Source organism: Agromyces archimandritae (genome assembly GCF_018024495.1).
Lineage (GTDB): Bacteria > Actinomycetota > Actinomycetes > Actinomycetales > Microbacteriaceae > Agromyces > Agromyces archimandritae.
The window spans coordinates 2,784,028-3,453,307 of record NZ_CP071696.1 but is presented as its reverse complement, the minus strand read 5'-3'; the positions used below and the strand labels follow the sequence as shown (position 1 = coordinate 3,453,307).

Below are 669,280 nucleotides of genomic sequence, written 5' to 3'. Positions count from 1 at the left end.
CGCAAAGGCGACCCGCTCTACGGGATCCAGACCATCCTCCGCGCCGGAGCCGAGAACCTCACCGACAAGCAGCGCTCCCGCCTCGCGAAAGCGATCGAAGCACATCCTGCGCACGAGGAGGTGTTCGTCGCCTGGCAGTGCGCGCAGCAGCTGCGCTCTGCATACCACCAGAAGGATCTCGCAGAGGGACGACGGATCGCCGAGCAGGTCCTCGACTCGTTCCACACCTGCCCGATCCCCGAGATCGCCCGCCTGGGCCGCACCCTCCGCCGGTGGCGCGACGCGTTCCTGGCGTACTTCACCACCGCCCGCACGTCCAACGGCGGCACCGAAGCCGTCAACGGCATCATCGAGCTCCACCGGCGCCTGGCCCGCGGCTACCGCAATCGACACAACTACCGGCTCCGCATGCTCCTCGCCGCCGGCGGCCTCACCCCATGACCCCCACCGGATGTCCGAAGAGCCCCGAAACGGCCGAAGGGCATGAGCCCGAGCCAAGTCGACATGGCCGCACGCCTCTATGAGTCTGGCCTCTCGCTTGCGAGTGTCGGCGCGCAGCTCGAGTTCGACGCAACAACGATCCGCGCGATGCTTCTACGAAGCGGCATAGCGACGCGTGACTCACATGGACGGCACTGACCGGAACTCACGCTAGAACCCGTAAAGGTGTTGGCGAGCGTTGAAAGCTGCTGGCCCGCCCTCGAGCACGTTCTCAACGTGGGAACGAATGGCTACATCGTCCAGGGAGCCGATCCCGTCCGCTGCAGCACGGCCGTTCTGGCCATCTCCTTCGAGAGCCACGATCAACTCAGCATCCCCAAGCACTGGAACGTTCGCATTGTGGGTGCTCGCGATGATCTGACGCTTGCCCTTGAGGCTCCGAAGGTTGGTGACGATGCCGTCATAAACAAATCGGTTGTCGAGATCATCCTCAGGTTGGTCGATCACGAGCGGAGCGTTCGATGCACCGAGCAAGAGAAGGAGCAGTGCGGTCGCACGCTGGCCCTTCGACAGATCGTCCATCTTCTTGAACTCGCGTGTGCCGGTTCCTGCCTGCACGTCCAGCTGCACCTCCACAGCTTGCCCAACCGACTGCTCCTCCAGCTGGCGGAAAAGGGGCTCACTGGCCTCGATCAGAGATCGCGCCTGTGCGCCGGTGATCGAGAACTGTGCACTCAGCTCAGACTCGCCGGCTCGTGCCGCCTCCACGAAGGCTCGCGTTGAGAAGTTGTCCTGCTCGATAGCCGCCATGATGCGATTGCGCTGGCCGGAGATGGACTGGTCGATCAACGACTTGATGTGCTTCCGATCCGACGCGGGGACGGGCTTCACGATCACGACGCCGCCAGTTGCGTCGTTCGCGGCACGGATCGCTTCGGTCAGTTCTCGTGCCCGGTCGTTCTCGTGGCCTGCGAGCGCCTGCAGCAGGGTGTCCCGCTCGGTTTGCAGGCCTCGGAGGCTCGTTGCGATACCAGCGCGTCGAGACTCCTTTGCTTTCAACGTCTCCAGCGCTCTGGTCGTGTCGAGGTACTTGTTGGGTTCCAGCCCCTCCTCCACGAGCTTGCGAAGCACCTCATCGTGCTCGTCGCGCTGCTCGCGAACTGCGTCTGACCATTCGGTCTTCGCTGTCTCGATCTCCAAGGATGCCGCGTCAAGCGCTGTGCGGGCCTCAGTCGCAAGGGCAGTCAGTTTGGCGGCCAGTGCCGTAGACGCAGCCTGAGCGCGCTTGAGATAGTCAGATCTGGGTGAGTCGTCAATGTTCTCGAACGCGGCCTCCAGCTTTGTGATCAGCTGCGGGTCGGTGAGCGCCGTTAGCGATTCCTGAGCTGTGGCCACGCGCGCCGTTGCCTCGGTGAACACCGCTTCGTCCTGGGTGAGTCGCGTGACTTCCTTGAGGCGAGTCGGCACATCCGTGTCGGTGTAGTGCCGCACCTGCTCCTCAAGCCGAGGGATGTCTGCGAGCTCGTCTTCGAGCTGGGTTCGTCCCTCCTCTGCACGAGTCAGTTTCTCTCGATTCAGCTTGAGTTTCGCCAGAGTTTCGACATGCTCAGCGGTCAGCTCGCCACTCCCTTGGAACCGCTGCAGCATGCTCGCGACCTTCGAGCTGTCGTTCGTCAGCTCGGCGAGCTCGTGTTGTCCGAAGATCTCCACGTTTGCGATGACATCGACTGGCCGCAGGTTGGTGGCAGTACCGCTCTCATCTTTCACGACCGGAAGGTTGTTGACAGAGCGTTCGATGGTGAATGTGCGCACCGACGGCGAGGTGGTCTCGACAAGCAGCTTCACCACGGTGCCTGACTTGAGCACGCCGTTCACGATGCCGTCATGGTCTCGCTTCGCCTCTGCACCAATCGGAGTGAGCCCCAGCACGAATCGGAGGCTCTCAATGGCGGTCGACTTCCCGGTTCCTCGTCCGCCAATGAGTGTCGTGAGATCGGTCGAGAGCGGGATCGTCACGCCGTCCAGGAAGCCGCCGACCCACGAGATCTCCTTCAGGGCGGGGCGCGCCTCGGTCGCGGGGTCTTCCAGCGAGACTCGGGTTTCAGGAGTTCGGACGGCGAGCTTGAGACTGTCCACGGAAAGGCGACTGACCTTGAACCAGCAGCTCGCGCCCTCGCTCTGGAGGGCGGAGGGCTTCGTCACATCGTCGGCATGGATCGCGGCAAGCGGGTGAGCCCTGTCGTAGGGCTTGGTGCCGTTGAGGATCGCCGTCTGGTCTGTGCCATTGGGTTGGCTCGGCGTGATGCCGAGTGCATGAAGATCCGGGTGCTTGATCTTGGTGACGAGTGGCTGTCCAGCGCGGCCGGTCAGGAGGCCGCTGTTTGGGACGTTGACGTGGGCAGGAATCACGAGGGCGCCCTGCGTGGTCATCTTCTCGAGGATGTCGGTGAACGACTCACCGGTGGTCCCGTTGGCGCAGCCGGGCGAGACCCCGCACATCCCGATCGCGGCGTTGATCGTCGCTGCATTGGTACCCGCTTCGAAAATCACGAGGATATGGATGCCCTCGTCGGAGTTAGCCTCGAAGCCGGGAAGGGCAACGATGCCCCGAACGGCTGCGTCGCGGATGAGCTGGAGTGCGGAGTCGACCTTCCAGTGATCAGTGACCGCAAGCAACTCGATGCCCTGCGCTTCGCACTCGTCGAGTAGCGCCTTGTTGTAGTCAGCCTCGGTGTTGTACGTGGCCGATGGCGCGTTCTTCCCCTGGTATTCGTAGGGGTTCACCTGGAGTGCGGCTCGCACCCACCGTGCTCCATGTGTTGTCTTCCCGCTCATCTCTGTCCTCGCAGCCTGCAAATGCACATCACTTGTGCCTCCTGTTCACCTTGATAGGCGATACATCTGGGTCATACGAGCTGACGGTTCCGTGACCCTTCAAGCACTCAAGTAGGGCTCGGTCTGCGGGGGTATTCGCGATGTGCAGGGCGGTGCGTCCCACCGTGGTCAACTTCGAATAGTCGCCTCCCAGCGACTGCAAGATCGCGAAGAGGTCTGCGCGCGCAAGGGCCTCAAGGTGAGGTTCGAGGAGGGGAACTACATACTGCGCGGAAGCACCGCCCTGCGCCATCTTCTGCACGACGACGGACGGGATAGTGTGCCGATCCTGCACTGCGAGTCGCGCAAGTTCGTTAAGCCCCCTTTGCCCAGCGACCTCGGCGTATGTTTCAGACTGCTCGACGATCACCCGCTTGATCGCCGCATCGATTTCATTGTCGGCGAGGAGCACCGTCAGATCCGGCTGCACCAGCTCCGGCGTCATGTAGCTTGCGAACGTCTGCGACTCAAGGATGAACGCTTTTCGCGTCGGCCAATCAGTCGCCGCAAGGTGCTCGTATGACTCCGCGGTGTCCGAGATGATGTCGTGCTTGAGCAGCAACGCGAACAGGTCGCCCGTCTCGGCAGCAATCTCCTCAACATCGATGTAGCTACCCAGCTCCAAGCTCGCAACAAGGTCCGCGCGCAGCGTTGTGGTAGGTAACTGCTCCCGCGCCGCAAGAATGGTGGTCGCCAACGTGGTCTTCTCGTCCTCGTCAGCCGACACAGCCTCGGTGAGCGCGCCTGCTGCAGCTAGCAGCGGAGCGAGGCGGACATCGACTCCAAGAGCGGCAACGTATCGGCTGACGTTTTTGAACGTTGCGGGGAATCGCTGATGCATAGCCAACGCCGGCCAGGCTCCCTCGGAGATGGCATCAAGATCGACGACCTGACACCCTGACGCAGCACGCTCAACCACGTCGGCCAGACGAGGCACCCCTTGCTCGAGTAGATCCTCAAGCACAGCGATGAACTGCTCACCTGCATCGACCGTCGCCGAGAGGTTCTCGATCGCATCCAGATACGCACCCACGTGTTCGAGCACGTAGTCATAGACCGTCTTGTCCGCCGCTCGAATGACGTCGAGCGCCACAGTCCCCTCATTGCCAATAGCGATGGCCAAGTTCTCATGCGTGATGTCATACAGGCTGCGCGAAACGAACGACGGACGGACACTTGCCGAGAGCGGCGTCAGGCTAGGCAGCGTGATGCTCGCCTCAGCGAAGAGCGACCCAACTCGCTCTGCCTGGGCGGACGTCCCGTCGTTCGTGAGAACGGAGAACTCCGCGTAGTGCGTTCGCAGATAATCAACGACCCGTGCGTCCGTGCGCTGCGCCGACGATGACAGATTCGCCAGTGCAACGTCCACTAGTTCTAGCTGCGAAGCTTCGTCCAGTTCCGCCTGGTTCACGAAGTAGATAAGCGTTCTCGGCGACATCGTCACAAACCGCTGGACGAGTTGTGCGCGTTGCTCACCGGCTGTCAGGTACGCCTGCAGGAACTGCGTCTGGCTCTCTCCCAGGCCAACCAGCGAGCGAATCATGATGTCGGCTGGATCAACGTCGGTCGCAAGGAGCCGGTCGAGGATCGCAATGTTGTAGAGCGCTGGCTCTTTCAGCGCGCTCCTGCCACGCTCCCGGACGACGGCATCGACGTCCTTCGGGCCAAGTTCAAAGTGCGCATCCATCAGGTCTCGCTCGACGTGGTGGATGATGAAGTTCGTCGCCGATGGACTTACGCGGTCGCCGTGAAACGTCGAGGTATATAGCGTGAAGTTGCGGTTGATGTGTCCGGCCCGAACAAGCTGGTAGGCCAAGCCGGGCTTGAGCAGTGCCTTGGCGACGTACTCAAGCGACTGTTTCGTCTCCTTGTAGGTCGCAGGCGTACCTTCGCTCGCAGTCGTGTCGAGTTCCTTGAACATGACAATAAACTCTGGGCGCTTGATCAGATCACCCATGTCCGCACCGCGCAGGAAGTTGATCGCGTCTGTCTTTTCCTGGATCTGCTCCGTCAAGGCTTCGTGATCGGCATCATCCCAACTGTCGGCGTCGAGTGGATCGCCGAGGACAGCCGAGAGGCTGGATCGAGAGAACCTGAGCTGATTCCCCGATGACATTTGCTGACGTAGTTCCGGATCCCCGTCGGCAGCGACGAACGATGCCCAGAAGTCCACTGAGCGCAGGTCGGCATCGGACGTTGCGGCGCCATCGACCGACGACGACACTCCGTTCCGTCGTCGTGTTCCGAGCACCGCCGCCGAAGTCGCGGTTCGTTCAAGGTGCGCAATCAACGAAGCACCAAGGCGATCGCTACGCGCTTGCGCAATGTTCTTGCGTGCAAGCCTCTGACTAAGCCCACGACGTTCGCGTTCGAGCCGCTTGATATTTTCAGTCACCAGCTCGCGATTGAGCTTGTAGAGGGTGTCCAGATTGCTCTTGCCGAGTCGGATTGTCTCGAAGTCTGTGAGGTGGGTGCTCTTGTAGAGCATCATCGCGAACAGGTCAGTCTCACTCAGGTCGAGTTGCTCACCGTCGCCTGAGAAGATCCGATCGCGGAATACGATGAACTCGTTGCGGACGTTCTTCAGCAGCCGCATGTCAGGGACGTACTGTGCAGCCAGGTCGAGCAGTTCCGGCTCCACCTTGTGCTCGATCTCGCCCAGCAACTGAGTCGCCAGGTTCCGAGCACTGCGATGCGTGATGAACGGCACCACCGGAATCACGAGATCAAAGAACTTGGTGCGGTTCGCGCGCACCGCCTCGGCCTGCGCAGGATCTGCGATTGCGAGCACGCCGGTCTCGAGTTTGCGCCCTTCCGCTTCCAGCCCGATTCGGTCGAAGATGCTGTCCTTAATCGCATAGATGAAGCGGACAGGCTTCTCGATCTGTGGTGAGGCGTTGAGCAAGGTATTGAGTGCGCGCAGCGTCTCGAAGATGTGTGAGTCGTTGAACCGGTCGATGTCTTCGAAGATGACGACGTCGCGATCCGACACGTCGAAGAAGTAGACGATCTCGTCCAGGTACTGATCGAAGTACGACACAGAGCTGTCATCGAGTGTGACGGTCGCTGCGCCGGCAGACAGCTGCTTGATGCGGAGCTTCCCGTAGAACAACCAACGCACCAGTAACGCTGCGGCAGCCGCCACGACCCAAACGATCAGGTGCGTCCAGACCCCGAGATCGTTCAGCGCGGTAAAGGTGGCCGCGATCTGTGCGGTCCACCCGGTCAGCAGGAAGATGACGGCAACAGCGAGGCCCAACAGGGCGGCAGTGCCGAGTTCTCTCCACCACTGGAAGCGTTCGATCCGGCGAAACCGGGATGCAGGAGTCTTGCTGGGATCCTCTCGGTAGAGCAGCTGCTTGACGATCTCCTGCTGGATGCGATTGGTCGGGGTCGTCGCCTGGATAGGTACCGACTCGTCAAGCTTTGATACCTCGATCGGCGCAAGCGTCGACAGCGAGAGCTCGACAACGCGGCCGTCAAGTCGCTTCCCCAGCTCCCGCAAGATGCTGCTCTTGCCGACGCCGTAGTTGCCGGACAGCGCGATGTTACGAATCTCATCGTCTTCAAGTGCAGCATCAAGTGCCAAGACGTAGCCACTGTGCTCAGCTTCGAGGTACTCAGGGGTGAGTGGGATGAGGCTCCACTTAGACTTCTCGATCGGTTCCTTCGGGACGTGGCTCATCCCTCCGATACCTCCCCCTTAGCAAACAACTCAGCTTGCTCCAGCACCAGCTCGATCGCCTTGGCCTCAGCATCAGGCGGATAGTCGTAGCGCGCCAGCAAGCGGCGCACCTTAGTGCGCATGGTGGCACGGACAGAGTCCTTGAGATTCCAGTCGATCGTCGCGGACTCCCGAACTGCTTTGACAAGCTTCTGCGCGATCTCCTTGAGAACCTCGTCGCCAAGCTCCAGCACGGCTGCGTCGTTCTGGACTATGGCGTCATAGAACGCGACCTCGTCCTCCCGCAGTCCCAACTTGTCATGCCGCTGCTGGTCGTCGCGCATCTGCTTGGCGAGCTTCACCAACTCCGCGATGATCTCCGCCGTCGTCAGCGATCGGTTCGTGTACCGATTGATCGCCTCATCGAGCAGCTCGGAGAACTTCCGTGCCTGTACGAGGTTGGTGCGCTGCACGGTGCGGATCTGGTCGTTGAGCAGGCGTCGCAGCAGCCCCATCTGGAGGTTCGGCTTGTCCTTCTCCGCGAGCGAGTCGAGGAACTCATCGCTCAGGATCGACAGCTCCGGTGTCTCGACACCAGCCAGCTTGTAGATGTCGACGACCTGGTCGGCAGCAACCGCCTCATTGAGCAGCTGCCCGAGCGCCGTATCGATCTCCACCGCCCCAGAGCCGCCTCGTCCGGAGTCGGGGTTCTGGATCTTCAGAATGGCCGCACGCACGTCGGTGAACAGGCGCACATCATCACGAATCGCGGCAGCCTCGTCGCGCGCTCCAGCGAGCGCGAACGCCTTGGCCAGCGCCAACACCTGGTCGTTGAAGCGCTTGGTGCGGTCGGGGTCAGCCATGACGAAGTCGAGCACCTTGGCGTACTCCGCCAGGCGCTGGGAGGCGGTGAGTGTCGGCGAGGAGTCGTAGTCGACGCCGTGCAGCAGTCCCCGGATGATGTCGTGCTTCTCCAGCATGACGGCGACCATCTCGTCGATCGGTACGCCGGCCTGGTCACGGTCAGAGGGTGAGTACTCCTGGAGGGCCGCCTGGAGGTTGGAGAACACGCCGATGTAGTCGACGATGAGGCCGCCGGGCTTATCCCGGAAGGTGCGGTTGACGCGGGCGATGGCCTGCATCAGCCCAGCGCCCTGCATGGTCTTGTCGACGTACATCGTGTGCATAGACGGCGCGTCGAAGCCGGTCAGCCACATGTCGCGGACAATCACCAGCTCGAGTTCGTCGTCGGGGTTCTTCGCCCGGAGCTTAAGGTCTTTGCGGACGTCCTTGGAGTGGATGTGTGGCTGGAACTCGGCCGGGTCCGCTGCCGAGCCGGTCATGACGACCTTGATCTTGCCCTTAGCGGGATCGTCCGAATGCCAGTCGGGGCGGAGCGCGACGATCTTCTCGTAGAGCCGCACCGCGATGCGGCGGCTCATCGTGACGATCATGCCCTTACCGAACAACGCCTCGCGCCGCTTCTCCCAGTGCTTGACGATGTCGTGGGCGATCAGGTCGAGCCGCGAGTCGGCTCCGACGATGGCTTCCAAGCGCGACCAGCGGGACTTCGCCGCCGTCGCGGCATCCTCTTCGACGGTCTCGGTGATCTCGTCCGCCAGCTCGTCGAGCGCGGCCAGGTCGTCGTCGGACAGGTCGAGCTTCGCCAGGCGAGACTCGTAGAAGATCTTCACCGTCGCGCCGTCCTCGACCGCACGCGTGAGGTCATAGACGTCGATGTAGTCACCGAACACCGATCGAGTGGACTTGTCGTTCGACTCGATCGGTGTCCCGGTGAAGCCTAGATAGGTGGCGCCGGGCAGGGCATCTCGCATGTGCTTCGCCAAGCCTGAGCGCAAGCGTCCGTGACGATCCAGCGTCTCTCCGAAGCCGTACTGGCTGCGATGCGCCTCGTCCGCCACCACGACGACGTTGCGACGATCCGTCAGCACCGGGTTGGCATCGCCATCCTCACCGGGAGCGAACTTCTGCAGCGTCGTGAAGACGATTCCGCCCGACGCGCGCTTCAACTTCGTCCGCAGGTCAGTGCGAGTCGCAGCCTGGACCGGGGTCTCCGGCAGGATGCGCGCCGGGGCGAAGGTCTCCCCGAACAGCTGGTCGTCCAAGTCGTTGCGATCGGTGATGAACACGAGCGTCGGATTCGCCATGCGCGGGTCACGCATGATCTTCGCCGCGTAGAACACCATCTCGAAGCTCTTGCCCGAGCCCTGGGTGTGCCAGACCACACCTCCACGACGGTCACCATCAGGCCGGGACGCCTGCACAGTCGACTCGACAGCCGCATTCACCGCCCAGTACTGGTGGTACTTCGCCACACGCTTTACCAACACCCGGGTCGGCTGCCCGGTGGCTTTGTCAGTAGCGGTCTCATCGCTGAAAACGACGAAGTTCTGGACGATGTCAAGGAACCGCTTCGGCTCGAACACCCCCTTGATGAGCACCTCAAGTGCCGGGCGATCACTCACGACCTCTCGGCCCTCGATGGTCTTCCACGGCGCATAGTGCTCAAACGCTCCGGCGTAGCTGCTCATCGCCGCCGACGTGCCGTCGGAGATCACGGTGACGGCGTTCGACACGAACACCGACGGGATATCCTGCCGGTACGTCTGCACCTGGTTCCACGCCGACTTCAACGTGGCGTGCTCGGCAGTCGGGTTTTTCAACTCCAGCAGCGCCAACGGCATGCCATTGACGAGCACCAGAACATCCGGTCGCCGGTTCTTGCCGTTCTCGACAATCGTGAACTGGTTGATCGCCACCCAGTCGTTGTTCTCCGGCTGCTCGAAATCAACCAGCCACAACCTGGTCGTCCGCAGCGCACCGCCGGCATCCCGATGCTCGACAGGAACACCCTCCGTGATGAGCTGATGCAGGCGGTAGTTCTCATCGATCGGGCTCTGCGACTCCGCACGCCGCACACGCTTGATCGCCTCGTCGACAAGGGCAGGGGAAGTCCCCGGATTTATCCGCCTGATCGCAGCATGAAGCCGGCCCCAGAGCAACACCTCCTCGTAGGAGTCGCGCTCCGCTCCAGGCTCGCCAGGAGCGATGTTCGGACCGTGCACGGTGCGGTAGCCCAGCTCCGCCAAGTACTCCAGCGCCGCCAGCTCGACGGTGTTCTCGTTGAACGCGCTCACTATGCAACCTCCAACGTCGATTCATCCACCCAGCGCGCCAGCACGCTCAGCGCAGCCAAGTACTCCAGCGCTTTTTGCTCGGGCATCTCCTGGTCAGCCTCATGAGCAAGCGGGTTACGGATACCAGCAAACACACCCTCGGCAAACATGCGCGCCCCACGCTGTACCGACTTGAAGGTCTTACTGCCGTCATCCGGCATACGGTGCAGACGCGGATTCTTCGCAGCTGCGGGCTGCTCACTGAACGCCTGGTTGAAGAGATCCGTCTCGCTCACATCACGACGATCGAGCTTGTTCTGCGTCTCGGCGTTCAACTTGCGAATCGCGCCTTCTACGGCCTCGCGGAAGTGTCCCGAGTGCCACAGCGACGAAGCACCGCCCCAGACCCACGGATGCAGCTTCGCGGCCGACAGCTCTGGCGCGTCATCGCCAAGGTTCTTGCGGATCTCCTCCTGACGCGCCAGCTCTGTCTTCGCACGGATAGCCGCCTCACGGTGCCGTGTCCAGCGGTTGCTCTTGCGCAACTCGATATCCGTGCGCCAGCTCGGCACGACCCGGTCAAAGATCTTCTCCACAACCTGTGCTTGCTGCGCCACCTCGGCATCCGTCGCCGCGGTGCTGGACTTGTTGGAGAGCGACACTACGCCGTCGCCGACATAGCTGTTGTTCGTCAGCACGGTCTGCTCGATGAACTTGTCCAGCTCAGCAACAGCCCACTCGACGTTCATCCCCGTCATGCTGCGACTCCTTCGGCGCGGACGCGGATGCGGCCGGAGAGCAGCTCGGGAAGGAGGGCGTCGCGGAGGGCGGTGAGCTTCAAGCTTTCGTCTCGCAGCTGCGTCATCCTCGTGAACATCGGCTCGACAACGGTGTTGAACCGAACCAAGTCGGCAGCTGCCGGCGAGACGATCCGATACTGGGAAAAACGATCCGCCTGAAAACGCTGCCGACCCGATGTACCTGTCATGCTTCGAATCGCGAAGTCTCGTATGCGCTCGTCCCGTACGAGGCAATAGATCCATGCCGTCGAGAACAAACCGGCCGGGCTGAGCACGACGTACTCGGTCGATCCCCACCCGACCTCGTCAGGTTTGAGCATGTCGACGACTGCGGTCTTTCCGTTCTCGAGACATGGAGTGATACGAGCCATGAGCACGTCCCCCAATACGAAGCGCTGACCAGATCCAGCTTCGCGAGTCTCCCATTTGAACACCTCGGCTGAGAATTCCGGGAGCGACGACATACCCACGTATGTGGCAGGGGTTCCCGAACGCAGCACGCGCTGGGGATTCACATTGACAAGGTCAGATAGTGCGACTCCGCCATCGACCTGGTCTAGATCGAAGATCTGCTCGAACGTCGAACGCGCAAGGTCTTCCATCACGCCGATCGCCCGCTGGTTCGACTCGATCTTGTCGTCGAGCGATCCGAGCGTCGCGGCGATGGCGCGCTGCACGTTCAACGGAAGTGCCGGGACCTCTATCGCTGCCAACGCCGCCTGACTCAACTTCGGCTGCGCGGATCCGGTTACATAACCGGAGATATCCATAGCCTCGAGCGCATAGGACAAATACCTCGTGTCGTTATCGCCGTTACCTTGGAGTACGTGCGCGTGGTTATTCACCCAGAAGCGTCCATCAGCTAAGAACGCGATAGGCGTCTTGCGGCTGCGAAGATTCTCGCCGTCTTCGGCAACCAACAGATGAAGACCTTCGAAGAGGTAGTCATCAACGTGGTCTACGACTCCACTGGCACCGTAATAGGGGTACGGACCGTGGCGCCTGTCCGCAGCTTTGACTGGGATGCGCTTCCGATCAAGGTTCAACGTTAATTCACCGATAGGGCGATGGGCGATCTGAGTCATGACTCCAACATCTCCAGTCGCCGACGGATCTCTTCCTCGAGCTCCCGTCCGCGTTCAAACTCTGCGAAGAGTTCCTTTGTGAGCCGGTCGATCTTCTCGTCGATCGGTTCGTCGTCGGCCTCGGCTTCGGCGGTGCCGACGTAGCGGCCCGGGGTGAGCACGAAGTCGTGCTTGGTGATTTCTTCCAGTGAGGCGGCCTTCGCAAAGCCCGGGACATCCTCGTAGCCGCCGTCGTGGTTGCGCCAGGCGTGGTAGGTGCCGGCGATCTTCGCAATGTCGTCGTCGACCAGTACGCGCAGGCGACGACTCTCCATCGTGCCGAGCTTGCGCGCGTCGATGAATAGTACTTCGTCGCGCCGCTCGCGATGTCCGTTGCCGCCACGACCTTTTGAGACAAACCAGAGAGAAACGGGGATGCCGGTGTTGAAGAAGAGCTTGTCGGGCATCGCCACGATGCAGTCCACCAGACCCACCTCGACGAGCTTCCGCCGGATCTCACCCTCACCACCGCTCTTGGAGGACAGCGAGCCATTTGCGAGCACGAAGCCTGCGGTGCCGTTCGGCGCGAGGTGGTGGATGAAGTGCTGTACCCACGCGAAGTTCGCGTTCCCATGCGGCGGCATGCCGTACTTCCAGCGAGGATCATCCGCGAGCTTCGCGTCCGACCAGTCCGAGACGTTGAACGGCGGGTTGGCGATCACGAAATCAGCGCGCAGGTCAGGGTGCAAGTCTTCTGTGAACGAGTCAGCCGAGCGCGGCCCCATGTCGGCTTCGATGCCCCGCAGCGCGAGGTTCATCTTCGCGAGCTTCCACGTGGTGTCGGTGAACTCCTGCCCATAGACGGAGATGTCGGTGCGCTTGCCGCCGTGCGCCTTCACAAACTCGGCCGACTGCACGAACATGCCGCCCGAACCAGCAGCAGGGTCATACACGCGGCCCTTGTACGGCTCGAGCATCTCGACCAACGTCTTCACCACGGAGCGCGGCGTATAGAACGCTCCGGCATCCTTACCGGTCTCCTTGCCCGCGAACTGACCGAGGAAGTACTCGTAGACCCGGCCCAGCACGTCGTCGGCGCCGTGGTCGTCGGTCTCGGTGAAGCCGATGGAGCCGATCAGGTCGACAAGCTCGCCCAGACGTCGCTTGTCGAGACCGTCGCGCCCGTAGTTGCGTGGGAGCACACCACGTAGTGACGGGTTCTCCTTCTCGATGAGATCCATCGCTTGGTCGATTTGTTGCCCGATCTCGGGCTGCTTCGCCACGGACTGGATGTAGCCCCAGCGTGCAAGCTCCGGCACCCAGAACACGTTGTGGCTGGTGTACTCGTCACGGTCTTCGAGGAAGCCTGGCAGCCGCTCCGGCTTGATACCCTCCGCGGCCAGCTCGGCCTCCAGCATCGCCCGTCGCTCTTCGAAACGGTCAGAGATGTACTTGAGGAACACCAAGCCCAGCACGACGTGCTTGTACTCACTCGGCTCCTGGTTGCCGCGCAGCTTGTCGGCAGCCTCCCAGAGGGTCTGCTCGAGTGTCTTCGTCGGTTTCGGCTTCGCGGCGCGTGCCATGCTGTGGGTCTCCTCTGCGCCGCAGGGCGCGTCTTAAGTTGTGCTCATAGTGCCGTGTCCCACGGTACCGGCAGCCTCGGACACTGCTAGAGTGCCGCGCCGCTCGGGCGGGTCGTGCTGTCGCAGGCGGGAGCCGGACGGCTCGACCGGGACGCTGCGATCTGCCTTCTATTCTCTCATAATTTGCAATTTGCCGGAATAGGAATATTGCAAAGCGACGGATAAATGCCTGGCTAGAGGCGCTTTCAGTATTGCCTCAGCAATCGATTCATGTTATATTCCAGGACAGTAATGCGTCTGACTTTCCACCACACCGTCTCCAGCTATTCATGCATCCTCGCCTCACGAGGGGGTGATTCGGGAGTCCGCGCGTAGTGCGTCTCGCGCCCGATCTCACGCCAGTCGGCTGGTTCCTGTTCGGGGCAATGGTGCTCCTGATCCTGACCTATCTCTACTTCTGGTGGATGGTGATCAAGGCCAGTGCTCACAAGCACGTCTCTCGTGAGAAGGTCACCAACCGGAAGCTCACCGCATCTGTCGCTCACGCGAAGCGGAAAGGGAACACGCATCGCTTCCTGATCCAGATCACCACCAAGGGCGGTGCGCTCTCCGTCGTCCAGCGCGGCATCGACAACGTCCTGGCAGGCGTGGCCCGCTATCCGGTGCTGCAGAAGGTCGTCTGGGTCGAGCTTGAGCGTGTCAGATGTTCTGTGTGAGCCGTGTGGCTTGAATATCTGGAGGAGACACTTTGTCCATGATCAAACCGAGTCCCGAGCGTGACGAGCGTCGGGCCCGTCAGCAGGAAATCGCCGACCAGTTGAAGGCGTCGGGCGCGTTGGACGGCTTGTTCGCGAAGATCGATGCGGGCGAGCCGCTCACGGGCGAGCAGGGCCTGCTGGGCGGGTTGCTGAAAGCTGCCCTCGAACGCGGCCTGGACGCGGAACTGACCGAGCATCTGGGTTATGAGCGCGGCGACGCGGACGCAGCCCTGTACCCGAACTCCCGCAACGGATCGACGCCCAAGACGATCGCGTCCGAGATCGGCGACGTCGAACTGCGTGTCCCGCGCGACCGCGACGGCTCGTTCACGCCGATGCTGGTGCCCAAGGGAACTCGCCGCCTGGCCGGTCTGGACGGCGTGATCATCTCGCTCTATGCCGGCGGCATGACGATCCGCGACATCCAGCATCATCTTGCGTCCACGATCGGCACGGAGCTCTCGCACGAGACGATCTCGAAGATCACCGATCAGATCGGCGAGGAGATCCTGGCCTGGCAGACTCGCCCGCTCGAGGCGCTCTACCCGGTGATCTACCTTGACGCGATCATCGTGAAAGTCCGCGACGGCGGGCACGTGCGCAACAAGGCCGCCCACATCGCCGTCGGCGTCGACATGGACGGCCTCAAGCGCGTCCTGGGGATCTGGGTGCAGGCCACCGAGGGCGCGAAGTTCTGGGCGTCCGTGTGCGCGGAACTGGCCAATCGTGGCGTGCGCGATGTGCTGATCGTGTGCTGCGACGGCCTGACTGGCTTCCCCGAAGCGATCGCGGCGACCTGGCCCGAAGCGACGGTGCAGACCTGCGTGGTCCACCTCATCCGCGCCGCGATGCGCTTCGTGTCCTACGGCGACCGCAAAGCCGTCGCGACCGCGCTCAAGCCGATCTACCAGGCCGTCAACGACGCCGCCGCCCGCGACGCGTTGGACGAGTTCGAGGCCTCGGACCTCGGCCGCCGCTACCCATCGGCCGTCAAGGCGTTCCGCGACGCATGGGAGCGATTCACGCCGTTCCTGGCGTTCCCGCCCGAGTTGCGGCGGGTGATCTACACGACCAACGCCATCGAGTCACTGAACTTCCAACTGCGGAAAGTGACCAAGAACCGCGGCCACTTCCCCAACGACGCCGCCGCGATCAAGCTGCTCTGGCTGGCGATCTGCAACATCGAGGACAAACGCGCCCGCGACCGAGCCAAGGAGAAGGGCCTGCCCGCCGGCAAACGGAAGGCCTCGGGCCGGCTCGTCGAGGGCGCCCCGTCACGACGAACTGGAAACGCGCACTCGAGCAACTCGCCCTGGCCTACCCCGACCGCATCAACCCCCACCTGTAAGCCCGACCCGTCACCGGCTTACACAGACAACTTGACAGGCTCCATGACACCGCGCACGCCGTACAAGATCGGGGAACTCCTGCTGCACCTGACTGACCGCGACCTGCGGATTCTCGAAGACCTCGAACAGTTCCGTCTGCTCGATACCCGCCTCATCCAACGCCTCGAGTTCCCAGTCAGCACACGTCCGGGCGGGCAGCCGGGATTCGCCACCCAGGCCACAGCGACCCGGCTCACGCTCCGGGTACTGCACCGCCTGGAGGAGCATGGTCTCATCGCTCGCGTCGGGCGGCGTGTGGGCGGCAGCGGCCGTGGTTCGGGCCAAACCGTATGGCAACTCGCCGCCGCCGGAGAACGCCTCCTCCGCGCCCGACGTGGCCAGGGCGGGCGCAGGCACCCTCGGCCGCGCACCCATCGGCTACCTCAACGTCACCGAAAACATCGACGGACGGAAGATCAACACCGTCAAGGTCGATCCCGAACGCGCACCGTTCGTGAAGCTCGCCTTCGAGCTGTACGCCACCAGGGACAAGACCTTCCAAGACATCGCGGATGAACTCACCGACCGGGGCCTTCGCACCAGGCCAACACAACGGCGTCCGGCCGGGCCAATCTCCGACTCGAAGATCCAGCAGATGCTCCGCGACCGCTACTACCTCGGCGAAGTCCGCTACAAGGGCGAGACCTACCCTGGCCGGCACGAACCTCTCATCTCCGAGGATCTGTTCAACCAGGTGCAAGAACTCATGGACGAGCGCGGCTACGCCCGCGAACGACGCAAACGACACGACCACTACCTCAAAGGCACCATCTGGTGCGGCCAGTGCCGCCTCGAACAGCACGTCAACCGCCGCATGATCCTCATGCGCACCACCGGCAGGCACGGCACCGCCGACTACGGGTACTTCTTCTGCCGAGGCGTGCAAGACCACGTCTGCGACGCCCCATACTCCTCGATCGACCGCGTCGAGGACGCCATCGCCGAGCACTACAAGACCATCCGCCTCAGCCCCGCGTTCGTCGCCGCTGTCCGCGACCACATCGAAGCCGCGCTCAACGACCAGGTCGCCGCGCAGCAGTTGCTCCGCAAGAACCTGGAGGATCAGCTGGCGCAGCTCGCGACCAAGGAAGACAACCTCCTCGACCTCGCCGCCGACAGCTCACTCCCGCAGGAGCGCATCCGGCAGCGTCTCCGGGAGATAGCCCGCGACCGGCAGCGCATCACCGAACAGCTCAGCCAAGTCCACGGCGACCTCTCCAGCGGCCGAGCGTTCCTCGACGCGCACCTGAACCTGCTCGAGAACCCCCACGAGCTGTACCTCCACGCCAGCGAGGCCACCCGCCGCAAGCTCAACCAGGCTATCTTCGCCCACGTCTACGTCGCCCACGACGAGGTCGTCGGAGACGACATCCGCTCGCCGCTACGGGAACTCCTCGCCGCCGAACGCGGCTGGGAGGCCCTCATAGCGGGCGCAACGCCCGAGGTGACACGCAGTACGGCCCAGGCCGCGACAGCGCGCCACACCGGCCCAGAAACGCCAAAAGCCGCCCCGAAGGGCGACCTGGCCGAACTACAGAACCTCTGGCTTGACCTGCCTGGCGGCGCTTACGAGGACGCCGATTGCAGTAAGCCTCTTATGGTGGATCTGAGGGGACTCGAACCCCTGACCCCCTGCATGCCATGCAGGTGCGCTACCAGCTGCGCCACAGACCCGTATTCTTCGCCGCCCCGGCCGGGGCAACTCATCTAATGTACACCAGCCCCGGCCTCCTCGCGAAATCGAGGCGGACTCACATTCATGCGGCTACGCGTCCGTCGACGGGGCCGGAGCGGGCAGCTCGAACGGCACGAGCGGGCAGTCTTTCCAGAGCCGCTCGAGGCCGTAGTACATGCGGTCCTCCTCGTGGAAGACGTGCACGACGACATCGCCGGCGTCCAGCAGTTCCCAGCGGCCGCTCTGGCGCCCCTCGCGGCGCAGCACCGGCGATCCGGCCTCGGCGAGGGCCTCGTCCACGCCGTCGGCGATCGCCTGCACGTTGCGCTCGGAACGCCCCGTGACGAGCAGGAAGACGTCGGCGAACGGCAAGGGCTCGGAGACGTCGATCGCGACGAGATCCTCACCGCCTTTCGCGTCGGCCGCGCGTGCGGCGATCCCGGTCAGCTCGCGGGCGCGGGCGGATGCGGTCATCGGCTCTCTTCCGGTCGGCGTGCGAATGTCATCGGCGCGCGGATCAGAACATCCCCACGACGAATCCGATGATGAGACTCGAGACGACGCCGAGCGCGAGCACGCCCGCCGTGATCCCGAGGACGAGCGGCATGTTCATGCCCTCGCGCTTCGGCGGCGCCATCATCGTGCGGGGCGGGCCCTGCGTGCTGACGGCGCGCGTCGCGGCGACCGGTGCGACGCCGGTGCCCGTGGAGTCCTCGGCCTGATCGAAGAGCCGATCCACCTCCGAGGAATCGATGTGGTCGGGGTGCGCCCCCGTCAGGCTGTAGCTGGAGGGCAGGTCGATCGACCCGGTCATCGGCGCGCCCGAGCCCGGAAGCCCGGAGTGGTTCGGAAGCGACGGGAGGATCAGCGCGTTCGTCGTGTTCGGCACTCCCCCGAAACCGCCACCGCGAGATAGCAGCTGATCGAAGGGCTGCGAAGCCGGCTCGGGGGCGTCGAGCTGATCGGTCCAATGGCCCGTCCGGCGAACCGGCGCGGGCGCCGTGCCGCGCGCGGCGGGCGCCTCGGCCGCCTGCGGGCGGGCGGCCGGTGCCGCGGGCGCCACCGGGTCGTCGATGCCGTCCTCGAACTCGAGGTCGAACTCGTCGACCTCGCCGGCCGCCTCGAGCAGCGCACGGAGCTCGCGGCGGGTGAGGGTGCGCTCGGGCGTGCCCGATGCCGTCGGCGCCGGAGCGGCCGGCTGCGGAGCCTGCCCCCACTGGCCGGCGGCCGCCGGCCGTGCCTGCGGAGCGGCCTGACGCTGCGGGCCGGTGGACGGTGCCTGCTGACCCGGCTGGACGGGGCGGGGTCCGGTCTGCGCCGGAGCGCGCGACGGCATCGGACTCGGCTGCGGCGCCGCCTGACGCTGCGGTGCCTGCTGACGCTGCGGTGCCTGCTGGGGCTGCGGTGCCTGCTGGGGCTGCCGCACCGGCTGCTGCGGTGCGGCCTGACGCTGGATCTGCTGGATCGGGGCCTGCTGGACCGGAGCCTGCGGGGCCTGCTGGACCGGAGCCTGCTGCTGGACCGGAGCCTGCTGTGCGGGCGCCTGCTGGCGCTGCGGCGGTTGCGGAGCCGGCTGGCGCGTGGCGGGAGCCGGCCGGGGGGCGCGCGTCTGCGGTGCGGGCTGCGGCACGAACGAGGACGGTGCCGGGGCCGCGTACGCTCCGGGGGCCGCCGTCGGGCGTGGGGCCGCATAGGCGGGTGCTCCGCTCGGCACGGGCTGCGGTGCCGGACGGGCCGCGGGAGCCGGAGGATAGGAGGGCTGAGTCGGCACCGAACCGGAGGGCTGCGACGGATTCGGGGTCTGCGAAGCGGCCTGCTGCTCGCGCAGGCGTTCGCGCTCCCGCAGTTCACGGCGCGTGAGCGGCGGGTCTTGCCACGACGTCATTCGACCCTCCGATAGAGGTGGTGCTTGGAGATGTACTGGACAACTCCATCGGGTACCAGGTACCAGACCGGGAAACCCCGGCGCACACGATCACGACAGTCCGTGGACGAGATCGCAAGTGCGGGAACCTCCAACAAGCTTACGTCCTGCTCCGGCAATCCTGTCATGGTCAATACATGTCCCGGACGACTCACAGCAACGAAGTGAGCCAGGCTCCACAATTCGCCGACGTCTTTCCAGTTCAGGATCTGCGCGATCGCATCCGCTCCCGTGATGAAGAAGAGCTCGGCTTCGGGCCGCTCGGCCCGGATGTCGCGCAGGGTATCGATCGTGAAGGTCGTCTTCTGCCGGTCGATGTCGACGCGGCTGACCGTGAAGCGCGGGTTGGAGGCCGTGGCGATCACCGTCATCAGATACCGGTGCTCGGCCGTGGTGACCCCGGGCTTGTAGCCCGGCTGCCCCGTCGGCACGAAGACGACTTCGTCGAGGTCGAAGTGCTGGGCGACTTCGCTGGCCGCGACCAGGTGGCCGTGGTGCACCGGGTCGAAGGTGCCGCCCATGACCCCGATCCGCGGCCGCCGGGCCTGCCCGCCCATACGAGTCAGTGGCCGCCGTGCGCGCCGCTGTCGGCGTGTCGTGCCGCGTAGGCCTCGGCCTTGGCGCGGTGGCGGTTGGCGACGTCGCGATACGAGTACGTGACGATGCCGAGCACGGCGAAGATCAGGAGGGTGACGAGGCCGAACGCCCACGCCGGCATGGGAAGCTCCCTCGCGTGGACCGTCTCGGCCAGCACAACAGCGGTCACAAGGCTCATTCGCCGTTCCTCCGAATCATGGATGTCGCATCCGACAGTCTACCCATGCCGGCCGGGCTCATCCGCGCACATGCCCGCGGCCGCGGACGAGCCACTTCGTGCTCGTGAGCTCCGGCAGGCCCATCGGGCCGCGCGCGTGCAGTTTCTGCGTCGAGATGCCCACTTCGGCGCCGAAGCCGAACTCCGCGCCGTCCGTGAAGCGGGTGGAGGCGTTCACGAGCACCGCGGCGGCATCCACCTCCGCGAGGAAGCGCTCGGCGTTCTCGACGTCCGCCGTCACGATCGCCTCGGTGTGCTTCGTGGAGTAGCGGCGGATGTGTTCGAGCGCGTCGTCGAGGGAGTCGACGATGCCGACCGAGAGGTCGAGGCTCAAATGCTCCGTCGCCCATTCGTCGGGCTCGATCGGCGTCGCGTCCGGGCGGATCGCGCGAACGCGCTCGTCGCCGTGCACGGTCACGCCGGCCTCGACCAGGCGGTCGACGACCGCCGGCAGGAGCCGTTCGGCGGCGTCGCGGTGCACGAGCAGCGTCTCGAGCGCATTGCACACGCTCGGCCGCTGCACCTTCGCATTGTGCACGAGCTCGACCGCCCAGTCCTCCCTGGCGCTCGCGTCGAGGAACATGTGCACGACGCCGGCGCCCGTCTCGATGACCGGCACCGTCGCCTCCTCGACGACGGCGCGGATCAGCCCGGCGCTGCCGCGCGGGATGAGCACGTCGACGTGGCCGCGCGCCTGCATGAGCGCGCGTGCGCCGTCGCGGCCGAAGTCGTCGACCGTCTGCACCGCATCCGCCGGGAAGCCGGCCGCCTCCAGCGCTCCGCGGAGCACCCCGAGCAGGGCGCGGTTGCTGTGCTCGGCGGCCGAGCCGCCGCGGAGCACCACGGCGTTGCCGCTCTTGATCGCCAGCGCGGCGATGTCGACGGTCACGTTCGGCCTGGCCTCGTAGATCGCCCCGACGACCCCGAGCGGCACGCGGAGCTGTTCGATGCGGATCCCGTTCGGCAGCGTGCTGCCGCGCACGACCTCGCCCACGGGGTCCGGCAGGTCGACGATGTCCTCGGCCGCGGTCGCGAGGGCCTCCACCCGGCGTTCATCGAGCCGGAGCCGGTCGAGCAGGCCGTCCGACAGCCCGTTCGCACGGCCGGCGGCCAGATCCTGCTCGTTCGCCGCGATGACCGCCGCGCCCTGCTCGCGCAGTCCGGCTCCGAGCGCACGCAGCACCGCATCCTTCTCATCGCTCGTGGCCGTCGCGAGCCTGCGAGAAGCGGCTTTGGCCGCTGCGAAACGGATGTCGAGGACGCTGGGGTCGAGCTCGGGTGCCATGGTGCAAGCGTAGCGGCGGCCGTGCGCGCCGAGCGCCGAACGAGCTCAGATGACGGGGATGCCGCCCGTCATCGTCGACACCGGCCGTTCGCCGGGTTCGAACCAGGTGCCGACGTCGCCGGCCGCCAATGCCCGGCCGACCTTCCCGGTCGCCGTGATGAGCACTCCGACGCCCGCTTCGGCGGCGATGCGCGCCGCCGACACCTTGGTCTCCGCCCCGCCCGTGCCGACGCCGGACCGGCCCGTGCTGCCGATCTCGACGCCGTCGAGGGCATCGCCGAACGGCACGACGTCGATGGGCTCGGCACCCGGCAGCCGCGGGTCGCGGGTGTACAGCGCATCCACGTCCGACAGCAGCACCAGCAGGTCCGCTCCGACGAGCTGGGCGACGAGGGCTGCGAGCCGGTCGTTGTCGCCGAAGCGGATCTCGTGCGTGGCGACCGTGTCGTTCTCGTTCACGATCGGCAGGATCCTGAGCGACAGCAGCCGATCCATCGCCCGCTGGGCATTGCTGCGCGCGGTTTCGTGCTCGAGGTCGCCCGCGGTCAGCAGCACCTGGCCGGCGACGATCCCGAAGCGGCGCAGCGCGTCCTGATAGCGGAAGATGAGGATGTTCTGGCCGACGGATGCCGCAGCCTGCTGGGTGGCGAGGTCATCCGGTCGCGCATCGAGCGAGAGGAACGGCATCCCGGTGGCGATCGCTCCGCTCGAGACGAGGACGACTTCGACGCCGCGCGCGTGCGCGTCGGCCAGGGCGTCGACGAGCGGCCCGATCTGGCCCGCGTTGTCGCCGCTGATCGAGGAGGATCCGACCTTCACGACGATGCGTCGAGCAGCTGCGACCGCCCCCCGCTCGAGCCGATCGCTCAACGCTCCTCCTCGTCGTCGTCACGCCAGATACCGGCTTCGCGCTCGCGGTCGAGTTCTGCGCGGGCCTCGGCCTTCGCATCCATGCGCTCGTGGTACTCGCTGCGACGCTCGGCACGGGTCGCCCGCCGGTTCTCGTCCAGACGCGCATCCGTGCCGCGCGGGGCGGTCACGAGCTCGGCGGCGGAGGTGAGCGTCGGCTCCCAGTCGAAGACGACCCCGGCACCGGCGCCGATCACGACGGTCGAACCGGGCGTCGCACCGGCGCGCACGAGCTCGTCCTCCACGCCGAGGCGCGCCAGACGGTCGGCGAGGTAGCCGACGGCCTCGTCGTTGGCGAAGTCGGTCTGGGCCACCCAGCGCTCCGGCTTCGTGCCGATCACCCGGTAGACGGGGCCGGCGCTGCCGCCCTCGACCTTCACGACGAAATCTGCGGCGTCGACGGCGCGGGGCCTGAGCACGATGCGCGGCGGTTCGGGCGCATCGGCCTTCGCGGCTCGTGCGGCATCCACCACTTCGCCCAGGGCGAACCCGAGCTCGCGCAGACCGGTGCGGCTCACCGTCGAGATCTCGAAGACGGGCAGGTCCATCGCCTCGAACTCGGGGCGGACGAAATCGGCCAGCTCTCGCGCCTCGGGCACGTCGATCTTGTTCAGCGCGACGAGCTGCGGGCGCTCGAGCAGCGGCGTCTGCCCCTCGGGAACGGGATAGGCGGCGAGTTCGGCGCGGATCGTCTCGAAGTCGCTCAGCGGATCGCGGCCCGGCTCGAGGGTCGCGCAGTCGATGACGTGCAACAGCGCCTCGCACCGTTCGACGTGGCGGAGGAACTCGAGGCCGAGGCCCTTGCCCTCGCTCGCCCCCTCGATGAGGCCGGGGACATCGGCGACCGTGAAACGGTGCTCGCCGGCCTGCACGACGCCGAGGTTCGGATGCAGCGTCGTGAACGGATAGTCGGCGATCTTCGGTTTCGCGGCCGACATGGCCGCGATGAGGCTCGACTTGCCGGCGGAGGGGAAGCCGACGAGGGCGACATCGGCGAGGGTCTTCAGCTCGAGGACCACATCGCCCTCGTAGCCCGGCGTACCCAGCAGTGCGAAGCCGGGCGCCTTGCGTTTCGGGGACGCCAACGCCGCGTTGCCGAGGCCGCCCTGCCCGCCGTCGGCGACGACGAAGCGCATGCCGGGCGCTTCGAGGTCGGCCAGCTCGGCGCCGGCGGCGTCCTTCACCACCGTGCCGACCGGGACGGCGAGTTCGAGGACCTCGCCCGATGCGCCGGCACGGTTGTCGCCCATGCCGGGCGAACCGTTCTGCGACGAGCGGTGCGGACGCCGATGGTAGGCGAGCAACGTCGTCACCTGCGGGTCGGCGACGAGCACGATGTCGCCGCCCGAGCCGCCGTTGCCGCCGTCGGGGCCGGCCAGCGGCTTGAACTTCTCGCGGCGCACCGAGACGCAGCCGTCACCGCCGTGGCCTGCGCGGAGGTGCAGGGTCACCTCATCGACGAAGCTGACCATCGCCCATCCCCTCCTCGAAAACACGTGAGGGCGAGCCGAAGCCCGCCCTCACGAAGGTACGTCCGGTTATTCGCCGGCCGCCACGATGTTGACGACCTTGCGGCCGCCCTTGGCGCCGAACTCGACCGCGCCGGCCTCGAGGGCGAACAGCGTGTCGTCACCGCCGCGGCCGACGCCGGCCCCGGGGTGGAAGTGCGTGCCGCGCTGGCGGACGATGATCTCGCCGGCCTTGACGACCTGGCCGCCGAAGCGCTTCACGCCGAGGCGCTGGGCGTTCGAGTCACGACCGTTGCGAGTGGAGCTCGCTCCCTTTTTGTGTGCCATGTCTGCTTCTCCTTGCGGCCTTACTTGATGCCGGTGACCTTGACGCGCGTGAGCTCCTGACGGTGGCCCTGGCGCTTCTTGTAGCCGGTCTTGTTCTTGAACTTCTGGATGACGATCTTGGGACCGCGCAGGTCTTCGAGGACCTCGGCCGTGACCGTGACCTTCGCGAGGGCCGCCGCGTCGGAGGTGATCTTGTCACCGTCGACGAGCAGCACCGCCGGGAGCGAGACGTTGCCCTTCGCATCGGCCTGCACGCGGTCCATCGTCACGATGGTGCCGACTTCGACCTTCTCCTGCCGTCCGCCGGCGCGCACTACTGCGTAAACCACTATTCATACCTCACATCGGGGAGCCTCTGACGGCTCCGACTGCCGAATTGGATGTGTCACTGCGCGCGCGCCCCAGCGGGAGAGAGGCGATCACTGCCAGAAAACCGTGTGCACGCATCGGGATAAGCCGACACGCACCAACGGTCGATTCTACTCGAAGGACGATGGGCGGTCAAACGCGGTGAGCGTCGGGTCGCGGCCTAGACTCGGGCGCATGACGGTGCTCATCGATACGCCCATGTGGATCGCCCACGGCACGCTCTGGGCGCACCTCGTGAGCGACGACTCCATCGAGGAGCTGCGGCGGTTCGCGGATGCCCAGGGGCTGCCGCCGCGCGCATTCGACCTCGACCACTACGACGTGCCCGTCGAGCGCTACGACGAGCTCGTGGCCGCCGGGGCCGAGCCCGTGCCGACGCGCGAACTCGTCCGGCGCCTCGCCGCGAGCGGCCTCCGGGTCACGCCGCGGCAGCGACGCGCCCGGAAGGCCTGACTCACGCCTCGCCGTCGCCGGCGCGGGTGATGACGGGCGCGTCGCCCGTCGAGGTGATCGCGGTGCTCACCCGGCGGCGCTTCGCGCGGCCCGTGCCCGGCTCCTTGGGGGCCGGCAGGGCGTCGAGCACCGAACCGAGCAGCACGTCCGCATCGGGGCTGCGCGGTGCGCGGCGCCGTGCGGCGGCCGGTGCGGGCAGCTCGAGCACCGGCACGGCCGGTGCGGACTCTTCGCCCGACGCGGGTGCCGCGGAATCGACGGATGCCGGCTCGACGGATGCCGCGGTCGCGGCGGTCGCGGCCGGCTCCTGCTCGGCGCCGGCGGCGGGCTCGGGTGCGGATGCCGCATCCCGCGCCTTCTCGGCGGAAGCGGCCTCCGGTGCGCCCTCGCCGGCCTCTGCGGAGCCGCCGCCGCTCGCTCGGCGCCCGCGTCCGCGGCGGCGGGAACGCCCGCCCTCCTGCTGGGCCGCGGGCTGTGCGTCGGGGGTCGCGCCTGACTCGGGCTGGGCCTGGGTGTCGGCGGCCGCGGTATCCGCGCCCTGGGCCTCGGACTTCGCATCTCCGGGGATGGTCGATGCGGCGATCTGCGCGAGGGCGTTCTTGGCGTCCTCGGTGATCGCGTGCGTGCCGTTGCCGTTGCCGGGCTTCTCGGCCGGCTTCTGCGCGTTCTGGTTCGCGTTGGAGGACCCACCGGATCCTCCGCGGCCGCGACCGCGGCGCTCGACCTGCTGCGAGGAGCGGTGCTTGGCGACGGGGTCGTGGTGGACGATGATGCCGCGGCCCGCGCACACCTCGCACGGCTCGCTGAACGACTCGAGGAGCCCGAGGCCGAGCTTCTTGCGGGTCATCTGCACGAGGCCGAGGGAGGTGACCTCGGCGACCTGGTGCTTCGTGCGGTCGCGCGAGAGGCACTCGACGAGGCGGCGCAGCACGAGATCCCGGTTGGACTCGAGGACCATGTCGATGAAATCGACGACGATGATGCCGCCGATGTCGCGCAGGCGCAGCTGGCGGACGATCTCCTCGGCGGCCTCGAGGTTGTTCTTCGTGACCGTCTCCTCGAGGTTGCCGCCGGAGCCGACGAACTTGCCCGTGTTGACGTCGATGACCGTCATCGCCTCGGTGCGGTCGATGATGAGCGAACCGCCCGAGGGCAGCCACACCTTCCGGTCGAGGGCCTTCTCGATGCCTTCGGTGATGCGGAACTCGTCGAAGACGTCGCGGTCGCCCGTGTACGCCTCCACACGGTCGAGGAGATCCGGGGCGACCTGCCCGAGGTACTTCTCGATCGTGCCCCGCGCCTCGTCGCCGGCGATGACCATCCTGTGGAAGTCCTCGTTGAAGACGTCGCGGACGATCTTCACGAGCAGATCGGGCTCCGAGTGCAGCAGTGCCGGAGCCTGCGCCTTCTCGACCTGCGTCGAGATGTCGGCCCACTGCGCGATGAGGCGGTTGACGTCGCGCGTCAGCTGCTCCTCGGTCGCCCCCTCGGCTGCCGTGCGCACAATGACGCCGACGTTCTCGGGCAGGACTTCCTTCAGGATCTTCTTCAGACGGGCGCGCTCGGTGTCCGGAAGCTTGCGGCTGATGCCGTTCATGGATCCGTTCGGCACGTACACGAGGTAGCGGCCGGGCAGCGACACCTGGCTCGTGAGACGGGCGCCCTTGTGGCCGACCGGGTCCTTCGTGACCTGCACGAGCACACGGTCGCCCGGCTTCAGGGCCAGCTCGATGCGGCGCGGCTGGTTCTTCTCGCCGTGCTCGGCGGCCGCATCCCAGTCGACCTCGCCCGAGTAGAGCACCGCGTTGCGGCCACGGCCGATGTCGACGAAGGCGGCCTCCATCGACGGCAGCACGTTCTGCACGCGGCCGAGGTACACGTTGCCGATGAGCGAGGCATCCTGGTTGCGCGCGACGTAGTGCTCGACGAGCACGCCGTCTTCCAGAACACCGATCTGGATGCGATTCTGCTTCTGCCGGACGACCATGGTGCGGTCGACGGCCTCACGCCGGGCGAGGAACTCGGCCTCGGTGATGACCGCACGGCGACGGCCGGCGTCGCGACCGTCGCGGCGGCGCTGCTTCTTGGCCTCGAGGCGCGTGGAGCCCTTGACCTTCTGGGGCTCGGTGATGAGCTCGGGCTCGCGGGGCTTGCGGACCTTCACGACCGTGTTGGCCGGCTCGTCGCCCTGCTGCCGCTCCTCCTCGCCGCTGCGGCGGCGGGCGCGGCGGCGCACGCTCGAGGCCTCCTCGGGCGCGTCGCCCTGGCCGCCCCGGCCGCCACGCTCCTCGCGCGGCGCGGGCTCGGGCAGCGCCGGGGGCGCATGGAAGATGAGCGAGGTGGTCGTGAGCACCGCCGGGATCGGCGAGACCGGCTCGGCGGGGGCCGGTGCGGCTGCCTTCGGCTCGGCTGCGGTGGCAGCGGTAGATGCCGCGGCACCCGGCTGCTCGGAAGCGCCCTCGGCTGCGGGCTCGCCCGCGCCCTCGGCGCGCGTCGCGTCCGCGGCCTCGGTGCCGACCGTGGCGGGCGCCGTCTCGTCGCTCGTCGGGGCGCCGTCAGCGGTCTCGGGCCGGCCGGGCTCGGCCGGAGCCGATGCGCGCTCGGCCGCGGTCTGCGACTGCTCCGTCTCGGCCTGCGCCGTCTCGACGGGCGCGGCCGGCTCGGGCTGCGCGGCCGCTTCGGGCTGCGCCGCGGCATCCACCGCGGGGTTCGCCTCGCCCGCCTTCACCCGCGCGCGCCGCCCGAACACGCGACCCCGTCTCCGGGGGGCATCCGTGGCGTCGGTGCGGGGTTCGGGTTCGTTGCTTCGTCTGTCGTTGCCTTCCACCATCGCTGGTGCACTCCTATGCCGGGGTTCGGCGACCGCGCCGTCCGATCCCGGCCATCTCGTGCGGTCCGCCTCGGCGGATCGCGAATCCTTCACGTCTCTGCGACCTGCGGGGTCACCCGGGTCGCCACATCTTCGCGGCGTGCTCGCCGCATCACGGATGCTGTGCGCATCTCGAAGCCTTCATCGGCGTCGACCGGGCGCGGCCCGGACGACTGCTCCCATTATCGCACGGAGTGCTGCATACGGGCGGGCACGGCGTGCCAGAATCGAGCCATGCCCGAGCAGAGCCCGACCCGCCGCCCCGTCGCCTTCGCCGTGTTCCTCGTGATCGCCGGGGCGATCGGATTGCTCGCGGCCTTCGAACTCTCGCTCGAGAAGGTGCTGACCCTCGAGGATCCGACCCACGTCCCCTCCTGCAACGTGGGCGTGCTCGTCGGCTGCAGCGTGAATCTCGCGAGTGAGCAGGGCTCCGTGTTCGGCTTCCCGAACCCGTTCCTCGGCCTCATGGCCTGGCCGGCGGTCATCGTCGTCGGCATGAGCCTCCTGGCCGGGGCGCGCTTCGCCCGCTGGTACTGGCTCGTCTTCAACGCCGGCCTGCTCTTCGCCTTCGGCCTCGTCTGCTGGCTCATCCAGCAGTCGATCTACGTGCTCGACGTGCTCTGCCCCTGGTGCATGGTCACCTGGGCGGTGACGATCCCGGCGTTCTTCGCCGTCACCCTCTACAACCTGCGCGAAGGCCGCTTCGGCGGCTCCGAGCGCGTGCGCCGCATCGGCGGCACCCTGCTGAAGTGGGTGCCGCTCATCACCGTCGTCGCCTACGCGGTCGTCGTGATCCTCGCGCAGGCGCGGATGAACGCCATCCCGCGGGTGCTCATCGACCTGCAGAACCTCTTCGGCTGAGACGGAGCGGATGCCGCGACGCCGGCTCCCCGGCACGCCACGGCATCCGCCCGCGGACGATCAGGAGAACCAGAGGGCGAGCTCGCGCGCGGCCGACTCAGGCGAGTCGGAACCGTGCACGAGGTTCTGCTGCACCGAGAGCCCCCAGTCGCGGCCGAAGTCGCCGCGGATGCTGCCGGGCGCGGCCGTCGTCGGGTCGGTCGTGCCGGCCAGCACCCGGAAGCCTTCGATGACGCGGTTGCCGGCCACGCGCATCGCGACGATCGGGCCCGACTCCATGAACTCGATGAGGGGCTCGTAGAAGGGCTTGCCCTCGTGCTCGGCGTAGTGCTCGGCGAGCAGTTCGCGGTCGGCCTGCAGCAGCTTCAGGTCGACGAGCGAGTAGCCCTTCGCCTCGATGCGGCGCAGGATCTCGCCCGTGAGGTTGCGGGCGACCCCGTCGGGCTTGACGAGGACGAGGGTTTCTTCGATCGGTGTGGTCATCGGTGGTTCCTTCCGGTGGGGCGATGGATCGGGGACGGATCAGTCGGCGGGTCGGCCCGGCGCATCGTCGCCCGGCGCGTCGTCGGCGGGCGTGTCGTCGGCTGAGGGTCGGTCGGCGGCTTCGGCTGCTTCGGCGGCGCGCGCCTCTGCGCTCTGGCGGTCCAGGCGCGCTCCGGTGACCATGCAGTACCACCACATGCCGCCGAAGAGGGCGCCGACGACGAACAGCGCCGGGTTCAGGAAGCCGGCCAGGACCAGCAGGCCCTGCAGCACCCAGCCGAGGATGATCGCGGAGCTGCGAGGCAGCAGGCGCATGGTCACGACCATGAGCACGAGGAACACGCCGCCGCCCGCGAGCGCGACCCAGGACGGGATGCCGCCGTCGCCGAACGGCGCCGGCGCGAGCCCCCAGATCACGAGAGCGGCCAGGAACACGACGAGCATCTCGAAGACGAGCACGATCGCGCCGAGGCTCGCGACGGCCGAACGCCCGTTCATGCGTTGCCCCATCCGCGGTCGGCGGCCTGGGCGATGATCTCGCCGACGAGCACGATGGAGCCGGTCACGAGCACCGCTCCCCCGCGTTCGGCGGCGATCCGCCTGGCCTCGTCGATCGCATCGTCGGAACGTTCCTCGACGCGCACCCGTTCGCGGCCCGCCTCGGCCGCGACGATCGCGGCGAGTTCATCGGCCGGGATCGAACGATCGGACTCGGACTGCGTGACCATGAAGTCCGCCCCGGTCTTCGCGAGTTCGCGGACGATGCCGGCGGCATCTTTGCCGGCGACGATCCCGAGCACGATCACGAGCGAATCGAACTCGAAGAACTCCTCGAGCGCGGCCACGAGGGCGTGCGCACCGTGGGGGTTGTGGGCGGCATCCACGAGCACGGTCGGCTCGGTGCCGATCGGCTGCAGGCGGCCCGGGGACGTGGATGCCGCAAGACCCGCCTCCAGCACCTCGTTCGAGAGGGCGACCGTTCCGGCGCCGAGGAACGATTCGACGGCCGCGATCGCGACGGCCGCGTTCTCGGCCTGATGCCGGCCGAAGAGCGGCAGGAGCAGATCCCGGTATTCGCCTGCGAGCCCGCGGACCGAGACGAGCTGGCCGCCGACGGCGACCTTCGACTCGATGACGCCGAAGTCTCGGTCTTCGACGGCCAGGCTCGACTCGGTCAGGCGTGCCGCCTCCTCGAGCACGGCGAGCGCCTCGGGCCGCTGCGCGGCGCTGACGACGGCCGCCGAGGGCTTCATGATGCCGGACTTGGTGCGCGCGATCTCCTCGATCGTGCGGCCGAGCCTGGCCTGGTGGTCGAGGTCGATGGGGGTGAAGACGGCGACCTGGGCGTCGGCGACGTTCGTCGAGTCCCATTCGCCGCCCATCCCGACCTCGAGCACGACGATGTCGACGGGGGCGTCGGCGAAGGCGGCGAAGGCGAGCACCGTGAGCACCTCGAAGAAGGTCAGCGGTGCCTCGTCGCGGGCGGCGAGTTCGGCATCCACCATCCCGATGTAGGGCTCGATGTCGGCCCAGTTGCGGGCCACGGCCTCGTCGGAGATCGGCTCCCCGTCGATGCGGATGCGTTCGGTGAAGCGTTCGAGGTGCGGGCTCGTGAGCGTGCCGGTGCGCAGTTCGTGGGCGCGCAGGATCGATTCGATGAGCCGCCCCGTGGAGGTCTTGCCGTTCGTGCCCGTGATGTGGATCACGGGTGCGGCGCGGTGCGGATCGCCGAGGAGTTCGACGGCCCGGCGGGTGGGTTCGAGCCTGGGGCGGGGGTCGGCCTCGCCGATGCGGCCCAGCAGCGCCTCGTAGACCGCGTCGGCGGCCTCGCGGTGTTCGTCGGTCATGCGCGCTCCAAGGTGATGGTCAGGGCCGAGTCGTCGCCGACGGGCTTGGCGCCGGCGCTCTGCCGGGTGAGCTCGCCTGCGGCGACGTGGAGTTCGCTCGCGAGGGTCTCGCCGGCGATGAGGGCTTCGTGGGCGGATGCCGCGGCGGCGCCCGGCCCGTCGAGCACGAGGCTCAGGCGGATGCGGTCGCCGACGTCGAGGCCTGCGGCCTTGCGGGCGTCCTGCACGGCGCGGATGACGTCGCGTGCGAGCCCTTCGGCTTCGAGCTCGGGCGTCGTGCGGGTGTCGAGGATCGCGAAGCCGCCGCCAGGCAGCAGGGCGAGGGCGCTGCCGTCATCGGCCGAACCGGCCTCGAGCACGAGCTCGTACTCGCCGGCTTCGAGGCCGATACCGCCGGCGGTGACGGTGTCGCCGTCGACGCTCCAGTCGCCGGCGCGGGCGGCCTTGATCGCCGTCTGCACCGACTTGCCGAGGCGGGGCCCGGCGGCCCGGGCGTTGACCGTGAGGCGCTTGGTCACGCCGAAGCGTTCGGCGCTGTCGGCGGCGAGCGGTACGAGTTCGACCGCTTTGACGTTCAGCTCCTCGCGGAGGATGCCCTCGAACGGTGCGAGCGCGGCGGTGCCGTCGGCGACGACGGTGAGCGAGGCGAGCGGGAGGCGGACACGTTTGCCGGACTGCTTGCGGAGCGCGAGCACCGCGGAGGAGGTCTGCCTGACGGCATCCATCGCGGCCACGAGCTCGTCGTCGGCGGGGAACGCGGCCGCGTCCGGCCAGTCGGTCAGGTGCACGCTGCGACCGCCGGTGAGGCCGCGCCAGACCTGCTCGCTGACGAGCGGCAGCAAGGGGGCGGCCAGGCGGGTGAAGGTCTCCAGCACCGTGTACAGGGTGTCGAACGCCTCCGTGCCCGAACCGTCGTCGCCGACGCCGGACCAGAACCGGTCGCGGGAGCGCCGCACGTACCAGTTCGTGAGCACATCGGCGAAGTCGCGGAGCTTCTGCGAGGCCAGGGTCGTGTCGAAGGCCTCGAGGTCGGCGGTGACCGCGGTCACGAGCTCGCCGGTCTTGGCAAGCAGGTAGCGGTCCAGGACGTCGTCGGAGTCGGTGCGCCGCACCGCGTCGTAGCCGCCGGGGCGGGCCGTGTTGGCGTACAGGGAGAAGAAGTACCAGGTGCTCCACAGCGGCAGCATGACCTGGCGGACGCCTTCGCGGATGCCCTCCTCGGTGACGATGAGGTTGCCGCCGCGCAGCACCGGGCTCGACATGAGGAACCAGCGCATGGCGTCGGAGCCGTCGCGCTGGAAGACCTCGGCGACGTCCGGGTAGTTGCGCAGGCTCTTCGACATCTTCTGCCCGTCGCTGCCGAGGACGATGCCGTGGCTGACGACGTTCTCGAACGCCGGACGGTCGAAGAGCGCCGTCGACAGGGCGTGCATGACGTAGAACCAGCCGCGGGTCTGCCCGATGTACTCGACGATGAAGTCGGCGGGGTTGTGCGTGTCGAACCACTCGCGGTTCTCGAACGGGTAGTGCACCTGGGCGAAGGGCATGGATCCCGAGTCGAACCAGACGTCGAGCACGTCGGGGATGCGGCGCATCGTCGAGCGCCCCGTCGGGTCGTCGGGGTTCGGGCGGGTGAGCTCGTCGATGTAGGGGCGGTGCAGGTCGGGTTCGCCGGCGCGGTTGACCGGCAGGCGCCCGAAGTCGGCCTCGAGCTCGGCGAGGGAGCCGTAGACGTCGACCCGCGGGTAGGCGGGGTCGTCGCTCTTCCACACCGGGATCGGGGAGCCGAAGTAGCGGTTGCGGCTGATCGACCAGTCGCGGGCGCCGGCGACCCACTTGCCGAACTGGCCGTCCTTGACGTTCTCGGGCACCCAAGTGATGCCCTGATTCAGCTCGCCCATGCGGTCGCGGAACTCGCTGACCCGCACGAACCAGCTCGAGACGGCCTTGTAGATGAGCGGGTTCCGGCACCGCCAGCAGTGCGGGTAGGAGTGCTCGTAGCTGGCCTGGCGGAGCAGGCGCCCCTCGGATTTCAGCAGTTGCGTGAGCGGCTTGTTGGCGTCGCTCCAGAGCATGCCGGCGACGTCGGTGACCTCGGGCAGGAAGTGCCCGCCGTCGTCGAGGGAGAGGACGACGGGGATGCCGGCGGCTTCGCAGGCCCGCTGATCCTCTTCGCCGTAGGCGGGCGCGAGGTGCACGAGGCCGGTGCCGTCCTCGGTGGTGACGTAGTCGGCGAGGAGGATCCGCCACGCGTCTTCGAGCCCGTCCCGCTCGGCGTAGTAGTCGAAGAGGCGGTCGTAGCTGATCCCTTCGAGCTCGCGGCCGGGGATGGTTCGGGTGATCGCGGCGCGCGCCTCGTCGGCGGATGCGTAGCCGAGGTCCTTCGCGTGGTCGCCGACGCGGTCGACGGCGATCAGGTATTCGCCGCCGAGCACCTGGGCATCGGCGCCGGCGCCCGCGCGCTCGCGCAGCACGGTCGCATCCGGGGTCCCCGCGGGGCCGGCGGGGACGACGGCGTAGGCGATGTCGGGGCCGACGGCGAGGGCGAGGTTCGTCGGCAGGGTCCACGGCGTGGTCGTCCAGGCGAGTGCACGGACGGCGGTGAGGCCCAGGGTCTCGGCCTTCGGCCCGGTGAGGGGGAAGGTGACGGTGACGGTCTGGTCCTGGCGCATCTTGTAGACGTCGTCGTCCATGCGCAGTTCGTGGTTGGACAGCGGCGTCTGGTCGCGCCAGCAGTACGGCAGCACGCGGTAGCCCTCGTAGGCGAGGCCCTTCTCGTGCAGCTGCTTGAAGGCCCACACGACGGATTCCATGTAGGTGACGTCGAGGGTCTTGTAGTCGTTCTCGAAGTCGACCCAGCGAGCCATGCGGGTGACGTAGTCCTGCCACTCCTCGGTGTAGCGGAGCACGGAGGCGCGGGCTGCCTCGTTGAACTCGGCGATGCCCATCGCCTCGATCTCGGACTTGTCGGTGATGCCGAGCTGGCGTTCGGCCTCGAGCTCGGCGGGCAGGCCATGGGTGTCCCAGCCGAAGCGGCGGTGCACCTGGTGGCCGCGCATGGTCTGGAAGCGGGGGAAGACGTCCTTGGCGTAGCCGGTGAGCAGGTGCCCGTAGTGCGGCAGCCCGTTGGCGAAGGGCGGGCCGTCGTAGAAGACCCATTCGGATGCGCCTTCGCGCTCGTCGACAGATGCCTGGAAGGTGTCGTCCTGCTTCCAGAACGCGAGGATGCCGGCCTCGACGGCGGGGAAGCTCGGCGAGGGGACGACGCCTCGGGCGTCTTCGGGCGATTGGTCCTTGGGGTACAACGCGCTGGCTCCTGGATCGGACGTTTCCACGAGGACGCCGGGTTCCTGCGGAAGCCCGTCGCGGTACCACCCCGCTTGCGGCCGCCTGGGCGACCGCCGCTCTTCTCCGGCTATGACGGGCCTGCCCCGTTCGGTTCTAGTGGGCGGCCGAGGCCGCCGTTCTTCCGAAGACTCCCCGGTGATGGCCGGATCGACGCCGTTGGCGTCCAGCTTATCGGACGCGGATGGTCGTCGCGGTCAGCGGATCGCGGGCCCGTAGCCGGCGACGACGGGGGCGACGGCGCGGTCGAGGTATGCGGTGAGGGGGCCGCGGCCGACGCCGGCGAGCGCCCAGGCGCCGGCGCCGGCGGCGATGGCGGCGGCGAGCGCGGACGCGGCTGCGGCGATGTCGAGTTCGCGGGGGCTCCGGCCGATGCGGGCGGCGAGGAAGCCGGCGAAGGATCCGGCGAGGCGGACGAAGCGTTCGAGGCCGGCGGCGCGGAACTCCTCGAGGGTGTCCATGGATTCGTGCTGGCTGAGGGCGATGGGCACGGCGGTGGCGGGGTGGCGGGCGGCGAGCTCCCGGACGGCGGCGGCGAGGGCCGGCATGGGGTCGAGGTCGGCGGGGGCGGCGTCGAGGGCGTCGGGCAGGGCTGCGGCGGTTTCGTCGAAGTCGAGCCAGAGGAGGTCGGATTTCGCGTCGAAGTAGTTGAAGAAGGTGTTGCGGCCGACGCCGGCGCGGCGGGCGATGTCGCCGATGGTGGTGCGGGCGTAGCCCTGTTCGAGGAAGAGTTCGGCGGCGGCGTCTTCGAGGTCGCGTCTCGAGGAGGCGCGGGGGCGCCCGGGGGCCGGCGGATTCGTCATAGGATCATTATCGGCATCCACGTTGTTGGACCGAGTACTGAAACCCGCGAATCCGCCCACCCGAGGAGAACCATGCCCCGCACCAGAACCCGGCTCCTGCCGGGCGCCGCCCTCGCCGCCGGCCTCCTCGCCGCGACCGCCGGCTGCGCCCAGACCGCCGAGGGCCCCGAAGCGGCCGACGGCGGCATCCTCGTCTACGCCAGCGGCGACGCCGAGCCCACCTGCCTCGATCCGCACGTCGGCGGCAACTACCCGCAGGCCCTCGCGGCCACACAGTTCCTCGAATCGCTCGTCTCCCGCGACGCGTCCGGCGAGATCATCCCCTGGCTCGCCGAGTCGTGGAAGGTCTCTGGCGACGGCCTCAGCTGGGAGTTCGAGCTGCGCGACGGCATCGAGTTCACCGACGGGACCCCGTTCGACGCCGAGGCCGTCAAGACCAACATCGAGCACCTGCAGGACCCGGAGACGGCCTCCTCGACCGGCTACCTCGCCGTCGCGAAGGTCGCCTCGGTCGAGGCGGTGGATGCCGGCACCGCACGCTTCCACCTGAGCGCACCCGACAGCGCCCTGCTCGAATCCCTCGCCCAGCCCTGGACGGCGATCCAGTCGCCGGCCGGCATCGCCCGCGGCACCGACGCGAACTGCCTCGCCCCCATCGGCACCGGCCCCTTCGTCGTCGAGGACTGGGTCAAGCAGGACCGCATCGTCTTCACCCGCAACGACGACTACGCATCCGCCCCCGCCGACGCCGGCCACGACGGCCCCGCATACCTCGCCGGCATCGAGTGGCGCTTCATCGCCGACGCAGCCACCCGCTACGCGGCCCTGCAGGCCGGCGAGGTCGACATCATCGACAACGCCCAGCCCGATACGATCGCCCAGGCCGACGAGGCCGCGGGCATCGTCGAACTCGACGCCCCGCGGCCAGGTGCGTCCAACCGCATCGAGTTCAACGGCGGCCAGGCGCCCTTCGACGACGTGCGCGTGCGCGAGGCCTTCGTCCGTGCCGTCGACGTGGATGCCGCGATCGCCGGCCTCTTCTTCGACACCGCCGCCCGCTCCTCCTCGCCGCTGTCGAGCGCCGAACCGCTCGCATACGGCGACGCCTCTCTCTTCGAGGTCGACCCCGAGGCGGCCGGCCGGCTCCTCGACGAAGCCGGGTGGACCGACCGGGACGACGACGGCACCCGGATGAAGGACGGCGCACGCCTCGAACTCCGCTTCCCCGTCAGCACCAATCAGTCGGTCGCCGCCGAGCAGTCGCTCTTCGAGCAGCTCGCCGCGGGCGCGAAGACCGTCGGCTTCGACGTGCGCATCGAACTCATGGACCTCTCCAGCTGGTACGCGGCCCTCGCCGCGAACGAGTACGAGCTCGTCAGCGCCCCCTACACGAAGGTCGGCCCCGACGTGCTGCGCATCGTCTACCACTCCGATTCGACGGCGCCCGCCCCGAGCGGCTACTTCGCGAACCTCGCCCAGGTGCGCGACCCCGAGATCGACGCCGCCCTCGACGCGGCCTCGGCCTCGCAGGGCCCCGACGAGCGTGCCGCCCTCTACGAGCAGGTGCAGCAGCGCCTCCTCGCCAACTACCGCCTGCTGCCGATCTACGACCAGCAGAACCACTTCCTGCACCGTGCCGAACTGACCGGGGTGCGGGCGATGCCGACGGTCTCGACGCCGACGTTCCTCGACGCGAAGCTCGCCGGATGACCCGGCGCCCCCGGCGGCCGGCATGACGGCGCTGGCCGTCCCCACCGGCTCCGGCGGCCTCCGGGCCCGCCGGGGCCGGCTCGGGCTGCGCGTGCTCGCCCGCGCCGGCGGTGCGGTGTTCGTGCTGTGGGCGGTCGTGACGATCACCTTCTTCGCGGTGCGGCTCGTCCCCGGCGACCCGGCGCTCGCGATCCTCGGCGGCCCCGGATCCCAGGCCGGCCCGGAGGCGCTCGCCCTCGTCCGCGCCGAGCACGGCCTCGACCGGCCGCTCGGCGAGCAGTACCTCGCCGCGCTCGTGCGGCTCGCCGGCGGCGACCTCGGCACCTCCTATGCGCTGCGGATGCCGGTCGGCGACGTCATCGCCGCCCAGCTCGGCGGCACCCTGCTGCTCGCCGTCCTCGCCCTCGCCGCCGGCTGGGCGATCGCCCTCGGCCTCGCGCTGTTCTCGACGCAGGGCGGCCGCTTCGCCGCCGCGGTCGGCGGGGCGATCGAGACGGTCGCCGCAGCCCTGCCCCAGTTCTGGCTGGCCGCGGTGCTCATCGCCCTGTTCTCGACGGGGCTCGGCTGGCTGCCGCCGGTGTCGACGGGCACCGCGGCCGGCCTCGTGCTGCCGGTGCTGACCCTCGCGATCCCCGTCGCCGGTTTCCTCGCCCAGGTCATGCGCACCTCTCTGCTCGACGCCCTCGCCTCGCCGTTCGCGCTGTCGGCGCGCGCCCGCGGCGAGAGCGGGCTCGGGGTGCGGATCCGCCACGGCATCCGCCACGCCGCCGTCGCCGGCGTCGACCTGTCGGCGTGGGCCTTCGGCTACCTCGTGAGCGGGGCGGTCGTCGTCGAGACCGTCTTCGCCCGCCCCGGCCTCGGCCGCTCCCTCGTGCAGGCCGTCACGGGCCGCGACGTGCCCCTCGTCACGGGCATCGTCATCGTCGTCGCGCTCGCATACATCCTCATCACGATCCTCGCCGATGCCGTGAGCCTCGTGCTCGACCCGCGCCTGCGATCGGAGCCGGCAGGATGAGCGCGCTCACCGCATCCGCCTCCCGCCGCATCCGCACGACGCGGGTGCCGGAGGCGCTCGCGGGCGCCTTCGCCGTCGCCCTCGTGCTGGCCTGCCTCGCCCCCGGCCTCCTCGCCCCCGGCGACCCGCTCGCGATCAGCCCCGCCGAAGCGTTCACCCCGCCGGGGCCGGCGCACTGGCTCGGCACCGACGAATCGGGCCGCGACCTGTACACGCGCCTCGTGCACGGCGCGGCCTCCTCGCTCCTCATCGGCGTCGCGGCGACCGCGATCGGGCTGTCGATCGCGATCCCGCTCGGCCTGGCCGCGGGCCTCGGCGGCCGGGCCGCGGATTTCGCGGTCGGCCGCCTGCTCGAGGTGCTCTTCGCCTTCCCCGGGCTGCTGCTCGCGCTCCTCGTGATCGTGCTGGCCGGCCCGGGCCCGCTCACCGCGACGATCGCGGTCGGGCTCTCGACCGCGCCCGGCTATGCGCGCATCATCCGCGGCCAGGTCATGCAGTTGCGCTCCACCGGATACGTCGAGGCCGCCCGGGTGCTCGGCCGCGGCCCATGGCGCATCGTCGCCGGCACGATCCTGCCGAACCTCGCCCGCCGCCTCCTCGTGCTCGCCACCCTCGGCATCGGGCAGGCCGTGGTGTGGGCGGCGACCCTCAGCTTCCTCGGGCTCGGTGCCGAGCCCCCGGCGCCGGAGTGGGGGGCGATGCTGAACGCCGGCCGCACCTACATCCAGACGGCGTGGTGGATGACGGTCGTTCCGGGCCTCGCGATCGTCGCGACGATCGTCTCGGCCACGGTGCTCGGCCGGCGCCTCGCCGAGGGGACGGAGCCCCGATGAGCCTCGTCGACGTCACGGGGCTCGGCGTCGCCTTCGGCGACCGCGCCGTCGTGCAGGACGTCTCCTTCGCGATCGAGCCGGGCGAATGCACGGCCCTCGTCGGCGAATCGGGATCCGGCAAGTCGCTCGTCGCTCGCTCCCTTCTCGGCCTCGCCGGCCCCGGCGCGCGCGTGAGCGCCGAACGCATCGGCTTCGAGGGCCGCGATCTGCGCGCGGCCGGCGAACGCGAGTGGCGGCGCATCCGCGGCTCCCGCATCGGCCTCGTGCTGCAGGACGCCCTCGTCTCCCTCGACCCGCTGCGGCCCGTCGGCCGCGAGATCGGCGACGTGCTCCGGCTGCACACGCGGCTTCGCCCGGCCGAGCGCGCCGAACGCGTCGTAGAACTGCTCGAACGGGTCGGGATGCCGGATGCGGCCGAACGCGCGAAGCTCCTGCCGGGGGCCCTGTCGGGGGGCCTCCGGCAACGGGCGCTCATCGCGCAGGCCATCGCGCTCGACCCGCCGTTCCTCATCGCCGACGAGCCGACGACGGCGCTGGACGCCGTCGTGCAGCACCGCGTGCTCGGTGAGCTCGCCCGGCTGAAAGCGGCCGGTACGGCGCTGCTGCTGATCAGCCACGACCTCGGCGTCGTCGCCGGGCTCGCCGACCGGGTCCTCGCCATGCACGACGGCCGCATCGTCGAGGCCGGGCCCACAGAACGGGTGCTCGCCTCCCCCGAGGCCCCCGAGACCCGGGCGCTGCTCGCCGCCCTGCCGGGCGGGGTACCGCGCGGGGCCCGGCTCATGCCGCAAGGTGCGGATGCCGGCCCGCACGCCGTCGACGGCGGGGCGGATGCCGCGGCGCCGGCCGAGCAGGGGGCACCGGCATCCACCGCGCCCGCGCGAACCGCCGGCCCGCACCCCGTGCTCCGCCTCGAGCACGTCGTGAAGCGCTTCGGCCCGGGGCGAGCCGCCGTCGACGGCGCGAGCCTCGAGCTCGCCGCCGGCCGCACCCTCGGCATCGTCGGCGAATCGGGCAGCGGCAAGACGACGATCGCGCGCCTCGCCCTCGGGCTCCTGGAGTCCGACGCCGGCCGGGTCGAACTCTTCGGCGAACCATGGAGCGGGATCGGCGAACACGCACGCCGGCCACGGCGGCGACGCATCGGCCTCGTCTCGCAGGACACGCACAGCTCCTTCGACCCGCGCTGGAGCGCCGGGCACACCCTCCGCGACGCCCTCGGGGCCCGCGGCGCCGGCGTCGGCGAGGGCAGCCGCGAGGCGGTCGCAGAGCTCCTGGCATCCGTCGGACTCTCCCCCGAGATCGCCGAACGGCATCCCGCGCGCCTGTCGGGCGGGCAGCGGCAGCGCCTCGCGATCGCCCGGGCCTTGGCCGCCCGGCCCGAGGTGCTCGTGCTCGACGAGCCCGTCTCGGCCCTCGACCTCACCGTCCAGGCCCGGGTGCTCGACCTCCTCGACGAGCTCCAGCGGGAGCGGGGCCTCGCCTACCTCCTCATCTCCCACGACCTCGACGTCATCGGCCACATGAGCGACGAGATCGCCGTCATGCGGGCCGGGCGCATCGTCGAGCACGGGCCGGCCGAGCGCCTCCTCGCCCGGCCCGCCCACCCGTACACGGCCGAACTGCTGGCCGCCGCGCCGCGACGCATCCGCACCCCGGCGGATCCGCATCCGCCGTTCGGTACGATGGAGGGGATCTGACACTCAGGCACCCTTCGGACTCGGTGCCGCATATATCGAATCGGAGCTCCCATGACCGCGTCGCGCATTCCCGACAAACCGGCCCTCGAAGGACTCGAAGCCCGCTGGGGCGGCGTCTGGGAAGACCAGGGCACCTACCGATTCGATCGCACCGCCGCCACGCGCGAGTGCCTCTACTCGATCGACACCCCGCCGCCGACGGCCTCCGGCTCGCTCCACATCGGCCACGTCTTCTCCTACACCCACACCGATGTGCAGGCCCGCTACCGGCGCATGACCGGCAAGCACGTCTTCTACCCGATGGGCTGGGACGACAACGGCCTCCCCACCGAACGCCGCGTGCAGAACTACTACGGGGTGCGCTGCGACCCCTCGCTGCCGTACGAGGCCTGCTTCACCCCGCCGTTCGAGGGCACCGAGGGCAAGACCGTCAAGCCCGCCGACCAGGTGCCGATCAGCCGGCGCAACTTCATCGAACTCTGCGAGCGGCTCACCGCCGAGGACGAGCAGCAGTTCGAGTCGCTCTGGCGCCGCCTCGGCCTCTCGGTCGACTGGACGCAGACGTATCGCACGATCGCCGACGAGGCGCTCTTCACCTCGCAACTCGCCTTCATCCGCAACGTCGAACGCGGCGAGGCCTATCAGGCGCTCGCCCCCACCCTGTGGGATGTGACCTTCCGCACCGCCGTCGCCCAGGCCGAGCTCGAGGACCGCGACCAGCCGGCCGCCTACCACCGGGTGTCGTTCCACAAGCCGGACGGCGGCACCATCGAAATCGAGACGACCCGCCCCGAGCTGCTGCCGGCGTGCGTTGCGCTCGTCGCCCACCCCGACGACGAGCGCTACCGGCCGTACTTCGGCACGACCGTGACGACGCCCGTCTTCGGCGTCGAGGTGCCCGTGCTCGCCCACCACCTCGCCCAGCCCGACAAGGGCTCCGGCATCGCCATGATCTGCACCTTCGGCGACGTCACCGACGTCGTGTGGTGGCGCGAGCTCGACCTGCCGAACCGCACCGTCATCGGCAAGGACGGCCGGATCGTCGCCGAAGCCCCCGAGGCGCTGGCGAGCGGGGCGGCCCGCGAGGCCTTCGCCGAGCTCGCCGGCAAGACCGTGTTCTCGGCCAAGCAGCGCATGGTCGAACTGCTCCGCGAATCGGGCGACCTCATCGGCGAGCCCAAGGCGATCACCCACCCCGTGAAGTTCTTCGAGAAGGGCGACCGCCCGCTCGAGGTCGTCTCCACCCGGCAGTGGTACATCCGCAACGGCGCCCGCGACGAGGGGCTGCGGGAGCGCCTGCTCGAACGCGGCCGCGAGATCGAATGGCACCCCGACTTCATGCGCGTGCGCTACGAGAACTGGGTCGGCGGCCTCACCGGCGACTGGCTGATCTCGCGCCAGCGCTTCTTCGGCGTGCCGATCCCGGTGTGGTACCCGGTCGACGCCGATGGCGAGACCCGCTTCGAGGAGCCCATCGTCGCCACCCGCGACATGCTCCCGGTCGACCCGTCGTCGACGCCGGCGCCCGGCTTCGACGAGTCGCAGCGCGGAACGCCGGGCGGCTTCGTCGGCGAGCACGACATCATGGACACCTGGGCGACGTCCTCGCTCACCCCGCAGCTCGCGGGCGGCTGGGAGCGCGACCCCGAGCTCTTCGAGCTCGTGTTCCCCTACTCGCTGCGCCCGCAGGGGCAGGACATCATCCGCACCTGGCTGTTCTCGACGCTGCTGCGCGCGGAGCTCGAGGACGGTGTCTCGCCGTGGCAGCACGCCGCCATCTCGGGCTTCATCGTCGACCCCGATCGCAAGAAGATGTCGAAGTCGAAGGGCAACGTCGTCACCCCGGCCGGTCTGCTCGAACAGCACGGCTCCGACGCGGTGCGGTACTGGGCGGCCTCGGCGCGCCTCGGCACCGACGCCTCCTTCGACGTGCAGAACCCGACGCAGGTGAAGATCGGCCGGCGCCTGGCGATCAAGGTGCTGAACGCCGCGAAGTTCATCCTCGGCTTCTCGGGAGCGGCGGATGCCCCGGTCACCGTCGCCGTGGACCGCAGCATGCTCGCGGAGCTCTCCGACGTCGTCCGTCAGGCCACGACCGCCCTCGAGCAGTACGACCACGCGCGGGCCCTCGAGGTCGCCGAGACCTTCTTCTGGACCTTCTGCGACGACTACCTCGAACTCGTCAAGGAGCGCGCCTACGGCGAGGCGAGCCCCGAGCAGGCCTCGGCCGTCGCTGCGCTGAAGACCGCGCTCGACGTGCTCCTCCGGCTCTTCGCCCCGGTGCTGGCCTTCGCGGCCGAGGAGGCGTGGTCCTGGTCGCACGACGGCTCGGTGCACCGCGCCGCCTGGCCGGTCGCGGACGATCTCGCCGCCGCAGGCGTGGCCGGCCCCGAGCTGCTGCGCCTCACGAGCACCGCGCTCACGGGCATCCGCCGCGCGAAGACCGACGCGAAGGCCTCGCAGAAGACCCCCGTCTCGCGAGCGGTCATCGCCGCGCCCGCCGAGGCGATCGCACTGCTGGAGGCCGCCGCCGGCGACCTGTCGGCCGTGGGGCGCATCGGCGCGCTCGAGTTCCAGACCGCCGAGGCGCTCGAGGTGCGCGACGTCGTCCTCGAGATCGCCGACTGACCCCGGAGGCCCCATGCCCATCGAGATCCGCGAACTGCGCGACGAGGACTTCTTCGCGTGGATCCCGCTCTTCGACGTCTACTGCCGGTGCTCGGGAACGAGCCTCGACGACCAGAAGGCGCTCGTCGTGTGGAACTGGCTGCGGGATCCCGCCGAGCCGCTGACCGGCGCCGGGGCGTTCGACGAGCAGGGCGCCCTCGTCGGCTTCGTGCACTCGCGTGTCGTGCCGCGGGCGCTCAGGGCCTCGTTCGTCGTGACCGTCGACGATCTCTTCGTCGACGAGGGCCGCCGCCGCGCCGGCATCGGCACCGCCCTGCTCGAGCACGCCCGCTCGCGCCCCGGCATCGCCGAGTTCGGCTGGGCCGTGCCCGCCGGCAACGAGGCGGCACTGGGCCTGGCCGAGCGCATCGGCCGCCGCACGGACCTCGTCGTCTTCGCCTCGGGCGTGCCCGAAGATGAGAGCACCGCGGGCGATGCCGAGGAGGCCGACTGATGCAGCTCGGCACGAGATGGCCCTTCGGCCAGGAGCCGCCGGCACGTGTGCCGGCCGAGCTCCGCGAGGCGATCGTCGCCCATGAGCGCGAGGCTGCGGCCGCGGGGTCCTGGACCCTCACCTGGCTCGAGGGTCGCGCGATCGTCGAGGCCGACGACGGGACGGTGGTGCGGATGCCGGGCGCAGCGCATCCGGCATCCGGCGCCGAGGACGACGGGGACTGGTGAGCCCGGCCGCTTCGGCGGCTGCGGTCAGCGTGGGCGGGTCCAGATCCCGTAGTCCTGGAAGGCGCGGTTCTGCTCGCGCGCGATGACTTCGCGCATCTCGAGCCTGCGCATCCGTTCGAGGGAGCGGCGGCCGGCCCAGCGTTCGAGGGCGAGGCTCATGGCGACGGCTGCGCGTTCGATGCGGTCGAGTCGGGGCGTGCGTTCGGCATGGATCGCCGGGGTGAAGGATGTCATGATGCGGCTCCTCGGTCGATGAGCGGGAATGCATTGAACTGGATCTGGACGGGACGGGCGCCGGGCACCCCGTCGCGTCCGCGGTATTCGGCGACCTGCTCCTGGAGCCAGGCGTCGTAGGCGGTGATGAGCGCGTCGAACTCGGCGCGGGTCAGGCGCAGGCTCGACGTCGTGAAGGTCGCCAGGCTCGCCCATTCGGGCTCGAGCACCTCGTCGCCGCGGCGGACGAACTCCTCGAGTTGTGCGGCGCGCTGCTCGTTCCAGCGATCGACGAGCTCGTCGGAGACCTCGCGGACGACGGGGTCGGCGCGGGAGCCGCTCGCAAGGCGCAGCGGCCCGGGCACGCGTTCCCACCAGCGCTCTCTGGCCGTGCCGCGGCCTTCCACCTCGCGGACCAGGCCGTGCTTGGCGAGTTCGCGGAGGTGGTAGCTCGTGGATCCGCTCGACTCCCCCAGCCGCTCGGCGAGTCCGCTCGCCGTGGCCGGGCCGAAGTCGGTGAGCGCGTTGAACAGGTCGAAGCGCACCGGATGCGCAAGGGCCTTGACGACGCCGATCCCGGCGATGCCGTCGCTTCGTTCGGTCTGCGGGTCCCTCGACTCGGCTTCCATGACTGCGAGCCTACGCGTGCAAAGGACTCTTTGCAAGTACTTCTTTGCAACGTTTGCTTTGCAAATATCTCTTGGCACAGACCGGCCCGGAGACGGCTCTGATCAGGGCCTGGCGACGACCTCCGCATGCGGCATCAGCAGCCAGCCGTCTGGATCGGCCACCCACCGCATCCACGCATCGGAGATCTCACGGAGATCCGCCGCCGTGGCCCGCCCCGTCTCCACGGCATCCGCCGCGAACTGCGAGTCCGTCGCACGAGCCGCCCACGACGACCCCCACCACTCCCGCTCCGCATCGCTGGCGAACACCCACACGCTGCCCGAGGCATCCACCCGCTCGAACCCGGCAGCCCGCACCCACGACACGAGGCGCCGCCCCGCATCCGGCTGCCCGCCGTTGCCGAGATGCACCCGGCGATACAGCTCCAGCCAGCGCTCGAGCCCCGGGTGCCCCGGGTTCCAGATCACTCCGCCGTAATCGACGTCGCGCACCCCGAGGATGCCGTCGGGGTTCAGCACCCGCCGGAACTCGCGGAGCGCATCCACCGGCCGCGCCAGATGCTGCAGCACCTGATGGGCGTGCACGATGTCGAATGCGCCGTCCCCGGCATCCAGCGCGTACGCGTCCCCGACCTCGAAGCGCACATTGCCGAGCCCCTCGGCCTCCGCGAGCGCGCTCGCCCGGGCCACGATCTCCTCCGCGACGTCCACGCCCACGACCTCGCCGGGATCCACCCGCCGGGCCATGTCGACGGTGATCGTGCCGGCGCCCGACCCCACATCGAGCACCCGGGAGCCGCGCTGCAGGAAGCCCTCGAGGTACGCCGCCGAATTGTCCACCGTGCGCCACGCATGCGTGCGGATCACGCTCTCGTGGTAGCCGTGCGTGTAGCGGTCGCCGGGGGCGACCTCCGAACGATCCGAATCACCGAACATGGTTCGAGCCTACGACCGCCCGCCGCCGCACGCTCGTTACAGTGGAGCAATGCCCCCCGAGCCACGGCCTTTCGCCGACCCCAGCCCGCTCCCCTACCAGCTGCCCCCGTTCGCCGAGATCCGCGAGGAGCACTACCGCCCCGCGATCCAGGAGGGCATCGCCGCCCACCGAGCCGAGGTCGCCGCGATCGTCGACGACCCCGAGGCACCGAGCTTCGAGAACACCCTCCTCGCCCTCGAACGCAGCGGCCGGCCCCTGCACCGGGCGCTGCTCGTGTTCTACAACCAGAGCTCAGCCGACTCCACCGACGGCATCGCCGCCCTCGAAGAGGAATTCGCCCCCGTCCTGGCTGCCCACCAGGACGCCATCCGGCTCGACCCGGCCCTCTTCGCCCGGATCGACGCCGTCCACGCCGCGCGGCACGACTCCGGGCTCGACGCCGAATCCGTCTACCTCGTCGAGCGGTACCACACCGAGTTCACCCTCGCCGGCGCGGCCCTCCCCGAAGAAGCCAAGGCCGAGCTGCGCGAGCTCAACCAGCGCATCTCGAGCCTCCAGGCCAGATTCGAGAAGCAGCTGCTCGCCGACACGAACGACCTCGCCGTGCACCTCACCGACGAGTCCGAGCTCGCCGGGCTCTCCGACGGCCAGCGCTCGGCCGCGCGCGAAGCCGCCGTCGCCCGCGGGCTCGACGGCTGGCTCGTCACCCTCGTGCTGCCGACCGGCCACCCCTTCCTCGAAGCCCTCGACCGCCCCGAGGTCCGCGACCGCATCATGGCGGCCTCGCGCGCCCGCGGTGCCCGGGCCGGCTCGCACGACAACCGGCCCGTGATCCTCGAACTCGTCGCCCTGCGCGCCCGCCGCGCACGCCTCCTCGGTTTCGAGAACCACGCCGCCGCCGTCACCGCCGACGAGACCGCGAAGAACCCCGAGGCCGTGCGGACGATGCTCGAACGCCTCGCGGCACCCGCGGCCCGCAACGCCCGCGCCGAGGCCGAGGTGCTCGCCGCCCGCGCCGCGGCGAACGGCGACCGCGCCGTCGAAGCCGCCGACTGGGCCTACCTCTCCGAGCAGGTCCGCGCCGAACGCTACGACGTCGACCTCGCGGCGATGCGCCCCTACTTCGAACTCGAACGCGTCCTGCACGACGGCGTGTTCTACGCGGCCGGCCGCCTGTACGGGCTGCGCTTCACCGAACGCGACGACCTCGTCGGCTACCACCCCGAGGTCCGCGTCTTCGAGGTGCAGGATGAGGAAGGCGAGCAGGTCGGGCTTTACCTCTTCGACGCGTACACGCGCGACTCGAAGCGCGGAGGGGCCTGGATGAACCCGATCGTCGAGCAGTCCGAACTCTTCGGCACCCTGCCCGTCGTCGTCAACAACCTCAACGTGCCGAAGCCCGCCGCCGGCGAACCGACCCTGCTCAGCTACGACGAGACATCCACCCTGTTCCACGAGTTCGGCCACGCCCTGCACGGCCTCCTCGCCCGCACCCGGTACCCGAAGTTCTCGGGCACGAACGTGTTCCGCGACTTCGTCGAGTTCCCGAGCCAGGTCAACGAGATGTGGATGCTGTGGCCCGAGGTCCTCGCCAACTACGCCGTGCACCACGAGACGGGCGAGCGGATGCCGCAGGACCTCGTCGACCGGCTGCTCGCCGCCCGGCAGTTCAACGAGGGTTTCCAGACGAGCGAATACCTCGCGGCCGCCATGCTCGACCAGGCCTGGCACCGCATCACCGCCGACGACGAGGTCTCCGACGTCGCCGCCTTCGAAGCCGAAGCGCTCCGCGAAGCCGGGCTCGGCGATCCGCTCGTGCCGCCCCGCTACGCCTCGACGTACTTCGCCCACACATTCTCCGGCGGCTACGACGCCGGCTATTACTCCTACATCTGGAGCGAGGTGCTGGACGCCGACACCGTCGAATGGTTCGAAGAGCACGGCGGACTCACCCGTGAGAACGGCGAACGGTTCCGCCGCACCGTGCTCGGCGTCGGCGGATCGAAGGACCCCCTCGAGGCCTACCGCGAGTTCCGCGGACGGGATGCCCGCATCGAACCGCTCCTGGAGCGCCGCGGCCTCGCCTGAGACGACGGACGCCCCGGTCCCTTCTGGGGGGCCGGGGCGTCCGGAGGTACGTCTCGCGCTGCTTGGGCGAAGCTCAGATCGCGAAGCCGAGCGCGCGCATCATGTCGCGCCCGTCGTCGGTGATGCGCTCGGGGCCCCACGGCGGCATCCACACCCAGTTGATGCGGAAGGCCTCCACGATGCCGTCGAGGGCCTCGGCGGTCTGCTCCTCGAGCACATCGGTCAGCGGGCAGCCGGCGCTCGTGAGGGTCATGTGGATGACGAGCGCGTTGTTCTCGTCGTCCCAGCCGAGGTCGTAGATGAGGCCGAGGTCGACGACGTTCACGCCGAGCTCGGGGTCCATGACGTCTTTCAGCGCCTCGGTGACCTGGTCGAAGCGCTCGGGAGCGAGTGAGGTGACCATGGCTTCAGCCTACGCCTGCTGTGCGGGCTGGAAGCGGTCGTAGCCCTCTTCCTCGAGCCGCTCGGCGAGCTCGGGGCCGCCCTGCTCGGCGATCTTGCCGGCGACGAACACGTGCACGAAGTCCGGCTTGATGTAGCGGAGGATGCGCGTGTAGTGCGTGATGAGGAGGATGCCGAGCCCGGTGTTCTCGTGGGCGCGGTTCACGCCCTCCGAGACGATCTTCAGCGCGTCCACGTCGAGGCCGGAGTCGGTCTCGTCGAGCACGGCGAACTTCGGCTTCAGGAGCTCGAGCTGCAGGATCTCGTTGCGCTTCTTCTCGCCGCCCGAGAAGCCCTCGTTGACGTTGCGCTCGGCGAAGGCCGAGTCCATCTTGAGGTTCGCCATCGACTCGCGCACGTCCTTCACCCAGGTGCGCACCGAGGGCGCTTCGCCCTCGATGGCCGTCTTGGCGGTGCGGAGGAAGTTGGTGACCGTGACACCGGGGATCTCGACGGGGTACTGCATGGCGAGGAACAGGCCGGCGCGGGCGCGCTCGTCGACGGTCATCTCCAGCACGTTCTCGCCGTCGAGGAGGATCTCGCCCTCGACGACCTGGTACTTCGGGTGGCCGGCGATCGTGTACGCGAGGGTCGACTTGCCGGAGCCGTTCGGGCCCATGATCGCGTGGATCTCGCCCTCGTTGATGACGAGGTCGACACCGCGGAGGATCTCACGGGTGCCCTGATCGGTCTCGACGTTGACGTGGAGGTTTTTGATCTCAAGGACGGACATGTTGCTTCTGGTCTCTTTCGGTTGCCGGCCGTCGGGCCGGAAGTCGGGTCAGACGGTCAGGGTGACCGCGGGATCGATGAGCACGCCGCCGTCTTCGAGGACGACCTCGTAGACGGGCACGGGCTCGTAAGCGGGTAGCGTCAGGGGCTTGCCGGTGCGGAGCGAGAACTGGGAACCGTGCGCCCAGCACTCGAGGGTCTCGCCTTCCACGAAGCCCTCGGACAGCGAGATGTCGCCGTGCGTGCACGTGTCGCCGATCGCGAAGACCTGCCCCTCGGCATCCTTCACGACCGCGATCGGCACACCGTCGACGACGAAGCGCTGCGCCTCGTTCGTCCCGAGCTCGTCGATGCCGCACACGCGCGTCGCCGCCATCAGGCCCCCTGGAGCTCGGCCTCGAGGGCCTCGATGAGGCGAGCCTCGAGCTCGGGGGCGCCGATCTTCTGCACGATCTCGGTGAGGAAGCCGCGCACGACGAGACGGCGCGCCTCGTCCTCGGGGATGCCGCGTGCCTGCAGGTAGAACAGCTGCTCGTCGTCGAAGCGACCGGTGGCGCTGGCGTGGCCGGCACCCTCGATGTCGCCCGTCTCGATCTCGAGGTTCGGCACGGAATCGGCACGGGTGCCGTCGGTGAGCACGAGGTTGCGGTTCTGCTCGTAGCTGTCGGTGCCCGTGGCCTTCGGCCCGATGAGCACGTCGCCGATCCAGACGCTGCGCGCACCCTCGCCCTGCAGGGCGCCCTTGTAATTGACACGGGAGCGGGTATGCGGGGCGTCGTGGTGCACGTACACCTGCTGCTCGAGGTGCTGGCCGGCGTCGGAGAAGTACAGGCCGAGCGCCTCGATGTCTGCGCCGGGTTCGGCCAGATGCGTCGAGGGGTTCAGCCGGACGACCTTGCCGCCGAGCGAGACGACGATGTGCTTGAGCTTGGCGTCGCGGCCGACGCGGGCGAAGTGGCTCGCGAGGTGCACCGAGTCGTCGCTCCACTCCTGCAGCGAGACGACGGTCAGGCTCGCGCCTTCGCCGACGAGGATCTCGACGTTCTCGGCCAGGCGGGCATCGCCCGTGCCGCGGAGCACGATGAGTCCGCGACTGTTCGGCGCCGCCTCGATGACGGTGTGCGCGCCGCGCGGGGCCTCGCCGAGTCCGGTGCGGGTGACGACGGCGATCTTCTCGTCCTCGCCGGCGACCGAGACGAGCATCGCCTCGGCGAAGCCCGACCAGGCGTTCGCGCTGCCGCGGTCCTCGGGGCGGCCGGCGGTGCCGATCCGCTCGTCGTCGCGGCCGATCCACGAGACGGTGACGCCTTCGGGGTCGACGGTCTCGATCGGCGTGCGCGAGCCGTCGAGCTCACCTCCGGTGAGGTCGGCGAAGGTCGCCACGGGCGAGAGCTTCCACTCGTGCTCGCGACCGGTGACGGCCGGGAAGTCTGCGACCTCGGTGCTCGCGAACCGCTCGGAACGGGTCTGTACGGGTACGAGGCCCCATCCGCCGTCGGAGTGCTGCGTGAGGCCGTGCTGGCCTTCGGTGGGCATGGCTGTCGTGGGGGTGGTGCTCGTCATGCTCAGCCGACGCTGCCTTCCATGCCCATCTCGATGAGCTTGTTGAGTTCCATCGCGTATTCCATGGGCAGTTCGCGCGCGATCGGCTCGATGAAGCCGCGCACGATCATCGCCATCGCCTCGTCCTCGGGGATGCCGCGTGCCATCAGGTAGAAGAGCTGCTCCTCGCTGACCTTGGAGACCGTGGCCTCGTGGCCGAGCTGCACGTCGTCGACACGGATGTCGATCGCCGGGTAGGTGTCGGAGCGCGAGATGGTGTCGACGAGCAGCGCGTCGCAACGCACCGTGTTCGCGGCATGGTGCGCATTGGCATCCACCCGCACCTCGCCGCGGTAGCCGGCCCGTCCACCGCCGCGGGCGATCGACTTCGACACGATCGACGACTGCGTGTGCGGGGCCATGTGGATCATCTTCGCGCCCGCGTCCTGGTGCTGGCCGGGGCCGGCGAAGGCGACCGAGAGGGTCTCGCCCTTCGCGTGCTCGCCCATCAGGAAGATCGACGGGTACTTCATCGTGACCTTCGAGCCGATGTTGCCGTCGATCCACTCCATGGTGGCGCCCTCGGCGGCCGTGGCCCGCTTCGTGACGAGGTTGTACACGTTGTTCGACCAGTTCTGGATCGTCGTGTAGCGCACGCGGGCATTCTTCTTCACGACGATCTCGACGACGGCCGAGTGCAGCGAGTCGGACTTGTAGATCGGGGCCGTGCAGCCCTCGATGTAGTGCACGTACGAGCCCTCGTCGGCGATGATGAGGGTGCGCTCGAACTGGCCCATGTTCTCCGTGTTGATGCGGAAGTAGGCCTGCAGCGGGATCTCGACGTGCACGCCCGGCGGCACGTAGACGAAGGAACCGCCCGACCAGACGGCCGTGTTCAACGCCGCGAACTTGTTGTCGCCGGCGGGGATGACGGTGCCGAAGTACTCCTCGAAGAACTCGGGGTGCTCCTTCAGCGCCGTGTCGGTGTCCATGAAGATGACGCCCTGGCGCTCGAGCTCTTCGTTGATCTGGTGGTAGACGACCTCGGACTCGTACTGGGCGGCGACACCGGCGACGAGACGCTGACGCTCGGCCTCGGGGATCCCGAGCCGCTCGTAGGTGTTCTTGATGTCTTCGGGCAGGTCTTCCCAGGTCTGGGCCTGCTTCTCGGTCGAGCGGACGAAGTACTTGATGTTGTCGAAGTCGATCTCCGACAGGTCCGCGCCCCACGAGGGCATCGGTTTGCGGTCGAACAGCTGCAGCGCACGCTGACGGCGCTGGAGCATCCACTCGGGCTCTTCCTTCAGCCCGGAGATGTCGGCGACCACCTCGGGCGACAGACCGCGCCGGGCGGAAGCGCCGGCTGCATCGGAATCGGCCCAGCCGAACTCGTAGACACCGAGTCCTTCGAGTTCCGGGCGGTCGATCAGTACGTCCGTCATACTCTCCCTCTTCTCCTCCCGTGCAACCGGATGTCAGTCCGGCCCATTCCCTGCGCCGGTCGAGGGCTCGACGTCGGGGGATGATGTGCGGGTGGCTGCGTTGCGAACCTTAGACTGGTGGAGGCCGCGCGGGGCGCACGCGCGCGAAACCGCGGCTTCCAACCCCTCAAGTCTATAGGGTCGCAGGCCGCTCGGGGCGATCTCCCAGCGCCGTCACATGCGATCCGGATCAGGAAACAGGATCCGCCGTGAACCGGTTCACCGCCTGGCTGCCCGACCGCATCGACCGCCGCATCCGCGTCTTCGCCTGGCTCTCCTTCCTCGCCGAGACGATCATCATCGGCACCGGCGGCGCGGTCCGCCTCACCGGCTCCGGCCTGGGCTGCCCGACCTGGCCGACCTGCACGGCCGACTCCCTCGTGCCGACGCCCGAGATGGGCATCCACGGCATCATCGAATTCGGCAACCGCACGATGACGGGGCTCGTCGGCATCCTCGCGCTCATCCTCTTCATCCTCGTGTGGCGCATCCGGCGCGAGCGGCGCGACCTCTTCGTGCTCGCCTTCATCGTCGGCGCCGGCGTCGTCGCACAGGCGATCGTGGGCGGCATCACCGTCTGGACGGGGCTGAACCCCTTCATCGTCGGCTTCCACTACGTCTCCTCCCTCGTGCTCGTCTGCGTCACGGCCGCGTTCATCGTGCGGATGCGGCAGGAGCCCGGCCCGCGCGAACGCGCCGTGCCGGCGTGGTTCGCGGGCCTCGTGCACCTCACGAGCGGCGTGCTGGCCGTGTCGATCGTGTTCGGCATCCTCACCACGGGAGCCGGACCGCACTCCGGCGATGCGGACGCCGGCCGCAACGGCTTCGACGCGGAACTGCTCGAGCACATCCACGCCTGGCCGGGGTACGCGATGTTCGCCCTCACGATCGTGCTCGTCGTCGCCGCGGCGCGCCTCCGGCTGCCCGTGCTGCGCTGGAGCATCGTGCTGCTCGCCGTCGAACTGGTGCAGATCGGCATCGGCCTCTACCAGGCGCGGAACGGCCTGCCGCCGCTCTTCGTCGGGGCCCACATGGTCATCGCCGCCCTCACCGCGGCGACCATGACCGTCCTCGTCCTGCGCCTGAAGCGCCCGGTGGATGCCGCGGCCCCCGCCTCCGCCCCGCACTCCGCTTCCGCCGCCGCCTGAGCAGCCCTCCCACCCCGCACTCGGCTTCCGCCGCCGCCTGAGCAGCCCTCCCACCCCGCACTCGGCTCCTCCGCCGCCACCGTTCCGGAGATCACCACCGTTCCGGATGCATCCCACTCCATCCATCCGAATCCGTGGCGATCTCCGAATCCGCGGCCGAGCCTCGAAAACCGCCGCCGCTCCGGAGATCGCCACCGTTCCGGAGATCACCACCGTTCCGGATGCATCCCCGCTCCATCCATCCGAGTCCGCGGCGATCTCCGAATCCGCGGCGAACTCAGGCCGCACGGCGGTGCAGGTTCTGGGCGACGGCGCGCACGATGACGTCCTGCACGCCCGCCCAATCATCGATGACCTGCCGATATCCGATCCGGATGACGTGATAGCCGCGCAGCATGAGCGCAGCGTCGTGGGCGTTGTCCGCGTTGCGCTGCGCGCCGACATGGGTTCCGCCGTCGATCTGGACGACCAGGCGATCCCCGATGAGGAAGTCGACGCGATGCCCTTCGACCCATGCCTGCGGCACGATCCGCACACCGAGCCAGTGCAGGCGATCGTGGACGATCGTCTCGAGACCCGAGTCCGCGGTGATCATCGCCTCACGCAGAAGCCTGCGAGCGTGCGCGGTCAGCGGGAGCCTCGCGAGCGCGTCTTTGGAAACGGCACCCATCCGCAGCGCCGATTCCCACACCGCCAGCGCCGCCTCGTGCGGTTGGCAAGCGGCGACGAGCACCAGCACGTTCTCGATGGGATCGGTGATGGCATCGGGGTGGCGCCGGACGGGCGGAAGGGCCCAGTGCAATCTGCCGTCGATCCTGGGCGTCGAGCCGTGCGGATCGGTCGCGACGTGGGGTTCGTCCTCGTGGAGCACCCAGAGGCCGAGGCGCCGGGCCTGGGTGACGCAGGTGAGCACGGATCCCGTTCGCGCCGCGGTCACGAGTTCCCGGTCGGCGCCGGGAACGCACACCCAGCCGGGGCGGATGCGTTCGAGACGCCCGTCGGAGATCGCCCGGCGGAGCAGGTGGCGGGTGTGGCCTTCGCGTTGCAGGGTGGTCATGCGTGCGACGCCGTTGTGCCGTCGCATCGTCTGGTCGAGAACTGGCATGCGGACACCCTGCCGCACGGAACGCCGTCGCATCCCCCGGATTCCCGGATCTGTGAAGTGCATCGGGTCGCAGCGCGTTGGGGAGGAGAGGTCGCCCGCCACCGCTTCGGAGATCGCCACGGATCCGGATGATTCCCGCCCCATCCATCCGAATCCGTGGCGATCTCCGATTCCGTGGCGGATTGCCCATGTAGCGCGCGGGGCAACGGTCAGATGCGTTTGCTTCGAGCCGAGCCGGGCAGGGCCGGGCCGGGCAGGGCCGATCCGTTTGCTCCTATCCGAGCCGAGCCGGACAGGGCCGCATTTCCGGATCTCACCACGATTTCGGACGGATTCAGCTCCATCCATCCGAATCCGTGGCGATCTCCGATTCCGTGGCGCTGGCTGGATGCGGCCGGCGCGCCATGCACCCGACCGCGGCACGCCGGGCGGGGACCGGCCCCACCGACAGGCGTAACACGCTCTACAAGGCGGCGACTTGCTCGCCGCCGAACCCGGCCATCCACCCGACCCGACCGCGGCACGCCGGGCAGGGACCGGCCCCACCGACACCCGTAACACGCTCCACAAGGCGGCGACTTGCTCGCCGCCGATCCCGGCCATCCACCCGAGCCAACCGCGGCACGCCGGGCAGGGACCGGCGTGCAATCCAGCTCAGAACGGCAGCAGCGGGTCCACGCCGACGGCGAGGAAGATGAGGGAGAGGAAGACGATCGAGCCGTGGAAGACGCGCATGGGCGAGACGTCGGCGTGGCGGATGGCCCGGTTGTAGAGGCGGTGGGTCTCGTAGATGAACCAGCCGCCGACGCCGATCGCGACGGCGGTGTAGGTCAGGCCCATGCCGGCGACGGGGATGAGGATGAGGGAGCTGGCGACCATCGCCCAGCCGTAGAGGATGACCTGCAGGCCGACCTGTGCGCGGCCGCGGACGACGGCGAGCATGGGGACGCCTGCGGCGGCGTAGTCTTCGCGGTATTTCATGGACAGCGGCCAGTAGTGCGGGGGTGTCCAGAGGAAGATGATGAGGAAGAGGATGAAGGGCGCCCAGTCGAGGCTGCCGGTGACGGCGGCCCAGCCGATGAGCACGGGCATGCAGCCGGCGATGCCGCCCCAGATGATGTTCTGCGAGGTGCGGCGCTTCAGGATGAGCGTGTAGAAGACGACGTAGAGCAGGACGGCGGCGACCGAGAGCGCGGTGGCGAGCCAGTTGGTGAAGACGGCGAACCAGACGGTGGAGACGACGGCGAGGGTCCAGGAGAACACGAGCGCTTCGCGGTCGCTGAGTTCGCCGGTGACGAGGGGCCGCTTGCTGGTGCGCTTCATGACGCGGTCGATGTCGCGGTCGATATAGCAGTTGAACGAACCGGCGGCTCCTGCGCTGAGGTACCCGCCGATGAGGGTGGCGACGACGAGCCAGAGGTCCGGGATGCCGTCTGCGGCGAGGATCATGGCCGGCACCGTGACGACGAGCAGCAGCTCGACGACGCGCGGCTTGGTGAGCGAGACGTAGGCGGCGACCTTCCGCTTCCAGCCGATGCCGGCGGGCCTCGTGCGGATCTCCTCCACGGCGGTGTCCATCGAACCTCTTCCACGCAGACGCATGCGCGACCGGAGACGGCGCGCACCCCTCCGATTCTACGGCCTCTCCGGGGCGCCGGCGGCCTCACCGTCCATCGCGTCCCTCGTGAGCGTCACGCAATATCGGCGGCATATCCGAATCCCTATACTGAGGGTGCGCGCACGGTGGCGTGGGGATCCGGCCCGAGAACGCCGGAATGACGCATCGTCGGCGTGACCCGAACGCTCGACGCATCCGGGATCTTCCGGGTGCTCGGCGCCGTCACGATCGGAAGGATCAGCTCCAAAGTGTCAACACTGCAGTGGGAACCCATCGACGACCGGGCGGTCGATACGGCGCGCGTGCTCGCGGCCGACGCGGTCGAGAAGGTGGGCAACGGGCATCCGGGCACCGCGATGAGCCTCGCCCCGGCCGCCTATCTCCTCTTCCAGAAGGTCATGCGCCGCGACCCCGCCGATCATGGGTGGCTCGGGCGCGACCGGTTCATCCTGTCGGCCGGCCATTCCTCCCTCACCCAGTACGTGCAGTTGTACTACGCGGGCGACGGACTCGAGCTCGAGGATCTGCAGGCGCTGCGCACCTGGGGCTCGAAGACGCCGGGCCACCCTGAATACGGTCATACGGCCGGTGTCGAGATCACCACGGGTCCGCTCGGCCAGGGCCTGGCCTCGGCCGTCGGCTTCGCGTACGCGTCGCGCTACGAGCGCGGCCTCTTCGACCCGGAGGCTCCGGCCGGCGACAGCCCCTTCGACCACTTCGTCTATGTGATCGCCAGCGACGGCGACCTGCAGGAGGGCGTGACGAGCGAGGCGTCCTCGCTCGCGGGCCACCAGGGGCTCGGCAACCTCGTCGTGATCTACGACGCGAACCAGATCTCGATCGAGGACGACACGAACGTCGCCTTCACCGAGAACGTCGCCGAACGCTACGAGGCGTACGGATGGCATGTGCAGACGGTCGACTGGAAGAAGACCGGGCAGTACGTCGAGGACGTCGCCGAGCTGCACCGGGCGATCGAGGCGGCCAAGGGCGAGCAGGCGAAGCCGTCGATCATCATCCTGAAGACGATCATCGGCTGGCCCTCCCCCGGCAAGCAGAACACGGGCAAGGTGCACGGTTCGGCTCTCGGAGCCGAGGAGCTCGCGGCGACGAAGCGTGCGCTCGGCTTCGACCCGGAGCAGCACTTCGCCGTCGCCGACGACGTCATCTCGCACACGCGCGGTGCCGTCGGGCGCGGTGCGGCCGCCCGCGAGGAGTGGCAGCGCGCCTTCGACGCCTGGGCGACTGCGAACCCGGAGCGCAAGGCGCTGTTGGACCGTCTCGAGGCCGGCGAGCTGCCGGCGGATATCGCTGAGGCGCTCCCCGTCTTCGAGTCCGGAACGGCCGTGTCGACACGGGCCGCCTCGGGCAAGGTGATCAACGCCCTCGCCGAGCGTCTGCCGGAGCTGTGGGGCGGATCGGCCGACCTGGCCGAGTCGAACCTCACGACCATCAAGGGCGCGTCCTCGTTCAACCCGCCCGAGTGGTCGACGCACGAGTTCAGCGGCGACCCGTACGGCCGGGTGCTGCACTTCGGCATCCGCGAGCACGCGATGGCCTCGATCCTGAACGGGATCGTGCTGCACGGCCCGACGCGCGCGTTCGGCGGCACGTTCCTCATCTTCAGCGACTACATGCGCCCTGCGGTGCGGCTGGCCGCGCTCATGCAGGTGCCCTCGATCTTCGTCTGGACGCACGACTCCGTCGCGCTCGGCGAGGACGGCCCGACGCATCAGCCGATCGAGCAGCTCACGGCGCTCCGCGCGATCCCGGGCATGACGGTCGTCCGTCCGGCCGACGCGAACGAGACGGCCGCGGCCTGGCTCGAGATCCTGAAGCGTCGCGGCGGGCCGACGGGCATCGCGCTCACGCGTCAGAACGTGCCCGTGTTCGAACGCGGCGACGGGGAGGCTTCGGGCGACGCCCTGGCATCCGCCGCCGGCGTCGCCAAGGGCGCGTACGTGCTCGCCGAGGCGCCGGGCGGGACGCCCGATGTCATCCTCATGGCGACGGGATCCGAGGTCCAGCTGGCGGTCGCCGCGCGCGAAGCGCTCGCCGCCGACGGGATCAACGCACGCGTCGTTTCGGCACCCTCGCTCGAGTGGTTCGAGGAGCAGCCTGCCGAGTACCGCGAGCAGGTGCTGCCGGCATCCGTCATGGCGCGCGTATCGGTCGAGGCCGGCATCGCGCTCGGATGGCGACCCTACATCGGCGACCGCGGCCGTGCCGTGTCGATCGAGCACTTCGGTGCGAGCGCCGACTACCAGACCCTGTTCCGCGAGTTCGGGATCACGGCCGAGGCCGTGGTCGAGGCCGCGAAGGCATCGCTCGCCGCGTGACGGGCGAGAAGGAGAAATGATCGCAATGTCCACCACTCCCACCGCCCGCCTCTCCGAGGCCGGCGTGAGCATCTGGCTCGACGACCTCTCGCGCTCCCGCATCGAGTCGGGCGATCTCGAGCGACTCATCCGCGAACGCGACGTCGTCGGCGTCACCACGAACCCGACGATCTTCGCCGGGGCCCTCGCGAAGGGCGACGGCTACACGGGTCAGCTGGCCGCTTTGGCGGCTTCGGGTGCGGATGCCGAACAGGCCGTGTTCGACATCACCACCGACGATGTGCGCAACGCCGCCGGCGTCTTCGCGCCGGTGTACGAGTCGACCGACGGCTACGACGGTCGCGTTTCGATCGAGGTCTCCCCCGTGCTGGCGCACGATGCGGCCGGTACGATCGCCCAGGCCGAGGAGCTCTGGGCGAAAGTCGACCGTCCGAACGCGATGATCAAGATCCCGGCGACCGTCGAGGGCCTCGAAGCCATCACGGCGTCGATCGCGAAGGGCATCAGCGTGAACGTGACGCTGATCTTCAGCCTCGAACGGCACCGTCAGGTCGTCGACGCGTATCTCACCGGTCTCGAGCAGGCGAAGGCCGCCGGCCTCGACCTGTCGCAGATCCACTCGGTGGCGTCGTTCTTCGTCTCGCGCGTCGACACGGAGATCGACAAGCGCCTCGCCGCGATCGGCACCGAGGAGGCGCTCGCGCTGAAGTCGACGGGCGGCATCGCGAACGCGCGTCTGGCCTACGCCCTCTACCTGGACGAGTTCGCGAGCGAGCGTGCGAAGGCGCTCCTGGATGCGGGCGCGAAGCGGCAGCGGCCGCTGTGGGCGTCGACCGGGGTGAAGGATCCGGCCCTGCCCGACACCCTGTATGTGACGGAACTGGTCGCCCCCGGCGTCGTGAACACGATGCCCGAGAAGACCCTCGAGGCGACCTTCGACCACGCCGAGATCGCCGGCGACACCGTCACGGGTGCGGCCGCCGATGCGAAGGCGGCCCTCGACGCGCTCGCCGCGGTCGGCATCGACTACGACGACGTCACGGCACTGCTCGAACGGGAGGGCGTCGACAAGTTCATCGTGTCGTGGAACGAACTCCTCGACACGGTCCGCGGAGCGCTGGAGGCCGCCCGATGAGCGTCGGCATCGTCGTCGGCGGCGCCGCCGCGGAGGCCGTGGAGCGGGCCGTTCCCGGCCTCGTCGAGGCCCGCATCGCGAGTCGGATCGCCGCGAAGGACGCGACCCTGTGGGGGCCGGCCGCGGAGGCCGAGGCCGCGATCCGGCTGGGATGGACGGAGGCGGTCGCCGTCTCGCGTCCGCTCGTGCCCGAGATCCTCGCGCTGCGCGAAGAGCTGGCCGCACGCGGTGTGACGCGCATCGTCCTGGCCGGCATGGGCGGTTCGTCGCTCGCTCCCGAGGTCATCACCCGCACGGCCGGCGTCGAGCTCACCGTCCTCGACTCCACCGAACCCGGCCAGGTGCGCGCCGCCCTCGACGACCGGCTCGACCGGACGGCCCTCGTCGTGTCGTCGAAGTCCGGCTCCACGGTCGAGACGGACAGCCAGCGGCGCGTGTTCGAGCAGGCGTTCCGGGACGCCGGCATCGACCCGGCCGAACGGATCGTCATCGTCACCGATCCGGGCTCTCCGCTCGACGCCTCGGCCCGCGAAGCCGGCTACCGCGTGTTCAACGCCGATCCGAACGTCGGCGGCCGCTATTCGGCGCTCACCGCCTTCGGGCTCGTCCCCTCCGGCCTTGCGGGTGTGGATCTCGGTGCCCTCCTCGACGAGGCCGATGCGGTGGCCGGGGTGCTCGCGAGCGACGACCCGGCGAACCCCGGCCTCGTGCTCGGCGCCGCGATCGCCGCGACCGAGCCGCGCCGCGACAAGCTCGGCATCGTCGCCGACGGCACCGCCATCGCCGGCTTCGGAGACTGGGCCGAGCAGCTCATCGCCGAGTCGACGGGCAAGCAGGGCACGGGCGTCCTCCCCGTCGTGCTCGAGCCGGATGCGCCCGAGCTCGCCGCTGGTTTGCCGGATCTGCAGCTCGTGCGCCTCGTCGCCGACGCTGGCGAGGTGCCCGTCGCCGAGGTCGACGAGATTCGCATTTCGGGCCCGCTCGGCGCGCAGTTCTTCGTCTGGGAGGTCGCCACGGCCGTCGCCGGCGTGCTGCTCGGGATCGACCCGTTCGACCAGCCCGACGTGGAGGCCGCCAAGGCCGCGGCCCGCGAACTGCTCGACGCGCAGCCCGCTCCCTCGCCGGCGGCCTTCGTCGCCGACGGCGTCGAGGTGCGCGGAACCCCGGAGGTCATCGGGGCCGCGAGCGATCTCGCCTCGGCCATCGACGTGCTGCTCGAGGAGCTGCCCGGCGACGGATACCTCGCGGTCCAGGCCTACGTCGACCGCGTGGCATTCCCCGAGCTCGTCGGGCTGCGCGCGAAGCTCGCCGCCCGCGCCGGGCGCCCCGTCACCTTCGGGTGGGGGCCGCGATTCCTGCACTCGACGGGCCAGTACCACAAGGGCGGTCCGGCGAACGGGGTGTTCCTGCAGATCACGCAGCATGCCGCCGTGGATCTCGAGATCCCCGGTCGTCCGTTCGGCTTCGGGCGCCTCATCGCCGCGCAGGCATCCGGTGACGCCGGCGTCCTGGCCGCGCACGGGCGCCCCGTGCTGACGCTCACCCTCACCGATCCCTCCGCGGACCTCGCGGCGCTGTTCGATGCGATCGACTGAGCGCCTGGCCCCCACGCATCCGGTCGATATCGGGCCGGGGCGGAACCCGCTGCGGTCTCCGAAGGACTACCGGCTGAACCGTATCGCCGGCCCGTCCAGCCTCATCATCTTCGGGGTGACGGGTGACCTGTCGCGCAAGAAGCTCATGCCGGCCGTCTACGATCTCGCCAACCGCGGGTTGCTGCCGCCCGGCTTCGCGCTCGTCGGGTTCGCCCGTCGCGACTGGGCCGATCAGGACTTCGAGCGCGTCGTGCACGACTCGGTCAAGAAGTATGCGCGCACCGAGTTCCGCGAAGACGTGTGGAAGCAGCTCTCGCGCGGCATCCGCTTCGTCCCGGGCACCTTCCAGGACGACGAGGCCTTCGACCGGTTGCGCCGCGTCGTCGAAGACCTCGACCGGGAACGCGGCACGATGGGCAACCATGCGTTCTACCTGTCGATCCCGCCGAATTCGTTCCCGATCGTCACCGAGCAGCTGCGCCGTTCCGGCTTGACCGAGCAGCGCGACGGCCAGTGGCGCCGCGTCGTCATCGAGAAGCCGTTCGGGCACGATCTCGAGTCGGCCCGGCAGCTGAACGACGTCGTGGCGAGCGTCTTCCCGCCGGATGCGGTGTTCCGCATCGACCACTACCTCGGCAAGGAGACGGTCCAGAACATCCTGGCGCTGCGCTTCGCGAACCAGCTCTACGAACCGATCTGGAACGCGAACTACGTCGACCACGTCCAGATCACGATGGCCGAGGACATCGGCGTCGGCGGCCGCGCCGGCTATTACGACGGCATCGGAGCGGCACGGGACGTCATCCAGAACCATCTGCTGCAGCTGCTGGCCCTCACGGCGATGGAGGAGCCGATCTCGTTCGAGGCGGCCGACCTCCGCGCCGAGAAGGAGAAGATCCTCGCCGCGGTGCGTCTGCCCGATGACCTCGCGACCGGCACGGCCCGCGGGCAGTATTCGGGCGGCTGGCAGGGCGGCGAACGCGTCATCGGCTTCCTCGAAGAGGAGGGGATGAACCCCGAATCCACGACCGAGACGTACGCGGCGATGAAGCTCGCCATCGGCACCCGCCGCTGGGCGGGCGTGCCGTTCTATCTGCGTGCCGGCAAGCGTCTCGGGCGCCGCGTGACCGAGATCGCCGTCGTCTTCAAACGCGCCCCGCAGCAGGTCTTCGCCGACAGCCAGACCTCCGAACTCGGCCAGAATGCGCTCGTGATCCGTGTCCAGCCCGACGAAGGCGTCACGATCCGATTCGGGTCGAAGGTGCCCGGTGCCGGGATGCAGGTGCGCGACGTGACCATGGACTTCGGCTACGGGCACGCGTTCACCGAGGCGAGCCCGGAGGCGTACGAGCGGCTGATCCTGGACGTCCTCCTCGGCGACCCGCCCCTCTTCCCGCGGCAGGAGGAGGTCGAGCTCTCGTGGAAGATCCTCGACCCCATCGAACGCTTCTGGGCGACGCAGGGGCCGCCCGAGCAGTATCGGCCCGGCACCTGGGGTCCGGCCTCGGCCGACGCCCTGCTCGAGCGAGACGGCCGCATCTGGAGGCGCCCATGATCATCGACCTGCCCGACACGACGACGAGCGCCATTTCGAAGTCGCTCGTGAAGATCCGCGAGGAGGGCGGCGTCGTCGCCCTCGGCCGCGTGCTCACGCTCGTCATCGCGACCGCCCCCGGCGGCGAGGAGGAGGCCATCGAGGCCGCGAACGACGCCTCGCGCGAGCACCCGATGCGGGTCATCGTCGTCTCGACCGAGCCCGGCACCGAGGACACCGCGATCCCGGCCCGCCTCGATGCGGAGATCCGCGTCGGCGGCGACGCGGGGGCCAGCGACGTCATCATCCTCCGGGCCTGCGGTGCGGCCGCACGCGACGAGGAGAGCCTCGTGATGGGTCTGCTGTTGCCGGACGCGCCCGTCGTCACCTGGTGGCCCGGGCTCGCCCCGCAGATCCCCGGGCGTTCCGCGCTCGGCCGCATCGCCCAGCGGCGCATCACCGACGCCTCCTCGCAGCCCGACCCGCAAGGGGCGCTGGCCTACCTGCAGGAGAGCTACCTGCCGGGCGACGCCGATTTCGCGTGGACCCGGCTGACGCTCTGGCGGGCGCAGCTGGCCGCTGTGCTCGACCAGCCGCCGTACGAGCCGGTCACGCACGTGCGGGTGACCGGTTCGGTCGACTCGCCGTCGACGACGCTGCTCGCGGCGTGGTTGCGGATGCAGCTCGGCGCCGAGACCGCGTACGAGCTCGCCCCGGCGGACGCCGAGCACCAGGGCATCCACGGCGTCGTCCTCGAACGCGCCTCGGGCCGGATCGAGCTCATCCGCGACCAGCCCGGCGTCGCACGCCTGCGTCAGCCCGGCCAGCCGGACCACGACGTCGCCCTCCCCCGTCGCAGTCTCCGCGATTGCCTCGCCGACGAGCTCCGGCGCCTCGACCCCGACGAGCTCTGGGGCGACGTCATCACGCAGGGCATCGACCTCATCGCACCGCCGGCGGATGCGGTGGTGCGCGCATGAGCGCCGACCGCCGCGTCGTCGTCCGCGCCGACAAGGCCGCCCTCGCCGAGGAGGTCGCCGCACGCTTCCTGCGGGTGCTGGCATCCGGCGACGGCCCGGTGCACGTCGCACTCACGGGCGGTTCCATGGGCGCCGCCGTGCTCGCAGCGGCCGCCGACCGGCCCGAGGCCGGAGAGGTCGACTGGGGGCGTGTGCACTTCTGGTGGGGCGACGAGCGCTGGCTGCCCGCCGGCGACGACGAGCGCAACGACGCCCAAGCGGATGCGGCGCTGCTCGACCGGGTGGATGCCGGCGGCATCCACCGCTTCCCGAGCACCGACTCGGGCCTCGGCCTCGATGAGGCGGCGGCAGCCTACACCGCGGAGCTCGCGGCGTTCGGCGACGCGGAGCATCCGTACCCGGCCTTCGACATCGCCTTCCTCGGGGTCGGCCCCGACGGGCACATCGCCTCCCTCTTCCCGCACCGGCTCGAGATCCGCGTCGAAGATCGGCCCGTCGTGGCCGTCCGCGACTCCCCGAAGCCGCCGCCCGAGCGGCTGAGCCTCACCCTGCCCGTGCTGAACGCATCCGAGCGCGTCTGGCTCGTCCTCGCCGGCGCCGACAAGGCCTGGGCGCTCGGTGCCGCCCTCTCCGGTTCCGACGAGACCCCGGCGGCGAGCGTCTTCGGGCGCGCGGAGACGGTGTTCTTCGCGGATGCGGCCGCGTCCACGGAGGTTCCCGAAGGCATCATCGCCGACGACTGACGGTCGCCAGACGAGAGAAGCGGGGCCGGACGATGTGTCCGGCCCCGCTTCCGTCGTGCGTGTCGCGCTACTTCGCGGCCGCCTGGCCTCGGCGTGCGCGCAGCTGCTGCAGCGCCTCGTCGAGGAGCTGGGCGGCTTCCTCGTCGCTGCGGCGTTCCTTCACATATGCGAGGTGCGTCTTGTAGGGCTCGAGCTTCGACAGCGACGGCGGATTGTCTTTGTCGCGCCCGGCCGGAAGCCCCGTCGTCGGCGAATCCACCGTCTCGGGGATCTCCTCGTCCGGAAGGTTCGCGGCGAAGTACCGGACGACCTCGTTGCCCTTCGCGTCCCAGTAGCTCACAGCGATACGGTCCGCGTGGAAGCCGCGATCCTGCTCGCCCATGGGCCCCGCTCCGACGCGCGATCCGCGGATCGCGCTGTTTCCTGATGCCATGCCGTTCCCCTCCGTCGGGTTGCAGTCGGATTCGGAAAGGTTCGAGCCTCAGACGTCGAACTTGGTGATGAGCCCGAGCACGATGATGCACACGACCCAGACCAGACCGAGGATCACGGTGATCCGGTTCAAGTTGCGTTCGGCCACTCCCGACGCGCCGAGGTTCGACGTCACCCCGCCGCCGAACATGTCGGACAGGCCGCCGCCGCGGCCCTTGTGCAGCAGGATGAGGAGCGTCAGCAGGAGGCTGGTGAGTCCGAGCAACACCTGCAGGACGACCGCGAGAATCTCCACGGGGATAACCCTTCCCGGCGCAGGACGACCTGCGCCGACTGTTGAGTATAGCGGGACGGCGCCCGGATCAGACGCCGACGTGCTTCTGGTAGCGCACGATGGACGAGAACTCCTCGATGTCGAGGCTCGCTCCGCCGACGAGTGCGCCGTCGACATCCGGTTCCCGCATGAACGCGGCGATGTTCGCCGCCTTCACCGACCCGCCGTAGAGGATGCGGGTACGTTCGGCGGCCTCCTCGCCGAGGACACGGGCGACGACGCCGCGGAGCGCGGCGGCGACCTGCCCGGCCTGCTCGGGGGTGGCCGCCTGGCCGGAGCCGATCGCCCAGACCGGCTCGTACGCGACGACGATCTCGGCATCGGACTTCAGACCCGACAGCGCCGCCTCGAGCTGGGCCGCCGGCACCGCGCTGGGGCCGTGCTCCTCGAGGTCCTCCGCCGTCTCGCCCACGCAGATGACGGGCACGAGGCGGTGCTTGACGGCCGCCAGCGCCTTCGCGCCGACGACCTCGTCCGTCTCGCCGTGGTAGCTTCGGCGCTCCGAATGCCCGACGATCACGTAGCGGCAGTCGAGCTGGGCGAGGAACGCGCCGGAGACCTCGCCCGTGTAGGCGCCGGCGTCATGCCGCGACACGTCCTGCGCGCCGTACCCGAGGGCGAGCTTGTCGGCCGAAACGAGGGTCTGCACCGAGCGGAGGTCGGTGAACGGGGGGAAGACCGCCACCTCGACCGCGCCGAAGTCGTGCTTGGCGTCCGAGAGGCTCCAGGCGAGCTTCTGCACGAACGCGATCGACTGCAGGTGGTCGAGGTTCATCTTCCAGTTGCCCGCGATGAACGGGGTGCGCTTCACTGCCATCCGAGGACCTCCAGTCCGGGGAGCTTCTTGCCTTCGAGGAACTCGAGGCTCGCGCCCCCGCCCGTCGAGATGTGTCCGAATTGCGCGTCGTCGAAGCCGAGCTGCCGCACGGCCGCCGCCGAGTCGCCTCCGCCGACGACGCTGAGCCCGTCGACCTCGGTGAGGGCTTCGGCCACGGCCTTCGTGCCGGCCGCGAACGGTGCGAGCTCGAACACCCCCATGGGGCCGTTCCAGAAGACCGTCTTCGAGTCCCGGATGCGTGCGGCGAAGTCGGCCGCGGTCGCCGGGCCGATGTCGAGGCCGAGTCCGGACGCGCCGAAGGGCGTCTCCTCGATCGCATCGGCGGCGGTGACGACGTGCTCCGCGTCGGCGGAGAACGCACTCGCCACGACGGCGTCGCTCGGCAGCACGAGCTCGACGCCTCGAGCCTTCGCCTCTGCCAGGTAGCCGCGGACGGTATCCAGCTGATCCGCCTCGAGGAGGCTCGAGCCGACCTTCGCGCCCTCCGCCGCGAGGAAGGTGAACATCATCCCGCCGCCGATCAGGAGCGTGTCCACGCGGGGCAGCAGGTGGGCGATGACGCCGAGCTTGTCGGAGACCTTGGATCCGCCGAGGACGACCGTGTACGGCCGCTCCGGGCGCTCGGTGAGGCGATCGAGGACGCCGAGCTCGGCCTCGATGAGGAGGCCGGCAGCGCTCGGGCGCAGCCGCTCGAGGTCGTAGACGCTCGCCTGCTTGCGGTGGACGACGCCGAAGCCGTCCGAGACGACCGCGTCGGCGAACGCGGCGAGCCGCTCGGCGAACGCGGAACGTTCCGCGTCGTCCTTCGAGGTCTCCCCCGGGTTGAAGCGGAGGTTCTCGAGCACGGCGATCTCGCCGTCGCCGAGCGCCCCGACCTTGGCCGCGGCATCCTCGCCCACCGTGTCGGCGGCGAAGACGACGGGGCGGCCGAGCAGCTCGCCGAGGCGCCGCGCGACGGGTTCGAGACTGTACTTCGCCTCGGGCACCCCGGCGGGCCGGCCGAGGTGGGAGATCACGACCACCCGCGCGCCCTGTTCGAGGAGGCGGGTGAGGGTCGGCACCGAGGCCCGCACACGGCCGTCGTCCGTGATGATCCCGTCCTGCAAGGGGACGTTCAGATCACAACGGACGACGACGCGTCTGCCGGCGAGCGGACCGAGGGAGTCGATCGTTCGCAGGGTCATGTTTTCCGTTCAGAGGCGTTCAGCCACGTATTCCGCGAGGTCCACGAGGCGGTTGGAATAGCCCCACTCGTTGTCGTACCAGGCGGATACCTTCACCTGGTCGCCGATGACGCGCACCAGGCCCGCGTCGAAGATGGCGGAGTGGGGGTCGGTGACGATGTCGCTCGAGACGATCTCGTCCTCCGTGTACTTCAGGATGCCCGCGAGAGGGCCCTCGGCGGCCGCCCGGTAGGCCGCCTTGATCTCCTCGACCCCGACGGGCGTACCCGTCGTGACCGTGAGGTCGGTGATGGATCCCGTCGGCACGGGCACGCGAAGGGCGTAGCCGTCGAGCTTGCCGATGAGCTCCGGCAGGACGAGTCCGATCGCCTTGGCCGCGCCCGTCGAGGTGGGCACGATGTTGATCGCCGCCGCGCGGGCGCGACGGAGATCACGGTGCGGGCCGTCCTCCAGGTTCTGATCCGCCGTATAGGCGTGCACGGTCGTCATGAGCCCGCGCTCGATGCCGAAGGCGTCGTTGAACACCTTCGCGAGCGGTGCGAGGCAGTTCGTCGTGCACGAGGCGTTCGAGATGATGTGATGGGCCGCCGGATCGTACGTCTGCTCGTTGACGCCCATCACGAAGGTCGCATCCGAGCCCTTGCCGGGCGCCGAGATGATGACCTTCTTCGCGCCGGCCTCGAGGTGCTTGCGGGCGTCCTCGGCCTTCGTGAAGTGACCCGTGGATTCGATCACGATGTCCACCCCGAGCTCGCCCCAGGGAAGACGCGCCGGATCCTTCTCCTCGAACGCCGCGATGACGGCGTCGCCGACCTTGATCTGCGTGCCGTCGTGCTCGACGGGTACCGGCAGTCGTCCGGTGATCGAATCGAACTCGAGCAGGTGCGCGAGGGTCCGGTTGTCGGTGAGGTCGTTGACCGCCGCGATCTCGAGCTCGCTGCCCATGGCGAGGGCTGCGCGCAGATAGTTGCGGCCGATCCGGCCGAAGCCGTTGATTCCGATCTTCACGGTCACGAGCATCTCCTGTTGACGAGCGCCCGAAGGGCGCGATGTGCAGAGGTGATACGGATCGGAGGGGGTCGCGTCCCCGGCAGCGCCGGGGACGCCGATTCCGCTTACGACAGTAGCAGCAGGCCCTGCGTCTTCGAACGGGCCACGTCGAAGCGCTGCTGCACGTTCGCCCAGTTCGCGATCGTCCAGAACGCCTTCACGTAGTCGGCGCGCACGTTCTTGTAGTCGAGGTAGTAGGCGTGCTCCCAGACGTCGAGCATGAGCAGCGGCACGATACCGGCCGGCAGGTTGCCCTGCTGGTCAAAGAACTGCACGATGATCAGGCGTTCTCCGATCGAGTCCCAGGCGAGGACCGCCCAGCCGGAGCCCTGCACGCCGAGCGCGGTGGCGGTGAAGTGCGCCTGGAACTTGTCGAAGGAGCCGAACTGCTCGTCGATCGCGCTCGCGAGCTCGCCCGTGGGCTTGTCGCCGCCGTCCGGTGAGAGGTTCGTCCAGAAGATCGAGTGGTTGACGTGGCCACCGAGGTTGAAGGCGAGGTCCTTCTCGAGCTTGTTGACATTGGCGAGGTTGCCGCTTTCGCGCGCCTCGGCGAGCTGGGCGAGCGCCGTGTTCGCACCGGTGACATAGGCCTGGTGATGCTTGGAGTGGTGCAACTCCATGATCGTGCCGCTGATCGCGGGCTCGAGGGCCGCGTAATCGTAGGTGAGTTCGGGCAGGGTGTAGTCAGCCATTGCTTCTCCTTGTCAGGTCCGGGCGCCCGGTTCGCTGCCTGACGCCACGCGACGATTTCGAGTCTATGCCCGTTCCGGGCGGTGTGCTCCGGGTTGTGACGTTCGGCGGAACGAGGGAGCTCACACCGCGTCGAGGTCGGCCGGAAGGCTCGCCTCGGTGTCCGGGATGCCGAGATCCTCGGCCCGCTTGTCGGCCATGGCCAGCAGGCGCCGGATCCGCCCCGCGACCGCATCCTTCGTCATCGGCGGGTCGGCGTGATGGCCGAGTTCGTCCAGGCTCGCGTCTCGGTGGGCCAGACGCAGCTCGCCGGCGTAGCGGAGGTGCTCCGGGATGCCGTCGCCGAGGATCTCGAGGGCGCGCTCGACGCGCGCGCACGCCGCGACCGCGGCCTGTGCGGAGCGGCGCAGGTTCGCATCGTCGAAGTTCACGAGCCGGTTCGCCGTCGCACGCACCTCGCGGCGCTGCCTGAGCTCCTCCCAGTTGCGCACCGCCTCGTCGGCGCCGATCATCCGCAGCATGGCGCTGATCGCCTCGCCGTCGCGGATGACGACGCGGTGCACGCCGCGCACCTCGCGCGCCTTCGCCTGGATGCCGAGGCGCCCGGCGGCGCCCACGAGCGCCATCGCCGTCTCGTTGCCCGGGCAGGTGACCTCCAGCGCCGCGGAGCGGCCGGGATCCGTGAGGCTGCCGTGCGCGAGGAAGGCGCCGCGCCAGATCGCCGCGATCTCGGCCCTGCCGCCGGTCGTGAGTTTGTTCGGCAACCCCCGGACCGGCCGCCTGCGGGCATCCAGGAGCCCCGTCTGCCGGGCGAGCGTCTCGCCGCCGTCGAGGACGCGGACGAGGTAGTGCGTGCCGCGCCGGATCCCGGACGCGTTCACGACCGAGACATCGGGCCGCACCCCGTAGAGCTCGACGAGGTCGCGCGTGACGCGCTTGACGATGGCCGGCGAATCCAGCTCGGATTCGATCGCGATGCGGTTCGAGATGATGTGCAGGCCTCCCGAGAATCGCAGGACGGAAGCGAGTTCGGCGGCGCGCACGCTCGTCTTGCTCACCTCGACCCGTGCGAGTTCTTCCTTGACGTCGGCGGTCAATGCCACAACTGCTCCTGATCTGTTCGTTCCTGCACGGGCCGGTCGCTCATTCGCGCCCGAGATCCCGATGTCTCACGCTCACCGCGACGCCGGGGATGACCCCGATCCGGCGGCTGAGTTCCCTGACGATCGCGACCGAGCGGTGCTTGCCGCCCGTGCACCCCACGGCGATCGTCGCATGGCGCTTGTTCTCGCGCTGGTAGCCGGCGAGGACCGGCCGGAGTGCGGCCGTGTACGCGTCGAGGAACTCGCTCGCGCCCTCCTGCCCCAGCACGAAGTCGGCGACCTCGGCGTCCTCGCCGTTCAGCGCCCTGAGATCCGGAACCCAGAACGGGTTCGGCAGGAACCGTGCGTCGGCGACCAGGTCGGCGTCGGTCGGCAACCCGTACTTGAAACCGAAACTCAGCAGGGTCACCTTCACGCCGACCCCGTCGTCTTCGGCGAAGCCTGCCGCGATGCGGTTGGCGAGTTGATGGATGTTCAGCTCGCTCGTGTCGATGAGGATGTCGCTGGAGGACCGCAACGCGGCCAGGCGCTCGCGCTCGGCGCGGAGGCCGTCGAGCAGCGTGCCCGTGCCCTGCAGCGGATGCGGGCGCCGAACGGACTCGAAGCGTCGCACGAGGGCGTCGTCGGAGGCGTCGAGGAACATGAGCCGCACGTTCGCCTGATCGCGCAGACCCGCCATGAGCTGTTCGAGCTCGGAGAACAGGGAGCCTCCGCGGATGTCGACGACCGCGGCGATCTTCGGGATCGAGGTGCCGGCGCGGGTGACGAGTTCGACGAGGGGCATCAGCATCTGCGGCGGCAGGTTGTCGACGACGTACCAGCCGAGATCCTCGAGGGCGTTGCCCACCGTCGAACGCCCGGCCCCCGACATCCCGGTGACGATCAGGATCTCCTGCTCGGGTTCCTCGCCCATCCGTTCGCCTCCCCCGTTCATCGCCCCCAAGCTTATCCGGGCACGGGTGCGGAATCGGCGTGCAGACGCGCGTGGATCACCTTCGCCAGCGAAGGGCCGATGCCCTTGACCTCCTGGATCTCCTCGGGCGTTGCCAGTTTCAGCCTCGCGACGGATCCGAAATGCCGCAGCAGCTGCTTCACCCGTGCCGGGCCGAGCCCCGGGATTTCGGAGAGCACGCTCGTGATGTCGCGCTTGCGACGCTGGCGCTGATGGGTGATCGCGAAGCGGTGGGCCTCGTCGCGGACCCGCTGGAAGAGGAAGAGCGCCTCGCTGTTGCGCGGGAGGATGACCGGGAAGTCGGCGTCGGGCGTCCAGATCTCCTCGAGGCGCTTGGCGATGCCGCAGAGGTAGATCCCCTCGACGCCGGACGCCTCAAGCGCCCGCTTCGCGGCGGCGACCTGGGGTTGCCCGCCGTCGACGATCAGGAGGTTCGGGCGGTAGGCGAACTTCTTGCGGGACGCCGGCACGACGGGCTCGTCCGCGGTGACCGCGACCGGATTCCCGTCGGCGACGGCCTCCGCGACGGCCTCGCTCGGCACATCCCGGTCGGCGGCCTGCGCATCCGTTCCGGGGGCCAGATAGGCGAGCCGGCGGGTCAGCACCTGTCGGATGGACTCCGTGTCGTCGGTGGACTGCGGGATCGTGAACCGCCGGTACTCGTCCTTGCGGGGCAGACCGTCTTCGAAGACGACCATCGATGCCACGATGTTCGTGCCCGAGAGGTGCGAGACGTCGTAGCACTCGATGCGCAAGGGGGCGTCGGCCATGCCGAGGGCTTCCTGGATGTCTTCGAGCGCCTTCGAGCGTGCCGTGAAGTCGGCGCTGCGCCTGGTCTTGTAGAGCATGAGCGAATGCTTCGCGTTCTGCGTGGCCGTCTCCAGCAGCGCGGCCTTCTCGCCGCGCTTGGCCTGCCGCAGCCGCACCTTCCGCCTCGAGTATCCGCCGAGCCAGTCCTGCAGCGTCTCGACGTCGTCGGGCAGCTCGGGCACGATGATCTCGTGCGGCGGATGCACGTCCTCTCCGTAGACGTTCTGGACGACCGACTCGACGAGCTCGCCGAACGAGACGTCGAGCTCCTTGTCGACCGTCCAGCTGCGGACGCCGCGGATGCGGCCGCCGCGCACGACGAACTGCTGGACGGCGGCGGCGAGCTCGTCGTGCTCGATGCCGAAGACATCCGCGTCGACCGAGTCGGAGAGCACCACCGCGCTCTTCTCGAAGAACGACCTGGCCGCCTGCAGCTGGTCGCGCCGGCGTGCAGCGGTCTCGTAGTCCTGCACGGCGGCGGCGGTCTTCATCTGCCGTTCGAGCTCGCCGATGATGCGGCGGTCCTGATTCTGCATGAACTGCACGAAGCGGTCGACGTTCGCGCGGTGCTCCTCGATCGTGACCCGCCCGGAGCACGGCCCGAAGCAGCGCCCGATCTGCCCGGCGAAGCACGGCTTTCCGCTGGCCATCGCCCGCTTGTAGTCGCTGTCTTTGCAGGTGCGGATCGGGAAGAGCTTGAGCAGGATCTCGAGGGTGTCGTTGACGGCCCAGACCTTCGGGTACGGACCGAAATACCGAGCACCCGGAATGCCCCGCTTGCGCGTCACGATCGCCCGCGGGGCTTCGTCGGCGAGGGTCACGGCGAGGTACGGGTAGGACTTGTCGTCCTTGAACTGGACGTTGAACGGCGGATCGAACTCCTTGATCCACGTGTACTCGAGCTGCAGCGCCTCGACCTCGCTGCCGACGACGGTCCACTCCACCGAGGCGGCCGTCGTCACCATGCGACGGGTGCGCTCGTGCAGGTTGCGGAGCGGCGCGAAGTAGTTGCTGAGCCGTGCCCGGAGGTTCTTCGCCTTGCCGACGTAGAGCACGCGACGGTGCTCGTCGCGGAAGCGGTACACGCCCGGTGAGGTCGGGATCTCGCCCGCCTTCGGACGGTAGGCGACCGTGTCCTCGCGCATCGCCGTCAGCCGGCCGCGCGTGCCGGGGTGCCGGCTGCGGCCTCGAAGATCTCCTGCAGGAACCGCCCCGTGTAGCTGTCGGGGTTCGCCGCGACCTCTTCGGGTGTGCCCGTCGCGACGATCGTGCCGCCGCCGGAACCGCCCTCGGGGCCGAGGTCGATGAGCCAGTCGGCGGACTTGATGACGTCGAGGTTGTGCTCGATGACGACGACGGTGTTGCCCTTCTCGACGAGCTTGCCGAGCACCTTCAGGAGCTTTCGCACGTCCTCGAAGTGCAGACCGGTCGTCGGCTCGTCGAGCACGTAGATGCTGCGCCCGTTCGAGCGTCGCTGCAACTCGGTGGCGAGCTTGACGCGCTGCGCCTCGCCGCCGGAGAGCGTCGTGGCGCTCTGTCCGAGCTGCACGTAACCGAGGCCCACGTCCACAAGCGTCTTCAGGTAGCGGTGGATCGCCGAGATCGGCTCGAAGAACTCGGCCGCTTCGCTGATCGGCATCTCGAGCACCTCGGCGATGTCCTTGCCCTTGTAGTGCACCTGCAGCGTCTCGCGGTTGTAGCGCTTGCCGCCGCACACTTCGCAGGCGACGTAGACGTCGGGCAGGAAGTTCATCTCGATCTTGATGGTGCCGTCGCCCGAGCACGCCTCGCAGCGCCCACCCTTGACGTTGAAGCTGAATCGGCCCGGCAGGTAGCCGCGGGCCTTCGCCTCGGTCGTCTCCGAGAACAGGGTGCGGATGCGGTCGAAGACGCCCGTATACGTCGCCGGGTTCGAGCGCGGGGTGCGGCCGATGGGGGCCTGGTCGACATGCACGACCTTGTCGAGGAGGTCGATGCCGGTGACGCGACGGTGCTTGCCCGGAACCTTGCGCGCACCGTTCAGCCGGTTGGCGAGGACGCGGTAGAGCACGTCGTTCACGAGCGAGGACTTGCCCGAGCCGCTCACCCCGGTGACGGCCGTGAAGACGCCGAGCGGGAAGTCCACGTCGACGTTGCGAAGGTTGTTCGCCTGTGCGCCGACCACCGAGACGAGACGCTTGCGGTCGATCGCTCGGCGCTTGGCGGGGATCGCGATCTCCTTGCGCCCCGAGAGGTAGTCGCCGGTGAGCGACTCGCGGTTCTCGAGCAGCTCGGCGTAGCCGCCGGAGTGCACGACCCGGCCGCCGTTCACGCCGGCTCCCGGCCCGATGTCGACGATCCAGTCGGCCGTGCGGATCGTGTCTTCATCGTGCTCGACCACGATGAGCGTGTTGCCGAGGTCGCGAAGCGCCAGCAGCGTATCGATGAGCCGGCGGTTGTCGCGCTGGTGCAGGCCGATGCTCGGTTCGTCGAGCACGTACAGCACCCCGGTGAGGCCCGAACCGATCTGTGTGGCCAGGCGGATGCGCTGCGCCTCTCCCCCCGACAGGGTCGCGGCCGCCCGTGAGAGGTCCAGGTAGTTCAGCCCCACCCGGATGAGGAAGTCGAGGCGCAGCTTGATCTCACGCAGCACCTGTGCGCCGATCTGCTGTTCGCGCTCGGTGAGTTCGAGGCGTTCCATGAACGCACGGGCGTCGGTCAGGCTCAGCAACCCGACGTCGGCGATCGACATGTCGTGGACGAGCACGGCGAGCACCTCGGGCTTCAGCCGCTTGCCCTCGCAGACGGGGCACGGGATCTCCCGCAGGTACTCGGCCCATCGGGCACGCTGCACGTCAGTCTCGGCCTGCGCGTATTGCCGTTCGATGTAGGGCACGACGCCCTCGAAGCCGGAGGTGTAGCTCATCTCGCGGCCGTAGCGGTTGCGCCACTTGACCTTGACCTGGAAGTCCTTGCCGCTCAGCACGGCGTCGCGCACGCGCTTCGGAAGGCGGTACCAGGGGGTGTCGAGGCTGAAGTCGAGGTCTGCGGCCAGGCCGGCCAGGAGCTTCTCGTAGTAGTTGTAGAGGCTCTTGCCCTGCGAGGTCCACGGGATGATCACGCCCTCGGAGATCGAGAGCTCGGGGTCGCCGAGCAGCAACTCCTCGTCGACCGACATCCGCGTGCCGAGGCCGGAGCACTCCGGGCAGGCGCCGAACGGCGCGTTGAAGGAGAAGGTGCGCGGTTCGATCTCGGTGAGCTGGATCGGGTGCTGGTTCGGGCAGGAGAGCTTCTCGGAGAAGGTGTCCCAGGCCTCGGGGCCCGATTCGTCGACGTAGTTGATCTGGACGAGCCCGTCGGTGAGCTTGAGCGCGGTCTCGAGGGAGTCGGTGAGCCGCCCGAGGACCTCGGGCCCTGCGACGAGGCGGTCGATGACGACGGAGATGTCGTGCTTGATCTGCTTCTTCAGCACGGGGGGCTCGGAGAGGCGGATGACCTCGCCGTCGACGACGGCACGCGAGTAGCCCTGTGCGGCGAGCTCACGGAAGAGGTCGACGAATTCGCCCTTCTTCTTCGAGGCCACGGGGCTCAGCACCTGGAAACGGGTGCCGTCCGGCAGTTCCATGAGCCGGTCGGCGATCTGCTGCACGGTCTGCTTCTGGATGCGTGCGCCGCAGACCGGGCAGTGCGGCACGCCGATGCGCGCCCACAGCAGGCGCATGTAGTCGTAGATCTCGGTGATCGTGCCGACCGTCGAACGCGGGTTGCGGTTCGTCGACTTCTGGTCGATGGAGACCGCCGGGCTCAACCCCTCGATGAAGTCGACGTCGGGGCGGTCGACCTGCCCGAGGAACTGGCGGGCGTATGCGGACAGCGACTCGACGTAGCGCCGCTGCCCTTCGGCGAAGATCGTGTCGAAGGCGAGCGACGACTTGCCGGACCCCGACAGCCCGGTGAACACGACCATGGAGTCACGGGGGATCTCGATATCGACGTTGCGGAGATTGTGGACGCGGGCGCCGCGGACGCTCAGCCGCGCGTGGGTTTCGAGGTGTGAAATCGTCACCATTCGAGTCTAAAGACCCCCACCGACACGAGGCCTGGAAGGCCCCCGCTCACAGCGAACGCGCGGTACCGGGCCCGCCCGGCCTCAGCCGAGATGCCCGGCCTTCTCCATCTGCCGGAGTTCGCGCTTCAGGTCGGAGACCTCGTCGCGGAGGCGTGCGGCGAGCTCGAACTTCAGCTCGCCGGCCGCTTCGAGCATCTGCTCGTTGAGATCGCGGATGAGCTCTTCGAGGTCGTTCGCACCCTCGGCTGCGATGCCCTGGCGCTTGAGGTTCGGCACGGGCGACTTCTTGCCGCTCTCGCGGCCGGCGAGGAGGGCTGCGGTGTCGGCTTCTTCACGGGCGAGCACCTCGGTGATGTCCGCGATCCGTTTGCGGAGGGGCTGCGGATCGATGCCGCGCTCCTCGTTGTAGGCGATCTGCTTCTCGCGACGCCGCGTCGTCTCCTCGATCGCGGCGGCCATCGAGTCGGTGAGCACATCGGCGTACATGTGCACCTCGCCCGACACGTTCCGGGCCGCGCGGCCGATCGTCTGGATGAGCGAGGTCGACGAGCGCAGGAACCCTTCCTTGTCGGCATCGAGGATCGCCACGAGCGAGACCTCGGGCAGGTCGAGGCCCTCGCGCAGCAGGTTGATGCCGATGAGCACGTCGTAGACGCCGGCACGCAACTCCGTGAGGAGTTCGACCCGTCGCAGCGTGTCGACGTCGGAGTGCAGGTAGCGCACCCGCACACCCGCCTCCTTCAGGAAGTCGGTGAGCTCTTCGGCCATCTTCTTCGTGAGGGTCGTCACGAGCACCCGCTCGTCGCGCTCGGCGCGCGCCCGCACCTCTTCGAGCAGATCGTCGATCTGGCCCTTCGAGGGCTTCACGACGATCTTCGGGTCGACGAGGCCCGTCGGGCGGATGATCTGCTCGACGATCCCGTCGGCGATCCCCAGCTCGTACTTGCCGGGCGTCGCCGACAGGTAGACGGTCTGCCCGACGCGGGACTTGAACTCGTCCCAGGTGAGCGGGCGGTTGTCGAGCGCGCTCGGCAGTCGGAAGCCGTGCTCGACGAGGGTGCGCTTGCGGGAGGCGTCGCCCTCGAACATGGCGCCGATCTGCGGGACCGTCTGGTGGGATTCGTCGATGACGACGAGGAAGTCGTCGGCGAAGTAGTCGAGCAGGCAGTGCGGCGGCTCTCCCGCCTCGCGGCCGTCGATATGCCGCGAATAGTTCTCGATGCCCGAGCAGAAGCCGATCTGCTCCATCATCTCGAGGTCGAAGGTCGTGCGCATCCGCAGCCGCTGCGCCTCGAGCAGCTTGCCCTCGCGTTCGAGCTCGGCCAGGCGTACCTCGAGCTCCTCGCGGATCGTGCCGATCGCCCGCTCCATGACCTCGGTCGATGCCACATAGTGCGAGCCGGGGAAGACGGGGACCGCGTCCAGCTGCCGCACGACCTCGCCCGTGAGCGGATGCAGGGAGTACAGCGCCTCGATCTCGTCGCCGAACATCTCGATGCGGATCGCGAGCTCCTCGTAGACGGGGATGATCTCGATCGTGTCGCCGCGCACCCGGAAGGTGCCGCGCGAGAAGTCGATGTCGTTGCGCTGGTACTGCATCGACACGAATTTGCGGATCAGCCAGTCGCGGTCCACGCGCTGGCCGACCTGCAGCGGCATCATCGCGCCGAGGTACTCCTCGGGCGTGCCGAGACCGTAGATGCACGAGACGGTCGAGACGACGACGACGTCGCGCCTGGACAGCAGCGAGTTCGTCGTCGAGTGCCGCAGCCGCTCGACCTCGGCGTTGATCGACGAGTCCTTCTCGATGAAGGTGTCGGTCTGCGGAACGTACGCCTCCGGCTGGTAGTAGTCGTAGTACGAGACGAAGTACTCGACGGCGTTGTTCGGCATGAGCTCGCGGAACTCGTTCGCGAGCTGTGCGGCGAGCGTCTTGTTGTGGGCGAGGACGAGGGTCGGCCGCTGCACCTGCTCGACGAGCCATGCCGTGGTCGCCGACTTGCCCGTACCGGTGGCTCCGAGCAGCACGACGTCGGTCTCGCCCGCATTGATACGCCCTGCGAGCTCGGCGATCGCCTGCGGCTGGTCGCCCGACGGCTCGTACTCGCTGACGACCTCGAAGGGCCGGACTGCACGCGTCGGTTCCATGCTCCAAGTCTAGGTTCGGCCACCGACACGACGGCCGGAGCCGGGTGCTGCTCAGGCCTCGCCGCGAGCCGCCCGTTGCTCGTCGGTGATGCGATGCCAGAGCGCATCCGTCTGGCTCATCGTGTGCGCGAGCGTTCCCGAGGTGTCGATGACGACGTCGGCGATCGCCGCGCGCTCTTCGTTGCTCGCCTGGCTGTCGACCCGCGCGGCCGCCTGTCCGGGCTCCAGCCCGCGCTCTTCGACGAGGCGTCGCAGCTGCTGCTGCTTCGGCGCCTCGGTGACGACCACGAGGTCGAAGGGGTGGTCGACCGCGGCCTCGACCAGCAACGGCACGTCGTAGACGACCACCGCATCGGGGTTCTCGGCCGCCGCCCGGTCGATGAGCCGGCCGGAGAGCTCGCGGACGGCCGGGTGGATGATCCCGTTCAGCTTCGCCCGGGCCGCCTCGTCGCCGAAGACGAGCTCGCCGAGCTTCGCCCGGTCGAGCGAGCCGTCGGGCCGGAGGACGCCGTCGCCGAAGGCTTCGCGAACCTGCTCGAGGCCGGGAGTGCCCGGCTCGACGACGCGACGCGCGAGTTCGTCGGCGTCGATGTGGATCGCGCCGTGCTGGAAGAGCCTGCGCGCGACGGTCGTCTTCCCCGACGCGATGCCGCCGGTCAATCCGATGAGATACACGAGGCCCATGCTAGCGGGCGGCCCGGGAACGCCGGAAGGCCGACCCCTGAGGGAGCCGGCCTTCCGTGATCGACGGAGCGATCAGTTGTTGTTCGAGAGCTTCTCGCGAAGCGCCGCGAGCGAAGCATCGTCGGCGAGGGTGCCCGCGCCGTTCGACTCGCTCGAGAACGAACCGCCGGCGAAGGAGTCGTCGGCAGCCTGGGCCGCGAGGCTCGCGGCGACCTGCTTCTTGTGCGCCTCCCAGCGAGCCTGGGCCGCAGCGTAGTCCTGCTCCCACTTCTCGCGCTGGGCCTCGAAGCCCTCGCGCCACTCGTTGGTCTCCGGGTCGAAGCCCTCGGGGTACTTGTAGTTGCCCTGCTCGTCGTACTCGGTGAGCATGCCGTAGAGCGCCGGGTCGAACTCGGTGCCCTCGGGGTCGACGCCCTCGTTCGCCTGCTTGAGCGAGAGGGAGATGCGGCGACGCTCGAGGTCGATGTCGATGATCTTGACGAAGACCTCTTCGCCGACCGACACGACCTGCTCCGCGAGCTCGACGTGCTTCGAGGACAGCTCCGAGATGTGCACGAGGCCCTCGATGCCGTCCGCGACGCGCACGAACGCGCCGAACGGGACGAGCTTGGTGACCTTGCCCGGTGCGACCTGGCCGATGGCGTGGGTGCGGGCGAAGACCTGCCACGGGTCCTCCTGCGTCGCCTTGAGCGACAGGGAGACGCGCTCGCGGTCGAGCTCGACGGAGAGCACCTCGACGGTGACCTCCTGGCCGACCTCGACGACCTCGCTGGCGTGCTCGATGTGCTTCCAGGAGAGCTCGGAGACGTGGACGAGGCCGTCGACCCCGCCGAGGTCCACGAACGCACCGAAGTTGACGATCGAGGAGATGACGCCCTTGCGGACCTGTCCAGGGTGCAGGTTCTGCAGGAAGGTCGACCGCGACTCGGACTGCGTCTGCTCGAGCAGCGCGCGGCGGCTGAGGACGACGTTGTTGCGGTTCTTGTCGAGCTCCAGGATCTTCGCCTCGAGCTCCTGGCCGAGGTACGGCGTGAGGTCGCGGACGCGACGCAGCTCGATGAGCGATGCGGGCAGGAAGCCGCGGAGGCCGATGTCGACGATGAGGCCGCCCTTGACGACCTCGATGACCTGACCGGTCACCACGCCGTCGGCTTCCTTGATCTTCTCGACATCGCCCCAGGCGCGCTCGTACTGCGCACGCTTCTTGGAGAGGATGAGGCGGCCTTCCTTGTCCTCCTTCTGGAGAACCAGCGCCTCGACGGTGTCGCCGACCTCGACGACCTCGCTGGGGTCGACGTCGTGCTTGATGGAGAGTTCGCGGGAGGGGATCACACCCTCGGTCTTGTACCCGACGTCGAGGAGGACCTCGTCGCGGTCGATCTTCACGACGGTACCCTCGATGAGGTCGCCGTCGTTGAAGAACTTGAGCGTCTTCTCGACCGCGGCGAGGAAATCGTCAGCAGATCCGATGTCGTTGATCGCGACCTGCTTGGGTGCCTTGGTCGTTGCGGTTGTCATGTAGTAAGTGCTCCGTACATGGATGGAATCGGGCCGGCCGCGGGGAAGAGCGTGATCCCACGGCAGGCAAGCGGACAGGACGTCACAAATGTGACAACCCATCCTAACCGTTCCGCAGGGCCGGCGGCAAACCGCGGCGCTGCCCGCGACGAGCCGGGTGCGCCACCGCATCCATCGCCGTTCGCCGGGGGTGCGGATGCCGGCATCCGCACCCCCGGCCCGGATCAGCCGGCCAGCGCCCGCCGCAGGGTGTCCAGGCCGACGCCGCCGAGATCCAGGGCCCGCTTGTGGAAGGCACGGATGTCGAAGGCATCCCCCTCGCGGCGGGCCACGTCGTCGCGCAACTGCTCCCAGATGCGCTGGCCGACCTTGTACGAGGGGGCCTGCCCCGGCCAGCCGAGGTAGCGGTTCACCTCGAAGCGCACGAAGCCCGCGTTCATGTTGACGTTCCGCCCGAGGAACTCGAAGGCGTAGTCGCCTGTCCACACCCCCTGCCCGTCGGGGCGCTGCTTGCCGAGGTGCACGCCGATGTCGAGCACGACGCGCGCCGCACGCATCCGCTGCCCGTCGAGCATCCCGAGCCGGTCGGCAGGGTCCTCGAGGTAGCCGAGCTGTTCCATCAAGCGCTCCGCGTACAGCGCCCAGCCCTCGGCGTGACCCGAGGTGCCAGCGAGCTGACGGCGCCACGTGTTCAGCTTGCCGCGGTTCACGACCGCCTGGCCGATCTGCAGGTGATGGCCCGGCACGCCCTCGTGGTAGACCGTGGTGAGCTCGCGCCAGGTGTCGAACTCCGTCACGCCCTCCGGCACCGACCACCACATCCGCCCCGGGCGGCCGAAGTCGTCGCTCGGGCCCGTGTAGTAGATCCCGCCCTCCTGCGTCGGCGCGATCAGGCATTCGAGGGTCCGGATCTCCTCGGGGATGTCGAACTGGGTCGCGCCGAGCTCGGCGACGGCCCGGTCGCTCGTCTCCTGCATCCACCGCTGGAGGGCATCGGTGCCGATGAGCTTGCGCGAGGCGTCGCCGTCGAGGTGCTCGATGGCCTCGGCGACGGAGGCGCCCGGCTTGATCTCGCGGGCGATCGCCTCCTGCTCGGCGACCATGCGGGCCAGCTCCTCGACGCCCCACTCGTAGGTCTCGTCGAGGTCGATCGTCGCGCCGAGGAACTCGCGCGAGCGGAGCGCGTAGATCTCGCGTCCCACCCCGTCCTCGGAGCCGGCCGCGCCGGCCAGCTCCTCCTCGAGGAAGTCCGCGAGCCGGCCGTACGCCTCGGCCGAGGAGGCGGCCGCGGTCTGCAGTTCGTTCCGCAGCGTCTGCGGCAGGCCGCCCGCGGGGGCCGCACCGTCGACGAAGTCGCCGAAGAACCCGGCCGGGTCGGCATACTTGCGCGACTGGCTCGCGACCTCGCGCACCTGGCGGATCGCCGGCACGATCCCGCGGTGGATGCCCGAGCGCAGCGTCTCGACGTAGCCGTCGATCGCCTCCGGCACACCGCCGAGGCGCCGGGCGATGCGTTCCCAGGCCGCCTCGGAGTCGGTGGGCATGAGGTCGAAGACGTCGCGGATCTCCTGCGCCGGGCTCGCGATGACGTTCAGGTCGCGCAGGTGCAGCCCGGCCTCGTGGGCCTCGAGCTGCAGGCGCAGCTCGCTGCCGAGGTCGGCCTTCGTGACCTCGTCGACGTCGTCGACGGCTTCGGCCGCGTCGAGCCGGGCGAGCACTGCGCGGGATGCGTCCGCGATGGCGTCGTGGCCGGCCGGCGAGTAGTCGCCGAGCGCGCCGTCGGATTCGGTTCGGCCGATGTAGGTGCCGGTCTCGGGTCGGAGGGAGACGATCGTGTCGACCCACGCTTCGGCGATCGCGTCGATCGCCGTCGGGGTGCGTTCAGCTGATGACATGGTGCGAGCCTATGGCAGCCGGAGGCCCGCGTCAGGGCCTCCGACGGATCCGACGGGTCAGTGCGCGGCCGCGTCCCAATCGGCCCCGCGGCCGATCTGCACGTCGAGCGGCACGAGCAGTTCGACGGCGTTCGACATCCGGTCGCGCACGATCTCCTCGACATGTTCCTGCTCGCCGTCGGCGACCTCGAAGATGAGCTCGTCGTGCACCTGCAGCAGCATCCGGCTCGACAGCCCGCCCTCGTGGAAATCATGCTCGACGCGCGACATCGCGATCTTGATGATGTCGGCGGCCGAACCCTGGATCGGCGAGTTCAGCGCGGCGCGCTCCGCGTTCTCGCGCAGCACCCGGTTCGGGCTCGCGAGGTCGGGGAACGGTCGGCGGCGCCCGAAGATCGTCTCGGTGTAGCCGTCGATCTTCGCCTGCTCGACGACGCCGCGCAGATAGTCGCGCACCGAGCCGAAGCGCTCGAAGTAGTCCTTCATGAGCTGGCGGGCCTCGGCCTGCTCGATGCGCAGCTGCTTGGAGAGCCCGAAGGCGCTGAGCCCGTAGGCCAGGCCGTACGACATGGCCTTCACCTTGGTGCGCATCAGGGAGCTGACCTCTTCGGGCTCGACGCCGAAGATGCGGGCGCCGACAAAGCGGTGCAGGTCCTCCCCCGCGTTGAAGGCCTCGATGAGGCCGGGGTCTTCGGACAGATGCGCCATGATCCGCATCTCGATCTGCGAATAGTCGGCGGTGAGGAGCTCGGCGAAGCCCTCGCCGTGCCGGAAGGCCCCTCGGATGCGCCGACCCTCCTCGGTGCGGACGGGGATGTTCTGCAGGTTCGGGTCGTTGGAGGACATGCGGCCGGTCGCCGCCCCGATCTGACCGTAGCTCGTGTGGATGCGTCCGTCGGCGGCGATCGACTTGTCGAGCGATTCGACGATCTGCCGCAGCTTCGTCGCATCGCGGTGCTCGAGGAGCAGCCCGAGGAACGGGTGCGGATTCGAGTCCTGCAGGTCGGCGAGGGCGCTGGCGTCGGTCGAGTACCCGGTCTTCGTCGCGCGCGTCTTCGGCATCCCGAGCTGGTCGAAGAGCACCTCCTGCAGCTGCTTCGGCGAGCCGAGGTTGACCTCGCGCCCGATCTCGGCGAAGGCCTTGCCGGCGAGCGTCGCCGCGCGCTCGGCGAGACCGCCCGAGAGCGCCGCGAGGGCTTCGTGGTCGACGCTGACGCCGCGCAGTTCCATGGCGGCCAGCACCGGCACGAGCGGCATCTCGATCTCGGCGAGCACCCGCCTCCCGCCCTCGCTGAGGGCGGCGAGCACCACGGGCGCCACCCGGAGCGCGTACCAGGCGAACTCCGCCGGCCCGGCCGCGCCCTCGTCGGGCACCAGCTGGGCGGGGTCGGCGACCGGCATCTCCTCACCGAGGTAGCGGTCGACGAGGTCTGCGAGGGTCTTCTCCTGCAGGTTCGGGCGCACGAGCCATCCGGCGATCAGCGGATCGAGCACGAGCCCGTCGAAGGCGAGGCCCGAACGCGAGAGCGCCTTCAGCCCCGGCTTGGCGTCGGCGAGGATCTTGGGCGCGTCGCTCGCGAGCCAGGCTTCGAACGGGGCGTAGTCACGGCGCCCGGCCTGCCACGGCAGGTACACGGTCTCGCCGGCCGCGGCGATGCCCGCGCCGACGAGCTGCCCGCCCTGGATCTCGAGATGCAGGCCGAGACCCGCCGGCTCCGCGGCCGTCTGGCGCGCGAGCCAGCCCTCGAGCTCCTCGTCGAGCAGTCCCTGGGCGACCGGAAGCGGCACGGCCGGCGCCGCCGGCTCCTGGGCGACCGGCGAAACGGCCTGGCCCGACTCGGCGGCGAGCTTCAGCACACGCTCGAGGAGCGTCTTGAACTCGAGCTTGCCGAAGACCTCGCGCACGGCCTGCTCGTCGAGGGGACGCGATTCGAGCTCGTCGAGGGCGAGGTCGAGCTCCACGTCGCGCACCAGGCGGTTCAGGCGCCGGTTGCGGATCGCGTTCTCCTTCTGCTCCCGCAGGTTGTTGCCGACGACGCCCTTGATCTCCTCGGCGTGCTCGAGGATGCCGTCGAGGCTGCCGTAGAGGTTCAGCCACTTCACCGCGGTCTTCTCGCCGACCTTCGAGATGCCGATGAGGTTGTCGCTCGTCTCACCGACGAGCGCGGCGATCTCCGGGTACTGCTCCGGCCGCACGCCGTAGCGTTCCATGACGGCCTCGGGGTCGTATCGTTTCAGCTGCGAGACGCCCTGCACGTTCGGATAGAGCAGGGTGACCTTGTCGTCGACGAGCTGGATGGTGTCGCGGTCGCCTGAGACGACGAGCACCCGATACCCCTCGGCCTCGCCGCGGGTGGCCAGGGTCGCCAGGATGTCGTCGGCCTCGAAGTCCTCCTTCTGCAGGGTGCGCACGTTCATCGCCGCCAGCGCCTCCTGCAGGAGCGGCACCTGGCCGATGAACTCCGGCGGCGTCTGGCCCCTGGTGCCCTTGTACTCGGCGTACTCGCGGGTGCGGAACGAATGCCTGGAGATGTCGAAGGCGACGGCGACATGCGTCGGTTTCTCGTTGCGGAGGAGGTTGATGAACATCGACAGGAAGCCGTGGATGGCGTTCGTGTGCTGCCCGCTGCGGGTCTGGAAACTGTCGATCGGGAGGGCGTAGAACGCTCGGAAGGCGAGCGAATGGCCGTCGACGACGAGGAGGGTAGGCTGATCTGCGTCCGACACGACCCCAGCCTATAAGCGACCGCCGACACGGCCGTCGCGGGCCCTGCCTCGAAGGCGAGCATGAGCGAAGAACGCGACCCCATGGAGTACCTGCGAGCCAGAGGGGCCGGCGCCCTCGCCGAGAAGATGGGGATCGAGTTCCTCGAGTTCGGCGTCGAGCGCTCGGTGGCGCGGATGCCGGTGGAGGGCAATACGCAACCGGCGATGCTCCTGCACGGCGGCGCCTACGTCGTGCTCGGCGAGTCGCTCGGGTCCATGTCGGCCAACCTCGCCGCCGGCCCCGGCAAGCTCGCCGTCGGCATCGAGATCAACGCCTCGCACACGCGGAGCGCGACCGAAGGGTGGGTCACCGGCGTCTGCACGCCCGTGCACCTCGGCCGCACCCTCACGGTGCACGAGATCGCGATCGACGACGATCAGGGCCGGCGCTGCTCGACGATCCGCATCACCAACCTGGTGAAGGATCTGCCGGCCCTCTGAGGGGGTCGCTACTTCTTCGGCGAGAGCTGCTCGATGATCGCCTGCGACACGTCCTTCATCGTCAGGCGGCGATCCATCGACGCCTTCTGGATCCAGCGGAAGGCCTCGGGCTCGGACAGGCCCATCTTCTCGTTCAGGAGGCCCTTGGCCCGGTCGACGAGCTTGCGGGTCTCGAAGCGCTCGACGAGGTCGGTGACCTCGGCCTCGAGGGCGATGATCTGCTGGTGGCGGGCGAGGGCGATCTCGATCGCGGGCAGCAGATCGTTCGGCGTGAACGGCTTGACGACGTAGGCCAGCGCACCGGCCTCGCTCGCGCGCTCGACGAGTTCCTTCTGGCTGAAGGCGGTCAGCAGCACCACCGGGGCGATGTGCCCCTTCGAAAGGCGCTCGGCCGCCGAGATGCCGTCCAGCTGGGGCATCTTCACGTCCATGACCACGAGGTCGGGCCGCAGTTCGGTCGCGAGGGCGACGGCCGTCTCGCCGTCTCCGGCTTCGCCGACCACCTCGTAGCCGTTGTCACGGAGGATCTCGACGATGTCGAGGCGGATCAGGGACTCGTCCTCGGCGACGACGACGCGGCGCGGGGCCGCCTGGGTGTTCTCGCTGTCTGTCACGCCTGAAAGCCTACGGTATTCTGATCCAGGCCTCTGGCCGGTGTGGCGGAATGGCAGACGCGGAGCACTCAAAATGCTTTGCCCGAAAGGGCGTGTGGGTTCGAGTCCCACCACCGGCACCCGGCCGCATGCGGCCCGTGCGCACCGGCATCCATCGCCGCCGGCTCGGCGCACGCCGAAGCGGGGCCGGCTCCGAAGAACCGACCCCGCACACGACCCGTTCGGATCAGAGCACCTCGCCGACCCGGTGCACCCGGATGTCGTTCGTGGTGCCCGGGATGCCGGGAGGCGAGCCCGAGATGATGATGACGGTCTCGCCCTTCTCGGCCCGGCCCGACTTGGTGAGCACCTCGTCGACCTGCGCGACCATCTGATCGGTGTGCGTGACCCGGTCGACGACGAAGGACTGCACACCCCAGAACAGCGCCATGCGACGCCGGATCGCCTGATCCGGTGTGAAGGCGAGGATCGGGATGGGGCTCCGCAGCCGCGACATCCGACGCACCGACTCCCCCGACTCGGTGAAGACGCACAGGTACTTCGCCTCGACGAAATCGGCGACCTCGACCGCGGCGGCCGTGATCGCCCCGGACTGCGTGCGCGGTTTCGTGCCGAGCGGGCGCACCCGCTCGAGGCCGTGCTGCTCGGTCGACTCGATGATGCGCGCCATCGTCTGCACCGTGACCACGGGGAACTCCCCCACGCTCGTCTCGCCCGACAGCATGACGCCGTCGGCTCCGTCGAGGATCGCATTGGCGACGTCGCTCGTCTCGGCCCGGGTGGGCACCGGCGCATGGGTCATCGACTCGAGCATCTGCGTCGCGACGATCACGGGCTTGGCCAGGCGCCGGGCGATCTCCACGGTGCGCTTCTGCACGATCGGAACGGCCTCGAGCGGCAGTTCGACGCCGAGGTCGCCGCGGGCGACCATGACCGAATCGAAGGCCTCGATGATCTCCTCGAGGTTGTCGACGGCCTGCGGCTTCTCGATCTTCGCGACCACCGGCACGCGCCGGCCGAGCTCGTCCATGATCTCGTGGACCCGCTCGACATCGGCGGCATTGCGCACGAACGAGAGGGCGATGAGATCCGCCCCGAGCTCGAGGCCCCAGCGCAGATCCGCCTCGTCCTTCTCGGACAGCGCGGGGACGTTGACCGCGACGCCCGGCAGGTTGATGCCCTTGTTGTTCGAAACCGGGCCGCCGACGACGACCTTCGTGCGCACGCGCACGCCGTCGGTGTCGATGACCTGCACGCGCACCTTGCCGTCGTCGATGAGCAGGAAGTCGCCCGGCGCGACATCGGCCGGAAGCCCCGTGAACGTCGTGCCGACCAGCTCGCGCGTGCCGGGCACGTCCTCGGTCGTGATCGTGAAGACGTCCCCCTCGTTCAGCTCGTGGGGGCCGTCCGCGAAGGTGCCGAGCCGGATCTTCGGCCCCTGCAGGTCGACGAGCACGGCGACGGCGCGCTTCGAATCGGAAGCCGCCTTGCGCACGTTCGCGTAGACCGCCTCGTGGACGTCGTAGCTGCCGTGGCTGAGGTTCATGCGGGCGACGTCGACGCCCGCGTCGATGACCGCGCGGATCTGCTCGTAGGACGATGTTGCGGGACCGAGCGTGGCGACGATCTTCGCACGTCTCATGTGATGGAACTCCGTATTCTGCGCCGAACGGCGCTGAATCAGGACGGGTACCGGATCCGCACCCGTGCGCTCAGATGGCGATCGCCGTCGCGTTCGACGGGATCGGGGCCGGCAATTGCGTCTCGCCTTCAAGGTAGCGGTCGACGGCCGCAGCCGCAGCCCGCCCCTCGGCGATCGCCCAGACGATCAGGGATTGTCCCCTGCCGGCATCCCCCGCGACGAACACGCCGGGGAGGTTGGTCTCGTAGTCTCCGGTGCGCGCGACGTTGCCGCGGGCATCGAACTCCAGGCCGAGCTGCTCGCGCAGGCCGCCCTGCTCCGGGCCCGTGAAGCCGAGCGCCAGCAGCACGAGATCCGCCGGGATCTCGCGCTCGGTGCCGGCTCGCGGCACCCGCGCGCCGTCGACGTACTCGGTTTCGGCGACGCGGACCGCACGCAGCTCGCCGGCCTCGTTCGCGAGGAACTCGACGGTCGAAGCGAGGTACTCGCGCGTGCCGCCCTCCTCATGCGCCGACTGCACCTCGAACACGGTCGGGTGCATCGGCCAGGGCTGGTGGCCGGGCCGATCGGCCGAGGGCTGCTTGCCGATCGCGAGGTTCGTGACCGACAGTGCGCCCTGACGGTGCGCGGTGCCGATGCAGTCGGCGCCCGTGTCGCCGCCGCCGAGGACGACGACGTGCTTGCCCTCCGCGGTGATCTGGTGCTCGACCTGGTCGCCGGCGACCGCGTGGTTCGACTGGGTGAGATACTCCATCGCGAGGTGCACGCCGGGCAGCTCCCGGCCGGGCACCGGCAGCTCGCGCGGCACGACGGAGCCGGTCGCGATCACGACGGCGTCGTAACGGTCTCGCAGCTGGTCCCAGGTGATGTCGGCGCCGATTTCGACGCCGGCCCGGAAGCGGGTGCCCTCGGCCGTCATCTGGGCGAGGCGCTGGTCGATCTGGCGTTTCTCCATCTTGAAGTCCGGGATGCCGTACCGAAGCAGACCGCCGATGCGGTCGTCCCGCTCGAACACGGCGACGGTGTGCCCGGCGCGCGTCAGCTGCTGAGCGGCGGCCAGACCGCCGGGGCCCGAGCCGACGACGGCGACCGTCTTGCCGGTGAGCCGGCCCGGCGGGTGGGGCTGGACCCATCCGTTCGCGAACGCCTGGTCGATGATCGAGACCTCGACCTGCTTGATGGTCACGGCCGGCTGGTTGATGCCGAGCACGCATGCCGATTCGCAGGGCGCCGGGCAGAGCCGCCCGGTGAACTCCGGGAAGTTGTTCGTGGCGTGCAGCCGCTCGATGGCGGCGCGCCCCTCGCCGCGGAACATGAGATCGTTCCACTCGGGGATGAGGTTGCCGAGCGGGCAGCCCTGGTGGCAGAAGGGCACGCCGCAGTCCATGCAGCGCCCTGCCTGCCGGCGGAGCTGGCCGGGATCGCCGGCCTCATAGACCTCTTTCCAGTCCATGATGCGCACCGGCACGGGCCGCCGCTTGGGCAGTTCGCGCTCGGTGACCTTCAGAAAGCCTTTGGGGTCAGCCACCGGTCACCTCCAGGATCCGGGTCCAGACGATGTCGCCGTCGGGGTCGAGCCCCTCGTCGACCGCGTCCTGGCGGGTCTTCAGCACCGCCGCGTAGTCGCGCGGCAGCACCTTCACGAAACGGTCGAGTTCGGCCTCGCCGCCCTCGAGCATGCGGCGCGCGAGCGCCGAGTCGGTGTGCACGATGTGCTGCTCGAGGAGGTCGCGGACGATCTCGCGGTCGGCGGCGCCGAGCTCGTGGAGCTCCAGCTCGCCTGCGGCGAGGGCCTCGCGGTTGACCCGGTCGGCGCGCAGCCCGTGCACATAGGCGGTGCCGCCGCTCATGCCGGCACCGAGGTTGCGGCCCGTCTCGCCGAGGATCAGGGCGAGCCCTCCGGTCATGTACTCGAGCGCGTGGTCGCCGACGCCCTCGACGACGGCGGTCGCACCGGAGTTGCGCACGAGGAAGCGTTCGCCGACGATGCCGGAGATGTACATGCTGCCGCTCGTCGCGCCGTAGCCGATGACGTTGCCGGCGATGACGTTGCGCTCGGCCGGGAAGGTCGCCTCGGGAACCGGGCGGAGGATGAGCCGCCCGCCCGAGAGCCCCTTGCCGACGTAGTCGTTCGAGTCGCCGACGAGGCGGAGCGTGACGCCGTGCGGCACGAAGGCGCCGAACGACTGGCCGGCCGAGCCCGTCAGGGTGATCTCGATGGAGTCGGCCGGGAGCCCCTGTTCGCCGTGACGGAGGGTGACCTCGTGGCCGAGCATCGTGCCGACCGCCCGCTCCGTGTTCTTGATCGGCAGGGCGATCTGCACGGTTCCGCCCTCGTCGAGGACGACGCGGCTGCGGCGGATGAGCTCCTGGTCGAAGTGCGCGTCGAGCTCGTGGTCCTGCGGGCGGGCGTTGCGGCGCGCCTCGGCCTCCGAGAAGTCGGGCCCGACGAGCACCGGGGTCAGGTCCAGGCCATCGGCCTTCCAGTGCCGGATCGCACGGTCGACGTCGAGCAGGTCGTTGCGGCCGATGATCTCGTCGAGCGAGCGGAACCCGAGTGCGGCGAGGTGCTCGCGCACCTCTTCGGCGATGAACTCGAAGAAGTTCACGACGAACTCCGCCTTGCCGCTGAAGCGCTCGCGGAGCACCGGGTTCTGCGTCGCGACGCCGACCGGGCAGGTGTCCAGGTGGCACACGCGCATCATGATGCAGCCCTCGACGACGAGGGGCGCCGAGGCGAAACCGAACTCCTCGGCGCCGAGCAGGGCGCCCACGATCACGTCGCGGCCCGTCTTCATCTGTCCGTCGACCTGGACGACGACGCGGTCGCGCATGCCGTTCAGCATGAGCGTCTGCTGCGTCTCGGCGAGGCCGAGCTCCCAGGGCGTTCCGGCGTGCTTCAGCGAGTTGAGCGGGCTCGCGCCGGTGCCGCCGTCGTGGCCCGAGACGAGGATCACGTCCGAGAGCGCCTTCGCGACGCCCGCGGCCACCGCACCGATGCCCGACTGGCTCACGAGCTTCGTGTGGATACGGGCACCCGGGTTCGCGCGCTTCAGGTCGAAGATCAGCTGCTTGAGGTCTTCGATCGAGTAGATGTCGTGGTGCGGCGGCGGCGAGATGAGGCCGACCCCGGCGGTCGCGTGCCGGGTGCGGGCGACCCACGGGTACACCTTCGCGGGCGGCAGCTGGCCGCCCTCGCCCGGCTTGGCGCCCTGGGCGAGCTTGATCTGGATGTCGTCGGCGTGGGTCAGATACATGCTGGTCACGCCGAAACGCCCGGATGCGACCTGTTTGATCGCGCTGCGCCGCTCAGGATCGAGCAGGCGGTCGAGGTCTTCGCCGCCCTCGCCCGTGTTCGACTTGCCGCCGAGGCGGTTCATCGCGATCGCGAGCGTCTCATGGGCTTCGCGGGAGATGGAGCCGTAGCTCATCGCCCCCGTCGAGAAGCGCTTGACGATCGAGGAGACGGGTTCGACCTCGTCGATCGGTACCGGCGGACGGACGCCCGTCCGCAGCGAGAACATGCCGCGGAGGGTCATCAGCCGGTCGGCCTGTTCGTCGACGAGCTTCGTGTACTCGCGGAAGACGTCGTAGCGACGGTTCCGGGTCGAGTGCTGGAGCCGGAAGATCGTCTCGGGGTTGAAGAGGTGCGGAGCGCCGTCCCGCCGCCACTGGTATTCGCCGCCGGTCGCGAGCCGCTCGTGCGCGAGCACGGCCGGGTCGTCCGGGTAGGCCGCACGGTGCCGCTGAAGGTTCTCCTCGGCCACGGTCTCGAGCCCGATGCCGCCGAGCTTGGAGGTCGTGCCCGTGAAGAACTCCTCGACGAAGGCCTCGGCGAGCCCGACGGCCTCGAAGGCCTGTGCGCCGGCGTAGGAGGAGATCGTCGAGATCCCCATCTTCGACATGATCTTCAGCACGCCCTTGCCGAGCGCCTTGATGACGTTGCGCACCGCCTGCTCGGGCGAGACGCCGGTGATGACGCCGGAGCGCACGAGCGATTCGCAGGTCTCCATCGCGAGGTACGGGTTCACGGCGCTCGCGCCGTACCCGACGAGGAGGGCGACGTGGTGCACCTCCCGCACATCGCCGGCCTCGACCACGATGCCGACCTTCATGCGGTTGCCGGAGCGGATCAGGTGGTGGTGGACCGCCGAGAGCATGAGCAGCGACGGGATCGGTGCGAGCTCCTTGGTCGAATCCCGGTCCGAGAGCACGATGAACGCCGCCCCAGCCTCGATCGCCTCGTCGACCTCGGCGCACAGCTCGGTCAGCCGGCGGCGGAGCGCTTCGGGGCCCTCGTCGACGCGATAGATCCCGCGGAGCGTGTGGGTGAGCCGGCTGTCCGCGCGGGGGTCGATGTGGACGATCTTGGCCAGCTCGTCGTTGTCGATCACCGGGAAGTCGAGCGCGACCTGCCTGGCGTGCTCGGGGCCGGGCTTCAGGAGGTTGCGTTCGGGCCCGAGCGAGAGGCCGAGGCTCGTGACGACGGCCTCGCGGATCGAGTCGAGCGGGGGGTTCGTGACCTGCGCGAACTGCTGGGTGAAGTAGTCGAAGAGCAGCCGCGGCCGCTCCGAGAGCACGGCGACCGGGGTGTCCGAGCCCATGGCGCCGAGCGGTTCGGCGCCGGTGCGCGCCATCGGGGTCAGGAGGATCTTGACCTCCTCCTCCGTGTAGCCGAAGGTGCGCTGGCGCCTCGTGACGGAGGCCGGCGGGTGGACGATGTGCTCGCGCTCCGGCAGATCCTTCAGGCGGATCCGGCCCTCTTCGAGCCATTCGCCCCACGGCGCCGATCCGGCCAGGTCCGACTTGATTTCATCGTCTTCGATGAGCCGCCCCGCGGCGGTGTCGACGAGGAACATGCGGCCGGGCTGCAGACGGCCCTTGCGCACGACCCGCGATTGGTCGATGTCGAGGACGCCGATCTCGCTGGCGAGCACGACGAGCCCGTCGTCCGTGACGACGTATCGGCCGGGCCGCAGCCCGTTGCGGTCGAGGGTCGCGCCGACGAGGCTGCCGTCGGTGAAGACGATCGCCGCCGGGCCGTCCCACGGCTCCATGAGCATCGAGTGGTACTCGTAGAACGCGCGCCGCTCCTCGTCGATCTCGCTCTGGTTCTCCCAGGCCTCGGGGACCATCATCATGATCGCGTGCGGCAGGCTCCGGCCGGCGAGGCTCAGGAGCTCGACGACCTCGTCGAAGGAGGCGGAGTCGCTCGCACCGCCCGTCACGAGCGGCGAGACGGGGGCGAGATCGCCGAGCAGCTCGGACTCGAGCTGCGACTGGCGTGCGCGCATCCAGTTGCGGTTGCCCTGGATCGTGTTGATCTCGCCGTTGTGGGCGATCATGCGGAACGGCTGGGCGAGCGGCCACGACGGGAAGGTGTTCGTCGAGTAGCGCGAGTGCACGAGCGCGAGTTTCGACGCGAAACGCTCGTCGGAGAGGTCCGGGTAGAACGGTTCGAGCTGCAGCGTCGTGACCATGCCCTTGTAGACGAGGGTGCGGCACGACAGCGACGGGAAGTACAGTTCGAGCTCGCGTTCGGCGCGCTTGCGGAGCCGGAACGCCAGCCGGTCGAGGGCGATGCCGGAGAAGGTGGCACCGGCGGCGGTCTCGGCGACGGAGGACAGGAAGACCTGCTGGATCGCGGGCATCGCCGCACGCGCGAGGGTTCCGAGCTCGTCGGGGCGCGTCGGCACCTCCCGCCAGCCGAGGACCGTGAGCCCCTCTTCATCGGCCAGTTCGCGGAAGCGGCGCTTGACGAGGCTGCGCGCGGAGGGATCGGTCGGCAGGAACGCGTTGCCGACGGCGTAGCGGCCGACGGCGGGGATCGGGAAGCCGGCGACCTCCCGGAGGAACTCGTCGGGGATCTGCGTGACGATGCCCGCACCGTCGCCGGTGCCCGCGTCGGAGCCGACGGCGCCGCGGTGCTCGAGGTGGCGGAGGGCGTCGAGGGCCTGCGTGATGATGTCATGACCGGCGGTGCCGCGGAGGGTGGCGACCATCGCCAGACCGCAGGCGTCGCGCTCCGCGCTCGGGTCGTACATCCCCTGTGCGGCGGGGACCGAGCCGAAGCGGGAGAAGGTCGGGGTGGTCGACATATGGGACCGTCCTCAAGTACTCGTCGGGCAGCTGGGACGTCGTCGGCCCATCGGGGATCTCGCACGACGCATGGTGCGGCGTCGTCTTCTGGGAGAACGGAGGATTCGGATCGTCCGTCAGGACGTGCGGCCGCTCGAGCTTGTGGCTCGGGTCTCTCCGGAATCGTTCTCAGCGTCGGCGGCATCGCCGAGTGAGTCGGAGTCGGACTCGATGTCGTCCGAGTCTACCCCAGGCTCGGGGCGCTCCCACTCACGGCCGGGACGGTACGGGCTCGGCTCGGTTCCGGGGTGCCGGCGCGACTGCACCCAGATGAGCACGATGCCGACCACGACGGCCAGCCACGAGGCCCACACGTTCACCCGGACGCCCAGGAGCATCTCGCTCGGGTCGACGCGGATCGACTCGAGGAAGCTGCGGCCGAGGCCGTACCAGATGAGGTAGATGCCGAAGGCCTTGCCCCAGCGCAGCCGGAAACGGCGCTCGAGGAACAGGATGACGGCCACGCCGACGAGGTTCCAGACGATCTCGTACAGGAACGTCGGGTGGAAGAGGGTGCCGTCGGCCAGGCCCGCCGGGAACGCCGGGTTGGAGGACTCGATCTCCAGGCCCCACGGCAGGTCGGTCGGCATGCCGAAGAGCTCGTGGTTGAACCAGTTGCCGAGCCGGCCGAACGCCTGCGCGAGCAGCAGGCCCGGTGCGAGCGCGTCGGCGAACGACCAGAAGCGGATGCCGGTCATCCGGCAGCCGAGGTAGGCCCCGACCGCGCCGCCGATGAGGGCGCCGTAGATCGCGTTGCCGCCCTCCCAGATGTAGAGCGTGCGCCACAGGTCCGCACCCTCGTAGAAGTAGTCGGCGGGGTGGGTGAAGACGTGGTATGCACGGGCGCCGACGATGCCGATCGGCACCGCGAGCAGGGCGATGTCCAGGACGACGCCGGGCTCCGCGCCTCGCTTGGTGAGGCGACGCGAGGTCACCCAGGCGGCGATGACGATGCCGACGAGGATGCAGAGCGCGTACGCGTGGATCGTGACGGCCCCGCCCCACGGCATCGGGATCTGGAAGTAGCTCCAGTCGGGGCTCGGGATGCTGATCGGTGCGGACACGCCGTTCCTTGCCTTTCTCGCGAGACCGCGCCGGGGGCGCGGACGACCTCAGTCAGCGTACTTCACTCGGCGGACTTGCCGCGCGCGAGCCGGGCGGCGAGGGCGCCTCCGGCCTCCGCTCCCCCCTCGCCGACGGCCGACACCAGGGCCGAGCCCACGATCGCCCCGTCGGCGTATCCGATGACCTCGCGCACCTGCTCGGCCGTCGAGATGCCGATGCCGACGCACGTCTCGGTCGCACCGGCCGCGCGCAGCCGTGCGACGAGCGTGCGCGCCGCGGCATCCACATCGGCACGCGCCCCCGTGATGCCCATCGTCGAGACCGCGTACACGAAGCCGCGCGAGAGCTCGACGGTGCGTCGCAGGCGCTCGTCGCTCGAGCTCGGCGCGGCCAGGAAGACGCGGTCGAGGCCGGTGCGGTCGCTCGCGGCGATCCACGCGTCCGCCTCGTCGGGGATGAGGTCGGGGGTGATGAGCCCCGAGCCCCCGGCGGCGAGGAGGTCGTCCGCGAAGCGCTCGACGCCGTACTGCAGCACGGGGTTCCAGTACGTCATGACGAGGAGCGGGGCATCCACTCGGGCTCGGATGCGCCGGACCGCCTCGAAGGCGTGCGCGAGCTTGAAGCCCTCCGCCAGCGCCCGCTGCGTCGCGGCCTGGATGACCGGGCCGTCCATGACCGGATCGGAATACGGCAGGCCGAGCTCGAGGATGTCGACGCCGTGCTCGACGAGCGACACGGCCGCCTCGACGCTCTCGTCGAAGTCGGGGAAGCCGATCGGCAGATAGCCGACGAGGACCCCGCTGCCGGCCTCCTTGCGCTCGCGGATGAGCGATGCGACCCGGCTCACGCGCGGCCCTCCTCGTCGTCGATGAGGCCGAAGTAGCGCGCGGCCGTCTCCATGTCCTTGTCGCCGCGGCCCGACAGGCTCACGAGGATCGTCGCCTCGGGCCCGAGCTCGCGGCCGAGCTCGATCGCGCCGGCGAGGGCGTGCGAGGACTCGATCGCCGGGATGATGCCCTCGGTGCGGCTCAACAGCCGCATCGCCTGCATCGCCTGGTCGTCGGTGATCGGCCGGTACGAGGCGCGGCCGATCGAGGCGAGCCAGCTGTGCTCGGGACCGACGCCCGGGTAATCGAGGCCGGCCGAGATCGAGTGCGACTCGATCGTCTGGCCGTCCTCGTCCTGCAGCAGATAGCTGCGCGCGCCGTGCAGCACGCCGACCTTGCCGCCCGAGATCGTCGCCGCGTGCCGGCCGGTCTCGACGCCGTCGCCGCCGGCCTCGAAGCCGCACAGGGCGACGTCGGGATCGTCGAGGAAGGCGTGGAAGATGCCCATCGCGTTCGAACCGCCGCCGACGGCCGCGGCGACCGCGGTCGGCAGAGCGCCGGTGAGGTCCAGCACCTGCTGCCTGGCCTCTTCGCCGATGATCTTCTGGAAGTCGCGCACCATCTCGGGGAAGGGATGCGGGCCGGCCACGGTTCCGAACAGGTACACCGTCGAGTCGACGTTGGCGACCCAGTCGCGCATCGCCTCGTTGATCGCGTCCTTCAGGGTGCGCGAGCCGGTCTTCACCGGCACCACCTCGGCGCCGAGGAAACGCATGCGGGCCACGTTCAGGGCCTGACGCTCGGTGTCGACCTCGCCCATGTAGATCACGCAGTCGAGATCGAAGAGGGCCGCCGCCGTCGCGGTGGCCACGCCGTGCTGGCCTGCGCCGGTCTCGGCGATGAGGCGGGTCTTGCCCATGCGCTTGACGAGCAGCGCCTGGCCGAGCACGTTGTTGATCTTGTGCGAGCCCGTGTGGTTCAGGTCTTCGCGCTTCAGGATGACGCGCGCGCCCCCGGCATGCTCGGCGAAGCGCGGAACCTCGGTGATGATCGACGGCCGCCCGGCGTAATCCCGGAGGAGCGCCGCGAGCTCGGCCTGGAAGGCGGGGTCGCGCTTGGCCTCGCCGTACGCGTCGGCGATCTGGTCGATCGCGGCGACGAGGGACTCGGGCACGAAGCGCCCGCCGAACTCGCCGAAGTACGGGCCGGTCTGGTCTCTGAGGGCCATGGTCACACCGCCAGGAAGGAAGAGAGGTTGGCGATCGGGTCGCCGCCGGTGACGAGCGCCTCGCCCACGAGAACGACGTCGGCGCCCGCCGCACGGTACCGCTCGACATCCGCGACGCCGGTGACGGCGGATTCGGCGACGCGAACGGTGCCGGCCGGAAAGCGATCGGCGAGCGAGCCGAAGAGTTCGCGGTCGAGTTCGAACGTCGACAGGTTGCGGGCGTTCACGCCGATGAGGCGGGCGCCGAGCGCCGCAGCGCGGTCGAGCTCCTCGGCCGAGTGGGTCTCGATGAGCGCCGTCATGCCGAGCTCGCCGACGAGCCCGAACAGTTCGGCGAGGGTCGGCTCGTCGAGCGCGGCGACGATGAGGAGCACCAGGTCGGCGCCCGCGGCGCGGGCCTCGAACACCTGGTACGGCGTCGCGATGAAGTCCTTGCGGAGCACGGGGATCGAGACGGCCTGCCGGACCGCCGCGAGATCCTCGAGGGAGCCGCCGAAGCGCCGCCCCTCGGTGAGCACGCTCACCGCGCTCGCACCGCCGAGTTCGTAGCGGCGAGCGAGCGCCGCCGGGTCGGCGATGTCGGCGAGCGGGCCGCGCGACGGGCTCGATCGCTTGATCTCGGCGATGACCTTGACGTGCTTGGCGGGCGCGAGCGCCTCGAGGGCGTCCAGCGCCGACGGCCGGGCGAGCGCCTCGGCCTCGACGGCCTCGAGCGGCTTCAGCTCACGGCGCGCCAGCGAATCGGCGACGGAATTCGCCGTGAGTTCGGCCAGCACCCTCAGTGCGCTTTCGCGGCGATCTTCGAGCCGCCGACGCCGTAGCCGGCCCGGGCCAGAGCCCAGCCGACGAGGAGGCCGACGACGAGGAGGGCGGCGGATGCCCACACGAGCGCCGGGATGTCGAGGAAGAAGAACACCGTGCCGAGCGCGACGGCCACGAGCATGATGATGACGGCCGTCCATGCGGCGGGCGAGTGTCCGTGGCCGGGATCTGCGGTCTCAGTGCTCATGATGCTCCTTCGTTGTGGATCGTGCAGCAGTCTATCGGGTGACGGGCGGCTCATCCGCCCCGCCCGGCTCGGTCGGATCGTCTCCGCGGGTCAGCTCGTCCCAGTCGTCGACGGCGCGATCCTTCGCGGAACGGTCGTCGACGTCCTCCGAGAAGCGCGCGGTGCGGTACTTGCGGGCGGACGCCGGCCACCGGCGAGCCGTGACGACGATGAAGACGGACGCCGCGGCCATCAGGATGCCGGCGGCGATCGCGACCGACGGCCATGCCGTCGCGTCGACGGCGGCGATGAGATCGCGCGTCTGCGTGCCGGCGACCCCCGTCGCCTCCGTGACGGCGCGGGAGACGGCCGTCGCAGGTTCCCCGAGGCTCATCCCGGCGGCCAGCACCAGGCACCCGCCGAGCAGGAGGCCGAGGACGCCGAGGACGATGCGGATGACCGGACCGGCCAAGGCCAGCGCGGCGGCGAGGGCGAGGCCGGCGATCGAGAGCGCCGAAACCGCCGGGCTCGCGATCGCCCCGGCCACACCGACCGGATCGGCCGGCCACGGGCCGTCATCGAGTACCAGGGTGAACCAGGGCTGGCTCCAGGCGAGCAGGCCGAGGCCTGCCGCGGCGATGACGGCGATGAGGGAGATCGACTTCGCGCGTGCGAGCATCAGCCGACCCGCCGCATCGCATTCGCGACCGCCACCGCCCGCAGCGGCGCGGCCGCCTTGTTGCGCGACTCCTGGTACTCGCTCGCCGGCACCGAATCGGCGACGAGCCCGCCGCCGGCCTGCACCCGGGCCACGCCGCCGGCGATCGTCGCCGTGCGGATCGCGATCGCGAGATCCGCATCCCCGCCGAAGCCGAAGTAGCCGACGACCCCGCCGTAGACGCCGCGCTGGGCCGGCTCCAGTTCGTCGATGATCTCGAGGGCGCGCGGCTTCGGCGCCCCCGAGAGCGTGCCGGCCGGGAACGTCGCCCGGAACACGTCGATGAGGCCCCGGCCCGGGGCCAGATCCCCCTCGACCGAGGAGACGATGTGCATGATGTGGCTGAACCGCTCGACGCGCTTGAACTCCGTGACCTCGACGCTGCCGGCCGTGCACACCTTCGCGAGGTCGTTGCGGGCGAGGTCGACGAGCATGAGGTGCTCGGCGAGCTCCTTCGGATCGGCGAGCAGCTCGGTCTCGAGCTCCGCGTCACGCTCCGGGGTCGCCCCGCGCGGCCTCGAGCCGGCGATCGGATGCGTGTACACGCGGCCCGACTCGACCTTCACGAGCGCCTCGGGCGAGGAGCCGACGATGTGGAACGGTTCGCCGTCGGAGCCCTCGAGCGAGAGGTAGTACATGTACGGGCTCGGGTTCAGCGAGCGCAGCACCCGGTAGACGTCGAGCGGGGGTGCCTCGCAGGGCTCCTCGAAGCGCTGCGCGATGACGACCTGGAAGACATCGCCGGCCCGGATGTACTCCTTGCTGCGTTCGACGGCGGCCAGGAAGTCCGCTTCGGCGGTGCGCGCCCACGGCTGCGGCTCCCGCCCGAGGTCGATCTCGGCGAGGGCGGCCTCGGCCGGCTGCGCGAGGCGCGACTGCATGCCGTCGAGGCGGGCCGCGGCATCCGCCCACAACTCGTCGAGCCCGGCCGCGCCGTCGTTCAGCACGTTCGCGATGAGCTGCACCGTGCCCGTGCGATGGTCGACGGCGACGAGCTCGGAGACGAAGGTGAACGCCTGGTCCGGCAGCGACGCCTCCGCCGGCGGCCGGTTCGGGAGGTGCTCGATCTGACGCACCGCCTCCCAGCCGATGAAGCCGACGAGTCCGCCGGCCAGCGGCGGCAGCCCCGGCACCGGTTCCGTCAGCCAGCGCGCGTGCAGCGCGGCGAGCGCCTCGAGCGGCGCCTCCGGGGCATCCGCACCCAGAGCCCGCTCGCGATCGAGGCCGTTGCCGCGCCAGACCGCCCGGCCGCCCGCTTCGCAGAGCACCCCCCAGCTGCCCGCGCCGATGAACGAATAGCGCGACCAGATGCCGCCCTGCTCGGCCGACTCGAGGAGGAAGGTGCCCGGCCGGTCGGCGGCGAGCTTGCGGTAGATGCCGACCGGCGTCTCGCCGTCGGCGAAGAGCTCGCGCACCACCGGCACCACCCGCCGGCCCTCGGCGAGCCGCACGAAATCCTCGCGCGTCGTCGTCGCCCCCGTCATCGCTCCCCTCCCTCCGGGTTCGCCCCGGCGCACCTCGAGCCGATCCGCATCGAAGCAGCTGCGCGTGCCCGTGTGGCAGGCGGCGCCGATCTGCTCCACCCGCACGAGCAGCGTGTCGGCGTCGCAGTCGAGCGCCGCCTCGCGCACGTACTGGGCGTGCCCGGAGGTGTCGCCCTTCCGCCAGTACTCCTGCCGCGAACGGGACCAGAAGGTCACGCGCCCCTCGGTGAGGGTGCGGCGCATGGCCTCGCGATCCATCCAGCCGAGCATCAGCACCTCGCCCGTGTCGTGCTGCTGGATGATCGCCGGCAGCAGTCCGTCGGCTCCGAAAGCGGCGCGATCCATCGGCGACTCCCCCGGAGCCCAGGGCTCGCTCGCGCGATCGAGTTCCTCGGCCGGTTCGCTCATCGGACGATGCTCCCTCCGGCGCGCAGCGCCTCCTTGACCTCGGCGATCGTCACCTCGCCGTTGTGGAACACGGATGCGGCGAGCACGGCATCCGCCCCCGCCTCGATCGCCGGCGGGAAGTCGGCGGCCCGGCCCGCCCCGCCCGAGGCGATGACGGGCACCGAGGAGACCTCGCGCATGAGCCGCACGAGCTCCAGGTCGAAGCCGGCCTTCGTGCCGTCGGCGTCGATCGAGTTCACGAGCAGCTCGCCGGCGCCGAGGCCGATCGCCCGTTCGGCCCATTCGAGGGCGTCGAGCTCGGTCTCGGTTCGCCCGCCGTGCGTCGTCACGACGAAGCCCGAGGCGGTGCGCGGCGAACGCTTCACGTCGAGGGAGAGCACGAGCACCTGCGCGCCGAAACGGTCGGCGATCTCGGCGATCAGGGCGGGCCTGGCGATCGCGGCGCTGTTCACGCCGACCTTGTCGGCGCCGTGGCCCTGCAGGCGTGCGACATCCTCCGTCGAGCGGATGCCGCCGCCCACCGTGAGCGGGATGAAGACCTGCTCGGCGGTGGCCTGCACGACGTCGTACATCGTCGAGCGGTCGTCGACCGTGGCGGTGACGTCGAGGAAGGTGAGCTCGTCGGCCCCCTGCTCGCCGTAGGCGCGCGCGAGCTCGACGGGGTCGCCGGCATCGCGCAGGTTCTGGAAGTTGACGCCCTTGACGACGCGGCCGGCGGCCACGTCGAGGCACGGGATCACGCGGACGGCCAGGGACATGCCCGCCTCACAACCGCGCCGCGTGGATCGCGCTCACGAGGATCGCGCGCGCGCCGAGGGCGTAGAGGTCGTCCATCACCTGGTTCATGTCGGTGCGCGGGATCATGACCCGCACCGCCACCCAGTCGGGGTCGTGCAGCGGGGACACCGTGGGCGATTCGAACCCGGGCGCGGCCTTCGTGGCCGCCTCGAGGTCCGCGGCCGGCACGTCGTAGTCGAGGAGCACGTACTCGCGGGCGACGATGACGCCCTTCAGGCGCCGGAGGAGCGTGTCGGTCCCCGGCTTCCGGCTTCCGGAGCCGATGAGGACGGCGTCGGACTCGAGGATCACGGGCCCGAAGATCTCCAGACCGGCCTTGCGGAGCGTGGAGCCCGTGGAGACGACGTCGGCGACGGCGTCGGCCACGCCGAGACGGACGGCCGATTCGACGGCGCCGTCGAGCTTCACGAGCTCGGCGGTCACGCCGCGTTCGGCGAGGAAGGCGCCGACGAGGCCCGGATAGCTCGTCGCGACCCGGCGCCCCTGGAGCTCGCCGAGCTCGCCGAACGTGCCGGGCGGGGCGGCGAAGCGGAACGTCGAGCCGCCGAAGCCGAGCGCGGCGATCTCGGCGGCGTCGGATCCGGAGTCGAGGAGCAGGTCGCGGCCCGTGATGCCGACGTCGAGGGCGCCGGAGCCCACATAGGTGGCGATGTCGCGCGGGCGGAGGTAGAAGAACTCGACCCCGTTGCGGGGGTCGGCGACGATGAGGTCGCGCGGATCGCGGCGGCCGGTGTAGCCGGCCTCCCACAGCATCTGCTGGGCGGTTTCGGACAGCGAGCCCTTGTTGGGCACGGCGATGCGGAGCATTCCCTGGCTTTCGTGACGGTACGGTTCGGTCATCTCGGAAGGCGCCTCAAAGATGTCGGTACACGTCGGCGGGCTCGAGGCCCTTGGCCACCATGAGCACCTGCAGGTGGTAGATCAGCTGCGAGATCTCCGCGGCCGCCTCCTCGTCGCTCTCGTACTCGGCGGCCATCCAGACCTCGGCGGCCTCTTCGACGATCTTCTTGCCGATCGCATGCACGCCGCCGTCGAGTTCGCGCACGGTTCCCGACCCCTCCGGGCGGGTGCGCGCCTTCTCGGCGAGTTCGGCGTAGAGGCCGTCGAAGGTTTTCACCCGCTCTACGTTACCGGTGCCGATGGCCCGATCGTGACGCGGCCTCGCGCAGCGCCTCGATCGCCTCGGCCGGGACGCCGGCGCCGAAGACCGCCGATCCGGCCACGAAGGTGTCTGCTCCGGCCTCGGCGGCCCGGCCGATCGTCTCGGTGGTGATGCCGCCGTCGACCTGCAGCCACACGTCGAGACCGTGCCGGGCGCGGGCGTCCGCGAGCCGGGCGAGCTTCGGCATGGTCTCCGGCATGAACGACTGGCCGCCGAAGCCCGGCTCGACGGTCATCACGAGCACCTGGTCGAATTCGCCGAGCAGCTCCAGGTACGGTTCCGCGTCGGTGCCGGGCTTCAGCGCGATGCCCGCGCGCGAGCCGATGCCGCGGATGCGCCGGGCGAGGCCGACGGGGTCTGCGGCGGCCTCGGCGTGGAAGGTGACCGAGTACGCGCCGGTCTCCGCGTAGCCCGGCGCCCAGCGGTCGGCGTCGTCGATCATGAGGTGCACGTCGAGCGGGATCGGGCTGACCTCCTGCAGCCGCGCGACGACGGGGCGGCCGATGGTGAGGTTCGGCACGAAATGGTTGTCCATGACGTCGACGTGCACGAGATCGGCCGAGGCGATGCGGCCGAGCTCGGCCTCCAGGTTCGCGAAGTCGGCGGAGAGGATGCTCGGGTTGATCCGCTGCGGCATGCGGCAAGCCTAGCGAGCGGCGGCCGGGCGCGTTCGGGGTATGGATCGGGCGGCCGGCCGCGCGTCGTCAGCGGGTGCGGCGGAGGAGGGCGATGAACATGGCGTCGGTTCCGTGCCGATGCGGCCAGAGCTGGACGGTCTCGGCGCCGCCTGCGAGGTCGAGCGGATGCCGGGAGACGCCCTGCACGACGCTCCGCGTCTCGAGCTGCTCGACCGAGCCGGCGTGGCGGGCGAGCGCGGCGCCGAGGCTGCCGAAGGTCTCCGCGGTGTGCGGCGAGCACGTCACATAGGCGAGGATGCCTCCGGGCTTCAGCGCCCCGATCGCCGCGTCGAGGAGTTCCCCTTGGAGCTTCGTGAGCTCCGGCACATCCGCCGGGCGCTTCCGCCAGCGCGCCTCCGGCCGGCGGCGGAGGGCGCCGAGGCCCGTGCACGGCGCGTCGAGGAGGATCCGGTCGAAGCCGGCCTCGGTGCCGCCGGCGTCGATCGCGCGGCCGTCTCCGACGCGCACCTCGACCTCGGCCGGGATGCCGACGAGGGCCTTGCGGACGAGCTCGGCCCGGGCCGGGACCGCCTCGTTGGCCACGAGGGTCGCCCCGCCGGCGAGCGCCTCGGCCGCGAGCACGGCCGCCTTGCCGCCGGGCCCGGCGCAAAGGTCGAGCCAGCGCTCCCCCGGGCGGATCGGCTCGGCCCGGCTCAGGGCGAGCGCCGCGAGCTGCGAGCCCTCGTCCTGCACGCGGATGCGGCCGCCCGAGGCCTCGGCGAGGCGGATCGGATCCTCGGCCGTCGCCCCGATCGGCGAATACCGGTCGGGTTCGACCCCGGCATCCGCCGCGGCCTGCTCGCCGAGACCCGGCAGGATCGCGAGGTTCACCCGCGGGGCCGTGTCGTCGGCATCCAGGAGGGCCTCGAGCTCGCCCGCCCGGCCCTCGTGCTCGAGGGCGGCGCGGAAGGCGCGGACGATCCACTCCGGGTGGCTGGTGAGCGCCGACAGCCGGCCGTCCTCATCGCGCTCGGCCGAGGCGATCCGTTCCCGCCACTCCTCGGCGCCCGTGCGGGCGACGCGTCGGAGCACCGCGTTCACGAAGCCGGCAGCGGGCCCGGCGACCTTGCGGGCGAGCGCGACCTGCTCGTTGACGGCGGCATGGTCGGGCACGCGCATCGCGAGGATCTGGTGGACGCCGAGGCGGAGCACGACGAGCACGGTCGGGTCGATCTCGGAGGCGGCCCGGCCTGCGGCCTGCTCGATGACGCGGTCGTAGAAGCCCTGCATGCGCAGGGTGCCGTAGGCCAGTTCGGTCGCGAAGGCGGCATCGGCCGTATCGAGCCCGGCGCGGCGGATGCGGGTCGGCAGCAGCAGGTTCGCGTACGCCTCGCCGTCGCGCACCGCTTCGAGCACGTCGAAGGCGACGAGCCGCGAGCGGGCGATGCGGGTCTGCGGCGGCCTCGGATCGCGTCGCCGGGCCGGCCGGCGGGCCTGGCCGCTCATCCGAGCACCGCCTCGCCGCCGCGGCCGCGCAACCAGTCGGCGCCGTTCATGGCGGGCTTTCCGGCGGGCTGCACGCGGAGGAGCTCGAGCGGCCCGTCGGCGGCGGCCACGAGGGCCCGCCGGTCGTCGAGGGCGGCGGTGCCGGGTGTCGTGGGCGGCGCGGCGGCATCCACCGCCGGGGCGAGGGCGAGCACTTTCAGACGCGCCCCGTCCGTCGTCGTCCACGCGCCCGGCTCGGGGGTGACGCCGCGGTAGCGGGCGAGGAGTTCCGCGGCCGGCCGCGACCAGTCGAGGCGGCCGTCGTCGATGCCGAGTTTCGGGGCGAACGTCGGCTCGCCCTCCTGCGCCTCGGCCACGGCCGTGCTTTCGGCGATCTCGTCGACGACGCGTTCGAGCAGTTCGGCGCCGTCGTCGGCGAGGCGGGCGAGGAGCTCGCCGGCGGTCGCCTGCCCCGTCGCTCGTTCGATCGTGCCGTATACGGCACCGGCGTCGAGCTCCGGCACGAGGCGGAACACCGCGGCGCCCGTCGTCTCGTCGCCGGCGATGAGCGCCCGTTGCACCGGGGCGGCCCCGCGCCAGGCGGGCAGCAGCGAGAAGTGCAGATTCACCCAGCCGTGCGCAGGCTGCGACAGCAACGGCTCGCGCACGAGACCGCCGTAGGCGACGATCACGCCGAGCTCGGGCCGCCACGCGGCGATCGCGGCCGTCGCAGCGTCGTCGAGACGCGCGGTCTTCAGCACCGGCAGCGCCAGGGCGTCGGCGGCCCGAGCCACCGGCGACGGGGTCATCACCCGCTTCCGCCCGAGCGGCGCGTCGGGCCGCGTGACGACACCGACGATCTCGTGGCCGCTGCCGGCGAGCCGTTCGAGGCTCGGCACGGCGGCGTCCGGGGTTCCGGCGAAGACGATACGAAGGCGGGGCACACTCCATTCTCGCCGATGGATGCCCGGGCGCGACCGTTCAGGGCACGTCGGGGTCGTCGAAGCGCACCCGGAGCGTCGGCGGCTTCCGTACGGGCTGGCCGGCGACGGGCCGCCGGCGTGCCGTCGCGACCCGGATCTGCTCGGCCTTCAGGATCGCGGCCAGGCGTCCGGCGGTGCCGTACTCGACCCGGAGGATCGCGCGCTCGAGTCCGGGTTCGCCGCCTTCCTCGGGCACCGGGCCCAGCACATCCACCGCATCGCCGAGCGAGGCCGCCTCGCCGAGCGTGCGATCGAGCACCTGCCTGCCGGCCCGCACCGTCGCCACCCGGATCGCCGGCGGGAACCGCAGTTCGCGCCGGGCGGCGAGCTCCTCGGCCGCCCAGCGGTCCTGCCGCCAGGTCGCAAGGGCACGGCCGAGGCCGCCGCCGACGCCGACCAGGTACACGGGCGCATCCGCCGCCGCGAGGGCCGCCGCGTTCGACCACCAGCGCAAGCAGTCCTCGGCGACCCGGAGCGACTCGCGGACGAGCATCCGCTCGCCGTCGAGGAGGAGCACGGCCCGGTAGCCGCCGGCCGCGACCGGTTCGGCGCCGCGCGTCGCGACGACCAGCTGCGGGGCGTCGTCGACGGCGAGCACGGGGCGTTCGCCGTCGCTTCGGACGATGCGCACGGCCGGGAACGCGCGCCCGAGCTCCTCCGCGGTGCGTGCCGACCCCACCGTCGCACGCCGCAGGCGCGTGCCCTCGCACGCCGCGCACCGCCAGTCGCCGCCGCCGCGCCCGCACAGCCGGCACAGCGCTTCGGCCCCGCGCGCCGGCACGTGCAGCATGCCCCCGCACGCCACGCACGAGGCCGCCGCGCCGCAGTCCGCACAGGCCAGGAGCGGTGCATACCCCGGCTGGGCGACCTGCACGAGGACCGGTCCGTGCCGTGCCGCCTCGCCGGCCGCAGCCCATGCCGTCGGCGGAATACGCGCGGCCGCCGCCGGCCCGGTGGCCGAAGCCTGCTGCGCGGTCACGACGACATGCGGGCGGACCGCCCGCTCGCGCGGCACCGGCCGCACCCAGCCGATCTCGACGAGACGCTGCACCTCGACCGTGCGGGTGTGCCCGAGGAAGACGAGCGCCGCACCGCTCTGCTCCTGCCGCATGAGTGCCGCATCCCGGGCGTGCACGCCCGGGGCGAGCGGCTCGGCGTGCAGCGGATCGCCGTCGTCCCAGATCGCGATGAGGCCGAGCCTGGCGGCCGGCGCATACACGGCGGAACGATTGCCGACGATGACGCGCGCATCCTCGCCGGAGGCGCGGAGGAACCCGGTGAACCGCGCCGCACCGGGCTGCCGTGCATCGGTGCGGACGATGCGCTCCGCGGGGATGCGGTCGGCGAGGGCCGCCTCCAGCTGCTCCTGATCCCGGTAGTCGGGCACGACGAGGATCGCGCTCCGATCCCCGGCCAGGGCATGCGCGGCCGCCTCCGCGAGCGTCACCGCCCACGCCCCGACGGTCGCCCCGCCCGGCAGCACGACCGGTCGCGGCACCGCCGCGAGCGTCATCCGCTCCCCCGCCCGGATGCCGGCCTCGACCTCGCCGGGCACGTACCCGGCCACGGGCGGCGGATCCGCCGGCAACGGACCGGCGTCGATATCGCCGGCCAGCCACGCCTTCTCGGCCCGCACGTACCGTTGCGGGATCGCCAGCCGCAGGATGTCGCTCGCGCATCCGGCGGCCCGGTCCGCAAGGCTCCGGGCGAGCCGCCACACCTCCGGGGCGAGCACCGGCACCTCCGAGACGAGATCCTCCAGCTCGGCGAGCCGCCCCTCGTACGTGCTCATCTCGACGAGCTCGACGATCCAGCCGTGGGCGATCCGCCCGCCCGAACGCAGCGGCATCCGTACCCGCTGCCCGGCGCGTACGCCTTCGCGGAGCCGTTCGGGCACCGCGTAGTCGAAGAACTGATCGAGCTGCGGCAGCGGGGAGTCGACCGCGACCCGCGCGACGGCCGGGCCGGCCGTCATCTCAGAGCCCGGCGGCGGCCCGCAGCTCGTCGACCCGGTCGGTGCGCTCCCAGGTGAAATCGGGGAGCTCGCGGCCGAAGTGACCGTAGCTGGCCGTCTGCGCGTAGATCGGGCGGAGCAGGTCGAGATCGCGGATGATCGCCGCCGGGCGCAGGTCGAAGACCTCGCGGATCGCGGCGATGAGGCGGTCCTCGGGCACATGGGCCGTGCCGAAGGTCTCGACGTACAGGCCGACGGGGGCGGCGGCGCCGATCGCGTACGCCACCTGCAGTTCGAGGCGGTCCGCCAGACCCGCCGCGACGGCGTTCTTCGCGGCCCAGCGCATGGCGTACGCCGCCGAACGGTCGACCTTCGACGGATCCTTGCCGCTGAAGGCGCCGCCGCCGTGCCGGCTCGCACCGCCGTAGGTGTCGATGATGATCTTGCGGCCGGTGAGGCCCGCATCGCCCTGCGGGCCGCCGATCTCGAAACGGCCGGTCGGGTTGATGAGGACCCGGAGCTCATTCCGCGTGAGCTCGACCGTCTCGAGCACCGGGCGGATGACGAGTTCCTCGACCTCGGCGCGGAGCTGCGCCGTCGCCACCTGCGGCGAATGCTGCGTGGAGAGCACCACGGTTTCGATGGAACGCGGCGTCTGGCCCTCGTAGCCGATCGTGACCTGGGTCTTGCCGTCCGGGCGGAGGTAGTCGAGCAGTCCGTCCTTCCGGACGGCGGCGAGCCGTTCGGCGAGCCGATGGGCGAGCCAGATCGGCACGGGCATGAGCTCGGGCGTCTCCCGGGTGGCGAAGCCGAACATGATGCCCTGGTCGCCGGCGCCCTGCCGGTCGAGCTCGTCGACGCTCGACCCCTCGCGGGTCTCGAAAGCGTCATCGACGCCCTGGGCGATATCGGGCGACTGGCCGCCGATCGACACCGAGACACCGCAGCTGCGCCCGTCGAACCACACGTCCGAGGAGTCGTATCCGATCTCGGTGACCCGGTCGCGCACGATATGCGGGATCTCGACGTACCCCGAGGTCGTCACCTCGCCGGCGACGTGCACGAGGCCGGTCGTCACGAGCGTCTCGACGGCGACGCGCGCATTCGGATCCTGACCGATGATGGCGTCGAGGATCGAATCCGAGACCTGGTCGCAGATCTTGTCGGGGTGACCCTCGGTGACCGATTCGGAGGTGAAGAGACGCAGTCCGCTCATTGGTATTCGCAATCCTTCGGGGTTCGTCGGTGGTCGTTTCGGGCGGGGTCGGTTCGGCGGGCCGGTTCGCGCCGGCGACTCTAGACAACCACGTCGAGGATGCGGTGGGCTACCGACACCTTCGTTCCGTGTGCCCGTGTGACGATCCCGTCGTCGGGCCCGATGACGATGACGAGGTTCTCATCGCTCGCGAATCCCTCGTGCCAGCCGACCCGGTTGACGACGAGGAAATCGGCGCCCTTGGCCCGGCGCTTCTCGCGGCCGAGCTCGAGGAGGCGATCATCGTCGGCCTCCGTCTCGGCGGCGAAGCCGACGAGCACGGTGCCCTCGTGCGGCGCACGGCCGAGCTCGGCGAGGATGTCGGGGTTGCGCACGAGCTCGAGGCTCAGCCCGGCGTCGCCGGCGCCCTTCTTGATCTTCTGCTCGCTCACGGCGGCCGGACGGTAGTCGGCGACGGCGGCGGCCATGACGACGAGATCGGCTCCGGCCGCCTCGGCGAGCGTCGCGTCGCGGAGCTCGGCGGCCGTCGAGACCGGGACCACGCGGCATCCGCTCGGCGCATCGGTCTCGAGGTTCGCCGCGATCAACGTCACCTCGGCGCCGCGGAGCGCGGCCGCCTCGGCGATGGCCGCGCCCTGTTTGCCGCTCGAACGGTTGCCGAGGAAGCGCACGGGGTCGAGCGGTTCGCGGGTTCCGCCGGCCGTGACGACGACGCGCCGCCCCGCGAGGTCCTGTTCGGGCTGCAGGGCGGCGACGCGGGCCAGGGCCGCCGCGACGATATCGGCCGGCTCGCTCATCCGGCCCGGACCGGCATCCGCACCCGTCAGCTGCCCCGATTCGGGCCCGACGATCGTGACCCCGCGAGCGGCGAGCGTGGCGATATTCGCCTGCGTCGCCGGATGCCGCCACATCTCGGTGTGCATCGCCGGGGCGATGACGAGCGGAGCGAGGCTTGCCAGCACCGTGTTGCCGAGCAGGTCGTCGGCGATGCCCGCGGCGAGCTTGGCGATCGTGTTCGCGGTGGCCGGGGCGATCACGATGAGGTCGGCCGCCTGGCCGATGGCGACATGCCGCACCTCGGCGACGCCCTCGTAGAGATCGGTCGCGACCGGGTTCCGTGAGATCGCCTCGAGGGTCGGTGTGCCGACGAACCGCAGCGCGGCCTCGGTCGGCACGACGTGGACGTCGTGGCCGGCGAGCACGAGCTGCCGGACGACGCCGACGGCCTTGTACGCGGCGATGCCGCCGGTGATGCCGACGACGACGTTGAGCGGCGTCACCAGGCCCTCCGGCTCACTCGCCGATCGGGCGGAGCCGGAGCTTGTCCTCGTTGATCTCGTGGAGCGCGACCGACAGCGGCTTGTCGTCGATCGACGAGTCGACGAGCGGCCCGACGTTGTCGAACAGGCTGCCCTCGTGCAGGTCGGCGTAGTAGTCGTTGATCTGACGCGCCCGCTTCGACGCGAAGATCACGAGCTGGTACTTCGAGTCGACCTTGGACAGCAGCTCGTCGATGGGCGGGTCGATGATGCCGGACAGCTTCTCAGCCATGGTGCTCCTTGTCTGCGGCGCCGCGATCCGGAGTCCCTCCCCGGCTGCGACGCGAAGTCGTGGGCGCGGGAAAGTCAGCCCCTGCGCGGCCTCGTCAAGTCTACGACCTTTTGCGCGGCCTCGGCCACGTCGCGGTTGACGACCTGGTGATCGAACTCGTCGACGGCGGCCAGCTCGGTCTTGGCCGTCTCGAGCCGACGCTGCTGCTCGGCCGGCGATTCGGTGCCGCGGCCGACGAGTCGGCGCACGAGTTCGTCCCAGCTCGGCGGCAACAGGAACACGAGCGTCGCGTCGGGCCAGGAGCGGCGCACCGAACGGGCACCCTGGATGTCGATCTCCAGCAGCACGGAGTGGCCCGCCGCGATCGCCTCCTCGACGGGGCCGCGCGGTGTGCCGTAACGGTACGCATTGTGCACCGTGGCCCATTCGAGCAGTTCACCGGCGGCGACCATCCGGTCGAACTCGGCGTCGTCGACGAAGAAGTAACTCTCCCCCTCGACCTCCCCGGGGCGCGGCGGACGCGTCGTCGCCGACACCGAGAGCAGCACATCGGGGTGGTTCGCGCGGATCTCGGCGGCCACCGTGCCCTTGCCGACGGCGGTCGGGCCGGCCAGCACCACGAGCCGATCGCCGGTGCCGCCGTGCGCGGCGACCCAGGCGGCCAGGTGCTCGCGCATCCGCCGGCGCTGCAGCCTGCCGAGGCCGCCGACGCGTTTGGAGGCGGCGATGTCCAGCTGCTCCATCATGCGCGCGGCCTTCGTCACCCCGATCGCGGGGATCGAGGTGAGGAACTCGGTCACCCGCAACCGCCCCTCGGGGCTGTCGGGATGCTCGAACGCGGCCCGGAGCACGTCGAGCGGGCTGCGCATCCCGCCGGCGATCTCCGCTTTCACGGCTGCGCGGGCACGACGAGCCGCGACGGCCGCGCGGCTCGCGGCGACGCGGTCGACCTCGGGCGGGTTCGAACGCGACGCGACCGCGGACTGGGGGTCAGACATCGAGGGCTCCGATCTCGTCGGCGCGGCGGGCGATGGCATCGGCGAGGCCGTCGGGTCCGGCCTGCAGCACCTGCCGCGAATCTGTCAGGAGGGCGCCGGCGGCCAAGGCCCCGAGACGCGCGGGCACCTCGGCGAGCTCGCCGCCCTGGAATCCGATGCCCGGCACGAGCACGGGCAGGCCCGGACGCGGGGCTTCATTGGTATCGATGCCGAAGTCCCGCGGGTCGATCGTCGCACCGATGACGGCGCCGATCGGGCCGAGCCGTTGCTCGGCCGCGCCCTCGCGTTCGGCATTCCACGCGGCGATCCCGGCGACGAGCGCTCCGGCGACCCGCTCCCCCGCCCGGCTCGAACGCTGCAGCACCGCCTGCTGGATCGCGGCGGCCTCGGGGTTCGAGGTCGCGGCGACGACGAAGAGACCGCGGCCCGCGGCATCCGCCCGCTCCATGACGCCGGCGATGGATCCGAGCCCCTGATAGGCGTAGATCGTCATCGCGTCGGCGCGGAGCGGCGATTCGTCGCCGAGCCACGCATCGGCATAGGCGTCGACCGTCGAGCCGATGTCGCCGCGCTTCGCATCGGCGATCACGAGCAGCCCGGCGTCGCGCGCCTCCGCGAAGACGCGCTCGAGCGCCGCGTACCCGGCGGCTCCGTGCCGCTCGAAGAACGCGATCTGGGGCTTCACGACGCCGATGCGGCCGGCCGCGGCATCCACCGCGCGCAGGCCGAACTCGCGCACGCCCGCGCCCGAGTCGTCGAGCCCCCACGCCTCGAGCAGCCACGGGTGCGGATCGATGCCGAGGCACATCCGCCCGCGAGTGTCGAAGACGCCCTGCAGTCGCTGCCCGAAGCCGTCCGTCACGCCGCGCCCTCCCGCCGGGCCTGGTACTCCTGCAGGCTCGTCACCTCGAAGCGGCCGTGCACGACCTCCAGCGACGCGACGGCCGCCGACAGCTCGGCGATCGTCGTGAACAGCGGGATGTCGGCGGCGACGGCGGCCGCGCGGATCTCGTACCCGTCGGCGCGCGCGGAACGTCCGGACGGGGTGTTGATCACCACGTCGACCTCGCCGTCGTTGATGAGCTCGACGACCGAGGGCTCCGAGTCGTCATGCTTCTCGGAGAACTTCAGCACCTGGCGCGACTCGATGCCGTTGCGGCGCAGGATCTCGGCCGTGCCCTCGGTCGCGAGGATCTCGTAGCCGCGCTCGCGGAGGCGGAGCACCGGCAGCACGATCGAACGCTTGTCGCGGTCGGAGACCGAGACGAAGACGGTTCCGGTCGCCGACATCCCGCCGTATGCGGCGAGCTGGCTCTTCGCGAAGGCGCGCGGGAAGTCGCGGTCGATGCCCATGACCTCGCCCGTCGAACGCATCTCGGGCCCGAGCACCGAATCGACCATGCGGCCGTCGCGGGTGCGGAATCGGTGGAAGGGCAGCACGGCCTCCTTCACGGCGACCGGCGCGTCCGCGGGCACCTCGGAGCCGTCCGCGGCCGGAAGCAGGCCCTCCTCGACGAGCTCGGCGATGCTCGAACCCGTCATGATGCGGCTGGCGGCCTTGGCGAGCGGGATGCCGAGGGCCTTCGAGACGAACGGCACCGTGCGCGAGGCGCGCGGGTTAGCTTCGAGCACGTAGAGCACGCCGGCGCCGATCGCGAACTGCACGTTCAGCAGGCCCTGGACGCCGATGCCCTGGGCGATCGCGAGCGTCGCGTCGCGCACCCGCTCGATCTCGGCGCGGCCGAGGCCGACGGGCGGCAGGGTGCAGCTCGAGTCGCCGGAGTGGATGCCGGCCTCCTCGATGTGCTCCATGATGCCGCCGATGTACAGCTCGCCGCCGTCGAAGAGGGCGTCGACGTCGATCTCCACGGCGTCGTCGAGGAAGCGGTCCACGAGCAGCGGATGCGTGGGCCCGACGATGCCCTGCCCCTCGATGCGGGCGAAGTAGTCGGCGAGGTTCGCCTGGTCGTAGACGATCTCCATCCCGCGGCCGCCGAGCACGAAGCTCGGGCGGACGAGCACCGGGTAGCCGATCTCCTCGGCGACGGCGGCCGCGCCCGGCAGGTCGACGGCGGTGCCGTTGCGGGGGGCGGCGAGGCCGGCCGAGGCGAGGATGCCGGAGAAGAGCCCGCGCTCCTCGGCGAGGTCGATCGCCGCCGGGCTCGTGCCGAGGATCGGCACGCCGGCCGCCTCGAGGCCCTTCGCCAGGCCGAGCGCGGTCTGCCCGCCGAGCTGGACGACGACGCCGACGAGTTCGCCGGAGGACTGCTCGGCGTGGATGACCTCGAGCACGTCCTCGAGCGTGAGCGGCTCGAAGTAGAGCCGGTCGCTCGTGTCGTAGTCGGTCGAGACCGTCTCGGGGTTGCAGTTGATCATGATCGTCTCGAAGCCCGCGTCCGACAGGGCGAAGGAGGCGTGCACGCACGAGTAGTCGAACTCCACGCCCTGCCCGATGCGGTTCGGACCCGAGCCGAGGATGACGACCTTCCTGCGGTCGCTCGGGGCGACCTCGGTCTCGAAGTCGTAGCTCGAGTAGTGGTACGGGGTGAGGGCCGGGAACTCGCCCGCGCAGGTGTCGACGGTCTTGAACACCGGGCGGATGCCGAGCTGGTGCCGGATGTCGCGGACCGTCTGGTCCGCGTCGTCGCCGAAGCCGCGGAGCTGGCCGATCTGCGCATCGGAGAAGCCGTGGTCCTTCGCGCGGAACAGCAGTTCTGCGCTCAGGTGGTCGGCGGCGGCGAGTTCGGCCGCGACCTCGTTGACGAGGGCGATCTGGTCGAGGAACCACGGGTCGATCTTCGTCGCCTCGAACACCTGCCCGATGCTGGCGCCGGCCCGCATCGCCTGCTGGACGAGCACGATGCGCCCGTCGGTGGGGATGCGCGCGGCATCCAGGAGCTCGTCGATGCTTCGCGTCTCCTCGCCCCAGTGGAAGCCGGACCCGCGCTTCTCGAGCGAGCGGAGGGCCTTTTGCAGGGCCGTCGTGAAGTTGCGGCCGATCGCCATCGCCTCGCCGACCGACTTCATGGTGGTGGTCAGCGTCGGGTCTGCGGCCGGGAACTTCTCGAATGCGAAGCGCGGCACCTTCACGACCACGTAGTCGAGCGTCGGCTCGAAGGATGCCGGGGTCACCTTCGTGATGTCGTTCGGGATCTCGTCGAGACGGTAGCCGATGGCGAGCTTCGCGGCGATCTTCGCGATCGGGAAGCCGGTCGCTTTCGACGCGAGGGCCGAGGAGCGGGAGACGCGCGGGTTCATCTCGATGACGATCACGCGACCGGTCTCGGGGTTCACGGCGAACTGGATGTTGCAGCCGCCCGTGTCGACGCCGACGGCGCGGATGATGTCGATGCCGATATCGCGGAGGTTCTGGTACTCGCGGTCGGTGAGGGTGAGCGCCGGGGCGACGGTGATCGAGTCGCCCGTGTGCACGCCGACGGGATCGACGTTCTCGATCGAGCAGACGACGACCGTGTTGTCGGCCGTGTCGCGCATGAGCTCGAGCTCGTACTCCTTCCAGCCGAGGATGGACTCCTCAAGGAGCACCTCGTGCGTGGGCGAGTCGTGCAGGCCCTGCGTGACGATGCGGACGAGCTCCTCCTCGGTGTAGGCGAAGCCGGAGCCGAGGCCGCCCATCGTGAAGGAGGGGCGCACCACGAGGGGGTAGCCGAGATCCTCGGCGTACGCCTTCGCGTCCTCGAGGGTCGTCGCCACATGCGAGCGGGCGACGTCGGCGCCGCACTCGATGACGAGGTCCTTGAAGAGCTGACGGTCCTCGCCCTTGCGGATCGCCTCGACCTTGGCGCCGATGAGCTCGACGCCGTGCTTGTCGAGAATGCCGGCGTCGTAGAGGGCGATCGCCGCGTTCAGGGCCGTCTGACCGCCGAGGGTGGGCAGCACCGCGTCGGGGCGTTCCTTCTCGATGATCGCCTCGATGATCTCGGGGGTGATCGGTTCGACGTAGGTGGCGTCGGCGAAGTCGGGGTCGGTCATGATCGTCGCCGGGTTGGGGTTGACGAGGATGACGCGCACCCCCTCGCTGCGGAGGACGCGGCACGCCTGGGTGCCGGAGTAGTCGAACTCGGCGGCCTGCCCGATGACGATCGGGCCGGAGCCGATGACGAGGACCGAATTGATGTCGTCGCGCTTGGGCATCAGGCCTGGGACTCCTTGCTCGCAGCGTCTTCTGCTGGGTCTCGATACGCTTCGCTCCTCGACCCGCCTCGCTTGTGCTGACGCACCATCTCGGCGAACCGGTCGAAGAGGTAGTTCGCGTCGTGCGGGCCGGCCGCCGACTCGGGGTGGTACTGCACGCTGAACGCGGGGATGTCGAGGCAGTTCAGGCCTTCGACCACGTCGTCGTTCAGGTCGACGTGGCTGACCTCGACGCGGCCGAAGCCCTCGGCCGACTCGCTGATCTCGCCGATCGGGGCATCCACCGCGAAGCCGTGGTTGTGGGCCGTGATCTCGACCCGGCCCGTGGCCTTGTCGAGCACGGGCTGGTTGATGCCGCGGTGCCCGAAGGGCAGCTTGTAGGTGCCGTACCCGAGGGCGCGGCCGAGGAGCTGGTTGCCGAAGCAGATGCCGAAGTAGGGCAGCCCGGCGCGCAGCGTCGTGCGCAGCAGGTCGACGTGCCGGTCGCTGGCGCCGGGGTCGCCGGGGCCGTTCGAGAAGAAGAGGGCGTCGGCCTCCATGGCGAGGATCTCGCCGGCCGTTGCCGTCTGCGGCAGCACGCGCACCTCGAAGCCGCGCTCGGCGAGGTAGCGGAGGGTGGAGGCCTTCACGCCGAGGTCGAGCACGGCGACGCGGCCGATCTCCTCGCCGACCGCGGGGATCGTGTAGCCGGTCTCGGTCGAGACGGTGCCGGACAGGTTCTGCCCGGTCATCTCGGCGCCGCCGCGGACCAGTTCGAGCTGCTCGCCGGGCGTGAGGCGGTAGTCGTCGCCGGAGAAGACCCCGGCCCGCATGGCGCCGGCCGAGCGGATGCGGCGGGTCACGGCGCGGGTGTCGATGCCGCTGATGCCGACGATCGCCTGCGCGGCGAGGTCGTCGTCGAGGCTGCGCGTCGAGCGGAAGTTCGACACGATGCGCGCGGGGTCGCGCACGACGAAGCCGGCGACCCAGATGCGCGCCGACTCCTCGTCCTCGTCGTTCATGCCCGTGTTGCCGATATGCGGGGCCGTCATCATGACGATCTGCCCCGCGTACGACGGATCGGTCAGGGTCTCCTGGTAGCCGGTCATGCCGGTCGCGAAGACGAGCTCGCCCAGGGTGCGGCCGGTCGCGCCGTAGGCGCGGCCCTCGTAGCGGGTGCCGTCTTCGAGGACGAGCACGGCCGGGTCGTGCGTGGAAGCCATCAGCTCTCGCTTTCGGGGGGTTCGGGGGCGGATGCCGGATGTGCGGCCTCGCCGGATGCGGCGATCGTCCCGATCGCCTCGATGATCTGGTCGCGGTCGCCTTCGTAGCGGGCCCGCAGGTAGCTGTCGACGGCGACGCCGTCTTCGGATCCGTCTTCGCGGGCCCTCCAGCGCACGACGACGAGCCCTTCGGGTTCGACGCCTCGGTCGATCGCCCAGCCGGCGGTTTCGGCGTCGGAGAGGACGCCGGCCGGGATGAAGACGGGCTCCTCCCCGGCGACGCGGATCGTCAGGCCGGCGGCTTCGATCCGGATGCGAGCGGTGCCGCGGAAGGCGAGGCCGGGGATCGCGAGCCGCTCGAGGGGCTCTTCGCGCGGAGTGGATGCCACGTAGAGCGCTTCGAGGTCGACGAGCGCCTCGCCCTCCTCCGGGGGAAGCGGGTACCCGCCGATGCCCTGGTCGCGCTGGGTTCGTCGTCGCCAGGATCGTCGCATCAGCCATACGGCCGCGATGACGATGAGGGCGCAGATGAGCGCGCCGATGACCTTATCCATGGCGGGCCTCCGGGGTGTTCCATGCGTGCCGTGCTGCTTCGGCGACCTCCTCGGCCGGGCGGAGCGCCCCGTCGAGCACGGTGGCGTAGCCGCCGTGGACGACGGCGACGACGCGGCCGGGCAGGTCGATGCCGAGATAGGGGGTGTTGCGGCTGCGGCCGGAGAGCCGGTCGATCGAGAAGCCGCTGCGGGGTTCGGGGTCGTAGAGCAGGAGTTCGGGCGCGGCGCCCGCCTCGATCGCCTCGCCCTGGCCGGCCAGGCCGCCGATGCGGGCCGGCGCCTGCGACATGACGCGGGCGACGCCCGCCCAGTCGAGGAGGCCGGTGGCGACCATCGTCTCGTGCACGATCGAGAGCGCGGATTCGAGGCCGACCATGCCGTTGGCCGCCGCCGCCCACTCGCTCTCCTTGGCCTCGGCCGGGTGCGGCGCGTGGTCGGTGGCGACGATGTCGATCGTGCCGTCGGCCAGGGCCTCGCGGAGCGCGTGGACGTCTTCGCTGCGACGCAGCGGCGGGTTGACCTTGAACCTGGCGTCGTAGCCTTCGACGCGGTCTTCGGTGAGCAGCAGGTGGTGCGGGGTGACCTCGGCGGTCACGTCGATGCCGCGGGCCTTGGCCCAGCGGATGACCTCGACGGATCCGGCCGTGGAGACATGGCAGACGTGCAGGCGGCTGCCGACGTGCTCGGCGAGGAGCACATCGCGGGCGATGATCGACTCCTCGGCGACCGCGGGCCAGCCTGCGAGACCGAGCCGCCCGGAGAGGGCGCCCTCGTTCATCTGCGCACCCTCGGTCAGCCGCGGGTCCTGCGCGTGCTGGGCGATGACGCCGCCGAAGGCCTTGACGTATTCGAGGGCGCGACGCATGAGCAGCGGGTCGGCGACGCACAGGCCGTCGTCGCTGAAGACGCGGACGCCGGCGCGCGAGGAGGCCATCGCGCCGAGCTCGGCGAGACGCTCGCCCGCCAGGCCGACGGTGACGGCGCCGATGGGCTGCACGGTCGCGTAGCCGGCCGCGCGGCCGAGGCTCGCGACCTGCTCGACGACGCCGGCGGTGTCGGCGACGGGGAAGGTGTTGGCCATCGGGAACACCGCCGTGTAGCCGCCGCGCGCAGCCGCCCGGGTGCCGGTGAGCACCGTCTCGGACTGCTCGTAGCCGGGCTCGCGGAGGTGGGTGTGCAGGTCGACGAGACCGGGCAGGGCGAGGAGGCCGTCGGCGTCGATGACGGTCGCGCCCGCGGCATCCACCCCCGAACCGACCCGTGCGATGATGCCGCCGTCGATCAGGACGTCGGCGCGTTCGCCGCTCGGCAGCGTCGCGCCGCGGGCGAGGATCGCGCCGCTCATCGTTGCCCCTGCTCTCCGGAGAGGAGCAGGTACAGGGCGGCCATTCTCACTGAAACTCCGTTCGCAACCTGCTCGCGCACCGTCGACTGCGGCGCGTCAGCGGCCTGCGAGGCGATCTCGAGGCCGCGATTCATCGGCCCCGGGTGCATGACTATCGTAGTCGCCGGCAGCTCGTCGAAGCGCCGGTCGTCGAGGCCCCAGCCTCGCGCATACTCCCTGGTGTTGGGGAAGAACGAGCCCTGCATCCGCTCCGCTTGGACGCGGAGCATCATGACGACGTCGGGCCGGCCGGCGAGGGCCTGATCAAGATCGTATCCGATCCGGATGGGCCAGTCCTGGGTGGCCGACGGCAGCAGCGTCGGCGGCGCGACGAGCGTCACGTGGGCCCCGAGCGTCGCGAGCAGCCAGACGTTCGAGCGGGCGACCCGGGAGTGCAGGATGTCGCCGACGATGAGCACGCCGACGCCGTCGAGTCCGCGGCCGCGGGAGGCGGCTCCGTGGATGCGGCGGCGCATCGTGAAGGCGTCGAGGAGGGCCTGGGTGGGATGCTCGTGGGTGCCGTCGCCGGCGTTGACGACGCCCGCGTCGATCCAGCCGCTCGTGGCGAGGGTCTGCGGCGCGCCGGAGGCGGGGTGGCGGATGACGACCCCGTCGGCGCCCATCGCCTGCAGGGTCTGCGCCGTGTCCTTCAGGCTCTCCCCTTTCGAGACGCTCGAGCCCTTCGCGCTGAAATTGATGACGTCGGCCGAGAGGCGCTTGGCGGCGGCCTCGAAGGAGATACGGGTGCGCGTGGAGTCCTCGAAGAAGAGGTTCACGACGGTCTTGCCGCGCAGCGTGGGGAGTTTCTTGACCTCGCGCTCCTGCACGGCGGCCATGTCCTCGGCGATGTCGAGGAGGTCGATCGCGGCGTCGCGGGCGAGGCCGCGGGTGCCGAGGAGGTGCTTCATGCCCCGGCCTCCTCGATGGTGACGGCGTCCTCGCCGTCGATCTCGGCGAGGCGGACGTTGATGCGCTCGCGGGTCGAGCTCGGCAGGTTCTTGCCGACGAAGTCCGCGCGGATCGGGAACTCGCGATGGCCGCGGTCGACGAGCACGGCCAGGCGCACCGCGCGGGCCCGGCCGAGGTCGGCGAGGGCGTCGAAGGCGGCGCGGATGGTCCGGCCCGAGTAGAGCACGTCGTCGACGAGGACGACGGTCCTGCCGTCGATGCCGCCGGGCGGCAGCGAGGTCGGCGAGGGGGTGCGCGTGCGGGTGCGCGAGAGGTCGTCCCGGTACATGGTGACGTCGAGCGAGCCGGCTTCGAGCTCGGAACCGGGCTCGATGCGGCGGATGATGCCGGCGATGCGGCGGGCCAGGTCGACGCCGCGGGTCGGGATGCCGAGGACGACGAGCCCCTCGGTGCCGCGATTGGATTCGAGGATCTCGTGCGAGATGCGGGTCAGCGCCCGCTGGATGTCGGATTCGTTCAGCACAGTGCGCGCCAAAGCCACGACTCCCTTCTCCGCCTCACGGGACGGTCTTCAAGGTTGCCTGTCGATCCGTCAGCCTATCAGCGCCCGGCCTCCGCCGGCGCCGGGCGGCTCGTCCCGGTGATCGCGGCGTTGGCGACGCCTGCGGCGACGACGATCGCGGCCGCGATGATCGGCATCGTGAGGGCCGCGCCCGTCCCGAACTGCTCGGCCACCCATCCGGTCGCGGCGGCCGCGAGCGACTGGCCGACGATGACCGCCGAGCCGAGCATGGTCATGACGGTCGCCGAGCGGCCGGCGGGGCTCCGTTCGGCGCCGAGGGCGTACTGGGTGACGAGGACGGGGCCGATGCCGATGCCGATGACGGCCAGGGCGGCGGTGATCCCGGCGATGTCGCCGACGGCGGGGAGCACGAGGGTGCCGGCGAGCATGAGCGCGCCGAAGGCGATCCACCGCCACCGTTTCGTGAAGCGCGCCGGCAGCAGCGCCACGCCGAGGGCGAAGGCGGCCGAGCCGATGCCCATGACGCCGTAGACGAGGCCGGCCTGCTCGCCGACGCCGCGGTCGGCCATGAACGCGGTGAGCGAGGTGAGCATGGTGCCGAAGAAGAAGCCGACGCCGAGGATGCCGGTGACGACGACGAGGATCGCCGGATGTGCGAGCTCGCGGGCGGGGCTCGTGGGCCGCGTGCCGTCGCCGCCGACGGCCAGCCGGCCGCTCGGGTGCAGGGCGAAGGCGGTGACGAAGACGACTTCGAGGATGCCGGCGCCGACGATCGGAGCCCACGGGCCGAGCGAGGCGGCGAGGATGCCGACGAGGAAGGGGCCGAAGACGAACACCGTCTCGTCGGCGGCCGACTCGTAGGACATGGTGCGTTCGAAGGTGCGGCCGCGGCGCGCCGGGCCGACGCGCGTTCCGATGATGCCGACGAGGCGGGCGCGCGACATCGGGGCGACCTGCGGGGCCGTGGCGCCGACGAGGAAGGCCGCGGCCAGCACGCCGGCCTCCGGCGCCGGGCTGTACACGATCCACGCGAAGGCACCGAGCAGGAGCCCGTTGACGAGACCGGCGGCGAGCACGACGGGGCGCTGCCCGAAGCGGTCGGCCGCAGCGCCGATGAGCGGGCCGAGGCAGGCCGTGCCGATGCCGACCATCGCCGAGGTGAGGCCGCCGAGGCCGACGGATCCGCGGGCTTCGACGACGAGGGTGAGGACGCCGACGACCATCATGGCGAACGGGAACCTGGCGAGGAACGCCGTCGGGAAGTAGGCGACGCCGGTGTGGCGGATGAGCGGAGCGTTCTGGTCCGGCATGGAATCGACCTCGCAGGCCCGCCGGGGCGGGTGGATCGGGTGCCGCCATAGCCTGCCGCGAGCGGCAGCCGGTTGATACACGGGGTGGATGCGGCCGGCGACGCCGGCGCCTTGCGATGATATCGCGGCGGTCCGGGCAGGTGCCGGGGTAGCGATAATAGTTCTAGTTGTCATAGAATAAGAACATGCTCGTCCGTATCGACCCCGCGAGCGAAGTACCGATCTTCGCGCAGCTGGCGGCATCCGTCCGCGCGGATGCCGCCGCCGGCCGCATCCGGCCCGGAGACCGCCTGCCCGCCGCCCGCGAGGTCGCCGCATCCCTCGGCATCAACGTCCACACCGTGCTGCACGCCTACCAGGAGCTGCGCGACGAAGGCCTCCTCGAACTCCGCCGCGGACGCGGCGCCGTGGCCACCGAGACCGCAGCGGCTCTCACCGAACTGCAGCGCGACATCCACGACCTGACCCGCCGGGCGCGAGCGCTCGGCCTCGCCCCCGACACCCTCGCCGCCCTCGTGAAGGAGATCGCCGATGACCGGCCCTGACCGCACCGTCCCCCGCTTCCTCGCCGCCGCCCTCGGCATCCCCGTCGTCCTCATCGTCGCCGCCCTCGTCTCCCAGCTCCTGCTGCTGCCCCAGCTGCCCGATCCGGTCGCGATCCACTGGGGCCCGAGCGGTGCGCCCGACGGCTTCGCGCCGGCCTGGGCGACCCCGCTGACCACCCTCCTCGCCGGCCTCGGCCTGCCCGCCCTCCTCGCCCTGAGCGTGCTGCCCGCACTACTCCGCGGCGACCGCGGCCCGAGCTACCGGTTCATGGGCGCGACGGCCGCGGGCCTCGCCGCCCTCCTCGCCGTGCTCGGCACCGGAACCCTGTGGATCCAGGCCGGCCTCGACGACGCGGCGAACGCCACCGGCATCGCCGTGCCGCTCATCGCCGGCTTCGTCGCCGCTGCCGCCTTCGGCGTGCTCGCCTGGTTCATCCAGCCGGCCGCCGAGATCCACCGCGCCACCGCGGCCGACGCGACGGCCCTCGAACTCGGCGGCGAAGAACGGGCCGTGTGGATCCGCGAAACCTCGATGCCCCTCGGCGCGATCATCGCGATCGCCGCGACCGTGCTCGTCATCGCCGCGGCCGCCGTCGTGGCCTGGACCCAGGCGCCCGCCTACGCCGCCTGGATGCTCACGGCCGTCGCGATCCTCCTCGCCGTCCTCGTCTCGACCTCCATCGTCTTCCGCGTGCGCGTCGACGAACACGGGTTCACCGTCGCCTCGATCGTCGGCTTCCCCCGCTCGCACGTCGCCCTCGACGACGTCGAATCGGTCTCGGTCGTCACCGTGAACCCGATGGGCGAGTTCGGCGGCTGGGGCATCCGCTACGCGCCGGGCCGCTTCGGCTACGTCCTCCGCACCGGGCCCGCGATCGAGGTGGGCCGCCGGGGCCGCAGCTCGCTCGTCGTCACCGTCGACGACGCCGAGACCGGCGCCGCCCTCCTCCAGGCGCTCGTCGCGCGCTCGCACCCGTAATCCTCCGCCCGCGCGGGCACATAGGCTCGCATGGTGAGCGACGAACCACCCCCGAGACGCCGCTTCGTCGACCTCAGCCCGCTCCGCGCCTCCCCCGCCTTCGCCCGGCTCTGGATCGGCTCGGCCGTCTCCGGCATCGGGGCGCAGTTGACGATCGTCGCCGTGGGCCTCCAGATCTACGAGCTCACGGCATCCACCCTCGCCGTCGGCCTCGTCGGCGGCATCGCCCTCCTGCCCATGATCGTCGCCGGCATCTGGGGCGGCATGCTCGCCGACGCCTTCGACCGGCGGCGCGTGCTCATCGTCTCCGCCGTCGTCGCCTGGGCGAGCACCGCCGGGCTCGTCGTGCTCGCCGCCGTCGAAGCCGGCCGCGACCCCGCCGAGGCCGATGTCTGGCCGTTCTACGTGTTCACGACGATCAACACCGTCTCGGCCACCATCATGGGCGCCACCCGCACCGCCGTCATCCCCCGCCTGCTGCCGCCCCGGCTCGTCTCCCGCGCCGCCGCGCTCGGCGGCATCGCGATCGGCGCGCAACTGACCGTCGGCCCCGCGCTCGCCGGCGTGCTCGTGGCCGCCGTCGGCTTCCCCATCACCTTCGCCGTCGACGTCGTGCTCTTCAGCGCCGGATTCCTCGGCATCGTCTCGCTCCCCCGCCTTACGCCCGAAGGAGCCACGACGAAGCCCGGGCTCGCGTCGATCCGCGAAGGCGTCGCCTTCCTCCGTCGCGCCCCCAACATCCGCATGAGCTTCCTCGTCGACATCGTCGCGATGACCTTCGGGCGGCCGTTCGTGCTCTTCCCCGCCGTCGGTGCGGTCGCGATCGGCGGCGGGCCGGTGACCGTCGGCATCCTCACCGCGGCCGCGGCGGCCGGCACCTTCCTCGCGAGCCTCTTCAGCGGGCCCGTCGGGCACGTCCGCCGCTACGGCGTCGCGATCGGCCGAGCGATCCAGCTCTACGGCCTCTTCGTCGCCGCCTTCGGCCTCGTCGTCCTCGGCGGCGTCACCGGCCTCTTCGGGCCCGTCGGGCCCTCGTTCGGCGAGGCGAGCCCCGTGGCCCTCACCCTGGCCGCCGTCGCCCTGGCCGGCACCGGCGCGAGCGACGAGGTGAGCGCCATCTTCCGCTCCACGATGCTGCTGACCGCCGCCCCCGACGCCATGCGCGGCCGCCTGCAGGGCGTGTTCACCGTCGTCGTCGGCGGCGGCCCGCGGCTCGGCGATCTCTACGCCGGCATCACCGCCACCGCGATCGCGCTGTGGTTCCCGCCGCTGGCCGGCGGGCTCGCGATCATCGCGCTCATCGCCGTCCTGCTGCGCGTGCAGCCCTCGTTCCGCGCCTACGACGCGATGCACCCGACGCCCTGAGTCGGCGCGGCGACGCCCCTGCGCGGCCCGACGCGGCAGGGCCCGGGCGTGTCAGCGCCCGCCCGACTCCACGAACTCGAGCACGGCATCCCCGTCCGTCGGGTCGCCTTCGTACACGACACCGTTCACGAACAGCGTCGGCGTGCCCTCGATCGAATCGATCTCGGCACCGGGCACCGTGATCGGCCCTTCGAGCGCGATATCGGTGCCGGCCTGCGCCCACGCGGCATAGCGCCCATCCGAGATGCACGGGCCGAGGCCATCGGCCCCGGCATCCACCGCGATCTGCTCGAGCTCGTCGTTCGTGAGGCCGGCCTGCGTCTGCGCGGCGAACACGCCCGCGATGAACCCCGTGAGCGCATCGGGCGCATCCACCGCGGCGCACGTCATCGCCGATGACGCGCGCGAGGAGTACGCCGAGTCCGAGCCGCGGTCGAGGAAGGTCAGCGGGTGGATCGCGTAGCTGATCGCGCCGCTCGCCGCCAGTTCGGCCAGGCCCTCGCCGGCGGCCTCCTCGAAGTACGCGCAGTGCGGGCAGGCCGGGTCGAGGAAGAGATCCACCCGCGTGTCGCCGTCGCCGATGACGAGGGCGAAGTCGTCGAAGTGCGCGGCGCCCTCCGTGCCCGTCGGCAGCTCTGCGGAGCTCGACGGCGGCGGGGTCTCGTCGACCTGGGCCGGTCCGCTCGTGCAGGCGGCGAGCAGCGCTGCCCCTCCGGCCGCCAGCGCGAACGCCGCGACCCCTCGTCCGATCCGATGCATGTGCGTCTCCCTCCCCCGGCGAAGCGCCGGGTCATCCCTTCGCGTGCGATACGGCCGCGAGCAGCCCGTTCACGAACCCGGCCGAGTCGTCGGTCGACAGCACGGTCGCCGCCTCGACGGCCTCCGAGATCGCCACGGCGTCGGGCACCTCGTCGTTGTAGACGACCTCCCACACGCCGATGCGCAGCAGCGCCCGGTCGACCGCGGGCATCCGCTCGATGGTCCAGCCCCGCGCATGCGTCTCGATGAGTTCGTCGATCTCGGCGCCGTGGTCGACGATGCCGTCGACGATTTCTCGGGCGTACAGCCACGACGCCTGCCGCTCCGGTTCCCCCGCCGCACGCTCGGCCTCGACGGCGAGCAGCTGCGCGACCGGCACCTGCCGCATGTCGGCCGAGTAGAGCAGGTCGAGCGCGCGTTTGCGCGCTTTGGTGCGTGCGCTCACTAGTCGTTCACACGGCCGAGGTAATCGCCCGTACGGGTGTCGACCTTGACCTTCGTGCCCGCCTCGAGGAAGAGGGGGACCTGGATCTCGTAGCCGGTCTGGATCGTGGCGGGCTTCGTGCCGCCCGTCGAACGGTCTCCCTGCAGGCCCGGCTCGGTGTAGGTGATCTCCATGACGACGGATGCCGGAAGCTCGACGTAGAGCGGATTGCCGTTGTTCAGGGCGATCGTGACGGGCTGGTTCTCGAGCAGGAAGTTCGCGGCATCGCCGACGACCGCGGCCGGCACGTTCAGCTGGTCGTAGTCGCTGGTGTCCATGAACACGAAGCTGTCGCCGTCGTTGTACAGGTAGCTGAAGTCGCGGCGATCCACGTTCTCGATGTCGATCTTCGCACCCGCGTTGTAGGTGCGGTCGACCGTCTTGCCGCTCACGACGTTCTTGAGCTTCGTGCGCACGAACGCCCCGCCCTTGCCGGGCTTGACGTGCTGGAACTCGATGACGCTCCAGAGCTGCCCGTCGATGTTCAGGACGACGCCGTTCTTGATGTCCGCGGTTGATGCCATGTGAAGGGATCCGTTCGTGAGAAGAGTCGTGCGGCGGCGCACGCCTCGCGAAACGCCCCGATCGAGTGTAGACGACTCAGCCGCGGCTTCGCAGGAGGTGCTCGATCGCGAGACGGTACGACCCGGAACCGAATCCGGCGATCACCCCCGTCGCGACCCCCGAGATGACGCTCGTGTGCCGGAACGCCTCGCGCGTGTGCGGGTTCGAGAGGTGCACCTCGATCAGGGGGACGCCCGCGCTCGTCAGCTGCGCCGCGGCATCCCGCAGCCCGTAGCTGTAATGCGTGAACGCGGCCGGGTTCAGCACGACCGGGGCGCGCCGGTCGACGGCCTCGTGGATCCACCGGATGAGCTCGGCCTCGTCGTCGCTCTGCCGGACGACGAGCTCGACGTCGGCGGGGACGGATGCGCACAGCTCCGCGGCGATGTCCTCGAGCGTCTCGGATCCGTACACCTCGGGTTCGCGCGTGCCGAGCCGGCCGAGGTTCGGGCCGTTCAGCACGTAGATCGTCGTCATGACGGCAGCCTACGGGCCGGGCCCGCCGCCCGGCCGTCGCCGGCCCGGCTCACGACGCGATCTCCTGGTAGGCGGCGAACAGCAGCGACTGATCGGGCGCGAGCATCACGGTGGGTTTGGCGAGATCGTCGAGCACGATGAAGCGCAGCTGTCCGGCGCGGGCCTTCTTGTCGCGCTGCATCGTCGCCAGGAGGGTGTTCCAGCGGCCGGCAGGGTACGAGGTCGGCAGGCTGAGGAGGTCGAGCACACGCTTGTGGCGGTCGGCGACCTCGTCGGAGAGCCGGCCCGAGAGTCGGCCGAGCTCGGCGGCGAAGGCGAGACCGACGGCGACGGCGGCGCCGTGGCGCCACTGGTAGCGCTCGGCGTGCTCGACGGCATGGCCCAGGGTGTGCCCGTAGTTGAGGATCTCGCGGAGGCCCTGCTCGGTGAAATCCTGTGAGACGACGTCGGCCTTCATCCGGATCGCGAGTTCGACGACGCGCCGGAATTCCTCGCTGCGGGGGTCGGTCGCCCGTTCGGGGTCGGCCTCGATGAGGTCGAGGATCTCCGGGTAGCGGATGAAGCCGGCCTTGACGATCTCGGCGAATCCGGCGAGGATCTCGTTCTTCGGGAGGGTGTCGAGCAGCTCGAGGTCGCAGATGACGGCGGCCGGCGCGTGGAAGACGCCGACGAGGTTCTTGCCCTCGTTCGTGTTGATCCCGGTCTTGCCGCCCACGGCCGCATCCACCATGCCGAGCACGGTGGTCGGCACCTGCACGATGCGGACGCCCCGCAACCACGTGCCGGCCACGAAACCGGCGACATCGGTGATCGCCCCGCCGCCGAGACCGACGATCGCGTCGCTCCGGGTGAAGTCGGCCTGCCCGAGGATCTGCCAGCAGAAGGCGGCGACCTCCACGCGCTTTGCCGATTCGGCGTCGGGCACCTCGGCCAGGAGCACCTCGAAGCGGTCGGCGAGGGATTCGCGCAGTTCCGCCGCCCGCGCGCCGAGCGTCGGCGGGTGCACGACGAGGACCTTCTTCGCGGCCGTGCCGATCGCATCGCCGAGTTCGGCGATGACGCCCCGGCCGATGACGACCTCGTATCCGTCTTCGCCGCCGACTCCGATGACGGTCCGTGCTTCGCTCATGCGTCCTGCTCCATTCCTTCGAGTCCGAGTCGGCCGGCGATCTCCTCGACGATGCGTCCGGGGGTCCGGCCGGAGGTGTCGACCTCGATCGTGGCGAGTTCGCGATAGGCCGGCAGCCGTTCGGCGAGGATGCGCCGCCACGCCGCCATGCCGCCCTCTTCCAGCAGCGGGCGGGTGCCGCCGCGCAGCCGGGGCTGGACGGTGCGTTCGTCGACCGTGAGCAGCACGACGCGTGCCCCGTGCAGCCGCCGGCGGGTGAGCGGATGCAGGGGTGCACCGCCGCCGAGCGACACGACGCCCCCGGCGTCGATCGCTTCGGCGACGATCTCGCGCTCGATCTCGCGGAAGCCGGGCTCGCCCCGTTCGGCGAAGACCCCGGAGATCGGCCCGTGCCGTTCGACGATGGCGGCGTCGGTGTCGGTGAACGGCACGGCGAGACGGCGGGCCAGGCGCCGGCCGATGTGGCTCTTGCCTGCGCCCATCGGTCCGATGAGCACGATCGCGGGGGTCGCGGATCCGCCGGCCTCGGCCGGGCCCGGCACCGAGTCAGGCACGGTCGCCGGCGCTCCCGCCTCCGGCGGCGTCCTCGCCGAGGCTCTGCCCGCTCGTCCGCAGCGCGTCGGGGATGGCCGCGAGGTAGCCCTGGAGGTTGCGCCGGGTCTCGGCGAGGTGGTCGCCGCCGAACTTCTCGAGCACGGCGTCGGCGAGGGTGAGGGCGACCATCGCCTCGGCGACGACGCCGGCGGCCGGAACGGCGGCGACGTCGGAGCGCTGGTGGTGGGCCTGGGCGGCCCCGCCGGCGGCGACGTCGACGGTGCGCAGGGCGTGCGGCACGGTCGCGATCGGCTTCATCCCGGCGCGCACGCGCAGCACCGTCCCGGTCGACATGCCGCCCTCGGTGCCGCCGGCCCGGTCGCTCGTACGGGCGATGCCGTCGGCGCCGGGCACGAGCTCGTCATGCGCGGCCGAGCCGCGACGTGTGGTCGTGAGGAACCCGTCGCCGAGTTCGACGCCCTTGATCGCCTGGATGCCCATGAGGGCCGCCGCCAGCCGTGCATCCAGCCGGCGGTCCCAGTGCACGTGGGAGCCGAGCCCGGGCGGCAGGCCGTAAGCGAGGACCTCGACGACGCCGCCGAGGGTGTCGCCGTCCTTGTGCGCGCCGTCCACCTCGGCGACCATCGCACGAGAGGTCTCGGCGTCGAAGCAGCGCAGCGGGTCGGCGTCGAGGGCCTCGACGTCGCCGGGCCCGGGAAGGGGCGACCCCTCCGGCACGCGGACGGCGCCGATCGAGAGGGTGTGCGAGACGGTGCGGATGCCGAGTTCGGCCAGGAACGCCTTCGCGATCGCACCGAGGGCGACCCGTGCGGCCGTCTCGCGGGCGCTGGCGCGTTCGAGCACGGGGCGGGCCTCGTCGAAGCCGTACTTCTGCATGCCGACGAGGTCGGCGTGCCCGGGCCGCGGCCTCGTGAGCGGGGCCCCCCGCCCGCGACCGAGCTTCGCCTCGTCGATCGGCTCGGGGCTCATCACCTCGGCCCATTTGGGCCATTCGGTGTTGCCGACGCGGACCGCGATAGGGCTGCCGAGCGTCTCGCCGTGGCGGATGCCGCCGGAGAACGCGAGTTCGTCCTGCTCGAACTTCATGCGCGCACCGCGGCCGTAGCCGAGTTTGCGACGCGCAAGGTCGGCGCGGACGAGGTCGAGGGAGACGGGGACGCCGGCGGGGAGCCCCTCGAGGATCGCGACGAGTTCGGGGCCGTGCGATTCCCCGGCGGTGAGCCAACGAAGCATGGGGACCATCCTCCCACAGCCGGGCGGCGCTACAGCGCGCGGCGCATGGCGTCGAGCACGGCCGGTTCGTCGGGAAGCGGCGTGAACGGGTCGCCGGAGACGAAGATCCGCACCTGCAGGAGGGCCTGGTGCACGAGCATCCGGATGCCGGGCACGACCTGGCCTCCGGCCTCCTCCCACAGCACGGCGAGCCGCGACGGCCACGGTTCGTAGGCGACGTCGAGCAGCACGGAGCCGCGCATCGCCTCGGACGGCTCTGCCGAGAGCTCGGCCCCGCCCGGAACCGTGCTGATCGTCACCTCGACCGCCTCGGCGGCCGCGAGGTCGGCGATGCGGAACACCTCGACGTCCAGTCCGAGCTCGCGGCCGAGGGAGGCGGTGGCTTCGGCACGTTCCGGATGCCGGACGAAGAGCCGCACGACGCCGGCGCCGATCTCGGCCAGGGCCGCGACCGCCGAGGCCGCCGTCGCTCCCCCGCCGATGACCGCCGCGCGCTCGGCGCGTTCGACGCCTCCCTCTGCGAGGGCGAGGGCGATGCCGGGCACATCCGTGTTGAAGCCGATCCGCCGCCCGTCGTCGGCGAGGAGGAGGGTGTTCACGACGCCGGTCATGGCGGCGCGCCGATCCTCCTCGTCGAGCAGGGCGCGCACCTCGTGCTTCAGCGGCATCGTGAGCGACAGTCCCCGCCACCGCGGGTCCAGGTCGGCGAGGAAGGCCTCGAGCCCTCCGACGCCCACCTCGATCGCCGAGTAGTGCCAGTCGAGCCCGAGCTGCCGGAACGCGGCGCGATGCAGCGCTGGACTCTTCGAATGCGCGATCGGCGAGCCGAGCACGGCGAGACGACGTTCACTGGCCATCGGGGTGCTCCTCGAGCCAGGTGTAGAACTGCTCGACGGCCGCCTCGTGCTCCTCGAAGGTGGCCGAGAAGACGGTCTCGCCCGTGTCGGGGTTCACGGTCACGAAGTACAGCCACGGGCCGTCGGCGGGGTGCAGGGCGGCGTCGATCGCGTGATCGCCGGGGTTGCCGATGGGCCCGGGCGGCAACCCGAGATGCGCATACGTGTTGTACGGGTTGGCGGGGTCGGCCCGTTCCGCATCGGTGGTCGTGACGACCGAATCGTCGCCGATGCCGTAGTGCACGGTCGAGTCGAACTGCAGCATCATGCCCTCCGCGAGGCGGTTCTGGATGACCCGCGAGACTTTGAAGAAATCGTCGGGCTCCCGCGCTTCGCGCTCGAGCAGCGAGGCGATCGTGACCACCCGGTAGCGGTCTTCGGGCTTCACGCCGGCGGCGTCGAGCGATTCGAAGGAGCGGTCGACCATGCGCTGCACGATCTGCTCGGCCGTCGCGTCGGGGTCGAAGGTGTAGGTGGCCGGGAACAGGAAGCCCTCGACGCTCTTCGCCTCGGCCGGCAAGCCGAGCGCAGCCGGGTCGGCGGCCGCGGCTTCGAGTTCTTCGACGGCGATGCCGGTGACCGAGGAGATCTCGGCGAAGACGTTCTTGGCCCATTCGCCCTCGCGGATGAGCACGGACGTCTGCATGACGTGCTCGGGGTCCTGCAGCGCATCGAGCGCGGCCTGGGCGCTCATCTTCTCGGCGAGACGGTACGCGCCGGGCATGAACTGCGGCTCGGGCGACTGCGTGGCAAGGAGTTCGGTGAAGGCCTCGGCGGATGCCGTGACGCCCTGCTCGTGCAGGTTCTCCGCGATGTCGGTGCCGTTCTCGCCCTCGTTGATCACGAAGACGACCTCGCCGCGGCCGGCGCCCTCGTAGTCGGCCGCCGGCTGGAACCTGGCGATCACGTCGTTGATCGGGCCCTGCAGCAGGAAATAGCCGCCGACCCCGATGACGAGGACGATGAGCAGGGCGATCCCGCAGCCGATCGGCCCCTTCCGGCGCTTCTTGCTCGGCGGCTCGGGCGGCTGCCCCAGCTCGTCGGACACGAAGGCACGCCGGTCGGAGCGGTTGGGACGATTGGCGGCCTCGGCCGACTCCTGCTCCCGCCGGGCCTGTTCGGCGTCGCGGATCTCGCGCCGGGTCGCCGGCTGCTCGTGCGACGGGTCGCCGGCCTGCGGTCCGTATCCGGGCCCCGGGCGGGTCCGGATCGGGCCGGAACCGCCGTTCGCAGGGCCCCTGCCGGGCTGCGGGCCGTACGGCGATCCGGCGTCGTACTGCGCGCCTGTGCCGTACTGCTCGCCGGTGCCGTACTGCGCGACCGTGCCGTAGGGCTGACGGGGCCGCGGCGGAGCATCGGCCCGTCCCGTGCGCATCCCCTCGTTCCCGGGCCGGAACCCTTCAGGCTGTTGCACGGCCTGCTCGGGGCGCATTCGGTCGCCGGCCCGCGGCCCGGGATGCCCGGCCGGCCGCCGACCGTCCCGGCCGCGCACCGGGCTCCCGCTCGGCGGGCCCGGCTGCACGGGGACGTCCCCCGTCCCGCGGATGAAGGCGTTCCAATCGGCGGAGAGGTCGTCATCGGAGCGGCCGGGGCGCTCCGGGGGAAGCTGGGGCACGTTCGGTCAGGATCCTTCGTTCGAGGGGACGACGACTCCGGGCGGCGCCCCCGCCGCGCGCTCGGCATCGATGGCGTGTTGCAGGATGACCACGGCGGCGGCCTGGTCGACGACCGGCCGCTGCGCCTTCGCCTTCCGCCCCGCGGCCCGGAGTGCCTGCTGGGCGGTGACGGTCGACAGGCGTTCGTCGACGAGTCGTACCGGCACCCGGATGGCTTCCGCGAGCCGTTCCGCGAAGCCTACCGCGTCGAGTGTGGATGCCGTTGAGGAACCGGACAGGGAGAGCGGGTTGCCGACGACGAGCTCGATCGCCTCGAGTTCGGTCGCGATCTCGACGATGCGGCGGATGTCGGCATCGCCGTCCGCCGCGCGTTGCACCGTCTCGACGGGGGTGGCGAGCACGGCATGGGGGTCGCACCGGGCGACCCCGATCCGCGCGCGGCCGACGTCGATGCCGAGTCTCGTGCCCGGTCGCACCGTCCGCCTACCGCAGTTCGTCGCGCACGGCGTCGAGCGCCGCCGGAATCGCCGTGAGGTCGGATCCGCCGCCCTGGGCGAGGTCGGGCTTGCCGCCGCCTCCGCCGCCGAGCACGCCGGCCATGCGCTTGGCGATCGCACCCGCGTTCGCCCCGCCGTCGCGGGCGCTCTGCGTGGTGGCGACGATCGCGACGGGCTTGCCGCCGACGTCGGCGACGAGGGCGACCACGGCCCGCTCCTGCTGCAACTGCCCGCGGACGCCGGTTGCCAGCTGCCGCAGCTCGTCGGCGGAGCCGAGGCTGCCGAGCGACCGGGCGACGAGCAGCGTGTCGCCGATGCGCTGCGCCGTGCCGGCGAGCTCGGGCACGCGGCCCTGCAGGGCGCTGGCCTCGAAGGCCTGGATCTTCTTCTCGGCGGCCTTCAGGTTCGCCGAGAGCTCCCCGATGCGGTCCACGAGGTCTTCGGGGCGCGCCTTGAGGTTGCGGCTGAGCTCGGCGACGAGCGCCCGCTCCGCGGCGAACTGACGGAACGCCTCGATGCCCACGAGCGACTCGACGCGCCGGTTCGACGCGCCGACCGAGGATTCGCCGACGAGGTTGATCATGCCGATCTCGGAGCTCGAGGAGACGTGCGTGCCCGCGCAGAGCTCGCGCGACCAGGGGCCGCCGATGTCGACGACGCGCACGACGTCGCCGTACTTCTCGCCGAAGAGCGCCATCGCGCCCATCGCCTTGGCCTCGTCGAGCGGCATCTCGCGGGTGACGACCTGGAGGTCGTCGCGGACGGCGAGGTTGGAGACCTCTTCGATCTCGGTGCGGGTCTCGGGCGAGAGCGCCTTGTTCCAGCCGAAGTCGAGGCGCAGGTAGCCGGCCTTGTTGAACGAGCCGGCCTGGTGGGCGGTGGGCCCGAGCACCTGGCGGAGGGCTGCGTGCACGATGTGCGTGCCGGAGTGGGCCTGCGTGGCCCCGCGCCGGTAGTCGGCGTCGACGATCGTCGTCGCCCGCTCCCCCACGCCGACCTCGCCGCTCGCGACGCGAACGGTGTGGCTCACGAGCCCCTTGACGGGCCGCTGCACGTCGAGCACCTCGAGCGAGAAGCCGTCGCCGACGATGGTCCCGCGGTCGGGCGCCTGGCCGCCGGCCTCGGCGTACAGGCTCGTCTCGGTGAGGATGACCTCGACGGTCTGCCCCGCGCTCGCGCGGGAGACGGGAGCGCCGTCGAGGATCAGGCCGATGATCTCGGAATCGGCCTGCAGCTCGGTGTAGCCGCGGAAGACGGTCTCGCCCTTCGCGCGGAACCCGGCGTAGACGGAACGGTCGGCCAGCACCCGCTTCTTGGACTTCGCATCCGCCTTCGCACGCGAGCGCTGCTCGCCCATCAGCCGGTCGAATGCCTCGCGGTCCACGTCGAGTCCGGCCTCCTCGGCCGTCTCGAGCGTCAGCTCGATCGGGAAACCGTAGGTGTCGTGAAGCAGGAACGCGGTGTCGCCGGGCAGCTTCGCCGCGCCGGAACCCTTCGTCTGCTCGACGGCCACGTCGAGGATCGCCGTGCCCGCGCTGAGCGTGCGGAGGAAGGTCTCTTCTTCGCCGAGGGCGAGTTGCTCGATGTGCGAGTAGTCGCTGCCGACCTCGGGGTAGGAGGCCTTCATGGCATCCCGCGACGCCGCGAAGAGGTGCTCGAAGCTCGGGCCCTCGACGCCGAGGAGGCGCATCGCGCGGATCGAACGGCGCAGCAGGCGGCGCAGGATGTAGCCGCGTCCCTCGTTCGACGGCGAGACGCCGTCCATCATGAGCATCAGCGAGGAACGCACATGGTCGGCGACGACCCGCATCCGCACGTCGTCCTCGTGGCTCGCACCGTAGCGGCGCCCGGACATCGTGCCGGCGAGGTCGAGCACGGGGCGCACCTCGTCGGTCTCGTACATGTTCTCGACGCCCTGCTTGAACATGGCCACGCGCTCGAGGCCCATGCCGGTGTCGATGTTCTTCTTGGGCAGCGGCCCGGCGACGTCGAAGTCGGTCTTCGTGCGCACGTCGCTCAGGAGCTCCTGCATGAACACGAGGTTCCAGATCTCGGTGAAGCGGTCGTCGTCGACGATCGGCCCGCCGTCCTTGCCGTAGGCGGGACCGCGGTCGAGGTAGATCTCCGAACAGGGGCCGCCGGGGCCCGGCTGACCGGTGTGCCAGTAGTTGTCGGCCTTGCCCATGCGCTGGATGCGTTCGGCCGGCAGGCCCGCGACGCGCTGCCAGAGCGCGGCGGCCTCGTCGTCGTCCTCGTAGACGGTGACCCAGAGGTCGCGCTCGGCGAATCCGAGCCCGCCGTCGGCCTCGGGCTTCGTCAGGAAGTCCCAGGCGTATTCGATCGCGCCCTCTTTGAAGTAGTCGCCGAACGACCAGTTGCCGAGCATCTGGAAGAACGTGCCGTGCCGGGCCGTCTTGCCGACCTCTTCGATGTCGTTCGTGCGGATGCAGCGCTGCAGGCTCGTGGCCCGAGGCCACGGCGGCGGCACGAGGCCCGTGAGGTAGGGCACGAAGGGCACCATGCCGGCGATGGTGAACATGACCGTGGGGTCGTCGGAGACGAGCGACGCCGACGGGACGACGCTGTGGCCGCGCTCGGCGAAGAAATCGAGGTAGCGGCGGCTGATCTCGGCTGTCTGCATGGTTCCGTTCTTGCGTGTTCAGGGGGCGGATGCCGGGGCGCGCGGCACCCGGTGCGGCCCGGCCCGCAGAGGGCCGGCTCGAGGATCAGGCCGCGTCGTGCTCGCGCAGCTCGGCCTCGCGCGCGTGATAGGCGTCGGCGACGGCCTGGCTGAAGGCCTTCGTCTTCACGTCGATCGACGAGAAGAACTCCTTGCCCTGCTTGGTCTGGTTGATCTGGTGCGCGACGACGAATCCCGCCGCGACACCGGCGGCAAACCACAGCATGCTCTTCACGGATAGCTCCCTGGTGCGTTCGAGTCGGGCCGGTGTGCTCGCGCACGCCGGCCTCCAGTCTAGTGTCGGGGGCATCGGCCCGGGGAAGACGAAGCAGGGGGCCGCGCCACGGCGCGACCCCCTGCTCAAGCCGCCGGAATCAGCGGGCGGCGTAGTACTCGACGACGAGCTGCACGTCACAGGTGACGGGCACCTCGGCGCGCTTGGGGCGACGCACGAGCTTGGCCTGCAGCGTGTCGAGCTGGACCTCGAGGTAGCCGGGGAGCTTCGGCAGCACGTCCACGTGACCGCCGGCCGCGGCGACCTGGAACGGCTCGGTGCCCTCGGAGCGCTGCTTGACGCCGATGGTCTGGCCCGGCTTCACGCGGAAGGAGGGGCGGTCGACGATCTTGCCGTCGACGAGGATGTGGCGGTGCACGACGAACTGGCGGGCCTGCGCGATGGTGCGGGCGAAGCCGGCGCGAAGCACGAGCGCGTCGAGGCGCATCTCGAGCAGCTCGACGAGGTTCTCACCCGTCAGGCCGTCGGTGCGGCGGGCCTCGTTGAACGCGATGCGGAGCTGCTTCTCGCGGATGCCGTACTGGGCGCGCAGACGCTGCTTCTCGCGGAGGCGGACGGCGTAGTCGCTGTCGGCCTTGCGCTTGGTGCGGCCGTGCTCGCCGGGGCCGTAGGGCCGCTTCTCCATGTAGCGGGCGGCCTTCGGGGTCAGGGCGACGCCGAGCGCGCGGGAGAGGCGCGTCTTGCTGCGGGACTGGTTGGTCACGTATTACCTTTCGGAGGAATCTCGACAAATGATCCGCACGCGCATGCGTGCGGAAAACGTTCAGAGGGATTCGCAGGCGATGCGAGCTGGGTCGCACCTTGCCGGCCGAGGGCCGACCGGCTACAGGTCTTCGCCCCCTTCACCGTGGATCCGCGCAGCCGCACGCGGAAACCAGGCTTCAGGCCAGCGACCAGTCTAACAGACGTGACGTGCGCGGTCAGTCTCCGCGCGTGATCCGTCGCAGCTTCTCGAGCCTGGCCGCGATGTCGCGCTCGTTGCCGTGCTCGGTCGGTCGGTAGTAGACGGACCCGCGGAGCTCGTCGGGCAGGTAATCCTGTCGGACGACGCCGATCGCATCGTCGTGCGGGTACCGGTACCCCTTCCCGTGCCCGAGCCGCTTTGCGCCGGGATAGTGCGCATCGCGCAGGTGCTTCGGCACTCGGCCGGCACGCCCGGCGCGGACGTCCGCGATGGCCCGGTCGATCCCGAGGTATGCGGCGTTCGACTTCGGCGCGGTGGCGAGGTGGACGACGGCCTGCGCGAGCGGGATCCGCCCCTCCGGCATGCCGATGAACTGCACCGCATCCGCCGCCGCGACGGCCGCCCCGAGCGCCGTCGGATCGGCCAAGCCGATGTCCTCCGAGGCCAGCACGATGATGCGCCGCGCGATGAAGCGCGGATCCTCCCCCGCCTCGATCATCCGCGCGAGGTAGTGCAGCGCCGCGTCGACGTCGCTGCCCCGAACCGATTTGATGAACGCGCTGATGACGTCGTAATGCTCGTCGCCGTTGCGGTCGTATCGCAGCAGCGCCCGGTCGACGGCGCGGGAGACGACCTCGGCCGTGATGAGGGGCGTCGCGTCGTCGGCGGCCGCGTCGTCGGGCGCCCCCGGCGATGCCTCGCCGTCCTGTACCTCGTCCTCGTCGCCCTCCTCGTCGCCGGCGGCTTCGGCGCGGCGGGCGGCGGCCTGATCGGCGGCATCCGCCGAGGCCGCGAGGGATGCGGCCTCGAGCGCCGTGAGGGCCCGGCGCGCGTCGCCCGAAGCGAGGCGGACGATCGCGGCCCGGGCCTCGGGATCCAGTTCGACCCGGCCGCCGAGGCCCCTCCGGTCGGTGACCGCGCGATCCACGAGCAGCCCGAGATCCTCGTCCGAGAGCGGCTCGAGGGTCAGCAGCAGCGATCGGGACAGCAACGGCGAGATCACCGAGAATGACGGGTTCTCGGTGGTCGCGGCGACGAGGATCACCCAGCCGTTCTCGACGCCCGGCAGCAGCGCATCCTGCTGCGCCTTCGTGAAGCGGTGGATCTCATCGAGGAAGAGCACCGTGGACGTGCCGTAGAGGTCCCGGTTCGCCCGCGCCTCCTCCATGACGTGGCGGACGTCTTTGACCCCGGCGGTCACGGCCGACAGCTCGACGAATCGGCGCCCCGAGGAGCGCGCGATCGCCTGGGCGAGCGTCGTCTTGCCGGTGCCGGGCGGCCCCCACAGGATCACCGAGACCGAGCCCGACTCCCCCGTGCGGTCGCTCGCGAGGGCGACGAGCGGCGAGCCCGGCGTGAGCAGGTGGCGCTGGCCGGCGACCTCGTCGAGGCTCGTCGGGCGCATGCGCACCGCGAGCGGGGTCGCGCCCGCGCGCAATCCCGGATGCGACTCGGCCATCCCCCCAGCGTAATCGCGGCCGCCGACATCCGGTGCGCCGGGCGGATGCCGCGCCCGGCCGGATGATTGGTGCGCGCCTCCGCGCATCCCATAGAGTTCAACTCGGTGTCGAACGACGAAGGAGCGTGAGTGGCCAGCAACGACCGGCAGGCGCGCGAGGAGCGCGCACGACTGCGCACGTATCAGGCACGTCAGGAGAGCCATCGGCTGAAGGAGCACCGGCGGGTGCGCGACAACGTCATCGCGTCCGTCGCCCTCGTCGCCGTCGCCGCGCTGGCGATCTGGGCTCAGCTCTTCTACTTCAGCGGCGGGCCCGGCGCCCCCGACCCGGTCGCCTCGCCGTCCGCCACGCCGGCGCCGAGCGCCGCCGAGGGCGAGAACCAGGGCGATGTGCCCTCGCCCGAGATCGCCGAGGGCCGAAGCTGGACGGGCACCCTCACGCTGAACGACACGATCCCGCTCGGCATCGAGCTCGACGGCGCCGCGGCCCCGCAGGCCGTCTCCAGCGAGATCAGCCTGATCCAGGCCGGCTTCTACGACGGGCTGGCCTGCCACCGCCTCACCACGAGCGGCCTCTTCGTGCTGCAGTGCGGCGACCCGGCCGGCGACGGCACCGGCGGCCCCGGCTACAGCTACGGCCCCATCGAGAACGCCCCGGCCGACGGGCAGTACCCCGCCGGCACGATCGCGATGGCGCGCGCCGCCGATCCGTACAGCCAGGGCAGCCAGTTCTTCATCGTGTACGACGACACCGAGCTGCCCGGCGACACCGGCGGGTATTCGGTCATCGGTCGGGTCACGAGCGGCCTCGACCAGTTGAAGAGCGGGATCGTCGATGGCGGCGTCGAAGGCGGCGCAAGCGACGGCGCACCGGCGACCCCCGTGAAGATCACCGGATTCACGATCGAATAACGGCCGCGAGCCGGGGCCCCGGGTGCAATAGGCTGGTCTGCGTCATCGTCGCCTCCGGGCGGCACGCTCGAAGAACGACCAAGGTGAGGCCGTGACCGAATCAGATCAGCAGCCGTGGGGCCGCGTCGACGAGACGGGTACCGTCTTCGTCCGCATCGGCGACGCAGAGCGCGAGGTCGGGCAGTACCCCGACGGGACCCCTGAGGAGGCGCTCGCGTATTTCGAGCGCAAGTACGCCGATCTGGCGGGTCAGGTCGGGCTGCTCGAGCAGCGGGCCCGGCGCGGTGCGCCCGCCGCCGACGTCGCCAAGGCGGTGGCCGCGCTGCAGACGGCCGTCTCCGACGCCCACGCGGTCGGCGACCTCGCTTCGCTCAGCACGCGCCTCGAGGCGCTCTCCGGCACCGTCGGCGAGCTGACCGAGCAACAGCAGGCCGAAGCCAAAGCCGCCGTGGCCGAGGGCATCCGCACCCGTACGGCCATCGTCGAGGCCGCCGAGGCGCTCGCGGCGCAGGACCCGGCCAAGACGCAGTGGAAGCAGACGGGCGCACGCCTCGACGAGCTCTTCACTGAGTGGCAGCGCCACCAGCAGGACGGCCCGCGTCTGCCGAAGGGCGAGGCGAACACCCTCTGGAAGCGGTTCCGCACGGCGCGCACGACGATCGAACAGCATCGCCGCGCGTTCTTCGCCGAACTCGACACCGCGCACCGCGATGTGCGCAGCCGCAAGCAGCGGCTGATCGAGCGCGCCGAGGCGCTCGCGCCGCGCGGCATCGACGGCATCGCCGAGTACCGCAGCCTCCTCGACGAGTGGAAGCAGGCCGGCCGCGCCGGCAAGAAGCAGGACGACGCCCTATGGGCGCGGTTCAAGGCCGCCGGGGACGTGCTCTTCCAGGCCAAGGCCGAGATCGACGCGCAGGCGGACATCGAGTATCAGGCCAACCTCGACGTCAAGCTCGCCCTCCTCGAGGAGGCGGAGCCGCTGCTCTCCGAGCGCGACCACGCCCGTGCGCGCACGAAGCTCGTCGACGTCCAGCGCCGCTGGGACGAGGCGGGCCGCGTGCCGCGCGACCAGGTGCGTCAGGTCGAGGACCGGCTGCGCAAGGTCGAGAATCATGTGCGTGCGCTCGAGGCCGAGCACTGGGACCGTGAGGACCCGGAGAAGAAGGCCCGCTCCGAGGGCATGCTCGGTCAGCTGAACGACGCCATCGAGAAGCTCGAGAGCGAGCTCGCGGAGGCGCGCGAGGCCGGCGACGCGAAGGCGATCGCCGCCGCCGAGGAAGCCCTCGAGGCCCGTCGCGCCTGGCTGAAGGCCGTCGGCGGCTGAGCCCGGCGGGCTCCGTCCTCCACAGCGAGCGGATGCCGGGGCGCTCTCCACAGATCCGCCGGTCCGCCGCCCGTGGATGCCGTGAGGCGAGACGATGGAGGCATGGCACGTCTCCCCTCGCTCCTCGGAACCGATGACTTCCCCCTCGCCGAACTGTGCGCGCTGCGCATCGACGGCGAGGTGCACCCGTTCGGGGGCGGCTGGACGCCCGTGGACGAACCGGACCTCGCCGGGCTGCGCGCCGCCGCCGCGATGATGCGCGGCGGCACCGGGCTCGTCATCGCAGGCCGCACGGCGGCATGGGTGCACGGCGCCGAACTCGTGGAGCCTGCGGTCGCGGAGTTCTGCCGCCCGATCGAGGCGCGCGTCTCTGCGCGACTGAACCCCCGCATCCGGATGCACGAGTACCTCCTCGATGAGGAGGATGTCGTCTGCTTCGGTCCTGCGCAATGCACGAGTCGGGAACGCACCGCATTCGACGTCCTGCGCTCCCCCGCTCTCGACGACGACGCGGCGGTGCGGATCGTGGCACGGCTCTTCCGCGGAGACCCCGAACCGCTGGAGGGCACGAGGCGGCGACTGGCCGGCGGGCAGCGCTTTCCGCACAAGGTCGACGCGGTGCGCCGGCTCGCCCGCCTCACCGACGACGCGGCGTCCTCCGACGGGAGTGCGCTCGGCGCCCCCGCACACGACGATGCGGCGGTTCAGCCGTCGCTGACGCGATAGACGTCGTAGACGGCGTCGATGCGGCGCACGGCGTTCAGTACGCGGTCCAGATGCGTGGTGTCGCCCATCTCGAAGACGAACTTGCTGATCGCCAGACGGTCCGAGGAGGTCGATACGTTCGCCGAGAGGATGTTCACGTGGTGCTCCGAGAGCACCCGCGTCACGTCGGAGAGCAAGCCGGCGCGATCGAGGGCCTCGATCTGGATCTGGACGAGGAAGACGCTCTTCGAGCTCGGCGCCCATTCGACGTCGATCATCCGCTCCGGTTCGCGCATGAGCGCCTGCACATTGTGGCAGTCCGCCTGGTGCACCGAGACGCCGGAGCCCCGCGTGACGAAGCCGATGATCTCGTCTCCCGGGACGGGCGTGCAACACCGTGCGAGCTTGACGAGGATGTCGGGGGCACCGCGTACGAGCACGCCCGAGTCGCTGTTGCGCGGCAGCGAGGCGCGGGAGCGTGCCGGGAGGACGATCTCCGGCTCCTCCTCGACGTCCGCGTCGCGGACGAGGGCGATGACCTTCTCGATGACGGACTGGGTCGATACGTGCCCTTCGCCGACCGCCGCGTACAGGGCGGAGACATCATCGTATCGCAGCAGGGCGGCGACCTCGGCGAACGACTCCTGGTTCATGAGCTTCTGCAGGGGCAGGTTCTGCTTGCGCATCGCGCGCGCGATGGCATCCCGACCCTGCTCGATCGCCTCGTCGCGGCGTTCCTTCGTGAACCACTGCCGGATCTTGCTGCGCGCCCGCGGACTCTTGACGAAGTTCAGCCAGTCCTTGCTCGGGCCGGAATCCGGATTCTTCGAGGTGAACACCTCGACGACGTCGCCGGAGTTCAGCTCGCTCTCGAGGGGGACGAGGCGCCCGTTGACCTTCGCACCCATCGTGCGGTGGCCGACCTCGGTGTGCACAGCGTAGGCGAAGTCGACCGGCGTCGCACCGGCGGGCAGACCGATGACCCGGCCCTTGGGAGTGAAGACGTAGACCTCTTTGGCGCCGATCTCATAGCGGAGCGAGTCGAGGAACTCCCCAGGGTCGGCGGTCTCGGCCTGCCAGTCGGAGATGTGGGCGAGCCAGGCCATGTCGGCGTCGTGGGTCTGCTTCTCGACGGTCCGGCCGCCGGCGAGCCGCTCCTTGTACTTCCAGTGCGCGGCGACACCGTACTCGGCCCGCTGGTGCATGTCGTGCGTACGGATCTGGATCTCGACCGCGCGGCCCTTCGGGCCGATGACGGTCGTGTGCAGCGACTGGTACAGGTTGAACTTCGGGGTCGCGATGTAGTCCTTGAAACGACCGGGCAGCGGCGTCCACCGTGCGTGGATCGCCCCGAGCACCGCGTAGCAGTCTCGTACCGAGTTCACGAGCACCCGGATGCCGACGAGGTCGTAGATCTCGTCGAAGTCGCGGCCGCGCACGACCATCTTCTGGTAGATCGAGTAGAACTGCTTCGGCCGGCCCATGACCTTGCCACGGATCTTCGCGGCCTTCAGGTCTTCGTTGACGAGGTCGATGACGGACTGCACGAACTCCTCGCGCTGCGGCGTCCGCTGCTTGACGAGGCTTTCGATCTCGGCGTACAGCTTCGGGTACAGCACCGCGAAGGAGAGGTCTTCGAGCTCCCATTTGATCGCCTGGATGCCGAGGCGGTGCGCGAGCGGCGCGTAGATCTCCAGGGTCTCGGTGGCCTTCTGCGCCGCCTTCTCGGCGGGAACGAAGCCCCAGGTGCGGGCGTTGTGCAGCCGGTCGGCGAGTTTGATGATGAGCACGCGGATGTCCTTGGACATCGCGACGATCATCTTGCGGACGGTCTCGGCCTGCGTCGAGTCGCCGTATTTGACCTTGTCGAGCTTGGTGACGCCGTCGACGAGCATCGCGATCTCGTCGCCGAAATCGGCCCGCACCTCGTCGAGGGTGTAGGCGGTGTCCTCGACGGTGTCGTGCAGCAGGGCGGCCGCGACCGTCTTCGCGCCGATGCCGAGGTCGGCGAGGATCTGCGCGACCGCGATCGGATGGGTGATGTACGGCTCGCCGCTCTTGCGCTTCTGCCCGCGGTGCGCGCGTTCGGCGACGGTGTAGGCGCGTTCGACGAGCGCGATGTCCGCTTTCGGATGGTGCATCCGCACGGTCTTCAGGAGCGTGTCGACGGCCCCGGCGGGCTGCGCCCGCGAGAAGATCCTCGGCACGAGGCGGCGTAGCGACGCGGTCGAATTGACGCTCGTCTCAGTCACGCGGCACCACCTCCCGGCTCAATTATCGCCGCTCGTCGCCGAGGATCGGCCGACCGGCGGTGCGCCGAGGGCGAACCGCACTCATTCAGCCGCGAGTTCCGCGAGGCCCGGGGTGCCGCCGGCCCGCTCGCGCTCCTTGAGCACCCGCTGGTCGTGGCGCTTGACGGCCGGCTCGCCCTCGCGGAGCTGGGAGTACAGCGGGGCCGCGAGGAAGACGGTCGACCAGGTGCCGACGATGATGCCGACGAGCAGGGCGAGCGAGATGTCGCGCAGCGTGTCGGCGCCGAGCACGCCCGCACCGATGAAGAGGATCGCCGCGACGGGCAGGGCCGCCACCACGCTCGTGTTGATCGAACGCACCAGAGTCTGGTTCACGGCGAGGTTCACGGACTCGGCGAAGGTGCGCTTGGACTCCTCGCCGTCCTCGGCCGTGTTCTCGCGCACCTTGTCGAAGACGACGACGGTGTCGTAGAGCGAGTAACTGAGGATCGTCAGAATGCCGATCATCGCGGCGGGGGTGATCTCGAAGCCGACCGCCGCATACACGCCGACGGTGACGACGAGGTCGCAGAGCAGCGCGATGATCGCGGCGATGGACATCTTCCAGGTGCGGAAGTAGAGCGCCATGATGATCGTGGCGAGCAGGAGGAAGGCGATCAGGCCGAAGATCGCCTGCCTGGTGACATCGGCGCCCCAACTCGGTCCGATGTAGGAGGAGGTCACCTCGGCGGCGTCGACGTCGTAGGCCTTCGACAGCGCCGCGGCGACGGCGTGGGAGTCGTCCTGCTCGAGCTGGTCGGTCTGCACGCGGACGCCGTCGGCGCCGACGATGGTGACCTTGGCGACGGTCTCGGGGACGACCGAGGCGACGGCGTCGATCGCCGGCTGCGCTTCGGCCTCGGCGACGTTGGTGATCTGGAACTGCGAACCGCCGCGGAATTCGATGCCGAAGTTGAAGCCGCGTACGACCGGGACGAGCACCGAGGCGATCACGAGGATCCCGACGATGAGGTACCAGGTGCGGCGGCCGCCGACGAAGTTGAACGAGCGCTTGCCCGTGTAGAGGTCGTTGCCGAAGGTGGTGAGACGGCTGGCCATCAGGAGTCCTTCCCCTCGGTGGTCGGTTCCGCCTCGGCGGTCGACGTCTGCGCCTTGCGTTCGGCGATGGTCTGCCGGCGCTTGGCCTCGCCGGCGCTGGCAGCGGCTTTCTTGGCGGGCACCGCCGTGGGCTTCCGGAACTCCGCCCGGCCCCGGTAGACGGCGCCGAGAGCGGTCGGATCCAGGCCCGACCATGAATGCCCGCTCGAGAAGAACTTCGTCTGCGCGAGCAGCTGGAGCATCGGGTGCGTGAACATGATGACGATGAGCACGTCGATCACGGTCGTGAGCCCGAGGGTGAAGGCGAAGCCCTTGACGCTGCCGACCGCGAGGATGAACAGCACGATCGCCGCCAGCAAGTTCACGCCCTTCGAGGCCAGGACGGTGCGGAAGGCGCGCTTCCAGCCGGCCTCGACGGCCGAGACCAGCCCTCGGCCGTCGCGCAACTCGTCTCTGACGCGTTCGAAGTAGATGATGAACGAGTCCGCGGTAAAGCCGATCGCGACGATCAGGCCCGCGACGCCGGCCAGTGAGAGCCGGTAGCCCTCGCGCCAGGACAGGATCGTGATCGCCAGATAGGTGATCACACCCGCCACGACGAGCGAGGCGATCGTCACCGTGCCGAGCAATCGGTATTGGAAGAGGGTGTAGATGACGACCAGGATCAGGCCGATGAGGCCGGCGATGAGGCCGTTCTGCAGCTGCGCGCTTCCGAGTGTCGCCGAGATTGTGTCGGAGGATTGCACCGTGAAGCTGATCGGCAGGGCGCCGAACTTCAGCTGATCGGCGAGGGCCTTGGCCGACTCCTGGGTGAAGCTGCCGGAGATCTGAGGCTTGCCGTTGGAGATGACGCCGTTCATCTGCGGTGCCGAGAGCACACCGCCGTCGAGCACGAAGGCGAACTGGTCGCGCGGGGACTCGGCCTTCAGGGCGAACAGTCGCGCCGAGACCTTCGCGAACTCCTTGGTGCCGGTGCCGTCGAAGACGAGGTTGACGACCCACTCGCCGGTCGTGGCGCCGGTCTGCGTCTGGGCCATGCCGCTCGTCGCGTCCGTGATGTGCTCGCCGCTGACCTCGACGGGGCCGAGGAGGTACTTGACGGTTCGGCTCTGGTCGCAGGTGACGAGGGGCTCGTCTGCCGGGGCGACGTTCGTCTCGGCGTCGTCGAGGGTGGAGCACTGGAAGGTGTCGAACTCGTCCTGCAGCGCCGGGGTGACCCAGTTCAGGTCGCTGCCGTCGGTCGGCGGCACCGAGGGGGTCGACTCGAGCGGTTCCTCCTCGGGCTCCGGCGTCGGGCTCGCGCTCGGGTCGCCGATGGCCTCGTCGGAGGGCTGGCCGGCCAGCAGCACGGGCCGCAGTTCGAGCTTCGCCGAGGACTGCACCCGCTGACGCGTCTGCTCGTCCAGCTCGCCCGGGATCTGCACGACGACGTTGTTGCCCTGCGTGTTGATCTCGGACTCCGAGACGCCCGAGGCGTCGACCCGCTGCCGGATGATCGAGACCGCCTGGTCGAGCTGCTCCTGCGAGACCGTCTGCCCGCTCTCGAGCTGCGGCGCGAGGATGATCTGCGTGCCGCCCTCGAGGTCGAGCGCGAGCTTGGGCGTCCACGATCCGCCGCCCCAGATCACGCCTGCGGCATTGATGCCGAAGAGCGCGACGATGATGACGCCCAGCCAGCTGAGCGAGCGCCAGGCCTTCCTCACGGAAGTCGGGCGGGTGGATCGCTTTCGTGCTGACGCCACGGAAGTCTTCTCTCTGCTGCCCGCACGACCCCGTGCGGGCGAAGCTTCAGGTTGGGGGAAGGGTCAGTTCTCGGACTTCGGCTCGTCGGGCTTCGCGTCGCCGGAGGCGTCGTCTCCCGAGGTGCCGGCCTCTCCGGCCGCTTCCTCGATCCGCTCGCCGAACTCGGGCTCCGCAGCCTCGCCGGTGGTCGCAGCGGCGGCGGCCTCGGGGGCCGGGGCGTCGATGACGCGCGCGATCGTCTGGCGGTGGACCGTCAGCACGGTGCCGGGGCTCGTCTCGAGCTTGACCTGGTTCTCGTCCTCGTCGATCGAGAGGATCGTGCCGAACACGCCGAAGTTCGTCATCACATCCGCACCCGGCTGGACCTTCGACTGCAGCTCACGCGCCTCCGCCTGACGCTTGCGGGAGTTGCGGAACATGAAGAAGATCAGCACCGCCAGGACGACGAGCATGATGATAGTGAACGGGTCCATGGAAACCTTCCGGGTGCGCGGGGGCGCCGCACGCCGAGCATGCGGGGGCAGGCGAGAGCCTCATAGGATTATAGGTCATCGATCGGCAGTCGCGGTGTGTCGCTTCCCGCCGTCGTATTCGCGTCGTCGAGACCGAAATGCCGCCAGGCGGCGGGGGTCGCCACACGCCCTCGCGGAGTGCGGGTGATGAGGCCGATCCGCACGAGGAAGGGCTCGACGACGGCCTCGATCGTCTCGGCCTCCTCGCCGACCGAGACCGCGAGCGTCGACAGACCCACGGGCCCGCCGCCGAAACGGGTGAGGATCGTCTCCATGACGGCGCGATCGAGCCGGTCGAGGCCGAGCGCATCGACGTCGTAGAGTTCGAGGGCCGCGCGCACCGCGCCGACGTCGGGCCTGCCGCTGCCGCCGTCGGCGGCCTCGACGAGCGCATAGTCGCGGACGCGGCGCAGCAGACGGTTGGCGATGCGGGGCGTTCCTCGGCATCGCCCGGCGATCTCGGCGATCGCCTCGGCGTCGATGTCGAGCCCGAGCATGCGCGCGGCGCGGGCGAGCACCTCTCGCAGTTCGGACTCGTCGTAGAACTCGAGGTGCGCCGTGAAGCCGAAGCGGTCGCGCAACGGGTTCGGCAGGAGGCCCGACCGGGTCGTCGCGCCGACGAGCGTGAAGGGCGCGAGGTCGAGCGGCACGGAGGTCGCCCCGGCGCCCTTGCCGACCATGATGTCGATGCGGAAGTCCTCCATCGCGAGGTAGAGCATCTCCTCCGCCGAGCGGGCCATGCGGTGGATCTCGTCGATGAAGAGCACTTCGCCGGGCACGAGCGAGGAGAGGATCGCGGCGAGGTCGCCGGCGTGCTGGATCGCGGGGCCGCTCGACATCCGCAGCGGGCGGCCGCCCTCGTGGGCCACGATCATCGCGAGGGTCGTCTTCCCGAGGCCGGGCGGGCCGGCCAGCAGGATGTGGTCGGGCGAGCGCTGCTGCAGCTCCGCGGCCCGCAGCAGGAGCTGCAGCTGCCCGCGGACCTTGGCCTGGCCGACGAACTCGCCGAGGTTCTTGGGTCGCAGCGCGCCTTCGAAGGCCAGCTCGGCGTCTCCGGCGAGGTGCGGATCGGTCAGGGCCACCGGCTCGGTCACGATGCCGCCTTCCCGCCCTGGCCGAGGCGGCCGAGCGTCATCCTCAGCAGACCCTGCACGCTCGCCGTGCGCGCCGCCTCGCTCTCGGCGACGAGTTCGTCGATCGTCTGCCGGGCGACGCGCTCGGGCCAGCCGAGCCCGGTGAGCGCGGCGAGCACGTCGTCGCTCGCCGCCGCCCGAACCTCCGGCTCGCCGCCCGCGGCGGCCACCACGAGCTTGCCGGCCAGCGAGAGCACGATGAGCTTGGCCGTCTTCGGCCCGATGCCGCTCACCCGACGGAACGCCGCATCGTCCTCGGCGTCGACGGCCGCGGCGACCTGCTCGGGGCTCATCGCCGAGAGCACCCCGAGCGCCGACTTCGGCCCGACGCCGGTCACCCCGATCAGCAGCTCGAAGACCTCGAGCTCCTCGGCGGCGGCGAAGCCGAAGAGGGTGAGCGCATCCTCGCGCACGATGAGCGAGGTGTGCACCAGCGCCTCCTCGCCCACCCGGCTCGCGAGCGAGAGCGCCGGCGGCACCTGCACGGCGAAGCCGACGCCGCCGACGTCGATCACGAGGGTGCTGCCGGATGCGGCGAGGACGGTGCCGCGCAGAGAGGAGATCACGTGTCCAGGGTACGGGGACCCGCCGACGCCCTCGCGGCACGCTCGGCGGCGCGCCACGCGCGCTGAGCGGGTGTCAGCCCGGCATCCCCCGGGGCGGCGGCGGACTCGCGCTCCTGGGCCGCCTGCACCCCGCCGCCGCGCCAGGCGTGGCAGATCGCCAGGGCGAGCGCGTCGGCGGCATCCGCCGGCTTCGGCACCTCGTCGAGCCCGAGGATCCGCGCGACCATGGCGCCGACCTGCTTCTTGTCCGCCCGGCCGTAGCCGGTGATGGCGGCCTTGACCTCCGACGGGGTGTGCAGGGCGACCGGCAGCGCCCGGCGGGCCGCGATGAGCATGGCGACGCCGGAGATCTGCGCCGTGCCCATGATCGTCGACACGTCGCTTCTGGCGAAGACGCGTTCGAGGGCGACCGCCTGCGGGCGGTGTTCCTCGAGGATCGCCTCGAGCCCCGTCGCGATGCGCTCGAGGCGGCGCGGCGTGTCGAGGTCGGCCGGCGAGCGGAGCACGACGACGTCGACGAGCCGGGCTGTGCGGTTCGGCTCGATGTCGACGACGCCGACGCCGCATCGCGTCAGGCCGGGGTCGATGCCGAGCACCCGCACGGCGTCGGTTAGTCCTCGGCCTCGAGCTGGGCGGCCACCTCGGGGGTGAGGTCGAAGTTGCTGTAGATGTTCTGCACGTCGTCGCTGTCTTCGAGCGCGTCGATGAGGCGGAAGATCTTCCGGGCGGTCTCGACGTCGATCTCGACCTTGAGGTTCGGCACGAACGCGGCGTCGGCGGAGTCGTAGTCGATGCCGGCCTCCTGCAGCGCGGTGCGTGCACCGACCATGTCGGAGGCCTCGGTGATGACCTCGAAGGTCTCGCCCTCGTCGGTGACCTCTTCGGCGCCGGCGTCGAGCACCGCGCCGAGCACGTCGTCTTCGCCGAGGCCGTCGACCTTGGAGACGACGATGACGCCCTTGCGCGCGAAGTTGTAGGCGACGCTGCCCGGGTCGGCCATGGTGCCGCCGTTGCGGGTCATGAGCGTGCGGACCTCGGCCGCCGCGCGGTTCTTGTTGTCGGTGAGGCACTCGATGAGCAGGGCCACGCCGCTCGGGCCGTAGCCCTCGTACATGATGGTGGTGTAGTCGACGCTCTCGCCCGAGATGCCCGCGCCGCGCTTGATGGCGCGGTCGATGTTGTCGTTCGGGACGGAGGTCTTCTTCGCCTTCTGCACGGCGTCGTACAGCGTCGGGTTGCCCGAGAGGTCGGCGCCGCCCATCTTCGCGGCGACCTCGATGTTCTTGATGAGCTTCGCGAACGACTTTGCCCGGCGCTGGTCGATGACCGCCTTCTTGTGCTTCGTCGTCGCCCACTTGGAGTGACCTGACATGCGCACCATCCTACGCGGATGCGGCGCCCGGAATTCGTGCGCGGCCCGCTAGCTGTACTTCCCTGACAGGTTGTGAACGGCTGAGGTAGTGAAGACCTCCGGGGCAGGATGTGGGTTACCACACTCACCGTCCTGACCACGGAGGTCTTCGTGACTCACGCTAACGCGCCCTTGACGCCGGAGGGGCGTCGACGTCTTGCCGTTCTGATCGTCGATGACGGTTGGACTGTCCGCCGTGCGGCCGAACGCTTTCAGTGTTCGCCGGCGACGGCATCTCGGTGGGCTCGCCGGTACCGCGCCGGCCTGCCGCTGACCGACCGTAGTTCGAGGCCTCACTCGTCACCGGGCCGGCTGCCGCGCAAGACAGAACGGCGAATCCTCGCGTTGCGGTTCGTCCGTCGGTGGGGGCCGCACCGGATCGCGTATCACCTGGGGCTGCACCGTTCCACGGTCGGCCGGGTGCTCGCACGGTATCGGATGCCGAAGCTGGCGAACATCGACCAGGCCACAGGGCTGCCCGTCCGCAAGCCCAAGCCGGTGCGTTACGAAGTCGCCAAACCGGGCCAGTTGGTGCATGTGGACATCAAGAAGCAAGGCCGGATCCCCGACGGCGGCGGCTGGCGCGTCCACGGCCGCGGGTCCGCCCAGGACCGCCACGCTGGCCTCGCCCGCGACAAAGCCGCCCGGGCCGGCGCGGCAGGTTCACGCGGCTACCGCTACCTGCACCACGCCGTGGACGACTACTCACGGGTCGCGTACTCGGAGATCCTCGACGACGAACGCAAAGAGACCGCCGCCGGGTTCTGGAACCGCGCGAACGCGTTCTTCACCGGCCTCGGGGTGACAGTGACCGCGGTAATGACCGACAACGGTGCCTGCTACCGCTCCCACGCCTTCGCCGACGCCCTCGGCGAGAACGTGAAGCACAAGTGGACCAAGCCCTACCGGCCCCAGACCAACGGCAAAGTCGAACGGTTCAACCGAACCCTCGCCGCCGAATGGGCCTACGCGAAGCCCTACACCAGCGAAGCCGAACGAACCGCCGCCTACGACACCTGGCTCCATGACTACAATCACCACAGACCCCACACCGGCATCGGCGGCCAAACACCCTCACAACGCGTTCACAACGTCACGGGGAAGTACAGCTAGCATCGGCGCATGACCGACGCCGCCGCCCCGACCGCAGCGAACCGCGTGCCGTGGGCCGCGCTCCCGGACGCGGTGCGCACGGCCGTCGAGGAGCGGGCGGGCTCCCCGGTCGTCTCGGCCGGGCTCGCGGCCGGCGGGTTCAGCGCCGGATACGCCGGCGTGCTCGACTTCGCCGACGGCACGCGCCGCTTCGTGAAGGCCGGCGACGGCGGGCGCAACGCCGAGACCGCACGGCTGCACCGTACCGAGGGCCGTCTCGCGGGCGAGCTGCCGCCGGGTTTCGCTCCTGCGTTCGAGTGGATGCTCGAGACCGGCGAGTGGGTGGTGCTCGCCTTCGAGGCGGTCGACGGTCGCGTGCCGGGGCCGTGGACGCTCGCCGAGCTCGACGCCGTGCTCGCATTGCAGGCCGAGCTCGCGTCCCTGCCGGCGCCCTCCGGCCTCCCGTCGGTCGGAGCGTGGTTCGCAGCGGGGCCGAGGGGCTGGCGCGAGCTGGGGAGCACGGCTCCGGATGCGGTGCCGGGATGGGCGCGGGGCCGGCTCGACGAGCTCATCGCCCTCGAACCGCAGGCGGTCGATGCGGCCGCGGGAACGTCGTTCGTGCACTTCGATCTGCGCTCCGACAACGTGCTGCTCGAGCCGAGCGGCGCCGTGCGACTCGTCGACTGGCCGCACTCCGGGTGCGGCGCCCCGTGGCTCGATCTGGCGTTCTTCGCACCGAGCGTCGCCGTCGACGGCGTCGCCGACGCGCCGGGTATCGACGCCGAAGCGGTGTTCCGCCGCTCGCCGCTGGCCGGGGACGTCGACCGCGGTCGGCTCGCGGCGGTCATGTGCGCCTGGGCGGGGAGGCAGCTCAGCAGTTCGCTGCGCGAGGATCCGCCGGGTGTGCCGGGGCTCCGCGCCTTCCAGCGCCGTCAGGCCGTGCCCGTGCTCGCGTGGGCGTCGGACCTGCTCGACCAGACCGCCTGACCGGGCCGGTGCGGCCGCCGCATCACGCCGCCGCGGCGCGCACCTGACCGAGGAAGCGCTCGTGGAAGCGGGTCTCCCCCGTCAGTTCCGGGTGGAAGGCGGTCGCCAGCAGCGCGCCCTGTTCGACGGCGACGATCCGGCCGTCGTCGTGGCGCGCGAGAGCGCTGGCAGCGGGGCCGAGCGAGGCGACCACGGGTCCGCGGATGAAGGCGGCGCGCACAGGCTCCTCCCCCATGTCGGGCACATCGAGCAGGGTCTCGAAGGACTCGGTCTGCGCGCCGAAGGCGTTGCGGCGGGCGACGATGTCGAGGCCGCCGAAGGTCTCCTGGCCGGCTGCGGCGTCTTCGAGGGCGTCGGCGAGGAGGATGAGCCCGGCGCAGGTGCCGAGCATCGGCATCCCGGCCCCGATGGCGACGCGGATCGGCCCGGTGAGGCCGGCGAGTGCGGCGAGGCGGGCGATGACGGTGGATTCGCCGCCGGGGATCACGAGCCCGTCGACGCCGGCGAGCTCCTCGGGCCGCCGCACGCGCACCACGGTGGCGCCGAGGCCGTCCAGCATCCGCTCGTGCTCGCGGACGCCGCCCTGCAGGGCGAGCACGCCGATGCGGGGCGCTCGGGCATCCACCCCCGCGTTCACCAGCCGCGCTCGGCGAGTCGGTGCGGGGCCGGAAGGTCGGCGACGTCGATGCCGACCATGGCTTCGCCGAGGCCGCGGGAGGCGGCGGCGATCGCTACGGGGTCGTCGAAAAAGGTCGTGGCCTTCACGATCGCGGCCGCGCGCTGCTCGGGATTGCCGGACTTGAAGATGCCCGAGCCGACGAAGACGCCGTCGGCGCCGAGCTGCATCATCATCGCGGCGTCGGCGGGGGTCGCGACACCGCCTGCGGTGAAGAGCACGACCGGCAGCGTGCCGGTCTCGGCGATCTCGGCGACGAGCTCGTAGGGGGCCTGCAGGTTCTTGGCGGCGACGTAGAGCTCGTCGCGGGTCATCGAGGTGAGCGCGTGGATCTCGGCGGTGATCGTGCGGATGTGCTTGGTCGCCTCGGAGACGTCGCCGGTGCCGGCCTCCCCCTTGGAGCGGATCATCGCGGCGCCCTCGGTGATGCGGCGGAGGGCTTCCCCGAGGTTCGTGGCACCGCAGACGAACGGCACGGTGAACCGCCATTTGTCGATGTGGTTGACGTAGTCGGCGGGCGAGAGCACTTCGGACTCGTCGATGTAGTCGACCTCGAGGGCTTCGAGCACCTGTGCTTCGACGAAGTGGCCGATGCGGGCCTTGGCCATGACGGGGATGGAGACTTCGGCCTTGATGGCGTCGATGAGCTCGGGGTCGCTCATGCGCGCGACGCCGCCTTGGGCGCGGATATCGGCGGGCACGCGCTCGAGCGCCATGACGGCGACGGCGCCGGCGTCTTCGGCGATGCGGGCCTGTTCGGGGGTGACGACGTCCATGATGACGCCGCCCTTCAGCATCTCGGCGAGGCCGCGCTTGACGCGGGTGGTGCCGGTTCCTGACGTGCTCATGAGGATCCTCCGGTGGATGCCGTGGCGCGCCGTCTTCGGCCCGCCGACCGAGCGAAGTTCGGCCTAGGCCAAACGCTAGCATGGTCCGGGACTAGACTCGCAGGCACATGGAACACGAGCCGACCCACACGATCTCCGGCCGCACGGCCGCCGAGATCGCCGACGGCGTGCGCGGCCTCATCGAACGCGGCGAGCTGCAGCCCGGCGATCCGCTCCCGCCCGTGCGCAGCCTCGCCGACACCCTCGACGTCAACCGCAACACGGCCGTCGCCGCCTACCGGCAGCTCGCCGCCGCCGGCCTCGTCGAGGCCCGCGGACGCGGCGGCACCCACGTCGCAGACCGCGCCGCGGTGCCGCAGGAGGGCTTCGCCGCCGACAGCGTGCTGCGCGACGTCGCCACCGGCAACCCCGACCCCGCCCGCATCCCGGACCCCTCCGCCGCCCTCGCCCGCATCGCGGCCCGACCCGTGCTCTACGGCGAACCCGTGATCGACCCCGGTCTGGAAGCCTGGGCCGACGCGTGGATGCGCGCCGACCTCGCCCCCGAGGATCTCCGGCTCACGATCACGAGCGGCGCGGCCGACGCCGTCGAACGCCTCCTGGCCCAGGCCCTCGTCCGCGACGACGCCGTCGCCCTCGAAGACCCCTGCTTCCTCACGAGCATCCACACCGCACGCCTCGCCGGCTACCGGGTCGTGCCCGTCCCCGTCGATGAACAGGGCATGACGGTCGACGGCCTCCGCGCCGCCCTCGAACAGGGCGTCCGCGCGATCGTCTGCACCCCGCGCGCCCAGAACCCCACCGGCGCGAGCCTCACCGCCGACCGCGCCGCCCGGCTCCGCGAGGTCCTGGCCGACCACCCCTACGTGCTCGTCATCGAGGACGACCACTTCTCGATGCTCTCCCGGCAGCCCTTCCACTCGCTCATCGGGCCCGACCACCGCCGCTTCGCGCTCGTACGATCCGTGTCGAAGTTCCTCGGGCCCGACATGTGCCTGGCCGTGACCGCATCCGACCCCGGCACCGCCGAACGCCTCGCGATGCGGCTCAGCCCCGGCACGACCTGGGTCAGCCATCTGCTGCAGCGGCTCGTGCTCGCCCTCGTCGCAGACCCCGACGTCGCCCGGGAGATCGAAGCCGCCGGCATCCACTACGCGGAACGGAACCGCGCCTTCACCGCCCGCCTCGGCGACGCCGGCCTGCCGACCGCTTCCGGCGACGGGCTGAACCTCTGGGTGCCCCTGCCCGTCCCCGCCCGCGACGTCGCCGAGCAGCTCATGCGCCGCGGCTGGCTCGTGCGCTCCGGCGACGCCTTCGCCCTCGACGAGGCGCCCGCCGCCAGACGCCTGCGGCTCACCGTGCACGACCTCGACGACGCCGACGCCGCACGACTCGCCGCCGACCTCGCCGCAGCCGTCCGCGCGGCCGGCGGCCGCCTCCACCCGACCAGAATGGAATGATGCTCCCATGAAGATCCTCTCGATCCAGTCCGCCGTCGCCTACGGGCACGTCGGCAACTCCGCCGCCGTGTTCCCCCTGCAGCGCATCGGCGTCGAAGTGCTGCCCGTCTACACGGTGAACTTCTCCAACCACACCGGCTACGGCGCCTGGCGCGGCCCCATGATCAGCCCCGACGACGTCCGCGACGTCATCACCGGCATCGAGGAGCGCGGCGCCTTCGGCGGCATCGACGTCATCCTCTCCGGTTACCAGGGCGGCGAGGGCATCGGCGAGGTCATCCTCGACGCCGTGGCCCGCGTGAAGGCCGCCAATCCGGCCGCGATCTACGCCTGCGACCCCGTCATGGGCAACGCCAAGTCGGGCTGCTTCGTCGCCCCCGCGATCCCGATCCTGCTGCGGGAGCGCGTCGTGCCGGCCGCCGACCTCATCACCCCGAACCAGTTCGAGCTCGGCTTCCTCACCGAGACCGAGCCCGACACCCTCGAATCCACCCTCGCCTCGGTCGACCTCGCCCGGGCGATGGGCCCGAGCACGGTGCTCGTCACGAGCGTCGAGCGCCCGGACCGACCCGAGGGCACGATCGAGATGCTCGCCGTCGACGACGCCGGCGCATGGATCGTGCAGACCCCGCTGCTGCCGCTGAAGGCGAACGGCTCCGGCGACGTGACGGCGGCCCTGTTCACCGCCCACTACCGGAGCACGGGCGATGCGGCGGATGCCCTCGCGCGCACCACCTCGAGCGTGTTCGACCTGCTCGAGCGCACGCACGCCTCCGGGGAGCGCGAGCTGCAGCTCGTCGAATCGCAGGAGGCCTACGCGCACCCGCGCATGCAGTTCGAGGTGCGCCAGGTGCGCTGAGACACGAGCTCGGGTGCGGATGCCCTGGGGCGACCCCGGGCATCCGCACCCGGTCCGTCAGGTCCTCGTCAGGCCGGCCAGGCCGCCGCGACCTCGTCGCGCACCTCGCCGAGGAGGCGGGGCAGCGCCTTCGTGCCGGCGATGATCGGGAAGAAGTTCGCATCCAGCGCCCAGCGCGGCACGATGTGCTGATGCAGGTGCTCGGCGATGCCCGCGCCCGCGATGCGCCCCTGGTTCATCCCGATGTTGAAGCCGTCGCACTGCGAGACGTCCTTCAGCACGCGCATCGCGGTCTGGGTGATCTCGCCGATCTCCGCGACCTCTTCGGGGCTCGCCTCGTCGTAGGTGGCGATGTGGCGGTACGGGCACACGAGGAGGTGGCCCGAGTTGTACGGGAAGAGGTTCAGCAGCGCGAAGGCGTGCTCGCCGCGGTGGACGATGAGGGCGTCCTCGTCCCGCATGCCGGGCGCCGCGCAGAACGGGCAGGCGTCGCGCTCGGGCTGCTGGCCCTGCTGGATGTAGGCGATGCGGTGCGGGGTCCACAGCCGCTGGAACGCGTCGGGGACCGCGGCGATCTCGTCGGAGGAGATCGCCGGCACGCCCGCGAACTCCTCGGCCGAGTACGGGCGGTAGTCGCTCGCGGCCGGCTGCTCGCCGTCGCCGCTCATCGGAAGTCTTCCGCCGTGACGATCTGCCGGCGCTCGGCGATGACGCGACGGATGCGTTCGACGGCCTCTTCGACGGGCACGCCGTTCTCCTGCGTGCCGTCGCGGAAGCGGAAGCTCACCGAGCCGGCCGCCCGGTCGTCCTCGCCGGCGATCAGCTGGAACGGCACGCGCTGCTTCGTGTGGGTGCGGATCTTCTTCTGCATCCGGTCGTCGCTCGTGTCGAGCTCGGCGCGCACGCCGGCGCCCTTCAGCTGCTCGACGACGGCGCCGAGGTAGGGCGCGTATTCCTCCGCGACCGGGATGCCGACGAGCTGCACGGGGGCGAGCCAGACGGGGAATGCGCCGGCGTAGTGCTCGGTGAGCACGCCGAAGAAGCGCTCGATGGAGCCGAACTTCGCCGAGTGGATCATCACCGGCTGCCGGTGCGAACCGTCGGCCGCCGTGTACTCCAGCCCGAAGCCCTCCGGCTGGTTGAAGTCGTATTGGATGGTCGACATCTGCCAGGTGCGCCCGATGGCATCCCGAGCCTGCACCGAGATCTTCGGCCCGTAGAAGGCGGCCCCGCCCGGGTCGGGCACGAGGTCGAGCCCGGTGGACTCGGCGACCTCGCGGAGCACGTCCGTGGCGACCTCCCACTGCTCGTCGCTGCCCTTGAACTTGTCGGAGTTCTCATCCCGCGTCGACAGTTCGAGGTAGAAGTCGTCGAGGCCGAAGTCGCGAAGCAGCCCGAGGATGAACTCGAGCAGGTGCTTGACCTCGCCCGGCGCCTGCTCGGGGGTGACGTAGCTGTGCGAATCGTCCTGGGTGAGACCGCGCACACGGGTGAGGCCCTGCACGACGCCCGACTTCTCGTAGCGGTAGACCGTGCCGAACTCGAAGAAGCGCAGCGGCAGCTCGCGGTACGAGCGGCCCCGCGAGCGGTAGATGAGGTTCTGCATGGGGCAGTTCATCGCCTTGAGGTAGTACTCGCTGTTCTCGAGCTCCATCGGCGGGAACATCGTGTCCTTGTAGTACGGCAGGTGACCGCTCAGCTCGAAGACGTGCGCCTTCGTGATGTGCGGGGTCGAGACGTACTGGAACCCCTCCTCGATGTGGCGGCGGCGGACGTAGTCCTCCATCTCGCGCTTGATGATGCCGCCCTTGGGGTGGAAGACGGGCAGGCCCGAGCCGATCTCGTCCGGGAAGCTGAACAGGTCGAGCTCGGCACCGAGCTTGCGGTGGTCGCGTTTGGCGGCCTCTTCGAGGCGGTGCTGGTAGGCGCGCAGCTCGTCCTTGCTCGGCCAGCCGGTGCCGTAGATGCGCTGCAGCTGCGGGTTCTTCTCGGAGCCGCGCCAGTAGGCGGCGGCCACGCGCATGAGCGACCAGCCGTTGCCGATGAGCCGGGTGCTCGGCAGGTGGGGGCCGCGGCAGAGGTCCTTCCAGACGGTCTCGCCGGTCTTCGGGTCGACGTTGTCGTAGATGGTGAGTTCGGCGCCGCCGACCTCGACCGACTCGTTCTCCTCGGCGGATGCGGCGCCGCCCTTCAGCCCGATGAGTTCGAGCTTGTAGGGCTCGGCGGCGAGCTCCTCGCGTGCTTCGTCGTCGGTGACGACGCGGCGCACGAAACGCTGGCCGGCGCGGATGATGCGGCTCATCTCCTTGTCGAGGGCCTTCAGGTCCTCGGGGGTGAAGGGCTCGGCGACGTCGAAGTCGTAGTAGAAGCCGTCGGTGATGGGCGGGCCGATGCCGAGCTTGGCTTCGGGGTTGACCGACTGCACGGCCTGCGCGAGCACGTGCGCGGTCGAGTGGCGCAGGATCGCGAGGCCGTCCGGCGAGTCGATCGTCACGGGCTCGACGGTGTCGTCGGCCGTGACCGTGGCGGCCAGGTCCTTGAGCTCGCCGTTGACGCGCATCGCGACAACGGATCGGTCGGTGAAGAGCTCGAAGCCGTCGGCCACCTGATCCACTCCCAGTCTGAATCGATCCGGCCCTGTTCGCAGGCCGCATCCGGATGTTCCAACTGTAGTCGCCGCCGCGCCCCGGCCGATGCGAGCGGATGCGCCGGCGGGCTCCCCCGGGAACGAGAAAACCCCCGGCGCTCTGCCGGGGGTTCGTGGTGGGCGATACTGGGATCGAACCAGTGACCTCTTCCGTGTCAGGGAAGCGCGCTACCGCTGCGCCAATCGCCCAAGTCTGAGACAAGTATCTCAGCCTGGAGGTGGATACGGGATTCGAACCCGTGTATACGGCTTTGCAGGCCGCTGCCTCGCCTCTCGGCCAATCCACCGCGTGTCTTGGGTTCACCACCTCAAGAACGAAACCGAGCCTTTCGGCCCGGCTTCGATCAGAGCGGATGACGAGACTCGAACTCGCGACCCTCACCTTGGCAAGGTGATGCGCTACCAACTGCGCCACATCCGCGTTTGCTTTCGCATTTCTGCGTGCAGAGAGACTCTAACCGATGATTCGCGCGAATCACAAACTGAGGCCCCCTCGTGTCGCGGACCCGTTCGCGGCGGGTCCCCGACGCGCCCGGAGCGCTCCCCCGATGTGCGCGCGGGCTCATCCGTCGGCTAGTATCTCGGGTGGCGGATCCGAGCATTCGGAACCGCCGATCAGGGCGATTGGCGCAGCTGGTAGCGCGCTTCCTTCACACGGAAGAGGTCGTCGGTTCGAGCCCGGCATCGCCCACATCACGAGAAAACCCCCGGTTCCACCGGGGGTTTTCTCGTTTCACCACCCGTAGCGCTCGCGCACCGCCTTCGCGATCGCCTCGTAACGCCGACGGTCGACGGATGCCGCCTCGCGCCGCATCCCCTCGCTCCGCACGAGCAGCACACGGCCGAGATCCACCCAGCTCGACCGGCCCTGCGCATCCCAGGCACCCGGCCCGAGCTCGACGTAGTCGGCCTGGCCGGGATGCGGCCGGCTCGTCAGCTGCGCCGCGACGAAGAGCCCCGGGTCGCGCTCGGAGGCCGCGAGGATGACGACCGGGCGATCCTTGCCGCGCCCGTCGTTCTCCTCGTACGGCACCCACGTCCACACGACCTCCCCGGGGTCCGGCGTCTCGTCGTCGTCGGGCGCGTAGGCGACCCGCACACCGCGCAGGCGACGCGGATCGACCTCGACCGTCGCGCCCGGCCCCGTCTGCCCGGGAGCGGGCTCCTCGCGCCGCGCGGGCGCCGATGACGCGGCCCGGCCGGCATCCGCTCGCGGGCGGAAGACGGATGCGAGACGACGGAACAGGGATCTGACGGGAGCTGCCACACCCGCACCATACCGGCCGCACGCCGAACGGCCGGCACCGCTTCCGCGATGCCGGCCGTTCGATGAGGCGCGGGGATCAGACCCGCTCGAGGGCGTACCCCTCCTCGCCGTGCACGACCGTGTCGATGCCGGCGATCTCGTCCTCGTTCTTCACGCGGAAGCCCATCGTCTTCTCGATCGCGAAGCCGAGGATCCACGCCACGACGAAGGAGTACACGAGCACCGCGATCGCCGCGACCGCCTGGACCGCGAGCTGGCCGAGGTCGCCGCCCGTGAACAGGCCCGTGCCGATCGCGAAGAAGCCGAGGTAGAGGGTGCCGATGAGGCCGCCGACGAGGTGGATGCCGACGACGTCGAGCGAGTCGTCGAAGCCGAGCTTGAACTTCAGCTCGACGGCCAGGGCGCACAGCGCACCGGCCACGACACCGAGGAGCAGCGCCCAGCCGGGCTCGAGGTTCGCGCACGCCGGGGTGATGGCCACGAGGCCCGCTACCGCACCGGATGCCGCGCCGACCGCGGTGGGCTTGCCGTCCTTCACCTTCTCGACGACGAGCCAGCCGATGATGGCCGCGGCCGTCGCGCCGAGGGTGTTGACGACGATGAGACCGGTGTTGGCGAGCCCGTTCAGCCACTCGGCGCCCGCGTTGAAGCCGAACCAGCCGAACCACAGCACCGAGGCGCCCAGCAGCGTCAGCGGCACGTTGTGCGGCTTGTCCATGCCCTTCTGGAACCCGACGCGCTTGCCGAGGACGAGGGCGAGCGCGAGCGCCGCGGCACCTGCGTTGATGTGCACCGCGGTACCGCCGGCGTAGTCGATCACGGCCGGCAGGCCGAGCGTCTCGCCGAGGTTCAGGATCCAGCCCCCGCCCCAGACCCACGCCGCCACCGGGAAGTACACGAGCGTCGCCCAGAGGCCGGCGAACACCATCCACGAACCGAACTTCGCACGGTCGGCGATGGCGCCCGAGATGAGGGCGACCGTGATGAGCGCGAAGGTCGCACCGAAGGCGACGCCCAGCAGGTCGGTGTTCGCCGTCTCACCCGTCGCCAGCTCGCCGAGGGCGAAGTCCGAGAACGGGTTGCCGGCGAAGTTCCACACGCCGTCCACGGCGCTCATGTTGAATCCGTAGAGCACCCAGAGCACGCCCACGAGGCCGAGGGCCCCGAAGCTCATCATCATCATGCTGATGACGCTCTTGGCCTTGACCAGGCCGCCGTAGAAGAACGCGACGCCGGGGGTCATGAAGAGCACGAGCGCGGTGGCGATGATCGCCCACGCAATGCTTCCCGTATCCATAGGTTTTCCTCACACCTCATCGATCTGCAGGGGATGGACCCGGTCGGTCTTCACCGCGGCGGGTACGGGTTCAGCATGATCCCGGCAGGTTTCGGTGGAGTGGCCCCGTTCGTTTCGCGTCGGTTACGAAGAACGCCGCCGTGTAACGAGCGTGTTTCGCGGGGCTGGGCGGTCGCGGCGGATCGGGAGTGCGGCGGCGCGTCAGGCGTGCGAGGGCAGCCGCCCCGAGGTGAGCGCGACGAGACGGCTCATGGCGCGCAGATACTTCTTGCGGTAGCCGCCGCCCAGCATCTCCTCGTCGAAGACCCGGTCGAGCGGCAGCCCGCTCGCGATCACCGGGATCTCGGCGTCGTAGACGCGGTCGACGAAGGCGACGAGGCGCAGGGCCGCGTTCTGGTCGTGCAGCTCGTGGACGCCGTCGATCGCGATCGTCTCGACGCCGTCGATGAGTTTGGCGTACTTGGACGGGTGGACGGTCGCCAGGTGCGCGACGAGCGGATCGAACGCGTCTCGGGCGACGGTGCGGCCGTGCCCGGCGAGGGCTTGGACGGTGCGGTCGAGCGCATCGTCGTCGAGCGCCTGGGCGTGGCCGTCGACGTCGCGGCGCCGATAGTCGAGGCCGTCGATGCGCAGCGTCTCGAAGTTCGAGGAGAGCGCGTGGATCTCGCGCATGAAGTCGGAGGCGGCGAAGCGGCCCTCGCCGAGGGCGTTGGGCGGGGTGTTGCTCGTGGCGGCCACGCGGGTGCCTCCGGCCATGAGCTCGCCGAGGAAGCGGGTCATCAGCATCGTGTCGCCCGGGTCGTCGAGCTCGAACTCGTCGATGCAGATCAGGCGTGCCCCGCGCAGCAGTTCGACGGCGGGGCGGTAGCCGAGGGCGCCGACGAGGGCGGTGTACTGGATGAAGGTGCCGAAGTACTTCGGGCCGGGTGCGCCGTGCCAGAGCGCGGCCAGCAGGTGCGTCTTGCCGACGCCGAAGCCGCCGTCGAGGTAGACGCCGGGCAGCTCGGCCGGGGCCTTGCGGCCGCGCGAGCGGGTGCGGGCGAAGAATCCGCTCGGTCGCTGCGGGCGCCAGGCCTCGGCGAAGGCCTCGAGCCGGTCGACCGCGGCCTGCTGCGAGGGGAAGTCGGTGTCGGGCCGGTACGAGGCGAAGGACGCCTCGGCGAACTGGGGCGGCGGCACGAGTCCGGCGGCGATCTCGGCTCCGGTGACGGCCGGGCTGCGCTCGGCGAGGCTCACGGTGATGCGGGGCGTTGCCGTCGACATGGAAGGGATGCTGCTCCTGGTGTTGCCCCGGATGACGGCGATGCTGACTTCGGCCGGTGCTCCGCGTAGATTCGTTGTGGACCGCAGACCAGCCTAGTCCGCTCCCCCGACCACCCGCCCGACCGGGCGACCCCAGGAGGTTCCATGTCCGTCGCATTCGACCCAGCCGCGAAGTTCTCCGAGTACGCCCACCCCGAACGCCTCGTGTCGACGGAGTGGCTCGCCGAGCACCTCGGCCAACCGGGCCTCGTCGTCGTCGAATCCGATGAGGACGTGCTGCTCTACGAGACCGGTCACATCCCCGGCGCCGTCAAGATCGACTGGCACACCGAGCTGAACGACCCGGTCGTGCGCGACTACCTCGACGGCGAGCGCTTCGCAGCCCTGCTCGGCTCGAAGGGCATCTCCCGCGACTCGACGGTCGTCATCTACGGCGACAAGAACAACTGGTGGGCCGCCTACACCCTCTGGGTCTTCAGCCTCTTCGGCCACGAGGACGTGCGGCTGCTCGACGGCGGCCGCGATCTGTGGATCGCCGAGGGCCGGCCGGTGACGACGGATGCGACGGCGGTGACGCCGGTCGAGTACCCGGTGGTCGAGCGGGTCGACACCGAGATCCGCGCCTTCAAGGACGACGTGCTCGCCCATCTCGGCAAGCCGCTGATCGACGTCCGTTCCCCCGAGGAGTACTCGGGCGAGCGCACCACGGCGCCGGCCTACCCCGAGGAGGGCGCCCTGCGCGCCGGCCACATCCCGACGGCCGCATCCGTGCCGTGGGGCCGTGCGGCGGCCGAGGATGCGACGTTCCGGCCCCGCGCCGAGCTCGATGCGATCTACCGCGGCGAGGCGGGCCTGGCCGACGGCGACGAGGTCATCGCGTACTGCCGCATCGGCGAGCGGTCGAGCCACACCTGGTTCGTGCTGAAGCACCTGCTCGGCTTCGATGACGTGCGCAACTACGACGGTTCGTGGACGGAGTGGGGCAGCGCCGTGCGCGTGCCGATCGTCACCGGCCCGGAGCGCGGCGAGGTCCCCGGCCGCTGAGCCGGCGCTGCGGGCAGGGGTGCGAGAATGGATGCCGTGAACGCGCCGACCCTGCCCGCAGCCCTCGCCGAGACCCGCGAGGACTTCCTCGCCCTCGGCGTGTCCGACCGCCTGCAGCTGCTGCTCGAGTTCTCGAACGAGCTGCCCGGCCTGCCCGAGCGCTATCGCGACCACCCCGACCTCTTCGAGCGGGTGATCGAATGCCAGTCGCCGGTGTTCATCTTCGTGGAGGTCGCCGACGACGACACGGTCGCGATGTTCGGGACGGCGCCGCCCGAGGCCCCGACGACCCGCGGCTTCGCCTCGATCCTCGCCCAGGGCCTCAGCGGCCTGAGCGCGGCCGAGGCGCTCGCCGTCCCCGACGATTTCCCGCAGACCCTCGGCCTGGCCGAGGCGGTCTCTCCGCTCCGCGTGCGCGGCATGACGGGCATGCTCGCCCGGGCCAAGCGGCAGATCCGCGAGCGTCTCGCCGAGCGCGGCTGAGGCCCGGTTCCGGGCCGGGCGCGGTGGATGCCGCGCTCAGTCGAGTTCCTGCAGCCATGCGGTGATCTGGCCGTTCCAGAGCCCCGGGTCCGCGTTCCACAGTTTCGTGTGCCGGGCTCCTTCCCAGACGCGGAACGTGACGAGATCGGGCCTTGCCGCGGCCAACGCACGGGAGCCGGCGATCGGCACGAATCCGTCGTCGACGGAGTGCATGAGCAGCACGGGCACGGTCAGTTCGCCGGCACGCGCGACCGGGTCGAGTTCGCGGAGCGAGATCGGTGCGGCTGCGCCCGTGAGGCGGCGGCCGGTGCGGCCGCCGAGCACGCCGGAGACCACCCCGGCGAGCTCGCCCGGCAGGCCGAGCATCTCGCCCTGGAAGCGGAGGATGTCGCTCCAGTCGATCGCGGGCGAGTCGAGGATGACGCCGACCAGGCGCTCCCGCACCTCGGGCGAACGGAGCACCGCCTGGAGCACGATGCCCCCGCCCATCGACCAGCCCATGAGCACGATGCGTTTCGCTCCGTGCTCCGTCGCATGGGCGACGGCGGCGCGCACGTCGGCCCATTCGGTGCCCCCGAGCCCGTAGCGCCGATCCTCGCTGTCGGGGGCCTCGCCGTCGTTGCGGTACGAGACGAGCAGCGTGTCCCAGCCGTTGCCGCGGGCGACGGGCACGGCCCGCAGCCCCTCCTGCCGGCGGGATCCGCGACCGTGCACCTGGATGATCCAGTCGCCGCGGGGATGCTCGGGGGCGATGTGCCAGGCCGGCGCCGGCCCGAGATCGGTGTCGACGACGACGTTCTCGTACGGGTGGTCGAACTCCCACGGGCCGAGGCGGAGCCATCCGTTCATGCGGCCGCGGCGGGCCCGTTCGAGCCGGCCGAAGTCGACCGCCTCGATCCGCCGCCGCACGGTCTTCGTGTCGGCTTCGACGATCTCGCCGAGCCTTGCGTGCCCGGCGTCCCGGTCGAACCAGAAGCTGTAACGGCCGGGCATCAGGGCCTCATCGCTCCTCGCGAGCACGATCTCGCCGCGCGGCAGGTCGACGGCGAGGATGCGTTCCGGTTCCTCGTGCACGGCCGGCGGCGTGATGACCCGCCGTGCGAGGGCCACCGCCACGGCCGCCGTGGCACCCGCGACGATCCCGGCGGCGAGCATCGCCCCGCCGGCCGCGCCGAGCGCCGCGCGTCCGGCGATCCTGCCGGCATCCGTCCTGCGCATGCGCACCCCTCCGTTCCGCTGCGAGGCCCGACGGCGGCGCGCCGCCGCCACCGGCCCCTTCCGAGACTCTAATCTGCAGACGTGCCCGAGAACGTCCCCTCGCCGCCGGAATTCCTGGCCGCGCTCGATGCGATTCGCCGCGCACGGCCGCGCCCCGACCTCGTCGTGACCGAGATCGAGGCCCCCGAGCGGCTCGCCCCCTTCGCCGTCGCGCTCTCGGCCGATATCGCCCCCGGCACCCACGGGATCGACTCGGAACTCGGCACCGGCCGTTTCGTGCTGCTCTACGACCCGCTCGGCCAGGACGCATGGGGCGGGCGGTTCCGGGTGGTGTGCTTCGCGCAGGCCCCGCTGGAGACCGAGATCGGCCTGGATCCCTTCCTCGCCGACGTGGCCTGGTCGTGGCTCGTCGACGCCCTCGATGCGCGCGGGGCCAGGTACATCGCCGCATCCGGCACGGCCACGAAGGTGCTCTCGACCGGCTACGGCGAACTCGCCGGCCGCGGCGACGGCGCGCAGATCGAGCTCCGCGCCTCGTGGACCCCCCTCGACCACGAGGTCGCCGCGCATGTGGAAGGCTGGGGGGAGTTGTTATGCATGCTTGCAGGACTCCCGCCCCGATCCGAGGGGGTGACGGTCCTGCCGAGACGGAGGCCCGGGCGTGGATGAATTCCAGGTCATCGATACGGCCGACGGATTCGAACGCGCGATCGATGCGATCGCGCGCGGTCGCGGTCCCGTCGCCGTGGACGCGGAGCGCGCGAGCGGGTTCAAATACTCCCAGCGCGCCTATCTGATCCAGGTCTACCGGCGCGATTCGGGCACCTTCCTCTTCGACCCGCCGCCCATCGGCGACTTCGCCCCCTTGGAATCGGTGATCGGCACCGAGGAGTGGGTGCTGCACGCCGCGAGCCAGGATCTCGCCTGCCTGCGCGAGGTGGGCCTCGACCCCGAACGCGTCTTCGACACCGAGCTCGCCGCGCGTCTGCTCGGGATGCCCCGGGTCGGCCTCGGCACGGTCGTCGAAGAGCTGCTCGGCATCCACCTCGCGAAGGAGCATTCGGCCGCCGACTGGTCGACGCGCCCGCTCCCCCAGTCGTGGCTGAAGTACGCGGCCCTGGACGTCGAACTCCTCGTCGACCTCCGCGACCGGCTCGAACTCGAACTCGACCGCACGCACAAGACCGAGCTCGCCCTGCAGGAGTTCGACTCGGTCGTGCACCGAATGCCGAAGGCGCCGGCCGCCGAACCCTGGCGGCGGCTGTCAGGCATCCACGGCATCCGCGGCCAGCGCAACCTCGCGGTCGCCCGCGAACTCTGGCTCGCCCGCGACTCCCACGCCTCGGCGCTCGACATCGCACCGGGCCGGCTCGTGCCGGACGCCTCCATCGTCGCCGCGGCCAAAGCCCTCCCGCAATCGCGGCGCGGGCTCGCGGACCTCCGCGAGTTCACCGGTCGCGCGAGCCGCAGCGAACTCGACCGCTGGTGGGCGGCCGTCGAGACCGGCCTCGCCTCGGAAGAGCTGCCGAGCCTGCGTGCGAAGGGCGACGCGTTGCCGCCGCCGCGCGCATGGGCCGGCCGCAACCCGCCCGCCGACGCCCGCCTCCGTCAGGCCCGCACGGCCCTCGCCGACGTCGCCGAGACGTTGCAGATGCCGCTCGAGAACCTGCTGACGCCCGAGTACCTGCGCCGCGTCGCCTGGAACCCGCCGGAGGATCTCGGCATCGACGCCGTCTCGGCGGCCCTCGCCGCGCAGGGCGCACGTCCCTGGCAGATTGCCGCAACCGCACAGACCATCGTGGATGCCTTTGTGAGCGCGGAACAAAGCCTGCGGGACGCCGAAGCGGACGCTTCGTAGCTTCCGCCAACGGATGGGTGGACGTCCAGGCGGCCTTCGTAGGATCGATCCATCCAATGAAAGGTGGCTGCAGCGTGGCTGAACGAGCTGAAGTCGTCTTCGTCGACGGGGTCCGGACCCCGTTCGGCAAGGCGGGCGACAAGGGCATGTACTGGAACACTCGCGCCGACGACCTGGTCGTGAAGGCCATCGTCGGTCTGCTCGAGCGCAACCCGAACGTGCCGAAGGAGCGCATCGACGACGTCGCGATCGCCGCGACGACCCAGACCGGCGATCAGGGGCTCACGCTCGGCCGCAGCGCCGCGATCCTCGCGGGCATCCCGAAATCGGTCCCCGGCTTCGCGATCGACCGCATGTGCGCCGGCGCCATGACGGCCGCCGCGATGATGTCGGGCTCGATCGGCTTCGGCATGTACGACCTCGCGATCGCCGGCGGCGTCGAGCACATGGGCCACCACCCGATGGGCACCGGCGTCGACCCGAACCCCCGCTTCCTCACGGAGCGCCTCGTCAGCGAGGACGCGCTCGTCATGGGCGCCACCGCCGAGCGCATCCACGACCGCTTCCCGCAGCTGACCAAGGAGCGCTCCGACCGCTACGCGCTCGCGAGCCAGCAGAAGACGGCCGCCGCATACGCCGCCGGCAAGATCCAGCAGGACATCGTGCAGGTCGCGATCCGCACCGAGGCGGGCTGGGGCCTCGCCACGCGCGACGAGGTCATGCGCCCCGAGACGAGCCTCGAGGGCCTGGCCGGCCTGAAGACGCCGTTCCGCCCGCACGGGCGCGTCACCGCCGGCAACGCCTCCGGCCTGAACGACGGCGCCACCGCCGCCATCCTCGCCTCCGGCTCGCTCGCCAAGGAGCTCGGCCTCGCGCCGAAGATGCGGCTGCTGAGCTACGCCTTCGCCGGCGTCGACCCCGAGATCATGGGCATCGGCCCGATCCCGGCCACCGAGAAGGCCCTCGCCAAGGCGGGCCTCACGATCGAGGACATCGGCCTCTTCGAGATCAACGAGGCCTTCGCCGTGCAGGTGCTCTCGCTCCTCGACCACTACGGCATCGACGACGACGACCCCCGGGTGAACCCGTGGGGCGGCGCGATCGCCGTCGGGCACCCGCTCGCCTCCTCGGGCGTGCGCCTCATGAACCAGCTCGCGAGCCAGTTCGCCGAGCGGCCCGACGTGCGCTACGGCATGACGACCATGTGCGTCGGCCTCGGCCAGGGCGGCACCATGATCTGGGAAAACCCGAACTACGACCGCAAGGCTGCGAAGAAGGCGTAATCGACGATGACCGACTACACGAAGATCGATTTCGAATCCCTCGCCGCCCTCTCGGGCGACGAGGTCGTCACGCACTCCTACGTGCGCGACGTGCCCCTCTCGGGCGGGAAGACCCTCGCCCTCGTCACGCTCGACAACGGCCGCGACCACACGCGCCCGAACACGCTCGGCCCCGTCTCGCTCCTCGAGTACGCCAAGACGCTCGACGCGCAGGCCGCCCGTGCGGCCGAGGGCGAGATCCACGCCGTCGCGATCACCGGCAAGCCCTTCATCCTCGCCGCCGGCGCCGACCTGTCGAAGATCGCCGAGATCCCCGACCGCGAGACGGCGCGCAAGATGGGCCAGCTCGGCCACTACGCGCTCGGCAAGGCCTCGCAGCTCGGCGTGCCCTCCTTCGTCTTCATCAACGGTCTCGCCCTCGGCGGCGGCCTGGAGATCGGGCTGAACGCCGACTACCGCACCGTCGACGCCTCCGTGCCGGCCGTGGCGCTGCCCGAGGTCTTCCTCGGGCTCATCCCGGGCTGGGGCGGCGCGACCCTGCTGCCGAACCTCATCGGCATCGAGAACGCCCTCAAGGTCGTCGTCGAGAACCCGCTCAAGCAGAACCGCACCCTCAAGGGCAAGGACGTGCTCGAGCTCGGCATCGCCGACGTCATGTTCGACTCGGTGAACTTCCTCGAAGACTCCATCGCGTGGGCCGACGGGGTGCTCTCGGGCCGGATCAAGGTCAAGCGGCCCAACGAGCCGGGCAAGATCGAACGCCTCGCGAAGTGGGATGCCGCGATCGGCATCGCCACGAAGATGCTGAAGAGCCGCATCGGCTCGGTGCCCGAGTCGCCGTACGCGGCCCTCGAGCTCATGAAGGCCGCCAAGAACGGAGACCGCGCGGCCGGGTTCGAACGCGAGGACGAGGTGCTTTCGCGCCTCATCGCCGGCGACCAGCTGCAGGCCTCGATCTACGCCTTCAACCTCGTGCAGAAGCGCGCGAAGCGCCCCGCCGGAGCCCCCGACAAGGCCCTCGCGAAGAAGGTCACGAAGGTCGGCGTGCTCGGCGCCGGCTACATGGCCAGTCAGCTCGCGACCCTGTTCGTGCGGCGCCTGCGCGTCCCCGTCGTCATCACCGACATCGACCAGGCGCGCGTCGACAAGGGCGTGGCGTACATCAACGAGGAGATCGACAAGCTCCTCGGCAAGGGCCGCATCTCCTCCGATGAGGCGAACCGGCTGAAGGCGCTCGTGACCGGCACGACCGACAAGGCCGACTTCGCCGACTGCGACTGGGTCATCGAGGCCGTCTTCGAAGAGCTCGAGATCAAGCAGAACGTCTTCGCCGAGGTCGAACCGCACCTCTCCCCCGAGGCCGTGCTCGCGACGAACACCTCCTCCCTCTCGGTCGAGCAGATCGGCGCGAAGCTCGCCCACCCGGAGCGGCTCGTCGGCTTCCACTTCTTCACCCCCGTGGCGGCGATGCCGCTCATCGAGGTCGTGAAGACGCCGCATACCGACGAGGCGACGCTCTCGACGGCGATGGTCGCGGCGAAGAACCTGAAGAAGAACGCCGTCATCACCGCCGACACCCCCGGCTTCGTCGTGAACCGTCTCCTCGCCGTCCTGCTCGGCGAGGCGATGCGCGCCGTCGACGAAGGCACCCCGTTCGAGACCGTGGACGAGGCGATCGCCCCGCTCGGCCTGCCGATGGCCCCCTCGGTGCTGCTCGACCTCGTCGGCCTGAAGGTCGGCGCGCACGTGCTCGACACGCACCACGAGGCGTTCCCCGACCGTTTCTACCGTTCGGAGAACCTGCACAAGCTCGCCGAGTACGGCAAGCTCCTCGACAAGGACGACAAGGGCAAGGTCAAGGGCTTCGACAAGGGCGCCCTGAAGATCTTCGCCGGCGGCAAGAACCCGCGCTCGGCCGAGGACATCCTCGTCACCCTGCAGGACGGCCTCGCCCGCGAGGTGCACCTCATGCTCGAGGACGGCGTCGTCGCCGCAGCGGAGGACATCGACCTCTGCATGATCCTCGGTGCGGGCTTCCCGTTCCAGATGGGCGGCTTGACCCCCTACCTCGATCGTGTCGGGGCCTCGGAGCGCGTCTTCGGCGACAGCTTCCACCACCCGCTGATCACGGGCGTCGGCCTCTGATCGCCTGAGCGGGCACGAACGGGCCCCGGCATCCATCAGCGGATGCCGGGGCCCGTTCTCGTCGGCGCAGGCCGCAGACCCGCCCGCGGGTCGTGCAGACGTGCGTTCAGAGCTGGCGTTGCGGACTGGTGTCGGTCGGGATGTCCAGGCCGGCGCCGCGCGCATACGGCAGCTTGGCGCCGAGCACCATCGCGGTGACGTCGTGGGCGATATGCCGCGGGGTGAGACCGACGCGCTCGAGGATGTCGGCGCGCGAGCCGTGCTCGAGGAACTCATCGGGCAGACCGATCTCGGTGACGGCCGTGTCGACGCCGGCCTCGCGGAGATCCTGGCGAATGCGCGTGCCGATGCCGCCGACGCGGACGCCGTCCTCGAGGCTCACGACGATCCGGTACTCCCCCGAGTAATCGATGACGCTCCGCGGCACGGGCACGACCCAGCGCGGGTCGACGACGGTCGCCCCGATGCCCTGCTCCTCGAGCAGGGCGGCGACCTCGAGCGCGGTCGCGGCGAGCGGGCCGACGGCGACGAGCAGCACGTCCTTGCGCTCGGACTCGACGAGCACGTCCACGCCGTCCGCGGTGCGGCGGATCGCGGGGATCTCCCCGTCGACGTTGCCCTTCGGGAAACGGAGCACCGTCGGCGCATCCTCGACTTGGACGGCTTCGGCGAGCTCCTCCGCGAGGCGGGTGCCGTCTCGCGGCGCCGCGATGCGGATGCCGGGGACGACCTGGAGGATCGACAGATCCCAGACGCCGTGGTGGCTCGGCCCGTCTGGGCCGGTCACCCCGGCGCGGTCGAGCACGAAGGTCACGCCGGCCTTGTGCAGTGCGACGTCCATGAGCACCTGGTCGAAGGCCCGGTTGATGAAGGTGGCGTAGACGGCGACCACCGGGTGCAGGCCGCCGAACGCGAGGCCGGCGGCGGAGGTCGCCGCGTGCTGCTCTGCGATGCCGACGTCGAATACGCGATTCGGGAAGCGCTCGGCCATCCGATGCAGGCCCGTCGGGCGCAGCATCGCCGCCGTGATGCCGACCAGGCGCTCGTTCTGCTCCGCCAGTCGCACGAGTTCATCGGCGAACACGCCCGTCCACGACGGCGCGGACGAGGATACGAGCGGTTCGCCGGTCTCGGGGTCGATCTGGCCGACGGCGTGGAACTGGTCGGCGACGTCGCGCAGGGCCGGCTCGTAGCCGCGCCCCTTGTCGGTGATCGCGTGCACGATGACGGGCGCGCCGTAATGCTTGGCCTGCCGCAGCGCCTCTTCGAGGGCCGCCTCGTCGTGCCCGTCGATCGGGCCGATGTACTTGATGTCGAGGTTCGAGTAGAGGGCCTCGTTGCCGGTGAAGCGGCTGAGGAAGCCGTGCAGGCCGCCGCGCACGCCGCGGTAGAACGAACGGGCGGGGCCGCCGAGCCGCTCGAAGGCGCGTCGGCTCGACAGGTGCAGGTTGCGGTAGCTCTGCTTCGTGCGCACCGAGTTCAGGAAGCGGGCCATGCCGCCGATCGTCGGTGCATAGGAGCGGCCGTTGTCGTTGACGACGACGACGAGCTTGCGCGTGTTGTCGTCGGAGATGTTGTTCAGCGCCTCCCACGTCATGCCGCCCGTCAGCGCCCCGTCGCCGACGACGGCGACGACGTGGCGGTCGTCCTGACCGGTCATCTCGAAGGCTTTCGAGATCCCGTCCGCCCACGACAGCGAGCTCGAGGCATGCGAGCTCTCGACGATGTCGTGGACCGACTCGCTGCGTTGCGGGTAGCCGGCGAGCCCGCCGGTCTGCCGGATCGTGGAGAGGTCGCGGCGCCCCGTGAGGAGCTTGTGGACGTATGACTGGTGGCCGGTGTCGAAGACGACCGCATCGCGCGGCGACTCGAAGACGCGGTGGATGGCGATGGTCAGCTCGACGACGCCGAGGTTCGGCCCCAGATGCCCACCGGTCTTCGAGACCGAGGACACGAGGGTCTCCCGGATCTCGCGTGCGAGTTGCTCGATCTGTTCCGGGCTCAGCGCATCGAGATCGCGCGGCCCCGAAATGGTCTCGAGCAAGGTCATCTGGTCCTCCGAACGGGTGACGGCCCGCGCCGCCGGGATCGTGTCGAGTCTACGCCGGGGCGGCTGTGAGCCCGGGCAGAACGAAGGGCGGCCGACACGAGGCCGACCGCCCTTCACCGCGTTCAGACGAGGCTTCGCAGCACGTACTGCAGGATGCCGCCGTTGCGGTAGTAGTCCGCTTCACCGGGCGTGTCGATGCGCACGACGGCGTCGAACTCGACCGGCTGCTTGCCGGCCGGCGAGTGCTCGCTCGGTTCGGCGGTGACGTGCACCGTCTTCGGCGTGGTGCCCTCGTTCAGCTGCTCGAGGCCCGAGATCGAGAAGACCTCGGTGCCGTCGAGGCCGAGCGAGTCGGCGCTCTCGCCGGAGGGGAACTGCAGCGGCACGACGCCCATGCCGATGAGGTTCGAGCGGTGGATGCGCTCGAAGCTCTCGGTGATGACGGCCTTGACGCCGAGCAGGTTCGTGCCCTTCGCAGCCCAGTCGCGGCTCGAGCCCGAGCCGTACTCCTTGCCGCCGAGGATCACGAGGGGCGTGCCCTGCTCCTGGTAGTTCTGCGAGGCGTCGTAGATGAACGACTGCGGGCCGTCCGCCTGCGTGAAGTCGCGCGTGTACCCGCCCTCGACGCCGGCGCCGTCGTTCGCATCGGCCAGCAGCTGGTTGCGCAGGCGGATGTTGGCGAAGGTGCCGCGGATCATGACCTCGTGGTTGCCGCGACGCGAGCCGTAGGAGTTGAAGTCCTTGCGGTCGACGCCGTGCTCGTTGAGGTAACGGCCGGCGGGGCTGTCGGCCTTGATCGCACCGGCGGGGCTGATGTGGTCGGTGGTGACCGAGTCGCCGAGCTTCGCGAGCACGCGGGCGCCCGAGATGTCGGAGACCGGCGTGATCTCCATCGTCATGCCCTCGAAGTACGGGGGGCGGCGCACATAGGTGGACTCCGCATCCCACTCGAAGACCGAACCGGCCGGGGTCGGCAGGTTCTTCCAGCGGTCGTCGCCCTCGAAGACGCTCGCGTACTGACGCGTGAACATCTCCTCGTTGATCGACTCGTCGATCGTCTTCTGCACCTCGGAGGCGTCGGGCCAGATGTCCTTCAGGAAGACGTCGTTGCCGTCGCCGTCCTGCCCGAGCGCGTCGGCCTCGAAGTCGAAATTCATCGAGCCGGCGAGCGAGTACGCGATCACGAGCGGCGGGCTCGCGAGGTAGTTCATCTTCACGTCGGGGTTGATGCGACCCTCGAAGTTGCGGTTGCCCGAGAGCACCGCGGTCACGGCGAGGTCGTTCTGGTTGACCGCGTCGGAGACCTCTTCGATCAGGGGCCCGGAGTTGCCGATGCAGGTCGTGCAACCGTAGCCGACGGTGTAGAAGCCGAGGTCTTCGAGATCCTTGGTGAGGCCGGCCTTCTCGTAATACTCCGTGACGACCTTCGAGCCCGGCGCGAGGGTGGTCTTCACCCACGGCTTGGCCTTCAGGCCCTTCTTCACGGCGTTGCGCGCGAGCAGGCCCGCGGCGAGCATCACCGAGGGGTTCGAGGTGTTCGTGCACGAGGTGATCGCCGCGATCGTGACGGCCCCGTTGTCGATGACGTACGAGTCGCCGCTCTCGGGCGTGACCGTCACCGGGTTCGAGGCGTGCGCCGGGCCGCCGCTGGAGATGTGCACCTTGCGGGTCTTCACGCCCTCGTCCTCGGGGGTGAAGGATGCCGGGTCGGAGGCCGGGAAGGAGTGCTTGTTCTCGAGGTCGACGAGAGAGTGGTTCGTCACGGCCTTCGCATAGTGGACGATGTCCTCGGCGAACCGGCTCTTGGCCTCGGAGAGGACGATGCGGTCCTGCGGGCGCTTCGGGCCGGCGATCGAGGGAACCACGGTCGACAGGTCGAGCTCGAGGTACTCGGAGTAGACGGGCTCGTTGTCGGCGTCGTGCCAGAGCTTCTGCGCCTTGGAGTAGGCCTCGACGAGCTTGATCTGCTCGTCGCTGCGCCCGGTGAGCCGCAGGTAGTCGAGCGTGACGTCGTCGATCGGGAAGATCGCGGCCGTCGACCCGAACTCGGGGCTCATGTTGCCGATCGTGGCGCGGTTTGCCAGCGGCACCGAGGCGACGCCCGAGCCGTAGAACTCGACGAACTTGCCGACGACGCCGTGCTTGCGGAGCATGTCGGTGATCGTGAGGACGACGTCGGTGGCCGTCACGCCCGTCGGGATCTCGCCCGAGAGCTTGAAACCGACGACCTTCGGAATGAGCATCGAGACGGGCTGGCCGAGCATGGCCGCCTCGGCCTCGATGCCGCCGACGCCCCAGCCGAGGACGCCGAGGCCGTTGACCATGGTCGTGTGCGAGTCGGTGCCGACGCAGGTGTCGGGGTAGGCCTGGAGGACGCCGTTCACCTCGCGGGTGAAGGTGACGCGGGCCAGGTACTCGATGTTCACCTGGTGGACGATGCCGGTGCCCGGCGGCACGACCTTGAAGTCGTCGAATGCGGTCTGACCCCAGCGGAGGAACTGGTAGCGCTCGCCGTTGCGCTCGTACTCGATCTCGACGTTGCGCTCGAAGGCGTCCGCACGGCCGAAGAGATCGGCGATGACCGAGTGGTCGATGACCATCTCGGCCGGCGCGAGCGGGTTGATCTTGTTCGGGTCGCCGCCGAGCGAGCCGACCGCCTCGCGCATGGTGGCGAGGTCGACGATGCACGGCACACCGGTGAAGTCCTGCATGACGACACGGGCCGGCGTGAACTGGATCTCGGTGTCGGGGTCGGCCGTCGGCACCCAGGAACCGAGGGCCTCGATCTGCTCCTTGGTGACGTTGGCGCCGTCCTCCGTGCGGAGCAGGTTCTCGAGCAGCACCTTCAGGCTGAACGGCAGCTTCTCATGGCCGGGCACCGCGTCGACGCGGAACACCTCGTATGCCTGATCGCCGACGTGGAGCGTGTCCTTCGCCCCGAAACTGTTCACTGCAGACACGATGTCCTCTCCTTCGCGGGAATGCCGCCGCGGGCGGGCGCCATCCATATCTTGCTCGTCAGACTCGGGCCTCTCCAGCAAGGGTAACCTAAGCCCCGCGGCCCCCGATAGGAGTCCGATCCGGCCCGAATTTATCTCGACGTCGAGATAACTCTAGCATCACCGGGAGCGGGTCTGCGACGGGTAGGCGACGCGCACGAGCAGCCAGGTGGCGATGAGCACGAGCGCATAGAGCGGCACTCCCATGAGCAGGCGCATCGCGCCCAGCGCCTCGACGTTGTCGACGAGGTAGAGCGGCACCTGCACGGCGAGTCGGGAGACGAAGAGCCCGAGCCACACGAAGGTCGCCACCTGCATGATGCGGAGCTTGCGGCGGTTTTCGCGCCAGGCCGTGCCCTCCCCCATCAGGAAGCCGACGATGAGGCCGACGAGCGGCCAGCGCACCGCGATCGAGACGACGATGGCCACCGCATAGGCGATGTTCGTGAAGAAGCCGAGCACGTAGTTGTCGCGCGCGTCGCCCGTCCAGAGCGCGAGCACGGCCGAGACCCCGGCGCCTAGGAGCCCGGCGATCGCCTGCGCCGGCTGCGACCGCATGACGAGCCGTATCGCGGTGAACACGATCGCGAGCCCGACGGAGGCGATGAGGGAGATCACGAGCTCGCGCGTGATCGTGTAGGTGACGAGGAACACCAGACCCGGAAGGATCGCCTCGACGAGCCCGCGCACCCCGCCGAGGGCGCCGAGCAGGTCCTTCGCGCTCAACGACTCGTCGCGGGCGAGGCCCCCCAGGCCGCTGCGCTCGGCCGCCTTCGCCAGCTGCTCGCCGAAGGCCTCGGCGGCCTCCGGCTCGTCCGGCTCGGCCGACGGGTCCGCGTCGTTCCGCACGATCACGCCTGCGGCCGCACCACGCCCGTGCCGGAGGCCGGCATCCGCAGCGGGATGAGGTCGCGCGGCGGCATCGGCGAATCGCCGCGCACCACGACGAGCGAGCGGAAGAGGTCCTCGACCTGCGCGGCGGCGGCCGGATCCACGGCCCCCTCGCCGGAGATCACGCCGCGGAGGAACCAGCGCGGGCCGTCGACGCCGATGAAACGGGCCAGCCGCATCTGCTGCTGGCCCTCCCCCGGCGCCACCGGGATCTGGGCGAGGACCTCGGGGCCGAAGGCACCCTGGCGGATCGTCGTCGTGCCGCCCTGCCGGGAGATCTGCTCGGCGATCTGCTCGCGGATCTCGTGCCAGAGGCCGCTGGACCGCGGAGCGGCGAAGGGCTGGACCTGCAGGGTCGAGTTCGCGTAGTCGAGGCCGACGGCCACGACCCGCTTCGAGCCCTCCTCGACTTCGAGGCGGAGGTGCAGGCCGTCGCGGGGCAGCACCTTGACGCCGCCGAGATCGACGTAGGGCCGGACGGGATTCGCCTCCGACTCGTCGAACGGTCCGAGCTCCGCCCGGTCGTCGGGGGCCGACTTCGGCTGGTCGGCGGGGATCTCGCCGGGTTCGTTGCTGTCGCTCACGCATCCACTCCTGTGTTCTGAAGTCCGAACCCGGTCGAGCCGAAGCCGCCCTCGCCGCGCACGCTGCCGGGCAGCCGGTCGACCGCGACGAAGCGCGCGCGACCGACGGGCATGACGATGAGCTGGGCGATGCGGTCGCCCTCGGCGATCTCGTACGCCTCGGAGGCGTCGGTGTTCAGCACCGACACCTTGATCTCGCCGCGGTAGCCGGCGTCGATCGTGCCGGGGGCGTTCACGATCGTGATGCCGTGCTTGAACGCGAGGCCCGAGCGCGGCACGACGAAGGCCGCGTACCCGTCGGGGAGGGCGATGGCGACGCCGGTGCCGACCGTGCGGCGCTCACCGGGTTCGAGTCTGACCGCCTCGCTCGCGTGCAGATCGGCCCCGGCATCGCCGGGGTGGGCGTAGGCGGGCATGCGCCCCGCCGTGATCAGCACGTCGACGGAATCGGTCACGGGTTCGAGGGTAGTGCAGAAGTCTGATCGAATAGAGCCATGCCCGTGTACCGCGAGAAACTCTGGCCGGCGCCCTGGATCTTCATCGCCGCGCTGCTCCTCATCCCGGCGAGCATCCTCGTCTTCGCCCCCATCGACCTCACCGTCGGCTTCGTCGTGGCGGGGGTGCTCTACGCCGCGGTCGTGATCGCGCTGCTGCTCAGCACCCCGGCCGTCGAAGTCGGCGACGGGATGCTCCGTGCCGGCCGGGCGGGCATCGAGCTCGAGCATCTCGGCGAGGCCGTTCCGTTCGACGGGGCCGCAGCCCGGACCGAGAAGGGCACCGCGCTCGACGTGCGCGCCTACCTGCTGCTGCGGGGCTGGATCCACCCCGTCGTCCGCATCCCCGTCGAGGACCCGGCCGACCCCGCGCCGTACTGGCTCGTCTCGACGCGCCGGCCCAAAGAACTGGCCGCCGCGATCAACGGATCGCGACGGCCAGACTGAGGTCGATGGAGTCTATGCTGCGCACTCGATGCAGATCGGGCCGAGCTTGGACTCGTGGTCGATCTGCGAGCGGTGCTTCACCAGGAAGCAGTTCACGCAGGTGAACTCGTCCGCCTGCGGCGGGAGCACCACGACGTCGAGCTCGACATCGGAGAGATCCGCACCCGGCAGGTCGAAGCCACCCGGATTGTCGGCGTCATCGACATCCACGACGCCCGACATCTTGTCGGGAACCCGCTCCTTGAGCGCCTCGATCGACTCTGACTCGTCGTCGGTCTTGCGCGGAGCGTCGTAATCGGTTGCCATTCCCATCCATTTCGTCATCGCCGAAGAAAATCGGCGGCCATAGTCTGCATCAAAACGCAGTCAATGGCAAACACATCCAGCTGTATCTCAGCCGGTGCCTGCCTCAACTTCCGGCGCGCCCCGGATATTCCCGCGACACGCCGGTTCGGCGTGGCATCCTTGGGCGGGAGAACAGGGCAACGGAGGAGCTTTCCGATGCAGGAATTGACAGTGATCGGCGTCGAAGCGGGTGCGCTCGTGGCGGCGTCGGGCGATGGTGCGCGCTTCCGGATCGAGATCGACGATGCCGTGCTGTCGCGCCTGAAGCAGGCCCAGAAGCCCGTATCCGACCCCGGGGTGAAGCTTTCACCGCGCGAAGTGCAGGCCCATATTCGCGGCGGACTCTCGGCTGAGGACGTCGCGCGCATCACGGGCGCGTCGGTCGACTACGTCCGGCGATTCGAAGGCCCGGTGATCGCGGAGCGCGAACACATCGTCTCGAGCGCCCTCGGCGTGCCCGTCCACACGGTCGACGCCCTCGAACCCGACGAGCCGAGCTCGTTCGGCAGCGTCATCCGCGAACGCCTCGCCAAACTCGGCGCCGACGGAGAACGCTGGGCCAGCTGGAAGGAAGAAGAGCGCGGCTGGGTCGTCAAGCTCGAGTTCACCGCCGACGACATCGCCCACGACGCCCGATGGGGCTTCGAGCCGCGCAAGCAGACCCTCCAGCCCATCAACTCCGAAGCCGTCGCCCTCTCGCAGCACGGCGACCCCAAAGGCCGTCTCGTGCCCCGCCTGCGGGCCGTCTCGGACGCCGTGGGCGACGAGCAGCGCTTCGACAGCGGTGCGTTCACCTTCGACGAGCCCGGAGAGGGCGTGCACGACACGGCGCCGCAGCTCGAGCCGCTCCCCTATGCACGCACCGCGCACACCGTGTCCAGCCCGGCCGCGGCGCGCGCGGCCATCAAGCGCGCCGAGGAACCCAAGCAGCAGCACGGCGAGACCGCCGATCTGCTCGAGGCCCTGCGTCGCCGGCGGGGCGAGCGCGAGGCGCAGCAGACCGGGGTCGTACCCGAACGGCCGCGTGTGCCCACACCCCGGGATGCCCGCCCGCCGATGCCGCCCGTCCGGGTCCCGGAGCCCGATGATGCGTCCGAGGCCGAGGACACCGCCGCAGAGCCCGGCGCTGCGGCCCGTGCGCTCTGGGGCGGCCGCGGCGCCGGCCAGCAGAGCACGACGTCGCAGCCCCGTGCGAAGAAGGGCCGGGCCTCGATGCCGAGCTGGGACGAGATCGTCTTCGGCGCCCGGAGCGACGACGACCTCGCCTGACGGGCTGGCACGCGCTCCGCGCCTGCCGGCCGGGGGCGGGAGGCATCCACTCCCGAACGAACGCGGAAGGGCGCTCAGGCGCTCTTCTCGGCGCGCCTGGGCTTGGCCGGGACGATCGTGGGTGCCGCGTTGTCGAGCACCGCGGACTTCGTGACGACGACCCGGGCGACGCCGTTCGTCGAAGGCACCTCGAACATGATCGGCCCGAGGACCTCTTCCATGATCGCGCGCAGCCCGCGCGCGCCGGTCTGCCGGAGGACGGCGAGGTCGGCGATCGCCTCGATCGCGGCCTCTTCGAAGTCGAGGGCGACGCCGTCGATCTCGAACATCCGCTGATACTGCTTCACGAGCGCGTTCTTCGGCTCGGTGAGGATCTCCATGAGCGCTTCGCGATCGAGCGGCGCGACCGTCGTGACGACGGGCAGGCGCCCGATGAACTCGGGGATGAGGCCGAACTTGTGCAGGTCTTCGGGGAGCACTTCGCTGAAGATGTCGAGCTCGGCGGCCTTGTCGTGCAACGGGGCCCCGAAGCCGATGCCGCGCTTGCCGGCGCGGGAGGAGATGATGTCCTCCAGCCCTGCGAACGCACCGGCGACGATGAACAGCACGTTCGTCGTGTCGATCTGGATGAACTCCTGGTGCGGATGCTTGCGGCCCCCCTGCGGCGGCACCGAGGCGACGGTGCCCTCGAGGATCTTCAGCAGCGCCTGCTGCACGCCTTCGCCCGAGACGTCGCGGGTGATCGACGGGTTCTCGGCCTTGCGGGCGATCTTGTCGACCTCGTCGATGTAGATGATGCCCGTCTCGGCCCGCTTGACGTCGTAGTCGGCGGCCTGGATGAGCTTCAGGAGGATGTTCTCGACGTCCTCGCCGACGTAGCCGGCCTCGGTGAGGGCAGTGGCGTCGGCGACGGCGAACGGCACGTTCAGCCGCTTGGCGAGGGTCTGGGCGAGATAGGTCTTGCCGCAGCCGGTCGGCCCGATGAGGAGGATGTTCGATTTGGCGATCTCGACCTCTTCGCGCTTCTGATCGGCGCTCGACAGGCTCTGATGCGCGCGGACGCGCTTGTAGTGGTTGTAGACGGCGACCGACAGGGCGCGCTTGGCGGCATCCTGCCCGATCACGTACTCCTCGAGGAAGGAGAAGATCTCCTTCGGCTTGGGGAGCTCGAACTCGGCGTGCTCCTCGGCACCCGACTCGGCCATGCGCTCTTCGATGATCTCGTTGCAGAGCTCGACGCACTCGTCGCAGATGTACACGCCGGGCCCGGCGATGAGTTGCTGGACCTGCTTCTGACTCTTTCCGCAGAAGGAGCACTTCAGCAGGTCCGCGCTCTCCCCGATGCGTGCCATCCGCAGCCTCCCTCTCGACGCCGTTGCAACGAGCCTAACCCGATCCGGAGGCGAAGCGTCCGAACCGGGCGAGATCGGCGCTTTCGGCGTTTCGCCGGACGCGAACCACCCTCCGAACGCGATGACGGCGGCCGCCCCGGAGCGGGGGCGGCCGCCGTCTGCGACGATCAGCGCGTGATCGCCGGAAGGGTCTTCCGCGAGCTCAGCACCTGGTCGATGAGACCGTACTCGAGGGCCTCATCGGCCGAGAGGATCTTGTCGCGGTCGATGTCCTCGTGCACCTGCTGCTGATCGCGCTTGGAGTGGGCGGCCAGCGTCTCCTCGAGCCAGGTGCGCATGCGCATGATCTCCGCCGCCTGGATCTCGATGTCGGAGGCCTGCCCCTGGCCGGCCTGGCCGATGGCCGGCTGGTGGATGAGGATGCGCGCGTTCGGCAGCGCGAGGCGCTTGCCGGGGGTACCGGCCGCCGCGATCACGGCGGCGGCGGAGGCCGCCTGACCGAGGACGACGGTCTGGATCTGCGGGCGGATGTACTGCATCGTGTCGTAGATCGCCGTCATGGCCGTGAAGGAGCCGCCGGGCGAGTTGATGTAGAGCACGATGTCGCGGTCGGGGTCCATCGACTCGAGGACGAGGAGCTGGGCCATGATGTCGTCGGCCGACGCGTCGTCGACCTGGACGCCGAGGAAGATGATCCGATCCTCGAAGAGCTTCGCGTACGGGTCCTGCCGCTTGTAGCCGTATGCCGTGCGCTCTTCGAAGCTCGGAAGGATGTACCGGGAGCCCGGCGCCTGGACGCCCTGGTGGGCGCTGCCGCCGAACGACGGGAGCCGGTCGGCGCTGCCGCCGAATGCGGGGATGTTCATGTGGTCGTTCACTCTCTTCCTCACGCCTGGTCCGTGCCGCCGCCGCCGGCGACGTCGAGCGCCGACTCGCGGATGTGGTCGACGAATCCGTACTCGAGGGCCTCTTCGGCGTTGAACCAGCGGTCGCGGTCGCCGTCGCGGTTGATCTGCTCGACCGTCTTGCCCGTCTGGGCCGCCGTGATCTCGGCGAGGCGCTTCTTCATGTCGAGGATGAGCTGCGCCTGCGTCTGGATGTCGCTGGCCGTGCCGCCGAAGCCGCCGTGGGGCTGGTGCAGCAGCACGCGGGCGTTGGGCGTGATGTAGCGCTTGCCCTTCGTCCCGGCCGTCAACAGCAGCTGACCCATCGAGGCGGCCATGCCGATGCCGACCGTCACGATGTCGTTGGGCACGAACTGCATCGTGTCGTAGATGGCCATGCCCGCCGTGATCGAGCCGCCGGGCGAGTTGATGTAGAGGAAGATGTCCTTCTTCGGATCCTCGGCGGCCAAGAGCAGCAGCTTCGCCGCGATCTCGTTCGCGTTCTCGTCGCGCACCTCGGAACCGAGCCAGATGATCCGGTCCTTCAGCAGTCGGTCGAAAACACTCGGGCCCTGGGATGGTTCGGCCATGTGTCGCTCCGTTTCGTTGTCGCGTTCACTCGAATCTATCCGGTGCGGCGGGCGCCGACGGCGGCTGTTCGCCGTAGGCGGATGCCGCGCCGCCCGCGCCGGGAGACGACGAAGGGACCGGGTCGCCCCGGTCCCTTCGCGCGATACGACTACTCCGAGTCGGCGGCCTTCTTCTTGGCCGGCGCCTTCTTCTTCGGCTTCGCCTCGGGCTCGTCCGCGACCACTTCCGCGGGCGCCTCGGCATCCGCTGCGGCCTCGTCGGCCTCGGACTCCTCCGCGGCCTCGGGCTCCTCGGCGACGGCCGTGAACTCCGAGAGGTCGACGGGGTTGCCCTCGGCGTCCTTCACGACGGCCTTGCCGAGGGCGATCGCCAGCGCCTTGTTGCGGGCGACCTCGGCGACCATCGACGGGATCTGACCGTTCTGGCTGAGCACCTGCACGAACTCGTTCGGGTCCATGCCGTACTGGGCGGCGCCCTGCACGAGGTACTGGGTCAGCTCGTCCTGGCTGACCTGGACCTTCTCGGCCTCGGCGATCGCGTCGAGCAGGATCTGGTTCTTGAACGCCTTCTCGCTCGATTCGGCGACCTCGGCGCGGTGCTCGTCGTCCTCGAGGCGCCCCTCGCTCTCGAGGTGGCGGTGCACCTCGTCGTCGATGAGGCTCTGCGCGACGGGGATCTCGGTCTGCTCGACGAGCTTCTCGACGAGCAGGTCGCGCGCCTGCGAGCCCTGACCGAAGACCTTGGATCGCGACACCTGCTCGCGCAGGCTGGCCACGAGCTCGTCGAGCGTGTCGAACTCGCTCGCGATCTGCGCGAAGTCGTCGTCCGCCGCAGGCAGCTCGCGCTCCTTCACGGCCTCGACGTTCACGGTGATCTCTGCGGTCTCGCCCTCGTGGTCGCCGCCGAGCAGCTTCGACTCGAAGGTCGTGGTCTCGCCGGCCGAAAGCGCGTCGAGAGCCTCGTCGATGCCGTCGAGCAGCTCGCCCGAGCCGAGCTCGTAGGAGATGCCGCTGGCCTGGTCGACCTCGGTGTCGCCGATCTTGGCGACCAGGTCGAGGGTGACGAAGTCGCCCGTCTTCGCCGGGCGGTCGACCGTGATGAGCGTGCCGAAGCGGCTGCGCAGGCGGTCGAGCTCCTCGGTGACCTCGTCGTCGCCGACCTCGACGCTGTCGACCGTCAGCTCGAGGCCCGCGTAGTCGGGCAGCTCGATGTCGGGGCGGACGTCGACCTCGATCGTGACGACCAGCTCGCCGCTGAAGTCCTGCTCGGCCGGCCACTGGGTGATGTCGGCCTCGGGCCGCCCGAGGGGGCGGAGCTCGGTCTCGGAGACCGCGTCGCGGTAGAAGCGGTCGAGCCCCTCGTTCACGGCATGCTCGAGCACGGCGCCGCGGCCGACGCGCTGGTCGATGACGGGCGGCGGGACCTTGCCCTTGCGGAAGCCGGGCACGTTGACCTGCTCGGCGATGTGGCTGTAGGCGTGAGTGATGCTGGGCTTCAGCTCCTCGGGCGTCACCGTGATGGTGAGCTTGGCGCGCGTCGGGCTCAGCTTCTCAACCGAAGTGGTCGGCATGTGGAGGATCTCCTGATAGGTGGAAGTACGTGGCGGGTCGAGGCGACCCGTCGGGGCGACAGGATTTGAACCTGCGACCTCCCGCTCCCAAAGCGGGCGCTCTACCAAGCTGAGCTACGCCCCGAGTCGCGACTCAACTCGCGGCCTGCACGGTGGGCACGCTGAAGCGAACGCAAGAGAACAGGCCTTGCGAAAGTCTACTGCACCGCCGCCCCCTCCCCGTGTCGGGGTGCCCGCCGCTCATGCAGTAAGCTCGACCCGGCACAGGCCACGGGGATGTAGCTCAATGGTAGAGCCCCAGTCTTCCAAACTGGCTACGCGGGTTCGATTCCCGTCATCCCCTCCACCCGAAGTCCCACAGCCCGCAGCCCCGAAGGAAGGCGAGCCTTGCTTCGGCAAGCCTTCCCTCCCTTGAAATCCACGGTCGGCGGCGTAGCGTTGAAGCACGCACTCCGGAGGGAAGGGGCCACGATGACCGACACCATCGCACCGAAGACGGGATCCCACGAGCAGGCCGCCAAGGCGACCGCGAAGTACCTGGAGCCCGTCGTCCAGCAGCTCATCGCCCTGCAGGTCAACGGCAAGCAGGCGCACTGGCACGTGCAGGGTCCGACCTTCATCGCGATCCACGAGCTCCTCGACGACGTCGTGGACCACGCGAAGGCCTGGTCCGACCTCGCCGCCGAACGCATCGTCGCCCTCGGGCTCCCGGTCGACGGGCGCCTGGCGACCGCCGCGGGCGCCGGATCCTTCGAACCGGCCGCCGGCTTCCAGTCGGTCGAGGAGACGATCGCCGATGTGATCGCCCAGATCGATATCGCCACGAGCAAGGTCAACGAGGCCATCGACGGCCTCGAGACGCCGGATCCGGCCAGCCAGGACGTGGCGATCGAGATCCGTCAGGGCCTCGACAAGGACCGCTGGTTCCTGTTCTCGCACATCGCCGGCAAGTAGTGCGGCTGCGGCCGCCGGCTCAGCGCTGCATCCAGGCGAGCACCGCGAGCACGCGCCGATGGTCGGTGCCCGAATCCTCCAGGCCGAGCTTCTGGAAGATCGCGGTGACGTTCTTCTCGACCGCGCCGATGCCGATGAACAGCTGCCCGGCGATGCCGGCGTTCGTGCGGCCCTCGGCCATCAGCTGCAGCACCTCCCGTTCGCGGGGGGTGAGCTTGGCGAGCGGGTCGGTGCGCCGCGCCAGCAGTTCGCGGACGACCTGCGGGTCGAGCACGGTGCCGCCGGCGTGCACACGTTCGACGGCGTCGCGGAGTTCCTCGAGCGAGGAGACGCGATCCTTCAGCAGGTAGCCCATGCCGCCCTCGCCCGATGAGAGCAGTTCGTTCGCGTAGGTGCCCTCCACGTACTGGCTGAGCAGCAGCACGCCGGTGCGCGGGTGCCGCCGGCGGAGTTCGAGCGCGGCCCGCACCCCCTCGTCGCGGAAGGTCGGCGGCATGCGCACGTCGAGCACCGCGACGTCGGGGGCGATCCCGTCGACGGCGGCGAGCAGCGCATCGGCGTCGCCGAACGCACCGGCCGTCTCGAAGCCGGCCTCGTCGAACAGGCGCACGAGGCCCTCGCGCAGCAGCGTGGAATCCTCGGCCAGCACGAGACGGATCGTCATGCGCCAACGCTATCGGGCGGGCGGATGCCCCGGCGCACCCGTGCCGCAAGGCGCGCACGCCCGACCGCCGCGTTCAGTACGGCAGATGCGCGCCGACGATCGTCGGACCGCCGGCCGGCGAGTCGATCCGCAGCACGCCGCGGAGGCCCCGCACCCGCTCGTCCAGGCCCGCGAGGCCGTGACCCGGCACCGCGGCCGCTCCCCCGCGGCCGTTGTCGGTGACCCACAGGTCGAGCCAGTGCGAGACGGCCTCGCCGCGGACCGCCACGACGAGCCGGACGGCGCTCGCACCGGCGTGCTTGGCCGCGTTCGTGAGGAGTTCGGCGGCGATGAAGTAGGCGTTGCGCTCGAGCGAGGGCGGCAGCCCGGCATCCACCGGCACGAGGTTCTCGAAGGTCACCGGAACGGGGCTCCGCGCCGCGAGCGACTCCAGAGCCGCCGCCAGGCCGCGGTCCTGCAGGATCGGCGGGGCGAAGCCGCGCGAGAGGGCGCGAAGCTCGTCGAGGGCCTCGGCGGTCTGCGTGCGCGCCTCCCCGAGGAGGTCGCGCGCCGCCTGCGCATCGTCGGCGTCGAGCCTGCGCTCGGCCGCGGCCAGATCCATCTGCAGCCGGACGAGCCGCTGCTGCGGGCCGTCGTGGATGTCGCGCTCCAGCCGCCGGAGAGCGAGATCCTCGGCCTCGACCGCCGCTCCCCGCGACGCGTCGAGCCGCCGCACCTCGACGGCGAGCGCCTCCGAACGCCACGAGCCGAGCATGCCGCGGGCGACGAGATCGTGCAGGCGGACGAGGCCGCGGAACACCACCGGCATCGTGAGGACGAAGAACACGCCGGCGAGCACGTCGAACACGGGCCCGTCGAACCCGAGGAAGCCGGGCAGCGGCCCGTACAGGCCGTCCTCGTCCATGAATCCGCGATCCCAGATCCAGCTGGTCAGGCCGCCGACGGCGCCCGTGAGCCAGACGATCGTCACCGACCAGCTGAAGATGCCGATGATCGGCCCGATGATGAGGCCGTGCAGCAGGTACAGCCAGTAGTGCCCGTCGACGAAGGGAGCCGCGACGGTGCGCCAGAATCCCTGCGTCTCGGCTCGCGCCCATGCGGGGCGGCGGATCGGCGGTCGGCCCGCCCAGCGCAGGCGCACGAGCTCGAAGGTGCCGAAGGCGCGGGCGGTGTACAGGGCTCCGACGACGACGAAGACGCCGACGACGATGACGAGGGTGCCGAGCCCGGCGAAGAAGAGGGTGGACAGCACGACGATGGAGGCGATCGCGATCGGCAGCCCGAGGATGAGGAAGCCGATGGCGCGCGGCACATCGCGCCACATGCCGCCGTAGCCGCTGCGGGCGGGAGCTTCCGGCTCCGGGCGGCGCCCGGGGAGCTCGTCAGTGGTGGTCATGGTCGTTCCTCTCCGTCATGGTCGCACGACCGCCCGGTTCGACGACGACGAATTGCCCCATCATCCCCTGGTCTTCGTGCTGCAGCAGGTGGCAGTGGTACATGTACGGCGTCTCGGGGTCCGCGTGGTCGTCGAAACGCATGAGCAGCCGGAAGTCGGTGCGGGGAGCGAGGTAGATCGTGTCCTTCCACCCGGCGAGTTCGGCCGGCGGCGGCTGCCCGCCGATCGATTCGATGCGGAACTGCACGTCGTGCACGTGGAAGCTGTGCGGCAGCTGCTGCTCGTTCCGGACGGTCCACCGTTCGAGGGTGCCGACGGTGACGGTCTCGTCGATACGGCCCATGTCCATCTCCCGGTCGTCGATCTCGTGCCCGCCGAGGGAGAAGTCGCGTTCGACGGCGACGTCGGCGGGGTCGAAGTCGGGGACGTCGACGAGGCGGTCGGGGGCGTCGTCGGCGGCGCCGAGGGCGGATCCCGCACGGAGCTCGAGCACGTCGAAGGCGTCGGTGCCGCCGTTCGGGGCGGCGAGCTGCTCGGGTGCGCCGAGTGCGTCGGCGCTCATCCGGGACTGCAGCACGGCACGCTCGCCGGGTTCCATGCGCACGAGGACCTCGGCACGCTCCCCCGGTGAGAGCCGCACATGCTCGGTGTCGACGGGGGCTTCCAGGAGGCCGCCGTCGGTGCCGATGAGCTGCACGGTGCGCCGGTCGTCGAAGGCGAAGTCGTAGATGCGGGCGGTGGAGCCGTTCAGGAGCCGGAGCCTCGTGACCTCGCTCGTGACGTCGAGGAAGGGGCCGAGCGTTCCGTTGACGAGCAGGTCGTCGCCGAGGGCGCCGGCGAAGCCGCCGGGTCGCCGGCCTCGGCGTCCGTCGTCGTCGAAACTCGCATCCTGAACGATGACGGGGACGTCGTCGACGCCGTACTCCGACGGCAGACCGAGGGCGCGTTCGGCGTCGTCGTGGAGGAGGAACATGCCGGCCAGCCCGCGTTCGACGTGGCGTTCGGTCTCGCCGTGCGGATGCGGGTGGTACCAGAGGGTCGCGGCCGGCTGGTCGATCTCCCACTCCGGCATCCACTCGCCGCCCGGCTCGACGGCCTGGTGGGGTCCGCCGTCCATCTTCGCGGGCAGGTGCATGCCGTGCCAGTGGACGCTCGTGGGCTCGTCGAGGGCGTTGGCCACCTCGACGCGGACGCGTTCGCCGCGCTCGGCGACGAGCGTCGGGCCGAGGTAGGGGCCGTTGAACCCCCAGGTCTCGCTCGGCACGCCGTCGGTGAACTCGGTGCTGCCGGCGCGGGCCTCGAGCTCGAAGACGCGTGCGCCGTCGGCATCCACCCACGACTCGGCCAGCGGCGGGATCGCGAGGGGCCGTGCGAAGTCGACCTCTCCGATCGTCGAGACCGTGCCCGGCCCGGCGAGGCCGCATCCGGCGAAGGCGAGCGCGATGCCCGCGGCGCCCGCGGCGAGCGCGGCCGTCGTCGCGATGACGGCGCGGGGGCGGCGGATGGCGGTGGTGCTCATGCCATCCAGCCTCGGCGGGGCGCGGCTCGGTCGGCAGCCGGGAGGCGCCCGGATCGCCCCGGGGGATATCCCCCGGCTCAGGCTTCGAAGGTCACGCGTCCGCCGAGCACGGTGAGGGCGACCGGCATGCCGCGCAGCTCTTCCGCGGTCGCGGCGAAGGGGTCGCGTTCGACGAGGACGAGGTCGGCGGCCTCGCCCAGGCGGAGGCCGGTGCGCCCGCCGGTGGATGCGGCGAGCGCCGCCCGCACGTCGAGGGCCTGTTCGGGGTGCCAGGGTTCGCGGCCGTCGCGGCTGCGGCCGACGGCGGCGGCGATCGAGACCCAGGGGTCCAGCGGGGCGACGGGGGCGTCGGAGCCGAGGGCGAGGCGGACGCCGGCGGCGGCGAGGGAGGCCAGGGGAAGGCGCGGTGGGTGCGGCCGGGCCAGTAGCGTTCGGCGACGTCGCGGTCGTCCATGGCGTGTTCGGGCTGGACGCTGGCGGTGATGCCGAGGCGGGCGAAGCGGGCGACGTCCTCGTCGCGGATGAGTTGGGCGTGTTCGATGGATCCGGCGGTGCCGACGGTCTCGAAGGCGTCGAGGGCTGCGGCGTTGGCGCGGTCGCCGATCGCGTGGACGGCGGGTCGGAGGCCGGCGGAGGCGGCGCGGCGCATGAGCGGGACGAGTTCGTCGTAGGGCACGGTCTCCGCGCCGACGGCATGCGGGTGATCGTCGGTGCCGGCGTAGGGCTCGAAGCACCAGGCGGTGCGGGTGTTCAGGGAGCCGTCGGTGATGACCTTGGCGGGGCCGATGCGGACGAGTCCGGCGGCGTCGTCGAGTCCGTCGCCTGCGAGTTCGTCGCCGGTGCGCATGCCGGCGGCGATCGCGCGGTCGAGGTCCTGCGGGTAGATGCCGACGTCGACGCGGAGCGAGCGGATGCCGGAGGAGACGCGTCTGGCCCAGGCGTCGGGGTTCCAGGCCATCTCGAGTTCGGTGATGCGGGTGACGCCGCGTGCGGCGGCGCGGGCGGCGGCCTCGCCGGCCCAGGCGTCGAGGGTGGCCTCGGGCACGTCGTCGAGGGCGCGGAGGACGGCGAAGGCGGCTTCCTCGCGGACGACGCCGTCCTCGCCGGGATGGATGCCGAGGCTCCGGGCGGCGGGCCGGTTCACCCAGACCGCGTGGAGGTCGGCGGCCACGAGCACGGCGGGCCGGCCGGCGGCGGCGCGGTCGAGGGCGTCGAGGCTCGGTGCGTCGTGCCAGAGGGCGTCGCGGTAGCCGAAGCCGACGATGTCGCCGGTGCCGGCGGACCGGCCCACGATGTCGAGCACCTCGGCGGCGCTCGCGGCATCCGCGAGTTCGAGGCGACGGGAGGTCATCGCCCACTGGGAGAAGTGCACATGCCGGTCGATGAGGCCCGGGACGGCGAAGCGGCCCTCGCCGGCGATGATGCGCCCGCGGTGCGGGAGCGCGCCGCTCGGGCCGATGGCGGCGATGCGCCCGCCGGCGAGGCGGAGGTCGACGGGGTCGGCGCCGGCTGGATCGGTGCCGGCCGGATCGGTGCCGGCCGGGCCGGTGCGCCCCGGCATCCGCACCCCGGAGACGAGGAGTTCTTCGGGCTCGTTCACGCCTGGCAATAGGGGCACCAGTAGAGCTTGCGGTTGCCCATCTCCTCGAGCACGATGTTCGTGCCGCAGACGCGGCACGGCAGTCCCTCGCGCTTGTACACCCAGTGGCGGTCGGCGCGACTGGCCATCGCCTTGCGGTACGCCTCGGGTTCGAGGTCGTCCATCGTCATCATCTGCCCGGTCTCCACGCCGACCTTCAGCAGCTTCGCCCAGTCCTGCCAAAGATGGCGCACATGCTCCTCGGGCAGCGAAGCCCCCGGGGTGTGCGGGTTCTGCCGGGCGCGGAAGAGGAGTTCGGCGCGGTAGACGTTGCCGATGCCGGCGACGACGGACTGGTCCATGAGGAGGAGACCGATGGCAGTGCGCTTCTTGCGGACGGCGGCGGCGAATCGCGACTCGGCATCCGCGCCGGGGTCGATGAGCGGATCGGGGCCGAGCTTGGCGACGACCGTCTCGACCTGGGCGGGGTCCAGCACCTCGCAGGCGGTGGGGCCGCGGAGGTCGGCGCAGACGGTGTCGGTCAGCAGCCGCACCCGCACCTGCCCGACGGGCTCGGGCGGGAAGGATGCGGGGGCGCTCTCCTGCTTCTCGGACTCGGCCATCCGCAGTCGCGCCTTGCGCGGCGCCCCGATCGAGGTGACGGAGTTCTCGCCGGCGGTGTCGTAGATCGCGTCGGGGTTCGGCGAGTCGAGGAAGGTGCCGCGCTGGTTCGTCTGCCCCATCCGCCCGTTCGCCGAAGCGATCGTCGCATCCATCAGGATCTCGCCGGCGAAGTCCCACGCCCCGTACATGCCGAGGTGCACCCGCAGCCAGCGGTCGCCTTCGAAGCCGAGGAACATCTGCTTGCCGATCGCGCGGGCATCCGTCATCCGCCGCCCGTCGATCTCCGCGGCGCCGGCGGCGAAGCGCCCCTGCGGGCTCGAGGCGTGCACCCGGTGCCCGACGAAGTTGCGCTCGAACTGGCGGGCGATGCGGTGGACGGAATGCCCCTCGGGCATCTCAGATCGCCGCCCGGTCGACGCCCTTGCCTGCGATGTCGCCCGTCCGTTCGTATTCGGCGAGCTGCGCGATGCGCCGGGCATGGCGTTCGTCGCCCGAGAACGGCTCGGCGATGAAGGCGTCGATGAAGACGATGGCCTCTTCGATGGTGTGCTGGCGGGCCCCGATCGAGATGACGTTGGCGTCGTTGTGCTGACGGGCGAGGATCGCGGTGTCCATGCTCCACACGAGGGCGGCGCGGATGCCGTCGACCTTGTTCGCGGCGATCTGCTCGCCGTTGCCGGAGCCGCCGAACACGACGCCGAGGGCGCGCTCCCCGGCCGCCCGGTCGCGGGCGACGCCGAGGGCCGCGTTGATGCAGAACGCCGGATAGTCGTCGAGGGGATCGAAGTCGCGCGGGCCGTGGTCGACGACCTCGTGGCCGCCGGCACCGAGGTGGTCGGCGAGGATGCGGCTGAACTCGAGGCCGGCGTGATCCGTCGCGATGTGGATGCGCATGCGACCATCCTATTGAGCGGCGCGGGCGGCGGCGCCGTAGGCTGGTGGGCGTTGCCCGGCGTTCCCGGGACCCACGATGCCGAAGGAGCGAACGTGCCCGGAGAGAACCTCACCCGCGTCGAAGCCGAGGAGCGCGCGGCGCTCGTCACGGTGCACGACTACGACGTCGTGCTCGACCTCACGACCGGCCCGGAGACGTTCCTGAGCGACACGACGGTGCGCTTCACGGCATCCGCCGGCGCCTCGACCTTCATCGACGCCATCACCCGCACCGTGCACTCCGTCGTGCTGAACGGGCAGGAGCTCGACCCGGCCGCCGTCTCCGACGGCGTGCGCATCGCCCTCGACGGTCTCGCCGAGGAGAACGAACTGCGCGTGGTCGCCGAGATGGTCTACATGAACACGGGCGAGGGCCTGCACCGCTTCGTCGACCCCGTCGACGACGAGGTCTACCTGTACTCGCAGTTCGAGGTGCCCGACTCCCGCCGCATGTACGCGGTGTTCGAGCAACCGGATCTGAAGGCCCGGTTCCGCTTCACCGTCACCGCCCCGTCCGCATGGGAGGTCGTCTCCAACCAGCCGACGCCCGAACCGGTGGATGCCGGCGAGGGGCGTGCGACGTGGTCGTTCGAGCCGACGCCGCCGATCTCCAGTTACATCACCGCCCTCATCGCCGGCCCGTACCACGTCGTCCGCTCCGAGCTGACGAGCTCCGACGGCCGCACCATCCCGCTCGGCGTGTTCAGCCGCAAGTCGCTGGCCGAATACCTGGACGCCGACTACATCTTCGAGAAGACCCGGCAGGGCTTCGCCTACTTCGAGGAGAAGTTCGGCGTCGCCTACCCCTTCGACAAGTACGACCAGCTCTTCGTGCCCGAGTACAACGCCGGCGCGATGGAGAACGCCGGCGCGGTCACCTTCACCGAGACGTACGTGTTCCGCTCCAAGGTCACCGACGCCGTCAAGGAACGCCGCGTCGTCACGATCCTGCACGAACTGGCCCACATGTGGTTCGGCGACCTCGTCACGATGCGCTGGTGGAACGATCTGTGGCTGAACGAATCGTTCGCCGAATGGGCCTCGACGATCGCCACCGCCGAAGCCACCGAATGGCACGAAGCGTGGACGACGTTCAACGCGATGGAGAAGAGCTGGGGTTACGCGCAGGACCAGCTGCCCTCCACCCACCCCATCGTCGCCACGATCAACGACCTCGAGGACGTCCAGGTCAACTTCGACGGCATCACCTACGCCAAGGGCGGATCGGTGCTGAAGCAGCTGGCCGCCTGGGTGGGCATCGACGCCTTCTTCGCCGGCGTCTCGGCGTACTTCGAGAAGCACGCCTGGGGCAACACGCGCCTGGCCGACCTCCTCGCCGAGCTGGAGACCACGAGCGGGCGCGAGCTCACGAGCTGGTCGCAGGCGTGGCTGGAGACCGCGGGCGTGAACACCCTCCGACCCGAGATCGCCGTGGATGCCGAGGGCGCGATCACCTCGTTCGCGGTGCTGCAGTCGGCGGTCGCCGAGCATCCCACCATCCGCCCCCACCGGCTCGCGATCGGCTTCTACACGCTCGCCGACGGGGCGCTCGTCCGTACCCGCCGCGTCGAACTGGACGTCGACGGCGAGCGCACCGAAGTCGCCGAGCTCGCCGGCCTCGCACGGCCCGACCTCATCCTGCTGAACGACGACGACCTCGCCTACGCGAAGATCCGCCTCGACGACGCCTCGCACGCCTTCGCCCTCGCGCACCTCTCCGAGATCTCCGACCCGCTGGCCCGCGCCCTCGTCTGGGGCGCGGTGTGGGATGCCACCCGCGACGCCGAGACCCCCGCTCGCGACTACCTCGAACTCGTCACCCGCAATATCGCCGCCGAGACCGAGTCGACCACGCTTCGCATCGTGCTGAACCAGTCGGTTCTCGCGGCAGGCTCCTACACGGCCCCCGCCGACCGCGCAGACGCCCTCCGCACCCTCGCCGACGCCCTCTGGGGTCTCGCCGAGCAGGCCGCACCGGGCAGCGACGCGCAGTTCCAGTTCGTGAAGTTCTTCGCCGCGATCGCCGAGCACTCCTCGAAGATCGACGTCGTCGAACGCCTCTTCGCCGGCGAGCTCGCCCTCGCGGGCCTCGCCGTGGACACCGATCTCGGCTGGGAGCTGCTCATCGCCCTCGTCGCCGCAGGCCGGGCCGGCGGCGACGAGATCGACGCCCGCCTCACCGAAGACAACACGGCCTCCGGCCAGCAGTCGGCCGCGCACGCCCGTGCCGCCATCCCCACCGCGGAGGGCAAAGCGGCCGCCTGGGCCTCGCTCATCGACGTCGACACGGCCCCGAACGCCATCGTGCGCGCCACCGCGCTCGGCTTCAAGCGCGCCGCCGACCGCTCGCTCCTCGAGCCCTACGTCGAGCGCTACTTCGACGCCCTCGAGGGCATCTGGCAGGGCCGCAGCTACCACATCGCGAACGCGCTCATCGTCGGCCTCTACCCGTCGCCGCTGGCCGACCGGCACCTCGCCGACGCATCCCGGGCCTGGCTCGACGCCCACCCGGGCACCCCGGCGCTGCGCCGCCTCGTGATCGAGAACCTCGCCGGGGTCGACCGGGCCCTCGCCGCCCAGACGCGAGACGCGGCCTGAGGCGGCGGCGATGACGAAGCCCGCGCTCACCCGCGACGAAGCGATCGCGCGCGCGGCGGCGATCACGGTCGACGGATACGACATCGCACTCGACCTCTCGGCGAACGCCAGCGTGTTCCACTCCGAGACGACCGTGCGCTTCGCCGCCGAACCGGGTGCCTCGACCTTCATCGAGGCGACCACGCTCGAGGTGCACGAGATCGAGCTGAACGGCAGACGCCTCGAGCCGGCAATCGCCGGCGACGGATACCGCATCCGTCTCGACGGGCTCGAGGCCGAGAACGAACTGCGCGTCGTCTCGACGTGCGCGTACTCGAGCTCGGGCGAAGGGCTGCACCGCTTCGTCGACCCCGTCGACGGCGAACGTTACGTGTACACGGAGCTGGCGGTCGCCGAGGCCAGCCGGGTGTTCGCCGTCTTCGACCAGCCCGATCTGAAGGCCCGGTTCCGCTTCACCGTGACGGCCCCCGAGCACTGGCGGGTGATCTCGAACGCGCCGACGCCCGAACCGACGGCGAACGGCGACGGCACCGCGAGCTGGGCGTTCGAGCCGGGCCCGGTGATCTCCAGCTATCTCGCCGCGGTCGTCGGCGGCCCCTACGCGGCATGGGAAGGCGAGACGAGAACGCTCGACGGCCGCACCGTGCCGCTCGGCGTCTTCGCCCGCGCGTCCCTGGCCGAGCACGTCGAACCCGAGGTCATGTTCGAAACCGTCGACCGCGGCATGCGCTTCTTCGAAGAACGCTTCGGGGTGCCCTACCCGTTCGAGAAGTACGACCAGATCTTCGTGCCCGAATACAACTGGGGCGCCATGGAGAACGTGGGCGCGGTCACCTTCAACGAGGGCTACATCTTCCGATCCCGCGAACCGGAGTCGCGCCACGAACGCCGCATGACGACCGTGCTGCACGAGCTCTCGCACATGTGGTTCGGAAACCTCGTCACGATGCGCTGGTGGAACGACCTGTGGCTGAACGAATCGTTCGCGACCTGGGCGTCGATGTTCGCCGTGGCCGAGACGACCCCGTTCACCCACGCCTGGGCGACCTTCGCCGCCGACGACAAGTCGGCCGCCGCCGAACAGGACCAGCTGCCGACCACGCACCCCATCGTCGCCCGCATCGACGACACCGCCGACGTCGACGTGAACTTCGACCGCATCACCTACGACAAGGGCGCCTCGGTGCTCCGCCAGCTCGTCGCCTGGGTGGGGCTGGACGCCTTCCTCACCGGTGTCGGCGCCTACCTCCGCGCGAACGCCTTCGGCAACGCCACGCTCGACGACCTCCTCGCAGAGCTCGAACGCGCCGGCGGCCGCGAGCTCGGCCCGTGGTCGGAGGAGTGGCTGGAGACCGCCGGGGTGAACCGGATGCGGGCGAGACTCGTGATCGACGATGCGTCACCGGCATCCGTCGCCGGCCTGGTGCTCGAGCAGACCGCACCCGGCACGCACCCCGTGCTCCGCCGTCACCGCACGACCGTCGGCTTCTACCGTTCCGACGGGGGGCGCCTGGCCCGCACCGCCCGTTTCGAACTCGATGCGAGCGGCTCCGAGACCCCGATCCCGGAGGCCGTCGGCTCCGCCGTGCCTGAGTTGGTGCTCGTCAACGACGCCGACCTGGATTACGCCACCGTCCGCCTCGACGCGGCCTCGCGCGAGGCCGCCATGCACCGGCTCGGCGACCTCGACGACCCGGTCGCGCGCGCCGTGGTGTGGGGCTCGGCATGGGATTCCGTGCGGCACGCCGAACTCTCGCCGAGCGAGTTCGTGCAACTCGTCGTGGCGAACATCGGCAAGGAGAGCAGCTCGGTGCAGCGCACCCTCGTGCTCGCACGGCTCGAGTTCGTGCTCGACCGATACCTCGCCTGGGATCGGGCCGGGGTGGCCGTCGAGGCCGGAGACGCCCTGTGGGCCCTCGTCGGGATGGCCGAGGCCGGTTCGGACGCGCAGCTGCAGTTCGTGAAGTGCTTCACCCGGATCGCGACGAGCGCCGGGCACGCGGCCCTGCTGCAGGGCCTGCTCGACGGTTCGACGCGGCTCGACGGCATCGCGATCGACACGGGCCTGCGCTGGGAGATCATCACCTCGCTCGCGGCGCTCGGCGAGGCCGACGAGGCCGCGATCGACGCCGTGCTCGCCCAGGACGACACCGCGAAGGGGCGCCTGCTCGCCGCCACGGCCAAGGCCGCCCGGCCCGAGCAGTCGGTCAAGGACGAGGCGTGGCGTCGCGTCGCGACCGACACGTCCGTCTCGAACGACCTCGCGCGGGCCCTGGCCGAAGGCTGGCGGCGATCCCGCCCCGTCGAACTGCTCGCCGGGTCGGTCGAACCCTACTTCGCGATGCTGCAGTCGGTGTGGGCCGGCCGCGGGTTCACGATGGCTTCGATCATCGTGACGGGCCTGTTCCCGGCCGGCCTCGTCACCCCGGAGCTCGACGCGGCGGCCCGCGAATGGCTCGGCTCGCACGACGGCCCCGGGTCGCTGCGCCGCCTCGTGCTGGAGCAGGCCGACGAATTGGAGCGGGCTCTCACCGCACAGGCACGCGATGCCCAGGATGAACCGGAACCGCGCCGCTAAACTGGCCGGACATGCTCCAGTCCCTCGCCTCAGCCGTCTTCGCCCGCCCGGCCGCCGAGGATCAGCCCGGCGGTGAGGAGGTCGTCGACATGTGGACCGACTTCGCCGGATTCTGGGCCGAGAACTGGAGCGTGGTCCTCGGGCGGATCATCCAGATCGCCCTGATCGTCGTCATCGCGCTCGCCGCACGCTGGGTGCTGCACCGCGTGATCACCCGCGTCGTGGATCGCATCGTCTCCGGCGTCAAGCGCAAGCAGGACGTCACCGACACGCAGGCCCTGCAGGCCTCCCCGCTGCAGGCGGTGCGGACGGTGCAGCGCACCCGCACGCTCGGCACCGTCCTCACGAACATCGTCAACGTCATCATCTTCGTCGTGGCGGTGCTGCTCATCGTCAACGCCATCGACCGCGACGTGCTCGGATCCTTCGCGCTGCTGTCGGCCGCGATCGGCGCCGGCCTCGGTTTCGGCGCGCAGAACATCGTGAAAGACGCTCTGAACGGCATCTTCCTCGTCATCGAGGACCAGGTCGGCGTCGGCGACATCGTCGACCTCGGGTTCGCGACGGGCGTCGTCGAAGAGGTCAAGATCCGCGTCACCAAGGTCCGTGATGTGAACGGCACCCTCTGGTATGTGCGCAACGGCGAGATCCTCCGCGTCGGCAACATGTCGCAGGGCTGGGCGCGCATCATCGTCGACCTCGCGGTGCCGTACGAGGCCGATGTGGATGCCGTCGAGGCGACCCTGCTGCAGACCGCCACCGATCTCGCGCAGACCGGCAAGTGGCGCTCGCGCATCCTCGAGAAGCCCGAGGTGTGGGGCCTGTCCTCGATCTCCGAGGACGCCGTGGTCATGCGGGTCGTCATGAAGGTGCGCACGAGCGCCAAGGACGATGTCGCGAGCGAGCTGCGGATGCGCCTGAAGCAGGCCGTCGACGAGATGGATCTGAAACTGCCGAGCCTGTCGAGCGTTGTGCTCGAGGGTTTCGACGAGGCCACGCGCGTGCGCGGCGCCCGGCCGCCGAAGACGACGCCGACCCAGGTCATCCCGACCCCGGCCAAGCGCGGCAAACGCCCCGGCCGGCTGCGGAAGGCGCAGGCGAAGGCCGAGACCGCCCGGCCGGCGCCGGGCTGGGCCGCGAAGCCGGATGCACCGAAGCCGGCCGCACCGAAGCCGGATACACCGAAGCCGGATACACCGAAGCCGCACGATGCGAAGCCCGCCGATCCCACGGGCGTCGACACGAAGCCTGCGGCCGACCACGACCCGTCCACCGACCCGGAGCGCGACGCATGACCGACCCCGCCCACCCCACCGACCGCGTCCCCGCTCCCCGGCGAGCCTGCAGCTCCGAGGCGGCCCGGATGGCGGCCCGGCACTCGGCGACACGATGTGGGCGCAGATCGGCGGCACGCCGGCCTTCGAACGCCTCGCCGCCGAGTTCTACCGCGGCGTCGCCGACGATCCGGTGCTGAAGCCCATGTACCCCGAGGAGGACCTCGGGCCCGCCGAGCGGCGCCTGCGGATGTTCCTCGAGCAGTACTGGGGCGGGCCGACGACGTACGGGGAGGAGCGCGGGCATCCGCGGCTGCGGCTGCGCCACCAGCCCTACAGGATCAACCCCGAGGCGCGCGAGCGCTGGCTCGCGCATATGCGCCGGGCCGTCGACTCCCTCGAGCTGCCGCCGCTCGTCCACGACACCCTCTGGGACTACCTCGAACGCGCCGCCCATGCGATGGTGAACACCTTCGAGGACTGAGCCGGCAGCCCGACCGGGACGGTACCGCGGTGCCACCGCCGTGCACGCGGTCATCTTCGCCTACGAGCACGGTCTCGCGGGCGGCCGCTGACGCATTACAGTGGTGGCACCCGGAACGTGACGAAGGAGCCGCTTTCCATGCCCGAATCCCCCTTCCGCCCCGACGCGATCGTCGTCGGCGCAGGTCTGTCAGGCCTCGTGGCCGCATCTGAACTCGTGGATGCCGGCAAGCGCGTCCTCATCGTCGACCAGGAGCCCGCCGCGAGTCTCGGCGGGCAGGCCTGGTGGTCGTTCGGGGGCCTCTTCCTCGTCGACTCGCCCGAGCAGCGCCGACTCGGCGTGAAGGACTCCGAAGAGCTCGCACTGCAGGACTGGTTCGGCACGGCCGGCTTCGACCGCGACGACGAGGACGCGTGGGGCCGCCGATGGGCCGAGGCGTACGTGCGTTTCGCGACGGGCGAGAAGCGGGACTGGCTGCGCTCGAAGGGCGTGGGTCTCTTCCCCGTCGTCGGGTGGGCCGAACGCGGCGCCGGCGCGGCGATCGGCCACGGCAACTCGGTGCCCCGCTTCCACATCACCTGGGGCACGGGCCCGGGTATCGTCGCGCCGTTCGCCGAGCGCGTGCGCGAAGGTGTGGCGGCCGGCCTCGTCGAACTGCGCTTCCGGCATCGCGTCGACGAGCTCGTCGTCGAGGACGGCACCGTCGCCGGCGTACGCGGTGCGGTGCTGGCCCCGGATGCCGCGGCACGCGGCGAGGCGTCGAACCGCGACGAGGTGGGCACCTTCGAGTTCCGGGCGCCGGCGACCGTCGTCGCTTCCGGCGGTATCGGCGGCAACCACGATCTCGTCCGCGAGTATTGGCCCGAGCGGCTCGGAACCCCGCCGGCGGAGATGCTCTCCGGGGTGCCCGCGCACGTCGACGGACGGATGCTCGGCATCACCGAGGCCGCCGGCGCCAGGCTCGTCAACCGCGACCGCATGTGGCACTACGTCGAGGGCATCGAGAACTGGGACCCGGTGTGGGCGCGGCACGGCATCCGCATCCTGCCCGGGCCGTCGTCTCTGTGGTTCGACGCCGAGGGCCGACGGCTGCCCGCACCGCTCTTCCCGGGCTTCGACACGCTCGGCACCCTCGAGCATCTGCAGCGCACCGGCCACGGCCACTCCTGGTTCGTGCTCACGCAGGCCGTCATCGAGAAGGAGTTCGCCCTTTCCGGCTCGGAGCAGAACCCCGACCTCACCGGCAAGGACGTGAAGCTCCTGGCGAAGTCCCGTCTCGGCAAGGGCGCCCCCGGACCGGTCGAGGCTTTCAAACAGCACGGCGCCGACTTCATCGTCGAGGCGACGCTGCCCGAACTGCTCGAGCGGATGCGCGAGGCCTCGCCCGACGTCCCCCTCGACACCGACAACATCGAACGGGAGATCGTCGCCCGCGACCGCGAGATCGACAACGAGTTCACGAAGGACGCCCAGATCACCGCCATCCGCGGCGCACGCAACTATCTCGGCGACAAACTCATCCGCGTCGCCCCGCCGCACAAGTTCCTCGATCCGAAGGCCGGCCCGCTCATCGCGGTCAAGCTGCACGTGCTCACCCGCAAATCGCTCGGCGGCATCCAGACCGACCTCGAATCGCGCGCCCTCGGCTCCGACGGATCGCCCGTGCCCGGGCTCTACGCCGTCGGCGAGGCGGCCGGCTTCGGCGGCGGCGGCGTCCACGGCTACCGGGCCCTCGAGGGCACCTTCCTCGGCGGATGCCTGTTCAGCGGCAGGGCTGCGGGGCGATCCATCGCCCGGCGGCCCTGACTTCTCACCCGCGCAGCGACCAGTCGCGGCGTTTGACGAGCACGTGGCCGCGGCGCGAGGACAGGCGCGTCCACGGGCCGGTCTCGAAGACCCGCACCGGGTCGCCCGGGGCGAGGAAGCCGAGACTGCGGGCGGCGAACGCCGCCCCGGCCGGCACGTACTCCAGGCCCTCGATGCCGCGGCCCCAGACCTCGGCCCGCACCCGGGCGACGAGCTGCTCGCCGACCGCCTCGGGCACGGCCGCGGCGACCTCGTCGATGCCGGCGCGGGCGGATGCTTCGAGCACGGCCGGGTCGACCTCACCCTGCGGCCGCCAGCCGCTTCGGGGCGGGGAGATGCCGGCCCAGGTGACGGTGCTCACTTCGGGGGGCCGGCTCATCCGCACGGGCCGCGACTCGTCGTCGTCCTCGGGCAGGGTGCTGCGGGCGCGGACGATCCGCTCGACCACCGAGCGCATCGGCACGACGAGGTCGAACTCGTCGTGCTCGCCGTCGTCGCCGGGGGCGAGGGCGAAGGTGCGGAGGCCGAGCACCGTCGGGCTCTCGTCGAGGATGCCGCGCGGGTAGAGGATCGCGGTGTACACGGCGAGGATGCCGCCCCCGGCGATGAGGCGGAGGGAACCGTCTTCGACCCGACCGGCGCGGAGCAGATAGGTGTGCAGGTCGCCGAGCGACAGGCTGTCGGCGAGGGTCAGTGAGTGGTTCATCTGCTGTCTAAACTACCAAGGAGCGCCGGTGCTTCCCGCTTGCGGCGCTTTCGCCGCCGGGAGCGCGTCGGGCGAACCACCGGAGGAAACATGAACGGTCCCATCGACGGCCTGCTGCGCACCCTCGACCTGGTCGACACCGGGGCGCGCACGCATGAGGACATCTTCACCGGCCCGAGCCAGTGGGCGCCCCTCGGGCGCGTCTTCGGCGGCCAGGTGCTCGCGCAGTCGCTCGTCGCAGCCCAGCGCACCCTTCCCGACGATCGGGCGGTGCACTCGATGCACGGCTACTTCCTCCGCCCCGGCGACATCGAGCAACCCATCACCTTCTCGGTCGAGCGCATCCACGACGGCCGCTCCTTCTCGACCCGGCGCACTCAGGCCTACCAGAACGGCCTGCCGATCCTGTCGATGCTCTGCTCCTTCCAGACCGAGGACGAGGGCCTGGACCACCAGATGCCGATGCCCGACGGCATCCCGGACCCGGAGACCCTCCCGACGACCGCCGAACTGCTCGCCGGCGTCGATCACCCGACCGCCGCGTACTGGTCGAACGGGCGCCCCTTCGACGTGCGGCACCTGCCGAGCTCGATCTACCTCGAGGTCGACGGCGAACGCGTCGAACGCCAGGCGGTGTGGATGCGGGCGATCGGCGAGATCGGCGACGACCAGAAGCTGCACCGTGCGGCCCTCGCCTACGCGAGCGACTACTCGATCCTGGAGCCGGTGCTGCGCCGCCACGGCATCCCGTGGTCGACACGCGGCATGAAGATCGCGAGCCTCGACCACGCCATGTGGTGGCATCGGGATGTGAAGGTCGACGACTGGTTGCTGTTCGTGCAGGAGTCCCCCTCCGCCTCGGGCGGGCGCGGACTCTCGCTCGGGCGCATCTATTCGCGAGAGGGCGTGCTCGTCGCGAGCGTCGCCCAAGAAGGCATGGTCCGGGTCCCGGATCCGGCGGCCTTCGACTGAGTCGACGATGCGGCGCCGCGCGCCGGTGAGGAGCACCGAATGGACGTGACGAGACGGACGGCGCTGCGCGTCGTGGCCGCGACGGGAGGCGCCGCCGGCACGGCCGCGGTGCTCGCCGCATGCGCGCCCGGCGAAGCACGGCCGTCGACGCGGCCGACGCTGGAGGGCGGCATCGAGATCATCGCCGCCGCCGAGGTCCCCGTCGGCGGCGCCGCGAAGGCCGAGCTGAGCGGCACGCCCGTGCTCGTCGCCCAGCCCGAGGAGGGCGAGTTCGTCGTGTTCAGTGCGAGCTGCCCGCACCAGGGCTGCACGGTCGCCCCGGCCGATACGGAGTTCGACTGCCCGTGCCACGGTTCGCGGTTCGCGCTGGCCGACGGCGCCGTGCTCGCCGGTCCGGCCGAACAGCCCCTGCGCGAGATCGCCGCCGAGTTGGTCGACGGGGTGATCGTCACCGCCTGATCCGCAGGGGCCGGGGGCGGTGCAGCGAGGTCAGCGACGCCGGAAGCGCAGCGGTTCGCCGAGGTAGGGCTCCCACGCGGCGCGCTCGGTGGGCGAGATGCGTCGGGGGCGACCCGTGGCGGCATCCGTCAGCACGATCGTCGTCGCCGCGCGCGTGTAGAGGACGCGGGGCTCCAGGCCGGCCGGCGAATACACCTCGTAGCAGACGTCGAGGCTCGCCCCGCCGAGGTGCCCGATCCACAGCTCCACCTCGACGGGCTGGCGGTGGTACGGGATCGGCAGCAGGTATTCGACCTCCTGCCGGGCGATGAGGCTGAAGGTGTCGGCGCCGGGCCGGGCGTCGAGCACCGCGGTGGTCGCGCCCACGGCATCCGTCAGCGGGGCCTCGCGGTCATCGGCGCGCCAGAACGCCTGGATGCGAGCCTCTTCGAGCAGGCTCAGCATCCGGGCGTTGTTGACGTGCGCGTAGGCGTCGAGGTCCGACCAGCGCAGCGCGATCGGGACGGTGAGGCGCATCAGTCCCGCGTGAGCTTCCGGTATGCGGAGCGGTGGGGCTTGGCGGCATCCGGCCCGAGGCGCTCGATCTTGTTCTCCTCGTACGCCTCGAAGTTGCCCTCGAACCAGTACCAGTTCGCCGGGTCCTGCTCCGTTCCCTCGTAGGCGAGGATGTGGGTGGCGATGCGGTCGAGGAACCACCGGTCGTGGGTGATGACCACCGCGCAGCCGGGGAACTCGAGCAGCGCGTTCTCGAGGCTCGACAGGGTCTCGACGTCGAGGTCGTTCGTCGGCTCGTCGAGCAGCAGCAGATTGCCGCCCTGCTTGAGGGTGAGCGCGAGGTTCAGACGGTTGCGCTCGCCGCCCGAGAGCACGCCGGCCCGCTTCTGCTGGTCGGGGCCCTTGAAGCCGAAGGTGGAGACGTAGGCGCGGCTCGGGATCTCGGTCTTGCCGACCTGGATGTAGTCGAGCCCGTCGCTGACGACCTCCCAGAGGGTCTTGTTCGGGTCGATGCCGCCGCGGGACTGGTCGACGTAGGAGATCTTGACGGTCTCGCCGATCTTCAGTTCGCCGCCGTCGAGCGGTTCGAGGCCGACGATCGTCTTGAACAGGGTCGTCTTGCCGACGCCGTTCGGGCCGATGATGCCGACGATGCCGTTGCGCGGGAGCGTGAAGCTCAGGCCGTCGATGAGCTTGCGGCCGTCGAAGCCCTTCTCGAGCTTCTTCGCCTCCAGCACGACGTCGCCGAGGCGCGGGCCGGCCGGGATCTGGATCTCCTCGAAGTCGAGTTTGCGGGTCCGCTCGGCTTCCGCAGCCATCTCCTCGTAGCGCGCGAGGCGCGCCTTCGACTTGGCCTGCCGGCCCTTCGTGTTGGACCGGACCCACTCGAGCTCCTCTTTCAGGCGCTTCTGCAGCTTCTGGTCCTTCTTGCCCTGCACTTCGAGGCGTTCGGCCTTCTTCTCGAGGTAGGTCGAGTAGTTGCCCTCGTAGGGGTACAGGCGGCCGCGGTCGACTTCGCAGATCCACTCGGCGACGTGGTCGAGGAAGTACCGGTCGTGGGTGACGGCGAGCACCGCGCCGGGGTACTTGGCGAGGTGCTGCTCGAGCCAGAGCACGCTCTCGGCGTCGAGGTGGTTCGTGGGCTCGTCGAGGAGGAGCAGGTCGGGCTTCTGCAGCAGGAGCTTGCAGAGGGCGACGCGGCGCTTCTCACCGCCGGAGAGCACCGAGACGACGGCCTCGGGCGGCGGGCAGCGCAGGGCGTCCATCGCCTGCTCGAGCTGCGAGTCGAGATCCCAGGCGTCGGCCGCGTCGATCTCCTCCTGCAGCGTGCCCATCTCGGCCAGCAGCGCGTCGAAGTCGGCGTCGGGGTCGGCCATCGCCGCCGAGATCTCGTTGAAGCGGTCGAGCTTCGCCTTGATCGGCCCGACGCCCTCCTGCACGTTCTCCAGCACCGTCTTCGACTCGTCGAGTTCGGGCTCCTGCATGAGGATGCCGACCGAGTAGCCGGGGCTCAGCCGCGCCTCGCCGTTGGAGGGCTGGTCGAGGCCGGCCATGATCTTCAGGATCGTGGACTTGCCGGCCCCGTTCGGGCCGACGACGCCGATCTTCGCTCCGGGGAGGAACGCCATCGTGACGTCGTCGAGAATGACCTTGTCGCCGACCGCTTTGCGGGCGCGCACCATCGAGTAAATGTATTCCACGCTTCCTAGTCCTAAGCTGAGTCCGTGAAGATAGCCCCAGACCAGCCTACGGCCTCTGAAAGGGCGAAGCTCCGCGCCGTGCTCTACTACCGCCTCAGCCGCGACAGTGAAGTCTCAACGTCAATCCGCGGGCAGGACGCCGACCTCAGTGCCCTCGCCGCTCGCGAAGGCTGGGACGTCATCGCCACGTTCACCGACGAAGGCCTCAGCGGCGGCAAGCGCCGAGCCAATGCCGACGAGGCCGTCCGAATGCTACGCGAAAGCGAAGTCGACGTGCTCGCCGCCTACGCCGTCGACCGCTTCTCGCGCATGGGCATCGGCGAAGATGCCGAGCTCGTCCGCATCGTGCGTGCTGCCCCCGCGCGCCGTCCGGCCCGCGTCGTCTTCATGCGCGAGGGCATCGACTCGGCAACCGATGCCAAGGGCTGGGCCATCCGCTTTATGATCGCCTCCGAAATGGCCCTGGGCGAGCGCGACGTCATGGTCCAACGCCGCAAGGCTGCGCTACGCCGTATGCAGAATGAGGGCCGATTCACCGGCCGCGGCGCCCCGCCCTATGGGTACCGCTCCGCCCCGTTCGACGACGGCCGCGCCGGTCGCCGCCTCGTGCCCGACGCCACCGAGGCCGAGGTTGTCCGCGAGGGCGCTGCGCGCCTCCTCGCCGGCGAATCCTCCATGTCGCTCGCCCGCGCGCTCACCGAGCGCGGCGTCCCGCTCGCCCGCTCCGCTTACCGCCTCGCGCAGATCGCGGGCCGCCCGCTCGTTGACGACACCGGGGCCGAGCTCGCCCGCGGCACCTGGACCAACGGCCGCGTCTCGCAGCTCTGGACCTCGCATCACCTTCTCGGCCGCATAATGCGCGACCAGCCCCGCGGCGAAGCGGGCGGCCATCTCGACCGCGAGGGCTCCCCCGTGCTCGACCCGCGCACCGGCGAACCGCTCGAGGCCTTCGAGCCCATCCTCGACCTTTCGACCTTTCTCGCGCTACGCGAGCGCTTCCAGCGCAGTGTCGGCCGCGGTAAGCAACAGAAGCGCCGAGCCGCCCGCCTCCTCTCCGGCCTCCTCTATTGCGGCCTCTGTGGCGCGAAGTCCTACGCGCTCACCGTGCGCCAGCGGGGCCGCGAATACGCCTACTATCGGTGCTCCGGCGCCTCTCGTGGCGAGTCATGTTTCGGCCCGCGGATCCGCGCCGAGCACGCCGAGGAGCTCGTCGAGGCCGAATACCTCGCCACCGTCGGCCGCCTGCCCGCATACGAGCGCGTCGAGCACCGTGGCGAAGAGGAGCAAAGCGAGCGCCTCGCCCGCATCGCCGAGCGCGTCGGCACGCTAAGCCGCCAGCTCATCGAGCCCGGCGTCGACCGGCTGGCGATCGTCGCGGAGCTCGACCGCCTCGATGCTGAGCGCGACGCGGCGCTCGCCCTTGCCCCCACGCTCGTCGTCGAGTACGTGCCCCTCGGCGTGACGTGGGCCGAGGTATACGGGTCCGGTAACTTGAGCGAGCGTCGACGAGCCCTCGCTCGTGCCTACGACCATGTACTCGCCTATCCCGAAGGGCGCGGGCCGGACGGGCGGCGCCTCGTCCCGGTGCTGAACCCCGACGCCCCCGAGGACCACGACGCCGCCTAACGCCGGCGGAGACGCGGAGCGGAGCCCCTCGAGCAACGCCGAGGTGACGGAAGTGACGATATTGCGTCACTTCTCTATTACTTGTATGAGGTTTGATTTTCTCATAAGGGAATAGGGGGAGTGACGCTAAATCATCACTTTCGTCACCTCGCCCCACGGCCACGCCTGCGGCGAGCCCTCGCGTTGAAGCCAGGGGCTCGCCACGCAGCACACGGCCCGCCGGGCCCCTCATTTTGGGCGCTGTGGGGACCTATCTACGTGAGAGAGAGTATTCCCCATGCCCGGCCACGGCGGCGGGCCCTCTTCTTTTGCCCTCATGCGTAACGAACGGAGCCTGAAGCCATGATCCCCTGCGCCGAATGCGCCGTCCCGTTCATCCCGGCGCGCCCTCACGGTCGCTTTTGTTCGGCGCGCTGCCGGACCGCGGCGCACCGCCACGCTCGCACCAGCGCCGCCCTCGAGCTTCGCGGCGCCCGCGCCGACGCCGCCGCGGCGCGGGTAGCGCTCGCCGATATCCGCGGCGGGCTCACGCGCGCCGGCGCTACAAGGAGGCCACCCGTGCTGATTGACCCAGAGGCCGCCGACGCCCCGCTCTCACCCGAATCGTTCGAAGCGCTCCTCACGCTCGCCCGCGACTCGGCCAGGATCTACCCCGGCGCCGCATCGGCGCCCGTCGACGAGGCGCTCCACCGTCTCGCGGACGCCCGCGGCAGCGGCCGACTCGACGCCCTGCCCGAGCTGGAAGCCGTCGCCCGCGCCGCCTACGCCGCCGACCTCTAACCCCAAACCTCACCCCCAGCCCCAGCCCCGACCGCCACCCCCGGCGGCTGGGGCTTTCTCATGCCCTCGCAAAGGACCACCGCATGACCGACGCCGACACCGCCGCCCCGCCCGCCGACACCGGCGCCCCTACCCCGCCCTGGGGCGATGACTTCGACGCCGCGCGAGCCTGGCAGACGATCACAGCTCTGCGCGACGAGGTCCGCGCCCTCAAGGCCGCCACGGCCACCACCCGCGAGGAGCTCGCTGCGGCGACCGCCGCCCGCGACGACCTCGAGGCCGCCCACGCGGCCACCTCCGCCGACCTCTGGCGCGAGCGCTCGCTCCGACGGCACCCGCACCTCGCCGACGTTGCCGACCTCCTCACCGGCGCCGACGAGGCCGCGGTCGCCGCGGTTGCCGACCGCCTCGCAGCTCTTGCCCCGGCCGCACCCGACGCGACGGCGTCGCCGCTCCGCCCGGTGCCGGGTCACGCCCTCGGCCCGACGGCGCCGGCCCCCGACTACGCCGCAATCGCGGCCCGCGTGCAGCGCCGGTAAGCCCTTCCCCGCGCCTGCGAGAGTCTCGCCGGCGCCCCCACGCGCAGCGCGCGCCCACCGTTTACACGCCCCCTCTCCTAGGAGCCCTCCTCCATGACGAACACCCTGAACACCTACAGCGCCGCCGACGCCGGCGCCGTCGCCCTCGAGCTCATCCACGGCTCGTTCCAGCTTGCAAGCGTCGCAGCCAGTTACGACGAGAACACCTTCAAGGCTGGCATCGGCCGCACGGCGTATCTCACCGTCCCCGCCGCCCTTGTCGCACATGACCGCGCCCTCGGCGACACCGACAACGCCCTACTCATCGACGCGATCGCAGAATCGCGAGTGCCGATCGAGCTCGACCGCGAGGCCGTCTCAGCCGTCGCCCTGAGCGACGCCGACCTCTCGCTCGACCTCCAGGACTTCACCGCTCAGGTGCTCGCCCCTCAGGTCGACGCCGTTGTCTCGCGCGTCGAAGCCTCCCTTGCGGCCGTACTTGAGGACGTCGACGTCGAGGCGCCCGCGGCCGCGTACGACCCGGCGAAGCCGGTTTCGCTGTTCACCTCCGGTCGCCGTGCGCTCCGCGGTCGCGGTATCGACGTCGCCGGAGGTGACCTCGTTGCCCTGGTCGGTTCGAACGTCGTCGACGACCTCCTCGAGAGCGACTCGCTCGACTACAGCCGCACCGGCGACGCCGACGCGCTGCGCTCGGGCAGCGTCGGCCGCCTCCGTGGCTTCAACGTCGTCGAGGCCTCGCGCATCGGTGCCGATGACGTGTTCTTCATGACCGCGAGCTCGCTCTACCTCGCCCACCGCCCGCCCGTCGTGCCCCTGGGTGCGTCCTTCGGCGAGACCGTCAGCGCCGGCTCCTCGTTGCGCTACCTCCGCGACTACGACGCCGTCCACCGTTGCGACCGCTCGATCATCGATTCGTTCTACGGGGTCGGCGTCATGCCGACCTACCGCCTCGAGCGCACCGAAGACGCCGGCGTCCAGGGCTCGACCGGCTACGCAGCCGGCAGCGCCTCGCTCGTCCCGATCGAGGGCGGCAGTGTCGTCCGATTCGACACCACCGCCTAACCCGACCCCTCAGCCGCAGAGGCCCGCCCGCAGCGCCGCCGGCGGGCCTCTGCCCCCTCTCGGAAGGATCCGACCATGACCCCACGCGACGAACCCTTCGAGGTCCTCGACCTCGTGATCGACGTACTCGAGGCCTCAACCCCAACCCCAACCCCCGGCGACCTCACCCCGGCCGACCGCGAACGGCTCACCGCCGTTGCCCTCCATACCGGCGAGACACCCTCGGCCGCCCTGGCCCGCCTCCGCACTGAGAACATCGTCGAGCTGAAGGCCGCCCGCACCGAGCGCATCCGTCACGGCGCGATCATCGCCGAGGCACGGGATCGGCATTGGACCTGACCCCCTCGCTCGGCGACCTCGCCGTCCGCCTCGGCATCGACCCCGACGCCCTCGAGCCCGCCGAGCGGACCCGCGCCGAGGCTGCCACACTCGCCGTTGCCGAGGTCACCCCGGCGACCGCCGAGGCCTGGGTTCTCAAGTGCCCGCCCATCGTGCCGCTCGTCATTCTCAAGGCCGCCCGGCGAGAGTTCGAGAACCCCCGCGGGATCGAGCAGGAGACATTCGCGGACCACTCGGCTCGTCTCAGTGACGCCTCCGGCGTCTACCTCACCTGGCGTGAGCGGTCTCTCATCCGGCGCGCCGCGGGACACCGCGGGACGCGCACGGTCCACTTCGGGACGGCCCACTAGCCCCATAGACCAGCTGGACCGGTCCGTTTGCCAGCCGGTCCAGCTCGGCCGTGCCACGGGTCACGGCCACCCAGCCGAGGCCGCCAAGGGCGGACCACCTCGGACCAAACCGTCGAGCGCGTGCGCAGTAAACCATCCCAGGAGAGGGCGCGCGCTGCGTACGCGCTCGACGGCCCTTCACACCCTTCAGGAGCCCCCGTGCCCATCGATATGAACGCCGCTCTCGCTGCCAAGGTCGCCGCGAACCCCACGACGCTCGCCACCGTCGGCGTCAACTCCGACGACCTCGGCGCAGCGCTCGACGCCCTCGCCCGTGCCCACGTCGGCGATGCCATCCGCAACGCCGCCCGCGTACAGCTCGCCGCCGGGATCCTCTGGGATCGCCACGTCAACACCGAGACCTTCGCCGACGACTTCCCCGCGTGGCTCCGCCTGCACGTCCTACCCCTCCTCATCGCCGGACGCGCCGCCGCCGAAGCCGACGCCGAAGCGCTCTTCGCGGCCACCTCGAGGCGGCAGGCTTCACCGCCTCCACCGCCGCGCCGGCGTCCCGCGCCGTCGTCGACCCCCGCCGCCTCGAGCGCGCCGTCGGCGCCGAGGTCGGGAGCTTCAACCTCGCCAGGGCATCCGAGGCCGGCGAGCTTACCGCCGCCGCCCTCGTCCTCGCCCGCGACAAGGCCCTCCGCGCGATCCAGACCGCCGTGCTCGACGCGGGAACCGACCGCCTCGTTACCCGCGCCGGCCGCGACCGCCATATCAACGGCTGGGCCATGGTCGGAGACGGCAACCCGTGCGCCCGATGCCTCACCCTCATCAGCCGCGGCCCGGTCTACTCCGGCCGCCGCTTCACCCGGCACACGGGATGTTGTTGCTCACTGCGGCCCGTGCCCGTTGGCGATCCCGCCGGCGGCTGGTCGCCCGAGGCCAAGGCCAAGGCCGCAAGCGACCTCTACGATCGCAGCGTCCGCGAGGGCATCGCCCTCCGGACCCTCATGCGCCGCGAGGGCCACGCGAGCGCGTGACCTTGGGGCGACCCTCTCCCCGCCCGCGCCTCTCCCCCCGGAGGCACGGCAAGCCTGTGCATGTACGGGCAGCCAGGTCGCGCCGCGGACCTGGGGACCACCCCCTCCCCGCCCCCTCCCTCGCCTCCCGGTCCGACATGGCATCTGCCAGTCGATGCGCATGCCCTCCGGTTATCCCGCGGGCCACCCTCGCCCGCCCCCTAGACCGCCGCTCTTCGCCCGTATTCCCGCGCTACAGCGCCGAACACACGCCCGCATGAACACGAATTCATTCGCTACCTGAAAGTGCGGCTAATGGGCCCTGAGGGGCCCCTGAATGCCCCTAAGGACCCCATATGCCTCTCACGCCTGCCCTCGTCGACGACGCCGTCGCCGCACTCGACCGCGACCTCCGCCGCGACGGCCGCCTCGGCAAGGTCAAGCGCTACCTCGCCGGCGACCACGACCGGCCGTTCCTACCGGGCGACACGACGCGCGCGCTCCTCCAGCTCGCCGACCGCAGCCAATGCAACTGGCTGCCCCTGGTCTCGGATACCTTCAGCCGGTCATTGGCCGTCGACGGCTTCCGCGCCGCCCGCGCGGCAGACGACGCGCTGGCATGGGCCCACTGGCAAGCCAACGGCCTCGACGCCCGCCAAACGATCGCCCACCGCGGCGCCCTCGAATACGGCACGTCCTACGTCGTCGTCTGGCCCGACGCCTCCCTCCCCACCGGCGCCCGCATCCGCCCCCTCTCGCCCCTCCGCTCGGCGGCCTGGTACGCAAACCCCGACGCCGACTTCCCCTCTACGCCGTCGAGCTCGCCGGCGTAGATATCGCCGGCGCCCGCCTCGCCGAGGTCTACACCCCGACGGACCGCCAGGCCTGGGCCCTGCCCGAGAACTCGAGCCACTGGCGGCCCGCCGGCGACCCCGAGCCGCACCCCCTCGGCGTCACCCCCTGGGTCCGCTTCCGCGACCGCCTCGACGACGAGCCCCGCGGCCTGATCGCCCCGCTCGTCCCGCTCCAACTGCAGGTGAACGAAATTCGATTTGAAATGCTCGTCGCCATGCAGTACTCGAGCTTCCGGCAGCGCTGGGCGACCGGCCTCATGCTTAGCGACGAGACCGGCGACGAGCCCCGCGACGGCGCCGGCGACGGCCCTGGCTTCGAACCCGGCGCAGACCGCCTTTGGACAAGCGACTCGACCGACACCAAGTTCGGCGAATTCGCCCAGACCGACGTAAGCGGCCACCTCGCCGCCTACAGCAGCGCTGTCAAGACACTTGCCGCGATCGCACAGATCAACCCCAACATCCTCACCGGCGACCTCATCAACGTCTCCGCCGAAGGCCTCGCCTCCCTCAACGACTCGACCCAGCGCCGCCTCAACGAGTACGAGCTCCTGTTCGGCGAAGCGTGGGAAGCCGTCTTCCGACTCGCCGCGCAAGCCGCGGGCCAACCCCTCGAGGGCCCGTCGGCCGCCGTCCGCTGGCGCGACACCGAGGCCCGCTCACTCGCCGCGACCGTCGACGCCCTCGGCAAGCTCCGCCAAACCCTCGACGTCCCCGTCGAAGCCCTCTGGGAGCGCGTCCCCGGCGTCACCAACGACGACGTCGACCGCTGGCGAGCCATGCGCGACGCCGACCCCCTGCACGCCCTCACGGCCGCCGTCACCAACGGCGCCCCCGTGCTCGCCACCGCCCCCGACAGCACCGCCCCCGGCGCCTGACACCGAAAGCCCCCGCCCTCCACCATCGGAGAGCGGGGGCTTTTCGCGTTTCGCTAGGCTGGCCCCTGCGGCCCGAAGCTACTTGTTCTAGCTTCGGGCCGTCTTAGATCGCGCCGCGACCCTCGAGCCCCTCGAGGACCCGCGCGTCGTACACGGCATCCACGAGCTCGCCGAACGCCAGGTCTCCGACATTCGCGCCACGGAACATCGTCGAATCCGGAATCAACTGCGCCAGCGCCGCCCCGAGCTCCGAACGCGCTACCAAATCAGACATGTGCAACCTCCTCGTCGCGCCGGCCGATCCGGCGCCCGGCAGGAGCATGACACACACCAAGACCCTCGCGCAAATCCCTGGTCAGGGGCTCAAACGTTGAGCGGCTAGCGGCCGTCCTCGGCAGCCTCGGCGGCGAACTCGGCGACCGCGAACCAAGAACGGGTAAGCAACCCCGCTTCACCCTCCCGGATCGAGAGGCGAGAGACACGCCGCGTTTGCGTTAGGACCTGCGGAACATATTCCGCCATGTCGCCTACCAGTCTATGGGGCGGGTGGCGCCGATCAGGCAGCCGCTCGTGCCGAGCTCGGGCTGCACGGCGCTCTGGTAGCCGTCGGAGCCCGGCCCGTACTGGCCGATGAGGCATTCGCCCTTCCAGGTCACGGAGAACTGGACCGAGTCGGCCTCGCTGCCGAGCGTCGTCCGGTCGGCCGTCACCTGCATGGCGGCCTTGTCGAAGCCGGCAGCGACGAGGGCGTCGATGAACACGCGCCCGTCGACGCCGGGCTCGGTCGCGGCCGTCGTGCGGTTCACATGGTCGAAGTAGCCGAGGTTGTCGACGGCGCCGCCGTCGGGGTCGAGCTCCGGCGGGCCGGCCGGCGTCGGGCTCGGGCGCTCGCTCGCCGACGGCGACGGACTCGGGGCCGGCGACGGATCGGAGGTGCACGCGGCGAGCGCGGCGATGACGGCGACCGCCGAAGCGGCTGCGGCGATCCGTCGAAGCGGATGGGCACTCCTCATGACTCCCCTTGCCTCACGGGCCGGCGGTTCGGGCCGGCGCGTTCCCGGAGAGTCTACGGGCACGGGCGCCGCATCCTGCGGCGGCGCCCGCGCCCGGCGTCGATCGCGCCTCGACGGAGCGATCGACGCAGCCGTGACGGGTCAGAACGGCACGGGCGTCGCGTCGGCGGGTTCGGTCGGGAGATCGCCTGCGGGATCCTCCGCCGCGTCGCCCGGGTCGCCGTCCGCGGATGCCGGCCCGGTCTCGGGCCACGCCTCGTCGGCGCCGGCGTCCGGCGAGGTCGACCGGGTGATGCTGCGGGCGAAGACCGAGCGACCCCAGCCGAGGTCGTGCCCGATCGCGTCGGCGACGATGTCGAGGTTCGTGCCCCGACGCTCGCCGTTCTCCCAGTCGGTGACGCGCAGCTGCCCGCTGACGACGACGGGGTCGCCCTTCTTGATGCTCGCGTGGGCGTTCTGGCCGAGGTAGCGGTGCGCGGTGACGCCGTACCAGTTGGTGCCGGCGTCCTCCCAACCGTTCTCGGTACGCCTGCGGCGGGTCGATCCGATGCGGAACACGGTCATCGCCTGACCGTTCTTGGTGGGGATCACCTGCGGTTCGTTGCCGACGAACCCCGTGATCGTGATGTGGTCGGCCATGCCGCCTCCTTCTTCTCGGGGCGCACCGCGACGACCGCGGTGCGGCGGCCCCGGAATCGCTCCTCGTGCCGGATCGGCGTCCGGGGCCGCACGGAGAGTCTGCCCGCGGCATCCACCCGCCGGACGGGATCCGGAAAAACCGTGGAAACCGCCGTCGCACGGGTGCCCTGTGGAGGAAGGGTCAGGCCTGGACGTACTCCGCATAGGAGCGGCGGATCTTGTTGACCTTCGGCAGGGCGACGGCCAGGCAGTAGCCCTGCCCGGGGTTCTTCGCGAAGAAGTCCTGGTGGTATTCCTCGGCGGGGAAGAAGGCGCCGAGCGGTTCGATGGTCGTGACGATCTCGCCCGGCCACCACTCGGCCGCCCGCTTGCGGGCCGCTTCGAAGCGTTCCCGCTGCGCCTCGTCGGTGTAGAACATCGCCGAACGGTACTGGGTGCCGACGTCGGCGCCCTGCCGGTTCAGCTGCGTCGGATCGTGCAGGGTGAAGAAGACGTCGAGGACGACCTCGGGCGGCAGCACCTCGGGGTCGAAGGTCACGGCGACCGCTTCGGCGTGCCCGGTCGTGCCGGTGCAGACGAGCTCGTAGTCGGGGTCGGCGACCGTGCCGCCGGTGTACCCGGAGACGACGTCGGCGACGCCGCGCAAGGTGCGGTACACCGCGTCGAGGCACCAGAAGCATCCACCCGCGAGAACATACGTTTCCATCGCCATAGGGTAACGGCATGACCTTCTCAGCCATTCCCGAACGTTACGACCGCATGGAGTATCGGCGGGTCGGTCGCAGCGGCCTGAAGCTTCCGGCGCTCTCCCTCGGCCTCTGGCACAACTTCGGCGACGGCCGGCCGTTCGAGACGCAGCGTGCGATCGTCCGCCGGGCCTTCGACCTCGGCATCACCCATTTCGACCTCGCCAACAACTACGGCCCGCCGCCCGGCAGCGCCGAGGCGAACTTCGGCCGGATCCTCGCCGGGGACCTGGCCGCCTACCGGGACGAGATCATCGTCTCGACGAAGGCCGGGTACCGCATGGGCCCCGGCCCCTACGGCGAATGGGGTTCCCGCAAGAACCTGACCGCCTCGCTCGACGCCTCCCTCGGCCGCCTCGGGCTCGACTACGTCGACGTCTACTACTCGCACCGCCCCGACCCCGACACCCCGATCGAAGAGACGATGGGCGCTCTCGCGCAGGCCGTGCGGGCGGGCAAGGCGCTCTACGTCGGCGTCTCGAACTACTCGGCTGCCGAGACCCGGGCCGCACGCGACGCCTTGGCCGCCGAGGGCGTGCCGCTCACGATCCACCAGCCCCGCTACTCGGTGTTCGACCGGCATGTCGAGGACGACGGCCTCTTCGACGCCCTCGAGGAGCTGGGGGCGGGGGCGATCGTCTTCTCGCCGCTGGCCCAGGGGCTGCTGACGGACCGGTACCTCGGCGGGGTGCCGGAGGATTCCCGGGCGGCCACGAGCGGGTTCCTGCCCCGCGAGCGGGTGGATGCCGCGTACCTCGAACGGGCTCGCGCACTGGATGCCGTGGCTCGCGGCCGCGGCCAGAGCCTCGCCCAGCTCGCCCTCTCGTGGGTGCTGCGCGTGCCGCAGATCGCCAGCGCCCTCATCGGCGCCTCGAGCGTCGCGCAGCTCGAGCAGAACGTCGCAGCCCTGGACGCGGCTCCGCTCGATACCGAGGAGGTCGCCGCCGTCGAGCCCTTCACCGCGCACGGTTCCGTGCTCGGGTAAGCCGATGTCGGTGGGTCGCGGCAGGCTCGAAGCACCACGCAGGGCCGGCTGCACGACGAAGGGAGCCCCCTCATGCCCACCGCACTGCAGCACCGCGGCGAACGTCATGCACCGGCCGCGCGCCGGCTCGGCGACGGCCTGCGCCCGCCCGAACCGCTCCGCATCCCCGAACGGCTCGGCGTGACCCTGCCGGGGATGCGATTCGTGCCGGCCGGGCCGTCGCTCTGGAGGGTCGTCGGGGCCGGCGGACTGGTGCTCGGGCACATCGAGCGCACGACCGCCGAACACGGCGAGCGCTTCGCGGCCCGGCGCCTGCCGCACGGCGCTTCGCGGTCGGTTCCGCTCGGCGAGTTCTGGTCTGCTCGCGACGCGGCGGAGTGCTTCCGCTGATCGGTGCGGCAGCCCCGCTACGCTTCGATCATGCAGTGGTGGAATGACTTCGCAGCGTGGCTCGTCTCTTCGGACGGACAGGCCATCGTGTTCACGGCGACGGTGCTGTTCGTGGCCGTCATCGTCTCGGGCCTGCTCTCGGCGTGGATCGCGCGAGGCGGGGTGCGCCGGGTCATCGAACTGCGCGATCGCGAGCAGAAGGCGAGTGCGATCGCCGCCCTCGTCGACGCGGCCACTGAGGCCTCCGTATGGAACTCGCTGACGCCGCAGGAGCAGATCCTGGCCGATCGCGCGGTCGGGCAGGCCGACATCCTCGTCCGTCTGCTCCCGATCCGCGGCGCCGACGCGGCCGCGAACTGGGCCGCGCACCAGCTCCATGAATTGAAGCGCGCCTCGGCGACCTTCGGCTACCAGCTCGACCCGGCCGTCGTCGAGTTCCGCGACCGTCTCGTCGAGTGGCAGCGGAATCCGGCGAAGTCGCGGCGCCGGTTCCAGCAGGATCTCGACCGCTGGAAGGAGCAGCAGCGGCTCGAGCCGGAGCCCGAGGCGCAGCAGGAGCAGGACGCGTGGGTCGCCGAGCAGCACCACGAGCGCTATCAGGGCGCCGTCATGGTCGATCCCGACCCGGTCACCCCGCCGACGCCGGTCGCCGGCACGCCGCTGGCCACCCAGCCCTACGACTACGACGCGGCCGGATACTCCTCGACCTCGGCGGGGTACGAGGGTTCCGGGTATGACGCCCCGGGCGGCGAACAGCGCTGATCGGTCCGCCGCGTTCGCGGCATCCGCTCAGGCGCCCGGCCGCCACCATTCGTCGAAGAGCGAGGCGGGCGTACGGCGCTTGTGCTCGGTCTGCAGGTAGCGACGCTCGATGCGAGCGGCCACCTCGTCGTCGATCTCCTCGCCTTCGAGGTAGGCGTCGATGTCGCGATAGCCGATGCCGAGGTTGGCTTCGTCGGACTGGCCGGGGTTCTCGTCGAGGAGGTCCGCGGTCGGGATCTTCAAGTACAGGCGCTCGGGCGCCCCGAGGTATTCGAGCATGGCCCGCCCCTGGCGTTTCGTGAGCCCGGTGAGGGGCAGCACGTCCGCTCCCCCGTCGCCGTATTTGGTGAAGAAGCCCGTGACGGCCTCGGCCGCGTGGTCGGTGCCGACGACCAGCAGGCCGTTCTCGCCGGCGAGCGCGTACTGGGCGATCATGCGCATGCGCGCCTTCACGTTGCCTTTGCCGAAGTCGCTGATGGGCGCGCCTGCGGCTTCGAGGAAGTCGGCCGCGAGGCCGTCGACGCCGCCCCGGATGCCGAAATCGACGGTTTCGGGCGCTTCGATGAAGTCGAGGGCCAGTCGCGCGTCGTCTTCGTCGTGCTGCACGCCGTAGGGCAGCCGCACGGCGAGGAAGCGGGCGGGTGAGCCGGCGTCGGCGAGTTCTGCGACGGCGAGCGCGCAAAGCCGGCCGGCGAGGGTGGAATCCTGCCCGCCGCTGATGCCGAGCACGAAGCCGCCGGCGCCGCCGCCGCGGAGGTAGTCCTTCAGGAAATCGATGCGACGCCGCACCTCGGCGGCGGGATCGATCGACGGGGAGACGTGGAGATCGGCGATGATCCGTTCCTGCAGTTCGCGCATGCCGATGACGATACCGCTCCGGTGTTTCGGGTTCGTGACCGACGGATCCGTTGACACTGTTCACAGAAATGTCGACAATATTGAGACAACTATCGCAAAGGAGCGAGATGCCCGAGCACCCCCGACCGAGCGACCACTCCCGCCGCCTTGTGCAGGGCGCCTACGACGTCCACGTGCACATCGCCCCCGACGTCATGCGGCGCCGCATCACGGACCTCGAACTCGCAGCCCGCTTCGCCGACCTCGGCATGGCGGGCTTCGTGCTGAAATCGCACTACGTGCCCACGGCCGAACGCGCCTCGCTCGTGCGCGCCGTGCACCCCGAGGTGGATGCGGTGGGCGCCGTCACCCTGAATGCCTCGGTGGGCGGTATGAACCCGGTCGCCGTCGAGATCGCTGCGCGTAGCGGCGCACGATTCGTCTGGATGCCCACCGTCGACAGCGCGAACCAGCGCTCGAGCCTCGCCGCCGCCCCCGAAGGCTCGACCCCGCCGATGTGGGCCGCCCTGCAGCAGGATCTCCGCGACCGGGGCATCGACAGCCCGCCGGTCGAGGTGCTCGGCGCCGACGGCGAGGTCGCGCTCGCCTGCGGGCAGGTGCTCGACCTCATCGCCCGGCACGACCTCACCCTCGCCACCGGGCACCTGCACGGCGACGAATCGGCGCGGGTCATCGCGGCGGCCCGCGACCGCGGCGTTCGCCGCATCGTCGTCACGCATCCGGAGTTCACCTCGCAGCGCATCCCGGTGGAGGCCCAGCGCGCCCTCGTGCCGAGCGGCGCACTGCTCGAGCGGTGCCTGACGACTCCGCTCACGGGCAAGGTGTCGTGGGCGGACTGGCTCGGCAACATCCGTGCCGCCGGCCCCGAGCACTCGGTCATCAGCTCCGACCTCGGCCAGCCCTTCAACCCGCCCGTCGAAGACGGGCTCGCGATCGCCGCCGACATCCTGCTCGGCGACGGCTTCGGCGAAGCGGAGGTGCGCACGATGATCGTCCACAACTCTCGGTTCCTCGTCGGCGCCGCCCCGCTCGACGACGCGCCGGCGGCCCATCACGAGCTGCAGGAGACGACCCCGTGAGCGGCGTCCTCGAGATCGAGCGCCTCACGAAGGAGTTCCAGCGAGACGACGTCGCCACCGTCGCCCTCCGAGACTTCAGCCTCAGCATCGGCACGGGCTCCTTCGTGACCGTGCTCGGCCGATCAGGCTGCGGCAAGTCGACCATGCTGAACCTGCTCTCGGGGCTGCAGAAGCCGACGTCCGGGCGGGTCCTGCACCACGGCCGACCGCACACGGGCCCCACACCCGATATCGGCTATCTCACGCAGAGCGACACGCTGATGCCCTGGCGCACAGTACAGCGCAACGTCGAGATGCCCCTCGAGATCGCCGGGACCGGTCGCGCCGAACGACGGGCCACCGCCGAGGACCTCATCGCCAGGGTCGGCCTCGCAGGCTTCGCCGACAGCTATCCGCGCGAACTGTCCGGCGGCATGCGGCGACGGGCGAGCCTCGCGCGCATGCTCGCCTCCGGGGCCGAGACGATCCTCATGGACGAGCCGTTCGGCGCCCTCGACGCGCAACTGCGTCGAGAGCTCCAGGGCGAGCTGCTCCGACTCTGGGCGCAGACGCGGCAGACGGTCGTCTTCGTCACGCACGACATCGACGAGGCCCTCCTCCTCGGCGATCGCGTCGTCGTGCTCGGGGCGCTCGGCCGAATCCTGCTCGACCTGGAGATCGGGCTCGGCCGGCCGCGAGACCTCGAGGCGATCGCCGAGACGCCGGCGTTCGCCGAGCTGCGGCACACGTTCGCGGCGGCCCTGCGCGCCGGTGCCGAAGCCGGATCGGAGGCGGCGGCATGACCGCGGCGCACACGATCCCGGCGGGCGCGGCATCCGGAGCCCCCGCCTCCGGCTGCCCCGTCAAGGAGGCGAGGCGACGCAGCTGGTGGAGCCGCAACGGCCGCCGCACGACGGTGTGGATGCTGCGGGTCGCCCTCTTCCTGGCGTTTCTCGGCGCCTGGCAGCTCGCCTCGGCGACGGTGGCGAACCCGTTGTTCATCTCGAACCCGGCCGCGGTCTGGAACCAGCTCATCGAGTGGATCGCGGACGGCACACTGCCCACGCATACCTGGATCACCGTCCAGGAGGTCGCCGCCGGCTACGCCATCGGCGTCGTCACCGGCGCCCTCCTGGGCTTCCTGCTCGCCGCCGTCCACCTCGTCTACGACGTGTTCGAGCCGTTCATGATGGCCCTGTACTCCATCCCGAAGGTCGCGCTCGCGCCGCTCTTCATCGTCTGGTTCGGCATCGGGATCGAGATGAAAATCATCCTGGCCGCCGTAAGCGTCTTCTTCCTCGTATTCCTGAACACGGCCGCCGGCGTGCGGGACGTGGATCGCGGACTCATCGACGCGGTCCGCCTCATGGGCGCTTCGCGCCGGCAGGTGGCGCTGAAGGTCGTGTTGCCGGCCGCGATGACGGGGCTGCTCACCGGGCTCAAGGTCTCCATCCCCTACGCCCTCATCGGCGCCGTGATCGGCGAGCTCGTCGCCTCGAATCGCGGGCTCGGCTACCTCATCAACGATTCGGCCGCGCAGTTCAACACGGCGGGCGTCTTCGCGGCCGTCGCCGTGCTCACCGTGCTGGCGATGCTGCTGAACGGCATCGTCGCCCTGATCTCCTCGCGGGCCGGGCGCTGGAAGCCCCTCGACGAGGCCTGAACCGCACCACACCACCCGAGAGGAGCCCCATCATGACCCACCGGCCCAGGAGGCGTCTGCCGCGCCTCGCCGCAGCCCTCGCCCTGACGGGCGCCGTCGCACTGGCCGCGAGCGCCTGTGCGGGCGGCGGATCCGAGCAGGCGGACGCATCCGATCCGCTCGACGTCGGGCAGATCAGCGACTCGATCGCCTTCTTCCCGCTCTTCGTCGCCGAACAGCAGGGGTTCTTCGACGACGAGGGCGTCGAGCTCGGCGAACGCCCGCGCCTCGGCACCGGCGCCAAGCTCGCCGCAGCCCTCACCTCGGGCTCGATCGACGTCGCCGCCGGCGTCATCACGGACGCCTTCAACCTGCAGGAGCAGGACGATCGCGCCCGCGTCACGGGGGCGCTCGTCACCGAGTACTACGTCGACGTCATCGTCGGCGAGGGCTTCGACGGGCCGGCCGCCGACGCCCCGGTCGAGGAGCGGGCCGCTGCGCTCGTCGGCAAGAACATCGGCATCACGGGGCCGGGGTCGGGCACCGAGGCGCTCGTGACGTACCTCTTCGAGAGCATCGGCAAGGACCCGTCGACGGATGCCACGCTCGTGAACCTCGGCGGATCGGCACCGGCCGCGATCGGCGCCCTCTCAGAAGGCCAGGTGGATGCGCTCGCCTTCTTCCAGCCCGTCGGCCAGATGGCCGTCTCGGAGGGCGTCGGCGAGATCTACATCTCGCCGCAGCGCGGAGACATCCCCGCGATGGAGGACGAGCTGCATGGCGTGCTCTTCAGCACCACCGCCGCCCTCGACGCCAAGGGCGAGCAGATCCTGGCGTTCAACCGGGCGATCGACTCGGCGCTCGCATTCATCGCCGAGGAGCCGGATGCGGCGGCCGAGCTGCTCGCCGAATACCTCGGTTCGACGGATGCGGCGACGCTCGACGCGCTCATCGCCCTGCTCCCCGACGAGATGGCCGACGCGACCGCGATCGACGAGACCGGCTACCGGACCGCGGTCGACTTCCACCTCGAATCCGGACTCATCGACCGGGCGCCCGCCTATGACGAGATCGTCTGGGAGGACGCCCGGCGGTGACCGGTCGCGGGATCCGGCATCCGCTCCCGTGACCGCCCGACCGCCGCCGGCGCCGCGGGGCGGCGGTCGGCCATCCATCGCCCGGGTCGTTATGCTGTCTGAGGCGGCCGCATGCGCCCCGACCCCCCGTAGCTCAGTGGACAGAGCAGGTGGTTTCTACCCACTTGGTCGGGAGTTCGAATCTCTCCGGGGGGGCCGTGTCGGTGCCGGTCGTTAGAATCTCAGCATGTCTTCAACGAGCGACCGGCTGGTCTGGATCGATTGCGAGATGACCGGGCTCGACCTCGAGGTCGACGAACTGGTCGAGATCGCCGTCGTCATCACCGACTACGAACTGAACCCCGTCGACGAGGGCATCGACATCGTCATCCGGCCCGATCCCTCCTCCCTCGAGACGATGAGCGACTTCGTGCGCGAGATGCACCTGACCTCGGGGCTGCTCGAGGAGATCCCGGGCGGCGTGAGCGTCGCCGACGCCGAGTACCAGGTGCTCGAGTACGTGCTGAAGCACATCCCCGAGGAGCAGAAAGCGCCCCTCGCCGGCAACACGATCGGCACCGACCGCGCGTTCATCGCGAAGTTCATGCCGCGCCTCGACGCCCACCTGCACTACCGGAGCGTCGACGTTTCCTCCATCAAGGAGCTCGCCCGGCGCTGGTTCCCCCGCGTCTACTTCAACGCGCCCGCCAAGAACGGCGGCCACCGCGCCCTCGCCGACATCCTCGAATCGATCCGCGAACTGCGCTACTACCGTCGCGCGGTTTTCGTCGCCGAGCCCGGCCCGACCACGCAGGACCTGCAGGCGATCGCCGCCGAGATCGTCGCCGAGGACGCCGCCGGCGCCGCCCAGGCGTGAACGCGGACCCCTCGGAACTGTAGTAACCTAGAGCGGTTGCCCCGGCCGCTGTGCTGGGGCACATGGTGGGTATAGCTCAGTTGGTAGAGCGCCTGGTTGTGGTCCAGGAGGTCGCGGGTTCAAGCCCCGTTACTCACCCCAATAGGGCAGCCGGTAGAGTGCGTGTCAGCGTCGCGTGTCGGTGGCAGGCCGTGCCAGGCATGGAGGCGTCGAACCAGAAGGAACGATGATGGCCTCATCCACTCCTTCGCGCTCCCGTGACTGAGCGCGAAACGCACCGGCTCATCGCCTGGGGCCGAGAACTCCGCCAGGTGCATCAGCGATTGCAGGACGCTCTCGCGGCCGCACGATCCTCCCTCACGGCAGGTGGTACGTCCGAGCTCGGTCCCGCCCCCTATGCCGCCGAGACGCCGCATCGCGATCAGCGGCGGCTGCCGGACTCCACGAGCTCCTTGGCGCCCTGCGACTTCTTGATCGCCGATCGGATGATGGGCAGCACGATCACGACGATCACCAGACCGATCAGCACACCCGAGATGGGCCGGGTGAAGAACCCGCCGAGGTTGCCGTCGAAGATGAGCAGGGCACGACGGACGTTGTCCTCGAGCAGCGCCCCGAGGACGAAGGCGAGTACGAGCGGACCGGGTTCGAAGCCGGTCTTCTTCATCAGGTAGCCGATCGCGCCGAACGCGACGACCAGGCCGACGTCGAAGACGGAGTTCCGGATCGTGTAGGCGCCGATCAGCGTGATCAGCGCCGTGATGGGTGCCAGGATCGCCGCGCGAACGCTCAGCACCCGGACGAAGACCCCGACCAGCGGCAGCGACATCAACAGCAACAGCACGTTGCCGAGGTACATCGAGTTGACGACGCCCCAGAACAGGTCGGGGTGATCGCTGACCAGTTGCGGGCCAGGAGTGATGCCCTGGATGAGCAACGCGCCGAACATGATCGCCATCGTCGCGTTCGCCGGGATGCCGAGCGTGAGGAGCGGAATGAACGAGCTGGTCGCCGCCGCATTGTTGGCGGTCTCCGGCCCGGCGACGCCCTGGATCGCGCCGTGGCCGAACAGTTCCGGCTTCTTCGACACCTTCTTCTCGACGGCGTACCCCGCCATCGAGGCGATCGTCGCCCCGCCGCCCGGGAGCAGGCCGAGCAGGAAACCGAGGACGGAACCCCTGCCGAATGCGCCGGTCGACCGTGCGAGGTCGGAACGGCTCGGCCAGACGCTGGTCATCTTGGCCGGGGTGAGGGCCTGTGCACGGTGGCGTTCTTCGAGGCCGTACAGGATCTCTCCGAGACCGAAGAGCCCCATGGCGATCGGAACGAAGTCGATGCCGTCGACGAGTTGCAGGTTGTCGAAGGTGAACCGCCCGGTGCCGGTGAACGGATCGCGGCCGATCGTCGCGAGCAGGAGGCCGACCGTCGCGGCGATGACCGCCTTCAGCTTCGATCCGGATGAGATGGTGGCGACGAGCAGGATGCCGAGCAGCGCGAGCCCGGCGTACTCGGCCGGGCCGAATTCGAGCGCCCAGCCCGCGACGAGCGGAGCGAGGAAGGTGAGCCCGATGATCGCGACGGTGCCGCCGATGAACGAGCCGATCGCCGCGATACCGAGTGCGGTGCCCGCCTTCCCGCGTTTCGCGAGGGCATAGCCGTCGAACACGGTGACCACCGAACTCGCCTCCCCGGGAAGGCGGAGGAGGACGGAGGTGATCGTGCCGCCGTATTGCGCACCGTAGAAGATCCCGGCGAGCATGATGATGGCCGTGACCGGTTCGATGCCGAAGGTGATCGGCAACAGGATCGCGATCGTCGCCGCAGGGCCGAGCCCGGGGAGGACGCCGACGAACATGCCGACGACGACGCCGATCAGGCAGTAGAGCAGGTTCATGGGCTCGAATACGGTGGCGAACCCGTCGAGCACCGGCTGGATGTCCATGCGGTCGGGCCTCCGTCAGAACAAGTGGGGAACGGCCGTCGACAAGGCGACGACGAAAACCAGGTAAAAGACCACGACGACGCTCACCGCGGTGATCGCCGTGGCGAGCCACGTCTCATGGCCGAGGAAACGCATCCATACCGCCGTGAGCAGGAGCGTCGGGATCTCGAAGCCGATGAACGGGAGCACTGCGACGTAGGCGATCAGGGTGGCCAGGCCCGCCGCTGCCATCCAGGATCCCCGAACGAAGACCTCTCCCCCGCCGCCGCGGCGGCCGACGATGATCTGCGCGAGGGAGAGGACGACGACCGCCGCGCTGATCAGCATCGGCCAGAGGCCGGGGCCGGGCGACTGCGGGGTGCCGATGCCGAAGGCGAACGAGCTCACGAAGCCGTAGACGCCGAGGGCGGCCGTCGCACCGGCTGCGATGAGATTGTTGAGCGGCCCCGCCGGTTCCGCAGACTCGTCGATCGGCACCGGCGTGGTGTCGGCTGCAGGCGGCACTGCGCCCAGGCCCGGGCTCGTCATGTGCCAGCTCCTTCGTCGGCTCATGGCCGTGGGGGCACGGCGGGCTCGGCGGCCGTGCACCCCACGGTGCGGTCAGTCGGTCAGCGAGATGCCGTTGTCCTCGACGAGTCCAGCGTACTTCTCGAGCAGACCGTTCCATTCGGCGACGACGTCATCGCCCGAGATCTCGTGCGGGGTGAGCAGGTTGTTCTCGTTGAACGCCTGGTACTCCTTGCTCGCGAGTGCTGCGTCGATCGCGGCGACCAGCGCGTCCTCGATGTCCTGCGGCAGCCCGGCCGGGGCCGCGACCGCACGGAACTGCGAGACGGGGACGTCGTATCCGAGCTCCGTCGCCGTCGGCACATCCTCGAGGAACGGGTTGCGCTCCGCCGAGAAGACGACGAGCGGTGTGACCGTACCCGCATCGATCTGCGGCTTGGCCTCGCCGAGCTGGATCGTCGCGACCTGCACCTGGTCGCCCATGACCGCCGTCAGCGCCGGCGAACCCGAATCGAAGGGGACGTCCGTGCCGGCGACCCCGGCCTCGCCGAACAGGATCGCCTGTGCGAGCTGCGAACCGGTACCGACACCCGTGGTGCCGTAGCTGAGCTTGTCGACCACCGTCAGATCGTCGAAGCTCTCGATCCCGGAGGCCTTGCTGGCGACCAGCACGTAGTCATCCTGCGAGAGACCCTTGAGCACCGTGAGATCGTCGAGTTCGACCTGCTCGGCCTCGCCGAGCGTGAGGTTGGTGATCGTGATGAGCGATGCGTTCAGCAGGACGAGGTTGTAGCCGTCGGGATCCATGCCGGCGACTTCGGCCGTGGCCACCGCGCCGTTGGCGCCGGCCTTGTTCACGACGGGGACGGCGACGCCGAGTTCCTCCTCCATCCCGGCCGCAACGGCTCTGGCGATGAGGTCCGTCGACCCACCGGCGTCCTGGCCGACGGTGAGGGTGATGTCGCGGGTGGGGAAGGCTGCGTCGTCGCTGCTTCCGGCCGCGGCGCCCACGTTGCCGCCGCACCCGGTGAGCACGACTGCGCTGACGGCGGCGAGTCCGAGGACGGCGAGAGCTTTGATCTTCATGTCGAATCCTTTCGGCGCAGGCTTCGTCGCCTACGGGCGGGGGTCGGTGCGCTCCGCAATGCTGTGCCCCCCAAAAGTAGGGAGGCGATGGATTCAGGTCAAGCCTAGATTTCATATGGCGTGATACCTTCAGCGCATCGTGTTCACCATCGATCAACTGCGCTGCTTCGTCGCCGTCGCCGAGGAGCTCCACTTCGGTCGCGCCGCCGAACGCCTGCGGATGACCCAGCCGCCGCTCAGCCGGCAGATCCGACGGCTCGAGGAGATCCTGGGCGTCGTCCTGCTCGAGCGCGACAACCGGCGGGTCGAGGTCACCCCGGCCGGGTATGCCTTCCTCCGCGAAGCCCGCACGATCCTCGCCACCGCCGAACGCGCCCCGGTCGTCGTCCGAGAGGTGGCCGCCGGCTCCAGTGGCGTGCTCCGCATCGGCTTCACCGCAGCATCCGCCCACAACGTCCTCGGCCCCCTCGTCACGCTCCTCGACGATGAACTGCCGCGCGTGCGCGTCGAACTCGAAGAGCTCGTGACCTCCCGGCAGATGGAAGGCCTCGCCGACGGCACGCTCGATCTCGGCATCGCCAGACCGCCGTTCGACCTCGAGCGATTCGACTCGCGCCTCCTCTTCACCGAGACCCTCATGCTGGCCGTTCCGAGCGGCCATCCGTTCACGGACTCCCCGCACCCGCCCACCGTCGAACAGCTCGGCCGCGAACCGTTCATCATGCCCTCGGCGACGAAGGCCCGGTACTTCCACGACCTCGCCGTCCGCATCCTCCCCCTCGACCACGACCGCACCGCCCACACGGTCAGCCAGATCGCGACGATCCTGGCGCTCGTCGCAGCCCGGCGCGGGATCTCGTTCGTGCCGGAGTCCGCCATCGCCATGGGGGTCCACGGCGTCGAGCTCCTCCCCCTCGGCGGCCTGGCCCGCGACCCGGTCGAGCTCCACGCGGTGTGGAGTCGGACCAATGCGAGTCCGGCACTCCGCAGGGCCCTCGAGCTGGTCGCCGCCCGTTCGGACGCCCTGTAGAACAGATTCCGAAGCTGTCTGATAGCGTCTGGGTGTTCTCGAGGAGGAGACCCCATGACCTACACCCCGGACGCCATCCGATCGATCGTGCTCTCGACCCTGCGCCTGCCGCTCCACGTGCCGATCTCGGACGCCAAAGTGTTCACCGGACGCCAGAAGCCGATGACGGAGGTCGCCTTCCTGCTCGCCGAGATCACCACGGAACAGGGATTCGCCGGTCACGGTTTCAGCTACTCGAAACGCGGCGGCGGCCCCGCCCAGTATGCGCACGCCAAAGAGATCGCCGATGCGGCCATCGGCGAAGACCCGAACGACATCCAGAAGCTCTATGTGAAGCTGCTCTGGGCCGGCGCTTCGGTCGGGCGATCCGGCGTCGCCACGCAGGCGCTCGCCGCGATCGACATCGCGCTCTACGACCTCAAGGCCAAGCGTGCGGGCCTTCCGCTCTCGAAACTGCTCGGCGCCCATCGCGACTCCGTGCGCACGTACAACACCTCGGGCGGCTTCCTGAACGCCTCGATCGAAGAGGTGAAGGATCGCGCGCGCCGATCTCTCGAGGACGGCATCGGCGGCATCAAGATGAAGGTGGGCCTGCCCGACACCTCCGAAGACCTGCGTCGCGTGCACGCCGTGCGCGAGCACATCGGAGACGACGTGCCGCTCATGGTCGATGCCAACCAGCAGTGGGACCGCACGACGGCGCTCCGAATGGGCCGGCGGCTCGAAGAACTCGGCCTCGTGTGGATCGAAGAGCCCCTCGACGCATACGACGCCGAGGGTCACGCCGACCTGGCCCGCGCACTCGACACCCCGATCGCCACCGGTGAGATGCTCGCATCGGTCGCCGAACACGAGCGCCTCATCGAAGCCCGATCCTGCGACGTCATCCAGCCCGACGCACCCAGAGTCGGCGGGATCACCCAGTTCATGCGCCTGCTGACCCTTGCCGACCGAGCCGATCTCGACCTCGCCCCGCATTTCGCGATGGAGATCCATCTGCACCTCGCGGCGTGCTACCCGCGGGAACCCTGGGTCGAGCACTTCGACTGGCTCGACCCGCTCTTCAACGAGCGGCTCGAGACCCGCGACGGCCGGATGATCGTCCCGGATCGACCGGGTCTCGGGTTCACCTTCAGCGATCAGGCCCGGGCTTGGGTCACGGAACGCGTCACGATCGGCGGGTGAGGACGGTGCCCCTCTCCCGCGGCGAGCAGATCGCCCGAGCGCTCTCCGATCGCATCGTCGACGGGGACATCGCGCCCGGGGAGCGGTTGCCGAGCGAGGCGAAGCTCTCCGCGGAGTTCGGCGCGAGCCGGGCCGCCGTCCGCGAGGCGCTGCAGCGCCTCAAGACCCTCGGGTACGTGCGTACGCGCACAGGATCGGGCAGCTACGCACTGACTCCTCCGGCCGAGCAGGGCGACGATACGTGGCTCACCGCACGCAGCGATGCCGAACGCGGCGAGCTGGTCGTGTTCCGAACCGCCATCGAGACCGAAGCGGCCGCATCGGCCGCACGGCACCGCTCCGAGGCCGACCTGGTCGAGATGCGCGCCGCACTCGAGGCGATCGACGCCGCTCGGCGCCCGTCCGACAGCGTCGACGCCGACTTCCGATTCCATCGGACGATCGCCCGCGCCGCCGGGAACCGATACCTCGCGGCCGCGCTCGACCGCATCGGCGCACGGGCGATCGTCGTCCCCGCTTCGAGGATCGCGCACGGCGATCGTCTGCCGGCGGCGACGGCCTCCGTTCGGGCGGAGCATTCCGCGATCGCGGATGCGATCGAGCGGTCGGATCCGCTCGCGGCGCAGGCTGCGATGCGGGCGCATCTCGTCGCGTCCGAGCGGCGTCGCACCGTCGACGGCATCGAGCCCGATCGACGCGAGCAGCATCGATACAGCTGAGGTATTGCGCCATGCCGAATTCGGCTTGTTTGGGCATCCACGACCCACCTAGCGTGAAGGGGCACAGCCACGACAGGAGTCCCCAACAGTGACGAACTTCACTCCGGCAGAGCTGGCCCGACATCTCAAAGACGGCCTGCTCTCCTTCCCCGCCACGGCCTTCACCGCAGATCTCGAGTTCGACGAGGCGACGTACCGGGAGCATGTCGCCTGGCAGGCGAGCTACGAGGTGGGCGGACTGTTCGCCGCCGGCGGCACCGGCGAGGGATTCAGCCTCACTCCTGAGGAGAACGCACGCGTCATCCGCGCCGCCGTCGAAGCGTCCCGCCCCGAAGTGCCCGTGCTGGGATCGGCCGGCGGATGGACGAAGAACGCGATCGCCAACGCGCAGGCTGCCGAGGACGCCGGCGCCGAAGGCCTCCTCATCCTTCCGCCGTACCTCACGGAATGCTCGCAAGAAGGTCTGCGCGAACACGTCGGTGCGATCGCCGACTCCACGAGACTTCCGCTCATCGTCTACAACCGTGCGAACGCCGTCTACTCGGCCGAGACGATCGCCTCCCTCGCAGGTGCCCACGAGAACTTCATCGGCTTCAAAGACGCGCTCGGCGACATCGAGCACCTCGCCAAGGTGACATCGCTGAACGGCGATCGCCTGTTCTACCTCGGCGGGCTCCCGACGGCCGAGGTCTACGCCCTGCCGCTCTTGCAGATGGGCATGAGCACCTACTCGTCCGCCATGTTCAACTTCGTGCCCGAGTTCGCACTCGACTTCTACCGCGATGTGCGCGCACAGGACCGGACGGCGATCAATGAGAAGCTCGCGCGCTTCGTGCTGCCGTATGCGGACATCCGGGACCGCGGCGAAGGATACGGGGTCTCCATCATCAAAGCCGGCCTCGACATCATCGGCCGCCCCGTAGGGCCCGTACGCCCGCCCCTCACCGACCTCGGCGAGCAGGACGTCGCCGACCTCGGCGCGCTGATCGTCGCTGCCGGGATCGAGCCGGAGCCCGTCCGATGAGAGCGAAGCGCCTGAACTCCCCGGAGGGTGGGAAATGAGCACTCCGACCATCGCCCGGGTGCAAGCGATCCCGGTCGCCGGCCACGACTCGATGCTCCTGAACCTCTCAGGCGCCCACGGCCCGTTCTTCACCCGCAACATCGTCATCATCACCGACTCGGACGGACGAGACGGGCTCGGCGAAGTGCCCGGCGGCGAACCGATCCGGTCGACGATCGAGGAAGCGGGAGCCCTCCTCATCGGGCGCCCCGTCGCCCGATACCGTTCCCTGCTCCGGGGGATCGCCGCACGCTTCGCCGATCGAGACGACGGCGGCCGCGGTCTGCAGACCTTCGACCTGCGCACGACGATCCACGCCGTGACCGGCATCGAATCCGCCCTCCTCGACCTGCACGGCCGATTCCTCGGGATTCCCGTCGCGGAGCTGCTCGGCGAGGGCCAGCAGCGGGCAAGCGTGCCCATGCTCGGCTACCTCTTCTACGTGGGCGACGCCGACCGTACCCGGCTGCCGTACCTGCGCGAGCCGGACGGCGAGGATGCGTGGGCCCGCGTCCGCCGGGAGGAGGCGCTGACGCCGGATGCGGTGGTCGCGCTCGCCGAGGCAGCCCGGGAGCGCTACGGTTTCGCCGACTTCAAGCTCAAGGGCGGTGTGTTCGCAGGCGATGACGAGGCGGATGCGGTCGAGGCGCTCGCAGCGAGGTTCCCGGATGCCCGGATCACGCTCGACCCGAACGGCGCATGGTCGCTCGAGGAAGCGGTGCGCATCGGCCGGCGCCTGCGCGGCACCATCGCGTATGCGGAGGACCCCTGCGGCGCGGAGGGCGGATTCTCGGGGCGCGAGGTGATGAGCGAGTTCCGCCGCAGGACGGGAGTGCCGACGGCCACCAACATGATCGCGACCGACTGGCGCGAAATGGCGCATGCGGTGCGGGGCCATGCCGTCGACATCCCGCTCGCCGACCCGCACTTCTGGACGATGGCGGGCAGCATCCGCGTGGCCCAGCTCTGCAACGACTTCGATCTGACCTGGGGTTCGCACTCGAACAACCACTTCGACATCTCGCTGGCGATGTTCAGCCATGTCGGCGCCGCCGCCCCCGGTGAGATCACCGCACTCGACACCCACTGGATCTGGCAGGACGGCCAGGACCTGACGACGAACGCCCCGAAGATCATCGACGGGGCGGTCCGAGTGCCGACGTCGCCGGGCCTGGGAGTGGAGCTGAACCACGACCGCGTCGCCGAAGCCCATGAGCTCTACCGGGAGCACGGGCTCGGTTCGCGCGACGACGCTGCGGCCATGCGATTCCTGGTGGACGGATGGGTCTTCGACCCGAAACGGCCCTGCCTCATCCGGTGAGCTCGGCGGGGCGCCGTCCGAACCGCGCCCCGCCGAGCTGCGGCCGCGGCCGGCGCGGGTAGACTCGCGCCGGATGCATCGCGCACCGGCATCCACGACCCGAGGAGACGCCATGGAGCTCGACGCCGACGCCTTCGAACGTCTCGTCGTCGACGAGCTCGACGAACTGCCCGACGACATGGTCGACGGCCTCGACAACGTCGTCTTCGTCGTCGAAGACCGACCCGAGGACGGCTCGCTCGACCTCCTCGGCCTCTACGACGGCGTCGCGCTCACCGAACGCGACCGCTACGGCTTCGGCGAGGTGCCCGACCGCATCATCCTCTACCGCGAACCCCTGCTCGCCGTCGCCGACACCGAGGAGGAGCTCCGCGACGAGATCCACATCACCCTCGTGCACGAGATCGCGCACTTCTACGGCATCGACGACGAACGGCTGCACGAGCTCGGTTGGGCGTAGGCGCGGCGCTGCCGTGACGGGCCGGCGGATGCGCGCCCGGTTACGCTGGTGGGCATGAGCCCGACCCCCCAGCGGATCATCGGCGTGAGCCTCGGCGCCGCCCTGATCCTCGCCCTCGGCGTGTACGGCCCCGCGACCCTGCTCGGGCCGTTGCCTGCGGCCGCCGTGACCGCCGAACCCCCGGCCGTCGAAGCCGGCGAGACGGCGCGTTTCGCACTGCCGGAAGACGGCCAGTCGGCCGTCGCCCTCGTGCCCGACGAGACCGGCGAACCCGTCGTGCTCGCCGGTGCCGGCGACGACGAGGCCCTGCCGATGGGCGGGGCCGCCAAGCTCGTCACCGTGCTCGTCACGCAGGCCTCGCAACCGCTCACCGCGGGCGACGACGGCGCCGACATCCGCATCGGCGCCGAGGACTACCGCGGCTACCTGAACTACGACAAGGAGGGCTCGCGGGTCCTGCCCGTCTCGCCGGGCGAGACGTGGACCCAGCGCGACGTCGTTCAGGCCGTGCTCCTCGCCTCGAGCAACAACCACGCCGACACCCTCGTCCGCTGGGCGTTCGGCAACCCGGCCGCCTACGTCGAGGCCGCCAACGCCTGGCTCGACGAGCACGGCTTCGAGCACACCCGCGTCGACGACGCCACCGGGCTCTCCGGCGACAACGTCGGAACCGCGACCGAACTCGCGCGGCTGACGGCGATGATCATGGCCGTGCCGGCCCTCGCCGACATGATCGACCACGCCGGCGAACGTGCCGGGCTCGGCGAACGCACCATCCCCGACGTCATCGCGCACATGCCCGACCGCGTCCGCGCGCTCTCCCGCAGCTACACCGATCAGGCCGGCCTCGTCTTCGCATTCACCGATCTCGCCGACACCGGCGAAGACGCAGTCCGCATCGTCGGGGTCCTGCTTCGCATGCCCGACTACGAGACCCTCGATCCGGCCGTCGAGCGGATCCTCGCCGACGTCGAGTCCGCCGCGAGCCCCCGACGCCTGGTCGAAGCGGGCACCTCGTACGCGAAGGTCACGACGCCGTGGGGTCAGCGGAGCGAACTCGTCGCCTCGGTCGGGCAGGAGACGGCCGCGTTCGGCGGCGGCGCTCAGGCGCCGGACATCCGCATCGACGACTTCGCGACCGGGCGCGCCGGTGACCGCCTCGGGCGCATCACGATCGACTACGAAGGCGGCACGGCGACCTCGCCGCTCGAGCTCTCCGACGACCTTCGCGATCCAGGCGTCTTCTGGCGCCTCGGGCATCCGATCATCATGGTGAACGCCCTGTTCGGCTCGATCCGCTGACCCGCCCGCCGGCCCCGACGGGCCGCGCGTCAGTCGTTCTCGTCGTCGGGTTCGACCGGATCCGAATCGCCCGCATCGAAGCGGTACCGGACGCGCTGCTGCCCATCGACCTCGCGCGAATCGACCAGCTCGTACCAGAACACCGATTCGAGGCCCTCGACCGCGGCGATCATGCCGACCCGTTCGTCCGGCCGGCCGTCGACGAGCACTCGAGGCACGTATTCCCCCTCGAGCGGCCCGTCGAGGAATTCGGCGATGTACTCCGCCGACGTCTCGTTGTCGCTCATGGCACTACCGTATCCCGGGGCCGCGGACGGCGACAGCCCGGCAGGCCGCGGAGCCGGATGACGCCGGCCCCTCCGCGCCCGTGCACGGCGAGGTGGCGGCGCCACTGACGATCCCAGTCGTCCCAGTGCGCGTCGAACGCGCCGCCGTCGCGCGCGAGCGCCTCACGCCGGCGCGCGGCATCCGGGGCGTGGATCCACACCCGCACCGCCGGCACGCCGTCGCCTGCCGCGAACGCCCCGCACCCCTCGATCACGAGCGCACCGCCCGGCCGGACGATGCGGACCGCCCCCGGCCGGCCGGCCGCCCAGTCCCACAGCGGGACGCGGCCGGGTCGCCCGGCGGCGAGCGGCCCGATCAGGGTGCGCGCGAGCATCCGCCCCGCGGCCTCGAGGCCGCCCCAGCCGGGGTAGACGTCGTCGAGGCGCACGGCTTCGGTTCGGTTCGGCCGGGCCGCCGACCCGGCGGTGAGCAGCCCGGCGAGCGTCGACTTGCCCGAGCCGCTCGGGCCGTCGATGAGGACGAGGGGCGCCGGCCCGGCCGCACGGACGGCGGCGCCGACGCGTGCGAGATGCGGCGCCCAGCCCCGCGACAGGGCGCCGACCGACTCGGGGCCCGCCGTCTCAGCCATGCCAGATCACATTCCAGCTGCCGGTGGCGACCGCCACGCCCACCGCGAGCGCCGCGACGGCGGCCCCGGCCGCGACCGTCGCCCACTCGGCGCGGCCGAAGCGAGCCGGGCGCCACCAGCTGCGCGGCACGTCGCTGCCGAAGCCGCGGGCCTCCATCGCCGTCGCGAGCGTGCCGCCGCGGCGCACCGCGAGCACGAGGAGGGCGAGGGACTGCCGGGCGAACCGCACCGGGAAAGCGCCGTCGCCGACGCCGCGCGCACGCCGGGCGAGGGAGAGCATCCGCCAGTCGTCGACCGTGGTGCCGGCCAGACGAAGGGCCGCGAGCGCCCCGAGCACGAACCTGGCCGGCAGGCGCAGGGTCTGCGCAAGGCCGTCGGCGAGGTCGGTGGGGTCGATCGTGAGGAACAGGACGACGGCCGGCAGCGCGATCGCGAGCACGCGAAGCGTCGTCGACGCGGCGATATGGATCGAGCCCTCGCTGATGTGGATGAGCCCGAACTCGAAGAACGTCGCCCCCGACGACTCGCCGTAGAGCAGCATGCTCACCCCGGTGAGGGGGGCCGCGATCCACACCGGAAGCGTTCGCACCGAGAACGCGAGCGGCCCGAGCCCGACCGCGGCGAACAGGGCGAGCTCGGCCAGGAGCGCCGTCGCGGCCGAGACCGGGTCGAGGGTGAGGATGAGGGCCACGCTCAGCGGGACGGCCGCGAGGAGCTTCGCGACGGGGTTGATCGACGCCAGCGGCAGGCCCGCGCGCACGAGGCCGATGCTCATGCCCGCACCTCCGCCCGGGCGCCGAGATGCAGGCGCGCATCGCCGAGGGCGGCGGCGAAGGCTTCGTCGTGGGTGATCGCGGCGATGCCGGTGCCGCCGTCGCGGACCTCGGCGATGAGCCGGACGAGCTCCTGCCAGGTGCGCGCATCCTGCCCGAAGGTGGGTTCGTCGAGGATGAGCAGGCGGGGCCTGGCGATGAGCGCCGTCGCCACCGAGAGGCGCCGCTTCTCGCCGCCCGAGAGGGTGAACGGGTTCGCGCCGGCGAGTCGATCCAGCCGCAAGGCGTCGAGCAGTCCGGCGACGCGCGCGTCGCGCTCGCGGCGGCCGAGGCGGAGGGCGTCGGGCCCGACCTCGAGCTCGGCGCGCACGCTGCCGCGCAGGAACTGGTGTTCGGGGTGCTGGAACACCGTGCCGATGCGGGTCAGGAGCTGCTTCGAGCGCCACTCGATCGGGTGGGCGGATCGCGCCCCATCGCGGAGCGCCCCGCTCGCCTCGAGGCGGCCGGCGACGGGCGGCAGGAGGCCGGCGAGGGTGAGCCCGAGGGTCGTCTTGCCGACCCCGTTCGGGCCGGTGATCGCCAGCAGGCGGCCGGCGTCGAGGCGGGTGCGGATGCCCGTGCGCACCGCGACCCCGGATCGCCCGACCGCGAGCCCGTCGGCGGTGAGGAGCGGCTCGGATGCCGACGGCGCGGCCCCCGCGACCGGATCGGTCGCCCCACCGGCAGCGGCTCCCGTCGCCCCGGGCGCGGCGCCCGGCAGCCAGACGCCGGCCGCCGCCAGCTCCCCCGAGGCGTCGGCGAGGACGCGGTCGGGCGGGCCGTCTGCGAGCACGCCGCCACCGGCGGCGAGCACGATCACCCGGTCGACCAGCGGCAACCAGGCCTCGATGCGATGCTCGACGACGATCAGGGTCGCCCCGCTCGCATCGAGGCAGCGCGCCACGGCATCCCGGACCTCGATGACACCGGCCGGGTCGAGGTTCGCCGTCGGCTCGTCGAGGAGGACGAGGCCCGGCTGCATCGCGATCACCCCGGCCAGGGCGAGCCGCTGGCGCTGCCCGCCCGAGAGGGCGCTCGTCGGATGGTCGGCCGGGAGGGCGAGCCCGACCGCGTCGAGCGCACCGCGCACCCTGGCGCCGATCCGTTCGGGCGGGACGCCGAGGTTCTCGCACCCGAACGCGACGTCGTCGGCGAGGCGCGACATGACGATCTGCGCATCGGGATCCTGCAGAACGAGCCCGCTGCGGCCGTCGGGCGCGGGCGGCCGGCCGTCGACGAGGAGGCGGCCGGCGGCCTCGCCCTCCTCATCGCCGCCGAGCACCCCCGCCAGGCCGTGCAGCAGCGTGGACTTCCCGGCCCCGGAGGCCCCGAGCAGCAGCACCCGCTCCCCTGCTTCGATGTCGAAGCTCGCGCCCGAGACCGCATGGCTGCGGCGGCCCGCATGCCGCCAGGACCAGTCCTCGGCCCTGACGGCTGCGGGGCGCACCTCGCTCACCGGCGCCCTCAGTCTTCGGCGAGCTTCGCCGTGCGCCCCGAGGCGAAGCTGGAGAGCGCCCCGGTGCTCGCCAGGCCGCGGACGGCGACCCAGGCGAGCAGCCCGGCGATGAGGGAACCGCCGACGACCGAGGCGACGGCGTAGATCGTGGTGAACGCGGACGAGGCTCCCGGGTAGTAGATGAGCAGGTCGTTCAGGGCCATCGCCGCGCCGGCACCGGCACCGGCGAGGACGGCCACGCCCGGGTTCCACACGCGGTAGGCGAAGAGGAGGAAGACGATCTCGGCGCCCAGCCCCTGCACGAGGCCGGCCTCGAGGGTCAACAGCCCCCACTGGGTGCCGACGAGCGCCGACACGGTCGCGGCGACGACCTCGGTGTAGATCGCGGCGCCCGGCTTGCGGATGACGAGGGCGCCCATGACGCCGGCGATGACCCAGAGCGCGGCCGGACCGGCCTGCAGCCCCGGCAGGAGCGCCTCGATGGGCGCCGAGATCGGCCCCCACGCGGCGCCATAGGCCCAGTAGACGATGCCGAGCGCGACGCCGATGACGCTCGCGACGACGATGTCGACGACCCGCCAGCGGAAACGCCTGGCCGGTGCGGCCGGTGCCGCGGCGGATGCGGAGGTGGTGGATGCAGCTGTCTCGTGCACGTATCGTGCCCTTTCGTTCGAGGTGAAAGAGGCACGGGAAATGAGATCGTTGAGTCTCCCTGCGCTGGCATGATCCAGATCAGGTTCGACGGTCGAAGGTTGAGAACCTTCCTCTCAGCCCGGCTCACCGGACTCCCGTGTTCGATTGCGAGTATAGCCTCAGCGCTTGAGGGCGCGGACGATGCGCGCGAGGGCGCGGCCCGCGACCCAGATCGCCGGCACGCTCACCGCGATGAGCGCGATGAGGTTCGGTTCGAAGCGCACGTCGTCGCCGCGGCCGATATATGCCCCGACGGGGATGGATGCCCCGCCGCCCCCGCCCCCGGATGCCTCACCGCCCGAACCGGACTCCACTTCGCCGGTGCCGGCACCGAATCCGTAGTACCCGACGGCGACCGGGATCACGGTCGTGCCGTCGATGTCGATCGGATCGGCATACGAGGTCTTCACCCCGACGCCGCCGACGGTGTTCGCGAGTTCCACGACGAGATCAGCCATGCACGCCACGCTACCCGCCGAACGCGCGAGCGGCCAGACCCCGCGCGGTGACCGTCCGGCCCATGATGCGGACGTGGCGGCGGCGGCTACGTCCCGGGGTCCTTCCGCTTCGAGGTGGAGACGCGATCCGCACCGCGGCGGACGAGCGCGGCCGGTCGCACGAGACCGGTGCCGAAGCGGGCATGCACCTCGTCGATCGCACGTTCGGCGCCCCGCCACTCCTCATCCGGGTCCCACAGGGCGAGGCCGGCGCCCGACTCGCCGAGGCCCTCGGCGCGCACCCCGATGAGGCGCACCCGTGTGCCCTCCGGCATGAGCTCGGGCAGCGCCTGCACGGCCTCGTCGTAGATGCGGCGTGCCACATCGGTCGGCTCTGCGAGCGTGCGGGAACGCGTGACGGTGCGGAAGTCTCCGTACCGGAACTTCAGGACGACCGTGCGGCCGGTCAGCCCCGCTTTCCGGAGCCTCACGCCGACGTTCTCCGCAAGCCGCAGCAGTTCACGGCGCACCTCGGCCGGATCGGTGAGATCGTGCGAGAAGGTCGATTCGTGCCCGATGCTCTTCTCCTCGCGGCCCGTCGTGACCGCGCGCGGATCGTCGCCGACGGCCAGGCGCAGGAGCCGCGAAGCGAGCGCCGGCCCGACGGCGCGTTCCAGGGCCGCCGGCGGCATCGCGGCGACGTCGCCGACCGTGCGGAGGCCGAGGCGCGCAAGCGACTGCTCGGTGACCGCGCCGACGCCCCAGAGCGCCGAGACGGGCAGCGGATGCAGGAAGGCGACCGTATCGGCGGCCGGCACCACGAGCAGCCCGTCGGGCTTCGCCCGGCCCGAGGCGACCTTCGCGACGAACTTCGTCGCCGCCACCCCGACCGAGCAGGTCAGGCCCGTCTCCTCGTGCACGCGCCGGCGCAGCATCCACCCGATCTCGGCGGGCGAGCCGTGCAGGCGCCTTGCCCCCGACACGTCGAGGAACGCCTCGTCGATCGAGAGCTTCTCGACGAGCGGCGTGATCTGCTCGAAGATCGCCATCACCCGTTTCGACATCGCCGAGTACGCCTTGCCGTCCACGGGCAGCACGACGGCGTTCGGGCAGAGCATGAGCGCACGCGACATCGGCATGGCCGAGTTGACGCCGAAGCGCCGGGCCTCGTAGCTCGCGGCCGACACCACGCCGCGGCCCGAGCGGCCGCCGACGATCACCGGTTTGCCGCGCAGTTCGGGATGCTTCAGCAGCTCGACGGAGGCGAAGAACGCGTCCATGTCGACGTGCAGGATGGGGCTGCCCGAATCGTCGACGGGGCCCGTCGTCACCTGCCGCGACGAGCCGTCCTGCTTGCTCACGCTCCGAGCCTACGCGGACCGGCCGACAGTCCCCCGAGACGACTGCCGGGGGTGCGGCGGATGCAGCGGCGAGCGGATGCCGGGGCACATCGCACCCCGGCATCCGCTGCGACCGGCACCGCCGTTCAGGCGTTCGCGCGTTCGAGGACGAGTTCGCGCACGCGCGCGGCGTCTGCCTTGCCCTGCATGGCCTTCATCACGGCGCCGATGACGGCGCCGGCGGCCTGCACCTTGCCGTCGCGGATCTTCGCGAGCACATCGGGCTGGGCGGCGAGCGCCTCGTCGATTGCGGCGATGAGCGCCCCGTCGTCGGAGACGACGGCGAGCCCGCGTGCGTCGACGACCTCCTGCGGCGAGCCTTCGCCTGCGACGACGCCTTCGAGCACCTGGCGGGCGAGGCGGTCGGTCAGGGTGCCGGCCTCGACGAGGGCGGCGAGCTCGGCGACGTGGGCGGGCTCGACGAGCGAGGCAGCGTCGCGTTCGCTCGCGTTCGCGAGGCGGGCGATCTCGCCCGTCCACCACTTGCGTGCGGCGGCGGGGCTCGCCCCGGCCGCGACGGTCGCGGCCAGCTCGTTCAGCAGACCCGAGTTGGCCACATCCTGGAACTCGAGGTCGGTGAAGCCCCACTCCGCCTTCAGCCGGCGTCGGCGGGCGGCGGGCGGCTCGGGCAGCGCGGCGCGCAGTTCCTCGATGAGCTCGGCCGACGGGACGACCGGCAGCAGGTCGGGCTCGGGGAAGTAGCGGTAGTCGTCGGCGTCGGACTTCGGACGGCCGGCGCTCGTCGTGCCCGTGTCCTCGTGCCAGTGCCGCGTCTCCTGCGTGATCGTGCCGCCGGAGGCGAGGATCGCAGCCTGCCGCTGGATCTCGTAGCGGACGGCGCGTTCGATCGATCGGAACGAGTTCACGTTCTTCGTCTCGGTCCGGGTGCCGAGCTTCGTCTCACCGCGGGGCCGGAGCGAGACGTTCGCATCGCAGCGCAGGTTGCCGCGCTCCATGCGCGCCTCGGAGATGCCGAGCGAGAGGGCGATGTCGCGGATCGTCGACACGTAGGCGCGAGCGAGCTGGGGCGCATCGGCCTCGGCGCCGAAGATCGGCTTCGTGACGATCTCGACGAGGGGCACGCCGGCACGGTTGTAGTCGACGAGCGAGTACTCGGCGCCCTGGATGCGGCCGGTGGCGCCGCCGACGTGAGTGAGCTTGCCGGCGTCCTCCTCCATGTGCGCGCGCTCGATCGGCACCTCGAAGACACGACCGTCGTCGAGTTCGACCTCGACGGAGCCCTCTTCGGCGATCGGCTCGTCGTACTGGGAGATCTGGTAGTTCTTCGCGAGATCGGGGTAGAAATAGTTCTTCCGCGCGAAGCGGCTGGAGGCCGCGATGGAACAGCCGAGGGCGAGCCCGAGGCTGATCGAGTAGCGCACCGCTTGGGCGTTCACCACGGGCAGGGAGCCCGGCAGGCCGAGGCACACCGGCGTGATCAGGGTGTTGGGCGACGCGCCGTGGTTGGCGGAGTTCGCGGGGTTCGGCGCATCCGAGAACATCTTGGTCGCCGTGGCGAGCTCGACATGCACCTCGAGGCCGATGACCGGTTCGAAGCGGGCGATGGCCTCGTCGTAGTCCATCAGTTCTGCGCGGGCCATCAGCGTGCGCCTTCCTCGGTCGCAGGGGTGAGTTCGGGTGCGCGGGCGATCAGCGGACCGCCCCACTCGGCCTCGAGCAGCCGCTCGAGCGCGCCGCCCACGTTGTAGAGGCGGGTGTCTTCGTGCGCCGGGGCGAGGAACTGGATGCCGACGGGCAGCCCGTCCTCGGGCGCGAGGCCGGCCGGGATCGAGATGCCGGGCACGCCGGCGAGGTTCGCCGGGATCGTCGCGATGTCGTTCAGGTACATGGCCATCGGGTCGTCGAGCTTCTCGCCGAGCTTGAAGGCCGTCGTCGGCGCCGTCGGCGAGGCGAGCACGTCGACCTGCTCGAAGGCGGCGTCGAAGTCGCGCTGCACGAGGGTGCGCACCTTCTGGGCGCTGCCGTAGTAGGCGTCGTAGTACCCGGCGCTCAGCGCGTAGGTGCCGAGGATGATGCGGCGCTTGACCTCGGGGCCGAAACCGGCCTCGCGGGTGGCCGCCATGACCTGTTCGACGGTGCCGCCGCCGGGCGGGGTCACCCGCAGGCCGAAGCGCACCGAGTCGAACTTCGCGAGGTTCGAGGACGCCTCGGCCGGCAGGATCAGGTAGTAGGCCGCGATCGCGTACTCGAAGTGGGGGGCGCTGACCTCGACGATCTCGGCGCCCTGCTTCTGCAGGAGGTCGAGCGACTCGTGGAAGCGCTGCCGGACACCGGCCTGGAAGCCGTCGCCGTCGAGCTCCTTGACGACGCCGATGCGCAGGCCCGAGACGTCGGCGCGGCGCACGGCCTCGGCCATCGAGGGCCACTGCCGCGGGATCGAGGTCGAGTCGCGCGGGTCGTGGCCGGCGATGACGTCCTGCAGCAGCGCCGCGTCGAGCACATTGCGGGTGACGGGGCCGATCTGGTCGAGCGAGGAGGCCAGCGCGATCGAACCGTAGCGGCTGACGGCGCCGTACGTCGGCTTCACGCCGACCGTGCCGGTGACGTGCGCGGGCTGGCGGATGGATCCGCCGGTGTCGCTGCCGAGCGCGAGCGGGGCCTCGAAGGCGGCGACGGATGCAGCCGAGCCGCCGCCGGAGCCGCCGGGGATGCGGTCGAGGTCCCACGGATTGTGGGTGGGCCCGTACGCCGAGTGCTCGGTGGAGGAGCCCATCGCGAACTCGTCCATGTTCGTCTTGCCGAGCGGCACGAGACCGGCCTCGCGGACCTTGACGACCGGGGTCGCATCGTACGGCGGCACCCATCCCTCGAGGATGCGGGAGCCGGCCGTGGAGGGCATGCCCTTCGTGACGAGCACGTCTTTGATCGCGATCGGCACGCCCGCGAGCGGGCCGAGGGCCTCGCCGGCGGCACGGCGACGGTCGATGTCGGCGGCCGCGGCGAGCGCGCCGTCGCGGTCGACGTGCAGGAAGGCGTGGACGGCGCCGTCGACGGCGGCGATGCGGTCGAGGTGGGCCTCGGTCGCCTCGACCGAGCTGAGCTCGCCGGCGGCGAGGCGTTCGCCGAGGGCGGCGGCGGCCAGACGGGTGATCTCGCTCACTGCTCCTCCCCCAGGATCGCCGAGACGGTGAAGCGGTCGCCGTCGCGCTCGGGGGCGCCGGCGAGCGCCTGCTCCGCGGTGAGCACGTCGTCGCCGACGATGTCGTCGCGGAAGACGTTCTGCATCGGGATCGGGTGGCTCGTGGCCGGCACGCCGGGCCCGGCGACCTCGCTCACCTTCTCGACCGATCGCATGATCTGGCCGAGTTCCGTGGTGAGGTGGCCGATCTCTTCCTCGGTGAGCGCGATGCGGGCGAGGTTCGCGAGATGCGCGACCTGCTCCGCACTGATTTCAGACATGCTGCTCCGTCGTCTCGGGGTGGGGATACTCGATTCTATCCGGGCCGGACGCGGCCGGCCCGGCCTCCTCAGTCGGCCGCGGGCGGTTCCGGCAGTCCCGCCGGGCCCTCCGTGACGAGGATGCGGAAGCCGTCCGCATCCAGCACCCGGATGCCGAGCTCTTCGGCCTTGGCGAGCTTGGATCCGGCGCCGGGTCCGGCGGCGACGAAGTCGGTCTTCTTCGAAACGCTCGAGGCCGCTTTGCCGCCGGCGGCGATGATCGCCTCCTGCGCGCCCTCGCGCGTGTAGCCCTCGAGGCTGCCGGTGGCGACGACCGTGAGGCCGGCGAGGACGCCCCCGGCATCCGCCGCAGCCCCGGGCCCCGGATGCCCGGGTGTCGCCCACTGCACGCCGGCGGCCGTCCATCGCTCGACGATCTCGCGGTGCCAGTCGACCTCGAACCAGTCGGCGAGCGAGTCGGCGATGATCGCGCCCACCCCGTCGACCTCGGCCAGCTCCTCCGGGCTCGCCGCCCGGATCGCGTCGAGGGAGCCGAACCAGTCGGCCAGCGCCCGCGCGGCCACCGGGCCGACGTGCCGGATGTTCAGGGAGACGATGAGGCGCCAGAGCGGTTTCGTCTTCGCCTTCTCGAGTTCGTCGAGCAGGGTCGTGGCGGCCTTGGCCGGCACGGGCACGCGGTAGTCCTTCTTGACGCCGGCCTTGCGACGTTCGGCGGGGCTCCAGTCCTCGGTGCCGGGCGGGTACGTCGCCGGCGAGAGCACCTGGAACGGTGCGCGGCGGACGAGCTCGCCCGTCTCCGGGTCCTCCTTCGGCTCGCCGGTCTCGGGGTCTCTGACGATCACGACGATCGGCACGAGCTCGTCGACGGTGAGCTCGAAGAGGCCCGCCTCGGTCTCCAGCGGCGGCGTCGCGGGGACTTCGGGCCGGGTGAGCGCGGATGCGGTCACCTCGCCGAGCGCCTCGATGTCCAGGCCGCCGCGGGAGCCGATGTGCTCGATGCGGCCGAGCACCTGCGCCGGGCACGACCTCGCGTTCGGGCAGCGGAGGTCCTTATCGCCCTCCTTCATCGGGCGGAGGGGTGTGCCGCAGACCGGGCATTCCTCCGGCATCCGCCACTCGAGCTCGCTGCCGTCGCGGCGCTCGGCGACCGGCCCGAGGATCTCGGGGATGACGTCGCCGGCTTTCCGCAGCACGACCCAATCGCCCACGCGCACGCCCTTGGCGCGCACCACGTCCTGGTTGTGCAGGGTGGCCCGCTGGACGACGCTGCCGGCGACCTTGACGGGTTCCATCACCGCGTACGGGGTGGCCCGCCCGGTGCGGCCGATGCCGACCTCGATCGCGAGGAGGCGGGTCACCACCTCTTCGGGCGGGTACTTGTAGGCGATCGCCCAGCGCGGCGCGCGGCTCGTCGCCCCGAGCTCGTCGTGGAGGGCGAGCTCGTCGACTTTGACGACGATGCCGTCGATCTCGTGCTCGAAATCGTGCCGGTGCACCCCGCAGTCCTCGATGAAGGCCTGCACCGCCTCGACGGTGTCGAAGACGCGGGAGTGCGGCGAGACGGGCAGTCCCCACCCGCTGAGCAGCCCGTACAGATCGGACTGGTTCGGCAGCTCGGGATGCTGCCAGGCGCCGATGCCGTGGATATAGAGGGAGAGCCGGCCGAGGCGCTCGCGCATGAGCGCGCGCTGCGCCTCGGACTTCTCGGCGCGGCGCTGCCGGAGGCTACCGGCGGCGGCGTTGCGGGCGTTGGCGAACTCGGGGAAGCGGACGGCGACCGCGTCGGGGTCTTTGCCGGCGGCGGCCTGCTCGGCGGCGTAGGCGGCCTGCAGTTCGTGCTGGCGCCCGTTCATGGCTTCGAAGTCGGCGGTCGCGATGAACACCTCGCCGCGGGCCTCGAAGAAGGGCGGGATGCCCTCGCCGACGAGGCGCCGCGGGATGACCGGGATCCAGTCGACGTTCTCGGTGATGTCCTCGCCGACGCGGCCGTCGCCGCGGGTGGTGGCCGTCTCGAGCACCCCGTCGCGGTAGGCGAGGCTGATCGCCAGGCCGTCGATCTTCAGCTCGGAGAGCCAGCGAGGGGCCCGCCCGGCGGCCTCGCGCACCTTCGCGGCCCACTCGGCGAACTCCTTGAGGCTGAAGACGTTGTCGAGGGAGAGCATCCGCTCGGCGTGCTCGTGCGGCGGGAAGCCGACCGAGACGAGCGCGGCGCCGACCTCCTGGGTCGGGCTGTCCTGCCCGGCGAGCTCGGGGTGGGCGCGTTCGAGCGCTTCGAGGCGGTGGAAGAGTTCGTCGTACTGCCCGTCGCTGACGAGGCTGACTCCCTCGGAGTAGTACGCGGTACGGTACCGCTCGATCTGCTCGCGCAGCTCCTCCCATTCGGCCCGGGCGCTGTCGAAGTCCTGCGTCTCGCTCACGGCCCGATCCTACCGGCGGCCTCCGACACGGCTCGGGATGCCGGGGCGCGGCCGGCCCCTGGCGCGCATGCCTCAGGCGGCGTCCCAGAGGTCTCGGTAGGAGGCGATCCGCTCGGGCTCAGGCTCCGACCGGTACGGCCGACACGGTGCGGTCGATCGTGAACTGGCCGAGCACGCGCGTGCCGAGGTAGACGACGGCGGTCTGACCGGGGGCCACGCCCTCGAACGGCCGCTCGGGCGTCACGACGAGCTCGTCGGCGCCGTCGGAGCCGGCCCGCAGCACCGCGACCGCGGGAACGGGGTCGGCGTGGGCGCGGATCTGCACCTCGCAGGCGAACGGCGTCGCCGGGTCGGCGGGAGGCTCCCCGGCCCACGAGAAACGCCCGCCGGCGATCGCGGCGATCGCGAGGGCCTCGCGCGGGCCGACGACGACCGTGTTCTCCTTCGGCCGGATCTCGAGCACGAAGCGCGGCTTGCCGTCGGGGGCGGGCCGGCCGATCGCCAGGCCCTTCCGCTGCCCGACCGTGTACGCCCGGGCGCCGTCGTGGGTGCCGAGCACTTCCCCGGAGCGGTCGAGGATCTCGCCGGGTTCGGCGCCGACCTTCTCGGCCAGCCAGCCCTTCGTGTCGCCGTCGCTGATGAAGCAGATGTCGTAGGAGTCGGGCTTCTGCGCGACCGACAGCCCGCGCCGGGCCGCCTCTTCGCGCACGAGCGTCTTCGACGGGGTGTCGCCGAGCGGGAAGTAGGCGTGCGCGAGCTGCTCGGCCGTCAGCACGCCGAGCACATAGCTCTGGTCCTTCGCCTCCGCGCTGGCACGGTGCAGTTCGCGGCGACCCTCCGCATCCTCGACGATCTTCGCGTAGTGGCCGGTGGCGACCGCGTCGAAGCCGAGCGCGAGGGCTTTCTCCAGCAGCGCGGCGAACTTGATGCGCTCGTTGCAGCGCATGCACGGATTCGGGGTGCGGCCGGCCGCGTATTCGTCGATGAAATCGTCGACGACATCGGCCTTGAACCGCTCCGAGAAGTCCCACACGTAGTACGGGATGCCGAGCACGTTCGCCGCCCGCTGCGCATCCATCGAATCCTCGATCGTGCAGCAGCCGCGGCTGCCCGTGCGAAGGGTGCCCGGCATGCGACTGAGGGCCAGATGCACGCCGACGACGTCGTGCCCGGCCTCGACGGCGCGCGCCGCAGCGACGGCGCTGTCGACGCCGCCCGACATCGCAGCCAGAACCCGCATCCCTCCAGTCTAAGCGCGACGGCCTGCGAGTCGGCCGGTCAGCGGTCGAACGAGGTCGACCGGCCGGCCATTCCGGCTCGGGATGCCCGCGCGTAGGCCTCGGGAAGGGCGGCGAGGAAGGCATCCACGTCCGCCTCGACGGTGTCGTGCCCGAGGGTGACCCGGATCGCCCCGCGCGCCTCCGCTTCGCTCCGGCCCATCGCGAGCAGCACATGCGAGGGTTCCGGTACGCCCGCCGTGCACGCGGACCCGGTCGAGACGGCGACGCCGGCGGCATCCAGGAGGAACAGGAGCGAGTCTCCTTCGCAGCCCGGGAAGGTGAAATGCGCGTTGCCCGGAAGCCGGCCGACTGACTGCGCGTCGCCCGAGAGCCGCGCCTCGGCAACGGCGGCGGCCACGCCTGCCACCAGTCGATCCCGAAGACCCGCCATGCGCTGCACGTCGCCGTCGAGGGAACGCGCCACGGCATCCGCCGCCGCCGCGAAGGCCGCAGCCGCAGCCACGTCCTGCGTGCCGCTGCGGAGCCGGCGCTGCTGCCCGCCGCCGTGGATGAGCGGCTCGATGGCCGCGGACCGATCCACGACCAGGGCTCCGGCCCCCATCGGTCCGCCGATCTTGTGCGCCGACACGCTCGCCGCCACGAGGCCCGCACCCCCGCCCGAGCCCGTCTCGCGTCGCAGCGCGCCGAGATCGATCGGCAGCTGCCCGAACGCGGCCACGGCATCCACATGCACGGGCACGCCGGCGCGCGCCGCGAGCTCGACGGCCCGGGCGACCGGCTGGATCGTGCCGACCTCGTTGCTGGCCCAGAGGAAGGTGAGGAGCGCGACGTCGTCGGCCTCGGCCAGGGCGGCCTCGAGGGCATCCAGCCGCAAACGGCCGGCCTCGTCGACCGGGATCTCCTCGACGACGGCACCCTCGTGCTCCTCCAGCCACTGCACCGTGTCCAGGGTCGCGTGATGCTCGCCGCCCGGCAGCAGGATGCGCCGCCGGCCGACCGCCGAAGCGCGCCACCACAGACCCTTGATCGCGAGATTCACCGACTCCGTGCCGCTGCCCGTGAGCACGACCTCGATCGCCTCGGCGCCGAGGGCCGCCGCGATGCGTTCGCGCGACTCCTCCAGCACCCGCTTGGCCTCCTGGCCGGCGGAATGGATGGAACTGGGGTTGCCGACCACGCCGAGGGCGCCCAGGTACGCCTCGCGCGCCTCCGCTCGCATCGGCGTCGTCGCCGCATGGTCGAGATAGACCGCCATGCCGCCTCCGTCCGGGCGCACCGCGCGCCCCCGACTACTGTAGATCGCATGCCCGAGCGCCCCTCCCAGCCGGTCGCGCCCGCAACGCGGCGTCGCCCGCCCGCGCGCACCGCCGCATGAGCCGGGGAACCGCCTCGACGCCCGCGACGCTCGCCCTGACCGCAGCCGGCATCCCGTACACGGTGCACGCCTACGCGCACGACCCTCGTGCCGCCGCCTACGGGCTCGAAGCGGCCGCCGAGCTCGGCGTGGATCCGGCCCGCGTTTTCAAGACCCTCATCGCCGAGCTCGACGGCGGCCTCGTCGTCGGGATCGTGCCCGTGGCCGATCGGCTCGACCTCAAGGCGCTGGCCGCCGCCCTCGGCGGCAAGCGCGCCGAGCTCGCCGATCCGCGCCTGGCCGAACGCCGCACCGGCTACGTCGTCGGCGGCATCAGCCCGCTCGGGCAGCGGCAGCCGCTGCCGACCGTGCTCGACGAGACCGCCATCCTCTGCGAGAGCATCTTCGTCTCCGGCGGGCGGCGCGGCCTCGACCTCGAACTCGCCCCCGACGATCTCGTCGCCGTCACCGGTGCGCGCTACGCGCCGATCGCCCGCTGAGCGACCGGCTCCGAAGCCGCGGGACCCGACGAGGTCAGTACAAGAGGTTCGTCAGGCGCCGGCGGGCCGTCACGACCCGCGGATCCTCCGAACCGACGACCTCGAAATAGTCGAGGAGGCGGGCACGCACCCGATCCTTGTCGGCCTGCGGCAGGCTCGCGAAACGTTCGAGCAGCCGGTCGAACGCATCCTCGACGTGGCCGCCCGACAGGTCGAGGTCGGCCACATCGAGCTGCGCGTCGAGATCGCCCGGGGCGGATGCCGCGGCCGAACGGATCGCCTCGGCGCTCTTACCCGCCAGGCGATGCAGGAGGCCCACCTGGGCGAGCCCGGCCGTCGCGAGATGGTCCGCCGGGTTCTCGGCGAGCGCCCGCCGGTACTCCTCGATCGCCGTCGCGTAGTCACCGCGCTCGATGGCGTCGTAGGCGGCCTGGTGCCGGGGCGGCAGCGGCTCTTCCACCGGTTCGGCCGCTTCGGCGGCGGGCTCGGCCTCGCCGTCGACGCGCACCCGGCCCGAGACGCCGTTCTGCGCGGCGAGCTGCAGGAGCTGATCGAACACCTGGCCGATCACGTCCTCGGGCTGGGCGCCCGAGAACAGCTGCACGGGCTGGCCGCCGACGACGGCCACGGCGGTCGGCACCGACTGGACCTGGAACGCCTGGACGAGCTGCGGGTTCTGGTCCGTTTCGACGGTGGCCAGCAGCATCCGCCCGTCGCGCTCGCGCACGAGGCGTTCGAGCACGCCGAGGAAGTCGGCGCTGGCCTGGCTGCGCGCCGACCACAGGCCGACGACGACGGGAACGGTGCGCGAGAGCTCGAGCACCCCCTGGAACGAGGTCTCGTCGGCGGCGACGACGAACGAGGGCACCGTCTGCACGGCTTCGTCGCCGCCGGCCTGCGGGGCCGGACGGTTGACGAGGCCGGACAGGTCGACGGCGCCCCGCAGGCTCGCGGACTGCGGCGGGATGGGATTCGTCATTTGACCTCCGAGGCGGCGATGAGGCTTTCGGACCAACCGAGGACGCGGATCTTCTCATCGGATCCGACGCCGGGAACGTAGAAGAGCACCTGCACGCCGGTGGTGTGCTGCACGCCCTTCGCGCTGCCGGCGGAGAACCCGGAGACCGCGGCCCGCGGCCCGCCCTCGGCGAATGCGATCGTACCCCCGTCGTTCGGCCGCGCCTGCTCGGTCTGCTCGACCGTGCCGACCACGAGGGCGCCGGCATCGACGGTGCCGAGGGCGACCGAGGGGCTCTTGCCGGCGACCGTCTGGAACGAGAGCGTCGCCGTGGCCGGCGTCTCGCTCATGGTCTTCTGCTGGCCGGCCACGCCGAGCTGGGCGAGCAGATTGTCGCCGTCCTGCTCGAAGAGCTCGGCGAACTTCGACTTGTCGCCGTTCGTGAGGAGGTCCGCGTATGCACCGGCCGTGCTTGCCGGAGCCACGACGAGGCCCTTCGCCTCCGGCGACAGCAGGGGCGCGCCGACCGAGGCCGGTGCGAGCTTCGGGAACTCGGGCTCTGCGGCCATCGCGACCGCGTAGACGACCTTGTAGTTGGAGCGCGGATCGGCCTGGGTGAGCATCATGGCCGTCGGCGGCGTCTTCTCATCCTCGGTCTCGACGACGACGAAGGCGTTGCGCGGCCAGGCGCTCGCCTGCTGCGGCAGGACGACCTTGACCGGTTCGGCCGGGATCGACACCGCGGCCGGCTGGTCGGGCAGCACGGTGCGGATGCGGTAGTTCGCATCGCGGACCTGCATGGCCGGGCCCGTGAAACGCGCCTTGAGCTTCTCGGCCGAGAGCTCCTCGTCGGAGGCCTGCGCGGTTTTCGACACATCGGCGAGGATGCGTTCGAGCTGCGCGGACGTCACGGCGGGCTTGGCGATCTCCACCTTGGGCGAGTCGGCCTCCTCGGCGGCGTCGGTCACGACCGGGACGCTCGGCGTCGGGGTCGGGGTCGCCGTCTCGGGGGCGCTATCGAAGCTCGGCCAGTACTCGGCCGAGCACGCGCTCAGGGCGAGGACCGACGCCAGGCCGAGGGAGGCGACCGCTGCGGTGCGCGGTGCGCGCCCGATGGAGCGGCGTCCAGCCGGCGGCAGCTGGCGGCGCTTGACGGAGGTCGGCCGGGGCGCGCTCGGCAGGCGGCTCGGGCGCGGGCCCTTCGGCAGGTTGCGGCGCGGCCCGCGGCCGCGGCGGTGGTGGATGAAGCCCGTGATGAGCAGATAGGCGCCGATGAGGAAGAAGACCGTCCCCGCCGTCAGCAGCGGGCCGACCCACGGCGTCGAGTTGTCGAGCGGCCAGCGGACCGTGACCTCGGAGGGGGCCGGCGCGGTGCCGTCGGAAGCGGCGATCACCGAGAAGCCCTCCGGCACGTCGATCGTGCGAGCCAGGCTCGCCTCGCCCGTGTACTCCTCGAGCCACAGGTCGCTTCCGGCGGGCGAGCCGAGCTGAGGCTCCTCCGCCTCGGCGTCGGCCGCGGCATCCGCACCCGGCCGGGCGGCTTCCTCGGGCTCGACGAGCTCGCTCGTGAACTCCTGCGTCTCGGCGTCGAAGCCGATGCGGGTGTAGGGGGCCTCGCCGATCCACGCCTCGACGTCGCCGGTGCTGCCGTAGGCCATGAAGGTCTGCTCGGCGCCGCTCAGCCCGATCGTCTGCTTGCCGTCATGCGACTGCAGCGCCTCTTCGGAGATGACGAGGTAGCCGGCGTCTTCGGAGACCTCGATCGTCGTCTCGACGCGGTCTGGTTCGAGGAAGACCGTTCGCTGGGCGATGCCGAGCCCGATGAGCACCGCCGCCGCCAGGAACGCCCCGATGGCGAACACGAATCGCACGAATATTCCTCCAGTGCCGCCGGCATCGCTCGCGGGCTCTCCGCGGGCGCCGGCCCGCCACGGGTTGCGCGGGTTCGGGCCGTGCCGGCTCCTGATAAAGACACCCCAGACTAGCGACTGCGCCTGGGAGTCGCCTCACGGGCGGCTGCATGCCCGATGACGTCCGACACGCCGCCGCATGGGCCGTACAATCGGAGGGATCCCGCCCCGCCCCCACCCCCGCGGGACAGACTCCGGAGGAACAATGGCCGTCGAAGAAACCGAGTTCACACAGGTTTTCCGCGGATACGACAAGGACGAGGTCGACCGGGCCATCCAGAGCCTGCGTCGCGACCTGATCTCGGCGAACACCCAGTCGAACGAACAGGCGAAGGAAGTCAAACGCCTGCACGCCCGCATCGAAGAGCTCAGCGCCGAGCTCGAAGAGGTCGGCAGCCCCACCTTCTCGGGCCTCGGCACCAAGCTCGAGAACACGCTCCGCGTCGCCGAAGAGCAGTCCACGAGGCTCATCGCCCAGGCCGACATCGACGCCGAGAAGCTGCGCCGATCCGCCGAAGACGACGCCGCCGTGCTGCGCAGCGACGCCCAGGAGCTCGCCGAGCGCACGCTCTCCGAGGCGCGCGCGCAGGTCAACCGCCTGCTCGAGAACGCTCGCGTCGAGTCCGACGACATGGTCGCCCGGGCCCATGAGTCCGCCGAGCAGCTGCGCCAGGACGCGGCCCGCGATGCCGCCGCCATCCGCGGCGCGGTCACCACCGAGACCGCCGAGCTGCGCTCGAGCGCGAAGCGCGAGGCCGGCGCCACGATCTCCGAGGCCGAGCGCAAGGCAGCCGAGATCCTCTCCGCGGCCAACACCGAGGCGGCCGAGGCCCGCGAGACCGCCGCCGGCCTCACCAAGGAGACCGAGCAGACCCGCGCCGAGGTCGCCATCGAGCTCGACAACGCCCGCGCCGAACTCGCCCGCGAGACCGAGCAGGCCCGCCTCGACCTCGCCCGCAGCACCGAGCAGTCCCGCCTCGACCTCGAGCGCGAGACCGCCGAGGCGCGCGCCGGCATCGAGGCCGAGGTCGCCGAACGGCGCCTCGGGCTCGACCACGAACTCGAGCAGAAGCGCAGCGACCTCGACCGCGAGATCGAAGCCGCACGCGCCAAGATCGAGGAAGAGCACACCCAGGCGCGCACCGACATCGAGCGCGAGCACGAGAAGGCGACCCTGAAGCTCGAGCACGAGCTCGAGCGCATCCGCAAGAAGCACGGCACCGATCTCGACCAGATGCGCGCCGACCTCGCGCTCGAGCAGGACCAGGCCCGTGCCGACTTCGAGGCCGAGTCCGAGCAGGCCCGCATCGACCTCGACAACCAGCTCACCTCGATGAAGAAGAAGACCACCCACGAGGTCTCCAAGCTGCGTCGCGAGATCGAGCAGGCCCGCATCGACCTCGACGTCGAACTCTCGCGCAAGCGCGACGACGCCGAGCAGGAACTGCTGACCGCCCACCAGGACGCCGTCGCCGAGACGCAGAAGTTCCTCGACGACGCCAATGCCGAGCTCGCCGACGCGATCGCCCGCACCGCGGACGCCCGCGCCGAGGCCGAACGGCTCGAGACCGAGGTGCGCGCCCAGATCGCCGAGAGCCGCGACAAGGCCGACGAGGACGCCCGCGAGCATGTCGCCCAGGCTCACGAGCAGGCCCGCAAGCTCATCTCCGACGCCGAGGAGCGCACCCGTGCGCTCGTGGCCGACGCCGAAGAGCGCCTCTCCCAGATCCGCATCGAGCGCGACGCGGTCGCCGGCTACTTCGAGAGCCTGCGCGGCGTGCTGAACCAGGCTCAGCAGCAGGTGGGCGCCGACATCAAGTAACGCGAGGCGAGGGGGCCGACGCCGTGAAGATCCAGAATGCGTTCCGCATCGGACTCGTCGGCACGCTCGGCGTCGGCCTCGGCCTCCTCATCCTCACCTCGATCGCGAGCCTGTCGACGATCATCACCTACATCGGGGCCGCGCTCTTCCTCGCGCTCGGCCTCGACCCCGCGGTCACCTGGCTCGAACAGCGGCGACTGCCCCGCTGGGCGGCGATCCTCATCGTCATGCTGGGCGTCGCCCTCGTGCTCGCCGCCGTCGTCCTGGCGATCGTGCCCATCGTGGTCCGCGAGGTCGGCCAGCTCGTCGAGCAGGTCCCGGCGATCTTCCGCCGTCTCACCTCCGAGGACTGGGTGGACACCCTGCAGCTCTGGTTCCCCCTGCTCGACATCGAGACGGTCATCGGCGACATCACGACGCAGCTGCAGAAGTTCGTCTCCGACACCGACAAGATCACGGAGCTCCTCGGCGGGGTCCTCCAGTTCGTCTTCGCCGTCGGCGGCGCCCTCTTCGCCGGCATCGTCGTCTTCATCCTGACGCTCTACTTCACGGCCTCGATGAACTACATGAAGCGAGCGACGTATCAGCTCGTGCCCGCCTCCCAGCGGGCCCGCTTCGCAGACCTCACCGAGCAGATCACCCAGTCCGTCGGCCGCTACGTCATGGGCCAGGCTTCCCTGGCCGCCTGCAACGGCGTCCTCAGCTTCATCTTCCTGTCGATCATCGACGCCCCGTTCTCGGCGGCCCTCGCGTTCCTCGCGTTCCTGCTCTCGCTCGTTCCCCTGGTCGGCACCCTCACCGGATCGGTGCTCATCGTGCTGGTCTGCCTCATCCCCGGCCTCGGCTCGCCGCTGACCGCCCTCGTCGCCGCGATCTACTACATCGTCTACATGCAGATCGAGGCATACGTGCTGAGCCCGAACATCATGAACCGCGCCGTCAAGGTGCCCGGAGCGCTCGTCGTCATCGCCGCCCTCGCCGGCGGAGCCCTGCTCGGCGTTCTCGGGGCCCTCGTGGCCATCCCCGTGGCCGCAGCCGCGCTGCTCATCATCAAGCAGGTCGTCGTGCCCCTGCAGAACCGCCGCTGACGGCGGATCGCCGCCGGACGGCCGGTACCCGGCTCAGGCCGACGGCGGCCAGGTCCGCGGCAGCGGCAGCGCCGACGGGTTCACGGCGCCCACGATCTCGTCGAGCACGCGCCGCGTCTGCGTCTCCCCCACCCACAGGTGCTTCGCCCCGTCGACGGCGATGAGGTGCACCCTCGGCACGGCGGCGAAGCGCTCGGCCGCCTCGGCAGGCTGCAGGAAGTCGTCGTGCTCGGGCACCAGCGCGAAGATCGGTACGTCGTTGCCGTTCCAGGCTGCCAGCTCCGCCTCGCTCGTGCGCCTGAGCGGCGGCGAGAGGAGGATGAGCCCGTCGACCGGATGCTCGCGGCCCCACTTCAGCGCGAGTTCCGTGCCGAACGACCAGCCGACGAGCCAGGGATGCGGAAGCCCTCGTTCGGCGACGAAGCCCATCGCGGCTGCGACGTCGGCGCGTTCGGCCTCCCCGTCGCCGAAGGCCCCCTGACTCGTGCCGCGCGGCGAGGAGGTGCCGCGCGTGTTGAAGCGGAGCACTGCGAGATCCGCGAGCGCCGGAAGCCGTGCGGCCGCCTTGCGCAGCACATGCGAGTCCATGAAGCCTCCGGCCGTCGGCAGCGGATGCAGGGTGACGAGCGTCGCGACCGGCGCGCGCCCTTCGGGCCTCGCCAGCTCTCCCACGAGCGTCAGCCCGTCGGCCGTGCGGAGTTCGACGTCTTCGCGCACGGCGGGCAGTTCGATCCCCGCACGGATCTCGGCCGGACCCGTCTCCTGTTCGCTCATCCGACTCCGATCCTCCAGCAATGGGTGTGCCAGTGCCGCCGCGCCGCCAGATCGGCCGCATCGCCGAGCACGCCGTCGGCCCGCCACGTCACGAGATGCGCGACGCCGGCGTCGACGTCGTTGCCGCAGCCCGGGCAGCGGTAGCGTTTGACCGCCTGGGCCTCGCTCACGGGTTGCACGTTCCAGACCACGCCACCGCGCGCCTCGGTGCGGCGCCAGCCGGCCGTGAGCCGTTCGACGTCGAGTTCGGGATGCTCGTCGCGGCGGCCGTCGCGCCCGCTGCGGGAACGATTGGAGCGGGGCATACGGAGCATCCTAGCGAACCTCGAGAGGCCGTTCGCGCCCGGGCCGCCCGCGACGTTCGCCGCAGGTCTCAGTACCAGCCGGCGGACTCCGAGTGCGCCCATGCACCGCACGGGGTTCCGTAGCGGCCCTGGATGTAGCCGAGTCCCCATTCGATCTGAGTGGCGGCGTTCGTCTCCCAGTCGGCCCCGGCGCTGGCCATCTTCGAACCGGGCAGTGCCTGCGGGATGCCGTATGCGCCGCTCGGGTTGTATGCGTTGACCCGCCAGCCCGACTCCTTGTTCCAGAGCGCGACGAGGCAGTCGAACTCGCCGGCGGGCCACCCGCGGGCCGCCACTGCGCCCTGGGCGTAGGCCTGCGCGGATCCCGGATCCGGCGTCACCGCCGGCGGTGCCCAGCCCTCGCCCGCCGGCGCGATCGCGACCGGCTCGGGTTCCGGCTCGGCGACGACGTAATCCTCGCCCGCGATCGCGACCGAGGCGACGTCGTCCCCGACCTCGACGGCCTGCGGGGTCGCACCGGCGAACCGGTCGCCCTCGCGGAACTCCGAGGAGGCCGTCGCGCCCGAATACGGGTCGACGACGTTCACCAGCAGGAACGAGACCGAGGCCGAGAATGCGAGCACGGCCACGGCGGACTGCTTGAACGTACGAAAGCGACGAGCCCCGCGAAGCGGAGTCTCGTCGCTGGTCTCGATGCCGGAATGCCTACCCACGATGGCACGAGTGTAGCGGCCCCGCGCGCCGCTGGCGAACCCGCCCGCCGGGGCGGCGAGGATCCGCCGGTCAGCGCCGGATCACCGGCAGCGGCTGAAACGTCAGCGCACCGCGAGCATGACGTCGACGACGGCATCGAGCACGAGATCCACCTGCGATTCGCGATACCCGCCGCGCTGGGCGGGGAAGACGACGGTGCGGACGTCGTCGACGGCCAGATGCCGACCGTTCCGGAAATAGGATGACAGGCGCTCGGCGAATGCATCGACGGCCTTCGTGCTGTACCCCTGCGCGAGGCCGCCCACCCGATCGAAGCGGCGCCCCTCGGGGCGTGCGAGGCGATTGGCGATGACCTGGGCGGTCGTCCGCGCCTCCGCGAGCCACGCCTCATTGCCGTGCAGCCGTGAGATCTCCGAACGCTCCTGGGCGGCGAAGGCGTCCTCGAGGCGCTCGAGGGCCGAATCGACGTGCTGCGTCGAGTAGCCGCCCTTCTGCATCCCGAATGCCGTGCGCCTGATCGATTCCGCGCCGAGGCCGTCGGCGTCGCGCCCCTCGAACGCCCGCCGCGCCCGGAGCAGGAACGCGTCGACCTCCGACGGCTTGTACCCGAGCTGAGACTTGCGCACGCGAGGGAAGGTCTGCTGGTCCACCGGTCCATTATGCCCGCGAGCGACCGCGAAGCGCCCGAACGCCGCTCAGGCGACGAACACGTAGAGCAGATACGCGACCGCCGCCGACAACAGGATCGAGTCGAGCCGGTCGAGGAAGCCGCCGTGGCCGGGCAGCCACGAACTCATGTCCTTGATACCGAGATTGCGTTTGATGACCGATTCGACGAGGTCCCCGGCCGTCGCCGTCAGCAGGATCGAAACACCGAGGATCAGGCCGAACCACCACGGCTCCTGCAGCATGAACACCGCGAGCAGCACGCCGGCCAGAAGCCCGGCGAGCACCCCGCCGCCGAAGCCCTCCCACGTCTTCTTCGGGCTGATCACCGGCGCCATCGGGTGCCGGCCGAACAGCAGGCCGAAGACGTAGGCGCCGGTATCGGTGGCGACCGCGGTGATGATGAACGCGAGCGTCCACCACTGGCCTCCGGGGGCGGCCGTCAACAGCACCGCGAAGCTCGCGAGGAACGTCACATAGACCTGCACGAACGCGCCGGCCGCCAGGTCGGCGACGAGCTGTCGGCCGCCCGTCCGACGAGCCGCGGGAAGCTGGGTTGCGAGCCGCCACACCGAGACCAGGCCGATCCCGCCGAGGATCGCGAGAACCTGCCCGGGCGGGCCCCCGTAGTACGCGGCCGGCACCGTCGCCACCGCGGCGACGATCGTCGGGATCGCCGGCACCCGGTAGCCGCCGTGCCGCATCGCCTGCACGAGCTCGAAGGTCGCGAAGCCGGCGACGAGGGCGGCGAAGCCCATGAACAGCTCTTTGACGACGATGAGGCTGAGCAGCAGGGCGCCGCCCAGGACGATGCCGATGCCGATCGCGAAGATCAGGTTGCGGCCGGTGCGCTGCTGGATCTTCTCCTCGACCCGCTCGTACTGGGCTCGGCCGACCTCGAACTGCCGCTCGAGGTCGGAGCGCCGCGCCTGCACCTGCGCGCGCAGCTCGTCTCGTCCGCCCCGCGATCGCTTGCCGAGGGTGCGGTGTTCCTGCCCGGGATCCCCCGCCATATGCGACCTCAGATCTCGAGGAGTTCGGCTTCCTTGCGCTTCAGCGCGTCGTCGATCGCCTCGACGTTGGCCTTCGTGATCTGCTCGAGCTCCTTCTCACCCCTGGCGACCTCGTCGTCGCCGAGCTCGCCCTTCAGGGCGTCGAGCTCGTCCTTGGCCTTGCGGCGGACGTTGCGAACCGAAACGCGTGCGTCTTCGGCCTTCGAGCGGACGAGCTTGACGTACTCCTTGCGTCGCTCCTCGGTGAGCTCGGGAAGGGTCACGCGGATGATGCTGCCGTCGTTGTTCGGGTTCGCCCCGAGGTTCGGCATATCGCGGATCGCCTGTTCGATGTCGCGCAGGGCCGACTTGTCGTACGGCGTCACGACGAGCGTACGTGCTTCGGGGTTCTGCAGGGAGGCGAGCTGGCTGAGCGGAGTCGGCGAACCGTAGTAGTCGACGAGGAGCTTCTGGAAGAGCTGCGGATTGGCCCGCCCGGTGCGCACCGTCCCGAAGTCGTCCTTGGCGGCCTCCACGGCCTTCTGCATGCGGGCGGTGGCATCCGACAAGACATCCGCGATCACGACGTACTCCTCTGGCTCGATTCCGGCACTCAGTCTAGTGTGCGGCGCTCAGCCGCCGTTGACGACGAGGGTGCCGATGGCCTCGCCGAGGATGGCCCGGGTGACGCTGCCGGCCGGTTCCATGCCGAAGACCTGCATGGGCATCCCGTTGTCCATGCAGAGGCTGAAGGCGGTCGAGTCGACCACCTTCAGGCCCTTCGTGAGCGCCTCCTGGTAGCTGACGCGGTCGAGCTTGACCGCGTCGGGATTGACCCGCGGGTCGTCGCTGTAGACGCCGTCGACGCCGTTCTTGGCCACGAGCACCACATCGGCGCCGATCTCGAGCGCCCGCTGGGCCGCCACGGTGTCGGTGGAGAAGTACGGGAGGCCGGCGCCGGCGCCGAACACGACGACGCGGCCCTTCTCGAGGTGGCGTTCGGCGCGCAGCGGGATGTACGGCTCGGCGACCTGCGTCATCGAGATCGCCGACTGCACGCGCGTGGCCGCGCCGGCCTGCTCGAGGAAGTCCTGCAGGGCCAGGGCGTTCATCACGGTACCGAGCATGCCCATGTAGTCGGCCCGGCCGCGGTCCATGCCGCGCTGGCTGAGCTCGGCGCCGCGGAAGAAGTTGCCGCCGCCGACGACGATCGCGATCTCGACCGACTTCGCGGCTTCGGCGATCTCGCGGGCGAGCGCGCTCACGACGTCCGGGTTGACGCCGAGCTGGCCGCCGCCGAACGCTTCGCCCGACAGCTTGAGCATCACCCTGCGGCGCTTGGTCTCCGTCATCCCGATGGTCCTTCCGGTTCGCATCCTGTCTCAAACTACTGGGTCGCGCCTGCGCGGATGCTGCGCGGCGCACAGAAAAGGAGTCCGGATCCATCGGATCCGGACTCCTTCCATACGGCTAGGCCGTGGCCTTGAAGCGGGCGAACGAGGTGACGGTCAGACCGGCATCCTCGAGCACCTTCTTGACCTGCTGCTTGTTGTCGCGCGCGTAGTCCTGCTCGAGCAGGGCGACCTGCTTGAAGAACGACGTGAGGCGACCCTCGACGATCTTCGGCAGCGCCGCTTCGGGCTTGCCCTCGTTGCGGCTGATCTCGGTGACGATCTCGCGCTCCTTCTCGACGATGTCGGCGGGGACCTCGTCGCGGGAGATGTACTGCGGGTCGAACATCGCGATGTGCTGCGCGATCGCGCGGGCCGTGTCGGCGTCGGTGCCCGAGTAGGCCACGACGACGCCGATCTGCGGGGGCAGGTCCTTCGACGTCTTGTGCAGGTAGACCGCGAAGTCGTCGCCGGAGAGGGTGACGACCTTCGCGAGCTCGACCTTCTCGCCGAGGGTCGCGGCCTGCTCGTCGATGACCTCGCCGACGGTCTTGCCGTCGGCCGGGGCGGCGAGCGCCGAAGCGACGTCGGTCGCGCCGGCGGCGGCGACCGCGTCGAGGACCTTCTCGGAGAGGGCGACGAACTTCTCGTTCTTCGCGACGAAGTCCGTCTCGCAGGCGAGCTGGATCATCGTGTAGCCGGCCGGAGAGGCCTTGGCGGCCACGAGGCCCTCGCTGGTGGAGCGGTCGGCACGCTTCGCGTTGCCCTTCGCGCCCTTCAGGCGGAGGATCTCGGTGGCCTTCTCGAGGTCGCCCCCGGCCTCCTCGAGCGCCTTCTTGGTGTCGACCATGCCCGTGCCGAGCTGCTCGCGCAGGGCCTTGATGTCGGCGATGCTGATTGCCATAACGGCAGTCTCCTTCTGTGTGGAGTCGAAGCGGATTACTCGGCGGAGGCGGCCTCGGCGGCGCCCTCGGCATCCGCCTCGGACTCGGTCGCCTCGGTGGTCTCGGCGGCCTCGTCCACGACCTCGGCGGCCTCGGCGGAGGCCTCGGCCTCGGTCTCGGCGACCTTCTCGGTCTCGGCGGTGGCACCGGCCGGGGTGGTCTCGGAGCCGGCGGCGAGGAGCTCCTGCTCCCACTCGGCGAGCGGCTCGACGGCGGAGACGTTGCCCTCGGCCTCGGGCTTCTGGTGACGCTCGATGAGGCCCTCGGCGGCGGCGTCGGCGACGATGCGGGTGAGCAGGCTCACCGAGCGGATAGCGTCGTCGTTGCCCGGGATCGGGTACTGGACCTCGTCGGGGTCGCAGTTGGTGTCGAGGATCGCGATGACCGGGATGCCGAGCTTCTTGGCCTCGTCGATCGCGAGGTGCTCCTTCTTGGTGTCGACCACCCAGAGCGCCGACGGCGTCTTCGACAGGTTGCGGATGCCGCCGAGCGACTTGTGCAGCTTGTCGAGCTCGCGCTTCTTGATGAGGAGTTCCTTCTTCGTGAAGCCGCTCGTGGTGCCCTCGAAGTCGAGCTCCTCGAGCTCCTTCATGCGCGCGAGGCGCTTGGAGACCGTCGAGAAGTTGGTGAGCAGACCGCCGAGCCAGCGCTGGTTCACGAAGGGCTGGCCCACGCGGGTCGCCTGCTCGGCGATGGACTCCTGCGCCTGCTTCTTGGTGCCGACGAAGAGGATGGTGCCGCCGTGGGCGACCGTCTCCTTGACGAAGTCGTACGCCTTGTCGATGTAGGCGAGCGACTGCTGCAGGTCGATGATGTAGATGCCGGAGCGCTCGGTGAAGATGAAGCGCTTCATCTTCGGGTTCCAGCGTCGGGTCTGGTGCCCGAAGTGCACGCCGCTGTCGAGCAGCTGGCGGATGGTGACGACGGCCATGGCCGTTCTCCTTATTTCTCGGTTGTCGCCCGTGCCGGTCGGCCGGGCCCTGGCGCCGGGCGCGCATCCGCCCCGACCGAGGTCGGACCGATGGGATGCGGGATGCCGGAATGGCGCGCGAAGTCACCACGGAGACCGTGATGCAGGGTCAATGCTATCAGACGGCCCCTCCTCCACAGGCGCCCGCCGAGCCCGCCGGATCCACCGATCCTCGGAATCGGCGCATGGACCGCCGGACCCGTCGCAGACTGGCCCGCATGCCCCCCACGCGCATCCGCCGACTGATCGCATCCGCTCCTCTCGCCGCCCTGCTTGTGCTCGCCGTTCCGTCCCCGGCGCACGCCGTGCCGCTCGGCGCGCCCGCGGTCGACGCGGCCGGCGACTGGATCTGGCCCATCACGCCCGTCCGCATCGTCGCCCCGTACCGTGCGCCCGAGACCCGCTACGCGGCCGGGCACCGCGGCGTCGACCTCGCCTCGGCGCCGGGCGACGGCATCCGCTCCCCCGCCGACGGCGTGGTGAGCTTCGCCGGCACGGTCGTCGACCGAGCCGTCGTCACCGTCGACACCGGCGACGGCGTGCTCGTCTCGATGGAGCCGGTGCTCTCGGCGCTCCCGGCCGGAACCGCCGTCGGACGCGGGCAGCCGCTCGGCGTGGTCGCAGACGGCGGCCACTGCGACGGCTCCTGCGTGCACCTCGGCGTGCGCGTCGACGGGGACTACGTCTCTCCCCTGCGGTTCCTCGGCGGCATTCCGCGCTCGGTGCTGCTGCCGCAGGACCCGTCGTGACGGCCGGCCTCACGCGCGAGGGTGCGCCGTCCGGTAGCTCTCCTTCAGCCGCTCGGCCGAGACGTGCGTGTAGATCTGTGTGGTGCCGAGGCTCGCGTGGCCGAGGAACTCCTGGACGCTGCGCAGGTCGGCGCCGCCGTCGAGGAGGTGGGTCGCCGCGCTGTGCCGGAACGCGTGCGGGCCGTCGGGGCCGGAACCGGGGGCTTCGGCGAGCAGACCGCCGACGAGGCGGCGGACGACCCGCGGGTCGATGCGGCCGCCGCGCACCCCGAGGAAGAGCGCCGGCTGCGCGCGGGCGGATGCCGCAGCGCCGGCCGCGGCGAGCATCGCCGGGCGAGCCTCGTCGATCCACCGGCCGAGGGCCCGCTCGGCCGGCGCCCCGTAGGGCACGACGCGTTCCTTGCCGCCCTTGCCGAGCACGCGGACCGTTCGCGCGGAGCGGTCGACGCCGCCCAGGTCGAGGCCGGTGAGCTCCGAGACGCGCAGCGCGGCCGCATAGAGCAGTTCCACGATCGCCCGATCGCGGACGGCGACCGGCTCTCCGCCGGCGGCCCGCTCGCCGAGGCCGCGGAGGATGCGCTCGACGTCGTCGCCGCGGAGCACCCGCGGCAACGAGCGGTGGGCCTTCGGCGCTCGCAGGCGGGCCCCGGCATCCGTCCGGGCGAGTTCGCGCCGCTCCGCCCAGGACGTCAGGCCCCGCGCCGCCGCCGAACGCCTCGCGATCGAGGCCCGCGAAAGCCCGCGCGCATCCGCCTCGAAGAGCCAGTCCCTGAGCAGCGCGAGATCGAGCCCGGCGAGCTCGTCCACCCCGCGGGCGGCGGCGAAGCCGGCCAGCTGCTCGAGGTCGGAACGGTATGCCCTCACCGTGTTCGGCGAGGCGCCTCGCTCCAGCCGGACCGCCTCGAGGTAGCCGGCGATGGCCGCATCCAGCCGCATCAGCCCGCCGGTTTCCGAGAGAAGGCCTCGAGCCGCTCCTCCGGCGTCATCGCCTCGAGGCGGGCGAGCACCTCGGCAGAGAAGGAGGCGACCTCGCGCGCCTCGGTGATCGGCACGACGGAGGTGACGACCTCCTCTTCGAAGAGGTGGACGAGGTTCAGGCTCCGGCCGCCGTCGATGCCGCGCAGCTCGCGCGGCGGGGCCGAGAGGTCCATCGTGTAGCTGACGGCGCCGGCCACGGCGACGGGGATGCCGGCGAAGGTCCCGTTCGTCGCGTAGTGCAGGTGACCGCCGAGGATCGCCCGCACATCGCGCCCGCGGACGACCTCGGCGAAGGCGTCCTGATCGCGCAGCTCCAGGATGTCCATGATGCCGAGCGGCGTCGGCAGCGGGGCGTGATGCATGGCGATGACCGTGCCGGACGGTGCCGGCTCGGTGAGCACCTCGTCCAGCCACGCGAGACGATCGTCGGAGAGTTCGCCGTGGTGGTAGCCGGGCACGGTCGAGTCGAGGGCCACGATGCGGAGTCCGTCGACGTCGGCGACCGTGTCGACCGGGTCGTCGACGGCCGGCCCGTCGAGGAGACCGGCCCGGAACGCCCCGCGTTCGTCGTGGTTGCCCATGACCCACACGATCCGTGCGCCCAGCCGCCCGGCGAGCGGCTCGAGCCGGGCCCGCACGCGCCGGTAGGCGTCGGGCTCGCCGAGATCGGTCACATCGCCGGTGACGACGATCGCGTCGACGCCGCCGGCGAGCCGCTCGAGCTGCCGCACCGCCCGGTCGAGGGAGGACTCGGTATCGACCGTGCCGGACAGCGGAGCGCCGCCGGCCAGGAAATGCGTGTCGCTCAGGTGGACGAGGGTGTGGCGGGCCGCCGGGTAGCGGCCGAGCCGGATGCCGGGCATGGGACCTCCTTGCGGGATGCCCCCAGCATAGGGAGGGCCGCCGACGCGGCCCGGTCAGCCGGCGGCGCGTACGGCGACCCACCCCTCGGGCCGCCGTGAGGCCGCCCCTTCCAGGTCGAGGCGACCGAGGACGCCCATGACCTCCGCCGTCGAGAGCCCGCTTCGGGCCGCGATCTCGCCGACGCTGCGCGCGGTACGGCGGCTCAGGGCGTCGCGGACGCGCACCTCCGTCGAGCCGGCCCGGGCGGGTTGCGGAGGCGCGGGCGATGCGGCAGCGGTGGATGCTGCGGGGCGATCGAGCTCGCCGGGCTCGATGCCGGCGAGCTCGCCGGCCTGGCCCGCGTCGACGATGCACACCGCGTCGAACTCGCGGAGCAGCCGGTGGCATCCGGCAGACGCCGGGCTCGTGACCGGGCCGGGCACCGCCCCGAGCGGCCTGCCGAGGGTCGCCGCATGGGCGGCGGTGTTCAGCGACCCCGAGCGCAACCCGGCCTCGACGACGACGGTCGCGGCGCTCGCAGCGGCTATGCACCGGTTCCGCTGCAGGAAGCGCCATTTCGTCGGGGCCGAGCCGGGCGGCACCTCGGAGGCGACCGCGCCGCGCTCGATGATCGACCGCAGCAGCTCCTCATGGCCGGCCGGATACAGCCGGTCGATGCCTCCGGCGAGGTACGCGACCGTCGTGCCGCCGCTCGCGAGCGCCGAACGGTGCGCCGCGCCGTCGATGCCGTAGGCACCGCCCGAGACGACGCCCATGCCGCGATCGGCGAGCCCTGCGGCCAGCTCGATCGCGACCCCCTGCCCGTAGCCGGTGGCGGCGCGGGCGCCGACGAGGGCGACGCCCGGAGTGCGAAGCGCCCCCGGATCGCCGCGCACCCAGAGCAGATGCGGTGCGTGTTCGCCGAGGTCGTCGAGCCCGGAAGGCCAGGCCTCGTCGCCGGGGACGAGCAGGCGTGCGCCGATCGCCGCCGCCCGGCGCACCCCGAGCGCGATCCGGGCGGCATCCATGCGCGGCCGCCAGCGGTCCATCGCCTGGCCGAGCTGCCGGGCGGCGAGCGTCTCGCCTGCGGCGACCGCCGCCTCGTGGAGGGCCGCCGCCCCGGTCCCGGCGCGGAGGAGGGCTGCGAGGCGCGCGTGCCCCAGTGCGGCCGCGAGGCGGCCGGCCACACCGTCGCCGGGTTCGGCGAGCGCCGCGAGCACGACTCGGGCGAGGAGTTCCTCGTCGTCGGTCGCCCGGAGTCCGCGGCGCACCGCGCCGAGCTCGCCGTGGAGCGCAGCCGGACTCAGCGGGCCGGATGCTCCGACGGTCGCGGCGGGAATGGTCTCGGTCATGTCGGGAGTCCTTCTCGGTAGTACAGCGCCTGCCCGATCTCGTCGACGCCGGGCACGGCGAGGCCGGCCAGATCGGCGAGGGTCCAGGCGACCTTCAGGGTGCGGTCGTAGCCGCGCATCGTGACGGAGCCGCGTTCGAGCGCGCGGTCTAGGGCGGCGGTCGCCCGCCCGCCGGGGTGGAGGCCGCCCTCGCCCCGGATCCAGGCGCCCGGCACCTCGGCGTTGCGGCTCCATGGGGTGCCGGCCAGTCTCTCGGCGGCGGCGCCTCGGGCGGCGACCACGCGGGCCCGTGCGGCCTCGGTCGTCAGCGCGCCCCCTGCGGCGGACATGCGCAGCTGCGCCGGGGTCACGCGCGGCACCCACAGGCGCAGGTCGACGCGATCCATCAGCGGCCCGGAGATCCGCCCCAGGTATCGCCTGCGCGCCGCCGACGGGCACACGCAGGCGTCGACGAGCTCGCCGGGCGCCTTCGAGCCCCAGCCGCCGCACGGGCAGGGGTTGGCGGCGATGACGAGCTGGAACGATGCCGGAAAGCTCGCGACCGCGTTCGAACGGTGGATGGTGATGACCCCGGATTCGAGCGGTTGCCGGAGCACATCGAGCACCGATGCGGGGAACTCGGGCGCCTCGTCGAGGAAGAGCACCCCGTGCGAGGCGCGTGCGGCGGCGCCGGGCCGGATGACGCGGCTGCCGCCGCCGACGATGGATGCCGCGGTCGCCGTATGGTGCGGCGCCTCGTAGGGCGGTCGGCGGCCGAGCCCGCCGACGGGAGGGCGGCCGGCGAGCGAGGCGAGCGAGGCGGCCTCGAGCGCCGCGTCGTCGCCGAGGTCGGGCAGCAGGCCGGGCAGGCGGGAGGCAAGCATCGTCTTGCCTGCGCCGGGCGGGCCGAGCAGGTACAGGTGGTGACCGCCGGCAGCGGCCGTGAGCAACGCATCGACGGCCTCGACGTTGCCGATGACCTCGGCGAGCTCCGGCTCGGGGGCATCCGTGCCGGCGCCGGGTTTCGCGGCGAGGGCGACGGGCTCGACCGGCACCGGCTCCAGCGTGCCGCCGTGGTGGATGAGGGCGTCGCGGAGCGAGGCGACGCCGATCGCGCGGATTCCGGGGACGAGCTCGGCCTCGGCGAGGTTCGCCGTCGGCACCATCACCGCCCGGAACCCGGCGCGCATCGCCGCGAGCACCGCGGGCAGCACCCCGTCGATCGGGCGCAGCCGCCCGTCGAGCCCCAGTTCGCCGAGGTGGACGACCCCCTCGATCGAGGCGGGCTCGATTGCGCCGGCCGCCGCCAGGCAGGCCACGGCGATGGCCAGGTCGAAGCCCGACCCGTGCTTCGGCAGCGACGCCGGCGAGAGGTTGACCGTGAGGCGGCGGTTCGGCAGCGCGCACCCGGCGTTCACGGCCGCCGAGCGGACCCGCTCGCGCGCCTCGGCGAGCGAGGCGTCGGGCAGGCCGATGATGACGAGCGCGGGGAGATTCGCGGAGAGATCCGCCTCGATCTCGACGACCGTGCCCTCGAGGCCGACGAGCCCGATGCTCGCGGTGCGGACCACGCCCATCAGCTCACGCCCCGCAGGTGCTCGATGGTCGCCGGTCGGCCGGGCGGGGCCGTCACCGCGATCGCATCCACCCGTCGGCGTCTCGTCGCATGCTCGCGCGCTTCGCACCACGCCGACGCCAGCCGGCGGATGCGGGCGAGCTTCACCGGTGTGATCGCGTCGAACGGATGGCCGTAGCCGGCCCCCGATCTCGTCTTCACCTCGACGAAGACCGTCTCACCGGCATCCATCGCGACGATGTCCAGCTCGCCGATCCGGCACCGCCAGTTGCGGTCCAGGATCGTCAGGCCCGCGGCCGTCAGATGCCTGACCGCGAGTTCTTCGCCGTGCCGGCCGAGTTCGTCTTTGTGCGCCATTCGCACCACCTCCGCGACCAGCGTGACGCCGGGGCGGGGCCGTGCACGGCCGATCCGGGGAATCCGTGGGAACCGGCCCCGGCGGAGGGGGCTGTGGAGGAGAGGCGCCGACTATTCGTCGAGCGCGAGTTCCTTCGGCAGTTCGAAGTCGCGGGCGGCGAGCTCTTCGACGTTGACGTCCTTGAACGTCAGCACCCGCACCGACTTCACGAAGCGATCGGAGCGGTACACATCCCACACCCACACGTCGCGCATCGTGATCTCGAAGTAGAAATCGTGCTCCGCATCCTGCCGCACGAGCTCCACCTCGTTCGCGAGGTAGAAGCGCCGTTCCGTCTCGACGACGTATTTGAACTGCGACACGATGTCGCGGTACTCGCGGTACAGGGCCAGCTCGACCTCGCGGTCGTAGTCCTCGAACTCGTCCTCATCCATCACGACGATCCTACGCCGCCGAACGGCAGGCCCGGCCCGCCCCTCAGGCCGGGATGTCGAGGGGCTCGTTCCCGAGCCAGCTGATGCGGTGCAGCGGGCTCGGCCCCAGTTCGGAGACGGCCGCACGGTGGGCGGCGGATCCATACCCCTTGTTGGCATCCCAGCCGTAGCCGGGGGTCTCGACGTGCGCGGCGCGCATGAAGCGATCCCGATGCACCTTCGCGAGGACGGATGCGGCCGCCACGCTCGCGCAGTCGCGGTCGGCCTTCGGTCGGATGCGCACCTCGACCGTGCGCGCCGGGGCCGTGCGGGCCAGGGCCGGCGTCAGCCAGTCGTGGGCGCCGTCGAGGAGGACGGTGCCCGCCGCGACACCGGCACGGGCGGCGAACAGGACGTCGAGGGCGCGTGTTCCGGCCAGGCCCAGGGCGGCGACGATGCCGATGCGGTCGATCTCCTCGGCGCTCGCCTCGCCGACCGCCCAGCAGCCGGCGACCCACTCGGCCACGAGCGGATGCAGCGACTCCCGCTTCGGCTCGGCGAGCAGCTTCGAGTCGCGCAGGCCGTCCGGCCACGGCCCGATCGCGGCGTGGACGGCGGCCACGCCGACCGTCACGGGGCCGGCGATGGCCCCGCGCCCCACCTCGTCGACGCCGATGACGAACGGCGCGCCCGCGTCGAACAGGCGCTGCTCGTGGAAGAAGCGCGGCAGCACGGGGCTCACGATCCGTTGCCCTCGTCGACGCCGGAGAAGACCTTCGGATAGTTGTCGAGCCACGCCCAGCGCTCGATGGGCCAGCTGACGACGAAGGCACGGCCGACGACGTTGTCGATCGGCACGAAGCCCTCGGAGGGCGTGTCGCCGTTGTAGCGGGAGTCCTTGGAGTTGTAGCGGTTGTCGCCCATGACCCAGAGGCGGTCGTCGGGCACCGTCGTCTCGAAATCGATCGCCGAGACGCGCTGCTCGTTCGGCGGCAGCGTCACATACGGCTCGTCGAGCGGGACGTCGTTGACGGTCATCTGCCCGAGGGCGTTGCAGCAGGCGACGGTGTCGCCCGGCAGACCGATGACGCGTTTGACGAGGTGGTCGTTCGAGTCGGGAGCCGTGAGGCCGACGAAGCCGAGGAACCAGTCGAAGGCGGCCACGAGCGGCGGCTGCTCGGGCTCGGGCTGGGGGGTGAGCCAGCCGCCCGGATCCTTGAACACGACGACGTCGCCGCGTTCGAGGCCCACGAGGTCGGGGACGAGCTCGTTGACGATGATGCGGTCGTCGACCTCGAGGGTGTGCTCCATCGAGCGCGAGGGGATGAAGAAGGAGCGGATGAGGAAGGTCTTGATGAGGAAGGACACCAGGACGGCGACCACGAAGATGATGAGGAGGTCCCGCAGGAACAGCAGCAGCCCCCGCCGCCTGCGGCGACCGCGGTCCTGCTCGTCCTCGATCGCCTCGCCCGTGTCGGTCACCGCTTCAGCCTCCGCGCCCCGCCCCGCGTCATGCGGACCGTCGTACAGTCCGCATGAAAAAACCGGACTCCTCGACCAGTCTAGGTCGGGGAGTCCGGTCTCGCGTGCAGGGACGCGACGGCTCAGCTCTCGCGCTTCTCGCGGATCTTGGCCTTCTTGCCGCGGAGACCGCGGAGGTAGTACAGCTTCGCGCGACGCACGTCGCCGCGGGTGACGACCTCGATGTGGTCGATCACCGGCGAGTGGACCGGGAAGGTGCGCTCGACGCCGACCTGGAAGCTCACCTTGCGGACGGTGAAGGTCTCGCGCACGCCGTCGCCCGAGCGGCCGATGACGACGCCCTGGAAGACCTGGATACGGCTGCGCGTGCCTTCGATGATGTTGACGTGCACCTTGACGGTGTCGCCGGGGCGGAAGTCGGGGATATCCGACTTCAGGCTCGCTGCGTCGACGGAATCGAGGATGTGCATGATGGTTCGCTCTCTGCGCCCGCCACCGGTCGAACGCGATTCATGGGAAAAGAATCCGGTGCCGCACCGCGTGCGGAAGCGCACGCGTGCTCCCCGGAGGCAGAGCCCTGCGGCGGCACAAGCGTCTATTCTGCCATGAACCGGCCCCGGCCGCCAATGCGCGGCGGGCATCGCCCCTCGCGGCTCAGTCGCGCGACTCGCGGATGACGAGGTATTCGCCGCCGTCCTCCGGCGGCAGACGCCCGGGCGGCGTGCCGGCGGCCCGCCGCTGCGCCTCGGCGAAGGCCTGCATGCGCCGGGAGCCGTCGCGCATCAGCTGCCACAGCGCGAGCCAGAACGCCGCGATGCCGAGCAGGAGCGCGAGCACCCCGAAGAGCGTGGCCGTCTCGCCGAAGAATCCGAGGCCGACGAGGCTCGCGTGCCACGCGGCCAGCACGGCGACGTCGGGCCACGAGGCCGCCCGCGTCTCGCGGGCCGTCGGCCGCATGCCGATGAGCAGGGCCACCGCGCCGAGCGCGATGAGCACGACGGGCACGAGGACCAGGAGGCCGAGGAAGCCCCAGCCGGTCTGGCCGAAGAAGCCCCAGCCGAGGAACAGCCAGGCGGGCAGCGCCACGACTGCGGCGAGGCGCCAGCGGTAGAAGAGCCTGCGGAGGGGCATGATCCGAGCCTAATCGGCGCGCCCGGGCATCCACCGGGTGTTCACTCAGCGCGGAACGGGGAGAATGGATGCCGGAAGGGAGCACCGTGATCGAACTGAGGACTCCGGCAGAGCTCGAGCGGATGCGGCCGGCGGGCCGTTTCGTGGCGAGCGTGCTCGAGGCGACGAGGGATGCCGCGAAGGTCGGCGTCAACCTGCTGGAGCTCGATGCGCTCGCGCACGAGATGATCCGGAAGGCCGGCGCCGAGTCGTGCTACATCGACTACCACCCCTCCTTCGGCGCGAGCCCCTTCGGCAAGGTCATCTGCACCTCCGTCAACGACGCGGTCCTGCACGGCCTCCCCCACGACTACACGCTGCGCGACGGCGACCTGCTGAGCCTCGACTTCGCCGCATCCGTCGACGGCTGGGTCGCCGACTCGGCCGTGTCGGTCGTCGTCGGCACGGCGCGGCCCGCCGATCTGAAGCTCATCCGCACCACCGAGCTCGCCCTCGAGGCCGGCATCGCCGCCGCCCGCGTCGGCAACCGGATCGGAGACATCTCCGCGGCGATCGCCGAGGTCGGCCACGGCGCCGGCTACAAGATCAACACCGACTTCGGCGGCCACGGCGTCGGCCGCACCATGCACGGCGACCCGCACGTGCCGAACGACGGCCGCGCCCGCCGCGGCCTGCCGCTGAAGCCGGGCCTCGTGATCGCGATCGAGCCGTGGTTCCTCGAGACGACGAAGCGCATCTTCACCGATCCCGACGGCTGGACGCTGCGGAGCGCCGACGGCTCGCGCGGCGCCCATTCCGAGCACACGATCGCGGTCACCGACGGCGACCCGATCGTGCTCACGGCGCGCGACTGAGCGGTTCGGCCGCGCCGTTCGGCCGCCGGCTCCGGCCGAGGTCCGGCCGCGCCTCAGGCCGCGAGGCTCAGCGCGACCTCCGCGTAGCGGTCGAGCACGACGTCGACGAGTTCGTCCGGCACCGGCCCGTCGCCGAGGAGCGGCGCGCTCGTGAGTTCGCCGCCGGCGGCGACCGCGAGATCGTGGAAGTAGCCGGGCGCGAGCAGATAGCTCGCGACGGCGACCCGCGCGAGCGGATGCACGGCGCGGGCGTTGGCCACGGCCCGCGCGACGCTCGGCCGCGCCGCCGACAGGAAGCCGAGTCGCACCGCCAGGCCGAGCTCGGTCGCGGCGAGGCCGGCCACCGCTCGGCAGTCGGCGACGGCCGAGCGGTCGCTCGAGCCGGCGGCGGCGAGCACGATCCGGTCGCCCGGGGCCCGTCCGGCCTCGCCCAGGCGCCGGACGAGCACGGACGCCAGACGCGGGTCCGGCCCGAGGGCGCGGGCGAGCCGGGCCCGCGGGAAGGCCTCGAGCTCCCGCACGAGGTCGACGTTCACGTGGTACCCGGCCGAGAGCAGCAGCGGCACGACGACGACGGAGCGGTCGCCGATCGCGGCGAGCGCCGCCGGGACGTCGGGCTGCTGCACGTCGACGAAGGCGCTTTCGACGCGGGCGCCGCTCGCTTCGCGGACGGCGTCGACGAGGGCGGCGACGGCGCGCCGGCCGGCTTCGGAGGAGGTGCCGTGCGAGACGGCGAGGAGCACGGGGGCGCTCACCGGGCGACTCCGAGCTCGACCTCGATGCCGCCGTCGACGACGCGGGTGCGGTAGGTGCCGAGGCGGTAGTCGGGCGCCGTGTAGCACTCCCCCGTGCCGAGGTCGTAGACCTCCTTGTGCAGCGGGGAGGCGATCGTGGGCCGGTCGCGTTTGGAGCCGACGATGCCGCGCGCCATGACCGGTGCGCCGGTGCGCGGATCGAGGTGGTCGACGGCGTAGACCTCGGCGGGGCCGATGCGGAACAGGGCGATCTGGCGTTCCCCGAGCAGGGCGACCTCGCCCCAGGCGGGTTCGAGTTCGTCGACGGGGCAGACGGCTCGCCAGGCGGTGCGGGTCGCGGTGACGGTCATGTCGGATCCCTTCGGGCCTCGCGGTGGGGCGTTGCCCCGACGCTACGCGCGGCGTGTTTCGCGGGCACGACGGCGTGTTACGGCCGCGTGAAACCGGCCTCACACCGCGGCGGATGCGGTGTGCGGGCACGGTGCGGGCTCGGTTACGCCTCCGAAACACGGCGGAAACGGCCGCGCCGTACGTTCGGCCGTATACCGATCGGGAGGGCGGCAATGAGCGAGCAGACTCCGGGGCGCGAACGGCGCATCCTCATCGTCGGCGGCGGGCCGGCGGCCCATCGCCTGGCGGACGGCCTGCACGAGCGGGATGCCGGGCGGAGCCTGCGGGTGACGGTCGTCGGCGAGGAACCGCACCGGCCCTACGACCGGGTCGCCCTCAGCACGCGGCTGGCCGGCGACGTCGATCTGACCCTGAAGCCCGATGCGATGTGGGACGAGGAGCGGGTGCGCCTCATCACGGGCGAGACGGTGACCGCCGTCGATCATGCCGCGCATATCGCGACGACCTCGTCGGGCCGCACGATCGGATACGACGAGCTCGTGCTGGCGACGGGATCCACCGCCCCCGTACCCGAGATCATCGGCGCCGAGCACGCCCGCGTCTACCGCACGATCGAGGACGTCGACCGGCTCGTCGCCGAGACCGAGCGGATCGCCGCCGAACGCGGCCGGCCTGCGCAGGTGCTCGTCGCCGGCGGCGGCCTCCTCGGCCTCGAGGCGGCCGGCGGGCTCGCCGCCCTCGGCGCGCGGGCGGCGGTCGTCCACTCCGGCGGCTGGCTGATGTCGGCCCAGCTCGACGAGGGAGCCGGCCGCGCCCTCGGGCGCATCATCGGGGCGCAGGGCATCGGCCTGCACCTCGGCACCCGGCCCCAGGCGATCCACATCGAAGGCGGCCGCGTCATCGGCGCCGGGTTCACGAACGGCCAGCAGGTGGCCGCCGACCTCGTCGTGTTCGCGATCGGCATCCGCCCCCGCGACGAGCTCGCCCGCGACCTCGGCCTCGAGCTCGGCCCGCGCGGCGGCGTCGAGATCGACACCGCGTGCCGCACCTCGCGGTCCGGGATCTGGGCGATCGGCGAGGTCGCGAGCTTCCGCGGCCGGTGCACGGGCCTCGTCGCACCGGCGAACGCGATGGCCGAGGTCGTCGCCGACCGCCTCCTCGGCGGCGCCGCGGAGTTCACGAGCGTCGACGACGCCACGAAACTGAAGCTGTCGGGGGTGGATGTCGCAAGCTTCGGCGACGCGCTGGCGGTCACGCCGGGCGCCCTCGAGATCGTCTATGCGGACCCGGCGCGCGGCCTGTACCAGAAGCTCGTCACGACCGACGACGCGAAGACCCTCCTCGGCGGCGTCTTCGTCGGCGACGCCGCCCCGTACTCCTCGCTGCGCCCCCTGCTCGGCACCGAGCTCTCCGCCGAACCGGCCGCCTACCTCTCGGCCTCCGGCATGGAGCCGCCGGCCGGCGACGAGCTGCCGGCATCCGCCCTCGTCTGCGCATGCAACAACGTCGACGCCGGCACCGTCCGCGACGCCGTCAACGGGGAGCACGGCGAGGCGTGCACCGAACTCGGCGCCCTGAAGGCCTGCACCCGCGCCGGCACCCAGTGCGGCTCGTGTGTGCCGCTCGTGAAGAAACTCCTCGACGCCGAACTGGCCAAATCCGGCATCGAGGCCTCCCGCGCCCTCTGCGAGCACTTCGAGCTCAGCCGGCAGGAGCTGTTCGAGTCGGTGCGGGTCACCGGGATGACGAGCTTCGACGACATCATCGCCCGCTTCGGCACCGGCGGCGGCTGCGACGTCTGCAAGCCCGTCGTCGCCTCCATCCTCGCCGCCCAGCACGGCTCGTACATCCTCGACGAGGGTCGCGGCACCCTGCAGGACACGAACGACCGGGCGATGGCGAACATGCAGAAGGACGGCACCTATTCGGTCGTGCCCCGCATCCCCGCCGGCGAGATCACCCCCGACAAGCTCGCCGTCATCGCCGCCGTCGCCCTCGACTTCGGCCTTTACACGAAGATCACCGGCGGCCAGCGCATCGACCTCTTCGGCGCCCGGCTCGACCAGCTGCCGGAGATCTGGCGGCGGCTGGTGGATGCCGGCTTCGAATCCGGTCAGGCCTACGGCAAGGCCCTGCGGAACGTGAAGAGTTGCGTCGGATCGACGTGGTGCAGGTACGGGGTGCAGGATTCGGTCGCGATGGCGGTGCGCCTCGAGCTCCGCTACCGGGGCCTGCGTTCGCCGCACAAGCTGAAGTTCGGGGTGTCGGGATGCGCCCGCGAATGCGCCGAGGCGCGCGGCAAGGACATCGGCGTCATCGCCACCGAGCAGGGCTGGAGCATGTACGTCGGCGGCAACGGCGGCTTCCAGCCGGCGCACGCGCAGCTGCTCGCCAGCGACCTCGACGACGACACGCTGCTGCGCTACATCGACCGCTACCTCATGTACTACATCCGCACCGCCGACCGCCTGCAGCGCACCGCACGTTGGATCGAGGACCTCGAGGGCGGCCTCGACCACGTCCGCGACGTCGTCGTGCACGACTCCCTCGGCCTCGCCGACGAGCTGGAGGCGGCCATGGCCCGCCACGTCGACACCTACGAGGACGAATGGGCGGCGACCCTCGCCGACCCCGAGCGGCTTCGGCGTTTCCGCTCATTCGTGAACGCGCCGGGCACCCCGGACCCCACCGTCGCCCGGGTGCCGGAGCGGGGCCAGTTGCGGCCGGCGACGCGCGAGGAGGTCGAGGACGGTCGCGCCGTGCTCATCGCCGGCGCGACGATCCCCGTGCGGAACGAGGAGGAGCGATGAGCGGGCGGGTCACCCTCGTCGGCGGCGGCCCGGGCCGCGAGGACCTGCTGACGGTCGCGGCCGTCCGTGCCCTCGCCGGCGCCGAGGTCGTCCTCTACGATCGCCTCGCCCCGCACGAACATCTCGCCGAGCTGGCGCCGCGGGCCGAGCTCGTCGACGTCGGCAAACGCCCCGGCCACCACGCGATCCCGCAGCACGAGATCGAACGCCTCCTCGTCGAGCATGCGCTCGCCGGGCGCCGGGTCGTGCGGCTGAAGGGCGGCGACCCGTACGTGCTCGGCCGCGGCGGCGAGGAGCTGGCCGCCTGCCGGGCCGCCGGGATCCCCGTCGACGTCGTGCCGGGCGTGACGAGCGCCGTCGCCGTGCCGGGGGCCGCCGGCATCCCGCTCACCCACCGCGGCATCAGCTGCATGTTCACCGTCGTGTCGGGCCATGCGCCCCTCTCCGACGCCGAACTCGGCCATCTCGCCGGCCTCGGCGGCACGATCGTCGTGCTCATGGGGATGACGACGCTGCCGGCGACCGCCGCCGGGCTCGTGCGCGCGGGCATGGCCGCCGGCACGCCCGTCGCGATCGTCGAACGCGGCTTCCAGGCCGGGCAGCGCACGACGGTCGCCGAACTCGGCGACGTCGTCGCCCGGGCGGCGGCCGTGCGGGCTGCGTCGCCGGCGATCATCGTCATCGGCGAGGTCGTGCGACTCGCGGCCGGCGGCGACGGGGCGGCCCGCGAGGTCATGCAGCGGGCGGCCGGGCTCGGGGCGTCGCCGTGACCGGCATCCCCGGCTTCCGCCCCGATCAGCTCGAAGGCTTCCGCATCGGGGTGACGAGCGACCGTCGCAGCGCCGACCTCATCGACGCCTTCGAACGGCGCGGGGCGCAGGTACTGCACGCCCCGACGCTCCGGATCGCGAACGCGCAGCTCGACGACCCCGTCATCGCCGACACGCGGGCCGTCATCGAGGCCCGGCCGGATGTGCTGCTCGCCACGACCGCGTACGGCATCCGCCGCTGGTTCGAAGTCGCCGACGCCGCCGGCCTCGGGCAGGAACTCGTCGAAGCCCTCGCCGCCACCGCGATCCTCGTCCGCGGCCCGAAGGCGCGCGGCGGCATCCGCGCGGCGGGCCTGAACGACGTCGGAATGAGCCCCGAGGAGACGACCGCCTCGCTCGTCGACACCGTGCTCGCCGAGTACCCGCCCGGCCTCACCGTCGCCGTGCAGTTGCACGGGGTGCTCGACCCCGCGCAGCTCGAGCGTCTGCGGGCCGCCCACGCGCGCGTGCTCACCGTCGAACCGTACCGCTGGCGGATGCCGGACGACGCCGACGACCGGGTGCACCGCCTCATCGACGCCGTCTGCGCCGGCACCGTCGACTGCGTGACGTTCACGAGCGCGCCGGCGGTGCACGCCCTCTTCGCCGCCGCCGAAGCGGACGGCAGCGCCGGCGCCCTCGCCGAGGCCATGCGCGGGCCGGTCGTGGCCGCCGCGGTCGGGCCGGTCACGGCCGCGCCCCTCGTGGATGCCGGGATCGCACCCCTGCAACCCGAGCGCTACCGCATGGGCGCGCTCATCCGCCTCGTCTGCGAGCACCTCGAGCACCACGGCGTCACCCGGCTCGAGACCCGGCACGGCCCGCTCGGCATCCGCGGATCCGTCGTCGAGGTCGGCGGGCGACGCATCGCCCTCTCCCCCGCCGGCCGGTCGATCCTGCACACCCTCGTCATCGCCGGCGGGTCCGTCGTCTCCCGCGAACGCCTCGCCCGCACCCTGCCCGGCACCGACGACGAGCACGCCCTCGAGGTCGCGATGAGCCGGCTGCGGGCCGCGCTCGGCGTGCCGGGCGTGATCGCGACCGTCGTCAAACGCGGCTACCGCGTCGACGTGTGACGGTTCCCTCACGCGCCGCCCTGAGGCCGGTGAGCGAGTCGAGACCTGACGTTCACGGCCCGCGCGATCCGCCGAAACACGGCGTCGATAGCTTCGCCATACACGATCCCATCCGCGAGCGGAGGCCGACATGACCGTCACCGAACCGAGCAATGCGAACCTCGCCGGCGATGCCGTCGGCACCGCCCTCGTCCGTCGCCGCGGGCGCTGGATCGACGGGTGGAACCCCGAGGACCCGGTGCAATGGGCGCACGAGGGGCGGGCGATCGCCAAGCGCAACCTCGGCTGGTCGGTGTTCGCCGAGTTCCTCGGCTTCGTCGTGTGGCAGCTGTGGTCGATCGTCGCCGTGCAGCTGCCCGGCGCCGGCTTCGCCCTCGGCAGCAGCGAGGTGTTCTGGCTGATCTCGATGCCGAGCCTCGTCGGGGCGACCCTGCGCATCCCGTACTCGTTCCTCGTGCCGATCTTCGGCGGGCGGAACTGGACGATCATCTCCGCCGGGCTCCTGCTGATCCCGGCGATCGCCATGGCCGTATGCGTCGGCAACCCCGAGACGCCGTTCGGCGTGCTGCTCGGCGTCGCCGCGCTCGCCGGCTTCGGCGGCGGCAACTTCGCCAGCTCCATGTCGAACATCACCTTCTTCTACCCGCAGCGCGAGAAGGGCTGGGCGCTCGGCCTGAACGCGGCGGGCGGCAACCTCGGCGCATCCGTCGCCCAGTTCGCGGTGCCGATCGTCATCGCGATCGGCGCAGGGGCGAGCCTGAACCTGCCCCTGGCGGGGTGGATCTGGGTTCCGCTCATCGTCGTCGCCATGTTCGGCGCGTTCCGCTACATGGACAACCTCTCCTCGGCGAAGGCCGACCTCGCCGGTTCGGCAGCGGCGCTCCGCGAGCCGCACCTGTGGCTGCTCGCGCTGCTCTACATCGGCACCTTCGGCTCCTTCATCGGCTTCGCCGGCGTCTTCCCGAAGCTCATCGCCGACCAGTTCCCCGCATTCTCGACGTTCCAGGTGGGCGGCGCCTCGCTCTCCCTCGCCTTCCTCGGCGCCCTCGTCGGCTCGCTCGCCCGCCCCTACGGCGGGCGGCTCTCCGACCGGCTCGGCGGGGCGCGGGTCACGGTCGCCGCCTTCGCCGTCATGGCGGCCGTCACCGTCGCCGTCATCCTCACCCTGCCGCTCGGCAGCTTCTGGCTGTTCCTGGCCTGCTTCCTCGTGCTGTTCGCCGCCGCGGGCATCGGCAACGGCTCGACGTACCGGATGGTGCCGGTCGTCTTCGCGCTCCGCAGCGGCGCCTCGGCGGATGCGGCCGGCGACGTCGGCACGCAGCGGAAGGCGGCCGCAGCCCTCGGGCTGATCTCGGCGATCGGTGCCTACGGCGGCTTCCTCATCCCGCAGGCGCTGAACCTCTCGGCGCAGGCCACCGGCGGATATGCGACCGCGTTCTGGATGTTCGTCGCCGTCTACGTCCTGCTGCTCGTGCTCACCTGGGCCGTGTACGTCCGAGCCCCGTTCGCCCGTGCGCGGAAGATCTGAGGGCGGATGACCACGCTGGCCGAACCGTCCGTCGTCCCGCAGCACGCGGCGGCGACCGCCACCCACTGCCCGTATTGCGCACTGCAGTGCGCGATGACCCTCACGCCTGCGGCCGGTCGGGCCGTGCCGGTGGAGGTCGCCCCGCGCGACTTCCCGACCAACCGCGGCGGGCTCTGCAAGAAGGGCTGGACGTCGGCGGAACTGCTCGGCGGCGCCGGGCGCCTCACGGCCCCGCTCGTGCGCGGCGCCGACGGGCGCTTCACCGAGACCGGATGGGACGAAGCCCTCGATCTCGTCGCCCGCGGCATCCGCCGCACCCGGCTCGAACACGGTGCGGACGCCGTCGGCGTCTTCGGCGGCGGGGGCCTCACGAACGAGAAGGCGTACCTGCTCGGCAAGTTCGCCCGCATCGCCGTCGGCACGAGCCGCATCGACTACAACGGCCGCTTCTGCATGTCTTCGGCCGCCGCAGCCGGCTCCCGCGCCTTCGGCCTCGACCGGGGGCTGCCGTTCCCCGTCGAAGACCTCGACGGCGCATCCACGATCCTGCTCCTCGGCACGAACGTCGCCGAGACCATGCCGCCCTTCGCCGGGCACCTCGCCGGGGCGCAGTCCGCCGGCGGCCTCATCGTCGTCGACCCCCGGCGGACCCCGACCGCCCGCCTCGCCGGCGACGGCGCGGGCCTGCACGTCCAGCCCACCCCCGGCAGCGACCTCGCCCTCCTCCTCGGCATCACCCACGTCGTCTTCGCCGAGGGCCTCGTCGACGAGGGCTACCTCGCCGCCCGCACGAGCGGCGCCCGCGGGCTGCGCCGGAGCGTCGCCGCGTGGTGGCCGGAGCGGACGGCATCCGTCACCGGGGTGCCGGCCGCGACCATCCGCGCCGTCGCGCGCCGGCTCGCCTCCCGTCCCGCCGGCGATGCGGGCACGGCCGGCCGGCCGGCCGGCGGCACCTACATCCTCACCGGCCGCGGCGTCGAACAGCACATCGACGGCACCGACACGGCCACCGCCGCCATCAACCTCGCCCTCGCGCTCGGTCTGCCCGGAACCCCCGGCTCCGGCTACGGCACCCTCACCGGCCAGGGCAACGGGCAGGGCGGCCGCGAACACGGGCAGAAAGCCGACCAGCTGCCCGGGTACCGGAAGATCACCGACCCCGCCGCCCGCGCCCATCTCGCCGCCGTCTGGGGCGTGCCCGAAGCATCCATCCCCGGGCCCGGCGTGCCCGCCGTCGAACTGCTCGCCTCGCTCGGCCGGCCCGGCGGCGTGCGCACCCTCCTCGTGCACGGCTCGAACCTCGTCGTCTCGGCCCCGAACGCCGCATCCGTCCGCTCCGGGCTCGGCCGGCTCGACCTCCTCGTCGTCTGCGACTTCTTCCTCTCCGAGACGGCCGCGCTCGCCGACGTCGTGCTGCCCGTGCGGCAGTGGGCCGAAGAAGAGGGCACGATGACCTCCCTCGAGGGCCGCGTCATCCGCCGGCTGCGGGCCGTCGCCGCCCCCGACGGCGTCCGCGACGAACTGCAGATCCTCGCCGAACTCGCCCGGCGCCTCGACGCCCCGTCCGCGTGGCCCGACGAACCGCGCGCCGTCTTCGAAGAGCTCCGGCTCGCCTCCGAGGGCGGCATCGCCGACTACTCGGGCATCGACTACGGGCTCCTGGATGCCGGTGAGGCCGCCCACTGGCCGTACCCGCGCGGCTCGACCGGCACCCCGCGGCTCTTCGCAGATCGCTTCGCCCACCCCGACGGGCTCGCCCGCATCGTGAGCGTCGCCCGGCATCCGCACCCCGAACGCGAAGCCGCCGCGGCCCGCCTCACGCTGGTCACCGGCCGCCTCCTCGAGCACTACCAGTCCGGCGCCCAGACCCGCCGCGTCGCCGAACTCCGCGACGCGCAGCCCGTCGCCCGCATCACGCTCCACCCGGCGACCGCCGAGGCGCACGGCATCGCCGACGGCGACCCGATCGAACTCGGCAACGACCGCGGACGCGTCCGGGGCCTCGCCAGCCTCAGCACCGACATCCGCCCCGACACCCTCTTCGCCCCGTTCCACTATCCGGGCGACGAGACGGCGAACCTCGTCACCTCCGACGCCGTCGACCCGGTCTCATCGATGCCAGAGTTCAAAACCGCCGCCGTCACCGTGCGGCGCATCATCGTGGAGGCCGGATGAGACCGTTCCGCATCGTGCTCGTCGGCTACGGCCCCGTCGGGGCCCGCTTCGCCGAGGAACTGCTGCCAGGGCTCCGAAACGGCCGCATCGCGCTCACCGTCGTCGGCGCCGAGACCGCAGACCCCTACAACCGGGTCCTCGTCGCCGAGCACGCCGTCGGCGCCGTCGGACTCGACTCGATGCTGATCGCCGACCCCGATGCGCTTCGGGATGCCGGCGCGCGCGTGCTCACCGGGGTCGCCGCCCGCCGCGTCGACCGCGCCGCCCGCACCGTCGAGCTCGCCGACGGCGAACGGATCGGCTACGACCGGCTCGTGCTCGCCACCGGCGCCCGCGCGAACATCCCCACCCTCGACGGCGTCGACCGGCCCCGGCGCGACGCCGGCACCCTCGAACGCTTCGGCGACCGGCTCATCGGCGCCGACGACCCGCTGCCGGCCGGCGTCACCGCGCTCCGCGATCTGGAGGACGCCGCCCGGGTGCGCGAGGCCGTCACCGCCGGCGCCCGCATCGTCGTCCTCGGCGCCGGCGTCCTCGGCCTCGAGATCGCCCTCGCCGCCGCGCACGCCGGCGCCCAGGTGTGCGTCGTCCACCACGGCCCGCACCCCATGCCCCGCAACCTCGACCGCGGCGGCGGCACCGTCCTCGGCCGCGCCCTGCGACGCACGGGCGTCTCCGTCATCGCGCACAGCCGCGCCGAAGCGATCGCCTTCCGCGACGACGCCGACGGGCGGCGACGCTTCGACATGCTCGTCACCGCCGACGGCAAGCAGATCCGCGGCGACCTCCTGCTGCTGTCCTGCGGGGTGACCGCCCGCAGCGAGCTCGCGACCCTCGCCGGCCTCCGCACCGCCGGCGGCATCGTCGTCGACGAAGGGCTCGCCAGCTGGACCGACCCCGCGGTGCACGCGATCGGCGACTGCGCACACGTCGTGCCGCGCGGCACTGAGCCCGCCGCCGGTGGCGGGCTGCCCGGCGCCCCGAGCGGCCTCATCGGGCCGGGATGGCGACAGGCGGAATGGCTCGCGGCGCAGCTCTCGGAGGAGGCGGGGGCGGGTGCGGGCGCGTCGGGCGCGGACGCGGTGGATGCCGTCATGCCGCCCGAGCGCGAGCCCGTCGTCATGTTGAAGGCCGAGCACGTCGACGTCGTCGCGGCCGGGCGGGTCGACGCCGAACCGTGGGACGACCCGGCCGACGGCACCGCGGTCGCCCAGTGGGCCGACCCCGAGCACCACCGCTACGTCAAAATGGTCACCGCGGAGGGGCGCCTCACGGGCTTCGTGAGCGTCGGGATGCCGCGCACCGCCGCCGAGCTCACGCTGCTCTTCGAGCGCGGCGACGAACTGCCGGCGGACCGCTCGCTGCTGCTGCGCTTCGACGGCCCCGACCACGACCCGGCCGCAGCTGCCGATGCGTTCGCACCGGCGACGACCGTGTGCTGGTGCAATGCCGTCACCGTCGAACGCATCGAGGCATCCGCCGCATGCGGAGCCGCGAGCGTCGCCGACGTCGGGCGCGACACCCGCGCCGGAACCGGCTGCGGCGGCTGCAAGGGGCGCATCGCCGAGGTGCTCGCCCGCTTCGCCGAGACCGGCGGCGCCCCCAGCCAGGTCGGCTGACACCGCCGGACCCCGGTCGGCTCGCCCGCAGGCCGCTCGGCGGCCGGCGGAGCATGCCGCTCAGGCGGTGGTGCGGCGGCGTGCTGCGGATGCCTCGTCGTAGCGGTCGAGGACGAGGTCGACGAGCGCGGCCGCGGCGGGCTCCCCGGGCAGCAGCAGGGGTGCGGCGACGAGATCGGCCCCCGAGGCGGCGACCTGGTCGTAGAAGGTCCCCGGCGCGAGCAGATAGCTCGCGACGAGGATACGGTGGCCCGGGTGCACGGCACGGAGCATCTCGATCGCGTCGGGCAGGCGCGGGATGGCCGCGGCGATGAAGCCGACGGTGACCGGGCGGCCGAGGCGGGCGCCGAGGAGGCGCGCGGTCTCGAAGCACTCCCGGACGGCGCGCGGGTCGTTGGAGCCGGCCGCCGCCAGGACGAGCGAATCGCGCTCGCGGAGCCCCAGGGCATCCACCCGCCCGGCCAGGACGTCGACGATGCGGGCATCCGGCCCGAGCCCGGCGGCCAGCCGGGCGCCGTCGCCCGCGAGGCGGTCGATGCCCTGCGCGAGGCCGGTGCGCACGTGGAAGCCGGCCGAGAGCACGAGCGGCACGATCACCGAGCGGTGCTCGGCCGCGCTCGAGGCGAGCGCCGCGGCGAGTTCGCGGCCCGCGGCATCCACGAAGGCGATCGACACGTCGAGGTCCGGCCTGGCCGAGGCGACGCCGTCCACCAGCCGGATGACGGCGGCGCGGTTGTCGCTCGACGGCCGCCCGTGGGTCACGGCGAGCAGGCGCAACGGCGTCGGCCGTAGGTCGATCCGTTCCCCGTCACCCGAACCGATCGCCACGAATACCGCCTCTCACCGCGCGCGGCCGAGCAGGACCGCCGGGTCCGAGGCTAGGCAGGGCGTGTTTCACGGACGGGGCCCGCGTGTTTCCGGCAGGTGAAGACTCCCTCACTCGGGGGGTCGCCGGGCGAGCCCGGGCCGGAGCGGATGCCCGCGCTCAAGCGGCAGGCGTCAGTCGAGCAGTTCCGGCCGCACGGCGCGGGTGCGCTCGAGCTGCTGGGCGCGGCGCCACGCCGCGATCTCGCCGTGGTGGCCCGAGAGCAGCACCGGCGGCACCTCGAGGCCGCGCCAGGAGGCGGGCTTGGTGTAGATCGGGTACTCGAGCAGGCCGTCCTCGTGCGACTCCTCGACGAGGCTCTCGGGGTTGCCGATGACGCCGGGCACGAGTCGGGCGGATGCCTCGATCATCGCCATCGCGGCGACCTCGCCCCCGTTCAGCACGTAGTCCCCGAGGCTCAGCAGGCGCACGGGCATCCGCTCGGCGTAGTGGTCGACGACGCGCTGGTCGATGCCCTCGTAGCGGCCGCACGCGAACACGAGGTGCTCGGCGGCGGCGAGCTCGCGGGCGATGGGCTGGCTGAAGAGCTCGCCCGCCGGGCTCGGCACGACGAGGGTCGCCGACGACGGGCCGGTGCCGACGATCGAGTCGATGGCCTCGCCCCACGGCTCGGGCTTCATGACCATGCCGGCGCCGCCGCCGTACGGGGTGTCGTCGACGGTGCGGTGCCGGTCGTGGGTGAAGTCGCGCAGGTCGTGCGCGGTGATCTCGAGGAGGCCGGACTGGCGGGCCTTGCCGACGAGCGACAGGTCGAGCACCTCGAAGAACGAGGGGAAGATGGTGAGGATGTCGATCCGCATGGCGGCAGCCTATTCGCCGGGCTCGCGCGCCTCGCCGGGCGTCTCCTCGCCGGACGCCGCGGGATCGCCGGAGGCCGCGGGCTCCTCGGAAGGCGCAGGCTCCTCGGATCCGGCGGACTCGACGGGTGCGGCCGCCTCCTCGGAGGCCGGCTCGGCAGGCGCGGCCGCCTCCTCCGCCAGCTCCTCGAAGAGACCGGGGGGCGGGGTGACGGTCACGGTGCCGGTCTCGATGTCGACCTCGGGCACGAGGGCGTTCACGAACGGAACCATGACCTCGCGGCCGGCGTGCTTCACGATGAGCAGGTCCTGCGCCGGCAGGTGCTCGACCGAGACGACCGAGCCGATCTTCGTGCCGTCGCGGACGACGTCGAGGCCGATGAGCTGGTGGTCGTACCAGGCGTCCGGCTCGGCCGGCTCTTCGTCGACGTGGTCGACCCAGAGGATCGCCTTGACGAGGCTCTCGGCGGCGGTGCGGTCGTCGACGCCCTCGAAGAAGCCGACGGGCTGCTGGTTGTACCAGCGCAGTTCGCGGAAGGTGAGGTGCTTGCCGTGCCAGGGCGAGGACTCCGGCACCTGCAGGGAGAACACCGCGCCCGGCACGAAGCGGCGCTCGGGGTCGTCGGTGTAGAGCTCGAGCTTGAGGGCGCCCTTCAGGCCGTGGGCCTTGGTGAGGCGGCCGACACGGAGCTGGGTTCGCGGGGACCGGGCCACGTCAGCGGTCGGTGTCGACGACGTCGACGCGCACGCGACGACCGTCGGCGAGCGCCGTCACGAGCGTACGGAGGGCCTTGGCCGTGCGGCCGGACCGGCCGATGACGCGACCGAGGTCCTCGGGGTTCACATGAACCTCGAGGACCTCGCCGCGTGCACTCGCCGCGGCCACGATCTCGACGTCATCGGGGTGATCGACGATTCCCTTGACGAGGTGTTCGAGCGCGGAGGTGAGCAATTGCTTACGCCTCGGCCGTCTCGTCGGCGGCGGAGGCGTCGGCCTCCGGCTCCTCGGCCTTGGCCGGCTTCTCGGCCTTCGGCTTGACGACGGTCTTCTTCTGCTCGTCGGCCTGGTACTCGGCCTTCGGCTCGGCGACCTTGACGGTGGACTTCGCATCCTTCTCGCCCTTGAAGGTGCCCCAGTCGCCGGTGAGCTTGAGGATGGCGCGCACCTGCTCGGTCGGCTGTGCGCCGACGCCGAGCCAGTACTGGGCGCGCTCGGAGTCGACCTCGATGAACGAGGGCTCCTCGGTGGGGTGGTACTTGCCGATCTCTTCGATCACGCGGCCGTCGCGCTTGGTGCGCGAGTCGGCCACGACGATGCGGTAGTACGGGGCGCGGATCTTACCGAGCCGCTTGAGGCGGATCTTGACAGCCACAATTCTCCTGATGGTGATGAAAAGTGTTGAACTGACAGCCGTGAGCGTGGGGTGCACACCCGGCGGAAGCTCGAGGGTGTTCCGCGCGTCGGATAGAGGGTCGGACGAACGGAACTCGACAGACCATTCTTGCAGATTTCTCGCCCCGAAGATAATCCTCCCGCTTGACGGCGCGCGTCAGGAGGCGACGGGCGCCTCGGGGATGCGCCGGGTGCGGATGAGTTCGGCGTACCACCCCGCCGAGTCCTTCGGCAGCCGCTCGAGGGTCTCGTATTCGACCCGGACGATCCCGAAGCGCTTGGAGTAGCCGTAGGCCCACTCGAAATTGTCGAGCAGCGACCACACCTGGTAGCCGGTGAGCGGCACCCCGCGCCCCATCGCCCGGTGCGCGGCCGTGAAGTGTCGGCGGAGGTAGTCGGTGCGGGCCGCGTCGTGCACCGCGCCGTCTTCGACGACGTCGTCGAACGCCGCCCCGTTCTCGGTGACCATGAGCGGCAGCTCCGGGTAGCGCTCGTGCAGCCCGACGAGCAGCTCCTCGAGCCCGGAGGGGTCGATGTTCCACCCCATCGCCGTGTACGGCCCGGGCTGTTCGAGGAACTCGACCTCCTCGGCCGCGCCCGGCCACGGGGTGCCTGCGCCGTCCTTGTGCCCGTCGGCCGAGGCCTTCGGCCCCTCTCCGTCCCACACCCGCACGCGCCCGCTCGAGTAGTAGTTCACGCCGAGCACGCTGATCGGCACCCCCGAGATGATCTCGAGGTCGCCGTCCTCCACGAACGACCAGTCGGTGACGGCGGCCGTGTCTTCGAGGACGTCGGCCGGGTAGCGCCCGTCGAGGATCGGCTCGAGGAAGACCCGGTTGGCGAGCCCGTCGATGCGGCGCACGGCCTCCGGTCCGCTCGGCCCCTCGGGGCGGGAGACGTGCAGGTTCAGCGTGATCGAGAAGCCGGGGTCGTTCGTGACGACCTCGCGGAGGGCTGCGAGGCCGAGGCCGTGGGCGAGGTTCAGGTGGTGGACGGCGGCGAGCGCCTTCGCGCGGTCGGTGACGCCCGGCGCGTGCACGCCCGAGCCGTAGCCGAGGTAGGCCGAGCACCACGGTTCGTTCAGGGTCGTCCAGATCTCGATCCGGTCGCCGAGGCGCTGCCCGACGAGACGCGCGTAGTCGGCGAAGGCGTAGGCGGTGGCACGGTTCGCCCAGCCGCCCTCGTCTTCGAGGGCCTGCGGCAGGTCCCAGTGGTAGAGGGTCGCGATGGGGCGGATGCCGCGGGCGATGAGCCCGTCGACGAGCCGTTCGTAGAAGGCGAGGCCCGCTTCGTTGACGGGCCCGCGCCCCGTCGGCTGGATCCGCGGCCACGCGATCGAGAAGCGGTAGGCCTCGAGGCCGAGTTCGGCCATGAGGTCGAGGTCGGCCTCCCAGCGGTGGTAATGATCGTCGGCGACGTCGCCCGTGTCGCCGTTCAGCACCTTGCCGGGTGTGCGGCTGAAGGTGTCCCAGATGGATGCCCCGCGACCGTCCTCGCCCGCCGCGCCCTCGATCTGATACGCCGCCGTGGCACTGCCGAAGAGGAACTCGGCGCCGAATGCCAGGCCGGCGTCACGGTAGTCGGGGGAATCCTGCTTCATCTCGCACTCCACTCGTCGATCCCGACGATCCGCCGGACCGACTCACTGTAGCGCGCGGCTCAGTACCAGTAGTCCCCCGTGCGCATGCGGTAGGCGCCGACGTGCTCGCGCTCGCCGCCGTGCCGCCAGGCGGTGTGCACGGGCCGGAAGGAGAGCTCGAAGGCGGGCAGGAATTCGACCGGGTCGCGCGTGAAGCCGGTCTTGAAGATCCTGAGCCCGAGGCCGGCGGGATGCTCGCTGGCCGGGTCCGGGATGTTGCCGAGGTCGTAGCGGCTGACGCCCTCGGCGGCGAGCGAGCGGATGATGTGCCAGTGCAGCATCCGGGAGGCCATGACGTGCGGATGCTCGCGCGTCGACCCGCCGTCCTTGTACCAGGCGTTCGGCCCGTACCGCAGCACGAAGGCTCCGGCGACGACCTCGCCGCCGTAGCGGGCGAAGTACAGGGCGCCGCGGCCGGAGGCCTCGAAGGCCTCCCAGATGCGTTCGAGATAGCCGCGGCTTCGCTGCAGGGAACCCGACCGCTCCGTGGTCTCGGCGATGAGCTCGTGCATGCGTTCGCGGTTCGACCCGCGGCATTCGACGCGTTCGATCTCGACGCCGTGGCGTTCGGCGGTGCGCACCTCGTTCCGGGCGCGTTTCTTCATCGCCGCGAAGGCGGCTTCCTCGCCGGCCTCGGTCGCCACGACGACGGCGTGCCGGTACTGGGAGGCGCGCGCCGGCATCCATCCCGCCCGGCGGAACGCCCGCACGAGCTCGGCGTCGCGCGGCTGGTACACCTCGATCTTCGCGGCGAAGGCCTCGCCGCGGCCCTCGCGCACGGCCTCGGTGAGATCCGGCACCGCCTCGGGGGTGATGCCGCTGACCCGGGGCAGGTGCTGGAGCAGCCCGAAGCCCTCGGCGTGCCGAGCGAACACCTGCACGGGGTGGCCGGCGAACCGGCGCCGTTCGAGCTCCCAAGGGCCGGCGCGTTTGGCCTCGGCCCACGATTCGGACTGCATGAAGTGCGGTGAGCTGTGCGCGCCGATGACCTGTTCGTCCCACGGCGATGCGGTGTGCGTTGCGAGCGTGTCGAGCATGTTCCCCCCGGCTGCGGCGGCGCATAGGCAACTTCGTCTTCATTCAATGGTATTGATCAGGGCGCGCGGAGCAAAGCATTCCGGCCGGCCGGGTGCGCCTCTGGCCTCACGGGCCCACCCGCAATAGGGTCGGAACATGACGGGCGGCGACCTCGAACTCACCACCGATCGCATCACGGCGAGACTCGTGTCGGGGCGCGGCACGCGCGGCGGGTACTCGCTCGTCGTCGGCGGCACGACGCAGTCGCATGTGAACCCCGACGACCCGAGCGATCTGCAGCTGGAGTACGTGCGGCTCGCCGTCCACGCCATCGAGGCCGCGTTTCCGCCGGCCGCGCCGATCAGCGCCCTGCACCTCGGCGGCGGCGCCCTGACCATCCCCCGCTACCTCGCGCATACCCGCCCCGGCTCCGAGCAGCACGTCGTCGAGCTGTACGGCGAACTGTACGATTTCGTGATCGAGGCCCTGCCGCCCGCGCCCGGCGCATCCATCACCGCCGAGTTCGCCGACGCCCGCGCCGCCGTCGAGGGGCAGCCGCCGGGGCCGCGCTGGGATCTCGTCGTCGTGGACGTCTTCTCGGGCAACGCGGTGCCCGGCCATTGCACGACGGAGGGCTTCTTCCGATCCATCGCGGCCCGCCTCGCCCCGGGCGGCCGTGTGGTCGTGAACTCCCTGCTATCGAGCGGGCGCGACTTCACCCGCGAGATGGCCGCGACCCTGCGGGCGGTCTTCGCGCACACGGCGATCATCGTCTCGGACGCGGTGCTGGAGGACGCCCCGTACGGCAACCTCGAGTTCATCGCCTCCGATGAGCCGCTGGACCTCGGCCTCCTCGAGCGGATGCTGCGGCGCGAGCCGCGGCCGATCCGCGTCATCGCCGGCGAAGAGCTCGACGCGTTCACCGGCGACGCGCAGGCGCGGGCCGACTAGGCCATGCGGCCGGGTGCCGGAGCGGATGCCGGGGGCCGTGCCTCCGTGCCCCGCCGCGCCGCGGGCCGAGCCGCCCGCCCGGCGCTCGGCGTCGCGATCGCCGCCGCCCTGGCACTGCTGCTCGCGCCGGCCGCGCCCGCGGCATCCGCCGACGCATCCGTTCGCGCAGCCCCCACCGCCGCCGACGGCCGCGATCCCGTCGTCTCCGGCCCGCTCGAATGGGTCGCGCACCGCGACAACCCGTTCCGCTCGGGCGACGACCCCGACTTCATCAACTCCGATCTGGCGTTCTCGGGCGATCACCTCGTGCAGGGCAACTTCGACGGCTTCAGCGTGTGGGACATCGCCGAGCCCGCCGACCCGGAGCTCCTGGCAGCGGTCGTCTGCCCGGGCGGGCAGGGCGATGTGTCGGCGGCCGGCGAGCTCGTGTTCTTCTCGGTCGACGAGCCCATGTCGAACGACGGCTGCGACGCCGGCCGCGTCGCCGAGACCGAACCGCACTGGGAGGGCATCCGCATCTTCGACCTCAGCGATCCGCGGCATCCCGAGTACGTCGCGGCCGTGCACACGCGCTGCGGGTCGCACACGCACACGCTCGTGCCCGATCCGGCCCGCAGCGACGTCGTGTACCTGTACATCTCCTCGTACAGCCGCGGCGACGGCGGCGAGTGCCAGGGGCGGAACCCGGTGCAGATCGTCGAGGTGCCGCTGGCCGACCCGGCCGCGGCGCGCGTCGCGAACACGGTCGACTACTTCGACGACGCGACCGCGTTCGGGCCGGGCGACCGGGTGCCCGGCGGCGCCGAGACGCGGGCGACGACCGGCTGCCACGACATGACCGCCTACCCGGCGAAGGGCCTCGCGGTCGCGGCGTGCCGCGGCGACGGCGTGCTGCTCGACATCGCCGACCCGCTGCATCCGCGCGTGCTGCAGCGTGTGCGCGACCCGGCTGTGGCGTTCTGGCATTCGGGGATCTTCGCGAACGACGGCAGCGCGGTCGTGTTCCAGGACGAGCTGGGCGACGGTTTCATCAACACCTGCTCCCCCGCGTTCGGCGCGGATCGCGGTGCCGACACCGTGTGGGGCCTCGCCGACGGGCGCCTGGAGCGGGGCGCGACGTTCAAGATCGCCCGCGTGCAGGACGACGCGGAGAAGTGCGTGGCGCATTCCGGCGGGGTGGTGCCGGTTCCGGATCGCTTCGTGGTCGCGCAGGCGTGGCTCGAGGGCGGGGTGTCGATCATCGACTTCACCGATCCGGCGGCGCCGGTCGAGATCGCCTCCTTCGACCGCCCCGGCTACGGGTATTCGATGGATTTCACCGCCGGGATCTGGTCCGTGTACTTCTACAACGGGTACCTCTTCGCGAGCGACATGTACGACGGGCTCGAGGTGCTTCGGCTGACCGGGCCGGAGTTCGCGGATGCCGCCCGCTACGTCTCCGGCGAGCTGAACCCGCAGACGCAGCCCGAGTTCTCGTGGGTGTGGCGGGAGGCGCCGGTCGTGCCGGCCGATGCCGGCGAGCGGGCGGCGCTGCCGGTCGCGGAGCTCTCGCCGGCCAGCGTGCCGCCGGGCGTCGAGGAGCATGTCGTGGTGCGGGTGCCGGCGGGCGTCTTCGAGCCGGGCGAGACGGTGGACGTGTGGTGGATGCCGGAGCAGCGGGTGCTGACGACGGGCACCGCCGATGCCGACGGCGCCTTCCGGGCCGAGCTCGCGCCGGGTGCGCTGGCGGCGGGCGCGTACGGGCTCGCGGTGCGCGGCGACCGGAGCGCGCCGGCGTTCGCCTACGCCGTGCTCGAAGCCGCCGAGGCGGCCGATGCGGCCGTCGCCTCGGTTGCCCGAGTGGATGCCGGCGCCTCCGCGACCCCGTGGATCGCCGTCATCGGGGCCGCCGGCCTGCTCGGTGCGGGTGCCCTCGTCGTGTGGTCGGCCCGCCGGCAGCGGGCCGCCGTGCGGCGCCGTGCGGGGGCGCCGTGACCGGCATCCGCCGCCCCGGGCCGGCCCCGGTCGCCGCCCTGCTTGCGGCCCTGCTCGCCGCGCTGCTCGCCGGGGCCGTGGGCGCCGGGCTCGCCGGCTGCACCGCGTCGGAGGCGGCGCCCCCGGCCGATCCGGCGCTCACCGTCCGCCCCGGCGGGCCCGGCGGGCGGCCGGCGACCGAGCCGCCGGCCCCGGCGGAGCTCTCGGAGGCCGATCTCGACTTCCTCGAACACATGATCGACCATCACGGGCAGGCGATCGAGCTCGCCGCCCTCGCGCCGGGGCGCGGCGAGGACGAGGAGCTCCTCGCGCTCGCCGAGCGCATCGCACTCGCCCAGGAGGCGGAGGCCGCCGAGATGCGGGCGTGGCTCGACCGCCGCACCCTGCCCGAGCGGACCCACGCGCACGACGCGCAGGGGATGCCGGGGGCCCTCAGCGCCGCGGAGCTCGACGCCGCGCGCGCCGCGAGCGGTGCCGCGTTCGACGCGGCGTTCGTGCGGCTCATGATCCGCCACCACGAGGGGGCGATCGAGATGGCCTCGGAGCGGCTCGCGGCGCGCGGCGACTCCTCGGTCGCGCGGCTGGCCGGCTCGATGGCCGACGCGCAGCGGATCGAGATCGACCGACTGCGCGGCATCGGCGAGCGCCTCGCCGGGCTCGGCGGCTGAGCCGCGCCTCGCCGGGGTCGGCGGAGCGATGCCGGGCGGGGTCGGCGGAGCGATGCCGGGCGGGGCCGGCGGAGCGATGCCGGGCGGGGCCGGCGGAGCGATGCCGGGCAGAACCGCCCGGCACCCGCACCCCGACGAGCTACCGCCCGCCGCCGAGGAGCTTCTGCATCTCGGCGAGGTCGGCCGCGCTCGGCTGCGGCTGCTTCTTGTCGCCGCCGAGGCCGAAGCCCGAGCCTGTGGGGGCCGAGGGGGCCGGCGCGCCGCTCGCGGCGGCCGCGTTCTCGGCGGCGCGCTTGGCGGGGTTGCCGCTGCGCGAGCCGCCCTGCGACTTCTTGCCCTTCTTGGCGCGCTTGCCGGGGCCGTAGCCGCCGGGCACGGGGCCCATGCCGGGGATCTGCGGCGTGCCGCCGCGGGCGACGGTCTTCATCATCTTCGCCGCCTGCTCGAAGCGCTGCACGAGCTGGTTGACGTCGGTGACGGTCATGCCGGAGCCCTTGGCGATGCGCAGGCGCCTCGAGCCGTTCAGGAGCTTCGTGTTCTGCCGTTCGGCGGGCGTCATCGACTGGATGATCGCCTCGGTGCGGGTGATCTCGCGCTCGTCGAAGCCGTCGAGCTGCTGGCGGAGGCCGCCGGCGCCGGGCAGCATCCCGAGCATCTTCTTGATGGAGCCGGCGCCCTTCAGCTGCTGCATCTGGGCGAGGAAGTCCTCGAGGGTGAACTGCTCCTTCGCGATCTTCTCGGCGACCTTGGCCGCTTCCTCCTCGTCGAAGGCCTGCTGGGCCTGCTCGATGAGGGTGAGGATGTCGCCGAGGTCGAGGATGCGGCTGGCCATGCGGTCGGGGTGGAACGGCTCGAAGTCGTCGAGCCCCTCGCCCGTGGACGCGAAGATGATGGGCCGGCCGGTGATCGAGGCGACCGAGAGGGCCGCGCCGCCGCGGGCGTCGCCGTCGAGCTTGGAGAGCACGACGCCGGTGAAGTCGACGCCCTCTTGGAAGGCCTTCGCGGTCGCGACGGCATCCTGGCCGATCATGGCGTCGATGACGAAGAGCACCTCGTCGGGGCTGGTGGCCTTGCGGATGTTCGCGGCCTGCTTCATGAGTTCGGCGTCGACGCCGAGGCGGCCGGCGGTGTCGATGACGACGGTGTCGTGCTGGGTGCGTTCGGCGTGCTTCAGCGCCTCTTTGGCGACCTTGACGGGGTCGCCGACGCCGTTGCCGGGTTCGGGCGCGAAGACGTCGACGCCGGCCTGGGAGCCGACGACCTGCAGCTGGTTCACGGCGTTCGGCCGCTGGAGGTCGGCGGCGACGAGGAGCGGGGTGTGCCCCTCCTTCTTCAGCCATTTGCCGAGCTTGCCGGCCAGGGTCGTCTTGCCGGCGCCCTGGAGGCCGGCGAGCATGATGACGGTCGGCGGGTTCTTCGCGAACTGCAGGCGGCGCTGCTGGCCGCCGAGGATGCCGACGAGTTCCTCGTTGACGATCTGCACGACCTGCTGGGCGGGGTTCAGCGCCCGGTTGACCTCGTCGGAGAGGGCGCGTTCGCGCACGGTGGCGGTGAACGACTTCACGACGTCGAGGGCGACGTCGGCGTCCAGCAGCGCGCGGCGGATCTCGCGGACGGTGCCGTCGACGTCGGCGGCCGAGAGCTTGCCCTTGGTGCGGAGGTTCTTGAAGGTCTCGGAGAGCCGGTCGGAGAGCGTGCCGAAGGTAGCCATGATGCGCCAAGTTTACGCGAGACGGGCGGGGTGCGCGGCGCGGGGTGCGGATGCCGGCCGCGCGCTCCCCCGACGGCGCGCCGTTGCCGATCCGCACCCGCCGACCCTATTGTTGGACCCGGTACCGAAACCCGCACCGAACCCGATCCACGCGCTCCGATCCGGGGCCCCGCCCGCCGACCCGAGGAGACCGACGTGCTCGACGTCATCACCGCAGGACTCGCCCCCGACCTCGTCCCCTACGCCGCAGGCCTCGACCTGCAGCGGCGCATCCACGCCGAGGTCGCCGCAGGCGCCCGCCCCGACACGCTCCTGCTGCTCGAGCACGAGCCCGTCTTCACCGCCGGCAGGCGCACCGAGGCGCACGAACGCCCGGTCGACGGCACCCCCGTCGTCGACGTCGACCGCGGCGGCAAGATCACCTGGCACGGCCCGGGCCAGCTCGTCGGCTACCCCATCGTCCGCCTCGGTGAACCCGTCGACGTCGTCGCCTACGTGCGCCGCCTCGAGGCCGTGATCATCGACGCCCTCGCCGCCCACGGCGTGGCCGGGCAACGGGTGCCCGGCCGCAGCGGGGTGTGGATCCACCGGCCCGCAGGCACCGCCAAACTCGCCGCGATCGGCATCCGCGTGCAGTCCGGAACGACGATGCACGGCTTCGCGATCAACTGCGACAACGCCCTCGACGCGTTCTCCCGCATCATCCCCTGCGGCATCGCCGACGCCGGCGTCACGACCGCGAGCGAGGTCGCCGGCCGGCCCGTCACCCCCGCCGGCATCGCCGGCACCGTCGCCGCCGCCCTCCGCGCCGAGTTCGGAACGGTCGCCGCATGAGCGCCGCGCCCGAAGGCCGCAGACTCCTCCGCATCGAGGCCCGCAACGCCGCCACCCCCATCGAACGCAAACCCGCCTGGATCAAGACGACCGCCCGCATGGGCCCCGAATACCGCGAACTCGACGCCCTCGTCCGCGGCGAAGGGCTGCACACCGTCTGCCAGGAGGCGGGCTGCCCCAACATCTACGAGTGCTGGGAGGACCGCGAGGCCACCTTCCTCATCGGCGGCGCCCAGTGCACCAGGCGCTGCGACTTCTGCCAGATCGACACCGGCCGGCCCGCCGCCTACGACCGCGACGAACCCCGCCGCGTCGCCGAATCCGTGACCGCGATGGGCCTGCGCTACGCCACCGTCACCGGCGTCGCCCGCGACGACCTGCCCGACGAAGGCGCATGGCTCCACGCGGAAACCGTCCGGGCCATCCACGAGCTGAACCCCGGCACCGGCGTCGAGATCCTCGCCACCGACTTCTCCGGCACCCCCGCACTGCTCGAAGAGGTCTTCGCCGCCCGCCCCGAGGTCTTCGCCCACAACGTCGAAACGGTGCCGCGCATCTTCAAGCGGATCCGCCCCGCGTTCCGCTACGAACGCTCCCTCGGCGTGCTCACCCGGGCCCAGGGCGCCGGCCTCATCACGAAATCGAACCTCATCCTCGGCATGGGCGAGACCGCCGGGGAGGTGCTCGAGGCCCTCGGCGACCTCCGCAGCGCCGGCACCGACATCATCACCCTCACCCAGTACCTGCGGCCTTCGCCCCGCCACCTGCCCGTGGCCCGCTGGGTGCCGCCGGAGGAGTTCCTCGAGTTCAAGGCCGCGGCCGAGGAGCTGGGCTTCCTCGGCGTGCTCGCCGGCCCGCTCGTGCGCTCCTCCTACCGCGCCGGGCGGCTCTGGGCGCAGTCGATGGCCTCGAAAGGGCGGCCGCTGCCGGCCGGGCTCGCCCACCTCGCCGAGCCGCGCGGCTTCGCGCAGGCGGTCTGAGCGCGCCGGGGCATCCGCACCCCCGCGGGGCGGCCCGCGCGCCTACTCGTCGAAACGGACGTCGACGACGGTCGCCTTCAGGTCGATCGTCACGACCAGACGCTGCTCGAGATCCTCCGGCGCGAGCCCGTACTCGAACTCGGCGAACGCGTCGCCGTCGGCATCCGCATCCGGCCGGAAGTCGACGCGCACGAGGCTGAACGAGCGGATCGCATCCACCTGTCGATCACCCGAATCGCGGGAGACCGCAGCCTCGGCGAGCTCGCGCGTCTCCTCGTCGCCGCCGAGCACCGCCTCCAGGAAGCGCGACACCGGCGAGCCCGTCTCCGACAGCTGCGAGAGGAAGCCCTCGCGCATGTCGGCGTCGAGCACCTCGAGCTCGCCGATCATGGCCGCGGCCGCATCCAGCGCATCCGTCGAGACCGTGTCCTCGTCCGCATCGAGCACGACCTCGACATCCTGATCGGCGAACTCCACCCGCTCCGACCAGTAATCGCCGATGAGCCCGAAGTAATCGTGTTCGGTGGACATCCCTGCCCCCTTCGTCGTCAGCCGACCAGTTTCTGGGCGAACACGTGCGGCGTGAAGCCCGTCAGATCGCCGATGCCCTCGCCCTGGCCGATGAGCTTGATCGGCAGGCCCGTCTTCTCCTGCACCGCGAGCACGAAGCCGCCCTTCGCGCTGCCGTCGAGCTTCGTGATCACGAGCCCCGTGACGCCCGCGTGCTCGATGAACGCCTCCGCCTGCGCGAGCCCGTTCTGCCCCGTCGTCGCATCCAGCACGAGCAGCACCTCGGAGACCGGCGCCTGCTTCTCGACGACGCGGCGGATCTTGCCGAGCTCGTCCATGAGGCCGCCCTTCGTCTGCAGACGGCCGGCGGTGTCGATGATCGCGACCTCCACGCCGTCGCGCTTGGCGAGCTCCACCGTCTGGAACGCGACGGATGCCGGATCCTGCCCCTCCCGCTCGGGGCGGACGACCACCGAGCCGGCCCGCGTCGCCCACGTCGCCAGCTGCTCGACCGCCGCAGCACGGAAGGTGTCGGCGGCGCCGACGACGACGCTCCGGCCGAGGTTGCGGAGGTAGTAGGCGAACTTGCCGATCGTCGTCGTCTTGCCGACGCCGTTCACGCCGACGACGAGGACGACCGCCGGACGCTCGGTGAGCTTCAGGGTCGGGTCGTACTTCGCGAGCCGGTCCTCGACGCGCTCCCGCAGCATCCGCTGCAGATCCTTCGGGTCGGTCGTGCGGAAGCGCGCGACGTCGTCCCGCAGCCGGTCGACGAGCTCCTCGGTGATCGCGGGGCCGAAATCGGCGCGGATCAGCGCGGACTCCAGATCGTCCCAGGTGTCCTCGTCGATGCGCTTCGCCCCGAAGACCCCACGCAGCGCCGCACCGAGCGACCAGGATGCACGTTCTGCCATGCGTCAAGCCTACGGGGCCGCGGCATCCACCCCGCGCTATGCGCTCGCGAGCTCCTCGCGCACACGCTGGCCGACGACGGCCGACACCCCGTCCTGCCGCATCGAGACGCCGTAGAGGGCGTCGGCGATCTCCATGGTGCGCTTCTGATGGGTGATGACGATGAGCTGGCTGGAGGCGCGCAGGTTCTCGAACGTCGTGAGCAGTCGCCCGAGGTTCGCGTCGTCGAGGGCGGCCTCGACCTCGTCCATGATGTAGAACGGGCTCGGCCGGGCCGTGAAGATCGCCAGCAGGAACGCGACGGCCGCGAGCGAACGCTCCCCGCCCGACAGCAGCGAGAGGCGCTCGATCTTCTTGCCGGCCGGCCGCACCGACACCTCGATGCCCGTGGTGAGCAGATCGTCGGGGTTCGTGAGGGAGATATCGCCCGTGCCGCCCGGGAAGAGGATCGGGAACACCTCGGCGAACGCCGCCCGCGTGTCCTCGAAGGCGCTGCGGAAGATCGACTCCATCTTCGTGTCGATCTCCTCGATGATCGTGAGGAGGTCCTTGCGGGTGTTCGTGAGGTCGGCGAGCTGCTCGGTGAGGAAGGCGTGCCGTTGCTCGAGCGCCGCGAACTCCTCGAGGGCGAGGGGGTTCACCCGTCCGAGCCGGCCGAGCTTGCGTTCGGCGGCCTGCAGCCGCTGCTGCTGCTCGGCGCGCACGAACGGGGCCGGCTCAGCGTCCTCCGTCTCGGCCGGGATCGGCTGCCCGGGGCCGTACTCGGCGAGCAGCACGTCCTCCTCGAGGCCGAGTTCGCTCGCGGCCCGTTCGACGAGGCTCTGCACGTGCAGCTTCTTCTCGTAGATGCGCAGCTCCAGGCCGTGCACGTCCTCCGTGACGGTCTGGACGCGCTCGCGGAGCTCCTGCTCGGTGCGGCGGATCGCGTTCAGTTCCTCGTTGCGGCCGGCCCGCTCGGCTTCGGCCTTCGCGAGCTCGGTGCGGGCCTCGGCGGCGGATGCGCGGGCCGACTCCAGCACGGGCGGCACGAGCCGGGCGACGCGGGATGCCGCGGCGAGCTGCCGGCGGCGGATCACGGCACGGCGGGCCGCCTCCTCGGCCTGACGGCGTTCGGCCTCGAAGCGGCGTTCGAGGGCGACGATGCGCGCCTCCTCGGCGCGCACCCGCTCGCGGGCGGTCTCGAGCGCGAGCCGCGCCTCGACCTCGGACTCGCGGGCCCGCTCCACCTCGGCGAGCGCGCCGTCGCGCCGGCTCGCGTCGAGCACGGGGCGAGGTTCCGCACGGGCGGTCTCGAGCGCCTCCTTCGCGGCGGCAGCCGCCTGCTCGGCGTCGGCGACCTGCTCGGCGGCGGTGCGGGCCGCGCCGCCGAGCCGTTCGGCCTCGGCGAGAGCGGCCTCGGCCTGCACCCGGGCGCGGTTCAGCTTCTCGGTGCGTTCGGCGAGCTTCGCGTCGAACGCGCGCAGCTCGCCGAGGGCCTGCGCGGAGGCCTGCTTGGCCTGCTCCAGTACGCGACGGCCGGCTTCGAGCTCGCCGCCGGAGCGTTCGATGAGGCGGCGCACCTCGTCCTGCCGTTCCTTGGCCGATTCGAGTTCGGCGAGCAGGCCGATGCGGCCGGCGCTCGCGCCGCTGCCGCCGCGGAGCACATGCTCGGTGACGAGCTCGCCGTCGCGGGTGACGACGGTCGCCCCGGTTCCGGCCAGCGCCGGGCCTGCGGCCCGCGCCGCCCCCAGATCGTCGACGATCGCGACGTGGGCGAGGATGCCGAGCACGCCCGGCGGGGCGGTGACGACGGTGTGCGCTGGCGTGCCGTGCGCGGCCGCGGCGGATGCCCGGGGCGCAGTGCCTGCGGGCGCGGCACCCCCGGCGGGCGCGGCTCCCCCGGCCTCGGTTCCGGCGGCCTCGGCGACCACGAGGTCGATGCGGCCGAGCTCGTGCTCGGTCGCCCACGCCAGCACACGGTAGGAGTCCTCGGCGGTGCCGACGAGCACCGCGTCGGCCAGGGTGCCGAGCGCCGCGGCGATCGCCGACTCGTAGCCCGGCGACACCTGCACGGCATCGGCGACGAGCCCGCGCACCCCGTCGAGGCGGGCGGCGACGAGTTCGGCCGAACCGCCCTCCATGTCGAGCGCCCGGGCGAGCGCGCCCGTCTTCGCGGCGAGCGCATCGCGTTCGCGCTCGGCGGCGTGCAGCGTCTCGCGCAAGCGCTCGATATCGGCTTCGGCCTCGAACACGGCCGCCTGGGCGAGCTCGTACGCCTCATCGAGATCGGTGTCGGCGGCGACCTCCTCGGCCGCTTCGGCCTCCACCCGCTCCTGCTGGATGCGGGCGGCGTCGGCACGCTCGCGGGCGGCGGCGAGCGCGTTCTCGTGCCGCAGCACCTCGCCGCGCACCGCGGCGAGCTTGGACGCGGCGGCATCGGCCTGGCCGGAGAGTTTCTGCACGGCGAGGTCGTAGCGGGAGACCTCGGCGGCGCGCGCGGCGATCTCCTCGTCGACGGCGTCGAGGCGCCCGCGTGCGCCGCGGACGGCGGCGGCGGCCTGCTCGAGCGCCGCACCGGCATCCACCACCGCGTTCTGCAGCTCGCCGAGGCCCTCGCGCGCCTCCTCGATCATGCCGCGGCTCACCCGCGGCGACGCGTCGTCGGGGGTCGGCTCCTCGCCGAGGAGGCTGATGCGCTGCTTCGCGAGCGAGAGGACGCTCCGCAGCCGTTCCTCGGCCGATTCGAGGGCGTGCGCGACGGCCCGTGCGCGGTCGACGTCGTCGCTCTGCTGCGTCGCCTCGATCTCGGCGATGCGGGCCTGCATGCCGCCGAGCCGTTCGGCGAGCACCTGGCGTTCGCTCTGCCGCTCCTGCTCGGTGCGGCCGGCCTCCTCGAGGGTGCGACGGAGGTCTGCGACCTCGTCGGCGAGGAGGCGCGCCTTGGCATCCCGGACCACGGCGGCGATCTGCGCCGCCTCGCGCGCGACCTCCGCCTGCCGGCCGAGGGGCTTCAACTGGCGGCGGATCTCCCCGGCCAGGTCCGACAGGCGCGTGAGGTTCGCCTGCATCGCGTCGAGCTTGCGGAGCGTCTTCTCCTTGCGCCGACGATGCTTCAGGATGCCGGCGGCCTCTTCGATGAAGCCGCGACGGTCGTCGGCCGAGGCGCGCAGCACCTGGTCGAGCTGCCCCTGCCCGACGATGACGTGCATCTCGCGGCCGAGGCCCGAGTCGCTGAGCAGCTCCTGCACGTCGAGCAGGCGGCACTGCTCGCCGTTGATGGCGTACTCGCTCGCGCCGTTCCGGAACAGGGTGCGACTGATCCGCACCTCCGAATACTCGATCGGCAGGGCGCCGTCGCCGTTGTCGATCGTGAGGCTCACCTCGGCGCGGCCGAGCGGCCCGCGCGTCGAGGTGCCGGCGAAGATGACGTCTTCCATCTTGCCGCCACGCAGGGTCTTCGCGCCCTGCTCGCCCATGACCCAGGCGAGGGCGTCGACGACGTTCGATTTGCCGGAGCCGTTCGGGCCGACGATGCACGTGACGCCGGGCTCGAAGGCGAAGGTCGTCGGCTGCGCGAACGACTTGAACCCCTTCAGCGTCAGGCTCTTCAGGTACACGTCCCACCCTCTCCTGTTGCGCGTGAACGCCGGGTTCGAGCGTAGTCGACCGCGGGGCGTGCGGATGCCGCCCGCGCCGCGCCACGCGGGAACCGTCGCCCGCGGCATCCACTGCGGCCGTCGTGTTGCGAAACCCGGGGCCGTTCGACGAAGCTGGAATGCTGCCGACCGAAGGAGCCCGCATGGCCGAGATCCGCCCCATCGAGGTGCCCGAGCGCCTCGGCACGCCCGAATCGGCGCCCTTCGAGGCCTTCGCCGCCCTCGCCGAATCGTTCAAGGTCGAAACCTTGGGCGACGCCGACACGAGCTTCGGGGTCGACGAACTGTTCGCCTTCTCCCGCGATCAGGCCTACACCGAGCGCCGCAGATTCGGCGCCTGGGAGGGCGGCCGGATGATCGGCACCGCCTCGGTGTTCTGGGAGGTCGACGGCGGCGTCGCCGCGTTCTGCCCGACGCTCGGCGTCGTTCCCGAGCACCGCCGGCGCGGCATCGGCTCGGCCCTCCTCGCCGCCGTCGAACAGGCCGCGGCCTCGGCCGGGCGCACGAACCTCGCCGTCTTCGGCGACCATCCGATCCCCGACCCGGATCGACCCGGCGAGCGCGTCCTCGCCCCGCAGGGCGACGCGTGGCTGCCGGCCGACGACCCCGTGGTGCGCTTCGCCCGCGAGCACGGCTACCGGCTCGGCCAGCTCGACCGGATGAGCGCGATGCCCCTGACCGGTCGCGCCGCGGAGTTCGCCGCGCGACTGGCCGACAGCGAAACCGCCTCGCCCGACTACCGGCTCGTGTCGTGGGCGGATGCCGCACCCGACGAGCTGGTCGACGCCCTCGCCGTCGCGAAGGAGCACATGTCGGTGGATGCCCCGTCCGGCGCCATCGGCTTCGAACGCGAGGTCTGGGACGCCGCACGCGTCCGCGCCGACGAACGCGCGGCCCGCGAGGCCGGTCGCGCCCGCTTCCTCACCGCCGCCGTCGCCGCCGACGGCGCGATCGCCGGGTACACCCAGCTCACCAACGCGCCCCGCAAGACCGTCGCCTACCAGGACGACACCATCGTCCTCGCCCCGTATCGAGGCCACGGGCTCGGCCTCAGGATGAAGCTCGCCAACGCCCTCGCCCTCACCCGGGCGGCACCCGAGCGCACCCGCGTCATCACCTGGAACGCCGACGAGAACGCCCACATGCTCCGCATCAACACGGCGCTCGGCTTCCGCCCGATCGCCCTCGAATCCTCCTGGGCGCGCTGAGCGGCCGCACTCACCCTCCCCACCCCGACCACCCTCTCCCTCCCCGAGCCCACCCCGACCGCACTCTCCCTCCCTGCGCAATGCAGGAGCGCATCCGTGTCGCGGCCTCTCCTGCCCACTCGGCGCCCGCGACACGCCGTGCGCGTTCCTGCATTGCGCAGCCGCCGCGCGGCCTGCGGCGCGGCGGGCATCCACCGCGGCTGCGGCGCGAGAGCAGGCGGTCGTGGGCCGGTGCCTGCCGGAGTGGCCTGCTTTCGGTGCGCCGCGGTCGATTCGGCCTGCATTCGCGTCAGCCGGGCGGTCGGCCGCGCGGTCGGCCGGGCTACGCTTGCGCGGCCGCCTCGGCGAGGCCGTGCCTGAGGCTCGGCCGATCGAGGTCGGTGTTGTCGAACAGCCAGCCCGCGTGCGATTCGGGGTCGGCCTCCCGCAGGTACATCCGCTGGCCTTCGACGTACCGCCGGTTCGCGGGGCTCTCCGGATCGTCGTCGCCCCGGCGCGGGAACCGGGCGTTCCCGCGTGGAACGGTGACCGAGAACGGTGCGCTCACCCAGACGGAGTCGTCCCAGATATCGACGAGCTCGGGGCGGTGGAGGAAGATCCCGTCGACGACGACGATGCCGGTCGGCGGCACGTCTCGCGGCCGTTTCGGAACCGGCTCGTCCCGGGCGACGTCCCAGATCGCGGGGACGACGGCCTCGCCGAAGCGGAGCGGATCGACGACGTGCTCGAAGAACGCCCGGTACCGGTACGAGCCCCGGTAGAAGCCCTCCGGCCCGGCGCCTGCGCGAAGCCGTTCGGCTCTCGGCCGATGGAATCCGTCGATGCCGACGCTCACGAGCGCCCGCCCGCCCACCGCATCCGCATGCTCGGCGAGCTCCCGCGCGAGGTGCGTCTTGCCCACCCCGTCGAAACCGTCGAGGGCGATGAGCGCGCGACCCTCGGGGCGGACCCGCTGCAGCTCCCCCCAGAGGCGCGCGACGACCGCAGCCCGCATACCCGTCACAGGGTCGGAGATGGCGGCGTCGTCGGGCATGGCACCACGGTAGCCCGCGCCGCGGCGTCAAGCGGCACGAAAGGCCTCAGCGCTGGGCGGGGCGCCGCATGCGCTGGCAGCGGGGGCAGCGGTGCGAGGAGCGGTTCATGAAGGCGTCGCGCACGATGGGGGTGCCGCAGCGCGGGCACGGGCGCCCGGTGCGGCCGTAGGCGTTCAGGGAGTGGGCGAAGTAGCCCGCCTGGCCGTTGACGTTCACGTACTGGGCGTCGAAGCTCGTGCCGCCCTCGGCGAGGGCCTTGGCGAGCACGTGGCGGATCTCGGCGAGGAGGGTGCGGGCGGCGCGGGTCGACAGGGTGGATGCCGGCTGCTCGGGATGCAGGCGGGCGGCCCATAGGGCTTCGTCGGCGTAGATGTTGCCGATGCCGCTCGCGAGGCTCTGGTCGAGGAGCACCCGCTTCACGGCGGAGGTGCGCCGGCGCAGCCCGGCGAGGTAGGCGGCGTCGTCGAAGGCGGGGTCGAGGGGGTCGCGGCCGATGTGGGCGACCTGGCTCGGCACGAGCCGCTCCCAGTCGCCGCCGACTCCACCGGCGAAGCCGGCGATCTCGCCGTCGGGGGTCGGCACGAGGCGGTCGACGGCGAGCGAGCCGAAGGTGCGCTGGTCGATGAAGTCGACGCGGAGCTCGCCGTGCGCGGGGTGTTCGAGGTGGATGCGGACGCGTGCGTGCCGATCGTCGCCGCGATGGTCGGGGGTGCGCAGCAGCAGCTGGCCGCTCATGCCGAGATGGCCGACGACGGCGCGGGCGGGCACGGGCTCCGCCGACGCCCCGAGATGCGACGCGCCGGCCGGCGCGTGGCGCGTCCCGAGGTGCGACGCGCCGGACGGCGCGTGGAGCGGCATCCACAGGAACTTGCCGCGACGCACGGCTGCGGCGATGCGCGCGCCCGTCAGCAGCGACTCGAAGTCGCCGAAGCGGCGGTCGTGGCGGGTCAGGGCGCGCTCGTCGAGCACCTCGACGGCACTCACGCGGGCGCCGGCGACGGCCGGGGCGAGGCCGGCACGGACGACCTCGACTTCGGGCAGCTCGGGCACGCTACGGGTTCGACAGCAGCGTCCAGGCCTCGAGCGCTGCAGCCATCTCGGCCTGCTTCTTGCTCGAACCCTCGCCGGATGCCGAGACGAGGTCGTCGACCGTGACGGTCGCGACGAAGTGCTTGCTGTGGTCGGGTCCGGACTCGGTGACGAGGTAGGCGGGGGCGCTCGCGCCGCGACGGGCGGCGAGCTCCTGCAGGCTCGTCTTCGGGTCCATCGCCGCGCCGAACCGGTCCGGGTCCTGCATGAGCGGTTCGACGAAACGCATGACGAGCTCCGTGGCGGCCTCGCCGCCGCGATCCAGGTAGACGGCGCCGATGATCGCCTCGACGGTATCGGCGATGATCGAGGGCTTGTCGGCACCGCCGGTCATCGTCTCGCCGCGGCCGAGGAGGATGTGCCGCCCGAGGCCGATGGCCCGGCCCACCTCCGCGAGCGCGGCACTGGAGACGAGGCTCGCGCGCCGCTTGGCGAGCTCGCCCTCGTCGAGATCGGGGTGGTCGCGGTAGAGGCGCACCGTGACGGCCTGCCCGAGGATCGAGTCGCCCAGGAACTCCAGGCGCTCGTTCGTCGGGATGCCGCCGTTCTCGTACGCAAACGACCGGTGCGTGAGGGCGAGGAGCAGAAGCTCGGGGTCGAGCTCGACGTGCAGCGTGCGCTGCAGCTCATCGAGATCGGGCCCCGCGGTGTGCTCCGTCCGCCTCACGACCGGTCGTGGATTCTGCGTCGGGCGCCGACTAGACGTCGGCGACCTTGCGGCCCTTGTACTCGAGGAAGAGCGGGGTGCCCGCCGCGTCCTCGACGACCTTCGCGCGGTGCGGAAGGCTGTAGGTGACCTTGCCGTTCTCCACGGTCTTGACGAGCGTGGGAGCCTCGGCCTTCCACTGCGAACGGCGCGCGTGGGTGTTGGCTCGTGACTTCTTCCGCTTGGGGACGGCCATGGTTATCTCTTCTCTCTCTGCTGGTCGGCGTCGGGCTCATCGCCCGCGCCGTCGTCTGCGGAAGCCCGGAATCCGGTGAGCGCGGCCCAACGCGGGTCGCGGCTCGTTTCGGTCGCAGCGAGTTCCGGATGATCGGCCAGCCGGAGGCCCGTCTCGGGGTCGAGACCCGGGCAATCCGGTCGGCACACCGGCTGGAAGGGCAGTGCCAGCACTACCGCATCTCGGATGAGCGGTTCAAGATCCACGTGGTCGTCTTGAACCTCATACTCGATGGCTTCCCCAGCATGATACCCGAAGAGCTCGGTGAACTCGACTTCGACCGGCAGCGCGATGTCGATGAGGCAGCGCCCGCACTCGCCCTCGGCGACCGTGTCGACGCCGGTCGTGGCGAGGATGCCCTCGTGCACCGATTCGAGGCGCACGTCGAAGCTCAGCCGGGCGCCCTCGCGGACGGCGACGAGCCCTTCGCCGAGGGCCTCGGGCACGGCGAGCGTCACCGTCTCGTCGCGGTACTCGCCGGGCCGGCCGGAGAGGTCGCGCACGTTCAGGCGGTACGGGGATGCGGGGATGCGGGCCACGTTCCGAGTCTACGCGTTGCGGCTGAACGCGAAGCCCGGGCGCACGCCCGTCAGCAGCGAGCCCGGCAGCACGGTCGCGACGATCCGCTGCCAGGGGCTCGCGTCGGCGCGCAGCGCCCGCAGCACGAGCGAGACGTCGGCGGGGCGGATGCCGGATGCGCCGGCCGCCTCGGCGTAGCGATCCCGTTCGATCGCCGCGAGGATCGCGCCGAGGGCCCGGCCCGTGCGGGACGCTGCGGCATCGCCGAAGGCCGGCCGCCCGCCGAGTTCGCTCGCGAACTCGCGCGCCGTGAGCGTCGGCGCCCAGCTCTCCCCGAGGTCGACCGCCGTGTCCTGCACCTCGAGCCACGCGTCGCGTGCGGCATCCGCACCCCCGGCGGCGATGCGGCGGAGGCGCGAGCGGCGCCTGGCCATGCGGAACAGGGCGGGCATCGCCCCGAGGGCGAGCACGGCGAGCGCGATCGCCCAGATCCGCAACGCGGCGAGCGCGGCACCGTCGTCCGCGCCGGTCGCGCTCGATCCGTCGGCCTCGAGCTGCTCCGGCGTCAGCCCGCGGTCGCCGCCGTCTGCACCGGGCGTCGGCGCGGGGCTGGCCGGGTCGTTCGGGGCGGCCGACGGTTCGGTCTCGGTTACGGTGTTCGCGATGGAGTACTGCGGCACGACGCCGCGGTCGGGCGTCGGTTCGAAGGGCAGCCAGCCGACGCCCTCGAAGTAGAGTTCGGGCCAGGTGTGCAGGTCGTGCGTGTCGACGTCGCGGCGTTCGAGTCCGTCGATGGTGGTGTCGGCGGCGGTGCCCTGCGTGTAGCCGAGGGCGACGCGGGCCGGGATGCCGAGTTCGCGCGCCATGAGCGCCATGGCGCTCGCGAAGTGCACGCAGTAGCCCTTGCGCTCCTCGAGGAAGGTCGCGACGACGTCGAGGGATCCGCCGTCGTAGCCGGCGCGCACCGGCGCCTCCGTCGAGTACGCGAACCCGGGGCCGCGGAAGAAGCGCTGCAGTTCGATCGCCGCATCGTACGGCGAGGCCGCGTCGGCGGTGACCTGATGCGCGGTCTCGGTGATGATGCGGGGGACTTCGCCCGGCAGTTCCAGGTAGCGGTCGAGCTCTGCCGGCACCTGCCGGCTCGCCGCACGGAGCATCGCCGGGTCGGGTTCGAGCTTCAGCCGGTCGACGGCATAGCGCTGGCCGGCCGTCGAGGAGTCGGCGCTGCGGATGTTGCGGGTCTCCGCGTCCCAGTACCAGGATCCGTCGAGGCCGGCGACCGAACTGGCCGGGTACGGCTGCGGCAGCCACCCCGAGTCGAGGCCGTCGATCCACACCTGCACGCGCTCGGGACTCCGCGGCACCTCGTCCCGGAGGCCGGGCGGCGCCTCGATGTCGCCGACGTCGTTCTCCTGATCGAGCTCGCGTTCGCTCGGCAGCCAGACCTGGCCGTCGATGCGATCGAGGGTGAGGAGGGTGAGGTAGACGGGCGAGTCGTCTTCGGCCGTGTAGTGCAGCACGGGCCGCGGGCTCGGGCGGCGGAGGTCGCGGCCGAGGTCGACGAAGGCGTTCACCCCGACGCCGAATGCGCTCGGCCCCTGCCCGGCGGCGCTGAAGAAGCCCGTCGGCAGGCTCGGAACGGATGCCGCGAGCACTCCGGCCGTCAGCAGGCCGATCCCGGCGATGCCGAGCGTCGCGCCGATCGTCGAGACCGTCGGTGCACGCTTCGGGCCGAGGATGCGGGGGGCGTCCTCCCCGGCCTCGCCGGCGACGGCCCCGGCACGACGGACGCGGACATCCACCCGAAGGACGAGCAGGTAGGCGGCGGCCGTCGCCAGCAGCGGCACGAACGCGGCGCCGTTGCCGATGACGAAGACCGTCACGAGGGGCGGGACGGCGACCGGGATCGCGGCGAGCGCCGGCATCCGCAGGGTCGAGACGAAGATGTCGGTGACGACGGCCACGATGCCGGCCCCGAGGCCGAGGAGGTACAGCAGGCCGGGCACGGCGACCGCCGGGGGCGACTGCTGCATGATCGCCCGTCCGGCCGAGTCGGCGAGTTCGCCGAAGACCGTGAAGGTGTCCAGGCTCGGGATGAGCCCGAGGATGCCGCTGCCCTCGCCGAAGAAGAGGGTCAGCATGGCGATGACGACGAGGATCTCCAGCAGCGGCACGACGCCGGCCGGCACGCGGAGGGCCCGGAAGCCGAGCCCGGAGCCGATCGCGACGACCGCGACGACGGCGGCGATCCACCACCAGCCGCGGCCCTGCACGAGCGGTGAGAGGCCCGTGATCGCGATCAGCACGAGCACGAGCGAGGCGACGGACAGGGCCGCGTCCTGCCCGATGTTCCGACGGGTTTCAGCGCGCATCGGCACCCGCCCGTTTCGCACCTTCGCCGAGGCCCGCCCATGCGGGTGCGAGCTCGGCGGCGCGGTACACGTCGATGCATCGCCAGTCGTGGCGGCCGAGCACCTCGACGACGTCTTCGTCGACGGTGTCCAGCACGATCGCCACGCGGGGTTCGAAACCCGACCCGGCGGCGGCGAGCGCTTCGGCCGTCTCGCGGTCGGGATCCACGAGCACGGCGAAGAGTCCGCGTTTGGCCCGCCCGGCGATGCCCGGCAGCGGATCGGCCGTGCGGCCCGACGGCCGCTCTGCCGGCGCCTCGTCCGGCTGGTCGATACGGGCGAGGTATTCGAGGAACGCGGCGGCGCCTCCGGCCGTCTCGAACAGCACGGTGCGCCGCTCCCCCGCGCCGTCGGCGGGGTCCGTCGTCTCGCCGAACCGCACCCGGAAGCCCTCGGCGAGCAACCGCACCCCGATCGAGGCGGCGATCTCGACGCCGAGCTCGAAGCCGCGCCGCAGCACGGTGCCGTCGATCTGCATCTCCTCGGCCGAATGCATCCGGCCGGCCAGGCCGCTGTCGAGCAGCAGCACCGCCTCGGGGTCGCCGCGCTGCTCCTCCTGACGCACCATGAGTTCGCCGCGCCTGGCCGTCTGGCGCCAGTGCACCCGCCGGTACGGGTCGCCGTGCCGGTATTCGCGCGCGATGAGCTCGTCGGAGTTCGGATGCGTGCGCCGCATGAGCGAGTGCAGGCCGCCGTCGATGGATGCCGTGCCGGTGCCGCCGTCGCCGAGCGGGATGATGCGCGGGGTGACGACGAGCTCGCGCGCCTCGCCGTACGATTTCGTCGCGCACGCCAGCCCGAACGGGTCGGCGATGCCCACCCGCAGGGGGCCGATGTTGTACACGCCGCGCCGCGGCAGTTGCAGCCGGTAGGCGAGGCGGGCCGTGTCGTCGCCGGCGGCGAGGATGCGTTCGCGCGGCCCGAGTGCGGGCAGCACGCTCTGTTCGGGCGGGGAGAGGCCGGGCGGGGCCTCGTCCTCCCAGACGGCCCCGTCGAGGGTGGATCGGCCGCGGTTGCGCACCGTCAGCAGTACGGTCGTGGCCGACCCCGTCGGAGCCGCCGAGGGTTCGAAGCGGCGCGTGATCTCCAGGGCCGGCCGCCAGAGGCCGACGACGACGGCCGCCAGCAGCGGCACGGCGATCGCCACGAAGCCCGGCAGGAGGAGGTCGCGCAGTTCGAAGAGCAGTGCGACGGCGATCACGAGGACGCCGGCGACGAGGATCACGGCGCCCCGGCGGGTCGGCCGCGGCCAGTCCCGCATCCGCTCGCGCCCCCCGAACATGCGCCTCACCCCCGTCGCTGTGCGCCGACCGGCACGGGCGTCTCCTCGACGATCTGCCGCACGATCGCCTCGACGAGCGGGCCGCCCTCGTGGTCGTGGGAGCCGAGGGCGCGGCTCGTGGGTACGAGCCGGTGCGCGAGCACGGGGACGGCGAGCGCGTCGAGGTCGTCGGGGATGACGAAGTCGCGGCCCTCGATGGCCGCCCGCGCCTTGGCCGCGCGGATGAGCTGGAGGGTCGCGCGCGGGCTCGCGCCGAGGCGGAGGCGCCGGTCGGCGCGGGTCGCGTCGGCGAGCGCGACGGCATACTCCTTCACGGGCTGCGAGGCGAAGACCTGCCGCACGGCGCGGATCATCTCCCGCAGCCCCGACTCGGAGACGACGGCCGAGATGCGTTCGAGGGGCGTGGTCGTGTCGCGGGCGTCGAGCATCGCGACCTCGTCCTTGGCAGCCGGGTAGCCCATCGACACGCGCGCCATGAAGCGGTCGCGCTGCGCCTCCGGCAGCGGATACGTGCCCTCCATCTCGATGGGGTTCTGCGTGGCGATCACGACGAAGGGGTCGGAGAGCCGGTGGCTCGTGCCGTCGACGGTGACCTGGCGCTCCTCCATGCACTCCAGCAGTGCGGACTGCGTCTTCGGGCTGGCCCGGTTGATCTCGTCGCCGATGACGATGTTGGCGAACACGGGGCCCGGGTTGAACTCGAATTTGCGGCTCGCCTGGTCGAAGACGGCCACGCCCGTCACATCGGAGGGCAGCAGGTCGGGGGTGAACTGGATGCGCCCGACCGAACAGTCCACCGATCGGGCCAGTGCCTTGGCGAGCATCGTCTTGCCGACGCCCGGCACGTCTTCGATGAGCAGGTGCCCTTCGGCCATCAGCACCATGAGCGCCGAGCGCACGGCCTCGCGCTTGCCGTCGATGACGGTCTCGACGTTGCGGATGACGAGCTCCGCGACCCTGCCGACCTCGTCGATGCCCATGGAGCCCCGGGCGAACCCGGTTGCGGTCTCGGTGGGCGCGGTACCGGGCGTGGCGTTCATGCGGTGCGTGCTCCCTGCAGGTAGTCGGCGACGGCGTGCGGCACGTACGGCGAGACGTCGCCGCCGAGCGCCGAGACCTGCCGGACGAGCGAACTGGACACATGCGCGTTCGCGGGGTCGGGCAGGAGGAAGACGGTCTCGACGTTCGCGAGATGGCGGTTCACGATCGCCATGGGCGTCTCGTAGGCGACGTCGACCTGCGAGCGGATGCCCTTGACGAGGACGCTCGCGCCGACGTCGGTGCAGTAGTCGACGAGCAGGCCCATGCTCCAGGATGCGACGACGATGCGGCCCTGGATGCCGGCGTCGGCGACGGACTGCTCGATGAGCGCGACGCGTTGCGCGATCGGCAGCAGCGCGGTCTTGTCGGGGTTGTGGACGACGACCACATGCAGCTCGTCGTAGAGGCCGGCCGCGCGCCCGATCACGTCGAGATGGCCGAGCGTGACGGGGTCGAATGATCCGGGGACGACGGCGATCCGCTGCATCCCCCCAGCGTAGCGCCGCCGCGGGATGCTCGGAGCCCCGCTTCAGCCCTTGCTCAGGTATCCGCTGGTCTCGTCGTCGAGGCGGCGGGCGACGGCCGCCTCGAGCGCGGGATGCGCCGCCAGATCCGGGTCGTTCTCGAGGATTTCTGCGGCAAGCCCGCGGGCTTCGGCGATGATCTCGCCGTCGCGGGCGACCCGCAGGAGGCGGAGCGAGGAGCGCCCGCCCGACTGCTGCTCGCCGAGCACATCGCCCTCGCGCCGGAGCTCGAGGTCGACCCGGGCCAGTTCGAACCCGTCGAGGGTGGAGGCGACGGCATCCACCCGCTCGCGGGCGAGGGAGTCGGCCGGCTGACGCGTGACGAGCAGGCAGAGCCCCGGCAGGCCGCCTCGGCCGACACGGCCGCGCAGCTGGTGCAGCTGCGAGACGCCGAAGCGGTCGGCGTCGAGCACGACCATCGCCGAGGCGTTCGGCACGTCGACGCCGACCTCGATCACCGTCGTGGCCACGAGCACGTCGATGTCGCCGGCGGCGAAGTCCTGCATGACGCGGTCCTTCTCCTCGGCCGGCATCCGCCCGTGCAGCCCGGCGATGCGCCGCCCCTCGAACGCGGGGATCCGGGCGATCTCGGCGAGCGTGCCGGTGACCGTGGCGAGCTGGGCCGGCGCCTCCTCCTCGGCATCCGCCATCCCGTCCTCGGCCATCCCGGCCTCGAGCGCCTTCGGCTCGATCGCCGGGCATACGACGAAGGCCTGCCGCCCCTCCGCGAGCTCCTCGGCCAGGCGCTCCCAGATGCGGCCGGCCCAGCGGGGCCGCTCGGCGAGCGGCACGACGAACGTCTCGATGCCGGCACGGCCGGCCGGCAGCTGGCGGATCGTGGAGACGTCGAGGTCGCCGAAGACGGTCATCGCCACCGTCCGCGGGATCGGGGTGGCCGTCAGCACCAGCACGTGCGGCGGCCGCCGCCCCTTCAGACGCAGCGCCTCGCGCTGTTCGACGCCGAAGCGGTGCTGCTCGTCGACGACGACGAGGCCGAGGTCGGCGAACTGGGCCTGCTCACCGAGGAGCGCATGGGTGCCGACGACGATGGAGGCCTGCCCTGCTGCGACGCGGAGCAGCGCGCGGCGGCGTTCGGCGGCCGGCAGCTGCCCGGTGACGAGCGTCGGCATGAGGCGCGCGGACAGCTCCGGGCCGAGCATCTTCGTGATCGAGCGCAGGTGCTGGGCGGCGAGCACCTCGGTCGGTGCGAGCAGGGCGGACTGTCCGCCGCTGTCGGCGACGGCGAGCATGGCGCGGAGGGCGACGACGGTCTTGCCGCTGCCGACCTCGCCCTGCACGAGGCGGTTCATGGGCACCGGGTGGGCGAGATCGGCGGCGATCTCGGCGCTCACCTCGAGCTGGTCGCCGGTGAGTTCGAACGGCAGGGCGGCGTCGAAGCGTTCGAGGAGGCCGCCCGGCACGGGCTCGCGGGCTTCCGCGACCTGCGCGCGGAGGCCCGCGCGGCGGCGCAGCAGCTCGGTCTGCAGCACGAAGGCCTCGGTGAAGCGCAGGGTGCGCCGGGCCGCCTGCCAGTCGGTTTCGCGTTCGGGGCGGTGGATGCGTTCGAGCGCGGTGCGCTGGCCGAGCAGCCGGCGATCGGCGAGCACGGCTGCGGGGATGGGCTCCGGCACCTCGCCGAGCCGGTCGAGGACGACGCGGATCGCCTTGGCGATCTGCCAGCTGGTCAGCGAGGCCGTCGCCGGGTAGATCGGGATGGGTGCCTCGGCGTAGCGTTTGGCCTCGGCCTCCACCGGCGCCTCGTCGTCGTCGAAGAGCTGGTAGTCGGGGTGGGCGAGCTGCAGGGCGCCGCGGTAATCGGAGACTTTGCCGGCGAAGATGCCTCGGCGGCCGGGGCGCAGTTCGTTCTCGCGCCACTTCTGGTTGAAGAAGGTGAGGGTGAGGATGCCGGTGCCGTCGGAGATCTTGGCTTCGAAGATGGATCCGCGCCGTTGGCGCATCTCACGGCTGCGGACCTCCAGCACCTCGGCGACGATCGTGACGTTCTCGTCGCGCGGCAGCGTCGCAAGCGCGGTGAGTTCGCCGCGGAGCGCGTAACGGCGCGGGTAGTGCGCGAGGAAGGCGCCCGCCGTCTCGTAGCCGAAGGCGCGCTTCAGCGCGTCCGCGGTGCGTTTGCCGAGCACGGATCCCAGCCGGGCGTCCAGCCCGATGGCGCCGACCGGTGCATCCGCCTCGTCGGCGGGGCTGGGTTCTCGACCGTTCGGCGTCACGCCTCGATCGTAGGCGCTCCCGCCGACACGCCGAGTTCGTGCAGCTCGGCGATGACATAGCCGTCGTCGGGGCGCGCCTCGTGGAGTTCCTGCTGGATCGCCAGCGCCTCCTCGGTGCGGTCGAGGGTGCGCAGGCAGCGGCCGATGGCCCAGCGGGCGACGTGGCGCTGCTCGGCGGTGCCGAATCGTTCGGCGTAGCGCGAGGCGTCTTCGAAGCGGGCGAGGGCTTCTTCGGCACGGCCGGCGTCGTGCAGGGTCCAGCCGAGGTTGTTGTGCAGGGCGACGCCCCAGCGCAGCACCCGCGGCTCGCGGGAGGCGGCGAGGACGGCGAAGCCCTCCTCGGCCCATTCCTCTTCGTGGCCGGCGTCGATGAGCGCGAGCATGTGCAGCGCGTCGAGGGCGAGGAAGAGGTCTGCGGCGAGGGCGGCCTCGCGCGCGGCGTAGGTGAGGGTGGCGACGGCGTGCGCGCGGTCGCTCGTGGTGGCCAGGCGTCCGCGTTCCAGGGCGACGCGGGCGCGGAGTTCGCCGTCGCCCGGTTCGGCCTCGATCGCGTCGAGCACCTCGACGGCTTCCTCGGGCTCTTTCGCGAGGCCGAGCGCGCGGGCCAGCTGCGTGGCGAAGACGGCCCGCAGGTGCGGCGGGTTCCCGTCGTCGTCGGCGGCGGCGCGGAAGCGCTCGACCGAGGCCTGCGGGCTCGAGAAGTCCCAGAGGGCGTCGACGCGGCGCTGCTCCTCGGCACGGTGCGCGGCCCGGTCGGCGGGCGATTCGGCGGGTGCGGATGCCGCGGGCTCCGCCTCCTCGGCCGGCGCCGCCGCCTCGGGGGCTGCCTCGAGCGGTGCATCCTCGACCGGGGCGGCCGGCACGGGTTCCGCAGCCACCGACTCGGCCGCGTCGCTTGCGGCGTCCGCCGGTGCATCCGCTACCGCCTCGGAGCCTTCCGCCGACGCATCCGTCGCCGCCGGCGCATCCACCACGGCAACCCCCGGCGCGCCCGTCACCACGGCCGTTGCGGGCTCGGTGATCGCCGTCGCCCCCTCGCTCGGCCGGGCATCGGGATCGGCGGTGTTCACGTCGGTCTGATCGTCCACGCGTCCATCATGTCAGTCGGAGGCCGAAGACGCAGATTCGGCTTCCTCCCAGCTCCGGGACCGTGCGGAGTTTCACGACACCCCATAGGCTTCGGGGTGGTATGACGCGCATCATCGCCGGCTTCGCCGGATCAGCCCGCCTCGCCGTGCCCAGGCACGGCACGAGGCCCACCAGCGACCGCGTGCGCGAGGCCCTCTTCTCGGCGCTCGACGCGCAGGGCGCCGTTCGCGGGGCCCGCGTGCTCGACCTCTACGCCGGCAGCGGCGCCCTCGGGCTCGAGGCCGCGAGCCGCGGTGCGGCGGCGGTGGATCTCGTCGAACGCGACGCGCAGGCCGCCGGCGTCTGCCGCCGCAACGCCCGCGAGGTCGCCGGCCGGGCCGGCGAACGCCCGCCGAAGATCACGACGCACGCGCGCAGCGTCCGCCAGGTCCTGGAGTCGGCCGCCGGCCCCTACGACCTCGTGTTCATCGACCCGCCCTACGAGCTCGGCGAAGACGCCCTCGCCGGCGACCTCGAGGCGCTCGTGCCGCTGCTCGCCGACGACGCCCTCGTGCTCGTCGAGCGGAGCGCCCGCAGCCCCGAACCGCGCTGGCCCGCCGGCCTCGAACCGGTGCGCCGCCGCGACTACGGCGAGACGGCCGTGCACACCGCCGAACCCGTCTGAGGCCTCAGCCGCGCCCACCGTCCCAGTCCGCGTACGGATCCCAGCCGGCCGGGTCGACGGCCTCCCCGTCGACGCTCACGACGCCGGCCGCCTCGCCCACCCGGCCGATCGGCCGGAACGGCGCCGGCGGCACCGTGCCGGCCGGGAAGGTGGCGAGCAGCCCGTGGTCCTCGGCGCCGCCGAGCACGAGGGCGAGCTCGGCGCCGAGGGCTGCGGACTCGAAATCGATGGCCGCTCCGCTCGCCCGGGCGATGCGGGCGGCATCCCGCGCCAGCCCGTCCGAGACGTCGAGCATCGAGGTGGCTCCGGCGATCGCGGCCGCCGGCCCGGCATCCACCGGCGGCTCGGGCCGCAGCTGCGCCGACACGGCGCGCGGATGCCGGGCCCGCAGCCCCTCGGCCAGGCGCGGATCGGGTTCGCCCTGCTCGTCGACCCCTTCGGCGAACAGCAGCCGGAGGCCGCGTGCCGACTCGCCGAGCTCGCCCGCATGCGCCACCACATCCCCCGGCCGGGCGCCCGAGCGGAGCACCGGGGCGCGCCCCTCGAGGTCGCCGAAGGCCGTGACCGCGATCGTCAGCGCCGGCGACGCCGACAGGTCCCCGCCGACGACGCCCGCACCCGGCGCGCAGCGCTCCAGGGCCGCGCGCATGCCGTCGGCGATGCCCTCGAGCACCGCGACCGGGGTGGACGGCGGCGCGGCGAGCCCGACGACGAGCGCCGTCGGCCGTGCGCCCATCGCCGCCACATCGGTGAGGTTCGTCACCGCCGCCTTCCAGCCGAGCTCGTACGGGCTCGACCACGCCAGGCGGAAATCGGGGCCGTGCACCATGAGGTCGCTCGTGACGACGAAACGGCCGTCGGCGGCGCGCACGACGGCCGCGTCGTCGCCGGCGCCGAGCTCGGCGAACCCGCCGGGCGCGAGCCGCGGCAACAGGCGCGCGAGCACCGCATCCTCGCCGAGTTCCCCGATGGTCGGGCCGCCCGCGGCATCCGCACCCGATCGATGCCCGCCGTCGCCCAGGCTGTTCTCCATGCCTCACACGGTAGCCTGAACGGGATGTCTCGACCGCCCCGCTCCGCCCGACCGGCCACCCGATCCGCCGCCCGCACGGCCGGCGCGATCCTCGCCCTCGGAGCCGCAGCGACCCTCGCCGGCTGCGCCCACGCGGTGCCGCTCACCGCCGCACCGCAGGCGAGCGACCCGGCCTGCGCCGGCGTCGTCGTGCTCCTGCCCGAAGAGGTCGCCGGGCAGGCCGAACGCGAGACCGACGCCCAGGGCACCGGCGCCTGGGGCGAACCGGCAAGCATCATCCTGCACTGCGGCGTCGAATCGCCCGGGCCGACGACGCTCACCTGCCAGAACGTCTCGGGCGTCGACTGGATCGTCGACGACGCCGACGCCCCGAACTACCGCTTCACCAGCTACGGCCGCGAACCCGCCGTGGAGGTCTACCTCGACAGCGACGTCGTCGCCGGCTCGACCGTCATGGCCGACCTCGCCGCGGCGGTCTCGACGATCCCGCAGACGCGCGCGTGCACGGAGCCGGTCGCCGGCTGACGCCGCCCGCACTCGCCTCCGGCCGCCGGGGGCGTCACACGTAGGCCAGCTCGGTCTCCGAACCGAACGTGAAGCGCCGACCGGTGACCTCGGCGGCATCGACCCGGATGAAGCGCGTCTTCGGCGTGCGCGCCCACGGCCGCAACTGCACCCGCTCGGCCTCGGCGATCTCGGCCGGCGACTCCAGCACCCGCGCCCGACCGCGCACGATCACGCTCCACGCCTCGGTGGCCGTGTAATCGTCGACCTCGAAGGCGACCTCGTCGTTCACGCCGACGCCGAAGAGTTTCGTGCCCTCTGCGGTGCGGATGAGGATCGAGCCGTCCGAAGCCCGGTAGTTCACCGGGAAGATCTCGGGGCGCGAGCCGATGGCGACGGCGAAGCGGCCGAATTCGCCGGCCACGAGCAGCGCCCAGCACTCGTTCTCGCTCAGTTCGGTGACGATCGCGTGCGGATCCGACATGGCTTCATGTTCTCACGGCCGCGACGGCCGGCCCGGTCAGCGTGCGCCGCGCGCCGCGCCGTGCTCGATGAGCTCGCCGATCAGCTCCGGGTAGCCGAGCCCCGTGTTCATCCAGCACGTCGGGAACATCGAGATCGGCGTGAAGCCCGGCATCGTGTTGATCTCGTTCACCACGAAGCCCTCGCCGGTGAGGAACACGTCCACGCGGGCGAGGCCCTCCCCGCCGATCGCCTCGAAGGCGTGCAGGGCCACCCGTTGCAGCTCGAACAGCTCCCCCCGGCCGAGCTCGGCCGGGCAGACGAGTTCGACGCCGTCGGCGCCGAGGTACTTCGCCTCGAAGTCGTAGAAGCCACGGCCGGTCACGACGACCTCGCCGGCGACGCTCACCCGTGGGCCGTCCGGTCCGTCGAGCACGGCGATCTCGATCTCACGGCCCGACATCGCCGACTCGACGAGCACCGTCCGGTCCTCGGCGAAGGCGACGTCGAGTGCGGCGCCCAGCTCCGCCCAGTCGTCCACGCGCGTCACGCCGACCGAGCTGCCGGCCCGGGCCGGCTTCACGAACGCCGGAAGCCCGAGGGCGCGCGTGCGGCGCAGCCACAGCTCCTCATCGGCCGCGAGACGCTCGCGGGTCAGCGTCACCCACGGGGCCACGGCGATCCCGGCGGCCTCGAGCACCGTCTTGGCGACGTGCTTGTCCATCGCCATCGCCGAGGCGAGCACGCCGTTGCCGACGTAGGGCAGCCCCGCAAGCTCGAACAGGCCCTGCACCGTGCCGTCCTCGCCGTAGCGGCCGTGCAGGATGGGGAAGACGACGTCGACCTCGCCGAGGGAGCGGATGCCCGCGGCATCCACGACCCGCATCTCGCGGCTCGCCGTGCTCTCGGGCCACAGCACCCGCGTGCCGTTGTCGGCCACCTCGGGCAGACGCTCGGGGTCGAGGCCGAAGCGATCCGGGTCGCCGCTCTCGAGCACGAAGGCGCCCTCGCGGGTGATGCCGACCGGGATCACCTCGTAGCGGTCACGGTCGATCGCGCGGAGCACGCCTCCCGCCGTCGCGCAGCTGATCGAATGCTCGCTTGAACGCCCGCCGAACAGCAGAACCACCCTGCGCTTGTCCATCCGTGTTCCTTTCGCCCTGCGGCTCGTCGTCGGTCGTGAGGTGGGGTGCGATGTCTTTCGGGTCGAGCGTGCCGGCCAGCACCTGGCGCACCTGCTCGACGATCGGCATCTCGACGCCCTTGGCCTTGGCGAGCTCCAGCACCGGACCGACCGAGGCCAGGCCCTCCGTGGTCTGCTGCATCTGGTCCACGACGTCGGGAAGACGATACCCCTGCCCGAGCAGGCGCCCGGCGGTGTTGTTGCGCGACAGCGGCGACTGGCTCGTCGCGATGAGGTCGCCGAGGCCCGCCAGGCCCGCGAGCGTCTCGGGCTGCGCCCCGTAGGCGACGGCGAAATCGGTCATCTCGACGAGGCCGCGGGTGATGATCGAGGCCTTCGTGTTCTCGCCGTAACCGACGCCGTCGACGATGCCGATGGCCACGGCGATGAGGTTCTTCAGCACCCCGCCGAACTCGGTGCCGATGACATCGGTGTTCACGAAGGAGCGGAAGTAGCCGTTGCGGGCGACCGTTGCGACCGCCTGCGCCGTCTCGAGGCTCGTGGATGCCACGACGGCCGCCGTCGGCTGCTGCTTGGCGATCTCGAGGGCGAGGTTCGGGCCCGAGATCACCGCGATGCGGTCGGTGTCGATCGGCAGGGTCTCGGCGATGACCTGGCTCATGCGGCGTCCGCTGGCCTTCTCGACGCCCTTCATGAGCGAGACGATGACGGCGTTGCGGTTCAGATGCGCTTCGGCGTTCTTCAGGTTCTCGCGGAGCGACTGGCTCGGCACGGAGAGGTAGACCTGCTCGGCGCCGTCGAGGGCGAGGTCGAGCCGGCTCGTGGCGCGGAGGCCCACCGGCAGGTTCACGCCCGGCAGGTAGTCGCTGTTGCGCTTGGCCTCCTGGATCTCGCGGGCCAGCTCCGGGCGCCTGGCCCACACGACGACGTCGGCGCCGCCGTCGGCGAGGATCTTCGCGAACGTCGTGCCCCAGCTGCCGGCGCCGAGCACCGCCACGCGCGTGCCGCGGCCCGCGGATGCCCTGGCCTGCCTAGCCTTCAAAACGGCCCGTCTCCTTCTGGTCGTGCGCGCGCGGATCCCACCGTTCGGCCGGCGGGGTCTCCCCCCGCAGTCCGCCCACGAGCCGGGCGATGTCGGCCATGACGACGTCCGTCGCCGCCTCGAGGTTCTCGCGGTCGAGCGGCCGCCCGCGGAAGGCGTCGAGGTCGACCGGGTCGCCGATGGCGATATCGATGATCTTGCGCGGGAACGGGTGGATCTTCTTGCCGTAGCGGGGCATGAGGGCTTGCGTGCCCCAGTGCGCCATCGGGATCACCGGGATGCCCTGCTCGAGGGCGACGCGGACGGCCCCCGTCTTGCCGCGCATGGGCCAGAGATCCGGATCGCGCGTCAGCGAACCCTCGGGATAGACGACGACCATCCGGCCCTTCCGCACGAGCTCCTCGGCCGCGCGCACCGAGCGGGAGCCCTGCTTGCCGTGGCGTTCGACGGGGATCTGCCCCGACTTCCGGAGGAACCAGCCGACGACGGGCACGTCGAACAGGGAGGCCTTGGCGAGATAGCGCGGGGCGCGCCCGAGCCGCCAGCTGGCGACGCCGACGACGAGCGGGTCGATCTCGCTGTAGTGGTTCGGGGCGAGCACGAACGCGCCCGACTTCGGAAGCTTCTCGGGGTGATGGAAGCGCAGCCGCATCATGAGGCTCATGAGGGGGATGACGATGCCCGCCATGATCCAGAAGATCGAGGGTCGGCGGGTCTCCGAGCGGGGCTTCACGCCCGGGCCGGGAGCGGGGGTCTTGTCTGGCACTCCCCCATTATCCTTCGAGGACGAAGTCCGCCCCGAGCAGCTCCAGCTTGGTGATGAAGTTCTCGTACCCGCGCGCGATGATGCCGACGTTGGAGACCGTGGAGGTGCCCTCGGCCGTCAGCGCCGCGATGAGGTGGCTGAAGCCGCCGCGGAGGTCCGGCACCTCGATGTCGGCGCCGTGCAGCTGGCTCGGGCCCTGGATCACCGCCGAGTGCTTGAAGTTGCGCTGGCCGAAACGGCACGGGCGGCCGCCGAGGCACTCCTTGTGCACCTCGATCGAGGCCCCCATCTCCACGAGCGCGTCGACGAAGCCGAAACGCTGCTCGTAGACGGTCTCGTGGACGATCGAGACGCCCTTCGCCTTCGTGAGGGCGACGACGAGCGGCTGCTGCCAGTCGGTCATGAAGCCCGGGTGCACATCGGTCTCGATGATCACCGGCTTCAGCTCACCGCCCGGATGGTAGAAGCGGATGCCGTCCTCTGCGATCTCGAAGGCGCCGCCGACCTTGCGGAACACGTTCAGGAAGGTCAGCATCTCGGCCTGCTGCGCCCCGCCGACGAAGATGTCGCCGTCGGTCGCGAGGGCCGCTGCCGCCCAGCTGGCGGCCTCGTTGCGGTCGAAGAGGGCGCGGTGCGTGTAGCCGTCGAGCTTGTCGACGCCCTCGATGCGGATCACCCGGTCGGTCTCGACCGTGATGATGGCGCCCATCTTCTGCAGGATGTTGATGAGATCCATGATCTCGGGCTCGATCGCCGCGCCCGCCAGCTCGGTGATGCCGTCGGCGCGCACGGCCGTGAGCAGCACCTGCTCGGTGGCCCCGACGCTCGGGTACGGCAGCGAGACCTTCGCGCCCTTCAACCCGTTCGGCGCCGACATGCGGATCCCGCTCGGCAGCTTCTCGACCTTGGCGCCGAAGTTGCGCAGCACCTCGAGGTGGTAGTCGATGGGGCGGTCGCCGATGCGGCAGCCGCCGAGGTCGGGGATGAACGCCTCGCCGAGGCGGTGCAGCAGCGGCCCGCAGAAGAGGATCGGGATGCGGCTGGAGCCGGCGTGGGCGTCGATGTCGGCGAAGTGGGCCGACTCGACGTTCTTCGGGTCGAGCACGAGCTCGCCCTCTTCTACGCCCTCTTCGACGACGACGCCGTGGACCTCGAGGAGGCCGCGCACGACGCGCACATCGGAGATGTTGGGGACGTTCTTCAGCACGCTCGGCGTGTCGCCCAGGATGGCGGCGACCATCGCCTTGGTGACGAGGTTCTTGGCGCCCTTCAGCTCGATCCGGCCGCGAAGCGGCTTGCCGCCGCGGATCGTGACCTTGTCGGACGGAAGGCCGACGGCGGATCCATGGTTCTTGGCGTCTTCCACGAGGGTGTTCACTCAGCTCCCTGTTCCTGCTGGTTCCCGCACGGGAAGGGTGGTCGGTCGCCACGCTTCGCGTCGCGACTCGAATTCGGAGATCCGATCCTCCTCGCGGAGGGTCAGAGCGATGTCGTCGAGCCCTTCGAGCAGCCTCCATCGAGTGTAGTCGTCGATGTCGAACGGCACCCGGAGGTCGCCCACGGACACGATACGTTCAACGAGATCGACGGTCGCGGATATTCCCGGCGACGCCTCGACGGCGGCCATCAGGCGGTCGACATCGGCCTCGGCGACCTGCGCGGTGAGCAGGCCCTGCTTGCCGGAGTTGCCGCGGAAGATGTCGCCGAAGCGGGCGCTCACGACGACTGTGAAGCCGAAGTCCCGCAGCGCCCACACGGCATGCTCGCGGCTCGACCCCGTGCCGAAGTCGGGCCCGGCCAGGAGCACCTCGGCCCCCTGGTATTCGGGGCGGTTCAGCACGAACTCCGGATCCTGCCGCCAGCCGTGGAACAGGGCGTCGTCGAAGCCCGTCTTCGTGACCCGCTTCAGGAACACGGCCGGGATGATCTGGTCGGTGTCGACGTTGGAGCGGCGCAAGGGCGCTGCGACCCCCGTGACGGTCTGGAACTTCTCCATCAGGCCATCGCCTCCTCGCCCGCGCGCGCCGCGGCATCGTCGTCGTGCTCCAGATCCCACGGGCTCGAGAGCGTGCCGCGGATCGCGGTCGCCGCCGCGACGAGCGGCGAGACCAGATGGGTGCGCCCGCCCTTGCCCTGGCGGCCCTCGAAGTTGCGGTTCGAGGTGGACGCGCAGCGCTCGCCCGGGGCGAGCTGGTCGGGGTTCATCCCGAGGCACATCGAGCAGCCCGCGAAGCGCCACTCGGCGCCGAACTCCTCGAAGACCCGGTCGAGGCCCTCCGCTTCGGCCTCCAGCCGCACGCGGGCCGAGCCGGGCACGACCATGACGCGCACGCCCTCGGCCTTGCGGCGGCCCTTCACGACGGAGGCGAACGCCCGCAGATCCTCGATCCGGCTGTTCGTGCACGAGCCCATGAAGACCGCGTCGACGGCGACCTGCTTGAGCGGGGTGCCCGCGGCGAGGTCCATGTAGTCGAGTGCGCGCTCGGCGGCCGCCCGCTCGTGCGGATCGTCGAAGCCGGCCGGATCCGGCACGGCCTGCGAGAGCGAGACGCCCTGGCCGGGGTTCGTGCCCCAGGTCACGAAGGGTTCGAGCTCATCGGCGTCGATGAAGACCTCGGCATCGAACACGGCGTCGTCGTCGGTGCGGAGCGTGCGCCAATACGCGACCGCCTCGTCCCACTCCTCACCGGCCGGGGCGTGCGCACGGCCGCACAGGTACTCGAAGGTCGTCTCGTCGGGGGCCACCATGCCGGCGCGGGCGCCGGCCTCGATCGACATGTTGCAGATCGTCATGCGGCCGTCCATCGACAGCCCGCGGATCGCCGATCCGCGGTACTCGAGCACATAGCCCTGACCGCCGCCGGTGCCGATCTTCGCGATGACGGCGAGGATGATGTCCTTCGCCGTGACGCCGGGGCGCAGTTCGCCCTCGACGGTGATCGCCATCGTCTTGAACGGCTTCAGCGGCAGGGTCTGCGTGGCCAGCACGTGTTCGACCTCGCTCGTGCCGATGCCGAAGGCCATCGCGCCGAAGGCGCCGTGGGTGCTCGTGTGCGAGTCGCCGCAGACGACGGTGATGCCCGGCATCGTCAGGCCGAGCTGCGGGCCGACGACGTGCACGATGCCCTGCTCGACGTCGCCGAGCGAGTGCAGGCGGATGCCGAACTCCTCCGCGTTGCGACGGAGCGTCTCGATCTGCGTACGGCTGGTCGCGTCGGCGATCGGGCGGTCGATGGCGAGCGTCGGCGTGTTGTGGTCCTCGGTCGCGATCGTCAGGTCGGGGCGGCGGACCGGCCGGCCGGCCATCCGCAGCCCGTCGAAGGCCTGCGGGCTCGTCACCTCGTGCACGAGGTGCAGGTCGATGTAGAGCAGATCGGGCGTGCCGTTCTCGCCCTTGGCGACGAGGTGGGCGTCCCACACCTTCTCGGCGAGCGTGCGGGGTCGGGTTTCCTGGTTCATGCGTTGCGTCCTTCTCGGAATCGAGGGTCGGCAAGAACTCCGCGACGGGAAGCCGGTCAGATCGAAGCCCCGCCGCGGCACAGAAGGAGAAGACTCCGGGCGCCTGGCATTCGGCCAGCGTACCACCCGGACTCCGGCGCCCTCACGGCGAGCGGGCCCCGAACGCGGCGGCGCGCAGCGCGCCGGCGGTCCGCTCATGCATGCTGCAGCGTCACCTCGAATTCGCCGAACCGCAGCACCGCGCCGGCCGTGACGATGCGCGGCACCTCGGGTTCGAGGAAGGCGATCTCCCCGTCGGCGGATGCCGTGGAGACGCCGTTCGTGGAGTGCAGGTCCGTGACGGCCACGCCGTGCTCGCCGGGCTCGATGAGGGCGTGCGTCTTCGACACGGAGTTGGCCGGATCGGCGATGCGGATCGCCCGGACCTCGGGCCGGTGGGCCGGAAGCACCGGGTCGCGGCCGATCACGAGCGGGCCATCGAGGGGCAGCTCGGCGCCGCCGTCGCGCACGAGGCGCCACCGGCGCGCGGGGTGCGGATGAGCCGGGCCGGCACCGCCGGCCCCGGCGAAGGGCGGGGCGACCGGCACGGGCACACCGGGCGGGCGGCCGACGCCGGGCGGTGCGGGAGGCACCGGAACGCCGCCGCGGTGCGGCACGGTGTGCTCGGGGGCGCCGGCCGGGCCGGGCCGGGTCAGCGGCGCGGCCGGCGGCTCGGCGGGCCGCTCGCGTGCGGGGGCCGGCGGCAACAGCCCCGGCGGCGGCACGATGAATCCCGGCCCGCCGGTCTCGCCCGTTCTGTCCATGCCGCCCATGCTACGACGCGTCCTTGCGGCTGCGGCGACGACGCCGGCGGTACCGGTATCTGGCGAGGATGCGCCGCACCCGGCCGCCGGAGCGCTCGATCTCGCCGAGCACGCGGTCGGCCTCGGCCCAGCGAGCCTTCGCTTCGGCCGCATCCACCTCTCGGCCCGAGAACACGTCCCGGTCGACGCTCGCGGCGAGCGCCGTGACCTCGGCGGTCGCGATCGCCGTGCGGTGCGCGGCGTCCGCCCGCGTCGCCGGGGCCGCCGATGCGGCCAGGTCCTGCTCGGCGAGGCGCTGCCCGAGCGTGCGCGCGAACACGAGGCGGGAGCCGCGCTCCGGCGGCTCGAGCCCGAGTTCGGCGGAACGGTCGACGAATTCCTCCCAGGCGCCCGCACTGCTGCGGTACCCCGGCCCGGACATGCGACGGCGGCGCCTGGCCTCCTTGGCCGCGGCGACGGCCAGGAGCGGCAGGAACACGATCGCGGCGGGGATCCCGAGCGAGAGGGCGATCGCCCACACCCAGCCGGGGATGCGGAACGGCGGATCGCGGTCCTCGTCCTCGGTCTCGTCGATCTCGACGGTCGCGAGCAGGTCTTCGGCGTCGTTCTGCGCCCGCGGGGGCTGGCGCACCTGCGGCTGCGGTTCCGTCTTCGGCTTCGGAACCTGGTCCTTCGGTGCGTCGGTCTGCTCGGGGGTGGGGTCGAAGGCCACCCAGCCGATGCCCTCGAACGGCACCTCGACCCAGGCGGTCACATCGGAGCCGGTCACCTCGACGGTGCCGGCGCCCTCGGCGATCTCGGGCGCGAAGCCCATCACGACACGGGAGGGGTAGCCGAGCTGGCGCACCATAAGCGCCATCGCCGTCGCGTACTGCTCCTCGTCGCCGATCATCTGCGAGCGGGTGAAGAGCTCGATGATGCGGTCGGCGCCGTGGCCGGCGCGCGAGGGCACCGCATCGGAGGCGAGGCCGTGGGAGAGGAAGCCGTTCGTCTTCAGGGCCCGTTCGATGGCGCGGATCTGGCCGATGACGCTCGCCTGCTCGCCGGCCCATTCCTCGGCCTTGGCGGTGACGACGTCGGGCACCGACTGGGCGGCCGGGACCGGCAGCTGCGCGACCGGCACCTCGGCGAGCTCCTCGTCCCCGGGAACCTTCGATACCCGAGCGTCGAGCGTATAGGCGGTACCTTCCTCGACACCCGTCGTGAGCACGGCCGTGCCTGCCTCCGCGTTGTAGCGGAGGTCGGCCGATCGCGTCAGTTCGGCGGGCTCCACGAGGCGGATCGCGCTGCCGTAACCCACCGTCGGCATCCACACATCGGCGTAGCCGGTCGAGGCGATCTCGACGGATCGCTCGCCGCCGAGCGAAGCGGTGTCGGGCTGCGGGAGCGTCTCGCCGACGATCGCATAGCCGCCGTCCTGCCCGGCCGGATCCTCGGGGCCGGCGACGTTCCAGAGCTTGCCGGTGTACGCATCCATCGACGCGAGACGGATCTTGTCGCCGGGTTCGACGCCCGACACCTCGAGGATCGGGGTGTCGGCGAGATCCTTCGTGAAGTGGCGGAAGCCCGACAGCGGGCTCGGGAACTCGAGCGGATCGAACGGCGGCACCACCTGCTCGCGCAGCACGTAGCGCTCCGGGGAGGCCGGCTGCACGGCCGCGCCCGCGACGCCGCCGACGACGACCGCACCGGCCACGACGGCGGCCGTGCCCGCGATCCGCCGACGTCGGAGCCGCGCCGCACCGTCGCCGGAGACGGGGGCGGCCGACGCCTGCCGCCAGGCGACCCAGATGAGCGAGAGCACCGCGAAGACGAGGCCGCGGACGCCGGCGAGCACCGGCTCGTCGGTGCCGAGCAGGATGCCGGAGAGATACAGCAGCCCCGGCCCGATGACGAGCAGCGAGGTGCGCCACGGCGTGCGCTTCTTCGGCAGCCAGCGGAGCGCGAGCATCGACCCGACGAGGGAGACGACCCACGCTGCGGCCAACGGCACGGCGGCGACGTAGTGCGGTGCCTCGACGGGCGCGCCGATCGTGACGATGTCGGCCCAGCCGAAGACGGCGCCGATCGCGAGCATCGCGAAGGTGTCGAGCGAGGGCACGACGACGGCGATGGTCGTCGCCGGCAGCGCGAACGCCCCGCCGAACAGGAAGTAGGCGGCGATGCCGATGAGGGTCGTCGTCAGCACGTCGAGGCGGAACAGGCTGCCGGCGACGGCGGCGGCCGTGCCGATGAGGAGCCCGCCGGCGGCGGCGAGCAGGAAGTTCATCGTGCCGAAGGCGGTGGCGTAGCCGAGGATGCCCGTGATCGACAGCACGGCGAGCACGCCGAGGTCGACCCAGCTGCGGGCGGCGATGCGTCTCACGGGCGGATCCTCCGCATGATGCGCGGCAGCTCCGCGAGCTCGCCGACGGTGGCCACCACGGCGTCGCCGACGCGCTGGATGCGGCTGGCGGCGCCCGTCTCGACGCGGAGCGCGATCGTCTGGGTCGCCGGGCCGAAGTGCGCGTCGACCGCCCGGATGTCGGCGAGGGGCTGTGCCGAGCCGACGACGACGATGGCGACGCTCGGCGCCTTCAGGCGCTTCGTCGCCTCGCGCACGTACTCGCGCATCGACGGGTAGGCGCCGTTCGCCGGCTCGATGCGGCAGCTGTCGTCGAGGAGGGTGACGGGGGTGGCGGTGCGGAGCTGCAGCCCCTCGGTGATGACCGAGAGCTCCGTCGCATCGCGGATCACCTGGAGGGCGACGGAGGCGAGCACCGAGACGCCGAGCTCGAACTCCTCCTCCGAGGCGTACCGGGACTGCTCGGTCGACTGGATGAGGGCGAGCTCGGAGCGACGGGTCTCTTCGAACTGGCGGACCATGAGCGTGCCCGTGCGCGCCGAGGTGCGCCAGTGGACGTTCCGCAGCGGATCCCCCGGCTCGTAGTTGCGCAGCGCATGGAAGGAGATGTCGCTGTCGGTGATGACCTTCGTCACCTCGCCCTCGAGGTCGCGGACGAGACCCGCGGCCGAGGGCGTGAGCCGTGCGGTGCGCGGGTGGACGAAGAGCTCGACGGGGTCGGTCCACCGCACCGTGCGACGGAGCAGCCCGAGCTGGTCGCCGCGCACCGAGATCGCCGGTCCGGCCACGATCACGGCACGCCGCTCGGTCGGCACCGCGAAGAGCTCCTCGTGCTCGGCGCCGCCCGCGAGCTGCGGGATGTGGAACTCGGCGAGGCCGGCGCCGACGGGCAGTTCGACCCGCGCGGGCGAAGACGCCTTCTCGGCGGTGTTCCGCACGGCGATCCGGCCGAAGGCGCGGTCGCCGGCGACGACGCGGCGCGGCGTGAGGGAGACGTCGACGTCGAACGCCATGCGGCCGAACACGAACGGCACGGCCACGACGACCGCGGCGAACAGGGTGAAGGAGAGGAAGGCGAACTCGATCCACCCGAACCCGAGCCAGAGCGCGAGCGAGCCCGCCGCCGCCGCGATCACGATCCACCCCGCCGCCGAGATCGGCCGGGCGACGGGCTCGACGCGCGCCCACACGGCGCGGGCGCCGCCGGCGACGGCCCGCCCGCGCTCCGCGAGCCCCGGCTTCAGGGCGCGCCCGAGGGAGCGCAGGGCGTGCTGCGCTTGGGATCGGGTGCGGCCGGGAGGCTGCCTGGCGGCCTCGCTCATGCCGCCCGGTAGGCCGGAGGCGCGATGCGCCCGACGGCGCGCGTGACGATGTCGGCGGCGGAGGTGCCGGCGAATTCGGCCTCGGGGTCGACGATGATGCGGTGCGCGAGCACCGGCACGGCGAGATCGCTCACGTCGTCGGGCGTCGCGTACTCGCGCCCGCGGGAGATCGCGCGCGTCTTCACCGCGCGCGCCAGGGCGAGCGCACCGCGCATGCTCACGCCGAGCGCGGCCTGCTCGTCGTCGCGGGTGGCCTGGACGAGTTCGTTCAGGTACGAGAGCACCGAGGCATCCACGTGCACATTGGAGGCGAGCTCGGCCATCATCGCGACCGAGTCGGCGGCGATGATCGGGCTCACCTTCGAGGCGCGCTGACGGTTCGAGGACTCGAGGAGCAGCGTGACCGCGGTGTCGTGGTCGGGGTATCCGAGCGAGGTCTTGATGAGGAAGCGGTCGAGCTGGGCCTCGGGCAGCGAATAGGTGCCGGCCTGCTCGACCGGGTTCTGCGTCGCGATCACCATGAACGGGCTGCCGACCTCGTAGCCGACGCCGTCGACGGTGACCCGGCCCTCCTCCATGACCTCGAGGAGGGCGGACTGGGTCTTCGGGCTGGCACGGTTGATCTCGTCGGCGAGCACGATCGAGGCGAAGATCGGGCCCCGGTGGAACTCGAAACGCCCCTTGCCCTGGTCGTAGATCGTGACGCCCGTCACATCTGAGGGCAGCAGGTCGGGCGTGAACTGGATGCGCGAGTGCGTGCCGTCGAGGGTGTTCGCCAGCGCCTTGGCGAGCACCGTCTTGCCCGTGCCCGGGAAGTCCTCGAGCAGCACATGCCCGCCGGAGAGCATCGCGGTGACGACGAGCTCGATGACGTCGCGCTTGCCGAGGATCGCCTGGTCGACATTGTCGACGAGACGGCTGAAGGCCGTCTGGAACCACGTTGCTTGTTCCTGCGTTACGGGCATGTGCTGCTCTCCTTGCCGGGGCGGCCGACGACGTCGGTCACCATGTGTTGTAGCCGAGGTTGTTCCACTGGGACCCGCTGATACCGCCGAGCGTCCGCGAGGTGCCGCCGCTGACGTTCTCGAAGCGGACGGCGATCGTCTCGCTCCCCGAGCGCTGACCGAGGTGGTTCGAGAGCTCGAAGCGGCCGTCCGCCGGGATCGTCATCGTCTCCTGCCAGCCGCAGCACGGACCGCCGTTCGTGGTCGCGTAGACGCGGTAGGTGCCGGGGTCCATGTTCTTCCACGTGATGCGGACGTTGGCGCATCCGCCGCCGCCGCTGTCGCAGCCCTTCCGCGCACCCTTGCCGATCGTGCCGGACGGGCTGGGCTCGGGGACGGAGGCGGACTTCGAGGTTTTCGGGCCCACCTTGCCGCCCTCGTTCACGGCGTGCACCGTGACGGTGTGGCTGCCCGCAGACAGCCCCGTGAAGGTCATGATGCCGCTCGTCGTCTCCTTCGTGCCGCCCGGGCCGCTGACGACGTACGTCACGCTCTTGCCGCCGAGGTCGCTCGGGGCCGCCCAGGTGGCCGTGATCCTGCCGTTCGGCCCTTCGCCGGAGCGGTCGAGCGACAGGCTCCTCACCGCGGTCGGCTTGCCGTAGGGGGTCGCGCTCGCGCCGGGCGAAGCCTCGGAGGTGCCCTTGTCGTTCGTCGCGGTGACCGTGAAGGTGTACGTCGTCCCGTTGCTGAGCGAGCCGATCGTCTGGGCGGTTCCGGCGTCGCCCGCGTCGAACTTCTTCGACGTGCCGCCGTAGTGCACGACGTAGCCCGTGATCTCGGAGTTGTTGTCGGCCGGGGCCTTCCACTTCACGGTGGCCTCGCCGTCGTCCGCCGACACCGTCGGTTTTGCCGGCGCGTCGGGCTTGTCGCGCACGACGAACTGCGCGGTGCCGGTGACCTCTCGGGCCGGGTCCTTCGTCGCATCCTGGATGCGGTAGGTCACCGCGATGTTACCCGTGAACGAGGAACCCGTCTTCACCGTGACGGTGCTGTCGGTGAAGGAGACCTGTGCCTTCGAATCGACGCCGTCCTGCGCGATCTTCGCGTCGATGACGGTCAGCGGCAGCTCGTCCTGGTCGAAGGGGTTGAAGTCGTTCTTCAGCACCTGCGACGTCCCCGACTTGCCGCGGGTGATCTCGACTTCCTCGTCCTCGACGGCCTTCGGCAGCGCCCGGGTCGACGACACGACCTTCACCTCGACCTCGCCGGGCACCGTGAACTCGCCGAAGCCGACGTCGAAGGCGAGGGTCGCGGCCGTGCCCGGCTGCACGCCGATCGGCGCGGAGACCCGCAGGGTGCCGCCGTCGATCTCGGCCTCGATGTCCTCGCTCGTGCCGGTGAGGTTCGTGTACGTCAACTGCTCGATGACGTCGGGGTTCGGGTGGTCGCTCGAGGCGCGCAGGTCGATCTCGATCGGCTCCTCGCCGGCTTCGAGGGTCTCGGTGCGCGGCGTGAACGCCGGCGGCGTGTCCTTGAACTCCGGGTCGCCGACGATGATCGGGATCGTGAGCACTGCGCGTCGGCCGACCGGGTCGTCCGCGCTCGTGCCGTCGGTGACGTCGAAACTGACCTGGGCGCGGCCGCGATAATCCTTCTCGGGCACGAAACGCAAGGTCTGGTCGTCGACGAAGGGGTCCTCGCTCGCGTTCGTCGCCCGCGCCGAGAGCATGAGCGGCGGTTTGCCGCTCGGCACCACGACGATGTCCGACAGCTTCCAGCTGATCTCGCCGTTCATGGGGACGATGACCTCGCCGAGGTCCGCCAGATGCGGGGCGGGGAACTTCGCGCGCTCCTCGGCCGCGATCTCCTCGGGGGTCTTCTCGCGCTCCTCGGCACCGCTGTCGCTTCCGGGGATCGGCGGCACGACGATGAACGCCCGCGCCGACAGCTCGTCGATGTCGTTCGTGAGCCGGTAGGCGACGACGTAGCGCTCGTTGCCGGCCTCGACGTCGATGGATCCGTCCTCGTGGACCTCGGCCCGACCCGCGTTCGGCCCTTCGACCGAGACCTTCAGATCGTCGATGAGGCCGCCGGGGTTCGTCGCGTCATCCAGCGGATCGACGTTCACCAGCGGATTCTGCAGCACGTCGTCGGGCTCGATGACCTGGTCCTCGGCCGTCGGCGGCTTCACGACCGCGTCCTTCGAGACCGCGATCTGCACGAAGGCCGTATCGGTGCCGCCGTGCCCGTTCGACACGGTGTAGCGGAGCGTGTAGGCGCCCTCCTGCTCCGAGGAGCGGACGACGACGCGGCGGCGATCCTGGATCTCGGCTTCGATGCCGTCGTCGGTCTTCGGCAGCTCGGCGACGTGCAGCTCGAAACCGCTCGGATCCGAGTCGTTCAGCAGCACCTCGACCGAGGCCGTGCGGCCCGGCTTCATCTCGATCTCGTCGTCGACGGCGTTCGGCGGCAGCTGCAGCGCCGGCCTCGGGATCACGCCGATGCGGATCGTACCCGTGGCCGTCTCGCCGCCCGTGTCGGTCACCTCGTACTGGAAGGCGTCGGTGCCGGCCGAGCCTTCGAAGGCCGCATAGACGAAGCCCTCGCTCGTGCGTTCGGCGATGCGCCCGAGGGCCGGCTCTGAGGAGATGCCCGTCAGCCGCACCGAGTCGCCGTCGGGGTCGAGGCCGTCGAGCGGCACGTCGATCCGCACCGCCGAGCCCGCGAAGACGCGAGAGGTGATCGGCGTCGGCATCGGCGCGCGGTTGTGCTCGGGATCGGGGCCGACGACCGTGAACGTCACCGACGCCGTCGCACGCTGCCCCGACTCGTCCTCGGCCGCGTACACGACCGAATACACGCCGGGCGTCTCGGGCGCCTGGTACCGCACCGCATCCTTCGAGACGAAGGCGAGGCCGTCCCCGTCCTCGCCGACGTCCACGAGATCCTGGGCGACGTGGATCTCGGCGGCATCCGGATGGTAGTCGTTGTCGAGCACCGGGACGGTGACGATATCGCCGGCGCGCACCCGCACCGAGTCGTCGACGGCGACCGGCGGCTGGTGTTTGACGAGCGGCGGAACCGGCACGATCGTCACCGTCGCCTCGGCCGACTGCACCCCGTCCGACACCGTGTAGCTGAAGCGCAGCTGCTCGTCGATCGGCTGGCTCGCCGTGATGCGCACCGCCGTGTTCGTGATGATCTCGAGCGACACGAGCCCGTCGGTGGCGCTGTCGTCGACGGCCTGCACGGCGAGCACCGACCCCGACGGCGAAACGTCGTTGGCGAGCACCGGCACCACGGTCGGCTCGTTCGGCCGGAGGTAGGCCGTGTCCTTCACCGCGATCGGCGGCAGCGCCTCCTCCGGCGGCTCGGCCACCGAGATGCGGATGAGCCCGAGGCTCGTCGCCGACCCGGCCGCCAGCTCGTACAGGAAGAGATAGTCGCCGGGCTGGTCGCTCCGCACCGACAGGGTGCCGCGCTCGATGTTCGGGGTCACCTCGATGTCGCCGGGCGCATCCTTGACCCCGATGAGCTCGAGCGGCTGACCCGAGGGGCTCAGATCGTTCTCGAGCGGCTCGACGAGCACCGTCTCGCCCGCGAAGGTCTCCAGATAGTCGGGGGTGCCGACCGGGTTCAGGGAGCCGGCGGCCTCGACCTCGACCTTGAGATCGCCCGTCGCCGTCTGGTCGCCGTCGGAGACGACGATCTTGATCTCCTTCGTGCCGAGCTCGCCCGAGCGGTGCTCGAAGGTCACGAACCCGTCCGGGCTGTACCGCACCGAGTCGCCGGAGGTCGGCGAGGCGTTCACGAGATACAGGTCGTCGCCGTCGGGGTCGATCCAGTCGGCGAGCACGTTCGTGGAGATCTGCTGGCCCTGCTCGACGGCGAGCGTGCTGTGCCGCAACTGCTCGGGCGCCGAGTTCTCGCCCGCCGGCACGACCCGCACGTTCACCGATGCCTCCGCGACGCCGCCGCGCCCGTCGTCGACGCCGTAGCGGAACGAGACCGTGCCGGCCGCACCCGGGGCGGGCGTGAACTGCAGGGCGCGACCGCCGTCGATGGCTTCGAGCCGCCCCGCGGCCTCGGGGACCTCGGTCGTCGACGCGATCGTCAGCACATCGCCGTCGGGATCCGTGTCGTTCGCGAGCAGGTCGAGCACGGTCGTGCGCTCGGCGCGCACGCCGAAGGCGTCGTCGCGGGCGACCGGCGGCCGGTTCTCCTCGGTGCGCTCGGCGAGCGTGTCCTCGAAGGACTGGCGCGAGCTCTTCTCGTCGCCCTCCTCGGTCTCCGACTCCTCGGGCGGGCTCACGTCCTCCCAGTTCTCCACCAGGCGCAAATCGGAGTCGACGAGCCACGCATTGCCGTTGTTCAGGTTGTTCAGGACGATGACGTCGCGGTTCACGCGGAACTCGAGCCGCTGGCCGGCGGTCGGCTGCTCGATGTCCTGCCCCGCAGGTTCCAGCCCGTCGCAGGCGGCCAGATAGCGTGCGGCCTCGGCCCACGCCCCGTGCACACAGCCGCCGAGCCGGACCGGCGCGGCCACCCGCTCGGGATCCGTGCCGCCGTCGGCGCCGCCGCTCGGGATCTCGCGGACCTCGCCGCCGTCGAGCGGCACCGCCATGAGGCCCGCCGACCCTGCGACGTACGCCTCGTCGTGCTCGGCGCCGGACTGCTGGATCCGCACCCCTTCCTCGGGCAGCGGCAGCATCCGATCGCCGGCGACGAGCTGCGAGCGCTCTCGGTCGAGGACGACGGCGCGCTCGCCCACTGCGGCGATCTCGTGGTCGGCGAGTTTCGGCAGGCCCGACCATTCGGGCTCGCCGCCGCGCTCGAGGGTCAGCAGCTTGCCCTTCGAGGGCGATGTGGCGAACACGGTGCCCTTCGTGCTCACGGCCACGCGCGCTCCCTCGCCGAGTTTCGCGAGGGCGTCCTCGGCGCCGGCGCTGAAGGCGAGCTCCGCACCGGCATCCACCGTCCACAGCTCGCCCTTCGGCGACAGCACGGCGAGCACGTCGCCGCCGTATGCGATGGAGGAGGCCGGCGGCACGTCGATGCGCTGGGTGAGGGTCGTGAACGCGGGATCGATGCGTTCGACCGTGCCCACGCTGCGGTCGTAGAGGAAGCCGTCGTCGCCGTCCTGGAAGACGTCGATGTCGTTGGATGCGGCGTTGACGGCGGCGTCGAGCTCTTCGATCTGCCGGTTCAGGCGACCGGCCATGAGCTCCTTGCCGTTGGTCACCCACACGTCACGGGCATGCAGCTCCGGGTCGGTGACCGCGAAGCCCGGGTGCAGGGCGGCGACGGTCACCGTGCCTGCCGCCAGCAGGCCCAGGATGACGGCGGACGCGATCTGATTGCGGCCGGCGAACCTCGTGGCGAAAGCGCCCACGCTCGTCCCCTCGTGCGATTTCGGTGTCGGGTGCAACGGAATCGGCGCGCGTTCGGGTGCCGCGCCGAGCAAGACGGTAACACCGATCGCGTATCCCCCCAAATGGGGATGACTCCCCATCTCGCCGGGGTGCGGATCCGTGCGAGCAGGCCGCCCGGGTCAGGCGTCGAGCAGCGACAGGTCGTCGGCCGAGACGAGCCTCGTGGCGATCGCGTACTCGACGAGGCGCGCCCGCCGATTCGTCGCGAGCTTGCCCCGCCCGCCCCGCAGCCCGGGCACGCCGAGCTTGTCGAGCTTCTCGCACACGTTGTCGAGCTTGCGGTTGAAGGTCGTCATGCTCCAGCCGAGGCGGGCCGCCGCTTCCGCCGAACTCGGCACGCTCCCGCGCCCCGGCACCGCGTTGCGGAGCACCCCTTCGGCCAGCGCGAGCACCAGCTGACGCTGGCTCGTCGTGAGGCTCACCGGCATGACCGTCGTGCTGCCGTCGGTGGTCGTGGCCGTCAGCGAGGTGTTGTAGAAATCCTCCTCGGCGTGGACGGAGAAATCGTAGGTCGTCGCGCCCGCGCTGAAGAGCACGTGCATCGTCTGGAAGACGATCGGCAGCTTCGCGCCAGGCGCCACCCACGCCTGCACGCTGCCGGTGGCATCCGACACCGTCGCCGACAGGAGCTGGCCGACGTTCGAGACCCACCACAGCCCGAACTCCGAGGAGAGGGTGAGGAAGGTGCGGTGCAGGTAGGGGTTCTCGTCGATCGTGAGGTCGGCCTCGCGCCCGATCGTGAAGACGCGGTCGGGCTCGGCGGTGTACCACTCGCCGCAGTACTCCACCTTCAGGGGTCTCATCCCGTGCATCCCGTCACCGACTCGGACGTCTTGCCGGCGCGCTGCACGGCGACGTCGATGCAGGTGCGCAGGCTCGGGTCGAGGCCGTCGACGGTGATCTCGGGGCCCTCGGCCACCGTCGCCGCCCCGGACCCGTCGGCCGGCCGCCACACATATCGATCCCCCTCTTCCCCGTTCGCATGCGAGACCGCGAAGGTCGCGCTCGTGCCGTCGGCGCTGCGCACCCCGGGTTCGACGACCGGCTGCGGCACGCTCGCGGCGACCACCGCGTTCTGCGGGTCGGAGGCCGTCGGCGCCGGCTCCTCGCCGCCCGGCAGGCCGCCGATGACGAGCACCGCCGAGACGACGACGGCGAGGGCGAGCACGGCGGCCGCCGAGACGATGAGCCCGAGGCGCCGGCGCGGGGCTTCGATGCGGTCGAGCCGGTCGGTCTCGTCTTCGGCCGCCCCCGCTGCGGGGCGCTGCCGCATGACCGTGTGGTCGGCGGGCGCTGCGGCCGGGCCGCCTCGGACGACGGTGCCGTCATCGACGGGGGCGGCGAGCGGCGCGATCCGCGGTGCGGCACCGCCCGCGTCGCGGACGACGGTCTGGTCGGAGACCGGCGGGGCCGGGACCTGCGGCACGCGGGGGGCGATCTGCGGCGGGAGGACGACGGCGGGCGCCGCCGGCTGGGCGACGACCGTGCGCACCGAGCGGGCGCGGGTCGCGTCCGGGTCGTCGCCGCCCGAATCGGGTGCGTCCGCAGGCGTCGATTCGACGAGCGAGGGCACGTCGATCTGCGTGGAGGCGTAGCCGAGTTCGAGTTCGACGCGCTGCAGTGCCCGGCCGAACTCGACCGCGCTCGCGTAGCGGTCGCCCGGCCGCACCGCCATGCCTCGCTTCAGCGCCGCGACGAGCGAGGCCGGCACCTCGGGCCGTTCGATGGGGGTGATCGCACCGCGTTCGATACGCCCCATGAGGTCGAGGGCGCCGTTGGAGCGCCCCGGGATCTCGAATGGGCTGCGGCCGGCCAGCAGGGTGTGCACGGTCGCCGCGAGCGAGAACACGTCGCTGCGGGCGTCGGGATGCGGGTCGTCCTCGAACATCTCCGGCGGCGACCACGGCACGCTCATCCCGACCGCCGACTGGCCGGTTCCGCTCGATTCGCCCGGCCGCACCGTCATCGTGTGCACGGGCAGTTCGCCGTCGAAGCCCGAGGAGATGCCGAAGTCGGTCAGGGCCGGCCAGCCGTAGTCGTTCGTGAGGACGTTGGCGGGTTTGATGTCGCGGTGCAGGATGCCGGCGGCATGGGCGGTGCCGATCGCCCCCGCCAGGCGGATGCCGGTGCGCAGCGCGTCCTCGACGCGGAACCGTTCGCGCTTGTACCGCTCCGACAGGCTCGGGCCCGAGCAGTACTCCATGACGAAGTACGGCCGCCCGTCGGCGGCGACGTCGGCGTGGAAGATCGTGACGATGTAGGGATGCGCCGACAGCTGCGCCATGAGGTTCGCCTCGGCGACGAACTGGGAGCGGACCTCGCGGCTGAGGTCGTCGCCGAGGAGCACCTTCACGGCGACCTTGCGCCGCGGCAGCTTCTGCTCGTAGAGGAAGACGTCGGCGAATCCGCCCGAGCCGAGGAGGCCGAGCGGTTCGTAGCCGGGCAGCTCGGGCGGCTGCTGGGCGGTGCGGCGCATCAGGGCTCCTCGATCGCGAGGGTCACGCCGCCGCCGAGGTCGATGACGGTGCCGACGAGCACCGGGGTCGGCTCGCCGCCGCGGAGGCGCACCGGTGCCTTGCCGGGCTGCACGACGATCGTGCCGTTGCGGGAGTCGAGGTCGGTGACGACGACGGTGTCGCCCTCGAGCCCGAGGCGGACGTGGGTACGGGAGATGTCGGGGTCGTCGACGCCGACGCGGACGAGCTTCGGCAGCCGGCCGGCGGCGACGCGGTTCGCGCTCGGCGCCCGGCCGATGAGCAGTTCGTGCCCGATCGACTCGGTGCCGCCGCCCGGCAGACGCAGCACCGGCGCGGCCGGGCCGGACGGGGCCGCCTGCGGGGCGCCGGAGCGCTCGCGCTCCTCGCGCATGCGGCGGATGTCTGCGGCGGCGACGGTCATGCCGTCATGAGTCGCCGAGGCCGCCCTCGGGGGCGGCGGCTGGGGCGGCGGCTGGGGCGGCACCGAAAGCGGGCGGCACGATCGTATGCGCGGGGTCGTCGGCCGCCGGCACGATGGTGTGCTCGGCGAAGGACGGCACGGCCGGAGCCGGCGGGGCCACGGCAGTCGGCGGGGCAACGGGTGCCGCAGCAGGCGGTGCGGGGGCCTGTGCGGCGGGCCGGGCATCCACTCGCGACGGCTCGGTCGCGGGCGCCTCGGCGTGCGGAACCGCGAGGCGGCCCGCCGCCCCGGCCGTGCCGTCGTCCTCGACGCTCAGATGCCCGCTCAGCACGATGCCCGCGAGCAACGGCCAGACGGGCGCGTCGTCGGCGCCCTCGCCCCCGGCGGCGATCTCGAGCACGCCGGCATCGATCGCGGTGCGCTCGCTCCAGGTGCTCACCTCGCGCCCGTCGACCCGCTCCTCGCCGAGGCGCACCTCGATGGGGCCGCGGACGACCGCCCGGGCGACGCCGTTCGCCCCGCCGCGCCGGTACACGAGGGCGAAGGCGGGGGTGCTGCCGAGCCCGCCGGCGGTGAGGCGCTCGATGACGACCGTCGTCGGGTCGTCCTCGGCCAGCGCCTGCCACAGCGCGGCGATCGTCTCGTCGTCGGCGCGTGCCGATTCGAGCACGAGCGCACGCGAGTCGCGCACGAGCGCGATCCACTCCCCCGCCGGATCGGGCCGGTACGTCGTCATCCTTCACCGCTTTCGGGCCTCGGCCGGGTGTCTTCGATGCGGCGGTCGCGCGTCGTCTCGGCGTCGTCGGCCTCGCCGATCGTCGATTCCACGACCACGGCGGTGACGTTGTCGCGGCCGCCGTGCTCGATCGCGGCCTCGACGAGGCGGCCCGCCATGCCCGCAGGATGCTCGGCGTCGCCGGCGAGGATCGCGGCGATCGACTCGTCGGAGAGCTCCTTGGTGAGGCCGTCGGAGCAGATCAGGAACACCTGCCGCCCCTCGGCCGGGATGAGCCAGATGTCGGGGTCGACGACGTCGTCGGCGCCGAGGGCGCGCGTGATGACGTTGCGCTCGGGGTGGCGTTCGGCCTCCTCGGGACGGATGACGCCGGCGTCGACGAGCTCCTGCACGGCGGAGTGGTCGACGCTCAGCTGCGCGAGGCGCCGGCCGTCCCAGCCGTAGATGCGGGAGTCGCCGATGTTGAACACCATCCAGTGGAAGCTCGCACCGTCGCCGGTGTCGACGAGGGCGACGCCGACGAGCGTGGTGCCGGCGACCGCGGTGCCCTCCTCGCCGAGGCCGCTGAGGGCGCGCACGCCGTCGTTGGCGGTATGGATGGCGTCCAGCACGCGTTCGGGGGTCGACGTCGTCCCCCGTTCGATGTGACGGGTGAAGGTCTCCACGACCGTGCGGCTGGCCGCGTCGCCGCGGGCGTGGCCGCCCATGCCGTCGGCGACGAGGTACACGGGGGCTGCGGCGAGCATCGCGTCCTCGTTCACGCGACGCACCCGGCCCGCGTCGCTGCGCGCGCTGTGGGCGATGTGGGCGGTCGCCTCGCTCAGCTCGACGACGCGCTCGTCATCAACTACCACGGGACTCCTCCGGGCGATGGCTGCGGGGTGCAGTGCGGTCGGGTCCGACACCCGTCGTGGGGGTCGCGATCATCCACCGTAGCAAGCCGCGGGCCCCGCCGTGACGCCCGATGTCGCCGCCGGGCTCAGCGCTCCTCGTTCGAGCCCGGCTCCTCGGTGAAGTGGGGCACCTCTTCGAGGAGCTTGCCGCCGCGCTTGCGGGAATCGGCGTTCGCCTTGATGATGCTCGCCACGGTCGCCACGGCCATCGCCGCGACGATGACGCCGAGCGACATCCACGTGGAGATCTCGGGCGCCCACTCGATGTGCTCGCCGCCGTTGATGAAGGGCAGTTCGTTGACGTGCATCGCGTGCAGCACGAGCTTGACGCCGATGAACGCGAGGATGAACGCGATGCCGTACTTCAGGTACTCGAGGCGCTCCAGGAGGCCGCCGAGGAGGAAGTAAAGCTGACGGAGCCCCATGAGCGCGAACACGTTCGCGGTGAAGACGATGAAGGCCGACTGGGTGATGCCGAAGATCGCCGGGATCGAGTCGAGGGCGAAGAGCAGGTCGGTCGTGCCGAGCGCGATGATGACGAGCAGCAGCGGCGTGTAGGCGCGGGATCCGCCCACCGTGGTGCGGAACTTCATCCCGTCGAAGTCGTCGGTGATGTGCACGCGCTTGCGGAGCAGGCGGACGAGCCCGTTCTCCTTCGTGTCGTCATGGTCGGCGAAGGCCTGCTGATAGGCCGTCCAGACGAGCCAGGCGCCGAAGAGGTAGAAGATCCAGCTGAAGTTCTCGATGAGCTGCGCGCCGAGCAGGATGAAGACGCCGCGGAAGATCAGGGCGAGGATGATGCCGATCATCAGCACTTCTTGCTGCATCTTCTTCGGCACCGAGAAGCGGGCCATGATGATGACGAACACGAAGAGGTTGTCGATCGACAGGCTGTACTCGGTCAGCCAGCCGGCGATGAACTGGCCGGCGTGCTCGACGTCGCCGAGCAGCAGCATCAGCAGCGCGAAGATGAGCGCGAGCACGATGTAGAAGACGACCCACAGGGTCGACTCCCGGAACGAGGGCACGTGCGGGCGCTTCAGCACGAGCAGCAGGTCCGCGACGAGGATGAGCGTCAGGACGATGAGCGATCCGACTTCGAACCACACAGGGATCTCGAGTTCCACAGGCTGCCTTTCAGGGGGGGTACGTACGACGGAGTCTCGAACGTCTCTCCCTGCCCTGCCCGGTGACCGGTGCAGCCTCCACGACCGGAGCGGCTGCGACGGCGCTCGTACTGACGATCGTGGAACGAGACGAACGCCTCGCGGGATACTCCCCTTCGCTTCGGCGAGTCTAGCCGATCACACCCCGCACTCGGGGGCGCGTCCGTAGAATTCCCTTCCCGACTCGAAGGAGCCCCAGTGCGCAGAGCGCCGTCCCCCGTCCCCGCATCCTCGCCGGCATATCGCACGGCGCCGTGGTCCAAGGCCATGGGCCTGTTCATCTTCTTCAGCCGCTGGCTGCAGGCACCCCTCTACCTCGGCCTCATCGTCGCGCAGGTCTTCTACGTGATCGTGTTCATGGTGGAGCTCTGGCATCTCGCCGAGGAGGTGCTCGCGCATCCGCTGCACATCGACGAGGCGGACATCATGCTCGCCGTGCTCGGCCTCATCGACGTCGTCATGATCGCGAACCTGCTCATCATGGTCATCATCGGCGGCTACGAGACCTTCGTCTCGCGGATCAAGGTCGACGGGCATCCCGACCAGCCCGAATGGCTGAGCCACGTCAACGCGAACGTGCTGAAGGTCAAGCTGGCGATGGCGATCATCGGCATCTCCTCCATCCATCTGCTGAAGGCGTTCATCGAGGTCGGCGACATGACGAAGGGCGTCGCCAGCGGCACCGAGACCGGCAACGACTACAGCTCAGAGGGCGTGTTCTGGCAGGTGGTGATCCACTGCGTGTTCATCGTCTCGGCCCTCGCGCTCGCGCTCATCGACCGCATGTCTTCGCACGGCGGCACCGCGCACGAGGCGGCGGCGATGCCGGGCATGCCCGGCGACATGCCGGGTGCGGATGCCGCGTCGGCACCCCTCACCGAGGAGGCACCGGGCCCGATCCGCACCCCCTGAGGGTTCCGGGGGTCGTATCCCGCCACCGGAACGCGGTACATGCACCGATCATGGCGGAATACGACCCCCGGAAGCGTCCGGCAGAGGCGGGTGCGGGAATGCGAAGAACCCCCGGTTCCGCATGCGGAACCGGGGGTTCTTCCGGTGTGGTGACCCCAGCGGGATTTGAACCCGCGCTGCCGCCGTGAGAGGGCGGTGTCCTAGGCCGCTAAACGATGGGGCCGTTTTTGCAACTTGAAGAGTATGACACACGGATCGGGGCATTCCAAATCGGGCCGACCCTGCGCGAACACGTGCCGCCGGAGGCATCGAACGCCTGCGGATCAGGCGAAGACCCGCAGCGCGCCGGGCTGCACCTCGGCCTCGATCGGCAGCTCGCCGAGGCGCTCGCCGTCGGCGTAGGCGACCGCGTCGCCGTCGATCCGCACCCGCTTCGCCGTACGGAACTCGACCGCGGGGTGGTCGATATGCGTTCCGGAGAATACGCGCGGGAAGACCCGCAGCAGTCCGATGCGCGGCAGCGGATGCACGATGAACACGTCGAGCAGCCCGTCGTCGAGCGCTGCGTGCGGCACGATCCGCATCCCGCCGCCGATGGAGGCGTTGTTCGCGACCGAGATGAGCATCGCGCGCACCTCGCGGCGCTCCCCGTCGATCTCGAGCACGTACGGCCGTGCGCGGTAGCCGAGGAGTTCGCGGACGAGCGCGATCGTGTAGCGGCTGGCGCCGCGCGGGCGGCGCATCCGGTTCGCGCGCTCGTTGACGACGGCGTCGAAGCCGGCCGAGAGCACGCCGGCGAACCAGCGCCCGTCGCCCGTGCGCACGGCGTCGATCGCGCGCGGCGGCCGGTCGAGCGCGGCGAGCAGCGCATCGGTCGCGGCCGTCGGGTCGTCGTGCGGGATGCCGAGGCCGCGCGCCAGGTCGTTGCCCGTGCCGGTCGGGACGAGGCCGAGGGGGATGCCGGTCTCGCCGATCGCGTTGAGGGCGAGCGAGACGAGGCCGTCGCCGCCGACCACGACGACGCCGTCGGGGTCGTGCCCGAGGGCCGAGCGCAGCTCGCGGTCCAGGAGGGCCGCGTTCGGCTCCTGCAGCATCTCGACGGCGTACCCGGCGGCCTCGAGGCGGGCGACGACCGCGGCGCCGACCGCACGGTGACGGCCGAAGGAGGCGGAGGGGTTCACGGCGACGACGAGTCGGCGGATGCCGGGATGCTGCATGGATGCATTCTCGCGCATGGAAGGTGCGCGCCCGGGCATCCACTGCCGGCATCCACGCCCGCATGCTTGCGCCCGCCGCGCACGGGGTGTTGGCTCGGAGCATGCGCCTGACGAAGCTCGAACACGCCGCCTTCACCGTCGAGAACGCAGGCCGCCGCCTCGTCGTCGACCCGGGATCGTTCACCGCCCCGATCACGGCCGACGATGTGGACGCCGTCGTCATCACCCACCAGCACGCCGATCACTGGACGGCCGAGCACCTCGAACGCATCCTCGCGGCCAACCCCGCCGCGCGCGTCCTCGGCCCCGCCGGGGTGGCCGCCGCCGTCGGCGACGCCGCCCCCGTCGAGACGGTCGCCGCCGGGGACGAGGTCGAGGTCGGCCCGTTCCGGCTGCGTTTCTTCGGCGGGCGGCACGCCGTGATCCACCCCTCGATCCCCGTCGTCGACAACCTCGGCGTGCTCATCGACGACACCGTCTATTACGCCGGAGACTCGTTCGCGGTGCCCGGCGACGTCGACGTCACGGTGCTCGCCGCGCCCGCCGGCGCCCCCTGGATGAAGCTCGCCGAGGCGATGGACCACATCGTCGACCTCGCCCCGCGGCACGTCTTCGCGACGCACGACATGGGGCTCTCCGAGGTGGGCCTCGGCCTGTCGGCGCCGCGCCTGAAATGGGCCGTCGAGCAGGGCGGCGGCAGCTACCACGACCTCAGGCCGGGCGACGCGCTCGAGGTGTGACCCGGAGGCCGGGGTGCCTCAGTGCAGCCCGAGGTACGTCTCCAGGGTCTCGGGGCTCGCCGTGAGCCGCGGCTCGTGCACGGCCTCGCCGGGGAACTCGCTCGCCTCGAAGAACCAGCGGTTCGAGGCCGGCATGCCCCACAGTTGCGCCCGGCGCGGGTTCGACACGTCCCAGCGGATCGGCGGCGTCTCGAGGTCGATGAACTGGTAGTGCGTGTTGAAGAGCTCGATACGGTGCTGGTCGGGGTCGCGCAGGTAGAGGAAGAGCGCGTTGCTGATGCCGTGGCGGCCGGGGCCGCGGTCGATCTCGTCGCCGAAGCCGAGGGAGCCGGCCACGTCGGCGGCGTGCAGCAGCGACGAGCCGTCGGGCACGGCGTAGGCGAAGTGGTGGAGCCTCGGGCCTCGGCCGTTGGTGAAGACGAGGTCGTGCGTGTTGCCCTTGACCTCCATCCACGAGCCCCAGAGTTCGTCGGTGCCGTCCTTCGCGGTGTATTCCGACAGGCGCATGCCGAGACCCGTCCAGAAGTCGGTGGCGGCCTGCACGTCGTAGGTGACGACCTGGTAGTGGTCGAGGCGCTGCGGGAAGCCGGCGCGGTATTCGTCGTAGTGCTGCATGCGGCGGTCGACGACGTCCATCGAACTGGTGAGCTCCATCCGGGTTCCGACGGGGTCGGTGAACTGCAGGGTGGGGCCCTGGTGGGGCTTCTCGACGCGGCGGTGGTGGATGCCGGTGGCGGCGAAGTGCGCTTCGGCTGCGGCGATGTCGGCGTCGCTTCGGACCCGGAGGCCGACGCGGTGGGCTTTGGCCTCGGCGGCGCGTTCGAGCACGAGGCTGTGGTGTGCGGCTTCTTCGAGCCCGCGGAGGTAGACGGCGTCGTCCGTCTCCTCGGTGACGACGAGGCCGATGACGTCCCGGTAGAAGTCGCGGCTCGCTTCCAGGTCGGTGACGCCGAGCGAGACATGGCTCGCGCGGGTGATCGTGAAGGGCGGGGCGGGGTTGGTCTCGGGCAGCATGGCTGGTCTCCTCGTGCGGCGGGTGGGTGGTCGCCTCCATCGTCCGCAGTGGATGCCGGGAGCGGAATCCCCGGAACGACTCGCACGCCATAGACGCACACTATGGAACAGGGTCTCCTATGCTCTGAGTCGTGGAACTGCGCGCGCTGCGATACTTCGCCGCCGTCGTCGAGTCCGGCTCGCTGACGGCGGCCGCCGCGCGCCTGCACCTCTCCCAGCCCTCCCTCAGCGTCGCGATCGGCAAGCTCGAGACCGAGGCCGGCGTGCCCCTGCTCGTGCGCTCCTCCCGCGGCGTCGAACCGACCGGGGCCGGCCGGTTCCTCCTCGAGGCCTCCTCGCGCGTGCTCGGCGAGGTCGACGGCATCCTCTCCACCCTCCGCCGCTACGGCGCGGGCACGCTCGGCTCCCTCACGATGGCCGCGGTGCCCGTGCTCATGTGGCGGCGGGTCCCCGAGCTGCTCCGCGCGCACGCGGCCGAGGCGCCGGGCGTCGAGATCCGGCTCGTGGATCCGCCGCCGTGGACCGCGATGGATCTCGTGCAGGAGCGCAGCGCCGATCTCGCGGCGATCCTCGTCGCCGATGCGCCGCGCTTCGCCGCCCGGCACCGCGGAGCCTTCGAGCTGGTCGACTGGGGCGAGGTGCCGCTCGTGGGCGTGCTGCCCCCGGGCGAGACCGACGCGCCGGATCCGCTCCCCCTCGCCGCCTTCGAGGCCCGCACCCTCGTGCTGCCGCATCGGACCTCCGCCGTGCCGAGCCTGCCGGAGGCCGTCGAGGCCGCCCTGCTCGCCCACGGCGTCGCCCCCGCCGCGGTCCGCACCGCGCCGACGATCCAGACGAGCATCCCGCTCATCGAGGCCGGCCTCGCCTGCGGGATCCTCCCCGACCCGGATCGCACCGGGCTCGCGCGCTTCGACGTGGTCGTGCGCCGTCTGGAGCCCGAACCGGATCCGCTCCGCGCCCTCGTGCTCGCCCGCCCGGGGGCCTCCGCCGAGCCCGCGCTCGGCCGGCTCCTCGCCCGGATCTCCGCGCCGGCCGAGCAGATCGCGCAGGATCCTGTGCGAAATCCGATATGATTTTTCGCGGTGCCGCTCACGGCTCGGGCCGCAGCGCACCGCCCCCGAGAGAGGAACGACGTGGCCAAGAGCAAGGCCGAACAGGCCTACGACATCCTGAAGGCGCGCATCATGGACGGGACCTACGGGCCCGGCTACCGCCTCGTCATCGACCAGCTCGGCCGCGAGCACGGCATCAGCTCGGTGCCCTGGCGCGAATCGCTGCGCCGCCTCGAAGCCGAGGGCTGGGTCGACATCGTGCCGAACGTCGGCGCCCTCGTGAAGACCTTCGACACCGACACCTGGAAGCGCACCATCCGCCTCCTCGCCCGCCTCGAGGGCCTCGCGACGGCCCTCTCGGCCGAGAAGCTCACCGCCGAGGACCTCGAGCACGCCCGCGCCCTGAACCGGAACATGCGCGAAGCCCTCTCCGACTTCGACACCGCCCGCTTCGGCGCCCTCAACCGGCAGTTCCACGAGTTCCTCTGCTCGCGCAGCGAGGACGAACGGCTCGAGGGCCTCGTCGACGCCGAGTGGACCCGTATGGACATCATCCGCCGCTCCGCGTTCTGGTACGCCCCGGGCCGGGCCGTCGCCTCGATCGCCGAGCACGACGCGCTCCTCGACCTCATCGAGTCGGGCGCCGACGCCGAGGCGATCGAGACCGCCGCCAAACAGCACGAGATCAACACCCTCGAGGCGGTGCTCGCGCACGACGCCGCCCAGGCCGCGCAGAACGCGACGGTCTGAGCATGCCCGAGCGCCGCGAGAGCATCGAACTGCCGGGCTTCGGCCACGCGAACCCGATCCCGGCCGCGAGCCGGATCGGGCCGTTCCTCTTCTCCGGCGCGCTCACCGGGCGCGACCCCGAGACGCGCGAGATGCCCGCCGGCCTCGACGCGCAGGCCGCGAACGTGTTCCGCCACGTGCGCGAACTGCTCGCCGCGGCCGGAGGCACCACCGACGACATCGCGAAGATGACCTTCCACCTCGCCGAATACCGCGACCGCGAGGCGCTGAACCGCGAATGGCTCGCGATGTTCCCCGACCCGGCGAGCCGGCCGGCCAGGCAGGCGATCGCCGCCGTGCTCGACGGCGGCTCCCTCATCCAGTGCGACCTCGTGGCCGTGCTGGACGACGGGCGCGGCTGACACCGGGCGCGGCTGACACCGGGCGCAGCCGGCACCGGGCGCAGCCGACCGGGCGCGGCCTCAGGACCCGGCGTGCCGCCGCATCCACTCGGCGAGGTAGGCCTTGCCGTAGTCGTTGCCGTTCGGCATCCGCAGGGTCGTGTGCACGTGGAAGCGCGCCGGCAGGCGGTTCGCGAGCCAGACGCCCGCGTGATGGTCGAGCTCGGCGAGGATCACGGGCCCGTGGATGCGGAAGTAGCACGGCTCGGAGCCGTCGGTCGCGCCGTACCACGAGAAGCGCGTCTCGGCGAGGGTCGCCTCGACCTCGGCGAGGGTCGCCGCCCGCTGCGGTTCGGCGAGAAGCAGCAGGAAATCCTCGACGATCGCACGGAGGAGCTCCTGCTGGTGCGCATCGAGCTCGCTCGCCAGGATGCCCTCGTACGGCACGACGCGGTTGTCGCGGAACGCGCCGGCGACGTGCCGCTCGTCGGCCGGATGCAGCCGGCCCTCGGGCATCGCGGGGTCGAGCACCGAGTCGTAGACGACGGCCGCCGCACGCTGGGCGCCGGTGAGCGACTCGGCGAGCTCGATCGCGAGGCGCTCCCGGGCGGCGAAGAGCGGTTCGCGCCCCTCGGCGACGGCCGGTTCGCCGCCGAGGAAGACGGGGGCGACGACGTGCCGGCCGCCGACCGAGACGAAGTTGACGGCTGCGTGGTGGCCGAAGAGCTGCCAGCCCCAGGGGCCTTCGCCCGGTTCGCCGAAGATGGCGAACCAGTAGCTCCGCTCGTTCATCACGGTCGGCAGTCGGGTGAGCTCGCCGAGGTAGCCGTTCAGCCGCATCGCCTCGCGCACCCGGTCGTAGCCTTCCGGGCTGAGCGTGGCGCGCATGAGGGCGTGCACGGCATCCACCGCGGGCTCGTCCTCGTCTTCGAGGCGGATGCCCGTGCGGAAGAAGACGAACTCGGGGTTGCTCCAGCCGCGCCACTCGGGGGCGTCGACCGGGTACGAGATGCGCGCGCGACCGGCCGGCGACAGGGCGTCGAGCAGGCGGCCGGCCGCGGCGATCGCCTCGGCGTCGTCGCCGAACGGTTCATCCGGGAGCCGGTAGCGGCCGGGCTCGGGCTCGCCGCCGGTCGTGATGCCGACGAACGGCTCGCGATAGAGCCCCTCCCAGGTCTCGAGCAGCTCCCTGAGGAACGGCGCCGTGTACCGATCGGCCGTGAACTCCTCGTAGCCCATGCCCCGGTACGGGGCGAGGGTCGGGTCGTCGAGGTCGTAGAGGTAGTCGCGGAAGCTGCCCGCGGCCTGCGCGACGGCCTCGCTGCGACCGGCCGTGCGGGCCGTCGTGAAGAAGCCGTCGATGTCCTCGCCGTGCGCGCTCATCGTCTTCGGCTCAGATCGGCAGGTTGAAGAGGCGCTTGGCGTTGCCTGCGAGCACGAGCTCGCGGTCGGCGTCGGAGATCTCGAGCTCGTTCTGCACGAAGTCGACGCCCTGGCCCATCCAGCTGTAGAAGACGGGGAAGGAGCTGCCGAAGAGGTAGTGGTCGGCGCCGCCGATCTCGAGGGCGGCCTCGACCTGCGTCTTGCCCCAGGAGTGCGGGTGGGTGAGGTCGAAGAAGATGTTCTCGTCGAGGTAGCGGGTGATCTTCTCGCCGCTCGCGGAGTCGAGGCGGTTCATCGCCTCGGCCTTGTTCGAGCCGTGCGGCGTGAGCAGGGCCTGGTTGGCGAACCAGTTGCCGCCGAGCATGGTGTGGATGAAGCGCAGCCCCGGCATCCGGTCGAACATGCCGCTGAACAGCTCGCGGCCGACGGCGGTGGCCTGGTCGACGATGCGGCCGAATTCGCGGCGCAGGTTGGTGTAGTCGATGACGGAGTTGTATTCGACGGGCAGCGGCGTGTGGTGGACGACGACGGGGATGTCGAGCTTCTCGATGACCTTCAGGTAGGGCTCGAAGACCTCGTCGTCGAGGTAGAGCTGCCCGTAGTGGCACGCGAGCTGCACGCCGACGGCGCCGAGTTCCTTCACGCAGCGCTCGAGCTCGTAGATATTCTCCTTGCCGCCCCACGGCGGCACGCAGGCGGTCGCGAAGAGGCGGCCGCCGGAGCGGGCGACGATGTCGGCGGCGTTGTCGTTGACGGCGCGGCAGGTTTCGAGGCCGAGCCACTCCTGCCAGACGGGCACGCGCATGACGCCGTAGTCGACGCCGGCGTCGTCCATGGCGGCGAGTTTGGACTCGACGGAGTAGTCGCCCTCGACGTAGTTCAGGTTCGGGTAGCCCTTGGGCTTCTCGAGCACGAGCTGCTTGCGCCCGTCGTCCATGGTGATGACGCTCGCGATCTCGCCGAAGCCGCGCGGGGCGGAGTTCAGGAAGCCGTTCAGGATCGCTTCGTTCGTGAAGAGGTCTTCGGGCAGGTGGTGGATGTTGATGTCGACGACGGTCATCTTGACGGTCCTTCTCCTGGTCGCTTCGTTGCGCCGGATCGCGCGTGGCGTGATTCGGGTTCCCGGGTGCGGATGCCGGGGTGCACCATTATCGTGTGCGATTTCCTATGCGAATGCAAGCCGGACGCATGATTCATCGCGCTTGAAATCGTGTGTGATCTCTCGTACGATCGCCGACAGACATTCGAGGAGGAATGCCGACATGACCGAGATCACCACCCGCGACATCACCGTCGAGCACGACGGCGAGGCCCTGTTCGGCCTGCTCGTCGCCCCCGCCGGCGCCCGGAGCCGGCCCGGCATCCTGCTCGTGCACGACGCCTTCGGACTCGGCGAGGACATGATCGCCATCGCCCGACGCCTCGCCGGCGCCGGCTACGCCGTCTTCGCCGCCGACGTCTGGGGCGAACGCCGCACCCCGGCCGACGAAGCCGGGATCGGCCCCCTCATCGGCGGCATGGTCGCCGACCGCGAACGATGGATCGGGCGCATCGCCGCATCCCGCGACGCCGCCGCCGCACAGCCCGAGATCGACGTCGACGCCCTCGCCGGCCTCGGCTACTGCTTCGGCGGCTCCTCCCTGCTCGAGTACCTGCGCACCGGCGGACGCCTGCGCGCGGCCGCCGCGATCCACCCCGGCCTCGACCTCGTCGCAGACGGCTGGGCGGCCGCCCGGGCCGACACCGAGGTCCTCGTCTGCGTCGGCGCCGACGACCCCATGGCCACCGCCGAGATGCGCGAACGCCTGCACGCGGCGATGAGCGGCGCCGGCATCGACTGGCGGGAAGAGCTCTACAGCGGCACCGTCCACGCCTTCACGAGCCCGAAGGCCGCGCACTCCCCGAACCCCGAGGTCATCGCCTACCACCCGAGGAACGCCCGCCGCGCCTGGGACGCCGCGATCGCCCTCCTCTCCGAGACCCTGCCCCTTCCGCACGTCGCCGCCGCGTGAGCGCGCGGCCGCCGCAGACGCCCGGCCGCCCGACCGGCCCGGCACACACAGAAAGACCGAGGAATCCATGCTCGACATCGCCATCATCGGAGCCGGCCCGGCGGGGCTCGCGACCGCCCTGCGCCTGCACCAGCGCGGCTTCCGGCCCCGCATCTACGAGACCGTCGCCGAACTGAAACCCCTCGGCGTCGGCATCGACGTCAAGGTGTACGGCACGCGCGAACTCGACGAACTCGGCCTCCTCGACGCATTCCGGGCGATCTCGGTCGACGCGCAGGAATCGATCTTCTTCAACAACCACGGCCAGGAGATCTACGCCGAACGCTGCGGCACCCACATGGGCTACCTGCACGAACAGCGCTTCGTGCACCGCGGCACCCTGCAGATGTTCCTCTACGACACGGTCGTCGAACGCCTCGGCGCCGACGCCGTCGTCCAGGGCGCACGCGTCACCGGCTACACCCAGGACGCCGACCGGGTGACCCTCGGCATCCGCACCGCCGACGGGGCCACGAGCGAAGCCGTGCACGACCTCGTCATCGCCGCCGACGGCATCAACTCCACCATCCGCCGCCAGATGCACCCCGAGAGCGCAGACCCGAAGTACTCCGGCATCACCATGTGGCGCGGCACCACCCTCATGGAACCGTTCAAGACCGGCGGCACCATCCTGCACATCGGCGACCCGCGGGTCTCCAGCTGCATCGTCTATCCCATCGCCGACGACTTCGAAGGCAGCGGCCTCACCCTCGTGAACTGGGTCGTCGAGGCCACCCGCGACGAATCCGTCGAAGACTGGAACCAGCTCGGCACGGTCGAGGAGATCCTGCCGTACTACGACGACTGCGAGATCGACTTCCTCGACGTGCAGGAGATGCTCCGGAACGCCCGCGAGGTCTACCTCTTCCCGCTCATCGACCACGACCCCCTCGACAGCTGGGTCGACGGCCGCGTCGTGCTCCTCGGCGACGCCGCCCACGCCATGTACCCCCGCGGCGGCAACGGAGCCTGCCAGGCCATCGTCGACTCGCGCGTCATCGCCGAGAAGCTCGCCGAAGGCGGCGACCCCCGCGAGGCGCTCGCCGCCTTCGAAGCCGAACGCCTCGAGGCCGTGAACCGCATCGTCATGGCCAACCGGGGCGAGGGCTACGAGGTCATCCGCCGCATGGTCGCCGAACGCACCGACGGCAAGCCCTTCGACGACATCGAGGCCGTGCTGCCGCTGGCCGAGGCCGACGCGATCTTCAGCACCTACCACGCCCTCGTCGGCCAGCCCCGGCCCGGCCACGAAGCCGGCGAGGCGAGCGGCTTCCGCAGCTGGGAGCTGGTCGAGCGATGAGCGAGGTCGCACGCGCCGATCGGGCGACGCGGGATGCCGTGCTCGCCGTCGAGGCCGAACGCCGCCGCGCCCTGCTCGCCGCAGACCTCGACGCGCTCGACGCGCTCTTCGACGACGCGCTCGTGCACATCCACGCCCCGGGCGTCCGGCACGACAAGGCCATGCTGCTCGAACACGTCGCCACCCGGCAGGCCTACCTCGACACCGAGCGCGGCGAACTCGACATCCGAGTGATCGGCGACGTCGCCATCGCGACCGGAGCCATCCGCAACCGGCTGCGGAACCCCGACGGCACCGAACGCACGCTCACGGGCGTCGTCACCCAGGTGCTCCGGCACGGCGAAGACGGGCGGTGGCGCTTCGTGCACTTCCAGATGACACCCGACGGCGAACAGGTCTGGGGCGCACTGCCCTCGCAGCAGGCCGCGCAGGGCGGGGCGGACTCGTGAAACTCGCCCGCTACCGCATCGGCGACGGCCCCGCCCTCGTCGGCCGCGTCGACCTCGGCGACGCCGGCGACCGGATCACGGAGCTCACCGGCACCGCGGGCATCGGCACCTCGCTCCGCGAGATCCTGCCGCGCCTGGCCGAACTGAAGCCCGCGATCCTCGCCGCCGCCGGCAGGACGCATCCGCTCGCCGATGCCACCCTGCTCGCCCCGATCGACGACCCGCAGAAATACCTCGCGATCGGGATGAACTACAAGGAGCACGCCGAAGAGGCGCGCGCCGCCGGCATCCCGACCCCCACGAACCAACTGTGGTTCAACAAGCAGGTCTCGGCCATCACCGGCCCGTACGACCCGATCGTGCGGCCCGCCGTCTCCGAGCAACTCGACTACGAGATCGAACTCGGCGTCGTCATCGGCCGGCGCTGCCGACACGTCGGCCGCGACGACGCGAGGTCGGTCATCGCCGGCTACCTCGTCGCCGACGACGTCTCGGTGCGCGACTGGCTGCAGAAGCGCTCCCCCACCTTCACGCTCGGCAAGTCCTTCGACACCCACGGCCCCATCGGCCCGTGGCTCACGAGCGACGACGAGATCGCCGACCCGCACGCGCTGGGCATGCGGCTGAGCGTCAACGGAGAGGTGCGGCAGGACTGGCGCACCGACGACATGATCTACGACATCTTCGAGCAGATCGCCGAACTCAGCACGGTGATGACGCTCATGCCGGGCGACATCCTCGCCACCGGCACGCCCGCCGGGATCGGTGCGCCCACCGGCCGGTTCCTGCGGGCAGGGGATGTCGTGCGCGCCGAGATCGACGGTCTCGGCGTCATCGAGAACCGGGTCGTCGAAGAGGAGGCGCCCTGACCCGGCCGTTCCACCGCCCCGCACCGAGGGGTTGTTCCGAGTACGTACACTCGATCATCGTGCGTCGCCGAACGGCGAAGCACAGACGCAAGGAGGCGTCGATGTCCACCAAATCACTGCTCTTGCGAGCGCTCGTACCGCTGAGCGCCGCCGCCCTGCTGCTCACCGGCTGCACCTCAGGCTCCGACACCTCGAAGGCGGCCGAATCCGCGGAGACCCTGCGCGTGAACTGGGGAACCTTCCCCGAGAGCTGGGCGCCCGGCGCCCAGTCGATGGAACCCGGCTACATGCGCGTGCCCTACGAGACGCTCGTGCTGCGCGAGTTCGACGGCACGATCCTGCCGAACCTCGCCACCGAATGGGAGTTCGGCGAGGGCGCGACATCGCTCACGCTCACCCTGCGCGACGACGTCACCTTCCACGACGGCACCCCGTTCGACGCCGAAGCCGTGAAGGCGAACCTCGAATACGTCCGCGACGTCGTCGGCGGCCAGTTCGGCGGGCCGCTGAAGGCCGGCGTCTCCGGCGTGACCGTCGTCGATCCCACGACCGTCACCTTCGAGTTCACCCGTCCCTACGGCACCTTCCTCGACCTGCTCAGCCAGCGGAACCTCCCGATGGCCAGCCCCGCCGCCATCGCCGACGGAACCATCGAGACGCACCCGGTCGGCACGAGCCCGTGGGCCTACGACGAGTCGGAGTCCGTCGAAGGCACCCGCATGTTCTTCGGCGCATACGAGGACTACTGGGGCGAAGCGCCCGGCTTCCCGAACATCGAGCTCTACGCGATCGCCGACGACACCGCGGCCACCGCGGCCCTGCTCGCCGGCGACATCGACGTGACCGACACCGAGACCGACGAACTGCCGCGCCTCGACGCCGCACCCAACGCCGAAACCTTCGACTACCCGGCGATCCGCAACAACATCACCTTCTTCGACCGCGGGCAGGGCGGGGTCTTCGCCGACCAGAAGGTGCGCCAGGCGCTCTGCTACGCGATGGACGCCTCCGTCGTCGCCGAGCTCGGCGGCGGCAACCCCGAGAACCAGCACTTCCTCGAAGGCGAATTCGGGTACAACCCCGACATCACGGGCTTCTCGGCCGACCTCGCACAGGCGGAGAAGCTGCTCGCCGAAGCCGGCAACCCCGAGATCAGCGCCGAGATCGGCGCCGCGCCGTTCAACAAGCAGGAGATCACGATCCGCGCCGAGCAGATGAACGAACTGCCCGGGGTGAACATCACGGTGCAGGAGCTCACCATGCCGCAGTTCCTCTCCACCTGGAACAGCGGCCAGTACGCCCTCGGCATGGGCAACAACCCGCAGATCACCCCCGCCGACTGGTACGGCGCCTGGTTCTCCGAAACGGCGCTCGCCAACCCCTCCAAGTACGCCAGCGACGAGCTGAAGGCGCTCGCCGGCGCCGCCCAGCAGACCCGCGGCGGCACCCCCGAGGCCGACGAAGCCTGGCAGGCCGTGATGAAGCAGATCTCCGACGAGGCGCTCTCCTGCAGCCACTTCGCCAGCAACGAGATCATCGCGTACAACACCGACACCGTGACGGACGTGCAGCCGGCCATCCAGGCCTGGGAGCAGGTCCTGATCGACTACCGCGCGGCCCGCCCGGCCGCCTGATCCGGCCCGCACCGGCATCCGTTCGACGACGAAGGAGCACCACCCATGGCACCACGAGCGACGAGTCAGCGGGAGGCACCGTGCTGAAACTCATCGGCACCCGCCTCGCGCTCGTGGTGCCACAGCTCCTCATCGTCTCGGTGCTGGTGTTCCTGCTCGTCTACCTCATCCCGGGCAGCGCCGCCGCGATGGTGCTCGGCGACGCGGGCGCCACCCCCGAGGACATCGCGCGGGTCGAGGCCGAACTCGGCCTCGACCGGCCGGTGCCCGTGCGCCTCGCCGAATGGATCGGGGCGGCCGTGCAGGGCGACCTCGGGCAGTCCCTGCAGAGCGGCCGGCCCGTCGCCGAACTCATCGGTCAGCGCCTGCCGGCGACCCTCTCCCTCGTCGGCGGCGGCCTCGTCGTCGCGATCCTGCTCGGCGTCGGGCTCGGCGTCCTCGCCGGCACCCACGCACGCCGCCCCGTCGACCGCGGCGTGACCGCGTTCACCTCGCTCATGCAGTCGGTGCCGGAGTTCTGGCTCGGCCTCATCCTGGTGCTCGTCTTCGTCATCCAGCTCGGCGTCGCCCCCGTCGTCGCCTGGGTGCCGCCGGCCGACGACCCGATCGCCTGGCTCGGCGGCCTCGTGCTGCCCTCGCTCGCGCTCGGCGCCGGCGCCTCGGCCCTCATCGCCCGGCAGACGCGCACCGCCGTCGCCGCCGCCCTCGAATCCCGCTACGCCGACACCCTCACGGCCGCCGGCGTGCCGCGCTGGAAGATCATCTGGGTCTACGCGCTGAAGAACGCGATGGTGCCCGTGCTCGCCTCGGCGGCCCTTGCCGTCTCGATCCTCTTCGGCACGAGCCTCGTCATGGAGCGCGTCTTCGCCTTCCCCGGGGTCGGCACCATGCTCCTGAACGGCGTCATCGGCAAGGACTTCCCGCTCGTGCAGGGCACGGTGCTGGTCGTCTGCATCATCATCATCGCCGTGAACCTCGTCGTCGACATCGGCTACGGCATCATCAACCCGAAGGCGAGGCCGCAGTGAGCCGCCCCACTCCCCCGAAGACCAGTTCGTTCGCGGCCGTCGGCGGCCGCGGCGGTGCACGACGCGGCGGCGCGGGCGGCCGGCTGCTGCGCCAGCCGACGACGGTGCTCGCGGGCGTGTGGATCCTCATCGTCGTCGTCTCGGCGGTGTTCGCCCCGGCGCTGGCCCCCTACGACCCGCTCGAGAACACCTTCGCCGCCGACGCCGTGCTGCAGGGCCCGAGCGCCGAGCACTGGCTCGGCACCGACGAGAACGGCCGCGACGTGCTGAGCCGCATCCTCTACGGTGCGCGGATCGCCCTGCTCGTCGGCGTCGGCTCGGTGCTCGTCGCGATGCTCATCGGCGTGCCGATCGGGCTGCTCCTCGGCTATCGGGGCGGCTGGTGGGACCGCATCGGCACCCGCTTCGTCGACATCGTCGACGCCCTGCCGGGCATGCTCACGGCCTTCGCCGTCATCGCGATCCTCGGCCGGGGGCTGCCGTCGCTCATGCTCGCCATCGGCCTCATCTTCTGCATGAACTTCGCCCGCATGTCGCGGGCGATCACCCTCGCCGAGCGCGGCAAGCTCTACGTCGACGCCGCGAAGGTCTCCGGCATCGGCGAGGCGGCGATCCTGTTCCGGCAGATCCTGCCGAACCTCGCCGGCCCCCTCGTCATCCAGGGCGCGATCCTCACCGGTTCGGCGATCATCATCGAGTCGATGCTGAGCTTCCTCGGCATCGGCCTCGAGTCGGCCGTGCCGTCATGGGGCGGCCTGCTCGGCACGGCGGCCGCCAAGCTCGCCGTGCAGCCGTTCCTCGCGATCCCGCCGGGCATCGTCATCGTGCTCACCGTGCTCTCGTTCAACCTCATCGGCGACGGCGTGAACGACGCCCTGCAGGGAGAGAAGCGCGCACGGGTGAAGGTGCGGAAGGCGCCGAAGCGCGCCGCCGCGGCGACGGTGCCCGCGGTGGATGCCGGACCGGGCGCCACTGCGGCATCCGCACCCCCGGCATCCGCACCCCTGCTCGACGTGCGCCGGCTGACCGTCAGCCTGCACACGGCCGAGGCGACGACGCCCCTCGTCCGCGACGTCGATCTCGCCATCGGCCGCGGCGAGATCGTGGGCCTGCTCGGCGAGTCCGGCTCGGGCAAGTCGATGCTCGCCCGCGCGATCCTGAACCTGTCGCCCGCGGGCATCGGTGTGAGCTCGGGCAGCATCCTGCTCGACGGCCGCGACATCGCCGGGCTCGGCGAGAAGCAGCTGCGGGATGTGCGGGGCGTGCGCCTGGCCGCGGTGTTCCAGGACCCGATGGCCTCCCTCTCCCCCGTGCACACCATCGGGACGCAGCTGACCGAACCGCTGCGGGTGCACTTCAAGCTCGGCCGCGCGGAGGCGCGGGCGCGGGCAGCGGCCCTCCTCGAACGCGTCGGCGTCGCCAACGCGGCCGGCCGCCTCGGCGACTACCCGCACCAGTTCTCGGGCGGCATGGCGCAGCGCGTCGCGATCGCCATCGCGATCGCCTCCAAGCCCGAGCTCATCATCGCCGACGAGGCGACGAGCGCCCTCGACGTGACCACGCAGTCGCAGGTGCTCGACCTGCTGCTGGAGCTCCGCGAGGAGTTCGGCCTGAGCATCCTGCTCATCACCCACAGCCTCGGGGTCGCCGCCGAGGCCTGCGACCGCGTCGCCGTCATGTACGCCGGCGAGATCGTCGAAACGGCGAGCGTGGAAGACCTCTTCGACCGTCCGCGGCATCCGTACACGGCGGCGCTGCTCGCCGCGAACCCGACCCGCGACCTGGATGCCGACCGCCTGCCGACGATCCCGGGTCTCGTGCCGCTCGCCGGCCAGTGGCCGGAAGGCTGCCACTTCGCGAGCCGCTGCCCCGCCGCGACCGACGACTGCCGCATCGCGGCGATCCCGATGATCGACGATGTGCGATGCGCGCGCGTCGACGAACTGAAGCTGGAGGTGGTGCGATGAGCGCGCCCCTGATCGCCGCTGCGGATGCCGGCACCGCTGCGTCCGCGGCATCCGCCGCCCCGCTGCTCCGAGTCGACGACCTCGCCGTCTCGTACGGGGCCACGGGCCTCTTCGGGCGCGCCGCCGCCCGCGTGGTGGAAGGCGTCGGCTTCGACATCGGTGCCGGCGAGACCCTCGGCCTCGTCGGCGAATCGGGATCGGGCAAGTCGACCACCGGTCGCGCGATCCTCCGGCTGCTGCCGGTGGCCGCCGGCACGATCTCCTTCGAGGGCACCGATCTGGCAGGCTTCGGCCGACGCACCCCGCTGTCGTACCGACGCGGCGTGCAGGCCGTGTTCCAGGATCCGTCGATGTCGCTGAACCCGCGCAAGACGGTCTCGTACAGCCTGACCGCCGCCCTCGCCAAGCACGGCATCGGCGACCGGCGCGAACGCGAAGACCTCGCCCGGGAGGCCTTCGAGCAGGTCGGCCTGCAGCGGGCCCACCTCGCCCGGTTCCCCTCGGAGCTGTCGGGCGGCCAGCAGCAGCGCGTCGCGATCGCCCGCGCCCTCGTGCTCCGGCCCAAGCTCGTCGTCTGCGACGAAGCGGTCAGCGCCCTCGACCTGTCCACGCAGAGCCAGATCATCAACCTGCTCATGGACCTCCAGCAGCAGACCGGCATGAGCTACCTCTTCATCGCCCACGACCTCGGCATCGTCCGCCACATCTCCGACCGCATCGCCGTCATGCAGCGCGGCCGCCTCGTCGAGCTCGCCGACGCCGACGAACTCTTCACCGCACCGCAGCACCCGTACACGCGGCGGCTGCTCGCCGCGACCCCCGCCGACCACCCGGCCGGGCGCGAAGAGCGCCGCCGGGCGCGGCTCGCGGATGCGGCGAGGGAGCGCACCGACGAGCGGTCTCGCGCGTGAGGCCGAGCCTCAATGGCCGAAGTTGCAGGTGACCGCATCGGCATATGCGCCGTCCTCGGCTGCCCGGGTATCCGACGTGGTCAGGTCGTCTGCACGTACGACCGCCATCTCGATCGTTTCGCTGCGTTCAAGCACATCCCCATCCGCACAGGCCGCGATCACAACCCAACGCGACGATCCGAAGTCCGACGGGCTATAACCTGGCTTCTCCCCGAATCGTGGCGAGGCATCCTGAACGAGGTACGTAGCCTCGGGCGGCAGGAACTGATCGGCCTCAGCGAAACTCATCCCAACGATCGAGCGAGGCTCTATACCTGCATCCGACTGGCATGCCGTGATGCCGAATCCGAGGAGCGCTATGAAGATGGCAGCCCCGACTCTCCTCAAAAGCAATAGATCGCATTCGGAGTCGGGTTGAAAGCCGTGAGCCGATGGACTCGTGATTTCGATCTCATGCTGCCACGATCGCCGGGCGGGTCGTGCTGCCCAAGCCCCAATCCAGGTGGCGGGCCGGCGCCCCAGGAGCAGTACGAGCGCGAAAGGACTCGAGCCGGGAGACCAGACGATACCGCGCGTCGAAGCTGAGGCGGATGCCGGCGGGTTCCATGCCCGGGCCGTTGTGCGTGCCGCGCACGGCGTCCCCGAAGCGGTCGATCATCTCCTCGCACGCGCCGAAACGGTAGGTGACGCCGGTGCGAGAGGTGTCGCGGAGGCCCGGGCCGCCGCGGTGCAGTCAGGCGTCGGCCGTGAGGCCCTCGGGCGGAGGTAGCCGAACTCCATGGTTCGCTCACGGCACGGCACGGCGCGGCACCGACCGGCGCGGCACTGCGCGTCGGGCGGACCCCCCGATAGGGTGACGGGATGCCCCTCCTCGATCACATCGGCATCACCGTGGAAGACCTGCCCGCCTCGGCCGCCCAGTGGGACCCGGTCATGCGCGAAGTCGGCCTGACGAGCCGGCACGACGCCGACGACGGCGTGTCGTGGTCCGCCGACGACGGGTCCGAGATCATCCTCTACGCGCCCCGCGAGACCGGCACGGGCCCGCACCGGCACGGCCGCGTCGGCTGGCAGCACCTCGCGTTCGACGTGCCCTCGCGCGAGGCCGTCGACCGGCTGCACGGGATCGCCGTCGGCGCCGGGTGGACGGCGGTGCGCGACCCGAAGCCCTACCCGCGCTACAACGAGCGCTACTACGCCTCGTTCATCGAGGACGAGAACGGCATCCGTCTCGAGTTCATGTTCAACCCGCCGCGGGAGGCGTGAGCGCCCCCGGCACGGCCCTCACTGCGGCAGCCGGCGACGGCGGGCTCACGGCAGCAGCCGGCGACGGCGGGCGATGACGACGGCCTCGTGGCGGCCCGCGGCGCCGAGCTTCTGCATGGCCGCGTGCATGTAGCCCTTCACGGTCGCCTCGGTGATGCCGAGCGCCTGCCCGATAGCGGCGTTCCGACTGCCGAGGGCGGCCAGGCTCAGCACGTCGAGTTCGCGGGGCGTGAGGCCCGGGTCGATGCCGGGCGCGGCCCCGAGTCCTCCCCCTGCCTCGTCGTCGCCGCCGGCGACGCGGCCCAGACGGGCTTCGACGGCGGCGAGACGGGCGCGGGCGACCGGGTCGGCCACGCCCGCGGCGATGCTCCGGATCTCGGCGTACAGCTCCCGCAGTTCCTCGCGGTGCGGGGCCGGAAGCTCTGCCGTGCCCGGGCCCGCGTCGATTTCGGCGTCGGGGCCGGCGCCGAGCGTCGAGCCGAAACGTGCGGCGACCGAGACGGCCGGGTCGACCGAGACCCCGCCGATGGATGCCGCCTCGCGCAGCCCCCCGTAGAGCACCGCCCGGGTCTCGGCGCCGACGACGACGGGCACGGCGAAGAGGGTCGTGATGCCCTCGGCGAGCACCGGCCGGTCGTAGTCGTGGGTGATGACCCGCGAGGTGCGATAGTCGGCGGTGAAGCGCGGCCTGGACTCCTGCAGGGCGCGGCCGCCGAGGCCGGAGCCGGCCCGCACGACGAGGCCCCGCAGCGTATCGCGCCGGTTCCCGATGAGCTCGGTGATCTCCACGCGGCCGCCCCGGGCGAACCCGCCGAAGACGACGGGGAACCGGGTGCGGCGGGCGAGTTCGTCCAGGGCGTCGGCCAGTTGGATCCGCCGCCCCTCGGCCCCGGGGCCGGTCGTCGCTTCGATACTCGGCGCTGAGTACATGGCACCACGGTAGCCGAGCCCGGCCCCTGCGGCGAGCGCGCCGCGGCATCCACTCGCCGCCCGGGCGCCGCGGCACCAACTTCGGATGGTGCCGCGCGCCCGCCCGATCGCATTGGATACCGGCACCAGGCCCGTTCACCGAGGAGCACCCATGTCAGAAGCCGCCGCCCGATACCGCGCCGAATGGGCCCGCAGCCACGACGACCGCGAGGCGTTCTGGCTGGATGCCGCCGCCGCCCTCGACTGGGAGTCGGCGCCGACCGTCGCGCTCGCGCAGGATGCCGGCCGGTGGTCGTGGTTCCCCGACGGGCGCCTGAACCTCAGCGTCAACGCCCTCGACCGGCACGTGGACGCCGGCCGCGGCGAGCAGACGGCGCTGATCTTCGACTCGGCCATGACCGGCACGCAGGAGCGGGTGAGCTACCGGGAGCTGCGCGAGCGCACCGCCCGGTTCGCCGGCGTGCTGCGCGCGCACGGCGTGGGCCGCGGCGACCGGGTCGTCGTCTACCTGCCGATGATCCCGGAGGCGATCGTCGCGATGCTCGCATGCGCCAGGATCGGCGCCGTGCACTCCGTCGTCTTCGGCGGCTTCGGCGCCACCGAGCTCGCCGCCCGCATCGAGGACGCCGGCGCCCGGGTCGTGGTGACGGCCTCGGGCGGGCTCGAACCGGCCCGGCCGATCGACTACGTCGCGATCGTCTCCGAGGCGCTCGAGACGGCGAAGACCGTCGACACGGTCATCGTGAAGGCCCGGCCCGGCTTCCCGCCGGCCCCGGCCGGCGAGCCGGGCGGGGCCTCCTGGGTGGACTGGGAGGCGGCCGTCGCCGGGGCCGAGCCGGCGGACCCGGTGGCCGTGGCATCCACCGACCCGCTCTACATCCTCTACACCTCCGGCACCACGGGCTCGCCGAAGGGCGTCGTGCGCGACACGGGCGGCTACGGGGCGGCCCTGGCGTGGTCGATGCGGAACATCTACGGCATCGGCGCCGGGGAGGTGTTCTGGACGGCGAGCGACGTGGGCTGGGTCGTCGGCCACTCCTACATCGTCTACGCGCCGCTGCTCGTCGGCGCGACCACCGTGCTCTACGAGGGCAAGCCCGTCGGCACGCCCGATGCCGGGGCGTTCTGGCGGGTCGTCGACGAGCACCGCGTGTCGGTCATGTTCACGGCCCCGACGGCGATCCGCGCGATCCGCCGCCTCGACCCCGAGCTCGCGCTCCTCGGCGGCCGCACCACGAGCCTCCGCGCCCTCTTCCTCGCCGGCGAACGCGCCGACCCCGAAACCCTCCGCTGGATCGAGACGGGTCTCGACGTGCCGGTCGTCGACCACTGGTGGCAGACCGAGACCGGCTGGCCGATCGCCGCGAACCCGCTCGGCCTCGGCGCCCTGCCCGCCAAGCCCGGCTCGGCGACCGTGCCGATGCCCGGGTACCGCATCGCCGTGCTCGACGCCGCCGGCCGCGAAGTGCCGGCCGGCACCGAGGGCAACATCGCGATCGAACTGCCGCTGCCGCCGGGCACCCTCACCGACATCTGGGGCGGCGGGGGCCGCTTCGCCGACGCCTACCTCAGCACCTTCCCCGGCTACTACGCGACGGGCGATTCCGGCCGGCTCGACGACGACGGATACCTCTCCGTCATGGGCCGCACCGACGACGTCATCAACGTCGCCGGGCACCGCCTCTCGACCGGCGCCCTCGAAGAGGTGCTCGCCAAGCACGACGCCGTCGCCGAATGCGCCGTCATCGGCGTGAAGGACGAGTTGAAGGGGCAGCGCGCGGTCGGCTTCGTGACGCTCACCGCGGCGGGCGCGGGCGAGCAGGTGGGCGAGGAGCTCGTGGCCCTCGTCCGCCGGCACATCGGCCCCGTCGCGGCGTTCCGCGACGTCGTGCTCGTCGAACGGCTGCCGAAAACCCGCTCGGGCAAGATCCTGCGGAAGACGCTCCGGCAGATCATGGACGGCGAGCCCTACCGGGTGCCGGCGACGATCGAGGACCCGGACGTCATCGACGCCGTGATCCAGACCCTCGGCGAGCGGATCGCGGACGCGCCGGCCGCCCCGACGGCCCCCGTGACGGCCGCCCCGCCGGTCGGGGCCGCCTGAGGCATCCGCCCGCCGGCCCCTCTCGCGTAGACTCGCGCCCGCCGCCGAACGCGCGGCGCACGGATCGGGAGGACGATGGCGAACTCCAGCGCCGGCGAATCGGTCGCCTCGCGCATCGTGCGTCTGCTCGAGACGTTCACGACCGAGCGCACGGTGCAGACGGTCTCGGAGATCGCCCGCCGCTCCGGGCTGCCGCGCACCACCGCGCATCGCCTCGTCGCCGAGCTCGCCGCGAGCGGCCTGCTGGAGCGCGACGCGGCCGGCCGGGTACGGCTCGGCCTCAGGCTCTGGGAGCTCGCCGGGCGCGGCTCGCACGCCCTCCGGCTCCGGCAGATCGCCCTGCCGCACATGGAACGGGTGCAGGCGCGCGTCGGCGAGCACACCCAGCTCGCCGTGCTCGAACGCGGCGAGGCGCTCTTCCTCGAACGCCTCTCCTCGCCCACCGCCGGCGCGAACATCACGCGCATCGCCGGCCGCCTGCCGCTGCACGCCTCCTCCTCGGGCCTCGTGCTGCTCGCCAACGCCGACGAAGAGGTCCGCGAGGCGACGCTGGCCGGGCCGCTGACCGGGCTCGCGCAGGGCACGACGACGGATGCCGGGCGGCTCCGCGTGCAGCTCGCGCGCATCCGCACCCACGGCTACGTCGTGGCGCCGGGCTCCGTCGAGGCGGTGTCGACGGGCGTCGCGGTGCCGGTGCGCGACGGGCGCGGGCGCGTCGTCGCGGCCCTCTCGGTCGTGCTGCCCCGGGATGCGCCGACGAGCGGTGCGCTCGACGAGCTGCGCCGGGCGGCGGCGGCGATCGCACGGGACTTCGGCGTGCAGCCGGGCTGAGCGAGGACGGGCCGGGCTGCGCGGGGGCGGGCCGGGCTGCGCGGCGGCGACCGGCTCCGGATCGGTTGTCCGTTCAGCGGTCAACGGCGTGCCGGTCGTGCGGCGCCGCTCGCACACTGGTCATGCCCCACGCATCCACTCGTCGAAGGAGACGGCCCATGCCCCACCGCACCCGCGTCGCCATCATCGGAGCCGGCCCGGCCGGCCTGCTGCTCGCACACCTGCTCGACCGCCGCGGCATCGACTCGATCGTCATCGACAGCCGCACCCGCGAGGAGATCGAGACCACGATCCGCGCCGGCATCCTCGAACAGGGCACCGTCGAAGTGCTCGCCGGCACCGGCGCATCCACCCGCGTGCTCGAAGCCGGGCATCGCCACGACGGCATCGAACTCGCCTTCGCCGGGGAACGGCACCGCATCGACTTCGCCGACGCCGTCGGCCGCGGCGTCTGGCTCTACCCGCAGCACGAGGTGCTGAAGGACCTCATCGCCGCACGCCTCGCCGCCGGGCAGGACCTCCGCTTCGGCGTCGAAGCGCTCGCCGTCGAGAACGCCGACGGCGACCGCCCGCGCGTCATCGCCCGCGACGCGGACGGCGAGCCCGTCGAGATCGAGGCGGAGTTCGTCGTCGGCGCCGACGGATCCCGCAGCGTCGCCCGCACCGCCGTCACCGGCTCGCAGACCGGCGGATACTTCCGCGAGTACCCCTTCGCCTGGTTCGGGATCCTCTGCGAGGCGCCGCCGAGCGCGGAGGAGCTCATCTACTCGAACTCGCCGAACGGCTTCGCCCTCATCAGCCAGCGGAGCCCCTCGGTGCAGCGGATGTACTTCCAGTGCGACCCAGACGTCGACCCCGCCGCATACTCCGAAACCGAACTGTGGGACACCCTGCAGTCGCGCGTGCCCGGCGAACTCGCCGAAGGCCCCATCTTCCAGCGCGACGTGCTGCGCTTCCGCAGCTTCGTCGCCCACGAACTCCGACGCGGCCGCGTCGCCCTCGTCGGCGACGCCGCCCACACCGTGCCGCCCACCGGGGCGAAGGGCATGAACCTCGCCGTCGCCGACGTCGTCCTCCTCGGCGAAGCCATCCCCGCCCTCCTCGGCGGCGACGACCGCCTCATCGACGCCTACCCCGAAACCGCCCTGCAGCGCATCTGGAAGGCGCAGCACTTCTCGTGGTGGATGACGAGCATGCTGCACCGCGCCCCCGACGCGAGCGACTTCGACGACCTCCGACAGCTCGGCGAGCTCCGCAGCGTCACCGGCTCCCGCGCCGGCCGCACCTACCTCGCGGAGGCGTACACGGGCTGGCCGCTCGCGGGGGCGGATGCGGTGCTCGGATAGGCGCCGGTCACTCGGCCAGAACGGCGGCGGCGCGGCGGATGCGCTCGAACGAGGGTTCGGCCGGGTCGCCGTCGGGCCGCAGTCCGCCCGCACCGATCGTCGCGACGGCCTCGCGGAGGGCGGCGGCAGGATTGGCCGGAAGGGTCATGGCACGCCAGGCGACCTTCGCATCCGGACGGACGAGCACCGCGCCGTCCGCGTCGACCTCGCTCAGCCCACTCCAGCCGGCGTCGGCGTCGTCGATCACGACGACCGCGACCGGGAGCATGCCTGCGGGCATCCGGGCGGCCTCCGCCCAGCTCGGCGCCGCGGACGCGCCGACGAACAGCGTGAGCCCGGTCGGCCGGACGAGATCGCGCGTCGACCGCGGCTCGGACGACGAAGCCCCCTCCGTGTGCGCGAGCCAGAGGTGCGGAAGGTGCGAGCCCGGTCGCGTCGTCGGGTGGAACGCGATCGGCGATTCCGCGTCGGCCGGCTCCGGCGAACCGTCGGGCACGAGCGCCCCGGCCCGGTAGAAGAACCCCGCCTCGACGTTCAGCTGGCTGTAATCGTGCGCGTTCTCCTGCACGGCGGCGGCGACGCGGCGTCGCACCTCCTCGCCCTCGGGCGTATCGCTGAGGAACGTCGCGATGCTGCGACGGGACTCCGCCTCGTCCGGCCCGAGGCCGAGCGCCTCGCCGATGGGCGCATGCCGGGTCGCGTTCTCCAGGGAGTGGGCCGTGTAGAACGCGGTCGTCGGGCGCCGCTCCAGCTCGTAGCTGTCCAGGAGCCCGTCCTCGGCGTCGCCGTTCAGCACGGCCGCGAGCTTCCACACCAGATTCTCGACGTCCTGCACCCCGCTGTTCAGCCCGAGGCCCCCGGTCGGCGGATGCCGGTGCGCCGCATCCCCGGCGATGAAGACCCGACCGAAGCGCCACGAGTCTGCGACGATCGCGTTGTACACCCATCGGCTCTCGGTGACGAGTTCGATCGGGTGGTCGGCCGGCAGGCCGAGCATGCGCCGGATGGCCGGAAGTGCGCCGGTCTCACCGCCCTCGAGCATCCACCCCGACACGGCCACGAGCCATTCCTCGGAATCGCGGTCGTAGGAGTTCGGCCCGAGCGCCTGGATCGTGCCCATGCGGCGCAGCCCGCCGTAGGGGTGGAAGAAGAACCCGAGGAGCGCATCGGGTTCGGCCCACATCGAGAGGTCGGTGCGGACATGGTAGTTGACGACCTCGCGCATGTTCCGCGGACCCTCCATCGTCACCCCGAGGAGCTCCTCGCTCGAGCGTCCGCCGTCGGCGACGATCGCATACTCGGCCCGGATGCGATGCTGCCGCCCGCTCTCCCGCTCGATCGCGGTGACGACGACGCCGGCGTCGTCGTGCGCGATGCCGACCACCTCGACATCGCTGCGGATGCGGCCCGGGCAGGCCGCACGCGCGTGGGCGTACAGCAGAGGGTCGAGGCGCAGCTGAGGCAGATTGGCGAAACGCCGGGGGCTCGCCTGCGCATACCGTTTCGCGTCCGCGCCGCCGCCCCAGGCCGGAACGCCGCCGATGCGCACGCCGTCGGCCTGGGTCGGCCCGTCGACCGAGGTGAACCAGACGACCTTGTGCCACCGTTCGTCCTGGGGCCCGCCGGCGTAGATGTCGTCGGCGACCCCCATCGCATGGAACACCTCCATGGTGCGGACGTTCAAGAGGTGCGCGCGCGGGAACCTGGCCTCGAAGTCGCGGCGTTCGAGGAGAAGCACGTCGATGCCGCGCTGGGCGAGCTGGATCGCCGCGGAGAGACCCACGGGCCCGCCGCCGACGATCACGACCGTCGTCTCCTCGGGCCATTCACGCTCGTCGATCGGATCGAGCAGTGCGGGTCGGCGAACGTTCGGAACGGGCATGTTCAAGGTCTCCTCGTGACGGATCATCGGCTGCGACCCCGCCACGCTAGCCACGACGACCGCGGTGTCGTCATGGCGATTCGTCGCGGGTTTCCGGGGTCCGATCGGACACCGCGTCGGAATCGGCCGTCGCTGCCGGCCGCGCAGCGACGCGCTTGGACACCGTGTCGAAAACGGCACGGCCGGCTTCGTCCAACACGACGTAGAACCGGCCACGGCGAGCATCTACGCTCGCTGCGTACTCCGCACCCGCAGCTTCGAAAGAGGGCCCCCACATGCGCGAGATCGTGATCGTCGGCGGTTCGGTCGCGGCGGTGACCGCCGCAGACGCACTCCGCCAGTTCGGGCATGACGGCCCGATCACCGTGCTCAGCGCCGAATCCCACGCGCCGTACGTGCGCCCGCCGCTGTCGAAGGCGGTGCTGAAGGGCGCCGAGGAGCCGGAGAGCGTGCGCATCGCCGGAGCCGGCGAGCACTGGACGCTCCGTCTCGACGCGCCGGCCCGAGGCCTGGACCGCCAGCGGAAGCGCGTGCTCCTGGGCGACGACGAGGAGGTGCCCTACGACGGCCTCGTCATCGCGACCGGGGCGCGGGCGCGCCGCCTGCTGCCGGACGGATCGGAGCACGTCGTGCGGGATCTCGACGACAGCCTCCGACTCCGCGAACGCATCGGCGACGCGAGGTCGATGCTCGTCATCGGCGGCGGCTTCCTCGGCATGGAGATCGCGTCGAGCGCACGGGACCTCGGCCTCGAGGTGACGGTCGTCGACATGATCCCCCACCTCGAGCGCCAGTTCGGCCCCTACCTCGCGGCGCATATGACCGCGGCCGCCGCCGCACGCGGGGTGCGGCTCGTCGTGGAGCCGGGCGGCATCGAGTTCCTCGACGCCCGCCCGCTCGCCGGGGTGCGCGCCGCCTCCGGCGCGGTGTACGAGGCGGATATCGTCGTCAGCGCGGTCGGCGACCTGCCGAACGTCGAATGGCTCGCCGGCGCCGGCCTCGACCTCCCGACGGGGATCGAGACCGATGCACGATGCCGCGTCGCTCCCGACATCGTCGCGATCGGCGATGTCGCCGCCGTGCTCGACGCCCGCACCGGCCAGGCCCGCCGCAGCCCGCACTGGGGCGCCGCGATCGACCAGGCGCGCGTCGCCGCCGGCGCCCTGCTCCTGGGCGACGCCGCCGAGGAGTACGCGTCGCGTCCGTATTTCTGGACCGATCAGTGGGGGCTGGACATGAAGATCTGCGGCGCGATCGGCACCGCACGCCCCGAGTTCCTCGAAGGGTCGCTGGAGGACGGGCAGGCCCTGATCCGCTTCCGCGACGACGCCGGGCCCGTCGCGGCCGTGTCGGTGAATCGCCGGGTGCCGATCCCCCGGCTGCGGAAGCTCGCGGCCGGCCTCGCCTGACGGGCGGACATGCGAAAGGGCGCCCCGGCCGAGGCCGGGGCGCCCTTTCGCGTCCGTTCAGATCGAGACGATCACCTCGTCGCCCTGCGAACGGATCGGCACCGCGATCAGGTGCACCCGCTCGTCGACGACGTGACGCCCCGTCAGAACGTCGAACTCGAAGCCGTGCCATGGGCACACGATCGACTTGTGCTCGGAGGAGATCCCGGGTGCGGCACGCTTGGCATCGTCGACGACCTCGATCGTCCGCGGCAGGAACTTGCCCTGGCAGGCAGGGCCTCCCTGGTGCGGGCAGAGGTTCCGCCAGGCCCGGATCTCGCCGGCATGGCTGTACAGGCCGAGCTCCGTGCCGTCGATCGACACGACGATCCGGCCGCGTTCGTGCAGCTCGGCCAGACTCGCGACGGTCACCTCACGCCTGCTCATTCGGCTCTCCGATACCAGATCGCCATGTCGAACAGGTTCACGTCGGCCGCGTCGAGGAGGGCGGTGACGAGCACGACCGTCTCGGTCGCGTTGAGCGCATCCGTCTCGATCGGCCAGGCGATCTTGCCGACTCGGTCGATCTTCGCCGAGAACAGGCGCGCGGCCGCGTACAGGGGCGCCGCGATGTCGGCGTCGTCGAGTTCGGCGCCGAGGCGCCCCTCGACGACCGCCTCGGTCGCGTCGCGCAGGGCTGCCACGGCCGTTTCGAGGGCGGCGATCCGCTCGTCCTTCACCATCGCATCGGTCATCAGGATCTCCCGGGTCGAGCGTCGAGTACGGATGCGGCCGAGGGCTTGACCCGTTCGGTCGGCAGGTTGAAGAGCCTCGCCGCGTTCAGCCCGAGGATGTTGCGTTTGGCGTGCTCCGAGAGGAACGGCAGGTTCGTGATGGTGGACGGAGCGTCCCAGTCCCAGTGCGGCCAGTCGGAGGAGTACAGCAGCTGCGTCTCCGCGTTGAACGACTTCATCGTCGCCTCGAGCAGCTCCATGTCGGTCCGTTCCATCGGCTGTGTCGTGTACCACATCTCCTTCATGTACTCGCTCGGCAGCCGCGTCAGCCCCGGCGCTTCGCTCGGGCGCATGAGCACTTCGTGGTCGAGGCGTTGCATGAGGAACGGGATCCACGCGAGGCCGCTCTCGACCCACAGCATCTTGATCGTCGGGAAGCGTTCGGGCATGGCGTTGATGATCCAGTTCGTGACGTGGATCTGGTTGTAGTGCGTGAACGAGAGCGCATGCATCGAGAGGAAGCGGTTCAACTGGGCGAAGGACGGATCGCCCCAGTGATACCCGGAGTGGAAGGCGAGGGGCTTGCCGCTGTCCTGGATGAGCGAGTACAGGCGCAGGTACACATCGGAGTGCACGGGGTTGTTGCGCGTCGAACACACCGTGTAGCCGATGATGTCGTCGTTGTCGGCATAGCGCTCGACGAGTTCCTCGCACGCCTCGGGGGTGTTGTAGGGCAGGTAGAGCATGCCCTTCAGCCGCGGGTCCTGCGGCAGGATCACCTCGGTCAGCCAGCGGTTGAACGCCCGGGCGAGGGCCACCTCGACCTCGGTCTGCGGGTGCATGCCGAGCAGCAGCATCGCGCTCGGGAACACGACCTGGTAGTCGAGGCCCATCGAGTCCATGCCGCGGCCGGCCGCGGTGACGAAGGGATGCCCGTCGACGCCGGCGACGGGCTCACGACGCCCCTGGTGGCCGATCCTGCCTCCGACCGATTGCTGCGACATGCCCGGGGTGATGTTCAGCAGGGCGTTCTTGCCGCCGAAGCCTTCGAACTGGGTCATGCCGAGGTCTCGCCAGTAGTCGTTGTCGACCAGGGAGAGTACCTCGTCCCAGAAGTGGTCCTCCGACACGTGGGCGTCGATGTCGACCACGAAGTAATCGTCGTAGGACTGCTGCGCTTGCACAGTCGCATGGGCGAGCACATCCCGGCTATCGGATGTGCCGTTGATCTCTGCCAGCTCCGTGATCGCCGGCGGCTCGGGTTCGGCCATTCACCGTCTCCTTCATCATCGTTGATTCCAGAAATATATAACAGTTCGACCCAAACTGTATAACCTTTTCCGGAGCCGCGCTAGCATCGAGCCATGCGCATCCCGGGACGCCAGCTCATCGCCCAGCGACTGCGCGAAGAGATCTTCGACGGCATGCGCCCGGGCGACCGGATCGGCACCGAGACGCAGCTGGCCGAACGCTTCGGCGTCAGCCGCATCACCATGCGCGACGCCGTACGCGTGCTCGAATCCGAGGGGTTCGTCGAGGTCGCCGTCGGCGTCAGCGGAGGGCTGCGCGTCGCTGCAGGCAGGCCCGACATCGTCGCCGACGCCCTCTCGACCCAGCTCTACCTCGAGGACGTCTCCTGGCGCGAACTCGTCGACGCGATGCACATCATCGAACCGGCCCTCGCCGGCCTCGCGGCCGAGGCCGCGACCCCCGACGACGTCGCACGCCTGCGCGCGATCGTCGCCCAGGCGCCGGGCAGCGACGAGGCGACAGAGTTCACCGAGGCCGCGCTCGACTTCCACCTCGCTCTCGCCGAGATCGCCGGAAACCGGCCGCTCACCGCCTCGGTCCGGGCCATGCGCGCCGCGCAGCGCCGCCGCTTCGCCCCCGAGACGACCGCGGCCACGGTGGCGAGCGTCACCGAGATACACGCGCGGATCGTCGACGCCGTCGAACGACACGACGCCGAGGCCGCCGCGGCGGCGATGCACGCCCACCTCGGCAGACTCGGCGCCGCGGCGCGCTGAGCCCTGTTCAGACGGTCACGGCATGGCGCTCTGCGACGACGGCGAGCTCCGCATCCTCATCCGCAGGCCCGGCATCGGCCGCCCCCGCCTCCTCGGACGGAACGATCACGGCGCCGGACCCGCTCACCGAGAACGGCAGCACCGCCCCCGCCGCCGGCCGATCCATCCCGAGCCGCTCGAGCTCCGCACGCTCGATCCGCGCACGCACGGTCAGGCCGTTCGCATCCAGGAGGAGATTCACGGCGCTGCCGAGGAACGTCGAACGCACCACCGTCGCGTCGAACGAGCCAGGCCGACGCGAATCGCGATCGTCGATGTGGACGTGCGAGGCCCGGAACGCCAGTGCGGCACGCGCCCCGCTGCCCGGTGCCTCGGCCGCGAAGCCCCGCAGCACGAGATCCGCACCGTCGACCCGGAGGTCGACGAGCCCGCTGCCGGAGCCGACCACGGTGCCGGTCACGATGTTCGAGAAGCCCATGAAGTCCGCCACATACGCCGTGCGCGGCCGGTCGTAGAGCTCCTCAGGCGTGCCGTCCTGCTCGATCCGCCCGTTGTTCATGACGATGATCCGATCCGAGAGGGTGATGGCCTCCTCCTGATCGTGGGTCACGTACACCGAGGTCGTCTCGTACCGGTCGTGCAGAGAGCGCACCTGCTGGCCCATCGCGTACCGGAGCTTCGAGTCCAGGTTCGAGAGCGGCTCGTCGTAGAAGATCACGCTCGGCCTGGCCGCGAGGGCGCGCGCGAGGGCCACCCGCTGCTGCTGGCCGCCCGACAGCGCCGTCACCGGCCGGTCGCCGAACTCGGCGAGACCGACCGCGGCGAGCGCCTCGGCCAGACGCGCACGGCGCTCCCCGCCGCGGACGCCGGCGACCTTCAACGGATAGGCGACGTTCTCGTCGACGCTCATGTGCGGCCACAGCGCATAACTCTGGAACACCATGCCGACGTGCCGTTTCTCGGGCGGCACGAACACGCCGTTCGCGACGTCGACCACGGTACGCTCCCCCATCGCGATGCTGCCGGAGCTCGGCCGCTCGAGGCCGGCCATGCAGCGCAGGGTCGTCGTCTTGCCGCAGCCGGACGGCCCGAGCAGCGTCACGAACTCCCCCGAGCGGATGGTCACATCCAGGCCGTGGATGGCGGGCTTCGACCCGTACTTCTTGGTCATGCCGGATACCCGGACCTCGGTCATATGCGCTCCTGCTCTTCGTCTCTCGGTGCTTACTTCTTGAACAGCTCGTCGACCACCGCGAAGTACGGCTTGTTGAACTCGGGATCGGGATTCGAGAACGGCAGCCGCTCGAGCGAGTCGAACGCCGGCGCACCGAGCGGGCCGGGCGAACCCGGGAGGATCCCGTACGAGCCGTCGACCTCGGCGAGAGTCTCCTGACCCTCCTCCGTGAACAGCCAGTTCAGGTAGAGGAGAGCGGCGTCCGCGTGCGGAGCGTCCTCGATGTAGCAGACGGAGGAGGTGGTGAGGAAGTTGCCGCCGTCTTCGAGCGGGAAGACGATCCCGAGCGGGGCGCCCTTCGCCTTCTGCACCGCGTAGTACCCCGAGAAGACGCCGATCCCGACGTCGCCCCGACCGGCAGCGACGTCGGCCGGCACCGCCGACTCGCTCGTGCCGATCACGAGGTCCTGCTCGATGAGCTTCCGGAGGTAGGCCTCCCCGAACTCGTCCTCGGCCTCGGGCGCCTGCAGGCCCGCGAGGAGGTAGCGCAGACCGCCGGCGACCGTCGGGTCGCCGATGACGAGCTTGCCCGTCCACTTCGGGTCGAGCAGTTCCTCCCAGGTCTTCGGCGCCTCGGCCTCGTCCACCGCATCGGTGTTGTAGATGAACGTGAAGTAGCGGTAGGCGAAGGGCAGTAGACGTCCGTCGTTGGCGTAGGGGACCTCGAAGTCCGCCGGCGCCGTCTTGATCTCGGCGTTGGTGCAGATGCCCGGTTCGGCGGCCGCCTGGGCGGTCGTCGGTCCGCCGCCGGTGAAGAGATCCGCGACCCTGCTGCCGGTCTGCGCTTCGGCCTCGAGCTTCGTGAGGGTCTGCGAGTCGGGGGCGTCCTGCGGCAGCACGGTGATGCCGGGGAAGCGCTCGGAGAATGCGTCGAACATCGGCTTCGAGGTGCTGACGGAGGGGCCGTAGATCACGATCTCGGTCTTGTCGTCCTCGAAGGCCCGGTCGTAGAGCTCGTTGAGGTAGGCGTTCACCTCGCTCGACGCCCCCGGCACTTCGACCGGATCCGAGCTCTTGGTGACTGCGCCGGCTCCGCCGGAGCAGGCGGTCAGCGCCGCGACCGCAGCCGCGAGGGAGATGCCGGCCAGGACGCCCCGGCGACGGGAGGATGAGAACATCGTCGTTCCTTTCTTCGAGTGGTTCAGCCGTGGAGCCCGGCAGCTTCGGTGCGGCGCGCCCCGAGACGTCGGCCGGACCACATTGTCGCCCCGGCCAGCGCGAGCACGATCGCGGCGGCGAAGAGGATGATCATGAACAGGGCCGCGGCCGTCGAGAAGTCGCCGTTGAGATAGAGGGTCAGCGCCGCGACCGCGACCGGCTGGAACCCCGGGGGTGCCAGCAGGGTCGGGATCGCGAGATTGCCCGAGATGAAGAGCGCCGCGAGGAACCATCCCGACAGGAAGCTCGGGATGAGCAGCCTGAGCACGATCGTCCCGAGCACGCGCACCGGCCCGGCCCCGGAGATCCGCCCCGCCTCCTCGAGCTCCGGTGCCAGCTGGGCGAGCGCGCCCTCTGCGAGTCGGCCGCAGAGCGGCACCGTCGCGACCACGAGGACGAGGCCCATAAGCAGCGGCGTCCCGTACAGGCCCTTGACCCCCGGGAAGGCGAGGACGGCGAACATGTAGGCGAGGGCGAGGACGATGCCCGGCAGCGCCCACGGAATCCACATCGCGAAGGAGGTGTAGCCGCGCAGGAAGCCGCGGCGGCGGAGGACGACGTATGAGGTGAGCAGTGCCACGGCCATGGCGACGAAGCCGCCGGCGACGGAGATCCACGCGGTCAGCTCGAGGCTCTCGCGCAGCATCGGGTCGGCGAGGATCCGCGTGTAGTTGTCGAAGGAGAGGTTCCGCATGACGCCGAACGTCGGCTGCAACGAACCGAGGAAGACGGCCCCGAGCGGCAGGACGAGGTTCAGCAGCAGGAAGACGCAGATGAGCACGGTGAACAGCCACCGGACCGGCCCCAGCTGCAGCGGGTCGCGGCGCGAGGACTTGCCAGTGAGCGTCGTGAAGCTGCGGCCGCGCAGCAGGCGCCGCTGCAGCCCGAAGAGCAGGACGACCAGGAGCACGACGATCAGCGCGAGGGTGAACGCCGAGGTGTACTCGGCCGGGGTCGTGTCGCGGATGTAGTGGTAGATCTGCGTCGAGAAGACGTGGATGTCCGCAGGCCGGCCGAGCAGGTACGGGCTTTCGAAGGACTGGAGGATCAGCACCATGATGAGCGTCGCCGCCCCCGTGAGCGCCGGGCCGACCGACGGGAGGGTGACGGTGAGGAAGGTCCGCCAGGTGCGCGCGCCCGCGATGCTCGCGGCCTCGTCGAGCGACTGGTCGCGGTTCAGGAAGGCCCCCTGCATGAGCAGGTAGGCGAACGGGATGTACCCGAGCGACATCGTGAGGATCAGCCCGCCCCACGACTGGACGTCGACGAACTGCTGGGTGCCGAACAGCGAGCGCGCCCACTGGTTGATCAGCCCGTTCTGCGCGTTGCCGAGCATGATCCAGCCGAAGGTGTAGAAGAGCGGCGGGACGAAGAGGTTGATGATCATGAGCGGCGTCAGCGCCCTGCGGAGCGGGACGTCGGTGTTCGTCCGGATCCAGGCGAACAGCGCACCCATCGTCGTCGCGACCGCCCCGCAGACGACGACGAGGATGAGCGAATTGAGCAGGGTCGTCCACGTCGCGGACTGCGTCAGCGCGGCGACCATCCCGTCGAGCGTCCAGCGCACGTCCGGTGCGGTCGGCAGGCCGTCGCGGACGGCTCCGAGCACGATCATCGAGACCGGGAACACGAAGAGCAGTCCGAGTCCGATGACGAAGACGGACCACAGGGCCCTCCGGACCACGGCGCGCGTGCGCGAGGCCCGGCGATCCGATGCGATGTCGACGCTGGTCACGTGCGATTCCTTCCGGTGCCGCTCGCGTCATCGCGTGTGCGATGGCCCCAGACGGCGTTGTTCTGTGCCTTGAATACGGTACGGATTCGGCGGCGGGCCGATCACGGCATCGCTTCCGAAAAACGGCGGCAGTGCTCAGACACGGTGTCCGATGCGACGGATGCCGTGAGCGCGCGGCCGCGCTCGGTCGCCCGGCGGGGCCGCGCCGCTCAGTCGCCGAACGGCGCGTCGAGCCCCCGCAGGCCGTAGACGTCGAGGGTCGCCGACCCGGCGCGGAGATCGGCCATGATCGCGGCTTCCTTGCGCTCCCGCTCGGCGGCGCGCTCGAGGGTGACCGGTACGAGATCGCCGGGGATCGCGACGACGCCGTCGGCGTCGGCGACGATGAGGTCGCCCTGGGCGATGTCGACGTCGCCGATGCGGATCGGCGCGCCCTGCGTGCCGGCCCATTCCTTCGCCGTCCCGCGCGGGCTGATCCGCGAGCTGAACACGGGGAACCCGAGCGAATGCTGTTGGGCGGTGTCGCGCACCCCGCCCCAGACCACGAGCCCGGCCAGGCCCTTCGCGAGCGCCTGGACTGCCATGACCTCGCCCCAATGGCCGTGGTCGGCGTCGTGCGCGTCGACGACGAGGACGTCGCCGGGGGCCGCGCGCAGAAGCGCCCAGTGGAGCGCGAGGTTGTCGCCCGGCGCCGCCTTCACCGGGTACGCCGGGCCGACGAGCTGCGCGCCCGGCCAGGCCGGGCGGATGGCGCCGGGCAGGACGGTGCGCCGCTCGGGGCAGGACTCGTGCAGCGTCGCCGAGCCCCACCGCAGGATCTGCTCGGGCGTCGCGGGGCTCATCGCCCCTTCCTCTGCAGGGTGTGATATCCCTGCGCGGCGCGCGCCTCGGTGATGCTCACGCCCGACAGCACTGCCGAGAGGATCGCGTCCTCCCGCTCGTCGATCTCGGTCGCGAGGCGGAAGACCTCGTCCTCGATGTCGCGCGGGATCCGCACGACCCCGTCGTCGTCGCCGACGAGCAGGTCGCCCGGGCTCACCTTGACCCCGCCGATCGTGACCGGCACCTGTTCGGCGACGACCTCGACGCGGTCCTTGCCGGTGCGCATGAAGCGCCCCCGGCTGTAGACCGGGTACCCGAGTTCGAGCGCCTTCGCCACGTCCCGGTTCACGCCGTCGATCACGGTCGCCGCGATGCCCTTGGTGTGCGCCATGGCGGTGAGGATGTCGCCCCACACCGTGGCGTCGAGCCGCCCGCCGTTGTCGAGCACGACGACCTGGCCGGGCTCGACGGCGTCGAGGTAGTCCCCGACGGTGCCGGGAGGATCGCCTGCCGCGACGTAGCGCACCGTGTAGGCGCGCCCCTGGAAGCGCTGCCCCTCGGCCAACGGGGCGATGCCGAGGAGGCTGCCGTCGCGACCGAGGCGATCCAAGGCATCGGAGATGGTGGCGGTCGAACTGCGGAACACGCCGTCGCCGGTGGAGGTCATGCGAACGCCCCCTCGTCGATCGCGGGGAACCGGGAGTCGTGCATGACGTCGGTCACGGCGTCGCCGGCGACGACCGCCTCCAGCATGCGCGACTCGCGGGCCACGATCCGCTCGGCGAAGTCGATGACGCGCTCGGCGTCGATGCCCTTCACGAAGACGATGCCGGTGCGATCCGCCACGACCCAGTCGCCGGCGTCGACGTGCACGCCCTCGATCGTGACGCGGTCGTCCATCGAGATCTGCACGATGCGCCCGCGGGCGCTGACCGGGACGGCGGCCCGGGCGAACACCGGCAGGCCGAGGTCGGCGTTCTCCTGCACATCGCGGAAGGCGCCGTCGACGATCACGCCACGCACTCCCCGCCCGACGGCCGCTCGCCCGAGCAGCCCGCCCCAGCATGAGACGTCGGTGCGGGCGTCGTTGGCGATGACGACGACATCGCCCTCCTCCGCCTCGTCCACGAGCGCCGCGGCGATGTGGGCCTGGGCTCCGCCCTCCCTGCGGGGACCGGCCTGGACCGTCCGTACCCGGCCGACGATCGCGGCGTTCGGGAGGGTGATGCCGCGAAGACCGAGCACGGCGCCGGGCAGGCCGAAGGCGTCGAGCGCGTCGGAGAGCGCAGCCGAGTCGAGGCGCGCGAGCCGGGTGGGGATGTCTTCGATCATCATTCTGCGCTCCAGGTGACGAAGCCCATCGCGTTACCCGTGCCCGCTTCGGTGCGGTAGGCGGGTTCGTACGTGATGCGGCTGATCTTCAGGCCGGCGGCGTGCGCGGCGCCGGCGACGGCGATCCAGTTGCGAAGTTCTGAGGTGCCGGCCGTGAGCAGTTTCGCCGGGATCGAGCGCAGGTAGTCCTCGTCGTGCTCCTCCATCGCCCGGATGAAGGCCCGGTCGAGCTCCTCGTCGACGACGAAGTGCGAAAGGCCGCCGGAGGCGACCACGCCCACACGGATGTCCTTCGGGAAGCTCATCACGGCCTTGCCGAGGGCGACGCCGAAGTCGTAGCTCCTCGACGCCGACGGCGGCGTCGGCTCCCAGAACGTGTTGACGAACACCGGGACCATGGGGATCGTGCTCTCCTGGCCGAGGATCCGCTGGTAGATGAACCCCCAGCCGTGGGGGATCCCGGAGTTCTCGTACCGTCCGGCCGGCAGTTCTCGAGAGGCCGCCGGATCGAAACCCGCCTGCAGGACCTCGTCGATGATGTGCCGGGCGAGCCCGGCGTCGACGGGGCGGGTGATGCGGCGGTCCGGCACGTCTCCGAGCGCGGCCTTGGCCAGGCCGGGATCCATCGCGGCGAAGTGCTCCTCGCTGAAGGGCACGTGCTCGACGGAGTCGCCCCAGTAGACGGCGAACGGGGCGAGCAGTTCGTCGCCGAAGATCTCCTTGTGGTCGCTCGAGACGATCACGAGCGCGTCGTAGCGCTGTTCGCGCGCGAAGGCGCCGAGCTCGTCGAGGGCCTGCTGGGTGCGATCCCAGCGCGAGCTCATCGCCTCAGGCGTGATCTCGGTCGAGAAGTCGTCCCGGTGAGCCTTCAGCGACTCGAAGTCGTAGCTCTCCCCCTGGTACCAGAGGGCGGGGTTGCGCCGGTCGGCGAGGCCGCGGGCGAGCCATTCCTCGGGCGGCGGGACTTTCAGCTGGGGTCCGTGCGAACTGCCGAACCCGCCGACGATGTGAGCCATGGTCTTCCTTTCTCGTGCACCTGGTCAGAGCTTGAACAGCGCTTCGGCGTTGCCGTGCATGAGCGCGGCCCGGTCCTCGTCGCTCAGCCATTCGATGTCGTCGACGAGCAGGTGGATGTCGTCGAACCAGCGCCCGGTTGCCGGGTCGATCTGGGAACCCGTCCCGGGCTTCTCGGTGCCGAAGAGGGCTCGGTCGACCCCGACCGTCTTCAGCAAGAGCTCGATGGCGTCCTGCGTGTAGAGGCAGGTGTCGAAGTACAGCGACCGGAGCTTCTCGAGGTACGGGGTCGCGCCGTTCCGCACGCCGCTCGGCAGGAACCGGCCGACCTGGTACGGGATGGCCCCGCCGCCGTGGCTGACGACGATCTTCAGTTCGGGGAAGTCGGTGAAGACCCGCGAGTTCATAAGGCTCCAGATGCCGACCGTCTCCTCCTGGATGAAGTGGAGGGAGTAGGGCTCCCGGGCGGGAGGGCGGCAGCCGGCCGAGTGCAGGATCGCGGGAACGCCCAGTTCGACGAGCGCCTCCCACAGCGGATACCAGAACCGGTCGCCGAGCGCGGGCGGCACGGCGAGGCCCTCGTACGGGTCGGGGTTCAGCAGGACGCCGACGAAGCCGAGCTCGGTCACGGTCCGCCGCAGTTCGGGCAGCCACTGCTCGATCGGCAGATCCATGCTCTGCGAGAGGCCGGCGACGCCGCGGAAGCGGTCGGGGAAGAGTTCGACCGAGCGGTGGATGACGTCGTTGACCTCGGTCGTGAACGCTTCGACGATCTTCGCGGGCTGTTCGCTGTGCATCATCTGGTACGGACGCGGCGAGAGGAACTGGATGTCGACGCCGGCTCCGTCGAGGTGGTGGAAGTGCGACACGTTGCCGAAGCTCGCATTGGGCGCGTGGTAGGCATCCCGGATCTGCTCGTCCGTCAGCTTCGGTGCTCGCACCCCGTGGGCGCCTCGATGCGACAGCAGGTTCGCCTTCCAGGCGTACAGCGCCTCGGGAGCCGAGACATGTCCATGGACGTCGACGATCATTCTTCGCGCGCTCCTTTGCGTTCGTGGGTCGTGGGATGGGCTCCCGTTCGGGCCCCACTCACGCTACGAGGGCGGCGGCGGCCGGTCATCGGAGGCGTGCGCGAAGTCGCCCCCGGCGAGTCCGACACGGTGTCGGAGCATGTACGCTCGTGTGACGCGCCAGCGCTGGCGCATGTCAGGAAAGATCCACTATGGCAATGAACCTCGATGGAGCGGTGCAGGCATTCGCGGACCGGATCGGCCGCCCCGTCATCGTCTTCGACGGCGATCTGAACGTCGCCGCCTTCAGCGTGCACGAGGGGCAGATCGACCGGGCCCGGCTCAGCATGATCCTCACCCACCGGGCTTCCAAACGCGCCGTCGCGATGATCTCGGAGCACCGCGTCGATCGCGCCCCGGGCGCCGTCCTGCTGCCGGTCGCGGCGAACGTGCCCTCGCGGGTGGTCGCCGGGTTGCGCTACCGCGGACGGGTCACCGGCTACGTCTCGTACGTGCCCGGAGAGGACGAGGACCCCGACCTCCGGGACCTGCCCGAGGTGGTCGCCGCGCGCGACGACCTCGGCGCGCTCCTCGCGGCGCGCGAGGCCGAACGCCGCGAAGGCGCCGACCATGTGCTGCAGCTGATGTCGCGGCTCCTCGACGGCCAGCAGGACCAGCGCGAGTCGGCTGCCGACGAGCTGTTGCACGACGGGCTGATCTCGGCTGCACCGCAGTACTCGGCGATGGTGTTCCGGGCCGGAGGAGGCGATATCGACCGCTCGAACGCGGGCGCGCGCCTCGTCATCGATCGGGCGCTGAAGGAGATCTCCCGGATCAGTTCGCTGAAGGCCGTCGGCACCGTCATCGACGGCGAGGGCGTCCTCGTCATCCCCCGCGAGATCAATCCGGCTCGGCTCCGCGGCCTCGTCGACGACCCGCTCCACGCCACGACGCGCGGCGGCGGCGGGGCCTCGCGCGAACGCCTGGCCGACGTCCGCGATTCCCGCCGCGAGGCGCGGATCGCGGTACGCGCCACGATCCGCGACCCGGACCGATACGGCGCGACGGCGATCTGGGCCGATCTCGGCGTCGACCGCCTGCTGCTGCAGCTCCCCCTGGACAGGATGAGCCTCGCGGACCTGCCGGATCCGGTCGCCGAACTCCTCACCGCCGGCTCGGGCCCGGATCTCGCCAAGACGCTCGAGGTGTATCTCGACAGCGGAGCCGACGCCCAGCGGACGGCGCAGCGGCTGCACATCCACCGCAGCACCCTGTACTACCGGCTCGACCGGATCCGCGCCATCTCCGATGCGGATCTCGGCGACGGGCTCGTCAGGCGTGAGCTGCACGTCGCGCTGCGCGTCGCCGCGCTCGCAGGACTTCGGCAGGACGCATCCGCGATCGAACTCTGAGCCGCCCCGGCCCGCTCGCGGTGACCCGGCGCGCGGCTGCGCCGCCCGCGACCGCGCCTCGGCCGTGCCGATGGTGCTCATCCGCCCTCCGAATCCCCGCCCGCAGCATTCGACCGTCCGGCCTCGTTGCCCGTTAATATAAGACAGTAATATGGTTTGAAGTTCAAGGACGAACGGGGAACCCGATGTCAGTGCTCGCGACCAACCTCCACTCCGGCACCGTCTACGACGGCGGCTGGGTCGTGCCGCGAGGCGGCGACCATGCCGTCCGCGATGCCGCGACCGGCGCCGCGATCGGCCGCGTCGGCCTCGGCGACGCCGCCGACGTCGAGAACGCCGGGCGAACCGCCGCCGACGCCCAGCCCGCCTGGGCCGCGCGGGGCTTCGACGAGCGCGCCGCGATCATGCGCCGGGCCGCCGATGCCCTCGAAACGCTCCCCCGGGCCGATCGCATCATCATGCAACGGGAAGAAGGCGCCATCGCCGCGAAGATCGACGGCGAGCTCCGCAAGTCCGCCGAGGAGCTCCGCGCCGCAGCCGGCCTCCTCGACCGGCCGACCGGCGAACTCCTCCCTCACGAGCACCCGGATGTGCTGTCGATGGCGCGCCGGATCCCCGTCGGCGTCGTCGGAGTCATCGCCCCATGGAACGCGCCCCTCCTGCTCGCGATGCGCGCCGTGGCCCCCGCCCTCGCGCTCGGCAACGCGGTCGTCCTGAAACCGGACCCCAAGACCGCCGTCTCCGGCGGCCTCGTCATCGCGAGAGCCTTCGAGGAGGCCGGCCTTCCGCCCGGCGTCCTGCACGTGCTCCCCGGCGGGCCGGCGACCGGTGAGGCGCTCGTCGCCTCGCCCCACACCCAGGTGATCTCCTTCACCGGATCGACCGCCGCCGGCCGCCGCGTCGGCGAACTCGCCGGGCGGCTGCTCAAGCGCGCCGTCCTCGAACTCGGCGGCAACAACGCCCTGATCGTACTGGAGGACGCCGACCTCGACGAGGCGGTGCGAGCGGCCTGCCGCGGCTCCCTCCTGCACAACGGCCAGATCTGCATGGCCACCGGCCGGCACCTCGTCCACGAGTCCATCGCGGAGGCCTACGTGGAGCGGCTGCGCGAATACACGGCGGCCCTGCGGGTCGGCGATCCGACCGATCCCGGCATCGAACTCGGGCCCCTCATCAGCACGCAGCAGGCCGAACGCGTGCAGGGCATCGTCGACGACGCCCTCGCCGGCGGTGCGGAACTGCTCGTCGGCGGCAGGCACGACGGCCCGTTCTTCACCCCGACCCTCCTCGTCGGCGTCGAACCCGGCAACGCCGCCTTCGACCAGGAGATCTTCGGCCCCGTCATGGCCGTGACGACCTTCGGCAGCGACGAGGAGGCCGTCACCCTGGCGAACCGCACCGAGTACGGCCTCGCCGCCGCCGTGCACACCGCCGATCTCGATCGTGCGCTGCGCCTCGCCGCGCGACTCCGAACCGGCATGGTGCACGTCAACGGCAGCACGATCGCCGATGCACCCCACGCTCCGATGGGCGGCATGGGCCAGTCGGGCAACGGCGGCCGCTATGGCGGCCACTGGAACCTCGACGAGTTCACCGCCTGGCAGTGGGTCACCGCCAGAGGCGTCGCCCGCCGCTGAAGCGAGCGATTCCCGCCAACGCGGGAGCCGCTCACCGGACCGACGGCCTCAGTGCGCCCGGCTGCCTCAGGTGCTGCTCGAAGGCCTCAGTGCGCCCCGAAGGCCTCGAAATGCTCCGTCATCGCCGCCCTCGCCGCCGCGCCGTCGTGTGCGGCGATGGCGTCGACGATCGCCCGGTGCGCTTCGAGGACCCGGCGGGAGCGCTGGGTGTCGGCGTGCGTCGAGAACGCCGGTTGCTCGAGCGGATCGAGGGCGCTCAAGACGATGGCGAGGATCCGGTTCCCGCTCGCCTCGCCGATCCGCGCATGCAAGCGCATCCCCACCTCGGTGAAGCGTTCACGGTCGCCGAACGCTTGTTCCTGCTCTGCGAGCAGCCCGACCATTGCGGCGATATCGGCCTCCGTCGCATCGGCGGCGGCGGCCTCGGCCGCCACCGGGCTCAGCGCTCGCTGGACGGCGACGATCTCATCATGCGAGATCCCGATGAGATGCATCTGCACCGCGAGCACCTCCGCGACGCGAGAAGGCTGCGGCTGGGCCACCCGGATGCCGCCGTCGGCGCCGACCTTCACCTCCACGACGCCCTTGGCTTCGAGCTCGCGGATCGCCTCGCGACAGGTCACGCGCGAGATCCCGAACTCCGCGGCGAGGGTCGCCTCGCTGCCGAGCCAGTCGCCCGGGGCCATCCGGTCGAGCACCGTCTGCATCACCTGGGTGACGACCTCGCTCGACAGGCGGCGGGAGCGCACGGCGCCCCAGCTCGGCGATCCCGCGGCTTTCGTCTGCTCACCGCTCATGATGCCTCGTCACCGGCTCATCGGGCTTCGGTCCTGCGCTCACCCTTGCCACAGTAGCCCAGGGCCCGCGCGATGCGCCGGAGGGCGGCGGCACCGCCGCCCTCCGCGGAATCCGCCGCATCACGGCCGGCTCAGCCGCCGAAGATCTCGGAGAGGGCGTCGAGCGTCTTCTTCGAGTTCGACGGGATCTCCTCGGCCGGCGGCGGCAGCAGCACCTCGGCGTCAGCGAGCGTCGGGAAGCCCTCAGGCGCCGGGCTGTCGGGCAGGACCCCGTACAGGCCCCCCGCGGGCAGGCCCGCGGCCGCCTCGGGCGTCAGCAGCCAGGCCGCGAGCAGCTTCGCCGCGTTCGGGTTCGGTGCGCTCGCGAGGATGCCGACGTTCGTGACGACCACCGGCGTCCGACCCTCCATCGGGAAGACGAAGTCGACCGGGGCCCCGGCCTCCTTCGCCTTGAGATAGGCCGTCATGCCGATCCCGATGCCGACCGGGCGCTCACCGCTCACGACCGCCTGGACGACCAGATCGGTCGATCCGACCACGAGCGGCTTGTTGTCCTTGAGCTCCTGGAGCCCGTCCCGGTCGAGCTCCCCGGCGTACATCAGGGTCGAGATGATGTCCGAGAGCGAGCCCGCACCCGTCGGACTCGTCATCGCCAGCTCGCCTCCGTAGCGGGAATCGGGCAGCTCAGCCCAGCTCTGCGGCGCATCGGCGACGTCGATCTTCGAGGTGTTCACCATGAAGCCGATGGCCCCGAACTGGTTGCCGAAGAACCGTCCCTCGCCGTCGGCGAGGCCTTCCGGCAGCTCGGCCGCTCCGACCGGGGTGAACGGCTCCAGCAAGCCGCTGTCGGCCCACTTGATGACGGTCGTGCCCGTGTGCACGACATCCCCGAGGCCGTTGCCCGAGGCCGCCTCATTCGTCACCTTCTGATCCATCTCCGCCCCGAACGTCGTGACGATGTTCACCGCGATGCCCGGGTAGCGCTCCTCGAACAGCCGGTACAGGCCGGCATCGGCGAGCGCCTGGTCCGACGGGCCGTAGATCGTGACCGTGCCCTCCCCCGCGTCGACGGCGGCGCCGTAGAGATCGTCGAGTTCCGCCGCGGCTGCCTTGCCGCCGAGCAGGGCGATGTCCTCCTCGGACGTGGTCGCCTTCTTCTGCGAGGCCTCGGCCCCGCCCGTGTCCGCACAGCCGGTCAACAGCAGGGCGGCGGCCGCCATGCCGGCCAGACCGATGGATGCGGTCTTCTTCAGATCCATGACGCTCCTCTTTCCTATTCAGACGGGAGGACGACGATGTCCTCCTCGGCGATGGTGAGCCAGACCTCGTCGCCCTGGACGGGCAGACCCCCGGTCAGGGCGGATGCCGAGATCCGGGCGGTCAGTCGGGTCTCGCCGATCCGCACCCCGAGTTCGAGCTCGTCTCCGAGGTAGACGACGTACCCGACCGTGGCCCGCACGGCTGCCGGTCCCGGCCGCTCGGGGCGGGGGTCGACGAGGAGGCGGTCTGCGCGGACGGCAAGGGTCACGCGCTCGGCTCCGGCCGGCCCGCCGTCGCCGCCGACCGCGAACACGGCGTCGGAGCCGCTCGGTCGCACCCGCACGCCGCTGCCGGCTCCGCGGTCGACCACTTCGGCGTCGACGATGTTGTCGAAGCCGAGGAAGTCGGCGACGAACGGATTCGCAGGCCGCGTGTAGATCTCCCGGGGCGTGCCGATCTGCTCGATCGCACCGTCGCGCATGACGACGATCCGATCCGAGAGGGTGATCGCCTCGACCTGGTCGTGGGTCACGTAGACGGAGGTCGTCGGCACGAGGCGGTGCAGCCGGAGCAGGAGGTTGCGCATCTGCCCGCGCAGCTTGGCGTCGAGGTTGGAGAGCGGCTCGTCGTAGAGCAGCACCCGCGGCCTGCTGACGATCGCCCTGGCGAGGGCCACGCGCTGCTGCTGCCCGCCGGAGAGCGCGGTCGCCGGGCGTTCCGCGTAATCGGCGAGGCTGACGAGCGAAAGCGCCTCCTCGACCCTGGAGCGCAGTTCGGATCGCCGCACCCGCTGCATGCGGAGCGGGTAGCCGACGTTCTGCGCGACCGAGAGGTGCGGCCAGAGCGCGTAGTTCTGGAACACCATGCCGATCTTGCGATGCTGCGGCTGGACGAAGCGGTTCTTCGTCCCGTCGAAGACGTTGTCGCCGCCGATGTCGATACGCCCCTCGTTCGGCTGTTCGAGGCCGGCCACGCAGCGCAGCGTGGTGGTCTTTCCGCAGCCGCTCGGCCCGAGGAGGGTCAGGAACTCGCCGTCCTCGACCTCGATGTCGAGCCCGTCGAACACCGTGCTGTCGCCGTACGCCTTGGCGAGCGAACTGATCGTCACACCGGCCATGTCTTACACCGTTTCCTTCGCGTGGAGCGCGGCCGGTGCTTGGCGCCGAACCGTGCGGATGAGATTTCTGACGATGAACGAGAGCAGCTGGATCGCGGCGTAGCCGACCACGATGAACGCGATCAGCAGGCAGAACAGGGCCGCCGCGATGGGCGTATCGCCCTGGGTGTACAGCTGGTACGCGATGACCGGCACGCTCGGGTTCGTCGAGGTCGACAGCAGCATCGGAACGTCGAAGTTCGACGCGATGACGAGGCCCGTGATGAACCATCCGCTGAGGAAACTGCGCGAGAGCAGCCGGACGGTGATGCCGATCGAGGTCCGCACGACGCCGGCCCCGCTCGTTCGCGCCGACTCCTCGAGCTCGGCGGAGACGCCCTGCAGGGGGCCGTCGAGCGATCTCGCGGCGAGCGGCACGACGGCGACCATGAGTGCGATGCCGAGCACCCAGACCGTGCCGTACAGCGACGACAGGCCGGGGACGGAGAAGAACGCCCACGACATCGCGAGGCCGAGCACGACCCCGGGCAACGCCCACGGCAGCCAGGTGAAGAGGATCATCGTGCGGGTGAGCCGCCCGGGGAAGCGCCGGGCGACGAGCAGCAGCGCGAACGCCACGATCATGGCGGCGCAGCCGCCGAACACGCCGAGCACGATCGTGTTGGTCACGGCCTGGCTGAGGTCGCTGCGCGCGAAGATCTTCGCGTAGTTGCCGAAGCCGAGGTTCGACCAGAGGCCGAAGAACGGCTGCAGCGATCCGAGGAACAGCTGCATGAGCGGCAGTACGAGCGCGAGCAGGAAGTAGACGCCGACCGCGGCCGACGCGGCCCAGCGCCAGCCGCCGAGCTTCCACGGCTCGGTGCGGTAGGACTTACCCGTGATCGTCGTGAAGTTCCGCTTGCCGAGGACGGCCTGCTGGGTCAGGACGATCGTCACGATGATGACGGCGAGCAGGATCGACAGGGCGCTCGCGCCCGCATAGTCGGGGGCGGCCTCGAAGCGGATGTATCCGAAGATGCGGCTGCTGAAGACCTCCACGCCTGCGGGCGTACCGATGACGAGCGGGGTGTCGAGCGCCCCGAGCGCGACCACGAAGGCGAGGATCATGACGCTCGTGATCGTCGGCGCCATGACGGGCAGGGTCACCCGGAGGAAGGTGCGGAACCTCCCGCCGCCGGAGACCTGCGAGGCCTCCTCGAGCGAGCGATCGATGGAGGAGAAGGGCCCGATCAGCAGCATGTAGTGCGAGGCGACCATCTTCACCGCCATGACGAAGCCGACGCCGATCCAGTTGTTGATGTCGACCGGGTGGGCCTCTTGGCCGATGAGCATGCCGAGGGTGGTGTTGATGAGCCCGACCTGGCGGTTGCCGAGCATGCCCCAGCTGATCGCGAAGTACAGGGTCGGCGTCGCGAATACCACGGCCATGAGGGGAGTGACCCAGCGCCGGCCGGGCGCGTCCGTGCGGGTGACGACATAGACGATCGAGATCGAGATCGCGATCGACACGACCGTGACGATGACGGAGAGCACGACGGTCGCGCCGAGGAGCTCCAGGGTGCGCGGATCCGTCCACGCGCGCAGGAAGCCCTCGACGGACCACTCCCCCGCCTGCCCGGGGGGAGCAGTCCGGAAGGCGCCGACGACGAGCATCGCCACCGGGGCCACGAAGAGCAGCGTCACGAGGACGAAGAGGATGCCGAGGGTGACCCGGCTCCGGAGGGGCAGGCGGATCCTGCGGAGGGCACGCCCGTTCGGAGGCGACGGCGCTGTCACGGTCTGAGCGGGCATGGGCTAGCCCCACAGGGCGAAACCGGCTGCGTTCCCGGTGCCTGCCTCGGATCGGTACAAGGGCACGTAGTCGACGAGGTCCATCTCGAGGCCGGAGCCCGACATGGCGCCGGCCGTGACGATCCAGTTGCGGATCTCCGACGAGCCGCTCTCGAGCCAGGTCGAGGGGATCGCGCCGAGCGCCTCTGCGTCGTCCTCGCGCAGGGCGGTGAGCACGCGCTGATCGAACGCCTCGTCGATGACCATGTGGCTGAGTCCGCCGGAGGCGACGATCCCTATCCGCGCCGTGCCGTCCCACGACCGGATCGCATCCCCGATCGCCTTGCCCCAGGCGTAGCAGCGCCGCGCGGTGGGCGGGGTCGGGCTCCAGAACGTGTTCACGAAGATCGGCACGACCGGCAGGTAGCGCCCGCCGAGCACCTGCTCGAGCACGTATCCCCAGCCGTGCGGGATGGCGTGGTTGCCGTGCTTGCCGGCCGGCAGCATGAGGGAGGACGCGACGTCGAAGTCGGCGTTGATCGAGTGGTCGATGATCGCCTTCGCGAGTTCCGGCGAGCCCGCGAGCTTCGTCGGCTCGTTCGCTGCGTACGCCCGTGCGGAGAGCGCGAGTCCCGGCCCCATCTTCGCAAGCGACGCCTCGTTCACGGGCATGTGGTCGATCTCCTCGCCCCAGTACACGGTGAACGGTGCGAGCACCTGGTCGTCGAAGATCTCCTTGTGGTCGCTGGAGACGATGACGAGCGCGTCGAGTTCGGCGGCGTCGATCGCCGCGCCGAGCTTCTCGACGGCCGCGAGCACTCTGGCGTGACGCGCCAGGTGCTGCTCGAGGCTGATCCGGCCCTCGAACTCCGAGGTGCCGCGTGCGGCGACGAGCCCCTCGAAGTCGTAGTTGCGGCCCTGGAAGTTCAGGGAGGTGTTGCCGCGGTCGGCCTGGGCGCGCCGGTGCCATTCTTCCGGCGGGGTGACGAGCATCGGGCCGTGCGAGGTCCCGACGCCGAGCACGAGGTTTGCCATGGGAGGTGCCTTTCTCTTCGGAAAAGGACGGGGTCAGCCGTGCAGCCGGAACAGCTGCTCGGCATTGCCGTGGAGGATCGCTTCGCGCTCCTCCACGGGGAGCCACTCGATCTCGTCGAGGAGCACGTGGATGTCGTCGAACCAGCGGCCCGTCTCGGGGTTCTTCGACGAGCCGGTACCGGGCTTCTCGGATCCGAAGAGGATCCGGTCGGCTCCGACGGTGCGGATCAGCAGCTCGAGCGCCTCCCTGGTGTAGAGGCAGCTGTCGAAGTACACGTTGCGCAGCCGGTCGACGAACGGGCGGCCGCCGCCCCGCAGGGCACCGGGCATGAACCGCCCGGCCTGGTACGGGATGGCGCCGCCGCCGTGGGAGACGATCACCTTGAGCTCCGGGAAGTCGTCGAACACCTGCGAGTTCACGAGGCTGACCAGGTTGATCGTCTCCTCGACGATGAAGTGGAGGCTGTACGACTCCCGGGCGGGAGGCTTGCACGCCGCCGAGTGGATGAGCGCGGGCACGCCGAGGTCGACCATCGCCTCGTAGACCGGGTACCAGTAGCGGTCCCCGAGCGCCGGCAGCGGCGGGGAGGTGCCCTCCATCGGGTCCGGATTCAGCAGGACGCCGACGAAGCCGAGTTCCTGCACCGCCCGGCGCAGCTCGCGGACCCAGCGCTCGGGGCCGAGCGAGGGTGCCTGCGGAAGGCCGGCGACGCCGCGGAAGCGGTCCGGGTAGAGCTCGGCCGAGCGGTGGATGAGGTTGTTGGTCTCCTCCGTGTACCACTCGACGAGCTTCGCCGGTTCCTCGCTGTGCCCGGCCGCATACGGGCGCGGGGAGATCAGCTGGACGTCGATGCCCGCCTGGTCGATGTGGTCGAGATGCGAGATGTTCCCGAAGCTCGGGTTCGGCGTCTCGAACGCGGCCCGGATCCGGTCATCATCGACGGCGACCCGCCCGCGACCGTGGGCTCCCCGATGCGAGAGCAGGGCGCCCTTGTAGGCGTACAGCTCCGGCGGCGAGCTCAGATGCGCATGGATGTCGATGATCATCGCTGGCCCGTCTCACCAGTCGGTCGCGCGGGCGAGCTTCTTGCGCACGCCGTCGGGGAGCTTGAACAGCCGCTGGGCGTTGCCGCCGAGGATCTTCCGCTTGTCCTCTTCGCTGAGGGTGGGGCGGTCGTAGATCGTCGAGGGCAGGTCGTAGTCCCAGTGCGGGTAGTCGGAGGAGAACAGCAGGCGGTTCGGGGCATCCATCATCTCGAAGGTCACCTCGAGCGCCTTCTCGTTGTGGTGGAGCTCCATGGGCTGCGTCGAGAAGTACATGTCTCGCATGTATTCGCTCGGCAGCTTCTTCAGCAGCGGGGCCTCGGAGGTGCGCATCATGTACTCGTTGTCGAGGCGCTGCATCATGAACGGGATCCACGCGAGGCCGCTCTCGATCCACAGCACGTCGAGATCCGGGAACCGCTCGGGCAGGCCGTTGATGATCCAGTTCGTCAGGTGCACCATGTTGCTCGTGGTGAAGCCGAGCGCGTGGATGGAGATGAACTTGTTCAGCTGGGCGAGGTTCGGTTCGTTCCAGTTGTAGGCGGCGTGGAACGCGAGCGGCTTGCCGAGGTCCTGGATCGCCGAGTACACCGGTGCGTAGTCGTTGTGGTGGACCATGCGGTTTCGGACGCTCGTCACCATGAACCCCACGACCGAGTCGAGCGCGCCGAACTCCTCGACGAACTCGAGCGCCGCCTTCGGGTCGTTGAAGGGCAGGTAGATCATCGTCTTGATCCGGTCGTCCTGCGGCAGCAGAACCTGCGTGAGCCAGCGGTTGTAGGCCCGCGCGAGCGAGACCTCCGCCTCGATCTGCGGGTGCATGCCGAGATTCAGCATCGGCGTGGGGAACATGACCGTGTAGTCGACGCCCATGTTGTCCATCGCCCACAGCATCCGCACCACGTCGTGGTGTCGCTCGTCGTCGGCTTCGGTGACGGCGTCCTTGAAGTTGCGGCCGGCCCGCACGATGCGGCCGCCGACCTCCTGGTTGCCGATCTGCACGCCGGTGAGGGCCGCGGATGCGTTCATGCTCGCGCCTCCGGTGCTGCCGCGGTAGACCTGGGCGTGGGCCCATTCCTTCATCGGGCCGTCTTCCATGAACGGGACGATGTCCGCCCACGCGCGGTTCTCGTAGTGGTGGGCGTCGACGTCGACGATGAGGAAGTCGTCGTAGCCGCGATCGGCGGCCTGCTCGCGGGCGTTGGAGAGCGTGTTCTCCACCCAGACGTTGCTCCGGGTGTACAGTTCTCGGCTCACTTGGCTTCTTCCTTCTCGTTCTTCCAGGGGGTTCCTCCCCAGGACTGCCACAGCGCGAGTTCGAACACCTCGAGGTTCTGCGAGTGCAGGATCGCGAGCGCCGTGGTCACGACCTGGGTGGCGGTGATCTCGTTCACCTGGGTGAACGGATCGCCGATGCTGCGCTCTTCGGCGAGCCGGGCGTACAGGTGGAACGCGGCGGTGAAGATCCGCTGCACCTCTTCCACCGGGAGGTCGGCGACCACGGCGCCGGCGTCGAACGCCTCGATGCGATCGGCCAGCTCGGCGATGGTGCCCTGGTCGATGGTGGTCGTCTCACTGCTGAACATAAACGTCTCCGTCCTCGATGGTGACCGTGTACTTCTTCAGGGCGTACGAGCTGTCGGCGACGTGCTCGCCGGTCGCCAGGTCGTACTCCCACCCGTGCCAGGGGCAGACGAGATGGGCCGAGTCGAAGTCGGAGCCCTCTTTGATGAGCTCGCCGCCGTCGTTGACTTCGGCGGTGGTGCGGGGAAAGTACTTCCCCTCGCACACGGGCCCGCCCTGGTGCAGGCAGACGTTCAGGTAGGCGCGGTACTTCCCGCGGTACTTGAAGACGCCGACGCGCTTGCCGTCGACCTCGACGATCTTGCGCGAGCCCTCCTCGAACTCGGCCTCCGATCCCACGTGGACCCGTTTCGTGGCCTGGACGGTGGGTGTGCCTGTTGTCATGTTCACTCCTCTTGCGAAATGCGGGACGTCCGGGTTACTCCGGCAGGGGTGCGGAGACCATGGTCTTGATCCGCCCGATCAGATCGGACTTGTCGTAGCGGTGGTACAGGCCGATCAGGTTGCGGGTGACGTCGCCGCGGTGCAGGAACTCGTACAGCTCCTGGCGCTGCCCGAAACCGTCGCCGGCGAGATCCCAGGCGAGCCGGAAGATCCGGGCCTTCTCGTCGACGCCCATGCCGTCGGCGCCCTTCATGTACTTCTCGAGGAAGGGCCGGAGCTCCTCGCTGTCGAGGTCGGCCTGGCTGGGCTGCATGAGCATGCCCGAGGCCGCGATCCGCCGCAGGATCTCCTGCATCCGCCCCGAGATGTTGGCCGAGTAGACGCCGACGGCCGGCGAGCTGACCGGCGCGACGAGCCCGCCCGAGGTCGTCGTGTGCTGGGCCTCGGTCGCGAGGGTCAGGAAGCGCGCGATCTCGACGACGGAGGTCATCTCGCCGAGCTGTTCCTGGATGTTGCGGAAGCCGGAGACGCCGATGGAGTCCGCCACGAGGGAAGCCACGCCGAGGTAGGTCTTCATGCGCTGCTCGAACCTGATGTGCGAGCTGTAGCCGGCCCACGGGGTGATGCGGCGCAGCCCGGTCAGCGCCAGCGGGCCGTCGTGCATCAGGAAGACCCGCTGCCACGGGATGAACACGTCGTCGAAGAACAGCATCGAGTCCTGCTCGTCGTACTGACGGGCGAATGGATGCCCGTGGCCCCACTCGTGGTCGCCGAGGGGTTCGCGGCAGAGGATCTTCAAACCGGGCGTGTTCATCGGCAGCGCGAACCAGAGGACGAACTCCTCGGCCTCGCGGACGGCGAAGCTCGCGGAGAGGTATGAGAGCACCTCGTTCGAGAGGGGTGCGAGGGTGGCGAGCTGCTTGGCGCCGCGGACGACGATGCCGTCCTCGCGCTCCTCGATGATCCTGAGGCCTTGATCTGGGTCGTCGAGGACGGACTTGCTGCGGTCGATCTGTGGGTCGCCGAGGGCGTGCGTGAGCGCGAGATCGTTGTATGCGCAGTGCTTCCAGTAGTCGACGGCGTTCTGGCCGAAGCCCTCGCGGTTGCCCTCGAGCTCATCCCTGAAGTCGTAGAGGCCGACGACGACGTTCGCCATGTAGTCCGGCGAGCGGCCGAGCTGCCCCCAGGTGTTCTGCATCCAGGCGTGGCTGTTGGCGTACTTCTCCTTGAGCTCGTCGAGGGTGCGCGGCAGCAGGTAGGACTTGCTGAGCCGGATGCCGGAGTCCTCGTCGACGTAGGTCATCACGTCCCGCAGCCCCTCGCTGTGCTGCAGGTCGTAGAGTTCGGCGAGCCGGTCGACGGTGCCCTTGAACGCCGGGTGCACGGTGACGTCCTCGATGCGTTCGCCGTTCAGCCACACCTCCCGTCCGTCGCGGAGGGACTCCTTGTACCGCTCCCCCGTGAGGGCGCCCAGGCCGCTGGTCAGCAGCACCTGTTCGAACTGCGTCTTCGCATACGTGTCCGTCATGATCTCCTCATCGATTCCGTGTCTCGTCCGGTGCGGCGGGTGCCGCTCAGCGGACCTGAAGCTCCGATTGCAGGCCTTCGCCGATCACGCCGACGTGCTCGGCCATGAGGGCCCGTGCCGCCTGCGGATCGCCGGCGGCGATCGCGTCGACGAGGCGGAGGTGGTAGTCGTGCGAGCGGTGCGACTTCGCGATCTCGTTGCGCGGTGCGAACAGCAGCTGCCGTTCGCGCTGCAGTGCTTCGAGGGAGGCGTGGAGGAAACGGTTCTTCGACGCCTTCGCGAGCGCGACGTGGAAGTCCATCCCGACCCTGGTGAAGCCCACCTGGTCGCCGATCGCCGCCGCCTCCTCGTCGAGCAGACGCTGCAGCTCCTCGAGGTCCTCGGCCGTCGCATGCGCGGCGGCGAGCGCAGCGACGGCGGGATCCATCGCCGACTGGGTCTCGAGGATCTCGCCGGTCTCGAGGCCGGCGAGGCGCACCTGCATCCGCACGCCGTCTGCGAGGCGGTCGTCGTCGCCGGGAAGACTGCGGTAGTCGCCGTCGTAGTAGAGGAGCGGCTTGCCGCTGCTGCCGCCGGTCGCCACGACGCTGCCGACGAGGATCTCGTGGTCGCCGCCGGCGACGATCTCGTGGACTTCGCAGTCGAAGTAGGCGACGGCCCCGTCGACGATCGGCGAGCCGGTGATGCCGGCGACGGTGCGGATCCCGTCGAAGCCGCCTTTGGCCTCCGGCCTGCCGCGCGTGGCGAAGTAGGCGGAGACGTCCTGCTGGTCCTCGCCCAGGATGCTGACGGCGAATCGCTGCGAGTCCTTGACGAGTCCGAGCATCCGGCTCTCGGACATGAGCGACACGGTGATCAGCAGCGGGTTGATCGACAGGCTCGCGAACGAGGAGACCGTGATGCCGTGGACGGTGTCGTCGTCGAGCCTGGTGGTGACGACCGTGACCCCGCTCGCGAACCGCCGTGCGGCCTGCTTGAACCCGTCTTGGGTCGCGGCCATCGCCCCCGGTGAGTGATCCGACATCTTCGTCCCTCTCTCGCGTACCGCCTCGTACGAACTGTCTTATTGTTTTTTGTTTTGACAGGACGTGTCAAGGACCGGGACGCCGGGTCCGATTATCGGAACGGCGGACCGCGAGGGCTCAGCCGACGAAGACCGTCGTCGGCAGTTCCGCCAAGCCGCGGATGCGGTTGTTCAGCCGCCTGCGGGGCTCGCCGACGGAGAACGAGGCCACCCGGTCGGCGAGGGCGGAGAACACCGCAGCGCCCTCCATGCGCGCCAGGCCCTGCCCTGCGCAACCGTGCACCCCCGAGCCGAAGGCGATGTGGTCCATCGCGTCCCGGCGGATGTCGAAGGCATCGGCATCCGGGCCCCACTTGCGCTCATCGCGGTTCGCGGAGCCGTAGAGCATGAGGACCCGCTGCCCGGCGGGGATCACGACGCCGTCGACATCGACGTCGCGCGTGGTGACCCGGCTGAACCACTGCAGCGGTGACTCCATGCGGACGATCTCGTTGAAGGCCGATGGGATGAGGCTGCGGTCCTCGCGCAGCATCCGCCACTGATCGGGATGCTCGGCGAAATAGCGCACGCCGGCGCTGATCGCGTTGATCGTCGTGTCGAGACCGGCGGTCACGTATGCGCTCATCAACGGCACGACGGAGTCACGGGCGATGACGCCGCGATCGGCGGCGTCGAAGATCACCCAGCCGAAGCTGCCCTCGACGAGGTCCTCCTTGTGCATCTTGGCCAGGTAGGCGAACTGGTCCTCGAGCAGCGGCATCGCCTCACGGGTCCGCGGCACATCGGGGCCGCCCGCGTTGAACGCCGCATCCGCCCAGGCGAGCGCACGATCGGCCAGCTGCGCCGGAAGCCCGATGAGCTCGAGAACGACCTGCACCGGGAACGCGCGCGCCAGATCGGCGACCGCATCGAACTCGCCGCGGTCGACGACGGCGTCCACGAGCACCCGCGCCTGCTCCTCGAGACCGCCGCGGAGCACCCGCAGCGCCCGTGGTGAGAGCTTCTCGGTGAGCACGCCCCGCAGCACATCGTGGTAGGGCGGATCGGTGGCGATGATGAGACCGCCGGTCGTGGCCCGGGACGCCGGGTTCAGCGCCACGCCCTCCGCAGAGGTGAAGGTCTGCCAGTCGTTGAGCGCGGCCCGCACGTCCTCGTATCGCCCGAGGGCCCACACGCCGTATCGGTCGAGGCGCACCGCCGGGGCCGCGTCGCGAATCCGTCGGTAGAGCGGATACGGGTCCGCGAGGGCTTCATCGCTGAACAGATCCAGCTCGGTCTCGACGACGGCCGTCATGATGTCTCCTTCCAGGGCCGGCGCATCCTCGCACCGGCGCTGCCCAGGCTACGTCGAAGCGTTCGCCGTCGGTTCCGGCACGATGTCCGACGCTCCGCGCACCTGAGTGGACACATCGTCGGAAGCTGTTCTCCGCGCGTGATGCGCGCTCGCGCGAGCCGCCTACGCTTGCCTGTGCGGACGCTCGCCGATGCGCATCCGCACGAGAGGAAACACGCCATGCCAACGAGCATCATCATCATCGACCAGGCCCGCTGCGAGGGGTACGGGTTCTGCGCCGAGGCCGCGCCCGTCCTCCTCGAGCTCGACGACGACGGCATCCTCCACACCCGGAAGGACGTCGACGGCGACGACGAGCTCGAACGTGCCGAGGCGGCCGTGCGCGTCTGCCCGGTCGCCGCCCTGCGGATCGGCGCCGGTGTCTGAACGGGGCGAGAGCGGCACCCTGCGCACTCGGGTCGCCGTCGTCGGCGGCGGACCCGTCGGCTCCGCCGTCGCCATCACCCTCGCCCAGGAAGGCGTGGACGTCGTGCTCATCGAGAAGCACGCCTCACCGCAGCCGGTGCCGAAAGGCCAGAACCTCACGCAGCGGACGGTCGAGCACTTCCGCTTCTGGGGGCTCGACGAGCGCCTCGTCGCCGCACGGACGATGACCGCGGCGCAGCGCTCAGCCGGTATGACGGCCTACGGCTCCCTGTTCAGCGGTTACGCCTACCCGTGGCTGCGGCGCGACAGCGTCGGCGCCTACTACGCCGCGCCCAATATGCGCCTGCCGCAGTATCGCACCGAGTCGGTGCTGCGCGAGCGGGTCGCGGAGCTCGACGCCGTCAGCCCGCTCTGGGAGTGGGCGGCGACGGAGGTCTCGCAGGAGGCGGACTCCGCACGGGTGCGCGCGGTCTCGCGGGCGACGGGCGCCTCCCTCGACGTGATCGCCGACTACGTCGTCGCGGCCGACGGCAGCGGATCCCTGGTCCGCGACGGCGCGGGGATCTCCCAGACGCGCGCGGACCACGACCGCCGCATGGTGCTCGCGGTGTTCCGCTCGGCGGAGTTCGACCGGGTCATGGAACGCTTCCCCGACACGGCGTTCGCGAACGTCATGAACGAGGACCTCGAGGGCTACTGGCAGTTCTTCGGCCGCGTCGACGCGAGCGAGACCTGGTTCTTCCACTGCCCCGTCCCCGCCGGCACGACCGCCGAGTCCCTCGACCTGTCGGCCGTGCTCGCACGGGCGATCGGCCGCCCGATCGCATTCGAGACGCAGTACCTCGGGTTCTGGGATCTGCGGTTCACGCTCGCCGACACCTACCGCAGCGGCCGGATCCTCGTCGCCGGCGACGCCGCGCACAGCCATCCGCCCTATGGCGGGTACGGCATCAACTCGGGCTTCGAGGACGCCAGGAACCTCGGATGGAAGCTGGCCGCCGAACTGCACGGGTGGGCCGGACCGGCCCTGCTCGACTCCTACGACCTGGAGCGGCGCCCGGTCTTCGCGGCCACGCGCGATCATTTCATCGAGCAGTCGATCCTCGACGATCGCCGATTCCTCGCGGCGTTCCACCCCGATCGCGACCGCGGTGCCTTCGAACGCGCCTGGGCGGCGCGCACGAGCGACGCCGTCGACGAGGTCGATCGATTCGAGCCGCACTACACCGGATCCCCGGTGGTGGATGCCGTAGGCCGACCGAGCGCGGTGGGCGCGCACGAGATGCGCGCGCGGGCCGGCCATCATCTCGCCCCCGGGTCGACGGCATCCGGAGCCGAGCTGTTCGGCGCCCTCGGCCGGGGGTTCGGGGTGCTGTACGCGCCGGGCACGGCGCCCGACGCCTTCGTCGCAGTCGCTGCCAGGCTCGGGGTGCCGATCCGGGCGATCGGTGTCGACGCGGCGACGGCGGCGGCGTACGACGCACCGTTCGTGCTCGTGCGCCCCGACCACTTCGTGGCCTGGGCCGGTGCGAGCGATGAAGACGCCGCCCCGGCGCTCCGCATCGCGATCGGCTACGAGGCCTGACCCGCCCCGGGGCACACGGAAGCGGGGGTCCGCAGACCCCCGCTTCCGCCCCAGACCCGATCAGCGCACCCGCAATCCGACCTTCAGGGCGGCACCGGTGTGCATCGCCTCGTAGCCGGCTGCGATCTCGTCGAACGGCAGCACGAGATCGATGAGCGGCGACATGTCGAGCTGCCCGGCTGCGGTCTCGGCGACGAAGCGGTCGAGGTAGACCCTGGCCGGGGCGGTACCGCCGGCCAGATGCAGCGCCTTGCCGAACAACTGCATCGGAGGCACCGGGTCGACCGCGTGCGGCACTCCGACGAATCCGACGCTCCCGCCGATGCGGACGATGCCGAGCGCGGTGTCGAACGCGGCCTGCATGCCGACGGCCTCGACGACCCGGTCGACGCGCAGCTCCGGGTGACGGGCGACGAACTGCTCCGGTCCGGGCTCATCCCGGGTGACCTGGACCGTCTCGACCCCGTATCCCTCGGCGATCCTCAGCCGATCCTCCTGCTCCCCGAGCAGCAGCACGCGCGCCGCCCCCAGTTTCCGAGCCCCGACGGCAGCCGAGATCCCGACGGCGCCGTCGCCGACCACGGCGACCGTGTCGCCCGGTGAGACGCCGGCGAGGATCGCCCCGTGGTAGCCCGTCGCGAACACGTCCGCGAGCGGCAGCAGTCGCCTCGCAAGCTCGTCGTCGAGCTCGCCGAAGGTCCATGGCAAGGCCACGAGCGTCGCATCGGCGTGCGGCACCCGGATCCGTTCCGCCTGCGCACCGGCGCCGTCACGGCCCCAGAGCCCGCCCTGCGCGCACTGCGACGGCAGGCCGCCCCGGCACTCGGGGCATCTGCCGTCGGCATGCATGAAGGGGGCGATCACGGCGTCGCCGATGCGGAACCCGACGACCTCGGCGCCGACCTCGCTGACGACGCCGAGGAACTCATGACCGGTGCTGCCGGCGGCGTGCTTGGGCACCAGGCCGCGATACGGCCACAGGTCGGATCCGCAGATCGCGGCATAGGCGATGTCGACGACGACGTCGTGCGGGTCGAGGATCGTCGGCTCCTCGACCTCCGCGATCGCGATCTCGTACGGGCCGGAGGCCCAGCTGCTGCGCATCCCCTTCGCCTCAGTCCGCGAGCCGGACGCTCGTCGGCAGATGCGCGAGGCCCCGGATCAACTGGTTGAGCCGGCGCACCGGTTCGCCGACCTCGAAACGCTCGACGCGCTCCGCGAGCGCCCCGAGCATCGCCTGCGCTTCGAGTCTGGCCAGGCCTTGCCCGGCGCAGCCGTGGATCCCGTAGCTGAAGGCGAGGTGCTCCGCCGCGTCCGGCCGCGCGATGTCGAATTCCAGCGGATTGCCCCATTTGCGCTCGTCGCGGTTCGCGGACGGGTAGAAGACGACGATCCGCGAGCCGGCGGCCACCGGGTCTCCCCCGATCTCCGCATCCCGCGTCGCCACCCGGCAGAAGTACTGCAGCGGGGAGTCGTAGCGCAGGATCTCGTTGACCGCATTCGGCAGCAGGCTGCGGTCGCGCCGCAGCGCATCCCACTGCTCCGGGTGCTCGGCGAAGAGCTGGACGGCGTTGCTGATGGCGTTGATGGTCGTATCGACGCCGGCGGTGACGTAGGCGGACATGAGCGGCACGCACGACTCCTGCGCGATCCGGCCGGCGTCGGCCGCATCGTAGATCGCGCGACCCATGCTCCCCTCGACGAGGTCGTCGCGGTGGATCGACGAGAGGTAGGCCAGCTGCTCCTGCAGCAGCGGGAAGGCCGCCATGGTGCGCTCGCTCATCGGCGCGGCGGCGGAGAAGGCCGCGTCGGCCCAGCGCAGCACCTCATCGCGGCCGTCGGCGGGCAGGCCGACGAGGTCGAGCACCACCTGGATCGGGAACGCCTGGGCGAGGTCGACGACCGCGTCGAAGTCCGTCGTGCGTCCGAGGAGGTCGTCGACGAGCACCCCCGCCTGCGCGTTCACGCTCTCGCCGAGTGCGCGCAGCGCCCTGGGCGAGAGCTTGTCGGCGAGGACTTCGCGCAGGGCGTCGTGCTCGGGCGGATCCGTCGCGATGATCATGCCGGCGGTCGCTTCGTTGGTGAGGTCGTTCAGGGCGATACCGCGGGCGGAACTGAACGTCTCCCAATCGCCGAGCACCTGCCGCACCGCGTCGTATCGGCCGACCCCGAAGGCGTCGTGCGTGCTGAGATAGACGGCGTCGCCGGCCTCGCGGATGCGGTCGTAGGCGGTGTGCGGATCGGAGACGTACGCCTCCGAGGTGAGGTCGAGGTCGTGCAGGACGGCGGTGGTCATGGTCGTTCCTAGGGTCGAGGGGTCGAGGGGTCGTGGTCGGGTCAGTCGCGTCGCGGGCCGCGCGCCGTCACCCATTGCCAGCTGGTGAACTCGTCGAGGTTCCAGTGGCCGCCGTAGCGGCCGCCGTTGCCCGACTGGCCGACGCCGCCCATGGGGACGTGGGGCGCGTCGTTGATGGTCATGCCGTTGATGTGGACCATGCCGGTCCGCACACGCGCGGCGAGAGCGAGCCCGCGGGTCAGGTCGCCGGTGTGGACGGCCGCCGAGAGCCCGTATTCGCTGGCGTTCGTCCACCGCACGGCCTCGTCGTCGTCCGAGAAGCTGGTGACTGGCAGCACGGGACCGAAGATCTCGTTCTCGAAGGCGGCGTTGCCGGGGTCGACATCGCCCAGCACCGTCGGGGTGTAGAAGGGGCCGGACCGCTCCCCACCGACGAGCACCCGTGCTCCGTCGGCGACGGCCTGGCCGACGATCGACGCCACCCGTTCTGCCTGCTTCTCGCTGATGAGCGGCCCGACCCGCGTCGCCGGGTCCGTCGGGTCTCCGACCTTCATCGCCGCGACGGCCTCGCAGAGGCGTCTCGTGTACTCGTCGGCGATCGAGTCGTGCACGAGGTGCCGGCCGGTGGCCATGCAGATCTGGCCGTTGTGCAGGAGGGACCCCGAGAGCGCTGCCGACACGGCCTCGTCGAGGTCAGCGTCGTCGAGCACGATGAGCGCGTTGTTGCCGCCGAGTTCGAGGACGACTTTCTTCAGCAGCCGGCCGGCGACCTCGCCGACGCGGCGGCCGGCCGCCGTCGATCCGGTGAAGGAGATGACGTCGGTATGCGGCGAGGCGACGACGGCCTCGCCGGTTTCCGGCCCGCCCGGGAGGACGTGCAGCACACCGGCCGGCAGGCCCGCGGCCTCGAACGCCTTGGCGATCACGATGCCGCCGGAGATCGCGGTCTTCACGTCGGGTTTCAGGATGACGGCGTTGCCGAGCGCGAGCGCCGGAGCGACGCTGCGCATCGCCAGGAGCATGGGCGCATTCCAAGGGGCGATGACGCCGATGACGCCGGCGGGCACGCGGCGGGCCATGGAGAGGATGGTCGGGTCCTCGTTCGGCAGCAGGTCGCCGTAGGGCTGTTCGAGAAGGCTCGCAGCCGCGCGGAGCTCCTCGGCCGACTTGTGGATCTCGCCGTTCACCTTCGCGGCGATCGCCCCTTCCTCCCGCTGGAGCAGCAGCCGGTCTTCGCGTGGGAGTTCTTCGAGGAATTCGGCGGCGCGGTGCATGACCGCGGCGCGTTCGCGGAAGCCGAGTTCGGCCCATGCCGGCTGGGCACTGCGAGCAGCGAGACCGGCTGTTGCGACATCGTCGGCGTCGGCGAGACCGACGGTACCGATCGCCGTTCCCGTCGCCGCGTCCCGCGCGGTGTAGGTGCCGCCGTGCGGATGCCTCCAAGTGCCTCCGAATACGGTTCCCGCGTTGATCTCGTCGTCGAGCGCAGCCATATCGCCTCTTCCGTCCTCATCGTCGGTGCTTCGGCGACACCTCGGCGTGTGCGCCGGGTCAAGCCAAGCAGCCGAGCGACTCGCGGGCATGAGCGCGGCGTCGGAATCGGCCGCGGCCGGGTTGGACAGTCCGTCGCATCCGGTGACCTGATGCCGGGCGGTCACCAGCCCCGGCACACCCGCGTCAGCGCGGCTCGCCCTGCCCCGCGACGACCGCGACCGCGCGGGCGAGCTCGTCGCCGGTGGGCAGCGCGTCGGGGGCGAGGAGCCAGAGCAGCCCGAGGGATTGGGCGAGCACGAAGTCCAGGCGCGCCACGGCATCCGCCGCGGCTTCGTCGAGTTCGGGGTGGGCCTGGCGCAACCGCTCGGCCATGCCGCGGTGCCCTTCGGCGACGGCGTCGCGGAGGGGCCCGCCCGATGCCGGGTCGCGGAGCGCGAGGAGGGCGTTCTCGAGGCTCGCGAGGAGGGCTTCGCGGTTGGCGGCGAAGATCTCGGGCATGCGATTCCAGGTGTCGGCGAAGGCGTCGATGAGGGGCAGGTCATGGTGCTCGCCGACGAGGTCTTCGAGTTCGTCGCCGATGCCGGTGCCGAGCGATTCGACGAGCGCTTCGCTGATGAGGCGGTCTTTCGAGCCGAAGTGGTAGCCGATGGCGGCCAGGCTCACCCCCGATGCCGCGGCGATGTCGCGCGCGGTGGTCTTGGCGACGCCGCGCTCGAGGATGACCTTGCGCGTTCCGGCCAGCAGATCCTCGCGATTTCCCATGCGTCCATCGTACGACGATGTCTGAGACATCTGTACTAGACATGCGTGCCAACTCGGAGTAGACATATGTCTGAGACAAACGTCTGAGAGCATCCGCCGAACGAAAGGCACCGCCATGACCGGCACCGAACCGAGCACGACCGCACCGCGCATCCTCGTCTCCGGCGGCGGCATCGCCGGCCTCGCCCTCGCCCTCCAACTCGTCCGCGCCGGCCGGGCGGTCACCGTCGTCGAACGCGCACCCGCTCCCCGCTCGGGCGGGCAGGCCGTCGACCTCCGCGGCGCGAGCCACGAGGTCGCCCGCCGCATGGGGCTCCTGTCCGGCATCCACCCCCGCCGCCTCGACGAACGCGGCATCGCCTACGTCGACGGCCGCGGCCGCATCACCGGCCGCCTGTCGATGGAAGCCTTCGACGGCAAGGGCCCCGTCGCCGAGGTCGAGATCTCGCGCGGCGACCTCAACGAGGTGCTGCTCGACGAGCTGGCCGCCGCGGCCGCCGCCCGGCCCGGCCTGCTCGAGCACCGCTACGGCGACCACCTCGCCTCCCTCGCGCAGGACGATTCGGGGGTGGATGCCGTCTTCGCATCCGGCCGCACGGAACGCTACGCGGTCGCGATCGGCGCCGACGGCGTGCACTCCGCCACCCGGCGGCTCGCCTTCGCACCCGAGGCCGAGGTCTCCACCTACCTCGGCGGATACATCGCCTTCTTCACCATGCCCACCCCGGCCGACGTCCAACCCGGCTGGTTCTCGATGCGCGTCGTCCCGGGCGCGGCGATCGGCATCCGCCCCACGGGCGACCCGGCGGTCTCGATGGCCCTCATCACCCTCCGCACCGAGCACGATCCCGCCCTCCGCGGCGACCGCGCCGCCCAGCAGGCCCTCGTCCGCCGCATGATCGCCGGCGCCGGCTGGCATGCGGCCACGATCCTCGAAACGATGGAAGGCGCCGCCGACTTCTACTTCGACGAGCTCGACCGCGTCGATCTCGACTCCCCCGTCGACGGCCGCATCGGCCTCGTCGGCGACGCCGCCTCGTGCGGATCGCCGCTGTCGGGCATGGGCACCGCGACCGCCCTCATCGGCGCCTACCTCCTCGCCGCCGAACTCGTCGCAGACCCCGTCGATCCCGTCGCAGCACTCCGCCGCTACGCCGCAGCCCTCGCCCCCTTCGCCGAAGCCGGCAAGGTGCTGCCCGGCGGCGGCATCGGCTTCATGGTGCCGGCGAACCGTTTCGCGGCGATCGCCTCGCAGGCGACCATGGGCATCATGCTCACCCGCCCCTTCCTCCCCCTGATGCGGAAGATGTACCTGGCCGGCCGGCCGGTCGACCCGGCGCTGCCGGCCTGACCGCATCGATCGGAAATCGAGAAGCCGCCCCGCCGGTCGCCGTTCTAGCGTGGGCAGTACCGGCACGATCGAGGAGGAGCACACGATGAGCGAGAACACCACGAAGAGCGGATTCACCGACGAGGAACGTGCGGCGATGCGCCAGCGCGCCGACGAGATCCGCTCCACGAAAGGCCTGAAGGGCGCAGCGAAGCTCGCGAAGGAGTTCGAGGCGTGCGTCGCCGCGATCGACGCGCTGACCGGCCTCGACCAGCAGGTCGCCCTGCTCCTGCACAAGATCGTCTCCGAGGAGGCGCCCGGGCTCGCGCCGAAGACCTTCTACGGCTTCCCGGCCTACGCGCGCGACGGCAAGGTCGTCGTCTTCTACCAGCCGGCTTCGAAGTTCAAGACCCGCTACGGCACGGTCTCCTTCGACGACCCGGCGAACATCGACGACGGTCCGATGTGGCCCGTCTCGTATGCGGTCGTCGAGATCACCGACGCGGTGGATGCCGCGCTCCGCGACCTGGTCCGGCGCGCCTGAGGCGGCGGCGTGGCGGCGTCTGCCCCGAGTGGATGCCGCACGCCATGCCGCGCGACGCTACTCGGCCTGTGCGAGCAGCCCCGCGAGGCCGGGGAACGAGGCATCCGCCGCAAGCACACGCTCGAAGTCCTTGCGGGCGAGCGAGCGCTTGCCCTCCTGCATATGGACGCGCCCGCGCTCGACATACGCGAGGTTCCGGAGCCCGACGGGTCTCGACCGCAGGCGGAGGGCTTCCTCGAGCGTCTCCCTCGCGGCCTCGTGATAGCCCTGCTCCCGAAGAGCTGCACCGCGCTGCACGAGGAGGAACATGGAGGGTTCATCGACGTTCGTGACGCCGTCCGTCAACTCGACGATCTCGCCCCAGCGGCCTTGCTGCGCGTACAGCTCCGCAAGCGAGACCGCAGTCAGCGTCGACGGTTCGAGCTCCTCGACGACGGCGATCGCGTCGTCGACGTACCCGAGGGACTGATGGAGTTCCGCAAGTATCAGCCCGAGAGCGTTTCGGTCGAGCCCGAGCACGGCCGTGATGCCGTTGGCGATACCCACCGTCAGCGTCTTCTCCGACAAATAGCTTCGGACGAAGCGCTCCTGATGCGGATCGACTCCGCGGGCGTGCAGCCACGCGAGCAGTGAGCGTGCGCGAGGCATGTCGCCGGCCGGCAGGTTCACGAAGACCGCCTCGACGAGGGAGAGGGTCGGAGCACCGGTGGGCGACTCCTGCGCCAGATACCGAAGCTCGGCAACGTCGGGCGCGGGCGATCCGACTGCCCGGTAGGCGACCTTCTCCCACACCGGCGCGAACAGCCCCGGCTTCGGCGTTTGCGCGTGTGCGGCCTTGGCCGACGATCCCCGCGCTGGGGCGCCCGACCGCCTTGCAGCGGATCGTCGCCGGGACGATGAGCCGATCGATTTCACGTTCGAGATCCCGGTGCCGGGGATGCCGATCGTGCGGGTGACACGGCCGGTTGAGTTCACCGACACCCTCGCGCCTCGGACGCCGGCACTCACTCCGACGGATCGAGGCGTCACCGTGACGCGGACCCCGGGCACGACGGTGAACGATTTGCGAATCCGGAATCCCATCTCAGCCGTCCTTGTTTTCGTCTCGTGCCGGGATCATTCTTCGCAACCGACCCCGTCGCCGTTGCGGTCGAGGTGCCGCGCGTAACCGGGTTGGCCTTCGTAGATCGGAGCGGCTCCTGCCTCCCGCGCGGCATCGCAATTCTCATAGGAGACCGTTTCCGGGACCGGATCCGGTGCCGGAGCCGGTGCCGGAGCCGGTGCAGGTACGGGAACCGGATCCGGTGCGGGAGCCGGGGCGGGCGCCGGTTCAGGTGCCGACTCCGAGGATCCCCCCTCGGATCCCGCCGACGCGCCGGCGTCCTCGACCGGCTCGACCGCAGGTTCCGGCACAGGCGCGAAGCCCGACGTCACCGCCGCCTCGTCGGGGCAGTCTGCGAGGATCCGGGCGATCCGGTCGTGCTCGGCCTGCGTGACCCACAGCCCGTACGTCGCCTTCACCGACACCTGGTGAGCGACATAGGTGCAGCGGAACTGCGTCCGCGGCGGCAGCCAGGTGGCGGCGTCGCCCGCCCCCTTCTTCGCGTTGGTCGGGCCGTCGACGGCGAAGAGGTTGATCGGGTCGTTGGCGAGGCTGATGCGCTGCTCCGCGGTGAGCTGCTGCGCACCGGTCTCCCACGCGTTCATGAGCGGGACGACGTGGTCGATCTGCACCATGAGCGAGGTCTTGTTCCCCCGGATGAAATCGATCGTCTTGCCCGTGTACGGGTCTTGCAGCGTTCCGTCGAGCACCTTGCAGGGCCCTTCGACCGTGTGCGGGTCGAGGTCGCGCGCGAGGATGTCGTTGCGGGTGTCGCAGCCGTTCCGATCGACGTCGAGCCAGGCGGTTCCGAACGAGGCGACCCGATCGTACCCGGTCTTCGGGGCGCGCCCCTTGACCGGGAGCGTCTCGAGCAGGGCGAGGGCGGTCGCCTGCGTCGCGGAGCCGTCGGCGAGGACGACGGACGCAGCCGCGTCCGGAGCCGTGACGACTTCGGGATCCGCGGGTTCGACGGTCGGCTCCGGGGTAGGCGTCGATATCGGTACGGCCGTCGGCGTGGGTGCGGGATCGGCATCCACGGCTTCGCTCGAGGCTCCCCCGATCCCCACGGCGCCGCCGATCACTGCGACCAGCACACCTGCGACGGCGACCATCGCCGTGCCCTTGCGCCCGACGATCCGTGCCCATTCGGGCCGTCCGTTGAAGAGCGCCTGTGCCCCGAATCCGGCGCCCAGGATGCCGAGGACGAAGAATCCGGCCCCAGGGCCGTTCGAGAAGGCCACGATGAGGATCAGGAAGGCGACGACGGCGAGCATCAGCCGTTTCGGGTTCTTGAGGAGGTAGAGAAGCCGTCTCGCCATCGACTGGGCAGGCGGCGCGTCTTCCCGCTGATCCGTCCATTCGTCGCCGTTCCAGTAGCGGCGTGTTCCCGCTGCGTCGGGGTCCGGGTACCAGCCGGCGGGTTTCGGCGGGAAGTCCTGCATTTTCCTCCTCGGACATGTTTTCAGCCGCTCATGGTAGGTGGGAACGCCGCTATGACCGCATTGTGCCCCGTCTTCGCGGGGCATGTCTCGCCCAAGACCCAGGTCCATGACCGAGCACGACAGCGGCGGCAGGCCCTCCCGCACCGCCGTGCAGACGCAGCGGCCCATGTGCTCGACGAACGAGCCGACGAGCCGGCGCGGCACGCCATTCGACTGAGAGAATGTCGTGGCGTGTCTCACCGAGGCAGCACGCCGACGAAGCGAGGAGGCACCATGCCGGGTCGGGGATTCGACGCACCGGATCTGTTGAAGTTCATCGAGCACGCGTTTCCGGGGGTGCCGCGCGAGGAACTCATCGGGCAGCTCGCGGGCGGTCTCGGGGCGGCATGGCGGCGGCCGGAACCGCAATTGCTGCCGGTGCCGGACCGGGTGCGCGGGTTCCGGCTCCGTGTCGACCTGCAGCACACGAAGCCGCCCGTGTGGCGGCGTATCGAAGTGTCGGGTGACCTCACGCTCCCCCGGCTCCACGCCGTGCTGCAGGCGACGATGGGGTGGACGGATTCGCATCTGCATCGCTTCCGCACGGGCAACGACCGCATGGCCCCGGAGTTCATCACCCCCTTCGATCTGGAGGAGGGCGAGGAAGGCATGCTCGAAGACGAGGTGCGTCTCGACCAGCTCGTCGCCGAGTCCGGGGACCGGCTCTGGTACGACTACGACTTCGGCGACGGATGGAAGCACGTGCTGCGTGTCGAACAGGTGCTCGACATGCCGCCCGAGGTGCCCCGATGCCTCACCGGCAAGCTCGCCTGCCCGCCGGAGGACTGCGGCGGCGTGTGGGGCTACGGCGAACTCGCCGACTGGGTCCGCAGCGACTACGACGGAGCGCTTCGTCCCGAGGTGTTCGACAGCGACGAGCACGCTCGCGATTGGCTGCCGAGCGATTGGCACCCGGACCGATTCGACGTCGATGAGACGAACGAACGAATCGCCGCAGCCGTGGCCGAGCCCGCACCGGTCGGCGAGGAACTCGCTTCGCTGCTCGAGGCAGCGGAGCGCCGGGGCGCGTCGATCCTGCGCGACATCCTCGGGCGTCCCGCCTCGCACGGCCCCGTGGCCGTCGACGACGCCGAAGCGGCGGCACTCACCGAGCCGTTCCGGGTGCTGCTCGACGTCATCGGCGGCGGTGCGAACCTCACCGCCGCAGGGTACCTCAGGCCGGACGATGTCGAGGAGATCGCACGGCGCACCGGCATCACGGAGTGGTGGATCGGCAAAGCCAATCGGGAGGATCTCACCCCGCCGGTCGCGACGCTGCGCTCTGCTGCCCGCGCGCTCGGACTCGTCGCGGTGCGGAACGGCCGCATCTCGCCGACCCGGGCCGCCGCACGTTGCGCCGGCGACCCGCAGGCACTCCTGCACCACATCGTGGGCCGGCTGCCACTCGGGAAGTCGCCGGCCGAGCGCCAGGCCGGCTGGGCGGCGCTCGTCGTCGCGGGGAGCGATGCCGACCTCGAACTCTGGAACCATCTCATCGTCGGCGTGCTGTTCGATCTCGGCTGGCGCGACGGCCACGACCGCCGATCGATGCCGCCCGCCGACAGCCCAACACTCGACGTCATGGAGCAGCTCGCGGGAGTCTCCCGCGGTCGCCGCCTGGGCGGTATCCATCGCCCGGTGGGTGCGATCGCGCGAGCCGCGGTACGCGGGTAGGGACGACCCCCAGGACGCCGACGAGCTCGCCGCCGATGCGGGTCTTGTATCCGCTTCCGACCCGGGCGACAACCCGGCGCTCGAGCGTCACCGTCCGCCGCTCGCCGGCCCGCCTCGGGCGTCCTGAAGGCATGGGAAGGCCCCGGTAGCGTCTCGACGCTCCGGGACCTCCGCGCACCCGGTAGATACCGTGACGGCATCTCATAGGGCGATTCCGGTGCCCGAAGCCAGCGGGGCCTTGCCGATCAGAACCCCGAATGCCGCAGCATCAGGGCGTTCCACCCCTGTTTGCGGTGCATCTTCGTGGATCGGTGTCGGCGACGGTTATCGTCGTGCCGAGCCCATAGGCTCTTGTTCGGCGGCCGGCCGGGGCCCGCGACAGCGGGAGTTTCGGTCGCCGAGCTGCCGGCGGGCGGGTTACGGGCCGCCTGTCGGCACCCTCGGCAGTTCCGGGCGGGACGCGTCGCGGCATGGCAGCAGCGACTGACATCGCCTCGGCCCACAGGTGGGCGAGAGTCCCCGACCTCCGACCGGAAGGAGCCTGCATGCCGACCACAGACCCGGCAAGCTCGCGCCTACCGCGAGGAAGGGTCTTCCCAGACGTACCAAGGTGCTGATGGCGGCCGCGTCGACCCTTGTCGTGGCCCTCGTCGCCACCGGGGTTGCGCTCGGTGTCGCCCGCGCCAAGCGTGCGGCCGCCATCGACGCATACCGGCAGAGCCAGGACGCGCTCCGGGAGGCGATCGCCGCCGACGATTTCTGCTACGACTCCATCAGCCAGATCCGCATGGATGCCTGCTCGATGGACCGGATCGGCCTCGTCGGCGACGCCGCCCACTCCACCGGGTCCCACAGACGGTTCCCAAGTTACGTGAGGTAACTTATTCCCGTGATGGAGCGAACGCACCATGGCAGTACCGAGCCGACGCCCTCGGGCACCCGCCTGAGCGCGGCCGAGCGGCGCCGGCGCCTTATCGACGCCGGCGTCGCCATCGCCCGCGAAGAGGGCGGCGCGTCGGTCACCCTCGCCCGCGTCGCCGCGCGCACCGGCGTCACGAAACCGATCGCCTACCGGCACTTCGGCACGCTCCCCGATCTGCTCGCCGCACTGCACGAAGCGATCCTCGACCGCTACGGCCAGGTCGTGCGCGAGGCGCTCGACGCAGCGGGCAGCCGCCCGCGTGAACGGCTCGCGGCGATCGCACGGGCCTACATCACCCACGGGCTCGGCGAGGGCGCCGCCTACGACGCCGTCACGGCGGCCCGGATCGTCGCGGGCGGCCCGGCCGAACCCGACTTCGTCGTCCCCGAACGACTCGAACAGGTCTTCGTCGACGCCTTCGACCTCGACGGCGACCGAGCCGCTCCCCTGATCGTCATGTTCATCGGCGCCGGCGACGGCCTCGTCGAATCGGTCAACGCGGGCGTGCTGTCGACGGAGCTCGCGATCGCGAGCCTCGTCGACCTGTTCGGGCGGATGCTCGCGGAGCCGGGCGCACCGTCTCCCGTCTCATCTTCGGAGCGTGAACGATGAACCCTCTTGCCGCCGTGGCCGCGGCCGCTGGGCTCGGCCTGGCCGGGTTCGACCCGTTCGGTGCGTTCATCGCGATCTCCGCTCTCGCCGCCGGCGGGCGCATTCGTGCCGTTCTCGCCTTCTTCGTCACAGCGGCCGCCTCGACGATCGTCGTCGGCACCTTGCTCGGTGAAACGGTGCACGCCGTCACGGCGTGGATCGCGACGAACATCGTGGTGCCCGACCCGCTTCGGTTCGGCGTGCAGGTCGTGGCGGCGCTCGCCCTCGCGGTGTGGACGGTCCTGCGAATCCGGCGAGGCACCCGCGCCGCTTCGAAGGATCGCCGCAGGACCGGTGCGGGCATTTGGGCGATGATGCTGCTCGGACTGCTCTGGGGCGTCTCGGCCCTCACCGACCCGTCGTTCTACGCGGTCGCGGCGCTGCCCGTCGGCGGGCTCTGGGCGATGGCCGGCCTCATCACGGTGTGGTTCCTCGTCAGCCAGTCCCCGCTCGTCGCGTTCACGCTCGTGCTCGGCGCGGGGCGACGCTCGGCGCCCGTGCGCCGGATGACCGAGTTCATCGGCCGCCTCGCGGGCCCGTCGGCGGTGCTCATGACCGTCTTCCTCGGTGTCGCCGCCGTGCTCATCGCCGCCAACGCCGCCACCTGGCCGATCACCGGCTCGTTCTTGCCGTTCTGAGCCCGACAGGCAGAGCGGAGGCGACACCTCAGCGCCGCCTCGGCGGCCTGTCCGGTCGCCATCATCCGCTCCCTCTTCGGCGGCGGCGCCGTCACGAGAACCGGCCACGACCGACTCTCCGCGGTCGATTCGGCCTGCTCTCGGCGACGGGCGGCCGACTCGGCCTGCTTTCGGGATGCTCTACGCAGTCGCCGCGTCGCGCGCGACCGGAAGCGGGCAGGCGAGCTGCCCCTTGAGCCGCCAGACGGCGGCGACGGTCGAGAGCACCATCGCGGTGATCGCGAGCACGGGCTGCAGGGGTGCAAACCAGGTCAGCGCCCCGGTGTATCCGAGCGCGAGCAGGGCGATCTTGTTGCAGACCGGGCAGCCGACGGCGAACCAGGCGAGCATTCCGCCGGCGATCGCGAAGCGTCCGCTCCGGTGCTCTTCGGCGTCGTCGCCCCCCGCCCCGGCCACGGGGTCGTCGGCGGCGCGGGTAGCCGCACCGTCCGGAATGCGGGGGCGGACGTAGCCGGCCATGAGGATGCCGGTCATTGCGGAGGTGAGGATCCACACCGGGTAGTTCCACCACACCGGCGCGATCTCGCGCGCGAAGAGCGGGTTCGGGATGAGCACTGTGGCCACGCCGATGAGGACGGCGGTGCCGACGCCGGCGAGGATCGCGACGAAGATCTGCCGTGGGTCCCAGGTGCGAAGCGCCATCGCCGCGAGTGCGAGGTTCGATTTCTGGCGGCCCGCCCAGGCCGCGATGCGGTTCATGTGCGGTCCTTCTGCGAGGCCGCGGAGAGATCCACGAGCCGGCGCGCGTCGTCGTATTCCGCGATCGCTTCTTCGTCGATCCGCTCGGCACGCACCGGAATGGTGCAGCGCCCCGTGATCGCCATCGCCGTGACCCCGAGGGCGACGACGCCCGCGATGATCGCGATGACGGGCTGTTCCGGCACCTCGCCGACGGCGAACGCCGCGACCATGAGGGCGACGAGCCCCTGGACGATGCGCGTCCCGGCTCCGGGGCGGCACACCGGTGCCGCGCTCGGCGAACCCGTCACGACACTGCGTTCTGGGCGCGGGCCTCTTCGACCTTGGCGCGCACTTCGACCATGTCGAGGCCGCGGACGCCGGAGATCAGCTGGTCCAGTTGGGCCGGGCCGAGGGCGCCGGGCTGGGCGAAGACGAGGATGCCGTCGCGGAAGGCCATCAGGGTCGGGATCGAGGTGATCCCGAAGCCGGCGGCGAGCTCCTGCTGCGCTTCCGTGTCGATCTTGCCGAACACGATGTCGGCGTTCGCCTCGGAGGCCCGCTCGAACACCGGCCCGAAGACGCGGCACGGGCCGCACCATCCCGCCCAGAAATCGAGCAGAACGATCCCCTCCTGCTCGATGGTGCCTTGCAGGGTGTCTTTCGTGATCTCGACCGTCGCCATGCCGTCAATATACCCCTCCGGGTATCCGAGAACCCTGAATGGCCAGCGACGCGGCACACTCAGCCGGCGGCCTCGGTATCGGCGTCGGAGATCCACTCTTCGATCGCAGCGATGATCTGCGGGTCGTCAGGGGTGGTGCGCGGACGGAACCGCTTCACTCGTCCGTCGGGGTGCACGAGGAACTTCTCGAAGTTCCATGACACCCGTCCCGCCTTGCCCTCGCCGTCCGGAGTCGTGGTCAACTGGCGGTACAGCGGGTGGGCGCTTTTGCCGTTGACCTTGACCTTCTCGGTCATGGGGAAGGTCACACCCCAGGTGGTCGAGCAGTATTCGGCGATCGCTTCCGAGGTGCCGAGTTCCTGCAGGAACTGATTGCTCGGGAAGCCGATCACGGTGAACCCGCGATCGCCGTAGCGCGTCTGGAGCTCTTCGAGTTGCTCGTACTGCGGAGCCAGACCGCAGCGCGAGGCGACATTCACCACGAGCGCGACACGCCCGTCCGCGATGGTGCCGAACGTCGTCTCCTCCCCTCCCAGCAGTGTGATCGGCAGTTCTTCCAGACTCATCTTTCGTGCTCCTCTCAGGTCATTTGCGCCGGTACTTCGGTAAAGGGGCTCTTCGGACATCTGTGGGGGTGTGGGTCGCGGGGTGATGGTTGGCGTGTAGGGGTCGAGGTCCCCGAGGATCAGAAGGCTAACTCTCCGATCGATCACGAGGACCTCGACGTGTTTCACCCTACTTCGGCGCGTGCTTCCGTGCTGCCTGCCGCCTGTCCGTGCCCGCGCTGCGACCTGCTGGTCGGTCTCAATGGCGTGCATGTCGAGCACGTCGATCGGCGCGACGGGCTGCTGGTCGTGACGGTCTCGAGCTCGCCGGCACCGACCGGATGCCCGGGATGCGGGGTCGTCGCGGTCGGTCGTGGGCGTCGCCGCCGGGTGCTGCATGACGTGCCCGGTGTCACGCGGGTTCGGATCGTGTGGCGGCAACGCGTGTTCCGCTGCGGCGATGCCGACTGCGCCAGGAAGACGTTCGTCGAGCAACTCCCGGGCCTGGTCGCGCCGCGGGTCGATCACGACCCGCGCTATCGCTTGGGCGATCGGGCAGCTGCGACGCGAGCACGCGACCATCGCCGGGCTCGCCCGTCAGCTCGGGACATCGTGGAAGACGGTGTGGCGGGCCCTCGAACCCGAACTCGTGCGCCTGGCCGAGGACGAGTCCAGGTTCGAGGGTGTCACGATCCTCGGCGTCGATGAGCATGTCTGGCACCACCTCGACCCGCGCCGGCGGGGACCGAAGGAACTGACCGGGATGGTCGACCTCAGCCGTGATCACACCGGCAAGACGAGGGCGAGGCTGCTGGATCTGGTACCCGGCCGGTCCGGGAAGGCGTACGCGGGCTGGCTCGGTGAACGCGGCGACGCATTCCGGAAGCAGGTGAAGATCGCCGCGCTGGATCCGTTCGCCGGATACAAGACCGCGATCGAGGACACGCTCGACGACGCCGTCGCGGTGCTGGACGCGTTCCATGTTGTCAAGCTCGGCACCGCCGCCGTCGACGAGGTCCGCCGTCGCGTCCAGCAGGACACCCTCGGCCATCGCGGACGCAAGGGCGACCCGCTCTACGGGATCCAGACCATCCTCCGCGCAGGAGCCGACAACCTCACCGACAAACAGCGAGCCAGACTGATCACAGCGATCGAGGCCGACCCCGCCCACGAGGAAGTCTTCATCGCCTGGCAATGCGCCCAGCAACTCCGATCCGTTTACCACCAGAAGGACCTGACAGAAGGGGGACGGATCGCCCAGAACGTCCTCGACTCGTTCCACACCTGCCCGATACCCGAGATCGCCCGCCTCGGCCGCACCCTCCGACGCTGGCACGACGCGTTCCTGAGCTACTTCACCACCGGCCGCGCGAACAACGGCGGCACCGAGGCCGTGAACGGCATCATCGAACTCCACCGCCGCCTCGCCAGAGGCTTCCGCAATCGCGATAACTACAGGCTACGCATGCTCCTCGCCGCAGGCGGCCTCACCCCGTGACCCCCACCGAATGTCCGAAGAGCCAGTAAAGGCGGCGATACATGAAGGCGCCGCTGCGCGCCGCGAACGCGGAGACGGTGATCCGGGACTCGCCTACGCAACCGTTGAGGCCAGTCTCAAGAAAAAACTCCGACACGACATGGCTTCACTCCTTGAGCTACTGAACGAACACCTCGACGCACTCGGCGGAGAGAAGCTCTCTGACCGTACGCAGCTGGTCTTGGGACTTGTCTCCGAAACCGACCCCAGCGGCAATGGCTTTCGCTTCCCCGGCCAGCTCCCTAACGTGCATGTGTCGGTTGACTTCACACGCCTCGCCGCCGATCTTGATTCCGCATACGTGGAGCTCGCGGGCGCTACTGACTACCTTGACGCACTCTGCGACATGGAGCGCGACCGGCGTGCGGAACAAGAGTCATGGATGTAGTTGCTGCCATGAGCCCGACCCGTTCGGTGGCATCAACAACTCTGCGGCGGAGCGCATCGCCACTCAAGGGGTCGCGCTCCCGCAGGCATCCCCCTACGAACGATCCCGCACTCAGTAGAGCTTCGCTCGCGCAGCGTCGGCGAACCCTGGAACGCCGGCACGTGCGAGCGAGAGGAGGAAATCGTCGAGCGTCATGGTCGGCGAGTCGTAACTACTCACGAGATCGACCAGTGCCCGCAACGTCGGCGCATGGAAGAGATCGAGCTGGTCGAGGAGGAAGTCGTCGGGGTGCACGATCTCGAGATCGAACGGCTCGACCGAACGCGGCGGGAAATCCTTCGTGTTGAACGTCACCAGTACTTCGGCACCACCACGCACGGCGGCAGCGAGAATGTGCCGGTCCTTCGCATCGTTCGTCATCGTCGCGATGAGTTCGTCATACCCCGAGACCAACGCGTCGACGAAGTACCGCTCCATCGTGTCGACCCGCTTTGCGACGAGCACAGGGTCTTCGCCGTTCTTCACGAGATTCTTCGAAAGCTCGAACAGCACATCCTTGGACCACAGGGGTCGGTATAGTCCCCGATCCGCGAGCTCGAGGATGAAATCGTTCAGCAAGGCGCCATAGAGCACATTGGTGTCAAAGAAAGCGGCGAAACTCACTCGCCGTCGAGCTCCGAGACGCGCCGCAGGTCGGCGGGTTTGCCCACCTTGACCTTGGCATCGAGATTGGCACGGCGGAGTTCACGGAGTGCGGTGCGACGCTCGGCGCGGAACCTCGCCTGATACTCGACGAGATCATCCAGACGGACACGACGATGCCGGCCAGGCTGGTCGAACGGGATATCGCCCGCTTCGAGCAACCGAACCAGCGTCGGTCTGCTTATACCGAGGAAGTCCGCCGCCTGTTGGGTTGTCATCGTCATCCCCTGCGGCACAACTGTGATTCCCTCACCGGCGGCGAGCGCATTCGTCACCTGTTCGAGGATGCGGAAGATCTCGTCCGGAATGGGGCGCACCACACCCTTCGGATCGACGAGCGCAGCCTTTGACGGGTCAGCCGACAGGTATGACTCGATAGACCGCATGAACTCGGCGAAATCGAGGAGCTCTTCACGAGAGTCTGCCTCCGGAAGATAGGTCTGCGCCTTGCGTGCACCGCGTGGCGTATCGGTCGAGGTGTTCATATCACTACAGTACGTCATCAATCGAAAAAATCGAACGATGAGCCTAGATCTCGCGGTCCCGCACCGCGTGCGGCGCCGCGAGTGCCACGTCTCGCCGCTGTGCGGAGACCACGTAGCCGGCCCGCGTCCTGAGACCGCGCGCCCCTACTCCTCCAGGTTCGCCCGCATCTCCTGGTAGGAGCCGCTGTCGAGGACCTCGCCGGTGGCGTCGTCGACGAAGTCGACGGTGACGTCGATGTCGTCCTGCGGGACTCCGTCGAACTGCTGGTACAGGGCGCCCTGGATGTAGAACCCGAGGGCGAGGAGCGCCTCGAGCGAGCCGTAGCGCCCCGCGTCGACCGAGACTTCGAAGGAGGTCATGGAGTCGTCGAAGTCGACGCCGGTGACCGAGTTGGAGTCGTCCGCGACCAGTTCGTCGGCGGATGCTTCGGCGTTCTCACGGAACTCGTCGAGCATCTTCTGCTGCTCCGCACGCGTCATCGTGTAGACGACCGCGTCGCCGTCGACGACGGCCTTGACGCCGTCCTCCTTCGCCGATGCCTCGATCTCCTCATCGGTCATCGAGTCGTCCGGGTCAACGAGCGAGCGGGCGATGCGGACGTCGACGGTGAGCAGCTTCTCCTCGACCTCGACGCCCGCGGTCGAAGACGGCCCACCGGCATCCACCGCGGGGCCTGCGCAGCCGCCGAGCACGAGCGGGACGAGCACCGCGAACGGCAGAACCGAAGTGCGGATCGTCTTCATGGAATCCCCCAGTCTCATCAGACGGAGTCCGAGTCGCGGCGGCTGCGATGCAGCCCGATCGAGGGGGGAAACGGTGGCCCTGATCCGCGGACATACCGCCGGATCTCTGGCTGGGGTACCTGGACTCGAACCAAGAACAACTGAACCAGAATCAGCCGTGTTGCCAATTACACCATACCCCAATGGCCTGCTGCCGAAGCGGCGGCCGACAAGCAACTCTAGCCGACGATTCCGCACTGGCCAAACTGAGACGAGCTCGAGTGGGCGGACGGACGGTGCTCGGTGTCCAGCGCTGCGCGCCTCCTCGACCGACGGGTGGCGGGTCTCGATACGGCGCTGCGCGCCTACTCGACCGGCGGGCGGCGGGGCGGGCGCACGGCGGCGGGGGGCATCCGCCGCACCGTGCCGAAGCGTTCGGCGATCGGGGCGAGCACGAGGGGGGACGCAAGCGCCCAGCCGGCGCCCATGACGAGTGCGGAGACGGCGAAGATCCCGAATCCGAGCCAACTCGCCGTATCGCTCGCGGCGTACATGGCGTCGAGGTTCCTGAGCGCGCCGGTCGCGAAGACGAGGACGACGTGCACGAGGGTGAAGACGAGGAAGAAGAGCATCGTCGGGTAGTGCAGCGCCCGCGCGGTGCGCTCGGGCAGCACGCGCGCCCAGCGCCCCTGCATGGGCCACACGGGCGAGAGGCGCAGGCCCGTGACGATCGCGATGGGCGCGGCGAGGAAGACGACCGCGAAGTAGGCGAGCACCTGCGCGTCGTTGTAGGCGACCCAGGCGTGCGTGGTCGGCCAGTCGAGCGACAGGTACTGGATGCCGACCGACACCGCCCCCGGCACGACCTCCCACTCGGTGGGCACGATCCGCCGCCACTGCCCGGTCGCGAACAGCAGCACGAGGTAGACGACGCCGTTCAGCACCCACAGCGCATCGACGACGAGGTGCAGCCAGACCGAGATCCCGAGCCGCCGCGGCGCCCCCTTGGTGCGCGGCCAACGCGTGTTGTCGCGCGTCCAGAACGCCGGCGGGCGCTGCTTCGCACGGATGATGAGGCCGGTGCGCACGAGCATGACGAGGAAGAACGCGTTCAGGAAGTGCTGCCAGCCGAGCCAGGCCGGGATGCCGGCGGGCGTCGACCCGCCGGCCGTCGAATGCCCGGGGTGGGCGTCGATGAACGCCTCGACGGCGGGTATCGTCCGCAGCAGCCGGGCGACGACGACCCCGACGGCGAGGAGGGCGAGCGCGCCGAGCGCCCACCACAGCATCCGCCGCCACGTGCCGCGCGACCCGGAGGCGGTGGCCGACCCGCGGCCCGGCCGGTCGCCCCCGCCGCCCGCCTCGTTCACGCGTCGCGACGGCGCAGGCGGTCGATGCGGGCGAGCGAGGCGACCTTGCCGAGGATCTGCATGGACTCGAACAGGGGCGGCGACACCCGTCGCCCCGAGATCGCGACGCGCACGGGGCCGAAGGCCACGCGGGGCTTCAGGCCCATCCCGTCGACGAGGGCGGCGCGCAGCGCCTGCTCGATCTCGTCGTGGGTCCACGACTCGGCCGGCAGCCGGTCGAGGGCTTCGGAGGCCGCCTCGAGCACCTCGCCCGCGTTCGCGGGCAGCCCGGCGATGGCGTCGTCGTCGTAGGCGAGCGAGTCGGTGTCGACGAAGAACGCGCCGAGCATGCCGGGCGCTTCGCCGAGCAGCTGCATCCGCTCCTGCACGAGCGGGGCGACTTCGGCGAGGAGGGCGTCCTGCGCGGGCGTCGGGGTGTCGCCGATGATGCCGGCGGCGGCGAGGTAGGGCGCGAGCCTGGCGCGGAAGTCCGCGGGCTCGAGCAGCCGGATGTGGTCGCCGTTGATCGATTCGGCCTTCTTCAGGTCGAAACGTGCCGGGTTCGGGTTCACGTCGGCGACGTCGAAGCGTTCGACCATCTCGGCACGGCTGAAGACGTCGCGGTCGGCGGCGAAGCCCCAGCCGAGGAGGGCGAGGTAGTTCAGCAGGCCCTCGGGGATGAAGCCGCGGTCGCGGTGGTGGAACAGGTTCGACTCGGGGTTGCGCTTCGAGAGCTTCTTGTTGCCCTCGCCGAGCACCGTCGGCAGGTGGGCGAAGCGCGGCACGAAGTCGGTGACGCCGATGTCGACGAGCGCGAGGTAGAGGGCGATCTGCCGCGGCGTGGAGGGCAGCAGGTCTTCGCCGCGCAGCACGTGCGTGATGCCCATGAGGGCGTCGTCGACGGGGTTCACGAAGGTGTACAGCGGTTTGCCGTTGGGGCGCACGAGCACGAAATCGGTCGTCTGCCCGATCGGGAAGTCGATGCGGCCGCGCACGAGGTCGTCGAAGCCGAGGTCGACCTCGGGCACGCGCAGGCGCAGCGACGGCTCACGGCCCTCCGCACGGAACGCGGCCCGCTGCTCGTCGCTGAGGCCCCGGTCGTAGTTGTCGTAGCCGAGCTGCTTCGGCCGGCCGGCGGCCTCGTTGCGGGCGTCGATCTCCTCCGCGGTCGAGAACGACTCGTAGACGTGCCCGGCGGCCTTCAGTCCCTCGATGACCTCGGCGTAGATGTCGCTCCGCTCCGACTGCCGGTAGGGCGCGTGCGGGCCGCCGGCGACGACGCCCTCGTCCCAGTCGAGGCCGAGCCAGGTGAGCGCTTCGATGATCTGCGCGTAGCTCTCCTCGCTGTCGCGCGCCGCATCGGTGTCTTCGATGCGGAACACGAAGGTGCCGCCGGTGTGGCGGGCGTAGGCCCAGTTGAACAGGGCGGTGCGCACGAGGCCGACGTGCGGCGTGCCGGTGGGCGAAGGGCAGAACCGCACACGGATATCGCGGCCGGCGGCGGTGGTGAAGGGCGTCTCAGGCATCCCCACAATGCTATCCGTTAGCTAGCTAGCACTATCGGTTAGCGCGCTACCTCGACCCTCCTGCGGCCCCAGTCGCATGGCCGTTAGCCGACCGATCCCTCGGGTGTGGATGCCCCGGCGCCCCGCCCCGCCCGCTCGCGCACCTCGGCGAGCGCTCGCCGCGCGGCGGCCACGGCGGGTGCAGCCCCGCGTGCGGTCACGAGGTGGAGCGTGCGCCGCTCCCCCGTCGCCCGGGTGACGACGCCCGGCCGGCGGGCGGATGCGGCCAGGGCGAGTTCGGGCAGCAGGGCGACGCCGAGGCCTTCGGCGACCATCCCCTCGACGGCTGCGGCGTTGTCGGTCTCGAACACGATCCGCGGTTCGAAGCCGGCGACGCCGCAGACTTCGAGCAGGTGCCCGCGGCATCGCGGACAGCCGGCGATCCAGTCCTCCCCGGCGAGTTCGGCGAGGGCGGGCAGCGCGGCCGAGGCGCCGGTGCCGACCGCGCCGGCCGGGTCTCCGGCGCCGGCCGCGCGTCCGGCATCCGCTGCGGGATGCCCGGCCGGCAGCACGAGCCGCACCTCCTCTTCGGCGTAGTCGGCGACGTCGAGCCCGCGTGCGGAGTCGCGGTGCGGGTCGTGCCGGTCGCCGGGGTAGCTGAAGGTGATCGCGAGGTCGGCGCGGTCGTCGCGGACGGCGGCGACGGCCTCGGGCGGTTCGGCTTCGACGTAGCTGACGGCGAGGCCGGGGTGGCGGGCGGCGAGGATGCGGACGAGGGCGGGCACGAGGGTGGCGGATGCCGAGGGGAATGCCGCGAGCCGGATGCGCCCGGCTTCGAGGCCGCCGAGTTCGGCGAGTGCTGCGGCGGCGGCGTCGAGTTCGCCGCGGACCGCGACCGCGTGGCGGAGGAGGGCGCGGCCGGCGTGGGTGAGGCGGAGGCCGCGGCCGGCGCGTTCGGTGAGGGCGATGCCGGTGCGGGCCTCGAATCGCTGCAACCGCTGGCTGATCGCGGGCTGGCTGTACCCGATCGCGGCGGCGGCGGCGGTGAGGCTGCCGTGTTCGGCGAGGGCGCTCACGGCGCGCAGGGTCGCGAGATCCAGGGCATCGCGGATGGCGTCGTGCGGCATGCCCGAATCATAATCTCGGCGAATGGATGCCATCGCACACTGCGTCTTGTCGCATGGATGATCCGGCGCGAAGCTCGAAGCATGCACCCGAATCGCTCACGCTTCGCCGCCGGTCGCGGCTACCTGGCCGCCTGCACCCTGGGGCTCCCCGCACGCGAGACGACCGACGCCCTGTCCGCGGACCTCGCCGCCTGGTCGGCGGGTACCGCGCACGCATCCGCGTATTCCCAGCTGCTCGAACGCGCCCGCGGGCACGCCGCGACCCTCCTCGGCGCCTCCCCCGAGCGGGTCGCGACCGGCTCGCAGGTCTCCCCCTTCATCGCGCTCGCGGCCGCGTCCGCCCCGGCCGGCGCCGAGATCGTCTGCGTCGACGGCGACTTCTCCTCGGTCGTCGCCCCCTTCCTCGCCCGCGGCGACCTCGGGGTGCGGCATGTGCCGGTCGATGCGGTCGCCGACACGATCCGCCCGGGCACCTGGGCGGTGGCGGTCTCGCTCGTGCAGTCCGCCACCGGGGAGGTCGCCGACGCGGCATCCATCGCCTGCGCCGCGCGCGAGGCCGGCGCCTTCCTGCTCGTCGACACGACGCAGGCGACCGGGTGGATGCCGACCGACGCGCTGGAGGCCGACCTCGTCGTCTGCCACGCCTACAAATGGCTCTCGGCGCCACGCGGGGCGGCCTTCGCCGCGTTCTCGGACCGCGCGATCGAGGAGTTCACCCCGCACGCGGCCGGCTGGTATTCCGGCGAGGACCCGTGGGCGAGCTGCTACGGCCCCGAGCTGCACCTGGCACGTGGCGCCCGCCGCTTCGAGGTGTCGCCGGCGTGGCATGCGTGGGTCGGTGCCGAGGTCGCGCTGCGGCAGGCGGCATCCACCCCCGTCGAGCCGACCCGCACGCACGATGTCGGGCTCGCGAACGCGTTCCGCGAGCGCCTCGGACTGCCGCCGGGCGAGAGCGCGATCGTCACCTGGGCCGATGCGGACGGCGGGCAGCTCGCGCTCCTCACCGCGGCCGGCCTCACCGCATCCGGCCGCGCGGGGCGGGCGCGGGTCGCCTTCCACGTCTGGAACGACGAGGAGGACGTCGAACTGGCCGCGCGCGCGATCGGCCGCTGAGTCGCCGACGCCGAGCCGCCTGGGCCCGGCAGCCTGCCCCGAGTGGATGCCCCGGCGCGCCGCGACCCGTTACGGCGCCGCGACCACCGGGTTCGCAAGCGTGCCGAGCCCCGAGACGCTCACCTCGACCGTGTCGCCGGCGACGATCGGGCCGACGCCGGCGGGCGTGCCGGTGAGGATCACATCACCCGGCAGCAGCGTGAACACGCTCGACGCGTACGCGACGATCGAGGCGATCGGGTGCACCATGTCGCCGAAGGCGCCGGCCTGCTTGCGCTCGCCGTTCACGCTCGTCTCGATCTCGCCGGCGACGACGTCGTACTCGGTCTCGATGACGGGCCCGAGCGGGCAGAAGGTGTCGAAGCCCTTCGCCCGGGTCCACTGCCCGTCGCGGCGCTGCAGATCCCGCGCCGTCACATCGTTGGCGATCGTGTAGCCGAAGATCACGCGGTCGGCGTCGTCCTCGGGGACGTTCCGGGCGATGCCGCCGATCACGACCGCCAGCTCGCCCTCGAACTCGACCCGTTCGCTCTGATGCGGCAGCACGATCGGGTCGCCGGGGCCGATCACCGAGGTGTTCGGCTTCAGGAACAGCAGCGGTTCGGCCGGGGCCTCGCCGCCCATCTCGGCGGCGTGCTCGCGGTAGTTCTTGCCGACCGCGACGACCTTCGAGCGCGGGATGACGGGCGCGAGCAGTTTCGCGTCCGAGAGCGGCACGCGCTCCCCCGTCGGGTCGTAGCCCGCATACATGGGGTCGCCCGACAGGACGACGAGCTCGTGCTCTTCTTCATCGACGATGCCGAAGGCGAGCACGCCCTCGCCGCGACTGAACCTGGCCACCTTCATGAGGCAAGCCTACGGCGTATCGGCGATCAGACGCTTGCCCATGCCCACGGCGTGGTCGCGCGCGTACCGAGACGTTCGGAGAACGGGCGGATGCCCGCGCTCACGCGTCGAGTCGCATCATCCAGCCGTGGCGGTCTTCGATACGGCCGTACTGGATGCCGGTGAGCTCGTCCCGCAGCGAGAGTGCGAGCCGCTCGCTCTCCTCGCCGACCGGGCGGATCTCGAAGTCCTCGGCAAGCAGACGGCCGATCGGCACGACGACGGCGGCGGTACCGCAGGCGAACGCACCGACGATCTCGCCCGACTCGGCGCCTTCGCGCCATTCCTGCATCGTGATCCTGCGCTGCTCGACCGCGTGGCCGCGGTCGGCGGCCAGCTGCAGGATCGACTCGCGCGTGACGCCCTCGAGGATCGACGGGGAGTCGGGGGTGAGCAGGGTGCCGTCGGCCTTCACGAGCACGATGTTCATGCCGCCGAGCTCTTCGAGGTAGCCGTCCTCGTTGAGGAAGAGCACCTGCTCGCAGCCCTTCTCGTACGCCTCGGCCTGCGGCAGCAGGCTCGACGCGTAGTTGCCGCCGGCCTTCGCCGCACCCGTGCCGCCCTTGCCTGCACGCGCGTACTCGGTCGACAGCCAGATGTTCACCGGCTGCACGCCGCCCGGGAAGTAGGCTCCGGCCGGGCTCGCGATGAGGTAGTACGCGGCCTTCTTCGCCGGGCGGACGCCGAGGAAGGCCTCCTTGGCGAACATGAAGGGCCGCAGGTACAGGCTCGTCTCGGCAGCCGTGGGCACCCAGTCGGCGTCGACGGCGATGAGCTGCTTGAGCGACTCGATGAAGTGTTCGACCGGCAGCTCGGGCAGCGCCATGCGGTGCGCCGAGCGCTGCATCCGCGCCGCATTCTCGTACGGCCGGAACGTCCAGATGCCGCCATCGGCGTGACGGTACGCCTTCAGGCCCTCGAAGACCTCCTGCGCGTAGTGCAGCACGGCGGCGGCGGGGTCGAGCTGGATGGGGCCGTACGGCGAGACGCGCGGGCGGTGCCAGCCGCCGCGTTCGCTCCAGCACAGGTCCACCATGTGGTCGGTGAAGTGGTTGCCGAACCCGGGGTCGGCGAGGATCGCCTCGCGTTCCTCGGCGGGCTTCGCGTGCTCGTTGCGCGTGACCTGCCAGATGAGATCCGGCGTGGCGAGCGGGAGCGGGATGGTCATAGTTGTACTTCTTCCTTGGGGATCCGGGTCGCCTGATCGAGTCGGGCGGCGATCGCGTCGCCGACCTCGGCGGTGGATCGGCGTGCGTCGCCCCGCTCGGCGAGATCGACGGTGACCGCGTCGCGGATGCGGCCGGCTTCGGTCGCGAGCCCGAGGTGGTCGAGCATGATCGCGATCGACAGGATCGCCGCCGTGGGGTCGGCGATGCCCTTCCCGGCGATGTCGGGTGCGGAACCGTGGACCGGCTCGAACATGCTGGGGAATCGGCCCTCGGGGTTGATGTTGCCCGATGCCGCGAGACCGATGCCGCCGCTGATCGCGCCGGCCAGATCGGTGAGGATGTCGCCGAAGAGGTTGTCCGTGACGATGACATCGAATCTACCAGGGTCGGCGACGAGGAAGATCGTCGCCGCGTCGACATGGAGGTAGTCGACGGCGACGCCCGGGAACTCGGCGGCCACGGCATCCACCGTCCGCTTCCACAGCGAGCCGGCGAAGACGAGCACGTTCGTCTTGTGCACGAGGGTGAGGCGGCCTCGGCGGGCGGATGCCTGGGCGAACGCGTAGCGCACGACGCGTTCGACCCCGTAGGCGGTGTTCACCGACACCTCGTTGGCGACCTCGTGCGGCGTGCCGGCGCGGATGGCTCCGCCGTTGCCGACGTAGGGCCCCTCGGTGCCCTCGCGGACGACGACGAAGTCGACCTCGCCGGGATCGGCCAGCGGGCTCGCGACCCCCGGGTAGAGGGTGGTCGGGCGCAGGTTCACGTAGTGGTCGAGCTCGAAGCGGAGCTTCAGCAGCAGGCCGCGCTCGATGTTCGCGCCCGCCAGGCGCGGGTCGCCGGGCACGCCGCCCACGGCGCCGAGCACGATCGCGTCGTGCTCCTTGACGGCGGCGAGGTCGGCATCCGTCAGCACATCGCCGGTTTCGAGGTAGCGGGCGGCGCCGAGCGAGAAGAGCGTCTCCTCGAAGGCGACGTCGGAATCGGCGGTCACGGCGCGGAGCACCTTCAAGCCCTCTGCGACGACCTCGGGGCCGATCCCGTCACCCGGAACGACCGCGAGTCTGACCGTCCTGCCCATGCGCACTCCTTCTCCGTCGATCCTTCCAGCGTAGTCGCCGTACCGGACGCGGGGGCTCAGCCGACGGCCCGCCTCACTCGACCCGCCCGATGACCTCATCGGCCGCGATCATCGCGCCGATCCGCGCGAGATGCGTGAGCGTGCCGGCGCGATGCGCCGTGATCCGCGTTTCCATCTTCATGGCGTCGATCACCGCGACGAGCTGCCCGGCGTCGACCTCCGCGCCGTCTTCCGCGCTCCATCGCACCAGCGCACCCGGGATGGGCGAGCGGAGCTCGGCGGGATCCGCGGTGGATGCCCGGGCGGGCCCGGCATCCGCCGCCCCTGCGAACCCGCGGAGCAGACTCGTCGGCAGGCCGAGCACGACCCGGCGCCCGTCGATCTCGACGGGGATGCGCTCGAGGGTCGAATCCGGCACCGGCGCGGGTCGCAGCTGCGGCTCGAGGCGGGGCATCAGCGCGGTTTCGATCCACTGCGTGTGCGCGGCGAACCCGGCCGTGGAGAACTCCTCCTGCTCGATGGCGAGACGGTCGAACCCGATGACGGTCGCGGGGCCGGTGACGCTCAGCTCCCGCAGGGCGCGACGGGCGCGCACGAGGGCGGCGTCCCGGTCGTCCGCGTGGACGACGAGCTTGGCGATCATGGAGTCGAAGGCGGGCTGGACCGTATCGCCGGCCTCGATGCCGCTGTCCCAGCGGATGCCGGGGCCGCCGGGCACCCGCAGCGCGTCGACGGTTCCGGGGCTCGGCAGGAATCCGCGCCCGGGGTCCTCGGCGTTGATGCGGAACTCGAAGGCGTGGCCGTGCGGCTCGGGCGTCTGCCGGAACGAGATGCCCTTCCCCTCCGCGATCCGGAACTGCTCGCGCACGAGGTCGACGCCGGTGACCTCCTCGGTCACGGGATGCTCGACCTGCAGGCGGGTGTTCACCTCGAGGAAGGAGATCGTGCCGTCGGCGGCGAGCAGGAACTCGACCGTGCCGGCCCCGCGGTAGTCCACCTCCGCGCAGATCCTGCGGGCGGCCTCGTGGATCCGCTCGCGCTGCTCGCGGCTCAGGCCGGGCGCCGGCGCCTCCTCGATGAGCTTCTGATTGCGGCGCTGCATCGAACAGTCCCGGTCGCCGACGACGAGGACGTTGCCGCGCCCGTCGCCCAGCACCTGCGCCTCGACGTGTCGCGGGCGTTCCAGGAAGCGTTCGACGAAGCACTCGCCGCGCCCGAAGGCGGCGACGGCCTCGCGGGTGGCCGCCTCGAACGCCTCCGCCACGGCATCGAGCTCGCGGACGACCTTCAGCCCCCGGCCGCCGCCGCCGAACGCCGCCTTGATCGCGATGGGCAGGCCGTGCTCCTCCGCGAACGCGACCGCCTCGGCCGGCCCCGAGAGCGGCCGGTCGGTGCCGGCGGCCAGCGGCGCCCCGACCTGCTGAGCGATGCGTCGGGCCGTCATCTTGTCGCCGAGGGCGTCGATCGTCTCCGGCGTCGGCCCGATCCAGACGAGGCCCGCCTCCTCGACGGCACGGGCGAAGTCCGCGCTCTCGGAGAGGAACCCGTAGCCGGGGTGCACCGCGTCGGCCCCGGATGCCTTCGCGGCCGCGAGCAGCGCCGGGATCGACAGGTAGGTGTCGGCGCTCGTCGTGCCGCCGAGACCGAACGCCTCGTCGGCGAGCCGCACATGCAGCGCATCGGCATCCTGGTCGGCGTAGACCGCCACCGAACCGTACCCGGCCTCCGCGCACGCGCGGATCACCCGGACCGCGATCTCGCCCCGGTTGGCGATGAGCACTTTCTTCATGGACGTCCTTCGTGTTCGATGCCCGCGATGCGGAAGCGGATGCGGGCGCCCGGAGGCACCTGGGCCGCGAGGTCGAGGGCCGCGTCGGTGAGCGCGCCGATGATCGGGTACCCGCCGGTGAGCGGGTGATCCGGGAGGAAGAGCACCGGCTGCCCGTCGGACGGTACCTGGACGGCACCGGTGACCGCACCCTCGCTCGGCAGTTCGCCCGCGAGCGCGCGCTCGAGCGGCTGCTGGCCGTGGAGCCGGATGCCGACCCGGTCGGAGCGGGTCGTCACCTCCCACTCCTGGGAGGTGAGGGTGTCGAGGGCAGATGCCGTGAACCAGTCGTCGCGCGGGCCGATCGTGATGTCCAGCTCGACGAGGTCGCCAGGTGCCGGAAGGAGCCGGGCGATGGGAGCGGGATCCACCGCCCTCGGGGCGGCGGTGCCGACGGACACGATCGACCCGGCGGTCAGCGGATCGGGCCCGAGACCCGCGAGGGTGTCGCTCGCCCGGCTCCCCAGCACGGTCGGGGCGATCAGACCGCCGCGCATCGCGACCGTGTACCGGACGCCGCGGGCGGGGTGGCCGAGGCGCAGCTCGTCGCCCTCGACCGTCGCGAAGGGCACGCCGTGCCCGACCGGCCGCTCGTTCCCCGCCGCGTCGACGAGGGTCGCCGCGCCGATCGCACCGGTGACGGCGGCCGCGCCCTCGCCGTGGAAACGGAGCACCGCCCCGCCCACGATCTCCAGCACGGCCGCATCCGTTTCGTTGCCCACTGCGCGGTTCGCATCGCGCAGGGCGACCCGGTCCGCCGCACCGGATGCGGACACGCCGAGCGCCGCATGGCCCGGCCTCCCGGCGTCCTGCACGAGGGTCTGCAGCCCCGGCCTGACGATCTCGACGCTTCGGCCGGTCGGTTCGGGCGGCCGGGCGCCGGGCGCGGTCGGGGCGGCGGCCTCGGCGACGGCTACGGCATCCCGCGCCGCCGGCTCGAACCGCACCCGCATGCCCGGCGACAGCAGCGCCGCCGGATCCCGACCGGTGTCCCACATCACCGCATCCGTGCGCCCGATGAGCTGCCAGCCGCCCGGGGTCTCACGCGGGTATACGCCGGTGAACTGGCCGGCGAGGGCCACCGAACCGGCCGGAACGCGCGTGCGCGGCGACGAGCGGCGGGGCATGTCGAACAGCGGATCGTCACCGACGAGGTACCCGAATCCCGGCGCGAAGCCGGAGAAGGCCACCTGCCAGTGCGCGGCCAGGTGCCGGCGCACGAGCTCCTCCGGCGAGACGCCGACGAGGCTCGCGGCCTCGAGCAGATCCTCGCCGTCGTAGCTGACGGGCACCACGGCCTCACCCGTCGCATGCACGTGGGCGGCATCCGCATCGCTCGCCTCCAGCGCCGCCGCGAGCTCCGCCGCCGAGGTGCGCACCGGGTCGAATCGCACCAGCACCGTCCGCGCGCCCGGGATGCGTTCGATGACGCCGGGGACGCCGTCCCAGGCGAGGTTGAGCCGCATCGCCTCGTCGAGGTCGGCCGCCTCGACGAGCAGAGCACGGTCGGAGGCCGTGAGGATCCGCATCAAACGAGGTACTCCGCATCCGGAACGTCGGTCACGAACATGTACCCGGGGGCGTGCGTCACCGCGAACGGCGGCCGCGAGGCCATGATCGCCGCCTGCGGTGTGACGCCGCACGCCCAGAACACGGGGATCTCGCCCTCGCGCACCTCCGGTGCATCGCCGAAGTCCGGCGTCTGCAGATCGATGATGCCGAGCGAGGCGGGGTCGCCGACATGCACCGGCGCACCGTGCACGGCCGGCGTGCGGCCCGAGATGCGGACGGCGTCCGCGACCCTGCCGGCCGGGATCGGCCGCATCGAGACCACCATCTCGCCGCGCAGGCGCCCCGCGGGCGCGCACGCGACGTTCGTGCGGTACATCGGCACGTTACGGCCGAGCTCCTGGTGGCGGATCGGGATGCCGGCATCCGCCAGCCCCGTCTCGAACGTGAAACTGCACCCGATGAGGAAGGCGACGAGGTCGGGATGCTCCGCCCACGCCCCTCGCGCGTCGCTCGTCTCCTCCGCGAGCTCGCCGTCGCGCCAGACGCGGTACCGGCCGATATCGGTGCGGATGTCGCTGCCCGGCGCGAGGGCCGACTCGGTCCGCCCCCGCTCGATCACCTCGAGCACCGGGCACGGCTTCGGATTCCGTTGCGCGTACAGGAGCGTCTCGAACGCCCAGTCGGCCGGCACCGCGATGAGGTTCGCCTGCGTGAGCCCGGGCGCGACACCGCTGGTCGGGGCCGACTCGCCGGCACGGTGCGCGGCCCGCGCCCGGCGAGCGTCGGCGAGCTGCGACGGGGTGGCTTCCACGCTCATCTCACGCCCTCGCGAACGGGGCGATCTCGATGCCCGCCGCCTGCAGCAGCCGCTTGGTCTCGGCCGCCATGGCGATCGAGCCCGCGCTGTCGCCGTGCACGCAGATGGACTGGGCCGCGACGGGCACATCGGTGCCGTCGATCGCCCGGATCACGCCCTCCGAGGCCAGCCGCACCATCCGCTCCGCCACGGCGGTGGGGTCGTGCAGCACCGCACCCTCCTGCGAGCGCGAGACGAGCTGCCCGTCGGGCTGGTAGGCCCGGTCTGCGAACGCCTCGGCGGCCGTGCGGAGGCCGGCCCGCTCCGCCACGTCCAGCACCACTCCGCCGGACAGGCCGAGCAGCACGAGGCCGGGGTCGACGGCGCGAATCGCGGCCACGACGTCCTTCGCCTGCCGTTCGTCGCGCGCGATGGTGTTGTACAGGGCACCGTGGGGCTTCACATACGCCACCTTCCCCCCGACCGCCGAAGCGAGCCCCATGAGCGCGCCCAGCTGGTATTCGACGTGCGCCTGAAGCGTCGCCGAGTCGATGTCGACGTTCGTCCGCCCGAAGTTCGCGTAGTCGCGGTACCCGGGGTGGGCGCCGATGACGACGCCCCCGCGGACCGCGGCCGCCAGCGTCTCGCGGATGCCCTCGGGGCTGCCGGCGTGGAATCCCGAGGAGACGTTCGCGCTCGTGACGATGCGCAGCATGCTCTCATCGTCGCTCACGACGCGGTCGGGGACGTTCTCGCCGAGGTCGGAGTTCAGGTCGATGGTCGTCAATGTATCAGGCCCCGACTCCGAGGAACGCGAAGATGGGGCCGACCGAGACGATGCCCATGTACCAGGTGAGGAGGGTCACCAGGGTGCCCGCGACCAGCAGCCACGTCGGGTACTTGCGCGAGCCGAGCAGATCGCGGCGGAACCAGCCGATGTACATGAACACGGTCAGGCCGACCGGCAGGATCAGCCCGTTGAACCCGCCGACGAACACCAGGATCGCGGCCGGAGCGGTGCCGATCAGCAGGTAGACGATGAGCGAGACGACGATGAACGCGATGACCGCCAGCTGCAGGGCCCAGCCGCGGGCGATCTTCTTCGTGAAGGTCGATAGGAACGTCGCCGAGGTGTACGCCGCACCGATCACCGAGGACAGGGCCGCGGCCCACAGGATGGCGCCGAAGACGCGAAGGCCCGTCCCGCCGAGCACGGCGCCGAAGGCCTGCGCCGCCGGGTTGGCCGTCGCGCTCGTGGTGTCCAGGACGACGCCGGATGCGACGACGCCGAGGATCGCGAGGAACAGCACGTAGCGCATCACTCCGGTGATGAGGACGCCGTTCGTCGCCGCGCGCATGACCGGTCCGGCATGCTCGGGGCCGGTCAGTCCGGAGTCGAGGTAGCGGTGGGCCCCCGAATAGGTGATGTAGCCGCCGACGGTGCCGCCGATGATCGTCGTGATCGTGGCGAAGTTCAGTTCGTCGGGCACGATCGTCTGCCGGAGCGCGTCGCCGATCGGGGGCTGCGCGATGATCGCGACGACGACGGTCATCACGATCATCCCGACACCGAGGACGATGAGCACGATGTCCATGACCCGGCCGGCCTTCTTGATGAGGAAGACGATGATCGCCAGCGCCCCGGTGATGAGGCCGCCGATCTTCGCGTCGATGCCGAGGAGGGCGTTCAGGCCGAGCCCGCCGCCGGCGATGTTGCCGATGTTGAAGGCCAGCCCGCCGATGATGACGAGCACCGCGATGACGTGGCCGGAGAACGGGATGGCCGCATTCGCGAGCACGCCCGCCCGCTTGCCGGAGGACGTGATCATCCGCCACACGTTCAGCTGCACGGCGATGTCGACGATCACGGAGACGAGGATGGCGAAAGCGAACGAGGCCCCCATCGTGGCCGTGAACGTGGCCGTCTGGGTGATGAATCCGGGGCCGATGGCGCTCGTCGCCATCAGGAAGATCGCACCGATGACGCTGCTGCGTCCGATGCGCCTCTTCACGGCGCTCAGTTTCGCCTCGTCCTGGGGCGTCCGGGTGGATTGCTCGGGCATGGTGTTCCCATCGTCGGTGGTGGGTGTCGGATGACACACAGTGTAGGACAGCTCGGCATTGATTGTTCAACAGAAATGTTTCATTCGTATGACATTCTCGAGACGATCGTCCGTCCGCTCTACCATCGAGAGCGTGAACGGGAAGAGACCGCTGGCGGATGCGCTGCGCCGCAGCATCATCGACGGGGAATTCGCGCCGGGCTCCCGGCTGTCGGAGACGGCCCTCACCGAGCACTTCGCCGTCTCCCGCAACACGCTGCGCGAAGCGTTCCGCGTGCTGGCCGAGCAGGGCCTCGTCGAACACATCCCCAATCGCGGGGTATCGGTGGCCGCGCCCGACATCGCCGACGTCATCGACATCTACCGCGCGCGCCGGGCCATCGAGTGTTCCGCACTGCGGCAGTCCGAGCCCGAGCATCCCGCCGTGCACCTGATGCAGGATGCGCTCGCCACCGCAGAGCAGAAGCTCCCGCAAGAAGACTGGCAGGCCGTCGCGAACGCGAACATGGCGTTCCACGAGGCCATCGTCGACCTCGCCGACAGCCCGCGCCTCGCACGCACCTACCGCGACCTGGCCGCCGAACTGCGGCTCGTCTTCCTCGAGATCGACGACCCCCGCGCGCTGCACGAGCCGTTCGTCCGGCGCAACCGCGCCGTCGTCGACACGCTCCTCGGCGATGGGCCGGATGCGGCCGCCGAACTGCTGGAGGGCTACCTCATCGTCTCCGAACGGGTGGTCCTCGGCGCCTTCGCGAGGATGGGGCGCGACTGACGGGGCCGCGGACGAGCCGGCACCCGCTCAGGCGGGTTCGCGGGGGCTCCGCACCACGATCGCGGCGACGAGCGCGGCGGCGACCATGAGGCCGACGCCGATGAGGCTCGTCGTGACGACCCCGCCGTCGAATGCGGCCGCCGCCGAGGCGACGAGCGCGGCCGCCTCGTCGGCCGGGAGCGACTCGGCCGCCGTCACCGCACCGGCCAGGGTCTCCCGCGCCTCGGCCGCGGCCGCCGGATCGACGCCGGCCGGCAGCTCGATGGCGGCCCGGTAGTGGGCGGTGAGGATGCTGCCGAGGATCGCCGTGCCGAGCACCGCGCCGAGCTCGTACGCCGTCTCGGAGACCGCCGAAGCCGCACCCGCCTTCGCCGGGGGTGCGGCCGAGAGGATGAGCTCGTTCGACACCGTCTCGGCCGAGCCCACGCCGATCCCGAGCAGGACGAAGGCCAGCACGATCGGCATGAGTTGCCCGCTCGGTGCGAACAGGGCGATGAGCGCGTAGGCGGATGCCGAGAGGGCGAGCCCGATCGGCACCACGATGCGCGGGCTCACCCGCCGGGCGACGGGTACGACGGCCAGGCCTGCGACGATCGTCGCGATGAGCCCGGGCAGCAGCGCCAGCCCGGCATCCACCGGCCCGAGCCCGATGATGAGCTGCAGATGCTGCGACACGAAGAAGAGGAAGCCCACGAGGGCGATGACGCTGAATAGGTTCACGAGCACCGCCCCGCCGAATGCGCCCTCGCGGAACAGGCGCACATCCAGCAGCGGGGTCTCGCGGCCGAGCTGCCGCCTGACGAACCAGATGCCGAACACGATGCCGAACACGATCGACAGCACGCCGGCGGCGTCGACCCCTTCGGTCGCGATCTGCTTGATGCCGAACACGATCGGCGTCATCGCCGCGAGCGACAGCACGATCGAGAGCGGATCGATCGGCCCGGGCGACGGATCGCGGCTCTCGGGGATGAGCACGGGCGCGAGCACCAGGAGCGGCACGAGCACCGGGACGGCGAGCAGGAACACGCTGCCCCAGGGGAAATGCTCGAGCAGCAGACCGCCGACGAGCGGGCCGAGGGCGCTGCCGGCGGCGAAGCCCGTCGCCCACACGGCGACCGCCACGCGCCGCTCCTCCCGGTCGGTGAACGTGCTCCTGAGCAGCGAGAGCGTGGAGGGCATGAGCGTCGCACCGAAGAGGCCGAGGCCCGCCCGCGCCGCGATGAGGGCCTCGGCACTCGGTGCGAACGCCGCCGCGACCGAGAGCACGGCGAAGCCGTCGAACCGATGAGCAGCAGCTTGCGGCGGCCGATGCGGTCGCCGAGGCTGCCCATCGCGACGAGCAGGCCCGCGAGCACGAGCGGGTACGCGTCGATGATCCACAGCTGCTGGGCGGCCGAGGGCGCGAGATCGAGCGCGATCATCGGCAGCGCGAAGCTCAGCACCGTGTTGTCGACCGAGACGAGCAGCACGGGCAGCATGAGCACGGCGAGCGCCGACCAGCGCCTCGCGCGGCCGGGAGCGGTGATCGAGTCGTCCATACGGCGTCGGCGGCGGATGCCGGGTGCCGACGGCATCCACCGTCGGCACCCGAGCCTCACTCCGTGATGTCGACCTCGACCATCGCGTCGGCGTCGATGGCCTCGCGCACCCGCTCGATGACCTCGGCGGGCACCGGCGAGTCGACGGTGAGCACGCTGAGCGCCTGCCCGCCGGCCTCGCGGCGCGCGATCTGCATGCCGGCGATGTTGATGCCCGACTCGCCGAACTCGCGGCCGTAGACGGCGACGATGCCGGGGCGGTCGGCGTAGAGCATGACGATGTGGTGCTCGGCGATCGGCACCTCGACGTCGTAGCCGTTGATGCCGACGAGCTTCTCGATCTGCTTCGTGCCGGTCAGCGTGCCCGACACCGACAGCTGCCGACCGTCGGCGAGGGCGCCGCGCAGGGTGATGAGGTTGCGGTACTCGGCCGACTCGGTCTCGGTGATGAGGCGCACCTCGACGCCGCGCTGTTCGGCGAGCAGCGGCGCGTTCACGTAGGAGACCGTCTCGCTCACGATGTTCGTGAACAGGCCCTTCAGGGCGGCGAGCTTCAGCGAGCTGACGTCGTAGTCGACGAGTTCGCCGCGCACCTCGACGTCGAGGCTCGTCACCGGGCCGTCGGCCAGACCCGCGAAGAGCTGCCCGAGCTTCTCGGTGAGGGGGATGCCGGGGCGCACGTACGGGTCGATGACGCCGCCGGCGACGTTGACCGCGTCGGGCACGAGCTCGCCGGCGAGGGCGAGGCGCACCGAACGGGCGACCGAGACGCCGGCCTTCTCCTGCGCGTCGTCGGTCGAGCCGCCGAGGTGCGGGGTGAGCACGATGTTCTTCGCGGTGCGCAGCGGCGACTCGGTCGGCGGCTCGCTCGTGTAGACGTCGATCGCGGCACCGGCGATGGATCCCGTGTTCAGCGCCTCGGCCAGGTCGGCCTCGTCGATGAGGCCGCCGCGGGCGGCGTTCACGATGATCGCCGTCTCCTTCATCGCCGCCAGCTGCGGTGCGGCGATCATGCCGATCGTCTCGGGCGTCTTCGGCATGTGGATCGTGATGACGTCGGCGCGCTCGAGGAGCTCCTCGAGCGAGACGGTCTGCACGCCGAGCTGCTGCGCACGGGCGGCGGTGATGTAGGGGTCGTAGCCGATGAGCTCGACGCCGAAGGGCGCGAGCCGCTGGGCGACGAGGGCGCCGATGCGGCCGAGGCCGATGATGCCGACGGTCTTCTCGAAGAGTTCGACGCCCTGGTAGGCGCTGCGCTTCCACTCCCCCGCGGCGACCGAGGCGCTGGCGGCGGCGATGTTCCGGAGCACGGCCAGCATCTGGCCGATCGTGAGCTCGGCGACCGAGACGATGTTCGAGGTGGGGGCGTTCACGACCATGACCCCGGCGCTCGTGGCCGTCTTCACGTCGACGTTGTCGAGGCCGACGCCGGCACGGGCGACGACTTTCAGGCGGTTGGCGGCGCCGAGCACTTCGGCGTCGACCTTCGTCGCCGAGCGCACGAGGAGCGCGTCGGCGTCGGCGACGGCCTCGAGCAGGGCGGGGCGATCGGTGCCGTCGACCGAGCGGATCTCGAAGTCGGGCCCGAGGGCCTCCACCGTCGCGGGCGAGAGTTTTTCGGCGATCAGCACGACCGGGTTCGACAAGACAGTGGTCCTTCGCAGGTGGATGCGCGCGACGCGCGCGATGACGGACTGCGCCGCACACCGTCGGGGGCGCCAGGGACACGGTCAGTCTACGGGAGCGCCGATGCGGCGACCGACCTGCGCCCGTGCGGGCGGTGCCGTGCCGGATGGAGCGCTCAGCCGAAGTCGAGGCCGCCGGCGCCGAACAGGGTCCCGATGGTGAGCGAGACGGCCTGCACGGTGCACCAGCCGGTGAAGAAGATCGCGAGCTGCGCGAGGGGGCCGCGCAGGCGTGCGAGCCAGAACGCCGCCCCGTAGACGAGGGCCGGTACGACGATCCCGACGATGAGCAGCACGATCCCGTATGCGCTGAGCGAGATGCCGAGAGCGCCGGCTTGGATGTTCAGGCCGACGAGGTTGCCGATGGCCTCCCACAGGTCGTAGGCGTAGAGCACCGCGAAGACGACGGCGATGACCACGGCGAGCCAGAGCGGCGTCTTCGCCGCCGGCCGCGCCTCGGCATCCGTCGCCCCGGCATCCGTCGTCGCGGAGTCCGCCTCGGCGGGCGTGGGCTCGTGATCGCTCATCGGCTCCCCTTCACGATCGCATCAGGAACGGCAGCGGCACGAGGACGACGGCTCCGGCGACGAGCCAGACGAGCCGGGGTACGCGCCGGCCCGCGGCCAGCCACAGGGTCGTCAGGAACCAGACGACCGGGGCGATGACGGCCAGCCACCGGCCGAGGCCGTACATGAAGTCGCCGACGGGGTCGCCGACGAGCACGGCGGGCCCGGATGCCGTGATCGCCCACCCCACGACGTACAGCAGGTAGATGCCGCCGAGGATGCCGATGACGACGAGTTCGACGGCGCCGGTCTGCGGTGCCGGCTCCGACTCGGCGGCTCCGGCATCCGCCGCGGCCTCTCCGGCCGGCACGACGGAGGGCTCGCCGACGCGCTTCCATCCGGGGGCGAGGGGCTCGTCCTCGTCGCCGGCCCAGCGCAGCGCGTCGTCGTCGCGATCCTCCTCGGGCCCATGCCCGTCGGTGTCGGCTGCCATGCGTTCAGCCTATCCGCAGCATCCCCGACGCCGAAGGCCCCGCACCGCAATGCAGGGCCTTCGTGTCGCGGGCGACGGGTCAGCGAGCGACTTCGCCATCCACATAATCGTCGTCGTTCGAGGCGTTCCAGGCGAAGAGCTTGCGGAGCTCGCGGCCGGTGGCCTCGATGGGGTGGGCCTCGCCCTTGGCGCGGAGCTCGAGGAACTCCTTCGCGCCGTTGTCCTGATCGGCGATGAAACGCTCGGCGAAAGCCCCCGAGCGGATGTCGGCGAGCACGGCCTGCATGTTCTCCTTGACGTGCGGGTCGATGACGCGCGGGCCCGAGACGTAGTCGCCGTACTCGGCGGTGTCGGAGACCGACCAGCGCTGCTTGGCGATGCCGCCCTCCCACATGAGGTCGACGATGAGCTTCAGCTCGTGGAGCACCTCGAAGTAGGCGACCTGCGGCTGGTATCCCGCCTCGGTGAGGGTCTCGAAGCCGTACTGCACGAGCTGCGAGACGCCCCCGCAGAGCACCGCCTGCTCGCCGAAGAGGTCGGTCTCGGTCTCCTCGGTGAAGGTCGTCTTGATGCCGCCGGCGCGGAGGCCGCCGATGGCCTTCGCGTAGGAGAGGGCGAGGGGCCAGGCCTGGCCGGAGGCGTCCTTCTCGACGGCGACGATGACGGGCACGCCGCGTCCGGCCTCGTACTCGCGGCGCACGGTGTGGCCGGGGCCCTTGGGGGCGACCATGATGACGTCGACGCCTTCGGGCGCCTCGATGTAGCCGAAGCGGATGTTGAAGCCGTGCCCGAAGACGAGGGTCTTGCCCTCGGCGAGGTTGTCCTTGATGGATTCGGCGTAGATGTGGCGCTGCACCTGGTCGGGGGCGAGGATGACGATGACGTCGGCGCCTGCTGCGGCGTCGGCGACGGACTTCACCTCGAAGCCGGCCTCTTCGGCCTTCGCCTTCGACTTCGAGCCCTCCTTGAGCCCGATGACGACCTCGACGCCCGAGTCGCGCAGGTTCTGCGCGTGCGCGTGGCCCTGCGAGCCGTAGCCGATGACGGCGACCTTCTTGCTCTGGATGAGGGCGAGGTCGGCGTCCTTGTCGTAGTAGATCTCAGCCATGTTGCTGTTCTTTCTCCTTGATCGGGGTGTGCGGGGGTCTCGATGCGCGCTTCGCGCTCCTCGACCTTGACGGCTCCGCCGTCAATTCTTGAAGACGCGCTCGGTGATCGATTTGCCGCCTCGGCCGATGGCGAGCAGGCCCGACTGCGCGATCTCCTTGATGCCGTAGGGCTCGAGCACCTTGAGGAAGGCCTGCGCTTTGCCGGAGTCGCCGGTGACCTCGATGACGAGGGCGTCGGTGGCGACGTCCACGACGCGGGCCCGGAAGAGGTTGACCGCTTCGATGACCTGCGAGCGCGTCGTGTTGTCGGCGCGCACCTTGATGAGGAGGTGCTCGCGTTGCACGGCCTGCGCCGGGTCGAGCTCGACGATCTTGATGACGTTGATGAGTTTGTTCAGCTGCTTGGTGACCTGTTCGAGCGGCAGCTCGTCGACGTCGACGACGACGGTGATGCGGCTGAGGCCGGCGACCTCGGTCGGGCCGACGGCGAGGGATTCGATGTTGAAGCCGCGGCGGGCGAACAGCCCGGCGACGCGGGTGAGCAGGCCCGGCTTGTCTTCGACGAGGAGGGAGAGCACGTGGGTCGACATGGTCATTCCTCCTCGAATGCGGGCGCGTGCTCGCGTGCGTACTGGATGAAACTGTTCGACACGCCCTGCGGCACCATGGGCCAGACCATGGCGTCTCGGGAGACGACGAAGTCGATGACGACGGGCCGGTCGTTCGTCTCGAGGGCGAGTTTGATGGCGTCGTCGATCTCGTCCTCGGTCGTGACGCGGATGCCGAGGGCGCCGTATGCCTCGGCGAGCTTCACGAAGTCGGGGATGCGGCGACTGTCGTGCCCGGTCTGCAGTTCGGTGTTCGAGTAGCGCCCGTCGTAGAAGAGGGTCTGCCACTGCCGCACCATGCCGAGCGAGGAGTTGTTGATGACGGCGACCTTGATCGGGATGTCGTTGATCGCACAGGTCGCGAGCTCCTGATTGGTCATCTGGAAGCATCCGTCGCCGTCGATCGCCCAGACCACGCGATCGGGTTCGGCGACCTTCGCGCCCATCGCCGCCGGCACGGCGTAGCCCATGGTGCCCGCGCCGCCCGAGTTCAGCCAGGCGTTCGGCCGTTCGTATTTGATGAACTGCGCGGCCCACATCTGGTGCTGGCCGACGCCGGCGGCGTAGACGCCTTCGGGGCCGGTGAGTTCGCCGATGCGCTGGATGACCTGCTGCGGGGCGAGCAGCCCGTCGCTCGTCGGAGCGAAGCCGAGGGGGAACTCGCCGCGCAGCCCGTCGAGCCTCGTCCACCATTCGGTGAGCTCGGGGGCTGCGTCGGCGGTCTGGTCGCGGTAGGCGGTCGTGAGGTCGCCGAGCACCTCGTGCAGGTCGCCGACGATCGGAACATCGGCGACGCGGATCTTGGAGATCTCGGCGGGGTCGATGTCGACGTGCACGATCTTCGCGTTCGGCGCGAACAGGGCCGCCTTGCCGGTGACGCGGTCGTCGAAGCGGGCGCCGAGGGCGACGACGAGGTCCGCTTCCTGCAGGGCGAGCACGGCCGGCACGGTGCCGTGCATCCCGGGCATCCCGAGATGCTGCGGGTGCGAATCGGGGAACGCGCCGCGGGCCATGAGGGTCGTCACGACCGGCGCCTTCGTCGTCTCGGCGAGTTCGCGGAGTTCGTCGGAGGCCTTCGCGCGGATGACGCCGCCGCCGACGTAGAGCACGGGGCGCTTCGCTTCGGCGAGGAGCTGCGCCGCGGCCAGCACCTGCTTGCCGTGGGCCTTGGTGATGGGCCGGTAGCCGGGCAGGTCGACCTTCGGCGGCCAGCGGAAGTCGAACTCCTCCTGCTGGGCGTCCTTCGTGATGTCGACGAGCACGGGGCCGGGCCGGCCGGTGGAGGCGATATGCGCGGCCGCCGCGATGGTCGAGGGGATGTCCTCGGCACGCTTGACGAGGAAGGAGTGCTTCGTCACCGGCATCGTGATACCGACGATGTCGGCCTCCTGGAAGGCGTCGGTGCCCATCAGGGTCGAGAACACCTGCCCGGTGATCGCCAGCAGCGGCACCGAGTCCATGTGGGCGTCGGCGATCGCGGTGACGAGGTTCGTCGCGCCGGGGCCGCTCGTGGCGATCGCCACGCCGAGCCTGCGACCGGTGGCCGCGTAGCCCTCGGCGGCGTGGCCGGCGCCCTGTTCGTGGCGGACGAGGATGTGGCGGATGCCGGGGGCGTCGAGCAGCGGGTCGTAGACGGGCAGGATCGCCCCGCCCGGGATGCCGAAGACGTCGGTGACGCCGAGCTTCTCGAGCGAGCGGACGACCGCCTCGGCACCGGTCATCCGCTGGGCGGCGCCGGCGGGCGGCGGGGGCGGCACAGGACGTGGATCCGTGGACATGCGGTTCCTTCGATAGCGAAACGGGAATGGAGCGGAATGCTCAGCCCGTCACGGCGCCTTCGGCGGCGGAGCGCACGAGCTTCGCATACTTCGCGAGAACGCCTCGGGTATAGCGCGGGGGAAGCGGTTCCCAGCCGTCACGGCGGGCGACCAGCTCTGCGTCGTCGACCAGTAGGTCGATCGAGCGAGCGGCGATATCGACCCGTATCAGATCACCATCGCGCACGAATGCGATCGGACCTGCGTCGACCGCCTCGGGTGCTACGTGGCCGATGCACAGTCCGGTTGTGCCGCCTGAGAATCGACCGTCCGTCAAGAGTAGTACATCTTTTCCGAGGCCGGCGCCCTTGATGGCCGCGGTGATGGCGAGCATCTCCCGCATGCCGGGCCCGCCCTTGGGGCCTTCGTAGCGGATGACCACCACGTCGCCGTGCGTGATCTCGCCGTTCGTGAGGGCATCCATCGCCGCCCGCTCGCGCTCGAACACGCGCGCCGGGCCCTCGAAGACCTCGGCGTCGAAACCGGCCGTCTTCACGACCGCGCCCTCGGGGGCCATGCTGCCCTTCAGGATCGTCAGGCCCCCGGTGGCGTGGATCGGGTCGTCGAGGGTGCGCAGCACCTCGCCGTCCAGCGGCGGGATCTCCATCTCGGCGAGGTTCTCGGCGAGGGTCTTGCCCGTGACGGTGAGCGCATCGCCGTGCATGAGGCCGGCATCCAGCAGCGCCTTCATGAGCACGGGCAGGCCGCCGCGGCGATCGACGTCGTTCATGACGTACTTGCCGAATGGCTTCAGGTCGCCGATGTGCGGCACCTTGTCGCCGATGCGGTTGAAGTCGTCGAGGGTGAGCTCGACCTCGGCCTCGTTCGCGATCGCCAGCAGGTGCAGGATGATGTTCGTCGAACCGCCGAGGGCCATGCCGACGGCGATCGCGTTCTCGAACGCCTTCTTGGTGAGGATCTGCCTGGCCGTGATGCCCTGCTTCAGCATGTTCACGACCGCCTCGCCGGCGCGGTGGGCGAAGTAGTCGCGGCGGCGGTCGGCCGAGGGCGGCGCGGCCGAACCGGGCAGGCTGAGACCGAGGGCCTCGGCGACCGAGGCCATCGTGTTCGCGGTGTACATGCCACCGCAGGCGCCCTCGCCCGGGGCGAAGGCGCATTCGATGCGCTTGGCGTCGGCCTCGCTCATCGTGCCGGCCTTGACCGCGCCGACCGCCTCGAAGGAGTCGATGATCGTGAGGTCCTTCTCGGTGCCGTCCGACAGCCGCACCCAGCCGGGCGCGATCGAGCCGGCGTACACGAAGACCGAGGCGAGGTCGAGGCGGGCGGCGGCCATCAGCATCCCCGGGATGGACTTGTCGCAGCCGGCCAGCAGCACCGAGCCGTCGAGGCGTTCGGCCTGCATGACGGTCTCGACGGAGTCGGCGATGACCTCGCGCGAGACGAGCGAGAAGTGCATGCCCTCGTGGCCCATCGAGATGCCGTCGGAGACGGAGACGGTGCCGAACTGCAGCGGGTATCCGCCGCCGGCGTGCACACCCTCCTTCGCGGCCTGCGCGAGGCGGCCGAGCGAGAGGTTGCAGGGGGTGATCTCGTTCCAGGAGCTGGCGATGCCGATCTGGGGCTTGTCCCAGTCCTCGTCCCCCATGCCGACGGCTCTGAGCATGCCTCGGCTCGTCATGGCTTCGATGCCGTCGGTGACGACGCGGCTGCGGGGTTTCGGGTCGTAGGGGGACATGCGACGAGTCTAAGACCCTCCGCATACCCGTCGCGGACGCGGCGGATGCCGCGTGCGGACCTCGTCAGGAACGGGCGCCGCGCGCCTCCGCCAGCCGTTCGAGGAGCGCCGGGACGTCGTCGGGGCTGCGCAGGCGGAACCCGGCGAGGGACTTGCCCTGACCGACCTTCACGCCGACGTCGCCGTCTTCGAGCACGGCGAACGCATCCTCGTCGGTGACGTCGTCGCCGACGTACATGACCGCGCTCGCTCCGGTGTGCTGGCGCAGGCGCACGACGGCGTCGCCCTTGCTCGCGGTGCGCACGGCGAACTCGATCACGTTCTTGCCGCCGCGCACGGTGAGGCCCGGCAGCTCGGCCTCGACGAGTTCGCGCGCCGTGCGCTGGAGCACGGCGCCCTCCCCGGCCGACAGCAGCCTCGTGTGCAGGGCGGCGCCGGCCGGCTTCGGTTCGACGAATGCGCCCTCGACCGGGTCGGCGAGCCCGCCGAGCAGCTCGAGCAGCCGGGCGAGCTCGGCGGCCTCGCCGTCGAGCAGGTCGATCGTGACGGGGGCGTCGGCGTCGAGTTGCAGTTCGACCCCGTGGGAACCCGACAACAGCACCTCGCCCGGGGGGCGGGCCACGTGCCGCAGGCTCTCCAGGCTCCGCCCCGAGACGAGGGCCACCCGCAGGTCGTCCGAGGCCAGGAGACGCCCGATCGCCCGGTGCACGGCCTTCGGCGCACGCGCGGCCTCGGGGTCGTCTACGTGCGGAGCGAGGGTTCCGTCGAAGTCGAGCGCGACGAGCAGCCGCTCCTCGCCGGCGAAGCGGTCGATGACCGCCGACAGCTGCTCCGACAGCCCCGGCCTGATCGTGCCGGATCCGGTGAGGGTCTCCAGGTAGCTCGCCGACCAGTTCGCGACGTCGTTGTCGCGCACGCGGCGCCGAAGCGCCCGCATCCGCCGGCTCTGCTCCTTGCGCGGCATGTGGACGGCTTCGACGATCGCGTCCTTCAGCCCCTCGATGTCGTGCGGGTTCACGAGCACGGCCTGCCGCAGTTCGTCGGAGGCTCCGGCGAACTCGCTCAGCACGAGCGCGCCGTCGTCGTCGATGCGGCTGGCGACGTATTCCTTCGCGACGAGGTTCATGCCGTCGCGGAGCGCGGTGACGAGCATGACGTCGGCGGCGAGGTAGAGCGCGACCATCTCTTCGCGCGGATATCCGTGGTGCAGATAGGCGATGGCCTGGTGGCCGAGCGTGGAGTAGTCGCCGTTCAGCCGGCCGACCATGAGCTCGATCTCGTCGCGCAGCTGCCGGTAGGTCTCCACGCGCTCGCGCGAGGGGCTGGCGACCTGCACGAGGATCGCGTCTTCGACCTCGAGGCGCCCCTCGCGAAGGAGTTCGCCGTAGGCCTTCAGCCGGTGGCGGATGCCCTTGGTGTAGTCGAGCCGGTCGACGCCCAGCATGATCGTCTTCGGGTTGCCGAGGCTCTCGCGGATCTGCCGAGCGCGCTCGCGCACCTCGGGGCGGGCGGCGAGTTCCTCGAACGACGCGGTGTCGATCGAGATCGGGAAGCGGCGTGCGACCACGCGGCGCAGTTCCCCGCTCTCGTCGGGGACGTCGATGACCGATCCGCGCGTCGCATAGCCGAAGACGCGGCGCACGGCCCGGGCGAAGTTGCCCGCATCGGCCTGACGCTGGAAGCCGATGACGTCGGCGCCGAGCAGGCCGTCGAGCACCTGGCGACGCCACGGCAGCTGCGAATAGATCCCGTATGCCGGGAACGGAATGTGATCGAAGAAGCCGATGACGAGATCCGGTCGCGCCTCGCGCAGCATGCGCGGGACGAGCTGCAGCTGGTAGTCGTGCACCCACACGACGGCATCGCGTTTGGCCGCCCGGATCGCCGCCTCCGCGAAGCGTCGGTTGACGCGGACGTAGGCATCCCACCACTCGCGATGGTACGAGGGCGGGGCGATGACGTCGTGGTACAGGGGCCAGAGGGTGTCGTTCGAGAAGCCCTCGTAGTACTCCTCGACCTCGGCGGCCGACAGCGGCACCGGCACGAGCGAGATGCCGTCGTGCTCGAAGGGCTCGAACTCCCGGTCGGCGACGCCGGCCCAGCCGACCCAGGCGCCGTCCGCCTCGCGCATCACCGGTTCGAGGGCGGTGACGAGCCCGCCGGGCGAGCTCCGCCAGCCCTGGGTTCCCTCGGCATCCACGACGTAATCGACCGGGAGCCGGTTCGAGACGACGACGAAGTCGAACGCGGCATCGAGGTAGAGATCCTCGGCATCCGAGGGTTTCGTCATGGAGTCCCTTCCGCCTGTGGATGCACCGGGGCGATGCTCGCTCTCAGGCTATCGCAGCGCGGCCCGCCGGGCCCGGGGCGCCCGTAGACTGGGGGTCTGATGATGCGAATCGGCATGAGCACGAGCTGCGTCTATCCGCACGGCCCCGAAGAGGCCTTCCGGATGGCCAAGCGCGCCGGCTTCGACGGCGTCGAGATCATGGTCTCCCAAGACGAGGCGACCCAAGATGCCGCGGGCCTGCGAGAACTCTCGGCCCGCTACGGGCTGCCGATCCTCTCGGTGCATGCGCCCGTGCTGCTGCTCACCCATTTCGTGTGGGGGCGCGACCCGGAGATCAAGCTCGACCGCACCGCCGAGCTCGCCCACGAGGTCGGCGCCGGCACGGTCGTCGTGCACCCTCCGTTCCGCTGGCAGTCGGGCTATGCGGCCCGCTTCCTCGACATCGTGCGCGAGACCGCCGGGCGGCGGAACGTGCAGATCGCCGTCGAGAACATGTTCCCGTGGCGGGCCGCAGGCCGGAACCTGAAGGCGTACTCCCCCGGCTGGGATCCGCGCGCGATGGACTGCGACGCGGTCACCCTCGACTTCTCCCACGCCGCCCTCTCGGGCATCGACGCGATGGAGTTCGCCCGGGATCTCGGGCCGCGGCTTCGGCACGTGCACCTCTGCGACGGTTCGGGCCCGGCCGGCGAGGGCCAGATCTTCGACGAGCACCTGCTGCCCGGCCGCGGCACGCAACCGGTCGCCGAGGTGCTCGCGATGCTCGCCGAATCGGGCTGGGACGGCGACATCGTCGCCGAGGTCAACACCCGCAAGGCCAAGACCGAAACCGACCGCCTCGCCCTGCTCGTCGAGACGATCGAGTTCGCCCGCGAGCACACCGCACGCTCGCGCCGGCAGCGCGCCGCCGCGCGTTCGCGGCGGGCCCTCGAGGGGTTGCTGCCGGGCAAGCGCGGCTGAGGGCATCCACCGCCGAGCCTGCCCGGGTCCGCCTCAGGCGACCGCCCGCACCATCGCCTGCGCCCGGATGCCGCGGCGCGCCGACACCGCGACGAGCATGCCCGCAACGGCCGCGACCGCGAACACCGCCAGCACGGCTGCCGCCTCGGCGACCGCGGCCCCGCCGGCGCCCGAGACGATCGCCTGCATGCCCTGCACGCCCCAGCCGATCGGCAGGAACGGGGCGAGCGCGCGGATCGGGGCGCTCACCGCCTCGATCGGCACGAGCCCGCCGGTCGCCGTCAGCTGCAGGGCGACGAGCACGAGCGAGACGACGAGCCCGCTGCGGCCGAGCCAGATCGTGAGGAAGGCGTTCAGCGCCGTGAACGCGAGCGCGGCGAGCGCCGAGAACGCGAAGGTCTGCGCGGTCAGCGACCACGGCACCCCGAGCGCCGTGTGCAGCAGCAGCGTCACCGCCGTCGCCTGGGCCAGGGCCACCGCTCCGCCCCGGACGAGGGTGCGGGCCACCAGCCGGCCCGTGGGGGCGGTACTGCCCAGGGCCTCCCGGCCGAGCGGACGGAACACGAGGAAGAGGGCCAGCGCGCCCAGCCAGAGGCCGACGGGGACGATCAGCACGCCGATCACCTCCGGGATGCCGGCGATCTCGTTCGCGCGCTCGGTGGTGACCCCGACGGGGTCGGCGACGACGGCGGCGGTGCGCTCGGCATCCATTCCGGCGAAGGGCTCGGACTGCCGGGCCGCATCGCCGAGGCCGGTGGCGAGCCGCCCGGCCCCCATGCCGAGCTCGTGCGCGCCGGATGCGGATGCCGCGGCCCCGGCCGACAGCTCTCCGAGCCCGTCGGCGAGCGCCCCGGCCCCGGCCGCGAGCCCGTCGCCGCCGGTGCGAAGCCGTTCCGAGCCGTCGGCGAGCGCTGCGGCACCGCCGGCCGCGTCGTCGATGCCGGCCTGCACGCCGGCGATGGCGGTCTCGGTTCCGGCGGCGAGCTCCTCACCGCCCGCGGCGAACTCGGCGACGCCGCCCTCGAGCTCGGAGACGGCCCCGAGGGCTTCGCCGAGTTCGGGGATCTGCTCGAGGAGTTCGGGATGCGCGGCCGCGAGGGCCCGGAGTTCGCCGGCCGCACCGCCGACCCGTTCGGAGAGCCCGGAGACCACGCCGGTGTATTCGCGGACGCCGGAGGCGATCTCGTCGAGCCCGGCGGCGCCGGTGCGCAGTTCGCCGAGGCCCGCGGCGAGCCCGTCGACGCCGTCCGCATAGCCGCGGACGCCCGCGACGTAGGCTGCGGTGCCGTCGGCCGCCTCGCGCGCTCCGTCGGCGGCGTCGCCCGCCCCGGCGGCGAGGTCGTCGAGGCCGCCGGCGAGGGTTCCGGCGCCGTCGGCGAGGGCCGCGGATCCGCCCGCCGCCTCGCCGACGCCCGAGGCGAGTTCGGACAGGCCCGTCGTGAAGCCGGCGAGCACCTGCTCGGTGAGGCCGCGGCCGAGCGTGGCGGTCATGGCCTCCCCGACGGACTGCGCCGCCGACCCGGCCAGGTAGGCGTGGGCGTCATCGGTGCGGAGCGCGAGGCCGGCCCGCTCGGGCGAACGCCCGCCGAGCGAGGCGACGGACGCCGAGAAGCCCTCGGGGATCGTGAGCACCGCATACGCGCGGCCGCCGGCGAGGGCGTCGGCGGCCTCCTCGTCGTTCGAGAGCGACCAGTCGAAGCCCGCACCCTCGCCGCCGGTGAGTTCGGTGACGAGCAGGCGGCCGGCGAGGATCGTCTGCTCCTGCCCGTCGGCACCGGTCTGCACGACCATCTCGTCGTTGTTGACGACGAGCGCCGGGATGCGTTCGATGCCCTCGTCGGCGCCGCCGAACGCGGCTGCGACGAGGCCTGCGACGACCAACGGCACGGCGATCACCGCGGCGAGCACGATGCCCGCGCGGGTGCGGCGCCCGCGGGCGCTGCGGAACAGGAAACGGTCGAGTCGCGAGGTCATCGCGCGAGCTCCTTTCGGGGTGCGGCGTCGAGTTCGACCACACGCATGGGCCTGCCGAAGGCGGCGCCGTCGTGCGGGTCGAAGCGGCCGGCGGCCAGGACCAGCGCCGTGCCCGCCGGCACGAGGCGCGAGAGCATCCGCTCGAGGGCGTCGTCGTAGCGCCCGGTTCGCGGCGGCGCCTCTCCGACGTCGAGGACGAGCAGTCCGGGGTGCTCGGCGAGCGCGGCGGCGGCGAGCACGGCCGCCCGGGCGATCGCGCCGAGGGAGGCGACGGCGGCGTCCGGGTCGATCGGGGCACCCGACGCCTCGGCGGCGCGGGCGATCCACGCGTCGACCTCGCGGCGCGGGGGTGCCAGCCGGTACCAGGGGCCGGCGGCATCCACTCGTGCGGCCACGAGCTCGCGGACGCTGAGACCGCCGGCGTCCGCCCCCGCATCGGCCATCGCCGTACGGCGAGCGACGCGAGCCGAATCGGAGCCCAGCGGCATCCCGAGCACCTGCATGCGGCCGCCGGCCGGCGCAAGACGCCCGGCGAGGGTCGCCGCGACGATGCGTCTGGCGGCCGGCTCGCCGCCGAGGCGCAGGAGCCCGTGCTCGGGCACCTCGACGTCGATCGGGCCGATCCCGGCCGCCTCGTCGCCGAATCGGCCGGCTTCGATCGTGATCGCCGCGGGTCGCCCGGCAGCCCAGGCGGCCGCGCCCAGGTGGCCGCGAAGGCCCTCGCCCTCGATGTCGACGTTCGGCAGGATGCGCGCGAGCCGTTTCGGCAGCCACCAGGCGCCGCGGCCGGCGAGCGCCATCGCCGCCGGAACGAGCGTCATCCGCACGAGGAAGGCGTCGAAGGCGACCCCGACGGCCAGGGCGAAGGCGATCGGTTTGATGACGCCGGAACCCTCGGGCACGAAGGCGATGAAGACGAAGAACATGATGAGGGCCGCGGCCGTGACGACCCGCGCGGCGTGCTGGAAACCGTGCCGCACGGCTTCCCGGGCCCGGCCGTGCCGCACGAACTCCTCGCGCATGCCCGAGACGAGGAAGACCTCGTAGTCCATCGCGAGACCGAAGAGCACGGCGAGCAGCAGGATCGGCAGGAACGACAGGATCGGGCCCGGCTCGACGTGCAGCACGTCGGCGAACCAGCCCCACTGGAACACCGCGACCGTCGCCCCGATCGCCCCGAACGCCGAAAGCAGGAAGCCGACCGCCGCCTTCACCGGCACGAACACCGAACGGAACACGATCATGAGCAGCACGACCGACAGTCCGACGACGATGAGGGCGAACGGGACGAGCGCATCGCTCAGGCGGTTGGAGATGTCGATGGCGACCGCCGTGTACCCGGTGACCGCGATGGGCGTGCCGAGGTCCGCGTCGATGCCCGGGGCGAGCTCGCGGATCGCTTCGACGAGCGCCTTCGTCTCGGGGGCGTCGGGGGCCGTTTCCGGCATCACCTGGATGATGGCGGTGTCGACGCTCGGGTTCGGCAGGCCGTCGCCGACGTAGGCGATGCCGTCGAGGCCGCGGATGCGCTCGGCGATGTCGTCCAGATCCTCGAAGACCTCGGTGGTCTGGGTGATGTCGACGGCGACGATGAGGGGGCCGTTGTAGCCGGGGCCGAAGCCGTCGGCGATCATCTCGTAGGCCTCGCGCTGGGTCGAACCGGCCGGTTCGGTCTCCCCGCTCGGCAGGTTCAGGTCGAGCGAGAGGGCCGGTACGGCGGCGGTGCCGAGGATGCCGGCGACGAGGACGACGGGGATCGCCGGCGCCTTCAGCAGCAGGTCCGCCCAGCGCCGGCCCATGGTGCGCCGGCCGGCGTCGGGATCGGCGTTCGCGCGCCGCCAGGCGCGGCCGCCCTGCCTGGGGGCGAGCCGGTCGCCGGCGAGTCCGAGGAGCGCGGGCAGCAGGGTGATCGCGGCGAGGACTGCGACGAGGACGGTCGCGGCGGCGGCCACGCCCATGACGCTGAGGAAGGGGATGCCGACGACGAGAAGGCCGAGCAGGGCGATGATGACGGTGATGCCGGCGAAGACGACGGCGCCGCCGGCGGTGGCGACGGCCTCGGCCGCGGAGTCTTCCGGCCGCTGCCCGCGGGCCAGCTGCGTGCGGTGGCGCGAGAGGATGAACAGGGCGTAGTCGATGCCGACGGCCAAGCCGATCATGACGGCGAGCATGGGCGCGGTGGATGAGACGGTCGTCATCGCCGAGACGATCGAAATGCCGCCGAAGGCGACGCCGACGCCGACGAGGGCGCTCGCCAGCGGCATGCCGGCCGACAGCAGCGAGCCGAAGGTGATGAGCAGGACCACGGCGGCGAAGAGCACGCCGAAGACCTCGGTGACGGTCAGGCCGAATCCGGTGTCGCGGAAGACCTCGCCGCCGTAGGCGATGCCGAGGCCGGCGTCTTCGGCGATCGCGGCGGTCGCGGTGACGTCGTCGACGGCGGACGCCGGAAGATCCACCGCCTGGCCGTCGAACTGGATCTGCAGGTAGGCGGTGCGCCCGTCGGCCGAGACCTGGTCGCCGGCGTACTCGTCGAAGGGGGCGAGCACCTGGGCGACGCCGTCGATGTCGCGGAGGGCGCCGGCGAGCGACTCGATCGCCTCGCGCGCTGGCGCGTCTTCGACGGATGCGCCCTCGGGCGCTTCGACGACGGCCTGGGCTGCGGCACCGGCGGTCTCGGGGAAGACGGCGGCGAGCCGGTCGATCGCGGTCTGCGATTCCGTGCCGGGGATCGCGTAGGACTCCTGCAGTTTGCCGCCGAGGCCGAAGCCGGCGCCGAGGAGGGCGGCCAGGGCGAGCGCCCAGATGCCGATGACGAGCCAGGGGCGGCGGAAGGCGGAGCGGCCGAGGCGGTGGAGGAAGAGGGTCACGGTGGCCAATCGGGGGTCGGATGCCGGTCGGGGTGGATGCGCGGGGGCTGCCTATCCGGCGTCGCGGCGCAGGAGTTCGGTGAGGATCTCGACGAGGGCCGCGCGCGGCGCCTCGCCCTCGTCGATCGGGTCGGGGATGAAGGTGGCGCCGGCGACGAGGGCATAGGTGGCGCCGGCCAGGGCGACGCCGAAGCGCAGATGCCGCATGGGGTCGCCGCCGTCGGCGGTGATGCCGACGGCCAGGCGCCGGATCGCGTCGGCGGCGCGGTCGATGATGGGGATGCCGCCGAGGGAGGAGCCCTGGTTGACCACGATCGTGACGGCGAGGCGGTATTCGAAGAGGAAGTCGACGAAGGCTGCGATGGTCGCCTCGGCTGCGCCTTCGGCATCCACGAGCCGGTCGACGAGGTGTTCGAGGGCCTCGACGGCCGGGCCGATCGCGGCATCCAGCACGGCCTCTTTCGTGCCGAAGTGGTAGAGCACGTTCGACTTGGCGTAGCCGGCCGCGTCGGCGATGTGCTGCAGGCTCGTCGCCGTGTAGCCGTCGGTCGCGAAGCGTTCGAGCGCGGCGGCGCGCAGGTCGTCGCGGGCCGTGGGGGCCGTCTCCTGATCGCTCATGCCGACGATGCTATCTGACCGATCGGTCAGCTCTTGTCCGATCGGTCAGATTCGCCCGGATTCCCAGCGGGCCCTCAGCACCGGCGTCCCCGCCGGGTAGCGTAGGCACATGCGCAAGTACCTGTTCAGCGGAGCCGTCATCAGCGCGATCTTCAGCGGCATCGGCGTCGTGCGCTCGACCGTGAGCGGGCCGCGCGACTGGCGGCTGCTGCTCATGTGGGTATCCTGGGCGGCGAGTCTCGCGATCGCGATCGGCACCGTCGCCGAAGAGTCCAAGCAGGGCCGCCTGGAGGACTGACCCGGCCCGCGGCGTGTCGGCCGCGGCGACGGCGCCCCCGGGCGAGACTGGATCCCGAACCGAGCACCACCCCGACACCGAGAGGCCCCGATGTTCCGTCGGCTGCTCCGCAGAAAGGCCGCCGCGCAGGCTGCCGCTCCCGCCCCCGCGCACGCACCCCTCGCCGATCTGAACGGCGAGCAGGTCTTCGAGCAGCTCTACGCGAGACTCGTCCGCTTCATCGGCCCCGACGGCGACTGGAGCCTCGTGCGCCGCAGCGGCGAAGACACCGACCGCATCTTCCAGGCCATGCTCACCCACCAGATCGCCGCCGACCTCACCCGCGCGATGCTCGCCGAACGCGACGCCGTCGTCGCCCCCGCCGGCGCAGAACCCATCGCCATGAGCTGGAACCCCGCCCCCCTCGTCGTCTGGGCCGAGCCCGTGGATGCCGGTGCCGCGCTCGACACCGGGATCGCCGCGCTCACCGAGGGAGCCGAGGCCGCCGAAGCCGCCGAGCTCGCCGACGAACAGGACGCGCTCGCCGCCTGACGGGCGCGGCCCGGCATCCGCACGCCGCCGGAGGCGCCCGCCCCCGGCATCCGCACCCGCGACACGCCGGAGAACACGCGCGAGCCCGGCCCGCGTCCAAAACCGCACCCCGATTCTTGGACCGCCGCAGCCGCATCCGCCCGCCCCGTGCTCGTAGCGTGATCGCATGACCGCCACCCGAACCGGCCTCGGCGCCGCTCGCATCGCCCGCATCGCCGTCTTCGCCGCTCTCATCGCCGCCCTCACGCTGCCCGGTGCCGTGCCCATCGGCTTCGGCGTGCCGATCACCCTGCAAACCCTCGGCGTCATGCTCGCCGCCGTCGTGCTCGGGCCCCTCGAGGGCACCCTCGCCGTCGTCGTGTACGTCGCCCTCGGCCTCGCGGGGCTGCCGATCCTCGCCGGCGGATCCGCCGGCCTCGGCGTGCTCGCCGGCCCGAGCGGCGGGTTCCTCCTCGGCTTCATCCCCGGCGCCCTCGTCGCCGGCCTCCTCGCCGCGCGCCTGCCGTGGCGCGGGGTCTGGCCGCTGCTGGCCGCGACCCTGATCGGCGGCGTCGGCGTCGTCTACGCCGTCGGCGTGCCGTGGATGGCCGCCGTCACCGGCATGCCGCTGCCGGCGGCGATCGGCGTGAACCTCGCATTCCTGCCCGGCGACCTCGTGAAGGCCGTCGTCGCCGCCCTCGTGGCCGCCGCGGTGCACCGCGCCCGCCCGGGCATGCTCGGCCGAGCCCCGCGGCGAGCCCAGCCGGAGCAGCGCGAGTCGGCATCCGCACCCGAGACCGCCGGGCGCGCATGAGCGAGATCGTCTTCGACGCCGTCTCGCACGACTACGACGGCGTGCCGGTGCTGCACGACGTCTCGCTCCGCCTCACGGAACGGCGCATCGGCATCGTCGGCGCGAACGGCTCCGGCAAGTCCACCCTCGCCCGCATGATCAACGGCCTCGTCGCGCCCGCCGCGGGCAGCGTCGCCGTCGACGGTCTCGACGTCGCCCGCCGCGGCCGCGAGGTGCGCCGCCGCGTCGGTTTCGTGTTCACGAACCCCGACCACCAGATCGTGATGCCGACCGTGCGCGAAGACGTCGCGTTCTCGCTGCGGAAGCTGCGCCTGCCCCGGGCCGAGTCCGACGCCCGAGTGGATGCCGCGCTCGACCGCTTCGGCCTCTCACCCCTCGCCGAACGCCCCGCCCACCGCCTCTCCGGCGGGCAGAAGCAGCTGCTCGCCCTGGCGGCCGTGCTCGTCGCCCGCCCCGCCGTCCTCGTCGCCGACGAACCGACGACCCTCCTCGACGCCCGCAACGCCCGCCTCATCGAGGAGCATTTCGCGGAACTCGACGAGCAGCTCGTCATGGTCACCCACCGCCTGGACGCCGTCGCCGGCTTCGACCGGGTGCTCGTCGTCGACGGCGGCCGCATCGTCGCCGACGACCGCCCGGCCGCCGCCCTCGCCGCCTACGAGGCCCGCATCGCATGATCGGGATGTACGTGCCCGGCACCTCGGTGCTCCACCGGATGCCGGCCGGCGCGAAGCTGCCCGCCCTCGCCGTGCTCGTCGTGCTCGCCGCCGCAGCGCCCGGCTGGCCGTGGCTGGCCGGCGGTGCGGTCTTCACGGCGGCGCTCTTCGCCCTCGCCCGCATCCCGGCATCCGCACTCTGGCGTCAGCTGCGACCCCTCGCCTGGATCGTCGCGATCACCCTGCCGATCAACTGGATCTTCACGGGCTTCGAACACGCCGTCACCGTCGCCCTCCGCATCGCCGTCTGCGTCGCCCTGGCCGCCCTCGTCACCCTTACCACCCGCGTCGGCGACATGCTCGACGCCGTGCAACGCGGCCTGTCGCGGGTGCCCCGCGTCGACGCCGAGCGGATCGGACTGCTGCTGGCGATGACGATCCGCGCGGTCCCCCTCATCGCCGAGATCGTGCACGCCGTGCTCGAGGCCCGCCGCGCCCGCGGCGCCGAAGGCTCGCTGCGTGCGGTCGCAGTCCCCGTCGTCCTCCGCGCCCTGCAGGCCGCCGATGCGATGGGCGAGGCCCTCATCGCCCGCGGCGCCGACGACTGAGGGCGGCAACGCGAAAAGCCCCGCTTCCGGGGAAGCGGGGCTCGTGGTGCACCCCCTGGGACTTGAACCCAGAACCCACTGATTAAGAGTCAGTTGCTCTGCCGATTGAGCTAGAGGTGCGGAATTCGGAAGAACCGAACCGAGGGACAACATTAGCAGTTCGAGCGGCCTTGCGCGAATCGGCGGCGAGTACGGCGGTCACGCGAGCGAGTAGCCTGATTCCGTGACCGCCGACCACGCCGCAGACCTCGCCCTCGCCCTCGAACTGGCCGATCTCGCCGACTCGATCTCCATGCGGCACTTCCGCGACGCGGGCCTGGACATCCGCACGAAACCCGACCGCTCCCCCGTCACCGAGGCCGACCTGGCCGTCGAGCGCGCGATCCGCGAGCGCATCGCCGAAACCCGCCCCGCCGACGGCGTCTTCGGCGAGGAGTTCGGCATCGCCGGCAGCGCCTCCAGGCAGTGGATCATCGACCCCATCGACGGCACGGCGAACTTCCTGCGCGGCGTGCCCGTGTGGGCGACGCTCGTCTCGCTCGCGATCGAGGGGGTGCCGGTCGTCGGCGTCGTGTCGGCTCCGGCGATGCGGCGGCGCTGGTGGGCGTCGCGTGCGGCGGGCGCCTGGACGGTCGAGTCGGCCGCCGAAGCGGGCGCGAGCGGGTCGGGTGCGGATGCCGCGGGCGAGGCCGCCGAGCGCCCCGCGGTGCCCGGGGCGCGCCGTCTGCGGGTCTCCGGCGTCGAGCGCCTCGAGGACGCGTCGCTCAGTTTCCAGAGCCTCGCGCAGTGGCGCGATGCCGGGTACCTCGACCGCCTGCTGGCGCTCTCGGAGCGGGTGTGGCGCGACCGGGCGTACGGCGACATGTGGTCGTACATGCTGCTGGCCGAGGGTCTCATCGACATCACGGGCGAGTTCGACGTGAAGCCGTACGACCTCGCCGCGCTCATCCCGATCGTGGAGGAGGCCGGTGGCCGCTTCAGCTCGATCGACGGCGTACCCGGCCCGTGGGAGGGCAGTTCCCTCGCCACGAACGGGCTCCTGCACGACACGGTGCTCGAGGCGTTGGTCGACCCCGAGATCTGAGCGGGTGCGGATGCCGTGGCCCGCGGCATCCACTCGCGCAGCGGCTCTGGGCCGCCGCCCGCGGCGTCGGGGCTCAGGCGCGCAGCCTCGGCAGCCCGCCGCCCTCGCGGGCCCCGGCCCACAGGTCGACGCCGGCGTCGCCGCCGAGCTCGTCGATGCGGGCGAGGTCGGACTCGGTGAACGCCGGCCCGTCGAGGGCGGCGAAGCCGATGATGCCGAAGCCCGCGTCGCCTGCCGCATCGAGCAGCCCGTCGGTCTCGATCCACCGGTTCAGGATCGAGTACGAGGGCTGGTGGATCGTGAGCGGCACCCCGAGATCGGCGAGGATCTCGGCGGCGCGGCTGCTGTCGGCGGCGGAGTACGAGGAGATGCCGACGTAGAGGGCTTTGCCCTGCCGCACCGCTTCGGCGAGCGCGCCCATCGTCTCTTCGAGCGGCGTTTCAGGGTCGGGGCGGTGCGAGTAGAAGATGTCGACATAGTCGAGCCCGAGCCGTCCGAGGGAGCGGTCGAGGGAAACGTGAAGCTTGTCCAGCTCTTGCTCGGCCACAAGTCTGCCGCGATGACCCTGGACACCTACGCAGACCTCTTCGAGGACGACCTTGACTCAGTTGGGGACCGCCTCAATCACCGGGCCGCTGCAGCAGGTGTGGGCAAAATGTGGGCAAGCGCCGAATCGGTCTATAGGCAAGAAATAGTGGATGGGGTGTCGTTCTGGCCGCGTGATTCCGGGCGTCTCTGGGGGTGGTCATGGTCGGTGATGCTTGGTCGTGGACCTTGCCCCGAACTCGACGCGCTGCATGGTATGCGGATCACGACTCGTGAAGAACGGACGCCATCCCTCGGGAACCCAACGCTGGCGATGCCGGACATGCGGATCCTCGACCGTGCGGCATCGCCCGGACGTACGCGAACGCGAACAACTGCGTCGTTTCCTGCGCTGGCTGTCTGGGAAGGCCTCGCAAGCCGAACACGGCGGTGGGACCGGTCGCACTTTCAGACATGACACCGCCTGGTGCTGGCAGCTACAGCCTCGGATGCCCGTCACCGGTGAAGTCCACGACACGGTCCTCGTCGACGGGATCTGGATCGGCACCTGGTGTCTGCTGATCGCGATCAGCGATACCGGCCATGTCATCGCGTGGCAGTGGTGCGCCCGGGAGTCCACCGCAGCCTGGACGGCCCTGTTCGATCAAGTCCCCGCCCCGATCGTCGCCGTCACCGACGGCGGCTCCGGAATCCGCGCCGCACTGCACAACACCTGGCCGGATACCGCGGTGCAACGCTGCATCTTCCACCTGCAACTCAACGTCACCGGCGAACTGACCCGAACACCCCGCACCGCAGCCGGCCGCGCACTCCGACAGATCTCGCTGAACCTCAGCAACGTCCACGACATCGATGCCGCGATCACCTGGCAGCTCACCCTCGAAGCCTGGTGGCAGCAATACGGCCACCTCACCCGTGAACGCACCCTCTACGACAACGGCCGCTTCGGCTTCACCCACGACCGGCTCCGGAAAGCCTGGGGCATCCTGCACCGTGCCGCCCGAGCCGGCCACGTCTTCACCCACCTCACCCACGGCAACCCCCGCACGACATCACGACTGGAAGGCCTGAACTCACAGATCCGCAACCTGCTCCACCAGCACCGCGGCATGCCCATCGAGCACCGCAAACGAGCCGCCGAATGGTTCCTGCTCCTGCACGAGATCCCCATCAACCACGCCCACGAACACGCGACCCTGCCAGCCCCCGCACCCCGGCCCGCCCGCAACGAGACAACCGGCCAGCCCACCCTCTACGACACCGGACTCGATGCCACCGAAGGCCTCTGGCTCAGAACAGGCTGGGCCGGACGATCATGACACGCCCGAACCATCCACTATTTCTTGCCTATAGGCCGCCGAATCAGAGCCAGCCGAAGCCGTCGCGTGAACGAAAAAACCCCCGGATAACCGGGGGTTTTTCCTGTGACGTGCGAGAACGGTTCGTGGAGATGGGGGGAATTGAACCCCCGTCCATCGCTGAGATTCGACGCCTTCTCCGGGCGCAGCCTGTGCAAGCGTTCTGCTCGGCCCCGACCTTTGCCACAGGCACCCAAGTCGACAGGCCCAGCCTGAAAAAAGTCCCGCGCGTCGCTCAGGCGACGACGTGCAGCGAGTTCCCTAGATGACGCCGGTGACCGGGGCGGGAACCCACCCGGACCGACGGACTATCGGGCTCGCTTACGCAGCGAGGGCGAAGTCGGACTGCTTCTTATTGGCAGTTATTTTTTTGCAGGGGGCGTTCACGAGATAACCCTGCATCCTCGGCCCGCTTCTCGTCGTTTCACAGGCGATGTCGAAACCGATCATCCCCGTGGTCGTCGTATCGACGGACCGTTCTCACACGCTATGGAGTTGCATCCGCGCCGTTCTCGCGAACTGCGCGGCCTCACAGCTTAGAACACTTTCGGGCCCCGCGCCATTCCCGGTTCGGCCGTCATCCGCGAGTGGATGCCGGAGACGGCCTCACTTCACGAGCAGCCGCGTCTCGAGCGATCGCAACTCGGCCGGGGCCACACCCGAGGCCACGAGGTACTCGTTGGCCGAGCCGTGCTCGCGCTCGACGAGATCCAGCGCGTGGTCGAGGGCTTCGGGCGGGCTGCCGCCCATGAGCATGCGCAGGCCCGGCGAATCGGGCACGCCGAAGCGGCCGACGAGCTGCACCATCTCTTCGAGCCACTCGCCGGCCAGGTGGGCCTCGGTGCGGGCGTAGTCTTCGACGACCGTCGCACGGTCGACGCCGACCGAGAGCAGGGAGAGGGCCACGACGACGCCCGTGCGGTCTTTGCCGGCGGTGCAGTGCACGACCGTCGAACCCGCCGGCTGCGCGGCCACGGCCCGCACGGCGTTCGCCAGCACCGGGGCATGGCGGGTGAGCATCCGCTCGTAGAGCTGCTCGAGGCTCACGTCTTCACCGTTCTGCGAGGCGCCCGACCCTTCGAAGACGGGCAGGCTCCGCACCTCGACGTCGAGGCCGTCGAGGTCGTCGGGCATCCGCTCGGCCTCGTATCGGTCGCGCAGGTCGATGACGCTGCGGACGCCCAGAGTCCCGAGCATCGCCCGCCCCGCCGGGCCGAGCCGATGCAGGCCGTCGGAGCGGAACAGCACTCCCGGCCGCACCTCGCCGCCGCGGGCCGACAGGCCCCCGACGTCGCGGAAGTTGTAGGTGCCCGGGACGGGGATGCGCGTCGTCGTATCCATCACGGCGAGCCTATGGCCTGCCGCCGACAATCGGCAGGGAGTCTGCGGAGAGCTCGATCCCCCACTCGCCGGCGAGACCGCGGGCGCCCTCGCCCGTCAGTTCGACGCCGCGGCGCGAGCCGGCGCGGCGGCGGATCCATCCGGCGTCCAGGAACCGGGCCGCCAGGTGCGCGCCGAGCGCCCCGGCCAGGTGCGGCCGGCGTTCCGTCCAGTCGGGGCAGGCGCGGACGAGGGTGCGCGTGCCGCGAATGCCCGCGAGATCCACGCCGAGCCCCGTGAAGCCGTCGGAGGCGCCCGGCGCGAGGTCGAGGCTCTCGGCGACGAGCAGACCGCGGGCGACGAGGCCGTCGGCGAGGGCGACGCCGAGGCGGCCGGCGAGATGGTCGTAGCAGAACCGGGCCCCGGCGAGATCCTCGGCCTCGCGATGCCCGCGGTACCCGGTGACCGGCACTGCCGGCGAGAGACCGCCGAGCGCCTCGAGCGCGACGGCGACGTCAGGCGAGGCGATACGGTAGAAGCGCCGGCGGCCGCGCGCCTCCACCTGCAGGAGTCCGGCATCCACCAGCACCCCGAGATGCTCGCTCGCCGTCGACGGCGACACGCCTGCGATGCCCGCCAGCTCGGACGCCGGGCGGCGGCTGCCGTCGATCAGGGCGGCCAGGATCGCGCTGCGGGCCGGCACCGCGAGCGCCCGGCCGATCGCCGAGAGGTCCTTCGTCATAGGCCGAGTCTAGGCTCGGCACACTTCGGCCGCCGCCGAAACGTTCCGGACGTAGCGTCGCGGTATGACGAACGAACACCACTACTCCGCGCTGCTGCACTGGCAGGGATCCACCGCCGACGGCTACCGCGGCTACCCCCGCGGGCACACCGTCGCCACGCCGCCGGCCGCCGAACCGCTGCGACTCTCGGCCGACCCCGCCTTCCGCGGCGACGCCGCCCGCCAGAACCCCGAGCAGCTCATCGTCGCCGCGGCCAGCTCCTGCCTGCTGCTCATGTTCCTCGGCGACGCCGCCCGCACCGGGATCGACGTGCGCGAGTACCGCGACGACGCCGTCGGAACGCTCCGCGGCGGGCGGATCGCCGAGATCCATCTGCGCCCATGCATCGGCGTCGCGGGGGTGGATGCCGCACACGGCGCCGCAGAGGTCGAACGGATGCTGCGCGCCTCGCACGAGCAGTGCTACATCGCGCGAAGCCTCACGAGCGATATCGTGCTCGTCCCCGAGATCGAGGTGCTCGCATGAACGTCCCCTTCGAGGCCGATATCGAAGTCAGGCTCACGCCTTCTGCGGACGCCCTCGCCGCCTTCGCCCGCACGACCGCCGCCGCCGGCGTCTCCCTCGAGGGCGGCGGAGCCTGGGTCGAGGACGCCCGGGGCATCCACCCGCGACTCGTCGCGCACTTCCTCGTCGCCGACGGCGAGGCGGCCGCCCGCGCCCTCCGCGCCGCCGGCCTCGACCCCGTCGTGCGGCACGTCGCCACCACCAGGCTCGATCAGGAAACACCCGGCACCCTCGCCGCCCACCTCGCGAAGCTCGCCGAGGCCGGCGTGCCGCTCATCGCGCAATACAGCGACCACGGCGGGCGCCTCGTCATCGTCACCGACGCCGAGCACCTGGCCGCGGCGCGGGCCTGCGGCTGAGCGCTACTCCCCCAGATGCCGGCGGCTGGACATCGCCCGCTCGGCCTCGCGCTTGTCCTGCCGCTCGCGGAGGGCCTGCCGCTTGTCGTACTCGCGCTTGCCCTTCGCGACGGCGATCTCGACCTTCGCACGGCCGTCGCTGAAGTAGATCTTCAACGGGACGAGCGTGTAGCCGCCCTCTTTCGTCTTGTGGCTGATCCGCACGATCTCCTGCCGATGCAGGAGGAGCTTGCGCTTGCGCCGCGGGGCGTGGTTGTTCCAGGTGCCCTCGGTGTACTCGGGGATGTGCACGGCATCCAGCCACATCTCGCCGCGGTCGTCGATGAAGGCGTAGCCGTCGACGAGCGAAGCCCGGCCCTCGCGCAACGATTTGACCTCGGTTCCGGTGAGCACGAGGCCGGCCTCGTAGCTGTCTTCGACGGTGTACTCGTGACGGGCCCGGCGGTTGGTCGCCACGACCTTCTCTCCGCGCTCTTTCGCCATGGCGCACACCTCTCCGCGTCTCGGGCAGGCCCGACGGATGCCGGGCAGCCGTTCAGTTTAGCCGACGGATCAGGCGGCCGCGCATCCCGTCCCGGTCGGGACGGGCGACGTCACGTCTTCAGGTACCGCGAGATGGCGATCGCCGCCGAGATCGCCGCGAGGACGACGCCGACGAGCACGAGCAAGGGGACGACGAGCAGCGCATCGCCGAGGTCGACGAAGCTCGTGAACGCGAGCCGTTCGGCGAGGTAGCCCTGCACGAACAGTCGCACGATCGCCACCACTGCGCCGCCGGCCAGCAACGAACCGATGAGGCCCGCGAAGACGCCCTCGAGCACGAACGGCGTCTGGATGAACCGGTTCGACGCACCGACGAGGCGCATGATGCCGAGCTCACGGCGGCGCGAGAACGCCGACAGGCGGATGGTCGTGGCGATCAGCAGCACCGCGGCGACCAGCATGACGACGGCGATCGCGATCGAGGTGAAGCTCGCGGCGTTCAACACGTCGAAGATCTGGTCGAGATAGCGGCGCTGATCCACCACCGACTCGACGCCGGCCGTGCCGGCAAGGGCCTCGGCGATGACATCGGACTGGGACGGGTCGACGAGGTTCACCCAGAACGTCTCGTTCAGCATCTCCGGCGTCGCGTAGTCGGCGGCGGGGGTTCCGGCGAACTGCTCCTGGAAGTTCTCGAAGGCCTGCTCGCGATCCTCGAAGTAGTACTCGTCGACGAACTTGGCGAGGGTGTCGGAGTTCAGCACGGCTTCGATGGTGTCGCGTTGTTCCTCGGTCGCGGCCCCGCCCGTGCACGCGCCGCCGGACAGGTCGGCGCAGAGGTACACGGCGACCTGCGCCCGGTCGTACCAGTAGTTCTTCATCTGGGCGATCTGCAGCTGCAGCAGCGCGGCGGTGCCGACGAAGGTCAACGAGACGAAGGTGACGAGGATGACCGAGACGACCATCGACGCGTTGCGGCGCAGGCCGTTGCCGACCTCGGCGAAGATCAGTCCCGCATTCATCGGGTCGGCCCCACTTCCTGCTCGTCGTCGCCGGGCGTTCCGCCCGGAGCACGAAGGCCCAGGCGTTCGGCGAGCGTGAGCTGCTCGGGCACGAGATCCTCGGCGTCCGGGATGATCGGCGCCGGGGGCAGGTCGGGTTCGGGATCGGGCTCCGCCTGGATCGGGATGGCCGAGGTCGCAGCGGCGGTGACGGCTGCGGCGGCCTCGGTGACCTCGTCTTGCGCTTCGGGTTCGACGTAGAGGGGCGGGGCCTGCTCCATGACGGCGGCCGTGACCTTCGGGTTCGCGGCCGTGACCGGGGCGGGTTCACCGCCGGCATCCGCTGCGGCACCGGCATCCACGACCTCCGCGTCGCCCTCGCCGTGCCCGACCGCGTACCCGCCGTGACTCTCGTCGCGCACCACTTCGCCGGCCGACAGTTCGATGACGCGACGCTTCATCTGGTCGACGATGCCGGCCTCATGGGTGGCCATGACGATGGTCGTGCCGCCCGCGTTGATGCGTTCGAGGAGGGTCATGATGCCGGCGCTCGTGACCGGGTCGAGGTTGCCGGTGGGCTCGTCGGCGAGCAGGATCTGAGGTTTGTTGACGATCGCGCGGGCGATGGCAACGCGCTGCTGCTCGCCGCCGGAGAGCTCGTGCGGCATCCGCTTGCCCTTGCCGTCGAGGCCGACGAGCTTCAAGGTGTCGGGCACCGCCTGGTGGATGTAGCCGCGCGACTTGCCGATGACCCGCAGGGTGAAGGCGACGTTCTCGAACACGTTCTTGTTCGGCAGCAGCCGGAAATCCTGGAAGACGACCCCGAGGCTGCGGCGGAAGAACGGCACCTTGCGCGAGGAGATGCGGTCGAGCTCCTGCCCGAGCACGTGGATGCGACCCGAACTCGGCTTCTCCTCCTTCAGGATGAGGCGGAGGAAGGTGGATTTGCCGGAGCCGGAGGCGCCGACGAGGAACACGAATTCGCCGCGCAGGATCTCGACATCGACATCGTCGAGTGCGGGGCGTTGCGTTCCCGGGTAGACCTTGGTGACGTTGTCGAAGCGGATCATCGGGATCGAGCGTAAGCCCGCCCGCAGCGAATGCCGGGAGCGACGCGCACGGCCCCGCGAACCTCACCGCGAGCGCGCGGGCCCTCGCCGGGTGGGGCCCGGCTCAGTCGTCGTGCTGCTGCTTGCGCCAGCGGATGCCGGCGGCGATGAAGCCGTCGAGCTCGCCGTCGAAGACGGTCGCCGGGTTGCCGACCTCGTATCCCGTGCGGAGGTCTTTGACGAGCTGCTGGCCGTAGAGGAAGTAGGAGCGCATCTGGTCGCCCCAGCTGGCGGTGATGGTGCCGGCGAGTTCCTTCTTCTTCGCCGCCTCCTCCTCGCGCTTGGCCAGCAGCAGCCGGGTCTGCAGCACGCGCATCGCTGCGGCCCGGTTCTGGATCTGCGACTTCTCGTTCTGCATCGACACGACGATGCCCGTCGGCAGGTGGGTGATGCGGACGGCGGAGTCGGTCGTGTTGACCGATTGGCCGCCGGGGCCCGAGGAGCGGAATACGTCGACGCGGATGTCGCCCTCGGGGATCTCGACCTCCTTGGCCTCCTCCATCACCGGGATGACCTCGACCGCGGCGAAGGACGTCTGCCGCTTGTCGGCGCCGCCGAAGGGGCTGATGCGGGCCAGGCGGTGCGTGCCGGCCTCGACCGAGAGCGTGCCGTAGGCGTACGGGGCATCGATCTCGAAGGTCGCCGACTTGATGCCGGCGCCTTCGGCGTAGCTCGTGTCCATGACCTTGACCGGATACTTGTGGCGTTCGGCCCAGCGCAGGTACATGCGCATGAGCATCTCGGCGAAGTCGGTGGCGTCGTCGCCGCCGGCGCCGGAACGGATGGTGACGACGGCCGAGCGCGGGTCGTACTCGCCGTCGAGGAGCGTCTGGACCTCGAGGTCGCCGACCGTCTTCTGCAGGGCGGCCAGCTCGGTGCGCGCCTCGTCCTGCGTCTCGGCGTCGTCGGCCTCGTTGGCGAGTTCGACGAGCACCTCGAGGTCGTCGAGGCGGCGGTCGACGTCGGTGACGCGCTTGAGTTCGGCCTGCCGGTGGCTGAGGGCGCTCGTGACCTGCTGGGCGCGCTCGGGATCGTCCCACAGATCGGGTGCGCCGGCCTCTTCGGAGAGCCGGGCGATGTCGGCCTCGAGGCCGTCGACGTCGACCACGGCCCGGATGTCGCCGAACGTCGTGCGGAGGGCCTGGATCGCCTGGGTGAAGTCTGCATCCAACATGTCGCCTCAAGCCTAGCCGTGCGGGTGGATGCCGGAGCGCGCCCGGCCCTGGCCGCGCGGCGCGCGCCCGGCGCACCGGTGGCCGCGCCGTGCCCGGCGTGCCAGCATGGAGGCATGGCGGAGGAGTTCGGCGGCGACCCGGTGTGCTGGCTGGATCGGGTGTGCCCGGAGTGCGGTGCCTTCGCCAAGGGCGCGGACGCGGCCCGCTGCCGCCGCTGCGGGGCGGAACTGCCCGCCCGCGAAGACTGACGGCTCTCGGCCGCGGCGCAGCCTCGTCCGGGCCGCAGCACTCTCACCCGATGCGCGGCGGCCCCGCCGCGAGCCGGCGCCGCGACGCCGCCGGGATCTCCTCGGCCGGCACCTCCCAGTCCGCTTCGAGCCACCAGTTCATGCCTGCCTCTGCCCAGGGGCGCACGACTGCGGCGTCGGCCGCGGCATCCACCCCGCCCGTCGTGCCCTCCTGCACGAAGGCGAACGGCCCATCGAGCCCGGCTGCCGCGCGCTCCTGCTCGATCCACGCGACTGCCTCGGCGGCGACCTCCGGCGTGAAGCCGGGATTGCCGGGCTCGGCGTCGGTGCCGACGGGCAGATAGTTCGGGATCCACCCCGCCGTGCCGATCACCCGCCGCATCGACCGCGGCCGCGGCCACGCGCCGACCGTCCAGATCGGGATCGGCTGCTGCACCGACGGAGGCGGCAGCATCTGCACGGTGCGCCGCACACGGAAATGCTCGCCCTCGTACGAGAACGGCTCGCCGCGCCACAGCAGCGGCAGCAGCTCGAGCGATTCGTCGAGCCGTTCGGCCCGCACGCGCCGCCCCGGATCGTCCTCGAAGATCCAGAACCGCTCCTCGACGTCCTGCGGAACTCCGAGCCCGACGGCCAGGATCACCCGCCCGCCCGAGAGCCGGTCGACCGTCATCGTCTGCCCCGCGAGCTCCCACGGCCGCCGGCGCGGCACCGGGGTGAGCATCGTGCCGAGCCGGATACGGCTCGTGCGCATCGCAGCGGCCGCGAGCATCGCCCACGCATCGCTCGCCCAGATCCCCTCCCAGACGAAGAAGGCATCCCAGTCGTGCGCTTCGGCGAGCACCGCGAACTCGACCGCCTCGCCCGGATCCGTGCCCGTGTAGATGAACCCGTACTCCATGCTGCAGACGATACGGCGAGCCGCCGACATTGAGTGGTGGAAGTACACGGGCGACTACACGTGTGAACGACCGAGAACGGTCCGTCCTCCCTGCAACCCAAGCTGCAAATGTTCTAGAATCGCACACATGACTCTCGATTCCGCCGCACTCGGGATACGCATCGCCCAGGCACGCACCGATGCAGGGCAGACGCAAGCGCAGCTCGCGGCGACCGCCGGTCTCGATCGGAGCGCCGTCGCGAAGATCGAGACGGGTGCTCGCGGCGTGTCTGCATTGGAATTGGCGCGCCTTGCCCAAGCTGTCGGCCAGCGAGTCGAATGGCTGCTCGAGGATGGCCCGGCCGCCGTGGTCTCGCACCGGATCCGTCGTGACTCGGAGTCGACGGCGGCGACGATAGACCGCGAGCTCGAACGGCTCGCGCGAGATGTCGAGTTCGTCGCCGAGCAGAACGGCGCGCTGCCCCTTCCCGCGCGTGAGCCGTGGCAGGTGCCCAGTTCGACCGAGGACGCCGAGCGACTCGCCGCACGCGTTCGAGTTGAGCTCGGCCTCGATCCCGAGCAAGCCGTTCATCGCGTGGTCGAAACGCTCGCGCCTCTCGGATTCCTCGTGTTCGTCGAGGAACTGGGCCCGGATGCCGCCGACGGTGCCACGGTATTGCTCGAACGCGGTGCCGTATCCCTGGTCAACGGCACTGGCCAGCGTGGCCGACGTCGGTTGACGGCGGCGCATGAACTCGCACATTTCCTCGTCGCGGATGATTACACGGTGGATTGGCGAGTGTCGGAGCGTGCAACGTCGGATCAGGCGGAGGCGCTCTTCGATCGCTTCGCCCGGGCATTCCTCCTGCCACCGGAAGGCCTGCGAAGCTCCTGGTCATCCGTGGCCGGAGACGGACTCCGCGCCGCCGCCGTGCAGGTGGCAAGCCATTTCCAGGTCGATATGGCCACGCTCGCGAGACGCCTCGTCGAAATCGACGTATTGTCAGCGAGCGAGGCGAACAGCATTCACGGTATCCGCACGACACGCGCCGACATCATCGACTTCAACCTGCTCGTCCCGTACGAGCTCGAACAAGACACCCTTCCTCGCGCGTACGAGCGCGCTGTGCTGTCGCTGTATCGCGGCGAGCGGATCAGCGCCGAACGCGCCCTTGATCTGCTGCGGGGCAGGTACACGTCGGAGGATCTCCCTCCGCTCCCAGCCGCCCGTGAAGACGAGCTCTGGTCGATCCTGCTGTGAGCGGCGAGGTCGCGGAGCCGTGGATCTTCGATACCGGCCCACTCAGTCATTTCGCGAAGGCGGGCTGGCTTGGCTTGCTCAAGTTGATCGCTACCGACCATCCCGTCCTCATCCCCGACGTCGTCCTCGACGAGTTGAAGCGCGGCGCCGTGTCGCATCCGCATCTCTCGATGGTCGTGGCCGCCACCGAAGACTGGATTCGTGTCCACCCGATCGCCGATCGGTCTGCACTCGTCGCGTTCGCGAATTACACCGCGCTGCTCGTCGGCACCGATGGTGTGAAGAACCTCGGCGAGTGCGGAGTACTCGCCCTTGCGGAGACGCTTCCGGCTACCGCGATCGTCGACGATCGTGCAGCGCGGAACGCCGCTTCACGAAGTGGCGTGCAACTGCGCGGCACCGCCGGGCTGATCCTGGACGCGGTGCGCGACCACGGCCTCCCTCGCGATACCGCAAGCGCAGTCGCCGATGATCTCCTCACCAGCCAGTACCGGCTTCCGTTCGAACGGGGCCGTTTCGTTCAGTGGTCTGTCGAGAACGGCCTACTCGAAGACGAGTGAGCCCTACGGTCTCAACGTCAGTGGCAGCACGTACGGTGCTGGCCATGAGGAAATCACGTGCAGATGAAATCTTGCCGTCCCGCCCTATGAAAGAGGCCGTGTCGGAGATCATCGCGATGAGTGTCCTCGGCGGGTTGATCGTCTTCGTGCTCTGTGCGTTCCCCGGCAATGACAGCGTCGCAGCGGGGATGGATATGGCCCCCCAGTTCGGGATGGTCGTGTTGGAACACATCGGGTGGGGATTCGGCGTATATGTCCCGATCCTGCTGAGTTTTTACGCGATCGTGATCGGTGGACAGCTCGTCGCAGATTCGACGACGGCAGCCTCGACAAGGCGCATGTTCGGCTTCGCGGCCGAGGCGATGGCCGGGGCTCTCGTCCCCGCACTGGTCTTGATCGTTGCCGCATGCGTGGCAGATCCCATGCAGGTCGGCTCGTTGTTTGTGATCGTACCCGTCTCCGCGGTGGTGTTCTTCCTAGCGATCCAGCTCGGTGGGTTCATCGTATTTGAGCGGTCGCTGCGATTGTCCGCTGCCGAGCGGGCGCGCGACTGGGCGAAAGAGCACCTCGGAGCATTGAAACCTCGGTCGCGGAAACCGATCTGGTTCGTTGTAGTAGCGCATGCCGTGGTCGGAGGCGCGGGAGGGCTTGGGATTACGCTGCTCCTGGACCGGCCTTCCGGATCGCTCTTGATGCTGTTCCTGCTATACGGTTCGGTGGCGTTGGGGCTCGGACTTGCCAGCGTGAACGGCCTGTTCACGTATCGGACAACGCAGGACCGGTTGTACACGGTGACGGCGTGGATAATCTGTTCGACTCTGTACCTGGTTGGGCTCTTGCTGGCCCTGGAGGCCTTCGTCCGGATAGGACCAGCCGCAGGCCTCGGGGTCTTGTCCTCGGTCGTACTATCTCTGATATCGACCTTCTGGCCACGACATCGGGCGTCTCGGTTCGTATTGGACTGGTCCTTGCACGGAGCGGCGACACGATACGCTGCGCGGTCGATCACGACGAGATATGTGCGCAACGTACGCGTGATCCGTGAGCTCGTCCAGTCACCGGAACCCGATCAGCCGATCAGCTTGCAGGACAGGATCATGGTTGTCTTCCGGCCTGTCCGCGGCGACACATCCGCTCCGCATGGTGACTCCTGCACATGTCGTCGCACATTCGACCGATCTCACGGTCATTGCGACGCCCATACCTTCGAGTCCGAGGACATCAACTCCGGCAGCGCGGTCTGAGCCACGCCACGGACCCCGCGGCATCCACCCCCGCCCCGGGCGGATGCCGCGACGTGGCGTCAGGCCGTTGCGAGTTCCGCCTCTTCGGCCGCGGCCTGCGGCTCGGAGGCCGCCGCGAAGCGGATGACGCCGCGGATGTTCTTACCCGCCCGCATGTCGTCGTAGGCGTCGTTGATCTCATCGAGGGTGTAGGTGTGCGTGATGAGCTCGTCGAGCTTGAGGTTGCCGGCGCGGTACATGTTCAGCAGGTTCGGCATGGCCTCGCGGGGCGACTTCATGCCGTACAGGGCACCCTGGATGCGGATCTGCATCATCGCGAGGAAGTTCGCGTTGAAGCCGGGGATCGGCCCGTCCTCGCTCGCCGAGCTCACGCCCGTGACGACGAGCGTGCCGGCCTTGCGGACGGCGGAGAGGCCCGCCGACGAGCGCGTTGTCGACGATGCTCGCGGTCAGCACCACGACATCCGCCCCCTGCCCGTTGGTGAGGGCGGCGAGCCGATCGCGCGCCTCGTCGAGCGAGCCGTACGACTCGGTCGCGCCGAAGTCGAGCGCCCAGGCCTGCTTGTTCGCCACGGGGTCGATCGCGATGATGTGCGAGGCGCCCGACTCGCGGGCCCCCTGCACGGCGTTCATCCCGACGCCTCCGACACCGAAGACGAGCACGACGTCGCCCGGCTGCACGTTGCCGGCGTACGCGGCGGATCCGAAGCCGGTCTGCACGCCGCACGCGACGAGGCAGGCGATCTCCAGCGGGATGTCCTTGTCGATCTTGACGAGCGACAGCTCGTCGTAGACCTGCCACTCGGCGAAGGTGCCTAGCAGAGCGGAGGTGGCGATGTCGTGGCCGTCGGCGTGCATGCGGAAGGTGCCGTCGAGCTGGTCGCCGACCATGATCTTCGCACCGAGGTCGCAGAGGTTCTGCATGCCCATGGCGCACCAACGGCACTTGCCGCAGCCCGGGATGAACGAAGTGATGACATGGTCGCCGACCTCGAGCGTCGTCACCCCCGGCCCCACCTTGCGGACGATGCCCGAGCCCTCGTGGCCGGCGACGACGGGCAGGTGCTCGGGCGGGATGTCGCCGTGGGAGATGTGGTCGTCGCTGTGGCAGAGGCCCGTGGCGACCATCTCGACGAGCACTTCGCCCGTCTTCGGCTCGTCGAGCTCGACCTCCTGCACGCGCCACTTCCCGGGAGCTTCCCACAGCACGGCGGCTCTTGTCTTCATGGTTCGACCCTTCATTGCGTCGTGACCGCGCCGAACGGCGCCGGCCGGCGCGGCGGCGCCCCACGGCATCCGCACCCGGCACCACGACCGCCCGCTTCGTCGCTTGCGGCACTCGGTGCCGGAATCCGCGCTTGCCGAGGATGCTAGCGAGCCCATGCAGGGGGTACAACCCCCTGGCCCTTCCATTTCGGCACCCGGTGCCGATACAGTGGCCGCACGATTCGAGGAGGAATCACATGGGAAGACTCGAGGGCAAAGTCGCCTTCATCACCGGTGCCGCGCGCGGCCAGGGCCGCAGCCACGCCGTCAAACTCGCCCAGGAGGGCGCCGACATCATCGCCGTCGACATCGCGGCGCAGATCCCGAGCGTGCCGTACCCGATGGCCACGCCCGACGACCTGGCCGAAACCGTCCGGCAGGTCGAGGCCCTCGACCGGCGCATCGTCGCACGCGAGGCGGACGTGCGCGACCTCGCCGCGCTGCAGGCCGTCGTCGCCGAAGGGCAGGCCGAGCTCGGCCCGATCGACATCATCCTCGCCAACGCCGGCATCGGCATGTCGGCCGGCGGCGAAGGCGACCTCGTCACCGCCTGGCAGGACGTCATCGACACGAACCTCACCGGCGTCTACAACACCGTCATGGCCGCCGTGCCGAGCCTCATCGAGCAGGAGGCCGGCGCGATCGTCCTCACGAGCTCGACGCAGGGCCTGAAGGGCACCGGCGGCAACGGCGACCCGGGCGGCACCGCGTACGCGGCCGCCAAGCACGGCGTCGTGGGCCTCATGCGCACCTTCGCGCACTGGCTCGGGCCGAAGGGCATCCGCGTGAACACCGTGCACCCGACGGGCGTGAACACGCCCATGATCCGCAACGAGATCATCGAGCAGATGTTCGCCGACGGCAACATGGACGCGGTGACGAACATCATCCCGATCCCCTGGGTCGAACCGATCGACATCTCGAACGCGATCGCGTTCCTCGTCAGCGACGAAGGGCGATACGTGACGGGCGTGGCGTTCCCCGTCGACGCGGGCTTCAGCGCCCGCTGAGTTCTCGGGTGCGGATGCCGGGGCGCGACCCTCGGCATCCGCACCGCCGCACCTTCGGCGCCCACGCCGCACCCCGGGGCCCGCCGCCCGCCCCGCCCCGGGCGGGCGGCCCCTCGCGCGAAGCGTACGATCGGAGGGATGCCCACCTCCCCCGCCGAGTTCCGCTGGCGCTCGATCATCCTCCCCGCGTATCTGCCGACGCTGCTGTTCTCGCTCGGCGAGGGCGCGATGATCCCCGTCATCCCGATGGTCGCCACCGACCGCGGGGCGACGATCGCGCTCGCCGGCCTCGTGGCGGCGATGATCATGGTCGGCGAACTCGCCGGCGATCTGCCCGCCGGCTGGCTCGTCTCCCGCATCGGCGAGCGGACCTCGATGATCGGCGCGGCGATGCTCGCCGTCATCGGCATCCTCGTCGCGCTCGCCGCCCCGAGCGTGCTCTCGCTCGGCATCGGAATCTTCCTGCTCGGCCTTGCGACGGCCGTCTTCGGCCTCGCCCGGCATGCCTTCCTCACCAGCTACGTGCCGGTGCGCTCGCGGGCGCGGGCGCTTTCGACGCTCGCGGGTGTGTTCCGCGGCGGCTGGGCGGTCGGGCCGTTCCTCGCGGCGGCGCTCATCGCCTGGACGGGCTCGACCGAGACCGTCTTCTGGGTGCTCGTGGCGGCCTGCTTCGCGGTCATCGTCGTCCTGCTCGTGCTCCCCGACCCGGAGCGCGTCTTCGCCCGTCGCGCCGCGGATTCGCCGGTGGATGCCCCGAGCACCGCCGCCGTAGGCTCCGCCGCTCCGGGCTCCGCTACCGCGGGCACCGCCGAGGCGGCCGCCGACACGTCCCACGGCGTGTTCCGCGCGATCGTGCGGCATCGCGAGGTGCTCACCCGCATCGGCACCGGCGCCGGCCTCCTCGCCGCGCTGCGTTCGAGCCGCACCGTCATCGTGCCGCTGTGGGCGGTGTCGATCGGCATGTCGCCCGAGGCCGCGTCGATCGTGATCGGCATCTCGGCGACGATCGACTTCGCCCTCTTCTACGTGAGCGGCCAGGTGATGGATCGCTTCGGCCGGCTCTGGGGGGCGATGCCGGGCCTCATCGGGCTGACGATCGGGCATTTCGTGCTCGCCCTCACGCACGACGTGCCGGGCAACGTGACGTGGTTCATCGTCGTGGCGATGCTGTTCGGGCTCGCGAACGGACTCTCGAGCGGGGTCATCATGACGCTCGGAGCCGATCTCGCACCGACCGGGAACCCCGCGCCGTTCCTCGGCGCATACCGCACGATCGCCGATGCCGGGCAGGCCGCCGCCCCGCTCGCGCTCTCCGGCATCGCCTCGGTGCTCTCGCTCTCGTTCGCCTCGGCGGCGATGGGCGTCGTCGGCATCCTCGGCACGGCGATGCTGTGGCGCTGGGTGCCGCGATACGTTCCGCGTCGGCCGCGCGGCTGAGGGGCGCCCGCCGCCCGCCCGGCCGACGCCGGTGTCAGCGGAAGAACGCCTCCGCGCTGGCGGTGACCTGGATCGGCACGGTGATCGGCACGAGCTCCGTCGACAGCGGCGCGACCCAGACGGCGCTGAGCGTCACCCTCGCTCCCCCGTCCACGGCGGGCTCGGCCGCCACGATCCGCACCTCGTGCAAACCGTGCTCGGCGATGCCGAGGTAGTCGGCGGCCACCGCACGCACCGAACCGCCGTCGAGGCCGATGACGAGCTCGCCGTCGATCATGCCCATGTTCGAGGTGCCGAAACTCTCGGCCGCGGCGAGCGCCGCCCCGTCGGCGAGGGTGAAGAGACGTTTGCGCTCGACGTAGAGGCTCGTGGCGGAGACGATGACGAGGATCACGGCGAGGGCGAGCACCCCGTAGCCGAGGGCGAGCAGCAGGGTCGAGCCGCGCTCGTCGTCGCGGGCCCGGGCGACGGTTTCGCGGGCGCTCATTCGGCGCCCCCGAACTTCGACACCGGCAGCGTGGCCGTGCCGTTCACGGGGATGCTCGCGAGGCGGTCGAGCGAGAACAGGGCGGGGACGAGCGGCAGCGTCACGCGCGTCGTCACCGAGAAGCGGACGGAGCTGCCGGGCTCGAGGCAGTCGCCGCCGAGGCAGTCGAGGTCGACCTCGGCGTCGCCGGTTTCGAGGCCGGAGTCGGCGAAGGCGATGCGCACGGCCCGGTCTGCGGCCGCTTCGCCGGCTTCGACGTTCTCGGCGCGGGCGTAGACGCGCGCGGCCTGCCTGGCTGCGCCTTCGACGGCGAGCGTTCCGCCCTGGATCTCGGCCATCGCGATGACGAGGTAGACGAGGGGCACGAGCAGCAGCAGGCCGACGGTGAGGAACTCGAGGGAGGCGTTGCCTCGATCCGCTGCCAGGCGCGCCCGGATCCGCCGCACGAACCGGGTCGCCCGGTCACGACAGGGTTTCGATGGCCGCATGACCGCTCACCTCCAGCCCCTGGTCGATGCCGATGAGCCCGATGAGGGGCAGCGTGGCCCGCACGCGGATCTCGATGACGGGGACGCCGTCGATCTCGTCGCGCGAGACGCTGACGTCTTGGGCGAACTCGTCGGCGATCGCCGTCGAGATGAGCTGCCGGGTGCGTTCGACGCCGTCCGCGGGTTCGGCACCGGCCAGCGCGGCCTGCCGGGCGCCCTCGGCGGCCGCGTCGAGCAGGGTGTTGCGCACGTGGAGGCCGAGGGCGAGCTGGATGACGGCGAGCGCGAGGCTCGTCATGAGGATCGCGACGAGCAGGAACTCGACGGGTGCCGAGCCTCGTTCGGCGCCGAGCGTGCTGGCGAGCGTACGGGCGAGCGGATGCCGGGCGGCAGCGCTCCGTGCGCGTTCGCGCCTCGGATGCCGCTGCCTCGGATGCCGCTGCCTCAGATTCCGCTGCCTCAGATTCCGCTGACGCGCGAGATCGCGTCCTCGAAGACCTTCTCCAGCGCCGGCCCGGCGAGGCCCCAGATCAGGAGAACCAGCCCGGCTGTCATCAGGGTGATCAGCACCCAACCCGGCACGTCGCCGCGCTCCGATGCGGGTGAGAGCCGGGCGGCGAGCGCGGTGCGCGCGCGCAGCAGGCTGCCGGTGAGGGTCTGGGCGATGCGGCGGCTGTGGCTTCGCATGTGGGGTGTTCCTTTCTCGGTCGCCGGGTTCGGCGATGGGGCGGGGTTCCGGATGCCGGTGCATCAGAATCCGGACTGCAGGACGATGTAGCCGGGGAAGAGCGCGAACGCGACCGTCACCGGCAGGATCAGGAAGATGAGCGGCACGAGCATCGCGATCTCCTTCTTGCCGGAGACCTCGATGATCGTGCGCTTCGATTCCTCGCGGACGTCGCCGGCCTGTGCACGGAGCACGGCGGCCAGCGGTGCACCGCGTTCGAGGGCGCCGAGCACCTGGTCGAGGCATCGGGTGAGCGCAGGATGGTCGATATCGTCGCGGAGGGTCGCGAGGGCGGTCGTGAGCGGCACGCCGGTCGCCACGCTCGCCGTGAGCCGTGAGAACTCCCCCGGCAGGGCGCCCGATCCGGTCTGCGAGACCCGGCGGATCGCGTCGAGCATCCCTTCGCCTGCCGTGAGGCTCAGGGTGAGGAACTCGAGGACGGTCGGCAGTTCGCCGCCGATCTGGGCGATGCGGCGTGCGGCACGGCGCTGCAGCCACCAATCGCGCCCGATCGCGCCGAGCACGGCGGCCAGGAACGGGACGGCGATGCGGACGATGAGCGGCATCGATGCGAGCCCGGGCGAGAACACCGCGAGGAGGGCGCCGAGTGCGAACGCGGCGGCGGCGCAGGCGAGCTGTTCGGCGCGGAAGCGTTCGACGGACGTCTCGGATCCGGCCTGCCGCAGGCGCTTGGCGATCGTCGCATTGCCGCCGAGCGTGGCCCCGGCGATGCGCTGCAGCGAGGCGAGCACGGGCGCCACGACGACGCCGAACACCTGAGAGGGGTCCGCGGGGCGCCGGTCGACCTCGGCGCGGGCCTCGGCGGAGATGTCGACGAGCATCGGCGCGACGCGTTCGGCCAGACGCGGCCGCCCGAGCCGCGGCACGCTCGTGACGACGAGCCAGAGCCCGAAGCCGCCGAGGAGGCCGAGGAGAACGGCGATCGGGGCGATCGCGGTGGGATTCAGCGGAACCATCGGCGCTCCTCGGGGATGCGGCCGAGGGCGACCATCGACCGGTAGGCGACGAAGGTGATGACGACGCCGGCGATCAAGAGGCCCGTGCCGGCCGGGCTGTTGTACGAGGCGATCGCCTCGGGGCGTGAGGCGAGCAGGAGCAGCAGCAGCCACGGGGCGGCGACGCCGAGCCTGGCGGCGTTGCGGATCCACGACTGCCGGGCGACGACCTCGGCCCGCAGCGCCGCGTCCTCGCGGAGATAACCGGCCAGGCCCCGGAGCACCGCGGTCAGGTCGGTGCCGCCGACCTCGCGCGCCATGCGCAGGGTTTCGAGGATGCGGTCGGCGACGGGGTCGGCCAGGCGCCCCTTCAGCCGTTCGAGGCAGACGGCGAAGTTGCCGGAGGCGCGGTACTCGTGTTCGAAGGCGGCGAAGGCGCGCCGTGTGGGCGCGGGCCCGAGCTCGGCGAGGGATCCGACCGCGTCCGGCAGGCTCATGCCGCTCCGCACGCTCGAGACGAGGTGGTCGACGACGTCGGGCCAGACGGCGCGGTGCTCGGCCCGGCGGTGGGCGGCGCGACGGTGGATGACGATGGCCGGCAGCGCGGCGCCGAGGAGGCCGGCGACGAGTGCCAGGACGGGCAGGCCGAGGATCGCCTGCACGAGGGCGGCCGCGACGACGCCGAGGAAGAGGCAGACGGCGACGACGGCGGGGATCGGCACACGTTCGAGGCCGGCGAGCGAGAGCTCTGCGGTCACCCGATCGGCGAGCCCGCTCTTGCGGGAGGCCGTTCGGGCACCGGCCGGCCAGAGGAACGGCGAGGCCACGAGCAGCAGCCCGAGTCCGAGGAGCGCCCCGAGGGCGAGGGCGGTCATGCCGCGACCCCCAGCAGGGCCTCGAGCCCGTCGCGGTCGGGGAACTTCTCGACCCTGGCCGGCATCGTCCCGGTCGCTTCGAGGCGGCCGCCGCGCCGCACGAACAGCGGCTCGGCCTCGACGACGGCGCCGCGGCATCCACCGGTCGTCGCGAGGATCTCGTGCACCCGGCGCACGCCGTGCTCGTCGATCGTGAGGTGCACGACGAGGTCGATCGTTGCGGCGACGGTCGGCACGACGAAGGCGGAGTCGATGTTGCGGCCGGCCAGCAGCGGCAGGGTGCAGAGCTTGGCGAGCGCATCGCGGGCGGAGTTCGCATGGATCGTGCACATGCCCGGCAGGCCGGAATTCAGCGCGATGAGGAGGTCGAGGCTCTCCGCCTCGCGCACCTCGCCGACGATGAGGCGGTCGGGTCGCATGCGGAGAGCCTCTTTGATGAGGCGGCGCAGGGTGATCTCCCCGGTGCCTTCGAGGCTCGGCTGGCGGCACTGCAGGGCGACGAGGTCGCGCACGTCGAGGTCGAGCTCGAAGGTCTCCTCGACGGTGATGACGCGGTCGTTCGCCCGGGCGGAGGACATGAGCGCGTTGATCATCGTCGTCTTGCCGGTGTGCGTGGCCCCGGAGACGAGGATGTTGGCCCCCGAGACGACGGCGAGCTCGAGGAAGCGTGCGGCGCCGGCATCCATCGACCCGAGCTCGACGAGGGTGTCGAGCGAGCGGATGCGCCGCTGGAACTTGCGGATGTTCACCGACCAGTGGCCGCGCACGACGTCCGGGATCGCGACGTGCAGGCGCGAGCCGTCGGGCAGGGACGCGTCGACGAAGGGCTGGGAGAGGTCGACGCGGCGGCCGCTGGACTGCAGCATCCGCTCGACGAGCTCGCGCACCTCGCGATCGCTGAGGACGACGTTCGTGAGCTCGGAGACGCCGTTGCGGGCGACGAAGACCTTCGTGGGCGAGTTGATCCAGATCTCCTCGACCGATTCGTCGTCGAAGAAAGGCTGCAGCGGCCCGAACCCGGTGAGGCTCGCGACGACGTCTCGGGCGGTCGCCGCCTCGTCGGCGAGCAGCGCGTGCGAGCCGGCCAGGGCGCGTTCGCCGTAGCGGCGCACCTCTTCTCTGACGATGCGCTCGGCGCCGGCGGACCCGCCTGCGAGGTCGACCCCCTCGCGGAGCACGCGTGCGCGCACCCGGTCGGCGATCGTGCGTACGGGTTCTTCCATGGCGACCATCATGGATGATGCGCACGGAAGACCCCGAGAATTATCCACAGCCCGTGCGCGCATAGACTGGGCGCGCACGCGCGGGAGTGGTGAAACCGGTAGACACGCAGGATTTAGGTTCCTGTGCCTTCGGGCGTGTGGGTTCGAGTCCCACCTTCCGCACCGAATGCATGCCGGTGTGCGGATGCCGCGGCGCGCCGTTCCGTGCCGATTCCGTCGAATCGTCGGCATCCGCTTCCCGAGCGGCCCTCGCTCGTCTACGATGAGTGAAGGTTAGGTTACCCTCACCTCACTTGACCCCCGTTCGGGGTCGACCGAACCCGCCCACGCGGACCGCACCGAATCGAGGCCCCATGTCGATCACCGTCGAAGCCCCCGCACGCAGCGCCGAAGCGCCCCTCGACGTCGCCGCGCTCGTGCGCGCCGCATCCGCCGACGTGCACAAGGACGCCGAGAACCGCGGCTTCATCGTCGACCTCATGGGCGGCAAGCTGAGCCTGGCCGAGTACACCCGCTACCTCGCGCAGTACGCGTGGATCTACGAGGCGCTCGAGGCCCGCGGATCCCGCTCCGGCGACCCGAAGGTCTTCGACCCGGGCCTGGCCCGCCTCGCCGCGATCGAGGCCGACCTCGTCGCCCTCGGCGCCGCGGACTGGCGCGACGCCCACCCCATGCTCCCGGCCACCCGCGACTACGTCGAGCACCTCCGCGAGCTCGCCGGCGACGACGTCCGCTACCTCGCCCACCACTACACCCGCTACCTCGGCGACCTCTCGGGCGGCCAGGCGATCGCCAAGCTCGTCGCCCGCCACTACGGCGCCACCGAGGAGCAGCTCTCGTTCTACCGCTTCGACATCGCCGCCGACGGCGTCGTGAAGGTCAAGCGCGCCTACCGCGAGGCCATGAACGACCTCGCCCTCGACCCCGAGCAGGTCGACCGCCTCGTCGCCGAGGTGCTGGAGTCCTTCCGCTACAACGCCGCCGTCTTCGAGGCCCTCGCCGCCTGACGGCGGGCACCGCGCGAGCGACGGCCGGCCCTGCGGGGCCGGCCGTCCGCGTTCGTCCACCTCCGGGATCCACCCCTGTACGAGCCGCCTCATCCTTGCGGATGATTCACGGCTTTCGCCCCGTGTCCAGGGCTTCCGGCTCACTAGACTGCAGAAGACAGCCGCCGCCACGCGACCCGGCGTCCGCCAGGTCCGACGACGACACTCAGGGGAAATCACCGTCATGGTTCAGTCTGCGCTCATCCCATGGCTCGATCCCGAGGTCATCATCGCCGGCGCAGGCCCGTGGGCCCTGCTCGTGGTGTGCTTCATCGTCTTCGCCGAGACCGGCCTGCTCGTCGGGTTCCTGCTGCCGGGCGACACGCTCCTCGTCATCTCGGGGCTGCTGACGCACACGAGCCTCGTCTTCGGCGTCGAGATCTGGTGGGTCGGCCTCGCGATCGGCGTCGCCGCGTTCGTCGGCGGCGAGGTCGGCTACCTCATCGGCCACAAACTCGGGCCACGGGTGTTCGAGCGCAAGGAATCCGGCCTGTTCAGCGTGAAGAACGTCGAACGCACGAACGCGTTCTTCGAACGCTTCGGCGGCCTGGCCGTCATCCTCGCCCGCTTCGTGCCGATCGTGCGCACCTTCACCCCCGTCGCCGCGGGCGTCGGGCATATGGACTACCGCAAGTACAGTCTGTACAACCTCATCGGCGCGGTGATCTGGGGCGCAGGCCTCACGGTCTTCGGCTACCTCATCGGCTACATCCCGCCGGTCGCCGAGTTCGTCCGCGAGTACATCGACGTCATCCTCATCGGCGCGGTCGTCGTCACGCTCGTCCCGACGCTGTGGCACTACTGGCAGTCCTCGCGCAAGGCCCGCCGCGCCGAAGCGGCCGGCGAAGACGTCGTCACCGACCCGCAGGAGGCCGCCGACCTCGTCCTCGACCCCGACGTCTTCGACCGGGATCGTCAGAGCGAGGACTGAGCACGATCCGGGTGCGGATGCCCCGGCGCCCCCGCCCGGCCGGCCCGCTACGGGTGCGCCCCGCGCTCCCGCTCGGTGCGGTCGGCCGGTTCGAGCTGGAACGTCGAGTGCTCGACGTCGAAGTGCTCGCTCAGGCATCCGCCGAGCTCGTCGAGCAGATCCCCCGCCCGGCCCGAAGCGAACACCTCGGGCTCGACCACGACGTGCGCGGTGAAGACGGGCGCGCCGGTCGTGATCTGCCAGACGTGCACGTCATGCACATCGACGACGCCGGGGCTGCCGAGCAGATGCGCGCGGATGTCGGCGACGTCGGTGCCGGGCGGGGCGGCTTCCGCCAGCACCCGGACCACCTCGCGCAGCAGCACGATCGCGCGCGGCACGATGAGCACGGCGATCGCCAGCGAAGCGATGGCGTCGGCGGCGTCGAAGCCGGACGCGGCGATGACGAGGGCGGCGGCGATGACGAGCACGGAACCGATGGTGTCGCCGAGCACTTCGAGGTAGGCGCCGCGCACGTTGATCGAGGATCCGGCCCCGCCGCGGAGCACGAGCATGGCCGCGATGTTCGCGGCGAGGCCGATGATCGCGACGACGAGCATCGGGGTGCCGGCGACCTCGTGCGCCTCCCCCTCGGCGCCGCTGACGAGGCGGCCGATCGCGCCGATGACGACGGCTGCGGCCACGACGATGAGGAGGACTCCGTTCACGAGCGCCCCGAACACCTCGGCGCGACGGTACCCGTAGGTCTGCCGGTCGCTCGGCGGGCGGGCGGCGACGATCGCGGCGATGAGCGCGACGACCAGCCCGACGAGGTCGCCGGCCATGTGCCCGGCGTCGGCGGCGAGCGCGAGCGAGCCCGAGATCCACGCGCCGATCACCTGCACGACGAGGAACGCCCCGATGATCGCCATCGCGATGACGATGCGGGTGCGGCCCGCCGCGGCCGGTACGTGATCGTGCGAGTGTGCCATCACCTCAAGCGTAGGCATGGATGCCGGGCCGCGCCGATGATGGGAATGGGACTCATTCCCGTTCTCGCCGCCGCCGCGCGGGCGCGCCGGGCCGCCCGGCCTCAGCCGGCGGCGAGCCGCTCGATCACGGGCACGGCGAGCGCGAGCGCCCGCGCCCGGTGCGAGTCGGCGTCCTTCGCCTCGGGGGCGAGTTCGGCGGCGGTCAGTTCGCCGCCGTCGGGCACGAACACGGGGTCGTAGCCGAAGCCGTGCTCGCCCGCGGCGGCGCGGGCGATCCGCCCCGGCCAGACGCCCTCGGCGACCTCTTCGCGCCCATCGGGGGCGACGACGGCGATCGCGCACGTGAAGCGCGCCCCGCGATCCTCGTCGCGGATGTCGGCGAGCTGGGCGAGCAGCAGTTCGCGGTTCGCGCGGTCGTCGCGGGTGCCGGACCAGCGCGCCGAGAGGATGCCGGGGGCGGCGCCCAGGATGTCGACGGTGATGCCCGAGTCGTCGGCGAGCGCGATGCGGCCGGTGTGCGCGGCGGCGGCGCGGGCTTTGATGAGGGCGTTCGCGGCGAAGCTCGTGCCGTCCTCGACGGGCTCGGGGCCGTCGTAGGCGAGGACGACCGCTCCGGGCATCCGCTCGCCGACGATGCGCTGGAACTCGGCGACCTTGTGCGCGTTGTGGGTCGCCAGCACGAGCTCCTGCGGCATCAGGCCTCCGTGTCGGCGGCGAGCACGGCCCGCTGGATCTCGGTGAGCTCGGCCGTGCCGGCGAGGGCGAAGTCGAGCAGGGCGTCGAGCTCGCGGCGGTCGAACGGGGCGCCCTCGGCGGTGCCCTGCACTTCGACGAAGAGGCCGCGGCCGGTGGCGACGACGTTCATGTCGGTTTCGGCGCGCACGTCCTCGGTATAGGCGAGGTCGAGCATCGGGGTGCCGTCGATGATGCCGACGGAGACGGCGGCGACCGAGTCGATGAGGGGGGTGGCGCGCTTGCCGATGAAGCCCTTGCCGCGCGCCCACTCGACGGCGTCGGCGAGGGCGACGTAGGCGCCGGTGATCGCCGCGGTGCGGGTGCCGCCGTCGGCCTGCAGCACGTCGCAGTCGATGACGATGGTGTTCTCGCCGAGCGCCTTCGTGTCGACGACGGCGCGGAGGCTCCGCCCGATGAGGCGGCTGATCTCGTGGGTGCGGCCGCCGATCTTGCCGCGCACCGACTCGCGGTCGCCGCGCGTGTTCGTCGCACGCGGCAGCATCGCGTACTCGGCGGTGACCCAGCCCTTGCCGGAGCCCATCATCCACCGCGGCACGCCGTTGGTGAACGAGGCCGTGCACAGCACCTTCGTGCGGCCGAAGGAGATGAGGGCGCTGCCCTCGGCGTGCTCGCTCCAGCCGCGTTCGATCGTGACGGTGCGCAACGCCTCGGGCGTGCGGCCGTCTGCTCGCGTCACGGCATCCACTGCGTCGGTCATTCGTTCTCCTGTCTGGGCGGAAGGGTCAGCACCCCGGTCTGGACGAGGTCGACCGCGTCGATCTCGGGGCCGATAAGGCGGTTGGCGAGGTCGATGAAGGCCCGCGTGGAGCCGCCCGTCGCCTCGTATCGGTATTCGGGTGCGGATGCCGCTTCGCGCTCCATCCCGCGCGTGACGAGCACCCGGTAGACGTCGTTGGCGGTCTCGACGTCGCTCGAGACGAGCGTGACGTCCTCGCCCATGACGTACTGGATGGCCCCCTTCAGGAAGGGGTAGTGGGTGCAGCCGAGCACGAGGGTGTCGACGCCGGCGTGGCGGAGCGGCGCGAGGTATTCCTCGGCGGTGGCGAGCACCTCCTGCCCCGTCGTGACGCCCGCCTCGACGAATTCGACGAAGCGCGGGCAGGCTCGGGTGAACAGTTCGAGGTGGGGTGCGGCGGCGAAGGCGTCGTCGTAGGCGCGGGACTGCACGGTGCCGGCTGTGCCGATGACGCCGACGCGGCCGTTCCGGGTCGTGGCGACGGCGCGGCGCACGGCCGGCTGGATGACCTCGACGACGGGCACGTCGTAGCGTTCGCGGGCGTCGCGGAGCATCGCGGCGGATGCGGTGTTGCAGGCGATGACGAGCATCTTCACGCCCTGGGCGACGAGGTCGTCGAGCACGGCGAGGGCGTAGCGGCGCACATCGGCGATCTTCTTCGGCCCGTACGGGGAGTGCGCGAGGTCGCCGACGTAGAGGATCGACTCGTTCGGCAGCTGATCCTTCACGGCCCGGGCGACGGTGAGGCCGCCGACGCCGGAGTCGAAGATGCCGATCGGTGCGCTGGTCACGACATCCAAGCCTAGCCCGGCACGTGCCGGATCCGCGGCCTGCCCGATCCCGACGCTAGGCTCGAGAGCGTGACCGGGTCATCTGCGCTGTTCACCGATCAGTACGAGCTCACGATGGTGGATGCGGCTCTCGCCGACGGCACCGCCGAACGCGAGAGCCTCTTCGAGGCGTTCGCCAGGCGCCTGCCGGCCGGCCGCCGCTACGGCGTCGTGGCCGGCACGGGCCGGCTGCTGGAGCTCGTGCAGCGGTTCCGCTTCACCGACGCGGAGCTCGCCTGGCTCGCCGCCGAACGCATCGTGCGGCCCACGACGATCGACTGGCTGGCCGATTACCGGTTCACCGGCGACATCCACGGGTACCGCGAGGGCGAGGCCTACTTCCCGGGTTCGCCGCTGCTGACGATCCATGCGGGCTTCGCCGAGGGCGTCATGCTCGAGACGATCGTGCTGTCGACCCTGAACGCGGACTCCTCGGTCGCCTCGGCCGCCGCCCGCATGGTCTCGGTCGCGCTCGGCCGGCCGATCGCCGAGATGGGCTCCCGCCGCACGAACGAGCAGGCCGCGGTCGCCGCCGCGCGCGCCGCCTACATCGCCGGCTTCGCGGCGACGAGCAACCTCGAGGCGGGTCGCCGCTGGGGGGTGCCGACGATGGGCACGGCCGCCCACTCCTTCACGCTGCTGCACGACAGCGAGGCCGAGGCGTTCCGCGCGCAGATCGACACCGCCGGCGTCGGCACGACCCTCCTCATCGACACCTACGACATCGAGCAGGGCGTGCGCACGGCCGTCGAGGTCGCCGGGACCGGGCTCGGCGCGGTGCGCATCGACTCCGGCGACCTGCCGACCGTGGTCGCCGCCGTCCGCGAGCAGCTCGACGCGCTCGGCGCGACGGGCACGAAGATCACCGTCACGAGCGACCTCGACGAGTTCACGATCGCCGCGCTGTCGGGCGCCCCGGTCGACTCCTACGGCGTGGGCACCTCGGTCGTGACCGGCTCCGGCTTCCCGGCCGCCGGCATGGTCTACAAGCTCGTCGCCCGCCGCGGCGACGACGGGGAATGGGTGTCGGTCGCGAAGTCCTCGGCCGACAAGGTCAGCGTCGGCGGCCGGAAGAACGCCGCCCGCCGGCTCGACGGAACGCGCACGGCCCGCGAGGAGCTCGTCTTCCTCGGCGACGGCCCGGGCGGCGCGCCCGAGTTCGATCCCGGCGACGAGACGCTCCGCCCCCTCCTCGTGCCGCTCATCGCGGCCGGCGAGGTCGACGAACGCTACCTCGGCGCCGCCGGCACGCGCCTGGCGCGCGAGCACCACGCGGCCGTCATGGAGGAGCTGCCGGTCGAGGCCTTCCGGCTCGGCCGCGGCGAAGCGGTCATCCCGACGACGTACCGCTGACGGCGAGTGGATGCCGCGGGGCGACCCCGGGCATCCGGAGCCTCACTCCGAGCGCATGCGCTCGTAGATCTCCTTGCAGGCCGGGCACACCGGGAACTTGTCGGGGTTGCGGCCCGGCGTCCACTTCTTGCCGCAGAGGGCCTTGACCGGCTTGCCCGTGACCGCCGACTCGACGATCTGCTCCTTCTTCACGTAGTGCGAGAAGCGCTCGTGGTCGCCGGGCTCGCTGAGCTCGTCTTCGATGAGCTTCTCGAGCTCGCGGTCGAGCACGTCGAGGCCGCCGGCGGATGGGTCTCGGTCGAGGGACATGCCTGCGATTCTACCCGCGGATCCTGGACTCAGGCCCGGACGGCGGCGAGCATGATCTCGGGCTCGCGGTGCTCGAAGATGCGCCCGCCCCAGCTCACGCCGATGCCGAGCGCGGCGACGCCGACGACGAGTCCGGAGATGAGTGCGGCCGCGTTCCAGGCCGGGTCGACGAGCAGGCCCATGACGGCGAACACGATCGCCGGCAGGGCGAGCACGAAGGAGCCGAACAGGGTGAAGGTCTGCACGAGCGCGGTGATCGCGCCGGTCGACTGCGGTTGCTGGAACGGGCTGTCGCCGGGTTTGACCGCCGGGTACGGGAAGCGGGCCGAGGTGACCGATCCGATGCCGAGGCCGGCGAGCAGCAGGACCGTGCTCACCCCGATGAGCGCGGGCAGCGGCGCCCAGTCCTGCGTGACGGCGACCGTGACGGCGCTGCCGACGACGATCGCGATGACCCCGAGGCCGAGCACCGGCACGACCCGGCCGAGCCGGTCGGCGCGGCCCGGCACGCCGGAGGCGACGTGCAGCCAGATCGCGGTGCTGTCGTAGGCGGTGTCGTTGTGCAGGCCCCAGCCGAGGAAGAGGCACATGAGCGGCACCGGGACGAGGGCGAGAAGATCGCCGGGCACCCCGGCGATCGCGAGCGGGATGAGCACGGCGATCGGCACGATCGGCACCATGACGATCGACACCCAGTACCGGGCGTCGCGCACCCAGTAGGTGATCGCGCGGGCGGCCACGGCGCCGGTGCGGCCGGCGGGCATCCGGTCGAACCAGCCGAGCCCCGCGTACGACTTCGCGGCCGTCTCACGGCCCGGGGTGACGAGCATCTTGGCGACGAGTCGCTCCCAGACGAGCCAGAGCAGGCCGATCGAGGCGATCGCGACGAGCAGTTTCGCCAGCGCCGTGCCCCAGGATCCCGCGGCGGCATCGCCCGGCACGGCCCAGACGGCGCCGAGCGGCGTCCACCCGAGCACGCTCGAGAAGCGCTCGAGCACGAGGTGGCCCGACCGTGCCCAGTCGACCGAGGAGAGGGCGATGACGACGGGCGAGATCGCCACGACGAGCAGCAGGCCGAGGAAACCGGACAGCTCCTTGGCCCGGCGCGTGTCGAGCAGGAACGCGGCGAACGAGCTCGCCACCCGCGCCACCAGCAGGCAGCCGGCCAGGGCGAGGGCGGCGGCGATCACGGCGAGGATCGTGCTGCCGACGTCGCGCGTCCAGGTGATGATCATGCCGACGAGCACGATCGCCAGCACGAAGGCCGGGATGCCGATGAGCGAGGACAGCGCGATGCCGAACGAGAGGCGGCGGTTCGGGATGCCGAAGAGCGCGAAGCGGCGCGGATCCATCGTGTCCTCGCTGCCGAAGAGCAGGGGGAACAGCGCGAAGCCGAGCATCGTCACCGAGCCGGCCACCGTGATGAGGTCGCGGACGAACTCGATCTCGGGCACGAAACGCAGGCCGGCGAGCACGCCGAAGAGCACGATGGCCGCCGTCAGCCCGTAGACGAGCCCGAGGACGATGCCGGTGATCTGCCAGGCGCTCCGACGGAAGATGTTCGCGAGCAGGTGCAGCTTCAGTCGGAGAAACTGTGCAGCCATTCCATCCCCTCCGCCGCCTTGCGGCCGCCCGCGAGCTCGACGAAACGCTCCTCGAGCGACTGGCCGTGACGCACCTCGTCGAGGGTGCCGGCGTCGAGCACACGGCCGGCGACGATGACCGCGACCGAGTCGCAGACCCGCTCGATGAGGTCCATGCCGTGGCTGGAGAGCAGCACCGTGCCGCCGCCGGCGACGTAGCGCTCGAGGATCTCGGTGAGGTTGGCCGCCGAGACCGGGTCGACCGATTCGAACGGTTCGTCGAGCACGAGGAGCCTCGGCGAGTGGATCATGGCGCACGCGAGCGCGATCTTCTTCGTCATGCCGGCCGAGTAGTCGGCGACGAGCCGGTCGAGGGCGTCTTCGAGGCCGAAGGCGGCGATGAGGTCGTCGCTGCGCTCCTGGACGGTGCGGCGGCTGAGGCCGCGGAGCGTGCCCGAGTAGTACAGCAGCTGCGCCCCGGTCAGCCGGTCGAAGAGGCGGAGCCGGTCGGGCAGCACGCCGGTCGCGCGCTTGGCGGCGTTCGGGTCGGCCCAGGCGTCGATGCCGTGGATGCGGACGGTGCCGGCGTCCGGGCGCAGCAGCCCCGTCACCATCGAGAGCGTGGTCGTCTTGCCGGCGCCGTTCGGGCCGACGATGCCGGTGAAGGATCCGGCCTTCACCTCGAGGCTCACGCCGTCGACGGCCGTGTTGTCGCCGAAGCGCTTGACGAGGCCGTCGATCGCGAGGACGATCCGCGCATCGGGGCCGGGCGCCGGACGCGCCGGGCGCACGGTGCGCTTGCGGCGCTCCTGCTGACGCGGGATCGGGATGACGGCGACATCGGTCTCGCCCGATGACTTCGGCAGCGGACGCTCGGTCGTCTCGACGGGGATGGTGTCTTCGGGCACGACCGGGCGGGTCTCTTCGGGCAGTTCCTCGACCACCGGCTCGGCCGCCTGCGCGGCCGCCGGTTCGGGGGCAGGCACTGCCGCCGGTTCGGGGGCAGGCGCAGCCGCCGGTTCGGGGGCAGCCGCAGCCGCCGGCTCGGGTGCCTGCGCAGCCGCCCGTTCGGGGGCGGCCGCTGCCGCCGCTTCGGGGGCCGCCTGCTCGGGCGCTTCCGGAGCCTCCGCTATCGGGGCGGGTTCCTTCGTCGGGGCGGTCCGGTTTCCGGCGTCCACCGGAGCGGCGGCCGTCGCGGCCGTCGTGATCTCGGCGGCGGCCGTGAGGTCGCGCTTCGGCTTCGCCCGCCCGGCTTCGGTCGTCTCGGCGGCGCCGGCTGCAGCCGTACGCACGTTCCGGCGCTTCTCGGCGGCGCGCGCCGAAGCCCCGGCGCGGTCGGCGGCGGTGCTCGTCGAAGCGGGGCGTGCCGTGCGAGCGCTCGACGTCTTCGCCGCACTCGAGCGCGCACCCGTGCTCTTCTGCGAAGCCGCGCGCGAGGCGGCCGTGCGCTTCGAGGGTGCCTCGGCGATCGGCGTCACGGCGGTCGCTTCGTCGGCGCCGGACCCGGTGCGCGCCCCCTTCGCCGCGGTGCCGGCCCCGTTCTTCGGTGCGGAGGCCTTGGCCGGGCGCTCGGCGGCCGGTTTCGGTCTCGCGGCCGGCTTCGCGCGGGCGGCCGGACGTGCGGCCTTCGTCGCCGGGCCGGTCGCCGCCCCGGCATCCGCCGACGGATCGGCGGCCGCGGCCCCGGCGGAACCCTTCGCCGACGGCGCCTGCTCCGAAGCCGATTCCTTCGCAGACGTCGTCTGCTCCGCGGCAGCCTTCTTCGCCGCGGTGCGCTTGCTCGCGGCGGCCTTCGCCGCCGCGCCTCGCGTCGCGGTCGCCTGTGCGCGGGCGGAGGCCGATGCCGGCTTCGCGGCACCCTCCGATCCCGCCGCCTGGTCCGACGCACGCGCCGGACGCTTCGCGGGTGCCCGCTTCGCCGCGGGGGCCTTCTTCACCGCGGATGCCGATCCATCCGCCGCCCCCGCGGCCGCCCGGGCGCTCGCGACGCTCTGCCCCCCGTGCTCGGCGTCGTTCCCCTCGCCGGTGCCCTCGGGTGCTTCGTCGTTCTGATCTGAGCGCGAAACGGAAGTCACCATGCCAACCTACCAACGCGGGCGGCCCCAGCACAGCGACTGCCGCACCGCGGGCCATCGGGTAGCTGTGGATCCCCTGGGCGCGCGTATCACGATCGGGTTTCGATCCGGTCACCCGAACGGGGGGTCCCGGAGCTTCGCCGGGTAGGCTGGTGCAGACATGACGGCGTGTCCATCAGTGGACTTCCGGATGACCAGGGGGCCAACGCACCGCGAACGCGGGCGGCTTCCGGCATCCGCTCACCAGAGGAGATGCAGTTGAATACCCAGATCGTCATTCTCGCGGCCGGCATGGGAAGCCGCCTCGGGCGATCCCTCCCCAAGCCGCTCACCGAGCTGAGCGACGGCCGCACCATCATGCGGCAGCAGTTCGACAACATCGAGCAGGCGTTCGGCGCCGAGCCGAACGTCACCATCGTCGTCGGCTACAAGCTCGAGCACATCATCGAGGCGTTCCCGCAGGCCTCCTTCGTCTACAACGAGGAGTACGACCAGACGAACACCTCGAAGTCGCTCATGCGCGCCCTGCAGGCATCGCAGCCCGGAGGCGTGCTCTGGATGAACGGCGACGTCGTCTTCGACCCGCGCATCCTCGAGCGGGCGCTGCCCCTCATCGAGCGCGACCAGTCCTTCGTGACCGTCAACACCGCCAAGGTCTCCGACGAAGAGGTCAAGTACACGACGAGCGCCGAGGGCTACATCAAGGAGCTCTCCAAGCAGGTGCGCGGCGGACTCGGCGAGGCCGTCGGCATCAACTACGTGTCGAGCCGCGACAAGGCCGCCATGCTCGCCCACCTCGGCCGCATCGACGACCAGGAGTACTTCGAGCGCGGCATCGAACTCGCGATCGAGCACAACGGCATGCTCGTCGAGCCGATGGACATCTCCGACCTGTACGCGGTCGAGATCGACTTCGCCGAAGACCTGGAGCGCGCGAACCACTTCGTGTGACCCGCGGCATCCGCTCACGGGAACGCCCGGCCGACGAACGGCCGGGCGTTCGTCGCATCCGGCTCGCCCCGAACCGCGTCAGATGCCGCGCGCGACGCCCGTGCGGGCCAGCGAGGCGGCGATCAGCCGGCCGATCCAGGTGAACAGCAGCGGGCTCAGCGCGAAGAACGCGAGATAGAGGACCTGCACGGCCGGGGCGAAGCGGTCGGCGTCGAAGGTGATGGCGACGGGCACCCCGATGAGCACTCCGGCCACGGCAGCCGCCACGTAGTACATCCACGCCGACCAGCGCCGGTAGCGCGTCAGCAGGAACGGCAGTTCCATGAGGGCCCCGACGAGCAGGCCCGTGCCGACGAAGCGCAGGAACCACATGGGCGCGAAGGCGCTGGCGACGAGGCCGGCGATCACACCCGTGAGCACGGCGACGCCCGGACGCTTCAGGAGGGCCAGGGCGATCACGCTCGGCAGGAAGTGCGTGCCGATCGTCAGACCGTAGACGGCAGGCAGGAACGCGGCGACCGCCGCGGCCAGGTACCCCGAACCGGCGGCGACGATCGCACCGCCGACGCCGATCGCGGCACAGCTCAGGATCACTCTCGTGGTGGTGCGCTGCACGGGCGTTTCCTCTCTCGGGCCGCCGAGCGCGACCGTACCCGAATCTACCGCCCGCCGCTGGGAGCCCGGCCCCGGCCGTCGCCCCCGAACGGGGGACTTCGAACGGATGCCGGTGCGCCATCTACGATGGTGGGCGTGACGAGCTATGCCGAACTGCATCCCATGCAGCACTCCCGCGGCACCGGGTATCGGCATGCCCTGTGGCTGCTGACGACACGCGACCTGAAGGTGCGGTACTCGACCTCTGCGCTCGGCTACCTGTGGTCGATCCTCGACCCGCTGCTCATGTCGGCGATCTACTGGTTCGTGTTCACCGTCGTCTTCCAGCGGCCGTTCGGCACCACCCCCTACATCGTGTTCCTGCTGTGCGCGCTGCTGCCCTGGATGTGGTTCAACGGCGCGGTGTCGGACTCGACCCGTGCGTTCCTGAAGGACGCGAAGCTCGTGCGCTCGACGAAGATCCCGCGCACGATCTGGGTGACCCGGCTCGTGCTCTCCAAAGGCATCGAGTTCCTGCTCGCCCTGCCGGTGCTCGCACTCTTCGCGATCGTCTTCGGCGCCCACGTCGGCATCGAACTGCTCTTCTTCCCCCTGGCCATCGTGCTGCAGGCGGTGCTCACCGTCGGCATCGGCCTCATCGTCGCCCCGCTCGTCGTCTTCTTCCGCGACCTCGAACGGGCCGTGAAGCTCATCCTCCGCTTCCTCTTCTACGCCTCCCCGATCGTCTACGGCGTCTCGAACCTGCCCGAGGAGCTGCACTTCTGGGCGGCGTTCAACCCGCTCTCCGGCATCTTCGGGCTGTACCGCGCAGGCTTCTTCCCCGAAGAACTCGACTGGTTCAACGTCATCGTCTCGGCGGTCATGTCGCTCGCGTTCCTCGCGACGGGTCTCGCCGTCTTCCGGGCGAGCGAGCGATCCGTGCTGAAGGAGATCTGATGACCGAGGTGCAGACCGAAACCGTGCATCCGCGTGCCTCGGCCCCCGCGATCGCGACGGAGGGCCTCGGCATCCGCTTCCGCCGGAACCGCCGCGGCCGCCGTTCGTTCAAAGACCTCTTCGGGGCCCGGAAGCGCCGCACCCGGCCCGGCGAGTTCTGGGCGCTGCGGAACGTGTCGATCCGCGTCGAACCGGGCGAATCGATCGGCGTCGTCGGCCGCAACGGCCAGGGCAAGTCGACCCTCCTGAAGCTCGTCGCCGGCGTCCTCATCCCCGACGAGGGCACCGTCACGGTCGCCGGCGGCGTCGCGCCCCTCATCGAGATCACCGGCGGCTTCGTCGACGACCTCACCGTGCGCGACAACGTGTACCTGACCGCGGGGCTGCACGGCATGACGCGGGCGCAGATCGACGCGAAGTTCGACGAGATCATCGACTTCGCCGAGATCGGCGACTTCCTCGACACCCCCTACAAGCACCTCTCGAGCGGCATGCGCGTGCGCATCGCCTTCTCGGTCATCGCCCAGCTCGACGAACCCATCCTGCTCGTCGACGAGGTGCTCGCCGTCGGCGACAAGGCGTTCCGCGAGAAGTGCTACCGGCGCATCGAGGAGCTCCTGGAGGCCGGCCGCACCCTCTTCTTCGTCTCGCACAACGAACGGGACCTCCGCCGCTTCTGCACCCGCGGCCTCTACCTCGACCGCGGAGCGCTCGTCCTCGACGGCCCCATCGACGAGGTCCTCGACCGCTACAACGCCGACTCGGGCACCGCGAAGAAGTAGGCGGGCGCCTCAGCGCACCGCGTCGCGCGCGATGATCTCGCGGATCGCCTCGGCGTCGTCGGCGACCTCGACGACGTGCTGCGGCGCGTCGAGCAGCTCCTGCAGTTCGGTCGGCAGCGGCGCCGGCTCGCCGATCGCTTCGGCGACGATGCCCGGGAACTTCGCGGGTTTGGCGGTCTCGAGCACGAGCATCGGGATGCCGGGCTCCGGCAGCCGCCGGGCGACGGTGAGCCCGTCGGCGGTGTGCGGATCCACGATGACGCCCGACTCCTCGTGCGTGCGGCGGATCGTCTCGACCCGGTCGGCGTGCGTGCTCGTGCCGCTCACGATGCCGAACTCGGCGGCGAAGCGAGGCTGTTCGGCCGAGAGGTCGAGCACGCCGTCGCGTTCGAGGCCGGCCCACGCCTCCCGCAGCCGTTCGGGGTCGCGGCCGAGCACCTCGAAGACGAAACGCTCGAGATTCGAGGCGCGCGAGATATCCATCGACGGGCTCGAGGTCGCCAGCGTCTGCTCGCCGGCCCGCGGCCGGTACACACCGGTGCGGAAGAACTCGTCGAGCACGTTGTTCTCGTTGGTGGCGAGCACGAGGCGGTGGATCGGCACCCCCATGCGGCGGGCGAGGAACCCCGAGAAGATGTTGCCGAAGTTGCCCGAGGGCACCGCGAACGAGACGCGGAAGCCGGCCCGCTCGGCCGCCGGCACCGCATCCGTCGCCCGCAGCCACGCCCACACGTAGTAGACGGTCTGCGCGCAGACACGGGCGAAGTTGATCGAGTTGACGGCGCCGATCGCGTGCTCGCGCTTGAACGCGGCATCCCCGGTGATCGTCTTCACGAGGTGCTGGCAGGCGTCGAAGTCGCCGGCGACGGCGATGTTGTGGATGTTCGCGTCGGTCAGCGAATACATCTGCGCCCGCTGGAACGGGCTCATGCGGCCCTGCGGCGAGAGCATGAAGACGCCGACGCCGTGCTTGCCGCGCAGCGCGTACTCGGCGGCCGAGCCGGTGTCGCCCGAGGTCGCGCCGAGGATGTTCAGCGTGCCGCCGCGGCGGGCGAGCGCGTATTCGAGCACCTGGCCGAGGAACTGCATCGCCATGTCTTTGAACGCGAGCGTCGGGCCCTCCGAGAGGCCGACGAGCGAGATCTCGTCATCGAGGCGGCGGATGGGCACGATCGCCTCGTCGGCGAACCCTGCCGGGTCGTAGGCGGCCGCGCAGAGGGCCGCGAGATCGTCTTCGGGCAGGTCGTCGGCGTAGCAGCCGATGACGCGTGCGGCGAGCTCGGCGTAGTCGAGGCCGCGCCACCCCTCGAGCCGGTCGGCGATCCGCGGCACCTCGGCCGGCACGACGAGGCCGCCGTCTGGGGCGAGCCCGGCGAGCAGGATGTCGCTGAACGGCGCGGGCGGCATGCCGCCGCGGGTCGAGACGTAGTCCACGGGTCTCCTGTCGATCGGTCGCGCGGGGCGGTCGGCCGCCGCGCGGGGCTCGGGCTCGCCTTCGATGGTATCCGCCCGGTCGGCGGCATCGGGCCGGGCGATTCAGTCGACGAGCGCCTCGGCGTCGGCGTCCGGCTCCTCCGGGTCCTCGGCGTCGTCGACCTCGGGTTCGCCGGCGTGGATCGCCGCGAAGCGCTCCCACTCGTCCATCAGATGTTCGACGGCGCCGTGGAAGCGGGCCGTCGTCGCCCCCGGGGTCGTGTCACCGAAGTAGCGGGCGACCCAGAAACGCAGTCGCTCCTGCGCCTCGGCGTCGGCTTCGACCTCGGCGATGCGGCGGGTGAGCTGCGGGGCGTCCTCGGCGGTCAGCCACTCGCAGGCCTGCAGGTAGCCGGTCGTGTCGACGTCGGCGGCGGGATGCACCGGCCGGGTGATCATGAGGGGCTTGCCGGCGGCGAGCCGGTCGTAGACCATCGCGGAGATGTCGACGATCGCCATGTCGGCGGCGGCGAGCTGCCAGCCGAGGTCGGGGCCGTCGTCGTAGACGTGCTGCGCGGACGGGTCGGCGGTGTTCGCCGCGGCGATCGCCTCGATGATGCGCCGGTTCGCCGCCCCGTAGGCGTGGTCGACGACGCCGGATCGCGGATGCGGGCGGTAGATGACGCGGTGCCGGCCGGTCGCCAGGAGCGCGGCGACGAGGGCCTCGCCGTGCGTGGCGATCGAGCCGTAGGCGGCGGAGGGCCGGTCGCCCTCCCACGTCGGCGCGTAGAGGACGACTTCGCGCTCGTCCGGCGTGTACGGCAACGTCGCGCCGTCGAGGTAGTGGTCGGCCTGGGGGCGGCCGATGGGGATCGCCCGCTTGTCGAAGTCGTAGTCCCAGAGCACCCGCCCGAGCCGGGCGCGGGCCGCGTCGCCGGCGATGAGGGCGTAGTCGTAGGCCTTGAACTGGTTCGTCGTCATGTACATCTTGTCGGACTCGCCGTGGTTGATGAACACGTGCCAGCGGCGCCCGTAGCGCATCATCTGGAAGTTCTTCGCGTTCTGGTTGACGTAGAACACGATGTGCAGGTCCTGCGCATGGATGAAGCGCTCGAGGTCGCCGACCTTGCGCACATAGGCGACCGGGATCGGCGATTCGTCGAGGAGCTCGAGGGCCGCCCCCGAGGCCCGCGAGAGGATGACGACGGGCCAGCGCTCGGCGAGCCTGGCGAGCGGCCGGTACCACTGCCGCAGCTGGTACAGGTTGACCTTGCCGTCGGCGAAGTACACGCCGATCTTGAAGCGGTGGGCTTCGTGCTTCGGCTGCGCCGCGAGCTTCGCGGCGAGGCGTCGCTGCGCCTTCCGCGACCAGGCGATGTCCTTCGCCAGTTTCACGGCACGACGGATGTCTTTCTGCAAACCCACGCGTTCCAGGCTAGGCGAGCCCGCCTGGGGGAACCCCCGCATGCGGCGGGGCCGGGCGGACCGGTGCCCGATCGTTACCCGGGAGCGGAGGCGTGCTCAGACGAGCGGCGGCCGCCCGGCGAGCGTCATACGCCACACGGTGCGCCACCGCATCCGCCGCCGGCCGCCGGGGTCAACCCGCCAGCCCTCGCGCCAGCCGGCCCACCAGGCGCGGAAGCCGGCGGGGTTCCGCGCGAAGCGCAGCTGCTGCAGCAGCGTCCAGCTCGCGACGTAGACGGGCGCGATGAGCCACGGCAGATTGCGTTTGGCCAGCCACACCCGGTTGCGGGCGTTCAGCCGCCAGTACTGCGAGTGGCGGGTCTGCCGGATGACGGGATGCGTGGCGGCGAGGTCGCCCGCGTACCAGGCGCGGTACCCCGCATCCCAGACCCGCCAGGCGAGCTCGACGCCCTCGTGCGCGTAGAAATACGGGTCGCCCCAGCCGCCGGCGGCCTCGAAGACGGCGCGCGGCATGACGAGCGCGCCCTCCCAGCACGAGAACACGTTCGACGAGCGGGCCGGGTCGCCCTTGCGGATCCGCGGGATCCACCGCCTGGGGGCCGGCCCGCCCGCCTCGTCGTCGACGCGCGGCTGCACGAGCCCGATCGACGGCTCGGCGCGCATCTTCGCGATCGCCCCAGCGACGAGACCCGGCGAGAAGGCGGCGTCATCGTCGAGGAACGCGAGCCACTCCCCCGACACGAGCGGCACACCGCGGTTGCGGCCTGCCGGGATGCCGAGATTCTCGGGCAGGTGCAGGGTGCGGATGCCCTCCGGCAGCGCCGGATCGGCCGTCGCCGGGTCCCAGCCGTTGCCGACGACGACGACGTCGGGTTCGACGCCCGCCTGCGTCAACACGGAGCGGATGCCGGCGGCGAGCTCTTCGGGCCTGCGGCCCTGCGTGAGGACGACGACGCCGACCCGCGGGGCGGGCCCCGGCATCCGCTCGCCGCGCTCGCGCCCGGCGGCCGGGCTCTCAGGCACGGACCCGCCTCGAGGCCATGATCGCGACGAAATGGCCGAGCACGGCCAGCACCGCGAGCGGCAGCAGCGCCGAGACGACGATGCGGTCGGTGAGCGGCTGGCCGAGGAAGAGGCCGACGAGGGCGGCGCCGAAGGCGATCAGGGTGAGCTCGACCGAGTGGTACAGGCGATGGAACGGCACGAAACGCGCGGCGCGGCGGAGCGTGGCGACGAGGCCGCCGCGCGGCGCCGACTCCCCCGGAGTGTCGGCGAGCTTCGGAAGCCCGGCGTTCGCGCGGGCCACGTGCACCATGTCGTTCAGCGCCTTGTTCAGCACGATGACGAGCGCGAGGAGGGCGGCGATCGTGGTCCAGAGGAAGTCGCCCGGGAACTCCAGCGGATACCCGGCGGCGCGGATGCCGAGGGCCAGCGGGATGAGCGCCTCGGTCGTGTAATGGCCGACCTTGTCGAGGAAGACGCCCGCCGGCGACGAGGTGCCGCGCCAGCGCGCGACCTCGCCGTCGCAGCAGTCGACGAGCATCTGCAGCTGCCCGAGGACGACGGCGAGCGCCGGCCCCCAGATCCCCGGGATGAGCAGGGCGGCCGCCGTCGACCAGCCGACGAGGATCATGATGCCCGTGACGCCGTTCGCCGAGATCCGCGTCTTCAGGAACAGCCACGTCAGGTACGGCGAGAAGCGGCGGAGGTACAGGGAGGCGACCCAGTGCTCGGCGTTGCGCCGGCCGCGCACCTCGGGCGGCTGGCTCACGCGCTTCAGTTCGGCGATGCTGCCTGGTCTGCCGCGTTCGGCGCGGGCTTCGCTCATGCGGTTCACCTTCCCGTGTGCGCGGCGATGTCGTCCGTGAGCGACAGGAAGCCGAGGATGAAGCCGATCCCCCACGACACGTGTATGCACGGCAAGACTACGAGAAACCATGCGGCGGCGCGCGGCCCGGCTCCACGGCCGTAGGCGAGGGTCGCGGCGACGACGAAGAGGGCGTAGAGGGCGGGCACCGCGAAGCCGATGAGCAGCCACGGCGTCGCGCCGAGCGCGGCCTGCACGATGCCGGCGATGCCGAGCACGAGGCCGAGGGCGACGCCGGCGACCATCGCCGGCGGTGCGAAGTAGCGGATGCCGTTGGCGGCCGGGAACCGGCGGGCGAGCTCGCCGCGCCACAGCCCCGTCGAGAACATCTGCCGCACGAGCAGCCCCGGGCGCGACCGCGGCCGGTACATCACCGACAGGCGCGGCGTGAACCACACCGTGCCGCCCGATTCGCGGAGCCTGCGATTCAGCTCCCAGTCCTGCCCGCGCTTCACGCCCTCGTCGAAGAGGCCGACGCGGCGCAGCGCATCCGTGCGGAACACGCCGAGGTAGACCGTCTCGGCCGGGCCCTCCTCGCCGCCGACGTGCAGCCGCGTGCCGCCGAGGCCGACCTTCGTGCCGTAGGCCAGGGCGACCGCCCGCTCGAAGGCGGTGCGGCCGTGGGCGTCCATGATGCCGCCGACGTTGTCGGCCCCGGTCCGTTCGAGGGTCTCGACCGCGATCCGCGTGTAGTCGACGGGCAGCACCGAATGCGCATCCACCCGCACGACGACGGGGAACCGTGCGGCGCGGATGCCGATGTTCAGGCCCGAGGGCGTGGATCCGACCTCGTTCTCGAGCACGCGCACGCGGTCGTCGCGGCTGGCGAGATCGGCGACCAGCTCGTCGGTGCCGTCGATCGAGGGCCCGAGCGCGATGAGCACCTCGAAGGGGCCGTCGAAGTCCTGCACGAGGATCGACTCGACGGCGGCGCGCACGTGCGTCGCATCGTTCAGCACGGGCATGACGTAGGAAACGCCGATCGGCGAGTCGCGGCTCGCCTCATGGTGCTCGTTCGGCATGGTCCTCACTCGGTCCGGGGGTCGATCGAGCCTATCAGCGAGGCCCCGCGCGGCCGAACCCCGGCGAGGGTGCGGATGCCGTTCGGGCGCCGCCGCCGGCCGTGCGCCGACGCGGAGAGGCCCCGCCCGGCATCCACCGGGCGGGGCCTCGCGTCAGCGGCGATCAGCTCTCCAGCTCGCCGAGGGTGACCTCGACGGTGTGCGTCTGGCCGTCGCGGACGAAGCCGACCTCGGCCTTCGCCCCGCCGGGCAGCGCCCGGACCTGCGCGGTCAGATCGGTCTGGTCGGTGATCGGCAGACCGTCGAACGTCGTCACGACATCGCCGACCTCCAGGCCGGCCTCGGCGGCCGCGCCGCCCGGGGTCACGTCGTTGATGAGGGCGCCCGTCATGCTCGCGCCCTCGGCCGCGGCGGCCGCGCCGACCGTCGCCCCGAGCAGGCCGTGGCTGGCCGTGCCGTCTTCGATGAGCTCCTTCGCGACCCGCTCGGCGAGGTTCGAGGGCACCGCGAAGCCGAGGCCGATGTTGCCGGCCTGCGCCTCGGAGCCGCCCGCGCCGAGGATCGCGACGTTGATGCCGATGAGCTTGCCGTCGGCATCGAGCAGGGCACCGCCCGAGTTGCCGGGGTTGATGGCCGCATCGGTCTGCACGACCGGGATCGAGATCTGGCCCTGGTTCGCCTGCTGCTGCGGGGCCTCGTTCTCCTGCCCCGGGTAGTTCCAGAAGTCGAACGGGTTCTGGCCGCCCTGCTGGCCCTCGTCGCTCTGCTCGTCGCTCTGCTCGGGGGCTGCCGAGCTCGCCACGCTGATCGAACGGTTCAGCGCCGAGACGATGCCGTTCGTCACGGTGTTCGCCAGGTCGAGCGGCGCACCGATCGCGATCGCGGCGTCGCCGACGTTGAGCTTGGACGAGTCGGCGAACTCGATGGGCTCGAGGCCCTTCGCATCGGCCAGCTTGATGACGGCTAGGTCGCTCAGCGGGTCGGTGCCGACGAGCTCGGCCGTGTAGAGCCGGCCCGCCGAGTCCTTCACCTGGATCGTCGGGTCGCCCGTGGCGCCGTCGAGGGTGACGACATGCGTGTTCGTGAGCACATAGCCGTCCTCGCTCAGGATCACGCCCGAACCCGTGCCGGCGCCCTCGTTGCCGGCGACCGAGATCGTCACGACCGAGGGGCCCGCCTTCGCGGCGACGCCCGTGATCTCGTTGACGTTGCGGGTGTCGTTCACGACGATGTTCTGCGGGCTCGACACCGATGCCGGCGCCGGCGAGTCGCTGTTGGCCTGGATGAGGGCCGTCACGCCGGCGGCCGAACCGCCGCCGATCAGGGCGCCGACGACGAGGCCGGCGGCGATGCCCACGCCCAGGCGCGACTTCGGCTTCTGCGGCGCCTGACCGGCCGGACCGATCGGCTGCGTCGGCTGCGTGGCCTGCGCCTGCCCGCCGCCGAAGGCCGGGGGCACGGGCGGAGCGCCCGCCCCCGTCGACGCCGAGGCGTGCGCGGACGCGGGCTGCGGGGCCGGCGCCTGCTGGTGCTCGTACGCGGCCGCCCGGTAGGGCTGCGGCGCCTGGCCGGGTGCGTAGAGGGTGCCCGTCGGCTGGGCCGCGGGGCGCAGGGCCGGCACCGGCTCGGGGGCGGATGGCTCGGATGCGGCGGGGGTCGCGGATGCGGCCGGCTTCGGCGCCTCGGGCGCGTGGGCCTGCGCCTCGGCCGTCGGCGTCTGCGCCTGGGGCTCGGGGTGCGCCGCGGCATCCACCGCGGGAGTCTCGAGGGCGCCCTGCTGCTCGGCAGCCGCCGCCTCGTTCGTGTGCTCGGGCTGTTCCGGCTCGCGGCCGGATGCTGCGTCGGTCATGTCTGCTCCTTCCAAGCGATGCCAGTCTCGCGCGGCGATCTGAGCAGACGGTCTCAGCAGCCTGTGCTGAGGCTATGACCTCGCAGAAATCCGGCCGTGCACGGTGACGGCACCCCGCCTCATGCTACGTGTTCTACCGTGGACGGGTGAGCCCTGAACCCCGACTCGAACCATGGCAGCGCACCGCCGCCGGCGCCGGCCTCCTCGCCGAAGACGGCACGATCGCCCAGACGATCTTCGCCGAGATGAGCGCGCTCGCCCTCCGTACGGGCGCCATCAACCTCGGGCAGGGCTTCCCCGACGAAGACGGCCCCGCCGAGGTCCTCGCCGAAGCGCAACGGGCCATCGCCGAGGGCGTCAACCAGTACCCGCCGGGCATCGGCTACCCCATCCTCCGCGAGGCGATCGCCGCCCACCAGGAGCGGTGGTACGGCATCCGCCTCGACCCGGGCCGCGAAGTCCTCGTCACCGCCGGCGCGACCGAGGCGCTCGCCGCGGCGCTGCTCGCACTCGTCGACACCGGCGACGAGGTCGTCACCTTCGAGCCCTGGTACGACGCGTACGCGGCCCTCGTCGCGCGCGCCGGCGGCATCCACCGCACCGTGCCGCTCCGCTTCCCCGACTGGCGGCCCGACCCCGACGAGCTCCGCCGCGCCGTCACGGATCGCACGAAGATCATCCTGCTGAACGCGCCGCACAACCCCACCGGGGCCGTCTTCGACCGGGCCACCCTCGAACTCGTCGTCGAACTCGCCGAACGCCACGACGCGATCATCGTCACCGACGAGGTCTACGAGCACCTCGTCTTCGACGGACCGCACACGCCCCTCGCGAGCCTGCCGGGCGCGTTCGAACGCACCCTCACGATCTCCTCCGGCGGCAAGACCTTCAACACCACCGGGTGGAAGATCGGCTGGATCACCGGCCCCGCACCGCTCATCACCGCCGTCCTGGCCGTCAAGCAGTACCTGACCTTCGTGAACGGGGCGCCGTTCCAGCCGGCGATCGCCGTCGGCCTCGGGCTCGGCGACGAGGTGTTCGCCGCGATGCGGGATCGGATGCGCGGCAAACGCGAGACCCTCGTCGCAGGCCTTCGGGCGGCCGGGTTCGACGTGGCGCGGGCGGATGCCGGCTACTTCGCCGTCGCCGATGCGGCGCCCCTCGGCGGGCACGACGCGGTCGCGTTCTGCCGAACGCTGCCCGAACGGGCCGGCGTCGTCGGCGTTCCCGTCACGGCCTTCGTGCACCCGGAGCGCCGGAGCGAGGTCGGAAGCCTCGTGCGTTTCGCATTCTGCAAGCGCGACGAGGTGCTCGCCGAGGCCGCGTCGCGGCTCGCCGGGCTGGGCTGAGCCGGGCTGGGCTGAGCCGGGCTGGGCTGAGCCGAGCTGAGGGCGCAGCGTCAGCGCGGCACGACCGTGAAGCGCCGCAGCTCGAGCGCCGGATTGGTGCGCCGCACGTCGCGGATGCGCCCGGCATCCACCCACGCGATCCCGAGGCCCCGGCCCTCGCCGACGGTCGCGAGCTCGACGCCCATCGGGTCGACGATCATGCTGTTGCCGGCCCCGACCGGCGCCGGGTGGTCGGCGGCGAGCACGTACACGGTGTTCTCGATCGCGCGGGCGGTGACGAGGGTGCGCCAGTGGGCTTCCTTCAGGGGACCGCGCACCCATTCGGCGGGCATGCAGATCACGTCGGCACCGGCATCCACGAGCCGCCTGCTGACCTCGGGGAACCGGGCGTCGTAACACGTCTCGAGGCCGAAGCGCAGGCCGCCCGCCTCGAAGAGCTCGGGTTCGTCGAGGCCGCCGGGTTCGACCCATTCCGATTCGCGCTGGCCGAAGGCGTCGTAGAGGTGCATCTTGCGATACTTCGCCACGAGGCCGTCGGCCGGCGAGACGGCGACGACCGTGTTGCGCACGCGCGCGGTGCCGGGGGCGGTTTCGAGGAGCCCGGCGACGAGGTGGATGCCGAGGCGCTCCGCGAGCGCGGCGAGCGCCGTGACGAAGGGGCCGCCCAGGGGTTCGGCGGCGCCCAGCCATTCGGGGCCCGGCTTCGGGGTGAAGGCGTTCGCATACTCGGGGAAGACGACGAGGCCGGCCCCGCGGGCCGCGGCCCGTTCGGCGAGCGCGGTGATCTCGACGAGGTTCGACGACGGCACCGGCCCCGGCGCGAACTGCGCGACGGCAACGCCGAAGCCGGGCTCGGGCTCCCGCTCGGCGGGCGATGCTGCGGAATCGCTCATGAGGTCAGCCTACGTCGCGGCGTCGAGCGGCAGGCGGTAGCTGCGCTCCTGCCCGACGGCGGTGAACCCGGCCCGGCGCAGGGTCGGCGCCGAGGTGTCGATGCGCCCCTTCACGAGCGCGAGCGCCGCCCCGTGGCGGATGCCGTAGGCCAGCCGTTCCGCGAGCAGCGCCCGGTAGACGCCGCGGCCGCGGGCCTCGGGCAGGACGCCGGCGCCCCAAAGCCGGGCGGTGTCGCCGTCGATCGTCACGCCGCCGGCGCCGACGGCTTCGTCGCCCAGCCGCGCCAGGAACCCGCCGCCGCGGCCGGCCGCGCAGCTCTCGGCGTTCTCGCGGGCCGATCGCGCATCGGCATCCGCACCCGCATCGTGCGGGGCGCTGCCGAAGGCCGCGAGATCGATGCGCCGCGCCGCACCGACGTCGGCCGCGCTCGCCACCGGACGCACCTCGGCGGGGCCGGGTTCGAGATCCGGCAGCCCCTCGCGAAGGTCGAGGCCGAGCACGTCGACGGTCTCGTCGTAGGCCGCGCCGCGGGCGAGGAGCGCCTCGTCGAGCCCCTCGGGGGCGCCGAGCTTCACCCAGGCGGTGACCGCCGTCGCGTCGGGATCGGCCTCGCGGAGCCGCGCGAGGCCCTCGTCGAGCACCGTCTCGACGGGTCGGGTCGTCGTCATGCGCTGCAACTGCCACGGCGTGCGGTACCAGGGGTAGCGGACGAAGAGGAGCTCGTCCGACTCGACGAGTTCGGCCCCGTCGGGGATCCAGATCCAGCGGTCGCCGGCGCGGGCGACGGCCTCGGGGTTCACGGGCATGCGGCGAGCGTACCGGCATCCACCGACGCGATCATGCCGGCCGCCTCGCGCCGCCGCCGCGGATCCGGAGATCGCCACGGTTTCGGATGGATACACCGGGATCGCTCCGAATCGGTGGCGATCTCCGAATCCGTGGCGGGGTGCCGCGCCGGGGCGGGCGGCCCGGCCGCCCGGCCGCTCAGCTGCGGAGGACCTTCTCCATGGCCTTGCCGCGGGCGAGCTCGTCGACGAGCTTGTCGAGATAGCGCGCCCGCTGCGTGACCGGGTCCTCGATCTCCTCGACCCGCACCCCGCAGATCACGCCGCGGATCTCGGAGGCCTTCGGGTTCAGCGTCGCGTCGGCGAAGAAACGCTCGAAGTCGCTGCCGTCGTCCAGGTGCCGCCGCAACTCGGCGTCGTCGAAGCCGGTGAGCCAGCGGATGACCTCGTCGAGCTCGGCGCGCGTGCGCCCCTTGCGCTCCACCTTCTGCACGTAGAGCGGATACACGTCCGCCACCCGCAACGCGGCGATCGATCGGCCCATGCCCGCATGGTACCGCGCGGGGCGTGGATGCGGCTGGGGATGTCGCCCGCGAACGGCTATGCTCGCACCCAGTGACACGGGGTGCCGCGACCGCGCGGCTGAGATCACACCCGTCGAACCTGATCTAGTTCGGACTAGCGAAGGGATGTCGCGATGCAGACGCACGCACCCGCCGACCCTGCCCACCTGACCGCCGCGAGCGTCGAGCTGCTCGACCGCGTGCGATCCACGACGCCGCTGGTGCACTGCATCACGAACAGCGTGGTGACGAACTTCACCGCCAACGCGCTGCTCGCGCTCGGGGCGGCGCCGGCGATGGTCGACATCAGGGAGGAGTCGGGGCTGTTCGCCGGCATCGCCGGCGGCCTGCTCGTGAACCTCGGCACACCGACCCCCGAGCAGCGGGCCGCGAGCCGCGAGGCCGTCGCCGCGGCGAACGCTGCCGGCACGCCCTGGGTGCTCGATCCGGTCGCGATCGGCGCCCTGCCGATACGCACCGCGCTCGCCCGCGACCTCGTCGCATCCCGGCCGACCGCGATCCGCGGCAACGCCTCGGAGGTCCTCGCGCTCGCCGGTGCCGGTGCCGGCGGACGGGGCGTGGATGCGGCGGACTCTACGGATGCCGCGGCCGGCGCGGCGAGCCGACTTGCCGCGGAGTTCGGCTCGGTCGTCGCCGTCTCCGGCCCGATCGACCTCATCACCGGCGGCGGGCGCTCCGCGCGAGTCGCGAACGGCGACGGACTGCTCACCCGGGTCACCGGCGGCGGATGCGCACTCGGCGCCGTGACCGCCGCATTCCTCGCGGCCGCGCGCGGCACCGAGCACGACGCATTCACGGCCACGACGGCCGCGACGCTCGTGTACACGGTCTCGGCCGAACTCGCCGCCGTCGATGAGACGGGCGCGCGCGTCGGGCCGGGAACGTTCGCCCTCCGATTCCTCGATGCGCTCGAGGCCGTCGACGGCGACGGCGTGGGTCGTCGCGCACGAGTCGCTGTCGCGTCCGGCGATGCGGGCTTCTCGGGCGAGACGGATGCCTCGGAGCCGTCGGCGGTGCGCGCATGACCCCGGGGCATCCGCTCGACCTGTCCGTCTACCTCGTGACCGATGCCGGCCTCTGCGGCGAGCGGGGCGTGGCCGACGTCGTGTCCGAGGCGGTCGCAGGCGGCGTGAGCATCGTCCAGTTGCGCGACAAGCACGCGACGTCCGAGCAGCTGCTCGTGCAGCTCGCGGAACTCGCGCGGGTGATCGACGGCCGGGCGGCGTTCGTCGTGAACGACCGGCTGGATGCGGTGCTCGCCGCACGCCGGCGCGGGATCCGCGTCGACGGAGTACACCTCGGGCAGGGCGATGCCGCCGTCCTCGAGGCGCGCGCCGCGCTCGGCCCCGATGCGATCGTCGGTCTCACGGCGAATACGCCCGCACATCTCGCGGCGGTCGCCGAGCTGCCGCCGGGCACGGTCACGTACCTCGGGGTGGGCGTCATCCGCCCGACGCCGACGAAGCTGGACCATCCGCCGGCCCTCGGCATCGACGGATTCGCCGAGATCGCCGCGGCGACCGGGCTGCCGTGCGTCGCGATCGGCGGCGTGGGCCTCGCGGATGTCGCGGAGCTGCGCCGCGCGGATGCCGCGGGCGTCGCCGTCGTGTCGGCGATCTGCGCCGCGCCCGACCCGTCCGCGGCGGCGCGAGAGTTCGCCGACGGCTGGGCCGCTGCCGCCCCCATGCCGACCGGCGGTCGAGGCCGTGCCGAACCCGTGAAGGGGATGCCGGGCGTGCCTCGGGTGCTCAGCATCGCGGGTAGCGATCCCTCGGGCGGCGCCGGCATCCAGGCCGATCTAAAGTCGATCTCCGCACTCGGCGGGTACGGCATGGCGGCGATCGCCGCGCTGACGGCGCAGAACACCCGCGGGGTTCGGAGCGTGCACGTGCCGCCGGCGGCATTCCTCGCCGAGCAGCTCGACGCGATCAGCGACGATATCGACATCGATGCGGTGAAGATCGGCATGCTCGCGAACGCCGACGTCATCGACGCGGTCGCCTCGTGGCTGCGACGCGTCCGACCGCCCGTCGTCGTGCTCGACCCCGTGATGGTCGCGACGAGCGGCGACCGCCTGCTCGACCTGGATGCCGAACGCGCGTTGCGCTCGCTGCTGCCGCTCGCCGACCTGGTCACCCCGAACATCGCCGAGCTCGCCGTGCTCGCCGAAACAGAACCCGCAACCGCCTGGACCGGAATCGTCGCACAAGCCGAGGTCGTCTCGGCCGGGTATGGCGTGCGAGTGCTCGCGAAGGGCGGTCACCTCGACGGTGCGACCGTTCCCGACGCGCTCGTCGATGCGGTGAACGCCACGATCGTCGAGTTCTCCGGCGACCGGATCGAGACGACCGCCACCCACGGCACCGGCTGCTCGCTCTCGTCGGCGATCGCCACACTGCGGATCTCGCTCGGCGGCTGGGAACCCGCAGTCGACGAGGCGCGTCGCTGGCTGAGGGAGTCACTGCGGCACGGCGAAGAACTCCACGTCGGCGGCGGGCACGGCCCGGTCCACCACTTCGCCGGCTTGTGGTCGCGGGGCGGGATCGCGACCGCGCCGACGGCCTCCGAGGTCGAGGCCGCCTGGTGGGGTGAGATCGCCGAGCTCCGCGCACGAATCGACTCCCTCCCGTTCGTCCGGGGGCTTGCCGACGGCACACTGCCGCCGGACGTATTCGAGGAGTATCTCGCGCAGGACGCCCACTACCTCCGCAGCTACTCGCGGGTGCTCGCCGAAGCCTCTCGGCTCGCCCCCGAGGCGCCCGAACAGGCATTCTGGGCAGCCTGCGCGCAGCACTGCCTCGACGGTGAGCTCGAACACCACCACGACAGGCTCGGCGACCCCGGCGTCGACCCCGTCCGGCCGAATGCGGTGAACACGGCGTACCTCGACCACCTCGTCGCCAGCGCCGCACGCGGTGGATACGCCGAGCTGATCGCCGCGGTGCTGCCCTGCTTCTGGATCTACGACGACCTCGGCCGGCGTCTCATCGCCGGTGACCTGGGTCCGGCAGCTCGCTCGCCGGAGCACCCGTACGCCGACTGGCTCGCCATGTACGGCGATCCGGCCTTCGAGATCACGACCCGGCAGGCGATCGATACCGTCATGGCCGTCGCCTCGCGCTCGACCCCCGAGGTGCGCGGACGGATGCTCCGGGCCTTCCGGAGATCGGCCGAATGCGAGCTGGCGTTCTTCGCCTTTCACGCAGCCCCGGGCTGTCGAACATGAATCCCCCACTTCGGGGGCACCGCGAACGGATCCTGTGCCGACGCGCCTGATCCCCATAGGCTGCGGGCATGTCCCGGATCCAGCGCATTGACGACGAAGCCTCGGCCGCCGCACTCGCCGGCCTCCTGAACGGCACGACGCGCACGCGTCCGACGGTCGTCGTCACGATTCCGTCCGGCCAGTCGGATCCGTGGATCGACGTCGATCGGGTCGCGAGCGAGACCGGAGACCTGGCAGACCTCTTCCTCATGCCGACGAGCTCGATCTCCTGGGGATTCTCGAATCGGATGGCCGAGGGCACGCAGGTCTACGGCGGAGCCGGACGGGTGTACCCGATCGGGCACGGGTGGACGACGGATCGCCGCACCTCGCCCCTGCGGTTCGCCTACAGCCGCGAGGACGGCGAGCGGGCGACCGAGCAGCTCATCTCGGACGCGTTCCGGATGGCGTTCGCCGCCGGGCTGCTCGAGCGCCGGCCGGCCCGCACGCTCCGTCCCGTGGAGGGCGAGGTCAAGTGGGTGGATGCACGCCGCGCCCTCGTCGACGTCGGCATGCAGATGCCGGCCACGATCGCCGAGGAGCTCACGAGCGAGGACGTGCCCATCTCCCGGCTCGTCGCACCGGGTCAACGGGTCGCCGGGCTGTACGACGCCGACACGCGCCGGATCGACGTCACGGCGAATCTGCGCCCGGCCGCCGAGGCCCTGCGCGCGTACCGGGTCGGCGACGTCGTACTCGCGAAGGTCCGGGCGGTCGGCGACGAGCGCGCCGAGCTCGTCCTCTATCCGCGCACCACGACGCCCGCCGTCGTCGCGGACGTTCGACGTGTCGATGTCACCGGCAACCCCCTCGATCGCTTGCGGATGCTCATGAGCGTCGGCGAGACCGTCGCCGTCCGGGTGATCTCGGCCGGGCCGGACTGGTCGGTCGTGATGAACGACATCGACGACGACGAGCCGATCGTCGCCGCACCGGCCCTGCTCGGCGGCGGGCCGCCCTGGCTCGCCGAAGAGTTCGACGAGGTCGAGGCAGTGGATGCCGGTGCGTCGCCGCTGCCGCCGGCGCCATCGCCGCAGAGCGCGCCGGGGCATCCGCGCCCGCCTGTCTCGCGTGCCCCGGCTCCGGCGCCCGACGCGTCCGAACCCGTCGCCGCGCCCGCGCCTGCGCCTGCCTCTGCACCCGCGCCTGCATCTGCACCCGCACCGAGGCCCAGCCCCGCGATGTTCGGCCGCGCCGTGCCGCAGCCCGCCGCCGCCCCCGCATCCGCGCCGGCCCCCGATGCGGGATCGACCCGTGACCTGCTGCTGCGGATCGACGCCCTCCGGGCCGAGCTGAAACGCGCCACGGATGAACGCGATGCCCTGGCGGACGGCGTGCGCGCGGTGGAGGACGAGCGCGACCAGCTGCGCGCGATGCTCGCGGATGCCGAGCATCGTGCGGCCGGCGCGGAGCACGATCTGCGGAACGCCCGCGCACGGCTGCGCAAGACCCGGACGGCGAAGGCGCCGAGCGCGCGCACCCCGGTGTTCGCCGACCCCGAGGAGGGGTTCCGCTACCTGGTGCTCACGAGTTGGGCGACGCGGACCCTGCCGGGCGAGCAGGCGCAGCGGCCGCTGCCGGAGTTCGTGCTCGGCGCGGGATTCCTCGACACCCTCGCCGCCCTCGAGGGCATCTCGGCCGAGAAGGTCGCCGACGTGGTGTTCGAGATCGTCACGGACCTCGCTCCGTCGATCGCCGGCCGCAAGGTGCATCACCGACGGACGGGACCCGGCGGCGACGACCCGTATCTGGCGCGGGGCGACGGCGCGGCCGCCTACCGGGCCAACCTGCAGACGAACGCGGCGAGCGCCCGGCGCATCCACTAACGGCGCCTGCCCGACGGCCGCTACGAGTTCGACACCGTCGGCGTGCACGACGCGGTCGGGGTGTGACACGCGCGGGCGCGCTCCCCCGCCGTCGGCGCCCTCCACGCCGCCGGCGCAACCGCCGTTTCGGAGATCGCCACGGTTTCGGATGGATGCGCCCGCATCGCTCCGAAACCGTGGCGATCTCCGGATCCGTGGCGGGGGCGCCGCGCCGGCCGGGGTGCGTTCATCGTGCGCCACGATCCATTTGCTATCATGTTTGATATCAACTGGAGGTGGTGACGATGGCATCCGTGATCGTCCGCGGACTCGACGAGTCGGTGAAAAGCAGGATCGCCGAGCAGGCGAAAGAGCACGGGCGGTCGATGGAGGCGGAGATCCGTCACATCCTCACCCGCGCAGCGCATCGACCCCATATCGGCATTGCGCTCATGCGAGCTGCACAGGCAGCAGGCGGCGCCGACGACCTCGAGACCCCTGATCGCACCGACACAGCTCGAGCGGCGGACTTCGAGTGATCATCCTCGACACCAACGTCATTTCCGAGGGCTTCCGCTCCCGGCCGGAGCCGTCCGTGATCGCCTGGATGGAAACCCTCGTCGACGAGGTCTCCATCACCGCGATCACCCTGGCCGAGCTCCTCGCGGGTGTACGGCGACTCCCCGAGGGGGCACGCAAGGCCGCTCTCACGGCGGGAATCGACACCGCCCTCGACGACTATCGGCAGAGCGCCGCGATCCTGGCGTTCGACGACCGGGCAGCCGAACGCTACGCGGACATCCTCACGATCCGCGAACGCGCCGGCCTGCCGATCAGCTCCGCCGACGCGCAGATCGCCGCGATCTGCCGGGTGCACGGCGCGACCCTCGCCACACGCAACACGAAGGACTTCGAGAAGACCGGCGTCGCGCTCGTGAACCCGTGGAGCGCCTGATCCACCGATGAGTGGACGCAAATGCAGGGTCCCACGACGGTGGCACCCTGCATTTACGTCCACTCAGACACCCAGTTGGATGCTGAGCTGGCCAGTGTTCCGACAGACTGGGCAAATGCGACGAGGGAATGCGAGCACAAGCATCGAGCATGTGCTGCTCGATGCTGATGGCGTGATCCAAGAGGTTCCCGGAGGTTGGAATGCGGCCATGGAGCCGTTCCTCGGTGAACGCGCTCAAGAGTTCCTCCGCCGCGTGTGGCGGGACGAACCCCCGATGCTCGCAGGGAAGGACGATTACTTCGCCCTGCTCGAGAAGCTGCTGCCCGAATACGGTGTGGTATGAGATCCCGTCTGGGATACGACGAGCTCTTCGATGTGCAGTGCTACCCGTGTGAACTCGGCATCGCAAAACCCGATCCCGCATTCTTCCGAGAGGCCGCACGGCTCATCGATGCACCCGCCGAACGCGTGCTCTTCATCGACGACAATCCTCGCAACATCGATGGGGCCCGGGCTGCCGGAATGCACACCGAGACATGGGCGCTCGGCGACGATCCGAAAGCGCTGAGATCTCTGATCGAAGCGCACGGCGTCGCGCTGCACCCGTACGCACGGCACTGACGGATCGGGGCGGGAGCGCAGATGAGGAGTCCGGTCCGCTGAACCGCTCGCTCAGCTCTCGGGATGGGCCGCCGCACGCAGACTGGTGGAGGTGTCGGCTCGTCGCTACGGTCGGGGCAACCGCCGTTTCGGAGATCGCCACGGTTCCGGATGGATGCACCCGGATCGCTCCGAAACGGTGGCGATCTCCGGATCCGTGGCGGGGTGCCGCGCCGGACAGGGCGCGGCCGGCCGGGATGCGCGGCCGGCTGGGATGCGGCAGGCGGATGGGAGTGCGGCGCGGCGGGGATGCGAAAACGCCCGGCCTCCGAGGAGACCGGGCGTTTCGTGTTTGGTTGCGGGGGCAGGATTTGAACCTACGACCTCTGGGTTATGAGCCCAGCGAGCTACCGAACTGCTCCACCCCGCGGCACGTTCAGCTACATTACCAGCCGTTTCGACGCGCGTCCAATCGAGCAACCCTCGGCATTCGGAGCGGTGCTGCCGGGGCGCCTGGATGAGCCCACGTCGCGCATGCTGCACAGGCCGGGTGCACGGATTGTGCATGAGGGCACAGCGATCCCGGCATCCGTCGCGGCATCCCCAGTTTTTGTTAGGACTCTTTCATTGCCTGCCGCCGACTGGCTAGCTGGGCCGCCCCCGTCGTTAGGTCCGGACGGTGTGTGGGTTGTCGGGTTCGATTTGATGGGTGCATTGCCGAGCGTAGTCGACGGGTGCGAGGTACCCGAGCGATGAGTGCCGGCGGTCGTGGTTGTACTCGGTCTTCCAGTCGCCGATGATGACCTGGGCGTGCAGCAGCGAGTAGAAGCTGTTGATGTTCAGGCACTCGTCGCGGATCCGGCTGTTGAACGACTCGACGTAGCCGTTGCGCCAGGGCGACCCGGGCGGGATGTACGACAGGCCGGTGCGGGTGCCGGCCCAGTCGGCCATCGCCTCGCTGATGAACTCGGGCCCGTTGTCCGATCTGAGCACCGCGGGAGCGCCGCGGACGGCGACGAGGTCCTCGAGGTGGGTGGTAAGTCGGTCGGCGGTGATCGAGCGTTCCACGAGGCCGCCGATGCATTCCCGAGTGTGTTCGTCGACGATCGAGCAGATCTTGATCGTCCGGCCCTGCTCGTCGGCGTCGAACTGGAAGTCGACCGCCCACACCACGTTCGGTGCAGACGCGGCCGGCGCGTCCGCGGTCGATGACCCGACCCGTTTCCGGCGGCGCCGCTGCGGGACCCGCAGCCCTTCTTCGGCCCAGAGTCGTTGGATCTTCTTGTGGTTGACCGTCCAGCCCTCGGCGCGGGCGTCGTGGTACGCCCGCCGGTACCCCCACCTGGGGTGGACCTTCGCGTACTGGCGGAGCCAGTCCCGCAGCGCCCGGTCCGGGTCCGCGGTCGTGTCGCCCCTGAGTGGGCGGCGGTACGCGGAGCGGCTCAGCCCGGCCAGACGGCACGCCATCCGCTCGCTCACCTGCAGCTTCCTGATCAGGTGAGCGACGGCGGCGCGGCGCCTGCCCGGGCCTAGAAGTTTCCCTCAGCCAGCTCCTTGAGCGCGGCCTTCTCCAGCTCGGCTTCGGCAAGCAACCGCTTCAACGTGGCGTTCTGCTTCTCGAGTTCCTTGAGCCGTTTCGCGTCGTCGTCGGCCTTCAGGCCGCCGTACTGGTTCCGCCACCGGTAGTAGGTCTGCTCGGACACGCCGAGCTCCCGACACACCGCGGCGACATCCGCGCCGTCAGCGAGTATCCGGTCGGCCTGCCCGAGCTTGCGGACGACCTGCTCCGGGGTGTGCCGCTTCCTGCTGTTCGTCATGATAAGACCAGTCTCTCTGCCCGCAACCGCGGGCAACAGGACGACTCTCACAACGACCGGACCTACACAATGGGGTCAGCCCATAGCCTCCTCGCAAGCGCGCCGCGACCGGCGGCGCCGATCGAAGAGGATCACATGACCGCAACGAGACCCCGCGGGCGCCTCGCGCTCGCCCTGACCGCGGCCGGCCTCACCGCCGCCGGCTGCCTCACGGTCGCACCCGCCCATGCGAGCCCTGCCGATGCGAGCCCCGCGGCGGCCCATGCGAGCCCCGCATCGGCCGCCGACCCCGACGGCATCAACGGCTACCGCGCCGTCGGCTACGTCATGGCCGACTCCCCCGTCACCCGCGACGTGCAGATCGCCGACCTCGCCGCATCCGGCGCGATCGACGACCTCACGCATCTGAACTACGCGTTCGGCAACGTCACCGCGGACCTCCGCTGCGACATCCTCGACGAGCCGGGCGAAGGCGACGCCGAGAACGACTTCCTGCGCCTCGTCTCGGCGGCGGATTCCGTCGACGGCGTCGCCGACACCGCCGATCAGGCCCTCGCCGGCAACTTCAACCAGCTCCGCAAGCTGAAGGCCGAGCATCCCGACCTCAAGATCCTCATCTCCCTCGGCGGCTGGACCTGGTCCGACCACTTCTCCGAGGCCGCGGCGACCCCCGAACGCCGCACGGCGCTCATCGACAGCTGCATCGGCCTCTACCTCGACGGCGACCTGCCCGTCATCGACGGCCGCGGCGGGCCCGGAGCCGCCGCCGGCATTTTCGACGGCATCGACATCGACTGGGAGTGGCCCGTCACCGGCGGTGAGACGCCGAACGCCGACCCGGCCGACAAAGAGAACTTCCTCGCCCTCATGGAGGAGTTCCGCACCCGCCTCGACGCCCGCGGCGACGAAGACGGGCGCGACTACCTGCTGACCGCCTTCGCTCCCGCCGGCGGCTGGAACGCCGGTGAGGGCGGCTGGCTCGACCCGCGCCTGTTCGCCGCCGTCGACTACCTGAACGTGCAGGGCTACGACTTCCACGGCGGCTGGGTGCCGAACCAGACCGGCCACCAGGGCAATCTGCACCCCGACGGCACGAACAACTGGGGCCTCGGCCTCGACGGGGCCATGGGCATGTATGTGGATGCCGGGGCCCGCCCCGATCAGCTGAACGCCGGCCTGGCCGCATACGGCCACGGCTGGTACGGCGTCGAGAACACCGAGGAGGCGTGGCAGCCGGCCGCCGGCTACATCGGCACGAAGACCTACGCCGAACTCCACGGAACCGGCACCGCGCATTTCGACCCCGAGATCGGCGCCTCGTGGCTCGTCGACGGCGACGAATGGTGGAGCTACGACGACCCCGCCTCGGTCACGGCGAAGGCCGAATGGCTCGCCGAGCAGGGCTACGGCGGTGCCATGTGGTGGGATCTCTCCGGCGACTTCCGCGGCGAGCTCGGCGCGAGCCTGGCCGACACGCTTCGCGCGGCGACGCCCGGGCCCGCAGTGGATGCCGCATGCGCCGCCCCCTGGTACGGCACCGGCGTCTACGACACCGGCGACGTCGTCTCCCACGACGGCGTCGAATACCGCGCCTCGTGGTGGACGCGCGCCCAGCAGCCCGGCGGGGCGAACGGACCCTGGAGCGAGATCGGCCCCTGCGGTACCGCCGGCGCACCCGAGCCGGCCGTCTGCGCCGCCGCATGGGACGCGAACCGCGTCTACACCGGCGGCGATCGAGTGAGCCGCGCCGGCGTCCTCTACACGGCGCAGTGGTGGACGACGGGCGAACGCCCCGGATCCGTCGCCTGGGGTTCGTGGAAGCCGCTCGCGCCCTGCGCCTGACCTCCACGCGGAACGGCCGGTACCCATCGGGCACCGGCCGTTCCCGCGCGTTCGGGAGTTACTCGCCCGTCAGCTCGATGAGCTCGGCGACGATCTCGGCGAGCCGGGCGTCGGCCTCGCCGTAGGCGGCGAAGTCGCCCTCGGCGAGCGCGGCCTGCTTGTCGTCGATCGCGGCCTTGGCCTCGTCGAGGAGCTTGGCGACCTGTGTGTCGACGTCGCCGGCCGGCGGTGCGGTTTCGCCGCCGTCGCCCTCGCCGTCACCGGGCTGCTCGGGCTCCGTGCCGGGCTCGACCGGCTCGACCTCGCCGTCACCCGCCGACGCGCCCGAGTCGCCGCCGAAGAGCACGTCCAGGGCCGTGTCGAGGGTGTTCTCGAACGCGATGTCTTCGCCGAAGGCGACGAGCACCTTCTGCAACAGCGGGTAGCTCGTGCCACCCGAGGATTGCACGTAGACGGGCTGCACATACAGCAGGCCGCCGCCGACGGGCACGGTCAGCAGGTTGCCGTTCAGCACCTTCGACTGGCCCTGCTGCAGGATGTTCAGCTCGCGGCCGACGGTCGGGTCGGAGTCGAAGGTGTTCTGCACCTGGCCGGGGCCGGGCACATTGTCTTCCTCGGGCAGGGTGAGCAGCCTCAGCTTGCCGTACGTGTCGGCGCGCTTGCCCGCCTCGGAGCCGGCATCCGAATCGACGGCGAGGTAGCCTCGCAGCACGTTCCGGCTCTCGCCGCCCTTCGTCTCGGGGATGAAGGTCGAGTACAGCGAGTACGAGGGCGCATCCTGGCCCGGCATCTGCATGGTCAGGTAGTACGGCGGCTGCAGCCTGGCCTCGTTCGTGCCGGCCGTCGGGTCGTTCGGCGTCGTCCAGGCGTCCTCGCGCGAATAGAACGCCGCCGGGTCCTCGATGTGGTAGCGGCCGAGCACGGCGCGCTGCATCTTGAAGAGGTCCTCCGGGTAGCGCACGTGCGCCATCAGCTCGCCCGACATCTCGCTCATCGGGTGGATGGAGGCGGGGAAGATCTTCTGCCAGGTCTGGATGAGCGGATCCTCCGCGTCCCACGCGTAGAGGGTCACCGTGCCGTCGTAGGCGTCGACGGTGGCCTTCACCGAGTTGCGGATGTAGTTGACGTCGTCGAAGGCGATCGGCGGGGTCTGCCCCTGCGCATCGGCGATCGTCTCGCTCATCGACTGCTTCTTCGAATACGGGTGCTGGTCGGTCGTCGTGTAGCCGTCGACGACCCACACGATCCGGCCGTCGACGACGGTCGGGTAGGTGTCGGAGTCGAGCGTCAGGTACGGGGCGACCTTGTTGACGCGCTGGATGGGGTCGCGGTCGTAGAGGATCTGCGAATCGTCGTTCACGGCGTCGGAGAAGATGATCTGCTCCGACTGGAACTTCAGGGCGTAGACGAGCTTCTTGAACGCGTTGTCGAGCGCGGGCCCGCCGTCGCCGGCGAAGGTGGTCTGCTTCTGGCTCTGATCGTCTCCCGAGCCCGGGTAGTCGAGTTCGACGGGCTTGGCGTCCTTCGGGGCGCCGACGATCGAGTAGTCGGGCGAGGACTCGCCGAAGTAGACGCGCGGTTCGAAGTCGCCGAGCGAGCCGGTCGAGGGGATGCCGGACTGCAGGAACACGGGCTGCCCGTCGGCCGAGCGCTGGTTGCCGGCGGCTGCGACGAGGCCGTAGCCGTGGGTGTAGACGATGTGCGAGTTGTACCAGCTCGCCGCGTCGCCGAGGCCGGAGAGGTCGAGGTCGCGCACGGCGACGATCGCGTCCTGCGAGGACCCGTCGATTTCGTAGCGGTCGACGTCGAGGTCGCTCGGGAAGCCGTAGTACTGGCGGAACTGCTCGAGCTGGCGGTAGGCGGGCGCGATGACGGCCGGGTCCATGAGGCGGATGGATGCCGTGGTCTCGGCGTCGGCGCGGAGGGCGCCCGGTTCGGCGTTCGTCGTGGCCTCGTAGGGGATCTCCTCGAGGTCCGCGACGCCGTAGGCGTCGCGGGTCATGTCGATGTTGCGTTCGATATAGGGCGCCTCGAGCGACCGGGCCGAGGGGTCGACGGTGAAGCGCTGGACGATCCACGGGTACAGCGAGCCGATGATGAGGCTCGAGATGATGAGCAGGGCGGTGCCGATGAGGGGCAGACGCCAGCGGCCGATGATCGCGGTCACGATGAAGAGGATCGCGACGACCGCGGCGATGGCGGCGAGGATGGTGCGACCCGGGATGGTCGCGTGCACGTCGGTGTACGAGGCACCCGTGATGAGGCCTTCGGAGTCGGTGAGCGTCGCGTACTGGTCGAGCCAGATGCTCGCGGCCTGCAGCAGCAGGTAGAGGCCGGCGGTGACGGCGATCTGGATGCGCGCGGCCTTGGCGATGACGACCTCGCGCCCCGAGATGCGGATCGCGCCGTAGAGGTAGTTCGTGGCGATCACGAGCAGGCCGGAGAGCAGTACGACGGCCGAGGCGAAGCCGACGATCGAGCGCAGCATCGGCAGGTCGAAGACGTAGAAGGAGACGTCGAAGCCGAACTGCGGGTCGGTCTGGCCGAACTCGGTGCGGTTCAGCCACATGAGCGGCATTTCCCAGCGTGTGGATGCCGAGACGCCGCCGAAGATGCCGAGCACGACGGGAATGCCGTACATCGCCAGGCGCCGCAGCGGCTCGAAGACCTCCTGGTACCGGTCGAGCTGCGAGTTCAGCTTCGCGTAGACCGGCCGGGTGCGGTAGGCGATCTGGATCGACCCCCACACCGGGATCGCCATCGCGACGAAGCCGATGAGGAAGAGCACGACGCGGGCGGCCCACTGCGTGGTCAGCACGTTGAGGAATCCGAGTTGGTCGTACCAGAGCACGTCGGTGTAGAGGCCCGCGAACAAGAAGAAGGCCACCACCAATACGGCCACCACGGCGATCGTGATGGCGATCGGCGCCCTGCGTCGATTCGGTCGGGGATCTTGCGTCTGTGCGGTCACGTCGGGCCTTCGCGGTTCGTTCGAACGGATCGGTATCCCATCCTAGGCGTCTTCGGCCGGGAGCCCGCCGACTGCGGCGGTTCGGCGCTCAGGAGGCCGGGCAGGACGGAAGGCCGGAGGCCTCGCCGGTGCGCGCGACGGTCTCCACGGCCGTCAGGGCGTCTTCGAGGGTTTCCACGGAGACGACGGTCAGCTCGTCGGGGATGTTTCCGGCAACCTCGTCGCAGTTGGCGGCCGGGGCCAGGAACCAGTGCGAACCGGCATCCACCGCACCGTGCATCTTCTGGCGGATGCCGCCGATCGGCCCCACCCTGCCCGCGGAATCGATCGTGCCGGTGCCCGACCACGACTCGCCGCCGGTGAGCGAACCCGGGGTGAGCGTGTCGATGATGCCGAGGGCGAACATCATGCCCGCGCTCGGCCCGCCGACGTCGTCGAGCTGGATCGTGACGTCGATCGGGAAGTCGTATTCCATCCGCACGCCGACGCCGAGGAGCACCTGGCCGCCGCGCTCGACCGGCGTCACCTCGGCGTTCAGCCGCTCGCCGTCGCGCTCGACCGTGAGCTCGACGGGCGTGCCGGCGCCCGAGGCGGCGACCCGTTCGCGGAGGGTCCCGGTGTCGTGCACCTCCTCGCCCTCGACGGCGACGATGACGTCGCCTTCCTCGAGGACGCCCTCGGCCGGCGAGTCCTCCAGGAGCCCGGCGATCGTCACCTCCCGGGGGAAGTCGTAGCCGAGCTCGACGAGGGCCGCGGCGATCGCATCCTGCTGCGAGTCCACCATGGCCGCCTGGTTCTGCGCATCGCGGTCCTCGGGCGTGACGTCCGGCGGATAGACGGCCTCGATCGGCAGCACCGTACGGGTCGGATCGAGCCAGGCCAGGCCGAGCTCGAACCAGTTCGGCGTCTGACCGGGCCGGCCCACCACCGAGACGGTCAGCAGATTCAGTTCGCCGTCATCGGGATGCATGTCGGCGTCCGCGACCTCGATGAGCGGGATCTCGTCGCCGTCGGCGTTCTCGGCCGAACCGAGCGTGTTGTACACCGGGCCCGGCTGTTCGATGACATACGGCGCCGGGATGATCGCGAACAGTCCGACGACGAGCATCGCGGCGATGAGGAGGAACCATCCCGCGCTGCGGCGGCGCTCGGCCCGCATCTCCGGCTCGCCCGAGGTCGGGCCGTCGTCGGAGAAGAGTGCCATGGGAGCCTCCCGGCGGTGCGTCGGATCGGGCCTGTTCGCGGCAGGCGGACACCCGAACACCTCTTCCGAGGCGATCGGCGGCCCGCAGGACAGCGGGCTCGATTAGCGTAGATCACAACGAGCGAGAGGTGGCTGACGTGTCCGATCGGAACGACCAGCCGGGCGACGAGAACCCCGAAGACGAGTTCCGCGACATGCTGCGCGAGCTCCTCTCCGGCCAGGGCGGCATCGACCCGTCGAAACTGGCCGGCGCCGCGGGCCTGCCCGGCGACCCGGCGAGCCTCGCCGCCATCTTCCAGCAACTGCAGGGCGCCATGAACCGCGCCGACGACGGCATCGACTGGTCGATCGCCCTCAAGCAGGGCGAAGAGCGGGCCCAGGCCGGCCAGCGGCAGATCGGCGAGGCCGAACGCGCCGAATACGACCGCGCCTTCACCCTCGCCGCGCTCTGGCTCGACGAGGCCGTCGACGTCAGCTCGCTGCCCGGCACCCCGGAGCTGCTCACCCGCCGCGCCTGGGTCGCCCAGACCATGCCGATCTGGTCGCAGCTGGCCGAGCCCGTCGCCCTCTCGATCTCCGACTCGCTGACCCGGGTCATGAGCGAGCAGGCGCCCGAGGAGCTCCGCGGCATGATCCAAGGCGCGAGCCGCATGATGCGCGCCGTCGGCGGCACGCTCTTCGCCATGCAGCTCGGCCAGGTCGTCGGCCAGCTTTCGGCCGAGGTCGTCTCGGGCGGCGACATCGGCATCCCGCTGCTGCCCGACGGGCGCGCCGCGATCCTGCCGCAGAACGCCGCCGAGTTCGGCGACGGCCTCGACATCGCCGCCTCCGAGGTCGGCCTCTACCTCGCCGTCCGCGAGCTCGCCCACGCCCGCCTGTTCCGCCACGCCCGCTGGCTGCGCCTGCACCTCATCTCCTCCATCACCGAGTTCGCCCGCGGCATCTCGGTCGACACCGCTCGCCTCGAAGAGCTCGCCGAGGATTTCGACCCGTCGAACCCCGAAACCCTCCGCGAGGCCGTCGTCTCCGGCACCCTCATCCGCCCGAAGAACGCCGGTCAGCAGGCCGCGCTCGCCCGCCTCGAGACGATGCTCGCCCTCGTCGAGGGCTGGGTCGACGTCGCGACCGCGCAGGCGACCGAGCGGCTCCCGCGAAGCGGTGCGATCGCCGAGACGATCCGTCGCCGCCGTGCCTCCGGCGGCCCCGCCGAGTCCGCCTTCGCGACCCTCGTCGGCCTCGAACTGCGGCCCCGCCGCCTCCGTGAGGCCGCCGAACTCTGGCGACGGATCACCGACGCCGTCGGCAAAGAGGGGCGCGACGCCCTCTGGGCCCACCCCGACCTCCTGCCGACCGGCGAGGACCTCGACGACCCGGCCGGGTTCGTCGCGCGGGTCTCGGGGGCGGATGCCGAGACGAACTCCGCCGACGAATCCTTCGACCAGGCCCTCGAAGCCCTGCTGCGCGGTGAGACGGCCCCCCTCGGCGACGAGGATCTGCCCCCGCGCGAACGCCCGGACGACGACGAATCCGCCGGCGGCCCCGCCCGCTGACCGCCGGGCGGTCGGCGCCTGTGGACAACCGCAGACGCCCTCCGCGGGCCGCTGGCATGCTCTCGTGCATGACCCCGCGCATCGATCCGCACCTGCCCATCGTCTGGCGCTCCGCCGCCGAGCTCCAGTTCGGCGGGGCCGTGGCACGGCTCGTGATCGAACCCGATGACGTCGAGCTCCAGCTCGTCCAGCTGCTGCGCCACGGGGCGAATCGATCCACCCTCCGCACCGTCGCGACCGGGCTCGGCGGCGACGACCTCACCGCGGACCGCCTCCTCACCCGGCTGACCGGCGTGCTCGAGGTCGAGCCGGTCCGGCACGCCGTCGCCATCGACGGCGGCGGGCCGGTCGCCGACCGCATCATCGCCCTCCTCGACGAGCGGCGGATGCGCCTCGTCGACCCCCGCGACCCGGCCGCCCGTCTCGTCTTCATCGTCTCGGACTGGACGCCGCAGGCGGCCACCGCGGCCGCCTACGAACGGCGCGACCTCCCCCACCTGCCGATCGTCGCCGACGACGCCGGAGCGGTCGTCGGCCCCCTCGTCGTCCCCGGCCGCACACCGTGCCTCGCCTGTGCGAACCTCGACCGCCGCCGCGAGGACCCGACCTGGCCGGCGGTCGCGATGCAGCTGATCCACCGCCCCGCGGAGCTCGGCGGCCTCGTCGCCGCCGACGCCGTCGTCCGCGCGCTCCGGATCGCCGAACGCCACCTCGACGGCGGCGACCCGGCCCCCTCCGTGACGCGGATCGCCGTCGACGGCGAGATCACCGAGCGCGCGCTGGCGTTCCAGCCGGAATGCGGCTGCCGGCTTCTCGGAGGAAACGCGACGGCTCCCGGTCCGCACGCGACTGCGGGCTCCGCTTGGCCCAGCTGAGCTCCAGCCGGCGCCTGGCGCGCGTCACGCCGACGTAGAAGAGCCGACGCTCCTCGTCGATCGACTCCTCGCGCCGGGCGTACGAGATCGGCAGCAGCCCCTCGGCGAGGCCGATGAGGAAGACCGCATCCCATTCCAGGCCCTTCGCCGAATGCACCGTCGCGATGGTGACCGCCTCGACCGTCGGCTCGTGATGGGCGTCGGCCCGCGCGCTCAGCTGGTCGGCGAACTGCCTGAAGGTCGTGCCGGCCGGCATCCCGTCCACGAGCGCCGCGATCGTGTTCAACGACTCCCAGCGTGCCCGCACCGCACCCGGTCCCGTCGGCGGCTCCACCGACCAGCCGAGCGAACGCAGCACGTCCGACACCGATTTGAACAACGGCTCGTCGCTGATCGTGAGCGCAGCCGCCCGCAGCGCACGCACGGCCTCGCGCACCTCCGGCAGGTCGAAGAAGCGCGCGCCGCCGCGCACCCGGTGACTCACCCCGGCCTCCCCGAGCGCCTGCTCGACGACCGCCGACTGCGAGTTCACGCGCGTGAGCACCGCGATGCCGGAGGCGGCCGCGCCGTCGTCGATGAGCGAGCGGATGCGCGCGGCCACGTGCCGCGCCTCGGCCAGGTCGTCGTCGGCGACGTGGATCGGCGGCGCCTCGAGGACGGGATGCGCCGCGGCATCCGCCCCCACCCCCGAACGCAACTGCAGGGCGCCCGCACGGCCGGCCATGATGCGGTTCGCGTAGCCGATGATGGGCGGGGCCGAGCGGTAGTTGCGGACGAGCCGCACGAGCGTCGCATCGTGCCAGCGCCGCTCGAATCCGAGCAGATATCCGGCATCCGCACCCGCGAATGAGTAGATCGTCTGGCTCGCGTCGCCGACGACGCACACCTCGCTGCGGTCGTCGAGCCACAGCTCGAGCAGCTGCTGCTGCAGGGGCGAGACGTCCTGATACTCGTCGACGACGAAATGCCGGTACTGCTCGCGCACATGCATCGCCACGGCCGGCTCCTGGGCGATCATGCCGGCGGTGGCCAGCAGCACGTCCTCGAAGTCGAGCGCGCGCCGCTCGTCCTTCAGGGTCTCGTAGGCGGCCTGCAGCTCGAGGACCTGCTCGAGCGAGAGCCGCCCGACGGGCCCGCGCGCCTCGAAGGCGGATGCGTACTGCTCGACCGAGCGACCGGTGACCTTCCGCCATTCGATCTCGCCGGCGACGTCGCGCAGGGTCGCCGTGTCGACGGCGAGGCCGATGCGCTGCGCCGCCTGCGCCAGCACCCGCGCCTTGCCCTCGAGGATGCGCGGGGCGGGGCCGCCGGCCAGCTGCGGCCAGAAGTGGTTCAGCTGGGCGAGGGCCGCCGAGTGGAAGGTGCGCGCCGGCACGCCGCCGGCGCCGAGCGCGTGCAGGCGTGCGCGCAGTTCGTTCGCCGCGCGACTCGTGAAGGTGAGGGCCATGACGCGCTTGGGGTCGTACGCGCCGGTGCGCACGCCGTAGGCGATGCGGTGCGTGATCGCACGCGTCTTGCCCGTGCCGGCGCCGGCGAGCACGCACACCGGGCCGTGCAGGGCCTCGGCGACCACGCGCTGCTCCTCGTCGAGGGCCTCCAGGAGCGCCTCGGGCTCGCTCACTCCCCAGCCCCCGGTGCGTCGGGGATCGGCCCGCCGAACCAGCGCTCGAGCATCCACCGCGCGATCGAGGTGCCGTCCGGCAGCGTGACCTCGCCGACGGTCGAGGCCAGCTCGGCGCGCGAGAACCAGCGCAGCGACAGGATCTCCTCGCCGTCGGGGCGGGCGAGCGCGGCATCCGCCCCGGCCGGGACGCGCGCCGTGAACCCGAGCATCAGGGACGCCGGGAACGGCCACGGCTGCGATGCGACATAGGCGATGCGGTCGACGCCGATGCCGGCCTCCTCGCGGATCTCGCGCGCGACGGCCGACTCGAGGCTCTCGCCCGGCTCGACGAAGCCCGCGAGCAGCGAATACCGGTTCGGCTCCCACATGGCGTTCGAACCGAGCAGCACGCGATCCTCGTCGTCGGTGACGAGCGTGATGATCGCCGGATCGGTGCGCGGGAACACGAGGGCATCCTCAGCGGGGCAGCGGCGCGCCCAACCGCGCTGCACCGGCTCGGTCGGCGCCCCGCAGCGCGGACAGCTGGCGTGCGAACGGTGCCAATTCGCCAGCCCCAGCGCCTCGACCGCGAAGGCGAGCTCGACCTCCGGCAGCTCGGCCCCGCGCACCCCGACCCAGCGGGCCGGCTCGGGCTCGATCCGCCGCGCCGCCTCATCGCCGAACACGCCGAGTTCGAGCGGCTCGCCGCCCGGCAGCCGGCCGAGGTAGACCCGCAGCTCCGGATCCGGCAGCGCGGACGGATGCCTGAGTTCGAGCTCGGGCCCCCGACCGCCGACGCGCATCGCCTGGAGCACACGGCCAGCGTGCATCGCGAGGACCCGCGCGTCCGCACGAGACGCGAAGGCCTCGCCGGCCTCCTCGGTGCGCGCCTCCGCGTCGCGGTCGGCCGGGGTGCGCGCGAGCGGCGGATGCGGGGCGGGCGGCGTCGCGCCGCCGGGTGCATCCTCAGCGGGCTCGGGCACGAACACCTCCGGAACGACGGGTGTCGGAGTCGGCCGGCCAGGCGTGGCGGTCGGCCGCTCCGCGGATCGGCTGCCTAGGCTTGGAGCCATGGCCAGACCACCACTCACTCTAGCTGCGTTGGCCACCGCAGCGGTGCCCGGCCTCGAGCCGACCGGCGTCGCGCGGCACTCGCGCGGCCGGGCCGGCGCCTACGACGCAGCGCGGATCTGCACCGCCGACGGCCGCATCCTGCTCATCCGGGTGCCGCGCTCGCAGGCGGCCGAGAGCGAGCAGTCCGCCGACCTCGTGGCCCTCCGTGCCCTGACGAACGGCATCCGCGCCCGGCTGCCGTTCGCCGTGCCCGAATTCGCCGGGCAGGTCCCCGCCGGCGACACGCGCGGCATCGTGACCGACTTCCTCGACGGCGCCGCCTACGACGCCGAGCTGCTGACCGCCGATGAGAGCCTCGCGGCATCCATCGGCCGATCGATCGCCGCCCTGCACGCCCTCCCGCCGGCCTTCGTCTCGGAGGCTGGCCTGCCGCGCCGCACGGCCGACGAGGTGCGCCACGAGGCGACCAGGCTCATCGCGAGCGCCGCCGAGACAGGCCGACTGCCGGCGGCTCTGCTGCGCCGCTGGGAGGAAGCGGCCGACGACGAGGTGCTCTGGCGCTTCCGCCCGACCGTCATCAACGGATCGCTCGACGCGGACTCGATCCTCGTGCAGACCGGTGCCGTCTCGGCGATCGTGGGCTGGTCGGGCCTGGAGGTCGGCGACCCGGCCCGCGACCTGCACTGGCTGCTCACGAGCCGGGGGCGTGCCGCCGGCACGGCGCTCGACGCCTACCGGTCCGCCCTCGGCGGCACCGACGAAGCCCTGCAACGGCGGGCGCTGCTCTGGGGCGAGCTCGAGCTGGCGAGGTGGTTGCTGCACGGCGTCGCCTCGCGCGACGACTCGATCGTCGAAGACGCGGTCGGCCTGCTCGACGGCCTCGTCGAACGCGTGCACACGCATGAGAGCAGCCCGCTCTCGGCCGACACCGGTCCGATCCTGGCCGTGGGCGAGGTCGAGACGTTGCTGGACCGCACCCCGCGCGACCGGGCGGCGCGCGAAGCCGGCGGCAGCCTGCTGACCGACAGCTACCGCTTCTCCGAGCTGGAGGGCGGCGACCGCGACGAGGTCGAGGCGAATCTGACGAAGCCGATCCCGCTCGACCTCGACGGGTGGGGCGAGGAGGTGGACGCCGGGGCCGAGGCCGCCGCTCAGACGGGCGCGGATGCCGAGGCGCCCGCAGCCTCCGAACCCTCCGACCCCGAACGCGCCGCCACCGACGCCCAGGCCGAGCGCAACTCCGCTTCGTCGTAGAGCCGCTCGGGGCGTATCACCAGGTCTTCCTCCACGTAGTAGAAGAGGGCGTCGATCTCGGAGGGGTCGATGCCCGCCCAGTTCGCATAGGCGAGCCGGTACAGGGCCAGTTGCGTCTGCTTGAGTTCGAGATCGCGCGCGTCGGCCGGCGAACGGCCCGTCTTCCAGTCGACGACCTCGTAGCGGATGCCGCGGGCGATCGCCTCGGCCGGCGCCTCGTAGACGGCGTCGAGCTTGCAGACGAAGACGTTCGCACCGAGCGGCAGGTGCAGTTCGAGCTCGACGGCCGTCGGCGCGCGGTGGCCCCACGGCGAGGCGAGGAAGGTGTCGCGGAGCCGGGCCATGCGTTCCTCGTCGGCGGCGCCCACGAGGCCGTCGGCGGCGGCGAGCGCATCGGCCCCGCCGAGCGCATCGGCGGCGTCGAGCGCGTCGAGCTCGCCGCCGCCGTTCGAGCGACGTTCGACCCAGGAGTGGAAGAGGGTGCCGACGCGCGTGGCCCGGAACGGCCGCTCGGGCATCGGGCGGCGCAGCGCCCGCTCGACCGCGTCGGGGTCGTCGACGTAGTCCTTGAAGCGGGACGCCGGGATGCGCGTCGGCGCCGTGAGCGCCTGCTCGCCGGCCTCGCGGGCGCGGCGTTCGGCGAGGAGCAGTTCGATGTGCTCCGCGAGCCGCGGACCGATGCCCTCGCCGCTCGGGCGTTCGGCGGCGCCCCGCACGGCACGCGCGGCGTGCTCGACGGCGTCACGGCGGCGTCCGAGCGGATCGAGGGGCCAGCTCAGCCGCTCGGAGGATGCGTCCAGCGGGTTCTCCGGCTCGGCCGGGGCCGCAGGCAGCGTGTCCGGCGGGATGAGCCCGGCCTCCGAGAGCTCCCAGAGGAACGTGCCCGGCGGGCGCGGTTTCGTCTGCCGGGACCACCAGGACCCGCTGAGGAGCAGTTCGGCGCGCGCGCGGGTGACCGCCACATAGGCCAGGCGCCGCTCCTCCTCGGCATGCCGTTCGGCGTTCTCCACGCCGAACGCGGCGAGCGCGGCATCGAAGTCCTTCTGTGTCTCGTGGCCCTGCCAGACGAACTCCGGCAGCTCCTCGGCATCGCCCTTGAATGCGTACGGCAGCTCGCCGAAGGCGATCCATCCCTTGGTGCTCCGCAGGCGGCCGGGCAGTTCGCCGTCCACCATCCGGGGGATGGCGACGACATCCCATTCGAGGCCCTTCGAGGCGTGGATCGAGAGCAGTTGCACGGCGCCCGGCTCCGGCTCCTCGCCGCGAGGGCTCAGCCGGTCGCGCTGTTCGGCCTCGAGCAGCCAGCCGAGGAAGGCGCCGAGGGTCGCATGCTCGGCGGATGAGGCGAAGCCGGCGACGAGCTCGTCGAAGGCGTCCAGGCTCTCCCGCCCCAGTCGGCGGGCGGGGTTCGCGGCGACTTCGATGTCGAGCTGCAGTTCGTGGACGACGAGGTGCACGAAGTCGGCGAGCGCGAAGCCCGCCCGGCGCCGCAGGGCCTGCAGCTGCGCACCGGCGCGCCGCATGCGGGCGAGCGCGACGGGGCTGAAGCCGGCGAGGGCGCGATGCCCGTCGGGGGCCGAGATGAGGAAGTCGAGGGCGTCGACGATCGAGGGCGTCTCGTCGACGGCGATGCTCGCACGGAGCTTCGCGCGCACCTCGTCGCCGAGGCGCCGGGTGGCGATGTCGCGATCGGCGAGCCATCGGGCGAGCGTGCCGAGTTCGGCGAGGTCGGCCGGTCCGATCCGCCAGCGGGCGCCGCCGAGCACGCGGAGCAGTTCGGCGCCGGCCGAGGGGTCGTGCAGCACGCGCAGCGCCGCGACGAGGTCGGCGATGACGGGTTGTTCGAGGAGGCCGGCGACGCCGAGCACGTGGTACGGGATGCCGCGGGCTTCGAGCGCATCGGTGAAGACCGTGATGTCGGCGAAGGTGCGGCAGAGCACGGCGCCCGTCCGTTCGCCGGCGAGCCGGCCGTCGAACCAGGCGGCGACGGCGGCGGCCTCGTCTTCGATGGTCTCGCGCCAGACGGTTTCGACGGCGCCTTCGCCGGCGAACGGCGATGCCGAAAGCGGCAGTTTGGCGATCGCAGCCCCGTCGGCGAGCGGGGCGATGAGGGTGTTGGCGGCCTCCAGCACCCGGTGCGGGTTCCGCCAGCTCGTCGACAGGTCGAAGGCGGCGGCGGTTCCGCCGGCGAAGTCGCGCCCGAATCGGGCGAGGTTGGCCGCGCTCGCCCCGCGCCAGCCGTAGATCGACTGGTCGGGGTCGCCGACGGCCATCACGGAGCATCCGCCGAAGAGGGTCGCGAGCAGGCGCGTCTGCACGACGGAGGTGTCCTGGTATTCGTCGAGGAGCACGGCGCGGTATCTGCCGCGGTACTCCTCGACGACCTCGGGATGCTCGGTGCAGATCTGCAGGGCGAGGGCGATCTGATCCGAGAACTCGACGTATCCGCCGACGCGTTTGGCGTCCTGGTAGGCGACGGCGAGGTCGATGAGCGGGTCGAGGGCCGCGACGTCTCCGAGCGCTTTCGCGAGGTCCTTGGAATCCACCCGCTGCCTCGGCCCGTGCGGCAGCTCCGCATTCGCTTCGCAGAATTCCCGGGCGAAGGCCCGCAGCTCGCCGGGATCGACGACGTTCTCGGCGATCGCACGGCTGAGGGAGAGCACGGCGCCGGTCAGCCGGTCGACCGAGGCGTCGAGTTCGACGAGGCGGTCGTCGGCCGAGGCGACGACGACGCGGCGGGCGAGCTGCCAGGCGGATGCCTCGCCGAGCACGGATGCGTCCGGTTCGCGGCCGATGAGCATCGCGTGCTCGCGGTAGATCGCGCTCGCGAAGGAGTTGTAGGTCGCGATCGTCGCCGACTCGAGCGGGTCGTCTGCGAAGGCGCCGATGCCGGCGTCGGCGAGTTCTCCGACGCGGAGCCGCACGCGCTCGGCGAGCTCGCCGGCGGCTTTGCGGGTGAACGTGAGGCCGAGCACCTCCGAGACGGCGACGTGCCCGCCCGCGAGCAGCCAGACGACCCGGTTCGACATGGTCTCGGTCTTGCCGCTGCCGGCTCCGGCGACGACGATCGCCTGGCCGCGCGGATCGGCCTCGATCACGGCGGCCTGCTCGGCGGTCGGCGGGTGCAGGCCCAGCCGTTCGGCGATCTCGGCCGCCGTGAGCCGCACGTGTTCGCTCATCCCCGTCTCCTCGTTCATGCCGACACCGCCGGAACCAGCTGCACACGGTAGTGCCAGGCCTTGAATGTCGAGTTCCGGTCGACGGATGCGGGGCTCTCGAAGCGGAACCCGGCCATCAGCCGGCCGACGACGTCGAGCCGGTCGGCGAAGGCCTGCGCCTCCTCCTCGTCGAAGGGCTGCTGCACCCGCTCCGTGTAGGCGAGCTTCGACGAGGGCACGGCGACGAAGACGAGCTTCGCCCCGCCGATGACGTCGTGCCCGCCGATCGCCTCGCCCGCGGCATCCGCACCCCGCCCGGCGACCGCGCCGGCACGGGCCGCGAGCTGGTAGGCGCCGAGCTGGGCGTGCTGCTTCATCCCCTTCACGCTCGGCGGCGTACGGCCCGTCTTCAGATCGACGATGACCGTGGTGCCGTCCGCCGAGCGTTCGACGCGGTCGATGGTGCCGGTGATGCGCACCCTGCCGGTCTCGAGCGTGAAACGCCCCTCGGCGCCGAGCAGCACCTTGCGGTCGTCGGCGAAGTTCCCGAGGTAGGCCGATGCGCCCTCGGCCATGCGCCGGGCGCCGCGACGCTCGCGTGCGGCGACCCACCCCGCTTCGAACGGCACCGATTCGAGGCGCCGGGCGACCTCTTCCCAGACGGCCTCGACGCTCGTGTCGGCGTCCTCGCGCGTGCCGAGCTCTTCGACGACGGCGTGCACGATCGTGCCGATGGATGCCGCGATGCCCGACGGCGGCGAGGCGACCCGGTCCACGAACCACCCGAGCGGCGACTCCTCGGCGCGTTCGATCTGCGATGGCGAGACGGAGACCCGGGCCTCGGGGTCGCCGTCGAGGTCGATGAGGGGCCGCTCGGTCGAGGGCTCGGCGAGCCCGTACCATTCCTCGGGGTGGGCGCCGGGCACGCCCTGTTCGGCGAGCAGGGCGAGGGCCGAGGCGGCCTCGGAGGCCGGGCCGCCGCCGGTCGCGGCCAGCTCTGCGCGGAGCGCTCCGACGAGGCCGCGCAGCTGCAGCGGCCGTCGCCGTCCGCCGTGGCGGTTCGCACCCGCGAAGCCGAACAGTTTCGAGGGCTGTTCGTCGTCGTCGGCGGTGCAGCTCAGGACGAGCTGGCGCTCGGCGCGCGAGACCGCGAGGGCGAACAGGCGCAACTCGTCGCTCTGCACCGCCTGCCGGGCGGTGCGGGCGTCGTCGGGTGCCGGCGGTGCCTCCCCGGCCCGCACCGCCGCGGCCGTGCGCGGCAGCAGCTCGGCCTGCAGCAGGGTGCCTCGGGGGCGCGGATTCGGCCAGGTGCCCTCCTGGAGCCCGGCGATCACGACGATGTCGAAGGAACGGCCGACGAGCGCCGCCGGCGTGGCGACGAGCACCGCATCGCCTGCGGCCCGCGGTGCGAGGGTGTCCTCGGGCACGTCGGCGCCGAGCTGTTCGTCGAGGAAGCGCCCCGCGGGCGCTTCGGGGGTGAGCTCGACGAAGCGCTGCGCGGCGGCGAAGAGGGCGACGGCGGCATCCAGCCCGCGGTTCGCCTCGTCGGCGAGCACGCCCGTGCCGGACGCCTGCGCCGCCCATTCGGCGGCGAGCCCGCTGCCCGACCAGATCGCCCAGAGCACCTCCTCGACGGTGCCGCCGCCGGCGGCGGTCGCGCGGGCCGCATCGAGGGTTTTCGCCAGCCGGCCGGCGCGGCGGGCCGGATGCGCGTCGACGGTCTCGAACCCGCCGGGCGCTCCGAGGGCGTCGACGAGCAGTTCGTCGCCCGGGCGGTCTCCGCCGGCTGCGAGCTCCTCCTGCCGCAGGGCGAGCCGGAGGCGCCGGAGGCCGACGGCGTCGAGGCCGCCGATCGGGCCCGTCAGCAACGACACCGCGAGCTCGGGTGCGAGCTCCTCCCGGCCGATCGCGAGGGAGGCGGCCCGCAGCAGGGCCGCAGCGGCCGGTGCATCCCGGAGGGCCTGCCCGGCGACCGCGACCGCCGTCGGCACCTCGGCCATCGCCAGGCCCCGCTCGATGCCGGGCACGTCGCCGCCGGAACGCAGCACGACCGCCATGCGCGACCAGGGCACGCCGCCGAGCAGGCGGTGTTCGCGCAGCAGCTCGGCGATGCGGGCGACCTCCGCCCCGTGCGAGGCGGCCTCGATGCCGAGGAGCGGCGGCAGGGCGTCGGCGGCGGCCCGTTCCGTCGCCGCCTCGGACAGCGCCGGGGCGCGGTGCCGACCGCCGAGCGCGGTGCCGATATGCGATGCGGTTCCGGCGAGCACGCCGCGGATCTCGGGCCGGCCGCGATGGGCGACCGAGAGCTCGAGCCGTTCGGCCGGCGCCCCGAGCACGCGATCCAGCGATCCGAGCAGTTCCGCCCGCCCGCCGCGGAAGCCGTTCGCGGCGACATCGGGGTCGCCGAAGGCGATGACCTGCACCCCCCGGGCGGCGAATCCCCGCAGCAGCTCGGCGACGCCCGCGGTCTGCTCCTGGGCGTCGTCGACGAGGAGGAGCCCGAGTTCGCCGAGGGGGCCGAGCGCGGCGGCGGCCTCGGGATCGCTCGGGCTCCGCTGCACGATCGCGGCGGCGTAGGCGAGGAGTTCGGCCGAGTCGAAGCGCCGGGCCTTGGCGAGGTCCTTCACCTCCTCGTACTCCGCGAGGAACCCGGCCGCGGCGATCCATTCCGGCCGTTCGGCGATGCGGCCGAGGCCGGCGAGCTCGGCCGGGCGGACGCCGTGCTCGGCGGCCCGCATGGCGAGGTCGCGCAGCTCGCCGCGGAAGCCGCGGAGGGCGCGCACCTCGGGCCCGAGCCGTTCCGGCCAGACCGGTCCGGCCCCGCCCTCGAGGCCGCCGCGCAGCAGTTCGTCGATGAGGCGGTCATGCTCGGCGCCGGTCAGCAGCCGCGTCTCCTCGCCCTCGAGGCCGCGCACCAGCTGGAACGCGATCGAGTTCGCGGTGCGGGCCAGCGGGCCGCGCGTGGCGCGGCCGAGGCGGACGGCGAGCCCGTCGCGAAGCGCCGTCGCCGTCTGCCGGGTGGCGGCGAGCACGAGGATGCGTTCGGGTTCGAGGCCGGCGGCGACCCGTTCGGCGACGAGTTCGACGATCGTCGCCGTCTTGCCCGTGCCGGGCCCCCCGAAGACGGCGGCGTGACGGCCGGCCGGCAGATCCAGCACGGCCCGCTGCGAGGCGTCGGGATCGATCGCCGGCGCGCCGCCGAGGGCGAGCGCGCCGGGCGCGTGGTCGGGTTCGGGGAGCATGCGATCACGCTAACCCGTTCCGCCGACAGTGAACGGCCGCCACCGCCGGGTGCCCCGGTGACCTAATCTGGGTGCAACGACAGAAAGGTGCACCGTGGACGTTCGCATCGGCATCCAGAACTCCCCTCGAGAGATCGGCTTCGAGACCGACCAGCCCGCGGCGGAGGTCGAGCAGGCCGTCTCCGACGCGGTCGCCTCCGGGTCGGTGCTTCGCCTCCAGGATGCGAAGGGCTCGGTCTACGTCGTGCCGACGGCCGCGCTGGCCTACGTCGAGATCGGCTCGGAAGAGAGCCGTCGCGTCGGATTCGTGGCCTGATGGAGCTGCTGTTCATCGCCCTCGGCGGGGCGATCCTCGGCCTCGCGGCGCGCTACCTGCTGCCGCGTCGGCGCCTGCACGGCGTCGTGCTGTTGCCGGCGGCCGGCGCGGCGATCGCGATGGCGCTGTGGGTGGCCCTCACCTGGCTCGGCTGGGCGTGGGACGGCGGGTGGATCTGGGCGGTCGTGCTCGTGGTCACCGGCCTCGCGGTCGCCGGGATCGATCTGCTCATCGGACCGATGCGCGAGCGGGCCGACGAGGCGCGCTTCGACGAACTCGTCAAGCACGGCGTCGCGCACGCCTGAGGGTCTGTCGCGGCGGCCGGGCGGATGCCCGTGCCCGCCCGTCAGGCCGTGAGCCCCAGGGCATCCATCCGCCGCGTGTGCTCGGCGATGAGTTCGGTGAACACGGGCTCGACGCCGCTGCCCGGCCCCGCGCCCGATTCGGAGCCGCGGAGGGCCGACCGGGCGACGAGCAGGGTGTCGCCGACGATGCTGCGACCCCAGAGGGCGAGGCGGTCGCCGAGCCCGGGCACCTCTCGGATGCCGCGTTCGATCTCGGCCTCGAGCACGCCGGCGGCGCGCGGGTCGGGGGCGAGCAGTTCGGTGACGCGTTCGCGCAGTTCGCGGGGCAGCGCCTGGGCGAGGTGCGAGAAATAGTCGTCGAGCATGCCGCTGGCGATGTGGATGCCGAGAAGGAGCTCCCACCAGTCGGCGCCCTGGATCTGCTCGCGGAATTCGAGGGTCGCATCGGCGAACGGCTGCATGATCCCGACCGGGTCGCCGTCGTGGGCGCGGACCTCGTCGAGCAGGCGGTGGTGGCGGCGGAGCGCGACGCCGGCGACGACGCTCACGCCCTCCTTCGGCGCGAGGCCCGGCGAGGTCGCGACGGCCTTGGCGAGGAGTTCGAAGAACTCGAGCTGGATGCACGCGGCCTGGCCGAGGAAGGCGAGCGGCTCGGGTGCGAACTCGGTGAAGTCGGCGCGTTCGAGCGACGTCTGCGAGACGCGGGGGCGGATGCCGGCCGGTTCGGTGCGCTGGCGGCGGCGGGCGGAACGGAAGACCACCCGTTCAGCCTACGTCGTGCCCGACGGGGCCGCCGCGCCCCGCGCCTCGGAGAGCTCGGAGCCTTCTCGGGTAGGATCGACGGGTACCGCGGGCGATGGATCCGCGGCCGTGCGCCTGGGGTTGAGACGGGGCGCACCCCATCGAATCCGACAGGCAGCATACTTTTGACCACGTTCACCGAACTCGGCGTCGCCTCCGACATCACGGACGCCCTCGCCGGGAAGGGCATCGTCGATGCCTTCCCCATCCAGGAACAGACCATCCCCCTCGCCCTCTCCGGGCAGGACATCATCGGCCAGGCCAAGACCGGCACGGGCAAGACCTTCGGGTTCGGCCTGCCGCTGATCCAGCGCCTCGGCGACGATCCCGAGCCCGGCGTCAAGGCGCTCGTCGTCGTGCCGACGCGCGAGCTCGCCGTGCAGGTGAGCGAGGATCTGGAGCTGGCGACCTCGAACCGGCCGACGAAGATCGTCTCGATCTACGGCGGCAAGGCGTACGAGGGCCAGATCGAGCAGATCAAGGCCGGCGCGCAGATCGTCGTCGGCACGCCCGGGCGCCTGCTCGACCTCGCCGGCCAGCGTCTGCTGTCGTTGAAGGACGTGCAGGAGATGGTGCTCGACGAGGCCGACAAGATGCTCGATCTCGGCTTCCTCGCCGATATCGAGAAGCTGTTCGCGCAGACCCCGGCCACCCGCCACACGATGCTCTTCTCCGCGACGATGCCGGGCCCGATCGTGGCGCTGGCGCGCCGCTTCATGTCGCGGCCCGTGCACATCCGTGCGAGCGACCCCGACGAGGGCCTCACGCAGGCGAACATCGAGCACATCGTCTACCGGGTGCACGCCCTCGACAAGGACGAGGTCATCGCCCGCATCCTGCAGGCCGAGGGCCGCGGCAAGACGGTCATCTTCACCCGCACGAAGCGCGCCGCCGCAAAGCTCGTCGACGAGCTGAACGAGCGCGGCTTCAACGCCGCCGCCGTGCACGGCGACCTGAACCAGGATCAGCGCGAGCGCGCGATGGCCGCGTTCAAGGCCGGCAAGAAGGAGATCCTCATCGCCACCGACGTCGCCGCCCGCGGCATCGACGTGGACGATGTGACGCACGTCATCAACCACACGATCCCCGACGACGAGAAGACGTACCTGCACCGTGCCGGCCGCACCGGCCGCGCCGGCAAGACCGGTATCGCGGTGACCTTCGTCGACTGGGACGATCTGCACAAGTGGGTGCTCATCAACCGGGCGCTCGACTTCGGCCAGCCGGAGCCCGTGGAGACGTATTCCTCGAGCCCGCACCTCTTCGCGGAGCTCCGCATCCCCGAGGGCACGAAGGGCCGGCTGAAGCCGAAGCCCAAGGCCGAGTCGCAGGCCCCCGCGCGCGAGCCGCGCGCCGAGGGCGAGCGCCCGGCGCGCTCGCGGACGCGTCGCCGCACGCGCGGCGGCCAGGCCGACGGTTCGGGTGCGGATGCCGGATCGCGCTCCGAGCGGCCCGCGGCCGAGTCCGCCTCGGCCGAGCGCCCGTCCGAGCCGGCCGGCGACGCCCCCGCACGCGAGGGCGATGCCGCGCCGCGACGCCGCCGTCGCCGCGGCGGGCGCGGCCGCTCCGGCGCGTCGCAGTCGGCCGAATCGTCCCAGGGCGGCGCCGAGGCCTGACCCCGGCGCCCGGCCGCGTGCGAGCCGCGCAGACGCAGCCGGGGATCCGCATCCGCGCAGCCGCGACCCCGCCTACGGCAGCACCGGCTCGCTCCCCCGCCCCTCGGCGACGATCCGTTCGACGACCTCGGCAGGGGTGCGGTGCTGGCCGAGCCGGTTCGGTTTGCCCGCCCCGTGGGTGTCGCTCGAGCCGGTGACGGCGAGCCCGAAGCGGGCAGCGAGCTGCCGCAGGCGCGGCTTCAGCTCCTCGCGGTTCTCGGGATGGTCGACCTCGAGCCCGAACAGCCCCGCATCCGCCAGTTCGGCCAGACGCGGCTCGTCCATGAGGTGGACGAGGTCGCGGGTGCCGGGGTGGGCGAGCACGGGCACGCCGCCGGCGGCGCGGATGAGGCGTACCCCGGTGACGGGGTCGGGCGCGTAGTGCGGCACCGTGTACCCGTTCCTCGGGTGCAGGATGCCGTCGAAGGCCGCCGAACGGTCGGGCGCGTGCCCGCGGGCGACGAGGGCGTCGGCGATGTGCGGGCGGCCGATGGTCGCCCCTTCGGAGGCCTGGGCGAGGACGTCGGCCCAGTCGAGTTCGTAGTCGCGGGCGATGCGGCGCACGATGGATTCGGCTCGGCCGAGGCGGGATTCGCGGATGCGGGCGGTCTCGCGTCCGAGTTCGGCGTCGGCGGGGTCGAAGAGGTAGCCGAGCACGTGCACGGTGGCCCAGCCGTCGCGGGTGGAGAGTTCCATGCCCGGGATGAGGGCGACCCCTGCGGCCGGCACGGCGGCGGCCGCTTCGGCCCAGCCGGCGGTCGAGTCGTGGTCGGTGAGGGCGATCGCGCCGAGCCCGATGCCGGCGGCTTCGGCGAGGAGTCCGGCCGGCGGCTGCGTGCCGTCGGAGACGGTGGAGTGGGTGTGCAGGTCGGCCTCGCCGATCGGGGCCGTGGCTCGTGGCATCCTTCCAGCGTAGAGCGTCCGCATGGGCGGCATCCAGGCTTCGCACCGCCCGCACGCCCTAGGTTGGAGAGGTGCTTCTGCGTATCCTCGGCACCGTCGTCGTCATCGCCGCCGCCCTGCTGGCGGCGCTGTTCGTCTGGCCGCAGGCGGCCGGGCTGCAGAACGAGTGGGTCTTCGCGCATGTCGTGGCCCTGCGCGGCGTCGCCGCGGCCGCCGCGCTGGCCGGCGCTGTCGTGTTCGCGGCGATCGCGCTCGCGCGCCGGTTCCGCGTGTTCGCGGGTGCGATGGCGGCGGTGCTCGCCGCGTCGGCCCTCGGCAACGCTGCCGTGCTCGGCGTCCGCGGCATCGGCGGTGCGGATGCCGAGGCGCCGTCCGATCTCACGGTGCTCTCGTGGAACACGCTCGGCGAGGTTCCCTCGGCCGAGGTGATCGCCGGGCTCGCCGTCGACTCCGGCGCCGACGTCGTCGTGCTGCCGGAGACGACGGAGGCCCTCGGCGAGGAGATCGCGGTCGAGATGCGCGAGGCCGGTTCGCCGATGTGGGTATGGACGACGGCGTTCGACGAGATCGCGAAGGCACGGTCGACGACGCTGCTGATCTCCCCCGAGCTCGGCGATTACGAGGTCGTCTCGGCCGAGGGCTCGGGCCCGCCGGGCAACACGAACACGCTGCCGACGGTCGTGGCCGCGCCGGTCGACGGCGAGGGGCCGACGATCGTCGCCGTGCACGCGGTCGCCCCGATCCGCTGGGAGATGCGCAACTGGCGCAGCGACCTCGACTGGCTCGCCGAGCAGTGCTCTGCCGGCGAGGTCGTCATGGCGGGCGATTTCAACGCGACGATCGACCATTTCGCGGGGCGGGGCGTGGACGGCGGGCAGTTCGGCCGGTGCGCGGATGCGGCGGATGCGGCGGGCGCCGCCGGCCTCGGCACCTGGCCGACGGATCTGCCGAAGCTGCTCGGCAGCCCGATCGACCACGTCCTGGCGAGCCCCGAGTGGCGGGCGACGAGCTTCGAGGTGGTCGGCGCCTACGACGACGCCGGCAGCGACCACCGGCCGGTCGTGGCGCGCCTGGTCCGCGCGGGCTGAGGCATCCCGCAGCGGATGCCGGGGGCGCCCGCGCCCGCCCGACCACGCGCGGGCAGCGCGCTCGCATATTCCGGCGGGCAGCGCGCTCGCATGTTCCGGTGGGACAATACGTCCATGGCCGATACCACCGAGACCGCCCCCGCCGAGACCCCCGTCGACCCGAACGCGAACCGTTCGACGACGCCGAAGTCGGACGGCTTCCGCGCCTATATCTCCAGCGACTGGGCCGAGCGCGACGAGGCGCTACCGCCGGCCCGCGAGGTCGCCGCGTTCGCCGCCGAGCGCCGCCGCCGGGTCGCTGCCCGCTTCCCCGGGCAGCGCATCATCGTCCCCGCCGGCGATATGAAGCAGCGCGCCAACGACACCGACTACCCGTTCCGCGCGCACAGCGCGTTCAGCCACCTGACCGGTTGGGGATCCGACTCCGAGCCGGGCGCGGTGCTCGTCATCGACGGCGATGTCGACGGCGTGGCGCGTGCGACGCTGTTCTTCCGCGAGCGCGCCGGCCGCGACTCCGAGGAGTTCTACGCGAACGCCGCGATCGGCGAGTTCTGGATCGGCCCCCGCCCCTCCCTCGCCCATGTCGCCGCCGACCTCGGGCTCGACACCCGCGACCTCTCGGCCTTCGACGCGCTCGTCGACGAACTCGACACGACGGCCGTCGTGCTGCGCGAGGCCGACGAGGCGATCACGGGGCGAGTGGATCGCGCCAGGGCGCGCTTCGCGACCGAGGTCGCCCTGAGCGACAACGCCGAGGATGCGCCGTTCGGCCTCGAGCCGGGCAGCGAGCACGAGCCGGACGCCGAACTGGCCGAGTTCCTCGCCGAGCTGCGCCTCGTCAAGGACGACTACGAACTGGCCGAGATGCAGGCCGCCGTCGACAGCACCCGCACCGCCTTCGGCGAGGTGCTCGCCGCCCTGCCGCGCGTCACGGCCGAGGCCCGCGGCGAGCGCGTGATCGAGGGTGTGTTCGCCACCCGCGCCCGTCTCGACGGCAACGACGTCGGCTACGGCTCGATCGCGGCCGCCGGCGCGCACGCGACGATCCTGCACTGGACGCGCAACGACGGCCCCGTGGTGCCCGGCGAGCTCGTGCTCCTGGATGCCGGCGTCGAGCGCGACAGCTACTACACCGCCGACATCACGCGCACCTTCCCGGTGGACGGCACCTTCACGCCCGTGCAGCGGCGCGTGTACGAGGCCGTGCTCGAGGCCGCCGACGCGGCCTTCGCGATCGTGAAGCCCGGCGTGGTGTTCCGCGAGATCCACGCGACGGCGATGGCCGTCATCGCCCGCAGGACCGCCGAGTGGGGCTTCCTGCCGGTCACGGCCGAGCAGTCCCTCGAGCCCGACGCGCAGTACCACCGCCGCTACATGGTGCACGGCACGAGCCACCACCTCGGGCTCGACGTGCACGACTGCGCGAAGGCCCGCCGCGAGCTGTACATGGACGGCGTGCTCGAGGAGGGCATGGTCTTCACGATCGAGCCCGGCCTCTACTTCCAGCCCGACGATCTCACGGTGCCCGAGGAGTACCGCGGCATCGGGGTGCGGATCGAGGACGACATCGTCGTCACGGCCGATGGCGCCCGGAACCTGTCCGCGGGCATCCCGCGCACGGTCGAGGCGGTCGAGGCCTGGGTGCGCGGCGCCCGCTGACCCGTCGGTGGATGCGGAGGGTCTCGATACGCGCTTCGCGCTACTCGACCGGCGACGCCGTGGATGCCCCGGCTCGCCCTTGCGGCGGCCGGGGCGTCGTCGTCTGCGGGCCCTCAGGCGGGGTCGGCGGCGCGGCGCGGGCGGGCCCGCCACCACGCCCAGAACCGGGCGAGCTGCCGCTTCGCGAACGCCGCGAGACGGCGCGCCCACGAGAACTCGGTGCCGAGGACGGCGAGGCCGAGGAAGACGACGAGCCAGCCGGGGCCGGGCAACGGGATCAGCGGGATGCCGATGAGCGCGATGCCGCCGCCGAGCACGGCGACCGCGATGCGGTAGGCGCGTCGGAGCAGCGGCCTGCGGCCGATACGGCGGCGGATGCCGGCGAGGAAGCGCCGGATGGGCCGCCTGGGGTCTTCGGCGCTCACGATGTCGCGTTCGAGCTCCGAGCCGGGCGTGCCGCCGGGCTCGCCTCGGAACGGTTCGTCGGGCCGACCGGGGTGCTGCGCCATGCATCGAGCCTAGGAAGCCGCCCTGGGAGGACGCCCCGCGGTTCCCGGGCGCCCGCCGGGTGCCCGATGGGCGCCTCCGCGACGAAGCTCAGTCGCGGGATCCGCGATCGGCGTCGCCGGCCGGCCCCTCGCCCTCGGGGCCGGAACCCGACGCCGGCGGCTCGGCGGCCGTTTCCGGAGCCGCCGCGGCAGGTACCTGCGGTTCCGGCGTCGCGGCCGCGCCGGATCGGGCCGCGCGACGCGCCTCGTCGAGCGCCTCACCGTAGGTGCGGGCTCCGGGCGGCGGCGCGGCCGGAGCATCCACCGGGGCAGGCCCCGACGGGGCCGGGCCGGACGCATCCGGGGCCGGGCCGGACGCCGCCGGGCGCGGGATCGTGCCCTCGGTGCCGAGGACGTTCCGGGCACGGGCGGCCAGCTCGCTCGGGGCGAGGATCGTGTAGCTGCGCGCGACGACCTGCATCGTCGAGGTGAAGTCGCGCCGGCGACGGTTCACCGAATAGGAGACGAGGCCGAAGACCATGCCGAAACCGGCACCGATGAGGATCGCCGAGATGAGGATGCCGGCCGCCGCCGGAGTCGGCGAGAAGATGAACAGCAGCAGACCCATGAAGGTGCCGAGCCAGACGCCCGTCAGCGCCCCGCCGCCGGCCGCGCGCCCCCAGCTCATCTTGCCCGTGATGCGCTCCACGCTCGTGAGGTCGTTGCCGACGATCGCGATCGACTTCACCGGGAACTCGGCCTTGGCGAGCCGGTCGACGGCGCCCTGCGCGGCCTCGTAGCTCTCGAAGGTCGCCACGTCCTCGCCGCTCGGCAGCGTGGGGAAGACTCGGGCGGCGCGTCCGCCCATCGGCCGGGGATTGCTCACGGCGCCATTCTCCCACGGCCACCCCCGTACCAGCCTGATTCCAGGGCCGGACCACTAGGTTTGACGTGTGAGTGCAACGAGAGTCTTCGTCGCCCGACTGGCCGGCTGCGCGGTGTTCGATCCCGCAGGCGACCGGGTCGGGAAGGTCCGCGACGTCCTCGTCGTGTACCGCAAATCCGACCCGCCCCGCGTCGTCGGCCTCATCGTCGAGATCCCCGGCAAACGCCGCGTGTTCCTCTCCATCGGCCGGGTGACCTCGATCGGCGCCGGCCAGGTCATCACGACCGGCCTCATCAACATCCGCCGCTTCGAGCAGCGCGGCGGCGAGGTGCGCGTCATCGCCGAAATGCTCGGGCGCACCGTCTCCTTCAACGACGGCAGCGGCACCGCCGTCGTCGACGACGTCGCGATCGAGGAGAAGAGCGAAGGCGTCTGGGAGGTCGGCCAGCTCTTCGTGCGCCGCCCGAAGCCGACCGGCTCGCCCTTCGCGAAGGCGCCGACGGCGTTCGTCACCTGGAAAGAGGTGCGCGAGGCATCCGCCCCCGGCCAGTCGCAACCGGCCGAGCAGCTCATCGCCACCTACTCCGAGCTGAAGCCCGCCGACCTCGCGAGCACCATGCTCGACCTACCAGAGCAGCGCCGCCGCGACGTCGCCGAAGAACTGCCCGACGATCGCCTGGCGACCGTGCTCGAAGAGATGCCCGAGCAGGCGCAGATCGAGATCCTCGTCGCCCTCGGCGACGAACGCGCCGCCGACGTGCTCGACCACATGCAGCCCGACGACGCCGCCGACCTCATCGCGCAGCTGCCCGCCGAACGCGGCGAGCACCTCCTCGAACTCATGGAGCCGGAGGAGGCCGACGATGTGCGGTTCCTCCTCGCCTACCCCGCCGACACCGCCGGCGGCCTCATGACGCCCGAGCCCATCATCGTCTCGGCCGACGCGACCGTCGCCGAGGGCCTCGCCCTCATCCGCCGCCACGACCTGCCGCCGGCGCTCGGCGCCGCCGTCTTCGTGACGCTTCCGCCGTACGAGCCGCCCACCGGCCGATTCCTCGGCGTCGTCCACTTCCAGCGGATGCTGCGCTACCCGCCGCACGAGCGCCTCGGCACCCTCATCGACCAGGGCCTCGACCCCGTCACGGCCGACACCTCCGCCGCCGAGGTCAGCCGCATCCTCGCCAGCTACGACCTCGTCTCCGTGCCCGTCGTCGACGAGAAGCACCGCCTCGTCGGCGTCGTGACCATCGACGACGTGCTCGACTACCTCCTGCCCGAGGACTGGCGAAGTCATCCCGACGACGACGCCGAACGACGCGCGGCCGCCCGTGCCGCGCTGACCACCGGAAGCATCCCCATCCCCGGAAGGAGGGCAGGACATGGCGCGCGCTGAGCAGCCCGAACGTCGATTCGACACCCCGAAAGGGCTCGGACGGGGTCGCGGCGACGACAACGACCGCTTCGGCCGCTTCACCGAACTCGTGGCGCGCGGCATGGGCACCCCCTGGTTCCTCTTCGGGCTCTCGCTGTTCGTCGCGGTGTGGATGCTGTGGAACACGCTCGCCCCGGCCGACTGGCAGTTCGACCGCGCCGACTACGGCTTCATCGCCCTGACGCTCGTGCTCTCGCTGCAGGCCTCCTACGCGGCGCCCCTCATCCTCCTCGCCCAGAACCGGCAGGACGACCGCGACCGCGTGCAGATCGAGCAGGACCGTCAGCGCGCCGAACGCAACCTCGCCGACACCGAATACCTCGCCCGCGAGGTCGTCGCCCTCCGCCTCGCGATGAAGGACCTCGCCTCGCGCGACTTCATTCGCGCCGAGCTCCGCTCCCTCCTCGAGGAGATGGACAAACGCGACGAATCCGAATCCCAGGAGGAGGACGACCATGCCCGAACCCGCAGCTGAGACCGCCGAGGCCAGCGAGCTCGAACGTCGCGTCCGCGGGGCCCTCGCGACCGTCATCGACCCCGAGATCCGCCGCCCGATCACCGAACTCGACATGGTCGGCGACGTGAGCGAGGCCGACGACGGCACCGTCGACGTCGGCATCAAGCTCACCATCGTCGGCTGCCCCGCCGCCGACCGCATCGAACGCGATGTGCGCCGGGCCGCCGAACGCGTCGTCGGCGACGGCAACGCCCGCATCGCCGTGAGCGTCATGAGCCCCGAGGAGCGCAAGACCCTCACCGGGCGGCTGCGCGGCACGAAGGTCGCCCGCGGCATCCCGTACGGCCCCGACTCGCTCACCCGCGTCTACGCGATCACGAGCGGCAAAGGCGGCGTCGGCAAGTCCACCGTGACCGCGAACCTCGCCGTCGCCCTCGCCGAACGGGGCCTCAAGGTCGGCGTGATCGACGCCGACGTGCACGGCTTCTCGATCCCGGGCCTGTTCGGCCTCGCCGCCGACGACGGAACCGCGCCCAAGCCGACGAAGGTCGGCGACATGATGCTGCCGCCCGTCGCCTACGGCGTCAAAGTCATCTCCATCGGGATGTTCCTCGACGTGCCCGAAGGCCAGCGCGCCGCCTCGCAGGCGGTCGCCTGGCGCGGCCCCATGCTGCACCGCACGATCGCGCAGTTCCTCACCGACGTCTACTTCGGCGACCTCGACGTGCTGCTGCTCGACCTGCCGCCCGGCACCGGCGACGTCGCGATCTCCGTCGGCCAGCTGCTGCCGAACGCCGAGGTCGTCGTCGTCACCACCCCGCAGCCGGCCGCCGCCGACGTCGCCGAACGCTCCGGCGTCGTCGCACGCCAGACCGGGCAGAGCGTCATCGGCGTCGTCGAGAACATGGCCGGGCTCCCCCAGCCCGGCGGCGGCGTGCTCGAGCTCTTCGGCTCCGGCGGCGGCGAAGAGGTCGCCAAGCGCCTCTCCGAATCGCAGGAGCACCCCGTCGAACTGCTCGCCTCGATCCCGCTGAGCCTCGCCCTCCGCGAGGGCGGAGACGCCGGCCGACCCGTCGTGATCGCCGACCCCGCCGACCCGGCGGCCGTCGCCATCAGCGCCCTCGCCGAACGCATCGCCGCCCGGCCCCGCGCCCTGCAGGGCCGCTCGCTCGGCGTCAGCACCCGCTGAGCGGCGCTACGCGCTCCGCGGCTCGACGACGCGCGCGAGCAGTTCGACGAGCAGCCGTTCGGTGACCGCTGCCGGCAGCGCCTCGACGAGCGCGAGCACGGGCGCGAGGCGATCGGGCAGCGCTCCGCCGGCGCCGAAGAGGCCGGCGGCCGTGAGGAGCGCGAACGCGGAGTCGGAATCGAGAGCGCCGGCGAGCACCGCAGGGTCGAGGGGCGCCCCGCCGCCGGCTGCGGCGAGCAGCTCACCGAGCACCGCCTGCGGGTCGACGCGCGGCACGCCCCGCACCCGGTCGGCGCCGGCGGCGAGCGCCGGCAGCAGTTCGCCAAGCACCCCGAGGGTCACGGGCGTGATCGTGAGATGGGTCGTGTGCGGCAGGCGGGTGCCGTCGGCCTGCGCGAGGCCGGGCTGCAGCTGCAGCACGAAGCCGGCTTCGCGCACCGCATCGGCCCAATGGTGCGGGTCGACGCGGGATGCCGGTTCGCACGCCTCGTCGCACGCGACCGCGAGCAGCGGCCCGGTCGGTTCACCGACGACGCGGAGGCCCTCGATCGCATCGACGGCCCCGCGCACGGCACGCGTCGCACGGGCGGTCTCGCCGGCGAGCTCGGCGAATCCGGCCGCCCCGAGGGTGCCGGCGATGGCCCAGGCCGCGGCGAGCGGCCCGGCCGGCTTCGAGCCGGTCATCGTCGGGTTCACGACCGGGTATCCGGGCCATTCCGTGGTCGCGAAGTACTGGCGGCGCTGGCGGTCGCGGCCGCGGGTGAGCAGCACCGAGACGCCCTTGGGCGCGTACCCGTACTTGTGCAGGTCGGCGGAGAGGCTCGTGACGCCCGGGATGCGGAAGTCCCACAGCGGGGTCTCCTCCGGCCAGAACGCGAGTGCGAAGCCGCCGATGCAGGCGTCGACGTGGAGGGCGATGCCGCGCGCGGCGGCGAGTTCGGCGAGGGCGACGACGGGGTCGAGGGCGGCGACGGGATACGAGGGGGCGCTCGCCACGAGCAGGGCGACGTCGTCGCCGAGGCGTTCGGCCACGGCGTCGATGGACGGGGTGCCGCTCGCGGGGTCGACGGGCACGAGGTCGAGCTCGAGCCCGAAATAGCGGGCCGCTTTGTGGAAGGCCGCGTGCACGGTCGTCGGGGCGAGGAGGCGGGGGGTGCCCTGCCCGCCGGCGGCCCGCCAGGCGTCGCGGGCGCCCTTGACGGCGAGGAGGCAGCTCTCGGTGCCGCCGGAGGTGACGGATCCGACGACGTCGTCGTCGCCGTGGAAGGCGGTGCGGGCGAAGCCGATGACCTCGGACTCCATGACGGCGACCGAGGTGAAGGTCGTCGGGTCGAGGCCGTTGACGGGCTGGACGAGGCGGGCGGCACGGGCGGCGAGTTCGTCGAGTTCGGCGCGGCCGGAGTCGTAGACGTAGGAGAGCACGCGGCCGCCGTGGGTCGGGGCGTCGGCGTCGCGGAGGCGTTCGAGGCGGGCGAGCATTTCGTCGGGGGTCGTCATGGGCGGGGTGGTCATGGGCGGGGGCTCTCCGTTCCGGGCCGGGTGGTGATGTCGGCTCGCCGCAGCGGGTAGCGGGCCAGGGCGAGCAGGCTGAGGCCGACGAGCACGGCGGGCACGATGCTGAAGGCGACGACGATGCCGGCGACCGCCGAGTCGGGCTGGGAGAGTTCGGTGCCGCCGCTGGACTCGAGGTAGCCGGTGGCGGCCAGGACGATCGTGAGCACGGTGGCGCCGAGGGCCATGCCGGTCGTCTCCCCCGCCGTCCAGACGCCTCCGAAGGCGCCGGCGCGGCCCGGGCCGTGCCGTTCGGCGTCGTGCGAGATGACGTCGGGCAGCATCGCCATCGGCATCGACTGCATGCCGGCGTACGCGGCGCCGGCGAGCGCGATCGGCGCGTACACCCAGGCGCCCGGGGCCCACAGCATGACGGTGAGGCTCGCCGCGGCGAGCGCGAACAGCACGCTCGCCGCGGCGAAGGCGCGCTCTTTGCCGATGCGGTCGGCCAAGAGCCCCCAGAGCGGCGCGCAGAGCACGGCAGGTCCGATGAGGGCGACGAAGAGGAAGGTGAGCGCCGCATCGGAGTGCAGCACCCAGACGGCGACGTAGTTCGCGCCGGCGAGCATGAGGCCGGTGGCCAGGCCCTGCAGCACGAAGGCGGCGAGCAGCGTGCGGAAGGCGCCGCTGCGGCGGAGGGCGGCGAGCCCGGCGGCATACCCCTCGCGGATCGCGGCGCGGGGTGCGGATGCCGCACGCACCGGCCCCGGCCCGGCATCCGTCCGCTTCGCGGTCGTCGCGGCCACGAGCATCCCGGCGCCGATGGCGAGGCCGGCCACGAGCGCCATGACGAGGTAGCCGGCGTATTCGTCGCCGCCGAGGTCGCGGAGGGCCGGCCCGCCGGCGCCGAAGAGGAGGATCGCGATGGAGAGCACGACGACGCGCCAGGTGAGCAGGCGGGTGCGTTCGTCGTAGTCGTCGCTGAGTTCGGCGGGCAGGGCGATGTAGGGGACCTGGAAGAGGCTGAATGCGGTCGCCGTGAGGAGGAACGCGACGGCGACCCAGAGCCCGGCGGCCGCCGGCGGGGTGTCTGCCGGCACGGCGAAGGTCGCGAGGAAGGCGAGCGGCAGCATGATCGCGCCGGTGAGCATGAAGGGCCGGCGCGATCCGCGGACCACCAGCGATCGGTCGCTGGCGACGCCGATGAAGGGATCGATGAGCACATCCCACACCTTCGCGGCGGTGACGACGATGCCGGCGGCGAGCGGGGAGACGCCGAGGGTGTCGGTCAGGTAGAAGACGAGGACGAGGCCGGGCAGCGTGGCGAATCCGCCGGTGCCGAGCGAGCCGATCGCGTAGCGGGCGATCGTTCCGGCCGGCAGGGCGCCGGCGGCGGGGGTACGCGCTCGGGTGCGCTCCGGTGCGGCCATGCCGAGCATGCTATCCCGACTCGTGGCGGAGTGGGTCGGCTGTCCTAGACTGTGCGCATGCCAGCCCCGTCCCAGGCCACAGCCCGCTTCGCAGACCTCGCCGACGACGTCGTCGCCTCGGGCGATACGCGCATCCCCGTGCCCACCCCCTCCACGGGGGAGACCCTGCACGAGCTGCCGCAGTCCAGCGCGGATGACGTGCGCGACGCCTTCGCGCGGGCGAGGCTCGCCCAGCTCGCGTGGGCCCGCGCCGGTTTCGCGAAGCGTCGCGAGATCCTGCTGCGCGCCCACGACCTCATCCTGGAGCGCGACGAGGACCTCCTCGACCTCATCCAGCTCGAGAGCGGCAAGACCCGCGGGCAGGCGTTCGAGGAGGTGTTCTGCGCGGCGATGGTGACGCGCTACAACGCCCTCTCGGCCAAGCGCGTGCTCCGGGGCCGACGCCGGCGTGCCGGAGTGCCGACGGTCGTCTCCACGCGCGTCCGTTACCGCCCGAAGGGGGCCGTCGGCGTCGTGACGCCGTGGAACTATGCGCTGAGCCTTGCGGCGATGGATGTCATCCCGGCGCTCGCGGCCGGCTGCGCCGTCGTGCAGAAGGCCGACGATCAGGGGGCGCTCTCGATCCTGGCGCTGCGGCGTGCCTTCATCGACGCCGGCGTTCCGGAGACCGTATGGGCGGTCGTGTGCGGCACCGCCGGCGAGGTCGGCGAGAGCCTCACCGACGAGGCCGACTACATCTGTTTCACGGGGTCGACGGCCACCGGCCGCGGCATCGCCGAGAAGGCCGGGCGTCGCCTCGTGGGCGCCTCCCTCGAGCTCGGCGGCAAGAACGCGATGATCGTCACCGACGATGTGGATCCGGCGACCGCGGCCGCCGATTCCGCATACGCGTGCTTCGCCGCCATGGGGCAGCTGTGCGTCTCGGTCGAGCGGATCTACGTCGACCGCAAGGTCGCCGGCGCCTACACGGAGGCCCTGGTGGATCGGCTCCGGCACGCGACGCTCGGCTCGGCGCACGACTACTCGGCCGATTTCGGCTCGCTGGCCTCCGCGAAGCAGCTGGAGCGCGTCACCGCCCACCTGGAGGATGCGCTCGCGAAGGGTGCGACGGTGCTCGTCGGCGGCCGGCCGCGACCCGACATCGGCCCGTGGTTCTTCGAGCCGACGATCCTCACCGGCGTCACACCCGAGATGACCGTCTACGCGGAGGAGACCTTCGGCGCGATCGCCTCCCTGTACCTCACGGAGGACGACGAAGAGGCGATCTTCGCCGCGAACCGCAGCGAGTACGGGCTGAACGCGGCCGTGCTCTCGGGCTCGGTGCGCCGCGCCCAGCGCATCGCCGACCGCCTCGAGGTGGGTTCGGTGAACATCAACGAGGGCTACCGGGCGAGCTTCTCCTCGGTGGATGCGCCGATGGGCGGGGCCAAGCAGTCGGGCCTCGGGCGTCGGAACGGCCCCGAGGGGCTGCTGCGCTTCGTCGAGCCGGTGACGATCTCGGCGATGACGGGCGTGCTGCCGTTCGCGCGGGAGGGTCGGGACTATCCGGCGCTCGCCTCCCTCATGGTGCTGCTCGCCAGTGCGCTGCGCGCGATCCGCCGTCGCTGAGCCGGCCGCTCAGGTCGCTTCGGCGTCGAACGGTGCCGGTTCTCCGGGGGCGAGCGGTTCCGGGCGGGATCCCGAAGCGGTCGCCGGGGCGGCCGTCGCCTGTGCGGAGCGGCCGATCGAAGGCGCGCCGGGCTCGGCGAACGGGTCTGCATCCGAGAGGGCGTCGCGGATGATGCGCCGCGGGTCGTAGCGGCGCGGATCCAGCTGCTGCCAGTCGACCTCGTCGAATTCGGGGCCCATCTCTTCGCGCATCCGGTTCTTCGCACCGCTCGCGAGGTCGCGCAGGGAGCGGACGAGGCGTCCGAGCTGCGCGGCGTAGTGCGGCAGACGATCGGGGCCGATGAGGAAGACGGCGATCACCCCGATGAGGAGGAGCTTGTCGAACGTCAGACCACCGAACACCCCTCAAGGATAGCCGGGCGGCGAGGCGCGGCGATCGCGGCGGATGCGGCGACGTAGGCTGGGGCGTTGACAGATTCCCGGGGAGCCCTGATGTCGGACCATGACCTGAACTGGAAGTACGTCGACGAGGCGGTCGTCGAGAGCGAGGGGATCGCCCGCGCGGCGCAGCAGTCGCTCGAGCTCGGCATCGACGCCGTCTCCCCCGCGGTCGGCGCACAGCTCGCCGTGATGGCCGCCGCCGTGCGCGCCGAGTCCGTCATCGAGGTCGGCACGGGCGTCGGCGTCTCGGGCCTGTGGATGCTGCAGACCGTGCCGGGCGTGCATCTGACCTCGATCGACGCCGAGACCGAGTACCAGCAGCATGCCCGGGAGAACTTCGCCGACGCGGGCATCCCGCCGGCCCGGATCCGTCTCATCGCCGGCCGCGCCGCCGAGGTGCTGCCGAGGATGAACGAGGCGAGCTACGACCTCGTCTTCGTCGACGCCGACCCGGCGGCCGTCATCGAGTACGTCGAGCACGGCCTCCGTCTCGCCAAGCCCGGGGGCACGGTGCTCGTCGCGCATGCCCTCTGGAAGGGCCGCGTGGCCGATCCGGCCCGCCGCGACGAGGCCGCCACCGCCTTCCGCACCCTCATCGCCGAGCTCGCCGCATCCAGCGCGGTCGCCACCGCCGTCTCCCCCGCCGGCGACGGCCTCCTGCAGATCGTCAAGCTCGGCGTCTGACGCGCCGGGCCCACGAGGACGACGAAGCGGCCGAGAGCACCATGCTCTCGGCCGCTTGCCGGTATCGCTCGGGTCAGGCGGCGCCGACGACGCCCCCGAGGACGTCGTAGAGCTCCTTCGCCTCAGCATCGTTCACCGAGACGACGAGCCGGCCGCCGCCTTCGAGAGGAACGCGCACGATGATGAGGCGACCCTCCTTCACGGCCTCCATTGGTCCGTCTCCGGTGCGTGGCTTCATGGCCGCCATTGAATACCCCTTTCGTGGCTGCGAGGGTTCTATTATCCGCCATCCCGCCTGCCGCCGGGAAATCGGGAGCCGAGCTGTGGATGAACGACAAAGCCCACCGGCGATGAACGGAACCGTTCAGCACTACCGAAGCATCACCACCCCTGGTATGGGGGTCACGGCGGCGTCCAATCGCGGCCGTCGACCGCCCAGCACAGCATGAGCCAGCCGAGCTGCAGCGCGATCGAGACGACCACGGCTGCGACGCGGAAGGCCCTCGAGCGGGGCACGGCGAGCGCGCCGAGCATCGGGAACATGGGCGAGAGCATCCGGAACACGCTCGACTGCGGGAAGAACACCGCGAGCAGGTAGAGCCCGTACGAGACGAACCAGAAGCGCAGATCCGGGCCGAGTCGGCGCACCCACGGCGTCACCAGCAGCAGCGCGAAGGCGATGACGAGCGCGATGACGGCGACCGTGCCGAGCGGTTGCCCGAGCCACCAGTCCGCCGAGGTGAACCAGGGGGTGAACGGCGCGAGCTCCCCCGGCCCGATGTAGGCGGCCCGCCAGGCCAGCTCCGTGTCCGTGTATGCCGTCATCGACCCGGTCACGGCCCAGGCGATCCCCGCCCAGGCCAGGCCCGCGACGGCCGTGAAGAGGCCGAGCGCGACGAGCAGCCACCGCTCGCGGGCCGGGAACGGATCCACCCTGCGCCGGCGCAGCCGCAGCAGGAAGTGGAAGCCGAGCGCGAGCGCGAAGGCCAGCGCCCCCGGCCGCGTCACCGACCACACCGCCACCACCGGGAAGATCAGGGCGTAGCGCCGATCCACGAGGAAGAGCAGGGCGAGGCCGATGCAGAGGTAGCTGAGCGCCTCGGCATAGCCGAACTGCATGATCGCCGAGACCGGCGCGACCGAGAAGAGCACGACCGTGAAGAGGGCCTGCCCGGCATCCAGGAACCGCGTCATCAGCCGGTACAGCACGAGTGCCGCCCCGAGCCCGGCGGCGACGGAGACCAGCACCGAGGCGACGTTCCACGGCAGACCGGTGAGGGTCGCGATCCGCACGAGGAACGGATACACCGGCATGAACGCCCAGGCGTTCTCGGCGACGTGCCCCGCATCGTCGAGCGGCAGCTCGGACGGATACCCCCAGTACGCGATGAGCTGGAACCAGCGGGCGTCCCACAGATTCGCGAACGACCAGTAGTCGGGCCGCGCCGCCGTCCACGGATTCGCCCCCTGCACGTTCGCCAGCGCGAGCACGAGCACCGTGGAGACCGCCCGGCCTCCGACGAAGACGGCGAGCACCCGCATCCACCACGGCACGAGCCGCAGGCGCACCCGCCATGAATCCCGCCCCACCCTCGTGGAGCCCGGACCGGCGCCGTCCACGGCTACCCCCCGATCAGCCACGCCCGCAGCGCCCGCTCGCAGTGCTCGATCTGAGCCGACGGCACCCGCTCGTCGTCGGCATGGGCGAGCGACGGGTCGCCCGGGCCGAAATTGACCGCCGGGATGCCGAGGGCGCTGAACCGGGCGACGTCGGTCCAGCCGTACTTCGGCCGCGCCACGGCATCCACCGCCCGCAGGAACTCCTGCGCGATCGGGGCGTCGAGGCCCGGCCTGGCCCCCTCGGAGGCGTCGTCGACGACGAGCTCGTACTCGGGGAAGAGCTCGCGCATGCGCGCCTCGGCCTCGGCGGCCGTCTTGTCGGGTGCGAAACGGTAGTTCACGGTGAGCGTCGCGAGATCGGGGATGACGTTGCCGGCGACGCCGCCGCCGATCGCGACGGCGTTCAGCCCCTCGCGGTAGGCGAGCCCGTCGACCTCGATCGTCGCCGGTTCGTAGGCGGCGAGGCGTTCGAGGGCCGGGGCGAGGGCGTGGATCGCATTCTCGCCCATCCAGGCGCGGGCCGAGTGGGCCCGCCGCCCGCGCGCGGTCAGCACGACGCGCAAGGTGCCGTTGCAGCCGCCCTCGACCTCGCCGGCGGTCGGCTCGCCGAGCACCGCGAAGTCGCCGGCGAGCAGCTCGGGGCGCGTGCGCGCGAGCCGGGCGAGGCCGTTCTTGCTCGCCTCGACCTCCTCGTGGTCGTACCAGATCCAGGTGACGTCGACGGCGGGGGCGACGAGCTCGGCGGCGAGCTTCAGCTGCACGGCGACGCCGGCCTTCATGTCGACCGAGCCGCGCCCCCAGAGCACCTCCTCGCCGTCGACGGTGCGGATCTCGCCCGGCACGTTGCCGTTGATCGGCACGGTGTCGATGTGGCCGGCGATCACGACGCGCACGGGCCGGCCGAGCCCGGTGCGGGCGACGATCGCGTCGCCGTCGCGCACGAGTTCCAAATGCTCCGCGCCGGCGAGCGCCGCCTCGATGAGGTCGGCGAGGGATGCCTCGTCGCCGGAGACCGAGGGCACGTCGACGAGGCGCCGGCTGATCTCCACGACCCCCTCGCCGAGATCGAGCGGCCGGAGGGCTGAGGCGGGCGCGTCGGGCATCTGCCCATTGTACGGTTGAGGGATGCCGGAGCCCCGCGACACCCCAGCCGCCGCACGCCTCGCCGCCGCACGCGGCCTCGCGACCGTCACCCACGACGGCCGCGTCCTCGACGCCTGGTTCCCGGCGCCGGCGCTCGGATCCGCCGAAGCGCTGCCGGCCGACCGCCTCGACGAGGAGACCGGCATGGACTCGCGGCGGAACGTGCGCACCGAGCTCGTCACCGTCGAGATCGATCTGGATGCCGCCCCGGCGTCCACCCCCGACGCATACCTCCGCCTGCATGTGCTCTCGCACCTGCTCGCCCGCCCGAACACGATCAACCTCGACGGGATCTTCGCCCAGCTGCCGACCGTGCTCTGGACGAACGCCGGACCGATGGACCCCGAGGAGTTCGCGGTGCGCCGTCCCGTGCTGCAGCGGGCCGGCATCCACCCCACCGGCCTCGACAAGTTCCCCAGGCTCACCGACTACGTCGCGCCCGCCGACCGGGTACGGATCGCCGACGCCTCGCGTGTGCGGCTCGGCGCCCACCTCGCCCCCGGCACCACGGTCATGCACGAGGGCTTCGTGAACTTCAACGCCGGAACCCTCGGCCAGGCCATGATCGAGGGCCGCATCTCCCAGGGCGTCGTCGTCGGCGAAGGCAGCGACATCGGCGGCGGGGCCTCCGTCATGGGCACCCTCTCGGGCGGCGGCATGCACCGCGTCTCCATCGGCGAACGGGTCCTCCTCGGCGCCAACGCCGGCATCGGCATCTCCCTCGGCGACGACTCCATCGTCGAAGCCGGCCTCTACGTCACGGCCGGCACCAAGGTGCGCGTGCTCATGCCCGGCGAGACCGGCCCGCGCTCGGTGAAGGCCTCCGAGCTCTCGGGCGTGCCGAAACTCCTCTTCCGGCGCAACTCGCTCGACGGCGGCGTCGAGGTGCTGGCCCGCGAGGGCGGATCCACCGCCCTGAACGACGCACTGCACGCCTGAGCGGCCGCCCGCTTCCCCGCGCGCCGCACCGGCACTCCCGTTCGACGCCGGCATGGCGATACAGTGTGACCGCACCGCGGCCGCCCGGTCGCTCGGATGCACGAAGGAGTGACGTGGGCACCGACGCACCCAGAACCAGCCGACGCCGCGGACTCAAGCTGCTCGTCGGCGTCATCGTCGGCGTGCTCGTGCTCACCGTGGCCGCCGCGGGCTTCGGCTGGTGGACGGTGCAGCGCTCCTTCCCCGCCACGAGCGGGCGGATGGATCTCACCGGCCTCGACGACTCCGTCACCGTCTACCGCGACGACGCCGGCATCCCCCAGCTCGTCGCCAAGACCGAGCACGATCTGTTCTTCGCCCAGGGGTACGTCCACGCCCAGGACCGCTTCTGGGAGATGGACTTCCGCCGCCACGTCACGAGCGGCCGCCTCGCCGAACTCTTCGGCGCATCCCAGGTCGACACCGACGTCTTCATCCGCACCCTCGGCTGGCGGCAGGTCGCCGAACGCGAATACGAGGCGCTCGACGCCGACTCGAAGGCCGCCTTCGACGCCTACGCCGACGGGGTGAACTCCTACCTCGAGGGCCGGAACGGCGCCGACCTCTCGCTCGAATACGCCGTGCTCGGCCTGCAGCTGCCCGGGTACTCCCCCGAACCCTGGAGCCCGGTCGATTCGGTCGCCTGGCTGAAGGCGATGGCGTGGGATCTGCGCTCCAACCTCGACGACGAGATCGATCGAGCCCTGCTGTCGACCGAGCTGCCCGAGGAGGAGGTCGCCCGGCTGCACCCCGGCTTCCCGTCCGAGTCGGCGGCGACGATCATCGAAGGCACCCCGGCGGCCGCGCCCGCCGCACTCTCGGAACGGGCCCTGACGGGGGTCGGCAGCGACGCCTCCGCCGACCCCCTGCGCCGCCTCTCCACGGTCATCGACGGCTTGCCGGAGCTCCTCGGGCCGGCCGGCGGCGACATCGGCTCGAACTCGTGGGTCGTCTCCGGCATCCACACCGAGACCGGCCGCCCCTACCTCGCCAACGATCCGCACCTCGGGCCGGCGATGCCCTCGATCTGGACGCAGATGGGCCTGCACTGCGAAACCGTCGACGCGAACTGCCGCTACGACGTCGCCGGCTACTCCTTCTCCGGCTTCCCCGGCATCATCATCGGACACAACTCCCGGATCTCCTGGGGGCTGACGAACCTCGGACCCGACGTCGCCGACCTCTACCTCGAACGCGTGAACGAGCAGGGCTACGAGCTCGACGGCGCCGTGCTGCCCTTCAAGACGCGCGAGGAGACCATCGAGGTCGCCGGCGGCGACCCCGTCGTCGTCGAGGTGCGCGCGACCGGGCGCGGACCGATCGTCTCCGACGTCGGCGGCGACTACGCACGCATCGTCGACGGCTCCGAGGCCGCGGCCGACGGCGGCGAGTACGCGCTCTCGCTGCAATGGACGGCCCTCGAGCCCGGCCGTACGGCCGAAGCCGTCTTCCGCATCAACCGGGCGTGGGACTGGGATTCCTTCCGCGAAGGGGCCGCCATGTTCGACGTGCCCTCGCAGAACCTCGTCTACGCAGACATCCACGGCCATATCGGCTACCAGGCGCCCGGCCGTGTGCCGATCCGCAAACAGGGCGACGGCACGGTGCCCCTGCCCGGCTGGACGAGCGCGAACGGCTGGTCGGGATACCTCGCCTTCGAACAGCTGCCGAACAGCTTCGACCCCGAACGCGGCTATATCGTCACGGCGAACAACGCCGTCACGACGAACGGCCCCTTCCTCACCGCCGACTGGGACCTCGGCTACCGAGCCACGCGGATCTCGCAGCGGATCGACGAACGCATCGCCTCCGGCACGCAGATCGACCTCGACTTCATGTCCGAGGTGCAGGCCGACACCTACGATGCGAACGCGGCCCGCTTCCTGCCGGTGCTGGCAGGACTCGACGCCGACGGCGACGCCGCCCGCGGCATCCGCCTGCTCGACGGCTGGGATGCCCGTGCCGACGCCGACAGCGCCGAAGCCGCCTACTTCGCCGTGTTCTGGCGCACCCTGCTCGAGCGGATGTTCGCCGAGAAGCTGCCCGACGGCACCCAGCCGGTCGGCGGCGACCGCTGGTTCTCGGTCGTCGGCACCCTGCTCGACGAACCCGACTCGGCCTGGTGGAGCGACGAGCAGGCCGGCATCGCCGGCCGGGACGAGATGCTCCTCGCCGCCCTGGACGACGCCTGGACCGAGACGAGCGAACGGCTCGGCGCGAATCCGAAGCGCTGGCAGTGGGGGCGGCTGCACACGCTGACGATCACGAACCAGTCGTTCGGCACCTCGGGCATCGGCCCCGTCGAGTGGATGTTCAACCGGGGACCGTACGAGCTCGGCGGCGGGTCGGCGATCGTCGACGCCGTCGGCTGGAACGCGCGCGAGGGCTACGAGGTGAACTGGATCCCCTCGATGCGCATGGTCGTCGATCTGAAGAACTTCGACCGCTCGCGCTGGGTGAACCTCACCGGGGCCTCAGGCCACGCCTTCCATCCGAACTACGTCGATCAGGCCGAGCTGTGGGCATCGGGGCAGACGCGAGTCTGGCCGTTCAGCAAGGGAGCGGTGCACGATGCCGCGACCGAGAGCCTGGTGCTCCGGCCCGATCCGGATGCGCCGCGCGTCACCGAGCCGGCGACGAGCGAGCCCGCGGCCGAATAGCCCCGCGAGTCAGGCGCGCGGGAAGCGGCGCTCGGCCTCGCCGATGTACAGCTGCTGCGGGCGGCCGATCTTCGTCTGCGGGTCGAGGTTCATCTCGCGCCAGTGCGCGATCCACCCCGGCAGACGGCCGATCGCGAACAGCACGGTGAACATGCGCGTCGGGAAGCCCATCGCCTTGTAGATGACGCCGGTGTAGAAGTCGACGTTCGGGTAGAGGCGGCGCTCCTTGAAGTAGTCGTCCTCGAGGGCGAACTGCTCGAGCTCCTTGGCGATGTCGAGCAGCGGGTCGCTCACGCCGAGGCCGGCGAGGACCTCGTCGGCCGACTCCTTGACGAGCTTGGCGCGCGGGTCGTAGTTCTTGTAAACACGGTGTCCGAAGCCCATGAGCTTCACACCGTCTTCCTTGTTCTTGACCCGCTCGACGAAGCGGCCGACGCCCTCGCTGGAGTCGCGGATGCGCGCGAGCATCTGCAGTACGGCCTCGTTCGCGCCGCCGTGCAGGGGCCCGTAGAGGGCGTTGATGCCCGCGGAGATCGAGGCATAGAGGTTGGCGCCGGTCGAGCCGACGAGGCGAACCGTGGAGGTCGAGGCGTTCTGCTCGTGGTCCTCGTGCAGGATGAGCAGCCGGTCGAGGGCCTTGGCGAGGACCGGGTCGATCTCGTAGGGCTCGGCCATGTTGCCGAAGTTCAGCTTCAGGAAGTTGTCGACGAAGGAGAGCGAGTTGTCGGGGTATAGGAAGGCCTGCCCGATGCTCTTCTTGTGCGCATAGGCGGCGATGACCGGAAGCTTGGCGAGCAGGCGGACGGTGGTGAGCTCGACGTGCTCGGGGTCGTGCGGGTCGCTCGAGTCCTCGTAGTAGGTCGAGAGGGCCGAGACGGCGCTCGAGAGCACCGACATGGGGTGCGCCGTGTGCGGCAGTGCCGAGAAGAAGCGCTTGAGGTCTTCGTGCAGCAGGGTGTGGCGGCGGATCTTCTCGTCGAACTCGGCGAGCTGGTCGGCCGTGGGCACCTCGCCGTAGATCAGGAGCCAGGCGACCTCGAGGTAGGTCGAGTGCTCGGCGAGCTGCTCGATCGGGTAGCCGCGGTAGCGCAGGATGCCCTTTTCGCCGTCGATGTAGGTGATCGCCGAGCGCGTCGAGGCGGTGTTCACGAAGCCGTAGTCGAGGCCGGTGAGCCCGGTCTGGCGGGTGAGGCTCGACAGGTCGAGGCCCGAGGCGCCGGTCGCCGAGCGCCGGATGGGGAACTCGGCCGTGCCGCCGGGATGATTCAGAGTCGCGATCTCTTCGTTCGCGTTCGTTGCGGCGTCGCCCACGGAGCCTCCTGTGATCGTCATGTTCGCGGTCACCTGCCTCGGTTCGGACCGCGGGGTGCCGCGGCCCGAATACAGCCTAGACATATCGGAGCCCAACTGTTGCATCCGCCAATCGTTCACCCCTCCGCCTTGACGTCGTGCACAAAGGCACGGCGTCCGCGTCCTCATGCCCGCGGCGGCGCGAGCGGATGCCGTGGCTCAGCGGCCCCCGGCGAGGCGTTCGGCGGCGGCGGCGATCCGCTCGTCGCTCGCCGTGATCGACAGGCGCACATGCTCCGGCGCATGGACCCCGTAGAAATGCCCCGGTCCGCCGAGGATCCCGAGCTCGGCGAGCTCGCCGAGCGTCTCCCAGGCATCCGCCCCCCTCGTCGCCCAGAGGTAGAGCCCGGCTTCGCTCCGGTCGATCCGGAACCCGGCCGTCTCGAGCGCGGCCTTCAGCACCTCGCGCCGGGCGCGGTAGCGCTCGCGCTGCACGTCGACGTGGGCGTCGTCGCCGAGGGCGACGGCCATCGCGTGCTGCAGCGGCCCGGGCACCATGAGCCCGGCGTGCTTGCGGACCGTGGTGAGGCGGGAGACCACCCCGCCGCATCCGGCGAGGAACGCCGTGCGGTAGCCGGCCATGTTCGACTGCTTCGAAAGCGAGGAGATCGCGAGCGTGTCGCGGCGGCTCTCGCCGCCCGTGACGCGGGGGTCGAGGATGCTCGGGATGCGCTCCCGATCCCACGGCTCCTCCCAGCCGAGTTCGGCATAGCATTCGTCGTTGACGATGACGGCGCCGAGTTCGAGGGCGCGTTCGCGTGCTGCGCGCAGCTCCTCGACGCCGAGCACGCGCCCGTCGGGGTTACCGGGGCTGTTCAGCCAGACGAGCTTCGTCTCTGCCGGCCACTCCGAGGGGTCGTCGCTCGCCATCGCCGTCGCGCCGACGAGCACGGCGCCGATCTCGTAGCTCGGATAGGCGATGCGGGGGTGGACGACGACGTCGCCCTCCCCGAGGCCGAGGAGGAACGGCAGGAGCGCGACGAGCTCTTTCGAGCCGATCGTCGGCAGCACATTGCGGTCTTCGAGGCCGGGCACGCCGCGGCGGCGTTCGAACCAGTCGATGATCGCGGCGCGGAGCTCCGGCGTGCCGACCGTCGTCGGATAGGCGTGGGCGTCGGACGCGTCGGCGAGGGCATCGCGCACGAGCGCCGGGGTCGGATCCACCGGCGAACCGATCGAGAGGTCCACGATGCCGCCGGAATGCGCGGCCGCCCGCTCCCGGTACGGGGCCATGAGGTCCCAGGGGTAGTCGGGCAGCTCCCCGCGCGCCATCAGTGCCCCTGCGGGGGAAGCGCCGCGATGAGCGGGTGGTCCTTCGGGATCACGCCGACCTTCGCCGCGCCGCCCGGGGAGCCGATCTCGTCGAAGAACTCGACGTTGGCCTTGTAGTAGTCGGCCCATTCCTCGGGCAGGTCGTCCTCGTAGTAGATCGCCTCGACCGGGCAGACCGGCTCGCATGCGCCGCAGTCGACGCATTCGTCGGGGTGGATGTAGAGCGAACGCTCGCCCTCGTAGATGCAGTCCACGGGGCATTCGTCGACGCATGCGCGGTCTTTGACGTCGACACAGGGAAGGGCGATGACATAGGTCACTTGGTTCGCTGCTCCTTCGAGAGGCTCGGGACTCTCAGTCTACGCGTGGCGCCGGCCGCGCTCGGGCAGCCGGGGCCAGGCGAGGACGACGACGGAGACGAGCGCCGGCCCGATCGCCCAGACGATGCCGGGGATGCCGCCCGGCACGAGCACCGAGCCGCCGGGGCCGGGCAGGGTGAGCACCGCGACCGTGCCGACGATGCCGATCGCCGCGGCGATCGCCGGCCAGCGGTCGGCGGCCAGGAGCCGGAGCCCGGCCACGAGGCACGCGACGCCGGCCAGGGCGAGCACGAGCCCCCAGGGCAGCTCGGCCCCGCCGATCCGCCAGACGTGGTGGTGGCCGACCGTCAGGATGAGCCCGGCGACGACGCCGACGACGAAGGCGAGCACCGCTCCCCCGATGCGGGAGCCCGTGCTGCGGGCCGCCTCGTCCACTGCCGTCATCTGCGAACCGCCTTCCGCCTGCGCGGCCTCGTGCGTGCCGGACCCTCGTGAGTCTACGACCTCGCCCGAACGGCATCCTGGGCGTTAGCGTTGAGTGGATCGCCCGAACTCACCCCGAGAACGCCCGCGGCGACCGCACGCGACGAGGAGGCCGAACATGCAACAGGATGCGACGAGCGAGACCCCCGGGCCGGTCCGGGTCGAGGAGTCCGACGGCGTCGCCGTCGTCACGATCGACCGGCCGAAGGCGCTGAACGCCCTTTCGGCCGAGGTGCTCACGGCCCTCGGCGAGGCCTTCGCCGCCCTCGCCGCCCGCGGCACGGAGGTGCGCGGCGTGATCCTGACCGGGGCCGGCGGCCGGGCGTTCGTCGCCGGGGCCGACATCCGCGCGATGGCGGACCTCACCGCCGCCGAGGCTGCGCGCCTCGCGCGCCTCGGGCACGAGGTCGCCGCCGGCATCGAGGGCCTCGGCGCCCCCGTGATCGCGGCGGTGGACGGCTTCGCGCTCGGCGGCGGCTGCGAGCTCGCGCTCGCCTGCGATCTGATCTATGCGACGGATGCGGCGAAGTTCGGCCAGCCGGAGGTCAGACTCGGGCTCATCCCGGGCTTCGGCGGCACCGTGCGCCTGCCGCGCGCGGTCGGCCCGCAGGCTGCGCGCGAGCTCATCTACACGGGTCGCACGATCGACGCCGCCGAAGCCGAACGACTCGGGCTCGTCGCGCGCCGTTTCGCCGACCGCGAGGCGCTGATGGCCGGCGCCCGGGCCGTGATCGAGGAGATATCGGCGAACGCGCACACGGCGGTGGCGATCGCCAAGCAGGTGCTGACCGCGGCGGACGGCACCGATACGGCGACCGCGAGCGGCATCGAGGTCGAGGGCTTCGAGCGCGCCTTCGCGACCGAGGACCACGGCGAGGGCATCGCCGCGTTCCTCGAGAAGCGGGATCCGTCCTTCACCGGGCGCTGAGACGCCGCACCCGCGGGCGCAGAGCAGACCCTCCGGCCCGCCCGAACCAACGGACCGGAAGGCCTGCACCGCGCCGCGGGTGCGGCGGGTGCAGTCTGCGATTACGCGTTGATGTGCTCCTGCAGCCAGGCGAGGCCGTCGAAGCGCACGCCGTCTTCGTAGTAGATCTCGAAGTGCATGTGCGGGCCGGTGGACTGGCCGGTCGAGCCGACGAGGCCGAGCTGCTGGCCGGCGGTGACGGTCTGACCGACCTCGACGCCCATGGTGCCCTCGAGCATGTGGCCGTACGTCGTGGTGACGATCTGGCCGTCGACCTCGTGCTGAACCTCGACGTGCACGCCGAGTCCGCCGTCGTCGTACGGCACGGCCGTGACGACGACGCCGTCGGTGACGGAGACGATCGGGGTGCCCTCACCGGGCGTGAAGTCGACGCCGTCGTGGTAGGTCGAGCAGCCGGCGCAGGGGGCCTCGCGGGGGCCGAAGCCGCCGGAGATGCGCGACATGTCGACGGGCGCCACGATGAGCTGCACGGGCGCGGCCGGCTCGGCTGCGGCGGGGGCAGCGGCAGGCTCGGGTTCGGGTGCGGCGACCTGGTACTCCTCGGCGGGCGTCGAGGGGATGAGCGCATCGGCCGGCACGGCCATCTGCTGGAGTTCGGGGGCCTTGGTGACGTCGCCGAGGGCGTAGACGCTCTTCGCGTCGCCGGTGGCCGTGAGGGCGGGAGCCGGGACGCTCGTGGAGATCGCGATGCCGGCGACGAAGGACATCGCGACGGCGGCGAGGGCCGGCTTCAGCACGGGACGCTGACGGGTGCCGGCGTGACGGCCGCGGGTGCGGCGCAGGTCGATGGTCTGGAGGAAACGGGCATAGCCGGCCTGGGGGCGGCCGGGAGTGGCGTGAGTCATAGTTCGGGTTACGTATGTTTCGTTGCGTTCGGGTTCGGGTTTCGATCGCCTGACTCATCGGGGACGGATCCGGTCGGGGAACCGGACCTCATTGAGTGAGGCAATCTCAGATACCGTACGCAGCAACCCTGAAAGACCCCTCCGCGGGGCCGCAAATTGCCGTGTGAACGACGAAGGGGCATCCGGAACCCGGATGCCCCTTCGCGGCCGCTCAGCCCTGTTTCTTCAGCCGCGACACCGCACGTGCGCGAGCCGTCTGGTCGAGCTCGACCTTGCGGATGCGCACCTTCTCGGGCGTGACCTCGACGCACTCGTCCTCGCGCGCGAACTCGAGGCACTCCTCGAGCGTCAGCTGTCGCGACGGCGTCATCGACTCGAAGGTGTCGGCCGTCGACGAACGCATGTTCGTCAGCTTCTTCTCCTTCGTGATGTTCACGTCCATGTCGTCGGCGCGCGAGTTCTCGCCGATGACCATGCCCTCGTAGACCTCTTCGGTGGGGTTCACGAAGAAGGTCATGCGCTCCTGCAGGGCGATGATCGCGAAGGGGGTCACGACGCCGGCGCGGTCGGCGACGATCGAGCCGTTGCTGCGGGTCGTGATCGCCCCGGCCCACTCGTCGTAGCCGTGCGAGATGGCGTTGGCGATCCCGGTGCCGCGCGTGATCGTGAGGAACTCCGTGCGGAAGCCGATGAGCCCGCGGCTCGGCACCACGAACTCCATCCGCACCCAGCCGGTGCCGTGGTTCGACATGCCGTCCATGCGGCCCTTGCGGCTGGCCAGCAGCTGCGTGATCGCTCCGAGGTACTCCTCGGGGGCGTCGATCGTCAAGTGCTCGTAGGGCTCGTGGACCTTGCCGTCGAGGGTCTTCGTGACGACCTGCGGCTTGCCGACGGTCAGCTCGTAGCCCTCGCGGCGCATCTGCTCGACGAGGATGGCGAGGGCCAGCTCCCCGCGGCCCTGCACCTCCCAGGCATCCGGGCGGCCGATCTCGACGACCTTGAGCGAGACATTGCCGATGAGCTCACGGTCGAGGCGGTCCTTGACCATGCGGGCGGTGAGCTTGTGGCCCTTGACCTTGCCGACGAGCGGCGAGGTGTTCGTGCCGACCGTCATCGAGATCGCCGGATCGTCGACGTGGATCGCCGGAAGCGGGCGCACATCCTCGGGGTCGGCGAGGGTCTCGCCGATGGTGATCTCCTCGATGCCGGCGACGGCGATGATGTCGCCGGGGCCGGCGTCGTCGGCAGGGAAGCGCTCGAGCGCCTTCGTCTTCAGCAGCTCGGTGATGCGCACGTTCGAGTGCGAGCCGTCCTTGCGCACCCAGGCGACGGTCTGACCCTTGCGGATCGTGCCGTTGAAGACGCGCAGCAGCGCGAGGCGGCCGAGGAACGGCGAGGAGTCGAGGTTCGTCACCCACGCCTGCAGCGGCGCCTCGTCGTCGTAGGTCGGCGCCGGCACGTGCTCGAGGATGGCCTCGAAGAGCGGCTCGAGGTCCTCGCTGTCCGGCAGCTGCCCGTTCTCGGGCTTGGCCGTCGAGGCCCGCCCGGCCTTGCCGGAGGCGTAGATGACGGGCACGTCGAGGATCGCGTCGAGGTCGAGGTCCGGCACATCGTCGGCCAGATCGCTGGCGAGGCCGAGCAGCAGGTCCTGGCTCTCGGCGACGACCTCGTCGATGCGGGCATCGGGGCGGTCGGTCTTGTTCACCAGCAGGATGACCGGCAGCTTCGCCTCGAGCGCCTTGCGGAGCACGAAGCGGGTCTGCGGCAGCGGGCCCTCGCTCGAGTCGACGAGCAGCACGACGCCGTCGACCATCGAGAGGCCGCGCTCGACCTCGCCGCCGAAGTCGGCGTGGCCGGGGGTGTCGATGACGTTGATCGTCACCGGGCCGGAGCCGGCGTGCTTGCCGTTGTACTCCACCGCCGTGTTCTTGGCGAGGATCGTGATGCCCTTCTCGCGCTCGAGCTCGTTCGAGTCCATCGCGCGCTCGTCGACGTGGGCGTGCTCGGCGAACGAGTTCGTCTGCTTGAGCATGGCGTCGACGAGGGTCGTCTTGCCGTGGTCGACGTGCGCGACGATCGCGACGTTGCGCAGGTCATTGCGAGTGGCATTCGCCATATGGGTGGTGTCCTTGCGATGGGGGCGCCCGCCGGCTCGCACCCTCGCGGGCACGACGCCTGCGCGAACGCACTGAATGGGAGTCTGGGAGAGCGCTGGCGACGATGGCACGCGCTGGAACAGCCTACCGTGCCATGCCGAACGTGCGCCGTATGCGGGCGGATGCCGGAGCGATCCGCCCGCGCTGCGCCTCAGCCGGCGAGGGGGATGTTCGCGCCCGGGATGGCCGCGAGCAGGTCCCTCGTGTACTTCTCCTTCGGGCGCTCGAAGACCTCGTCGGTCGATGCCGCCTCGACGATGCGCCCCTTCTGCATCACGCAGACGTTGTCGGCGATGACCCGCACGACCGCGAGGTCGTGGGTGATGAAGAGGTAGGTGAGGTCGAGTTCGGCCTGCAGATCCGCCAGGAGCCGGAGGATCTGCGCCTGCACGAGCACGTCCAGGGCCGACACGGCCTCGTCGAGCACCACGATCTCGGGCTTCAGCGCGAGCGCACGGGCGATCGCGATGCGCTGCCGCTGACCGCCGGAGAGCTCGTTCGGGTAGCGCGAGACGAGCGACTTCGGCAGCGAGACCTGGTCGAGCAGTTCGAGCACGCGGGCTCGGCGCTCGGCGCGCGTGCCGATCTTGTGCGTCTGCAGGGGTTCGCCGATCGTGTTGCCGATGTTGCGCAGCGGGTTCAGCGACCCGTACGGATCCTGGAAGACCGGCTGCATGCGACTGCGGAGCCGGAACAGCTCCTCGCCCTTCAGCGAGGCCAGATCCTGCCCGCCGATCATGATGCGCCCGCTCGTGACGTCCTCGAGCTTCAGGAGCATCTTCGCGACCGTCGACTTGCCGGAGCCCGACTCGCCGACGAGCGCCGTCGTCGTGCCCTTCCTGATGTCGAAGGAGACCTCGTCGACGGCCGTGAAGTCGCCGGAGCCGCGGATCTTGAACACCTTCGTGAGGTTCTCGACCACGATCGCCGGCGGCTGGGCCGCAGCGGCCTCGACGGCCTCCGCGCGCGCCTCGGCGGTCGCGATGAGGTCGATCGACTCCCCCGCGGCCGCCTCCGCGTCCTCGGCGATGGCCGATTCGGCCTCCTGGATGCTGCCGGAGGCCTGGATGCGCCGCGAGGCGAGGCTCGGGGCGGCGGCCACGAGCCGCTGCGTGTAGGGGTGCTGCGGGTTCTGCAGGATCTCGACCGAGGGGCCGGCCTCGACGACCTTGCCCTTGTACATCACGACGAGCTGCTCGGCGCGCTCGGCGGCGAGGCCGAGGTCGTGCGTGATGAACAGCAGCGTCGTGCCGAGGTCGCGGGTGAGCGACTCGAGGTGGTCGAGGATGATGCGCTGCACCGTCACGTCGAGGGCCGAGGTCGGCTCGTCGGCGATCAGCAGCTGCGGATCGGCGGCGAGGCCGATGCCGATGAGCACGCGCTGGCGCATGCCGCCGGAGAACTGGTGCGGGAACTGCTTGAGGCGGCGATCCGCATCCTGCAGGCCGGCCTGCTTCAGCACCTCGATCGCGCGGGCCCTGACGGCCTTGCGGCCCTTGGCGATGCCGTTGGCGCGGATGGCCTCCTCGACCTGGAAGCCGATCGACCAGACCGGGTTCAGGTTCGACATCGGGTCCTGCGGCACGAAGCCGATCTTGCGGCCGCGGATCGACTCCATCTCGCGCGCGGAGGCCTTCGTGAGGTCCTGTCCGTCGAGCAGGATCTGCCCGCCGGTGACGCGTCCGGTGCCCGGCAGCAGGTTGATGATCGCGTGCGCGGTCGTCGACTTGCCGGAGCCGGACTCGCCGACGATCGCCAGGCTCTGCCCGCGGTACAGGGTGATGTTCACGCCGTCGACGGCCTTCACGAGCCCGTTCTGGGTGGTGAAGCCGACCTCGAGATCCTTGATCTCGAGGATGGGGCGCTCGGGTGCGGTGTTCACGCCGTTCTCCTCGTCGAATGCCGTGCTCATCGCTGCGCCCTCGATTTCGGGTCGAGCGCATCCCGGGCGACCTCGCCGAGCATGATGAAGCTCAGCACCGTCACCGACAGGGCGATCGAGGGCCAGATGAGGGTCATGGGGTTGTTGCGCAGGTCGTTCTGGGCACGGCTGATGTCGTTGCCCCAGGACATGACGTCGGTCGGCAGGCCGACGCCGAGGTACGACAGGGTCGCTTCGGCGACGATCGCCGAGGCGAGCGCCAGGGTCGTCACGACGATGACCGGCGCGATCGAGTTCGGCAGCACGTGGCGCAGCAGGATGCGGAACTTCGAGACGCCGAGGGCCGTGGAGGCCATGACGTAGTCGGCGTTCTTCACCCTGAGCACCTCGGCCCTCAGCACACGCATGGTCGTCGGCCAGGCGAACAGGCCGATCGCCAGCGAGATCGTCCATACGCTCGCGTAGCGCGAGAGCACCGACATGACGACGACGGCGGCGAGGATGTAGGGGATCGAGAAGAAGATGTCCGCGATCCGGGAGATCACGGCATCCACCCAGCCGCCGAAGTAGCCGGCGATGGCGCCGGAGATGACCCCGAGGAACGCGACGATGAACGTCACGATCATGCCGACGGCAAGCGACGTGGACGTGCCGTGGATGATGCGCGAGTACACGTCGCAGCCCTGCTTCGTGAAGCCGAGCGGGTGGCCTGCGGCCGGCCCGCCGTTGCTGTCGGCGAGGTGGCAGTTGTTGTCGGGCGGGGTGGAGGTGAACCAGCCCGGGAAGAGGGCGACGACCACGATGAGCACGATGAGGATCGAGGAGATCCAGAACATGGGGCGCTTGCGGAGATCCCGCCAGGCGTCCGTCCAGAGGTTCGTGGGCTTGCCCTCGGCCTTGACCTGGTCGATGGCGACGAGCGGGGTCTCCTCGACCGGCGCGACGTAATGCTTCGGGTCGGTGTTACTTGGCATAGCGGATCCTCGGGTCGAGCACGGCGTAGAGCAGGTCGACGACCAGGTTGATGACGATGTAGATGAGCACCATGATCGTGACGAACGACACGACCGTCGGACCCTCGCCGCGGAGGATCGCCTGGTAGAGCGTGCGGCCGACGCCCGGCACGTTGAAGATGCCCTCGGTGACGGTCGCGCCGACCATGAGCACGCCGAAGTCGACGGCGAGGTAGGTCACGACGGGGATGAGCGAGTTGCGCAGGATGTGCACGGGGACGATGCGCCGACGCGAGAGGCCCTTGCTCGCCGCGGTGCGCACGAAGTCCTGGCTCGACGTCTCGATGACCGACGACCGTGTCAGCCTCGAGATCTGCGCGAAACTGATGGTCGCGAGCACGAGCGCAGGCATGAGCAGGTCTTTCCACGGAGCCCCGGCGCCGACCGTGGTTCGGAACCAGCCGAGTTCGACGCCGAAGACGTACTGCGCGACGAACGCGATGACGAAGATCGGCACCGAGATCAGGATGAGGCTGATGACAAGGGCGCTCGCGTCGAAGATGCCGCCCTTGCGGATGCCCGCGATGAGGCCGATCGTGATGCCGGCGACGAGTTCGAAGAACACCGCGAGGATCGCCAGGCGCAGGGTGACCGGGAAGGTCTGGGCGAGGATCTCGGTGACCGGCTGACCCGAGAAGGAGACGCCGAAGTCACCGCGGAAGATGCCGCCGAGGAAGAGGAAGTACTGGACGATGAAGGGCTGGTCCAGGTGGTAGCGCTCGCGCAGCTGCTCGAGGAGCGCAGGCGGCGGGGTCTTCTCGCCGAAGAGGCCGGCGATGGGATCGCCGGGCATGGCGAAGACCATGAAGTAGATCAGGAAGGTCGTGCCGAGCAGTACAGGGATCGCCTGCAGCAGTCGGCGCAGGATATAGCCGGCCATGGATCACGACCCGCTTTCCGCGTTGATGGACATGTGGAAGTGGACACCCTCACTGTTTGCGAGCCGATGACTCGATGCTACGCCGCGGGCCTTCTCCGTGGGAGGCACGTGGAAGGGGGCGGCAACCGAAAACCGGCTGCCGCCCCCGAGGCACTGAGCAGTCTAACCGCTCAGCGGACTGATGCGAGAATCACTCAGCCTTGGTGACCTGGAAGTAGAGCGGAACCGAGTTCCAGCCGTACTCCACGTTCTCGACCTGCTCGCTCCAGGCGCCGTTCACGTTCTGGTACCAGAGCGGGATCGCCGGCAGATCCTTCAGCAGGATCTCCTGCGCGGCCTGGAACTTGGCGTTCTGCTCGTCCGCGTCGCTCGTCGACTGGCCCTCCTTGAGGAGCTTGTCGACCTCGGGGTTCGAGTAGTCGCCGTCGTTCGAACCGGCGTTGGTGCCGTAGAGCGGGCCGAGGTAGTTGAACAGACCGGGGTAGTCGGCCTGCCAACCGCTGCGGAACGCGGTCTGGATCGTGCGGTTCGTGATGGTCTCGCGGACCTCCTTGAAGGTCGGCGAGGGCACGCCCGACGCCTCGATGCCGAGGTTGTTCTTCAGCTGGTTCGACACGGCGTCGACCCAGTCCTGGTGGTCTCCGTCGGCGTTGTAGGCGATCTGGAAGCTGCCCTCCCACGGCGAGATGGCGTCGGCCTCGGCCCAGAGCTTCTTGGCTTCCTCGGGGTTGAACTCGAGGACCTCTTCACCCTCGAGCTCGTCGGTCCAGCCGGCGATGATCGGGGAGGTGAAGTCGCTCGCCGGGGTGCGGGTGCCGCCGAAGATGACCTCGGTGATCTCCTCGCGATCGATGGCCATCGAGATGGCAGCACGACGCAGCTTGCCCTCTTCGCCCGCGAAGTGCGCGAGGCGGTCGGGGACCGTGAACGACTGGAACAGGGCCGAAGCCTGGTTCACGGCACGCTCGCCGAAGGTGTCCTCGTAGCTCTCGACGGCACTCGACGGAATCTCGTCGACGACGTCGAGGTTGCCGCCCTCGAGGTCGGAGTACGAGGCCTCCTGCGAGGCGTAGAAGATGATGTCGAGGCCGCCGTTGGCCGCCTTGCGACCGCCGTCGTAGTCGGGGTTCACGACGAGGCTGATCTTCTCGTTGTGCTTCCACGCGCCTTCGCCGTCGAGCATGTACGGGCCGTTGCCGATCGGGTTCTGGCCGAACGCCTCGATGTCATCCCACGCCGAGGCGGGCAGCGGGTAGAACGCCGAGTAGCCGAGGCGCAGCGCGAAGTCGGCCGTCGGCTGCTTGAGAGCGACGGTGAACGTCGTGTCGTCGACGACCTCGAGGCCGCTCATCTCCTCGACGTTCTCATCCCAGCTGAAGCCCTCGATGTCCTCGAAGAAGTAGCTCGAGAGGTGCGCGTTGTCGAGCGCGGCGCCGTAGTTCCAGGCGTCGACGAACGAGGCCGCGTCGACCGGGTCACCGTTGGTGAACTCGAGGTCGGGCTTGATCTTGATCGTGAAGTGCTGGTTGTCCTCGGACTCGATGGACTCGGCGACGTCGTTGATCGGCTTGCCGTCGGCGTCGTAGTAGATGAGGCCCGCGAAGATCTGGTCGATGATCTTGCCGCCGCCGACCTCGTTGGTGTTGGTCGGGATGAGCGGGTTCTGGGGCTCGGTGCCGTTCGTCGTGATGATGGCGCCGGTGTCGCCACCCGCGCTGGGCGCCGGCGAGTCGCTCGAGCAGCCTGCGAGCGTGAGGGCGCTCGCCGCCGCAAGAGCCACGGCCGCGACGCCGATTCTCTTGATTCTCAAGATGTTCCTCCTGTGAGTGCGCGCTCAGGCAGCGCGCGATGACGCACTACGGCGCTGGATGATCCGAGAATAGGCAATGCGCGCCGCTCGCGGCGCATCCGCGCCCAAACCGTTATCGAGGAGCAATCTGTCCCCCAGCAAACGGTCAGTATGGTGACTCGCATGCGCAACACCCGTTTGTGGGCCGAGATCGTCATCGTCCTCGGCCTCTCGCTCGGCGCGAGCGCGGTGTACTCGATCGTCTCGCTCGTCGCCAAGCTCACCGCGGGCCCGCCGCTCGGGCAGCAGTCGACGGCGCTGAACGCCTCGCGCTCCGAGCGCGAATGGCTGGATGCGACGTACCAGTTCCTCGACGTCTTCTTCGCGCTGTTCGCCGTCGCCCTCGTGCTGTACCTGCTCTGGGAGCCGGGGCGGAGCGCCTTCCGCCGCATCGGGCTGGACCTGCGGCATCCGCTGCGGGATCTCGGCGCCGGCCTCGCGCTCGTGGCGGCCATCGGCATCCCGGGCCTCGCCCTCTACGCCGCCGGCCGCGCGCTCGGCATCACCGTCGCCGTCTCGGCCTCCCCCGCCGACTGGTACTGGTGGACGGTGCCGATGCTCGTGCTCTCGGCGCTCCGGGCGGCCCTCACCGAAGAGGTCATCGTCGTCGGCTACCTCTTCACGCGCCTCCGCGAGCTCGGCTGGAACCGCTGGACGATCATCCTCGCCGGCGCCGTCTTCCGCGGAAGCTACCACCTGTACCAGGGCTTCGGCCCCTTCCTCGGCAACGTCGCCATGGGCGTCGTCTTCGGCTGGTGCTACGCGCGGTGGGGCCGCACGATGCCCCTCGTCGTGGCCCACTGGGTGCTCGACATCGTCTCGTTCGTCGGGTATCCGCTCGCCGTGGGCTGGTGGCCGGATCTGTTCGGCGCGTAGGCTGACGCCATGGCGCGCGCGAAATCCCCCGTGGTCGGCCAGGAGGCGCCCGACTTCACGCTTCCGGGCGTGCAACTCGTCGACGACGACGTCGTCCGCCGCGACATCACGCTCAGCGCGCTGCGCGGCAGTCCCGTGCTCCTCGTCTTCTACCCGGGCGACGAGACCGCCGGTTGCACCGCCCAGCTGTGCTCGTACAGCTCCGGGCTCGGTGCCTTCGACGAGCTCGGCGCCGAGGTCGTCGCCGTCAGCCGCCAGGGCCTCGAGAGCCACGAGCACTTCGCCCGAAAAGAGCGGCTGTCGATGCCGCTGCTGGCCGACACCGAAGGCACGGTCATCGACCGCTACGGGGTGAGCCTGGCCGGGCTCACCGCACGCCGCAGCGAATTCCTCATCGACGCCGCCGGGATCGTGCGCTACCGCCGCATCGGCATCGTCGGCGTCACCTGGACCAAGCCCGAGGAGCTCGTCGCCGAACTCGCCAAGCTCGCCGCCTGAGCCGGCACCCCGGCCGGGCAGGCGGCGCCGCGGCATCCACCGCGGCGCCGCGCTCGACTCAGGCGAAGGCCTCCGGCGGCGGGCAGGCGCAGACCAGGTTGCGGTCGCCGTACGCCTGGTCGATGCGGCGCACGGGCGCCCAGTACTTGTTCCGCACGAGCGAACGCACCGGGTAGACGGCCTGCTCGCGGGTGTACGGATGCGCCCAGTCGTCCGCGACGACCGCCTCGGCCGTGTGCGGCGCGTTCACCAGCGGGTTGTCGTCGGCCGGCCACTGCCCGCGAGCGACGGCATCCGCCTCCTCGCGGATCGCGATCATCGCCTCGGCGAAGCGGTCGAGTTCGGCCAGGTCCTCCGACTCGGTCGGCTCGACCATGAGGGTGCCGGCGACCGGGAACGACATCGTGGGCGCGTGGAACCCGTAGTCGACGAGTCGCTTGGCGACGTCGTCGACGGTGATGCCGGTGGATGCCGTGAGCGGCCTGAGGTCGAGGATGCACTCGTGGGCGACGAGCCCCGCCTCCCCCGTGTACAGCACCGGGTAGTGGTTTTTCAGCCGGGCGGCGAGGTAGTTGGCGGCGAGCACAGCGGCCGCGGTCGCGTCCTTCAGCCCGGCCGCGCCCATCATCCGCACGTACGCCCACGAGATCGGCAGGATCGACGGGCTGCCGAACGGCGCCGCCGAAACCGGCCCGCCGTCGTGGGCGTATCCCACGTGATCGTTCGTCTGCGCCATCGGATGCCCCGGCAGGAAGGGCGCGAGGTGCGCCTTCGCCGCGACCGGGCCGACGCCCGGGCCGCCGCCGCCGTGCGGGATGCAGAAGGTCTTGTGCAGATTCAGGTGCGAGACGTCGCCGCCGAAGTCGCCGAAGCGCGCATAGCCGAGCAGCGCGTTCAGGTTCGCGCCGTCGATGTAGACCTGGCCGCCGGCCTCGTGCACCGCCTCGGCGACCGCGCGCACCTCGTGCTCGTAGACGCCGTGCGTGGACGGGTAGGTGATCATGAGGGCGGCGAGCCGCTCGGCGTTCGCGGCGATCTTCGCACGGAGGTCGTCGAGGTCGACATCGCCGTTCTCGCCGGTGGCGACGACGACGACGCGCATGCCGGCGAGCACGGCGCTCGCCGCGTTCGTGCCGTGCGCGCTCGACGGGATGAGGCAGACGTCGCGCTCGGTCTCGCCGCGGGAGCGGTGGTAGCCGCGGATCGCGAGGAGGCCGGCGAGCTCGCCCTGCGAGCCGGCGTTCGGCTGCAGCGAAACCGTGTCGTATCCGGTGACCTCGGCCAGCCACGTCTCCAGCTGCCCGATGAGCTCGAGCGAACCCTCCGCGTCCTCGCGCGGGGCGAAGGGGTGCAGATTCGCGAACTCGGGCCAGGTGATCGCCTCCATCTCGCTGGCCGCGTTGAGCTTCATCGTGCAGGAGCCCAGCGGGATCATGCCGCGGTCGAGCGCGTAGTCGCGGTCGGCGAGCGTCTTCAGGTAGCGCATCATGGCGGTCTCGCTGTGGTGCGTGTTGAAGACGGGGTGCTCGAGGTAGCCGCTCGCGCGCACGAGCTCCTCCGGGATCGGCGAGGCGGGCCGCCAGCTGCCGGTCTCGCGGCCGGCGAGGGCTTCGGCGCCGAGCGGGGCGAGCACGCGGTCGAGCAGTGCGGCGTCGCCGGCGATCGTCTCGTCGAAGGCGAGGCGCACGGTGTCGTCGTCGACGGATCCGTAGAGCACGCCCGCTTCGCGCGCGACCCGGGCGGCTTCGGCGGCGCGGCCCGGCACCCGCACGAGGAGGGTGTCGAAGAAGGCATCGTGCACGACCTCGACGCCGCTCGCGCGGAGCCGCGCGGCCGCGTTCACCGCCGTGCGGTGCACCGCCGAGGCGATCGCGCGGATGCCCGCCGGCCCGTGGTAGACGGCGTACATCGAGGCCATGACGGCCAGCAGCACTTGGGCCGTGCAGATGTTGGAGGTCGCCTTCTCTCGGCGGATGTGCTGCTCGCGCGTCTGCAGGGTGAGCCGGTAGGCGGGTGCGCCCGCGGCATCCACCGACACGCCCACGAGCCGGCCCGGCAGCTGGCGTTCGAGCCCGGCGCGGACGGCGAGGTAGCCGGCGTGCGGGCCGCCGAAGCCCATCGGCACGCCGAAGCGCTGCGTCGTGCCGACGGCGATGTCGGCGCCGAGCTCGCCCGGGCTCGCGATGAGCGCGAGGGCGAGGAGGTCGGCGGCGACGACCGCGAGGCCGCCTGAGGCCCTGACGCCGGCGATGAGCGCGGAGGGGTTCCAGACGCGGCCGGATGCGCCGGGGTACTGGATCGCGATGCCGAACGCCTCGCCGAGCTCGGTCGCGTCGGTGCCGGGGCCGAGCGGGGCGACGACGAGTTCGATGCCGACCGCCTCGGCACGATGCGCGAGGAGGGCGAGGGTCTGCGGGAAGAGCTCGGCGTCGGCGATGAAGCGGTTCGAGGCCGACTTCGAGGCGCGGCGGGCCAGCAGCATCCCCTCGACGACCGCGGTGCCCTCGTCGAGCATCGACGCGTTCGCCGTGGCGAGGCCGGTGAGGTCGGTCACCATCGTCTGGAAGTTGATGAGGGCTTCGAGGCGGCCCTGGCTGATTTCGGGCTGGTAGGGCGTGTACGCCGTGTACCAGCTCGGGTTCTCGAGCACGTTGCGGCGGATGACCGCCGGGGTCTCGGTGCCGGCGTAGCCGAGGCCGATGAGCGAGGTGCCGACGGTGTTCCTCGCGGCGAGGCCGCGGAGTTCGGCGAGCGCCCGGCGTTCGGAGGCCGCCTCGGGGATCGCCGAGTCGACGACCTCGTGCATGCGGATCGCGGTGGGCACGGCGGCCGTGAGCAGCGCGTCGAGCGAGTCGTAGCCGAGTTCGGCGAGCATCCGCGACTGGGCGTCCGGCCCCGTTCCGATGTGGCGGGCGGTGAAGGCTGCGGCGCCGGCCGCAGCGGGAAGATCGAGCGGCATCAGGCGGTCAGCGCCCGGTACTCGGCGTGGTCGAGGAGGTCGCCCGGCAGGGCCGTGAAGCGCACCTTGACGAGCCATCCCGCCCCGAACGGGTCGGAGTTGACGAGCTCGGGCGCATCCACGACCGCCCGGTTGGCCTCGACGACCTCGCCGTCGACCGGCGCGAACAGCTCGCCGACCGACTTCGTCGATTCGATCTCGCCGACGACGGTGCCCGCCGTCAGGGTGCTGCCGGCATCCGGCAGTTCGACGTAGACGACGTCGCCGAGCTTGCCGGCGGCGTAGTCGGTGATGCCGACGGTGGCGATGTCGCCGTCGACGGCGATCCACTCGTGCTCGGCGGTGTACTTCAGGGCGGTCTGATCGGTCATGGTTCGTGCTTTCTGCTCGGCCGGGCTGGGGTCGGGGCGCGTCACGCGCGCGTGTAGAAGGGGAGGCGGACGACCTCGGCGGGAATGCGCGTGCCGCGCACGTCGAGGAAGAGGGCGGTGCCGGGCTCTGCGAGCTCCGGGTCGACGTAGGCGAGGGCGACGGGATGCCCGAGGGTCGGCGAGAGCACGCCGCTCGTCACCGTGCCGCGCGCCGCGGCATCCGCACCCGCATCGTCGAAGACCTCGTAGCCGGCCCGTGCCGCACGACGACCCTCGGCGGCGAGGCCGACGAGCACGCGCGCGCCGGCGGGCGGCCCGGCTTCGACGGCGGTGCGGCCCACGAAGTCGCCCTCCTTGGCGAGGGCGACGACCCGGCCGAGGCCGGCCTGCACGGGAAAGGTCTCGCGATCCAATTCATGGCCGTAGAGCGGCATGCCCGCCTCGAGACGGAGGGTGTCGCGGGCGGCCAGGCCCGCGGGGACGAGGCGGGAACCGCCGGTCTCGGCCAGAGCCTCCCACAGCTTCGGGGCGACCTCGGGCGCGAGGTAGAGCTCGAAGCCGTCCTCGCCCGTGTAGCCCGTGCGGGCGACGTAGACCGGTTCGTCCTGGAACTGCGCGGGGAAGGCCCGGTAGTACTTCAGCGCGGCCGCCTGCTCGCGGAAGTCCTCGACGTCGTTGCCGGGGCCGGGCACGCCGAAGCCGGGAGTCTCGGTGAGGATCGCGAGCGAGGCGGGGCCCTGCAGGGCGATGAGGGCGACGTCGTCGGACTCGTCGTACACCTCGGCCTCGAAGGGCGCCGTGCGGTCGCGGAGCTCCTCGGCGACGAGGTCGCGGTTGGCGGCGTTCGCGACGACCATGAAGCGGTCCTCGCCCGTGCGGTAGACGACGAGATCGTCGAGGATGCCGCCCGTGCGCGCGAGCAGCAGCGAGTACTTCGCCTGGCCGATCGCGATCGCCGAGAGGCGGCCGGCGAGCGCGTAGTCGAGGGCGGCGGCCGCTTCGGGCCCGACGACGAGGATCTCGCCCATGTGGGAGAGGTCGAAGAGGCCGGCCGAGCGGCGCACGGCGTGGTGCTCGGCGAGGTCGCTGTCGTAGCGGAGCGGCATCTGCCAGCCCGCGAAGTCGGTGAAGCTCGCGCCGGCGGCGCGGTGGACGGCGTCGAGGGGCGAGGTGCGCTCGAACGCGGGGTTCGGGTCGTGGTCTGACACGTCGTGATCTGACACGGAGTTCTCCTGATCGCGGATGCGACGCGTGCCTTGCGGCCCGCGTGGGAACTCCCCCTCTGTCATCGGCCTGAGAGCTTCGCACGACGGGTCGCGCTTTCACCTTCGGCGGCTGCCGTGCGGATGAAGGGGGATCTCGATGCGCGTCGACTTCGTCGCCGCGACTCGATCTGCTCCTCGCTCCGCCCGGAGCGCTTTTCAGAGCGGCCTCGTCATCGCGGTATGCGTGACCTGAGAGATTGGCGGGGAGGCTTGCTCCTTCGGTGCCGGTCTCGAGCACTCCTGCCCGTGGATGCCGACCGGCTCTCCCGCGATGCGTCGACGGCCCGGTGTGCGGTTGTGCTGCCGATCCTAGCAGCGCGACCGCCGCGCGGGGGTGCCGCGCCGCGGCGGTGCGGGCCGGCATCCGCACCCGGCTACAACGCAGCTTCTCCATGTATTTCCGCGTCTGAGCGCAGTTTCTGCGGTGGGGTATGGTTGATGAGCCCTTCGAACCGAAGAGTCTTCCGTCACGCGACGACACGCGATTTCACCCCGTGCGGCTCTCGATGATCGAATCGGCACACCACCCCACAGCAACGATGCGGCAGCGCGTGCGCCAGGCGCATCGGCATGCCGCGGTCACCTGGAAGCCGAATGATCACCGCAACCAACCTCGTCAAGACCTTCGGGTCGGGCGGATCCGCCGTGCGCGCCCTCGACGACGTCTCCCTCGCGGTCGGCGACGGCGAGATCGCCGGCGTCGTCGGCAAGTCCGGCGCCGGCAAATCGACGCTGATCCGCACCATCAACGCCCTCGAACGACCCGACTCGGGCACCGTCGAGGTCGCCGGCCGGCCCATCTCGAGCCTCACGGGCGAAGCGCTCCGCACCGCCCGGCACGACATCGGCATGATCTTCCAGCACTTCAACCTGCTCTCCAGCCGCACCGTCGCCGGCAACGTCGCCCTCGCCCTCGAACTCATCGGCTCCCCCCGCGGCGAACGCAAGGCGCGCGTCGCCGAGATCCTCGAGCTCGTCGGCCTCTCCGACAAGGCCAAGTCCTACCCCGCGCAGCTCTCCGGCGGGCAGAAGCAGCGCGTCGGCATCGCCCGCGCCCTCGCCAGCCGCCCGAAGGTGCTCCTCTCCGACGAATCGACGAGCGCCCTCGACCCCGAGACGACCCAGTCGATCCTTGACCTGCTCGCGAGCCTGAACCGCGAGCTCGGCCTCACGATCCTCCTCATCACGCACGAGATGGAGGTCGTCAAGCGCATCTGCACGCGCGCCGCCCTCATGGAGGACGGCCGCATCGTCGAACAGGGAGCCCTCACCGAGCTGCTCCGCACGAAGGGCTCGCGGATCTCGCGCAACCTGTTCCCGCTCGGCGAGCTGCCGGCCGAGCGCGGCACGACCGTGCTCGACCTCACCTTCACCGAGCTCGCCAGCGAGCACGCCGTCATCGCCCGGCTCGCGCGCGAGTTCGAGATCGACGTCTCCATCCTCGGCGCGACGATCGAGACCGTCGCCGGCCAGCAGACGGGCCGCACCCGGCTCGAACTGCCCGCCGGCACCGACCGCGACGCGGTCATCCGCGACCTCGAGGGCCACGGCATCGTCGTCGACATCGTGAGAGGGGGTGCGGCGTGATCGACACCGACTCTCCGCAGTTCTGGTCCGACCTCTTCGCCAACACGCTGAAGGCCACCGGCGAGACCCTCTACATGGTGGGCATCACGATGCTCATCACGGCCATCCTCGGCACCGCCCTCGGCGTCCTCCTCGTCGTCACCGAGCGCGGCGGCATCCTCGAGGCCCCATTCGGGCAGCGCTGGCTCGGCCGCGGCGTGAACGTCGTGCTCGGCTTCGTCGTGAACGTGCTGCGCAGCGTCCCCTTCGTGATCCTCATGATCGCGCTCATCCCGTTCACCTACCTGCTGCTCGGCACGAGCTTCGGCAACGCGGCCGCGACGGTTCCGCTCGCCTTCGCGGCGGTGCCCTTCTTCGCACGGATCGTCGAGATCGGCATCCGCGAGGTGCCGGCCGGCCTCGTCGAGGCGGCCGAGTCGCTCGGCGCGACGCGCTGGCATCTGCTGTCGAAGGTGCTGCTGCCCGAGGCCCTGCCGGCGATCATCCTGGGCTTCGCGACGACGGTCGTCTCGATCATCAACTACTCGGCGATCGCGGGCGTCGTCGGCGCCGGCGGCCTCGGCAACCTCGCGATCATGTACGGCTACCAGCGCTACAGCTGGCAGTACATCGTCATCGTCGTCATCGTCCTCGTCATCCTCGTGCAGGCCCTGCAGTCGCTCGGCGGATGGCTCGCCAAGCGCCTCTCGCATCGTTGACGGGGTGCGGATGCCGCGCGTCGCCGCAGCGGCCGCGCACCGGCATCCACCCCCGCCCCCGCAGCACCCACCGGAAGGAACCACCCCTATGAACCGCCTCACCAAGACCCTCGCGGGGCTCGCCGCCGCCGCGACCGCCATCGCCCTCGCCGGATGCGCCGGCGGCGGCTCGGACGACGCCGGCGAGGGCCTCGGCACCCTGAAGGTCGGCGCGACCGCCGTGCCCGCCGGCGAGATCCTCGCCTTCGTGCGCGACGAGCTCGCCGCCGACGCCGGCCTCACCCTGGAGATCCAGGAGTACACCGACTACAACACGCCCGACCAGGCCCTCAGCCAGGGCGCGAACGACGCGAACCTCTTCCAGCACGGGCCGTTCCTCGAGGAGTACAACGAGAACGCCGGCGACGACCTCGTCTCGATCGGCGAGATCTACCTGCCGCCGCTCGCCCTCTACTCGGAGGGCTTCGACGACATCGAGTCGCTGCCGGAGGGCGCGACGATCGCCCTGCCGAACGACCCGTCGAACGAGTCGCGCGCGCTGCTGCTGCTCGCCTCCGCCGGTCTCATCGAGACGACCGAGGCGCCGACGACGATCACCGACATCACCGCGAACCCGAAGAAGTTCGAGTTCACCGAGATCGACGCGGCGAGCCTGCCGACGGCCCTCAAGCAGCAGGATGCCGCGATCGTGAACTTCAACTACGCCGGCGCGGCCGGGCTCTCCAGCGATCTGCAGATCCTCACCGAGGGCGACGACAGCGAGTACTTCAACATCCTCGCCACGCGCGCCGAGCTCGAGGACGACCCGCGCATCCAGAAGCTCTACGAGCTGCTGACCTCCGACGAGACGAAGCAGTTCATCGAGGAGAAGTACGCCGGCCTGGTCATCCCGGCCCCGTAATCCTCTCTTCGCCGAACGGGCGCATCCGGGCTTCCGGGTGCGCCCGTTCCGCGTCCGGGGTCGGCCGCGGTTTGGCCTTCGAGTCGTGCCGACTGTAAGCTGTGGCCCACGACTTCGGGTCGCAGTGACCCGAAGGTGTCCCCGTTCGAGGTCGAGATGACGGATCGCGAAGGCCGCCCCGCAGACGGCGCTCGCCGCCGCGACCTGCGCCACGGCCGCGAGCGCGAACTCGTCCGCCCGGCCGGCGCGCACGAGCGCGCGCCCCGCCAGGGCGAGCAAGCCGCCCTCGCCGTCTCGACCGTCATCTTCGCCCTGAGGCCCGACCCCGCCACCGGCCGGCGCGCGCTCTGGACCCCGCTCGTGCGCCGCATCCGCGAACCCGAGCTCGGCCGCTGGGCGCTGCCGGGCGGCTGGCTGCCGGCCGGCGACGGCCTCGAGCAGACGGCCGCGCGCACCCTCCGCGAGACCACCGGGCTCTCCCCGGCCTACCTCGAGCAGCTCTTCACCTTCGGCGAACCCGGCCGTTCCCCCGGCCGCCGCGTCGTCTCGGTCGTCTATTGGGCGCTCGTGCAGTCCGCCGAGGCCGAGCAGGCCCGTGCCGACGAGAACGTCGACTGGTTCCCCGCCGACCACCCGCCCGAGCTCGCGTTCGACCACGCGGAGATCGTCGAGTACGCGCTCTGGCGCATCCGCACGAAGCTCGAATACGCCCGCATCGCGCACGCCTTCCTCGGCGAGACCTTCACGCTCGCGGAACTGCGGGAGGTGTACGAGGCGGTGCTGCAACGCCCGCTCGACCCCGCGAACTTCCGCCGCACCATGGAGGCGTCGGGCCAGATCGTCGAGACCGGGCAGCGCCTCGAAGGCACCCCGCACCGCCCGCCGAAGCTGTACCGCTCCGTGCAGCCGGGCCCGGCATCCGCACCCGGTATGCCCGCCCGAGCCACGGGCGGCCGACGCCGCCGCTCCGACGACCCCATCGAACCCCACCCGAGGATGCGCACATGACCCTCATCGAACCCGCCCCCCGCCCGGCCGCCTCGGTCGAGTTGACGATCCGACGCATCGCCTCCGGTGCGGCGACCGGCTCGACCTGCACCCCCGAACTGCAGACGGCGCCGTGGAAGATCGACGCCGGCCCCGACGGCTACGGGCCCGGATCCTCGATGGGCGACGTCATCCCCGTCGGCTCGCCGCGCCAGGGCGCCCTGCCGGCCGCCTACCGCCAGGCCGACGAGGCGGAGCTCACCCGCCGCATCCGCGCCGCGAAAGAGACCCTCGGCGACCGCGTCGTCGTGCTCGGCCACTTCTACCAGCGCGACGAGGTCGTACGGCACGCCGATTTCGTCGGCGACTCCTTCCAGCTCGCCAACGCGGCGAAGGCGCGGGCGGATGCCGAGGCCATCGTCTTCTGCGGCGTGCACTTCATGGCCGAGACCGCCGATATGCTCTCCGGCCCCGCCCAGTCCGTCATCCTGCCGAACCTCGCCGCCGGATGCTCCATGGCCGACATGGCCGACGCCGACTCGGTCGAGGAGTGCTGGGAGCAGCTCGAGGAGCTCTTCGGCGCCGAGCCCGACGAAGCCGGGCGGGCACCGGTCGTCCCGGTGACCTACATGAACTCCTCGGCGGCGCTGAAGGCCTTCTGCGGCCGGCACGGGGGCATCGTGTGCACCTCCTCGAACGCGGCGACCGTGCTCGAGTGGGCCTTCGAACGCGGGCAGCGCGTGCTCTTCTTCCCCGACCAGCACCTCGGCCGCAACACGGCGAAGGCGATGGGCGTTCCGCTCGAGGCGATGCCGATGTGGAACCCGCGGCAGGCGCTCGGCGGCAACGACGAGGCGACGCTCGAGCAGGCGCAGGTCATCCTGTGGCACGGCTACTGCTCCGTGCACAAGCGCTTCACCGTCGAGCAGATCGAGCAGGCCCGCGCCGAGCACCCGGGGGTGCGGATCATCGTCCACCCGGAGTGCCCGATGCCCGTCGTCGACGCGGCGGATGCCGCCGGCTCCACCGATTTCATCGTGAAGGCCATCGAGGCGGCCCCGGCCGGCTCGGTCTTCGGCATCGGCACCGAGATCAACCTCGTGCAGCGGCTGGCCGCCGAGCACCCCGAGCACGAGATCTTCTGCCTCGACCCGGTCGTGTGCCCCTGCTCGACGATGTACCGCATCCACCCCGGCTATCTCGCCTGGGTGCTCGAGGAGCTCGTCGCCGGCCGCACCGTCAACCGCATCGAGGTCGACGCAGACACGACGCGCGATGCGCGGGTCGCGCTCGAACGCATGCTGCAGGCGGTGCCGAAGCCGCTGCCGGTGCCGGGCGCCTGAGATGCCGATCGAGGTCCTCGTCGTCGGCAGCGGGCTCGCCGGTCTGCTGACGGCGATCCGCGCGGCGGACGCGGGATGCCGGGTGACCCTCGCGACGAAGGCGCGACTCGAGGACGGCTCCACGGCATCCGCGCAAGGCGGCATCGCGGCGGCCGTCTTCGGCGGCGACTCCGTGGAGCGGCACGTGCTCGACACGCTCGCCGCGGGCGCCGGGCACGCCGATGCGGATGCCGTGCGGGTGCTCTGCGGCGAGGGCCCGGCGGCGGTGCGGGAGCTCATCCGCCACGGCGTCGCGTTCGACCACGATGATTCCGGGCTCGCGCGCGGGCTGGAGGCGGCGCATACCCGGGCGCGTATCCTGCACGCCGACGGCGACGGGACCGGCCGGGTGATCCACGCCGCCCTGCTGCGGGCGATCGCGCACCGCCCGGTCGCGCTGCACGAGGAGCTCGCCCTCGTCGACCTCGTCGTCGAGGAGGGCCGGGCGGTCGGCGCCGACTTCCTCGCGGACTCGGGCCGCCTCGCGCGCTTCACGGCCGACGCCGTCGTCGTCGCCACCGGCGGCTGGGGCGTGCTCTACGGTCGCACCACGAACCCCTCGGTGGCCACCGGCGACGGCGTCGCGGCCGCGAGCCGGGCCGGGGCGCGCATCTCCGACGTGGAGTTCACCCAGTTCCATCCGACCGCGCTCGCGGCGCCGGGGGCGCCGCTCGTCTCCGAGGCGGTGCGCGGCGAGGGGGCCGTGCTCGTGGATGCCGCGGGGCGCCGCTTCCTGCCCGACGTCGATCCGCGTGCCGAACTCGCCCCGCGCGACGTCGTCGCCCGGGCCGTGCACGCGGCGATGGCCGCCCAGGGCGGCGAGCCGGTGCGGCTGGATGCGACCGGACTCGGCGCAGCCTTCCTCTCCCGACGGTTCCCGACCGTCGACCGCCTCTGCCGCGAAGCCGGCTTCGACTGGGCCCGCGAACCGGTGCCGGTGACGCCGGCTGCCCACTATGCGATGGGCGGCATCGCCACCGACACCGACGGGCGTTCGAGCCTGCCCGGGCTCTACGCCGTCGGCGAGGCCGCCTGCACCGGCGTGCACGGCGCGAACCGGCTCGCCTCGAACTCGCTGCTGGAGGCGGCGGTGTTCGCCGGCCGCGCCGCCGAGGCGATCCTCGCCGACGCCGCGCCGGCTGCCCGGACGGATGCCGGATGGCGCCGCCGCGATGCGGCGCCCGACGCGGCAGTCTCCGCCGCGGACGCCGATCCCGTCGACCGCGGCGGACTGCAGGAGCTCATGTGGCGGCACGCGGGCCTCGTGCGCGACGCCGCCGGGCTCGGGCATGCGCGCGAGCTCCTCGCCGGCTTGCATGCCCCCCGACCCGATACGCGGGCCGGGATCGAAGACCGCAACCTGCTGGAGCTCGCACGCCTCGTCGTGGATGCGGCGCTCACGCGCACCGCGTCGCTCGGGGCCCACCATCGCAGCGACGACGACGGCTCGGCGCATGCGGCATCCACCGCGGCCGGCTTCCCGGCATCCACCGCCCGCCGGGCATCCACCACCACCCCCGCGCCCGAGGAGGCCGCATGAACCCCGACCGCCGCAGCCTCGACCGACTCGTCGGCGCCGCCCTCGACGAGGATGGCCCGTGGGGGGACCTGACCGCGTCGACCTTGATCCCGGCGGACCTCGCCGCCGAGGCGACGCTCGTCGCCCGCGAACCCGGCGTCTTCTCGGGGATCGACGTGTTCGCGACCGCCTTCCGGCTGACCGACGCCGACATCCGGGTGAGGCCGCTCGTCGCCGACGGCGATGCGATCCGCCCCGGTATGCCGCTCGCGGTCGTCGCGGGGCCGGCGCGCGGCATCCTCACCGCCGAACGCGTCGCCCTGAACTTCGTGCAGCGCATGAGCGGCATCGCGAGCCTCACCCGCCGCTTCGTCGACGCCGTCGCCGGCACCGACGTCCGCATCGTCGACACCCGGAAGACCACGCCGGGCCTCCGCAGCGTCGAACGCCAGGCCGTGCGCGACGGCGGCGGATCCAACCACCGCCGCAGCCTCTCCGACGCGGTCATGGCCAAGGACAACCACCTCGCCTTCCTCGCCGCGAACGGCATCGGCCTCGCCGAAGCGCTCCGCGCGGCCCGTGAGCGGATGCCGCACACGGCCCACCTGGAGGTCGAGGTCGACCGGCTCGACCAGCTCGACGAGGTGCTCTCGGCCGGGCCCGACTCGATCATGCTCGACAACTTCTCCCTCGACGATCTCCGCGCCGGCGTCGCCCGCATCGGCGGCCGTGCCGTCGTCGAAGCCTCCGGAGGCGTCACCCTCGACACGGTGCAGGCCATCGCCGAGACCGGCGTCGACGTCATCTCGGTCGGCGCGCTGACCCATTCGGCGCCGGCCCTCGACCTCGGCCTCGACGTCGAGCTCGGCGCCGGCGGATGATCTACCTCGACCACGCGGCGACCGCACCCGTGCGCCCGAAGGTGCTCGAGGCGATGTGGCCGCATCTGGCCGGCGGCAACCCGTCGAGCCGGCACGGGTACGGCGAGCAGGCCGCTCGTGCCCTCGACGAGGCGCGCGCCCGGCTCGCCAGGCTCCTCGGCTGCCGCCCGGGCGACGTCGTCTTCACCTCCGGCGGCACCGAAGCCGACAACCTGGCCGTCACCGGCATCGCCCTGGCCGCACCGCGAGGACGACACTTGGTCACGAGCCCCATCGAGCACGAGGCGGTGCTCGCCTCCGCCGACGCCCTCGTCCGCCTGCACGGCTTCGAGCACTCGTTCGCGCCGGTCGACCGGCACGGCATCGTCACCCCCGAGGCGCTCGCCTCCGTCATCCGCCCGGATACGAGCCTCGTGAGCGTGCAGACGGCCAGCAACGAGATCGGCACCGTGCAGCCCGTGGCGGCGCTCGCCGCCGTCGCCCGTGCGCACGGCGCCCGCTTCCACAGCGACGCCGTTCAGGCCGCCGGGGTGCTGCGGCTCCGCCTCGGCGACGGCGTCGACGCCCTCTCGATCTCGGGGCACAAGCTCGGCGCACCGAAGGGATCCGGGGCGCTCATCGTGCGCGGCCGCATCCCGCTCGAACCCGTGCTGCACGGCGGCGGGCAGGAGCGCGGGCGCCGCTCCGGCACCGAGAACGTGGCCGCGGCCGTCGCCCTGGCGACCGCGTTCGGCCTGGCCGAAGCCGAACGCGTCGCATCCGCCGCGCGCATCGAACGTTTGCGGGAGCGCCTCGTCGCAGGCGTGCTGGGCCGGGTGCCCGGCGCACGCCTCACCGGCCATCCGCGAATGCGGCTGCCGGGCTCGGCCTCCTTCGTCTTCGACGGGGTCGCCGGCGAGGCCGTGCTGCTGGAACTCGAACGGCGCGGCGTCCTCGCCTCGAGCGGCTCGGCCTGCGCGGCAGGCCGCGACGACCCCTCGCATGTGCTGCTGGCGATCGGAGTGGATGCCGCACTCGCCCAGACCGCCGTGCGCTTCACCCTCGGCCCCTCGACGAGCCAGGCGGAGATCGACGAGACGCTCGGCACGATTCCCGCGGCCGTGTCGGCGGTCGGCGGTATCGTGAAGGCATGAGCGAATCGACCATCACCCCGGGGGAAGGCGAGCCCGTCGAGACGCCGCTCGAGCTGAAGGCACGGCTCGAGCGCGAACGCAAGTCGCAGAGCGATCTCGCTCCCGAAGAGGAGTCTCTGAAAGACTGGCTCCCTCGGGCGACGCCGACCGACGGCCCCGCACCCGCACCCTGACCCCGACCGGGCCACCGGCAGCCGTGCCGCCCGGCGCGGTGCCTCGGCACCTGCGTGCCGCGACATCGCGCTGCGCATAGGCCATCCGCCCACTCGGGGCGCGGGCGGGATTCCTCTCCGCTGATCCGGGAATAGCCGGACCCTCTGGGCCGGTTGGCCTCTTCTGTGCGGTGCCGTGAGGACGCCGCCGCCTTGCGCCGCTATCGTCGTGGGCCTGCTCGGGCCCGGCGCCCGCCCCCACCCATCGACCGACCCACACATCGACCGACCACGCCACGACCCCGCTTGGAGCCCCAGTGACCGCAACCGATACCGGCTCGATCCGAGTCCCCTCCGAACAGCCCGGCACCCCGCCCGCCGGCACCGGCATCGACCCTCGCGGCATGCGGGTCATCTGGCTGCTGCTCGTCGCCGCCTTCGTGGCGATCCTGAACGAGACCGCGATGGGCATCGCGATCCCGCACCTGAACGCCGACCTGGGTCTGCCGCCCGAGCTCGGCCAGTGGCTGACGAGCGCGTTCATGCTCACGATGGCCGTCGTCATCCCCATCACCGGGTTCCTCATCCAGCGGCTGACGACGCGCACGATCTTCCTCGTCGCCATGGGCCTGTTCAGCGTCGGCACCCTGCTCGCGCTGGTCGCGCCCGGCTTCGGCTTCCTGCTCGTCGGCCGGGTCGTGCAGGCGGGCGGCACGGCGATCATGATGCCGCTGCTCATGACGACGATGATGAACGTGGTGCCGCCGCATTCGCGCGGCCGCATGATGGGCCGCGTCGGCATCGTCATGTCGCTGGCCCCGGCGATCGGCCCGACCCTGGCCGGCTTCATCCTCGACGTCCTGAATTGGCGGTGGATCTTCGGGATCGTGCTGCCCATCGCGCTCGTCGCCCTCGCGATCGGCGCGAAGTGGATGCTGAACCTCGGCGAGACCCGCCGCGCGCCGATCGACGTGCTCTCGATCGTGCTCTCGGCCCTCGGGTTCGGCGGCCTCGTCTTCGGGCTCAGCCAGTTCGGCGGCGGCGAGGGCGGTTCCTCCTCCCCCGCCCTCGGATGGCTCGCCGTGGGCATCGGAGTCGTGGCCCTCGCGGCGTTCGTGTTCCGTCAGCTGCGCTTGCAGCGCGTCGATGACGCCCTGCTCGATCTGCGCGTGTTCGTCTCGAAGAACTTCACGATCTCCGTGGCGATCATGGCGGTCATCGCCCTCGCCCTGTTCGGCACCCTCACCCTCCTGCCGCAGTATCTGCAGAACGTGGTCGGGGTGGATGCTCTGGGCTCGGGCCTCGTGCTGCTGCCCGGCTCGGTGCTCATGGGCGTGCTCGGCCCGGTCTTCGGCCGCATCTACGACGCGAAGGGCCCTCGGATCCTGCTCGTGCCGGGCACGATCGTGGTCTCGCTCGTGCTGTGGTTCTATGCCACCGTGACGGCGACGACCCCGCTGTGGGCGGTGCTCATCGCGCAGACGGTGATGTCGGTGGGGATGGCGATGTCGTTCACCCCGCTGTTCTCCGCGTCGCTCGGCTCGCTCGAGCCGCGTTACTACTCGCACGGTTCGGCGGTGCTGAGCACCCTGCAGCAGGTCGCCGGTGCCGCGGGCGTCGCGATCCTGATCTCGGCGTATTCGGCGCTGCTCCACAGCGGCCAGGCTGCCGGCGAGACGGTCGAGGTGGCCGGCGCGGCCGGTGCCCGCACGGCGTTCCTGATCGCCGCGATCGTCTCGCTCGGCGCGGTCGTCGGGTCGTTCTTCATCCGCAAGCCCGCGGATCAGGAGGTGCCGGCCGCGCACTGAGCGACCCGCCCCACGCAACGATTCGCGCCCCCGTGCTCTATGCACGGGGGCGCGAATCGTCTCCGGGACTTCGCCGATTCGGTCAGCAGTTCGGCCGGCAGCTGCGCTGCGAGATGGCGTCGACGAGGACGAGGCCGAGGTCTTCGGGCTGCGTCGCGGAATAGGCCGCACCGCCGGTCGCCTGGGCGATCTTCGTCATCGCGTCCATGTCGGTGTCGGGGCCGAAGCCGATCATGATGACGGCGACGGGCCGCTTCGGGTCGTGGATCTTGTCGAGTTCTGCGAGCAGGCCGTTCAGGTCGAGCCCGCCGCCCTCGTCTTCGTTCTTGCCGTCGGTGATGAGCAGGACGGTGTTGACCTTGTTCGGGTCGTAGGACTCGGTGACCTTCTTCACGGCGGCGAGCGTCGTGTCGTAGAGACCGGTGCCGCCGCCGAGCCGCTGCGGGAGCGACTGGATGATGCCCTGCACCTCGGCGAGGTGGCCGGGGTCGCCGAGCGGGGCGAGCGGGGAGAGGTCTTCGTAGTCGGCGCCGCCGTTGCGCAGCGTCGAGAACACCCAGACCCCGAGTTCGACCTCGCCCGAGAACTTCGACATGGCGCCGATCGCGGCCTGCTGGAACACGTCGATGCGGCGCAGGCCGTTGCCGGCCGGCTCTTCCATGGAGCCGGAGACGTCGATGACGGCGAGCATGCGCGAGCGCAGGTTGAGCACGCTCCATTCGCGCAGGAGTTCGACCTGCGCGGCTCCGGCGGCAGCGGGCTTGGCTTCGATCGGCTCCTCGAGCACCCCGGTGGCGCTGATGTCGCCGGAGCCCTTCGAGTCGCGGAACGCGGCCTTCGCGAGACGCTTGGAACCGGCGTGCACGGCGTCCTCGAATGCGTCGATGAGCTCCTTCTTCGAGGTCAGCGCCTTCGGCTTGCCGTGCGCGTCGACCTTCGAGCCGGCGTTCGCGGATGCCGCGTCCTTCGCGGCGGAGTCGCCTTCTTCGGCGGCGTCGCCCTCCGCAGCGCCTTCCTCGGCCGCGTCGCCCTTCGCGGAGGCGTCGTCGCCTTTCGCCTCGTCGCCTTCGGCGTCGTCCTTGGACGTGTCGCCCTTGGACGTGTCGCCCTCGGTATCGCCGGAGCCCTCATCGGACTCCGCGGGCGGCTCGGCGTCGCCCGTCGGGGCCGGCTCGTCGCCGCCGAGGCGGATGAAGGGGTACTCGAGCATGATCGTGCCGTCGTTCGGGTACACGGCCGCGAGCTCACCCTCGGTGGCGGTCGCGTTGTAGGCGGCGACGGCGCGTTCGGTCGTGATCGCGACGATCTCGTCCTTCGCCGAGAACACGGCGCCGAGCGCCGCACCGGTCGAGGCGGGGATCGTCTTGCCGAGTTCGAGCGCGGCCGCGGAGTAGACGCGGGCGTCCTTGCCGGTGCGTTCCTTCAGCGTGGCCAGGCTCGCCAGGCTCGCCGCCGAGCCCTCCGGGTCGGCGAGCACGGCGTCGATCTGGCCCGCGAGGATGCTGCCCCAGCCGACGGGCGCCTCGCTCAGGTCCTCGATCCGCGAGGCGTCGGCGGCGAAGACGATCGGCGTCGTCGCCACGGCCTCGCCGACCTGCAGCTTGGGCGCGGGGCGGCCGATCGAGGCCGAGATCGCGTTGACCCGGTCGACCCAGGCGCGCGAGTCGGGCACCCAGATGTCGGCGTCGAGCTTGCCGCCGGTGGCGAGCACGGCCGCGGTGTCGGCCGAGTCCTGCGAACGCACGGTCACATCGGAACAGTGCGTGTCGACCTTGTCGAAGTTCTTCGCGATGTCGGCGAGCGACGGGGTGACCGACGGATCGGCGACGACCGCGATCGGCTCCGTCGTCTCGCACTTGCCATCCGAGGATGCCGCTGCGAAGAACGGGGCGAAGAAGCCGCCGAACCAGAGCACCGATCCGGTGACGATGAGGACGAGCGCTGCGGCACCTGCGACGAGGGGCACGATGGGCACGCGGAACCTCGCCAGCGGGGATCGAGCCTCGCTGCTACTACTGACACTGTGACGCCCCACGACAACTCCAACGTCGTTCGGGGATGCACCGGGCATCACCGAATCCTTCTCGGGACTCCCCTATTCGGGGAAGGATTTCCAACAGCATAGGCGACGCCGGCACCTGAGTGAACCTCCGAGTCGCAAACACGTCGCAGAACTGACCGATCCACCGCCGCCGGCCCCACCGATCCGGGGCCGATGCGGTGCCGGCGGACCGGCGGCGACTCACCCGAGGTGCAGCCTGACGATCGGGATCTCGGGGTCGGCGGAGCCCGTGGCATCCACGATCGAACGCTGCAGCGCCCGCCACGCGCGCGGATACCGGGCCGCATACATGCGGAGGGCGGCGCTGCTCTCTTCCGGGCCGAGCCGTTCGGCTCGCGCGGGCACCCGGGTGCGGAAGCCGATCGAGACGGCGCAACGCGGCTCGGCGGCGAGGTTGCGGTACCACTGCGAGCGCGGCCCGAACCCGGCGGCGATCATGACGACGTCGCGGCTCGGGCGGTCGACGGCTTCGAGGACGACGTAGCGGGCTGCCCCGCTCGTGCGGCCGCGGTGCACGAGCAGCAGCAGCCGACCTCCGAAGAGGAAGCCGAACCCTGCGCGGAAGACCGCGATGGGCGCGCGCACCATCCACCGCGTCGTCAGAAACCTCGCTCCGGCATCCATACGGCCTACTTCAGCAGCCGCGAGAGCACGCGGTCCGAGAGCGGCTTGCCGCCCGTCTGGCACGTCGGGCAGTACTGGAACTCGGAGTCGGCGTACGTCACCTTCCGGATCGTGTCGCCGCAGACGGGGCAGGCCCGGCCGGTGCGGCCGTGCACGCGCATCCCCGTGCGCTTGGCGTCCTTCAGCTCGGCGGGCGGCTTGCCGTCGGCCGCGACGATCGCCTCGCCGAGCACGCGCCGCATCGCCGTGAAGAGACGTTCGACGGCGACGTCGTCGAGGGAGGCGGCGAGCGCGAACGGCGACATCTGCGCGGTGTGCAGGATCTCGTCGGAGTAGGCGTTGCCGATGCCGGCGAAGACGGACTGGTCGCGCAGCAGCCCCTTGATGCGCGTGCGGTGCCCGGCGAGGATGCGCGCGAAGTCGTCCTTCGTGAAGCCCTCGGCCATCGGGTCGGGGCCGAGGCGGGCGATGCCCGGCACCTCGGCGGGGTCGCGGACGATGTGGACGGCGAGCGACTTCTTCGTGCCGGCCTCGGTGAGGTCGAAGCCGGTGCCGTCGGTGAAGCGGAGCCTGAGCGCGATCGGCGACCGGCCCGGCCGCACGGGCGTCGCCGGCACCTGTTCGTACCAGCGCAGCCAGCCGGCACGGGCGAGGTGGAAGACGAGGTGGATGCCGCCGGCGTCGAGGTCGAGGAACTTGCCGTGCCGGACCACCCCCGTCGCCTCGCGGCCGGCGAGCGCCGACGGCGGCGGGTCGACGGTCTTCAGGGCGGAGATCGCGGCGACCGAGACGCGGTCGATCGTGCGACCGCCCGCATGCTCGCGGAGGAAGCGGGTGAGGGCTTCGACCTCGGGCATCTCCGGCATGGATCCATCGTGGCAGCGGCCGCCGACATCCGTACGTCACGCGGAGACATCCGTCCACGCCGAAGCTGCGGCATCCTCGAGACTGGCGTAAGGTCCCACCTCATGACGAACAACGAACTCGAAGACGAGGTCGGGACCCGTGTCGTCCGGCTCCACCCCGGCTCCACCGTGAGCGCGCTCTGGCTGTCGACCCCGATCGCGTACGAAGACACCCGACTCGGCGAGGCGCTCATCGATTCGCTGCGCTCCTGGGCGGCCGACTATCGGCTCGCCGTCGACGAAACCCGTCGGTGGCGTTCCGCCGAGATCGCCCGCCGCTTCGCCCACGAGGGCAACCGTCTGGCCGGCCTCCTCGCCGAGGAGCTCGGCCACGGCTTCGACGTCGAGGTGCCGCCGCTCGCCGGCTCGCCGCGCCGGCGGTTCCGCTGCCGGATGCCGGCGCGCAACGCGACGGCCGCGCAGGCCTTCGTCGCCGCGGCCGAGGGGCGCCTCGGCGACGCGGGCTTCGTGCGCGCGACCGGCTGAGCGGCTCCGGGCTGCCCGCTATCCCGGCATGATGCTGCGGTAGCCCTGTCGTCGGCCGACGAACGCCCCGGGTGCGCTGCTGCCCGGGTCCGCCGAACCGGCCTGCCCGGGCTCGCCGCCCGTACCGCCGAGCAGTCTGCGGCCGAGCGCCGCCTCCGCGTCCAGCAGCTCGTCGAGGGCGGCCTCCAGGTCCGCGTCGACCGCGTCGCGTTCCTCCTGCGCGGCCGTGAGCGTCGCGCGCCGCATGAGCTCTTTCGCGAAGGAGCCTGTGGTGCCTTCGGCCCGGTCGGCGGCGGCGCGCACGGCATCCGCCGAGAACGCGGTGCCGCGCGCGTACCGATCGAACAGCCTGCGCCGCTCGTCGCGGGCCGGCAGCGGGATCTCGACGGCGAGGTCGACGCGCCCTGGCCGCTCGGCCAGGGCCGGTTCGAGCACTTCGACCCGGTTGGTGGTGAGCACGAAGGCGACATCGGCGTCCCCGTCGAGGCCGTCGAGGGCGTCGAGGACGGCGAAGAGGAGCGGCTGCGGTCCGGCCGCCATGCCGCGGTCCATGGCGACGAGGTCCACGTCCTCGAGCACGACGAGCGCCGGCTGCATGGTGCGGGCGAGCTCAGCGGCTTCGCGGATGTTGGCGATGCCGGCGCCGGTCAGCAGCACGGTCGTGACGCCCTCGGCCCGCCCGATGAGGTGCCTGACGGTGAGGGTTTTGCCGGTGCCGGGCGGGCCGTAGAGCAGGATCCCGCGCTTCAGGTGCCGGCCGGCTGCCGTCAGCCGCGGCGCGAGGCGGGTGATGTCGAGCGCCTGGGCGGTGACGGCCTCCATCGTCCCTTCGGGCAGCACGACGTCGTCGGCCGGGACCGTCGGTCGCTCGTGGAAGACGACGCCGAGCCCCTGATGTCCGAAGGCGCTGCCCTCGAACGAGACCACCTTGCCGCGCAGCACGCTGCGCTCGAGCATGCGCTCGCGGAGGGCGGTGAGGAAGGATGCGGCGATGCCCGGATCGCCCGCGACGACCTCGACTGCGGCCGATTCGCGGCCGTACTGCGGGGCGGCCTCGCGCTGCAGCACGGCGATCGGGGCGCCGTCGTGGGCGAAGAGGCGCACGCCCATGCCGATCGCCTGCCGGCGTTGCCCAGGGCCGACGGTGAGCTCGGTGTAGTCGACGGGTCCGACGCCGAATGCGACGTGCTCATGTCGGAGCAGCGCGGGGAACGGTTCGTGCTGGCGCATCTGGCCGCCGGTGACTCCGACGACCCGGCCTCCCTCGGCGAGCTCCTCGAGGGCGACGTCGACGTCGGCGTAGCGGTGGGAGGCGACGGCCTCGGCGACGACGGGCAGCTGCTCGGGATCGGCGCCCAGATGTTCGGCGACGAGTTCGCCGAGCGGCGTGCGTCTCGAGGGTCGCGCACTGCGCGCGACCTCATCGAGGAAGAGGCGGAAGGTTTCGATGAAGCGCTGCTGCTCGGCATCCACGCGGAGAGCCGAGCGATGGATGCCGTGCAGGCGCCCGCGCCGTCCGCGCGCCCTCGGGTATACACTGTATACATGACCCGTCGTGCGCTCGATCCGTCGGCGATCGCCGCATGCGCGATCGGCATCGCCGACCGCGAAGGCCTCGAGGCGGTGACCATGCGTCGCGTCGCCGGCGAACTCGACGTCACCGCGATGGCCCTCTACCGCCACGTCGGCGACCGCGACGGGCTGCTGGCCGCGATGGGCGCCGCCGTCGCCCGCGAACGACCGCTGCTCCCGGACGGCGAGGCCGGCTGGGCCGACATGCTCCGCCGCATGTCGCAGTCGATCTGGGCGTCCTTCCGCGCGCACCCGTGGCTCCTCGGCATCGTCATCGCCCCCGGCCGGCTCCTCGACCTCGCCGGCCGCGACCGCACCGAACGGCTCCTCGAAGCCCTCGAGGCCGGCGGGCTCTCCGCCGAGACCGCCGTCGATGCCGTCCTCGGCGTCTCGGCGGCATCCATCGGCATGGCCGACATCGTCTTCGGCCCCGGCGCCGACGCCGTCGTGGCCTACCCCTCCGACGCACCCGAGGCATCCGCCCGCCCCCGCACCGCGGCCCTCCGTGCTCGCGGCATCGGCGAGGCATCCGGAGCCGCGGCCCTGGCATCCACCGTCGAACACCTCATCGCAGGCCTGGCCGCCCCGGCCTGACCGGACACGTCCCGGGCCCCGCCCGGCGGAACAAGGAGAAACACCGTGCAACTCGAACACAAGGTCGCCATCATCACCGGCGGCGCCGGCGGCATCGGCCAGGGCATCGTCCGCCGCTTCCTCGACGAGGGCGCGAAGGTCCTCGTCGTCGACATCGTCCCGCAGGAAGCCGGCGAAGCCCTCGTCGCAGAGCTCGCCGACGGCCGCGACGCCGCCTACCTCCGCTCCGACATCGCCGTCGCCGAGAACGCGCCGGCGATCGTCGCGGCCGCCGTCGAACGGTTCGGCCGCCTCGACGCCCTGGTCAACAACGCGCACGCCTCCAAGCAGGCCCCGATCGTCGAGACCACGCAGGAGATGTGGGACCTCTCGCTCGGCACCGGCATGATGGCGACCTTCCATCTCATGCAGGCCGCCTACCCCGAACTCGTGAAGACCCGCGGCGCGATCGTGAACTTCGCCTCCGGCGCCGGCATCAAGGGCCTGCCGAACCAGGTCACCTATGCGGCCGCGAAGGAGGGCATCCGCGCGATCACCCGCGTCGCCGCCAACGAATGGGCCGCCGACGGCATCCGTGTGAACCTCGTCTCGCCCATCGCCCTCACCCCGGGCATCGCGCAGTGGGCCGAGGCGTTCCCCGCCGAATACCGGGAGGTCGTCGACGGCGTGCCGCTCGGCCGCCTCGGCGACCCGAAGGACGACATCGCCCCCGTCGTCGTCTTCCTCGCAAGCGAGGCCTCGCAGTACGTGACCGGCCAGACGATCATGGCCGACGGCGGATCCATCAAGCTCACCTGAGCATGCCGGGTGCGGATGCCGGGGCGCACCGGCATCCGCACCCGCCGTACCGGGGAGCTGACCCGGCCGCTGAGGCGGCAGGTGAACCGGCATATGCAGGAAACGCCATACCCTCCCGCATACGGTGGGTTGATGTTCCGTCGACTCTTTTCCCGTGTCTTCTGGGCGTGCAGTCGGTGGACGCTTCGCAGCGAACCCGCGCCGACCCGCCCCACCGTGCTCATCGGCGCCCCGCACACCTCCAACTGGGATTTCGTGCTCATGCTCGCCATCGCCTGGCGGCTCGAGATCCCCATCCGCTGGCTCGGCAAGAAGAGCCTGTTCGCCGGCTGGCGCGGGCCGATCATGCGCGCCCTCGGCGGCATCCCCGTCGACCGCGACGACCCCTCGCGGGTCGTCGACGAGGTCCTCGGCCGCATCCGCTCCGGCGAGGTCTTCGGCCTCGTCGTCACCCCGGACGGCACGCGCCGGGCGACCGGCAACTGGAAGTCCGGCTTCTTCCGCATCGCGCAGGAGGCCGGGATGCCGGTCACGCTCGGCTACGTCGACCGCACGACCATGACCACCGGGCTCGGGCCGACGTTCGAGCTGAGCGGCGATGTGCGCGCCGACATGGATCGGATCCGCGCGTTCTACGCCGACAAGGCCGGGCTGCGCCCGGAGTTCCGCCGCGAGCCGCGGCTCAGCGCCGAGGACGCACCGGTTCCGGCGGTCAGCTCGCGCCCCTGAAGCCCAGCGGGCTGCCCGGCGGATTCGCACGCTCCCGGAGGAATGTCGGCGGCCGGTGGGATGATGCGCGCATGGAAGAGATCCAGCGCCTGAGGCCCGCGGGCCTCGTGTACAGCCCGGCCTTCAGCCATGTCGCCGTCGTTCCGCCGGGGGCGACGACGGTCTACGTCGGCGGCCAGAACGCGGTGGATGCCGAGGGCCGCCTCGTCGGCGAGGGCGATGTCGCCGAGCAGGCGCTCCGTGCGCTGCAGAACGCGGGTACCGCCCTCGAAGCGGCAGGCGCCGGGCTCGCCGATGTGGTGCAGTGGACGGTACTGCTCGCCGACGGCACCGATATCGGCGCCGCGTACGGCGCGATCGCCGCGAAGATCGCCGCCGAGGAGCCGCCGCTCGTCACGGCCGCCTTCGTCGCCCGTCTCGGGGTGCCCGGCGCGCTCGTGGAGATCGGCGCCGTCGCCGCCGTCATGCGCTGAACCGACTATCCACACACCGAGAGGCGGATCGGCTCCCCGTCCGGGGTCGCCGATCCGCCTCCGCCGGGTGTCCGGGCTCAGGCCATCGGGAAGGGCGCGAACAGCGCCTGGGTTCCGGGCGCATCCGCGCCGGAGCGTGCGAGACTGCTGCGATGGCGGATCCACTCGACGACGGCCCGTTCTTCCACGGCACCCGGGCGGTGCTGCGGCCCGGCGATCATGCCGCGGCGGGGCATCCGTCGAACTACCGGCCCGAGATCATCATGAACCACGTCTACTTCACGGCCCTCCGCGACGGCGCGGGCCTCGCCGCGGAGATCGCCGCGATGCTCGGGGCCGACGGCTCCGAACCGCACGTCTACCTCGTCGAACCCACGGGGTCGTACGAGAACGACCCGAACGTCACCGACAAGAAGTTCCCCGGCAACCCGACCCGCTCCTACCGGACGAGCGCGCCGCTCCTCGTCGTCGAGGAGGTCGCGGACTGGACCCGGCTGAGCTCTGAGGCGCTCGAGACCTGGCGGGAGCGCCTCACCGCCCTGCACGAGAGCAACGCCGAGATCATCAACTGATGTACGGGCGCCCCGAGCCCGATCCGCTGCTGACCTCACCGCTGCCGATCGCGGCGGCCCCGATGGCCGGCGGGCCGTCGACGGTCGCGCTGGCTCGGGCGGTCGCGTCGGCGGGCGGCTTCCCGTTCCTCGCCGGCGGCTACAAGACCTCCGAAGCGCTCGCGGCCGAAATCGAAGCGGTCCGCGGGATCGGCGTCGGGTTCGGCGTCAACCTGTTCGTCCCCTCGGACCAGCCCGTGGATGACGCCGCCTTCGCGGCGTACGCCGAAGAGGTGCGCGGCGAGGCGGCGCAGTACGGGCTCGAGCCGAATCCCTCCCCCGTCGCCGACGACGACCGATGGGCCGAGAAGCTCGCGCTGCTCCTCGACCGTCCCGCTCCGCTCGTCTCCCTCACCTTCGGACTGCCCGCACCCGCGGACATCGCAGGCCTCCAGGCCGCGGGAAGCCGTGTGCTCGCCAGCGTCACGACCCCGGCCGAGGCCGAAGCGGCACGGGATGCCGGAGTCGACGGCCTGGTCGTGCAGGGATTCGATGCCGGCGGCCACAGCGCGACCTTCGACCCGGCCCGCGATCCCGAGCCGGGCGACACGGCGGCCCTCGTCCGCCGTGTGCTGGACGCCGTCGGCCTCCCCGTGATCGCGGCAGGCGGCGTGGACGGGCCGGCCGCCGTCCGCCGTCTGATGGATGCCGGGGCGCACGGCGTCGCCGTCGGCACCCTCCTGCTCCGCACCGACGAGGCCGGCACCTCCCCGACCCACGCGCGAGCGCTCGCCGACCCCGCGTTCACCGAGACGGTGCTGACGCGCGCGTTCACCGGCCGGCCCGCCCGCGCACTGCGGAACGGATTCGCCGAACGGCACGGCGCATCCGCACCGACCGCGTACCCGGCCGTCCACCATCTCACCAGCCCGCTCCGTCAGGCCGCCGGCGCGGCCGGAGACGCCGACCGCCTCCACCTCTGGGCGGGAACCGGGTGGCGCAGCGCCCCCGCCGGCCCCGCGGCCGGCGTCATCCGGTGGCTTGCGGAGGGCGTGCGGCCCTAGGCCGTGTTGATCAAGTCGGTCTTGATCCAGATCAGGGTCGCGGTGAGGCAGATGCCGGCGCGGTAGTTGCGGGCGAGCTTGTCTGAGCGCATCGCGATTCCACGCCATTGCTTGAGCCGGTTGAAGCAGCGTTCGACGACGTTGCGGCCCTTGTATCGCTCCTGCTGCTGGTCGCCGAAGTCGATCGGCCGGCCGGGCTTCTTGCGGCGGTGCGCGATCTGGTCATCGCGTTCGGGGATCGTCGCGGCGATTCCGCGTTCGCGCAGCCAGGCCCGGTTCGCCTTCGACGGATACCCCTTGTCCGCGAGCACTCGGGCCGGCCTGGTCCGTGGTCGGCCCTTCCCCGCACGTGGCACGCGGATGTCGTCGAGCACAGCGGTCATCATCGTGGTGTCGTTGACGTTCCCGCCGGTGACCACCATGCCGAGCGGTCTGCCGCGCCCATCGGCGACCAGATGCAGCTTCGTGGTCAACCCGCCGCGGGATCGGCCGATCGCATGATCAGGCGGCTCGAACCACGGATTCTTGTGATTCGGCAGAGCCCCCTGTGTCCCGGGCCAGGGTCGCGCCGTGCTGATGCACACGCGCGATCGTCGAGTCGATCGACACCACCCAGTCGATCTTCCCGGCGGCGTCGGCCTGCTTCTGCACCTCGGCCAGCAGCTTCTCCCAGGTGCCGTCCTCGGCCCACCGGTTGAACCGCTTGTAGATCGAGTTCCACTTCCCGAACCGCTCCGGGACGTCCCGCCATGGCGCGCCGGTGCGGTACTTCCACGCCATCCCCTCGACACTGAGCCGGTGATTAGTCCACGGCCGCGACCTCCCGGTCACCGTCGGCATCAACGGCTCCATCACCGACCACACCTCGTCAGAGATCTCCTGTCGCGTCACCCATCAAGACTCACCGATCGAGCATCGATTCCTCTTGATCAACACGCCCTAGCTGTACTTCCCTGACAGGTTGTGAACGGCTGAGGTAGTGAAGACCTCCGGGGCAGGATGTGGGTTACCACACTCACCGTCCTGACCACGGAGGTCTTCGTGACTCACGCTAACGCGCCCTTGACGCCGGAGGGGCGTCGACGTCTTGCCGTTCTGATCGTCGATGACGGTTGGACTGTCCGCCGTGCGGCCGAACGCTTTCAGTGTTCGCCGGCGACGGCATCTCGGTGGGCTCGCCGGTACCGCGCCGGCCTGCCGCTGACCGACCGTAGTTCGAGGCCTCACTCGTCACCGGGCCGGCTGCCGCGCAAGACAGAACGGCGAATCCTCGCGTTGCGGTTCGTCCGTCGGTGGGGGCCGCACCGGATCGCGTATCACCTGGGGCTGCACCGTTCCACGGTCGGCCGGGTGCTCGCACGGTATCGGATGCCGAAGCTGGCGAACATCGACCAGGCCACAGGGCTGCCCGTCCGCAAGCCCAAGCCGGTGCGTTACGAAGTCGCCAAACCGGGTCAGTTGGTGCATGTGGACATCAAGAAGCAAGGCCGGATCCCCGACGGCGGCGGCTGGCGCGTCCACGGCCGCGGGTCCGCCCAGGACCGCCACGCTGGCCTCGCCCGCGACAAAGCCGCCCGGGCCGGCGCGGCAGGTTCACGCGGCTACCGCTACCTGCACCACGCCGTGGACGACTACTCACGGGTCGCGTACTCGGAGATCCTCGACGACGAACGCAAAGAGACCGCCGCCGGGTTCTGGAACCGCGCGAACGCGTTCTTCACCGGCCTCGGGGTGACAGTGACCGCGGTAATGACCGACAACGGTGCCTGCTACCGCTCCCACGCCTTCGCCGACGCCCTCGGCGAGAACGTGAAGCACAAGTGGACCAAGCCCTACCGGCCCCAGACCAACGGCAAAGTCGAACGGTTCAACCGAACCCTCGCCGCCGAATGGGCCTACGCGAAGCCCTACACCAGCGAAGCCGAACGAACCGCCGCCTACGACACCTGGCTCCATGACTACAATCACCACAGACCCCACACCGGCATCGGCGGCCAAACACCCTCACAACGCGTTCACAACGTCACGGGGAAGTACACCTAGCCGTCGCGCGAATCGCGCGCGCCGGCGGCGCGGTGGCGTACGGTCGCTGCATGAGACGCGGTTCCAACCTCCCCGCCGTCGGCACCTACAACCAGACCCTCGTGCTCGACCTGATCCGGCGTTCCGCCGACGGGCTCAGTCGTTCCGAACTGGCCGAGCGCACCGGGCTCTCGGCGCAGACCCTCAGCAACGTCGCCCGCAGGCTCGTCGACACGGGCATGGTCGTCGAAGGCGCCCCGGTGGTCGCCGGCAAGGGCAAGCCGCCGACGCCGCTCCGCCTGAACCCGCAGTCGCGTTTCGCCGTCGGCATCCACCTCGATCCTGCGGTCGATACGTTCGTGCTCGTCGACCTGGCCGGCACGGTCGTCGCGCATGAGGAGCACGCCCCGCATCCCGGGCCGGAGCACGGCATGCCGCTGCCCGATCTCGCAAGCCGCGCCAATGAACTCCTCGACCGTGCCGGCGTGCGACGGGACCGGGTGCTCGGGATCGGGGTCGCCGCGCCCGGCCCGATCGATGCCGAGCGCGGGTCGCTGCTCGAACCGCCGATGCTGCCGGCCTGGCATCATGTGCCGCTCCGAGATTCGCTGCAGCAGGCGACCGGGTTGCCGGTGACGGTCGAGAAGGACGTCGTGGCGGCCATGGTCGGCGAACTGTGGGTGGATGCTTCGCAGGGGCTCGGCGAGGCGATCTTCTTCTACTACGGGGCGGGTGTCGGCGTCGGTCTCGCAGTGGATGCGACGCCGGTGCGGGGACGGACGGGCAACGCCGGCGACGTCGCCCATCTCGTCGTCGAACCCGGCGGCCCGGCGTGCCGGTGCGGGAACCGCGGATGCCTCGGCGTCGCCGTCGCCCCCGAGCGGCTCATCGAGGATGCCGGCCTCGGCGCCGGCACCGCGCCCGCGGAGTGGCGGGCGCTGCTCGGCGAGATGACCGAGCGCGCCCTGGCCGGCGATGCGAGGGCGGGGGCGGTCTTCGACCGGACGGCCGAGTCGCTCGCCCGCGCGATGGTCGCGATGAACAATCTGCTCGATGCCGACGTCGTCGTCATCGGCGGCCCCATGTGGAGCCGCATCTCGCGGGCGCTCGAGCCTCGGCTGGCGAGGGCGCTCGCGACGAGCACCGAGTCGACCACGACGCGCGGCATCGAGTTGCTCGGCACGCGCCTGCACACGGATGTCGCGGCGGTCGGTGCGGCCTGTCTCGTCCTGGACGGCGCGTTCACGGCGAGGCCGGCGGGCCTCATGATCGGATGAGCGCCTGCGGTGCGCGGATCCGGCCGTGACCCGATCCACACCCGGCCGGTCGAAACCCTTGACGTTTAACTCCATTTACTTTAGAAAAAGAGCGGCGCACCCCGCGCCCACCACAGCAAAGGAGCTGCGAATGAACAGAACACGGACGGTGCTCGGTCTGGTCGGGGTCGTCACCCTGACCGCCGCCCTCGCGGGCTGCTCCGGCGGCGAGGGCGAAGCGAACGAAGGCGCTATCCGCGTCGCGTACCAGAAGACCGCGACCTTCACCGCGATGGACGAGCTCATGCACACGGCCAAGAAGGAGTACGAGGCCGCGAACCCGGGCCGCACCGTCGAACTCGTCCCGATCGAAGCCGAGCAGGACCAGTACTTCACGAAGCTCGCGCTCATGAACGGGTCGCCCGACACGGCCCCCGACGTAATCTACGAGGACACCTTCCAGATCCGCTCCGACGCCGCGGCCGGCTACCTGCAGCCCATCGACGACTACCTCGCCGACTGGGACGGCTGGGAGCTCTACGACGAAGGCTCCAGGCAGGCGGGCCTCGGCGACGACGGCAAGACCTACGGGGTCTCGCTCGGCACCGACACCCGCGGCCTCTACTACAACAAGGACGTCTTCGAAGCGGCCGGGCTGCCGACCGACTGGGCGCCGAAGAGCTGGGACGACATCCTCGACGCGGCCCGCACCATCAAGAAAGCCTCCCCCGACGTCGTGCCGATGAACATCTACGCCTCGAACGTGCTCGGCGAGGCGACGTCGATGCAGGGCTTCGAGATGCTGCTCTACGGCACCGAGGACGAACTGCTCGACACCGACTCGAACGCATGGGTCACGGGATCGAAGGGCTTCCTCGACGCCCTCGGCTTCTACGAGACGCTCGCGAAGGAAGACCTCGGGCCCGATCCCGCCGCAGCCCTCGACGCCAACTGGGGCACGAAGGTGAGCACCGAGCTGCTGCCCGCCGGCGGCCTCGGGATCGCCCTCGACGGTTCCTGGCTGCCGAGCCAGTGGATCGAGGGCGAGAACGAATGGCCTGAGTGGCACGACACCCTCGGCTTCGCCGCGATGCCCACGCAGGACGGCGGCGGCGACGGCTTCACCTCGATGTCGGGCGGCTGGACGCTCGCGATGGGCGCCAACGCCGACGACCCCCAGGCCGCGTTCGACTTCATCGCCCAGGCCCTCACCCCCGAGAACGCCCTCTTCTACCACCAGGAGGCCGGGCAGATCGCCGTGCGTTCCGACGTCGCCGAGAACCAGGAGTACCTCGACTACAACGCGTCGTTCGAGTTCTTCTCCTCGCTCGTGCCGTACACGCACTTCCGCCCGGCCACCCCAGACTACTCGCAGATCTCCTCGAACATCCCGGTCGCGACCGAGGCCGTGTTCACCGGGCAGGCGACCCCGGCCGAGGCGCAGGAACAGTACGACTCGGCACTCGTCGGCATCGTCGGCGAGGAGAACACGCAGGCCGGCTGATCCCGCACATGACCGCCGTCGCCCCGCGCGGCACGGTCGCCCGCGGCCGGGGGCCAGCCCCCCGGCCGCGGCCCGCCGGCCGCACCCTCACTCGGCTCCTGCCGCTGCTGCCGGCCGTCCTGCTGCTCGCGGCCTTCATGCTCGGCCCCATCGTCTACTCGCTCTACGGTTCCCTGACCGACCGGGCGATGACCGGCCCGCGCGCCGCGAACCCGCAGTTCATCGGCCTCGACAACTACGCGGAGCTGTTCGCCTCGGCCGACTTCTGGAACTCGCTGTGGCTCACGGTCGTGTTCATCCTGGCCTCGGCGGTGATCGGCCAGAACGTGCTCGGCATGGCCCTGGCCGTGCTGCTGCGCAGCTCCGTGAAACCGCTGCGATCCATCGTCGGCGGCCTCGTCGTGCTCGCCTGGGTGCTGCCCGAGATCGTCGCGGCCTTCGCCCTCTACGCGTTCTTCTCCACCGACGGCACCCTGAACGTCATGCTCGGCTGGCTCGGCCTCGAAGGCACCAGCTGGCTCTACTCCTTCCCGCTCGCGACGGTGATCATCGCGAACATCTGGCGCGGCACCGCGTTCTCGATGATGGTCTACAACGCCGCCCTCGCCGAAGTACCGCCCGAGCTCACCGAAGCCGCCACCATCGACGGCGCCGGCGCCTGGCAGCGCTTCACCCGGGTGACGCTGCCCGTGATCCGCCGATCCATCTCGACGAACCTGCTGCTGACGACGCTGCAGACCCTCGGCGTCTTCACCCTCATCTGGGTGATGACCGGCGGCGGACCCGGCACGCAGTCCTCGACCCTGCCGGTGCTCGCCTACCAGGAGGCGTTCAAGTTCGCGCAGCTCGGCTACGGCACCGCCATCGCGACCGTCACCCTCCTCATCGGCGCCGCCTTCTCGGTCGTCTACATCAGGATCCTGAAGCCGGAGGTCGACTGACATGAGCGACCGCACCTCGACCATCAGCATCGTCACCCGGACACCGCCCATCGCCGTGCACCGGGCGCGCCGAGCCAAGCCGGTCAGCGTCGCCTCCCCGCGACGCGGCGCGCACACCCTGCTGTCGTCCGTCATCCTCGCGGCCGTCGGCATCCTGTTCCTCATCCCCCTGCTATGGATCGCCTTCGCCTCATTCGACGGCGACCCCACCGTCTCGATGCGCCTGCCCGAGACCTGGACGCTGGACAACTACGCGAAGGTCATGACCTGGCAGCTGACCTGGCAGCCACTGCTGAACTCGATCGCGATCTCGCTCGGCACCGCGGTCATCACCGTCGTCGTCGGCGTGCTGGCCGCTTACCCGCTCTCGCGGTACCGGATGCGCTTCCAGCGCTCGTTCATGTACGGCATCCTGTTCGGCACCGGCCTGCCGATCACCGCGATGATGGTGCCCGTCTACGCCCTCTTCGTCTCGCTGAAGCTGCTCGATTCGACCTGGGGCGTCATCGTGTTCATGGCGGCCACCTCGCTGCCGATGGCGATCTGGATGCTGAAGAATTTCATGGATTCCGTGCCGATCTCCCTCGAAGAGGCCGCCTGGGTCGACGGAGCGAGCTCGATGCAGGCGCTCCGCCGTATCGTGCTGCCGCTCATGCGGCCGGGCCTGGCCGTCGTGTTCATCTTCGTGTTCACCGGGGCGTGGGGGAACTTCTTCGTGCCGTTCGTGCTGCTGTTCACCGCCGAGAAGTTCCCCGCGGCCGTGTCGATCTTCAACTTCTTCGGGCAGTACGGATCCATCGCCTACGGCCAGCTCGCCGCGTACTCGGTGTTGTACGCGACCCCCATGATCCTGCTCTACGTCATCGTCCAGCGGCTCTCCGGCGGCGCGTTCGCGCTCGCCGGCTCCGTCAAGGGCTGACGCCGCCGTCTCCGACCTCCGACCGATCCACCGAAAGGCCCCGCCCTCCATGCACGACCGCTCAGCCCTCGCCGAGATCCGCATCGACCGCTTCGTCCGCGAACGACTCGAACGCGCGGTGCACCGCGACGCCCGGCCGCTCCGGCTGGAGGCCTGGGAGGCGCCCGGCGAGCCCGTCGCCTTCGAGGAGGCCGCCGGCGGCGCCTACCGGCCGATCGCGGTCGGGGATCGCTGGGGCCGCCCGTGGGGCACCACCTGGTTCCGGGTGCGGGGCGAAGTGCCCGGCACCTGGCGCGACGACGACGGGATGCTGCCGGCCGGCACCCGCGCCGAAGTCGTCGTCGACCTGGGCTTCAGGGCCGGCCAGCCCGGCTTCCAGTGCGAGGCGATGGTGTGGAGCACCGACGGCCGCCCGGTGCGCGGCATCGCCCCGCGCAATAACGCGGTCGTCGAGGCGGTCGCCGCCGACGGCACCGTCGACGTGTTCATCGAGGGCGCATCCAACCCCGATGTCGGCAGCCTCTTCACCTTCGACCCGACGCCCGTCGGCGACCCGGCCACCGCCGGCGACGAGCCGATCTACACGCTGCGGCACGTGGACCTCCGGCTCCGCGATCTCGAGGTCGCGGCCCTCCTCGCCGACACGCGTGCGCTTCGGGGCCTCGTCGACCAATTGGACGCCGGGTCGCCGCGCCGCGCCGAGATCCTCATCGCCCTCGAACGCATGGTCGACGCCGTCGACCCGCACGACGTCGCCGGCACCGCCGCGGCCGGGCGTGCGGCGCTCGCCCCGGCCCTCGCACGCCCCGCCGCGGCGAGCGCGCACACCCTGCACGCCGTCGGCCACGCGCACATCGACTCCGCCTGGCTGTGGCCGGTGCGGGAGACGGTGCGGAAGGTCGCCCGCACCTTCTCGAACGTGCTCTCGCTCATGGACGAGGATCCGGAGTTCGTCTTCGCAGCCTCCTCGGCGCAGCAGTACGCGTGGATCAAGGAGACGTATCCGGAACTGTTCGAACGCATCCGCGCACGCGTCGCCGAGGACCGTTTCGTGCCGGTCGGCGGGATGTGGGTCGAGTCCGACACGAACCTGCCGGGCGGCGAGGCGCTCGCACGCCAGTTCGTCGCAGGCAAGGGCTTCTTCATGCGCGAGTTCGGGATCGACTCGCCCGAGGTGTGGCTGCCGGATTCCTTCGGGTACACGGGCGCGTTCCCGCAGATCGCCCGGGCGGCCGGCGCCCGCTGGTTCCTCACGCAGAAGATCTCGTGGAACGAGACGAACCGGATGCCGCACCACACCTTCCGTTGGGAGGGCATCGACGGCACACGGCTGTACACGCATTTCCCGCCCGTGGACACCTACAACTCGGTGGTGTCGGCGGCCGAGCTCGCCCATGCGGAACGCAACTTCGCCGATAAAGGGGTGAGCGGTGCTTCGCTGCTGCCGTACGGGTACGGCGACGGCGGCGGGGGCCCGACGCGCGAGATGACGCAGGCGATCGCCCGCACGGGTTCGCTCGAGGGCTCGCCGCGGGTGGTGCACAGCACCCCGCGCGGCTTCTTCGAGACCGTGGAGGCCGAGTACCCCGAGCCGGAGGTGTGGGTCGGCGAGCTGTATCTCGAGTTCCACCGCGGCACCTACACGAGCCAGCTCGCGGCCAAACAGGGCAACCGTCGCAGCGAGCACCTGCTGCGCGAGGCCGAGCTGTGGGCGGCGACGGCGGCCGTGCGCACGGGCGCCGAGTACCCGGCCGAGCGCCTCGCACGCGCCTGGGAGACGGTGCTGCTGCTGCAGTTCCACGACATCCTGCCCGGCTCGTCGATCGCCTGGGTGTACCGGGATGCCGAGCGGAGCTACGCCGCAGTCGCCCGCGAGCTGGAGGACGTCATCGCGTCGAGCCTGCGTGCGCTCGCCGGCGAGGGTGAGCGGATGCTGCGGGTCAATGCCGCGCCGCATGCCCGCGACGGGGTGGCGGCGCTCGGCGGCGGTGCCGTCGACGGGGCCGCCCTCACCATGCCGGAGCCGCACGGCGACGGGTGGGTGCTGGACAACGGCATCGTCCGTGCCGTCGTCGACGGCCGCGGGCTCGTCGTCTCGGCCGTCGACGTCGCCACCGGGCGCGAGGCGGTCGCACCGGGCGAGGCGGCCGGGCTGCTGCAGCTGCACCGGGATACGCCGGCGCAGTGGGATGCGTGGGATGTCGATGTGACGCACCGTTCCGACGTCACCGATCTCGACGGGGTGGAGCGCATCGGCGTCGAGGGCGAGGAGATCGTCGTGACGCGCGCGTTCGGCGATTCGCGGGCGACCGAGCGCATCTCGCTGGCCCGTGGCTCCCGGGTGGTGTCGTTCGCCTTCGACCTCGACTGGCATGAGACGCAGAAGCTGCTGAAGCTCGTCTTCCCGGTCGACGTGCACACCGATTCGGCGGTCTCCGAGATCCAGTTCGGCCATGTGGAGCGCCCAACGCACACGAACACCTCGTGGGATGCGGCTCGTTTCGAGACGGTCGCGCAGCGGTGGATCCGCGTCGCCGAGCCCGACTTCGGCATCTCCATCGTGAACGACTCCACCTACGGCCACGATGTCACCCGGCACGGCCGCCCGGGCGGCGGCACGGTGAGCGTCGTCGGGCTCTCGCTGCTCCGCGCCGCGCTCTTCCCCGACCCCGCCCAGGACCAGGGCGAGCATTCCCTGCGCGTCGGGCTCGCGGTCGGCGCCGACATGACCGAGACGGTCGTGGAGGGCTACCGGGCGAACCTGCCGGTCCGCCTCGTCGAGGGTGTCGCTGTGGACCGGATCGATCCGATCGTCGAGGTGGATGCGCCGGGCGTCGTCGTCGAGGCCGTCAAGCTCGCCGAGGACGGCAGCGGCGATGTGGTCGTCCGCCTCTACGAGGCGCTCGGGGTGCGGGCCGCTGCGCGGCTCACCGCCGGATTCGCGGCGAGCGGCATCCACGAGACGGATCTGCTGGAGCGCGAGCTCGCCCCCACCGCCCTCGTCGAGAGTTCGGTCGAGGCCGAGCGGGCGACGGCGACGCTCACGCTGCGACCGTTCCAGATCGTGACGCTGCGCTTCGGGCGATGATGCCGGCGGGCGCCGCTGAGCGGGTGCGCTACCCGGGGTGTCGCCCGGCGCGCCGGCTCCGCGCACGCACGGCGAGGAGCGCGCATCCGACCACGGCCAGGCCGCCGGCGACGGTCCGCCACCCGATGTGCTCGCCGAGCAGCAGCCACGCCCAGAGGATGCTCATGACCGGCTGGGTGAGCTGCACCTGGCTCACCCTCGCCATCGGACCGATGGCGAGGCCGCGGTACCAGGCGACGAAGCCGAGGAACATGCTGACGACCGCCAGGTAGGCGAACGCACTCCATTCGACCATCGTGCCCGTCGGCGGATCCCGGACGACGGCGACGCCGGTCAGCACGATCATGAGGGGTGCGGCGAGCAGGAGCGCCCAGGAGATCGTCTGCCAGGAACCCAGCGCCCGCGAGAGCAGGCCTCCTTCGGCGTAGCCGATCGCGCAGGCGACGACGGCGGCGAACAGCAGCAGTTCCGGGGTGCGGATGCCGCCGAGTCCGCCGCTCTGGACGACGGCGAATGCGACGGCCGCGCCCGCCCCCAGGGAGGCGGCGATCCAGAAGGAGGCGGCGGGCCGTTCCCCGGTGCGGAGCACGGCGACGACGGCGGTCGCCGCCGGCAGGAGGGCGACCACGACCGCTCCGTGGCTTGCGGGCGCGGTCGTCAAGGCGAAGGAAGTCAGGAGCGGGAAGCCGATCACCGCCCCGCCGGCGACGACGGCGAGTTGCAGCCACTGCCTGCCCCGCGGCGGCGGCTGGCGTGTGACGAGCAGGGCCGAGCCGGCCAGCAGCGCCGCGATCACGGCACGGCCGGAGCCGACGAAGAGCGGCGACATGGCCCCGCCCTCGACGGCGACCCGGGTGAACGGCATCGTGAACGAGAACGCGGCGACGCCGAGCAGGCCCCACAGCAGACCCCGTCGAGACGCCGATAGCGGTTTCGAGAAACTGCGAGTAGCGGTATCGTGTTCCGACATGTCCTACGGTAGCAGTGAGCGGATCGCGTCCGCACTCCGCGAGTGGATCGCCGCCGCTCCTCCTGGCGCACGGCTGCCCTCGACGCGCTCGATCGCCGCGCAGTTCGGCGCCGGCCCCGTGACCGTGCAGAAGGCCCTCGGCACGCTCGTCGGGCAGGGCCTCACCGAATCGCGACCCGGCGTCGGAACCTTCGTCCGCGCGATCCGCACCGCCCGCCCCCATGACTACGGCTGGCAAACGGCGGCGCTCGGCTCGCCGCCGAACCGCATCCCGGGCCGGGCGTCGGCGCTCCGCACGACCCCGAACGATGTGATCGCCCTCCACTCCGGCTACCCCGACAAGGAACTCCTGCCGGAACGGCTGGTGCGGGCCGCCTTCGCCCGGGTCGCCCGCAGCGATGCCGTGGTGAGCCGCCCGCCGGCGCCCGGCATGCCCGAACTGCAGTCCTGGTTCGCGTCGGAGCTCGGCGCGAGCATGCGCGTCGACCTCGCCCCGCCGTCCGCGAGCGACGTCGTGGTCCTCCCGGGCAGCCAGAGCGGCCTCAGCACCCTCTTCCGAACCCTCGTCGGGCCGGGGCGGCCCCTGCTCATCGAGTCGCCGAGTTACTGGGGTGCGATCCTCGCCGCCGCCCAGGTCGGAGTCGGCCTCGTCCCGATCCCCGCCGGGCCGAACGGACCGGATCCGGGCGACCTCGACCGGGCCTTCTCGCAGACCGGGGCGCGCGCGTTCTACGCGCAGCCGAACTTCGCGAATCCGACCGGCGCCCGCTGGACGGCCGAGCTCGGCGACCGTGTGCGCCGGATCGTCGAGGAGCACGGCGCGTTCCTCATCGAGGACGACTGGGCGCACGACTTCGGCATAGACGTCGATGCCGCACCGCTCGCCGCCCACGACGACAGCGGCCACATCGTCTACCTGCGCTCGCTCACCAAGAGCCTGTCTCCGGCGGTCCGCGTCGCCGGGCTTATCGCGAGGGGCCCCGCACGCGACCGCATCCTCGCCGACGTCCGCGCGCAGACGATGTACGTCAGCGGCGCGCTGCAGGCGGTCGCCCTCGACGTCGTGACCCAGCCCGCCTGGCGCACGCACCTGCGATCCCTCCGCCGGCAGCTCGCCGCGCGTCGGGACCTGCTCGTCGACGCCCTCCGCGATCACGCGCCGGCCGCCCATCTCGAGTCGATACCCGACGGAGGCCTGAACCTGTGGCTGCGACTGCCGGACGGAACGGATCCGCACCGGCTCGCCCGCGAGTGCGAGGCCCAGGGCGTCGTCATCGCCACCGGCGACGACTGGTTCCCCGCCGAACCCACCGGCCCCTACCTCCGCCTGAACTACTCCGGCCCGAACCCCGGCGCGTTCCCCGAAGCCGCCCGTGTCATCGGCCGCGCCCTCGAACCGGGCGTTCCGCGGGCATGAGGCCCGAATGCGCGACGACATGGGTGGCGTACGGCATACGCAGATCCCGTCGCCTCCGAGCCGTGTGTCCGCTCAAGCCGCACGGCGCGGCCTCGCGTTCGCGTAGCTTGATGAGTCCATCGACTCGCATGACAGGAGCACCATGGCAACCGTGATCGTCCACGCGACCATCACCCTCGACGGGTACTTGGCGGATGCCGACGGCGGCGTCGACTGGATGTTCGGCCGCCCGTCCGCGCCGGAGGACGACACGGTCGTGGAGAACGTGATGCGGCGCATCGGCGCCGTGGTCGGCGGCGCGAACAGAACCCGGACCATCGAGGACGACGAGCTTCCGTACGGCGGCATGCTGAAAGTCCCGGTCTACCTGATGACCCGCACGCCAAGCGAGCCCGTCGAGCGCGACGGCACGAGCTACACCTTCGTCGTCGACGACATCGCCGAGGCGGTCCGACTGGCCTCGGAAGGCGGCCGGCGATGGATGGGTCAGCCTCCTCGGCGGAAGCATCTCACGGCAATGCCTGCGACTCGGCCTCGTCGACGAACTCCACCTGGATGTCGCCCCTGTCCTCCTGGGCGACGGCATCTCGCTGTTCGCGGGTCTGGGGCAGCGCATCGAACTCGAGCGACTCGACACCTCGGCTTTCGCGAGCGAAACCCATCTGCGCTACCGGGTGCTGCGGTAGCGCCGTCGCGCGGGTCTCTTCACGCGACCTTCAGCGGCGTGATCGCGGCGATCTTGTCCCGCAGCTCTCGTCGTTCGATCCGCAGTTCGTAGTTCGACTGCAGGTTCATCCAGAACTCCTCGGACGTGCCGAAGTAGCGCGCCAGACGGATCGCCGTATCAGCGGTGATCCCCCGCTTGCGGTGCACGATCTCGTTGATCCGCCGCGGTGGAACGCCGATCGACACCGCCAGCTTGTTCTGCGTGATCCCGAAACCCTCGATGAAGTCCTCCATCAGGATCTCTCCCGGGTGGATCGGATCGATGAGGTCGGCCTCAGTGGTAGTCGACGAGTTCGACATCTTCTGCACCTCCGTTTCTCCAGACGAAGCAGATACGCCATTGCGTGTTGACGCGGATGCAGTGCTGACCGCGTCGGTTGCCGGTCAGCTGCTCCAGGCGGTTGCCCGGCGGGATCCGAAGGTCCTCGACATCATTGGCCGCATGGATCATCTCCAGCTTCCGCAGGGTCGCCCGCTGCACGTTGCGATCGACTCGTTTGACGTACTGCTCATTCCAGATGCGCTCGGTGTCCTTGTCATCGAACGATCTGATCACGATGACATCGTATAACACTGATCGTCATTAACGCCAGCCGTTAAGCTGATCTCCACCGGGACAGATCTGAAGGAGGCACCAGCCACGGGCCCGCTCCGACTGGGGCGACTTCATCCGATCAAGTACGCGAATCCACGCCCATCAGCGGCGAGCCCGCGTACGAAGCGCTTCGCTATGGTCAAGTAGTCACATGCGTATTCAATGTCCGAATCACTTCGGCGACTCAGCGCCGTGCGGATGATTTCGTCGTCGATGCTGTCGAGGTCGTCGGCGATGGAGGCCACTTCCTCGGGCGCAATGGCTCGCACCCAGGGATCCCACCCGAGGTCGCAGTACGCAACGTCCCCTTCGAACATCCGATAGGCAGGCCGCGGCGACTCGCCGAGGAGTCGAGGCCTGGTGATCACCTGCAGAAGCGACCAAGCCTTGTCGAGATAGAGCATGTCCCTCTCGGGAAGCGCCTGCCCGGTGATCCCCGTCCAGGAGGAAGCTCCCGGCGGGAAGCCCCACGCATCTGCGAGCGGATCTCTGCCGATAAACGAGCGAGGATCGGCAAGAGCGTATCCAGTCAACTCGTCGTCGAAAGCGTATGCGTAGTATCTGATTCCCATGCGGCGAGCCTGCCATCGAGGCCAAGCGACCAACCGTCGATATCGAGGATTGGGGGCAACCAGAGTTCACAAATCCTCATGTGGAGGAGAGATAGGGGGATCCGAGCGTCATTTGCAGACATGCCGGGAAGGATCCCTCCCTGACGTACGCCTATTCCGCAGGCGTGAGCACTTCGATCCTGTTGCCGAAGCCGTCCCGAGCGTGGAATCGGACGTACCCCTCGAACGTGTCCCGCTCCGCCCAGGAGAGCTCGTAGCCGCCGCGTTCGATGCGTGCGGCCGTCGCTTCGAGCTCATCCAGCGACCCGCAGACCAGACCCGGGTGCGCCTTCCGCGCCGGGATGAACGGGTCATCGACCCCGAGGTGGATCTCTGCGACGACGGCTCCCCCGTCGAAGGCGCGGAACCAGCATCCACCGCGGCCGGCCAGGGACGGCGGCTTCTGCACTTCCTGCAAGCCGAGCGCGTCTCCGTAGAAGCGACGCGCCTCGTCCTCTTCGCCACGCGGCATGGAAACCTGAACATGGTGGAGTCTCATCTCCGCCTCCGATTCACCTCGACGTTACGATGCCGCACGGCACCCGACTATACGGCGAACCGGAACTCCACCGAGTTTCGGCACGTGGGGCCATCTGCAGTCAGCGACTGCCAAGCCCGTCCGCGCAGGTCGATGTCTCCCTCGGGCCACAGCTCGAGCGGGGCGATTGGCAGGATGAGGATCGGCGGGTCAGGCTCGTCCTGGGCGAGGACCTCGATCGAATGACGCTTCACGCGTTGACATTCCACGGGTCCACGAGTTCGACGCCGGTGTGCTGGAAATCCTTCACATTGCGCGTAGCGCAGGTTGCCCCGTGCGCCAGGCAGATCGCGGCGATCTGGGCGTCGGCGGTACTGACCGGCGCACCTGCTGCCTCACGCGACGCGAGCACCTCCGCGTATCGCTCCGCCGCGCCAGTATCGAAGGCGAGCACCGACCGGCTCCCCCGATACAGTGCTACCGCTTCCTCGATCCCGTGCGCCAGCTCGTCTTTGCGTCGGCCGTCCGGGAGCCTTCGGACACCGGCAAGCAACTCCGCGAGAGTGATGGCGGTGATCGCGACGTCGCCCGTCAGCGAAGCGAGCCACTCGACGACACGAGGCTCCGGCGAGGGCCGAAAGATCTCCGAGATGACGTTCGTGTCGAGGACGATCATTCGAAGTCCGCCGCCCGTGCGACATCATCGCGCGTCGGAATCGGCAGCTCATCGGCCCCACCGACATCCCGCGCCACGGCCAGAAGAGCCATGCCGATGTGCGGCCGTCGAGCGGCCTTCGTCAGGATGTCTCGAACCTCGGCCTCCATGGACCGCCCGTGCTCCTTCGCCTGCGATGCGAGCTGTTCCTTCACGTGGTCATCGAGACCACGCACGATGATGGATGACACCAGAGCCACCTCCTCTTGCTATCAACCATGATAGCACTGATTGCTCGATGCGGAAAGACAAGAACGAGGCGACGAAGCCCCGCCGATCACGAAGATCGACGGGGCCCGCGGAGCAGGATCAGCTCACATCACACGTTGAAGCGGAACTCGACCACGTTCCGGTACAGACAACCATTTGGACTCACGACTTTCGCGATCTCGGCCGAGCGCTTCAAGTCACGCTGTGATCTGCGGAGATGCGTTGCAGAAGTCAATCTACTCAACGCGCTCGTGCGTCCGACGCAAACGCACCATGAATCGCCAAAGGCGAATGTCGGAGGTCACGTATACCGTGTGCCTCGTATACAAGCTGAAGGAGGCCGGCATGGGTGATGTCGCCGTTGCGGTATCGCGACTCGGTGAAGACGACACGCGAGAGGCGCAGAACGTGCGCGCCGTGAAGTGGTTGCTCGCACGGGAGGGTGGCTCCGTTGTCGTTGTCACCCCAAGACGCTCGTTCGACAGTGCAGCACTTGCACGTCTGACGTCGCACCCACGCGTGGCCCACTACGTGTGGCGCGGACATCGTGGCGGCCACTACGACGGGCAACGCGTGCTCTACGCCTGGCCTGATCGAGAGCACCTTAACGAGATCTGGAACGTCGATGCCGACGCAATCGCCGTCATCGAGTGGAACACCACAGAGACGACGGAGTGGATCGCGGATGTGAACCCCGTGCAGCTCTACCCGGGCCGGACCGTCGAGCCGAGTCAGACTCGCCACGTCGATCTTGATCCGCTGCCGAACGGCGTCGACGCGATCCTCGAGCATGTCGCCGCCATGGCCGCGGGCTACTCATCGGGCCTGAAGTGGAATGAAGAAGACAAGCTCAAAGCAGTGGGGTGTGACACTTTCTGTTGACGGTTGTTACCAGGAAGTAGTTTCACGAGATGTCGTCGAGTCGTAGGAAGTTCACGGATGAGTTCAAGGCCGACGCGGTCCAGCTCGTCGTGCAGGGCAAGCGTGCGGTGGCGCAGGTCGCCAGGGAGTTGGGTATCAACGAGTCCTCGCTGGGGTACTGGGTCAAGGCATACCGGCAGCAGCATCCTGATCCGCAGACCGCGCCGATGCCGGTCGATGCAGCACGGATCGCTCGTCTGGAGGCTGAGAATCGCCGGTTGATCGAGGAGAACGCGTTCTTGAAAAAAGCCGCGGCCTTCTTCGCCCGGGAACAGCGGTGAGCGTGAAGTTCACGCTGATCCACGCGGAGAAGGCCAACCACACGGTCGAGTTCATGGCCTCGATGCTCGGCGTTACTCGCGCCGGCTACTACGCGTGGGCGCGGCGGCAGGGCACGGCCTCGCCGGCGGCGACGCGACGAGCGGCCCTGTCAGAACTGATCATGCAGATCCATCACGACTCGGCCCAGACCAGCGGGTTCCGGCGAGTAGTGGCCGAACTGGGCCGCCGCGGCATCCACGCGTCGGAAGGCCTGGTCCGGAAACTCATGCGTGAGGCGGGACTATTCGGCGTTCAGCCGCGTACGAGGAAGCGAACCACGATCCCCGCCGCTGACGCCGCCGAACGCCCCGATCTGCTCTGCCGCGACTTCACCGCCGATCACCCCGGGACCCGGTTGGTGGGCGATATCACCTACCTGCGTACCGGGCAGGGATGGCTGTACCTGGCCACCGTCATCGACTTGTTCAACCGTGAGGTCGTGGGTTGGTCGATGGCCGATCACATGCGCACCGAACTCGTCGCCGACGCCCTTCGCATGGCCCACGCGCACGGGCGTGTCGAGCACGGGGCGATCTTCCACAGCGACCGCGGCAGCGTCTACACCTCGCAGGCTTACGCCGACATCGCCGACAGTCTCGGAGTGCGCCTATCGGTCGGACGCACCGGGGTTTGCTGGGACAACGCCGTGGCCGAATCGTTCTTCAGCATGCTGAAGAACGAGATGTACCACCGGTACCACTTCACGACCCGAGCGCAGGCACGGTTCCACGTCATGCAGTACATCGAAGTGTTCTACAACCGTCGCAGATTGCACTCGAGCCTCGGATACCGCACCCCGGCCGAAGTCCGAGCCCAGCACGACCCTCAGACCGCGATCGCGGCCTGAACACCAAACAGACCGTCCACCGAACTTGACACAGCCCACAGACATGATGAACCGCCCAGACCGCTGGGCTGGCATCACCGTCGAGCAGGTGCGGGCGAAGTGCCGCCAGCTTGGGATGCGGGGCAAGGACGTCGACACGATCGCGGACTTCGTACAGCGGCGGAGAGATGGTCGGCACTTCAACGTGCAGTCGTCGTATCGAACCTTCGAGTTCAACTGAGTTGCAGTGCACGCCACGTTCCGCTATCCCCGGTCTCGCACTCCCCCAACCTGGAATCAGTTCAAGGCAAGAGTGGCTCTTCGGACATCCGGTGGGGGTCATGGGGTGAGGCCGCCGGCGGCGAGGAGCATGCGGAGGCGGTAGTTGTGGCGGTTGCGGAAGCCTCTGGCGAGGCGGCGGTGGAGTTCGATGATGCCGTTCACGGCCTCGGTGCCGCCGTTGGATGAGCGGCCGGTGGTGAAGTAGGCCAGGAACGCGTCGCGCCACCGTCTCAGGGTGCGGCCCAAGCGGGCGATCTCGGGGATCGGGCAGGTGTGGAACGTGTCGACGACGGTGACGGCGATCCGTCGTCCTTGGGCCAGATCCTTCGCGTGGTAGGCGGCGCGGAGTTGCTGTGCACACTGCCAGGCGATGAAGACTTCCTCGTGGGCGGGGTCGGCGTTGATCGCGGCGACCAGACGTGCTCGTTGCTTGTCGGTGAGGTGCTCGGCCCCGGCGCGGAGGATGGTCTGGATCCCGTAGAGCGGGTCGCCCTTCCGGCCGCGATGGCCGAGGGTGTCCTGTTGGACCCGGCGGCGGACCTCGTCGACGGCGGCGGTAGCGAGCTTCACAACGTGGAACGCGTCCAGCACGGCGATCGCGTCGTGGAGCTTGTCGTCGATGGCGGCCTTGTAGCCGGCGAAGGGATCCAAGGCGGCCACTTTCACGTTCCGACGGAAGTCCTCGCCGCGTTGGTCCAGCCAGGCCTTGTAGACGCGCCCGGAACGGCCGGGCACGAGGTCCAGCAGCCTGGCGTGCGTCTTGCCGTGCTCGTCGCGGGTCAGGTCGACCATCCCGGTCAACTCCTTCCGGGCCGCGCATGCGCGGATCGACGTGGTGCCAGATGTGTTCATCGACACCGAGGGTGCTGACCCCGTCGAACCGGGACTCGTCGGCGGCAAGCTGCTCGAGTTCGGGTTCGACGGCCCGCCAGAGCGTCTTCCACGACGTGTCGAGCTGACGAGCCAAGCCTTGGACGGTGGCGTGTTCGCGACGCAACTGCCCGATCGCCCAGACCACGGCACGGGCCGTGATCGATCCGCGTGGGGCGACCAACGACGGGAGCTGTTCCATGAACGTCTTCCGGCCGCAGTCGGTGTCCTCGCAGCGGAAGACGCGTTGCCGCCATACCAGGCGCACCCGGTCAGCGCCAGGCACGTCCCGCAGCACCCGGCGTCGGCGGCCACGACCGGTCGCGATCACCCCGCACGATGGGCACCCGGCAGGTCCCGGCGGGCTGGAGACCGTGACCGTCAGCAGGCCGTCACGGCGATCGACATGCTCGACGTGGACCCCGTCCAGGCCCAGCAGCAGGTCACAACGGTCACAGGGATCAGCAGCCGGACGCGCGTCAACGCGCCCCGAAGTAAGGTGAAGCACGTCGAGGTCCTCGGTCGGAATCAGGTGGTTAGCGCTTCTGATCCTCGGGGACCTCGACCCCTACACGCCAGTCACGCCCCGGACACCTCACCCCCACCAGATCTCCGAAGAGCCGCAAGGGCTCTTCGGACATCCGGTGGGGGTCATGGGGTGAGGCCGCCGGCGGCGAGGAGCATGCGGAGGCGGTAGTTGTGGCGGTTGCGGAAGCCTCTGGCGAGGCGGCGGTGGAGTTCGATGATGCCGTTCACGGCCTCGGTGCCGCCGTTGGATGAGCGGCCGGTGGTGAAGTAGGCCAGGAACGCGTCGCGCCACCGTCTCAGGGTGCGGCCCAAGCGGGCGATCTCGGGGATCGGGCAGGTGTGGAACGTGTCGACGACGGTGACGGCGATCCGTCGTCCTTGGGCCAGATCCTTCGCGTGGTAGGCGGCGCGGAGTTGCTGTGCACACTGCCAGGCGATGAAGACTTCCTCGTGGGCGGGGTCGGCGTTGATCGCGGCGACCAGACGTGCTCGTTGCTTGTCGGTGAGGTGCTCGGCCCCGGCGCGGAGGATGGTCTGGATCCCGTAGAGCGGGTCGCCCTTCCGGCCGCGATGGCCGAGGGTGTCCTGTTGGACCCGGCGGCGGACCTCGTCGACGGCGGCGGTAGCGAGCTTCACAACGTGGAACGCGTCCAGCACGGCGATCGCGTCGTGGAGCTTGTCGTCGATGGCGGCCTTGTAGCCGGCGAAGGGATCCAAGGCGGCCACTTTCACGTTCCGACGGAAGTCCTCGCCGCGTTGGTCCAGCCAGGCCTTGTAGACGCGCCCGGAACGGCCGGGCACGAGGTCCAGCAGCCTGGCGTGCGTCTTGCCGTGCTCGTCGCGGGTCAGGTCGACCATCCCGGTCAACTCCTTCGGGCCGCGCATGCGGGATCGACGTGGTGCCAGATGTGTTCATCGACACCGAGGGTGCTGACCCCGTCGAACCGGGACTCGTCGGCGGCAAGCTGCTCGAGTTCGGGTTCGACGGCCCGCCAGAGCGTCTTCCACGACGTGTCGAGCTGACGAGCCAAGCCTTGGACGGTGGCGTGTTCGCGACGCAACTGCCCGATCGCCCAGACCACGGCACGGGCCGTGATCGATCCGCGTGGGGCGACCAACGACGGGAGCTGTTCCATGAACGTCTTCCGGCCGCAGTCGGTGTCCTCGCAGCGGAAGACGCGTTGCCGCCATACCAGGCGCACCCGGTCAGCGCCAGGCACGTCCCGCAGCACCCGGCGTCGGCGGCCACGACCGGTCGCGATCACCCCGCACGATGGGCACCCGGCAGGTCCCGGCGGGCTGGAGACCGTGACCGTCAGCAGGCCGTCACGGCGATCGACATGCTCGACGTGGACCCCGTCCAGGCCCAGCAGCAGGTCACAACGGTCACAGGGATCAGCAGCCGGACGCGCGTCAACGCGCCCCGAAGTAAGGTGAAGCACGTCGAGGTCCTCGGTCGGAATCAGGTGGTTAGCGCTTCTGATCCTCGGGGACCTCGACCCCTACACGCCAGTCACGCCCCGGACACCTCACCCCCACCAGATCTCCGAAGAGCCCGATATCCACACGATTGGCGGTGGGCTCCACCAACTCGACGCCACGAAGCCTCGGATCGGTCTCGTGGTCACGCTCGAACCCTTCTTCGTCAACCAGAACTGGTTCATCTGGGAGCACCTGCAGCAGTCTGATCTCCCGGTGGGGGTTGTATCCATTGCGGAGCTCGAGTCATTGGTCATGCTCGATGCCTCTGAGCTCGAGGAGGCGCTGCTCGCTGCCGCGCGTGCTGCTCAACAGAGCGACGCGCCTCGTGAGCAGCTTCTGCTTCTGAACCCCGCGCTCGAGGCAGCGGAAGGTCGAGAAAACATCCTTCTACGTCAGGCATGGCAGTCGATCGACCTCTTTGAGCGCATCGACCGCGCCGCAACTCGACTCCGCGACGATGCGAACGATGCTGACTCCAGCTTTCGTCACACGTGAGTCGTTGTCGCGACCCCAATACATCCACCCCAGGCCATCCAGCAGCGCTGTTGATCTGAACTGCCCAACATGCCGACACCCACGACTCCTAGGTCCGCACCTGGGGGACCGTCATTCGTTGACTGCAGCGTCATTCCCGATCTGGTCGACCAGCAGTCCTTCAGGGATGACGTCGCCGTGGTTGCGGCGCAGATAGTCCCGTGCGTCGTCGAGCGAGGGATCATGCTGCAGGCTCTTCTGGAAGTAGTCGAGCCGACGCTTGGCGTCATCGATGATCTGGCCCCAATCGCGCACCCAGACCCTGACCTTCGCTCCGGGCGCATCGGGGAGATCAGGCTCGAACACGACTCCGCGTTCCCGGCCCCGCTGGTTCGCCTCCTGACGGACGCCATCGTCGATCTCGCCCGTTACGAGCCAGAAGTCCCATTCCGTCGTGCTGCTCGCGAACCGCGGATCCTTGGCGACCGCCATCGCGTACGCCTTGATCTGCGCCAGTTCCTTTTGTCCTGCCGGAACCTTCGGAGCCTTGAGCTCGACGACGAGGTGTCGGTTCCGGTCATGCTCGGTGGCGGCGACGGAGAGTAGGAGATCGAGCCGGCCCGACTTGCCGTCGAGCAGCTTCACAGGCGTCTTGTCCGTGCTCGGCTCACCGAGCAATTCACGGTGCCGATGGAGCGCGGCTGTCAGGCCCCGCTCGCTCACCATGAGGTTGTACTGCTCACCGAAGACCCAGAGCTCGCTCTCGAGGATCTTGTGCAGGTGGTCCCGTTCGCCGACCATCTTGTTCGCTTCGGGGTCGAAGACCATGAGCTCGAGGGCGCGGAGGAACTCGAGCCGATTGGTGACGTTGCTCGACGCTTGGATCACCCGCGACAGGCTGGTACGCGTGAGGAGGCGCTCGAGCTGCTCCTTCTCGTCGGCGGGCAGCCCGACGTACTCGTCGAGCAACGCTGAGACGTCGCTAGGCCGCTGCTGGAGCGACTCGCGCAGCAGCCCGAGGGTGAGCTTCTTCTGCTTCTTGCCGCTCGGGATGTGCCTGCGGATCGACGTGGCGACCACATCGAACGTCGCCCGCTCGACCTTCTCCTCCTCCGTCCCCGGCTCGCCTTGGTATGGGTAGACGTTGCCGTCCTTCCACTCCTCGACGAGCTCACGGCGGCGCTGGGCGCGCCGACCCTCGAAGTGCTCGTCGAGGACCCGGTCAACCTCGGAGAGCAGCATTCCGAGGGCTGAGGGCGCGCTTTCGAGCTTCGCGAGGATCCACTCGTTGTGATGCTCGGGCATCTCGTCCCACATGACGTAGGCCGAGTACTGGAAGTCGGCGGCCGGAGCAGTGTCGAGCGCGTCAACCGGGACGCCTTCTCCGTCGCAGAGGTGGATCGTCCGTTCCGCGCCCGCTTTCCACTCAATGATCCGGAGCTTCGCCTGCCGGGTGACACCCTCGTGCTCCCACTCGAGGTCGTAGGGGGTGTCTAGGTCGACGACGTCACCGGGCTGGATGCGTGAGCCGTCATAGACGAGCTCGACATTGTCGCGGGCGAGCAGGTACGGCGCGAACGTCGCCGTGATCCGGTCGCGCGTCCTGTCAGCGTCAAGACGGTCCAGGGCATCACGACCTGAAGCGACGAATCGCGTCCCGCGGGCCTCGTCTGTGCCCACCGGGTCCGAGACGTCGAAATCGTTCCGAGCGTTGACCGAGGAGCGGACGACCGAACGAAGACGCTTCCCATCGGTGCTGTCAGCGACGGTCACCCATTCGATCTGGGTGCCGAGCGCGAACGCCCGTAGCCGGCCTTGGCCGAAGCGGCCGTGCAGCGGGCGCTGCTCGCCCTTGCTGTGCCCAGCCATCCGCTTCCACGAGTTGCCAACCCACCGGAAAGCCGAGGACAGCTCCTCGGGAGCCATGCCGTGCCCGTCGTCGGTGACCTCGAGGCCTATGACCCCGTCTGCCTCGTTGCGGTGTAGCGCCACCGAGACGGAATGGGCGTCGGCGTCAAGACTGTTCCAGACGAGCTCGACGACCGCCTTGACCGAGTCGTTCTCGTGGGCGAGCCTCTCGACGAGGTCGTTGCCGGCCTCAAGGGAGATGCGAGTCATCGCGGTTCCTACCGATTGCCCTTGGCACGGTTGTGCGTCTGGCAGAGCATGGTCAGGTTGGACAGGCTCGTCGATCCGCCCTTCGACCAGGCAGTGACGTGGTCGGCGTCCATCTCGTTCTGCTTGTAGATCCGAGCCTTGTTGCTGTCCCCGGCGATTGTGCACAGGGGGCAGTTCGACTCGCCCGCGGCCTTGGCCTTAGTCGTCTGGCGCTCGTAAGCGACGCGCTTGTCCTTCGCGTCGAACAAGCGGATGTCGAGCAGCTGGGACATTGTCTCGCCGCCGAGCAGGTACTCGTAGATGCCCTTCGGGCTGTACACCGCGGGGTCTCCGCGCAGCTCGTTGATCCGATCATCGAGCTGCGCCGAGCTGTAGGACGTCGTGTGGTGCTCCTCGTAGAGCCGGCCCCACTCGAGGCCCCGCATTTCCTTGTCCGGAGGCCGGATGAAGACGCCGGCGACCCAGTCGATGACCGAGGTGAAGTAGTTCTTCAGCTCGGCAATGTCGGTGTCCTGGCGGTGCTGGGCGAGATAGGCATCGATCGTCAGGCCGTGCGGGGCCGCGACCCACTCAAGCGCCTCCTCGAGGATCTGCTGGCGCTTAGGGTCGCCGTTGACGTACGACTGCCACTTCTGCATGTTCGCGTTGTTGGAGTTGGAGTACTCCGCCTTGGCCTTGGTGATGAACGGCCCGGAGTAGATCGCGTTGCGCAGCTCCTGCCTGTTTAGCGGCACGCCGGCGATGTTGATCGTCTGGAACCAGGCCTTAATCTCGTCCTCGGTGCCGTCGCACTCATAGATGTCGAGCCTGGTGTCGAGGATCGTGCGTTGGAGATTCAACGGCAGCGAGGAGAACGTCTGCTCCTTTCCGCCGACCTTGATGGCAAACTTGCCAGTGGTGAACCGGCCGACACTCGTGATGCGCTGTTGTCCGTCGAGGACTTCGAGCGTCGAGCCCTCAACGTTGAAGTAGATCAGCCCGAGGGGGTATCCCTTGAGCAGCGAATCGATCACCGCGACGTCGCGCTTTCCGTCGTTATAGATGTAGTTGCGCTGGTACTCAGGCTGGATGACGAGCCTGCCGTCGAGTCCGAACAGCCCCTTGCCCTCGAGCTCGTTGTAGACGAAGCCCTTCAGAACCTCTTCGACGGTGTAGTGCTTGAGCTCGGTGTCCACTAGGCGTCCTTCCGGTGGCGGATGAAGATCCGCTTGTACATACGTCTAACGGGATACCCAACGTCGAAGTAGGTGCCGGATCCGAATGCTTCGACGCGGATGTAGCCTCCACCTGAGCCTGTGTTCGACTTCACCGGACTGCCATTGACCACCTTCCGCTTCGCCTTGTAGAGCTTGGTTGGCTCATAGTCCGTTTCGTCCGTCCCAATGATCTCGAACTGATCTGGGTTGTACTTGGCCAACCAGGTGATTGGGACACCCATGACTCCCTCGTAGTCCGACGGGATCGCATCGGTATACGGAACCTCGATGGCATCGAAGTTGTCGTAGCGCTGGTACGTCGTCCCGCCGTCTAGGGTGGTGATCAGCTTCTTGTTGTAGCGCAGGTTGTCCGCCATCGTCATTAGCTGGAGCGGCTCGTGCCGTCGTCCATGCTCAATGTTGGTGAACCAGCACGAGTTACCAAGACGCGTGTAGTGATGCTCATCGTCGGGAGGATAACCGAGCTTCTCGGCCTTAAGTCGATCGCTCTCCTTGACCGGATACCCCTTGGGTACGCCAAAGACCATGTCTGTGCTGTTCGCCGTCGCGCCCTTCCAGATCTTGTTTTGCTTGATCAGTCGGAACACGTTCTTATAGGCGATTGCATTCTCATTGCCGATAATCGAGAACTGCTTCGCACCCTTCTGGATCCACGTCAGGAACTCGCGGAACAGGCTGAACGGCGGGTTGGTGATGATGATGTCAGCTTCGTCTCGCAGCGCGGTGACCTCGGTACTGCGAAAATCCCCGTCGCCCTCGAGATAGTCCCACTGCAGGTCATCGATGTTGACTACACCATCACCGTTGATGTCCTCAGGCTCGAGGACGAACTTCTTCCCGTTGGCGCGGGTCTTGGTCTCGTCAAACTTCGGATCATCCATCTCGAAGAGGGTCGGCTCGTACGAGAAAAGCGCGGGATTGCTATCTGGGGCGTACGACGTCGAGATCAGCTTCTTGAGCCCAAGTTCGACGAAGTGGAGGGCGAAGAACTTTGCGAAGTTCGACCACTCGGGATCGTCGCACGGAAGCAGGAGAACCTTGCCGCGGAACACGTCGGGGTCGTACTCGAGGTAAGCGTTGACCTCGCGCTCGATGTCCGCCCATTGCGTGTAGAACTCGTCGTTCTTGGCCGCCTTGGCCGCGTTGAGGCTCGAAGTCCGATTCGCGACCGTCGACATGCTCTCCCTCTCTGATCCGGTACCGCACTGGATCGCGGCACTTCCTCGTGTGCATATCGTATCCGTGACGGCCGACACCTCCTGGGACGGGACGCACGGCACGGCGCTTCTGCTGCTCGCTACAGCATGATCCCGCTGTCGCTACGGCTTGCCCACCTCCTGCCGTGGCTCGGAGTCGCAAGAGTGCTCGGCCACGAGTCGGCGAAGGAGCAGGTCGGTGACGCCGCAGCGCGCCACCACTTCATCGAGCGACGCGATGAAACCGAACACGGAGCGGGGTTCGAACTGCCCGCCATTCCTCTGCAGACCTGAGCGGATCAGCTCATCGACGGCTCGTCGAAACGAACCCGACGCACAGCCTCGGGTCATACACGCATCAGAAGCACATCCGCCGCAACGTTCAGCTGCCCAGCGAGGGCGTCTACCGAGTCCAATGTGAGGTTCCGCTCGCCGCGCTCGATGCCGGCCAGGTATCGGGCAGACACTCCGAGTTGTTCAGCGAGCTCCTCCTGCGACAGGCGACGCTCGAGGCGGAGACCGCGCACGTGCGATCCCAGCACCTTCTTCAGCGGTTCTGCCACCTCTCCAGCCTTGAGGCTGGTAGTCATGACTTCCAGGAAGTTATCGCTTCCTGTTTCTGGTCCGCATCGACAGGGGAGCGACCTCGCCTCTCTCGGTCATCGCATCAACGGAGGAGAAAACCCGTGCAAGCGCCAGACGAGCCCACCTCGCGGTCCGTTCATCGCACCTCACGCGCCGCGGCTCTCTCTCACGAAGCTCAGACGGCCATGTTCGAGGCCGGACGAAAGCGATGGTCATCGGAAGGTCTGTACCAGCCGTATGACGCCTTCGCCGCCGGCGAGCCATGCCGCGCATGCCACCGAGCACTGCGCGATGTGGAAGGCATGGCCGAAGAGCCGCCAATACTCGACGCCGTGTCCGACAACGACGCCTTCCGCTCAGCACACACGGCGTGCGGATTCGGGTTCTGGAGGATTCAGGACTGCTCGACCGACCACTGCCATCGATGCTGCCCTCCACCACCATTGAGCCCGCGCCAGATCGACGTTCTGCGCGAGCTCCTGTCCCCCGCCTCATCTGGCCCGCTGTTCAGCTGGTACGTCGAGCTCACGTGCGAGCACGCCGCGTTCGTGACAACCGGTCGAGCAGACGAGCCTCCACACACGGCCCGATGCGCGGAGTGCGACACGACGCGCGGCGTGATCGTTGCCGCTCGCAGCAGCAACCAGCGCGCCGGCAACCCCTCGCCCGGGGCAGCTGAGAACGCCGAAGCAACCAGTCCCCGTTTTCGGCCGCTCATTGACGAGCAATGGCAACGGGTCGCGCGCATCCTGCAGCCGGCAGATCCAGGGAACCGCGGCCGCCCCAGTGCGGACGCACGCACCGTCGTGAACGCCATCCGCTATCGCGCGCACTACGGCATCCCCTGGCGTGAGCTCCCACCGTCATTCGGGTCGTGGCAGACGGTGGCGCGTCGATACCGACAGCTCGCCGCCGACGGCCGATGGGAGCAGATCACGCGAATGCTCGGCGAGACCTGATCGCCCCAACCACCTTCCGAGAGCTGATGCTCGGCCCGTCTCGTGGTGCGGCTCCGACTCTTGAGACAGCTCCCTTTTTGAGACAGCAGATCCCCGACGAAGAAGCGGCAGTTCGGCCGTTGCCCTCGTCCGGGCAAGTCCGCAGATAGAACCGCTGGCGACACCTACGTGCGGACGCATGCAGCAGGCTGACGCCTTTTGAGACAGCGACGACCGGTTTCGCCCTCGAGAAGTCGCCCGTCGACGCATGACAAGAGGCATCCGGCGATGTCGACCGCCGTGACTAGCATGAGCTTGCAGAGCGGTCACACCGCCGCTCGTTTAGGAGCTTCGATGTCGCTGGGATACCGCACAATCCTGACCGCTGATCCGACTCAGCAGAACCTCAGTGACCTCATTGAAGCGTTCGCGAAGTGGGTCACCAGTAAGAAGGGCTTCGCCGAGCTTCCGGCTTCGGGGAGCATCACCAACGCGGCGGGCGCAACGATCACGGGGGTCACCTTCGTCAGCCCCGACGAGAGCATCATGGCGAAGCGCTGGACTCTCGTCGAAGAATGGGACGCGCCAGTCTGGTACACGAACGCAGATACGTCGCGAACCGGCGTGACCAACGTCACGATCACGCTGGCAGACAACCGGCTCTGGTTGTGGGTCGACGTTGAGCCGCCGACGCTCGTCTACCCGCTGCGAAGTGGTCGCGTCGTCGAAGAGGTACAACTCAGCGGTCGTCCCACCTTCGTCCGCGACATCCTCGACACGATCAACATGCATGACGGCGAAGCGGAGCCGATTTCCGAGTTCCAAATCATCGCGAACCAGAACCACGTCGATGAGCTTGCCCGGATTCTCCGAGACGACCAGCGAATCGGCGCAGTCCTCGTGACCGCCGCGCCGAACGACACCGACGTAACCGAGTGGGCGGCTCGATCGACGAAGCGCGTCGGTCAGATTCAGGGCATGGGGATCGGATACGTCCTCGCGCCCGAAGCCCGAGCCGTCTTCAACCGCACCTACGGCGCGGTGGGGCACTGGGTCTCCGCCGGCGCGATGCGTACGTTCCTGCCCGGAGCAGACCTCACCGACCCCAAGGACGCGTTCAACCACAGGCTGCTGCACGCCTCGACTCTTGAGGACAGCGACGAGAGACGTATCCAGCGCATCCTCCGTAACGCTCAACTCAAGCGCTTGGCTGCGATCCGTATCCCCGACGCGCTACGCGAAGTGGACTATGAGCTTCTGCGGCGTGAGCGTCTGCAACCTTTCGCGCTTCTTCATGAGCAGACCGACGGTCCGCTGGAGGGCACGAGCGATGATGAGGCTGTCTGGCGCGAACTCGCGGAGCAGGCGGAGGGTCAAGTTGTCAAGACTCTCGACGAGAACCGGCAACTACGAGACCGTGCATCACTCGCCGAGGGGCTTCTCGACCTCGTGCAAACCGAGAGCGACGAGAACTACGAAGCGCTCAACGGCTCCCGCCGCGAAGCCGCCAAACTGGAGCGGCAGATCGCGTACCTCCAGCGGAAGCTCACCGAACTTGGTGGCGAAGGAGCGGAAGCTGCCTGGTCGTTCGAGGACGACGACACCCAGGATGCGTACCCCGAGACCTTCGCGCAACTGCTTGACCGAGTGAAGACACTCAGCGGCGTGCGGTTCACTGGCGATGTCGAGGAAGCGCTCGAACTCGACGAGCACACGGCGCTCGGTGCGGCGGCGGTGATGAAGGCATGGGATGCGCTCCTCACGTTCGACGCGTACTCACGCGCTCGGAACGAAGGAAAGTTTGACCATTCGCTGAGCCAGTACGTCAAGTTCAGCAACCACGGGTGCCTCGTGCGTGTGGGAAAGATCGTCTGGACGGAGAGCGAGTCCGTCAAGAACAACGACAAGTACCGGGCACAACGAATGCTCCCCGTCGATACAACTGTCGATCCGTCTGGCGAGACCCTGATGCTCGCGCATCTCAAGCTCTCTAACCTGACGGGTGTCGCACCTCGGATGTACTTCGACGACACCTATTCGAAAGTGGGGTACGTGAGCGTTGGCTATCTCGGCTCGCACATGTCGAACACACTCACGAACTAGGCGATCAAACCTGGTCGCGTACCACCCCGCGAGAGCCCATTAGTCAACTCTCGGCGTCCTTCGCGTGTGCCGTCTTCTTCTTCGCCGCTTCAGCACGCCATTGTTCGCGTTGGAGTTCGCGCTGCCTCTCCTGGTAGGCGAGCCAGCCGTTCGCATCGCTCTTCACGGAGTTGACCCGATTGATTAGGGCTTCATCTGGTTGCTGCCCGCGAGACACCGTTGCGGACACATCGAAACCAAGAGTGAGCAGTTTCTCGACCAGCGGCTTACGCTTCGCTCCAACGTCCCACTCCGCCAGTTCGTCGAACATGTCCAGCGCGTCCACGATTGCCAGCACGCGAGCACGTTCGTGGTCATCGCGAACTCGACCGACAAGTCGCCTGAGCGCGATGTTGATGGCGCTCGCCGGTTTTCCCCAGAGTTGCTCACCGAAGTTCCCCAGGTCGCGAGGTCAGGTTAGTGCAGGTTTGTGCCGGTCGTGGCGCGGCGGAGTTCGTCGGCTGCGGTGGCGTGGTGGCGGAGCCGGTAGGAGGGCCCGTCGAGTGTGACGACGACGGATCGGTGTAGGAGTCGGTCGAGCATGGCTGCGGCCACGGTGGTGTCGCCGAGGACCTCGCCCCAGGCGCCGACGGGCCGGTTCGTGGTGATCACGATCGAGGTCTTCAGGTAGCGCTGGTTGATGACTTGGAACAGGGCGGACGCGGCTTCTGCGGGCACTGGCAAGTAGCCGAGCTCGTCGATGATGAGGAGCGTGGGTCCGGCGAAGAACCGCATCATCGTGGACCATTTCCCCTCGATCGCGGCGCGGTGGCAGCGGGCGGCGAGGTCTGCGGCGGAGGTGAAGTAGACGCGGTAGCCGGCGGTGACGGCGGCGTGCCCGAGGCCGGTCGCGATGTGCGTCTTCCCGACTCCGGGCGGGCCGATCAACAACACGTTCGTGGCGGTATCGATGAATCGGCAGGTGCCGAGCTCGGCGAGTAGGGACTTGTCGATGCCGGAGGCGTGGTCGTGGTCGAAGTCGTCGAGGGTGGCGCCGGTGGGCAGGTTCGCGAAGCGGAACCGGCCGGTGAGGCGGCGGGCTTCGGTCGCGGTGACCTCGATCTGCAGGAGCCGTTCGAGCGCATGGGTGAGCGACCAGCCCTCCGCGGCGGCCTGGTCGAGGACCGTGGGGAGCGCGTCAGCGGCGTCGGCGAGTTTCAGTTCGGCGAGGTGGCCGCGCAGCTGCTGATAGACGGACGCGTCCGTCTTGGTCGGGGCGGGTGTGGTGGTGGTCATCGGAGGGTGTTCCTGTTCTTCGCGGCCTGCTCGTAAGCGGCCAGATCGATCACGGTCGAGACGGGCGCGGCAGGCCCGGTGAGGAGGGCTGCAGCGCGGAGTGCTGCCGTGCCGGGTGGGATGCGTTCCTTGCGTCGGTGCGGGCGGCCCGGTGGCGCCGAGGCCAGAGCGACGGCCTCGAGCGCGGTGACGTGCCCGGTGTCGCGGACGGTGACTCCGAGTCCGGGCTCAGCGACCCGGTGACGGGCGATGACCGCGCCCGAGAGGGTGGCAATGTCGATGATGTCGGCGCCGAGGCGCTGGGAGACGGTCACCTTCGCGGCGGCGAGTTCGGGTGGGACGGAGTAGCGGTTCCCGCGCCAGTCGATCAGCGCCTGCCGTGTCGCGGTGCGCTCCTCGGTCACGATCACCGGGAACGCTGCTGTGGGCAGCGGTCTGAGTCGCTCGTTCGCGAACATGGCCACCGCGGTGCTCGACCCCTGCTCGCCCTCACGGCGCCGGGCATCCTGACCGACCGCGAAGGCGTTCAGGCTGGCCTGCGCCTGCTCGAGGGTGAGGTCGTCGGGCAGTGTGCGCCACCAGCGTTGCGCGGCGGTGTGGTTGTTCTTCTCGACGACGCCCTTGCGGTTACCTGACCGTGGTCGGCAGACCACCGCGGTGACGCCATGGTGCTTCGCGAACCCCGCGAACATCGCCGTGAGATCCCCGGTCCCCGGGTCCAGGACGGTGCGCATCCGATCGAAGCGCCAGACCCGGGTCAGCCCGCCCAACAGGCCGAGCAGTGCTGTCATCGCGGCGAGCAGGTGCGGGGTGTCCATCGACGGCGAGATCACCGCCCGCCAAACACCGGAGTGCGCGAGAGAGCCGACGAGGACGTATGCGGTCTTGCGACCGAATCCCCAATGGGCGGGCGGGTCGGGCATCTCGACCCAGTCGAACTGAGTCTCCTCCCCGGGCGGGTGCTCGATCACGGCGTTCGCGCGTTTCGTGACATGCGCGCACGCGACGCATGCCGGCCGCAGCCCACGGTCGCGGATCTGCCGGGTCAGCGTCGGATACGACCCGTCGTAGCCGAGTGGACGCAGCTCGTCCAGCAGTGTCACCGCCCACAGATGCGGATCCTCTACCAGCCGTGCGGTGACATAGTCGACGAACACGTCGAACCCGTCTGGCGCCGCGCGTTTACGGACCCCAGGTTTGCGTTCACCGGCCAGGTATGCGCGGATCGTCTTGCGGTCGTGGTGGGTGCGGCGGGCGATCTCGCTGATCGTGAACCCCTGCCGTTTCAGAGCGTGGATGTCCACGCTGCTCCTCTCTGAGAGCATGAGAAACAGGGCCTTCCTCGGGCTGGTGCGTGGTCAGAGACCTCCAGCATCGAGGAAGGCCCGCCTCATGCGACGGAGCGACCCAGGGTGGGGAATATCGATGAGCAGAACCGAGGAATTTCAGTGAGCGCCGTCATCCGAGCGTCATTTGCAGACATGCCGGGAAGGATCCCTCCCTGACGTACGCCTATTCCGCAGGCGTGAGCACTTCGATCCTGTTGCCGAAGCCATCCCGAGCGTGGAATCGGACGTACCCCTCGAACGTGTCCCGCTCCGCCCAGGAGAGCTCGTAGCCGCCGCGTTCGATGCGTGCGGCCGTCGCTTCGAGCTCATCCAGCGACCCGCAGACCAGACCCGGGTGCGCCTTCCGCGCCGGGATGAACGGGTCATCGACCCCGAGGTGGATCTCTGCGACGACGGCTCCCCCGTCGAAAGCGCGGAACCAGCATCCACCGCGGCCGGCCAGGGACGGCGGCTTCTGCACTTCCTGCAAGCCGAGCGCGTCTCCGTAGAAGCGACGCGCCTCGTCCTCTTCGCCACGCGGCATGGAAACCTGAACATGGTGGAGTCTCATCTCCGCCTCCGATTCACCTCGACGTTACGATGCCGCACGGCGGTAGACCTCGCGGCGATGCCCGACCCGGAGTACGACGATTACGAGTTCGCCATCGTCGATGTCGTACACGATGCGGTAATCCCCGACGCGGATCCGGAGTTCGCCGTCGCCGCCTTTCAGCTGGATGCATCCTGCTGGTCGCGGTTCTTCGGCGAGGGCTCCGATCGCAGCGATGAGCCTGCGCGCGATCGCCTTGTCGAGCTTTCGGATCGCCTTGGCTGCAGAAGGCGCGTAACTGATCGCGTATGGCATCGCCGGGATTCAGAGCCCGAGTTCGCGGATGAGTTCCTCGTGGGAGACACGACCCGCCTCTTTCCGAGCTTCGCTCGCACCGCGGATGTCGGCCTGGTCTTCCAGCGCCTGCAACGCACGGTCAAAGAAATCGGGTGAAACGACCACCGCACGGCGTCCTGCTCCCCGTGACGTGATCTCGACCGGCTCTCGCTGGGCCGCCGCGATGTAGTCGCTCTGCTGGCTGCGGAACTGGGAGAGGGTCACGGAGATCATAACCCAAGAGTACATCTTGTACAAGTTGTACGCAATACTGGCGCGCCACCAGCTCGCCCTCGGAGGAGCTCCATTCTGGTGCGCAACGCGTTTCGACTCGCTTCGCTCGCTCAACGGGCGGGGGGTCAGAAACACGTTTCGACTCGCTTCGCTCGCTCAACGGGCGGGGGGCGATCAGGCTCAACGAACGGGGCGAGCGGGGGACGTCACACGTTGAAGCGGAACTCCACCACGTCGCCGTCCTGCATGACGTAGTCCTTGCCCTCCATGCGGGCCTTGCCGCGGGAGCGGGCTTCGAGCACGGAGCCGGCCTCGACGAGGTCGTCGAAGGAGATGACCTCGGCCTTGATGAAGCCGCGTTCGAAGTCGGTGTGGATGACGCCGGCGGCCTGCGGGGCCTTCCAGCCCTTGCGGATGGTCCAGGCGCGCGACTCCTTGGGGCCGGCGGTGAGGTAGGTCTGCAGGCCGAGGGTGTCGAAGCCGACGCGGGCGAGCTGGTCGAGGCCCGATTCCTCCTGGCCGGTGGATGCCAAGAGCTCGGCCGCATCGGCCGGGTCGAGGTCGATGAGTTCCGACTCGATCTTCGCGTCGAGGAAGACGGCTTCGGCGGGGGCGACGAGCGCGGCGAGTTCGGCCTTGCGGGCGTCGTCGGTGAGCACGGCCTCGTCGACGTTGAAGACGTAGATGAAGGGCTTGGCGGTCAGCAGACCGAGTTCGGCGATCGGTGCGAGGTCGACCTTCGACGCCGACAGCGGGGTGCCAGCCTGCAGCACCTCGCGGGCTTCGACGGCGGCGGCGAGCACCTCGGGGCCGATCTTCTTGCCCTTGACCTCCTTCTCGTAGCGCGCGATGGCGCGGTCGAGGGTTTCGAGGTCGGCGAGGATCAGCTCGGTGTTGATCGTCTCCATATCGGAGGCGGGGTCGATCTTGCCGTCGACGTGCACCACGTCGGAGTCGGCGAACCCGCGCACGACCTGCGCGATCGCATCCGCCTCCCGGATGTTGGCGAGGAACTTGTTGCCGAGCCCCTCGCCCTCGCTGGCGCCGCGGACGATGCCGGCGATGTCGACGAACGACACGGTGGCCGGCAGGATCCGCTCGGAGCCGAAGATGCCGGCGAGCGTCTCGAGCCGGGGATCGGGCAGGTTCACCACGCCGACATTGGGCTCGATGGTCGCGAACGGGTAGTTCGCCGCGAGCACCTGGTTCTTGGTCAGGGCGTTGAACAGGGTCGACTTGCCGACGTTCGGGAGGCCGACGATTCCGATGGTGAGTGCCACGGACGACGAGTCTACCGGCGCGGGGGTGAGTGGATGCCGTGGGCCGCCGCACCTCGCGCGTCCCCGCCCCTCCCCGCTACTCCCCCGGCTCTGCCCGGAAGCACCGCGTCACGTACGGCACCTCGAGCTCCTCGACATCGCGCACCTCGGGGTGGGTCGCGAGCAGCTCCTCGAGGGCGGCGATCGTCGCGGCCTGATCGGCGGGCGTCGCCGTGAGGTAGTACGAGCGCGAGCGAACGAGGTCGAGGAACCGCGCCCGGCTCATCCGGTCGGTCCAGCGCACGACGTGCTCGGCGACGGGCCCGAAGGGGGCGCCGATCCGCACGTAACCCTCGAGGTCGGCGGCCGCGTCGTGGCGTTCGTGCATGATCTCCCCGGCCCGGCGCATCCAGTCGACGGAGCCGTCGCGGCTGTTCCAGACGAGGCCCAGCACACCGCCCGGTCGCAGCACGCGGGCGATCTCGGCGGTCGCGCGCCGCCGGTCGAACCAGTGCCAGGCCTGCCCGGCGACGACGGCGTCCACGTCCTCGTCGTCGAGCGGGATGTCTTCGGCGGTGCCGAGGATGCGGGGCACGCCGGGCACGGCGATCGAGAGCTCGTCGAGCATCTCCTCGATCGGGTCGACGGCGACGACGTCGCGGTCGAGTGCGACGAGCGCCTGGGTGAGTTTGCCGGTGCCGGCGCCGAGGTCGAGGATGCGTTCGGCGTCGCCGACGAGCCAGGCGACGGCTTCGACGGGGTACGACGGCCGGGCTTTCGCGTAGGCGTCGGCGGCGGCGGCGAACGACAGGGCGTGCCGCAGATCGGGGGCGTCTCCCGCGGCATCCACGACGCCCGCCTCGCCCGCACCGGTCTCGCCCGCACCGGTCTCGTTCGCGCCCATGCTCATCCCCCGCCGCTCCGGCCGGGCCGCGCCCCGGCATCCACTCTGGACATTCCAGTACGCACCGGCAGGTTCGTCAACAGCACGCCCGCGATCACGAGGGCCCCGCCGGCGAGCTGGTCGAGCGTGATCGGCAGGCCGACCGTGAGGCCGATGAGGGCGACGAAGACGGGCATGAGGTTCAGGGTGATGCCGGCCGGGCCCGCGCCGAGGTCGCGCACGGCGAGGTTCCACAGCATGAACGACAGCACCGAGGGGAACACGGCGATGTAGGCGACGTTCGCCCACACCTCGGGCGCGGCGGGCACGGTGAGGCCGGTGACGGCGACGACGGGGCTGAGCAGCACGAGGGCGATGGATCCCTGCAAGGCGCTGCCCGTGATCGGCGGCGTCGGCGAGGTGCGCCCGAGCAGCGTGTACGCGCTCCATACGACGACGGCGACGATCATGATGCCCTCGCCGAGGTTCAGGCGGAAGCCGGCGAGCGCGGCGAGGTCGCCCTTCGTGAGCACGAGCAGGACCCCGGCGAGCGAGATGAGGAGCCCGGCGATCGCACGGCCGCCGACGCGCGTGCGGGCGAAGCCGGCTGCGGCGATGGCGATGAGGGCGGGGTTGATCGCGTTGATGAGGGAGGCGTCCATCGGGCTCGTGTGCCGGAACGCCTCGTAGGTGAGCACGCAGAAGCCGATCATGCCGAGGAGGGCGAGGAGGATCTGCCGCGGCCAGTCGGCGAAGACGGTGCGCCAGGCGGGCCGCTCGATCGCGAGCGCGAGCACGATGAGGATCGGGGCGGCGCCGAGCCACCGCATCCACGTCAGCGAGATCGGGTCGACCTGTTCGACGGCGACGGCCCCGAAGACGAAGTTGCCGGCCCAGAACAGGTTCGCGAGCACGAGGAACGCGAGGGATCGGGCACGGTGCACCCGTTCACCTTACGGCGCGCCGCGGCGGCCGCCGTGCCGGGTGTGGATGCCGCGGCTCACGCGTGCCCCGCGGCACGGGCGACGGATGCCGGCAGCGGCGCCCCGACCGGCACGTCGGCTGCCGGAACGGGCTCGCCTGCGACCGTCGCAAGCGGCACGACGCCCGCCCAGACGTCCGGGTCGTCGTCGGGCGCCGCCGACGGCGGGCCGCTGCGCACCTTCATGGCGAAGCGTTCGATCGGCACCGCGAGCACGCGGGTCGCGGCGATCTCCTTGCGCCGGTTGCCGCGGAGTTCGGCGGCGCGGCCGGGCATGAGCCGTTCGGCGATGGCGACGAGGGCGGCATCCGCCTCCTCGGCCGGCACGATCTCGGGCACGCCGTAGACGACGGCGCTGCGGTAGTTCATGCTGCTGTCGAAGAGGGAGCGGGCGAAGACGATGCCGTCGAGGGCGGCGACCGAGACGGCGAGCACCCGGCGCCGGGCGGCGGCCCGCAGGGCGAATCCGCCGCCGGTCGAGCCGTGCAGGAGGATGCGGTCGCCGTCGCGCGCGTACCCCATGGGCACGACGATGGGCGTTTCGCCCTCGGCGACGGCGACGTGGGCGACGAGCTGGGAGTCGAGGAAGGCGTCGAGCGCCGCACGGTCGTCCGTCGCCCGTGCGGCGAGGCGGCGGATCTCCGTCGACGGGGAGGTGGGTTCGGGTGTGGATGCCGCGGGCTCGGCGTTCGTGCGCATGGTTCCATGCTCGGGCGCATACTGGTCTCATGCGAAGTCCAGTTCCAGGCATCTGCGGCAGACCAGTTCGATGATCGAGCTCCCCCTGCCGCCACTCGACCGCGACGCGGGCGCGCCCCTCGCGGAGCAGCTCGCGGCCGGCATCCGCTCGGCGATCCTCGGCGGCGGCCTGCGCGCCGGCGACGCCCTGCCTTCCACCCGCACGCTCGCCGGCGGGCTCGGCGTCTCGCGCGGCGTCGCGGTCGCCGCCTACGAACGCCTCGCCGGTGAAGGCTACCTGCAGACGCGGCCCGGTGCCGCCGCGCGGATCGCCGAACTCGTGCCGCCGACGACGGCACCGGCGGGGCGCGTGCCCGATGCCGGCGCGCCGGGGCATCCACCCGCGGGCACGACCCGCATCGACCTCAGACCCGGCCTGCCGTCGACCGCCGCGCTCGACGATGCCGCCTGGCGCGCCGCCTGGCGCCACGCCGCCGCGCAGCCCCTGCCGCAGACCGTGCCGCCGCCCGCAGGCGAACCGCGCCTGCGGGCCGCCCTCGCCGAACACCTCCGGCACGCCCGCGGCGTCATCTGCGACCCGGGCGACCTCATCGTCACCGCGGGCACCGCCGAAGCCCTCGCCCTGCTGGCCGACGCCCTCGCCGCCCGAGGCCGCCCGCCCCGCATCGCCGTCGAAGACCCCGGCTACCCCGCCGCCCGCCGCACCCTCCGGCGCCGCGGGGCGCACCTCGTTCCGATCCCCGTGGCAGGCGGCGGATTCGACGTCGACCGGCTCGACGCCCTCGACCCGCCGCCCGAGGCGGTGCTCGTCACGCCGAGCCATCAGTATCCGCTCGGCGGCCGGCTGGGCGTCGCCGAACGCCTGCGCGCCGTCGCCTGGGCGGCCCGCACCGGCGGCCTCGTCATCGAGGACGACTACGACAGCGAGTTCCGGCACGCCGGGCCGCCGCTGCCGGCGCTCGCCTCCCTCGACGAGGGTGGGCGCACGGTGCTCATCGGCAGCCTCTCGAAGGTGCTCTCCCCCTCCCTCCGCGTCGGGTACCTGCTCGTGCGCGACCCGGGCCTCCGCGCCGAGATCCTCGAGGTGCGCGCCGACGATTCCGCCCCCGTCGCCGGCATCGTGCAGCTCGCCCTCGCCCGATTCGCCGAGACGGGAGCGCTGCAGCGCCACATCGCCCGATCCCGCCGCGCCTACGCGCACCGCCGCCGCCTCGTCGAACGCGCCCTCGCCGGCCACCGCCTCGGAGCGCTCGACGGGGGCCTGCATGCCGTCGTCGGACTCGCCGGGCCCGGTGCGGAGCACGACGCGATCGACGCCCTCGCCCGCGCCGGCATCGACGTCGCCGCCCTCTCGGACTACGCGGCCGGCGGCGAGACCGGCCCGCACGGCATCGTCCTCGGCTACGGGGCACCGGGCGACGCAGCCCTCGCACGTGCCCTCGCCGAGATCGCGAGCGTGCTGCGGCGAGTGGATGCCCCGGCGCACCCCTGAGGCGGCCGCGCCGCCCGCCCGCGCCGCCTCCCTGCGCCTTCTCCGCGCCGCCTCCCGGCGCTTCCCGGTGCTTCCTTCCCGCGCTTCCTGGGCGGAATGTCGGCGGGTGCATGCGAACATGGATGCCGTGCCGATGGACTTCACCGCGATCGATTTCGAGACCGCCAACGCGTCGAGCGCCTCCGCATGCTCCGTCGGCCTGGTCAAGGTCGCGGACGGCCGGGTCGTCGACGAGGCGCACTGGTTCATCCGCCCGCCGGTCGGCCACGACCTCTTCTCGGAGTGGAACGTGCGCATCCACGGCATCACGCCCGAGCAGGTCGCCGACGCCCCCGGCTGGGGCGATCTGCTGCCGGAGCTGCGGGCCTTCACCGGCGACGACTGGCTCGTCGCCCACAACGCGGGCTTCGACATGGGCGTCATCCGCGGTGCGAGCGAGGCGGTCGGGGCCGCCGTGCCCGACTACCGCTACGTCTGCAGCCTGCAGATCGCCCGGCGCACCTACCACCTCGACTCCTACCGGCTGCCGGTCGCCGCGATGGCCGCCGGCTTCGAGGACTTCTCCCACCACGACGCCCTCGACGATGCGCGCGCCTGCGCGGCGATCGTCGTGCACGCCGGCGCCCGGCACGAGGCCGACGACCTCGACCGCCTCGCGCACATCACCCGGGTGAAGATCGGCGCGATCGGCCCCGTCGCCGTGCGCGAGGCGAGCTCGCTGCACGGCCCGATGGCGCTGCAGTAACCCCGCCCGCGGGCGGAACGCCGCCCGCCCGGAACACGATGTCGGCGGGTGCTGCGACACTTTCCTGCATGGACCTCCTCTCCCTCTTCATCGGCATCGTGATCGGCGGCGTCATCGGCGCACTCGCCCTCCGCCTCGTCCTCGGCCGCCGCAGCGACGGCGCCCCGGCCGAGGCCGGCGAGGACCCGGCCCTCGTCGAGGCGCGCCATCAGGCGCAGATCGCCGAGATCCGCGCCGTCGAGGCGGCGGCGCAGGCCGAGCTGCGCGCGCAGGAGCACGAGGTTCGCGCCCGCCTGCAGGCCGAGCTCGCGTCCACCCTCGCCCGCGTCGAAGGGCTCGAGGAGCAGATCGGGGCGGCGCGCACGCAGTACCGCGAGCTCGTCGAGCAGCAGCGCAGCGACCAGGCCGAGCGCGCCGAGCGCGAGAAGCGCGAGAGCGCCGTGCTGCAGGCGCTGAGCCCGGTGCGGGAGACCCTGCAGACCATGCAGACGAAGGTCACCGAGCTCGAACGCCAGCGCAGCGAGCAGTACGGCTCGCTCGCCGAGCAGTTGAAGCAGGCGCAGGTGAGCGACGAGCAGTTGCGCACCACCACCGAGTCGCTCGCGAGCGCGCTGCGCTCCAACAGCACCCGCGGCGTGTGGGGCGAGACGCAGCTGCGCCGGGTCGTGGAGGCGGCGGGCCTCACGAACCAGGTCGATTTCACGATGCAGCACTCGATCTCGACGGATGCCGGCAACGGGCGCCCCGACATGGTCGTGCGGCTGCCGGGCTCGAAAGCGATCCCGGTCGATGCGAAGGTGCCGCTCGAGGCGTACATCGAGGCCAGTCAGATCCCGGTCACCGCGACCGGCGAAGAGGGGGCCCGCCGCAAGCAGCTGATCGACAAGCACGTCAAGGCCGTGCGCGCGCATATCGACGCCCTCGCGAAGAAGACGTACTGGGAGGGCCTCGACTCGAGCCCCGAGTTCGTCATCGCCTTCATTCCGAGCGAGTCGCTGCTCTCCTCCGCGCTCGAGGCCGACCCCGCCCTCCTCGACTACGCCTTCGGCAAGCGCGTCGCGCTCGCCTCGCCGGTGAACCTGTGGGCCGTGCTCAAGACGGTCGCCTTCGCCTGGCAGCAGCAGGCCGTCTCCGACGAGGCGAAGAAGCTCTTCGACCTCGGCAACACCCTGTATCAGCGCATCGGCACGCTCGCCGGGCACGCCGACGGCCTGCGGAAGGCGATCGCGCGCACGGTCGACAGCTACAACAAGTTCGCCAACTCGCTCGAGTCGCGCGTACTCGTCACCGCCCGCCAGTTCCCCGGCATCGACGCGACGAAGATCGAACTGCTCGCCGAACCGGAGGTCATCCACGAGCAGCCGCGGCCGCTGACCGCCCCCGAGGTCACGGAGTCGCTCGTGCAGGGCGCCGAATCCTCGGATCCCGCCCCGCAGCTCCTGCTCGATGCCGTCGAAATGCCGGACGCCGAAGCGCCGGGCGTCGAGGCGCCGGAGGCCGAGCAAGGCGCCGATCGGGGCCACACGTCCGATGCCGGCGCCCGCTCCGAGCTCGACGAACCCTCACTCCTCGACCTCGACCCGGAGATCCGCTCGAAGATCGCCGACTGAGCCGCGCGCTCTCAACGCGCCTTCCGTCGGCTCAGACGAACAGCCAGAGCACGCCGGCCGCGAGGGCGAGCACGGTCAGCACGAGGGCGGGCATGTACGGTTCCTTGCGGCGTACGTGCACGACGGTCGCGCCGACCATGATGATCACGAGCGCGAAGGCCGCCACCGGCGTGAGCCAGGGCAGGATGCCCGTGGCGACCGGCAGGATGAGGCCGAGCCCGCCGAGCACTTCGGCGATCGCGATGAGCTTGATCTGCGGCACGCTGAAGTCCTCCGTCCAGCCCATGCCGCCGGCGGCGAGGGCCTCCTTGGACTTCAGGGTCTTCATGAGACCGGCGGCGAAGAAGACGACGCCGGCGATGCCGGACACGATCCATGCGGCGATGAACATTCGGGTGACTCCATGGTTCTCTCGGGGAAGTCGGTTACTGTAGGTGCGTAATGCACGATACGAAACCATACCCGACGGTCTCCGCGCACTGCTCGGTGCGTCAGGCACACCGAGGGAACCGACAGGCACACCGCGGGAACCGACTCGGGCCGGCAGACGAACGCTCCGCACCGGCATCCACCGGCACGACGAGCACGACGAGCACGATCACCGAATCCCGAACCCCGAACCCCGAACCGACCGGAGGCACCCGCATGAGCGATCACCCCGCCGCCGCCCTGGACGGCGCTTCGCCACGGGCATCCGCCGCCTCCGACCCGGCCGGGCCGTCCCTCTGCGAGGGGCTGCCGCCGCTGCCGGCGGACGGCGCCGTCTGCGCACGCGACTTCCCCGAGGCGCACACGATCCGCACCGTCATCGCCCGCCTCGGCGACAAGTGGACGCTGCTCGTCGTCGGCCTCCTCGGCGACGGGCCGGCGCGCTTCACCGAGCTGCAGCGCCGCATCGACGGCATCTCGCACCGCATGCTCACCCAGACGCTGCGCGCCCTCGAACGCGACGGGCTCGTACGGCGCACCGCGTATCCCGAGATCCCGCCGCGGGTCGAGTACGCCCTCACCCCGCTCGGCCGTTCGCTGCTCGAGCCGACGCTCGCCCTCGTCCGCTGGGCCGCCGAGCACCACCCGGAGCTCACCACCGCCCGAGACCGCTACGACGCCGCCCACCCCGAGCCCGACTGACGCCGGGCAACCCCGCGCGCCGCGTCAGTCGATGCGGAGCGACGGCCGCTCGCCCGCGTCGAGCGTTGCGACCACGCCGAGCGGGATGCTGGACGCGCCCGGCCCGTGGCCGAAGCCGAGCTCCCAGACGAGGGGCACGCCGAGCGGCACGAGGAGTTCTTCGACGAGCTCCCGCACGTCATCGGTCGGCCCGCAGCCCTGCCAACTGCCGAGGGCGATGCCCGTCATGCCGTCGAACCAGCCGGCGCGCAGCAGCGAGACGAGAAGCCCGTCGAGCCGGTAGGGCTCTTCGGCGACGTCTTCGAGCAGGCCGATGCGGGGGCCTGTCGCGGCCGGTGGCCGGCGGCGAGCGCCGAGCGTCATGGCCAGCAGGCTCAGGTTGCCGCCGACGAGGATGCCGCGGGCGCGGCCGGGCACGAGGGCGACGGCGCCGTCGCGAGCGAACGAGCGGCCGGCGACCGGTTCGAACACCGCCCGCCGCAGCCCGTCGATCGCGGCGTCGTCGTCGAGCAGGGCACGGGTGGCGAGCATGGGCGTGAACCAGCTCGGCACGCCCAGCGTTTCGGCCCAGTACTCGTGCACGGCCGTGACGTCGGAGCTGCCGTAGAGGGGCTTCGGCCGCGCGGCCCGCAGGCGCCCCGCGTCGAGCCGGTCGAGGATTCGCACGGCCCCGTAGCCGCCGCGCACGCAGAAGACGGCGTCGATCGCGGGGTCGCACCAGGCCGTTTCGAGGTCGGCGGCGCGCACGGCATCCGGAGCCGCGAGATAGCGCGCTCGCGGATGGGCGCTGCGGGCGCTCTCGAACACGACCGGTTCCAGCCCCCAGGCAGACACCAGCGACACGGCGCGCGCGAGCTCTGCGGCGGGCGGCGGCCCGCTGGGTGCGACGAGCGCGACACGAGCCCCGGCCGCGAGCGGCCCGAGCGCCCGGCTCAGGCCTCGAGCCACTTCTCGACGAGGTGCTCCGCCTCGATGCGCCGCATCGTGCCGGACTTGGAGCGCAGCACGATGCTCTCGGTGCGGATGATCGGGCCGTCGCGCTTCACGCCGGCGACGAGGGCGCCGTCGGTCACACCGGTGGCGACGAAGAAGGTGTTGTCGCCCGAGACCATGTCCTCGATCTCGAGCACCTTGTCGACGTCGAGGCCGGCGGCTTCGCCGCGGGCGCGTTCGGCGTCGTCCTTGGGCGCGAGGCGCCCCTGCATGAAGCCGCCGAGGGCCTTGACGGCGCAGGCGGTCGTGATGCCCTCGGGGCTGCCGCCGATGCCGACGCACATGTCGATGCGGGTGCCGCGGCGGGCGGCGTTGATGCCGCCGGCGACGTCGCCGTCGAGGATGAGGCGGGTCCCTGCGCCGGCGGCGCGGATGTCGGCGATGAGCTGCTCGTGGCGGGGCCGGTCGAGGACGGCGACGCGCATGTCGGCGACGTCCTTGCCGAGGGCTGCGGCGAGCGCGCGGATGTTCTCGCCGATCGGCTTGCGGATGTCGACGACGCCCTTGCCCTCGGGGCCGGTGACGATCTTGTCCATGTAGAAGACGGAGGAGGCGTCGAGCATCGTGCCGCGGTCGGAGACGGCGAGCACGGAGAGGGCATGGCTGCGGCCGGCGGCGGTCAGCGAGGTGCCGTCGATGGGGTCGACGGCGATGTCGCAGGCCGGCCCGTCGCCGCTTCCGACGTGCTCGCCGTTGAAGAGCATGGGCGCCTCGTCTTTCTCGCCCTCGCCGATGACGATGACCCCGTCGAAGTCGACGGTCTTCAGGAACGCGCGCATGGCATCCACCGCGGCCTTGTCGGCGGCGTTCTTGTCGCCCTTGCCGATCCACGGCACGGCCCGGATCGCGGCGGCCTCGGTCGCGCGCACGAGCTCGAGGGCGAGGTTCCGGTCGGGGTTGTGGAACAGGGTGGCGCTGTCGTCGCTCAAAGGGTCCTCCGGAGATCCGACGCCCACGGAGCGGCCGGACGCCTGGCCGAAGCGGATGTTCCCCGCCCGAACGAGTTTAACCGTCGGCCGCGCGAACGGGCCGGGCGGGCCCCGGCATCCACCGGAAAGATCATCGATTCTTAAGCGCCGGGCGGAATCTTCGGCACTCGGTTCGACTCAGTAGACTCGACGGGAATCCCAACGTCCCGTGTGAGGAGCGCCATGCCCATTGCAACTCCGGATCAGTACGCCGAGATGCTCGACACCGCCAAGGCGAACGGCTTCGCGTTCCCGGCCTTCAACGTCTCGAGCTCGCAGACCCTGAATGCGGTGCTGCAGGGCCTCACCGAGGCCGGCTCGGACGGCATCATCCAGGTCACCACGGGCGGCGCCGACTACTTCGCCGGCCACACCGTCAAGGCCCGCGCCACCGGTGCGCTCGCCTTCGCGCGCTTCGCCCACGAGGTCGCGAAGTCGTACCCGATCACGGTCGCCCTGCACACCGACCACTGCCCGAAGCCCGCCCTCGAGGACTTCGTGCTGCCGCTCATCGCCGCCTCCGAGGAGGAGGTCAGGGCCGGCCGCAACCCGATCTTCCAGTCGCACATGTGGGACGGTTCGGCGGTGCCGCTGGCCGAGAACATCGAGGTCGCCGAGGAGCTCCTGCCCCGGGTGAAGAACATCAACGCGATCCTCGAGGTCGAGATCGGCGTCGTCGGCGGCGAGGAGGACGGCGTCAAGCACGAGGGCACGAACGACGCCCTCTACACGACGACGGGCGACGTGGCGCAGGCCGTCGAGGCCCTCGGCCTCGGCGAGCAGGGCCGGTGGATCGCCGCGCTCACCTTCGGCAACGTGCACGGCGTCTACAAGCCCGGCAACGTGAAGCTGCGCCCCGAGCTGCTGGGCGAGATCCAGGCCGGCATCGCCGAGAAGTTCGGCACGGGCCCGAAGCCCCTCGACCTCGTCTTCCACGGCGGATCGGGATCGACCGACGCCGAGATCGCCGAGGCCGTCGCCAACGGCGTCGTGAAGATGAACATCGACACCGACACCCAGTACGCCTTCACCCGGTCGATCGCCGACTACATGCTGAAGAACTACGACGGCGTCATCAAGGTCGACGGCGAGGTCGGCAACAAGAAGCAGTACGACCCGCGTGCCTGGGGCAAGATCGCCGAGTCGGCGATGGCCGCCCGCGTCGTCGGGTCGACGAAGCAGCTCGGTTCGGCCGGGCGTTCCATCTCGGCCTGAGCATGACGGACGAGCACGACCCGGCGCCCGACCCCCGCCCGAAGCCGCGCTACGGCGAGTACGCCCCCGAGGGGTGGACGTGGCAGCCGCCGCAGGGCGAGCCGGCGGCGGAGCCCGAGCCGCCCGCCTCGAACGCTGCGACGACGTCGGGTGCGGATGCCGGGAAGGCCGCGGCTCCGGCATCCGCACCCGAGGCCAAGCGCCCCGCCTCGGACCGATTCCTCACGATCATGCTGCTCGTGCTCGGCGCCTTCGGCGCATGGAGCATGGCGGCGGGCCTGCAGGATCTGCCGAGGCAGCTCGTGCTCGCCTACCGGCAGCAGGACATCGGCGAGTACACGCCCGGCGCGAACGTGCCGACGATCACCTTCATCGGCACCGTCGTGCTGCTCGCGCTCTATGCGGCGGTGCTCGGGTGGTCGATCCTGCGGCTGCGCGCCGGCCGCCTGTCGTTCTGGATCCCGCTGGCCGGGGGCGCGGCCGCGATCCTCGTGATGTTCGCGATCATCTTCGCGATCGTGATCGGCGACCCGACGTTCCTCGAATACGTCCGGCGGATGTCGGCCGGCTGAGCCGGGCGAGCCCGCTCGCGTGCGGCCCCGGCCGGGCCGGCGACGCAGCTACCCGCGCTCGCGGCTCCGGCCGCCGAGGGCCCGCTCGTCGCGGTTGCCCTGCAGGTCTTTGCGAAGCTCCTTCGGCAGCGAGAACATGAGGTCCTCCTCGGCCGTCTTGACTTCGTCGACGGCGCCGTAGCCGGCGTCGGCGAGGGCGTCCAGCAGTTCCCGCACGAGTTCCTCGGGCACGGATGCCCCGCTCGTCACTCCGACGGTCTCGACGCCGTCGAGCCACTCCTGGCGCACCTCGTCGGCGTAGTCGATGCGGTAGGCGGCTTTCGCGCCGTGCTCGAGGGCGACCTCGACGAGGCGGACGCTGTTGGACGAGTTGGCGGATCCGACCACGATGACCAGGTCGGCGTCTTCGGCGACCTTCTTGATGGCGACCTGACGGTTCTGCGTGGCGTAGCAGATGTCGTCGCTCGGCGGGTCCTGCAGGTTCGGGAAGCGTTCGCGCAGCCGGCGGACGGTCTCCATGGTCTCGTCGACCGAGAGGGTCGTCTGCGAGAGCCAGACGACCTTGTCGGGGTCCTGCACCTCGATGGAGGCGACGTCGTCGGGGCTGCCGACGAGGGTGACGTGGTCGGGCGCCTCGCCCGCGGTGCCCTCGACCTCTTCGTGGCCCTCGTGGCCGATGAGGAGGATCTCGTAGTCGTCGCGGGCGTAGCGGACGGCTTCGCGGTGCACCTTGGTGACGAGCGGGCAGGTCGCGTCGATGGCGTGCAGGCCGCGTTCGGCGGCGGAGTTCACGACTGCCGGCGAGACGCCGTGGGCGCTGAAGACGATGTGGGCGCCCTCGGGCACTTCGTCGACCTCGTCGACGAAGATCGCACCCTTGGCCTCGAGTTCGGTGACGACGTGGATGTTGTGCACGATCTGCTTGCGCACGTAGACGGGTGCACCGTAGTGCTCGAGGGCTTTCTCGACGGCGACGACGGCGCGGTCGACGCCGGCGCAGTAGCCACGGGGGGCGGCCAGCAGCACCCGCTTGTGTCCGTGGACCGGGATATCCTTGAGCCGGCCTCGCACGCTCGGGATCCTCGGCATGCCGAGGCCGATCCGCATGGGTTCCGTCGTGCTCGTCACGGGCCCAAGTCTACGCGGACGAAGCTGGGCGGGCGGCTGGAGGAAGCCGATGCCCCCCGAGCGTTCGACGCGCGAGAATCCGTGGCCGGTCGCCCTCCTGTCGGGCAAGCTCAAGGAGTACGTCGATCGCCTCGGCAGCGCGTGGATCGAGGGCGAGATCACGCAGTGGTCGGTGTCCGCCGGCAACGTCTACGGCAAGCTGAAGGACCTCGAGCAGGACGCGACGGTCTCCTTCACGATCTGGTCGTCGGTGCGTTCGCGGCTGAAGGAGGACTTCAAGCAGGGCGACCGGGTGGTCGCCTCGGTGAAGGTCAACTGGTGGGTCAAGGGCGGCAGCCTGACGATGCAGGTCTTCGATCTGAAGCATGTGGGGCTCGGCGATCTGCTCGAGCGCATCGAGCGGCTGCGCGTGCAGTTGCGGGCCGAGGGCCTCTTCGACGATTCGCGGAAGCGCCCGCTGCCCTTCCTGCCGGGCGTGATCGGCCTGGTCACCGGCAAGGACTCGGATGCCGAGAAGGATGTGCTGCGCAACGCCCAGCTGCGCTGGCCGAACGTGCGCTTCCGGGTCGAGCACGCCGCCGTGCAGGGTGAGCGGAGCGCGGCCGAGGTGGTGCAGGCCCTCGCGAAGCTCGACGCCGACCCCGAGGTGGAGGTCATCATCGTCGCCCGCGGCGGCGGCGACTTCCAGAACCTGCTGTCGTTCAGCGACGAGGCGGTGCTGCGGGCCGCGGCAGCGGCATCCACCCCCGTCGTCTCGGCGATCGGGCACGAGGCGGACCGCCCGCTGCTCGACGAGGTCGCCGACCTGCGCGCCTCGACGCCGACGGATGCGGCCAAACGCGTCGTGCCCGATGTCGCCGAGGAGCTGCTGCGGGTCGGGCAGGCGCGCACGCGCATCGGCATGCGGATGACCTCGCTGCTCGCGCACGAGGTCGACCGCATCGGGCAGCTGCGGTCGCGGCCCGTGCTCGCGAACCCGCAGTGGATGATCGACGCGCGCGCCGAGGAGGTCACCCGCTGGGTCGCCAGGGGCGCCGAACTGGCCGAGCGGATCGTCGAACGCGCCGGGGTGCGGGTCGGCGAGCTGCGCGGGCAGCTGCGCGCCCTGTCGCCGCAGGCGACGATGGATCGCGGCTACGCCATCGCGCAAACGGCCGACGGGGCCGTGCTGCGGGATGCGGCCGACGCCCCGGCCGGCACCGCGTTCACCCTGACGCTGGCGCGCGGTGCGATCGATGCGAGCTCCCTCGGGCCAGACGGCGCGGGGGCCCGGCCCGACGGACCGGCCGACGACGTCGGCGGCCCGGAATAGAATGGATGCCATGTCCTCCCCCGATATCGCACAGCTGAGCTACGAAGAGGCGCGCGACGAACTCGTCCGCGTCGTCGGCGAGCTCGAGCAGGGTCAGGCGAGCCTCGAGCACTCGCTCGCCCTCTGGGAGCGCGGCGAGGCCCTCGCCTCCCGCTGCGAGGACTGGCTGATCGGCGCGAAGGCGCGCCTGGACGCCGCACGACGCGGAGCCGGCGACGGCGGTGCGGATGCCCCTGGCGCCGACGCCGAGAACGACGCCTGATGGCCGAGAAAGCCCCCCGCGTCGTCGCCGAACTCGGCCGGCCGGAGACCGCGGCCGAAACGGCGGCCCGCAAGGCAGAGAACTCGCGCCGGCACCGCGATAGCCGCACGACGCGCAACGTCGTCGCCGCGCTGCTGGCGAGCCTCGTCATCGTCCTCGTCGTCGTCCTCGCCGTGCCGCGTTCGAACACGCCGATCACCCCCGAGGTCGATGTCGTCGCCGTCTCCGAGCAGGCATCGGCGGCCACCGGCGAGTCGCTCGCGGTTCCGGAGCTCGACGGATGGACGGCGAATGCGGCCGAGTTGCGCTCGAGCAAGGCGGAGGGGGTGACGGCCTGGTACACGGGCTGGATCACCCCGGGCAAGGAATTCATCGGCTCGTACCAGGCCTTCGACGCGAACCCGAGCTGGGTCGCCGGCATCCTGCAGAAGACGGCCGCGACCGGCACGAGCGAGATCGACGGCGTCACGTGGACCGTGTACGACCATCGCGACTCCGGCGACGACCTCGGCAATGCGCGCTACGGCATGGTCGCCGAGACGCCCGGCGCCGACTACGTGCTCCTCGGCACGGCCGACCCGGCCGAGTTCGCCGAGTTCGCCGAGGCCCTCGCCCCGAGCATCCGCGCCGAATAGCCCGACACCTGGAGGTCGCCGTGAACGCACGCACGCCCGAACGCCCCGTCACCCCGGCGGAGACCTGGCGCGAGCTGCGACGCGGCAACGATCGCTTCATCGCGGGTGCGCCGCAGCATCCGCACCAGGACGTGAAGCACCGCACCTCGCTCGCGCACTCCCAGCGGCCGCTCGTCGCCGTCTTCGGCTGCAGCGACTCGCGTCTGGCGGCGGAGATCATCTTCGACGTCGGCCTCGGCGACGCCTTCGTCGTCCGCAACGCCGGGCAGATCCTGTCCGACTCGGTGCTCGGCTCCCTCGAGTACGCCGTGGGCGTGCTCGAGGTGCCGCTCATCCTCGTCCTCGGCCACGACGAGTGCGGTGCGGTGCGTGCCGCGATCGACTCGCAGGCCGCCGACGCCGCCCCGCTTCCGGCGCATATCGCGAAGCTCGTCGACCACATCGTGCCGGCCGTGCGACGCGTCGCCGGCGGCGGCCCCGGGGCATCCATCGACCCCGCCGACGTCGACGCGAGCTACGTCGGCCGCGAGCACCTCCGCGACACCGTCGCCGAGCTCCTCGAGCGCAGCGAGATGATCAGCGACGGGGTCGCAGCCGGTACGCTGGCTGTCGTCGGCGCCAACTACCGCCTCCTCGAGGGGCGAGCCGAGACCGACCTCGTCGTCGGCGACATCTGACCCGGAACCCGGGCGGAGTCGACACCTGAAGCCGGGCCGATCGGGCCCGGCGGCAATCGAAAGGGAATCACACCGTGGTGGACAACGCGGACTACCGCATCGAGCACGACACGATGGGCGAAGTGCGGGTGCCGGTCTCGGCCCTGTACCGCGCGCAGACCCAGCGCGCCGTCGAGAACTTCCCCATCTCGGGATCCGGGCTCGAGCCGCAGCAGATCCAGGCGCTCGCTCGCATCAAGAAGGCCGCCGCCGAGGCCAACGCCCGCCTCGGCGTGCTCGACGCCGAGATCTCCCGGGCCATCCAGGACTCGGCCGACGAGGTCATCGCCGGCGAGCACGGCTTCACCGAGCACTTCCCCGTCGACGTCTACCAGACGGGTTCGGGCACGAGCTCGAACATGAACATGAACGAGGTCCTCGCGACCCTCGCGACCGCCAAGCTCGGCCGCGAGGTGCACCCGAACGACCATGTGAACGCCTCGCAGTCCTCGAACGACGTGTTCCCCACCTCGGTGCACATCGCCGTCACGAGCGCCCTCATCGACGAGCTCGTGCCGGCGCTGGACCACCTCGCCGTCGCCCTCGAGGCGAAGGCCGACCAGTGGGCCGGCGTCGTGAAGTCGGGCCGCACGCACCTCATGGATGCCACGCCCGTCACCCTCGGCCAGGAGTTCGGCGGCTACGCCCGCCAGATCCGCCTCGGCATCGAGCGCGTGCGTACCGCGCTTCCGCGCGCGGCCGAGGTCCCGCTCGGCGGCACCGCCGTCGGCACCGGCATCAACACCCCCGCCGGCTTCCCGCAGCTGGTCATCGAGCTCCTCCAGCAGGAGACGGAGCTGCCGATCACCGAGGCGGCCGACCACTTCGAGGCGCAGGCCAACCGCGACGGCCTCGTCGACGCGTCGAGCGCGCTGCGGACGATCGCGGTGAGCCTCACGAAGATCTGCAACGACCTGCGCTGGATGGGCTCCGGCCCGAACACGGGCCTCGGTGAGATCGCGATCCCCGACCTGCAGCCTGGCTCCTCGATCATGCCGGGCAAGGTCAACCCGGTCATCCCCGAGGCCGTCCTCATGGTCGCCGCCCGCGTCATCGGCAACGACGCGACGATCGCCTGGGGCGGCGCGTCCGGCTCCTTCGAGCTCAACGTGCAGATCCCCGTCATGGGCACGGCGCTGCTCGAGTCGATCCGCCTGCTCTCGAACGCGGTGCGGGTCCTCGCCGACAAGACCGTCGACGGGCTCGAGGCCAATGTGGAGCGCACGACGGCCCTTGCCGGCATGTCGCCGTCGATCGTGACACCGCTGAACAAGCTCATCGGCTACGAGGCCGCCGCGAAGATCGCGAAGCACTCGGTCAAGCAGGGCATCACCGTGCGCGAGGCGGTCATCGACCTCGGCTACGTGGAGCGCGGCGAACTCACCGAGGCGCAGCTGGATTCGGCCCTCGACCTGCTCTCGATGACGAAGCCGCCGCAGGCCTAACCGTTTCGCACGACCGGATGCCCCGGGGCCGCGCGGCCTCGGGGCATCCGTCGTCTGCGATGCGTTCGAGCGCGTAGCGTCGGGGCATGGACTTCGGCGGAACGCCCTGCCCGAACAGCCCGACCACCGACGCGCCGACGGCTTCCGCAAGCACTACGGCCCGGCCTACGCCGAGCGCATCTACTGACCGCGCCCGCCGAGGTTTCGGCAGCGCCGGGTGCGGTGGGCCGTTCCGAAAGCAGGCAGCAGGCGCCCGAATCGGTCGATCCGGCCTGCTTCCGGTGTCATCCGGTCGATCCGGCCTGCTTCCGATGACGAAGGCGCCGAAGGCCTGGCTCTGCTTCGGTTATCGTGCTTCGCCGGGACGCGGCAGCAGCATCGGCACCCCGAACTTGAACACGGCGATCGCGAAGGCGAAGAGCGCCGCCGCGATCAGCACCATGCCGCCGGGGGCGGCGTCGGATCCGCTCGTGCCGAACGCGTCGGCGAGCGACATGCCCATCGAGAAGCCCGCCGCCCAGTGGCCGAAGCCGATGCCGACGACCGCGAGCACGACGAGGCGGGCGACGCGGCGTGCGTCGAGGTTCCGGAGCAGCCCCCGCGGCCCGAGCACCGCGACGGCGGCGAAGACCGCGACGAGGGGCGCCCAGCCGGCCGCCCAGGCGACGACCCAGCCGACGGCGAGCCCCGGCGGCTCGCCGCGCGCGGCCATCGCCGCGTAGATCTCGGCGAGTTGCATGCCCGGCAGCTTCGCCGTCGGGTTCCACACGAGGATGTGCAGGGCCGCGAACGCGACCATCGCACTCACCCCGCACGCTGCGATGAGCGCCGTCGCACGTACCCCGATGCGTGCCGGGATCCCGGGGCGCGTCCGCCGGGCCGCCGGATCGGCCTCGATCGGGAGGAGGAGGCCGGCGACCGCGAGCGGCAGCCCGCCCAAGAGGAGCGCGAGGAGCACCATGTATCAGCTCAGCTCAGCTCGTTGACGTCGAGGACCTCGGCGACGAGGGCGGCGATCGCCGAACGCTCCGAGCGGGTGAGGGTGATGTGCGCGAAGAGCGGGTGGCCCTTCAGGGTCTCGATGACCGAGGCGACGCCGTCGTGGCGGCCGACGCGGAGGTTGTCGCGCTGGGCGACGTCGTGCGTGAGCACGACCTTCGAGTTCTGCCCGACGCGGCTGAGCACCGTGAGGAGCACGTTGCGTTCGAGGGACTGGGCTTCGTCGACGATCACGAAGGCGTCGTGCAGCGACCGGCCGCGGATGTGGGTCAGCGGCAGCACCTCGAGGATCCCGCGCGATTCGACCTCGTCGATGACGTTGTCGGAGACGACCGAGCCGAGGGTGTCGTAGACGGCCTGCGCCCACGGGTTCATCTTCTCGCCCTGGTCCCCCGGCAGATAGCCGAGCTCCTGCCCGCCGACGGCGTAGAGCGGGCGGAACACCATGATCCGCTTGTGCTGGCGGCGCTCGAGCACGGCTTCGAGGCCGGCGCAGAGGGCGAGCGCGGACTTGCCGGTGCCGGCCCGCCCGCCGAGGGAGACGATGCCGATCTCGGGGTCGAGCAGCAGGTCGATCGCGAGGCGCTGCTCGGCCGAGCGGCCGTGCAGGCCGAACACGTCCCGGTCGCCGCGGACGAGGCGGACCCGGCCGGCATCCACCACCCGGCCGAGGGCCGAACCCCGTTCGGACTGGATGACGAGCCCCGTGTTCACGGGCTGGCCCTCCGCGCCGTCGAGGTCGAGCTCCTCGTGCTCGTAGAGGCGCGCCATCTCCTGGGCGCCGAGGGCGAGCTCGGCCATGCCGGTCCAGCCCGATTCGGGCGCCAGTTCGGCGAGGTATTCCGCGGCATCCACGCCGATGGATGCCGCCTTCACCCGGAGCGGCAGGTCCTTGGAGACGACCGTGACGGCCACCCCGTCCTGCTGCAGGTTGAGCGCGCAGGCGAGGATGCGGGAGTCGTTGTCGCCGAGGCGGAGGCCCGACGGCAGCAGCGACGGATCGGTGTGGTTCAGTTCGACGCGGAGGGATCCGCCCTCGCCGACGGGGATCGGGAAGTCGAGCCGTTCGTGCTCGACGCGCAGTTCGTCGAGGATGCGCAGAGCCTGCCGGGCGAAGAAGCCGATCTCGGGGTCGTTGCGCTTGGCCTCGAGCTCGGTGATGACGACGACCGGCAGGATGACGGCGTGCTCGGCGAAGCGGAAGATCGCGCGCGGATCGCTGAGCAGCACCGAGGTGTCGAGCACGTAGCTGCGCTCGGCGGTCGCGGCGGCCGGCGGGGCCTCGCGGCGGGGTGCGGATGCCGGGCCGGCGCCGGCCCCTTCCGTTCGATCGGTCGATTTCGGCGTTCCGACAGAGGTCACGACCACTCCCGTTCCCGAGCTTCCGCCCGGTGGTGCGAGCCGGTTCGCGGTCCTCTCATCGAGCGGTTCGAGGCCGGCTCGATCGGGCACCTTGCCCGATGCCTCGAAGGTACGACGGCACCCACGGCATCCACCGGCACGACACGCGGTGCGGATGCCGGCTCACAGCCCGGCCGCAGCGGAGCTCAGTAGGCGGCGGCCGTCGAGTACGACACGAGGGCGCCGCGGAGCATGTCGAGCGTCTCCTCGTTCGTCGCGGAGTGCACGGAGAGCCGCACACGACCCTGCCGGGTCGTGGCCGAAACGCCGTGGTTGTGCAGGGATGCGGTGAGGAGCGTGACCTGCTCGGCGGGCGGTTCGAGGATGACGATCCCGGCCCGCTCACGCTCGTCGCGCGAGGAGGCGACGGCGACGCCGAACTCGTCGGCGAGGTCGATGACGCGGCTGACCCGTTCGGCGACGGCGGCCGAGATGACGTCGATGCCGACCGCGGCGATCTCCTCGAGGGCCGCGGCGAAGCGGGCGGCGGCGATCGGGTCGGGGTTCGTGACGCGGAACGCCCGGGCGCCGGGCGCAGGCGGCGGCACGAAGCCCCAGGGCTCGTCCTCCTCGGTACCGGTGAAGCCCGAGAACACGGGTGTGAGGCGCTCGGCCGCCCGGTCGGAGAGGGCGAGGAAGCCGGTCCCCCAGCCGGCGCGTACCCACTTCTGCCCGCCGGTGGCGATGACGTCGGCGGCCTCCCAGGCGGCGTCGGCGACCCCGAAGCCCTGGATGGCGTCGACGATGAGCAGCCGGTCGCCGATGACCTGCCGGATGCCCTCAAGGTCGGCGAGATAGCCGGTGCGGGAGTCGACGAGGCTCACGGCGACGGCGACGGTGGATGCCGTCAGCTGCTCCCGGATCTGCCCGGCGGTGACGCGGCCGTGATCGGTTTCGAGCCAGATCGGTTTCGCCGCGTGCAGCGCCTCCTCGGCGCGGACGGCCGCGATCGGCAGGCTCGGGAACTCCTCGGCCGACAGCAGCACGTCGCCGGTGAGGCCGAACATGGCGTGCATGAGGCCGGTGGTGGTGTTCGGCTGGAAGACGATCCGGTCGTCGGCGAAGCCCGTGACGCCCGCGACGGCCCGCCGCAGGCGCGCATCCTGCTCCCCGAAGACGTCCATGCTGCCGTAGCGGGCCCGCTGCAGCACCTGGGTGAGGGCGAGCGTCTCCTCAGCGGCGGTCGTCGAGAGGGGGCCGACGCGACCGTAGTCGAGGTAGCCCGGTTCCTCGGGGAATCCCGCGTTGAACTCGTCGATCGTCACTCGCGTGCCTTTCGTCTCGGTGGCTCGGTCCAGTCTCCCAGAATCCCGGGGGTCCGGGCGGAGCGGGCGCGTCGCGTTCAGCCGCCGAAACGGCGGTTCCGCGTCGAGTAGTCGCGGAGGGCGCGCAGGAAGTCGACGCGCCGCAGGTCGGGGCCGAGGGCCTCGACGAAATAGAACTCGCTGTGGGCCGACTGCCAGAGCATGAAGTCGCTGAGCCTCTGCTCGCCCGAGGTGCGGATCACGAGGTCGGGGTCGGGCTGCCCGCCGGTGTAGAGGTGCTCGCCGATGAGTTCGGGGGTGAGGCGCTCGGCGAGGTCTTCGAGGCTGCGGCCCTCGGCATGATGGTCGGCGACGATGGATCGCATGGCGTCGGTGATCTCGGTGCGCCCGCCGTAGCCGACGGCGAGGTTGACGTGCAGCCCGGTGTTGCCCGCGGTACGCTCCTCGGCGGCATCCAGCGCGGCCACGAGCGACGCGGGCAGCCCCGCGTCGGAGCCGACGTGCTGGACGCGCCAGTCGCGGTTCTCGGAGACCGCCTGCGCGAGCCCTGCGATGATCTCGACGAGGTCGCCGAGTTCGGGCGCCTCGCGGCTGACGAGGTTGTCGCTGGAGAGCAGGTACAGGGTCACGACGCGGATGCCGGCGTCGTCGCACCATTCGAGGAACTCGAGCATCTTCGCCGCGCCGGCGCGGTGCCCGTGGGCGGCGGTCTCGTAGCCGAGCTGCTTCGCCCAGCGCCGGTTGCCGTCGATGATCATCGCGACGTGCTCCGGCAGCGCCGCCTGGTCGAGGCCGCGTTCGAGGCGCGACTCGTAGAGGCGGTAGAGGATGCCGCGCCCGGCCGACCGATCACCAGATTTCACGCGACCACGCTACCGCTCCAGGGCGCCCTCCCTCACAGCCGATCGTGATGCTCCGGTCCTACCCTGAGTGCATGAGCCCCCGGAAAACGCCCGAATCCCCCGCTGCCGACGTCCTCGAGCGTTCGGCGGAGGACCATCCGGGCCCGGCCGGAGGCCGGAAGGATCCCGCGATGGATGCCGAACACTCCCCCGCAGCCGCCGACGGCGGCCCGCAGCTGCCGAACATCCCCCTGCTCGACGCCGCCGACGCCGATGCGGCCGTCGAGATCAAGCCCACCTGGCGCGGGTGGATCCACGCCGGCACCTTCCCCGTCACGATCGCGGCGGGCATCGTGCTGATCTCCCTCGCCCACGGCGCGCCGGCGAAGTGGGCTTCGGCCGTGTTCATGCTGACCTCGATGCTGCTGTTCGGCAACTCGGCCCTGTACCACCGCTTCAACTGGAAGCCCCGGACGAAGATGATCCTGAAACGGATCGACCACGCGAACATCTTCCTGCTCATCGCCGGCACCTACACGCCGCTGGCGATCCTCGCCCTGCCGCCGGACAAGGGCTGGCTGCTGCTCGGCTTCGTCTGGGGCGGGGCCCTGCTCGGCATCGGCTTCCGCGTGTTCTGGATCACGGCGCCGCGCTGGCTGTACGTGCCGATCTACGTGCTGCTCGGCTGGGCGGCGATGATGTACATCGTCGACCTCGTGAACGCGAACGTCGCCATGATGGTGCTCGTGCTCGTCGGCGGGCTGTTCTACACGGCCGGCGCGGTCGTCTACGGCATCAAGAAGCCGAACCCGTGGCCGGGTCGTTTCGGCTTCCACGAGATCTTCCACGTGTGCACGGTGGTCGCGTTCATGTGCCACTGGGCGGCGGTGCTGCTCATCGCCCTCGCGCCCGCGTACCACGCGGGCTGAGCGGCGTAGCGCGCGAGCCGGGCGGGGCCCGGCGTGCGCTCAGCGGCCCGTCGGGCCCTCGGCCGGGCCGGCCTCGCCCGGCTCGTCGGGGCGCGCCGGCGCATCCGCACCGGGGCCGGGCGCCTCACCGGCATCCACCGCCTGCCCGTCGCCCGCACCGAGCTCGTCGTCACGCGCCGCCGCTTCGGCCGCGAGGCGCTCGCGCACCTCGGCACGGTAGTTCGTGCGGCGGATGCGGCGCACCATGTCGATGATGAGGAGCACGACGACGATCGCGATGAGGAAGGTGACGATGAAGCCGACGACGCCGGGGGTCACATCGTTCGGATCGAAGTCCTCCTCCGCGGCGAGACGAGCCGCGAAGCCCTCGAACCGGACGGCCGTATCGGTGAATCCGGCGAGCATGGCGGTCATGGGACCTCTTTCAGGAGCGCGCGAATAAGCTAGTCCCGAGCCTAATCGATCCGATCGAGGAACCCCCTGTGACTGCTTCCGACGCCATCTCCGCGCGCTACGGGCGCACCCCGAAGCGCCGCCGACGTGACGTGCTCCTGCTGGCCGGCGGCGGGGTCTTCGCGGCCCTCGCGGTCATCGCCTGGGTGATCTGGGCCGGCCTCGACTCGCCGACGCAGATCCAGGCGAAAGACCTCGGCCACACCCTCCGCAACGACGAGCGGGCGGTGGATGTGACGTGGCAGCTCTCGGTGCCGGTCGGCACCGACACGGCCTGCGCCGTGCAGGCCCTGAACGAGGAGTTCGCCGTCGTCGGCTGGAAGGTCGTCGAGATCCCCGCCTCCGAGCGGCCGCTGCGCACCTTCACCGAAACGGTCCGCGTCGCCCAGGAGGCGAACACGGGTTTGATTTCGCACTGCTGGCTCACCTAACATGGGTCATTCGCCCTGGCAGTCCGCCAGGGCGTCACGTCTATCACGGGAGTGGATATGGCTGCCGTCACCTGGCTCACCCAGGACGCATACGACCGGCTCGCCGCCGAGCTCGAGGAGCTCAGCACGACGGGGCGGGAAGAGATCGCCAAACGCATCGAAGCGGCTCGCGAAGAGGGCGATCTCAAGGAGAACGGCGGGTACCACGCCGCCAAGGACGAGCAGGGCAAGCAGGAGGCCCGCATCCGTCAGCTCGCCGAGCTGCTGAAGCACGCCCAGGTCGGCGAGGCGCCGGTCTCGACGGGCGTCGTCGAGTCGGGCACCGTGATCACCGCCGAGATCGCCGGCGACCCGACGACCTTCCTCATCGGCAGCCGTGAGATCGCCGGCGACTCGGAGTTGTCGGTCTACAGCGAGCAGAGCCCGCTCGGCGAGGCCATCCTGGGCCTGAAGATCGGCGACGAGACGAGCTACCAGGCCCCCAACGGCCGTGACATCGCCGTGAAGATCACGGGCGTGGAGACCTGGGGCGGCAACTGAGCGCGTCGCATTCGACGAACGCGGCCCGGCATCCATCGGTGGATGCCGGGCCGCGTTCGTCTGGACGTGCTCAGGCCGCGGCCCGCTCCTCGTCGCGCAGCTGCCGTTTCAGGACCTTGCCGAGGGTGTTGCGCGGGATCGCCTCGACGAACCGGATCGCCTTGGGCGTCTTGTAGCCGGCGAGCTTCGCACGGCATGCCTCGACGAGCTCGGCCTCCAGGCCCTCGGCGGCCGTTCCCGGAGCGGCGACGACGAAGGCGATCGGCACCTCGCCCCAGGTCTCGTCGGGGCGGCCGACGACGGCGACGTCGGCGACGGCGGGGTGGGCGGCAAGCACCACCTCGAGCTCGGCGGGGTAGATGTTCTCGCCGCCGCTGATGACGACGTCCTTCACCCGGTCGACGAGGCGTACGAAGCCGTCCTCGTCGATGCGGCCGACGTCGCCCGAGCGGTACCAGCCGTCGGCGGTGATCGCGGCGGCCGTGGATGCTTCGTCGCGCCAGTACCCGGCGAAGCGCTGCGGGCCGCGGATGAGCACTTCGCCGGTCTCCCCCGGCGCGAGGGCCTGGCCCGTGGCCGGGTCGGCGACGGCGAGCTCGCCGCCGAAGACGGCCCGGCCGGTGCTGCCGGCGTGCGCGGCGCCTTCGCCGCCGAGGCGGAAGGCGACGGCGCCCGTGAACTCGGTGACGCCGTAGACGAGCTGGACCGGGACGCCGACGGCGGCGGTGAAGGCTCCGGCCAGCTCGTCGGCCACCGGCGCACCGCCGCAGGTCACGTTCACGAGGCTCGACGCATCCACCGGTCCGAGGCCGGCGACGTGGGTGAGCGCACGCAGCATGAGCGGCACGGTCATCATGGTCGTGATGCGCTCTTCCGCGATGGTGCGCCACACGGCGGCCGGGTCGAAGTCGCGTAGGAACACCGTCGCCGTGCCGCGCAGCACGTTCGCCAGCAGCGGTGCGAGCCCGCCGATGTGGAACATGGGGGCGACGAGGAGGAAGCGGTGGCCCGGTTCCCACGGGATCGTCGAAACCATGCCCTCGGCCGACCAGTACAGGTTCGCGCCGGTGAGCACGGCGCCCTTCGATCGCCCGGTCGTGCCGGAGGTGTACATGATGACGGCCGCATCGGCGGACGAGCCGGCCGGCTCCGCGCCGTGCGCGCGAGCGTCCGCGATGATCGCGCGGTAGTCGTCGGCGGTGTCGACGACGACGTGGCGGATGCCGGGGCGCGCCTGCCGCAACTCCTGCACCGCCGGACCGAAGGCCTCGTCGGCGAGCACGGCGACCGGTTCGCTGTCGTCGAAGACGTGGGCGAGTTCGGCCGCCGGCAGGCGCCAGTTCGCGATCACGGCGATCGCGCCGAGCCACGAGACGGCGAAGAGCGACGTCGCCAGGAAGTCGCTGTTCTTGGCGAGCACGACGACGCGGTCGCCGGCGCCGACGCCGTTCGCGTCGAGGTGCGCGGCCAGGGCGGATGCCTCGCGCTCGGCGGTGCGGAAGTCGATGCGGCGCTCGTCGGAGACGTATGCGGTCGCGTCGGGGTTCAGGCGTGCGCGTTCGCGCAGCAGTCGGGCGGGGGTCGGCTCCATTGTCGGTTCCCTTCGGGGTGGGTGGGTGGGGTGGGTGGATCGGGTGCGGCCGCCGCTGGTGTGCGGCGCGGGCGCGGGGTGCGCGGCGGCCGGCTCAGGCCAGGCGGTACCGGGCGATGATCGGCTCGAGATCGGCGCCGGTGCCGAGCGTGCCGTAGGCGTCGCCGTGCTCGCCGGCCAGGCGCGAGGCGACGAAGGCGTCGGCGACGGCGGGGTCGCCGTGTCGGACGAGCAACGCGCCCTGCAGGGCTCTCGCGAGCTCGCCGACGACGATGCGGGCACGGTATTCGAGCGTTCCGGGGTCGGCGAGGTGCCGCTCGAGCGAGCCGATGAAGGCGTCGTAGCGGCGGTCGACGCCGGCGGCCCCGCGGAGGAAGCCGAGGAGGGCTTCGAGGGTTTCGGGCTGACGGGTCATGGCCCGCAAGGCGTCGAGGGCGGCGACGTTGCCGCTGCCCTCCCAGACCGAGTTCAGCGGCGTCTCGCGGTACATGCGCGGCATCCTCGACTCCTCGACGTATCCGTTGCCGCCGAGGCATTCGAGGGCTTCGGCGGCGTGCTCGGGCCCGCGCTTGCACACGAAGTACTTCGAGACGGCGAGCCCGATGCGCCGCAGCGCGGCGGCCTGCTCGTCACCGGCGAGCGCGGCATCCGTGAGCGAGGCGAGCCAGAGCGCGACGGTCGTGGATGCCTCGGCCTCGACGGCGAGGTCGGCGAGCACGTTCCGCATGAGGGGCTGGTCGATGAGGCGTGCGCCGAACGCGCTGCGGTGGGCGGCGTGATGCACCGCCTGCTGCACGCCGTGGCGCATGATCGTCGCGGTGCCGAGGGTGCAGTCCAGGCGTGTGCCGTTGACCATCTCGATGATGGTGCGGACGCCCCGCCCTTCCTCGCCGAGGCGCCAGCCGATCGCGTTCTCGTACTCGAGTTCGCTGCTCGCATTGGATCGGTTGCCGAGCTTGTCCTTCAGCCGCTGCAGCCGGATGGCGTTGCGGCTGCCGTCGGGCAGCACCCGCGGCAGCACGAAGCAGGTGACGCCGCCGGGGGCGACGGCGAGGGTGAGCAGGATGTCGCTCATCGGCGCCGAGGTGAACCACTTGTGCCCCACGATGCGGTACGTGCCGTCGGCAAGCGGCTCGGCGCGGGTGGTGTTGGCGCGCACGTCGGAGCCGCCCTGCTTCTCGGTCATCGACATCCCGGCGGTGATGCCGGCCTTCTCGGCGGCCGGGCGCAGCCCCGGCTCGTAGGAGCCGTTCGTGAGCAGCGGCGTGTATCGGGCCGCGAGCTCCGGGTCGGCGCGGAGGGCCGGCACCGCGGCGTACGTCATCGTGACGGGGCAGCCGTGCCCGGCGTCCACCGCCTGCCAGAGGCTGTACTTGGCGGCCCGCACGAGGTGCGCGTTCGGGTCGGTGGAGGCCCACGGCGAGCCGTGCAGGCCGAACCCGACGGCGGTGCGCATGAGCTCGTGGTACGCGGGGTCGTAGTCGACTTCGTCGATGCGGTGCCCGTGGCGGTCGTGGGTGCGCAGCACCGGCGCGTTCCGTTCCGCGCGGTCGCCGAGTTCGAGGGCGTGGGCGCTGCCGGCGGCCCGACCGACCTCGTCGAGCTCGGCGGGCCGGGCGCCGGCTCGTTCGAGGGCCTCGCGGACGACGGGAACGGCCGCGGCGTCGTAGTCGACGAGCGGCGGGGGCTGGTTCAGGACCTCGTGGGTGATCATGCGGTTCAGTCCTTCGTTTCGGGGGTGGATGCCGTGGCGGCGATGGCGGCGAGTTCGTCGCGGTAGGCGGCGTAGCTCCGTCGGAGCCGGGCGGCCGGCCAGTCGGCCGGTTCGAGTTCGGCGGGCAGGACGGGGTCTGCGGCCAGGTGCCGCACGGCGGCCGCGGCCGCGGTGAGTCGGGTCATCGGCCCTTCGGGGCCGTGCAGCACCTCGAGCAGGGTTCGCGCCTTCTCGGCCCACGCGTCGAGGTCCCAGAGCCGGCCGGCGAGCGCCTGGTCGTCATCGGGCACGACCGAGAAGGCGAGGAGGGCGTCGCCGGGGATCGGGGCGGGTTCTCCGAGATTGCCGGGCCGCATCCACACCCCCTCGCGGAGCGGGGCGAAGCGACCTCGTTCGAGCGCGGCGCGCGTGGCCTGGCGTTCGTCGGCGGGCCGACCGCCGCCGGTGGCGACGATCATGCGCCAAGTGCCGGTGTACGCGGCGGGCTCGGGGTGGATGCCGGCCTCGGTCGTCTCGCGACGGGCGAGGTGTCTGGCGGAGAGGGCGTAGACGCCGTCGTTCGCGTCGAGCTCCCCGGCGGCGACCATGCGCGAGAGGGCGACCCGCATGGTCGCCGGGGCGAGGCCGAAGTGCGCGGCGAGGCGGCCGAGGTCGGCGGCGGCGAGCCTCGGCGGGGTGGCGCCGAGGAGGAGGCTGAGTGCGACCGAGCGGGCGCTGAGCGGCGGCATGGTCTCGCCCTGGGGTCGCGCCACGGTGCGCCTCCTTCGCCGTCGAAGCCGGATCGCCGACGTTACTTTCCCACGTCAACTGATTCGATCATGTAACAACGGGCGACGGAACGCAAGCCGCGCGACCGGGCGCAGCGGGTCAGTCCCCGACGATCACCGGGTCGTAGCCGGCTCGCCGCAGCACGTCGACGACCTCCGTGCGATGCTCCGGGCCCCGCGTCTCGACGGCCAACTGCAGTTCGACCTCGGAGATCTGCAGTCCGTGGCCGTGACGGGTGTGCATGACCTCGACGACGTTCGCGTTCGCCTCGGCCACGAGCTCCGAGATGCGCGCGAGCTGACCGGGCCGGTCGGGCAGACCGATCTTCAGCGTCAGATAGCGCCCCGAGGCCTCCAGCCCGTGCGCGACGACGCGCTGCATGAGCAGCGGGTCGATGTTGCCGCCCGAGAGCAGTGCGACCGTGGGGCCCTCGACCTTCGCCGCACCCGACAGCAGCGCCGCGACCGAGACCGCGCCGGCCGGCTCGACGACGAGCTTCGCGCGCTCGAGGAGCACGAGCAACGCTCGCGCGATGTCGTCGTCGGTGACGGTGACGACCTCGTCGACGACCTCGCGGACGATGCCGAAGTTCAGCACCCCCGGGCGGTAGACGGCGATGCCGTCGGCGATGGTCGGGACGACCGGGACGCTCACGAGCTCGCCCGCCCGGAGCGACGCGACATACGGCGAGGCGTGCTCGGCCTGCACCCCGACGATGCGGATCTCGCGCCCGGCCGCACGGGCGGCCTGCTTGGCCGCCGCCGCGGTGCCCGCGATGAGCCCGCCGCCGCCGATCGGCACGACGAGCGTGCCGGCATCCGGAGCCTGCTCGAGGATCTCCAGCCCGAGCGTTCCCTGGCCGATGATGATGTCGCGATGGTCGTACGGCGGGATGATGACCGCCCGGTGCGCCTCGGCGTACTCGGCGGCCGCCTCGAGGGTCTCCCCCACGTTGTCGCCGTGCAGCACGACGCGCGCGCCGTACGACTTCGTGGCCTCGAGCTTGGGCAAGGCCACCCCGACGGGCATGAAGATCGTCGCCCGGATTCCGAGCTCGCGGGCCGCGAACGCCACCCCCTGCGCATGGTTGCCGGCGCTCGCGGCCACGACGCCGCGAGCGCGCTCCTCGGGTCCGAGCCGGCTCATCCGGTAGTAGGCGCCGCGCAGCTTGTACGAGCCGGTGCGCTGCAGATTCTCGGCCTTCAGATAGACCGGCACGCCGAGGCGGTCGGCGAGATAGCGCGAACTCTCCATCGGAGTGCGCCGCGCGACGCGCGAGACGATGCGGCGGGCCTCCTCGAACTCGGCGAGCGCGGGAACGGTGCCGCCGGGGGCTGCTGGGTCGGTCATCACCGATCCTCCTCTCGGGTGAAGGGCGGGTTCTGCGGGACGGTGCGCCAGAGGGGCGACCGGGGTGCGATGGGCGGGGCCTTGCCCTTCCAGCTGCCGCCGGCGATATAGCCGATCATGACGTTCAGCACGGCGACGAAGGGCACCGCGAACAGGGCGCCCGGGATGCCGGCGAGCAGTGAGCCCGTCGCGACCGCGACGACGACGCCGAGCGGGTGGACCTTGACGGCCGTGCCCATGATGAGGGGCTGCAGGACATGACCCTCGACCTGCTGGACGATGAGCACGATCGCGAGCATGATGATCGCGCTCACCCAGCCGTGGTAGACGAGTGCGACGAACACGGCGAGCGCCCCGGTGGCGACCGCGCCGACGATGGGGATGAACGAGCCGAGGAAGACGAGGATCGCGATCGGCACGGCGAGCGGGAGCCCGAGGAAGAAGGCGCCGAGGCCGATGCCGACGGCGTCGATCGTGGCGACCAGGATCTGCACGCGCACGAAATTGCCGAGGGTCGTCCAGCCGGCCCGCCCGGCCCCGTCGATGGCCGCACGCGCCCGCACGGGGAAGATCCCCACGATCCACCGCCAGATGCCCCGGCCGTCGATGAGGATGAAGAGCGTCGCGAACAGCGCGAGCAGGGCACCGGCGAAGATGTGTCCGACGGTCGAGCCCACCGAGAGTGCCCCGGTCAGCAGCACGCCGGAATCCTCCTGCACGACCTCAACCAGCTGATCCACCCACGACTGCAACTGGTCCACGCTGATCTGCAGCGGCGGGCCGAGCAGCCAGTCCCGGAACCCATTCCAGGCGACGACCGATTGCGCGGCCAGCTCGTCGGAGCCGCGCACGACCTGCCAGATCCCGAGCGTCAGGAGCCCGCCGACTGCCGCGAGCGCCGAGATCATGGCCGTGGCGACGGCGAGCCAGCGCGGCCAGCGATGCCGCACCAGCCACTCGGCGAACGGCACGAGCAGTGCGCCGAGAAGCGCCGCGATGAGCAGCGGGATGACGATGAGCCGCAACTGGATGACCAGGTAGACGACGACGGCGATCACCGCGCCGATGAGCAGCAGCCGCCAGGACCACGCGCCGGCCAGCCGCACCCCGTAGGGCACCGCCGCCGTCACGTCCGGCGTCTCCGGCGCCTCCTCACGGCGGCCCGCGAACATTCCCCTGCGCGATCTGCCCCTCGGCTCCGTCATCGTGCCAGTCTACGGGCGGCCTCGCCGGGAGCCGGCCGTGTGTCGGCGGCCGCTGCTAGCGTCGGGATCGTGACGCCCGAACAGCTCTCGGCCGCCCAGGCGCGGCGCATCGCGATCGCCGCACAGGGCCTTGCCGGCCCGCGCACGCAGGCGCCCGGCATCCGCCGCCTGCGCACGACGGCCGAGCGGCTCGCGGTGCTGCAGATCGACTCCGTGAACGTCTTCGAACGCGCCCACTACCTGCCGGCCTACAGTCGCCACGGCGCCTACGACCGGGCCGCGCTCGACCGTCTGACCTACGGCAGGCACGGGCGCATGATCGAGTACTGGGCGCATCAGGCGGCCTTCGTGCCCCGCGAGAACTGGCCCCTGTTCGAGTTCCGCCGCGCCGCCTACCGGGCGGAGGTCGCCGCCGAAGACCACTGGCTTGCCCGGCACGACGCGTTGCGGCGCTGGGTGCTCGCCGACCTCGCGGCGAACGGGCCGCAGCGCGCGAGCGAGCTCGAGCACGATGCCGCCAAGGGCCGCGGCGGCTGGTGGGGCTGGTCGGATGCGAAACGCGTGCTCGAGTGGATGTTCCGCACCGGCGAGGTCGTGTGCGTCGAGCGCCGCCGCTTCGAGCGCGTGTACGCCCTGCCCGAGCAGGTGCTGCCGGGCGAGCTCGTCGGCGCGGGCGTTGCGGCGGACGAAGCGGTCCCCCGCCTCGTCGGGCTCGCCGCCCGATCCCTCGGGGTCGCGAGCGAGGCCGATCTGGCCGACTACTGGAGGATGGGCCGGGCTCCCGTGCGCGCGGCGATCCGCCGGCTCGAGGAGGCCGGCGAGCTGATCCCGGTCGAGGTCGAGGGCTGGAAGAACGGCGCCGGCACCGTCGTCCCCGCCTGGCTGCACCGGGATGCCGCCCGCCCCCGCCGCGTGCGCGCTGCCGCGCTGCTCTCGCCGTTCGACCCGCTCGTCTGGTTCCGCCCCCGCACCGAGCGGCTGTTCGGCTTCCATTACCGCATCGAGATCTACACGCCCGCCGAGCAACGGGTCTACGGCTACTACACACTGCCCGTGCTGCTCGACGACCGCGTCGTCGGTCGCATCGACCTGAAGAGCGACCGCAAGGCCGGGGTGCTGCGCGTGCAGTCGGCCTGGCAGGAGCCGGGCGCACCGGTCGGGCTCGCCGAACGTATCGCCCCCGAGATCCTGCGCGCGGCCGAGTGGCAGGGCCTGGCCGGCGTCGAACTCGCGGGACGCGGCGATCTCTCCCCCGCGCTCGCCGGCGCGCTCCGGGGCTGAACTCAGCGCAGGCTCAGAACGAGCCGCCCATCTGCTCGAGGCGCTTGATGCGCTCGGGCAGCGGCGGGTGCGTCGCGAAGAGCCGGTCCATGACCCCGGGCTTCAGCGGGTCGGCGATCCAGAGGTGGGCCATCGAGGTGTTCTGCCGCTGCATGGGCCGACCGTACTGGCCGAGCTTCTCCAGGGCGCTCGCCAGGGCGTCCGGATGCCTCGTCGTCATCGCCCCGGTGGCGTCGGCGAGGTACTCGCGCTGCCGCGACACGGCCAGCTGCACGAGCGTCGCCACGAGCGGGGCGACGAGCATCGCGACGAGCCCGAAGATCATCACGATCGGGTTCTGGTTGTTGTTGCGGTTGCCGCCGAAGAACGCGAGGCGCATGAGCATGTCGGAGATGAAGCCGACGGCCACGACGAGGCCGAACACGATCATCGACAGGCGGATGTCGTAGTTGCGGACATGCCCGAGTTCGTGGGCCATGACGCCCTCGAGCTCGGCGTCGTCCATGATCTCGAGGAGCCCCGTGGTCGCGGCGACCGAGGCATGGGCGGGGTCGCGGCCCGTGGCGAAGGCGTTCGGCGCCGGATCGGAGATGACGTAGACGCGGGGCATCGGCGTGCCGGTGGCGATCGAGAGGTTCTCGACCGTGCGCCACAGCCGCGGATGCTGCGACTTCTCGGTCACCTCGACGGCGCCCGAGATCGACAGCGCCTGCCGGTCGGCCATGAAATACTGCAGCAGCGCGTACCCGGTGGCCACGACGAGCGTGATGACCACGATCGCGACGTTGTCGTAGATGTAGGCCGCGAGCCATCCGAGCCCCCCGATGATCAGGAGGAAGAGGATGATCGTGAAGACGGTGTTGCGTTTGTTCTTGGCGATCGCTCGGTACATCGGCGGACGCTAGAACTGCACGCGCGGGGGCTCGGCGATCGCCGCCGGCTCCGTCACCTCGAAGAACTCGCGCTCGCGGAAGCCGAGGCCGCGCACGAACAGGGTGTTCGGGAACACCTGGATCTTCGTGTTCAGTTCGCGCACGCCGCCGTTGTAGAAGCGGCGCGAGGCCTGGATCTTGTCCTCGGTGTCGACGAGCTCGGACTGCAGATGCAGGAAGTTCTGGCTCGCCTGCAGCTGCGGGTACGCCTCGGCGACGGCGAAGATCGACTTCAGGGCCTGCTGCATGTGGTTCTCTGCGGCGGATGCCTCGGCCGGCCCCTGCGCGGAGAGGGTCTCGGCGCGAGCCTCGGTGACGTTCTCGAACACGGACTTCTCGTGCGCCGCGTAGCCCTTGACCGCTTCTATGAGGTTCGGGATGAGGTCGGCGCGCCGCTTCAGCTGCACCGTGATGTCGCTCCATGCCTCGTCGACGCGCACTTTGAGCGTCACGAGCGAGTTGTACGTCGCCCACAGGTAGATGCCGACGATGAGCACCAGGGCGACGACGATGATCAGGGGAATGAGCCATTCCATGGCGGCGGTCTCCTTGCCGGAAGTGGGGAGCGGTGCCCCCATCCTAACCGCGTGGTCGGTCGGCCCTGTGGCGTTCCCATGAGACTCGGAGCAAGGCCGAGGGCAGCGCTCGGGGAGCGTTCGGGCGAAGGCCCGAGGGCGGCTTCCTCAGGCGCCGAGCACGCGCTCGAGATAGGGGTTCGCGAAGCGACGCTCGGGGTCGAGCCGCTCGCGCACCTCGAGGAAATCGTCGAAGCGCGGGTAGCGCGCCCGAAGCGAGTCCGCGGTCTGGGTATGCATCTTGCCCCAGTGCGGGCGGCCGTCGAATTCGCGCATGACATCCTCCACCGCGCGGAAGTACTCGGCCGGATCCTCGCGGAAATACCGGTGCACCGCGATGTAGCCGGTCTCGCGCCCGTACGCCGTCGACAGCCAGTTCTCGTCGGCCGCAGCCGCGCGCACCTCGACCGGGAACGAGATCCGCCACCCGCGCTCGGCGATGAGCCGGCGGATCCGCCCGAGCGCTTCGGGCACCGCGGCCAGCGGCAGGGCGTACTCCATCTCGCGGAAGCGCACCGAGCGGTTCGTGGTGAACACCTTCGGCGAGAGATCGGTGAAGTCGCGGTCCCCGGTGAGCTTCTCGACCTGCCGGGCGAAGCCGGGCGTCACCGCCGGTACCGCGCGCCCGAGCGCGCAGATCACCCGGTAGAGGCCGTTGGCCATGAACTCGTCGTCGACCCAGCGCGAGAAGCCGCCGAGCGGGTCGAGCGGGGCGTCGCCCGGCAGGCGCGTGTTCGTCTTCGTGAGCGCCGTGTCGGTGTGCGGGAACCAGTAGAACTCGAAGTGGTCGGCGGCGCGCACGCGCTCCTCCCACGCGCCGAGCACCTGCTCGAGCGGCTCGGGCTGCTCGAGGGCGTGCAGCGCGAAGCGGGGCACGAACTGCAGGGTGAGCTCGACGAGGATGCCGAGGGCGCCGAGGCCGAGCCGCACGGCCGGCAGCAGCTCCGGGTGGTGGGTCTCGTCGACGGTGAGCAGTTCGCCCGTGCCCGTGACGAGGCGGGCGCCCGTGATCTGCGTCGCGATCCCGCCGAAGCCGACGCCGGTGCCGTGGGTGCCCGTCGAGGTCGCCCCCGCGATCGACTGCCGGTCGATGTCGCCCATGTTCGCCATCGCGAGCCCGTAGGGCTCGAGCAGCTCCGGCAGGCGGTGCAGGCGGGTGCCTGCGCCGAGGCTGACGCGGCCCGTTCCAGGGTCGGCGGCTCGCACCCCCGCGATGTCGTCGAGGTCGAGCTGCACACCGGGCGCGAGGGCGATGCCGGTGAACGAATGCCCGGCGCCGACGGCCTTGATGCCGACGCCCGCGCCGGCGGCCGCCTGCACCGCCCGTTGCACGGCCTCGGCGGATGCCGGCCGCTCGACCCGCAGGGGGCGCACCGCCTCGGTACGCCCCCAGTTCCGCCACATCGCACCCGTCGCCGTCATAGGAACGCCCGCCCTTCTCCCCGATACGTCGGGACCGTGTCGACCACCTCATCGCCGTCGACGACGGCGAACGCGTTCAGATGCTCCGAGAGCTCCCCCGATTTCGTATGCCTGAGCCAGACGCGATCCCCCACGCGCAGGCGTCTGGCGGCACGCCCGGTGAGCGGCGTCTGCACCTCGCCGGCCATCTCGCGGCCGACCATCTTCAGCCCGGCCGGCCAGGCCACGAGCGGCAGCCGGTCGGCCGCCGGCGGGCCGGAGGCGATCCATCCGCCGCCGAGCAGCGTCGCATGCGAGGGCGAGGGCTTCCGCACCACGTCGAGGCCGAACGCCGCGGCCGGCGCCGGCGTGAAGTGCGCATAGCCGTCGAAGAGGTGGCCGCCGAAGAGCCCGCTGCCCGCGGCGATCTCGGTGATCGCCGGATCCGCGGCCGTCGCCTCCAGCGAGCCGGTGCCGCCGCCGTTGACGAACTCGAGCTCGGCGTGTTCCCGGACCGCGGCCACCGCGAGCGCGCGTCGTTCGACGAGCTCGGGCATGGACCGCGCCTGCATCCACCGGTTCACGGCGCCGTCGACCGGCCTCCCCTTCGGCCGGTTCACGACCCCGGCGATCTGCGCCTCGTAGGCCATCATGCCCACGAGCCGGAACCCCGGACGCTTCGCGATGTAGGCGGCCAGGGCCCCGGCATCCGCAGGCTCGTGCACGGGCGAACGCCACACGCCGAGGTGCCCGAGCAGCGGCGCGTTCCACGAGGCGTCGAGTTCGAGGCAGACGCGGATCTCGGCGCGCCGGGCCGGTGGCACGACGGCGTCGACGAGGTCGAGCTGCTCGGGCGAATCGACCATGATCGCGATGCGGGAGGCGAGTTCCTCGTCGGCGGCGAGACGCCGCAGGTTCTCGCGCTCGGCGGTCGGATAGCCCACGACGAGGTCCTCGACCGTGTCGGCGAGCCAGAGCGCTTCGCCGAGCGTGTAGGCGAGCACCCCGTGGAAGCCGTCCTGCGCGAGGAGCGACTCGATCACGGAACGCACCCGCACCGACTTGGAGGCGATCCGGATCGGCGTGCCGGCGGCCCGGCGCACCATGTCGGCGGCGTTCGCGCGCAGGGCGCCGAGATGGATCGCGCCGACCGGCGCGTCGAGGCCGCGCGTGGCCCGCGTCATGGCCCCCCAGAATCGGGCCGGCTCCTGCCAGGGGCGCGGATCCCCCGGCCTCGGCTGCAGATCCATCAGGCGACACTCCTCACTCGCGAGACCGCGATCGCACCGGCGAAGGCGAGCACCGCCGACAGCAGGAAGACGAGGGCGAACGAGCCGCTCACGGCGACCGCGACGGCCCCGAGCAGCGGACCGAGCGCCTGGGGCACGGCCGTGGCGATGTTCATGATGCCGAGGTCCTTGCCGCGGCTGGCCGGATCGGGCAGCACCTGCGTGGCGAGGGCCTGATCCACCGAGAGGAAGCATCCGTAGCCGAGGCCGAGGAGCCCGGCGGCGCACATCGCGACCGTGAGATCCGGCACCAGGGCCAGCAGCAGGGCCGCGATGCCCTGCAGGCCCGAGGCGAGGAAGACGAAGGCCTTGCGCCGGGCGAGCCGGTCGGAGAGCCGGCCGAAGACGAGCGAGGCGAGGATCACGAACACCATGTAGATGAGGGTGAGGATGATGAGGTCGTCTTCGGCGTGCGCATCGCCGAGACCGAACATCAGGAAGTACAGCAGCAGGCTCGTGCCGAGCGCGTTGCTGATCGAGACGAGGATGCGGCTCGTGAGGGTCCAGCCGAAATCGGGATAGCGGCGCGGACTGATCCACAGGCTCTGGACGATGCCGCGGGCCGTGACCCGGTCGCGGGCCCGGCCGAGGGGCGCGTCCGGCACCCGCAGGAACGGGATGACGAGGAGGATGAGCAGCACGGCGACCGCGAGATACCCGGCGAAGACGCCGGTGAACACCGTCGTGACCAGCAGCAGCCCCACGATGATGCCGACCGCCTGCGGCGCCGACATCCACCCCGAGACGATGCCGCGCTGGGCGACCGGCACCTGGTCCGAGATCGTCGCCGTGAGCGAGGCGGTCGTGATGCAGAACCCGATCATCGCCGCGACCCAGGCGATGCCGATCTGCCAGATCTCGGTCGCGGCGCCGAGCGCGGTCAGGGCGGCGGCGAAGACGAGGGCGCCGATCGCGATCCACGGCCGCCGCCGCCCCCAGCGCGAAGCGGTGCGGTCGGAGATCGCGCCCGTCAACGGGTAGGCGATGAGGATGAACACGGCCGCGATGCCCGAGACCGCACCGAAGGCCATGACGCTGTCGATCCAGTGCTCGGGATGCAGGCGCGCATCGATCTGCGCGGGCAGCAACAGCTGGATCGGCGTCAGCTGCGCCATCCAGATGCCGAGCCAGGCGCTCGCGAACGCTGCCATCCACTTCCCGCCGACGGGGCGTGTGGGTTCGGCCAGGGCACGGTCTGCGGGGGCTGTGCGGGTCATGGCAGCTCCGCCATTCGGGTGAGGGTGTCGGATGCGGCACGCACGAATGCCTCGGCCGCGGCGTCGTCGCGGTTGACGAGCCAGGTGACGGTGAGCCCGTCGGTGAGGGCGATGAGCACGGACGCGACGGTGTCGACGGGGGCGAGCCAGCGGGCGCCGGTTCGCCGGGCCGCTGCCTCGAGCACGTCGCGGGCCATCTCGGCGTACCTGGCGTACTGTTCCCGGGCGATCGGATGCCGCTCGGGCGAGCGGAGGGCGTACCAGGTGAGTTCGAGCATGGCCTGCTCGCGGCCGGGGTCGGCCTGCAGGTGGGCGAAGTAGGCCCGGAAGCCGGCCTCGACGACCTCGGGGAGGCTGCGACCCTCGGCGAACTCGGGGAGGAGGAGGGCTTCGCGTTCGTCCTGCACGACGTGGGCGATCAGCTCGTCGATGAGTTCGTCGCGGGACGCGAAGGCGTAGTGGAAGCTCGCGAGGCTCATGCCGGCCTCGGCGACGATGGCCCGGGTGGTGGCGTGCGAGATGCCCTCGCGGGCGACGACGCCGAGCGCCGCCTGCACGAGCGCGGTGCGGCGCTCGGCTGCCGGGATCCTCGCCATCCGTGCCCCTTCGCCCAAGTGGGACGATCGTCCCAGTCGCACCAGTATGCACGAACCGCGCGGATCGCGCACCCGCCCATCCGGGGCCGTCACCGCCACCCCGCGACCGACGCGAACGGTTTCGCGCGCACCCGCCCATCCGCGGCCGTCGAAGGTGCTCCCGCAGGGATTCGAACCCTGACTGAAGCGAGTTTAAGTCGCCTGCCTCTGCCGATTGGGCTACGGGAGCCGCTCGGCCACCCTACCGCCGGCTCACGCCGGGGCTGCGCCGGATTCGTCGGCGCCCTCGGTGCGCAGTTCGATGCTGATCTGTTCGGCGTCGAGCCAATTGAGCGCCCAGGTGAGGGTCTCCGAGCCGTAGACGCCCGTGCGACGGGCCCGGTGCAGGGCCTCGCGCTGCGCCTCGAGCACCGCGAGGCGGGCCTCGCGGACGCGCTGCATGGCCTGGCGGGTGGCCTCGTCGTCGGACGGGCTCCGGCGCGCAGCAGGCGCGGCGGGCATCTTGCCCTCGCCCGTCTCATGCCCGGCCGTCTCGTGCTCGGCCGCCTCGCCGTCCGCTTCCTCGCTCTCGGGCGAAAGCTTCGGACCGCCGGCGGCGGCGAGCTTCGCGCGGATGTCGACGCTGAACTCGTCGAGCTTCTCGCGTGCGGCGGCTCCGAGTTCGGCCGACAACCGCGCCCGCTCGCCGACGTCGATGCCGCCGCCGGTCAGCCCGAGCCGGCGTGCGAGCCACGGCAGCGTGCCGCCCTGCAGCAGCAGGCTCGCCGCGGCCACGAAGAAGGCGACGAGGACCATGAGCGAACGCGACGGCGTATCGGTCGGCAGCGTCTGCGCGGCCGCGAGCGTGACGGCTCCGCGCATGCCCGCCCACACGACGATCGTGCCCTCCCGCCAACCGAGGGGTGCGGCCTCGAGGTAGTCGAGATCGGCGCTCATGCGGCGGATGCGTGCGCGGATGCGGCTCATATCGCGTTTCGACGCACGGCGCTCGCCGCCCTTCGGCAGGCTCCCCTCCTCGAGGGCGGCCTCGAAGCGGTCGATGCGCTCCTCGGCCAGCTCGAGGCGTTCCCGCTCCCCGGCCGCGCGTTTCGAGCGGCGCGAGAGCCCCCACACGAGCGGGGCGACGTAGGCGGCCCGCACGAGCAGCACCCCCGCGAGAGCGAAGAGGGCGAGGAGGGCGGCGAAGCCGACGCCCGAATGGTCCTCGCGCACATCGTCGATGAGCGCCTGGATCTCGAGCCCCATGACGAGGAACACCGCGCCCTCGAGCAGCAGTTCGACGAGGCGCCAGTTCTGCGCATCCGAGATCCGGTGCTCGGGTCTCAGGTACCTCGCGGCGCCGTTGCCCGTGACGAGGCCGGCGGTGACGGCGGCGACGAGGCCGGAAGCACCGAGCTCCTCGGCGGGGATCGCGGCGAGGAAGGGCACGGTGAAGGAGATCGCCGTGTTCACCGCGGCGTCGCGCACCCGGTGCCGGACGACGAGGTTCAGCCAGCCGACGACGAGGCCGATCGCCACGGCGATCGCGACGGCGTAGACGAACTGCCCGATGACCTCCCAGAACGAGACGGCGGCCGCCGCGGCGGCGATCGCCGTGCGGAGCAGCACGAGGGCCGTCGCATCGTTCAGCAGGCTCTCGCCCTCGAGCACCGTGATCGCCCGCGGCGAGACGCCGAGGCGTTTGGCGATCTGGGTCGCCACGGCATCCGTCGGGCTCACGATCGCCCCGAGGGCGATGCCGGTGGCCAGGCCGACACCGGGGATGAGCCAGTCGAACAACAGCCCGAGCACGAGCGAACTCACGACGACGAGCAGCACCGAGAGGCCGCCGATGGTGCGGAAATCACGCCGGAACTCCATCGCCGGCATCGAGACCGCCGTCGAATAGAGCAGCGGCGGCAGGATGCCGGCGAGGATCCACTCCGGGTCGAGGACGAACTCGGGCACGGCCGGCACCAGGCTGATCAGCGCACCGACGACGACGAGCAGGAGCGGCGCCGCCACCTGCAGGCGGTTGCCGGCGACGGTCGCGGCGGCGACCACCAGGACGCCGACGACCCCGACGAGCAGGAGCGCAAGAGGTTCCATGCGCGCTCCTCGGCTCGACGGGGTCGACCGGCCTACGGCCGGGTGCTACTTGGCTTCGGCGTCGACCGGCGGCTTGGGCCGGGCGGCGAAGGTCTCGAACGCGACGCGGGGCGTCTGCACGGCCTCGAGCGAGACGATGTCGCGGCCGAGCCAGAAGTTGTTCCACCAGCCCCAGAACACGCGCCACTTGCGCTCCCAGCCCGGGATGGCCAGGCCGTGGTAGCCGCGGTGGGCGAACCAGGCGATGAGGCCCTTCATGGCGAACTTGCCCGACTGGAAGACGCCGATGCCGACGCCGAGGCCGGCGACGGCGCCCATGTTCTTGTGGATGTAGTCCTTCGGGGTCTCGCCGCGGAGCACGGCGACGAGGTTCTTCGCGAGCAGCTTGCCCTGACGCACGGCGTGCTGGGCGTTCGGCACGCAGAAGCCGCCGACGCCGCCACCGGTGAGGTCGGGCACGGCGGCGATGTCGCCGGCCGCCCACGCGTCCTCGACGATCGTGTCCTCGTCGCCGACGCGGAGGTCGGGGCGAACGGTGATACGGCCGCGCTGCTCGACGGGCAGGTCGCTGCCGCGCACGATCGCCGGGTTGGCCATGACGCCGGCCGTCCACACGATGAGGTCGGAGTCGAGGGTCTCGCCGGTCGAGAGCTCGAGGTGGCCGTCGACGGCGCTGGTCAGCTGCGTCTCGAGGTGGATCTCGGCACCGCGCTGGGCGAGGTTCTTGATGACCCAATGGCTCGTGGGCAGCGACACCTCGGGCATGATCCGCCCCATCGCCTCGATGAGGTGGAAGTGCGTGTCTTCGAAGGCGATCTGCGGGTAGCGCTTCAGCAGCGAGCTCGCGAAGGAGCGGAGCTCGGCGAAGACCTCGATGCCGGCGAAGCCGCCGCCGACGACCACGAAGGTCAGCAGCCGGTCGCGCTCGGGGCCGGCGGGCAGCTGGGCGGCCTTGTCGAAATTGGTGAGGACCTTGTCGCGGATCGCGACGGCCTCTTCGATCGTCTTCAGGCCGATCGCGTTCTCGGCGACGCCCGGGATCGGGAAGGTGCGCGAGACCGCACCGCCGGTGACCACGACGATGTCGTAGTCGAAGGCGTACGGCTCGCCGACCGGAGGCGTGATCGTCGCCGTCTTGGCGGCGTGGTCGATACCCGTGACCTTCGCCGTGATGACGGTCGTCTTCTTCAGATGGCGGCGCTGGGCGACGACCGAATGGCGCGGCTCGATGGACCCGGCGGCGACCTCGGGGAGGAACGGCTGGTAGGTCATGTACGGCAACGGGTCGACGACGGTGACCTCCGCCTCGCCGTCGCGCAGCCACTTCTCGAGCTTCCAGGCAGTGTAGAACCCTGCGTATCCGCCGCCGACGATCAGAATCCTGGGCACGGTTGAATTGTCTCCTTGGGTGAAAAACCTCTTGCGATCACTGGCGCTCGCTGCGCGCAGTCCGCCTGATGTGCCGAACGGCGCCGATGCCCAACAGCGCTGCAAGCGTACCAAACCCTGCGACGATCGAGAGCGGCAGGGTGATGTAGGCCAGAGTCCAGGGCGTCGGCCACAGCGTGAGCGTCGCCGTGTTCCTCGGAAGCGGCGGATCGGCGATCGGCACGACCTCCTCCTCCGGCTGCTCGGTGGCCTCGGGCTGCTCGATCTCCGCCCTGCGGTGGATGCGGATCCACTCCCCCAGGTCCCCGAGCGGATTCGCCTGGACGAAGTCGACCTGCTCGGTCAGCGCCGCCGGCGGGTCGATGATGCCGTAGCCGTAGAGCGGGCTCGGCACGTCATGGCCGCGCGGATCGGCGGTGGCGATGACGCGCTGGATGACGTTGTTCGCGTCGAGGTCGGGGTAGGCGGCGCGCACGAGCGCGACGAGCCCGGAGACGAGCGGGGTCGCCGCGCTCGTGCCGTCCCACTGCAGGTACTGCCCGTCGGGCTTCACGCCGACGAGCTTCTCGCTCGGAGCGGAGACACCGATCGTGATGCCCTGGGAGGAGGCGTCGAAGCTCGCGTTCTTGTCGCGGTCGACCCCGGCGACGGCCAGCACCCCCGGGATCGTCGCCGGCGCACCGACCTCGGTCGTGCCGCTGCCGCGGTTGCCGGCAGCCGCCACCACGACGACGTCGTTCGCGAAGGCGTAGCCGAAGGCGTCGTCCCAGCTTTCGGGCCAGGTCCGGGTGTTGCGTGTCAGCGACATGTTGATGACATCGGCCCCATGGTCGACCGCCCACCGCACCGCTTCGGCGATCTGATCGTCGGTCGAGACCGTCGAACCCGTGTCCTGGCCGAATGCGACCGAGATCGACAGGAGCTTGGCGGCCGGGGCGACGCCGATGACCCCGCTGCCCGGCGCCGACCCGCGGCCGGCGAGCAGGGATGCGACCATCGTGCCGTGTTCCGGCTGATCGCCCACCGGCGTCTGCCCGTCGGAGGAGCCGACGCCCGAGACATCGGTGCCGTCGACGACGACCCCGTCGAGCTCGGCGACGCTGCCGACGACGCCCGTATCGATGACGGCGACCGTCTGCCCCTCGCCGCGCGAGGAATTCCACGCCGTCGTGAAGCCGTACTCGCCGAGCCAGTACTCGTAGTCGCGCACGATGTCGGTGCCGACCCGGCCCGCCGCGGGAGCCGCCGCGACCGGCGCAGGGGCCGGCACGGCCGCCGCCGCCGCACCCGGCGCGAGCAACGCGGCGACCGCGACCGCGAACGCCGCCAGGCGCATCGCCGTCCGCCGCCGCCGGGCGGTCATCCCCGGGCTCCGCCCGCCGGCGCATCCACCCCGTAATCGGGGCAGCGGCACACCTCGGGGCTCCAGTCGGAGGCCTCGAGGGCGAGGTCGCCGACCGGGTTCACCCCGGGGCCGGCGGCGAGGGCGTGGCCGACGAGCGCGTGCAGGCATTTGACGCGCGTCGGCATCCCGCCGGCCGAAATACCCGCGATCTCCTCGACATGGCCGATCGACTCGCGGTCGGCCAGGTAGGACTCGTGCGCCCGCAGGTACGCCTCCGCGAACGCGGGATCGTCGGCCAGGCGCGCCGCATAGGCGGGCATGAGCTGCTCGGCCTCCAGCCGGCTCATGGCCGCCGTCGCCGCGGGGTGCGAGAGGTAGTAGAGGGTCGGGAACGGCGTGCCGTCGCCGAGGCGCGGCGCCGTGGCGACGACGGTCGGGGCGCCGCAGACGCAGCGCGCGGCGATGCCGAGCACGTTGCGGGCCGGCCGGCCGAGCTGGGCGGACACCACGGCGAGGTCCCGCTCGCTCGGCGGGTCGAAGGGGGGACGGGTCATTCGCGGTCTCCGGCGGCGGGGGCGGTGCCCGCGTCGGGTTCGGCACCGGGTTCGGGCGCGAGGCCGGCGACCATGACGGAGGAGAGCATCGTGCGCATCCAGTCGCCTTCGGTCTCGACGACCTCGGTCGAGACGGGATCGGCGGCGCCGGTCGCGGCGGCCGGGGCGCGGTCGTCGATCACGAGATAGCTCACCTCTCCGGGTTTGACGTAGTAGAGACGCTCGCGGGCCTGGGTCATGATGAACGTCGAATCGTTCCAGCGTTCCCGCTCGGCCGACAGCCGGGCGATCTCGGTCTTCTGGGCGCGCACCTCCGCATGGAGGTTCGCGATCTGCTGACGTTGCGTGACGAAGGCCGCCGTCGTCGGTGCGAGCACCACGACGGCGAGCACGAGCACGCCCATCATGATGATGGAGAAGGCTGAGAAACGGATGCCCCCGAGCCATCGGGATCCCGAGAATCGGGCGGGGGTGCGGATCTTCGCCATCATCCCTCCTCGCCGTCGGCGTGCCGGTCGGGAGCGGGTGCGGCGGCCGCCCCCGACCGGGCGATCACGCCGTGAACCGGGGGAAGGCCGCCCGGCCCGCGTATTCCGCGGCGTCGCCGAGCTCCTCCTCGATCCTCAGGAGCTGATTGTACTTCGCGACGCGCTCGCTGCGTGCGGGCGCGCCCGTCTTGATCTGACCGCAGTCGGTGGCCACGGCGAGGTCGGCGATCGTGGTGTCCTCGGTCTCGCCGGAGCGGTGCGAGAGGATCGCCGTGTACCCGGAGCGCTGCGCGAGCTGCACGGCGTCGAGGGTCTCGGTGAGGGTGCCGATCTGGTTGACCTTCACGAGGATCGAGTTCGCGGCGCCCTTGCGGATGCCGTCGGCCAGGCGTGCCGGATTGGTGACGAAGAGGTCGTCGCCGACGAGCTGGACCTTGCCGCCGATGGATGCCGTGAGCGCGGCCCATCCCTCCCAGTCGTCCTCGGCGAGCGGGTCTTCGATCGAGACGAGCGGGTAGGCGGCGAGGAGTTCCTCGTAGTAGGCGCTCATCTCTGCGGCGGTGCGCGACTGCCCCTCGAATCGGTACGCCCCGTCGCGGAAGAACTCGGTCGAGGCGACGTCGAGGCCGAGGGCGATGTCGCTGCCGAGCGTGAAGCCGGCGTGCTGGATCGCCTCGGCGATGAAGTCGAGCGCCTCGCGGTTGTGGGCGAAGTCGGGGGCGAAGCCGCCCTCGTCGCCGAGGCCGGTCGAGAGGCCCTTCGCCTTCAGCAGGCCCTTGAGCGCGTGGTAGGTCTCCACGCCCCAGCGCAGGCCCTCCGAGAAGGTCTCCGCACCGATCGGCAGGATCATGAACTCCTGGATGTCGACGCCGTTGTCGGCGTGCGCGCCTCCGTTGATGATGTTCATCATCGGCACCGGCAGGGTGTGCGCGTTCGGCCCGCCGAGGTAGCGGAAGAGGGGCAGGTCGGCCGAGTCGGCTGCGGCCTTGGCGGCGGCCAGGCTCACGCCGAGGATCGCGTTGGCGCCCAGCCGGCTCTTGTTCTCGGTGCCGTCGGCGTCGATGAGGGTGCGGTCGATGACGCGCTGGTCGCTCGCGTCGAGGTCTTCGACGGCGGGCCCGAGCTCGTCGAGCACGGCATCCACCGCCTTCAGCACGCCCTTGCCGCCGTAGCGCTTCGGGTCGCCGTCGCGCAGTTCGTACGCCTCGAACGCGCCGGTGGATGCGCCGGACGGCACCGCGGCGCGGGCCAGCGATCCGTCGTCGAGCAGCACCTCGACCTCGACGGTCGGGTTGCCGCGCGAATCGAGGATCTCGCGCGCGCCGACTGCTTCGATGAATGCCACAGTGAACTCCTCTGTGATGGTGGGTGGAGGACGGCCCCTCAACGGTCCGGGGCCAGTCTACTGAGACGCGCGCGGCCGCCCCGCCGCCGGAGGGACGGGCGTCCGGCTCACGCGAGCGGGCGGAACTCGAGCTCGCCGGCCCGCGTCGCGTCGCCCACGAAGGCGAACTCCGCGAAGCCGTCGGCGGCGACCCGGTCCAGCAGCGCCTTCGTGTTCTTCACGCGGCGCTCGAAACGCACCCGGACCCCGTCTGCGACGAGCTCCCGCTTCAGCGCGAGCAGGCCGGCCGGGTCGGCGCCGGCCTCGTGCACGAGCACGACGGAGCGGGCCGCACCGGCATCCGCCTCGGGCAGCAGGTCGACGATGCGCTCGAAGCCGATCGAGAAGCCGCATGCGGGCACCTCGCTGCCGAGGAAGCGGCCGATCATGCGGTCGTATCGCCCGCCGCCGCCGAGGGAATAGCCGAAGTCGGAGTGGGCGATCTCGAAGATGGTGCCCGTGTAGTACCCCATGCCGCGCACGAGCGTCGGGTCGAAGGCGATGGATGCCCCGGGCAGCGCATCCCGCAGAGCCGCGAGTTCGGCGAAGGCTGCCTCGTCGAGCCAGGCCGGCGCCGCCTGCCCGACCGACCAGTCGGCGGCGGCGAGCGCGGCGATCTCCTCGGCGAGGCCCGGCCGGTCGATGCCGAGGCCGGCGAGTTCGGCCGCGACGCCTTCGGCGCCGATCTTGTCGAGCTTGTCGATGGCGATGAGCGCACGCTCCCGGCCGCCGGCGGGCACCTGCCACGTCTCGAGCAGGCGGGTGAGGATGCGCCGGTCGTTGATGCGGATGACGCAGCCGCCGAGGCCGAGGGCGTCGAGGGTCGCGAGGGTCGCGGTGAGCAGTTCGAGTTCGGCGAGGCTCGTCGCGTCGCCGATGATGTCGATGTCGCACTGCACGAACTGCCGGTAGCGGCCCTTCTGGGGGCGCTCGGCGCGCCACACGGGCGCGATCTGGATCGAGCGGAACACGGGCGGCAGCGCGGCGCGGTGGGTGGCGTAGAAGCGCGCGAGCGGCACCGTGAGGTCGTAGCGGAGGCCGAGGTCGGCGAGGCTCAGGGCATCGCCGGAGGCTGCCGCCCGAGCGAGGTCGTCCGAGGTCAGGCCACGGCGCATGACGGCGAAGGCGAGCTTCTCGTTGTCGCCGCCGAGGCCGGCGTGCAGCCGGGAGGAGTCCTCCATGACCGGGGTCTCGATCTCGTCGAAACCGTGCACGCGGTAGACGTCGCGGATGACGCCGAGGGCGTGCTCGCGGCGGGCCTTCTCGGCGGGCAGGAAATCGCGCATGCCGCGCGGGGGCGTCACGGTCTGGGCCATGGCCCCATTCTTCCAGGTGCGTGCGGGTGCGGATGCCGTGGCGCGACGCGCCTGCGCTTCGCTACACTCGGCCGCAGCCGCTCGGCCCGCGGGGCCGACACCCGATGAGGAGGGCCATGCCCGATCCGATTCCCGCCGGCATCCGCGCCCAGCATCTCGCGCGATCCTTCGGCGATGTGCACGCCGTCCGCGATGCGAGCTTCGAGGTCGGGCCCGGCACCGTCGCCGGCCTCATCGGCCCGAACGGCTCCGGCAAGACCACGCTGCTGCTCATGCTCGCGACCCTCCTCGCCCCGGACGCCGGCAGCATCCGCATCGGCGGGCTCGATCCGGTCGCCGAACCCCGCGCGGTCCGCGAACGCATGGGGTGGATGCCGGACGCCCTCGGCGTCTGGCCGAGCCTCACGGTACGGGTCGCGCTCGAGATGAGCGGCCGCATGTACGGCCTCGGCCGCGCCCGGGCCGCCGAACGGGCCGCGGAGCTCATCCGCCTCGTCGACCTCGTGCCGCTCGCCGAGCAGCCGGCACGCGTGCTCTCCCGCGGGCAGAAGCAGCGCCTGAGCCTCGCCCGCGCGCTCGTGCACGACCCGGCCGTGCTGCTCCTGGACGAACCGGCCTCGGGCCTCGACCCCGCCGCCCGCGTCGCGCTCCGGGTGCTCGTGCGTCGCGTCGCCGCCGAGGGCAAGACCGTGCTCGTCTCCAGCCACGTGCTCGCCGAGCTCGAGGAGATGGCCGACACGGCCGTCTACCTCTCGGGCGGGGTGACGGCGGCGGCGGATGCCGTGGCGCGCGCGGCCCGGGCGAGCCGCGACTGGCGCATCCGCTCCCTCGATCCCGCCGCGCTCGCCGCCGCGCTGGAGGCGGCCGGGTACGGCGAGCACGCCCGCGTCGACCGCGGGGAGACGATCGTGCCCGTGACCGACGAGGCCGCGGCGGCGCAGCTGCTGGCCCATCTCACGGCGGCCGGAGTGCCGATCGTCGCCTACGGGCCGGCGGTCGGAGACCTGGAGCACGTCTTCCTCGACCTGAACGGAGAGCGCCCGTGATCGGGTTCTGGCGGGGCACCGGCCTCATCGTCGCGCTGGACCTGCGACAGCGCGTGCGCGGCGTCGCCTGGTACGTGCTGCTCGGCATCTTCGTGTTCCTGATCTTCCTCGTCGCCGTGCTGCTCACGATGGCCACGGACGCCTGGGAGGCCGGCGGCGGCGGGGTGTTCTCGACGATCGTCTTCTTCGTGCTGCTGCTCGGCACGCTCGTCTCGCCGGCGATGTCGGGCAACGCGATCAACGGCGACCGCGAGCAGGGCACCCTCGCGACGACGCAGGTGACGCTCGTGACGACCGGGCAGATCGTCGTCGGCAAGTGGATCGCGGCGTGGCTGACGGCCCTCGCCTTCCTGGCCGCCGCGGTGCCGTTCCTCGTCTACGGGCTCGTGCTCGGCGGGGTCTCGGGGTGGACGATCGCGCTGTCGATCTTCGTCACCGCGGTCGAGCTCGGCGTCGTCGCCGCGGTCGGCGTGGGGCTGTCGGGGGTGCTCGTGAAGCCGCTCTTCTCGGTGGTCGTCACCTATCTCGTGGTCGCGGCCTTGTCGATCGGCACCCTCATCGCCTTCGGCCTGGGCGGCACCGCCGTGCAGTCGACGGCGACGGTGACGCAGAAGATGGTCGACTGGTCGAAGCTCGACGCGAACGGCGAGGTTCCGGGCGGCGGACCCGTCCCCTGCCTGCCGACCGAGACGAACACGTACCAGGTGCCGCGCTACGACCTCGTCTGGGGTTTCCTCGCCGCAAACCCGTACGTCGTGGTGGCGGATGCCGCCGCCACCGATTTCACCGACGACGGCGAGCCCCGCGACCTCTTCGGATGGATCTCGGTCGCCGTGCGGCAGGCGCAGCAGCCGCCCGAACTCGATCAGGTCATCGACGCCTGCGCGACCTTCCGGAGCGGGGAGCCCGAGTCGTACGAGTCGCAGACGCCGAAGGAGATCTTCGACGCGGCCGTGCCGTCGTGGTTCGTCGGCCTCGGCATCCACGTGCTGCTCGGCGCCGGCGCGCTCTGGTGGGCCTGGGCCCGCACCCGGACGCCCGCCAAACGCCTGTCGGCCGGCAGCCGCATCGCCTGAAACCCTCCGCCGCCCGGAGCCGCCGCCTCCGCTCGGATCCGCGGTCTGTCGGCCGGCAGCCGCGTCGCCTGAGCCTCAGGCGTCGGCGCCGCTGCCCGCCGCCTCGGCGCGGCGCACCTCGCCCGCGAAGGCGCGGATCGCGCCGCGCAGGGCCCGCTCGGGGTCGAGGCCCTTCGCCCGGGCGGCCGCGACGATGCCGAAGAGCTCGGCGCCGAGCGCCTCCTCGTCGGCGGCATCGGCGGCCGGGCCCGTACCGGCATCCGGAGCCACGCCGAGCTTGCCGGCCTTGCCGATGACCTTGTCGGCGAGGGCGAGCGCCGGCATCCCGGCCGGCACACCGTCGAGCACGCTCGTGCGGTGCGGCTTCTCGGCCCGCTTCAGCTCCTCCCAGAACCCCATGACGTCCTCGGCGGTCTCGGCCTCGCGGTCGCCGAAGACGTGCGGGTGGCGGCCGATCATCTTCGCCGTCATGTGCCGGGCGACGTCGTCGATGTCGAAGCCCTCGCCCGGCGTATGCGCGGCGATGTCGGCGTGGAAGAGCACCTGGTAGAGCACATCGCCGAGCTCTTCGACGAGTTCGGCGCGGTCGCCCGACTCGATCGCCTCGACGAGTTCGTAGCACTCCTCGACGAGGTACCGCACGAGGGAGGCGTGGGTCTGCTCCGCATCCCACGGGCATCCGTCGGGCGCGCGCAGACGCTGGACGGTGTCGATCAGTTCGTCGAGTCCCGGATGCCGGGGGGCGGTCTCCGTCATCGCCCCAGCCTACGGCCGGGCGGCCGGCACGGCGGCCTGCTCGCAGCGCGTAGACTGACCCGCGGAGTGCCGGGAAGTCTGGTCGGCCGACGCGGATGCGTCGACGATGTTCCCGACCTCCCGAAAGGCTCCGGCATGCGACTGCTCCGTTCCGAGCGATTCTCCGCCCTCCTCCTGCTCCTGGCCGCCGTCCTCGGCCTCGTCCTCGCGAACACCGCGATCGGCCCCGGCCTCCTCGAGCTGAAGGGCGCGCACCTCGGCTGGGCGGCGATCGGCCTCGACCTCTC

Annotated in this window: 616 protein-coding genes, 16 tRNA genes, 1 other RNA gene, 10 pseudogenes and 3 riboswitches (1 of these 646 cut by a window edge); of the genes and pseudogenes, 231 read left to right on the top strand and 412 right to left on the bottom strand. The window is 70.9% G+C overall.

Translation table 11 applies throughout. From position 1 onward, the window contains the following. Positions 1–120 precede the first annotated feature (120 nt). Entirely contained in the window at positions 121–441 is a 321-nt protein-coding gene (locus G127AT_RS00005; protein ID WP_425305870.1) for a transposase, read from the top strand. Between the two features lie 210 nt (positions 442–651). On the opposite strand, the gene G127AT_RS15920 is transcribed toward G127AT_RS00005, so the two are convergent. From G127AT_RS15920 to G127AT_RS15895, 6 genes are read right to left on the bottom strand one after another with little or no spacing between them, the layout of a single operon-like run. Further along, entirely contained in the window at positions 652–3,276 is a 2,625-nt protein-coding gene (locus G127AT_RS15920; RefSeq protein WP_210898571.1) for a TrlF family AAA-like ATPase, read from the bottom strand. 28 nt (positions 3,277–3,304) lie between these two features. Next, complete coding sequence (locus G127AT_RS15915; protein WP_210898569.1) at positions 3,305–7,000, bottom strand: YobI family P-loop NTPase; 3,696 nt, start codon at positions 6,998–7,000, stop codon at positions 3,305–3,307. Further along, positions 6,997–10,137 (bottom strand): type I restriction endonuclease subunit R, encoded by a 3,141-nt coding sequence (locus tag G127AT_RS15910; RefSeq protein ID WP_210898567.1) that lies wholly within the window; start codon positions 10,135–10,137, stop codon positions 6,997–6,999. Before G127AT_RS15910 ends, G127AT_RS15915 begins: the two co-directional genes overlap by 4 nt. Beyond that, positions 10,137–10,874 (bottom strand): TIGR02391 family protein, encoded by a 738-nt coding sequence (locus G127AT_RS15905; RefSeq protein WP_210898565.1) that lies wholly within the window; start codon positions 10,872–10,874, stop codon positions 10,137–10,139. Before G127AT_RS15905 ends, G127AT_RS15910 begins: the two co-directional genes overlap by 1 nt. Further along, positions 10,871–12,001, bottom strand: coding sequence for a restriction endonuclease subunit S (locus G127AT_RS15900; protein WP_210898563.1), 1,131 nt, complete (start codon positions 11,999–12,001; stop codon positions 10,871–10,873). The genes G127AT_RS15905 and G127AT_RS15900 overlap by 4 nt, the downstream gene beginning before the upstream one ends. Next, on the bottom strand, positions 11,998–13,563 hold the full coding sequence (locus tag G127AT_RS15895; RefSeq protein WP_210898561.1) for a class I SAM-dependent DNA methyltransferase: 1,566 nt from the start codon (positions 13,561–13,563) through the stop codon (positions 11,998–12,000). The genes G127AT_RS15900 and G127AT_RS15895 overlap by 4 nt, the downstream gene beginning before the upstream one ends. A 374-nt stretch (positions 13,564–13,937) precedes the next feature. Here G127AT_RS15895 and G127AT_RS15890 point away from each other — a divergent pair, with 374 nt between their 5' ends. From G127AT_RS15890 to G127AT_RS16410, 4 genes and pseudogenes are all read left to right on the top strand, one after another. Further along, positions 13,938–14,279, top strand: a complete 342-nt coding sequence (locus G127AT_RS15890) for a hypothetical protein (protein ID WP_210898560.1) — start codon at positions 13,938–13,940, stop codon at positions 14,277–14,279. Between the two features lie 38 nt (positions 14,280–14,317). Further along, positions 14,318–15,669 (top strand): annotated as a pseudogene (locus G127AT_RS15885) (IS256 family transposase). Positions 15,670–15,712: 43 nt separating this feature from the next. Continuing rightward, the gene (locus tag G127AT_RS15880) at positions 15,713–16,225 is read left to right on the top strand and encodes a replication-relaxation family protein (protein WP_210898558.1); all 513 of its coding nucleotides are present in this window, start codon (positions 15,713–15,715) and stop codon (positions 16,223–16,225) included. Beyond that, a pseudogene (locus G127AT_RS16410) lies at positions 16,164–16,367 on the top strand (recombinase family protein); the annotation flags it as partial. The gene G127AT_RS15880 and the pseudogene G127AT_RS16410, both read left to right, overlap by 62 nt. A gap of 462 nt (positions 16,368–16,829) precedes the next feature. On the opposite strand, the gene G127AT_RS15875 reads toward G127AT_RS16410, so the two are convergent. From G127AT_RS15875 to rplU, 11 genes are all read right to left on the bottom strand, one after another. Next, the gene (locus tag G127AT_RS15875) at positions 16,830–17,057 is read right to left on the bottom strand and encodes a hypothetical protein (RefSeq protein WP_210898556.1); all 228 of its coding nucleotides are present in this window, start codon (positions 17,055–17,057) and stop codon (positions 16,830–16,832) included. A 250-nt stretch (positions 17,058–17,307) separates the two neighbouring features. Then, a tRNA-Ala gene (locus tag G127AT_RS15870) sits at positions 17,308–17,383 on the bottom strand. A gap of 91 nt (positions 17,384–17,474) precedes the next feature. After that, a complete protein-coding gene (rsfS, locus tag G127AT_RS15865) occupies positions 17,475–17,858 on the bottom strand; it encodes a ribosome silencing factor (protein WP_210898554.1) in 384 nt (127 codons plus the stop codon). A gap of 43 nt (positions 17,859–17,901) precedes the next feature. Then, positions 17,902–19,269, bottom strand: a complete 1,368-nt coding sequence (locus tag G127AT_RS15860; RefSeq protein WP_210898552.1) for a hypothetical protein — start codon at positions 19,267–19,269, stop codon at positions 17,902–17,904. Next, positions 19,266–19,865, bottom strand: coding sequence for a nicotinate-nucleotide adenylyltransferase (nadD, locus tag G127AT_RS15855; RefSeq protein WP_210898550.1), 600 nt, complete (start codon positions 19,863–19,865; stop codon positions 19,266–19,268). Before nadD ends, G127AT_RS15860 begins: the two co-directional genes overlap by 4 nt. A 5-nt stretch (positions 19,866–19,870) precedes the next feature. Continuing rightward, positions 19,871–20,083, bottom strand: a complete 213-nt coding sequence (locus tag G127AT_RS15850) for a hypothetical protein (protein ID WP_210898548.1) — start codon at positions 20,081–20,083, stop codon at positions 19,871–19,873. 58 nt (positions 20,084–20,141) lie between these two features. Next, positions 20,142–21,407, bottom strand: coding sequence for a glutamate-5-semialdehyde dehydrogenase (locus G127AT_RS15845; RefSeq protein WP_210898545.1), 1,266 nt, complete (start codon positions 21,405–21,407; stop codon positions 20,142–20,144). Positions 21,408–21,452: 45 nt separating this feature from the next. After that, the gene (proB, locus tag G127AT_RS15840) at positions 21,453–22,277 is read right to left on the bottom strand and encodes a glutamate 5-kinase (protein ID WP_210898543.1); all 825 of its coding nucleotides are present in this window, start codon (positions 22,275–22,277) and stop codon (positions 21,453–21,455) included. Continuing rightward, positions 22,274–23,788 carry a GTPase ObgE gene (gene obgE / locus G127AT_RS15835; protein ID WP_210898541.1) on the bottom strand — a complete coding sequence of 505 codons (1,515 nt, stop codon included), beginning with the start codon at positions 23,786–23,788 and terminating at the stop codon, positions 22,274–22,276. Before obgE ends, proB begins: the two co-directional genes overlap by 4 nt. Before the next feature lie 66 nt (positions 23,789–23,854). Further along, the gene (rpmA, locus tag G127AT_RS15830; protein ID WP_210898539.1) at positions 23,855–24,112 is read right to left on the bottom strand and encodes a 50S ribosomal protein L27; all 258 of its coding nucleotides are present in this window, start codon (positions 24,110–24,112) and stop codon (positions 23,855–23,857) included. Between the two features lie 20 nt (positions 24,113–24,132). Beyond that, positions 24,133–24,441, bottom strand: coding sequence for a 50S ribosomal protein L21 (gene rplU, locus G127AT_RS15825; protein WP_210898537.1), 309 nt, complete (start codon positions 24,439–24,441; stop codon positions 24,133–24,135). A 214-nt stretch (positions 24,442–24,655) separates the two neighbouring features. Here rplU and G127AT_RS15820 point away from each other — a divergent pair, with 214 nt between their 5' ends. Beyond that, a complete protein-coding gene (locus G127AT_RS15820) occupies positions 24,656–24,934 on the top strand; it encodes a DUF4031 domain-containing protein (protein ID WP_210898535.1) in 279 nt (92 codons plus the stop codon). 1 nt (position 24,935) lies between these two features. Here G127AT_RS15820 and G127AT_RS15815 read toward each other — a convergent pair whose 3' ends face one another. Further along, complete coding sequence (locus G127AT_RS15815) at positions 24,936–27,683, bottom strand: Rne/Rng family ribonuclease (protein ID WP_342344045.1); 2,748 nt, start codon at positions 27,681–27,683, stop codon at positions 24,936–24,938. 354 nt (positions 27,684–28,037) lie between these two features. Between G127AT_RS15815 and G127AT_RS15810 the strand changes: the two genes are divergently transcribed. Continuing rightward, positions 28,038–28,664, top strand: a complete 627-nt coding sequence (locus G127AT_RS15810; protein ID WP_210898531.1) for a vitamin K epoxide reductase family protein — start codon at positions 28,038–28,040, stop codon at positions 28,662–28,664. A 60-nt stretch (positions 28,665–28,724) separates the two neighbouring features. On the opposite strand, the gene ndk is transcribed toward G127AT_RS15810, so the two are convergent. The 5 genes from ndk to G127AT_RS15785 all read right to left on the bottom strand — a co-directional run bounded on the left by ndk (position 28,725) and on the right by G127AT_RS15785 (position 35,142). Further along, positions 28,725–29,147: a nucleoside-diphosphate kinase gene (gene ndk / locus G127AT_RS15805; RefSeq protein WP_210898529.1), complete on the bottom strand. Its 423-nt coding sequence runs from the start codon at positions 29,145–29,147 to the stop codon at positions 28,725–28,727. 39 nt (positions 29,148–29,186) lie between these two features. Then, positions 29,187–29,645 (bottom strand): DUF4233 domain-containing protein, encoded by a 459-nt coding sequence (locus G127AT_RS15800; RefSeq protein ID WP_244857629.1) that lies wholly within the window; start codon positions 29,643–29,645, stop codon positions 29,187–29,189. Continuing rightward, positions 29,642–30,994: a bifunctional folylpolyglutamate synthase/dihydrofolate synthase gene (locus G127AT_RS15795; protein ID WP_210898525.1), complete on the bottom strand. Its 1,353-nt coding sequence runs from the start codon at positions 30,992–30,994 to the stop codon at positions 29,642–29,644. The genes G127AT_RS15800 and G127AT_RS15795 overlap by 4 nt, the downstream gene beginning before the upstream one ends. Continuing rightward, positions 30,991–34,299 carry an isoleucine--tRNA ligase gene (ileS, locus tag G127AT_RS15790; RefSeq protein ID WP_210898523.1) on the bottom strand — a complete coding sequence of 1,103 codons (3,309 nt, stop codon included), beginning with the start codon at positions 34,297–34,299 and terminating at the stop codon, positions 30,991–30,993. Before ileS ends, G127AT_RS15795 begins: the two co-directional genes overlap by 4 nt. A gap of 237 nt (positions 34,300–34,536) precedes the next feature. Then, positions 34,537–35,142 (bottom strand): TetR family transcriptional regulator, encoded by a 606-nt coding sequence (locus G127AT_RS15785; RefSeq protein WP_210898521.1) that lies wholly within the window; start codon positions 35,140–35,142, stop codon positions 34,537–34,539. 72 nt (positions 35,143–35,214) lie between these two features. Between G127AT_RS15785 and G127AT_RS15780 the strand changes: the two genes are divergently transcribed. From G127AT_RS15780 to G127AT_RS15750, 7 genes are read left to right on the top strand one after another with little or no spacing between them, the layout of a single operon-like run. Further along, positions 35,215–36,852, top strand: a complete 1,638-nt coding sequence (locus G127AT_RS15780; RefSeq protein WP_210898520.1) for an ABC transporter substrate-binding protein — start codon at positions 35,215–35,217, stop codon at positions 36,850–36,852. 22 nt (positions 36,853–36,874) lie between these two features. Beyond that, positions 36,875–37,867 (top strand): ABC transporter permease, encoded by a 993-nt coding sequence (locus G127AT_RS15775; RefSeq protein WP_210898519.1) that lies wholly within the window; start codon positions 36,875–36,877, stop codon positions 37,865–37,867. Beyond that, complete coding sequence (locus G127AT_RS15770; protein WP_210898517.1) at positions 37,864–38,700, top strand: ABC transporter permease; 837 nt, start codon at positions 37,864–37,866, stop codon at positions 38,698–38,700. Before G127AT_RS15775 ends, G127AT_RS15770 begins: the two co-directional genes overlap by 4 nt. Continuing rightward, positions 38,697–40,400 carry an ATP-binding cassette domain-containing protein gene (locus G127AT_RS15765; RefSeq protein ID WP_210898516.1) on the top strand — a complete coding sequence of 568 codons (1,704 nt, stop codon included), beginning with the start codon at positions 38,697–38,699 and terminating at the stop codon, positions 40,398–40,400. Before G127AT_RS15770 ends, G127AT_RS15765 begins: the two co-directional genes overlap by 4 nt. Positions 40,401–40,451: 51 nt before the next feature. Next, entirely contained in the window at positions 40,452–43,028 is a 2,577-nt protein-coding gene (gene valS, locus G127AT_RS15760; protein WP_210898514.1) for a valine--tRNA ligase, read from the top strand. Between the two features lie 13 nt (positions 43,029–43,041). Next, positions 43,042–43,521, top strand: coding sequence for a GNAT family N-acetyltransferase (locus G127AT_RS15755; protein WP_210898512.1), 480 nt, complete (start codon positions 43,042–43,044; stop codon positions 43,519–43,521). After that, a complete protein-coding gene (locus tag G127AT_RS15750; protein ID WP_210898511.1) occupies positions 43,521–43,748 on the top strand; it encodes a hypothetical protein in 228 nt (75 codons plus the stop codon). Before G127AT_RS15755 ends, G127AT_RS15750 begins: the two co-directional genes overlap by 1 nt. 24 nt (positions 43,749–43,772) lie before the next feature. Here G127AT_RS15750 and G127AT_RS15745 read toward each other — a convergent pair whose 3' ends face one another. The 3 genes from G127AT_RS15745 to G127AT_RS15735 all read right to left on the bottom strand — a co-directional run bounded on the left by G127AT_RS15745 (position 43,773) and on the right by G127AT_RS15735 (position 45,526). Further along, positions 43,773–43,982, bottom strand: coding sequence for a hypothetical protein (locus tag G127AT_RS15745; RefSeq protein ID WP_210898510.1), 210 nt, complete (start codon positions 43,980–43,982; stop codon positions 43,773–43,775). Continuing rightward, positions 43,979–44,590 carry an ArsR/SmtB family transcription factor gene (locus G127AT_RS15740; protein ID WP_210898506.1) on the bottom strand — a complete coding sequence of 204 codons (612 nt, stop codon included), beginning with the start codon at positions 44,588–44,590 and terminating at the stop codon, positions 43,979–43,981. The genes G127AT_RS15745 and G127AT_RS15740 overlap by 4 nt, the downstream gene beginning before the upstream one ends. A gap of 102 nt (positions 44,591–44,692) precedes the next feature. Next, the gene (locus tag G127AT_RS15735; RefSeq protein ID WP_210898504.1) at positions 44,693–45,526 is read right to left on the bottom strand and encodes a methyltransferase domain-containing protein; all 834 of its coding nucleotides are present in this window, start codon (positions 45,524–45,526) and stop codon (positions 44,693–44,695) included. 49 nt (positions 45,527–45,575) lie between these two features. Here G127AT_RS15735 and G127AT_RS15730 point away from each other — a divergent pair, with 49 nt between their 5' ends. Next, entirely contained in the window at positions 45,576–47,615 is a 2,040-nt protein-coding gene (locus G127AT_RS15730; protein ID WP_210898502.1) for a M3 family metallopeptidase, read from the top strand. Positions 47,616–47,688: 73 nt separating this feature from the next. Here the strand turns inward: G127AT_RS15730 and G127AT_RS15725 are convergent, their stop codons facing one another. The 5 genes from G127AT_RS15725 to sufB are packed head-to-tail and all read right to left on the bottom strand — an operon-like array spanning position 47,689 to position 51,772. After that, on the bottom strand, positions 47,689–48,018 hold the full coding sequence (locus G127AT_RS15725; RefSeq protein WP_210898501.1) for a metal-sulfur cluster assembly factor: 330 nt from the start codon (positions 48,016–48,018) through the stop codon (positions 47,689–47,691). 9 nt (positions 48,019–48,027) lie between these two features. Continuing rightward, positions 48,028–48,789, bottom strand: coding sequence for a Fe-S cluster assembly ATPase SufC (sufC, locus tag G127AT_RS15720; protein ID WP_210898499.1), 762 nt, complete (start codon positions 48,787–48,789; stop codon positions 48,028–48,030). A 48-nt stretch (positions 48,790–48,837) separates the two neighbouring features. Then, a complete protein-coding gene (locus tag G127AT_RS15715; RefSeq protein WP_210898496.1) occupies positions 48,838–49,164 on the bottom strand; it encodes a non-heme iron oxygenase ferredoxin subunit in 327 nt (108 codons plus the stop codon). Beyond that, positions 49,164–50,351 (bottom strand): Fe-S cluster assembly protein SufD, encoded by a 1,188-nt coding sequence (gene sufD / locus G127AT_RS15710; RefSeq protein WP_210898495.1) that lies wholly within the window; start codon positions 50,349–50,351, stop codon positions 49,164–49,166. The genes G127AT_RS15715 and sufD overlap by 1 nt, the downstream gene beginning before the upstream one ends. A gap of 2 nt (positions 50,352–50,353) precedes the next feature. Continuing rightward, positions 50,354–51,772 carry a Fe-S cluster assembly protein SufB gene (gene sufB, locus G127AT_RS15705; protein ID WP_210898491.1) on the bottom strand — a complete coding sequence of 473 codons (1,419 nt, stop codon included), beginning with the start codon at positions 51,770–51,772 and terminating at the stop codon, positions 50,354–50,356. A gap of 248 nt (positions 51,773–52,020) precedes the next feature. Here sufB and G127AT_RS15700 point away from each other — a divergent pair, with 248 nt between their 5' ends. Then, positions 52,021–52,959: a COX15/CtaA family protein gene (locus G127AT_RS15700; RefSeq protein ID WP_210898489.1), complete on the top strand. Its 939-nt coding sequence runs from the start codon at positions 52,021–52,023 to the stop codon at positions 52,957–52,959. Positions 52,960–53,236: 277 nt separating this feature from the next. Here the strand turns inward: G127AT_RS15700 and G127AT_RS15695 are convergent, their stop codons facing one another. Next, positions 53,237–54,064: a DUF559 domain-containing protein gene (locus G127AT_RS15695; protein WP_210898485.1), complete on the bottom strand. Its 828-nt coding sequence runs from the start codon at positions 54,062–54,064 to the stop codon at positions 53,237–53,239. Positions 54,065–54,718: 654 nt separating this feature from the next. Next, positions 54,719–55,642 (bottom strand): heme o synthase, encoded by a 924-nt coding sequence (locus tag G127AT_RS15690; RefSeq protein ID WP_210898483.1) that lies wholly within the window; start codon positions 55,640–55,642, stop codon positions 54,719–54,721. 288 nt (positions 55,643–55,930) lie between these two features. Here G127AT_RS15690 and tkt point away from each other — a divergent pair, with 288 nt between their 5' ends. From tkt to pgl, 6 genes are read left to right on the top strand one after another with little or no spacing between them, the layout of a single operon-like run. After that, the gene (tkt, locus tag G127AT_RS15685; protein WP_210902231.1) at positions 55,931–58,021 is read left to right on the top strand and encodes a transketolase; all 2,091 of its coding nucleotides are present in this window, start codon (positions 55,931–55,933) and stop codon (positions 58,019–58,021) included. Between the two features lie 16 nt (positions 58,022–58,037). Continuing rightward, on the top strand, positions 58,038–59,156 hold the full coding sequence (tal, locus tag G127AT_RS15680; RefSeq protein WP_210898481.1) for a transaldolase: 1,119 nt from the start codon (positions 58,038–58,040) through the stop codon (positions 59,154–59,156). Then, positions 59,153–60,751 (top strand): glucose-6-phosphate isomerase, encoded by a 1,599-nt coding sequence (locus G127AT_RS15675; RefSeq protein WP_210898480.1) that lies wholly within the window; start codon positions 59,153–59,155, stop codon positions 60,749–60,751. The genes tal and G127AT_RS15675 overlap by 4 nt, the downstream gene beginning before the upstream one ends. Continuing rightward, positions 60,738–62,306, top strand: a complete 1,569-nt coding sequence (zwf, locus tag G127AT_RS15670; protein ID WP_210898478.1) for a glucose-6-phosphate dehydrogenase — start codon at positions 60,738–60,740, stop codon at positions 62,304–62,306. The genes G127AT_RS15675 and zwf overlap by 14 nt, the downstream gene beginning before the upstream one ends. Next, positions 62,303–63,265 (top strand): glucose-6-phosphate dehydrogenase assembly protein OpcA, encoded by a 963-nt coding sequence (locus tag G127AT_RS15665; RefSeq protein WP_210898476.1) that lies wholly within the window; start codon positions 62,303–62,305, stop codon positions 63,263–63,265. Before zwf ends, G127AT_RS15665 begins: the two co-directional genes overlap by 4 nt. After that, entirely contained in the window at positions 63,262–64,008 is a 747-nt protein-coding gene (pgl, locus tag G127AT_RS15660) for a 6-phosphogluconolactonase (protein WP_210898474.1), read from the top strand. The genes G127AT_RS15665 and pgl overlap by 4 nt, the downstream gene beginning before the upstream one ends. A gap of 67 nt (positions 64,009–64,075) precedes the next feature. Here pgl and G127AT_RS15655 read toward each other — a convergent pair whose 3' ends face one another. From G127AT_RS15655 to polA, 15 genes are all read right to left on the bottom strand, one after another. Then, the gene (locus G127AT_RS15655) at positions 64,076–64,441 is read right to left on the bottom strand and encodes an RNA polymerase-binding protein RbpA (RefSeq protein ID WP_210898472.1); all 366 of its coding nucleotides are present in this window, start codon (positions 64,439–64,441) and stop codon (positions 64,076–64,078) included. Positions 64,442–64,489: 48 nt separating this feature from the next. Next, positions 64,490–64,735 carry a preprotein translocase subunit SecG gene (gene secG, locus G127AT_RS15650; protein ID WP_210898470.1) on the bottom strand — a complete coding sequence of 82 codons (246 nt, stop codon included), beginning with the start codon at positions 64,733–64,735 and terminating at the stop codon, positions 64,490–64,492. Positions 64,736–64,802: 67 nt separating this feature from the next. Beyond that, a complete protein-coding gene (gene tpiA / locus G127AT_RS15645) occupies positions 64,803–65,591 on the bottom strand; it encodes a triose-phosphate isomerase (protein ID WP_210898468.1) in 789 nt (262 codons plus the stop codon). Next, positions 65,582–66,796 carry a phosphoglycerate kinase gene (locus G127AT_RS15640; RefSeq protein WP_210898466.1) on the bottom strand — a complete coding sequence of 405 codons (1,215 nt, stop codon included), beginning with the start codon at positions 66,794–66,796 and terminating at the stop codon, positions 65,582–65,584. The genes tpiA and G127AT_RS15640 overlap by 10 nt, the downstream gene beginning before the upstream one ends. A gap of 9 nt (positions 66,797–66,805) precedes the next feature. Further along, positions 66,806–67,810 (bottom strand): type I glyceraldehyde-3-phosphate dehydrogenase, encoded by a 1,005-nt coding sequence (gene gap / locus G127AT_RS15635; RefSeq protein WP_210898465.1) that lies wholly within the window; start codon positions 67,808–67,810, stop codon positions 66,806–66,808. Between the two features lie 101 nt (positions 67,811–67,911). Beyond that, entirely contained in the window at positions 67,912–68,538 is a 627-nt protein-coding gene (locus G127AT_RS15630) for a superoxide dismutase (RefSeq protein ID WP_210898464.1), read from the bottom strand. Between the two features lie 120 nt (positions 68,539–68,658). Beyond that, positions 68,659–69,639 (bottom strand): DNA-binding protein WhiA, encoded by a 981-nt coding sequence (gene whiA / locus G127AT_RS15625; protein WP_210898461.1) that lies wholly within the window; start codon positions 69,637–69,639, stop codon positions 68,659–68,661. Between the two features lie 40 nt (positions 69,640–69,679). Continuing rightward, on the bottom strand, positions 69,680–70,573 hold the full coding sequence (gene rapZ, locus G127AT_RS15620; protein ID WP_244857628.1) for an RNase adapter RapZ: 894 nt from the start codon (positions 70,571–70,573) through the stop codon (positions 69,680–69,682). An 11-nt stretch (positions 70,574–70,584) separates the two neighbouring features. Further along, on the bottom strand, positions 70,585–72,546 hold the full coding sequence (gene uvrC, locus G127AT_RS15615; protein ID WP_210898460.1) for an excinuclease ABC subunit UvrC: 1,962 nt from the start codon (positions 72,544–72,546) through the stop codon (positions 70,585–70,587). Positions 72,547–72,551: 5 nt separating this feature from the next. Continuing rightward, positions 72,552–75,446 carry an excinuclease ABC subunit UvrA gene (gene uvrA, locus G127AT_RS15610; protein ID WP_244857627.1) on the bottom strand — a complete coding sequence of 965 codons (2,895 nt, stop codon included), beginning with the start codon at positions 75,444–75,446 and terminating at the stop codon, positions 72,552–72,554. An 84-nt stretch (positions 75,447–75,530) separates the two neighbouring features. After that, the gene (gene uvrB, locus G127AT_RS15605; protein ID WP_210898454.1) at positions 75,531–77,597 is read right to left on the bottom strand and encodes an excinuclease ABC subunit UvrB; all 2,067 of its coding nucleotides are present in this window, start codon (positions 77,595–77,597) and stop codon (positions 75,531–75,533) included. A gap of 51 nt (positions 77,598–77,648) precedes the next feature. Then, on the bottom strand, positions 77,649–78,272 hold the full coding sequence (coaE, locus tag G127AT_RS15600) for a dephospho-CoA kinase (RefSeq protein ID WP_210898452.1): 624 nt from the start codon (positions 78,270–78,272) through the stop codon (positions 77,649–77,651). Between the two features lie 81 nt (positions 78,273–78,353). Further along, positions 78,354–79,799, bottom strand: coding sequence for a 30S ribosomal protein S1 (gene rpsA / locus G127AT_RS15595; RefSeq protein WP_210898450.1), 1,446 nt, complete (start codon positions 79,797–79,799; stop codon positions 78,354–78,356). A gap of 224 nt (positions 79,800–80,023) precedes the next feature. Beyond that, positions 80,024–81,694: a DUF885 domain-containing protein gene (locus G127AT_RS15590; RefSeq protein ID WP_210898448.1), complete on the bottom strand. Its 1,671-nt coding sequence runs from the start codon at positions 81,692–81,694 to the stop codon at positions 80,024–80,026. A 57-nt stretch (positions 81,695–81,751) separates the two neighbouring features. Further along, on the bottom strand, positions 81,752–84,421 hold the full coding sequence (polA, locus tag G127AT_RS15585; RefSeq protein WP_210898446.1) for a DNA polymerase I: 2,670 nt from the start codon (positions 84,419–84,421) through the stop codon (positions 81,752–81,754). A gap of 60 nt (positions 84,422–84,481) precedes the next feature. Here polA and G127AT_RS15580 point away from each other — a divergent pair, with 60 nt between their 5' ends. Beyond that, positions 84,482–84,901, top strand: a complete 420-nt coding sequence (locus tag G127AT_RS15580) for a hotdog fold thioesterase (RefSeq protein ID WP_210898444.1) — start codon at positions 84,482–84,484, stop codon at positions 84,899–84,901. Positions 84,902–84,909: 8 nt separating this feature from the next. Here G127AT_RS15580 and G127AT_RS15575 read toward each other — a convergent pair whose 3' ends face one another. Next, positions 84,910–85,515, bottom strand: a complete 606-nt coding sequence (locus G127AT_RS15575; RefSeq protein ID WP_210898442.1) for an ANTAR domain-containing response regulator — start codon at positions 85,513–85,515, stop codon at positions 84,910–84,912. 36 nt (positions 85,516–85,551) lie between these two features. Between G127AT_RS15575 and G127AT_RS15570 the strand changes: the two genes are divergently transcribed. Beyond that, a tRNA-Leu gene (locus G127AT_RS15570) sits at positions 85,552–85,634 on the top strand. Positions 85,635–85,741: 107 nt separating this feature from the next. Here the strand turns inward: G127AT_RS15570 and pyk are convergent. The 30 genes and pseudogenes from pyk to G127AT_RS15425 form a co-directional block, all read right to left on the bottom strand. Beyond that, on the bottom strand, positions 85,742–87,157 hold the full coding sequence (gene pyk / locus G127AT_RS15565; RefSeq protein WP_210898440.1) for a pyruvate kinase: 1,416 nt from the start codon (positions 87,155–87,157) through the stop codon (positions 85,742–85,744). A 70-nt stretch (positions 87,158–87,227) separates the two neighbouring features. Further along, entirely contained in the window at positions 87,228–88,685 is a 1,458-nt protein-coding gene (locus tag G127AT_RS15560) for a glutamate synthase subunit beta (RefSeq protein WP_210898438.1), read from the bottom strand. Next, on the bottom strand, positions 88,678–93,255 hold the full coding sequence (gene gltB / locus G127AT_RS15555; RefSeq protein ID WP_210898436.1) for a glutamate synthase large subunit: 4,578 nt from the start codon (positions 93,253–93,255) through the stop codon (positions 88,678–88,680). The genes G127AT_RS15560 and gltB overlap by 8 nt, the downstream gene beginning before the upstream one ends. Positions 93,256–93,372: 117 nt before the next feature. Next, positions 93,373–94,305 (bottom strand): prolipoprotein diacylglyceryl transferase, encoded by a 933-nt coding sequence (gene lgt / locus G127AT_RS15550; RefSeq protein ID WP_210902227.1) that lies wholly within the window; start codon positions 94,303–94,305, stop codon positions 93,373–93,375. A gap of 116 nt (positions 94,306–94,421) precedes the next feature. Continuing rightward, positions 94,422–95,207, bottom strand: a complete 786-nt coding sequence (gene trpA / locus G127AT_RS15545; RefSeq protein WP_210898434.1) for a tryptophan synthase subunit alpha — start codon at positions 95,205–95,207, stop codon at positions 94,422–94,424. Next, positions 95,204–96,415 carry a tryptophan synthase subunit beta gene (trpB, locus tag G127AT_RS15540; RefSeq protein ID WP_210898432.1) on the bottom strand — a complete coding sequence of 404 codons (1,212 nt, stop codon included), beginning with the start codon at positions 96,413–96,415 and terminating at the stop codon, positions 95,204–95,206. Before trpB ends, trpA begins: the two co-directional genes overlap by 4 nt. Before the next feature lie 2 nt (positions 96,416–96,417). After that, a complete protein-coding gene (trpC, locus tag G127AT_RS15535) occupies positions 96,418–97,191 on the bottom strand; it encodes an indole-3-glycerol phosphate synthase TrpC (RefSeq protein WP_210898430.1) in 774 nt (257 codons plus the stop codon). 2 nt (positions 97,192–97,193) lie between these two features. Next, the gene (locus G127AT_RS15530) at positions 97,194–97,424 is read right to left on the bottom strand and encodes a DUF6704 family protein (RefSeq protein ID WP_210898428.1); all 231 of its coding nucleotides are present in this window, start codon (positions 97,422–97,424) and stop codon (positions 97,194–97,196) included. A gap of 31 nt (positions 97,425–97,455) precedes the next feature. Further along, positions 97,456–98,082 (bottom strand): Trp biosynthesis-associated membrane protein, encoded by a 627-nt coding sequence (locus tag G127AT_RS15525; RefSeq protein ID WP_210898426.1) that lies wholly within the window; start codon positions 98,080–98,082, stop codon positions 97,456–97,458. Further along, on the bottom strand, positions 98,082–99,605 hold the full coding sequence (locus G127AT_RS15520) for an anthranilate synthase component I (RefSeq protein ID WP_244858033.1): 1,524 nt from the start codon (positions 99,603–99,605) through the stop codon (positions 98,082–98,084). The genes G127AT_RS15525 and G127AT_RS15520 overlap by 1 nt, the downstream gene beginning before the upstream one ends. Before the next feature lie 57 nt (positions 99,606–99,662). Next, a pseudogene (hisI, locus tag G127AT_RS16215) lies at positions 99,663–99,950 on the bottom strand (phosphoribosyl-AMP cyclohydrolase); the annotation flags it as partial. Positions 99,951–100,009: 59 nt separating this feature from the next. Next, on the bottom strand, positions 100,010–100,771 hold the full coding sequence (gene hisF / locus G127AT_RS15515; protein WP_210898421.1) for an imidazole glycerol phosphate synthase subunit HisF: 762 nt from the start codon (positions 100,769–100,771) through the stop codon (positions 100,010–100,012). A gap of 7 nt (positions 100,772–100,778) precedes the next feature. Then, positions 100,779–101,618 carry an ATP phosphoribosyltransferase gene (gene hisG / locus G127AT_RS15510; protein ID WP_210902225.1) on the bottom strand — a complete coding sequence of 280 codons (840 nt, stop codon included), beginning with the start codon at positions 101,616–101,618 and terminating at the stop codon, positions 100,779–100,781. 46 nt (positions 101,619–101,664) lie between these two features. Continuing rightward, on the bottom strand, positions 101,665–101,928 hold the full coding sequence (locus G127AT_RS15505; RefSeq protein ID WP_210898419.1) for a phosphoribosyl-ATP diphosphatase: 264 nt from the start codon (positions 101,926–101,928) through the stop codon (positions 101,665–101,667). Between the two features lie 10 nt (positions 101,929–101,938). Beyond that, the gene (gene rpe, locus G127AT_RS15500; protein WP_210898417.1) at positions 101,939–102,610 is read right to left on the bottom strand and encodes a ribulose-phosphate 3-epimerase; all 672 of its coding nucleotides are present in this window, start codon (positions 102,608–102,610) and stop codon (positions 101,939–101,941) included. A 67-nt stretch (positions 102,611–102,677) separates the two neighbouring features. Then, a complete protein-coding gene (locus tag G127AT_RS15495; protein ID WP_210898415.1) occupies positions 102,678–104,096 on the bottom strand; it encodes an RsmB/NOP family class I SAM-dependent RNA methyltransferase in 1,419 nt (472 codons plus the stop codon). Continuing rightward, on the bottom strand, positions 104,093–105,019 hold the full coding sequence (gene fmt, locus G127AT_RS15490; RefSeq protein ID WP_210898413.1) for a methionyl-tRNA formyltransferase: 927 nt from the start codon (positions 105,017–105,019) through the stop codon (positions 104,093–104,095). Before fmt ends, G127AT_RS15495 begins: the two co-directional genes overlap by 4 nt. Positions 105,020–105,056: 37 nt before the next feature. Further along, complete coding sequence (locus G127AT_RS15485; protein WP_210898411.1) at positions 105,057–107,033, bottom strand: primosomal protein N' family DNA-binding protein; 1,977 nt, start codon at positions 107,031–107,033, stop codon at positions 105,057–105,059. A 1-nt stretch (position 107,034) separates the two neighbouring features. Continuing rightward, entirely contained in the window at positions 107,035–108,228 is a 1,194-nt protein-coding gene (gene metK / locus G127AT_RS15480) for a methionine adenosyltransferase (RefSeq protein WP_210898409.1), read from the bottom strand. Between the two features lie 80 nt (positions 108,229–108,308). Beyond that, on the bottom strand, positions 108,309–109,508 hold the full coding sequence (gene coaBC, locus G127AT_RS15475) for a bifunctional phosphopantothenoylcysteine decarboxylase/phosphopantothenate--cysteine ligase CoaBC (RefSeq protein ID WP_210898407.1): 1,200 nt from the start codon (positions 109,506–109,508) through the stop codon (positions 108,309–108,311). A 13-nt stretch (positions 109,509–109,521) separates the two neighbouring features. After that, entirely contained in the window at positions 109,522–109,779 is a 258-nt protein-coding gene (gene rpoZ, locus G127AT_RS15470) for a DNA-directed RNA polymerase subunit omega (RefSeq protein ID WP_210898405.1), read from the bottom strand. 74 nt (positions 109,780–109,853) lie between these two features. Continuing rightward, on the bottom strand, positions 109,854–110,777 hold the full coding sequence (gene gmk / locus G127AT_RS15465; RefSeq protein WP_210898403.1) for a guanylate kinase: 924 nt from the start codon (positions 110,775–110,777) through the stop codon (positions 109,854–109,856). Next, the gene (pyrF, locus tag G127AT_RS15460) at positions 110,770–111,639 is read right to left on the bottom strand and encodes an orotidine-5'-phosphate decarboxylase (protein WP_210898401.1); all 870 of its coding nucleotides are present in this window, start codon (positions 111,637–111,639) and stop codon (positions 110,770–110,772) included. Before pyrF ends, gmk begins: the two co-directional genes overlap by 8 nt. Further along, positions 111,636–114,932 carry a carbamoyl-phosphate synthase large subunit gene (gene carB / locus G127AT_RS15455; RefSeq protein ID WP_210898399.1) on the bottom strand — a complete coding sequence of 1,099 codons (3,297 nt, stop codon included), beginning with the start codon at positions 114,930–114,932 and terminating at the stop codon, positions 111,636–111,638. Before carB ends, pyrF begins: the two co-directional genes overlap by 4 nt. Continuing rightward, complete coding sequence (carA, locus tag G127AT_RS15450; RefSeq protein ID WP_210898397.1) at positions 114,932–116,134, bottom strand: glutamine-hydrolyzing carbamoyl-phosphate synthase small subunit; 1,203 nt, start codon at positions 116,132–116,134, stop codon at positions 114,932–114,934. Before carA ends, carB begins: the two co-directional genes overlap by 1 nt. After that, complete coding sequence (locus tag G127AT_RS15445; protein ID WP_210898395.1) at positions 116,134–116,688, bottom strand: PH-like domain-containing protein; 555 nt, start codon at positions 116,686–116,688, stop codon at positions 116,134–116,136. Before G127AT_RS15445 ends, carA begins: the two co-directional genes overlap by 1 nt. Then, positions 116,681–118,033 carry a dihydroorotase gene (locus G127AT_RS15440; protein ID WP_210898393.1) on the bottom strand — a complete coding sequence of 451 codons (1,353 nt, stop codon included), beginning with the start codon at positions 118,031–118,033 and terminating at the stop codon, positions 116,681–116,683. Before G127AT_RS15440 ends, G127AT_RS15445 begins: the two co-directional genes overlap by 8 nt. Continuing rightward, positions 118,030–118,980, bottom strand: coding sequence for an aspartate carbamoyltransferase catalytic subunit (locus G127AT_RS15435; RefSeq protein WP_210898391.1), 951 nt, complete (start codon positions 118,978–118,980; stop codon positions 118,030–118,032). The genes G127AT_RS15440 and G127AT_RS15435 overlap by 4 nt, the downstream gene beginning before the upstream one ends. Further along, positions 118,977–119,522 carry a bifunctional pyr operon transcriptional regulator/uracil phosphoribosyltransferase PyrR gene (gene pyrR, locus G127AT_RS15430; protein WP_210898389.1) on the bottom strand — a complete coding sequence of 182 codons (546 nt, stop codon included), beginning with the start codon at positions 119,520–119,522 and terminating at the stop codon, positions 118,977–118,979. The genes G127AT_RS15435 and pyrR overlap by 4 nt, the downstream gene beginning before the upstream one ends. Before the next feature lie 59 nt (positions 119,523–119,581). Continuing rightward, positions 119,582–120,814, bottom strand: a complete 1,233-nt coding sequence (locus tag G127AT_RS15425; RefSeq protein WP_210898387.1) for an MFS transporter — start codon at positions 120,812–120,814, stop codon at positions 119,582–119,584. 185 nt (positions 120,815–120,999) lie between these two features. Between G127AT_RS15425 and G127AT_RS15420 the strand changes: the two genes are divergently transcribed. Genes G127AT_RS15420 through G127AT_RS15410 form a run of 3 tightly spaced genes read left to right on the top strand, consistent with a single transcriptional unit; the run spans position 121,000 to position 123,703 of the window. Next, entirely contained in the window at positions 121,000–121,359 is a 360-nt protein-coding gene (locus G127AT_RS15420; RefSeq protein ID WP_210898385.1) for a GntR family transcriptional regulator, read from the top strand. Then, the gene (locus G127AT_RS15415) at positions 121,346–122,338 is read left to right on the top strand and encodes a DUF1648 domain-containing protein (protein ID WP_210898383.1); all 993 of its coding nucleotides are present in this window, start codon (positions 121,346–121,348) and stop codon (positions 122,336–122,338) included. Before G127AT_RS15420 ends, G127AT_RS15415 begins: the two co-directional genes overlap by 14 nt. Before the next feature lie 33 nt (positions 122,339–122,371). Then, complete coding sequence (locus G127AT_RS15410; RefSeq protein ID WP_244857626.1) at positions 122,372–123,703, top strand: MFS transporter; 1,332 nt, start codon at positions 122,372–122,374, stop codon at positions 123,701–123,703. A 51-nt stretch (positions 123,704–123,754) separates the two neighbouring features. Here G127AT_RS15410 and G127AT_RS15405 read toward each other — a convergent pair whose 3' ends face one another. The 14 genes from G127AT_RS15405 to G127AT_RS15340 form a co-directional block, all read right to left on the bottom strand. Beyond that, positions 123,755–124,462, bottom strand: a complete 708-nt coding sequence (locus G127AT_RS15405) for a DsbA family protein (protein WP_210898379.1) — start codon at positions 124,460–124,462, stop codon at positions 123,755–123,757. Between the two features lie 31 nt (positions 124,463–124,493). Then, complete coding sequence (gene nusB / locus G127AT_RS15400) at positions 124,494–124,907, bottom strand: transcription antitermination factor NusB (protein WP_210898377.1); 414 nt, start codon at positions 124,905–124,907, stop codon at positions 124,494–124,496. Then, on the bottom strand, positions 124,907–125,470 hold the full coding sequence (gene efp / locus G127AT_RS15395; RefSeq protein ID WP_210898375.1) for an elongation factor P: 564 nt from the start codon (positions 125,468–125,470) through the stop codon (positions 124,907–124,909). Before efp ends, nusB begins: the two co-directional genes overlap by 1 nt. Before the next feature lie 76 nt (positions 125,471–125,546). Further along, on the bottom strand, positions 125,547–125,987 hold the full coding sequence (locus G127AT_RS15390; protein WP_210898373.1) for a type II 3-dehydroquinate dehydratase: 441 nt from the start codon (positions 125,985–125,987) through the stop codon (positions 125,547–125,549). 49 nt (positions 125,988–126,036) lie between these two features. Beyond that, positions 126,037–127,116: a 3-dehydroquinate synthase gene (gene aroB, locus G127AT_RS15385; RefSeq protein ID WP_210898371.1), complete on the bottom strand. Its 1,080-nt coding sequence runs from the start codon at positions 127,114–127,116 to the stop codon at positions 126,037–126,039. Continuing rightward, positions 127,113–127,670, bottom strand: coding sequence for a shikimate kinase (locus G127AT_RS15380; protein ID WP_244857625.1), 558 nt, complete (start codon positions 127,668–127,670; stop codon positions 127,113–127,115). The genes aroB and G127AT_RS15380 overlap by 4 nt, the downstream gene beginning before the upstream one ends. Next, on the bottom strand, positions 127,663–128,904 hold the full coding sequence (gene aroC, locus G127AT_RS15375) for a chorismate synthase (protein ID WP_210898369.1): 1,242 nt from the start codon (positions 128,902–128,904) through the stop codon (positions 127,663–127,665). Before aroC ends, G127AT_RS15380 begins: the two co-directional genes overlap by 8 nt. Before the next feature lie 29 nt (positions 128,905–128,933). Continuing rightward, a complete protein-coding gene (locus tag G127AT_RS15370) occupies positions 128,934–129,761 on the bottom strand; it encodes a shikimate dehydrogenase (protein WP_210898367.1) in 828 nt (275 codons plus the stop codon). Beyond that, a complete protein-coding gene (gene mltG, locus G127AT_RS15365; RefSeq protein ID WP_244857624.1) occupies positions 129,751–131,415 on the bottom strand; it encodes an endolytic transglycosylase MltG in 1,665 nt (554 codons plus the stop codon). The genes G127AT_RS15370 and mltG overlap by 11 nt, the downstream gene beginning before the upstream one ends. 6 nt (positions 131,416–131,421) lie before the next feature. Continuing rightward, positions 131,422–131,892, bottom strand: coding sequence for a Holliday junction resolvase RuvX (gene ruvX / locus G127AT_RS15360; RefSeq protein WP_210898365.1), 471 nt, complete (start codon positions 131,890–131,892; stop codon positions 131,422–131,424). 7 nt (positions 131,893–131,899) lie between these two features. Further along, the gene (gene alaS / locus G127AT_RS15355) at positions 131,900–134,554 is read right to left on the bottom strand and encodes an alanine--tRNA ligase (RefSeq protein WP_210898363.1); all 2,655 of its coding nucleotides are present in this window, start codon (positions 134,552–134,554) and stop codon (positions 131,900–131,902) included. An 85-nt stretch (positions 134,555–134,639) separates the two neighbouring features. Further along, entirely contained in the window at positions 134,640–134,819 is a 180-nt protein-coding gene (locus G127AT_RS15350; RefSeq protein WP_244858031.1) for a hypothetical protein, read from the bottom strand. 148 nt (positions 134,820–134,967) lie between these two features. Further along, positions 134,968–135,591 (bottom strand): 30S ribosomal protein S4, encoded by a 624-nt coding sequence (gene rpsD, locus G127AT_RS15345; protein WP_210898359.1) that lies wholly within the window; start codon positions 135,589–135,591, stop codon positions 134,968–134,970. Positions 135,592–135,808: 217 nt separating this feature from the next. Then, the gene (locus tag G127AT_RS15340; RefSeq protein ID WP_210898357.1) at positions 135,809–137,251 is read right to left on the bottom strand and encodes a replication-associated recombination protein A; all 1,443 of its coding nucleotides are present in this window, start codon (positions 137,249–137,251) and stop codon (positions 135,809–135,811) included. 129 nt (positions 137,252–137,380) lie between these two features. Between G127AT_RS15340 and G127AT_RS15335 the strand changes: the two genes are divergently transcribed. The 3 genes from G127AT_RS15335 (at position 137,381) to G127AT_RS15325 (ending at position 140,213) form a co-directional block, all read left to right on the top strand. Further along, entirely contained in the window at positions 137,381–138,163 is a 783-nt protein-coding gene (locus tag G127AT_RS15335; protein WP_210898356.1) for a peptidylprolyl isomerase, read from the top strand. Positions 138,164–138,254: 91 nt separating this feature from the next. After that, positions 138,255–139,487, top strand: a complete 1,233-nt coding sequence (locus G127AT_RS15330) for a DUF349 domain-containing protein (RefSeq protein WP_210898354.1) — start codon at positions 138,255–138,257, stop codon at positions 139,485–139,487. Between the two features lie 102 nt (positions 139,488–139,589). Beyond that, positions 139,590–140,213, top strand: a complete 624-nt coding sequence (locus G127AT_RS15325; protein WP_210898352.1) for a hypothetical protein — start codon at positions 139,590–139,592, stop codon at positions 140,211–140,213. Here the strand turns inward: G127AT_RS15325 and G127AT_RS15320 are convergent. From G127AT_RS15320 to G127AT_RS15285, 8 genes are all read right to left on the bottom strand, one after another. Then, positions 140,192–142,444 carry a RelA/SpoT family protein gene (locus G127AT_RS15320; RefSeq protein WP_210898350.1) on the bottom strand — a complete coding sequence of 751 codons (2,253 nt, stop codon included), beginning with the start codon at positions 142,442–142,444 and terminating at the stop codon, positions 140,192–140,194. The two genes, G127AT_RS15325 and G127AT_RS15320, sit on opposite strands and share 22 nt — an antisense overlap. Positions 142,445–142,525: 81 nt before the next feature. Continuing rightward, entirely contained in the window at positions 142,526–143,542 is a 1,017-nt protein-coding gene (gene secF, locus G127AT_RS15315) for a protein translocase subunit SecF (RefSeq protein ID WP_210898348.1), read from the bottom strand. Beyond that, positions 143,542–145,284 (bottom strand): protein translocase subunit SecD, encoded by a 1,743-nt coding sequence (gene secD, locus G127AT_RS15310; protein ID WP_244857623.1) that lies wholly within the window; start codon positions 145,282–145,284, stop codon positions 143,542–143,544. Before secD ends, secF begins: the two co-directional genes overlap by 1 nt. 63 nt (positions 145,285–145,347) lie before the next feature. After that, entirely contained in the window at positions 145,348–145,758 is a 411-nt protein-coding gene (yajC, locus tag G127AT_RS15305; RefSeq protein ID WP_210898346.1) for a preprotein translocase subunit YajC, read from the bottom strand. Between the two features lie 68 nt (positions 145,759–145,826). Beyond that, positions 145,827–146,891, bottom strand: a complete 1,065-nt coding sequence (ruvB, locus tag G127AT_RS15300; RefSeq protein WP_210898344.1) for a Holliday junction branch migration DNA helicase RuvB — start codon at positions 146,889–146,891, stop codon at positions 145,827–145,829. Next, complete coding sequence (ruvA, locus tag G127AT_RS15295; protein WP_210898341.1) at positions 146,888–147,496, bottom strand: Holliday junction branch migration protein RuvA; 609 nt, start codon at positions 147,494–147,496, stop codon at positions 146,888–146,890. The genes ruvB and ruvA overlap by 4 nt, the downstream gene beginning before the upstream one ends. Next, on the bottom strand, positions 147,493–148,098 hold the full coding sequence (gene ruvC / locus G127AT_RS15290) for a crossover junction endodeoxyribonuclease RuvC (RefSeq protein WP_210898339.1): 606 nt from the start codon (positions 148,096–148,098) through the stop codon (positions 147,493–147,495). The genes ruvA and ruvC overlap by 4 nt, the downstream gene beginning before the upstream one ends. A gap of 8 nt (positions 148,099–148,106) precedes the next feature. Beyond that, positions 148,107–148,868 carry a YebC/PmpR family DNA-binding transcriptional regulator gene (locus tag G127AT_RS15285; RefSeq protein ID WP_210898328.1) on the bottom strand — a complete coding sequence of 254 codons (762 nt, stop codon included), beginning with the start codon at positions 148,866–148,868 and terminating at the stop codon, positions 148,107–148,109. 150 nt (positions 148,869–149,018) lie between these two features. Between G127AT_RS15285 and G127AT_RS15280 the strand changes: the two genes are divergently transcribed. Both G127AT_RS15280 and G127AT_RS15275 read left to right on the top strand, forming a co-directional pair. After that, the gene (locus G127AT_RS15280) at positions 149,019–150,020 is read left to right on the top strand and encodes an IS481 family transposase (RefSeq protein WP_210898326.1); all 1,002 of its coding nucleotides are present in this window, start codon (positions 149,019–149,021) and stop codon (positions 150,018–150,020) included. Positions 150,021–150,029: 9 nt separating this feature from the next. After that, positions 150,030–150,986: a phosphotransferase gene (locus G127AT_RS15275; RefSeq protein WP_210898324.1), complete on the top strand. Its 957-nt coding sequence runs from the start codon at positions 150,030–150,032 to the stop codon at positions 150,984–150,986. 22 nt (positions 150,987–151,008) lie between these two features. Here the strand turns inward: G127AT_RS15275 and pdxT are convergent, their stop codons facing one another. Next, positions 151,009–151,623, bottom strand: a complete 615-nt coding sequence (pdxT, locus tag G127AT_RS15270) for a pyridoxal 5'-phosphate synthase glutaminase subunit PdxT (RefSeq protein ID WP_425305869.1) — start codon at positions 151,621–151,623, stop codon at positions 151,009–151,011. Beyond that, positions 151,620–152,510, bottom strand: a complete 891-nt coding sequence (pdxS, locus tag G127AT_RS15265; RefSeq protein WP_210898322.1) for a pyridoxal 5'-phosphate synthase lyase subunit PdxS — start codon at positions 152,508–152,510, stop codon at positions 151,620–151,622. The genes pdxT and pdxS overlap by 4 nt, the downstream gene beginning before the upstream one ends. 107 nt (positions 152,511–152,617) lie before the next feature. Between pdxS and G127AT_RS15260 the strand changes: the two genes are divergently transcribed. Together G127AT_RS15260 and pdxY are read left to right on the top strand one after the other, a co-directional pair. Further along, entirely contained in the window at positions 152,618–153,970 is a 1,353-nt protein-coding gene (locus tag G127AT_RS15260; RefSeq protein WP_210898320.1) for an aminotransferase class I/II-fold pyridoxal phosphate-dependent enzyme, read from the top strand. Positions 153,971–153,977: 7 nt separating this feature from the next. After that, entirely contained in the window at positions 153,978–154,829 is an 852-nt protein-coding gene (gene pdxY, locus G127AT_RS15255) for a pyridoxal kinase PdxY (RefSeq protein WP_210898318.1), read from the top strand. A 68-nt stretch (positions 154,830–154,897) separates the two neighbouring features. Here the strand turns inward: pdxY and G127AT_RS15250 are convergent, their stop codons facing one another. The 5 genes from G127AT_RS15250 to G127AT_RS15230 all read right to left on the bottom strand — a co-directional run bounded on the left by G127AT_RS15250 (position 154,898) and on the right by G127AT_RS15230 (position 157,897). Beyond that, positions 154,898–155,497, bottom strand: a complete 600-nt coding sequence (locus G127AT_RS15250) for an HIT family protein (RefSeq protein ID WP_210898316.1) — start codon at positions 155,495–155,497, stop codon at positions 154,898–154,900. Then, positions 155,494–157,389 (bottom strand): threonine--tRNA ligase, encoded by a 1,896-nt coding sequence (thrS, locus tag G127AT_RS15245; protein WP_244858025.1) that lies wholly within the window; start codon positions 157,387–157,389, stop codon positions 155,494–155,496. Before thrS ends, G127AT_RS15250 begins: the two co-directional genes overlap by 4 nt. A 201-nt stretch (positions 157,390–157,590) precedes the next feature. Next, positions 157,591–157,665: transfer RNA gene (locus G127AT_RS15240), tRNA-Val, on the bottom strand. Positions 157,666–157,689: 24 nt separating this feature from the next. Further along, positions 157,690–157,763: transfer RNA gene (locus tag G127AT_RS15235), tRNA-Cys, on the bottom strand. Positions 157,764–157,824: 61 nt separating this feature from the next. Continuing rightward, positions 157,825–157,897, bottom strand: a tRNA-Gly gene (locus tag G127AT_RS15230). A gap of 197 nt (positions 157,898–158,094) precedes the next feature. Here G127AT_RS15230 and G127AT_RS15225 point away from each other — a divergent pair. Then, a tRNA-Val gene (locus tag G127AT_RS15225) sits at positions 158,095–158,167 on the top strand. A gap of 42 nt (positions 158,168–158,209) precedes the next feature. Here G127AT_RS15225 and G127AT_RS15220 read toward each other — a convergent pair. The 3 genes from G127AT_RS15220 to zapE form a co-directional block, all read right to left on the bottom strand. After that, complete coding sequence (locus tag G127AT_RS15220) at positions 158,210–158,743, bottom strand: type II toxin-antitoxin system PemK/MazF family toxin (RefSeq protein WP_244857622.1); 534 nt, start codon at positions 158,741–158,743, stop codon at positions 158,210–158,212. Positions 158,744–158,819: 76 nt separating this feature from the next. Then, positions 158,820–160,040, bottom strand: a complete 1,221-nt coding sequence (locus G127AT_RS15215; protein WP_210898314.1) for an ammonium transporter — start codon at positions 160,038–160,040, stop codon at positions 158,820–158,822. A 201-nt stretch (positions 160,041–160,241) separates the two neighbouring features. Continuing rightward, a complete protein-coding gene (gene zapE / locus G127AT_RS15210; RefSeq protein ID WP_210898312.1) occupies positions 160,242–161,303 on the bottom strand; it encodes a cell division protein ZapE in 1,062 nt (353 codons plus the stop codon). Positions 161,304–161,447: 144 nt separating this feature from the next. Between zapE and G127AT_RS15205 the strand changes: the two genes are divergently transcribed. Then, positions 161,448–162,347, top strand: coding sequence for a sulfurtransferase (locus G127AT_RS15205; RefSeq protein WP_210898310.1), 900 nt, complete (start codon positions 161,448–161,450; stop codon positions 162,345–162,347). Between the two features lie 36 nt (positions 162,348–162,383). Next, positions 162,384–162,830, top strand: a complete 447-nt coding sequence (locus tag G127AT_RS15200; protein ID WP_425305868.1) for a SufE family protein — start codon at positions 162,384–162,386, stop codon at positions 162,828–162,830. A gap of 36 nt (positions 162,831–162,866) precedes the next feature. Here the strand turns inward: G127AT_RS15200 and G127AT_RS15195 are convergent, their stop codons facing one another. Next, positions 162,867–164,048 (bottom strand): alpha/beta hydrolase family protein, encoded by a 1,182-nt coding sequence (locus G127AT_RS15195; RefSeq protein ID WP_210898306.1) that lies wholly within the window; start codon positions 164,046–164,048, stop codon positions 162,867–162,869. Between the two features lie 81 nt (positions 164,049–164,129). Here G127AT_RS15195 and G127AT_RS15190 point away from each other — a divergent pair, with 81 nt between their 5' ends. The 4 genes from G127AT_RS15190 to G127AT_RS15175 all read left to right on the top strand — a co-directional run bounded on the left by G127AT_RS15190 (position 164,130) and on the right by G127AT_RS15175 (position 169,334). Continuing rightward, on the top strand, positions 164,130–164,717 hold the full coding sequence (locus G127AT_RS15190) for a DUF3000 domain-containing protein (protein ID WP_210898304.1): 588 nt from the start codon (positions 164,130–164,132) through the stop codon (positions 164,715–164,717). After that, a complete protein-coding gene (locus G127AT_RS15185; protein ID WP_210898303.1) occupies positions 164,710–165,906 on the top strand; it encodes an HRDC domain-containing protein in 1,197 nt (398 codons plus the stop codon). Before G127AT_RS15190 ends, G127AT_RS15185 begins: the two co-directional genes overlap by 8 nt. Before the next feature lie 74 nt (positions 165,907–165,980). Next, entirely contained in the window at positions 165,981–167,189 is a 1,209-nt protein-coding gene (locus G127AT_RS15180; protein ID WP_210898301.1) for a thiolase family protein, read from the top strand. Positions 167,190–167,195: 6 nt separating this feature from the next. Then, complete coding sequence (locus G127AT_RS15175; RefSeq protein WP_210898299.1) at positions 167,196–169,334, top strand: 3-hydroxyacyl-CoA dehydrogenase NAD-binding domain-containing protein; 2,139 nt, start codon at positions 167,196–167,198, stop codon at positions 169,332–169,334. Between the two features lie 106 nt (positions 169,335–169,440). Here the strand turns inward: G127AT_RS15175 and dxs are convergent, their stop codons facing one another. The 5 genes from dxs to dut form a co-directional block, all read right to left on the bottom strand. Further along, complete coding sequence (gene dxs, locus G127AT_RS15170) at positions 169,441–171,384, bottom strand: 1-deoxy-D-xylulose-5-phosphate synthase (RefSeq protein WP_210898297.1); 1,944 nt, start codon at positions 171,382–171,384, stop codon at positions 169,441–169,443. Between the two features lie 122 nt (positions 171,385–171,506). Beyond that, a complete protein-coding gene (gene acnA, locus G127AT_RS15165) occupies positions 171,507–174,344 on the bottom strand; it encodes an aconitate hydratase AcnA (RefSeq protein WP_280527574.1) in 2,838 nt (945 codons plus the stop codon). Between the two features lie 159 nt (positions 174,345–174,503). After that, a complete protein-coding gene (locus G127AT_RS15160) occupies positions 174,504–175,232 on the bottom strand; it encodes a DUF3159 domain-containing protein (protein ID WP_244857621.1) in 729 nt (242 codons plus the stop codon). Between the two features lie 2 nt (positions 175,233–175,234). After that, positions 175,235–175,858 carry a DUF3710 domain-containing protein gene (locus G127AT_RS15155; RefSeq protein ID WP_210898291.1) on the bottom strand — a complete coding sequence of 208 codons (624 nt, stop codon included), beginning with the start codon at positions 175,856–175,858 and terminating at the stop codon, positions 175,235–175,237. Next, positions 175,855–176,313 carry a dUTP diphosphatase gene (gene dut / locus G127AT_RS15150; protein WP_210898289.1) on the bottom strand — a complete coding sequence of 153 codons (459 nt, stop codon included), beginning with the start codon at positions 176,311–176,313 and terminating at the stop codon, positions 175,855–175,857. The genes G127AT_RS15155 and dut overlap by 4 nt, the downstream gene beginning before the upstream one ends. A gap of 39 nt (positions 176,314–176,352) precedes the next feature. Between dut and G127AT_RS15145 the strand changes: the two genes are divergently transcribed. Further along, positions 176,353–176,799, top strand: a complete 447-nt coding sequence (locus tag G127AT_RS15145; protein WP_210898287.1) for a DUF3093 domain-containing protein — start codon at positions 176,353–176,355, stop codon at positions 176,797–176,799. 12 nt (positions 176,800–176,811) lie between these two features. Here G127AT_RS15145 and G127AT_RS15140 read toward each other — a convergent pair whose 3' ends face one another. Continuing rightward, positions 176,812–177,105 carry a DUF4193 domain-containing protein gene (locus tag G127AT_RS15140; RefSeq protein WP_210898284.1) on the bottom strand — a complete coding sequence of 98 codons (294 nt, stop codon included), beginning with the start codon at positions 177,103–177,105 and terminating at the stop codon, positions 176,812–176,814. 195 nt (positions 177,106–177,300) lie between these two features. Between G127AT_RS15140 and sepH the strand changes: the two genes are divergently transcribed. Continuing rightward, positions 177,301–178,413: a septation protein SepH gene (gene sepH / locus G127AT_RS15135; RefSeq protein ID WP_210898282.1), complete on the top strand. Its 1,113-nt coding sequence runs from the start codon at positions 177,301–177,303 to the stop codon at positions 178,411–178,413. Between the two features lie 74 nt (positions 178,414–178,487). Here the strand turns inward: sepH and clpX are convergent, their stop codons facing one another. From clpX to G127AT_RS15110, 5 genes are all read right to left on the bottom strand, one after another. Then, positions 178,488–179,765, bottom strand: coding sequence for an ATP-dependent Clp protease ATP-binding subunit ClpX (gene clpX, locus G127AT_RS15130; RefSeq protein ID WP_210898280.1), 1,278 nt, complete (start codon positions 179,763–179,765; stop codon positions 178,488–178,490). 167 nt (positions 179,766–179,932) lie between these two features. Next, positions 179,933–180,631, bottom strand: coding sequence for an ATP-dependent Clp protease proteolytic subunit (locus G127AT_RS15125; RefSeq protein WP_210902210.1), 699 nt, complete (start codon positions 180,629–180,631; stop codon positions 179,933–179,935). 20 nt (positions 180,632–180,651) lie between these two features. Next, on the bottom strand, positions 180,652–181,278 hold the full coding sequence (locus G127AT_RS15120; protein WP_425305907.1) for an ATP-dependent Clp protease proteolytic subunit: 627 nt from the start codon (positions 181,276–181,278) through the stop codon (positions 180,652–180,654). Positions 181,279–181,388: 110 nt separating this feature from the next. Next, positions 181,389–182,810 carry a trigger factor gene (gene tig, locus G127AT_RS15115; protein ID WP_210898277.1) on the bottom strand — a complete coding sequence of 474 codons (1,422 nt, stop codon included), beginning with the start codon at positions 182,808–182,810 and terminating at the stop codon, positions 181,389–181,391. A gap of 50 nt (positions 182,811–182,860) precedes the next feature. After that, positions 182,861–182,934, bottom strand: a tRNA-Pro gene (locus tag G127AT_RS15110). A 148-nt stretch (positions 182,935–183,082) separates the two neighbouring features. On the opposite strand from G127AT_RS15110, the gene G127AT_RS15105 reads away from it, so the two are divergent. Together G127AT_RS15105 and G127AT_RS15100 are read left to right on the top strand one after the other, a co-directional pair. Further along, positions 183,083–183,156, top strand: a tRNA-Gly gene (locus G127AT_RS15105). 125 nt (positions 183,157–183,281) lie between these two features. Further along, positions 183,282–183,764, top strand: coding sequence for a Dps family protein (locus G127AT_RS15100; RefSeq protein WP_210898275.1), 483 nt, complete (start codon positions 183,282–183,284; stop codon positions 183,762–183,764). A 19-nt stretch (positions 183,765–183,783) separates the two neighbouring features. Here G127AT_RS15100 and G127AT_RS15095 read toward each other — a convergent pair whose 3' ends face one another. The 6 genes and pseudogenes from G127AT_RS15095 to G127AT_RS15070 form a co-directional block, all read right to left on the bottom strand. Continuing rightward, positions 183,784–184,428, bottom strand: coding sequence for a response regulator transcription factor (locus G127AT_RS15095; RefSeq protein ID WP_244857620.1), 645 nt, complete (start codon positions 184,426–184,428; stop codon positions 183,784–183,786). 73 nt (positions 184,429–184,501) lie between these two features. Beyond that, the gene (locus tag G127AT_RS15090) at positions 184,502–185,824 is read right to left on the bottom strand and encodes a sensor histidine kinase (protein WP_210898274.1); all 1,323 of its coding nucleotides are present in this window, start codon (positions 185,822–185,824) and stop codon (positions 184,502–184,504) included. Beyond that, positions 185,811–187,343 (bottom strand): multicopper oxidase family protein, encoded by a 1,533-nt coding sequence (locus G127AT_RS15085; RefSeq protein ID WP_210898271.1) that lies wholly within the window; start codon positions 187,341–187,343, stop codon positions 185,811–185,813. The genes G127AT_RS15090 and G127AT_RS15085 overlap by 14 nt, the downstream gene beginning before the upstream one ends. Before the next feature lie 77 nt (positions 187,344–187,420). Further along, a pseudogene (locus G127AT_RS15080) lies at positions 187,421–188,904 on the bottom strand (amidohydrolase). Between the two features lie 35 nt (positions 188,905–188,939). After that, positions 188,940–189,941, bottom strand: a complete 1,002-nt coding sequence (locus G127AT_RS15075) for an Fpg/Nei family DNA glycosylase (protein WP_210898269.1) — start codon at positions 189,939–189,941, stop codon at positions 188,940–188,942. 1 nt (position 189,942) lies between these two features. Continuing rightward, a complete protein-coding gene (locus tag G127AT_RS15070; protein ID WP_210898267.1) occupies positions 189,943–190,440 on the bottom strand; it encodes a ribose-5-phosphate isomerase in 498 nt (165 codons plus the stop codon). Positions 190,441–190,533: 93 nt separating this feature from the next. Here G127AT_RS15070 and pepN (G127AT_RS15065) point away from each other — a divergent pair, with 93 nt between their 5' ends. From pepN (G127AT_RS15065) to G127AT_RS15045, 5 genes are all read left to right on the top strand, one after another. Next, on the top strand, positions 190,534–193,077 hold the full coding sequence (pepN, locus tag G127AT_RS15065) for an aminopeptidase N (protein WP_210898266.1): 2,544 nt from the start codon (positions 190,534–190,536) through the stop codon (positions 193,075–193,077). A gap of 10 nt (positions 193,078–193,087) precedes the next feature. Further along, positions 193,088–195,655 (top strand): aminopeptidase N, encoded by a 2,568-nt coding sequence (pepN, locus tag G127AT_RS15060; RefSeq protein ID WP_210898263.1) that lies wholly within the window; start codon positions 193,088–193,090, stop codon positions 195,653–195,655. Between the two features lie 11 nt (positions 195,656–195,666). Beyond that, on the top strand, positions 195,667–196,950 hold the full coding sequence (locus tag G127AT_RS15055; protein ID WP_425305867.1) for a mechanosensitive ion channel family protein: 1,284 nt from the start codon (positions 195,667–195,669) through the stop codon (positions 196,948–196,950). 94 nt (positions 196,951–197,044) lie between these two features. Next, positions 197,045–197,413, top strand: a complete 369-nt coding sequence (locus G127AT_RS15050; protein WP_210898261.1) for a globin — start codon at positions 197,045–197,047, stop codon at positions 197,411–197,413. 138 nt (positions 197,414–197,551) lie between these two features. Next, positions 197,552–199,219 carry an FAD-binding dehydrogenase gene (locus G127AT_RS15045; RefSeq protein ID WP_210898260.1) on the top strand — a complete coding sequence of 556 codons (1,668 nt, stop codon included), beginning with the start codon at positions 197,552–197,554 and terminating at the stop codon, positions 199,217–199,219. Positions 199,220–199,223: 4 nt separating this feature from the next. On the opposite strand, the gene G127AT_RS15040 is transcribed toward G127AT_RS15045, so the two are convergent. After that, a complete protein-coding gene (locus G127AT_RS15040) occupies positions 199,224–199,925 on the bottom strand; it encodes a DUF8185 domain-containing protein (protein ID WP_210898259.1) in 702 nt (233 codons plus the stop codon). A 90-nt stretch (positions 199,926–200,015) separates the two neighbouring features. Between G127AT_RS15040 and G127AT_RS15035 the strand changes: the two genes are divergently transcribed. Both G127AT_RS15035 and G127AT_RS15030 read left to right on the top strand, forming a co-directional pair. Next, complete coding sequence (locus G127AT_RS15035) at positions 200,016–200,897, top strand: acyl-CoA thioesterase (RefSeq protein WP_210898257.1); 882 nt, start codon at positions 200,016–200,018, stop codon at positions 200,895–200,897. A gap of 39 nt (positions 200,898–200,936) precedes the next feature. Beyond that, a complete protein-coding gene (locus G127AT_RS15030) occupies positions 200,937–201,356 on the top strand; it encodes a QcrA and Rieske domain-containing protein (RefSeq protein ID WP_210898254.1) in 420 nt (139 codons plus the stop codon). A 30-nt stretch (positions 201,357–201,386) separates the two neighbouring features. Here the strand turns inward: G127AT_RS15030 and G127AT_RS15025 are convergent, their stop codons facing one another. Continuing rightward, a complete protein-coding gene (locus G127AT_RS15025) occupies positions 201,387–201,872 on the bottom strand; it encodes an acyl-CoA thioesterase (protein WP_210898252.1) in 486 nt (161 codons plus the stop codon). Next, positions 201,872–203,551 (bottom strand): energy-dependent translational throttle protein EttA, encoded by a 1,680-nt coding sequence (gene ettA, locus G127AT_RS15020; RefSeq protein ID WP_425305866.1) that lies wholly within the window; start codon positions 203,549–203,551, stop codon positions 201,872–201,874. Before ettA ends, G127AT_RS15025 begins: the two co-directional genes overlap by 1 nt. A gap of 24 nt (positions 203,552–203,575) precedes the next feature. Between ettA and G127AT_RS15015 the strand changes: the two genes are divergently transcribed. The 6 genes from G127AT_RS15015 to G127AT_RS14990 all read left to right on the top strand — a co-directional run bounded on the left by G127AT_RS15015 (position 203,576) and on the right by G127AT_RS14990 (position 208,247). After that, complete coding sequence (locus tag G127AT_RS15015; protein WP_210898250.1) at positions 203,576–205,177, top strand: recombinase family protein; 1,602 nt, start codon at positions 203,576–203,578, stop codon at positions 205,175–205,177. A gap of 558 nt (positions 205,178–205,735) precedes the next feature. Further along, positions 205,736–205,957, top strand: coding sequence for a hypothetical protein (locus G127AT_RS15010; RefSeq protein ID WP_210898247.1), 222 nt, complete (start codon positions 205,736–205,738; stop codon positions 205,955–205,957). An 83-nt stretch (positions 205,958–206,040) separates the two neighbouring features. After that, entirely contained in the window at positions 206,041–206,496 is a 456-nt protein-coding gene (locus G127AT_RS15005) for a hypothetical protein (protein WP_210898245.1), read from the top strand. 93 nt (positions 206,497–206,589) lie between these two features. Beyond that, entirely contained in the window at positions 206,590–207,558 is a 969-nt protein-coding gene (locus G127AT_RS15000) for a P22 phage major capsid protein family protein (RefSeq protein WP_210898243.1), read from the top strand. Positions 207,559–207,633: 75 nt separating this feature from the next. Beyond that, complete coding sequence (locus G127AT_RS14995; protein WP_210898241.1) at positions 207,634–207,897, top strand: hypothetical protein; 264 nt, start codon at positions 207,634–207,636, stop codon at positions 207,895–207,897. Continuing rightward, complete coding sequence (locus G127AT_RS14990) at positions 207,888–208,247, top strand: hypothetical protein (protein WP_210898239.1); 360 nt, start codon at positions 207,888–207,890, stop codon at positions 208,245–208,247. Before G127AT_RS14995 ends, G127AT_RS14990 begins: the two co-directional genes overlap by 10 nt. Before the next feature lie 186 nt (positions 208,248–208,433). Here G127AT_RS14990 and G127AT_RS14985 read toward each other — a convergent pair whose 3' ends face one another. Then, positions 208,434–208,685: a hypothetical protein gene (locus G127AT_RS14985; RefSeq protein ID WP_210898237.1), complete on the bottom strand. Its 252-nt coding sequence runs from the start codon at positions 208,683–208,685 to the stop codon at positions 208,434–208,436. Between G127AT_RS14985 and G127AT_RS14980 the strand changes: the two genes are divergently transcribed. The 3 genes from G127AT_RS14980 to G127AT_RS16210 all read left to right on the top strand — a co-directional run bounded on the left by G127AT_RS14980 (position 208,670) and on the right by G127AT_RS16210 (position 210,980). Then, positions 208,670–209,269, top strand: coding sequence for a VG15 protein (locus G127AT_RS14980; protein WP_210898235.1), 600 nt, complete (start codon positions 208,670–208,672; stop codon positions 209,267–209,269). The two genes, G127AT_RS14985 and G127AT_RS14980, sit on opposite strands and share 16 nt — an antisense overlap. Before the next feature lie 335 nt (positions 209,270–209,604). Continuing rightward, the gene (locus G127AT_RS16275; RefSeq protein ID WP_210898233.1) at positions 209,605–210,081 is read left to right on the top strand and encodes a phage portal protein; all 477 of its coding nucleotides are present in this window, start codon (positions 209,605–209,607) and stop codon (positions 210,079–210,081) included. Further along, positions 210,024–210,980 carry a phage portal protein gene (locus tag G127AT_RS16210; protein WP_280527620.1) on the top strand — a complete coding sequence of 319 codons (957 nt, stop codon included), beginning with the start codon at positions 210,024–210,026 and terminating at the stop codon, positions 210,978–210,980. The genes G127AT_RS16275 and G127AT_RS16210 overlap by 58 nt, the downstream gene beginning before the upstream one ends. A gap of 103 nt (positions 210,981–211,083) precedes the next feature. Here the strand turns inward: G127AT_RS16210 and G127AT_RS14965 are convergent, their stop codons facing one another. The 4 genes from G127AT_RS14965 to msrA form a co-directional block, all read right to left on the bottom strand. Beyond that, the gene (locus G127AT_RS14965; protein WP_210898231.1) at positions 211,084–211,254 is read right to left on the bottom strand and encodes a hypothetical protein; all 171 of its coding nucleotides are present in this window, start codon (positions 211,252–211,254) and stop codon (positions 211,084–211,086) included. A 253-nt stretch (positions 211,255–211,507) separates the two neighbouring features. Then, positions 211,508–211,993: a DUF6993 domain-containing protein gene (locus G127AT_RS14960; protein ID WP_210898230.1), complete on the bottom strand. Its 486-nt coding sequence runs from the start codon at positions 211,991–211,993 to the stop codon at positions 211,508–211,510. A 141-nt stretch (positions 211,994–212,134) separates the two neighbouring features. Then, positions 212,135–212,632: a single-stranded DNA-binding protein gene (locus tag G127AT_RS14955; protein WP_210898227.1), complete on the bottom strand. Its 498-nt coding sequence runs from the start codon at positions 212,630–212,632 to the stop codon at positions 212,135–212,137. Positions 212,633–212,813: 181 nt separating this feature from the next. Beyond that, positions 212,814–213,338 carry a peptide-methionine (S)-S-oxide reductase MsrA gene (gene msrA, locus G127AT_RS14950; RefSeq protein WP_210898226.1) on the bottom strand — a complete coding sequence of 175 codons (525 nt, stop codon included), beginning with the start codon at positions 213,336–213,338 and terminating at the stop codon, positions 212,814–212,816. 17 nt (positions 213,339–213,355) lie between these two features. On the opposite strand from msrA, the gene G127AT_RS14945 reads away from it, so the two are divergent. The 3 genes from G127AT_RS14945 to G127AT_RS14935 all read left to right on the top strand — a co-directional run bounded on the left by G127AT_RS14945 (position 213,356) and on the right by G127AT_RS14935 (position 215,515). Continuing rightward, positions 213,356–214,363, top strand: coding sequence for an aldo/keto reductase (locus G127AT_RS14945; protein WP_210898224.1), 1,008 nt, complete (start codon positions 213,356–213,358; stop codon positions 214,361–214,363). A gap of 72 nt (positions 214,364–214,435) precedes the next feature. Further along, the gene (locus tag G127AT_RS14940; RefSeq protein ID WP_210898222.1) at positions 214,436–214,753 is read left to right on the top strand and encodes a hypothetical protein; all 318 of its coding nucleotides are present in this window, start codon (positions 214,436–214,438) and stop codon (positions 214,751–214,753) included. A 30-nt stretch (positions 214,754–214,783) separates the two neighbouring features. Continuing rightward, positions 214,784–215,515, top strand: coding sequence for a hypothetical protein (locus G127AT_RS14935; protein ID WP_210898220.1), 732 nt, complete (start codon positions 214,784–214,786; stop codon positions 215,513–215,515). Between the two features lie 27 nt (positions 215,516–215,542). Here the strand turns inward: G127AT_RS14935 and nadE are convergent, their stop codons facing one another. Next, on the bottom strand, positions 215,543–216,373 hold the full coding sequence (nadE, locus tag G127AT_RS14930; RefSeq protein WP_210898218.1) for an ammonia-dependent NAD(+) synthetase: 831 nt from the start codon (positions 216,371–216,373) through the stop codon (positions 215,543–215,545). Positions 216,374–216,480: 107 nt separating this feature from the next. Here nadE and G127AT_RS14925 point away from each other — a divergent pair, with 107 nt between their 5' ends. From G127AT_RS14925 to G127AT_RS14895, 7 genes are all read left to right on the top strand, one after another. After that, entirely contained in the window at positions 216,481–217,452 is a 972-nt protein-coding gene (locus tag G127AT_RS14925; protein WP_210898217.1) for a DUF6282 family protein, read from the top strand. Next, positions 217,449–218,234 carry an ABC transporter ATP-binding protein gene (locus tag G127AT_RS14920; protein ID WP_210898215.1) on the top strand — a complete coding sequence of 262 codons (786 nt, stop codon included), beginning with the start codon at positions 217,449–217,451 and terminating at the stop codon, positions 218,232–218,234. The genes G127AT_RS14925 and G127AT_RS14920 overlap by 4 nt, the downstream gene beginning before the upstream one ends. Then, entirely contained in the window at positions 218,231–219,094 is an 864-nt protein-coding gene (locus G127AT_RS14915) for an ABC transporter permease (protein WP_210898213.1), read from the top strand. Before G127AT_RS14920 ends, G127AT_RS14915 begins: the two co-directional genes overlap by 4 nt. 32 nt (positions 219,095–219,126) lie before the next feature. Next, complete coding sequence (locus G127AT_RS14910) at positions 219,127–220,170, top strand: ABC transporter substrate-binding protein (RefSeq protein WP_210898211.1); 1,044 nt, start codon at positions 219,127–219,129, stop codon at positions 220,168–220,170. A gap of 122 nt (positions 220,171–220,292) precedes the next feature. After that, positions 220,293–220,365: transfer RNA gene (locus G127AT_RS14905), tRNA-Arg, on the top strand. 31 nt (positions 220,366–220,396) lie between these two features. Next, a complete protein-coding gene (gene orn, locus G127AT_RS14900; protein ID WP_210898209.1) occupies positions 220,397–221,026 on the top strand; it encodes an oligoribonuclease in 630 nt (209 codons plus the stop codon). A gap of 65 nt (positions 221,027–221,091) precedes the next feature. After that, a tRNA-His gene (locus tag G127AT_RS14895) sits at positions 221,092–221,167 on the top strand. 280 nt (positions 221,168–221,447) lie between these two features. Here G127AT_RS14895 and G127AT_RS14890 read toward each other — a convergent pair. The 3 genes from G127AT_RS14890 to G127AT_RS14880 all read right to left on the bottom strand — a co-directional run bounded on the left by G127AT_RS14890 (position 221,448) and on the right by G127AT_RS14880 (position 224,561). After that, the gene (locus tag G127AT_RS14890; protein ID WP_210898207.1) at positions 221,448–222,968 is read right to left on the bottom strand and encodes a tripartite tricarboxylate transporter permease; all 1,521 of its coding nucleotides are present in this window, start codon (positions 222,966–222,968) and stop codon (positions 221,448–221,450) included. Positions 222,969–222,983: 15 nt separating this feature from the next. Further along, positions 222,984–223,496: a tripartite tricarboxylate transporter TctB family protein gene (locus G127AT_RS14885; protein WP_210898205.1), complete on the bottom strand. Its 513-nt coding sequence runs from the start codon at positions 223,494–223,496 to the stop codon at positions 222,984–222,986. A gap of 72 nt (positions 223,497–223,568) precedes the next feature. Then, the gene (locus G127AT_RS14880; protein WP_210898203.1) at positions 223,569–224,561 is read right to left on the bottom strand and encodes a Bug family tripartite tricarboxylate transporter substrate binding protein; all 993 of its coding nucleotides are present in this window, start codon (positions 224,559–224,561) and stop codon (positions 223,569–223,571) included. Positions 224,562–224,700: 139 nt separating this feature from the next. On the opposite strand from G127AT_RS14880, the gene G127AT_RS14875 reads away from it, so the two are divergent. From G127AT_RS14875 to G127AT_RS14845, 7 genes are all read left to right on the top strand, one after another. After that, positions 224,701–225,591, top strand: a complete 891-nt coding sequence (locus G127AT_RS14875) for a LysR family transcriptional regulator (RefSeq protein ID WP_210898201.1) — start codon at positions 224,701–224,703, stop codon at positions 225,589–225,591. A gap of 54 nt (positions 225,592–225,645) precedes the next feature. Beyond that, positions 225,646–226,776 carry an L-talarate/galactarate dehydratase gene (locus G127AT_RS14870; RefSeq protein WP_210898198.1) on the top strand — a complete coding sequence of 377 codons (1,131 nt, stop codon included), beginning with the start codon at positions 225,646–225,648 and terminating at the stop codon, positions 226,774–226,776. After that, positions 226,773–227,495: a FadR/GntR family transcriptional regulator gene (locus G127AT_RS14865; protein ID WP_244857619.1), complete on the top strand. Its 723-nt coding sequence runs from the start codon at positions 226,773–226,775 to the stop codon at positions 227,493–227,495. Before G127AT_RS14870 ends, G127AT_RS14865 begins: the two co-directional genes overlap by 4 nt. A gap of 88 nt (positions 227,496–227,583) precedes the next feature. Beyond that, positions 227,584–228,519: a 5-dehydro-4-deoxyglucarate dehydratase gene (locus tag G127AT_RS14860; RefSeq protein WP_210898196.1), complete on the top strand. Its 936-nt coding sequence runs from the start codon at positions 227,584–227,586 to the stop codon at positions 228,517–228,519. 34 nt (positions 228,520–228,553) lie between these two features. Next, positions 228,554–229,879 carry an enolase C-terminal domain-like protein gene (locus G127AT_RS14855; RefSeq protein WP_210898194.1) on the top strand — a complete coding sequence of 442 codons (1,326 nt, stop codon included), beginning with the start codon at positions 228,554–228,556 and terminating at the stop codon, positions 229,877–229,879. A gap of 112 nt (positions 229,880–229,991) precedes the next feature. Further along, entirely contained in the window at positions 229,992–230,339 is a 348-nt protein-coding gene (locus tag G127AT_RS14850; RefSeq protein WP_210902200.1) for a metallopeptidase family protein, read from the top strand. A 54-nt stretch (positions 230,340–230,393) separates the two neighbouring features. Beyond that, on the top strand, positions 230,394–231,641 hold the full coding sequence (locus tag G127AT_RS14845; RefSeq protein WP_210898191.1) for a serine hydrolase: 1,248 nt from the start codon (positions 230,394–230,396) through the stop codon (positions 231,639–231,641). Positions 231,642–231,670: 29 nt separating this feature from the next. On the opposite strand, the gene G127AT_RS14840 is transcribed toward G127AT_RS14845, so the two are convergent. The 13 genes from G127AT_RS14840 to G127AT_RS14780 all read right to left on the bottom strand — a co-directional run bounded on the left by G127AT_RS14840 (position 231,671) and on the right by G127AT_RS14780 (position 245,688). Continuing rightward, on the bottom strand, positions 231,671–231,928 hold the full coding sequence (locus G127AT_RS14840) for a hypothetical protein (RefSeq protein ID WP_210898189.1): 258 nt from the start codon (positions 231,926–231,928) through the stop codon (positions 231,671–231,673). Next, entirely contained in the window at positions 231,925–232,557 is a 633-nt protein-coding gene (locus G127AT_RS14835) for a nucleoside/nucleotide kinase family protein (protein ID WP_210898187.1), read from the bottom strand. The genes G127AT_RS14840 and G127AT_RS14835 overlap by 4 nt, the downstream gene beginning before the upstream one ends. Next, the gene (locus tag G127AT_RS14830) at positions 232,550–233,332 is read right to left on the bottom strand and encodes an energy-coupling factor transporter transmembrane component T family protein (protein WP_210898185.1); all 783 of its coding nucleotides are present in this window, start codon (positions 233,330–233,332) and stop codon (positions 232,550–232,552) included. Before G127AT_RS14830 ends, G127AT_RS14835 begins: the two co-directional genes overlap by 8 nt. After that, a complete protein-coding gene (locus G127AT_RS14825; RefSeq protein WP_244857618.1) occupies positions 233,329–234,825 on the bottom strand; it encodes an ABC transporter ATP-binding protein in 1,497 nt (498 codons plus the stop codon). The genes G127AT_RS14830 and G127AT_RS14825 overlap by 4 nt, the downstream gene beginning before the upstream one ends. A gap of 8 nt (positions 234,826–234,833) precedes the next feature. After that, the gene (locus tag G127AT_RS14820; protein WP_210898183.1) at positions 234,834–235,478 is read right to left on the bottom strand and encodes an ECF transporter S component; all 645 of its coding nucleotides are present in this window, start codon (positions 235,476–235,478) and stop codon (positions 234,834–234,836) included. A 39-nt stretch (positions 235,479–235,517) separates the two neighbouring features. Beyond that, positions 235,518–235,618, bottom strand: a riboswitch (TPP riboswitch). 19 nt (positions 235,619–235,637) lie between these two features. Beyond that, positions 235,638–235,976 (bottom strand): spore germination protein GerW family protein, encoded by a 339-nt coding sequence (locus G127AT_RS14815; RefSeq protein ID WP_210898181.1) that lies wholly within the window; start codon positions 235,974–235,976, stop codon positions 235,638–235,640. Positions 235,977–236,062: 86 nt separating this feature from the next. Then, a complete protein-coding gene (locus G127AT_RS14810) occupies positions 236,063–237,316 on the bottom strand; it encodes a DNA polymerase IV (RefSeq protein ID WP_210898179.1) in 1,254 nt (417 codons plus the stop codon). Between the two features lie 125 nt (positions 237,317–237,441). Beyond that, positions 237,442–238,956 carry an Asp-tRNA(Asn)/Glu-tRNA(Gln) amidotransferase subunit GatB gene (gene gatB, locus G127AT_RS14805; RefSeq protein ID WP_210898178.1) on the bottom strand — a complete coding sequence of 505 codons (1,515 nt, stop codon included), beginning with the start codon at positions 238,954–238,956 and terminating at the stop codon, positions 237,442–237,444. Next, entirely contained in the window at positions 238,956–240,476 is a 1,521-nt protein-coding gene (gene gatA, locus G127AT_RS14800) for an Asp-tRNA(Asn)/Glu-tRNA(Gln) amidotransferase subunit GatA (protein WP_210898176.1), read from the bottom strand. The genes gatB and gatA overlap by 1 nt, the downstream gene beginning before the upstream one ends. Further along, positions 240,473–240,775 (bottom strand): Asp-tRNA(Asn)/Glu-tRNA(Gln) amidotransferase subunit GatC, encoded by a 303-nt coding sequence (gatC, locus tag G127AT_RS14795; RefSeq protein ID WP_210898174.1) that lies wholly within the window; start codon positions 240,773–240,775, stop codon positions 240,473–240,475. Before gatC ends, gatA begins: the two co-directional genes overlap by 4 nt. A 68-nt stretch (positions 240,776–240,843) precedes the next feature. After that, positions 240,844–243,192, bottom strand: coding sequence for an NAD-dependent DNA ligase LigA (gene ligA / locus G127AT_RS14790; protein WP_210898172.1), 2,349 nt, complete (start codon positions 243,190–243,192; stop codon positions 240,844–240,846). A gap of 118 nt (positions 243,193–243,310) precedes the next feature. Then, complete coding sequence (gene mnmA / locus G127AT_RS14785; protein ID WP_210898170.1) at positions 243,311–244,432, bottom strand: tRNA 2-thiouridine(34) synthase MnmA; 1,122 nt, start codon at positions 244,430–244,432, stop codon at positions 243,311–243,313. Positions 244,433–244,470: 38 nt separating this feature from the next. Then, positions 244,471–245,688: a cysteine desulfurase family protein gene (locus tag G127AT_RS14780; protein ID WP_210898168.1), complete on the bottom strand. Its 1,218-nt coding sequence runs from the start codon at positions 245,686–245,688 to the stop codon at positions 244,471–244,473. 116 nt (positions 245,689–245,804) lie between these two features. Here G127AT_RS14780 and ybaK point away from each other — a divergent pair, with 116 nt between their 5' ends. Continuing rightward, entirely contained in the window at positions 245,805–246,287 is a 483-nt protein-coding gene (gene ybaK, locus G127AT_RS14775) for a Cys-tRNA(Pro) deacylase (protein ID WP_210898166.1), read from the top strand. Between the two features lie 34 nt (positions 246,288–246,321). Here ybaK and G127AT_RS14770 read toward each other — a convergent pair whose 3' ends face one another. Both G127AT_RS14770 and G127AT_RS14765 read right to left on the bottom strand, forming a co-directional pair. Then, entirely contained in the window at positions 246,322–247,266 is a 945-nt protein-coding gene (locus G127AT_RS14770; protein WP_210898164.1) for a tetratricopeptide repeat protein, read from the bottom strand. Continuing rightward, on the bottom strand, positions 247,263–249,116 hold the full coding sequence (locus tag G127AT_RS14765; protein WP_210898162.1) for a DUF8094 domain-containing protein: 1,854 nt from the start codon (positions 249,114–249,116) through the stop codon (positions 247,263–247,265). Before G127AT_RS14765 ends, G127AT_RS14770 begins: the two co-directional genes overlap by 4 nt. Before the next feature lie 244 nt (positions 249,117–249,360). Here G127AT_RS14765 and G127AT_RS14760 point away from each other — a divergent pair, with 244 nt between their 5' ends. Together G127AT_RS14760 and G127AT_RS14755 are read left to right on the top strand one after the other, a co-directional pair. Beyond that, positions 249,361–250,977, top strand: coding sequence for a DivIVA domain-containing protein (locus G127AT_RS14760; RefSeq protein WP_210898160.1), 1,617 nt, complete (start codon positions 249,361–249,363; stop codon positions 250,975–250,977). 23 nt (positions 250,978–251,000) lie between these two features. Next, a complete protein-coding gene (locus G127AT_RS14755) occupies positions 251,001–252,065 on the top strand; it encodes an AI-2E family transporter (RefSeq protein WP_210898158.1) in 1,065 nt (354 codons plus the stop codon). A 33-nt stretch (positions 252,066–252,098) separates the two neighbouring features. On the opposite strand, the gene G127AT_RS14750 is transcribed toward G127AT_RS14755, so the two are convergent. The 9 genes from G127AT_RS14750 to rpsB all read right to left on the bottom strand — a co-directional run bounded on the left by G127AT_RS14750 (position 252,099) and on the right by rpsB (position 258,782). Beyond that, entirely contained in the window at positions 252,099–252,839 is a 741-nt protein-coding gene (locus tag G127AT_RS14750; RefSeq protein WP_210898156.1) for an alpha/beta hydrolase, read from the bottom strand. Beyond that, positions 252,836–253,144, bottom strand: coding sequence for a hypothetical protein (locus G127AT_RS14745; RefSeq protein WP_210898154.1), 309 nt, complete (start codon positions 253,142–253,144; stop codon positions 252,836–252,838). The genes G127AT_RS14750 and G127AT_RS14745 overlap by 4 nt, the downstream gene beginning before the upstream one ends. A gap of 68 nt (positions 253,145–253,212) precedes the next feature. Continuing rightward, positions 253,213–253,857, bottom strand: coding sequence for an aggregation-promoting factor C-terminal-like domain-containing protein (locus G127AT_RS16205; RefSeq protein WP_244857617.1), 645 nt, complete (start codon positions 253,855–253,857; stop codon positions 253,213–253,215). Positions 253,858–253,959: 102 nt separating this feature from the next. After that, on the bottom strand, positions 253,960–254,508 hold the full coding sequence (locus G127AT_RS14735) for a DivIVA domain-containing protein (protein WP_210898152.1): 549 nt from the start codon (positions 254,506–254,508) through the stop codon (positions 253,960–253,962). A gap of 45 nt (positions 254,509–254,553) precedes the next feature. Continuing rightward, positions 254,554–255,537, bottom strand: coding sequence for a phosphatidate cytidylyltransferase (locus G127AT_RS14730; protein ID WP_210898150.1), 984 nt, complete (start codon positions 255,535–255,537; stop codon positions 254,554–254,556). Positions 255,538–255,545: 8 nt separating this feature from the next. Then, entirely contained in the window at positions 255,546–256,100 is a 555-nt protein-coding gene (frr, locus tag G127AT_RS14725) for a ribosome recycling factor (protein WP_210898148.1), read from the bottom strand. 48 nt (positions 256,101–256,148) lie between these two features. Beyond that, on the bottom strand, positions 256,149–256,868 hold the full coding sequence (pyrH, locus tag G127AT_RS14720) for a UMP kinase (RefSeq protein WP_210898146.1): 720 nt from the start codon (positions 256,866–256,868) through the stop codon (positions 256,149–256,151). A 118-nt stretch (positions 256,869–256,986) separates the two neighbouring features. Continuing rightward, the gene (tsf, locus tag G127AT_RS14715; RefSeq protein WP_210898144.1) at positions 256,987–257,811 is read right to left on the bottom strand and encodes a translation elongation factor Ts; all 825 of its coding nucleotides are present in this window, start codon (positions 257,809–257,811) and stop codon (positions 256,987–256,989) included. A 35-nt stretch (positions 257,812–257,846) separates the two neighbouring features. Continuing rightward, the gene (gene rpsB, locus G127AT_RS14710) at positions 257,847–258,782 is read right to left on the bottom strand and encodes a 30S ribosomal protein S2 (protein WP_210898142.1); all 936 of its coding nucleotides are present in this window, start codon (positions 258,780–258,782) and stop codon (positions 257,847–257,849) included. 257 nt (positions 258,783–259,039) lie between these two features. Between rpsB and G127AT_RS14705 the strand changes: the two genes are divergently transcribed. Continuing rightward, the gene (locus G127AT_RS14705) at positions 259,040–259,570 is read left to right on the top strand and encodes a murein hydrolase activator EnvC family protein (RefSeq protein ID WP_210898140.1); all 531 of its coding nucleotides are present in this window, start codon (positions 259,040–259,042) and stop codon (positions 259,568–259,570) included. A 9-nt stretch (positions 259,571–259,579) separates the two neighbouring features. Here G127AT_RS14705 and G127AT_RS14700 read toward each other — a convergent pair whose 3' ends face one another. From G127AT_RS14700 to G127AT_RS14655, 10 genes are all read right to left on the bottom strand, one after another. Beyond that, complete coding sequence (locus G127AT_RS14700) at positions 259,580–260,506, bottom strand: tyrosine recombinase XerC (RefSeq protein WP_210898138.1); 927 nt, start codon at positions 260,504–260,506, stop codon at positions 259,580–259,582. Further along, on the bottom strand, positions 260,506–261,411 hold the full coding sequence (locus tag G127AT_RS14695) for a phosphodiesterase (RefSeq protein WP_210898136.1): 906 nt from the start codon (positions 261,409–261,411) through the stop codon (positions 260,506–260,508). The genes G127AT_RS14700 and G127AT_RS14695 overlap by 1 nt, the downstream gene beginning before the upstream one ends. Positions 261,412–261,465: 54 nt before the next feature. Further along, positions 261,466–262,743: a DNA-processing protein DprA gene (gene dprA / locus G127AT_RS14690; protein WP_210898134.1), complete on the bottom strand. Its 1,278-nt coding sequence runs from the start codon at positions 262,741–262,743 to the stop codon at positions 261,466–261,468. After that, positions 262,740–264,299, bottom strand: coding sequence for a YifB family Mg chelatase-like AAA ATPase (locus G127AT_RS14685; protein ID WP_210898132.1), 1,560 nt, complete (start codon positions 264,297–264,299; stop codon positions 262,740–262,742). The genes dprA and G127AT_RS14685 overlap by 4 nt, the downstream gene beginning before the upstream one ends. Beyond that, a complete protein-coding gene (locus tag G127AT_RS14680) occupies positions 264,299–264,655 on the bottom strand; it encodes a YraN family protein (RefSeq protein ID WP_210898130.1) in 357 nt (118 codons plus the stop codon). The genes G127AT_RS14685 and G127AT_RS14680 overlap by 1 nt, the downstream gene beginning before the upstream one ends. Positions 264,656–264,766: 111 nt before the next feature. Continuing rightward, complete coding sequence (locus G127AT_RS14675; protein ID WP_210898128.1) at positions 264,767–265,090, bottom strand: DUF2469 family protein; 324 nt, start codon at positions 265,088–265,090, stop codon at positions 264,767–264,769. Between the two features lie 43 nt (positions 265,091–265,133). Next, positions 265,134–265,811, bottom strand: a complete 678-nt coding sequence (locus G127AT_RS14670; RefSeq protein ID WP_210898126.1) for a ribonuclease HII — start codon at positions 265,809–265,811, stop codon at positions 265,134–265,136. Then, positions 265,808–266,551 (bottom strand): signal peptidase I, encoded by a 744-nt coding sequence (gene lepB / locus G127AT_RS14665; protein WP_425305865.1) that lies wholly within the window; start codon positions 266,549–266,551, stop codon positions 265,808–265,810. Before lepB ends, G127AT_RS14670 begins: the two co-directional genes overlap by 4 nt. A 122-nt stretch (positions 266,552–266,673) precedes the next feature. Then, positions 266,674–267,021: a 50S ribosomal protein L19 gene (gene rplS / locus G127AT_RS14660; RefSeq protein ID WP_210898124.1), complete on the bottom strand. Its 348-nt coding sequence runs from the start codon at positions 267,019–267,021 to the stop codon at positions 266,674–266,676. 184 nt (positions 267,022–267,205) lie between these two features. Next, entirely contained in the window at positions 267,206–267,682 is a 477-nt protein-coding gene (locus tag G127AT_RS14655) for a hypothetical protein (protein ID WP_210898122.1), read from the bottom strand. Positions 267,683–267,768: 86 nt separating this feature from the next. Between G127AT_RS14655 and map the strand changes: the two genes are divergently transcribed. Further along, the gene (gene map / locus G127AT_RS14650; RefSeq protein ID WP_210898120.1) at positions 267,769–268,536 is read left to right on the top strand and encodes a type I methionyl aminopeptidase; all 768 of its coding nucleotides are present in this window, start codon (positions 267,769–267,771) and stop codon (positions 268,534–268,536) included. Between the two features lie 53 nt (positions 268,537–268,589). Here map and G127AT_RS14645 read toward each other — a convergent pair whose 3' ends face one another. Both G127AT_RS14645 and nirD read right to left on the bottom strand, forming a co-directional pair. Further along, entirely contained in the window at positions 268,590–269,291 is a 702-nt protein-coding gene (locus tag G127AT_RS14645; RefSeq protein WP_210898118.1) for a sirohydrochlorin chelatase, read from the bottom strand. Further along, the gene (gene nirD / locus G127AT_RS14640) at positions 269,288–269,641 is read right to left on the bottom strand and encodes a nitrite reductase small subunit NirD (RefSeq protein ID WP_210898116.1); all 354 of its coding nucleotides are present in this window, start codon (positions 269,639–269,641) and stop codon (positions 269,288–269,290) included. Before nirD ends, G127AT_RS14645 begins: the two co-directional genes overlap by 4 nt. Before the next feature lie 213 nt (positions 269,642–269,854). On the opposite strand from nirD, the gene nirB reads away from it, so the two are divergent. From nirB to G127AT_RS14610, 6 genes are all read left to right on the top strand, one after another. Beyond that, the gene (gene nirB / locus G127AT_RS14635; RefSeq protein WP_210898114.1) at positions 269,855–272,452 is read left to right on the top strand and encodes a nitrite reductase large subunit NirB; all 2,598 of its coding nucleotides are present in this window, start codon (positions 269,855–269,857) and stop codon (positions 272,450–272,452) included. After that, positions 272,449–273,222, top strand: a complete 774-nt coding sequence (cobA, locus tag G127AT_RS14630) for a uroporphyrinogen-III C-methyltransferase (protein WP_210898112.1) — start codon at positions 272,449–272,451, stop codon at positions 273,220–273,222. The genes nirB and cobA overlap by 4 nt, the downstream gene beginning before the upstream one ends. After that, positions 273,219–274,337 carry a uroporphyrinogen-III synthase gene (locus G127AT_RS14625; protein WP_210898110.1) on the top strand — a complete coding sequence of 373 codons (1,119 nt, stop codon included), beginning with the start codon at positions 273,219–273,221 and terminating at the stop codon, positions 274,335–274,337. The genes cobA and G127AT_RS14625 overlap by 4 nt, the downstream gene beginning before the upstream one ends. Before the next feature lie 130 nt (positions 274,338–274,467). Further along, positions 274,468–275,865 carry an MFS transporter gene (locus tag G127AT_RS14620; protein WP_210898108.1) on the top strand — a complete coding sequence of 466 codons (1,398 nt, stop codon included), beginning with the start codon at positions 274,468–274,470 and terminating at the stop codon, positions 275,863–275,865. Between the two features lie 6 nt (positions 275,866–275,871). Next, complete coding sequence (locus G127AT_RS14615; protein WP_210898106.1) at positions 275,872–278,040, top strand: molybdopterin oxidoreductase family protein; 2,169 nt, start codon at positions 275,872–275,874, stop codon at positions 278,038–278,040. Beyond that, positions 278,037–279,659: an FAD-dependent oxidoreductase gene (locus G127AT_RS14610; protein ID WP_210898104.1), complete on the top strand. Its 1,623-nt coding sequence runs from the start codon at positions 278,037–278,039 to the stop codon at positions 279,657–279,659. Before G127AT_RS14615 ends, G127AT_RS14610 begins: the two co-directional genes overlap by 4 nt. Positions 279,660–279,719: 60 nt before the next feature. Here the strand turns inward: G127AT_RS14610 and G127AT_RS14605 are convergent, their stop codons facing one another. From G127AT_RS14605 to G127AT_RS14575, 7 genes are all read right to left on the bottom strand, one after another. Then, positions 279,720–280,487, bottom strand: a complete 768-nt coding sequence (locus tag G127AT_RS14605) for a sirohydrochlorin chelatase (protein ID WP_244857616.1) — start codon at positions 280,485–280,487, stop codon at positions 279,720–279,722. Between the two features lie 171 nt (positions 280,488–280,658). Next, positions 280,659–281,345 carry a tRNA (guanosine(37)-N1)-methyltransferase TrmD gene (trmD, locus tag G127AT_RS14600; protein WP_210898102.1) on the bottom strand — a complete coding sequence of 229 codons (687 nt, stop codon included), beginning with the start codon at positions 281,343–281,345 and terminating at the stop codon, positions 280,659–280,661. A 9-nt stretch (positions 281,346–281,354) separates the two neighbouring features. Beyond that, positions 281,355–282,056, bottom strand: a complete 702-nt coding sequence (gene rimM / locus G127AT_RS14595; RefSeq protein WP_210898100.1) for a ribosome maturation factor RimM — start codon at positions 282,054–282,056, stop codon at positions 281,355–281,357. 1 nt (position 282,057) lies between these two features. After that, a complete protein-coding gene (locus tag G127AT_RS14590) occupies positions 282,058–282,294 on the bottom strand; it encodes an RNA-binding protein (RefSeq protein ID WP_210898098.1) in 237 nt (78 codons plus the stop codon). Positions 282,295–282,298: 4 nt separating this feature from the next. Continuing rightward, complete coding sequence (gene rpsP / locus G127AT_RS14585; protein WP_210898096.1) at positions 282,299–282,715, bottom strand: 30S ribosomal protein S16; 417 nt, start codon at positions 282,713–282,715, stop codon at positions 282,299–282,301. A gap of 177 nt (positions 282,716–282,892) precedes the next feature. Beyond that, the gene (locus G127AT_RS14580; protein WP_210898094.1) at positions 282,893–284,335 is read right to left on the bottom strand and encodes a GH1 family beta-glucosidase; all 1,443 of its coding nucleotides are present in this window, start codon (positions 284,333–284,335) and stop codon (positions 282,893–282,895) included. 59 nt (positions 284,336–284,394) lie between these two features. After that, positions 284,395–285,411, bottom strand: coding sequence for a lipid II:glycine glycyltransferase FemX (locus tag G127AT_RS14575; RefSeq protein WP_210898092.1), 1,017 nt, complete (start codon positions 285,409–285,411; stop codon positions 284,395–284,397). A 136-nt stretch (positions 285,412–285,547) separates the two neighbouring features. On the opposite strand from G127AT_RS14575, the gene G127AT_RS14570 reads away from it, so the two are divergent. The 3 genes from G127AT_RS14570 to G127AT_RS14560 are packed head-to-tail and all read left to right on the top strand — an operon-like array spanning position 285,548 to position 288,984. Then, positions 285,548–286,342, top strand: coding sequence for a spermidine synthase (locus G127AT_RS14570; protein ID WP_210898090.1), 795 nt, complete (start codon positions 285,548–285,550; stop codon positions 286,340–286,342). Between the two features lie 45 nt (positions 286,343–286,387). Then, the gene (locus tag G127AT_RS14565) at positions 286,388–288,316 is read left to right on the top strand and encodes an LVIVD repeat-containing protein (RefSeq protein ID WP_210898088.1); all 1,929 of its coding nucleotides are present in this window, start codon (positions 286,388–286,390) and stop codon (positions 288,314–288,316) included. Then, entirely contained in the window at positions 288,313–288,984 is a 672-nt protein-coding gene (locus G127AT_RS14560) for a DUF305 domain-containing protein (protein WP_210898086.1), read from the top strand. Before G127AT_RS14565 ends, G127AT_RS14560 begins: the two co-directional genes overlap by 4 nt. Before the next feature lie 139 nt (positions 288,985–289,123). Here G127AT_RS14560 and ffh read toward each other — a convergent pair whose 3' ends face one another. After that, complete coding sequence (gene ffh / locus G127AT_RS14555) at positions 289,124–290,695, bottom strand: signal recognition particle protein (RefSeq protein ID WP_210898084.1); 1,572 nt, start codon at positions 290,693–290,695, stop codon at positions 289,124–289,126. A gap of 195 nt (positions 290,696–290,890) precedes the next feature. On the opposite strand from ffh, the gene lipB reads away from it, so the two are divergent. Together lipB and lipA are read left to right on the top strand one after the other, a co-directional pair. After that, positions 290,891–291,529, top strand: coding sequence for a lipoyl(octanoyl) transferase LipB (lipB, locus tag G127AT_RS14550; RefSeq protein WP_210898082.1), 639 nt, complete (start codon positions 290,891–290,893; stop codon positions 291,527–291,529). Further along, positions 291,526–292,509: a lipoyl synthase gene (gene lipA, locus G127AT_RS14545; RefSeq protein WP_210898080.1), complete on the top strand. Its 984-nt coding sequence runs from the start codon at positions 291,526–291,528 to the stop codon at positions 292,507–292,509. Before lipB ends, lipA begins: the two co-directional genes overlap by 4 nt. A 42-nt stretch (positions 292,510–292,551) precedes the next feature. Here lipA and G127AT_RS14540 read toward each other — a convergent pair whose 3' ends face one another. From G127AT_RS14540 to smc, 3 genes are read right to left on the bottom strand one after another with little or no spacing between them, the layout of a single operon-like run. Beyond that, positions 292,552–293,040 (bottom strand): DUF2004 domain-containing protein, encoded by a 489-nt coding sequence (locus tag G127AT_RS14540; protein WP_210898078.1) that lies wholly within the window; start codon positions 293,038–293,040, stop codon positions 292,552–292,554. Positions 293,041–293,057: 17 nt separating this feature from the next. Continuing rightward, a complete protein-coding gene (gene ftsY, locus G127AT_RS14535; protein WP_210898076.1) occupies positions 293,058–293,933 on the bottom strand; it encodes a signal recognition particle-docking protein FtsY in 876 nt (291 codons plus the stop codon). A gap of 36 nt (positions 293,934–293,969) precedes the next feature. Then, on the bottom strand, positions 293,970–297,527 hold the full coding sequence (gene smc, locus G127AT_RS14530; RefSeq protein ID WP_210898074.1) for a chromosome segregation protein SMC: 3,558 nt from the start codon (positions 297,525–297,527) through the stop codon (positions 293,970–293,972). A 182-nt stretch (positions 297,528–297,709) separates the two neighbouring features. Here smc and G127AT_RS14525 point away from each other — a divergent pair, with 182 nt between their 5' ends. Further along, a complete protein-coding gene (locus tag G127AT_RS14525) occupies positions 297,710–298,774 on the top strand; it encodes a GNAT family N-acetyltransferase (protein ID WP_210898072.1) in 1,065 nt (354 codons plus the stop codon). Positions 298,775–299,096: 322 nt separating this feature from the next. On the opposite strand, the gene G127AT_RS14520 is transcribed toward G127AT_RS14525, so the two are convergent. From G127AT_RS14520 to G127AT_RS16200, 11 genes are read right to left on the bottom strand one after another with little or no spacing between them, the layout of a single operon-like run. Beyond that, positions 299,097–299,807 (bottom strand): nucleoside/nucleotide kinase family protein, encoded by a 711-nt coding sequence (locus G127AT_RS14520; protein ID WP_210898070.1) that lies wholly within the window; start codon positions 299,805–299,807, stop codon positions 299,097–299,099. 46 nt (positions 299,808–299,853) lie between these two features. Next, positions 299,854–300,858, bottom strand: a complete 1,005-nt coding sequence (gene mutM, locus G127AT_RS14515) for a bifunctional DNA-formamidopyrimidine glycosylase/DNA-(apurinic or apyrimidinic site) lyase (protein ID WP_210898068.1) — start codon at positions 300,856–300,858, stop codon at positions 299,854–299,856. A 1-nt stretch (position 300,859) separates the two neighbouring features. Further along, a complete protein-coding gene (rnc, locus tag G127AT_RS14510) occupies positions 300,860–301,564 on the bottom strand; it encodes a ribonuclease III (RefSeq protein WP_210898066.1) in 705 nt (234 codons plus the stop codon). A gap of 31 nt (positions 301,565–301,595) precedes the next feature. Then, positions 301,596–301,799, bottom strand: coding sequence for a 50S ribosomal protein L32 (gene rpmF, locus G127AT_RS14505; protein WP_210898064.1), 204 nt, complete (start codon positions 301,797–301,799; stop codon positions 301,596–301,598). A 2-nt stretch (positions 301,800–301,801) separates the two neighbouring features. After that, positions 301,802–302,377 (bottom strand): YceD family protein, encoded by a 576-nt coding sequence (locus tag G127AT_RS14500; protein ID WP_244857615.1) that lies wholly within the window; start codon positions 302,375–302,377, stop codon positions 301,802–301,804. 9 nt (positions 302,378–302,386) lie between these two features. Beyond that, positions 302,387–304,729, bottom strand: coding sequence for a transglutaminase TgpA family protein (locus G127AT_RS14495; protein ID WP_210898062.1), 2,343 nt, complete (start codon positions 304,727–304,729; stop codon positions 302,387–302,389). Further along, positions 304,719–306,050 carry a DUF58 domain-containing protein gene (locus tag G127AT_RS14490; RefSeq protein ID WP_210898060.1) on the bottom strand — a complete coding sequence of 444 codons (1,332 nt, stop codon included), beginning with the start codon at positions 306,048–306,050 and terminating at the stop codon, positions 304,719–304,721. The genes G127AT_RS14495 and G127AT_RS14490 overlap by 11 nt, the downstream gene beginning before the upstream one ends. Before the next feature lie 5 nt (positions 306,051–306,055). Further along, positions 306,056–307,090, bottom strand: a complete 1,035-nt coding sequence (locus G127AT_RS14485; RefSeq protein WP_210898058.1) for an AAA family ATPase — start codon at positions 307,088–307,090, stop codon at positions 306,056–306,058. Beyond that, positions 307,087–307,578 (bottom strand): pantetheine-phosphate adenylyltransferase, encoded by a 492-nt coding sequence (gene coaD / locus G127AT_RS14480; RefSeq protein WP_210898056.1) that lies wholly within the window; start codon positions 307,576–307,578, stop codon positions 307,087–307,089. The genes G127AT_RS14485 and coaD overlap by 4 nt, the downstream gene beginning before the upstream one ends. A gap of 42 nt (positions 307,579–307,620) precedes the next feature. Further along, on the bottom strand, positions 307,621–309,783 hold the full coding sequence (locus G127AT_RS14475) for an ATP-dependent DNA helicase RecG (RefSeq protein WP_244858015.1): 2,163 nt from the start codon (positions 309,781–309,783) through the stop codon (positions 307,621–307,623). Between the two features lie 56 nt (positions 309,784–309,839). After that, positions 309,840–310,931 (bottom strand): tetratricopeptide repeat protein, encoded by a 1,092-nt coding sequence (locus G127AT_RS16200; protein ID WP_244857614.1) that lies wholly within the window; start codon positions 310,929–310,931, stop codon positions 309,840–309,842. Between the two features lie 101 nt (positions 310,932–311,032). Between G127AT_RS16200 and rsmD the strand changes: the two genes are divergently transcribed. Next, positions 311,033–311,596, top strand: coding sequence for a 16S rRNA (guanine(966)-N(2))-methyltransferase RsmD (rsmD, locus tag G127AT_RS14470; protein WP_210898052.1), 564 nt, complete (start codon positions 311,033–311,035; stop codon positions 311,594–311,596). A gap of 4 nt (positions 311,597–311,600) precedes the next feature. Here the strand turns inward: rsmD and thiL are convergent, their stop codons facing one another. Beyond that, positions 311,601–312,629: a thiamine-phosphate kinase gene (gene thiL, locus G127AT_RS14465; RefSeq protein ID WP_210898050.1), complete on the bottom strand. Its 1,029-nt coding sequence runs from the start codon at positions 312,627–312,629 to the stop codon at positions 311,601–311,603. A 24-nt stretch (positions 312,630–312,653) separates the two neighbouring features. On the opposite strand from thiL, the gene G127AT_RS14460 reads away from it, so the two are divergent. Further along, positions 312,654–313,154: a DUF3515 family protein gene (locus G127AT_RS14460; protein WP_244857613.1), complete on the top strand. Its 501-nt coding sequence runs from the start codon at positions 312,654–312,656 to the stop codon at positions 313,152–313,154. Between the two features lie 34 nt (positions 313,155–313,188). On the opposite strand, the gene G127AT_RS14455 is transcribed toward G127AT_RS14460, so the two are convergent. From G127AT_RS14455 to G127AT_RS14370, 18 genes are all read right to left on the bottom strand, one after another. Further along, positions 313,189–313,617: a pyridoxamine 5'-phosphate oxidase family protein gene (locus tag G127AT_RS14455; RefSeq protein ID WP_210898048.1), complete on the bottom strand. Its 429-nt coding sequence runs from the start codon at positions 313,615–313,617 to the stop codon at positions 313,189–313,191. A gap of 36 nt (positions 313,618–313,653) precedes the next feature. After that, positions 313,654–314,739, bottom strand: a complete 1,086-nt coding sequence (locus tag G127AT_RS14450) for a D-alanine--D-alanine ligase family protein (RefSeq protein ID WP_210898046.1) — start codon at positions 314,737–314,739, stop codon at positions 313,654–313,656. Further along, positions 314,639–315,781, bottom strand: coding sequence for an NAD(P)H-dependent glycerol-3-phosphate dehydrogenase (locus G127AT_RS14445; protein ID WP_244857612.1), 1,143 nt, complete (start codon positions 315,779–315,781; stop codon positions 314,639–314,641). Before G127AT_RS14445 ends, G127AT_RS14450 begins: the two co-directional genes overlap by 101 nt. Continuing rightward, complete coding sequence (locus G127AT_RS14440) at positions 315,771–316,547, bottom strand: lysophospholipid acyltransferase family protein (RefSeq protein ID WP_425305864.1); 777 nt, start codon at positions 316,545–316,547, stop codon at positions 315,771–315,773. The genes G127AT_RS14445 and G127AT_RS14440 overlap by 11 nt, the downstream gene beginning before the upstream one ends. A gap of 7 nt (positions 316,548–316,554) precedes the next feature. Beyond that, positions 316,555–317,925, bottom strand: a complete 1,371-nt coding sequence (gene murA, locus G127AT_RS14435; RefSeq protein ID WP_210898044.1) for a UDP-N-acetylglucosamine 1-carboxyvinyltransferase — start codon at positions 317,923–317,925, stop codon at positions 316,555–316,557. Further along, positions 317,926–318,543, bottom strand: coding sequence for a 3-isopropylmalate dehydratase small subunit (gene leuD, locus G127AT_RS14430; protein WP_210898042.1), 618 nt, complete (start codon positions 318,541–318,543; stop codon positions 317,926–317,928). Then, positions 318,543–320,006 carry a 3-isopropylmalate dehydratase large subunit gene (gene leuC / locus G127AT_RS14425; protein ID WP_210898040.1) on the bottom strand — a complete coding sequence of 488 codons (1,464 nt, stop codon included), beginning with the start codon at positions 320,004–320,006 and terminating at the stop codon, positions 318,543–318,545. Before leuC ends, leuD begins: the two co-directional genes overlap by 1 nt. A 194-nt stretch (positions 320,007–320,200) precedes the next feature. Next, positions 320,201–320,809, bottom strand: a complete 609-nt coding sequence (locus tag G127AT_RS14420; protein ID WP_210898038.1) for an FHA domain-containing protein — start codon at positions 320,807–320,809, stop codon at positions 320,201–320,203. 10 nt (positions 320,810–320,819) lie between these two features. Continuing rightward, positions 320,820–323,174 carry a transglutaminase-like domain-containing protein gene (locus tag G127AT_RS14415; RefSeq protein WP_210898036.1) on the bottom strand — a complete coding sequence of 785 codons (2,355 nt, stop codon included), beginning with the start codon at positions 323,172–323,174 and terminating at the stop codon, positions 320,820–320,822. After that, positions 323,171–324,475 (bottom strand): DUF58 domain-containing protein, encoded by a 1,305-nt coding sequence (locus tag G127AT_RS14410; protein WP_210898034.1) that lies wholly within the window; start codon positions 324,473–324,475, stop codon positions 323,171–323,173. The genes G127AT_RS14415 and G127AT_RS14410 overlap by 4 nt, the downstream gene beginning before the upstream one ends. Beyond that, positions 324,472–325,440, bottom strand: coding sequence for an AAA family ATPase (locus G127AT_RS14405; RefSeq protein WP_210898032.1), 969 nt, complete (start codon positions 325,438–325,440; stop codon positions 324,472–324,474). The genes G127AT_RS14410 and G127AT_RS14405 overlap by 4 nt, the downstream gene beginning before the upstream one ends. A 37-nt stretch (positions 325,441–325,477) precedes the next feature. Beyond that, entirely contained in the window at positions 325,478–330,811 is a 5,334-nt protein-coding gene (locus G127AT_RS14400) for an Ig-like domain-containing protein (protein WP_210898030.1), read from the bottom strand. Between the two features lie 159 nt (positions 330,812–330,970). Further along, the gene (locus G127AT_RS14395) at positions 330,971–331,654 is read right to left on the bottom strand and encodes an FHA domain-containing protein (protein ID WP_210898028.1); all 684 of its coding nucleotides are present in this window, start codon (positions 331,652–331,654) and stop codon (positions 330,971–330,973) included. Continuing rightward, positions 331,651–333,327: a serine/threonine-protein kinase gene (locus G127AT_RS14390; RefSeq protein ID WP_210898026.1), complete on the bottom strand. Its 1,677-nt coding sequence runs from the start codon at positions 333,325–333,327 to the stop codon at positions 331,651–331,653. Before G127AT_RS14390 ends, G127AT_RS14395 begins: the two co-directional genes overlap by 4 nt. Then, the gene (locus G127AT_RS14385; protein ID WP_210898024.1) at positions 333,327–333,749 is read right to left on the bottom strand and encodes an FHA domain-containing protein; all 423 of its coding nucleotides are present in this window, start codon (positions 333,747–333,749) and stop codon (positions 333,327–333,329) included. Before G127AT_RS14385 ends, G127AT_RS14390 begins: the two co-directional genes overlap by 1 nt. A gap of 4 nt (positions 333,750–333,753) precedes the next feature. Then, positions 333,754–334,485 carry a hypothetical protein gene (locus tag G127AT_RS14380; protein ID WP_210898022.1) on the bottom strand — a complete coding sequence of 244 codons (732 nt, stop codon included), beginning with the start codon at positions 334,483–334,485 and terminating at the stop codon, positions 333,754–333,756. Next, positions 334,482–335,339: a PP2C family protein-serine/threonine phosphatase gene (locus tag G127AT_RS14375; RefSeq protein WP_244857611.1), complete on the bottom strand. Its 858-nt coding sequence runs from the start codon at positions 335,337–335,339 to the stop codon at positions 334,482–334,484. The genes G127AT_RS14380 and G127AT_RS14375 overlap by 4 nt, the downstream gene beginning before the upstream one ends. Positions 335,340–335,464: 125 nt before the next feature. Then, positions 335,465–336,505: a TerC/Alx family metal homeostasis membrane protein gene (locus G127AT_RS14370; RefSeq protein WP_210898020.1), complete on the bottom strand. Its 1,041-nt coding sequence runs from the start codon at positions 336,503–336,505 to the stop codon at positions 335,465–335,467. A 237-nt stretch (positions 336,506–336,742) separates the two neighbouring features. On the opposite strand from G127AT_RS14370, the gene G127AT_RS14365 reads away from it, so the two are divergent. After that, the gene (locus G127AT_RS14365; protein WP_244857610.1) at positions 336,743–337,456 is read left to right on the top strand and encodes a TIGR00645 family protein; all 714 of its coding nucleotides are present in this window, start codon (positions 336,743–336,745) and stop codon (positions 337,454–337,456) included. Between the two features lie 147 nt (positions 337,457–337,603). Here G127AT_RS14365 and G127AT_RS14360 read toward each other — a convergent pair. Together G127AT_RS14360 and G127AT_RS14355 are read right to left on the bottom strand one after the other, a co-directional pair. Beyond that, positions 337,604–337,679, bottom strand: a tRNA-Glu gene (locus tag G127AT_RS14360). Positions 337,680–337,779: 100 nt separating this feature from the next. Next, a complete protein-coding gene (locus tag G127AT_RS14355) occupies positions 337,780–338,673 on the bottom strand; it encodes a diacylglycerol/lipid kinase family protein (RefSeq protein ID WP_210898018.1) in 894 nt (297 codons plus the stop codon). 101 nt (positions 338,674–338,774) lie between these two features. On the opposite strand from G127AT_RS14355, the gene G127AT_RS14350 reads away from it, so the two are divergent. Beyond that, on the top strand, positions 338,775–339,413 hold the full coding sequence (locus G127AT_RS14350) for an MBL fold metallo-hydrolase (protein WP_210902179.1): 639 nt from the start codon (positions 338,775–338,777) through the stop codon (positions 339,411–339,413). Positions 339,414–339,431: 18 nt separating this feature from the next. Here G127AT_RS14350 and hpaD read toward each other — a convergent pair whose 3' ends face one another. Continuing rightward, entirely contained in the window at positions 339,432–340,427 is a 996-nt protein-coding gene (hpaD, locus tag G127AT_RS14345) for a 3,4-dihydroxyphenylacetate 2,3-dioxygenase (RefSeq protein ID WP_210898015.1), read from the bottom strand. Between the two features lie 131 nt (positions 340,428–340,558). On the opposite strand from hpaD, the gene G127AT_RS14340 reads away from it, so the two are divergent. The 3 genes from G127AT_RS14340 to G127AT_RS14330 are packed head-to-tail and all read left to right on the top strand — an operon-like array spanning position 340,559 to position 342,630. Further along, positions 340,559–341,500 carry a LysR family transcriptional regulator gene (locus tag G127AT_RS14340; protein WP_210898011.1) on the top strand — a complete coding sequence of 314 codons (942 nt, stop codon included), beginning with the start codon at positions 340,559–340,561 and terminating at the stop codon, positions 341,498–341,500. Positions 341,501–341,560: 60 nt separating this feature from the next. Further along, positions 341,561–342,229 carry a GntR family transcriptional regulator gene (locus G127AT_RS14335; protein ID WP_244857609.1) on the top strand — a complete coding sequence of 223 codons (669 nt, stop codon included), beginning with the start codon at positions 341,561–341,563 and terminating at the stop codon, positions 342,227–342,229. Between the two features lie 2 nt (positions 342,230–342,231). Next, positions 342,232–342,630 carry a RidA family protein gene (locus tag G127AT_RS14330; protein ID WP_210898009.1) on the top strand — a complete coding sequence of 133 codons (399 nt, stop codon included), beginning with the start codon at positions 342,232–342,234 and terminating at the stop codon, positions 342,628–342,630. Positions 342,631–342,690: 60 nt separating this feature from the next. Here G127AT_RS14330 and G127AT_RS14325 read toward each other — a convergent pair whose 3' ends face one another. After that, positions 342,691–343,992 (bottom strand): DUF3500 domain-containing protein, encoded by a 1,302-nt coding sequence (locus G127AT_RS14325; RefSeq protein WP_210898007.1) that lies wholly within the window; start codon positions 343,990–343,992, stop codon positions 342,691–342,693. Between the two features lie 10 nt (positions 343,993–344,002). Continuing rightward, a complete protein-coding gene (locus tag G127AT_RS14320; RefSeq protein ID WP_210898005.1) occupies positions 344,003–345,052 on the bottom strand; it encodes an amidohydrolase family protein in 1,050 nt (349 codons plus the stop codon). Positions 345,053–345,254: 202 nt separating this feature from the next. Between G127AT_RS14320 and G127AT_RS14315 the strand changes: the two genes are divergently transcribed. From G127AT_RS14315 to G127AT_RS14280, 8 genes are all read left to right on the top strand, one after another. Next, entirely contained in the window at positions 345,255–346,004 is a 750-nt protein-coding gene (locus tag G127AT_RS14315) for a dienelactone hydrolase family protein (protein WP_210898003.1), read from the top strand. A 67-nt stretch (positions 346,005–346,071) separates the two neighbouring features. Next, the gene (locus G127AT_RS14310; RefSeq protein ID WP_210898001.1) at positions 346,072–347,343 is read left to right on the top strand and encodes an FAD-dependent monooxygenase; all 1,272 of its coding nucleotides are present in this window, start codon (positions 346,072–346,074) and stop codon (positions 347,341–347,343) included. Further along, entirely contained in the window at positions 347,340–347,792 is a 453-nt protein-coding gene (locus tag G127AT_RS14305; RefSeq protein WP_210897999.1) for a YybH family protein, read from the top strand. Before G127AT_RS14310 ends, G127AT_RS14305 begins: the two co-directional genes overlap by 4 nt. After that, positions 347,789–348,661, top strand: a complete 873-nt coding sequence (locus tag G127AT_RS14300) for a fumarylacetoacetate hydrolase family protein (RefSeq protein WP_210897998.1) — start codon at positions 347,789–347,791, stop codon at positions 348,659–348,661. Before G127AT_RS14305 ends, G127AT_RS14300 begins: the two co-directional genes overlap by 4 nt. 101 nt (positions 348,662–348,762) lie before the next feature. Next, entirely contained in the window at positions 348,763–350,295 is a 1,533-nt protein-coding gene (locus G127AT_RS14295) for an ABC transporter substrate-binding protein (protein ID WP_210897996.1), read from the top strand. Positions 350,296–350,375: 80 nt separating this feature from the next. After that, positions 350,376–351,323 (top strand): ABC transporter permease, encoded by a 948-nt coding sequence (locus G127AT_RS14290; protein ID WP_210897994.1) that lies wholly within the window; start codon positions 350,376–350,378, stop codon positions 351,321–351,323. After that, on the top strand, positions 351,320–353,290 hold the full coding sequence (locus G127AT_RS14285) for a dipeptide/oligopeptide/nickel ABC transporter permease/ATP-binding protein (RefSeq protein WP_210897992.1): 1,971 nt from the start codon (positions 351,320–351,322) through the stop codon (positions 353,288–353,290). Before G127AT_RS14290 ends, G127AT_RS14285 begins: the two co-directional genes overlap by 4 nt. After that, positions 353,287–354,201, top strand: coding sequence for an ATP-binding cassette domain-containing protein (locus G127AT_RS14280; RefSeq protein ID WP_210897990.1), 915 nt, complete (start codon positions 353,287–353,289; stop codon positions 354,199–354,201). The genes G127AT_RS14285 and G127AT_RS14280 overlap by 4 nt, the downstream gene beginning before the upstream one ends. A 9-nt stretch (positions 354,202–354,210) precedes the next feature. Here the strand turns inward: G127AT_RS14280 and G127AT_RS14275 are convergent, their stop codons facing one another. Beyond that, positions 354,211–354,489, bottom strand: a complete 279-nt coding sequence (locus tag G127AT_RS14275) for a hypothetical protein (RefSeq protein ID WP_210897988.1) — start codon at positions 354,487–354,489, stop codon at positions 354,211–354,213. A 573-nt stretch (positions 354,490–355,062) separates the two neighbouring features. Here G127AT_RS14275 and G127AT_RS14270 point away from each other — a divergent pair. After that, on the top strand, positions 355,063–355,467 hold the full coding sequence (locus G127AT_RS14270; protein ID WP_210897986.1) for a VOC family protein: 405 nt from the start codon (positions 355,063–355,065) through the stop codon (positions 355,465–355,467). Positions 355,468–355,512: 45 nt separating this feature from the next. On the opposite strand, the gene G127AT_RS14265 is transcribed toward G127AT_RS14270, so the two are convergent. Beyond that, positions 355,513–356,397 (bottom strand): helix-turn-helix transcriptional regulator, encoded by an 885-nt coding sequence (locus tag G127AT_RS14265; protein WP_210897984.1) that lies wholly within the window; start codon positions 356,395–356,397, stop codon positions 355,513–355,515. A gap of 151 nt (positions 356,398–356,548) precedes the next feature. Here G127AT_RS14265 and G127AT_RS14260 point away from each other — a divergent pair, with 151 nt between their 5' ends. The 3 genes from G127AT_RS14260 (at position 356,549) to G127AT_RS14250 (ending at position 360,678) form a co-directional block, all read left to right on the top strand. Then, positions 356,549–358,501: an AMP-binding protein gene (locus tag G127AT_RS14260; RefSeq protein ID WP_210897982.1), complete on the top strand. Its 1,953-nt coding sequence runs from the start codon at positions 356,549–356,551 to the stop codon at positions 358,499–358,501. 75 nt (positions 358,502–358,576) lie between these two features. Then, the gene (locus tag G127AT_RS14255) at positions 358,577–359,332 is read left to right on the top strand and encodes an IclR family transcriptional regulator (protein WP_210897980.1); all 756 of its coding nucleotides are present in this window, start codon (positions 358,577–358,579) and stop codon (positions 359,330–359,332) included. Between the two features lie 158 nt (positions 359,333–359,490). Then, on the top strand, positions 359,491–360,678 hold the full coding sequence (locus G127AT_RS14250) for a 4-hydroxybenzoate 3-monooxygenase (RefSeq protein ID WP_210897978.1): 1,188 nt from the start codon (positions 359,491–359,493) through the stop codon (positions 360,676–360,678). Positions 360,679–360,685: 7 nt separating this feature from the next. Here the strand turns inward: G127AT_RS14250 and G127AT_RS16405 are convergent, their stop codons facing one another. Together G127AT_RS16405 and G127AT_RS16400 are read right to left on the bottom strand one after the other, a co-directional pair. Next, positions 360,686–361,174: an aromatic-ring hydroxylase C-terminal domain-containing protein gene (locus G127AT_RS16405; protein WP_425305906.1), complete on the bottom strand. Its 489-nt coding sequence runs from the start codon at positions 361,172–361,174 to the stop codon at positions 360,686–360,688. Positions 361,175–361,420: 246 nt separating this feature from the next. Next, positions 361,421–362,530 (bottom strand): annotated as a pseudogene (locus G127AT_RS16400) (FAD-dependent oxidoreductase); the annotation flags it as partial. 305 nt (positions 362,531–362,835) lie between these two features. On the opposite strand from G127AT_RS16400, the gene G127AT_RS14240 reads away from it, so the two are divergent. Beyond that, positions 362,836–363,969, top strand: coding sequence for an NAD(P)/FAD-dependent oxidoreductase (locus G127AT_RS14240; protein WP_210897975.1), 1,134 nt, complete (start codon positions 362,836–362,838; stop codon positions 363,967–363,969). Positions 363,970–364,026: 57 nt separating this feature from the next. On the opposite strand, the gene G127AT_RS14235 is transcribed toward G127AT_RS14240, so the two are convergent. From G127AT_RS14235 to G127AT_RS14225, 3 genes are read right to left on the bottom strand one after another with little or no spacing between them, the layout of a single operon-like run. After that, on the bottom strand, positions 364,027–364,395 hold the full coding sequence (locus tag G127AT_RS14235; protein ID WP_210897973.1) for a Rieske (2Fe-2S) protein: 369 nt from the start codon (positions 364,393–364,395) through the stop codon (positions 364,027–364,029). Then, entirely contained in the window at positions 364,392–364,703 is a 312-nt protein-coding gene (locus G127AT_RS14230; protein WP_210897971.1) for a hypothetical protein, read from the bottom strand. Before G127AT_RS14230 ends, G127AT_RS14235 begins: the two co-directional genes overlap by 4 nt. Beyond that, the gene (locus tag G127AT_RS14225; protein WP_210897969.1) at positions 364,703–365,953 is read right to left on the bottom strand and encodes an amidohydrolase family protein; all 1,251 of its coding nucleotides are present in this window, start codon (positions 365,951–365,953) and stop codon (positions 364,703–364,705) included. The genes G127AT_RS14230 and G127AT_RS14225 overlap by 1 nt, the downstream gene beginning before the upstream one ends. A 93-nt stretch (positions 365,954–366,046) precedes the next feature. On the opposite strand from G127AT_RS14225, the gene G127AT_RS14220 reads away from it, so the two are divergent. Continuing rightward, the gene (locus G127AT_RS14220) at positions 366,047–366,709 is read left to right on the top strand and encodes a FadR/GntR family transcriptional regulator (RefSeq protein WP_210897967.1); all 663 of its coding nucleotides are present in this window, start codon (positions 366,047–366,049) and stop codon (positions 366,707–366,709) included. A 7-nt stretch (positions 366,710–366,716) separates the two neighbouring features. Here G127AT_RS14220 and G127AT_RS14215 read toward each other — a convergent pair whose 3' ends face one another. From G127AT_RS14215 to G127AT_RS14180, 8 genes are all read right to left on the bottom strand, one after another. Beyond that, complete coding sequence (locus G127AT_RS14215; RefSeq protein ID WP_210897965.1) at positions 366,717–367,904, bottom strand: ABC transporter ATP-binding protein; 1,188 nt, start codon at positions 367,902–367,904, stop codon at positions 366,717–366,719. Positions 367,905–367,933: 29 nt separating this feature from the next. Then, positions 367,934–369,061 (bottom strand): ABC transporter substrate-binding protein, encoded by a 1,128-nt coding sequence (locus G127AT_RS14210; protein ID WP_210897963.1) that lies wholly within the window; start codon positions 369,059–369,061, stop codon positions 367,934–367,936. A 23-nt stretch (positions 369,062–369,084) separates the two neighbouring features. Continuing rightward, positions 369,085–370,836, bottom strand: a complete 1,752-nt coding sequence (locus G127AT_RS14205) for an ABC transporter permease (RefSeq protein WP_210897961.1) — start codon at positions 370,834–370,836, stop codon at positions 369,085–369,087. 209 nt (positions 370,837–371,045) lie between these two features. Further along, on the bottom strand, positions 371,046–371,678 hold the full coding sequence (locus G127AT_RS14200; RefSeq protein ID WP_210897959.1) for an RraA family protein: 633 nt from the start codon (positions 371,676–371,678) through the stop codon (positions 371,046–371,048). Next, positions 371,675–372,325 carry an RraA family protein gene (locus G127AT_RS14195; RefSeq protein ID WP_210897957.1) on the bottom strand — a complete coding sequence of 217 codons (651 nt, stop codon included), beginning with the start codon at positions 372,323–372,325 and terminating at the stop codon, positions 371,675–371,677. The genes G127AT_RS14200 and G127AT_RS14195 overlap by 4 nt, the downstream gene beginning before the upstream one ends. Next, complete coding sequence (locus G127AT_RS14190) at positions 372,322–372,993, bottom strand: RraA family protein (RefSeq protein ID WP_210897955.1); 672 nt, start codon at positions 372,991–372,993, stop codon at positions 372,322–372,324. Before G127AT_RS14190 ends, G127AT_RS14195 begins: the two co-directional genes overlap by 4 nt. Further along, positions 372,990–374,006 carry a DODA-type extradiol aromatic ring-opening family dioxygenase gene (locus G127AT_RS14185; protein WP_210897954.1) on the bottom strand — a complete coding sequence of 339 codons (1,017 nt, stop codon included), beginning with the start codon at positions 374,004–374,006 and terminating at the stop codon, positions 372,990–372,992. The genes G127AT_RS14190 and G127AT_RS14185 overlap by 4 nt, the downstream gene beginning before the upstream one ends. Before the next feature lie 24 nt (positions 374,007–374,030). Next, positions 374,031–375,035, bottom strand: coding sequence for an amidohydrolase family protein (locus G127AT_RS14180; protein ID WP_210897952.1), 1,005 nt, complete (start codon positions 375,033–375,035; stop codon positions 374,031–374,033). Between the two features lie 197 nt (positions 375,036–375,232). Between G127AT_RS14180 and G127AT_RS14175 the strand changes: the two genes are divergently transcribed. Further along, entirely contained in the window at positions 375,233–376,426 is a 1,194-nt protein-coding gene (locus G127AT_RS14175) for a PucR family transcriptional regulator (protein WP_210897949.1), read from the top strand. A gap of 185 nt (positions 376,427–376,611) precedes the next feature. After that, the gene (locus tag G127AT_RS14170) at positions 376,612–378,063 is read left to right on the top strand and encodes an aldehyde dehydrogenase family protein (protein ID WP_210897947.1); all 1,452 of its coding nucleotides are present in this window, start codon (positions 376,612–376,614) and stop codon (positions 378,061–378,063) included. An 86-nt stretch (positions 378,064–378,149) separates the two neighbouring features. On the opposite strand, the gene G127AT_RS14165 is transcribed toward G127AT_RS14170, so the two are convergent. The 12 genes from G127AT_RS14165 to G127AT_RS14110 all read right to left on the bottom strand — a co-directional run bounded on the left by G127AT_RS14165 (position 378,150) and on the right by G127AT_RS14110 (position 390,900). Beyond that, complete coding sequence (locus tag G127AT_RS14165; protein WP_210897946.1) at positions 378,150–378,860, bottom strand: FadR/GntR family transcriptional regulator; 711 nt, start codon at positions 378,858–378,860, stop codon at positions 378,150–378,152. A 131-nt stretch (positions 378,861–378,991) separates the two neighbouring features. Then, positions 378,992–380,119, bottom strand: coding sequence for an ABC transporter substrate-binding protein (locus G127AT_RS14160; RefSeq protein ID WP_210897944.1), 1,128 nt, complete (start codon positions 380,117–380,119; stop codon positions 378,992–378,994). Positions 380,120–380,133: 14 nt separating this feature from the next. Next, positions 380,134–381,237 (bottom strand): ABC transporter ATP-binding protein, encoded by a 1,104-nt coding sequence (locus tag G127AT_RS14155; RefSeq protein WP_210897942.1) that lies wholly within the window; start codon positions 381,235–381,237, stop codon positions 380,134–380,136. A gap of 3 nt (positions 381,238–381,240) precedes the next feature. After that, positions 381,241–383,028 (bottom strand): ABC transporter permease, encoded by a 1,788-nt coding sequence (locus tag G127AT_RS14150; protein WP_210897940.1) that lies wholly within the window; start codon positions 383,026–383,028, stop codon positions 381,241–381,243. A gap of 3 nt (positions 383,029–383,031) precedes the next feature. Continuing rightward, a complete protein-coding gene (locus G127AT_RS14145; RefSeq protein WP_210897938.1) occupies positions 383,032–384,042 on the bottom strand; it encodes a DODA-type extradiol aromatic ring-opening family dioxygenase in 1,011 nt (336 codons plus the stop codon). Positions 384,043–384,075: 33 nt separating this feature from the next. Then, positions 384,076–385,089 (bottom strand): amidohydrolase family protein, encoded by a 1,014-nt coding sequence (locus G127AT_RS14140; RefSeq protein ID WP_210897936.1) that lies wholly within the window; start codon positions 385,087–385,089, stop codon positions 384,076–384,078. 12 nt (positions 385,090–385,101) lie between these two features. Then, positions 385,102–386,343 carry an amidohydrolase family protein gene (locus G127AT_RS14135; protein ID WP_210897934.1) on the bottom strand — a complete coding sequence of 414 codons (1,242 nt, stop codon included), beginning with the start codon at positions 386,341–386,343 and terminating at the stop codon, positions 385,102–385,104. Continuing rightward, positions 386,340–386,672, bottom strand: a complete 333-nt coding sequence (locus tag G127AT_RS14130) for a hypothetical protein (protein WP_210897932.1) — start codon at positions 386,670–386,672, stop codon at positions 386,340–386,342. Before G127AT_RS14130 ends, G127AT_RS14135 begins: the two co-directional genes overlap by 4 nt. Next, the gene (locus G127AT_RS14125; RefSeq protein ID WP_210897930.1) at positions 386,659–387,054 is read right to left on the bottom strand and encodes a Rieske (2Fe-2S) protein; all 396 of its coding nucleotides are present in this window, start codon (positions 387,052–387,054) and stop codon (positions 386,659–386,661) included. Before G127AT_RS14125 ends, G127AT_RS14130 begins: the two co-directional genes overlap by 14 nt. Before the next feature lie 34 nt (positions 387,055–387,088). Further along, entirely contained in the window at positions 387,089–388,582 is a 1,494-nt protein-coding gene (locus tag G127AT_RS14120; RefSeq protein WP_210897928.1) for a 4-hydroxyphenylacetate 3-hydroxylase family protein, read from the bottom strand. Between the two features lie 46 nt (positions 388,583–388,628). Beyond that, positions 388,629–389,606 (bottom strand): flavin reductase, encoded by a 978-nt coding sequence (locus G127AT_RS14115; RefSeq protein ID WP_210897926.1) that lies wholly within the window; start codon positions 389,604–389,606, stop codon positions 388,629–388,631. 118 nt (positions 389,607–389,724) lie between these two features. Next, a complete protein-coding gene (locus G127AT_RS14110) occupies positions 389,725–390,900 on the bottom strand; it encodes a cytochrome P450 (protein WP_210897924.1) in 1,176 nt (391 codons plus the stop codon). 219 nt (positions 390,901–391,119) lie between these two features. Here G127AT_RS14110 and G127AT_RS14105 point away from each other — a divergent pair, with 219 nt between their 5' ends. Together G127AT_RS14105 and G127AT_RS14100 are read left to right on the top strand one after the other, a co-directional pair. Continuing rightward, a complete protein-coding gene (locus G127AT_RS14105) occupies positions 391,120–391,326 on the top strand; it encodes a ferredoxin (protein ID WP_210897923.1) in 207 nt (68 codons plus the stop codon). Beyond that, positions 391,319–392,911 carry an FAD-dependent monooxygenase gene (locus tag G127AT_RS14100; protein ID WP_210897920.1) on the top strand — a complete coding sequence of 531 codons (1,593 nt, stop codon included), beginning with the start codon at positions 391,319–391,321 and terminating at the stop codon, positions 392,909–392,911. Before G127AT_RS14105 ends, G127AT_RS14100 begins: the two co-directional genes overlap by 8 nt. A gap of 60 nt (positions 392,912–392,971) precedes the next feature. Here G127AT_RS14100 and G127AT_RS14095 read toward each other — a convergent pair whose 3' ends face one another. From G127AT_RS14095 to G127AT_RS14080, 4 genes are all read right to left on the bottom strand, one after another. Continuing rightward, on the bottom strand, positions 392,972–394,015 hold the full coding sequence (locus tag G127AT_RS14095) for an alcohol dehydrogenase catalytic domain-containing protein (protein WP_210897918.1): 1,044 nt from the start codon (positions 394,013–394,015) through the stop codon (positions 392,972–392,974). Between the two features lie 10 nt (positions 394,016–394,025). Beyond that, positions 394,026–395,207: a cytochrome P450 gene (locus tag G127AT_RS14090; protein WP_210897917.1), complete on the bottom strand. Its 1,182-nt coding sequence runs from the start codon at positions 395,205–395,207 to the stop codon at positions 394,026–394,028. Between the two features lie 41 nt (positions 395,208–395,248). Beyond that, positions 395,249–396,700: an aldehyde dehydrogenase family protein gene (locus G127AT_RS14085; protein ID WP_210897915.1), complete on the bottom strand. Its 1,452-nt coding sequence runs from the start codon at positions 396,698–396,700 to the stop codon at positions 395,249–395,251. A gap of 184 nt (positions 396,701–396,884) precedes the next feature. Beyond that, on the bottom strand, positions 396,885–397,463 hold the full coding sequence (locus G127AT_RS14080; RefSeq protein WP_210897913.1) for a TetR/AcrR family transcriptional regulator: 579 nt from the start codon (positions 397,461–397,463) through the stop codon (positions 396,885–396,887). 115 nt (positions 397,464–397,578) lie between these two features. Between G127AT_RS14080 and G127AT_RS14075 the strand changes: the two genes are divergently transcribed. Together G127AT_RS14075 and G127AT_RS14070 are read left to right on the top strand one after the other, a co-directional pair. Beyond that, entirely contained in the window at positions 397,579–398,814 is a 1,236-nt protein-coding gene (locus G127AT_RS14075) for an FAD-dependent monooxygenase (RefSeq protein WP_210897911.1), read from the top strand. Positions 398,815–398,899: 85 nt separating this feature from the next. Next, positions 398,900–399,337: a hypothetical protein gene (locus G127AT_RS14070; protein ID WP_210897910.1), complete on the top strand. Its 438-nt coding sequence runs from the start codon at positions 398,900–398,902 to the stop codon at positions 399,335–399,337. A 57-nt stretch (positions 399,338–399,394) separates the two neighbouring features. On the opposite strand, the gene G127AT_RS14065 is transcribed toward G127AT_RS14070, so the two are convergent. Together G127AT_RS14065 and G127AT_RS14060 are read right to left on the bottom strand one after the other, a co-directional pair. After that, complete coding sequence (locus G127AT_RS14065) at positions 399,395–400,420, bottom strand: DUF4236 domain-containing protein (RefSeq protein WP_210897909.1); 1,026 nt, start codon at positions 400,418–400,420, stop codon at positions 399,395–399,397. Positions 400,421–400,453: 33 nt separating this feature from the next. Continuing rightward, positions 400,454–401,881, bottom strand: a complete 1,428-nt coding sequence (locus G127AT_RS14060) for a GmrSD restriction endonuclease domain-containing protein (RefSeq protein WP_210897907.1) — start codon at positions 401,879–401,881, stop codon at positions 400,454–400,456. A 168-nt stretch (positions 401,882–402,049) separates the two neighbouring features. Here G127AT_RS14060 and G127AT_RS14055 point away from each other — a divergent pair, with 168 nt between their 5' ends. The 4 genes from G127AT_RS14055 to G127AT_RS14040 all read left to right on the top strand — a co-directional run bounded on the left by G127AT_RS14055 (position 402,050) and on the right by G127AT_RS14040 (position 405,805). Beyond that, positions 402,050–403,594, top strand: a complete 1,545-nt coding sequence (locus G127AT_RS14055; RefSeq protein ID WP_244857607.1) for a plasmid pRiA4b ORF-3 family protein — start codon at positions 402,050–402,052, stop codon at positions 403,592–403,594. Between the two features lie 616 nt (positions 403,595–404,210). After that, positions 404,211–404,474: a hypothetical protein gene (locus G127AT_RS14050; protein WP_210897905.1), complete on the top strand. Its 264-nt coding sequence runs from the start codon at positions 404,211–404,213 to the stop codon at positions 404,472–404,474. A 12-nt stretch (positions 404,475–404,486) separates the two neighbouring features. Continuing rightward, positions 404,487–405,128, top strand: a complete 642-nt coding sequence (locus tag G127AT_RS14045) for a TetR/AcrR family transcriptional regulator (RefSeq protein WP_244858013.1) — start codon at positions 404,487–404,489, stop codon at positions 405,126–405,128. Further along, a complete protein-coding gene (locus G127AT_RS14040; RefSeq protein WP_210897900.1) occupies positions 405,125–405,805 on the top strand; it encodes a hypothetical protein in 681 nt (226 codons plus the stop codon). Before G127AT_RS14045 ends, G127AT_RS14040 begins: the two co-directional genes overlap by 4 nt. A gap of 180 nt (positions 405,806–405,985) precedes the next feature. Here G127AT_RS14040 and G127AT_RS14035 read toward each other — a convergent pair whose 3' ends face one another. From G127AT_RS14035 to G127AT_RS14020, 4 genes are read right to left on the bottom strand one after another with little or no spacing between them, the layout of a single operon-like run. After that, positions 405,986–406,564, bottom strand: a complete 579-nt coding sequence (locus tag G127AT_RS14035) for a hypothetical protein (protein WP_210897899.1) — start codon at positions 406,562–406,564, stop codon at positions 405,986–405,988. Beyond that, positions 406,561–406,854 (bottom strand): hypothetical protein, encoded by a 294-nt coding sequence (locus G127AT_RS14030; RefSeq protein WP_210897896.1) that lies wholly within the window; start codon positions 406,852–406,854, stop codon positions 406,561–406,563. Before G127AT_RS14030 ends, G127AT_RS14035 begins: the two co-directional genes overlap by 4 nt. Beyond that, positions 406,851–407,228 carry a thioredoxin family protein gene (locus tag G127AT_RS14025; protein WP_210897894.1) on the bottom strand — a complete coding sequence of 126 codons (378 nt, stop codon included), beginning with the start codon at positions 407,226–407,228 and terminating at the stop codon, positions 406,851–406,853. Before G127AT_RS14025 ends, G127AT_RS14030 begins: the two co-directional genes overlap by 4 nt. A 59-nt stretch (positions 407,229–407,287) precedes the next feature. Further along, the gene (locus G127AT_RS14020; RefSeq protein ID WP_210897891.1) at positions 407,288–407,794 is read right to left on the bottom strand and encodes a glutathione peroxidase; all 507 of its coding nucleotides are present in this window, start codon (positions 407,792–407,794) and stop codon (positions 407,288–407,290) included. A 159-nt stretch (positions 407,795–407,953) separates the two neighbouring features. Between G127AT_RS14020 and G127AT_RS14015 the strand changes: the two are divergent. Together G127AT_RS14015 and G127AT_RS14010 are read left to right on the top strand one after the other, a co-directional pair. Beyond that, positions 407,954–409,271 (top strand): annotated as a pseudogene (locus G127AT_RS14015) (ISL3 family transposase). A gap of 10 nt (positions 409,272–409,281) precedes the next feature. Next, a complete protein-coding gene (locus G127AT_RS14010; RefSeq protein WP_210897890.1) occupies positions 409,282–409,698 on the top strand; it encodes a hypothetical protein in 417 nt (138 codons plus the stop codon). A gap of 111 nt (positions 409,699–409,809) precedes the next feature. Here the strand turns inward: G127AT_RS14010 and G127AT_RS14005 are convergent, their stop codons facing one another. The 7 genes from G127AT_RS14005 to G127AT_RS13975 form a co-directional block, all read right to left on the bottom strand. Next, entirely contained in the window at positions 409,810–410,361 is a 552-nt protein-coding gene (locus G127AT_RS14005; protein ID WP_210897889.1) for a PIN domain-containing protein, read from the bottom strand. Further along, on the bottom strand, positions 410,358–410,885 hold the full coding sequence (locus tag G127AT_RS14000) for a helix-turn-helix domain-containing protein (RefSeq protein ID WP_210897888.1): 528 nt from the start codon (positions 410,883–410,885) through the stop codon (positions 410,358–410,360). The genes G127AT_RS14005 and G127AT_RS14000 overlap by 4 nt, the downstream gene beginning before the upstream one ends. 144 nt (positions 410,886–411,029) lie before the next feature. After that, positions 411,030–411,629 (bottom strand): hypothetical protein, encoded by a 600-nt coding sequence (locus G127AT_RS13995; RefSeq protein WP_210897886.1) that lies wholly within the window; start codon positions 411,627–411,629, stop codon positions 411,030–411,032. A 107-nt stretch (positions 411,630–411,736) separates the two neighbouring features. Continuing rightward, positions 411,737–411,811 (bottom strand) — tRNA-Gln (locus tag G127AT_RS13990). Between the two features lie 162 nt (positions 411,812–411,973). Beyond that, positions 411,974–412,978 carry a cytochrome b/b6 domain-containing protein gene (locus G127AT_RS13985; RefSeq protein ID WP_244857606.1) on the bottom strand — a complete coding sequence of 335 codons (1,005 nt, stop codon included), beginning with the start codon at positions 412,976–412,978 and terminating at the stop codon, positions 411,974–411,976. Further along, a complete protein-coding gene (gltX, locus tag G127AT_RS13980; protein ID WP_210897882.1) occupies positions 412,975–414,483 on the bottom strand; it encodes a glutamate--tRNA ligase in 1,509 nt (502 codons plus the stop codon). The genes G127AT_RS13985 and gltX overlap by 4 nt, the downstream gene beginning before the upstream one ends. 83 nt (positions 414,484–414,566) lie before the next feature. Further along, the gene (locus G127AT_RS13975) at positions 414,567–415,589 is read right to left on the bottom strand and encodes a LysR family transcriptional regulator (RefSeq protein WP_210897880.1); all 1,023 of its coding nucleotides are present in this window, start codon (positions 415,587–415,589) and stop codon (positions 414,567–414,569) included. 81 nt (positions 415,590–415,670) lie between these two features. On the opposite strand from G127AT_RS13975, the gene G127AT_RS13970 reads away from it, so the two are divergent. Next, positions 415,671–416,702 carry an aminotransferase class V-fold PLP-dependent enzyme gene (locus tag G127AT_RS13970; RefSeq protein WP_210897878.1) on the top strand — a complete coding sequence of 344 codons (1,032 nt, stop codon included), beginning with the start codon at positions 415,671–415,673 and terminating at the stop codon, positions 416,700–416,702. Positions 416,703–416,771: 69 nt separating this feature from the next. On the opposite strand, the gene G127AT_RS13965 is transcribed toward G127AT_RS13970, so the two are convergent. The 8 genes from G127AT_RS13965 to G127AT_RS13930 all read right to left on the bottom strand — a co-directional run bounded on the left by G127AT_RS13965 (position 416,772) and on the right by G127AT_RS13930 (position 425,841). Further along, positions 416,772–417,548 carry a fumarylacetoacetate hydrolase family protein gene (locus G127AT_RS13965; RefSeq protein WP_210897875.1) on the bottom strand — a complete coding sequence of 259 codons (777 nt, stop codon included), beginning with the start codon at positions 417,546–417,548 and terminating at the stop codon, positions 416,772–416,774. 100 nt (positions 417,549–417,648) lie between these two features. Continuing rightward, positions 417,649–418,755 (bottom strand): branched-chain amino acid aminotransferase, encoded by a 1,107-nt coding sequence (locus G127AT_RS13960; RefSeq protein ID WP_210897873.1) that lies wholly within the window; start codon positions 418,753–418,755, stop codon positions 417,649–417,651. Further along, positions 418,752–419,837: a 3-isopropylmalate dehydrogenase gene (locus tag G127AT_RS13955; protein WP_210897871.1), complete on the bottom strand. Its 1,086-nt coding sequence runs from the start codon at positions 419,835–419,837 to the stop codon at positions 418,752–418,754. The genes G127AT_RS13960 and G127AT_RS13955 overlap by 4 nt, the downstream gene beginning before the upstream one ends. Before the next feature lie 73 nt (positions 419,838–419,910). After that, positions 419,911–421,626 (bottom strand): acetyl/propionyl/methylcrotonyl-CoA carboxylase subunit alpha, encoded by a 1,716-nt coding sequence (locus G127AT_RS13950; RefSeq protein WP_210897869.1) that lies wholly within the window; start codon positions 421,624–421,626, stop codon positions 419,911–419,913. Next, positions 421,623–423,194: a 5-oxoprolinase subunit B/C family protein gene (locus G127AT_RS13945; protein ID WP_210897867.1), complete on the bottom strand. Its 1,572-nt coding sequence runs from the start codon at positions 423,192–423,194 to the stop codon at positions 421,623–421,625. Before G127AT_RS13945 ends, G127AT_RS13950 begins: the two co-directional genes overlap by 4 nt. Then, on the bottom strand, positions 423,194–423,994 hold the full coding sequence (locus tag G127AT_RS13940) for a putative hydro-lyase (protein WP_210897865.1): 801 nt from the start codon (positions 423,992–423,994) through the stop codon (positions 423,194–423,196). Before G127AT_RS13940 ends, G127AT_RS13945 begins: the two co-directional genes overlap by 1 nt. A gap of 1 nt (position 423,995) precedes the next feature. Then, entirely contained in the window at positions 423,996–424,760 is a 765-nt protein-coding gene (locus G127AT_RS13935) for a LamB/YcsF family protein (RefSeq protein ID WP_210897863.1), read from the bottom strand. 4 nt (positions 424,761–424,764) lie between these two features. Continuing rightward, positions 424,765–425,841 (bottom strand): NRAMP family divalent metal transporter, encoded by a 1,077-nt coding sequence (locus tag G127AT_RS13930; protein WP_244857605.1) that lies wholly within the window; start codon positions 425,839–425,841, stop codon positions 424,765–424,767. 10 nt (positions 425,842–425,851) lie between these two features. On the opposite strand from G127AT_RS13930, the gene G127AT_RS16195 reads away from it, so the two are divergent. Continuing rightward, positions 425,852–426,070: a hypothetical protein gene (locus G127AT_RS16195; RefSeq protein WP_244857604.1), complete on the top strand. Its 219-nt coding sequence runs from the start codon at positions 425,852–425,854 to the stop codon at positions 426,068–426,070. 99 nt (positions 426,071–426,169) lie between these two features. After that, a complete protein-coding gene (locus G127AT_RS13925; RefSeq protein WP_210897859.1) occupies positions 426,170–426,808 on the top strand; it encodes a GntR family transcriptional regulator in 639 nt (212 codons plus the stop codon). A gap of 27 nt (positions 426,809–426,835) precedes the next feature. Here G127AT_RS13925 and G127AT_RS13920 read toward each other — a convergent pair. The 9 genes and pseudogenes from G127AT_RS13920 to G127AT_RS13880 form a co-directional block, all read right to left on the bottom strand. Further along, a pseudogene (locus G127AT_RS13920) lies at positions 426,836–428,349 on the bottom strand (MFS transporter). A gap of 56 nt (positions 428,350–428,405) precedes the next feature. Beyond that, on the bottom strand, positions 428,406–429,995 hold the full coding sequence (serA, locus tag G127AT_RS13915) for a phosphoglycerate dehydrogenase (RefSeq protein WP_210897857.1): 1,590 nt from the start codon (positions 429,993–429,995) through the stop codon (positions 428,406–428,408). Positions 429,996–430,150: 155 nt separating this feature from the next. Continuing rightward, positions 430,151–430,561: a hypothetical protein gene (locus G127AT_RS13910; RefSeq protein ID WP_210897856.1), complete on the bottom strand. Its 411-nt coding sequence runs from the start codon at positions 430,559–430,561 to the stop codon at positions 430,151–430,153. Positions 430,562–430,571: 10 nt separating this feature from the next. Then, complete coding sequence (locus tag G127AT_RS13905; RefSeq protein WP_210897854.1) at positions 430,572–431,033, bottom strand: DNA polymerase III subunit gamma/tau; 462 nt, start codon at positions 431,031–431,033, stop codon at positions 430,572–430,574. Between the two features lie 79 nt (positions 431,034–431,112). Next, complete coding sequence (ilvC, locus tag G127AT_RS13900; protein ID WP_210897852.1) at positions 431,113–432,141, bottom strand: ketol-acid reductoisomerase; 1,029 nt, start codon at positions 432,139–432,141, stop codon at positions 431,113–431,115. Between the two features lie 81 nt (positions 432,142–432,222). After that, the gene (ilvN, locus tag G127AT_RS13895; RefSeq protein ID WP_210897850.1) at positions 432,223–432,732 is read right to left on the bottom strand and encodes an acetolactate synthase small subunit; all 510 of its coding nucleotides are present in this window, start codon (positions 432,730–432,732) and stop codon (positions 432,223–432,225) included. A gap of 2 nt (positions 432,733–432,734) precedes the next feature. Then, a complete protein-coding gene (locus G127AT_RS13890; protein ID WP_210897848.1) occupies positions 432,735–434,528 on the bottom strand; it encodes an acetolactate synthase large subunit in 1,794 nt (597 codons plus the stop codon). A 40-nt stretch (positions 434,529–434,568) separates the two neighbouring features. Beyond that, positions 434,569–436,263 (bottom strand): dihydroxy-acid dehydratase, encoded by a 1,695-nt coding sequence (gene ilvD, locus G127AT_RS13885; protein WP_210897846.1) that lies wholly within the window; start codon positions 436,261–436,263, stop codon positions 434,569–434,571. A 64-nt stretch (positions 436,264–436,327) separates the two neighbouring features. Continuing rightward, on the bottom strand, positions 436,328–438,553 hold the full coding sequence (locus G127AT_RS13880; protein WP_210897844.1) for a bifunctional alpha,alpha-trehalose-phosphate synthase (UDP-forming)/trehalose-phosphatase: 2,226 nt from the start codon (positions 438,551–438,553) through the stop codon (positions 436,328–436,330). 99 nt (positions 438,554–438,652) lie between these two features. Here G127AT_RS13880 and G127AT_RS13875 point away from each other — a divergent pair, with 99 nt between their 5' ends. Then, complete coding sequence (locus G127AT_RS13875) at positions 438,653–439,513, top strand: sugar phosphate isomerase/epimerase family protein (RefSeq protein WP_210897842.1); 861 nt, start codon at positions 438,653–438,655, stop codon at positions 439,511–439,513. 33 nt (positions 439,514–439,546) lie between these two features. Here the strand turns inward: G127AT_RS13875 and G127AT_RS13870 are convergent, their stop codons facing one another. From G127AT_RS13870 to G127AT_RS13860, 3 genes are read right to left on the bottom strand one after another with little or no spacing between them, the layout of a single operon-like run. Then, on the bottom strand, positions 439,547–441,487 hold the full coding sequence (locus G127AT_RS13870; RefSeq protein WP_210897840.1) for a YhgE/Pip family protein: 1,941 nt from the start codon (positions 441,485–441,487) through the stop codon (positions 439,547–439,549). Further along, on the bottom strand, positions 441,484–444,357 hold the full coding sequence (locus G127AT_RS13865) for an MMPL family transporter (RefSeq protein ID WP_210897838.1): 2,874 nt from the start codon (positions 444,355–444,357) through the stop codon (positions 441,484–441,486). The genes G127AT_RS13870 and G127AT_RS13865 overlap by 4 nt, the downstream gene beginning before the upstream one ends. A 51-nt stretch (positions 444,358–444,408) precedes the next feature. Beyond that, the gene (locus G127AT_RS13860) at positions 444,409–444,975 is read right to left on the bottom strand and encodes a TetR/AcrR family transcriptional regulator (RefSeq protein WP_210897836.1); all 567 of its coding nucleotides are present in this window, start codon (positions 444,973–444,975) and stop codon (positions 444,409–444,411) included. A 109-nt stretch (positions 444,976–445,084) separates the two neighbouring features. On the opposite strand from G127AT_RS13860, the gene G127AT_RS13855 reads away from it, so the two are divergent. From G127AT_RS13855 to G127AT_RS13835, 5 genes are all read left to right on the top strand, one after another. Next, positions 445,085–445,273: a hypothetical protein gene (locus tag G127AT_RS13855; RefSeq protein ID WP_210897834.1), complete on the top strand. Its 189-nt coding sequence runs from the start codon at positions 445,085–445,087 to the stop codon at positions 445,271–445,273. 90 nt (positions 445,274–445,363) lie between these two features. Then, on the top strand, positions 445,364–445,804 hold the full coding sequence (locus G127AT_RS13850; protein WP_210897832.1) for a hypothetical protein: 441 nt from the start codon (positions 445,364–445,366) through the stop codon (positions 445,802–445,804). Positions 445,805–445,970: 166 nt separating this feature from the next. Further along, a complete protein-coding gene (locus G127AT_RS13845; protein WP_210897830.1) occupies positions 445,971–446,597 on the top strand; it encodes a biotin transporter BioY in 627 nt (208 codons plus the stop codon). Beyond that, positions 446,594–447,274: an energy-coupling factor ABC transporter ATP-binding protein gene (locus tag G127AT_RS13840; RefSeq protein WP_210897828.1), complete on the top strand. Its 681-nt coding sequence runs from the start codon at positions 446,594–446,596 to the stop codon at positions 447,272–447,274. The genes G127AT_RS13845 and G127AT_RS13840 overlap by 4 nt, the downstream gene beginning before the upstream one ends. Next, positions 447,271–447,861: an energy-coupling factor transporter transmembrane component T family protein gene (locus G127AT_RS13835; protein WP_210897826.1), complete on the top strand. Its 591-nt coding sequence runs from the start codon at positions 447,271–447,273 to the stop codon at positions 447,859–447,861. The genes G127AT_RS13840 and G127AT_RS13835 overlap by 4 nt, the downstream gene beginning before the upstream one ends. A 44-nt stretch (positions 447,862–447,905) precedes the next feature. Here the strand turns inward: G127AT_RS13835 and G127AT_RS13830 are convergent. Beyond that, positions 447,906–447,981: transfer RNA gene (locus tag G127AT_RS13830), tRNA-Lys, on the bottom strand. 103 nt (positions 447,982–448,084) lie between these two features. Here G127AT_RS13830 and G127AT_RS13825 point away from each other — a divergent pair. After that, entirely contained in the window at positions 448,085–448,945 is an 861-nt protein-coding gene (locus G127AT_RS13825; protein ID WP_244857603.1) for an inositol monophosphatase family protein, read from the top strand. Positions 448,946–449,099: 154 nt separating this feature from the next. Here G127AT_RS13825 and G127AT_RS13820 read toward each other — a convergent pair. Beyond that, positions 449,100–449,459 (bottom strand): annotated as a pseudogene (locus tag G127AT_RS13820) (aldo/keto reductase); the annotation flags it as partial. Positions 449,460–449,742: 283 nt separating this feature from the next. Here G127AT_RS13820 and G127AT_RS13815 point away from each other — a divergent pair. Further along, entirely contained in the window at positions 449,743–450,810 is a 1,068-nt protein-coding gene (locus G127AT_RS13815) for an IS1249 family transposase (RefSeq protein ID WP_210902169.1), read from the top strand. Positions 450,811–450,933: 123 nt separating this feature from the next. Here G127AT_RS13815 and ssrA read toward each other — a convergent pair. The 3 genes from ssrA to G127AT_RS13800 all read right to left on the bottom strand — a co-directional run bounded on the left by ssrA (position 450,934) and on the right by G127AT_RS13800 (position 452,911). After that, positions 450,934–451,303, bottom strand: a transfer-messenger RNA (tmRNA) gene (gene ssrA / locus G127AT_RS13810). Between the two features lie 152 nt (positions 451,304–451,455). After that, a complete protein-coding gene (locus G127AT_RS13805; protein WP_210897822.1) occupies positions 451,456–452,190 on the bottom strand; it encodes a tyrosine-protein phosphatase in 735 nt (244 codons plus the stop codon). Between the two features lie 10 nt (positions 452,191–452,200). Then, positions 452,201–452,911 carry an ArsR/SmtB family transcription factor gene (locus tag G127AT_RS13800; RefSeq protein WP_210897820.1) on the bottom strand — a complete coding sequence of 237 codons (711 nt, stop codon included), beginning with the start codon at positions 452,909–452,911 and terminating at the stop codon, positions 452,201–452,203. Positions 452,912–452,975: 64 nt separating this feature from the next. On the opposite strand from G127AT_RS13800, the gene G127AT_RS13795 reads away from it, so the two are divergent. Continuing rightward, positions 452,976–453,437 (top strand): OsmC family protein, encoded by a 462-nt coding sequence (locus tag G127AT_RS13795; protein WP_210897818.1) that lies wholly within the window; start codon positions 452,976–452,978, stop codon positions 453,435–453,437. Then, positions 453,434–453,835, top strand: a complete 402-nt coding sequence (locus G127AT_RS13790; protein WP_210897816.1) for a hypothetical protein — start codon at positions 453,434–453,436, stop codon at positions 453,833–453,835. Before G127AT_RS13795 ends, G127AT_RS13790 begins: the two co-directional genes overlap by 4 nt. A gap of 3 nt (positions 453,836–453,838) precedes the next feature. Here the strand turns inward: G127AT_RS13790 and smpB are convergent, their stop codons facing one another. The 4 genes from smpB to prfB all read right to left on the bottom strand — a co-directional run bounded on the left by smpB (position 453,839) and on the right by prfB (position 457,602). Then, positions 453,839–454,318 carry an SsrA-binding protein SmpB gene (smpB, locus tag G127AT_RS13785; protein ID WP_210897814.1) on the bottom strand — a complete coding sequence of 160 codons (480 nt, stop codon included), beginning with the start codon at positions 454,316–454,318 and terminating at the stop codon, positions 453,839–453,841. A gap of 110 nt (positions 454,319–454,428) precedes the next feature. Continuing rightward, positions 454,429–455,340, bottom strand: a complete 912-nt coding sequence (gene ftsX / locus G127AT_RS13780; RefSeq protein ID WP_210897812.1) for a permease-like cell division protein FtsX — start codon at positions 455,338–455,340, stop codon at positions 454,429–454,431. Further along, positions 455,337–456,389: a cell division ATP-binding protein FtsE gene (ftsE, locus tag G127AT_RS13775; RefSeq protein ID WP_210897810.1), complete on the bottom strand. Its 1,053-nt coding sequence runs from the start codon at positions 456,387–456,389 to the stop codon at positions 455,337–455,339. Before ftsE ends, ftsX begins: the two co-directional genes overlap by 4 nt. 103 nt (positions 456,390–456,492) lie before the next feature. Next, entirely contained in the window at positions 456,493–457,602 is a 1,110-nt protein-coding gene (gene prfB, locus G127AT_RS13770) for a peptide chain release factor 2 (RefSeq protein ID WP_210897808.1), read from the bottom strand. A gap of 114 nt (positions 457,603–457,716) precedes the next feature. Here prfB and G127AT_RS16270 point away from each other — a divergent pair, with 114 nt between their 5' ends. Next, positions 457,717–457,851, top strand: a complete 135-nt coding sequence (locus G127AT_RS16270; RefSeq protein WP_280527569.1) for a hypothetical protein — start codon at positions 457,717–457,719, stop codon at positions 457,849–457,851. Between the two features lie 43 nt (positions 457,852–457,894). Here the strand turns inward: G127AT_RS16270 and G127AT_RS13765 are convergent, their stop codons facing one another. Continuing rightward, entirely contained in the window at positions 457,895–458,752 is an 858-nt protein-coding gene (locus tag G127AT_RS13765) for an LLM class flavin-dependent oxidoreductase (RefSeq protein WP_210897807.1), read from the bottom strand. Positions 458,753–458,879: 127 nt separating this feature from the next. Here G127AT_RS13765 and G127AT_RS13760 point away from each other — a divergent pair, with 127 nt between their 5' ends. The 3 genes from G127AT_RS13760 to G127AT_RS13750 all read left to right on the top strand — a co-directional run bounded on the left by G127AT_RS13760 (position 458,880) and on the right by G127AT_RS13750 (position 461,796). Beyond that, entirely contained in the window at positions 458,880–459,992 is a 1,113-nt protein-coding gene (locus tag G127AT_RS13760) for a helix-turn-helix domain-containing protein (RefSeq protein ID WP_244857602.1), read from the top strand. Then, a complete protein-coding gene (locus G127AT_RS13755) occupies positions 459,989–460,552 on the top strand; it encodes a PIN domain-containing protein (RefSeq protein ID WP_210897803.1) in 564 nt (187 codons plus the stop codon). Before G127AT_RS13760 ends, G127AT_RS13755 begins: the two co-directional genes overlap by 4 nt. 98 nt (positions 460,553–460,650) lie before the next feature. After that, the gene (locus G127AT_RS13750) at positions 460,651–461,796 is read left to right on the top strand and encodes a hypothetical protein (protein WP_210897801.1); all 1,146 of its coding nucleotides are present in this window, start codon (positions 460,651–460,653) and stop codon (positions 461,794–461,796) included. A gap of 59 nt (positions 461,797–461,855) precedes the next feature. Here G127AT_RS13750 and G127AT_RS13745 read toward each other — a convergent pair whose 3' ends face one another. Together G127AT_RS13745 and G127AT_RS13740 are read right to left on the bottom strand one after the other, a co-directional pair. Continuing rightward, the gene (locus tag G127AT_RS13745) at positions 461,856–462,035 is read right to left on the bottom strand and encodes a hypothetical protein (protein WP_210897799.1); all 180 of its coding nucleotides are present in this window, start codon (positions 462,033–462,035) and stop codon (positions 461,856–461,858) included. Next, complete coding sequence (locus G127AT_RS13740) at positions 461,974–463,023, bottom strand: alcohol dehydrogenase catalytic domain-containing protein (protein ID WP_210897797.1); 1,050 nt, start codon at positions 463,021–463,023, stop codon at positions 461,974–461,976. The genes G127AT_RS13745 and G127AT_RS13740 overlap by 62 nt, the downstream gene beginning before the upstream one ends. Positions 463,024–463,259: 236 nt before the next feature. On the opposite strand from G127AT_RS13740, the gene G127AT_RS13735 reads away from it, so the two are divergent. Together G127AT_RS13735 and G127AT_RS13730 are read left to right on the top strand one after the other, a co-directional pair. Continuing rightward, on the top strand, positions 463,260–464,072 hold the full coding sequence (locus G127AT_RS13735; RefSeq protein ID WP_210897795.1) for a mycofactocin-coupled SDR family oxidoreductase: 813 nt from the start codon (positions 463,260–463,262) through the stop codon (positions 464,070–464,072). 138 nt (positions 464,073–464,210) lie between these two features. Beyond that, entirely contained in the window at positions 464,211–465,509 is a 1,299-nt protein-coding gene (locus G127AT_RS13730) for an MFS transporter (protein ID WP_210897793.1), read from the top strand. 34 nt (positions 465,510–465,543) lie between these two features. On the opposite strand, the gene G127AT_RS13725 is transcribed toward G127AT_RS13730, so the two are convergent. From G127AT_RS13725 to G127AT_RS13700, 7 genes are all read right to left on the bottom strand, one after another. Then, the gene (locus tag G127AT_RS13725) at positions 465,544–465,996 is read right to left on the bottom strand and encodes a pilus assembly protein TadG-related protein (protein WP_210897791.1); all 453 of its coding nucleotides are present in this window, start codon (positions 465,994–465,996) and stop codon (positions 465,544–465,546) included. Then, positions 465,993–466,484, bottom strand: a complete 492-nt coding sequence (locus G127AT_RS13720) for a hypothetical protein (RefSeq protein ID WP_210897789.1) — start codon at positions 466,482–466,484, stop codon at positions 465,993–465,995. The genes G127AT_RS13725 and G127AT_RS13720 overlap by 4 nt, the downstream gene beginning before the upstream one ends. Then, positions 466,459–466,932 (bottom strand): TadE/TadG family type IV pilus assembly protein, encoded by a 474-nt coding sequence (locus G127AT_RS16185; RefSeq protein WP_425305905.1) that lies wholly within the window; start codon positions 466,930–466,932, stop codon positions 466,459–466,461. Before G127AT_RS16185 ends, G127AT_RS13720 begins: the two co-directional genes overlap by 26 nt. An 11-nt stretch (positions 466,933–466,943) precedes the next feature. Continuing rightward, a complete protein-coding gene (locus tag G127AT_RS16180; RefSeq protein WP_244857600.1) occupies positions 466,944–467,171 on the bottom strand; it encodes a hypothetical protein in 228 nt (75 codons plus the stop codon). Between the two features lie 63 nt (positions 467,172–467,234). After that, the gene (locus tag G127AT_RS13710; RefSeq protein ID WP_210897785.1) at positions 467,235–468,188 is read right to left on the bottom strand and encodes a type II secretion system F family protein; all 954 of its coding nucleotides are present in this window, start codon (positions 468,186–468,188) and stop codon (positions 467,235–467,237) included. After that, positions 468,176–469,042 (bottom strand): type II secretion system F family protein, encoded by an 867-nt coding sequence (locus tag G127AT_RS13705; protein WP_210897783.1) that lies wholly within the window; start codon positions 469,040–469,042, stop codon positions 468,176–468,178. Before G127AT_RS13705 ends, G127AT_RS13710 begins: the two co-directional genes overlap by 13 nt. Continuing rightward, positions 469,039–470,265: a TadA family conjugal transfer-associated ATPase gene (locus G127AT_RS13700; RefSeq protein WP_210897781.1), complete on the bottom strand. Its 1,227-nt coding sequence runs from the start codon at positions 470,263–470,265 to the stop codon at positions 469,039–469,041. Before G127AT_RS13700 ends, G127AT_RS13705 begins: the two co-directional genes overlap by 4 nt. An 80-nt stretch (positions 470,266–470,345) precedes the next feature. Between G127AT_RS13700 and G127AT_RS13695 the strand changes: the two genes are divergently transcribed. The 3 genes from G127AT_RS13695 (at position 470,346) to G127AT_RS13685 (ending at position 472,242) form a co-directional block, all read left to right on the top strand. Beyond that, positions 470,346–470,427: transfer RNA gene (locus G127AT_RS13695), tRNA-Leu, on the top strand. 191 nt (positions 470,428–470,618) lie between these two features. Continuing rightward, complete coding sequence (locus tag G127AT_RS13690; RefSeq protein ID WP_210897779.1) at positions 470,619–471,272, top strand: biliverdin-producing heme oxygenase; 654 nt, start codon at positions 470,619–470,621, stop codon at positions 471,270–471,272. Between the two features lie 223 nt (positions 471,273–471,495). Then, positions 471,496–472,242: a DedA family protein gene (locus G127AT_RS13685; RefSeq protein ID WP_210897777.1), complete on the top strand. Its 747-nt coding sequence runs from the start codon at positions 471,496–471,498 to the stop codon at positions 472,240–472,242. Positions 472,243–472,289: 47 nt separating this feature from the next. On the opposite strand, the gene G127AT_RS13680 is transcribed toward G127AT_RS13685, so the two are convergent. The 4 genes from G127AT_RS13680 to murI form a co-directional block, all read right to left on the bottom strand. Continuing rightward, positions 472,290–473,213 carry a cation diffusion facilitator family transporter gene (locus G127AT_RS13680; RefSeq protein WP_210897775.1) on the bottom strand — a complete coding sequence of 308 codons (924 nt, stop codon included), beginning with the start codon at positions 473,211–473,213 and terminating at the stop codon, positions 472,290–472,292. 101 nt (positions 473,214–473,314) lie between these two features. After that, complete coding sequence (rdgB, locus tag G127AT_RS13675) at positions 473,315–473,908, bottom strand: RdgB/HAM1 family non-canonical purine NTP pyrophosphatase (RefSeq protein ID WP_210897773.1); 594 nt, start codon at positions 473,906–473,908, stop codon at positions 473,315–473,317. After that, a complete protein-coding gene (gene rph / locus G127AT_RS13670; RefSeq protein WP_210897771.1) occupies positions 473,908–474,666 on the bottom strand; it encodes a ribonuclease PH in 759 nt (252 codons plus the stop codon). Before rph ends, rdgB begins: the two co-directional genes overlap by 1 nt. Continuing rightward, a complete protein-coding gene (gene murI, locus G127AT_RS13665) occupies positions 474,663–475,496 on the bottom strand; it encodes a glutamate racemase (RefSeq protein ID WP_210897769.1) in 834 nt (277 codons plus the stop codon). Before murI ends, rph begins: the two co-directional genes overlap by 4 nt. A 69-nt stretch (positions 475,497–475,565) precedes the next feature. On the opposite strand from murI, the gene G127AT_RS13660 reads away from it, so the two are divergent. Further along, positions 475,566–476,888 carry a nicotinate phosphoribosyltransferase gene (locus G127AT_RS13660; protein WP_210897767.1) on the top strand — a complete coding sequence of 441 codons (1,323 nt, stop codon included), beginning with the start codon at positions 475,566–475,568 and terminating at the stop codon, positions 476,886–476,888. Positions 476,889–476,930: 42 nt separating this feature from the next. Here the strand turns inward: G127AT_RS13660 and G127AT_RS13655 are convergent, their stop codons facing one another. The 3 genes from G127AT_RS13655 to G127AT_RS16175 are packed head-to-tail and all read right to left on the bottom strand — an operon-like array spanning position 476,931 to position 479,571. Further along, positions 476,931–477,197, bottom strand: coding sequence for a DUF3039 domain-containing protein (locus tag G127AT_RS13655; protein ID WP_210897765.1), 267 nt, complete (start codon positions 477,195–477,197; stop codon positions 476,931–476,933). 29 nt (positions 477,198–477,226) lie between these two features. Further along, positions 477,227–478,801: a hypothetical protein gene (locus G127AT_RS13650; protein ID WP_210897763.1), complete on the bottom strand. Its 1,575-nt coding sequence runs from the start codon at positions 478,799–478,801 to the stop codon at positions 477,227–477,229. After that, entirely contained in the window at positions 478,777–479,571 is a 795-nt protein-coding gene (locus G127AT_RS16175; RefSeq protein WP_425305904.1) for an ABC transporter ATP-binding protein, read from the bottom strand. The genes G127AT_RS13650 and G127AT_RS16175 overlap by 25 nt, the downstream gene beginning before the upstream one ends. Positions 479,572–480,148: 577 nt before the next feature. Here G127AT_RS16175 and G127AT_RS16170 point away from each other — a divergent pair. Further along, positions 480,149–480,832 (top strand): hypothetical protein, encoded by a 684-nt coding sequence (locus G127AT_RS16170; RefSeq protein ID WP_244857599.1) that lies wholly within the window; start codon positions 480,149–480,151, stop codon positions 480,830–480,832. 281 nt (positions 480,833–481,113) lie between these two features. Further along, positions 481,114–481,806, top strand: coding sequence for a phosphocholine cytidylyltransferase family protein (locus G127AT_RS13640; protein WP_210897759.1), 693 nt, complete (start codon positions 481,114–481,116; stop codon positions 481,804–481,806). Positions 481,807–481,884: 78 nt separating this feature from the next. Here the strand turns inward: G127AT_RS13640 and G127AT_RS13635 are convergent, their stop codons facing one another. Further along, positions 481,885–482,421: an ECF transporter S component gene (locus G127AT_RS13635; RefSeq protein ID WP_210897757.1), complete on the bottom strand. Its 537-nt coding sequence runs from the start codon at positions 482,419–482,421 to the stop codon at positions 481,885–481,887. Between the two features lie 162 nt (positions 482,422–482,583). On the opposite strand from G127AT_RS13635, the gene G127AT_RS13630 reads away from it, so the two are divergent. Continuing rightward, positions 482,584–483,357: an ABC transporter permease gene (locus G127AT_RS13630; RefSeq protein ID WP_244857999.1), complete on the top strand. Its 774-nt coding sequence runs from the start codon at positions 482,584–482,586 to the stop codon at positions 483,355–483,357. Next, a complete protein-coding gene (locus tag G127AT_RS13625; RefSeq protein WP_210897753.1) occupies positions 483,357–484,139 on the top strand; it encodes an ABC transporter ATP-binding protein in 783 nt (260 codons plus the stop codon). The genes G127AT_RS13630 and G127AT_RS13625 overlap by 1 nt, the downstream gene beginning before the upstream one ends. 9 nt (positions 484,140–484,148) lie before the next feature. On the opposite strand, the gene thrC is transcribed toward G127AT_RS13625, so the two are convergent. From thrC to G127AT_RS13595, 6 genes are all read right to left on the bottom strand, one after another. Beyond that, on the bottom strand, positions 484,149–485,573 hold the full coding sequence (gene thrC, locus G127AT_RS13620) for a threonine synthase (RefSeq protein ID WP_210897751.1): 1,425 nt from the start codon (positions 485,571–485,573) through the stop codon (positions 484,149–484,151). Between the two features lie 102 nt (positions 485,574–485,675). Further along, complete coding sequence (locus tag G127AT_RS13615) at positions 485,676–486,977, bottom strand: CDP-glycerol glycerophosphotransferase family protein (RefSeq protein WP_210897748.1); 1,302 nt, start codon at positions 486,975–486,977, stop codon at positions 485,676–485,678. A gap of 96 nt (positions 486,978–487,073) precedes the next feature. Beyond that, positions 487,074–487,958, bottom strand: a complete 885-nt coding sequence (locus tag G127AT_RS13610) for a glycosyltransferase family 2 protein (RefSeq protein ID WP_210902167.1) — start codon at positions 487,956–487,958, stop codon at positions 487,074–487,076. A 34-nt stretch (positions 487,959–487,992) separates the two neighbouring features. After that, positions 487,993–488,805: a CDP-alcohol phosphatidyltransferase family protein gene (locus tag G127AT_RS13605; protein ID WP_210897746.1), complete on the bottom strand. Its 813-nt coding sequence runs from the start codon at positions 488,803–488,805 to the stop codon at positions 487,993–487,995. Positions 488,806–488,810: 5 nt separating this feature from the next. After that, positions 488,811–489,866 carry a glycosyltransferase family 2 protein gene (locus G127AT_RS13600; protein WP_244857598.1) on the bottom strand — a complete coding sequence of 352 codons (1,056 nt, stop codon included), beginning with the start codon at positions 489,864–489,866 and terminating at the stop codon, positions 488,811–488,813. A gap of 163 nt (positions 489,867–490,029) precedes the next feature. Continuing rightward, a complete protein-coding gene (locus tag G127AT_RS13595) occupies positions 490,030–491,715 on the bottom strand; it encodes a S1C family serine protease (RefSeq protein ID WP_210897744.1) in 1,686 nt (561 codons plus the stop codon). 146 nt (positions 491,716–491,861) lie between these two features. Between G127AT_RS13595 and G127AT_RS13590 the strand changes: the two genes are divergently transcribed. Continuing rightward, positions 491,862–493,064 carry an aminotransferase class I/II-fold pyridoxal phosphate-dependent enzyme gene (locus G127AT_RS13590; protein WP_244857597.1) on the top strand — a complete coding sequence of 401 codons (1,203 nt, stop codon included), beginning with the start codon at positions 491,862–491,864 and terminating at the stop codon, positions 493,062–493,064. 50 nt (positions 493,065–493,114) lie between these two features. Here the strand turns inward: G127AT_RS13590 and G127AT_RS13585 are convergent, their stop codons facing one another. The 3 genes from G127AT_RS13585 to G127AT_RS13575 all read right to left on the bottom strand — a co-directional run bounded on the left by G127AT_RS13585 (position 493,115) and on the right by G127AT_RS13575 (position 495,287). After that, the gene (locus G127AT_RS13585; protein WP_210897743.1) at positions 493,115–493,957 is read right to left on the bottom strand and encodes a carbon-nitrogen hydrolase family protein; all 843 of its coding nucleotides are present in this window, start codon (positions 493,955–493,957) and stop codon (positions 493,115–493,117) included. A 9-nt stretch (positions 493,958–493,966) separates the two neighbouring features. After that, positions 493,967–494,764 (bottom strand): GNAT family N-acetyltransferase, encoded by a 798-nt coding sequence (locus G127AT_RS13580; protein ID WP_210897740.1) that lies wholly within the window; start codon positions 494,762–494,764, stop codon positions 493,967–493,969. A gap of 178 nt (positions 494,765–494,942) precedes the next feature. Then, positions 494,943–495,287: a DUF2200 domain-containing protein gene (locus tag G127AT_RS13575; RefSeq protein WP_210897738.1), complete on the bottom strand. Its 345-nt coding sequence runs from the start codon at positions 495,285–495,287 to the stop codon at positions 494,943–494,945. A gap of 67 nt (positions 495,288–495,354) precedes the next feature. Further along, positions 495,355–495,450, top strand: a riboswitch (TPP riboswitch). Here G127AT_RS13575 and thiM point away from each other — a divergent pair. The 7 genes from thiM (at position 495,441) to G127AT_RS13540 (ending at position 501,973) form a co-directional block, all read left to right on the top strand. Then, on the top strand, positions 495,441–496,352 hold the full coding sequence (thiM, locus tag G127AT_RS13570) for a hydroxyethylthiazole kinase (protein ID WP_210897736.1): 912 nt from the start codon (positions 495,441–495,443) through the stop codon (positions 496,350–496,352). It overlaps the preceding riboswitch by 10 nt. Beyond that, on the top strand, positions 496,349–498,553 hold the full coding sequence (locus G127AT_RS13565) for a bifunctional hydroxymethylpyrimidine kinase/phosphomethylpyrimidine kinase (protein WP_210897734.1): 2,205 nt from the start codon (positions 496,349–496,351) through the stop codon (positions 498,551–498,553). The genes thiM and G127AT_RS13565 overlap by 4 nt, the downstream gene beginning before the upstream one ends. A gap of 68 nt (positions 498,554–498,621) precedes the next feature. Then, positions 498,622–500,418: a hypothetical protein gene (locus tag G127AT_RS13560; protein ID WP_210897732.1), complete on the top strand. Its 1,797-nt coding sequence runs from the start codon at positions 498,622–498,624 to the stop codon at positions 500,416–500,418. Positions 500,419–500,702: 284 nt separating this feature from the next. Continuing rightward, entirely contained in the window at positions 500,703–500,936 is a 234-nt protein-coding gene (locus G127AT_RS13555) for a FitA-like ribbon-helix-helix domain-containing protein (RefSeq protein ID WP_210902160.1), read from the top strand. Next, positions 500,933–501,352: a type II toxin-antitoxin system VapC family toxin gene (locus G127AT_RS13550; RefSeq protein WP_210897730.1), complete on the top strand. Its 420-nt coding sequence runs from the start codon at positions 500,933–500,935 to the stop codon at positions 501,350–501,352. The genes G127AT_RS13555 and G127AT_RS13550 overlap by 4 nt, the downstream gene beginning before the upstream one ends. Before the next feature lie 151 nt (positions 501,353–501,503). Then, positions 501,504–501,695: a hypothetical protein gene (locus G127AT_RS13545; RefSeq protein ID WP_210897728.1), complete on the top strand. Its 192-nt coding sequence runs from the start codon at positions 501,504–501,506 to the stop codon at positions 501,693–501,695. Beyond that, positions 501,692–501,973, top strand: a complete 282-nt coding sequence (locus G127AT_RS13540; RefSeq protein WP_210897726.1) for an HAD-IA family hydrolase — start codon at positions 501,692–501,694, stop codon at positions 501,971–501,973. Before G127AT_RS13545 ends, G127AT_RS13540 begins: the two co-directional genes overlap by 4 nt. Before the next feature lie 332 nt (positions 501,974–502,305). Here G127AT_RS13540 and G127AT_RS13535 read toward each other — a convergent pair. Both G127AT_RS13535 and G127AT_RS13530 read right to left on the bottom strand, forming a co-directional pair. After that, positions 502,306–502,382: transfer RNA gene (locus G127AT_RS13535), tRNA-Met, on the bottom strand. Between the two features lie 236 nt (positions 502,383–502,618). Then, positions 502,619–503,769, bottom strand: a protein-coding gene (locus G127AT_RS13530) for an IS3 family transposase (protein WP_210897724.1) whose coding sequence is annotated in 2 segments (ribosomal slippage) — positions 502,619–503,496 and positions 503,496–503,769 — 1,152 coding nt in all. Because the reading frame shifts where the segments join, the coding sequence is not laid out codon by codon here. Between the two features lie 135 nt (positions 503,770–503,904). Between G127AT_RS13530 and G127AT_RS13525 the strand changes: the two genes are divergently transcribed. Beyond that, on the top strand, positions 503,905–505,611 hold the full coding sequence (locus G127AT_RS13525) for a glycosyl hydrolase family 18 protein (protein WP_210897722.1): 1,707 nt from the start codon (positions 503,905–503,907) through the stop codon (positions 505,609–505,611). A gap of 58 nt (positions 505,612–505,669) precedes the next feature. Here the strand turns inward: G127AT_RS13525 and G127AT_RS13520 are convergent, their stop codons facing one another. Then, positions 505,670–508,582 (bottom strand): UPF0182 family membrane protein, encoded by a 2,913-nt coding sequence (locus tag G127AT_RS13520; protein ID WP_425305862.1) that lies wholly within the window; start codon positions 508,580–508,582, stop codon positions 505,670–505,672. 88 nt (positions 508,583–508,670) lie between these two features. Then, entirely contained in the window at positions 508,671–509,786 is a 1,116-nt protein-coding gene (locus G127AT_RS13515; RefSeq protein WP_210897720.1) for a YlbL family protein, read from the bottom strand. 194 nt (positions 509,787–509,980) lie between these two features. Between G127AT_RS13515 and G127AT_RS13510 the strand changes: the two genes are divergently transcribed. Beyond that, a complete protein-coding gene (locus tag G127AT_RS13510) occupies positions 509,981–511,336 on the top strand; it encodes a zinc-dependent metalloprotease (protein WP_210902158.1) in 1,356 nt (451 codons plus the stop codon). A 68-nt stretch (positions 511,337–511,404) separates the two neighbouring features. Further along, the gene (locus G127AT_RS13505; protein ID WP_210897718.1) at positions 511,405–512,211 is read left to right on the top strand and encodes a hypothetical protein; all 807 of its coding nucleotides are present in this window, start codon (positions 511,405–511,407) and stop codon (positions 512,209–512,211) included. Here G127AT_RS13505 and G127AT_RS13500 read toward each other — a convergent pair. Continuing rightward, on the bottom strand, positions 512,102–513,832 hold the full coding sequence (locus tag G127AT_RS13500; protein WP_210897716.1) for an ATP-dependent helicase: 1,731 nt from the start codon (positions 513,830–513,832) through the stop codon (positions 512,102–512,104). The genes G127AT_RS13505 and G127AT_RS13500 overlap by 110 nt on opposite strands. Next, positions 513,829–514,797 (bottom strand): NAD(+) diphosphatase, encoded by a 969-nt coding sequence (gene nudC / locus G127AT_RS13495; RefSeq protein WP_244857595.1) that lies wholly within the window; start codon positions 514,795–514,797, stop codon positions 513,829–513,831. The genes G127AT_RS13500 and nudC overlap by 4 nt, the downstream gene beginning before the upstream one ends. 88 nt (positions 514,798–514,885) lie before the next feature. Here nudC and G127AT_RS13490 point away from each other — a divergent pair, with 88 nt between their 5' ends. Beyond that, positions 514,886–516,142 carry a phosphotransferase gene (locus G127AT_RS13490; protein WP_210897712.1) on the top strand — a complete coding sequence of 419 codons (1,257 nt, stop codon included), beginning with the start codon at positions 514,886–514,888 and terminating at the stop codon, positions 516,140–516,142. Here G127AT_RS13490 and G127AT_RS13485 read toward each other — a convergent pair. Together G127AT_RS13485 and G127AT_RS13480 are read right to left on the bottom strand one after the other, a co-directional pair. Further along, positions 516,040–519,321: an ATP-dependent helicase gene (locus tag G127AT_RS13485; protein ID WP_244857593.1), complete on the bottom strand. Its 3,282-nt coding sequence runs from the start codon at positions 519,319–519,321 to the stop codon at positions 516,040–516,042. The genes G127AT_RS13490 and G127AT_RS13485 overlap by 103 nt on opposite strands. A gap of 14 nt (positions 519,322–519,335) precedes the next feature. After that, positions 519,336–522,542, bottom strand: a complete 3,207-nt coding sequence (locus G127AT_RS13480; protein ID WP_210897708.1) for a UrvD/REP family ATP-dependent DNA helicase — start codon at positions 522,540–522,542, stop codon at positions 519,336–519,338. 94 nt (positions 522,543–522,636) lie between these two features. Between G127AT_RS13480 and G127AT_RS13475 the strand changes: the two genes are divergently transcribed. Beyond that, on the top strand, positions 522,637–522,858 hold the full coding sequence (locus G127AT_RS13475) for a DUF3107 domain-containing protein (protein WP_210897706.1): 222 nt from the start codon (positions 522,637–522,639) through the stop codon (positions 522,856–522,858). Next, a complete protein-coding gene (locus G127AT_RS13470; protein ID WP_210897704.1) occupies positions 522,858–523,163 on the top strand; it encodes a hypothetical protein in 306 nt (101 codons plus the stop codon). Before G127AT_RS13475 ends, G127AT_RS13470 begins: the two co-directional genes overlap by 1 nt. Before the next feature lie 41 nt (positions 523,164–523,204). Here G127AT_RS13470 and G127AT_RS13465 read toward each other — a convergent pair whose 3' ends face one another. Then, positions 523,205–523,924: a ferritin-like fold-containing protein gene (locus G127AT_RS13465; protein ID WP_210897702.1), complete on the bottom strand. Its 720-nt coding sequence runs from the start codon at positions 523,922–523,924 to the stop codon at positions 523,205–523,207. Between the two features lie 165 nt (positions 523,925–524,089). Between G127AT_RS13465 and G127AT_RS13460 the strand changes: the two genes are divergently transcribed. Further along, positions 524,090–525,580, top strand: coding sequence for a DEAD/DEAH box helicase (locus tag G127AT_RS13460; RefSeq protein ID WP_210897700.1), 1,491 nt, complete (start codon positions 524,090–524,092; stop codon positions 525,578–525,580). A gap of 72 nt (positions 525,581–525,652) precedes the next feature. Here G127AT_RS13460 and G127AT_RS13455 read toward each other — a convergent pair whose 3' ends face one another. Continuing rightward, positions 525,653–526,522, bottom strand: a complete 870-nt coding sequence (locus tag G127AT_RS13455; RefSeq protein WP_244857591.1) for a PHP domain-containing protein — start codon at positions 526,520–526,522, stop codon at positions 525,653–525,655. Positions 526,523–526,593: 71 nt separating this feature from the next. On the opposite strand from G127AT_RS13455, the gene G127AT_RS13450 reads away from it, so the two are divergent. Both G127AT_RS13450 and G127AT_RS13445 read left to right on the top strand, forming a co-directional pair. Continuing rightward, complete coding sequence (locus tag G127AT_RS13450; protein WP_210897696.1) at positions 526,594–527,610, top strand: endonuclease/exonuclease/phosphatase family protein; 1,017 nt, start codon at positions 526,594–526,596, stop codon at positions 527,608–527,610. Between the two features lie 114 nt (positions 527,611–527,724). Further along, positions 527,725–529,269, top strand: coding sequence for an aminopeptidase P family protein (locus tag G127AT_RS13445; RefSeq protein ID WP_210897694.1), 1,545 nt, complete (start codon positions 527,725–527,727; stop codon positions 529,267–529,269). A gap of 113 nt (positions 529,270–529,382) precedes the next feature. Here the strand turns inward: G127AT_RS13445 and G127AT_RS13440 are convergent, their stop codons facing one another. Both G127AT_RS13440 and G127AT_RS13435 read right to left on the bottom strand, forming a co-directional pair. After that, positions 529,383–529,778 (bottom strand): TIGR02611 family protein, encoded by a 396-nt coding sequence (locus G127AT_RS13440; protein WP_210897692.1) that lies wholly within the window; start codon positions 529,776–529,778, stop codon positions 529,383–529,385. Positions 529,779–529,866: 88 nt separating this feature from the next. Next, complete coding sequence (locus G127AT_RS13435; protein ID WP_210897690.1) at positions 529,867–530,643, bottom strand: YflT domain-containing protein; 777 nt, start codon at positions 530,641–530,643, stop codon at positions 529,867–529,869. A 67-nt stretch (positions 530,644–530,710) separates the two neighbouring features. Between G127AT_RS13435 and G127AT_RS13430 the strand changes: the two genes are divergently transcribed. Genes G127AT_RS13430 through G127AT_RS13420 form a run of 3 tightly spaced genes read left to right on the top strand, consistent with a single transcriptional unit; the run spans position 530,711 to position 533,721 of the window. Beyond that, positions 530,711–532,036, top strand: a complete 1,326-nt coding sequence (locus tag G127AT_RS13430; protein ID WP_210897688.1) for a magnesium transporter MgtE N-terminal domain-containing protein — start codon at positions 530,711–530,713, stop codon at positions 532,034–532,036. Beyond that, complete coding sequence (locus G127AT_RS13425) at positions 532,023–532,550, top strand: DUF1003 domain-containing protein (protein ID WP_210897686.1); 528 nt, start codon at positions 532,023–532,025, stop codon at positions 532,548–532,550. The genes G127AT_RS13430 and G127AT_RS13425 overlap by 14 nt, the downstream gene beginning before the upstream one ends. After that, positions 532,531–533,721, top strand: a complete 1,191-nt coding sequence (locus G127AT_RS13420) for an Mrp/NBP35 family ATP-binding protein (RefSeq protein WP_210897684.1) — start codon at positions 532,531–532,533, stop codon at positions 533,719–533,721. Before G127AT_RS13425 ends, G127AT_RS13420 begins: the two co-directional genes overlap by 20 nt. 6 nt (positions 533,722–533,727) lie before the next feature. Here the strand turns inward: G127AT_RS13420 and G127AT_RS13415 are convergent, their stop codons facing one another. Together G127AT_RS13415 and G127AT_RS13410 are read right to left on the bottom strand one after the other, a co-directional pair. After that, positions 533,728–535,233 (bottom strand): pyridoxal phosphate-dependent decarboxylase family protein, encoded by a 1,506-nt coding sequence (locus tag G127AT_RS13415; protein WP_244857589.1) that lies wholly within the window; start codon positions 535,231–535,233, stop codon positions 533,728–533,730. After that, a complete protein-coding gene (locus G127AT_RS13410) occupies positions 535,230–536,642 on the bottom strand; it encodes an MFS transporter (RefSeq protein WP_210897682.1) in 1,413 nt (470 codons plus the stop codon). The genes G127AT_RS13415 and G127AT_RS13410 overlap by 4 nt, the downstream gene beginning before the upstream one ends. Positions 536,643–536,699: 57 nt before the next feature. On the opposite strand from G127AT_RS13410, the gene G127AT_RS13405 reads away from it, so the two are divergent. Further along, positions 536,700–538,250, top strand: a complete 1,551-nt coding sequence (locus tag G127AT_RS13405) for a succinic semialdehyde dehydrogenase (RefSeq protein WP_210897680.1) — start codon at positions 536,700–536,702, stop codon at positions 538,248–538,250. A gap of 9 nt (positions 538,251–538,259) precedes the next feature. On the opposite strand, the gene G127AT_RS13400 is transcribed toward G127AT_RS13405, so the two are convergent. Further along, on the bottom strand, positions 538,260–538,652 hold the full coding sequence (locus G127AT_RS13400) for a twin-arginine translocase TatA/TatE family subunit (protein WP_210897678.1): 393 nt from the start codon (positions 538,650–538,652) through the stop codon (positions 538,260–538,262). Positions 538,653–538,742: 90 nt separating this feature from the next. Between G127AT_RS13400 and G127AT_RS13395 the strand changes: the two genes are divergently transcribed. Next, positions 538,743–539,375, top strand: a complete 633-nt coding sequence (locus G127AT_RS13395; RefSeq protein ID WP_210897676.1) for an O-methyltransferase — start codon at positions 538,743–538,745, stop codon at positions 539,373–539,375. 73 nt (positions 539,376–539,448) lie between these two features. On the opposite strand, the gene G127AT_RS13390 is transcribed toward G127AT_RS13395, so the two are convergent. The 3 genes from G127AT_RS13390 to dapE form a co-directional block, all read right to left on the bottom strand. Next, a complete protein-coding gene (locus tag G127AT_RS13390; protein WP_076490128.1) occupies positions 539,449–539,622 on the bottom strand; it encodes a DUF3117 domain-containing protein in 174 nt (57 codons plus the stop codon). Positions 539,623–539,777: 155 nt separating this feature from the next. Further along, positions 539,778–540,965, bottom strand: a complete 1,188-nt coding sequence (locus G127AT_RS13385; protein WP_244857587.1) for a hypothetical protein — start codon at positions 540,963–540,965, stop codon at positions 539,778–539,780. Positions 540,966–540,997: 32 nt separating this feature from the next. Next, positions 540,998–542,098 carry a succinyl-diaminopimelate desuccinylase gene (gene dapE, locus G127AT_RS13380; protein WP_210897674.1) on the bottom strand — a complete coding sequence of 367 codons (1,101 nt, stop codon included), beginning with the start codon at positions 542,096–542,098 and terminating at the stop codon, positions 540,998–541,000. A gap of 22 nt (positions 542,099–542,120) precedes the next feature. Here dapE and dapD point away from each other — a divergent pair, with 22 nt between their 5' ends. After that, entirely contained in the window at positions 542,121–543,077 is a 957-nt protein-coding gene (gene dapD, locus G127AT_RS13375; RefSeq protein WP_210897672.1) for a 2,3,4,5-tetrahydropyridine-2,6-dicarboxylate N-succinyltransferase, read from the top strand. 113 nt (positions 543,078–543,190) lie between these two features. Beyond that, complete coding sequence (locus G127AT_RS13370) at positions 543,191–545,776, top strand: penicillin acylase family protein (RefSeq protein WP_244857585.1); 2,586 nt, start codon at positions 543,191–543,193, stop codon at positions 545,774–545,776. A gap of 9 nt (positions 545,777–545,785) precedes the next feature. On the opposite strand, the gene G127AT_RS13365 is transcribed toward G127AT_RS13370, so the two are convergent. The 4 genes from G127AT_RS13365 to G127AT_RS13350 all read right to left on the bottom strand — a co-directional run bounded on the left by G127AT_RS13365 (position 545,786) and on the right by G127AT_RS13350 (position 549,162). Then, a complete protein-coding gene (locus tag G127AT_RS13365) occupies positions 545,786–547,087 on the bottom strand; it encodes a citrate synthase (RefSeq protein ID WP_244857584.1) in 1,302 nt (433 codons plus the stop codon). Between the two features lie 198 nt (positions 547,088–547,285). Continuing rightward, the gene (gene dapC / locus G127AT_RS13360) at positions 547,286–548,398 is read right to left on the bottom strand and encodes a succinyldiaminopimelate transaminase (RefSeq protein ID WP_210897668.1); all 1,113 of its coding nucleotides are present in this window, start codon (positions 548,396–548,398) and stop codon (positions 547,286–547,288) included. Continuing rightward, the gene (gene fdxA / locus G127AT_RS13355; protein ID WP_210897666.1) at positions 548,398–548,718 is read right to left on the bottom strand and encodes a ferredoxin; all 321 of its coding nucleotides are present in this window, start codon (positions 548,716–548,718) and stop codon (positions 548,398–548,400) included. Before fdxA ends, dapC begins: the two co-directional genes overlap by 1 nt. A gap of 39 nt (positions 548,719–548,757) precedes the next feature. Next, positions 548,758–549,162 (bottom strand): hypothetical protein, encoded by a 405-nt coding sequence (locus G127AT_RS13350; protein ID WP_210897664.1) that lies wholly within the window; start codon positions 549,160–549,162, stop codon positions 548,758–548,760. A 157-nt stretch (positions 549,163–549,319) separates the two neighbouring features. On the opposite strand from G127AT_RS13350, the gene G127AT_RS13345 reads away from it, so the two are divergent. After that, positions 549,320–550,129 (top strand): enoyl-CoA hydratase-related protein, encoded by an 810-nt coding sequence (locus G127AT_RS13345; protein ID WP_210897662.1) that lies wholly within the window; start codon positions 549,320–549,322, stop codon positions 550,127–550,129. A 101-nt stretch (positions 550,130–550,230) separates the two neighbouring features. Here G127AT_RS13345 and G127AT_RS13340 read toward each other — a convergent pair whose 3' ends face one another. The 6 genes from G127AT_RS13340 to G127AT_RS13315 form a co-directional block, all read right to left on the bottom strand. Then, positions 550,231–551,034: a M23 family metallopeptidase gene (locus tag G127AT_RS13340; RefSeq protein WP_210897660.1), complete on the bottom strand. Its 804-nt coding sequence runs from the start codon at positions 551,032–551,034 to the stop codon at positions 550,231–550,233. 211 nt (positions 551,035–551,245) lie between these two features. Further along, positions 551,246–553,150, bottom strand: coding sequence for a translational GTPase TypA (gene typA, locus G127AT_RS13335; protein ID WP_210897658.1), 1,905 nt, complete (start codon positions 553,148–553,150; stop codon positions 551,246–551,248). A gap of 191 nt (positions 553,151–553,341) precedes the next feature. Next, the gene (locus G127AT_RS13330) at positions 553,342–555,102 is read right to left on the bottom strand and encodes a dipeptide ABC transporter ATP-binding protein (protein ID WP_210897656.1); all 1,761 of its coding nucleotides are present in this window, start codon (positions 555,100–555,102) and stop codon (positions 553,342–553,344) included. Next, entirely contained in the window at positions 555,099–556,046 is a 948-nt protein-coding gene (locus G127AT_RS13325) for an ABC transporter permease (protein WP_210897654.1), read from the bottom strand. The genes G127AT_RS13330 and G127AT_RS13325 overlap by 4 nt, the downstream gene beginning before the upstream one ends. Continuing rightward, positions 556,036–556,965: an ABC transporter permease gene (locus G127AT_RS13320; RefSeq protein ID WP_210897652.1), complete on the bottom strand. Its 930-nt coding sequence runs from the start codon at positions 556,963–556,965 to the stop codon at positions 556,036–556,038. Before G127AT_RS13320 ends, G127AT_RS13325 begins: the two co-directional genes overlap by 11 nt. Positions 556,966–557,155: 190 nt before the next feature. After that, complete coding sequence (locus tag G127AT_RS13315; protein ID WP_210897650.1) at positions 557,156–558,775, bottom strand: peptide ABC transporter substrate-binding protein; 1,620 nt, start codon at positions 558,773–558,775, stop codon at positions 557,156–557,158. Between the two features lie 162 nt (positions 558,776–558,937). Between G127AT_RS13315 and G127AT_RS13310 the strand changes: the two genes are divergently transcribed. Both G127AT_RS13310 and G127AT_RS13305 read left to right on the top strand, forming a co-directional pair. Then, on the top strand, positions 558,938–559,690 hold the full coding sequence (locus G127AT_RS13310) for a CPBP family intramembrane glutamic endopeptidase (RefSeq protein ID WP_244857582.1): 753 nt from the start codon (positions 558,938–558,940) through the stop codon (positions 559,688–559,690). Positions 559,691–559,699: 9 nt separating this feature from the next. After that, a complete protein-coding gene (locus G127AT_RS13305; protein ID WP_210897646.1) occupies positions 559,700–560,188 on the top strand; it encodes a peroxiredoxin family protein in 489 nt (162 codons plus the stop codon). Between the two features lie 58 nt (positions 560,189–560,246). Here the strand turns inward: G127AT_RS13305 and gcvP are convergent, their stop codons facing one another. From gcvP to gcvT, 3 genes are read right to left on the bottom strand one after another with little or no spacing between them, the layout of a single operon-like run. Then, on the bottom strand, positions 560,247–563,147 hold the full coding sequence (gene gcvP, locus G127AT_RS13300) for an aminomethyl-transferring glycine dehydrogenase (protein ID WP_210897644.1): 2,901 nt from the start codon (positions 563,145–563,147) through the stop codon (positions 560,247–560,249). Next, positions 563,147–563,518 (bottom strand): glycine cleavage system protein GcvH, encoded by a 372-nt coding sequence (gcvH, locus tag G127AT_RS13295; protein ID WP_210897643.1) that lies wholly within the window; start codon positions 563,516–563,518, stop codon positions 563,147–563,149. The genes gcvP and gcvH overlap by 1 nt, the downstream gene beginning before the upstream one ends. A 41-nt stretch (positions 563,519–563,559) precedes the next feature. Then, the gene (gene gcvT / locus G127AT_RS13290) at positions 563,560–564,741 is read right to left on the bottom strand and encodes a glycine cleavage system aminomethyltransferase GcvT (RefSeq protein ID WP_244857580.1); all 1,182 of its coding nucleotides are present in this window, start codon (positions 564,739–564,741) and stop codon (positions 563,560–563,562) included. A 208-nt stretch (positions 564,742–564,949) separates the two neighbouring features. Then, positions 564,950–565,062: riboswitch (glycine riboswitch) on the bottom strand. 315 nt (positions 565,063–565,377) lie between these two features. On the opposite strand from gcvT, the gene G127AT_RS13285 reads away from it, so the two are divergent. The 10 genes from G127AT_RS13285 to G127AT_RS13240 all read left to right on the top strand — a co-directional run bounded on the left by G127AT_RS13285 (position 565,378) and on the right by G127AT_RS13240 (position 575,831). Further along, positions 565,378–566,370 (top strand): methionine ABC transporter ATP-binding protein, encoded by a 993-nt coding sequence (locus tag G127AT_RS13285; protein WP_210897639.1) that lies wholly within the window; start codon positions 565,378–565,380, stop codon positions 566,368–566,370. Next, positions 566,367–567,068 carry a methionine ABC transporter permease gene (locus tag G127AT_RS13280; protein WP_244857578.1) on the top strand — a complete coding sequence of 234 codons (702 nt, stop codon included), beginning with the start codon at positions 566,367–566,369 and terminating at the stop codon, positions 567,066–567,068. The genes G127AT_RS13285 and G127AT_RS13280 overlap by 4 nt, the downstream gene beginning before the upstream one ends. A gap of 88 nt (positions 567,069–567,156) precedes the next feature. Then, positions 567,157–567,969 carry a MetQ/NlpA family ABC transporter substrate-binding protein gene (locus G127AT_RS13275; protein ID WP_210897637.1) on the top strand — a complete coding sequence of 271 codons (813 nt, stop codon included), beginning with the start codon at positions 567,157–567,159 and terminating at the stop codon, positions 567,967–567,969. 156 nt (positions 567,970–568,125) lie between these two features. After that, positions 568,126–568,977 carry an NUDIX hydrolase gene (locus tag G127AT_RS13270; protein ID WP_210897635.1) on the top strand — a complete coding sequence of 284 codons (852 nt, stop codon included), beginning with the start codon at positions 568,126–568,128 and terminating at the stop codon, positions 568,975–568,977. Next, the gene (gene nadA / locus G127AT_RS13265) at positions 568,974–570,299 is read left to right on the top strand and encodes a quinolinate synthase NadA (protein ID WP_210897633.1); all 1,326 of its coding nucleotides are present in this window, start codon (positions 568,974–568,976) and stop codon (positions 570,297–570,299) included. The genes G127AT_RS13270 and nadA overlap by 4 nt, the downstream gene beginning before the upstream one ends. A gap of 1 nt (position 570,300) precedes the next feature. After that, the gene (nadB, locus tag G127AT_RS13260) at positions 570,301–571,878 is read left to right on the top strand and encodes an L-aspartate oxidase (RefSeq protein ID WP_210897631.1); all 1,578 of its coding nucleotides are present in this window, start codon (positions 570,301–570,303) and stop codon (positions 571,876–571,878) included. Next, positions 571,875–572,738 (top strand): carboxylating nicotinate-nucleotide diphosphorylase, encoded by an 864-nt coding sequence (gene nadC, locus G127AT_RS13255; RefSeq protein WP_210897629.1) that lies wholly within the window; start codon positions 571,875–571,877, stop codon positions 572,736–572,738. Before nadB ends, nadC begins: the two co-directional genes overlap by 4 nt. Continuing rightward, positions 572,735–573,871, top strand: coding sequence for a cysteine desulfurase family protein (locus G127AT_RS13250; RefSeq protein WP_210897627.1), 1,137 nt, complete (start codon positions 572,735–572,737; stop codon positions 573,869–573,871). Before nadC ends, G127AT_RS13250 begins: the two co-directional genes overlap by 4 nt. After that, a complete protein-coding gene (locus G127AT_RS13245; protein WP_210897625.1) occupies positions 573,868–574,044 on the top strand; it encodes a hypothetical protein in 177 nt (58 codons plus the stop codon). Before G127AT_RS13250 ends, G127AT_RS13245 begins: the two co-directional genes overlap by 4 nt. A 296-nt stretch (positions 574,045–574,340) precedes the next feature. Beyond that, positions 574,341–575,831: a DHA2 family efflux MFS transporter permease subunit gene (locus tag G127AT_RS13240; RefSeq protein WP_425305861.1), complete on the top strand. Its 1,491-nt coding sequence runs from the start codon at positions 574,341–574,343 to the stop codon at positions 575,829–575,831. A gap of 82 nt (positions 575,832–575,913) precedes the next feature. Here the strand turns inward: G127AT_RS13240 and G127AT_RS13235 are convergent, their stop codons facing one another. The 3 genes from G127AT_RS13235 to G127AT_RS13225 form a co-directional block, all read right to left on the bottom strand. Next, positions 575,914–577,806 carry a VWA domain-containing protein gene (locus G127AT_RS13235; RefSeq protein WP_210897623.1) on the bottom strand — a complete coding sequence of 631 codons (1,893 nt, stop codon included), beginning with the start codon at positions 577,804–577,806 and terminating at the stop codon, positions 575,914–575,916. Positions 577,807–578,073: 267 nt separating this feature from the next. After that, complete coding sequence (locus G127AT_RS13230; protein WP_244857577.1) at positions 578,074–578,481, bottom strand: nitroreductase family deazaflavin-dependent oxidoreductase; 408 nt, start codon at positions 578,479–578,481, stop codon at positions 578,074–578,076. Positions 578,482–578,522: 41 nt separating this feature from the next. Further along, positions 578,523–579,383: an Fpg/Nei family DNA glycosylase gene (locus tag G127AT_RS13225; RefSeq protein WP_210897619.1), complete on the bottom strand. Its 861-nt coding sequence runs from the start codon at positions 579,381–579,383 to the stop codon at positions 578,523–578,525. Between the two features lie 102 nt (positions 579,384–579,485). Here G127AT_RS13225 and G127AT_RS13220 point away from each other — a divergent pair, with 102 nt between their 5' ends. Continuing rightward, positions 579,486–579,908 carry a hypothetical protein gene (locus G127AT_RS13220; protein ID WP_210897617.1) on the top strand — a complete coding sequence of 141 codons (423 nt, stop codon included), beginning with the start codon at positions 579,486–579,488 and terminating at the stop codon, positions 579,906–579,908. A gap of 18 nt (positions 579,909–579,926) precedes the next feature. On the opposite strand, the gene G127AT_RS13215 is transcribed toward G127AT_RS13220, so the two are convergent. After that, entirely contained in the window at positions 579,927–581,381 is a 1,455-nt protein-coding gene (locus tag G127AT_RS13215) for an AAA family ATPase (protein WP_210897615.1), read from the bottom strand. A 72-nt stretch (positions 581,382–581,453) separates the two neighbouring features. Between G127AT_RS13215 and G127AT_RS13210 the strand changes: the two genes are divergently transcribed. From G127AT_RS13210 to G127AT_RS13185, 6 genes are all read left to right on the top strand, one after another. Next, positions 581,454–582,074, top strand: a complete 621-nt coding sequence (locus G127AT_RS13210) for a TetR/AcrR family transcriptional regulator (RefSeq protein ID WP_210897613.1) — start codon at positions 581,454–581,456, stop codon at positions 582,072–582,074. 45 nt (positions 582,075–582,119) lie between these two features. Beyond that, the gene (locus G127AT_RS13205) at positions 582,120–582,872 is read left to right on the top strand and encodes an SDR family NAD(P)-dependent oxidoreductase (RefSeq protein ID WP_210897611.1); all 753 of its coding nucleotides are present in this window, start codon (positions 582,120–582,122) and stop codon (positions 582,870–582,872) included. 132 nt (positions 582,873–583,004) lie between these two features. Continuing rightward, positions 583,005–583,601 carry a 1-acyl-sn-glycerol-3-phosphate acyltransferase gene (locus tag G127AT_RS13200; protein ID WP_210897609.1) on the top strand — a complete coding sequence of 199 codons (597 nt, stop codon included), beginning with the start codon at positions 583,005–583,007 and terminating at the stop codon, positions 583,599–583,601. A 71-nt stretch (positions 583,602–583,672) separates the two neighbouring features. After that, entirely contained in the window at positions 583,673–584,074 is a 402-nt protein-coding gene (locus G127AT_RS13195; protein WP_210897607.1) for a RidA family protein, read from the top strand. A 152-nt stretch (positions 584,075–584,226) separates the two neighbouring features. Continuing rightward, the gene (gene arr / locus G127AT_RS13190) at positions 584,227–584,646 is read left to right on the top strand and encodes an NAD(+)--rifampin ADP-ribosyltransferase (protein WP_210897606.1); all 420 of its coding nucleotides are present in this window, start codon (positions 584,227–584,229) and stop codon (positions 584,644–584,646) included. Continuing rightward, positions 584,646–585,689: an NAD(P)H-dependent flavin oxidoreductase gene (locus G127AT_RS13185; RefSeq protein WP_210897604.1), complete on the top strand. Its 1,044-nt coding sequence runs from the start codon at positions 584,646–584,648 to the stop codon at positions 585,687–585,689. The genes arr and G127AT_RS13185 overlap by 1 nt, the downstream gene beginning before the upstream one ends. Here G127AT_RS13185 and G127AT_RS13180 read toward each other — a convergent pair. Next, a protein-coding gene (locus tag G127AT_RS13180; protein WP_425305903.1) for an IS5 family transposase occupies positions 585,686–586,541 on the bottom strand; the annotation gives its coding sequence in 2 pieces (ribosomal slippage) (positions 585,686–586,222 and positions 586,224–586,541; 855 coding nt in all). The two genes, G127AT_RS13185 and G127AT_RS13180, sit on opposite strands and share 4 nt — an antisense overlap. 189 nt (positions 586,542–586,730) lie before the next feature. On the opposite strand from G127AT_RS13180, the gene G127AT_RS13175 reads away from it, so the two are divergent. The 6 genes from G127AT_RS13175 (at position 586,731) to G127AT_RS13150 (ending at position 595,419) form a co-directional block, all read left to right on the top strand. After that, positions 586,731–587,732: an IS481 family transposase gene (locus G127AT_RS13175; RefSeq protein ID WP_210897602.1), complete on the top strand. Its 1,002-nt coding sequence runs from the start codon at positions 586,731–586,733 to the stop codon at positions 587,730–587,732. A 50-nt stretch (positions 587,733–587,782) separates the two neighbouring features. Then, a complete protein-coding gene (locus tag G127AT_RS13170) occupies positions 587,783–588,988 on the top strand; it encodes an ROK family transcriptional regulator (RefSeq protein ID WP_210897600.1) in 1,206 nt (401 codons plus the stop codon). A gap of 130 nt (positions 588,989–589,118) precedes the next feature. Next, positions 589,119–590,471 carry an extracellular solute-binding protein gene (locus G127AT_RS13165; RefSeq protein ID WP_210897598.1) on the top strand — a complete coding sequence of 451 codons (1,353 nt, stop codon included), beginning with the start codon at positions 589,119–589,121 and terminating at the stop codon, positions 590,469–590,471. An 8-nt stretch (positions 590,472–590,479) separates the two neighbouring features. Continuing rightward, entirely contained in the window at positions 590,480–591,412 is a 933-nt protein-coding gene (locus G127AT_RS13160) for a carbohydrate ABC transporter permease (protein ID WP_210897596.1), read from the top strand. Position 591,413: 1 nt separating this feature from the next. Beyond that, positions 591,414–592,331 carry a carbohydrate ABC transporter permease gene (locus G127AT_RS13155; protein ID WP_210897593.1) on the top strand — a complete coding sequence of 306 codons (918 nt, stop codon included), beginning with the start codon at positions 591,414–591,416 and terminating at the stop codon, positions 592,329–592,331. A 49-nt stretch (positions 592,332–592,380) separates the two neighbouring features. Continuing rightward, entirely contained in the window at positions 592,381–595,419 is a 3,039-nt protein-coding gene (locus tag G127AT_RS13150) for an alpha-mannosidase (protein ID WP_210897591.1), read from the top strand. 28 nt (positions 595,420–595,447) lie between these two features. Here the strand turns inward: G127AT_RS13150 and G127AT_RS13145 are convergent, their stop codons facing one another. Further along, positions 595,448–596,389 (bottom strand): DMT family transporter, encoded by a 942-nt coding sequence (locus tag G127AT_RS13145; RefSeq protein WP_210897589.1) that lies wholly within the window; start codon positions 596,387–596,389, stop codon positions 595,448–595,450. Here G127AT_RS13145 and G127AT_RS13140 point away from each other — a divergent pair. Continuing rightward, entirely contained in the window at positions 596,388–597,806 is a 1,419-nt protein-coding gene (locus G127AT_RS13140) for an aminotransferase-like domain-containing protein (RefSeq protein ID WP_210897587.1), read from the top strand. The genes G127AT_RS13145 and G127AT_RS13140 overlap by 2 nt on opposite strands. 72 nt (positions 597,807–597,878) lie before the next feature. Here the strand turns inward: G127AT_RS13140 and G127AT_RS16165 are convergent, their stop codons facing one another. Beyond that, on the bottom strand, positions 597,879–598,154 hold the full coding sequence (locus G127AT_RS16165; RefSeq protein ID WP_244857573.1) for a hypothetical protein: 276 nt from the start codon (positions 598,152–598,154) through the stop codon (positions 597,879–597,881). 158 nt (positions 598,155–598,312) lie between these two features. Here G127AT_RS16165 and G127AT_RS16160 point away from each other — a divergent pair, with 158 nt between their 5' ends. Next, complete coding sequence (locus G127AT_RS16160) at positions 598,313–598,492, top strand: dihydrofolate reductase family protein (protein ID WP_342344070.1); 180 nt, start codon at positions 598,313–598,315, stop codon at positions 598,490–598,492. Positions 598,493–598,511: 19 nt separating this feature from the next. Here the strand turns inward: G127AT_RS16160 and G127AT_RS13130 are convergent, their stop codons facing one another. The 6 genes from G127AT_RS13130 to G127AT_RS13105 all read right to left on the bottom strand — a co-directional run bounded on the left by G127AT_RS13130 (position 598,512) and on the right by G127AT_RS13105 (position 601,122). After that, positions 598,512–598,832, bottom strand: coding sequence for a HigA family addiction module antitoxin (locus G127AT_RS13130; protein WP_210897585.1), 321 nt, complete (start codon positions 598,830–598,832; stop codon positions 598,512–598,514). Beyond that, positions 598,807–599,088 (bottom strand): type II toxin-antitoxin system RelE/ParE family toxin, encoded by a 282-nt coding sequence (locus G127AT_RS13125; protein ID WP_210897583.1) that lies wholly within the window; start codon positions 599,086–599,088, stop codon positions 598,807–598,809. The genes G127AT_RS13130 and G127AT_RS13125 overlap by 26 nt, the downstream gene beginning before the upstream one ends. A gap of 110 nt (positions 599,089–599,198) precedes the next feature. Beyond that, positions 599,199–599,699, bottom strand: a complete 501-nt coding sequence (locus tag G127AT_RS13120) for a hypothetical protein (RefSeq protein WP_210897581.1) — start codon at positions 599,697–599,699, stop codon at positions 599,199–599,201. A 151-nt stretch (positions 599,700–599,850) separates the two neighbouring features. Then, a complete protein-coding gene (locus tag G127AT_RS13115; RefSeq protein ID WP_210897551.1) occupies positions 599,851–600,237 on the bottom strand; it encodes a VOC family protein in 387 nt (128 codons plus the stop codon). 229 nt (positions 600,238–600,466) lie between these two features. Then, positions 600,467–600,892, bottom strand: coding sequence for a type II toxin-antitoxin system VapC family toxin (locus G127AT_RS13110; protein WP_210897579.1), 426 nt, complete (start codon positions 600,890–600,892; stop codon positions 600,467–600,469). Further along, positions 600,889–601,122: a FitA-like ribbon-helix-helix domain-containing protein gene (locus tag G127AT_RS13105; protein ID WP_210897576.1), complete on the bottom strand. Its 234-nt coding sequence runs from the start codon at positions 601,120–601,122 to the stop codon at positions 600,889–600,891. Before G127AT_RS13105 ends, G127AT_RS13110 begins: the two co-directional genes overlap by 4 nt. Before the next feature lie 364 nt (positions 601,123–601,486). On the opposite strand from G127AT_RS13105, the gene G127AT_RS13100 reads away from it, so the two are divergent. From G127AT_RS13100 to G127AT_RS13090, 3 genes are all read left to right on the top strand, one after another. Then, positions 601,487–602,023: a hypothetical protein gene (locus tag G127AT_RS13100; RefSeq protein WP_210897574.1), complete on the top strand. Its 537-nt coding sequence runs from the start codon at positions 601,487–601,489 to the stop codon at positions 602,021–602,023. 29 nt (positions 602,024–602,052) lie between these two features. Next, a protein-coding gene (locus G127AT_RS13095) for an IS3 family transposase (protein WP_425305853.1) occupies positions 602,053–603,230 on the top strand; the annotation gives its coding sequence in 2 pieces (ribosomal slippage) (positions 602,053–602,311 and positions 602,311–603,230; 1,179 coding nt in all). Between the two features lie 43 nt (positions 603,231–603,273). Beyond that, positions 603,274–603,450: a hypothetical protein gene (locus tag G127AT_RS13090; protein WP_210897573.1), complete on the top strand. Its 177-nt coding sequence runs from the start codon at positions 603,274–603,276 to the stop codon at positions 603,448–603,450. Between the two features lie 98 nt (positions 603,451–603,548). Here G127AT_RS13090 and G127AT_RS13085 read toward each other — a convergent pair. Both G127AT_RS13085 and G127AT_RS13080 read right to left on the bottom strand, forming a co-directional pair. Further along, a pseudogene (locus G127AT_RS13085) lies at positions 603,549–604,869 on the bottom strand (ISL3 family transposase). 143 nt (positions 604,870–605,012) lie between these two features. Beyond that, a pseudogene (locus tag G127AT_RS13080) lies at positions 605,013–606,331 on the bottom strand (ISL3 family transposase). A 178-nt stretch (positions 606,332–606,509) separates the two neighbouring features. On the opposite strand from G127AT_RS13080, the gene G127AT_RS13075 reads away from it, so the two are divergent. Then, the gene (locus tag G127AT_RS13075; protein ID WP_210897571.1) at positions 606,510–606,866 is read left to right on the top strand and encodes a hypothetical protein; all 357 of its coding nucleotides are present in this window, start codon (positions 606,510–606,512) and stop codon (positions 606,864–606,866) included. A 111-nt stretch (positions 606,867–606,977) separates the two neighbouring features. Here G127AT_RS13075 and G127AT_RS13070 read toward each other — a convergent pair whose 3' ends face one another. The 4 genes from G127AT_RS13070 to G127AT_RS13055 all read right to left on the bottom strand — a co-directional run bounded on the left by G127AT_RS13070 (position 606,978) and on the right by G127AT_RS13055 (position 611,939). Then, a complete protein-coding gene (locus G127AT_RS13070) occupies positions 606,978–608,963 on the bottom strand; it encodes an ATP-binding protein (RefSeq protein ID WP_210897570.1) in 1,986 nt (661 codons plus the stop codon). A gap of 8 nt (positions 608,964–608,971) precedes the next feature. Continuing rightward, complete coding sequence (locus G127AT_RS13065; RefSeq protein WP_210897568.1) at positions 608,972–610,138, bottom strand: HNH endonuclease family protein; 1,167 nt, start codon at positions 610,136–610,138, stop codon at positions 608,972–608,974. Continuing rightward, positions 610,138–611,358: an adenine-specific methyltransferase EcoRI family protein gene (locus tag G127AT_RS13060; protein WP_210897566.1), complete on the bottom strand. Its 1,221-nt coding sequence runs from the start codon at positions 611,356–611,358 to the stop codon at positions 610,138–610,140. Before G127AT_RS13060 ends, G127AT_RS13065 begins: the two co-directional genes overlap by 1 nt. 365 nt (positions 611,359–611,723) lie before the next feature. After that, positions 611,724–611,939: a helix-turn-helix domain-containing protein gene (locus G127AT_RS13055; protein ID WP_210897564.1), complete on the bottom strand. Its 216-nt coding sequence runs from the start codon at positions 611,937–611,939 to the stop codon at positions 611,724–611,726. A gap of 207 nt (positions 611,940–612,146) precedes the next feature. Here G127AT_RS13055 and G127AT_RS13050 point away from each other — a divergent pair, with 207 nt between their 5' ends. Further along, positions 612,147–612,920: a transposase gene (locus tag G127AT_RS13050; RefSeq protein ID WP_210897562.1), complete on the top strand. Its 774-nt coding sequence runs from the start codon at positions 612,147–612,149 to the stop codon at positions 612,918–612,920. A gap of 333 nt (positions 612,921–613,253) precedes the next feature. Further along, on the top strand, positions 613,254–615,002 hold the full coding sequence (locus tag G127AT_RS13045; RefSeq protein WP_210897559.1) for an AAA family ATPase: 1,749 nt from the start codon (positions 613,254–613,256) through the stop codon (positions 615,000–615,002). A gap of 43 nt (positions 615,003–615,045) precedes the next feature. Here G127AT_RS13045 and G127AT_RS13040 read toward each other — a convergent pair whose 3' ends face one another. The 10 genes from G127AT_RS13040 to G127AT_RS12995 all read right to left on the bottom strand — a co-directional run bounded on the left by G127AT_RS13040 (position 615,046) and on the right by G127AT_RS12995 (position 622,548). Further along, positions 615,046–615,339: a hypothetical protein gene (locus G127AT_RS13040; protein ID WP_210897558.1), complete on the bottom strand. Its 294-nt coding sequence runs from the start codon at positions 615,337–615,339 to the stop codon at positions 615,046–615,048. Positions 615,340–615,458: 119 nt separating this feature from the next. Continuing rightward, positions 615,459–616,277 carry an IS21-like element helper ATPase IstB gene (istB, locus tag G127AT_RS13035; RefSeq protein WP_210897555.1) on the bottom strand — a complete coding sequence of 273 codons (819 nt, stop codon included), beginning with the start codon at positions 616,275–616,277 and terminating at the stop codon, positions 615,459–615,461. Further along, positions 616,274–617,581, bottom strand: coding sequence for an IS21 family transposase (gene istA, locus G127AT_RS13030; RefSeq protein ID WP_483296484.1), 1,308 nt, complete (start codon positions 617,579–617,581; stop codon positions 616,274–616,276). The genes istB and istA overlap by 4 nt, the downstream gene beginning before the upstream one ends. A 208-nt stretch (positions 617,582–617,789) precedes the next feature. Next, positions 617,790–618,176, bottom strand: a complete 387-nt coding sequence (locus tag G127AT_RS13025; RefSeq protein ID WP_210897551.1) for a VOC family protein — start codon at positions 618,174–618,176, stop codon at positions 617,790–617,792. Between the two features lie 24 nt (positions 618,177–618,200). After that, a complete protein-coding gene (locus G127AT_RS13020) occupies positions 618,201–618,470 on the bottom strand; it encodes a type II toxin-antitoxin system RelE family toxin (RefSeq protein ID WP_210897549.1) in 270 nt (89 codons plus the stop codon). Between the two features lie 9 nt (positions 618,471–618,479). Then, positions 618,480–618,725, bottom strand: coding sequence for a type II toxin-antitoxin system Phd/YefM family antitoxin (locus G127AT_RS13015; protein WP_210897546.1), 246 nt, complete (start codon positions 618,723–618,725; stop codon positions 618,480–618,482). 206 nt (positions 618,726–618,931) lie between these two features. Beyond that, entirely contained in the window at positions 618,932–620,005 is a 1,074-nt protein-coding gene (gene ychF, locus G127AT_RS13010; protein WP_210897544.1) for a redox-regulated ATPase YchF, read from the bottom strand. Positions 620,006–620,081: 76 nt separating this feature from the next. After that, positions 620,082–620,894, bottom strand: a complete 813-nt coding sequence (locus tag G127AT_RS13005; RefSeq protein WP_244857572.1) for a class I SAM-dependent methyltransferase — start codon at positions 620,892–620,894, stop codon at positions 620,082–620,084. Further along, positions 620,891–621,811, bottom strand: coding sequence for a DMT family transporter (locus G127AT_RS13000; RefSeq protein WP_210897543.1), 921 nt, complete (start codon positions 621,809–621,811; stop codon positions 620,891–620,893). Before G127AT_RS13000 ends, G127AT_RS13005 begins: the two co-directional genes overlap by 4 nt. 56 nt (positions 621,812–621,867) lie before the next feature. After that, positions 621,868–622,548: a pyridoxamine 5'-phosphate oxidase family protein gene (locus tag G127AT_RS12995; protein ID WP_210897541.1), complete on the bottom strand. Its 681-nt coding sequence runs from the start codon at positions 622,546–622,548 to the stop codon at positions 621,868–621,870. Between the two features lie 70 nt (positions 622,549–622,618). Between G127AT_RS12995 and pdxR the strand changes: the two genes are divergently transcribed. From pdxR to G127AT_RS12980, 3 genes are all read left to right on the top strand, one after another. Further along, positions 622,619–624,040: a MocR-like pyridoxine biosynthesis transcription factor PdxR gene (pdxR, locus tag G127AT_RS12990; protein ID WP_210897540.1), complete on the top strand. Its 1,422-nt coding sequence runs from the start codon at positions 622,619–622,621 to the stop codon at positions 624,038–624,040. Positions 624,041–624,167: 127 nt separating this feature from the next. Next, the gene (locus G127AT_RS12985) at positions 624,168–624,785 is read left to right on the top strand and encodes a 3'-5' exonuclease (protein ID WP_210902144.1); all 618 of its coding nucleotides are present in this window, start codon (positions 624,168–624,170) and stop codon (positions 624,783–624,785) included. A gap of 68 nt (positions 624,786–624,853) precedes the next feature. After that, complete coding sequence (locus G127AT_RS12980; RefSeq protein ID WP_210897538.1) at positions 624,854–626,395, top strand: DNA recombination protein RmuC; 1,542 nt, start codon at positions 624,854–624,856, stop codon at positions 626,393–626,395. A 31-nt stretch (positions 626,396–626,426) separates the two neighbouring features. Here G127AT_RS12980 and G127AT_RS12975 read toward each other — a convergent pair whose 3' ends face one another. Then, positions 626,427–626,786 carry a DoxX family protein gene (locus tag G127AT_RS12975; RefSeq protein ID WP_210897536.1) on the bottom strand — a complete coding sequence of 120 codons (360 nt, stop codon included), beginning with the start codon at positions 626,784–626,786 and terminating at the stop codon, positions 626,427–626,429. Between the two features lie 254 nt (positions 626,787–627,040). On the opposite strand from G127AT_RS12975, the gene G127AT_RS16340 reads away from it, so the two are divergent. Beyond that, positions 627,041–627,526, top strand: a complete 486-nt coding sequence (locus G127AT_RS16340) for a winged helix-turn-helix transcriptional regulator (protein ID WP_210897534.1) — start codon at positions 627,041–627,043, stop codon at positions 627,524–627,526. Positions 627,527–627,550: 24 nt separating this feature from the next. On the opposite strand, the gene G127AT_RS12965 is transcribed toward G127AT_RS16340, so the two are convergent. Both G127AT_RS12965 and glpX read right to left on the bottom strand, forming a co-directional pair. After that, positions 627,551–628,474, bottom strand: a complete 924-nt coding sequence (locus G127AT_RS12965) for a S66 peptidase family protein (RefSeq protein ID WP_244857571.1) — start codon at positions 628,472–628,474, stop codon at positions 627,551–627,553. Further along, positions 628,459–629,448: a class II fructose-bisphosphatase gene (glpX, locus tag G127AT_RS12960; protein WP_210897532.1), complete on the bottom strand. Its 990-nt coding sequence runs from the start codon at positions 629,446–629,448 to the stop codon at positions 628,459–628,461. Before glpX ends, G127AT_RS12965 begins: the two co-directional genes overlap by 16 nt. Positions 629,449–629,670: 222 nt before the next feature. Here glpX and fbaA point away from each other — a divergent pair, with 222 nt between their 5' ends. Next, positions 629,671–630,702, top strand: a complete 1,032-nt coding sequence (gene fbaA, locus G127AT_RS12955; RefSeq protein ID WP_210897531.1) for a class II fructose-bisphosphate aldolase — start codon at positions 629,671–629,673, stop codon at positions 630,700–630,702. A gap of 2 nt (positions 630,703–630,704) precedes the next feature. Beyond that, positions 630,705–631,274, top strand: coding sequence for a DUF6264 family protein (locus G127AT_RS12950; RefSeq protein ID WP_210897529.1), 570 nt, complete (start codon positions 630,705–630,707; stop codon positions 631,272–631,274). Between the two features lie 48 nt (positions 631,275–631,322). Here the strand turns inward: G127AT_RS12950 and G127AT_RS12945 are convergent, their stop codons facing one another. Further along, the gene (locus tag G127AT_RS12945) at positions 631,323–632,363 is read right to left on the bottom strand and encodes a 4-hydroxy-3-methylbut-2-enyl diphosphate reductase (RefSeq protein WP_210902140.1); all 1,041 of its coding nucleotides are present in this window, start codon (positions 632,361–632,363) and stop codon (positions 631,323–631,325) included. An 88-nt stretch (positions 632,364–632,451) separates the two neighbouring features. Here G127AT_RS12945 and xseA point away from each other — a divergent pair, with 88 nt between their 5' ends. The 5 genes from xseA to G127AT_RS12920 all read left to right on the top strand — a co-directional run bounded on the left by xseA (position 632,452) and on the right by G127AT_RS12920 (position 636,772). Beyond that, the gene (gene xseA, locus G127AT_RS12940) at positions 632,452–633,714 is read left to right on the top strand and encodes an exodeoxyribonuclease VII large subunit (protein ID WP_210897527.1); all 1,263 of its coding nucleotides are present in this window, start codon (positions 632,452–632,454) and stop codon (positions 633,712–633,714) included. 1 nt (position 633,715) lies between these two features. Then, entirely contained in the window at positions 633,716–633,976 is a 261-nt protein-coding gene (locus G127AT_RS12935; RefSeq protein WP_210897525.1) for an exodeoxyribonuclease VII small subunit, read from the top strand. Then, complete coding sequence (locus G127AT_RS12930) at positions 633,976–634,611, top strand: DUF4245 family protein (protein ID WP_210897524.1); 636 nt, start codon at positions 633,976–633,978, stop codon at positions 634,609–634,611. Before G127AT_RS12935 ends, G127AT_RS12930 begins: the two co-directional genes overlap by 1 nt. Before the next feature lie 20 nt (positions 634,612–634,631). Then, entirely contained in the window at positions 634,632–635,288 is a 657-nt protein-coding gene (locus G127AT_RS12925) for a carbonic anhydrase (protein WP_210897522.1), read from the top strand. A 77-nt stretch (positions 635,289–635,365) separates the two neighbouring features. Further along, positions 635,366–636,772, top strand: coding sequence for a class II fumarate hydratase (locus tag G127AT_RS12920; RefSeq protein WP_210902138.1), 1,407 nt, complete (start codon positions 635,366–635,368; stop codon positions 636,770–636,772). A gap of 346 nt (positions 636,773–637,118) precedes the next feature. Here the strand turns inward: G127AT_RS12920 and G127AT_RS12915 are convergent, their stop codons facing one another. From G127AT_RS12915 to G127AT_RS12900, 4 genes are all read right to left on the bottom strand, one after another. Beyond that, a complete protein-coding gene (locus tag G127AT_RS12915; RefSeq protein ID WP_210897520.1) occupies positions 637,119–637,733 on the bottom strand; it encodes a hypothetical protein in 615 nt (204 codons plus the stop codon). A gap of 8 nt (positions 637,734–637,741) precedes the next feature. After that, positions 637,742–639,133 carry an RNA 5'-3' helicase PhoH2 gene (gene phoH2, locus G127AT_RS12910; RefSeq protein ID WP_244857570.1) on the bottom strand — a complete coding sequence of 464 codons (1,392 nt, stop codon included), beginning with the start codon at positions 639,131–639,133 and terminating at the stop codon, positions 637,742–637,744. 185 nt (positions 639,134–639,318) lie between these two features. Beyond that, on the bottom strand, positions 639,319–640,437 hold the full coding sequence (locus tag G127AT_RS12905; protein ID WP_210897518.1) for an aminotransferase class V-fold PLP-dependent enzyme: 1,119 nt from the start codon (positions 640,435–640,437) through the stop codon (positions 639,319–639,321). Between the two features lie 77 nt (positions 640,438–640,514). Further along, positions 640,515–641,300 (bottom strand): isoprenyl transferase, encoded by a 786-nt coding sequence (locus G127AT_RS12900; protein ID WP_210897516.1) that lies wholly within the window; start codon positions 641,298–641,300, stop codon positions 640,515–640,517. Positions 641,301–641,470: 170 nt separating this feature from the next. Between G127AT_RS12900 and trhA the strand changes: the two genes are divergently transcribed. Continuing rightward, complete coding sequence (trhA, locus tag G127AT_RS12895) at positions 641,471–642,208, top strand: PAQR family membrane homeostasis protein TrhA (protein WP_210902134.1); 738 nt, start codon at positions 641,471–641,473, stop codon at positions 642,206–642,208. A gap of 39 nt (positions 642,209–642,247) precedes the next feature. Here trhA and G127AT_RS12890 read toward each other — a convergent pair whose 3' ends face one another. After that, positions 642,248–642,622, bottom strand: coding sequence for a hypothetical protein (locus tag G127AT_RS12890; RefSeq protein ID WP_210897514.1), 375 nt, complete (start codon positions 642,620–642,622; stop codon positions 642,248–642,250). A 68-nt stretch (positions 642,623–642,690) separates the two neighbouring features. Between G127AT_RS12890 and G127AT_RS12885 the strand changes: the two genes are divergently transcribed. Both G127AT_RS12885 and greA read left to right on the top strand, forming a co-directional pair. Further along, positions 642,691–643,092, top strand: a complete 402-nt coding sequence (locus tag G127AT_RS12885) for a DUF4307 domain-containing protein (RefSeq protein ID WP_210897512.1) — start codon at positions 642,691–642,693, stop codon at positions 643,090–643,092. 57 nt (positions 643,093–643,149) lie between these two features. Continuing rightward, positions 643,150–643,632, top strand: coding sequence for a transcription elongation factor GreA (gene greA, locus G127AT_RS12880; protein ID WP_210897510.1), 483 nt, complete (start codon positions 643,150–643,152; stop codon positions 643,630–643,632). Between the two features lie 70 nt (positions 643,633–643,702). Here the strand turns inward: greA and G127AT_RS12875 are convergent, their stop codons facing one another. The 5 genes from G127AT_RS12875 to G127AT_RS12855 all read right to left on the bottom strand — a co-directional run bounded on the left by G127AT_RS12875 (position 643,703) and on the right by G127AT_RS12855 (position 650,260). Then, positions 643,703–645,223: a class I adenylate-forming enzyme family protein gene (locus G127AT_RS12875; RefSeq protein ID WP_210897508.1), complete on the bottom strand. Its 1,521-nt coding sequence runs from the start codon at positions 645,221–645,223 to the stop codon at positions 643,703–643,705. Positions 645,224–645,317: 94 nt separating this feature from the next. Then, positions 645,318–646,937 (bottom strand): acyl-CoA dehydrogenase family protein, encoded by a 1,620-nt coding sequence (locus G127AT_RS12870; RefSeq protein WP_210897506.1) that lies wholly within the window; start codon positions 646,935–646,937, stop codon positions 645,318–645,320. A 5-nt stretch (positions 646,938–646,942) separates the two neighbouring features. Then, positions 646,943–647,689 (bottom strand): PaaX domain-containing protein, C- domain protein, encoded by a 747-nt coding sequence (locus G127AT_RS12865; RefSeq protein ID WP_210897504.1) that lies wholly within the window; start codon positions 647,687–647,689, stop codon positions 646,943–646,945. A 115-nt stretch (positions 647,690–647,804) separates the two neighbouring features. After that, entirely contained in the window at positions 647,805–649,055 is a 1,251-nt protein-coding gene (gene ilvA, locus G127AT_RS12860; protein ID WP_210897502.1) for a threonine ammonia-lyase, read from the bottom strand. Further along, complete coding sequence (locus G127AT_RS12855) at positions 649,055–650,260, bottom strand: AI-2E family transporter (protein ID WP_210897500.1); 1,206 nt, start codon at positions 650,258–650,260, stop codon at positions 649,055–649,057. Before G127AT_RS12855 ends, ilvA begins: the two co-directional genes overlap by 1 nt. Before the next feature lie 69 nt (positions 650,261–650,329). On the opposite strand from G127AT_RS12855, the gene G127AT_RS12850 reads away from it, so the two are divergent. Next, entirely contained in the window at positions 650,330–651,541 is a 1,212-nt protein-coding gene (locus G127AT_RS12850; protein ID WP_210897498.1) for a winged helix-turn-helix domain-containing protein, read from the top strand. 13 nt (positions 651,542–651,554) lie between these two features. On the opposite strand, the gene G127AT_RS12845 is transcribed toward G127AT_RS12850, so the two are convergent. The 14 genes from G127AT_RS12845 to hisS all read right to left on the bottom strand — a co-directional run bounded on the left by G127AT_RS12845 (position 651,555) and on the right by hisS (position 666,115). Further along, on the bottom strand, positions 651,555–652,433 hold the full coding sequence (locus G127AT_RS12845) for a M48 family metalloprotease (protein WP_210897496.1): 879 nt from the start codon (positions 652,431–652,433) through the stop codon (positions 651,555–651,557). 9 nt (positions 652,434–652,442) lie between these two features. Beyond that, the gene (locus G127AT_RS12840; protein WP_210897493.1) at positions 652,443–653,009 is read right to left on the bottom strand and encodes a LemA family protein; all 567 of its coding nucleotides are present in this window, start codon (positions 653,007–653,009) and stop codon (positions 652,443–652,445) included. 147 nt (positions 653,010–653,156) lie between these two features. Next, a complete protein-coding gene (locus tag G127AT_RS12835; RefSeq protein ID WP_210897491.1) occupies positions 653,157–654,470 on the bottom strand; it encodes a D-arabinono-1,4-lactone oxidase in 1,314 nt (437 codons plus the stop codon). Continuing rightward, entirely contained in the window at positions 654,467–655,699 is a 1,233-nt protein-coding gene (locus tag G127AT_RS12830; RefSeq protein WP_210897489.1) for an amino acid deaminase/aldolase, read from the bottom strand. The genes G127AT_RS12835 and G127AT_RS12830 overlap by 4 nt, the downstream gene beginning before the upstream one ends. Next, the gene (locus tag G127AT_RS12825; RefSeq protein WP_210897487.1) at positions 655,699–656,955 is read right to left on the bottom strand and encodes an MFS transporter; all 1,257 of its coding nucleotides are present in this window, start codon (positions 656,953–656,955) and stop codon (positions 655,699–655,701) included. Before G127AT_RS12825 ends, G127AT_RS12830 begins: the two co-directional genes overlap by 1 nt. Then, on the bottom strand, positions 656,952–657,551 hold the full coding sequence (locus tag G127AT_RS12820; protein WP_210897484.1) for a TetR/AcrR family transcriptional regulator: 600 nt from the start codon (positions 657,549–657,551) through the stop codon (positions 656,952–656,954). The genes G127AT_RS12825 and G127AT_RS12820 overlap by 4 nt, the downstream gene beginning before the upstream one ends. 155 nt (positions 657,552–657,706) lie before the next feature. Beyond that, positions 657,707–657,780 (bottom strand) — tRNA-Leu (locus tag G127AT_RS12815). 23 nt (positions 657,781–657,803) lie between these two features. Further along, on the bottom strand, positions 657,804–659,639 hold the full coding sequence (locus tag G127AT_RS12810; RefSeq protein ID WP_210897482.1) for a cation:proton antiporter: 1,836 nt from the start codon (positions 659,637–659,639) through the stop codon (positions 657,804–657,806). A 45-nt stretch (positions 659,640–659,684) separates the two neighbouring features. Beyond that, a complete protein-coding gene (locus G127AT_RS12805) occupies positions 659,685–661,028 on the bottom strand; it encodes an NAD(P)/FAD-dependent oxidoreductase (RefSeq protein ID WP_210897480.1) in 1,344 nt (447 codons plus the stop codon). Between the two features lie 37 nt (positions 661,029–661,065). Further along, on the bottom strand, positions 661,066–662,391 hold the full coding sequence (locus G127AT_RS12800; protein ID WP_244857569.1) for a S8 family serine peptidase: 1,326 nt from the start codon (positions 662,389–662,391) through the stop codon (positions 661,066–661,068). Further along, positions 662,388–662,927: a DUF501 domain-containing protein gene (locus G127AT_RS12795; protein ID WP_210897478.1), complete on the bottom strand. Its 540-nt coding sequence runs from the start codon at positions 662,925–662,927 to the stop codon at positions 662,388–662,390. Before G127AT_RS12795 ends, G127AT_RS12800 begins: the two co-directional genes overlap by 4 nt. Continuing rightward, the gene (locus tag G127AT_RS12790; protein ID WP_210897476.1) at positions 662,924–663,415 is read right to left on the bottom strand and encodes an FtsB family cell division protein; all 492 of its coding nucleotides are present in this window, start codon (positions 663,413–663,415) and stop codon (positions 662,924–662,926) included. Before G127AT_RS12790 ends, G127AT_RS12795 begins: the two co-directional genes overlap by 4 nt. Before the next feature lie 64 nt (positions 663,416–663,479). Next, on the bottom strand, positions 663,480–664,760 hold the full coding sequence (gene eno / locus G127AT_RS12785; RefSeq protein WP_210897474.1) for a phosphopyruvate hydratase: 1,281 nt from the start codon (positions 664,758–664,760) through the stop codon (positions 663,480–663,482). 107 nt (positions 664,761–664,867) lie between these two features. Further along, positions 664,868–666,115 carry a histidine--tRNA ligase gene (hisS, locus tag G127AT_RS12780; RefSeq protein ID WP_210897472.1) on the bottom strand — a complete coding sequence of 416 codons (1,248 nt, stop codon included), beginning with the start codon at positions 666,113–666,115 and terminating at the stop codon, positions 664,868–664,870. A 116-nt stretch (positions 666,116–666,231) separates the two neighbouring features. Between hisS and G127AT_RS12775 the strand changes: the two genes are divergently transcribed. Together G127AT_RS12775 and G127AT_RS12770 are read left to right on the top strand one after the other, a co-directional pair. Continuing rightward, entirely contained in the window at positions 666,232–667,161 is a 930-nt protein-coding gene (locus tag G127AT_RS12775; RefSeq protein ID WP_210897470.1) for an ABC transporter ATP-binding protein, read from the top strand. After that, a complete protein-coding gene (locus tag G127AT_RS12770; protein WP_244857568.1) occupies positions 667,158–668,237 on the top strand; it encodes an ABC transporter permease in 1,080 nt (359 codons plus the stop codon). The genes G127AT_RS12775 and G127AT_RS12770 overlap by 4 nt, the downstream gene beginning before the upstream one ends. Positions 668,238–668,312: 75 nt before the next feature. On the opposite strand, the gene G127AT_RS12765 is transcribed toward G127AT_RS12770, so the two are convergent. Further along, positions 668,313–668,993, bottom strand: a complete 681-nt coding sequence (locus G127AT_RS12765; protein ID WP_210897468.1) for a nucleoside triphosphate pyrophosphohydrolase — start codon at positions 668,991–668,993, stop codon at positions 668,313–668,315. A 135-nt stretch (positions 668,994–669,128) separates the two neighbouring features. Here G127AT_RS12765 and G127AT_RS12760 point away from each other — a divergent pair, with 135 nt between their 5' ends. Next, positions 669,129–669,280 carry the 5' portion of a Na+/H+ antiporter NhaA gene (locus tag G127AT_RS12760; RefSeq protein WP_210897465.1) on the top strand. Its footprint extends 1,054 nt past the window's final position, so the window shows 152 of its 1,206 coding nt (coding positions 1–152); the start codon lies at positions 669,129–669,131; its stop codon lies beyond the right edge, outside the window.

Coding starts and splice junctions, on each gene's coding strand:
- G127AT_RS15920 (WP_210898571.1), bottom strand. CDS start 3,276: ATGAGCGGGAAGACAACACATGGAGCACGGTGGGTGCGAGCCGCACTC.
- G127AT_RS15915 (WP_210898569.1), bottom strand. CDS start 7,000: ATGAGCCACGTCCCGAAGGAACCGATCGAGAAGTCTAAGTGGAGCCTC.
- G127AT_RS15905 (WP_210898565.1), bottom strand. CDS start 10,874: ATGACGGGGATGAACGTCGAGTGGGCTGTTGCTGAGCTGGACAAGTTC.
- G127AT_RS15900 (WP_210898563.1), bottom strand. CDS start 12,001: ATGACTCAGATCGCCCATCGCCCTATCGGTGAATTAACGTTGAACCTT.
- G127AT_RS15895 (WP_210898561.1), bottom strand. CDS start 13,563: ATGGCACGCGCCGCGAAGCCGAAACCGACGAAGACACTCGAGCAGACC.
- G127AT_RS15880 (WP_210898558.1), top strand. CDS start 15,713: ATGACACCGCGCACGCCGTACAAGATCGGGGAACTCCTGCTGCACCTG.
- rsfS (WP_210898554.1), bottom strand. CDS start 17,858: ATGACCGCATCCGCCCGCGCCCGCGAGCTGACCGGGATCGCCGCACGC.
- G127AT_RS15860 (WP_210898552.1), bottom strand. CDS start 19,269: ATGACGTCGTGGCAAGACCCGCCGCTCACGCGCCGTGAACTGCGGGAG.
- nadD (WP_210898550.1), bottom strand. CDS start 19,865: ATGGGCGGGCAGGCCCGGCGGCCGCGGATCGGGGTCATGGGCGGCACC.
- G127AT_RS15850 (WP_210898548.1), bottom strand. CDS start 20,083: ATGAGCCTTGTGACCGCTGTTGTGCTGGCCGAGACGGTCCACGCGAGG.
- G127AT_RS15845 (WP_210898545.1), bottom strand. CDS start 21,407: ATGGCACCCGAGCTCGACCCCAGCGTCCTCGACATCCGTTTCGCAGCG.
- obgE (WP_210898541.1), bottom strand. CDS start 23,788: ATGGTCAGCTTCGTCGATGAGGTGACCCTGCACCTCCGCGCAGGCCAC.
- rpmA (WP_210898539.1), bottom strand. CDS start 24,112: ATGGCACACAAAAAGGGAGCGAGCTCCACTCGCAACGGTCGTGACTCG.
- G127AT_RS15820 (WP_210898535.1), top strand. CDS start 24,656: ATGACGGTGCTCATCGATACGCCCATGTGGATCGCCCACGGCACGCTC.
- G127AT_RS15810 (WP_210898531.1), top strand. CDS start 28,038: ATGCCCGAGCAGAGCCCGACCCGCCGCCCCGTCGCCTTCGCCGTGTTC.
- ndk (WP_210898529.1), bottom strand. CDS start 29,147: ATGACCACACCGATCGAAGAAACCCTCGTCCTCGTCAAGCCCGACGGG.
- G127AT_RS15800 (WP_244857629.1), bottom strand. CDS start 29,645: ATGAACGGGCGTTCGGCCGTCGCGAGCCTCGGCGCGATCGTGCTCGTC.
- G127AT_RS15795 (WP_210898525.1), bottom strand. CDS start 30,994: ATGACCGACGAACACCGCGAGGCCGCCGACGCGGTCTACGAGGCGCTG.
- G127AT_RS15785 (WP_210898521.1), bottom strand. CDS start 35,142: ATGACGAATCCGCCGGCCCCCGGGCGCCCCCGCGCCTCCTCGAGACGC.
- G127AT_RS15780 (WP_210898520.1), top strand. CDS start 35,215: ATGCCCCGCACCAGAACCCGGCTCCTGCCGGGCGCCGCCCTCGCCGCC.
- G127AT_RS15775 (WP_210898519.1), top strand. CDS start 36,875: ATGACGGCGCTGGCCGTCCCCACCGGCTCCGGCGGCCTCCGGGCCCGC.
- G127AT_RS15770 (WP_210898517.1), top strand. CDS start 37,864: ATGAGCGCGCTCACCGCATCCGCCTCCCGCCGCATCCGCACGACGCGG.
- G127AT_RS15765 (WP_210898516.1), top strand. CDS start 38,697: ATGAGCCTCGTCGACGTCACGGGGCTCGGCGTCGCCTTCGGCGACCGC.
- valS (WP_210898514.1), top strand. CDS start 40,452: ATGACCGCGTCGCGCATTCCCGACAAACCGGCCCTCGAAGGACTCGAA.
- G127AT_RS15755 (WP_210898512.1), top strand. CDS start 43,042: ATGCCCATCGAGATCCGCGAACTGCGCGACGAGGACTTCTTCGCGTGG.
- G127AT_RS15750 (WP_210898511.1), top strand. CDS start 43,521: ATGCAGCTCGGCACGAGATGGCCCTTCGGCCAGGAGCCGCCGGCACGT.
- G127AT_RS15745 (WP_210898510.1), bottom strand. CDS start 43,982: ATGACATCCTTCACCCCGGCGATCCATGCCGAACGCACGCCCCGACTC.
- G127AT_RS15740 (WP_210898506.1), bottom strand. CDS start 44,590: ATGGAAGCCGAGTCGAGGGACCCGCAGACCGAACGAAGCGACGGCATC.
- G127AT_RS15735 (WP_210898504.1), bottom strand. CDS start 45,526: ATGTTCGGTGATTCGGATCGTTCGGAGGTCGCCCCCGGCGACCGCTAC.
- G127AT_RS15730 (WP_210898502.1), top strand. CDS start 45,576: ATGCCCCCCGAGCCACGGCCTTTCGCCGACCCCAGCCCGCTCCCCTAC.
- G127AT_RS15725 (WP_210898501.1), bottom strand. CDS start 48,018: ATGGTCACCTCACTCGCTCCCGAGCGCTTCGACCAGGTCACCGAGGCG.
- sufC (WP_210898499.1), bottom strand. CDS start 48,789: ATGTCCGTCCTTGAGATCAAAAACCTCCACGTCAACGTCGAGACCGAT.
- G127AT_RS15715 (WP_210898496.1), bottom strand. CDS start 49,164: ATGGCGGCGACGCGCGTGTGCGGCATCGACGAGCTCGGGACGAACGAG.
- sufD (WP_210898495.1), bottom strand. CDS start 50,351: ATGACGAGCACCACCCCCACGACAGCCATGCCCACCGAAGGCCAGCAC.
- sufB (WP_210898491.1), bottom strand. CDS start 51,772: ATGACGGACGTACTGATCGACCGCCCGGAACTCGAAGGACTCGGTGTC.
- G127AT_RS15695 (WP_210898485.1), bottom strand. CDS start 54,064: ATGCCAGTTCTCGACCAGACGATGCGACGGCACAACGGCGTCGCACGC.
- G127AT_RS15690 (WP_210898483.1), bottom strand. CDS start 55,642: ATGGACACCGCCGTGGAGGAGATCCGCACGAGGCCCGCCGGCATCGGC.
- tal (WP_210898481.1), top strand. CDS start 58,038: ATGATCGCAATGTCCACCACTCCCACCGCCCGCCTCTCCGAGGCCGGC.
- G127AT_RS15675 (WP_210898480.1), top strand. CDS start 59,153: ATGAGCGTCGGCATCGTCGTCGGCGGCGCCGCCGCGGAGGCCGTGGAG.
- zwf (WP_210898478.1), top strand. CDS start 60,738: ATGCGATCGACTGAGCGCCTGGCCCCCACGCATCCGGTCGATATCGGG.
- G127AT_RS15665 (WP_210898476.1), top strand. CDS start 62,303: ATGATCATCGACCTGCCCGACACGACGACGAGCGCCATTTCGAAGTCG.
- pgl (WP_210898474.1), top strand. CDS start 63,262: ATGAGCGCCGACCGCCGCGTCGTCGTCCGCGCCGACAAGGCCGCCCTC.
- G127AT_RS15655 (WP_210898472.1), bottom strand. CDS start 64,441: ATGGCATCAGGAAACAGCGCGATCCGCGGATCGCGCGTCGGAGCGGGG.
- tpiA (WP_210898468.1), bottom strand. CDS start 65,591: ATGGCAGTGAAGCGCACCCCGTTCATCGCGGGCAACTGGAAGATGAAC.
- G127AT_RS15640 (WP_210898466.1), bottom strand. CDS start 66,796: ATGACCCTGCGAACGATCGACTCCCTCGGTCCGCTCGCCGGCAGACGC.
- G127AT_RS15630 (WP_210898464.1), bottom strand. CDS start 68,538: ATGGCTGACTACACCCTGCCCGAACTCACCTACGATTACGCGGCCCTC.
- rapZ (WP_244857628.1), bottom strand. CDS start 70,573: ATGAACGGGGGAGGCGAACGGATGGGCGAGGAACCCGAGCAGGAGATC.
- uvrC (WP_210898460.1), bottom strand. CDS start 72,546: ATGCGCGAGGACACGGTCGCCTACCGTCCGAAGGCGGGCGAGATCCCG.
- uvrB (WP_210898454.1), bottom strand. CDS start 77,597: ATGGAACCGACGCGTGCAGTCCGGCCCTTCGAGGTCGTCAGCGAGTAC.
- rpsA (WP_210898450.1), bottom strand. CDS start 79,799: ATGACAACCGCAACGACCAAGGCACCCAAGCAGGTCGCGATCAACGAC.
- G127AT_RS15590 (WP_210898448.1), bottom strand. CDS start 81,694: ATGTCATCAGCTGAACGCACCCCGACGGCGATCGACGCGATCGCCGAA.
- G127AT_RS15580 (WP_210898444.1), top strand. CDS start 84,482: ATGAGCGAAGAACGCGACCCCATGGAGTACCTGCGAGCCAGAGGGGCC.
- pyk (WP_210898440.1), bottom strand. CDS start 87,157: ATGAGACGTGCGAAGATCGTCGCCACGCTCGGTCCCGCAACATCGTCC.
- gltB (WP_210898436.1), bottom strand. CDS start 93,255: ATGTCGACCACCCCGACCTTCTCCCGCTTCGGCTCGGTCCCCGCCGCA.
- lgt (WP_210902227.1), bottom strand. CDS start 94,305: ATGCCGTGGGGCGGGGCCGTCACGATCCACGCGTACGCGCTCTGCATC.
- trpB (WP_210898432.1), bottom strand. CDS start 96,415: ATGGCCCTCAGAGACCAGACCGGCCCGTACTTCGGCGAGTTCGGCGGG.
- G127AT_RS15530 (WP_210898428.1), bottom strand. CDS start 97,424: ATGAGCACTGAGACCGCAGATCCCGGCCACGGACACTCGCCCGCCGCA.
- G127AT_RS15525 (WP_210898426.1), bottom strand. CDS start 98,082: ATGCTCGCACGCGCGAAGTCGATCTCCCTCATCGCCGTCATCGCCGCG.
- G127AT_RS15520 (WP_244858033.1), bottom strand. CDS start 99,605: ATGACGGGGGCGACGACGACGCGCGAGGATTTCGTGCGGCTCGCCGAG.
- hisF (WP_210898421.1), bottom strand. CDS start 100,771: ATGTCCCTGGCCGTCCGCGTGATCCCGTGCCTCGACGTGGCCGCCGGC.
- hisG (WP_210902225.1), bottom strand. CDS start 101,618: ATGCTCCGCATCGCCGTGCCCAACAAGGGCTCGCTGTCCGAAACCGCC.
- rpe (WP_210898417.1), bottom strand. CDS start 102,610: ATGCCGCAGCGGATCAACCCGAGCATCCTCTCCGCCGACTTCGCGAAC.
- G127AT_RS15495 (WP_210898415.1), bottom strand. CDS start 104,096: ATGAGCGGCCAGGCCCGCCGGCCGGCCCGGCGACGCGATCCGAGGCCG.
- G127AT_RS15485 (WP_210898411.1), bottom strand. CDS start 107,033: ATGACGGCCGGCCCGGCCGTCGCGCGGGTCGCGGTCGACTCCCCGCTG.
- metK (WP_210898409.1), bottom strand. CDS start 108,228: ATGAGCGGACTGCGTCTCTTCACCTCCGAATCGGTCACCGAGGGTCAC.
- rpoZ (WP_210898405.1), bottom strand. CDS start 109,779: ATGGCTGAGAAGCTGTCCGGCATCATCGACCCGCCCATCGACGAGCTG.
- gmk (WP_210898403.1), bottom strand. CDS start 110,777: ATGTCTGACCCCCAGTCCGCGGTCGCGTCGCGTTCGAACCCGCCCGAG.
- carB (WP_210898399.1), bottom strand. CDS start 114,932: ATGCCCAAGCGCGACGACATCAATTCGGTCCTCGTCATCGGCTCCGGC.
- carA (WP_210898397.1), bottom strand. CDS start 116,134: ATGGCTTCCACGCACGACCCGGCCGTGCTCGTCCTCGAAGACGGCACC.
- G127AT_RS15445 (WP_210898395.1), bottom strand. CDS start 116,688: ATGGATAAGGTCATCGGCGCGCTCATCTGCGCCCTCATCGTCATCGCG.
- G127AT_RS15440 (WP_210898393.1), bottom strand. CDS start 118,033: ATGAGCGGCGCGATCCTCGCCCGCGGCGCGACGCTGCCGAGCGGCGAA.
- G127AT_RS15435 (WP_210898391.1), bottom strand. CDS start 118,980: ATGAAGCACCTCCTCGGCACCCGCGGCCTCGCCCGCGACGCCGCGATC.
- G127AT_RS15425 (WP_210898387.1), bottom strand. CDS start 120,814: ATGCCGGACCAGAACGCTCCGCTCATCCGCCACACCGGCGTCGCCTAC.
- G127AT_RS15420 (WP_210898385.1), top strand. CDS start 121,000: ATGCTCGTCCGTATCGACCCCGCGAGCGAAGTACCGATCTTCGCGCAG.
- G127AT_RS15415 (WP_210898383.1), top strand. CDS start 121,346: ATGACCGGCCCTGACCGCACCGTCCCCCGCTTCCTCGCCGCCGCCCTC.
- G127AT_RS15405 (WP_210898379.1), bottom strand. CDS start 124,462: ATGCATCGGATCGGACGAGGGGTCGCGGCGTTCGCGCTGGCGGCCGGA.
- efp (WP_210898375.1), bottom strand. CDS start 125,470: ATGGCATCAACCGCGGACATCAAGAACGGCGTCGTCCTGAACATCGAC.
- G127AT_RS15390 (WP_210898373.1), bottom strand. CDS start 125,987: ATGACGACGATCTACGTGCTGAACGGCCCGAACCTCGGCCGGCTCGGC.
- aroB (WP_210898371.1), bottom strand. CDS start 127,116: ATGAGCGAAGCACGGACCGTCATCGGAGTCGGCGGCGAAGACGGATAC.
- aroC (WP_210898369.1), bottom strand. CDS start 128,904: ATGCTTCGTTGGCTCACCGCCGGGGAATCGCACGGCCCCGAACTCGTC.
- G127AT_RS15370 (WP_210898367.1), bottom strand. CDS start 129,761: ATGGCCAGTGAACGTCGTCTCGCCGTGCTCGGCTCGCCGATCGCGCAT.
- alaS (WP_210898363.1), bottom strand. CDS start 134,554: ATGCAGACAGCCGAGATCAGCCGCCGCTACCTCGATTTCTTCGCCGAG.
- G127AT_RS15350 (WP_244858031.1), bottom strand. CDS start 134,819: ATGCTGTGGTTTGCCGCCGGTGTCGCGGCGGGATTCGTCGTCGCGCAC.
- G127AT_RS15340 (WP_210898357.1), bottom strand. CDS start 137,251: ATGGCCGAGTCGCATCCGGGATTGCGCGCGGGCGCGACCCCGCTCGCG.
- G127AT_RS15325 (WP_210898352.1), top strand. CDS start 139,590: ATGGCACGTCTCCCCTCGCTCCTCGGAACCGATGACTTCCCCCTCGCC.
- secF (WP_210898348.1), bottom strand. CDS start 143,542: ATGGCCAGCCGTCTCACCACCTTCGGCAACGACCTCTACACGGGCAAG.
- yajC (WP_210898346.1), bottom strand. CDS start 145,758: ATGGACCCGTTCACTATCATCATGCTCGTCGTCCTGGCGGTGCTGATC.
- G127AT_RS15285 (WP_210898328.1), bottom strand. CDS start 148,868: ATGTCAGGTCACTCCAAGTGGGCGACGACGAAGCACAAGAAGGCGGTC.
- G127AT_RS15275 (WP_210898324.1), top strand. CDS start 150,030: ATGACCGACGCCGCCGCCCCGACCGCAGCGAACCGCGTGCCGTGGGCC.
- pdxS (WP_210898322.1), bottom strand. CDS start 152,510: ATGAGCACGTCAGGAACCGGCACCACCCGCGTCAAGCGCGGCCTCGCC.
- G127AT_RS15260 (WP_210898320.1), top strand. CDS start 152,618: ATGGAACACGAGCCGACCCACACGATCTCCGGCCGCACGGCCGCCGAG.
- pdxY (WP_210898318.1), top strand. CDS start 153,978: ATGAAGATCCTCTCGATCCAGTCCGCCGTCGCCTACGGGCACGTCGGC.
- G127AT_RS15250 (WP_210898316.1), bottom strand. CDS start 155,497: ATGAGCGGCGACGGCGAGCAGCCGGCCGCGAGCGACTACCGCCCGTAC.
- thrS (WP_244858025.1), bottom strand. CDS start 157,389: ATGCGCGTCAACGGCGAGCTCAAGGACCTGGCCGCCACGGTCACGGCC.
- G127AT_RS15215 (WP_210898314.1), bottom strand. CDS start 160,040: ATGGATACGGGAAGCATTGCGTGGGCGATCATCGCCACCGCGCTCGTG.
- zapE (WP_210898312.1), bottom strand. CDS start 161,303: ATGTCGACGGCAACGCCCCGCATCACCGTGAGCCTCGCCGAGCGCAGC.
- G127AT_RS15205 (WP_210898310.1), top strand. CDS start 161,448: ATGTCCGTCGCATTCGACCCAGCCGCGAAGTTCTCCGAGTACGCCCAC.
- G127AT_RS15195 (WP_210898306.1), bottom strand. CDS start 164,048: ATGCGCAGGACGGATGCCGGCAGGATCGCCGGACGCGCGGCGCTCGGC.
- G127AT_RS15175 (WP_210898299.1), top strand. CDS start 167,196: ATGACCGACTACACGAAGATCGATTTCGAATCCCTCGCCGCCCTCTCG.
- dxs (WP_210898297.1), bottom strand. CDS start 171,384: ATGACCTTGCTCGAGACCATTTCGGGGCCGCGCGATCTCGATGCGCTG.
- G127AT_RS15145 (WP_210898287.1), top strand. CDS start 176,353: ATGCCCGTGTACCGCGAGAAACTCTGGCCGGCGCCCTGGATCTTCATC.
- G127AT_RS15140 (WP_210898284.1), bottom strand. CDS start 177,105: ATGGCAACCGATTACGACGCTCCGCGCAAGACCGACGACGAGTCAGAG.
- sepH (WP_210898282.1), top strand. CDS start 177,301: ATGCAGGAATTGACAGTGATCGGCGTCGAAGCGGGTGCGCTCGTGGCG.
- clpX (WP_210898280.1), bottom strand. CDS start 179,765: ATGGCACGCATCGGGGAGAGCGCGGACCTGCTGAAGTGCTCCTTCTGC.
- G127AT_RS15125 (WP_210902210.1), bottom strand. CDS start 180,631: ATGAACATCCCCGCATTCGGCGGCAGCGCCGACCGGCTCCCGTCGTTC.
- tig (WP_210898277.1), bottom strand. CDS start 182,810: ATGCCGACCACTTCGGTTGAGAAGCTGAGCCCGACGCGCGCCAAGCTC.
- G127AT_RS15100 (WP_210898275.1), top strand. CDS start 183,282: ATGACCGACACCATCGCACCGAAGACGGGATCCCACGAGCAGGCCGCC.
- G127AT_RS15095 (WP_244857620.1), bottom strand. CDS start 184,428: ATGACGATCCGTCTCGTGCTGGCCGAGGATTCCACGCTGCTGCGCGAG.
- G127AT_RS15090 (WP_210898274.1), bottom strand. CDS start 185,824: ATGACCACCACTGACGAGCTCCCCGGGCGCCGCCCGGAGCCGGAAGCT.
- G127AT_RS15085 (WP_210898271.1), bottom strand. CDS start 187,343: ATGAGCACCACCGCCATCCGCCGCCCCCGCGCCGTCATCGCGACGACG.
- G127AT_RS15075 (WP_210898269.1), bottom strand. CDS start 189,941: ATGCCCGAGGGGCATTCCGTCCACCGCATCGCCCGCCAGTTCGAGCGC.
- G127AT_RS15070 (WP_210898267.1), bottom strand. CDS start 190,440: ATGCGCATCCACATCGCGACGGATCACGCCGGCCTCGAGTTCAGCCGC.
- pepN (WP_210898263.1), top strand. CDS start 193,088: ATGACGAAGCCCGCGCTCACCCGCGACGAAGCGATCGCGCGCGCGGCG.
- G127AT_RS15055 (WP_425305867.1), top strand. CDS start 195,667: ATGCTCCAGTCCCTCGCCTCAGCCGTCTTCGCCCGCCCGGCCGCCGAG.
- G127AT_RS15050 (WP_210898261.1), top strand. CDS start 197,045: ATGTGGGCGCAGATCGGCGGCACGCCGGCCTTCGAACGCCTCGCCGCC.
- G127AT_RS15045 (WP_210898260.1), top strand. CDS start 197,552: ATGCCCGAATCCCCCTTCCGCCCCGACGCGATCGTCGTCGGCGCAGGT.
- G127AT_RS15040 (WP_210898259.1), bottom strand. CDS start 199,925: ATGAACCACTCACTGACCCTCGCCGACAGCCTGTCGCTCGGCGACCTG.
- G127AT_RS15035 (WP_210898257.1), top strand. CDS start 200,016: ATGAACGGTCCCATCGACGGCCTGCTGCGCACCCTCGACCTGGTCGAC.
- G127AT_RS15030 (WP_210898254.1), top strand. CDS start 200,937: ATGGACGTGACGAGACGGACGGCGCTGCGCGTCGTGGCCGCGACGGGA.
- G127AT_RS15025 (WP_210898252.1), bottom strand. CDS start 201,872: ATGCGCCTCACCGTCCCGATCGCGCTGCGCTGGTCGGACCTCGACGCC.
- G127AT_RS15005 (WP_210898245.1), top strand. CDS start 206,041: ATGACCGACGCCGACACCGCCGCCCCGCCCGCCGACACCGGCGCCCCT.
- G127AT_RS15000 (WP_210898243.1), top strand. CDS start 206,590: ATGACGAACACCCTGAACACCTACAGCGCCGCCGACGCCGGCGCCGTC.
- G127AT_RS14995 (WP_210898241.1), top strand. CDS start 207,634: ATGACCCCACGCGACGAACCCTTCGAGGTCCTCGACCTCGTGATCGAC.
- G127AT_RS16275 (WP_210898233.1), top strand. CDS start 209,605: ATGCCTCTCACGCCTGCCCTCGTCGACGACGCCGTCGCCGCACTCGAC.
- G127AT_RS14965 (WP_210898231.1), bottom strand. CDS start 211,254: ATGTCTGATTTGGTAGCGCGTTCGGAGCTCGGGGCGGCGCTGGCGCAG.
- G127AT_RS14960 (WP_210898230.1), bottom strand. CDS start 211,993: ATGAGGAGTGCCCATCCGCTTCGACGGATCGCCGCAGCCGCTTCGGCG.
- G127AT_RS14955 (WP_210898227.1), bottom strand. CDS start 212,632: ATGGCCGACCACATCACGATCACGGGGTTCGTCGGCAACGAACCGCAG.
- msrA (WP_210898226.1), bottom strand. CDS start 213,338: ATGGAAACGTATGTTCTCGCGGGTGGATGCTTCTGGTGCCTCGACGCG.
- G127AT_RS14945 (WP_210898224.1), top strand. CDS start 213,356: ATGACCTTCTCAGCCATTCCCGAACGTTACGACCGCATGGAGTATCGG.
- G127AT_RS14940 (WP_210898222.1), top strand. CDS start 214,436: ATGCCCACCGCACTGCAGCACCGCGGCGAACGTCATGCACCGGCCGCG.
- G127AT_RS14935 (WP_210898220.1), top strand. CDS start 214,784: ATGCAGTGGTGGAATGACTTCGCAGCGTGGCTCGTCTCTTCGGACGGA.
- nadE (WP_210898218.1), bottom strand. CDS start 216,373: ATGCGCGAACTGCAGGAACGGATCATCGCCGATCTCCACGTCTCCCCG.
- G127AT_RS14925 (WP_210898217.1), top strand. CDS start 216,481: ATGCCCGAGCACCCCCGACCGAGCGACCACTCCCGCCGCCTTGTGCAG.
- G127AT_RS14915 (WP_210898213.1), top strand. CDS start 218,231: ATGACCGCGGCGCACACGATCCCGGCGGGCGCGGCATCCGGAGCCCCC.
- G127AT_RS14910 (WP_210898211.1), top strand. CDS start 219,127: ATGACCCACCGGCCCAGGAGGCGTCTGCCGCGCCTCGCCGCAGCCCTC.
- orn (WP_210898209.1), top strand. CDS start 220,397: ATGTCTTCAACGAGCGACCGGCTGGTCTGGATCGATTGCGAGATGACC.
- G127AT_RS14890 (WP_210898207.1), bottom strand. CDS start 222,968: ATGGACATCCAGCCGGTGCTCGACGGGTTCGCCACCGTATTCGAGCCC.
- G127AT_RS14885 (WP_210898205.1), bottom strand. CDS start 223,496: ATGACGAGCCCGGGCCTGGGCGCAGTGCCGCCTGCAGCCGACACCACG.
- G127AT_RS14880 (WP_210898203.1), bottom strand. CDS start 224,561: ATGAAGATCAAAGCTCTCGCCGTCCTCGGACTCGCCGCCGTCAGCGCA.
- G127AT_RS14870 (WP_210898198.1), top strand. CDS start 225,646: ATGACCTACACCCCGGACGCCATCCGATCGATCGTGCTCTCGACCCTG.
- G127AT_RS14855 (WP_210898194.1), top strand. CDS start 228,554: ATGAGCACTCCGACCATCGCCCGGGTGCAAGCGATCCCGGTCGCCGGC.
- G127AT_RS14850 (WP_210902200.1), top strand. CDS start 229,992: ATGGAGCTCGACGCCGACGCCTTCGAACGTCTCGTCGTCGACGAGCTC.
- G127AT_RS14845 (WP_210898191.1), top strand. CDS start 230,394: ATGAGCCCGACCCCCCAGCGGATCATCGGCGTGAGCCTCGGCGCCGCC.
- G127AT_RS14840 (WP_210898189.1), bottom strand. CDS start 231,928: ATGAGCGACAACGAGACGTCGGCGGAGTACATCGCCGAATTCCTCGAC.
- G127AT_RS14835 (WP_210898187.1), bottom strand. CDS start 232,557: ATGGCTGAGACGGCGGGCCCCGAGTCGGTCGGCGCCCTGTCGCGGGGC.
- G127AT_RS14830 (WP_210898185.1), bottom strand. CDS start 233,332: ATGAGCATCGGCCTCGTGCGCGCGGGCCTGCCGCTGGCGTCGATCAAC.
- G127AT_RS14815 (WP_210898181.1), bottom strand. CDS start 235,976: ATGGCTGATCTCGTCGTGGAACTCGCGAACACCGTCGGCGGCGTCGGG.
- gatB (WP_210898178.1), bottom strand. CDS start 238,956: ATGGCCCGCGCAGAACTGATGGACTACGACGAGGCCATCGCCCGCTTC.
- gatC (WP_210898174.1), bottom strand. CDS start 240,775: ATGTCTGAAATCAGTGCGGAGCAGGTCGCGCATCTCGCGAACCTCGCC.
- mnmA (WP_210898170.1), bottom strand. CDS start 244,432: ATGCGGGTTCTGGCTGCGATGTCGGGCGGCGTCGACAGCGCCGTCGCT.
- G127AT_RS14780 (WP_210898168.1), bottom strand. CDS start 245,688: ATGGCGGTCTATCTCGACCATGCGGCGACGACGCCGATGCGAGCGGAG.
- ybaK (WP_210898166.1), top strand. CDS start 245,805: ATGAGCCGGGGAACCGCCTCGACGCCCGCGACGCTCGCCCTGACCGCA.
- G127AT_RS14770 (WP_210898164.1), bottom strand. CDS start 247,266: ATGACGAATCCCATCCCGCCGCAGTCCGCGAGCCTGCGGGGCGCCGTC.
- G127AT_RS14760 (WP_210898160.1), top strand. CDS start 249,361: ATGGCCGTCGAAGAAACCGAGTTCACACAGGTTTTCCGCGGATACGAC.
- G127AT_RS14750 (WP_210898156.1), bottom strand. CDS start 252,839: ATGAGCGAACAGGAGACGGGTCCGGCCGAGATCCGTGCGGGGATCGAA.
- G127AT_RS14745 (WP_210898154.1), bottom strand. CDS start 253,144: ATGCCCCGCTCCAATCGTTCCCGCAGCGGGCGCGACGGCCGCCGCGAC.
- G127AT_RS14730 (WP_210898150.1), bottom strand. CDS start 255,537: ATGGCGGGGGATCCCGGGCAGGAACACCGCACCCTCGGCAAGCGATCG.
- pyrH (WP_210898146.1), bottom strand. CDS start 256,868: ATGACGGAGACCAAGCGCCGCAGGGTGATGCTCAAGCTGTCGGGCGAA.
- tsf (WP_210898144.1), bottom strand. CDS start 257,811: ATGGCAATCAGCATCGCCGACATCAAGGCCCTGCGCGAGCAGCTCGGC.
- rpsB (WP_210898142.1), bottom strand. CDS start 258,782: ATGGCCGTCGTCACCATCCGCCAGCTGCTCGACAGCGGCGTGCACTTC.
- G127AT_RS14705 (WP_210898140.1), top strand. CDS start 259,040: ATGCCCCCCACGCGCATCCGCCGACTGATCGCATCCGCTCCTCTCGCC.
- G127AT_RS14700 (WP_210898138.1), bottom strand. CDS start 260,506: ATGCGGCTGGATGCGGCCATCGCCGGCTACCTCGAGGCGGTCCGGCTG.
- G127AT_RS14695 (WP_210898136.1), bottom strand. CDS start 261,411: ATGCCCGGCATCCGGCTCGGCCGCTACCCGGCGGCCCGCCACACCCTC.
- dprA (WP_210898134.1), bottom strand. CDS start 262,743: ATGACCGAGACCATTCCCGCCGCGACCGTCGGAGCATCCGGCCCGCTG.
- G127AT_RS14685 (WP_210898132.1), bottom strand. CDS start 264,299: ATGGGCGTGGTCCGCACCGCGAGCATCGGGCTCGTCGGCCTCGAGGGC.
- G127AT_RS14680 (WP_210898130.1), bottom strand. CDS start 264,655: ATGGCGCACAAAGACGAACTCGGCCGGCACGGCGAAGAACTCGCGGTC.
- G127AT_RS14675 (WP_210898128.1), bottom strand. CDS start 265,090: ATGGATGAGGACGAGTTCGAGGACTACGACCGCGAGGTCGAGCTGGCC.
- rplS (WP_210898124.1), bottom strand. CDS start 267,021: ATGCACATCCTCGATTCCGTCGACGCAGCGAGCCTGAAGTCGGATATC.
- G127AT_RS14655 (WP_210898122.1), bottom strand. CDS start 267,682: ATGCCCCTCCGCAGGCTCTTCTACCGCTGGCGCCTCGCCGCAGTCGTG.
- nirD (WP_210898116.1), bottom strand. CDS start 269,641: ATGACCGTCACCGCGACCCGCACCGCCTGGCGAGCCGTCTGCCCCGTC.
- nirB (WP_210898114.1), top strand. CDS start 269,855: ATGAGCGAGCAGACTCCGGGGCGCGAACGGCGCATCCTCATCGTCGGC.
- cobA (WP_210898112.1), top strand. CDS start 272,449: ATGAGCGGGCGGGTCACCCTCGTCGGCGGCGGCCCGGGCCGCGAGGAC.
- G127AT_RS14620 (WP_210898108.1), top strand. CDS start 274,468: ATGACCGTCACCGAACCGAGCAATGCGAACCTCGCCGGCGATGCCGTC.
- G127AT_RS14615 (WP_210898106.1), top strand. CDS start 275,872: ATGACCACGCTGGCCGAACCGTCCGTCGTCCCGCAGCACGCGGCGGCG.
- G127AT_RS14610 (WP_210898104.1), top strand. CDS start 278,037: ATGAGACCGTTCCGCATCGTGCTCGTCGGCTACGGCCCCGTCGGGGCC.
- trmD (WP_210898102.1), bottom strand. CDS start 281,345: ATGCGGATCGACATCCTCACCATCTTCCCCTCGTTCTTCGAGGTGCTC.
- G127AT_RS14580 (WP_210898094.1), bottom strand. CDS start 284,335: ATGAAGCAGGATTCCCCCGACTACCGTGACGCCGGCCTGGCATTCGGC.
- G127AT_RS14575 (WP_210898092.1), bottom strand. CDS start 285,411: ATGCTCGACACGCTCGCAACGCACACCGCATCGCCGTGGGACGAACAG.
- G127AT_RS14570 (WP_210898090.1), top strand. CDS start 285,548: ATGACGGGCGGCGACCTCGAACTCACCACCGATCGCATCACGGCGAGA.
- ffh (WP_210898084.1), bottom strand. CDS start 290,695: ATGGCTACCTTCGGCACGCTCTCCGACCGGCTCTCCGAGACCTTCAAG.
- lipA (WP_210898080.1), top strand. CDS start 291,526: ATGAGCGCCGCGCCCGAAGGCCGCAGACTCCTCCGCATCGAGGCCCGC.
- G127AT_RS14540 (WP_210898078.1), bottom strand. CDS start 293,040: ATGTCCACCGAACACGATTACTTCGGGCTCATCGGCGATTACTGGTCG.
- ftsY (WP_210898076.1), bottom strand. CDS start 293,933: ATGGCAGAACGTGCATCCTGGTCGCTCGGTGCGGCGCTGCGTGGGGTC.
- G127AT_RS14525 (WP_210898072.1), top strand. CDS start 297,710: ATGGCCGAGATCCGCCCCATCGAGGTGCCCGAGCGCCTCGGCACGCCC.
- G127AT_RS14520 (WP_210898070.1), bottom strand. CDS start 299,807: ATGCCCGACGACGCCGCCATCTCCGACCCTGTGACGGGTATGCGGGCT.
- rpmF (WP_210898064.1), bottom strand. CDS start 301,799: ATGGCCGTCCCCAAGCGGAAGAAGTCACGAGCCAACACCCACGCGCGC.
- G127AT_RS14495 (WP_210898062.1), bottom strand. CDS start 304,729: ATGCGCGCTGAAACCCGTCGGAACATCGGGCAGGACGCGGCCCTGTCC.
- G127AT_RS14490 (WP_210898060.1), bottom strand. CDS start 306,050: ATGTTCGGGGGGCGCGAGCGGATGCGGGACTGGCCGCGGCCGACCCGC.
- G127AT_RS14485 (WP_210898058.1), bottom strand. CDS start 307,090: ATGAACGCCACGCCCGGTACCGCGCCCACCGAGACCGCAACCGGGTTC.
- coaD (WP_210898056.1), bottom strand. CDS start 307,578: ATGCAGCGGATCGCCGTCGTCCCCGGATCATTCGACCCCGTCACGCTC.
- rsmD (WP_210898052.1), top strand. CDS start 311,033: ATGACGCGCATCATCGCCGGCTTCGCCGGATCAGCCCGCCTCGCCGTG.
- thiL (WP_210898050.1), bottom strand. CDS start 312,629: ATGGAGAACAGCCTGGGCGACGGCGGGCATCGATCGGGTGCGGATGCC.
- G127AT_RS14460 (WP_244857613.1), top strand. CDS start 312,654: ATGTCTCGACCGCCCCGCTCCGCCCGACCGGCCACCCGATCCGCCGCC.
- G127AT_RS14455 (WP_210898048.1), bottom strand. CDS start 313,617: ATGTCGGATCCGCACGCGATCGTCACCGAACTGAGCGAGAACGAGTGC.
- G127AT_RS14450 (WP_210898046.1), bottom strand. CDS start 314,739: ATGGACAAGCGCAGGGTGGTTCTGCTGTTCGGCGGGCGTTCAAGCGAG.
- leuD (WP_210898042.1), bottom strand. CDS start 318,543: ATGGAGAAGTTCCAGACCGTCACGGGGGTCGCAGCGCCCTTGCGCCGC.
- leuC (WP_210898040.1), bottom strand. CDS start 320,006: ATGAACCAGGAAACCCGACCCCGCACGCTCGCCGAGAAGGTGTGGGAC.
- G127AT_RS14420 (WP_210898038.1), bottom strand. CDS start 320,809: ATGGACAGAACGGGCGAGACCGGCGGGCCGGGATTCATCGTGCCGCCG.
- G127AT_RS14410 (WP_210898034.1), bottom strand. CDS start 324,475: ATGAGCGAGGCCGCCAGGCAGCCTCCCGGCCGCACCCGATCCCAAGCG.
- G127AT_RS14405 (WP_210898032.1), bottom strand. CDS start 325,440: ATGCCCGTAACGCAGGAACAAGCAACGTGGTTCCAGACGGCCTTCAGC.
- G127AT_RS14395 (WP_210898028.1), bottom strand. CDS start 331,654: ATGAGACCCCTGAAGGTGGAGTACTGCGGCGAGTGGTACACCGCCGAG.
- G127AT_RS14390 (WP_210898026.1), bottom strand. CDS start 333,327: ATGCGCCGCACCGCCCAGCAGCCGCCCGAGCTGCCCGGCTACGAACCG.
- G127AT_RS14385 (WP_210898024.1), bottom strand. CDS start 333,749: ATGACCGTCGCCGCCGCAGACATCCGCCGCATGCGCGAGGAGCGCGAG.
- G127AT_RS14380 (WP_210898022.1), bottom strand. CDS start 334,485: ATGACGACGTACCGGCCCGATCCGGCGGGGGAGTGGATCGCGCTCGTG.
- G127AT_RS14355 (WP_210898018.1), bottom strand. CDS start 338,673: ATGCAGCATCCCGGCATCCGCCGACTCGTCGTCGCCGTGAACCCCTCC.
- G127AT_RS14350 (WP_210902179.1), top strand. CDS start 338,775: ATGCGCCTGACGAAGCTCGAACACGCCGCCTTCACCGTCGAGAACGCA.
- hpaD (WP_210898015.1), bottom strand. CDS start 340,427: ATGCTGCCCGAGACCAACCCCGCCCCGCCCTTCACGATCACCCGCGCG.
- G127AT_RS14330 (WP_210898009.1), top strand. CDS start 342,232: ATGCCCGAGCGCCGCGAGAGCATCGAACTGCCGGGCTTCGGCCACGCG.
- G127AT_RS14325 (WP_210898007.1), bottom strand. CDS start 343,992: ATGAGCGCGCACGGCGAGGACATCGACGGCTTCTTCACGACGGCCCGC.
- G127AT_RS14320 (WP_210898005.1), bottom strand. CDS start 345,052: ATGACCGTCGTCGACATCAACATCCACCACCTGCCCGAAGACCTCTTC.
- G127AT_RS14315 (WP_210898003.1), top strand. CDS start 345,255: ATGACCGAGATCACCACCCGCGACATCACCGTCGAGCACGACGGCGAG.
- G127AT_RS14310 (WP_210898001.1), top strand. CDS start 346,072: ATGCTCGACATCGCCATCATCGGAGCCGGCCCGGCGGGGCTCGCGACC.
- G127AT_RS14305 (WP_210897999.1), top strand. CDS start 347,340: ATGAGCGAGGTCGCACGCGCCGATCGGGCGACGCGGGATGCCGTGCTC.
- G127AT_RS14295 (WP_210897996.1), top strand. CDS start 348,763: ATGTCCACCAAATCACTGCTCTTGCGAGCGCTCGTACCGCTGAGCGCC.
- G127AT_RS14280 (WP_210897990.1), top strand. CDS start 353,287: ATGAGCGCGCCCCTGATCGCCGCTGCGGATGCCGGCACCGCTGCGTCC.
- G127AT_RS14275 (WP_210897988.1), bottom strand. CDS start 354,489: ATGAGTTTCGCTGAGGCCGATCAGTTCCTGCCGCCCGAGGCTACGTAC.
- G127AT_RS14270 (WP_210897986.1), top strand. CDS start 355,063: ATGCCCCTCCTCGATCACATCGGCATCACCGTGGAAGACCTGCCCGCC.
- G127AT_RS14265 (WP_210897984.1), bottom strand. CDS start 356,397: ATGTACTCAGCGCCGAGTATCGAAGCGACGACCGGCCCCGGGGCCGAG.
- G127AT_RS14260 (WP_210897982.1), top strand. CDS start 356,549: ATGTCAGAAGCCGCCGCCCGATACCGCGCCGAATGGGCCCGCAGCCAC.
- G127AT_RS14255 (WP_210897980.1), top strand. CDS start 358,577: ATGGCGAACTCCAGCGCCGGCGAATCGGTCGCCTCGCGCATCGTGCGT.
- G127AT_RS14250 (WP_210897978.1), top strand. CDS start 359,491: ATGCCCCACCGCACCCGCGTCGCCATCATCGGAGCCGGCCCGGCCGGC.
- G127AT_RS14240 (WP_210897975.1), top strand. CDS start 362,836: ATGCGCGAGATCGTGATCGTCGGCGGTTCGGTCGCGGCGGTGACCGCC.
- G127AT_RS14235 (WP_210897973.1), bottom strand. CDS start 364,395: ATGAGCAGGCGTGAGGTGACCGTCGCGAGTCTGGCCGAGCTGCACGAA.
- G127AT_RS14230 (WP_210897971.1), bottom strand. CDS start 364,703: ATGACCGATGCGATGGTGAAGGACGAGCGGATCGCCGCCCTCGAAACG.
- G127AT_RS14225 (WP_210897969.1), bottom strand. CDS start 365,953: ATGGCCGAACCCGAGCCGCCGGCGATCACGGAGCTGGCAGAGATCAAC.
- G127AT_RS14220 (WP_210897967.1), top strand. CDS start 366,047: ATGCGCATCCCGGGACGCCAGCTCATCGCCCAGCGACTGCGCGAAGAG.
- G127AT_RS14215 (WP_210897965.1), bottom strand. CDS start 367,904: ATGACCGAGGTCCGGGTATCCGGCATGACCAAGAAGTACGGGTCGAAG.
- G127AT_RS14210 (WP_210897963.1), bottom strand. CDS start 369,061: ATGTTCTCATCCTCCCGTCGCCGGGGCGTCCTGGCCGGCATCTCCCTC.
- G127AT_RS14200 (WP_210897959.1), bottom strand. CDS start 371,678: ATGAGCCCCGCGACGCCCGAGCAGATCCTGCGGTGGGGCTCGGCGACG.
- G127AT_RS14195 (WP_210897957.1), bottom strand. CDS start 372,325: ATGACCTCCACCGGCGACGGCGTGTTCCGCAGTTCGACCGCCACCATC.
- G127AT_RS14190 (WP_210897955.1), bottom strand. CDS start 372,993: ATGATGATCGAAGACATCCCCACCCGGCTCGCGCGCCTCGACTCGGCT.
- G127AT_RS14185 (WP_210897954.1), bottom strand. CDS start 374,006: ATGGCTCACATCGTCGGCGGGTTCGGCAGTTCGCACGGACCCCAGCTG.
- G127AT_RS14180 (WP_210897952.1), bottom strand. CDS start 375,035: ATGATCGTCGACGTCCATGGACATGTCTCGGCTCCCGAGGCGCTGTAC.
- G127AT_RS14175 (WP_210897949.1), top strand. CDS start 375,233: ATGAACCTCGATGGAGCGGTGCAGGCATTCGCGGACCGGATCGGCCGC.
- G127AT_RS14170 (WP_210897947.1), top strand. CDS start 376,612: ATGTCAGTGCTCGCGACCAACCTCCACTCCGGCACCGTCTACGACGGC.
- G127AT_RS14165 (WP_210897946.1), bottom strand. CDS start 378,860: ATGAGCGGTGAGCAGACGAAAGCCGCGGGATCGCCGAGCTGGGGCGCC.
- G127AT_RS14160 (WP_210897944.1), bottom strand. CDS start 380,119: ATGGATCTGAAGAAGACCGCATCCATCGGTCTGGCCGGCATGGCGGCC.
- G127AT_RS14155 (WP_210897942.1), bottom strand. CDS start 381,237: ATGGCCGGTGTGACGATCAGTTCGCTCGCCAAGGCGTACGGCGACAGC.
- G127AT_RS14150 (WP_210897940.1), bottom strand. CDS start 383,028: ATGCCCGCTCAGACCGTGACAGCGCCGTCGCCTCCGAACGGGCGTGCC.
- G127AT_RS14145 (WP_210897938.1), bottom strand. CDS start 384,042: ATGGCAAACCTCGTGCTCGGCGTCGGGACCTCGCACGGCCCGATGCTC.
- G127AT_RS14140 (WP_210897936.1), bottom strand. CDS start 385,089: ATGATCATCGACATCCATGCGCATCTGAGCTCGCCGCCGGAGCTGTAC.
- G127AT_RS14130 (WP_210897932.1), bottom strand. CDS start 386,672: ATGTTCAGCAGTGAGACGACCACCATCGACCAGGGCACCATCGCCGAG.
- G127AT_RS14125 (WP_210897930.1), bottom strand. CDS start 387,054: ATGACAACAGGCACACCCACCGTCCAGGCCACGAAACGGGTCCACGTG.
- G127AT_RS14120 (WP_210897928.1), bottom strand. CDS start 388,582: ATGACGGACACGTATGCGAAGACGCAGTTCGAACAGGTGCTGCTGACC.
- G127AT_RS14115 (WP_210897926.1), bottom strand. CDS start 389,606: ATGTCGGATCACTCACCGGGGGCGATGGCCGCGACCCAAGACGGGTTC.
- G127AT_RS14110 (WP_210897924.1), bottom strand. CDS start 390,900: ATGACGGCCGTCGTCGAGACCGAGCTGGATCTGTTCAGCGATGAAGCC.
- G127AT_RS14105 (WP_210897923.1), top strand. CDS start 391,120: ATGCCAACGAGCATCATCATCATCGACCAGGCCCGCTGCGAGGGGTAC.
- G127AT_RS14095 (WP_210897918.1), bottom strand. CDS start 394,015: ATGCGCAGCAGCTGGGCCTCCGGCCCGTACGAGATCGCGATCGCGGAG.
- G127AT_RS14090 (WP_210897917.1), bottom strand. CDS start 395,207: ATGACCACCGCCGTCCTGCACGACCTCGACCTCACCTCGGAGGCGTAC.
- G127AT_RS14085 (WP_210897915.1), bottom strand. CDS start 396,700: ATGGCTGCGCTCGACGACGAGATCAACGCGGGAACCGTATTCGGAGGC.
- G127AT_RS14080 (WP_210897913.1), bottom strand. CDS start 397,463: ATGGGAAATCGCGAGGATCTGCTGGCCGGAACGCGCAAGGTCATCCTC.
- G127AT_RS14075 (WP_210897911.1), top strand. CDS start 397,579: ATGACCGGCACCGAACCGAGCACGACCGCACCGCGCATCCTCGTCTCC.
- G127AT_RS14070 (WP_210897910.1), top strand. CDS start 398,900: ATGAGCGAGAACACCACGAAGAGCGGATTCACCGACGAGGAACGTGCG.
- G127AT_RS14065 (WP_210897909.1), bottom strand. CDS start 400,420: ATGGGATTCCGGATTCGCAAATCGTTCACCGTCGTGCCCGGGGTCCGC.
- G127AT_RS14060 (WP_210897907.1), bottom strand. CDS start 401,881: ATGCAGGACTTCCCGCCGAAACCCGCCGGCTGGTACCCGGACCCCGAC.
- G127AT_RS14050 (WP_210897905.1), top strand. CDS start 404,211: ATGGCGGCCGCGTCGACCCTTGTCGTGGCCCTCGTCGCCACCGGGGTT.
- G127AT_RS14045 (WP_244858013.1), top strand. CDS start 404,487: ATGGAGCGAACGCACCATGGCAGTACCGAGCCGACGCCCTCGGGCACC.
- G127AT_RS14040 (WP_210897900.1), top strand. CDS start 405,125: ATGAACCCTCTTGCCGCCGTGGCCGCGGCCGCTGGGCTCGGCCTGGCC.
- G127AT_RS14035 (WP_210897899.1), bottom strand. CDS start 406,564: ATGAACCGCATCGCGGCCTGGGCGGGCCGCCAGAAATCGAACCTCGCA.
- G127AT_RS14025 (WP_210897894.1), bottom strand. CDS start 407,228: ATGGCGACGGTCGAGATCACGAAAGACACCCTGCAAGGCACCATCGAG.
- G127AT_RS14020 (WP_210897891.1), bottom strand. CDS start 407,794: ATGAGTCTGGAAGAACTGCCGATCACACTGCTGGGAGGGGAGGAGACG.
- G127AT_RS14010 (WP_210897890.1), top strand. CDS start 409,282: ATGTCCGAAGAGCCAGTAAAGGCGGCGATACATGAAGGCGCCGCTGCG.
- G127AT_RS14000 (WP_210897888.1), bottom strand. CDS start 410,885: ATGAACACCTCGACCGATACGCCACGCGGTGCACGCAAGGCGCAGACC.
- G127AT_RS13995 (WP_210897886.1), bottom strand. CDS start 411,629: ATGAAGACGATCCGCACTTCGGTTCTGCCGTTCGCGGTGCTCGTCCCG.
- gltX (WP_210897882.1), bottom strand. CDS start 414,483: ATGCCTGAGACGCCCTTCACCACCGCCGCCGGCCGCGATATCCGTGTG.
- G127AT_RS13975 (WP_210897880.1), bottom strand. CDS start 415,589: ATGCCGCACGACGCCATCCGCGATGCCCTGGATCTCGCGACCCTGCGC.
- G127AT_RS13970 (WP_210897878.1), top strand. CDS start 415,671: ATGCACCCGAATCGCTCACGCTTCGCCGCCGGTCGCGGCTACCTGGCC.
- G127AT_RS13965 (WP_210897875.1), bottom strand. CDS start 417,548: ATGAAGGTGGCCAGGTTCAGTCGCGGCGAGGGCGTGCTCGCCTTCGGC.
- G127AT_RS13960 (WP_210897873.1), bottom strand. CDS start 418,755: ATGACCATCCCGCTCCCGCTCGCCACGCCGGATCTCATCTGGCAGGTC.
- G127AT_RS13955 (WP_210897871.1), bottom strand. CDS start 419,837: ATGGGCAGGACGGTCAGACTCGCGGTCGTTCCGGGTGACGGGATCGGC.
- G127AT_RS13950 (WP_210897869.1), bottom strand. CDS start 421,626: ATGAAGAAAGTGCTCATCGCCAACCGGGGCGAGATCGCGGTCCGGGTG.
- G127AT_RS13945 (WP_210897867.1), bottom strand. CDS start 423,194: ATGCGGATCCTCACGGCCTCCGACCGTGCTCTGCTCGTCGAGGCGGCC.
- G127AT_RS13940 (WP_210897865.1), bottom strand. CDS start 423,994: ATGAGCGTGGAAGCCACCCCGTCGCAGCTCGCCGACGCTCGCCGGGCG.
- G127AT_RS16195 (WP_244857604.1), top strand. CDS start 425,852: ATGGCGAAAGCGAACGAGGCCCCCATCGTGGCCGTGAACGTGGCCGTC.
- G127AT_RS13910 (WP_210897856.1), bottom strand. CDS start 430,561: ATGAGCGATCACGAGCCCACGCCCGCCGAGGCGGACTCCGCGACGACG.
- G127AT_RS13905 (WP_210897854.1), bottom strand. CDS start 431,033: ATGGCAGCCGACACCGACGGGCATGGGCCCGAGGAGGATCGCGACGAC.
- ilvC (WP_210897852.1), bottom strand. CDS start 432,141: ATGGCTGAGATCTACTACGACAAGGACGCCGACCTCGCCCTCATCCAG.
- ilvN (WP_210897850.1), bottom strand. CDS start 432,732: ATGTCGACCCACGTGCTCTCCCTCCTCGTCGAAGACAAGCCGGGCCTG.
- G127AT_RS13890 (WP_210897848.1), bottom strand. CDS start 434,528: ATGTCCACGGATCCACGTCCTGTGCCGCCCCCGCCGCCCGCCGGCGCC.
- ilvD (WP_210897846.1), bottom strand. CDS start 436,263: ATGTCCCCCTACGACCCGAAACCCCGCAGCCGCGTCGTCACCGACGGC.
- G127AT_RS13880 (WP_210897844.1), bottom strand. CDS start 438,553: ATGACGAAACCCTCGGATGCCGAGGATCTCTACCTCGATGCCGCGTTC.
- G127AT_RS13875 (WP_210897842.1), top strand. CDS start 438,653: ATGATGCGAATCGGCATGAGCACGAGCTGCGTCTATCCGCACGGCCCC.
- G127AT_RS13870 (WP_210897840.1), bottom strand. CDS start 441,487: ATGACCTCGCGACTCGACCGTTTCCTGTTCCGCAGCGCCCGCGGGCGC.
- G127AT_RS13860 (WP_210897836.1), bottom strand. CDS start 444,975: ATGAGCGATCAGGAGACGGCCCCCACGGCCCGCGACGACCTGCGCGCC.
- G127AT_RS13855 (WP_210897834.1), top strand. CDS start 445,085: ATGCGCAAGTACCTGTTCAGCGGAGCCGTCATCAGCGCGATCTTCAGC.
- G127AT_RS13850 (WP_210897832.1), top strand. CDS start 445,364: ATGTTCCGTCGGCTGCTCCGCAGAAAGGCCGCCGCGCAGGCTGCCGCT.
- G127AT_RS13845 (WP_210897830.1), top strand. CDS start 445,971: ATGACCGCCACCCGAACCGGCCTCGGCGCCGCTCGCATCGCCCGCATC.
- G127AT_RS13840 (WP_210897828.1), top strand. CDS start 446,594: ATGAGCGAGATCGTCTTCGACGCCGTCTCGCACGACTACGACGGCGTG.
- G127AT_RS13835 (WP_210897826.1), top strand. CDS start 447,271: ATGATCGGGATGTACGTGCCCGGCACCTCGGTGCTCCACCGGATGCCG.
- G127AT_RS13815 (WP_210902169.1), top strand. CDS start 449,743: ATGGTATGCGGATCACGACTCGTGAAGAACGGACGCCATCCCTCGGGA.
- G127AT_RS13805 (WP_210897822.1), bottom strand. CDS start 452,190: ATGGATACGACGACGCGCATCCCCGTCCCGGGCACCTACAACTTCCGC.
- G127AT_RS13800 (WP_210897820.1), bottom strand. CDS start 452,911: ATGACGAAGGACCTCTCGGCGATCGGCCGGGCGCTCGCGGTGCCGGCC.
- G127AT_RS13795 (WP_210897818.1), top strand. CDS start 452,976: ATGACGAACGAACACCACTACTCCGCGCTGCTGCACTGGCAGGGATCC.
- G127AT_RS13790 (WP_210897816.1), top strand. CDS start 453,434: ATGAACGTCCCCTTCGAGGCCGATATCGAAGTCAGGCTCACGCCTTCT.
- smpB (WP_210897814.1), bottom strand. CDS start 454,318: ATGGCGAAAGAGCGCGGAGAGAAGGTCGTGGCGACCAACCGCCGGGCC.
- ftsX (WP_210897812.1), bottom strand. CDS start 455,340: ATGAATGCGGGACTGATCTTCGCCGAGGTCGGCAACGGCCTGCGCCGC.
- ftsE (WP_210897810.1), bottom strand. CDS start 456,389: ATGATCCGCTTCGACAACGTCACCAAGGTCTACCCGGGAACGCAACGC.
- prfB (WP_210897808.1), bottom strand. CDS start 457,602: ATGTTGGATGCAGACTTCACCCAGGCGATCCAGGCCCTCCGCACGACG.
- G127AT_RS16270 (WP_280527569.1), top strand. CDS start 457,717: ATGGCGGAGGAGTTCGGCGGCGACCCGGTGTGCTGGCTGGATCGGGTG.
- G127AT_RS13765 (WP_210897807.1), bottom strand. CDS start 458,752: ATGGAGTACGGGTTCATCTACACGGGCACGGATCCGGGCGAGGCGGTC.
- G127AT_RS13760 (WP_244857602.1), top strand. CDS start 458,880: ATGACTCTCGATTCCGCCGCACTCGGGATACGCATCGCCCAGGCACGC.
- G127AT_RS13745 (WP_210897799.1), bottom strand. CDS start 462,035: ATGTACCGCGCCGGCAACCTCAAGCTCGACGAGCTCATCACGCACACC.
- G127AT_RS13740 (WP_210897797.1), bottom strand. CDS start 463,023: ATGAAGACAAGAGCCGCCGTGCTGTGGGAAGCTCCCGGGAAGTGGCGC.
- G127AT_RS13735 (WP_210897795.1), top strand. CDS start 463,260: ATGGGAAGACTCGAGGGCAAAGTCGCCTTCATCACCGGTGCCGCGCGC.
- G127AT_RS13730 (WP_210897793.1), top strand. CDS start 464,211: ATGCCCACCTCCCCCGCCGAGTTCCGCTGGCGCTCGATCATCCTCCCC.
- G127AT_RS13725 (WP_210897791.1), bottom strand. CDS start 465,996: ATGAGCGCCCGCGAAACCGTCGCCCGGGCCCGCGACGACGAGCGCGGC.
- G127AT_RS13720 (WP_210897789.1), bottom strand. CDS start 466,484: ATGCGGCCATCGAAACCCTGTCGTGACCGGGCGACCCGGTTCGTGCGG.
- G127AT_RS16180 (WP_244857600.1), bottom strand. CDS start 467,171: ATGCGAAGCCACAGCCGCCGCATCGCCCAGACCCTCACCGGCAGCCTG.
- G127AT_RS13710 (WP_210897785.1), bottom strand. CDS start 468,188: ATGGTTCCGCTGAATCCCACCGCGATCGCCCCGATCGCCGTTCTCCTC.
- G127AT_RS13705 (WP_210897783.1), bottom strand. CDS start 469,042: ATGACCGCCCTCGCCCTCGGGGCGCTCCTCGGACTCGGGCTGCTGCTC.
- G127AT_RS13700 (WP_210897781.1), bottom strand. CDS start 470,265: ATGGAAGAACCCGTACGCACGATCGCCGACCGGGTGCGCGCACGCGTG.
- G127AT_RS13690 (WP_210897779.1), top strand. CDS start 470,619: ATGTCGATCACCGTCGAAGCCCCCGCACGCAGCGCCGAAGCGCCCCTC.
- G127AT_RS13685 (WP_210897777.1), top strand. CDS start 471,496: ATGGTTCAGTCTGCGCTCATCCCATGGCTCGATCCCGAGGTCATCATC.
- G127AT_RS13680 (WP_210897775.1), bottom strand. CDS start 473,213: ATGGCACACTCGCACGATCACGTACCGGCCGCGGCGGGCCGCACCCGC.
- rdgB (WP_210897773.1), bottom strand. CDS start 473,908: ATGCCGCAGGAGCTCGTGCTGGCGACCCACAACGCGCACAAGGTCGCC.
- rph (WP_210897771.1), bottom strand. CDS start 474,666: ATGACCGACGCAGTGGATGCCGTGACGCGAGCAGACGGCCGCACGCCC.
- G127AT_RS13655 (WP_210897765.1), bottom strand. CDS start 477,197: ATGTCCCTCGACCGAGACCCATCCGCCGGCGGCCTCGACGTGCTCGAC.
- G127AT_RS13650 (WP_210897763.1), bottom strand. CDS start 478,801: ATGGCTGCACAGTTTCTCCGACTGAAGCTGCACCTGCTCGCGAACATC.
- G127AT_RS13630 (WP_244857999.1), top strand. CDS start 482,584: ATGCAGCACTCCCGCGGCACCGGGTATCGGCATGCCCTGTGGCTGCTG.
- G127AT_RS13625 (WP_210897753.1), top strand. CDS start 483,357: ATGACCGAGGTGCAGACCGAAACCGTGCATCCGCGTGCCTCGGCCCCC.
- G127AT_RS13610 (WP_210902167.1), bottom strand. CDS start 487,958: ATGCCGGGGCCCGCCCCGCGGGTCGGCGTCGTCGTCCTCACGCAGGGC.
- G127AT_RS13605 (WP_210897746.1), bottom strand. CDS start 488,805: ATGAGCGAAGCCCGCGCCGAACGCGGCAGACCAGGCAGCATCGCCGAA.
- G127AT_RS13600 (WP_244857598.1), bottom strand. CDS start 489,866: ATGCCGAACGAGCACCATGAGGCGAGCCGCGACTCGCCGATCGGCGTT.
- G127AT_RS13595 (WP_210897744.1), bottom strand. CDS start 491,715: ATGACCGACGCAGCATCCGGCCGCGAGCCGGAACAGCCCGAGCACACG.
- G127AT_RS13585 (WP_210897743.1), bottom strand. CDS start 493,957: ATGAGCGATTCCGCAGCATCGCCCGCCGAGCGGGAGCCCGAGCCCGGC.
- G127AT_RS13580 (WP_210897740.1), bottom strand. CDS start 494,764: ATGCCCGTGAACCCCGAGGCCGTCGCCCGCGCCGGCGACCGCTGGATC.
- G127AT_RS13575 (WP_210897738.1), bottom strand. CDS start 495,287: ATGGGCCGATCGATCGCCGCGTTGCGGGTGGCGGACGTGTATCCGCTC.
- thiM (WP_210897736.1), top strand. CDS start 495,441: ATGCAGACGCACGCACCCGCCGACCCTGCCCACCTGACCGCCGCGAGC.
- G127AT_RS13565 (WP_210897734.1), top strand. CDS start 496,349: ATGACCCCGGGGCATCCGCTCGACCTGTCCGTCTACCTCGTGACCGAT.
- G127AT_RS13560 (WP_210897732.1), top strand. CDS start 498,622: ATGTCCCGGATCCAGCGCATTGACGACGAAGCCTCGGCCGCCGCACTC.
- G127AT_RS13555 (WP_210902160.1), top strand. CDS start 500,703: ATGGCATCCGTGATCGTCCGCGGACTCGACGAGTCGGTGAAAAGCAGG.
- G127AT_RS13540 (WP_210897726.1), top strand. CDS start 501,692: ATGAGATCCCGTCTGGGATACGACGAGCTCTTCGATGTGCAGTGCTAC.
- G127AT_RS13525 (WP_210897722.1), top strand. CDS start 503,905: ATGACCGCAACGAGACCCCGCGGGCGCCTCGCGCTCGCCCTGACCGCG.
- G127AT_RS13515 (WP_210897720.1), bottom strand. CDS start 509,786: ATGGCACTCTTCTCCGACGACGGCCCGACCTCGGGCGAGCCGGAGATG.
- G127AT_RS13510 (WP_210902158.1), top strand. CDS start 509,981: ATGCTGCGCGAGCTCCTCTCCGGCCAGGGCGGCATCGACCCGTCGAAA.
- G127AT_RS13505 (WP_210897718.1), top strand. CDS start 511,405: ATGACCCCGCGCATCGATCCGCACCTGCCCATCGTCTGGCGCTCCGCC.
- G127AT_RS13490 (WP_210897712.1), top strand. CDS start 514,886: ATGGCCAGACCACCACTCACTCTAGCTGCGTTGGCCACCGCAGCGGTG.
- G127AT_RS13485 (WP_244857593.1), bottom strand. CDS start 519,321: ATGAGCGAACACGTGCGGCTCACGGCGGCCGAGATCGCCGAACGGCTG.
- G127AT_RS13480 (WP_210897708.1), bottom strand. CDS start 522,542: ATGCTCCCCGAACCCGACCACGCGCCCGGCGCGCTCGCCCTCGGCGGC.
- G127AT_RS13470 (WP_210897704.1), top strand. CDS start 522,858: ATGGAGCTGCTGTTCATCGCCCTCGGCGGGGCGATCCTCGGCCTCGCG.
- G127AT_RS13455 (WP_244857591.1), bottom strand. CDS start 526,522: ATGCCACGAGCCACGGCCCCGATCGGCGAGGCCGACCTGCACACCCAC.
- G127AT_RS13445 (WP_210897694.1), top strand. CDS start 527,725: ATGGCCGATACCACCGAGACCGCCCCCGCCGAGACCCCCGTCGACCCG.
- G127AT_RS13440 (WP_210897692.1), bottom strand. CDS start 529,778: ATGGCGCAGCACCCCGGTCGGCCCGACGAACCGTTCCGAGGCGAGCCC.
- G127AT_RS13425 (WP_210897686.1), top strand. CDS start 532,023: ATGGCGCGCGCTGAGCAGCCCGAACGTCGATTCGACACCCCGAAAGGG.
- G127AT_RS13420 (WP_210897684.1), top strand. CDS start 532,531: ATGCCCGAACCCGCAGCTGAGACCGCCGAGGCCAGCGAGCTCGAACGT.
- G127AT_RS13415 (WP_244857589.1), bottom strand. CDS start 535,233: ATGACCACCCCGCCCATGACGACCCCCGACGAAATGCTCGCCCGCCTC.
- G127AT_RS13410 (WP_210897682.1), bottom strand. CDS start 536,642: ATGGCCGCACCGGAGCGCACCCGAGCGCGTACCCCCGCCGCCGGCGCC.
- G127AT_RS13405 (WP_210897680.1), top strand. CDS start 536,700: ATGCCAGCCCCGTCCCAGGCCACAGCCCGCTTCGCAGACCTCGCCGAC.
- G127AT_RS13395 (WP_210897676.1), top strand. CDS start 538,743: ATGTCGGACCATGACCTGAACTGGAAGTACGTCGACGAGGCGGTCGTC.
- G127AT_RS13390 (WP_076490128.1), bottom strand. CDS start 539,622: ATGGCGGCCATGAAGCCACGCACCGGAGACGGACCAATGGAGGCCGTG.
- dapE (WP_210897674.1), bottom strand. CDS start 542,098: ATGCCCGACGCGCCCGCCTCAGCCCTCCGGCCGCTCGATCTCGGCGAG.
- dapD (WP_210897672.1), top strand. CDS start 542,121: ATGCCGGAGCCCCGCGACACCCCAGCCGCCGCACGCCTCGCCGCCGCA.
- dapC (WP_210897668.1), bottom strand. CDS start 548,398: ATGGCGCGCGGGGAGCTGCCCGACTACCCCTGGGACCTCATGGCCCCG.
- G127AT_RS13350 (WP_210897664.1), bottom strand. CDS start 549,162: ATGACGGCAGTGGACGAGGCGGCCCGCAGCACGGGCTCCCGCATCGGG.
- G127AT_RS13345 (WP_210897662.1), top strand. CDS start 549,320: ATGCAACAGGATGCGACGAGCGAGACCCCCGGGCCGGTCCGGGTCGAG.
- G127AT_RS13340 (WP_210897660.1), bottom strand. CDS start 551,034: ATGACTCACGCCACTCCCGGCCGCCCCCAGGCCGGCTATGCCCGTTTC.
- typA (WP_210897658.1), bottom strand. CDS start 553,150: ATGGCGAATGCCACTCGCAATGACCTGCGCAACGTCGCGATCGTCGCG.
- G127AT_RS13330 (WP_210897656.1), bottom strand. CDS start 555,102: ATGAGCACGGCATTCGACGAGGAGAACGGCGTGAACACCGCACCCGAG.
- G127AT_RS13325 (WP_210897654.1), bottom strand. CDS start 556,046: ATGCCAAGTAACACCGACCCGAAGCATTACGTCGCGCCGGTCGAGGAG.
- G127AT_RS13320 (WP_210897652.1), bottom strand. CDS start 556,965: ATGGCCGGCTATATCCTGCGCCGACTGCTGCAGGCGATCCCTGTACTG.
- G127AT_RS13310 (WP_244857582.1), top strand. CDS start 558,938: ATGCGCAACACCCGTTTGTGGGCCGAGATCGTCATCGTCCTCGGCCTC.
- G127AT_RS13305 (WP_210897646.1), top strand. CDS start 559,700: ATGGCGCGCGCGAAATCCCCCGTGGTCGGCCAGGAGGCGCCCGACTTC.
- gcvP (WP_210897644.1), bottom strand. CDS start 563,147: ATGCCGCTCGATCTTCCCGCTGCGGCCGGCGCCGCAGCCTTCACCGCC.
- gcvH (WP_210897643.1), bottom strand. CDS start 563,518: ATGACCGATCAGACCGCCCTGAAGTACACCGCCGAGCACGAGTGGATC.
- G127AT_RS13285 (WP_210897639.1), top strand. CDS start 565,378: ATGATCACCGCAACCAACCTCGTCAAGACCTTCGGGTCGGGCGGATCC.
- G127AT_RS13275 (WP_210897637.1), top strand. CDS start 567,157: ATGAACCGCCTCACCAAGACCCTCGCGGGGCTCGCCGCCGCCGCGACC.
- G127AT_RS13270 (WP_210897635.1), top strand. CDS start 568,126: ATGACGGATCGCGAAGGCCGCCCCGCAGACGGCGCTCGCCGCCGCGAC.
- nadA (WP_210897633.1), top strand. CDS start 568,974: ATGACCCTCATCGAACCCGCCCCCCGCCCGGCCGCCTCGGTCGAGTTG.
- nadB (WP_210897631.1), top strand. CDS start 570,301: ATGCCGATCGAGGTCCTCGTCGTCGGCAGCGGGCTCGCCGGTCTGCTG.
- nadC (WP_210897629.1), top strand. CDS start 571,875: ATGAACCCCGACCGCCGCAGCCTCGACCGACTCGTCGGCGCCGCCCTC.
- G127AT_RS13250 (WP_210897627.1), top strand. CDS start 572,735: ATGATCTACCTCGACCACGCGGCGACCGCACCCGTGCGCCCGAAGGTG.
- G127AT_RS13245 (WP_210897625.1), top strand. CDS start 573,868: ATGAGCGAATCGACCATCACCCCGGGGGAAGGCGAGCCCGTCGAGACG.
- G127AT_RS13230 (WP_244857577.1), bottom strand. CDS start 578,481: ATGGTGCGCGCGCCCATCGCGGTCTTCCGCGCAGGGTTCGGCTTCCTC.
- G127AT_RS13225 (WP_210897619.1), bottom strand. CDS start 579,383: ATGCCGGAGATGCCCGAGGTCGAAGCCCTCACCCGCTTCCTCCGCGAG.
- G127AT_RS13220 (WP_210897617.1), top strand. CDS start 579,486: ATGACGAACAACGAACTCGAAGACGAGGTCGGGACCCGTGTCGTCCGG.
- G127AT_RS13210 (WP_210897613.1), top strand. CDS start 581,454: ATGACCCGTCGTGCGCTCGATCCGTCGGCGATCGCCGCATGCGCGATC.
- G127AT_RS13200 (WP_210897609.1), top strand. CDS start 583,005: ATGTTCCGTCGACTCTTTTCCCGTGTCTTCTGGGCGTGCAGTCGGTGG.
- G127AT_RS13195 (WP_210897607.1), top strand. CDS start 583,673: ATGGAAGAGATCCAGCGCCTGAGGCCCGCGGGCCTCGTGTACAGCCCG.
- arr (WP_210897606.1), top strand. CDS start 584,227: ATGGCGGATCCACTCGACGACGGCCCGTTCTTCCACGGCACCCGGGCG.
- G127AT_RS13185 (WP_210897604.1), top strand. CDS start 584,646: ATGTACGGGCGCCCCGAGCCCGATCCGCTGCTGACCTCACCGCTGCCG.
- G127AT_RS13170 (WP_210897600.1), top strand. CDS start 587,783: ATGAGACGCGGTTCCAACCTCCCCGCCGTCGGCACCTACAACCAGACC.
- G127AT_RS13165 (WP_210897598.1), top strand. CDS start 589,119: ATGAACAGAACACGGACGGTGCTCGGTCTGGTCGGGGTCGTCACCCTG.
- G127AT_RS13160 (WP_210897596.1), top strand. CDS start 590,480: ATGACCGCCGTCGCCCCGCGCGGCACGGTCGCCCGCGGCCGGGGGCCA.
- G127AT_RS13155 (WP_210897593.1), top strand. CDS start 591,414: ATGAGCGACCGCACCTCGACCATCAGCATCGTCACCCGGACACCGCCC.
- G127AT_RS13150 (WP_210897591.1), top strand. CDS start 592,381: ATGCACGACCGCTCAGCCCTCGCCGAGATCCGCATCGACCGCTTCGTC.
- G127AT_RS13140 (WP_210897587.1), top strand. CDS start 596,388: ATGTCCTACGGTAGCAGTGAGCGGATCGCGTCCGCACTCCGCGAGTGG.
- G127AT_RS13145 (WP_210897589.1), bottom strand. CDS start 596,389: ATGTCGGAACACGATACCGCTACTCGCAGTTTCTCGAAACCGCTATCG.
- G127AT_RS16165 (WP_244857573.1), bottom strand. CDS start 598,154: ATGCCGCCGTACGGAAGCTCGTCGTCCTCGATGGTCCGGGTTCTGTTC.
- G127AT_RS13130 (WP_210897585.1), bottom strand. CDS start 598,832: ATGTCGAACTCGTCGACTACCACTGAGGCCGACCTCATCGATCCGATC.
- G127AT_RS13120 (WP_210897581.1), bottom strand. CDS start 599,699: ATGGGAATCAGATACTACGCATACGCTTTCGACGACGAGTTGACTGGA.
- G127AT_RS13115 (WP_210897551.1), bottom strand. CDS start 600,237: ATGAGACTCCACCATGTTCAGGTTTCCATGCCGCGTGGCGAAGAGGAC.
- G127AT_RS13110 (WP_210897579.1), bottom strand. CDS start 600,892: ATGATCGTCCTCGACACGAACGTCATCTCGGAGATCTTTCGGCCCTCG.
- G127AT_RS13100 (WP_210897574.1), top strand. CDS start 601,487: ATGGGTGATGTCGCCGTTGCGGTATCGCGACTCGGTGAAGACGACACG.
- G127AT_RS13090 (WP_210897573.1), top strand. CDS start 603,274: ATGATGAACCGCCCAGACCGCTGGGCTGGCATCACCGTCGAGCAGGTG.
- G127AT_RS13070 (WP_210897570.1), bottom strand. CDS start 608,963: ATGACTCGCATCTCCCTTGAGGCCGGCAACGACCTCGTCGAGAGGCTC.
- G127AT_RS13060 (WP_210897566.1), bottom strand. CDS start 611,358: ATGTCGACGGTCGCGAATCGGACTTCGAGCCTCAACGCGGCCAAGGCG.
- G127AT_RS13050 (WP_210897562.1), top strand. CDS start 612,147: ATGTTCGAGGCCGGACGAAAGCGATGGTCATCGGAAGGTCTGTACCAG.
- G127AT_RS13045 (WP_210897559.1), top strand. CDS start 613,254: ATGTCGCTGGGATACCGCACAATCCTGACCGCTGATCCGACTCAGCAG.
- istB (WP_210897555.1), bottom strand. CDS start 616,277: ATGACCACCACCACACCCGCCCCGACCAAGACGGACGCGTCCGTCTAT.
- G127AT_RS13025 (WP_210897551.1), bottom strand. CDS start 618,176: ATGAGACTCCACCATGTTCAGGTTTCCATGCCGCGTGGCGAAGAGGAC.
- G127AT_RS13020 (WP_210897549.1), bottom strand. CDS start 618,470: ATGCCATACGCGATCAGTTACGCGCCTTCTGCAGCCAAGGCGATCCGA.
- G127AT_RS13015 (WP_210897546.1), bottom strand. CDS start 618,725: ATGATCTCCGTGACCCTCTCCCAGTTCCGCAGCCAGCAGAGCGACTAC.
- G127AT_RS13005 (WP_244857572.1), bottom strand. CDS start 620,894: ATGAGCATGGGCGCGAACGAGACCGGTGCGGGCGAGACCGGTGCGGGC.
- G127AT_RS12995 (WP_210897541.1), bottom strand. CDS start 622,548: ATGCGCACGAACGCCGAGCCCGCGGCATCCACACCCGAACCCACCTCC.
- pdxR (WP_210897540.1), top strand. CDS start 622,619: ATGATCGAGCTCCCCCTGCCGCCACTCGACCGCGACGCGGGCGCGCCC.
- G127AT_RS12980 (WP_210897538.1), top strand. CDS start 624,854: ATGGACCTCCTCTCCCTCTTCATCGGCATCGTGATCGGCGGCGTCATC.
- G127AT_RS12975 (WP_210897536.1), bottom strand. CDS start 626,786: ATGTTCATCGCCGCATGGATCGTGTCCGGCATCGCCGGCGTCGTCTTC.
- G127AT_RS16340 (WP_210897534.1), top strand. CDS start 627,041: ATGAGCGATCACCCCGCCGCCGCCCTGGACGGCGCTTCGCCACGGGCA.
- fbaA (WP_210897531.1), top strand. CDS start 629,671: ATGCCCATTGCAACTCCGGATCAGTACGCCGAGATGCTCGACACCGCC.
- G127AT_RS12950 (WP_210897529.1), top strand. CDS start 630,705: ATGACGGACGAGCACGACCCGGCGCCCGACCCCCGCCCGAAGCCGCGC.
- G127AT_RS12945 (WP_210902140.1), bottom strand. CDS start 632,363: ATGCCGAGGATCCCGAGCGTGCGAGGCCGGCTCAAGGATATCCCGGTC.
- xseA (WP_210897527.1), top strand. CDS start 632,452: ATGCCCCCCGAGCGTTCGACGCGCGAGAATCCGTGGCCGGTCGCCCTC.
- G127AT_RS12935 (WP_210897525.1), top strand. CDS start 633,716: ATGGATGCCATGTCCTCCCCCGATATCGCACAGCTGAGCTACGAAGAG.
- G127AT_RS12930 (WP_210897524.1), top strand. CDS start 633,976: ATGGCCGAGAAAGCCCCCCGCGTCGTCGCCGAACTCGGCCGGCCGGAG.
- G127AT_RS12915 (WP_210897520.1), bottom strand. CDS start 637,733: ATGGTGCTCCTCGCGCTCCTCTTGGGCGGGCTGCCGCTCGCGGTCGCC.
- trhA (WP_210902134.1), top strand. CDS start 641,471: ATGGATGCCGAACACTCCCCCGCAGCCGCCGACGGCGGCCCGCAGCTG.
- G127AT_RS12890 (WP_210897514.1), bottom strand. CDS start 642,622: ATGACCGCCATGCTCGCCGGATTCACCGATACGGCCGTCCGGTTCGAG.
- greA (WP_210897510.1), top strand. CDS start 643,150: ATGGCTGCCGTCACCTGGCTCACCCAGGACGCATACGACCGGCTCGCC.
- G127AT_RS12875 (WP_210897508.1), bottom strand. CDS start 645,223: ATGGAGCCGACCCCCGCCCGACTGCTGCGCGAACGCGCACGCCTGAAC.
- G127AT_RS12870 (WP_210897506.1), bottom strand. CDS start 646,937: ATGATCACCCACGAGGTCCTGAACCAGCCCCCGCCGCTCGTCGACTAC.
- ilvA (WP_210897502.1), bottom strand. CDS start 649,055: ATGACCGACCCAGCAGCCCCCGGCGGCACCGTTCCCGCGCTCGCCGAG.
- G127AT_RS12855 (WP_210897500.1), bottom strand. CDS start 650,260: ATGACGGAGCCGAGGGGCAGATCGCGCAGGGGAATGTTCGCGGGCCGC.
- G127AT_RS12845 (WP_210897496.1), bottom strand. CDS start 652,433: ATGTACCGAGCGATCGCCAAGAACAAACGCAACACCGTCTTCACGATC.
- G127AT_RS12840 (WP_210897493.1), bottom strand. CDS start 653,009: ATGGAATGGCTCATTCCCCTGATCATCGTCGTCGCCCTGGTGCTCATC.
- G127AT_RS12835 (WP_210897491.1), bottom strand. CDS start 654,470: ATGACGGCGACGGGTGCGATGTGGCGGAACTGGGGGCGTACCGAGGCG.
- G127AT_RS12830 (WP_210897489.1), bottom strand. CDS start 655,699: ATGGATCTGCAGCCGAGGCCGGGGGATCCGCGCCCCTGGCAGGAGCCG.
- G127AT_RS12825 (WP_210897487.1), bottom strand. CDS start 656,955: ATGACCCGCACAGCCCCCGCAGACCGTGCCCTGGCCGAACCCACACGC.
- G127AT_RS12820 (WP_210897484.1), bottom strand. CDS start 657,551: ATGGCGAGGATCCCGGCAGCCGAGCGCCGCACCGCGCTCGTGCAGGCG.
- G127AT_RS12810 (WP_210897482.1), bottom strand. CDS start 659,639: ATGGAACCTCTTGCGCTCCTGCTCGTCGGGGTCGTCGGCGTCCTGGTG.
- G127AT_RS12800 (WP_244857569.1), bottom strand. CDS start 662,391: ATGACCGCCCGGCGGCGGCGGACGGCGATGCGCCTGGCGGCGTTCGCG.
- G127AT_RS12795 (WP_210897478.1), bottom strand. CDS start 662,927: ATGACCCGTCCCCCCTTCGACCCGCCGAGCGAGCGGGACCTCGCCGTG.
- G127AT_RS12790 (WP_210897476.1), bottom strand. CDS start 663,415: ATGGCGAAGATCCGCACCCCCGCCCGATTCTCGGGATCCCGATGGCTC.
- hisS (WP_210897472.1), bottom strand. CDS start 666,115: ATGGCCCAGACCGTGACGCCCCCGCGCGGCATGCGCGATTTCCTGCCC.
- G127AT_RS12775 (WP_210897470.1), top strand. CDS start 666,232: ATGCCCGATCCGATTCCCGCCGGCATCCGCGCCCAGCATCTCGCGCGA.
- G127AT_RS12765 (WP_210897468.1), bottom strand. CDS start 668,993: ATGACGGAGACCGCCCCCCGGCATCCGGGACTCGACGAACTGATCGAC.